Source organism: Frigoribacterium sp. AC394 (assembly GCF_979258095.1).
In genome coordinates, this window is the sequence record NZ_OZ409834.1 from 2,393,831 (window position 1) to 3,135,659 (window position 741,829).

The 741,829-nt window shown below is 71.0% G+C and carries 679 protein-coding genes, 12 tRNA genes, 17 pseudogenes and 3 riboswitches (1 of these 711 only partly in view); of the genes and pseudogenes, 427 read left to right on the forward strand and 281 right to left on the reverse strand.

Going from position 1 to position 741,829, the window contains the following annotated elements; all coding sequences use genetic code 11:
* Window positions 1-838, reverse strand: partial view of an MFS transporter gene (locus ACZZY9_RS11115; RefSeq protein ID WP_463464102.1) — the 5' portion only. Its footprint begins 407 nt before the window's first position; only the first 838 of its 1,245 coding nucleotides appear in the window; its start codon is at window positions 836-838; the stop codon falls past the left edge of the window.
* A 77-nt stretch (window positions 839-915) separates the two neighbouring features.
* Between ACZZY9_RS11115 and ACZZY9_RS11120 the strand changes: the two genes are divergently transcribed.
* On the forward strand, window positions 916-1,641 hold the full coding sequence (locus ACZZY9_RS11120) for a TetR/AcrR family transcriptional regulator (protein WP_463464103.1): 726 nt from the start codon (window positions 916-918) through the stop codon (window positions 1,639-1,641).
* A 28-nt stretch (window positions 1,642-1,669) separates the two neighbouring features.
* Here ACZZY9_RS11120 and ACZZY9_RS11125 read toward each other — a convergent pair whose 3' ends face one another.
* The gene (locus tag ACZZY9_RS11125) at window positions 1,670-2,515 is read right to left on the reverse strand and encodes an ABC transporter permease (RefSeq protein WP_463464104.1); all 846 of its coding nucleotides are present in this window, start codon (window positions 2,513-2,515) and stop codon (window positions 1,670-1,672) included.
* A complete protein-coding gene (locus tag ACZZY9_RS11130) occupies window positions 2,512-3,516 on the reverse strand; it encodes an ATP-binding cassette domain-containing protein (protein WP_463464105.1) in 1,005 nt (334 codons plus the stop codon). Before ACZZY9_RS11130 ends, ACZZY9_RS11125 begins: the two co-directional genes overlap by 4 nt.
* Before the next feature lie 227 nt (window positions 3,517-3,743).
* Between ACZZY9_RS11130 and ACZZY9_RS11135 the strand changes: the two genes are divergently transcribed.
* Window positions 3,744-7,244: a bifunctional proline dehydrogenase/L-glutamate gamma-semialdehyde dehydrogenase gene (locus tag ACZZY9_RS11135; protein WP_463464106.1), complete on the forward strand. Its 3,501-nt coding sequence runs from the start codon at window positions 3,744-3,746 to the stop codon at window positions 7,242-7,244.
* A 183-nt stretch (window positions 7,245-7,427) separates the two neighbouring features.
* On the opposite strand, the gene ACZZY9_RS11140 is transcribed toward ACZZY9_RS11135, so the two are convergent.
* From ACZZY9_RS11140 to ACZZY9_RS11155, 4 genes are all read right to left on the reverse strand, one after another.
* Entirely contained in the window at window positions 7,428-8,411 is a 984-nt protein-coding gene (locus tag ACZZY9_RS11140; RefSeq protein WP_463464669.1) for an NAD-dependent epimerase/dehydratase family protein, read from the reverse strand.
* A 130-nt stretch (window positions 8,412-8,541) separates the two neighbouring features.
* Window positions 8,542-11,448: an alpha/beta fold hydrolase gene (locus ACZZY9_RS11145; RefSeq protein ID WP_463464107.1), complete on the reverse strand. Its 2,907-nt coding sequence runs from the start codon at window positions 11,446-11,448 to the stop codon at window positions 8,542-8,544.
* A complete protein-coding gene (locus ACZZY9_RS11150) occupies window positions 11,445-12,467 on the reverse strand; it encodes a 3-oxoacyl-ACP synthase III (protein ID WP_320479415.1) in 1,023 nt (340 codons plus the stop codon). Before ACZZY9_RS11150 ends, ACZZY9_RS11145 begins: the two co-directional genes overlap by 4 nt.
* Before the next feature lie 181 nt (window positions 12,468-12,648).
* Window positions 12,649-12,930 (reverse strand): hypothetical protein, encoded by a 282-nt coding sequence (locus ACZZY9_RS11155; RefSeq protein WP_463464108.1) that lies wholly within the window; start codon window positions 12,928-12,930, stop codon window positions 12,649-12,651.
* A gap of 60 nt (window positions 12,931-12,990) precedes the next feature.
* Between ACZZY9_RS11155 and ACZZY9_RS11160 the strand changes: the two genes are divergently transcribed.
* On the forward strand, window positions 12,991-13,236 hold the full coding sequence (locus ACZZY9_RS11160) for a hypothetical protein (protein ID WP_463464109.1): 246 nt from the start codon (window positions 12,991-12,993) through the stop codon (window positions 13,234-13,236).
* Window positions 13,237-13,274: 38 nt separating this feature from the next.
* Here the strand turns inward: ACZZY9_RS11160 and ACZZY9_RS11165 are convergent, their stop codons facing one another.
* Together ACZZY9_RS11165 and ACZZY9_RS11170 are read right to left on the reverse strand one after the other, a co-directional pair.
* Window positions 13,275-15,113 carry a family 16 glycosylhydrolase gene (locus tag ACZZY9_RS11165; protein WP_463464110.1) on the reverse strand — a complete coding sequence of 613 codons (1,839 nt, stop codon included), beginning with the start codon at window positions 15,111-15,113 and terminating at the stop codon, window positions 13,275-13,277.
* 323 nt (window positions 15,114-15,436) lie between these two features.
* Window positions 15,437-15,513 (reverse strand) — tRNA-Thr (locus tag ACZZY9_RS11170).
* Window positions 15,514-15,676: 163 nt separating this feature from the next.
* Here ACZZY9_RS11170 and ACZZY9_RS11175 point away from each other — a divergent pair.
* Entirely contained in the window at window positions 15,677-15,859 is a 183-nt protein-coding gene (locus tag ACZZY9_RS11175) for a hypothetical protein (protein ID WP_192061363.1), read from the forward strand.
* 57 nt (window positions 15,860-15,916) lie between these two features.
* Here the strand turns inward: ACZZY9_RS11175 and ACZZY9_RS11180 are convergent, their stop codons facing one another.
* Window positions 15,917-16,477 carry a nitroreductase family protein gene (locus tag ACZZY9_RS11180; RefSeq protein WP_463464111.1) on the reverse strand — a complete coding sequence of 187 codons (561 nt, stop codon included), beginning with the start codon at window positions 16,475-16,477 and terminating at the stop codon, window positions 15,917-15,919.
* A gap of 4 nt (window positions 16,478-16,481) precedes the next feature.
* Window positions 16,482-16,904 (reverse strand): peptide-methionine (R)-S-oxide reductase MsrB, encoded by a 423-nt coding sequence (gene msrB / locus ACZZY9_RS11185; protein WP_192061365.1) that lies wholly within the window; start codon window positions 16,902-16,904, stop codon window positions 16,482-16,484.
* A gap of 111 nt (window positions 16,905-17,015) precedes the next feature.
* On the opposite strand from msrB, the gene ACZZY9_RS11190 reads away from it, so the two are divergent.
* From ACZZY9_RS11190 to groL, 4 genes are all read left to right on the forward strand, one after another.
* Window positions 17,016-18,020: a DUF2332 family protein gene (locus tag ACZZY9_RS11190; protein WP_463464112.1), complete on the forward strand. Its 1,005-nt coding sequence runs from the start codon at window positions 17,016-17,018 to the stop codon at window positions 18,018-18,020.
* A 76-nt stretch (window positions 18,021-18,096) separates the two neighbouring features.
* Window positions 18,097-18,390 (forward strand): DUF3263 domain-containing protein, encoded by a 294-nt coding sequence (locus ACZZY9_RS11195; RefSeq protein ID WP_463464113.1) that lies wholly within the window; start codon window positions 18,097-18,099, stop codon window positions 18,388-18,390.
* A gap of 81 nt (window positions 18,391-18,471) precedes the next feature.
* Entirely contained in the window at window positions 18,472-19,041 is a 570-nt protein-coding gene (locus tag ACZZY9_RS11200; protein WP_463464114.1) for a LytR C-terminal domain-containing protein, read from the forward strand.
* Between the two features lie 175 nt (window positions 19,042-19,216).
* Complete coding sequence (gene groL, locus ACZZY9_RS11205; RefSeq protein ID WP_055800382.1) at window positions 19,217-20,836, forward strand: chaperonin GroEL; 1,620 nt, start codon at window positions 19,217-19,219, stop codon at window positions 20,834-20,836.
* A 238-nt stretch (window positions 20,837-21,074) separates the two neighbouring features.
* On the opposite strand, the gene ACZZY9_RS11210 is transcribed toward groL, so the two are convergent.
* The 6 genes from ACZZY9_RS11210 to ACZZY9_RS11235 form a co-directional block, all read right to left on the reverse strand.
* A complete protein-coding gene (locus ACZZY9_RS11210) occupies window positions 21,075-22,820 on the reverse strand; it encodes a sensor histidine kinase (protein WP_463464115.1) in 1,746 nt (581 codons plus the stop codon).
* A 70-nt stretch (window positions 22,821-22,890) separates the two neighbouring features.
* Window positions 22,891-23,583 carry a response regulator transcription factor gene (locus ACZZY9_RS11215; RefSeq protein WP_146852589.1) on the reverse strand — a complete coding sequence of 231 codons (693 nt, stop codon included), beginning with the start codon at window positions 23,581-23,583 and terminating at the stop codon, window positions 22,891-22,893.
* An 80-nt stretch (window positions 23,584-23,663) separates the two neighbouring features.
* Window positions 23,664-24,227: a hypothetical protein gene (locus ACZZY9_RS11220; RefSeq protein WP_192061370.1), complete on the reverse strand. Its 564-nt coding sequence runs from the start codon at window positions 24,225-24,227 to the stop codon at window positions 23,664-23,666.
* The gene (locus tag ACZZY9_RS11225; RefSeq protein ID WP_463464116.1) at window positions 24,224-25,858 is read right to left on the reverse strand and encodes a DNA repair helicase XPB; all 1,635 of its coding nucleotides are present in this window, start codon (window positions 25,856-25,858) and stop codon (window positions 24,224-24,226) included. Before ACZZY9_RS11225 ends, ACZZY9_RS11220 begins: the two co-directional genes overlap by 4 nt.
* A 70-nt stretch (window positions 25,859-25,928) precedes the next feature.
* Window positions 25,929-27,788 (reverse strand): helicase-associated domain-containing protein, encoded by a 1,860-nt coding sequence (locus ACZZY9_RS11230; RefSeq protein ID WP_463464117.1) that lies wholly within the window; start codon window positions 27,786-27,788, stop codon window positions 25,929-25,931.
* A gap of 40 nt (window positions 27,789-27,828) precedes the next feature.
* A complete protein-coding gene (locus ACZZY9_RS11235; protein WP_463464118.1) occupies window positions 27,829-28,107 on the reverse strand; it encodes a multidrug ABC transporter ATPase in 279 nt (92 codons plus the stop codon).
* Between the two features lie 84 nt (window positions 28,108-28,191).
* Here ACZZY9_RS11235 and ACZZY9_RS11240 point away from each other — a divergent pair, with 84 nt between their 5' ends.
* On the forward strand, window positions 28,192-28,569 hold the full coding sequence (locus ACZZY9_RS11240; protein ID WP_192061374.1) for a cold-shock protein: 378 nt from the start codon (window positions 28,192-28,194) through the stop codon (window positions 28,567-28,569).
* A complete protein-coding gene (locus ACZZY9_RS11245; RefSeq protein ID WP_463464119.1) occupies window positions 28,562-29,263 on the forward strand; it encodes a DUF3027 domain-containing protein in 702 nt (233 codons plus the stop codon). The genes ACZZY9_RS11240 and ACZZY9_RS11245 overlap by 8 nt, the downstream gene beginning before the upstream one ends.
* A gap of 107 nt (window positions 29,264-29,370) precedes the next feature.
* On the opposite strand, the gene serC is transcribed toward ACZZY9_RS11245, so the two are convergent.
* Window positions 29,371-30,489, reverse strand: coding sequence for a phosphoserine transaminase (gene serC, locus ACZZY9_RS11250; RefSeq protein ID WP_243215659.1), 1,119 nt, complete (start codon window positions 30,487-30,489; stop codon window positions 29,371-29,373).
* An 88-nt stretch (window positions 30,490-30,577) separates the two neighbouring features.
* Here serC and ACZZY9_RS11255 point away from each other — a divergent pair, with 88 nt between their 5' ends.
* The 4 genes from ACZZY9_RS11255 to ACZZY9_RS11270 all read left to right on the forward strand — a co-directional run bounded on the left by ACZZY9_RS11255 (window position 30,578) and on the right by ACZZY9_RS11270 (window position 33,496).
* Window positions 30,578-31,270 carry a metal-dependent transcriptional regulator gene (locus tag ACZZY9_RS11255; protein WP_463464120.1) on the forward strand — a complete coding sequence of 231 codons (693 nt, stop codon included), beginning with the start codon at window positions 30,578-30,580 and terminating at the stop codon, window positions 31,268-31,270.
* A gap of 226 nt (window positions 31,271-31,496) precedes the next feature.
* Complete coding sequence (locus ACZZY9_RS11260) at window positions 31,497-32,435, forward strand: C40 family peptidase (RefSeq protein WP_463464121.1); 939 nt, start codon at window positions 31,497-31,499, stop codon at window positions 32,433-32,435.
* Window positions 32,436-32,746: 311 nt separating this feature from the next.
* Entirely contained in the window at window positions 32,747-33,244 is a 498-nt protein-coding gene (locus tag ACZZY9_RS11265; protein ID WP_463464122.1) for an HNH endonuclease, read from the forward strand.
* A gap of 180 nt (window positions 33,245-33,424) precedes the next feature.
* Window positions 33,425-33,496, forward strand: a tRNA-Arg gene (locus tag ACZZY9_RS11270).
* Between the two features lie 324 nt (window positions 33,497-33,820).
* Here ACZZY9_RS11270 and ACZZY9_RS11275 read toward each other — a convergent pair.
* The 8 genes and pseudogenes from ACZZY9_RS11275 to ACZZY9_RS11310 form a co-directional block, all read right to left on the reverse strand.
* A complete protein-coding gene (locus tag ACZZY9_RS11275) occupies window positions 33,821-35,164 on the reverse strand; it encodes an APC family permease (RefSeq protein ID WP_463464123.1) in 1,344 nt (447 codons plus the stop codon).
* A 170-nt stretch (window positions 35,165-35,334) separates the two neighbouring features.
* The gene (locus ACZZY9_RS11280) at window positions 35,335-36,570 is read right to left on the reverse strand and encodes a sulfate/molybdate ABC transporter ATP-binding protein (protein ID WP_463464670.1); all 1,236 of its coding nucleotides are present in this window, start codon (window positions 36,568-36,570) and stop codon (window positions 35,335-35,337) included.
* A pseudogene (locus tag ACZZY9_RS11285) lies at window positions 36,550-37,293 on the reverse strand (ABC transporter permease); the annotation flags it as partial. The pseudogene ACZZY9_RS11285 and the gene ACZZY9_RS11280, both read right to left, overlap by 21 nt.
* A gap of 38 nt (window positions 37,294-37,331) precedes the next feature.
* The gene (gene modA / locus ACZZY9_RS11290; RefSeq protein ID WP_463464124.1) at window positions 37,332-38,201 is read right to left on the reverse strand and encodes a molybdate ABC transporter substrate-binding protein; all 870 of its coding nucleotides are present in this window, start codon (window positions 38,199-38,201) and stop codon (window positions 37,332-37,334) included.
* A complete protein-coding gene (locus tag ACZZY9_RS11295) occupies window positions 38,198-38,608 on the reverse strand; it encodes a TOBE domain-containing protein (protein WP_192061384.1) in 411 nt (136 codons plus the stop codon). The genes modA and ACZZY9_RS11295 overlap by 4 nt, the downstream gene beginning before the upstream one ends.
* A 398-nt stretch (window positions 38,609-39,006) precedes the next feature.
* A complete protein-coding gene (locus tag ACZZY9_RS11300; RefSeq protein WP_463464125.1) occupies window positions 39,007-39,627 on the reverse strand; it encodes a class F sortase in 621 nt (206 codons plus the stop codon).
* An 86-nt stretch (window positions 39,628-39,713) separates the two neighbouring features.
* The gene (locus ACZZY9_RS11305; RefSeq protein WP_463464126.1) at window positions 39,714-40,430 is read right to left on the reverse strand and encodes a CHRD domain-containing protein; all 717 of its coding nucleotides are present in this window, start codon (window positions 40,428-40,430) and stop codon (window positions 39,714-39,716) included.
* Window positions 40,427-41,455 (reverse strand): DMT family transporter, encoded by a 1,029-nt coding sequence (locus tag ACZZY9_RS11310; protein WP_463464127.1) that lies wholly within the window; start codon window positions 41,453-41,455, stop codon window positions 40,427-40,429. The genes ACZZY9_RS11305 and ACZZY9_RS11310 overlap by 4 nt, the downstream gene beginning before the upstream one ends.
* Window positions 41,456-41,488: 33 nt before the next feature.
* On the opposite strand from ACZZY9_RS11310, the gene ACZZY9_RS11315 reads away from it, so the two are divergent.
* Window positions 41,489-42,133 carry a TetR/AcrR family transcriptional regulator gene (locus tag ACZZY9_RS11315; RefSeq protein WP_463464128.1) on the forward strand — a complete coding sequence of 215 codons (645 nt, stop codon included), beginning with the start codon at window positions 41,489-41,491 and terminating at the stop codon, window positions 42,131-42,133.
* A gap of 222 nt (window positions 42,134-42,355) precedes the next feature.
* Here the strand turns inward: ACZZY9_RS11315 and ACZZY9_RS11320 are convergent, their stop codons facing one another.
* The 6 genes from ACZZY9_RS11320 to ACZZY9_RS11345 all read right to left on the reverse strand — a co-directional run bounded on the left by ACZZY9_RS11320 (window position 42,356) and on the right by ACZZY9_RS11345 (window position 46,168).
* Window positions 42,356-42,730 carry a hypothetical protein gene (locus ACZZY9_RS11320; protein ID WP_463464129.1) on the reverse strand — a complete coding sequence of 125 codons (375 nt, stop codon included), beginning with the start codon at window positions 42,728-42,730 and terminating at the stop codon, window positions 42,356-42,358.
* 400 nt (window positions 42,731-43,130) lie between these two features.
* On the reverse strand, window positions 43,131-44,321 hold the full coding sequence (locus ACZZY9_RS11325; protein ID WP_463464130.1) for an NAD-dependent epimerase/dehydratase family protein: 1,191 nt from the start codon (window positions 44,319-44,321) through the stop codon (window positions 43,131-43,133).
* A gap of 79 nt (window positions 44,322-44,400) precedes the next feature.
* Window positions 44,401-44,631: a hypothetical protein gene (locus ACZZY9_RS11330; RefSeq protein WP_463464131.1), complete on the reverse strand. Its 231-nt coding sequence runs from the start codon at window positions 44,629-44,631 to the stop codon at window positions 44,401-44,403.
* Between the two features lie 67 nt (window positions 44,632-44,698).
* Complete coding sequence (locus ACZZY9_RS11335; protein WP_463464132.1) at window positions 44,699-45,217, reverse strand: hypothetical protein; 519 nt, start codon at window positions 45,215-45,217, stop codon at window positions 44,699-44,701.
* A 130-nt stretch (window positions 45,218-45,347) separates the two neighbouring features.
* Window positions 45,348-45,773, reverse strand: coding sequence for a hypothetical protein (locus ACZZY9_RS11340; protein WP_192061390.1), 426 nt, complete (start codon window positions 45,771-45,773; stop codon window positions 45,348-45,350).
* 197 nt (window positions 45,774-45,970) lie between these two features.
* Window positions 45,971-46,168: a hypothetical protein gene (locus tag ACZZY9_RS11345; RefSeq protein ID WP_463464133.1), complete on the reverse strand. Its 198-nt coding sequence runs from the start codon at window positions 46,166-46,168 to the stop codon at window positions 45,971-45,973.
* Between the two features lie 193 nt (window positions 46,169-46,361).
* On the opposite strand from ACZZY9_RS11345, the gene ACZZY9_RS11350 reads away from it, so the two are divergent.
* Window positions 46,362-47,741, forward strand: a complete 1,380-nt coding sequence (locus ACZZY9_RS11350; protein WP_463464134.1) for a hemolysin family protein — start codon at window positions 46,362-46,364, stop codon at window positions 47,739-47,741.
* A 4-nt stretch (window positions 47,742-47,745) separates the two neighbouring features.
* Here the strand turns inward: ACZZY9_RS11350 and ACZZY9_RS11355 are convergent, their stop codons facing one another.
* The 3 genes from ACZZY9_RS11355 to ACZZY9_RS11365 form a co-directional block, all read right to left on the reverse strand.
* Window positions 47,746-49,071: an MFS transporter gene (locus tag ACZZY9_RS11355; RefSeq protein ID WP_463464135.1), complete on the reverse strand. Its 1,326-nt coding sequence runs from the start codon at window positions 49,069-49,071 to the stop codon at window positions 47,746-47,748.
* Window positions 49,072-49,156: 85 nt separating this feature from the next.
* Complete coding sequence (locus ACZZY9_RS11360) at window positions 49,157-49,744, reverse strand: helix-turn-helix domain-containing protein (RefSeq protein ID WP_463464136.1); 588 nt, start codon at window positions 49,742-49,744, stop codon at window positions 49,157-49,159.
* Between the two features lie 106 nt (window positions 49,745-49,850).
* The gene (locus tag ACZZY9_RS11365) at window positions 49,851-50,099 is read right to left on the reverse strand and encodes a hypothetical protein (RefSeq protein WP_463464137.1); all 249 of its coding nucleotides are present in this window, start codon (window positions 50,097-50,099) and stop codon (window positions 49,851-49,853) included.
* A gap of 307 nt (window positions 50,100-50,406) precedes the next feature.
* On the opposite strand from ACZZY9_RS11365, the gene ACZZY9_RS11370 reads away from it, so the two are divergent.
* Window positions 50,407-50,889: an FBP domain-containing protein gene (locus tag ACZZY9_RS11370; RefSeq protein ID WP_463464138.1), complete on the forward strand. Its 483-nt coding sequence runs from the start codon at window positions 50,407-50,409 to the stop codon at window positions 50,887-50,889.
* A gap of 207 nt (window positions 50,890-51,096) precedes the next feature.
* Here ACZZY9_RS11370 and ACZZY9_RS11375 read toward each other — a convergent pair whose 3' ends face one another.
* Together ACZZY9_RS11375 and ACZZY9_RS11380 are read right to left on the reverse strand one after the other, a co-directional pair.
* Window positions 51,097-51,672, reverse strand: a complete 576-nt coding sequence (locus ACZZY9_RS11375) for an ElyC/SanA/YdcF family protein (protein WP_463464139.1) — start codon at window positions 51,670-51,672, stop codon at window positions 51,097-51,099.
* Entirely contained in the window at window positions 51,669-51,923 is a 255-nt protein-coding gene (locus ACZZY9_RS11380; RefSeq protein WP_463464140.1) for a hypothetical protein, read from the reverse strand. The genes ACZZY9_RS11375 and ACZZY9_RS11380 overlap by 4 nt, the downstream gene beginning before the upstream one ends.
* A 156-nt stretch (window positions 51,924-52,079) precedes the next feature.
* Here ACZZY9_RS11380 and ACZZY9_RS11385 point away from each other — a divergent pair, with 156 nt between their 5' ends.
* Window positions 52,080-52,685, forward strand: a complete 606-nt coding sequence (locus ACZZY9_RS11385; protein ID WP_463464141.1) for a GNAT family N-acetyltransferase — start codon at window positions 52,080-52,082, stop codon at window positions 52,683-52,685.
* A 33-nt stretch (window positions 52,686-52,718) separates the two neighbouring features.
* Here the strand turns inward: ACZZY9_RS11385 and ACZZY9_RS11390 are convergent, their stop codons facing one another.
* Window positions 52,719-53,642: a PhzF family phenazine biosynthesis protein gene (locus tag ACZZY9_RS11390; protein ID WP_463464142.1), complete on the reverse strand. Its 924-nt coding sequence runs from the start codon at window positions 53,640-53,642 to the stop codon at window positions 52,719-52,721.
* A gap of 144 nt (window positions 53,643-53,786) precedes the next feature.
* Complete coding sequence (locus ACZZY9_RS11395) at window positions 53,787-54,389, reverse strand: hypothetical protein (protein ID WP_463464143.1); 603 nt, start codon at window positions 54,387-54,389, stop codon at window positions 53,787-53,789.
* Window positions 54,390-54,662: 273 nt separating this feature from the next.
* Between ACZZY9_RS11395 and ACZZY9_RS11400 the strand changes: the two genes are divergently transcribed.
* The 3 genes from ACZZY9_RS11400 to ACZZY9_RS11410 are packed head-to-tail and all read left to right on the forward strand — an operon-like array spanning window position 54,663 to window position 56,744.
* On the forward strand, window positions 54,663-55,226 hold the full coding sequence (locus ACZZY9_RS11400; protein ID WP_463464144.1) for a recombinase family protein: 564 nt from the start codon (window positions 54,663-54,665) through the stop codon (window positions 55,224-55,226).
* A 19-nt stretch (window positions 55,227-55,245) separates the two neighbouring features.
* Entirely contained in the window at window positions 55,246-55,851 is a 606-nt protein-coding gene (locus tag ACZZY9_RS11405; RefSeq protein WP_463464145.1) for a TIR domain-containing protein, read from the forward strand.
* 2 nt (window positions 55,852-55,853) lie between these two features.
* Window positions 55,854-56,744, forward strand: coding sequence for a DUF4231 domain-containing protein (locus ACZZY9_RS11410; protein WP_463464146.1), 891 nt, complete (start codon window positions 55,854-55,856; stop codon window positions 56,742-56,744).
* Between the two features lie 378 nt (window positions 56,745-57,122).
* Here ACZZY9_RS11410 and ACZZY9_RS11415 read toward each other — a convergent pair whose 3' ends face one another.
* Complete coding sequence (locus ACZZY9_RS11415) at window positions 57,123-57,833, reverse strand: hypothetical protein (protein WP_463464147.1); 711 nt, start codon at window positions 57,831-57,833, stop codon at window positions 57,123-57,125.
* A gap of 809 nt (window positions 57,834-58,642) precedes the next feature.
* On the opposite strand from ACZZY9_RS11415, the gene ACZZY9_RS11420 reads away from it, so the two are divergent.
* Complete coding sequence (locus tag ACZZY9_RS11420; protein WP_192061847.1) at window positions 58,643-59,071, forward strand: hypothetical protein; 429 nt, start codon at window positions 58,643-58,645, stop codon at window positions 59,069-59,071.
* Window positions 59,072-59,118: 47 nt separating this feature from the next.
* Complete coding sequence (locus ACZZY9_RS11425) at window positions 59,119-59,520, forward strand: hypothetical protein (RefSeq protein WP_146856381.1); 402 nt, start codon at window positions 59,119-59,121, stop codon at window positions 59,518-59,520.
* A 178-nt stretch (window positions 59,521-59,698) separates the two neighbouring features.
* Here the strand turns inward: ACZZY9_RS11425 and ACZZY9_RS11430 are convergent, their stop codons facing one another.
* Together ACZZY9_RS11430 and ACZZY9_RS11435 are read right to left on the reverse strand one after the other, a co-directional pair.
* Window positions 59,699-60,274 (reverse strand): VanZ family protein, encoded by a 576-nt coding sequence (locus tag ACZZY9_RS11430; protein ID WP_463464148.1) that lies wholly within the window; start codon window positions 60,272-60,274, stop codon window positions 59,699-59,701.
* Window positions 60,275-60,458: 184 nt separating this feature from the next.
* Window positions 60,459-60,884: a hypothetical protein gene (locus tag ACZZY9_RS11435; RefSeq protein ID WP_463464149.1), complete on the reverse strand. Its 426-nt coding sequence runs from the start codon at window positions 60,882-60,884 to the stop codon at window positions 60,459-60,461.
* 163 nt (window positions 60,885-61,047) lie between these two features.
* Between ACZZY9_RS11435 and ACZZY9_RS11440 the strand changes: the two genes are divergently transcribed.
* The 3 genes from ACZZY9_RS11440 to ACZZY9_RS11450 all read left to right on the forward strand — a co-directional run bounded on the left by ACZZY9_RS11440 (window position 61,048) and on the right by ACZZY9_RS11450 (window position 63,245).
* On the forward strand, window positions 61,048-61,599 hold the full coding sequence (locus ACZZY9_RS11440; RefSeq protein WP_192061838.1) for a hypothetical protein: 552 nt from the start codon (window positions 61,048-61,050) through the stop codon (window positions 61,597-61,599).
* A gap of 509 nt (window positions 61,600-62,108) precedes the next feature.
* Window positions 62,109-62,684 carry a uridine kinase family protein gene (locus tag ACZZY9_RS11445; RefSeq protein ID WP_463464150.1) on the forward strand — a complete coding sequence of 192 codons (576 nt, stop codon included), beginning with the start codon at window positions 62,109-62,111 and terminating at the stop codon, window positions 62,682-62,684.
* 363 nt (window positions 62,685-63,047) lie between these two features.
* The gene (locus ACZZY9_RS11450) at window positions 63,048-63,245 is read left to right on the forward strand and encodes a hypothetical protein (RefSeq protein ID WP_463464151.1); all 198 of its coding nucleotides are present in this window, start codon (window positions 63,048-63,050) and stop codon (window positions 63,243-63,245) included.
* A 76-nt stretch (window positions 63,246-63,321) separates the two neighbouring features.
* On the opposite strand, the gene ACZZY9_RS11455 is transcribed toward ACZZY9_RS11450, so the two are convergent.
* Complete coding sequence (locus ACZZY9_RS11455) at window positions 63,322-63,528, reverse strand: hypothetical protein (RefSeq protein WP_463464152.1); 207 nt, start codon at window positions 63,526-63,528, stop codon at window positions 63,322-63,324.
* A 365-nt stretch (window positions 63,529-63,893) separates the two neighbouring features.
* Window positions 63,894-65,093 carry an MFS transporter gene (locus ACZZY9_RS11460; RefSeq protein ID WP_463464153.1) on the reverse strand — a complete coding sequence of 400 codons (1,200 nt, stop codon included), beginning with the start codon at window positions 65,091-65,093 and terminating at the stop codon, window positions 63,894-63,896.
* A gap of 94 nt (window positions 65,094-65,187) precedes the next feature.
* Here ACZZY9_RS11460 and ACZZY9_RS11465 point away from each other — a divergent pair, with 94 nt between their 5' ends.
* Window positions 65,188-65,799: a TetR/AcrR family transcriptional regulator gene (locus tag ACZZY9_RS11465; RefSeq protein WP_463464154.1), complete on the forward strand. Its 612-nt coding sequence runs from the start codon at window positions 65,188-65,190 to the stop codon at window positions 65,797-65,799.
* Between the two features lie 103 nt (window positions 65,800-65,902).
* Window positions 65,903-66,229, forward strand: coding sequence for an SRPBCC domain-containing protein (locus ACZZY9_RS11470; RefSeq protein ID WP_463464155.1), 327 nt, complete (start codon window positions 65,903-65,905; stop codon window positions 66,227-66,229).
* Between the two features lie 176 nt (window positions 66,230-66,405).
* Here ACZZY9_RS11470 and ACZZY9_RS11475 read toward each other — a convergent pair whose 3' ends face one another.
* Window positions 66,406-67,392: a helix-turn-helix transcriptional regulator gene (locus tag ACZZY9_RS11475; RefSeq protein ID WP_320478475.1), complete on the reverse strand. Its 987-nt coding sequence runs from the start codon at window positions 67,390-67,392 to the stop codon at window positions 66,406-66,408.
* A gap of 100 nt (window positions 67,393-67,492) precedes the next feature.
* Between ACZZY9_RS11475 and ACZZY9_RS11480 the strand changes: the two genes are divergently transcribed.
* Together ACZZY9_RS11480 and ACZZY9_RS11485 are read left to right on the forward strand one after the other, a co-directional pair.
* Entirely contained in the window at window positions 67,493-67,945 is a 453-nt protein-coding gene (locus tag ACZZY9_RS11480; RefSeq protein ID WP_463464156.1) for a VOC family protein, read from the forward strand.
* Window positions 67,946-68,424: 479 nt separating this feature from the next.
* Window positions 68,425-68,916: a TetR family transcriptional regulator C-terminal domain-containing protein gene (locus ACZZY9_RS11485; protein WP_463464157.1), complete on the forward strand. Its 492-nt coding sequence runs from the start codon at window positions 68,425-68,427 to the stop codon at window positions 68,914-68,916.
* A gap of 154 nt (window positions 68,917-69,070) precedes the next feature.
* Here ACZZY9_RS11485 and ACZZY9_RS11490 read toward each other — a convergent pair whose 3' ends face one another.
* Both ACZZY9_RS11490 and ACZZY9_RS11495 read right to left on the reverse strand, forming a co-directional pair.
* Window positions 69,071-69,877 carry a hypothetical protein gene (locus tag ACZZY9_RS11490; protein ID WP_463464158.1) on the reverse strand — a complete coding sequence of 269 codons (807 nt, stop codon included), beginning with the start codon at window positions 69,875-69,877 and terminating at the stop codon, window positions 69,071-69,073.
* 134 nt (window positions 69,878-70,011) lie between these two features.
* A complete protein-coding gene (locus ACZZY9_RS11495; protein WP_056261575.1) occupies window positions 70,012-70,890 on the reverse strand; it encodes an SDR family NAD(P)-dependent oxidoreductase in 879 nt (292 codons plus the stop codon).
* Window positions 70,891-70,941: 51 nt separating this feature from the next.
* Between ACZZY9_RS11495 and ACZZY9_RS11500 the strand changes: the two genes are divergently transcribed.
* Window positions 70,942-71,622, forward strand: a complete 681-nt coding sequence (locus ACZZY9_RS11500) for a TetR/AcrR family transcriptional regulator (protein ID WP_463464159.1) — start codon at window positions 70,942-70,944, stop codon at window positions 71,620-71,622.
* Window positions 71,623-71,664: 42 nt separating this feature from the next.
* Here ACZZY9_RS11500 and ACZZY9_RS11505 read toward each other — a convergent pair whose 3' ends face one another.
* From ACZZY9_RS11505 to ACZZY9_RS11515, 3 genes are read right to left on the reverse strand one after another with little or no spacing between them, the layout of a single operon-like run.
* Complete coding sequence (locus tag ACZZY9_RS11505) at window positions 71,665-71,871, reverse strand: tautomerase family protein (protein ID WP_043594869.1); 207 nt, start codon at window positions 71,869-71,871, stop codon at window positions 71,665-71,667.
* A 38-nt stretch (window positions 71,872-71,909) separates the two neighbouring features.
* The gene (locus tag ACZZY9_RS11510) at window positions 71,910-72,812 is read right to left on the reverse strand and encodes an SDR family oxidoreductase (RefSeq protein ID WP_463464160.1); all 903 of its coding nucleotides are present in this window, start codon (window positions 72,810-72,812) and stop codon (window positions 71,910-71,912) included.
* The gene (locus ACZZY9_RS11515) at window positions 72,812-73,552 is read right to left on the reverse strand and encodes an SDR family oxidoreductase (RefSeq protein WP_320478480.1); all 741 of its coding nucleotides are present in this window, start codon (window positions 73,550-73,552) and stop codon (window positions 72,812-72,814) included. The genes ACZZY9_RS11510 and ACZZY9_RS11515 overlap by 1 nt, the downstream gene beginning before the upstream one ends.
* A 96-nt stretch (window positions 73,553-73,648) precedes the next feature.
* On the opposite strand from ACZZY9_RS11515, the gene ACZZY9_RS11520 reads away from it, so the two are divergent.
* Complete coding sequence (locus ACZZY9_RS11520; RefSeq protein WP_463464161.1) at window positions 73,649-74,365, forward strand: TetR/AcrR family transcriptional regulator; 717 nt, start codon at window positions 73,649-73,651, stop codon at window positions 74,363-74,365.
* Complete coding sequence (locus ACZZY9_RS11525; RefSeq protein ID WP_463464162.1) at window positions 74,362-74,862, forward strand: VanZ family protein; 501 nt, start codon at window positions 74,362-74,364, stop codon at window positions 74,860-74,862. Before ACZZY9_RS11520 ends, ACZZY9_RS11525 begins: the two co-directional genes overlap by 4 nt.
* A gap of 236 nt (window positions 74,863-75,098) precedes the next feature.
* On the opposite strand, the gene ACZZY9_RS11530 is transcribed toward ACZZY9_RS11525, so the two are convergent.
* Window positions 75,099-75,647: a TetR/AcrR family transcriptional regulator gene (locus tag ACZZY9_RS11530; RefSeq protein WP_463464163.1), complete on the reverse strand. Its 549-nt coding sequence runs from the start codon at window positions 75,645-75,647 to the stop codon at window positions 75,099-75,101.
* An 82-nt stretch (window positions 75,648-75,729) separates the two neighbouring features.
* Here ACZZY9_RS11530 and ACZZY9_RS11535 point away from each other — a divergent pair, with 82 nt between their 5' ends.
* Window positions 75,730-76,653 carry a ketopantoate reductase family protein gene (locus tag ACZZY9_RS11535; RefSeq protein ID WP_463464164.1) on the forward strand — a complete coding sequence of 308 codons (924 nt, stop codon included), beginning with the start codon at window positions 75,730-75,732 and terminating at the stop codon, window positions 76,651-76,653.
* A 289-nt stretch (window positions 76,654-76,942) separates the two neighbouring features.
* On the opposite strand, the gene ACZZY9_RS11540 is transcribed toward ACZZY9_RS11535, so the two are convergent.
* Complete coding sequence (locus tag ACZZY9_RS11540) at window positions 76,943-77,596, reverse strand: TetR-like C-terminal domain-containing protein (RefSeq protein ID WP_463464165.1); 654 nt, start codon at window positions 77,594-77,596, stop codon at window positions 76,943-76,945.
* Window positions 77,597-77,642: 46 nt separating this feature from the next.
* Here ACZZY9_RS11540 and ACZZY9_RS11545 point away from each other — a divergent pair, with 46 nt between their 5' ends.
* The 9 genes from ACZZY9_RS11545 to ACZZY9_RS11585 all read left to right on the forward strand — a co-directional run bounded on the left by ACZZY9_RS11545 (window position 77,643) and on the right by ACZZY9_RS11585 (window position 87,011).
* A complete protein-coding gene (locus tag ACZZY9_RS11545) occupies window positions 77,643-79,142 on the forward strand; it encodes an MFS transporter (protein WP_463464166.1) in 1,500 nt (499 codons plus the stop codon).
* A 119-nt stretch (window positions 79,143-79,261) separates the two neighbouring features.
* Window positions 79,262-79,567, forward strand: coding sequence for a hypothetical protein (locus tag ACZZY9_RS11550; RefSeq protein WP_463464167.1), 306 nt, complete (start codon window positions 79,262-79,264; stop codon window positions 79,565-79,567).
* A gap of 9 nt (window positions 79,568-79,576) precedes the next feature.
* Complete coding sequence (locus ACZZY9_RS11555) at window positions 79,577-80,704, forward strand: hypothetical protein (protein WP_463464168.1); 1,128 nt, start codon at window positions 79,577-79,579, stop codon at window positions 80,702-80,704.
* A gap of 44 nt (window positions 80,705-80,748) precedes the next feature.
* Entirely contained in the window at window positions 80,749-81,144 is a 396-nt protein-coding gene (locus ACZZY9_RS11560) for a hypothetical protein (protein WP_463464169.1), read from the forward strand.
* A 278-nt stretch (window positions 81,145-81,422) separates the two neighbouring features.
* Complete coding sequence (locus tag ACZZY9_RS11565) at window positions 81,423-83,090, forward strand: hypothetical protein (protein ID WP_463464170.1); 1,668 nt, start codon at window positions 81,423-81,425, stop codon at window positions 83,088-83,090.
* 153 nt (window positions 83,091-83,243) lie between these two features.
* On the forward strand, window positions 83,244-83,804 hold the full coding sequence (locus ACZZY9_RS11570) for a sigma-70 family RNA polymerase sigma factor (RefSeq protein ID WP_192061508.1): 561 nt from the start codon (window positions 83,244-83,246) through the stop codon (window positions 83,802-83,804).
* The gene (locus ACZZY9_RS11575; RefSeq protein WP_463464171.1) at window positions 83,797-84,615 is read left to right on the forward strand and encodes a hypothetical protein; all 819 of its coding nucleotides are present in this window, start codon (window positions 83,797-83,799) and stop codon (window positions 84,613-84,615) included. The genes ACZZY9_RS11570 and ACZZY9_RS11575 overlap by 8 nt, the downstream gene beginning before the upstream one ends.
* Window positions 84,616-84,980: 365 nt before the next feature.
* Window positions 84,981-85,580 carry a hypothetical protein gene (locus tag ACZZY9_RS11580; RefSeq protein ID WP_243216570.1) on the forward strand — a complete coding sequence of 200 codons (600 nt, stop codon included), beginning with the start codon at window positions 84,981-84,983 and terminating at the stop codon, window positions 85,578-85,580.
* Window positions 85,581-85,619: 39 nt separating this feature from the next.
* Window positions 85,620-87,011: a signal peptidase I gene (locus tag ACZZY9_RS11585; protein ID WP_463464172.1), complete on the forward strand. Its 1,392-nt coding sequence runs from the start codon at window positions 85,620-85,622 to the stop codon at window positions 87,009-87,011.
* On the opposite strand, the gene ctlX is transcribed toward ACZZY9_RS11585, so the two are convergent.
* On the reverse strand, window positions 86,989-88,113 hold the full coding sequence (gene ctlX, locus ACZZY9_RS11590; RefSeq protein WP_463464173.1) for a citrulline utilization hydrolase CtlX: 1,125 nt from the start codon (window positions 88,111-88,113) through the stop codon (window positions 86,989-86,991). The genes ACZZY9_RS11585 and ctlX overlap by 23 nt on opposite strands.
* Before the next feature lie 8 nt (window positions 88,114-88,121).
* Window positions 88,122-89,150, reverse strand: a complete 1,029-nt coding sequence (locus ACZZY9_RS11595) for an ornithine cyclodeaminase (RefSeq protein ID WP_463464671.1) — start codon at window positions 89,148-89,150, stop codon at window positions 88,122-88,124.
* A 181-nt stretch (window positions 89,151-89,331) separates the two neighbouring features.
* On the opposite strand from ACZZY9_RS11595, the gene ACZZY9_RS11600 reads away from it, so the two are divergent.
* Together ACZZY9_RS11600 and ACZZY9_RS11605 are read left to right on the forward strand one after the other, a co-directional pair.
* A complete protein-coding gene (locus tag ACZZY9_RS11600; protein WP_192061503.1) occupies window positions 89,332-89,763 on the forward strand; it encodes an Lrp/AsnC family transcriptional regulator in 432 nt (143 codons plus the stop codon).
* Window positions 89,764-89,812: 49 nt separating this feature from the next.
* Window positions 89,813-90,373 (forward strand): TetR/AcrR family transcriptional regulator, encoded by a 561-nt coding sequence (locus tag ACZZY9_RS11605; protein ID WP_463464174.1) that lies wholly within the window; start codon window positions 89,813-89,815, stop codon window positions 90,371-90,373.
* 708 nt (window positions 90,374-91,081) lie between these two features.
* On the opposite strand, the gene ACZZY9_RS11610 is transcribed toward ACZZY9_RS11605, so the two are convergent.
* Window positions 91,082-92,095, reverse strand: a complete 1,014-nt coding sequence (locus ACZZY9_RS11610) for a MurR/RpiR family transcriptional regulator (protein ID WP_463464175.1) — start codon at window positions 92,093-92,095, stop codon at window positions 91,082-91,084.
* A 162-nt stretch (window positions 92,096-92,257) separates the two neighbouring features.
* Here ACZZY9_RS11610 and ACZZY9_RS11615 point away from each other — a divergent pair, with 162 nt between their 5' ends.
* From ACZZY9_RS11615 to ACZZY9_RS11625, 3 genes are read left to right on the forward strand one after another with little or no spacing between them, the layout of a single operon-like run.
* Entirely contained in the window at window positions 92,258-93,280 is a 1,023-nt protein-coding gene (locus tag ACZZY9_RS11615; RefSeq protein ID WP_243215858.1) for an ornithine cyclodeaminase family protein, read from the forward strand.
* Between the two features lies 1 nt (window position 93,281).
* Window positions 93,282-94,871 (forward strand): aromatic amino acid ammonia-lyase, encoded by a 1,590-nt coding sequence (locus tag ACZZY9_RS11620; protein WP_463464176.1) that lies wholly within the window; start codon window positions 93,282-93,284, stop codon window positions 94,869-94,871.
* Window positions 94,872-94,929: 58 nt separating this feature from the next.
* Window positions 94,930-95,565 (forward strand): DUF6518 family protein, encoded by a 636-nt coding sequence (locus ACZZY9_RS11625; protein WP_463464177.1) that lies wholly within the window; start codon window positions 94,930-94,932, stop codon window positions 95,563-95,565.
* A gap of 93 nt (window positions 95,566-95,658) precedes the next feature.
* Here ACZZY9_RS11625 and ACZZY9_RS11630 read toward each other — a convergent pair whose 3' ends face one another.
* The 3 genes from ACZZY9_RS11630 to ACZZY9_RS11640 form a co-directional block, all read right to left on the reverse strand.
* Entirely contained in the window at window positions 95,659-97,605 is a 1,947-nt protein-coding gene (locus ACZZY9_RS11630) for a BCCT family transporter (RefSeq protein WP_463464178.1), read from the reverse strand.
* 62 nt (window positions 97,606-97,667) lie between these two features.
* Window positions 97,668-98,606, reverse strand: a complete 939-nt coding sequence (locus ACZZY9_RS11635; protein WP_463464179.1) for an alpha/beta fold hydrolase — start codon at window positions 98,604-98,606, stop codon at window positions 97,668-97,670.
* 178 nt (window positions 98,607-98,784) lie between these two features.
* Window positions 98,785-99,051, reverse strand: coding sequence for a hypothetical protein (locus tag ACZZY9_RS11640; RefSeq protein ID WP_463464180.1), 267 nt, complete (start codon window positions 99,049-99,051; stop codon window positions 98,785-98,787).
* A gap of 167 nt (window positions 99,052-99,218) precedes the next feature.
* Between ACZZY9_RS11640 and ACZZY9_RS11645 the strand changes: the two genes are divergently transcribed.
* Together ACZZY9_RS11645 and ACZZY9_RS11650 are read left to right on the forward strand one after the other, a co-directional pair.
* Entirely contained in the window at window positions 99,219-99,752 is a 534-nt protein-coding gene (locus tag ACZZY9_RS11645) for a PadR family transcriptional regulator (RefSeq protein ID WP_463464181.1), read from the forward strand.
* Window positions 99,753-99,757: 5 nt separating this feature from the next.
* On the forward strand, window positions 99,758-101,467 hold the full coding sequence (locus ACZZY9_RS11650; protein WP_463464182.1) for an ABC1 kinase family protein: 1,710 nt from the start codon (window positions 99,758-99,760) through the stop codon (window positions 101,465-101,467).
* A gap of 157 nt (window positions 101,468-101,624) precedes the next feature.
* On the opposite strand, the gene ACZZY9_RS11655 is transcribed toward ACZZY9_RS11650, so the two are convergent.
* Both ACZZY9_RS11655 and ACZZY9_RS11660 read right to left on the reverse strand, forming a co-directional pair.
* Window positions 101,625-102,584, reverse strand: coding sequence for a MerR family transcriptional regulator (locus ACZZY9_RS11655; protein ID WP_463464183.1), 960 nt, complete (start codon window positions 102,582-102,584; stop codon window positions 101,625-101,627).
* Between the two features lie 178 nt (window positions 102,585-102,762).
* On the reverse strand, window positions 102,763-103,803 hold the full coding sequence (locus ACZZY9_RS11660; protein ID WP_463464184.1) for a LacI family DNA-binding transcriptional regulator: 1,041 nt from the start codon (window positions 103,801-103,803) through the stop codon (window positions 102,763-102,765).
* Window positions 103,804-103,918: 115 nt separating this feature from the next.
* Here ACZZY9_RS11660 and ACZZY9_RS11665 point away from each other — a divergent pair, with 115 nt between their 5' ends.
* A complete protein-coding gene (locus tag ACZZY9_RS11665) occupies window positions 103,919-104,941 on the forward strand; it encodes an amidohydrolase family protein (RefSeq protein WP_463464185.1) in 1,023 nt (340 codons plus the stop codon).
* A complete protein-coding gene (locus ACZZY9_RS11670) occupies window positions 104,938-105,600 on the forward strand; it encodes a cysteine dioxygenase (RefSeq protein ID WP_463464186.1) in 663 nt (220 codons plus the stop codon). The genes ACZZY9_RS11665 and ACZZY9_RS11670 overlap by 4 nt, the downstream gene beginning before the upstream one ends.
* A 24-nt stretch (window positions 105,601-105,624) precedes the next feature.
* On the opposite strand, the gene ACZZY9_RS11675 is transcribed toward ACZZY9_RS11670, so the two are convergent.
* Window positions 105,625-107,139 carry an aromatic amino acid ammonia-lyase gene (locus ACZZY9_RS11675; protein ID WP_463464672.1) on the reverse strand — a complete coding sequence of 505 codons (1,515 nt, stop codon included), beginning with the start codon at window positions 107,137-107,139 and terminating at the stop codon, window positions 105,625-105,627.
* Between the two features lie 155 nt (window positions 107,140-107,294).
* Here ACZZY9_RS11675 and ACZZY9_RS11680 point away from each other — a divergent pair, with 155 nt between their 5' ends.
* The 9 genes and pseudogenes from ACZZY9_RS11680 (at window position 107,295) to ACZZY9_RS11720 (ending at window position 117,369) form a co-directional block, all read left to right on the forward strand.
* On the forward strand, window positions 107,295-108,353 hold the full coding sequence (locus ACZZY9_RS11680; RefSeq protein ID WP_463464187.1) for an ABC transporter ATP-binding protein: 1,059 nt from the start codon (window positions 107,295-107,297) through the stop codon (window positions 108,351-108,353).
* A complete protein-coding gene (locus ACZZY9_RS11685; protein ID WP_320478281.1) occupies window positions 108,350-109,003 on the forward strand; it encodes an ABC transporter permease in 654 nt (217 codons plus the stop codon). The genes ACZZY9_RS11680 and ACZZY9_RS11685 overlap by 4 nt, the downstream gene beginning before the upstream one ends.
* A complete protein-coding gene (locus tag ACZZY9_RS11690; protein WP_463464188.1) occupies window positions 109,000-109,767 on the forward strand; it encodes an ABC transporter permease in 768 nt (255 codons plus the stop codon). Before ACZZY9_RS11685 ends, ACZZY9_RS11690 begins: the two co-directional genes overlap by 4 nt.
* Window positions 109,764-110,687: an ABC transporter substrate-binding protein gene (locus ACZZY9_RS11695; RefSeq protein ID WP_463464189.1), complete on the forward strand. Its 924-nt coding sequence runs from the start codon at window positions 109,764-109,766 to the stop codon at window positions 110,685-110,687. The genes ACZZY9_RS11690 and ACZZY9_RS11695 overlap by 4 nt, the downstream gene beginning before the upstream one ends.
* Window positions 110,688-110,934: 247 nt before the next feature.
* Window positions 110,935-112,772: pseudogene (hutU, locus tag ACZZY9_RS11700) on the forward strand (urocanate hydratase).
* Entirely contained in the window at window positions 112,756-114,069 is a 1,314-nt protein-coding gene (locus ACZZY9_RS11705; protein ID WP_463464190.1) for an allantoate amidohydrolase, read from the forward strand. The pseudogene hutU and the gene ACZZY9_RS11705 overlap by 17 nt, the downstream one beginning before the upstream one ends.
* Window positions 114,066-115,565, forward strand: a complete 1,500-nt coding sequence (locus tag ACZZY9_RS11710) for a formimidoylglutamate deiminase (RefSeq protein WP_463464191.1) — start codon at window positions 114,066-114,068, stop codon at window positions 115,563-115,565. Before ACZZY9_RS11705 ends, ACZZY9_RS11710 begins: the two co-directional genes overlap by 4 nt.
* The gene (hutI, locus tag ACZZY9_RS11715; RefSeq protein ID WP_463464192.1) at window positions 115,562-116,761 is read left to right on the forward strand and encodes an imidazolonepropionase; all 1,200 of its coding nucleotides are present in this window, start codon (window positions 115,562-115,564) and stop codon (window positions 116,759-116,761) included. The genes ACZZY9_RS11710 and hutI overlap by 4 nt, the downstream gene beginning before the upstream one ends.
* Complete coding sequence (locus ACZZY9_RS11720; protein ID WP_463464193.1) at window positions 116,761-117,369, forward strand: HutD/Ves family protein; 609 nt, start codon at window positions 116,761-116,763, stop codon at window positions 117,367-117,369. The genes hutI and ACZZY9_RS11720 overlap by 1 nt, the downstream gene beginning before the upstream one ends.
* A gap of 197 nt (window positions 117,370-117,566) precedes the next feature.
* On the opposite strand, the gene ACZZY9_RS11725 is transcribed toward ACZZY9_RS11720, so the two are convergent.
* Window positions 117,567-118,085 (reverse strand): hypothetical protein, encoded by a 519-nt coding sequence (locus tag ACZZY9_RS11725; protein WP_463464194.1) that lies wholly within the window; start codon window positions 118,083-118,085, stop codon window positions 117,567-117,569.
* Window positions 118,086-118,482: 397 nt separating this feature from the next.
* Between ACZZY9_RS11725 and ACZZY9_RS11730 the strand changes: the two genes are divergently transcribed.
* From ACZZY9_RS11730 to ACZZY9_RS11740, 3 genes are all read left to right on the forward strand, one after another.
* A complete protein-coding gene (locus tag ACZZY9_RS11730; RefSeq protein ID WP_463464195.1) occupies window positions 118,483-119,439 on the forward strand; it encodes a ribokinase in 957 nt (318 codons plus the stop codon).
* Between the two features lie 190 nt (window positions 119,440-119,629).
* Window positions 119,630-120,745, forward strand: a complete 1,116-nt coding sequence (locus ACZZY9_RS11735; RefSeq protein ID WP_463464196.1) for an FAD-dependent oxidoreductase — start codon at window positions 119,630-119,632, stop codon at window positions 120,743-120,745.
* 71 nt (window positions 120,746-120,816) lie between these two features.
* Window positions 120,817-121,206 carry a DUF3253 domain-containing protein gene (locus ACZZY9_RS11740; RefSeq protein ID WP_463464197.1) on the forward strand — a complete coding sequence of 130 codons (390 nt, stop codon included), beginning with the start codon at window positions 120,817-120,819 and terminating at the stop codon, window positions 121,204-121,206.
* A gap of 240 nt (window positions 121,207-121,446) precedes the next feature.
* Here ACZZY9_RS11740 and ACZZY9_RS11745 read toward each other — a convergent pair whose 3' ends face one another.
* Complete coding sequence (locus ACZZY9_RS11745; protein WP_463464198.1) at window positions 121,447-121,983, reverse strand: DinB family protein; 537 nt, start codon at window positions 121,981-121,983, stop codon at window positions 121,447-121,449.
* A gap of 121 nt (window positions 121,984-122,104) precedes the next feature.
* Window positions 122,105-122,767, reverse strand: coding sequence for a nucleotidyltransferase family protein (locus ACZZY9_RS11750; RefSeq protein WP_463464199.1), 663 nt, complete (start codon window positions 122,765-122,767; stop codon window positions 122,105-122,107).
* A gap of 153 nt (window positions 122,768-122,920) precedes the next feature.
* Here ACZZY9_RS11750 and ACZZY9_RS11755 point away from each other — a divergent pair, with 153 nt between their 5' ends.
* Together ACZZY9_RS11755 and ACZZY9_RS11760 are read left to right on the forward strand one after the other, a co-directional pair.
* Complete coding sequence (locus tag ACZZY9_RS11755) at window positions 122,921-123,898, forward strand: XdhC family protein (RefSeq protein WP_463464200.1); 978 nt, start codon at window positions 122,921-122,923, stop codon at window positions 123,896-123,898.
* A 263-nt stretch (window positions 123,899-124,161) separates the two neighbouring features.
* Window positions 124,162-124,647 carry a hypothetical protein gene (locus ACZZY9_RS11760; protein WP_463464201.1) on the forward strand — a complete coding sequence of 162 codons (486 nt, stop codon included), beginning with the start codon at window positions 124,162-124,164 and terminating at the stop codon, window positions 124,645-124,647.
* Between the two features lie 426 nt (window positions 124,648-125,073).
* Here the strand turns inward: ACZZY9_RS11760 and ACZZY9_RS11765 are convergent, their stop codons facing one another.
* Window positions 125,074-126,099, reverse strand: coding sequence for a LacI family DNA-binding transcriptional regulator (locus ACZZY9_RS11765; RefSeq protein ID WP_463464202.1), 1,026 nt, complete (start codon window positions 126,097-126,099; stop codon window positions 125,074-125,076).
* Window positions 126,100-126,277: 178 nt separating this feature from the next.
* Here ACZZY9_RS11765 and ACZZY9_RS11770 point away from each other — a divergent pair, with 178 nt between their 5' ends.
* From ACZZY9_RS11770 to ACZZY9_RS11820, 11 genes are all read left to right on the forward strand, one after another.
* The gene (locus ACZZY9_RS11770) at window positions 126,278-127,837 is read left to right on the forward strand and encodes a sugar ABC transporter ATP-binding protein (RefSeq protein WP_463464203.1); all 1,560 of its coding nucleotides are present in this window, start codon (window positions 126,278-126,280) and stop codon (window positions 127,835-127,837) included.
* Window positions 127,834-128,865, forward strand: a complete 1,032-nt coding sequence (locus tag ACZZY9_RS11775; protein WP_192061472.1) for an ABC transporter permease — start codon at window positions 127,834-127,836, stop codon at window positions 128,863-128,865. The genes ACZZY9_RS11770 and ACZZY9_RS11775 overlap by 4 nt, the downstream gene beginning before the upstream one ends.
* Window positions 128,858-130,009 (forward strand): ABC transporter permease, encoded by a 1,152-nt coding sequence (locus tag ACZZY9_RS11780; protein ID WP_320478266.1) that lies wholly within the window; start codon window positions 128,858-128,860, stop codon window positions 130,007-130,009. The genes ACZZY9_RS11775 and ACZZY9_RS11780 overlap by 8 nt, the downstream gene beginning before the upstream one ends.
* Window positions 130,010-130,097: 88 nt before the next feature.
* Window positions 130,098-131,162 (forward strand): rhamnose ABC transporter substrate-binding protein, encoded by a 1,065-nt coding sequence (gene rhaS / locus ACZZY9_RS11785; protein ID WP_463464673.1) that lies wholly within the window; start codon window positions 130,098-130,100, stop codon window positions 131,160-131,162.
* A 123-nt stretch (window positions 131,163-131,285) separates the two neighbouring features.
* Window positions 131,286-132,785 (forward strand): arabinose isomerase, encoded by a 1,500-nt coding sequence (locus tag ACZZY9_RS11790; protein WP_463464204.1) that lies wholly within the window; start codon window positions 131,286-131,288, stop codon window positions 132,783-132,785.
* Window positions 132,786-132,863: 78 nt separating this feature from the next.
* Entirely contained in the window at window positions 132,864-133,265 is a 402-nt protein-coding gene (locus tag ACZZY9_RS11795) for an L-rhamnose mutarotase (protein WP_463464205.1), read from the forward strand.
* On the forward strand, window positions 133,262-134,425 hold the full coding sequence (gene rhaI, locus ACZZY9_RS11800; protein ID WP_463464206.1) for an L-rhamnose isomerase: 1,164 nt from the start codon (window positions 133,262-133,264) through the stop codon (window positions 134,423-134,425). Before ACZZY9_RS11795 ends, rhaI begins: the two co-directional genes overlap by 4 nt.
* Before the next feature lie 45 nt (window positions 134,426-134,470).
* Window positions 134,471-136,540 carry a bifunctional aldolase/short-chain dehydrogenase gene (locus ACZZY9_RS11805; protein WP_463464207.1) on the forward strand — a complete coding sequence of 690 codons (2,070 nt, stop codon included), beginning with the start codon at window positions 134,471-134,473 and terminating at the stop codon, window positions 136,538-136,540.
* A gap of 73 nt (window positions 136,541-136,613) precedes the next feature.
* Entirely contained in the window at window positions 136,614-138,050 is a 1,437-nt protein-coding gene (locus ACZZY9_RS11810; protein WP_463464674.1) for a rhamnulokinase, read from the forward strand.
* Between the two features lie 31 nt (window positions 138,051-138,081).
* Entirely contained in the window at window positions 138,082-139,320 is a 1,239-nt protein-coding gene (locus ACZZY9_RS11815; protein ID WP_463464208.1) for an alpha-hydroxy acid oxidase, read from the forward strand.
* Window positions 139,321-139,573: 253 nt separating this feature from the next.
* A complete protein-coding gene (locus ACZZY9_RS11820) occupies window positions 139,574-142,234 on the forward strand; it encodes a phosphoenolpyruvate carboxylase (RefSeq protein WP_374231419.1) in 2,661 nt (886 codons plus the stop codon).
* Window positions 142,235-142,529: 295 nt separating this feature from the next.
* Here the strand turns inward: ACZZY9_RS11820 and ACZZY9_RS11825 are convergent, their stop codons facing one another.
* Window positions 142,530-142,958 (reverse strand): DUF6314 family protein, encoded by a 429-nt coding sequence (locus tag ACZZY9_RS11825; RefSeq protein WP_463464209.1) that lies wholly within the window; start codon window positions 142,956-142,958, stop codon window positions 142,530-142,532.
* A gap of 195 nt (window positions 142,959-143,153) precedes the next feature.
* On the opposite strand from ACZZY9_RS11825, the gene ACZZY9_RS11830 reads away from it, so the two are divergent.
* The 8 genes from ACZZY9_RS11830 to ACZZY9_RS11865 all read left to right on the forward strand — a co-directional run bounded on the left by ACZZY9_RS11830 (window position 143,154) and on the right by ACZZY9_RS11865 (window position 152,174).
* Window positions 143,154-144,383, forward strand: coding sequence for a sensor histidine kinase (locus ACZZY9_RS11830; protein ID WP_463464210.1), 1,230 nt, complete (start codon window positions 143,154-143,156; stop codon window positions 144,381-144,383).
* Window positions 144,374-145,099 carry a response regulator transcription factor gene (locus tag ACZZY9_RS11835; protein ID WP_463464211.1) on the forward strand — a complete coding sequence of 242 codons (726 nt, stop codon included), beginning with the start codon at window positions 144,374-144,376 and terminating at the stop codon, window positions 145,097-145,099. Before ACZZY9_RS11830 ends, ACZZY9_RS11835 begins: the two co-directional genes overlap by 10 nt.
* A 117-nt stretch (window positions 145,100-145,216) precedes the next feature.
* The gene (locus ACZZY9_RS11840; RefSeq protein ID WP_463464212.1) at window positions 145,217-146,317 is read left to right on the forward strand and encodes a BMP family lipoprotein; all 1,101 of its coding nucleotides are present in this window, start codon (window positions 145,217-145,219) and stop codon (window positions 146,315-146,317) included.
* Window positions 146,318-146,551: 234 nt separating this feature from the next.
* Window positions 146,552-146,965, forward strand: a complete 414-nt coding sequence (locus tag ACZZY9_RS11845) for a peptidase inhibitor family I36 protein (RefSeq protein ID WP_192061462.1) — start codon at window positions 146,552-146,554, stop codon at window positions 146,963-146,965.
* On the forward strand, window positions 146,965-147,876 hold the full coding sequence (locus ACZZY9_RS11850) for a hypothetical protein (protein ID WP_463464213.1): 912 nt from the start codon (window positions 146,965-146,967) through the stop codon (window positions 147,874-147,876). The genes ACZZY9_RS11845 and ACZZY9_RS11850 overlap by 1 nt, the downstream gene beginning before the upstream one ends.
* Window positions 147,873-148,790, forward strand: a complete 918-nt coding sequence (locus tag ACZZY9_RS11855) for a hypothetical protein (RefSeq protein ID WP_463464214.1) — start codon at window positions 147,873-147,875, stop codon at window positions 148,788-148,790. Before ACZZY9_RS11850 ends, ACZZY9_RS11855 begins: the two co-directional genes overlap by 4 nt.
* Window positions 148,791-148,824: 34 nt before the next feature.
* Window positions 148,825-150,132 carry a hypothetical protein gene (locus ACZZY9_RS11860; protein ID WP_463464215.1) on the forward strand — a complete coding sequence of 436 codons (1,308 nt, stop codon included), beginning with the start codon at window positions 148,825-148,827 and terminating at the stop codon, window positions 150,130-150,132.
* Window positions 150,132-152,174, forward strand: a complete 2,043-nt coding sequence (locus ACZZY9_RS11865; protein WP_463464216.1) for an ABC transporter ATP-binding protein/permease — start codon at window positions 150,132-150,134, stop codon at window positions 152,172-152,174. Before ACZZY9_RS11860 ends, ACZZY9_RS11865 begins: the two co-directional genes overlap by 1 nt.
* A gap of 436 nt (window positions 152,175-152,610) precedes the next feature.
* Here ACZZY9_RS11865 and ACZZY9_RS11870 read toward each other — a convergent pair whose 3' ends face one another.
* A complete protein-coding gene (locus ACZZY9_RS11870; RefSeq protein ID WP_463464217.1) occupies window positions 152,611-153,429 on the reverse strand; it encodes a carbon-nitrogen hydrolase family protein in 819 nt (272 codons plus the stop codon).
* A gap of 38 nt (window positions 153,430-153,467) precedes the next feature.
* Between ACZZY9_RS11870 and ACZZY9_RS11875 the strand changes: the two genes are divergently transcribed.
* Entirely contained in the window at window positions 153,468-154,127 is a 660-nt protein-coding gene (locus ACZZY9_RS11875; RefSeq protein ID WP_463464218.1) for a GntR family transcriptional regulator, read from the forward strand.
* A gap of 29 nt (window positions 154,128-154,156) precedes the next feature.
* Here ACZZY9_RS11875 and ACZZY9_RS11880 read toward each other — a convergent pair whose 3' ends face one another.
* Window positions 154,157-155,596 (reverse strand): MFS transporter, encoded by a 1,440-nt coding sequence (locus ACZZY9_RS11880; protein WP_463464219.1) that lies wholly within the window; start codon window positions 155,594-155,596, stop codon window positions 154,157-154,159.
* Window positions 155,597-155,760: 164 nt separating this feature from the next.
* On the opposite strand from ACZZY9_RS11880, the gene ACZZY9_RS11885 reads away from it, so the two are divergent.
* On the forward strand, window positions 155,761-156,444 hold the full coding sequence (locus ACZZY9_RS11885) for a DUF2848 domain-containing protein (protein ID WP_463464220.1): 684 nt from the start codon (window positions 155,761-155,763) through the stop codon (window positions 156,442-156,444).
* Between the two features lie 130 nt (window positions 156,445-156,574).
* Here ACZZY9_RS11885 and ACZZY9_RS11890 read toward each other — a convergent pair whose 3' ends face one another.
* Together ACZZY9_RS11890 and ACZZY9_RS11895 are read right to left on the reverse strand one after the other, a co-directional pair.
* Window positions 156,575-159,352, reverse strand: a complete 2,778-nt coding sequence (locus ACZZY9_RS11890) for a molybdopterin-dependent oxidoreductase (protein ID WP_463464675.1) — start codon at window positions 159,350-159,352, stop codon at window positions 156,575-156,577.
* 53 nt (window positions 159,353-159,405) lie between these two features.
* Window positions 159,406-160,215, reverse strand: a complete 810-nt coding sequence (locus ACZZY9_RS11895) for an FAD binding domain-containing protein (protein ID WP_192061453.1) — start codon at window positions 160,213-160,215, stop codon at window positions 159,406-159,408.
* A 57-nt stretch (window positions 160,216-160,272) separates the two neighbouring features.
* Here ACZZY9_RS11895 and ACZZY9_RS11900 point away from each other — a divergent pair, with 57 nt between their 5' ends.
* Window positions 160,273-160,842 (forward strand): 2-oxo-4-hydroxy-4-carboxy-5-ureidoimidazoline decarboxylase, encoded by a 570-nt coding sequence (locus ACZZY9_RS11900; protein ID WP_243215443.1) that lies wholly within the window; start codon window positions 160,273-160,275, stop codon window positions 160,840-160,842.
* Window positions 160,839-161,165 carry a hydroxyisourate hydrolase gene (gene uraH, locus ACZZY9_RS11905; RefSeq protein ID WP_192061451.1) on the forward strand — a complete coding sequence of 109 codons (327 nt, stop codon included), beginning with the start codon at window positions 160,839-160,841 and terminating at the stop codon, window positions 161,163-161,165. The genes ACZZY9_RS11900 and uraH overlap by 4 nt, the downstream gene beginning before the upstream one ends.
* Window positions 161,166-161,199: 34 nt before the next feature.
* On the opposite strand, the gene ACZZY9_RS11910 is transcribed toward uraH, so the two are convergent.
* Together ACZZY9_RS11910 and pucL are read right to left on the reverse strand one after the other, a co-directional pair.
* Window positions 161,200-161,676 (reverse strand): nucleoside deaminase, encoded by a 477-nt coding sequence (locus tag ACZZY9_RS11910; protein ID WP_320478248.1) that lies wholly within the window; start codon window positions 161,674-161,676, stop codon window positions 161,200-161,202.
* 56 nt (window positions 161,677-161,732) lie between these two features.
* Window positions 161,733-162,626, reverse strand: coding sequence for a factor-independent urate hydroxylase (pucL, locus tag ACZZY9_RS11915; protein ID WP_463464221.1), 894 nt, complete (start codon window positions 162,624-162,626; stop codon window positions 161,733-161,735).
* A gap of 159 nt (window positions 162,627-162,785) precedes the next feature.
* Between pucL and ACZZY9_RS11920 the strand changes: the two genes are divergently transcribed.
* The 6 genes from ACZZY9_RS11920 to ACZZY9_RS11945 all read left to right on the forward strand — a co-directional run bounded on the left by ACZZY9_RS11920 (window position 162,786) and on the right by ACZZY9_RS11945 (window position 169,998).
* Complete coding sequence (locus ACZZY9_RS11920) at window positions 162,786-163,934, forward strand: acetamidase/formamidase family protein (protein ID WP_463464222.1); 1,149 nt, start codon at window positions 162,786-162,788, stop codon at window positions 163,932-163,934.
* Window positions 163,927-165,657 carry an AtzH-like domain-containing protein gene (locus tag ACZZY9_RS11925; RefSeq protein WP_463464223.1) on the forward strand — a complete coding sequence of 577 codons (1,731 nt, stop codon included), beginning with the start codon at window positions 163,927-163,929 and terminating at the stop codon, window positions 165,655-165,657. Before ACZZY9_RS11920 ends, ACZZY9_RS11925 begins: the two co-directional genes overlap by 8 nt.
* A gap of 111 nt (window positions 165,658-165,768) precedes the next feature.
* Window positions 165,769-167,100, forward strand: coding sequence for a pyridoxal-phosphate-dependent aminotransferase family protein (locus tag ACZZY9_RS11930; RefSeq protein WP_463464224.1), 1,332 nt, complete (start codon window positions 165,769-165,771; stop codon window positions 167,098-167,100).
* Window positions 167,097-168,374: an allantoate amidohydrolase gene (locus ACZZY9_RS11935; RefSeq protein ID WP_463464225.1), complete on the forward strand. Its 1,278-nt coding sequence runs from the start codon at window positions 167,097-167,099 to the stop codon at window positions 168,372-168,374. Before ACZZY9_RS11930 ends, ACZZY9_RS11935 begins: the two co-directional genes overlap by 4 nt.
* Complete coding sequence (locus ACZZY9_RS11940; RefSeq protein ID WP_463464226.1) at window positions 168,371-169,300, forward strand: MurR/RpiR family transcriptional regulator; 930 nt, start codon at window positions 168,371-168,373, stop codon at window positions 169,298-169,300. Before ACZZY9_RS11935 ends, ACZZY9_RS11940 begins: the two co-directional genes overlap by 4 nt.
* A 56-nt stretch (window positions 169,301-169,356) precedes the next feature.
* Window positions 169,357-169,998 carry a TetR/AcrR family transcriptional regulator gene (locus ACZZY9_RS11945; RefSeq protein ID WP_463464227.1) on the forward strand — a complete coding sequence of 214 codons (642 nt, stop codon included), beginning with the start codon at window positions 169,357-169,359 and terminating at the stop codon, window positions 169,996-169,998.
* Here ACZZY9_RS11945 and ACZZY9_RS11950 read toward each other — a convergent pair.
* The 5 genes from ACZZY9_RS11950 to ACZZY9_RS11970 all read right to left on the reverse strand — a co-directional run bounded on the left by ACZZY9_RS11950 (window position 169,923) and on the right by ACZZY9_RS11970 (window position 174,075).
* A complete protein-coding gene (locus tag ACZZY9_RS11950; protein ID WP_463464228.1) occupies window positions 169,923-171,317 on the reverse strand; it encodes a PP2C family protein-serine/threonine phosphatase in 1,395 nt (464 codons plus the stop codon). The two genes, ACZZY9_RS11945 and ACZZY9_RS11950, sit on opposite strands and share 76 nt — an antisense overlap.
* 152 nt (window positions 171,318-171,469) lie before the next feature.
* Window positions 171,470-172,603: a calcium:cation antiporter gene (locus tag ACZZY9_RS11955; RefSeq protein WP_463464229.1), complete on the reverse strand. Its 1,134-nt coding sequence runs from the start codon at window positions 172,601-172,603 to the stop codon at window positions 171,470-171,472.
* Window positions 172,604-172,778: 175 nt separating this feature from the next.
* Window positions 172,779-173,096 (reverse strand): DMT family transporter, encoded by a 318-nt coding sequence (locus ACZZY9_RS11960; RefSeq protein WP_463464230.1) that lies wholly within the window; start codon window positions 173,094-173,096, stop codon window positions 172,779-172,781.
* Window positions 173,096-173,449, reverse strand: a complete 354-nt coding sequence (locus ACZZY9_RS11965; protein WP_463464231.1) for a DMT family transporter — start codon at window positions 173,447-173,449, stop codon at window positions 173,096-173,098. Before ACZZY9_RS11965 ends, ACZZY9_RS11960 begins: the two co-directional genes overlap by 1 nt.
* A complete protein-coding gene (locus ACZZY9_RS11970) occupies window positions 173,446-174,075 on the reverse strand; it encodes a helix-turn-helix domain-containing protein (RefSeq protein WP_463464232.1) in 630 nt (209 codons plus the stop codon). The genes ACZZY9_RS11965 and ACZZY9_RS11970 overlap by 4 nt, the downstream gene beginning before the upstream one ends.
* Window positions 174,076-174,270: 195 nt before the next feature.
* Between ACZZY9_RS11970 and ACZZY9_RS11975 the strand changes: the two genes are divergently transcribed.
* From ACZZY9_RS11975 to ACZZY9_RS12025, 11 genes and pseudogenes are all read left to right on the forward strand, one after another.
* Window positions 174,271-175,719, forward strand: coding sequence for a sugar porter family MFS transporter (locus ACZZY9_RS11975; RefSeq protein WP_320479669.1), 1,449 nt, complete (start codon window positions 174,271-174,273; stop codon window positions 175,717-175,719).
* Window positions 175,716-176,675, forward strand: a complete 960-nt coding sequence (iolC, locus tag ACZZY9_RS11980; protein ID WP_463464233.1) for a 5-dehydro-2-deoxygluconokinase — start codon at window positions 175,716-175,718, stop codon at window positions 176,673-176,675. The genes ACZZY9_RS11975 and iolC overlap by 4 nt, the downstream gene beginning before the upstream one ends.
* Complete coding sequence (locus tag ACZZY9_RS11985) at window positions 176,668-177,591, forward strand: class I fructose-bisphosphate aldolase (protein ID WP_320478235.1); 924 nt, start codon at window positions 176,668-176,670, stop codon at window positions 177,589-177,591. Before iolC ends, ACZZY9_RS11985 begins: the two co-directional genes overlap by 8 nt.
* Entirely contained in the window at window positions 177,588-179,096 is a 1,509-nt protein-coding gene (locus ACZZY9_RS11990; RefSeq protein WP_463464234.1) for a CoA-acylating methylmalonate-semialdehyde dehydrogenase, read from the forward strand. The genes ACZZY9_RS11985 and ACZZY9_RS11990 overlap by 4 nt, the downstream gene beginning before the upstream one ends.
* 75 nt (window positions 179,097-179,171) lie before the next feature.
* Complete coding sequence (gene iolB, locus ACZZY9_RS11995; RefSeq protein WP_463464235.1) at window positions 179,172-180,095, forward strand: 5-deoxy-glucuronate isomerase; 924 nt, start codon at window positions 179,172-179,174, stop codon at window positions 180,093-180,095.
* Entirely contained in the window at window positions 180,092-181,990 is a 1,899-nt protein-coding gene (gene iolD, locus ACZZY9_RS12000) for a 3D-(3,5/4)-trihydroxycyclohexane-1,2-dione acylhydrolase (decyclizing) (RefSeq protein WP_463464236.1), read from the forward strand. Before iolB ends, iolD begins: the two co-directional genes overlap by 4 nt.
* A gap of 52 nt (window positions 181,991-182,042) precedes the next feature.
* Window positions 182,043-183,011: a sugar phosphate isomerase/epimerase family protein gene (locus ACZZY9_RS12005; protein ID WP_463464237.1), complete on the forward strand. Its 969-nt coding sequence runs from the start codon at window positions 182,043-182,045 to the stop codon at window positions 183,009-183,011.
* A gap of 38 nt (window positions 183,012-183,049) precedes the next feature.
* Window positions 183,050-184,099 carry a Gfo/Idh/MocA family protein gene (locus ACZZY9_RS12010; RefSeq protein ID WP_463464676.1) on the forward strand — a complete coding sequence of 350 codons (1,050 nt, stop codon included), beginning with the start codon at window positions 183,050-183,052 and terminating at the stop codon, window positions 184,097-184,099.
* A gap of 3 nt (window positions 184,100-184,102) precedes the next feature.
* A pseudogene (locus tag ACZZY9_RS12015) lies at window positions 184,103-184,982 on the forward strand (sugar phosphate isomerase/epimerase family protein).
* A 45-nt stretch (window positions 184,983-185,027) separates the two neighbouring features.
* The gene (locus ACZZY9_RS12020) at window positions 185,028-186,134 is read left to right on the forward strand and encodes a transaldolase family protein (RefSeq protein WP_463464238.1); all 1,107 of its coding nucleotides are present in this window, start codon (window positions 185,028-185,030) and stop codon (window positions 186,132-186,134) included.
* Window positions 186,135-186,266: 132 nt separating this feature from the next.
* The gene (locus tag ACZZY9_RS12025; protein WP_463464239.1) at window positions 186,267-186,686 is read left to right on the forward strand and encodes a tautomerase family protein; all 420 of its coding nucleotides are present in this window, start codon (window positions 186,267-186,269) and stop codon (window positions 186,684-186,686) included.
* A 56-nt stretch (window positions 186,687-186,742) separates the two neighbouring features.
* Here the strand turns inward: ACZZY9_RS12025 and ACZZY9_RS12030 are convergent, their stop codons facing one another.
* Both ACZZY9_RS12030 and ACZZY9_RS12035 read right to left on the reverse strand, forming a co-directional pair.
* Entirely contained in the window at window positions 186,743-187,498 is a 756-nt protein-coding gene (locus tag ACZZY9_RS12030) for a GntR family transcriptional regulator (RefSeq protein ID WP_320478227.1), read from the reverse strand.
* 196 nt (window positions 187,499-187,694) lie between these two features.
* Window positions 187,695-188,405 carry a hypothetical protein gene (locus ACZZY9_RS12035; protein WP_463463372.1) on the reverse strand — a complete coding sequence of 237 codons (711 nt, stop codon included), beginning with the start codon at window positions 188,403-188,405 and terminating at the stop codon, window positions 187,695-187,697.
* A 266-nt stretch (window positions 188,406-188,671) separates the two neighbouring features.
* On the opposite strand from ACZZY9_RS12035, the gene ACZZY9_RS12040 reads away from it, so the two are divergent.
* The 9 genes from ACZZY9_RS12040 to ACZZY9_RS12080 all read left to right on the forward strand — a co-directional run bounded on the left by ACZZY9_RS12040 (window position 188,672) and on the right by ACZZY9_RS12080 (window position 196,728).
* Window positions 188,672-189,175, forward strand: a complete 504-nt coding sequence (locus ACZZY9_RS12040; protein WP_463464240.1) for an SgcJ/EcaC family oxidoreductase — start codon at window positions 188,672-188,674, stop codon at window positions 189,173-189,175.
* A gap of 74 nt (window positions 189,176-189,249) precedes the next feature.
* Complete coding sequence (locus ACZZY9_RS12045) at window positions 189,250-189,933, forward strand: response regulator transcription factor (protein WP_463464241.1); 684 nt, start codon at window positions 189,250-189,252, stop codon at window positions 189,931-189,933.
* Window positions 189,923-191,359, forward strand: a complete 1,437-nt coding sequence (locus tag ACZZY9_RS12050; RefSeq protein ID WP_463464242.1) for a sensor histidine kinase — start codon at window positions 189,923-189,925, stop codon at window positions 191,357-191,359. The genes ACZZY9_RS12045 and ACZZY9_RS12050 overlap by 11 nt, the downstream gene beginning before the upstream one ends.
* Before the next feature lie 367 nt (window positions 191,360-191,726).
* Window positions 191,727-193,793 carry an RHS repeat domain-containing protein gene (locus ACZZY9_RS12055; RefSeq protein ID WP_463464243.1) on the forward strand — a complete coding sequence of 689 codons (2,067 nt, stop codon included), beginning with the start codon at window positions 191,727-191,729 and terminating at the stop codon, window positions 193,791-193,793.
* A gap of 348 nt (window positions 193,794-194,141) precedes the next feature.
* On the forward strand, window positions 194,142-194,642 hold the full coding sequence (locus tag ACZZY9_RS12060) for an RHS repeat-associated core domain-containing protein (RefSeq protein ID WP_463464244.1): 501 nt from the start codon (window positions 194,142-194,144) through the stop codon (window positions 194,640-194,642).
* 243 nt (window positions 194,643-194,885) lie between these two features.
* Window positions 194,886-195,119, forward strand: coding sequence for a hypothetical protein (locus tag ACZZY9_RS12065; protein WP_463464245.1), 234 nt, complete (start codon window positions 194,886-194,888; stop codon window positions 195,117-195,119).
* A 7-nt stretch (window positions 195,120-195,126) separates the two neighbouring features.
* A complete protein-coding gene (locus ACZZY9_RS12070; protein WP_463464246.1) occupies window positions 195,127-195,885 on the forward strand; it encodes an RHS repeat-associated core domain-containing protein in 759 nt (252 codons plus the stop codon).
* A 416-nt stretch (window positions 195,886-196,301) separates the two neighbouring features.
* On the forward strand, window positions 196,302-196,493 hold the full coding sequence (locus ACZZY9_RS12075; RefSeq protein WP_463464247.1) for a hypothetical protein: 192 nt from the start codon (window positions 196,302-196,304) through the stop codon (window positions 196,491-196,493).
* Window positions 196,494-196,548: 55 nt separating this feature from the next.
* Window positions 196,549-196,728, forward strand: a complete 180-nt coding sequence (locus ACZZY9_RS12080) for a hypothetical protein (RefSeq protein ID WP_463464248.1) — start codon at window positions 196,549-196,551, stop codon at window positions 196,726-196,728.
* Window positions 196,729-196,818: 90 nt separating this feature from the next.
* Here the strand turns inward: ACZZY9_RS12080 and ACZZY9_RS12085 are convergent, their stop codons facing one another.
* Both ACZZY9_RS12085 and ACZZY9_RS12090 read right to left on the reverse strand, forming a co-directional pair.
* Window positions 196,819-197,403, reverse strand: coding sequence for an NAD(P)H-dependent oxidoreductase (locus ACZZY9_RS12085; protein ID WP_463464249.1), 585 nt, complete (start codon window positions 197,401-197,403; stop codon window positions 196,819-196,821).
* Between the two features lie 43 nt (window positions 197,404-197,446).
* Window positions 197,447-198,223, reverse strand: coding sequence for a GH25 family lysozyme (locus ACZZY9_RS12090; protein WP_463464250.1), 777 nt, complete (start codon window positions 198,221-198,223; stop codon window positions 197,447-197,449).
* 79 nt (window positions 198,224-198,302) lie between these two features.
* Between ACZZY9_RS12090 and ACZZY9_RS12095 the strand changes: the two genes are divergently transcribed.
* Window positions 198,303-198,686 (forward strand): cupin domain-containing protein, encoded by a 384-nt coding sequence (locus ACZZY9_RS12095; protein ID WP_320479645.1) that lies wholly within the window; start codon window positions 198,303-198,305, stop codon window positions 198,684-198,686.
* A gap of 132 nt (window positions 198,687-198,818) precedes the next feature.
* Here ACZZY9_RS12095 and ACZZY9_RS12100 read toward each other — a convergent pair whose 3' ends face one another.
* Window positions 198,819-199,376: a GNAT family N-acetyltransferase gene (locus tag ACZZY9_RS12100; RefSeq protein ID WP_463464251.1), complete on the reverse strand. Its 558-nt coding sequence runs from the start codon at window positions 199,374-199,376 to the stop codon at window positions 198,819-198,821.
* A gap of 367 nt (window positions 199,377-199,743) precedes the next feature.
* On the opposite strand from ACZZY9_RS12100, the gene ACZZY9_RS12105 reads away from it, so the two are divergent.
* The 3 genes from ACZZY9_RS12105 to ACZZY9_RS12115 all read left to right on the forward strand — a co-directional run bounded on the left by ACZZY9_RS12105 (window position 199,744) and on the right by ACZZY9_RS12115 (window position 201,731).
* Entirely contained in the window at window positions 199,744-200,040 is a 297-nt protein-coding gene (locus ACZZY9_RS12105; protein WP_320478382.1) for a YrhK family protein, read from the forward strand.
* Window positions 200,041-200,179: 139 nt separating this feature from the next.
* On the forward strand, window positions 200,180-201,001 hold the full coding sequence (locus ACZZY9_RS12110; protein WP_463464252.1) for an ornithine carbamoyltransferase: 822 nt from the start codon (window positions 200,180-200,182) through the stop codon (window positions 200,999-201,001).
* 352 nt (window positions 201,002-201,353) lie between these two features.
* Window positions 201,354-201,731: a hypothetical protein gene (locus tag ACZZY9_RS12115; protein WP_463464253.1), complete on the forward strand. Its 378-nt coding sequence runs from the start codon at window positions 201,354-201,356 to the stop codon at window positions 201,729-201,731.
* Window positions 201,732-201,774: 43 nt separating this feature from the next.
* On the opposite strand, the gene ACZZY9_RS12120 is transcribed toward ACZZY9_RS12115, so the two are convergent.
* The 5 genes from ACZZY9_RS12120 to ACZZY9_RS12140 form a co-directional block, all read right to left on the reverse strand.
* The gene (locus ACZZY9_RS12120) at window positions 201,775-202,524 is read right to left on the reverse strand and encodes an NADPH-dependent F420 reductase (protein ID WP_463464677.1); all 750 of its coding nucleotides are present in this window, start codon (window positions 202,522-202,524) and stop codon (window positions 201,775-201,777) included.
* Between the two features lie 12 nt (window positions 202,525-202,536).
* Window positions 202,537-203,151, reverse strand: coding sequence for a TetR/AcrR family transcriptional regulator (locus tag ACZZY9_RS12125; RefSeq protein WP_463464254.1), 615 nt, complete (start codon window positions 203,149-203,151; stop codon window positions 202,537-202,539).
* Window positions 203,152-203,355: 204 nt separating this feature from the next.
* A complete protein-coding gene (locus ACZZY9_RS12130; RefSeq protein WP_463464255.1) occupies window positions 203,356-203,658 on the reverse strand; it encodes a putative quinol monooxygenase in 303 nt (100 codons plus the stop codon).
* A 20-nt stretch (window positions 203,659-203,678) separates the two neighbouring features.
* Window positions 203,679-203,978, reverse strand: coding sequence for a winged helix-turn-helix domain-containing protein (locus tag ACZZY9_RS12135; RefSeq protein WP_463464256.1), 300 nt, complete (start codon window positions 203,976-203,978; stop codon window positions 203,679-203,681).
* On the reverse strand, window positions 203,975-204,418 hold the full coding sequence (locus ACZZY9_RS12140) for a chemotaxis protein CheY (protein ID WP_463464257.1): 444 nt from the start codon (window positions 204,416-204,418) through the stop codon (window positions 203,975-203,977). Before ACZZY9_RS12140 ends, ACZZY9_RS12135 begins: the two co-directional genes overlap by 4 nt.
* A 188-nt stretch (window positions 204,419-204,606) precedes the next feature.
* Between ACZZY9_RS12140 and ACZZY9_RS12145 the strand changes: the two genes are divergently transcribed.
* From ACZZY9_RS12145 to kdpC, 5 genes are read left to right on the forward strand one after another with little or no spacing between them, the layout of a single operon-like run.
* The gene (locus tag ACZZY9_RS12145) at window positions 204,607-204,747 is read left to right on the forward strand and encodes a hypothetical protein (RefSeq protein ID WP_192059384.1); all 141 of its coding nucleotides are present in this window, start codon (window positions 204,607-204,609) and stop codon (window positions 204,745-204,747) included.
* On the forward strand, window positions 204,744-204,833 hold the full coding sequence (gene kdpF, locus ACZZY9_RS12150) for a K(+)-transporting ATPase subunit F (protein WP_071257733.1): 90 nt from the start codon (window positions 204,744-204,746) through the stop codon (window positions 204,831-204,833). Before ACZZY9_RS12145 ends, kdpF begins: the two co-directional genes overlap by 4 nt.
* On the forward strand, window positions 204,833-206,506 hold the full coding sequence (kdpA, locus tag ACZZY9_RS12155) for a potassium-transporting ATPase subunit KdpA (RefSeq protein ID WP_463464258.1): 1,674 nt from the start codon (window positions 204,833-204,835) through the stop codon (window positions 206,504-206,506). The genes kdpF and kdpA overlap by 1 nt, the downstream gene beginning before the upstream one ends.
* A 2-nt stretch (window positions 206,507-206,508) precedes the next feature.
* Entirely contained in the window at window positions 206,509-208,665 is a 2,157-nt protein-coding gene (kdpB, locus tag ACZZY9_RS12160) for a potassium-transporting ATPase subunit KdpB (RefSeq protein WP_463464259.1), read from the forward strand.
* A 27-nt stretch (window positions 208,666-208,692) separates the two neighbouring features.
* Window positions 208,693-209,298: a potassium-transporting ATPase subunit KdpC gene (kdpC, locus tag ACZZY9_RS12165; RefSeq protein ID WP_463464260.1), complete on the forward strand. Its 606-nt coding sequence runs from the start codon at window positions 208,693-208,695 to the stop codon at window positions 209,296-209,298.
* A 151-nt stretch (window positions 209,299-209,449) separates the two neighbouring features.
* Here the strand turns inward: kdpC and ACZZY9_RS12170 are convergent, their stop codons facing one another.
* Window positions 209,450-210,397, reverse strand: a complete 948-nt coding sequence (locus ACZZY9_RS12170; RefSeq protein WP_463464261.1) for a nuclear transport factor 2 family protein — start codon at window positions 210,395-210,397, stop codon at window positions 209,450-209,452.
* 90 nt (window positions 210,398-210,487) lie between these two features.
* Between ACZZY9_RS12170 and ACZZY9_RS12175 the strand changes: the two genes are divergently transcribed.
* The gene (locus ACZZY9_RS12175) at window positions 210,488-210,880 is read left to right on the forward strand and encodes a winged helix-turn-helix transcriptional regulator (protein WP_463464262.1); all 393 of its coding nucleotides are present in this window, start codon (window positions 210,488-210,490) and stop codon (window positions 210,878-210,880) included.
* 19 nt (window positions 210,881-210,899) lie between these two features.
* Here the strand turns inward: ACZZY9_RS12175 and ACZZY9_RS12180 are convergent, their stop codons facing one another.
* Window positions 210,900-211,835: an SDR family NAD(P)-dependent oxidoreductase gene (locus ACZZY9_RS12180; RefSeq protein WP_463464263.1), complete on the reverse strand. Its 936-nt coding sequence runs from the start codon at window positions 211,833-211,835 to the stop codon at window positions 210,900-210,902.
* Window positions 211,832-212,629: an SDR family NAD(P)-dependent oxidoreductase gene (locus tag ACZZY9_RS12185; RefSeq protein WP_463464264.1), complete on the reverse strand. Its 798-nt coding sequence runs from the start codon at window positions 212,627-212,629 to the stop codon at window positions 211,832-211,834. Before ACZZY9_RS12185 ends, ACZZY9_RS12180 begins: the two co-directional genes overlap by 4 nt.
* 55 nt (window positions 212,630-212,684) lie before the next feature.
* On the opposite strand from ACZZY9_RS12185, the gene ACZZY9_RS12190 reads away from it, so the two are divergent.
* Window positions 212,685-213,290, forward strand: coding sequence for a TetR/AcrR family transcriptional regulator (locus ACZZY9_RS12190; RefSeq protein ID WP_463464265.1), 606 nt, complete (start codon window positions 212,685-212,687; stop codon window positions 213,288-213,290).
* Window positions 213,291-213,351: 61 nt separating this feature from the next.
* On the opposite strand, the gene ACZZY9_RS12195 is transcribed toward ACZZY9_RS12190, so the two are convergent.
* The 7 genes from ACZZY9_RS12195 to ACZZY9_RS12225 form a co-directional block, all read right to left on the reverse strand.
* The gene (locus ACZZY9_RS12195) at window positions 213,352-213,852 is read right to left on the reverse strand and encodes a GNAT family N-acetyltransferase (RefSeq protein ID WP_463464266.1); all 501 of its coding nucleotides are present in this window, start codon (window positions 213,850-213,852) and stop codon (window positions 213,352-213,354) included.
* A gap of 138 nt (window positions 213,853-213,990) precedes the next feature.
* On the reverse strand, window positions 213,991-214,473 hold the full coding sequence (locus tag ACZZY9_RS12200; RefSeq protein ID WP_463464267.1) for an N-acetyltransferase family protein: 483 nt from the start codon (window positions 214,471-214,473) through the stop codon (window positions 213,991-213,993).
* Window positions 214,474-214,539: 66 nt separating this feature from the next.
* Window positions 214,540-215,874, reverse strand: a complete 1,335-nt coding sequence (locus ACZZY9_RS12205; protein ID WP_463464268.1) for an MFS transporter — start codon at window positions 215,872-215,874, stop codon at window positions 214,540-214,542.
* Between the two features lie 66 nt (window positions 215,875-215,940).
* Window positions 215,941-216,402, reverse strand: a complete 462-nt coding sequence (locus ACZZY9_RS12210; protein ID WP_463464269.1) for an RpiB/LacA/LacB family sugar-phosphate isomerase — start codon at window positions 216,400-216,402, stop codon at window positions 215,941-215,943.
* Window positions 216,399-217,340 carry a ribokinase gene (locus ACZZY9_RS12215; protein WP_463464270.1) on the reverse strand — a complete coding sequence of 314 codons (942 nt, stop codon included), beginning with the start codon at window positions 217,338-217,340 and terminating at the stop codon, window positions 216,399-216,401. The genes ACZZY9_RS12210 and ACZZY9_RS12215 overlap by 4 nt, the downstream gene beginning before the upstream one ends.
* Entirely contained in the window at window positions 217,337-218,329 is a 993-nt protein-coding gene (locus tag ACZZY9_RS12220) for a LacI family DNA-binding transcriptional regulator (protein ID WP_463464271.1), read from the reverse strand. Before ACZZY9_RS12220 ends, ACZZY9_RS12215 begins: the two co-directional genes overlap by 4 nt.
* A gap of 277 nt (window positions 218,330-218,606) precedes the next feature.
* Window positions 218,607-219,653, reverse strand: a complete 1,047-nt coding sequence (locus tag ACZZY9_RS12225) for a LacI family DNA-binding transcriptional regulator (protein WP_463464272.1) — start codon at window positions 219,651-219,653, stop codon at window positions 218,607-218,609.
* A 117-nt stretch (window positions 219,654-219,770) separates the two neighbouring features.
* Between ACZZY9_RS12225 and ACZZY9_RS12230 the strand changes: the two genes are divergently transcribed.
* The 4 genes from ACZZY9_RS12230 (at window position 219,771) to ACZZY9_RS12245 (ending at window position 225,530) form a co-directional block, all read left to right on the forward strand.
* Window positions 219,771-221,051, forward strand: a complete 1,281-nt coding sequence (locus ACZZY9_RS12230; RefSeq protein ID WP_463464273.1) for an ABC transporter substrate-binding protein — start codon at window positions 219,771-219,773, stop codon at window positions 221,049-221,051.
* 94 nt (window positions 221,052-221,145) lie between these two features.
* On the forward strand, window positions 221,146-222,030 hold the full coding sequence (locus ACZZY9_RS12235) for a carbohydrate ABC transporter permease (RefSeq protein WP_463464274.1): 885 nt from the start codon (window positions 221,146-221,148) through the stop codon (window positions 222,028-222,030).
* A gap of 3 nt (window positions 222,031-222,033) precedes the next feature.
* Window positions 222,034-222,936 (forward strand): carbohydrate ABC transporter permease, encoded by a 903-nt coding sequence (locus ACZZY9_RS12240; protein ID WP_463464275.1) that lies wholly within the window; start codon window positions 222,034-222,036, stop codon window positions 222,934-222,936.
* 2 nt (window positions 222,937-222,938) lie between these two features.
* Window positions 222,939-225,530, forward strand: coding sequence for a family 78 glycoside hydrolase catalytic domain (locus ACZZY9_RS12245; protein WP_463464276.1), 2,592 nt, complete (start codon window positions 222,939-222,941; stop codon window positions 225,528-225,530).
* Between the two features lie 36 nt (window positions 225,531-225,566).
* On the opposite strand, the gene ACZZY9_RS12250 is transcribed toward ACZZY9_RS12245, so the two are convergent.
* The 10 genes and pseudogenes from ACZZY9_RS12250 to ACZZY9_RS12295 form a co-directional block, all read right to left on the reverse strand.
* Entirely contained in the window at window positions 225,567-226,556 is a 990-nt protein-coding gene (locus ACZZY9_RS12250; protein WP_463464277.1) for an Abi family protein, read from the reverse strand.
* A 111-nt stretch (window positions 226,557-226,667) separates the two neighbouring features.
* Window positions 226,668-228,059: an allantoinase AllB gene (gene allB / locus ACZZY9_RS12255; RefSeq protein WP_463464278.1), complete on the reverse strand. Its 1,392-nt coding sequence runs from the start codon at window positions 228,057-228,059 to the stop codon at window positions 226,668-226,670.
* Complete coding sequence (locus tag ACZZY9_RS12260; RefSeq protein WP_463464279.1) at window positions 228,052-228,855, reverse strand: YoaK family protein; 804 nt, start codon at window positions 228,853-228,855, stop codon at window positions 228,052-228,054. The genes allB and ACZZY9_RS12260 overlap by 8 nt, the downstream gene beginning before the upstream one ends.
* A 113-nt stretch (window positions 228,856-228,968) precedes the next feature.
* Window positions 228,969-229,424, reverse strand: a pseudogene (locus ACZZY9_RS12265) (pyridoxamine 5'-phosphate oxidase family protein); the annotation flags it as partial.
* Window positions 229,425-229,556: 132 nt separating this feature from the next.
* Window positions 229,557-230,405: a creatininase family protein gene (locus ACZZY9_RS12270; RefSeq protein ID WP_463464280.1), complete on the reverse strand. Its 849-nt coding sequence runs from the start codon at window positions 230,403-230,405 to the stop codon at window positions 229,557-229,559.
* Window positions 230,402-231,805: an FAD-binding oxidoreductase gene (locus ACZZY9_RS12275; RefSeq protein WP_243215884.1), complete on the reverse strand. Its 1,404-nt coding sequence runs from the start codon at window positions 231,803-231,805 to the stop codon at window positions 230,402-230,404. The genes ACZZY9_RS12270 and ACZZY9_RS12275 overlap by 4 nt, the downstream gene beginning before the upstream one ends.
* A 60-nt stretch (window positions 231,806-231,865) precedes the next feature.
* Window positions 231,866-233,044, reverse strand: coding sequence for a substrate-binding domain-containing protein (locus ACZZY9_RS12280; protein WP_463464281.1), 1,179 nt, complete (start codon window positions 233,042-233,044; stop codon window positions 231,866-231,868).
* Window positions 233,045-233,139: 95 nt separating this feature from the next.
* Window positions 233,140-234,018 (reverse strand): ABC transporter permease, encoded by an 879-nt coding sequence (locus ACZZY9_RS12285; protein WP_463464282.1) that lies wholly within the window; start codon window positions 234,016-234,018, stop codon window positions 233,140-233,142.
* Complete coding sequence (locus ACZZY9_RS12290) at window positions 234,018-234,797, reverse strand: ABC transporter ATP-binding protein (protein WP_463464283.1); 780 nt, start codon at window positions 234,795-234,797, stop codon at window positions 234,018-234,020. Before ACZZY9_RS12290 ends, ACZZY9_RS12285 begins: the two co-directional genes overlap by 1 nt.
* A gap of 7 nt (window positions 234,798-234,804) precedes the next feature.
* The gene (locus ACZZY9_RS12295) at window positions 234,805-236,142 is read right to left on the reverse strand and encodes an amidohydrolase family protein (protein WP_463464284.1); all 1,338 of its coding nucleotides are present in this window, start codon (window positions 236,140-236,142) and stop codon (window positions 234,805-234,807) included.
* Between the two features lie 226 nt (window positions 236,143-236,368).
* On the opposite strand from ACZZY9_RS12295, the gene ACZZY9_RS12300 reads away from it, so the two are divergent.
* Together ACZZY9_RS12300 and ACZZY9_RS12305 are read left to right on the forward strand one after the other, a co-directional pair.
* On the forward strand, window positions 236,369-236,920 hold the full coding sequence (locus tag ACZZY9_RS12300; protein ID WP_463464678.1) for a helix-turn-helix domain-containing protein: 552 nt from the start codon (window positions 236,369-236,371) through the stop codon (window positions 236,918-236,920).
* Window positions 236,917-237,879, forward strand: a complete 963-nt coding sequence (locus tag ACZZY9_RS12305) for a PDR/VanB family oxidoreductase (protein ID WP_463464285.1) — start codon at window positions 236,917-236,919, stop codon at window positions 237,877-237,879. The genes ACZZY9_RS12300 and ACZZY9_RS12305 overlap by 4 nt, the downstream gene beginning before the upstream one ends.
* A 202-nt stretch (window positions 237,880-238,081) precedes the next feature.
* Here the strand turns inward: ACZZY9_RS12305 and ACZZY9_RS12310 are convergent, their stop codons facing one another.
* Complete coding sequence (locus ACZZY9_RS12310; protein WP_463464286.1) at window positions 238,082-239,401, reverse strand: amidohydrolase family protein; 1,320 nt, start codon at window positions 239,399-239,401, stop codon at window positions 238,082-238,084.
* A gap of 147 nt (window positions 239,402-239,548) precedes the next feature.
* Here ACZZY9_RS12310 and ACZZY9_RS12315 point away from each other — a divergent pair, with 147 nt between their 5' ends.
* The 3 genes from ACZZY9_RS12315 to ACZZY9_RS12325 all read left to right on the forward strand — a co-directional run bounded on the left by ACZZY9_RS12315 (window position 239,549) and on the right by ACZZY9_RS12325 (window position 242,135).
* On the forward strand, window positions 239,549-239,794 hold the full coding sequence (locus tag ACZZY9_RS12315; RefSeq protein WP_192059425.1) for a glutaredoxin family protein: 246 nt from the start codon (window positions 239,549-239,551) through the stop codon (window positions 239,792-239,794).
* A gap of 93 nt (window positions 239,795-239,887) precedes the next feature.
* Entirely contained in the window at window positions 239,888-241,126 is a 1,239-nt protein-coding gene (locus tag ACZZY9_RS12320) for a DUF418 domain-containing protein (protein WP_463464287.1), read from the forward strand.
* Window positions 241,127-241,166: 40 nt separating this feature from the next.
* The gene (locus tag ACZZY9_RS12325) at window positions 241,167-242,135 is read left to right on the forward strand and encodes a WcbI family polysaccharide biosynthesis putative acetyltransferase (protein WP_463464288.1); all 969 of its coding nucleotides are present in this window, start codon (window positions 241,167-241,169) and stop codon (window positions 242,133-242,135) included.
* 181 nt (window positions 242,136-242,316) lie between these two features.
* On the opposite strand, the gene ACZZY9_RS12330 is transcribed toward ACZZY9_RS12325, so the two are convergent.
* The 3 genes from ACZZY9_RS12330 to ACZZY9_RS12340 all read right to left on the reverse strand — a co-directional run bounded on the left by ACZZY9_RS12330 (window position 242,317) and on the right by ACZZY9_RS12340 (window position 244,206).
* Window positions 242,317-243,285: an epimerase gene (locus ACZZY9_RS12330; protein WP_463464289.1), complete on the reverse strand. Its 969-nt coding sequence runs from the start codon at window positions 243,283-243,285 to the stop codon at window positions 242,317-242,319.
* A 7-nt stretch (window positions 243,286-243,292) separates the two neighbouring features.
* Window positions 243,293-243,499 (reverse strand): YegP family protein, encoded by a 207-nt coding sequence (locus tag ACZZY9_RS12335; RefSeq protein ID WP_463464290.1) that lies wholly within the window; start codon window positions 243,497-243,499, stop codon window positions 243,293-243,295.
* Between the two features lie 203 nt (window positions 243,500-243,702).
* On the reverse strand, window positions 243,703-244,206 hold the full coding sequence (locus ACZZY9_RS12340) for a hypothetical protein (protein WP_463464291.1): 504 nt from the start codon (window positions 244,204-244,206) through the stop codon (window positions 243,703-243,705).
* 153 nt (window positions 244,207-244,359) lie between these two features.
* On the opposite strand from ACZZY9_RS12340, the gene ACZZY9_RS12345 reads away from it, so the two are divergent.
* Window positions 244,360-248,127, forward strand: a complete 3,768-nt coding sequence (locus ACZZY9_RS12345) for an AAA family ATPase (RefSeq protein ID WP_463464292.1) — start codon at window positions 244,360-244,362, stop codon at window positions 248,125-248,127.
* Between the two features lie 992 nt (window positions 248,128-249,119).
* Here ACZZY9_RS12345 and mscL read toward each other — a convergent pair.
* From mscL to ACZZY9_RS12360, 3 genes are all read right to left on the reverse strand, one after another.
* Window positions 249,120-249,617 carry a large conductance mechanosensitive channel protein MscL gene (mscL, locus tag ACZZY9_RS12350; RefSeq protein ID WP_320477093.1) on the reverse strand — a complete coding sequence of 166 codons (498 nt, stop codon included), beginning with the start codon at window positions 249,615-249,617 and terminating at the stop codon, window positions 249,120-249,122.
* 80 nt (window positions 249,618-249,697) lie between these two features.
* Window positions 249,698-250,114 (reverse strand): FmdB family zinc ribbon protein, encoded by a 417-nt coding sequence (locus ACZZY9_RS12355; protein WP_463464293.1) that lies wholly within the window; start codon window positions 250,112-250,114, stop codon window positions 249,698-249,700.
* A gap of 30 nt (window positions 250,115-250,144) precedes the next feature.
* A complete protein-coding gene (locus tag ACZZY9_RS12360; RefSeq protein WP_463464294.1) occupies window positions 250,145-250,723 on the reverse strand; it encodes a 5-formyltetrahydrofolate cyclo-ligase in 579 nt (192 codons plus the stop codon).
* A 66-nt stretch (window positions 250,724-250,789) separates the two neighbouring features.
* Here ACZZY9_RS12360 and galU point away from each other — a divergent pair, with 66 nt between their 5' ends.
* The 5 genes from galU to ACZZY9_RS12385 all read left to right on the forward strand — a co-directional run bounded on the left by galU (window position 250,790) and on the right by ACZZY9_RS12385 (window position 255,660).
* Window positions 250,790-251,683, forward strand: a complete 894-nt coding sequence (galU, locus tag ACZZY9_RS12365) for a UTP--glucose-1-phosphate uridylyltransferase GalU (protein WP_463464295.1) — start codon at window positions 250,790-250,792, stop codon at window positions 251,681-251,683.
* A 12-nt stretch (window positions 251,684-251,695) separates the two neighbouring features.
* Window positions 251,696-252,343 (forward strand): GNAT family N-acetyltransferase, encoded by a 648-nt coding sequence (locus ACZZY9_RS12370; protein ID WP_463464296.1) that lies wholly within the window; start codon window positions 251,696-251,698, stop codon window positions 252,341-252,343.
* Between the two features lie 123 nt (window positions 252,344-252,466).
* On the forward strand, window positions 252,467-253,537 hold the full coding sequence (locus ACZZY9_RS12375) for a hypothetical protein (protein ID WP_463464297.1): 1,071 nt from the start codon (window positions 252,467-252,469) through the stop codon (window positions 253,535-253,537).
* Window positions 253,538-253,591: 54 nt separating this feature from the next.
* Window positions 253,592-253,664 (forward strand) — tRNA-Ala (locus tag ACZZY9_RS12380).
* Window positions 253,665-254,043: 379 nt separating this feature from the next.
* Window positions 254,044-255,660: a DUF7059 domain-containing protein gene (locus ACZZY9_RS12385; protein WP_463464298.1), complete on the forward strand. Its 1,617-nt coding sequence runs from the start codon at window positions 254,044-254,046 to the stop codon at window positions 255,658-255,660.
* Window positions 255,661-255,687: 27 nt separating this feature from the next.
* Here the strand turns inward: ACZZY9_RS12385 and ACZZY9_RS12390 are convergent, their stop codons facing one another.
* Window positions 255,688-256,629 (reverse strand): NAD-dependent epimerase/dehydratase family protein, encoded by a 942-nt coding sequence (locus tag ACZZY9_RS12390; RefSeq protein ID WP_320478559.1) that lies wholly within the window; start codon window positions 256,627-256,629, stop codon window positions 255,688-255,690.
* Window positions 256,630-257,144: 515 nt separating this feature from the next.
* Here ACZZY9_RS12390 and ACZZY9_RS12395 point away from each other — a divergent pair.
* Together ACZZY9_RS12395 and ACZZY9_RS12400 are read left to right on the forward strand one after the other, a co-directional pair.
* Window positions 257,145-259,715, forward strand: coding sequence for a DEAD/DEAH box helicase (locus tag ACZZY9_RS12395; protein ID WP_463464299.1), 2,571 nt, complete (start codon window positions 257,145-257,147; stop codon window positions 259,713-259,715).
* Window positions 259,716-259,792: 77 nt separating this feature from the next.
* Window positions 259,793-260,554, forward strand: coding sequence for an SDR family NAD(P)-dependent oxidoreductase (locus ACZZY9_RS12400; protein ID WP_463464300.1), 762 nt, complete (start codon window positions 259,793-259,795; stop codon window positions 260,552-260,554).
* 40 nt (window positions 260,555-260,594) lie between these two features.
* Here ACZZY9_RS12400 and ACZZY9_RS12405 read toward each other — a convergent pair whose 3' ends face one another.
* The 5 genes from ACZZY9_RS12405 to ACZZY9_RS12425 all read right to left on the reverse strand — a co-directional run bounded on the left by ACZZY9_RS12405 (window position 260,595) and on the right by ACZZY9_RS12425 (window position 266,108).
* Window positions 260,595-262,013 (reverse strand): AAA family ATPase, encoded by a 1,419-nt coding sequence (locus ACZZY9_RS12405; protein WP_463464301.1) that lies wholly within the window; start codon window positions 262,011-262,013, stop codon window positions 260,595-260,597.
* Complete coding sequence (locus ACZZY9_RS12410; RefSeq protein WP_463464302.1) at window positions 262,010-263,269, reverse strand: DUF262 domain-containing protein; 1,260 nt, start codon at window positions 263,267-263,269, stop codon at window positions 262,010-262,012. Before ACZZY9_RS12410 ends, ACZZY9_RS12405 begins: the two co-directional genes overlap by 4 nt.
* 22 nt (window positions 263,270-263,291) lie before the next feature.
* Complete coding sequence (locus ACZZY9_RS12415; protein ID WP_320478561.1) at window positions 263,292-263,825, reverse strand: ribonuclease H family protein; 534 nt, start codon at window positions 263,823-263,825, stop codon at window positions 263,292-263,294.
* A 210-nt stretch (window positions 263,826-264,035) separates the two neighbouring features.
* Window positions 264,036-264,866: an aldo/keto reductase gene (locus tag ACZZY9_RS12420; RefSeq protein WP_463464303.1), complete on the reverse strand. Its 831-nt coding sequence runs from the start codon at window positions 264,864-264,866 to the stop codon at window positions 264,036-264,038.
* 33 nt (window positions 264,867-264,899) lie between these two features.
* The gene (locus tag ACZZY9_RS12425; protein WP_243214829.1) at window positions 264,900-266,108 is read right to left on the reverse strand and encodes an MFS transporter; all 1,209 of its coding nucleotides are present in this window, start codon (window positions 266,106-266,108) and stop codon (window positions 264,900-264,902) included.
* Window positions 266,109-266,438: 330 nt separating this feature from the next.
* Here ACZZY9_RS12425 and nrdH point away from each other — a divergent pair, with 330 nt between their 5' ends.
* The 5 genes from nrdH (at window position 266,439) to ACZZY9_RS12450 (ending at window position 271,521) form a co-directional block, all read left to right on the forward strand.
* A complete protein-coding gene (nrdH, locus tag ACZZY9_RS12430; RefSeq protein ID WP_055794227.1) occupies window positions 266,439-266,672 on the forward strand; it encodes a glutaredoxin-like protein NrdH in 234 nt (77 codons plus the stop codon).
* 78 nt (window positions 266,673-266,750) lie between these two features.
* Window positions 266,751-267,167 (forward strand): class Ib ribonucleoside-diphosphate reductase assembly flavoprotein NrdI, encoded by a 417-nt coding sequence (gene nrdI / locus ACZZY9_RS12435; protein ID WP_243214827.1) that lies wholly within the window; start codon window positions 266,751-266,753, stop codon window positions 267,165-267,167.
* Between the two features lie 38 nt (window positions 267,168-267,205).
* Window positions 267,206-269,311, forward strand: coding sequence for a class 1b ribonucleoside-diphosphate reductase subunit alpha (gene nrdE, locus ACZZY9_RS12440; RefSeq protein WP_192060169.1), 2,106 nt, complete (start codon window positions 267,206-267,208; stop codon window positions 269,309-269,311).
* Between the two features lie 115 nt (window positions 269,312-269,426).
* Window positions 269,427-270,428: a class 1b ribonucleoside-diphosphate reductase subunit beta gene (nrdF, locus tag ACZZY9_RS12445; RefSeq protein ID WP_055794231.1), complete on the forward strand. Its 1,002-nt coding sequence runs from the start codon at window positions 269,427-269,429 to the stop codon at window positions 270,426-270,428.
* A 127-nt stretch (window positions 270,429-270,555) separates the two neighbouring features.
* Entirely contained in the window at window positions 270,556-271,521 is a 966-nt protein-coding gene (locus ACZZY9_RS12450) for a hypothetical protein (RefSeq protein WP_463464304.1), read from the forward strand.
* 165 nt (window positions 271,522-271,686) lie between these two features.
* Here ACZZY9_RS12450 and kynU read toward each other — a convergent pair whose 3' ends face one another.
* From kynU to aztA, 3 genes are all read right to left on the reverse strand, one after another.
* On the reverse strand, window positions 271,687-272,952 hold the full coding sequence (gene kynU, locus ACZZY9_RS12455) for a kynureninase (RefSeq protein WP_463464305.1): 1,266 nt from the start codon (window positions 272,950-272,952) through the stop codon (window positions 271,687-271,689).
* Complete coding sequence (locus ACZZY9_RS12460; protein ID WP_463464306.1) at window positions 272,949-274,004, reverse strand: amidohydrolase family protein; 1,056 nt, start codon at window positions 274,002-274,004, stop codon at window positions 272,949-272,951. Before ACZZY9_RS12460 ends, kynU begins: the two co-directional genes overlap by 4 nt.
* 171 nt (window positions 274,005-274,175) lie before the next feature.
* A complete protein-coding gene (aztA, locus tag ACZZY9_RS12465; RefSeq protein WP_463464307.1) occupies window positions 274,176-274,847 on the reverse strand; it encodes a zinc ABC transporter ATP-binding protein AztA in 672 nt (223 codons plus the stop codon).
* Between the two features lie 51 nt (window positions 274,848-274,898).
* Between aztA and aztB the strand changes: the two genes are divergently transcribed.
* The 4 genes from aztB (at window position 274,899) to aztD (ending at window position 279,517) form a co-directional block, all read left to right on the forward strand.
* Window positions 274,899-275,870, forward strand: coding sequence for a zinc ABC transporter permease AztB (aztB, locus tag ACZZY9_RS12470; protein ID WP_463464308.1), 972 nt, complete (start codon window positions 274,899-274,901; stop codon window positions 275,868-275,870).
* Window positions 275,845-277,239: an ABC transporter gene (locus ACZZY9_RS12475; RefSeq protein WP_463464309.1), complete on the forward strand. Its 1,395-nt coding sequence runs from the start codon at window positions 275,845-275,847 to the stop codon at window positions 277,237-277,239. The genes aztB and ACZZY9_RS12475 overlap by 26 nt, the downstream gene beginning before the upstream one ends.
* Before the next feature lie 92 nt (window positions 277,240-277,331).
* A complete protein-coding gene (gene aztC, locus ACZZY9_RS12480; protein ID WP_463464679.1) occupies window positions 277,332-278,216 on the forward strand; it encodes a zinc ABC transporter substrate-binding protein AztC in 885 nt (294 codons plus the stop codon).
* 41 nt (window positions 278,217-278,257) lie between these two features.
* Complete coding sequence (aztD, locus tag ACZZY9_RS12485; protein ID WP_463464310.1) at window positions 278,258-279,517, forward strand: zinc metallochaperone AztD; 1,260 nt, start codon at window positions 278,258-278,260, stop codon at window positions 279,515-279,517.
* A 119-nt stretch (window positions 279,518-279,636) separates the two neighbouring features.
* On the opposite strand, the gene ACZZY9_RS12490 is transcribed toward aztD, so the two are convergent.
* Window positions 279,637-280,410, reverse strand: a complete 774-nt coding sequence (locus tag ACZZY9_RS12490) for a class I SAM-dependent methyltransferase (protein WP_192059476.1) — start codon at window positions 280,408-280,410, stop codon at window positions 279,637-279,639.
* Between the two features lie 71 nt (window positions 280,411-280,481).
* On the opposite strand from ACZZY9_RS12490, the gene msuE reads away from it, so the two are divergent.
* Both msuE and ACZZY9_RS12500 read left to right on the forward strand, forming a co-directional pair.
* Entirely contained in the window at window positions 280,482-281,168 is a 687-nt protein-coding gene (msuE, locus tag ACZZY9_RS12495) for an FMN reductase (protein ID WP_463464311.1), read from the forward strand.
* A 38-nt stretch (window positions 281,169-281,206) separates the two neighbouring features.
* Entirely contained in the window at window positions 281,207-281,611 is a 405-nt protein-coding gene (locus ACZZY9_RS12500; RefSeq protein ID WP_463464312.1) for a hypothetical protein, read from the forward strand.
* A gap of 138 nt (window positions 281,612-281,749) precedes the next feature.
* Here ACZZY9_RS12500 and arfA read toward each other — a convergent pair whose 3' ends face one another.
* The 7 genes from arfA to hrpA all read right to left on the reverse strand — a co-directional run bounded on the left by arfA (window position 281,750) and on the right by hrpA (window position 292,916).
* Window positions 281,750-283,285 (reverse strand): arabinosylfuranosidase ArfA, encoded by a 1,536-nt coding sequence (gene arfA / locus ACZZY9_RS12505; RefSeq protein ID WP_192059482.1) that lies wholly within the window; start codon window positions 283,283-283,285, stop codon window positions 281,750-281,752.
* An 85-nt stretch (window positions 283,286-283,370) separates the two neighbouring features.
* The gene (locus tag ACZZY9_RS12510) at window positions 283,371-284,282 is read right to left on the reverse strand and encodes a carbohydrate ABC transporter permease (RefSeq protein ID WP_192059484.1); all 912 of its coding nucleotides are present in this window, start codon (window positions 284,280-284,282) and stop codon (window positions 283,371-283,373) included.
* Entirely contained in the window at window positions 284,279-285,184 is a 906-nt protein-coding gene (locus tag ACZZY9_RS12515) for a carbohydrate ABC transporter permease (protein ID WP_243215217.1), read from the reverse strand. The genes ACZZY9_RS12510 and ACZZY9_RS12515 overlap by 4 nt, the downstream gene beginning before the upstream one ends.
* A gap of 181 nt (window positions 285,185-285,365) precedes the next feature.
* Window positions 285,366-286,733: an extracellular solute-binding protein gene (locus tag ACZZY9_RS12520; protein ID WP_463464313.1), complete on the reverse strand. Its 1,368-nt coding sequence runs from the start codon at window positions 286,731-286,733 to the stop codon at window positions 285,366-285,368.
* A gap of 164 nt (window positions 286,734-286,897) precedes the next feature.
* Window positions 286,898-287,794, reverse strand: a complete 897-nt coding sequence (locus ACZZY9_RS12525; protein ID WP_463464314.1) for a glucose 1-dehydrogenase — start codon at window positions 287,792-287,794, stop codon at window positions 286,898-286,900.
* 151 nt (window positions 287,795-287,945) lie between these two features.
* A complete protein-coding gene (locus ACZZY9_RS12530) occupies window positions 287,946-288,956 on the reverse strand; it encodes a LacI family DNA-binding transcriptional regulator (protein WP_243215209.1) in 1,011 nt (336 codons plus the stop codon).
* A 102-nt stretch (window positions 288,957-289,058) separates the two neighbouring features.
* On the reverse strand, window positions 289,059-292,916 hold the full coding sequence (gene hrpA, locus ACZZY9_RS12535) for an ATP-dependent RNA helicase HrpA (RefSeq protein WP_463464315.1): 3,858 nt from the start codon (window positions 292,914-292,916) through the stop codon (window positions 289,059-289,061).
* A 654-nt stretch (window positions 292,917-293,570) separates the two neighbouring features.
* On the opposite strand from hrpA, the gene ACZZY9_RS12540 reads away from it, so the two are divergent.
* From ACZZY9_RS12540 to ACZZY9_RS12565, 6 genes are all read left to right on the forward strand, one after another.
* Entirely contained in the window at window positions 293,571-294,080 is a 510-nt protein-coding gene (locus ACZZY9_RS12540; RefSeq protein WP_463464316.1) for an ArsR/SmtB family transcription factor, read from the forward strand.
* 93 nt (window positions 294,081-294,173) lie between these two features.
* The gene (locus ACZZY9_RS12545) at window positions 294,174-295,757 is read left to right on the forward strand and encodes a long-chain-fatty-acid--CoA ligase (RefSeq protein ID WP_463464317.1); all 1,584 of its coding nucleotides are present in this window, start codon (window positions 294,174-294,176) and stop codon (window positions 295,755-295,757) included.
* A gap of 111 nt (window positions 295,758-295,868) precedes the next feature.
* Entirely contained in the window at window positions 295,869-297,440 is a 1,572-nt protein-coding gene (locus tag ACZZY9_RS12550; RefSeq protein ID WP_463464680.1) for an MmgE/PrpD family protein, read from the forward strand.
* A gap of 33 nt (window positions 297,441-297,473) precedes the next feature.
* A complete protein-coding gene (gene prpB / locus ACZZY9_RS12555) occupies window positions 297,474-298,376 on the forward strand; it encodes a methylisocitrate lyase (protein ID WP_463464318.1) in 903 nt (300 codons plus the stop codon).
* Window positions 298,377-298,415: 39 nt separating this feature from the next.
* On the forward strand, window positions 298,416-299,597 hold the full coding sequence (locus ACZZY9_RS12560; protein WP_463464319.1) for a bifunctional 2-methylcitrate synthase/citrate synthase: 1,182 nt from the start codon (window positions 298,416-298,418) through the stop codon (window positions 299,595-299,597).
* Window positions 299,598-299,632: 35 nt separating this feature from the next.
* Entirely contained in the window at window positions 299,633-301,684 is a 2,052-nt protein-coding gene (locus ACZZY9_RS12565) for a thioredoxin domain-containing protein (protein ID WP_463464320.1), read from the forward strand.
* Between the two features lie 122 nt (window positions 301,685-301,806).
* On the opposite strand, the gene ACZZY9_RS12570 is transcribed toward ACZZY9_RS12565, so the two are convergent.
* From ACZZY9_RS12570 to ACZZY9_RS12590, 5 genes are all read right to left on the reverse strand, one after another.
* Window positions 301,807-302,199, reverse strand: coding sequence for a hypothetical protein (locus ACZZY9_RS12570; RefSeq protein WP_463464321.1), 393 nt, complete (start codon window positions 302,197-302,199; stop codon window positions 301,807-301,809).
* 74 nt (window positions 302,200-302,273) lie between these two features.
* Window positions 302,274-303,146, reverse strand: a complete 873-nt coding sequence (locus ACZZY9_RS12575) for a sulfurtransferase (RefSeq protein ID WP_463464322.1) — start codon at window positions 303,144-303,146, stop codon at window positions 302,274-302,276.
* Between the two features lie 82 nt (window positions 303,147-303,228).
* Window positions 303,229-303,810, reverse strand: a complete 582-nt coding sequence (locus ACZZY9_RS12580) for a CoA-binding protein (RefSeq protein WP_192059506.1) — start codon at window positions 303,808-303,810, stop codon at window positions 303,229-303,231.
* Between the two features lie 6 nt (window positions 303,811-303,816).
* Window positions 303,817-305,109, reverse strand: coding sequence for an O-acetylhomoserine aminocarboxypropyltransferase/cysteine synthase family protein (locus ACZZY9_RS12585; RefSeq protein WP_192059509.1), 1,293 nt, complete (start codon window positions 305,107-305,109; stop codon window positions 303,817-303,819).
* Window positions 305,110-305,225: 116 nt separating this feature from the next.
* Window positions 305,226-306,422 carry a glycosyltransferase gene (locus tag ACZZY9_RS12590; protein ID WP_463464323.1) on the reverse strand — a complete coding sequence of 399 codons (1,197 nt, stop codon included), beginning with the start codon at window positions 306,420-306,422 and terminating at the stop codon, window positions 305,226-305,228.
* Window positions 306,423-306,483: 61 nt separating this feature from the next.
* Here ACZZY9_RS12590 and ACZZY9_RS12595 point away from each other — a divergent pair, with 61 nt between their 5' ends.
* Genes ACZZY9_RS12595 through ACZZY9_RS12605 form a run of 3 tightly spaced genes read left to right on the forward strand, consistent with a single transcriptional unit; the run spans window position 306,484 to window position 309,252 of the window.
* Window positions 306,484-307,461 (forward strand): NAD-dependent epimerase/dehydratase family protein, encoded by a 978-nt coding sequence (locus tag ACZZY9_RS12595; protein ID WP_463464324.1) that lies wholly within the window; start codon window positions 306,484-306,486, stop codon window positions 307,459-307,461.
* Window positions 307,454-308,314: an MBL fold metallo-hydrolase gene (locus ACZZY9_RS12600; protein ID WP_463464325.1), complete on the forward strand. Its 861-nt coding sequence runs from the start codon at window positions 307,454-307,456 to the stop codon at window positions 308,312-308,314. The genes ACZZY9_RS12595 and ACZZY9_RS12600 overlap by 8 nt, the downstream gene beginning before the upstream one ends.
* Window positions 308,314-309,252, forward strand: coding sequence for a 3-oxoacyl-ACP synthase III family protein (locus ACZZY9_RS12605; RefSeq protein WP_463464326.1), 939 nt, complete (start codon window positions 308,314-308,316; stop codon window positions 309,250-309,252). Before ACZZY9_RS12600 ends, ACZZY9_RS12605 begins: the two co-directional genes overlap by 1 nt.
* Window positions 309,253-309,316: 64 nt before the next feature.
* On the opposite strand, the gene ACZZY9_RS12610 is transcribed toward ACZZY9_RS12605, so the two are convergent.
* On the reverse strand, window positions 309,317-311,008 hold the full coding sequence (locus tag ACZZY9_RS12610; RefSeq protein WP_463464327.1) for a dolichyl-phosphate-mannose--protein mannosyltransferase: 1,692 nt from the start codon (window positions 311,006-311,008) through the stop codon (window positions 309,317-309,319).
* Between the two features lie 46 nt (window positions 311,009-311,054).
* On the opposite strand from ACZZY9_RS12610, the gene rsmI reads away from it, so the two are divergent.
* The 7 genes from rsmI to ACZZY9_RS12645 all read left to right on the forward strand — a co-directional run bounded on the left by rsmI (window position 311,055) and on the right by ACZZY9_RS12645 (window position 318,194).
* Window positions 311,055-311,915: a 16S rRNA (cytidine(1402)-2'-O)-methyltransferase gene (rsmI, locus tag ACZZY9_RS12615; RefSeq protein WP_463464328.1), complete on the forward strand. Its 861-nt coding sequence runs from the start codon at window positions 311,055-311,057 to the stop codon at window positions 311,913-311,915.
* A 182-nt stretch (window positions 311,916-312,097) separates the two neighbouring features.
* On the forward strand, window positions 312,098-313,084 hold the full coding sequence (locus ACZZY9_RS12620) for an NADP-dependent oxidoreductase (RefSeq protein ID WP_463464329.1): 987 nt from the start codon (window positions 312,098-312,100) through the stop codon (window positions 313,082-313,084).
* 97 nt (window positions 313,085-313,181) lie between these two features.
* Window positions 313,182-314,750: a methionine--tRNA ligase gene (gene metG, locus ACZZY9_RS12625; protein ID WP_463464330.1), complete on the forward strand. Its 1,569-nt coding sequence runs from the start codon at window positions 313,182-313,184 to the stop codon at window positions 314,748-314,750.
* A 38-nt stretch (window positions 314,751-314,788) separates the two neighbouring features.
* A complete protein-coding gene (locus ACZZY9_RS12630) occupies window positions 314,789-315,712 on the forward strand; it encodes a TatD family hydrolase (RefSeq protein WP_192060173.1) in 924 nt (307 codons plus the stop codon).
* The gene (gene rsmA, locus ACZZY9_RS12635; protein WP_463464331.1) at window positions 315,712-316,590 is read left to right on the forward strand and encodes a 16S rRNA (adenine(1518)-N(6)/adenine(1519)-N(6))-dimethyltransferase RsmA; all 879 of its coding nucleotides are present in this window, start codon (window positions 315,712-315,714) and stop codon (window positions 316,588-316,590) included. Before ACZZY9_RS12630 ends, rsmA begins: the two co-directional genes overlap by 1 nt.
* Before the next feature lie 4 nt (window positions 316,591-316,594).
* Window positions 316,595-317,242 carry a hypothetical protein gene (locus ACZZY9_RS12640; protein WP_463464332.1) on the forward strand — a complete coding sequence of 216 codons (648 nt, stop codon included), beginning with the start codon at window positions 316,595-316,597 and terminating at the stop codon, window positions 317,240-317,242.
* Window positions 317,243-317,255: 13 nt separating this feature from the next.
* Window positions 317,256-318,194 (forward strand): 4-(cytidine 5'-diphospho)-2-C-methyl-D-erythritol kinase, encoded by a 939-nt coding sequence (locus ACZZY9_RS12645; RefSeq protein WP_192059526.1) that lies wholly within the window; start codon window positions 317,256-317,258, stop codon window positions 318,192-318,194.
* A gap of 49 nt (window positions 318,195-318,243) precedes the next feature.
* Here ACZZY9_RS12645 and ACZZY9_RS12650 read toward each other — a convergent pair whose 3' ends face one another.
* The gene (locus ACZZY9_RS12650; protein WP_463464333.1) at window positions 318,244-319,917 is read right to left on the reverse strand and encodes a glycosyltransferase family 39 protein; all 1,674 of its coding nucleotides are present in this window, start codon (window positions 319,915-319,917) and stop codon (window positions 318,244-318,246) included.
* Between ACZZY9_RS12650 and ACZZY9_RS12655 the strand changes: the two genes are divergently transcribed.
* A complete protein-coding gene (locus ACZZY9_RS12655) occupies window positions 319,916-321,190 on the forward strand; it encodes a ThiF family adenylyltransferase (RefSeq protein ID WP_463464334.1) in 1,275 nt (424 codons plus the stop codon). The two genes, ACZZY9_RS12650 and ACZZY9_RS12655, sit on opposite strands and share 2 nt — an antisense overlap.
* Window positions 321,191-321,232: 42 nt before the next feature.
* On the opposite strand, the gene ACZZY9_RS12660 is transcribed toward ACZZY9_RS12655, so the two are convergent.
* Genes ACZZY9_RS12660 through ACZZY9_RS12670 form a run of 3 tightly spaced genes read right to left on the reverse strand, consistent with a single transcriptional unit; the run spans window position 321,233 to window position 324,111 of the window.
* Window positions 321,233-321,559, reverse strand: coding sequence for a MoaD/ThiS family protein (locus tag ACZZY9_RS12660; protein WP_463464335.1), 327 nt, complete (start codon window positions 321,557-321,559; stop codon window positions 321,233-321,235).
* A 1-nt stretch (window position 321,560) separates the two neighbouring features.
* Window positions 321,561-322,655 (reverse strand): GTP 3',8-cyclase MoaA, encoded by a 1,095-nt coding sequence (gene moaA / locus ACZZY9_RS12665; RefSeq protein WP_463464336.1) that lies wholly within the window; start codon window positions 322,653-322,655, stop codon window positions 321,561-321,563.
* Window positions 322,609-324,111: a glycosyltransferase 87 family protein gene (locus ACZZY9_RS12670; protein ID WP_463464337.1), complete on the reverse strand. Its 1,503-nt coding sequence runs from the start codon at window positions 324,109-324,111 to the stop codon at window positions 322,609-322,611. The genes moaA and ACZZY9_RS12670 overlap by 47 nt, the downstream gene beginning before the upstream one ends.
* A 67-nt stretch (window positions 324,112-324,178) precedes the next feature.
* On the opposite strand from ACZZY9_RS12670, the gene ACZZY9_RS12675 reads away from it, so the two are divergent.
* Together ACZZY9_RS12675 and ACZZY9_RS12680 are read left to right on the forward strand one after the other, a co-directional pair.
* Window positions 324,179-325,510: a molybdopterin-dependent oxidoreductase gene (locus ACZZY9_RS12675; protein WP_463464338.1), complete on the forward strand. Its 1,332-nt coding sequence runs from the start codon at window positions 324,179-324,181 to the stop codon at window positions 325,508-325,510.
* Entirely contained in the window at window positions 325,510-326,019 is a 510-nt protein-coding gene (locus ACZZY9_RS12680; RefSeq protein WP_463464339.1) for a hypothetical protein, read from the forward strand. Before ACZZY9_RS12675 ends, ACZZY9_RS12680 begins: the two co-directional genes overlap by 1 nt.
* Here the strand turns inward: ACZZY9_RS12680 and ACZZY9_RS12685 are convergent.
* The 3 genes from ACZZY9_RS12685 to ACZZY9_RS12695 are packed head-to-tail and all read right to left on the reverse strand — an operon-like array spanning window position 325,965 to window position 328,095.
* Window positions 325,965-326,687, reverse strand: a complete 723-nt coding sequence (locus tag ACZZY9_RS12685) for a class I SAM-dependent methyltransferase (RefSeq protein WP_463464340.1) — start codon at window positions 326,685-326,687, stop codon at window positions 325,965-325,967. The two genes, ACZZY9_RS12680 and ACZZY9_RS12685, sit on opposite strands and share 55 nt — an antisense overlap.
* Window positions 326,684-327,415: a TIGR04282 family arsenosugar biosynthesis glycosyltransferase gene (locus tag ACZZY9_RS12690; RefSeq protein WP_463464341.1), complete on the reverse strand. Its 732-nt coding sequence runs from the start codon at window positions 327,413-327,415 to the stop codon at window positions 326,684-326,686. Before ACZZY9_RS12690 ends, ACZZY9_RS12685 begins: the two co-directional genes overlap by 4 nt.
* Window positions 327,412-328,095 carry a glycosyltransferase family 2 protein gene (locus tag ACZZY9_RS12695; protein WP_463464342.1) on the reverse strand — a complete coding sequence of 228 codons (684 nt, stop codon included), beginning with the start codon at window positions 328,093-328,095 and terminating at the stop codon, window positions 327,412-327,414. Before ACZZY9_RS12695 ends, ACZZY9_RS12690 begins: the two co-directional genes overlap by 4 nt.
* Before the next feature lie 109 nt (window positions 328,096-328,204).
* Here ACZZY9_RS12695 and ACZZY9_RS12700 point away from each other — a divergent pair, with 109 nt between their 5' ends.
* Both ACZZY9_RS12700 and ACZZY9_RS12705 read left to right on the forward strand, forming a co-directional pair.
* On the forward strand, window positions 328,205-328,543 hold the full coding sequence (locus tag ACZZY9_RS12700; protein WP_463464343.1) for a FitA-like ribbon-helix-helix domain-containing protein: 339 nt from the start codon (window positions 328,205-328,207) through the stop codon (window positions 328,541-328,543).
* The gene (locus tag ACZZY9_RS12705; RefSeq protein ID WP_463464344.1) at window positions 328,540-328,959 is read left to right on the forward strand and encodes a PIN domain-containing protein; all 420 of its coding nucleotides are present in this window, start codon (window positions 328,540-328,542) and stop codon (window positions 328,957-328,959) included. Before ACZZY9_RS12700 ends, ACZZY9_RS12705 begins: the two co-directional genes overlap by 4 nt.
* An 82-nt stretch (window positions 328,960-329,041) precedes the next feature.
* On the opposite strand, the gene ACZZY9_RS12710 is transcribed toward ACZZY9_RS12705, so the two are convergent.
* Complete coding sequence (locus ACZZY9_RS12710; RefSeq protein WP_463464345.1) at window positions 329,042-330,142, reverse strand: NAD-dependent epimerase/dehydratase family protein; 1,101 nt, start codon at window positions 330,140-330,142, stop codon at window positions 329,042-329,044.
* A complete protein-coding gene (locus ACZZY9_RS12715) occupies window positions 330,139-331,020 on the reverse strand; it encodes an MTAP family purine nucleoside phosphorylase (protein WP_463464346.1) in 882 nt (293 codons plus the stop codon). Before ACZZY9_RS12715 ends, ACZZY9_RS12710 begins: the two co-directional genes overlap by 4 nt.
* Before the next feature lie 37 nt (window positions 331,021-331,057).
* Here ACZZY9_RS12715 and ACZZY9_RS12720 point away from each other — a divergent pair, with 37 nt between their 5' ends.
* The 5 genes from ACZZY9_RS12720 to ACZZY9_RS12740 are packed head-to-tail and all read left to right on the forward strand — an operon-like array spanning window position 331,058 to window position 335,625.
* Complete coding sequence (locus tag ACZZY9_RS12720) at window positions 331,058-332,308, forward strand: molybdopterin molybdotransferase MoeA (protein WP_463464347.1); 1,251 nt, start codon at window positions 331,058-331,060, stop codon at window positions 332,306-332,308.
* A complete protein-coding gene (gene moaC, locus ACZZY9_RS12725) occupies window positions 332,301-332,801 on the forward strand; it encodes a cyclic pyranopterin monophosphate synthase MoaC (RefSeq protein WP_192059553.1) in 501 nt (166 codons plus the stop codon). The genes ACZZY9_RS12720 and moaC overlap by 8 nt, the downstream gene beginning before the upstream one ends.
* Window positions 332,798-333,286, forward strand: a complete 489-nt coding sequence (locus ACZZY9_RS12730) for a MogA/MoaB family molybdenum cofactor biosynthesis protein (protein WP_463464348.1) — start codon at window positions 332,798-332,800, stop codon at window positions 333,284-333,286. Before moaC ends, ACZZY9_RS12730 begins: the two co-directional genes overlap by 4 nt.
* Entirely contained in the window at window positions 333,279-333,755 is a 477-nt protein-coding gene (locus ACZZY9_RS12735) for a molybdenum cofactor biosynthesis protein MoaE (protein ID WP_463464349.1), read from the forward strand. Before ACZZY9_RS12730 ends, ACZZY9_RS12735 begins: the two co-directional genes overlap by 8 nt.
* A gap of 55 nt (window positions 333,756-333,810) precedes the next feature.
* Window positions 333,811-335,625, forward strand: a complete 1,815-nt coding sequence (locus tag ACZZY9_RS12740; RefSeq protein WP_192059561.1) for an ABC-F family ATP-binding cassette domain-containing protein — start codon at window positions 333,811-333,813, stop codon at window positions 335,623-335,625.
* Window positions 335,626-335,743: 118 nt separating this feature from the next.
* Here ACZZY9_RS12740 and ACZZY9_RS12745 read toward each other — a convergent pair whose 3' ends face one another.
* Window positions 335,744-336,238, reverse strand: a complete 495-nt coding sequence (locus ACZZY9_RS12745) for a MarR family winged helix-turn-helix transcriptional regulator (protein WP_192059563.1) — start codon at window positions 336,236-336,238, stop codon at window positions 335,744-335,746.
* A gap of 65 nt (window positions 336,239-336,303) precedes the next feature.
* Between ACZZY9_RS12745 and ACZZY9_RS12750 the strand changes: the two genes are divergently transcribed.
* The 7 genes from ACZZY9_RS12750 (at window position 336,304) to ACZZY9_RS12780 (ending at window position 342,691) form a co-directional block, all read left to right on the forward strand.
* Window positions 336,304-336,378 (forward strand) — tRNA-Gln (locus ACZZY9_RS12750).
* A 71-nt stretch (window positions 336,379-336,449) separates the two neighbouring features.
* Window positions 336,450-338,360: an alpha/beta hydrolase gene (locus tag ACZZY9_RS12755; protein ID WP_463464350.1), complete on the forward strand. Its 1,911-nt coding sequence runs from the start codon at window positions 336,450-336,452 to the stop codon at window positions 338,358-338,360.
* Window positions 338,361-338,542: 182 nt separating this feature from the next.
* Window positions 338,543-338,941 (forward strand): hypothetical protein, encoded by a 399-nt coding sequence (locus ACZZY9_RS12760; protein WP_463464351.1) that lies wholly within the window; start codon window positions 338,543-338,545, stop codon window positions 338,939-338,941.
* A 94-nt stretch (window positions 338,942-339,035) separates the two neighbouring features.
* Window positions 339,036-339,524 (forward strand): DUF4126 family protein, encoded by a 489-nt coding sequence (locus tag ACZZY9_RS12765; RefSeq protein WP_463464352.1) that lies wholly within the window; start codon window positions 339,036-339,038, stop codon window positions 339,522-339,524.
* 118 nt (window positions 339,525-339,642) lie between these two features.
* Complete coding sequence (gene glmU, locus ACZZY9_RS12770; RefSeq protein ID WP_463464353.1) at window positions 339,643-341,076, forward strand: bifunctional UDP-N-acetylglucosamine diphosphorylase/glucosamine-1-phosphate N-acetyltransferase GlmU; 1,434 nt, start codon at window positions 339,643-339,645, stop codon at window positions 341,074-341,076.
* Window positions 341,077-341,118: 42 nt separating this feature from the next.
* Complete coding sequence (locus tag ACZZY9_RS12775; RefSeq protein WP_463464354.1) at window positions 341,119-342,096, forward strand: ribose-phosphate diphosphokinase; 978 nt, start codon at window positions 341,119-341,121, stop codon at window positions 342,094-342,096.
* Between the two features lie 106 nt (window positions 342,097-342,202).
* Window positions 342,203-342,691 (forward strand): SRPBCC family protein, encoded by a 489-nt coding sequence (locus ACZZY9_RS12780; protein WP_463464355.1) that lies wholly within the window; start codon window positions 342,203-342,205, stop codon window positions 342,689-342,691.
* Between the two features lie 581 nt (window positions 342,692-343,272).
* Here ACZZY9_RS12780 and gndA read toward each other — a convergent pair.
* The gene (gene gndA, locus ACZZY9_RS12785) at window positions 343,273-344,745 is read right to left on the reverse strand and encodes an NADP-dependent phosphogluconate dehydrogenase (protein ID WP_463464356.1); all 1,473 of its coding nucleotides are present in this window, start codon (window positions 344,743-344,745) and stop codon (window positions 343,273-343,275) included.
* A gap of 402 nt (window positions 344,746-345,147) precedes the next feature.
* Between gndA and ACZZY9_RS12790 the strand changes: the two genes are divergently transcribed.
* From ACZZY9_RS12790 to ACZZY9_RS12845, 12 genes are all read left to right on the forward strand, one after another.
* Window positions 345,148-345,783 (forward strand): 50S ribosomal protein L25/general stress protein Ctc, encoded by a 636-nt coding sequence (locus tag ACZZY9_RS12790; RefSeq protein WP_463464357.1) that lies wholly within the window; start codon window positions 345,148-345,150, stop codon window positions 345,781-345,783.
* 45 nt (window positions 345,784-345,828) lie between these two features.
* Entirely contained in the window at window positions 345,829-346,419 is a 591-nt protein-coding gene (gene pth / locus ACZZY9_RS12795) for an aminoacyl-tRNA hydrolase (RefSeq protein ID WP_192059583.1), read from the forward strand.
* Window positions 346,420-346,462: 43 nt separating this feature from the next.
* On the forward strand, window positions 346,463-350,077 hold the full coding sequence (mfd, locus tag ACZZY9_RS12800) for a transcription-repair coupling factor (protein ID WP_463464358.1): 3,615 nt from the start codon (window positions 346,463-346,465) through the stop codon (window positions 350,075-350,077).
* 31 nt (window positions 350,078-350,108) lie between these two features.
* Window positions 350,109-350,873 (forward strand): MazG nucleotide pyrophosphohydrolase domain-containing protein, encoded by a 765-nt coding sequence (locus ACZZY9_RS12805; protein WP_463464359.1) that lies wholly within the window; start codon window positions 350,109-350,111, stop codon window positions 350,871-350,873.
* A gap of 336 nt (window positions 350,874-351,209) precedes the next feature.
* The gene (locus ACZZY9_RS12810; RefSeq protein ID WP_463464360.1) at window positions 351,210-351,800 is read left to right on the forward strand and encodes a hypothetical protein; all 591 of its coding nucleotides are present in this window, start codon (window positions 351,210-351,212) and stop codon (window positions 351,798-351,800) included.
* Window positions 351,801-352,071: 271 nt separating this feature from the next.
* A complete protein-coding gene (gene hisS / locus ACZZY9_RS12815; protein WP_463464361.1) occupies window positions 352,072-353,286 on the forward strand; it encodes a histidine--tRNA ligase in 1,215 nt (404 codons plus the stop codon).
* Between the two features lie 88 nt (window positions 353,287-353,374).
* Complete coding sequence (gene eno / locus ACZZY9_RS12820) at window positions 353,375-354,655, forward strand: phosphopyruvate hydratase (protein ID WP_463464362.1); 1,281 nt, start codon at window positions 353,375-353,377, stop codon at window positions 354,653-354,655.
* 93 nt (window positions 354,656-354,748) lie between these two features.
* A complete protein-coding gene (locus tag ACZZY9_RS12825; RefSeq protein WP_463464363.1) occupies window positions 354,749-355,288 on the forward strand; it encodes an FtsB family cell division protein in 540 nt (179 codons plus the stop codon).
* The gene (locus tag ACZZY9_RS12830) at window positions 355,285-355,836 is read left to right on the forward strand and encodes a DUF501 domain-containing protein (protein ID WP_463464364.1); all 552 of its coding nucleotides are present in this window, start codon (window positions 355,285-355,287) and stop codon (window positions 355,834-355,836) included. Before ACZZY9_RS12825 ends, ACZZY9_RS12830 begins: the two co-directional genes overlap by 4 nt.
* Window positions 355,837-355,839: 3 nt before the next feature.
* The gene (locus ACZZY9_RS12835) at window positions 355,840-357,102 is read left to right on the forward strand and encodes a S8 family serine peptidase (protein ID WP_463464365.1); all 1,263 of its coding nucleotides are present in this window, start codon (window positions 355,840-355,842) and stop codon (window positions 357,100-357,102) included.
* Window positions 357,103-357,142: 40 nt separating this feature from the next.
* Entirely contained in the window at window positions 357,143-358,603 is a 1,461-nt protein-coding gene (locus ACZZY9_RS12840) for an NAD(P)/FAD-dependent oxidoreductase (protein ID WP_463464366.1), read from the forward strand.
* Between the two features lie 87 nt (window positions 358,604-358,690).
* Window positions 358,691-358,764: transfer RNA gene (locus ACZZY9_RS12845), tRNA-Leu, on the forward strand.
* Here ACZZY9_RS12845 and ACZZY9_RS12850 read toward each other — a convergent pair.
* Window positions 358,739-361,090 (reverse strand): Ig-like domain-containing protein, encoded by a 2,352-nt coding sequence (locus ACZZY9_RS12850; protein ID WP_463464367.1) that lies wholly within the window; start codon window positions 361,088-361,090, stop codon window positions 358,739-358,741. The two genes, ACZZY9_RS12845 and ACZZY9_RS12850, sit on opposite strands and share 26 nt — an antisense overlap.
* Window positions 361,091-361,306: 216 nt before the next feature.
* Here ACZZY9_RS12850 and ACZZY9_RS12855 point away from each other — a divergent pair, with 216 nt between their 5' ends.
* Window positions 361,307-361,888 carry a LemA family protein gene (locus tag ACZZY9_RS12855; RefSeq protein ID WP_463464368.1) on the forward strand — a complete coding sequence of 194 codons (582 nt, stop codon included), beginning with the start codon at window positions 361,307-361,309 and terminating at the stop codon, window positions 361,886-361,888.
* 43 nt (window positions 361,889-361,931) lie between these two features.
* Entirely contained in the window at window positions 361,932-362,843 is a 912-nt protein-coding gene (locus ACZZY9_RS12860; RefSeq protein ID WP_463464369.1) for a M48 family metallopeptidase, read from the forward strand.
* A 29-nt stretch (window positions 362,844-362,872) separates the two neighbouring features.
* Here the strand turns inward: ACZZY9_RS12860 and ACZZY9_RS12865 are convergent, their stop codons facing one another.
* Window positions 362,873-364,063 (reverse strand): winged helix-turn-helix domain-containing protein, encoded by a 1,191-nt coding sequence (locus tag ACZZY9_RS12865; protein ID WP_463464370.1) that lies wholly within the window; start codon window positions 364,061-364,063, stop codon window positions 362,873-362,875.
* 121 nt (window positions 364,064-364,184) lie between these two features.
* Here ACZZY9_RS12865 and ACZZY9_RS12870 point away from each other — a divergent pair, with 121 nt between their 5' ends.
* Both ACZZY9_RS12870 and ilvA read left to right on the forward strand, forming a co-directional pair.
* Window positions 364,185-365,360, forward strand: a complete 1,176-nt coding sequence (locus tag ACZZY9_RS12870; RefSeq protein WP_463464371.1) for an AI-2E family transporter — start codon at window positions 364,185-364,187, stop codon at window positions 365,358-365,360.
* Window positions 365,353-366,592, forward strand: a pseudogene (ilvA, locus tag ACZZY9_RS12875) (threonine ammonia-lyase). The gene ACZZY9_RS12870 and the pseudogene ilvA overlap by 8 nt, the downstream one beginning before the upstream one ends.
* 24 nt (window positions 366,593-366,616) lie before the next feature.
* Here the strand turns inward: ilvA and greA are convergent.
* Together greA and ACZZY9_RS12885 are read right to left on the reverse strand one after the other, a co-directional pair.
* Window positions 366,617-367,108: a transcription elongation factor GreA gene (greA, locus tag ACZZY9_RS12880; RefSeq protein ID WP_192059611.1), complete on the reverse strand. Its 492-nt coding sequence runs from the start codon at window positions 367,106-367,108 to the stop codon at window positions 366,617-366,619.
* Window positions 367,109-367,237: 129 nt separating this feature from the next.
* On the reverse strand, window positions 367,238-367,687 hold the full coding sequence (locus ACZZY9_RS12885) for a DUF4307 domain-containing protein (protein WP_192059613.1): 450 nt from the start codon (window positions 367,685-367,687) through the stop codon (window positions 367,238-367,240).
* Between the two features lie 70 nt (window positions 367,688-367,757).
* On the opposite strand from ACZZY9_RS12885, the gene mca reads away from it, so the two are divergent.
* Both mca and ACZZY9_RS12895 read left to right on the forward strand, forming a co-directional pair.
* Window positions 367,758-368,648, forward strand: coding sequence for a mycothiol conjugate amidase Mca (gene mca, locus ACZZY9_RS12890; protein WP_463464372.1), 891 nt, complete (start codon window positions 367,758-367,760; stop codon window positions 368,646-368,648).
* Window positions 368,645-369,028: a hypothetical protein gene (locus ACZZY9_RS12895; protein WP_463464373.1), complete on the forward strand. Its 384-nt coding sequence runs from the start codon at window positions 368,645-368,647 to the stop codon at window positions 369,026-369,028. Before mca ends, ACZZY9_RS12895 begins: the two co-directional genes overlap by 4 nt.
* 61 nt (window positions 369,029-369,089) lie before the next feature.
* Here ACZZY9_RS12895 and trhA read toward each other — a convergent pair whose 3' ends face one another.
* Window positions 369,090-369,815 (reverse strand): PAQR family membrane homeostasis protein TrhA, encoded by a 726-nt coding sequence (trhA, locus tag ACZZY9_RS12900; protein WP_463464374.1) that lies wholly within the window; start codon window positions 369,813-369,815, stop codon window positions 369,090-369,092.
* Between the two features lie 85 nt (window positions 369,816-369,900).
* On the opposite strand from trhA, the gene ACZZY9_RS12905 reads away from it, so the two are divergent.
* The 5 genes from ACZZY9_RS12905 to ACZZY9_RS12925 all read left to right on the forward strand — a co-directional run bounded on the left by ACZZY9_RS12905 (window position 369,901) and on the right by ACZZY9_RS12925 (window position 375,692).
* Window positions 369,901-370,689 (forward strand): isoprenyl transferase, encoded by a 789-nt coding sequence (locus ACZZY9_RS12905; RefSeq protein WP_463464375.1) that lies wholly within the window; start codon window positions 369,901-369,903, stop codon window positions 370,687-370,689.
* Between the two features lie 86 nt (window positions 370,690-370,775).
* Window positions 370,776-371,903: an aminotransferase class V-fold PLP-dependent enzyme gene (locus tag ACZZY9_RS12910; protein WP_463464376.1), complete on the forward strand. Its 1,128-nt coding sequence runs from the start codon at window positions 370,776-370,778 to the stop codon at window positions 371,901-371,903.
* Window positions 371,904-372,198: 295 nt separating this feature from the next.
* On the forward strand, window positions 372,199-373,515 hold the full coding sequence (locus ACZZY9_RS12915; RefSeq protein ID WP_463464681.1) for a PhoH family protein: 1,317 nt from the start codon (window positions 372,199-372,201) through the stop codon (window positions 373,513-373,515).
* Between the two features lie 591 nt (window positions 373,516-374,106).
* The gene (locus ACZZY9_RS12920; protein WP_463464377.1) at window positions 374,107-375,132 is read left to right on the forward strand and encodes a hypothetical protein; all 1,026 of its coding nucleotides are present in this window, start codon (window positions 374,107-374,109) and stop codon (window positions 375,130-375,132) included.
* The gene (locus ACZZY9_RS12925) at window positions 375,129-375,692 is read left to right on the forward strand and encodes an A24 family peptidase (protein ID WP_463464378.1); all 564 of its coding nucleotides are present in this window, start codon (window positions 375,129-375,131) and stop codon (window positions 375,690-375,692) included. Before ACZZY9_RS12920 ends, ACZZY9_RS12925 begins: the two co-directional genes overlap by 4 nt.
* Window positions 375,693-375,829: 137 nt before the next feature.
* Here the strand turns inward: ACZZY9_RS12925 and ACZZY9_RS12930 are convergent, their stop codons facing one another.
* From ACZZY9_RS12930 to xseA, 5 genes are all read right to left on the reverse strand, one after another.
* Window positions 375,830-377,224: a class II fumarate hydratase gene (locus tag ACZZY9_RS12930; protein ID WP_192059627.1), complete on the reverse strand. Its 1,395-nt coding sequence runs from the start codon at window positions 377,222-377,224 to the stop codon at window positions 375,830-375,832.
* Window positions 377,225-377,293: 69 nt separating this feature from the next.
* Window positions 377,294-377,944 carry a carbonic anhydrase gene (locus tag ACZZY9_RS12935; protein ID WP_463464379.1) on the reverse strand — a complete coding sequence of 217 codons (651 nt, stop codon included), beginning with the start codon at window positions 377,942-377,944 and terminating at the stop codon, window positions 377,294-377,296.
* A gap of 2 nt (window positions 377,945-377,946) precedes the next feature.
* Entirely contained in the window at window positions 377,947-378,621 is a 675-nt protein-coding gene (locus ACZZY9_RS12940; RefSeq protein WP_463464380.1) for a DUF4245 domain-containing protein, read from the reverse strand.
* Window positions 378,618-378,815 carry an exodeoxyribonuclease VII small subunit gene (locus ACZZY9_RS12945; RefSeq protein WP_243213879.1) on the reverse strand — a complete coding sequence of 66 codons (198 nt, stop codon included), beginning with the start codon at window positions 378,813-378,815 and terminating at the stop codon, window positions 378,618-378,620. Before ACZZY9_RS12945 ends, ACZZY9_RS12940 begins: the two co-directional genes overlap by 4 nt.
* Window positions 378,816-378,918: 103 nt before the next feature.
* Window positions 378,919-380,232 carry an exodeoxyribonuclease VII large subunit gene (xseA, locus tag ACZZY9_RS12950; protein ID WP_463464381.1) on the reverse strand — a complete coding sequence of 438 codons (1,314 nt, stop codon included), beginning with the start codon at window positions 380,230-380,232 and terminating at the stop codon, window positions 378,919-378,921.
* Between the two features lie 188 nt (window positions 380,233-380,420).
* Between xseA and ACZZY9_RS12955 the strand changes: the two genes are divergently transcribed.
* Window positions 380,421-381,434: a 4-hydroxy-3-methylbut-2-enyl diphosphate reductase gene (locus tag ACZZY9_RS12955; protein ID WP_243213878.1), complete on the forward strand. Its 1,014-nt coding sequence runs from the start codon at window positions 380,421-380,423 to the stop codon at window positions 381,432-381,434.
* A complete protein-coding gene (locus ACZZY9_RS12960) occupies window positions 381,431-382,054 on the forward strand; it encodes a DUF6264 family protein (protein ID WP_463464382.1) in 624 nt (207 codons plus the stop codon). The genes ACZZY9_RS12955 and ACZZY9_RS12960 overlap by 4 nt, the downstream gene beginning before the upstream one ends.
* A gap of 85 nt (window positions 382,055-382,139) precedes the next feature.
* Here ACZZY9_RS12960 and fbaA read toward each other — a convergent pair whose 3' ends face one another.
* Together fbaA and ACZZY9_RS12970 are read right to left on the reverse strand one after the other, a co-directional pair.
* Window positions 382,140-383,168: a class II fructose-bisphosphate aldolase gene (gene fbaA, locus ACZZY9_RS12965; protein WP_192059636.1), complete on the reverse strand. Its 1,029-nt coding sequence runs from the start codon at window positions 383,166-383,168 to the stop codon at window positions 382,140-382,142.
* Window positions 383,169-383,243: 75 nt separating this feature from the next.
* A complete protein-coding gene (locus ACZZY9_RS12970) occupies window positions 383,244-386,576 on the reverse strand; it encodes an SdrD B-like domain-containing protein (protein WP_463464383.1) in 3,333 nt (1,110 codons plus the stop codon).
* Between the two features lie 92 nt (window positions 386,577-386,668).
* On the opposite strand from ACZZY9_RS12970, the gene glpX reads away from it, so the two are divergent.
* Window positions 386,669-387,667: a class II fructose-bisphosphatase gene (gene glpX / locus ACZZY9_RS12975; RefSeq protein ID WP_463464384.1), complete on the forward strand. Its 999-nt coding sequence runs from the start codon at window positions 386,669-386,671 to the stop codon at window positions 387,665-387,667.
* Between the two features lie 9 nt (window positions 387,668-387,676).
* On the opposite strand, the gene ACZZY9_RS12980 is transcribed toward glpX, so the two are convergent.
* Window positions 387,677-388,963 carry a DNA recombination protein RmuC gene (locus ACZZY9_RS12980; protein ID WP_463464385.1) on the reverse strand — a complete coding sequence of 429 codons (1,287 nt, stop codon included), beginning with the start codon at window positions 388,961-388,963 and terminating at the stop codon, window positions 387,677-387,679.
* Window positions 388,964-389,036: 73 nt separating this feature from the next.
* Window positions 389,037-389,669 (reverse strand): exonuclease domain-containing protein, encoded by a 633-nt coding sequence (locus ACZZY9_RS12985; protein WP_463464386.1) that lies wholly within the window; start codon window positions 389,667-389,669, stop codon window positions 389,037-389,039.
* A gap of 119 nt (window positions 389,670-389,788) precedes the next feature.
* Here ACZZY9_RS12985 and ychF point away from each other — a divergent pair, with 119 nt between their 5' ends.
* The gene (gene ychF, locus ACZZY9_RS12990) at window positions 389,789-390,862 is read left to right on the forward strand and encodes a redox-regulated ATPase YchF (protein WP_463464387.1); all 1,074 of its coding nucleotides are present in this window, start codon (window positions 389,789-389,791) and stop codon (window positions 390,860-390,862) included.
* Window positions 390,863-391,800: 938 nt separating this feature from the next.
* Window positions 391,801-392,031: a hypothetical protein gene (locus ACZZY9_RS12995; RefSeq protein ID WP_463464388.1), complete on the forward strand. Its 231-nt coding sequence runs from the start codon at window positions 391,801-391,803 to the stop codon at window positions 392,029-392,031.
* Here ACZZY9_RS12995 and ACZZY9_RS13000 read toward each other — a convergent pair.
* On the reverse strand, window positions 392,024-392,737 hold the full coding sequence (locus tag ACZZY9_RS13000) for a hypothetical protein (RefSeq protein ID WP_463464389.1): 714 nt from the start codon (window positions 392,735-392,737) through the stop codon (window positions 392,024-392,026). The two genes, ACZZY9_RS12995 and ACZZY9_RS13000, sit on opposite strands and share 8 nt — an antisense overlap.
* Window positions 392,738-393,178: 441 nt before the next feature.
* Window positions 393,179-394,183, reverse strand: coding sequence for a helix-turn-helix transcriptional regulator (locus ACZZY9_RS13005; RefSeq protein WP_463464390.1), 1,005 nt, complete (start codon window positions 394,181-394,183; stop codon window positions 393,179-393,181).
* A gap of 222 nt (window positions 394,184-394,405) precedes the next feature.
* On the opposite strand from ACZZY9_RS13005, the gene ACZZY9_RS13010 reads away from it, so the two are divergent.
* Window positions 394,406-394,690, forward strand: a complete 285-nt coding sequence (locus tag ACZZY9_RS13010) for a hypothetical protein (RefSeq protein ID WP_192059654.1) — start codon at window positions 394,406-394,408, stop codon at window positions 394,688-394,690.
* Window positions 394,691-395,056: 366 nt separating this feature from the next.
* Window positions 395,057-396,223 carry a N(5)-(carboxyethyl)ornithine synthase gene (locus ACZZY9_RS13015; protein ID WP_463464391.1) on the forward strand — a complete coding sequence of 389 codons (1,167 nt, stop codon included), beginning with the start codon at window positions 395,057-395,059 and terminating at the stop codon, window positions 396,221-396,223.
* A 42-nt stretch (window positions 396,224-396,265) separates the two neighbouring features.
* Here the strand turns inward: ACZZY9_RS13015 and ACZZY9_RS13020 are convergent, their stop codons facing one another.
* Entirely contained in the window at window positions 396,266-396,814 is a 549-nt protein-coding gene (locus ACZZY9_RS13020; RefSeq protein WP_463464392.1) for a TetR/AcrR family transcriptional regulator, read from the reverse strand.
* Between the two features lie 53 nt (window positions 396,815-396,867).
* Between ACZZY9_RS13020 and ACZZY9_RS13025 the strand changes: the two genes are divergently transcribed.
* Entirely contained in the window at window positions 396,868-397,587 is a 720-nt protein-coding gene (locus ACZZY9_RS13025; RefSeq protein WP_463464393.1) for an MBL fold metallo-hydrolase, read from the forward strand.
* Between the two features lie 32 nt (window positions 397,588-397,619).
* Here the strand turns inward: ACZZY9_RS13025 and ACZZY9_RS13030 are convergent, their stop codons facing one another.
* From ACZZY9_RS13030 to ACZZY9_RS13055, 6 genes are all read right to left on the reverse strand, one after another.
* Complete coding sequence (locus ACZZY9_RS13030) at window positions 397,620-399,932, reverse strand: FdhF/YdeP family oxidoreductase (RefSeq protein ID WP_463464394.1); 2,313 nt, start codon at window positions 399,930-399,932, stop codon at window positions 397,620-397,622.
* Window positions 399,929-400,894: a formate dehydrogenase accessory sulfurtransferase FdhD gene (fdhD, locus tag ACZZY9_RS13035; RefSeq protein WP_463464395.1), complete on the reverse strand. Its 966-nt coding sequence runs from the start codon at window positions 400,892-400,894 to the stop codon at window positions 399,929-399,931. The genes ACZZY9_RS13030 and fdhD overlap by 4 nt, the downstream gene beginning before the upstream one ends.
* Window positions 400,895-400,923: 29 nt before the next feature.
* Window positions 400,924-402,099 carry a molybdopterin molybdotransferase MoeA gene (locus tag ACZZY9_RS13040; protein ID WP_463464396.1) on the reverse strand — a complete coding sequence of 392 codons (1,176 nt, stop codon included), beginning with the start codon at window positions 402,097-402,099 and terminating at the stop codon, window positions 400,924-400,926.
* The gene (locus ACZZY9_RS13045; protein WP_463464397.1) at window positions 402,096-402,383 is read right to left on the reverse strand and encodes a DUF6457 domain-containing protein; all 288 of its coding nucleotides are present in this window, start codon (window positions 402,381-402,383) and stop codon (window positions 402,096-402,098) included. The genes ACZZY9_RS13040 and ACZZY9_RS13045 overlap by 4 nt, the downstream gene beginning before the upstream one ends.
* A gap of 8 nt (window positions 402,384-402,391) precedes the next feature.
* Complete coding sequence (mobA, locus tag ACZZY9_RS13050; RefSeq protein ID WP_463464398.1) at window positions 402,392-403,015, reverse strand: molybdenum cofactor guanylyltransferase; 624 nt, start codon at window positions 403,013-403,015, stop codon at window positions 402,392-402,394.
* Between the two features lie 111 nt (window positions 403,016-403,126).
* The gene (locus tag ACZZY9_RS13055) at window positions 403,127-404,113 is read right to left on the reverse strand and encodes a bifunctional methionine sulfoxide reductase B/A protein (RefSeq protein ID WP_320478629.1); all 987 of its coding nucleotides are present in this window, start codon (window positions 404,111-404,113) and stop codon (window positions 403,127-403,129) included.
* A 108-nt stretch (window positions 404,114-404,221) separates the two neighbouring features.
* Between ACZZY9_RS13055 and ACZZY9_RS13060 the strand changes: the two genes are divergently transcribed.
* Window positions 404,222-405,847: an ABC-F family ATP-binding cassette domain-containing protein gene (locus ACZZY9_RS13060; protein ID WP_463464399.1), complete on the forward strand. Its 1,626-nt coding sequence runs from the start codon at window positions 404,222-404,224 to the stop codon at window positions 405,845-405,847.
* Window positions 405,848-405,875: 28 nt separating this feature from the next.
* On the opposite strand, the gene ACZZY9_RS13065 is transcribed toward ACZZY9_RS13060, so the two are convergent.
* Together ACZZY9_RS13065 and ACZZY9_RS13070 are read right to left on the reverse strand one after the other, a co-directional pair.
* On the reverse strand, window positions 405,876-406,106 hold the full coding sequence (locus ACZZY9_RS13065; protein WP_463464400.1) for a hypothetical protein: 231 nt from the start codon (window positions 406,104-406,106) through the stop codon (window positions 405,876-405,878).
* Window positions 406,107-406,289: 183 nt separating this feature from the next.
* On the reverse strand, window positions 406,290-406,583 hold the full coding sequence (locus tag ACZZY9_RS13070; RefSeq protein ID WP_463464401.1) for a hypothetical protein: 294 nt from the start codon (window positions 406,581-406,583) through the stop codon (window positions 406,290-406,292).
* 78 nt (window positions 406,584-406,661) lie between these two features.
* Here ACZZY9_RS13070 and ACZZY9_RS13075 point away from each other — a divergent pair, with 78 nt between their 5' ends.
* A complete protein-coding gene (locus ACZZY9_RS13075) occupies window positions 406,662-407,357 on the forward strand; it encodes an SDR family NAD(P)-dependent oxidoreductase (protein ID WP_463464402.1) in 696 nt (231 codons plus the stop codon).
* Window positions 407,358-407,493: 136 nt separating this feature from the next.
* Here ACZZY9_RS13075 and ACZZY9_RS13080 read toward each other — a convergent pair whose 3' ends face one another.
* Window positions 407,494-407,985 carry a MarR family winged helix-turn-helix transcriptional regulator gene (locus tag ACZZY9_RS13080; protein WP_192059682.1) on the reverse strand — a complete coding sequence of 164 codons (492 nt, stop codon included), beginning with the start codon at window positions 407,983-407,985 and terminating at the stop codon, window positions 407,494-407,496.
* A gap of 197 nt (window positions 407,986-408,182) precedes the next feature.
* Window positions 408,183-409,850 (reverse strand): glycoside hydrolase family 53 protein, encoded by a 1,668-nt coding sequence (locus tag ACZZY9_RS13085; RefSeq protein ID WP_463464403.1) that lies wholly within the window; start codon window positions 409,848-409,850, stop codon window positions 408,183-408,185.
* Window positions 409,851-410,129: 279 nt separating this feature from the next.
* Between ACZZY9_RS13085 and ACZZY9_RS13090 the strand changes: the two genes are divergently transcribed.
* The 7 genes from ACZZY9_RS13090 to ACZZY9_RS13120 are packed head-to-tail and all read left to right on the forward strand — an operon-like array spanning window position 410,130 to window position 419,000.
* Window positions 410,130-411,779, forward strand: a complete 1,650-nt coding sequence (locus tag ACZZY9_RS13090; protein ID WP_463464404.1) for an ABC transporter substrate-binding protein — start codon at window positions 410,130-410,132, stop codon at window positions 411,777-411,779.
* Between the two features lie 4 nt (window positions 411,780-411,783).
* On the forward strand, window positions 411,784-412,737 hold the full coding sequence (locus tag ACZZY9_RS13095) for an ABC transporter permease (protein WP_320477012.1): 954 nt from the start codon (window positions 411,784-411,786) through the stop codon (window positions 412,735-412,737).
* On the forward strand, window positions 412,737-413,612 hold the full coding sequence (locus ACZZY9_RS13100; RefSeq protein WP_192059690.1) for an ABC transporter permease: 876 nt from the start codon (window positions 412,737-412,739) through the stop codon (window positions 413,610-413,612). Before ACZZY9_RS13095 ends, ACZZY9_RS13100 begins: the two co-directional genes overlap by 1 nt.
* A 5-nt stretch (window positions 413,613-413,617) precedes the next feature.
* Window positions 413,618-415,534 (forward strand): gamma-glutamyltransferase family protein, encoded by a 1,917-nt coding sequence (locus tag ACZZY9_RS13105; RefSeq protein WP_463464405.1) that lies wholly within the window; start codon window positions 413,618-413,620, stop codon window positions 415,532-415,534.
* On the forward strand, window positions 415,518-417,185 hold the full coding sequence (locus ACZZY9_RS13110) for a dipeptide ABC transporter ATP-binding protein (protein WP_463464406.1): 1,668 nt from the start codon (window positions 415,518-415,520) through the stop codon (window positions 417,183-417,185). Before ACZZY9_RS13105 ends, ACZZY9_RS13110 begins: the two co-directional genes overlap by 17 nt.
* Window positions 417,166-418,077: a GntR family transcriptional regulator gene (locus tag ACZZY9_RS13115; protein ID WP_463464407.1), complete on the forward strand. Its 912-nt coding sequence runs from the start codon at window positions 417,166-417,168 to the stop codon at window positions 418,075-418,077. The genes ACZZY9_RS13110 and ACZZY9_RS13115 overlap by 20 nt, the downstream gene beginning before the upstream one ends.
* Window positions 418,074-419,000, forward strand: a complete 927-nt coding sequence (locus ACZZY9_RS13120) for an acetamidase/formamidase family protein (RefSeq protein WP_463464408.1) — start codon at window positions 418,074-418,076, stop codon at window positions 418,998-419,000. The genes ACZZY9_RS13115 and ACZZY9_RS13120 overlap by 4 nt, the downstream gene beginning before the upstream one ends.
* A 20-nt stretch (window positions 419,001-419,020) precedes the next feature.
* Here ACZZY9_RS13120 and ACZZY9_RS13125 read toward each other — a convergent pair whose 3' ends face one another.
* From ACZZY9_RS13125 to ACZZY9_RS13145, 5 genes are all read right to left on the reverse strand, one after another.
* Complete coding sequence (locus ACZZY9_RS13125; RefSeq protein WP_463464409.1) at window positions 419,021-419,899, reverse strand: ABC transporter permease; 879 nt, start codon at window positions 419,897-419,899, stop codon at window positions 419,021-419,023.
* The gene (locus tag ACZZY9_RS13130) at window positions 419,886-420,884 is read right to left on the reverse strand and encodes an ABC transporter ATP-binding protein (protein ID WP_463464410.1); all 999 of its coding nucleotides are present in this window, start codon (window positions 420,882-420,884) and stop codon (window positions 419,886-419,888) included. The genes ACZZY9_RS13125 and ACZZY9_RS13130 overlap by 14 nt, the downstream gene beginning before the upstream one ends.
* A gap of 10 nt (window positions 420,885-420,894) precedes the next feature.
* Window positions 420,895-422,016: a LolA family protein gene (locus ACZZY9_RS13135; RefSeq protein ID WP_463464411.1), complete on the reverse strand. Its 1,122-nt coding sequence runs from the start codon at window positions 422,014-422,016 to the stop codon at window positions 420,895-420,897.
* A 214-nt stretch (window positions 422,017-422,230) separates the two neighbouring features.
* Window positions 422,231-422,542, reverse strand: coding sequence for an antibiotic biosynthesis monooxygenase family protein (locus ACZZY9_RS13140; protein ID WP_463464412.1), 312 nt, complete (start codon window positions 422,540-422,542; stop codon window positions 422,231-422,233).
* A gap of 61 nt (window positions 422,543-422,603) precedes the next feature.
* Window positions 422,604-423,086, reverse strand: coding sequence for an FBP domain-containing protein (locus ACZZY9_RS13145; RefSeq protein ID WP_320477006.1), 483 nt, complete (start codon window positions 423,084-423,086; stop codon window positions 422,604-422,606).
* A gap of 102 nt (window positions 423,087-423,188) precedes the next feature.
* Here ACZZY9_RS13145 and ACZZY9_RS13150 point away from each other — a divergent pair, with 102 nt between their 5' ends.
* Window positions 423,189-424,055, forward strand: coding sequence for a putative protein N(5)-glutamine methyltransferase (locus ACZZY9_RS13150; RefSeq protein WP_463464413.1), 867 nt, complete (start codon window positions 423,189-423,191; stop codon window positions 424,053-424,055).
* Here the strand turns inward: ACZZY9_RS13150 and ACZZY9_RS13155 are convergent.
* Complete coding sequence (locus ACZZY9_RS13155) at window positions 424,037-424,468, reverse strand: hypothetical protein (protein WP_463464414.1); 432 nt, start codon at window positions 424,466-424,468, stop codon at window positions 424,037-424,039. The two genes, ACZZY9_RS13150 and ACZZY9_RS13155, sit on opposite strands and share 19 nt — an antisense overlap.
* A 101-nt stretch (window positions 424,469-424,569) precedes the next feature.
* Here ACZZY9_RS13155 and ACZZY9_RS13160 point away from each other — a divergent pair, with 101 nt between their 5' ends.
* The 4 genes from ACZZY9_RS13160 (at window position 424,570) to gcvP (ending at window position 429,987) form a co-directional block, all read left to right on the forward strand.
* Window positions 424,570-425,019, forward strand: coding sequence for an SseB family protein (locus ACZZY9_RS13160; protein ID WP_463464415.1), 450 nt, complete (start codon window positions 424,570-424,572; stop codon window positions 425,017-425,019).
* A gap of 72 nt (window positions 425,020-425,091) precedes the next feature.
* Window positions 425,092-425,196, forward strand: a riboswitch (glycine riboswitch).
* A gap of 1 nt (window position 425,197) precedes the next feature.
* Window positions 425,198-425,293: riboswitch (glycine riboswitch) on the forward strand.
* 107 nt (window positions 425,294-425,400) lie between these two features.
* Window positions 425,401-426,615: a glycine cleavage system aminomethyltransferase GcvT gene (gene gcvT / locus ACZZY9_RS13165; RefSeq protein ID WP_463464416.1), complete on the forward strand. Its 1,215-nt coding sequence runs from the start codon at window positions 425,401-425,403 to the stop codon at window positions 426,613-426,615.
* 61 nt (window positions 426,616-426,676) lie between these two features.
* A complete protein-coding gene (gcvH, locus tag ACZZY9_RS13170) occupies window positions 426,677-427,054 on the forward strand; it encodes a glycine cleavage system protein GcvH (protein ID WP_463464417.1) in 378 nt (125 codons plus the stop codon).
* Between the two features lie 104 nt (window positions 427,055-427,158).
* On the forward strand, window positions 427,159-429,987 hold the full coding sequence (gcvP, locus tag ACZZY9_RS13175; protein WP_463464682.1) for an aminomethyl-transferring glycine dehydrogenase: 2,829 nt from the start codon (window positions 427,159-427,161) through the stop codon (window positions 429,985-429,987).
* A gap of 85 nt (window positions 429,988-430,072) precedes the next feature.
* On the opposite strand, the gene ACZZY9_RS13180 is transcribed toward gcvP, so the two are convergent.
* Window positions 430,073-430,858 carry a CPBP family intramembrane glutamic endopeptidase gene (locus ACZZY9_RS13180; RefSeq protein WP_463464418.1) on the reverse strand — a complete coding sequence of 262 codons (786 nt, stop codon included), beginning with the start codon at window positions 430,856-430,858 and terminating at the stop codon, window positions 430,073-430,075.
* Window positions 430,859-431,093: 235 nt separating this feature from the next.
* On the opposite strand from ACZZY9_RS13180, the gene ACZZY9_RS13185 reads away from it, so the two are divergent.
* The 6 genes from ACZZY9_RS13185 (at window position 431,094) to ACZZY9_RS13210 (ending at window position 439,197) form a co-directional block, all read left to right on the forward strand.
* Window positions 431,094-432,719: a peptide ABC transporter substrate-binding protein gene (locus ACZZY9_RS13185; protein WP_463464419.1), complete on the forward strand. Its 1,626-nt coding sequence runs from the start codon at window positions 431,094-431,096 to the stop codon at window positions 432,717-432,719.
* Between the two features lie 148 nt (window positions 432,720-432,867).
* A complete protein-coding gene (locus ACZZY9_RS13190) occupies window positions 432,868-433,797 on the forward strand; it encodes an ABC transporter permease (protein WP_463464420.1) in 930 nt (309 codons plus the stop codon).
* Window positions 433,787-434,743, forward strand: a complete 957-nt coding sequence (locus ACZZY9_RS13195) for an ABC transporter permease (RefSeq protein WP_192059725.1) — start codon at window positions 433,787-433,789, stop codon at window positions 434,741-434,743. Before ACZZY9_RS13190 ends, ACZZY9_RS13195 begins: the two co-directional genes overlap by 11 nt.
* Window positions 434,740-436,497: a dipeptide ABC transporter ATP-binding protein gene (locus ACZZY9_RS13200; RefSeq protein WP_192059727.1), complete on the forward strand. Its 1,758-nt coding sequence runs from the start codon at window positions 434,740-434,742 to the stop codon at window positions 436,495-436,497. Before ACZZY9_RS13195 ends, ACZZY9_RS13200 begins: the two co-directional genes overlap by 4 nt.
* Window positions 436,498-436,638: 141 nt before the next feature.
* Window positions 436,639-438,549 (forward strand): translational GTPase TypA, encoded by a 1,911-nt coding sequence (gene typA, locus ACZZY9_RS13205; RefSeq protein ID WP_192059729.1) that lies wholly within the window; start codon window positions 436,639-436,641, stop codon window positions 438,547-438,549.
* A gap of 132 nt (window positions 438,550-438,681) precedes the next feature.
* Complete coding sequence (locus tag ACZZY9_RS13210) at window positions 438,682-439,197, forward strand: hypothetical protein (RefSeq protein WP_463464421.1); 516 nt, start codon at window positions 438,682-438,684, stop codon at window positions 439,195-439,197.
* A 52-nt stretch (window positions 439,198-439,249) separates the two neighbouring features.
* On the opposite strand, the gene efeB is transcribed toward ACZZY9_RS13210, so the two are convergent.
* Genes efeB through efeU form a run of 3 tightly spaced genes read right to left on the reverse strand, consistent with a single transcriptional unit; the run spans window position 439,250 to window position 442,658 of the window.
* Window positions 439,250-440,566, reverse strand: coding sequence for an iron uptake transporter deferrochelatase/peroxidase subunit (efeB, locus tag ACZZY9_RS13215; RefSeq protein WP_463464422.1), 1,317 nt, complete (start codon window positions 440,564-440,566; stop codon window positions 439,250-439,252).
* Window positions 440,567-440,580: 14 nt separating this feature from the next.
* Window positions 440,581-441,786 carry an iron uptake system protein EfeO gene (gene efeO / locus ACZZY9_RS13220; RefSeq protein ID WP_463464423.1) on the reverse strand — a complete coding sequence of 402 codons (1,206 nt, stop codon included), beginning with the start codon at window positions 441,784-441,786 and terminating at the stop codon, window positions 440,581-440,583.
* A complete protein-coding gene (gene efeU, locus ACZZY9_RS13225; protein WP_463464424.1) occupies window positions 441,783-442,658 on the reverse strand; it encodes an iron uptake transporter permease EfeU in 876 nt (291 codons plus the stop codon). Before efeU ends, efeO begins: the two co-directional genes overlap by 4 nt.
* 155 nt (window positions 442,659-442,813) lie before the next feature.
* Between efeU and ACZZY9_RS13230 the strand changes: the two genes are divergently transcribed.
* From ACZZY9_RS13230 to ACZZY9_RS13245, 4 genes are all read left to right on the forward strand, one after another.
* Window positions 442,814-444,121, forward strand: a complete 1,308-nt coding sequence (locus ACZZY9_RS13230) for a PIG-L family deacetylase (protein ID WP_463464425.1) — start codon at window positions 442,814-442,816, stop codon at window positions 444,119-444,121.
* On the forward strand, window positions 444,118-444,435 hold the full coding sequence (gene fdxA, locus ACZZY9_RS13235) for a ferredoxin (protein ID WP_192059742.1): 318 nt from the start codon (window positions 444,118-444,120) through the stop codon (window positions 444,433-444,435). The genes ACZZY9_RS13230 and fdxA overlap by 4 nt, the downstream gene beginning before the upstream one ends.
* Before the next feature lie 10 nt (window positions 444,436-444,445).
* Window positions 444,446-445,546, forward strand: a complete 1,101-nt coding sequence (gene dapC / locus ACZZY9_RS13240) for a succinyldiaminopimelate transaminase (RefSeq protein ID WP_463464426.1) — start codon at window positions 444,446-444,448, stop codon at window positions 445,544-445,546.
* An 84-nt stretch (window positions 445,547-445,630) separates the two neighbouring features.
* Window positions 445,631-446,857 carry a citrate synthase gene (locus ACZZY9_RS13245; RefSeq protein ID WP_463464683.1) on the forward strand — a complete coding sequence of 409 codons (1,227 nt, stop codon included), beginning with the start codon at window positions 445,631-445,633 and terminating at the stop codon, window positions 446,855-446,857.
* A 121-nt stretch (window positions 446,858-446,978) separates the two neighbouring features.
* Here the strand turns inward: ACZZY9_RS13245 and dapD are convergent, their stop codons facing one another.
* Window positions 446,979-447,947 carry a 2,3,4,5-tetrahydropyridine-2,6-dicarboxylate N-succinyltransferase gene (dapD, locus tag ACZZY9_RS13250; protein WP_243214647.1) on the reverse strand — a complete coding sequence of 323 codons (969 nt, stop codon included), beginning with the start codon at window positions 447,945-447,947 and terminating at the stop codon, window positions 446,979-446,981.
* A gap of 88 nt (window positions 447,948-448,035) precedes the next feature.
* Between dapD and dapE the strand changes: the two genes are divergently transcribed.
* From dapE to ACZZY9_RS13265, 3 genes are all read left to right on the forward strand, one after another.
* Window positions 448,036-449,109 (forward strand): succinyl-diaminopimelate desuccinylase, encoded by a 1,074-nt coding sequence (gene dapE, locus ACZZY9_RS13255; RefSeq protein ID WP_463464427.1) that lies wholly within the window; start codon window positions 448,036-448,038, stop codon window positions 449,107-449,109.
* Window positions 449,094-450,365: a hypothetical protein gene (locus ACZZY9_RS13260; protein WP_463464428.1), complete on the forward strand. Its 1,272-nt coding sequence runs from the start codon at window positions 449,094-449,096 to the stop codon at window positions 450,363-450,365. The genes dapE and ACZZY9_RS13260 overlap by 16 nt, the downstream gene beginning before the upstream one ends.
* Before the next feature lie 85 nt (window positions 450,366-450,450).
* Complete coding sequence (locus ACZZY9_RS13265; RefSeq protein WP_192059753.1) at window positions 450,451-450,621, forward strand: DUF3117 domain-containing protein; 171 nt, start codon at window positions 450,451-450,453, stop codon at window positions 450,619-450,621.
* A 68-nt stretch (window positions 450,622-450,689) separates the two neighbouring features.
* Here ACZZY9_RS13265 and ACZZY9_RS13270 read toward each other — a convergent pair whose 3' ends face one another.
* A complete protein-coding gene (locus ACZZY9_RS13270; protein WP_192059755.1) occupies window positions 450,690-451,316 on the reverse strand; it encodes an O-methyltransferase in 627 nt (208 codons plus the stop codon).
* Between the two features lie 63 nt (window positions 451,317-451,379).
* Here ACZZY9_RS13270 and ACZZY9_RS13275 point away from each other — a divergent pair, with 63 nt between their 5' ends.
* Window positions 451,380-451,784: a Sec-independent protein translocase family protein gene (locus ACZZY9_RS13275; RefSeq protein ID WP_463464429.1), complete on the forward strand. Its 405-nt coding sequence runs from the start codon at window positions 451,380-451,382 to the stop codon at window positions 451,782-451,784.
* Window positions 451,785-451,807: 23 nt separating this feature from the next.
* On the opposite strand, the gene ACZZY9_RS13280 is transcribed toward ACZZY9_RS13275, so the two are convergent.
* Window positions 451,808-452,722: a LysR family transcriptional regulator gene (locus ACZZY9_RS13280; protein WP_463464430.1), complete on the reverse strand. Its 915-nt coding sequence runs from the start codon at window positions 452,720-452,722 to the stop codon at window positions 451,808-451,810.
* Window positions 452,723-452,958: 236 nt separating this feature from the next.
* Between ACZZY9_RS13280 and ACZZY9_RS13285 the strand changes: the two genes are divergently transcribed.
* Window positions 452,959-453,081 carry a hypothetical protein gene (locus ACZZY9_RS13285; RefSeq protein WP_255354969.1) on the forward strand — a complete coding sequence of 41 codons (123 nt, stop codon included), beginning with the start codon at window positions 452,959-452,961 and terminating at the stop codon, window positions 453,079-453,081.
* A gap of 142 nt (window positions 453,082-453,223) precedes the next feature.
* Here the strand turns inward: ACZZY9_RS13285 and ACZZY9_RS13290 are convergent, their stop codons facing one another.
* From ACZZY9_RS13290 to ACZZY9_RS13300, 3 genes are read right to left on the reverse strand one after another with little or no spacing between them, the layout of a single operon-like run.
* Window positions 453,224-454,372, reverse strand: a complete 1,149-nt coding sequence (locus ACZZY9_RS13290; protein WP_463464684.1) for an Mrp/NBP35 family ATP-binding protein — start codon at window positions 454,370-454,372, stop codon at window positions 453,224-453,226.
* 7 nt (window positions 454,373-454,379) lie between these two features.
* Entirely contained in the window at window positions 454,380-454,979 is a 600-nt protein-coding gene (locus tag ACZZY9_RS13295) for a DUF1003 domain-containing protein (RefSeq protein WP_463464431.1), read from the reverse strand.
* Window positions 454,966-456,285, reverse strand: coding sequence for a magnesium transporter MgtE N-terminal domain-containing protein (locus tag ACZZY9_RS13300; protein WP_192059766.1), 1,320 nt, complete (start codon window positions 456,283-456,285; stop codon window positions 454,966-454,968). The genes ACZZY9_RS13295 and ACZZY9_RS13300 overlap by 14 nt, the downstream gene beginning before the upstream one ends.
* 48 nt (window positions 456,286-456,333) lie before the next feature.
* On the opposite strand from ACZZY9_RS13300, the gene ACZZY9_RS13305 reads away from it, so the two are divergent.
* From ACZZY9_RS13305 to ACZZY9_RS13320, 4 genes are all read left to right on the forward strand, one after another.
* Window positions 456,334-456,831: a YflT domain-containing protein gene (locus ACZZY9_RS13305; protein WP_192059768.1), complete on the forward strand. Its 498-nt coding sequence runs from the start codon at window positions 456,334-456,336 to the stop codon at window positions 456,829-456,831.
* Window positions 456,831-457,439 (forward strand): hypothetical protein, encoded by a 609-nt coding sequence (locus ACZZY9_RS13310; RefSeq protein ID WP_463464432.1) that lies wholly within the window; start codon window positions 456,831-456,833, stop codon window positions 457,437-457,439. Before ACZZY9_RS13305 ends, ACZZY9_RS13310 begins: the two co-directional genes overlap by 1 nt.
* 109 nt (window positions 457,440-457,548) lie before the next feature.
* Window positions 457,549-458,331, forward strand: coding sequence for a YcnI family copper-binding membrane protein (locus ACZZY9_RS13315; RefSeq protein ID WP_463464433.1), 783 nt, complete (start codon window positions 457,549-457,551; stop codon window positions 458,329-458,331).
* On the forward strand, window positions 458,328-459,149 hold the full coding sequence (locus ACZZY9_RS13320) for a copper resistance CopC family protein (RefSeq protein WP_463464434.1): 822 nt from the start codon (window positions 458,328-458,330) through the stop codon (window positions 459,147-459,149). Before ACZZY9_RS13315 ends, ACZZY9_RS13320 begins: the two co-directional genes overlap by 4 nt.
* Before the next feature lie 100 nt (window positions 459,150-459,249).
* On the opposite strand, the gene ACZZY9_RS13325 is transcribed toward ACZZY9_RS13320, so the two are convergent.
* Together ACZZY9_RS13325 and ACZZY9_RS13330 are read right to left on the reverse strand one after the other, a co-directional pair.
* Window positions 459,250-460,743, reverse strand: a complete 1,494-nt coding sequence (locus tag ACZZY9_RS13325) for an aminopeptidase P family protein (protein WP_463464435.1) — start codon at window positions 460,741-460,743, stop codon at window positions 459,250-459,252.
* A 53-nt stretch (window positions 460,744-460,796) separates the two neighbouring features.
* Entirely contained in the window at window positions 460,797-461,825 is a 1,029-nt protein-coding gene (locus tag ACZZY9_RS13330; RefSeq protein ID WP_463464436.1) for an endonuclease/exonuclease/phosphatase family protein, read from the reverse strand.
* Between the two features lie 40 nt (window positions 461,826-461,865).
* Here ACZZY9_RS13330 and ACZZY9_RS13335 point away from each other — a divergent pair, with 40 nt between their 5' ends.
* Entirely contained in the window at window positions 461,866-462,720 is an 855-nt protein-coding gene (locus ACZZY9_RS13335) for a PHP domain-containing protein (RefSeq protein ID WP_463464437.1), read from the forward strand.
* Between the two features lie 299 nt (window positions 462,721-463,019).
* Here ACZZY9_RS13335 and ACZZY9_RS13340 read toward each other — a convergent pair whose 3' ends face one another.
* Complete coding sequence (locus ACZZY9_RS13340; RefSeq protein WP_463464438.1) at window positions 463,020-464,456, reverse strand: DEAD/DEAH box helicase; 1,437 nt, start codon at window positions 464,454-464,456, stop codon at window positions 463,020-463,022.
* 118 nt (window positions 464,457-464,574) lie between these two features.
* Between ACZZY9_RS13340 and ACZZY9_RS13345 the strand changes: the two genes are divergently transcribed.
* Complete coding sequence (locus ACZZY9_RS13345; protein ID WP_463464439.1) at window positions 464,575-465,261, forward strand: ferritin-like fold-containing protein; 687 nt, start codon at window positions 464,575-464,577, stop codon at window positions 465,259-465,261.
* 54 nt (window positions 465,262-465,315) lie between these two features.
* Here the strand turns inward: ACZZY9_RS13345 and ACZZY9_RS13350 are convergent, their stop codons facing one another.
* Window positions 465,316-465,603 (reverse strand): hypothetical protein, encoded by a 288-nt coding sequence (locus ACZZY9_RS13350; protein WP_463464440.1) that lies wholly within the window; start codon window positions 465,601-465,603, stop codon window positions 465,316-465,318.
* Window positions 465,604-465,605: 2 nt separating this feature from the next.
* The gene (locus ACZZY9_RS13355) at window positions 465,606-465,830 is read right to left on the reverse strand and encodes a DUF3107 domain-containing protein (RefSeq protein ID WP_192059787.1); all 225 of its coding nucleotides are present in this window, start codon (window positions 465,828-465,830) and stop codon (window positions 465,606-465,608) included.
* Window positions 465,831-465,929: 99 nt separating this feature from the next.
* On the opposite strand from ACZZY9_RS13355, the gene ACZZY9_RS13360 reads away from it, so the two are divergent.
* Window positions 465,930-469,079 carry an ATP-dependent helicase gene (locus tag ACZZY9_RS13360; RefSeq protein WP_463464441.1) on the forward strand — a complete coding sequence of 1,050 codons (3,150 nt, stop codon included), beginning with the start codon at window positions 465,930-465,932 and terminating at the stop codon, window positions 469,077-469,079.
* Window positions 469,076-472,417: a UvrD-helicase domain-containing protein gene (locus ACZZY9_RS13365; RefSeq protein WP_463464442.1), complete on the forward strand. Its 3,342-nt coding sequence runs from the start codon at window positions 469,076-469,078 to the stop codon at window positions 472,415-472,417. Before ACZZY9_RS13360 ends, ACZZY9_RS13365 begins: the two co-directional genes overlap by 4 nt.
* On the opposite strand, the gene ACZZY9_RS13370 is transcribed toward ACZZY9_RS13365, so the two are convergent.
* Window positions 472,408-473,403, reverse strand: a complete 996-nt coding sequence (locus ACZZY9_RS13370) for a phosphotransferase (protein WP_463464443.1) — start codon at window positions 473,401-473,403, stop codon at window positions 472,408-472,410. The two genes, ACZZY9_RS13365 and ACZZY9_RS13370, sit on opposite strands and share 10 nt — an antisense overlap.
* A 74-nt stretch (window positions 473,404-473,477) precedes the next feature.
* On the opposite strand from ACZZY9_RS13370, the gene nudC reads away from it, so the two are divergent.
* Window positions 473,478-474,410, forward strand: a complete 933-nt coding sequence (nudC, locus tag ACZZY9_RS13375) for an NAD(+) diphosphatase (protein WP_463464444.1) — start codon at window positions 473,478-473,480, stop codon at window positions 474,408-474,410.
* A gap of 14 nt (window positions 474,411-474,424) precedes the next feature.
* Window positions 474,425-476,087, forward strand: a pseudogene (locus ACZZY9_RS13380) (ATP-dependent helicase); the annotation flags it as partial.
* On the opposite strand, the gene ACZZY9_RS13385 reads toward ACZZY9_RS13380, so the two are convergent.
* Both ACZZY9_RS13385 and ACZZY9_RS13390 read right to left on the reverse strand, forming a co-directional pair.
* Window positions 475,984-476,898, reverse strand: coding sequence for a TOMM precursor leader peptide-binding protein (locus tag ACZZY9_RS13385; RefSeq protein ID WP_463464445.1), 915 nt, complete (start codon window positions 476,896-476,898; stop codon window positions 475,984-475,986). The pseudogene ACZZY9_RS13380 and the gene ACZZY9_RS13385 sit on opposite strands and share 104 nt — an antisense overlap.
* Window positions 476,899-476,967: 69 nt before the next feature.
* On the reverse strand, window positions 476,968-478,344 hold the full coding sequence (locus ACZZY9_RS13390; RefSeq protein ID WP_463464446.1) for a zinc-dependent metalloprotease: 1,377 nt from the start codon (window positions 478,342-478,344) through the stop codon (window positions 476,968-476,970).
* A gap of 97 nt (window positions 478,345-478,441) precedes the next feature.
* Here ACZZY9_RS13390 and ACZZY9_RS13395 point away from each other — a divergent pair, with 97 nt between their 5' ends.
* From ACZZY9_RS13395 to ACZZY9_RS13410, 4 genes are all read left to right on the forward strand, one after another.
* A complete protein-coding gene (locus ACZZY9_RS13395) occupies window positions 478,442-479,551 on the forward strand; it encodes a YlbL family protein (protein WP_463464447.1) in 1,110 nt (369 codons plus the stop codon).
* Window positions 479,552-479,655: 104 nt separating this feature from the next.
* Window positions 479,656-482,616: a UPF0182 family membrane protein gene (locus ACZZY9_RS13400; protein ID WP_463464448.1), complete on the forward strand. Its 2,961-nt coding sequence runs from the start codon at window positions 479,656-479,658 to the stop codon at window positions 482,614-482,616.
* Between the two features lie 126 nt (window positions 482,617-482,742).
* Window positions 482,743-482,816 (forward strand) — tRNA-Met (locus ACZZY9_RS13405).
* A 112-nt stretch (window positions 482,817-482,928) separates the two neighbouring features.
* Entirely contained in the window at window positions 482,929-484,125 is a 1,197-nt protein-coding gene (locus tag ACZZY9_RS13410; protein WP_463464449.1) for a glycerate kinase, read from the forward strand.
* Here ACZZY9_RS13410 and ACZZY9_RS13415 read toward each other — a convergent pair.
* Window positions 484,045-485,244: an aminotransferase class I/II-fold pyridoxal phosphate-dependent enzyme gene (locus ACZZY9_RS13415; protein ID WP_463464450.1), complete on the reverse strand. Its 1,200-nt coding sequence runs from the start codon at window positions 485,242-485,244 to the stop codon at window positions 484,045-484,047. The genes ACZZY9_RS13410 and ACZZY9_RS13415 overlap by 81 nt on opposite strands.
* A gap of 160 nt (window positions 485,245-485,404) precedes the next feature.
* Here ACZZY9_RS13415 and ACZZY9_RS13420 point away from each other — a divergent pair, with 160 nt between their 5' ends.
* The 6 genes from ACZZY9_RS13420 (at window position 485,405) to ACZZY9_RS13445 (ending at window position 491,819) form a co-directional block, all read left to right on the forward strand.
* The gene (locus tag ACZZY9_RS13420) at window positions 485,405-487,195 is read left to right on the forward strand and encodes a S1C family serine protease (protein WP_463464451.1); all 1,791 of its coding nucleotides are present in this window, start codon (window positions 485,405-485,407) and stop codon (window positions 487,193-487,195) included.
* A gap of 148 nt (window positions 487,196-487,343) precedes the next feature.
* On the forward strand, window positions 487,344-488,387 hold the full coding sequence (locus ACZZY9_RS13425) for a glycosyltransferase family 2 protein (RefSeq protein ID WP_463464452.1): 1,044 nt from the start codon (window positions 487,344-487,346) through the stop codon (window positions 488,385-488,387).
* An 8-nt stretch (window positions 488,388-488,395) separates the two neighbouring features.
* Window positions 488,396-489,202, forward strand: coding sequence for a CDP-alcohol phosphatidyltransferase family protein (locus ACZZY9_RS13430; protein WP_463464453.1), 807 nt, complete (start codon window positions 488,396-488,398; stop codon window positions 489,200-489,202).
* Window positions 489,199-490,077: a glycosyltransferase family 2 protein gene (locus ACZZY9_RS13435; RefSeq protein ID WP_463464685.1), complete on the forward strand. Its 879-nt coding sequence runs from the start codon at window positions 489,199-489,201 to the stop codon at window positions 490,075-490,077. The genes ACZZY9_RS13430 and ACZZY9_RS13435 overlap by 4 nt, the downstream gene beginning before the upstream one ends.
* 55 nt (window positions 490,078-490,132) lie before the next feature.
* The gene (locus ACZZY9_RS13440) at window positions 490,133-491,416 is read left to right on the forward strand and encodes a CDP-glycerol glycerophosphotransferase family protein (protein ID WP_463464454.1); all 1,284 of its coding nucleotides are present in this window, start codon (window positions 490,133-490,135) and stop codon (window positions 491,414-491,416) included.
* A gap of 97 nt (window positions 491,417-491,513) precedes the next feature.
* A complete protein-coding gene (locus ACZZY9_RS13445) occupies window positions 491,514-491,819 on the forward strand; it encodes a helix-turn-helix domain-containing protein (protein WP_463464455.1) in 306 nt (101 codons plus the stop codon).
* 15 nt (window positions 491,820-491,834) lie between these two features.
* Here ACZZY9_RS13445 and ACZZY9_RS13450 read toward each other — a convergent pair whose 3' ends face one another.
* The 5 genes from ACZZY9_RS13450 to ACZZY9_RS13470 all read right to left on the reverse strand — a co-directional run bounded on the left by ACZZY9_RS13450 (window position 491,835) and on the right by ACZZY9_RS13470 (window position 495,365).
* The gene (locus ACZZY9_RS13450; RefSeq protein WP_192059814.1) at window positions 491,835-492,116 is read right to left on the reverse strand and encodes a hypothetical protein; all 282 of its coding nucleotides are present in this window, start codon (window positions 492,114-492,116) and stop codon (window positions 491,835-491,837) included.
* A gap of 119 nt (window positions 492,117-492,235) precedes the next feature.
* Window positions 492,236-493,021, reverse strand: coding sequence for a hypothetical protein (locus ACZZY9_RS13455; RefSeq protein ID WP_463464456.1), 786 nt, complete (start codon window positions 493,019-493,021; stop codon window positions 492,236-492,238).
* A 9-nt stretch (window positions 493,022-493,030) separates the two neighbouring features.
* Entirely contained in the window at window positions 493,031-493,807 is a 777-nt protein-coding gene (locus ACZZY9_RS13460; RefSeq protein WP_463464457.1) for an ABC transporter ATP-binding protein, read from the reverse strand.
* Between the two features lies 1 nt (window position 493,808).
* Window positions 493,809-494,594, reverse strand: a complete 786-nt coding sequence (locus ACZZY9_RS13465; protein WP_463464686.1) for an ABC transporter permease — start codon at window positions 494,592-494,594, stop codon at window positions 493,809-493,811.
* 57 nt (window positions 494,595-494,651) lie between these two features.
* A complete protein-coding gene (locus ACZZY9_RS13470; protein ID WP_463464458.1) occupies window positions 494,652-495,365 on the reverse strand; it encodes a phosphocholine cytidylyltransferase family protein in 714 nt (237 codons plus the stop codon).
* A gap of 260 nt (window positions 495,366-495,625) precedes the next feature.
* On the opposite strand from ACZZY9_RS13470, the gene ACZZY9_RS13475 reads away from it, so the two are divergent.
* The 3 genes from ACZZY9_RS13475 (at window position 495,626) to ACZZY9_RS13485 (ending at window position 499,024) form a co-directional block, all read left to right on the forward strand.
* Window positions 495,626-497,161: an ABC transporter ATP-binding protein gene (locus tag ACZZY9_RS13475; RefSeq protein WP_463464459.1), complete on the forward strand. Its 1,536-nt coding sequence runs from the start codon at window positions 495,626-495,628 to the stop codon at window positions 497,159-497,161.
* A complete protein-coding gene (locus tag ACZZY9_RS13480; protein ID WP_463464460.1) occupies window positions 497,137-498,702 on the forward strand; it encodes an ABC transporter permease in 1,566 nt (521 codons plus the stop codon). Before ACZZY9_RS13475 ends, ACZZY9_RS13480 begins: the two co-directional genes overlap by 25 nt.
* A gap of 61 nt (window positions 498,703-498,763) precedes the next feature.
* On the forward strand, window positions 498,764-499,024 hold the full coding sequence (locus ACZZY9_RS13485) for a DUF3039 domain-containing protein (protein WP_463464461.1): 261 nt from the start codon (window positions 498,764-498,766) through the stop codon (window positions 499,022-499,024).
* Between the two features lie 42 nt (window positions 499,025-499,066).
* On the opposite strand, the gene ACZZY9_RS13490 is transcribed toward ACZZY9_RS13485, so the two are convergent.
* Window positions 499,067-500,356 carry a nicotinate phosphoribosyltransferase gene (locus tag ACZZY9_RS13490; protein ID WP_463464462.1) on the reverse strand — a complete coding sequence of 430 codons (1,290 nt, stop codon included), beginning with the start codon at window positions 500,354-500,356 and terminating at the stop codon, window positions 499,067-499,069.
* A gap of 96 nt (window positions 500,357-500,452) precedes the next feature.
* Here ACZZY9_RS13490 and murI point away from each other — a divergent pair, with 96 nt between their 5' ends.
* Genes murI through rdgB form a run of 3 tightly spaced genes read left to right on the forward strand, consistent with a single transcriptional unit; the run spans window position 500,453 to window position 502,676 of the window.
* Window positions 500,453-501,337: a glutamate racemase gene (gene murI / locus ACZZY9_RS13495; RefSeq protein ID WP_463464463.1), complete on the forward strand. Its 885-nt coding sequence runs from the start codon at window positions 500,453-500,455 to the stop codon at window positions 501,335-501,337.
* Window positions 501,334-502,092, forward strand: a complete 759-nt coding sequence (gene rph / locus ACZZY9_RS13500) for a ribonuclease PH (protein WP_463464464.1) — start codon at window positions 501,334-501,336, stop codon at window positions 502,090-502,092. The genes murI and rph overlap by 4 nt, the downstream gene beginning before the upstream one ends.
* On the forward strand, window positions 502,089-502,676 hold the full coding sequence (gene rdgB, locus ACZZY9_RS13505) for an RdgB/HAM1 family non-canonical purine NTP pyrophosphatase (RefSeq protein WP_463464465.1): 588 nt from the start codon (window positions 502,089-502,091) through the stop codon (window positions 502,674-502,676). Before rph ends, rdgB begins: the two co-directional genes overlap by 4 nt.
* Window positions 502,677-502,698: 22 nt before the next feature.
* Here rdgB and ACZZY9_RS13510 read toward each other — a convergent pair whose 3' ends face one another.
* From ACZZY9_RS13510 to ACZZY9_RS13520, 3 genes are all read right to left on the reverse strand, one after another.
* Window positions 502,699-503,424 carry a DedA family protein gene (locus tag ACZZY9_RS13510; protein ID WP_463464466.1) on the reverse strand — a complete coding sequence of 242 codons (726 nt, stop codon included), beginning with the start codon at window positions 503,422-503,424 and terminating at the stop codon, window positions 502,699-502,701.
* Between the two features lie 25 nt (window positions 503,425-503,449).
* A tRNA-Leu gene (locus ACZZY9_RS13515) sits at window positions 503,450-503,531 on the reverse strand.
* Between the two features lie 70 nt (window positions 503,532-503,601).
* Complete coding sequence (locus ACZZY9_RS13520; RefSeq protein ID WP_463464467.1) at window positions 503,602-504,855, reverse strand: MFS transporter; 1,254 nt, start codon at window positions 504,853-504,855, stop codon at window positions 503,602-503,604.
* A gap of 59 nt (window positions 504,856-504,914) precedes the next feature.
* Here ACZZY9_RS13520 and mnmA point away from each other — a divergent pair, with 59 nt between their 5' ends.
* The 15 genes from mnmA to ACZZY9_RS13595 all read left to right on the forward strand — a co-directional run bounded on the left by mnmA (window position 504,915) and on the right by ACZZY9_RS13595 (window position 521,138).
* Complete coding sequence (gene mnmA, locus ACZZY9_RS13525) at window positions 504,915-506,042, forward strand: tRNA 2-thiouridine(34) synthase MnmA (protein WP_320476978.1); 1,128 nt, start codon at window positions 504,915-504,917, stop codon at window positions 506,040-506,042.
* A 10-nt stretch (window positions 506,043-506,052) separates the two neighbouring features.
* Window positions 506,053-508,365, forward strand: coding sequence for an NAD-dependent DNA ligase LigA (gene ligA, locus ACZZY9_RS13530; RefSeq protein ID WP_463464468.1), 2,313 nt, complete (start codon window positions 506,053-506,055; stop codon window positions 508,363-508,365).
* A 184-nt stretch (window positions 508,366-508,549) separates the two neighbouring features.
* Complete coding sequence (locus ACZZY9_RS13535; protein WP_463464469.1) at window positions 508,550-509,923, forward strand: alpha/beta hydrolase; 1,374 nt, start codon at window positions 508,550-508,552, stop codon at window positions 509,921-509,923.
* A 117-nt stretch (window positions 509,924-510,040) separates the two neighbouring features.
* Window positions 510,041-510,340 carry an Asp-tRNA(Asn)/Glu-tRNA(Gln) amidotransferase subunit GatC gene (gatC, locus tag ACZZY9_RS13540; RefSeq protein ID WP_055794582.1) on the forward strand — a complete coding sequence of 100 codons (300 nt, stop codon included), beginning with the start codon at window positions 510,041-510,043 and terminating at the stop codon, window positions 510,338-510,340.
* 2 nt (window positions 510,341-510,342) lie between these two features.
* Entirely contained in the window at window positions 510,343-511,893 is a 1,551-nt protein-coding gene (gene gatA, locus ACZZY9_RS13545) for an Asp-tRNA(Asn)/Glu-tRNA(Gln) amidotransferase subunit GatA (protein ID WP_463464470.1), read from the forward strand.
* Window positions 511,893-513,392: an Asp-tRNA(Asn)/Glu-tRNA(Gln) amidotransferase subunit GatB gene (gatB, locus tag ACZZY9_RS13550; RefSeq protein WP_463464471.1), complete on the forward strand. Its 1,500-nt coding sequence runs from the start codon at window positions 511,893-511,895 to the stop codon at window positions 513,390-513,392. Before gatA ends, gatB begins: the two co-directional genes overlap by 1 nt.
* An 88-nt stretch (window positions 513,393-513,480) precedes the next feature.
* Complete coding sequence (locus ACZZY9_RS13555) at window positions 513,481-514,368, forward strand: hypothetical protein (protein WP_463464472.1); 888 nt, start codon at window positions 513,481-513,483, stop codon at window positions 514,366-514,368.
* Entirely contained in the window at window positions 514,361-515,197 is an 837-nt protein-coding gene (locus ACZZY9_RS13560; protein ID WP_463464473.1) for a DUF3097 domain-containing protein, read from the forward strand. The genes ACZZY9_RS13555 and ACZZY9_RS13560 overlap by 8 nt, the downstream gene beginning before the upstream one ends.
* A 76-nt stretch (window positions 515,198-515,273) precedes the next feature.
* Entirely contained in the window at window positions 515,274-515,918 is a 645-nt protein-coding gene (locus ACZZY9_RS13565) for a spermidine/putrescine ABC transporter substrate-binding protein (protein WP_463464474.1), read from the forward strand.
* Between the two features lie 25 nt (window positions 515,919-515,943).
* On the forward strand, window positions 515,944-516,354 hold the full coding sequence (locus ACZZY9_RS13570) for a DUF3054 domain-containing protein (RefSeq protein ID WP_463464475.1): 411 nt from the start codon (window positions 515,944-515,946) through the stop codon (window positions 516,352-516,354).
* A gap of 92 nt (window positions 516,355-516,446) precedes the next feature.
* Window positions 516,447-517,193 (forward strand): DedA family protein, encoded by a 747-nt coding sequence (locus ACZZY9_RS13575; protein ID WP_463464476.1) that lies wholly within the window; start codon window positions 516,447-516,449, stop codon window positions 517,191-517,193.
* 100 nt (window positions 517,194-517,293) lie between these two features.
* A complete protein-coding gene (locus tag ACZZY9_RS13580) occupies window positions 517,294-518,100 on the forward strand; it encodes a hypothetical protein (RefSeq protein WP_463464477.1) in 807 nt (268 codons plus the stop codon).
* A 121-nt stretch (window positions 518,101-518,221) separates the two neighbouring features.
* On the forward strand, window positions 518,222-519,229 hold the full coding sequence (locus ACZZY9_RS13585) for an SDR family oxidoreductase (RefSeq protein WP_243215855.1): 1,008 nt from the start codon (window positions 518,222-518,224) through the stop codon (window positions 519,227-519,229).
* Window positions 519,226-520,692, forward strand: a complete 1,467-nt coding sequence (locus ACZZY9_RS13590) for a phytoene desaturase family protein (protein WP_463464478.1) — start codon at window positions 519,226-519,228, stop codon at window positions 520,690-520,692. Before ACZZY9_RS13585 ends, ACZZY9_RS13590 begins: the two co-directional genes overlap by 4 nt.
* On the forward strand, window positions 520,689-521,138 hold the full coding sequence (locus ACZZY9_RS13595; RefSeq protein ID WP_192059866.1) for an SRPBCC family protein: 450 nt from the start codon (window positions 520,689-520,691) through the stop codon (window positions 521,136-521,138). The genes ACZZY9_RS13590 and ACZZY9_RS13595 overlap by 4 nt, the downstream gene beginning before the upstream one ends.
* 46 nt (window positions 521,139-521,184) lie before the next feature.
* Here the strand turns inward: ACZZY9_RS13595 and ACZZY9_RS13600 are convergent, their stop codons facing one another.
* A complete protein-coding gene (locus ACZZY9_RS13600) occupies window positions 521,185-522,867 on the reverse strand; it encodes a long-chain-fatty-acid--CoA ligase (protein WP_320476969.1) in 1,683 nt (560 codons plus the stop codon).
* Window positions 522,868-523,000: 133 nt separating this feature from the next.
* Between ACZZY9_RS13600 and ACZZY9_RS13605 the strand changes: the two genes are divergently transcribed.
* The 3 genes from ACZZY9_RS13605 to lepB all read left to right on the forward strand — a co-directional run bounded on the left by ACZZY9_RS13605 (window position 523,001) and on the right by lepB (window position 525,460).
* The gene (locus ACZZY9_RS13605) at window positions 523,001-523,819 is read left to right on the forward strand and encodes an SDR family oxidoreductase (protein WP_463464479.1); all 819 of its coding nucleotides are present in this window, start codon (window positions 523,001-523,003) and stop codon (window positions 523,817-523,819) included.
* Between the two features lie 106 nt (window positions 523,820-523,925).
* On the forward strand, window positions 523,926-524,843 hold the full coding sequence (locus ACZZY9_RS13610) for an oxygenase MpaB family protein (protein ID WP_463464480.1): 918 nt from the start codon (window positions 523,926-523,928) through the stop codon (window positions 524,841-524,843).
* A gap of 29 nt (window positions 524,844-524,872) precedes the next feature.
* The gene (lepB, locus tag ACZZY9_RS13615) at window positions 524,873-525,460 is read left to right on the forward strand and encodes a signal peptidase I (protein WP_463464481.1); all 588 of its coding nucleotides are present in this window, start codon (window positions 524,873-524,875) and stop codon (window positions 525,458-525,460) included.
* A gap of 48 nt (window positions 525,461-525,508) precedes the next feature.
* On the opposite strand, the gene ACZZY9_RS13620 is transcribed toward lepB, so the two are convergent.
* The 4 genes from ACZZY9_RS13620 to ACZZY9_RS13635 all read right to left on the reverse strand — a co-directional run bounded on the left by ACZZY9_RS13620 (window position 525,509) and on the right by ACZZY9_RS13635 (window position 529,841).
* On the reverse strand, window positions 525,509-527,203 hold the full coding sequence (locus tag ACZZY9_RS13620) for a long-chain-fatty-acid--CoA ligase (protein ID WP_463464482.1): 1,695 nt from the start codon (window positions 527,201-527,203) through the stop codon (window positions 525,509-525,511).
* A 60-nt stretch (window positions 527,204-527,263) separates the two neighbouring features.
* A complete protein-coding gene (locus ACZZY9_RS13625) occupies window positions 527,264-527,821 on the reverse strand; it encodes a TIGR03086 family metal-binding protein (RefSeq protein WP_192059879.1) in 558 nt (185 codons plus the stop codon).
* A gap of 250 nt (window positions 527,822-528,071) precedes the next feature.
* Window positions 528,072-528,623 carry a YceI family protein gene (locus ACZZY9_RS13630; protein ID WP_243215189.1) on the reverse strand — a complete coding sequence of 184 codons (552 nt, stop codon included), beginning with the start codon at window positions 528,621-528,623 and terminating at the stop codon, window positions 528,072-528,074.
* 213 nt (window positions 528,624-528,836) lie between these two features.
* Window positions 528,837-529,841, reverse strand: a complete 1,005-nt coding sequence (locus tag ACZZY9_RS13635; protein ID WP_463464483.1) for an aldo/keto reductase family protein — start codon at window positions 529,839-529,841, stop codon at window positions 528,837-528,839.
* 283 nt (window positions 529,842-530,124) lie between these two features.
* On the opposite strand from ACZZY9_RS13635, the gene ACZZY9_RS13640 reads away from it, so the two are divergent.
* The 6 genes from ACZZY9_RS13640 (at window position 530,125) to ACZZY9_RS13665 (ending at window position 537,417) form a co-directional block, all read left to right on the forward strand.
* A complete protein-coding gene (locus ACZZY9_RS13640; RefSeq protein ID WP_463464484.1) occupies window positions 530,125-531,651 on the forward strand; it encodes a glycosyltransferase in 1,527 nt (508 codons plus the stop codon).
* Window positions 531,648-533,642 (forward strand): ArnT family glycosyltransferase, encoded by a 1,995-nt coding sequence (locus ACZZY9_RS13645; RefSeq protein WP_463464485.1) that lies wholly within the window; start codon window positions 531,648-531,650, stop codon window positions 533,640-533,642. The genes ACZZY9_RS13640 and ACZZY9_RS13645 overlap by 4 nt, the downstream gene beginning before the upstream one ends.
* Before the next feature lie 94 nt (window positions 533,643-533,736).
* Window positions 533,737-534,597, forward strand: a complete 861-nt coding sequence (locus ACZZY9_RS13650; protein ID WP_463464486.1) for a DUF4397 domain-containing protein — start codon at window positions 533,737-533,739, stop codon at window positions 534,595-534,597.
* A 103-nt stretch (window positions 534,598-534,700) separates the two neighbouring features.
* On the forward strand, window positions 534,701-535,870 hold the full coding sequence (locus ACZZY9_RS13655) for a glycosyl hydrolase family 8 (protein ID WP_463464487.1): 1,170 nt from the start codon (window positions 534,701-534,703) through the stop codon (window positions 535,868-535,870).
* A gap of 1 nt (window position 535,871) precedes the next feature.
* Window positions 535,872-536,543, forward strand: a complete 672-nt coding sequence (locus ACZZY9_RS13660; protein WP_463464488.1) for a class F sortase — start codon at window positions 535,872-535,874, stop codon at window positions 536,541-536,543.
* 67 nt (window positions 536,544-536,610) lie between these two features.
* Complete coding sequence (locus ACZZY9_RS13665; RefSeq protein WP_463464489.1) at window positions 536,611-537,417, forward strand: polyprenol monophosphomannose synthase; 807 nt, start codon at window positions 536,611-536,613, stop codon at window positions 537,415-537,417.
* A gap of 72 nt (window positions 537,418-537,489) precedes the next feature.
* Here the strand turns inward: ACZZY9_RS13665 and treZ are convergent, their stop codons facing one another.
* The 3 genes from treZ to glgX all read right to left on the reverse strand — a co-directional run bounded on the left by treZ (window position 537,490) and on the right by glgX (window position 543,998).
* Window positions 537,490-539,247, reverse strand: coding sequence for a malto-oligosyltrehalose trehalohydrolase (gene treZ, locus ACZZY9_RS13670; protein ID WP_463464490.1), 1,758 nt, complete (start codon window positions 539,245-539,247; stop codon window positions 537,490-537,492).
* Window positions 539,248-539,406: 159 nt separating this feature from the next.
* Window positions 539,407-541,803, reverse strand: coding sequence for a malto-oligosyltrehalose synthase (gene treY, locus ACZZY9_RS13675; RefSeq protein ID WP_463464491.1), 2,397 nt, complete (start codon window positions 541,801-541,803; stop codon window positions 539,407-539,409).
* Window positions 541,800-543,998, reverse strand: a complete 2,199-nt coding sequence (gene glgX, locus ACZZY9_RS13680; RefSeq protein ID WP_463464492.1) for a glycogen debranching protein GlgX — start codon at window positions 543,996-543,998, stop codon at window positions 541,800-541,802. Before glgX ends, treY begins: the two co-directional genes overlap by 4 nt.
* A gap of 152 nt (window positions 543,999-544,150) precedes the next feature.
* Here glgX and ACZZY9_RS13685 point away from each other — a divergent pair, with 152 nt between their 5' ends.
* Window positions 544,151-545,110, forward strand: a complete 960-nt coding sequence (locus ACZZY9_RS13685; RefSeq protein ID WP_463464493.1) for an NAD-dependent epimerase/dehydratase family protein — start codon at window positions 544,151-544,153, stop codon at window positions 545,108-545,110.
* A 52-nt stretch (window positions 545,111-545,162) separates the two neighbouring features.
* On the opposite strand, the gene ACZZY9_RS13690 is transcribed toward ACZZY9_RS13685, so the two are convergent.
* Window positions 545,163-546,713: a S8 family serine peptidase gene (locus ACZZY9_RS13690; RefSeq protein ID WP_463464494.1), complete on the reverse strand. Its 1,551-nt coding sequence runs from the start codon at window positions 546,711-546,713 to the stop codon at window positions 545,163-545,165.
* Window positions 546,714-546,884: 171 nt separating this feature from the next.
* Window positions 546,885-546,995: riboswitch (TPP riboswitch) on the forward strand.
* Here ACZZY9_RS13690 and ACZZY9_RS13695 point away from each other — a divergent pair.
* The 5 genes from ACZZY9_RS13695 (at window position 546,987) to ACZZY9_RS13715 (ending at window position 552,205) form a co-directional block, all read left to right on the forward strand.
* Window positions 546,987-547,625, forward strand: a complete 639-nt coding sequence (locus tag ACZZY9_RS13695) for an ECF transporter S component (protein WP_463464495.1) — start codon at window positions 546,987-546,989, stop codon at window positions 547,623-547,625. (Overlaps the previous riboswitch by 9 nt.)
* Window positions 547,626-547,637: 12 nt before the next feature.
* Window positions 547,638-549,170 carry an ABC transporter ATP-binding protein gene (locus ACZZY9_RS13700; RefSeq protein WP_463464496.1) on the forward strand — a complete coding sequence of 511 codons (1,533 nt, stop codon included), beginning with the start codon at window positions 547,638-547,640 and terminating at the stop codon, window positions 549,168-549,170.
* Window positions 549,167-549,961, forward strand: a complete 795-nt coding sequence (locus tag ACZZY9_RS13705) for an energy-coupling factor transporter transmembrane component T family protein (RefSeq protein WP_463464497.1) — start codon at window positions 549,167-549,169, stop codon at window positions 549,959-549,961. Before ACZZY9_RS13700 ends, ACZZY9_RS13705 begins: the two co-directional genes overlap by 4 nt.
* On the forward strand, window positions 549,954-550,505 hold the full coding sequence (locus ACZZY9_RS13710) for a nucleoside/nucleotide kinase family protein (protein WP_463464498.1): 552 nt from the start codon (window positions 549,954-549,956) through the stop codon (window positions 550,503-550,505). The genes ACZZY9_RS13705 and ACZZY9_RS13710 overlap by 8 nt, the downstream gene beginning before the upstream one ends.
* Window positions 550,506-550,621: 116 nt before the next feature.
* Window positions 550,622-552,205, forward strand: coding sequence for a glycosyl hydrolase family 28-related protein (locus ACZZY9_RS13715; protein WP_463464499.1), 1,584 nt, complete (start codon window positions 550,622-550,624; stop codon window positions 552,203-552,205).
* A gap of 41 nt (window positions 552,206-552,246) precedes the next feature.
* Here the strand turns inward: ACZZY9_RS13715 and ACZZY9_RS13720 are convergent, their stop codons facing one another.
* From ACZZY9_RS13720 to ACZZY9_RS13740, 5 genes are all read right to left on the reverse strand, one after another.
* Window positions 552,247-552,564 carry a metallopeptidase family protein gene (locus tag ACZZY9_RS13720; RefSeq protein ID WP_192060196.1) on the reverse strand — a complete coding sequence of 106 codons (318 nt, stop codon included), beginning with the start codon at window positions 552,562-552,564 and terminating at the stop codon, window positions 552,247-552,249.
* Between the two features lie 167 nt (window positions 552,565-552,731).
* Window positions 552,732-552,804: transfer RNA gene (locus ACZZY9_RS13725), tRNA-His, on the reverse strand.
* Between the two features lie 40 nt (window positions 552,805-552,844).
* A complete protein-coding gene (orn, locus tag ACZZY9_RS13730; RefSeq protein WP_463464500.1) occupies window positions 552,845-553,465 on the reverse strand; it encodes an oligoribonuclease in 621 nt (206 codons plus the stop codon).
* Between the two features lie 145 nt (window positions 553,466-553,610).
* Window positions 553,611-554,876 carry an MFS transporter gene (locus ACZZY9_RS13735; RefSeq protein ID WP_463464501.1) on the reverse strand — a complete coding sequence of 422 codons (1,266 nt, stop codon included), beginning with the start codon at window positions 554,874-554,876 and terminating at the stop codon, window positions 553,611-553,613.
* A complete protein-coding gene (locus tag ACZZY9_RS13740) occupies window positions 554,873-555,310 on the reverse strand; it encodes a MarR family winged helix-turn-helix transcriptional regulator (RefSeq protein ID WP_463464502.1) in 438 nt (145 codons plus the stop codon). Before ACZZY9_RS13740 ends, ACZZY9_RS13735 begins: the two co-directional genes overlap by 4 nt.
* A gap of 108 nt (window positions 555,311-555,418) precedes the next feature.
* On the opposite strand from ACZZY9_RS13740, the gene ACZZY9_RS13745 reads away from it, so the two are divergent.
* From ACZZY9_RS13745 to ACZZY9_RS13765, 5 genes are all read left to right on the forward strand, one after another.
* Complete coding sequence (locus tag ACZZY9_RS13745; protein ID WP_243214208.1) at window positions 555,419-555,703, forward strand: oligoribonuclease; 285 nt, start codon at window positions 555,419-555,421, stop codon at window positions 555,701-555,703.
* 80 nt (window positions 555,704-555,783) lie between these two features.
* The gene (locus ACZZY9_RS13750) at window positions 555,784-556,044 is read left to right on the forward strand and encodes a thioredoxin domain-containing protein (RefSeq protein WP_192059919.1); all 261 of its coding nucleotides are present in this window, start codon (window positions 555,784-555,786) and stop codon (window positions 556,042-556,044) included.
* A gap of 92 nt (window positions 556,045-556,136) precedes the next feature.
* Complete coding sequence (locus tag ACZZY9_RS13755) at window positions 556,137-557,468, forward strand: bifunctional glycosyltransferase family 2/GtrA family protein (RefSeq protein WP_463464503.1); 1,332 nt, start codon at window positions 556,137-556,139, stop codon at window positions 557,466-557,468.
* Entirely contained in the window at window positions 557,465-559,612 is a 2,148-nt protein-coding gene (locus ACZZY9_RS13760; RefSeq protein ID WP_463464504.1) for an ArnT family glycosyltransferase, read from the forward strand. The genes ACZZY9_RS13755 and ACZZY9_RS13760 overlap by 4 nt, the downstream gene beginning before the upstream one ends.
* A gap of 118 nt (window positions 559,613-559,730) precedes the next feature.
* Window positions 559,731-559,806 (forward strand) — tRNA-Arg (locus tag ACZZY9_RS13765).
* 157 nt (window positions 559,807-559,963) lie between these two features.
* Here the strand turns inward: ACZZY9_RS13765 and ACZZY9_RS13770 are convergent.
* Both ACZZY9_RS13770 and ACZZY9_RS13775 read right to left on the reverse strand, forming a co-directional pair.
* Complete coding sequence (locus ACZZY9_RS13770) at window positions 559,964-560,266, reverse strand: hypothetical protein (RefSeq protein ID WP_243214205.1); 303 nt, start codon at window positions 560,264-560,266, stop codon at window positions 559,964-559,966.
* 169 nt (window positions 560,267-560,435) lie between these two features.
* On the reverse strand, window positions 560,436-561,455 hold the full coding sequence (locus ACZZY9_RS13775; RefSeq protein ID WP_463464505.1) for an aldo/keto reductase: 1,020 nt from the start codon (window positions 561,453-561,455) through the stop codon (window positions 560,436-560,438).
* A 162-nt stretch (window positions 561,456-561,617) separates the two neighbouring features.
* On the opposite strand from ACZZY9_RS13775, the gene ACZZY9_RS13780 reads away from it, so the two are divergent.
* The 5 genes from ACZZY9_RS13780 (at window position 561,618) to ACZZY9_RS13800 (ending at window position 565,313) form a co-directional block, all read left to right on the forward strand.
* Window positions 561,618-561,830 (forward strand): methyltransferase, encoded by a 213-nt coding sequence (locus ACZZY9_RS13780; RefSeq protein ID WP_463464506.1) that lies wholly within the window; start codon window positions 561,618-561,620, stop codon window positions 561,828-561,830.
* Window positions 561,831-561,963: 133 nt separating this feature from the next.
* A complete protein-coding gene (gene ssb, locus ACZZY9_RS13785) occupies window positions 561,964-562,551 on the forward strand; it encodes a single-stranded DNA-binding protein (protein WP_463464507.1) in 588 nt (195 codons plus the stop codon).
* Window positions 562,552-562,618: 67 nt separating this feature from the next.
* The gene (locus tag ACZZY9_RS13790) at window positions 562,619-563,077 is read left to right on the forward strand and encodes a DUF6993 domain-containing protein (RefSeq protein ID WP_463464508.1); all 459 of its coding nucleotides are present in this window, start codon (window positions 562,619-562,621) and stop codon (window positions 563,075-563,077) included.
* A gap of 75 nt (window positions 563,078-563,152) precedes the next feature.
* Complete coding sequence (gene ettA, locus ACZZY9_RS13795) at window positions 563,153-564,838, forward strand: energy-dependent translational throttle protein EttA (protein WP_192059933.1); 1,686 nt, start codon at window positions 563,153-563,155, stop codon at window positions 564,836-564,838.
* Window position 564,839: 1 nt separating this feature from the next.
* Window positions 564,840-565,313 carry an acyl-CoA thioesterase gene (locus tag ACZZY9_RS13800; protein WP_463464509.1) on the forward strand — a complete coding sequence of 158 codons (474 nt, stop codon included), beginning with the start codon at window positions 564,840-564,842 and terminating at the stop codon, window positions 565,311-565,313.
* 73 nt (window positions 565,314-565,386) lie between these two features.
* On the opposite strand, the gene ACZZY9_RS13805 is transcribed toward ACZZY9_RS13800, so the two are convergent.
* Entirely contained in the window at window positions 565,387-566,256 is an 870-nt protein-coding gene (locus tag ACZZY9_RS13805) for an acyl-CoA thioesterase (RefSeq protein ID WP_192059936.1), read from the reverse strand.
* A 21-nt stretch (window positions 566,257-566,277) separates the two neighbouring features.
* On the opposite strand from ACZZY9_RS13805, the gene ACZZY9_RS13810 reads away from it, so the two are divergent.
* The gene (locus ACZZY9_RS13810) at window positions 566,278-566,955 is read left to right on the forward strand and encodes a hypothetical protein (protein WP_243214200.1); all 678 of its coding nucleotides are present in this window, start codon (window positions 566,278-566,280) and stop codon (window positions 566,953-566,955) included.
* An 86-nt stretch (window positions 566,956-567,041) separates the two neighbouring features.
* On the opposite strand, the gene ACZZY9_RS13815 is transcribed toward ACZZY9_RS13810, so the two are convergent.
* From ACZZY9_RS13815 to pepN, 3 genes are all read right to left on the reverse strand, one after another.
* A complete protein-coding gene (locus ACZZY9_RS13815) occupies window positions 567,042-567,398 on the reverse strand; it encodes a globin (protein WP_243214216.1) in 357 nt (118 codons plus the stop codon).
* 149 nt (window positions 567,399-567,547) lie between these two features.
* Window positions 567,548-568,552, reverse strand: coding sequence for a mechanosensitive ion channel family protein (locus ACZZY9_RS13820; RefSeq protein WP_463464510.1), 1,005 nt, complete (start codon window positions 568,550-568,552; stop codon window positions 567,548-567,550).
* Between the two features lie 133 nt (window positions 568,553-568,685).
* Window positions 568,686-571,226, reverse strand: a complete 2,541-nt coding sequence (gene pepN, locus ACZZY9_RS13825) for an aminopeptidase N (protein ID WP_463464511.1) — start codon at window positions 571,224-571,226, stop codon at window positions 568,686-568,688.
* An 89-nt stretch (window positions 571,227-571,315) separates the two neighbouring features.
* Here pepN and ACZZY9_RS13830 point away from each other — a divergent pair, with 89 nt between their 5' ends.
* The 5 genes from ACZZY9_RS13830 to ACZZY9_RS13850 all read left to right on the forward strand — a co-directional run bounded on the left by ACZZY9_RS13830 (window position 571,316) and on the right by ACZZY9_RS13850 (window position 575,738).
* Window positions 571,316-571,942: a mycothiol-dependent nitroreductase Rv2466c family protein gene (locus ACZZY9_RS13830; protein ID WP_320476945.1), complete on the forward strand. Its 627-nt coding sequence runs from the start codon at window positions 571,316-571,318 to the stop codon at window positions 571,940-571,942.
* Window positions 571,943-572,030: 88 nt separating this feature from the next.
* Window positions 572,031-572,516 (forward strand): ribose-5-phosphate isomerase, encoded by a 486-nt coding sequence (locus ACZZY9_RS13835; protein WP_463464512.1) that lies wholly within the window; start codon window positions 572,031-572,033, stop codon window positions 572,514-572,516.
* A 99-nt stretch (window positions 572,517-572,615) separates the two neighbouring features.
* Window positions 572,616-573,590, forward strand: a complete 975-nt coding sequence (locus ACZZY9_RS13840) for an Fpg/Nei family DNA glycosylase (protein ID WP_463464513.1) — start codon at window positions 572,616-572,618, stop codon at window positions 573,588-573,590.
* Window positions 573,591-573,594: 4 nt separating this feature from the next.
* On the forward strand, window positions 573,595-574,221 hold the full coding sequence (locus ACZZY9_RS13845) for an FMN-binding negative transcriptional regulator (RefSeq protein ID WP_192059948.1): 627 nt from the start codon (window positions 573,595-573,597) through the stop codon (window positions 574,219-574,221).
* Window positions 574,218-575,738: an amidohydrolase gene (locus ACZZY9_RS13850; RefSeq protein WP_463464514.1), complete on the forward strand. Its 1,521-nt coding sequence runs from the start codon at window positions 574,218-574,220 to the stop codon at window positions 575,736-575,738. The genes ACZZY9_RS13845 and ACZZY9_RS13850 overlap by 4 nt, the downstream gene beginning before the upstream one ends.
* 94 nt (window positions 575,739-575,832) lie before the next feature.
* Here the strand turns inward: ACZZY9_RS13850 and ACZZY9_RS13855 are convergent, their stop codons facing one another.
* Complete coding sequence (locus tag ACZZY9_RS13855; protein WP_055794695.1) at window positions 575,833-576,321, reverse strand: Dps family protein; 489 nt, start codon at window positions 576,319-576,321, stop codon at window positions 575,833-575,835.
* A 189-nt stretch (window positions 576,322-576,510) separates the two neighbouring features.
* Here ACZZY9_RS13855 and ACZZY9_RS13860 point away from each other — a divergent pair, with 189 nt between their 5' ends.
* The 3 genes from ACZZY9_RS13860 (at window position 576,511) to ACZZY9_RS13870 (ending at window position 580,000) form a co-directional block, all read left to right on the forward strand.
* Window positions 576,511-577,929, forward strand: coding sequence for a sensor histidine kinase (locus ACZZY9_RS13860; protein ID WP_463464515.1), 1,419 nt, complete (start codon window positions 576,511-576,513; stop codon window positions 577,927-577,929).
* Window positions 577,930-577,933: 4 nt separating this feature from the next.
* On the forward strand, window positions 577,934-578,599 hold the full coding sequence (locus ACZZY9_RS13865) for a response regulator transcription factor (protein ID WP_192059954.1): 666 nt from the start codon (window positions 577,934-577,936) through the stop codon (window positions 578,597-578,599).
* 99 nt (window positions 578,600-578,698) lie between these two features.
* Entirely contained in the window at window positions 578,699-580,000 is a 1,302-nt protein-coding gene (locus tag ACZZY9_RS13870; protein WP_463464516.1) for an acyltransferase family protein, read from the forward strand.
* Here ACZZY9_RS13870 and ACZZY9_RS13875 read toward each other — a convergent pair.
* Window positions 579,974-580,705, reverse strand: coding sequence for an SGNH/GDSL hydrolase family protein (locus ACZZY9_RS13875; RefSeq protein WP_463464517.1), 732 nt, complete (start codon window positions 580,703-580,705; stop codon window positions 579,974-579,976). The two genes, ACZZY9_RS13870 and ACZZY9_RS13875, sit on opposite strands and share 27 nt — an antisense overlap.
* A gap of 112 nt (window positions 580,706-580,817) precedes the next feature.
* On the opposite strand from ACZZY9_RS13875, the gene ACZZY9_RS13880 reads away from it, so the two are divergent.
* A complete protein-coding gene (locus ACZZY9_RS13880) occupies window positions 580,818-582,629 on the forward strand; it encodes an acyltransferase family protein (protein WP_463464518.1) in 1,812 nt (603 codons plus the stop codon).
* Window positions 582,630-582,634: 5 nt separating this feature from the next.
* On the opposite strand, the gene ACZZY9_RS13885 is transcribed toward ACZZY9_RS13880, so the two are convergent.
* A tRNA-Gly gene (locus ACZZY9_RS13885) sits at window positions 582,635-582,705 on the reverse strand.
* A gap of 153 nt (window positions 582,706-582,858) precedes the next feature.
* On the opposite strand from ACZZY9_RS13885, the gene ACZZY9_RS13890 reads away from it, so the two are divergent.
* From ACZZY9_RS13890 to clpX, 5 genes are all read left to right on the forward strand, one after another.
* A tRNA-Pro gene (locus tag ACZZY9_RS13890) sits at window positions 582,859-582,931 on the forward strand.
* 62 nt (window positions 582,932-582,993) lie between these two features.
* Window positions 582,994-584,319 (forward strand): trigger factor, encoded by a 1,326-nt coding sequence (gene tig, locus ACZZY9_RS13895; protein ID WP_192059962.1) that lies wholly within the window; start codon window positions 582,994-582,996, stop codon window positions 584,317-584,319.
* Window positions 584,320-584,536: 217 nt separating this feature from the next.
* Window positions 584,537-585,124: an ATP-dependent Clp protease proteolytic subunit gene (locus ACZZY9_RS13900; RefSeq protein ID WP_192059964.1), complete on the forward strand. Its 588-nt coding sequence runs from the start codon at window positions 584,537-584,539 to the stop codon at window positions 585,122-585,124.
* Between the two features lie 37 nt (window positions 585,125-585,161).
* Window positions 585,162-585,824 carry an ATP-dependent Clp protease proteolytic subunit gene (locus ACZZY9_RS13905; protein ID WP_279292988.1) on the forward strand — a complete coding sequence of 221 codons (663 nt, stop codon included), beginning with the start codon at window positions 585,162-585,164 and terminating at the stop codon, window positions 585,822-585,824.
* Between the two features lie 175 nt (window positions 585,825-585,999).
* On the forward strand, window positions 586,000-587,280 hold the full coding sequence (gene clpX / locus ACZZY9_RS13910) for an ATP-dependent Clp protease ATP-binding subunit ClpX (RefSeq protein WP_192059966.1): 1,281 nt from the start codon (window positions 586,000-586,002) through the stop codon (window positions 587,278-587,280).
* A 90-nt stretch (window positions 587,281-587,370) separates the two neighbouring features.
* Here clpX and ACZZY9_RS13915 read toward each other — a convergent pair whose 3' ends face one another.
* Window positions 587,371-589,398 carry a M3 family metallopeptidase gene (locus ACZZY9_RS13915; protein ID WP_463464519.1) on the reverse strand — a complete coding sequence of 676 codons (2,028 nt, stop codon included), beginning with the start codon at window positions 589,396-589,398 and terminating at the stop codon, window positions 587,371-587,373.
* Between the two features lie 148 nt (window positions 589,399-589,546).
* Here ACZZY9_RS13915 and ACZZY9_RS13920 point away from each other — a divergent pair, with 148 nt between their 5' ends.
* Window positions 589,547-590,365 carry a methyltransferase domain-containing protein gene (locus ACZZY9_RS13920; RefSeq protein ID WP_463464520.1) on the forward strand — a complete coding sequence of 273 codons (819 nt, stop codon included), beginning with the start codon at window positions 589,547-589,549 and terminating at the stop codon, window positions 590,363-590,365.
* Between the two features lie 112 nt (window positions 590,366-590,477).
* Window positions 590,478-590,651: a hypothetical protein gene (locus ACZZY9_RS13925; RefSeq protein ID WP_463464521.1), complete on the forward strand. Its 174-nt coding sequence runs from the start codon at window positions 590,478-590,480 to the stop codon at window positions 590,649-590,651.
* Between the two features lie 72 nt (window positions 590,652-590,723).
* Here the strand turns inward: ACZZY9_RS13925 and ACZZY9_RS13930 are convergent, their stop codons facing one another.
* Together ACZZY9_RS13930 and valS are read right to left on the reverse strand one after the other, a co-directional pair.
* Window positions 590,724-590,936 carry a hypothetical protein gene (locus tag ACZZY9_RS13930; RefSeq protein ID WP_463464522.1) on the reverse strand — a complete coding sequence of 71 codons (213 nt, stop codon included), beginning with the start codon at window positions 590,934-590,936 and terminating at the stop codon, window positions 590,724-590,726.
* A 35-nt stretch (window positions 590,937-590,971) separates the two neighbouring features.
* A pseudogene (gene valS, locus ACZZY9_RS13935) lies at window positions 590,972-593,580 on the reverse strand (valine--tRNA ligase).
* Window positions 593,581-593,791: 211 nt separating this feature from the next.
* On the opposite strand from valS, the gene proP reads away from it, so the two are divergent.
* Window positions 593,792-595,345 (forward strand): glycine betaine/L-proline transporter ProP, encoded by a 1,554-nt coding sequence (proP, locus tag ACZZY9_RS13940; protein ID WP_463464523.1) that lies wholly within the window; start codon window positions 593,792-593,794, stop codon window positions 595,343-595,345.
* A 128-nt stretch (window positions 595,346-595,473) separates the two neighbouring features.
* On the opposite strand, the gene ACZZY9_RS13945 is transcribed toward proP, so the two are convergent.
* The 4 genes and pseudogenes from ACZZY9_RS13945 to ACZZY9_RS13960 all read right to left on the reverse strand — a co-directional run bounded on the left by ACZZY9_RS13945 (window position 595,474) and on the right by ACZZY9_RS13960 (window position 600,646).
* Window positions 595,474-597,156 (reverse strand): dipeptide ABC transporter ATP-binding protein, encoded by a 1,683-nt coding sequence (locus ACZZY9_RS13945; protein WP_463464524.1) that lies wholly within the window; start codon window positions 597,154-597,156, stop codon window positions 595,474-595,476.
* Complete coding sequence (locus ACZZY9_RS13950; protein ID WP_463464525.1) at window positions 597,153-598,022, reverse strand: ABC transporter permease; 870 nt, start codon at window positions 598,020-598,022, stop codon at window positions 597,153-597,155. The genes ACZZY9_RS13945 and ACZZY9_RS13950 overlap by 4 nt, the downstream gene beginning before the upstream one ends.
* Window positions 598,019-598,954, reverse strand: a complete 936-nt coding sequence (locus ACZZY9_RS13955; RefSeq protein WP_243215325.1) for an ABC transporter permease — start codon at window positions 598,952-598,954, stop codon at window positions 598,019-598,021. The genes ACZZY9_RS13950 and ACZZY9_RS13955 overlap by 4 nt, the downstream gene beginning before the upstream one ends.
* 55 nt (window positions 598,955-599,009) lie before the next feature.
* Window positions 599,010-600,646 (reverse strand): annotated as a pseudogene (locus tag ACZZY9_RS13960) (ABC transporter substrate-binding protein).
* Window positions 600,647-600,788: 142 nt separating this feature from the next.
* On the opposite strand from ACZZY9_RS13960, the gene ACZZY9_RS13965 reads away from it, so the two are divergent.
* A complete protein-coding gene (locus ACZZY9_RS13965) occupies window positions 600,789-601,412 on the forward strand; it encodes a TetR/AcrR family transcriptional regulator (RefSeq protein WP_463464526.1) in 624 nt (207 codons plus the stop codon).
* A 22-nt stretch (window positions 601,413-601,434) separates the two neighbouring features.
* Here the strand turns inward: ACZZY9_RS13965 and ACZZY9_RS13970 are convergent, their stop codons facing one another.
* On the reverse strand, window positions 601,435-601,944 hold the full coding sequence (locus tag ACZZY9_RS13970; protein ID WP_463464527.1) for a GtrA family protein: 510 nt from the start codon (window positions 601,942-601,944) through the stop codon (window positions 601,435-601,437).
* 274 nt (window positions 601,945-602,218) lie between these two features.
* On the opposite strand from ACZZY9_RS13970, the gene ACZZY9_RS13975 reads away from it, so the two are divergent.
* Window positions 602,219-603,826 carry a hypothetical protein gene (locus tag ACZZY9_RS13975; RefSeq protein ID WP_463464528.1) on the forward strand — a complete coding sequence of 536 codons (1,608 nt, stop codon included), beginning with the start codon at window positions 602,219-602,221 and terminating at the stop codon, window positions 603,824-603,826.
* Here the strand turns inward: ACZZY9_RS13975 and ACZZY9_RS13980 are convergent.
* Complete coding sequence (locus tag ACZZY9_RS13980) at window positions 603,715-604,824, reverse strand: cation diffusion facilitator family transporter (protein ID WP_463464529.1); 1,110 nt, start codon at window positions 604,822-604,824, stop codon at window positions 603,715-603,717. The two genes, ACZZY9_RS13975 and ACZZY9_RS13980, sit on opposite strands and share 112 nt — an antisense overlap.
* Window positions 604,825-605,100: 276 nt before the next feature.
* Here ACZZY9_RS13980 and ileS point away from each other — a divergent pair, with 276 nt between their 5' ends.
* The 4 genes from ileS (at window position 605,101) to ndk (ending at window position 610,694) form a co-directional block, all read left to right on the forward strand.
* Complete coding sequence (gene ileS, locus ACZZY9_RS13985) at window positions 605,101-608,382, forward strand: isoleucine--tRNA ligase (protein ID WP_463464530.1); 3,282 nt, start codon at window positions 605,101-605,103, stop codon at window positions 608,380-608,382.
* On the forward strand, window positions 608,379-609,779 hold the full coding sequence (locus ACZZY9_RS13990; RefSeq protein WP_463464531.1) for a bifunctional folylpolyglutamate synthase/dihydrofolate synthase: 1,401 nt from the start codon (window positions 608,379-608,381) through the stop codon (window positions 609,777-609,779). Before ileS ends, ACZZY9_RS13990 begins: the two co-directional genes overlap by 4 nt.
* The gene (locus ACZZY9_RS13995) at window positions 609,776-610,189 is read left to right on the forward strand and encodes a DUF4233 domain-containing protein (protein ID WP_463464532.1); all 414 of its coding nucleotides are present in this window, start codon (window positions 609,776-609,778) and stop codon (window positions 610,187-610,189) included. The genes ACZZY9_RS13990 and ACZZY9_RS13995 overlap by 4 nt, the downstream gene beginning before the upstream one ends.
* Before the next feature lie 88 nt (window positions 610,190-610,277).
* Window positions 610,278-610,694 carry a nucleoside-diphosphate kinase gene (gene ndk, locus ACZZY9_RS14000; RefSeq protein WP_463464533.1) on the forward strand — a complete coding sequence of 139 codons (417 nt, stop codon included), beginning with the start codon at window positions 610,278-610,280 and terminating at the stop codon, window positions 610,692-610,694.
* A gap of 90 nt (window positions 610,695-610,784) precedes the next feature.
* Here ndk and ACZZY9_RS14005 read toward each other — a convergent pair whose 3' ends face one another.
* Both ACZZY9_RS14005 and ACZZY9_RS14010 read right to left on the reverse strand, forming a co-directional pair.
* Window positions 610,785-611,705 carry a DsbA family protein gene (locus tag ACZZY9_RS14005; protein ID WP_463464534.1) on the reverse strand — a complete coding sequence of 307 codons (921 nt, stop codon included), beginning with the start codon at window positions 611,703-611,705 and terminating at the stop codon, window positions 610,785-610,787.
* A 73-nt stretch (window positions 611,706-611,778) separates the two neighbouring features.
* Window positions 611,779-612,408 (reverse strand): vitamin K epoxide reductase family protein, encoded by a 630-nt coding sequence (locus tag ACZZY9_RS14010; RefSeq protein WP_463464535.1) that lies wholly within the window; start codon window positions 612,406-612,408, stop codon window positions 611,779-611,781.
* Between the two features lie 399 nt (window positions 612,409-612,807).
* On the opposite strand from ACZZY9_RS14010, the gene ACZZY9_RS14015 reads away from it, so the two are divergent.
* The 5 genes from ACZZY9_RS14015 (at window position 612,808) to ACZZY9_RS14035 (ending at window position 619,816) form a co-directional block, all read left to right on the forward strand.
* A complete protein-coding gene (locus ACZZY9_RS14015; protein ID WP_463464536.1) occupies window positions 612,808-615,726 on the forward strand; it encodes an Rne/Rng family ribonuclease in 2,919 nt (972 codons plus the stop codon).
* An 18-nt stretch (window positions 615,727-615,744) separates the two neighbouring features.
* Window positions 615,745-616,509 carry a hypothetical protein gene (locus ACZZY9_RS14020; RefSeq protein WP_463464537.1) on the forward strand — a complete coding sequence of 255 codons (765 nt, stop codon included), beginning with the start codon at window positions 615,745-615,747 and terminating at the stop codon, window positions 616,507-616,509.
* Between the two features lie 80 nt (window positions 616,510-616,589).
* Window positions 616,590-617,558, forward strand: coding sequence for a permease (locus ACZZY9_RS14025; protein WP_463464687.1), 969 nt, complete (start codon window positions 616,590-616,592; stop codon window positions 617,556-617,558).
* 55 nt (window positions 617,559-617,613) lie between these two features.
* On the forward strand, window positions 617,614-618,405 hold the full coding sequence (locus tag ACZZY9_RS14030) for a TIGR03943 family putative permease subunit (protein ID WP_463464538.1): 792 nt from the start codon (window positions 617,614-617,616) through the stop codon (window positions 618,403-618,405).
* Complete coding sequence (locus ACZZY9_RS14035) at window positions 618,386-619,816, forward strand: WD40 repeat domain-containing protein (RefSeq protein ID WP_463464539.1); 1,431 nt, start codon at window positions 618,386-618,388, stop codon at window positions 619,814-619,816. Before ACZZY9_RS14030 ends, ACZZY9_RS14035 begins: the two co-directional genes overlap by 20 nt.
* Window positions 619,817-619,841: 25 nt before the next feature.
* Here the strand turns inward: ACZZY9_RS14035 and ACZZY9_RS14040 are convergent, their stop codons facing one another.
* A complete protein-coding gene (locus ACZZY9_RS14040) occupies window positions 619,842-620,120 on the reverse strand; it encodes a DUF4031 domain-containing protein (protein WP_463464540.1) in 279 nt (92 codons plus the stop codon).
* A gap of 199 nt (window positions 620,121-620,319) precedes the next feature.
* Here ACZZY9_RS14040 and rplU point away from each other — a divergent pair, with 199 nt between their 5' ends.
* From rplU to ACZZY9_RS14105, 13 genes are all read left to right on the forward strand, one after another.
* Window positions 620,320-620,628 carry a 50S ribosomal protein L21 gene (rplU, locus tag ACZZY9_RS14045; RefSeq protein WP_192060015.1) on the forward strand — a complete coding sequence of 103 codons (309 nt, stop codon included), beginning with the start codon at window positions 620,320-620,322 and terminating at the stop codon, window positions 620,626-620,628.
* Window positions 620,629-620,640: 12 nt separating this feature from the next.
* A complete protein-coding gene (gene rpmA, locus ACZZY9_RS14050; protein ID WP_243215165.1) occupies window positions 620,641-620,895 on the forward strand; it encodes a 50S ribosomal protein L27 in 255 nt (84 codons plus the stop codon).
* Between the two features lie 121 nt (window positions 620,896-621,016).
* Window positions 621,017-622,552: a GTPase ObgE gene (gene obgE / locus ACZZY9_RS14055; RefSeq protein ID WP_463464541.1), complete on the forward strand. Its 1,536-nt coding sequence runs from the start codon at window positions 621,017-621,019 to the stop codon at window positions 622,550-622,552.
* Entirely contained in the window at window positions 622,549-623,373 is an 825-nt protein-coding gene (gene proB / locus ACZZY9_RS14060) for a glutamate 5-kinase (RefSeq protein WP_463464542.1), read from the forward strand. The genes obgE and proB overlap by 4 nt, the downstream gene beginning before the upstream one ends.
* 10 nt (window positions 623,374-623,383) lie before the next feature.
* Window positions 623,384-624,652 (forward strand): glutamate-5-semialdehyde dehydrogenase, encoded by a 1,269-nt coding sequence (locus ACZZY9_RS14065; RefSeq protein ID WP_463464543.1) that lies wholly within the window; start codon window positions 623,384-623,386, stop codon window positions 624,650-624,652.
* A gap of 35 nt (window positions 624,653-624,687) precedes the next feature.
* Window positions 624,688-624,906: a hypothetical protein gene (locus ACZZY9_RS14070; protein WP_192060026.1), complete on the forward strand. Its 219-nt coding sequence runs from the start codon at window positions 624,688-624,690 to the stop codon at window positions 624,904-624,906.
* A gap of 56 nt (window positions 624,907-624,962) precedes the next feature.
* Window positions 624,963-625,595, forward strand: coding sequence for a nicotinate-nucleotide adenylyltransferase (nadD, locus tag ACZZY9_RS14075; RefSeq protein WP_463464688.1), 633 nt, complete (start codon window positions 624,963-624,965; stop codon window positions 625,593-625,595).
* Entirely contained in the window at window positions 625,592-626,833 is a 1,242-nt protein-coding gene (locus ACZZY9_RS14080; RefSeq protein WP_463464544.1) for a hypothetical protein, read from the forward strand. The genes nadD and ACZZY9_RS14080 overlap by 4 nt, the downstream gene beginning before the upstream one ends.
* A 39-nt stretch (window positions 626,834-626,872) precedes the next feature.
* Window positions 626,873-627,253 (forward strand): ribosome silencing factor, encoded by a 381-nt coding sequence (gene rsfS / locus ACZZY9_RS14085; RefSeq protein ID WP_192060030.1) that lies wholly within the window; start codon window positions 626,873-626,875, stop codon window positions 627,251-627,253.
* Window positions 627,254-627,472: 219 nt separating this feature from the next.
* A tRNA-Ala gene (locus ACZZY9_RS14090) sits at window positions 627,473-627,548 on the forward strand.
* A gap of 135 nt (window positions 627,549-627,683) precedes the next feature.
* Window positions 627,684-628,460, forward strand: coding sequence for a YflT domain-containing protein (locus tag ACZZY9_RS14095; RefSeq protein ID WP_463464545.1), 777 nt, complete (start codon window positions 627,684-627,686; stop codon window positions 628,458-628,460).
* Between the two features lie 104 nt (window positions 628,461-628,564).
* A complete protein-coding gene (locus tag ACZZY9_RS14100) occupies window positions 628,565-628,825 on the forward strand; it encodes a hypothetical protein (RefSeq protein ID WP_463464546.1) in 261 nt (86 codons plus the stop codon).
* Window positions 628,822-629,307, forward strand: coding sequence for a MarR family winged helix-turn-helix transcriptional regulator (locus ACZZY9_RS14105; RefSeq protein WP_463464547.1), 486 nt, complete (start codon window positions 628,822-628,824; stop codon window positions 629,305-629,307). Before ACZZY9_RS14100 ends, ACZZY9_RS14105 begins: the two co-directional genes overlap by 4 nt.
* A gap of 59 nt (window positions 629,308-629,366) precedes the next feature.
* Here ACZZY9_RS14105 and ACZZY9_RS14110 read toward each other — a convergent pair whose 3' ends face one another.
* On the reverse strand, window positions 629,367-629,678 hold the full coding sequence (locus ACZZY9_RS14110; protein ID WP_463464548.1) for a hypothetical protein: 312 nt from the start codon (window positions 629,676-629,678) through the stop codon (window positions 629,367-629,369).
* A 177-nt stretch (window positions 629,679-629,855) separates the two neighbouring features.
* Here ACZZY9_RS14110 and ACZZY9_RS14115 point away from each other — a divergent pair, with 177 nt between their 5' ends.
* Complete coding sequence (locus tag ACZZY9_RS14115) at window positions 629,856-631,343, forward strand: fibronectin type III domain-containing protein (RefSeq protein ID WP_463464549.1); 1,488 nt, start codon at window positions 629,856-629,858, stop codon at window positions 631,341-631,343.
* Between the two features lie 18 nt (window positions 631,344-631,361).
* Here ACZZY9_RS14115 and ACZZY9_RS14120 read toward each other — a convergent pair whose 3' ends face one another.
* On the reverse strand, window positions 631,362-632,096 hold the full coding sequence (locus tag ACZZY9_RS14120) for a FadR/GntR family transcriptional regulator (protein WP_192060039.1): 735 nt from the start codon (window positions 632,094-632,096) through the stop codon (window positions 631,362-631,364).
* A 294-nt stretch (window positions 632,097-632,390) separates the two neighbouring features.
* Between ACZZY9_RS14120 and ACZZY9_RS14125 the strand changes: the two genes are divergently transcribed.
* Window positions 632,391-632,942 (forward strand): gluconokinase, encoded by a 552-nt coding sequence (locus ACZZY9_RS14125; protein ID WP_463464550.1) that lies wholly within the window; start codon window positions 632,391-632,393, stop codon window positions 632,940-632,942.
* Between the two features lie 57 nt (window positions 632,943-632,999).
* Here the strand turns inward: ACZZY9_RS14125 and ACZZY9_RS14130 are convergent, their stop codons facing one another.
* Window positions 633,000-633,473: a 2'-5' RNA ligase family protein gene (locus tag ACZZY9_RS14130; RefSeq protein ID WP_463464551.1), complete on the reverse strand. Its 474-nt coding sequence runs from the start codon at window positions 633,471-633,473 to the stop codon at window positions 633,000-633,002.
* Window positions 633,474-633,536: 63 nt separating this feature from the next.
* Window positions 633,537-634,052, reverse strand: coding sequence for a DUF4188 domain-containing protein (locus ACZZY9_RS14135; protein WP_463464552.1), 516 nt, complete (start codon window positions 634,050-634,052; stop codon window positions 633,537-633,539).
* Between the two features lie 71 nt (window positions 634,053-634,123).
* On the opposite strand from ACZZY9_RS14135, the gene ACZZY9_RS14140 reads away from it, so the two are divergent.
* Window positions 634,124-634,732: a MerR family transcriptional regulator gene (locus ACZZY9_RS14140; RefSeq protein WP_463464553.1), complete on the forward strand. Its 609-nt coding sequence runs from the start codon at window positions 634,124-634,126 to the stop codon at window positions 634,730-634,732.
* 72 nt (window positions 634,733-634,804) lie between these two features.
* Here the strand turns inward: ACZZY9_RS14140 and ACZZY9_RS14145 are convergent, their stop codons facing one another.
* The 3 genes from ACZZY9_RS14145 to ACZZY9_RS14155 form a co-directional block, all read right to left on the reverse strand.
* Complete coding sequence (locus tag ACZZY9_RS14145) at window positions 634,805-636,229, reverse strand: MFS transporter (RefSeq protein WP_463464554.1); 1,425 nt, start codon at window positions 636,227-636,229, stop codon at window positions 634,805-634,807.
* 140 nt (window positions 636,230-636,369) lie between these two features.
* A complete protein-coding gene (locus ACZZY9_RS14150) occupies window positions 636,370-638,976 on the reverse strand; it encodes an ATP-dependent DNA ligase (protein WP_463464555.1) in 2,607 nt (868 codons plus the stop codon).
* Between the two features lie 184 nt (window positions 638,977-639,160).
* Complete coding sequence (locus tag ACZZY9_RS14155) at window positions 639,161-640,048, reverse strand: SDR family oxidoreductase (RefSeq protein WP_463464556.1); 888 nt, start codon at window positions 640,046-640,048, stop codon at window positions 639,161-639,163.
* Window positions 640,049-640,140: 92 nt separating this feature from the next.
* Between ACZZY9_RS14155 and ku the strand changes: the two genes are divergently transcribed.
* Window positions 640,141-641,088: a non-homologous end joining protein Ku gene (gene ku / locus ACZZY9_RS14160; protein ID WP_463464557.1), complete on the forward strand. Its 948-nt coding sequence runs from the start codon at window positions 640,141-640,143 to the stop codon at window positions 641,086-641,088.
* Window positions 641,089-641,097: 9 nt separating this feature from the next.
* On the opposite strand, the gene ACZZY9_RS14165 is transcribed toward ku, so the two are convergent.
* The 4 genes and pseudogenes from ACZZY9_RS14165 to ACZZY9_RS14180 all read right to left on the reverse strand — a co-directional run.
* Window positions 641,098-641,376, reverse strand: a complete 279-nt coding sequence (locus tag ACZZY9_RS14165) for a DUF7218 family protein (protein WP_463464558.1) — start codon at window positions 641,374-641,376, stop codon at window positions 641,098-641,100.
* 41 nt (window positions 641,377-641,417) lie between these two features.
* A pseudogene (locus tag ACZZY9_RS14170) lies at window positions 641,418-643,816 on the reverse strand (phosphoketolase family protein).
* A complete protein-coding gene (locus ACZZY9_RS14175; protein WP_463464689.1) occupies window positions 643,813-645,252 on the reverse strand; it encodes a glycoside hydrolase family 15 protein in 1,440 nt (479 codons plus the stop codon). The pseudogene ACZZY9_RS14170 and the gene ACZZY9_RS14175 overlap by 4 nt, the downstream one beginning before the upstream one ends.
* Before the next feature lie 49 nt (window positions 645,253-645,301).
* Window positions 645,302-645,988, reverse strand: a pseudogene (locus tag ACZZY9_RS14180) (trehalase-like domain-containing protein); the annotation flags it as partial.
* On the opposite strand from ACZZY9_RS14180, the gene ACZZY9_RS14185 reads away from it, so the two are divergent.
* Complete coding sequence (locus tag ACZZY9_RS14185) at window positions 645,873-646,748, forward strand: SMP-30/gluconolactonase/LRE family protein (protein ID WP_463464559.1); 876 nt, start codon at window positions 645,873-645,875, stop codon at window positions 646,746-646,748. The pseudogene ACZZY9_RS14180 and the gene ACZZY9_RS14185 overlap by 116 nt on opposite strands.
* Window positions 646,749-646,858: 110 nt before the next feature.
* On the opposite strand, the gene ACZZY9_RS14190 is transcribed toward ACZZY9_RS14185, so the two are convergent.
* Both ACZZY9_RS14190 and ACZZY9_RS14195 read right to left on the reverse strand, forming a co-directional pair.
* On the reverse strand, window positions 646,859-648,037 hold the full coding sequence (locus ACZZY9_RS14190) for an NAD(P)/FAD-dependent oxidoreductase (protein ID WP_463464560.1): 1,179 nt from the start codon (window positions 648,035-648,037) through the stop codon (window positions 646,859-646,861).
* A gap of 86 nt (window positions 648,038-648,123) precedes the next feature.
* Window positions 648,124-648,663, reverse strand: coding sequence for a Dps family protein (locus tag ACZZY9_RS14195; protein WP_463464561.1), 540 nt, complete (start codon window positions 648,661-648,663; stop codon window positions 648,124-648,126).
* A gap of 298 nt (window positions 648,664-648,961) precedes the next feature.
* On the opposite strand from ACZZY9_RS14195, the gene ACZZY9_RS14200 reads away from it, so the two are divergent.
* Complete coding sequence (locus ACZZY9_RS14200) at window positions 648,962-649,303, forward strand: hypothetical protein (protein ID WP_463464562.1); 342 nt, start codon at window positions 648,962-648,964, stop codon at window positions 649,301-649,303.
* 34 nt (window positions 649,304-649,337) lie between these two features.
* The gene (locus ACZZY9_RS14205) at window positions 649,338-650,081 is read left to right on the forward strand and encodes an esterase/lipase family protein (protein WP_463464563.1); all 744 of its coding nucleotides are present in this window, start codon (window positions 649,338-649,340) and stop codon (window positions 650,079-650,081) included.
* Here the strand turns inward: ACZZY9_RS14205 and ACZZY9_RS14210 are convergent.
* Window positions 650,071-651,168 carry an FUSC family protein gene (locus ACZZY9_RS14210; RefSeq protein ID WP_463464564.1) on the reverse strand — a complete coding sequence of 366 codons (1,098 nt, stop codon included), beginning with the start codon at window positions 651,166-651,168 and terminating at the stop codon, window positions 650,071-650,073. The two genes, ACZZY9_RS14205 and ACZZY9_RS14210, sit on opposite strands and share 11 nt — an antisense overlap.
* Before the next feature lie 100 nt (window positions 651,169-651,268).
* Between ACZZY9_RS14210 and ACZZY9_RS14215 the strand changes: the two genes are divergently transcribed.
* From ACZZY9_RS14215 to ACZZY9_RS14225, 3 genes and pseudogenes are all read left to right on the forward strand, one after another.
* Window positions 651,269-652,486 carry a phosphotransferase family protein gene (locus ACZZY9_RS14215; protein WP_463464565.1) on the forward strand — a complete coding sequence of 406 codons (1,218 nt, stop codon included), beginning with the start codon at window positions 651,269-651,271 and terminating at the stop codon, window positions 652,484-652,486.
* A gap of 306 nt (window positions 652,487-652,792) precedes the next feature.
* A pseudogene (locus ACZZY9_RS14220) lies at window positions 652,793-654,926 on the forward strand (DEAD/DEAH box helicase).
* Between the two features lie 119 nt (window positions 654,927-655,045).
* Window positions 655,046-655,441 (forward strand): VOC family protein, encoded by a 396-nt coding sequence (locus ACZZY9_RS14225; RefSeq protein WP_463464566.1) that lies wholly within the window; start codon window positions 655,046-655,048, stop codon window positions 655,439-655,441.
* 121 nt (window positions 655,442-655,562) lie between these two features.
* Here ACZZY9_RS14225 and ACZZY9_RS14230 read toward each other — a convergent pair whose 3' ends face one another.
* Window positions 655,563-655,835 carry a mycoredoxin gene (locus tag ACZZY9_RS14230; RefSeq protein WP_055794805.1) on the reverse strand — a complete coding sequence of 91 codons (273 nt, stop codon included), beginning with the start codon at window positions 655,833-655,835 and terminating at the stop codon, window positions 655,563-655,565.
* An 82-nt stretch (window positions 655,836-655,917) separates the two neighbouring features.
* Between ACZZY9_RS14230 and ACZZY9_RS14235 the strand changes: the two genes are divergently transcribed.
* Window positions 655,918-657,675, forward strand: coding sequence for a pyruvate dehydrogenase (locus tag ACZZY9_RS14235; RefSeq protein WP_463464567.1), 1,758 nt, complete (start codon window positions 655,918-655,920; stop codon window positions 657,673-657,675).
* A gap of 814 nt (window positions 657,676-658,489) precedes the next feature.
* Here ACZZY9_RS14235 and ACZZY9_RS14240 read toward each other — a convergent pair.
* A complete protein-coding gene (locus ACZZY9_RS14240) occupies window positions 658,490-659,845 on the reverse strand; it encodes a maltokinase N-terminal cap-like domain-containing protein (protein WP_463464568.1) in 1,356 nt (451 codons plus the stop codon).
* Window positions 659,846-660,081: 236 nt separating this feature from the next.
* Here ACZZY9_RS14240 and ACZZY9_RS14245 point away from each other — a divergent pair, with 236 nt between their 5' ends.
* Window positions 660,082-660,720: a CYTH domain-containing protein gene (locus ACZZY9_RS14245; RefSeq protein ID WP_463464569.1), complete on the forward strand. Its 639-nt coding sequence runs from the start codon at window positions 660,082-660,084 to the stop codon at window positions 660,718-660,720.
* Window positions 660,721-660,833: 113 nt separating this feature from the next.
* Here ACZZY9_RS14245 and ACZZY9_RS14250 read toward each other — a convergent pair whose 3' ends face one another.
* Both ACZZY9_RS14250 and ACZZY9_RS14255 read right to left on the reverse strand, forming a co-directional pair.
* Window positions 660,834-662,942, reverse strand: a complete 2,109-nt coding sequence (locus ACZZY9_RS14250) for a S9 family peptidase (protein WP_463464570.1) — start codon at window positions 662,940-662,942, stop codon at window positions 660,834-660,836.
* A gap of 32 nt (window positions 662,943-662,974) precedes the next feature.
* Entirely contained in the window at window positions 662,975-663,325 is a 351-nt protein-coding gene (locus ACZZY9_RS14255) for a hypothetical protein (RefSeq protein WP_192060087.1), read from the reverse strand.
* A gap of 56 nt (window positions 663,326-663,381) precedes the next feature.
* Here ACZZY9_RS14255 and ACZZY9_RS14260 point away from each other — a divergent pair, with 56 nt between their 5' ends.
* Window positions 663,382-663,891 (forward strand): 8-oxo-dGTP diphosphatase, encoded by a 510-nt coding sequence (locus tag ACZZY9_RS14260; RefSeq protein ID WP_192060089.1) that lies wholly within the window; start codon window positions 663,382-663,384, stop codon window positions 663,889-663,891.
* 10 nt (window positions 663,892-663,901) lie between these two features.
* On the opposite strand, the gene ACZZY9_RS14265 is transcribed toward ACZZY9_RS14260, so the two are convergent.
* From ACZZY9_RS14265 to ACZZY9_RS14275, 3 genes are all read right to left on the reverse strand, one after another.
* The gene (locus ACZZY9_RS14265; protein ID WP_192060091.1) at window positions 663,902-664,129 is read right to left on the reverse strand and encodes a hypothetical protein; all 228 of its coding nucleotides are present in this window, start codon (window positions 664,127-664,129) and stop codon (window positions 663,902-663,904) included.
* 11 nt (window positions 664,130-664,140) lie between these two features.
* Window positions 664,141-665,472: an ABC transporter permease gene (locus ACZZY9_RS14270; RefSeq protein ID WP_463464571.1), complete on the reverse strand. Its 1,332-nt coding sequence runs from the start codon at window positions 665,470-665,472 to the stop codon at window positions 664,141-664,143.
* 66 nt (window positions 665,473-665,538) lie between these two features.
* Window positions 665,539-667,287 carry a cation:proton antiporter gene (locus ACZZY9_RS14275; RefSeq protein ID WP_463464572.1) on the reverse strand — a complete coding sequence of 583 codons (1,749 nt, stop codon included), beginning with the start codon at window positions 667,285-667,287 and terminating at the stop codon, window positions 665,539-665,541.
* 144 nt (window positions 667,288-667,431) lie between these two features.
* Here ACZZY9_RS14275 and ACZZY9_RS14280 point away from each other — a divergent pair, with 144 nt between their 5' ends.
* The 4 genes from ACZZY9_RS14280 (at window position 667,432) to ACZZY9_RS14295 (ending at window position 672,196) form a co-directional block, all read left to right on the forward strand.
* The gene (locus ACZZY9_RS14280; RefSeq protein WP_463464573.1) at window positions 667,432-668,973 is read left to right on the forward strand and encodes a carboxylesterase/lipase family protein; all 1,542 of its coding nucleotides are present in this window, start codon (window positions 667,432-667,434) and stop codon (window positions 668,971-668,973) included.
* Window positions 668,974-669,064: 91 nt separating this feature from the next.
* Entirely contained in the window at window positions 669,065-670,345 is a 1,281-nt protein-coding gene (locus ACZZY9_RS14285) for an anion permease (RefSeq protein ID WP_463464574.1), read from the forward strand.
* Window positions 670,342-670,551: a hypothetical protein gene (locus ACZZY9_RS14290; RefSeq protein WP_463464575.1), complete on the forward strand. Its 210-nt coding sequence runs from the start codon at window positions 670,342-670,344 to the stop codon at window positions 670,549-670,551. Before ACZZY9_RS14285 ends, ACZZY9_RS14290 begins: the two co-directional genes overlap by 4 nt.
* Window positions 670,552-670,678: 127 nt before the next feature.
* Complete coding sequence (locus tag ACZZY9_RS14295; protein WP_192060104.1) at window positions 670,679-672,196, forward strand: aspartate ammonia-lyase; 1,518 nt, start codon at window positions 670,679-670,681, stop codon at window positions 672,194-672,196.
* 148 nt (window positions 672,197-672,344) lie between these two features.
* On the opposite strand, the gene ACZZY9_RS14300 is transcribed toward ACZZY9_RS14295, so the two are convergent.
* Window positions 672,345-673,487, reverse strand: coding sequence for a YihY/virulence factor BrkB family protein (locus ACZZY9_RS14300; RefSeq protein WP_463464576.1), 1,143 nt, complete (start codon window positions 673,485-673,487; stop codon window positions 672,345-672,347).
* A 73-nt stretch (window positions 673,488-673,560) separates the two neighbouring features.
* Between ACZZY9_RS14300 and ACZZY9_RS14305 the strand changes: the two genes are divergently transcribed.
* Window positions 673,561-674,934, forward strand: coding sequence for a PrsW family intramembrane metalloprotease (locus ACZZY9_RS14305; protein ID WP_320478010.1), 1,374 nt, complete (start codon window positions 673,561-673,563; stop codon window positions 674,932-674,934).
* 52 nt (window positions 674,935-674,986) lie between these two features.
* On the opposite strand, the gene ACZZY9_RS14310 is transcribed toward ACZZY9_RS14305, so the two are convergent.
* Window positions 674,987-676,303, reverse strand: coding sequence for an MFS transporter (locus tag ACZZY9_RS14310; RefSeq protein ID WP_463464577.1), 1,317 nt, complete (start codon window positions 676,301-676,303; stop codon window positions 674,987-674,989).
* Between the two features lie 179 nt (window positions 676,304-676,482).
* Here ACZZY9_RS14310 and ACZZY9_RS14315 point away from each other — a divergent pair, with 179 nt between their 5' ends.
* From ACZZY9_RS14315 to ACZZY9_RS14325, 3 genes are all read left to right on the forward strand, one after another.
* Window positions 676,483-676,857 (forward strand): FKBP-type peptidyl-prolyl cis-trans isomerase, encoded by a 375-nt coding sequence (locus ACZZY9_RS14315; RefSeq protein WP_192060110.1) that lies wholly within the window; start codon window positions 676,483-676,485, stop codon window positions 676,855-676,857.
* Window positions 676,857-677,696, forward strand: coding sequence for an aldo/keto reductase (locus tag ACZZY9_RS14320; RefSeq protein WP_463464578.1), 840 nt, complete (start codon window positions 676,857-676,859; stop codon window positions 677,694-677,696). The genes ACZZY9_RS14315 and ACZZY9_RS14320 overlap by 1 nt, the downstream gene beginning before the upstream one ends.
* A 107-nt stretch (window positions 677,697-677,803) precedes the next feature.
* A complete protein-coding gene (locus ACZZY9_RS14325; RefSeq protein WP_463464690.1) occupies window positions 677,804-680,095 on the forward strand; it encodes a HelD family protein in 2,292 nt (763 codons plus the stop codon).
* Window positions 680,096-680,155: 60 nt separating this feature from the next.
* On the opposite strand, the gene ACZZY9_RS14330 is transcribed toward ACZZY9_RS14325, so the two are convergent.
* The 5 genes from ACZZY9_RS14330 to ACZZY9_RS14350 form a co-directional block, all read right to left on the reverse strand.
* Window positions 680,156-681,274: an adenosine deaminase family protein gene (locus ACZZY9_RS14330; RefSeq protein WP_463464579.1), complete on the reverse strand. Its 1,119-nt coding sequence runs from the start codon at window positions 681,272-681,274 to the stop codon at window positions 680,156-680,158.
* Window positions 681,274-682,341, reverse strand: a complete 1,068-nt coding sequence (locus ACZZY9_RS14335; protein WP_463464580.1) for an extracellular solute-binding protein — start codon at window positions 682,339-682,341, stop codon at window positions 681,274-681,276. Before ACZZY9_RS14335 ends, ACZZY9_RS14330 begins: the two co-directional genes overlap by 1 nt.
* A 108-nt stretch (window positions 682,342-682,449) precedes the next feature.
* Window positions 682,450-683,460, reverse strand: a complete 1,011-nt coding sequence (locus tag ACZZY9_RS14340) for an ABC transporter ATP-binding protein (RefSeq protein ID WP_192060116.1) — start codon at window positions 683,458-683,460, stop codon at window positions 682,450-682,452.
* A complete protein-coding gene (locus ACZZY9_RS14345; RefSeq protein WP_463464581.1) occupies window positions 683,457-684,254 on the reverse strand; it encodes an ABC transporter permease in 798 nt (265 codons plus the stop codon). Before ACZZY9_RS14345 ends, ACZZY9_RS14340 begins: the two co-directional genes overlap by 4 nt.
* Entirely contained in the window at window positions 684,251-685,075 is an 825-nt protein-coding gene (locus ACZZY9_RS14350; RefSeq protein WP_320478016.1) for an ABC transporter permease, read from the reverse strand. The genes ACZZY9_RS14345 and ACZZY9_RS14350 overlap by 4 nt, the downstream gene beginning before the upstream one ends.
* 264 nt (window positions 685,076-685,339) lie before the next feature.
* On the opposite strand from ACZZY9_RS14350, the gene ACZZY9_RS14355 reads away from it, so the two are divergent.
* The gene (locus tag ACZZY9_RS14355) at window positions 685,340-686,293 is read left to right on the forward strand and encodes a LacI family DNA-binding transcriptional regulator (protein WP_463464582.1); all 954 of its coding nucleotides are present in this window, start codon (window positions 685,340-685,342) and stop codon (window positions 686,291-686,293) included.
* Window positions 686,220-686,639 carry a hypothetical protein gene (locus ACZZY9_RS14360; protein ID WP_463464583.1) on the forward strand — a complete coding sequence of 140 codons (420 nt, stop codon included), beginning with the start codon at window positions 686,220-686,222 and terminating at the stop codon, window positions 686,637-686,639. The genes ACZZY9_RS14355 and ACZZY9_RS14360 overlap by 74 nt, the downstream gene beginning before the upstream one ends.
* On the opposite strand, the gene ACZZY9_RS14365 is transcribed toward ACZZY9_RS14360, so the two are convergent.
* Window positions 686,636-687,811: a M50 family metallopeptidase gene (locus ACZZY9_RS14365; protein WP_463464584.1), complete on the reverse strand. Its 1,176-nt coding sequence runs from the start codon at window positions 687,809-687,811 to the stop codon at window positions 686,636-686,638. The two genes, ACZZY9_RS14360 and ACZZY9_RS14365, sit on opposite strands and share 4 nt — an antisense overlap.
* Window positions 687,812-687,961: 150 nt before the next feature.
* Between ACZZY9_RS14365 and ACZZY9_RS14370 the strand changes: the two genes are divergently transcribed.
* The 4 genes from ACZZY9_RS14370 to ACZZY9_RS14385 all read left to right on the forward strand — a co-directional run bounded on the left by ACZZY9_RS14370 (window position 687,962) and on the right by ACZZY9_RS14385 (window position 692,733).
* The gene (locus ACZZY9_RS14370) at window positions 687,962-688,414 is read left to right on the forward strand and encodes a VanZ family protein (RefSeq protein WP_463464585.1); all 453 of its coding nucleotides are present in this window, start codon (window positions 687,962-687,964) and stop codon (window positions 688,412-688,414) included.
* Between the two features lie 93 nt (window positions 688,415-688,507).
* Window positions 688,508-688,777 (forward strand): 30S ribosomal protein S15, encoded by a 270-nt coding sequence (gene rpsO, locus ACZZY9_RS14375; RefSeq protein WP_192060122.1) that lies wholly within the window; start codon window positions 688,508-688,510, stop codon window positions 688,775-688,777.
* Window positions 688,778-689,145: 368 nt separating this feature from the next.
* Window positions 689,146-691,419 (forward strand): polyribonucleotide nucleotidyltransferase, encoded by a 2,274-nt coding sequence (locus ACZZY9_RS14380; RefSeq protein WP_463464586.1) that lies wholly within the window; start codon window positions 689,146-689,148, stop codon window positions 691,417-691,419.
* A 237-nt stretch (window positions 691,420-691,656) separates the two neighbouring features.
* Window positions 691,657-692,733: an aldo/keto reductase gene (locus ACZZY9_RS14385; protein ID WP_463464587.1), complete on the forward strand. Its 1,077-nt coding sequence runs from the start codon at window positions 691,657-691,659 to the stop codon at window positions 692,731-692,733.
* Window positions 692,734-693,232: 499 nt separating this feature from the next.
* On the opposite strand, the gene ACZZY9_RS14390 is transcribed toward ACZZY9_RS14385, so the two are convergent.
* The gene (locus ACZZY9_RS14390; RefSeq protein WP_320478023.1) at window positions 693,233-693,847 is read right to left on the reverse strand and encodes a TetR/AcrR family transcriptional regulator; all 615 of its coding nucleotides are present in this window, start codon (window positions 693,845-693,847) and stop codon (window positions 693,233-693,235) included.
* A 220-nt stretch (window positions 693,848-694,067) separates the two neighbouring features.
* On the opposite strand from ACZZY9_RS14390, the gene ACZZY9_RS14395 reads away from it, so the two are divergent.
* Window positions 694,068-695,438, forward strand: a complete 1,371-nt coding sequence (locus ACZZY9_RS14395) for a M16 family metallopeptidase (RefSeq protein ID WP_463464588.1) — start codon at window positions 694,068-694,070, stop codon at window positions 695,436-695,438.
* Window positions 695,439-695,452: 14 nt separating this feature from the next.
* Window positions 695,453-696,055 (forward strand): histidine phosphatase family protein, encoded by a 603-nt coding sequence (locus ACZZY9_RS14400; RefSeq protein WP_192060126.1) that lies wholly within the window; start codon window positions 695,453-695,455, stop codon window positions 696,053-696,055.
* A 55-nt stretch (window positions 696,056-696,110) separates the two neighbouring features.
* Here the strand turns inward: ACZZY9_RS14400 and ACZZY9_RS14405 are convergent, their stop codons facing one another.
* Window positions 696,111-696,647 (reverse strand): GNAT family N-acetyltransferase, encoded by a 537-nt coding sequence (locus tag ACZZY9_RS14405; protein ID WP_192060127.1) that lies wholly within the window; start codon window positions 696,645-696,647, stop codon window positions 696,111-696,113.
* Between the two features lie 44 nt (window positions 696,648-696,691).
* On the opposite strand from ACZZY9_RS14405, the gene dapB reads away from it, so the two are divergent.
* Window positions 696,692-697,423 (forward strand): 4-hydroxy-tetrahydrodipicolinate reductase, encoded by a 732-nt coding sequence (gene dapB / locus ACZZY9_RS14410; protein WP_243213780.1) that lies wholly within the window; start codon window positions 696,692-696,694, stop codon window positions 697,421-697,423.
* A gap of 67 nt (window positions 697,424-697,490) precedes the next feature.
* Entirely contained in the window at window positions 697,491-697,937 is a 447-nt protein-coding gene (locus ACZZY9_RS14415) for a tetratricopeptide repeat protein (RefSeq protein WP_371740706.1), read from the forward strand.
* Window positions 697,938-697,973: 36 nt separating this feature from the next.
* Here ACZZY9_RS14415 and ACZZY9_RS14420 read toward each other — a convergent pair whose 3' ends face one another.
* Together ACZZY9_RS14420 and ACZZY9_RS14425 are read right to left on the reverse strand one after the other, a co-directional pair.
* Window positions 697,974-698,060: a DUF1731 domain-containing protein gene (locus ACZZY9_RS14420; RefSeq protein ID WP_463464691.1), complete on the reverse strand. Its 87-nt coding sequence runs from the start codon at window positions 698,058-698,060 to the stop codon at window positions 697,974-697,976.
* A 92-nt stretch (window positions 698,061-698,152) separates the two neighbouring features.
* Window positions 698,153-698,878: pseudogene (locus ACZZY9_RS14425) on the reverse strand (TIGR01777 family oxidoreductase); the annotation flags it as partial.
* A gap of 152 nt (window positions 698,879-699,030) precedes the next feature.
* On the opposite strand from ACZZY9_RS14425, the pseudogene thyX reads away from it, so the two are divergent.
* From thyX to dapF, 14 genes and pseudogenes are all read left to right on the forward strand, one after another.
* Window positions 699,031-699,797: pseudogene (gene thyX, locus ACZZY9_RS14430) on the forward strand (FAD-dependent thymidylate synthase).
* A 72-nt stretch (window positions 699,798-699,869) separates the two neighbouring features.
* The gene (dapA, locus tag ACZZY9_RS14435) at window positions 699,870-700,847 is read left to right on the forward strand and encodes a 4-hydroxy-tetrahydrodipicolinate synthase (protein WP_320478763.1); all 978 of its coding nucleotides are present in this window, start codon (window positions 699,870-699,872) and stop codon (window positions 700,845-700,847) included.
* Between the two features lie 63 nt (window positions 700,848-700,910).
* Window positions 700,911-702,587, forward strand: a complete 1,677-nt coding sequence (locus ACZZY9_RS14440) for a ribonuclease J (RefSeq protein WP_463464589.1) — start codon at window positions 700,911-700,913, stop codon at window positions 702,585-702,587.
* A gap of 78 nt (window positions 702,588-702,665) precedes the next feature.
* Window positions 702,666-705,492: pseudogene (locus tag ACZZY9_RS14445) on the forward strand (FtsK/SpoIIIE family DNA translocase).
* A gap of 151 nt (window positions 705,493-705,643) precedes the next feature.
* A pseudogene (locus ACZZY9_RS14450) lies at window positions 705,644-705,790 on the forward strand (CDP-alcohol phosphatidyltransferase family protein); the annotation flags it as partial.
* A gap of 76 nt (window positions 705,791-705,866) precedes the next feature.
* The gene (locus tag ACZZY9_RS14455) at window positions 705,867-706,139 is read left to right on the forward strand and encodes a CDP-alcohol phosphatidyltransferase family protein (protein WP_463464692.1); all 273 of its coding nucleotides are present in this window, start codon (window positions 705,867-705,869) and stop codon (window positions 706,137-706,139) included.
* Window positions 706,136-706,627, forward strand: coding sequence for a CinA family protein (locus ACZZY9_RS14460; protein WP_463464693.1), 492 nt, complete (start codon window positions 706,136-706,138; stop codon window positions 706,625-706,627). Before ACZZY9_RS14455 ends, ACZZY9_RS14460 begins: the two co-directional genes overlap by 4 nt.
* Before the next feature lie 146 nt (window positions 706,628-706,773).
* Window positions 706,774-707,082, forward strand: a complete 309-nt coding sequence (locus ACZZY9_RS14465; RefSeq protein WP_192060135.1) for a helix-turn-helix domain-containing protein — start codon at window positions 706,774-706,776, stop codon at window positions 707,080-707,082.
* 124 nt (window positions 707,083-707,206) lie between these two features.
* Window positions 707,207-707,431, forward strand: coding sequence for a DUF3046 domain-containing protein (locus ACZZY9_RS14470; protein WP_243213773.1), 225 nt, complete (start codon window positions 707,207-707,209; stop codon window positions 707,429-707,431).
* A 314-nt stretch (window positions 707,432-707,745) separates the two neighbouring features.
* The gene (gene recA / locus ACZZY9_RS14475) at window positions 707,746-708,807 is read left to right on the forward strand and encodes a recombinase RecA (protein WP_463464590.1); all 1,062 of its coding nucleotides are present in this window, start codon (window positions 707,746-707,748) and stop codon (window positions 708,805-708,807) included.
* Window positions 708,808-709,315: 508 nt separating this feature from the next.
* Window positions 709,316-709,729 (forward strand): regulatory protein RecX, encoded by a 414-nt coding sequence (locus ACZZY9_RS14480; RefSeq protein WP_463464591.1) that lies wholly within the window; start codon window positions 709,316-709,318, stop codon window positions 709,727-709,729.
* Between the two features lie 37 nt (window positions 709,730-709,766).
* Complete coding sequence (miaB, locus tag ACZZY9_RS14485) at window positions 709,767-711,350, forward strand: tRNA (N6-isopentenyl adenosine(37)-C2)-methylthiotransferase MiaB (RefSeq protein WP_463464592.1); 1,584 nt, start codon at window positions 709,767-709,769, stop codon at window positions 711,348-711,350.
* 20 nt (window positions 711,351-711,370) lie between these two features.
* Entirely contained in the window at window positions 711,371-712,282 is a 912-nt protein-coding gene (gene miaA / locus ACZZY9_RS14490) for a tRNA (adenosine(37)-N6)-dimethylallyltransferase MiaA (RefSeq protein ID WP_463464593.1), read from the forward strand.
* Entirely contained in the window at window positions 712,279-713,157 is an 879-nt protein-coding gene (gene dapF / locus ACZZY9_RS14495) for a diaminopimelate epimerase (RefSeq protein ID WP_463464594.1), read from the forward strand. Before miaA ends, dapF begins: the two co-directional genes overlap by 4 nt.
* 27 nt (window positions 713,158-713,184) lie before the next feature.
* On the opposite strand, the gene ACZZY9_RS14500 is transcribed toward dapF, so the two are convergent.
* Entirely contained in the window at window positions 713,185-713,793 is a 609-nt protein-coding gene (locus ACZZY9_RS14500; RefSeq protein WP_463464595.1) for a class I SAM-dependent methyltransferase, read from the reverse strand.
* A gap of 83 nt (window positions 713,794-713,876) precedes the next feature.
* On the opposite strand from ACZZY9_RS14500, the gene hflX reads away from it, so the two are divergent.
* Entirely contained in the window at window positions 713,877-715,421 is a 1,545-nt protein-coding gene (hflX, locus tag ACZZY9_RS14505) for a GTPase HflX (RefSeq protein ID WP_192060143.1), read from the forward strand.
* A gap of 70 nt (window positions 715,422-715,491) precedes the next feature.
* Here the strand turns inward: hflX and lexA are convergent, their stop codons facing one another.
* Window positions 715,492-716,181 carry a transcriptional repressor LexA gene (lexA, locus tag ACZZY9_RS14510; protein ID WP_243213765.1) on the reverse strand — a complete coding sequence of 230 codons (690 nt, stop codon included), beginning with the start codon at window positions 716,179-716,181 and terminating at the stop codon, window positions 715,492-715,494.
* Between the two features lie 250 nt (window positions 716,182-716,431).
* Between lexA and ACZZY9_RS14515 the strand changes: the two genes are divergently transcribed.
* The 6 genes from ACZZY9_RS14515 (at window position 716,432) to ACZZY9_RS14540 (ending at window position 720,846) form a co-directional block, all read left to right on the forward strand.
* Window positions 716,432-716,818: a LysM peptidoglycan-binding domain-containing protein gene (locus ACZZY9_RS14515; RefSeq protein WP_463464596.1), complete on the forward strand. Its 387-nt coding sequence runs from the start codon at window positions 716,432-716,434 to the stop codon at window positions 716,816-716,818.
* A gap of 109 nt (window positions 716,819-716,927) precedes the next feature.
* On the forward strand, window positions 716,928-718,013 hold the full coding sequence (locus ACZZY9_RS14520) for a histidinol-phosphate transaminase (RefSeq protein ID WP_463464597.1): 1,086 nt from the start codon (window positions 716,928-716,930) through the stop codon (window positions 718,011-718,013).
* Window positions 718,010-718,624 (forward strand): imidazoleglycerol-phosphate dehydratase HisB, encoded by a 615-nt coding sequence (gene hisB / locus ACZZY9_RS14525; protein WP_192060147.1) that lies wholly within the window; start codon window positions 718,010-718,012, stop codon window positions 718,622-718,624. The genes ACZZY9_RS14520 and hisB overlap by 4 nt, the downstream gene beginning before the upstream one ends.
* Window positions 718,621-719,256, forward strand: a complete 636-nt coding sequence (gene hisH / locus ACZZY9_RS14530) for an imidazole glycerol phosphate synthase subunit HisH (RefSeq protein ID WP_192060148.1) — start codon at window positions 718,621-718,623, stop codon at window positions 719,254-719,256. The genes hisB and hisH overlap by 4 nt, the downstream gene beginning before the upstream one ends.
* A gap of 79 nt (window positions 719,257-719,335) precedes the next feature.
* Window positions 719,336-720,082 carry a bifunctional 1-(5-phosphoribosyl)-5-((5-phosphoribosylamino)methylideneamino)imidazole-4-carboxamide isomerase/phosphoribosylanthranilate isomerase PriA gene (priA, locus tag ACZZY9_RS14535; protein ID WP_192060149.1) on the forward strand — a complete coding sequence of 249 codons (747 nt, stop codon included), beginning with the start codon at window positions 719,336-719,338 and terminating at the stop codon, window positions 720,080-720,082.
* Window positions 720,082-720,846, forward strand: coding sequence for an SseB family protein (locus ACZZY9_RS14540; RefSeq protein ID WP_463464598.1), 765 nt, complete (start codon window positions 720,082-720,084; stop codon window positions 720,844-720,846). Before priA ends, ACZZY9_RS14540 begins: the two co-directional genes overlap by 1 nt.
* Window positions 720,847-720,907: 61 nt before the next feature.
* Here the strand turns inward: ACZZY9_RS14540 and ACZZY9_RS14545 are convergent, their stop codons facing one another.
* Window positions 720,908-721,276, reverse strand: coding sequence for a DUF1844 domain-containing protein (locus ACZZY9_RS14545; RefSeq protein WP_243213761.1), 369 nt, complete (start codon window positions 721,274-721,276; stop codon window positions 720,908-720,910).
* 225 nt (window positions 721,277-721,501) lie between these two features.
* Here ACZZY9_RS14545 and infC point away from each other — a divergent pair, with 225 nt between their 5' ends.
* The 20 genes and pseudogenes from infC (at window position 721,502) to tyrS (ending at window position 741,059) form a co-directional block, all read left to right on the forward strand.
* Complete coding sequence (infC, locus tag ACZZY9_RS14550; RefSeq protein ID WP_243213760.1) at window positions 721,502-722,176, forward strand: translation initiation factor IF-3; 675 nt, start codon at window positions 721,502-721,504, stop codon at window positions 722,174-722,176.
* Window positions 722,177-722,179: 3 nt separating this feature from the next.
* On the forward strand, window positions 722,180-722,374 hold the full coding sequence (gene rpmI / locus ACZZY9_RS14555; RefSeq protein ID WP_043596704.1) for a 50S ribosomal protein L35: 195 nt from the start codon (window positions 722,180-722,182) through the stop codon (window positions 722,372-722,374).
* Between the two features lie 30 nt (window positions 722,375-722,404).
* Complete coding sequence (gene rplT / locus ACZZY9_RS14560; protein WP_192060152.1) at window positions 722,405-722,791, forward strand: 50S ribosomal protein L20; 387 nt, start codon at window positions 722,405-722,407, stop codon at window positions 722,789-722,791.
* A 96-nt stretch (window positions 722,792-722,887) separates the two neighbouring features.
* A complete protein-coding gene (locus ACZZY9_RS14565) occupies window positions 722,888-723,712 on the forward strand; it encodes a TrmH family RNA methyltransferase (RefSeq protein ID WP_463464599.1) in 825 nt (274 codons plus the stop codon).
* Between the two features lie 110 nt (window positions 723,713-723,822).
* Window positions 723,823-724,560, forward strand: coding sequence for an amino acid ABC transporter ATP-binding protein (locus ACZZY9_RS14570; RefSeq protein ID WP_192060153.1), 738 nt, complete (start codon window positions 723,823-723,825; stop codon window positions 724,558-724,560).
* Between the two features lie 96 nt (window positions 724,561-724,656).
* Window positions 724,657-725,526, forward strand: a complete 870-nt coding sequence (locus ACZZY9_RS14575) for a glutamate ABC transporter substrate-binding protein (protein WP_463464600.1) — start codon at window positions 724,657-724,659, stop codon at window positions 725,524-725,526.
* Window positions 725,527-725,626: 100 nt separating this feature from the next.
* Entirely contained in the window at window positions 725,627-726,292 is a 666-nt protein-coding gene (locus tag ACZZY9_RS14580; RefSeq protein WP_463464694.1) for an amino acid ABC transporter permease, read from the forward strand.
* On the forward strand, window positions 726,289-727,221 hold the full coding sequence (locus ACZZY9_RS14585; RefSeq protein WP_463464601.1) for an amino acid ABC transporter permease: 933 nt from the start codon (window positions 726,289-726,291) through the stop codon (window positions 727,219-727,221). Before ACZZY9_RS14580 ends, ACZZY9_RS14585 begins: the two co-directional genes overlap by 4 nt.
* Before the next feature lie 86 nt (window positions 727,222-727,307).
* Window positions 727,308-728,348: a phenylalanine--tRNA ligase subunit alpha gene (gene pheS, locus ACZZY9_RS14590; protein ID WP_463464602.1), complete on the forward strand. Its 1,041-nt coding sequence runs from the start codon at window positions 727,308-727,310 to the stop codon at window positions 728,346-728,348.
* Window positions 728,348-730,840: a phenylalanine--tRNA ligase subunit beta gene (pheT, locus tag ACZZY9_RS14595; RefSeq protein WP_463464603.1), complete on the forward strand. Its 2,493-nt coding sequence runs from the start codon at window positions 728,348-728,350 to the stop codon at window positions 730,838-730,840. The genes pheS and pheT overlap by 1 nt, the downstream gene beginning before the upstream one ends.
* 58 nt (window positions 730,841-730,898) lie before the next feature.
* Window positions 730,899-731,945 carry an N-acetyl-gamma-glutamyl-phosphate reductase gene (gene argC / locus ACZZY9_RS14600; protein ID WP_463464604.1) on the forward strand — a complete coding sequence of 349 codons (1,047 nt, stop codon included), beginning with the start codon at window positions 730,899-730,901 and terminating at the stop codon, window positions 731,943-731,945.
* Window positions 731,942-733,099 carry a bifunctional glutamate N-acetyltransferase/amino-acid acetyltransferase ArgJ gene (gene argJ, locus ACZZY9_RS14605; protein ID WP_463464605.1) on the forward strand — a complete coding sequence of 386 codons (1,158 nt, stop codon included), beginning with the start codon at window positions 731,942-731,944 and terminating at the stop codon, window positions 733,097-733,099. The genes argC and argJ overlap by 4 nt, the downstream gene beginning before the upstream one ends.
* A complete protein-coding gene (gene argB, locus ACZZY9_RS14610; RefSeq protein WP_463464606.1) occupies window positions 733,099-734,094 on the forward strand; it encodes an acetylglutamate kinase in 996 nt (331 codons plus the stop codon). The genes argJ and argB overlap by 1 nt, the downstream gene beginning before the upstream one ends.
* A 2-nt stretch (window positions 734,095-734,096) precedes the next feature.
* The gene (locus ACZZY9_RS14615; protein WP_463464607.1) at window positions 734,097-735,293 is read left to right on the forward strand and encodes an acetylornithine transaminase; all 1,197 of its coding nucleotides are present in this window, start codon (window positions 734,097-734,099) and stop codon (window positions 735,291-735,293) included.
* The gene (gene argF, locus ACZZY9_RS14620; RefSeq protein WP_463464608.1) at window positions 735,290-736,210 is read left to right on the forward strand and encodes an ornithine carbamoyltransferase; all 921 of its coding nucleotides are present in this window, start codon (window positions 735,290-735,292) and stop codon (window positions 736,208-736,210) included. Before ACZZY9_RS14615 ends, argF begins: the two co-directional genes overlap by 4 nt.
* A gap of 112 nt (window positions 736,211-736,322) precedes the next feature.
* Window positions 736,323-737,522 carry an argininosuccinate synthase gene (locus ACZZY9_RS14625; RefSeq protein WP_192060163.1) on the forward strand — a complete coding sequence of 400 codons (1,200 nt, stop codon included), beginning with the start codon at window positions 736,323-736,325 and terminating at the stop codon, window positions 737,520-737,522.
* On the forward strand, window positions 737,522-738,970 hold the full coding sequence (gene argH, locus ACZZY9_RS14630) for an argininosuccinate lyase (protein WP_463464609.1): 1,449 nt from the start codon (window positions 737,522-737,524) through the stop codon (window positions 738,968-738,970). Before ACZZY9_RS14625 ends, argH begins: the two co-directional genes overlap by 1 nt.
* Entirely contained in the window at window positions 738,967-739,098 is a 132-nt protein-coding gene (locus ACZZY9_RS14635; protein ID WP_320478047.1) for a hypothetical protein, read from the forward strand. Before argH ends, ACZZY9_RS14635 begins: the two co-directional genes overlap by 4 nt.
* Window positions 739,099-739,102: 4 nt before the next feature.
* Window positions 739,103-739,727 (forward strand): annotated as a pseudogene (locus ACZZY9_RS14640) (DNA-3-methyladenine glycosylase).
* A gap of 18 nt (window positions 739,728-739,745) precedes the next feature.
* On the forward strand, window positions 739,746-741,059 hold the full coding sequence (tyrS, locus tag ACZZY9_RS14645; protein ID WP_463464610.1) for a tyrosine--tRNA ligase: 1,314 nt from the start codon (window positions 739,746-739,748) through the stop codon (window positions 741,057-741,059).
* A 128-nt stretch (window positions 741,060-741,187) separates the two neighbouring features.
* On the opposite strand, the pseudogene ACZZY9_RS14650 reads toward tyrS, so the two are convergent.
* Window positions 741,188-741,826 (reverse strand): annotated as a pseudogene (locus ACZZY9_RS14650) (MFS transporter); the annotation flags it as partial.
* Window positions 741,827-741,829: the final 3 nt, after the last annotated feature.

A 741,829-nucleotide genomic window follows, 5' to 3' on the forward strand; every position in this document is an offset into this window, starting at 1 on the left:
GCCGCACCCGGCCGCGCAGCGAGCCGGCCCAGAACGCCCCGACGATCAGCCCGAGGGTCTGCACGGCGCCGGCGAAGCCCCAGAGCAGGCGCCCGAAGGCGTCGTCGGCGACCAGGGGCCCCAGAACGTGGATCCCGCCGCCGAAGGCGAACTGGAACACGAACGCGAGCGCCGCGGCGGCGCCGAGCCACCGGGTGCGCCAGACGAACCCGAGTCCGCTGCCGAGATCGGCCAGGACGGTCGTCCCCCCGGAGGCGCGGGCCGAGTCGGCCGGCAGCCCCACGAACACGACGCCCGCCACCGCGAAGACCGCTCCGCCGAGCGCCAGGGCGAGACCCGAGCCGAGGGTGGCGACCACGGCGCCGCCGACCGCGAGGCCGACGACGAGGCCGACGTTGGTGCCGACCCGCATGAGCACGGTCGCGTCGCCGATCCGCGCGTCGCGCACCGTGTCTCGCACGAGGGCGCCGGTGGCCGGTCCGAAGAAGGCGGCGGAGGCGCCGTTGACGGCCCCGATCACAGCGAGGGTGGTCAGGGTCTCGGTCTCGGTGAGCATCAGGAGGGCCGCGATCAGCAGGGAGCCGGCCGAGACGAACGACGAGACGACGGCGACGAGGCGCCTCGAGAGTCGATCGGCGAGGGCTCCGCCGAAGAGCAGCAGCGCGATGTTCGGCACCGATCGGGCCGCCACGACGAGGCCCAGGTCGACGGGGTCGGCCCCCAGGTCGATCGCCGCGAAGACGATCGCGATGGGGGCGAATCCGCTGCCCGTCCACGACACGAGACGACCGAGCCACAGGGCCCGGAAGGCGGGGACCGTCAGCAGCGACCAGGGCATCGCTCGACTCTATGCCGGTGCGGGCGGGTGCACCCGCCCGGTGTCACACGGTCGGGCGACGATTTAGGCTGGCCCCGATGGACGCCTCCGCCCCCGCCCCCTCCGCCGACCCGGGTTCCGAACCCGCGGCCGGCCCTGCGGTCGGCCCTGAGGCCGGCCCTGCGGTGACGGACGTCCGCGAGCCGGGTCGCTACCGCAAGGGCATCGCCAAGCGCGAGGCGATCCTCGACGCCGCGCTGCCCGTCTTCGGCCAGGTGGGGTTCCACGGGGCGTCGCTGCGGGAGATCGCGCGGCAGTGCGGGGTGTCGCATCAGTCGCTGATGCACTACTTCCCGACGAAGGACGAACTGCTGATGGCGGTGCTGCGTCGGCGTGACGAGCGCCTGCGGCGGCACTTCGACGACGACGGCGGCATGCGGGTCGACGAGCTCGTCGAGCTGGCCGAGTACAACGTCGACGTGCCGGTCGTCATCTCGCTGTTCATCACGGCGTCGGCCGAGGCCGTCTCGAGCGAGCACCCGGCGCACGAGTACTACCGCGACTACTACGACCGGATCATCCGTTCGACGACGGCGTACCTCTCGGTCGCCGCCGACCGCGGCTGGCTGCGGCCCGGTTACACGGCGACCGCGGCGGCGCGGATCGTGCTCGCCGTCCAGGACGGCCTGCAGCTGCAGTGGCTCTACGAACGCGACGCCGTGCACGTCGCCGACCTGATGCGGCTCGTGATCGGCAGCGTGCTGACCGTTCCGACGTCGGAGCTCGACGAGGCGGTCCGCGAGGAGGCGCGGCGCCGGCGGTGACCGACCTGCCCCCCGGCGTCGCCCCGGGTCACTTCGCGCTGATGCGCTGGAACTTGCGGATGCAGAGGGGCACGAACACCACGAGCATCACGGTGATGCCGATCAGCACGGTCGCGTAGGGGTGCTGCATCGTCCAGATGTCGGGCACCGGGGTGTCGCCGAGGTTGCCGAACGACGTGCGCGCCGCCTGCACGAGCGACGAGACCGGGTTCCATTCGGCGAAGACCCGGAGGACCGTCGGCAGGGTGTCGCTCGGCACGAACGCGTTCGAGACGAACGTGAGCGGGAACAGGATCATGAACGAGGCGTTGTTGATCGTCTCGGGGGTCTTCACGCTCATGCCGAGCAGGGCCATGACCCAGCTGAACGAGTAGCTGAAGAGCAGCAGCAGCGCGACGCCGCCGAGGAACGACGCCGGTGACGCGTTCACCCGCCACCCGACGGCGAGACCGGTGAGCATCATGATGACCATCGAGATCGTGTTGAGCGCGAGGTCGCTGTTGGTGCGGCCGATCAGCACCGCGGAGGGGCTCATCGGCAGGGTGCGGAACCGGTCGATGATCCCCTCTTTGAGGTCCTGCGCCATGGCGGCCCCCGAGAACGTCGAGCCGAACACGACGGTCTGCGCGAAGATGCCCGCCATCAGGAACTGCGTGTAGTCGGTGCCCTCGACGGCGATCGCCCCGCCGTAGACCTGACTGAACAGCAGGACGAACATGATGGGCTGCAGCACGGCGAAGATCAGCATGTCGGGCGAGCGACGCACCTTGATCAGGTTGCGCTTGGTGACCGCCCAGCCGTCGGAAGCCCAGGTCGAGAGACCCGTCTCGGTGGCGGGCTCGAGGGTCTGCGCGAGCGCGGTCGTGGTGGTCATGCGCGGGCCTTCTTCTCGCTCGGGGCGTCGGTGTCGGCGGCGTCGTCGTCGGCGCCGGTGCGGTGACCGGTCAGCTGCAGGAAGACGTCGTCGAGGGTGGGGCGCCGCATCCCGGCGTCGTGCAGCTCGATTCCGGCCGCGCCGAGGTCGGCGAGGGTGCGTTGCAGCGCGGTCGGCCCGTCGGTGACGGCGACCTCGAGCTGACGGCCGTCGGCGTCGATCGTCGGCTCGTTGTCGCCGTGCCGGCGGAGGACCTCGACGGCCTGGGCCGATCGGGTCTCGTCGACCAGCGCCACGACGAGTCGATGACCGCCCACCTGGGCCTTGAGCTGATCGGACGTGCCCTCGGCGATGACGGCGCCGCCGTCGATCACCGAGATGTCGTCGGCGAGGCGGTCGGCCTCCTCGAGGTACTGCGTGGTGAGCAGCACCGTCGTGCCGCCGTCGACCAGGCTGGTGATGATGTCCCAGAGGGCCAGTCGGCTGCGAGGGTCGAGACCCGTGGTGGGCTCGTCGAGGAACAGCACGCGCGGGTTCGTGACGAGGGCGCCGGCGAGGTCGATGCGACGGCGCATGCCGCCGGAGAAGCCCTTCACCGGTCGATCGCCGGCGGCGGAGAGGTCGAATACGTCGATGAGCTCGCGAGCGCGCTCGCGGGAGACCTTCGCGCCGAGGTGGTAGAGCCGCCCGATCATGTCGAGGTTCTCGAACCCGGTGAGGTTCTCGTCGACTGCGGCGTACTGGCCCGAGACGCCGATCGAGCGCCGCACGGCCTGCGCGTCGGCGACGACGTCGAGACCGGCGATGGTCGCGGTGCCCGTGTCGGGGCGCTCGAGCGTGGTGAGCATCTTGACGACCGTCGTCTTGCCTGCGCCGTTCGGCCCGAGCAGCGCCTTCACGGTGCCCTCGGGCACGGTGAGGTCGAGCCCGTTCAGGGCGTGGACGGGGCCGGACTTCGACCGGTAGGTCTTGGTGAGGCCCCGTGCTTCGATCATGGCCATCGTCGATCCGTTCTCCGCTCGCAGCCGGTTCCCGGGGAGCGGCCCCGGACGCGCTCAAGGTAGCGCGGTCCGCGCTTCACCGCCAGTGATATTCCGTCACCTGTGGACATCGATCGGACACGGATCGGACACCGACCGACAGCCGGCGGATGGCCGTGCGGACCACAGCGTGTTACGAGCAGATGTCAAACCTTGCCGCGTGGCAAGTTCCGCTCTACATTCATCCCATGACCACCTTCGACGAGACGGCGGGGCCGTCCACCGCTGAACAGCTCCTGCCCGTCGGCATCGGCGACGACGCCGTCGCCCTCGCCCGCCGCTGGGCTCACGAGGCCTCCGCGGCCCCGAGCACCGGCTCGGCCCATCTGCTCGCGCAGGTGCTGAAAGACGAATCGGGTCTCGCCTTCACGATCGGCTTCGTCGATCGCGTCGTCCGCCCCGAAGACCTCGGCGTCGCCGCCCGCAACCTGGCGACCCTGGCGAAGCAGGCACCGGCCTTCCTGCCCTGGCACATGCGCTCCGCCGTCCGCCTCGGCGGCGTCATGGCGCCCGTGCTGCCCGGCGTCGTCGTGCCGATCGCCCGTCGCGTCCTCCGCGGCATGGTCGGGCACCTCGTCGCCGACGCCCGCCCCGCCCGGCTGGGCAAGGCGATCGCCTCGATCAAGCAGGACCGCACGCGGTTGAACCTCAATCTGCTCGGCGAGGCCGTGCTCGGCGATGCCGAGGCCGAGCACCGGCTCGCCGGCACCCGGGCGCTGCTCGCCCGCGACGACGTCGACTACGTGTCGATCAAGGTCTCGTCGATCGTCAGCCAGCTCTCGATGTGGGCCTTCGACGAGACCGTCGAGCGCGTCGTCGAGAAGCTGACCCCGCTCTACGAACTGGCCGCCCGCTCTCGCGAGCCGAAGTTCATCAACCTCGACATGGAGGAGTACCGCGACCTCGACCTGACGATCGCGGTCTTCACGCGCCTCCTCGACCAGCCGCAGCTCCGCGACCTCGAGGCCGGCATCGTGCTGCAGACCTACCTGCCCGACGCGCTCGGCGCCCTGCAGGGGCTCACCGAGTGGGCGACCGACCGGGTCGACGCGGGCGGCGCGGCCATCAAGGTGCGCGTGGTCAAGGGCGCCAACCTCGCCATGGAGACCGTCGACGCCACCGTCCACGAGTGGCCCCTCGCCACCTACGGCACGAAGCAGGACAGCGACACGAACTACAAGAGGGTCCTGACCTGGGCGCTCACCCCCGAGCGCACCCGCGCCGTGCGGATCGGCGTCGCCGGTCACAACCTCTTCGACATCGCCTTCGCGCACCTGCTCGCCGAGGCCCGCGGAGTCGGCGACCGCATCGAGTTCGAGATGCTGCTCGGCATGGCCGAGGGTCAGGCCGAGCTCGTCAAGGCCGACGTCGGCGGGCTGCTGCTCTACACGCCGGTCGTGCATCCCCGCGAGTTCGACGTCGCCATCAGCTATCTGATCCGCCGCCTCGAAGAGAACGCGTCGAGTGAGAACTTCATGTCGGCCGTCTTCGAGCTCGCCTCGAACGAGGCCATGTTCGAGCGTGAGAAGGGCCGGTTCCTCGCCTCGCTCGCCGCGGTCGACGGCGACACCCCTGCACCGCACCGCGTGCAGAGCCGCCTCGACGCGGCCCAGGCGTTGCAGCCCCGCGCGGCCGGCAGCGGTTTCGAGAACGAGCCCGACACCGACCCCGCGCTCGCCGCGAACCGCAGCTGGGGTCGCGGCATCGCCGCCCGCTCGGCGGACTCGACGCTCGGCGTCGACCTGATCGAGGCCGCCCGGGTCACCGACGAGGCGACGCTCGACGCCCTGCTCGACACCGCGGTCGCCGCATCCTCCGACTGGGCGGCACGAGGAGGCGCGGGTCGGGCCGTCGTCCTCCGCGACGCCGCCGCGATGCTCTCCGCCCGGCGCGCCGACCTGATGGAGGTCGCGGCGAGCGAGACCGGCAAGACCATCGCGGAGGGCGACGTCGAGGTCAGCGAGGCGATCGACTTCGCCAACTGGTACGCCCACCTCGCCGAGGAGCTCGACTCCGTCGACGGCGCCGAGTTCGTGCCCGCACGGCTCACCCTCGTCACCCCGCCGTGGAACTTCCCCGTCGCGATCCCCGCCGGCTCGACCCTCGCCGCGCTCGCCGCGGGCAGCAGCGTCGTCGTCAAACCGGCCGGTCAGGCCAAGCGCTGCGGCGCGGTCATGGTGCAAGCCCTCTGGGACGCCGGCGTGCCGCGCGACGTGCTCACCCTGGTCGACGTCGACGAGGGCGACCTCGGGCGGCACCTCGTGTCGCACCCGTCGGTCGACCGCGTCGTGCTGACCGGGGCCTTCGAGACCGCGCAGCTGTTCTCCGGTTGGCGCAACGACCTGCCCCTGCTCGCCGAGACCAGCGGCAAGAACTCCATCATCGTCACCCCGAGCGCCGACCTCGATCTCGCGGCCTCCGACGTGATCAAGTCGGCGTTCGGTCACGCGGGGCAGAAGTGCTCGGCGGCGAGTCTCGTGATCCTGGTCGGCTCGGTCGCCACCTCCGAGCGGTTCCGCCGTCAGCTCGTCGACGCCGCGTCGACGATGCGGGTGGGGCTGCCGTCCGACCCGACCACGCAGATGGGCCCGATCGTCGAGCCCGCGCACGGCAAGCTCGAGCGGGCGCTGACGACGCTCGGCGCGGGCGAGTCGTGGCTGGTCGAGCCGAAGCAGCTCGACGAGACGGGGCGGCTCTGGTCGCCCGGCGTCCGATCGGGTGTCGCGGCCGGCAGCGAGTTCCACCTGACGGAGTACTTCGGGCCCGTGCTCGGCATCATGACCGCCGCCACCCTCGACGAGGCGATCCGGCTGCAGAACGCCACCGACTACGGCCTGACCGCGGGTCTGCACACCCTCGACCCCGTCGAGCTCGAGATCTGGCTCGACGCCGTCGAGGCCGGCAACCTCTACGTCAACCGGGGCATCACCGGTGCCGTCGTGCGCCGCCAGCCGTTCGGCGGCTGGAAGAAGTCCTCGGTCGGCGCCGGGGCCAAGGCCGGCGGGCCCAACTACCTCGTCCACCTCGGCTCGTGGCGGCCGTCCCCGCTCGTCGAAGCCCAGGAGGCGCGCCCCGGTTCGGCCGTCCTGGCCGCCGTCGAGGCCTCGACGCCGCTGCTCGGGGCGTCGAGCGCGTCGGCGCACGACGACCTGCGTGCCGCCGCCGCCTCCGACGAGCACTACTGGGCGACCGAGTTCGGCGTCGCCCGCGACGTCAGCCGGCTCGGACTCGAACGCGACCTGCTCCGCTACCGGCCCCTGCCGGTCACGGTGCGGGCGGCCGACGGCGCCGACCCCGCGGACGTCGTGCGGGTGCTGCTGGCCGGTCTCCGGTCGGGCGCCCCGGTCACCGTCTCGTCGGCGATCGAGCTGCCGGCGACGCTCGTCTCGGCGCTGGGCCTCTCGGCGGGCTCCGTCACGCACGAGGACGACTCGGCATGGCTCGAGAGGGTGCGCGCGGGGGGTCTGCGGACCGAGCGCGTGCGGTTGGTGACGGCTGCGGGCGACCCGACCCGCGCCTCCTCGGCTCTGTCGTCGGCTCTCGGCGGGGACCCGTCGGTGGCCGTGTTCGACGCCGCGGTGACGCCGACGGGGCGGCTCGAGCTGCTGCCGTTCCTCCGCGAGCAGGCCGTCGCGATCACGGCGCATCGGTTCGGCAACCCCGACCCGTGGAGCGACGCGGTCATCTGAGCGTGGTGCGGCGCGGTCGTCTGAGCGGGGTGCGGCACGGTCGTTTGAGCGGGGTGCGGCGGGTCCGTGTCATCGGCGGCGGGTCAGCGCTGACCCGCCGCGGATGAGAGGAACCCGCCGAACAGCCCGAGGCGCACCGCACAGCCCGAGGCGCACCGCACAGCCCGGGGTGAGCCCCGCAGGTCAGACCGCGGGCTGCCCGGCGGCGTACCAGGCCGCGAGCCGCTGCAGGCCCTCGTCGACCCCGACGGCGGGCGTCCACCGCAGGTCGTGCTGCGTGCGCCGCTGATCGAACCAGTGCGCGGTCGAGAGCTGCTCGGCCAGGAACCGGGTCATCGGCGGCTCGTCGGCTCCCGGGCGCACGGCCCAGACCCGTTCGACGAGCGAACCGGCGCCCCGTGCGACCCCCGCCGGCACCCGGAGGCGCGGTGCCGGGACACCGGCCGCCAGGCAGATCCCCGCCATCAGGTCGGCCACCGTGCGCGGTTCGCCGTTGGTCAGCACGTACGCTCCGCCGCTGACGGCGTCGACCCGTTCGAGCGCCGCGGCGATGCCGGACGCCGCGTTGTCGACGTAGATCGAGTCGATCAGCGCCGCCCCGTGGCCGAGCAGCGGTAGACGCCCCGAGCGCGCGCGATCGACGATGCGGGCGACGAGCTGGGTGTCGCCGGGCCCCCAGACCAGGTGCGGGCGGACCGCCACGACGCGCAGATCGTCGCCCGCCGCCTGCAGCGCCACGAGCTCGGCCGCCGCCTTCGTGCGGGCGTAATGGCCGCGGGCCCGGCTCGGCGAGGCGGGCGCGGCGTCGTCTCCGACGATGGACGAACCGGCGTGCGCGACCGACGGCGACGAGACGAACACGAGGCGGGGCACCGAGGAGGCGCGCATCGCCTCGATCAGCGACCGCGTGCCGCCGACGTTGACGGCCTCGAACTCGGCGGGTGCACCGGCCAGCGAGACCTTCGCGGCCAGATGGACCACCGCCTCCTGCCCCTCGACGGCGGCGGCGACCGCTGCCGGGTCGGTCATCGAGCCGAGCGCGTCGCGGACCCCGGTCACACCCGACGGCCGACGCTGGAACGTCGTGACCTCGTGCCCGGCCGCGGCGATCGCCCGGGCGACGGCGCCGCCGAGCAGCCCGCTGGCCCCGGTGACCAGCACCTTCACGGCCGGCGTCCGTCGCTCGGGAGAGGCGTGCCGGCGGCGGAGGCGGGCGTGTTCGGCGCGAACGGGCGCGTCCACGCGCCCGTCTCAGCCGAACCCGCCCGGGTTCGCCCGGCTGAGGTGACCAGCACCTTCACGGGCGGCGCATCCTGTCGCCCGAGAGCACCGACGTCGCCCAGGCGGCGAGGCGCGAGCGGTCGATCTTGCTGTTGTGACGCACGTCGGTCGGCAGCGCCGGCACGACGAGGACGGCCGCGACGGGCCGACCCGAGGCCGCCCCGACGGCGTGGCGGACCTCGGCGGCGAGTGCGGCCGACGCGAGACCGGCACGGCGTGCGGGCGGCACGGTCTCGGCGACCACCACCACCTGCTGGGTGCCGGCCGGGCCGACGCCGACGACGGCCGCGCGGGCGATGCCGACCCGCGCCTCCGCCGCCTGCTCGGACGCGACCGGGGTCAGCACGCCGCTCGCCGTCGTGATCACGTGCGGCAGACGCCCCTCGACCCAGAGGCGGCCCTGCTCGTCGAGGTGGCCGACGTCGCCGGTGCGGTGCCAGCGGCTCGTCGTGGTCGACCCGCGACGGCTGGCGCGGTGCGTGAGCCAGAGCCGGTCGTAGTGGTCTTCGACGTGCGCGGCCGAGACGACGATCTCGCCGGTGACCCCTGGCTCGGCGATCAGTGCCGAGGAGGCGCGGCCCGCCTCGTCGAGAGCGGCGATCCGCACCGTCGTGGTCGCGCCGGGCAGCCCCACGCAGACACCGCCGGCGTCGGTGGCGCCGTCGGCGAGGCGCGCGGCGCGGTCGGCGGTCGCCGCACGGACCCCCTCGAGCGTGATGTCGGTCAGCAGCAGCCCCTCGGTCATGCCGTAGGGGGTGTGCGGGGTCGCGCCGGGCATGAGGTCGCCGGCGGCGGCGAGCAGCGACTCCGACACGGGCGCACCCGCCGACAGGAACGTCTCGACGCCGGCCAGCGCCGTGCGGTCGGCGGCGGTCAGCTCGCCGGAGGTGGCGACCACGTTGGTCAGCGCGGCGGGGGAGAGGAACACCACGGTCGCGTCGACGGCGGCCGTCGCGGCGGCCACGGCGCGCGCCGTCAGGGTGCGGGGCTTCGTGACGTCCATGTCGGGTGTCACGCTCGTCGCACCGAGGGCGGGTCCGAGCAGGGCGAACGGCGCGAAGCCGGCGACGAGCCCGGTGCCCGGCCCGACGCCGTACTGGGCGGCGAGGGCGTCGCGCAGCGCCGTCAGCTGCCGGTGGCGGTAGACGACGCCCTTTGCGGGGCCGGTCGAGCCCGAGGTGAAGAGGATGGCGGCCTCGGCGTCGCCGGTGGGCGACTCGGGCAGCTCGGCGAGGGCGTCATGCGCACGTCGACCGAGCGCGGCGATCTCGGGCAGCGACGTCTCGACGCCGAGGGCGCGTCTCGTGACCCCCGGGAGGCGCGTGGTCGAGATCACGCGGCCGGGCCAGCCGAGCGCTCGCGCCGCCGTGAGACCGGGCAGCTGCCCGATCACATGGTCGGGCCACGCCCCGCGGACGGCGCGGGTCAGCCCGCGGACTCCGAGACCGGCGTCGGCGACGACCACCACGGCCCCGAGACGGAGGCAGGCGTAGAGCACCGCGGTGAGGTCGGCTCCGGGCTGCACGAGCAGCGAGACGCGGTCGCCGGGGCGGACTCCGTGCTTGCGGAGCCCGAGGGCGATCTCGCGGACCCGCCGGGAGAGCAGCCGCCAGCTGACGGACCGGGGGCCATCCGACCCGGCGGGCACCATCTCGATCAGTGCGGTGTCGGAGCTGTCAGCGAGGGCGTCGAGGTACGACCAGAGCGGGCGGTCCTGCGAGGAGTCGACCCGCGCCTCCTCGGCGACGTGCTCGGCGGATGCCGCCGCCGCAGCCGCCGTGGCCTCGTCGGCCCCCGTCTCGAGGGCCTTCCTGGCCGCAGCGGCACCGGTCGCGCCCGCGCCGTCGAGCCGGCCGGGGCCTGCCGGGGTCGACGGGTCGACGGCAGTCTCGGCCCCCGCGACGGCGCCGTCGACGGTGGGCTCGGCGGGTGGCGAGCCGTCGGGGAGCCGGTCGCCCAGCCAGGTGAGCACGGCCGCGGCGTAGTCGACGTCTTCGGCCAGCAGGTGACCGGCGCCCTCGAAGCGGTGCACGTCGGCATGCGGCAGACGCTCGATGAGATCGTCGAGGTAGCGGTCGCCGAAGATCGGGTCGAGGGGGCCCCACAGCATGAGCGCCGGAACCGGCACCTCGCGCAGCGCCTCGGCGATGCGGTTCAGCTCGGGTGCGCTCTCGTGGTCGGCGTCGACCGGGATGTCGGCCACGAAGGCGCCGATGCCGCCGCGGCGGGCCGCGGTGCGGTACGGGGCGCGATAGGCCTGCTTCACCTCGGCCGGCAGCGGCGGGTGACCGAGGGCGAGCGTCACGTCGACGAACGCCGTCGTGCCGACCGTCGCGCGTCCGAGCACGCCCCGGGCGAGTGCGAGTCGGAGCGGAGCGGGGATCGGGACGCCGCGCGGCTGGTGGATCGCCGTGTTGAGCAGCATCACACCGGCCAGCAGCTCGGGGTGGTCCACCGCCCAGCCCATCGAGACGACACCGCCCCAGTCGTGACCGAGTGTGACCACGGGCCCCTCGACGCCGAGCGCCTCGGTGAGGTCGCCCAGGTCGGAGACACGGCGCGCGAGGGTGTGCGGCGATCCCGTGCGCTCGGAGAAGCCCATGTCGAGCTGGTCGACGGCGACGACCCGCCAGGCCGGTCCGCCGGCGGAGGCCGTCTCGACGGTGGCCGCGACGAGCTCGCGCCAGAGGTACGACCAGGTCGGGTTGCCGTGCACGCACAGGATGGTGCCGACCGGCTCGACGTCGAGCCGGGCCAGCGCCTCGGCGTTGTCGAGCACGTGCCAGCGTCGGGAGGCGCGGTGCGAGCCGAGTCCGTACGGCACGTCGACGAGACGCGACCACGCGGGGTCGAGCCCTTCGAGCCCGTCGGGCGGGAGCAGGGCCGGTGCGGTCGATCGTGCGGCGCGGGGGAGGCGACTCACCAGGCGAGCTCCATCATCGCGGTGTTGATGCCCGAGCCCACTCCCATCAGCAGCACCCGGTCGCCGCGCGACAGGGTCTTGGACTCCTCCACGAGCGTGATCGGGATCGACGCGGGGCCGACGTTGCCGAGTGTGGGGTAGGTGAGCGGCACGCGCTTGCGGTCGATGCCGGCCGCCTTGACGAACGCGTTGGTGTGCACGTCGCTGACCTGGTGCATGACGTAGCGGTCCATGCCCTGCCAGTTCCACTCGGGCTTGGCCTCGCGCCAGGCCGAGACGACGAGCTCCATGCCGCGCTTGAGCAGAGCCTTGGCGTCGGTGAACATGCCGTCGACGCTGCCGACGCAGAGGTCGTAGTTCTCGGTCGCGGCGCGGGTCACGCCGCCGAGGATGCGGTGGCCCTCGGGGTGCAGGTCGGCTCGGCCGATGACCGCGGCTGCGGCGCCGGAGCCGAGGGTGAGACTCGCGAACTCGCTCATGAAGTCGTCGCGGTCGAAGCCCTCGGTCAGCAGGCGGTCGATCGTGTTGACCTGGACGTCGTCGGCGTCTTCGCCGTCGATGATCACGGCGTAGTCGATCTGCCCGGCGTCGATCAGCTGCGCGGCGAGGGTCATGCCGTTGACGAAGCCGAGGCAGGCGTTCGCGATGTCGAAGTTGGTCGCCGACGACGGGAGCCCGAGCCCGTGGTGCAGGCGGACGGCGACGGACGGCTCGAGGTGCGGGCGCGTGACGGACGTGTTGATCAGCAGGCCGACCTGGTCGGGTCGGACGCCGGCCTCGGCGAGGGCGCGCTTGCCCGCGTCGATGGCCGCGACGTCGAAGCTCTGGTCGGGGCCCCAGTTGCGGCGCTCGTGCACACCGGCGACGCGCTGGAGGAGACCGGTCGGCATGCGCAGGCGCTTGAGGACGGGCCGCAGCTTCTCGTCGATGCTCTCGGAGGTGGTGACCCGTTCGGCCATCGTGCTGGCGACCGACAGCAACGCCGCGTTGCTGTGCCGGGTCGTGGCGTTTCCGTTCACCGGAACTCCCTGTCGAATTGTCTGGGTAGGCGTATGCCGGCGCGGCTGAACGAGCAGTGACGATCAGGGCCGGGAGATCGTGGCATCGAATCGATGCATCCTGACGAGTTTACGGCTCCCGTCTCTGAGCGGTTGCCAGGTTGCCGGGGCACAGACATGCCGATCGGGGCATGTTCGGGCGTCATCCGCGGGGGTCGCGGGGGAGACGGGCGACGGCGCGACGACCGCCGCGCGTCCACCAGACGAGGTCGGCGACGGCCCAGGCGATCGCCCCGGCCGCGGCGAGCAGCACGACGACGGTGACGACGGTGACCGAACCGCCTCCGACCAGCAGGGCCGCGACGATGCTCGCGACGACGATCAGGGCGCAGACGACGGTGACGACGGGCAGCACGCGACCGCCCTGCTTGGTCAGCAGCCAGTTCGGCACATCGGGGTCGACCCGGACCGTCTTCTCACGCATCCCGCCAGGGTAGTCTCGCGCGCCTCCTGCGGTCCCGCGCCCCGGGGGTAGCCTCGACGCATGAGCACCCCGCGCCGACCCTTCTGGATCCTGACCAAGACGGGCAGCGTCCTCCCTCCCGTCCTCGAGGCGGCGCTCGGCGTCTTCGGCCTCGTCGTCCAGATCGCCACGCTGACGTCGGGTCGCCCGGTCGAGCCGGTGGCCTACGTGGTGCTGGTCGTCGCCCTGCTGCTCATCGCGCAGGGCGTGGCCGACCTCGTCTGGTGGTCGCGAGACGACCGCAGGGCCCGGGCCGGCCGGGGCTGACCCGCGCCCTGCGTCGGGGTGGCGGTCTCGTATCCGGGTCAGCGGCGGATGGTGACGGCCTTCGACCAGCGGGACGCGGAGGCGTAACCGGGCTTGGAGCCGGTCAGCTTGACGCCGATCCGGTGCCCGACGTCGGCTGACGTCGTGCGATAGGTCGTGCCCTTGGCGCCCTTGATCCACACCCCGTCACGGGTCCACTGGAATGTCCAGGTCGTCCCCTTGGTCCAGGTGCCCCGCTGGGCGGTCAGCGTGCTGCCCGCCTTGGCGGACCCCTTCACCCCGGGGGTGCCGGTGCTCAGGGTCAGGGGCTTGACGGTCGCGGCGGTCGAGGTCCGGGCCGTCGCGGTGTGTCCGGGCTTGGTGCCCGTGACGACGACCGTGATGGCGCGGTTGGCGTCGGATGCGGTGGGGACGTAGCTCGCCCCCGTCGCCCGGGAGATCGCCTGGCCGTTCCGCTTCCACTGGTACGAGAACGACGTGCCCGCCGTCCAGGTGCCGGTCTTCGTGCCCACCTTCCCGCCCACGGTCGGCTTGCCCGTCACCACGGGGGCCGCGCTCGTGAGGGTCGGCGACGCGATGGACACGGCCGCCGAGGTCTTCGACGCCGTCGTGTAGCCGGTCTTCCTGCCCGTCACGACGAGGGTGATCTTCTTGCCGGCGTCCGCCGCGGTCGTGACGTAGCTCGTTCGTGTGGCCCCGGCGATGGCCGTGCCGCCGCGCAGCCACTGGTGGGTCAGCGCGGTGGCGCTCGTCCAGGTGCCGGTCTGGGCGGTGAGGGTCGCGCCCACCGTGGTCTTGCCGACGATCTTCGGCACGGGGGCGGTCAGGGTCTTGAGCGCCGGCGCCGGCGTCGGCGTCGCTGTGGGTGTGGGCTTGGGTGCGGGTGCGGGTGCGGGTGCGGGTGTCGGTGTCGGTGTCGGTGTGGGGGTCGGTGTGGGGGTGGGGGTCGGCGTGGGGGTGGGGGCCGGCGTGGGTGTGGGGGTCGGCTTGGCCGGAGTGGCCGGCACGCTGACGGTGGCGGGGCTGCCGGGCGTGTACGCGTACTGGCTGACCCAGTCGATCTGGAGGTGGCCGTCGACCTTCGCGTCCGGCTTCGTGCCGTTGGTCGCGGTCTGCAGCACCCAGTGCATGGGCGTCTTGGGGATGTTCGTCGTGGTCGACGCCACGACGATGCCGTCGAGCAGGTAGCTGATCTTCTTCGGCGTCCACTCGATCGTGTAGGTGTGCCAGTCGGTGTACGAGGTCAGGGTGTCGACGGCCATGTCGTTGTTCCACGGAGTGCCGAGCTGGTGGTTGAAGGCCTTGGTCGAGCCGTCCAGGCTGCCTTCGGGGAAGTTGATCTCGCCGTTCGCCCAGGTCTCGGCGTCGTCCCAGAGGAGGAACGCGGTGCCGTAGCCGGGCAGGGCGTCGGCCTTCATCCGGATGCTGTAGCGCCCGTAGGTCTGGCCGCCCCACTGGCCGTTCATCAGGGGCACGGGTGCGGCGGCCCGCGGCACGCCGTCGGAGCCGGTGTGCAGGTGCATGTCGAGCAGCCCGTCGCGCACGGAGAGGATGTCGGACTCGTAGCGGCCGATCTGCCAGGTGTCGCCGAAGCCGTCGTAGCTCATCCACTGCTTCGCGTACGGACCGGGGAACTCGCCCTGGGCGATCGGGGTCGTGAAGTCGTCCTTGAAGTTCTGCGTCCACCCCGCGAGGTTCCCGTTCAGCAGGGTCTTCGAGGCGGCCGCCGCGTCCGTGGCCGTCTTGCCCGCGATGATCGAACCGGTGGCGGCCGAGGCGCTCTGCGTGCCCGTCGCGACGAGAGCCGTCGCGAGGAGTGCGCCGGCGATGATCGTGGCGCCGATCGGCAGCGATCGTGAGGATGTCCGTGTGACCATGTCGCGGTGTGCCTTCCTTGGGATTTCGGAAGGGCGAGCGGGTGCATCGGGGGGAGGGTCTGGCGCGTCCCATCGATCGCTCGATGGGGTACAGCACTCCGCGGTTCTTCGGGTTCCGCGGGGCGCGTCCAGTGTGCGCTCGGGGGACGGATGTCGTCATCCCCAAGACGGGTCGCCCTCGTTGGGGGGAGCGACAGGGCGTCTGTCCTCCTCCCTGTACCCCTGTCGACGCGAGACGTCTCGGACTCCCAGGCGGAGGGGCCCGGATGGAGGCGCGGCGGACGACGGAAGGCCCCGATCGCGGACGATCGGGGCCTTCTGAATGGAGCCGCCTGTCGGATTCGAACCGACGACCTTCGCTTTACAAGAGCACTGCGCTACCGGACTGCGCCAAGGCGGCTGACTCCACCACCCTACAAGCCCGGCGGCGAGGTCGGGAGCGACCTGGGATGGGCGCACGCCGTGCATCTTCCCGCCCGCGATTGGCGCGAGAGAGGTCATAAGTGGTGAAGTAGGGGGAGACGGCGTCGGCCGTCGCCCGGCCCGGATCACGAGGAGCCCCCATGACCAACATCCTGACCGCCATCGGTTCGATCGTGCTGCTGCTGATCAGCTTCGCGCTGTTCGCCTACTCGTTCGGGTCGGGCGAGCCGAACGCGATCATCTTCTTCGCCGGCATCGTCGCCATGACCGGCTCGTTCTGGCTGCCGATCACCTTCGTGGGCACGAGCCAGAAGACCTGGTGACCTCCGAGAGGCGCACATGATGAGACCCCGGTGCCTCGGCACCGGGGTCTCGTCGTGTCACGGGCGGGGCGGACCGCTCAGATGCCGATCGACCTCGATGCGCTTGCGCGGCTTGTCGGCGTCTCGCGGTCGATCGCGACCCCCGACGTAGAGCCAGCCCAGCAGCTTCTCGTCGCCCGTCAGACCGTGCGCGGCGTGGACCTCGGGGGCCCGGGTGTGCGTGCCGGATCGCCAGAAGACGCCCCAGCCCTCGTCGTCGAGCACGAGCGACAGCAGGTGGGCGACACCCGAGGCGACGCTCTCCTGCTCCCATTCGGGCACTTTGCGACTGGGCTTCGGAGACGAGACCACCGCGACGACCAGCGGTGCCCGCAGCGACTTCTGCTCGAGCTTCTCGGCGTCCTTGCCCACGGCGCCGTCGGCCGCCGCCAGCGACCGGCCGATCAGTCGGCGGTCGTCGCCCCTCAGCTCGATGAGCCGCCAGGGGCGCATCGACGAGTGGTCGGCGACGGTCGCCGCCGCCTCGACGGCTGCGACGAGCTGCTCGTGATCGGGGGCGTCGTCGGTGACCTTCGACCGCGATCGACGGCGGGCGGCCGCAGCCGCGACGGTGCTCACCGGGTCACTCGGCGGTGGAGGAGGCGTCGTCGCCCTCGCGGAAGCTGAGCGAGACGGAGTTCATGCAGTAGCGGTCGCCGGTCGGCGTGCCGAAGCCGTCGGGGAAGACGTGGCCCAGGTGCGAACCGCAGTTCGCGCACCGCACCTCGGTGCGGGTCATGCCGAGGCTGTCGTCGTCGATCAGCTGCACGGCCTCGGGGTTCACGGACTCGTAGAAGCTCGGCCAGCCGCAGTTGCTGTCGAACTTGGTGCCGCTCTTGAACAGCTCGGCGTTGCAGGCGGCGCAGGCGTAGACGCCGGCGCGGCTCTCGTCGAGCAGCTCGCCCGTCCATGGGCGCTCGGTCGCGGCCTCGCGCAGCACGGCGTACTGCTCGGGGCCGAGTTCTGCTCGCCACTGCTCTTCGGACTTCTCGACCTTGTACGACACGGGTGACTCCTCAGTTCTCGGGACTCCCCATTCAACACGGTCCCCCCGACAGTCATTCCAGGGCGGCGCCGTCGCCGGGCCGGCGGCACCCCGCCTCCCTAGAATCGCGGCATGCTCCTCGCCGACCGGTTCCGCAGCCACGCCGACGCGTCCGCCCGCGAGCAGTCCCCTCTGTACGCCGAGTGGTCGCTCGGGATCGCCGGCGACCCCGACGTGCTCGCGCTGATCGAGAGGGCTCCGGAGGCGCGGCGCCAGCCCGCCCTCGTGCTCGCCGTGTCGCGCTGGCTGGGCGCTCCCCTCGCACCGTGGCCCCGCCTCCGGGAGTGGATGCTCGCCCACCCCGACGCCCTCCTCGCCGAGCTCGCCCGTCGGACGACCCAGGTCAACGACGTCCGTCGCCTCGGGCCGGTCTCGCTCGCGCTGGCCAGGCTCGAGGGCCCGGTGGCCCTGCTCGAGGTCGGCGCCTCGGCGGGGCTCTGCCTGTTCCCCGACCGGTACGCGTTCCGGGCCGACGTCCGCGGCGCGGGCCGCGACGAGCAGGCGCGCTGGGGTGCGGCCGACAGCGAGGTCGTCGTCGAACTCGACGTCGACCTCGGAGACGCCGCCCTGCCGCACGACGGGTGGCCCCGCCGGGTCGTGCTGCCCGAGATCGTCTGGCGGGCCGGTCTCGACCTGGACCCCGTCGACGTCACCGACCCCGCAGCGGTCTCGTGGCTCGAGACGTCGCTGCCGCCCGGGCCGTCGGAGCGGGTGGACCTGCTGCGGCGGGCCGTCGCGATCACCCGGAGCGCGCCTCCTCGGCTCGTCCGCGGCGACGCCGTCGACGGGCTCCCCGCCCTGGCCTCGACCGCTCCGTCGGAGGCGCGGCTCGTCGTGGTCTCGACCGGCACGCTCGTCTATCTGCCCGGTCGCCGGCGCCAGGCCTTCGTCGACGCCGTGCGCGCCCTCGGCGCCACCTGGGTGTCGTACGAACGGCGCGACCTGCTGCACGACGTGGTGGCGGAGGTGCCCGAGGGCGTCGCTCCGGGCGACGGGTTCGCCGCGCTCGCCCTCGACGGCCGGGCCCTCGCCGTCGGCGACGCCCACGGCACGCGAGTGCGACTGCTCCACACCTGACCTGACGCGGAGGGCTGCGCCTGAGGCGACCCGGAGGCGGCCGCCCGTAGGATGACGACGATCGAGAGGGCGGGTGATGGGCGACAGCGGTGCGACTGGCGACGACGGGACTGTCATCGGGCTCTCCGAGCGCGACCGCGCGATCCTCGACCTCGAGCAGTCCACCACGGGGTCCGCGCGCCACAAGGAGGCCGTGATCCGACGCGATCTCGGTCTCTCGACGGCCCGGTACCAGCAGCTGCTCAACTCGCTCATAGACCGACCGGCTGCACTGGCCTACGCGCCGATGCTCGTGGGGCGTCTGCTCCGACTCCGCGACGCCCGCTCGTTCGCCCGCACGACCCGATCGTTCGGGCCGCCGACCCGCTGACCCGCAGCACGCCGACCCGCCGACAGAGCGCCCGACGCCCGCCGAACCGACGCCCGCCGACCCAGAGAAGACCGACAGCACATGCCGAAGTTCCCCCGCGACCGTTTCGACGACCTGCCCGCCGATCTGCAGAGGGTCGGCGCGCACCGGTCCACCCCGAAGCGGGGTCGTGGGCTGGTCGTCTTCGCCTGGGCCGCTCTCGCGACGGGCGTGCTGGTGGGCGGCGGTGTCGTCGCCCTGGGCGTGCTGAACGACAGCATCCAGTTCGACGCCCCCACGACGACCGCCACCGGGACGCCCGAGGCGGAGGCGCCCGACGACACCGCCTCCGCGACGCCGACCGGGACTCCCGTGACCGGCCCCGCCGACGTGGACCCCTCCGTCACGATCGCGGTGCTGAACGGGACGTCGACCGCGGGTCTCGCGACCGCCGCCTCCGCCGACCTCGAGGCCGCCGGGTACACCGTCGCCACCCAGGGCAACGCGGGCGACACCTCGGCCACGACCTCGACCGTCTACTACGCCGACGCCGCCGACGAGGGGGTCGCCCTCGGGCTCGCCCAGACCCTCGGCGTCACGGCGACGGCCGTCAGCTCGGCGTTCCCGAACGCGTCGGTGACGGTCGTGCTCGGCGCCGACTTCACGCCCTGAGGACGACCGGGCCGAGGAGGCGCGGGTCGCGATCACCGCGCACCGCACCTCCTCGGGTCGCCCGCGACGTCACTTGCACTCTCACCGGGCGAGTGCCAGAATCGTCACTGGCACTCGCGACACGTGAGTGCCAAAGCTTCTGCTTCATGACGTCCGGGAGGGACGAAAAACACACATGGCTAAGATCATTGCTTTTGACGAAGAGGCCCGTCGTGGCCTCGAGCGTGGCCTGAACATCCTGGCCGACGCGGTTAAGGTCACGCTCGGCCCGCGTGGTCGCAACGTCGTGCTCGAGAAGAAGTGGGGCGCCCCCACCATCACGAACGACGGTGTGTCCATCGCGAAGGAGATCGAGCTCGACGACCCGTTCGAGAAGATCGGTGCGGAGCTCGTCAAGGAGGTCGCGAAGAAGACCGACGACGTCGCCGGCGACGGAACCACCACCGCCACCGTGCTCGCTCAGGCGCTCGTCCGTGAGGGCCTCCGCAACGTCGCCGCAGGCGCCGACCCCATCTCGCTGAAGCGCGGCATCGAGAAGGCCGCTGCGGCCGTCTCGGCTCAGCTGCTCGCCGACGCGAAGGACATCGAGACCAAGGAGCAGATCGCGGCCACGGCTTCGATCTCCGCCGCCGACCCCACCATCGGCGCGCTGATCGCCGAGGCGATCGACAAGGTCGGCAAGGAGGGCGTCGTCACCGTCGAGGAGTCCAACACCTTCGGCACCGAGCTCGAGCTCACCGAGGGCATGCGCTTCGACAAGGGCTACCTGTCGCAGTACTTCGTCACCGACCCCGAGCGCCAGGAGGCCGTCTTCGAAGACGCCTACGTGCTCATCGTCAACTCGAAGATCTCGAACATCAAGGATCTCCTCCCCATCGTCGACAAGGTGATCCAGAGCGGCAAGCAGCTGCTCATCATCGCCGAGGACGTCGACGGCGAAGCGCTGGCGACCCTGGTCGTCAACAAGATCCGCGGCATCTTCAAGTCGGTCGCCGTCAAGGCCCCCGGCTTCGGCGACCGTCGCAAGGCCCAGCTGCAGGACATCGCGATCCTCACCGGTGGTCAGGTCATCGCCGAAGAGGTCGGCCTCAAGCTCGAGAACGCGACGCTCGACCTCCTCGGTCGTGCCCGCAAGGTCGTCATCACCAAAGACGAGACGACCATCGTCGAGGGTGCCGGCGACCCCGAGCAGATCGCCGGTCGCGTGCGTCAGATCCGCAGCGAGATCGAGGCGACCGACAGCGACTACGACCGTGAGAAGCTCCAGGAGCGTCTCGCGAAGCTGGCCGGCGGCGTCGCCGTCATCAAGGCCGGCGCTGCGACCGAGGTCGAGCTGAAAGAGCGCAAGCACCGCATCGAAGACGCCGTGCGCAACGCCAAGGCCGCCGTCGAAGAGGGCATCGTCGCCGGTGGTGGCGTCGCCCTCATCCAGGCCGGCAAGACCGCTCTGGCCGAGCTGCAGCTCGAGGGCGACGAGGCGACGGGTGCGAACATCGTCCGTGTCGCCATCGACGCTCCGCTGAAGCAGATCGCCTTCAACGCGGGCATGGAGCCCGGCGTCGTTGCCGACAAGGTCCGTGGCCTGCCCATCGGTCACGGCCTCAACGCCGCGACCGGCGAGTACGTCGACATGATCGCCGCCGGCATCATCGACCCCGCCAAGGTCACGCGCTCGGCGCTGCAGAACGCAGCCTCGATCGCCGGTCTGTTCCTCACGACCGAGGCCGTCGTCGCCGAGAAGCCCGAGAAGAACCCGGCCCCGGCCGGCGACCCCACGGGTGGCATGGACTTCTAGTCCGCACCGCACCACCGCACCACGCACAAGGGCGGCTCTCCTCCGGGAGGGCCGCCCTTCGGCGTGTGCGCCGCGGCACCCCGAGACTCGCGCGGCACCCCGAAAGCCGCGCAGCACCCCCCGAAGCCCGCGCAGCACCCCGAAACCCGCGCAGCACCCCGAGAAATGCGGGTGTTGCGCGGGTTTCGGGGTGTGGGGTGCGACGGCGGGCGCCGCGTGCCGCGAGCGCGGCGGGCGGCTAGGCGGGCTGCGGGGCGGTGGTGACAGCGGCGTCGGCGGGCATCAGGGGCAGGGCCACCTGGAACGTGGCGCCGCCGCCGGGGGTGTCGCGCACGTCGACGCTGCCGCCGTGCGCCGCGACGATGCCCGAGACGATCGCGAGCCCCAGGCCGCTGCCACCGGTGTCGCGGGTGCGCGACGAGTCCGCCCGCCAGAACCGCTGGAAGATCTTCTCGCGGATCTGCGGCGGGATGCCCTCGCCGTGGTCGACGATCGCGAACGTCGCGACGCCACGCCCCGGGTCCGACTGCACCACGATCTCGATCGGGCTGTCGTGCTCGGTGAAGCGCATGGCGTTGCCCATCAGGTTGGTGATCACCTGGCGGATCTTGTTCTCCTCGCCGAGCACGATCGCGTGCGCCTCGTCGAGGGGGGTCTGCTCGACGGGCACGACCGCCGCGCTGCCGTCCGCGTTGCGGCCGCCGCGGGCACGGAGGCTCCGGAGGCGCGCGAGGGTGGCCCCGGCGAACGTCGCCGGCGCGCCGCCCGCGGTCGCCGACCCCGGCGCGACGGGCGTCACCGGGCCGGTCAGCCGGCTCTCGACCGGGGCGCCGGGCGCCGCGTCGATCGCGGGCTCGGCCGCCGCCTCGCCGTCGTCCGCCGGGGTGGCCGTCGGGACGACCGGGTCGAGCACGAGCACCTCGATGTCGCGGTCGGGGTTCGAGGCCATCGTGTCGAGGGCTGAGTCGCGGGCGAGCTGCACGAGGTCGACCGGGCCGAGCTCGAGCGGCTTCGACTCGTCGAGACGAGCCAGCTGAAGCAGGTCTTGCACGAGGACCCCCATGCGGATCGCCTCCTTCTCGATCCGCTCCATCGCCTGGGCGACGTCCTCCTCTTTGGTGAGGGCGCCCATGCGGTACAGCTCGGCGTAGCCGCGCAGACTGACGAGCGGGGTGCGGAGCTCGTGGCTCGCGTCGCCGACGAAGCGCCTCATCTGGTCGATGGTCTTCGCGCGGTCGTCGAAGGCGTCGTCGATGCGGTTCAGCATCGTGTTGAGCGATCGATTGAGCCGCCCGACCTCGGTGTTGGGCGTGGTCGAGTCGAGACGCTGGCTGTAGTCGCCGTCGGCGAAGCGCGCGGCCGTGGCCTCGACGTCACGCAGCGGGGAGAACGTCGACGTGACGAGCAGTCGGGTGAGGGCGGCGCCGAGCACCACGACCGAGACGCCGAAGCCGAGGAAGATCCCGCCGAAGCGGTTGATCGTCGCGTTGGTCGCGGCGAGGTTCGTGCCCGTGACGATGGTGGCGTCGATGGTCTGGGTGGAGCCGGTCGTCGAGGTCAGCGTGAGCGGCTTGACCGTGGCGTAGACCCGCCACTCCTGATCGTGGGTGCGGTTGTCGACGCTCTGCGCCTCGCCACCGGCCGACTCGGCCACGGTGACCCCGCCGAGCACGGGCCCGACGCCGTCCTCCAGCAGGTCGCTGGTGTCGCAGATCATGCTGCCATCGGGGTTGAGGATCGCCAGGTAGCTCGACTTGTCACCGAAGTTGATGGTGCACGACGTGCCGTTGCGCGACGCGCCGGTGAAGCTGTCGGCCGACGTCTTCAGCTGCGTGTCGACCTGCCCGTAGAGATAGGTGCTCAGCACCGTCATGGTGCCGAGCCCGGCGACGAGGAGTCCGAGGGTGACGAGGGTCACCGTGATGCCGGTGATCTTCGTGCGGATGGAGATCTCGTTCCACCACTGCGAGAGGCGTGCGTGCATAAGGGCGTCAGACTACCGAGAACGCCTGGGAGCCGAGGCTCCCAGGCGTTCGTGGCGGCGGTGCGGGCGACTAGCTCTTCGACGCCTTGAGCATGTAGCCGAAGCCGCGCTTGGTCTGGATGATCGGCTCGGCCGAGAACTGGTCGAGCTTGCGGCGCAGGTACGAGATGTAGCTCTCGACGATGCCGGCGTCGCCGTTGAAGTCGTACTCCCACACGTGGTCGAGGATCTGCGCCTTCGACAGCACGCGGTTGGGGTTCAGCATGAGGTAGCGCAGCAGCTTGAACTCGGTCGGGCTGAGCTCGATGGCCGTCTCGCCGATGGTGACCTCGTGGGTGTCCTGGTCCATCGTGAGCTCGCCGGCGCGGATGATCGCGTCTTCGTCCTCGTTCATGGTGCGGCGGAGGATCGCCTTGATGCGGGCGACGATCTCGTCGAGGCTGAACGGCTTGGTGACGTAGTCGTCGCCGCCGACGGTCAGACCCGTGATCTTGTCTTCGGTGTCGTCTTTCGCCGTGAGGAAGAGGATCGGCGACGTGTACCCCGACGACCGGAGGCGCTTGGTCACGCCGAAGCCGTTCATGTCGGGGAGCATCACGTCGAGGATGATCAGGTCGGGCTCTTCTTCGAGGACGGCCGAGATGGCCTGCGCGCCGTTGCCGACGGCACGGACTGCGAAGCCCGCGAAGCGCAGGCTCGTCGTCAGGAGGTCGCGGATGTTCGGTTCGTCATCGACGATAAGGATCTTCGGGCCGTCACTCATGGGACAAGTATCTGCGCGCCTCCTCGGTGTTCCCTGTGAGCAGGAGGCACGTCAGCCGCATGCGGGCATCGTGTCGGCCCTCAGGACGCCGGGTCCGTCCATTCGACGTTCGGCACGAGCGCGATGCGGGTCGTCAGCTCGAGCAGCTCGTCGGGCACGGCGAGGGTGAAGTCGACGCCCTCGCGGTGCTCGAGCACGGCGGTGTAGCCGGAGGCGCGGGTGATCTGCCACCCCGGGAACTCCTCGACCGGGGCGGCGACGACCCGCGCCTCCTCGGCGTCGTCGGTGGCGCCGATCGCGGTGAGACCGGCGAAGAGGTGGTCTTTGACCGGCGAGCCGGCGAGCAGGTCGCTGCGGTCGAGCACGTCGGGGTCGGGGCTCCACGTGACGATGCTGAGCTGCGAGCCGGCGTGCAGCCCGCCCTGGACCTCGTAGGTGCGCTCGACGGCCACGACCACCGATGCGTCCCAGTCGGCGAACCGGGCGCGCTGGCCGCGGAACTCGATCGCGTCGTGCTCGAGCGACGCGACGAGCGGACCGAAGGTGGCGAACGGGGCCTGATCGGCCGCGAACACGCGACGGAGTCCGTCGCGCCAGAGGTCGTCGTCGCCGAGCGGCAGATCGGACTCGGAGGCGGTGCTCATGCGGCGAGGGCCGGCGAGTCGAGGATAGTGTAGCTGTAGCCCTGCTCGGCCAGGAACCTCTGCCGGTTCTGCGCGAAGTCCTGATCGACCGTGTCGCGGCTCACCAGCGTGTAGAACGACGCCGGCAGCCCCGACTTCTTCGGGCGGAGCAGGCGACCCAGCCGCTGCGCCTCCTCCTGGCGCGAGCCGAACGACCCGCTCACCTGGATGGCCACGGTGGCCTCGGGCAGGTCGACCGAGAAGTTCGCGACCTTCGAGACGACCAGCACCTTCACCTCGCCGTCGCGGAACGCCTGGTAGAGCCGCTCGCGCTCGTCGATCGGCGTGGCACCGGTCAGGGTCGGGGCGTCGAGGGTCTCGGCGAGCTGCTCGAGCTGGTCGAGGTACTGCCCGATCACGAGGATCTGCTCGCCGTGGTGGCGGGCGACGAGATCGCGGACGACACCGAGCTTGGCCGGTGCGGTGGCCGCGAGACGGTACCGCTCGTCGTCGGGGGCGGCCGCGTACTCGAGCCGCGCCTCCTGAGGGAGGTCGACCCGCACCTCGTAGCAGGACGCCGGCGAGATGTAGCCCTGCGCCTCGATCTCCTTCCAGGGGGCGTCGAAGCGCTTGGGGCCGATCAGGCTGAAGACGTCGCTCTCGCGGCCGTCCTCTCGGACGAGCGTCGCCGTCAGGCCGAGTCGGCGGCGGGCCTGCAGCTCGGCCGTCAGCTTGAAGACCGGAGCGGGGAGGAGGTGCACCTCGTCGTAGACCACCAGGCCCCAGTCGAGGGCGTCGAGCAGCGACAGGTGGGTGTACTTGCCGCCCCGGCGCGCCGTGAGGATCTGGTACGTCGCGATCGTGACGGGCTTGACTTCCTTGACCGAACCCGAGTACTCGCCGATCTCGTCTTCGGTGAGCGACGTGCGCTTCAGCAGCTCGTCGCGCCACTGCCGGGCCGACACCGTGTTGGTCACGAGGATGAGCGTGGTCGTGCCCGCCGCGGCCATCGCGCCCGCGCCGACCAGGGTCTTGCCCGCGCCGCAGGGCAGGACGACGACGCCCGAGCCGCCGTCGAAGAAGTTGTCGATCGCCTGCTGCTGGTAGCCGCGCAGCTGCCAGTCGCCCTGGTCGAGATCGATCGCATGCGGGGTGCCGGGCGTGTAGCCGGCGTGGTCCTCTGCGGGCCAGCCGAGCTTGACGAGCTGCTGCTTGACCTCGCCGCGCGCCCACGGCAGGAGCTCCCACACGGTGTCGCTGCGGCGGACGCCGAGCAGCTCGCCGATCTTCTTGACCCGGGTGACCTCGCGCAGCACGGTGTCGTCGGTGCCGCGCAGCACGAGCGTGTCGCCGTCGCGCTCGATGACGATGCGCCCGTAGCGGGCCACCGTCTCGGCGATGTCGACCGAGACGCTCTGCGGCACAGGGAACTTCGAGTACTTCTCGAGCGTCTCGAGCATGTCTTCGGCGGTGTGGCCCGCGGCCCGCGCGTTCCACAGGCCGAGTCGGGTGATGCGGTAGGTGTGCACGTGCTCGGGTGCACGCTCGAGCTCCGCGAACACCGAGAGGTCGTGACGTGCGTCGTCCGACTGGGGGTGCGCGACCTCGAGCAGGACGGTGCGATCGCTCTGGACGATCAGGGGGCCGGTCATGAGGGTCGAGTCTAGGCGCGCCTCCTGCGGTCGTCCTCAGGTGGTGCGCGGACGCCGCGTGCGGGTCGGATCAGCGCGAGCTCGACACCGCGACCACGTGCGAGAGCGGCAGGGTGCGCTCGACGTCGGACTTCTTGTCGCGCCCGCGCAGGCGGCCGCCGCCCACGCCGGTGGGCTCCATCTCGAGCGACGACGTCGTGCCGTCGGGCTGCTCGATCGAGATCGTGACGGTCAGCCGGCCCTTGACGGCCGCGTCGAGCTGACGGGCGATCCAGGCGCGGTCGGTCGTCTCGGTGCTGCCCTCGTTCTCGGCCGACAGACGCTCGACCATCTCGCGCAGCTGGTCGCGCGCCGGGGCGGGGACGGGGCGCCGGGGGCGGCGGCGGACGGGCGGCGTGACCGAGATGCCCGTCTCGTCGAGCACCACGACGGGGTAGCGCTCGTCGCTCAGGGCCCAGAAGACCGTGTCGCGCTCGAAGCGGCTGACGATGCGGAGCCCGTCGACCCGGCGCAGCGCGAGCGGCGACAGCGCGTGGTCGACCTCGAGGGTGTCGATGCTGGTGTGCTCGTCGGCCTCGACGAGCGTGACGGCGTCGGCGGGGAACCCGGGCGTGCCGGGCTCGACGCCCGACACCCGGTAGCGGCCGTGCCGCTCGGCGGACTGCTGCACGAGGTAGTCGAGCGGCTGGGGGATGCCCGTCGCCGAGATCTCGCCGAGGAACGCCCGGAGCGTGTCGGCCGTCTCGCCCTCGCTCAGAGCCCGCTGCACCCCGCCCTCGGTGATGCGGTACGTGGCGGCGAGCCCGGCGCTCTCGACGACCGCGATGACCCGGAGGCGCGCATCCAGTGCCGGGGACAGCGGACCGGGCGAGACCACGGTGAGGTCGTGCTGCAGATAGACCTGCTCCACCGCCTCGGGCAGCAGCTCGGCGACCCGCGACCGTGCGGCGCCGGCACCCTCGCGGAACAGCGCGAGCGCCGCCGAGGTGGGCACCCCGCCGGAGCTCAGGCCGAGCAGCTCGGCGGAGCGCGAGAACGCGGCCAGGCGCTCGGGCACCCACGCCGCACCCGCGGGGTAGGCCCAGAGCGTGAACTCGCGGAGCGGCTCGCCCCACGAGGTCTCGACGCGCTGACGCAGCACGGCGACGATCTCGGGCGGCAGCGAGTCGAGCCACGAGCTCGTCAGGGCCTCCCAGCGGTCGGGCCACGACGAGGCCAGCCAGGCGTTCGCCTCGGCGGTGACGACCCAGCCGTCGGGGCTCGTGCGGGCGAGCCCGGCGCGGGTCGTGATGCCCAGCAGCGTGCTGACGTCGTCGACGTCGACGCGCGCGGCCTCGGCGAGGCGGCGCGTCTCGGGCAGCGCGAGCCCGCCCTTGGCCAGCTCGCGGGCCGGCGACTGCTCGAGCGCGCGGAGGATCTCGGCGACCTCGATCACGATGGCGTAGAGGCGCTCGGACGACCGCGCGTCGACGGCCTCCCGATCGATGTCGTCGACCGCCTCGAGCACGACCGGCGGTCTCTCGTCGGCCAGCCGCTCGGCGGAGAGCAGCGGGTCGTCGTCGAGGCGCTCGCCGACGGCGTCGGGGGTGGCGACGATGCGGCCGTCGGTCGACGGCACGAGCAGGAAGAGGTCGAGGAGGTGCGCGACGGCCGTCTCGACCGGCGAGAGGGCGTCGTCGGCGGGGCCCGTCAGACGCTCGGCCAGCGTCGCCGTGTCGGCCGGCTCGCGTGCCGCCTGCAGCACACGCAGCTCGGTGCGGTCGAGGCGCGACAGCACGTCGCGCACCGAGGCCGGCTCGAGCAGCGAGTCGGCGAGGTCGAACGCGTCGTGGACGGTCGAGGGGCGCAGCTGTCTGGCCGACAGGCGTCGGAGCAGATCGTCGGTCGGGGCGCTGCGAAGCACGCCCGCGAGATCGAGTGCACTGGTCATTGGGGTCGACCTCCGAAGAATGCGCAGCCGGGTGCTGCGTCTACCGTGTGGTGCCCCGGTTCTCTCGCACACGTCGGACGCCACTGGCGACGACGTAGGCGATGATCAGCAGGATGGCCAGGGGGAGGCCGATGAGCGGCAGCACGCTGACCGCCGGCCAGACGCCGACCGTGTAGTCGGAGACGCCCGTGACGCTTCCGATCAGACGGACGACGAAGGCGACGATCGACAGGACGACGATCGCCGCGATCATGAAGATCAGCACGCGTTCAGTACGATGGACGCTCGTCGGCGTGCTCTCGTCGGTCTTCTCAGCCACCTGCACAGGATAGCGGGGGCGCGCCCCGACCTCTCGCTCTAAACTGAGGTCGCTTTCACCCCCACCTCTTCTAGGAGTCAAGTCATGCCCACCGGCAAGGTCAAGTTCTACGACGACGAGAAGGGCTTCGGCTTCATCAGCAGCGATGACGGCCACGAGGTCTTCCTCCACGCGTCGGCCCTGCCCGCCGGCACCGTGGGTGTCAAGGCGGGTACCCGTCTCGAGTTCGGCATCGCCGACGGCAAGCGCGGTGCGCAGGCCCTCTCGGTGCGCGTGCTCGAAGCCGCACCGAGTCTCGCGAAGATGAGCCGGCGCTCGGCCGACGACATGGCGGTCATCGTCGAGGACCTCGTGAAGGTGCTCGACAAGGCCGGCGGAGACCTCCGCCACGGTCGCTACCCGCAGAACGGCGCCCGCATCGCCGTCCTCCTCCGAACCGTCGCCGACTCCTTCGATGCCTGACGCCGTGACGACCCCCTGGTCCGAGCTCGCGCGCCGCGCCCTGCTCGAGATCACCCCCGACGAGACGATCGGCGCCGAGGCCCCGCCCGTCGACGACGAGCCGGGGGTCACCTCGGTCCGCTTCGCGACCCTGCTGCCCGGCTACCCCGGCTGGTTCTGGACGGTCAGCGTCGCGCACCTCGAGGGCGAGGAGCCCTCGGTGCTCGAGGCCGAGCTGATGCCGGGCGACGACGCCCTCATCGCACCCGACTGGGTGCCGTGGGCCGACCGGCTGGCCGAGATGCAGGCCCAGGAGGCGCGTGACGGTGCCGAGGGCGACGACGAGTCGGATGATGACGACTCCGACGACGAGTCCGAGGATGATGACGACGAGTCGGATGACGACGATGACGACGATTCCGACGACGAGGACTCCGACGACGAGGACGAGTCGGACGAGGGCGACTCCGACGACGACTCGCCGCGCGGCAGCATCGTGCACGGGGGCGACGTCGACGGCGTCGACATCGACGACCTCGACGTGACGACGGACGGCGGATCGTCTGACGAGGACGACGACTCGGACGATGACGACGACTCCGACGATGACTCGGACGATGACGACTTGGACGATGACGACCAGGAGGCCGACGCGGGCTCGACCCGGGGCGAGGAGTCCGGCGGCGGCAGGCCGCGGAGGCGTCGCCGGCGCTAGCCGATCTCAGGGGCGCACGCCGCGCCTCCTCGGCACCGTACGGTGTCGGACGACGAAGACCCCCTCGCGTGATGCGAGGGGGTCTTCGTCGTCTGCGGACCCGACGGTCAGACGGCCAGGGCGCTCACGACGTGGTCGATCGAGCGGATGAGCTGGCGGACGTCGTCGGGCTCGATGGCCGCGAAGGTGGCGACGCGCAGCTGGTTGCGCCCGAGCTTGCGGTACGGCTCGGTGTCGACGATGCCGTTCTGCCGCAGGACCTTCGCGACCGCGGCGGCATCGATCGACTCGGCGAAGTCGATCGTGGCGACGACCTGCGAGCGGTGCGACGGGTCGACGACGAAGGGCGTCGCGTAGTCGGACGCGGTCGCCCAGTCGTAGAGGGCCGACGACGACTCGCGCGTGCGGGCGTCCATCCCGGCGAGGCCGCCGTTGTCGAGCATCCAGCGGGTCTGGTCTTCGAGCAGCAGCAGGGTGGTGAGCGCCGGGGTGTTCAGCGTCTGGTTCAGCCGCGAGTTGTCGACGGCGTTCTTCAGGCTGAGGAACTCGGGGATGTACCGACCGCTGGCGGCGATGCGCTCGACGCGCTCGATCGCCGCGGGGGAGAAGAGGGCGAGCCAGAGACCGCCGTCGCTGGCGAAGTTCTTCTGCGGGGCGAAGTAGTAGACGTCGGCCTGCGTCGCGTCGAAGTCGATGCCCCCGGCCGCGCTCGTCGCGTCGACCACGGTCAGCGCGCCGGCGTCGCCGTCGACCCGGGTGACGGGGGCCATCACGCCGGTGGACGTCTCGTTGTGCGGCCAGGCGTAGACGTCGACGCCCTCGAGCACCTCGACCTCGGCCAGTGCGCCGCCCTCGGCCGTGATCACGTGCGGCGCCTCGAGCCAGGGCGCCGCGTTGGCCTTGGCGAACTTCGAGCCGAACTCGCCGAACGACAGGTTCTCGGCGCGCTTCTCGACCAGGCCGAACGCCGCGGCGTCCCAGAAGGCGGTCGAGCCGCCGTTGCCGAGCACGACCTCGTAGCCCTCGGGGATGCGGAACAGCTCGCCGAGGTCGGCGCGCACCCGCCCGACCAGGTCTTTGACCGGCGCCTGCCGGTGCGAGGTGCCGAGGAGGCTCGCCCCCGCGGTGACCAGGTGCTCGAGCTGTGCGCCGCGGATCTTCGACGGCCCGCAGCCGAATCGACCGTCGGTGGGCAGGAGGTCAGTGGGAATCGAGATGTCCGCCATGGGTCGATCCTAGTGACCGCGGCGGAGCGCTCAGCGTGCAGCCACTAAGCTGACGGGGTAGTCCACGCGTTCCACCGGGAGGCCCCTGTTGACCGATCTCGTCGACACCACAGAGATGTACCTGCGCACGATCCTCGACCTCGAAGAAGAGAACATCGTGCCGCTGCGTGCGCGCATCTCCGAGCGCCTCGGCCACTCCGGTCCGACCGTCTCGCAGACGATCGCGCGGATGGAGCGCGACGGGCTCGTCGTCGTCTCGGGCGACCGGCACCTCGAGCTGACCCACGACGGGCGCAGCAAGGCGACCCACGTGATGCGCAAGCACCGCCTCGCCGAGCGCCTCCTCGCCGACGTCATCGGCCTCGACTGGGCGTACGTACACGACGAGGCCTGCCGGTGGGAGCACGTCATGAGCGAGCAGGTCGAACGCCGACTGCTCGAGATGCTCGACCACCCGACCGAGTCGCCCTACGGCAACCCGATCCCCGGTCTCGACGAGCTCGGCGACTCGCCGGCCGGTCGGTTCCTCGACGGGGTCGTCAACCTGGTGCAGGTCGTCGCCGAGAACCCCGAGGGCGTCACCCGCCCGATCCGTCGTCTGGCCGAGCCGGTGCAGTTCGAGCCCGAGCTGCTGCAGCAGCTGCAGAACGCCGGGGTCATGCCCGGCAGCACCGCGACCGTCACCGCCGCCGGCTCGTACGTCTTCGTGCAGGCCGAGGGTCGCGACGAGGGCCTCGAGCTGCCCAACGAGGTCGCGCAGCACATCTACGTGTCGAGCTGATTCCCAGCCCTCGTACGGCTGTTTACCAATTCGTTACAAATATCCCTCTCGAGGATGATTTCGGGCAGGGCTTCGCGTACAGTCGCAGAGTCCCTCGGCCAGGAAGCCGGTCGCGGGATCCGTGGCAAGACGTCTCTCAGCTCCCGTCTCTTGCCATGAGACGTTGATCTGACGAACGGACGGGCCAGCATCCCTAGTGCTGTCGAGACGCCGGAGAACCACCCTCTTGACCCAGCCTGTTCCCGCCCGACACGAGAACGAGCAGCCGAAGACCGCTGCCCTCCGCACTCCCTCCGACCTCCCGACCCGTTCGTCGCTCCGACGTGCCGCGGCCGCCGCCCCCGCACCGCGACGCCGCACGAGCGCACGCCGCACGGCCGTCTCGGTGACCGTGATGACGCTGACCGCCGGTCTCTTCGGCACGCTGGCCCTGCCCGCGTTCGCCCAGACCCCGGGCGCGACCGGCGCGTCCGACGTGTCGACGGAGTCCGCGGCCTCGGCCGCGCTGACGAAGTCGCGCACCGCCGACGCGCAGACCGTCTCGGTCGCCGACGGCGTGGCCGCCGCCGACACGGGTCGCGACGGTTACACCGCGACCTCGCAGGCGACTCTCGACCAGGCCGCCGCCGCGGCCGCCGAGGCCGTCGAGCGCGAGCAGGAGCGAGCTCAGCTGGCAGAGCAGTACGCGAGCTACAGCGGGCCGACCGCGTCGGAGTACGTCGCGACGGCCGACGAGGCCACGACGTCGACCTCGACCTCGACGTCGACATCGGCCGCGGCCGCCGCCGCTCCGGCCGCCGGCGCCGCGACCCCCGGGGCCTTCAGCCTCGACGCCGTCTACCAGACGGCCCTGCAGTACCTCGGCACCCCGTACGTCTACGGCGGGGCGACCCCGGCCGGCTTCGACTGCTCGGGCTTCATCATGTTCGTCTACGCCCAGTACGGCATCTCGCTGCCGCACTCGGTGCCCGCTCAGGGGGCGCTCGGCACGCCGATCTCGGCCGCCGAAGCGCAGCCCGGCGACGTGATCATCTTCAACGACGGGTCGCACGACGGCTTCTACGCCGGCAACGGGATGATCCTCGACGCGCCCAAGCCCGGCGGCGTCGTCAGCGTGCGGCCGCTGTGGACGGACGCCGTGCACTACGTGCGCTTCGGGGTCTGACCCGACCCGCGCCTCCTCGGCTCCGCGTGAACAGGCTGTGAAGAGCCGCCCCGCCTCTTGGCAGGGCGGCTCTTCGGGGTTAACCTGGCGATCTCGGAGCACCGCTGAGACCAGGAGAGTCACATGCCTCGCACGACCGCCGCTCGCACCATGGGTGCGCGGTCGAGCGAGCACATACGACGCCCAGCCGACCGATAGAGCACTGCCCTGAGGGGCGGTGCTCTTTTCGTTCGGAGGGCACTGCTGGGCCCGGCTGCTGCGAGACGGATCGAATCCCTGGAAGCCGTCCAGGGTGCTTCGAAAGGGACAGCATGCGCACTCTCGTTCTCAACGCCGGCTTCGAACCGCTGGCCGTGGTGTCCGATCGGCGGGCCCTCGTGCTCGTCATGACCCAGAAGGCGACGGTCGTGTCGGCCGACGCCGAGCACCCGGTGCTCGCCGCCCGCGCCTCGTACGACCGGCCGTCGGTCATCGTGCTGACGCGGTACGTGAGGATCCCGCACGGGCGGACGATCCCGGTGTCGCGGCGCGGGGTGCTGCGGCGCGACGCGCACCACTGCGCCTACTGCGGGCGGAGCGCGACGACGATCGACCACGTGCAGCCGCGGTCGCGCGGGGGCGCCGACAGCTGGGAGAACCTCGTCGCGTGCTGCCTCAAGTGCAACAACCTGAAGAGCGACCGGACTCCGGCCGAGATGGGGTGGTCGCTGCGGTGGGCGCCGAAGGCTCCGCACGGGGTCGGGTGGATCGTGCGCGGGGTCGAGCGGCCGCAGCGCGAGTGGGACGAGTTCCTGGCCGCCGCTGCATGAGGGTGGCGCTGCGCTGTTGCTGGTCGCTGGTCGCTGGTCGCTGGTCGCTGGTCGCTCGTCGCCTGCGATGAACCGCGTTCGCGAAGATGAACCACGATAGAACGCGGTTCATCTTCGCGAACGCGGTTCATGGTGCGGCCGGACGGGGGGAGGCGCGGGTTCGGTAGACTCGCCGGGTCAGCCTCTGTAGCTCAATGGAAGAGCAGTTCCGTCCTAAGGAAAGGGTTGGGGGTTCGAGTCCCTCCAGGGGCACCTCAACGACGCTGCGCGCCGATGCGCCCCTGGAGGCACTCGAACCCCCGCGGCCCCGCGCTTCGCGCGCCCGTCCAGGGGCACCTCAACGACGCTGCGCGCCGATGCGCCCCTGGAGGCACTCGAACCCCCGCGGCCCCGCGCTTCGCGCGCCCGTCCAGGGGCACCTCAACGACGCTGCGCGCCGATGCGCCCCTGCAGGGACACGAACCCCCGCGGCCCCGCGCTTCGCGCGCCCGACTCGGTACGACGCCAGGAGATGGACATGACGCCAGGAGTTCTCCTGGCGTCATGTCCATCTCGTGGCGTCGTGGGGGCGGCCGGTCAGCGGGCGGCGGGGGCCTTCGAGCGGAGGCGCGCCACGAAGAACAGCACGGCGCCCGCGGCGAGCAGGATGCCTCCGAACAGCCAGACCTGCCCGCTCTGCTGCGTGAGCAGCAGCACGCACGAGGCCACACCGAGCACCGGCACGGCCGTCCACACACGGAAGTGCTCGTGCTCCACCTCGTCGCGACGCAGCACGAGCACCGCCACGTTCGTGCTGATGAAGACGAAGAGCAGCAGCAGCACGACGGTCTCGGCCAGCGTGCCGATGTCGCCGATCAGCGTCAGCCCCATCGCCACGGCCGTCGTCACGAGGATCGCCGCCCACGGCGTCCTGCGGCGGGGCAGCACGGCGCCGAGCGCGTGGGGCAGCAGACGCTGCTCCGCCATTCCGAACGTGACGCGGCTCGCCATGATCATCGTCAGCAGTGCGCCGTTCGCGACCGCCACCAGGGCGATCAGGCTGAAGACCCACTCGGGGATCCCGGCACCCGAGGCCGAGACGACGGCGAGCAGCGGTCCGGTCGAGTCGGACAGCTCCGACGCGGGCAGGGCGATCGAGCTCGCGAGCCCCACGAGAACGTAGACGACGCCGGCCGTGATCAGCGAGGCGAAGAGGGCGCGAGGGTAGACGCGCGACGGATCACGCACCTCCTCGGCGATGTTGGCGCTCGTCTCGAAGCCGACGAACGAGTAGTACGCGATGATCGCGGCGCCGAGAGTCGCGATCGCGGGGTTCGCGTCGACGGGGAACTCGCCGATCCGGCTGACGTCGCCGCCCCCGCCGCCGAGCATCATCGCCACGACGGCGATCACGACGACGAGACCCGACACCTCGATCACCGTCATGATCACGTTGCCCTTGAGCGACTCGCTGATGCCCCGCGCGTTCAGGCACGCCACCAGGGCGAGGAACGCGATCGCCGTCGGCACGGCCGGCAGGTCGACGAACGTGCCGAGGTAGTCGCCCGCGAAGGCCAGCGACAGACCGGCCGCGCTCGTCACCCCGGCAGCCAGCATGCTGAACCCGACCAGGAACGAGATGACCGGCTGACGGAAGGCGCGCTCGGCGAAGATCGCCGCGCCTCCTGCCTTCGGGTACTTCGTGACAAGCTCGGCGTACGAGCCGGCCGTCAGCAGCGCCAGCAGCAGCGCGAGCAGCAACGGCGCCCAGAGCGCCCCGCCGACCTCGGCCGACAGCGTGCCCATCAGCGCGTAGATCCCCGCTCCGAGCACGTCGCCGAGGATGAACAGGTACAGCAGCGGCCCGGTGATCGCCTGCTTCAGCTTCGACGGCGAGCTGTCTGACGCCGCGGGGGCGCTGGTGGGGGCGGGGGTGCTCATGGGTCTCCTCCAGATTCGATGCACCGGTCAGTCAATGCGGAAACGGCCGAGGAGGCGCGGGTCCGCCCCATGAGGTCGCGAGGGGTTGGCAACGGGGGCGGGCTTCCGGTCTCGGGCCCGCCTGTCGGCGTGCTAGCGCTGTTGGTCGGGGTCGGGGCCGGGGCGCGTGCTCAGCGGCGATCGGCGGAGTAGACCTCGGCGGCCGCGCGGTCGAACGAGAACCAGACGGGGTGCCCGACGCGGTCGTCGAGCTCGGCGGCCCGCCTCGGGCTGAGGTCGGCCGACAGCAGCGCGCCCCGCAGCCGGACGACGTCGCCCCGCGGTTCGAGGTCGAGCAGCTCGCCCCGGACGCATTCTCGCGAGGCGTCGTCGGGCCGATCGAACGACACGGTGACCAGGGCAGGAGGCACGGCGAACGACACCGCGCCTCCTTCGGTCATGAGACGGTCGGCTCCTGAGCCGCTGCCGACGCCGAGGCGCGTGTCGTCATCGACCCGCACCGCGCCCCGGTCGACGACCCCGGTGACGAGGTTGACGCCGGCGAGACGTGCGGCGAAGCGCGTGCGCGGACGGTCGAAGACCTCGGTCGGCGTCCCCTCGTCGACGATGCGGCCGCCTTCGACGAGGACGACTCGATCCGCGAGCGTGTAGGCGTCGAGCGCGTCGTGCGTGACGATCATCACGGTGCGGTCGGCGAGCACGCGCCGCAGGGTCCGACGCAGGGCGGGCGTCACGACCACGTCGAGCGCCGCCAGGGGCTCGTCGAGCAGCAGGACGCCCGGCTCCGACGCGAGCGCCCGGGCGATGGCGACCCGCTGGGCCTGACCGCCCGACAGCTCGGCCGGATTGCGACCCGCGAGATCGAGCACCCCGACGTCGTCGAGCCGGCGCCGGGCCGAGCGGCGTGCCTCGTCGGCCGGGCGGCCCGCACTGCGCGGGCCGAACGCCACGTTCTCGAGGACGGTCAGGTGCGGGAAGAGCAGCGGCTCCTGCGCCAGGAGGGAGACCCCGCGGAGGTGCGGTGCGAGCCACGACGAGGCGTCGCCCCGGTCGCGACCCGCCTCGGCGAGCACGGAGTCGTCGAGGGCGATCCGACCGGCATCGGGTCGCACGAGCCCGGCGACGGCGCCGAGCAGCGTCGACTTGCCCGCGCCGTTCGGGCCGAGCACCGCTACCGTCTCGCCCGGCTCGACGACGAGGTGGAGGTCGACGTCGCGCTCGTCGACCCGGAGGGTCACGTCGAGACGACGCGCAGGCGCGGTGGGAGAGGAGGTGCGGAGCGGAACGCGATCCGCTCGCAGGCCGTCGTCGGCACGGTCGGGAGCGTCCGTCGACGGGCGGGCCGGGGGCGCCGCCCCGCGGGTGGGCGCGAACCCGCCGACCCGGTGCGCGACCGCGACGATCACGACGGCGACGACGACCAGCACGAGCGAGAGGGCGACGGCCGTGTCGGGGTCGGTCTCGCGCTGCAGGTAGATCTCGAGCGGGAGGGTTCGGGTCGTGCCCTGCAGGCTCCCGGCGAAGGTCAGCGTCGCGCCGAACTCGCCGAGGGCCCGGGCGAACGACAGCACGGCGCCCGAGATGACCGCGGGCAGCACGAGAGGCAGCGTGATGCGGCGCAGCGCGGTGGTCGGTCGGGCGCCGAGGGTCGCGGCCACGACCTCGTACCGCGTGCCGACGGTGCGCAGGGCGCCCTCGAGGCTGAGCACGAGGAACGGCAGGGCGACGAAGGTCTGCGCCAGGACGACCGCCGTCGTCGAGAACGCGATCTCGACGCCCAGCACGTCGAGCACCCCGCCGAGCAGCCCGCGCCGGCCGAAGGTGTAGAGCAGCGCGATGCCGCCCACCACGGGCGGGAGGACGAGCGGCAGCAGCACGAGAGCGCGCAGCAGCTGCTGACCGCGGAATCTCGCCCGTGCCAGCACGACGGCCATCGGCACGCCGAAGACGACGCAGAGAGCGGTCGCGGCGACGGAGGTGCGGAGGCTGAGGAGGAGCGCCGACAGCGACGACTCCGATGTGACGAGCGGGATGAAGCGGGGCCAGTCCACCCGCAGCACCATCGCCGCGAGGGGCAGCACCACGAATGCGGCGCCCACGGCGGCCACGATCAGCACGCCCACCGGGATCCCGAGGGCGGGTGCGCGGTCGGCGGGCCCGCGCCTCGTCACGGCGACCCGAATCCGGCCGCCGAGAGCACCGATCGGCCGTCCGGCCCGGCCACGTAGTCGACGAACGCCTGCGCCGCATCCGACTCGCGGGAGTCTGTGAGCGCCACGATCGGGTACGTGTTGACGGCCTCGGCCGACTCGTCGAAGGGGACGCCCTCGACGGCGTCGCCCGCGGCGGCGATGTCGGTCACGTAGACCAGCCCCGCGTCGGCCTCGCCCGAGGTGACCTTGCCGAGCACGTCGGTGACGGACGACTCCTCGCTGACCGGGGTCAGCTCGACCCCCGCCGCCTCCGTGACGGCGACCGTCGCCGCGCCGCAGGGCACGGCGGGGGCGCAGACGACGACCTTCAGATCGGGGTCGGCGAGATCGGCGAGGTCGCGCACACCGGCGGGATCACCCGGAGGCACGGCGATCTCGAGCACGTTCGTCGCGAAGTCGACCGGGTCGCCGTCCGCCAGGCCCGCATCGACCACCGTGCTCATGTTCTTCGTGTCGGCCGAGGCGAAGACGTCGGCGGGCGCCCCCTCGACGATCTGCGTGGCGAGATCCGACGAGCCCGCGAGGTTCAGATCGACCGACACCCCCGGATGCGCTGCCTCGAAGTCGGCGGCCAGGTCGGTGAACGAGCCCGTGAGCGATGCGGCGGCGAAGACCGTGACGCTGCCCGACAGCTCGTCGCCGCCCGATGATCCTGACGCCGAGGTCGGATCGCCGCCGGATGCCCCGCACGCGGTCAGCACGACGAGTGTCAGCGCGACGGTGCCGAGCACCCCGACGCGGCGGGCGCGGTGGGTGCGGCGGGTGCGGAGGCTGCGCCCCGAGCGAGGGGGACCGCCGGCACCCCGGGCCGCGGGGGTGCTCATGCGCCCACCGGTCGCTGAGGCGTCTCGACGATCACGGTCGTGGCCTTCACCACGGCGACCGCCACCGATCCGAGCTCGAGACCGAGTTCGCGCACCGCCTCGCTGCTCATCAACGAGACGACGCGATGCGGGCCGCACTGGATCTCGACCTGCGCCATGACGGTGTCCATCACGATGTCGGTCACGAGCCCGACGAAGCGGTTGCGCGCCGACCGGCCGATGCCCGAGGGGTCGTCGGGCAGCACGGCGTTCTCACGCGCGAGTCGAGCCAGGGCGAGCCCGTCGACGACGGTGCGCGACGAGGCGTCGCGCTCGCCGACGAGGGTGCCGTCGGCGATCCACCGGCGGACGGTGTCGTCGCTGACGCCGAGGAAGGACGCGGCGTCGCGGATCCGTATCTGAGCCATGAGACCCAGCATAACTCCGCATCTGCGTCGAAGTGAAGCTTACCAGCCCTCGTGTGCGTACCGGAAGGGCCCCGAGTCGTTGGTCAGAAGATGCCCTCGGGGGCGGCGGGAAGGGCGCGAAGCGACCACCGTGCGCCGATTCGCGGCAAGGCCCCGCGTCGGTGGGCAGAAGATGCCCTTGGGGGGCGGTGGCAAGGGCACGAAGCGACCACCGTGCGCCGCGGCGTGGCTGGGCCCGGCGTCGGTGGTCAGAAGGTGCCCTCCGGGGTGGCGGGAAGGGCGCGAAGCGACCACCGTGCGCCGATTCGCGGCAAGGCCCCGCGTCGAGTGGTCGGAAGATGTCCTTCCCTCGGCGGGGAAGAGCATCTTCCGACCACTCGATCGGCAGGGGCCAGTGCCTACGACACGCGCTCGGCGAAGACGACGCGGTTGTCGTCGTAGTGCCCGACGCTCCGGTCGAAGAATCCGCCGCAGGTGATGAGGCGCAGCGAGTCGTCGGCCGTCGCGCCGAAGACCCTGGCCGTGGGGAAGTCCGCCTTGGCGAAGTCCTCGACCTCGGTCACGGCGTAGCGGGCGGGCGTGCCGTCGGCGTCGAGCACCTCGACCTCGTCGCCCACCACGACCTCCGACAGTCGCGCGAACACCGCCGGCCCCGTGGTCGAGTCGACGTGCGCCGCGATGACGGTCGGTCCCCTCCCGCCGGGACGACCGCCTCCGGTGAACCAGCCCACGTCGTCGAAGTCCGTCGGGACCTCCATGCGTCCGTCGGCGGCGATGCCGAGGTCGATGAGGGGCTCGTCCAGCTCGATCGACGGAACCGACACCCTGATCGGGGCGACCCCGTCGGCGATCGCCGGCGACTCCGCCGGGGTCGGTGCGGCCGATGGAGCGGCGGACCCGGCAGGAGGCGCGCTCGGCTCCGCCGTCGGACCCGACCCCGTGGGGGCGGCGACCTCCGTCGGGGTGGCGGGCGCGCCTCCTGAACCGGGCGCGCAGCCGGTCAGCACGAGGGCGACCACCGCGGCCGCCGAGACGACCAGAGGCGCGGCCGCCCGACGGGTGCGCCGCTCACGCAGCGCACCCGTCGTGTGGCGACCGCGGGAGATCAGGACTCCTGGCGGCGGTGGCGACGCGCGACGAGCACGCCGGCCGCACCGAGCAGTCCGAGGGCGCCGAACGCGCCGGCGCCGATCAGGGCCGAGTCGCCGGTGGAGGCGTTCGCCGCGCCTCCTGCACCCGTGTCGACTCCGCCGACCGGCACCTGGGTCAGCTGGCCGCGGACGACACCCGCCGCGAAGTCGGCCGTGTGCGAGTCGCCCGTGAAGCCGGCGGGGTTCGCCTCGATCTGCGCGAGCGTGAAGCCCTCGCCGGTGTCGGCGCCCGCATCGCTCGTCACGCCCGTGGTGAACGGGCCCTGCAGGCAGCCGCTGCTGGTGCGCTCGCCCGAGCCGTCGTCGACGGGGTTCGGGAACGAGATGCGGGGCGGGCCGGACTTGCCCGCGGCGGCCTCGTGGATGTGCGTCGCGGTCTTGGCCGGGCTCATGTAGTCGCCCGTCACGCCCGAGAGCGTGATGTCGTAGCAGATGATGTTCTGATCGCTGTTGATGCGGAAGTCGAAGGTGCCGGTGGCGCCCTCCTGGCCGGGCGTCGCCACGCCGTCGTTGTTGATCACCTGGTCGGGTGTGGCCATCACCGTGAAGGCGCTGGTGAAGCTCGAGGGCTCGGCGACCTCGGTCTCGGCGCTCGCCGGAGCGGCGGCGAACAGGGTGAGGGCGGCCGCGGCAGCGCCTCCGATGGTCAGGGTGCGGACGGAACGGTTCATCTTCGACATGCTTCCTCTGCCTCTCGCGGGGCGTGATCCGGTCGGACGACGCTTGTGGAGGGGCTTACGACGGCGAGGAGCGGATCGTTCACCTGCGCGTTGATTTTCTTCGCGGCGGTGGCGACCGGGCGGTGGGCGCGGTCGAAGATCAGCACCAGGGCGACTCCGGAGGCGCACAGCACGAACCCGACGATCGTCCAGCCGGTCAGGGGCTCGCCGAATATCGCCGTGCCCGCGAGAGCGGTCGTCGGTGCGACCAGGAAGAGCAGCGCGTTCAGCGCCGTGATGCCGACCCGGCGCAGCAGCCACCAGTAGAGGCTGTAGGCGACGAGGCTCGGCAGGGCCGCCGACAGCAGTGCTGCCAGCCAGAACTGCGGGTCGGCCGGCGGCACGAGTGCACCCGTCGCGGCGGCGAGGACGATCAGGGCGGCCGCGCCGACGGACACGTGGATGGTCATGACCGTGAGCACGGGGAGGCGCGCCTCCGACCGGCGCTCGACGAACGTGCCGACGATGAGGCACGCCATGGCCAGTGCGGGCAGCAGATACGCCGCCGCGGGGGCCGTCGAGCCGCCGAGCTGCGAGCCGACGACGGCCGCCACGCCGACCGCGCCGAGCGCCAGGCCCGCCCACTGGGCCCCCCGCACGCGCAGACCGAGCAGCGGCCCGACGAGCGTCGCGACCACGAGCGGCTGCACGGCGTCGATCAGCGCCGTGGTGCCGGTGGCGATGCCCGAGCCGACGGCGGCGTAGACGAAGGCGCAGTAGCCGAACTGGGCGAAGAGGCCGATCAGGGCCTGTCGGCGCAGCTCGACGCGGGGGACCCCGCGGAAGGCGCCGGTCGCGGACGCCACGGCGAGCAGCACGACCGCCAGCGGACCGAACCGCCAGACGAGCAGGGTCGCGGCGGGCACGTCGGCGGTGGCGATCTTGGCGATCACGAAGCCGGAGCTCCACGAGGCGACGAACGCGAAGGAGGCCAGCACGGTCACGACCTCACCGACTACACCGATCTGTTTACTCATGCCGTCGACTATACAGATCGGTAGACTGAGTGGGTGACCGAATCCGGAACGACCTCGCGCCTCCTGCTCGCCGACCCGCCCGCCGGGCTGCCCCCGCTGCCCGAGTTGACGCCCGGAGCCCGCCGTGTGCTGGACGCCGCCTCGCGCCTCTTCTACGAACGCGGCATCCACGCGGTCGGCGTCGACACGATCGCCGCCGAGGCCGGTGTCACGAAGAAGACCCTGTACGACCGGTTCGGATCGAAGGAGGCGCTGGTCGTCTCGTACCTGCGGCATCGCGACGAGAGATGGCGCGAGCACATCGCCGCGCAGCTCGCCCTCGTGCCCGAGCCCGGCGTCGACCGGGTGCTGGCCGTCTTCGACGCCACGATCCTGTGGGTGCCCGACAACGACCGGAAGGGCTGCAGCGCGATCAACGCCCGCGCCGAGATGGGGGTCGGGGGCGGCGAGAGCGACATCGAGCTCGCCCTGCCCGAGGTGGTGCGGCAGAAGGCGTGGATGCTCGAGCTGTTCGTCGCGCTGTGCCGCGAGGCGGGGGTGCACGACGCCGAGGGCACGGCGCGGGTGCTCATGCTGCTGCACGAGGGCGGACTCGTCACCCTCGGCATGCGGACGTTCGCTTCGCCGTTCGCCGTGGCGCGGGCGGCGGCGGCCGACGTGCTCGCGGCGCGAGTCTGAGCGCCGCGCGCGCCCGGGGACGGGGCGCCTGCGCTGCACGGTGGGCGGAAGCGGCCCTTCGTGGGGTGCGGAGGGGCGTCTTCTGACCGACGTGGGCGGTGGGGGCCGGGGGTGGCGTGCAGGGTGGGCGGAAGCGGCCCTTCGTTGCGCGCGGAGGGGCGTCTTCTGACCGACGTCGGCGGGTGAGGTCAAACCCTGCTCGCGGGTCAGCGGCGCAGCGGGTCAGCCGAGGACGACCGCCAAGGGCGACGCGACGATGAACGAGACGGGTGGGACGAGGCAGACTCCGCCGATGATGCCGAGTGTCCTGCCGAAGCGCCCGGCGAGCGATCCTGCCAGGATCGCGAGCACGATGCTCGCAGGCAGCAGCACCCCGAGTGCCAGCCAGGCGACATGGGCGACCGGGCTGTCCCAACCGAGCCAGGCGGTCTCGGATACGGCGGTCACGAGGCAGAGCACGAGGGCGGCGATCGAGAGGAGTCGACCCCGCGCCGTCCCCTCGAGCGAGGCCGGGCTGGGGACGATCGGCTCACGCGACGGGAGGGCGGCGACCTCGGCTTCGGCTCGTGCCAGCTCCTCGCGATCGATGTCGTCCATGGCGCGAATCTACCGCCGACGACGGCTCGACTCGGCGATGTGAACGGAACCCCACCAGTACTGGGGTGTCGTGTTCAGTCGGCGGCGGGCTGGCCGGGCGGGCGGGGCGCCTCCGTCGGGCGAGGCTGGGGGTGGCGTTCAGGGTGGGCGGAAGTGGCCCTTCGTGGGGTTCGGAGGGGCGTCTTCTGACCACCGTGGGCCGTGGGGGCTGGGGCGCTGGGGCCAGCGTGCAGGGTGGGCGGAAGTGGCTCTTCGTGGGGTTCGGAGGGGCGTCTTCTGACCGACGTGGGCCGTGGGGGTCGGGGGTGGCCCGCACGATGGGCGGAAGCGGCCCTTCGTGGCGCGCGGAGGGGCGTCTTCTGACCGACGTGGGGCCGCGGCGGGGCGGGGGAGGCGCGGGTCAGGTCGCGCGGGCGCCGAGCTCGGCGAGCAGGGTCGCGTGGTCGACGCTCGACAGCCCGCTCGGCCGTGTGTCGGCGTCGATCTGTCGAGACCTCCAGTCGAGGGCGTCGCGCAGGGTCTCGACGAGGAGGCGCGGCTCCAGCCCCAGAGACCGCGCCCGGACGGTCGACCGCGCGTTCATCCCGTGCCAGGCGGGGTCGGCGATCCAGAGCGGCATCGACCGCGGCCCCGCCCACTGGCCCACGCCCCGAGCCAGCAGCCACTCGGCCGGAGCACGCACGATCGCCGCATCGCTCTCCGCAGCCCGGCGCGCGGCCTCGAGATGCTCGTCGAACGAGACGACCTCGCCCAGCGCGTTCGCCACCCCGTTCGCGCCCTGCTCGACGCAGCGCACGAGCCAATCGGCGAGGTCGCGCACGTCGAGCACCGCCGTGGGGAGGTCGGGTGCCTCCGGCGCGAGCACGATGCCGGGCTCGCCGAGGCCGTTGCGCTCGCCGGGGTCGCCAGGGTCGCCGGGCTCGCCGAGCTCCCTGGCCTCGCCGGGCTCGCCGCGTTCGCCGCGTTCGCGACGCTCGCCAGGTTCGCTGAACCCGCCGGGCTCGCGACGCTCGGCCGGAGCCCCGGGCGCCGAGGAGGCGCGGGCCGGGTGCGCGAACCGCCAGACCCAGTGGTCGGTGCGGCCGGTCGGGTCGCCGGGGCCGCCGATCAGACCCGGGCGGACGATCAGCGACCGGTCGGGGCCGAAGGAGGCGAGGACGGCGTCTTCGCAGGCGACCTTCGCGGGGCCGTAGTCGTCGGGGCCGTCCATCAGGTCGGCGGCGAGCGGCTCGACGCGCTCGGCCGTCTCGTCGGCGCCGAGTTCGGCGTCCGAGGCGTAGACGCTGGTCGTCGACACGAAGAGGTACCGGTCGGCGACCGGTTCGAGGGCGCGGACCGCTCGGCGCACATGACCGGGCTCACGGGCGACGTCGATGACGGCGTCCCAGCGAGCGGCGGCCCCGTCGGCGCCGTCGGCCCCGGCGGCTCGGTCGAGGGCGTCGTCGCGGTCGCGGTCGGCACGGACGAGCGTCGCGCCGTCGGGCACGTCCGTGCCGCGGGCGAGGCACGTCACCTCGTGGCCGGCGGCGATCGCGGTCGACGCGATGTGGCGGCCGAGCCACGCGGTGCCGCCGAGCACGAGGATCCTCATGCTCCGAGAGTGTCAGCCGAGGTCGCCAGGAGGCGCGGGGTTCGCTCCGAGCGCACCGCGCGACGACGCGGTGTCCGATTCACTTCGCGGGGTCGGCGGGGTGGGCCGGGTGGGCAGGGTCGGTCGGGTCGTCCCCGGTGGCGAGGAGCAGGTCCATGCGCAGCTCGCGCTCGCGCACGGACGATTGCAGGGCCCGGATCACCCAGAGCAGCGTGCGGACGAGCAGGACCCCGAGGACGACGGCGAACCCGAGGACGACGACGTAGGTGAGCAGGACGACGATGGAGTACGTGCCGATCGAGTTCATCATGCGTCGAGCCTACGAGCCTCGCCGACTGCGCACCTCGCCTGCGCGGGGGAGCTGTGGACGGCGCGGGTCAGCCGGGGGTCGACGTGCTGTGGGCGGGTGCGGTCACCGCGGCGGCCTCGGCCTCGACGAGGGTGTGGCGCCGGGCGGTGGCGAGACGGTCGAGTGCGAGCGACCCCGCCCCGACGGCGATGCCCATCGCGGCGATGATCCAGCGCGGCCGGTCGATGCCCGCCCGCACGAGGGAGACGTGCAGGCGTTCGTCGAGCGCCTCGGTGGTGCGTGCGAGAGCGAGGACGACCCCTGCTGCCCCCGCCGCGCCTCCGGCGGCGATCTTCGGGTCGGAGAACGGCTCGCGGGTCAGGCCGCTGGCCATGCTCGCGCCCGCCAGCCCGGCGAGGGCCGCGTGGTAGGCGACGCGGAGGGTGGGCCCCGAGGAGGCGGGCCTCACGAAGCAGAGACCGACGCACCCGAGCACGACGCCCAGCTGCACCACCCGGTCGCGGCGCTCGGCTCGGCCGAAGAGGTCGTCGACGCCGTCGAGGTCGATGGTCGCGGAGCTGCTGTCGTCGCGGGCACGATCGGTCATCGCCTCACTCTGCCAGGTCGACGCCCGCCCGGGAAGCACGAACCCGCCGAGCCCCCGTGGCGGGAGTCGGCGGGTTCGAGTGGCCGGTGGGTTCGAGTCACCGGCGCGCGTCAGCCGCGGGGGCGTCCGCTCAGCAGTCGGCCTTGGTGAAGGCGAGCGCGAGCTCGTCGCCGCCCTCGACCTCGTAGGTGTACTTCATGCCGATGTCGCGATCGAGGATGTCGCGGGTGGCCTCGGTGCCGCACAGCTGGGGGAGCACGGACTCCGAGAGGAGGTCCTCCGTGACGTTCTCGACTCCCTCGCCGGCCAGCGTGTAGTGGTAGTGGATCGCGTCGGACTCGGCGGTGATGTCGTCGAGCACCGTGACCTGGTCGATCTGCTGCGGCAGGTCGTACTGCCCCTTCGCCTCCTCGACGCTCTCGGCGATGACGTCCTCCTTGGAGTCGCCGGAGAACGCCTGGAACGCCATGCGCACTCCGAACGAGACGATCACGGCGACGACGATCGCCACCGCCGCCCCGATGATCCGATTCCGTGTCGATGCCTGAACGGCCATGTCTTCCCCCTGATCGCGCCGTCTCCGGCGACGTGTCAGCCGACCGGCCCGTGTGATCTCAGGCCCCGTCGGCGCCGGAACATCCGGCTGAGGGAGCCCCGCGACGCGACGCCGGTAGAACCCCCTGTCCGCACCCTAGCCAGTTCGCGAACGCCCGGGTGCGCGCGGAGGGTGCGCGCGCCTCCCCAACTCGGGGGTCAGTCTTCGATGTCGCCCGCGTTCTCGGGTTCGGTCTTCGTCTCGTCCATGCGATCGCGGAGGTGGTCGGCCATCGCGCCGGCGCCCTCGTGCCCGTGGTCCTGCTCGACCTGCTCGATCAGCCCGCTGAGCTTCTCGTCGTTGGTCGCTTCGGTGGCGCCGTCCATGACGGGCTCGGTCTGCTTCTTCTCGGTCATGATTCGACGCTACGCCGTGGCCTCCAGGAGGCGCGCAGGAGTCCGCATCCCGCGGCCGGTGTTTCGCAGCCTCCAGCCGGTACTCTCCTCCCATGAAGCGCACAGCAGACTCATCGTCCTCGTCTTCCGACTGCCATAGTCCGGGCGCCCGGAAGACCCCGGGCACCACCCGGTCGATCGCCATCACGACCCGATGAACGGCGACCTCGTCCTCAACATCGTCCTGGTCGTCGTCTTCGTCCTCGTCGGAGGTGTGTTCGCGGCCACCGAGATGGCCCTGGTCACGCTGCGCGAGAGCCAGGTCAACGCCATCGCCGCCCGTGGCAAGCGCGGCGAGAAGGTCGCGGGTCTGGCCCGCGATCCGAACATGTTCCTCGCCGCCGTGCAGATCGGCGTCACGGTCGCCGGCTTCGCGTCGGCCGCCTACGGCGCGTCGTCGATCGCGCCTTCGGTCACACCCGTCCTGGTCTCGTGGGGGCTCGGCGAGCAGGCCGCCGCCACCGTGGCCACCATCGGCCTCACGCTGATCATCGCCTACCTCTCTCTCGTGCTCGGCGAGCTGGCCCCGAAGCGCCTGGCCATCCAGCGCAACGCGTCGTTCGCGTACGCCGTCGCCCCCGTGCTCGCGGTCTTCGCGGTGCTCATGCGCCCGGTGATCTGGCTGCTGTCGATCTCGACCAACCTCGTCGTCCGGATGCTGGGCGGCGATCCGCACAAGACGGGCGAGGAGATGACGGAGGAGGAGCTGCGCGACATCGTCTCGAGCCACGAGGGTCTGCCCGACGACGAACGGCGCATCCTCGACGATGTGCTCTCGCTGCGTCATCGTCAGCTCAGCCAGGTCATGCGTCCGCGCCCCGAGGTCACGGCCGTCGACGGCACGGGCACGGTCAGCGACGCCGCCACCGAGGTGCACGACCGCCCGTACTCGCGGTACCCCGTCATCGACCGGTCCATCGACGACATCATCGGGTTCGTGCACGTGCGCGACCTCTTCGAGGCGATCACGAAGGACCCGAGCACGCCCGTGCGCGACATCGTGCGCGACATCTCGTATCTGCCGGCCACGGCGCGCGTGCTGCCCACCCTGACCTCGATGCGGGCGGGCGGTCACCACATCGCCGTCATCATCGACGAGTACGGCGGAACCGACGGCATCGTCACGCTGGAGGACCTGGTCGAGGAGGTCGTCGGTGAGATCTTCGACGAGTACGACACCGAGTCGGCGGCGGAGGACCTCGACGCCGGCGGCGGCACGGTCGACGGCCGGCTGAACTTCCAGGACTTCGAGGAGGCCACGGGCATCCACCTGCCTGACAGCGCCTCCGACACGGTCGCCGGGTTCGTCATCGAGAGCCTGGGTCGTCTGGCCCGGGTGGGCGACGTCGTCGAGATCGACGGCGCGCGCCTGCAGGTGACGGTGATGGACCGCCGACGCATCTCCGAGCTGCTGGTCATCCCCGACGAGATCGAGGGCGATGCCGACGTCGAGCACGTCGAGCTGGCGGGTGCTCCGAGGGCGGCCACGGCGTCGTCCGCCGACGATGAGGCGGATCGGGGTCGGGCCGTCTGACCCGTCACGCCCCACGCCCCACCTGACGATCGTCGATCGGAACGGCCCCGCCCTCGGCGGGGCCGTTCTGGCGCTCGGGAGGGTCGCCGCCGGCGGTCGCCGTCGCGTCGAGCGCGACTCGCTCTCGCTCCATCGAACGCCAGGAGCCGCCGAGCAGGGGGGTCAGCGTGGCGAGCGTGTACGCGACGGCGATCACGCCGAAGGCCACGGCGAGTCCGACGGTGTCGGCGGCGACCCCGCCGAGCAGGGCGCCGAACGGCACGCCGGCCCATGCCCCCGCGTTGATGAGGCCGAAGACACGACCCCGCAGGTGCTCGGGCACTCGTTCGAGCTGGACGGCGCCGAGGATGGGATTGATCGATCCGGCGGCGAGCCCCGCGATGGCCGTCGCCGCCACGAGGACCGGCAGCGGTGCGCCGAGGGCGAAGGCCGTGCTGGGCGGCCCGCCGGCGAGGGTGAAGCAGATCGCGAGGGTGACGCGACGCGGCATGCGGTGGGCGACGAACCCGAAGCCCACGTTGCCGATCAGGGCGCAGCCGCCCATGACGGCGACGAGCAGACCCAACGAGGCCGCGCCTCCGAGGCGGTCGTTCGCGTAGAGGGGCAGCAGCGACGACCCTCGAGCGGCGTCGAGCAGGTTCGTGAACAGCACGAGCCCGACGATCAGGCGCATGAGCCGGTCTCGCATCACGAAGCGGAACCCGTCGGCGAGATCGGACCAGTAGGAGGCGCGGGTCGAGCCGTCATCGCCGTCGCCTCGCGGGGCGGTCGCCGACGGCGCCGCGGGGACGAAGGCGCCGGTGAGCCCGGCCGAGAGGGCGAACGTCGCCGCCGTGACGAACAGGGCGGAGATCGGCCCGACCGTGGCGACGAGCAGCCCGGCGGCGGAAGCGCCGATCAGTTTCGCGAAGCGCTCGGAGCCGTCGAGCAGGCCCACGCTCTGCTCGAGTCGGACGCCGGCGCGGTCGGTCAGACGGGGCAGCATCACCCGGCGGGCCGTCTGGCCGGGGGTGTCGAGCAGACCCCCGGCGAAGACGAGGAGGAGGAGCGCCCAGAACGGGAGGCCGACGGTGAGGGCGAGGACGGGCATCGCGAGGACTGCGGCGCCGCTGACGAGGTCGGCCACGATCGCCGCCCGGCGGTGGCCGACCCGATCGACGACCACCCCGCCGAGTGCTCCGCCGACGACCACCGGCGCCGTGGCGGAGAACGCGGCGACGCCGACCTCGACGCCTGAACCGCCGAGGCCGAGCACGTAGAAGGGGACCGCGAATGCCGTGATCACGTTGCCGGTCTGCGACACGGCGTGAGCGCTCAGCAGGGCGGTCAAGGCGCCGATCGCCCGGCGGTCTCGTGGGCCGCGCGTCGTCGGGGCCTTCTCGGGCGCCTCCTCGCGCCCCGATGCGCGCGACACCTCAGGGCCGCCGGTAGGCCTGGTAGACGAGCACGACCGACTCCGCGCCGTCGCCGTCGTCGGGGTCGCGGGTCGCGCTCGCCGCGACCCAGCGCTCGACGAGCGCCTCGAGCTCGCCCCGCAGGGTGGCCAGCTCGTCGACCGTGAGACGCAGGCTGCGATCACCGCTCGCCGCGGCCGCGACCCAGTCGCGGGGCAGGGCCGGTGCCGCATCGATGTAATCCGTGTAGCGGTTCGCGTAGGCGTGCGCGATCGACTTCTGCAGGGCCGACGAGGCGGCGAGGGCGGCGGGGTCGTCGAGCAGCTCGGCGGGCTCCCACGAGGTCAGCATCGTGGTCGCCTGCCACCAGCGCTCGCGCTGATCCGTGCTCGGGGCCGCCGCGGGCTCGATGAGATCGATCGACGCCAGCTTGCCGAGGTGGTAGCTGATCGTGCCCGGCGCCTCGTCGACGAGGTCGCCGAGGAGGGCGGCGGTCTGCGGGCCGCGCTCGCGGAGGAGGCCGAGGAGGCGCAGCCGCGTCGGATGCGCCATCACGCGCATCGAGGCGGCCGAGGTGAGCGTCGACCGGGGAGTCTCGCGAGGGGTCATACGACGACGATAGAACCCACAAGGGATGTTGCGCAAGAACTCTTGTGCATCACTCTCGAAGAGTATTGCCGGTGGCGGGATCGGTGTCGACCCGCGCCTCCTCGGGTCAGAGCAGGACGGAGGCCGCCATCGCGCTGAGTGCGATCGCGAGGATGGGCAATCCCACCGCGACCGCGACGACGACGACCGCGCCGAGGGTCGCCAGGACGGCGGACCCGAGTCCGAGCGCGGCTGCCCCGGCGAGCGTGTCTCGCGACGCCGTGTCGGCCCGGGTCACGGTCTCGGGCTCGGATCCGTCTGGCGACCGGAAGAGCGCTCGCGCATCGGTCAGTCCGTCGTCGGTCGGTGGTTCCATGACGCCCCCTGAGATCGTGCCGTCCGGATCCCCACGCCGCGCCTCCTGAAAGGGCGACGACCTCCGGTCTCCAGTCAGCGTACGACGGCGGGGCCGGCCGGCGTCGAGGGTCATCAGACGGTCGCCGTCTGCGCGTGACTAGTCTGAGGACGTGAGTGATCGTTCTCAGGAGGTCGTCGGCGTCTTCGCCGGCTCCAGGGCCTGACGCCCCCGGTCGTGTCGTCGACACGACCCGGCTCGTCGACCCCACCTCCCTCCCGTCCCGCCGCACGTCATGCGCCCGGACGACCCTACGATCGGTTCCGCCATGCTCCCCCTCTCCGAGAAGGCCCTCCGTGCCTCCTTCGTCAACGCCTCACGCAAGGAGGCGGCCGACGTCGCCCTCCCCGCCGACTTCGCCACCCTCGACTGGGAGTCCCTCGACTTCCTCGGCTGGCGCGACCCCAGGATCGGACGCCGCGCCTACGCCGTCGTGCCGACTCCCGACGGCGAGATCATCGGTCTGCTGTTCCGTCGAGCCGAGGCCGGTACACGCTCGCGAGCGCAGTGCTCGTGGTGCCAGGACATCACGCTGCCGAACGACGTCGCCTTCTACAGCGCCAAGCGCTCCGGGCCCGCGGGTCGCAACGGCGACACGATCGGCACCCTGGTCTGCGAGGACTTCGAGTGCTCGCGCAACGTCCGCAAGACCCCTCCGCCGGCCTACGAGGGGTTCGACGTCGAGGCAGCGCGACTGAGGCGCATGGACGACCTGGCCGTCCGCGTCGCGGCCTTCGCCGCCGGCGTCTGACGCGCCTCCCTCAGTCTTCTCTGCCCCGCGATGAACCGCGTTCGCGAAGATGAACCGCGTTCTATCGCAGTTCATCTTCGCGAACGCGGTTCTTGGGGAGGCGGGAGGCGCGGCGGGCGGCAGGAGGCGGGAGGCGGGAGGCAGGGCGGGAGGCAGGAGGCGCGGCGAGGGCAGGAGGCGCGGCGAGCGGAGGAGGCGCGGGTCGCGTCAGAGGGACCGCAGGCTCCACAGGCCGCGGACGGCCCCGTAGGGCTTCAGCAGCGGGACCTCGCCGAGGCGGTGTTCGCGGGCCCGGACGAGCCTGCGGGCGAGGTCGGGTCGCTGCTTCCAGAGATGAGCACGCGCCTTCTCGGCGTGCAGGGAGTTCGAGGCGATCTTGACGACGTCGAACTCCTCGACGAGCGGGATCGCATGCTCGATGTTCTGCCACGTCGTCGTGCTCGTCCGATCGAGCAGCACAGGGCCGTCGTAGCCGAGCACGTCGCGCAGGTGACGGAGCAGGAGGTCCGCCTCGGCGACCGCACCCCCGACGGCCCCGCCGGAGAGCACGATGACGGACTCGTCGCGATCGACGTCGATGGAGCGGAGCGCGGCACGGAGCCGATACCGGTTGATGTAGTTGGCGCGCCGGCCTCGGTTCCGGTACCCGAGGACGACGATCGCCTCACGACCACCGCGTGGTGCGATGTCGCCGAGCCGCCGCCCGCTCGACCGCGCATGCACCCACTCCGACCAGCCCAGCGTGCCGACGAGGAGCACCCCGGCCGCGGCGACCCACCTCATTCGTGTGGCGCCGTCGTGCCGGGTTCGTCGGACGGCCGCAGGGCACGGCGGACCGCCCTGTAGCCGAAGAACAGACCGAGCACCACCATGGGCAGCCCCGCCCAGGGGGTGTCGAGCGTCAGGAAGAGAGTCAGACCCACGGTGCCGAACACGATCGCGAGGGCGACGTCGTTCGAGTCCGCCTCCTCCTCGCCGTCGGCGGGCGTGCCGCTCTCGGGGTCGGACACGGGGCGCTCCTCGGGGTCGTCCATGAGTCGACGCTACGTCGCCGACCGGCGCCGCGCCTCCTTCGGGCGACGGATGGAGCGGGACCGGCGCCGCGCCTCCTTCGGGCGACGGATGGAGCGGATCGAGGGCAGCGGGCCGGGTTGCACGGGGCGGTGGCGGGCGAGAGGATCGGGGATGTGATGGCGACGAAGGTGATGCGTGCCGATTCTCTGCAGCGGGCCGAGCTCGAGGCGCAGGGCTGGTCGGTGGCGGCCCGGTCGTTCGGTGCTCGGCTCGACGCCGATCGCATCGACGAGTCGCGTCTGCGGCGTCTGCGGCGTCTGGTCGAGCAGGTCGCCGTCAGCGTCTCGGTCCGATCGCTCGATCGCCGCGACGTCGACGCGGTGCTGGCCCTCGACGCGGCGGCGGCCGACGACTACCCCGGCAGCGTGGCGACTCGGCACGCCCTGCTCGATCGGGAGGGAGCGACGCCGACCCCCGCGCGGCGCGGTTTCGGCGCGTTCGGCCCCGACGGTGAGCTCGTCGCCATGACCTTCGTCGACGTCGAGACCGACGGCGGCGGCAGCGCGGCCGAGACGGACTTCACGGTCGTCCATCGAGCCTGGAGGAGGCGCGGGCTGGCCGTCGCGGTCAAGGCGGCCTCCGTGCTGGCCCTGTCGGCGGAGGGTGTCACGCGCTTCCGCACCGGCGGCTCGGCCGACAACGCGGGGATCATCCGCGCGAACACCGCGCTCGGCTACGTCCGCGACGAGGAGTGGGTCACGCTCGAGCGCGCCGCCGACTGAGCGGTCACGCGGCGCACGCCGTCTGCGCCGGCATCACACGATGTGCGCCGCGGTGCCCGTCACCGTGATGCCGCCTGCCGGAGGCACGTCGACGACCAGCAGACTCGGTCGCCCCACATGCCGACCCTGGTGCACGACGACCCGGGCAGGAGGCGCGATCAGCTCGAGCGCTCGCAGATACGCCCCGAGAGACGCGGCCGCCGAGCCGGTCGCCGGGTCTTCGGTGATGTCGCCGACGGGGAAGAGATTGCGCGTCTCGACGACGAGATCGCCTGTCGCGTCGGCCTCCCGGCGGTGGACGACGGTGACGGTGCCGGCCCAGCCCCGTTCGTCCATGAGCGACCTCATCTCGGCGGGGTCGAAGCGGAACGCGTCGAAGACGGCCTGCTCACGCACGGTGACCACGGGGTGCCAGTTGCCGGCGTACGACTCGCGGAGGGGCCAGCGGTCGTCGAGGTCGGAGCGCTCCAGCCCGAGCAGCGCCAGCAGCCGGTCGGCCACGATCGGGTCGAGGTCGCGGAGGGCGGGCTCGACGCTCGTGAACGACGCCGTGATCGGGAGAGGTGCGGAACCGGTGGTGCCGTCGCCGACGCGACCCGCGCCTCCTTCGGGTCGCGCCGTGTCGATCACGACGCGGCCGACGGGGGTGTCGAGGGCGAAGGGGCCGACTCCGCGGCGTTCGGCGAGGGCCACGGCGGTCGCGACGGTGGCGTGACCGCAGAACGGCACCTCGGCGCCGGGCGAGAAGTAGCGGACGCTCACGGTGCGATCGTCGGAGGCGGCGCCCGGGTCGACGACGAAGGCCGTCTCGGCGTACCCGACGTCGGCCGCGATGCGCTGCATCTCGACGTCGGTCAGCTGCGAGGCGTCGAGCACGACACCCGCGGGGTTGCCGCCGTCGGGCTCCGCGGCGAACGCGGTGAGTCGGAGGATCTCGACGGCGTGCGGATCGGTCATGACGCCACTCTGCCGCAGTCTGCGACGCCGAGATCCGACGATGCCGCCGACAAGACGACGCCAGCACCGCGCCCCGAGTGACATTCGTGCCAAGCCCGTGCACAACTCACGACTGAGGCATCCGCACTTCGGTGAGTACGCGATTCATCCCCGTGCTGCAAACCGCTTCATGTCGCGCACGCCATCCTCAGTGCCGGCGTAGAAGACGCAGCAGTATGCGACCCATGCCTCCTCGAGGGCTCTACTCGTCCTGCGCTCGGCTTCCTCGCGCGTGATCGCGCCCACACGAGCCGCGTTGGTGGCGTCGTTCATACGGGACGCGTACGGCTCTGCGATGGCGAAACCCCTCGTGTGGGTGTTGTTCTCCTTCGCCCATGCCTGCGCATGGCGGTGCTTAGTCCTTTCCGCCGAAGCCTTTTCGAGAGTGAGTGGCCAGACCTCCACCAGGGGGATCTCGGCCGCCAGCTCCACGAATGTCTGCACGTCCTGCTGGAACCCACTCATCGAGAAGAAGCCCTTATGCTCTGCGCGGTGTATCTGGAACACCTCGCCCGTGAACTGGACCCAGGTCGCAGCGCGCCATGGGTCCTGCTGCGTCGGCGGCCACTCCCAGACGTCGTCAGGGGCACCTCGATCGGTGTCTGAGCGTCGCGACAGCCACCCGCGGGCACGAAGAAAATCGTCAGCTTCGTCGCTGTAGGGCTCGATGGCGCCGTCGAGGTCCTCGTCGTCCTGGTGGTCGGTCATGTCGTCCCCATTCGTTCGATCAAGGGGCGGTACGGGGAAGCGTCACCACCGGCGAGGCGTCGACCGGGTGTCGCTCGAGCGGTCTGGCTCATCCTGACGCAGGGGCGCAATGCCCGCTAGGGCTTAGTGCGTTCGATAAGCGGTCGTTCATCGGGACACCTTCGCGAGCCCATTTTGGACGCCCGAGACCAAGTGGCGCCTGGCCTGCGGATTCGCGTATGCCTGTCCCGCAAAAATGCCCGGTGACGGGGGTCTAAACGCTACAGTCATCGGATGCTCATCGGCTACGCACGCGTCTCGACTTCAGGTCAGGATCTCGCAGCACAACGTGACGGTCTCGCAGCACTCGGTGTTGACGATCAACACGTCCATGTTGACCACGGGCTGTCGGGTACGACTCGAGCCCGGCCCGGGCTCCGTGAGGCCCTGGCGGCGTGCCGTGCCGGCGATGTCTTGGTCGTCACCAAGCTCGACCGTCTCGCTCGATCGCTGCGCGATGCGACGGACATCGCGGACGAGCTGACGAAGAAGGGGGTCGCCCTAAACCTCGGGGGAGCGGTCTACGACCCCACCGACCCGGTTGGGCGGCTGCTTTTCAATGTTCTCGGCATGGTGGCTGAGTTCGAGGCTGACCTGATTCGCGCCCGGACCCGTGAGGGCATGGCGATCGCGAAGGCTGCCGGCAAGCTCCGGGGTCGCAAGCCCAAGCTCACCGCCTCGCAGGAGAAGCACCTCGTGCAGCTGCACCGCACGGGCGCCCACACGACGAGCGAGATCGCGGAGCTGTTCGGCGTCGCTCGCTCTACCGTCTATCGCGCCATCCAACGTGCGGTTTAGTAATGGTCACCTAGAGCCCATGGGCGAGGCCCTCGACAAACTAGAGTGGAACTCACCTCTAGAAAGGGTGACCATGCCTAGCGCTCTCAAGACTCTGACGCGTCACAAGACGTTCATCTCCTACCACCACGATGACGAAGCTGAGGTGGCGTCCTTCATTGACATGTTCGACCACGACCACGACGTGCTCATCTCTCGGGGCATCGGCGCCTCGATGGCCGGTGACGTCATCAACAGCACAAATGCTGACTACATCAAGAGTCGCATCCGAGAGCTTTACTTGAGGGACAGCACGGTCACTTTGGTCATGGTGGGAGCTAAGACATGGGGACGCCGGTTCGTCGATTGGGAGATTGCTGCCTCACTTCGGAATACGTCGACGTCATCCCGAAACGGTCTTGTGGCCATCACTCTGCCATCCATGGCCAACGTCGCAGGTCGCACACCTCCAGAGCGTGTTCGCGACAACGTAGTCAACGACGACGAAGGGTACGCGCGGTGGATGAAGTACCCATCGTCAGCAGGAAGCCTGGCGAGCATGATCGATGACGCGTACACACGCCGTTCAACACGCAGTCACATGGTCGACAACAGCCGCGCCCTGCGTCTTCGGAACGCGTCGTAGTTGTGCAGCTATCCGACGAGCAACTACCGCCCTTTTTCGCGGCAGCGGATAGCGCTTCCATGCATGCCCAGAAAGCGACTTTGAGAAGCAGTCGCATCCGACTTGTCGGTGCCACCATTGCTGCCGTCGGTGGAGCATTTTCCTTTGTCGTGGCTGGAGTTGATCTCTGGGCCTTCACGGCCTTAGCTGGATTTATGGCTGCTCTCGGGGCGGAGATCTACATCACGATTGAGCATCCTGAAAAGGCCTGGTACCAGGCACGTGCCGGTGCGGAGTCTGTCAAGACGTTGAGCTGGCGTTACGCCGTTGGGGCCGACCCGTTCTTTGAAAGTCTGTCGACAACGGAAGCGGATAATTTATTCCGCGCCCGAGTGAGTCAGGTGGCTCGCCAGGTCTCCGAAAGCGTCTCCTTGCCCGAGGGAGATGCCAGCTCACCAACTCCCGAAATGCAGGCTCTGAGGACTGCTTCGATCACGACCCGCCGAGACGTTTACCTGCGAGATAGGACGCAGAAGCAGCGAGATTGGTACTCCAAGAAGGCTAGGGACAACCGCTTGGCATCGATGAGGTGGCGCAGCTTCCTTCTACTCGCGGAACTCATTGCCGTGGTCTTGGCAGCGGGTCGACTCTTTGGTGGTTGGACGATAGACGCCGCGGGCATTCTGGCCGCAGGCATAGCTGCCGGAGCTGCCTGGCTCGCATTGAAACAGCACACCACGCTTCGCGCAGCATATGCCTTGACAGCTGCCGAGTTAGAGAAACAAATCGCGTCGCTGCGTGCCGCGGAAGACTCTGTCTGGCCTACCGCGGTCGCTGACGCCGAGGAGGCAATCAGTCGCGAGCACACGATGTGGCTCGCTTCTCGAGGGGAAGTGAACGAGACGATCGGCTAAGCGGGTTTGCTCATCGACTACTTGGTAGCCATTCGCTCATTGGTCGACATTGGCACGTCTGAGTGGACAATTTCTAAGTGTCAGACAGAGTCCCGTCGAGGCCGCTCACTTGGAGGGCGCGGACCCAAAGGCGTTCTACCAGCAGATGCAGGCGATCCTCGGCTGACTTCGCCTCCGGGCATGTCGGTACGCACTTCGACGAGCAGCATGCGGGGGGAGTTTGCGAGCGACCTGGTGTGGTCATCCCATCGGAGGGCGTCCCAAAGTAGCGGTGACATCGTCGTGGCGTCCGATAGACGATCGGCGTATGGAACAGGGTTGATTAGCACGAGCTGGGAACGTGGTCGCGCGTACCAATCCTGAGTCCAGTCAAGGCTCTCACCGGGTTGATTCGCCTACGTGATGCGCAATGGCTCTCACCCCAAAATCAATATTCTTTAGGTGAGTGATCGGGTCAGATTGACTGCCCTCGTTGTGTTTTCCGGTCCAGGCCTGCGGGGTAATCTTGGGCCAGAAAGTGAAGTCATAACGGTGCGTCGTGACGTATTCGCGAGATCCTGGCTGACCATCGACGTCGCGACTGTAGGTGGCTTGCAGCTCGCCGGTGACTGGTGCACCCATTGCGCCTGGTTTGTCGCTTACTTCTGCTGGGCTTTCGGGCAGGTGCCAGAAAAGGCGCAGCTTAGCGCCGGGTGCAAGTTCGAACGGTGTGCTGAAGAAATCTCGAAGGCCTGGGCCTACATGTGTGTCGTCATCTGAAAGACCGAACCCATCGCCGAGGAGCTCGAAGCGGACGTTGGTGGCAGCAGTTGCCCCCGTATTCGAAAGGATCAAGTCAAGAGCGCCTTGACTGGCAATGCTCGGGACGATGTTCATGGTGACGTAGGGGCGTGTTCGGTCTTCGCTGTCTTGGGCTGCTTGAACGGAGGCGTCTCGAAGTTGGATGGCAGTCAGTCGCACTTGCCGGTAGGTCAGGAGGATCGCGACGATGGCCACAATGACCGCAGCCGCCGTGGCGATGGCTCCGATCCATGTTGGAAGGAGCGCTGGGTCTGTTGCTGTAGTGGAGGCAAGGATCATTGGACTCATATGGCGAAAGTTACCGCATGCCGCCGACGTCTCTCGCCGTGAGCCGAAGGCGACTTCGGAGCACCGCCACGGCAAGAAATTGACTAGGGCAATGGCGCAAGATGTCGGTGCACCCAAGCCTCAGTAGGCGATGCTCCTGGGGGCGGCTGCGGTTCTAGATCAACCAGCTTGTGATGTAGAGGCCAGCGCCGATGAGCATGACGATCGAGGCGAGACCGACGATGCGGAGTCTTTTCTACCGGGGTAGCTCTTTGCCCTGGCTGTATTTGATGCCGATGTACGCAAGCAGGCCTAGTGCCACGAAGAGGAACGGCGCATAGGCGAGGCGAAGCGCTTCTGAGGTCGTCATGGTGCATTCTCTCTTGCGCCTGTCAGCAGGCTTAGGGAGTGCCCGGTAGACGATCGGTTGACGGGCACGACTGCAAACTCTCGCCCACTACGGTGACGGGTGACGTGCCTTCATGTAGAGCATGATGCCGCTGAGAACAACCACTAGGCCAGAGACAAGCAGAACGAATCCGAGGGCACGTGTCTCGCCAGAAGCGACGTTGATGGCACCGGAAACAAGCATGAGAACGCCCGAGGTGGCTAGCGCAAGCGCGACCCCGGTGGGTGGGATGGTCATTGAACGAACGTAATGCACGCACGTGCTCTCCCCGCCGTCGCGCTGGCTCCGCTTGCGGCTGGATGACCAGAGCGCGGTGTCCCATTAGACGATCGCTGGCCGGGCCCCCGCAGTGGGAGTCGCGACGAAGTGCGCTTCATGCCATCCTTCGATCGTGCGCCCCCGATCGCTTTGCCTACTCGTCGTGACCCTCTGTGCTGTCAGCCTCGCCGGGTGCTCCGAGGTCGATCCCGGTGAGCAGGCCGGCGACATCGCTCTGTGGCTTGACCAGGCGCCGTCAGCGGTGCAGGACGACGGCGACGAGCTGGTCGTCTTGGCAGCGGTCGCCGATCGCGGCGAGGGAGCCGGCGGCAGCGCGATCTCGGCGACTTTCGAGGAGCCCGTGACGATCAGGCGAGTCGAACTCGAGTGTTTCGGCGACGGATCCGTTGAGGGGCTGTTCGGTCTGACGTCGGCTACCGGTGCCGTCGACACGACGTCCGCCCGTGCGAGCTGCGCCGAGGGCGTGCTCGAGCTGGACATCCCGGAGTCGTCCCGCAAGGGCGTGACGAACGTCAGCTTCTCCTCGGTCGCGAGCACCGAAAACGGCGCATGGCGCGTCATCGTCCGATAGGGGATCGGCATCTGGTGATCTTGACGACCGCGTCCTAGTCTCTGTCCATGGACACGACCGTCGAGATGCGCTTGCGGCAGCTGGCTCTGGTGGCCCAGACCGCTTTCATCCTGGGTCTCGCCGGGATACTGACGCTCTTCGGTATCTGGGCCTCGAACTTCCAGCTCATCGGCGGTAGCGATCCGTGGACGTTCATGCAGGTCATCGCTTATGACGTCGTTCTCGCAGTGTCCGTCCTCGCGCTTCTGACAGCCACCCTGCTCGCTTCTGCGTCGAACTGGCCCGGTCTACGGGTTCTCTCGGTCGTGGCCCTTGCCATAGTCGTCGGCGAGGTCGTTGTGCTCCTCCTCCTTGAGGGGCAACTGACGAGCATTATCGGCGGTGGCCAAGGGCTTATGTCCGACTACGTGCCTTGCGTCACCGGTGGAGACGATCCCCGCTGCACATAGGCAAGCTCAGGGCTTGACGGACGTGGGTGACTCCCGCAGGGTGCCCGATAGCCGATCGTTCACCGAGATCTGTTTCGGACTGACCTATCGAGACAGCCAGCGCCCCGTAGCTGCGGGGAAGTGGCTAGCCTCCGCCGTTGCTCGGTGAGCGATCCCCAAGCGGGCGCTGCTCCGCGGTTTAGGCGGTGGGTGCTGCCCCGGGGTTCTTGTGCCAGCGGAACCGGTCCGCGAGTGCGGACAAGATCGGTACACGTGTGAGCAGAACGAAGATCACGTAGCCGAGGATTCCCCCGAAGGTGTTCCAGATGAAGTCGTTGACGTCAGCGACGTGACCACCGGAGAACAGCTTCTGCGCGGCGAGTTGCAGTAGCTCGATTGTCAGGCTGACCACCGCCGAGGTCAGCAGCACCTTCCACCAGGACGGCCGGCGCATCAGGAGCGGTATGAGGATGCCGAGCGGTATGAACACCGCCAGGTTGGTGAGCGCGTCCGCGAGCTCGTAGTCCTGGAACGGGATCAGTGCCAGCGCCGGCTCCCATGGCTCAGACCTTGGCGTCGGGTTGAGAAAGATCGGGAAGACCGTGTTCGCGAAGATTCCCGCGGCGTAGACGGCGATGGCGGCCGCGACAGCCGCGCGCGGCCGGGTGAAACGTTGCCCCCTGAGCAGGAGCGCAAGCTGGAGGAGGAACACGACGGCGCCGACGGGGACAGCGACCGGTAGGACGGGAACTTCGCCGAACGGGTTAGTAGACATCCGGGGAAGCCTAGTGACGCTGAGCTGCTGCAAGGATCTGATGACCGTGGACGGTCTCGGTAACCGATCCCGGGGATCGATTATTCGGGCACACGAACGTGGCTCGACCGAGCCACGTTCCGGCACTGGTGGCGGTCCGGAACGGAAAGCGCGGCCAGCTGAGACCCGTTCCGCTTGGGGATCGTCATCCGTACCAACCGTCGGGGCCAGCAGCCTCGGAGAGGCGTGCGTGCTCAGCAGGATCCGTCACGCGCCAACCGTAGGGAGCTGACTGCACGTAACTGGCACCGTTTCTCTCTACGCGTACTCGCCCGTCCATGAGCCCGCTGGTGAAAACCTCTTCGTCGAGCCAGATGAGGAGCTGTTCTACCCACTCTTCGGCTTTCTCGGGGAGAAAGTAGAGCCAGTATTGGGATTCGCCGGTGGAGGGGAGGGCGATGAGGAGACGCGCGGAGTGGCCGTCGCGCTGGATGAGTTCGACATCGACGTGTCCGGGCGAGGCGCGGATGTCTCGCATCTCGTAGTCGAGATGCGACAGGTCCGTCCCGGTAGATCGACTCTTTCGCTCGACTCTTCTCATCGCGGCCACGATCTCCGCATCGGTCAGCATGCGCTCAGCATGTCATCTCGCTTCGACGATCCCACACGCCGGTCGCTGTGGCGCGGTCAGGGAAGCGGGAAGGCTGTTACCGGTGCCCGGTAGCCGATCCATGTCCGTACGCGTGCCAAGGCCGGCTCCGAGGCGGTCACGACGAGACAACCTAGGGGAGGATATGAGCTATCCCGAAGGAGTATCTCTGATGGCGCGTTTCCGCTCTCTGCCGCTTCGAGCACTTCTGCCTTTGCTCTTCATCCTCCTGGCTGCCTTGTGGCTGGGCATCGGTGTCCTCGTCATGCCGGGCGAACAGCCCGTGATCGCCCGTTTGCTCGGTACGGTCTTCTACGCGGGTGCGATGACGGTCTTCTTCGGTGTGGTCATCAGCCGTGCCCGGCGTGGTGCCGGCAGTGTGGATGAGTTGTCTCGGATGCAGGCGGCGGTGAAGGCCGGCGCAGTTCCTTCCGACGTCGACTCGTCGACATGGATCCCGATGCTCGAGAAGTGGCAGGGCCAGAACCGTAGGTCGAGGTGGCTGGCGCCTGTCATGTTCATGGGCTTCCTCGCGCTCAGCCTCTGGCTCGCCTCTACAGCGGATCCGGTCTGGTTCGTCCTTTCTCTGGTCTTTCTCGCTTTGCTCATCGTGTCGACGGTCACCGCCTGGCGTGGCTACGACAAGCTCACCCGCATGCTCGACGAGTTACGAAACAGGGAGCCGCACGCCCGATAGGGGATCGCCTGCCGGCCACCGACAAGCCGTGGGACTACGCGTTCGGAGCGAGTTCCAGTTGGATCTCGAGGTCGTCGTGCCCCACATCGAAAGATTGCTCGACTGAATTCGATGGGGGCGCGGCACAGCTGGCCGTGACCGTATACGAGCCCGGGGGCAAAGCTCGACTGGTCGTACCTGTCTCTCCTGTGATGTGCCCTTCCTCTGTCAGCGGTGAACCGTCCTCGGGACTACCGATGAATGTGACGTTGCAGGCTGGCACACGTTCGCCGTCGAGCAGGACAACGACGTCGACGTCGTGCGTCTCCGATCGCGGCACATGAGTGTCGCTGGGGTCCGTGCAGCCCGTCGCGGAAAGAGCAGCCACGCACGCCACAAGCGAGACAGCTCGTTTGCGGCTCATCATGAAAGCCAAACTAGCCACGCTTGTTGCCCTCGAGGCAGTGGCGTCGATGCGAAGCCTGTCCGGTAGGGGATCGGCCACCGGGGCGACCTCGTAGGGTCGTTGCATGGATCAGGGCGAAGTCGTCGAGCATGTCGCAATCAGGGCCGGGTCGGCGGGCCGCCCCATTGTGGTCGGCATCTCGGGCTTCTGCGGGTCAGGTAAGTCCACGCTTGCGCGCCGCATGGTCGAGGCCCTGCCTGGCGCCGTGAGGATGCGCGGTGACGACTTTCTCGATCCTGCACGCTCTCACCTCCGCTCTGCGGACTGGGACGGAGTGGATCGGCAACGTCTCGTTTCGAGTGTCTTGAAGCCCTTCCGCGGCGAGCAGCAGGGCGAGTTCCAACGGTATGACTGGGCGGTAGGGGCACTCGGCGCTCCGGAGCCGGTTCCTCGCGCTGAGATCCTCGTCGTCGATCTCATCGGCCTTTTCCACCCTGAGGCCCTGCGCTCCCTCGACGTGACGGTCTGGTGCGATGTCGAGCTCGACGTCGCCGTCAGCCGCGGCATGGCCCGCGACAGGGAGCTAGGCCGACGCCACGAGGCGCTGTGGACCGACGTCTGGACTCCGAACGAACGCGACTTCGCCCAGGAATTCATGCCGCGAGAGCACGCAGAGACGCTGTACGCGTCGTCTCAGTAGGGGATCCTTCACCGTGCAGAGCCCGTGGACCCTTTGCCTCGACCTACGGTCGGTAGTGGTCGCGCCTATTGGGATCCGTGAATGGCCCTGGGTGAGGCTTGTTCCCGTTGAGAACGCCCAAGCTGGTTAGCCCGGCCACGATGCCGATCGTCAGCAACTTCACGCCACCAAACAGAAGGTTCTTGATCATGGTCGCCGCTCTCTCGTTCGTGACGCTATGTACCTGACTGAAGGCTCCCACGTCTAGATCGTGGCCGCTGGACGATCGCCTGCCGGACTATGCGCCGATGAGGTGAGCTAGAAGCAGGTGGAACGAGGACGGGCGCGCGAGGTCAGGCAAGGTGAGAGAGCAAGATGAGTGCCATGACACCCGCAGACCTTCTCCTTGCGATCGGGGTTGTGTGCGTCATCGTCGCCGTTGGGATGAATGTAGTCACCGCCGCTCGTTTCAGTGGCGGCAAGGCGATGTCGAAAGAGCGTCGCCGCCGCTTCGCCGGGCTCACGGTCTCTATCGCTGTTGTGGGGCTGGTTTGCATGGTCGCTTGGTTCGCCCAGTCTTGATCGCTCTACCAAGCGAGCACGGGGCCGCCGTGGGCCCGATAGGGGATCCCTTTCTAGGCACCGCGACGGTCGCGACCTAGTCCTGACCTCGCCCTTCGCGGAGCAGGAGACCCACAACACCAGCGGCGATGCCCACGAGGATGACAGCCACTCCGATCGGGACCGCCGCCCCGGACTCATCGCGCCAGCCCGCGATGACGAAGAAGCCCAGAGGCAGCATCACAGCCCCCACAATGCTCAGGACTATGCCAGCTCGGCTCTTGGATGCTCGGGTGGTCGCCATGATGCCGAGGCTAACGACTCGACCGTCCCGCTGAGGGATCCTCGACCGGCCACGGCGGAAGCTAAACGAGCCAGCTCGTGGCGAAGAGAACGACTCCGACGGCGAGGGCTAGTGCTCCGACCGCTAGCAAGCGAAGCTGCTTGTGTCGTGGCAGCTCTTTTCCCTGGCTGTACTTCAGGCCAACGTGACCGAGTACGCCGAACACGACGAGCAGACATGGAAAGTAAGCGAGTCGGAGCCACTCGGAAGTAGTCATCCTGCATCTTCCCGCGTACTGACCGTTGCAACGGCGGCCCGCAGCGGTGTCCCGGTAGACGATCGTTTACCGGGCGCTTCTGGCCAGAAATTCCGATCGCCGGGGCTGCTCAGCGCGGCGGGAAGGCTGTCCTGCGTCCGAGGGCGACGGTCAGCAAGGCGATTGCGGAGAGGGCGATCATCGCGATGGGAATTGCGGCAGGCCCGATGCCGTCGACGAGGATGGCGCCGGCCGCTCCTCCGCCGAAGATGGCGAGGTTGAAGGCTGTGGTGAGCATGGCGTTGGCGACGTCTACGCTCTCGCCGGCGGCATTGCCCATCGCTGTCTGCAGTTGTGTTGCGGAGCCGCCGAAGGCGATACCCCACAGGGCGATCGCAGCGATCGTGGCGGGCGCCGACGTGGGGAGGGCGAGCAGTAGTGCTCCGGCGACGATGAACATCGCTGTGCTGATGAGAGCGAGGTGCCGCAGCGATCGATCGATGAGTGCGCCGGTGATCCAGATGCCGACGAGTGCCGCCAAGCCGAAGGCGAACAGGGCGACATCGGGGCGGATGCCGGTGCCTGTGCCGGCGAGGTAAGGGGCGATGTAGGAGTAGAGCAGGTTGTGCGCGAGCATCCACGTGAACACGGCAGCGAGGACCACGGCGACGCCGGGGATCACGAGTACACGGCCGAGGGGGAGTCTCGAGCTCGAACGCTGACCTGGCGCGTTCGGCACGTGCGCGAGCACGAGCAGGACGACGAGCACCGTGATCCCGGAGACCGCGGCGAAGGACCATCGCCAGCCGACTGTCGCACCGAGCCAGGCCCCGAGCGGGGTGCCGATGGAGAGGGCGATGGGCGTGCCAGCCATTGCGATCGCGAGGGCTTGTCCGGCGCGCTCGGGGGCGGCGATACGGCGGGCGTAGCCGGCGAGCATGCCCCAGATCAGGCCGGAGAAGGCGCCTGCGATGAAGCGCACGACGAGGGCGACCGCTAACGTCGGCGCGATCGCGGTGAGCGTGTTGGCGACCAGGAAGCCCAGTAGCCCGATGACGAGCAACGGCTTGCGCGATGCCCCTCGGGTCAGCGCGATCGTGGGGATGGCTGCGACGACGGTGCCGAGTGCGTACACCGTGATCAGCTGGCCGGCGGTCCCGTCGCTGACATCGAACGCGTCGGCGAGCTGGGGCAGGAGACCCGCTGGAAGCGTCTCGGTCATGATGATGATGAACCCGCTGAGTGCCATGAGGACGAGTGGCAGTACCGGGAGGGAGCGCTCGTCCTGCTGTTGCCCTCTGTGTGTGGATTCTGTTCGGGGGTGGGACACCGATCACTCTTTTCTTTTTATGGAATGGTCGATCCAATACTGCTGAGTCGAGGCAGGTGTGTCAAACTGGATCGACCGATCCGAAAGGGTGAAGATGCCACAGCAGGGACGACCAAGAGCCTTCGTCGAGCATGAGGTGCTCGACGCGGCGATGCTGGTGTTCTGGCGCCACGGGTACGAGGCGTCATCCATCGCGCAGTTACGTGCGGCGACCGGGCTCTCATCGGCGAGCCTCTACGGTGCCTTCGGCTCGAAGGAAGGCTTGTTCGAGCGCGCGGTCGAGCACTACACCGCTGGCCCCGGGCGAGTGAGCGAGCTCGTCGGCGACCTGACGAGAGATCCACTCGAGGCTCTCAGCTCGATGCTGCACGGAACGATCGACATGCAGTCGGACGCCGCCCACCCGGGCGGTTGCCTCGTCACGCTCTCCGCGACCCTCGGCGCGGACGGGGACGACGACATCGCTGCGAGGTCCGTCGTGGCCGCGCGGCGCGCCGAGGACCGAGCGCGCATCGAGGCATGTCTTCGTCGAGGGCTCACCGCAGGCGTGACCCGTGCCGACCTCCACCCCGCTGTGGAAGCGATGATGGTGCACGCATTCGTGCTCGGGCTATCGACGCAGCTGCTCGATGGTGTGGAACCTGCGATGTTGCACGCTGCCGCAGACCGCATCGTCGACGGAGTGCGCCGCGATGACCAGGCGTGACTAGGGAGCGGCTGCGGACGATCCCGCGCGTGGAGGTGTGCGATAGCCCATCGTTGGCCGGCACATCGGCACCGGTGCTGGGCAGACGCACTAGCGTCTGAGCATGTGCGCTGACTCGCTGTCGATCACCGTCACATCGATGTCCTCCGCGGAGGGACTGTGGTGCGCGCTTACGGACGAGCGCGACTCCTGGTGGCCTGAGCTGGTGCTGACTCCCGAGGTCGGCTCGGCCCTGCGCGAGACCTGGACCGAGGGCGGCCGCGAGCACTTCGCTGACGGTCGCGTGACGGAAGCAGTACCGCCGAGTCGGCTGGCCTTCGTGTGGCAGCAGCCGGAATGGCCGTCGCCACTCACGGTCCGCCTCGACCTGCGAAGTGACGGCGAGCGGAGCACGGTCACGCTGACGAACGAGGTTTTGGGCAGCTCGTAGATGGCGACGGACTTCGAGCCGCACACGAGGAGGGGTGGAACTCCCATCTCGCAAACCTGCTCGGGGCGGCGTCCCGATAGACGATCGATAGACGGGCGCCTGTCGGCTCCAGGGATCAGGCGCCTGCGTGTTCCCCAGGGCTGAAGGCCAACTGGCTGCGTTCTGGACCTGCCGCACTAGTCGTAGCTGGTCGCGCATGTCGCCGCGTATCGCTGCGCGAGGGTCACGAAAGCAGTCGCGAGCTCGGGGGGGCCGATCACCTGCATGGGCACCTCGAAGCGGCCGTAGGAGGCGGCCAAGGCACCCCAGGACCACGAGCCCGCCTCGAGGGTGCACCGCTGGTCGTCGACGGCCACGACTGTGCCGTCGCCGGCGAACGGGAGGACGTCGCGAGCGGGCAGTTCCAGTACGACGGTGCCTCGGCATGGCCACTCGTCGACGTCGGACCCCTTGAAGCGAGCGGAGACGAACTCGTGCACGCTTCCGCCGGGCACGACACGGGGAACGTACCGGGGGCCACCGGGGGCCCGCGGCTGCACACGGTCCACGCTGAACAGACGCCAGTCGTCGCGCTCGAGGTCCCAGGCCACGAGGTACCAGCGGCCGTGTGACGTCACCAGGTGGTGCGGCTCGACCCGGCGGGCCTGGCGCGTCTGCTGCGCGCTGTCGTCGTGGCCGCGGTCGGCATAGTCGAAGCGCAGGACTTCGCGGTCTCGGATGCTGTTGGCAAGAGCGACGAGGACGTCGAGCGAGAGATCCGCCAGTGCTGCATCTCCCGGACGGCCGACGGCGGTCACCTCGAAAGCATCCAGCCGGCGTCGCAGTCGGGAGGGCATGACCTGGCGGATCGTCCCCAGGGCGCGGATCGCCGCCTCCTCAAACCCTCCGCCGGCACCGGCTGCCACCTGCAAGGCGACGGCCACCGCGACAGTCTGGTCATCATCGAAAAGCAGGGGCGGCAGCTCGCTGCCGGCGTCGAGCCGGTACCCGCCATCGGGGCCCATCGTCGCGCGGATGCTGTAACCCATCTCCCGGAGACGATCCACGTCCCGGCGGACCGTCCGGTCGCTGACGTCGAGACGCGACGCCAGGAGCGACCCTGGCCAGTCCCGCCGCGTCTGCAGCAACGACAGCAGGTCGAGCAGTCGCGATGTCGTCGTCATGTCGCCCAGCGTAGATCCGTTCTAGGACAGCAACAGACCTAGACAGCTGCGAGGGTCGAGTCGTCGGCCGATCGGGTCGACCCCCCACCAAGGAGCAGCGATGACGATCCAGACGACCACCCACCTCAACTTCCTCGGCGACGCCCGGCAGGCGCTGGAGTTCTACCAGTCCGTGTTCGGCGGGCACCTGGTGGTCAACACCTACGCCGACTTCGGGATGCCGGCGGACGTCCCCGGCGCCGACAAGGTCGTCTTCGGCCTCGTCGTCGCCGAGAACGGCTTCCGCATCATGGGGTACGACATCCCCGGCCAGACCGACGGTTCGATCGCCGGTGGAGGCCTGACCCGCCGCGAGAACGGCACGACCGTCACCGACCAGGCCCTGTTCGTCTCGATCGGGTCCGACAGCCTCGACGAGTTGCAGGGCTACTGGGACGCGCTGGTGGTCGGCGCGACCATCGTCGAACTGCTCGCCGCGTCGGCGTGGAGTGCTGGCTTCGGCATGCTCACCGACAGGTTCGGCGTCACCTGGAGCTTCAGCGTCACGGCCTAGTGCCTCTGCCGCGGCGCGAGGCCGACCTGCCCGCGCCGCGGTCCCTCCCTCTGTCCTCGCCAGAAGAAAGGAACGACCATTCCCGCGACCTTCTCCGCCCTTGACAGATCCGCCGTCGTCGCCGCCAGCGTCTCCGCCGTCGTCGCCGCCAGCGTCTCCGCCGTGTTCGGGCTGACCACGGGCCGGCGTGGAGTCGATGCCTGAGGCGGCCGACTGCTCCGGCCGGGTCCGCTTGACCGTGGCCGACGCCGGAGCGTGGCGCACCTGGCTCGACGAGCACGAGGACGGCAGCGACGGGGTGTGGTTGACCCTGGCGAAGAAGGGCGCTCACGCTCCGACCTCGTTGACGTACAGGGAGGCGCTCGATGAAGCCCTGTGCAGCGGATGGATCAACGGGCGCAAAAAACTCCATCGACGGTGCCACGTTCCGTCAGCACTTCACACCCCGCCGCAGACGTTCCCTGTGGTCCGCACGCAACGTGGAACTCGTCGCAGCGCTCACCGCAGCGGGCCGGATGCGCGACCGAGGCCGGGCCGAAGTGGACCGAGCCCGGGCAGACGGACGCTGGGATCGGGCCTACGCCGGCGCAGCCACCATCGAAGTTCCCGCGGACCTACTGGAGGCGCTCCAAGCATCACCCACGGCAGCGCACCTGGATGCACTCGCCATCACTTTCACCTTGGAAGGGCCGTTGGATTCGCTGTTCACGAAGGCCACTGTGGAGCTGGCCGACCGCGATCCGGAGGTCGCCGAAGCCGCTCGTTGCGCCTATCGGCGCCTCGAGGACGAGTACGCCGGGTGCATCGAGCAAGCGCAGACAGCCGGGGAAGTGGACGCGGCTCTCGACGCCCGGGCCCTGGCGACGTACTTCGTGGCGGTCACTCGCGGCATGGAGGTCCTCGGCACTGCCGGCGCCGACCGGTCGGTGCTCCTCGGTGTCGGCCGAGCGGCGTTCACCCTGCTCACTTGAAGCGCGAGGCAACCCAGACCCGGTCAAGTGCTTGTAGCGACCACGCTGGAGGTGACCGACAGGAGGTGGGCCGAAACTCGACGGGAGACCAGGGCGCTCGTCGAGCGCGACCTCGACTTCGTCCATCGGTGTGCCGTCAGGCCAGACTCTGGAGCTACCTGTGCTGGTGGCGTCTCTGCGTGGCGATGGTCATGAAGCTCATCGCAGCCAGGACGATGGTGACCCCGACTGCCGCGACGGTGATGGCGTCGGGGTGGATGACCGATTGTCCCCGCAACGCCTGCCACAGGGCGATCGCGGTGACGGCAGCGTACGTCGCTCCGGCCGCGACGACGATACGGAGCCGATCGGCCTCACTGAGCGCCCGGGGGAGCGTGATCGCGAGGATCGGCAGCACCTGCAGTGCGTGCATGCCGATGAAGTGGGACACGCGGAGATCTCCGTGGGCGGTGTTCCAGCCGAGGAAGAAGATACCGCCGGTCGCGTCGTCACCGCCCACGGAGTGGGAGCCGTAGGTCGACGATGTCGGGTCGGCCAGCTGGGCCGCGGTGGGGATCACCATGAGGAAGCCCACGGACAGGCCGACCAGGGCGATGATCAGTCCGAGCCTCAGGGACCACGCCAGCGCCCTGTCCTCGATCCGGGAGAACATGGCCAGGAAGGCTCCGATGACCAGTGTCGCGCAGTACATGAGGGTGACCCCACCGGCCATGAGCTGGTAGAAGAGCTGGTTCGTCGGAGTCGAGACGTTGAAGTGGCTTCCCACGCCGCGAACCACTTGGATCGAGATGACGACGATCTCCAGGAGGGACGCCGCTGCGCCGACGGTTCCGGCCCACCAACCGATCCGACGCAGGACAGGCCGCTGCACCATCGAGAGCATCCACGCAAGGGTGATCGCGTAGAGCGCGAGGGAGATCGAGAACTTGAGAGGTTTGGCCCAGATCGGGTCGTCTGCCAATGTCCGCGGATCGAGGATCAGCCCGACGAGGCACACCACAGCCCAGAGGCACATCACTGTGGTGAAGGCGACGAGAGGTCGGTGCCATCCGCGTACAGCGGTCCAGAGTGCGCGGGGACGGTCCTGGACGAGGCTCACGGGCGGGTGCCCGCTGCCGTCATCCGCTCGGAGATCGACCAGAGTCTCGCTGCGGTCTCCGGGTTCCGTGCCTGCTTCGACTGGCTGATCACCTCGGCCCCGCCTCGCATGTGCATCATCCGCTGGGGTCCGACGAAGGTGCCGCCGGGGAGGTCGGCTGAGGCGGCGAGCAGCGACGGCAGCGCACCGTCTTCCGGCTCCTGCCCCAAGATCGGGACGAGCCGGTCCCAGAGGTTGGGGCGCTGACCGGCCGGCCGGTCGTAGATGGCTGTCTTGACCAACCCCGGGTGGGCGGCCAGCGCCCGCACTCGAGAGCCCGACGTCTGCAGCCGCCGGTCCAGCTCCGACGTGAACAGCAGGTTGGCGAGCTTGGAGTCCGCGTACGCCCGGCTCGCCTGGTACGGGCGTCGGTGCCAATCGAGGTCGTCGAGGTCGAGACGAGCCATCCGTTCCGCCTGGGACGCGACGGTGACGACGCGGTCGGTGATGTGCGGCAGGAGCAGCGTCGTCAGGAGGAAGTGCCCCAGGTGGTTCGTGCCGAACTGGAGCTCGTGACCGTCGGCCGTCCGCTGGAGGTCCTTCGACTCGACGCCTGCGTTGTTGACGAGGATGGCGATCGGTTCGTCGATCCGGTCTGCGAAGTCGGGCACCGTCTCGAGCCGCGCGAGGTCGAGTGGCAGGACGCGGTGCGTTCCCGGAGTGCCGGGGAGGGTCGCTGCCATGGCTTGCCCCTTCTCCTGATTCCGGACAGCGAGGATGATGCGTGATCCGGACTCGGCCAGGGCGACCGCGGTCGCTCGGCCGATGCCGCTGGTGCCGCCGGTGATGATGACGGTCTCGTTGGTCGGTGCCTGGCCTGCTCTGGTGTCGTCCATGCCCCCAATGTAGACACTGGCCACATTGTTGTCAACGTCTACACTGTTCGGATGGCACAGCAAGCACGCTCCTACCACCACGGGTCGCTGCGTGAGGAGCTCGTCCGCGAGGGGCGCGCGCTCCTGATCGAGGAGGGGCAACAGGCGGTGACGGTGCGAGAGCTCGCGCGCCGCGTGGGCGTCAGCCATGGTGCGCCGCTCCGTCACTTCCGTGACCGGGACGCCGTCCTCGCCGCGATCGCCGCGGACGGTTTCGACGAGCTGCGTCGCTATCTCGAGGCCGCGCGGCAGGTGGGCACCCTCGAGCGCCGGCTCACGGAGTACATCCGCGCTCATGCTCGCTTCGCGCAGCACAACGGCCCCCTGATGCAGCTGATGTTCGCGTCGACCGACGACGGCACGAATGCGGGGCGCGACCCCGAGGCGCAGTCCTCGGCCGAGCGCTTCTTCGCAGTGGGCGCGGAGCTGCTCGGGGAGAGCAGTCCGGAGTCGATGGGCCCGATGCCGTTCCTGGTCGCGGCGACGACAGAAGGCATCAGTGCCTTGGCCGCCACCGGCCGGCTCCCCGAGGATCGCGTGGACGAAGTCGTCGTCGCCGCGGTGCGGGCGCTCCTGCCGCAGATCGAGCAGCGAGCTCGGAACGGCCGCCCGGGGACCGGTCACCGCCCCCGACGGGTGAACCGGGACCGGCGCGCTCGAGTCGCGGCAGGCTCGGTGCCGCGAACGCGATGAGGGGCCCGGTCGCCCGGGCCCCTCATCCTGTGACTAGCGGTGCTAGACGCGGCCGAGCATCGCTTCGTTGAGGATGGTGCCGCCGAGCATCCAGCCGCCGTCGGCGACCTCGTCGAGGATGACGAGGGTCGTCGGGCGTGCTCGTTCTCCGTAGACGTCGACGATGGCGTCCGTGACGGCGTCCTGCAGCTTCTTCTTGGACTCAGGCGTGAGGGTGTCCGCGGGGACCTTGAGGTTGGCGAAGGGCATGGTGGTTCCTTTCGGTGGTGGCCCGGACGTTCCGGGGGTCAGAGGGCGGCGTTCGAGGGCAAGAGATCCTCGATGCCGATGCGGCGGTAGAACTCGGCACGGATGCGGTCGGTGACCGCGGACACGACTTCGCTGCCGTCGCGGGACGGGTCGACGTGCGACCGGAACGGGCGCGTCCCCTGGGGCAGGCCGACCAGGCGCACGATCTCGTCGGCGACGTCCTGCACGTCGGCCTCGGGCGGCACGATCGCGGCGAGGCGGTGGGTCAGCTGGCGGCGGAGCGTGCCGTACTCGGCGTCGTGGTCGGTCACCCGCGCCTCGTCCGCCGGGGTGGAGGCGTTGGTGAAGTGGTTCGTCCCCGACGTGAACGCCCCAGGAACGACGATCGAGCTGTCGATGCCGAAGCGGATCGTCTCGGCCGCATAGCTTTCGGCGAGAGCATCCATGCCGGCCTTGGCGGCGAAGTACGGGGCGAGGAACGGAGGGTGCCCGCCGCGGGTGGAGGAACTGCCCACCCATACGACGAAGCCCGAGCGCTGGGAGCGCATGTGCGGCAAGACGGCGCGGGCTACCCGGTGGCCGCCGACCACGTTGACGTCGTACAGGTACGCGAACTGTTCAGGCGTGAAAGCCTCAGCGGCACCGAAGGCCATGTGGCCGGCGTTCTGCACGACGGCGTCGATGCGGCCGTACGCCCTGATGACGGTGTCGACCGCAGCGTCCACGGATCCCTGCGACTGGACGTCGAGCTCGACGCCGCCGAGCCTCAGCCCCTCACGAGAGGCGAGGTCGGCCAGGGCGTCGCGATGAGCCGCGTTCCTCCCGTCGACGGCGCGCATGCCCGCCGCGACGACGTGGCCTGCGCGTGCCAGCGATTCTGCCGTGAGTCGACCGAATCCTGTGGAGGCGCCGGTGACGAGGATGACCAGCGGCACCGTCATCAGACCATGCCGCCGTTGACACGGATGGTCTGGCCGTTCACCCAGCGCCCGTCCGGCCCTGCAAGGAACGCCACCACGCCGGCGATGTCCTCCGGGGTGCCGAGGCGCTCGAGCGGCGGGACCTTGGCCAGGGCGTCGATCTGCTCCTGCGTCTTGCCGTCGAGGAACAGCTCCGTCGCGGTCGGGCCCGGAGCGACGACGTTCACCGTGACGTCCCGGCCACGGAGCTCCTTCGCCAGGATCAGCGCCATGCCCTCGACCGCGCTCTTGCTCGCGACGTAGGCGCCGTAGGTGGGGAACTGCGTTCCGACGACGGATGTCGACATGCCGACGAAGGCACCCCCGGAGCGCAGTCGACGTGCTGCCTGCTGTGCGACGACGAAGGTGCCGCGGACGTTCGTCCTGTGCAGGTCGTCGAGGGCGTCGAGGTCTTGCTCGGCGATGGTCGACAAGCCGAGGCGTCCGGCCGAGTGCACCACGACGTCGACGCCCCCGAAGTCGTTCGCGACCCTGTCGAAGATCGCCGCCACGGCGTGCTCGTCGGCGACGTCGGCCTGCACGGCGATGGCATGGCCGCCGGCGCTCGTGATCTCGTCGAGGGTCGCGGCGGCCGCGGCACCCCCGCTGGCTGATGCGACGACGACGGTGAACCCGTCACGGGAGAGTCGGGTGGAGATGGCGCGGCCGATGCCGCGGGAGCCACCCGTGACGACGGCGACGCGCTGGGGATCAGTGCTCATGATCTGCCTTTCGTTGCTATTGGTCGGCAGTTTCGCCGATACGCAAGGACTATCACAGATACGACACGCGATAGCAAGTGCCCTAGGCTGGGGGCCATGATCCGATCCGACGACGACCTCCGGAGCGCGCTGCTCGCGGCGGCCGAGGAACAACTCGTCGCCGCGTCCGATGGCGAGATCGCCACACGAGCGGTCTGTGAGGCCGTTGGCGTGACTCAGCCGGTGCTGTATCGGCTGTTCGGCGACAAGCGGGGACTCCTCGACGCCCTGGCCGAGACGGGCCTGCAGCGCTACGCCGCCCGCAAGGCCGAGCTCGAGGCCACCGACGACCCGGCGGCGGACCTGCGCCGCGGTTGGGGTGACCACCTCGACTTCGCGAGGGAGAACCCCGCCCTCTATCGCCTGATGTTCGCGCCGCGACCCTGGGCGGGCGGTCGCGCAGCGGACGGTGTGAGGACGCTGCTCGAGCGGACGCTCTCTCGGTGCGCGGCCGCGGGGCTTCTCCGTCTCGAAGTCGACGTCGCATCGGGGATGATCTTGGCGGCCAACGTCGGGCTCGCCCTCGACGAGATGACGACCCCGCGTCCCGCACGACAGACCGATGCGGTCGCCGACGCGCTCCGCGACGCCGTCCTCGGTGCCGTCCTCGTCGCGGGGTCCCCGACGGCGTCCTTCGACGCCGCCACAGCCGCCCGGCGGCAGCTCCGTGCGCAGCTTGCCGAGGGCGGGCCTGGCGCCCTCCTCCCCGAGGAGTCCGCGCTCATGAACGTCTGGCTCACGCGCCTCGACCGAGAAAGCGACGGCCCCCGGTGATCTCCACGTTCCTCGTCGAACACGCGCCCCTCGTCCGCATCGGCTTCTGGGTCGCCGTCGCGGCCGCCACCCTGCTCGCCTGGGTCCTGCACCGGCTCCGGCTCCGGCGTGTCCTCCTCGGCCTCTCGGCTGTCGCGCTCATCGCGGTGCTCGTTCTAACCCTGCTGCCCGACGGAGCTCGGCCCGGCGGTGTCACCTGCACCGTGCAGTTCAGCGTCCCGTTCCAGGGCATCGAGACGCTCGCCAACGTCGCGATGCTGCTGCCGCTCGTGCTCTTCCTCGGGACGGCGACGAACCGGCCGCTGACAATCCTCACCGGTGCGGTCGCCCTCTCCGCCGTCATCGAAGTCGTACAGGCCCTCACGCCCGTCCTCGGTCGCCGGTGCGACACGAACGATTGGGCCATGAACACCGTCGGCGCGGTGCTGGGCGCGGTCATCGCTCTCGTCATCTGCGCGATCGACCGGCGACGTAGGGCCACCGCGTCGTCGGGATGAGTCACTGGCCGCCAGTGGTGCGCCCGACCCGCGGCCGATATGCCTACTGGCGATCAGGGCGTGATGTGCACGGGCTCATCGGCAACGGCGAGGATGGTGGTCTTCCCTCTGCAAGCAGGGCGCTCGATGTAAGAAGCACCTAGTACGACTCCTTGAAGGTGTCCGATAGCCGATGGCGTTTCGAGACGGGTGTCGGGTGCCCCAGGCTCGAGTGTCCGGCTGAATCGGGCGTGCCTCTATGTGGCCCGAAGGCCGGCGATCAAGAGCTCAACGGCTGCGCGGGATTCAGATGCCCAGAGTGGTCGGCCCGTCGCGGTGCCGATGCCGTGCAGCACGATCATCACCGCTCCGACCGGCATGTCATCACGGACGGCGCCGTCCCGGGCCGCCTGGCTCACGAGGTCGGACACCGTGCGTTCGATCTGGATCCCACCGTCGGTGAACACGGTCGGGTCGTCGGCTGCCGCGAGCGTGCGGGCCAGCCCGGTGTGCTCCAGGACGTACTCGACGAAGCCGCGGAGGAACGACTCGAGGTTCTCGACGGCCGGCCGCGCCGGGTCGACAGCGTTCTCACAGAGCAGTGCCACCTCGCCCTCGTACACGGCAGCAGCCAGAGCATCCCGTGTGGGGAAGTGCCGGTACAGCGTCCCCACCCCCACGCCGGCGAGAGCGGCGAAGTCGTCGAACCGCACCTGCTGGTGCTGGTCGAACACGACCCGCGCGGCAGCGACGATCGCATCTCGGTTCCGACGGGCGTCCGCCCGCATCGCGCGTTCCTCGGCCACGGAGGCACCCTCCCTAGATAATTGGAGATTATCTCCATATAGTTCAACCGGAGATCGTCTCCAGCTTAGCGAAGGGTCATTCATGCGCATCCTGATGTTCGGGCGGGGAGCGATCGCGACGATCTACGGTCGCGTCCTTGCCGCCGCTGGTCACGACGTCGAGTTCTACGTACGCCCGGGGCGTGCTGCGGAATACGGGGACGAGGTGCGCATCGACTGGATCGACGGGCGTCGTGCGCTGCTCGGCCGACGAGTCCGTGAGAACTTCCCGGTCAGGTTCCGCGAGACCATCGATCCACGTGAGGGGTTCGACCTCGTCGTGCTCAGCGTCGGGCATCATCGTCTCGCTGAGGCGGCGGCGTTCCTCGCGCCCCGACTGGGATCGGCGACCGTCCTGGTGTTCGGCAACGTGTGGGAGGAGCCGCTCGAGGCCGTCGCGCCGTTGCCGGCCGATCAGGTCGTCTTCGGCTTCCCGGGTGGGGGCGGTCAGTTCCGGGAGGATGGCGTCCTGGTGGCCGCCATCATGCCGTCGGTCGTCATCGGTACCGGTCACGCTCTGACGAGTCGGCGCGAGGAGGAGGTCCTGTCGGCTTTTCGGCAGGCCGGCATCACTGCCCGGCAGGAGGCGGACATCCGGGGGTGGCTGTGGCTCCATTTCATCGCCGACGCCGGCATGTACGCCCAGGCGATGAGCAAGGGTTCACTGTCGGCGATGATCGGTGACCGACAGGCTCTCCGGAAAGCGCTCGCAACGACCCGCGACCTACTGCCGCTTCTCCGAGCACGGGGTGTGGATCTCGCAGAGCATCGCCGCGCGATGCTTCCCTACCGCCTCCCGCTCCTGATGGGCACTGCGATGGGATGGGCGACGGCGCTGGTCCCGATCGCGCGCCGTGCCCTCGGGGCGCACACGGACACGGACATGGTCGAGGGTCGCGCCGTCCTCCGCGACACCCTGCGAGAAGCGCGACGGCTTCACATCCCGGCCCCGCGCCTGGAGACGTGACTCGCGGCTTCCGGTGCTCTGGCCGAACCGGTTGAAGGATCCACGGGCAGATGGTGCCTATGCCCGCAGAGCCCCCCGGCTGCGTCCCGATAGCCGATCACTTTGCGGGCGCTCCGGGGTCGTCTCGCGTCCCCGGAGTCGCGAGACGCGGTCTCGATATCAGGGGACAACCTGTCGAAGCCTCTTCCGGCACGGATGCAAGGAGTGATGTGTCGCGTGCACGCTCACGAGGGGCGTGCTGACGACCTCGACCGCCATGGCCGTCGAGGGTGTGCCGCGAGGCGCCGTCTCAGTGGTCCGGCGCGGAAGGGTGGTTCGAGGCGGCATCGACGGACAGGCCGTCGAGCAGCGTGTCCACGATCCGCTCGGCCGTGTCGGTGGTGATCGCCTCGTGGGCGAAGAGCGCTCGGTAGTACAGGGGCGCGGCGAGGAGGTCGAGCACCAGTTCGATGTCCGTCGACGGGGCGAGTCCACCCTGGTCCCGTGCGCGCTCGAGCACCGCCCGGGTGGTCGACCTGCGCGCGTCGAAGTAGTCGCGGGTGAATCTCTCACGGAGCTCGGGGTCGCCGGCGAGGTCGGCGATCAGGCCGGGCAGGGCGGTGGTGACGGGGGTCGAGGCGATCGACTCGGCCAGGCCGCCGATCCCCGTGACGAGGTCGCATCGCAGGCAGCCGGTGTCCGGTGTCGGGCTCGTGCCCATCACGGTGATGAGGGTGTGCACGACCACTCCGGGGAGGGTGCCCCAGCGGCGTCGGAGCGCGGGCTTGCTCGTGCGCGCCTCGGCGGCGACGCGGTCGAGCGTCAGGTCGCGGTAGGTGCCCTCGCCGAGGAGCCGCATGACCGCTGCGGCGGCACGCTCGTCGATGCTCGCATCACGCGGTCGACCCGACCGGACGGGAGCCGAGGAGGTGCGGCGTGAGTCGCCGGGGCCTGCTTGCGTCATGAGTCGACGATAGCCTAGTTTCATTCCGTACCGATTCGGAACGAAAGTGAGACCGCATGACGACCCGCTCCTCCCCCGGCCGCGCGACCCCAGCCACTCGGACACCGCGCACAGCGGTGATCCCGTAGGAGTGTTCTCACCGGGGCTGCGGGCCCGGACCGTGGGCATCCTGGCCAGCGTCGGTGCCGTGGCGCTCGAGTCGCTCGGCGTCGCGACGATCCTGCCCGTCGTGGCCGACGACCTCGGCGGTCTGTCCGCCTACGGCTGGGGGCTCTCGGCCCTCATGCTCGCGAACATCGTGGGCACGGTGCTGGCCGGTGGTGACATCGATCGACGCGGACCGGCACGCACGGTGCTCGTCGGGGGCCTCGTCTTCGCGGCGGGCTGCATCGTCGCCGGCGCGGCCCCGACGTGGGAGGTGTTCATCGCGGCCCGCGCTCTTCAGGGCCTCGGGGTCGGCGCCGTGATGGCCTACGCGTACAGCCTCGTGGGCCTGGCCTACCCGGCGCGCCTCCGGCCGGTCATGTTCGCGTTCCTGTCGTCGGCCTGGACGATCCCGTCTCTCGTGGGGCCCCTGCTCGCCGGTGCGCTCGTCGCCGTGGCGGACTGGCGACTCGTCTTCTGGGTCGTCGGACCGATGGTCCTCGCCCTGCTTCCCCTCGTACTGCCCAGCGCGCGTCGAGTCGGCGCCGTCTCCTCCCGGGGCGGACCGGACTCCGGTGCCGCGGCGGCTCGCAGCGTCGACGAGGCGCGTCGGGCGCGACGCGGAGCGCTCGTCGCCTCCATCGTCCTGGCGGTGGCTTCGGCGGTTGTCCTCGCCTCCCTCGAGAGCACGTCGCTCCTCGTGCTCGTACCGCTCGTCGGCATCGGCGGCCTCGTCGCAGCGTGGTCGTTCCGCAGGCTCACACCCGTCGGCACGCTGCGGGGAGCGCGCGGAGCGGCCGCGGGCGTCGGAGTGCGGTTCCTGCTGTGCGGCGCGTACTTCGGCTCGGAGGCCTTCGTGCCACTCGGTCTGACGCGTCTGCACGGTGTCGGAGTGACCCTCGCCGGTGTGGCGCTGGCGACGGGGGCTCTCACCTGGACGGCGGGTTCCTTCATCCAGGCGCGCATCGACGCCGCCCGGCCGGGTACGAGGGCCCGGTCCGTCCGATGGGGGTTCGTGGTGCTGCTCGCCGGGCAGGTCCTCACGGCCGTGACCGTCGCCGTCCCCGACGCCTGGTCAGGAGGCGCGGTGCTGGGATGGGCGATCGCCGGGCTCGGCATGGGGGTCGCCTTCAACGCCGCGACGAGCGCGACGATGTCAGCAGGGTCGTCCGCCGGCGCCACGAGTGCGTCGCTCCAGCTCGCCCAGACGCTCGCCACGGCCCTCATCGCTGGTGCAGGGGGAGCCGTCCTCGCAGCGGCGGGGACGGGCCCGGCAGGATTCGCCGGGGTCTTCGCCGCCACCGGGGCGCTGGCGCTGGCCGGCGTCTTCCTGGCGGGTCGTACGGACACTCGCGTCGCATCCATTCCGAATGAGCGCCTCGCCGTCAGGAACGATCGGTAGCGGGTCAACGTGCGCAGGGGGTGTGCAACCGGTCCATGAACGAAGACCGGCGGCTGCCCGCGCCGCCGAGGCCCCTGGGGGCTGTCGGACCGACCGGCGGCACCGCTAGCCTGCCGGGCATGGATGCGCCGATCGACCGACTGCTCGCGAGCGCCGGAGGGTCCGGTGCGATGTGGCCTGCGGCGTACGACCTGGGCTGGACGGCGATCATCGCGATCGGCGCGCTCGCCGCCGTCTGGATGCTCGTCAGCGTCGTCAGGTCGGCCCTCAGCGGTTCCGCCAAGGCCCTCTGGATCGTGCTCTGGGCACTGATCGCCCCTGTGGCGATCGTCGCCTGGCTCGTGATCGGGCGAGACGCCCGCGCGTCGGGTCGCGAGATCCGCGCCTCGCGGGCCGCTCGCGAGCCGTCGGCCGACGCATCCTAGGCTGAGCGCATGACCGCCCCCATCGACGCCGACGCCCTGCTCGCCGGCCCGCGCGGGCGACGGCTCTGCCTCGAGCTCGTGCAGCAAACCGAGCCGATCACCGAGGCGCGTCAGCACTTCGGCGAGCTCGTCTTCGTGGCGTCGTACCGGATGGCGAAGGCGAGCGGGGCGTCGATCGCCTTCTACACGAGCGGAGCCGGCGGCGGCTCGGACCCTGACGACCAGCTGCCCGACCCGACCCCCGCCGAGCTCGCCGCCGCTCTCGATCGGGTCGAGTTGCCGCACCTCGACGACGACACGCTGACGACCGCCCTCGTGAGCACCGTCGACGCCGCCGCCTACTGGCAGGAGCCCGACGGCGACGATCTGCTGATCGCCGAGCCGGTCGTCACCCGGGCCCTCCGTCGCATCGCCGAGCACGTCGTGTCGTCGCCCGCCATCGCCTGGTGGACCGAGGGCGTGGCCCCCGAGCAGCACCTCGTCGAGTTCGACCGGCCACAGCTCCGCACCGGCGAGCCCCCGTCGTGGAGCGTCATCGGCGTCCGAGCAGCCCTGCAGCAGTGGCGCGACGCGCGCATCGCCGGCGAGGCCGAGGCGCTGCGCGAACGATCCCTCGACCCGACCTCTTCGTTCAGCGCCGACTGGTGGTCGACCCCGAACTGGATCGGCCCGGTCACGACCCACGCGGGGCCCGACGGCGCCCCGCTCGGCCTGCGACTCGTCGAAGACGGCTTCGGCGACACCCGCGCACACGTGCGGCAGCTCGACGTCCCGCCCGGCGCCCGGGTGATCGAGGTCGACGGCCCCGACGACTGGGCCCGCCTCTGCCGCGAGCACCCGCTCGAGGTCACCGCGTCGCACCGGCACGACTGGTACCGCGCGACCGGTCGGGCCGGGGCATGGGTCTCGCCCGACTGGGCGTCCGTCGCCGAGATCGCCGATGCCGTGCACGTCTCCGTCGCCGGGTACCTGCTCACCGCCGGCCGCAGCGTCCCCGTCGGCGAGAGCACCGCCTCCGTCCTGGCCGGCTGGAGCCCCGACGAGACCTACTGGCTCACCGACGTCGCCGCGACCGACGCGCCCACGACCACCTGGGCGCTCGACGACGACGCCGGGCGCTGGGTCCTCGAGGCCTGAGGGCAGCGAGCGGACGGATCCGCGGCGACCGCTAACCTGCTCGCATGACCTCGCCGATCGATGCCGACGCCGATCCCGACGACGATCCCGACGCCGATCCCGGCGACGGTCGGCGGTCGCGCGTGCTCGGCGCCCTCGGCATCGCGACGGCGGTCGGAGTGCTGTTCGCGTCGGTCATCATCGTCCCCGCCTTCTTCCCCATCTCGACGGTGGGCTCCTCGACGCCGACGGACCCCCTGCTCACCCGGGTCGGGGAGTGGTCTGCGGTGTACCTCGCCCCCGGGATCATCGCGACCATCGTCCTGGCGACGGCCGCGGGCGCCCGAGGAGGACGAGGGCGCCGCCGGGGGATCATCGCCGGAGGGATGGTCGCCCTCTCGCTGCCGGTCTTCCTCGTCGCGCTGTTCGTCGACTCCGTCTTCTTCGATTCGGCCCCCTGAAGGAGGCGCGGGTCGGCAGTGAACGGAACCGCACCTCCCGAGACCACCCGGGCGCTCGACGACGACGGGCTCCGCCGACGCCGGTCGGTCGCATAGATGAGGCTGCGTCATCCCAGCGGACGATCTTGCATCACGGACCGGTCACGGGCCCCTCACCGCCCCTCCGGCGCCCCTACTGTCGGTGTCGTCGGCAGGGAGATCACCACGCCGGACGTCCGGCGCTCGGGGGTGGGTCAGAGCGGGCCGGTCGCGTCAGACCCACGCAGAGAGGCACCATCGTGCACGCGCACACCTGGCAGAAGGCGGCGGCGATCCCGACGACGCTCGCGCTCGCAGTAGGAGGGGTGCTGCTGGTCGTCCCGACGGCCACCGCCGCAGCGCCCGTCGACGCATCCGTCACCGAGGAGGCGCTGGTCACCGACCAGACACCTGCCCCGGTCGTCGAGGTCCCCGCCGAGGCGCCGGGAGAAGACGTTCCGGTCGTTGAGGCACCGGTCGCCCCCGAACCCGCAGGCGACGAGACAGCAGTCGTGGAGCCGGTCGCTGACGAGCCGGCAGCCGTCGAGCCGGCAGTCGATGAGCCGGTCGCGGTCGAGCCCGTCGCCGACGCGCCGGTCGCCGTCGAGCCCGTCGCGGCCGACGAACCGACCGCGGCCGCGGCCGCGATCCCGACCTCGCCGGTGCTCACGAGCCCGGCGTCGGGCTCCGTCGTCCGTTCCGCCGCTCGGGGCGAGGGAGACTTCCGCGCACCGGTGACCTTCACGGGAACCGGTCAGCCCGGTGCCGTGGTCAAGGTCCGCATCGACCCGGTCCGCGCCGCGTCCAGCAGCACGAGATACGCCGTCGCACCCGTCGGGGCCGACGGCGGCTGGACGGCGACCGTCGAACTGGGCGACATCGAGTGGATCACCACCGTGCGCCAGTACGCCCGCGGTGTCGACGGCCAGCCCGCCGGCGACCCGTCCCCCGAGGTCCGCGCGCCCTTCCAGCACGTCGTCGCCTACCAGGCGGCGCCGGCGCCCGTCACGATCGTGTCGCCGACCGCCGGCGGTCTCTACGAGCCGACCAGCGCCTCCGGAGCCACCCGCCTCGGCGGCCCGGTGACCATCGTCGTCCGCGGCATCCCCGGGGCGAAGGTCGAGATGTCGTGGCGTGACGCCACGGGCTCGCAGCGCGGTCCCTCGGGCGACATCACCGTCCCCGCGTCGGGCGTGCTCACCCACGTCGCGACCATCCCCACGGGTGAGTGGCGCTTCAGCGCACGGCAGTACCTGGCCGACGACACCGGGCGCCGCATCAGCTCGCGCTCCGTCGTCTCGGGCGGACGCGACTTCACCGTCCGACCGGCGACCCTGCCCGTCCCGACGGTGACCTCGGTCGCCGACGGGGGCGTGCTCGTCGCCGCGGGCCAGTACCCGCAGGACGCCGTCTTCGGCCCCCGCCCCGCCGTCACCGAGGAGCTCGTCGGCACGGGGACGCCGGGAGCCACCATCGAGATCGTCGCGACGGACCCTGCCCGCGAGTTCCCCAACCGGCTCCTGGCCGACGTCGCAGCCGACGGCACCTGGCGGGTCGTCCCCTACCTCGAGCCCGGAGAGCAGGTCCTGACGGTGCGTCAGGTGCAGAGCCCCACCACCAGCCCGAGCGGCTTCTCGGGGGTGAACGCCGGGTCGGCCACGATCACGGTGCGTCTCTCCGTCGTCCTCCCGGGCGCGCGTCCCGAGGCCGCGCCGGCGTCGCTCGACGGGACCTCCCGTCCGGGCTCCGTCGTCGTCGGCCCGGGGGCCACGCCGCAGACCCCCGGCACCGTCGACGGATCCCTCGCCTACACGGGTGCCGAGACCGCCGAGCAGGCCGGCCTGCTCGGTGCGCTGATGGTGGCCCTCGGTCTCGGCGCCGTGGTGGTCTCGCGTCGTCGCCGTGCCCGCCGAGGGTCCGGGATCTGATCACCCGCGCCTCCTGAACCGCCCGCCCTCTAAGGGCGTCCGCCCCGCCGGTCTCGTCCGGCGGGGCGGTCGTCGTCGGTCGGCATTGAACGGAACCGCACCTCCCGACGTATCCCCTAGAGACCCCGCCGCCCTAGTCTGAGAGGAACGTCGATGACGGCCCTCCTGACGCCGCACCGCCACCCGACCGCCGAGCGGAGCCCGATGACCGCACCACCGTCGAGCTTCGACGTCGACGAGGCCTTCGCCGAGCACGGGTCGGCGCTGCTCGGCTTCGCCGTCAACGCCCTCGGCGACCGCGGACAGGCGGAGGACTGCGTGCAGGAGACGTTCCTGCGCGCATGGCGGGCGCGCGACCGGTTCGACCCGACCCGCGCCTCCGCCCGCACCTGGCTCTTCGCCATCGAACGGCGCCTCATCATCGACGTGCTGCGCGCCCGGCAGCGCACACCGCACCTCGTCACACCCGACGACGCCCCCGACGCCTCGACGAACGACCCCGACCCTCTCGACCGCCTCGGCCTCGTCGAGGGGCTCGCCCGGCTGAGCGACGAGCACCGCGCCGCCGTGGTCGCCGTTCACCTGCGCGGCCGCACCTACCGCGACGTCAGCGAGAGCACCGGCGTGCCCGTCGCGACGCTCCGCACCCGCGTGCACTACGCCCTGCGCGCCCTCCGCACCCACCTCGACGAAGGCGACACGACCGATGACTGACCCGACGCCCTCGCGCCGCGACGAGCTGATCGCGGCGGCGCTCGCCGACGACCTCTCACCCGCCGAGGCGGCCGAGTTCGCGGCGCTCCGGGCAGACGCCCCCGGCGTCGACGCCGAGCTCGTCGAGCTGGGTGCGCTCACGGCGCGCCTCGCCGACCTCCCCGAGCCGGACGGAGGGGCAGGAGGCGCGGGCTGGGTCGACCTCGAACCCAGCGCCGAGCTGCGGCGACGCGTCGCGGGCATCGCGGGTGCCGACGCGCCCGCGGTCGACGCGGCGCCTCGCTTCGATGCCCCGGTCGCCACCGACGCCCGGGTCGCCCCCGTGACCCCGCTGCCCGACCGCTCGGCACGACGCCCCGCCCGCACCACCCGTCGCCCGAGCCGGCGCACGCTCCTCACCGCGCTCGGCGCCGCGGCCTGCCTCGCGGTCGGAGCCGGCGCGGGGGCCCTCGTCGCGACCCCCCGCGACGGTCACGTCGACGGCCCGCCCGGCACGCTCGGCGCCGTCGAGCCGGTCGCCTTCGCCGGCGCGCCCTCGGGGGTCGAGGTCGACGGCGACGTCGTCGCCCACACCTGGGGCACCGAGACGCTCCTGACGGTCACCGGGCTGCCCGCCGGAGACCCCTTCACCGTGGTCGTCGTCGGCGACGACGGGCGCGAGTACGAGTCGGGCACGTTCCTCGGCACCGACGTCGAGATCGACTGCAGCCTGAACGCGGGCGTGCTGCGCGAGGACGTCGCCGCCGTCGAGATCCGCGGGGCCGACGGCGCCGACATCGCGGTCGCCGAGGTCCCCGCCGTCGACGCCTAGCGCCCGGCTCACCGCGCCCGACTCGCTGCGCCCGGCGCCCGACTCACCGCGCACGACTCATTGCGCCACGAGATGGACAGGACGCCAGGTTCAAACCTGGCGTCGTGTCCACTTCCTGGCGCTGTGGGCGGCCCCCGCGCCGGCGGGCCCGGCCCGCCCCACCCCGCGCGGGCGTCCCGCGAACGGGGGTCGGCCGCACCTCTTGCGCGACCCACATGACTGAACTATCTTCATTTTTGTACCAACGGAGCGTCATCGGGTCCTCACCGCACCCGAGCGATCGAGCGCCGCGACCCAACCACTCGCACCGTGCCTCCTACCGTCCACCGTGACGCTCCGTCTTCTTCCGGATCAGGAGCTCCACCATGTCCATCGCCGCAACCCGCGCCGCCCGCATCGCCGCCTTCGTCGGCGTGCCGCTCGCCCTGGTCGCCTCGGGCGTCATCGTGTCGACCGCGTCGTACTCGGCGTTCTCGGCCACGACGTCGAACCCGACGAACAACTGGACCGCGGGCAACGTCGCCCTGTCCGACGACGACGCGAACACGGCGATGTTCAACGCCACGGCGCTGAAGCCCGGGTCGACGGGGACGAAGTGCATCGTCGTCACGTCGACCGGGTCGCTGCCCTCGGCGGTGAAGCTGTACGGCACCACCCCCTCCACGACGAACGCGCTCGCGAGCAGCCTGAACCTCACGGTCGAGCAGGGCACCGGCGGCACGTTCGCCGACTGCACCGGCTTCGTGGCGCAGGCCACCGGCGGCTCGCTGTACAGCGGCACCGTCGCGAACTTCGGCACGACCTACTCGAGCTACGGCAACGGCATCCCCACCTGGTCGCCCACCGGCACCGCCAGCGAGAGCAAGGTCTTCCGCTTCAGCTACACGCTGCCCTCCAACGCGCCGTCGACGGTGCAGGGCGGCACGGCGGCCCTCGGCTTCACGTGGGAGGCCCAGAACAGCTGATCCGCGGCCTCCGGGCGCTCCGAACGAGAGGTCGTCGTCGTGTTCACGTCGCACGCTCACGTCGCAGCGGCATCCGGGTCGGCCTCAGCCCGGGTGTCGTCGGGCGGGTCGAGCGTCGATGCGGCCACGGTCGCCGACTGGTCCCGGATCATCGCGGCGACGCTCGCCCGCGGGATCATCGCGACCCTGCTCGGTCTCGCCTTCTGGGCGGCGGCCCCCGCTGTCGTCGGCTGGCAGCCCACCACGGTGATGACCGGGTCGATGATGCCGCGGGTCGCCGTAGGAGACGTCGTCATCTCGCGGCCGGTCGACTCCGCGCGACTCGACGCCGGGCAGGTCCTGCTCTTCGACGACCCCGATCACGAGGGGGCGCTGCGACTGCACCGGGTCGACTCGACGGCCCCCGACGGCACGCTCATCACGAAGGGCGACGCCAACGCCGCCGCCGACTCGTCGCCGGTGCCCCGTGACGACGTGCACGGCATCGGCGTGCTCCGCGTGCCGCTCATCGGCATGCCCATCGTCTGGCTGCACGACGGCGACGCCGCGCACCTCGTGCTCGCCGGTCTCGCCGTCGCGGTGCTGATCGCCGTCACCCTGCTCGACGGGCCGCTGCGCCGCCGCCCCGAGCCCGACCCGTCGGCCGTCGCCGGTCGCGCTCACGGACGACACGGCGGCGGGGGCCCCGCAGGCGGAGGCTCAGGAGGCGCGGGTCGAGCCGGCGCCCGTGCCGCCGGCTCCGGACGGGGCGGCATCCACCGCGCCGGGGTCGCCGTCGGCCGGATGCTGCGGGTCGTCGCACCGGCCGCGCACGTGCAGGAGGCGCGCGACGGGCGGTCGCGCACCGCACCTCCTCGGATCCCCGGCCGCGCAGGCGTCGGCACCCGCCGCCTCGTGCTCGTCGAGCGTCGCGCGGCGCATCGGCGCCGACGCCTGCTCTGGGGCGCGGGTCTCAGCGCGCTCGTCATCGCGACCGCGGGCATCGGGTTCGTGCTGCCCGCGACGGCGATCGCGGCTCCGTTCCTCGCGACGACCGTCAACCCGAAGTCGTCGTGGACGGCGGGCATGGTGGGTCAGCCGGCGGCCGTGCCGAACACGACGACCCTCGGGTGCGTCAACGCGGGGAGCAACGGGGTGACCATCACGTTCGCCTACCCGGCGGGCGCCGACGCGGACTCGTTCGAGCTCCAGGGGCCCGGCCTGCTCGGCGGCACGGTGACCTACGGGAGCACCGCTGCGTCGTCGGCGACGTCGAATCAGAACTCGACGAAGTCGGTCACGTTCACCCCGACCGCGGGCCTCAGCCTCAATCTCGCCTCGACGGTCAAGGTCAAGGCCGTGCTCGGGGCGACGGGCACCCTCTGGACCTCGACGTCGGACGCGACGACGGGTGTCACCGTGTCGATCCTCAACGGGCTCCGCTGCCGCTGACGGCGCCGAGCGGCGGCAGGTGCACCCCGGCGAGCATGCAGCGCACCGACCCGCCGGCCAGCTCGATCGTCGGCACGTCGAGCGGCAGCGGGCGGGCGTGCCGCGCCACCGTCGCCCGCTGCGACGGGGTGAGAGCCGCCCAGCCGTGCGCCGACACCGCGAGCACGGGCCCGTCGGCGCCCCGCAGCTCGAGGGCGTTGCCGGCGAACTCGGCGAGCTGGGCGCGGGTGAGGGCGACCACCTCGCGTCCGGAGGCGGCGAGACGGTCGGCCACGCGCCTCCTCTCGCTCGACGACCCGATCGCCTCGAGGCCGACCAGCGCCAGGCGCGAGGCCACGCTCATCATCACGTTCGTGTGATAGATCGGCACCCCGTCGGCGTCGGTCGCGGTGAACGCCTCGACGTCGTAGTCGAGCCCGCGGCAGACGAGATCGACGGCGGCCCGGTCGGCCCGATGCGAGAGGGCCACGTAGGCGACCCGCTCGACGTGGTCGAAGACGAGCGCCCCGGTGCCCTCGACGTGCAGCCCGAGCGACTCGAGCGACGAGTGGTCGACCACCGACCCGACCCCGTACGAGCCGCGCAGCAGCTCGACCACGTCGCCGCGCCGCTCCGACCGCCGGTTCGGCGAGTGCATCGGGTAGAGCAGCAGACGCCCGTCGGAGTGCGTCGAGAACCAGTTGTTCGGGAACACCGCGTCGGGACGATCGGCCCGCTCGTCGTCGACGAGATGCACGCGCACACCCGCGGCGCGCAGGGCGGCCGCCACCGAGTCGACCTCGGCGCGGGCGCGCGCGGCGATCTCTGCCCGCGACGCGTCGACGTCGGCGGGGTCGGTCTGGAACGCGTTGTCCCGCGCCGTCTGCGGGTTGGGCGTGAAGTGACGCGGACGCACCATCACGACGGCGGCGGGGGACTGGCGGGCGAGCCGCGCCTCCTCGGGGTCGGCGGCGACGGGGGACGAGGAGGCGCGGGCCGGGTCGGCGACGCCGGTCGCGTTCGCGCCGGTCGCGTTCGCGCCGGTCGCGCCCGCGCCGGTCTCGCCTGTGCGGGTCGTGCCGGCGCCGGTCGCGCCCGCGCCGGTCTCGACGACGCTCGTCATGTCGGCCCTCAGACCCCGACGGGCTGACGGGCGACGAGGCCGAAGAGGTCCTTCGGGTCGTCGGGGTCGGCGACGAGGTCGATCTCGACGGCGTAGTCGGTGCCGGCGACGTCGTCGCGCAGGTACTTGAGCGCGCAGACGTCCTCGATGGCGAAGCCGACGGAGTCGAACACGGTGATCTGCTCGTCGCTCGTGCGCCCGGGCAGTCGGCCGGCCACGACCTCCCACAGCTCGGTGACGGCGAAGTCGGCCGACTGGTGCTGGATCTCGCCCTCGACCCGCGTCTGCTCGGGGTACTCGACGAACACGTCGGCGCGGCGCAGCGTCACCGGGTCGAGCTCGGTCTTGCCGGGGCAGTCGCCGCCGATCGCGTTCACGTGCATGCCGGGTCGCACGGCCTCGTCGGGCAGCACGATCGCGTTCTGCTTGTCGGCCGTGCAGGTGGTGACGACGTCGGCGCCCTCCGCGGCCTCGACCGGGCTCGCGCAGACGGTGATGTCGAAGCCGAGCGGGGTCAGGTTGCGGACGAGCTTCTCGGTCGCCCCGGGGTCGACGTCGAAGACGCGCACGATCTCGATCCCGAGGGAGGCGCGCATCGCCAGCGCCTGGAACTCCGCCTGCGACCCCGCTCCGATCAGGGCGAGCACCCGCGAGTCGGCGCGGGCGAGCCGCTTCGCCGCCATCGCGCTCGTGGCGGCGGTGCGGAGCGCGGTGAGGATCGTCATCTCGGCGAGGAACGTCGGGTACCCCGTGTCGACGTCGGCGAGCACGCCGAACGCGGTCACGGTCTGGAACCCGCGGGCCGGGTTCGACGGGTGGCCGTTGACGTACTTGAAGCCGTACGTCTCGCTGTCGCTCGCGGGCATCAGCTCGATGACCCCGATGGGAGAGTGCGAGGCCACGCGCGGCGACTTGTCGAAGGCGGGCCAGCGGGCGAAGTCGCGCTCGAGGGCGGTCACCATGCCGGCGGTGATCGGGCCGACCCCGCGGTCGGTCACCCAGCGGATCATGTTCTGCACGTCTACGAAGCGCACCACGGGCGCCTCCCCTCTGCTCGTCTCGCCGGTCGCCCGGTCGCCCGGTCGTCCGGTCGTCTCGCCGGTCACCCGGTCGTCGCTCCACGCTATGGCTGCGCGATATGCACCGGCAATCGCCAGCACGCGCTGAATCGCACCCCCGACTCGGCGATCCGCGCAGTGCTGCTGTACATTTCGGGTCATGGCCGATCTCGACGAACTCGACCGGCGCCTCCTCGCCGCCCTCCGGGTCGACGCCCGCGAGTCCGCCGCCGCCCTGGCGCGCCGACTCGGGGTCACACGCGCGACCGTGACGTCGCGACTCGACCGGCTCGAGGCGTCGGGCACGGTGCTCGGCTACACGGTGCGCGTGCGTGAGGACCACGACCCCGATCTGATCCGCGCGATCGGCTTCATCGAGATCGAGGGGCGGTCGACCGACCACGTCATCCGGCAGCTGCGCGGGTTCCCCGAGGTGGTGTCGCTGCACACGACCAACGGTGGATGGGATCTCGTCGCCGAGTACCGCACCTCGTCGCTCGGCGAGTTCGACCGCGTGCTGGCGCGGATCCGCAGCGTCGAGGGCGTCATCAACTCCGAGACGAGTCTGCTGCTGAGCTCGGTGCTCCGGTAGGAGGCGCGGGCTGCGTACGTCCGTACGCATCGTGACTAAGGTGGTCGGCATGACGGCCCGGCGCAGCGACCCCGAGCGGCGCGATCGTCTGATCGACGTCACGCTCGACCTCATCGCCGAGAACGGCGTCGCCGGCATCTCGCATCGCAAGATCGCGACGCGCGCCGACGTGCCGCTCGGCTCGATGACCTACCACTTCGACGGGATGGACGACCTGCTGCACGAGGCGTTCACCCGCTTCGCCGGCACCATCATCGCGCGCTTCGAGGCGGCGCTCGGCGCGGCGACCGCACCTGACGAGGCCCGGGCGGCGATCGTGTCGCTGATCCACGACGATCTCGCGGCCGAGGGGAGGCTGCGCGACCAGGTGCTGTCGTACGAGCTCTACACGCTCGCCGCGCGCCAGCCGGCGTTCCGTCGCATCACCCGCGAGTGGATGCGCCGCAGCCGCGTCGAGCTCGAGCGGCACTTCGACCCCGACACGGCACGACGCGTCGACGCGCTGATCGAGGGGCTGTCGATCCACCGCGTGCTCGACCCCGAACCGCCGTCGCGACGCTTCACGGAGGAGGCGGTGGCCCGCATCACCGCGCCCGCCCCGCCCGCCTGACCCGCGCCTCCTCGCCTCTGCTGCGCTGCGCCTCCCCGCCTCCTCGCCTGCCCCGCGCCTCCTCGTCCACCCATAAACCGCGTTCGCGAAGATGAACTGCGTTCTATCGCGGTTCTTCTTCGCGAACGCGGTTCATCGCCGGGCGCCGCGCCTCCTCGTCCCGCCCGACCCGCGCCTCCTCGCCTGCCCCCGCCCGCGCCTCCTCGCCTGCCTGACCCGCCTGACCCGCGCCTCCTCGTTGACCCGTAAACCGCGTTCGCGAAGATGAACTGCGTTGTATCGCGGTTCTTCTTCGCGAACGCGGTTCATCGCCTCTCCTGTCCCGCGCCTCCTCGCCCCTCCTGCACTGCGCCTCCTCGTTTTCCTGCGCCGCGCCTCCTCGTTCCTGTTGCGCCGCGCCTCCTCGCCCACCCGTAAACCGCGTTCGCGAAGATGAACTGCGTCGTATCGCGGTTCTCCTTCGCGAACGCGGTTCAGCACTGCGCGGGGACGGGGGAGGAGGCGCGGGTCAGGTTGCGCAGAACGGCGCGGGGCGAGGGGGACGAGGAGGCGCGGGTCAGGTTGCGCAGAAGGGCGCGGGGCGAAGCGGATGAGGAGGCGCGGGTCGGCGTTCGCAGGAACGGCGCGGGGCGAGGCGGGGGAGGAGGCGCGGGTCGGCGTGCGCAGAAGCGGCGCGGGTCGGCGTGCGCGGGAACGGCGCGGGCCGGGTCAGGGGGCCCGGTACTCCCACTCGGCGACGCGCTCCTCGTGGGCGTCGAGGCGGGTGCGGGTGCGGCGCGCGTCGCGGGCGGCGACCCCCTCGAGCAGCGCGATCGACAGGGTGACGGCGGCGGCGTGCGAGTCGAAGACGAGATCCTGGCCGACGGGGGCCACGAGACGGACGTCGATCAGATGCGCGAACGGCACGAGCGGGGTGTCGACGATGCCGACCGTCGTCATGCCGAGCTCACGGGCACGGGCGAGGGCCCGCACGGTGGCCGCGGGGTAGCGCGGCATGGCGAACACGATCAGCGTGGTCGCCCCGTCGAGATGCAGCTGCGTGAGGTCGTCGTCGAGTCGCGCCGCGTCGTCGAGCACGTGGACCCCGGGCACGATGCGCTGCGCCAGGTACCCGACGTAGTTCGCGAGCGCCGCCGACACTCGCAGCCCCAGGATGCCGACCGGACGGCTGTCGGCGATCAGGTCGACCGCGCGCCGCATGGCCTCCGAAGAGATGGTCGCCTCGACGGCGCGCAGGTTCTGCCGCTCGTGCGCTAGGGCCGCGCCCGGCGTCGTGGCCGCACCGCCGACGCCACCCGAGGCGCCGCCCGCACCCCCGGCACCGCCCGTGCCCGCCGGGCCGAGGCCGCCGCCCGCTCCGCCCGCGCCGCCCGCGCCAGCGCCGCCTGCGCCTGCGCCCGCGCCGCCTGCTCCGGCACCGCCCGCACCGCCTGCCCCACGCGCCGGGGGAGTGGCCGTCAGCACGGCGTCGCGCGCCGCGTTGCGGAACTCGGCGTAGCCCGAGAACCCCAGCGCCGTCGCGATGCGGGTGACCGTGGGCTGGCTGACGCCCGCCGCCTCGGCCATGTCGATGGTCGACGCGAAGGCCACCTGCGGCAGCGAGTCGAGCATGTGCTGCACCACGCGGCGTTGAGTGGGCGACAGCCGGTGCTCGTGCACCAGGTCGATCAGCCAGCCGCGGACGCCGTCGAGCTGATGGTCGTCCAGATGCGGCGTGCTCACGGGTGGGGCCTCTCGGTGGGGTGCTCGCCACGGTAGCGGCGCACGGGGCCGGAACCGCGCCTCCTGAACATCATTAAACACAACCGTCACACAGCGCATGGAACAATTCACGCAGGCGTCCGCCACGTCAGCACGTCCCGCGCACTCGACCCGAGGAGAACCGTGACCACACCGACCCGCCCGATCTGGCTGCGCTACCTGTCGGGGCCCGACATCGACTCCCTCGACATCCCGTCGGCGGCGATCGTCGACGCGATCGACTCGGTCGTCGCCGCCCACGGTCGCGGCGAGACGGTCTTCGAACCGCGCATGCACCTCGTGCCCGACAACGGCGGGGTCGGTCACTTCAACGTGCTGCGCGGGCACGTGTCGACCCTCGGCGAGCGGGGCGTCAGCGGCGTCAAGGTCGTCGGCGACTTCGTGCCGAACTACCTCGAGGGGCTGCCGAGCGAGATGGCGATGGCGACCCTCTTCGACCCCTACAACGGCACGCCGCTCGCCGTGATGGACGCCACGTTCGTCACCGAGGCCCGCACCGGTGCGATGACGGCCGTCGGCGCCCGGTACCTCGCCCGCCCCGACTCGAAGGTGCTGGCCCACGCCGGCGCCCGTGGCACCGCGTTCTCGAACGTCACCATGCTCGACGGGCTGTTCGACCTCGACGAGATCCGGGTCACGAGCCGCCGCGTCGAGTCGCGCGAGGCGTTCGGCGAGCAGCTGCGAGCGGTGACCGACACGCCCGTGGTCGTCGTCGAGACCGCCGACGAGGCGTTCGACGGGGCCGACATCATCGTCGAGGCGACGCGGCTGACCGAACCCGCGCCGCTCCTCCGGCGAGAGCACATCCGACCCGGCGCGTTCGTGGTGCCCTACGGCACGGTCAGCGCGGTCGAGCCCGAACTGCTCGACGTGATCGACAAGGTCGTGGTCGACGACTGGGCCGAGTCGCGGTCGGGCCGGTTCGGCGCCCTGCGGCACCACGTCGACACCGGTCTGCTCAGCCCCGAGACGCTCTGGGCCCAGCTCGGCGAGATCGCCTCGGGCGCGAAGGCCGGGCGCGAGTCCGCCGACGAGCGGATCCTCTTCTGGCACCGCGGCCTGTCGATCCTCGACGTCGCGCTCGCGCACCTCGTGCTGCGCACCGCCGAAGAGGCCGAGGTCGGCACGATGCTGCGGTACCGCTGACGTGGCTGCGGAACCGCTCGCATCGGCCGCACCGCTCGAACCGCATGGGCCGCTCGGACCGCTGGTCGTCGACCGGCCGACCGATCTCGACGCCGACGCCATCCTCGAGGTTGCCGACGGTCGCGAGCTGCGCCTCACCGACCGTCTCGTGGCCGAGCTCGACGCCGCGCGCGCCGAGACCCTCGCCGCCCTCGACACCGGCGGTCCCGTCTACGGAGTCACCACCGGCATGGGCGCCGCCAGCACCATCGCCCTGGACGAGGAGGCGCGGGCCGGTCACCAGGCGCGCCTCCTGATCGCGCGCGCCACGGGATCGGAGCCCTGGCTCGCTCGACGCGAGGTGCGGGCGTCGCTCGCGGTGCGCCTCCGGACGTTCCTGTCGGGCGACGCGGGGGTCTCGTCGGCCCTCTGCCTGCGGCTGGTGGACGTGCTGCGGCTCGACCTCGTGCCCGCCGTCCCGGCCACGCGACTCGGCACCGCCGGCGAGATCGTGCCGCTCGCGCACCTCGGCGCCGCCGCGACGGGGGCCGCCACCGGCGAGCTGCTCACGGCGGAGGGCGCGGTGGTGCCCGCCCAGGAGGCGCTGGTCGCGTCGGGACTCGACCCGCACCTCCTCGGCCCGAAAGAGGGTGTGGCCCTGATCGAGGGCGTGCCCGTCACGACCGCGCGCGCGATCGTGCTGGCCGACCGCGCACGACGGGTGGCCGACCAGGCGCTCGCCGTGCTCGCGGCGGAGCTCGAGCTGGTGGGGGCGAACCGCGATCCGTTCCGGGTGTCGACGGCACGGGCGGACGACGCGCTCGCGGCCGTGCTGAGGCGGCTCGACGGGCTGCTGGGGCCCGAGCGGGAGTCGGCGGCGTTGCAGTCTCCCGTGTCTTTCAGGGTGAGCGGGCCGGCGCTGGCGCATCTCGCCAGGGTGCTCGAGGCGCTCGACGCGGCGGTGCTGCGGGCCCTCGACGGCGTGACGGACTCGCCCGCGCGACTCGACGGCGCGTTCGTGGGCACGGCCGGGTTCGACGGCTTCGACCTCGCCGCATCGCTCGACGCGGTGCGCTTCGCGGTGCTGCATCTGGCCGAGCTGGGCGCCGCTCGGCTGCACCGGCTGCTCGACGGGGCCGTGTCGGGGCTGCCGCGGCAGCTGTCGTCGGCACCGGGTGTGCAGGCCGGCATGGTGACGGTGCACAAGCGCGCGGTGGGCACGGTGCACGGGCTGCTGACGGCCGCCCGGCCCGCGTCGCTGGGCATCATCGAGACGTCGCTCGGACAGGAGGACGCGCAGTCGTTCTCGCTCGAGGCGGCCGAGCTGCTGGCGGGGGCGCTCGACGGGGCGACCGATGTCGCGGCGTGCGAGCTGCTCGCGGTGCTGCACGCCCGGCGGTTGCGCGGGGTGCTGGCGGGTGCGGGTGCGGGTGCTGGTGCCGGTGGTGCTGCGGCTGCGGCTGCTGGTGCGACGCCGCTCGACGACGAGCTCGCGACCGCGGATGCGCTGCTGGCGCCCGGTGTGGTCGACCGGCCCTTCGGACGCGACGTCGCGACGCTGGTGCGGATGCTCGCGGCGGGGTCGTTCTCGAGGAGGACATCGGCCGTCTAGAGAGTGATCCGTCGCTCGCGGGCTCGTCGGCGCGGCCGTCGACGGTCATGCTGACCTCATGAGGAGAACCGTCGGATCCACGCTCGCCTGGTGGGCGGTCGCCGTCGTCGTGGGGCTGCTGCTCGGAGGCGCGACGTCGTTCGGGCAGCAGCACCTGCCCGACGGGCTCAGGTCGTTCGCCAACTCGAACAGCGGGTGGACGCTGCTCGCGTTCGCGGTGACCGTCGTCAGCACCCGGTGGGCGAGCGCCCGACGCTGGTGGATCGCGGCGGGCATGGGGCTGCTCGTGTTCCACGCCCTGCTGCAGGGGTACGTGGTCGTGTCGACGCTGCGCGGGTTCCCCGACTCGTACGGGCCGGGCGACCTCTACTTCACCATCGCGACGCTGGCCGGCCCGGTGATCGGACTCGCCGGGCTGTGGTGGCGGGCCGAGCGACGGCTGCTGCGGGCCGTGGGGGTCGCGGTGTTCGCGGCCGTGATGATCGGCGACGGCGTCTCGGGCCTGCTGCGGGTCGTCGAGACGACGGGCTGGCTGTACTGGACGATCAGCATCGCGATCGGCGTCGGCGTGCTGGGGTGGGTCCTGATCCGGCGTCTCGATCGACCGCGGGAGCGCGTGGTGGCGACGGCGCTGACGGCGGTCGGTGCGGGTGCGTTCGCCGGGCTGTTCGGGGTCCTGTCCGGCGGGGTGTGACCCGGCTCGGTGCGGCCTGGCCGACTGCGACCGTGACCGTCGGGGCACCCCGCCCGGCCGGTGCCGGGTGGAGTGCCCCGAGGGCGAAGACCTCTAGTCGCGGTCGTCGTCCTTGCCGCTGCCGGGGACGGCGCCCTCCGCGACGGTGGCGTCGTCGTCGGAACCTTCGGAGGCCTCCGACGCCTCGGCCGCGTCGGCCTCGGCGGCCGCGTACGACGCGCTCAGACCCTCGTCGGCGTCGTGCTCGACCCAGGCGAGGTCGTCCTTCGAGTGGTCGTACGCGGCCGGCACGAGCGCGAAGTCGTCGCCGAACTCCTCGAGGCCGTTGCGCACGCTGTGGCGCACGACGCGCTCGGCGTACTGGTCGCGGAGGATGAGCGGATCGCGCCGCAGGTCCTTCAGGAACGCGATCATGATGAACGCCATGATGATCGCGAACGGCAGCGCCGCGATGATCGTCACGTTCTGCAGCGCGCTCAGCCCCGCGCCGTCCTCACCGCCGGCGACGAGCAGCACCGCGGCGATCGCGCCGACGAGCACACCCCAGGTCACGGTGACCCACCGCGACGGTTCGGGGCGGCCCTGCTGCGACAGCGTGCCCATGACCAGCGAGGCCGAGTCCGCACCCGTGACGAAGAAGATCGCGACGAGCACGGCGGCGATGACCGTGGTGACCCCGGCCAGAGGCAGGCTGCCCAGCATGCCGAACAGCACCTCCTCGGGCGGGCTGCTGGGCAGCGGGGCGTCGTTCATCCGCTGGTCGATCGCCGTCACCCCGAAGATCGCGAACCAGATGAACGAGACGATCGACGGGACGACCACGACGACCGAGACGAACTGGCGCAGCGTGCGGCCGCGCGAGATCTTGGCGATGAACATGCCGACGAAGGGGGACCACGAGATCCACCACGCCCAGTAGAAGATCGTCCAGCTCGACAGGAAGGCCTGCGCCTCCTCGCCCTGCGAGCCGGAGCGCCCGATCATCATCGGCAGGTCGCCGACGAACTGGGCGGCCACCGAGGGGATCACGTTGAGGATCAGCATCGACGGGCCGACGAAGAACACGAAGAGCGCCAGCAGGAGCGCCACGACCGTGTTGATGTTCGAGAGGGCCTGGATGCCGCGCGAGACCCCCGACACGGCGGAGATGATGAAGGCGATGGTCAGCACGGTGATGACCCCGACGAGCAGGGCGTTTCCGGCCTGGCCGATGCCGCTGATCAGCTCGACCCCGTGGCCGATCTGCAGGGCGCCGAGGCCGAGCGAGGCCGCCGTGCCGAAGAGCGTCACGATGATGGCGAAGATGTCGATGGTCTTGCCGAGGGGGCCCTGGGTGCGGCCCTCGCCCAGCAGCGACGCGAAGATCGACGAGATCAGCGGGGTGCGGCCGCGGCGGTAGGCGCCGTAAGCGATCGCGCCGCCGATCAGGGCGTAGAACGACCATGCCTGAGGTCCCCAGTGGTAGAGGACCTGCGTCAGGGCGGTGTGCATCGCCTCGACGGTCTCGGCCTCATCGGTTCCGGGGGGCGGGCTCTCGAAGAAGGTGAGCGGTTCGGCGGCGCCCCAGAAGACGAGGCCGATGCCCATGCCGGCGGCGAAGAGCATCGAGATCCACGAGAACATCGAGAACTCGGGCGCCTCGTCGTCGCGCCCGAGGCGGATGCGCCCGAAGCGGCCGAACCCGACCCAGAGCATGAAGACCATGATCACGGTCGCGATCGAGGTGAAGAACCAGCCGGTGTACTCGATCACCCAGGCGAGGACCGCGGAGGCGGTGGAGGCGAGGCTCCCGCCGCCGAGGACGCCCCACGCCAGGAACGCGACCGCGAAGAGGATCGCGACGCCGAAGACGGTGCGATCCGTGCGGAACACACGGCCGGTCTGCTCGACTCCGAGGCCGGGGATCAGCGCCGGGTGCACACCGCTGGGCGGTGGTTCGGTGAAGTCGCGGACGAGGCGCCTGGCACCGCCTGGGGTGCGATCGTGCTGCGGATTGCCGGACGGCTCGGTCGATCGGGGGCCCTGCTCGTTTCCTTGCATGGGAAGCAATTGTCTGATGATTGCCGGGAAAGGTCCAATCAGAGGCCCGCTAGGCGACGCCGTCAGCTCGACGAATCGAGGAACGCGCCCGTCTCCGCGGCGATCCGCGGCGACTGCGTGTGGTGCAGGTAATGGTCTCCCTCGAGCGGGACGACCCGGCCGCGCTCGACGCTCGCCGCCTGGCGTTCGTGGAGCTCGAGCCAGCCGTCGACCTCCGGGTCGTCCTGCACGACGAAGAGGAGCACCGGGAGGTCCGCCGGGAAGGTCGCGCCGCTGACCGAGGCGAAGTTGCTCGGGGTGCGCTGCATCTCGTCGAGCAGCGTCGGCGCCGTCGAGTTCTTCGTCGTGAGGAGGCGCATCTGCTCTTTGGTTCCCTCGTCGTAGGGCATCCCCTCGTACGGGTCGCCGGCGAGGGCGGACGCCACCCGGAGAAGACCCAGGTCGCGGAGCTGGACGAGCCCGTCGGTCGGCACGGGTTCATCCCACCCCGGCTGATCGGGGACGCTGCTGTCGATGCCGATGAACGCCGTGAGCTCGCCCGGGTGGAGTCGGCTCAGCTCGAGGGCGTAGACGCCGGCGATGGAGTGCCCCATGACCGCGTAGCGATCGACGCCCAGACTCTGCAACGCCTGGTGCGCCTCCTCGGCGATGTTCTCCGCGGTGCGTGGAGCATCGGTCTGGTCGCTCAGCCCGGTGCCGAAGGGCTCGAGGGCGATCACGCGATGGGTGTCGTCGAGCTCGGAGATGAGCGGCTGGAAATCGAGACCCGGGGCCGCCGTGCCGAGACCGGGCAGCAGGACGATCGTGTCGTCGCCCGTGCCGCTGACGACGGCGTTCATCTCCCTGCCGTCGACGGGAACGCGCTGCCCGTAGGGCGTGATGGCGGCGAGGTCCGACTCGGTGGCGACCACGTTGACGATCGACGTCGTGGCCAGTGCGAGAGCGGGCAGGGCGACCAGGGCGCCGACCACCCACAGCGTCGCTTTCAGGGGCTTGCGCATGGAGTCCTCTCGGTGCGGTTCGGGGTCCGCACGGTCTCCCAGAAGCACACCAGAGGTCGACGGTCTCGAGAAGTGCCGAGGCGTCACCTGTCGTCCGTTACGGATGTCATGACCGTCCCGTCCGGCGGTCGTCGACCGGCAGGAGGCGCGCGAGAGCCGGTCGGTCGCCCCGGTCCGCTCAGTCGTCCGTCGCAGGAGGCGCGGGTCGGGGATGCCGGATCGTCGCGACCGTCCCGACGACGCAGACAGCAGTCGCGATCACGAGGGCCCCGATCACCAGGCCGCCGAGGACGGACGTACCCCCGTCTCGCACCGCGACGTAGAGACTCTGTGCGACGCAGGACAGCCAGAAGACCGCGCCGATGCCCCACCCCACGGAGGACCCGCGGAAGGTCGGCCACTGAAGTCGCAGCCTGCCCCGCTGCTCTTTCTCGTTCTTCTCCATGCTCACCCCTTCGTCGTCGTCGACCTCTTCACCGTACGTCGAGGTCGAGGAGGGCTCAAGGAGCTTGGCCTCGTCGGCCCGCTCTCGAGTCTGAGTGCGAGCCCCGGAGGGTGACGGACGGCAGGTATATCGTTCGGGTATCGCTCGACCCTCGACAGGAGATCATCATGGGCACCTCGCGTACACCCGGTTCTTTCAGCGTCGACCTCGACGGGATGTGGCAGGCGATGGACCAGCTGCGCTCGACGTTCGACCGTCGTGACGGCTCGCGTGCCCCGCGCGGCGAGATCCGCACCGCCATCCTCGCGCTGCTCGCGGAGCGGCCGATGCACGGCTACCAGGTCATCCACGAGATCGACGAACGCAGCGGCGGCGACTGGAAGCCCAGCGCCGGCTCGGTCTACCCGACCCTTCAGCTGCTCGCCGACGAGGGTCTGATCGAGGCCGAAGAGACCGAGGGGCGCAAGGTCTACTCGCTCACCGACGCGGGTCGCGCCGCCGCCGGCATCGACTCCGCCGACCCGTGGGCGCCCTCCCGCTCGACCGGCGACCGCCGGACCGCCCTGCCCAAGGCCGGCATCGACCTCGCGCGTGCGACCGCCCAGGTCGGCCGCACCGGCACCTCCGCGCAGGTCGACGAGGCGGTGGCGGTGCTCGACGACGCCCGTCGACGCATCTACTCGATCCTCGCCCGAGACTGACGCGGGTGGCGTCGCCCCGTCTCGACGAGGCCCACCCCGCGGTACGCGACCGGGCCGGTCGTGCCCGCTACCGCCGCATCCTGCGGTTCGCGTCGCGTCACCTCGCCGTGACCTGGTGGTTCGAGCTCGTGCTGCCCCGGTTCGGCCTGCGCTGGGTCGCCGAGCGCACCCGCGCGAAGCGGATGCAGCGCTTCGCCCGGGGCTTCCACGCGCTCGCGCTCGACCTGGGCGGCCTGATGATCAAGGTCGGCCAGTACCTCTCGTCGCGCCTCGACGTGCTTCCGCCCGAGATCACGAAGGAGCTGGAGGGGCTTCAAGACGAGGTCACGCCCGTCCCGTTCCCCGAGATCCGGGCGCTCGCCGAAGCCGAGCTCGGCATGCCGCTCGATCGCGTCTTCTCATCCGTCTCGCCCGAACCGATCGCCGCCGCCTCCCTCGGCCAGGCGCACCGGGCGACGCTCGGCCCCGTCGACTCGGCCGACACGGGGCTCGTCGACGTCGTGCTGAAGGTGCAGCGACCCGGTATCGACCTCATCGTCGACGTCGACCTCGCCGCCCTCCGGAAGGTCGGCGGCTGGCTCAGCCACGTGCGACTCGTGTACGACCGCGTCGACGCCCCCGCGCTCGTCGAGGAGTTCGCGCGCACCAGCCTGGAGGAGATCGACTACCTCAACGAGGCCGCCAACTCGGCGCGCTTCGCCGCGGACTTCGCCGACGACGACCGGGTGGGGGTGCCCGACGTCGTGTGGGAGCGCTCGACCCGCCGCGTGCTCGTGCTCGAAGACGTCTCGGCGATCAAGATCACCGACGTCGAGGGCCTGCGAGCCGCCGGCATCGACCCCGCCGAGGTCGCGCCCGTCTTCGCCGCCGTGATGTTCGACCAGCTCTTCACCAACGGGTTCTTCCACGCCGACCCGCACCCGGGCAACATCTTCGTCACGCCGATCGCGGCGGCCGAGGGCGAGCGACCGTGGCGTCTCACGTTCATCGACTTCGGGATGATGGGCGAGGTGCCGACGGGCACGCGCAACGGGCTCCGGCAGCTGCTGATCGCGGCGGCGTCCCGCGACGGCAGCGGCATGGTCGGAGCGATGCGCGACCTCGGGGTGCTGCTGCCCAGCGCCGACACCAACGAGCTCGAACGCGCGGTGAGCGCCACCTTCGCCCGATTCGGCGGCATGGGCTTCGCCGAGCTGCGGCAGGTCGACCCTCGGGAGTACCGCGAGTTCGCGGGTCAGTTCGGCGATCTCATCCGATCGCTGCCGTTCCAGCTGCCCGAGGACTTCCTGCTCGTCCTGCGGGCGGTGACCCTCACCTCCGGCGTGTCCAGCGCCCTCGACCCCGTCTTCAACCTGTGGGACTCCGTCGAGCCCTACGCCGCCCAGCTGGTGCGCGACGAGCGGGGCAACGCCGTGCAGGACGTCGCCCGCCGGGCGCTCGGAGCCGCGGAGGTGGCGGTCCGGTTGCCGGGTCGCCTCGACCATCTGGTCGGTCGCCTCGAAGACGGGACCCTCGAGGTGGGCAGCCCGCGCATCGAGAAGCAGCTGGGGCGCATCGAGCGGACGGCCCGTCGGGTGCTGGCCGCGGTGATCTTCGGCGCGCTGCTCGTCGCGGGGGCGGTGCTGCGCGCCGACGACGACGGGCTCGGCACGGCGCTGATGATCGCGTCGGCGCTGCCGCTGCTGTACGCGCTCTTCGCGGGCCGCTGGCCCTAGCCGCGCGGCGCGTTGCGCGTTGCACGGGCGCGTGGCGCCGGGCGCGGGCGCGGGTGCGTGGCGCTGGGCGCTGGGCGTTGCGCGGGTGCGGCGGGTTCGTGTCATCGGGGGCGGGTCAGCGCTGACCCGCCGCCGATGACGGGAACCCGCCGCAGTCCTACTGGGTGGCACTCGGGTCGGGGGCGCTGAGCTCGAGGGCGAGCTCCATGGACCTCCAGCGGGCGGGGGAGTGGTCGTAGGGCATCTTGCTGATCGCCTCGGCGGCGCTCATGCGCCTCGGCCCCGCACCGCGACCGTCGGCGCCAGCCCCGTCGACCGCGTCGACCGCGTCGACCGCGTCGTCCTCGGCGGGATGCAGCTCGTCCCAGGCGTCGAGGATCGCGTCGTCCTCCGCGTCCTGGCCGGACGCCTCGATGGCGGCCTGCAGCGCCTCCTCGAAGGCGTGACGTTCGGCCGCGACCTGCGCCACCCGGGGGTCGTCGACCGCGACCGTGTCGTCGAGGGCCTCCTCGGCGGCGTCGACGCGGTCGGATTCCTCGCGCAGCACGGGGTGGGTGGCCAGGGCGACGAAGCGACCCGCCTGCATCGCGGCGGCGAGCGGACCGAGCATCCGCTCCGTGACCAGCAGGGTGTCCAGATCGTCCCGGCGCACCGAGCCCTCCGGCAGGGCCTCGAGACGACCGGCGACGATGTCGTCGAGCAGGCCGAGTCGGCTGCCCCGGGTCCGCATGCGCTGCACCGCGGCCCGTTGCCGCCGCAGCTCCGCCTCCTTGGCGACGAGGGTCGACTCGAGCCTGTCCAGCACCCGTGTGACCTGCGGATCGACGGGAGCACGGTCCCCGTCCGCACCACCGGCGGCATCACCGTCCCCACCCGCATCGTCGGCGAAGGCCCCGCGGATGTCCTCCAGGGCGACCCCGGCGTCGGCCATCTTGCGGATCCAGAGCAGTCGGATCATCTCGTCGTATCCGTAGCGTCGTCGGCCGTCCGAGCCGCGCTCGGGCTCGGGCAGCACGCCGATGTCGTGGTAGTGCCTGATCGCCCGAGGGGTGGTGCCGGCGAACGCGGCGGCGTCCCCGATCTTGACCTGACGCGGCGAGACGAACGACGAGAACATGAGCTGAGCCTTCTTCGGTGGGTGGGAGGTGAGTCCACCAGACCACATGACGCTACGGCACCTGCAAGTCGCGCTCGCCGTCCACGCCGCCACCGACTCGACACGCCGCCACCGGATCGGGTGGCGGCGTGTCGAGAACGTGGCGGGATGGCGAGCTCAGCCGGCGGGCGAGATGCGCTCAGCCGGCGGGCGCAGCCAGCGTGACGGGCGCAGCCGGCACCCCGGGCGCAGCCGTCGACCCGCGCGGCATGAACACCGGCCGGAACGTCTGCCGCCGCGCCCCGCCGTCGAGCTCGTCCCCCGGGGTGTGCAGCGCGTCGACGGCGGCGTCGACGATGGCCGCCTCGTCCCACGCGAACGTGCTGAGCTGCGGCTCGACGAGCGGTGCCATCGCGCTGTCGTCGTACCCCAGCACCGACAGCTCGCGCGGCACCTCGAGCCCGACCCGCCGGGCCGCCGCGTAAGCGCCGAACGCGATCGAGTCGCTGAGGCAGAGCAGCGCGGTGGGTCGCGACGTCGAGCGCAGCAGCCGCTCCGTCGCGTCGGCCGCCTCGCCGACCGCGGCGGGCGTGGCGGTGACGGTCACGTCGAGGCCGAGCTCCGAGCCGAGCGAGGTCGCGAGCATCTCGGCCGGTCGCCCGGGGGTGGCGGGCAGGGCGGGGGCGAGCACGCCGACCGTCCGATGGCCGAGCCCGGCGAGATGCCGCAGACCCGTGCCGACGCCGGACGCGTTGTCGAACAGCACCACGGGGGAGTCGGGGCGGTGGGCGAGCGCGTCGCCGATCGACACCACGCGGATCTCGTCGGGCACGTCGGCCCAGTACTCCGCCGACGGGTCGACCGGCAAGACGACCACGCCGTCGACCTGGCGGCTGTTCAGAGCCGCGAGCACCGCCTCCTCGCGGGTGGGCGACGCGTCGACGTCGGCGATCGAGGCGTTCAGCGCGAGGCGGCCGAGCGCGCGGCTGAGCATCACGGCGAGATCCTGCTGCCAGAGGTCGCGGAGCGTGCCGACGATCACGACGTTGCTGCTGCGCCCGCCGGCCAGCGCCCGGGCCACCGGGTCGACCGTGTAGCCGAGCTCGGCCGCGACCCGCAGCACCCGGGCCTGCGTCTCGGTCGAGCCGCGCAGCCCGCGCAGGGCGTACGACGTCGCGGACTTCGACAGGCCGGCCGCGTCGGCGACGTCCTGGAGCGTACGACGACGAGGCTCCTTCACCCGCACAGCATACGCGGCAGGGGGTCGCCGCCCCGGGTCGCGCCTCGATCGTTCGCAGAACGGCCAGCGTGCCGCCGCCTTGACAAAACGTGCTGTGAACCGGTTCACTACTCACATGAGTGAACCGGTTCACAGCGAGATGGCCACCGAGGAGGCGCGGGTCGGCGACCCCGCACCCGTCGCGTCGTCCGCCGCCCCGGCTCCGTCGCCGCGGGTCGCCGTCTCGCGCCGCATCGCCTCCGGCCGCACCGACACCCACCAGCACGTCTGGCCCGCCGCCTTCGTCGAGGCCCTGCGCGCCCGCACGACCGAGCCGCGTCTCGTCGACGACTGGACGCTGCTCACCGCCGGTGAGGCCCCCTACGCCGTCGACCCGGCCGCCCACGACGTCGAGCGCCGCCGGGCGCGCGAGATCGCCGAGGGCAAGGACGACGTGCTCGTGTCGCTGTCGAGCCCGCTCGGCATCGAGCATCTGCCGGGCGCCGAGGCCCGCGAGCTGATCGACGTCTGGCACCGCTCCGCTCTCGGTCTGGGCGACCCCTTCCGCGTCTGGGCGGCGACGCCCGTCGTCGAGCACGACCTCGTCGGGCTCTCGGAGATCCTGCGCGACGACCGGGTGGTCGGGCTGCAGCTGCCGGCCACGTGCCTCCTCGATCCCGCCGCCGTGCAGCGGATGGCCCCCGTGCTCGACGTCGTCGCCGTCTCGGGCAAGCCCGTCATGGTGCATCCCGGGCCGGCCCCGGCCGTCGCCGACACCCCCGCCTGGTGGCCCGCCGTCGTGCCCTACGTGAGTCAGCTGCAGTCGGCCTGGTTCGCCTGGCACCAGGGCGGCCGCATCGCTCACCCGACCCTGCGCATCGTCTTCGTCGCCCTCGCCGGTCTCGCGCCGCTGCACCACGAGCGCCTCGTCGCCCGCGGCGGCGAGTTCGGCTCGGTCGACCCCAATGTCTTCTACGAGACCTCGTCGTACGACACCCGCGCCATCGACGCCGTCGTGCGCGTCGTCGGCGTCGACCCCGTCGTGCACGGCTCCGACCGGCCGTACGCCCAGCCGCGCGACCCCGGGCTCGGTCACGCCTTCACCCACGCCCACGTCCACGCGAACCCCCGCGCCCTGCTGACCGGAGAACCCCGATGACCGTCACCGCTCCCGACTCGACGACCCGCTCCTCCTCGGCTCCCCTCGACGGTGCCGCCGACGCGTCCGCAGTGCTCGCCGCGTCCGCAGCGCTCGCCGCGCCCGCCCTCCCCGCCCTGCCGGGCCGCGACCTCACCCGCCCCGAGCTGAAGGCGTGGGTCGACGAGATGGCGACCCGCCCCGAGGCCTGGCGCCACCTCGTGCAGCACGGCGGCGGTCAGCGGCACTTCGCCTCGCTGTACCGCGACAGCCACATCGACGTCTGGCTGCTCTGCTGGGACACCACCGACGACACCGGCTGGCACGACCACGACATCTCGTCGGGGGCGGTCGCCGTCGTCGAGGGTGCAGTGAACGAGGCGAACCCGCGCATGGGCGGCGAGGCGGTCAGCCGCGTGGTCGAGGCGGGGCGCTCGTTCCACTTCGGGCCCGACCACATCCACCGCATGGGTGGGCACATCGACGGATCGGTCTCGATCCACGCGTACTCGCCGCCGCTCTGGCGCATGGGGCAGTACTCGATCGGCTCGAACGGCGTGATGCGCCGCCAGTCGGTCAGCTACGCCGACGAGCTGCGCCCGATGGACGACGTCAGCGTGATCGAGCAGTACCGCGACGAGCAGGCCGCGGCCGACGCGCTCGCCGCCCGCGACGCGTAGAGCCCCCGGCCGCCCGCGCTCGGCCTACGCGGGGCAGTCGCGGAGCGCCGCCCCGAGCGTCGGCAGCTCGGCCTCCATCCGGGCGATGTCGGCTCCGAGCGGCCGGTCGTCCGTCGACGGGTCGATCAGGGCGACGAGTCGCTCGAACACCGGCCGGAGGCGCGTGCCGGCCACCCGGTCGGGCGCCATCTGCAGGGCGCGCACCGCGGCGAACAGCTCCACCGCGAGCACCGCGCCCGACGAGCGCACCAGGCTGGTCAGGAGGCGCGTGCTCTGGATCGCGAAGCTCGCGTGCTCCTCGAGGCCGAGCGACACGCTGATGCTGGCGTTCGTGACCGGTGTCGCGTCGATGCGCATGTGGGCGAGGGCGTCCTGGGCGACGTACTCGACGATCATCAGGCCCGAGCTCGTCGCGTTCCGTCTCGCATCGGCGAGGAACGGCGGCAACCCGGTCATGTCGGCCCGCATCAGCAGCCCGAGTCGACTCGTCGACAGGCTGAACACGGGGTGCAGCCCCATGCGGGCCGCGTCGAGCGACCACGCGAGCGTCGCGAGGTGGAACTGCCCGTGATGCCGCACGCCGTCGTCGACGACCAGCGGGTTCTCGGCCGGGCCGCCGAGCTCGCGGTCGAGCGCGTCGAGCAGCACCCCGAGCGCGGTGCGGGCCGGCGCATGCACCTGGGGCGAGGCCCTCAGCCCGAAGGGATCCTGGAGGCGCGCCACCGGAAGCGGGTCGCCCTCGACCGCCTCGGTCAGCCAGCGCAGCCGAGCGGCCTCGCGCACCTGCCCGGGGTGCGGCCGTGCGGCGTGCACCTGGGCGTCGAACGCCTCGGACGACCCGCGCAGCGCCCGGAAGCTGAGAGCAGCGACGACCGTGGCGGCGTCGAGCTGGCGGGCGGCGACGTCGGCCGCGAGCGCGGTGGTCGCGAGGGTCACGGCGCTCGAGCTCATGAACGGCAGGGAGTCGGTCTCGGCGAACACCACGGGCGGCACGCCGCCGCTCCGCCACGGGAACTCGCCGATCAGGGTGAGTGCCAGCTCGGCCAGCGCGGTCAGGTCGCCGGTGCCGATCGAACCGGTGCGGTGCAGGGTCGGCAGCGAGTCGTTCCGCACCGCGGCGAGCAGACCCTGCACGACGCCCGGGCTGATGCCCGATCCACCGGCCAGCAGCTGATTCAGCCTGACGACCAGGGCGGCCCGGGTGACGCGGTCGTCCTCCACCTCGCCGATGCCCGACGCGTGACTGCGTAAGAGGCGCAGACCGTGGGCCGCCTGCTCGCGGTGCTCCTCCTCCGGAGTGAGGTCGACGGCGTCGTCGACGACCGAGATCCCGCGGTTCGCACCGACGCCAGTGTTGGCGCCGTAGACGATGCCGGAGTCGCGCGCGGCGAGCAGGGTGCGATGCGATTCCTCCACCGTCGCCAGGGCGTATCCGGGCACCGACACGCGGGCGCGACGGTCCGCCAGGGCCACGAGATCGGCCACTCGTAACGGAGTGCCGTCTAGGGTGACCGGGGGAAGGTCGTCGCTGGCGTGCATGTCGGTCACTGTGCCTCCCTCGTGTTTCGGTCTCGTAAACAGGCCGTAGCGCTTATTGACGAAGTATTCATCGATTCCGCATGATGAATCAACTTATTCACGAATCGCCGGGAGCGCGCTCCTCAGAGCCCGGCATCGCGACAGGAGAACGCCCCATGATCACCTTCGACGGCGTCAGCAAGGTCTACCCCGACGGGACGGTGGCCGTCGACGGTCTCGACCTCGAACTGCCCACCGGCGAACTGACCGTGTTCGTGGGTCCGTCGGGCTGCGGCAAGACGACGTCGCTGCGGATGATCAACCGCATGGTGGAGCCCACGAAGGGCCGCGTCCTGATCGACGGGAAGGACGTCGCGACCGGCGACGCGGCGTCGCTCCGCCGCGGGATCGGCTACGTCATCCAAGCCGCGGGGCTGTTCCCGCACCGCACGATCGTCGAGAACATCATGACCGTGCCCGGCCTCGTCGGCACGAGCAAGAAGAAGGCCCGCTCGACGGCAGTAGAGCTCATGGAGCGCGTCGGGCTCTCCGAGTCGATGGCCGACCGCTACCCCGTGCAGCTCTCGGGTGGCCAGCAGCAGCGCGTCGGCGTCGCCCGGGCGCTCGCCGCCGACCCGCCCGTGATGATCATGGACGAGCCGTTCAGCGCCGTCGACCCCATCGTGCGCGAGGGTCTGCAGGCCGAGTTCCTCCGTCTGCAGCGCGACCTCGGGAAGACCATCGCCATGGTCACCCACGACATCGACGAGGCCATCAAGATGGGCGACCGGGTCGCCGTCTTCCGTGAGGGCGGGCACCTCGCCCAGTTCGCCACGCCGCGCGAGCTGCTCTCGAACCCCGCCGACGACTTCGTGGCCGGCTTCGTGGGTCGCGACCGCGGGTTCCGCAGCCTGTCGTTCGACTCCGCCGCCGGTCTCGAGGTCGAGCCGGTCGCCGTGGCGCAGGCCGGGCCCGAGCGCCTCGTGCTCGACGACGCCGGTCGACCGCTCGGCTGGACGGGCCCCGGCCTCGGCTCCGAGACCGCTCCCACGCACCCGGGCGGCTGGTACACCAGCACCGACTCGCTGCGACTCGTCACCGACCTGGCGATCACGTCGCCGGTCGGCATCGTCATCCGCGTCGACGAGCACGGGGTCGTCGACGGCGTGATCCGTCACACCAGCCTGATGAAGCAGCTGGAGGCGCGCCGTCGTCGCGAGGTGGACGTCGCGTGATCCAGTACCTCCAGAACAACGGGCCGGTCATCCAGGCCGCCCTGTCGCAGCACGTGTACCTCGCGCTGCTGCCCGTGCTGCTCGGCATCGTGGTGTCGCTGCCGATCGGCTATCTGGCCGTGCGCTTCAACTTCCTGTACCACCCGCTGCTCAACCTCAGCGGCATCCTCTACGCCGTCCCGTCGCTGGCGCTGATCGTGCTGGTGCCGTCCGTCCTCGGCATCCGCATCCTCGACCCGCTCAACATCATCGTCGCGCTGACCGTCTACACGGTCGCCCTGCTCGTGAGGGTCGTCGCCGACGGTCTCAAATCGGTCGACCCGCTGGTCGCCGAGGCGGCCTCGGCGATGGGGTACCGGCGCCTGCGTCGTCTCGTCAGCGTCGAGCTCCCGATCGCGCTGCCGGTCATGCTGGCCGGCCTCCGGGTCGCGACCGTCGCCAACGTCAGCCTCGTCAGCGTCGGCGCCCTGATCGGCGTCGGCGGTCTCGGCACGCTCTTCACCCGCGGGCAGCAGCTCAACTACGCTCCGCCGATCATCGTCGGCATCGTGCTCTCGGTCGTGCTCGCCGCGATCCTCGACGGCATCATCGTGCTGATCCAGCGTCGTGCGACGCCCTGGGTCCGAGCGGCGGGGAGGATCGCCTCGTGAACGACGGTCTCCTCTCGTACCTGCTCGACGGCGACAACTGGCAGTTCGGCGCCACCGGCTCCATCCCGTCGCTGATCCTGACGCACCTCTGGTACACGATCCAGGCGGTCGCCGTGGCCGCCGTCATCGCCCTCCCGCTCGGTCTGTACATCGGACACACCGGCAAGCTCTCGTTCATCGCGATCAACGCGGCGAACGCCGGCCGGTCGCTGCCGACCCTGGGTCTGATCATCCTGCTGGTCGTGCTGATGGGGCGCGGGTTCCTGCCCGTGCTGATCGCCCTGGTCATCCTGGCCATCCCGCCCATCCTCACGACGACCTACGCCGGCATCCGCGCCGTCGATCCGGCGGCCATCGACGCGGCCAAGGGCATGGGCATGCGCCCGATGCAGGTGCTCTTCAAGCTCGAGGTGCCGATGGCGCTGCCGCTCATCTCGAGCGGTCTGCGCAACGCGCTCCTCCAGGTGATCGCCACGTCGACCGTCGCGGCCTACGTCGGCATCGGCGGCCTCGGCCGTCTGCTCGTCGACGGCATCGCCCTGAACGCCTACGAGCGCGTCGTCGCCGGCGCCGTCGTGGTCGCCGCGCTCGCCATCGTCGTCGACCTGATCGCCGCGGTGATCCAGCGCTCCGTCATCTCGCCCGGCCTCACCGGCCGACGCGTCACCCGCCGTCCCACCAAGACCGTCCCCGCACCCTCCACCTCACCCGCCCCGACCGGACAGCCCGGTCCCGGCACCCGAACGAAAGCCCCCACATCATGAAGAAGAAGAACCTCCTCGGCGCCGTCGGCGTCCTCGGCGTCGGCATGCTCGTGCTCGCCGGCTGCTCCGACCCCACCGAGTCGACCGGCGGCTCGGCCTCCGGCGACAGCGAGACCATCACCGTCGGCTCCGCGAACTTCCCCGAGAGCGAGCTGCTCGCCGAGATGTACGCGCAGGTCCTCGAGGCCAACGGCGTCGACGTCCAGCGCAGCTTCAACATCGGCGCCCGCGAGGTCTACCTCCAGGCTCTTGAAGACGGCTCGATCGACCTCCTCCCCGAGTACAACGGCGCCCTGCTCGCCGCGCTGTCCGACGACGGCGCGCCCGAGGGCGTCACCTCGCCCGACGACGTCTACGACGCTCTGCAGGACGTCCTCCCCGAGGGCATCGTCTCGCTGCCGCAGTCCGACGCCGAAGACAAGGACACGCTCAGCGTGACCAGCGAGACCGCCGACGAGTACGACCTCGAGACCATCGAGGACCTCGAGCCCGTCGCCGACCAGCTCCGCATCGCGGCCGGTCCCGAGTTCGCCGAGCGCATCCAGGGCATCAAGGGCCTCGAGTCCGAGTACGGCCTGACCTTCAAGGAGTTCGTGCCCCTCGACGCCGGCGGGCCCCTGACCCTCGCCGCCCTGACCGACGGCGACGTCGAGGTCGCGAACATCTTCTCGACCGACTCGGCCATCGAGACGAACGACCTCGTCACCCTCGAGGACACCAAGCAGCTGTTCCTCTCGGAGAACATCCTCCCGATCGTCCGTGAGGACAAGAGCGACGACACCGTCGAGGACGCCCTCAACTCCGTGTCCGAGGCGCTGACCACCGAGAACCTGACCGAGTACCTCGCCAAGGTCCAGGTCGACAAGCAGGACTCGGCGAGCGTCGCCAAGGAGTTCCTCACTGAGTACGACCTCCTCTAGGTCGTCCCGCCGGCGACCGGGCACCCGCCCGGTCGCCGGCACCGCACCACGGCACCACCAGCACCACCAGCATCACCTGCATCACGGCACCATCCGCATCACCTGCACCACCGCACGACCACAACCGAACAGCCCCGACCGGTGCCCCTCAGCGGGCACGCGGCGACTCGTCGCGCCCGCACGGCGTGCCGCGCGACGTCGCCGCCTCCTCCTGAACCGCAGATCGACCTCGAACGGAAGCCCCCTCGTGACCCTCGACACCGAGACCACCGGCACCACCGCCTCCTCCACCACCGGCACCGACGCGACCCGCGCCTCCTCGGGGCCCCGCCCGGTCCGCGCCCCGCGCGGCACCGAGCTCAGCTGCCTCGGCTGGCAGCAGGAGGCCGCGCTGCGCATGCTGATGAACAACCTCGACCCCGAGGTCGCCGAGCACCCCGACGACCTCGTCGTCTACGGCGGCACGGGCAAGGCCGCCCGCAGCTGGGAGGCGTTCGACGCGATGGTCGAGACGCTGAAGACCCTGAAGGACGACGAGACGATGCTCGTGCAGTCGGGCAAGCCGGTCGGCGTGTTCCGCACGAACGAGTGGTCGCCGCGCGTGCTGATCGCGAACTCGAACCTGGTGGGCGACTGGGCCAACTGGGAGGACTTCCGCAAGCTCGACGCCATGGGCCTGATGATGTACGGCCAGATGACGGCCGGCTCGTGGATCTACATCGGCACGCAGGGCATCCTCCAGGGCACCTACGAGACGTTCTCGGCGGTCGCGAACGCCGACTTCGGCGGCACCCTGGCCGGCACGATCACGCTGACCGCGGGCGTCGGGGGCATGGGAGGCGCGCAGCCGCTGGCCGTGACGATGAACGACGGCGTCGCGATCTGCATCGACGTCGACCGCACGCGCATCGACCGCCGGGTCGAGCACCGTTACCTCGACGTCGCCGCGTCGAGCCTCGACGAGGCGCTCGAGCTGGCGATCGCCGCCCGCGACGAGAAGCGCCCCCTCTCGATCGGCGTGGTCGGGAACGCCGCCGAGATGGTGCCGAGCTGCTGGCCCGCAAGGCCCCGATCGACATCGTCACCGACCAGACCTCGGCCCACGACCCCCTGTCGTACCTGCCGATCGGCACCCGCTTCGAGGACATGGCCGCCGAGGCCGCCGCCGACCCCGCCGACTTCACCCGCCGATCGCAGGCCGCCATGCGCGCCCACGTCGAGGCGATGGTCGGGTTCCAGGACGCCGGGGCGGTCGTCTTCGACTACGGCAACAGCATCCGCGGCGAGGCCCGCACGGCCGGCTACGACCGCGCCTTCGCGTTCCCCGGCTTCGTGCCCGCCTACATCCGCCCGCTGTTCGCCGAGGGCAAGGGCCCGTTCCGCTGGGCCGCGCTCTCGGGCGACCCCGCCGACATCGCGGCGACCGACAAGGCGATCCTCGAGCTGTTCCCCGAGAACGAGTCGCTGAGGAAGTGGATCACCATGGCGGGCGAGCGCGTCGCGTTCCAGGGGCTGCCGGCGCGCATCTGCTGGCTCGGCTACGGCGAGCGGCACCTCGCCGGGCTCAAGTTCAACGAGATGGTCGCGTCGGGCGAGCTGTCGGCGCCGATCGTGATCGGTCGCGACCACCTCGACTCGGGTTCGGTCGCGTCGCCGTACCGCGAGACCGAGGCCATGCTCGACGGCTCGGACGCCATCGCCGACTGGCCGCTGCTGAACGCGATGGTCAACGTCGCGTCGGGGGCCACCTGGGTGTCGATCCACCAGGGCGGGGGCGTCGGCATGGGCCGGTCGATCCACGCCGGTCAGGTGATCGTCGCCGACGGCACCGATCTCGCCGCCGAAAAGCTCGGTCGCGTGCTGGTGGCCGACCCGGGCATGGGCGTCATCCGCCACGCGGACGCGGGCTACGAGATCGCGATCGACGTCGCCGCCGAGCGCGGCGTGCGCGTGCCGATGCAGGAGCACCGCGGCGGCCGAGGAGGCGCGGGCCGGGTCTCCGAGGATGCGACCGGCGAGAGCACCGCGACCGAGAGCTTCGCGGGCGACACCGCCGAGGGCACCGTCGATGGCCCCCGCCCGTAGCGGGGCGACGGCCGACCGCCCGCTGCTGCGCGCCTCCTTCGACGGGGTCTGGAGCGACCTCGAGGGCGTCGGTCGCGACCCGCGCTCGGGTGGCTACGACCGCTTCTCGTGGACGGGCGTCGACCTGGGGCTGCGCGAGTGGTTCGCCGCCGAGGCGACCCGTCGCGGGCTCGAGGTCGAGGTCGACCGCAACGGCAACCAGTGGGCCTGGTGGGGCGCGCCGGCCGACGGTGCCGTCGTCACCGGCAGTCACCTCGACAGCGTGCCCGGCGGCGGGGCGTTCGACGGGCCGCTCGGCGTCGTCGGCGCACTGCTCGCGGTCGACGCGCTGAAGGCGGCGGGCGTCGTGCCCGAGCGCCCGCTCGCCGTGGTCAACTTCGTCGAGGAGGAGGGCGCCCGCTTCGGTCTCGCCTGCCTCGGCTCGCGACTGATGACCGGCGCCGTCGACTCGTCGCACGCCCTGTCGCTCACCGACGACGACGGCACGACGCTGGCCGACGCGATGTCCGCGGCCGGTCACGCGCCCGAGCACGTCGGTCTCGACGAGACCGCGTTGGCGCGCATCGGCGTCTTCGTCGAGCTGCACGTCGAGCAGGGTCGCCACCTGGCGCTCGGCGACGAGTCGGTGGGCGTCGCGAGCTCGATCTGGCCGCACGGCCGCTGGCACTTCTGCTTCGAGGGCGAGGGCAACCACGCCGGCACCACCCGGCTCGACGATCGCCACGACCCGATGCTGCCGTTCGCCGAGGTCGTCGGCGCCGCCCGTCGTCTCGCCGTCGAGGCGCAGGCGGTCACCACGTTCGGGCGCGTGCGCGTCGACCCGAACGGCACGAACGCGATCCCGTCGCGGGTCGACGCCTGGCTCGACGCCCGCGGGGCCGATCAGGGCGGTGTCGTCCGTCTCGTCGACGACCTGCAGCGGATCGCCGAGGAGGCGGCGGCCGGCCACGGCGTCGGTCTCACCGTCACCCGCGACAGCTTCACCCCCGTGGTCGACTTCGACGCCTCGCTGAGCGATCGGCTGCGGTCATCGCTCAGAGCGGCGTCGATCAGCGCGCCGACCCTGCCGACGGCCGCCGGTCACGACGCGGGGATCCTCGCGTCGCGGGTGCCGACGGCCATGCTGTTCGTGCGGAACCCGACCGGCATCAGCCACAGCCCCGTCGAGCACGCCGAGGCGGACGACTGCGTCGACGGCGTCGAGGCCCTGACCGTCGTGCTGCGCGACCTGCTCGTCGCGCCGCTCGAGGTGGTGCCCGCCGCGGGCGGACAGCCCGGGGCCGGGGCCCGGCCATGACCGGCGCCGGCACGTCGACGTTCTGGGCCGAGCATCTGTGGACCGGGGTCGGCGACGTCCGGCACGGCGCGGTCGTCGAGGTCGTGGGCGACCGGATCGTGTCGGTGGTCGACGACGTGGCCGCGCCTCCCACCGGTTCGATCGAACTGCGCGGCGTGACGCTGCCGGGTCTCGTGAACGCGCATTCGCACGCGTTCCACCGGGCGCTGCGGGGGCGGACCCAGGTCGGCAGCGGCAGCTTCTGGACCTGGCGCGACGTCATGTACTCGGTCGCCGGGCGGCTGACGCCGGAGAACTACGAGACCCTGGCCGCGGCCGTCTTCACCGAGATGGTGCTCGCCGGGGTGACGACGGTGGGCGAGTTCCACTACGTGCACCACACCGCCGACGGCACGCCGCACGACGACCCTCTCGCCATGTCGCGGGCGCTCGCCCGGGCCGCCGCGACGGCGGGCATCCGCCTGACGCTGCTCGACACCTGCTACCTGGTGGGCGGGTTCGCACCGGCGTCCGAGCCGGCCGCCGGCCCTTCCGCCGAGCCTGCCGACGTCGACCCCGCTTCCGAGCCGGTGCACGTGCCGCTCTCGCCGGCGCAGATCCGCTTCGGCGACGGCACGGTGGCGGCCTGGGCCGAGCGGGCGACCGCTGTGCGCGAGGCGCTGAGCGGCCCGACCGTCGTCGTCGGCGCGGCCGTGCACTCGGTGCGCGCCGTGCCCGAACGAGACCTGGCCACGGTCGCCGGGTGGGCCCATGAGCGCGACGCCCCGCTGCACGTGCACGTCTCCGAGCAGCCGGCCGAGAATGCGGACTGCGCGCGCCTCCTCGGCTCCACCCCCGTCGCGCTGCTGCGCCGACACGGCGTGCTCGACCACCGGGCCACCGCCGTGCACGCCACCCATCTGACCGCCGACGACGTCGCCGATCTCGCGGCCGGCGACACCTGGGCCTGCTTCTGCGTCACGACCGAGCGCGATCTCGCCGACGGCGTCGGCCCCGCGGGCGCGCTGGTCGAGACGGGCGTGCCGCTGACCGTCGGCAGCGACAGCCACGCCGTCATCGATCTGTTCGAGGAGGCGCGGGGCATCGAGACCGGACAGCGTCTCGTCAGCAACCGGCGCGGCTGGTTCGGCGCCGCACGGCTGATGTCCGCCGCGACCGTCGAGGGCGCCCGCTCCCTCGGCTGGGACGACGCCGGGCTGCTCGAACCCGGAGCCCTCGCCGACCTCGTGACGGTGTCGCTCGACTCGGTGCGTCTAGCCGATGCCCGGCCCGATTCGCTGCTCGAGTCGATCGTGTTCGGCGCGACCGCGGCCGACGTGTCGACCGTCGTGGTCGGGGGCGAGATCGTCGTGCACGACGGGGCGCATGCCCGGGTCGCCTCCCCGGGTGCGGCCCTGCGGTCGGCGATCGAGGCCGTGCTGCCGCCTGTGGACGAGCCCCTGCTGCCGCCTGTGGACGAGCCGCTGTCACCCCGTCGAGAGGATCCCTCCGCATGACCGTCACCGCCCTGACCGGCATCTCGCAGCTGGTCACGAACGACCCCGTGCACGAGTACGCCGAGGCGTCGAGCGGGCCGCTCGGCGTGGTGCTCGACGCGGCGATCCTGCTCGACGGCGACCGGGTGCGGTGGACGGGCCCGGCCACGCGCCTCCCCTCGGGTGTCGACCAGGTCGTCGACCTCGGCGGGCGGGCCGTCGTGCCCGGCTTCGTCGACAGTCACAACCACCTCGCGTTCGCGGGCGACCGGTCCGACGAGTTCGCCGCGCGGATGGCGGGGGAGTCGTACTCGGCCGGCGGCATCCGCAGCACCGTGGTGCACACGCGGGCGGCGAGCGACGCGGACCTGGCGCGCTCGGTGCGACGTCTCGCCGACGAGGCCCTGCGGCAGGGCACGACGACGCTCGAGAGCAAGTCGGGTTACGGGCTCAGCGTCGACGACGAGCGGCGGAGTCTCGAGGCCGTCCGCACCGTGACGACCGAGTCGACCTTCCTGGGGGCGCACGTCGTGCCGCCCGAGTTCGCGGGGAGGGCCGACGACTACGTGGGGCTCGTGGTCGGCGAGATGCTCGACGCGTGCGCTCCGCTGTCGAGGTGGATCGACGTGTTCTGCGACGTCGGCGCGTTCGACGTCGATCAGACGCGCGCCATCCTGACGGCGGGGATGGCGGCGGGGCTGACGCCGCGCCTCCATGCCGGCCAGCTGGCGCCGGGTGGCGGGATCCAGCTGGCGGTGGAGCTCGGGGCCGCGTCGGCCGATCATGTGACCTACGCGAGCGACGAGGACGTGGAGGCGCTGGCCGGGTCCACGACGGTGGCCACCCTGCTGCCCGGGGCCGAGTTCTCGACCCGAGCCGTCTACCCCGACGCGCGGCGACTGCTCGCGGCCGGGGCCACGGTGGCCCTGGCGGCGGACTGCAACCCCGGCTCGAGCTACACGACGAGCCTGCCGTTCTGCATCGCGGTCGCCGTGCGCGACATGCGGATGACCCCGGCGGAGGCGCTCTGGTCGGCGACCGCCGGGGGAGCGGCCGCCCTGCGCCGCACCGACGTCGGGCACCTCGCGGTGGGAGCGGCGGCGGACCTGATCGTGCTCGACGCGCCGTCGTACGTGCACCTGGCGTACCGGCCGGGGGTGCCGCTGGTCGAGGCGGTCTGGCGCGGCGGGGAGCGCGTGGCGGGGCGGGCGTTCTGATGGGTGCTGAGGCGGGTGCCGTCGAGCCGTCTGTGTTGCGGGCGTCGGCCCGGGATGTCGTACCTTGGCGGAACGGGGCCGGGACGACGACCGTCGTAGCCGAGGGCCCGCCCGCAGAGGGCGGACCTGCGACCGAGCCGGCCTGGCGGATCAGCATCGCGACGATCGACCGGTCGGCCCCGTTCTCGGAGTTCGCCGGAGTCGACCGCCTGCTGATGCCCCTGTCGCCCACCGGTCTCGATCTGATTATCGACGGGCGGCGGGTGCGCGGCGAGGCGTTCGACGTGCTCCCCTTCGCGGGCGAGTCGACCGTCGAGGCCGTCGACGTGCGGGGGGCGGGCCTCGACCTCAACCTGATGACGTGGCGAGGAGCGGCCGCCGGCACGCTCGTCGCGCGGCACCTCGACGGCGAGCTGACACTCGGGTCGCCCGGCACGCCTTCGTCCTGGACGGTTGCCGTGGTCGTCGAGGGAGACGTCTCGTCGTCGACTCGCGGCGCGCTGGCCCTGCACGACGCGGTCGTCGTCCCCTCAGGAGGTGCGGTGCAGCTCACCGGCCGGGCCGCGGTGATCGCGCTGGCCGTGATCGAGCCGACCCGCGCCTCCTAGGCGGAGTGCCTGCTCGCGGGCTATTACGCGTGAGTGCGTAATAGCCGCGCGCGGATCTGCCTGCCCCTTCGAGCCCCGGGCCCCTAGCCCGAGGTCGAGTGGTCAGAAGATGACCTTCGCCCTCGAACGAAGAGCGTCTTCTGACCACTCGACACCGTCGCCAGGCTCAGCGCTCGACCATCGCCGAACAGGGCGGGTCAGCTCCGAGTGCTGAGGCGCTTCCAGACCGAGACGAGGTCGGGTCGGGCGCCCGGGGTCGCCCCGAAGCCGATCGACAGGTATCCGGTGCTGTCGGCGAGCACCACGATCGACTCGGCACCCCACTCCTCGAGGGATGATCGGACGACCGAACCGTCGGTGCTCGGAGACAGCGCCAGGTCGACGACCGCCTCGGGGGGCATCGAGCCGGCGGGCACCGAGACCACCGCCTGGAGGTAGTCGATCCCCTTGAACGAGCTCGGAACCGCACTCGACGACACGACCACCGAACCCGCCGGGAAGTCGACGCCGCTCGCGTCGGCGATGGTCGCCAGGGGAACGTCGTGGCACGTCGGGGCCAGGCCGTTGCAGACGCCGTACCGGCCGGGCTCGTCGATCTCCGCCTGCACGGCCATGATCGGGACGACGACGAACGCGGCGATGATCGAGGCGGAGACGAGCACGAGCGCCCCGAACCAGAGGAGCTGACTGCGGAGGGTCGGATCGACGGTCTTCATCGATCCAGACTCGCGCCCGGCGGGCGACGGTGGATCCCTCGCGAGTCGTCTCCGGCGCGACTGCAGAGTGAGTCGGCAGCGGGGCTTGGCCGGGCCGGAGGCGCGAATCGCTTCGCGCGGACCGGCCCGGAGACCCCGCCGAACCCGAATCGACGTGGCTTGCCCGTTGCATTGCTTACCCGTCATGCGTTCGCCACGGCTGGGGGTGCGGTTTGTGCCCACTTCGGGGCGACCGGCGCGCACCGCCCGCTCGACGCCAGGAGATGGACACGACGCCACCCTTGAACGTGGCGTCGTGTCCAACTCCTGGCGTCATGGCCCAGCGGCCGGCGATAGCATCGCCGAGGCCCCGGCGGGCTCGCCCCGCCCGCCCGCCCGCCAGCGACCAGGAGGAACCATGCCCCCGCACACCGTCCACGTCGTCGGCAGCATCAACGACGACCTGCGGCTCACCGTGGTCGAGCACGCCGCGCCGGGCCAGACCATCACCGCCACCGGCGCTCGCCGCGAGCTCGGCGGCAAGGGCGCCAACCAGGCCGTCGCCGCCCGCCGCGCCGGTGCCGCCGTGCGCTTCGTCGGAGCGGTCGGCACGGACCCCGCCGGCGACGAGCTCGTCACCGCCCTGGAGGCCGAGGGCATCGACACCTCGGGTGTCGCCCGCATCGAGAACGAGCTGACCGGCCGGGCCATCGTCTCGGTCGACTCGTCGGGCGAGAACCTCATCACCGTCGTCCCCGGCGCGAACGGTGCGATCGACGCCGAGGCCGTGCGCGCCTCCTTCGAGGAGGTGCGCGAGGGGGACATCGTCGTCCTGCAGCTCGAGGTGCCCTTCGAGATCACCGCGGCCGCCGCCCGTGCCGGTCAGGAGCGCGGCGCCCTCGTGGTGCTCAACTCGGCGCCGTCCGACCCGCGCGTGCTGACGATCGTCGACGACCTCGACCTGCTCGTCGTCAACGGCAGCGAGCTCGCCGACCTTCTCGAGGCCGAGGCGCGGGGCGCCGCGGGGCACGACGCCGACCCGCAGGCCGACACCGCCGTGCCCGACGACCCCCGCGCAGCCGCCGCCGGCCTCGCCGACCGGCTCGGCGTCCGCCTGCTCTGCACGTTCGGCGGCGACGGGTCGCTGCTCGTCGGCGAGGGCCGCCCCGTCGAGCAGCCGGCCCACCGCGTCGAGGTCGTCGACACGACCGCGGCCGGCGACACGTTCATCGGCTACGTCGTCGCGTCGCTCGCCGACGACGACCTCTGGAGCGACGCGCTCGAGACGGCGTCCCGGGCGGCGGCCGTCGCCGTCGGACGCGAGGGGGCCGCACGCTCGGTGCCGACCCGGGCCGAGGTCGACGCGCTCGGCTGACCGGGGCGACCCGCGCCTCCTCGGCTCCCCGCGCCTCCTCGCCCGAACCGACTGAGCGCCGGGCCGGGCTGCGGCGGGTCCCCTTCATCCGTGGCGGGTCAGCGCTGACCCGCCGTCGAGGACACCGACCCGCCGCACTCGACCCCCCCACACCCCACCCACACCCACCATCCCACCCAGGAGGCGCACCATGGCACGCACCGTCGATCTCGTCGTCGTCGGAGGAGGCGCGATGGGCCTCGCCACCGCCTGGCAGGCGGCGGTACGCGGGCACGACGTCGTGCTGCTCGAGCGCTTCGAGCGCGGCCACCACCACGGCGCCTCGCACGGCACGACCCGCAACCTCAACATCGCCTACGACGACGGCGAGTACGTCGACCTCGTCGCCCGCGCCCGCACCCTGTGGGACGAGCTCGCGGTCGTCACCGACACCCCGCTGCTCGACCTCGTCGGCGTCGTCAACCACGGCCGCCCCGACATGCTGCGCCGCATGCGCGAGCTGCACGCCGAACGGGGCGTCGAGAGCGAGTTCGTCGCACCCGGCGACGCGGGTCGCCGCTGGACCGGCCTCCGCTTGGAGACCGACGTGCTCTGGGTGCCCGACAGCGGTCGCATCCGCGCCGCCGACGCACTGGCCGCCTTCGAGCGCGTCGCGACCGAGCTGGGCGCCGAGGTCCGCTGGTCGACACCCGTCACCGGCATCGAGATCGAGGGCGACGACCGGGCCCGCGTCGTCACCGCCGACGAGGAGTACCTCGCACCCCGGGTCGTCGTGACCGCCGGTGCGTGGACGGAGGGGCTCGTCGGCGGTCTCGCGCGCCTCCCTCGCCTCGTGGTGACGCAGGAGCAGCCCGCGCACTTCCGGGTCACCGACGACGACGCCGTCTGGCCCGGCTTCAATCACCGCCCCGACCCCGACGGCGGCGACGACGCGTGGTGGTACGGGCCGGTCTACGGCATGCTGACGCCGGGCGAGGGGGTCAAGGCCGGCTGGCACGGGACGGGTCCGGTGACCGACCCCGACGCGCGCAGCTACCGGCCCGAGCCCGTGCAGCTCGAGGCGCTGCGGCGCTACGCCCGCGAGTGGCTGCCCGGGGTCGACGCCGAGACGGCCGACCCGATCAGCTGCACGTACACGTCGACCGACACCGAGGACTTCGTGCTCGACCGGGTCGGCCCGCTCGTGGTGGGGGCCGGGTTCTCGGGGCACGGCTTCAAGTTCACGCCGCTGGTCGGCGAGCTGCTGGTCGACCTGGTCGAGGACGGCGACGTGCCCGCGCGCTTCCGCCAGCTCGGATCGGCCTGAGCCGCAGAGCACGCAGCCGAGGAGGCGCGGCGCCGGGAACGCTCGCAGCCTCCGCCGCGTTGACTGTCACCATGAGCCCCGCCACGCCCGAATCGAAGACCTGCCGCTCGTGCGGTCGACGCATCGAGTGGCGCAGGAAGTGGGCGTCGAACTGGGACGACGTGGCCTACTGCAGCGACGCGTGCCGCAAGCACAAGGTGACCGCGCACGATCGCGAGCTCGAGCAGCGGATCCGCGACCTGCTGGCGCAGCGGGCCGCGACGTCGAGCATCTGCCCGTCGGACGTCGCGCGCTCGCTGCACCCCGACGACGAAGACGCGTGGCGCGGCCTCATGGAGCCGGTGCGGCGCGCCGCCCGACGGCTCGTCGCGGCCGGCGAGGTCGACATCACGCAGGGCGGCTCGGTCGTCGACCCGTCGACCGCCAAGGGCCCGATCCGCATCCGCCGCCACCGCCCCTGAGTCGCGAGCCGCGCGCCGCGCGCCGGCGCCGCGCCGCGAGCGTCATCGAGGTGACCCGAAACGTGCACTCCGAGCCCCCCAAACCCCCGTTCGCGTCACTTCGTTCCCGCTCTTCCGAGCCGCGCGCGCCGCGCGCGACCCCCGCGCCGTCGAGGTGACCCGAAACGCGCAGTCCGAGCCGCTCACGCCCCCGTTCGCGTCACTTCGATGCGGTTCGCCCGAGCAGAACCCCCGGTCGCGTCACCTCGATGAAGCCGCCGAGCGGCGCACGTCGTGCAGGTGGTGCACCGGGTCGTGCACGAAGTACCGGGCGAGCGTGTCGACGGTGAACGCCGAGCCGTCGCTGCGCAGACCCGTACGGTCGAGCTGGTCGTCGCGCACCCCGGCGAACGCGGCCGCGACGGTCTCGGCCGAGGCGACGAGCTCCGCCGCGACCTCGTCGGGCCGCTGCGCGGCGTAGTCGTCGTCGACGGCGGTCGCATCCTGGTCCCAGTTCGCGAACGCCGGAGCCTCCTCGGCGAGCATCAGCGCCAGGCGCCCCTCGAACACCCGGAACACGTCGCGCACATGCGCCCCGTACTCGAGGGTCGACCACGTCGTCGCATCGGGGCGATCGCGAGCGTCGGGGCGGGCCAGCTCGGCGGGCCAGGCGGCGGCGTTGTCGCGAACGAGCCCGGGGACGTCGCGGAACTCGATCCGTCGCGAGTCGTAGCCGCACTCGTCGCACGGGTGTTCGAGCACCCAGGTCCAGTTCTTCGTGTCGGGTGTGATGGCCATGGCTCGACATTAGGCGCGGCCGCCGCCGCGCCACCATCGGCATCTTGCCGTCGTCGCGCGGATCGCCGTCATCGAAGTGACCCGAAAGGGGTCAGAAGAGGCGCGCGGGGCACCGTTCGCGTCACCTCGATGCGGCACGCGGGGAGTCGACGTCGTGACCGCTCCAGAGGTCGCGGCAGTCCACCTCGAGAGCGCCGTGCTCGCGCAGGTACGCGCCGGCCCCCTGATCGCCCGAGACCGTCGCGGCGAGGGTCGACCAGTGGGCCCGCCCGACGACCACCGGATGCCCCGGTCGTCCGCCGAACACGGAACGCCGGAGAGTGCTCGGCCCGAGCGGCGCCCCGGCCCCGAGCGGCGCCCCGGCCCCGGCGGGCGTCCCGGCGCCAGACAGGAGGCGCGCGACGGCGGACGCGGGCAGCCCCGGGTAGTCGACCAGCGTGATGAGGGCGACCCGCGCCTCCTGCAGGTCCGGATCGGCGCCGATCGCACGGAGCCCCGCCCGCAGCGACGCCGAAAGTCCGTCGGCCCAGTCGTCGGCGACGACGGTCGAGACCTGCGAGCCGAGGAGGCGCGGGTCGCCCGCCAGCAGACCCTCCGCCTCGGTCGCGCCCGCGCCGAGCACGACGACGACGTGGTCGCACCCGCCGGCGAGCAGGGTCGCCACGCCCCGCGTCAGCCAGGGTCCGCGTGCGTCGGCGACGAGCGCCTTCGGCCCACCCATGCGGGACCCCGCGCCCGCCGCGAGCAGGAGCCCCACGATCGGGCCGGGTCGTGCGCGCGCCATGTCCACAGGCTAGCCGCCGGGTGTCGCGCGGTGGATCGCGGCCGCTCTACGATTGACGCCACCCGTGCGGGCGCTGCCCCCACCACCGCCCGCCCGCACCCCGCCCACCCCGCCCGATCCACCCACCCCGCCCGCCCAGCCCCGAGGAGCCCCGTGTTCGAGATAGCCGACCGCCTGCTGGCCCGGCTCGACGCGGGCGAACGGCTCGCGGTCGCGACGGCCGTCTCGATCGACGGCAGCGCCCCGCGCACCGTCGGCACGTCGATGGCCGTGACGGTCGACGGCACCGTCATCGGCAGCATCTCGGGCGGCTGCGTCGAGGGAGCCGTCTACGAGAGGTGCCGGCAGGTGCTCGACGACGGGGCCGCGCAGCTCGACACCTTCGGCTTCAGCGACGAGACCGCGTTCGAGGTCGGGCTGAGCTGCGGCGGGCGCATCGAGGTGCTCGCCCGACTCGTCACCGCCGACGACGCCGTGACGGTCGCGGCCCTGCGCGAGGCGGCGGCCGGCCGCGAGGCCGTGGCGCACGTCGTTGTCGGACCGGTGCGGACCGGCGACGTCGTGGCGAGCCCCGACGACTGCGAGGGTCTGCGGGTGTTCAGCGAGCGGTCCGTCCCGCCGCCGCGCCTCCTCGTCTTCGGGGCCGTCGAGTTCGCTGTCGCCCTCTGCAACGCGGGGGCCGTGCTGGGTTACCGCGTGACGGTGTGCGACCCGCGACCGGTGTTCCTGACGCGCGAGCGGTTCCCGGCGGCCGAGCAGATCGTCGTCGAGTGGCCGCCGAACTACCTCGCCCGCACCGAGATCGACGAGCGGACGGTCGTCGCGGTGCTCTCGCACGACGAGCGGTTCGACGCCGATCTCGTCGCGGCGGCGCTGGCGTCGCCGGCCGTCTACGTCGGCGCCATGGGTTCGCGGACGACGCACGACCGACGGGTCGCGTCGTTGCGCGAGCGGGGCGTGGACGAGGAGGCGCTGGCCCGGTTGCATTCGCCGATCGGACTCGATCTCGGGGCCAGCACTCCGGAGGAGACGGCGGTGTCGATCCTGGCCGAGGTGCTCGCGGTGCGGTCGGGGGCGTCGCGCTCGCCGCTGCGGGAGCGTTCGGGCAGCATCCACGCGCCGGTGCGGTAGCCGCCGCCGCGCCCGCGCCACGCCCTGCGCCGCGCCGCGCTGCTCCGCGCCTCCCTCCCTGCCTGGCCCCGCCTGCCCTGCTCGTGCTCGGGGCATTGGTGCGGCGGGTTCCCGTCCTCCGCGGCGGGTCAGCGCTGACCCGCCCCGGAGGACGGGAACCCGCCGCAAGCCCCGCCCCCGCGCGTCACGAACCGGTCACGAGTGCACCGCGGGTCTTGCCGTCGGCGTCGCGCGCTTGGTTCCCTGAGCCGAGAGGGGGAGTCATGCCAGTCGAGCCAGCCCGCAGATCCGCCACCCTGCTCGTCGTGCTCGGGATCGCGCTCGCGCTCCTCACCGCCGGCTGCGCCTCGAGCGTCGGTCCGACGCCTCCGCCCGACGACCCGATCACCGCCGCGCGGCAGCTCCCGAACGCCGGGGGCATGGTGAAGTCCGGCGATGCGACGCCGACCTGCGGCGAGTTCGCCCTCCCGCAGGGCGTCCAGCTCGATCCGGAGGCGCTCGACTGCCTCGCCGACGCGTCCGCCGCGGGGGCGTCGGCCGAGCTCGCCTGGTCGACCCCGACGACGGAGGGCGACCCGATCGTGTCGTTCGCCTTCGTCGGGCCGGGAATCGACGGGGTCGAGACGTACACGACCACGGCGTTCGACTCGTACGGCGGGGGAGTCGACGGCTCGTGGTCGGGAACCCTCTGCCCCGACCCGCGCGACGTCCGCGGCGAGGGCGACTGCCGCCTCCTGCTCGAGGGCTGAGCGCGGTCCGTGCTGCGGGTGCGGCGGGTTCCCGTCATCGGCGGCGGGTCAGCGCTGACCCGCCCCGAGTGACACGGACCCGCCGAACCCCGGAGCGAGCACCGAGGAGGCGCGGCTCACGATCCCGAGGAGGCCCGCTGACCCTCGAGGGCTGAGCGCGGTCCGTGCTGCGGGTGCGGCGGGTTCCCGTCATCGGCGGCGGGTCAGCGCTGACCCGCCACGAGTGACACGAACCCGCCGAACCCCGGAGCGAGCACCGAGGAGGCGCGGCTCACGATCCCGAGGAGGCCCGCTGACCCTCGAGGGCTGAGCGCGGTCCGTGCTGCGGGTGCGGCGGGTTCCCGTCATCGGCGGCGGGTCAGCGCTGACCCGCCACGAGTGACACCAACCCGCCGAACCCCAGAGCGAGCAGCGAGCGGGCCCGCCTCACTCCGCCGAAGACCCCCTGGGCGCCGTGCTCTCGCGCACCACGAGCTCCGGTTCGAACACGATCTGGCGGGGTGCGCGCGCGGGGTCGTCGGCTTCGTCGCGGAGGATCTCGACGGCCGTCTGCCCGATCAGCGCGCTCGGCTGCCGCACCGAGCTGAGCGGCACGACGGCGGCGCGGGCGAAGTCGATGTCGTCGTAGCCGATCAGGGCGACGTCGTCGGGTACGCGCAGATCGCCCTGCATGACGAGGGCCTGCAGCACGCCCATGGCGGCGAGGTCGTTGGCGGCGAAGATGGCGTCGGGGCGGTCGGCGGCGGGGCGTCGCACGATGGCAGCGGCGGCCTCGCGTCCGTTCTGCACGGTGAGCGCGGGGATGTCGACGACCTCGAGCGTGGCGCCGGGGGCGTCGGCGACCGCGGCCCGGGCGCCGGCCAGGCGGTCGGCCACCTGCTGCAGGTCGGCCGGTCCGCCGACGAACGCGATGCGTCGACGCCCGAGACCGAGGAGGTGCTCCGTCGCCAGGTACCCGCCCCGCACGTCGTCGACGGAGACCGACGAGAACTCGGTCAGATCGGCTCGCCGGTCGACGAGCACCGCGGGCATGCCGCGCAGGCGCAGCCGGCGGAGCCGGTCGGAGACGTCGCCGACGGGCGAGATCAGGATGCCCATCACGCGCCGCTCGTCGAAGAGGTCGAGGTAGTGCGCCTCGCGTTCGACCAGCTGGTCGCTGTTGCCGAGCAGGATGACGCGGCCCGACTCTTCGGCGGCGGCCTCGGCACCGCGGGCGACGTCGGTGAAGAACGGGTTGCCCCCGTCGAGGATGATCAGGCCGATCACCCGGCTGTCGCCGCCGCGCAGCTGCCGGGCGGCGTCGTTGCGGACGAAGCCGAGGCTCGCGATGGCGTCGCTGACCCGGGCGATGGTCGACTCGCTGACCTTGGCGGGGTTGTTGAGCACGTTCGAGACGGTGCCGACCGAGACGCCCGCGGTCTCGGCGACGTCGCGGATGCTCGCCTGCCTCATCGCGCCTCCTGGTCCGTCCCGTGGTCTCCGACGAGTGTGCCACGCCCGTGATCGAGCTGTGATCCACAGCCGCGGGGCGCCCCTTGACGTCGAACCGAGTCTGCCCCTACAGTCGGCACGAACAGAAGTTGAAACGATTCACTTCTCTCGACGACGAGAGCGATTAGGAGAACGATCGATGACGATCGACCCCACATCCGACGGGCCGTCTCCGACGGCGACCGTGCTCGAGCTGCGCGGCGCACGCAAGACCTTCGGCGCCGTGGTGGCCCTCTCGAGCGGCAGCGTGCGGCTGCGCGCCGGCGAGATCAACGCGCTCGTCGGCGAGAACGGCGCCGGCAAGTCGACCATGGTGAAGATCCTCGCCGGGGTGCACCAGCCCGACAGCGGCGACTTCCTCTTCGACGGCCACCCGATCGTGTTCCGCAGTCCGGCCGAGAGCAAGGCGGCGGGTGTCAGCGTCATCTACCAGGAGCCGACGCTCTTCCCCGATCTGACCGTCGCCGAGAACATCTTCGTCGGGCGTCAGCCCACCACCCGTCTCGGGTTCATCGACCGGGCCGCGATGCGCGCCGACGCCCGGGCGCTCTTCGACCGGCTCGGTGTGCCGATCGACCCCGACCGTGTCGCCGAGGGCCTGTCGATCGCCGATCAGCAGATCATCGAGATCGCCAAGGCCATCTCGCTGGACGCCAAGGTGCTCATCATGGACGAGCCGACGGCGGCTCTGAGCGGCGTCGAGGTCGAGCGCCTCTTCGGGGTCGCCCGGGCGCTGCGCGACCGCGGCAGCGCGATCATGTTCATCTCGCACCGGTTCGACGAGGTCTTCGGGCTCAGCGACCGCATCACCGTCATGCGCGACGGCGCCTTCATCTCCGAGCACACGACCAGCGAGGTCAGCACGCCCGAGATCGTGCGGGCGATGGTCGGTCGCGACGTCGACCAGCTGTTCCCCAAACAGGAGGCGCGGGTCGGCGACACCGTCGTCCGCGTCGACGGGCTGACCCGGGCGGGCGTCTTCCACGACGTGTCGTTCGAGGTGCGCGCCGGCGAGATCGTCGGGCTCGCCGGTCTCGTCGGGGCGGGCCGCACCGAGGTGGCGCGGGCGCTGTTCGGCATCGACCGCTACGACGCCGGCTCCGTGACGATCGGCGGCCGCAGGCTCGCACCGCGCGATCCGATGGCGTCGATCAGGGCGGGCATCGGCTTCGTCCCCGAAGACCGCCGCAAGCAGGGTCTCGTGATGGACATGTCGGTCAGCCGTAACACGACGCTGACCCTCCGCACGACGCTCAGTCGTCTCGGGCTGGTCAGTGCGCGGCGCGAGCGCGAGGCGGCGGCCGACTGGTCGCGACGACTGCAGGTGAAGACCGGCAGCCAGGAGCTCCCCGTGTCGACCCTGTCGGGCGGCAACCAGCAGAAGGTGGTGCTGGCCAAGTGGCTGGCGACCGACCCGACGTTCCTCATCGTCGACGAGCCGACGCGCGGCATCGACGTCGGCACGAAGAGCGAGGTGCACCGGCTGATCAGCGATCTCGCCGGTCGCGGCATCGCGGTGCTGATGATCTCGTCCGAGCTGCCGGAGGTGCTGGGCATGGCCGACCGAGTGCTCGTCATGCGCGAGGGGCGGCTCACGGCCACCTTCGACCGCGACGACGCCACCCCCGAGACGGTCATGAACGCCGCCACCGGCGCCGAGCCCGCGCTCACCACCACGACGACGGAGACCCGCCGATGACGACCTCGCACGCCCTCGCCCCCGCGCTCGGCACCGGGCGCAGCCCGTTCGCCTCGCTGGTCCGTCAACGCGAGGTGCCGGTCGCCTCGGCGCTCGTGGTGCTCGTGATCGTGACGACGATCGCCAACCCGCTCTTCGTCTCGGCGCAGGGTGTCAAAGACCTGATGCTGAACGCCACGATCACGGTGATCATGGCCGTCGGGCTCGGCGCCGTCATCATCACGAACAACATCGACCTCTCGGTGGGGTCGATCCTCGGGCTGGTCGCGTTCGGCACGGGCTCGGTGTTCGCCGCGGCGCCCGACATCCCCATCGTCTTCGTCTTCGCGATCGGTCTGGCGCTGGGCGCCCTCCTCGGTGCGATCAACGGGTTCCTGGTGACGGTCGCGCGGGTGCCGTCGCTCGTGATCACCCTCGGCATGCTCTACATCTACCGGGGCGTGAACAACGCCTGGGCCGGCGGTCAGCAGTACTTCGCCGGCGACCGCCCGGCCGCCTTCGGCCGGCTGTCGGTCGACACCGTGCTGGGGGTCCCGATCATCACGGTGATCGCGATCGTCGTCGTCGTGCTCGTCGCGGTGTTCCTGGCCCGCACCCGGCCCGGTCGCGATCTGTACGCCATCGGCTCCGACGACGAGGCGGCCCGCCTGTTCGGCATCCCCGTCAGCAAGCGCGTGCTCACGGCGTTCGTGCTGAACGGCACGCTCACCGGTCTCGCCGGCGTCCTCTACGCGTCGCGCTTCAACTCGGTCGGCGCGACCACGGGCACCGGTCTCGAGCTCGACATCGTGGCCGCGGCCGTCGTCGGCGGCATCGCGATCTTCGGCGGCTCGGGCAGCGTCGTGGGCGCCGCGATCGGTGCGGTGCTGCTGACCACCATCACGAGCAGCCTCACGGCGCTCAACGTCGACAAGTTCTGGCAGCAGGCCATCGTCGGCGTCCTCATCCTGACCGCCATCCTCGTCGAACGGATCGCCTCGATCCGCAAGGCGCGGAGACTCCGCACGAGCGAGGCCACCAATGCCTGAGCAGACGACCACCCCCTCGGCCGCGGGCTCCGCGATCGACCCGCGCCGCGCCTCCTCGGCGTCCCGCGACACCGCCGGCACCGCCGGCGACCGCGACGCCGCCCGCCGCGACCCCGAGTCCGCCGCCGAGAGGACGCTGCGCCGCCGTCGCCTGCTGACCGGCCGCGGCGCGATCATGATCTACGCGCTGCTCGGCACGCTGCTCGTCTGCGCGCTGACCGTGCCGCGGTTCGCGAGCGTGCAGACGACCGGGTTCCTGCTGCTCGACGCGATCCCGATCCTGATGATCGCGATGCCGATGGCCCTCGTGATCATCACCGGCGAGATCGACCTCTCGGTGGCCAGCACGGCGGGTCTCACCAGCGCCGCGATGGGCGTGCTGTGGGCGGCCGGCTGGGGCATCCCCGAGATCTTCGTGGTCTGCGTGCTGATCGGCATCGGCTGCGGGGCGCTGAACGGGCTGCTCGTCACCACCGTCGGGCTCCCGTCGCTCGCCGTGACCATCGGCACCCTCGCGCTGTACCGCGGCCTCGCCCTCGTCGTGATCGGCGACAACGCGGTCGCGAACTTCCCGCCCGGGCTCACGGCCTTCTTCACGTCGAAGATCGGCGGGACGGGCATCCCCACCGTCATGATCGGCGTCGCCGTCGTCATCGCCTTCTTCGGGGTGCTGCTGCACTTCAGCTCGTTCGGCCGCACGCTGCCGGCCATCGGCTTCAGCAAGGAGGCCGCGAGCTTCGTCGGCGTGCACGTCGGCCGCGCCAAGTTCTGGATGTTCGTCGCCACCGGCGTCGTCTCGGCCCTGGTCGGCATCTACTGGACGCTCCGCTACTCGAGCGCTCGCAGCGACAACGCGACCGGCATCGAGCTCGCGGTCATCGCGGCCGTCCTGCTCGGCGGCGTCTCGATCTTCGGCGGACGCGGCTCGATCCCCGGTGTCGTGGCCGGCGTGCTGATCATCTCGAGCGTCAGCTACGCGCTGCGCCTCGGCGGCATCAGCGACGTCGTCCTCAACGTCGTCACCGGCCTGCTGCTCGTCGGCAGCGTCGTCACGCCGAGTCTGATCGCGGTCGTCCGCGAGAAGCGCCGGGCGAGGCGGGCCGCGCGCGACGTGCTCGCCGCCTCGGCGGCCGACGCGGCCTGACCACCCCGACGCGGCCTGACCACCCCGATCACACAGACCACCCCGACCACCCCACGCACCATCCCCCACAGCAAAGGACGGAACGATGATGTTCACCACCTCCACCAGGCGCAGCGTGCGCCGGGCCGTGTCGACCGCGGCGGCCCTCGCCGGCGTCGCGCTCGTCGCCTCCGGCTGCGCCCTCACGGCCGGCTCGAGCGACGGCGACGCGACCACGGGCTCCGGCTCCGACGGCGAGCAGTCGATCGCGTTCGTGCCGAAGCAGCTCAACAACCCGTACACCGACGTCGTGCTCGGCGGCGGCGAAGAGGCGTCGAAGGCGATCGGCTACGACTACAGCGTCGTCGGTCCGCTGGAGGCCAGCGCCTCGTCGCAGGTCACCTTCATCAACACGCTCACGCAGCAGGGTGCGAACGTCATCGTCATCGCGGCGAACGACCCCGACGCGGTCGGGCCGGCCCTGCAGGAGGCGCGCGACGGCGGGGCGAAGATCGTCGCCTTCGACTCCGACACGAACCCCGACTACCGCGATGTGTTCATCAGCCAGGTCGAGGCGAAGGACGTCGCGCTGATCCAGATCCGCCAGATGAGCGAGCAGATCGGCGGCGAGGGCGACATCGCGATCCTCTCGGCGACGGCGAACGCCACGAACCAGAACGAGTGGATCAAGTACATCGAGGAGGAGGTCGACACGAACCCCGACTACGCGGGGATCGACATCGTCTCGAAGGTCTACGGCGACGACGACGACGCGAAGTCGTTCCAGGAGGCCCAGGGGCTGCTCCAGGCGAACCCCGACCTGAAGGGCATCATCTCGCCCACCACGGTCGGCATCGCCGCGACGGCCCGTTACCTCTCGACATCGGAGTACAAGGGCAAGGTCGCGCTGACCGGGCTCGGTCTGCCGAACGAGATGCGCGAGTTCGTGAAAGACGGAACCGTCACCGCGTTCGCCCTCTGGGATCCTGCGCAGCTCGGCTACGTCGCGGCCTACGCCGGTCAGGCGCTCGTCGACGGCACCATCACGGGCGCCGAGGGCGACACCTTCGAGGCCGGCGACCTCGGTGAGCGCACCGTCGGCGCCGACGGCATCGTGATCGTCGGCCCGCCGACCGAGTTCGACGCCGACAACATCGACGACTACGACTTCTAGTCGTCACCGCGGGGCCGCCGGGGTGACCACCTCGGCGGCCCCGCCCTCCCTCGGGGCGCGCACCGCGCCTCCTCGGCCCATCGGGCGCGCGAGCGCCCCCGTCGACACCGGAGTCGTCACCCCATGAGCACCAGCACCTCCGCCGTTCACGATCTGCTGCCCCCGATCCGCCGCCGTCGCACCCGCGTCGGGCTCGTGGCCGGCGGTCTCGGCACCTACTGGCCGCAGTTCCCCGGCCTGCTGCCGCAGCTGCAGGAGTCCACCCGCTACGTGGTCGACCGCTTCGGCGGTCTCGACGCCGAGGTGATCGACACCGGCTTCATCTCGGACGCCCAGGAGGCGCGGGTCGCCGCCGACACGCTGCGCACCGCCGACTGCGACCTGATCGTCGTCTTCCTCACGACCTATCTGACGTCGTCGATGGTGCTCCCGATCGCGCAGCGGGCCGGGGTGCCGGTGCTCGTGATCGATCTGCAGCCGACCGAGAGGATGGACCACGAGCGGTTCGACACGGGCATGTGGCTCGCCTACTGCGGGCAGTGCCCGGTGCCCGAGGTCGCGAACGTGTTCCGTCGGGCCGGCATCGAGTTCCGGTCGGTCTCGGGTCATCTGCGGAGCGAGCGTGCGTGGCGGCGCATCGAGCGGTGGGTGCACGCCGCCGGGGTCCGGGCGCGGCTGAGGGAGGCGCGGCACGGCCTGATGGGGCATCTCTACCCGGGCATGCTCGACGTCTCCACCGACCTCACCCTCCTGTCGACGACCTTCGGGTCGCACGTCGAGGTGCTCGAGTTCGACGACCTGCGGGTGCGGGTCGACGCCGTCACCGACGCCGAGGTGCGCGAGCGCGTCGCCCTCGCCCGCGAGGTGTTCGAGGTCGACGCGTCGGTCGGGCAGCAGGACTTCGACTGGGGCGCGCGCGTCTCGGTCGGGCTCGACCGGCTGGTGGCCGACTTCGACCTCGACTCGCTCGCGTACTACCACCGTGGTCTCGAGGGCGAGCAGCACGAGCGGCTCGGGGCCGGGATGATCCTCGGGGCGTCGCTGCTCAATGCCCGGGGGCTGCCGACGGTGGGGGAGTACGAGCTCCGCACGTCGGTCGCGATGCTCGCCGCGCAGGCCCTCGGCGTCGGCGGCTCGTTCACCGAGATCCAGGCCATCGACTTCGACGACGGGGTGGTCGAGATGGGTCACGACGGGCCGGCCCACCTGGCGATCTCGTCGTCACGGCCCGTGCTGCGGGGTCTCGGGGTCTTCCACGGCAAGCGCGGCTACGGCGTCAGCGTCGAGTTCGACGTGCAGCCCGGCCCGGTGACGACCTTCGGTCTCGGGCAGGATCGCGATGGCGCCCTGTCGTTCGTCACGAGCGAGGGCGAGGTCGTGCCCGGCCCCCTGCTCGCGATCGGCAACACGACGTCGCGCGTCGACTTCGGCGGAGACCCGGGCGAATGGGTCGACGAATGGTCGCGGAGCGGCATCGGCCACCACTGGGGGCTCTGCGTCGGGCACGTCGCACGAGACGTCGCGGCGGCGGCCTCGCTGCTCGGCGTCGAGCACCGGCACGTCTCCGCGCCCTTCGACGACGCCGACGGCTTCGCCGGCAGCCTCGGCTCGGCGCACCCCTAGACCCACTTGTCCGCACCACCGGCACTTGCTACGCTCGTGCTATTGAAACGATTCAACGACGAACCGGAGAACACCCCCATGACCGCCGACGAGCACGAGCGCTACGCGTTCCGCCTCCAGGTAGCCCCCGAGCGACTGGCCGACTACACCCGGCGCCACGCCGAGGTCTGGCCCGAGATGCTGCAGGCCCTCCACGACAGCGGCTGGCACGGCTACTCGCTCTTCGCCGCCCCCGACGGGCTGCTGATCGGCTACGTCGAGGCCGAGTCGCTCGAAGCCGCGCAGGCCGCGATGGCGCGCACCGACGTGAACTCCCGCTGGCAGGCCTCGATGGCCGAGTTCTTCACCTCGCTCGACGGCACCCCGCCCGACGAGGGTTTCGAGCTGCTGACCCAGGTCTTCAACCTCGAGGCGCAGCTCGGCCTGCCGGGCGCCGGCCGCCGCACCACCACCGACACGATCACGGAAGAAGCATCATGACCACCTTCGAGTCCATCGCCCCCACGCTCGAGCGTCAGGCGATCGAGCTGCCCAGCTGGGCCTTCGGCAACTCGGGCACCCGGTTCAAGGTGTTCGGCACCCCGGGCACCCCGCGAAGCCCCGAGGAGAAGATCGCCGACGCCGCGACCGTGCACGAGTACACCGGTCTCGCCCCGAGCGTCGCCCTGCACATCCCCTGGGACGAGGTGGGCGACTTCACCGCCCTGCGGTCGTTCGCCGCCGATCACGGCGTCGCGCTCGGCACGGTCAACTCGAACACCTTCCAAGACGAGGCGTACAAGTTCGGCAGCCTGGCGCACAGCGATGCCGCCGTGCGACGCAAGGCGATCGACCACCACCTGCGCTGCCTCGAGATCATGCGCGAGACCGGTTCGCGCGACCTCAAGATCTGGCTCGCCGACGGCACCAACTACCCCGGTCAAGACAGTCTGCGCCGTCGGCAGGACGACCTCGCCGAGTCGCTGGCCGAGATCTACGCCGGGCTCGACCCCGAGCAGCGGCTCGTGCTCGAGTACAAGTTCTTCGAGCCGGCGTTCTATCACACCGACGTGCCCGACTGGGGCACCAGCTACGCCCAGGTGAGCGCCCTCGGCGACCAGGCTCTGACCTGCCTCGACACCGGGCACCACGCCCCGGGCACCAACATCGAGTTCATCGTCATGCAGCTGCTGCGCCTCGGCAAGCTCGGGTCGTTCGACTTCAACTCGCGCTTCTACGCCGACGACGACCTGATCGTCGGCGCCGCCGATCCGTTCCAGCTGTTCCGCATCCTGTTCGAGGTCGTCGACGGCGGCGGGCTCGAGGTCGGCTCACCGGTGCAGTTCATGCTCGACCAGTGCCACAACGTCGAGGACAAGATCCCCGGCCAGATCCGCAGCGTGCTGAACGTGCAAGAGATGACGGCGCGGGCGCTGCTCGTCGACCGGCCCGCGCTCGACTCAGCCCGCGCCGCCCACGACGTGCTCGGCGCCAACGCCGTGCTGATGGACGCCTTCTACACCGACGTCCGCCCCGCCCTCGCCGACTGGCGCGAGGGCCGGGGTCTGCCCCGCGACCCGATGGCGGCGTATCTGGCGAGCGGCACTCAGGAGCGCCTCGCCGACGAGCGCGCCGGCGGCACCCAGCTCAGCTGGACCTGAGCCGCGATCGTCCCCGCCCCTCCTCTGCGAACCGAGAACGGACCCATGAACCAGACCCGCACCTCCTCGTCCACCAGCACGACCCCCGCCGCCGCGGCCGACCTGATCGCGCGCAGCAACCGGCTCGGAGCCGACCCGCGCGTGACGAACTACGCCGGCGGCAACACCTCGGCCAAGGGCACTTCGATCGACCCGGCCACGGGCGAGCCCGTCGAGCTCCTCTGGGTGAAGGGCAGCGGCGGCGACCTGGGCACGCTCACCGAGCAGGGCCTCGCGGTGCTGCGGCTCGACCGGCTGCGCGGTCTCGCGAACGTCTACCCGGGCCCCGAGCACGAAGACGAGATGGTCGCCGCGTTCGACTACGCCTTGCACGGCAAAGGGGGAGCGGCACCCTCGATCGACACGGCCATGCACGGTCTCGTCGACGCGGCGCACGTCGATCACCTGCACCCCGACAGCGGCATCGCCATCGCGACCGCCGCCGACGGCGAGCGCCTCACCGCCGAGATCTTCGGCGGGCGCGTCGTCTGGGTGCCGTGGCGCCGACCGGGCTGGCAGCTCGGGCTCGACATCGCCGCGATCAAGGCCGAGAACCCCGATGCGATCGGCACGATCCTCGGCGGGCACGGCATCACCGCCTGGGGCGACACGAGCGACGAGGCCGAAGCCAACTCGCGCTGGATCATCGAGACGGCCGAGGCGCACATCGCCGAGCACTCGCGGGCCGACCCGTTCGGCCCCGCCCTCGACGGCTACGCCGCCCTGCCCGAGGCCGAGCGTCGCGCCCGCGCTGCCGCGCTCGCCCCGACGATCCGCGGGCTGGCCTCGCACGACGCCCCGCAGGTCGGGCACTTCAGCGACGACCCCGCGGTGCTCGAGTTCCTCGCGAGTGCCGAGCACCCCCGGCTGGCCGCGCTCGGCACGAGCTGCCCCGATCACTTCCTCCGCACGAAGGTCACGCCGCTGCTGCTCGACCTGCCCGCCACCGCCTCCGTCGAGCAGTCCATCGCGCGCCTCCGCGAGCTGCACGAGCAGTACCGCCTCGACTACCAGGCCTACTACGACCGGCACGCGACCCCCGACAGTCCGGCGATCCGGGGGGCCGACCCGCTCATCGTGCTCGTGCCCGGCGTCGGCATGCTCTCGTTCGGCAAGGATGCGCAGACCGCCCGGGTCGCGGGCGAGTTCTACATCAACGCGATCAACGTGATGCGCGGCGCCGAGGGGCTCTCGACCTACGCTCCGATCGACGAGGCCGAGAAGTTCCGCATCGAGTACTGGGCGCTCGAAGAGGCCAAGCTGCGGCGCCTCCCGGTCCCGAAGCGCCTCGCCACCCGCATCGCGCTCGTCACCGGCGCCGCCTCGGGCATCGGCAAGGCCATCGCCACGCGCCTCGCCGCCGAGGGCGCCTGCGTCGTCATCGCCGACCTCGATCTCGCGAAGGCCCAGGCCGCCGCGGCCGAGATCGGCGGGCCCGACGTCGCCCGCGGGGTGGCCGCCGACGTGAGCGACGAGGCGGCCGTCAAGGCCTCGATCGACGAGGTGCTGCTGGCCTTCGGCGGTCTCGACCTCGTCGTCAACAACGCCGGGCTCAGCCTGTCGAAGTCGCTCTTCGACACCACCGAGGCCGACTGGGATCTCCAGCACGACGTCATGGCCAAGGGGTCGTTCCTCGTGGCGAAGAACGCCGCGCGCGTGCTCGTCGACCAGGGGCTCGGCGGCGACATCGTCTACATCTCGTCGAAGAACTCGGTCTTCGCCGGCCCGAACAACATCGCCTACAGCGCCACGAAGGCCGATCAGGCCCACCAGGTGCGGCTGCTCGCGGCCGAGCTCGGCGAGCACGGCATCCGGGTCAACGGCATCAACCCCGACGGGGTCGTGAGGGGCTCGGGAATCTTCGCCAGCGGCTGGGGCGCCAACCGCGCGGCCACCTACGGCATCGACGAGCAGGACCTGGGGGCCTTCTACGCCCAGCGCACGATCCTCAAGCGCGAGGTCGTGCCCGAGAACGTCGCCGCCGCCGTCTTCGCCATCTGCACGAGCGACTTCTCGCACACGACCGGGCTGCACGTGCCGGTCGACGCGGGCGTCGCCGCGGCCTTCCTCCGATGACCGGCGTCTCGTGACCGCGGCAGGCGGCGGCGCGGTCGCGGCGGTCGACCTCGGTGCCACGAGCGGGCGCGTCATGCTCGGCCGGGTCGACCGCGACGGGGTCCGGCTCCGACCGGTCGCCCGGTTCGCGAACGACCCGGTGACCGTCCCCGAAGGAGGCGCGGGTCGTCTCGGTCTGCACGGTGTCGGTCTGCACTGGGACGTCCTCGGGCTCTGGCGGTCCGTCACCGCGGGGCTGGCCGCCGCCGTGCGAGACGAGCCGGGGCTGCGGTCGATCGGGGTCGACTCGTGGGCGGTCGACTACGCGCTGCTCCGCGACGGCCGGCTGCTCGGCACGCCGTACCACTACCGCGACGGGCGCACCGCGGCGGGGGTCGAGGCGGTGCACGCCGCGGTGTCGCCCCGTGAGCTGTTCACGCGGGCGGGGCTGCAGCATCTGCCGTTCAACACGGTGTTCCAGCTGGCGGCCGATCGCGCCTCCGGAACCCTGGCCCTCGCCGATCGCGCCCTGCTCGTGCCCGATCTGTTCTCGTGGTGGCTGACCGGCGTGGCGGCGACCGAGTCGACGAACGCGTCGACCACCGGCCTGCTGTCACCCGTCGAGCGGGTCTTCGACGTCGATCTGATGAACCGCGTCGGCGTGCCCCGCGATCTCTTCGCCCCGCTCGTCGAGCCCGGTGCCGCCCTCGGCCCGCTGCTGCCGTCGGTCGCCTCCGCGATCGGGGCGCCGGCGTCGCTCGGGGTCACGGCCGTCGGGTCGCACGACACCGCCTCGGCCGTGGTGGGCGTGCCGCTCGCCGGCGACGACGCGGCCTACGTCTCGAGCGGCACCTGGTCGCTCGTCGGGCTCGAGCTGCCCGCGCCCCTCGTCACCGACGAGGCGCGACTGGCGGGGTTCACCAACGAGGGCGGAGTCGACGGCCGCACCCGGTTCCTGAAGAACGTGTCGGGGCTGTGGCTGCTGAGCGAGTCGATGCGCACCTGGGACGGCGCGGGGGCCACGGCCGCCGAGCGCAGCAGCGACCTCGCCGCCCTGCTCGCCGAGGCGGCCGACGTCACCCGCGCGGTCCCGGTCTTCGACGCCACCGACCCGCGCTTCGCGCCGCCCGGCGACATGCCCGCGCGCATCGGGGCCTGGTGCGTCGAGCACGACGTCGAGCCGCCGCGGGGGAGGGCCGAGGTGGTGCGCAGCATCCTCGAGTCGCTGGCCGCCGCCTACGCCGAGACCCTGCGCGACGCCGAACGCCTCTCGGGTCGCCGCATCCGCACCGTGCACGTCGTCGGCGGCGGGTCGCAGAACGAGCTCCTCTGCCAGCTCACGGCCGACCGGACGGGTTGCACCGTGCTCGCCGGGCCGGTCGAGGCCACCGCGCTCGGGAACATCCTCGTCCAGGCCCGCGCGGTGGGCATCGTCGACCCGTCGTCGTCGCTCGAGGCGCTGCGGGCGCTGGTCTCGGCGTCGTCCGCTCCCGTCAGATACCTGCCCCGGGTGCCGTCGCGCGCCTCCTGAACTCCCTCACGCTCCTCTCGAAAGGACCACCATGGTCGACCGCAGGATCCCCAATCTCCACGACCTCGCGCCGCTGATGCAGTTCAAGAGGCCGACGTTCGACCTCAAGGCCAAGCGGCTGCGCGAGGCGCTCACGATCGAAGACCTGCGTCGGATCGCGAAGCGCCGCACCCCGACGGCCGCGTTCGACTACACCGACGGCTCCGCCGAGGCCGAGATCTCGCTGCGGCGGGCACGGCAGGCGTTCCGCGACGTGCAGTTCAACCCCGCGATCCTGCACGACGTCGCGACGGTCGACACCGGCTGGGACGTCCTCGGCAAGCGGGTCGAGCAGCCGTTCGGCATCGCGCCGACCGGGTTCACCCGCATGATGCAGACCGAGGGAGAGAGGGCCGGGGCGGCGGCGGCCGCGGCGGCCGGCATCCCGTTCAGCCTCTCGACGATGGGCACCGCGTCGGTGGAGGACGTCGCCCAGGCGGCCCCGGGCGGCCGCAACTGGTTCCAGCTCTACATGTGGAAGGACCGCGACCGCTCGATGGCCCTCGTCGACCGGGCCGCCGCGGCCGGGTTCGACACGCTGCTGGTGACGGTCGACGTGCCGGTGGCAGGTGCGCGGCTCCGCGACTCGCGCAACGGCATGACGATCCCGCCGTCGCTGACGCCCAAGACGATCATCGACGCGCTGCCGCGCCCGTGGTGGTGGGTCGACTTCCTCACCACCGAGCCGCTCGCGTTCGCCTCGCTCGACCGCTGGTCGGGCACCGTCGCCGAGCTGCTCAACACGATGTTCGACCCGACCGTGACCTACGACGACCTGGCGTGGATCAAGTCGCAGTGGCCCGGCAAGCTCGTCGTCAAGGGCGTGCAGACCGTCGACGACGCCCGGCGGGTGACCGATCTCGGGGTCGACGCGCTCATCCTGTCGAACCACGGCGGGCGTCAGCTCGACCGGGCGCCGATCCCGTTCCACCTGCTGCCCGACGTCGTCCGCGAGGTCGGAGCCGACACCGAGGTGCACCTCGACACGGGCATCATGTCGGGCGCCGACATCGTGGCCGCGGTCGCACTCGGCGCGCGCTTCACGCTGATCGGGCGGGCGTACCTGTACGGGCTCATGGCCGGCGGACGCGAGGGGGTGGACCGGGCCATCGAGATCCTGTCGGTCGAGATCGCCCGCACGATGCGCCTCCTCGGGGTGAACTCGCTCGACGAGCTCGAGCCGAAGCACGTCACGCAGCTCGAGCGGCTCGTGCCCCGCGCCCGCGGCTGAGCCTGCTCGTGCTCGTGCTCGTGCTCGTGCTCGTGCTCGTGCTCGTGCTCGTGCTCGTGCCCGTGCCCCTGCTCGCGCCCGCACTCCTGCTCGTGCTTCTGCCTTCGGCGGGTTCCCGTCATCCATGGCGGGTCAGCGCCGACCCGCCACCGATGACACGAACCCGCCGCACGCCGGGACGCCCAGCGAACCCGAGACGAGCCGAGGAGGCGCGGTGTGCGTCACACGCCCCCGCATCGTCCACAATGGGGCCGTGACCGACATCGAGACATCGAGACGTGCCGACGGCAGCAGCCGTGACGACATCCGCGGGGCCGTCGACGGCGACCTGCGCGGCGACGTGAGCTTCCTCGGCAGCCTGCTCGGCAGGGTGCTGCGCGAGTCCGGCTCCGACGACCTCTTCCGCGACGTGGAGGCGGTGCGCGCCGCCGTCATCGCCGCGTACGAGGGGGCGGGCGGGGCCTCGCTCGACGATGCGCAGACGATCGTCGACGGTCTCGACCAGGAGCGCGCCGAGCAGGTCGCCCGGGCGTTCACCTGCTACTTCCACCTCAGCAACCTCGCCGAAGAGCACCACCGCGTGCGCGTGCTGCGTCGACGAGGCAGCGCCCAGCGCACCGCCTCCGACTCGGTCGCCGACACGCTGCAGCAGCTCGTCGCCGAGGTCGGTGCCGACGAGGCCTCGAAGCGCCTCAGCGATCTGCGGTTCCACCCCGTGCTGACGGCCCACCCCACCGAGGCTCGGCGCCGCGCCGTCGCCTCGACCATCCGTCGCATCAGCGACCTGATGGACGAGCGCGACCGGCTGCAGAACGACATCGCCGTCGCCGAGGCCGAGCGCCGTCTCCTCGAAGAGGTCGACACGCTCTGGCGCACCTCGCCGCTCCGCACCACGCGACCCACCCCGCTCGACGAGGTGCGCACGGCGATGAGCGTCTTCGACCAGACCCTGTTCGAGATCGTGCCGCAGGTGTACCGCCTGCTCGACGACCGCCTCCTCGGCGACCGGGCCGGCCGCGAGCCCGCCGTCGCCCCCGCGTTCCTCCGACTCGGCAGCTGGATCGGCGGCGACCGCGACGGCAACCCGCACGTCACCGCCGAGGTCACCCGCCAGGCCGCCGACATCGCGGCTGAGCACGTGCTGCTCGGGCTGCACCGGGCCGCGTCCCGCGTGGGCGCCACCCTCACCCTCGACGAGGCCGACACGCCCGCCGACGCGACGCTGATCGCCCTCGCCGACGCGCAGCGGGCCCTCGACCCCGAGCTCGCGTCGAGCATCGGGGTCCGCTCGCCGAACGAGACCCACCGCCGCGTGCTGCTCTTCGTCGCGGCGCGCATCGAGGCCACGCGTCGCGACGGCGACCCGCTCGGCTACGACGCGCCCGAGCAGCTGCTCGCCGACCTCCGCGTGGTGCAGCACTCGCTGCGTGCTGCCGGTGCGCACCGCGCCGCGAACGGCGAGCTGCAGGGCCTCGTCTGGCAGGTCGAGACCTTCGGGTTCCACCTCGCCGAGCTCGAGGTCCGGCAGCACTCGCAGGTGCACCGCACGGCGCTCGCCGAGCTGCGCGCCGGGGGCGAGACGAGCCCGATGACCGACGAGGTCCTCGCCGTCTTCCGCACCATCAAAGACCTGCAGGTGCGCTACGGGGTCCGTGCCGCCTCCCGCTACATCGTGTCGTTCACGCAGTCCTCCGCCGATCTCGCGAACGTCCACGAGCTCGCCGCGTACGCCCTCGGGTCGGCCGAGGCCGCGCCCGTGCTCGACGTGGTGCCGCTGTTCGAGACGTTCGCCGACCTCGAGGCGAGCACGCGCATCCTCGAGGAGGCGCTGGCCACCGAGGTCGTGCAGCGTCGCCTCTCCGAGACGGGGCGCCGCCTCGAGGTGATGCTCGGCTACTCCGACTCGTCGAAGGACGTCGGGCCGGTGTCGGCGACCTTCGCCCTGTATGACGCGCAGGCGCGCATCGCCGACTGGGCGGCAGCGAACGACATCACGCTGACGCTCTTCCACGGTCGGGGCGGGGCCCTCGGCCGCGGCGGCGGCCCGGCGAACGAGGCCGTTCTGGCCCAGCCGCCGCACTCGGTCGACGGGCGCTTCAAGATCACCGAGCAGGGCGAGGTCATCGTCGCCCAGTACGGCAACCAGGCGATCGGCGCCCGGCACCTCGAGCAGATGGCCGCCGCGACGCTGCTCGCGTCGAGCCCGTCGAACGAGGCCGAGAACGCCGAGGCCGCCACCCGCTTCGCCGACGTGGTCGCCACCATGGACGAGGCGTCGCGGGCGACCTTCTTCAGACTGGTCAAGGCCGAGGGCTTCGCCTCGTGGTTCGCCGCCGTCACCCCGATGGAGGAGGTCGGCCTGCTCGCACTCGGCTCACGCCCGGCCCGTCGCGGGCTGTCGGTCGAGTCGCTCGAGGACCTGCGGGCGATCCCGTGGGTGTTCGCCTGGACCCAGGCCCGCATCAACCTGGCCGGCTGGTACGGACTCGGCTCGGCCCTCGCGGCCGTCGGCGACGTCGACCTGCTGCGCGACGCGTACAAGACGTGGCCGCTGTTCCGCACGATGGTCAAGAACGTCGAGCTGTCGCTCGCGAAGACCGACGGGCACATCGCCCGCGAGTACCTCGGGCTGGCCGAGCGCGACGACCTCGCCGGAGCCGTGCTCGACGAGATGGCGCTCACCCGCGAGTGGGTGCTGAAGGTCAGCGAGCACGCCGAGGTGCTCGACGGGCGCCCGGTGCTGAGCCGCTCGGTGCGTCTGCGCAGCCCGTACGTCGACGCGTTGTCGCTGCTGCAGCTGCGGGCGCTCCGGTCGATCCGCGTGAACGGCGGCGGCGACCCGGCCGACGCCGACCACCGCCTCCTGCTGCTCACCGTGAACGGGATCGCCGCCGGCCTGCAGAACACCGGCTGATCCGACGAGCGGGCAGGCCGCCCGCCCGCCCGCCGGGCCCGCCCGGCTCGACGGTGGTCGGAAGTCGCCCTTCTCGGGGACGCGAGGGGCGGTTTCTGCCCACCCTCGAGCGCGCGCGGAGGTCCGGGCTCGACGGTGGTCGGAAGTGGCCCTTCGCGGCGACGCGAGGGGCGGTTTCTGCCCACCCTCGCGCGTAGGCGGGGGTCCGGGCTCGACGGTGGTCAGAAGTGGCCCTTCTCGGCGACGCGAGGGGCGGTTTCCGCCCACCCTCGAGCGTGCGCGTCGGCTGCCGGCGTCAGCCTGCGCGCGTGTACGTCGTCTCGGCGTCGTACGACTTGGCCGGGCCGCGCACCGTCCACCGCTCGACGAACGACGTGGGCGTCAGAACGCGCGTCTCGACGAGGTAGTCGTCGGGGGCGCACGGGTGCTGCGCCTCCCAGGCTCCGGTCCGCAGGTCGAGGTCGACGAAGTGCCGACCGTCGGCGAACCGGACGTCGAGCGACCCGTCCGTCCGCGGGTGATAGGTGAGCCGACGAGCCGCGGAGGCGCGGTGCGAGCCCCGCACGACCTCCCCCTCCTCGACGTACGAGGCGGGTCGAGCGGGTGCGGCGCCCGCCGGCTCGACGGTCGCGGTGCCGGTGAAGACGGTCTCGTCGCCCACGAGCCGGTCGACGATGCGGCGTTCGACGCGCCAGCGACCGAGCAGCAGCGCGAGCGTGTCCATCCCGACAGTCTCGCGCACCGCCCTCCCAGCCCGCCCGGCGGGGGCCCGAACTCCGACCTTCGGTCGATCCGGCTGGCTGGCGGCGCTCCCTAGGCTCGTGTCATGACCTCCTCGGCATCGACTCCTCCGGCGGTGTCCCGCGCCTCGGGCGCCGGCCCATCTTCCGCATCCACTTCGATGCGTGCGGGCCTGCCGGTGGCCCCTCCTCCCGCCGCCGCGCCGACGCCGAACCGGACCGGCCCCTCCCTGGGTCGTCGGGTCTGGGCGCAGTCGTGGCGTCTCGCGACCGCGACGCTGATCGGTCTCCTGGCGTTCGCCGTCGTGTGGTCCGCCACCGACACCACCGGCTGGGGCGACGCGCGGCTCGGGCTGGGCATGATGGGCGACCTCGTCGGCGGGCTCGCCGCCCTGGTGCTGGTCGCGTTCCGGCGGCGCGCCCCGTTCGCGATCGCCCTCGCGCTCGCCCTGCTCGGCGGGGTCTCGACCTCCGCCACCGGTGCCGCGATGCTCGCGCTGGTGTCGCTCTCGACCCGACGTCGCCCCCGTGAGATCGCGGCGGTCGTCGTGGCCTCGTCCGCTGCGGCCTACCTCGCCGACACCGTCGTCTTCCCCGTCCCCGAAGACAGCCTGCCGATCTGGCAGTTCGTGCTGGCGACCGTGGTGGTCTACGCCCTGATCGTCGCCGTGGGCGTCGCCATCGGCAGCCGTCGCGACCTGATCGCCTCGCTGCGCGACCGGGCGGTGCTCGCCGAGCACGAGCAGGCCCTCCGGGAGGAGCGGATCCGCGACCACGAACGCGCCCGGATCGCCCGTGAGATGCATGACGTCCTCGGTCACCGTCTCTCGCTCGTGGCCCTCCACGCCGGTGCCCTTGAGTACCGGGGTCGCGATCTGAGCCCCGACGAGGTCGTCGAGACGGCGGGCGTCGTCCGCGACAACGCGCAGTCCGCCCTCAGCGAGCTGCGCGACGTGCTCGGGGTGCTGCGCGATCCGTCGGCCACGGGGGAGTCCGAGGTCACGCAGGTCGCGCCTCCTCAACCGACCCTCGCCGATCTGCCGGGTCTGCTCGATGAGGCCCGGGCGGCGGGCGCCGTCGTCGCCTGCACCATCGACGACCGCACGACGAGAGCCCTGGTCGATCTGCCGACCTCGCTGAGTCGGCATGCCTACCGCATCGTGCAGGAGTCGTTGACGAACGCGAGGAGGCACGCCCCGGCTCAACCGGTCGACATCGCCTTCACGGGTGCGGCCGGCGGAACACTCCGCATCGTCGTCGGCAACCCGTCGATCGAGCACCGCGCATCGGCGCCGGGGCACGGTCTCACCGGTCTGGCGGAGCGCGTGCGGCTGGTCGGCGGCACGTTCCAGGCGGGGCCCGACGGGCACGGGCGGCACGTCGTCGAGGCGGTGCTCCCGTGGACCTGACCACCCCCTCCTCCGCCACCGCACCGGTCCGCGTCGTGATCGTCGACGACGAGACCCTCGTCCGCACCGGGCTGCGCCTCCTGCTCGGAGGCGACCAGGGCATCGAGGTGGTCGGCGAGGCCTCCGACGGTCTCGAGGCCGAAGCGGTGATCGATCGGACCGAGCCCGACGTCGTGCTGATGGACATCCGGATGCCGCGCTGCGACGGTCTCGTCGCCACCGAGCGAGAGCTCGCGAGGCGACCCGACCTCGCCGTGCTCGTGCTCACCACCTTCGACGCCGACGAGCTCGTGCTCTCGGCGCTGCGGCTCGGCGCCCGCGGGTTCCTGGTGAAGGACACCCCGCCGCACGAGCTCGTGCAGGCCGTGCGGACCGTCGCGTCGGGGCGCTCGATCCTGTCGCCGTCGGTGCTCGACCGGGTGATCGGGGTCGCCGCCGGGCGGATCGGCGCCGAGGCGCCGGCGCAGGCGCAGGCGCCGATGGTCGGCCGGGTCGAGCGTGAGCGCTTCGATCGGCTGACCGACCGCGAGGCCGAGGTCGCCCTCGCGGTGGCCCGGGGTGCGACGAACGCGCAGATCGCGGCCGACCTGTTCGTCAGCATCGCCACGATCAAGACGCACGTCGGGCACGTCTACGAGAAGCTCGAGGTCGACAACCGGGTGCAGGTGGCGCTGCTCGTGCACGCCGCCGGACGGGGCTCGGCGACGATCGCGTAACAGCGTCGCCGAGAGGTCGACCCCGGCGAGGGCTGCTGCCATGATCATCGGAGGGCCGCTCGCCGATCGGGTGCCTCGTCTCGAGAGCTCCTCTCGCCCGACCAGGAGGTCACCGCCGTGTCTGCCCGCACGAAACGTCCGTCGTCCCGTCTCCGCCACCCGCGCCTCCTCGGCTCCGCGGCCCTTTCGGCCGTCGCCCTGCTGGCGCTCGCCGCATGCGCCTCGGCCCCCGAGCCCTCCGTCGACCCGGCGTCGACCGACTCCACGCACTGCTCGCGCATGGTCACGAACTCGGGCGGCCTCGACGACCGCTCGTTCAACCAGTCGAGCTGGGCCGGGCTGCAGAAGGCCGAGAAGGAGGACGGCATCGCGGCCGAGGTGCTCGTCTCGACCAACGAGACCGACCTCGCGCCGAACGTCGCGCAGGCCGTCGCCTCGGGGTGCGGCTTCGTGCTGACCGTGGGGTACGAGCTCGCTCCGGCGACGCAGGAGCAGGCGGCGGCGAACCCCGACATCGACTTCGCGATCGTCGACGAGACCGTCGAGGGCGAGAACGTCAAGCCGATCGTGTTCGACACGGCGCAGGCGTCGTACCTCGCCGGCTACCTCGCCGCGGGGGTCTCGAAGACCGGCACGGTGGCGACGTTCGGCGGCGGCAACCAGCCCCCGGTGACCCTGTTCATGGACGGCTTCTCCGACGGCGTCGACGCCTACAACGAGGCGCACGGCACGACGGTGAAGCTGCTCGGCTGGGACAAGGCCGCACAGGACGGCTCGTTCACGGGCGACTTCGAAGACGTCAACAAGGGCAAGCAGCTGGCTCAGGCGCTGATCGACCAGGGCGCCGACGTCATCATGCCGGTGGCCGGACAGGTCGGCGAGGGGGCCGCGTCGGCCGCGCTCGACGCCGGCGACGTGTCGGTGGTCTGGGTCGACAACGACGGCTACGACACGCTGCCCGCCGAGTACCGACCCATCCTGCTGACCTCGGTCATCAAGGACACCGAGCAGGCCGTCCAGGACATCGCGATCTCGTCGGCGGACGGGTCGTTCACGAACGAGCCGTACGTCGGCACGCTCGACAACGACGGCGTCGGGCTTGCGTCGTTCCACGACCTGGAGTCGTCGGTGCCGGCGGAGCTGAGCGGCGAGCTCGACGCCCTCCGCGCCGACATCGTCAGGGGGGCCGTGACGGTGGAGTCGCCCAGCGCGCCCTAGCCCGCCGCGTCGATGAGTGGCGACGCGCCGTGCCCTTCAGGAGGAGCGCGGCATGTCGTGACTAATCGAGCGACGCCGTCTCAACCCTCAGGAGGAGCGGGTCGGCCAGGTCTTGACCTCAAGGCATAACAGTCGGTAGCATTTCGCACGTCGCACCCACCGTGCGGCCTCGGAAGCCGACTGACGAACCGCAGCGGCTCTCGCTGCGCTCGCGGTTCATTCGAGGTGTTATTCATGATCCTGCCACGCCAAACGCTGTCGACCCTGCTCGTGACCGCGAGTCTCGTTCTGGGCTCCGTCGCCGTGATGACCCCCGCGCCCGCATCGGCCGCCCCGGCTGGATGCCCCGTCCGCGGACTGGGCTGCACCTACGAGAACAATAACTACGGTGGCGGCAACATCAACTTCTATGAATACGTCAGAAACTTCGAGAGTGTCGGTTACTGGGCGCGGACCTTCCATACGCGGACCAATGACGCGGGTTCGTCCGGATTCAACAACGGGCAGTCCGGGATGGCGGCTCGTTGGTACAAGCATGCGAATTACACGGGTCCGTACATCCATGCTGATAAAGGCAAGGGAGTCAATTTCAGTGCCAAGGGCCTGAATGATCAGATCTCTTCTGCGTGCTTCAGGGCTTACTGCTGATGGAGAGCCTCCGCGGAGGGCTCTCACGTGCACTCGGGGTCGGAATCATAGCCGTCTCAGTCGTCTTCGTGTCTTCTTGCTCGACTGCCTCGGTGAATGAGTCTCAACTGACGCTGCCCGAGAAGAACGAACAGAGGTGGGTCCTGCCTCTCGACCAGTACCAGTGGCCTCTTGTGGATCCTGTCTTCGATGCAGAGCAAATCATCGTCGCATCATGCCTCGCGAAGGCCGGATACGAGTGGCGCGTCGTACTGAATGAGGATGGAGCGATTCCACAAGATTCCTGGAGCGACGCCGGCCGCAAACTCTTCTCCGTCGGGCTCGCCGAGAAATACGGCTACGGAAACTCTCCAATGCTCGATCAGGCCCAGGCTCGAATGGACGCGGATCGCGCGAACCGCGCAGTCTCGCAACAGCACCCTGAGGCGGTCGACGCGTGCTTCGAAGAGACTGCTCCGATTCTCGGTGTCGCGGACGGTTCTGCGTACGACTTGGCTCAACAGATCGGCAACCTCGCTTACGCCGAAGCAGAGCAGGCGCTCGAGGTCCGCGAAGCCGCAGGAGACTGGCGGGCGTGCATGAAGGATGTCGGCCTGCCTGATCTGCCGGAGGTGCCCGAGGAGATGCCCCCGGCGTCGGTCGACATGGGTGACGGCGGAGATGCCATCGATGCTCCGTTCCGGAGTGGTGACGAACTCGATGTGCCCACCGAGGTGCGTCGCGTCGCTGTCGCCGATGCCAGCTGCCGAGACTCCACCGGCTACACGACGACCTTCTACGACGCCGAATGGGACGCCCAGGTAGAAGCCATGGACTCCCGAATCGACGATCTGGAGCGGTTCGGGCAGCAGGCTGAAGAGCAGCGCGCTCTCGCCGAGAGGTACCTCGCAGAGAACGCTGTCTCGCCGTGAGGGGACGTTCACGATTCGTTCTGATCGTCCCCGCGGCGGCAGTCGCGTCGGCGGCCCTCGCGGGGTGTGCGAGCGATGCTGCCCAGCGCACGGACCTCGACCTGCCCGCAAAGAACCAGTCCCAGTGGCGACTCCCGCTCGACCAGTACATGCCACCGCTGTTAAACGTCGAGTATGACGCCCAGCAGGTGTTCGTCCACAAGTGCATGGCTGAGGCTGGGCACGAGTGGGTGGTCCGTCTCGACCCTCCGGGTACCACGACCGGCGAGTCCTGGAACGCTGCGGGCCCCAAGCTCTTCTCAGTCGAGCTCGGCGAAACGTTCGGTTACGGGAACTCTGGCGAGATCGCGAGATCGCCGGAAGCTGAACAGGCTTGGCTCGATGGAGAGAAATCCAGACGGGCTGTGGCTGAACAGGCGCCGGATGCCGCCGAGAGTTGTTTCGACCAGAGCACGGCGGTCCTGGACGACGAACCGAGTTGGCAGGTCTACGACCTGGCGATGGAGATCGCGGGTGGCGCTTCTGGTGATGCGCAAGAGTCTCCGGAGGTCGGAGAGGCGGCCTCTCGATGGCGCGAATGCATGGCCGACGCAGGGCTCCCGGATCTCCCGGCCGTGCCCGAGGAGATGCCACCGGCATCTGTCGATGACGGTGATGGCCCGGCCATCGACGCGCCGTATTCGGTCGGCGACGAATTCGACGTCTCCGCGGAGGAACGCCGGGTGGCGGTCGCGGATGCGACGTGTCAAGGCTCCTCGGGGTATGCCAGGGCGCTGTACGACGCGGAGTGGGATGCACAGGCAGACGCCCTTAAGTCGCATGCGGACGACCTCGTGCGGTACGGCCATCAACTCGAAGAGCAACGAGCTCGCGCCGAGGCATATCTCGCGGAGAACGCGCCCGAGGTCCGATGAGCTCCGCGCGCCCCCTCGTGATGAGAGGTGAAGGATGACCTTCATCCGTTCCCGTAAGGCCCTCGCCGTCGGCGGGAGCGTGGCGATCGTCGCGCTCCTCGCCGGCGGCTGGGGGCTGGCCCACGCGTTCGAGTCGCCCGCCCAGCGCGAGGCGGCCGCGACCGCCCCGTCACCGCTCCCGGTGACGAGCGAGGTCCGAGTCGGCGACCTCACACGCCGTATCACCTTCCAGGCGACGGTGGGTCGCACCGGCCTCATGTCCGTCGCGCTGCCCTCCCCCGCCGCCGAGCCGGCCTACGTGACCGGGAAGCCCACGTCGTCGGGCGCCCCCGTCACCGCGGGCCAGGTCGTCACCGAGGTCAACGGTCGCCCGGTGTTCGCCGTCACCGGCGGCTTCCCCTTCTACCGCGAACTCCGTCGAGACCACACGGGCCCCGACGTGCGACAACTGCAGGCGGCCCTGCGCGACGCCGGCATCCCCACGACCGTCGACGGTGTGTTCGGCGCCGGTACCGAACGATCGCTGGAGGCGCTCTACTCGCGAACCGGACACGCGCCTCCTACCGTGGTCGACATCGAGGAGGCCCGGGGCGTCCCCGGCACGGACGCCACCCCCGGCACGGGCGCGGCCGTCGACGCGACAGGCGCTCAGCCCGCACCGGCAGGCACCCCTGCGCCCGCACCCTCCTCGAGCGCCGGCCCCGCCTCGAGCGCCGGCCCCGCCCCCTCCACCCCCTCCGTGGCTGACGCGAGCGACACCGACTCGACCTCCGAGCGCCCCGTCACGCGGCGAGTGGTCGCCTCGCCGGCCGAGTTCGTCGTCGTGCCGACCCTCCCGGCCGTCGCGGCCGAGACGCCCGCGGTCGGAACCGCCGCCGGGTCGGAGGTCGAGATCCGCCTGGAGTCCGGTCGCCTGCGCATCGCCGCCGATGTTCCCGTGCTCATCGCCGAGACCCTGATCGAGGGCTCCACCGGCACCTTCACCGCGCCCGACGGCGCGACCACGCCGATCACACTCGAGACCGTGGTGCCCGGGGGCGACGACGACGCCGAGTCCCGCGTGATCCTCGACGCGGCGAACGGCGAGCTCGTGCCCGACCTGCTCGGGGCCGAGGGCCTCGTCGCCCTCGACATCGAGACCGTGCAGACCGGGAGTCTCATCGTCCCCACGGTCGCGGTCGCCGGCGGCGGATCAGGTGAGGCGCACCTCCTCGTCGAACAGGACGACGGGACGTTCCGTCGCATCCCCGTCGTCGAGACCGGCCAGCTCGACGGTGAGAGCGCCGTCGAGCCGACCGACCCCGACGACCTCCGCGAGGGCGACCGGGTGCGGGTCGACTGATGGCGCTGCTGCAGCTCCGCGGGGTGGGACGCACGTTCTCGGGCGCCGTCGAGGTCACCGCCCTCGACGGCATCACCCTCGACATCGAGGCGGGGGAGTTCTTCGCCATCATGGGCCCCTCCGGCGGCGGCAAGTCCACACTGCTCAACACCATCGGACTGCTCGACCACCCCACCACGGGCACGTACACGATCGCCGGTGACGACATCGGCGGATCCACCTCGCGTCGGCTCGCCGAGACGCGGTCCGAGACCTTCGGATTCGTGTTCCAGGGCTTCCATCTGCTCGACCACCGCCCGGTCCGCGACAGCGTCGAACTGGGCCTCCTGTATCGCGCGGTGCCTGCCGACCGGCGCCGCATCCTCGCCGATCGAGCCCTCGAGCAGGTGGGCCTCGACGGGCTCGGCGACCAGCTCGCCGCCAAGCTCTCCGGCGGGCAGCGGCAGCGCGTGGCCATCGCTCGGGCCCTCGCCGCCGGCACACCCGTCGTCGTCGCCGACGAACCCACCGGCAACCTCGACTCCGAGAACGGCGCTTCGGTCGTCGAGACCCTTCTCGCCCTCCGCGACGAGGGCACCACGGTCGTGCTGGTCACGCACGACCCGACCGTCGCCCGCGCGGCCGACCGGGTGGCGCACCTCCGCGACGGGCGCATCGAGTCGGTCGCGACGAACGAGGTCGCCGTGGCCTCCGCGCTCGGGACGGGAGGCCCTGCCGACGCGACGGTCGTCACGGAGCCGACCCGCGCCTCCTCGGCTCCCCGATCCACAGGCGAAGGAGGCGCGGGTCGCCGACCCGAGAGACCGGGCCGCCCGTCACGCCTGCGGTTCAGAGACCTCGCGGCCGACGCCGTGCGCTCCGTCACGTCGCGGCTCGGCAAGACCGCGGGGCTCGTGGCCGCCGTCGCCGTGGCGGTGGCGCTCGCCGTCGCCAGCCTCGGGCTCTCGGTGTCGGCCGGCGCCCAGGTCGGCGACACCTTCGATCTGCACACGAACCGCGATGTCGGCGTCTCGTGGGACTCCCCGGTCGATCCGACGGACGAGGGGGAGGCTCCGGGGGCGATCGGCGAAGGCGCGGTCGTCGCCCCGTTCGGGAGTCCCGAGGCCGCGGCCGATGTGGCCGGCAGGCTCGCCCGGGTCGCGGAGCTCAGCGGTGTGGAGTCGGTCGGTGCTCTGCACGAGCGCGGGTCGGCCGTCGTCCGGGCGACCGCCGTGCGCGACGCCCTGCAGGCGCCGGTCGTGAGCATCGAGGGGGACCTCCTCGCGGCCGCCCGCGTCGACGTCGAGTGGCTCGCCCGCCACGGCCCGACGCTCGGCGACCGGGAGGTGCTGATCGGCCGTGGTCTCGCCGCCCAGCTGCCCCTCGGTCCGCTCGCCGCGGCGCCCGTCATCACCCTGGGCGATGCCGAGGTCGCCGTCGTCGGCATCGTCGACGAGTCGCCGCGCGTGCCGAGCCTCGTCGGAGCCGTGACGACCGGTGCGCACTCCCTGCCAGGAGTCGAGACCCCCTCTCAGACATCCGTGCTGATCCGGACCGGTGCGGGCGCGGCTCAGCAGGTCGCCCGACAGGCGCCGCTCGCCATCGACCCCGTCGCCGCCGAGACGTTCCGGGTCGATGCGCCGATCGACCCGACCACGCTCCGCGCCGAGATCGAATCGGACGTCGAGTCGACCCTGCTCGCCTTCACCGGGGTGGCTCTGCTCGCCGCCGTGGCGGGTCTCGGCAACTCGATGGTGCTCGCCGTGCTCGAGCGCCGCAAGGAGTTCGGTCTGCGCCGGGCGCTCGGCGCCCGCCCGAGTCACATCGCCGGGCTCGTCCTCGCCGAGTCGGTCGTGATCGGCGCCCTCGGCGGGCTGCTCGGTCTCGCCCTGGGGCTCGGAGCCGTGCTCGTCATGACCGTCGCGCGGCAGTGGATCCCCGTGTTCGATCTGAGACTCGCCCCCGCGGCGCTGATCGGCGGTGTCGTCGTCGGGGCAGCGGGCGGGCTCGTGGCCGCCTGGCGGGCGAGCCGCATCGAGCCGCACGAGGCGCTCCGCCTCTGACGCCGGCCCGCCCCGCACCGCCCCGCCAGCCGCCCCGCCTCGCCCGCCTCGCCTCGCCCGCCCCGCACCGCCCCGCCAGCCGCCCACCTCGCCCGCCTCGCCTCGCCCGCCCTGCCTCGCCTCGCCCGCCCCGCCACCGATGTGCAAATCGCGACCGGTCGGACCCTGGCGGGCAGCATCTCCTGGCGTTTCAGGTGTTTCGGGGCCGATCTGTCGGGTTCGGCACGTTCACGGCACGCTCCGCAGTCGGGTTCGGCACGCCGGAGGCGCGGAGCGGCGGTCGACCGTCGCCGCACGCCGGCACCGGAGCCGGGCGCGATGCAGACGCGCTCCGCCTCTGCCGCCCAGTCCATGAGTCACGACACGCCACGAGCCTCAAAGGGAGCGCGGCGTGTCGCGACTCATCGAGCAGCCCGCCGAGGAGGCGCGGCGCCCCTCAGTCGCGCAACGCACCCACCGCGAACCGCTGGTTCGCCAGCACCGGCAGCGACCCGCGCGCGGCATCGACGGACGCGAGGTCGACGTCGACGACGACCAGCTCGGGCTCGGCCCCCAGCTCGTGCAGCACCACCCCGAACGGCGACACCACCATGCTGTGCCCGACGCCGGTCGGTGCCGACCCCGCCGTCTCGACGCCCTGCGACGCGGGGTCGCCCTGCCCCACGGCGACCACCACAGTCGTCGTGTCGACCGCCCGGGCGCGTGCGAGCAGCTGCCACTGCTCGACCTTGCCCGGCCCCGCGCCCCACGACGCGCAGACGACGCTCAGCCGCGCGCCCGCCGCCGCGTTCGCCAGGAACAGCGACGGGAAGCGGATGTCGTAGCAGGTGGCCAGGCCGATCAGGGTCTCGCCGACCGTCACGGTGACCGCGCGCTCGCCGCCCTCGACCGAGTCCGACTCGGCGTAGCCGAAGGCGTCGAAGAGGTGCATCTTGTCGTACGAGTCGTCGGTGTCGGCGGTCGGGCCGGCGACGATCAGGGTGTTGCGCACCCGCCCGCCCGACCCCGGCGTGAAGGCACCCGCGACGATCGTGGTGCCGAGGCGGCGGGCCAGCGCTCGCACCGCCGTGGCCCACGGTCCGTCGAGCGGCTCGGCGATCGCACCGAGGTCGTTGCCGAAGGCGCACATGGCGGCCTCGGGGAACACGACCAGCTCGGCGCCCTGGGCGACCGCCGCCTCCGTCGTCCTCGTGATCTCGGCGAGGTTCGCCCGGGGGTCGGCCGAGCTGATGATCTGGGCGAGCGCGATGCGCATGGTTTCTCCGATCGGTGGTGTATACGTATGGTATGCAGATGAGCCCGGAATCGCCCGTCCCCTCGGCCTCGGGTCGCGACCGGGCCTACGAGTACCTCTACTCGCAGGTGCTCGTCGACCCCGCCATGCAGGGGGCGTTCCTCAGCGAGCAGGACATCGCCGAGCGGGTGGGCGTCTCGCGCACCCCGGTCCGTGAGGCGCTGCTGCTGCTCGCCTCCGACGGGCTGGTGCAGATGATCCCCAAGCGGGGCGTGCGGGTCCCCGTGATCAGCGGCCGCGAGATCGCCGAGCTGATGGAGCTGCGGGGCGTGCTCGAGCGTCACGCCGCCACCACGACCCTCGCCGCCGGGCGCGTGCCCCTCGCAGCGATGCGCGCCGTCCTGGCGCGGCAGCACGAGCTGAAGGACGTCGACCCCCGCGAGAGCGGTCAGCGGTTCATCGAGCACGATCGCGAGTTCCACCAGCTGCTCGTCGACGCCGCCGGCAACGACCTCATGTCGCGCAGCTACGAGAAGCTCCGCGCCCGGCAGGTCATGGTCGGCGTCGAGGCCCTCTTCCGCCGGACCGACCGGCAGGAGCGGGTGTGCGCCGAGCACGACGAGATCGTGGCCGCGCTCGAGTCGGGCGACGCCGAGGCCGCGCGAGACGCGATCGACCGTCACCTCGGGGTGACGCTCGACCTGCTCCTCCGCAGCTGACGGCACGGCGTCGCCCGCGTCGACGAGCGTCAGTCGCTCGACGGCGACGTCCCCGAGGAGGCGCGGGTCGCGTCGACCCCGTCCGTCGCCGGGGCGTTGACCAGGTAGTCGGCGTCCTCCTGCACGTTCGAGTCGCGACCGAGCGCCAGCCCCACGAGGGTCAGTGCGACCGCCACGGTGAGGTAGATCGCCACACCGAGCCCGCTGCCCGTCTCCTCGAAGATGATGGTGAACATCAGCGGAGCGATCGCACCGCCGAAGACGCCGGCGATCGTGTACGCCAGCGAGCTGCCCGTCGAGCGCAGTCGGGGTGAGAACTGCTCGACGATGAAGGCCGCCTGCGGTCCGTACATGAACGAGTGGAAGACGAGGGCCAGCACGATGCCGATGGTCAGCACGACCGTCGACGACCCGTCGGTGATGGCGAAGAAGACGTAGGCCCAGATCGCCGCGCCCACGGCGGCGACAGCGTAGAGCAGTCGACGGTTGATGCGATCGGAGAGCGCGCCGGCGAGGGGGATGCAGGCGAGCTGGAACGCCGAGCCGATCAGCACGGCGACGAGCACCTGGCTGCGCTCGAGACCGAGGGTGACCGTGCCGTAGGTCAAGGTGAAGACGGTGAAGAGGGCGTAGGTGACGTCGGGTCCGATGCGGCTGAGGATGGCGGCGATCAGGGGGCGCAGCTGCGTGGTGAACACCTCGCGGACGGGAGCGGAAGGGGCGTCGCCCCGCGCCTCCAGAGCCTGGAAGACCGGGGTGTCCTCCAGCTTGAGGCGGATCCAGAGACCGAAGCCGACGAGCACCGCCGACGCCAGGAACGCGACGCGCCAGCCCCAGTCGAGGAACGCCTCCTCGGTGAGCACGGCCGTGAGCACCGCGAGCGCGCCGTTGGCGAGGAGGTTGCCGGCCGGGGGACCGACCTGGGCGGCGGACGACCAGAAGCCGCGCCTCCTCGGATCCCCGAACTCGCTCGACAGCAGCACCGCACCGCCCCATTCGCCGCCCACGCCGACGCCCTGGGCGAAGCGCAGCAGGACGAGCAGGATGGGCGCCGCGAGCCCGATCGTCGCGTAGCTCGGCAGCAGGCCGATCAGGAACGTCGCGAGGCCGATGATCAGCAGGGTCGTGACGAGCACGGGCTTCCGGCCGATCTTGTCGCCGAGCCGACCGAACACGAACCCGCCGACCGGTCGGGAGACGTAGCCGACGGCGTAGGTCGAGAACGCGAGGATGGTCGCCGTGTAGGGGTCGCTCGCCGGGAAGAACACGACGGGGAAGACGACGGCCGACGCGGCGGAGTAGACGGCGAAGTCGTACCACTCGAGGGAGGTGCCGGTCAGCGAGGCGGTGAACGCCTTCGCGAGCGAACGGCGGCTGACCGGCGCCGTGTCGACTGCGGCGTCGGCTGCGGTTCCGGGCGTGGATTCGGGCCCTGAGGTCGGACCGGGGGCCTGGGGATCGGTGGTCATGGGCTGTCCTGTCGAGTTCGGTGGGGATCGGTCGGAGGGGTGGTGCCACGGCGATACCGTGTGTATACAGTAGGTGTACGACGGCCCCCGGCGACAGTGTCGCGGGCTGGAACGGCGCACTTTTTACCCGGCCGAAACACGCGACCACCCTCGAGGAGACCACCATGAGCACGCTCCGCTTCACCCTGCCCGACGGCTCGACCGAGACCGTCGAGGTCACGCGCCTCCTGAACGCCGGCTACGCCGGTCGTGAGCAAGGCGAGGTGCAGGCGCACATCGCCGAGCTGGCCGAGCTGGGCGTTCCCGGCCCGACGACCACCCCGGCGCTCTACCCCGTCTCCCCCTATCTGGCGTCGCAGGCGACCGAGGTCGACGTGCAGCACGGGCGCACCAGCGGCGAGGCCGAGTGGGCCCTGGTCATCACCGACTCGGGCGTGCTGCTCACCGTCGCCTGCGACCACACCGACCGTGCGCTCGAGGTGCACGGCGTCGCGTGGAGCAAGAACGCGAGCCCCGACGTGCTCGGCACCCGGGCCTGGCGGCTGGACGACGTGCGCGACCACCTCGACGAGATCACGCTGCGCGGCTATGTCGGATCGGGTGATTCGCGCGAGCTCATCCAGGACTCCACGCTCGGCGCCCTGCTGACCCCCGACTATTGGCTGGACGTGCTCGCCGAGCGCGACCTCGCGACCCCCGGCACCGTGCTCATCTCGGGCACCGTGGCGATGCTGCCGGGCGTCGACCAGTTCGCCGACTCGTGGTCGGTCGAGATGCACGACCCGACCACGGGCGACACCCTCGAAGCGGCGTACCGCGTCGTCCCGATGCCCGCACCGATCGGCTGAGGCCGACCCACGCCTCCTCGGGCCCGGCCCGTCGACCCCGACCCCGACCCGGACCCCGACCCGGCGCCCAGGCTCGAGCCCAGGGCCCGGGCCGGGTGCGGTCGTCACCGGGCCCGGGCTCGTGCCGTCGTCAGCGGGCCAGGCGCCAGAGGCGGTCGCGCGACATGGGCAGCTCGTGCGGCCGCACCCCGAGCGCGTCGCGGATCGCGTTCGCGAGCGCCGGGGCGACGGGGTTGTACGGCGCCTCGCTCATGCTCTTCGCGCCGAGCGGGCCGAGCTCGTCGTGGGTGGTCGCGAAGTGCACCTCGGTCTCGGGGACGTCCGAGAACTTCGGCAGCCGGTAGTTGCGCAGCGCCGTCGTCAGAACCCGCCCCTCGCCGTCGAGCATCATCTCCTCGTAGAGGGCCGTGCCGATCGCCTGAGCCGTGCCGCCCTCGATCTGCCCGCGCAGCTGTTCGGGGTTCAGCACCGTGCCGGCGTCGGCCGCCTGGATCGAGCGCAGCATCCGCACCTCGCCGGTCGAGCGGTCGACGGCCACCTTGAACGCGTGCACGTTGAACGCCACCGACCGGGGCGTGCCGTCGTGACTGCCGTCGGCCACGAGCGGACCGCCGGCCAGCAGCTCGTCGACCGTCACGAGACGGGTCGCCGCAGACCCAGCCGACCCCGCCGAGGAGGCGCGGGTCACCACGACCCCGCCGGGCACCACCTCGGGGGCGGTGCCGCCGTCGACGACGTCCGCCGCGCCTCCGGCGAGGGTCAGCGCGCGGTCGATCATGGCGGCGCGCAGCTTGTGCGTCGCGGCCCAGAGGGCCTTGCCCGCGACGACGACGCCGGCCGACCCGAAGGCCCCCGAGTCGTAGCGGGCGACGTCGGTGTCCGACTGGCGGATCGAGACCCGGTCGGGTGTCGTGCCGAGGGCCGTCGCGACCAGCTGGGCGTGCACCGTCGTCGTGCCGTTGCCGAACTCGGCCGTGCCGACGCCGATGTCGTAGCCGCCGTCGGGTCGCAGCTCGACGGTGGTGTCGGCGAAGTGCCCTCGGGGCGGCATGGTGGCGATCATCGCGAGGGCCATGCCGGTGCCGGTCGCCCAGGTGGGGCCCTCGGGGGCGGGCTGCGCGTCGGGGCCGGCCAGCGCCTCCTCGACGAGATCGAGGCACTGGTCGAGACCGTAGCTGCCCCAGATCAGATCGGTCTCCTCGTCGGGGTCGGTGACGACCATCGCGTCGCCCGGCACGACGACGTTCTTCCGTCGCAGCTCGAACGGGTCGATGCCGAGCCTGATCGCGAGCTCGTCCATCGCGGACTCGATGGCGAAGATCACCTGCCCGAGGCCGTACCCGCGGAACGCGCCCGAGGGCAGGTTGTTCGTGTACACCGACTCGGCGTCGACCCGCTTCGAGGCGCAGCGGTAGACCGCGACCGACTCGTGCACCGAGTGGTACATGACGCCGACGCCGTGGTTGCCGTAGGCGCCGGTGTCCATCAGCTGGTCGACGTGCAGCGCGGTGAGCGTGCCGTCGGCCGTCGCGCCGAGTCGCACGCGCACCCGCATCGGGTGCCGGGTCGGCGCGATCGTGAACTCGTCGTCGCGGGTGAACTCGTACTGCACGGGGTGGCCGGTGGTCAGCACGGCGAGCGTGACGAGGTCTTCGGTCAGCAGCTCCTGCTTGCCGCCGAAGCCGCCGCCGACGCGCTTCGTGAAGACCCTCACCCGGTCTTCGGGCAGACCGAACACGTGGGCGATCTCGTCGCGCACCAGGAACGGCACCTGACTCGAGGTGCGGAGCACGAGGCGCCCGTCGTCGTCGAGCCAGCCGCGGGTGGCGTGCGTCTCGAGCGAGCCGTGGCTGACCCGCTGCGTCGTCCAGGTGCCCTCGACGGTCGCGTCGGCCGCGGCCAGCGCCGCCTCGACGTCGCCGGTCTCGCCGTGCATGGCCGCGACGGTGTTGCGCTCGGGGAACGCGATGCGCGAGACCTCGCTGGTCTTCTCGCCGTGCAGCAGCGGGGCCCCGGGGAGCCGCGCCTCCTCCGGGTCGAAGACCGCGGGCAGCTGCTCGTACTCGACGACGATCGCGTCGCGGGCGAGCTCGGCCTGCCGGCGCGACTCGGCGACGACCGCGGCGACCCGCTGACCGCGGAACCTCAGCACGGGGTCGAGCACGAGGCCGTCGTCGGGGTCGTCTTCCCGGTCTTCGTGGCGACCGGTCGAGAACAGGGTGGCCGGTGAGTCGTGATGCGTCAGCACGGCGTGCACCCCCGGCAGGGCCAGCGCCGCGGTGGCGTCGATCGCGACGATGCGGGCGTGCGGGTGCGGGCTGCCGAGCACGGCGATGTGCAGCAGGGCCGTGGGGGCGGGGGAGTCGAGGGTGAACTCCTCGCGGCCCGTCACGATGCGCAGCCCGGCGGGCGCCTTGACCGAGCGGCCCGCCGCCTCGCCGACCGCCGGGGCGACCGTGTTGCCGACCCCGCAGATCGCGTCGCGGATCGACCGGTACCCCGTGCACCGGCAGATGTTGCCCTTCAGGAGGCGCGGGAGATCATCCCGATCGGCCTCCGTGAACGTCGAGGCCGTCACGACCATGCCCGCCGTGCAGAAGCCGCACTGGAACCCGGCCGCGTCGACGAACGCCTGCTGCATCGGGTGCGGGGCGTCGGGGGTGCCGAGCCCGGCCGCGGTCGTGACCGCCCGGCCGTCCAGCCGGTGGGCCGGATACACGCACGAGTGCACGGGGTCGCCGTCGACCAGCACCGAGCAGGCGCCGCAGTCGCCCGCGTCGCAGCCCTTCTTCACCGAATGGACGCCGGCGTCGCGCAGCACCGTCCGCAGCACCTGCCCGGGCGCCACGGGGGCGTCGAGCGTGTCGCCGTCGACCTCGAAGACGACCCGGCGGCCGTTGTTCGTGATGCCCTGCACCCCTGTCGAGCCGTGCCGGCCCCGGGTGCCCTCGTCGTCTCTGCTCACCAGGAGCCCCCCAGTTCTCGTCGGATCTCCTCGGCGAAGCCCGTGCTCGTGGCCCGCCGCCAGTCGGGTGCCCCGTGAGGGTCGTCGTACCACTCGTCGACCCCGTCGAGCGCGGCCGACAGAGCCCTCTCGCTCGGCACCTCGTCGAAACGGAGCTGCACGGGCCTGATCGTGCCGGCCGTCACGGTGACGACGAACTCGCCCGCCTCGGCCAGGCGCCCGGTGACCAGGGTGCCCGAGCGACCGAGCGGGCTCAGCGCGATGCGTCGGAACGCCGTCTGCGACTCGAGCGACGCCGTCGGGATCTCGAGCGCCCGCAGCACCTCGCCCGGGGCCAGCGCCGACTCGCGCACGCCGGTGACGAACTCGGCCACCGGGGTGCGGCGCTCGCCGCCGTCGGTCGTCCAGACGACGGCGGTCGCATCGAGGGTCGACATCAGCGACGTCATGGCGCCGGCCGGGAGGCCGAGCGCGACGTTGCCGCCCACGGTCGCGACGTTCCAGATCTTGAACGAGGCGAGCAGGCTCTCGGCGCACTGACGGATCAGCGGCGCCGCGGCCCACTCGGGCCGGGCCCGCAGCCGGGTCAGCTCGGCGATGGTGCAGGTGGCGCCCACGGTCACCCCGTCGGGCGTCTCGTCGAGAGGCGACCATCCGAGCGAGGTGAGGTCGACGAGACCGGTGAGCCCCGGCTGCGCCTCGGAGTAGAGCCAGGTGCCGCCGCCCATCGGCCGCTCGCCCGGGGCGAAGGACAGCTCCGCACGGGAGGAGGGCGTGCGGACGTCCGTCACCGTCACGAGGTCCATGCGATGCTCCCGCCTGTGGTCGTCGGCGTGCAGCCAGTCGTGGATACAGTGTCGTCCATGATCGACGTCTCCGAGAGCCAGCTGCGCGACCACCTCACGACCGCGCTGTCCGTGCAGCGCTGGGTCGACGAGGTGGCGTCCGGTGCCCCGTACTCCGACGTCTCCGAACTGGTGGCCGTCGCCGAGCGCGCCGGGGCCGAGCTGACGGGCGACGAGATCGACGAGGCCCTCGCCCACCACCCCCGCATCGGCGAGGCGCCGGTCGGAGAGGGCTCCGCACAGGAGTTCAGTCGCCGCGAGCAGCAGGCGTCGCAGCTGACCGACGACCCCGCCGAGGTGAAGGCGCTCGCCGAGGGCAACGCGACGTACGAGGCGCGCTTCGATCGCGTCTTCGTCATCAGGGCCGCGGGGCGCAGCAGGCAGGAGATCATCGACGAGCTCGAACGGCGGCTCAAGCTCGACGACGAGACCGAGAAGCGCGAGGCGGGCGCCCAGCTGGTCGAGATCGCGGTGCTGCGACTGCGGCAGACCTTCGGCGAGACCAGCGCCGAGTCGGGGCGCTCGGCGGAGACGGCGTCGCCGCGCGCGACCGACCCCGCGGCCGACGCCGGCACGCTCCGCGCATGAGCCACGTCACGACGCACGTTCTCGATGCGGCGCTGGGTCGCCCGGCGGCCGGGGTGCCCGTCGCGCTCGCCGACGAGACGGGCGCGGTGCTCGCCTCGGCCGTGACCGACGCCGACGGCCGGGTCGGCGACCTCGGGCCCGACGCCCTCGCGGCCGGCGCCTACCGGTTGACCTTCGACACGGCCGCCTACTTCGCGGCCTCCGAGCGTCAGTCGTTCTACCCGCGGGTGACGATCGACTTCGACCTCGCCGACGAGGCCGCGCACTACCACGTGCCCCTGCTGCTCAGCCCCTTCGCGTACTCGACGTACCGGGGCAGCTGACCCGCCCCTCCTGCGCTCCGCCGCCGGCACCGGCCTAGTAGTCCGTCCGGTGGTCATGGGCCAGCCAGGCGTCGAAGGGGGCCGGGGCGTTCTCGGGTCGGACGGCGTCGACGGGGAGATCCCACGTCGCGCGGTCGCGACCGAAGAGCTCGTAGAACTCGAGGTCGTCGAAGCCGCCGCGCGCCGCGTCGTGCCGGTCGGCCGCGTAGACGACGCGGTCGACGCGAGCCCAGAGCGCCGCCGAGAGGCAGAGCGGGCACGGCTCGCACGAGGTGTAGAGCGTCGCCCCGGCGAGCGAGAAGTCGCCGATCGCCGAGCAGGCGGCTCGGATCGCGACGACCTCGGCGTGCGCCGTCGGGTCGAGATCGCGGGTGACCCGGTTCTGCCCCTCGGCGAGCACCACGCCGTCGCGGACGATCAGCGCACCGAACGGGCCACCGCCGTCGGCGACGTTCGCGACCGCGAGGTCAATGGAGCGGGCGAGCCACTGGGCGTCGTCGGTGCCGGGCATGGCGCCTCCTGGGGTGTCGGGTTCGGGTGTCGGGGTGCGGACGAGAGACCGGTGCGTCAGGCCAGACCGGCGGAGGCGCGCCAGGCCTCGCCGGCCGGGGGAGCGTCGTCGCGGATGAGGGTGGCTTCGATCAGACCGTAGGGCCGGTCGGCCGCCCAGAACACCTCGTTCTGGTTCTCGAGACCGAACCGGTCGAGATCGTAGGCGAAATGGTGCCTGTTGGGTGCGACGAGGCGCACCTCGGCGATCTCGGGCACGGCCTCGAGCACCGCGCGGCCCATGTGCCAGAGCGTCTGTTGCAGAGCGAGCGACTGGAGGGTCGCGAAGTGCGCGACGAGCAGTCTCTTCACCTCGGCGTAGACGGACTCCCACTCGACCTCGGTCGACGTGAACCGCCACTTCGCGTCGAGCGCCGTCGCCATCACGCGATCGTGGGTCTCGGGCAGGGTGGTGAAGTCGTCGCTGAGGAACCCCGCGAACTCCGACCCGGTCGACTTCAGCAGCACGAGGTCTTTCAAGCCGCCGATCACGTGCTCGCCGGTGGCGTCGACGGTGACGGCGGCCGTGCGGACCTCCTGACCGGTGCGCAGCCAGGTGTGGTCGTGCTCGACGCCGTCGACGACGGCGCGCTGCCAGGCGAACTCCTCGATCTCGATGCGGGCGCCCTCGACGGGCCCGACGTCGCGGACGAAGTGCCGGGCGAGATCGAGCCCGAAGCCCTCGATCGACTGGACGCCGTGCGACTTGGCGAACGCGAACGCCGTGTTCTTCTGGGTGTCGGTGGGCAGCACGGCCGACTGGTCGCCCTCGAGGTAGGCGGCCTCGAACGGGCCGCGCAGCGCGGTGGTCACGTTGAGGTCGCGGATCTCGTGCCGAGGGGCGTCGCGCACGATGCGCACGAGCCGTGACTCCGCTTTGCCGTACTGGTTGTCGCCGAGGATGATCGCCATGCGGTGATCCTCACACGGTCGTGTGAACGGCGTGTTTCACGATCGGCCGATTGTGAACTGCTTGTTTCAGAGCGGCCCTCGGGAGGGGAGGTCGGGTCACTAGGGTCGGGAGGGCCCCGGTGAGGACCGTCCCGGGCGCGCGAGATCGAGAGGCCCCGCATGACCGACCCCCACTCCGCCGCAGCCGCCGCACCCGCCGCAGCCCCAGCCCCCGTCGTCCCCGTCCTGCAGCCGGGCGAGGGCGACCTGCCCGGCGACGCCTACCTGCCGGCCACCCCCGAGACGACGCTCTGGGGTCGACTGCCCTGCGCCTCCGACGCTCCGGTGCTCTCGATCGAGTCGGGCTCGACGGTCACGATCGACACCGTGAGCCACGAGGGCGTGCTCGACGATCAGGGCCGCGACCCGCTCGCCTTCTTCGCGTCGCACGGGGTGTCCGCCGACGCGGTGCTGCGTGACGCGGTCGAGATCGCCGCCTCCGACGCCTCGGGTCGCGACGCCTCCGTCGACGGTCCGCACGTGGTCACCGGCCCCGTCGAGGTCCGTGGCGCGCGACCGGGCTACCTCCTCAAGATGACCGTCGTGGCGGCGACGCCGCGCGTGCCCTACGGCGTCGTGTCGAATCGGCACGGGCGGGGCGCCCTCGCCGGCGAGTACCCGCTGGGCGACGACTCGGTCAGCGTCTTCGCGGCCGTCGACGCGGGCCCCGACGGCCTGGTCGGCACGATGCCGGTCGTGCCGGGCGGCCCGCATGCGGTGCGGTTCCCGCTGCGGCCGTTCCTCGGAATCATGGGCGTCGCGGTCGCGGGCGGCGAGCGTCCGCACTCGGTGCCGCCCGGTCCGCACGGCGGCAACATCGACATCAACCTGCTCACCGAGGGCGCGTCGCTCTACCTGCCCGTGCAGGTCGACGGGGCCCTGGCCTACGTCGGCGACCCGCACTTCGCGCAGGGCGACGGCGAGGTGGCGCTGACCGCGATGGAGGCGTCGCTGCGGGTCACCCTCCGCTTCGACGTCGTGCCGCACGACGTCGCCGTCGCGGAGTTCGGCGAACTGGTCGGCCCGCTCGCCGAGACCCGCGACCACCTCGTGCCCACCGGCATGGACCCCGACCTCGACGAGGCCGTCAGGGCCTGCGTCCGCGCCGCGATCGCCCTCCTCCGTGCCCGGTGGGGCATGGACGAGACCCTCGCCTACGCCTATCTCAGCGCCGCCACCGACTTCGACATCTCGCAGGTCGTCGATCTCGTCACCGGTGTGCACGCCCGCATCCGCGTCGCCGACTTCGACGGGGTCGACCGTGGTTGAGGGCGTCCCCGAGGAGGCGCGGGTCGACTCGGTCACGACCCTCGCCTCGGTCGAGGGGTCGCCGCCCGACGGGCTGCTCGCCGCCTTCGACGCGTACGAGCGTGCGCTCGCCGCCGACGACCAGGCGGCGCTCGCGGCCGCGTTCGAGCCGACCGCGACCGTGCTGCGCGCCGACGCCGGCGGGCTCCTCATCGGGCACGAGGCGATCACGGCGTTCCGTGGTCGACGGGGCTCGGGGCCGGTGCGTCGGGTGGTCGAGGTGCATGTTCGGGTGCTCGACGACGACACCGCTCTGATCGTCTCGGTCAACGCGCCGGCGGGCGGCGGGCGCGGGGTCGTCACGCAGCTCTGGCGCCGCGGTGCCGACGCAGAGGCCCCTGCCGGCGGCACCTGGCGCATCGCGTCCGCGCAGGTCCAGGCGCCGGCGCCCGCCGTCGACCGACGGGTGTGGCGCGTGGTGGGGGAGCCGCTCGTGCCGGGTCGGCGAGGCGACGGGGTGACCGGCACCGCGCCTCCTGCAGGTCAGGGGGGCGGTGCGCCCGGGGGGTCGCTCGTCGGCGAGACCGTCGCCGTGAAGGACCTCTTCGCCGTCGCCGGTCAGGCGATCGGCGCCGGCGTGCCCGCGTTCCTCGACGAGGCGGACCCCGAGACGGAGCACGCGTCCGCGGTGCGGCTCCTGCTCGAGGCGGGGGCGTCGGTGACCGGCATCGCCCAGACCGACGAGTTCGCGTACAGCATCGCCGGCCGCAACTCCGCGTACGGCACCCCGCCCAACCCCGCGGTGCCCGGTGCGATCTCGGGCGGATCGACCAGCGGACCGGCCGCAGCCGTCGCCCTCGGCCAGGCGAGCATCGGTCTCGGCACCGACACGGGCGGATCGTTGCGCGTGCCGGCTTCGTACCAGGGGCTCTGGGGCCTCCGCACGACGCACGGAGCCGTCGACCGCACGGGGCTGCTGCCGCTCGCCCCGACCTTCGACACCGTCGGCTGGCTGGCGCGCGACGCCGACACCGTGCTGCGGGCGGCTGCGGCGACGCTGCCCGCCCACGATCAGCGCGGCGTCGACCCGTCGTACGTCGTCGACCCCTCGCTGCTCGCGGCCGTCACGCCCGAGGTGCGGACCGCCTTCACCCGGTCGATCGAAGAGGCCGTCTCGGCAGGGAGCATCGCCCGCCCCGAACCCGTCGCGCTCGGTGACGTCGCCGAGCTGTTCGAGCTGTTCCGCGTGCTGCAGGCGTACGAGGCGTGGCGGTCGAACGGTGCGTGGATCTCCGCGCACCCAGGGTGCCTGGCCCCCGACGTCGCGGCGCGCTTCGCGTTCGGCTCGACGGTGTCGCCGCAGCGTGCCGAGGAGGCGCGGGTCGCCCTGGCCGACGAGCGTCGCCGTCTCGAGTCCCTCCTCGCCGACCGGGTGCTGCTGCTGCCGAGCGCGTCGTCGGCGGCGCCGTCGCTCAGTGCGTCGGCGGCCGAGGTCGACGCCGTGCGGTCGGCGACCCTCGGTCTGACCTGCGTGGCCGGGGTGCTCGGCGCGCCCGCTGTCTCGGCGCCGAGACTCGAGGTGCCCGTCGCCGGACTCATCGAGGTGACGCAAAGGGGGCGGTCGACCGCGTCCGAGGCCACCTTTGAGGCATCTCGACGCCTGGCGCCGGTCGGACTCTGCTTCGTGGGGCCGCGGGGGTCGGACCTCGCGCTGCTCGGGCTCGCGGCGGCGTGGCCGGGCTGAACCGCGCCTCCTGCACCGCGCCTCCTGCACCGCGCCTCCCGAGCCGCGGCCCGTGCTCCCGAGCAACGCGAGTTCATCCGCCTGAAACACGGGTTGCGTAAGATGGGCCGGGTGAAACGAGTCTTCCAGCAGATCGATCCCCCCGCTCGACTGTTGATGGGCCCCGGCCCGATCAACGCCGATCCGCGAGTGCTGCGCGCCATGTCGGCGCAGCTCGTCGGTCAGTACGACCCGGCGATGACCGCCTACATGGACGAGACGCAGGCCCTTTACCGCGAGGTGTTCCGCACCGCGAACGAGCAGACCGTGCTCGTCGACGGCACCTCGCGCGCCGGCATCGAAGCGGCCCTGGTGTCGCTGATCGAGCCGGGCGACCGCGTGCTGGTGCCGGTGTTCGGGCGGTTCGGGCACCTCCTCCGCGAGATCGCCGAGCGCTGCGGCGCCGAGGTGCACACCATCGAGGTGCCGTGGGGCGAGGTGTTCACGCTCGAGCAGATCACCGCCGCGATCGAGCGGGTGCGCCCGAAGCTGCTCGCCGTCGTGCACGGCGACACGTCGACCACCGTCGCCCAGCCGCTCGAGGGCCTCGGCGAGGTCTGCGCGAAGCACGGCGTGCTGTTCTACACCGACGTCACGGCGTCGATCACCGGCAACGCGTTCGACACCGACGCGCTCGGTCTCGACGCCGTCACCGCGGGGCTGCAGAAGTGCCTGGGCGGTCCGTCGGGCTCGGCGCCGGCCACGTTCTCGCCGCGTGCGGTCGAGGCGATCCGGTCGCGGACGTCGATCGAGGCGGGCATCCGCGGCGTCGGCGATGTCACGAGCAGCCGGCGCATCGCCTCGAACTACTTCGACCTCGCGATGATCTTCGACTACTGGGGCCCCCAGCGGCTCAACCACCACACCGAGGCGACGACCATGCTCTACGGCGCCCGCGAGTGCGCCCGGCTCGTGGTCGACGAGGGCCTCGAGCAGACCATCGCCCGGCACGCGCTGCACGGCTCGGCCATGCTCGCCGGCGTGCAGGGCCTCGGCCTCGAGGTGTTCGGCGATCTCGCGCACAAGATGAACAACGTCGTCGCCGTGGTGATCCCCGACGGGGTCGACGGCGACGCGGTGCGCGGCGCGATGCTGACCGACTTCGGCATCGAGATCGGCACCTCGTTCGGTCCGCTGCACGGCAAGGTGTGGCGCATCGGCACCATGGGCTACAACGCCCGTCGCGACACCGTGCTGACCACTCTCTCCGCGCTCGAGGCCGTGCTGCGCCGGGCCGGAGCGCCGATCACGACCGGCGGCGGAGTGGGCGCGGCCTACGACGTCTACACCGACGCGGACCGCGCGGCGGCGACCGCAGCGGCGGCGACGGCAGCAGCGACGACCGCAGCAGCGACGACCGCAGCAGCGGCGACCGAGACGGACGGCGCAGGAGGCGCGGCGTGAGTCCCGAAGAGGCCTCCGGCATCGCCCCCGACGCCCGCACGGTGCTCGAGCGCTGCGACGTGCTCGCCGCCGTGTCGTCGAGCAGCACGGGTCTGACCCGCGTCTACCTCAGCCCCGAGCACGCGCGGGTCAACGAGCTCGCCGGCCGGTGGATGGAGCAGGCGGGCATGACGACATGGCTCGACGCCGCCGGCAACCAGCGGGGGCGCTACGAGGGCCGGGAGCCCGGGGCGCCCGCCCTGCTGCTGGGCTCGCACCTCGACACGGTGCCCGACGCGGGGCGCTACGACGGCATGCTCGGCGTGCTGCTCGCGATCGCGGTCGTCGAGCGTCTGAGCGCCGCCGGCATCCGGCTGCCCTTCGCCGTCGAGGTGCTCGCGTTCGGCGACGAGGAGGGCACCCGCTTCGGCACGGCCCTGCTCGGATCGCGCGCCGTCGCCGGCACCTGGGACGACGCGTGGTGGCAGCTCGTCGACTCGGAGGGCGTGAGCCTGCGCGACGCGTTCGTCGCGTTCGGGCTCGACCCCGAGGCCGTGGGCGACGCCGCGCCTCCTCGGGGCTCCGTCGTCGGGTATCTCGAGACCCACATCGAGCAGGGGCCGTACCTGGAAGAGGCCGATCGGGCGCTCGCCGTCGTGTCGTCGATCGCCGGGGCGCGGCGGTTCGAGCTGACCATGACGGGGGTCGCCGGGCACGCCGGCGGTGTGCCGTTCCACCGGCGGCACGACGCCCTGGCCGGGGCGAGCGAGGTCGTGCTCGCCGTCGAGCGCATCGCCCGCGACGCCGGCTGCATCGCCACGGTCGGGCGTCTCGAGGCGTTCCCGGGCGGGGTCAACGTGATCCCGGGGCTCGTCGAGTTCAGCCTCGACCTCCGGGCCGAGCACGACGCCCGGCGCGACGAGGTCTGGGCCGCCATCGAGGCAGCCGCCGCACGCACCTGCGCCGACCGCGGGCTCGTCTTCGCCGCCCACGAGACCCACTCGGCACCGGCCGTCGTCGCCTCGGCGGCGCTCGCCGACGCGGTGCGCACCGGCATCGTCGCGACCGGTGACGCCGATCCGATGACGCTGTTCTCGAAGGCGGGGCACGACGCCATGGCGATCGACGCGCTGACCGACTGGGCCATGCTCTTCGTCCGCTGCGGCAACGGCGGCATCAGCCACCACCCCGACGAGACCGTCACCGCGGCCGACGTCGCCCTGGCGCTCGACGCGTTCGAGGCGGCCGTCCGCGAACTCGCCGCGCGGCACGTCGTCGCCGAGACGACCGCATGAGCGACGCCCCCGCAGGAGGCGCGGGTCGGGTCGACCCCGCCGCCCCCGCCCCCGGGTCGCCGGCTCCCGGCCCGGCCACCGGCTCGGCCCCCGACCAGGCGCCCGTCCCGGCCCCCGAGGGCATCCGCGACCGCATCGACTCGGGCTACGGCGCGCTGAGCCCGAGCGAGCAGCGGGCGGCGGACTTCATCCTCGATCACCTCGACGATCTCGCCGTCTACACGGCGACCGAGATCGCGGAGCAGAGCGGGGTGTCGAAGGCGACGGTGTCGCGGCTGTTCCGGCGCCTCGGGTTCACCGACGCGCAGGAGGTCCGCGATCAGGCGCGGGCCTCACGGAGCCGAGGGGTCCCGGTCGGGTCGGCCAGCGCCTCCTCGGATCTCGTGCGTCACGCGGCGGCGGAGCACCGCAACCTGCAGCGCATGCTCGACGGTCTCGCCGACGGGCGCCTCGAGCGGGCGGCGACGCTGATCGCCGGGGCCCGCCGGGTGGTCGTCGCGGGGTTCCGCAACAGCTACCCGGTCGCCTCGCACCTGCGGCAGCAGCTCGTGCAGGCGCGCGACGACGTGCGCCTCGCACCGCAGCCCGGGCAGTCGGTCGGCGAGGAGCTCGCCGGGCTGGGCGAGCGCGACGTCGTCGTGCTCGTCGGGTTCCGTCGGCGACCGGCCGGTTTCGCGGGGCTCGTCAGCGCCCTCGGGCGGCAGGGCGTGCCCGTGGTGCTGATCGGCGACGTGACGGCCCGCGCCCCCGGTGCGCTGCGGCTCGAGTGCCCGGTCGACAGCGAGTCGCCGTTCGACAGCTACGCCGCGGCGATGAGTCTCGCGGCGCTGCTCGCCTCCGCTGTGCTCGCCGAGCATCCGCGGGCGGGGCGGACGCGGGTCGGTCAGATCACGTCGCTCTACAGCGACCTCGCCGAACTCGAGTAGCGGATGACGGCCAGCGTCGCAGCGGCGGCGACGGAGAGTCCCCTAGGGTCGAAGTCATGGTGAGCACCGCCGACGCCCCCGGTTCTCGGCCCCGCAAGGCGGAGGTGCGAGAACGGCTGCTGGTGGCCGCGGCCCGGCTGTTCTCGACCGGCGGGGTCCACACGACCACGCTCGACGAGGTGGCCCGCGAGGCCGGCTTCAGCAAGGGCGCCGTCTACTCGAACTTCGCGTCGAAGGCCGATCTCGTGGTCGAGCTGCTGCGCCGCGAGACCGACGGGGCGCTGAAGGCCCTCGACGACATGATGCTGCCCGGCACCGAGCTGACCTCGCTGCCCGACGCGATTCGCCGGGCGTTCGAGCCGTACGGCCCCGGCACGGCCGAGGATTTCGCGCTCATGTCCGAGTTCCGTTCGCAGGCCCTCGCCGACGAGCAGGTCATGGCGGTCTTCGTCGAGCAGCGACGGGCCGTGCTCGAGAAGCTGCGCGGGCTGATCGATCAGGTCTTCGCCGGAGGCACGGTGCAGGTCACGGGACTGACCTCCGACACCCTCGCGCGCCTCCTGATCGACATCGCCCTCGGGTCGGCCTTCGACTCGCCCGCCACCGGCGAGGTGTCGCCGGGTCAGGTGATGGGCGAGGTGGTCGAGGCGCTGACGAGATCGCGGCGGATCGCCACCACGGTCACGTCGTCGGGGTAGTCGCCCTCGGCGGCCAGACGGGTGATGCTCGTCACCGCGCCCGACGCGGTGGGCTCGGCGGCGGTCGCGACGTCGGCGGCCCTGCTGAGCGCCGACACGTCGTCGTCGAAGAGGTCGAGGACCCCGTCGCTGCAGATCAGCAGCAGGTCGCCGGGATCGAGACGCGTCGTGGTCGTCACCCAGGTCTGCGTGCCGTAGACCCCCATCGGGAGGTTCTCGGAGGCGATCACCTCGCGGGTGCCGTCGGCTCGGCAGATGACGCCCAGACCGTGACCCGCGTCGACCGCCGTCACCACGCCGCTCTCGGCGTCGAGCTGCAGGTGCAGCAGCGTGACGAAGGCGTCGACGGCCTCGAGATCCGTCTCGACCGCGCGATCGACGATGGACATCGTCTGACCGGGCTCGTGAGACGGGGTCGCGGCGCGGAGCGACGCCCGGACGGTCGCCGCGATCATCGCCGCACCGACCCCCTTGCCCATGACGTCGGCGAGGGTGACCACGAGGCCGTCCGGGGTCCGCTGCCAGTCGAAGAAGTCACCGCTGACCGCACCGCTCGGGATGCAGGTGCCGGCGACGTCGTAGCCCGGCAGATCGGGGGTCGACTGCGGCAGCAGCCTGCGCTGCACCCCGCCGCCGTCGAGCAGCTCCTGACGCGAGCGGGCCGCGCGGGCGGCGAGCACCTTGGTGATCTGCTCGCCGCTGAGCGACGCCATGCTGAACGACACGACGACGAGGAGCACGAGGGTGATCAGCGTCGTCGAGGGGGTTCCGAAGAACGTGACGAAGAGGTCGCTGCGCGGGCCGGCCGTCAGGAACGCCCCGAAGCGGATGAGGTAGTAGAGACCGAGGGCCCCCGAGGCCAGGATGAGCGGCCAGCGGGTCCGCGACAGCTGGGCGTCGAGCAGCACGATCTCGCGGGTGGAGAGACTGATGAGAGTGCCCATCAGGGCCAGATAGAGGGGTCCGCCCGACCAGTCGTTCGTCGCCGGCGAGTCGAAGGCCGACACGACCGTGACGAACGCCGCCGGTGCGACGACGAGCCACCACGGCGTCGGGCGGACCCGCAGGGATCTGCTGCCCATCCAGACCGATGCGGCGCCGGCGACCACGACGCCGTTGCCGAGGGGGTTGCCCCACACCTGATCGGCCGTGCCGTCTCGCAGATACGCGAAGGACCCGGCCATGAAGAGGACGAGCGCCGCGCACCACCAGAAGCTGAAGGCGGATCTCGTGCTGCGGTAGGTGACGAACGCGAAGAGCAGGAACAGGGTGAGGGTGATGACGCCGAACGCGATCCGCAGAGTGATGGAGTCGAGCAAGGAGGATCTCTGTTCGTTCGTAGTCGGGCGACCGGAGGACTCGACCTCGGCGGGTCGTCTCGGCGGCCTCGCACGGCCTCGGACCCCCACGGTATTTTAAGCCGCCGGAGGAGTCGGCAGGGCACCCCCAGTTGGGGAACGACCCGTTCGGGTCACGGGGAGAAGATCAGCAGGGCGAACACTCCGAACAGGACGAGATGGGCGACGCCGTGCAGCGCGTTGGTGCGCTTCGACGTGAAGGTGACGATGCTCAGCGCGAGCGTCGCCGCGATGAGGACCGTGTTCGCGGCCGACTCGCCGAGCACGACCGTCTCGCCGGTGATCAGGCCGATGACGAGCACCGCGGGGAGGGTCAGGCCGACGGTGGAGACGAAGGCGCCGAGCCCCAGGTTGATGGTCCGCTGGGTCTCGTTCCCCAGGGAGGCGCGGATCGCCGTCACGGCCTCCGGGGTGAAGACGATGAGGGCGATCAGGACGCCGCTCAAGGTCGCGGGGGCGCCGAGGAGGGCGATCCCGACGTCGAGCAGAGTGGCCAGATCGTGCGAGAGCAGCACAATGGGGAGGACGGTGACGACGAGCAGAGCCGAGTGGGTGATGACGAGGCGCCTGCTCAGGAGGGCGGTCGGCCCGGTCTCCGTCGCGCCCGCCGTCGTCTTGGACATCGTCGCCGCTGTGGAGGAGGGCTGCGTGAACAGCTCGCGGTTCTTCGTGGTCTGCAGGCCGAGGAAGGTCGCGTAGGCGGCGGCCGCCAGGACGGCGACGCCGAGCGCCTGCACGTCAGAGAACGATCCGGCGGCGGCCGAGGTGGTCGCATTCGGCAGGACGAGCGCCAGCAGCGTGAAGACGACGATCATGCCGAGGTACTGCGACGTGCCCTCCCGGTTGTAGCGCTGGGGGCCGTGCCGCAGTCCGCCGACCAGAAGAGCGGCACCCAGTACGCCGTTGATGATGATCATCATCACGGCGAAGAGGGAGTCGCGGGCGATGGTCGTCGACTCACCCGGCCCGAGCATGACGGAGGCGATCAGGATGACCTCGATGATCACGATCGACAGGGTCAGGATCAGGGTGCCGAAGGGCTCTCCGAGGGCTCTCGCCAGGTGCTCGGCCTCGTGGATGACGCGGAACGCCGCGACCACGATCGCTGCGAGGATCACGACGAACGACACCGCGGCCACCGGGGGAGCGATGGGGTCGTGGAGCAGACCCGGTCCGATGACGACGGAGGCGGCGACGACGAGCCACACGGCGACCAGCGGCACGAGGGTCGAGGGGGCGAGGACCACGCCGAGGGGCGTCGCCGGGGCCTCTCTCGAGGGGTGTGGACGAGTCGTGTGGGGCATGGTCACCTCCGCGAGGTCGTCCCCGAGAGCTGCCGACCCGCGGAGGTCGTCCCCCGGGGTGCATCGATCATTCGAAGATACCAGCGCCGCCCGAGCATCCCCGGTGCAGAACGCACGATCAGTGGCTGGCGCCGAGTTCGATGAGGAGCACGCCGCCGACGATGATGACGATGCCGAGGCTCATCAGCCGGGTCAGCGGCTCCTCGAACAGGAACCTCGAGATGATCGCGGTGACGGCGACCCCTGCCGCGGCCCAGATGCCGTAGGCGACTCCGAGGGGGATGCCGCCGGCGAGGGCGAGGGCGAGCATGGAGAAGGCGACGACGTAGCCGGCGGCGACGCCGCCGTACCAGCGCCTGTCGTCGATGGCGAGGCGGAGGGACGTCGTCCCGGCGACCTCGAAGGCGATGGCGAGGAGGAGGAACAGGTAGGCCATCAGTCGGTCTCCGGCTTCGTCGCAGCCTGGGCGCCGAGCTCGACGCAGAGGACGCCGACGATGACGACGACGATGCCGATGCCCATCAGGAACGTGATCGGCTCGCCGAAGAACAGACTCGATGCGACCGCCGTCAGGGCGACGCCGCTGGCACCCCAGATGCCGTAGGCGACCCCGAGGGCCATCCCGGTGCGGAGCACCAGGGCCAGGAGGATGAAGGCGGCGAGGTAGCCCACGGCGACCACGGCGTAGAAGGCGGGCTGCTCGAGGGCGGCTTTGAGCGACAGCGACGCGGTCACCTCGGACAGGATCGCCGCCGCGAGGAGCAGCCAGCCCTTCGTGGTCTCGTTCATGAGTCGGTCCCTTCGTCGATCGGGTGCGGAGCGATGTCACGGAGGGGCGCGGTGCCGACGTCCGGTTCGAAGACGGCGAGGGTGAACGCGGCCCGCTCGGTGGTCGTGTTCGCGTACGAGTGGGGCTGGTCGCCGTCGAAGGCGCAGGTGTCGCGGGTGCCGAGCGTGGTGCTGGCGGGGCCCGTCCTCAGGGTCACCGTGCCGGCGGTCACGTGCAGGATCTCCCTCGTGCCCGGTGCGTGGGAGAGGCTGTCGTGCTCGTCGCCCGGCTCGAGGCTCCACTGCCAGAGCTCGAGGACGTCCGGCGACGGCGTCCTTGCCAGCAGCACCCCCGATCCGCCTCCGGGGCTGCGCCAGAGGGTCGTCCCCTCGCCGTCGCGGGTGAGGGCCGCGGGCACGCCCTCCCGCTCGGCGACCAGGGTGGGCAGTCCGATCCCGAGCGCGTCGCTCAGCAGCAGCAGCGTCGTCACGCTCGGGTTCGTGTCGCCCTTCTCGACCTTGACGACCATCCGCCGGCTGACCCCGGATCGCTCCGCCATCTGGTCGAGCGTCCACCCGTTCGCCTGGCGCGACGCCCGGACGCGTCCGCCGATCAGTGCCGCGAGGTCGCCCATTCCGTTCACCATAGAGTGCACCGTAGTGCACTACCGTGGGCGCGAGGCGAAGACGGCCTCGAGCTCAGCAACTCGTCGTCGTCCATGATCAGATCATTTGACTGATTGACAGGACATGAGAACATGATTAGCCTGATCCTGTCGCCGGCATCAGGGTGGCACCCCGCGGCAGAGCGGGGAGCAGTCACCACAACCAATGGAGGAATCGTGGTCACGAACGCATCCGGAGGCTCTCCCCGAAGAGCGCTTCCCGCCCTGGTCTCAGGGCCTCACACCAGACGACTCGGCACCGTCGCGGTCATCGCGACGTTCGGCGGGCTGCTCTTCGGCTACGACACCGGTGTCATCAACGGCGCCCTCGACTCCATGGAGGAGAGCCTCGGGCTCACGCCCGCCAGTGAAGGCGTCATGGTGTCGGCGATCCTCATCGGAGCCGCCGTCGGCGCGTTCTTCATCGGACGCATCTCGGACGCCTTCGGCCGGAAGCCCACCATCAACACCCTGGCGATCCTGTTCTTCTTCGCCGCTCTCGCGTGCGTCCTCGCCCCCACCTGGGAGTTCCTCACCGGGGCTCGGTTCTTCCTCGGGATCGCGGTCGGCGGCGCCTCCGTCACGGTCCCCGTCTTCCTCGCCGAGCTCGCCCCGACGGAGCAGCGCGGCGGTCTCGTCAGTCGCAACGAGCTCATGATCGTCTCGGGCCAGCTCGCCGCGTTCACGATCAACGCCGTCATCGGCAGCATCTGGGGTGAGCACGACGACGTCTGGCGATACATGCTCTCCGTCGCCGTGCTCCCCGCCATCGCACTCTTCATCGGCATGTTCCGTGTGCCCGAGAGCCCGCGCTGGCTCATCGCGAAGGGCCGCGACGACGACGCCCTCGCAGTCCTCAAGCAGATCCGCGCCGACGACCGCGCCGTGGCCGAGATGGCCGAGGTCCGCGAACTCGCTGAAGAGGAGAAGGAGGCGAAGAGCGCCCGCCTCGCCGATCTCGTCGCCGAGCCATGGCTCCGCAAGATCCTGCTCATCGGGATCGGCCTCGCCGTCACCCAGCAGCTCACCGGCATCAACTCGATCATGTACTACGGCACTCAGGTGCTGCAGCAGTCGGGCTTCTCGCAGAGCGGCGCCCTGATCGCCAACGTCGGCGCCGGTGTGATCGCGGTCGTCGCCATGCTCGTCGCCCTCCGAGTCATCAACAGGGTCGGCCGACGCAACATGCTCATGTTCGGCTTCGCCGGCGTCGCGATCTTCCACCTGCTCATCGGCCTGTCGTCCCTCCTGATCCCCGAGGGCCTCGGCCGTGCGATCGTCGTCCTGATCTTCGTCATCTGCTTCGTCGGCACCATGCAGGGCACCATCGGGCCGCTCGTGTGGCTCATGCTCAGCGAGATCTTCCCCCTGAAGCTCCGCGGAGTCGGGATGGGCCTCACCGTGCTGATCCTGTGGCTCACGAACTTCGCCGTCAGCCTGCTCTTCCCGATCCTGGTCGCCGGCATCGGCATCTCGACGACGTTCTTCATCTTCGCGGTGCTGAACACCGCCTCCTTCGTCTTCGCCGCGACACGCGTCCCCGAGACCAACGGCCGCTCGCTCGAGCAGCTCGAGGAGGACTTCAGCACCGGGGCCATCTACATCGTGAAAGAAGGCAGGAAGTGACCGACAGCAGCTCTCTCGATGTCCTCACGATGGGTCGTGTCGGCGTCGACATCTACCCTCAGCAGTCCGGGGTCCCGCTCGAAGAGGTCGAGACGTTCAGCAAGTCCGTCGGCGGCAGCGCCACCAACGTCGCCATTGCCGCCGCTCGTCATGGGCGTCGCTCCGCCGTCCTCACCCGCACCGGCGACGACCCCTTCGGTCGCTACGTCGTCCGTGAGCTCGAACGACTCGGCGTCTCGACCCGGCTCATCTCGACGGTCGACGGCCTGAACACACCCGTGACCTTCTGCGAGATCTTCCCGCCCGACGACTTCCCGCTGTACTTCTATCGGCAGCCCAAAGCCCCCGACCTGATGATCACGGCCGGCGGTCTCGACCACGCGGCGATCGAGCAGGCGAGCGTCTTCTGGGCCACCGTGACGGGTCTCAGCGAAGAGCCGAGCAGGCAGGCGCACCATGTCGCGTGGCAGACCCGTGACCGCCGCCCGCTGACCATCCTCGACCTCGACTACCGGCCCATGTTCTGGAGCAGCCCCGAGGTGGCGACCCGCGAGGTGGGTCGGGCGCTCGAGCACGTGACCGTCGCCGTCGGCAATCGCGAGGAGTGCGAGATCGCGGTCGGCGAGACCGAACCCGAACGCGCTGCGGACGCCCTCCTCGATCGAGGCGTCGAGATCGCCATCGTCAAGCAGGGGCCGAAGGGCGTCCTCGCCAAGACGCGAGACGAACGCATCGAGGTGCCCGCGCATCGCGTCCAGGTCATCAACGGCCTCGGGTCCGGCGACGGCTTCGGAGGGGCGCTCTGCCACGGTCTACTCTCCGGCTGGTCGCTCGAACGCACCCTGAGGTTCGCCAACGCCGCCGGGGGCATCGTGGCCACGCGCTTCGAGTGCTCCACCGCCATGCCGACCACCGACGAGGTGGAGGCAGTCCTCCAGGAGGCGCACCATGTCTGATCCCATCGCACCCACCGTCGACTTCGAGCGACTCCGGAGCATCCGCGCCGCCGCCCCGCACCGGATCGCCGAGCTCCTCGCATCGAGAACGCGGCCCGCACCGCTGGCGGCCGACGGGCGCCTGTTCATCATCGCCGCCGATCACCCCGCCCGGGGCGCCCTCGGAGTGCGAGACGACGCCACCGCCATGGCCGATCGTTACGACCTACTCCGGCGACTGGTCGTCGCCCTCGACCGACCCGGCGTCGACGGGGTGCTCGGCACCCCCGACATCCTCGAAGACCTGGCGCTGCTCGGAGCACTCGACGGCAAGGTCGTCGTCGGCAGCATGAACCGCGGCGGACTCCAGGGCGCCTCGTTCGAGATGGACGACAGATTCACCGCCTACTCGGCCTCGTCCATCACGGAGTCGAACCTGGACTTCGCCAAGCTGCTCGTCCGCATCAACCTCGACGACGCCGGCACCGCAGCGACCCTCGACGCGACGGCGCGCGCGGTGACCGAGTCGGCAAGGCTGCGCCTGCCGATCATGCTCGAACCGTTCATGAGCAGCTGGGTCGACGGGCGGGTGAAGAACGACCTCACCGCCGACGCCGTCATCAAGTCGGTGGCGATCGCCTCAGGGCTCGGAGAGTCGTCCGCCTACAGCTGGCTGAAGCTCCCCGTGGTCGAAGACATGGAGCGCGTCATGGCTGCCACGACCCTCCCCACGCTGCTCCTCGGCGGAGACCCCGGCGGAGACCCGGCCGACACCTACCGTCGCTGGGCCGAGGCGCTCGCCCTCCCCGGCGTCCGAGGTCTCGTCGTCGGACGAACCCTCCTCTACCCGGGCGACGACGACGTCGCCGCCGCCGTGGACCTCGCAGCAGGCCTGGTCCACACGCCCGCCCACACGAACGGATCGACAGAACGATGACCTCCACGCCCACGGACCTCCCTCTCGTCGCGCACTGGATCGACAACGCCGAAGCACCCGGCGCCGGCGGACGCACCGCGCCCGTCTACGACCCGGCTCTCGGCCGCGTCACGAAGAACGTGTCGCTCGCCGACCGGTCCGAGATCGACGCCGCCGTCGCCTCCGCCGCCAAGGCCTTCCCCGCCTGGCGCGACCTCTCGATCACGAAGCGGCAGCAGATCATGTTCCGATTCCGCGAGCTGCTCCACGAGCGGAAGGGCGAACTCGCCGAGATCCTCACGAGCGAGCACGGCAAGGTCCTCTCCGACGCTCTCGGCGAGATCACCCGTGGCCTCGAGGTGGTCGAACTCGCGACCGGGTTCCCGCACCTGATCAAGGGCGAGTTCTCCCAGCAGGTCTCGACCGGTGTCGACGTGTACTCGACGAAGGCTCCGCTCGGCGTCGTCGGGATCATCAGCCCGTTCAACTTCCCGGCGATGGTGCCGATGTGGTTCTTCCCGATCGCCATCGCGGTCGGCAACACCGTCGTGTTGAAGCCGTCCGAGAAAGACCCGTCGAGTGCGATGTTCCTCGCCCGCCTCTTCGCCGAGGCCGGCCTGCCCGAGGGTGTGTTCAACGTCCTCCACGGCGACAAGGAGGCCGTCGACGGTCTGCTCGAGCACCCCGAGGTGAAGAGCATCTCGTTCGTCGGGTCGACGCCGATCGCGCAGTACATCTACGAGACCGCCGCGAAGCACGGCAAGCGCGTCCAGGCTCTCGGCGGTGCGAAGAACCACATGCTCGTGCTGCCCGACGCCGATCTCGACCTCGTGGCCGACAGCGCGATCAACGCGGGGTTCGGTTCGGCGGGTGAGCGCTGCATGGCGATCAGCGTCGTCGTCGCGGTCGAGCCCGTGGCGGACGAGCTGATCGAGAAGATCACGTCGCGCATGTCGGGCCTCACCGTCGGCGACGGGCGTCGCAGCTGCGACATGGGCCCGCTCGTCACCGAGCAGCACCGCGACAAGGTCGCCGGCTACATCGACATCGCCCTCGAAGACGGTGCCGACGTCGTCGTCGACGGCCGCGGCATCGAGGTCGACGGCGAGGCCGATGGCTTCTGGCTCGGCCCGACGCTGATCGACCGGGTGCCGCTGACGAGCCGGGTCTACACGGAGGAGATCTTCGGACCGGTCCTCTCGATCGTGAGGGTCGCCTCCTACGAAGAGGGGGTCGCCCTGATCAACGCCGGCGCGTACGGCAACGGCACCGCCATCTTCACCAACGACGGAGGCGCGGCGCGGCGATTCCAGGCCGAGATCGAGGTCGGCATGATCGGTATCAACGTGCCCATCCCCGTGCCCGTCGCCTACTACTCGTTCGGCGGCTTCAAAGACTCCATCTTCGGGTCCGACAAGGCGTACGGCATGCAGGGGTTCGAGTTCTTCACACGCGAGAAGGCGATCACATCGCGGTGGCTCGACCCGAGCCACGGCGGGGTGGACCTGGGATTCCCCCAGAACTGACCCGACGGAGGATCTCTCCCCAGGCTGCAGGCTCGCGACCACGGTGTCGCGGCACTCGATGATGAGGTGGACGACATGGACGACGACACACGCTGGTTCTTCCCCCGCGGCGACCTCGCCCGCCACGACTGGCAGACGGTGGTCGATGGCGAGGTCGACGGCTGGCAGCACACCGGGCTGAGGGTCGGCGAGCTGGCCGGCACCGGGGCGCGGCTGCCCGCGGTCGGCGTCGAGCGGATGATCGTGCCGCTGTGCGGCGACGTCGTGGTCGAGTGGAGCGATGCCCGCGGCGGCTCGGGCACCGTCGAGCTGGCGGGTCGCTCCTCCGTCTTCGAAGGCCCCGCCGACGTCGTCTACCTCGGCATCGACACGGAGGCGCGCCTCACCGGCGAAGGCCGGGTCGCGGTCGCCGAGGCCCCCGCCGACCAGGTGCTCGACGTGCAGGTGCTGCGAGCCGCCGACATCCCGGTCGAGATCCGAGGGTCGGGCCGCTCCACCCGCCAGGTGCACAACTTCGGCACGCCGGCGGGCCTCCACGCGCAGAAGCTCATCGTCTGCGAGGTCGTGACCCCGGCCGAGAACTGGTCGTCGTACCCCGCCCACAAGCACGACGAGTCCATCCCCGGCGTCGAGTCCCGACTCGAGGAGATCTACTACTTCGAGTCGGCCGTCAGCCGCGGTCTCGTCGCCCCCGAGCAGGCCGACCCCTTCGGCCTGTTCGCCACCTACAGCTCACCGGCGGGGCGGATCGACGTGAACCAGTTCGTCCGCACGGGCGACGTCGCCCTGGTCCCCTTCGGCTATCACGGCCCGGCCGTCGCGGCTCCGGGCTACGACCTCTACTACCTGAACGTCATGGCAGGCCCGGATCCCGAGCGTGCCTGGCTCATCACCGACGACCCGGCGCACGGCTGGGTCCGCACGCAGTGGGAGTCCCAGGCTCCTGACCCCCGACTGCCCTACCTCCCCGCAGCAGCACCGAAAGGACCACGTCGATGACGACGAGACGACTCACCGTCGGCCAGGCTCTGGTCGAGTTCCTCGCGAACCAGTGGACGATCGACGGAGACGTGCGCGAGCGCACGATCCCCGGCATGTTCGGCATCTTCGGCCACGGCAACGTCGCCGGCGTCGGCCAGGCCCTGAAGCAGTACCACGTCGACCGGCCCGGCCTCATGCCCTACCTGCAGGCGCGCAACGAGCAGGCGATGGTCCACGAGGCCGTCGGGTACGCCCGGATGCACCGGCGGCGCGCCACCTACGCGAGCACCGCCTCCGTCGGTCCTGGCGCGGCCAACATGCTCACGGCCGCCGCACTGGCGACGACCAACCGCCTCCCTGCGCTCCTGCTGCCGAGCGACACCTTCGCGACCCGGGTCAGCGACCCCGTGCTGCAGCAGATCGAGCTGCCGCACGACACCTCTTTGCAGGTGACCGACGCGTTCCGGCCGCTGTCGCGGTTCTTCGACCGGGTCGATCGACCCGAGCAGCTGTTCTCGATCGCTCTCGCCGCCCTGCGCGTGCTCACCGACCCGGCCGAGACCGGAGCCGTCACGATCGCCCTGCCCGAAGACGTGCAGGCCGAGTGGGTCGACGTGCCCGAGGAGTTCCTGCAGCCGCGCGAGTGGCACATCCGGCGGCCCGTCCCCGAACGCGGGCCGCTCGAGCGGGCGATCGCGGCGATCCGTTCGGCGGAGCGGCCGGTGATCGTCGCCGGCGGGGGAGTCCTCTACTCAGGGGCGGAACAGCGTCTCGACGAGTTCGCCCGCGCCACGGGCATCCCCGTGGGCACCACGCAGGCCGGTGGCGGCTCCCTCGCCTGGGATCATCCGCAGTACCTCGGCGGCATCGGGGCCACCGGCACCACGGCCGCTAATCGCATCGCGGCCGACGCCGACCTCGTCATCGGCATCGGCACCCGGTACAGCGACTTCACCACCGCCTCCCGAACCGCCTTCCAACACGCCGACGTCCGATTCGTGAACATCAACATCGCCTCGTTCGACGCCTACAAGCACGGCTCGCAGCTACCCGTCGTAGCCGACGCGCGCGAGGCCCTCGACGCACTCCTCGAGGCCCTCGCCGGGCACGCGGTGCCCGCCAAGCACGCAGCCCGCGTGGCGTCGGAGAAGACGGCATGGGATGCCCTCGTCGACGAGGCGTTCCTCCCGTCGGGGCTCGCCCTGCCCGGTCAGCCCGAGATCATCGGCGCCGTCCAGGCCGCCAGCGACCCCCGCGACGTCGTCGTCCAGGCGGCCGGGTCGCTGCCCGGCGACCTGCACAAGCTGTGGCGGGTCCGCGACCCGCTCGGCTACCACGTCGAGTACGCGTTCTCGTGCATGGGCTACGAGATCGCCGGTGGACTCGGCGTGAAGCGGGGCGCTCCCGATCGCGACGTCATCGTCATGGTCGGAGACGGCTCGTACCTGATGCTGCACACCGAGCTCGTGACGGCCGTGGCGGAGGGCATCAAGATCATCGTCGTCCTCATCCAGAACCACGGCTACGCCTCCATCGGGCATCTCTCCGAGAGCGTCGGCGCCGAGCGCTTCGGCACCCTGTACCGCCGACTCGACCCCGAGTCGCTCGACTTCCAGGGCACCGAGGTGCTCCCGGTCGATCTGGCCATGAACGCCCGCAGCTACGGTGTCGACGTGATCGAGGTGCAGCCGACCGAGAACGCCGTCGCCGACCTCTCCGCCGCTCTCGCCACGGCCAAGGCATCGTCGACGAGCACGCTCATCCACATCAACAGCGATCCGCTGGTCTACGCCCCCGACGGCGAAGGCTGGTGGGACGTCCCGGTCGCGCAGGTTTCGACCCTCGACAGCACCCGTGCCGCCCTCGTGGACTACCGCGACCACCAGGCCGGTCAGCGCCCCCTGCTGGGCTGACCCGCACCTCCACCTCGAACTCGACGACATCCTCTCGAAAGGCACCGCCGCCATGACCGACACCGTCACCGATCCCGACGCCACGCCGTCCGTCGCCTCGACCGCCTCGGACGCGCCCGGACTCCGCATCGGCACCGCCCCCGACTCGTGGGGCGTCTGGTTCCCCGAACACCCCAGCCAGATCCCGTGGCCGAGGTTCCTCGACGAGGTGCAGCAGGCCGGCTACCGGTGGATCGAGCTCGGCCCCTATGGCTACCTGCCCACCGACCCTCACCAGCTCGAGGACGAACTCGGCAAGCGCGACCTGCTGCTTTCGGCCGGGACCGTCTTCACCGGGTTCCACAAGGGCGACGACCAGTGGCAGCGCGCGTGGGACCAAGCGCTCGCCATCGCGGGGCTCGCCTCGCAGCTCGGCGCCGAGCACCTGGTCGTCATCCCCGACCTCTGGCGCAGCGACTCGACCACGGAGGTCCTCGAGGCTCGCACACTCACCGACGACCAATGGGCGAAGCTCGGCGCCGGCCACGACAAGCTCGGCAAGGCGCTGCTCGAGGAGTTCGGGGTGAAGCAGCAGTTCCACACCCACGCCGACAGCCACGTCGGCACGTATCAGGAGACCGAGCGGTTCCTCGCCGAGACCGACGCGCGCTTCACGAACCTCTGCCTCGACACCGGCCACTTCGCCTACTACGGCGGCGACAACGTGCGCCTCATCGAGGCCCACCCCGACCGCATCGGCTACCTGCACCTCAAGCAGGTCGACAGCGACCTCCGCTTCACCGTGCTGAAGAACGACGTGCCCTTCGGCGACGCGGTCGCGATGGGCGTGATGGTCGAGCCCCCGAAGGGCGTACCCGAGCTGGCGCCCGTGCTCGAGGCGGTCAGCCGCATCGATGCCGACATCTTCGCCATCGTCGAGCAGGACATGTTCCCGGTCGCGTCGATCGACCTGCCCCTCGGCATCGCCACCCGCACCCGCGAGCACATCTTGAGCTGCTCGCCCCGCGCCCGCCTCGTCTGACGACACCCCTGTTCGAAGGAGAACCAGCCATGACCCCCATCACCCACGATCTCCGTGTCGCCGTCGTCGGCGCCGGCATGATGGGCGCCGACCACGTCGCCCGGATCGCCTCGACCATCAGCGGCGCCACGGTCGTCGCCGTCGTCGACCCCGACACCGCGCGAGCGACCGCAGCCGCCGCCCAGGCGCCGGGTGCCATCACCGCGGCCGACTTCGAGGAGGCGCTCGGCGCGACAGAGATCGACGCCGTCATCATCGCGACCCCGGGCTTCCTTCACGAGGCCGTGCTGATGCCCGCCCTCGAGCGTGGTCTCGCGATCCTGTGCGAGAAGCCGCTCACCACCGACGAGGCCGCCTCCCTGCGCGTCCTCGAGGCCGAGCAGAAGCTCGACCGACCGCATATCCAGGTCGGATTCATGCGCCGCTTCGACCAGGGCTACCAAGACCTCCGGGCGCTCGTCGCCTCGGGCGAGCACGGCGCCCTGGTCGCGCTGCACTGCGCCCACCGGAACGCGACGACCCCGCCCAGCTACTCGGAAGAGATGCTGATCCTCGACTCCGTCATCCACGAGATCGACGCCGTGCCCTTCATCGCCGGCGAGCCGATCGTCGCCGTCGAGGTCAAGAAGCCGCGCCGCAACTCCCTGGCCCCCGACGGTCTCCGCGACCCGCAGTTCGTCCTCCTCGAGACGGTGTCGGGCACGCTGGCCGTCGTCGAGATCAACGTCAACATCCAGTTCGGCTACCAGGTGACCACCGACGCCGTCTTCGAGAGCGGTGTGGCCTCGATCGGTCGCGAGACGGGCCTCCAGCTGACCAGCGCCGGTCGCGTCGGCGCGCCGGTCTCGCCGACGTTCAAGGAGCGCTTCGGCGCCGCCTACGACACGCAGGTGCAGCGCTGGGTCGACGCCGCCCGCCGGGGGACCATCGACGGGCCGAGCGCCTGGGACGGCTACCTGGCCAGCGTCGTCGCGACCGCGGGCGTCGAGGCCCAGCGGACGGGGCGCCGGGTCGAGGTCGACTACGCGATCGAGAGACCGACGTTCTACGACCTGCCCGCCGGTGCCGACGCCGCCATCGAGGCCTAGTCCGTGGTCAAGATCGCACTCGACCCCACGCCGTTGCACCACAGCCACTCCCTGCTCGAGATCCCGGCGAAGGTGGCCGAGCTGGGTTACGACCACCTCCAGCTCACGCCCCACCAGGACTTCATCCCGTTCTTCCGTCACCCGAAGGCCGACGACGACCTCGTCGACGCCTTCGCCGCCGCCTGCCGGGAGGCGCGGGTCGAGATCGCATCGGTGCTGCCGGTTCTCCGCTGGTCAGGCCCCGACGAGGAGTCCCGTCGGGCCGCCGTCAAGCAGTGGAAACGCGTCATCGAGATCACCGCCCGCCTCGGCGTCGGCGTGATCAACACCGAGTTCAGCGGGCGCCCCGAGCTGCAGGAGGAGTCGGAGCGCCAGTTCTACTGGTCGATGGAGGAGCCTGCCGATCATCGAGCGGGAGGGCATCCAGGTCTACATCGATCCGCACCCCGACGACTTCGTCGAAGACGGACTCGAGGCTCTGCGCGTGATCCGAGGGCTCAACTCCTCGAACGTGGGTCTGGCCTACGTCGCCTGCCACACGTTCCACTACGGCGGCGACATGGCGGAGATCATGGCCGCCGCGGGGCGGACACTCGGGTTGGTCCACATCGCCGACACCTTCGACCACCGCCGGTCGCACGGTCTGCGCTACATCACGAACCCGCCCGGCACCTCGGCCCGGGTGCACCAGCACCTGAAGATCGGCGACGGAGACGTCGACTGGGACTCCTTCTTCGACGGTCTCGGGCAGCTCGGCTTCTTCGACCGCTCCGACACGATCGCCGTCTCCAGCGTCTTCGCCGAGGACGAAGACGTCGACGCCGTCAGCCGCTACCAACGAGAGCAGATCCGGAACCGGATCATCGCCGCGTCCCGCGCCTGACCGCGCTCAGCCCAGCAAACAGACGACCCCTCCGGGAGGAGACCGATGACGACCGTCACCGAAGCCGCAGTCACACCCCTCGACGACCGCCCCCCTCTGCTCAGAGCGGCGCAGGACACCCCCACCAGCCTGTGGAACGACTCGGCCGATCCCGCCGAGCTGGCCGCCTCCATCGGATTCGGTGCGGTCGGTGCGACCTGCAATCCGGTCATCGCCTACACGGCCATCAAGAACGACCTGGGCACCTGGGTCCCCCGCCTCCGCCAGATCGCCGAGGAGCACCCCACCGCCGGCGAGTCCGAGATCGGCTGGCTCGCCGTCGAGCGGCTCAGCATCGAGGCGGCGGCACTGCTCGAGGGCGAGTTCGAGGCCTCGGGTGGTCGCAACGGTCGGCTGTCGATGCAGACCGATCCGCGCCTCCACCGAGACGCCGACGCGCTCGTCGAGCAGGCCGTGCACTTCTCGTCGTTGGGGAAGAACATCATCGTGAAGATCCCCGCCACGCGGGTCGGGATCGAGGCCATCGAGGAGGCGACCTATCGGGGTGTCAGCATCAACGCGACGGTCTCATTCACCGTCGCCCAGGCCGTCGCGGTGGGGACCGCCATCGAACGGGGTCTCGATCGCCGCACGGCCGAGGGGATCGAGAACCACGAGTTCGGATCGGTCGTCACGATCATGGGCGGGCGCCTCGACGACTGGCTGAAGGCCGTCGTGAAACGCGACCACATCATGATCGACCCGGGGCACCTCGAATGGGCCGGCGTCGCCGCCCTGAAGAAGGCGCACCACGAGTTCGTCGCCCGGGGCTTCCGTTCGCGCATCCTGTCGGCGGCGTTCCGCAATCACCTGCAGTGGTCCGAGCTCGTCGGCGGAGACCTCGTCGTCTCGCCCCCGTTCGCGTGGCAGGTCGACATGAACGCGGCCGAGCTGCCTGTGGAAGACCGGATCGACGTCCCCGTCGACCCGCGCATCCTCGACTCGCTGGCCACGAAGCTGCCCGAGGAGTGGCACCGTGCCTACGACGTCGACGGCATGACGGTCGACGAGTTCGAGCGGTTCGGTGCCGTCGTCAGGACGCTGCGGCAGTTCCTCGAGGCGGACGCCCAGCTCGACGCCCTCGTCCGCGACGTGCTCGTGCCCGCCGTGTGATCCGACGGTGAAGACGCGCAGGAGGCGCGGTGTCCGCATCAGGGCACCGCGCCTCCTGCTGTCCGGGCTGGTGCGAGCCGTCGCGCTTTGTTAGAATGTAATGACATTAGCCCCCACGTTAGGACGACCACCATGCCCCTCGTTCGCATCGACCTGATGACCGGCCGGACACCCGAACAGATCACCTCGATCGCCGACGCGATCCACCAGGCGATCGTCGATGTCTACGGCATCCCCGTCCGTGACCGCTTCCAACTCGTCAACGAGCTACCCGCAGGGCGCATCATCGCCGAAGACGCCGGGCTGGGCTTCGAACGGACCGGCGGCGTCGTGATGATCCAGATCTTCACGCAACGGGGGCGGAGCGACGAGACGAAGCAGGCCCTCTATGCCCGCATCGCCGCGGGCCTCGACGCGGTCGGCGTCGCGGGGGAGGACGTCTTCATCGGCTACGTCGAGAACGGCCCGCAAGACTGGTCGTTCGGGTTCGGGGTCGCTCAGTACCTGAACGGCGAGTTGAGAGTGCCCGCCGCGGCGCCGACCCTCGGCTGACGGATCGTCTTGTCGACGAGCGTCACTCGTCGACGAGCGTCACCTGTCGAGGAGGGTCACTTGTCGACGAGGGTGATCGAGAACGAGTAGAGGTCGGGTCGGTAGCAGTGGTGCCCGACCTCCACGGCGCGACCGGAGGCGTCGTACGCGGTGCGGGTCATCGTCAGCACGGCGCCCCGGGGCTCGATCTCGAGCAGGTGCGCCTCGTCGAAGTGGGCGGCGCGAGCGCCGATCTGCTGCTTGGCGACCCGCATGGTGACGCCGTGTGCTCGCAGCAGCTGGTACAGGCCCCGGGTGCTGAGGTCGTCGTCGGAGAACTGAGCGAGATCGAGTGGGAGGAAGTTCTCCAGGATCGCGACGGGCACACCATCGGCCAGACGGAGACGCCTCACATTGCTCACCTGGTCTCCAACTCCTATGCCGAGCGCGAGGGCGGTCTTCTCATCGGCGGGGACGACGGCGTGCGCGAGAAGGCGTGTCGTGGGGGCCTGGCCGCTCTCGGTGAGATCCTCGAACAGGCTCGTCAGTTCGACGTTGCGCGTGACAGGGCCGTGCACCACCTGTGTGCCGATGCCTCGTCGACGGACGACGAGGCCCTTGTCGACGAGCTCCTGGATGGCCCGACGGATGGTCGGTCGAGAGAGTCCGAGTCTCTCGCCGAGACCGACCTCGTTCTCGAGTCGGGCCCCCGCGGGGAGTCGGCCGCTCAAGATGGAGGCTTCGAGACGCGTGGAGATCTGATACCAGAGCGGGACGGGCCCGTGCCGGTCGAGATCTGCGAAGAGGTCGGCTGGGAGCTGCGTATCAGTCACTCGCCACCTCGCCCCTCCGACATGTCTTGACAATAGTAGGCAGGAGCCGAGCCCGGTGGCTACTCGTGCGCCCGGGGTGCGGCGGGCGCAGAGGAGAAGCCCCCTCCCGCACGAGGTGCGAGAGGGGGCCCACCGGGAACACCGGCCCCGCCCGGGTGGGCGGAGCCGGCTGTCGTCACGGATTCACCAGAGGGTGTTATTCCGTGGCGACGGTGATCTTCGCGACGCCGACGAGCATCTCGTCCTGGACGGCGTCGGTGCTGAAGGTCTCGTTCAGCAGCGCGGCGGCGTCGGGGCTGATGTGCACGGTCGTGCCCTCGAGGACGGCGTTGGTGCCCTCCATCTGGAGGGGCTTCAGGGTGCCGCCCCAGAGGTTGAACAGGTAGGCGTCTTCGACGACGACCTCGCCGTTGGCGGACACGGTGCCGTAGAGCTTCGACTCGCCCGGGTCGATGCGGAAGTCGGTGAGCTCGACGGTGGTGTCACCGGCGGTCAGCGACAGGCCCGAGCCGTCGTGGTCGAGCTCGCCCTGGACGTAGGGGCGCACGTCGGAGGAGGGGTCGTAGTAGTCGACGTTGCCGCCGGTGATCGGGAACGCGAAGGTGCCCGTGGCGCCGTCGAAGGTTCCGGTGCCGACCGGGGCCGGGGTCAGACCCAGCGAGGTCAGCGCGTCGACGAAGGACTGGTCGACGGTGACCTGGGTGTCGACGCCGTTGCTGAGGTCGGGGAGCGAGGCGACCGGGGTGGCCTCGGCGCTGGGCTCGGCCGATGCCGATGCCGAGCTGGTCGACTCGGTGGAGCCGCTGTTGGAGTCCATCGAGCACGCGGCGAGCGAGAACACGAGGGCGCCGGAAGCGACGAGGCCGAGTCCGACCTTGGTGATCTTCTTACGGGAGAAAGCATTCATGATCAGGTCCTTTTCTGTGATTCCCGGTGGGGATGAAAAGGATTCGCCACCCTCCCGAGAAACGATTGGAACCGATCTCCTTCGTTACCTTTCCGTGATGAAGGGGGGCTCGAGCGAGACGACTACGGGCGCGCCCCCGGTCGTCCGACACGATGCTGACCGGGCGTTGACGTTCTCCTGACGGGCTGCTGACGCGTGTCTCGCGAGGCTGATCCCACAGCAGATCACCGGCCGGACCCCCGGCCCTCACGCGAAGGAATCCGCACATGACCCGCCGTAGCCGCTTCACCGTCCCCGCCGTCGCCCTCTCCGCCGTGGCCCTGCTCGGCATCACGGGCTGCACGGCCGCGACGGCCGACACCGCCTCCGACGCGCCCTTGCCGGCTGCCGCTCCGAGCGACGCCGAGGTGCAGGCCCTGTTCGACGACTGGAACGCCTCGCTCGCCACGGGCGACCCCGAGCAGGTCGCCGAGCACTACGCCGACGACGCGGTCCTGCTGCCGACCGTCTCGCCCGGCATCCACGACACCGAGGAGGAGCGGCTCGAGTACTTCGAGGGCTTCCTGCTCGACGAGCCGTCGGGTGTGATCACCGAGGGCGTCGTCCGCGACCTGGGCGACGGGTACGTCTCGCACTCCGGTCTCTACACGTTCACGATGGGAGCGAGCGGCGACGTCGTACCCGCGCGGTTCACGTTCGTGTACGCCGAGACCGACGGCGAGTGGAAGATCGTCGAGCACCACTCCTCGAAGGAGCCGGTGAAGCAGTAGGCGATCGTGTCGACCCTCGGCGCACCTCCGGCGTCCGTTCGTTTTCTGTCCAGCCGCGACTGAGACGATCCGGTGTGCACGTTCTCCTCGTCGAAGACGATCCCGCGATCGCCGGGTCCCTGTGCGAGGGTCTCGCGCGCTATGGCTACGAGGTCGACTGGGTGACGACCGGGCGGGAGGCGCTGGCCGCCGAGGCGCCCGGCGTGGTCCTCCTCGACCTCGGTCTGCCCGACATGGACGGCCTCGACGTGTGCCGCCGTCTGCGCGCCCGGTCGAACGTGCCGATCATCGTCGTCACCGCCCGCGGCGACGAGGTCGACACGGTCGCGGGGCTCGAGGTCGGGGCCGACGACTACGTCGCGAAGCCGTTCGGGGTCCGCGAGATCGTCGCGCGGATCCGCGCGGTGACCCGCCGGCACGCCACCGACGCGACGGGCGAGGGAACGGAGCTCGCGCCTCCTCCCGTCCGGCTCGGCACGGTCACCATCGACGTCGCGGCCCGCCGCGTCACGCAGGGCGACGCCGAGATCGCACTCGCCCCGAAGGAGTTCGATCTGCTCGTCGCCCTGGCCCGCCGGGTCGGATCGGTCGTCACCCGGGAGGCGCTGATCGACGAGGTCTGGGACACCCACTGGTTCGGGTCCACCCGCACGCTCGACGTCCACGTGTCGGCGCTGCGGCAGAAGCTCGGCGCGGCGGTCGCGATCACGACCGTGCGCGGGGTGGGGTTCCGGGTGGAGCACGCCGATGCGTCGTAGGCTCATCGCCTCGTACCTGGTGATCGTCGGCCTCGCGCTCGTCACGTTCACGGTGCCGGTCGGCATCCAGCTGAACGACCTGCTTCGCGACGGTCAGCGCGAGGTGGCCCTGAGGGAGGCGCGCACGATCGCGGTGCTCCTCTCGACGGCGACGGAGGCGGACGACGCGACGGCCCGCGGTGCCCGACTCGCACTCGTCCGGCTGCGCGACGAGATGGAGGATCAGACCGACGGTCGCGTCGAGCTGATCGGCGTCGATCGGCGACCCGCCCTCGGTCGCGAGGTCGTGGGGGTCGACGACGACGATTTCGACGCGGCCCTGTCGGGCGAGGAGCGCGTGCGGACGCTCGACGACTCCGTGCTCGGCGAGCGCGGTCTGCAGGTGACCGTCCCCGCGGTGACCGACGACGGATGGGTGGACGGCGCCGTGCGGGTGACCGTGCCGTCCGCGCCCGTCGACGCGCAGGTGCAGGGCGTGTGGCTCTTCCGCCTCGGGGCCGGCGTGATCGTGCTCGTCCTGTCGGTGATCGCGAGCGCCGTCGTCGCGACGTCGCTGCTGCGGCCGCTCAGGCTGCTCGACGCCATGGCCGATCGCATCTCGCGCGGCGACGTGAGCGCCCGGGTGGATCTCGACGAGATGAGCACCTCCGAGGTGCGGCGTCTGGCGAGCACGTTGAACGACGGCACGCGGCGCATCGAGGTGCTGCTCACCGCGCAGCGCGCCTTCACCGCCGACGCGTCGCATCAGCTGCGGACGCCGCTCACCGCTCTGCGCCTGGGTCTCGAGAACCTCCACGACCGTCTCGACGACCCGGGCGACAAGGCGGCCGTCGATCGCGCCCTCAGCGAGTCGGGTCGTCTCAGCCGTCTCGTCTCCGACCTGCTCGAGCTGGCGCGGAGTCAGGCGTCGACGGCCACGCCGGTGCGGGTCGACATCCGCGGCGTCCTCGACGAGCGGGCGGACATCTGGTCGTCGGCGGCGGAGGACGTCGGGGTGGCCATCGTCGTCGATCTGCCGGGCGGTGAGCTGCCGGTGCTGGCGACCCCGGGGCATCTCGAGCAGGCGCTCGACAACCTGATCGACAACGCGGTGCGGGCGAGTCCGGCGGGTGCGACGGTGACGCTCCGGGCGGCGCCGACGTCGGACGGGGTCGTGGTCGAGGTGAGCGACCAGGGCGGCGGCATGACGGCGGACGACCGCGCCCGGGCGTTCGACCGCTTCTGGAGCACGGCACCGGGCGGCTCGGGTCTCGGGCTCGCGATCGCCCGCGAGCTCGTCGAGCACGACGGCGGGTCGATCGGCCTGGCCGACGCCCGGGGTGGCGGGCTCACGGCCGCGCTCCTCCTGAGGGGCGGCGGGTCGGACCTGCAGGAGGCGCACCAGGGTCCGACCGGGCGCCCGCCGCTCCGGTCGCGTGCGCGGTGAGCGGGGTGGCACGGCCTTCGCCCCCGGTGCAGGCGTCTGGTCTGTTCATGAGTGCTCACGGGGGAAGCAGCCCGGGGCGTTCGGCTTGCGACATCGCCTCAGAAGGGGCGCGGTGTGCTGCCCCCAGTTCGGGGCGACTAGTTCAGAATCTCGACCTGTTCTAGGCAGAGGATTCCCTGGCCACGGACCGTAATGGTCGGTTCGGTCCCAATCAGCGGATGGGACCAGCGGCGGGCTAAGTGCGCAGTGGACTCGAAGGTTTCTCATAGGTTGTGGGGGTGGGGATCATGGGGGTCCCTGGTTATTGGGGTCTTCGACTCTGTCGTCTCGTTCTCTTGTTCTGCCGCGCCTGACGTCTTTCGGAGTTGTGGCTCTGCTTCTTGCTCTCGCGGTCGCCTTCGGGGTCATCGCAGGTCCGGCTCCTGCGCGTGCGGATGATGCGGCGACGGGCCCTGGTGGGTTGTTCGTATCGGCGCTGGGCCGGTTGTTCGACACGGAGACGCGTGCGGGTAATGCTCCGGCGTCGGTGACGGCGGCGAACAAGTGGTACCCGGTCCAGGTGACAGGTATTGCCGGGATCCCGACGGAGCTGGACTACAACGACAACGGCACGGTCAAGACCGCGACCGCACCCGGGAACGGTGCGAACCGAACCCAGTACGCATACAACGACGACAAGCAGCTGATAAAGATCACCCCCGTCACCGGGACCAGCCTTGGGGTGAAGGACTACACCTACGACGGATACGGGCGGGTCAAGACCGAGACCGACGGCCGCGGGAACACCACGACCTACACCTACGACCGTGCCGACCGGCTGCTCGTGACCGCCATCACCGGCGGCATCACCGTCACGAACACCTACGACGCCGCAGGCCGCCTGACACGCAGCGTGAGCCCGACCGGAACGATCACCAACACCTACGACCAGCAAGGCCGCCAGCTCACAACGGCCAACACCGCCGGGGGAGGGACGATCTCGTACGCGTACGACAAGGCCTCGAATCAGATCTCCTCGACCGACGTCGGCGGCACCTACGCCAACTCCTACGACTCCTCGAACGTCCTCCTCACCAGCACCTACCCCAAGGGCACCGGAACCGGACGAGTCGTCTACGAGACAGACGAGAACGGCCGCCGCATCAACACGTGGCTGAACTCCAACAACGAACACACCACCTGGTCCGCACGACAGAACACCACCTACGACACCTCCGGCCGCGTCGCAGGGCTCAAGGCATGGACCGGGACCGGCAACACCAGCAACCAGGTCGTCTACGACGTCACCTACTGCTACAACGCCGGCACCGCAGCACCCACCTGCGGCACCGCACCTGCGAATGACCGGTCCAAGCTGCAGTGGTCGAAAGACAACCGCACCGGGCAGGTCACGACCTACACCTACGACGGCCAGGGCCGGGTCACCCAGGTCGCCCAGACCGGCGCGACGGCTTCGAACAACACGTACAAGTACACCTACGACATGCGAGGGAACCGCCTGACTGCGGTCGTGACGGGTGCGAATCCGTCGTCGCAGACGCTGACGTACAACGCGGCGAACCAGATCACCACGACCGGGTACACCTACGACGGCGCCGGGAACCTCACGAAGAACCCGACGACGGCGTTCACCTACAACCCGGCGCAGCAGATGACCAAGGCCATCCGCGGCGGCGTCACCACCGACTACACCTACGCCGGCGCCGACCAGAAAGCCGTCCTGTCACAGAGCGTGTCCACCGGGACCGACTACCGCACCGTCTACGGCAAAGCCGACAGCAACGGGAACCCGCAGATCGTCACCTACACCGGTGGGAACAACTCCTCCCACGTGTTCAGCGACCCCGTCACCGGGCAAGCATCCCTGTTGACGACGTCGACGGATGTGGTGTCGATGTACCTCTGGGACGGCCTCGGCAACCCCACAGGTCTCCTCACCGACGGTGCGTCGAACCCGGTCCCGGCAACGTATGACCCGTACGGGCTCCGCGCCCTGAGCGCCGCGAACACGGACACCGGGGTTGCACAGAACCCGTATGCGTTCAAGGCCGGCATTTACGACCGCGGCACCGGCCTGGTCAAGTTCGGCCTCCGCTGGTACGACGTCACAACCGGTGCCTGGACCCAACAAGACACCCTCGACGCACCCCTGGATCCGAGTAACGCCAACCGATACAGCTATGCAGCGGGGGATCCAATCAATGTTTCGGATCCAACGGGACTTGCGAGCACATATTGCAATCTGACGGGAGGTGCCACGGTCATTGCAACCGGCGTATCAGCGACCGCTGTTCTTTACACGGCCCTCACCGCGCCTGCCAACGCTATCCCAGTTGTTGGGCAGGCAAATAGTGCTGGGGGAATTCTTACTGCCGCAACCGCCGGTTTTGTTGCAGCCCTCGCCGGCGGAGCATACTTCTTCGGTGGCTGTTAGGGTACATTGTGATCATTTTAATTCCGGTTATTTCTTCGCTACTTTTTGTAGTGACTCTGCTAATCTTCAGACTTAGGCAACGAAGCAAAAAAGGCGTTACTCAACAATGGCGGGCGTTCACTGTGGTATTTGTGGTTGCCCTGATTTCTGTCAATATCGCAACTCTTGTGGCCTATTTGCTAGAGGTGTAGTTCATTTTCGCAGGGAGCATTCAGATTTCAGTGACCCCGTCACCGGGCAGGCGTCCCTGTTGACGACGTCGACGGATGTGCTGATGTATGTTGGGACGGCCTCGGCAACCCCGTCGGCCTCTTCGCCGTCAACTCGTCGAACCCCGGTCCCGGCAACGTGCAACCCGTACGGGCTCCGCACCCTAAGCGCCGCCAACTCGACACCGGGGTCGCGCAGAACCCGTATGCGTTCAAGGCCGGCATTTACGACCGCGGCACCGGGCTCGTAAAGTTCGGTCTCCGTTGGTACGACGTCGTTACAGGCGCTTGGACGCAGCAAGACACCCTTGACGCACCCCTGGACCCCGGCAACGCCAACCGATACGGATTTGCTGCAGGCGATCCCATCAACAACTCAGACCCCACGGGTAGGTACAGTTCTGTCGGAACCTACGCCTTGCAGTGCGCAAGTGGCGCCCTCCAGGGAGGACTGCTGAAAGTCGGCTTGGCAGGTGCAGCTGCCGGACCGGCCGGTATCGGCGTGGCTTTGGCTGGGGGATGCCTCTCGGGTGTGGCCGTACAACTAACATCCGATATCGCTGGACCCCGTACTGCCGCTGGCGCTAGCTACGCGCTTGGAATCTCAGCAGTCACCACAATCGGTAAAGCATTTCTGTAAATCGAGGGCAGTATCGCATGGTTTTTCAAGATCCACTCTGGACTTTACTCGCGACCGCAGTGATCGCCTTAGTTAGCGCCATACTATTTTTCGTACGTCATAACCGAAAGAACAACGATGACTGATCCTGGCGTCTGGCTTCTAATCGCCTGTGTTGTGGCCATAATTGTTCTCTATTTACTCAGAAATGTAGCGTCAAATTATGACGCTAAACGCGATGCCAAAAAGGGTGTACGTAAAACAGTGCGGCCTTGGATATGGGTTATTCTTGCCGTACTTGCCGTACTTGCCGTACTTGCCGTACTTGCCGTACTTGCCGTACTTGCCGTACTTGCCGTACTTGCCGTACTTGCCGTACTTGCCGTACTTGCCGTACTTGCCGTACTTGCCGTACTTGCCGTACTTGCCGTACTTGCCGTACTTGCCGTACTTGCTGTCATAGTGATAGTAGGAAACTTGTACCGAGCCCTTAATTGACGGCTACATGCGAAGCTATCTTCCCTTCTATCCGGGCGCCGACCAGAAAGCCGTCCTGTTTAAGAGTGTTTCCGCCTGCACCGGCTACCGCACCGTCTACGGCAAGGCTGACGGGAACGGGAACCCGCAGATCGTTACCTACACCGGCGGAAACAACTCCTCCCATGTGTTCAGCGACCCTGTTGCTGGGCAAGCCTCGCTGCTGACGACGTCGACGAATTTTGTGTTGATGTACCTCTGGGACGGACTCGGCAACCCCGTCGGGCTCCTGACTGATGGTGCTTCGAACCCGGTCCCCGAAACGTACGACCCGTACGGGCTCCGCGCCCTGACCGCAGCCAACTCGGACACCGGGGTTGCCCAGAACCCGTTCGCGTTCAAGGCCGGCATTTACGACCGCGGCACAGGCCTCGTGAAATTCGGGGTCCGCTGGTACGACGTCGTCACAGGAGCTTGGACGCAACAAGACACTCTTGACGCACCCCTCAACCCCGGCAACGCAAATCGATATGCGTATGCCGGAGGGGATCCGATAAATGCGAGTGACCCTACCGGGTACGTTGGCACATGCGGCTCAAACGTCTTTGGGCTTGTAACCGGCGGTCTCAGTTTCGTGTTCGGTGCCGTTACGCTAGTGGCATCTGCATTCTTGGCCCCTCCCACCTTTGGAGGATCATTGATCCTCGGTGTCCCAGGCGCGCTTGGCCTTGCGGCCGGGGGAGCAGGGCTGGTGGTGTCGATCGATGGCGTTCGTGATAACTGTTAGATAGCAAAAGGTGAGATGTTATGAATGAAAACAGGATACCTTTATGGCTAAAGGTAATCGCCATCAGTGGGCTTGTTTTTGGCGCTCTTAGTCTCTTTTTTGTATCATTAGGTTCACCAGACGTGCGGTTGTTTGTGCTTTTTGGCTCGGCAATATGTGTTATCGCGGCGGTCGTGACTGCCGCTATTATGCGAAAATATTAGGAGTGTGTGACGAGTGCAGAGGATAGGACGGGCCCCAAAATGGCAGGCCCGCTGCGTGCCTGCTGCTCGTCAACCGCATCCGGGAGGCTGCGGTTTCTCGGCTAGGTAATTGAGTAAATAGATGAATGGCTCAGCGCAAGTCATGCGAGTCAATAGATCAAGTTAATTAGAAAGCATCACGTCTGAATAAGAGATGCTTGTTAGGAGCTGAGCGTGAACAAGTACCAGCGCGCGCTCATTTGGATCCTTGGTCCTATAGCTGCTTTGTTTGTCGTATTTGGGGTTGTTGCCGCGATAACAGGCTTTACTCCTTGGGTCCCTCTTTTGGTTGCAGGGGTCCTCATTCTCGCCAGTGCCACGGTGGTTTGGTCATATCTGGCTAAGGCGCCGCAGCAGAAAGATTAGCGACTCATCAAGAGCGCAGGAGGGCCTCGTCTTTCGACGGGGCCCTCCTCGCCGCATGTCGAACTGGCCCGGTCTTCGGGCTCTCTCGATCGTGGCTCTCGCCGTGATCGTCGGCGAGGTCGTCGTGCTCCTCTTCCTCGAGGGGCAGCTGACGAGCATCGTCGGCGGTGGACCGGGGCTCACGTCCGGCTACGTGCCCTGCGTCACCGGTGGAGACGATCCTCGCTGCACGTAGGGCCGTCTGCGAGCGACTCGTGTTCGCCCGGTAGCCGAATCGTGCATCGGGCGTGCCATGAGGGCACAATTGGGGCTGAACCCTCGGCCCCTAGCTCTGAACGGCTCGAACGGTCTTCCGGACGGCGTCCTCGACGAGGGCCCGGCGCGCATCCGCGTCGTCCCGTTCCGACTCGTGCACGAAGGCCACGGAACCGCGCCGAGCTCCGACGTAGTCCACGATCCCGTGCTCGATCTGCGTGCGGAGCGCCTGCTCGTAGCCGTGTCGCTCGTACGTGCCGGCGGCGTCGCCCGCGACGGCGACGAGGTGGACGGTGAGCCTGCCGAGATTGCGCCGTGTGCCGCTCTCGTCGATGCTGAAGGCCCAACCGTTGATGAACACGCGATCGATCCAGCCCTTCAACAGCGCCGGCATCGACCACCAGTAGACGGGGAACACCAGGACGAGGTGGTCGGCGGCATCGAGCCGAAGCTGCTCACGGACGACGTCGGCGGGGGTCCCCCCGTCGCCGCGGTAGCAGGCCCGATCGGCAGGACCGAAGCGTGGGTCGAAGCCCTCAGCGGCGAGGTCGGCGACTGCGCCCTCGCCGGGTTGCAGTGCCTCGAGGATCTGCCGGGCGATGCCGGCGGTGAGGGAGGTCTGATCGGGGTGCGCGGTGACGATGAGGGTGTTCACGCACCCCAGTCAAGCGGACGTGGCTGGTCGCCCCGCCGCTCTGTCAGGGCAGCAGCAGCGACTCCAGTTCTCTTCGGTCGCCTCTGAAGGCGTTCATGTCGATGAACTCCTCATCACTGTCGTATCCGTCGAGTCGCTCGCGCGCGGACCACTGCCAGAAGGTCCAGTCGCGGTCGTTTGAGAGATGCGGAGAGGTGGCGACGGAGCGGAACCAGATGGGGTTGTCGGGGTAGCTCCCGGCGAGGTACCGCTCGTACCAGTCCCGGGTGGCGTACAGCACGGCCGGTCGGCCGTAGTGCCGTTCGATGGCGAGCAGGAGCGGGTCGAGCACCTCCCGGACCGCGTCCTCCGGGGGAGGGGCGTCGCAGTACTCCGCGTAGCACTCGACGTCGACCACGACGGGCAGATCACCCCCGTTCCGGGAGACGGTGGCGACGACGTTGGCTGCCTGATCGGCTCCCGGGCTGTCGACGCTGAGGAAGTGGTATGCGCCGACGAGCAGGTCGGTGTCGTGTGCGTCGGCCCAGTTGTCGGCGAATCGGGGGTCCTGATAGCTCGAGCCTTCCGTGGCTTTGATCCACGCGAAGTCGATGTCCTCCTCCGCCAGGACGTCCCAGTCGATCGTGCCCTGGTAGGCGGACACATCGACGCCCTGCACCGGGTACCGGAGGGCAGCCGTGCGGGTGGGCCAGAGCGTTCCCGTCAGGAGGAGCGCGGCGACGACGAGCAGGGCGAGGGCGACCCCGGCGATCCCGGCGGCCGCGAGCAGGACGCGTCGCCGCCGACGCGGTCGAGGAAGCGGGCGTGCTCTGGCTACCATCCAGGTCCTCCAATGCGGAGCCTCATTCGTTGTCGGATGCGACCTGCAGGTCATGCCACCCAGGAACCACGATGGTCTCATGACCTATCTGCACGGGATCGACGTCGCTGCTGAGCTTCGTGAGGTTCGGGATCATTGGACGCCGCGGGTCGTCGGGCAGGTGAACGACCAGTACGTGAAGGTCGCCAAGCTGCTCGGTGAGCTGGTCTGGCATGCTCACGATGCTGAGGACGAGATGTTCCTCGTCGTCTCGGGCCGCCTCCGGATCCAGCTGCCTGACGACGAAGAGGTCGTACTCGGCCCAGGGCAGTTCCACGTCGTCCCGCGAGGGGTGCAGCACAACCCGATCGCGGACGAAGAGGTCGAGATCGTCTTGATCGAGACGATCACGACGGCCCACACCGGCGACGTCGTCGTCGAGGGCACCGTTCCGGTCGAGAGGCAGATCGGCGACTTCCGCTGACCTGGACAGCAGGGCCGACGGTTCGTCCGGTGGACGATCGCGGAAAGGGCGGGCGTGAGCGCTGGGATCCGGCTGCGACGACGGCGTTCCGGCTCGGCTGCTGGTCCCCGGAGGCAGTCCGCCGACCCTCGTCTAGGAGGCGAAGAGGCGGAGTGCGTCCTCGCTGAGCGGGCGGTCGGCGAAGAGGAGCCGTACGGCATCCGGGTCGGGGTTCCCCTCGTCCGGGCCGCGCCACACGAGCTCGAGGCCTGCCCGCTGGGCCGCACGACGCGATCCCTCGTTGTGCTCGAGGAGGGACGCGACCAGCGGCAGATCGCGCCCTGTCGCGGACACCGCCTGTCGAGCCGCTGCGACGATCTCCTGCGCGTAGCCCCGGCCCCACGCCGATGGAGAGAGCCGGTAGTAGATGTTCCAGGCGAGGCCCCCGCGAAGGCTGGGGCCGCCCATGCCGACCAGCGCGCCCGTCGCCGTGTCCCGCGCGACCCAGACATCGACGCCGTTGACCTCCCATCCCGCCAGGTACCGATCGACCAGTTCGCGTGTCTGGGACGGCTCGGTGTGGCGTGCGGACGGGAGGTGCCTCCAGACCTCCGGGTCGGCGTGCAGGGCGTGGAGTTCCGGCAGATCTCGATCGGTCGGGCGGGAGAGCGTCAGACGCTCGGTCAGCGTCGCCTGGATCGGGTGGGTCATGTCCACCATTCTCCCGTGCGTCGTCGATCAGGAGTCAGTCGCCGCGGATCCGACGCTCATCGAGGTCTGGCCGAAATGCGAGACGGGCGCACGCCAGGGTCGACAGCGCAAAGTGCATGCGTTGTAATAGATCTCGGTAAGCGCGCTGGTTACGCGCCAGGAATGGACCGATTTCGGGATCGGCCATCCGCCCTCGACCGGCTACCGCGGCGATTCTGATCCTCGTCGCGTCGGCCGTCTGTCGATGTCGAGGGCGGGGCCGGCTTCGCGCACCCCTGCGCGGCGGCCCCGCCTGAAAGCACCGAAACCCGGATCTCCGCCCCTTTGCGCCACGACCGTGGCCGGGGGCTGATGGTTCCATGGAGCGATGGCACCCGACTCAGACTCCGACGGCCGGACCGTGAGCTTCTCCATCGGACGAGACGAGATCGTGATCCGACACAAGTACGAAGTCGTGAGCATCGTCAACGACATCATGGTCGCGGCCTGGTTCGTGGTGGGCAGCATCCTCTTCTTCTCCGAGTCCACCACCATCACGGGTACGTGGCTTTTTCTGCTCGGCAGCATCCAGCTGATGATCCGACCCCTCATCAGACTCGCTCGTCGCATCCATCTGCAGCGTTCCGGCAGCGGCGCACCCGGAGACAGCGGACAGGATTTCTGACCTGCGACGGTCTGACGCATCCTACGGCCTGGCGCCTCCGACGGTTCCACTCTGGACTCGAGGCCAGGTGCGCCCGGTGCCGTCCGGAGTGGTCGGCGCCGACGTCAGCCGATGACCGGGCGGTCTCTACGGTGGTGGCATGCGTTCTCTCACCAAGCTCGACGAGTGGTCTGCGGCAGACGTCCTCCAGGTGTTCGCTCTGGCGGATGCGTACAGCGAGGGCCGTGGGCCGGTCAAGGAGGGGGCGGCGGTCATGTTCTTTCCGCCGAGCAGTCTGCGGACGAGAGTCACGTTCGAGCGCGGGGCCTCGCTGATGGGGCTCCAGCCGATCGTTCTCCCCGACACCACGCTCGACAAGCCGGAGGCTCTGGTCGATGTCGCCCGGTACCTGGACGCCTGGGTCGACATCATCGTGGCTCGGCACCCCGACCTCTCCGTCATCGAGGGCCTGGCGGTGGCTCACTCGCTGCCCGTCGTGAACGCGATGACCGACGTCAACCACCCATGCGAGGTGCTCTCCGACCTGTACTCCCTGCGCCGCAGGGGCGACATCTCGAAGCTCCGCTTCCTCTTCGTCGGCGCCGACGGCAACATCTCCAGGGCATGGCAGGAGGCCGCGAGGGTGCTGCAGCTGGATCTCATCCAGTGCTGCCCGGCTGAGCTCGCGACCCCGGGCGCTCTCTGGACGGATGACCTGGAAGCGGCCATCAGATCGGCGGACGTCGTCCTCACCGACGGTCCCGGCCCTCACGCCGAGCTCCTCGAGCCCTATCGGGTCACTGGGGCCCTTCTCGACCTCGCGCCGGCAGGGGTCCGCTTCGCTCCGTGCCCGCCGTTCGTACGCGGCCGCGAGGTGAGTGCCGACGCCGTGTCGCACGCGGCCTTCGTCGGTCACGCGTTCAAGGCGCCGCTCCTCCCTGTGCAGCAGGCGGTCATGGCATTCTGCCTCGACCTCGGATGACGACGCCCGCCGGGCCCGGGACTGAGTCGCGCGCGGAGCGCATCGGCGGTCGATCGTCCGCCCGGTTCCCGACGGACGGGGCTGTACGACGCTCGGTCAGACCGGGTACGGTGTGGCGCTCACCGTCGAGAGGAACCGCATGTCCGCATCGCGTCCGTCCCGCAGGAGCCGGCTCACCGTCCCGTCTCTCCGAGCTGCAGCGGCTGCCGTAGCGGCCCTCGTAGCGGGGCTTTTGGCTGCGTGCACGACGGGCGGCGACGATGTAGGGGCGAGCTCCCCGCCGACGAGCTCCGCATCTGCTTCTGCGTCGGCAGGCGGTTCCGAGGCGGACACGGACGGGGCGGAAGCGGACATGGATGAGCTGCCGCTACCTCGCCAAGACATCTCCGACTGGGCGGCCGGCGCACTCCCCGCGCCCGGTGCAGCAGAGCGGTTGGTGAATCAGAGCGGCTGGCTCAGCGACGGCACCTCGTCTCAGCTGACCGTGTCTGCACCTGAGGAGCCCGCTGGGCGATACGCGGTCGATGTGGCGTGCCTGGGCAGCGGGACGATCACGGTCCGCCTCCAGGAACCCGAGGACCCCGCGGCTCCCGGCTCCCCGGATGCGACATGCACGGACGAGACGATCAGCTTCGAATACGACAGCAGCCCGGACGCACCGCGTGTCAGTCTCGGCCTCTCCGGTGCCCCGACCGTCTACGCCGTGGCCATCGCTCCCGTCGAGGGGTGACCGCTGCTGCACGGACACCGATCCGCCACGGAATCAGTCCGAGTCAGAACTGACGTGCGGCGACGTCCGGCCGCGTCGACGCGGCCAGCAGCTCACGGAGGCGGTCCGCGGTGACGGGGGCCCCGGGATCGGACAGATAGTCCGCAATGAACCCATCGAGGTCGGCGGCGTAGATGGGCGTGTACGCCCCCGACTCGGGCTCTGCTCGCCACGATTCGGCCAGTGTCCCCCCGTCGACCGGCTCGAAGCCGAGGTCGTCGACGATCGTCGAGACCCGCTTCTTGGCATGATCCTCGTCGCCGTAGACCGCGAGGGCGGTGCGGGGAGTGGAGTGGGCCAGGGCGGGGATGTGGTGGAACAGGATGTTGTTGAAGGCCTTGGTCACGACGGCCCCGGGCAGCAGCTCGCGCTCCAACTCGGCCGTGTTGACCTCGAGCGAATCGAGGCGCGCGATCCGGCCGTCCCGGTGCGGGTAGTAGTTGCCCGTCGAGAGGACGGTCCGGCCGGAGAACGCCTCGCCAGGGAGCGCCTCATACGCGCCGAGTGGCACGGCCAGGACCGGCACCTCGCCGAACTCGATGGCTTCGCGGCTGTCGCCGGCCTGCGCCTGGGTCCCTAGTTCGTCGATCAGGCCACGCAGCGACTCCGGGCCTCGTGAGTTCGCGATCAGCACCTCGTAGCCGGCGGCGACGGCCAACCGGGCGATGCCGCTTCCGATGGCTCCGCTGCCGATGATTCCGATGCGCTTCATGTGTATCTCCTTCGTGTCGTGGTCGGTGCCCCTGGCGGGCAGGGGAACGTGCTGTCAGTCGCGGGGTCGCGCGGGCCGAGGAGGTTCCGGCGTCGCCCATCCCGTCCGTGTCAGAGCGGAGAGCGCTGCGGCCGAGGCGTCGTCAGCGAGAGCGGCACCCTGCACCCAGCTCGTCGCCAGTGCGGCGAGGAACAGGTCACGTGGGCGGATATGGCTGCGCGCCAGACCATCTCGTTGGGCCGCCTCGAGGAACTCCGCCGTGGTCGTCACGAACCCCTCGCAGGTCGTGGCGAGGGGCGATGCACTCGTCGTGGTCGCCTCCCGCAGAGGTTCAGGGAGGCCCTCGTATGCCCCAGCCCACATGACGACGGCTTCGAGCCAGCCGTCGAGCGCCTCGGCGGTGCTGACGGATTCAGTTCGCAGGCGCTCGCGTCGAGCTATCAGCTCGTCGTCGCGGCCGGCCAGAAGAGCGGCCAGCAGTGCTTCGCGAGTCGGGAAGTGACGGTAGAGCGTGCCTGCGCCGACACCTGCCTGCTTCGCGATCGCGTCCAGCGAGCCGCCGACTCCGTGCTCTGCGAAGTGCCTCTCGGCCGTCCCCAGGATGAGATCCCGGTTGCGTCGTGCATCAGCTCTGGGCGCACGGGCCCTCGTGCCCACGTCTTCGACCATGGAGATCCTCTGCTCTGACCGGAGACATTCTCCGTATAGATCAGGAGACTATCTCCGTTTGCTGAGAATGCACCTGATCCACTCGCGACGTGGGCAGCAGCCGGAGGGGCAGCAGCCGCTGGGCATCGCGCCTCGAGTCATCGGTCATGGCCGAGAACGAGTCCGCCCGGCACGCCCGACAGCCGAGCGGCAGCGGACGCCGATCTAGTCGCGGAGGGGTGATCCCACGACAGTGAAGCGGTGACCGCCGAAGGTGCCGTCGAGCAGGGGGCGGGCTCTGGCGATCGCGTCCTGCACCTGGGGGAGGGCGAGGGAGGCACGGTGCGCCTCAACCGAATCCCAGAGCTCGACGACGAAGACGGTGTCGGGCTGATCGTCGTCCACCCCGACCTCGTAGGCCCGGCATCCGGCGCCCGTGAGGCTCTCGTTGCGCTCGGTGAGGAGGGCGACGAGTTCATCGCGCTTTCCGGGTGCGGCCCCGAGGGTGCCCACGTTCACGAAGGTCATGTCGCGAGGCTACCGCGGGCTCAGCCGGCGGCGATCTCGCGCAGCGTCGCCAGATGGGTGGCCCACGCCGTGCGGCCCTCCGCCGTGAGCTTGAGGGAGGTCCGTGGTCGCTTGCCGACGAACCCCTTCTTGACCTGCACGTAGCCGGCCGCCTCGAGCACGCTGACCTGCTTGCTGAGCGTCGAGTCGCTGACCTGCACGGCATCGCGGAGGTCGGCGAAGTCGAGCTGGTCCGCTGCCGCGAGGGCCGCGGTCATCGAGAAGCGCACCGGCTGGTGCAGGGTGTCCGACAGTCGGAGGCGCGGGTGCTGCTCGCTCATCGCCGAGCCGCCTTCGCCTCGTACGTCGCCGCACCCACGGAGAGTGCGAGCAGCGCGAGGGCCAGCAGGCTCGAGGCCAGCAGCGCCTCGCCCTGGGAGGTCGAGACGACGAGCATGGCGACGAGGTAGACCGCGAAGATGACGCCCATGTAGAGGCCCCACCGTCGCCCGAACCCGTTCTTGTGCGAGCGGAGGAACGCGAGCTGGAACGCGATGATCACCGCGATCCAGACGATGAGAGCGAGCATCGCGATCAGGTAGTTCGTGCCGGAGGTGAGCCCCATGGCGAGGGTGCCGAGCGACAGGGTCGACCCGAGGGCCAGCAGCACGGCGACGGCGGGCCAGCTCGCGGTCGAGGTCGCCTGGCGGCCGGTCGCATCGGCGTCGGCGAGGAGGCGGCGGGCCTCGTCGGGTGTGGGGAGGGACGTGCTGTTCGTCATGGTGCTGATCCTCTCTAGGGGGTGTCTGTGGTCCCATCGTAGTAAGTACTTTCCAATCGTGCAAGTACTTTCTTGCCAGACCGGGATCCTGTCCGGCCGTGTGGTCTCCGTGAGGAACCCCCGTTTTCGCGTGAGGAACCCGTAAGGGCCATCTGAGACGGCCGCATGCCGGTGTCTACTGACTCGCTGTGCCCACGACGGGCACCGGGTCCTGGTGGCCCGTCGATCCTTCTCTTGGAGTCGTAGTGCTCGACATCGTGTACGTGCTCGCCGTCATCGCTGTGTTCGCAGTGGTGTCCCTCGTGGCGAAGGGGGTCGAGAAGCTGTGATCGTCTTCAGCATCGGTGCGGCCGTACTGGCCGTCGCCGCGCTCGCCTACCTCGTGTACGCGCTCGTGAAGCCCGAGCGGTTCTGATGGACACCCTCTTCGGCATCCTCCAGATCCTGACCGTCGTCGTCGTCCTGGTCGTCGTGTACCGCCCCCTCGGCGACCACATGGCCCGCCTGTTCACCACCGCGAAGGACTCTCGCCTCGAACGCGGCTTCTACCGCCTCATCGGCGTCGACTCCGCCTCCGAGCAGACGTGGCCCGCCTATCTGCGCGGCGTCCTCGCCTTCTCGCTGGTCGGCGTGCTGTTCGTCTACGCGATCCAGCGCCTCCAGGCGTTCCTGCCTTACTCGCTCGGCTTCCCCGCCGTGCCCGAGGGGCTGTCCTTCAACACCGCCGCCTCCTTCGTCACGAACACCAACTGGCAGTCGTACTCGCCCGACACGACCCTCGGGTACGCGGTCCAGCTCGGCGGTCTCGCCGTCCAGAACTTCGTCTCGGCGGCCGTCGGGATCGTTGTCGCCGTGGCCGTCATCCGCGGGCTCGCCCGCGCGAAGAGCGGCACGCTCGGCAACTTCTGGGTCGACCTGACCCGCACGCTCGTCCGCCTCCTCCTTCCCCTGGCCGTCGTCGCGGCCGTCGTGCTCGTCGCGGGCGGGGTCGTCCAGAACTTCGCCGGGTTCACCGACGTCACGACCCTGACCGGGGGCACCGCGACGATCCCCGGCGGGCCGGTCGCCTCGCAGGAGGCGATCAAGATGCTCGGCACGAACGGCGGCGGCTTCTTCAACGCCAACAGCTCCCACCCCTTCGAGAACCCCACGCCGTGGACGAGCCTGTTCGAGATCCTGATGATGCTCGTCATCCCGTTCTCGCTGCCCCGCACCTTCGGCCGCATGGTCGGCTCGACGAAGCAGGGCGTCGCCATCGCGGCGGTCATGACGACGATCTTCGCGGTCTCGCTCAGCGCCATGACCTGGTTCGAGCTCCGCGGCGCCGGCACCGCGACCCAGCTCGCCGGCGGCGCGATGGAGGGGAAGGAGGCGCGGTTCGGCATCTGGGGGTCGACCCTCTTCGGTTCCACCTCGACCCTCACGTCGACCGGCGCCGTCAACTCGATGCACGACTCGTACACGGCTCTCGGCGGCATGATGCCGATGATCAACATGATGCTCGGCGAGATCGCCCCCGGCGGCGTCGGCTCGGGTCTCTACGGGATGCTCGTGCTCGCCGTCATCACGGTGTTCATCGCGGGCCTGCTCGTCGGCCGCACGCCGGAGTACCTCGGCAAGAAGATCGGGCCGCGCGAGATCAAGCTCGCCAGCCTGTACATCCTCGTCACGCCGACCATCGTGCTCGCCTTCACCGCGCTGAGCTTCGCGATCCCCGCGGTGCGCGCCGACGTCGAGGGCACGTCGATCTGGAACCCCGGCCTGCACGGCTTCAGCGAGGTGCTCTACGCCTTCACCTCAGCCGCGAACAACAACGGCTCGGCCTTCGCCGGCCTCACCGCGAACACCCCCTGGTTCAACACGACCCTCGGCGTCGCGATGCTGCTCGGCCGGTTCGTGCCGATCGTGCTCGTGCTCGCCCTCGCCGGCTCGTTCGCCGCGCAGGACAAGGTCCCCGCCACCGCCGGGACCCTCCCCACCCACCGCCCGCAGTTCGTGGGCCTGCTCACCGGCGTCTCCGTGATCATCACCGCGCTGACCTACTTCCCCGTCCTCGCACTGGGACCGCTCGCTGAAGGGCTGCAGTAACCATGTCCACCATCACCGACACACCCGCCACCGTCGATCACGACCAGAAGGCTGCTCCGACGGACCGCGGCGGCGCCTTCAGCGCCGCCCAGCTCGTCGCGGCGCTGCCCGGCGCCCTGCGCAAGCTGGACCCGCGCGAGATGTGGCACAACCCGGTCATGTTCATCGTCGAGGTGGGCGCCGCTTACACGACGATCCTCGCGATCGCGGATCTGTTCACCGGCCCGCAGTCCTCGGGCGGGTCGCCCGTCCCCGGCTCCTTCACGTGGGCCATCGCGATCTGGCTCTGGCTGACCGTCGTCTTCGCCAACCTCGCCGAGTCCGTCGCCGAGGGGCGCGGCAAGGCGCAGGCCGAGACCCTCAAGGCCACCCGCACCAGCACCACCGCCCAGCGCGTCCTCTCGTACGACGCGATGTCCGACGCCGGTGCCGAGCGCGCCTCCTCGGAGTCCGTGTCGTCCGCCGATCTCACGCTCGGCGACACGGTCGTCGTGACCGCCGGCGAGCTGATCCCGGGCGACGGCGACATCGTCTGGGGCATCGCCAGCGTCGACGAGTCGGCGATCACGGGCGAGTCCGCCCCGGTGATCCGCGAGTCGGGCGGCGACCGCAGCGCCGTCACCGGCGGCACCCGCGTGCTGTCGGACCGGGTCGTCGTCCGCATCACGAGCAAGCCGGGCGAGACCTTCGTCGACCGGATGATCCGCCTCGTCGAGGGCGCCTCCCGACAGAAGACGCCCAACGAGATCGCGCTGAACATCCTGCTCGCGAGCCTCTCGATCGTGTTCGTCATCGTGACCCTCACGCTGAACCCGATCGCCGGCTACAGCGACGCGTCCGTCAGCATCCCGGTGCTGATCGCGCTGCTGGTCTGCCTCATCCCGACGACGATCGGCGCGCTGCTGAGCGCGATCGGCATCGCCGGCATGGACCGCCTCGTGCAGCGCAACGTGCTCGCCATGTCGGGGCGAGCGGTCGAGGCCGCCGGCGACGTGACGACGCTGCTGCTCGACAAGACCGGCACCATCACCTACGGCAACCGGCAGGCCGCCGAGTTCACGCCCCTCGACGGCATCGCGCGGGCCGAGCTCGTCGACGCCGCGGCGCGGTCCTCCCTGGCCGACCCGACGCCCGAGGGCAAGTCGATCGTCGACCTCGCCCTGACGACGGGCTGGCACGACGCCGGCGACCAGCACGGGGAGATCGTCCCGTTCACCGCGCAGACCCGCATGTCGGGGCTCGACCTGCCCGACGGCACCCGGATCCGCAAGGGCGCCGGCAACTCGATCATCTCGTGGGTCGAGGAGGATCGCCGCCTCGCCTCGAGCGAGCACGACGAACTCCAGGGCCGCATCGACGAGATCTCGAACGCCGGCGGGACACCCCTCGTCGTCGCGATGAAGAGCACCACGGCCGAGGCTCGAGTCCTCGGCGTCGTCTACCTGAAGGACGTCGTCAAGACCGGGCTGCGCGAGCGCTTCGCCGAGCTGCGGTCCATGGGCATCCGCACCGTGATGATCACGGGCGACAACCCGCTCACGGCCAAGGCCATCGCGGCCGAGGCCGGTGTCGACGACTACCTCGCCGAGGCCACCCCCGAGGACAAGCTCGCGCTGATCCGCCGGGAGCAGGAAGGAGGCGCGCTCGTCGCCATGACCGGTGACGGCACCAACGACGCCCCCGCGCTGGCGCAGGCCGACGTCGGCGTCGCCATGAACACCGGCACGTCGGCCGCCAAGGAGGCCGGCAACATGGTCGACCTCGACAGCGACCCGACGAAGCTGATCGACATCGTCCGGATCGGCAAGCAGCTGCTCATCACCCGCGGCGCCCTCACCACGTTCTCGATCGCCAACGACATCGCGAAGTACTTCGCGATCATCCCGGCCATGTTCGCCGGGGTGTTCCCCGGGCTCGGGCTGCTGAACCTCATGCAGCTGAGCTCGCCGGCCTCCGCGATCCTGTCGGCGATCGTCTTCAACGCGCTGGTCATCGTCGTGCTCATCCCGCTCGCGCTGCGGGGCGTGAAGTACCGCGCAGCGTCGGCGTCGTCGATCCTGTCGCGCAACCTCCTCGTCTACGGACTCGGCGGCGTCGTCGCCCCGTTCGTCGGCATCAAGCTCATCGACCTCGTCGTCAGCGTCATCCCCGGCTTCTAGCCGGCGACCAGAACCGAGAAAGAGACCATGAACACACGCACCCTCCTCCGCCAGTACGGCGTCGCCCTCCGCGCGATGATCGTCTTCACCCTCGTCCTCGGCGTGGCCTACACGGCCGTCATCACCGGCGTCGGACAGCTCGTCCTCGGCGGCAAGGCCGACGGATCCGCCGTCATGCTCGACGGCGAGACCGTCGGCTCGTCCCTGATCGGGCAGTCGTTCACCGACGCCGACGGGGCCGCCCTGCCGGAGTGGTTCCAGTCACGGCCATCCGCAGCGGGCGACGGCTACGACGCCTCCGCCTCGAGCGGCAGCAACTACGGACCCGAGAACGAGGACCTCATCGCCGCGATCGACGAACGCCGTACAGCGATCGCCGAGAGCGACGGCGTCGACCCGGAGGACGTCCCCGTCGACGCCCTCACCGCCTCCGCGTCCGGGCTCGACCCGCACATCAGACCGGAGTACGCACACATCCAGGTCGAGCGCGTCGCCGCAGCACGTGACCTGCCCGTGGCGGAGGTCGAGGCCCTCGTGGCGGAGCACACCCAGGGCCGCGACCTCGGCTACCTCGGAGAGCCCACCGTGAACGTGCTCGAGCTGAACACGGCTCTGGCCGCGACGTCACGCTGACGCCGTCGAGCGGAGCGGCTCCGTCGAGCGGAGCGGCTCCGTCGAGCGGGGCGACGCCGGGTGCCGCCCGGTGCCGCCCCGAAAGGCGATCCCGCCGCCTGCGACCCCGCCGACGACGACTTCGCTGCTCGGGGTGGCGGCCGTCTGGTCGCTAGCTGGTGGGGACCACATCCCAGTGCTCGCGGATGAGGTCGCCGTCGACGCGGAACAGGTCGGCTGCGAGCAGCGGGTCGCCGGGCTTCGCGCCGACCGCCTGGGAGAAGGTCCAGACGATGTCGCCGTCGGAGAGCGAGATGACGGACTGCTGGGCCGGGAACTGCGCACCGCTGCCGAACAGCTGCTTCAGCGCTGCCGTCCCGTTCGGAGCGACCGGGTTGTGCTGCAGGTAGGCGGGGTCGAAGGCCCGGTCGAGGATCGAGGCGTCCTGGTCGCGGAACAGCGTGTCGTACGCCGACACCGCGAGGATGCGGTTGCGTTCCTCCTGACGTTCCGACGGTGCGGCGGTCGGACGTGCCGGTCGGTACAGATCGCTGAACATGGTGTTCGTGTTCCCGCTCGCCGGTGTGCCGGTCGGAACGGGCTGCTCGAGCGACCAGTGCTCGACGATCCGGCCGTGCTGGAGGCGGAACAGGTCGACGGCGGCATCACCGCGTCGTTCGTCGCGCGGGTCCGGTGCGATCTGCCAGTGCACCGCGACGAGGTCGCCGTCGGCTGCGATGTGCTTGATCACTGCCTGAGCACCGGGGACGCGGGTGCGGTCCGCCGCGAACTGGGCGAGCACCGCCTTCGGCCCGGCCGTGCTGCCGGCTCGGTGCGAGACCGCGCTCGGGGAGACGAACCGGGCGGCGATCTGCCGGGCCGACTTGCTGTCGGGATCGGCGAAGGCCTGGGTGAGGAGCGTCCGGACGGCGCAGGCGTTGCGGTGTTCGGTGGTGGTGTCCTGCCGATCCGCTGCGACCGTGACGGTCGCCTTCGGCTGGGGCCCGGGAGCCGCGCCTGCCGGCGTGGCGACGCCGAGTCCGGTGAGGAGGGCGACTCCGGCGAGGACGGCCGTGCCGCGGGCGAGGCGGGCACGACGGGCGGTGGAGATGGTGGGCACGAGTACTCCTTCGATGGTGAGCGATCGGGATCGCAGCATCGCAGAGAACTCTCCCCAGCGGAGGTACGCACTTTTTTGTAAGTTGCTTACATGGATGTCGGAATCGTGGAAACGCCTGCACCGCCCGCGCGCGATCGGGACGCCCCGGCGCGCTTCCCTGCGGCGTGTCCTTCGCGAGTCGTGCTCACACATGTCACGAGCCGGTGGGGCGTGCTCGTGCTCCTGGCGCTCGAGCAGGGCGGCATGCGGTGGGGCGAACTGCGACGCACGATCGAGGGGATCAGTGAGAAGATGCTCGCCTCCACCTTGCGGACGCTGGAGCACGACGGGATCGTGAACCGGGTCGCCCAGCCCACGATCCCGCCCCGGGTGGATTACTCGCTCACCGAGAGCGGCGCCGAACTGGCCGCGCGACTCGTCCCCCTCATGGACTGGATCGTCGAGCACGCCGACACGATCGTCGATCGATCCTCCGGCGACTGACACCCGTCGCCTCCGATCTCTAGCCGATCAAAGCCTCGGACTCCGACCAGAGGCGCCGGGCCGCGTCGGGGTCGAGGGCGTGACGCACGACGCCGTGGATTCCGTCGACGATGTGGTCGACGACGTCCGCCGGGCCGCAGTCCTCCCAGTACGCCGGGGCGCCGACACCGAGCTCCGCCCGTGTGGCGGCGAACACCGACGTCGCGGCGCCCTGCTCGACCGTCTTGACGCCGTCGGAGTAGCGGACCTTCATCTCGGCCAGCACCGCGGGGTCCCAGTGGCGTTGCAGCCCGGTCCAGATCCCCCCGGGCATCACCGCCGCGGCCGTTATGCCGTCGTCGCGCCACCTGCGCGTGGCCTCGATGCCGAAGAGGACGTTGGCCGTCTTGGACTGTCCGTAGGCCAGCCCGGGGTCGTACGGGGTTCGGCGGAAGTGCATGTCGTCGAAGCGGATCCCGCTCGCGCCGTGGCCGCTCGACGACAAGGAGATGATGCGCGCTCCGTCGGCGCTGGCCAGCGGCCCGTGAAGACCCGTCGCCAGGGCGAAGTGCCCGAGGTGGTTGACGCCGAAGTGCCATTCGTGCCCCCTGGCGGTGCGCCGTTCGGGGACGTGCATGACACCGGCGTTGGCCACCAGCAGGTGCAGAGGCCCCGACCACGCCCCGGCCAACCGCGTCACGGAGTCGAGGTCGGCGAGATCGAGCTCCATCACGCGGAGGTCCGCTGCCGGGTTCCGTGCCCTGATGTCGTCGGCCGTACTCCGGCCGGCGTCGACATCACGGACCGCGAGGACGACCGTGGCACCGGCCTCGGCGAGAGCTCGCACCGTCTCGACGCCGATGCCCGAGCTGGCGCCGGTGACCAGGGCGTTCCGCCCGTGCAGATCGATCCCGTCGATCACGTCGTGGGCGGTCGAGGACTCCCCGAAGCGCGGGGTGGCCGGGTCGACGGTCATGCGAGTCGAGTCGCGGTGATGCCGCCGTCGACGTCGACGGTGCTGCCATGCACGAACACCGCCTCGTCCGAGACCAGCCAGCGCACCGCGAAGGCGACGTCGACGGGGCGGACGGGTCGGCCCGCGACGGTGCCCGCCGTCATCGCCGCGAGGACGTCGGCGCTCTCGGCGTTGCCGGGCGTGCTCGTCGCGCCGGGGGCCACGGTCGTGACGCCCACGCCGGAGGGTCCGAACTCGGCCGACCAGGTGCGGGTCATCTGCTCGAGAGCGGCCTTCGAGGCGGTGTAGGCGGCGCCGAAGGGGACCCCGACGCGAGACATCCACGAGCCGATGTTGACGATCGCACCTCCGCCGCGCTCGACCATCGCGGGGGCGAGGGCGGCGACGAGGATGTGCGGCGCGCGGACGTTGACCGCCAGCACGGCGTCGAGATCGGAGTCGGAGAGGTCGGCGGTGGGGCCCGCGGGGTAGATGCCGGCGTTGTTGACGATGACGTCGACGCGCCCGCCGAGAGCGGTCTCGGCTTCGGCGGCGATGCGGCGCACCTCCGACGCGCTTCCGCCGAGGTCGCCGACGACGGCGTGGGCGCGCCCGCCCGCATCGGTGATGACGCGCACGACGGCGTCGGCGCGGTCGGCATCGCGCCCGTTCACGACGACTTCGGCTCCGGAGGCGGCGAGCACGCGGGCGATCGCCTCGCCGATGCCGCTGGTCGAGCCGGTGACGAGGGCGGTCCTGCCGGCGAGGCGGGAATCGACGACCAGGGTCTGCAGTTCTTCTTCATTGGACTTCATGGTCCATTACTAGCACACGAATGGACTGAACGGTCCAAGAGGGTAGGATCGCCGAGTGGACGAGACGAAGCTCACCGAGCGCGGCAGGGCGACCCGGCAACGGATCATCGAGGCGACGGGGGAGCAGATCCTCGCATCGGGCATCGGCGGCACGACCCTCGACACCGTCCGGGCCGCGACGCTGACGAGCAAGAGTCAGCTGTTCCACTACTTCCCCGGCGGCAAAGCCGAGCTGGTGCGCGAGGTCGCCGCGTGGGAGGGTGCCCAGCTGCTCGAAGCGCAGCAGCCGCACATCGACGACCTCGGCTCGTGGCAGTCGTGGATCGCCTGGCGGCAGGCCCTCGTCGACTACTACCTCGGCCTCGGTCGGTGGGCGTGTCCGATCGGATCACTCGCGACGCAGGCCGCCATGACCGATCCCGAGCTCGAACGGGTCATCGCCGAGAGCATGGGCGCATGGCGCGACCTGCTCGCCGCGGGAGTCCGCAGGATGCAGTCGACGGGTGACGTCGACGTGGACGCCGACCCCGACCGCATCGCCATGGTGATCCTCACCGCGGTGCAGGGCGGTCTCGTGATGAGTCAGCCGCTGCGCTCGTCCTGGCCGCTCGAGGCGGCGCTCGACTCGGCGCTCGACCCGCTGCACCACGTGCGCGTCTGACCTCCGGCTCGGCCCGTCCGTCCGCGGGGCGGACGGTCCGGAGATCGCCGCCGAGACGCGTTCACAGCGTCATGCCGAGCACCCTGCGCACGGCGACGGGTCCGCCGTGGTCGTCCTCTCGTCGAGTCATCCCGATCTTCTGCGCGACCCTCTCGGAGGCGGTGTTGTCGGGATGGATGATCGCGACGAGTTCGGCGGCGTCGAGCTCGGCGCGGGCGAAGTCCCGGCAGGCGGCTGCCGCCTCCGTCGCGTAGCCCCGTCCCTGCAGCGTCGCGCGCACGTGGTAGCCGACTTCGAGCATCGGGACGCCGTTGACGTCCTGCCAGGTCAGCCCGCAGTCGCCGACGAACCGCCCCGCGTGCGTCTCGACGATCCAGAGTCCGAAGCCGTGGGCGGCGTAGTTGTCCTCGTTCCAGGCGATCCATCGCGCCGCATCGTCACGACTCTTCGGCGCCGGGTAGAACTCCATGACCCTCGGGTCTCCGAGCAGATCAGCCATGTCGTCGAGGTCGGCTCGGGTCATCTCGCGGAATCGGAGCCGCATGGTGGGGGCGGGAAGCATCCCCGCACCGTATCCCGCGCGGCGACGATGTCGCGGTGGCCGGAGCTGACCGGACCTGCAGGAGGCGCGGTCCGGGTTCTCCAGGCCCGCACCTCCTCGTCGATCGTCAGCTCGACACGACGGTCGTCGCCGACGCCTTCAGGCTCGGACGAGGCTCAGCAGCATCGTGTCCGAGTCGCCGTTCCGTCCGACGACCCGGAATCCCGCGCGCTCGTACAGACGTCGTGCGCCGTTGCCGTCCTCGACGCTCAGGCTGATGCCGGGGAGGCCCCGGGCCGACGCCAGGCCGATCAGCTCCGACAGCAGGTCGCGCCCGATGCCCTGGCCACGGAACCCCGGGAAGGTCGTGAGGCTCAGCTCCGGAGTGTCGGCGTCGACGAATCCGTAGCCGGGGTCGTCCTCCGGCAGGAAGACGACCCAGCCGACGGCCCGTGCGATGTCCCCGTCAGAGTCGACGAGCCCGAAGTCGCCTTCTGCGGGGAAGCCCGTGTAGTAATGCGCGATCTCGTGGGTGGCGTCCAGGTCGTCGAAGGTGAACCGGGTCGTGTTCCAGTTCATGTTCGCGAGGGTCGCTTCCCGGAGGAGCGCCCGGTCGGCGAGCGTGAGAGATCGGCGGGTCATGACTCGACGGTACCGATGTCGCTCATCGCACGGCGACCGGGCCGGGGGTGTCCCGGTACGGCGTTCCTATCGCCGCGCATCCTCCTCCGCGAGCTGCGTCGCGACGTGTTCGCGCTGTTCCCGGCCCCAGGTCTCCCGGGTGGTGAGGATGCCCACGAGTCCGATAGTCGCGGCGAGCAGCACGACGAGCGAGGCTCCGGGCCAGCCGAACAGCCCGACCATGAGGGCGGCGATGAAGGGCGCGAACCCGCCGATGGAGGCCGCGATCTGGTATCCGAGCGAGGCCCCCGACGTGCGCGTCGACGTGCCGAACTGCTCGGTGAGGAGCGAGCCCTGCGTACCGGTCAGCGTCGCGTGGATGACGCCGATCCCGATGATGAACGTCAGGATCACCAGCGCCGGTACGGCATCGTTCGTCAGCAGGTACATCGGGAACGCGAACAGCATGGCCGCGATGCTGCCGCCGATGTAGAGCGGCTTGCGCCCGATCCGGTCGGTGATGGCTCCGGCGGTGAACGTCACGAAGATCGCGATGATGCTCGCCGCGGTGATGGCGCCGAGCGCGAGCGGCCGGATGTCGGGGTGCCGCTCCGTCAGGTAGCTGAGCAGGTAGGTGGCGGTCGAGTAGTAGGTGAACGACTCCACGATGCGCAGGGAGACGACCCGGAGGATGCTCTTCCAGTCGTTGCGGATCGCCGACAGGAACGGGTTCTTGACCGTCTCGCCCGATGCCTTGGCAGCCTCGAACTCAGGGCTCTCGCTGAGGCGCGACCGCACGATGAGGGCCACGATCACGAGCACCGCGCTGAGCAGGAACGGAAGACGCCACTGCCAGTCGCCTTCGAGGCCCGAGCTGATCACGAACATCGCACTGGCGAGCGCGATCCCGAGCGGGTTGCCGGCCTGCGGGATGGCCGAGTACATCCCACGACGGTTCGCCGGGGCGTGCTCGTAGGCCATCGTGATGGCACCGCCCCACTCCGCACCGAAGGCCAGGCCCTGGATCATCCGGATGATGACGAGCAGGATCGGTGCCAGGACGCCGACCGTGGCGTACGTGGGCAGGAGGCCGATCAGGAACGTCGCGCCGCCCATGACGAGCATGGCGGCGACGAGGACGGGTTTGCGACCGAACCTGTCGGCGAAGTATCCGCCCACCGCGCCTCCCAGGGGCCTCATCAGGAATCCGACGGCGAGGGTCGCGAAGCTGAGCAGAGTGCCGATGAACCGGTCGCTCTCGGGGAAGAACACGGCGCCGAAGTACAGGGCCGAGGCGGTGCCGTAGGCGATGAAGTCGTAGTTCTCCACGCTGGTGCCGATGCCGGCGGCGATGGACGTCTTGAGCCGGTCGGGCGACCCGCGGAGGGACGTCCTGGGGGTCGTCTGGGCAGGGTTGCTCATGATGGATCTCCTTTGATCGGGGCGCGCTGCTGCGCGAAGTGCAGGGGGAGGGGCAGGAGGTGCGGGTCAGGGGACCAACGGAGTCGTCCGGTCGTCGAGGGCGTTCAGTTTCGCGACGCGACGTCGGGTGTCGGCGTCGTCGTCGAAGCTGGCGCCGAGGAACGACGCGACGATCTCGTCGACGAAGGCGCGGGGCGTCAGCCAGGCGCCCATCGCGATGGCGTTGGCGTCATCGTGCTCGACGGCCTGGTGCGCCGAGTACGGCTCGTTCGCCAGGCCGCACCGGATGCCGTGGATGGCATTGGCGGCCATGATCGCGCCGGCACCCGTGCCGCAGACGAGGATCGCGCGTTCGGCGCGCCCGTCGAGGACGGGGATGCAGGTCGCGGCGGTGATGTCGGGGAAGTCGACCGGGTCGGTGCTGTCGGTGCCGCAGTCGATGACCTCGTGACCGAGCGCGACGATCGCGTCGTTGACGTGCTGCTTGAACGGGAAGCCGGCGTGGTCGGCGCCGAGGGCGACCTTCATGCGGTGGTCCTTTCGGTGGGAGCGGAGGAGGCGCGGGCGACGACGATCTCGTCGACCTCAGCGCGGGTCGGAATGGATGCGGAGGCGCCCAGCCGGGTGACCGCGAGCGCTCCCGCGGTCAGGGCCGTCGCGAGACGGGAGGCGAATGGCAGATCGGTGGTCGCGGCCAGGTAGCCGATGAAGGTGTCTCCGGCAGCGGTGGTGTCGACGGCTTCGACGCGTGGGGCGGGGGCGGTGCCCGTGACGCCGTCCACGCGGTGGATCGCGCCGGCCGCGCCGAGCGTGCAGATCACGTCGGCGGAGAGTCGGTCGGCGACGACCCCGATGAGATCGGGCCGGTCCGCCTCGAGCCCGAGCAGCCCGGCGATGGCCGCGAGTTCGTGCTCGTTGACGACCAGGACGTCGATCTCCTCGACGAGCTCGTCGACGCTCGTGGGTGCCGGGGCGGCGTTCCACATGACGGTCGCGCCGGCCGCACGTGCAGCCCGTGCCGCAGCACGCGACGTCGCGGTGGGGACTTCGTGTTGCAGGAGCAGGACGTCGCCGGGCAGCATCCGCCCGCACGAGTCCTCGACGACCGAAGTCGGGATGGACTGGTTGGCACCGGGGACGACGACGATGGAGTTCTCCCCACCGTCGTCGATCAGGATCACGGCGTGACCCGACTCCCGACCCGGCAGGCGGACGACGCCGTCCGTGTCGACGCCCTCCGCGGCGAGCGCTTTCACGAGGACGTCGCCGTCCGACCCGACAGCTCCGACCATGCGGACGCGTGCACCGGCCCGGGCGGCCGCCACGGCCTGATTCGCACCCTTGCCCCCGAGTCCGGTCTCCAGCGATCTCGCGCCGACGGTCTCGCCGGGCCCCGGCAGCCGGGCCATGCGGATGGCGTCGTCGATGTTGACGCTGCCGACGACGACGATCGTCCGGGCGCTCACGATGACGCTCCGGTCCGGTCGATGAAGTCCGCGGGCACGCGCTGTGATGCCGTCTCGCGGCCCTCGATGAGGTCGACGAGACCGAGCACCCCGAGGCGGCCGATCATCGCAGCGTCGTTCCGAGCTGCGCTGATGGGTGGGGAGGCGAACTCGAACCAGTCGAGGTCGTCGAAGGACACGACCTCGATCCTCGATGCGGCCGCGCTGCCGAGCCGTGCGCGGAGGGCGCGGACGGCCCCGAGCGTGGTCGGACCGTTCGCGCCGAAGACGGCGGTGAAGGGCACCTCCCGGTCGAGGAGGCGGTGCATCGCCGCCGAGGCGCCCTCGGCTTGGAAGTCGCCCGCCTCCATGAGCGCTTCCGACGGGTTGATCCCATGCGCCTCGCGCCCCGCGGTATAGGCCGCGAGCCGCTCGGCGCCGGTCGAGATGGACGGCGGACCGCCGATGTAGGCGACATCGGTGTGACCACGGTCTCGGAGCCAGCCGAGGACGGCTGCGACCCCGGCGGCGTTGTCCGAGCCGAACATCGGCACGTCGAGCCCGTCGACCAGTCGGTTCAGCAGCACGAGGGGGAGTCCGCTCGCTCGCAGCTCGGCGAGCTGCGGCGACAGGCCGCCCTGCGGAGAGAGCAGGAGGCCATCGATGCGCTGCGACGCGAAGGTGCGGAGGTAATCGTCGACGATCGCCTGGTCCTCGTTGGCGTTGGCGAGCAGAAGGGTGTAGCCGAGTCGGCCGGCCTCCTGCTCAGCGGCGTGCGCGAGCTCCGAGAAGAACGGGTTGCGGATGTCCGAGACGACCAGTCCGAGCACGTCGGTCTTCGCACGACGCAACGATCGAGCAGGACCGTTCGCGATGTAGTTCAGCTCGGCGGCCGCGGCGAGCACTCGCGAGCGCGAGTCCGGCGAGGTCTGGCTGCTGCCGCTGAGCACCCGTGAGGCGGTGCCGAGGGCGACGCCGGCACGAGCGGCGACGTCTTTGATGGTGGCCACGATGGCACCTTCCTGTGGAAACGTTTCCATAGCGGTAACGCCTTCATCGTCACACGGAATCGGCTCGATCCGCAAGCGCGACCAGGGCGAATCGTGGTCGTCCGCCCGTGGTGGGTTGGGCGTCGCCGTCAGTCAGACCGCCCATGGGTGCGGCCGAGTTCGCCTGTGGGAACCGGCACCTCAGTGACGCGGTTCCCGAGGAGCCGGCGGTGCCTGCTCAGTACGCCGCTGCCCCGCGCCGAGCTGAACGGCTGAGGCTCTCCCTCGATGGCCGCCCTCACGCCCCCGTGCCCGGTCGCTGCGAGCTGCCGCGCACGATCAGGCGGGGCGGCAGCACGACCGTCTCGTGGCGGTGGTCCGTCGGGTCGTCGAGCTCGTCGCGCAGCAGGCGCATGGCCTGCCCGCCCATCTCGACGCCCGGTTGGCCGACCGTCGTCAGCGGCAGTGTCGTGCCCTGCGCGAAGTGGTTGTCGTCGTACCCGGTGATCGACACGTCGTCGGGGATCCGCACGCCGCCGAGCAGCAGCGACTGGACGATGCCGGATGCCAGGGCGTCCGAAGCGGCGACGATGCCGTCGGGTCGAGCCGAGGCGTCCTGCGCCAGGAGGTCGCTTCCGACGGCGAGCCCCGCGCGCACCGTCAGCGCCGCCGTCGTGATCAGCTGCAGCGGCACCCCGGCCTCGCGGGCCGCCGCCGACGCGCCCTCGAAGCGGTGTCGCACGGCGGTCAGATCGAGCGGGCCGCCCACGAAGACGAGCTCTCGACGCCCCTGATCGAGGAGGTGCTGCGCGGCCAGGCGGCCGCCGAGCACCTCGTCGACCACCACGCCGCAGCTCTCGTCCGCTTCGCCCGGCCAGTTCACGTTCACCACGCGGAGGCCGCGCCGGCGCAGCCGACGTGCCTCGTCCATCGGGCCGTCGAACGGGGCGAGGACGATCCCCGCGGCCTGCGCCTGCTCGAAGAGCTTGAGGTAGCCGGTCTGCTTGTCGAGATCGACGTCGGAGTTCCCCAGCAGCACCGACTGCTGGCCGAGGTCGGCCTCACGCTCGACGCCGCGCGCGATGTCGAGGAAGTACGAGTTGCCCAGGTCGACGGCGACGAACCCGATGAGGGTGCCGCGGCCGGCTGCCAGGGTCCGCGCCGACGTGTTCGGCGTGAACCCGAGCGAGGCGATGGCGTCCTCCACCCTCCGTCGCGTCGCGGGCTTGACCCGGGCCGGGGCGTTGACGACGTTCGAGACCGTCCCCAGCGAGACGCCCGCCAGGCGTGCGACGTCGGCCATCACGGGCGGTCGTCGCTGCGAGGAGGGGGTCGAGGTGGTCATCGTGGCGCCGAGCTTAGCTCCCGATCGGCCTCGATCGGGTATTGACAAGCCCACTCGGGTCAGTTGATTATGAAGCGCTTCAACTTTTCTGAGGCGCCCACCATTCAAGGAGGAATGATGCCCCGCACCGCTCGCCGTGTTGCCGCCTTCACCGTCGCCGGCCTGACCATCGCCGCTCTCACCGCGTGCTCGGGTGGGGGTTCGGGTCAGGCCGCCACCGAGTTCACCGTCCTCGGCAACGTCGAGAACGAGGTCGTCCCTGCAACGCTTCAGACTCTCGCCGACGGCGCCTGCGCCACCGAGAACGAGGCCATGCCGCTGAAGGTCGAGACCGTCCCGCAGACGAACCTCAACCAGCAGGTCCAGCTCCTCGCCGGCCAGGGCGGTCTGCCCGTCATGTACGCCGTCGACACGAACGAGCTCGTCCAGCAGCTCGACGACGCGGGCTTCGTCGCGCACTTCGACGAGCTGTTCGACGAGCTGGGGGTGGCGGACTCGATCGAACCGGCTGCACGGTCGACCGTCGAGTCGCTCTATGACGGCGAGTTCCTCGTGCTGCCGACCGAATACAACATCGAGGGCATCTGGTACAACAAGGACCAGTTCGCCGAGAACGACGTGGACATCCCCGAGAGCTGGGACGACGTCGTCGCCGCGGCCGGCACCTTCCAGGACGCCGGGCTGACCCCGTTCGCCGCCAGCGGCGAGCAGGGCTGGCCCCTCACGCGCCTCGTCGGCAACCTCATCGAGCGCGAGCTCGGCCCCGACGCCCTCCAGGCCGTGGCCGACGGCGACGCCTCGCTGACCGACCCCGAGTACGTGGCCGCGGCGCAGCAGATCGCCGACCTCGGCGCCGAGGGCTACTTCGGCGAGGGCGTCGGCTCGATCGACTACGACACCTCGATCAACGAGTTCCTGAACGGCAGCTCGCCCATGCTCTACATGGGCAGCTGGGTGCTGAGCAACTTCGCCGACGACACGGCGAACCAGATCGGCGAGGACGCCATCGGCTACCTGCCGTTCCCCGACGTCGAGGGCGGCGAGGGCGACAGCAGCGAGCTCGTGGCCAACGTCGGACTCCCCTTCACCATCAACCCGAGCGCGCTGAACGACGACAGCAAGGCGTGGGTCGCCTGCATCGCCGAGAACTACGGTCAGGTCGCTCTGGAGGACAGCAGCCGGATCTCCGGCTTCACGGTGTCCGGCGACGCGTCGAGCAACGCCCTGACGACGGAGGTGCGTGACCGGATCTCGGAGACCGACACGACGATCCCGTGGTTCGAGGCCTACTTCAGCACCCAGGCGACGACCACCTCGCAGCAGAACGCCGCGCAGCTCGTCACCGGCGCCATCACTGCGGAGGAGTTCATGACGCTCGTCCAGGGCGATCTGGACTAGCGCCTCCCTCCGAGGGGGAGCGGGGTCGCGCCGAGCGCGTCCCCGCCCCCCGTCGCGACCCCGACCTCCCTCCCGCTCGCACCGAAGGCCCCTCATGAACCCCCTGCTCGGCGACCGTCGCGCGACCCTGATCCTCATCGGGCCCGCGCTGCTCATCTACACCGTCGTGATGCTCGTCCCGATCATCGTCTCGTTCGGCTACACCCTCACCAGCGGCAACGCGATCACCGGGTTCACCTTCGTGGGGCTCGAGAACTACCAGCGACTCGTGACCGACACCCGGGTGCGCGACGCGCTGCTGCTGACCGTCCGCTACGCCGTCCTCATGACGATCCTGCAGGTCGGCTTCGGCTACCTGCTCTCGCTCCTCTACGTCTTCGTGCTCCGCAAGTGGTCGAGCGCCGTCCGGACCCTGGTGTTCTTCCCGGTCGTGCTGCCGACCGTCGCCGTGGCTCTGCTCTTCCAGCAGATGTTCGCCATCGCGCCGCAGAACGGCCTGGTGAACACCGCTCTCGAGGCCGTCGGGCTCTCGTCCGTCGACTGGTTCGGCGACGGCGGCACCGCGTTCCTCGTGATCATCGTCATGGACGTCTGGCGGTCGATGGGCTTCTATGGCGTGCTCCTCTACGCCGGCCTGCTCGACATCCCCGAGGAGGTCTTCGAGTCGGCCCGCATCGACGGCGCCTCCGGCTTCGGCCTGGTCAGGCGGATCGTCCTGCCGCTCTCGCTGCCCGTGCTGATCTCGTCGCTGATCTTCTCGGTCAACGGCACGCTCAAGGTGTTCGACAGCATCCTCGCCCTCACCAACGGCGGGCCGGGCACGTCGACGAGTCCGCTGACGATCTACATGTTCGACACGTCGTTCCGCTTCGGGCAGTACGGCTACGGCAGCACCGTCGCGTTCCTCCTCACGGTCGTGTCGTTGCTCGTGACCGTCTTCATCTTCCGCGCGAACCGCCGCGACCTCACGAAGGACTGACCGATGACCTCCGTCGACACCACCGTCCCCGTCCCGTCCGCCGCCCGCCGTCCGACGCCGCGGCGTCGTCTCGCACCCCGCCGCCGCCTCGGGCAGATCGTCAGCGGCGTGCTCGTGGCGCTCCTCCTCGTCATCGTCGTCGGCCCGCTCGTCTGGATGCTGCTCGGCTCGTTCAAGACGCAGACCGAGTTCCTCGAGCAGCCCGTCTGGGCGCTGCCCCAGCAGTGGAACCTCGACAACTACGTCTTCGCCTGGACCCAGGGGAACTTCGCCCAGTACGCCTCGAACTCGGTGCTGACGGTGTTCCCGTCGCTGCTGCTCGTGCTGCTGTTCGGCTCGATGGCGGGCTTCGCCCTCGAGGTGCTGGTCTGGAAGGGCCGCGGAGCGATCCTGATCACGTTCCTCGCCGGCATCATGGTGCCGACGCAGATGATCCTCCTGCCGCTGTTCGCCGCGTACTTCCGCCTCGGCCTGACTGGCACGCTCTGGCCTCTGCTCATCACCTACACGGCGACGAGTCTGCCGCTGGCGGTGTTCCTCATGGCGACGTTCTTCCGGGCCGTCCCGCGCGAGATCTTCGAGGCCGCCACCCTCGACGGGGCCGGCCTCATCCGGTCGTTCTTCCTCGTCGGCCTGCCGATGGTGCGGAACGCCCTCTTCACGGTCGGGCTCGTGCAGTTCTTCATGCTCTGGAACGACCTGCTCATCGCGCTGACCTTCACGAACTCCGGCTCGCTCCGCACGCTGCAGGTCGGGCTGCTCAACTTCACGGGCCAGTTCGGCTCGGTGCAGTACGGGCCGCTCTTCGCCGCGATCTGCCTCAACGTCGTGGCGATCCTCGTCATCTACCTGTTCCTGAACAAGCAAGTCCAGAAGGGTCTGACCGCCGGCGCGGTCAAGGGCTGATCATGGGTGCGACAGTCACCGACCTCCGCATCGAGCACGGCGGCCCGGCCCTCGGCCTCGGCACCCCGAGGCCCCGCCTCTCCTGGCGACTCGACGGCCCCCCGGGCTGGCGGCAGGCATCCGCCGAGATCGCCCTCGAGACGGCGTCGGGCGCGACCGAGACGGCACTGCTCGACACCGTCGACCAGGTGCTGGTCGGCTGGCCCTTCGCCGACCTCGGCTCGCGCGCGCGCGTCTCGGTGCGGGTGCGCGTCACGGGAGAAGACGGAATCGTCTCGCCGTGGAGCGACCCCGCGCCCGTCGAGACGGGTCTCCTCCTCCCCGACGACTGGCAGGCCCGCCCGGTCGGCGGCGCCTGGCCGGAGGAGACCGGAACCGACCGGCGTCCGTCTCGCGTGCGTCGCGGCTTCCGACTCGACGCACCCGTGGCCTCGGCGCGCCTCTACGCCTCGGCGCACGGCGTCTTCGAGGCCGAGCTGAACGGGACTCGGATCGGCGACGACGAGCTCTCGCCGGGCTGGACCTCGTACGACACGCGCCTCCGCTACCGCACCTACGACGTCACCGATCTGCTCGTCGACGGCGACAACGTCGTGGGCGCCTGGCTCGGCGACGGCTGGTATCGCGGCCGTCTCGGCTTCAACGGCGGCTACCACGATCTCTACGGCGCCGACCTCTCGTTCCTCGCGCAGCTCGAGGTCGAGTTCGTCGACGGGAGGCGCCTGGTCGTCGCCACGGACGACCGGTGGGAGGCGCAGCCCAGCCCGATCGCGTTCAGCGGGCTCTACGACGGCGAACGCCACGACCTCCGGCTCGACGGCGACGCCTGGTCGACCGCGGGAGCCGATCGCGACGGCTGGACCCCGGTCGCGCTGGGTCAGCGCGACCCGAGCACGCTCGTCGCCCCCGAGCAGCCGCCGGTGCGCTGCACCGAGGAGGTCCGGCCGGTCGAGCACTGGACGACCCCGCGCGGCACCGTGGTGCTCGACTTCGGCCAGAACCTCGTCGGGCGCCTCCGCATCACGGTCGACGGCGAAGCGGGTCGCGAGATCACCCTGCACCACGCCGAGGTGCTGCAGGGCGGCGAGCTCTACCGGCGCACCCTGCGTCTGGCCGCCGCGGAGGACGTCGTGACGCTGCGCGGCGACGGCCCGACGAGCTGGGAGCCGCGCTTCACGGTGCACGGCTTCCGCTACGCCGAGATCACGGGCTGGCCGGGCGAGTTCGACCCGGCGGCCGTCGTGGCCCGCGTGCTGCACACCGACATGGAGCGGACCGGCTGGTTCGCGAGCTCCGACACGGGCCTGAACCGCCTCCACGAGAACGTGCTCTGGAGCACACGGGGCAACTTCGTCGACATCCCGACCGACTGCCCGCAGCGCGACGAGCGTCTGGGCTGGACGGGTGACATCCAGGTGTTCGCGCCCACCGCCTCCTTCCTGTTCGACTGCTCGGGGATGCTCGGCTCGTGGCTGCAGGACCTCGCCGTCGATCAGCTGCCCGACGGCACCGTGCCGTGGTTCGTCCCGCGGATCCCCGGCGGCCCGTCGTGGGAGCCGATCGAGCCGGGCGCGGTCTGGGGCGACGCCGCCGTGCTGACGCCGTGGACGCTCTACGAGCGGTTCGGCGACGCCGGCGTGCTGGCCCGGCAGTGGGACTCCGCGAAGGCGTGGGTCGACCTGATCCTGTTGCGAGCGGGGGAGGACCGCATCTGGGACGAGGGCTTCCAGCTCGGCGACTGGCTCGACCCGGCCGCCCCGCCGGACGACCCGGCCGACGCCCTCACCGACCGCTACCTCGTCGCCACGGCGTACCTCCACTGGTCGACCCGGCACCTGGCGCAGACGGCCGGAGTGCTCGGCAAGGCCGACGACGCCGCCCGGTACGGCGCGATCGCCGAGGAGGTGCGCGAGGCCTTCGTGGGCCACTACACCGACGGCCGCGGTCGGACGACGAGCGACGCCCAGACCGCCTACGGGCTCGCCCTCGAGTTCGGGCTGGTCGACGGCGAGGAGGCGCAGACCGGGGGAGACCGCCTCGCCGAGCTGGTGGCCGAGGCCGGCAACCGCATCGCCACGGGCTTCGCCGGCACACCGGTCGTGGCCCCCGCGCTGACCCGCACCGGGCACGTCGACCGCGCCTACGACATGGTGCTCGAGCGGTCGTGCCCATCGTGGCTCTACACGGTCGACATGGGCGGGACGACGATCTGGGAGCGCTGGGACAGCATGCTGCCCGACGGCACGGTCAACCCGGGCGAGATGACCAGCTTCAACCACTACGCCCTCGGCGCCGTGGCCGACTGGCTGCACTCGACGGTCGCCGGGCTCGCACCGGCGGCACCCGGGTGGCGGCGGGTGCGATTCGCACCTCGTCCCGGCGGCGGCCTCACGCACGCGTCGGGCCGGCATCTGTCGCCCTACGGCGAGGTCTCATCGGAGTGGCGGATCGACGGGCGAGTGTTCCGGCTGACGGTCGCGCTGCCCGTGGGGACGACCGGCGAGGTCGCGCTGCCCGACGGCACCACCGTCGAGGTCGCGCACGGCCGGCACGAGTTCCACTGCGACCTGCCGACGACCGGTGAGGCGGCCTGACCGCCGCCGAGTGTCACCGACGGGACGGTGGGGGCGTCAAGCACTCCGTTGCCAGAGCTCGTGATCGAGCCATCCGTCCGCGACACCCATCGAGCCCACATCGAGACGATCCGTGGTGGGGAAGCGGCGCAGCAGCGTCGCCACCCGCACGGCCCAGTCCCGTCCCGGGTGCACGGCCTCCAAGAGATATGCCATCACGGCTAGCGCACTGTAGGTCCCGAAGTCCTTCGGCGCCTCGTCATGGGTCAGATGGGAGAGCAGCGGTACTGCGTCGCCCTTGGGTCGCTTGGGAGCACTGACGAGCTTCCGGTTGTACAAGCGGGCGTGGTGAGCGGCGACGTTCCGTACGTAGGTGAGACACGCGACCCAGCTCTGCTTGAGTCGTTTCGTCGGGACCCCGAACGCCTGTGCGATCTCCGTCGCGATGTCGTTGCGCAGGCCGCCGTACAAGCGCGAGACGTGGCCCAGTTCGAGGATCTCCGTGAGGGCCCAGATGGGCATCCGGTCGTCGTACTTCGACCGGAAGTGCGCCACGAACGCTTCGTCGGAGTTCCTCTGTCTCTCTTCGACTCGATCGATCCAGAGCGCGTGTCCGCTCGGGATCGGCTCACCCGCCGCTCCTCGTCGCGCCTGCGTGAACGACGAGACGAATGTCGAGGGGGCAGTGTGGGAGAACGCCGACACGCGACCCATCGAATGACCCACCTGCATGCGAAGAGCGATCTCGAACCGCTCGATTCCTTCGAGGACGAGCATCCGCAGTTCACGGTCGAAGTCGATCAGATCCGCGGCATCGTCCATGCAAGCCCCGGCCACGAATGTGCTCAGGACTCTGATGCGCTCCCGCCCCTCGCCATCGTCGAAGCGTTCGGACCGACGGAACGGGTAGAGGTAGCCGGTCAGTCTGTAGTAGCCGACCTCTCGGAGGAGCCTTTTCGCGTTGTCTTCATCTCTCACCTCGAGACCCCGCCGGACGAGCACGTCTATCTGCTCGTCGATCGACAGCCATGGCTTGGCATACTCCATCGGACGCTCCCGGGAAGAGAAAATCGGCCCGAGCCGTGAGGCGAGCGGGCCGATCTTGTTGAGATGAGAATACACCACACGGTGCGGACCGGTGGTGAGCGAAGTCGGGCGTCAGCCCCGGCGGAGCAGGCGGGCGGGAGGCGCGTCGGAGTCCACGATGGCGCCCGCGACCCAGGTCCCCGCGACGGCGCCCATCAGCGACGCGCCGTCGAAGGCCGACACCGGGTTGCGGTGCCGCAGCGCCGACGCGTCGACCGTGAACGGCGTCTCGGGCGCGAAGGCGACGAGGTCCGCCGCACCTCCTACGGTGATCGAGCCCTTCACCGGAGCAGCAGCGCCGAGCCCGACGAGCGCGGCCGTCCCCGACGACATCCAGCCGACCACCGTCTCGAGCGCGATGCCCCGGGCCCGAGCACCCGTCCACACCGCCCGGAAGCTCACCTCGAGACCGGCGATGCCGCCCCAGGCGAGGTCGAACGAACCGTCGCCGGCGAACTTCAACGCCGCCGTCGAGGGGGAGTGGTCGGATGCGACGATGTCGATCGTCCCGTCGACCAGCGCCTCCCAGAGCAGTTCGCGGTTGTGCTCGTCACGGATCGGCGGGCAGCACTTGTACTGCGTCTCGCCGTCGCCGATCGCGCCCGCGTCGAAGGTCAGGTAGTGCGGGCAGGTCTCGACCGTCAATCGCAGACCCTCGGCCTTGGCCGCCCGGATCGCCGGCAGCGCCGACGCCGACGACAGGTGCAGCACGTGCGCCCGGCCACCGGTCTCGCGCAGCGCCTCGATCACGTGGTCGATGGCGGTCTGCTCGACCGCCTCGGGGCGCGACCGGACGAAGTCGTCGTACACCGCGCCTCCTGCGGTGATCTCGAGCGAGGCCGCCGCGGCGTCGAGCTGCCCAGGGTCCTCCGCGTGGACGATCAGCAGACCGTCGAAGGCCGTCAGCTCGCGCAGGGCCTCGAACAGCTGCGATGTCGACAGGTGCGGGAACTCGTCGACGCCCGACGGCGAGAGGAACGCCTTGAAGCCGAACACCCCGGCCTCGTGGAGCGCTCGCAGATCGCCGGTGCCGAGGTTCGACGGGATGACGCCGCCCCAGAAGCCGACGTCGACGACCGACTGCGCGGCGGCGGCGGCCCGCTTCAGATCGAGCGCCTCGACCGTCACCGTCGGCGGGATGCTGTTCAGCGGCATGTCGACGATCGTCGTCACGCCGCCGGCCGCGGCGGCGCGGGTGGCCGACGCGAAGCCCTCCCACTCGGTGCGACCGGGCTCGTTGACATGCACGTGGGTGTCGACCATGCCGGGCAGCAGCACCTGATCGGACGGCAGCAGACGGTCGTCGTCGACGCCGGTCGTGGCGAAGGGCGCATCGACGGGACCGATCGCGGCGACGACGCCGTCGCGCACGGCCACCGCGGCAGCCCGCCAAGCGCCGTCGACGAGCACCCGTTCAGCGCGCAGCACGAGATCGAAGGGGGCGGAGGCGACCGGCTCAGGCACGGGTGCCCTCCGCGGTCGGGGCGACCCGCGCCTCCTCGGCGGCGGTCCCGGGCGAGGCGGTCTCGGGCGAGGCGGTCTCGGCGGCCGCAGCGGCCTCCGCCTCCTCCGCCTCGAGCTCCTTGCGGCGCTTCCGCAGCAGGTGCCCGGCGAGGGCGACCAGCAGCGTCAGCCCGCCGGCCGCCCCCATGCCGATGCCGATGTGCACCTGCAGGAGCAGGGCCCCGACCCCCGCGCCGATCAGGATCATCAGCACCGCGAGCACCCGCCGCGGGAAGTTCTTGCCCGTGCCGCCGGCCAGCTTCGACTCCGATGCGAGCCCCACGATGGTCGACGTGACGACGACGGTGGTGACGTCGGCGACCGCGAGCTTGCGTGCCGCCGCGGCCTGCAGACCCATCGCCGCACCGAGCAGCCCGGTGATGGTGAACGCCCACGGCGACCCCTCGACCGGCAGCACGACGAAGCACGACACCCCGAGGCCGAGCAGCACCGTGCCGGTCACCGAGAACGCGATCGTGCTGCGACCCGACCAGCCCGCGCGCGCCGAGCGCAGCATCGCCCCGCCGATCGCCGCGCCGATCATGAACGCGACGAGCGCGACGATCGGGCCCACGATGGGCAGCCCGTCGGCCTGCGCGATCGCCATGCCCAGGATGACCACGTTGCCGGTCATGTTCGCCGTGAACACGCGGTCGAGACCGAGGTAGCCGACGGCGTCGATGATGCCGGTCGTGAACGTCAGCGCGAGCATCATGAACAGGTGCATGCGCGCCTGATCGGCACGGAACTTCTTCACGGGGGTCCTTTCGTCACGGCACGGTGGTCCGATTCTTCCAGCCGAGGAGGCGCGGGTCGGCATGATCCGCCCGTCGCGCGGGTCCGACGCCCGGCTCGAGCCCTGTGGGGGGATCAGCCGGCGCGGTACTCGTGCGCCCAGCCGCCGGGCCCGAGCGACCACTCCCGGCGCCGGCTCGCCGTGTCGGGCGCGCTGACCCAGAAGGTGAGGCGGGTCGGGCGGACGACGAAGCCGGTCCAGCCCGCCGGCTGCTCGAACCCGTCGGCGTGCTCGCGCTCGAAGGCGTCCCAGCGTCGGCGGCGCTCGTCGAGGGGGAGGGCCGCGAACTCGTGCGAGTTCAGCCAGGCGAGCTGCTGCAGGTAGGGCGAGCGGGCGGCGTAGGCGCCGGCGAGGGCTGCGTCGTCGGCGGTCTCGGCGCGACCCCGCACCACCAGCTGCCGGGTGAACCCGGGCCAGAGCACGGTCATCGCCACCAGTGGTCTGGCCGTGATCTGCTCGACCTTGCGACTCGCCGCGTCGGTGTGGAACGCGAAGCCGTCGCGGTCGAACGAGCTGCAGCAGCACGGTGCGGGCGTCCGGTGCGCCGTCGACGTCGACCGTCGAGAGGGTCACCTGCGGGCGCTCGGGGTCGTCGTTCGACGGCAGCCACTCGGCGGCGAGCTCCCAGGCCTCGGCGGGCAGCGGGTGGCTGGCGGTGCCGGTCACGCGCCGAAGCCGACGGGCCCGGGCGCCGGCCGGTGGCGGAACCGCGCGATCTCGGCGAGCGACGCGACGCCCTTGCGCAGCGCCGTCTCGTAGAGCTCGGCGCCCCACTCGGCCGTCGCACCGCTCGCGTCGCCCACCACGCCGGCCGGCCCGAAGTCGTCGCTCAGCCAGCCGAAGTGCACCGGGCCGCCGTTGAACTTCACGTAGTCGAGGTCGATCATGTGGTCGGGGATCCACCGGGCGGCCTGCGTCATGTCGACCAGGTCGGGTCGCAGGTGCAGGATCATCGACGTCTCGCTGTGCCCGCCGTGCACGCCGAAGCCGTGCTCGTCGGGCCCGTTGACGCCGTCGCCGGGGGCCATGCCCGTGCCCATCAGGAAGGTCCGCAGGCCGAACCGTCGCCGCAGCTCGCGCAGGGCGACCTGCAGCAGCGCGATGTTGCCGCCGTGCCCGTTGTAGAAGACGAGGGTGCGCGCCGGGGTCGCGGCGACGGATCGGCCGATGTCGACCACGGTCTGCAGCAGCGTCTCGGCGGTCAACCACATCGTGCCCGGCGCCCAGTGGTGCTCGTCCGACTTCGTGTAGGCGAGCGACGGCAGCAGCCAGACGTCCTGCCCGCCGGCCGCCGCCTCCTCGACCACGGCTCGGCCGATCATGTCGGCCATCAGCCAGTCGGTGGCGAGCGGCAGGTGCGGCCCGTGGTGCTCGATCGCGCCCGTCGGCAGCACGATGATGCTGTCCTCGGTCAGCGCGGCCGCCGCGGCCGGTCCGCTCAGCTCGATCAGGTCGCGCGAGCGCCGACTGGGCGCCGAGGAGGCGCGGGTGACGTCGTCGAGACGGCTCACGAGACCTTCACCCCCGTGTCGATGCCCAGGCGTCCGGTGGGCACGGCGTGCCCGCCCTTCACTCCGGTGTCGGGGCCGCCGACGGTCGCGGGGTCGACGAGCTTGCCCGGGTTGAGCAGCCCCTCGGGGTCGGTGGACGCCGCCAGCTCGCGGGTGCGCGCCGGCTCGAAGTCGACGAACCACTGGTGCGGGTTGTGATAGCCGACGCCGAGCGCCTTGAGCTTCGCGAAGCCCGCGTAGACGTCGGCGGCGGTCGTGTAGACGCCGGCCAGCATGCCGATCGGGCGACCGTGCTGCGACTCGATGTGCAGCATCCCGCCCTCGTAGACGGCGTGCACCTCGTCGATGCGGTCGACCAGGGCGTCGCCCGAGACCTCGACGTGGAAGTACCGGTCGGGGTAGGCCTTCTGCAGCCACTCGATCGGGTGGTTGTACGACATCATGCTGATCTTCATCGAGGTCTGCGCGCCCTCGCGGACGTCCTCGACACGGCCCCCCGCCTCCTCGACCATCCGCGTGGCGAGCTCGACCGTGGCGACGTCGAGGATGGCGCGGAGGCTCACCCGCCCGGCCGGGATGCCGGGGTCGGCGGGCAGTGCGTCGGCCAGGGTCGGCAGATCGGCGCTGACCAGCCGCGGCGTGGGCTCGAGGTCGGCGAACGGCCGGATCAGGCTCAGCGCCTGCTCGAACGTGTCGAAGCTGGCGAAGAAGCCGCGCCAGTCCTGCAGCGGCTCGAGCCGGACGGTGGCGCGCGCGATGATGCCGGCCGTGCCGTAGTTGTGGACGTAGGGCTGGGCGTCGTCGCCCTCGACGTGCACGAGTCGCGCCTCGGGGGACGCGTGCACGACGTCGAGCGCCGTGACGAAGCCCGAGCTGTTCGAGCCGTGCTTGATCGACCCGGTGCCGCCCGAGCCGCCCGACAGGAACCCGCCGAGCGACGACTGCGCGGTCGACGGGTACATCAGGATCTGCTGACCCGTCTTGTTCGCGGCCTGCTCGAGGGCGACCATCGTCGCACCCGCCTCGGCGGTGATGACGCCGTCGCCGACCTCGACGATCGCCTTGGCGCGCGTCATGTCGAGCACGAGCCCGCCCGACATCGGGATCGCCTGGCCGTAGTTGCCGGTGCCCTTGCCTCGCGGGGTGACGGGCACGCCGTGGCGCACCGCCGCGGCGACCACCTCGGCGATCTGCTCGGCGCTCGCCGGGTAGGCGACCAGGTCGGCGAGACCGAGCGGCAGCTGCTCGCTGATCACGGGCGAGAGCCGCGAGCCGTCGAGCGACGCCTTCTCGCGGGCGGCGAGCTCGACCGAGACGCCGCGCTCGCCGAGCAGGGTGCGGAGCTCGCCCTCGAGGGCGACCAGCGCCTCCTGGGCTGCCGGGGGACGGATGTCGTTCATGGTGCGTCCTGTCTGAAGAAGGAGGGGAGGGGGCCCGGCTCGCACCGGGCCCCCGGGCGATCAGAAGCCGAGGCTGATCGAGTCGTCCAGGAACTCGTTCGTGTAGAGGTCGGACGGAGCCAGGCCCTCCTTCAGCGTCGAGCCCTGCTTCTCGAAGATCTCGGTGTCGAGGTCGATGATCGTCTGCATGCGCTCCTCGTCCATGTCGCCGACGTAGCCGTTGTCGCCGTCCGTCGCGATCTTCAGCTCCTTCATCTTGTCGACGGCGTACGCCGCGACGTCCTCGTCGTAGACCCAGCCGGTGTCGTACTGGTCGACCAGGTCGACGATCTTCTCGTTGGTCGCGTCGGGCGATGCGAAGTAGTCGACGTCGGCCTGCTGCAGCACGGGCACGAGCTTCTCGAGGCAGGGGCTGAGCTCCTCGAGGTCGCCGGTGCGCACCGACATCGCCTCGGGGTAGATGGGGTAGCCGGTGTCGTTGATCAGCTGGTAGTCGAGCGGCTTGCCCCAGGCCGAGACCTGGTTCTCGTAGACGAACGGCTCGGCGGTCGCGAAGCCCTGCTGCGCGTCCTTGCCCTGCGCGACGACGAACTTCGCGGGGGTGCCGTCGTAGCTGCCGTCGGCGACCGACTCGGGGAGGATCCCGTTGCCGACCAGGTAGTCCATGTACGCGGCGCCGCCGAAGTAGCGGACGACCCCGCCGTCGGCCTCGAGCTCGGTGCCGAGCTCCTCGATGGTCGACACGTCGGGGTAGGTCTCCGGGTCCCACATGATCATCTGCGGGGAGATGTCGTTCTCGGCGAAGACGGCGGTGGTGGGCAGGTCGGCCGAGTTCTGCACGGCGACGTCGGTGGTGACGTAGCCCATCGTGATCTCGTCGTCCTGGTACATCTGCGACGGCACGGTGTTGAAGCCGATGGCGGGGCCGCCGGCGCGGATCTCGACCTTGACGCCGGTGGGCTCGCCGCCGATCACGAGGTCGCTGGTGACCGACTTCTGGTCGGCGTCGACGGTGTAGTCGTCGCCGAGCAGCTGGTACGCGTGGCCGTGCTCGGCCTCGGGGTTCCAGTCGGTCTGGATCACGACGGTCGCCGGGCAGACGCCAGAGAGGTCGACGGCGGAGCCGGCGGCGGCCTGCGGGGCGGCGTCGTCGCTCGAGCCGCTCGAGCAGGCGGAGAGCGCGGCGGCGGTGACGACGACGAGTCCGAGCGCGGTGAGGGTGCGCGAGGTGCGGGGCATGGGGTCTCCTGTCGGGGGTGGAGCAGGGGATGGTGCGGGGCTGTGTGCGGGAGGTGCGGAGGGGGAGAAGAGGAGGGGAGCCGAGGAGGCGCGGGTCAGTTCGCGCTGTACCAGCGCCCGATCGCGACGCGGCGGAGCCAGCCGAAGGCGACGAACACGACCACGCCGAGCACGCTGGCGACGACGATGGCGGCGAACATCTCGGCGCCGTTGAGGCGCTGGTTCATCACCGAGATGAGCACGCCGAGGCCGCCGTCGCCGCGCTGGAAGAACTGGTCGGCGACGATGGCGCCGATCACCGAGAGCCCGGCCGAGTTGCGCAGTCCGATGAAGATCGACGGCAGCGCGGCGGGGAACCTCAGCTTGGTCAGCAGGGTGAGACGCGAGGCGCCCTGCAGCTGGAAGAGCTCGCGCTGACCCTTGTCGACCGACTGCAGGCCGAACAGCGTGTTCGACACCATGGGGAACAGCGCGAACATGACCGTGACGATGATCCGCGACGGCATCTCGTAGCCGAAGAGCGAGCCGATCAGGGGCACGAGCGCGAGGATCGGGATGCACTGCAGCACGACCGCGTAGGGGAACAGCGCGCTCTCGATCCAGCTGGCCTGCACCATCAGCACGGCCCAGGCCATGCCGATCACGATGGCGATCGCGAGACCGATGACGGCGATCAGGGTCGTGTTGCCGAGCGCCTCGAGCAGGTCGGGTCGGAAGTCGCCGTCGAAGAGCAGCGCCTCGACGACCAGGTGCGGGTACGGCACCAGGAACGGCAGGCCGCGCACCTGGTCGTAGTACGCGGCGACGCCGTAGCCGACGCCGATCAGCCCGAAGAACACGACGATCGGCAGCACGATGTCACGGATGCGCGTCGCCCGGGGCGACGCCTGGCGACGCGGCGGCTTCGGTCCCGAGAGGCGGGTGGCCGTCGTGGCGGCGGGCTCGGTGCGCGAGACGCGGGTGTCGACGGCCATCAGTTGTGCCCTTCTCGGAGTGCGTGGCTGACCTCGCCGACCAGTTCGGCGAACTCGGCGGTGAAGCGGATCTCGGGGTCGCGGGGCATCGGGAACGGCACGTCGAACTCGCCGACGATGCGCCCGGGGCGGCCCGACATCACGACGACCCTCGTCGAGAGGTAGACGGCCTCCGACACCGAGTGGGTGATGAACAGGCCCGCGAAGCGCTTCTCGACGAACAGCCGCAGCAGCTCGTCGTTCAGACGCTCGCGCGTGATCTCGTCGAGGGCGCCGAACGGCTCGTCGAAGAGGAACAGCTCGGGGTCGAGGGTGAGCGAGCGGGCGAGCGACGCGCGCATCCTCATGCCGCCCGAGAGCTCCTTGGGCAGGTTCGACTCGAACCCCGAGAGGCCGACGAGGTCGATCGACTCCTGCGCGGCCGCCCGACGGGCCGCCTTGGGCGCCCCGTTCAGCTCGGCGAGCAGCTCGACGTTGTCGCGGACGCTCCGCCAGGGCAGCAGCGTGGCGTCCTGGAAGACGTAGCCGATGCGGTCGGTGTCGACCTCGGCGCTGCCGTGCGACGCCTGCTCCAGGCCCGACGCGATGCGGAGCAGCGTGGACTTGCCGCAGCCCGACGGGCCGACGACGGTGACGAACTCGCCGCGGTCGACGGTGAGGTCGACGTCCTGCAGGGCGACGGTGCCGTTGGCGAACCGCATGGCGACGTCGCGGAAGTCGAGCAGCGTGTCGACCCGGGTCGACGTCGGCGGGGCGACGGGAGGGCTGGCGATGGTCATGATCGGGTCACCGGGTCTCTGCGAGGGTCGGGCGGGGTGAGGAGGGAGACGTCGGGGGTGCCAGCGATGTCGCGGCGGGCGACGTCGCGCTCGCCGACGTCGTGGTGGACGCCGTCGCGAGCGCCGCCGCGGGGTCGGCGATCTCGCGGGTGACGCGGCTCTCGGCGACGAGGCGACCGGCGTGCACGACGTACCGGTCGGCCGGGGCGTTCGCGACGACGTCGGCCAGCGAGGTCGCGCGGACGGCGAGCAGCTCGGCCCGCGCCCCGGCCGTCACGCCCGCCGGGGGCAGCGCCATGACCGATCGCGCCGAGTCGCTGACGGCGGCGTAGGCCTCGTCGATCGTCAGGTGGCCGGCGGTGACGAGCAGCATGGCCGTCTCGAGGGCGTCGCTGCGGCCGAGCGGGTTGAACGGGTCGCGCACGTTGTCTGCGCCGGCCGCGAGTCGGACGCCGGCGTCGAGCAGCGGCCGCAGCGCGGTGAGCCCCCGGGGCGTCGCGACGGGGTGGTCCCAGCCCTGCAGGTACAGGTTCGTGATCGGGTTCGCGATGATGCCGATGTCGGCCGCCAGCACGGCGGCGACGATGTCGTCGCGCTGCGCGACGGGCATCGACCCGAGCCGGCTGCAGTGCCCGGCCGAGACGCTCGTCGTCCAGCCGACGACCCGTCGGGCGAACTCGTCGAGGGTGACGGCCCCGTCCAGGCTCTCGTCGGTGTGCAGGTCGACGCCGACTCCGCGGCGCTCGGCGATGTCGAGGAGGCGGTGCAGATCTCCGTGGGGATCCCTCGCCAGGTGGGGCGCGCCTCCGACGAGGTCCACTCCGAGATCGAGCACGGCCTCGACGTCGGAGTCGGGGGAGTCCTGCGAGGCGAGGGCGACGATCTCGACGTCCATCAGCCCGCGGAGCTCGTCGCGCACCCGCACGAGCGCCTCGGCCCCGCGGGTCGGCCCGTCGCCGAGCAGCACGTCGACGTGGGTGCGGACGGCGGTGGTGCCCTGGGCGAGCATCGCGAGCAGCTGGCGTCGGGCGCGATCGGCGATGTCGTCGACCGTCATCGTGGCCGCGTACACGCGCCACGAGGCGATCGCGAGCTCGAGGTCGCCCATCGGCGGGCGGATCGCGTCGAACGAGAGGGCCTTGTCGAGGTGCGCGTGCGGCTCGGCGGGCGCCGTGAGCAGCACGTGGCCGGCGAGGTCGAGGGTCTCCGACTCGGGGGCCGCGGGCGCCGTGCCCGCCGCGACCACCGCCTCCACGGTGTCGCCCTCGATGAGCACGTCGACCACGTCGCCGCTCGGCAGGGTGGCGTTCCGCAGCAGGGCGAGCCGGCGGGGGAGTCGGGTCACGGAGGGCCTCTCGGGTCGGGCTGGCGATCAGGTGGTCGACGGGGCAGAATGTTGATGGCGTCAACATGCGTCAATCTAAGGAGTGCTCGTTTCCGACAGATGACGCGACCGTTTCGCCGTGTAAATTGCTCGGATCGAGCACCGGACCCCGTGGTAGACCTCGTCAGACCACCCGACCCAGGAGGCCCCCGTCACGTCCCTCGACGCCCCCGTCGATCAGCAGGCCCTGGCGGTCGGCGGTCGGATCCGCGCCCTCCGCCGCGCTCGCGGGCTGACCCTCGTGCAGCTCGCCGCCGAGGCGCAGCTGTCGCACCCGTTCCTCAGTCAGCTCGAGCGCGGGCTCGCGAGGCCGAGCATGGTGTCGCTCGAGCGCATCGCCCGGGCGCTCGGGTCGAGCCAGGTCGAGATCCTCGCCGCGGTCGACGACCGACGCGCCGCCGACGGGCCGGTCGTGGGCTTCGTGGGTGCCGCCGACGGGTCGACCGGGCGCTACGGGCAGGCCGCCGCGCGCCTCCTGACCCCCTCCGACGGGCCGTTCCGGGTGATGGAGATGTCGGGGGCGAACCTCGACCCCGGCGACTTCTTCGTGCACGCCGAAGACGAGTTCGTGCACGTGGTCGCCGGGCGGCTGCGGGTCGACCTCGACGCCGAGGGCGCGCGGGTTCTGGCCGCGGGCGACTCGCTGTACTACGGCGGCGGCACCCGCCACCGCTGGAGCGCCGTCGGCGACGACGGCTACACGCTGTTCGTCGTCAAGCAGAGACCGGAGCCCGTGTGACCGCCCCGACCCGACTCCCCGAGACCGCGCTCGACGCCGTCGTCACCGCCCGCACCTCCGCGGCCGACGCCGTCGACCTGTTCGAGTTCGCCGCGCCCGACGGCTCGCCCCTGCCCCGCTGGCAGCCCGGCGCCCACATCGACGTGGCCCTGCCGACGGGGGAGGTGCGGCAGTACTCGCTCTGCGGCGACCCGGAGGTCGACGGGTGGCGCATCGGCGTGCTGCGCGAGACCGACGGACGAGGAGGCTCGGCCTGGCTGCACGAGAATCTGGCCGTCGGCGACACGGTCCGCCTCGCGGGCCCCCGCAACCACTTCGAGTTCGAGCCCCGTCGCGGCACGTCGTACGTCTTCGTCGCCGGCGGCATCGGCATCACCCCGGTGTCGGCGATGGCGCGGGCCGCGGCGGCGGCCGGGGTCGACTACGTGCTGCACTACGCCGGGCGGTCGCGCTCGACGATGGCGCTGATCGACGAGCTCGTCCCGCTGCACGGCGACCGGCTGCGGCTGCACGTCGCCGACGAGGGCGACCGGCTCGACGTCGACGGTCTGTTCGCCTCGATGGCCCCGTTCACGACGACGTACTGCTGCGGGCCCGAGCGGCTCGTCGAGGCGGTCGAGACCGCGGGGGCCGGGCGGCAGGTCGTCGTCGAGCGCTTCGAGGCCAAGGCCGTCGGCGAGCCGGTGCGGCACGAGTCGTTCGAGGTCGAGCTGGCGGAGTCGGGGCTGACCGTCACGGTGCCGCCCGACCGCTCGGTGCTCGACGTGGTGGAGGAGGCCGGCGTGCTCGTGCTGTCGAGCTGCCGCGAGGGCACCTGCGGAACCTGCGAGACCACCGTGCTCGAGGGCGAGGTCGACCACCGCGACTCGATCCTCACACCCGACGAGCAGGCCGCCGGCGACCGCATGTTCGTCTGCGTCTCGCGCGCCGCCTGCGCCCGCCTCGTGCTCGACCTGTAGCGGCGCGCCGCCCCGCCGGCCGCCTCCGGCCTCCGCTGGCCCCCGCGCGCCCCCGCCGGCCTCGGCCAAGAACCGCGTTCGCGAAGATGAACCGCGATACATCGCGGTTCATCTTCGCGAACGCGGTTCGTCGGCGCGAGCAGTCCTCGCGGCGCGAGAGCTTCATCGGCGCGTCACTGCGTGCGGCGCGGCCTTCGGCGCGTCAGCGGGCGAGGCGGGCGGCGAGTGCGGCGACGAGGTCGCGTTCGTCGGCGGCGACGAGCCGCCCGCCCTCGACCACGCGCCTCCCCGCCACGTAGACGTCGCGCGGTCGGCGCCCCGGTGCCGCCCAGAGCAGCCCGGCGACGGGGTCGGCGACCCCCGCGTCGGCCACCCCGGTGACGTCCCACAGGCAGAGGTCGGCCGCGGCGCCCGGTCGCAGGTGCCCCAGCTCGGGTCGTCCGAGCCCGGCCGCCGAGCCCGCCGTCGCCAGGCCCAGCATCGTGCGCGCCGCGATCGGCGGCCCCACGAGCGGAGCGACCTGCATCGCGAGCCGTGCGTCGGCGAGCAGATGCCCGGCGTCGTTGCTGCCTCCGCCGCTCGTGCCGAGGCCGACGGGCACTCCGGCGGCCAGCAGGGCGGCGACCGGAGCGATGCCCCAGCCCATGGGCAGGTCGCACCCCGGGGCGTGCGTCGCGCTGACCCCCGCGGCGGCCAGACGTGCGATCTCGCCCGGTTCGACGGCGCAGAGGTGGGCGATCGTGACGTCGTCCGCGAGCCAGCCCCATTCGTCGAGCAGGTCGAGCGGGCGTCGTCCGTAGCGCTCGAGGGCGATGACGACGTCGACCTGCTCGTTCGCCTGGGTGCGCCTCCTGAGCCCGTGCCGGGCGGCGACCTCGCCCAGCAGCTCGAACGTCTCGCGGCCGTCGCTGTGCACGCCGGCCGGTCCGACGGCGACCTGGAGCATGCCGTCGTCCGAGACGCCCCCGGTCGGGATGCTTCCGGAGGCGCGGGTCAGCAGGCCGCGCACGATCGCCTCCGCCGAGCCGGCCGCCGTCTGCGGATCGTCGCGCGCCGAGCCGCGCACGAACACGAGTCGCCCCCCGAGCGCTCGCGCGGCCTCGGCGACGGCCCGGGCGATGGCCACCGTGTCGGCGGCGGAGACCGCCGGCACCGGCCAGTTCAGGTGGTGGTCGGCCACGGTCGTCACCCCGCTGAGCAGGCCCTCGGCGATGCCGACGGCCGCGGTCGCGGCGACGAGCGACGGATCGATGCCGGCGGCGCCGTAGGCCCCGGCCATGGCGGGCAGCCAGTCGGCCATCGGGACGCCGCGGGTGCCCGGCAGGGTGCGGAATCCGCTCTGCAGCAGATGGTGATGCGCGTTGACGAGGCCGGGCGTGACGACGCAGCCGCTCGCGTCGAGGGTCTCGGTGACCTCGCCCGACGAGCCGTCGACGATCACCCCTCCCTCGACGAAGAGGCTGCCGGTGGTCTCGGTCGCGTCGTCGACGACGATGCGGGTGGCGCCGGTGATCTCGAGCATGGAGCGTGTCTAGCAGCGACGTGTGTCGGGGACGTTACCCGCGCCTCCTCGGCCCGAACCGCCGGCTGCCGCGCGGCGCAGGCCGCGGACAGGTTTCTCCGCCGGTGTCCCAGCATGCCCTCGGAACCGAGGTTTAGAATCACGCTCATGTCTGACAGTGCCCCCGACCGCATCCTCATGTTCGGCGCCGAATGGTGCCGCGACTGCCGTCGCTCGAAGGCGCTGCTCGACTCGCGCGGCGTCGAGTACGACTACGTCGACCTCGAGGCCGTCGCCGACGGCGCCGATCGCGCCTACGCCGTGAGCGGTCGCACGAACATCCCCGTCGTCGTGTTCCCCGACGGCACGCACCTCGTCGAGCCGACCGACCCGGAGCTCGCGGCCAAGCTCTGACCGATCCTCCCCAGGCCGCGCGGCCTGCGGGTCGTCCCCATCTCCCTCTCCCGGCGGTGGTGTCGCCCGGGTGCTCTCGGCCAGGCTGATGGCATGAGCACCGACCTGTCGCCGAAGCCGCCGCCCGTCGCGTACAGCGGGCCGGTGGCCGCGTCCGAACGCTTCGTCGCCCCCGATCTGCTGAGGGGCGTCGCCCTGCTCGGCATCGCCCTCGCGAACTCGGTCTACTACATCGTCGGCCGCACGATGGGTCCGCTGGCCCGACCCGTCGACGGCTCGACGGGCGACCACGTGGCCGACGTGCTGGTCGGCACCTTCGTCGACAACAGGGCCTTCCCGCTGTTCACCCTGCTCTTCGCATACGGATTCACCGTGCTGATCCGCCGACAGGCCGAGCGGGGCGTCGATCGGGGCCGAGCGCGGTCGCTGCTGCTGCGGCGCAGCCTCTGGCTGATCGTGTTCGGCGCGCTGCACATCGTGCTGCTCTTCGAGGGAGACATCCTGCTCAGCTACGGCGCCCTCGGGCTGGTGCTCGCGGCGATGTTCGCCGCGAGCGACAAGGTCTTCCGGGTCGTCGGCTGGTCGACTCTCGTCGTCTTCGTCGTCATGGCCGGGGTCGACGGTCTCGGCGGCGGTGTCGGCGACACCTCCTGGCTGCCCTTCGATCAGCGCACAGTGCTCGGCGACCTCCTCTGGCGGGTGATCGCCCTCGCGGGGCTCGTCTTCACCGCGCCGTTCACCGTCGCGATGCTGCTGCCGCTCGCCGCGATAGGCACGCTGCTCGGCCGCCGCCGCGTGCTCGAGCAGCCCGAACGGCACGTCGTGCTGCTGCGCCGACTGACGCTCGCGGGGTTCCCGATCAGCATCCTGGGCGCCCTGCCGCTCGTGCTCGCCGCCATCGGCGTCTGGCAGCCCGGCGAGGGGCTGCTCTACCTGCTCGGCATGCTGCACGGCACGACGGGCATCGCGGGCGCGCTGGCCTTCTTCGGCCTCGGCGGCTGGTGGGCGGCGGGGCGTGCCGAGCGCGCCTCCTCGGGTGCCGGAGCGACGGGTCGCGCCGTGGGGCCTGGCGCGCAGCCGGGCTTCGTGCTGTCGGCCCTCGTCGCGGTGGGCCGTCGATCGCTCACCTGCTACCTGCTGCAGTCGGTGCTCTTCGTCGTGCTGCTGAAGCCGTGGGCGCTGGGGCTCGGCGTCGAGGCGGGGACGCTGCGCGTGGCGCTCATCGCGGTCGGCGTGTGGCTGGCGACGGTGGTCGTCGCCGTGGTGCTCGAACGCAGGTCGACGCCGGGGCCGGCCGAGCAGCTGCTCCGTCGGCTGAGCTACGGGCGCTGACCGCGGCGCACCCGGCGCCGCACCGGGCCATGCTGGGACGGTGACCGACTCCTCTCCCTCCGCCGCGCCTCCTGCGCCTCCGGTCGACGCCGACCCCCGCGCGCATCACTACGGCGTCTTCTACTCGCTGGCGGAGGGTCCGGCCGACGACGTCGCGATCGTGGTCGGCAACTGCCAGGCCGAGAGCCTCCGGCAGATGCTCGAGGGGCCGGGCCTCGCGACGATCCGCATCCCCGCGGTGCATGAGCTCACGGCGAGCGACCTGCCGTATCTGCGGTACTGGCTGTCGCGGGCGGCGGTGCTCGTGTCGCAGCCCGTGCGCACCGACTACCACGGCATGCCCCTCGGCACGGCTCAGCTGGCCGCGCTGCTGCCCGCCGGAGGGCGCGTGCTGCGCGTGCCGGTGATCCGCGTCGCCGGGCTCTACCCGACCCATGCGATCGTCCGCCCGCCGAGCGACACGTCGCTGGTGCCGCCCGTCGTCGAGTACCACGACCTGCGGGTGCTGGTCGAAGCGGCGATCCGACGCGAAGGAGGCGCGGTGCCGGCCGCCGGGGTCGCAGCCCGCCTCGACACGCCCGCCGTCCGCACGATCGCCGACGAGTCCCTCGACCAGCTGCGCCGCCGCGAGGCCGCGAACGACACCGTCGTGCTGTCCGACCTGTTCGAGCGCCCCTCGTTCGATCAGATGCGCACGCTGAACCACCCCGGCAACCCGGTCTGGAGTGCGGCCGCGACGCGGGTGCGCGCCGCGCTCGGTCTGCCCGAGCACGTCGTCGATCCGGGCCGGCCGCTGCTCGATCGCGTGCACGCGCCGCGGGCGGCGGCCGTGGTCGAGGCGTTCGGCCTCGATGCCTCGCCGACCGACCACTGGGTCGTCGACGGCGCGCCCGTCTCGACTGACGAGGTCCGCGCCGCCCATCTCGCCTGGTACGCGGAGCATCCCGACGCCGTCGACGCGGGTCTCGCGCGGCACGCCGGCGCGCTCGCGACCCTCGGCCTGCGCTGAGGCGGGCTCCGCTCCGACCCGCGCCTGCCCCTCGCCGCTCAGTCCCGTCCCGCCCGGCCCCGCTCCGCCCCCACGAAGAACCGCGTTCGCGAAGATGAACCGCCGTATATCGCGGTTCTTCTTCGCGAACGCGGTTCATCAGCAGCCGACCGACCGGCCGGGCCCGCCGCCCGAGGCGCGACTACCGGCGCCGGCGACGCTCCGCGACGATCGCGCCGACCGCCTCCTCGATGTGCGGATGCTCGAAGACGTACCCGCCGTCGACCAGCCGCTGCGGCTCGATCCAGCGGCTCTTGAGCACGAGCTCGCTCTCGGTGCGGAACACCGCCATGCCGATCTCGAGCATCCAGCGGAAGGCGGGCAGCCCGATCGGCATGCCGACGGCGCGGCGGACGACGTCCATCATGGTGCGGTTGTCGACCGGGTTCGGCGACGCGATGTTGACGACGCCCTCGATCTCGTCGTGGTCGCGCAGCCAGCGGAGCGACCCGATCATGTCGTCGATGTGGATCCAGCTGAACTTCTGCCGGCCGCCGGGCGTCGCGCGTCGGTGGTACGTGCCGGCCCAGAGCCGTGAGCGGGTCGCCGGCCAGCGCCCGTCGAGCTGGGGGCCGCCGAGCCCCGCTCGGGCGAGGTTGACGAGAGGGGTCAGGGCGCCGCCGTCGCCGAGGACGATCGAGATGCGCAGTGCCACGCGGCGGGTGTTCGGCAGGTCGGGGGCGAACAGGGCGTCCTCCCATGCGGTCGCGACGTCGACCGAGAAGCCGGAGCCGATCTCGCCCTGGGCTTCGGACATGGGGCGGTCGTCGGCGTGGCGGTAGATCGTCGAGGTCGACGAGTTGAGCCAGAGCCGAGGAGGCGCGGCGCAGGCGGCGATCGCCTCGCCCAGTTCGCGGGTGGTCGCCACGCGGGATCGCAGGATCTCCGCGCGGTTCGCCGGCGAGTAGCGGCAGTTGACGCTCTTGCCGGCGAGGTTGACCAGCAGGTCGGCGCCGTCGAGCAGCTCGGTGATGGCGGCGGTGTCGCCCCAACGGGCGTCCGGCCCGCGGCGACCGATGAGGCTGACGCGGGCGCCCTCGGCGCGGAAGGCGTCGGCCAGGTGCTTCCCGATGAAACCGGAGGCGCCGGCGAGGACGACGTGCTGGGTCACGTGACGCCTAGTCGGCCCGGGTCGGCTCGGCCGACTCGGTGTGGTCGTCGACGATGGCGTCGGCGGCGAGGAGGCGCATCGAGTCGATGGCGTTCATCGCGGAGCCCTTCTGGCGGTATGCGTCGGACGTGGCGACGACCTCGCCGGTCGCCGTGGTCAGAGCGAACCGGAACTGACCCTCCGCGTCACGGGTGACGATGAATCTTCCAGCCATGGTGGCCCCCAAATCGGAACGTGCGACGCGCTGTCGGTGAAGGACACACTACGACCACGACGCCGGGCGGGACCAGATGACGTCGACGGGTTTGACGTATGACATTTCAGATCGCATACTGGGTGCGCCGCGACACGGCCGCCCGCTCTCGATCCCCCCGTCGAGACCCGGTGGCCGTGTCGTCGGTCTCCGCCTCGCGCGGTTCAGTCGACGAGCACGACGGCCATCGCCGTCTTGAGGGCCTCCCGGTCGCGGCGCAGTCGTGCGACCTCGGCCTCGAGTGCGGCGATGCGTCCGGCGGGAGTGTCGTCGAAGGCGGCGTCGCCCGTGCTCGACCCGGTCGGCCCGTCGCCCGTGCTCGACCCGGTCGACCCGTCGCCTGCCTGCGCCGCGCCGGCCTGCGCCGCGCCGGCCGGTGCCGCGCCCGCTCGCATGCCGCCCGCCTCGGCGCCGTCTCCGGCTGCTCTTGCGTCGGCACCCGCCGTCGCAGGGGCGTTGGCCCGCTCGTGCGCCCGGATCCAGCCGCGCAGCGACTGCTCGCCGATGCCGAACTGCGCGGCGGTCTCGCGGATCACCGCGCGGTTGCCCGGCTCGGCCAGGCGCCGTTCCAGGACGTGGGCGAGCGACTGCTCGCGAATGGCCGTGCTGTACTTCTTCTCGAAGGGCAAGGTGGTCTCCCGTGGTTCGCTCCGGGTCGACTGGCTCATTCACAATCGACTGTGATGACCATAACCCAACCACGCGCTGTGACATGACAGGCTCCGTCATGTCACATAGATGCTAGAGAAACGATGGTGCAGGTCGGCGGGAACAGCCCGTCCTCCCGAAGATCCCGGCATCGACGCCTTAAGGTATGAGGTGTGTGGCGCGCCGACAGACAGCATGACAACGACGACGACGGAACGAGTTCCGTGGGCGTCCCGACGAGCGCGCCCGGTGGCGCAGGCTCCCCGCACGCCGTGAGCTTCGGTGATCCGGGTCTGACGGTCGGCAACGCGGCCGAACCCGTCTGGGCGGTCTGGCGTCAGCAGCTGGGCGAGGTCGGCGGCCGGTCGACCCTGCTGCACTTCGGCGACGAGCAGCGTGCACGCATCGAGCTGAGCACGACCCACCCCGGCGGGCTCGCGCAGTTCATCACCGGCAAGACCACGCTGCTGTCGAGCCTGATCCGCGACGATCTGGCTCTCCGCACCGCACGCCTCGCCGCCGGCGAGATCGCCGCGAAGGGTCTCGAGCTCGCGACGGTCCGCGGCATCGACGCCGTGCATCTGGCCATCGGCGTCGCCGCCTGGTCGCACGCCGGCCACGACTACCGGGCACCGGTGCTGCTCCGCCCGCTCGCCATCCGCCGGCACGGGCGCGACTTCGAGGTCAAGCTGCTCGGCAAGCCGTTCTTGAACCCGGCACTGGTCGACGCCCTGCACGAGCAGTTCGACATCGCACTCGACGCCGAGTCGTTCGTCGCCCTCGCGAGCCGCGAGGGCTCGTTCACCCCGAACCCCGTCATCGACCGGCTGCGCGGTCTGGCGGCGCACCTCGAGTGGTTCACCGTGCAGCCCCGTCTCATCGTCTCGACCTTCGCCGAGGTCGGCACCGAGATGGCGCTCGACACCCGCGAGCTCGGCCACCCCGTGCTCGACGCGCTGACCGGCAACGCCATGGCCCTCCGCCAGGTCGCCGAGGGCCACCGGTCGGCGTCGGCGACACCGCAGGACGAGCGCAGCCCCGAGACCGACACCCTGCTGCTCGACGCCGACCCCGAACAGGAGAACGTGGTCGCCCAGATCGCGGCCGGCAACTCCGTCGTCGTCAAGACGCTGCCCGGCACGGGCGGCACGCAGACCATCGTCAACGCCCTGGGTCGGCTGGTGTCGCAGAACAAGCGGGTGCTGGTCGTCAGCGCCCGACGCGCGACCCTGAACGGCATCGGCGACCGCCTCACCGAGGTGGGCCTGCCCGGGGTCGCCGTGGCCCCCAAGACCCTGCGCCGCGACGTCGTGCGCGCCATCGGTCGCAACGAGAAGGCCGCCCGGCCGCAGATGGGCGAGGTGGACGACGCCCTGGTGCGCCTCCGCAAGGTGCTCGTCGACTACCGCGGCGCCCTCAGCAAGCGCGACCCCCGCCTCGAGGTCTCCGTGCTCGACTGCCTCACCGAGCTCTCGCGCCTCGCCCTCCTTCCCGCGCCGCCCGCCACGACCGCCCGACTCAGCAGACGCAGCATCGAGGCCATGGTCGACGGCCGCTCGCGGGTCGCCGAGACGATGGTCAACGCCGCCAACCTCGGCGAGTTCCGCTACGGTCCGGGCGACTCGCCCTGGTACGGCTCGCAGTTCTCCGAGTCGTTCGGCGCGGGCGACGCCCATCAGCTGGCCAAGAACCTGAACCACCGAGACCTGCCGCGCCTCCTCGAGCGTGCCGGCGACGTCATCGGCAGCACCCGCATGCGACCGTTCGAGTCGATCGCCGAGCTGGGTGTCTACCTGCGCCTCCTGACCGACATCCGCGACACCCTCGACAAGTTCCTGCCCGTGGTGTTCGACCGGTCCGTCGCCGAGCTCGTCGCGGCGACCGCGCCGAAGCGCGAGGCGCCCGACATGTCGAGCGCGAACCGCCGCCGTCTGAAGAAGCTCGCGCGAGAGTACGTCCGCCCGGGCGTCCACATCGCCGACCTGCACGGCGCCCTGCAGCGCATCCAGCAGCAGCGCTACGAATGGCAGCGCTACGTCGCGGCGGGCATCCCGCCCGAGGTGCCGACGGGCATCGCCGACACCCACGTGCTGCACCAGCAGGTCTCTCAGGACCTCGACCGTCTCGATCGTCCGCTCGGGCTCACCGGAGACGAACGGCTCACCGAGATCGGCGTCGTCGAGCTGCAGCAGCGCCTCGAGGCCCTGGCGGCCGAGAGCGACGTGCTGCAGAACCTCCAAGAGCGCACCGAGCTGATGACGACGCTCCGCGACCTCGAGCTGACCCCGCTGCTCACCGACCTCGCGAACCGGCACGTGCCCGAGCAGCAGGTCGCCGCCGAGCTCGAGCTCGCCTGGTGGCGTTCGGCGCTCGAGTCGCTGCTCGAGGCCGACCGGGCGCTGCTCGGTGCCAACACGGCGATGCTCGACCGGCTCGAGGCCGACTTCCGGCTCGTCGACGAGGCGCACGCCGCCGGCAGCGCGCAGCTCCTCGGCTGGCTGCTGGCCGAGAACTGGACGATCGGTCTCGTCGACTGGCCCGACGAGGCGGCCGCGCTCAAGCGCCTCCTGCGTCAGGAGCACGTGACCGCGCGCCTCCTGCACGACGCCGCCCCGCATCTGTCGCGATCGATCGCACCGGTCTGGCTCGCGTCGCCCTACGAGGTGCACACCATCGCCGACACCGTCCCGTTCGACACCGTGATCCTCGTCGACGCGGGGGCGACCACGATCGCCGAGAACGTCGGCGCCATCCGTCGCGGCAAGCAGACCGTCGCGTTCGGCGACCCCGTCACGCAGACGCCGTCCGAGTTCGACATCGCCGTCACGCCGGGCAAGCGCCCGCCGTCGCACGACGACGCCACCCTCGAGGCCCTCCACTCCGACAGCGCGCTCGCCCGCCTGTCGGCGCTGCTGCCCACGCTCTCGCTGACCCGGAGCTACCGCGCCGGCGGCGAGGACCTCGCCGAGCTGGTCAACCGCCGCTTCTACGGCGGGCGCATCGAGTCGCTGCCCTGGGCGGGGAGCTTCCTCGGGCACGGCAGCATCGCGCTCGACTACGTCTCGGGCGGCACGGCCGTGCCCGACCCCGAGTCCGGAGCCGTCGAGAGCGTCGACGCCGAGGTCGACCGCGTCGTGTCGCTCGTCGTCGAGCACGCCCGCACCCGCCCCCGCGAGTCTCTGATGGTCATCACCGCCAGCGCCAAGCACGCCGTGCGGGTGCAGCAGGCCGTGCTCACCGCGGTCTCGGGTCACAAGGACCTGACCGAGTTCGTCGTCGGCGACCGCGCCGAGCCGTTCATGGTCGCGACCCTCGAGCAGAGCGTCGCGCAGAGCCGCGACCACGTCGTCTTCTCGATCGGCTACGGACGCACCCCCCACGGTCGCGTGCTGAGCGACTTCGGTCCGCTCGGCCAGCCCGGCGGCGAGCGTCTGCTCGCGGTCGCGATGACCCGTGCGCGCCGCTCGATGGTGATCGTGACGTGCTTCCAGCCCCGCGACATCGACGGCGGGCGCATGGGCCACGGCACCGTCGCGCTCTCCGAGATCCTCACCGAGGTGCAGGTGCGCACGACGGCGGAGCACGTCCCCGACGACAGCGACCCGATGCTGGTCGACCTGGCCCGCAGGCTCGAGGCGAAGGGCATCCCCGTCGCGCTGGGTCACCGGGGCAAGCTCGGGCTCGTGGCGGCGCACGACGGGGTCTGCGTCACCATCGAGACCGACACGACCCTCTCGCGCACGAGTCTCCGCGAGTCGCTGCGGGCGCGCCCCGAGACGCTGCGCCGCCTCGGCTGGCACTACGTGCGGGTGCACGCGTTCCAGCTCTTCACCGACCCCGACGCGGTGGCGTCGCGCGTGGCCGAGGTGCTCGGCATCGAGGGTTCGCGCACGACCGAGATCCCGAGCGTGCCGGCCAGTCAGCACGTCAACCGAGGGTGACCCGAGGAGGCGCGGCGCCCGACGACGACACCCCTCCGGTCGTCGAGGCGGTCGCCCCGACCCCTCTCGTGGTGCGGCGTCGCGGAGGGCGTCGGGTCTCGACCGACCCGGTTCCCGGCAGCGATCCGACTCCGGCACCCGAGCCTCCTCGGCATGCCTCGGCGGAGAACGACGCGCAACTGCGCGCCGACGTGCCGCCCCACTGGGGCTGAGCCCGCGGCGCTGACACGCCGCTGTGCTGTCGCGCTGCCGAACGAGGTGCCCCAAACCGGGCCTCAACCGTGGCGGAGGGGCCCCTTCGGGTCACTTCGTTGGGCGCGCTTGCTCTACGCTGCCGCGCCGCCCAACGAAGTGCCGCAAACCGGCGCTTGTGCGTGGCCGAGAGGCCACTTCGGGTCACATCGTTGGGCTGGCTGGCCCCGCTCCGCGGCTGCGCTGCCGCTGCGCTGCCGCGCTGCCGAACGAGGTGCCCCAAACCGGGCCTCAACCGTGGCGGAGGGGCCCCTTCGGGTCACTTCGTTGGGCGCGCTTGCTCTACGCTGCCGCGCCGCCCAACGAAGTGCCGCAAACCGGCGCTTGTGCGTGGCCGAGGGGCCCCTTCGGGTCACTTAGTTCAGCTGACTGGCCCCGCTCCGCGGCTGCGCTGAAGCGCCGCTGAACGAGGTGCCGCAAACCGGGCCTTGAGCGTGGCCGAGGGGCCCCTTCGGGTCACTTCGTTGGGCACGCTTGCTCTCCGCTGCCGCGCCGCCCAATGAAGTGCCTCAAACCGGCGCTTGTGCGTGGCCTAGGGGCCTTTGCGGGTCACATCGTTGGGCTGACTGGCCCCGCTCCGTGGCTGGGCTGCGCTGCGCGGCCGCGCCGCACAACGAAGTGCCGCAAAGCGAGGCTCGAGCCCGGCGGAGGGGCCCTTTCGGGTCACATCGTTCAGCCCAGCACGACGACGGCCCGCCACATGATCGTGGCGGGCCGTCGTCGGCGACGTGCGCTGAGGCTCAGCGGCTGCCGAGCGGGCCGTTCGTGCCCGAGCGGTCGACACCCTCCGCAGGAGGCGCGGCGTGCGAACCCGAACCGGCGACGGCTGCGGCGTTCTGAGCCCGCAGCAGATCGCGGATCTCGCTGAGCAGCTCGACGTCGGTGGGCGGCACGTCGGCGGGCGTCTCTTCGGCGGCCTGCCGGGCGAAGGTGCGCTTCAGGAGGTGGTTCACCGGCAGCACGAGGCAGAAGTAGACGACGGCCGCGATGATCACGAACTGGATGGCCGAGCCGAGGACTGCACCGAACAGCAGCTGCGCCTCCTCGCCGCCGACCGTCGGGATCGTGAGGATCAGGCTGTCGTCCAGCGACTGCGCGTTGAAGGCGGCACCGATCAACGGGTTGAAGATGTTGGTCACCAGCGACGTGACGATGGCGGTGAACGCGGCGCCGATGACCACGGCGACGGCCAGGTCGATCACGTTGCCGCGCAGGATGAATTCTTTGAAACCCTTCACGGGCGTGCTCCTTCGGATCGGTGGGTCGGGGTACGTGCTCTCAGGGAGCACTCAACCACGCCGACCGCGCCGACGACCGGTCAGGACGAGGACTTGCCGCCGCCGCTGCCCGACGAACCCGAGCCGCTGCTCGACGAACCCGAGCTGCTGCCCGACGAGCCGGAGCCGCTGCCACCGGAGGACGACGTCGAGGACGTCGCCGCGCCTCCTGAGCTCTTCTTGTCGGACGATCCGCCGCTCGACCCCGAGCCCGACCCTGAACTCGACCCCTTGTCGCCCGAGCCCGAGCCCGAGCCCGACCCCGAGCCCGACCCCTTCGACCCGCGCGAGTCGGTGCGGTAGAAGCCCGAGCCGTTGAACGTGACGCCGACGGGGCTGAACACCTTGCGGAGCCGGCCCTCGCAGACGGGGCAGACCGTCAGCGTGTCGTCGGTGAACGACTGGACGATGTCGAAGGCGTTGTCGCACTCGGTGCAGCGGTAGGAATACGTGGGCACTGTGGTCCTCGAGAGGGGGAGCGGGCCGGGTCAGAACTCGTGGACACCGGAGGGTGTCACGACCCCGTCGACGGGCTGGTCGTGGCGTTCGCGCGGCACGCTGTCGACGTACTCGGGATCGAACACCACAGCATAGACCGGCGGGCGTTTCTCCATCGAGCCGAGGGTCTTGTCGAAGTAGCCACGACCCCAGCCCATGCGCATGCCGCCGTGGTCGATGAGCGCCGCGGGCACGACGATCAGGTCGACGTCGTTGATGGCCATCGGGCTGAGCACCTCGCCGACCGGCTCGGGCAGGTCGAAGAGGCCGCGCCTCTCGCTCTCGCCGTCGCCCACGGCCCAGTCGAGCAGACCGTCTTCGCGCGAGATCGGGAACAGCACGCGGATGTCGTTGGCGTACGCCCAGTTGACGAAGGGGCGGGTGTCGGGCTCGTCGGTCGTCGACAGGTAGGCCGAGATCGAGCGGACCTCGAGTCGCGTGGCGAGGTCGATCAGCCGCCGGGTGATGCCCTCGCTCGCCTCGGCCCGGTCGAGCTCGCTGCGGTTGCGTCGCCGCTGGCGCAGCTCGGCTCGTAGGGCGCGTTTCTCGTTGCCGACCTCGTCCGTCATGCGCCCAATCGTAGGGGGAACGACCGACACGCCCGCAGAGGGCCTCGGATCGGTACGCTGACCCGCATGGGCTTCTCTATAACCAAAGCAGTCATTCCCGCAGCGGGCCTCGGGACTCGGTTCCTCCCCGCGACCAAAGCCATGCCGAAGGAGATGCTGCCGGTCGTCGACAAGCCGGCGATCCAGTACGTCGTCGAGGAGGCCGTCACCGCGGGCCTCACCGACGTGCTGATGATCACCGGGCGTAACAAGAACGCCCTCGAGAACCACTTCGACCACGTCAGCGAGCTGGAGGAGACGCTGCGGAAGAAGGGCGACCACGACAAGCTCGCCAAGGTCAACCAGTCGACCGACCTCGCCGACATGCACTACGTGCGTCAGGGCGACCCGCTCGGTCTCGGCCACGCGGTGCTCCGCGCCAAGATGCACGTCGGTCGCGAGCCGTTCGCCGTGCTGCTCGGCGACGACATCATCGACGCCCGCGACCCGCTGCTCACCCGCATGATCGAGGTGCAGGGTGAGAAGAACGCGACCGTCGTCGCGCTGCTCGAGGTCGACCCCTCGATGACCCACCTCTACGGCATCGCCACCGTCGAGGCGACCGACGTCGACGACGTCGTCAAGATCACCGGCCTGGTCGAGAAGCCCGCGCAGGGCGAGGCCCCCTCCAACCTCGCGATCATCGGCCGCTACGTCATCCGGCCCGAGGTCTTCGACGTGCTCGAGAAGCAGGAGCCCGGCAAGGGCGGCGAGATCCAGCTGACCGACGCGCTGATGAAGATGGCCAGCGCCGAGGAGTGGACGGGCGGCGTCTACGGCGTCGTCTTCCGTGGTCGTCGCTACGACACCGGCGACAAGCTCGACTACATCAAGGCCATCGTGCAGCTCGCCAGCGACCGTGAGGATCTCGGCGCCGAGCTGCGCCCGTGGATCAAAGACTTCGCCGCCGGGCTGGAGTAGGCGGACACGACCGTGGCGAACATCCCCACGTTGGCGGAGGGGCGGATCGGCATCCGGCCCCTCCGCCTCCGCGACACCCGTGACCTCGATGCGGCGCTGACCGAGAATCGGGCGTGGCTCCGGCAATGGGAGGCCACGAACCCGTCCGGCTTCACGAGCCACGACGTCCGCGGCAGCATCCGCTCGCTGCAGACGAACGCGCGCGCCGGTCTGGGTCTGCCGTTCGCCATCGAGCTCGACGGTCGCTTCGTCGGCCAGCTCAACGTCAGCGGCATCACCTACGGCTCGCTCGGCTCGGCCACCATCGGCTACTGGGTCACCCGGGCCGCCGCGGGGCACGACGCGACGCCGACGGCCGTGGCCCTCGCCACCGACTACTGCTTCCGTGTGCTCGGGCTCCATCGGATGGAGGTCTGCATCCGGCCCGAGAACGCCCCGTCGCTACGCGTCGTCGAGAAGCTCGGCTTCCGTTACGAGGGCCTGCGTCGGCGGTACATCCACATCAACGGCATGTGGCGCGACCACTTCTGCTTCGCGCTGGTCGCGGAGGAGGTGCCCGGGGGAGTCCTCGCGCGCTGGATCTCGGGCGAGGTGCCCGCGGGCCAGGGCAGCATCCCGGCCGAGGCCCTCGTCGAGGCGGAGCGCGCCCTCCCGATCTGAGCCGCAGATCCGACCGGCACGGCGGCTCCGTGTTCCCTCTCGGAGCGGATCCGTCGCCCGATCGGGCAGACACACCTGTCGACTGCGCGTCGTGGCCCCCTCGGCACTCATACCTTTGTCACCATGAACATCGAGTCCTGGGGTGGCGGCGCCGTGCTGGCGCTGGTCGCCGTGCTCTGGGTCGCGTATCTCGTGCCCACCTGGCACAAACGTCAGGAGTACCTGGCCACCGAACGCAACGCCATCCGCCTGCAGCAGACCCTCCGCATCCTCGCGCAGACCGCCGAGCTGCCCGAGGAGGTCCGCGTCGAGGCGAACGCGAAGTCCGTCGCCGACGCGCAGCGGATCCTCCGAGACGAGGAGGCGCGGCGCGAGGCCCTGCGCCGGGCGCACGAGGCCGCGAGGCAGCGTGCGATCACCCGCGAGCTGGCCGCCGCCGGTCCGAAGCTGTCCGCCGCCGACCGCGACCCCGCCCTCGCGGCACGCCGTCTCCGTCGGTCGCGACTGGTCTCGACCGCCACGCTCGTGCTCAGCGTCGTGGCCATCGCGGTCGCCGTGCTGAATCTGCAGGCGGCGTGGCTGCTCGGGGTCGCGGGTCTCGTCTTCGGGGCCGTCGCGGTCACGATGCTGTCGCAGCTCGCCGCCGTCTCGCGGGCGCGATCGCGCCGTCAGGTCGTCGCCGAGCCGCGTGTGTCGCAGCCGTTCCGCGACTTCGCCGACACCGCCGACGAGGCGAAGGTCACCGAGGAGGCGCGCGAGGGTCGGCAGACGACCTCGCGACAGTGGACCCCGGTCCCCGTCCCCACGCCGCTCTACCTCCGCCGGGGGCGTCAGCGCGCCGTGGCGGGCACGGGCATGTCGCCGCGGGCGGCGGCCTCGGCCCGCACCGACATCGAGCCCGAACTCCAGGCCGAGGCGGCCCGTTCGGTGCAGGCCCTCCGCGAGGCGCAGCTCGATGCGCTCCGTCAAGCGGCCCGAGCCGAGGCGGCCCTGAACGCACCCGCGAAGCGCCCGGAGCGCGAGCGTCCGGCGGCGACGGCGGAGGCGACCGCCCCGGCGGCGCAGGCCGCCCCTGCTGCCGAGCCCGCGCCTCCTGCGGTCGACAGCCGCTTCGCCCGGATGGGCATCGTCGGCGACCTCGGCGAGCCCAGCTTCCGGCTCGACGAGGCTCTCGCGCGTCGTCGCGCCGTCTGAGCGGTCGGGGTCGAAGCGCCGCTGCGGGGGTGCTATCGTTGCAGAGCAGTTTCCGGGGCTATGGCGCAGTTGGTAGCGCGTCTCGTTCGCAATGAGAAGGTCAGGGGTTCGAATCCCCTTAGCTCCACGGAATGCAGGCGGCTCCACGAGTCGCCCAGAGGCCCTCGGCGACGGGGGCCTCTCGCACGTCCGGGCGTCGTCCGCCCCGGTTCACCCCGCCCCGCCCCATTCCGGCCCGGCCCGGCCCCGCCCAGCCCCGCCCCGCCCCGCCGGGTGTGCAAATCGCGACCACACCGGGGCTGAGCCCCGCATGGCGCCACGTTCTGGACGGCATCGAGAGCGGAACGGTCGGGTTCGGCCCGGTGAAGTCGCCCGACGCGGTCGGGTTCGGCCCGGAGAAGACGCCCGGCACGGTCGGGTTCGGCACCGAGGCCCGGGGGGAGCCGAGGAGGCGCGGGCCGCGACCACCGCGGACGGCACCATGACAGGTGCGGAAAGATGGGGGCGTGCCTCTCGTCTCGACCGATCCCGCTCTGCTCGCCCGTCTCCGCTCCGACCTGTCGTCGTCCGGGTTCACCGTCGATCGCCTCAGCGGCCCCGACGCGTGGGGGCCGACGGCCGGTGCCGCGCTGTTCCGGGGTGAGCGGGTCGCGGCCCGGCGCGCACTCCGCCGCAGCGTCGAGTCCAACGAGGGGATCCGCACGGCGGCGACCCTCGCCCTGCTGTTCATCCTCGGCTATCCGCAGCCCCGCGCCGATGTCGAGCGCGCTCTGCCGACCCTCGGCGTCGAGGGTGCCGAGACCCTCGGGCTGATCGAGCTCGACACGGCATCGGCGCCGACCACGGCGTCGGCGCCGACCTCGCAGACGACCGCCCCGACCGTCCGGGCGCGGGTCGACCTCCGCCCCTACTCGTTCGTCGACGGTGTCGGCGAGGCCGCGTGGTGGATCGCCTCCGACCTCGGCGAGCTCGCCCTCGGCGGCGCCCTGCGCGAAGACCACGTGCTCGGCGTGGGCGGCGCCTCGGCCACGCTGGCCGGGCTGATCGTTCCGCGCGACGTCGATCGCGCGCTCGACCTCGGCACGGGCTGCGGCATCCAGGCGATGCACGTCGCTCGGCACGCGCGGCACGTGGTCGCCACCGACATCTCGCGCCGTGCCCTCGACTTCGCGGCGTTCAACGCCGCGCTGAACCTGATCGACGGCATCGAGTTCCGACTGGGCAGCCTCTTCGAGCCCGTCGCCGGCGAGACCTTCGACCACGTGGTCTCGAACCCGCCCTTCGTCATCACGCCGCGCCTCGAGGGGGTGCCCGAGTACGAGTACCGGGACGGCGGCATGGAGGGCGACGATCTCGTGGCGTCCGTCGTCGCCGAGGTCGGGCGGCATCTGACCCCGGGCGGCATCGCTCAGCTGCTCGGCAACTGGGAGTCCGCCGGCGCAGGCGGCTCGCCGGCGAAGAAGGGTGCGTATTCCGTCTCCGACTGGGCGGCGCGCGGTCTCGTGCCCCTCGACGTCTGGGTGGTCGAACGCGAGTTGCAGGACCCTGCCGCCTACGCCGAGACCTGGATCCGAGACGGCGGCACCCGCCCCGGCACCGACGACTTCGAGCGGCTGTACGAGGCCTGGCTCGGCGACTTCGAGACGCGGCGCATCGAGCAGGTCGGGTTCGGCTACGTGACGCTGCGGCGACCGGTCGACGAGGCGACCGCGCCCGTGGTCCGCATCGAGCGCCTCCTCGGGGCCATGGGGGCGAACGAGGTCGGACTCGGAGCGCACCTCCTGGCGACGCTCGACTCGCTCGACGCCCTGCGGGGTCTGGATGACGTCGCACTGCTGGCGACGCACCCGCGGGTCGCCGGCGACGTCACCGAAGAGCGCCACTACTGGCCCGGCAACGACGACCCCACCGTCATCACCCTCAGGCAGGGCGGCGGCTTCGCCCGCAGCATCGAATCGGGAACAGCGCTTTCGGCGCTGGTCGGCGCCTCGGACGGCGAGTTGTCCGCAGCGGCGATCGCCGGTGCCCTGGCCCAGCTGCTCGATGTCGAGGAGGCGCGGCTCCGTCAGGAGCTGGCGCCGCGCCTCCGCGAGCTGGTCACCGTGGGCATGCTGCGACTCTGAGTTGCCCGTCGGGTGAGCGGCTGCCGGCTACTTGCCGACCCGGTCGCCCCAGGTGCGCCATGAGTACTCGGGAACGAACCCGAGCAGATCGCGCGCCTTGTCGGAGCTGAGCAGGGGCTCGGTGCCCTCGATCGCCGAGCGGCGCTCGACCTGGGGGTAGAACCGGTCGGCGAGCACGGCCGTGGGAGTGTTCATCACGGTGTCGGCGTTCGCGATGATGAAGGCCTCGAATCCGACCAGATCGGACTGCAGGGCCTTGCGGACGGCCTGGGCGCCGTCACGGGCGTCGATGTACGAGAAGAGGTTGAACGTGCGCTCTTCGGGGGACTCGTCGAACGGGAACGCCTCGTAGTCGCCGTCGTCCATCACGTTCGAGAAGCGCAGACCGATCAGCTTGAGCTGGCGGTCCCAGCGGGTGAAGTGCCGGGCCATCTCCTCTTCGACGGCCTTTCCTAGCGAGTACGACGACTCGGGGCGCACCGGGTACTCCTCGTCGACGGGGAGGTAGGGCGGGTCGATGTCGAAGGGGATGCCGAGCAGCGTCTCGCTCGAGGCCCAGACGACGTTGCGGATCTTCGCGGCCCGGGCGGCGGCGAAGACGTTGTAGCTCGAGGTGACGTTGTTGGTGAACAGCGCCGCATTCGGCACGAGGCCGGGTGCCGGGATGGCGCCGAGGTGCACGACGGCGTCGATCTGGTCGTAGCGGTCGTCGATGCTGGTGAGAGCCTGGGCGACCTGGCCGTAGTCGGTCAGATCGACCTTGACGTAGACGACGCCCTCGACGGGATCGGGGCTCGGCACGCGGTCGAGCAGCACGACCTCGTAGCCGTTCTCCGCGAGATCGCGGACGACGGCGCGACCGAGCTTGCCGCTCCCGCCGGTGACGGCGACGCGCTGTCGGCTGCCGGGGCGCGACCCGCCCTGGTCGGAGCTGCTGCCGGCGGAGTTGCTGGGGGGAGTGGACGTCATCGTCGGATCTTCCTGCCTGTGGTTGGGATTCCGTTCTATCAGCCGCCACCGACACCGGGTTCGATCGTTGGTCGATGTGCAGGGTGCCGACGGGTGGGGAGGGATGACCCGCTGACAATCACCCGGTCTCGCAGCCGCGCGACCGCTCTGACCGGTTATCTTGTAGTGCGTCCTCGGCTGGTTACCGAGACGCTCGCACCCGTCACACGTCCGACGCGGCCGATCGTGATCTCCTGATCCGATCACGTCCGGTCCTCGTTCGGGGTGCGGCCCGCACGCCCCCGTCCGAGTCTCGACTCGTCGACGGGGGCGTGCCTTGTCTCCGGCCCGTTCCCGTGACAGTATCGAGTGATCCTCATCTCACGAGCGGATCAGGGGTGAGATGGGGCGGAGTGCACAGGGGCGCCCCGGCGTCCGTGCCCGCTCCTCCACCGGTGGTGCTGCCGCGTCCCACCGGTGGAGGGGCTCCTCGGGCTCCGCGGCGACCGGGCCCGATGAGGCAAGATCGACACATCATGTCGTCCGCTCCCGCCGCTCCTCTGGCCGCCCTCCTCCCCGCCCACCCGGGCACCGCCTCCTACGATGCGGACGCCGCGTACGCCGACTTCGCGGGGTGGGCCGAGGGTCGGGGGCTGCCGCTCTACCCCGCACAGGACGAGGCCATGATGGAGCTCGTCTCGGGGGCGTCGGTCATCCTCAGCACACCGACCGGCACCGGCAAGTCGCTCGTGGCCGCCGGGGCCCACTTCGTGGCGCTCAGCAAGGGGCAGCGCAGCTACTACACGGCACCGATCAAGGCCCTGGTCAGCGAGAAGTTCTTCGCGCTCGTCGAGCTGTTCGGGCCCGAGAACGTCGGCATGGTCACCGGCGACTCGTCGGTCAACTCCGATGCGCCCATCATCTGCTGCACGGCCGAGATCCTGGCGAACCTCGTGCTGCGCCACGGCGCCGACTCCGAGGTCGACCAGGTCGTGATGGACGAGTTCCACTTCTACGGCGACCAGTCGCGGGGCTGGGCCTGGCAGGTGCCCCTGCTGCTGCTTCCCCGCGTGCAGTTCCTGCTCATGTCGGCCACGCTGGGCGACGTCACCCGCATCACCGACGACCTCTCGAGGCGCACCGGTCGCCCCGTCGCCCGGGTCACCGGGGTCGAGCGGCCGGTGCCCCTGCACTACACGTACGCGCAGACACCCGTTCAAGAGACGGTCGAAGACCTGCTCGCCACGGGCGAGGCGCCGGTGTACGTCGTGCACTTCTCGCAGGCGGCGGCCCTCGAGCGGGCGCAGGCCCTCTCGAGCATCAAGGTCGCCAGCCGAGAGCAGCGCGACGAGATCGCGGAGCTGATCGGCGGGTTCCGGTTCAGCACGGGCTTCGGCAAGACGCTCGGGCGCCTCGTCCGCTCGGGCATCGGCGTGCACCACGCGGGCATGCTGCCCAAGTACCGCCGTCTCGTCGAGCAGCTCGCCCAGCGCGGCCTGCTGCGGGTCATCTGCGGCACCGACACCCTCGGCGTCGGCATCAACGTGCCCATCCGCACCGTGCTGCTGACCGCCCTCACCAAATTCGACGGCACGCGCATGCGGCAGCTGTCGGCCAGGGAGTTCCACCAGATCGCCGGGCGTGCCGGTCGTGCGGGCTACGACACGTCGGGCTCGGTGGTGCTGCAGGCGCCCGAGCACGAGATCGACAACCTCAAGGCCATCGAGAAGGCGGGCGACGACCCCAAGAAGAAGCGCAAGATCGTCCGCAAGAAAGCACCGGACGGCTTCGTGTCGTGGGGCGAGCCGAGCTTCCAGAAGCTCATCGCCGCCGAGCCCGAGGCCCTGACCTCGCACATGCAGATCACCCACGCCATGCTGCTGAACGTCATCGGCCGCGGCGGCGACGTGTTCGAGAACGTGCGGTCGCTCGTCTTCGACAACCACGAACCGCGGTCGCGGCAGTACTCGATGGCCCGTCAGGCGATCTCGATCTACCGCACGCTGCGGACGGCCGAGGTCGTCGTGCAGGAGCCGTCGATCGACGGCGGCGACCCCGTAATCCGACTCACCGTCGATCTGCAGGCCAACTTCGCGCTGAACCAGCCCCTGTCGCCGTTCGCACTCGCCACCTTCGACGTGCTCGACCGCGAATCGCCCAGCTACGCGCTCGACGTCGTGTCGGTCGTCGAGTCGACGCTCGACGACCCGAGGCCGATCCTCTCGCAGCAGCAGTTCAAGGCGCGGGGCGAGGCCGTCGCCGCCATGAAGTCCGAGGGTATCGAGTACGACCAGCGGATGGAGCTGCTCGAGCAGGTCACCCATCCCAAGCCGCTCGACGAGCTGCTGACCGCCCTGTTCGAGACCTACAAGGCGTCGCAGCCGTGGATCGGCGACTTCGAGCTCAGCCCGAAGTCGGTGGTCCGCGACCTCTACGAGCGCGCGATGACCTTCGGCGACTTCGTCAACTTCTACGGCCTGGCCCGGTCGGAGGGGCTGGTGCTGCGCTACCTGTCCGACGCCTTCCGGGCGCTGAGGCAGACGGTGCCCGACGAGGCGAAGACCGACGAGCTCGCCGACCTGATCGAGTGGCTGGGCGAGCTGGTGCGCCAGGTCGACTCGAGCCTCCTCGACGAATGGGAGGAGATGCTGAACCCGCGCGAGGTCGACGCCCACGACGACATCGTCCCCCCGGTCCTCCGCCGGTTCAGCGCGAACGAACGGGCCTTCCGCATCGCGGTCCGCAACGAGATGTTCCGACGCGTCCAGCTCGCCGCGCGCGACGACGCCGAGGCGCTCGGTCGGATCGACGCCGCATCGGGCTGGGACGTCGACCGGTGGGGCGAGGCGCTCGACCGCTACTACGACGAATACGACTCGATGGGCACCGATGCGGCCGCCCGGGGGCCGCACATGCTGGTCGTCGAGCAGCTGCCGACGGTGTGGCGGGTGCGCCAGATCTTCGCCGACCCCGAGGGCGACCACGACTTCGGCATCTCCGCCGTCGTCGACCTGGCCTCGAGCGACGAACGCGGCGAGGCCGTCGTCACCGTGACCGCGGTCGGACCGGCCTCGGAGCGCACCAGGGGCATGGTCGTCGAGGAGTAACGTCGTCACCGTGCTCCCCGACCCGGGGGCCGCCGATGACCGCAGCACCACCGTGCTCCGCTCCACGAGGAGGACCCATGTCTCGCCTGTCCGGAAAAGTCGCGATCGTCACGGGGGCCGCATCCGGAATCGGCGAGGCCATCGTGCGTCGATTCGCCGACGAGGGTGCTCACGTCGTCGCCACCGACATCGTCGACGGATCGGCCGTGGCGGCCGAGGCCGGCGCGGAGTTCCTCCGGCACGACGTCGCGAACGGCGGCGACTGGAAGCGCGTCATGGACCACGTCGCCGAGCGGCACGGCCGCCTCGACGTGCTCGTCAACAACGCCGGCATCGTGTCCGGTCAGTCGATCGACGTGACCCAGCTCGAGAGCTGGAACCGGGTCTTCGCCGTCAACGTCACCGGCGTCATGCTCGGCACGCGATTCGCCATCGAGCAGATGAGGTCGAACCCCGACGGCGTGGGTGGATCGATCATCAACCTCGCGCCCGCGACGTCGTTCCTCGGGTTCGGCGACGATGCCGCCTACACCGCGAGCAAGCACGCTCTCGTCGGCCTGACCCGCTCGAGCGCGGCCCACGCCGCTCAGGAGGGCTGGGACATCCGCATCAACTCGCTGCACCCCGGCCCGACGGACACCGCGATGTTCCGTCGGCAGGTCGAGGCGCAGCCCGGCCTGCTCGACGCCTTCAAGACGATGAGCCCCCGCGGGCGCCTCGCGCGGCCCGAAGAGGTCGCCGGGCTCGCCCTGCACCTCGCGTCAGACGACTCGGCCTTCTCGACCGGCGGGCAGTTCGTCGTCGACGGCGGCCTGTCGAGCACGCACCCCTCGATGTAGGCAAAAAATGTCGAGGACGTGCGTGCTTTACACTCGCAATCTAGTTTGCCTGGGCTCGCTTCAGACCTATCGCGACTAGAGAAGCCCCAAAAGCATCAAGGGCTTCAGCTCCTTCGGGAGTGTTCAACAGCCAGCTAGTCCACGTAACTTCTCTGAGCGCTGTTATTGAAGCCCCAACCGCGTTTGCAACCGCAGAAAGTTGATCGTGGGGATTGTCTCCTTGCACGCGCGCTAGTGTTTCGCTTGCGAGCGCGCCGTCCACGGATTCGCTGGCTAAATCGGGGGCGCTCTGAAGATAGGCCAGGGCCAGCTCTTCGGGACTTTTGACAGACGGTAAGAAGATTGCCTTGTAGGGCTTGCCCTTGTTAGGGTCTCGCTCGTCCCCATCTAGCACACCAACTATCTTTGTTTGGGGGTGGAGATGGAGGGGAAATTGGGCGACAGCACGGACGTCTGCACTCCCGCCGGTCTTCGCTATGTGGATCGTTTCTGAACTCTCCACGCCCTGCAAGCGCAAGAGCAAACGTAGCAGTTGTATGCCAGCCTCGTCTTCTACTGCAAAAAAGAATCGGAGGGGTGGCTGTATGCGGAGGACTCGCCAGAGCGAATCTGCGTTAGCTGGTTCGAGAGAGATTCCACTATGCAGGGCTCGCCTCGTTGCAACGGCGACATGCCCGGTCGGTACTTGCGCGATGCTGAGGTAGCCGTGTGTGGTCATGAAACACTGAAGTGACTTCTCATGCGTGATTCTGGCAATGAGGTCCAGGGCCCTTGAGCCAGCCAGTGGAGACAGGAATGTGTCCGGCTCATCGAGAAAAACGACACTTTTGGGTTCCGACGTGGTGAGGGCCCAGAAGAGTGTCAAGAGTGCTAACTCGCCCTGACTAAGGTTTAGTGATGTAACCGTCCTGCCATCTTCATACACAACCTCAAAGTAAGGCACGATTTCTGGACGAAAGCGCCTCGAGGCTCGCGTCGCTGCATGCTCAATATTGCTTTTTTCTGTCGATTCTGAATCGTCGGTTGCATCTAATTCATAGACGGCAACCTTCTGTAGGGACTGGCTAAGTGCCCAAGATACGTCCTGTAGATTCTTGCCAACAATTAGACTCTCAGGAGCCTGCTCTCTCCTTTCAGGGAGTGCGTCGTCGGCTTCGATCGACGCTACCTGGCGGCGAATTTGCCACGAAACATCGACGTAGGAGGCCATCAGGCCGGTCGGCGCCCCCGGAGTCGTGAAGACGGACTCATCGCCGCGTACGGCAGCTTCAAGTTGTGTCAAAATGCGCGTCTTGCCGTACGCGTTTGGACCAACGATGAGCTGCAGAGGTGTATCAACTAGGTAAGTGAAGGCGCCAAAACCCTGGCCACCTTTGGTCGCGATCGTCTCGATGGCGAGGGGGCTGCCTGCTTTCGCTGCAATGCGTCGCCAATGGTCGTGCCTTGTCACGTCTTTCACGACAGCTCAGGCCATCCGTTGGCAGAGACGTATGCTTCCAGGAGGTCGCCTTCGGTTAGATCCCTAAAGTCATGGGTGGCCGATTGCACCGATGCAATGAGGCTGCCGATACGCGAAGCCGATGGCAGTGCCGCGCTCTCCCTCTTGGCAGCCCAGTACCAAATGGACGCATCTCGCGCAAGAACCGACAGGGTATCCGCCACACGGAGGCTGGAACGGTCCGAATAGAGGGAGGAGATACGAGCCGAGTGTGCAAATGTGTCGTCAATTGCTGTGGCTGAGTTGGATTGGGTTCTCGCTTCTTCCAGTTCAAAAAAAGCGCGGTTTAAATTAACGTTGACAAGAATTGGGTCGAGTTGCGATCTGGCTATAGCAATTAACCAAGACAGTAACGTCGCTTTATTAAGACGGCTGGGGGCTTGAATGCGCTGCTCAAGCCCCGTAATCACGAGCTCAATAGACTTCTTCGCCGTCTGGAGTGTGTGCTTACTGTAACCCACTTTAGTGCGGTAGCGGGCTTCGATAACCCCGGCGCTTATGGGCACGTCTATCCGGCCCTCCTCGAGGTACTCACATAGGCGCGCAATTATGTCATCGTAGGCCAGACGCGCGTTTTCAAACCCGAGGGTTTCTCTCGACCAGCCTATGGTCGTTGCATATTCGACTAACTGGCGGACTTCAGAACGAGCCTCGCCCACCAATGAGTTCCGCTTTTCGGCCTGAGTGAGGCCAGTCGGCTGGTTAAGACGAAAGAAGAGTTCATACGGTTCGTCTGGCTCATACTCGTAGAGGCGGTAGGAGCTAATCTTGAAGTCAAGTATGTAGCGCTGAAGCTCGGGTTCGAGCTTTGAAAACCTCCGTCCCCGCAGCTTCGCTACTTCGTCGTCGCGAGGTTCAAAGCGCCCGATCGGGAATTCATCTTTTAGGAAAGCGTGCAGGGCGCTGAGCCGTTGCTGACCGTCCAAGACGGCGAGTCGCCGGTCGGGCAGAACGAGAAGATGTACAGGCGGCACCGCCCAACCGCGCAATACGGAGTCAATGAGTTTCTGTTGCTTAGCTTGCGACCAAACATTACCTCGTTGGAAATCTGGCTGCAGGTCTAAGCTATTTTCGTCGATGCGGTCGCGCAACGACCGGAGATCCGGTTCCCATGGTTCAAGCTTCACTATTCCCCCTGTGTTTGGATCTCTATGGTCCCGCTCGGCCCCGTGCGAGTTCAATGCTAGGAATCTTGCATGGTCCTTGAAAAATTTCAAGGGTGCCCAAAATATGGGTGCCTCAGAACAGGGTCGCAGGAGGTGCGGGCGGGGTCGCCGGGGCAGCGATCGGGTCGGTCGTCGACACGGGGGCACCCGGCCAGCCCGGGCCGCTCGGAACGGCCGTCCGGTTCTGGAACGCCGTCGCCGCGCCGCGGGCGCGCACGTCGGCGGCCTCGTTCATCTCGTGGCCCATGTGACCCCGCACCCACTCGAACCGGACCCTCCGCCCGGCCAGGGCCTCGTCCAGCTCCTTAAGGATCTCGACGTTCAGCACCGGCTTGCCGTCGGCCTTGCGCCAGCCTTTGCGCTTCCAGCCCGGCATCCACTCGGTGCAGGCCTTGATCGTGTACTGGCTGTCGCAGAGGATGTGCAGATCGTCGTCGGTGCCGGCGGTCGCCCGCAGCAGCTCGAGCACGGCGGTCAGCTCGCCCTGGTTGTTCGTCGCGCGCGGCCAGCCGCCCGCGGCCCAGCGCTCGTCGTCCACGTACCAGGCCCAACCGGCCGGTCCGGGGTTGCCGAGGGCGGAACCGTCTGCTGCGGCGGTGATGGTCATGCGGGGTGCTCCTTGCGTCGACGGCGTGCTCGACCACGCTAACGGACCCGGCCCGCGCCTCCTGCGCCGCGCCTCCTCGGGGCCCGGCCCGCGCCTCCGGGGCACTGCGGCGGGTTCCCGTCATCGGCGGCGGGTCAGCGCTGACCCGCCATCGATGACGGGAACCCGCCGAACCCCGGCGCTCACGGGAGAACGCGAGGGAGGCGCGGGTCAGCCGACGTCGTCGGGGTGCGAACCGGTGCGCTGCCCCGACTCGAGGGCGGCGATCGCGGCGAGGTCGGCGTCGTCGAGCTCGAAGCCGAACACGTCGAGGTTCGAGCGGATGCGCGACGCGGTGGCCGACTTGGGGATCACCACGAGGCCCTGCTGCAGGTGCCAGCGGATCACGACCTGCGCGACGCTCACGCCCAGCCGATCGGCGATGCCGAGCAGCACCTGGTCGTCGAGGATCCGCCCGCGGGCGAGCGGCGACCACGCCTCCGTGACGATGCCGTGCGCGTCGCCGAAGGCCCGCAGCTCGCGCTGGGGCAGCCACGGGTGCGCCTCGACCTGGTTCACGACCGGCACGACCTCGGTCTCGCCCAGCAGCCGCTCGAGGTGCGGCACCTGGAAGTTGCTGACGCCGATCGACCGCGCCCGCCCCTCGGCGCGGATGGTCTCGAGGGCCCGGTAGGTCTCGACGTACCGGTCGCGGCTCGCCGCGGGCCAGTGGATGAGGTACAGATCGACGTGGTCGGTGTCGAGCAGGCGGAGGCTCTCGTCGAAGGCGCGCAGGGTCTCGTCGTAGCCGTGCTCGGTGTTCCAGACCTTGGTCGTCAGGAAGACGTCGTCGCGATCGAGGCCGGAGGCGCGGATCGCCCGCCCGACGCCCGCCTCGTTGCCGTAGAGGGTCGCGGTGTCGATGTGCCGGTAGCCCTCGTCGAGGGCGATGCCGACGACCCTCTCGGCCTCGTCGTCGGCGACCTTGTAGACGCCGAGTCCGAGCTGGGGGATGGTCGTGCCGTCGTTCAGTGCGACGCGGGGGATCTGGATGTCGGGCATGGATCGATCCTGCCAGCCCCGAGGAGGTGCGGGTCAGCTGGGCTGGATCGCCACCGGCTCGGTGTCGGGCAGCGGGCTGGCGTCGCGACCGCGCAGATCGGGGAGCGACCTGTGGAACGCGATGCCGACGAGCATGCCGACCAGGGCGAAGACGGCGGCGACGATCAGGCCGCCCTGCCCGCCGATGCGGTCGATGTAGAAGCCGGCGATGGCCGAGCCGAGCGCCGAGCCGATCAGCTGGCCGGTGCCCGCCCAGCCGTACGCCTCGGCGGTGTCGCTGAACTTGACGCTCGACGAGACGATGGCGAACATGACGGCCAGGGCGGGCGCGATGCCCACGCCGGCGATCAGCAGGGTGACGCTGAGCGGCCACAGCCCGGTCATGAAGACGGCGAGGGTCATGCCGACGAAGACGATGGCGAGTCGACGGGCCAGGGCCCACGGGCCGACCGGCACGTGCCCGAGTGCGAGCCCGCCGACGAGCGAGCCGGCGGCGAAGATCGCCAGTGCGATGCCCGAGTCGGCGCTGCCCTCGCCGAACAGGGCGACGACACCGGCCTCGACGGCGGCGCAGGCCCCGATGAGCAGGAACCCGGCGACGGTGGCGAGCAGCACGGTGGGGCGGGCCAGCACCTTGCCGAAGGCCCGCTTGCTGCGGGGGATGCGGACCCGGCCGACCTCGGGCGAGGCGATGAACCAGATGCCCCCGCCGACGAGGAACGCGGCGGCGAGCCAGATGGCCTCTTGCGTGCCGACCTGGGTGCCGACGAAGGTCGTGATGACCGGACCCGCCACCCAGATGATCTCCTGCGCCGAGGCGTCGAGCGAGAAGAGCGGGGTGAGCTGATTCGAGGTGACCATCTTGGGGTAGATGGTGCGGACGGCCGGCTGCACCGGCGGCACGCTGAGGCCGGTCACGAACCCGAGCGCCATGAACGCCGGCACGGAGAAGTCGACGAGGGTGAAGGTGATCATCGACGCGAAGCAGACGATCAGCGTGAGGGTCAGCACGGGGCGCATGGCCCAGCGGCCCATCCAGCGACTCGTGAGCGGACCCGAGATGGCCTGGCCGATGCTCGTCGCGGCCAGGACGAGGCCGGCGGCGGCGTACGAGTGGTGCACGTGCTCGACGTGCAGCAGGAACGCGAGCGACAGCATGCCGAACGGGAAGCGCGCGGTCAGCTGGGCCGCGATGATGCGCGAGACGCCGGGCGTCTTCAGCAGGGTCGAATAGGTGCTCACGAGGGGACAAGTCTACGAGCGGACGGGGTCGTCGCGACACGCCGTCGGCCCGAAGTGGGGACAGCCCGTTTCGAATGTCGGAGGTGGGGAGAAGGATGTGGAGAACTCACCGGAAACGGGGACAACACCCGCAGAACTGTTGGCAACTTGTGGGAGACCCTGTGGAAAGTCAGCCGTATGAGAGTTACACGCGTGTAACACCGCATCTAGTTGCGCGTGCCAGTGTCGGCCACTAGATGTAGTATCGAAGAGTCGCCACGGGCACTACGCACCATGGCCCGCGAACCACCAGACCCGGCCTCGAAAGCCGGCCAGAACACAGGGGATCCCATGGCCATCACCGTCTACACCAAGCCGTCCTGCGTCCAGTGCACGGCGACGTACCGCGCCCTCGACAACAAGGGCATCGAGTACGACATCCTCGACGTCACGGCCGATGACGCCGCGCTCGAGACCGTCAAGGCCCTCGGCTACCTGCAGGCCCCCGTGGTCATCGCCGACGACGACCACTGGAGCGGATTCCGCCCCGACAAGATCGCCGGCCTGGCCGCCCGCATCTCCTGACCCACCCGGGTGCGCCGGGTCGACGTCGTCACGACGGAGCCCGTGCCCACCCACCGACCACGCAGGAGGGCCTCGGCCATGACGAACCTCGTCTACTTCTCCAGCGTCTCGGGCAACACCCGGCGGTTCGTCGAGAAGCTGGGTGCGCCGGCGGAGCGGATCCCGCTCTTCCCGTCCGAGCCGGCACTCCACGCCACCGACCCCTACGTCCTCGTCCTGCCCACCTACGGTGGCGGCGAAGGGCGGGGCGCCGTCCCGAAGCAGGTCATCCGGTTCCTCAACGACGAGGGCAACCGACGCCTCATCCGAGGCGTGATCGCGGCGGGCAACACCAACTTCGGAGAGGGCTACTGCCTGGCCGGCGACATCGTCGCCGCCAAGTGCGAGGTTCCCCTTCTCTACCGTTTCGAGGTCTTCGGAACACCAGACGACGTCAACGCCGTACACACAGGATTGGAAGAATTTTGGATTCAGCAGTCGATGATCTCGAACTGATCGCCGCGCCCGGGCAGGGCCTGGCGGGCACCACCGGGATGGACTACCACGCCCTCAACGCGATGCTCAACCTCTACGGTCCGTCGGGCGAGATCCAGTTCGACAAAGACCGCGAGGCGGCGAAGCAGTACTTCCTGCAGCACGTCAACCAGAACACGGTCTTCTTCCACAACCTGCGCGAGCGTCTCGACTACCTGGTCGAGAACGAGTACTACGAGGCCGCGACCATCGAGCAGTACGACTTCTCGTTCGTCGAGAAGCTCAACGACCTCGCGTACTCGAAGAAGTTCCGGTTCCAGACGTTCCTCGGCGCGTTCAAGTACTACACGTCGTACACGCTGAAGACCTTCGACGGGAAGCGCTACCTCGAGCGCTTCGAAGACCGCGTGGTCATGACCGCCCTCGGTCTCGCCCAGGGCGACGAGAAGCTCGCCGTCGACCTCGTCGAGGAGATCATCGCGGGTCGATTCCAGCCCGCGACGCCGACGTTCCTCAACACGGCCAAGGCCCAGCGCGGCGAGCTCGTCAGCTGCTTCCTGCTGCGCATCGAAGACAACATGGAGTCGATCTCGCGCGGCATCAACTCGTCGCTGCAGCTGTCGAAGCGCGGTGGCGGTGTCGCCCTCTCGCTCTCGAACATCCGCGAGGCCGGCGCGCCCATCAAGCAGATTGAGAACCAGTCGTCGGGCATCATCCCCGTCATGAAGCTGCTCGAAGACAGCTTCAGCTACGCCAACCAGCTCGGCGCCCGTCAGGGTGCCGGTGCGGTCTACCTGAGCGCCCACCACCCCGACATCATGCGGTTCCTCGACACGAAGCGCGAGAACGCCGACGAGAAGATCCGCATCAAGACGCTGTCGCTCGGCGTCGTCGTGCCCGACATCACGTTCGAGCTCGCGAAGAACAACGAAGACATGTACCTCTTCTCGCCGTACGACGTCGAGAAGGTCTACGGCGTCCCCTTCGGCGACGTCGCGATCAGCGAGAAGTACCGCGAGATGGTCGCCGACTCGCGCATCAAGAAGACGAAGATCAAGGCGCGCGACTTCTTCCAGACGATCGCCGAGATCCAGTTCGAGTCGGGCTACCCCTACATCGTGTTCGAAGACACGGTCAACAAGGCGAACCCGATCAAGGGCCGCATCAACATGTCGAACCTGTGCTCGGAGATCCTGCAGGTCAACACGCCCACGACGTTCAACGAAGACCTGAGCTACAACGAGATCGGCAAGGACATCTCGTGCAACCTCGGCTCGATGAACATCGCGCTGTCGATGGACGCCCCCGACCTCGGCAAGACCGTTGAGACGGCCATCCGCGGTCTCAGCGCGGTCAGCGACATGAGCCACATCGCCTCGGTCCGCTCGATCGAGGTCGGCAACGACCAGTCGCACGCCATCGGCCTCGGTCAGATGAACCTGCACGGCTACCTCGCCCGTGAGCACGTGCACTACGGCAGCGAAGAAGCGATCGACTTCACGAACATCTACTTCTACACGGTGCTGTTCCACGCCCTGCGGGCCTCGAACACCATCGCGATCGAACGCGGTGTCACCTTCGGCGGCTTCGCCGACAGCACCTACGCGTCGGGCGAGTTCTTCGACAAGTACACCGAGCAGGTCTGGGCCCCCTCGACCGCTCGCGGTGCCTCGCTGTTCGCCGACGCCCAGGTCGCCATCCCGACCCAAGACGACTGGCGTGAGCTGAAGGCCAGCGTCATGGCGCACGGTCTGTACAACCAGAACCTGCAGGCGGTGCCCCCGACCGGCTCGATCTCGTACATCAACCACTCGACGTCGTCGATCCACCCGATCGCGTCGAAGATCGAGATCCGCAAGGAGGGCAAGCTCGGTCGCGTGTACTACCCGGCTCCGTTCATGACGAACGAGAACCTCGAGTACTACACCGACGCCTACGAGATCGGCCCCGAGAAGATCATCGACACGTACGCCGCGGCGACGCAGCACGTCGACCAGGGTCTCTCGCTCACGCTGTTCTTCAAGGACACGGCGTCGACGCGCGACATCAACAAGGCGCAGATCTACGCATGGCGCAAGGGCATCAAGACGATCTACTACATCCGCCTCCGTCAGCTCGCGCTCGAGGGCACCGAGGTCGACGGCTGCGTCAGCTGCATGCTCTAGTGCCCCGGTCGTGCGTCGCCTCGGCGGCGCACCCTTCGCGGCACCCGGCGCGGGTCGGTCTCGAACACCGACCCGCGCCTCCTGAACTCCCGATCCTGTCTTCGAAAGGCATGTCATGACCATCACCGACCCGGTCCACGCGACCGGCAAGTCGATCCCGCTGATCAAGTCGGTCAGCGCGATCAACTGGAACCGCATCCACGACGAGAAAGACGTCGACGTCTGGAACCGCCTGGTCAACAACTTCTGGCTGCCCGAGAAGATCCCGCTGTCGAACGACGTCCAGTCGTGGAACACCCTCACGCCCGAAGAGCAGCAGCTCACCATGCGCGTGTTCACGGGTCTGACCCTGCTCGACACCATCCAGGGCACCGTCGGCGCGATCAGCCTCATCCCCGACGCGATCACCCCCCACGAAGAGGCCGTCTACACGAACATCGCGTTCATGGAGTCCGTGCACGCGAAGAGCTACTCGTCGATCTTCTCGACCCTCGCGTCGACGCCCGAGATCGACGACGCCTTCCGCTGGTCGGTCGAGAACCCGAACCTGCAGAAGAAGGCTCAGATCGTCCTCGACTACTACACGGGCGACGACCCGCTGAAGCGCAAGGTCGCCTCGACGCTGCTCGAGTCGTTCCTGTTCTACAGCGGCTTCTACCTGCCGATGTACTGGTCGTCGCGGGCGAAGCTCACCAACACGGCCGACCTGATCCGCCTCATCATCCGTGACGAGGCCGTGCACGGGTACTACATCGGCTACAAGTTCCAGAAGGGGCTCGAAGGCGCCTCCGAAGAGCGCAAGCAGGAGATCAAGGACTACACGTTCAACCTGCTCTTCGAGCTCTACGAGAACGAGATCCAGTACACGCAGGACCTCTACGACTCGGTCGGCCTGACGGAAGACGTCAAGAAGTTCCTGCACTACAACGCCAACAAGGCGCTCATGAACCTCGGCTACGAGGCCATGTTCCCGAAAGAGACCACCGACGTGAACCCGGCGATCCTGTCGGCGCTGTCGCCGAACGCCGACGAGAACCACGACTTCTTCTCGGGGTCGGGCTCGTCGTACGTGATCGGCAAGGCCGTCACCACCGAAGACGAGGACTGGGACTTCTAACCCCCCCTGCAGGAGGCGCGGCTCGCTCCGAGCCCCGCCCCGCTCGTACGGCGGGCGACCACGGATCTCCGTGGTCGCCCGCCGTCGTCGTCTCGGGCCCGGGAGACGTCCCCGATAGGGTCTGAGCATGACCACGGGGGAACGAGCACCGATCGATCTGCGCCTCACCATGATCTGCGTCGGCCTCGGGGTGGTGGCGGTCGCATTCGGGCTGCTGCCCTGGCTGCTGACCGGGGCGCGCCTCCCTCTCCAGAACCTCTGGACGACTCCCGTCGTCGCCCCCGACGGCGTGACGGCCGCACCCGACGCCATGCCCGTGTCGTTGCTGCCCTTCAGTCAGTACGCCCTCACGCTCCTGGCGGCACTGCTCGTGACCGGTTCCGCCGTGGCCGGTCTCGTGGCCCGTGCGAGCGGATTCCGTCATCGGCGGGGCACCGTCATCGCGCTCCTGATCGGCACCGTCGGCGCGCAGCTCGTCGCGCTCGTCCAGAGCACGACGACCGTCAGAGCGGGGCTGCCCGACAGCCTCGAGTCCGTCGTCTACCTCGCCGCGGTCATAGCCGCCTCGGCCATCGGGATCGCCCTCGGGGTCGTCGTGCTGCTGCTCATCGCACGGGCCCCGCGCGGGGCGGCCGTCGTCGGTCTCAGCGTCGGCGCCGTGGCCGTCGTCGAATGGGGTCACGCGCTCGTCTACCCGCCGTTCTCGCTCATCACCGAAGCCGTGCCCGCCGCTGAGGCGGTCCTCCGCTGGTCGCCCGCCGTCCTCGTGGCGGCCGCCGTCGTCTGGGCGGGGTCGTCCACGATCGGCCGGGTCCTCGGAGCGGCGGTCTCACTGCTCGCGCTCTGGATCGGACCGGCGGCCATCACCGCGGTCTCGAGCGCCGCGGGCACCCGCGTGTACGCGAGCTACCCGTTCGAGATGGTCGACATGGCCGGGCAGGTGTTCACCTCGGCGCTCGTCTCGACGGCGGGTTGGACTCCGGTCGTGCTCGCCGGTGTGCTGGCGGCTGCCGGTCTGGTCGCGCGCCGCCCGGTGCTGGCGCGGTTGCGCGCTCGCACCGGCCGCACCGCGGCCCCGTCTGCGACGCCATGAACCGCGTTCGCGAAGATGAACCGCGATATACGGCGGTTCATCTTCGCGAACGCGGTTCATCGGCGGGGCGCGCGGCGTCGGGCGGCGAGCAGTGGGGCGTCAGGCGAGGATCAGCGCGGCGTCAGGCGGCGAGCAGTGGGGCGTCAGGCGAGGATCAGCGCGGCGTCAGGCGGCGAGCAGAGCCGCGCGGATCGCCGCGACGCCGACCCGCACCTCGGCGAACGTCGTCGAGAGCGGCGACAGGCCGATGCGCAGCCCGTCGGGGTTGCGGAAGTCGGGCACCACTCCCTCCTCCCAGAGCGCAGCCACGACCGCGCGGAACGCCGGGTGCCGCACCGTCACGTGACTGCCCCGCGACTCGGCTGAGCGCGGCGTCGTGACCTCGACCCCGAGCGGCACCAGCCACGCGTCGACCAGCTCGAACGCGTAGTCCGTCAGCGCGAGCGACTTGGCGCGGATCGCGTCGATGCCCGCCTCCTCGACCAGCTCGAGCATGTCGCCCAGCGGCATCATGCCGACGATCGGCGGGGTGCCGCTGATGAACCGCCGGATGCCCGACGCCGGTGTGTAGCCGTCGGCCATCGCGAACACGTCGGCCGCTCCCATCCACCCCTGGATCGGCTGCTCGAGCGACGGCAGCAGATCGCTCCGCGCGTAGAGGAACGCCGGCGCTCCGGGCCCGCCGTTCAGGTACTTGTACGTGCAGCCGACGGCCACGTCGACGCCCCATTCGTCGAGCCGCATCGGCACCACGCCGACCGAATGGCACAGGTCGAACAGCACCAGCGCGCCCGCGTCGTGCACGAGTCTTGTGATGGCGGGCATGTCGACCAGGTAGCCCGAACGGTACGAGACGTGGTTGACGAGCACGACCGCGGTGTCCGGCCCGACCACGTCGGCCAGCAGGTCGACCGTGACGCCGAGAGCCGGGTCGACGTGCACCCACCGCACGGTGGCCCCCCGCTCGCGGGCGATGCCCTCGACGACGAAGCGGTCGGTCGGGAACTGGTCGTCGTCGATCACGATCTCGTGCCGGTCGGGCCTCGCCGCCAGCATCGCCCGGATCGCCTTGTAGAGCAGCACCGTCGTCGAGTCGCCCACCACCGTCTGCCCGGCGGCGGCTCCGAGCGCCGCCGCCCCGATGCGGTCGCCGAGCTCGGTGGGTCGTGCCATCCACTGCTCGTCCCACGAGCGGATCAGTCGGCTGCCCCAGTCGTGCCGCACGAACGACGCGATCCTCTCGGGCGTGACCCGCAGCGGCCGCCCCAGCGAGTTGCCGTCGAGGTACGAGACGACGTCGCCGGCCGGTGCGAACCGGTCGACGAACCGCGCGAGCGGATCGGCGGCGTCGAGCTGCTCGGACGGCAGCTCGGGCGTCGGGGGAGCGGCGGCGGAGTCGGCAGGGCCGTGGGTCGAGGAGGCGCGGGTCACGAGGTCTTCTCCAGCAGGGTGTCGGGGGTGATCACGGTGGCGGTGGCCAGCCAGTCGGCGGCGCCGGGGTCGTCGGGTCGGGGCGGCGGCGTCGGGATCCAGGTGGCTCGCGAGGTGCCGCGACCGCTCTCGCCCGCTCCGCCGAGCTGAGCGCCCGCCGTCAGCGCGTGCAGCAGCAGACCGAGGCCGAGCCCGGCCCGCTGCAGGGCCCGCAGCTCGCGCGCGTTGACCCCGACGGGCAGATCGCCGTTGCCGAGGTCGGTGCCGTAGAGCACGTGACCGCCGGCGGCCCGGAACCTCGCGAGGTTCGCGACGGCGATGTCGTGCGCCGCACCTCCTCGGCCGTGTCCGTGGATGTCGAGGGTGCTGATCCAGCTGGTGCGCGCGGCGAGGCGTTCGACGAGCTCGTCGTCGAGACGCTCGCTGAAGGGGGTGTGCGCGAAGCGGGTCACTCCGGCCGTCAGCGCGCGACGGGCCTGCCCCGCCCCCTGCACATGCGCGACCGGCACGAGCAGGTGCTCGTTCGCCGCGTCGACGACGGCCCGCAGGGTGGCGTCGTCGAACACCGGCCCGACGTCGGAGTTGAGGCTGATCTTGACGAACGACGCCCCGAGGTCGCGCATCCGCTCGACCTCGCGTCTCGCGCTCGCGGCGTCGGTCACCACCACGGCCGCGGTGTCGGGCGCCCATCCGGCGCGGCTCGGGTAGCCGCCGGGCGGGCAGAGCAGGCCGCCGGCGACGCGCACCTCGGGCCAGCGGGGGTCGAGGCGCCCGTGCTCGGGCCAGAGCGACGCGGTGTCCGGGTCCCAGCCGAGGTCGTCGACCCGGGCGATGCCGCCGGCGGCCAGTTCGAGCGGATCGATCAGCCCGAGGTGCACGTGCGAGTCGGTGAACGGGGCGAGCAGCGTGCCGGGAAGATGCGGCAGGCCGTCGTGCACGGCACGGGGCGGACCGAGCAGGTCGATGTCACCCGAGACGCGCACCACCGAGCGACCCGACCACGCACCCGACCAGGCGTGATCGACCGTGACGAACCGCGCCTCCTGGGTCATGGGTCGACTTTATGCTGCCGCCCGGCGAAGCGGGCGTGTCCGGCCGAAGCGGTCGTGGCCGGCGGCCCGCCTCGGCCGGAGTCGCCCGTTCCGCCCGCTCAGTCCGCTCGTCGGGTGCGGTGAGCCCAGGAGGCGCGGTGCCGGCACCGCAGACCGGCGCCGCTCCGCCCCTCAGCGATCGGCGACGCGCATCACCCGTCCGTCGCGGAGGTGCACGACCCGGTCGGCCCGACCCGCCGACGACTCGTGGTGGGTCGCGTGCACGACGGTGGCCCCGCGGGCGACCTCGGCGGCGACCACCTCGGCGACGATGCCCTGCGCGTCGGCGTCGAGCCCCGCCTCCGGCTCGTCGAGCAGCACGAGGTCGGCCTGCTGCGCGAGCGCCTGCGCCAGCAGGGTGCGCTGGCGCTGTCCACCCGAGAGCTCGCCGAAGGGACGCGCGGCGAGGGCGCCGAGGCCGAGTCGCTCGAGGGCTCCGTCGACGAGCGCGCGGTCGGTGCGGGTCGGGCGGCGCCAGGCCCCGAGCGACCGCCACCGGCCCATGCCGACGACGTCGCGCACCGTGACCGGCAGCCGGTCGGGGGCCGCGCTGCGCTGCACCACCCAGGCGATCGACGACACGCCCGGCAGGTCCACCGAGCCGCTCGTCGGGAGGTGCGTGCCCGCCAGCACGGCCAGCAGAGTCGACTTGCCCGAGCCGTTGTGCCCCACGAGCGCGGTGACGGCGGCGCGCGGCAGCTCGAGGTCGACCGCGTGCAGTGCGACGCGCCGATCGTCGTGAGCGGCGGTCAGCGCGCGGACGGCCAGGGGTGACGGCGGAGGGGCGGAGGGCGTCGTGCTCATGATCCCCAGCCTATCCATAGTGATAATCGTTTTCATGTAAAGTCGTCGATCGTGACCTGGTTGACCGATCCCCTCAGCGCCTCCTTCGTGCTCCGAGCCCTGCTCGGCGGCGTGCTCGTCGCCGCCATCTGCGGCGTCGTCGGCACGTGGGTCGTGCTGCGCGGCATGGCGTTCCTCGGCGAGGCGATGGCCCACGGCATGCTGCCGGGCGTCGCGCTCGCCGCGCTGCTCGGCCTGCCCGTCGTCGTCGGCGCGGCCGTCAGCGCCCTCGTGATGAGCGTCGGCGTGGGAGTCGTCGAGCGGCGGGCGAAGATCGGCGCCGACACCGCGATCGGGCTGCTCTTCGTGGGCATGCTCTCGCTCGGCGTCGTCATCGTGTCGCGCTCGCGGACCTTCGCCACCGACGTCACCTCCATCCTCTTCGGCGACGTGCTCGCGATCTCGACGAGCGACCTGCTGCTGATGACCGGCGCCCTGGTGCTCGTCGTGCTGGTGGCCGCCGTGCTGCACCGCCCCTTCGTGGCCCTCGCGTTCGACGAGCGCCTCGCCTCGACCCTCGGTCTCCGCCCCCGCCTCGCCCGGGTGGCGCTGGTCGGGCTCGTGACGATCGCCGTCGTGGCGTCGTACGGGGCCGTCGGGTCGCTGCTCGTCGTCGCCCTGCTGCTCGCCCCGGCCGTCGCAGCCGGGCACTGGGTGCGCCGGGTTCCCTCGACGATGCTGCTCGCGACCGCGTTCGGCTCGCTCGCGGCCCTCGCCGGGCTGCTCGTCTCCTGGCACGCCGGGACGGCCGCCGGGGCCTCGATCGCCGGCGTGGCCGTCGCGCTCGTGCCGCTCTCGGCCGTCGTCCGCCGCCTCGTCTCCGCCGTCGCGGTCCGCCCGGGCGCGACCCCTCCTCCCGGCGCGGCGCCCTCCGCACCCGTCGGCCCCTCGACCTCCGCCCCCGTCGGCACGCCGACTTCCGCCCCCGTCGGCACGCCGACCCGTCCGAAAGGCCTCCGTGCACCCGAACGACCCCTCGTCTGACCCGACCCGACGCCCCCTTCGCCGAATCCGTCCGCTCGCGCTCGTCGCCGCGACCGCCGCGACGCTCGTCGTCCTCACGGCCTGCAGCGCCCCCGGCTCGTCGTCCGGCTCCGACACCGGCTCCGACGCCGCCGCGCCGACCGACGCCTCGACCCCGCACGGCTACGTCGAGGGAGCGACCGAGGGCAGCGAACCGCAGCTCCGACTCGCCACGATCGACCCCGAGGGCCGCGTCGACCTGCTCGACCTGCTCACCGGCGACGACGAGACCGTGGCCGAGCTGGAGCCGGCCGACGGTCTCTCGACCGACGGGCGGTTCGTGTTCGCGACCCGCGCCTCCGGAACGGTCGACGTCGTCGACACCGGGGTCTGGACCGTCGACCACGGCGATCACTCGCACTACTACCGCGCCGAGGCCCGGCAGGTCGGCTCGGTCGAGGCGACGGCGGGGGCGGCCGAGGAGGCGCGGGTCGTGCCGGGCGCGGACCTCACCACCGTGCGGTTCCCGGCCTCGGGGGAGCAGATCGTGCTCGACACCGAGGCGCTGGGCGCCGGCGAGATCGACGAGGTGGCCCGCTTCGACGGCGCCGCAGCGACCGGTGACGAGGGCGTGCTCGTGCCGTTCGGCGACTCGCTGCTGTCGAGCACCGTGACCGACCTCGGGCCGGACGTCGTCGCGGTGCTCGACCGCGAGGGACGACCCGTCGACGGGGCCGAGGCCGAGTGCGTCGACCCCCGCGGCAGCATCGAGACCCGGGTGGGCGTCGTGATCGGCTGCGCCGACGGTGCCCTGCTCGCCACGACGGACGACGCCACGGGCGACGGGGGAGGGGCTGCCGGCGAGGGGGCGACCGGGTCCGACGCCGGTGCGGACACCGCGGCCTCCGCTCCGGTCGTGTTCGAGCGCATCCCGTACCCCGAGGCCGTCGCGGCCGACGAGCGCGCCGTCGCCTTCGACGGACGTCGCGGCCGACCGACCGTCGCGGCGGTCGCGGGCGACCGGGGCGCCTGGCTGCTCGACACCCGCGAGCGCAGCTGGTCGCTCGTCGAGACCCCCGCGCCGCTCGTGCGGGTGTCGGCCGTCGACGACTCCGACGGCCACGTCGTCGGGCTCGACGCCTCGGGTTGCGTCGTCGTGCTCACCGGCGACGACGGGGTCGTCGCGACCACGGACCCCCTGCTGCCCTCCACCGTCGGAGACGACACCGCCCTGGACGGCGTCTCGCTCTCGGTCGACGCCAGCCGCGCCTACCTCAACGGCCCGCTCGAGGGCGCCGTCTTCGAGATCGACTACGCCGACGGCGGCCGGGTGTCGCGCACCTTCGACCACGTCGACGCGCCGTCCTTCGCCGCGGAGACGGGCCGATGAGGCGGGCGCGCACGACCGCCGCGACCGCCGCGGCGACCCCGGCGGCGACCACGAGGAGGGTCGCCCGTGCGACCGCCGCAGCCACCGCGACGATGCTCGCGATCGGCCTGCTCGCCGGCTGCGCGACGCCGGCCGCCGATCGCCCGCTCGTGGTGGTGACGACCAACATCCTCGGCGACGTCGTGGGCGAGCTCGTCGGCGACCAGGTCGAGGTGATGACGCTGATGCGCCCGAACGCCGACCCGCACTCGTTCGAGATCTCGGCGCAGGAGGCCGCCCGCATCCGCACGGCCGACCTCGTCGTGAGCAACGGGCTCGGTCTCGAGGAGGGTCTGCAGCAGCACGTCGACGCGGCCGCCGCCGACGGCGTGCCGACCGTCGAGGCCGGCGATCTCATCGAGCCGCTGGTGTACGCCGACGGCGACGCCGAGGGTCTCGACGACCCGCACTTCTGGACGGATCCGACCCGCATGGTCGAGGTCGTCGCCGGGGTGACCGCCGCCCTCGAGGCCGAGCTCGGCGACGACGTCGACATCACCGCGCTCGAGAGCGCCGCCGACCGGTACACGGCCGAGCTCGAGAGCCTCGACGCCGAGATGACCACCGCGTTCGCGGGCATCCCCGAGGGCCAGCGCGCCCTCGTGACGAATCACCACGTCTTCGGCTACCTCGCCGAGCGCTACGACTTCGACGTGATCGGAGCGGTCGTGCCGAGCGGGACGACCCTCGCCGCGCCGAGCGCCTCCGACCTCGACGACCTCGTGACGGTGATCGACCGCACCGGCGTGCGCGCGATCTTCGCCGACTCGTCGCAGCCCGACCGCCTGGCCCGGGTGCTGGCCGACGAGGCGGGGGTCGACGTCGCCGTCGTCGACCTCTTCACCGAGTCGCTCAGCGAACCCGGCGAGGGCGCCGAGACCTACCTCCAGATGATGCGCACGAACACGGAGCGCATCGCCACCGGCCTGTCGCCGTGACGCCTCGCGTCCGGGCGACCGGCCCCCACCGAAAGGAACCCATGAACCACCTCCTCGACAGCAGGGGACCGCGCCGCGTGCGCCGCGCCTCCTTCGCCCTCGCCGCCGTCGCGTCGTCGGCGCTGCTGCTCACCGCCTGCTCGACGGGCTCCGGCCCGGCGGCGGACGACCCGTCGACGACCGCGGGCGCCGAGGTCGACTCGGCCCAGCCGCGCATCGCCCTCACCTACGACGGCGGCCTCTACGTGCTCGACGGCGAGACCCTCGAGACCGAGGCCGACATCGACCTCGCGGGCTTCAACCGGCTGAACCCGGCCGGCGACGGTCGCCACGTGCTGGTCTCGACCGCGGGCGGCTGGCAGGTGCTCGACACCGGCGCCTGGACCACCGCCGACGGCGCGCACCGCGTCGCCGACCCCGAGCTCACCGACCTCGTCTTCGAGGGCGACACCCCCGGGCACGTCGTGCGGCACGAGGGCAGGACGATCCTCTTCGCCGACGGCACGGGCGACACCACGGTCTTCGACTCCGCCGATCTGCTCGACACGAGCGGCGGTCTGCCCGAGACCGAGACGATCTCCTCGCCGGAGGCGCACCACGGCGTCTCGATCGAGCTCGCCGACGGCACCCTGCTGACCACGATCGGCACCCCCGACGAGCGCACCGGCGTGCGGGCGCTCGACGCCGACCGCACCGAGATCGCCCGCAGCGAGGACTGCCCGTCCGTCCACGGCGAGGGCACCGCGGCCGACGAGCGCGTCGTCTTCGGCTGCACCGACGGCGTGCTGGTCTACGACGACGGGGCGTTCACGAAGATCGACGCCCCCGACGCCTACGGCCGCACCGGCAACGCGTACGTCACCGACACGTCGCCCATCGCGGTCGGCGACTACAACGACGACCCCGACGCCGAGGGCTACGAGCTGCACCGGCTCGTGCTGACCGACACCGAGGCGAAGACCGCGACGGTCGTCGACCTGCCCGACGGCGTCGAGTACACCTGGCGTGACGTCGCCCGCGGCCCCGACGACGAGATCGTCGTGCTCGGCACCGACGGCGCACTGCACGTGCTCGACGAGACCACGGGGGCCGAGACCGCCTCGTACCCGGTGATCGACCCGTGGGAGGGCCCGGCCGAGTGGCAGGACGCCCACCCGGCGCTCATCGTCCAGGGCGGCACCGCCTACGTGACCGACACGGCCGCGTCGTCGATCCACGCGGTCGACGTCGCCACCGGCGAGGTGCTCGCCACGACCGAGCTGCCCGAGGTCCCGAACGAGATCGCGGTGGTCACCGGCTGACCCCTTGCGGCATCCCGACGCGAGCGAGGCACCGCAGGCAGCGGTGTCCCGCTCGCGTCGTCGTGCCCGCCGACCGGTGGCGGGCGGGTCCGGAGCCGAGGAGGCGCGGTGCCGGCCGGTCAGCCGGGCAGCACCGCGCGGCTGCAGCGGGCGACGTACGGCACCCGCACGAGGGCGAGCCCCCGGGTGTCGGGGTGGGTGTCGAGCAGATGCTCGACCCGGGCGAGCAGCTCGGCGCGTTCACCCGGAGACAGCGTGATGACGTAGCTGCGCGAGGCGATCATGTCGAGGAAGTCGGCGCGCTCCATCTCGTGCACCCACGCGACGTCGTGCCGTTCGATCGGACCGAACGGCGCGCCCACGGGTGGGGCGTCCGACTGCATGTCGCGCTCGCGCGGCTGCCGCATCACGCGGCTGAGCTCGGCCACCCAGGGCACGCTCTCGTCGCGGATGTTCCAGATCAGCGCGAGCGTGCCGCCGGGGCGGAGCACCCGGGCGACCTCGGGCACGGCCCGTGCCGGGTCGACCCAGTGCCAGGCCTGCGCCACGAACACGGCGTCGACGGAGTCGTCGTCGAGCGGCATCGACTCGGCCGACCCGGCGACCGACGTCGCCGCCGGCACGACCCGTTCGAGCTGCTGCCGCATGCCCTCCGACGGCTCGACGGCGGTGACCGCCGGCACCCGGCCGAGCAGAACGCGGGTCAGCTTGCCGGTGCCCGCACCGAGGTCGACGACGTGACAGGCGCCGCTCGGGAGGAGCCACTCGACGGCCTCCGTCGGGTACGACGGTCGGCCGCGCTCGTACACGTCGGCGGCGAGGCCGAACGACGCGGCGAGGTCGGAATCGGGATTGGCCGGGTCGAACCCGTGCTCGAGTGGTTGATGCGTCACCGGCTCACTGTCGCACGACTCATTGCGTCACAGTGCGACTGTTACGCCGCATGGAGGGGAGCATGGTTCGGATGACGCCTCCACCGACGCCTCCCCTGGCCCCTTCGCTGGCCCGTCCGCAGCCGCTCCGCGTGGTCGCCGTGTCGGGCACCCTCAGCACGCCGTCCAAGACCGACGCGCTGGTCGACGCCATCCTCGACGAGCTCGCCGAGGTGCTGCCGATCGAGCGCCACGTCATCCGGGTGAGCGAGCTCGGGCCGCTCTTCGCCGGCGCCCTCACCCGCGACCAGCTCGACGAACGCGTCGAGCGCGAGCTCCGCGCCATCGAGTCCGCCGACCTGCTGATCGCCGCCTCGCCCGTCTACCGCGCCTCCTTCACCGGTCTGTTCAAGCACCTCTTCGACTTCGTCGAGCAGTACGCCCTCGTCGACGTGCCCGTGCTGCTGGCCGCGACGGGCGGCAGCGAGCGGCACGCGCTGATCCTCGAGCACTCGCTGCGACCGCTGTTCGGGTTCTTCCAGGCGCTGACCCTGCCGCTCGGCGTCTACGCCCACGCGAGCGACTTCACCGACCGGCGCGTCACCGCCCCGCTGCTGCAGGAGCGGATCCGCAACGCCATCGCGCGAGGGCTGCCCCTGATCCGGTCGAGCATCGCCGAGAAGCAGCGCATCGAACGCGAGCTGCTCGGCGAGCGGGACGACGACGTCGCGCCCGAGCTCGAGGGAGCCGCGGCGACGCCGACCCGGCTGTACAGCTGAGACGCGGGCGGCGCCCGGCCGACCGGTATCGTCGCAGCATGACCGATTCGCCCACGCCCCGTGACACGGGGGTCGCCCGCGCCGAGCTCCGAGACGACGAGGCGAAGCGTCTGCTCGGCATGCTGGCCCCCGGGGCGCTGCCCCTCCGCGCGCAGCAGTGGGTGGCCGACGGCCTCGACGACCCGTCCGTGTCGGCCCTCGCCGACGCGCTGACCCGCACCGACGAACAGCGCACCGAGCTGCTCGCCGAGGCGGCCGCGACGCTGGGGCTGGGCTTCGCGTCGGTCAAGGCGGCGCGGGCGTACCACGGTGAGCGTCTCGTGGCGTCGATGACGGCGGCCTCCGCCCCCGCCGACGCGCTCGGCATGGCCAACGGCTTCACCGACACCATCGAGGAGTCGGTGCGCGACAGCATCTCGCGGCTGTTCCGCCCGCGCGGCTGAATCGCCGAGACCCCACGAGAACGCAGAGACCCCCGTGCGCGCACGGGGGTCTCGTCGATTCCGTGGGGTCTCGCGGAGCGCAGGAGGCGCGGTGCCGGTCGGACCGGCGCCGCGCCTCCTCGGTGACGACCGCGGGGACTACGCCTTGCCGACCTCGAACTCGACGACGGCCCACGACAGGGCGGGCAGGGTCAGCCGCGCCGAGCCCCCGTCGACGGTGACGCCCTCGAGCGGCACCAGGCCGACGGCGTCCTGCGCCTGCTCGGTGTTCGAGGTGAAGCGGTCGCCGCCCTCGGGCACCGTGAGCAGCTCGGCGCGGGTGACGCGTGCACCCGAGAACCCGCGCAGCGCGAGCTCGACGTCCGCCGCCTCGTCCAGACCGCGGTTCGCGAGGAAGAACGCGACGCGCCCGGTCTCCTCGTCGTAGGTCGAGCTGACGTCGACCAGGTCGGCGTCGCCGTACTTCGCCGTGTCGACCTTGTCGCTCGTGACGAGCGTGCGGAGAATCTGACCCGACGCGAGCGCCGCCATGCGGGCGAACGGCCAGAAGATCGTCTGACGCCAGGCCGGCCCGCCCTGCTCGCTGCGGATCGGCGCGATGACGTTCACCAGCTGCGCCTGGTTCGCGATCTTCACCCGGTCGCCGTGGCGCAGCAGCGAGTTGAGGAACGTGCCGACCACGACGGCGTCGGTGACGTTGTACTGGTCTTCGATCAGGCGAGGGTGCTCGACCCAGCCTTTCGAGACGTTGTGCGGCTGGTCGTCGGTGTCGAGGCCGGTCTGGTACCAGACGTTCCACTCGTCGAACGAGATGTCGACCTGCTTGCTGTGCTTGCCGGCCGCCTTGACGCCGTCGATGGTCGAGACGACCTCCTCGATGAAGGCGTCCATGTCGACCGCGGTCGCCAGGAAGCTCTTCGCGTCGCCGTCGTGCTCCTGGTAGTAGGCGTGCATCGAGACGTACTCGACCTCGTCGTAGGCGTGGGTCAGCACCTCGTGCTCCCAGGCGCCGAAGGTGGGCATGCCGCGACCCGAGCTGCCGACGGCGACGAGCTCGATGGTCGGGTCGACGAACTTCATCGCCTTCGCGGCCTCCTGCGCCAGGCGGCCGTACTCGGTGGCCGTCTTGTGGCCGATCTGCCACGGGCCGTCGAGCTCGTTGCCGAGGCACCAGAGCTTGATGTCGAACGGATCCTTCGCCCCGTTCGCGATGCGGCGGTCGCTGAGCGCGGTGCCGCCGGGGTGGTTCGCGTACTCGACGAGCTCGCGGGCGGCGTCGACGCCGCGGGTGCCGAGGTTCACGGCCTCCATGACCTCGGTGCCGGCCAGCTTCGACCACTCGACGAACTCGTGCAGGCCGAAGGCGTTGGTCTCGACGGTGTGCCACGCGCCGTCGAGTCGGCGGGGGCGCTGGTCGACGGGGCCGACGCCGTCCTCCCAGTTGTAGCCGGAGACGAAGTTGCCGCCGGGGTAGCGGATCACGGTGGCGCCGAGCTCCTTGGTCAGCTCGAGGACGTCGTGGCGGAAGCCGCTCTCGTCGGCGGTGGCGTGACCGGGCTCGTAGATGCCGGTGTAGACGCAGCGGCCCATGTGCTCGACGAACGAGCCGAAGATGCGGCGGGGGACCTCGCCGATCGTGAACTCGCGGTCGACGGTGATGCGGGCGGTGGACATGGGACTCCTCAGGAGGTCGTGGCGTGCGATGACGTGTGTGCGGTGTCGTGGTCGGAGAGGGATGCAGGAGGCGCGGGTCGGGTGGTCACTGCCCCCCGAAGCCGGTGGTCGAGATGCCCTTGATGATCTGCCGCTGGAAGAACAGGAACACCAGGATGAGCGGCAGCGCTGCCAGGATCGCCGACGCCATGTTCTGGGCGTACTGGATGCCGTAGGCGCTCTCGATGGTCTGCAGCCCGACCGGCAGCGTGAGCAGGGCGGAGTCGTTCGTGACGATGAACGGCCAGAGGAAGTTGTTCCACGCGCCGATGAACACGAAGATCGACACGGCGCCGAGGATGGGCCTCGACAGCGGCAGCAGGATGGTGAAGAACACCCGGATCCGGCCGGCGCCGTCGACGCGGGCCGCGTCTTCGAGCTCGATGGGCACCTGGTCGAAGAACTTCTTGAGCACGAAGACCATGGCCGGCGCGATCGCCTGCGGCAGGATCACGCCCCAGTACGTGTCGACCATGTTGAAGGCGAGCATCTGGTAGAACAGCGGCACGATCAGCACCTGCGGCGGGATGATGATCGACGCGATGGTCGCGACGTAGAGCCACTTCTTGCCGGCGAAGTCGAGACGCGAGAACGCGTAGGCCACGAGCGCCGAGGTCGCGACGACGATCACGGTGATGACGATCGACGTCAGCAGGCTGTTGAAGAGCCAGACGGGGATGTTGCCCTCGGTCAGCACCGCGCGGTAGGCGTCGAGGGTGAAGCCCCCGGCCGGCAGCCAGGTCTGCGGTGTCGCTGCGGCGTCGGCCTCGCTCTTGAACGAGGTCGACAGCGACCAGAGGAACGGCAGCAGCCAGAGCACGGCGAGCACGATCAGGACGATCACGCTGGCGACGGCGAGCGGGCCGAACCGGCGCTGACCCGGCTTGTGCGGACGCGGGGCCCGGTCGGCGGTGGGGGCGCGGAGTCCGCTGCCCGGGGCGACGGCGGGGGCGGTCATCGCTGGGCTCCTTTCCGGCGCTGCGCGGCGATGGCGAACTGCGCGACCGAGATGACGATGATCAGGGCGAAGAAGATGTACGAGATGGCCGACGAGTAGCCGAACCGGTAGCCGGTGAATCCGGTGTCGAAGATGTACTGCACGGCCGAGCGGGTGCTGCCCGCCGGGCCGCCGGTGGTCATCTGGTAGATCTGGTCGAAGACCTTCAACGAGGCGAGGATCTGCAGGATGACGATCAGACCGGTGGTCGGGCCGAGCTGGGGGATCGTGATCGACAGCAGCGAGCGCCACCGACCGGCGCCGTCGAGCGACGCAGCCTCGTACTGCTGGTCGGGGATGTTCTGCAGCGCGGCCAGGTACAGCAGGAAGTTGAAGCCGACCGTCCACCACACGGTGGTCGCGACGACGGCGATCATGGCCGTGCTCGGGTCTTGCAGCCAGGCCGGCTGGGGCAGCCCGAGCGTCGCGAGCACGTTGTTGATCGGCCCCAGCGTGGGGCTGTAGAGCTGGATCCAGAACAGCGAGACGACGGTCGACGCCAGCAGATACGGCAGGAAGAAGCTGAGGCGCCAGAGCCACTGACCGGGCAGACCGGTGTTGACGAGCAGCGCCAGCAGCAGGGCGACGACGACGAGCGGGATCGTGCTCAGAACGGTGAACCACAGCGTGTTCGCCATCGAGCGCCACATGTCGCCGTCGGCGAAGGCCTCGGCGTAGTTGGCGACGCCGATCAGCTCGCCGCCCGAGCCCGTGAGGCTCTGCCCGGTGAAGCTGAGGTACAGCCCGTGGATGACGGGCCAGACCAGGAACAGCCCGAAGAGGATCGCGAACGGCGCCGCGAACCCCCAGCCGATCCGGTTGTCTTTGTGGGCCCCGGGCTTCAGGCGCGACCCGGTCCGCACCCGTGCGGGTGCGGCCGATCGCGTCGTGCCCGGCGCGGCCGCGGGGGCCTTGACCGTCGTGCTGGTCACAGGTCGACTCCTTCGTCGTCGTGCGTCGTGGGGTGCTGCGGTGCCTGGTGCGACGACCGCTGGAGCCGCGCCTCCTGGAGGGCCTGGGCCGAGGAGGAGCGGGTGGGCCCGGTCACACCGGTGCCGGTCGCGAGAGCTGCGTGTTCACGCGGGCGACGAACGCGCGCATGCCCGCGGCGGCGTCGTTCTTCGACAGGATCACGGACTGCACCGTGTCGAGGAAGTACGTCTGGAAGTCGGACCCCGAGCCGCTGAACCAGGCGGGCGGGTCGTAGTTGAGGTACTCGGCCGCCTCGGCGTAGTTGGCCTGCGGCTGCAGTTCGGCGTAGGCCGCGCTGTCGACGACCGGACCGTACGCCGGGATGTGACCGGCCTCGGCCCACGAGATGGAGTCCTTCAGGATGGTCGAGACCATCTTGTAGACGTCCTCGCGCTTCACCTCGTCGACCTCGCCCTGTCGCGGCAGCACGAACGAGTGCGAGTCGGCGTAGACGGCCGGCGTGCCGAACAGGGTCGGGATGATGCTCGCGTCGAACGGGATGCCGGCCTTCTGCGCGCTGGGCACCTCCCACACGCCGGTGAAGAGCATGCCGCTGTCGCCGCTGACGAACTCGGCGATGCCCGACTGGATGTCGCTCGCGGTGGCCATCGCCGTGCCGTCGGTCATCTTCTGCATGAACTCGAGCGCGGTGACGGCGGCGGCCTCGTCGTACTCGACCGTTCCGCCCTCGGTGAGCACCATGTCGGCGCCCTGCTGCTTGTAGAACGTGTAGAACATGCGCCACAGCTGGGCGCCGTCGTTGAGGTAGCCCCACGAGGCGCCGTGCTTGCCGGTGACCGCCTGCATGGCGTTGGCGACCTCGAGGAACTGCTCGGGGCTCGTGATCTCGACCAGGCGCCCGTCGCTGCCGAGGGCCCCGGCCTTCTCGGCGATCTCCGTGTTGTACAGGAGGATGAACGGGTGCGAGTCGAGGGCGACCGAGAAGAGCCGGTCGCCGCTGAAGCCGGCCTTCCAGACGGCGGGGGCGAAGTCCTGCTCGCGCACGCCGTACGAGGCGAGCTTGTCGACGTCCCACGGGTCGAGCAGTCCGCCGGGGGCGTAGCCGGGGACGCGGGAGGCGTGCATGATCGCGACGTCGGGGGCCCGGCCGCCGGCCGAGGCCATGGCGAGCTTCGTGTAGTACGGCGTGCCCCAGGCGAGCACCGTCTGGGTGGCCTTGAACTCGGGGTTCTGGGCGTTGGCCTCGTCGACGAGGGCGGACATCTTGATGCCGTCGCCCCCGCTCAGCAGGTGCCAGAAGCTGAGGCTGGCGACACCGCCGGAGCCGGCCGTGACCCCGGTCGAGCAGCCGGCGAGACCGCCGACGGCGAAGGCGCCGCCCAGCAGGGCCGCACCGCCGACCAGCAGATTGCGGCGGCTGAGGCTGCGGGGCGCGGATGCCTCGCTCGGTGTGCCGGGCGTCGTGGAACGTGGGGTCATCGGGTTCACTCCTTTGTGAGTCGTCGACTGCCGACAGCATTACATCGTTGTAATGCAAACGCAAGAGCTTTCTCCGACGTCGTCGCGGAGTGGCCCGTGGGGCGGGACGCAGGGAGGCGCGGGCCGGGATCGACCCGACCCGCGCCTCCTCGGCGACCGGGCGCCTACGGCGTGGGCATGCCGCCGTCGACGTGCAGCGTCTCGCCGACCACGTAGCTCGACTCGCCCGACGCGAGGAACACGTAGGCGGGGGCGAGCTCGGCCGGCTGGCCCCAGCGGCCGAGGGCCGTCTGGCTGCCGACGTCGGGCAGCGCGTCGGACGGCTGGCCGCCCGCGGGCTGCAGCGGGGTCCAGATCGGGCCGGGCGCGACCGCGTTGACGCGGATGCCCTTCGGGGCCAGCTGCATGGCGAGACCCTTCGAGAAGGTGTTGATCGCGGCCTTGGTCGACGCGTAGTCGACGAGCATCGGAGCCGGCTGGTAAGCCTGGATCGACGTCGTGTTGATGATCGTCGAGCCGGGGACGAGGTGCGGCAGCGCTGCCTTGGTGATCCAGAACATGGCGTACACGTTGGTCTTGTAGGTGTCGTCGAAGTTCTCGTCGTCAAGGTCGGCGAAGTCCTCGACGTGCTGCTGCTTGCCGGCGTTGTTGACGAGGATGTCGAGGCCGCCGAGCGCGTCGACGGTCTTCTGCACGATGTCGAGGCAGACCTCGCGGCTCTTGATGTCGCCGGGCAGGGCGACGGCCTTGCGACCGGCGGCCTCGATGAGGGCGACGATCCGCTGGGCGTCCTCCTCCTCCTCGGCGAGGTAGCTGATGGCGACGTCGGCGCCCTCGCGGGCGTAGGCGATGGCGACGGCCGCGCCGATGCCCGAGTCGCCGCCGGTGACGAGCGCCTTGCGGCCCTCGAGGCGGCCCGAGCCGCGGTAGGTCTCCTCGCCGTGGTCGGCGCGCGAGCTGAGCTCCTCGTCGGTGCCGGCGCCCTCGAGATACTGGGCCTTCGGGGTGATGTCGGCGAACTTCTCGGTGGGGTCTTCGAATGCGTACTGGTCTGCAGACATGGTGGAGCCTCTCGATCTCGGCAGGGGAGGTCCGACGGTAGGCCTCGCCGCGCCTCCTCGTGAGGGGGCCGTCGGAGAACGACCGTCGTCTATCCCGACGACGAACGGAACGGCAGGAGGCGCGGGGCGGCCCGGGCGGTCGACCAGCCGGTCAGCGGCGTGCAGCCGTGCTGGCTCTCGCGACGATCGTGTGCGGGATGATCACGAGCTCGGTCGGCCGGTCGCGCTCGGCGATGCGGGCGGCCAGCAGCTCGAGGGTGCGTTCGGCGAACAGCCGCTTGTCGAGGGCCACGGTGGTGAGCGGCGGCAGCACGAAGCGGCCGTCGGCGATGTCGTCGAACCCGGCGACCGACACGTCGCCCGGCACGCGGAGGCCCGCCGACCAGAGCGCGTGCACGGCGCCGATGGCCAGCGAGTCGGTGAAGCAGAAGAGCGCGTCGGGCGCGTCGTGCCGGGCGAGGGCCTCGGTCACGGCGGCGGAGGCGGCGGCGGGCGACCACGCGTCGCACGACCAGCGCAGGCCCTCGTCGACCGCGAGGCCGGCGGCGGCCATGGCCTCGGACCAGCCCTGGGTGCGGGCGCGAGCCGTCGCCGTGTCGAAGTCGCGACCCGAGCTGCCGAGCACGGCGATGCGGCGATGGCCGAGCCCGATCAGGTGCTCGGTCATGTCGCGGGCCGCGGCGACGCTGTCGACGCGCACCTGGTCGACGAGGGTCTGCTCGACCTCGCCGATCACGACGAGCGGGGGCAGGCTCTCGGCGCCGACGATGGCGCTCTCGTCGAGGCTGGTCGGGTTGAGCACGAGACCGTCGACGAGGTGCTCCTTGCCGCGCAGCAGCAGCTCGCCCTCGCGTTCGGGGCGCGTGCCGGTCTGCTCGAGCTGCACCGCCCAGCCGCGCTCGTGCGCGACCTCGACGAACCAGTGCGACATCTCGGCGCTGTACGGCGTGGTCAGGTCGGGGAACGCGAGGGCGATCGACCCGGTGCGTCCGTTGCGGAGCCCCCGGGCGCTGAGGTTCGGCACGTAGTCGAGCTCGGCCAGCGCCTGCTCGACGCGCTCGCGGGTCTCGGGTCGGACGAACACGACGCCGTTGATGACGTTCGAGACGGTCTTCGGCGACACCCCGGCGAGTGCCGCCACGTCCTTCACCGTCGCGCGCATGCGCCAAGGCTAGTCGCGGCCGCGAGACCCCGGGAACGCGCTGAGACCCCGGCGCGCGCGGCGGGGTCTCAGCGGATCGCCGGGGTCTCGGCGACGGGCCGCTCAGGCCGAGGCGAGCACCTTCACGATGCGCTGCAGCGAGACGCTCTCGCTCGGCCGCAGGTCTTGCGCGAACAGGCTGAGGCGGAACTCCTCGAGCATCCACCGGGCGCGGGCGAGTGCAGGAGGCGCGGTGTCGGGCAGAGGGAACGTCCCGCCCGCGGTCTCGTACCGCTCGGTCGCCTGCTGCACCTCGCTCAGCCAGACGCGGTCGCGCTGCGGGTTCTCGAGCAGCTTCGTCGTGCGCCGGGTGATGCCGACGAGGTACACCGGCACGCGCTGCAGCTGCTGCAGCCCGGTCGCCGAGACGAAGCCGGGGTGGACGAGCCGATCGCGCTGCTGGCGCATGTCGGTCAGCGCCGCGAGGAGATTCATCGACGTCGCGCCCTTGAGCGCCTTGTCGGCGTCGCGCGCGGCCGTCAGGGTGCGCGCCACCAGCGACACGGTCTGGAACATCTGGTCCATCACGGCGCTCGAGACGCGGTCGCGGGCCGAGAGGAACTCCTTCTTCGTCATCACCATGCCGTCGGGCTTCACGCGGAACAGGACGTCGTCGACGACCGCGACGAGGCAGTCCGCGAAGAGCGCCGCCGTGTTCTGATACGGACTCGTCGCGAGGATCAGCTTCTCGGGGCTCGTCAGATGCTGCTGCACGTACGCGATCGGCGACGGGGTCGCGAGCATCAGCAGTCGCCGCACGCCCTTCGGCGTCGCCTGCGCCTGGTCGATCGGCGTCGCCATCAGCGTGATCGAGACCGAGTCGCCGTGGTCGACCAGCGCCGGGTACGCGCGGATCACCGTGTCGCCGTGCCGGGTGTCGACCACGGCGGGCAGCTCGTCGAAGTCCCACGAGGTGATGCCGGTGCGCTCGAGGGAGTTCGCGGGGCGCTGGCCGGCGTCGGCGACCCGACCCGCGCCTCCTCGGCCTCCGCGACCGCGGGCGTCGCGACCGCCGCCCTGCGTGACGCGCGCGACGCTGTCGCGGGTGGCGTCGCGCAGCCGGTGCTGCAGGGCGCCCAGGTCCTTGTCGCTGCCGACCTCGCGACCGCGGTCGTCGACCACGGCGTACGACACCCGGAGGTGCGCCGGCACGCGGTCGAGGTCGAAGTCGTCGACCGCGACGGGCGTGTAGGTGAGCTTCTTGATGACCGCCGCGAGGGTCGCCGTGAACGGCTCGGCGGTGTCGGCCGGGGGAGCGTCGGGCAGCTCGTCGGTGATCTTCTTCGCCCAGTCGGCGGCGGGCACGACGTTCTTGCGGATCTGCTTCGGCAGCGACTTGATCAGCGAGGTCACCAGCTCGTCGCGGAGACCCGGCACCTGCCAGTCGAACCCGACCGGACGGAGGCGCGGCAGCAGCGGCAGGGGCACGACCACGGTCACGCCGTCGTCGTCGGCGCCGGGCTCGAACCGGTAGCGCAGCGTCAGCGTCTGGTCGCCCTGCTGCCAGGTGCTGGGGAACCCCTGCTCGTCGACGTCGGGCTCGTCGTCGCCGAGCAGGTCGGACGCCGTCATGGTCAGCAGGTCGGGGGTGTCCTTCTGGGCCTTGCGCCACCAGCCCTCGAAGTCGCGGGTGCTGAACACGTCGGCCGGGATCCGCCGCTGGAAGAACTCGAACGCCGCATCGCCGTCGACGAGGATGTCGCGGCGGCGGGTACGCTCCTCCACCTCGGTCAGCTCGCGGATCAGCTGCTGGTTCTTGCGCTCGAACGCCTGCTGGGACTCCCAGTCGCCCTCGACGAGGGCGTGCCGGATGAACAGCTCACGCGCGTAGGCCGGGTCGATGCGCGAGAACTGCACGCGCCTCCTCGGCACGATCGGCACGCCGTAGAGCGTGACCCGCTCGTACGCGACTACGGCGCCCTGCTTCTTCTCCCAGTGCGGCTCGCCGTAGCTGCGCTTCACGAGGTCCAGGGCGAGCGGCTCGGCCCACGTGGGGTCGATGGCGCCGTTGACCCGCGCGAACAGGCGGCTCGTCTCGACCAGCTCGGCGCTCATGATCGCCGCGGGCTGCTTCTTCGCGAGCGCGCTGCCCGGGAACACCACGAAACGCGACTGGCGCGCGCCGACGTAGTCCTTCTTCTGCGGGTCGAACAGGCCGATCTGGCTGAGCAGACCGGCGAGCAGGCTGCGGTGCACCCCGTCGGGGTTCGTGCTGCGCTCGCCGATGTGCAGACCGAGGGGGCGGGAGGCGCGCGACAGCTGGCGATAGACGTCCTGCCATTCGCGGATCCGCAGGTAGTTGAGGAACTCGTCGCGGCAGAGGCGCTTGAAGGCGTTGCCGCTGAGCTCCTTCTGCTTGTCTTCGAGGTGGTTCCAGAGGTTCAGCAGGGTCATGAAGTCGCCGGCCGGGTCGCGGAACCTGGCGTGCTTCTCGTCTGCCTGGGCGCGTCTCTCGAGCGGGCGCTCGCGAGGGTCCTGGATGCTGAGGGCCGCGACGATGGCGAGCACCTCGCGGGTCGTGCCGTGCGTCTTCGACTCGACGACCATGCGGGCGAGGCGCGGGTCGATCGGCAGCCGGGTCAGCTGCTTGCCGACGCGGGTGATGTTGCCGCCCTGGGTGACGGCGCCGAGCTCGCGGAGGAGGTCGAGACCGTCCTTGATGCCGCGGGAGTCGGGCGGCTGGAGGAAGGGGAAGGCCGCGATGTCGCCGAGGTCGAGCGAGATCATCTGCAGGATGACAGCGGCGAGGTTCGTGCGGAGGATCTCGGGCTCGGTGTACTCGGGGCGCTTCTCGAAGTCCGTCTCGCTGTAGAGGCGGATCGCGATGCCGCTGCTCGTGCGGCCCGAGCGGCCGGAGCGCTGGTTGGCGCTGGCCTGCGAGATGGCCTCGATCGGGAGGCGCTGCACCTTGGCGCGGGTCGAGTAGCGGCTGATGCGGGCGGTGCCGGCGTCGATCACGTACTTGATGCCGGGCACGGTGAGGCTGGTCTCGGCGACGTTCGTGGCGAGGACGATGCGGCGGCGGGTGCCGGCGGTGGCGCTGGGCTGGAAGACGCGGTGCTGATCGGCGGCGCTGAGGCGGCCGTAGAGCGGCAGCACCTCGGTGTGCGGCAGGTTGCGGCCGCGGATGCTCTCTTCGGCGTCGCGGATCTCGTTCTCGCCGCTGAGGAACACCAGCACGTCGCCGGTGCTCTCGCGGGCGAGCTCGTCGAGGCCCTCGTTGATGCCCTGCAGGTAGTCCTTGTCGTCGGCGCGCTGTCTGCGGTCGCCGGCCCGCGCCTCCTGCCGGTCGTCGTCGGGGTCGGTGTCGTCGTCGTCGCCCGTGGTGTCGTCGGCGACGAGCGGGCGGTAGCGGACCTCGACCGGGTAGGTGCGCCCCGAGACCTCGACGATGGGGGCGTCGCCGAAGTGCTTCGAGAACGACTGGGGGTCGATGGTCGCGCTGGTGATGATGAGCTTGAGGTCGGGGCGGCGGGGGAGGAGCTGCTTGAGGTACCCGAGGAGGAAGTCGATGGTGAGGCTGCGCTCGTGGGCCTCGTCGATGATGATCGTGTCGTACCGGGTGAGGTCGCGGTCGAAGTGGATCTCGTTCAGCAGGATGCCGTCGGTCATCAGCTTGATCTGGGTGTCGGCGCCGACCTTGTCGGTGAATCGGACCTGGTAGCCGACGACGCCGCCGACCTCGTCGCCGAGCTCTTCGGCGATGCGCTCGCTGATGGTGCGGGCGGCGATGCGGCGGGGCTGCGTGTGGCCGATCTTCGTGCGGCCGAGCTCGAGGCAGATCTTCGGCAGCTGCGTCGTCTTGCCCGAGCCGGTGGCGCCGGCGACGATGACGACCTGGTTGTCGCGGATCGCGGCGGCGATGTCGTCGCGCCTCTGGCTGACCGGGAGCTCGGGCGGGTACGTGATGGTGGGGATCATGGGCGTTCCAGCTTAAGCGCTCACGGGTCCTCCCCTGGTGCCGCGGGCCGGTCGTCCTCCCCAGGGGCGACCCCGCCGAGGAGGCGCGGGTCGGCGAGTCGTGCAGCCTCGAGGCATGCCTGCGCTCGCCTCGTGTCTCGACCTGCTCGTCCCCGCCTGTCTGCGGCCCGGGGCGGTAGTGGGCGCTGCGCGTGGGTGCGAAGTGGGTCGTGGGGCCGGTGTGCTCTTGTTCGCTATTACGCCTGGATGCGTAGTCGGTCGTGGGGCGGGTGTGCTGGCGGTCGCTATTACGCGTGGATGCGTCGTGGTCGCTGCGCATACATCCGCAACGGTTCCCGGCGGAGGTTGGTTCGCGTGCAGGCGTAGTGGCCCCGGGGGGAGACCATCGGGCTGCGACTCCGACACGCGGGTGGGGCGGGGCTGCGCATGCAGTCGTAATAGCACGCGGGAGTGGACGCTCCTGGCTCGCTGGGGCGCGGACGCGGGGTCGGGCTGCGCATGCGTGCGTAATAGGGCGCGGGAGTGGACGTTCCTGACCTGCGTTGACACGGGCGGGGGCTGCGCATGCGTGCGTAGTAGCCGTTGGGCGCGATGCCCCTGCCGGGCTCGGCTCGGCAGGTCGGCCGAACGGGTCGACGTCGTCGGGGAGGTACGGTGAGCCCGCGTGCCGGCCGCTCGCGCCACGTGAGTCCGTTCGTCGTCCTGTCCGACCCCGTGCGACACGACATCCTCGAACTGCTGTGCCGGGGCGCGGCATCGTCCGGCGACATCGCCACGATGATCCACGACTCGACCGGCGAAGGATGGTCGAGCGTCTCGCATCACCTCGGCGTCCTCCGCGAGTCGGGCTTCACGCGGGTCCTCCAGGACGGCCCGACCCGGTACCACCTCCTGGCCGACGACTGGCTCGACCTCGTAGACCAGGCCGTCGACGAGTGGCGCGTCGTCTGGCGAGAGGGCGAAGCCGACCGGGAGCCCGGCTGGGTCCTCCATGCGCACCGCGTCCGTGTCCGTCGTGGCACGGCGGTGGAGCCGCCGCCTCCCGCGACGTCCGGTCCGCTCCGAGCGGCCCGGCCCGGGGCGGGCGGCCTCGACCTCAGCGAACGCGGCGTCGGCCGCAGCCCGTGGTCGCCCGACGCCGACGGGGGCGGGAGCTTCGACTGAGGCGCGGGTCGATGGACCCCGGGTGGGGGTCTGGCGAGGCGGCGTACTATCCTGCGAGCATTACTCGTCAACGGAGACGGAGAACACCCGAACATGAGCACCCCCTCTCGCGCGACCGCGTCGGTCGCAGCGATCCTGGCCGAATCGGCCACCCGATTCGCCGACGACATCGCGGTCATCGTGGGAGCCGAGCGCACCTCCTACGCCCAGCTCTGGCAGCAGACCCTCGCCTACGCGGGCGCACTCCGCGCCAAGGGCGTGCACGAGGGCGACCGCGTCGCCATGCTCGTGCCCAACGTCGCCGACTTCCCCCGCGTCTACTACGCGACGCTCGCCCTCGGCGCCGTCGCGGTGCCCGTCCACGCGCTGCTCAAACGGCAGGAGATCGAGTACGTGCTGCGCGACAGCGGCGCCACCATCCTCGTCTGCGCGGCCCCGCTGCTCGGCGAGGGCGCCGCCGGCGCCTCGCTGGCCGGCGTCGACGTCGTCACGGTGCTCGCCCCCGACACCTCCGTCGACCCGCACGGCACCGGGCACGACCGGCTCGAGGCGCTCGCAGACGCCGCCGAGCCCCTCGACACGTACGTGCCCCGCGACCCGTTCGACACCGCGACGATCCTCTACACGAGCGGCACGACCGGCCAGCCGAAGGGCGCCGAGGGGTCGCACTTCGCCCTGATCGAGCAGGTCAACACGAACCTGATGAGCACCTTCGACATGCGACGCGGCGACGTGCTGCTCGGAGCGCTCCCGCTGTTCCACACCTTCGGTCAGACCTGCACCATGAACACCGGGCTGCGCGCCGGCGCGACGATCGTCATGCTGCCGCGCTTCGACGGCGACGCGGCCCTCGCCGCCATGGTCGAGCACGACTGCGCGATCTTCATGGGCGTCCCCACGATGTACATGGCCCTGCTCGACGCGGCCACGCGCTCGGAGGGCAGACCGCGCCTCCGCTACGCCGTCTCGGGCGGCGCCTCGCTGCCCCTGGCCGTCCTCGAGCGGTTCGAGCAGGTCTTCGGCGCCCCGCTGCACGAGGGGTACGGACTGACCGAGACGTCGCCCGTCGCGACCTTCAACCACGTCGGCCGCACCCCGCGGCCCGGCACCATCGGCACGCCGATCTGGGGTGTCGACGTCGAGATCGCCGACCCCGCCGTCACCGACTCGATCGCCCTGCTGCCGCACGGTGAGATCGGCGAGCTGGTGATCCGCGGCCACAACCTGATGAACGGCTACCTGAACCGGCCCGAGGACACCGCCGAGGCGGTCGTCGACGGCTGGTTCCGCACCGGCGACCTCGGCACCAAGGACGACGACGGCTACCTCACCATCGTCGACCGCACGAAGGACATGATCATCCGCAACGGGTACAACGTGTACCCCCGCCAGGTCGAGGAGGTGCTGGCCAAGCACCCCGACGTGACCATGGCCGCGGTCTTCGGCGTGCCGCACGAGATGCACGGTCAGGAGATCGAGGCGGCCGTCGTCCTGCGTGAGGGCGCCACGGTCGAGCCCGCCGAGCTCGTCACCTTCGTGTCCGACGCGATCGCGGCGTACAAGTTCCCGCGCGTGGTGCACATCGTCGACTCCCTGCCGCTCGGCCCGAGCGGCAAGATCCTCAAACGGGCGCTCGTCGAGCGGTTCGGCGTGGCGGAGCCGACCCGCGCCTCGTGAGGACGACCGGCGCCTCGCGAGCCGACCCGTGCCTCCTGAGGGCGACCCGCGCCTCCTGGGGGCGACGGCCGTCGCGCGATTCGGCCCGTCGCGCCTAGAGTCGAGGGCGTGATGCTCAACGACGTGCACGTCCACCGTTCCGACGACCCGCTCGCCCGGGCCGACGAGCTGGCCGCGAAGCTGGCCGCAGTCGCCCTCGACCCCGTGGCCGTCGACGCCGACGTCGTCGACATGGTCGTCAACCGGGTCATCGACAACGCCGCCGTCTCGGCCGCCAGCCTCGGCCGGGCGCCGGTCGCGGCCGCCCGAGCGCAGGCAGCGGCGCGCCTGCAGACCGCCGCCGACCGCCGAGGAGGCGCGGGTCGACCGGGCACCGACGGTCGCGGTCGCGAGGGCGCCACCGTCGTCGGCCTCGACCCGGCGACCCGCGTGCAGCCCGAGTGGGCCGCATGGGCGAACGGCGTCGCCGTGCGCGAGCTCGACTTCCACGACACGTTCCTCGCCTCCGAGTACTCGCACCCGGGCGACAACATCCCGCCGGTGCTCGCCGTGGCCCAGCACGTCGGCGCGACCGGCGAGCAGCTGGTGCGCGGTCTCGCCGCCGGCTACGAGCTGCAGATCGACCTCGTCAAGGCGATCAGCCTGCACGCCCACAAGATCGACCACGTCGCCCACCTCGGCCCGAGCGCCGCGGGCGGCATCGGCGCGCTGCTCGGCCTGGACGCCGAGACGACGGCTCAGGCGATCGCCCAGGCCCTGCACACCACCACGGCGACGCGTCAGTCGCGCAAGGGCCTCATCTCGACCTGGAAGGCCTACGCCCCGGCGTTCGCCGGCAAGCAGGCCGTCGAGGCCGTCGACCGGGCGCTGCGCGGGCAGACGAGCCCCAGCCCGATCTACGAGGGCGAGGACGGCGTCATCGCCTGGCTGCTCGACGGCCCCGACGCGCACTACCGGGTGCCGCTGCCCGGCCCCGGCGAGTCGAAGCGCGCCATCCTCGACAGCTACACGAAGGAGCACAGCGCCGAGTACCAGGCGCAGGCCTGGATCGACCTGGCCCGCCGCCTCGGTCGCGAGCACCCCGAGCTGCGCGACCCCGCGGCCGTCGAGTCGATCGTGCTGCACACCAGTCACCACACGCACGTCGTGATCGGCTCGGGCGCGGGTGATCCGCAGAAGTACGACCCGACCGCCAGCCGCGAGACGCTCGACCACTCGATCCCCTACATCGTCGCCGTCGCCCTCCAGGACGGCGAGTGGCACCACGAGCGCAGCTACGCGCCCGAGCGCGCCGCGCGCCCCGACACGGTCGCCCTCTGGCGTCGCATCACCACCGCGGAGGACGCGGAGTGGACCCGTCGGTACCACTCGATCGACCCGGCCAAGAAGGCCTTCGGCGGTCGCCTCGAGGTCACGTTCGTCGACGGCCGCCGTCTCGTCGACGAGATCGCCGTCGCGGACGCCCACCCGCTCGGCGCCCGGCCCTTCGGTCGCGACGACTACGTGCGGAAGTTCCGCACCCTCGCCGACGGGGTGCTCGACCCGGCCGAGATCGAGAGGTTCCTCGACGTGGCGCAGCGCCTCCCCGAGCTGCGGGCCGGCGAGCTGCAGGCCCTCACCCTCGCTGCGCCTCCCGGGTCGCTCCGATCGGCCGACGAGGCCCTGCCCGACGGGCTGTTCTGATGCCGGAGACGATCTGATGCTGGAGTCCCTCTGATGCTGTACTCGACGCTGACCCCGGCCGAGAAGCGCCGCCGCCTCCGGGCGCGACTCGACGACACCGACGAGCTGCTGCGCCTCCCCGGCGCCTTCAACCCGCTGAGCGCCCGCCTGATCGAGCAGAGGGGCTTCGAGGGCGTCTACGTCTCGGGGGCCGTCGTCAGCGCCGATCTGGGGCTGCCCGACATCGGCCTCACGACCCTGACCGAGGTGGCCCAGCGGGCGCACCAGATCGCCCGGATGACCGATCTGCCGACCCTCGTCGACGCCGACACGGGCTTCGGCGAGCCGATGAACGTCGCCCGCACCGTGCAGACGATGGAGGACGCCGGGGTCGCCGGTCTGCACATCGAGGATCAGGTCAACCCCAAGCGCTGCGGTCATCTCGACGGCAAGGCGGTGGTCGACCTCGACACGGCGCTGAAGCGGATCCGTGCCGCGGCCGACGGGCGACGCGACCCCGATCTGCTGATCATGGCGCGCACCGACGTCCGGGCGATCGACGGGCTGGCGGCGGCCGTCGACCGGGCGAAGGCGCTCGTCGACGCGGGCGCCGACGCGGTGTTCCCCGAGGCGATGACCGGTCTCGACGAGTTCGAGGCGATCGCCCGGGCCGTGGACGTGCCCGTGCTGGCCAACATGACGGAGTTCGGCAAAGGACGCCTGCACACGGCCGACGAGCTCCGCGACGCCGGCGTGCGGATCGTCATCTACCCCGTGACGCTGCTGCGGCTCGCCATGGGCGCGGCGGCCCGTGGGCTCGACGAGATCGACTCGGCGGGGACCCAGGAGGCGCTGCTCGACTCCATGCAGCACCGCACCGATCTCTACGACCTGATCGACTACCGGGGCTACTCGGCGTTCGACTCGGACGTCTTCGACTTCACCGTGGAGCGCTGACCGCGCCTCGCACGCACACCCGATCACGAAGGAGTGACCATGACCGACACCATCACGACCGACCCGCCCGTCGAGCTGCACAAGGGGCTGGCCGGCGTCGTCGTCGATCGCACCGCGGTCTCGAAGGTCGACGCGGCGAGCAACTCGCTGCTCTACCGGGGGTACCCCGTGCAGCAGCTCGCCGCCGAGCGCGACATCGAGGACGTCGCCTACCTGCTGCTGCACGGCGAACTGCCGACCGCCGCCGAACGGGCCGCCTTCGACGCCGAGCTGCGGGCCGCCCGCCCGCTGGCGCCGGGCCTCCTGCACGTCATCGATCTCATCCCCACGTCGGCGCACCCGATGGACGTCGTCCGCACGGCCGTCAGCGCGCTCGGCGCGGCCCAGCCCGAGCCGAGCACCGCGCCGGGCGAGTACGAGGCCGCCGCGACGCGTCGACTCGCCACCCGCCTGTTCGCCGTGCTGCCCGCCGTCATCGCCTACGACCAGCGCCGCCGCCACGATCTGCCCCCGATCGCCCCGCGCGACGACCTCGGCTACAGCGCCGACTTCCTCCACCAGGTGTTCGGACGCGAGGCCGACCCGCTCGACGTCGACGCCTTCGACACGTCGATGGTGCTCTACGCCGAGCACTCGTTCAACGCCTCGACGTTCACGGCGCGGGTGATCGCCTCGACGCTCTCCGATCTGCACTCGTCGGTGGTCGGCGCCATCGGCGCCCTGAAGGGGCCGCTGCACGGCGGCGCGAACGAGGCGGCCCTCGAGCTGCTGGCCCGGGTGACCGACGACGGGGGCGCCGCGGGTGCGGGCGCCTGGCTCGACGGGGCGTTCGCCCGGCACGAGAAGATCATGGGCTTCGGTCACCGGGTGTACAAGAACGGCGACAGCCGGGTGCCGACCATGGAGGAGGCGCTGGCCGGCCTCGTCGACCGGGCCCGCGCCTCCGGAGACGACCGCGTCGGCGATCTCGCCGCGACCTACGAGGCGCTCGCCGCCGGAGTCCTCGAGCGGAAGGACCTGAAGCCGAACGTCGACTACCCGTCGGGGCTGGCCTACCACCTGATGGGCTTCGACACGTCGGTGTTCACGCCGCTGTTCGTCGCCGCACGCGTGCTCGGCTGGAGCGCCCACGTGATCGAGCAGCGCGAGGCGAACTCGCTGATCAGGCCGCTGAGCCACTACGACGGGGTCGAACTGCGCGACGTGCCGCCCCGCGGCTGAACCACGGGACGTCGCCGCCGCCTACCGTGGGCGGCATGACCAACCGCCTCGCCGACGCCGTCAGCCCGTACCTCCGCTCGCACGCCGAGAACCCCGTCGACTGGCGTCCGTGGGGGCCCGAGGCCTTCGCCGAGGCCGACCGTCGCGACGTGCCCGTGCTCGTCTCGATCGGCTACTCGACCTGCCACTGGTGCCATGTGATGGCGCGCGAGAGCTTCTCGGACCCCGTGCTGGCCGCGGCGCTGAACGACCGGTTCGTCGCGGTCAAGGTCGATCGCGAGGAGCACCCCGACGTCGACTCGAGCTATCTCGCCGCCGCGTCGGCGTTCACCCCGAGTCTCGGCTGGCCGCTCACCGCCTTCGCGACCCCCGAGGGGCGCGTCTTCTACGCGGGCACGTACTACCCGCCGACCCCGGTCGGCGAGCATCCGGCGTTCGGCCAGGTGCTCGACGCGGTCACCGAGGCGTGGCGCGAGCGGCGCGGCGAGGTGGAGGCGACCGGCCGGGCGGTCCAGGAGGCGCTGGTCGGCCGAGCCGCGCCTCCTGCGGTCGTCGACGGGGTCGTCTCGCCGACCGCGGGGCCGGCGTCGATCGCACTGCCCACGACGGAGGCCCTGCGGGCGGCGGCCGGTCGGCTCGTCCCGTTCGAGGACACCGAGCACGGCGGGCTGGGCGGGGCGCCGAAGTTCCCCACCGCGCCGCTGCAGCTCGCGCTGCTGACGCTCGGGGCCGGGGGAGACCCGGCGGCCGCGGGACTCGCGTCGCGCACGCTGCGGGCCATGGCGGCATCGCCCCTCCGCGACGCCGTCGAGGGCGGGTTCTTCCGGTACTCGACGCGACACGACTGGGCCGACCCGCACTACGAGCGGATGCTCTACGACAACGCGCTGCTGCTGACGGCGTACTCGCGGGCGGCGGTGCTCGAGGGCGGCGCCGGGTCCCGCGACGCAGGTACAGGTGCTGCGGCGGGTGCTGCCGGTGCCGCGGCGGGCATCGGTTCGCGCGAGGTGGCCGAGGGGGTCGCGGCGTTCCTGCTCGAGCGGCTGCGCACCGCGCGCGGCGGCTTCGGGTCGGCGCAGGACAGCGAGAGCACGATCGACGGCCGCCGCGTCGAGGGCGGCTACTACCTGCTCGACGCGGACGGGCGGGCGCGGCACGAGGCGCCGCCCGTCGACGACAAGGTCCTCACCGGCTGGAACGGTCTCGCCGTCGCCGCGTTGGCGGAGGCGGGGTGGCGACTCGACCACCCCGAGTGGATCGCCGCCGCACGCGGAGCGGCCGACCTGCTGCTCGCCGAGCACGTCACGGCGGAGGGGCGACTGCTGCGCGCCTCCACGTCGTCCGGGGTGTCGAGCGCCTCGGCCGCCCTCGAGGACTACGGGATGCTCGCCGAGGGTCTGCTGCAGCTCGCCCTCGCGACCGGGGAGCCGCGCTACGCCGTCGAGGCGCGACGTCTCGTCGACCTGTGCCTCGACGCGGGGCGGGGTGGCGGAGGAGGCGCGGGTGCGGAGGGTGCCGGGCGCCCGGTCTTCGCGGCTCCCGGCGGGGGCGACCCCGTGCTGCAGGCGCAGGGGACGGCGCTCGTGACCGACCCGTCGGAGGGCGCGTACCCCTCGGGTGTCGCGTCGCTCGCGACGGCGGCGTCGACCCTGCATCGCCTCACCGGGGAGGCGCGCTACTGGACCGCCGCGGAGCTCGCGCTGGCCGCCGCCGCCGCCGCTGCCGTCGACTCGCCGTCGGCGTACGGCACGACGTTCGGCCTGCTGGCCGACCTCGCCGCGGGGGCGACGCAGGTCGTGGTCGTGGTGCCCGACGCGGCTGCCGATACGGGTGCCGGCACGGAGGTACGCGCACTCGCGGCGCGGGTCAGGAGCGAGGTCGCACCCGGGCTCGTGGTGGCCGTCGTCGACGACTCGACGGCACGGGCCCTCGCCGAGGCCGGGTTCGAGCTCTTCGCCGGGCGCCGCTCGACACCCGGGCCCGCGTCCGAGACGGCGTTCGCGACGGCCTACGTCTGCCGCGACTTCGTCTGCCGGCTGCCCGTGACCGACGTCGCATCGCTCGACCGCGAACTCGCACAGGCCTGACAGAACGCGACGTGCCCGGGGCCCGTCGTGTTCGGCGGTGTCTCGGGCACGTCGCGATCAGGGGCCTTGACGGTGCGGCCGCGGCTGCTGTTGCCGCTGCGGCTGTCGCTGAGGAGGGTTCCCTACGGGCGCGGTTTCGGCGGGCCGGGCTTGGGGTGACCGGGGATCGAGTCGCCCGAGAGATTCAGATCGGCCGGGTCGACCTCGATGTCGCCGACGTCGTCCGGTCCGCCCTCGCCGGGGAGGCTCTTGATCGCGTCGAGGTCGGTGTCGTCGTCGACGGCGGGGGAGTCGGCCGTGGCCGACCGCTGCATCTCGGCCGTCGTCTTCTCGCTGCGCGGGAAGTCCGCCGTCGGGTCGTCATTCTCCGTCGTGCCGTCGGCGGCCGGCGACGTGCTGCCGGTCGAGTCGCTGCTCGAGTCGCCGGCCTGCGTGTCGCTGGGCTGGTCGGCGCTGGCTTGGTCGGCGCCGGGCTGGGCGCCGTTGGGCTGGGTGTCGTGCTCGTCATCGTGCATGCGCGGCACCGTACGCCGTGGAGGTGCGCGCGACATGTGCGCCCGATCGGTCGAGCACCGGGTCGCGGGCCGCGTCAGGCGGCGAGCGACTCGAGCGGGGTGTCGGCGTCGGCCGACCACTCGTTCAGCGAACCGTCGTACAGGGCGACGTTGCGCTCGCCGATCAGCGTCAGCGCGAAGGCGTCGGCGCTCGCGTCGATGCCGGCCCCGCAGTAGACGACGACACGCTCGGCGCTCGCCACCGGGGCGAACACGGTTTCGATGACGCGTTCGGGGCGGAACTGGCGGTCGGCGTCGACGACGCGGTCGACCGGCACGGAGACGCTCGTGGGGATGTGCCCGAGTCGCGGGCGCCGCCCCTCGGCACCGGCGAACTCGGCCGCCGGTGATGCGCAGACGAGCGCCGCCTTCTCGTCGCCGGCCACCACGCGCTCGACGAACGCCTTGTCGACCCAGAGATCGGGTCGCTCGCTCGCCTCGAACAGCGCGGGCTCGGGCTCGACGTGCCCGCGCTCGACGGGCCGCCGCTCGTCGCGCCAGACGGAGGCGCCGCCGTCGAGCACCGCCACGTCGTCGTACCCGTACGCCCGGAAGAGCCACCAGAGACGGCAGGCCCACTCGCTGTGCGCGTCGTCGTAGACGACCACGGTCGTCTCGTTCGAGATGCCGAGCGCGCCGGCGGCGTCTTCGAAGCGCGACCGGCCGGGGCGGGTGAACGGCAGATGCGCGTCGGCGTCGCTGAAGTCGCGGATGAGGTCGGCGAACACGGCACCGGGCACGTGCCCGGCCCGGTGACCCTCGCGACCCGTGATGTAGCGGCCCGTCGGGGTGCCGTCGACACCCGCCACGGGTCGGACGGTGGTGTCGACCACGACCATGTCGTCGGCGCCCAGGTGGTCGGCGAGCCACTGGGTCGAGACGAGAGGGGAGGTCAGCACGGGAGGCATGGCCCCCACGGTAGCCACCACGACCGACATCCGGCAGGAGGCGGGCAACACGGCGTCACGCGCCGCCCGCCCGCCCGGCGCGTCAGCGGCCGGTCTTCTTGGCCGAGATGACGCCGGTGTCGAAGCCCATGAGGTTGAGCCCGCCGTGGAACCGCGCGTGCTCGACCTTGATGCAGCGGTCCATGACGACGGTCAGCCCCTGCTCCTCGGCGTAGCGCGCGGCCTCCTCGTTGTAGATGCCGAGCTGCACCCAGATCGTCTTCGCGCCGCTCGCGAGCACGTCGTCGACGACCGAGGGGATGTCGCTCGCCTTGCGGAACACGTCGACGATGTCGGGCACCTCGGGCAGCGACGCGAGGTCGGGGTAGGCCTTCTGCCCGAGGATCGTGTCGGCGTTCGGGTTGACGAAGTACACCCGCAGGTCGCTCGACTGCTGCAGGTAGGTGCCGACGAAGTAGCTCGAGCGCGCGGGGTTCGGCGACGCCCCGACGATGGCGACGCTCGACGCCCCGCGGAGGATCGCCTGACGCTCACGCGCCCCCGGCCCGACCCAGGTCCGCTGCGACTTCAGGAGCTTCGCCAGAGGCGACGACGCCGGCAGCTCGCAGGTCAGGCCGTTGGTCAGCTGCGTGGTGACGGTCTCGGCGGTGGGTGCTGAGGTCATGGCGGGTCACTCGCCCTTCGTCGCGGCGCTGAGCGCCTGGTCGAGGTCGTGGACGATGTCGTCCGGGTCTTCGATGCCGACGCTGATGCGCACCGACCCCGGCAGCACCCCCGCGTCGACGAGCTGCTGCTCGCTCAGCTGGGCGTGCGTGGTCGAGCCCGGGTGGATGACGAGGGTCTTCGCGTCGCCGATGTTGGCGAGGTGGCTGGCCAGCTCGACCGACTCGATGAAGGTCCGCCCGGCGGCGCGCCCGCCCTTGAGCTCGAAGGTGAACACCGAGCCGGGCCCCTCCGGCAGGTACTTCGCCGCCCGGTCGTGGTGCGGGTGATCGGGCAGACCGGCCCAGCGCACCCGCTCGATGCGCGGGTCGGCGTCGAGCCACTCGGCGACGTGACGGGCGTTCTCGACGTGGGCGCGCATCCGGAACGGCAGGGTCTCGACGCCCTGGGCGAGCAGCCAGGCCGAGTGCGGTGCGAGGGCGGGGCCGATGTCGCGCAGCTGCTCGGCGCGGAGGCGGGTCAGGAACGCGTACTCGCCGAAGTTGCCCGACCAGTTCAGCCCGCCGTAGCTCGGCACGGGCTGATCGAACAACGGGAACCGCTCGGTGTCCCACGCGAAGCGCCCCGACTCGACGACGACGCCGCCGAGCGTGGTGCCGTGCCCGCCGAGGAACTTCGTCGCCGAGTGGATGACGACGTCGGCGCCCCACTCGATGGGGCGGTTCAGGTACGGGGTCGAGATGGTCGAGTCGACGATCAGCGGCACGCCGGCCGCGTGCGCGACCTCGGCGAGACCCTCGAGGTCGGCGATCTCGCCCGACGGGTTCGCGACCGTCTCGACGAACACGAGCTTCGTCTCGGGACGGATCGCGGCGGCGTAGTCGGCCGGGTCGCTCGACTGCACGAACGTCGTCTCGACGCCGAACCGGCGGAGGGTCACGTCGAGCTGGGTGATCGAGCCCCCGTAGAGGTTCGCGCTCGCGACGATGTGGTCGCCGGCCCCGGCGAGCGAGGCGAAGGTGATGAACTGCGCGCTGAGTCCGCTCGACGTGGCGACGGCGCCCAGGCCGCCCTCGAGGCTGGCGATGCGCTCTTCGAAGGAGGCGGTGGTCGGGTTCGCGAGACGGCTGTAGATGTTGCCGTACTTCTGCAGGGCGAACCGCGCCGCGGCGTCCTCCGTGTCGTCGAACACGAACGCGCTCGACTGGTAGATGGGGAGGGCCCGCGAGCCCGTCACCGCATCGGGGATGTTGCCCGCGTGGATCGCCCGCGTGCGGAAGCCGTACTCACGATCTGCCATGCGCCAACGCTAGCCGCTGGTCGTCACGGGGCGACCGGGGAGGTAACAGAACTACACATGCCGACCCGCGCCTCCTGCCCTGGGGAGGGGTCGAGGCGCCGGGGCGACGCGGCCCCTCAGCGCGACCCGAGCACCGACCGGTACACCTCGAGCATCGGCTCGGCGCTCTGCGCGACCACCGGACCGGCGCGCAGCTGGGCCTCGCTGGCGCTCGTCAGCAGCCCCGGGTCGCCGAGGAGGCGCGCGATGGTCGCGACGAGCCCCGCGGCGTCGGGCGTCGGCGTGAGGAACCCTCCGCCGTCGGGCACGACCTCGGCGAGATCGGGGTCGCAGTAGACCACGGGGAGGCCGGTCGCGGTCGCCTCGAGCGCGACCATCGGCTGGTTGTCGAAGTCGTACGAGCTCGAGACGAGCACATGACTCGACCGCATCGCCTCGAGCACGCTCGCATGCGTCACCGCGCCGTGGAACGTCACCGGGGCGCCCGCCCGCTCGAGCGACCGGCGCGCACCGCCGTCGCCGTAGACGTCGACCGACACCCGCGGCCCGAACTCCCGCGCGGCCGCGAGCAGCACCTCGGGGCGCTTCTCGGGCGAGAGCCTGCCGACCCAGACGACGCGCAGGGTCTCCCCGTCGGCCAGTCGCCGAGGAGGCGCGGTGCCGGCGGTCGCGGCCACCGCCTCCTCGAGGCCGTTGGACACCACCGTCATCGGCGTCCGGACGCCCTGGTCGGCGAGCTTGCGGGCGAAGTGCGACGACGGGACGACGACGTGGTCGCTGGCCCGCGACTGCGCCAGCATGAGTCGCCACATCCGTCGGGCGGTGGCGGTCGCCGTGTAGGGGGTGCCTCCCTCGACGCGGAGACCGGCGTGGCTGACCTGCCGCGCGTGCAGGCGGGCGAGCAGGGCGGTCGTGACACCGGGCAGGGGCAGGGTCGACGCCGTGTAGACGTCGACGCGGCCGTGCATCGTGTGCACGACGGGGAGGCCCAGGTCGCCGGCCGCGCGGATGCCGCCGAGCGCCGCGAACATCTCGGAGTGGGTGTGCACCACGTCGACGCCGCGACGGGCGAACTCGTCGCGCAGCGCGGCCGTCACGCGACGGGGCGACCAGGCGAACGGATAGCCGTCGGGGCGGAACGACCCCGAGACGGGCAGGGCCACCACCCCCTCGTCGGGCGACGGGCCGGCGAGCGGGCAGAAGACGGTCGCCCCGTGACCGGCGGCACGGAGCGACTCGGCGAGGGCCCGCACCGCGGTCTGGACGCCGCCGAGCGTCGGGGCGTAGTAGTCCGTGACGAGGGCGATGTGCACGCGTCGATCATAGGGAGCGCGGGGGGAGACCCGTCCGTCCACCTGGCCCTAGGATCGCGTCATGGGGGAGACGGCGTTGGTGACGGGTGCGAGCGGGTTCCTCGGCGGGCACGTCGTTCGAGACCTCCGCGCGCACGGGTGGCGGGTCGTCGCAGCGGGTCGCCGCGCCGACGCGCTGCCCCCGGGCGGCCCCGTCTTCGTGGGCGACCTCGACGACCTCGGGCGGGCCGACGTGCCCGCCGACGTGGTCGTGCACTGCGCGGCGCTGTCGTCGCCGTGGGGTCGCTGGTCCGAGTTCGGGCACGCCAACGTCGACGGCACCGCCCGGGTGCTCGACTACGCCCGTCGCGTCGGTGCTCGCCGCATCGTCCACGTGTCGTCGCCGGGCATATACGCGGCACCGCGGGACCGGGTCGGCATCCGCGAGCACGAGGTCGACCCGCGCCGCCCCATGAACCACTACATCCGCTCGAAGCTGCAGGCCGAGGCCCTCCTGCAGGAGGCGGTGGCCGGGTCGGACGCGCCCGAGGTCGTCGTGCTCCGCCCCCGTGGCATCGTCGGGCCCGGGGATCCGAGTCTCGTGCCGCGCCTCCTGCGGGTCCACTCCCGGGTCGGGGTGCCCCTGCTGCGCGGCGGTCGCGGGCTCGTCGATCTCACGTCGGTCGAGAACGTGGCGCTCGCCGTGCGGCTCGCGGCGACGGAGCCCCGCGCGGCCGGCGAGGTCTTCAACATCACCAACGGCGACCCGCGCCCGTTCGGCGAGCTGCTCGAGCAGCTGCTGACCGGGCTCGGGCTGCCGCTCCGGCCCCGGCGGGTCCCGGCGCGTGCCGCCTACGCGCTCGCCGGTCTGCTCGAGGTCGTCTGCGGCGCCCTGCCCGGGCGGCCGGAGCCCCCGATGACGCGCTACACGATCACCACCATCGCGCACTCGCAGACGCTCGACATCTCGAAGGCCCGCGAGCTGCTCGGCTACGAACCCGTGGTGTCGCTCGACGAGAGTCTCGCGGGCTACGCGGGCGATCGCGGCGCCCGTGTCTGACCGGGCGGCCTCGTCGCGCCTCGAGTGCTTCGCCTGCGGCGACACCTCGCACGACCTCGGCCGGCTGGTGCGCGGTCACCGCCGCGAGCGCCGGGTGTTCCCGTCGGGCGCCTTCCTCTGGACGTCCGGCGACCGGCGGGTGCTCTTCGACACGGGCTACGCCGCCCTGCCCTGGCGCGCCGGCGCCGCCGCGTGGGCCTACCGCCGTCTGCTGCCGCCCCGGGTGCCCCCGGGGGCGACGATCGCCGAGCAGATCGACCCCGCCGAGGTGACCCACGTGGTGCTCTCGCACCTGCACCCCGACCACCTCGGGGGCCTCGGGGCGTTCCCCGGCGCGACCGTCGTGCTCGGCGAGGGTCTGCGACGGACGCTCACGGCGCCCCGACCGCGCGACGGCGTGCTGCGGCGCCTGCTGCCGTCGTGGTGGCCCGACGCCCGACTGCTGGTCGTCTCCGACTTCGAGACCGGGCCGCACGGGCTGCGGACGCACGACCTCTTCGGCGACGGGTCGTACGAGCTCGTCGACCTCCCCGGTCATGCCGACGGGCACCTCGGCGCCCTGGTCGAGCAGCGGGTGCTGCTCGCCGGGGACGCCGCCTGGGGGCGCGACCTCCTCGGGCAGGAGCCCCGGATGCGCCGCCTGCCCCGCCTGGTCGCGCACGATCTCGACGCCCAGACCGCGACCGCCGCCCGGCTGCTCGCGGCCGAACGGGCCGGGGTGCGCCTCCTGTTCAGTCACGACCGGCATCCGCTCGGGGTCGATCTGCTCGCCCCGCACGACCCGCACGAGCCGCGAGACCCGAGCGAGTCGCCCGACCCGCACGACCCGCACGACCGACGAGGTGGCGAGTGATGCCCGTGAAGACGCTCAAGATCGCCGGCTGGGGCACGTGGCTGCCCGACCGCGTCGTCCGCTTCGGCACCCAGACCCGCTACCGGATCGACGACGACGTCTCGCAGCTCGACATGCTGCAGACGGCGGCCGAGCGCGCGCTCGCGAGCGCCGGACTCGCGCCCGACGACCTCGACTGCGTCATCGCGGCCTGCGCGGCCGGGGTGCAGCCGATCCCGTGCACGGCGGCGCTCGTGATGGAGCGGGTCGCGCCGGGCGCCCGGGCGGCGGCGTTCGACGTCAACTCGACGTGCACGAGCTTCATCACCGCGCTCGACGTCGCCTCCCGGTACCTCGCCGACGGCGACCACGAGCACGTGCTCGTCGTCTCGGGCGATGTCGGCAGCCGGTTCCTCGACCCGGCCCAGCGCGAGAGTCACGAGCTGTTCTCGGACGCGGCCGCCGCGGTCGTGCTGACCCGGAGCGACCACCCGGGGCAGGGGGTCCTCGCGACTCTGCAGCAGACCTGGCCCGCGCACGCCCACGACACCGAGCTGCGCGGTGGTCTCTCGCGGCACCCCTCGAGCGCCTACGCCGGCGGGGATCCGGCCGACTACCTCTTCGACATGGACGGCCGTCGAGCGCTCCGCGGCATGCTGACCGTGCTGCCCGGGTTCTTCGAGCGCTTCTGGGAGCGTTCCGGGCTCACGATCGACGACGTCGACCTCGTCGTGCCCCACCAGGCCAGCGGGGCCCTCGGCATCGCGATGCGACGTCTCGGCATGCCCGTCGGCTCGTTCGTCGACGCGGTCGCCGAGTACGGGAACATGGTCTCCGCCTCGGTGCCGTACACGTTGGCGCGCTGCCTCGACGACGGTCGGGTCGGGCCGGGCGACACCGTGGTGCTCTGCGGCACCGCCGCCGGGCTGACGGCGAACGCGCTGGCCCTTCGGCTGTAGCGTCCCGGTCGCCGGGCGACGGATGCAGGCCGACCCGCGCCTCCTGAGCCGAGGAGGCGCGGTGTCACTTCCAGCTGGGGATCCAGTAGTGGATGCGGATGAACTCCCAGTCGGCCAGCTGCGCCGTCCACAGCGGGTAGAAGAAGACGGTCGCCGCCACGGCGGCCACGAGCACGATGGCCGTCACGGCGATGCCGCTGCGCCGGCGGTCGATGTGATCGGTGCGCCGCCCGAGGATGATGCCGATAACCGCGGCGAGCCCGAGCACGAGGTAGGGCTCGAACGCGATCGTGTAGAACTGGAAGACCGTGCGGTCGGAGAAGGCCAGCCAGGGCAGGTAGCCGGCCGCGACGCCGACGAGGATCGCCCCGTAGCGCCACTCGCGATGGCGGACGACCCGGTAGACCAGGTAGAGGCAGGCCGCCACGGCCGCGTACCAGATGACCGGGTTCGCCACGGAGGTGATCGCCTCGCCGCAGCGCGCGACCTCGCAGCCGCCCTGACCCTGGTCGAACCCCTGGTAGTACATGCTCGTCGGCCGCAGCATCAGCAGCCAGGTGAACGGGTTCGCCTGATACGAGTGCGGAGTGGCGAGCCCGACGTTGAAGGCGTAGACGCCGGCCTCGTAGTGCCAGAAGTTCTGAACCACGTCGGGGACCCACGCGAGCGCGCCCGTCCAGCGCTGCCCGCCCTCCTCGACCCAGCTGCGGTAGTAGCCGCCGCCGGTGACGAACCAGCCCGTCCAGGTGGCGACGTACGCGACGAGGGCGATCGGCACCGTCAGGAGGAAGCTCACGGGGGCCTGCTTCCACAGGGTGCCCGTCAGCCAGAACTCGACCCCCGCACGACGGCGGGCCAGCACGTCGACGACCACGGTGTACACGGCGAAGACGGCCAGGAAGTAGAGGCCGTTCCACTTGACCCCGGTCGCGAGACCGCAGAGCAGCCCGGCGGCGAGCAGCCACGGGCGCGACCAGATCGCCGGGCCCCAGGCGAGGTCGCGACCGGCGCCGCGCCTCCTCGTCACCCAGTCGTCGAGTCGGCGCGACGTCCAGCGCCGGTCGAGCAGCACCGCTCCGAACGCCAGCAGGCCGAAGAACATCACGAAGTTGTCGAGCAGCGACACCCGCGACATGACGATCGCGTGCCCGTCGATGGCGAGCAGGAACCCGGCGAGGGTGCCGACGAGGGTCGAGCGCAGCAGGAGCGAGCCGATCACGGCGACGAGCGCGACGGCGAGGATCCCGACGACGGCCGTGCTGAGTCGCCAGCCCGCCGGGTCGTCCGGGCCGAGCGCCGCCATACCCAGGCTGATCAGCCATTTGCCGAGCGGCGGATGGGCCACGAACGACGGGTCGGTCGTGAAGCCGTCGGCGCCGCCCGCGGCGAACGTGGCGTCGTAGTCGGCGGGCCAGGCGGCCTCGTAGCCGAGGTTGTGCAGCGTCCAGGCGTCTTTGACGTAGTAGGTCTCGTCGAAGACCAGCGAGCCGGGCCGGCCGAGGTGCCAGAGCCGCAGCACCGCCGCGAGCAGGGTGACGGCGATCGGGCCGCCCCACGCCCAGGCCCGACGACGCGCGGGGGTCGAGAGCAGTCGACCCCACCAGGCGTCGAGACGGGTCATCGCGGGCGTGCCCTGGTGCGTCGACGAGGCGGCGTGAGCGGGCGTGAGGGAGTCGACCCGCGCCTCCTCGGCGTCCCGACCGTCGACCCGTGCCTCGACGAGCGCGTCGGAGGCGCGCTCGGGCGGGGTCGTCATCGGGCCATCGTAATGAGCGGCGGGGCTCCCGGGGGACAATGGTCGGGTGATCGTGCTCGCCGCCACCCCCATCGGAAACCTCGGCGACGCCTCGCGACGCCTCATCGAGACGCTGTCGAACGCCGAGGTGGTCGCTGCGGAGGACACCCGCACGGCGATCCACCTGATGCGCGCCCTCGGCGTCGAGAACCGCCCGCGACTGATCGCCCTGCACGAGCACAACGAACGCGAGAAGGCGGGCGAGGTCGTCGAGCTGGCCCGCACCGCCGACGTCGTCGTGCTGACCGACGCCGGCATGCCCGCGATCAGCGACCCCGGGTTCCCCCTCGTCGAGGCCGCCGCCGCCGCGGGCGTGACCGTCACCGCGATCCCCGGCCCGTCGGCCGTCCTCACCGCGCTCGCCGTCTCGGGCCTGCCCACCGACCGGTTCAGCTTCGAGGGGTTCCTGCCCCGCAAGCAGGGCGACCGCCTGCGCGTGCTCGGGGCGCTCGCCGACGAGCGCCGCACGATGGTCTTCTTCGAATCGCCCCACCGTCTCACCGACTCGCTCTCCGATCTCGCCACCGCGATGGGCGCCGACCGTCGCGCCGTGGTCTGCCGCGAGCTGACGAAGATGCACGAGGAGGTGCGGCGCGGCACCGCCGCCGAACTCGCCTCCTGGGCCGCGGAGGGTGTGCGCGGCGAGATCTGCATCGTCGTCGAGGGGGCGCCCGAGCGCGTCGTCGACCTCGCCGCCGGGCTGGCGCAGGTGCAGGCGCTCGTCGCCGACGGCGTCCGTCTGAAAGAGGCCACCACCGACGTCGCGGCGGCCACGGGTCTCTCGCGCCGCGACCTGTACCAGGCCGCCCTCGCCGCCCGCCCGCCGCGCCCTGCGCCCGGTGCCGCCCCCGGGCCCGATCGCGCGTAGGCGGCCCTGCCCGCCCGCCACCCTGCCCGTTCGCTGTCTGCTCGTGGTCCTGACACGAACCCCTTTCAAGCGCGAGCGCACCGAGCACGCGGCCCGAACCGGCCCCGACCCCCGCGCGGGGGTGCAAGCTCGAAGCACGGCGCGTCTGCACGGGGCGTGCGCGGCAGAGCGAGGAGTACGGCATGAAGGCGGTCCGGTTCGAGAACTACGGCGACATCGACGAGCTGAGAGTCGTCGAGATCGCGAAGCCGCAGGCCGGCCCCGGGCAGGTCGTCGTCGCCGTGAAGGCCGCCGGGCTGAACCCCGGTGAGGCGGCGATCCGGGCGGGTCTGCTGCACGACGTGTTCCCGGCGGCGTTCCCGTCGGGGCAGGGGACGGACTTCGCCGGCATCGTCGACGAGGTCGGCGAGGGCGTCGACGAGTGGTCGCCGGGCGACGAGGTCGCCGGCTGGGCGACCAGGTCGTCGCACGCCGAGTTCGTCGTCGTGCCGCGCGACCAGCTGGTGCGGAAGCCGGACGGCATCGGGTGGGAGACGGCCGGCAGCATCAGTGTCACGGGCCCCACGGCGTTCGCCGCGCTGCGAGCCGTGCAGGCCACCGAAGGCGACACGATCGCCGTCTCGGCCGCCGCCGGCGGCGTCGGCGTGCTCGTCTCGCAGCTGGCCGTGCTCGGCGGTCTCACCGTGATCGGCACGGCGAGCGAGCAGAACCACGACTTCCTCCGCAGTCTCGGCGTCATCCCCGTCGAGTACGGCGAGGGCGTCGTCGAGCGGATCCGCGCGGCTGCGCCGGACGGCGTCGACGCGTTCATCGACTGCTACGGGCACGGCAACGTCGAGTACGCGCTCGAGCTCGGGGTCGCGCCCCAGCGGATCGACACGATCGCCGACTTCGACGCGGTCGAGCGCCACGGGGTGAAGGCCGAGGGCAGCGCCCAGGCCACGACGCAGGCGGTGCTGACCGAGCTGCTGGGGCTGATCGCCGAGGCGAAGATCACGGTGCCCATCGACGGCGTCTTCCCGATCGACGAGGTGAGGAGCGCCTATCGCGACCTGGAGGACGGCCACGCCCGCGGCAAGTACGTGCTCGGCATGGACGTCGTCGAGTACCCGGGCGAGCGCGAGGGCGAGCGGGCCGGGACGGACGAGGGGTCCGACCAGGCGACCTGATCGATCGGCCGACCCGCGCCTCCCCGGCTTCGACGACCGCAGCCGAGGAGGCGCGGGTCGCGTCGCGGCGTCGGTGCCCGCACCTAAGATGGTCCCCATGCCCGCCGGCGACTCCTTCTTCATCGCAACGCCCATCTTCTACGTCAACGACGTGCCGCACATCGGTCACGCGTACACCGAGGTCGCAGCCGACGTGCTCGCCCGGTGGCACCGGCAGAGGGGTGACGACGCCTGGCTGCTGACGGGCACGGACGAGCACGGCCAGAAGATCCTCCGCACGGCCACGAGCAACGGCGTGACCCCGCAGGAGTGGGCCGACAAGCTCGTCACCGAATCCTGGAAGCCCCTCCTCCAGACCGTCGACATCCGCAACGACGACTTCATCCGCACCACCGACGCGCGGCACGAGAAGGGCGTCCAGACCTTCCTGCAGAAGCTCTACGACGACGGCTTCATCTACCAGGGCGAGTTCGAGGGCTTCTACTGCGTCGGCTGCGAAGAGTACAAGCAGCCCGGCGACCTCGTCGACGGCACCGGTCCGTTCGAGGGTCAGCAGGTCTGCGCGATCCACTCGAAGCCGGTCGAGCTGCTCCAAGAGAGCAACTACTTCTTCCGCATGAGCGACTTCGAGCAGCGTCTGCTCGACCTCTACGAGCAGCAGCCCGACTTCGTCCAGCCCGACACGGTCCGCAACGAGATCGTGCAGTTCGTCAAGCAGGGTCTCCGCGACCTCTCGATCTCGCGGCAGAGCTTCGACTGGGGCGTCAAGGTCCCGTGGGACGAGAAGCACGTCGTCTACGTCTGGTTCGACGCGCTGCTCAACTACATCACCGCGATCGGCTACGGCGTCGACGACGACGAGTTCGATCGCCGCTGGCCGGCCGTCCAGCTGGTCGGCAAGGACATCGCGCGGTTCCACGCCGTCATCTGGCCGGCCATGCTCATGGCGGCGGGTCTGCCCGTCCCGAAGAACGTCTTCGGTCACGGCTGGCTGCTGGTCGGCGGCGAGAAGATGTCGAAGTCGAAGCTGACGGGCATCGCCCCGCAGCAGATCACGGACGTCTTCGGCTCCGACGCGTTCCGCTACTACTTCATGCGCGCCATCACCTTCGGCCAGGACGGCAACTTCAGCTGGGAGGACATCTCGGCCCGCTACCAGGCCGAGCTGGCGAACGGCTTCGGCAACCTCGCCTCCCGGGTCGTGGCCATGATCACGCGTTATTTCGACGGCACGGTCCCGCTCGCGGGCGAGCCGACCGAAGCCGACCTGGTCGTCCGCGAGACCGAGGTCCGCGTGACGGCCGCCGCCGACGCGGCGATCGACCGATTCGCGATCAACGAGGCCCTCTCGTCCATCTGGGAGCTCGTCGACACCCTCAACGGCTACATCACCGAGCAGGAGCCCTGGGCGCTGGCCAAAGACGAGACGAAGCGCGAGCGGCTCGCGACGGTGCTGGCCACCTCGCTGCGCGGTCTCGGCACCCTCACCGTGCTGCTCTCTCCCTTCATCCCCACCGCCACGACCACGCTGTGGCAGAGCATCGGCCAGGGCGAGCTGGCCAGCCAGCCCGTCGACCGCGCACCCGCGTGGTCGAGCGCACCCGAGGTGCAGCCGCTCGCCGCCGGGCTGTTCCCGCGCATCGAGCAGCCGGAGCCCGCGAAGTGAGCGGTCAGGGCGCCGACCCCGCGGGCGAGGCGACGCCGATGCACGTCCGGCACCGCGCCTCCACCGAGTCCGGTGGCAAGAAGCGCGACCTCAGCTACCCCGCGCCTCCCAATCCGCTCGTCGTGCCGGTGTACGACAACCACACGCACCTCGAGATCGCCGACGGCCAGGGCGAGCCCGGGGCGGGCGGCGGCCCCCTCGACTACCGGGAGCACCTCGACCGTGCGTCGGCTGTCGGCATCCGCGGTGTCGTGCAGGTCGGCACCGACGTCGAGACCTCTCGATGGTCGGCCGAGATCGCGGCCCGAGAGCCTCGCGTGCTCGCCGCGGTCGCCCTGCACCCGAACGAGGCCCCGCGCCTCGCCGCCGAGGGCGGCCTCGACGAGGCGCTGGCCGTCATCGACGAGCTCGCCGCGCGACCCCGGGTCCGTGCCATCGGCGAGACCGGGCTCGACTTCTTCCGCACCGGGCCCGAGGGCCGGGCCGCGCAGCTCGACTCGTTCCGGGCGCACATCGAGATCGCCAAGCGGCACGGTCTCGCCCTGCAGATCCACGACCGCGACGCGCACGACGACGTCGTCGACCTGCTGCTCGAGGTGGGCGCCCCCGAGCGCACCGTCTTCCACTGCTTCAGCGGCGGAACCGAGCTCGCGAGCATCCTCACCGAGAACGGCTGGTACGCCTCGTTCTCCGGCACGGTGACCTTCTCGAACGCGCAGCCGCTCCGCGACGCGCTCGTCCAGCTGCCGCGCCACCTGCTGCTGGTCGAGACCGACGCGCCCTATCTCACCCCGGTGCCCTACCGGGGTCGACCGAACGCGCCGTACCTGGTGCCGTTCACCCTCCGCTCGATGGCCGAGACCATCGGCACCGACGTGTCGATGCTCGCCGCGCAGATCTCGTCGAACACCGAGCTGGTCTACGGCACCTGGGACAGCGAACCGATCACGGTCGACGCCTGATGGCACGGGCGACCCTCCTGGGCCCGGCCGAGATCCGCGATCTCGCCGAGATGCTCGGCATCCAGCCGACCAAGAAGCTCGGTCAGAACTTCGTCCACGACGCCAACACCGTCCGGCGCATCGTCACCGCGTCGGGCGTCTCGGCCGGCACGTCGGTCGTCGAGATCGGTCCCGGCCTCGGCTCGCTCACCCTCGGTCTGCTCGAGGCGGGCAGCTCGGTCGTCGCGGTCGAGATCGACAAGCGTCTCGCCGCCCAGCTGCCGCTGACCGTCGGCATGCTGCAACCGGCCGCCGACCTCACCGTCATCGTCGACGACGCCATGCGGGTCACGACCCTGCCGGTCGCACCGACCCACCTCGTCGCGAACCTGCCCTACAACATCAGCGTGCCGGTGCTGCTGCACTTCCTCGAGCACTTCGACAGCCTGCAGCACGGTCTCGTCATGGTGCAGTCCGAGGTCGGTCTGCGCCTGGCCGCCGAGCCCGGGTCGAAGATCTACGGCTCGCCGAGCATCAAGGCCGCCTGGTACGGCGAGTTCCGAGCAGCGGGGCAGGTGAGCCGGCAGGTGTTCTGGCCCGTGCCGAACGTCGACAGCATCCTGGTCGCGTTCGACCGGCGCGCCCCCCGTGGCTCCGAGACCGAGCGCCTCGCCGTGTTCGCGCTCGTCGACGCGGCCTTCCAGCAGCGCCGCAAGATGATGCGGCAGTCGCTGTCGTCCCTCTACGGGTCGTCGGCCGCGGCGACCGAGACCCTCGAGCGGGCCGGCATCGCGCCGACCGTCCGCGGCGAGCAGCTCACCGTCGACGACTTCCTGGCCATCGCCCGGGCGAGCGACGTCGAGCTGCTGGCCACGTCGCGGGTCGCCGCCGCCGACTGATCCCATGACGCGTCGCACCGACCCGTCGGCACGACCCGGGCGGTCGGCGCCGTCGGGGCGGTCCGCACGACCGGGGCGACCGGCGCGATCCGGCCGGCCCGCGCCTCCTGCAGGGGTCGACCGGTCCACCGAGATCAGCGACGCGCGACTCGGCTCGGGCACCGGGCGCAGTGCGGCCGACTGGTTCGCCCTGCTCGACCGTGCCGATGCGGCGCGACTGTCGCACGAGCGCATCGCGCGCCTCCTGATCGACGACCACGAGGTCGCGCCCTGGTGGGCGCAGGTGATCACCGTCCGTTACGAGCAGGGGCGCGGGCTGCCGTCGCCCGGGCTGCAGCCCGACGGCTCGTACGCGGTCACGATCGGGCGGAGCCTCCGCGGCGAGCCCCTCGAGCTGCTCGAGCTGCTGGTCGACCGGCTCGCCGGCTACGTCGAGGGCGTGCAGGCGACGGTCGTCCGTTCCGCGACCCGGCCGAGCGCCGAGTGGACGCTGGCGAACGGCGACGTGCTCACCGTGGCGGTGTCGCCGTCGACCGGCGGCAAGTGCTCGGTGGCCGTCACGCAGGCCCGTCTGCGGCTGCCCGAACGCGTGCAGCCCGTCCGCGAGGGTCTGGCCCGGGCGCTCGGCGTCATGGTCGATCGCCAGAACTGACTAGGTTGGTGTCATGACGACCGAGGCCGCTCCGACCGTGGTCCACACGCGGGCCCCCGGCAAGATCAACGTGTTCCTCGCCGTCGGCGATCTGCAAGACGACGGGTACCACGAACTCGCCACCGCCTACCAGGCTGTGTCGCTCTACGAAGACGTCCGGGCGCGTCGCGCCGACACCTTCTCGGTGACCGTCACGGGCGGCCCCGCGGTCGACGTGACGGGGGTGCCGACCGACGGGAGCAACCTCGCGATCCGCGCCGCGCGCCTCCTCGCCGCCACCACCGGCTACCGCGGCGGCGTCGACCTGCGGATCGACAAGAACGTCCCCGTCGCCGGCGGCATGGGCGGCGGGTCGGCCGACGCGGCCGCGACGCTCCTCGCCTGCGACACGCTCTGGGGCACCGGCGTCGGCCGAGACGACCTGCTGCACCTCGCGGCCGAGCTCGGCGCCGACGTGCCCTTCGCCTTCGCCGGCGGCACGGCCATCGGCACCGGTCGCGGCGACGAGCTCAGCCCGGCCCTGGCCAAGGGCACCTTCCAGTGGGTGCTCGCCCTCGCCGACTTCGGGCTCTCGACGCCGACGGTGTACCGCGAGCTCGACGAGCACCGCAAGCGGCACTCGGGCGACATCTCGCCCGTCCGCCGCCCGGTCGTCGACGCCGGGGTGCTGCAGGCGCTCCGGGCGGGCGACGCCGGCATGCTCGCCGAGTCGATGCACAACGATCTGCAGGCACCGGCCCTGCACCTCGAGCCCGGTCTGGCCGAGGTGCTCGAGCTGGGCGAGGGCAACGGGGCGCTGGCGGGTCTCGTGTCGGGCTCGGGCCCGACCGTGGCGTTCCTCGCCCCCGACCTCGACGGCGCCCTCGAACTGCAGCTCGCCCTCACCTCGGCGCGACTGTCGGTCGTCCGCGCGACCGGGCCGGTCCACGGCGCCCGGGTCGTCTCCGACTAGACGGCGCCAGCCTCAGGCGCCGACGCCGACGCCGGCGACGACGCCCGCGTCAGCGCTCGTAGCGCAGCACGTTCGTGCGGGTCAGGTTCCACTCCTGGTCGAGTCGGAACCCCTTCGACGCCAGCTGCTCGGTGACGCGGGGCCGCCAGTCCTGGCGGTCGCTCGTGATCAGCCAGACGACGTCGAGGTCGTCGGTGCAGTCGAGCACGTCGCCGAGGGGGTGCTGGACCTCCCACAGTCCGTCGGTCTCGGCGCCCGGCGTCTCGAGGGTGAAGTCGGACATGCCGACGAACGCGTCGGGGTAGGTGTCCTGGATGATGCGCGAGGTCGCCTTCGGATGGCGTCGCACGGGCCCGAAGACGAGCCCCTCCTCGGTGCCGGCCGGCTCGTCGGCACGCTCTCTCGCGACGAGGGCTGCGACCTGGTTCCAGGCCGAGCGGTCCTTCGCCTCGGGCTGCCGCTGCTCGACGTACGTGGGTGCGGTCAACCCGACGGCGACGAGCAGCACGAGGGCGATCACGCGCCTCCAGGGGATCGCGGCGACCGCGACGGCCATCGTCATGGCGATGGCCGGCGTGCCGAAGGTCAGGTAGCGGGGCGAGTAGAGGGGGCTGCCGACGAGCGAGACGACGACCAGACCGGCCGTCGGCACGATCATCCAGGGCAGCACGACCTCCGCGAACCCGCGGGCGGCGGGCACCAGCCGCAGCGACAGCACGACGATGCTCGCGCCCGCGCAGATCAGACCGAAGATCGCGAAGCTCTCGTTCTGGTAGAACCACTGCGTCACGAGCACCGATCGGAGCGTGCCGAACGTGGGCCGCTCGATCCAGCTGATCTGGTCGTTCTGCGACGCGATGAACCAGGCCAGCGGCAGGCTGGCGAGCCCCGCGACGGCCGCGCCGACGAACCAGCCGAGCAGGGCACGACGCGACGAGCGCACGGTCGGCCGCGCGCCTCCTTCGGGGTCGTGCACGACGGCGACCGCCCCGGTGCGGGCCCACTCGTCGACCCGGTCCCGCCGGAGGCGCTGGTCGTGCCGGTCGCGGAGCACCCGCACCAGCATGGTCACCGCGTGCCCGACCACGAGCAGCGCCAGGTACAGGAAGAACGCGGCCGAGACGACGGCGAGGGCGGCGTAGGCCACCCACCAGCCGACGACGGAGCGGTGCGTGCGGGCGGCTCCCGACTCGGAGGTGCGGCGGGCCGCCACAACGAGCACGAGGGTCAGCGCGACCGCGAGCATCGCCGACAGGGCGTACGAGCGGCCCTCGCCGCCCATCCAGGTGACCCGGGGCAGCAGGCAGAACAGCAGGCCGGCGACGATCGAAGTGCGTCGGTCGACGAGGATGCGCGTGAGGGCCACGGTGAGCCCCGCGGCGACGCCCGTCACGATCGCGCTCGGCACCCTCAGCGAGACGGGGGAGTACGGGAACACGTCGAACCAGAGATGCATGGCGGCGTAGTAGGCGGCGTGCACCAGGTCGACCGTCTGGATCATCGCCCAGAGCTGAGCCCACGAGCGGGTCGCCGAGACGACCGTCGCGGCCTCGTCGTACCAGACCGACGGCACCCAGAGGAACGCCCCCGAGACGATCGCGCCGAGCAGCCCGATCAGCACGGCGTCGGTGTGGCGGCGGTGGAGGAGGCCCCGGGCGGCGGGCCGCGCCGAGGTTACAGTGGACGACGCGTGGTCCGCACGTCGTGTCTGGAGGTCTGCCATGTCGTCTCTGCCCCCTCTCGTCTCGGTGCCTGGTTCGTCGACCGGAGCGGCTGCGTCCGATTCGCTCGAGGTGTCGGACCGCTACTCGCGGAGCGTCCGACTGCCGGGGTTCGGCCTCGATGCGCAGAGCCGACTGCTGGCAGCGCGGGTGCTCGTGGTGGGAGCCGGGGGACTCGGCGCACCGGTCATCGAGTATCTCGCAGCCTCCGGTGTCGGAACGCTGGGAATCGTCGACGACGACGTCGTCGACCTGTCGAACCTACAACGTCAGGTGCTGTTCCGCCCCGACCAGGTGGGGGTGCCCAAGGCCCGTGCGGCGGCCGACTGGGTGCGCTCGTCGGCACCCGAGGCGCGCGTCGTCGTGCACCCCGTGCGCCTCGGCCCCGACAGCGCCGCGCTGCTCGACGACTACGACCTCGTCGTCGACGGCAGCGACTCGTTCGACACCTGCTACGTCGTCGCCGATGAGGCCGCCGCGCGCGGGCTGCCCGTGGTGTGGGGCAGCGTCAACCGGTTCGACGGGCAGCTCAGCGTCTTCTGGGACGACGCGCCCGACGGTCGCGCGGTCGACTACCGCGACCTGCACCCGGCACCACCCGCCGCCGGCTGGGACGAGTCGTGCGCCGACGTCGGGGTCCTCGGCCCGCTCTGCGGCACCGTCGGCACGGCCATGGCCACCGAGGCGGTCAAGCTGCTCACGGGCGTGGGCGAGCCCCTGCTCGGGCGCGTGGTGACCGTCGACGCGCTCGACGCGACCTGGCGCGAGAGCAGGCTGGCACGGGCGCCGCATCGGGCCGAGGCGCGGGCCACGGCGAACGGGCTGCGCCGCGCCTCCTCGGCCCCTGCGACCGTTCCCGACTCCTCGTCGGAGGCGAGCACCGCTCCCGCCTCCGCCGCTGTCACTGTCGGCAACTCAGGCGCAGACGCCTCTGAGCGGAGATCCGCCCGCTCAGAGGTCGCTGCACCTGAGTTGTCGACGATGCTGCAGGCGAGGGAGGCGGGCGGCGCCGACTTCACGCTGCTCGACGTGCGCGAGGTCGACGAGCACGCCTTCGCCCACATCGACGGCGACGTGCAGGCCCCCGGGTACGGCACGCGCACCCGTCAGCGACCCGAGCTGGACCGCTCGGTGCCGGTGGTCGTCTACTGCGCCCGCGGCCCCCGGTCACGTTCCGCCGCCGAGCTGCTCGCGCGCGACGGGTTCGACGTCACCGTGCTGCACGGCGGCATGCTGGGCTGGCAGCTGGCGCAGCAGGACGCCACGGCCGGCTGAGACGGCGGGTCGAGAGGCGGAGCCGCGCCGACCCGAGCGGCGTCAGCCCCCGGCGAAGGGCGGCATGACGTCGATCACGGCACCGTCGACGACGAGCTGCTCGCGGTCGCGCGTGGTGATCCCGTCGACCAGGAACGAGCAGCGCAGCATGACGTCGCGGAAGTCAGCCGCCGACATCCCCTCCACGGGGCGCACCTCGGTCAGCAGTCGACCGATGGTGGGTCGTTCGCCGGTCGGCACCGCGATGCGCTGTTCGTCGCGCCCGACGGCGGCGCGCGCCGCAGCGAAGAACCGCAGCGTCGCGGTCGTCGGCTCGGCAGTGAGCCCCGCGGCGCCCGAGCGCCCCGTGTCGACGGTCGGTGTCGTCATGTCAGCCTCCGATGGCGCTCATGGTGCGGGCGGGTTGCACGAAGTCGGGGTCGTCGATGCCGTGACCCTTGGGCTTGGCCCACATCGCCGCCCGCCAGGCGTCGGCCAGGTCGTCGTCCGAGCCGCCGGCGCGCAGCAGATCGCGCAGTCCGGTCTCGCCCTCGCTGAACAGGCAGCTGCGGATCCCGCCCTCGGCCGTCATGCGGGTGCGGCGGCAGTCGGCGCAGAACGGTTCGCTGACCGAGGCGATGATGCCCACCCGGCCGTGCAGTCCGGCGTCGGCATCGCGTCCGACCGCGTCGAACAGCTCGGCCGGGGCGCCGTCGCGCTCGACGTCGGCGGACCGCAGGTCGAACCGGGTCGCGAGGAGCGAGTGGATGTCGCGCGAGGTCACGAAGGAGGCGCGGTCCCAGCTGCGGTCGGCGTCGAGGGGCATCTGCTCGATGAAGCGCAGCTCGTGGCCGCCGCGCAGAGCCCAGGCGAGCAGCTCGGGCGCCTCGTGGTCGTTGACCCCGGGCAGCAGCACGGCATTGATCTTGACCGGGGTGAGCCCGGCCGCGGCCGCGGCGTCGACACCGGCCAGCACCTTGTCGAGGAACGGCCTGCGCGAGACCTTCATGAACGTCTCGGCGTGCAGCGAGTCGAGCGACACGTTGACGCGGTCGAGACCGGCGTCGGCCAGGGCCTGCGCGCGGTGGGCGAGACCGATGGCGTTGGTGGTCAGCGAGACCTCGGGTCGTGGCTCGAGGGCGGCCACGCGCCGCACGATGTCGATCAGGTCGGCACGCAGCAGCGGCTCGCCGCCGGTGAACCGCACCTGGCGGATCCCGAGGAGGCGCACCCCGACATCGACCAGCCGCACGATCTCGTCGGCGTCGAGCGCCTGTTCGCGGGGCAGGTTCGGCAGGCCGTCGGCGGGCATGCAGTACGTGCACCGCAGATTGCACTTGTCGGTCAGCGAGACGCGGAGGTCGGTGGCGCTGCGTCCGAACCGGTCGAGCAGCCAGGGCGCCGTCTCGGCGGACGGCCGGGGCACCGGGGGGAGGGTGTCACGAGCCCGACCGGGCATCGTGGGCAGTCCGAGTGAGACGGTCATCTGTCGAGGTTAAGCCCCGCCGCCGGGATCCGCGCCCAGGGAGCAGCCTCCGCACCCGAAGGGCGTCGTCCGCGAGACCGTCCAGCAGCCGATCGGCGAACCCCGGCCGGGCGCGCCAGAGCGACACGAGGAGGATGACCAGCACCGCCGTGGCCAGCGACGACCGCTGCAGCGCGAGCCCCGGTTCGAACTGCCGCACGAGCAGCGCCACCGGGATCGCCAGCCACTCCCACCGGCCGGTCATGGCCACGAACGGCACGAGCAGCAGGGCGTACCAGGGGTACCTCGGGCTGACGGCGACGAGGGTGACCCCGATCATGACGAGCTGCCCGAGCCAGGGGTCGTCGGGGTCGGTCTTGAGCCAGACGAGCAGACCGGTGACGCCGACGACGAGCGCGACGACCGGTGTGGCCCAGGCGTCGGGCACCCAGGCGGACACGAGGGCGAACCGGCTGCCGTCCTCGTAGCCCTCCTCCGTGAGGTAGCCGGGCAGATAGCCGAGAACGGCCAGGCCGGTCGACACGACGTAGGGCACGTAGAGCACCGCGAAGGTGAGGACGGCGCCCACGATCACCTTGTGCGGCTGGCGACGGAGCAGCGCCGGCGCCGCGATCACGGGGATGAGCTTGGTGGCGATGGCCGCCCCGAGGGCGATCCCGCCCCGCCATCGACGCCGCGTCGAGACGAGCAGCGACGCGGCGAGCACGAGCACCCCGCCGAGCAGATCGACGTGCGAGTTCGTGACCCCCTCGCTGTACACGAGTGGGCACCAGCCCCAGAGAGCGGCCCACCGGGGGTCGAGCCCGCGGCGACGGAGCGCCACGAGCAGGGCGGCGGTGGTGGCCAGCACCATGACCAGGCCGAGCACCTGCAGCGGCGCGAACTCGGCGTCGGGTCCCACGACCGCCCGCACGGCCCAGAAGTACAGCTCGGCGGTGGGCGGGTAGATCGTCGGCACGTCGGGTCGGTTGATCGCCGTGCAGACGACGTCGCCCGTCTCCGTGTCGTAGCCGCGGTGGATCTGCCGGGTCTCCTGTCCGCAGCGGAGGCCGATCGTGCCGTCGTCGCGGGTGAACTCGGCGGCGGGCGGGAAGATCCACTCGGGGCGCAGGTCGCGCAGCTCGCCGGCCTCGGGCGTGTACTCGTACGGCGAGACGCCGTCCGCCTGCACGATGCCGTCCCAGGCGTAGCGCGCGGGGTCGGTGCTCGTGTTGGGCGGGCTCAGCAGCGACGCGCCGCCCACGACGGCCGCGCCGATCAGCACGAGCGCGGTGACGGCCCGCGCGGGCACGCGCCGCAGCAGCACGAGGGCGACGGCGAAGAGCAGCCAGCAGATCGCCGTCCAGTGCACGAAGTCGTCCCGCGTCTCCTTCGCGACGAATCCGAGGGTCAGCAGACCCCAACCCACGGCGACGGCCAAACCGCCGACGGCCACCGCCGCGAATAGAGTACGCACGAGACCCAGTCTGTCGGACGCCCGCCCGGGTGTCCGATGTGTCGGGCCAGATCCCCGAGGCGCACCCATGAGAAGCCTTCTCTTCACCCTCCGCCTCGCGGCGACGTCGCCGACGCGGAACGCCCGGACGGCGACGGTGCTCGGGCGACTGCTCGGCATCGCCTTCCTCGTCTGCCTGCTGACCGGGCTGTACAGCCACTTCCTGCAGGAGCCCACGGAGTGGATGCGCTTCCCGACCCGCCCGGTCTGGCTCTACCAGGTGAGCCAGGGCGTGCACATCACGGCGGGCATCGCCTGCATCCCGCTGCTGCTCGGCAAGCTGCACGCGGTGTTCCCCCAGCTGTTCCAGTACCCGCCGGTGCGGCACCCGGTGCAGGTGCTCGAGCGCGCCTCCATCGCCCTGTTCATCGCGACGTCGGTGCTGCAGCTGGTCACCGGTCTGCTGAACACGTTCCAGTACTACCCGTGGCCGTTCCCGTTCAGGCAGGTGCACTTCGCCCTGTCGTTCGTGATCATCGGGTCGCTGGCGATCCACATCGCGGTCAAGCTGCCGCTCATCACGCGCTACTGGCGGGCTCGCGACAGCTACGACGCCGACGGCGCCTTCGTCGAGCCCTCGGGCGCCCTCGACCCCGCACGGGCCGAGTTCACGGCGACGCGCGAGCTGACGCGGCGACGGGAGGCCGAGGAGGCGCGGGTCGCCTCGTCGACCGGCACCGCGCCTCCTCGGCCCCGCGGGTTCGTCGGTCGGATCGTGCACTGGATCGACACCGCGCACGAGGGCGACCGCGATCCGCACCGCGCGCGGGTGTCGCGACGCGGCTTCTTCGGCGCCGTCGGCGTCGCGACGGGCGGAGCGGTGGTGCTCACCGCCGGTCAGTCGTTCACCGCCTTCGAGCCCTTCAACGCGTTCGCCCCCCGGCAGCGCGGCATCGGTCAGAACGACCTGCCGATCAACCGGACGGCCGCGGCGGCGCGCGTGCTCGAGAGCGCGATGGCGCCCGATTGGGCCCTGACGGTCTCGAACGGCGACCGGTCGCGCTCGTTCAGCGCCGACGACCTGACGGCCATGACGCAGGACGAGGGCGACCTGCCCATCTCGTGCGTCGAGGGCTGGAGTCAGACCGGCCGGTGGCGCGGCGTCCGCCTCGTCGACCTCATGGCGACGGTGGGGGCGCCCGCCGACCGACGACTCCGCTTCACGAGTCTCGAGGAGCGCGGCGGCTACCGCGTGATGCTGATGGGCTCCGAGTTCGCCACCGACCCGGCGACGCTGATCGCCCTCGAGCTCAACGGCGAGCGGCTGAGCATCGACCACGGGTACCCCGCCCGGGTGATCGCCCCCGGCAGACCGGGTGTGCTGCAGACCAAATGGCTGACCACGATCGAGGTGCTGTGATGACCACCGTGAAGACGTCCAGGACGGGCCGGGCCGCCGCTCCCATCGCGGGGCGCGGCGTCCGCGTCACCAGGAGCGTGCTGATCGTCGTCGGGATCGCCTTGATCGGACTCGGCGGCTACGTGCTGACCGAGACCGTCAGCCCGACGCGCTACTCGGGGCTGCTGGTCTGGCTGATCGGCTCGGTGATCGTGCACGACGCGATCATCGCGCCCGTCGTCGTCGCCGTCGGTCTCGCCGTGCGGCGGACGGGTCGCCGCGTGCCGGCGGCGGTGATCGCCCTGGTGCAGAGCGCCGTCGTGGTCGGCGTCGTCCTGTCGATGATCGTCGTCCCCGAGATCGTCGCGAAGGCGAAGGGGCCCAAGAACGACACCGTGCTGCCGTTCGACTACGCCGCCCGTCTGGGTGCGATGTGGGTCGTCATCGCGGTCGTGACGGCCCTCGCCGTGGCGATCTACCTCGTGCGGACCAGGCGGCAGAAGGTCCGCGAGTCGACCGACCAGGTCTGAGCGACCTCGAGGTCGGCCCGGCGGGCGTGACCGGGCAGGGCCGCCCGGCCGACCTCGGCCCAGGGGAACGTCGCACTCGTGAGGCCGCGGTCGTCGACGACGTGGGCGTCGTAGAACTCGTCGGCGGAGTCGTCGGGCGCCGTCTCGACCACGACCGATCCGTTCGAGGCGATGACCTCCGAGCAGCGGGTGAGGAGCGCCGTCGGGTCGCCGCCGATGCCGATGTTGCCGTCGAGCAGCAGAGCGACGTGCCAGCCGCCCTCGCCGTCGAGCGGGTCGAAGACGGAGCCGGCCGCGACGGGCAGACCGGCGTCGACGGCCATGGCGACGGCCGTCTCGGACACGTCGATGCCGAGGGCCTCGATGCCGAGGCCGACGGCCGCGCGGACCATGCGGGCCGGCCCGCAGCCGATGTCGAGCACGGAGCGCGCACCGGTGAGCGTCGAGAGATCGGCGGCGTCGGCGGCGGAGCTCCAGCGGGCGACGTCGAACGGTCCGTCGGCGTCGTCGGCGCCCGTCGACGGGGTGGGCGAACCGGGTGCGACGGGCGCGTCGGCCCGGACGAGCTGCAGGCGCCCTTCGCGGCGCAGAGCGCGGGCGTAGGGCTCGGCCCCGCCCGAGCCGAAGGTCGCGACGGGGTGGGTGTTCGTGTCTGCGGTGAGTGTCACGAGTGGGGCTCCTCGGGAGTCGAGCGGGCCGGCGACTTGGTCTGGGCAACGGCGGTGGATGAGGGGGAGTTCGACGCCGAGGAGGCGCGGGTCGGGCCCGTCGGGGCGCCACCCGGGTCGGCGAGTCGGAGGGCCGCGGCGAAGCGGCTGCGCGGAGCGGTGGCGGCGACGAGGCGGGCGTCGTCGATCGTGTCGACGTCGACGAGCTCGGGGAGGGTCCGCACGCGCAGCCCCGCCTCGGCGAGACGGCGCAGCTGATGGGCGCCGGTGTCGTCGCGCGACATCGGGACGCCGCGCAGCAGGTCGCCGGTGGGTCGGGCGAGACCGAGGGCCCAGAAGCCGCCGTCGTTGGCCGGGCCGAACCAGGCGTCGACGTCGTCCGTCCAGTCGGCGAAGACGGGGGTCAGCGTCTCGACGGTCACCTGCGGCGTGTCCATGCCGATCAGCACGGTCGGGCCGTCGACCTCGTCGAAGAGGGCTCCGAGCCGTGCGTCGAGGTCGCCACCGATCTGAGGGATCACATCGAACTGTTCGGAGCCGGGCGGGGTTCGGTTGCCGTCGAAGAGCAGCACCCGTCGGGTCGCGGGCAGCGCCGAGGCGACGGCCAGGGTGTCCTGGATGGCGGCCGCGGCGACGTCGGCGGCCTGCTCGAGGCTGAGGGGCGGGTGGAGGCGCGTCTTGACGCGACCGGGGATCGTCTCCTTGGCGATCACGACGATGGTGGTCATCGACCCGCCTCCCGCAGCAGTCGGGACATGTCTCGGACGGCGACGCTCGTGCCCCTGATGGTGCCCGTCACCTTGCTCCGCCCGACGCGGGGCGAGTAGGGGGTGTCCTGTTCGCGGATCCGCCAGCCGGACTCGGAGGCGCGCAGCACCATCTCGAGCGGGTAGCCGCTCCGGCGGTCCTTCAGGTCGAGGGCGAGGAGCTCGTCGCGTCGTGCGACCCGCATCGGGCCGAGGTCGTGCAGGGCGACGCCGCTGGCACGCCGCATCAGCCGCGCCAGGGCGAGATTGGCGATGCGGGCGTGCAGCGGCCACGCCCCGCGGGTGGTCGGCCGTCGCCGACCGAGCACGAGGTCGGCGTCGCCCGACATCACCGGCTCGGCGAGCGCGACGAGGTCGGCGGGGTCCATCGAGGCGTCGGCGTCGCAGAAGGCGACGTAGGGGGCGGTGGCCGCGACGAGACCGGCGTGGGCGGCGCTGCCGAAGCCGCGCCGCGCCTCCTGCACGACCGTCGCCCCGTGCTCGGCGGCGACGCGCGCCGACCCGTCGGTGGAGCCGTTGTCGACGACGATCGCGTGCCAGCGGTCGGGGATGCGCCCCAGGACCCAGGGCAGCGCGCCCTCCTCGTCGAGACAGGGCAGCACGACGTCGACCAGCGGGACGTCGACGGGTGAGGTGCTCATCATCCCGACTGTACGGATGACATGCCATGAAGGTGATGAGAGGGCCGCATCCTGTACATCGGCCGACCCGCTGTCATTCTGCTAGCATCGCCGCCAGGAGGTGATCACCATGTCGACGGTGACCGTTCGCGGGCTCGATCCCGATGTGGTCTCGGGGCTCAAGGCGCTGAGCGCGCGACACGGGCGGTCGATGGAGGCCGAGGTGCGCTGGGTGCTGGGGCGGTACGTCGCCGACGCCGAGTTCCCGACGGCCGAGGTCGCGCTCGAGTTCGACGGCACCCCTGGCGCCCCTGGCACCCCGGGCGCTCCCGGGGTTGCGGAGAACTGGGTCGTCGCTCTCCGCCGCCGGCTCGCTGAGAACGATGCGCTCCTCGACGACGACTTCATCGAGATCCTCGAACGCAACCGTCGTGAGCAGATTCCAGCGAAGATCGTCGACTTCGAGTGATCGTCGTCGACACGAACGTCGTCTCCGAGCTCTCACGAGTCCGACCGGCTCCCGAAGTCCTGTCCTGGTACGCCGAGCAGCGAGCAGGCGACCTCTTCCTGAGCGTGGTCTCCGCAGCCGAGATGCTCGCCGGTGTCCTCTGCATGACGCCTGGCGCTCGGCGTGATGTCGTCGAGAGAGGGGTCGTCGATGCTCTCGAGACGCAGTTCGCGGGTCGCGTCCTCGCCTTCGGCGCAGCGACCGCCCTCGAATACGCGGGGGTCGTGCGTCTCCGGACGCGTCTCGGTCGCCCGGTCGCGACGGCGGACGCCATGATCGCGGCGACGGCGCTCGCGACCGGTGCGAGCCTCGCGACCCGCAACGTCCGCGACTTCGAGGGGGTCGGGCTCGAGGTCATCGACCCCTGGTCGGCGTGATGCAGGGGCGAGCAGGTCGAGGCGACCGAGCGCGGGGGCGGGCCGTCGCCGACGACCCGACCCGCGCCTCCTGCCCTCCGGTCTAGTTCGTGACCGCGGCGCGCAGGGGTGCGGTGGCGAACTCCCGCATGCCCTCGTCGAAGCTGACGGCGGGCTCCCAGCGCAGTTCGTCGCGCAGCCGGGCGGACGACGCCGTCACGTGCCGCACGTCGCCGGCACGGTACTCGCCGGTGACGACGGGCTCGGGCCCGCCGGCCTCGCGGGCGAGGGCCGAGGCCATCTCGCCGATGGTGTGCACGACGCCGCTGCCGACGTTGAACGCCCTGAACGTCTCGGGCTCCTGATCGGCCGTCCAGTCGAGCGCCGCGAGGTTCGCCGAGGCGATGTCTCTCACATGCACGAAGTCTCGGCGCTGGGCGCCGTCCTCGAACACGCGGGGGGCCTCGCCGCGCTGCAGCGCCGAGCGGAACAGCGACGCGACACCGGCGTAAGGGGTGTTCTGCGGCATCCCCGGACCGTAGACGTTGTGGTACCGCAGAGCCGCCGCGCGACCACCGGTGCTCCGCGCCCACGAGGTCGCCAGGTGCTCCTGCGTCAGCTTCGTGATGGCGTAGACGTTGCGCGGGTCGAGCGGGGCGTCCTCCGCGATGAGCTGCGGCTCGAGCAGGTCGCCTGCGTCGTCGCGCGGGTCGAAGACCCCCGCGTCGAGGTCGGCGATGCGCCGAGGTGCCGGGCGCTCGGTGGCGCCGGCCGAGGTGCGGTAGCTGCCCTCGCCGTAGACGACCATCGACGAGGCGACGACGAGTCGGTCGATCCCCGCACGATCGAGGGCGGCCAGGACGACGGCGGTGCCGAGCTCGTTCGACGAGACGTAGTCGGGGGCGTCCTGGAAGTCGACGCCGAGCCCGACCTTGGCCGCCTGGTGGCAGACCGCGTCGACGCCCTCGAGTGCCCGGTCGACCACGTCGGAATCGCGCACGTCGCCGTGCACGAACTCGACCCGGGGGTCGAACTCGGGCTCGCCGCCGTGCACGTCGGAGCGCAGCGAGTCGAGCACGCGCACCGTCCAGCCTCGATCGAGGGCCTGGGCCACGACGGCCGAGCCGATGAACCCGGCGCCGCCCGTCACGAGCAGCCGCCCGAGGGGGCCCGGGTCGGTCGAGGCGCCGCGGGCGCCGGTCACAGCGCGGCCCGGCGCGACTGCACGGGGCGGGCGAGCACGGCGGCGACCGCGTCGGCCGGGATCAGCTCGCGCGGCTCGTAGTCGCTCGGCAGACCGGCGACGATCGACTCGATGGCGGCGACGATGCGCGGCTGGGCGGCGGCGAGGCGCTCCATGACGAGCTGGTGGCTGACGGCGTCGTCGTCGTCACCCTCCTCCGGCGAGATGCCGGCGTCGCTGTCGGTGACGAACGAGATGTTGACGGCGCCCATGCCGAGCTCGAGGGTCAACGGCACCTCGGGGTACATCGTCATGTTGATCGTGTGCGCGCCGGCGGCCCGGAACCAGAGCGACTCGGCCCGGGTCGAGAACCGCGGGCCCTGGATGACGACGCAGGTGCCCGTCGCGGCGAACGGCTCGCCCTGCTGCTCCAGCGCCGACACGGCGGCCGCCCGCAGCACCGGGTCGAACGGGTCGGCGGCCATCAGGTGCTGCACCGAGCCCTCGACGTCGTAGAACGTGTCGGGGCGGCCCCAGGTGCGGTCGATGAACTGGTCGGTCACGACCATCGTTCCCGGCGGGTACTCCGGGCTGACCCCGCCGACGGCCGACGACGACACGATGGCCCTGGCGCCCAGCGACGCGAGCGCCCAGACGTTCGCCCGGAAGTCGATGCGGTGCGGCGGCACGGAGTGCCCCTTGCCGTGACGGGTCAGGAACGCGACGCGCTTGCCGCCGAGCTCGCCGATCGAGACCTCGCTCGAGGTCGGGCCGTACGGCGTCGCGACGACATGGCTGGTCGCCGTGCCCGGCGCGAAGAGCGAGTAGAGGCCGGAGCCGCCGATGACGGCGACGTCGACGCGGGGCGGGGACGAGGAGGCGGGGGTGGTGTCGGTCACCCCCGCTACGCTACTGGCGACAGCCGAGAGGATCCGCGTGCGCACGATCGAACAGCACCAGAACGACGTGGCCGAGCTGGTCGGGGCCGCCCTGGCGGCACGGCCGCACGAGGGTCTGCGGGTCGATCCGGCGCTCGTCGCGGCCCAGCCCGACCGGTACCGGAGGCGCGAGGTCGCCGTCGACGTCGTCGCACCGATCGACCTGCCCCCGTTCGCCAACTCCCAGATGGACGGCTTCGCCGTCTCGTCACCCGATCTGGCCGACGACCGGGCGACGTCGCTCGTCGTCGTCGACCGCATCCCCGCGGGACGCGTCGGTCCGGCGCTCCGACCCGGCACGGCGGCGCCGATCATGACCGGTGCGGCCGTGCCCGCCGGCGCCGACGCGGTGGTGCCCGTCGAGCAGGTCGAGCCGCCGCTGTTCCCCGCCGAGGGCGCCGACAGCCGCGTCTCGATCACGGGGCCCGTCGCCTCCGGCACGTTCGTCCGCGACGCGGGCTCCGACGGGCGGGCCGGCAGCGTGCTGCTCAGCGCCGGCACGATCCTGACCCCGGCCCGCTGGGGGGTGCTGGCCGCGGCGGGCGTGCGCGAGGTCGTCGTCCGACGCCGCCCGCGCCTCCTGCTGGTCTCGACGGGCGAAGAGCTCGCGGCACCCGGCGCCGACCTCGGCCCCGGTGCTATCCATGACGCGAACGGCACGGCGCTCGCCGCGGCCCTGGCCGAGGTCGGCGTCGACGTCGTCACCGAGCGCGTGACCGACGACGCGGCCACCCTGCTTGCGGTCGTCGCCCGGCACGGCGCCGACGTCGATCTCGTGCTCACGACCGGCGGCGTCAGCGCGGGCGCCTACGAGGTGGTGCGCGACGCCTTCGAGGCCTCGGGTGTCGTCTTCGGCTCCGTCGCCATGCAGCCCGGCGGCCCGCAGGGTCACGGCACGCTCACGGTCGGCCACCGGGCCCTGCCGATCGTCTGCTTCCCGGGCAACCCGGTCAGCGCCCTCGTCTCGTTCGAGGTGTTCCTCCGCCCTCTGCTGCAGACCGCGACCGGTGTCGGCAGGCAGCGGGCGCAGCGGACCGCGCCCATGGCCGAGTCCGCCGACTCTCCGGTCGGAAAGCACCAGCTCCGCCGCGGTCGCCTCGACGTCGACGGTCGCGTGGCCCTCGTCGGCGGCCCCGGCTCGCACCTCCTGTCGAACCACGCGGCGGCCACCGTGCTCGTGCACGTGCCCGTCGGCGTCGACCGGGTCGAGGAGGGCGACGAGGTCGTAGTGTGGGCACTCGATGACTGATCGCGAACCGCCCGCCGACACCGCGCCTCCCGGGCTCACCCACGTCCGTGACGACGGGACGGCGCACATGGTCGACGTCACCGGCAAGAGCGAGACGACCCGCGTGGCGACCGCCCAGGCGCGGCTGACCACCCGCGGCGACGTCGTCGCCCGCCTCGTCGAGGGCACCCTGCCGAAGGGCGAGGCGCTCGGCACGGCCCGCATCGCCGGCATCATGGCGGCCAAACGGACGTCGTCGCTCATCCCGCTCTGCCACCCGCTGCCCATCGGGTCGGTGACCGTCGACTTCGAGCCCGGCGACACCGACGTCGTGGTGCTCGCGCGGGTCAAGACCCACGGCAAGACGGGTGTCGAGATGGAGGCGCTGACCGCCGCCTCCATCGCCGCCCTGACCCTCTACGACATGATCAAGGCCGTCGACCCGCTGGCCGAGATCCACGACGTCAAGGTGCTGGCGAAGCAGGGCGGCAAATCGGGGGACTGGGCGCGATGACCACCCTCCCCGTCCGCCGGGCCGTCGTCATCGTCGCCTCGACCCGTGCCGCGGCGGGCCGGGCCGACGACCTCACCGGGCCCGTCATCCGCGAGTGGTTCGAGGCGCGTCGCTACGACGTGCCCGCCCCGGTCGTCGTGGCCGACGGCGAGGCCGTGGGTCGCGCGCTCGCCGCGGCGCTCTCGACCTCGCCCGACGTGATCGTCACGACCGGCGGGACCGGCGTCTCGCCGACCGACGCCACCCCCGAGCAGACCCGGCCGCTGCTCGACCGGGAGCTGCCGGGCGTCGCCGAGGAGCTGCGTCGTCGCGGCGTCGCGGCGACCCCCACCGCCGTGCTCTCGCGCGGCGTCGCGGGTGTCGCCGGTCGCACGTTCGTCGTCAACCTGCCGGGGTCGCGCGGGGGAGTCCGCGACGGGCTCGAGGTGCTCGCCGACATCGTCGACCACGTGGTCGACCAGCTGGGCGGAGGGTCGCATGACTGACGCCGCGGCGGCCGCGGACTCCAGCCCCACCCCCGCATCGGCCGATGATCGCGTGCTGCTCGCCCGCGTCGTCGACGAGGCCCTCTCGGTCGCCGGCTGCTCCGCGCTCGTGGCGAGCCGCGCCTCCGGGGCCGTCGTGACCTTCGAGGGCGTCGTCCGCGATCACGACGAAGGGCGCGGGGTGACCGCGCTGCACTACGAGGCGCATCCGAACGCGACCGAGGTGATCCGCGAGGTCGCCCTCTCGATCGCGGTCGCGCACCCCGAGGTGCGGGTGGCCGTCGAGCACCGCTACGGCGACCTCTCGATCGGCGACGTGGCGCTGGCCTGCGCGGTCTCCTCGGCCCATCGAGCCGAGGCGTTCGCGGCCTGCGCGGCCCTCGTCGACGAGGTCAAGGCGCGCACCCCGATCTGGAAGCGGCAGGAGTTCGCCGACGGCTCCGACGAGTGGACGGCGTCGCTCGGCTGACCGCCGCCCGTCCGCGCCCGTCGGAGCGTCCGGCTGGGCCGACTACGCTTCTCGGGTGGCACATCTACTCGGCGCAGAAAACCTCCGTCTCGAATTCCCGACCAAGGTCGTCCTCGACGGGGTGACCCTCGGCATCGACGAGGGCTCCCGCATCGGCGTCGTCGGCCGCAACGGCGACGGCAAGTCGACCCTCATGTCGGTGCTGGCCGGTCGTCTGCAGCCCGACGACGGTCGCGTGACGACGCGTCGCGGTCTCACCATCGGCATGCTCGACCAGCGCGACGTGCTGCCCACGGGCGCCACGGTCGGCAGTCTCATCGTGGGCGACCGCGACGAGCACGAGTGGGCCGGCGACGCGCGCATCCGCGACGTCATCTCGGGTCTCGCCACCGACATCCCGTGGGAGGCCGCGGTCGAGGACCTCTCCGGCGGTCAGCGTCGCCGCGTGGCCCTGGCGACCCTGCTGGTCGGCGACTGGGACGTCCTCTTCCTCGACGAGCCCACCAACCACCTCGACGTCGAGGGCGTCGCCTGGCTGGCGCAGCACCTCAAGCGCCGCTGGTCGGCGAACTCGGGCGCGCTCGTCGTCGTGACGCACGACCGGTGGTTCCTCGACGAGGTCTCGACCGACACCTGGGAGGTGCACGACGGCATCGTCGAGCCCTTCGAGGGCGGCTACGCGGCCTACGTGCTGCAGCGCGTCGAGCGCGATCGCATGGCGTCGGCGTCCGAGTCGAAGCGCCAGAACCTGATGCGCAAAGAGCTCGCCTGGCTGCGCCGCGGCGCCCCGGCCCGCTCGACCAAGCCGAAGTTCCGCATCGACGCCGCCAACGAGCTGATCGCCGACGAGCCGCCCGTGCGCGACGCCGTGCAGCTGTCGCAGATGGCGACGGCGCGACTCGGCAAAGACGTCGTCGACCTCGTCGAGGTCGGCGTCTCGTTCGGCGACAAGCGGGTGCTGCAGGGCGTCGAGTGGCGCATCGCGCCCGGCGAGCGCACCGGTGTGCTCGGGGTCAACGGCGCCGGCAAGTCGACGCTGCTCAAGGTCGTCACCGGCGTCATCGCCCCCACCGAGGGCCGGGTCAAGCAGGGCAAGACCGTCAAGTTCGCGATCCTCGACCAGCAGCTCGCCGATCTGCACGAGGTCGCCCACGAGCGCGTGAACGACGTCATCGGCCGGCAGCGCACCTCGTACGTCACCGCCGGCAAGGAGATGACGCCGGGTCAGCTGCTCGAGCGCCTCGGCTTCACGAGCGCCCAGCTGCAGACCCCGATCAAAGACCTGTCGGGTGGTCAGAAGCGCCGCCTGCAGTTCCTGCTCATCCTGCTGAACGAGCCGAACGTGCTCATCCTCGACGAGCCCACCAACGACCTCGACACCGACATGCTCGCCGCGATGGAGGACCTCCTCGACGGCTGGCCGGGCACCCTGCTGGTCGTGTCGCACGACCGGTACCTGCTCGAGCGGGTCACCGATCAGCAGTACGCGGTGCTCGACGGGCGCTTCCGGCACCTGCCGGGCGGCGTCGACCAGTACCTGCAGCTGCGCAAGCAGGCGACGGACAGCCAAGGAGGCGCGACCGACCGACCGACGGCCGTCCAGGGGGCCTCGGCATCCGTCGCAGCCTCCGCCGCCGCCTCGGGTCTCTCCGGCGCCGAGAAGCGCAACGCCGAGAAGGAGCTCGGGTCGATCGACCGCAAGATGGCGAAGGCCGCGACCGAGCGCGAGTCGCTGCTCGCGCAGTTCTCGACCTTCGACCAGTCCGACTTCGACGGTCTGGCGGCGCTGCAGGCCAAGCTCACGGCGCTCGACCACAAGACGGCCGAGCTCGAGGTGCGCTGGCTCGAGCTGAGCGAGCTGCTGGCCTGAGGGCTGGGGCCCTCGGGCCCGGGCCTGGGGCCTGGCCCTCGGGAAGCCCGGTCGATGAGTCACGACACGCCGCGCCTCCTCGGCTCCTGACGGCGTGTCGTGACCCCTCGACGGGCAGTCACCCGCCCAGGGTCAGGCTGAGGGTGCGCAGCAGGTCGGTGAGGCGGCTGCGGTCGTCGGCGTCGAGGTCGCTCAGCAGGGCGTCCTCCTCGGCGAGGAGGCGTTCGATCGCGGCGTCGACCGCGCTGCGGCCGGCGGTGGTCATCGTGACGAGGATGCCCCGGCCGTCGTTCGGGTCCGTGCGGCGTTCGACGAGACCGCGGTCGACCAGCCGGTGGATGCGGTTCGTCATCGCACCGCTCGAGACGAGCGTCTGCTGGAGGAGGGTCTTCGGGCTCAACTGGTACGGGGCCCCGGCGCGGCGGAGGGCCGAGAGCACGTCGAACTCCCACGATTCGAGGTCGCTGGCCTGGAAGGCCTCGCGGCGAGCGCGGTCGAGGTGCTTCGAGAGGCGGGCGACGCGCGAGAGCACATGGAGCGGCGCGAAGTCGAGGTCGGGTCGCTCGTGGCGCCACGCCTCGACGATCCGGTCGACCTCGTCATGCTCGGGCATCCGACCATTATGTCGACCGGTGCCGTGCGTGCCGTCTGGCAGAATGAGCGGGCGCATGAGCGCGGTCCGCCATGGTGTAACGGCAGCACGACAGCCTTTGGAGCTGTTAGGTCCAGGTTCGAATCCTGGTGGCGGAGCCAGGGGTGTTCGTGCGAAGCAAGACTGACTAGTCTCTTTCCGTGCGCAGTCGCGCGCTCATCGGGGGGATGACATGACGACCATCGAATTCGACGCCGGTGCGGCTGAGCGCTTGGCGAAGGCCGCCGACGGAGCAGCCGACACGCTGCGGGGGCAGGCGGGCTCTCGACGTACCGCTGCGGATCAGGCCGCCGAAGACTTCAAGGGCTCGTACGCGGCACGATTCACGGAGTCGGCGATCGCCGAGGCGGCGGACCGGCCCAAGGCGGCGACGGCGCTCGGAGATCTCGCATCGCAGGTCCGCGCCGTGGCGGAGCAGGCGGCCGCCGAGAAGAAGCGACTGGCCGATCTCGACGCGTGGCAGCAGCGAGAGGACACCCGGATCGCCGAGGCCAAGGCCGCCGCCGAGTCCGACGAGCTGGTCGTGCCCTGGCTGCTGACACCGGGGTCCGGGGCCCCGGCGTTGTTCGATCCGAAACCGTCCGAGGTGGCCATCAAGCCCGTGCCGATCGATGCGACCTTCTCGGCGCAGGGGCGTCCGCGCACCGGTCTCGGCACGGGCGACGGTCGCAGCTCGGCCGATCCTTCGGCCCTCCACGGCTTCGCCACGACGACCCGCGGCCTCGACACCGCCGCGTCCGACTCCGTCACGGGCGTCGAGAACGCCTGGGTGGCCTTCGTCAGCGCCTGCGCCTGGGCCGAGATCGGAACGGTCACCGTATTCGACGGGATCCGCCGGCTGCTCGAAGAGAACGCGGCCGATGCCGCCTGGCTCGACAGCATCGCCGACGCGTTCGAGCGGGCCGGCGGAACGGGCGAGCTCTCGGACGCGACGCTCGACCTCGCGGTGGCGGACGCCGTGCCGGCACCGTTCACCAAACTGTTCGACGACTCGCTGACGCCGTCCGAGGTCGCGGAGCTCTGGGCCGCGATGGGTTACACGGCCGCCGACCGGCGCGAGCTGGCCGCCCTGCCGACCTCGGCCCTCAGCGAGCTCGGCAACCTCGAGGGCATCCCCTACTGGGTGCGGAGCACCGCCAACGTCGCGGTCCTCGACCAGCGCATCGCCGAGGCGAACGACTTCTTCGACAACATGGGTCTGCCCGCCTATCAGAACGCCCCCGACCGAGCCCAGAACGCCCGCAACATCATCGCCCTCGAGAACATCAAGGCGTCTCTGGTGCAGGGTGAGGAGTTCGGGGCGCGGACCCTCATCTCGCTCACCTCCGACGAGCCTCCTCTCGCCGCCGTCGCCATCGGCGATCTCGACACGGCCACGAACGTCACGTGGGCGGTTCCCGGCATGGGGTCGAGCACTCGGAAGATGACCGACTGGACCGATGCCTCACAGAGCGTCTACGACGAGCAGGGCCGCGTCCACGGCGACGAGGACCGCGCCGTGATCGCCTGGATGGGCTACGACTCGCCTCCGCAGCCCGGTGTGTTCGACTGGGACATCGGCGTCCTCGGCACGGATGCGGCCCGCGACGGGGGCGACAGACTGGCCGCGTCCATCGAGGGCATGGATGCGGTTCGAGGGGACGACGGACCGACCACGAACGTGCTGGCGCACTCGTACGGCACGACGACCGCCGCCTTCGCGCTGACGAAGCAGGGCGTCGAAGTCGACACCTTCACCACGATCGCCTCGGCGGGACTGCCCGATGCCGTCGACACGGCTGAGAAGATCAACGCCGGCGAGGTCTTCGCCGGCCAGGCGGAGAACGCCACACCCTTCATCGGCGGTGCCGGCGACCAGTGGGCGCAGTTCGGTCGTGACCACAGCTTCGACCACCACCAGGATCCGACGGACGCGGATTTCGGTGCGACGACGTTCGGCGCCGACGGCTCGGGCCCTTTCGTCGCCGTCGACAATCACGCTGTCCACACGGACGACGACACGGGTTATCTCGACAAGGGGACGCAATCCCTCCGCAACGTGGCCTACGCCACCACGGGTCAAGGCGACAGGGTCACCGGGTGACCCGCACCCGTGAACCGAGAACCGTGACGTCGGCCCAGACGCCGACGGCCACCGAGAAGAGAGGGCACCGCGTCATGCCGGACCCCGCACGAAGAAGCCGTCGGGCCTTGGGCTCGTCGATCGTCCTCACGACGATGCTCCTGGTCTCAGGATGCGCAGCCGCAGATACAGGAGGAACGATCATGGATACGGACCAGGCGAAGGATGAGGTGGTCACCGTCGTCGACGACACGACCGCGGCGATCGGCGGTGAGTGGGAGGTCTACAGCGGCCCCGCCGTGCGGGCGTGCACGCAGGAGTCCGGGGGAGACGGCGCCGCGTACTCGTACATCACGACGCAGGCCGCCGCTCCGGGTGATCCGACCGCTCACATCGACGCCGTCGAGAAGCTCTGGAACGACCAGGGCATCACGACCGAGCGCTATCAGAGCGGCGGCGACGATCCCATCCTCGGCATCCGGGGCTCCGGGGGTCCGACGACGTCCATCGACTTCCTCGCCGACGAGCGCGGTTACAGCGTCGACGCCCTGTCCCCGTGCGCCGTCGGCGATCCGGTCGAGCTCAAGGAGCAGGGCGAGTAGACGCGCGCGCCGGGCGTCGACGGTCTCCCGTCGATAGCCTGCGATCTCACCCGCCGGTCGTGCCGGCACCGCCCCCGACGACGAGGACCCCGCGATGTCGACCACCAGCACGCTTCCGCCCCTCGCCCGCGCCGCCCTGCTCGGCGTCCTCAGCGGCTCCCGTTCGGCGACCCCGCTCGCCGTGCTCGCCCTGAACCAGCGAGCCGAGGAGGCACGGGGCGCCTGGCAGAGCTGGCGCCTGTTCCGATCGTGGCCGGGTCGCGCGGCGCTCGTCGCGGCGGGCGCCGGCGAGCTGGTCGGCGACAAGCTCCCCGCCACACCGAGCCGCGTCGCGCCGGGGCCGCTCTTCGGGCGGGCCGTCGCCGGGGCGGTCGTCGGACTCGCCGTCGCCGATCCCGGTCACGGCGGACCCCGCCTCGCGGGCGCGGTCATCGGCGCCGTCGGGGCGCTCGCGGGGAGCTGGCTGTTCTACCTCGCCCGCAAGAGCGTCGTCGATCGGACGGGACTGCCCGACCTCGTCGTCGCGCTCGCCGAAGACGCGGTGACGGTCTCGAGCGCCTTCTCCGTGGCGCGCTCCCGCTGAGTCCTCCCCAGGACCGGTCATCCGCTTCGCCGCACCGATCCCGCCTGCCCTTTCGCGCCTCCTCGGTCACCCGTGGGAGGATCGCCGCAGATCACGCACCACCTCACCAAGGAGCACCATGTCTGAACGCAGTCTCGCCGTCGTCGTCCTCGCAGCAGGGCAGGGCACGCGCATGAAGTCGTCGACACCCAAGGTGCTCCACCGCCTGGCGGGCATGCCGCTCATCCAGCACGTGCTCGAGTCGGCCGGCGCGTTGAACCCCGAGCACCTCGTCGCGGTCGTCCGGCACGAGCGCGACGTCGTCGTCGCGAGCGTCCTCGACACGTCGCCCGCGGCCCTCATCGTCGATCAAGACGACGTCCCCGGCACCGGGCGGGCGGTCGAGCAGGCGGTCGAGGCCCTGCCGGCCGAGTTCGACGGCGACGTCGTGGTGGTCAGCGCCGATGTGCCGTTCCTCGACCACGCGACCCTCGAGGCGCTGCTCGACCAGCACCGCGAGGCGTCCGCGTCGGCGACGCTGCTGTCGGCCGTGCTGCCCGACGCCACGGGGTACGGGCGCGTCGTCCGCCGCGCCTCCGGCGACGTCGACCGCATCGTCGAGCACAAAGACGCCACGGCCGACGAGCGGGAGGTGCGCGAGATCAACTCGGGCACCTACGTCTTCACCGTCTCGGCGCTGCGCACCCACCTGCCCCGCATCGGTTCGGCGAACGCCCAGAACGAGAAGTACGTGACCGACATGGTCGGTCTGCTGACGGCCGCCGGCGAGATCGTCGCCGCTCGCGCGGTCGACGAGACCTGGCGACTCGAGGGCATCAACGACCGCGTGCAGCTCGCGGCCGCGGCCCGTCGCCTGAACGACCGCATCGTCGAGCACTGGCAGCGTGAAGGCGTCTCGATCGTCGACCCGCAGACCACCTGGATCGACCGCGACGTCTCGCTGAGCCCCGACGTCGAGCTGCTGCCCGGCACCCAGCTGCGCGGCGCGACGTACATCGCGGCGGGCGCCGTCGTGGGCCCCGACACGACGCTCGTCGACACCGAGGTGGGCGAGGGTGCGGTCGTGAAGCGCACCGACGCGACCCTCGCGGTGATCGGCGCCCGCGCCTCCGTCGGTCCGTTCGCGTATCTGCGACCCGGCAGCGTGCTCGGAGCCGGCGGCAAGATCGGCACCTTCGTCGAGACCAAGAACGTCGAGATCGGCGAGGGCTCGAAGGTGCCGCACCTCAGCTACATCGGCGACACCGAGGTCGGCCGCGACTCGAACATCGGGGCCGGCACGATCACCGCCAACTACGACGGCGTGAACAAGCACCGCACCCGGGTCGGGTCGCATGTGCGGACCGGATCGCACAACGTGTTCGTCGCCCCCGTTAGGATTGGCGACGGAGCGTACTCAGGTGCGGGAACGGTCGTCCGCAAAGACGTGCCGGCAGGTGCCCTGGCGCTGAGCATCGCTCCACAGCGCAATGCGAGCGGATGGGTCGAGGCGAACCGCCCCGGCTCCGCGGCTGCCGAGGCCGCCGCTCGCGCCGAACGAACGACCGACTGAACCCCGGTCGGGTTGGCCCCTCGGGGCCGGAGAGCGAGTGACGTGTCCGGAATCAAGATCACCGGCGAGAACCGACTCGTTCTGGTCTCGGGGCGTGCGCACCCCGAGCTCGCCGATCAGATCGCATCCGAGCTGGGGTCGGAGCTCATCCCCACCGACGCCCGCACCTTCGCCAACGGCGAGCTGTACGCGCGCTTCGACGAGAGCGTGCGCGGCGCCGACGCGTTCGTCATCCAGTCGCACTCGGCCCCGATCAACGAGTGGCTGATGGAACAGCTGATCATGGTCGACGCCCTCAAGCGGGCCTCGGCCAAGCGCATCACCGTGGTGGCGCCGTTCTACCCGTACGCGCGCCAAGACAAGAAGGGCCGCGGGCGCGAGCCGATCTCGGCCCGCCTCGTCGCCGACCTCTTCAAGGCCGCCGGTGCGCACCGCATCATGAGCGTCGACCTGCACGCCCCGCAGATCCAGGGCTTCTTCGACGGCCCCGTCGACCACCTCTTCGCCATGCCGGTGCTGCTCGAGCACTTCCGCGCCAAGCTCGACAACACGACGCTGACCGTCGTCTCGCCCGACATGGGTCGCGTGCGCGTCGCCGACATCTGGAGCGAGAAGCTCGACGCCCCCCTGGCCATCATCCACAAGCGTCGCGACCCGCTCGTGCCGAACCAGGTCACCGTGCACGAGATCGTCGGCGAGGTCGCCGGCCGCGTCTGCCTGCTCGTCGACGACCTGATCGACACGGGTCGCACGATCGTGAAGGCCGCCGAGGCTCTCAAGGCCGCCGGCGCCATCGGCGTCGTCGTCGCCGCGACGCACGCCGTGTTCAGCGACCCGGCACCCGAGATCCTCAACAGCGAGTTCATCGACTCCGTCGTCGTCACCGACACCCTGCCGCTCACCGAGCACCAGAAGTTCGACAAGCTCGAGATCCTCCCGATCGCTCCTCTGATCGCGCGCGCGATCCACGAGGTCTTCGACAACGGCTCGGTGACGAGCATGTTCGACGGCGCGGCCTGAGCGCCGACCGTCCGCCTGAGGGGGCGCCCGACCACCGGATCCGGTGGAGGGGCGCCCCCATCGGCATCTCCGACAGGTCGGCCGCGCATCGTGACAGGATGTGGCCATGCCCGTCGTCGAATCCCGTGTGGTCGTCCCGGTGAGCCCCGACGTCGCCTTCGCGGTGTCGCAGACGCAGGGCGAGGCACGGAAGCGCTGGGATCCGTTCATCCGCCACCAGCACCTCCTCGGCGGCGCGACCGGGCCCGCCAAGGGCGTCCGCACCCTCACGGTGCAGCGGTTCGGGTTCCGGATGGAGAGCGAGTACGTCTCGTACTCTCCGCCCACCAACGTCGGGATGAAGATGACGAAGGGCTCGTGGTTCTTCGAGCGCATGGGCGGCGGGTGGCGGTTCAGCGCGGTCGAGCGCGACCCCGGCAGCACGCTCGCGATCTGGCGCTACAACTTCACCTGCCGGCCGAAGTGGCTCGCGCCGCTGGCCGAGCGCGTCGGCGCCGTCATCCTGCAGCGGGACATCGATCGACGCATCGAGGGGTTCGCCCGCGGCTGCGCAGACCCGCTGGTCCTCGCAGCGGCCGTCCCCGCCCGGCCCTGACCTGCCACCGCGCGTCGCCTTCGCCCGTCCAGCGCCTGCGGCCGCTCCTGATCCGCACCCGCCGGTCCGCGACCCCTCCCCCCTCCCCCCTCCGCGCCCCCGTAGCCTCCTTCCCTCGCAGCCGCCGCCCGGCACGTCGGCAACTCAGGTGCAGAGCGGCTTCTTCGTGCGGAACGCCCGGGGCAGCCCCGCTGCACCTGAGTTGCCGACCGGCGCGCGGCTGAGGATGCTGGGGCCTGCCCGCGTGCAGCAGAACCTGCTTCCACTCACCGCTCGGACCACCTGCACGTCGGCAACTCAGGCGCAGGGCCGCTTCTTCGTGCGGAACGCCCAGAGCAGCCCCGCTGCGCCTGAGTTGCCGACGGGCCGGCCGTCCCACCGACCCAAAGACCCAGCGGAGGCGGAGCCGACTCCCGGCTCAGCGCTCCCCGCTCCCGGCTCCCCGACCGGGCCCGGCGGGCCCCGCGACGCGAACGGGCGTGCCCGTCCGACCCGGTCCGCCGAAGCAGCCCTGTCGCGACGAACACGCCCGTCGGGCACGATCTCCGAGCACTCGGATCACGCCATGAGCACCAGAGACGTCAGTGGGTCGACGGCTCCGTCTCGATCTCCGATCGGTCGCCCGACCACAGCGTGTGGAACACGCCCTCCTCGTCGACCCGCTTGTAGGTGTGGGCGCCGAAGAAGTCGCGCTGCCCCTGGATGAGCGACGCCGGCAGTCGGGTGGACGCGAGCGAGTCGTAGTACGACAGCGCCGACGCGAACCCGGGCACGGGGATGCCCGAGAGGGCGGCCTTCGCGACGATGCGGCGCCAGGCGTCCTCCCCGTCGCGGACGGCGGCGGCGAAGTAGTCGTCCTCGAGGAGGGTCGCGATGGTGGCGTCCTTCTCGTAGGCGTCGACGATGCGGTTCAGGAACTGCGCGCGGATGATGCAGCCGCCGCGCCAGATCTTGGCGATGGCGCCCTTGTCGATGTCCCAGCCGTATTCGAGGGCGCCGGCGATGATCGCGTCGAACCCCTGGGCGTAGGCCACGATCTTCGACGCGTAGAGCGCCTTCTGGACGTCGTCCTCGAAGCCGTCGCCGGCTTCCTGCACGTCGGGCCGGCCCTGCAGGGTCGCCTGCACGGCGGCGCGCTGGTCGGGCTTCGACGACACGGCGCGCGCGAAGACGGCTTCGGCGATGCCGCCGACGGGCACGCCGAGTCCGACGCTGTTCTGCACCGTCCAGACGCCGGTGCCCTTCGAGCCGGCGGCGTCGACGATCTGGTCGACGAGCGGCCCGCCCGTCTTGGCGTCGACCTGGCGCAGCACCTCGGCGGTGATCTCGATCAGGTACGACTCGAGCTCCCCCTTGTTCCACTCGTCGAAGACGGCGGCGATGGCGGCGGGCTCGTGTCCGCCCACGCGGCGCAGCAGGTCGTAGGACTCGGCGATGAGCTGCATGTCGGCGTACTCGATGCCGTTGTGGATCATCTTGACGAAGTGTCCGGCACCGTCCGACCCGACGTGGGTGACGCACGGCTCGCCCTCGGCGACGGCGGCGATCGACGAGAGGATCGGGCCGAGGGTCGCGTACGCCTCCTTCGATCCGCCGGGCATGATCGACGGCCCCTTGAGCGCGCCCTCCTCGCCGCCCGAGATCCCTGCGCCGACGAAGTTCAGGCCGCGGTCGCGAAGTGCGGACTCCCGGCGGCGGGTGTCGAGGAAGTTCGCGTTGCCGCCGTCGACGATGATGTCGCCCTCCTCGAACAGGTCGGCGAGCTGGTCGATGACGGCGTCGGTGCCGCGTCCGGCCTGGACCATGATGATCGCGGTGCGTGGCTTCTGCAGCGAGGCCGCGAAGTCCTCGATGGTCTTCGACGCGATGAACCCGGCGTCGCCGTGCTCGCTCATCAGCGTGTCGGTGCGTTCGGGGGAGCGGTTGTACACGGCGACGGTGTTGCCCTCGCGGCTCGCGAGGTTGCGGGCGAGGTTCGAGCCCATCACGGCGAGCCCGACGACTCCGATGTTCGCCTGCGGGGTGGTCGACGTTTCTGTTCCCTGTTCGGTCACGGTGACTTCCTCTCGATGGGGTGGGTAGCCGCAGACTATGCCCCCGTCCCGAGCGTGTGACGGGTACTGTCCGTACCAGTCCCGGCAGTCGCCTCCCGGCCATCCGACGGGTTCCCGAGAGGTTCCCGGGCGTCGCCGCGGCACCGCCCGAGGGCCACGAGCCGAGGAGGCGCGGGTTGGCGACACGCCCGGGCCCCGTGTAACCTCGGAAGCTGAACTTCGGCGAGGGATGCGCAGGCATCCGTTATCGACGCGGTAGGCAGGCGCTCAGTCTCGGACGAGCGGGTCCTTCGGGGCCCGTCACCTCACGGCTGCGGGGTCTTTCCTCACGCGATACGCGTTCGAGTTGAAACCGACCACACATCCGGTCCGCCCCCGCGGCGGCCTCAGAAGGAGACACACATGGCTGACGCCAACAACCTGTCCGCTCTCGTCCGCACCAGCTTCGGCAAGGGCGCGGCTCGCAAGATCCGTGCGAACGACCAGATCCCCGCGGTCATCTACGGTCACGGCACCGACCCGCAGCACGTCACCCTCCCCGGTCACGAGACCATGCTGATCACGCGTCGTGCGAACGCCGTGATCACGCTCGACATCGAGGGCACCGAGCAGCTCGCCCTCGTCAAGGACATCCAGCGCGACCCGGTCAAGCAGACCATCGAGCACATCGACCTCATCGTCGTGCGTCGCGGCGAGAAGGTCACCGTCGAGGTGCCCGTGCACGTCGAGGGCGAGTCGTACCCCGGCACCATCCACGTGCTCGAGCTCAACGCCGTCGAGCTCGAGGTCGAGGCCACGCACATCCCGCAGAACGTCGTCGTGTCGATCGAGGGCCTCGAAGAGGGTGCGCAGATCACCGCCGCCGACCTGAAGCTGCCCTCGGGCGCGAACCTGGTCAGCGAGCCCGAGACCCTCGTGCTCGCCATCTCGGTGCCCCAGCTCGACCTCACGACCGACGCGGTCTCCGACGAGGACGGCGAGGCCGAACCCGCCGAGGGCGACGTCGACTCGATCGAAGACGAAGAGCGCTCCGAGTAACACCCCCTGCCGGCGCAGAACCACTGAAGAGACGATCGACGGACGATGGCATCAGACGATCAGTGGCTCGTGGTCGGGCTCGGGAACCCCGGGCCCGGCTACGCCGGCAACAGGCACAACGTCGGGCAGATGGTGCTGGCCGAACTGGCCCACCGTCTGTCCGTCGGCTTCAAGCGCCACCGCACCAACGCGACCGTCGCCGAGGGTCGCCTCGTGCCGGGCGGCCCGCGCTTCGTGCTCGCCAAGCCCGACACGTTCATGAACGTCTCCGGCGGCCCGGTGCAGGCGCTGCTCCGGTTCTACGACCTCGACGTGTCGCGCTTGATCGTCGTCCATGACGAGCTCGACATCGACTTCGACACCCTCAAGCTGAAGCACGGCGGTGGCCACGGCGGCCACAACGGTCTGCGCGACATCATCGCGGCGACCGGCTCGAACGAGTTCACCCGGGTGCGGGTCGGCATCGGCCGCCCGCCCGGGCGCCAGCCCGCTGCCGACTTCGTCCTGAAAGACTTCGGTGCCTCCGAGCGTCAGAACCTCCCGATCCTCCTCGCCGACGCGGCCGACGCGGTCGAGATGATCGCCGCCGACGGGCTCATCGCGGCGCAGCTCAAGTTCCACACCGCGAGAGACTGACGCTCGCGTCCCGCTCCGAGTCGGCACGGGTACCATCTATCGCGTGATACTCGCGGGCTTGATTCCGGCGCTTTCGCGCGCCTCCACCTTTTCGGCTGCCCTCGACCGGCACGGCAAGAGCACCGACTTCTCCGTCGTCGACGGGTTGCGCGTCCCTCTGCTGGCAGGTCTGCTCTCGCGGCGCGAGGGCCCTCAGGCTCTGCTCGTGGTCACGGCGACGGGGCGTGAATCCGAGGCCGTCCGGGGGTCGCTGACGAGCTTCCTGCCCGAGGCCGAGATCATCGAGTTCCCCGCGTGGGAGACCCTCCCGCATGAGCGGCTCAGCCCGAGCGCCGAGACGGTCGGGAAGCGCATCCACGCTCTGCGGCGACTCGCCGCGTGGTCCGAGCAGGCGGCTGCCGAGCCCGAGACGACGAAGCCGATCGTCGTCGTTGCCGGTGTGCGGGCGGCCCTGCAGCCCTTGGCCGACAATCTCGCGTCGATCGAGCCGGTGGTGCTCACCGTCGGCGATCGCGGGCACGACCTGTCGGCCATCGCCCTGCGACTCGTCGACCTCGCCTACGCGCGCGTCGACATGGTCACCCGGCGAGGCGAGTTCGCGGTGCGCGGCGGCATCCTCGACGTGTTCCCGCCGACGGCCGAGCACCCCGTCCGCGTCGACTTCTTCGGCGACGAGGTCGACCAGGTGCGGCGCTTCTCCGTCGCCGACCAGCGGAGCCTCGACGGCGAGGTCACGACGGTCGACCTCCCGCCGAGTCGCGAGATGCTCCTCACCGAGCAGGTGCGTCAGCGTGCCCGCGAGATGCAGCACGAGTTCCCGAGTCTCGCGCAGATGCTGGCGAAGATCGGCGAGGGCATCCCCGTCGAGGGCATGGAGTCCCTCGCTCCGGCCCTCGTGCACGGTCTCGTGCCGCTGACCCACTACCTCCCGGAGGGGGCCGCCATCGCCGTGCTGTCTCCCGAGCGCGTCGTGTCGCGGGCCCGCAGCCTGGCCGAGACGAACCGCGAGTTCCTCTCCGCAGCATGGAGCGCCGCGACCGCCGGCGCCGAGGCCCCGATCGACCTCGACGCGGGCGACTTCATCTCCCTGCGCGATCTCCGCGACTCCGCGGGCGAGCGCACGTGGTTCTCCCTGAGCACCTTCGACAGCGGCGAGGTCCTCACCGACGAGGAGGCGATCGCGTCGGCGGGCGACTACGTCCGTCTCGCGGCCGACGCGGTGCCGAGCTTCAGCGGTCATGCCGAGGGCGCCCTCGACCATGTCGTGTCGCGGCTCGCCGACGGCTGGAGCATCGTCGTGACCTCGCGCGGTGTGGGCCTCGTCGAGCGGGCGCGCGACGTGCTCGCCGAGCGCGGGGTCGCCGCGCGGCTGCACGAGTCGCTGCCCGAGTCGCTCGAGGCGGGGGTCGCGCACCTCGTCGCCGGCGGCGTCGAGGCCGGTTTCGAGATCCCCGACGCGAAGCTCGCGGTGCTGGGCGAGAGCGACTTCTACGGTCGATCGGCGAACTACGACTCGCGACAGGTCACGAAGCTCGCCAGTCGACGCAAGAACGTCGTCGATCCGCTGCAGCTCAAGCCCGGTGACGTCGTCGTGCACCAGACGCACGGCATCGGGAAGTTCATCGAGCTCACCAGCCGTGTCGTCAGCACCGGCGGCAAGAACGCCGTCAAGAACAGCCGCGAGTACCTCGTGCTCGAGTACGCGCCCTCGAAGCGCGGGTACCCCGGCGACAAGCTCTACGTGCCCACCGACCAGCTCGATCTGCTCAGCCGCTACGTCGGCGGCGAGGCGCCGTCGCTCAGCAAGATGGGCGGCAGCGACTGGGCCTCGGCCAAGAGCAAGGCACGTCGCGCCGTCCGCGACATCGCCGTCGAGCTGGTCAAGCTGTACTCGGCGCGGATGGCCAGCAAGGGCCACTCGTTCCCGCCCGACACCCCGTGGCAGCGCGAGCTCGAAGAGGCCTTCCCGTTCGCGGAGACCGCCGACCAGCTGACGACCATCGACGAGATCAAGGCCGACATGGAACGCCCGATCCCGATGGACCGCCTCCTCTCGGGCGACGTCGGCTACGGCAAGACCGAGGTCGCCGTGCGCGCCGCGTTCAAGGCGATCCAGGACGGCAAGCAGGTCGTCATGCTCGTGCCGACGACCCTGCTCGTCAAGCAGCACTTCGACACGTTCTCCGACCGCTTCGCCGGGTTCCCCGTGCATCTCCGCAGTCTCTCCCGGTTCCAGACCGCGAAGGAGTCCCGAGAGACGATCAAGGGCCTCGGCGACGGCACGGTCGACATGGTGATCGGCACGCATCGCCTCCTGAGCGAGGGCATCGTCTACAAGGACGTCGGTCTCGTGATCATCGACGAAGAGCAGCGTTTCGGCGTCGAGCACAAGGACGCGTTGAAGAAGCTCAAGACCAACGTCGACATCCTGGCGATGTCGGCCACGCCCATCCCGCGCTCGCTCGAGATGGCGGTCACCGGCATCCGCGAGATGTCCACCCTGACGACGCCGCCGGAAGACCGCCACCCCATCCTGACCTTCGTCGGCCCCGAGAGCGATCGGCAGAAGGCGGCGGCGATCCGTCGCGAGCTGCTGCGCGAGGGGCAGGTGTTCTTCGTGCACAACCGGGTGTCGAGCATCAACCGCGTCGCGGCGCAGATCGCCGAGCTGGTTCCGGAGGCGCGGGTGGCGGTCGCGCACGGACAGATGGCCGAGTCGTCGCTCGAGCAGGTCATGGTCGACTTCTGGGAGCGCAAGTTCGACGTGCTCGTCTCGACCACCATCATCGAGACCGGTCTCGACATCGCGAACGCGAACACGCTGATCATCGATCGCGCCGACAAGTACGGGCTCAGTCAGCTGCATCAGCTGCGCGGGCGCGTCGGACGGGGCCGTGAGCGCGGGTACGCGTACTTCCTGTACGACGCCGAGCGACCGCTCAGCGAGACCGCTCAAGACCGCCTCGAGACGATCGCGGCGAACAACGAGCTGGGCGCGGGCATGCAGGTCGCGTTGAAAGACCTCGAGATCCGCGGCGCGGGTAACCTCCTCGGCGGTGAGCAGTCCGGGCACATCGCCGGGGTCGGCTTCGACCTTTACCTCCGGATGATCGGCGAGGCCGTGGGGGCGTTCCGCGGCGACGTGGCCGAGGGGCAGACGGAGCTGCGACTGGAGCTCCCCGTCGACGCGCACATCCCCGACGAGTACGTCGAGAGCGAGCGACTGCGTCTCGAGGCCTACCAGAAGCTGTCGACGGCCAGCTCGCCGACCTCGACCGACGATCAGATCGACTCGGTCCTCGACGAGCTCACCGACCGGTACGGCACGCCGCCGGCGTCGGTCCTCGCACTCATCGAGGTGTCGAGGCTGCGCCGTGCCGCGCAGAAGATCGGTCTCAGCGAGGTCGTCGTCATGGGCGCCAACCTCCGTGTCGCCGGTCTCGATCTGCCCGACAGCATGCAGGTGCGGTTGCAGCGGATGTACCCGGGCTCACGCTGGTTCGGTCAGACGAAGTCGGTCAGCGTGCCCCTGCCACGACCTCACGGCGAGGCCCTGCCCGACGGCGAGCTGATCACCTGGGTCGAGCAGCTGATGACGGCGATCTTCGGTGCGGAGACGCCGCGTCCCGCCACCGACACCGCCGCGGCCGCCGGCTGACGACGCGACGGAGCAGGCCGAGGAGGCGCGGGTGACGAACGACGGCACCACCGGGACCGAGATCGCCGAGCTGGTCCGCGTGGTCGCCGCCCTGCTGTCCGACGACGGCGGCTGCGACTGGAACCGAGGGCAGACGCACGGGAGCCTCGTGACCTACCTGGTGGAGGAGACCGCCGAGCTCGTCGAGGCGATCGAGGAGGGGACGACGGCTGATCGCCGGGAGGAGCTCGGCGACGTGCTGTACCAGGTCGTCCTGCACTCCGCTCTGGCTGAGCGTCAGGGGGCGTTCGACCTGGCCGACGTCGTCCGTGACGTCACCGCGAAGACCGTGCGTCGTCATCCGCACGTCTTCGGAGACGACGAGGCCCGCGACGTCGACGACATCGTGCGGCTCTGGTCCGCCGCGAAGGCGCGCGAGAAGTCCGAGCGGACGAGCGCCTTCGACGGTGTGCCCGGCGGTCTGCCGGCGTTGGCCCGGGCTCAGAAGATCGACGGCCGACGTCGGGCTGCGGGTCTGCCCGCCGACGAGTCGCCGAGGGCGTTCGAACCGGGGGAGGGGGCCGCCGGGCCCAGGTCGGACGGAGGCTCGACCGGCGGACCCCCGGTCGACGACCCGACCGGGGGCGTCCCGGTGGACGACGAGCTCCTGCTCGGTCGTGAACTGGCGCGGATGGTCGACGTCGCGACGAGTCGGGGCATCGACGCGGAACGTGCACTCCGACGTGCCGTGCGAGAGCGTGAAGCACGACTGCGAGCGGTCGAGGCCGAGGGTAGGGCGCCCCACCAACCCGAATAGGCGGGGCGCCCTCACGTGAACCCCCCACGAGCGACCCCGATCGCGAAGATGGAAGTCGTCTGGCTGGTGTGTCACGTCGTCGCTGCCGGCACGCCAGAGAGGGATCAGACTCCATGGGCCTTGCAGCGATAGAGATAATGTAGAGCATCGTGCAGTAAAATGTCAAGGTTCATCCGACGAAACACACGAACGCAGACCACGCTGTCCGCTCGATGCCCTGCCATCGACCGACCGGTTGGTTCCTGTGCGGCGTCGACACACGTCTGTTATGGTCGCCAGACGACGGTCGGGGCCGCGCAGGGCGTCCCGACCCGTCCGCACGAAGGAGTGGCATTCATGCCTCGCAAGCCCGATCCGACACGCAAGCCCGAGTTGCTCGGCCAGATCATCGACCACCTCCGGTCGCGGAGCATCGCGACCGTCTCGTTCCGCACGCTCGCCGAGGCTCTCGGCGTCAGCACCTACGTCTTCGTCTATCACTTCGGCAACCGTGCCGAGCTGATCGCCGAGATCGTCCGGGCGGTCGTCGGCCGTCACGATCACCTCCTCCCCGCCGACGCCGCGTCGCTCGACGCGACCGCGTTCCGCGGGCACCTCGTCTCGTACTGGGACGAGGCGTCGAGCGAACGGGGTCTCGACCTCCAGCGTCTCGAGATGGAGTCGGCGCTGCTCGAGGTCGTCGCCGGCGACGAGCCGGGTGTCGCTCGACAGGCGGGCGCCCGCTGGCGCGAGGCCGTGTCGACGTGGCTCGTCGCTCAGGGCACCTCGTCAGAGGACGCCACCGTGCAGGCGCGGGCCTTCGTCGCCGAGGTCGAGGGGCTGCTCTACGACGCCGTCGTCGCCGGTGGCGCCGACGAGCCCGGTGCGGTGTTCGTGCGCCGCGTCGACGCGCTCGTCGAGGGTGCCGGGGCGACGTCCCGCGGCTGACACGCCGCTCGGCGGGTCGCCTGATCCGCCGCCACGACGCTGCTGGACGAAGAACGGGCCAGGTGCTCAGCACCTGGCCCGTTCGGGCGCCCTCACCGCAGGGAAGGTAGGGCGCCGTGACCCGGCGGCATGCAACCCGATTCACGCCGCTTGGTGCTCATACTGTACGTGGAATCTCACATGGAGCGCAAGTCGGGTCGGGGCGGGCTCGTCGCCCCCTCGGCTCTGAGAAGATGTCCCCATGCCGTCACACGTGAGCCCGCCCCGCGGGATGAGAGACTTCCTCCCCGCCGAGAAGCGTCGCCGGGAGCGCGTGCTGAGCACCATCCGCGACGTCTACCGCTCGTACGGCTTCGATGAGATCGAGACGCCCGTGGTCGAGTCGACCGACTTCCTCTACTCGGGGCTCGGCGGCGACAACGAGAAGCAGGTCTTCGCCGTGCTGAAGCGGGGTCTCGACGTCGACGATCTCCGGTCGGCCGACTCGGCGCTGGCGCTCGCCGACCTGGGGCTCCGATTCGACCTCACCGTGCCGCTGGCCCGGTTCTACGCCTCGCACCGCGCCGAGCTGCCGACGGTCTTCCGGTCCGTTCAGGTGGCGCCCGTCTGGCGTGCCGAGCGTCCGCAGAAGGGCCGCTACCGGCAGTTCGTGCAGTGCGACATCGACATCCTCGGCGAGGCCGGCCCGCTGGCCGAGATCGAGCTCATCTCGGCGACCACCGCCGTCCTCTCGGCGCTCGGCCTCGAGGGCACGTCGATCCGCATCAACGACCGCCGGGTGCTGCTCGGGGTCCTCTCGCACTGGGGTGCACCCGCCCACCTGACGGAGCAGGCGCTGATCGAGCTCGACAAGCTCGACAAGATCGGCGTCGAGGGCGTCGTCGAGCGTCTCCACGAGATCGGGGTCGAGCACGGCGGGCTGGAGGATGCGCTGCGCGAGCTCTCGACGGCCGACTGGTCGACGATCACCGGCGCCTCGCCTCCTGCCTGGCTCGACGTCGCCGCGGCCGCCGATCTGGTGGCGCTCCGCGAGGCCCTCCCCGGCGCGCGTCTCGTCTTCGACCCGACGCTCGTGCGCGGCATGGGCTATTACACGGGCACCATCTTCGAGGTCGCGCACCCCGAGTTCGGCTACTCGCTCGGTGGCGGCGGCCGCTACGACGGCATGATCGGGCGGTTCCTGGGGGCGGACGTCCCCGCCGCCGGCTTCTCGTTGGGCTTCGAGCGCATCGTCGACCTCGTCGACCAGGGCGACCCCGATCACGACGGTCTCGCGCTCGTGCACGACGCGGGCGTGCCCGCGGCCGAGCTCACGGCCCTGCGGGCGGCGCTGCTCGCACGGGGGGAGGCGCGGGTCCGCCTCGATCGGCGCGTCAAGAACCTCACGCGCCAGCTCGACGCCCTCGCCGAGTCCGGCTACACGCGCTTCGCCGTCGTGCGAGGCGGAGAAGGCGTCGACGACCTGCAGATCAAGACGCTCGGCTGACAGCGGGCCGTCCGCTGCGGGGCGGTGCCTCGCTAGGATTGGCGCGGACCTCGGTCCTGCGAACACAACGACTACTAAGGAGTTCTCCGTGGCAGCAATCGACGCCGTAGGCGCCCGCGAAATCCTCGACTCGCGGGGCAACCCGACCGTCGAGGTCGAGGTCCTGCTCGACGACGGGACGGTCTCTCGGGCCGCCGTCCCCTCGGGCGCATCGACCGGGGCCTTCGAGGCCTACGAACTGCGCGACGGCGACGCGAGCCGTTACCTCGGCAAGGGCGTGCTCAAGGCCGTCTCGGCGGTCATCGACGAGATCGGTCCGGCCGTCGAGGGCTTCGACGCCACCGACCAGCGCCTGATCGACGCGGCGATGATCGAGCTCGACGGCACCGACAACAAGAAGCGCCTCGGCGCGAACGCCATCCTCGGCGTCTCGCTGGCAGTGGCCCGTGCGGCCGCAGACTCGGCCGATCTGCCGCTCTTCCGCTACCTCGGCGGGCCGAACGCGCACACGCTCCCCGTGCCGATGCTCAACGTCATCAACGGCGGTTCGCACGCCGACAGCAACGTCGACATCCAGGAGTTCATGATCCTGCCGATCGGCGCATCGACCTTCGCCGAGGCGCTCCGATGGGGCGCCGAGACGTACCACGCCCTCAAGAGCGAGCTCAAGGCCAAGGGCCTCTCGACCGGTCTCGGCGACGAGGGCGGCTTCGCGCCGAACCTCGACAGCAACCGGGCCGCGCTCGACCTGCTCGTCGACGCGATCACCAAGGCCGGCTTCACGCCCGGCAAGGACATCGCGCTCGGTCTCGACGTCGCCTCGAGCGAGTTCTACGCCGACGGCTCGTACACCTTCGAGGGCGAGAAGCGCGACTCCGCGTTCCTCTCCGGCTACTACGCCGACCTGGTCGCGTCGTACCCGCTCGTCACCATCGAAGACCCCCTCGACGAAGACGACTGGGAGGGCTGGGCGCACCTCACGAGCGAGATCGGCTCGAAGACGCAGATCGTCGGCGACGACCTGTTCGTCACGAACCCGGAGCGCCTCGCGAAGGGCATCGAGGCCGGCGCAGCCAACTCGATCCTCGTCAAGGTCAACCAGATCGGCACGCTGACGGAGTCCCTCGACGCCGTCGCGCTCGCACAGCGCAGCGGCTACACGACCGTGCTGTCGCACCGCTCGGGTGAGACCGAAGACACCACGATCGCCGACCTCGCGGTCGCCACCGACGCCGGTCAGATCAAGACGGGCGCCCCGGCCCGCTCCGAACGCGTCGCGAAGTACAACCAGCTGCTCCGCATCGAAGAGGAGCTCGGCGACGCGGCGGTCTACGCCGGTCGCTCGGCCTTCCCCCGCTTCCGCGGCTAGGCACGGCTCCGAGAGGCCCGTCCCGCTTCGGCGGGGCGGGCCTCTCGGCGTTCCGTGACCGACTCGACGGGGCGGTCGTCTACCCTCGGAGTCATGTCCCGAGAGTCGAAGAGCAGGCGTCTGCCCGTCATCCTGCCCGAGACGGAGTCGGCCACGAGCGGTTGGCTCCGCAACATCCGCTTCTCTGGCTTCAGTCTCCTGATGCTCGTCATCCTGGTCCTGTTCGTCGTGATCCTCGCGCCGTCCCTCCGCACCCTCGTCCAGCAGCAGCAGCAGATCGCGGCCATCCAAGATGAGGTCGAGCGGCAGAAGGCCGATGTGACGGATCTCCAGGGCGATGTCGCGCGGTGGAGCGACCCGGCGTACATCGAGGCCCAGGCGCGCGACCGCCTGCTCTACGTGTACCCGGGCGAGTACAGCTACCTGGTGATGGGCGACGCGACGACCGACGCCCAACGGCAGCAGGCACCCATCAGCGACGAGCTGCAGACCCCCCAGGTCGACTGGATCGCCGCCATGACCTCGTCGGTGATCGACGCCGGTCTCAGCGACGAGCCGGCCACCGAGCTGATCGCCCCCGACATCGACGGCAGCGAGCTCCCCACCTCGACCCCGACAGGCGGCACCCCGTGACCACCCCTCCGTTCGACCCCGTGACCGAACTCGACGTGCGGATCGTCACCGCGCAGCTCGGGCGCCCGGCGCGCGACGTCATCGGCATCGCCGCCCGGTGCGCCTGCGGCAACCCCACCGTCGTCGCGACGAAGCCGCGACTCGGCGACGGCACGCCCTTCCCGACCCTGTACTACCTGTGCCACCCGGGCGCGACGGCGGCCGTCTCGACCCTCGAGGCGAACGGCGTGATGGCCGAGTTCACCGACCTGCTGGCCGCAGACGCCGATCTCGCCGCACGCTACCGGTCGGCCCACGAGGCCTACCTCGCCGACCGCGAGAGCATCGAGCACGTCGGCGAGATCGCTCACGTCACCGCGGGCGGCATGCCCGAGCGCATCAAGTGCCTGCACGCCGTGGTGGGTCACTCCCTCGCCGCCGGCCCCGGGGTCAACCCGCTCGGCGATCTCGCGCTCGACCGTGCGACATGGAGCCCCGACGTGTGCCGGTGCCCCGACTACCTGGCCGACGGAGACCCGGCCGCGCGCGCCTCCGGCGGGGATGTCTGACCCGTGCCCGAGCTGACGCTGCGGACGACCTCGGCGACGATCGCGGCGCTGGCCCTGGCGGTCGTCGTCGTGGTCGCCCCGGGGGGCGCGGCGCGAGCCGACGCCATCCGCGACGACCAGTACTGGCTCGCCGACTACGGCATCGAGCAGGCCTGGCAGTCGAGCCGCGGTGCCGGGGTGACCGTCGCTGTGATCGACACCGGCGTCGACTCGTCGGTCGCCGAGCTCGAGGGCGCGGTCGTCGGTGGCACCGACGTCTCGGGTCAGGGCTCGGCGGACGGCCAGACGCCCGTCGGCACGGACGACCCGACGCACGGAACCCTCGTCGGCTCGATCCTCGCGGGTCGGGGGACGGCGTCCGGTGACGGCGTCATCGGCGTCGCTCCCGAGGCCGATCTGCTGTCCGTCTCGGTCGGCTTCGGGTCGGATGCCGTCGACTCCGACACGCAGATCGCCGAGGCCGTCCGGTGGGCGGTCGACAACGGGGCCGACGTGATCAACATGTCCCTCACGCGCAACACCCTCGACTGGCCGACGAGCTGGGACGACGCGTTCCTCTACGCGATGCAGCACGACGTCGTCGTCGTGGCCGCGGCGGGCAACCGGGGCAGCGGCACGACCGAGGTCGGGGCGCCGGCCACCATGCCGGGGGTGCTCACCGTCGCCGGCGTCGACCGTTCGGGCCAGGCGAGCTTCGATGCCTCGAGTCAGGGCATCACCATCGGCGTCGCGGCGCCGAGCGAGAAGCTCGTCGGGGTCGGACCGGGCGACGTCCACTACAGCTGGAGCGGCACGAGCGGTGCGACCCCCATCGTCGCGGGCGTCGTCGCCCTCGTGCGGGGCGCGCACCCCGAGCTCGACGCCGACGACGTCATCAACCGGGTGATCTCCACGGCCGACTCGCGCGGCACGACCACGCCCGATCCGCTCTACGGCTACGGACTCGTCGACGCCGCGGCCGCCGTCGGCGATCGGGTGGCCCCGGTCGAGGCGAATCCCATGGGCGATCTCGCCGAGTGGATCCGACTGCACCGGCGGGCCGAGGTCCCCGTCGCCACCCCGTCGTCGACGGCCGAGGCGGCACCGGCTCCCGTCCCCACCCCGAGCGTCGACCGCGACGACCGCCTCCAGGCGCTCATCCCGACGGTCGAGTCGATGCGGTCGACGGGCATCCCGCTGATCGTCTTCGGGCTGTTCGGGGCGGCCCTGCTCGGCGTCGCGCTCGGCGCTCTCCGCCAGTTCAGGCGGCGGCGCCACCAGGAGTAAGGTCTTTACGGACAACCCCACCTCAAGGAGATCATCCCCCGTGCCCAAAATCCTGATCGTCGGCGGCGGCTACGCCGGTTTCTACACCGCCTGGAAGCTCGAGAAATGGCTGCGCAAGGGTGAGGCCGAGGTCACGATCGTCGACCCGCTGCCCTACATGACGTACCAGCCGTTCCTGCCCGAGGTGGCCGCCGGCTCGATCGAGCCGCGTCACGCCGTCGTCGCACTGCGACGCCACCTGAAGAAGACGAACGTCGTCACGGCGAAGGTCACTCGCGTCGACCACGCGACGAAGACCGCCACGATCACGCCCGAGGTGGGCGACGAGTGGACGATGGAGTACGACCATGTCGTCATGACGGCCGGCGCGGTCTCCCGCACCTTCCCGATCCCGGGCGTGGCCGACGAGGCCATCGGTCTGAAGACCATCGAGGAGGCGGCGGCGATCCGCGACAAGCTCCTCACCAACTTCGCGAAGGCGGCCAACCTCCCGGCCGGGCCCGAGCGCGACCGCCTGCTGACGGTCGTCGTCGTGGGTGGCGGCTTCGCGGGCATCGAGGTGTTCGCCGAGCTCCGCAGCTTCGCGAGCGACCTGATCAAGAGCTACCCCGGTCTCACCGTCGACGACACGCACTTCCACCTCATCGAGGCCATGGGGCGCATCATGCCCGAGGTGTCGCTCGAGACCAGCCACTGGGTGCTCAAGAACCTCGCCGAGCGGCAGGCCACGGTCCACCTCGACACGCAGTTGCAGTCCGCGGTCGGCGGCAAGCTCGAGCTGTCGACGGGTGAGTCGTTCGAATCCGACCTCATCGTCTGGACCGCGGGGGTCATGGCGAACCCGATGGTCCGCAACACCGACTTCCCGCTCGAGCAGCGTGGCCGCATCACCGTCAAGCCCGACCTCCGCATCGTCGACGGCGAGACGATCGTCCCCGACGCGTGGGCGTGCGGCGACGTCGCGGCGACCCCCGACCTGACCGGCAAGGGCGTCGGCGGCTTCTGCGTCCCGAACGCCCAGCACGCCGTCCGGATGGGCAAGCAGCTCGCCAAGAACCTCGTCGCCTCGCTGCGCGGCGAGTCCGTCACCGACTACCGGCACGACAACCTCGGCGCCGTCGCAGGTCTCGGGCTCAACGTCGGCGTGTTCCAGAGCGGCAAGATCGCCGTCAAGGGGTTCCCGGCCTGGATCGCCCACCGCGGCTACCACGGCATGGCGATGCCCTCGTTCGAGCGCAAGTTCCGCGTCGTGGGCGGTTGGTGGAACAACCTCTGGCTCGGTCGCGACATCGTGTCGCTCGACAACCGCGAGCGTCCGCGCGCCGCCTTCGAGGAGTTCGCCTCGCGCCCCAAGCCGACCGTCGAATCGGCTCCTGCCGACTCGCCGGCGCCCGAGGTCGGGACGCCCGCGGGCGAGCCCGGTCCGGCCTACGCGAACCCCGCCGACGAGAAGGGCGCCGCCGCCGAGACCGAGACGGTCGAGACCAGCGCCAAGAAGTGAGCCCAGCCCGACTCAGACGGCGCCCGCCCGCGGATCCCCGCGAGGCGGGCGTCGTCGTCCGTCAGGGCTTTGTAGTCTGAGAGCCGGGCCCCCATAGCCCAATCGGCAGAGGCAGGCGACTTAAAATCGCCTCAGTCAGGGTTCGAGTCCCTGTGGGGGCACTCGAAGGGGTCGGCGGCGACGCCGGAGCATCAGCACCGAGGTGAGCACGGATGCCGCGAGGGTGGCGATGGCGACCGTCGTCCAGACCCCGGGTGCGACGGGGGCCCCGACGAGGACGAGCGCGGCAGCTGTCGCCCCGATCATCGCGACGCCGCCGTAGGCGACCTTCGACCACGCCCACAGGGCCTGCCCTGGCAGCGTGCCCAAGGGGAGGATCGACAGCACGAGCGATCCGATCCCGGCGAGGCACATCGTCGTCGCGATCTCCAGCAGCAGTTGCGAGAGGAACCCGTCGCCGAAGCCTCCCCAGCCGTGGGCCGCCCAGGCCGCGAACGAGACGACGAGCAGGGCGCCGATCTGAGCCGCGGCGACCATGCCCCGCACCGCCGTCGACGGCTCCCGTGCGGGCGCGGCGTGTTCGGCCGTCGACGCGGCCGTCCGCGTGACGAGAGCGCCCGTCACGAGCATCCCGAGGACGAGGGGCGGGTCGAGCGACAGGACGCGGGTGACGGCGCAGGCGACGAGCGCCGCCGTGAGGAGGGCCGGCGACATGCGGATTCTCACACCGAGGCCGGCCCGTCGACCGATCAGCACCGCGGGGAGGACCACGGCGAGAGCGTTCAGAGCGAGGACGCCGACGACGACCCCGAGCAGGAGACGCGCGTACTGCACCTGGCCGTCCACCCCGGCCGCGACGGCGATGGCGACGCATCCGACGGCGAGGGCGACCCCGACGCTGACCCGAGGGTCGATGCTCCCTCCGCTGAACGAGGTCGGCAGCTCGGCGGCCCTGTTGCGGCCCGTCAGCCGAGGAGCGGGGCGACGCACGCGTGCGCCGAGGGTCCGCGCGACCATCCGGATCGGCCCGGCGACCACGACCAGGAACAGCAGGCCCAGAGCGAGCGCCGACGGCCACACGGGGCCGCCCAGGGTCTGGGTGAGGCCCGGCAGATCGCGACCGAACGAGGTCGCGGTCGCCCAGGTGCCCGTCGTCGGGTTCTGGACCGGCCCGGGGCCGCCCGCCGCGCCTCCTGAAGGCGCTGCCGCCCCGCCGCCTTCGCCCTCGCCGCCGCCCTCGCCGCCGTCTCCTGGCGTGACGGAGCCGGGCACCGGCGTCGCGGAGGAGTCGTCGTCGGTCGGGACGGGTGCCGGGGTCGCCGTGGCGCCGTCGGGGCCGCGAGACGGGGTGGGGGTGACGCCGGGAACCCCGGGGGAGGCGCTGGGCACGTCCGTCGGGGCGATCGCGCCGACGACGATGGTCACGCTCCGCGACGCGGGCCCGTAGTTGCCCGCCGCATCGACCTGAGCCGCCGTGATGGTCCGCGAGCCGTCGGGGAGGGCGGAGCCCGTCGAGTCGCAGCTCCAGGATGCCCCGGCGATGGTCGCCTGGCACACGGGCGAGCCGTCGACGTAGACCGTCACCGTCGCACCGCTCTCGCCCGAGCCCCGGACGACCACGGGCTGGGCGTCGACACGGCTTCCCGAGCCCGGAGAGGTGATGACCGGGGCTCCGGGCGCCTCGCGGTCGATCGTGGCGACGACCGCGGCCGAGGCACCCGATCGGGGGATCGGGATGGCGTCGCTCCGCTGCGTCGCGGTCAGCGAGTAGCGACCTGACGGGAAGGAGGCGGCGTCGAGCACGGCGCTCCACTCGCCCGCGGGGTCGGCCGTGCCGGATGCGCTCGCCCCTGCGGCCGTCGTGACCGTGACCACCGCGCCAGGTTCGGCGGAACCGGTCACCTTGGCACCGAGCAGCAGGCCGCCTCGCACGGTGGGTGCACCGAGGACGGCGAAGGAGGCGCTGCTCACGTCGGGCAGATCGGTGTGGGTCGTGTCGCGAGCCGTCAGGACGACGTCGGCGCCGTTCGCCACGGTCACGCTGCACGACCACCGACCCGACGGGGCGGCGGCGGAGGCAGGCACGGTCGTCTCGCAGAGCGATCGGGAGGGGACCTCGGGGTCGAGGACCCTCACCGACGAACCCGAGGCGGCCGTGCCCCCGATCGCGAAGGTGTTCACCGTGCGTCCGCCGACGTCGTCGATGGTCGGCGCGGGGGGATCGGCCGGCGCCGTCGGGCCGGGGGCCGGCTCCGTGGGCGCGCCGAGGCCGGGTGAGGGGGAGCCCGACTGCCGATCGGGCTCGGGCGCCGCGGGTGTCGACGTCGGCGCACCCGCCGCCTGCGCCGTCGAGGCGGGCGCGACGGCCAGGGCGGTGCCCGCGAGCAGCGGGAGGACGATGAAGAGGGCTCCGACGGCACGCAGAAGAGGGCGTCCGGCGCTGGCGGCCGAGGGACGCGACGGGATCGGGGTCGGAGAAACGGGCACTGCCCTCCATTCAGCACGTTCGCGGGCGGCAAGTCAATCCTCTGGGAGGGGGAGGTCGGTGCGCTCGTCGTGAGTTCGCTCCGAAGACGCTCAGACGACGTCGAGGCGGCACCCGGCACATTTATAGTGAAGATCTGACTGCGGCGGCCCGAATCCCGTCCGAGACGACCGACATCTCTCGCGTCTTTCGCGTCGTACCCCAAGGAGTGACACGTCATGCAACCGGCCACGATCGGCATCCTGGTAGCCGTCGGCATCATCGTCCTGCTCGCGATCATCGCCGGCATCTACCTCTGGGCGACCTACAACTCCCTCGTGACCCTCAAGGTCCGCGTCGACGAGGCCTGGAGCGACATCACGGTCCAGCTCAAGCGGCGGGCGGATCTGATCCCGAACATCATCGAGGCGGTCAAGGGCTACGCGACCCACGAGTCGAAGGTGTTCCAGAACGTGACCGAGGCGCGGGCCGAGACCCTGGGGGCTCAGACGCCCGCCGAGGCGTCGGCGGCCGAGGGTCACATGCAGAAGGCCCTGAAGAGCATCTTCGCCGTGTCGGAGGCCTACCCGCAGCTCCAGGCGAGTCAGAACTTCCTGCAGCTGCAGTCAGAGCTCGTCGACACCGAAGACAAGATCCAGGCCGCGAGGCGGTTCTTCAACGGCGGCGTGCGCGAGTTCAACACGAAGACGCGGGTGTTCCCGAACACGGTCTTCGCGAAGCGCCTCGGCTTCACCGAGCGGGACTTCTTCGAGGTCGCCGAGCCGTCGGCGATCGCCGAACCCCCTCGCGTCCAGTTCTGAGCCTGCCCCTCCTCGACGCCGCGCCCCGAACGGACATCGGCCCATGTACTCAGCCGTCTCGCGCAACAAACGCAACACCGTCCTGATCGTCCTGATCTTCCTGGTCATCATCGGCGCGCTCGGCTTCGGGGCGGGTGCCCTGTACGGCAATTACTCGATCGGGTTCGTCGTCCTCGCTGCGGCGGCGATATTCGCTCTGATCCAGTACTTCGCCGCCAGCGGTCAGGCGCTGTCCCTCAGTCACGCGCAGCGGGTCGACGGCACGACGGCCCCGCGGCTGTACCGCACGGTCGAGAACCTCAGCATCACCATGGGCATGCCGATGCCGCAGGTCTACGTCGTCGTCGACCCCGCCCCGAACGCCTTCGCGACCGGTCGCGACCCCGAGCACGCCGTCGTCGCCGCGACCACCGGGCTGCTCGAGATCATGGACGACACCGAGCTCGAGGGCGTCATGGCCCACGAGCTCGGGCACGTCAAGAACTACGACATCCGTGTGTCGATGATGGTCTTCGGACTCGTCGTGGCCGTCGGATTCCTGGCCGACATCCTGCTGCGCATGTCGTTCTTCGGGGCGTTGACCGGCGGCAATCGCAACTCGAACAACGGCAACGGCGGAGGGGGCGGCGGCAACCCCGTCTTCCTGGTGCTCGGACTGGTCGCCATGATCATCGCTCCGATCGCGGCGGCCGGCGTGCAGGCGGCGGTCTCTCGTCAGCGGGAGTACCTCGCCGACGCCACAGGGGCGCTCACCACCCGGTACCCCGAGGGTCTCGCGCGTGCACTCGAGAAGCTCGGCGCGTACGGCCGCCCGATGGCGACGCAGAACACGTCCATGTCGCATCTGTGGATCAGCGACCCGATGAAGCCGGGCGCGATGGACCGCCTCTTCAGCACCCACCCGCCCCTGGCCGACCGCGTCGCGCGTCTCCGCGAGAGCGCCGGCACCTTCTGAGGAGCGGGCGCCGACGCCCGTGCATCGGCTCAGCCGAACCGGCGGCCCAGTTCCGCTGCGAGGTCGCCGCGTGGCATGACCTCGACCGACTCGAGACCCTGCCAGTGGGCCGCGCGCCGGAGCAGCGACGCCAGGCGATCGCAGTCGACGTCGAGATCCCGCTCGCGCCAGGCGGCCTGCACCCGCAGGACGCCCGCGTGCCGGTCGCTCTTCAGATCGACCCGGGCGACGAGGCGGTCGTCTTGGAGGACCGGCAGGACGTAGTACCCATGGACCCGCTTCTCGAGCGGCGTGTAGATCTCGATGCGGTAGTGGAATCCGAAGACGCGTTCGGCGCGAGGTCGCGTCCAGACGACGGGATCGAAGGGCGACAGGAGCGCGTCGGCCTCGAGGCGGCGGGGGAGTCGAGCGTCGCGGTGCAGCCAGGCGGGTCGGCCCCAGCCGGGCACCTCGACGGCCGAGACGACGCCCTCGTCGTGGAGTTCGCGGAGCGCCGGCACGACGTCGGCCGTCTTGAGCCGGAAGTAGTCGGCGAGGTCCGCCGTCGTTCCGACTCCCTGTGCGGAGGCCGCATGCGCGAGGAGGCGCCTGTGCGCCTCGTGCCGGGAGATGTCCGTGTCGAGCAGCTCCTGCGGGATCACCTGCTCGGGGAGGGCGTAGACGCGCTCGAAGCGTCGCCGCCCCGCGCTCACCAGCTCGCCGACCCGGAAGAGCGACTCGAGACCCTGCTTGACCGAGCCCCAACCCCACCAGGGGCCCGTGCGGACGTTCGACTCGTGCTCGACGAGGCTGGCGGGCACGGGGCCGCCCTCCCGCACGAGATCGAGCAGCCAGCGGGCGAGACGGGGGTTGGCCGACAGCCACGAGTCGTCTTCGGCCAGCCAGCGGCGCCGGTAGTCGGCCATCCGCCACCGGAAGAGGGGCCAGGTCGCCACGGGGACGAGAGCCGCCTCGTGCGCCCAGTACTCGACGTAGCGACCGGGGCCGTCGAGCGTGAGGCGATCGAGGTTCGCCCGGTCGTAAGCCCCGAGTCGGGCGAAGAGCGGGAGGTAGTGGCTGCGCTCGAAGACGTTCACCGAATCGATCTGCAGCAGCCCGAGACGGTCGATCGTCGCGTTCAGGCGACGGGTGCCCGCAGGAGCCGTCGAGCCCGAGCCGAGACCCTGGGCGGCGAGCGCCACTCGACGCGCGAGAGCGGGGGAGAGCTGATCGGGGGGCACGCCGACGACTGTAGCGTCGGCCTCCGACACCGTCCCTCCCCGTCGAGAGCCCCCGCACGTATGCCGACCACGGAATATCACGGGTGGCTCGGCATCAGGGCGAGGGTCTTACACTGAGCGCATGATGCGGCGAAGCAGGCCCCCGCGCAGCGCGGTCGAGTCCCCTCCCCCTGGCGCCGCCCCGGTCGCCCCGGGTGCCGATCCGTCCGTGTCGCGGAGCATGGTCATCGCCGGTGCCTGGTCGTGGCGGATCCTCGTCGTGGTCGGCGTCATCGCCGTCTTCGTCTGGCTCGTCATCCAGCTGCGCATCATCGTCATCCCCTTCATGGTCGCCCTCCTCGTCTCGGCGCTGCTCGTGCCCTTCTCGAGCTGGCTGCAGCGCCACCGCTGGCCCAAGTGGGTCGCCGTCGTCGTCAGCCTCGTGGGTCTGATAGTCGTCGTGGCGGGTCTGTTCTACGCCGTCGTCGTCCAGATCATCGACGGCGCACCCGAGCTGCGCGACCGGTCCGTCGCCTCCTACGGCCAGTTCCGCGACTTCCTGCTGACCTCCCCGCTCCATCTCACCGAGGGGCAGATCAACGGCTACCTGAGCGACGCCATCGCCGCACTTCAGCAGGACTCCCAGCCGCTCCTGCAGGGGGCGCTCTCGGTCGGTTCGACGGCGGGCCACATCGCGGCCGGGCTCGTCCTGATGCTCTTCGCGACGATCTTCATCCTGGTGGGCGGGTCCGACATCTGGCGCTGGCTGGTCCGCATCTTCCCCTCGAAGGCCCGCCGTGCCATCGACGGCGCCGGGCGTGCCGGCTGGCTGACGCTGACGAACTTCGTCAAGGTGCAGATCTTCGTCGCCTTCGTCGACGCCGTCGGCATCGGGCTGGGCGCCTTCTTCCTCGGTCTGCCCCTGGTCGTCCCGATCGCGATCGCCGTCTTCCTCGGGTCGTTCGTCCCCGTCGTGGGCGCCGTGGCCACGGGAGCCGTCGCCGTCGTGATCGCGCTGGTCTACAACGGCTGGGTGGTGGCGCTGCTGATGCTCGCCGTCGTCATCCTCGTGCAGCAGATCGAGGGGCACCTCCTGCAGCCCTTCGTGATGGGCAGCGCCGTCAAGGTGCACCCGCTCGCGGTGGTCTTCGCGGTCGCCGCGGGCACCCTCCTCGCGGGCATCCCGGGCGCCCTCTTCGCCGTGCCGGTCGTCGCCGTCCTCAACGTCATGATCACCTACGTCGCCAGGGGGGCGTGGCGCGAGTCGCCGCCGGCCTCCCTCGACGTCGTCACAGAAAGCCGTGCCGCCGATGTCTGACCTCACCCTCGCGGGCCCCACACTGGCCGAGATGAAGGAGGCGCGGGTCCGGGTCTCGCAGGTCGCCCGCGTCACTCCGATGGAGAAGCTCGAGGTTCCTCGCCGAGGTGCTGGGTTCGCCGGTGTACCTCAAGTGCGAGAACCTGCAGCGCACCGGCTCGTACAAGATCCGCGGCGCGTACAACCGGCTGACGCAGCTGACCGATGCGGAGCGCGCGCGGGGAGTGGTCGCGGCGTCGGCCGGCAACCACGCCCAGGGAGTCGCCTTCGCGGCACGTGAGATGGGTGTCCGAGCGACCATCTTCATGCCGGTGGGCGTCGCGCTGCCGAAGCTGCAGGCCACGAAAGACTACGGCGCCGACGTCGTGCTGAGCGGGCACTCCGTCGAGCAGGCGCTGCGGGCGGCGCAGGAGTTCTCGGACTCCACCGGCGCGGTCTTCATCCCGCCCTTCGACCACCCCGACGTGATCGCCGGGCAGGGCACGGTGGGGCTCGAGATCCTCGAGCAGGTGCCCGACGTCGACACCGTCATCGTCCCGATCGGCGGCGGCGGGCTCATCTCGGGGATCGCGAGCGCACTCGCCCAGACCAGCGCCGAGACCGGCAGGAAGATCCGCATCATCGGGGTGCAGGCGGTCAACGCCGCCCCGTACGCGGTCTCGATGAAGCGCGGCGTCCGCACCGACATCGAGACGCAGCCCACGATCGCCGACGGGATCGCCGTGGCGCGACCGGGGGTCCTGAACTTCGAGATCGTCCGTGAGACGGTCGACGAGGTCGTCACCGTCGGCGACGACGACACCGCCCGGGCGATCCTGGTCATGCTCGAGCGCGCCAAGCTCGTGGTCGAGGCGGCCGGCGCGGTGGGCGTCGCGGCCGTCTTGACCGAGCAGGTGCGCGATCTCGGCACGACGGTCATCGTGCTGAGCGGCGGCAACATCGATCCGCTGATGATGGAGCGCGTGATCGGACGGGGCCTCGCCGCCGCCGAACGCTACCTGAAGATGCGCATCGGCCTGCCCGATCGTCCCGGGCAGCTGGCGCGGGTGTCTGAGATCCTGGCCGACGCCAATGCGAACGTCGTCGAGGTGCTGCACACCCGACACGGCCGCGGGCTCCAGATCAGCGAGGTCGAACTCGAGCTGAGCATCGAGACGCGCGGGCCCGATCACGTCGAAGAGGTCATCCAGCGTCTCCGCGATGCGGGCTTCACCCCCGACGTCGACTTCTGATCGAGGTCGACGTCGGGGCGTCGGCTACGGCGTGTAGGTGTCGACGGCGGTGATCTCGACGGTGATCTCCTTGCCGTTCGGCGCGGTGTAGCTGGTGGTCGTGCCCACGGCGAGGCCGTTGATGGCCTGGCCGAGAGGGCTGGTCTCGCTGTAGACCGAGAGGTCGCTGCCGGCGGCGATGATCTCGCGGTTGCCGAGGAGGAACGTGCTCGGGTCGCCGGCGATCGTCGCGGTGACGACGGTGCCGGGCCCGACGATGCCGGCGGCGGCCGTCGACTCGCCGACCGTGGCGTTCTTCAGCAGGTTGGTCAGCGTGCGGATGCGCGCCTCCATCTTGCCCTGCTCGTCTTTGGCGGCGTGGTAGCCGCCGTTCTCCTTCAGGTCGCCTTCTTCGCGGGCGGCCTCGATGCGGCTGGTGATCTCGTGGCGGCCTTCGTTGCTGAGCGTCGCCAGCTCGGCCTCGAGGCGGTCACGGGCGTCGGGGGTGAGCCACGTGGTGGCGTTGTCGTTCGTCATGGTGTTCTCCGTTCGTACGGCGGATCTTCCGATGCGCTGAGGATCGGACCGTTCGGCACGGCGACCGGGAGGCGCGCCCACCGAAAAAAGGAGACCGGCCGACTGGCCGGTCTCGTCATTCAGAGCAGTCTAGGGAAGCCAGCACTGGTAGATCAAGCCCGTGACGGCCCGTTCGGAGGTCGCCAGCGTGGTCGTGTAGGTCGACGTGAACTGCGGTGCGGGGGGCAGGTCGACGACCTTCCAGCCGACGATCGCGAACTTGTCGCTCTGCGCCTGCACCGCGCAGCTGACCCGGGTGCCGGCCTCGACGCTGATCGTGTACTGCACGTCGATGCTGTCGTCGCCGCCGACCGTGTACCCGAGGTCGCGGGTCTCGAGCTTCGAGCCGTTGCCGTCGAATGCGGCGAAGACGACCCACGCGCCGAAGACCACGACGAAGGCCGCGGCGACCACGATCGCGATCAGTCGGCGTCGACGCGTGGCGGCGGGGGTGCGCCCGTAGCGCGCGTCGAGATGACCGTCGACGGGCTGGGCCGGATCGGCCTCGGTCGACGGGGGTGCGGGGGGCGTGGACGCCACTCTGATCTCCGTCCGATTATCCTTAGGGGGAGGGTAGCAACGTCTGCTCTGCACGAATTGCGAGGAACATGTGACCCTGCGCCTCCTGGCGGTACACGCCCACCCGGACGACGAGTCGAGCAAGGGCTCGGCGACGTACGCCCTCTACCGCAGTCTCGGTGTCGAGGTGCTCGTCGTCAGCTGCACCGGCGGCGAGCAGGGCTCGATCCTGAACGAGCGGATCGAGGCGCGGCACCACGCCGAACGCGACATCGCCGGTCTCCGGGTGCTCGAGATGCAGCGGGCACAGCAGGCCCTCGGCGTCGACCACCTGTGGCTCGGCTACGCCGACTCCGGGCTCCCTCCCGAAGGTGAGCCCGTCGCGGTCAACAGCTTCGCGACGATCCCGCTCGAGATCAGCACCGAGCCGCTCGTCGCCGTCATCCGCCGGTTCCGGCCACAGGTGCTCGTCACGTACGACGAGAACGGCGGGTACCCGCACCCCGACCACATCCGCAGCCACGAGATCTCGATGGCCGCGTATCGGGCCGCCTCCGACGCCGACCGCTACCCGATCGCGGGCGAACCCTGGCAGATCGACAAGGTCTACTACGACCGCATCATGAACACCGCCCGCCTGAAGTCGATGCTGACCCACCTGCAGCAGGCCGACGCCGAGTCGCCCCTCATCGAGCGCCTCACCGAGATGCTCGAGTGGATGGGCGCCCGACCCGACCTGGCGACCACGCACGTTCCGGCGTCCGACTTCTTCCCGGTCCGCGACGAGGCGCTCCGCGCACACGCCAGCCAGGTGCCCCTCGACAGCGCGTTCTTCTTCTGGCCCCACGAGCTTCAGGTCGCGGCGTGGCCGACGGAGGACTTCCAGCTCATCGAATCGAGAGTCGAGACGACCATGCCCGAGAACGACCTGTTCGCCGGTGTGACCGACGACGACACCGGCCTGATCGGGGCGATCCGATGAGCGCCCTCGGCGACGCGACCCTCTCGGCCTCGGTGCGCCTCCTCGCCCAGCCGTCGACGCCCGATGCGACGCTGCCGGCGTCGACCGTGCCCGACGTCGACGTGACCCCGGGCGTCTGGGGCTTCGTGGCGATCGCCTTCGTGGCGGTCGCGACGGTGCTGATCATCGTCGACATGACCCGGAGGGTCCGTCGCACGCGCTACCGCGGCGAGGTCCGCGAGCGCATCCAGGCGGAGCGCGACGGGGCCGCCTCTGGCGAGACCGGTGCCTCGGGCGACGGCATGGCCTCCGGCGACGGCGCTGGGCGTGCCGACGGCCACGCACCCGACGGCCACGCAGCCGACGGCGACCCGTCTGCAGGGCCCTCCGTCCGCGACTGACCGGCGCGCGCCTCCACGGCTCGAGGGCGGCGGGCGACGCGGGCGGTCCTCGACGGAAGGCCTAGAAGCTCGGCGGGTTCAGGGCGAGCAGCAGGATGCCCGTCCAGTGGCAGAGGTAGGCGAGCACCGTCAATGCATGGAACAGCTCGTGGAACCCGAAGCGCCCCGGTGCGGGGTTGGGCCGCTTGAGGGCGTAGAACACGGCGCCGACGATGTACATCAGGCCGCCGGTCAGGACGAGCACCGTCATCGGGACGCTCGCCGCCAGCAGGTCGCCGGTGAAGCCGAGCGCGCCGACCCCGAGCAGGATGTACAGCGGCACGTACAGCCAGCGGGGCGCCCCGAGGAAGAAGATCCGGAAGAGGATCCCGAGACCCGCACCCGTCCAGACGAGGGTGAGCAGGAGGGTCGACGTCGCGGGCGGCAGAGCGATGACCGCGATCGGGGTGTACGTGCCCGCGATCAGCAGGAAGATGTTCGCGTGGTCGAGTCGCTTCAAGAACCGCTTCGCCCCCGGGCTCCACGGGAACCGGTGATACGTCGCGGAGATGCCGAACAGCAGGAGCGACGTCGTCATGAAGACCGCGGAGGCCCACGTCGCGGCCGTCCCGTCGGAGACCACCACGAGGACGACGCCCGTCGCGATGGCGATCGGGAAGGTCGCGGCGTGGATCCAGCCGCGCCACGACGGCTTGCGTTCGATCGAGGCGTATTCGAGGCTGTCGTCGAGCAGAGGCAGGTTCGGGATGTCGGCACCGCCGACGCCGTCGCTCACGGGTCGGGTCATGATCCGAGCGTAGGGGAGGGCAGGAGGCGCGGGCCTGGGAATCGACTCGGCGAGCCGGGGTCCACCGGTGGGCTACCGTAGCGGTGTGAAGAGTCGTCGGAGGTCGCCGCTGGCCCGCGGTGTGCTCTACGAGCTCTACCAGAGCCGGCTGCGACGCGAGCTCGACGGCGCCGATCTGCCCCACCACGTCGCCATGATCGTCGACGGCAACCGGCGCTGGGCCAAGCAGCGCATGCTCGAGACCGCCGCCCACGGTCACCGCGCCGGCGCCGCCAAGATCAGCGAGTTCCTCACCTGGTGCGACGATCTGGGCATCCGCGTCGTCACCCTGTACCTGCTGTCGGCCGACAACCTCGGCAACCGAGCCTCTGACGAGCTCACCGAGCTGTTCGGCATCATCGGCGACGTCGCCGACGAGCTCTCGCAGCAGCGCGACTGGCGCGTGCAGCACGTGGGCGCCAGCGACGACCTGCCGCAGGGGCTCCGCGACTCGCTGACCGGCGCCGCCGAGCGCACGGCCGGCAAGAAGGGGCTGCACGTCAACCTCGCCGTCGGGTACGGCGGGCGGCGAGAGATCGCCGACGCGATGCGCAGCATCGTCCGCGAACACGACGCCAAGGGGGGCACCCTCGACGCTCTCGCCGAGGTGCTGACACCGGAGCTGATCGCCGAGCACCTCTACACGGGCGGTCAGCCCGACCCCGACCTCGTCATCCGCACGTCGGGCGAGCAGCGACTGAGCGACTTCATGCTCTGGCAGAGCGCGCACAGCGAGTTCTACTTCGTCGAGGCCTTCTACCCCGATCTCCGCGAGGTCGACTTCCTCCGGGCCGTCCGCGACTTCGCCCTGCGGCACCGACGCTACGGCAGCTGACCCCGCACCTCGATCGACCGCCGCGACGCCCGACGTCGGTGGTCGGCGATACGGTTGACAGCCAGCGACACCCCGAGGAGACCAGCGTGACCACCATCGATGAACTGATCTCGGGGTACACCGACGAACCCGGGTACTTCGACTTCGCCAAGTGGGGCCCGATCTCGCGACCCGTCGTCGAAGAGGAGCGCGCTCTCGTCGACGTCCAGGCTCGTGCCCGATTCGGCTCCGAGGTCGCACTGACCGAGCAGGCCGGGCGGGTCCGGCGGGCCGTCTCGTCCGTGGTCGGGTTCCCGGCCGACCAGGTGGTCTTCCAGCCGGATACGAGCTCGGGTCTCGTCCACACCCTCTTCGGTCTGACGGGGCAGATCCTGATGTCTCCGCGCGACTATCCGAGCGGGCCGGTCGCCGCCACCCGAGCAGCCGCGGCGATGCGCGTGCTCGAGCCCGTCTGGATGGACCTCGACCACGACGTCGTGACCCCGGCCGTCGTGCAGCGCCACCTCACCGACCGGGTGACCGCCGTCGCCGTCAGCCTCGTCGACTATCGCACCGGCTACCTCGTCGACCTCGAGGGCATCCGCCAGGTGATCGGCGACCGGCTGCTGATCGTCGACGCCATCCAGGGGTTCGGCGTCGTCGACGCTCCGTACGGCGTGGCCGACGTGATCGCCTCGGGTGGCCAGAAGTGGGTGCGCGCCGGCTGGGGCACGGGGTTCCTGGCGCTCAGCGAGCGGGCGTCCGCCATGCTGACCCCGGTCTTGAGCGGGGTCGCGGGCACCGAGCTGCGCCTCGGCGGCTCGTACCACGAGACCCTGCCGACCCTGCCGGGTGCGGCGGCATTCCAGATCACGAACCCCGACCCGATCGCGCAGGCGCGGTTCTCGACCGCCCTCGAAGGCATCGCGTCGGTCGGCGTCGCCGCGATCTCGCGAGAGATCGCCCACCGGGCATCGCGGCTGATCGACATCGCCGACGAGTTCGCGCTGCCGGTCGTCTCGCCCCGAGACGAGGCCGAGCGCGCCGGCATCGTCGTACTCGAACCCTCGCCCGAGCAGATGACCACGCTCACGGCGGCGCTGCTCAACCACGGGGTCACGGCCACCGTGCGCGACACCACCGTGCGGCTCAGCGTGCACCTGTCGACCGACGACGACTCGTTCGACCTGCTGCGTGGCGCGTTGACCTCGTTCGGGACGACCGTCTACTACTGACCCGCGCCTCCTCGGTCGACCCGCGCCTCCTGCCCTGCGAGGACTCCGCGCGCTCGCGAGCTGTTCACGTGTTCGTCACACGACACGGCGGGTCGTGTGCGGCCGGTCGTCGGGCGACGACGTAGGTTCGACCCATCGGGCACAGGGTCCGATCGAGTCGGCCACGAAAGTTCGCCTCGCAACTGCTCCGCGGCCGTCTCCGCCGAAGGTACCGAACGCATCAGCGCTCGGAGATGGAGTGGTCGTGACCGCGCTCAACAACCCCCAGACCGAACAGCCCCGCACCTCGACGAGCATCGGGGAGGCGCGATCCGGCTCGGTCGCGCAACGCACCTACGTGCTCGACACGTCGGTGCTCCTGTCGGATCCCCAGGCTCTCCTCCGCTTCGCCGAACACGACGTGGTGCTGCCCGTTGTCGTGATCAGCGAGCTCGAGGGCAAGCGTCACGACCCCGAGCTGGGCTACTTCGCGCGCCAGGCGCTGCGGCTGCTCGACGACCTGCGGCTGAAGCACGAGAGACTCGACTTCCCCGTCGAGGTCGGTGACGGTGGGTCGTTCCGCGTCGAGCTCAACCACTCGAACATGTCGGTGCTGCCGTCGGGTCTGCAGCTCAACGACAACGACTCGCGCATCCTCGCCGTCGCCTCCAACCTCGCCAACGACGGACTCGCCGTGACCGTGGTCTCGAAGGATCTCCCGCTGCGGGTCAAGGCGGCCTCGATCGGCCTCGCGGCGGAGGAGTACCGCGCCGAACAGGTCGTCGACAGCGGCTACACCGGGCAGACCGACATCGACGTCTCGAGCGAGCAGATGGCCGCGTTCTACGAGACCGAGAGGCTGAGCTCGCGGGCGCTGGCCGACGTCCCCGTGAACACGGGCGTGGTCGTGCACTCCGACCGGGGCTCGGCCCTGGCACGCGTGGTGTCGCAGGGTGAGGCGCGGCTCGTCCGCGGCGACCGCGACGTGTTCGGGCTCAACGGGCGCTCGGCCGAGCAGCGTCTCGCCATCGACCTGCTGCTCGATCCCGAGGTCGGCATCGTGTCGCTCGGGGGCAGCGCGGGCACGGGCAAGTCGGCCCTCGCGCTCTGCGCCGGGCTCGAAGCCGTGCTCGAGAAGCAGCAGCACCGCAAGATCATGGTGTTCCGGCCGCTGTACGCGGTCGGCGGCCAGGATCTCGGCTACCTGCCGGGCGACGCCGGCGAGAAGATGAATCCCTGGGGGCAGGCGGTCTTCGACACCCTGGGCGCCCTCGTCTCGCAGAACGTGCTCGACGAGATCGTCGAGCGGGGGCTGCTCGAGGTGCTGCCCCTGACCCACATCCGCGGGCGGTCGCTGCACGACGCGTTCGTCATCGTCGACGAGGCGCAGTCCCTCGAGCGGAACGTCCTGCTCACCGTGCTGTCGCGCATCGGCCAGAACTCGCGAGTCGTCCTCACCCACGACGTGGCGCAGCGCGACAACCTCCGCGTGGGGCGGCACGACGGCGTGGCTTCGGTCATCGAGACGCTCAAGGGGCACCCGCTGTTCGGCCACGTCACACTGATGCGGTCGGAGCGGTCGGCCATCGCCGCGCTGGTCACCCGGATGCTCGAGTCCACCGACCTGGCCTAGGCACCGCCGCCGCCGGCCCTGCTGCGCGGTCGGCAACTCAGGTTCAGCCGCACGATCGTGTCTGTTCTGCACGGGTACGGGCCTGCGAGCCTGAGTTGCCGACCGAAGAGGATTCGAGGTCGGTCAGGTCAGGGGGCCGCCTTGCGGCGTGGTCGGGATTCGAGCACGGGCGCGCCGGCCGGATGCTGCCTGCTGCCCGGTCGGCAACTCAGGTTCAGCCGCACGATCGTGTCTGTTCTGCACAGGTACGGGCCTGCGAGCCTGAGTTGCCGACCGAAGCGGATTCGAGGTCGGTCAGGTCAGGGGGCCGCCTTGCGGCGTGGTCGGGATTCGAGCACGGGCGCGCCGGCCGGATGCTGCCTGCTGCCCGGTCGGCAACTCAGGTTCAGCCGCACGATCGTGTCTGTTCCGCACAGGTACGGGCCTGCGAGCCTGAGTTGCCGACCGGGTGCGGGCCCGAAGGCGCGGCGCGGCGCGGGGTCGAGTCGAGGCGCTGCGCGTGATCCCACCCCAGATGCTCGCCAGCTCGATCCGTCCCCAGGGCCGCCCCCTGACCAGGTGCCAGGCCCGGTCACCGAGCAGTCTTCCGGCATGGAGCAACTCGCAGCACTCGTCACCGACCTGGGTGGTGTCGCGCACAAACGGCAGCTCGTGGCGCAGGGCGCCACCGATCGTCTCCTCACGGCCAGTGTCCGGTTCGGGTCGCTGCATCGGGCCCGGCGCGGCTGGTACACGGTCTTCCCGCCCGGCGATCCCCGGCACGAGGCCGTGCGCATCGGCGGCCGCCTCACGGGCGCCTCTCTCCTGGCCCTGCACGGTGCGTGGTTGTGGACGCCGCCGCCCGTCACGGTGGCCGTCTCGGCGAATGCGTCTCGGCTCCGAGCCCGTCACGGGGCGACTGTCGTCTGGCGTCCGCGCGTGCTCCCGTCCGGCCCGGTTCGCGATCGACCGACGCCACCGTGGGCGGTGCCCCTCGAGGAGGCGCTGGTCACGGCCGTCCTCGGCCTCCCTCTCGACGAGGCGGTCGCCCTGCTCGACTGGTCGCTCGCCAGCGGGCGGTTCACGCGGGTCGAGTTGGCAGAGGCGTTCGCCCACCTGCCGGAGAATCGCGCCTCGATCGTCGACTGGGCGGACCAGCGGAGCGAGAGCTTCATCGAGAGCCTGATCAGAGCCACGTTCGTCTCACTCGGGCATGACGTCCGCCTGCAGGTCCCCGTGGGTCCGCGCGATGCCCGACGCATCGACATCGTCATCGACGAGGTGGTGGCTCTCGAACTCGACGGCCGAGCCTTCCATGCAGACACGTTCGACGCCGACCGGCACAAGGACATCACCGTGACGATCGCGGGGAGGGTCGCGCTCCGCTGCGGGTACGGCATGGTCCGAGACGAGCGGGGCCTGCTCGTCGAGGCGGTCCACGCGATCATCCGGCGTTCACGTGCCGTGAGCACGGCGTCGAGGCGATGCCGCGATTCGCACCATGGGGCCTGCCTCGGCGCCGAGCCCTGGCGTGTCGGCGCGTCGAGGGCTCCTCGACCTCACCGGCCACGGACGGCCCCATTCGCAGCTACGCGTGCAGGCTCCCCGACCCGGCTGTCTCGAGCGGGTCGGTCATGATGACGTCGACCCTCGACACGGCACACGCGCCGTCCGCCGATCGCGTGCTCGAGCTCGGGGCCATCGTGGTGCTGGGCGGACTCGCCGTGACGGTCGCGCCCGATGCCGGCGCACAGGTCTCGTTCCTCACGGTCGCGACGGTGACCCCCGCCCTGGTGAGGCACGATCTGACCGTCCGGCGACTACCGAACCCTCTGGTGGGGTTGCTCGCAGCCGCCTTCGTGGTCGGCGGTGTCATCCGGCTGATCGACTCCGGTCTGTTGTCGGCGTCGATCCCCTTCGGCTGGGCCGCACTCTGGTTCGCCGTCGCGTTCGCGCTCGCCGTGGGTGGCGCGTTCGGCATGGGCGACGTCAAGCTCGGTGCGGCGCTCGTCGGCATCGTCGCGCCGTGGGGAGGCATCGCGGTGGGTGCGCTCGTCGCCGGTGCTGGTGTCATCGGCCTGATCGTCGCCGCGACCGCGCTGCTTGCCAGGGGGAGTCGGAGCCGTGGAGTCCCGTTCGGTCCGTGCCTGCTGGCTTCGTTCTGGGCGCTGTCGGTGTTCGGAGGTCCGCTGCTGTGAACAGCTGCACGATCGGAACCCGACCGCGACGGACGGGCGCCCGCGACGAGGAGGCGGGGCCAGGCCCGGGGCAGGACCAGCCGAGGAGGCGCGGCGCCGGTCAGACCGACACCGCGCCTCCTGCAGGGGCGATCGGGTCAGCCCGGGTGGGTCATGCTCAAGACGTCGAGGGCCTTGTCGAGCTGGTCTTCGGTGACCTCGCCGCGCTCGACGAAGCCGAGGTCGACGACGGCCTCGCGCACCGTCATCTTCTGGGCGACGGCGTGCTTGGCGACCTTGGCTGCGGCCTCGTAGCCGATGACACGGTTGAGCGGGGTGACGATGGAGGGCGACGACTCGGCGAGTGCCCGCGCGTGCTCGACATTGGCCTCGAGTCCGTCGATCGTCTTGTCGGCCAGTGCTCGACCGGCGTTCGAGAGCAGACGGATGGACTCGAGCAGCGCTGTTCCCATGACCGGGATGGCGACGTTGAGCTCGAACGCACCCGACGCACCCGCCCAGGCGATGGTGGCATCGTTGCCGATCACGCGGGCGGAGACCATGAGCACGGCTTCGGGGATGACGGGGTTCACCTTGCCGGGCATGATCGACGACCCGGGCTGCAGATCGGGGATGTGCAGCTCGCCGAGCCCGGCGTTGGGGCCGGAGCCCATCCAGCGGATGTCGTTGTTGATCTTCGTCAGGCTGACGGCGAGCACGCGCAGGGCTCCCGAGGCCTCGACGAGGGCGTCGCGCGCACCCTGGGCTTCGAAGTGGTCGAGCGCCTCGGTGACGGGGAGCCCGCTGTCGGCGGCGAGGGCCGCGATCACGCGTTGGGGGAACCCGATCGGCGTGTTGATTCCGGTGCCCGTGGCGGTGCCGCCGAGGGGGACCTCCGCCACGCGGGGCAGCGTGGCCTCGACCCGCTCGATCGCCAGGCGGATCTGTCGTGCGTAACCGCCGAACTCCTGCCCGAGGGTGACGGGCGTGGCGTCCATCAGGTGGGTTCGCCCCGCCTTGACGACGTCGGACCAGGCGGAGGCCTTGCGCTCGAGCGCCTCGGCGAGGTGCGTCAGGGCCGGGACGAGGTCGTGCAGCAGCGCGCCGGTGACGGCCACGTGCACAGAAGTCGGGAACACGTCGTTCGACGACTGCGACGCGTTCACGTGGTCGTTGGGGTGGACCGCGGTGCCGTCGACCGTGCCTGCGAGCGTCGCGAGCACCTCGTTCATGTTCATGTTCGAGGAGGTCCCGCTGCCGGTCTGGTAGACGTCGACGGGGAACTGGTCGTGGTGCCGGCCGCCGATGACCTCGTCGGCGGCGGAGACGATCGCGGCGGAGACGGCGGGGGCGACGATGCCCATCTCGCCGTTGACCAGCGCGGCGGCTCTCTTGATGCGGGCGAGGGCGACGATCTGGGCCGGCTCGAGACCGGTGCCCGAGATCGGGAAGTTCTCGACCGCGCGCTGGGTCTGAGCCCGGTACAGAGCCGATGCGGGCACCCGCACCTCGCCCATCGTGTCGTGCTCGATGCGGTACTCGGATGTGGTCACGTCGTCGTGGTCCCTTCTTCGGCCCTCATGGGGCGCTGGCGACCCGGGGCGGCCGCCCCGGGATGGTTCTCAGAGACGGCCCACGACGACCGACGGGTCGACGCGGCCGTTGGCGAGTGCGTAGTTGGCCCCGACGACCGCGAGACGGCCCTCGGCGATCGCAGTGGCGATGAGGGCGGACGAGCCGACGAGCGACTGGACGGACGCTTCGATGTGCAGCTTGCCCACGCTGCGGGGATCCAGGGCGGCACCGGGCTCGAGATCGATCGTGGCCCGTCGGACGGAGGGGACGATCATGTCGATCAGCCCGCCGAGGAACCTCGACCCGGGAGGCGCCTCGGACGTCAGCGAGTCGATGGCGGTGGCCACGGCGCCGCAGCTGTCGTGCCCGAGGACGACGATCAGGGGGACGTTCAGCACGGAGACGGCGTATTCGAGCGACGCGATGACGGTGTCGCCGACGACCTGCCCCGCGTTGCGGACGACGAAGAGGTCGCCGAGGCCGACGTCGAAGATGATCTCTGCCGCCAGTCGCGAGTCGGCGCAGCCGAAGAGGGCGGCGACGGGCTTCTGGCCACCGGCCAGGCTCGACCGGTGATCGCTGTCCTGGTGCGGGTGGTCGGGGGTGCCGGCCACGAAGCGCTCGTTGCCGTCGGTCATGCGACGCCACGAGTCGCCGGGGGTCTGCGGGGGAGTCGGGGTGATGGGCTGCGATGTCATGTTCAGTCGTCCGTCTCGTCGGCGATGTCGGCGGCCAGCGCCGTCGCCAGGGCCTCGAAGTCGGCGTCGTCGGCCGTTCCGTGCAGCACGTACGAGCTGCGGCCGACGGTCGTCGTCAACGAGTAAGCGTAGTTGCCGGCGTCGTCGTCGTCGCGTCGGTCGTAGACCGTCCAGTCGACCCCCTCGATCTCGCGGGCGGAGGTGGCGGCGCGATTGTCGACGGCGGCTGCGAGCCAGGTGTCGTTGGCGTCGATGCCCTGCTCGAGAGCGATGAACTGCTCGCCCGGGGTGATGAAGCCGATGTACCAGACATCGACGTCGTCGGGCGTGGACGTGTCGATGTCGGCCCGGTTCGAACTCCAGGAGTCGGGCAGGACGGGGGCGGCGAGCGGCACGTCGACACTGGCCTGAGCCTGGGAGGCCACGGTGGCGTAGTCGATGTCCTGCCGGTTGACGGTTCCGTCGGGGCGCACGACGACCAGGATGAGGAACAGGACGATGCCGAGCGATGCGACGATCGACAGCGTCAGATTGATCGCCGTCTGGTTCGCGTAGTGCTTGCGGGTGTTCTCGGCCTTGCGCGCGGCCGTCTCGGCCGGTGTCTCGGGTCGGCCCAGCTCGGCGACGATGCGTGGGCCCTGATCGCGTCGACCGCGGCCCCGTCTCGGGGTGCTCACGACGCGGGTGCCTGTCGTCTGGCGGCTTCGAGGCGCTCGCGAGCACCCATCAGCCATTCTTCGCAGCGGCGGGCCAGCGCCTCGCCGCGCTCCCAGAGGGCGAGGGACCGCTCGAGCGTGGACGCACCCTGCTCGAGCTCGGACACGACCGAGACGAGCTCGTCGCGCGCCTGCTCGTAGCTCAGGGAGGCGATGTCGGCGGGGAGAGCGACCGCGGTGCCGTCGGCCGACGAGACGTCGGGCGACGAGCTGTTCGCGTTCGAGGCGTCGGAGGGGGCGTTGTCCACGATGTCGATCCTAACGAGGGGTTTGCGAGGCGGGGTGAGAGCGACCGGCGCCCGATGCGCGTGACTGCCTCGTGCCTCCTGGGGAGGGATGGTCGTCGATCGGTCCGCTCGACTCGCCGGTCGAGACCGCCGTCAGACCGCCGCCGGAGAGCGTGAGCAGCAGCTCGGTGTCGCGAGGCGCATCGGAGGGGTCGTGCAGGACGGACCCGCCCGGCAGCTGCACGATCGCGTACCCGCGGCGGAGCGTGCCCTGCGGGGACAGCGCCCGGAGACCAGCGGTCAGCTCGGCGACCCGGGTCTCGCCCCGCTCGACGCCTCGGACGACGAGTTCTCGGCCCCGCGCGACGGCTCTGACGATCTCGTCGGCTCGGACGTCGACGAGGGTCTGCGGGGACGCGAGCACCGGGCGGCTGCGGATCTGCTCGAGCCGGTCGACCTCGGTGGCGACGAGCGCCGTCAGCCTCTGCCCGATGCGAGCGCGGGCCTGCTGCACTCGAGAGAGCTCTTCGGTGACGTCGGGGACGACCCGTTTGGCGGCGTCGGTGGGCGTCGAGGCGCGCAGATCGGCCACTTCGTCGAGCAGCGGACGGTCGGCTTCGTGACCGATGGCGCTGACGACGGGGGTCGTGCAGGCGGCGACCGCCCTGATCAGCGTCTCGTCGCTGAAGCCCAGGAGGTTCTGGAAGTCGCCCCCGCCTCGGGCCACGATGATGACGTCGACCTCGGGATCGGCGTCGAGCCGCTGCACGGCAGCGGTCACCTCGGAGACCATCCGGTCGCCTTGCACCGCGGCGTGCACCACCCGGAACTCGACGGACGGCCACCGCAGCTGCGCGTTGCGGAGCACGTCCTTCTCGGCGTCGCTGTCTCGGCCCGTCACGAGCCCGATGCACTGGGGCAGGAACGGCAGACGTCTCTTGCGCTCGGGCGCGAACAGCCCTTCGCCCGTGAGCTTGACCCGCAGTCGCTCGAGTCGCTCGAGGAGGTCTCCGAGCCCGACGTGCCGCATGTCGAACACCTGCATGGTCAGCGAGCCGCCCTTGACCCAGTAGTTGGGCTTGACGGCGGCGACGACCCGGTCGCCCTGCTTGAGATCGGCGGGCACCCGCGACTTGACGCTCGACCAGATCGAGAACGACACCGTCGCGTCCTGTTCGAGGTCTCGGAGCTTGCCGTAGACGTTGCCCCCCGACACGTTCCACTGCGTGATCTCGCCCTCGACCCAGGCCGTGCCCAGTCGGTCGATCCAGTCGCGCACCTTGGTGGCGAGCAGGCCGACGGGCCAGGGGGCGTCCGCCGTGGGCGGCGGGGGCACGATCGTCATTCGTCTCCTGTCGTCGACCGATGTCGAGGATGCTCGGTGAGGGTGGGCAGGGTCGGTCTCGGCCGCATCGACACGACTCGACCCGCCGCTCTCAGTACGCGACCAGTCGTCGCACCTACAATCGACTGGTGAGCCATATCACCAACGGCGCCCTTGCCATCGACCTGCCGACACCGCGTGTTCCTGCGGTGCGTAACAGGCTAAGGGATACCCCTGTCACTGGACACAAGCGTGTGCTGCTCGCGGCCCCACGCGGCTACTGCGCGGGCGTGGATCGAGCGGTGATCGCCGTCGAGAAGGCGCTGGAGCACTACGGTTCTCCCGTCTACGTGCGCAAGCAGATCGTCCACAACGTCCACGTCGTGTCGACCCTCGAGAGCCAGGGCGCGATCTTCGTCGACGAGGTCGACGAGGTCCCCGAGGGTTCGCACATCGTCTTCAGCGCCCACGGGGTCTCGCCGGCCGTCGTGCAGGGCGCGGCCGACCGCCAGCTGCAGGCCATCGACGCCACCTGCCCGCTCGTCACGAAGGTGCACCGCGAGGCCGTGCGCTTCGGCAGCCAGGGTCGGCACATCATCCTCATCGGTCACGCCGGGCACGAAGAGGTCGAGGGCACCATGGGGCACGCGCTCGATCGCACCACCCTCGTGCAGAACCCGGAGGAGGTCGACGACCTCGTCATCGACGACCCCGAGAATCTCGTGTGGCTCTCGCAGACCACGCTGAGCGTCGACGAGACCATGGAGACCGTGCGCCGCCTGCGCGAGCGGTTCCCGACCATCCAGAACCCGCCGAGCGACGACATCTGCTACGCCACGCAGAACCGCCAGGTCGCCATCAAGAAGGTCGCCCCCGAGGCCGATCTCGTGATCGTGGTCGGGTCCGCCAACAGCTCGAACAGCGTCCGTCTGGTCGAGGTCGCCCTCGAGCACGGGGCCAAGGCCGCCTACCGCGTCGACTTCTCGTCCGAGATCCGCCAGGAGTGGCTCGACGGCGTCGAGACCGTCGGCGTCACCTCGGGCGCCTCGGTTCCCGAGATCCTCGTCAAGGAGGTGCTCGACGACCTCGCCGACGCCGGCTACCTCGACGTCGCGGAGGTCGTCACGGCCGAGGAGGACCTCATGTTCTCGCTGCCGAAGGAGCTCCGTAAGGACGCGAGCGGTCAGGTCGACGCGCGCGGCCTCGGCGGTCGGACCCGATGACCGACGAGCGTCAGCAGCAGCAGCAGCAGCCCGTACGTGACGAGCGTCCCCGCCCGCGGTACGGCGAGTACGCACCGGAGGGGTGGGTCAGCCCCGTCGCCCCGGTCGAGACGGAGACCCCGCCGGCGGGCCGGAGCGACGGCCCCGCGCCTATCCCGCAGGCGGCCCCTCGAGACGCGACGACCCCCGGTGCGTGGGGTGCGCCTCCTCGTCCCGGTGCGGGTGATCTCTCGGGAGCCCGCCGCTTCGATCGGGTCGCCACGTTCGTTCTGCTGGGCATCGGTCTCTACAGCGTGATCTCGAACGTGGTGATGGCCTCGAAGTTCTCGTCGTCACTGCTCTCCGCCCTCAGCGGCGCCGGCTACTCGACCGACGCCTTCACCGGCCAGGAGGCCCTGCAGCGCTCCGGCGTGATCATCGCCGTGCTGACCGTGGCGGTCTTCGCGATCACCCTCATGTGGAGCATCCGTCGTCTCGCCGCCCGCAAGGTGACCTTCTGGGTGCCGTTGTCGGCCGGCGTGCTGATGTCGATCGTGCAGATGGTCCTCGTGCTCGTCGTCCTGTTCGGCGACGCGGCCTTCGTCCAGTCGATCCTCGACGGTTCGGGCCCCTCGCTCTGACGCTCTGATACGACGAGAACGGGCCCGCAGCGCATGCTGCGGGCCCGTTCGTCAACTACGGCGAGGAGAGCCGAGGAGGCGCGGGTCAGCTTCCCGACTGACCGAACGAGCCGAGCTGCCTGGTCGCCTCGACGACTCGGGCCGCCATGGCGGACTCGGCGACCTTGCCCCAGGCGCGGGGGTCGTACTGCTTCTTGTTGCCGACCTCGCCGTCGGCCTTGATGAAGCCGTCGTAGTTCTTCAGCACGGTGTCGGCGATCGAGCGGCTGAAGGCGTACTGCGTGTCGGTGTCGAGGTTCATCTTGACGACGCCGTTCGAGACGGCCTCGCGGATCTCGGCGTCGGACGAGCCGGAGCCACCGTGGAACACGAGCTCGAGGGGCTTCTCGGCCGTGTCGAAGCGCTCGCGGATGCCCTGCTGGATCTCGCCGAGCAGCTCGGGGCGCAGCTTCACGTTGCCAGGTTTGTAGACCCCGTGCACGTTGCCGAAGGTCAGGGCGGCGATGTACCGGCCGTTCTCGCCGAGGCCCAGGGCCTCGACGACCCGGGTGACGTCGCCGACCGTCGTGTACAGGGCGTCGTTCGTGCCCTCGTGCTCGACGCCGTCCTCTTCGCCGCCGACGACGCCGATCTCGACCTCGAGGATGGCGTTGATCGCGCGGGTGCGCTTGAGCATGTCTTCGGCGATGGAGATGTTCTCGTCGAGGGGCACCGCCGAGCCGTCCCACATGTGCGACTGGAAGAGCGGGTTGCGACCCGCTCGCACCTCCTCCTCGCTGGCGGCGATGAGCGGCAGCACGAAGCCGTCGAGGGCGTCCTTCGGGCAGTGGTCGGTGTGGAGGGCCACGGTGATCGGGTAGTTCTTCGCGACCTCGGTCGCGAACTTCGCGAAGGCGATGGCCCCGGCCGCGCGGTTCTTGACGGTGTGCCCGGCGAAGTAGTCCGCGCCTCCTGTCGTCACCTGGATGATGCCGTCGCTGCCCGCCTCGGTGAGACCCTGCAGAACGGAGTTGATCGTCTGCGACGACGAGACGTTCACGGCCGGGTAGGCGAAGCCCTTGGTCTTGGCCTTGTCGAGCATCTCGGCGTACTGCTCAGGGGTTGCGACGGGCATTGCATCTCCTTCGATTGCGGGTGGTGGCTGCAGCCACCACCCTAGTCAGCGACGATCGGGTGACGCCCGCAGGCCTCACCGGGGGTCGTGCCTCGACAGGCGTCGGCGCCGGAGGGCGAGCAGAACGAGCCCGGCGACGGCCAGGGCCGCGCCGGCGAGGGCCGGGCCCGCGGCGTCGGCGCCGGTGAAGGCCAGCCTCGGTGCGTCCGTGTCGCCGGGCGTCCTTGACGTCGTGGAGTCTCCGGTGCTGGTGCCGGTGCCGCTATCGGAGCCCTGGTCGGGCAGCGGGGGAGTCCCGTCGCCCACCGGCGCCGGCAGCATCCCGGCATCGAGCCGATCGTGGCGGGTCACTGCCGCCAGACCACCGTCGACGATGATCTCGTCGAGTCGGGTCTCGGCCGCTCCCCGCTCGTCGACGTCCGAGTCGAACTCGTCGTCGCCCGCGTGCTGGAGGGTCCAGCCATGGGGAGCGGCCCCGAAGTCGACGACGTAGTCGCCCGGGCGCAGAGCGGTGAACGCGTAGCGGCCCTCGGCGTCGGTCTCGGTCTCGGCCGTCACGTCGTCGCCGCGGTCGTCCGTCCCGCGCAGGGACACCCCGTGCCCGGCGACCGCGGACTCGTCGTCGGCGCGGACCCCGTCGGCGTCCGAGTCGACCCAGACCCGGCTGCCGATCGATCCGGCCACGGCGCGTGTAGAGGCCACCGTCGACGTCGAGGTCCAGTCGATGCCGCCGACCCTGAGGCCGAAGGTCGAGGCCCAGGTCTCGAGACCCGCCGACGCGCCGTCGACGACCAGGTCGTGGTGCACCTCCGCGCCTGCGGCGATGGGCTCGCTCCTCTCGACCCGGACGCCCGTGACCGCGGCGAAGGAGGCCGGGCAGTCATCGATCCCGAAGTCGTCCGCCAGGCACCAGGTCGTCTCACCGCCGTCGAGGTTGGACGGGTGGACGGGGTCGTGCGAGAGCTCGTCGGAGGGGTTCGTCGTGTATCGGATCACATCCGTCGGAGCGGCGGAGGAGAGCGGCCCGCCCAGCTCGGCCCGCTCGCCGGTGGTGCCTCGCCCGTCGGCGTCGTGGGGGAGGATCGTGATCAACGAGCTGTTCGGCAGGATGGTCGTGCCCGTGTTGCGATACGACAGGGTGAAGGTCGCATCGTCGCCGATCACGCGGACGGGTCGGTCGACGGTCTCCTCCGCGTCGAAGCCGCCGCCCTCGAGGACGGTCACCGTGCGGTGGGCGACTCGGGCCCAGAGAGCCGAGACGTCGCGGGTCGACGCCACCACCGCCTCCAGCCGGGCCTCGCCGCCCACGGGGACGCTGTCGAAGCGGACGTCGAAGGTGAGCGGGTCGATCGTGTCGTTGACCGCGACCGGGGCGATCGACCAGGTGAGCCGCTGGCGGACGACCCCGTCGATCTCGATGCGATCGATCTCGGGGGCCGTGGAGGCGCTCTCCGGCACGAACGACGTGCCGGCCGGCAGATGGGCCTCGACGGTGACGGCCTCGTCGACCCGGTCGCGGGAGGCGTTCGTCAGGCTCGGGTACAAGGCGTAGGTCGTCGTCCCGCCGGCGGTGACGTAGGTCGTCTCGTCAGGCGTGCTGTCGGCGTCGTGACCGGGGTCGACGACGGCGCTCCGGATGCGGGCCATGTTGCTCGTCACGGTGAGGAAGTCGGCCCACCCTCCGTTGGCGGCCTCGGCGTCGCTCCGGTCGTTCGTCCACCCGGCGGTCGGCGACGTGCGGATGGCGGCGAAGGTGCGCGGGCGCGTCTCGTCGTCGAGGCGCGGCTCGATGCGGAGATGAGCGCCGAAGCTGATGGAGGTGGTGCCCGGGTGGTCGTACGTCCAGCGCACCGCACCGACGGACTCGGCGCCGCCCGGCACGGATCGCGGATCGGCGTGCCACTCCAGATCGTCGTCGCCGCAGGTCGCGTCGCGAGCCGTGGTGGGCTCCGAGCCGTCGAAGGCCGCGAACTCGGGTCGGCCCGTCACCGCGGGGAGAGTCGACGTCGCCCAGACGCCGGCGCGCTGCTCGCGGAGCGTCTGCACCGAGTTGTCGAAGACGATGCACGAGACGGCCTCGTGCCACGGAGCCGTGCCGGAGTTGCGGACCCCGAGCATGCTCATGACCGGCTGCGCCGGGGTGACGTACGGCAGGTTGTTCTTGCCCGAGAGGTTGAACGAAGCACCCGTGTCGACGTCGATGCCGAGATAGCGCAGCGACCCGCCGGCACCTGAGCCCTTGCTGATGTCGCGGGCCACGGAGTTGTTCGCGACGGGCTCGCCCTCCCCGTCGTAGTTGGCTCGACCGCTCACGGAGTCGGCGACGAAGTCCCGGTAGGTGTTCGTCGCCCGGAATGATCCCTGCTCGGTGAGCTCGGGGACCCACAGGGAGACGTAGGCCGACACGACGTACGGGAGCGCGCCTCCGAGGATGTCGCTGCCGAGCACGTTCTTGGTGGGGGTCGACGACATCGAGGTGTCGGCCCCGGTGATCGAGATCGACACCGGTTCACCCGGTGCCGCCTGGCTGCAGACGATCGTGCCCGAGTCGACGACGTTGGTCGACCCGCCGCCGACGCCGCCCGGCATCGAGTCCACCTGGCCGGTGTTCGGGCCGCAGGCCGGAGCGTCGTCGAGGGGGGAGAGCACGGCCGGGCTGGCGTCGCCGCCGTACATGCGCGAGACGTCGTCGACGAGGGTCATGCGCTCGCCGAGAGGCTCGACCCCGAGGAGTCCGCCGCCCTCGACGAGACCGTTCCAGTGCACGAGGAGCGGGTAGACGAGGCGGAAGCCGGGAGTGACGCCGTCGGGACCCACGGCCTCGGCGAGCGTGGGCAGGGCGCGATTCATGGACACGTCGTAGCGGGGAGCCGCCGAGACGACGAGCGAGGGGGCGACGGCGCGGACGGGGTCGTCGGCGTCGGCGCGGGCCTCGGCGGTGACCGTCAGAGTCGTCGCGTGAGGGAGGGCGACGGCGACCGAGGCGGCCACGCTCACCGTGCGGGCGCCGCTCGTCAGCGTGCCCAGTCGGCAGCGGAGGACGTCGCCGTCGATGGCGGACCCCTCGCGGGCGCAGTCGTCGGGCAGGCGTGACCAGCCGAGCCCAGGAGGCGCGGTGAGGGAGAACTCGCCACCCGACGCCGTGCCCTCGGTCGTGCCCACGGTCACGCCGTAGACCACCGCGTCACCCGTGCGCACGATGCCGTTCGCGGGGCCGCTGTCGCCCCCGGGGCGGTCGTCCGCCGTGAATCGGCCGAGACCGTCGCTCGTCACGCGGACGGCGATCTCGACGTCGTTCGAGTTCGGCTTGGACGCGGCGGAGGCGATGGACGGGTCGCCGAGGACGACGACGAGCGCGGCCACAGCTGCGGTCAGCACCCTCGCGGATCGACGGGAGGTGAGCTTCATGGGCGCCTTTCGGTGGAACACGAGTTCTGGATGCGATCTGCAAACATATCGCACGTTGTCGAACGTCGACGACGCCGGACTATGCTTCAGGAATGGCTGACTCACCCTCCGGAACCCTCTACTCGCACCCCGATCGAAACCTCGGAATGGAGCTGGTCCGGGCGACCGAGGCGGCCGCGATCCGCTCCGCCCCCTTCATCGGCAAGGGCGACAAGAACGCCGCCGACAAGGCCGCCGTCGACGCGATGCGCAAGTTCCTCGGCACCGTCGCCTTCGACGGCGTCGTCGTCATCGGCGAGGGCGAGAAGGACGAAGCGCCGATGCTCTTCAACGGCGAGCACGTCGGCAACGGCTTCGGCCCCGCCTGCGACATCGCCGTCGACCCCATCGACGGCACGAGCCTCACCGCCGCCGGTCGCATGAACGCCCTGTCGGTCATCGCGGTCAGCGACCGCGGCAGCATGTTCGACCCCAGCGCCGTCTTCTACATGGACAAGATCGTGACCGGGCCCGAGGGCATCGGCATCATCGATCTCGATCGTCCGATCGGCGAGAACATCGTCGCGCTCGCCGCGGCCAAGGGCATCGCCGTCGAGGACATGCAGATCGCGGTGCTCGACCGCCCCCGTCACGCCGACCTGATCGCCCAGATCCGCGCCGTCGGCGCGTCGACCCGTCTGCTGCTCGACGGCGACGTCGCCGGCGGCATCAACGCCGCCCGCCCCGACTCGCGCATCGACATGTGCGTCGGTGTCGGCGGCACCCCCGAGGGCATCATCACGGCCTGCGCCGTGAAAGCCCTCGGCGGTCTCATCCTCACGCGTCTCGCCCCGAAGGACGACGCCGAGCGTCAGAAGGCGATCGACGCCGGTCACGACCTCGACCGCGTGCTCGACCAGGACGACCTCGTCACCGGCGACAACGCCTACTTCGTCGCCACGGGCGTCACCGACGGCGCGCTGGTCGCCGGTGTCACGCGCAAGCAGGGCATGATCCGCACCTCGAGCATCGTGCTGCGCTCGCACTCGGGCACGATCCGCCGCGTCGAGGCCGACCACCTCGTCTCGAAGTGGTACGGAGAGACCGCCTAGCCCCTGCGGCTATTCGTCGTCCGCCCTCGCGCCGTGTCGTTCTCGATCGGCGTCGAGGGCGGACGTCAGTTCGGCGGCCGTCAGGTCGCGCGGGGTCTCTTCGATGGGGGTCGGTGCGGCGAGCACCTTCGTCTCGTCGAGCATGCTGAGACGGCGGGCGGACGGCAGGACGGTGCGTTCGAGCGAGCCGACGAAGCGGTTGTAGTCGGAGACCGACCCGCGGAGCGACCTGCCGAGCTTGTCGACGTGACCGGCCATCGTCGAGAGTCGGCCGTACAGCTCTCTGCTGAGATCGAAGAGCGTCTTGGCCTCGGCGGTGACGACGTCCTGCTGCCAGCTGAAGGCGATGGTCTTCAGCACCGACCAGAGGGTGACGGGTGAGGCGAGCGCGACGCGCTTCTGGAACGCGTAGTCCATGATCGACGGGTCGGCCTCGAGCGCCGAGGCGACGAGCGACTCGCTCGGGATGAAGGCGATGACCAGCTCGGGTGACGACTCGAGCCCCGACCAGTAGCTCTTCGAGGCGAGGGCGTCGACGTGGGCGCGCAGCGCTTTGACGTGCTGGTTGAGCAGGGCCCCGCGTCGGGCCCCTTCTTCGCCGCCGGCCGTCGCGGGGATGGCACTGGCCTCGAGGTACGAGGTGAACGGCACCTTGGCGTCGACGGCGATGTTCTTGCCCCCCGGCAGATGCACCACCATGTCGGGGCGGCCCGCGCCCGCGTCGGAGTGGATGCTCGTCTGGACGTCGAAGTCGACACGCTCGACCAGGCCGGCGGCCTGCACCACGTTGCGCAACTGGGTCTCGCCCCAGACCCCGCGGGTGCTGTTCGACTTGAGCGCCGACGCGAGACTCTCGGCGGTGCTCCGCAGACGCTCTTCGGACTCGGCCGCGCTGCGCAGCTGCTCGCTGAGCGCACCGTACTGGTGGGTGCGCTGCTCTTCGAGCTCGGCGACCTTCTGCTGCACGGCGGCGAGACTCTGCGTGACCGGGCTGAGGGCGGTCAGAACGTGCCCCTCGGAGCGGGTGCGCTCGGCCTCGGTGATGCGGATGTCACGGAGACGGTCTTGGAATTCGGCGAGCCGTGCCTCCTGCCCCGCTATCTGTCGACGGTACTGCTGGTCTTGCTCGTGCAGCCGTTCTTGGTAGGACTCGGCGGTCGCCCGCGCCGCTGCGGCGTCGGCGGCCAGCTGCGCGGCGGTCGCGGCGCTGCGGGAGCGGCCGGCCAGAGCGCCGACGAGGGCCCCGACGACGAGTGCGACGAGAGCGAGGAGGAAGGCGACGAGCGAGGAGACCATGTCGAGCAGTGTGGCAGCGGCCACCGACATCGCTCGCTGCCGAGCGTGACTCGGAGGGTAGTGGCTCAGAGGGTCAGCTGAAGAAGACCTTGAGTCGCCGCCTGGTCGGCTCGGCGCCCTCGGGCTCGGGCAGAGCTGTCGGCTTCAGCACCTTCACCTTGACGGTGGCGAGCGACGCGAGCTCGACGAGATCGTCGGCGCCGTGGAACGCCGATGCGTGCGTGACGATCGCCGCGCAGGCTTCGGCGTCGGCCAGTGCGTCGTGGTGCGAGAAGCCGGTGAACCCGGCCGCCGCGGCGGCGAGGGGGAGGCGGTACGAGTCGAGCGTGTACGTCTTGCGGGCGACCTGGAGGCTGCAGAGATACGACCACGCGGGGGGAGTGAGCCCGGTCGCGGCGCAGGCGGCCTTGATGACCCCCATGTCGAAGCCGGCGTTGTGGGCGACGAAGACGTCGTCGCCGGCGAAGTCGGCGATCAGGTCGAACTGCTCGGCCCAGCCGAACGCGCCGACGACGTCGGAGGCGACGATCCCGTGGATGCGCGTGTTCCACTCCGAGAACTCGTCGTGCCCCGCAGGCGGCTGGATCAACCAGCCCGCCTTGTCGACGACGACGCCGTCGCGGACCTTGACGAGGCCGACGGAGCAGGCGCTGGCGCTGCTCGAGTTCGCGGTCTCGAAGTCGATCGCGGTGAAGTCGATGGGCATTGGGTCATGGTCTCACGCGCCTCCGACAGTCCCTCCACAGGACCGGTCGGAAGGCGACCCGCGCCTCCTCGGGTCCGCTCCGCCCCGGTGACTCGGCATGCCCGGTACGCTTGACCCTCGTGGCTCTCACTATCGCGATCGTCGGACTGCCCAATGTCGGCAAGTCCACCCTGTTCAACGCCCTGACCAAGAACCAGGTGCTGGCGGCGAACTACCCGTTCGCGACCATCGAGCCGAACGTCGGCATCGTCAACCTGCCCGACCCGCGCCTCCAGGTGCTGGCCGGCGTCTTCGGCAGCGAGAAGATCCTGCCCGCGCCGGTGTCGTTCGTCGACATCGCCGGCATCGTCAAGGGCGCGAGCGAGGGCGAGGGGCTCGGCAACAAGTTCCTGGCGAACATCCGCGAGGCCGACGCCATCGCCGAGGTTGTGCGCGGCTTCGACGACCCCGACGTCGTTCACGTCGACGGCAAGGTCGACCCCGAGAGCGACATGGGCACGATCAACACCGAGCTGATCCTGGCCGACCTCGAGACCGTCGAGAAGGCGCTCGTGCGCTACGAGAAGGAGCTCCGCCTCAAGCGCGTCGAGCCGCTCGTGCACGAGACCGCCGTGGCCGCCCGCGACGCCCTGCAGCGGGGCGAGGCGCTGTCGTCGACGAGCATCGACCTCGAGCCGATCCGCGAACTGGGGCTGCTCACCGCGAAGCCCTTCATCTACGTGTTCAACGTCGACGAGGCCGTGCTGACCGACGAGGCGCGCAAGGCCGAGCTGCAGGCGCTCGTGTCGCCGGCCGAGGCGATCTTCCTCGACGCGCAGGTCGAGTCCGAGCTGATCGGCCTGGACGACGACGACGCGGCCGAGCTGCTCGCGTCGCTCGGGCAGGACGAGTCGGGCCTCGACCAGCTCGCCCGCATCGGGTTCGAGACGCTGGGGCTGCAGACCTATCTGACGGCCGGTCCGAAGGAGACGCGCGCCTGGACGATCGGCAAGGGCTGGAAGGCCCCGCAGGCCGCCGGTGTGATCCACACGGACTTCGAGAAGGGCTTCATCAAGGCCGAGGTCATCTCGTACGACGACCTGGTCGAGACCGGCTCCATCGCGGAGGCGCGCTCGGCAGGCAAGGCCCGCATCGAGGGCAAGGAGTACGTCATGCAGGACGGCGACGTGGTGGAGTTCCGCTTCAACAACTGACGGTCCTGCCATTAAGCGGATCGGCAGTGATTCATCCCTGTTTAGTCCGCGACGGGCCATCTCCGCGCTGCGGTACGACGTCGAAGCTGCCCAGCGCGTTGGCTAGTGGATTGATGTCGAAGCCGCACCTGACGGGCTGCCCCAATCCGGGGTGGCCCGTCTTCTGGTTCTGTTACTGCCGAAGAATGGCTTGACACAGTTCGCCTACTCCTTCCACGACGACCTTTGACATCGGAACAAGTATCCGAACTGCCTCGTGCTTCGTGTCATACATGGGCGGGCTAATCTCACTCAAGAACTTGCTGAGTTCGCTTTTAGGTGTGCCATGGTGAACTCCTCCTTCAACATGCGCAAAGTGTTTGACTACCTCGCGGAACGAGACCCCTCGTCCGGCCGCTGAGGCGACGGGTGCAGCGAGTAAACGCCGTGCGTCGAGACGAGTCGTACTCGCGTTGCCTATGAGTTCGTCTCTACCGGCCGCCCAGAGGAGTTCCAAGCCCGGAGCTATCTCAAATCGCGGCCGGACCTTGTGTGGTCGGAGGGCAAATGACACCTGTGTTTCGCGATGATAGGAGCGCACAATGTCTAGGAGTGCCCCCGAGTCTAGAAGGAGCTTACGGAGTAACGGGGCAATGCCAAGTACCCGGTAACGGTTCTCATCCTCATCCCACCGCTCGCGAAGGTCTTCCACGGTGTTCATGAACAACCACTCTGCTGACGCCCTGCGCGAAGATTCTCGCGTGACCATGAACACGTGTTGCTGTTCTCCTGCCTGCGGCTCCATGAGCGACAACGGTAGTCGGCATTAAATGATTACTGGCAGAACTGACTATGCGCGTCGGTTCGTCAGTCGCCATTGCCGTCCTGGCGCTCGTCAACGAACTGCGCGAGTACCATAGACCTTGCTCTGCAGCGAGGATGTCTGTCGTCATGACGACATGGCTGAAATTACCCGGGGCGAGTTCGAGGAACTACGAGAATCGTTGGACTACCTGCAGTCCCAGATGAGCGAGGTGGACACGCTTGGCAGCAACCTCACTCTCATGAGCGAAGCGCCGCAGCTCGCTCACAACGTCATCGCCGACCTGGTTGATGAGGCATCATCTGACGCCACTAAGTTCGCGGATGACCTCGACCGGATAGATCAAAAGCCACACTTGATCATGTAAGGCCAGTCGGGGTTGCGGGATCTAGTTTGCGTTCCGCCGCCTCGCGGACGCCTATTGGCAACTGTGCGTAGAGCTCATCTGCCATTCGGGGCCGGGTGACCAGCTCATCGACAAGGCTGTTGATGGCGGCAAATATGAGCTCAACCAAGTCGTCGTGGTCGCTGTTCAGGTAGAGCGCGACCAGTTCATCGGGCGTTCCGACACCGTGAAGCGACTTATTGCCGATGTGTCGCAGCGGCGTCAAGATCCTCAGGAGGGGCGTGCTAATTCTGGTGCCCAATCGGGCAATGAGTTCATCGAGTCGCGTTTCTCGTGGTGCTGCTGAGTCCAGTTCTCGCAAAAGGCGCTCAAGCGCGGCTCGGGCTAGCGCCGCGCCGGCCCGTCGCGAAATCGGCGATACCGACCTGGCCTCCTCGTACAGTTCCCGCACCCCCTCGCTCATATCGGCCGAGGCTTGAGGGCCTGCCTTCTCGATGAGCGGGTAGACAAGTTGAGCACGCCTCCAGACCGATCCACGCTTGCAGGCGAAACAATTGCTCATAGTCCATGGTGTCGGGTTTGGTACGCCTCGCAGATCATCTGCTGCTTGGGAGTAATCGTTTGACTCTTCATCAAAGACCACGAGAACATCCCACGACTGTTGCGCCAATGTGTGGCACCTGGGGCACGGGAAGCTTGCCTGCTTGAATCGGGGATCAATCTTCATGGCTAGATGTTGACACGCCTGAGGGGCTTCTAGGCTCGCGGTGGACGACCCAGCTCTAGGCGCTGCGTCCTCGATCGCCATACCTAGCCCGTCCGGGGCCGCTCGCAGCCGTTTGGCCACAAGGCCTTGGACATCTTCAAGATTCATGCGTTGAGCGTGGCCTCGGGGCACCACCGTCTGGATCAGATCATTCGGCTCGTTCTCAGGTACGCAGGTCGCTTGCGAACGCAGGCCTGGTCCGCAGCCAGTCCGCAGAAGGGTCACAAAGTGGGAGACCCTCATCATCACAGGCAGTGCCAAGAACCACATAGTCACGGGGCATACAACCACCGGCCAGTGCAGTCTCAAGGTTAGGCTGAGTTCCGATTTAACAACTAGCGCTGTGACGAGAGGGGCGCTACGGGGCTTTCGCCGCGCCTCCTCGGCCGAAACCCACGCCGCTCAGCGCAGCAGGGTGTCGCGGGGGTACTCGCCGAAGCGCTTGACGTAGGCGGCGGAGAAGCGGCCGAGGTTGCCGAAGCCCCAGCGGCGGGCGATCTCCGAGACGAGGGCCTCGTCGCGCGACGACGCGACGAGCTCGTCGTGCGCCTTGTCGAGACGCACCTGCCGCAGGTAGTTCATCGGGCTCGCACCGAGGTGGTCGTTCATCGCCTGCTGCAGCGTGCGCGTGTGCATGCCGGCGGCCCGCGCGATGTCAGCGGGCGTGATCGGCTGATCGGCGTACGCGTGCACGTACTCGACCGCGACGCGGAGGCGCGCCGTGCGCTCGGTCCGCAGGCTGCTCGGCACGTCGACCGCCTGCCAGGGGAAGAGGTCGAGCATCGCGCGCACCAAAGTGACCTGCGCCTCGTGGCGGAGCAACGGCGACGCCTTCTCGGTGACGATGGCGGGCGTGGTGGCGCTGATGGCGGCTCGCCAGGCGACCAGCGCCTCCGGCGAGGGGGCTGCGGTGTGGTCGAAGACGATGCGCTGCGAGGGACCGCCGTGACGCTCGGTCGCGAGGTCTTCGAGGAACGTCGCGTCGGCGTGCACCATGTTGTTGCGGTGCGGCGTCATCATGAACGAGAACGACGTCTCGGACGGGATGAGGAACGGCTGCCCGCCGAGACTCGTCAACTGCCCCCCGTGGTGCTCGATCGTGGCCGTACCCGAGCGCAGCCACGACACGACGTAGTCCTTCGAGTAGGGGACGTCGCCCTGCAGATGACCGGTGAAGGTCGCGGTGCGGAGGCTCATGCGCTCGTCGCCGGCGCTGGCGTAACGGAACACGAACGGTTCGTCGGAGCGGCGGGCGCGGAAGTGACGACCGCGGTACAGATCCTGGAGGCGCGCGCAGGCGTCGAGGAGATCGTCGGTTCCCTCTTCGGAGCGGCGGAAGGCCGGGTCGACCTGCACGGCGATCGGGCGGGTGTCGCCCTCCTGCGGGGGTGCGTAGGTGCTCGTCATGAATCCTCCTGGTCCGATGCGGTCCGGTGCCGAGGCGCGTGGTGGGCGCCCGGGTACGTCATTGAGACGTTCCGCGAGACCGAAACGTCACGAATCTCCAGGACCTGAGGGTTGTTCGGAGATCACGGGGCGCTCGATGGGGGCTCGGCGCGCCCCAGAATGGGGGAGTGCCGTCTCAGGCGTCGACCGGACAGCGGTGCAGGAGATCGATGGAATGGAGCCATGGTGATCGATCGACGTCCGTACTTCCGCCAGGTGGCCTCGCCGGCCCGACGGCTGGTCTTCACGCGCGGGGAGTCGGAGTACGAGGTCATGTCGTCGCCGGGTGTCATCCGACGCGTGCCGTTGTCGCAGGTGAGGGAGGCGCTGGGCGCGTCGCCCACCTCGCGTCGCGACTTCCAGGAGTGCGACATGACGGCCGCGCAGCTGTTCCGCGAGGGTAGCGACCTGTGGGTCGAGTACCCGACGGGCATCACCGTCAGCACCGGCGAACTGTTCACACCGTGACCGACTCCAGTGACTACAACTACCTCCGGTTCTTCAGGATGACGGCCAGGCCTAGCGGGTGGTCCGTCTTCCGGTGGGGTCACCGCGAGTTCGATGTACTGCCGGTGGGTGGTGCTCCTGAGCACGTCGTGGGACTCCGAGCCTTGCGAGAGCGCCTGGGCGTGACGCGAGACGGTCGGCGCGATTTCCAGGAGTGCATGACCACCTGTCACCGACTCTTCCGGACCCACGAGACCGACTCGTGGGTCAATTGGCCGTACGGCAGTGTCTCGTCGAGCGGAGACGTCCTACGAGGCTGATTGCCCTGACCCGCGTCAGCCGGCACCACCGGTCCCGGGCCTGAGCCTGCCTCGTCTAAGGTCAGGCATGAGCCGAATCACGCCCGCCCCCGCACTGCTGCGCCTCGGCGTCCTCGCGACCTCCCGCAAACCCGACGAGCGGCGCCTGCCGATCCACCCCGCGCACCTCGAGCGGATCGACGCCGATCTGCGCGCCAGCATGACCCTCGAGCGTGGCTACGGCCTGCGCTTCGGCATCCCCGACTCCGACCTCGAGCCGCTCATGGCCCTCGCCGACCGTGAGCGGATCATCGCCGACAGCGACGTCGTCCTGCTGCCTAAGCCCCAGACCGACGACCTCGCCGAGCTGCGGGACGGGCAGACGCTCTGGGGCTGGCCGCACTGCGTACAGGACCGCGAGATCACCCAGCTCGCCATCGACAAGCGCCTCACCCTCATCGCGTGGGAGGCCATGAACCACTGGCAGCCCGACGGCGGCTACGCCCTGCACGTCTTCCACAAGAACAACGAGCTCGCCGGCTACTGCTCGGTGCTGCACGGGCTCCAGCTCTGCGGCTCGACCGGCGACTACGGCCGCCGCCTGACCGCCGTCGTGATCGGCTTCGGCGCCACCGCCCGCGGGGCCGTCACCGCTCTGAACGCCCACGGCATCCACGACGTGCGCGTGCTGACCAACCGCAACATCGCGGCCGTAGGCTCGCCCATCCCCTCGGTCGACATCCACCAGTTCGAGCACGACCCCGAGACCCCCGGCGCCAGCACGGTCAACACGCCCGACGGCCCGGTCGCCCTCGCGCCGTTCCTGGCCGCGAACGACATCGTCGTCAACTGCACCCTCCAAGACCCCAACTCGCCCCTGACCTACCTGCGGACGAGCGACCTCGAGTCCTTCCGTCCCGGCAGTCTCATCGTCGACGTCTCGGTCGACGAGGGCATGGGCTTCGAGTGGGCCCGCGCGACGACCTTCGCCGAGCCGATGATCACCGTCGGCGAGACGACGAACTACTACGCCGTCGACCACAGCCCCTCGCTGCTGTGGAACTCGACCACGTGGGAGATCAGCGAGGCGCTGATGCCGTTCCTCCGCACCGTGATGGAGGGCCCCGCCGCGTGGCGCGAGTCCGACACGATCCGCCGCGCCATCGAGATCGAGGAGGGGCGGGTCGAGAACGACGCGATCCTCACCTTCCAGGGCCGGTCGCCCGAGTACCCGCACCTGCCCGTCGACGCCTGACGCGGGCGGCGCGCTGGCGCACTGGCGGCGGGCAGCACGAGATCAGGGCCGAGGAGGCGCGGCGAGGGCCGCGACGACGCGTTCCGTCCCGAACTCCCACGCGTCGTCGACGTCGCCGCCGAGCTGGAACCCGCCGTTCAGCTCCATCACGACGAAGCCGGCCACCCAGGCCGTGAGCGTGCGGGCCGCTGCGAGGGCGTTCTCGGCGCCAGCGAGCTCCGCGCCGACCCGGAGGGCCGCCCGGCTGGCCTCGGCCCCGAACTCCGCTCGCGCTCGCGGCATGCCGGGGCCCGGCGTCATGATGAGCTGGAACGCGGCCGGTCGCCCGTGCGCGAACGAGCGGAATCCGTCGAGCACCTGGCGGGCGCTCGCAGCCCCGTCGAGGTGGACGGCCAGATCGGAGAGGGTGGCCTCCGCGACCAGCTGGACCAGCGCCTCCCTGCTGTCCACGCGCTTGTACAGCGAGGGGGCGCGCACGCCGACGCGTGCCGCGACGGCGGCCATCGTGAGACCGGCGGGGCCGTCGGTCTCGAGCAGCTCGCGGGCGGCGGCGACGATGGCTTCGAGGGAGGTGCGCTCAGGAGACGGCATCCGTCGAGTATAGCTATTGACAGTAGCCATGAAGGCTAATTACAGTAGCCATCATGGAACTCACCCCCTCCCTCCACCGCATCGGCAACGACGTGGTCGCCGCCTACTTCGTCGTCGCCCCCGCCGGTGTCACCGTCATCGACGCCGGGCTGCCCGGTCTCCATACCGAACTCGTCGCCGAGCTGGCCCTGATCGGCTGCTCGCTCGCGGACGTGAAGGGGCTGATCCTCACGCACGGCGACGGCGATCACATCGGCTTCGCCGAGCGCCTGCGTCGCGAGCACGGCGTCCCCGTGTTCATCCACGCGGGCGACGCCGCCCGAGCGAAAGGCGGCGCCAAGCCGAAGAACGCCAAGCAGCAGATGCGACTCGGCGCCCTGCTCGGGTTCCTCGCCTACACGCTGCGGAAGGGCGGTGCGAAGACGGCATGGCTCACCGAGGTCGTCGAGCTGCAGGGCGGTGAGACCCTCGATCTGCCGGGGTCGCCGCAGATCATCCCCATGCCCGGGCACTCCGAGGGCAGCATCGCCGTGTTCGTTCCCGGCGTCGACGCCGTGTTCGTGGGCGACGCCCTGACGACGCGGCATGTGCTGACCGGTGCGGTCGGGCCGGCGCCGGCCCCGTTCACCGACGAGCCGGAGCAGGCCCTCGACTCGCTCTCCGCGCTCGTCGAGACCGGCGCGACCTGGGTCCTTCCCGGTCACGGCGCACCCTGGGGCGGCGGGGTCGCCGCCGCCGTCGAGGCCGTGCGCGCCGCCGCCCGCCGCGGCTAGAAGGCCGGGGGCACCGCCGCCGCCCGCCGCGGCTAGACCGTCGCGGGCACCGCCGCCGGCACCACGCGCACCAGCACGGCCTTCGACACCGGCGTGTTGCTGCCGATCGACGCGCTGTCGAGCGGGACGAGCACGTTCGCCTCGGGGAAGTACGCGGCCGCGCAGCCCCGCGCCGTCGGATACGCCACGACCCGGTAGTCGCGCAGCACCCGCTCGACGTCGTCCGTCCACTCGGTGAACACGTCGACCCGCTGGCCGTCGACGAGGCCCAGGTCGGCGAGGTCTTCGGGATTGATGAAGACGACCTCGCGCCCCTTCTTGATGCCGCGGTAGCGGTCGTTCAGGCTGTAGATCGTGGTGTTGTACTGGTCGTGCGACCGCAGGGTCTGCAGCAGGAGGCGCCCCGCCGGTCGCTCGACGTGCTCGAGCTCGTTGACCGTGATCATCGCCTTGCCGGCTGCGGTGTCGAACGTCCTCGAGTCGCGGGGCCCGTTGGGCAGCACGAAGCCGTCACGACTGCGCACCCGCTCGCTGTACCGTTCGAAACCCGGCACGACCCGGCTGATGTGGTCGCGCAGCGTGTCGTAGTCGTCTTCGAACGCCTGCCAGTCGATCTCGAGATCGGCGCGATCGCGGAGGGTCGCCCGGGCGAGTCTGCTGACGATGGCGACCTCGGACAGCAGGTCGGGCGCGACCGGCGGGACCTGGCCGTGGCTGCCGTGCACCGAGCAGACGGTGTCTTCGACCGAGACGAACTGCGGACCCGACTTCTGCACGTCGATCTCGGTACGGCCGAGGGTCGGCAGGATGAGCGCCTCGGCACCCACGACGGCGTGCGACCGGTTCAGCTTGGTCGACACCTGGACGGTCATGTCCGTGCCGCGCATGGCGGCTTCGGCCAGCTGCGTGTCCGAGATCGCGGCGACGAGGTTCCCGCCCATGCCCATCCAGAACTTGATCCGCCCCTCCTGCATGGCCTTGATGCCCTTGAGCGCGTCGACGCCGTGCTCGCGCGGCGGTTCGAATCGGAACTCCCGCTGCAGCGCGTCGAGGAACTGGTCGGACATCTGCTCCCAGATGCCCATCGTGCGGTCGCCCTGCACGTTGCTGTGCCCGCGGATCGGCGAGGCGCCGGCCCCGGGCCTGCCGATGTTGCCGCGAAGCAGCAGCAGGTTGATGATCTCCTTGATGGTGTCGACGGCCTTGCGGTGCTGCGTGATGCCCATCGCCCAGGTGATGATGACGCGTTCGGCCGAGATGTATCGCTCGGCGAGCTCGTCGATCTCGGCGGTCGTGATGCCCGTGGCGAGCAGCACCTCGTCGTCGTCGACCTGCGCGATGTGCTCGCGGAAGGCGTCGAGCCCGACGGTGTGCTCGGCCAGGAACGCGTGGTCGAGCACGGTGCCGGGCGCGGCGTCCTCCGCGGCGAGGACGCGCTTCGCGACCGCCTGCAGCAGGGCCATGTCGCCGCCCAGTCTGATCTGCACGAACTGGTCGGCGATGTTCGTGCCGCGACCCACGATGCCGCGCGGCAGCTGCGGGTTCTTGTACCTGCGGAGACCGGCCTCGGGCAGCGGGTTCACGGCCACGATCGCCGCTCCGTTGCCTTTTGCGTCTTCGAGCGCCGTGAGCATGCGGGGGTGGTTGGTGCCGGGGTTCTGCCCCAGCACGATGATGAGGTCGGCCTGCTCGAAGTCGTCGTAGGCGATCGTCGACTTGCCGACGCCGACGGTCTCGCCCATGGCCGCACCCGTCGACTCGTGGCACATGTTCGAGCAGTCGGGCAGGTTGTTGGTGCCGAAGGCCCGCACGAACAGCTGGTACTCGAACGCCGCCTCGTTCGAGGTGCGACCCGAGGTGTAGAACGACGCCTCGTCGGGGCTGTCGAGCGAGTTCAGCCTGTCGGCGATGATCTCGAACGCGCGCTCCCAGCTGACCGGCTCGTAGTGGTCGCTGCCGACGGGCTTGTGCACCGGCGTCGTCAGGCGGCCCTGCATGCCGAGCCAGTACTCGGACTTCTCGAGCAGGTCGTCGATCGAGTGCTCGGCCCAGAACGAGTCGGGCACGAGCACCGGGTTGGCCTCCCAGGTGACCGCCTTCGCGCCGTTCTCGCAGAACTCCGCGACCTTGCGGTGGTTCGGGTCGGGCCAGGCGCAGCTCATGCAGTCGAAGCCGTCCTTCTGGTTCAGCGAGGTCATCAGCTTCACGGTGCGGGCGAGACCGAGCTGCTTGATGGCGGGCTCCATCGAGTGCAGCACGCCGGGCACGCCGGCCGCCCACTCGCGCGGGGGGCCGACCTCGATGTCGTCGTCGTTCACGTCGTCGACGGGGGGCTTCTCGGTCACGGTCTCGATCCGATCGTCAGGGGCACGGGGGAGGAGGCGCGGGTCGCGCCCGAAGGGGAGGTCGAGGAGGCGCGGGTCGTCTCGTCGGGGGAGGTCGAGGAGGCGCGCGCCGTCTCGTCGGGAGCCCCCAGCCGGTCGGGTCGCGAGTACACGACCATCGAGCGCCCGCGGAGGAACCCCACGATGGTCACGCCGAGCTCGGTCGCCAGGTCGACGGCGAGCGACGACGGCGCGGACACGGCGGCGAGCATCGGGATGCCGGCCATCGACGCCTTCTGGGTGAGCTCGAAGGAGGCGCGACCCGAGACCATCAGGACGGTGCCGCCGAGGGGGAGCCGCCCCTCCTTCACGGCCCAGCCGACGACCTTGTCGACGGCGTTGTGCCGGCCGACGTCTTCGCGCAGCACGAGCAGCTCGCCCGTCGCGCCGTCGAAGAGGGCGGCGGCGTGCAGCCCGCCGGTCTTGTCGAAGACGTCTTGCCCTTCGCGCAGCCGATCGGGGAACGTCGCGAGCAGGGCCGGGTCGAGCACGAGCGGATCGTGCAGCACCGAGTGCTGCGACTTCGTGCGCACCGCGTCGATGGAGGCCTTGCCGCAGAGACCGCACGAGCTCGTCGTGTAGAACGCGCGCTCGAGGCTCGGGTCGGGGGCGGGCACCCCGGGGGCGAGTGCGACGTCGAGCACGTTGTAGGTGTTGAGCCCCTCGGCCGTCGCCCCGGCGCAGTACCTCGCGGCGGCGAACTCGTCGCCGGTCGAGATGACTCCCTCGGAGACCATGAAGCCGGCCGCGAGATCGAAGTCGTGGCCCGGGGTCCGCATGGTGATGGCGAGCGAGCGCCCGCGCACGCGGATCTCCAGGGGCTCTTCGACGGCCAGGGTGTCGATCGTGCGCCGGACTCCGGTCGACCCGTCGTCGTCGACGGTCAGACGGGTCACGGGTTTCCGTGACGTTATTCGTGCCATGGGTCAGGTCTACCCCCGTTCGCCGCGGATCACCATGGGAGCGCCAGCGCCGACACGGTCTCGCCGGCCCGTGCGCCGCCCTCGGGCACGATCAGCAGACCGTCGGCGTCGGCCAGACCCCGCAGCATGGCCGACGACTGCCGCGCGGTCGGCAGCGCGCCGTCGACCGTGTCGCGGTACGCCTGCACGAGCACTCCGGAGCGCTTGTGCGGCACGTCGACGGCGAGGGTCACCTGCCGAGGAGGCGCGGGTCGCCGCCCGAGCAGCCCCTCGATCAGAGGCGCCCCGACCACGACGAGCCCGACGAACGCGGCCATCGGATTGCCGGGCAGGCAGAGATGGAGGGTGCTGCCGCGTCGGGCGACGAGCAGCGGCTGCCCGGGGCGCATCGCCATCCCGTCGACGACCAGCTCGGCGCCGAGACGGTCGAGCGCCGCCCGGACGTGGTCGGTGCTGCTGTGCGCCGTGCCGCCCGTCGTGACGACGAGCGCGGCGTCGGGGCGATCGAGGGCTGCGATCGTGGCCTCGAGATCGTCGGCGACCCGTTCGGTCGACACCCCGCCCGCCCCGAGGGACTGCAGGAGGCGCGGCACCGGTACCGAGAAGACGTCGCGCACGCTGCCCGGTCGCGGCACACCCGACGGCACGATCTCGTCGCCCAGCACGGCGACGGCCACCCGGGGTCTCGCGACGACGGCGACGTCGTCGAGCCCGGAGACCGCCGCCACCGCCACGCGGGGAGGCGTGAGACGGGTGCCGCCGACGAAGAGCAGGTCGCCGGGACGGGCCTCCTCGCCGGCACGGCGGATGTGCTGCGGAGGAGCCGACGGTTCGCCGACGGCCGTGAGCAGGCCGTCGACGATCAGCCCGGACTCCGAGCGCAGCACGCGGTCGGTGTCGACGGGGATGACGGCGCCCGTCGTGATCGGCCGGGCGGTGCCGGTGTCGAGACGCGGCCCGCCGGGCTCGACCGGCCCCGCGACGATCGGCGGACCGAGCCGCCAGGGCCCGTCGCCCCGGACCGCCCAGCCGTCCATCGCGGAGGCGTCGAAGCCGGGCACGGACGCCAGCGCACGGAGGTCTTCGGCGAGGGTGCGATCGACCGCCTGATCGAGACCGACCCGCTCGGCGGCGCCGCGGAGCGAGAGACCGGCTTCGTGCGCGGCGGTGCGAGCGGCCTGCCAGTCGGCGCGGACGACCGTCACGCGGTCGGATCGCCCGCGGTCGGGTCGTCCGCGGCCTGCCCGGTCGCGAGCTCGGTCGCGATCGCCACGGCCCGCGCGACGTCGGCCTCGGTGCCGCCGGCCAGACCCGCGGCGTAGCCGACCAGGTACGTGGTGAGGGGCGCGGCGGGTCGGGCCACGTTGTGCGCGGCGTCTCGGGCCAGATCGAGCACGGTGGCGACGTCGATCACGGTGTCGGCGGGCAGACCCAGGGCGGTCGTCAGTCGAGCGGCCCAGTCGTCGAGTCCGGAGGGGGTGTCGGTCATGTGCACACTCAACCAGCAGCCGGTGACATCGGGGTCGACGGGGGTCGCACGCCCAGCCGCTCGGCGTCGCCGAAAGTGTCCACGTCGGCGCAGAGCGCGTCGTCGAGCGCGACTTCGACGAGGTCGAGCCCGTCGAGCAGTCGTCGCATCGAGAGTCCGGCCAGCGGCCCGTCGGCGAGGAGCGCGTCGAGCCGATCGTGCAGGGCGGCCGTGCCGTAGAGCGCGAGCAGCGGCTGCCGGCGCCCCTCACCGTCGAGGGCGATCAGGCCGTCGCCGACACCGCCCGACACGCCCCGCCCCTGTCGGAGGGCGTGGATGGCGGCGGAGGCGCGGGGCAGGTCGCAGGCCAGCACGAGGGTCGACGGCGACGGATCGTCCACGGCGGCGAGCCCGGCGGCGAGGGCGGCCACCGGGCCCGACCACGGTGGATCCTCGCGGGTCGGGATCGCGTCGGCGGGGAGGACGGACCCGTCGCGGGCGCCGACGACCACCAGGGTCGCCGCACCCGACGCGGCCTCCACGGCCTCCGACAGCAGGGTCCCCACCCGGGTCGTGAACGCCGTCTTGTCGACCCCGCCCACGCGGGAGGCGCGCCCGCCCGCGAGCAGGACGGCGTCGAAGGCGAGGGGCATGCGACCATCCTGCGCGGTGGAGGCCGGGCGCGGCCACGCCGGGGCCGCGGGCGGACAGGCAGGAGGCGCGGTGCCGGATCGACCGGCACCGCGCCTCCTGCAGGTCACGGGTCAGCCCGCGGCGACCGCCTGGTCGCGCTTCGGCAGCACCCAGCCCGGACGGATGAAGTGGCAGGTGTAGCCGAAGGGGTCCTTCTCGAGGTAGTCCTGGTGCTCCTCCTCGGCCTCCCAGAAGTCGCCCGCCGGGGCGACCTCGGTGACGACCTTTCCGGGCCAGATGCCCGACGCGTCGACGTCGGCGATGGTGTCGAGGGCCGTGGCGCGCTGCTCGTCGGTCGTGAAGAAGATGGCCGAGCGGTAGCTGTCGCCCACGTCGTTGCCCTGACGGTCCTTCGTCGACGGGTCGTGGATCTGGAAGAAGAACTCGAGGATCTCGCGGTACGAGGTCAGACCCGGGTCGAAGACGATCTCGACGGCCTCGGCGTGACCGGCGTGGTTGCGGTACGTCGCGTTCTTCACGCTGCCGCCCGAGTAGCCGACGCGGGTCGACACGATGCCGGGACGACGGCGGAGCAGCTGCTGGGCGCCCCAGAAGCAGCCGCCGGCGAGGATCGCCGTCTCGGTGGTGCCGCTGGGCGCGGGAGTGGATTCGGGGGAGAAGAGCGTCATGTAGGCACCGTATCCTTCGGTTTCGAGAGAGCTGTATGGGACGAAGCGGAGAGCCGCCGAGTTGATGCAGTAGCGGAGGCCGCCGGTCGCCGTGGGGCCGTCGGCGAAGACGTGACCGAGGTGGCTGTCGCCCGCTGCCGACCGTACCTCGGTGCGCCGCAGGAAGAACATCCCCTCGCGCTTCTCGACGACGTTCTCGGCGTCGATCGGGCGGGTGAAGCTCGGCCAGCCGCTCCGGCTGTCGAACTTGTCGACCGAGGCGAAGAGGGGTTCGCCCGAGACGAGATCGACGTAGATGCCGGCGTCGGTCGAATCCCAGAACTCGTTGCGGAACGCGGGCTCGGTGCCGCCGTCCTGCGTGACGCGGCGTTGCGTCGGGGTGAGCCGGGCGAGGGCGTCGGGGTCTTTCCGGTAGTCGTTCGACATCATGCCTCCTGTTCGGAGCCCTCCCTCCACAGGTGAGGCGGGCGTGACTCCAGAGGGGTCAACACCGGGCGGGGCGCGGGTGTTCCGACGGCGGCTGCGAGACTGGTGGGCATGAGCTTGATCCGTCTGAACGACGTCACCGTCCGCTTCGAGAACCGCCCCGTGCTGCGCGAGGCGTTCTTCCGTCTCGAGACGGGCGACCGGGTGGGGCTGATCGGGCGCAACGGGTCGGGCAAGTCGACCCTGCTGAAGCTCGTGCTCGATCAGGTGCAGCCCGACGAGGGCACCGTCTCCGTCGACGAGGGCACCACGCTCGGCTACTTCTCGCAGTTCAGCGAGCTCGACGGCACCGCGACGGTCACCGAGGTGCTCGAGGGGCTCTTCGACGACATCCGCGCGATGGAGACCGAGCTGGCCGACATCGACTCGGCCATCGCCGTCGCCGCGATGGACCCTGCGCAGGGTGACGAGCTGACCCGGCTGATCGATCGTCAGTCCGAGCTCTTCGGCGACATGGACCGCCTCGACGGGTGGGAGTACCCCCGGCGCATCGACACCGCGCTCACGGTGCTCGGCTTCGACCCGGCGCACCGCATCACGCCGATCGACTCGTTGAGCGGCGGCTGGCGCAACCGGGCGGCCCTCGCCAAGATCCTGCTGCAGCAGCCCGACGTGCTGCTGCTCGACGAGCCCACGAACTTCCTCGACGTCGCGGGGGTCGAGTGGCTCGAGCAGTGGTTCCGCGACTTCCGCGGGGCCGCGATCGTGGTGTCGCACGATCGGCAATTCCTCGACCAGGTGGTCACCCGCATCGTCGAGGTCGAGAACTTCCACCTGCACGAGTACCCCGGCGACTTCGGCGAGTACGTCGTGCAGAAGCAGTTCCGCCTGAAGAACCTCGAGCAGCAGTTCGCGCACGAGTCCGAGCTGCTCGCCTTCGAGTCGGAGGGCATCAGCGACCGCCGCGAGGCCGCGAAGGCGGCGAAGAACGCGAAGTCCGGAGGCCCGGGCGGGCTCACGAAAGACCTGGCGAAGATCAAGAAGCAGCGAACCCCTCGCCCCGTCGACCAGATCATCACCGAGATCTACGGCGGTCTGCACGTCAAGGACGTCCTCTGCCGCATCGACGGTCTCGGGAAGTCCTACGGAGACAAGGTCCTGTTCGACGATCTCGATCTCGAGATCCGCCGCGGGCATCGCCTCGTCGTCGTGGGCGCGAACGGCAGCGGGAAGAGCACGCTGCTGCGCGTGCTGACCGGTGAGGAGAAGGCCGACCACGGGCGCATCGACTGGGCCGGCGGCGCGAAGGTCGTCTCGTACAACCAGGTGCTCGCCGACCTCGACGACGCCGACACGGTCACCCACTCGGTGAACGCGATGCCCGACAGCCTGGCCCTGCGGGCGACGAAGAAGTCGGTGGGTCGGTTCCTAGCCATGTTCCAGTTCTCGGACGCCGACCTGCAGCAGCGCATCGGCGCGCTGTCGGGCGGCCAGCGGGCCCGTGTGGCCATGGCCCAGTGCCTGCTGTCGGGCGCCTCGGTGCTGCTGCTCGACGAGCCGACCAACCACCTCGACATGGCGAGCACCCAGGTGATGGAGCGCGCGCTCGTCCACTTCCCGGGGGCGGTGGTCGTCGTCAGTCACGACCGGTTCTTCAGCGAGAAGGTCGCGAACCGCCGACTCGTCTTCGGCGCCGAGGGGGCGAGCCGCGGCGAGCTCGCGCTCAGCGCCGTCTGAGGGCCGCGCGACTCGCGGAGGGCTCGGCTCAGGCGAAGGTGTCCTCGATGAAGCGGAACTCGACACGGTCGACACCGTCGGCTCCGACGCCGGAGCCCTCACGGCGGTAGTTCGCCAGCACCTCGGTGTCGGTCTGGGGCAGCGAGAGGGTGTCGTGGCGAGCCCCGTCGACCACGTCGACCTCGTGCTCCTGCCCGTCGAAGGGGCCGCCCTGCAGGACGGCGATGAATCGGTTCTCGTGATGGGCTGCGCGGGTCATGCCCCCGATGCTACGGATCCGCCCGCCGTGGCGCTCGGGCCTTCCGTGCTGCTTCGGCGGGTCCGCCCGGCGTGTAGCTCGAGCCTTCGCTACTGCTTCGGCGGGTTCCTGTCATCGGCGGCGGGTCAGCGCTGACCCGCCGCCGATGACAGGAATCCGCCGGAGGCACGGGAGGGGAGCCGATCAGAGCACGATCAGCGCGAGCAGCTCGGCGATCGTCACGACGGGGATGAGCGCGAGCAGTACGGCGAGCGCGGTGACGCGCGGGCGTCGCGGCCTCACGGTGATGCGGACGACCAGCATGGCCAGGTAGAGGGCGACGACGACGGCGGCCACCACGTCGGACGTCGCATGATCCTGGAAGAGCAGGACGGCGACGCTGACGCCGGCGAGCACGAGCCCGATCACGAGCCACTCGGTGCCGGTCGAGGTGCGGAGCGCGGGCTGGTCGCGCATCCGCGTCGGATCGTTCGTCACGGGGCTCCTCTCGGCGGCGACGGTCGGACGGGTGATGACCCGCGCCTCCATGGTGTCACCCCGGCGTAGGCTCCGGCCATGACCGATCTGAACGACGCCGTCGTGCTCGTCCTCGGCGCCTCCGGCGGGCTCGGCTCGCGGATCGCCGCCATGCTGGAGGACGAGGGGGCCCGCGTGGTCCGCGCCGCACGCCGCCCCGACTCGCTGTCGGGCCCCGACGCCTACCTCGCCGATCTCCGCACCGAGCAGGGTGCCGCGTCGCTCGTCGCCGCCGCACTCCAGGCGCACGGTCGTCTCGACGGCGTCGTCGTCGCCGCCGGCGTGGTCGCGTTCGGGCCGGCCGACGAGGTGTCCGACGACACGCTCGCCGAGCTCGTGGAGACCAACATGCTCGGCCCGATCCGGGCGCTGCGCGACGCGTCGCAGGCGCTCGCCGAGTCGGCCGCCGCCGGGCGTGAGCCGTTCGTCGTCACGATCAGCGGCGTGGTCAGCGACTCGCCGACGGCCGGCATGGCCGCCTACTCCGCGTCGAAGGCCGGGCTCGCGGCGTTCGTCTCGGCCGCCTCCCGCGAGTACCGCCGCCGGGGCGTCCGCGTGCTCGACGCGCGACCCGGTCACACCGAGACGGGGCTCGCGACCCGCGCCGTCGAGGGCACCGCGCCCGCCTTCGGTGCGGCGCTCGACCCCGACGACGTCGCCGCGCGCATCGTCCGCGCCCTCCTCGACGGCGAGAAGGACCTCCCCGGCTCGGCGTTCACACCCGCTCGCGACTGACCCGCACACGCCGACGCGCCGCACGGCGCTCCCCGGATCGCACCGCGCTGTGAGCATCGCACCGCTGCGTGACGCGGTGCGATGCACGCGACGCGGTGCAGAAGCGCCGCGCACCCGGGGGACGCGCCCGATCGTCTCAGGCGAACTCGGCCCCGAGCACGCGCAGCAGCTCGGCGAGCTCGGCCTGCTGATGCGCCGAGAGGGAGTCCAGCGGGGCCCGCTCGACCTGGACCAGCAGGCTCATCGCCGCGTCGACGCGCTCGACGCCGGCGGGTGTGATGCGGATCAGTGCGGCGCGGCCGTCGCGCGGGTCGGAATGCCGCTCGACGAGCTCGCGCTCCATCAGGCGGTCGAGCCGGTTGGTCATCGTGCCGCTGGTGACCATCGTGGCGGCCACGAGGTCCTTCGGCGACAGCTGGAACGGATCGCCCGCGCGTCGCAGCGTGGACAGCACGTCGAACTCCCAGATCTCGAGGTCGGCGTGCCGGAACGCCTCGGCGCGCAGACGGTCGAGTCGCCGCGAGATGCGCCGCAGCCGCGAGAACACGTCGAGCGGGGCGAAGTCGATGTCGGGTCGCACCCGCGCCCACGCGTCGATGATCAGGTCGACTTCGTCGCTGGTGGTCACAACTGGTCCAATCGAGTGTCAGGGTCTCTCGATCATGCCCCACGCACGCCGGGGACGCTGTCAGCCACGGGGTGGGCGACCCGGGTGCGCGCGAAGGGGACGACGACGGCCCGACAGGGTCGGCGCCGGGAGCGACCGAGGAGGCGCGGTGCACGCGATCGCGCACCGCGCCTCCTCGGGGCCGTCGGCGGCTGCCGTCAGTCGGCGGCGTACTCGTCGAGGGCCGGCAGCGGGCGTCCGTCGAAGTCCCACATGGCCTGGTTCTCCCAGGCGTTGCCCGAGGTCGGGTCGTCCGGGTCCCAGCCGGCGCCGTCGACGGCCGTCCACGCGGGCTCCCAGGCGACGACGCCGGTGCCGCGCCCGCCGGGGGCGGATGCCACGACGTCCTGCACGGCACGGAAGTTCGCGGCCTGACCGGCGGGGGTCGCGGGGTAGCCGGCGGTCAGCATCGAGGCCTGCGCCACGACGTTCTCCCAGGTGTGGTCGGGGTCGTCGGCGAGGGTCCACGGGTACGAGGTCTCGACGACGAGCGCGTCGCGGTCGTATCGCTCGGTCAGCACGGTCACGGCCTGCTGGAGGTCGCTGAGGCTGCCGTGCCAGTACGAGTAGTACGACAGGCCGATCACGTCGAAGTCGACTCCGCGAGCGGTGGCCTGATCGAACCACCAGGTCAGCCCGTCGATGCCGTTGTTGATGTTCGTGAGGTGCAGCACGACGTCGGTGTCGGGCGACACCTCGCGCACGGCGGCGGACCCCGCGGAGAGGAACATCGCGAGGTTGTCCCACTGGGCCCCGCTCACCCCGTCGCTCGGGTCGACGTCCCAGGTCTGGCCGAGCGGCCACACCATGCCGGGGTTGATCTCGTTGCCGACCTGCACGGCGTCGGCCGTGATGCCCTCGGCCGCCAGCGCGTCGAGCACGCTGCGCGTGTGGTCGTGGATCCGCGTCGCGACCTCGGGTGCGGACAGCCCGACCCAGGCCTTCGGCATCGTCTGCGCACCCGGATCCGTCCAGCGGTCCGAGTAGTGGAAGTCGACGAGCAGCTCCATGCCCGACGCCTCGATGCGCTTCGCCATGGCGACCACGTCGTCCTGGTCGTTGTAGCCGTCGGTCGGGTCGACCCAGACCTTCAGCCGCGCCATGTTGGCCCCGGCCGCCGAGATCTGCTCGACGGCGTCGGTCGGTCGGCCCTGCGCGTCGAGGTAGACCGCTCCCTTGTCCTCGTTGCGGGGCAGACCCGACAGGTCGGCTCCGCGGATCTCCCGCGTGACCCGGCCCGGTGTGAACGTGACGTCGTCGATGCTCGCCCACGAGCCGGCGTCGCCCGCCGTCGTGAGGGTCAACGTGCACTGGCTGTGGGTGACCTCGGCCGACACCGAGAGGTGCAGCCAGCCGTCGTCGGACTCGGTCGAGGGGACGACCGTCGTGCCCGCGGCGTCCTTGCTCGACCCCTGACCGCAGCCGGTCAGCGACAGCGTGCTCGACCCGGCCGTGCCGCCGCTCTTGACCCAGGCCGAGAACGTCCACCAGCCGGGGGTGACCTTCTTGACCTTCTGGGTCGTCGTCGCCTGACCGGCCGAGGGCAGGTGGTGGGTCAGGCGCGTGGGGGAGTCGTGGCCGCCGGTCTCGAGCGCGGCCGTGCCCTTCCCCTTCGAGACCCAGCCCGACAGGCCGGACTCGAAGCCGGGGTTCGCGACCGCGGCCCGGGAGGCGCGGGTCGACTCGTCCGCCGAGGCCGCCGAAGCCGGGACGGCCGGCGCGAACCCTCCGCAGAGCGCCGCCGTCAGCACGAACGCCCCGGTGGCGACGCCGAGCCGCCTCCGCGAGATCGGGAGCGGATGGGTGGGTCGATGGGATCGAGACATCGGTCGTCCTCCTTGACGATGAGCGCACGTGACTGTGTGCGCTCCCAGTTCTAGCACGACCTGTCTGGTTCGCGGAAGACCACGCACCTTTAATATCGGCGTATTCGATGGGGTGCCGACCTGTTATCGATCCCAGCCAGATGGGTCTCGGGGTGTCGACCCGCGCCTCCTCGGGCCTGCGACGTTTTACACGGTCGTAACAAGATGTATACGAAAGGGCGTCATCGGGGCTGATTGTATTCAATCCACTCCGCCCCGACCCCGAGCATTGGATCACGCATGTCCCGCTCCCCGTACTCCCGCCGCCGGGTGCTCGCGCTGCCCGCGGCCGCCCTCGGTCTCGCCCTCGCCGTGACCGGCTGCCAGGCCGTCCAGACCACCGAGACCTCCGACGAGACCCGCGACGACGTCTCGACCGCGGCCATCGGCGATCAGACGATCGTCGAGGGCGGCGATCTCGTGATGGCCCTCTCCGCCGAGCCCGACCGGCTCGACCCGACGACCTCGTCGTCCCTCTACACCCGGTACGTCATGGAGACGATGTGCCAGAAGCTCTACGACATTGACGCCGAGGGTCAGATCGTGCCCATGCTCGCCACCGAGCTGCCCACGGTCTCCGACGACGGACTGACGGTGAGCTTCCCCGTCCGCACCGACGCCGTCTTCGCCGACGGCACGCCCCTCGACGCCGACGCCGTCGTGACGACGCTGCAGCGCGCGCTCGACAAGGAGGACTCGTCGCGCCGCAGCGAGCTCGGGCCGATCACGGGCATCACGGCCGTCGGCGACGACGAGGTCGAGATCGAGTACTCCGAGCCCTTCGCGCCCCTGACGGCCGCGCTGGCCGACCGCGCCGGCATGATCATGTCGCCCGCGGCGCTCGAGGCGCAGGGCGACGACTTCGGCGACGCCCCGGTCTGCGTCGGTCCGTTCAAGTTCGCCGACCGGGTGCCGCAGACCTCGATCACGGTCGAGCGCGACCCGCTCTACTACGACGCCGAGAACGTCCACTTCGACTCCATCACCTACCGCATCATCACCGACGCGAGCATCCGCGCGGCGAACCTGCAGTCCGGCGACGTGCAGGTGGCCGACTCGATGTCGACCCAGGACGTCGAGTCGCTCAAGGCGGACGACGCGCTCACCGTGCTCGAGGTCGGCTCGCTGGGCTACCAGGGGCTGACCGTCAACATCGGCAACCAGGACGGCGTCGGCACCGACCCCGTGCAGATCGACACCCCGCTCGCCTCCGACGCGACGGTGCGGCAGGCCCTGTCGATGTCGATCGACCGCGAGTCGCTCGTCTCGTCGATCTTCGGCGGTCTCTACGACCCCGCCTGCTCGCCGATCTCGCCCGACAGCCCGTTCGCCACCGACGCCAGCGACGCCTGCCCCGAGTACGACCCGGAGGCCGCCCGTCAGATGCTGGAGGACGCCGGCGTCGAGACGCCGTACGCGATCGACATGCAGGTGAGCAACAACGCCGACACGGTGCGGTTCGCCCAGGCGCTGCAGGCCCAGGTCGCCGAGGGCGGCTTCGAGCTGACGATCACGCCGGTCGAGTACTCGACCCTGCTCGACGTGCAGACCCGAGGCGACTTCGAGGCGCTGCAGCTCGGCTGGTCGGGCCGCGTCGACCCGCACGGCAACACGTACAACTTCCTGTCGACGGGTGGCGGCAACAACTACAGCGGTTACAGCTCGGAGGAGGTCGACGACCTGCTGACCCGGGCCGCCGCGACCAACGACGTCGACGAGCGCGCCGACCTCTACGGTCAGGCCGTCGCCCAGGTGCAGGAGGACGACCCGATCATCTACCTCTACCGGGTCCGCAGCCTGACCGCGCTGTCGAACGAGATCGCCGGCGTCTCCACCTTCGCCGACGGCGTGGTGCGCCTCAGCAACGCCGCCTTCGTCGAGGCGGACTGACCCGATGGCCCGCTACCTCCTCACCCGCCTGTGGCAGTCCGTGCTGACCCTGGTGCTCGCCTCGATCGTCGTGTTCGTCGGCGTCCGGCAGCTGCCGGGCGACCCGGCCCTCGCCCTGGCGGGTGAGGAGGCGTCGCCCGAGCGCGTGGCGGCGATCCGCACCGACCTCGGACTCGACGACTCTCTCGTGGTCCAGTACCTCCGATTCGTCGGCAACTTCCTCACCGGCGACTTCGGCGAGTCGACCCGCACCGGCACGCCGGTGACGGAGCTGATCGCCGCGACCCTGCCGGTCACGCTCTGGCTCTCGCTCTACGCGATCGTGGTCGCCGTGATCGTCGGGGTGGCGCTCGGCGTGATCGCCGAGCGGTACCGCGGCCGCTGGCCCGAGTGGATGGCCAACGCGGCGGCCCTGGTCGGTCTCAGCGTGCCGAACTTCTGGCTCGGCATCCTCGCCATCCTCTGGCTCGCGGTCGGGCTGGGGCTGTTCCCCGCCTCCGGCTACGTGCCCGTGTCGGTCGATCCGTTCCAGGCCCTCGTCCATCTGACCCTGCCGGCCCTCATCCTCGGCACGTCGCTCGCCGCGGTGATCATGCGGCAGACCCGGGCCTCGATGATCGAGACGATGAAGACCGACTACGTCCGCACCGCCCGGGCCAAGGGCCTCGGCCGGGGGCGCGTGCTGATGCGCTACGGCCTCCGCAACTCGATGATCGTGGTCGTCACCATCGTCGGGCTGCAGCTCGGCGGTCTCATCTCGGGCGCCGTCGTCACCGAGCGCATCTTCGCGCTGCCGGGCTTCGGCAAGCTCACCCTCGACTCGGTCTTCACCCGCGACTACCCCGTCGTCCAGGCCGTCGTGCTCGTCATCACGCTCGGCTACATCGTGATCAACCTCGTCGTCGACGTGCTGTACAGCGTCCTGAACCCGCGCATCCGAGTCGGAGGAGCCTCCTGATGACCGTCATCCCGATCCAGGCCGAGCTGGGCTCCGCCCGAGGCCGCGTCTGGGGCCAGCTGAGACGCAACCGTCTCGGCGTCGCCGGCGGCGTCATGCTGCTCGTGGTGCTCCTCCTCGGCGTCCTCGCGCCGCTGATCGCCCCGCACGGCCCCACCGAGGTCAACTTCGCCGCGCCGTTCCAGCAGCCCGGCACGGTCGGCTACCTGCTCGGCACCGACGACCTGGGCCGCGACATCCTCTCGCGCATGCTCTACGGCATCCGGGTCTCGCTCGTCGTCGGCGTGCTCAGCGTGCTGCTCGCCGTGGTCGTCGGCACGCCGCTCGGGCTGCTCGCCGGCTACTGGCGCTGGCTCGACGGCGTCATCGGGCGCCTGACCGACGTCATGCTCGCGTTCCCGTTCCTCATCATCGCCGTGGCGCTCGCCGCCATCAGCGGACCGAGTCTCGGCAACGCGGTCGTCGCCCTCGGCATCGCGCAGATCCCGACGATGATCCGCGTGGTGCGCGGCGAGACGATGCGCATCGCGTCGACCGACTTCGTGCTCGGCGCCCGCACGATGGACGCCACCGGCCTCCGGGTGATCTTCACCCACGTGCTGCCGAACTGCGTCTCGGCGATCATCGTGCAGGCCACGGTCATCATGCCGGTCGCGGTCATCGGCGAGGCGCTGCTGTCGTTCCTCGGACTCGGCATCCAGCCGCCGACGGCCAGTCTGGGCATCATGCTCAGCGACGCGCAGCAGTACCTCGGGCGGGCGCCCACCGCCGCCGTGGTGCCCGGTCTCGCGATCGCCGCGATCTGCCTCGGCTTCAACCTCTTCGGCGACGCGCTGCGCGATGCGCTCGACCCGACCTCCAGCGAACGGAACTGACCCCAGTGACCTACACCGCGCCTCCGGCGTTCACCACCCGCCCCGATCTGGTCGGCACCTTCGGCATGACGGCCAGCACCCACTGGCTCGCGACCGCCTCGGCCCAGGCCGTGCTCGAACGCGGCGGCAACGCGTTCGACGCCGCCGTCGCCGGCGCCTTCGTGCTGCACGTCGTCGAACCACACCTCAACGGGCCCGGCGGTGACCTGACGGCCGTCTTCGCCACCGCCGACACCCCGGGCGTCCCGACCGTGCTGATGGGTCAGGGGCCCGCGCCGGCCGCGGCGACCGTCGAGCACTACCGCGCCGAGGGCCTCGACCTCGTGCCGGGAGCGGGGGCGCTCGCCGCAGCCGTGCCCGGTGCGGTCGACGCGTGGCTGCTGCTGCTGCGCGACCACGGCACCTGGGAGCTCGGCGACGTGCTCGCCTACGCCATCGGCTACGCCCGCGACGGTCACCCGATCACCGCCCGCGTCACCGAGACGATCGGCGCGGTCGGCGAGCTCTTCACCGAGCACTGGCCCACCTCGGCCGACCGCTGGCTCGTCGACGGGCGCCCGCCCGAGCCCGGAGACCTCGTCACGAACCCGGCCTACGCCGCCGTCCTCGAGGGGCTGATCGCCGCAGGCGGGCCCGCCGACGCGGCCGTCGACACGAGCCGAGGAGGCGCGGCGCCGGTCACCGACGACGCCCGCCGCGGTCGCGCGGACCGCATCGAGGCGGCCCGGACGGAGTGGGCCGAGGGACTCGTCGCCCGCTCGATCGACGAGTTCGTCCGCCGTCCGCACCGCCACTCGTCGGGCACCGATCACGCCGGGGTGATCCGCGCCTCGGACCTCTCGGCGTTCCGCGCCGGGTTCGAGCCGGCGGCCACCGTGGAGTTCCGCGGACACACGGTCGCCAAGACCGGCGCCTGGGGGCAGGGCCCGGCGCTGCTGCAGGTGCTCGCGCTGCTCGACCCGCTGCCCGACGAGCTGCTCGACCCGTCGACCGCCGACGGCGCGCACACGATCGTCGAGGCGCAGAAGCTCGCCATGGCCGATCGCGAGGCCTACTACGGCGACCACGACGTGCCCCTCGACGCCCTGCTCTCGTCGGAGTACGCCGAGTCGCGGCGTGCGCTCATCGGCGCGCGGGCGTCGCTCGAGCTGCGACCGGGCGACCTCGTCGCAGGCGCGCGGCCGCTCGCACCGCTCCGGACCGACGACGAGGCGGCCGGGTCCGTCGCCGGCGTCGGCGAGCCGACCGTCGGCTCGTTCGCCGAGACGCCCGCGGACGACGACCCCGTCGCCGCGGCCTCCGCCGAGCCCGTCGTCGACGCCACGGGGGCGACCCGCGGCGACACCTGCCACATCGACGTCGTCGACCGGTGGGGCAACATCGTCTCGGCGACGCCGTCGGGCGGCTGGCTGCAGTCGTCTCCGACGATCCCCGCCCTCGGCTTCTGCCTCGGCAGCCGTCTGCAGATGGCCTGGCTCGACGAGGGCACCGCCTCGACGCTCGAACCCGGTCGCCGACCGCGCACCACCCTCACCCCGACCCTCGTGCTGCGCGACGGTCGGCCGGTGGTCGCGCTCGGCTCACCCGGCGGCGACCAGCAGGACCAGTGGCAGCTGCTCTACCTGCTGCGCACGATCGTCGGCGGGTACACGCCCCAGCAGGCCATCGACGCCCCCGCGCTGCACACCACGTCGTTCCCCGGCTCGTTCTGGCCGCGCACCTGGACACCGGGCGGCGTGGTCGTCGAGGACCGCCTCGGCGACGACGTGATCGCCGACCTCGAGTCGCGCGGACACCGCGTCACCCGGGCCGGCGACTGGTCGCTCGGCCGCCTGTCGAGCGTCACCCGAGACCCCGCGACGGGCGTGCTGTCCGCCGCCGCCAACCCCCGAGGAGCACAGGCCTATGCCGCAGGACGCTGACCGCACCGTCTCGACGACGACCACCGACGCGTCCGCCGGCGCGCCCCTCCTGAGCGTCCGCGATCTGCACGTGTCGTTCGGCGACCGGCCCGTCGTGCACGGCGTCGACCTCGACGTGGCCCGCGGCGAGCGCGTCGCCATCGTCGGGCAGTCGGGCTCGGGCAAGTCGACCGTCGTCGCGGCCGTGCTGCGCCTGATACCGGGCGCGGGCCGCATCACGGGCGGCACGATCCGCCTGGGCGACGACGAGCTGACGACCGCCGGGGAGGCGCGGATGCGGTCGGTGCGCGGCGCCCGGATCGGTCTCGTGCCGCAGGATCCCTCGACCAACCTGAACCCCTCGATGACCGTCGGGGCCCAGATCGCCGACGGGCTGCGGGCGGGCGGGGCCCGGGGGCGGGCGGCCGTGGCCGAGCGCGTCGTCGAGCTGATGACCGAAGCCGGCATCCCCGACGCGGCCCGCCGGTCGGGTCAGTACCCCCACGAGTTCTCGGGCGGGATGCGGCAGCGCGTGCTGATCGCCGTCGCGCTCGCCCGTCGCCCCGAGCTGCTGATCGCCGACGAGCCGACCTCGGCCCTCGACGTCACGGTGCAGCGCACCATCCTCGACCACCTGCAGACGCTCGTCGACGCCCACGGCACGTCGCTGCTCTTCATCACGCACGACCTCGGGGTCGCGGCCGATCGCACCGACCGCATCGTCGTGATGCTCGAGGGCCGCGTCGTCGAGACCGGGACGCCGCGGCAGATCCTGCTCGACCCGCAGCACGAGTACACGAAGCGACTGGTCGCGGCCGCCCCGACGGTCGCCGCGGCGGCCGCGCTCAGGGCCGACGAGCCCGTCGGAGACGACGCGCCGACCGCCGCGGACGACATCCTCACCGTCACCGACCTGGTCAAGGAGTACCGCCTCCGCGGTCGCCGCGGCGAGACCGTGCGGGCCGTCGACGGCATCTCGTTCGCGGTGCCGCGCGGCACGACCACCGCCGTGGTCGGCGAGTCGGGGTCGGGCAAGACGACGCTCGCCCGCATGGTGCTCGGCATCGAGCCCGCGACCAGCGGGACGGCCCTCGTCGACGGCGAGAGCATCACCGCCAGTCGCGGGGCGGCCCGTCGCGCCCTGCGACGCCGGGTGCAGCCCGTCTTCCAGGACCCGTACGGCTCGCTCGACCCCACCTACCCGGTCGAGAGGCTGATCGACGAGCCGCTCCGCATCTTCGGGGTCGGCGACCGGTCGACCCGCAGGAGGCGCGTGGCCGAGCTGCTCGACCAGGTCGCCCTGCCGAGGTCGGTCGCCCAGAGCCGACCCAACGAGCTGTCCGGCGGTCAGCGCCAGCGGGTCGCGATCGCCCGGGCCCTCGCCCTCGAGCCCGAGCTGCTGATCTGCGACGAGGCCGTCTCGGCCCTCGACGTGCTCGTGCAGGAGCAGATCCTCGATCTGCTCGCCGATCTGCAGACCCGGCTGGGGCTCAGCTACCTGTTCATCACGCACGACCTCGCCGTCGTGCGGCAGATCGCCCATAGTGTGGTGGTGATGCGCCGGGGCGGCATCGTCGAGCGCGGCAGCGTCGACGACGTGTTCCTCTCGCCCCGCGACGAGTACACCCACGAACTGCTAGGAGCGATACCCGGTGCCAGCCTGGCCGTCTGACCGACCCGATCGTCCTGACGAGACGACCCGCGCCTCCTCGGCTCCTGGCCCCGATGCGACGCTCGAGCCCGCGTCGCCGCCGGTGAGTCTGCTCGACGCCGTGCGACGCGAGATCGTGACCGGGGCTCTGCAGCCTGGCACCCGCATCACCGAGGCCTCGCTGGCCGATCGTCACGGGGTCTCGCGGGTGCCGGTGCGCGAGGCCCTCCGGGGTCTCGAGGCCGAGGGCTTCGTCGAGTCGACGCCCAACGTCGGGTCGAGGGTCGCGGAGATCCCCGTCGACGAGGCCGACGACCTCTTCGCCGTGCGCGAGGCGCTCGAGATCGCCACCGCCCGCCGGGCCGCCACGCGGGCGCGGGCGCTGTTCACCGTCGATGCGCCGCCGGAGGACTGGTGGCGCACCCGCCGGTCGCTCGAGCGCATCCTGGCCGACGGCGACCAGGCGGTCGCCGACGACGATCTCGACCGGCTGGTCGGGCTCAACGAGCGGTTCCACTTCGGCGTGGCCGAGCTGAGCGGCAGCAGCACGCTCGCCACCCTGCTGCGTCAGCTGTCGCGCAAGATCGAGTGGCTCTACGCCCTCGACACGTTCTCGCGGGGCAAACGGCTCTGGCCCGACCACCGCGTCATCCTGTCGGCCATCGACGCCGGCGACCCCGACCGGGCGGCCGAGCGGATGGGGTGGCACGTGCGCGAGTCGCGCATCGGGTACCTCAGTCGCACCGTGCCGGCCTCGGTCGTGGACGAGCTGCGATCCACGCCGCCGGTCGTCGCGTCGGCCGCGGCCTCGAACCCGCCTGTCGTCGCCTCGACGGTCGCCGCGGGGGCGGGCGTCGTGGGCGGGGGAGTCGTGGGCGCGGGCGTCGCGCCGACCGACGGGGGCGCGTCGTGACCCGGCATCGGCTCGAACCGACGTCCGGGACCACGAACGACGTCTACTCGCGCGACCACCGCCCCGTCCTCGCCGTCGACGCCGGAGACACGGTGGTGGTCGGGTCGCTCGACGCGTCGGGGCACCTCGAACGGCAGACCGTGCCGGGCGAGGCGCGACCGCGGCTGTTCGCCGAGGCGCGGGGGCACGCTCTCACGGGTCCGATCGCCGTCCGCGGCGCGCGGCCCGGCCAGACGCTCGCCGTGCACATCGACGCCGTGCTGCCCGGTGACTGGGGCTGGACGGTCGCCGGCGGTCGTGAGTCGCCCGTCACCACCCGGCTCGGTCTCGCCGACGTGGCGCCGGCATGGCTGCTCTGGGAGATCGACGCCGACGCGGGCGTCGCGGTCGAGAGCCGGGGCTGGCAGGTGCCTCTCGCGCCGTTCCTCGGGGTGACCGGTGTCGCACCGGCGGAGCCGGGGGAGCACTCGACGACCCCGCCCCGGGCCGCGGCCGGCGGCAACATCGACTGCCGCGAGCTCGTCGCGGGTTCGACGCTCTACCTGCCCGTGCAGGTCGCCGACGCCCTCGTCTACCTCGGCGACGGGCACGCCGCCCAGGGCGACGGCGAGGTCGGGGGCACGGCGATCGAGTGCCCGATGACGACGGAGGTGCGGCTCGACCTCGTCGACGACCGCCCCGTCCCGTCGATCCACGCCGAGACCCCCTCGGGGCGCATCACGTTCGGCTTCGACGCCGATCTCGACGTCGCCACCGGAGATGCGCTCGACGCCATGGTCACGTGGCTCGCGACCCTGCTCGACGTCGACCGGGCGACCGCCCTGGCCCTCTCGAGCGCCGTCGTCGACCTGCGGGTGACCCAGGTCGCGAACCAGACGTGGGGAGTCCACGCGCTGCTGCCGACCGGGGCCCTCGGCGTCTGACGCCCCGCCCCCGGGTCGGTTCAGCTCAGGATGTCCTTCGTGGTGAACCGGCCGAAGGCCAGGGCGCCGAAGACGAGGATGTAGCCGCCCTGCAGCAGCGCGTTGTCGGCGAAGTTCACCCATGACACCGGGTCGCGCAGGAGGTCCGCGAAGCCCAGCCAGTAGTGCGTGAACAGCCACGGGTCCAGGAAGTCCAGCTGCGGCAGCGCGTCGATGATCTGCGCCACCGTCGAGAGCACGATGGTGGCGGCCATGGCACCCACCGGCACGCTCGTGAGCGTCGAGATGAAGAGGCCGACGGCGCTCAGCCCGAGCAGCGAGAGCGTGACGTACAGCGCCATCATCAGCATCCGCAGCGCGTAGTCCCCGTAGCCGATCGTCTGGCCAGAGAGCAGGGTCACCGGCCCGACCGGGAACAGCGCGGCGCCGGCGATGGCCCCGAACACCACGAGCACGAGGGTGCCGGCGAGGCAGAAGAGGGCGGCTCCGGCGAACTTGACGAGCAGGAGGCGCACCCGGCCCACCGGCGAGACCAGCAGGTACCGCAGGGTGCCGAGACCCGCCTCGCCCGCGATCGTGTCGCCCGCGACGACGCCGACGGTCAGGGGGAGGAACAGCGGGATCGCCACGGTCAGGGCGGTCAACGAGACGAAGAGGCCGTTGCGCGTGATGTCGCCGAGGAACGCGGGGCCTCCGGAGGAGCCGCCGGACGCGTCGTCGGTCGTCACGCGCACGGCGATCGCCAGCAGGACGGGGATGAGCGCCAGGGCGCCGAGGAGGGCGATCGTCCGCACCCGTCCGAAGAGCACGACGACCTCGCTGCGGAGCAGGGACAGCCCCGTCCCGCGGCGGCGGAGGTCGTCTGCGTGCGGGGCGGGTGCGGGTTCAGCCGGCGACATCGAAGCCCTCCCCGGTGAGATCGACGAAGCGCTCCTCCAGGCTGGCGCCCGTGACCTCGAAGCCGCGCACCCGCACGTCGGCGGCGACGAGCGCGGCCACGACGGCCTCCGGCGACGGCCCGTCGCCGACGAGGTCGGCCTCGACCAGCTCGGCGACCGTCGACCCGGGCCGATCGGTCGGCCGCACCCGCGCCTCCGGGGCGAGTCCGAGTCGGCGGAGCACGACGCGCGCATCGTCGGGATCGGGGGTGAGCAGCCTCACCCGGTGCGTGCCGAGCGAGCGGAGATCGTCGAGGGTGCCCTGGGTGAGGAGCCGACCCGCGCTCATCACCCCGATGTGGGTGCACATCTGCTCGACCTCGGCCAGCAGGTGGCTCGACACGAAGACGGTCGTCCCCTCGTCGGCCAGCGAACGGATCAGGGTGCGGACCTCGCGGGTGCCCTGCGGGTCGAGCCCGTTGCTCGGTTCGTCGAGCACCAGCAGATCACGGGGCATGAGCAGGGCGTTGGCGATGCCGAGGCGCTGCTTCATGCCGAGCGAGTACGCGTGCGCCTTCTTCGACGCGGCGTGCCCGAGCCCCACCCGATCGAGCGCCGCGTCGACCCGGGCGGTGCGGGTCGCCGCGGGCGCCGTGCGGTCGGCCGAGTCGAGCCGGTGCAGGTTCGCCCGCCCCGAGAGGAAGGGATAGAACGCCGGGCCCTCGACCAGGGCGCCCACCCGGGGCAGCACGTCGCGGGCCCGGTCGGGCATCGAACCCCCGAGCACCCTGATGTCGCCGCTCGTCGCCGACGTCAGCCCGAGGAGCATCCGGATCGTGCTGGTCTTGCCCGAGCCGTTCGGCCCCAGGAACCCGTAGACGCTGCCCGCCGGCACGGCGAGATCGACGTCGGCCACGGCCTGCTGCCGACCGAACGACTTCGTCAGCGACGAGGTCTCGATGGCCAGCGGCGCCGTCGATGCGGCCGGCGGGGGTGCGGGGGTCACGCGAGCGGCGTCACTCGGCGGGTGCCGACGCGACCGCCGCCTGCAGGGTCTCGGCGTCGACGGCGCCCACGAAGACGCGCCCGTCGTCGCCGAGGTAGACCGAGACGAGGGAGGTCTGCAGCACCCGGCCGCCGTCGACCCGCGTCATCACCTGATCGAGCAGGGCCGACCGGTCGCCCTGGTCGCCGCCCGAGGCTGGCCCATCGGAGGGCGCGGACCCGGCGGCCGACGTCGCGTCGTCGAGACCCACCACGGTCGACCAGCCCGAGCCGATCACCACGGGCTCGGCGTGCTGGCCGCCGTGCCCCTCCCGGCGCTCGGCGGGTAGGGCGACCTCGGTCACGGTCGCGTCGGCCGGGGGAGTGAACTCGAAGACCGAGGAGGCGGGGGTCTCGAACGACACGGAGGTCAGGGCCACCGAGATGGCCGGGTCGTCCTGCCCCCGCGCGTCGACGGTCACGGCCAGCGGCACACCCGTCTCGGCGTCGACGGTGAGGGTCGCCCGGGCGACGAGCGTGTCGGCGTCGTCGGGCGTGAGCACGACCCGGTACGCGTCGCGACCGGCGACGGACACGTCGTCGGAGCTGGTGACCGTCGTCGAGTCGCCCACGGCGTCGAGGACGGCGTCGGCGAGCTCGGACGGAGTCTGCGGCACGGCCGTGCCGTCGGCCAGGGTGTCGGGCAGGTCGCGGGACGACGCGTCGGGCAGCGTGGTGTGCGTGGCGTCCTTCGAGGTGGAGTCGTACGACCACAGGTCGGAGCCTTCTCGGATGACGTCGCGCTCGGAGAGGTCGTCGACCACCTGCACGCGCTGTCGCGCCTCACCGTCGACGAAGACCTGGGCGGTGTGGCTGCCGGTCAGCATCTCGAGCGCATCGGAGGTCGACTCGCCGGTCGAGGAGCCGCCCTGCAGGGACGAGGGGATGTCGGGCAGCCCGAGGTCGGACGTCTGCTCGACCGTGCCCGAGAAGGCCACTCCCGAGCTGCCCGCCGCGAGTGCCAGCACCTGCTGAGGGGTCTTGTCGGGCAGATCGACGTCGGCGTTGGCCGCCATCGAGGGGACGACGATGCCGGCGGCGATGACGGCGACGGGGATCGCGGCGGCGGGGATCCAGCGTGCTGACTTCTTCATGACGATCGGGCCTCTCGCATCGGACCGCGGGCGGGTCGACGACTGGGCGGCAGGCTACGCGTGAACCCTGGAGATGACTGGCAGACGCGACACCGGTGGTTCGACGTCGAGACAGGCGGTCCGTCGACGAGGCCGAGGCTAGCGTCGACGGTCGTGCCGACGTGCGGCTCACTCGGTGCCGACACCGGTGCCGACGCCGGTGTCGCACGGTCCTCTAGAGCTCGACGACCTCGAACTCGAGCAGGTCGGCACCGGTCGCGACGGGACCCCGCGGGGCGTCGCCCGACCCCGCGGGGCGAGCGTGCGCGGCCTTGGCGCCGTTCGCCGCCCAGGCCAGGAAGTCGTCTTCGCTGCGCCAGGTGGTCACGACGAAGTAGCGGTCGTCGCCCTTGACCGGGCGCAGCAGCTGGAAGCCCTCGAAGCCCTCGGCGCCGTCGACCGAGTGCTTGCGCGCGGCGAAACGCGACTCGAGCTCGGAGCCGGACCCCTCGGGGACGTGGATGGCGTTGATCTTGACGACGGACATGACTGCTCGCTTTCGTGGGGGATGGGTCGGGGATGAGGGCGGGACGGCCGGAGGCGCCGCCTCAGGCGGTCTTCATCACGGTGGCGGTGAAGCCCTGCACGCGGTCGCTCAGCCCGGCCGCGCGACGCTCGATCTGCTCGGGCGGGTTCAGGTGCGGCGGTGCGACGCGGATGAGCAGCGAGCAGGCGAGGTCCTCGCAGATGTAGGTGCCGAGCGTGCTGCCGTTCAGGCCCGCCTCGCCGGCCTTCGGTGCGGTGAAGAGCCGCACCTGCGTCGCCGGCTGCGGCGAGTGGCAGAGCGAGCACATCGCGGCGATGCCGGGGCGCAGCGACGAGGTCGACGAACGGACGACGAGCCCGACGGGGCGGTCGGCCATCCAGTGGACGATGTAGCCGCGGTGATGGGCCTGCGGGTCGCGCCACCCCAGGAACTCCCGTTCGGACCACAGCATCTCGTGCAGCCCCGGGATCGGCAGGCGGTCCAGGTCGCCGGGCTGGGCGTTGACGAACGACTCGCGGATGTCGGACTCGGTCAGCGGCTTCATGGTCTCCTCAGTGCCTGGGTGCCTCGGTCCAGCCACCCTACGCGGCGCCCCCGACACCGCCGTGACACGGGCCCCGCGGTCGCACGGTCGTAGCCTGGGGCCATGACCGAGGCCGAGGCGATGCGCCTGCTGGTGGCGCGCCTCCGGGACGCCGGCTGCGTCTTCGCCGAGGAGGAGGCGGCGCTGCTGACCGAGGCGGCCGCCGACCCCGCGGACCGGGCCCGCCCGGTCGACCCCGGCACCCTCGAGGGGCTCGTGCGCCGACGCGTCGCCGGCGAACCCCTCGAGCAGGTCCTCGGCTGGGCCGAGTTCGACGGCCTGCGGCTCGCCGTCGCGCCCGGCGTCTTCGTTCCCCGGCGGCGGACGACCGCGCTGGCCGGCCGGGCCTCGGCCCTGGTGCCCCGGGGGCGACCGGCCGTCGCGCTCGACCTCTGCTGCGGGGTGGGGGCCGTCGCCGCCGTCCTCCTGCGCGACCATCCCGGTCTGACACTCGTCGCGTCCGACCTCGATCCGGTGGCCGTCGGGTGCGCCCGCGCGAACCTCCCCCCGGGCTGCGACGTGGTGGTCGGCGATCTCTTCGACGCCGTGCCTGCCCGGCTCCGAGGTGCCGTCGACGTCCTGACGGCCAATGCGCCGTACGTGCCGACCGGAGCGCTCCCGACCCTGCCGCCCGAGGCGCGCCTCCACGAGCGGGTCACCGCGCTCGACGGCGGACACGACGGTCTCGATCTGCACCGTCGGATCGCCCAGGAGGCGCGGGCCTGGCTCCGCCCCGCGGGGTCGCTGCTGATCGAGACGAGCGCGGCTCAGGCCGCCGCCGCCGTGGAGCTCCTGACCGCAGGCGGTCTCGACGCGCACAGCGAGTACGACGTCGAGCACGAGACGACGGTCGTCGTGGGCGTGCGACCGCAGTCGGATGATCCCGGCGGTCGGACGATGCCGTCAGCGGGTCAGATGTCGACCGGGTAGACGCCCTCGACGACGGGGGACTCCGGGGTGCCCGACACCTCGCAGCTGAAGGCCGCCTCGATCCGCCCGTCGGCGGTGTGGCCGTAGCGCACCTCGACGACCGCGCCGGTGGCCGAGTCGCGGACGTCGTCGTCCTCGTAGCTCCAGACGTCGTCGAGGAACGGGACGTCGGGGTACTCGGCCGCGACGGCGTCGACGCAGGCGTCCCAGGCCGGCGGGGCCTCTCGCGTCGGCGCCGTGGCCGGGGCGGGGGGAGTGGTCGTCGGGATCGGCGTGCTCGACGCGTCGGCGCCCGTCGTGGCGAGCCCGGTGGTCTCGGAGGCGCCGGGCTCGGACGTCGGGGTGGCGCACCCGGCGAGGGCGAGGACGAGAGCGATGCTGCTGACGAGCAGAGGGGCGGCCATACGGGGCACGAGGGCTCCTCGAGGGATGACGGGCCGCCACGGTGGCAGGCTTCGAGGGTCAGGATACCGTCACGGAGTCGTTACGGAGGTTCTTCGGGCAAGGTGGACCGATGACCGCTTCAGAGAACCGTGAACCGACCGCACTCGAGCAGGCCATCGCCAAGGGCCAGGCGGGCCAGGGCGACATGAACTCCGTGCTCGCCGAGTTCGTGAACGCCGAGATCGTCGTCCCCACCGCCGTCCAGGCGGAGGAGTCGCTGAACGAGCTGCAGCCCGTGCTCTTCGACCGCGAGGGCACGCCCATGCTCGCCGCCTTCACGCACGCCGACATGATCGGCGACCAGGTGAGAGAGGTGGCGGCGCACTCCGCGACGATCCACGCCGCCGAGCTCGTCCAGGCCATCCCGCCGCAGACGGGGCTGGTCGTGAACCCCGGCAACCCCGAGGGCTTCGAGATGCTGCCCGAAGGCGTCGCGCAGCTCGCCGACGACGTGCGCGAGCTCGTGGCGGCGCACCAGGCCGACGAGACCGCGGCGACCGATCGGCCCTCCGGCGCCTGAGCGTCTCGACCCCGAAACCTGCTCGTCACACGCCGGCTGTAGGCTGAGCGCCACAATCGAACATCGGGCCACGAACACGTCGCGGGAGAAGCTCCGGTGCGCATCACATGCGCCGACCGGGCACCGAAGGAGCAAGCTCCCCGCCAATCTCTCAGGTACGCGTACCGCGACGGACTGGCCACTCTGAAAAGCAGGAGCGCCTCTCGGCGGCTCCTCGCCCACGGTGAAAGTCGACCCGCGTCGGCGAAGCTCTCAGGCCCATGACAGAGGGGGAGCCCCGCACGACTCCGGTCGGGCGGGGCCCACCCCCGTCGTGCAGGTGCTGCACGGCATGCTCCCGGTCGAGACAGCTCGAGGCCGGGCCGTCCTCACAGGAGTCAGATGTCCGACGCAGCCTCGAACCTGCCCGCCGCCCCGGGCCCCACCGACGCCGACCTCGTCGACGCCGAGCTGGCGGACGCCCACCTCGTCGACGCCGACCCGGCCGACGTCGACGACGAGCGCTTCAGCCCGCTCCACGAGATCCACGTCGCCGCGGGCGCCTCGTTCACCGACTTCGCCGGGTGGCAGATGCCCGTGCGCTACAGCTCGGATCTCGCCGAGCACCATGCCGTCCGCACCGCGGCCGGTCTCTTCGACCTCTCGCACATGGCCGAGATCGCCGTGGTCGGACCCGACGCGGGCGTCTTCCTCGACCAGGCGCTGGCCGGCACCCTCTCGACGATCGCCGTCGGTCGGGCGAAGTACTCGCTGCTCCTCGCCGACGACGGCGGCATCGTCGACGATCTCGTCGTCTACCGGCTCGACGAGCACGACTACCTCGTCGTGGCGAACGCCGGCAACCGGGAGGCTGCGTTCGGCGCGCTCGCGACCCGCGCCTCCGGCTTCGACGTCACGGTCGACGACGAGAGCGACGACACCGCGCTCGTCGCGATCCAGGGTCCCGAGGCGGAGGGCGTCCTCGACGCGCTCATCAGCGGCGACCGTCTCCAGCCCGACGCGCCGCTCTCGACGCTCCGGTACTACCGGGTGCTGCAGGGCACCTTCGACGACGCCCCCGTCCTGATCGCCCGCACCGGCTACACCGGCGAAGACGGCTTCGAGCTCTACCTCGCGCCCGAGTCCGCCGCCGACCTCTGGACGGCGCTCGCCGAGGCGGGAGCGCCTCGGGGTGTCGTCCCCGCCGGTCTCGCCAGCCGCGACACGCTGCGACTCGAGGCAGGCATGCCGCTCTACGGCCACGAGCTCGGTCGCGACGTGCGCCCCGCCCAGGCGGGTCTCGGCCGCGTGGTCGACACCTCGAAGGACTTCGTCGGCCGCTCCGGTGTCGACCCGGCGCCCGGCGCCCGTGTGCTGGTGGGTCTGACCCTGCCGGGTCGTCGCGCGGCCCGAGCGGGCTACCCCGTGGTCACCGACGACGGCACCGTCGTGGGCGAGATCACGAGCGGTGCGCTCTCGCCGACCCTGGGGCACCCCGTCGCCATGGCCTTCGTCGACCCCGACGTGGTCGACCGCGGCCCGGCCCTCGCCGTCGACGTGCGGGGGACGCCGATCCCGGCGACCGTCGTGCCCCTGCCGTTCTACAAGCGCTCCTGACCCTCCCGCGGGCCGACGGCCTGCGCGCCCCGCACCTCACCCCCTCTCGAAAGGCCTCGGCATGACCGACCTCACATCGCTGCACTACACCGCCGAGCACGAATGGCTGCTCATCGACGGCGACACCGCCACCGTGGGCATCACCGACTACGCGGCCGAGAAGCTCGGCGACGTCGTCTACGTCGACCTGCCGTCCGCGGGCACCGAGGTCGAGTCCGGCACCGTCGTCGGCGAGATCGAGTCGACGAAGTCCGTGGGCGAGCTCTTCGCCCCCGCGCTCGGCACGGTGCTCGAGATCAACGACGCCGTCGTCGACAGCCCCGATCTGGTCAACAGCGACCCGTTCGGCGCCGGCTGGCTCATCAAGATCACCCTGGCGTCCTCCGACCGCGTCGGTCTCCTCTCGCGCGACGAGTACGTCGCCCTCACGGCCGAATGACCGGCGAGACGACCTCCGGGTCGGTGTTCGGAGACTGGGCCGGTCGTGCGGCCGGCGGATTCGTCGACCGCCACATCGGCACGACGCCGTCCGATCAGGCCGCGATGCTCGCCGTCGTCGGGCACGACAGCGTCGAATCGCTCGTCCGGGCAGCCGTTCCCGACAGCATCCACACGTCAGCCGACGCGGGCGGCACGCTGCCCGCACCCGTGGGCGAGACCGAGGCGCTGGCCGAGCTGAGACGACTCGCCGACCGCAACCGGCCCTCCCGCGCGCTCCTGGGGCTCGGTTACTACGACACCGTCACACCCGCGGTGATCCAGCGCAACGTCCTCGAGAACCCGAGCTGGTACACGGCCTACACGCCCTACCAGCCCGAGATCTCGCAGGGGCGGCTCGAGGCGCTGATCAACTTCCAGACGATGGTCTCCGAGCTCACCGGTCTGACCACCGCCAACGCCTCCATGCTCGACGAGGGCACGGCCGTGGTCGAGGGCATGCTGCTCGCCCGCCGCGCGTCGAAGGCGAAGAGCGACGTGTTCGTCGTCGACGCCGACGCGTTCCCGCAGACCAAGGCGCTGCTCGCCGGTCGCGCCGCGGCCGTCGGCATCGAGCTGGTCGAGCTCGATCTGACGGGCGCCGATCCGGCCGAGGTGCCCGAGTCGTTCGGGCTGTTCGTGCAGTACCCCGCGGCGACCGGCGCCGTGCACGACCTCGCGGCGATCACCGAGGCCAGTCACGCCCACGGCGGTCTCGTCGTCGTCGCGGCCGATCTGCTCGCGCTCACCCTCCTCACCCCTCCCGGCGAGTTCGGGGCCGACGTCGCCGTCGGGACGAGTCAGCGCTTCGGCGTGCCCATGGGCTTCGGCGGTCCGCACGCGGGCTACATGGCGGTCCGCACCGGTCTCGAGCGGCAGCTGCCCGGGCGTCTGGTCGGAGTGTCGCAAGACGTCGACGGGCGACCGGCCTACCGGTTGAGCCTGCAGACCCGAGAGCAGCACATCCGTCGTGAGAAGGCCACGTCGAACATCTGCACCGCCCAGGTGCTGCTGGCCGTGATGGCCTCGATGTACGCCGTCTACCACGGCCCCTGGGGGCTGCGGCACATCGCGTCGCGGGTGCACGATCACGCGGCCGACCTCGCCGAGGCCATCGCCGCCTCCGATCTCGAGCTCGAGAACGACACGTTCTTCGACACGCTGCAGGTCTTCGTGCCGGGCCGGTCCGCCGAGCTCGTGGCCGTGGCCCGCGAGCGCGGTTACCTCGTGCACGCCGTCGACGCCGACTGCATCCGGCTGTCGTTCGACGAGACGACCACGCGCGACGACGTCGTCGCGGTCGCCGAGGTGCTGGGCGTCGAGATGCCCCCCGGAAAGGGCGGCGACGGCCCGTCCGGACTCCCGGAGGCGCTGCTGCGGACGAGCGACTACCTCACCCACCCGGTCTTCCGCACCCACCGCAGCGAGACCAGCATGATGCGGTACCTCAAGCACCTCGCCGACAAGGACTACGCCCTCGACCGCGGAATGATCCCGCTCGGCAGCTGCACCATGAAGCTCAACGCGGCCACCGAGATGGCGGCCGTGACCTGGCCCGAGTTCGCCTCGGTGCACCCGTTCGCGCCGGCGGAGGACGTCGAGGGCTACCTCGACCTCGTCGGTCAGCTCGAGGGCTGGCTGGCCGATCTGACCGGTTACGACACGGTGTCGCTGCAGCCCAACGCGGGCAGCCAGGGCGAGCTCGCCGGTCTGCTGGCTATCCGCGGGTACCACCTCGCGAACGGTGATGCAGCGCGCACGGTGTGCCTCATCCCGCAGAGCGCCCACGGCACCAACGCGGCGAGTGCGGTGCTCGCCGGCATGAGGGTCGTCGTCGTCGCCTGCGACGACCGGGGCAACGTCGACCTCGACGATCTGCGGAAGCAGGTCGCGGCCCACGCCGACGATCTCGCGGCGCTGATGATCACCTACCCGTCGACCCACGGCGTGTACGAGCACGACATCCGCGACATCACCGACGCCGTCCACGAGGCGGGCGGCCAGGTCTACGTCGATGGCGCGAACCTCAACGCCCTGCTCGGGTTCGCGAAGTTCGGCGAGTTCGGCGGCGACGTCTCGCACCTGAACCTGCACAAGACGTTCTGCATCCCGCACGGCGGCGGTGGACCCGGTGTCGGACCGGTCGCGGCCAAGGCGCACCTCGCGCCGTTCCTGCCCGGCCACCCGATGGCGCAGCAGGCCGACCGACGCACCGGGGCGGCCGCGGCGGCCCCGGGGGAGCGACCGGCCCATGCCGGCGTCCCGGTGTCGAGCGCCCCGTACGGTTCGCCGAGCATCCTGCCGATCAGCTGGGCCTACATCCGCATGATGGGCGACGAGGGGCTCGTGCAGGCCACCGGCGCGGCGGTGCTCGCGGCGAACTACGTCGCCGTGCGACTGCGTGAGCACTACCCGGTGCTGTACTCGGGTGAGGGAGGACTCGTCGCGCACGAGTGCATCCTCGACCTCCGCCCGCTGCGCGACGCGACCGGCGTGACCGTCGACGACGTCGCCAAGCGACTCGTCGACTACGGGTTCCACTCGCCGACGATGTCGTTCCCTGTGGCGGGCACGTTGATGGTCGAACCCACCGAGAGCGAGGACCTCGCCGAGATCGACCGGTTCGTCGACGCCATGATCGCGATCAAGCACGAGGCCGACGAGATCTCGGCGGGTCGGCGCGCCGTCGAGGACAGCCCGCTGCGGGCCGCCCCCCACACGGCCGAGTCCGTCATCTCGGGCGAGTGGACGGCCGGCTACAGCCGCGACGAGGCCGTCTACCCGGTCGACTCGCTCAAGCGCGCCAAGTACTGGCCGCCGGTCCGGCGCATCGACCAGGCATGGGGCGACCGCAACCTGTTCTGCGCCTGCCCGCCGGTCGAGGCCTTCGTCTGATCCGACCGACCGACGCCCGGGTCCGAGCTCGTCGCTCGGGCCCGGGCGTCCGCCGTCGCGAAGCTGGACGTCAGGGTGCCGATCGTCAGGCGGGCAGTCCGAAGAACGCGGGGAACGTCGCCGCCGCCCACGGGTAGCCGATGAAGACCGCCGAGTCCATCACGACGTGTGCCACCACGAGCGGCAGGATGCGCCCGAACCGGGTGTACAGCCACCCGAACACGAGGCCCATCACCACGTTGCCGACGAACGCGCCGAACCCCTGGTACAGGTGGTACGTGCCGCGCAGCAGGGCGGCCGCGACGATGATCGTCCACGGGCGCCAGCGCAGATCGGTCAGGCGCGCGAAGAGGTAGGCCACGACGATGACCTCCTCCGTGAGTCCCGCCCGGAGCGCGGAGAGCGCCAGCACCGGGACGGTCCACCAGTGCTCGCCGAGGTCCGTGGGCACGACCGTCACCGTCAGGTCGAGCGCCTTGCCGACCAGGTACAGGCCGATGCCGGGGATTCCGATCGCGAGGGCGAGCCCCAGGCCGCCGAGCACATCGCGACCGCTGCGCGAGAAGTCGACGCCGAGGCGCGCCAGGTGAGGGCGGCGGCCTTGCCACAGCAGATAGGCGACAAGCGCGACGGGCACGAGGTCGACGACCACGGCGAGCACCTGGTAGACGAGGTCGAACACGGCGCGATCGCTGAGCGACGAGTTGAGGGTCGCCGTCTGCTGCGACAGGCTCGTGGGCTGGGTGAGGCGGTTGACGATCGACACGAGCGAGTACACGGCGGAGGCGCCGAGCGACAGTCCGAGCACGATCGCGATCTCGACCCGGAGGCGCGAGCGGCTGGGCAGGTCGACCGCCGGTTCGAGAGGCATGGCCGGATAATACCTGCCACGTGTCTGATTTCTCGCAACGGAAACCTGCGCAGATGAGGGGCTTGACGCAACGATCCGTGCGTCGGCGCAACGATCCATCGAATTGGTTTCCGTCGTGTAACCGTTCGCCCTGAGGTTTGGAGAAGCCTGAAAGAGGTGCCTAGGGTCGTCTTCATCCAACGTGGCACGACTCATGGGGAGCCGTGCTGCGTCCTTTCTTGCATCAGGAGGAACATTGAAGAAGACGCGCATGGGCCTCGGGTCCGTCGCCGTCGTGGGGGCGGCAGCACTCGTCCTCACCGGCTGCTCGAACGGCGGTGACTCGGGCGACGCCGCTCCCTCGGGCAACGCCGACGCCATCATCACCACGAACGGCAGCGAGCCGCAGAACCCGCTGGTCCCGTCGAACACCACCGAGACCGGTGGCGGGAAGATCATCGACTCGATCTTCGCCGGCCTCGTCTCGTACGACGCCGAGGGCGCCACCGAGATGGACGTCGCCGAGTCCATCGAGTCCGACGACAACCAGCTCTGGACCGTCAAGCTCAAGGAGGGCCAGACCTTCACCGACGGCACCCCCGTCACCTCCGAGTCCTTCACGAAGGCCTGGAACTGGGCTGCGCAGATCAGCAACGCGCAGAGCGCCTCGTACTTCTTCGACAACATCGAGGGCTACGACGCCGAGGCCGACAGCGACCTCTCGCTCGAGGTCGTCAGCGACACCGAGTTCACGGTCATGCTGAACGCCCCCGAGGCCGACTGGCCCCTGCGTCTCGGCTACTCGGCGTTCTCGCCGCTGCCCGAGTCGTTCTACGACGACGTCGACGCCTTCGGCGAGAGCCCCGTCGGCAACGGCCCCTACAAGCTCGAGAGCGCCGACGCCTGGACCCACAACCAGGACATCAAGCTCGTCACCAACGAGGACTACGACGGTCCCCGCACGCCCGTCAACGGCGGCCTCACCATCACGTTCTACACGACGCAGGACGCCGCGTACTCCGACGTGCTCTCGGGCAACCTCGACATCCTCGACCAGGTGCCGGACACCCAGTTCGCCTCGTACGAGAGCGACTTCCCGGAGCGCTTCGCGAACCAGCCGGCCGCGATCTTCCAGTCGATCACCATCCCGCAGTACCTCGAGCACTTCGACGGCACGACCGAAGAGGGCAAGCTGCGTCGTGCGGCGATCTCGCTCGCGATCAACCGCGGTGACATCACCGACGTCATCTTCCAGGGCACCCGCACCCCCGCCAAGGACTTCACGTCGCCCGTCATCGACGGCTACTCCGAAGACCTCGAGGGCTCGGACGTGCTCGACTACGACGCCGACCGCGCCAAGGAGCTCTGGGCTCAGGCCGAAGAGATCTCGCCCTACGGCGACACCACCTTCACCATCGCCTACAACTCCGACGGCGGACACCAGAACTGGGTCGACGCCGCGACGAACAGCATCGCCGACACGCTGGGCATCAAGGCGGCCGGCGAGCCGAAGCCCACGTTCGCCGAGCTCCTCGACCAGGAGGACAACGACGCCATGACCGGCGCCTTCCGTTCCGGATGGCAGGCCGACTACCCGTCGCTGTTCAACTTCCTCGCGCCGCTGTACCAGACCGGTGCCGGTTCGAACTACGGCCGTTACACGAGCGACGAGTTCGACGGTCTCCTGAGCGAGGGCGCCGCGTCGACCTCCGTCGAGGACGCCAACGCGAAGTTCCAGGAGGCGCAGGAGGTCCTGCTCACCGACCTCCCCGTCATCCCGCTGTGGTACTCGAACGTGACCGGCGTGTGGGCCGACACGGTCGAGAACGTCCAGTTCGGCTGGAACTCCGTCCCGCTGTTCTACGAGGTCACCAAGCAGTAAGGAACGCATCCGATAGAGGCTCCGGCCTCGTTCAGAACTGCCGAGGGGTCCGGGCGGGTTATCCTGCTCCGGGCCCCTCGGTGGGCGTCCACCACTCTCTCTCCATGATTGCGACATCCATGCACGCGCAGAAAATCGAGGCGGCCTGATGCTCTGGTACACCGGCCGGCGCCTCCTCCAGCTGATTCCCGTCTTCTTCGGGGCGACCTTCCTCATCTACTTCATGGTGTTCGCCCTCCCGGGCGACCCGATCGCCGCCCTGTTCGGCGAGAAGCAGCCGAGTCCCGCCGTCATCGAGGCCATCCGGGCGCAGTACAACCTCGACAAGCCGTTCATCGTGCAGTACCTGCTCTACATCGGCGGTCTGTTCACGGGTGACCTGGGCACGACGTTCTCCGGTCGCCCCGTCATCGACGAGCTCATCCGGGCGTTCCCGATCACGTTCCGTCTCGCCATGCTCGCCCTCCTGTTCGAATCGATCGCCGGGATCGTCGTCGGCCTCTACGCCGGCCTCCGCAAGGGCAAGATCTTCGACAACAGCGCCCTCGTGGTCTCGCTGCTGCTCATCTCCGTGCCGACGTTCGTCATCGGTTTCGTCCTGCAGTACGTCTTCGGCATCCAGCTGGCCCTCTTCCGGACCACCGTCAGCTCGCAGGCTCCGTGGAGCGAGCTGGTGCTGCCCGCGATCGTGCTCGCCTCCGTGTCGTTCGCTTACATCGTCCGACTCACCCGCGCCTCCGTCGCCGAGAACATGAGCGCCGACTTCGTGCGCACGGCGACGGCGAAGGGCCTCACCCGTCGACGGGTCGTCGGGGTGCACATCCTCCGCAACTCGCTCGTGCCCGTCATCACCTACCTCGGCGTCGACATCGGATCGCTGATGGTCGGTGCGATCGTCACCGAGGGAATCTTCAACATCCAGGGCGTCGGTGGCACCGTCTACCGGGCCATCCAGCTCGGCGAGGGACCGACCGTCGTGTCGTTCGTCGCGGTCATGGTCATCATCTTCATGCTGGCCAACCTGCTCGTCGACCTGCTCTACGCCGTTCTCGACCCGAGGATCCGCTATGCCAAGTAACACGACACCGGGCCTGTCGCCCGACCACTACGTCGCCCCGCTCGACGAGACCCCGCTGAAGGCCGTCGACGCCGTCGACGAGACCGAGAAGCCCCGCTCCAGCTGGAACGACGCGTGGGACGCCATGAAGACGCGCCCCCTGTTCTGGATCTCCGCGGTGCTGATCCTGTTCGTGATCGTCGTGGCGCTGTTCCCGCAGCTCTTCACGAGCACCTCGCCGACCTCCGGCGCCAGCCTCCCCGACAGCAACGGACCGGCCGAGTCCGGGCACCCGATGGGCTTCACGCTGCAGGGGCTCGACGTCTACGCCCGTGTCGTCTACGGCACCCGGGCCTCGTTGACCGTGGGCCTGCTGGCCACGGTCCTCGTGACCCTGGTGGGCATCGTCATCGGCTCGCTCGCCGGCTACTACGGCGGCTGGCTCGACGCGCTCGTCTCGCGACTCGGCGACATCTTCTTCGCCATCCCCACCGTGCTCGGCGCCATCGTGCTCATGTCGGTCCTGCCGTCGCGCACCCCGCTGACGGTCGCCCTCGTGCTGTCGCTCTTCGCCTGGCCGCAGATCGCCCGCATCATGCGCGGCTCGGTGCTCGGCGCCAAGAGCAGCGACTACGTCATGGCCTCCGCGGCGCTCGGCGTCTCGCGCTTCCGCATCCTGGTGCGTCATGTCATCCCCAACGCGATCACTCCCGTGATCGTCGTGGCGACGGTCTCGCTCGGCACGTTCATCGTCGCCGAGGCCACCCTGTCGTTCCTCGGCATCGGCCTGCCCGGCACCGTGATGTCGTGGGGCAACGACATCAACGCCGCCCGCGCCTCCCTGCGGGTCGCCCCGATGCCCCTGATCTGGCCGGCGGCCGCCCTCTCGGTGACCGTGCTGTCGTTCCTCATGATGGGCGACGTCGTGCGCGACGCCCTCGACCCGAAGGCGAGGGCCCGTCGATGACCTCCACCTCCACGCGTCCCGAGTCGGCGAGCACCGCCTCCTCGGCGACCCCCCTGCTCGAGATCAAGGGCCTGAAGATCGGGTTCAAGACCCAGTCGGGCTACGTCGACGCCGTCCGCGGCGTGGACTTCACGATGATGCCGGGCGAACGTCTCGCGATCGTCGGCGAGTCCGGGTCGGGCAAGTCGACCACGGCCACGTCGATCATCGACCTGCTGCCGGGCGCCGGCGAGGTCACCGGCGGGCAGATCCTCTTCGAGGGCAAGGACCTCACGAAGGCGACGCCCGCCGAGATGCAGGCCATCCGCGGTCGCGACATCGGCTACGTGCCCCAGGACCCGATGTCGAACCTCAACCCGGTCTGGAGCATCGGCTTCCAGGTCGAGGAGGCCATCCGCGCCAACGGCGTGGCCACCGGCAAGCAGGCGGTGCGCGATCGCGCCATCGAGGTGCTGAAGGAGGCGGGGCTCGGCGACGCAGACCAGCGTCTGAAGCAGTTCCCTCACCAGTTCTCGGGTGGCATGCGCCAGCGTGTGCTGATCGGGATCGGCCTCTCGTCGCGCCCGAAGCTGCTGATCGCCGACGAGCCGACGTCCGCGCTCGACGTCACCGTGCAGCGGCGGATCCTCGACCACCTCGAGACCCTCACGCGCGACTACGGCACCTCGGTGCTGTTCATCACACACGACCTCGGCCTCGCGGCCGAGCGCGCCGAGAAGCTCGTCGTCATGTACAAGGGCCAGGTCGTCGAGTCGGGGCCGTCGAAGGAGATCCTCGCGAACCCGCAGCACCCGTACACGCAGCGTCTCGTGGCCGCGGCTCCGAGCCTCGCCAGCCAGCGCATCCAGTCGAGCATCGCGCCGACGCACACCAACGACGTCGAGATCTCCGACGAGGGCGCCGACGACGCCGAGCTGATGAAGCGCGCGCACCAGCGCGAAGAGCTCGGCAAGCGGAACGCGTCGTACATCCAGGTCGAGAACCTGACCAAGCTGTACAAGATCCGTCAGGGCGGCTTCAAGACGACCGAGCTGCGGGCCGTCGACGACGTCTCGTTCTCCATCCCGCGCGGCACGACGATGGCGCTGGTGGGCGAGTCCGGCTCGGGCAAGTCCACCGTGGCCAAGCTGGTCCTGCAGCTCGAGTCCATCACCTCGGGCACGGTCGCCATCGACGGGAAGAGCGTCGGGGCCCTGAAGGGCAAGGAGCTCTTCGACTTCCGTCGTCGGGTGCAGCCCGTCTTCCAGGACCCCTACGGCTCGCTCGACCCGATGTACAGCGTCGGCAACACGATCGCCGAACCGCTCGTCACCCACGGCATCGGCGACCGCAAGAGCCGCCAGCAGCGTGTGCACGAGCTGCTCGACCAGGTGTCGCTGCCCGTCTCGATGGTCAACCGCTACCCGGGCGAGCTCTCGGGTGGTCAGCGTCAGCGCATCGCCGTCGCCCGGGCGCTCGCGCTCAAGCCCGACGTGATCGTGCTCGACGAGGCCGTCTCCGCGCTCGACGTGCTGGTGCAGGGCCAGGTGCTCGACCTGCTCACCGACCTGCAGACCGAGCTGGGGCTCACCTACCTCTTCATCACGCACGACCTGGCCGTGGTCCGGCTCATCGCGGACAACGTCTGCGTCATGCAGAAGGGGCGCATCGTCGAGGCCGGCACCACCGACGAGATCTTCGCGAACCCGGCGCAGCAGTACACCCGCGAGCTGCTCGAGGCGATCCCCGGCGCGAACTTCGAGTTCGGCCGGTAGCCGACCCGCGCCTCCTCGTCAGGGGCCTCTCCGCCGTTCCGACAGGGGCGGGGGAGGGGCCCTTTACCACGTGCCGTAGACTGTCGTCGCCGGGCTCTGTCCCGTGCACCTCCCCCTCCGCTTCTCGTAAGGAATTCATCCATGGCGACTGCCATCCGCAGCGACCTGCGCAACGTGGCGATCGTGGCCCACGTCGACCACGGCAAGACGACTCTCGTCGACGCCATGCTCAAGCAGACCAACTCGTTCGACGCCCACTTCGACACCGAAGACCGAATGATGGACTCGAACGAGCTCGAGCGCGAGAAGGGCATCACGATCCTCGCGAAGAACACCGCGGTGCTCTACAACGGTGCTCATGCGGCCGACGGCCCGATCACCATCAACGTGATCGACACCCCCGGCCACGCCGACTTCGGCGGTGAGGTCGAGCGCGGCCTCTCGATGGTCGACGGCGTCGTGCTGCTCGTCGACGCGTCCGAGGGGCCCCTGCCCCAGACCCGCTTCGTGCTCCGCAAGGCCCTCGCGGCCAAGCTCCCCGTCATCCTGCTGGTCAACAAGACCGACCGCCCCGACGCCCGCATCGACGAGGTCGTGGCCGAGTCGCAGGACCTCCTCCTCGGTCTCGCCAGCGACCTGAGCGAAGAGGTCGAAGACCTCGACCTCGACGCGATCCTCAACGTGCCCGTGGTCTACGCCTCGGGTCGTAACGGCGCGGCGTCGATCAACAAGCCGGCCGACGGCTCGCTGCCCGACAACGCCGACCTCGAGCCGCTGTTCGACGCCATCCTCACGCACGTGCCGGCGCCGACCTACGACGACGAGCACCCCCTGCAGGCGCACGTGACCAACCTCGACGCGTCGCCGTTCCTCGGTCGTCTCGCGCTCCTCCGCGTCTTCCACGGCACCCTGAAGAAGGGCCAGACCGTCGCCTGGGTCAAGCAGGACGGCACCACGGTCAACGCCCGCATCACCGAGCTGCTCATCACCAAGGCCCTGCAGCGCTACCCCGCCGAGTCCGCGGGCCCCGGCGACATCGTCGCCGTCGCCGGCTTCGACACCATCACCATCGGCGAGACCCTCTCCGACCCCGACGACGTCCGGCCGCTGCCGACCATCACCGTCGACGACCCCGCGATCTCCATGACCATCGGCACGAACACGTCGCCGTTGATCGGCAAGGTCAAGGGTCACAAGCTGACCGCGCGCATGGTCAAAGACCGTCTCGACCGCGAGCTGATCGGTAACGTCAGCCTCAAGGTCGTCGACATCGGACGCCCCGACGCGTGGGAGGTCCAGGGTCGAGGCGAGCTCGCACTCGCCATCCTCGTCGAGCAGATGCGACGCGAGGGCTTCGAGCTCACCGTGGGCAAGCCGCAGGTGGTCACCCGTCGCGACGAGAACGGCAAGCTCCAGGAGCCGTTCGAGCACATGACCGTCGACGTGCCCGACGAGTACCTCGGTGCGATCACCCAGCTGATGGCCGCCCGCAAGGGCCGCATGGAGAACATGGCGAACCACGGTTCGGGTTGGGTCCGCATGGAGTTCATCGTCCCGTCGCGCGGCCTGATCGGCTTCCGCACGCAGTTCCTCACCGACACGCGCGGCACCGGCATCGCCAACGGCATCAGCCACGGCTACGGCCCCTGGGCCGGCGAGATCTCGACCCGTACCAACGGCTCGATCATCGCCGACCGCTCGGGTGTCGTCACGCCGTTCGCGATCCAGAACCTGCAAGAGCGCATGACCTTCTTCGTGCAGCCGACCGAAGAGGTCTACGAGGGCATGGTCGTGGGCGAGAACTCGCGCGCCGACGACATGGACGTCAACATCACCAAGGAGAAGAAGCTGACCAACATGCGTCAGTCGACGGCCGACAACTTCGAGTCGATGACGCCCTCCCGCGTCCTCTCGCTCGAGGAGTCGCTCGAGTTCGCCGGTGACGACGAGTGCGTCGAGGTCACCCCCGACGCCATCCGCATCCGCAAGGTCGAGCTCGACGCGTCGGCTCGCCAGCGCAGCACCGCTCGTCTCAAGAAGCAGAACGCGTAGCACCACCGAGTCACCGCCAGACCGAGAGGCGGCCCGCAGCAGTGCGGGCCGCCTCTCGCGTATCCACCGTGCTTCGCTGCGCGCCCCGCACGTTCCACGCCCACGCCCAGAGTCGGCCGCTACCCTCTCCGGGTGCCGATCCGTTCGAAGTCCCTCATCCGCCCCGTCGCCGCTCTGGCCCTCGTCGTCGGTCTCGGCGCCGGCCTCACCGCGTGCGGTTCGGGCTCCCCGATCGACAACATCGTCGGCGGTGCGATCGACAGCAGCGTCGAGGGCCTCACCGGCACCGTGCAGCAGGCCGTCGAAGACGCCGCGGGCGAGGCGCTCGGCGGGGCCGGCATCACGACCGACGGCACGCTCCCCGAGTCGTTCCCCGCCGAGGTCCCGCTCGTCGAGGGCACCGTGCGCGGGGGCGGCGCCGGGCCCGAGGGGTCCGGCTGGGTGGCTCAGATCACCGTCTCGGGCGCCGACCGCTTCACCGCCGCGCAGCAGCAGCTCGAGCAGGCCGGCTACACGGCCAGCGGGGTCGACTCCGACGCGGACAGCGGCTTCGGCACCTTCACGGGCTCGGCGTACCGCGTCGTGCTCACCGTGTCGACCGACACCGACGGGGTCTCGACGGCGACCTACGTCGTCACCGCCGTCTGACCTCCGCACTCGCGAGCGTCCGCGCCGCGTCGGCAGCCCCGACCCGGCGGCGTCAGGCGAAGAGCGTCTCGCCGACCCAGCCGCCCTCCGAGGCGCCCGGCGGTACCGCGAAGATCGCCGACCCGACGTGCTTGACGTACTCGTTCATGCGATCGCTGCGAGCGAGCGACTGCTGGATCGGCACGAACTGCCTCCGGCTGTCGCGGTTGAAGCAGATGAAGAACAGCCCCGCGTTGAGGCGTCCGAGCTCGTCGTTGCCGTCGACGAAGTTGTAGCCGCGCCGCAGCAGGGTGGCCCCGTCGTTGTTCTGCGGGTGGGCGAGGGCCACGTGCGAGTCCGGCGCGATGGCCGGCCCGCCGGTCGAGGCTGCGGCGGCGAAGTCGGGTGCGGTGAACTCCGATCCGCCCGACAGCGGGGCCCCTTCGCCCTTGTCCCGGCCGACGACGGTCTGCTGCTCGGCGAGGGAGGCGTGATCCCAGGTCTCGATCGTCATCCGGATCTTCCGGGCGACGAGGTACGATCCGCCCGCCATCCAGGCGGCGCCGTCCCCCTCGGTCGCCCAGACGCCGTCGGCGACGGCCCGGGTGTCCTCGGCCTTGACGTTCGCGGTGCCGTCCTTGAATCCGAACAGGTTTCGCGGAGTGGTCTGACCGCGGGTCGTCGACGAGGTGCGGCCGAAGCCGAGCTGCGACCAGCGGAGGGAGGCGCGGCCGAAGGCGATCCGCGACAGGTTGCGGATCGCGTGCACGGCCACCTGGGGGTCGTCGCTGCACGCCTGCACGCAGAGGTCGCCGCCGCTGGCCGCCTCGATCAGCTGATCGCCGGAGAAGTGCGGCAGGTCGATCAGCGCCGCAGGTCTCCGCGAGGCCAGCCCGAAGCGGTCGACGCCCGTGGCGCTGGTGAAGAGCGTCGGGCCGAAGCCGATGGTCACGGTGAGCCCGGCCGCGGGGAGACCCAGGGCCTCGCCGGTGTCGTCAGGAGGCGCGGCGAGCGACCCGCCCGTCGCCCCCGTCGGACTCACATCCAGCCCGGCGGTCAGTCTCGACGCGGCGTAGCTCCAGTCCTTCAGCAGTTCGACCAGCTCGGCGCGCGTGGTGCCGTCCGAGACGTCGAACGCGGCGAAGTGCAGGCGGTCCTGCGCGGCGGTGGTGACGCCCGACTGGTGAGGCCCGTAGAACGGGTACGTCGCCGAGGCGCCCGAGCCGCCCGCGGTGCGCGCGACGACCGCGCGGTCGGCTCCGATCCCGACGCCGAGACCGAGCACGCCGGCACCGACGCCCGTGCCGACGAGTCCGAGCAGGCCCCGTCGCGACAGCCCCGGTCGCTCGGCGGCGCCGTCCGTCTCGCCGGCGCCGTCCGTCCCGCCCACGCTCCGGGCCACCGTCAGGAGACCAGGGCCGCGGTCAGCCGGCTGAGCGGCTCGCTGAGCGCGTTGACGGCGTCCGACAGCTTCCTCTTGTCGGCGTCGGTCAGCTCGGTGTACGCCGGGTAGCCCGAGTCGAGGCTCCCGTAGCCGGCGAGCAGGGTCTCGACCGAGTTCATCTCGTCGTCGATCGAGGTGGCGAGCTCCGGGTCCTCCTCGTCGACGATGTCGCGGACGCCGTCGAAGGCCACTCGGGCCCCCTCGAGGTTGCCCTGGAAGTCGTAGAGGTCGGTGTGCGACCAGATCTCCTCCTCGCCGGTGATCTTGCCGGTGGCGACCTCGTCCATCAGGCCGACCGCCCCGTTCGCGATGGTGTCGATGCCGACCGAGAAGTCGTCGGCCGTGACCTCGTCGTAGAGGTCGGCGGTGTCGCCGGTCAGCAGGTCGGCGAAGCGCTGGCGCTCGGCGGGCGTCAGGGCGACGTACGCCGCGCCTCCGTTCGCGTCGGCCGACGGCTGCCAGAGGTCCTTCTCGATGCGGTGCCAGCCGGTCCACTCGGTGCCGGGCTCGACGTCGGCCTCTCGGAAGTCGATCTTCGGGTCCAGGTCGCCGAACGACTCGGCGACCGGCTCGATGCGCTCGTAGTGCGCCCGGGCGGTCGGGTAGAGCTCGCGCGCGCGGTCGTCGTCGCCGGAGGTGTACGCGGCCAGGAACTCGTCCGTCGCCGCGACGAGCTGCCCGGTCTGGTCCTTCACGTAGCCGACGTAGGCGGCGGCCGCCGCGTCGATGCGCTCCTTCTCCGAGCCGGTCGGCTCGACGGCGCCGCCCGAGTCGGTGACGGTGAACGTCGCGCGGACGCCCTCGCCGACGAGGCCCGGGACGCACGCGGTGTAGTAGTCGCCCGCGGGCACCGACACGGTCATCGAGCCGGATGTCCCCGGCCCGATGTTCTCCTTCTCGCTGATGATCCGCAGGCCGTCGTCGGCGAGCAGCTCGAACTCGCTGTTGTCGCTTCCCGTGTTCGTCATCGTGAACGTGACGGGGCCGCTCGGCACCGAGGTCGTCGACAGCACGCAGCCGTCGTCGGACCCGTCGACGGTCACGGCGGTGGCCGCGGACGAGCCGGCCGGCGTGTTCGCGACGCAGCCGGTCAGGGCCAGCGCGACCACGGCGAGGCCGGAGGCGAGACCGAGAGGGCGGACGAGGCGGGCGGGGCGAGCGGTCATTCGTGGGCTCCTGCGGTGCGGGGGGTGAGAGTGGTGGACTCGGATCCGGAGGCGGCGGGTCGGGTCGGCCCGCGCCTCCCCGTGGCGCGTGCGACGAGCGGGACGACGACGGCGAGGTAGACGAGCCAGCCGCCGAGCTGCAGCCAGCTCGGGGTCGGGGTGAAGTTCACGAGACCCTGCAGCAGCACGCCCTGGGGGCTCGTCGGCGGCACGGCCGAACTGACGTCGAAGGCCGTGGAGGTGCGGCCCGGCAGCACGCCGGCCTCCTGCAGGTCGCCGATCCCGTAGGCGAGCACCCCGGCCGCGACCACCACCAGGAAGTACCCGGTCACGGTGAAGAACCGCCGGAGGTCGATGGTCATCACCCCACGGTGGATGGCGACGCCGATCGCGACCGCGCTGAGGATCCCGAGCAGGGCGCCGAGCAGGGGCACGGGCCCTCCGCCGGTCGACTGCACGGCGGCCCAGACGAAGAGCGCCGTCTCGATGCCCTCGCGACCGACCGACAGGAAGCCGAGGGCGACGATCGCCCAGGCGCCGCCCTCGAGCGCCCGATCGAGACCCGACTGCAGCTCGTGCTTCAGGCTCCGCGCCGTGCGGGCCATCCAGAAGACCATCCAGGTGACGAAGCCGACGGCGACGAGCGAGAGCCCGCCGCCGATGATCTCCTGCGCCTGGAAGGTCAGGCCGTAGGCGCCGAAGGTGAGGACGGCGCCGACGCCGAGCGACAGCACGACGGCGGCCGTGACGCCGAGCCACAGCCGGGGGAGGACGTCCCGGCGATCGACCTTGACGACGTAGGCGACGAGGATGCCGACGACGAGCGAGGCCTCGAGGCCCTCTCGGAGTCCGATGAGGTAGTTGGCGAGCACTGATGGGGCCTTCGGGTCGGCGGCGTACGGGCGGCATCGGCGGCGCCTGGGGCGGTCGGGACTCGACCGCACGGGGTAGTTTGGTTAGGCTAACCTTGCTAAGGGTCGGCTGACGAGGACCGACCATAGTGCCGGGCGGCCTATCCTGTCCAGTGATGACTTACTTCGGCACGCCTGGTGGCGACGGCACCGGCTCAGCGGCCCCCCGGGTCGAACGGGTGCTCGTCGTGCACGCCCACCCCGACGACGAGACGATCACGACGGGGGGCACCCTCGCGACCCTGGTCGACGCGGGTGCGAGCGTCACCGTCGTGTCCTGCACGCGCGGAGAGCTCGGAGAGGTGATCCCCGACGACCTCGCACGACTGCGCGACGACGAGGCCGCGCTGGCGGTCCACCGAGAGGGCGAGATCGCCGCGGCGCTCCGCGAGCTCGGCGTGCGCGACCACCGGTTCCTCGGCGACGTCGGCGCGCGGACGCCCGGTCTCGAGCCCCGCGTCTACCGCGACAGCGGCATGGTGTGGCGCTCCGACGGCGTCGCCGGTCCGACCGACGACCTCCACCCGGCCGCCTTCTGCGCGGCCGAGTTCGGTGAGATCGTGTCCGATCTCTCCGCCGTCGTCGACGCCGTCCGGCCCACGGTCGTCGTCTCGTACGACGACGACGGCGGCTACCACCACCCCGACCACGTCCGTGCGAACCGGGCCGCCGTCCGAGCCGCCCGCCTGGCGGGTGTGCCCTACTTCGCCATCGTCGCGGGTGCCGACGAGGCGACCGGCGTCGAGGCCGAGGCCCTGCGCGACGACCCCTCGGTCGTGACGATGGACGTCCGACCCGTGGCGCCCCGCGTCGTGGCCGCGCTCCGTGGGTACCGCACGCAGCTCGAGGTCGTCGACCTGCCCGGCGGCGGAGCGGGCATCCGCTACCCGCACGGTCGCGTCGACCGCCTGGCGTCGACCGAGTCGTTCCGCTTCGTGGCGGACCCCGACGAGCTCGCGCCGCTCCCGGCGAACACCTCCGAGCTCAGCGACATGAGTCTCGGAGGCAAGATCGGCACGTATCTGCTGTCCGTCGCGGCGGGCGCCGTCTTCGGCGCGATCGGCACGGTCGCGCATCAGGGCACGACGTCGATCGGCGGCGCGGTGGTGCCCACCGGTCTCGTGCTCTCGCTGATCATGGCGCTCGCCCTCCTCGTCGGCTTCCGTCAGGTCTTCCGGTCGCGCACCGTCGTGGCGGCCGTCGCGCTCGGACTGCTCGGGGTCACCGCGCTGCTCTCCCAGCCCGGTGCCGGCGGCTCGGCGCTCGTCCCGGCGAATCCCGCCGGCTACCTCTGGACGTTCGGCCCGGTGCTGATCGCCACGGTCGTGCTCGCGTGGCCCTTCCTCGACAGGGGAGCCAACGTGCAGCGGGGCCGCGATAAGATGAACGCCTTGCCCGACGCGAAGGGAACACCCGAGACGTGACGTATGTGATCGCACTTCCCTGTGTGGATGTCAAAGACCGAGCCTGCATCGACGAATGCCCCGTCGACTGCATCTACGAGGGCGAGCGTTCGCTCTACATCCACCCCGACGAATGCGTCGACTGCGGTGCGTGCGAGCCCGTCTGCCCCGTCGAGGCCATCTACTACGAAGACGACCTCCCCGACAAGTGGGCCGACTACTACAAGGCCAACGTCGAGTTCTTCGACGAGATCGGCTCGCCCGGCGGCGCGGCCAAGGTCGGCGTCATCGCCAAAGACCACCCCGTCATCGCCGTCCTCCCGCCCCAGGGCTGACGAGTCCGCCGTGGCGCTCGACCTCCCCGACTTCCCGTGGGACTCCCTCTCCGAGCTCGCGACGACGGCACGGGCGCACCCCGGTTCCCTCGTCGACCTCTCGGTCGGGTCGCCGGTCGACCCGACCCCGGCCGTCGTCCGCGACGCCCTGACGGCTGCCACCGACGCGCACTCCTATCCGCAGGTCGCGGGTACACCCGCCCTGCGTGAGGCGATCGTCGAGTGGTACGCCCGGCGACGCGGCGTGACGGCTCTCGACACCGATGCGGTGCTCCCGACCATCGGGTCGAAAGAGCTGATCGCCGGCATGGCCCTCTGGCTCGGCCTGGGCCCCGGCGACACGATCGTGCATCCGGCGAACGCCTACCCGACCTACGCGCTCGGCGCCGCGCTCGTGGGGGCAGCCGCCGTCGCCTCCGACGATCCCGCGTCGTGGCCCGAGTCGACCCGACTCGTCTGGCTCAACAGCCCGGGCAACCCCGACGGCTCCGTGCTCGACGTCGAGCGGCTCGCCGCCGCGGTGGCCCGTGCCCGCGAACTCGGCGCCGTGATCGCCGGCGACGAGTGCTACGCCGAGCTCGGCTGGGAGGGCGAGTGGGCCACGCGACCCACACCGTGCATCCTCGACTCCCGCGTCGTCGGCGACCGGCTCGACGGGGTCGTCAGCGTCTACTCGCTGAGCAAGCAGTCGAACCTCGCGGGGTACCGGGCGGGCTTCGTGGCCGGCGACCCCGCCGTCATCGCGCAGCTGCTCGCCGTCCGCAAGCACGCGGGTCTCATGCCGCCGGCTCCCGTCCAGGAGGCCATGCGCGTGGCGCTCGGCGACGAGGCGCACGTGGCCGAGCAGAAGGCGCTGTACCGCTCACGACGCGCAGCCCTGGCGCCGGCCCTCGAGGGCGCCGGTTTCCGCATCGACCACAGCGAGGCGGGTCTCTACCTCTGGGTCACCCGAGACGAAGACGCCTGGGAGAGCGCCGTCTGGCTGGCCGAGCGGGGCATCCTCGTGGCGCCCGGCTCGTTCTACGGCGCCGAGGGCGGCCGGCACGTCCGCGTGGCCCTGACGACGACCGACGAGCGCATCGCCGCCGCCGTGGAGCGCCTCGAGCACTGACCGCTAGGCTGGCGGAGTGACTGACACTGCCAACGACGCCCAGAAGGCCACGCTGCAGTTCCCGGGGGAACAGCCGAGTTCCCGATCGTCCCGAGCACCGAAGGTGCCTCGTCGATCGACATCTCGACGTTCACCAAGCAGACCGGTTTCACCACCCTCGACAACGGGTTCGTGAACACCTCGACCGCCCGCAGCAAGATCACCTACATCGATGGTGATCAGGGCATCCTGCGCTACCGGGGCTATCCGATCGAGCAGATCGCCGCGAACTCGACCTATCTCGAGACCGCCTGGCTGCTCATCTACGGCGAGCTGCCCACCCCCGACGAGCTGGCGGGCTTCGACGCCCGCATCCGCCGCCACACTCTGCTGCACGAAGACCTCCGTCGGTTCTTCGACGCTCTGCCGCATTCGGCCCACCCGATGTCCGTGCTCTCGAGCGCGGTCGGCGCCCTCGGCACGTTCTACGAGGGGTCGATGAGCACCTCCGACCCCGAGCAGGTCGAGCTGCAGACGATCCGTCTGCTGGCGAAGCTGCCGGTGATCGCCGCGTACGCGCACAAGAAGAGCCTCGGGCAGGCGTTCCTCTACCCCGACAACTCGCTCAGCTTCGTCGACAACTTCCTCAAGCTGAACTTCGGCACGATGGCCGAGCCGTACGAGGTGAATCCCGTCCTCTCGAAGGCGCTCGAGCGCCTCCTCATCCTGCACGAAGACCACGAGCAGAACGCGTCGACGTCGACCGTGCGTCTCGTCGGCTCGACGCAGGCCAACATGTTCTCGTCGATCTCGGCCGGCATCAGCGCCCTCTACGGCCCCCTGCACGGCGGGGCGAACGAGGCCGTGCTGTCGATGCTGGCCGACATCAAGGCCAGCGGCCAGGGCGTCGAGCGCTTCGTCGAGCGGGTGAAGAACAAAGAAGAGGGCGTCAAGCTCATGGGCTTCGGCCACCGGGTCTACAAGAACTACGACCCGCGCGCGAAGCTCGTGAAAGAGAGCGCGAACGAGGTCCTCGCCGCCCTCGGGGTGAAAGACGACCTGCTCGACATCGCGATGGAGCTGGAGGGCATCGCCCTCGCCGACGACTACTTCGCCGAGCGCAGGCTCTACCCGAACGTCGACTTCTACACCGGGGTCATCTACAAGGCCATGGGGTTCCCGCCCCGCATGTTCACGGTGCTCTTCGCGATCGGGCGCCTGCCGGGCTGGATCGCCCACTGGCGCGAGATGAACGCCGACGCCACGACCAAGATCGGCCGCCCGCAGCAGCTGTACCTGGGCGAGACCCAGCGCGACTGGCCCCAGCGCTAGCCGCGCACCGGCCGCTGCGAACACGACGCCCCGGCGTCGGCGCCGCACCCGCATCTCGGGGTGTCGCGCCGACGCCGGGGCGTCGTGCTGTCAGCCGCAGCCGCAGCCGCAGCCGCAGCCGCTATGCGTGCAGCTGCGAGTTGAGCGTGATGCCGTGGCCCTTGCGCGGCAGCACCTCGACGGCGCCTGTCAGCGAGTTGCGGCGGAACAGCAGACCGGGCCGCCCCGAGAGCTCGACGGCCTTGACGGTCTGGGTCGAGCCGTCCGACGACGTCGTGCCGCCGACGACGACCACCTTGGTGCCGGCGGTGACGTAGAGCCCCGCCTCGACCACGGTGTCGTCGCCGATCGAGATGCCGATGCCGCTGTTCGCGCCGAGCAGCGCCCGCTCGCCGATCGTGACGCGCTGCGCGCCTCCTCCCGACAGGGTGCCCATGATGGAGGCGCCCCCGCCGATGTCGGATCCGTCGCCGACGACGACGCCCTGCGAGATGCGGCCCTCGACCATCGACGTGCCGAGGGTGCCGGCGTTGAAGTTGACGAAGCCCTCGTGCATGACGGTCGTGCCGGGGGCGAGGTACGCGCCGAGACGGACGCGTGAGGCGTCGGCGATGCGGACCCGGTCGGGCGACACATAGTCGAGCATGCGGGGGAACTTGTCGATTCCCGTGGTGGCGATGCCGGCGCGCTGCAGGGCGGGGCGGAGTCGGGCGAAGTCGTCGGGGTGCACCGGGCCGGCGTTCGTCCACGTGACGATCGGCAGGTGCCCGAAGACGCCGTCGAGGTTGACCGTGTTCGGCTTCACCAGCAGGTGGCTGAGCAGGTGCAGGCGCAGGTACGCGTCGGAGGTGGACGCAGGAGGCGCGCTCAGCTCGATCTCGACCGTCACCGGCACGAGATCGACGGCGCGGCGGGCGTCGGGCCCGGCGGCGTCGGCGATCTCGGCCGGGACGAGTGCGGGGTCGCGGTCGGCCGGGAGGCGGCCGAGCGAGGGGGAGGGGAACCAGGTGTCGAGCGTCGTGCCGTCGGCGGAGACGGTCGCCAGCCCGTCACCGTAGGCGTGGGTGGCGGCGGTGTCGTCGGAAGTCATGAGGTCAACCGTATCGGCCCGACTCCGTGCGGTCACGGGGTGCGATGACCGCAGCGGGCGCTCCGTCGGCCCCCGTACACTCGGGGCCATGCCGAAGATCGACCTCAGCGTGTCCGCCGTCGACGTCACCCGCCAGCTCTGCGACATCGAGTCCGTCTCCGGCGACGAGGGTCGCATCGCCGACGCGATCGCCGAGACCCTCGCGGGGCACGATCATCTCGAGGTGCTGCGCGATGGTGACGCGATCGTCGCCCGCACGAGCCTGGGCCGGGCGCAGCGCGTCGTGGTGGCGGGGCACATCGACACCGTGCCCCTGAACGACAACCTCCCGACCCGCTACGAGACCGAAGACGGCGTCGAGTTCCTCTGGGGTCGCGGCACCGTTGACATGAAGGCCGGCTGCGCCGTGCACCTGCGGCTGGCCGTCGAGCTGACCGAGCCGAACGTCGACGTGACCTGGGTCTGGTACGACCACGAGGAGGTCTCCGACTCCCTCAACGGCCTGGGCCGCCTCGTCCGCACCCGCCCCGAGCTGCTCCAGGCCGACTTCGCCATCCTCGGCGAGCCCACTCGCAGCGAGATCGAGGGCGGCTGCAACGGCAACCTCCGGGCGGAGATCCGCACCACGGGTCGCCGGTCGCACAGCGCCCGCTCGTGGATCGGCGACAACGCCATCCACCGCGCGGCCCCCATCCTCGATCTGCTCGCCGCCTACGAGGCCCGGGAGGTCGAGGTCGACGGCCTCGTGTACCGCGAGGGTCTGAACGCCGTCGGCATCGCGGGCGGTGTCGCCGGCAACGTCATCCCCGACGAGTGCGTCGTCACGGTCAACTACCGCTTCGCCCCCAGCCGCTCCGGCGACGAGGCCGTCGCCCATGTGCGCGAGCTCTTCGCCGGCTTCGACGTCGTGGTCGTCGACCTCGCCGAAGGGGCTCGACCGGGGCTCGACGCCCCGTTGGCCGCGCAGTTCCTGGCCGCGGTCGGCGGTGAGGCGAAGCCGAAGTACGGCTGGACGGACGTCGCGCGCTTCTCCGCCCTCGGCGTGCCCGCAGTGAACTACGGCCCCGGCGACCCGCTCCTCGCCCACCACGACGACGAGCGGGTGCCGCTCGACCAGATCGTCGAGAACGAACGCGGACTGCGGGCGTGGCTGACGGCCTGACCATCGGAGACGCGACCCGCGCCTCCTCGGCGGGCGAAGGAGGCGCGGGTCGGCGCCGAGCTCGTCGCGCGCTCGTCGTCCGCTACCGTCTCACCCCCTGGTGGGCGCGGGTGCTCGTCGTCTTCGTCGCCTCCCGCATCGTCAGCACCGCTCTCCTGCTCGGCTTCGCCCGGGTGCAGGGGCCCAACGCGTGGACGCTGCCGAGCCCGGACTACGCGAGCTTCGCCACCATCTGGGACGGCCACTGGTACTACATCATCTCGGCGGTCGGCTACCCGACGACCCTGCCGATCACCTCGACCGGGAACGTCGGCGAGAGCGCATGGGCCTTCATGCCGGTCTACCCGTTCACGGTCCGTGCCCTGACCGAGCTGACCGGGGTGCCGTTCGCACCGCTCGCCGTGTTCGTCTCGGTCCTCTGCGCCGGCGGCACGGCCTTGCTGCTGTACCGGCTGATGCGGCACGTTCTGCCCGAGGGCACGGCGCTCTTCACGGTCGCGCTGTTCTGCTTCTCACCGCTCTCGCCGCTGCTGCAGGTGGCCTACGCCGAGTCGATGTTCCTGCTGCTGCTCTGCGCCTGCCTGCTGCTGCTGGTGCGTCGTCAGTACCTGCCGATGCTGCCCCTCGTGGCCGCGCTGTCGTTCACGCGACCGGGCGCGCTCGCTCTCGCCCTCGCGATCGGACTGCACGCCGTCCACCGCTGGTCCACGCGCGCCCGCGACCCGTTCCCGCGCCGCGAGGTGATCGCGGTGTCGGTGTCGGCGGTGACCACCGCGGTGCTCGGCTTCGGCTGGCTGATCGTGGCGGGCGTCGTCACGGGGCGGCCGGACGCCTACACGGCCACCGAGCTGGCGTGGCGGGCGCCCTACGTGGGGTACGGGCCGCTGGTGCCCTTCTCGGCCTGGTTCGAGGGGGCGGCCTTCTGGTCGCGGATGAGCGGCGGGTTCCCCGTCGGGGCGCTGTTCGTGCTCGCCGTGCTGGGCCTCGCCGTCCTCCTGCTGGGGCCGTGGGGACGCCGCATCGGCGTCGACCTGCGCCTCTGGGGAGTCGCCTACGCGCTCTATCTGCTCGCCGTGTTCTTCCCGCAGTCGAGCACCTGGCGACTGCTGATGCCGCTCTTCCCGCTGCTGGGCATCCTCGCGGTGCCCCGTTCGCGCGTCTGGCGCGTGGGGCTGCTGCTGGTCTTCGTCGCCGGGCAGTTCGCCTGGTTGTACTACAGCTGGTGGGTCGACGGCTACGACTGGACGCCGCCGTGATCGGCCGACGACCGAAGCGCGTTTAGGTGCGGGCGTACAAATCACGGATAATAGGACGAGCATCTTTGCGAAAGGGGACTATCTGATGGCAGCCATGAAGCCGAGGACCGGCGACGGACCTATGGAAGCCGTGAAGGAGGGTCGTCTCATCATCGTGCGTGTTCCGCTCGAGGGTGGGGGACGCCTCGTGGTGTCGGTCAACGACGACGAAGCCAAAGAGCTCCACGACGCCCTCGCGAGCGTCGTCGGCGCTTAGTCGGCCACCTTCCCAGCACCATCGCGAGCAGCCCCGCCGATCACCGATCGGCGGGGCTGCTCCGTCGTTCAGAGCTTGACGAGCTGGAGGAGTCCGTCGCCGGCCGTCGACAGCGAGCTGATCACCGCGGGGGAGGTCGAGACCTCGGTCAGCAGTGTGCGGAACTGCGTCGTCGTGGCGTCCCGTCGGGCGGGGTTCGCGACCGAGCCGTGCCAGAGCGCATGGGCGACCAGCACGAGTCCGCCCGGGCGGGCGAGGCGCAGACCGTGCTCGACGTACTCGATGACGGAGCCCGGGTCGGCGTCGACGAAGACGATGTCGTACGAGTTCTCGTTCATCCGCGGCAGCACCTCGGAGGCCCGGCCGGTGATGAGACGGAACCTGTTCACCGGCACGCCGGCGCCGAGGTACGCGTCGCGGGCGGCCTGCTGGTGGTCGACCTCGCGGTCGATCGACGTGAGGGTCGCCCGGGGTGCGCCGTGCAGCAGCCACAGACCGCTGACGCCGACGCCCGTGCCGATCTCGATGATGTTCTTCGCACCCGACGCGGCCGCGACGACCGCGAGCTGCGCGCCGACGGCGGGGGAGATCGGTTCGACCCCGACCTCGAGCGAGTGCTGACGAGCCTCTGCGAGCGGACCGCTCTCGGTGACGAGCTCTTCGGCGAATTTCCAGCTTGACTCTATTTGCGACACACCCACTCCTCGAAAGGCCAACTCTAGGGGGTGGCCCCCGGCGGCACCGGTTAGTCTGCTTGCGTGTCCCTCTCCGGTCTGACGTTCGACAAGCTGCTCATCGTGGGTGTGCTGGCCGTCTTCCTGCTCGGTCCCGATCGTCTGCCCGTCTACGCGTCGAAGCTCGCTCAGCTCGTCAAGTCGGTCAAGAACATGGCCAACGGCGCCAAAGAGCGCATGCGCAGCGAGATGGGCCCCGAATTCGACGAGGTCGAGTGGCAGAAGCTCGACCCTCGGCAGTACGACCCCCGCCGCATCATCCGCGACGCGCTCCTCGATCCGCCGAGCGGGGGTGTCACGTCCGTGACCCCCGCGGCCATGGCGACGGCCGGGGCGGTCGCCGCGGGCCTGCCCTCCCGCGGCCCGGCGCCCCGCACCGTGCCGCTCGCCGCCGGCGAGGTCGCGCCCTACGACTCCGAGGCCACCTAGACCGCTGGTCTCGGCGCCTGCTCTCAGACGCCTCCGTGCAGGCCGGCGACCCGCGTCGCCTCGGCGCGGAGTGCGTCGACCACGCGACGGACGCTCGGCCTCTCGGCCCGGTCGCGGCGCATCAGCGCCGAGACGTAGCGGACGGCTCGGATGTTCTCGAGAGGCAGCAGGACCATGTCGTCCCGCGCCTCCTTGGCAGTGAACCGGGGCAGCACGGCGATGCCGAGACCCGCGCCGACCAGCGACTCGGTGACCTTCGTGTCGCTGAAGCGCTGCGAGATGCGCACGGTGCTGCCGGTGACGCGCTCGATCTCGGTGTAGACCCACTCGAACGGGAAGCCGCTCGGGACCCCGATCCAGCTCTCGCCCTCGAGATCCGAGGGGGAGAGCGAGGCCCGGCCCGCCAGTCGGTGGTCGGCGGGCAGGGCGATGTCGAGCGGCTCGGTGAGCAGGGGGACGTTGACGAGGCCGCGCCCCCGCCAGGAGCGGCTCTCGGACGCATGGGCGACGACGACGTCGTGGTCGCCCGCCAGGTCGGCGAACTCGCGGATGGACGGGTCGTGGTCCGTGGCCACGACGACGAGACCCGGCGTCTCGGCGACGGTCCGCAGCAGGCCGGGCAGCAGCATCTGGCCTCCCGTGGGGAAGGTCGCGAGGGTGACCTCTCCCTGGGGGGTCGCGATGAAGTCGGCCCAGACCGCCTGAGCCCGCTCGAGCGCGACGGCGACGTCGGTGGCGGTCTGCGCCAGCACGCGACCCGAGCCGGTGAGGACGACGCCGCGCCCGATGCGCTCGGTGAGCGCGACGCCGGCCTCCTTCTCGAGGATCTTCAGCTGCTGCGACACCGCTGACGGGGTGCGGTGCGTGGCCCGTGCCACGGCGGCGATGCTGCCCCGTTCGGCCAGTTCCCGGAGCAGTTCGAGTCTCTTGACGTCCATGTAGACAATCTACGGTGTTTCGGTAGCAACGTGAGATTGTTCTACGTCTTTGCGAGGCGCAGAATAGAGGAGTCCTCGGAGCGACCCCATGCGCTCCGGCCCCTCGGTCGACCTGGTCCCGAGGCTCGGGTGCCCGTCGGATGCACGGCGGCTCCACCCATCACACACGACGTCGAACCGCGTCGTGTCCGCACCATCAGACCGCGCGACGCATCGCGCCGAGAAAGAGAAACACCATGTTGACCGGAATCATCGTCCTCGCCATCGCCGCCGTCGTCGGCATCACCGGGTCGATCGTCTCCGTCGCTCGCGACGGCTTCCACGCGATCCCCACCAAGACCTACACCCGCTGGAGCTAGGTCCGCCGCCGTCGCCACTCGCGACGGCCACCGCCCGAGGGGCGTCTCGCATCGCGAGGCGCCCCTCTCGCATGCCCGGGCGGCACCGGGCGACCCGAGGCCGTCCGGGGCGGCACCGGGTGTCGCCGGGACCGAGGGGGGCTCAGCCGACGCTGAGGCCGAGCTTCCGCCCGGCGAGTCCGCGTTCGCGCACCGCGAGCCGGTCGGCGAGGGCCTCGATGGCCCGTGCCGCGGGGTCGGAGGGGGCGGCGAGCACGACGGGCGTGCCCGCGTCGCCGCCCTCGCGCAGGGCCAGGCTCAGCGGCACGCTCGCGAGGACTGTCACCGGCTCGTCCTGTCCGGTCGACAGCCGGCGGGCCGTCTCGGCTCCGCCGCCCGAGCCGAACAGCTCGAGCACCGAACCGTCGGCCTGGGGGAGTCCGGCCATGTTCTCGACGACGCCGAGGAGGCGCTGGCCGGTCTGGCGCGCGACCACACCGCTGCGCTCGGCCACGTCGGCCGCCGCGGGCTGCGGTGTCGTCACCACGAGCACCTCGGCATGGGGCAGCAGCTGCCCGACCGAGATGGCGACGTCGCCGGTGCCCGGGGGCAGGTCGAGCAGCAGGACGTCGAGATCGCCGAAGTAGACGTCGGTGAGGAACTGCTGGATCGTCCGGTGAAGCATGGGCCCGCGCCACGCCACGGCGGTCGACGCGTCGTCGACGAACATGCCGATCGAGATCACCTTCACCCCGTGGGCGACGGGCGGCAGGATCATGTCGTCGACCTGCGTCGGCTTGACCGATGCTCCGTCGTCGCCGACGAGACCCAGGAGGCCGGGGATGCTGAAGCCGTAGACGTCGGCGTCGACGATGCCGACGGCGAGCCCCCGGGCCGCCAGCGACACCGCGAGGTTCGCGGTGACCGTCGACTTGCCGACCCCGCCCTTGCCGCTGGTCACGGCGTAGACGCGGGTGAGGGTCTCGGGGCCGAACTGCATGCCCCTCGCGGCCCGTCCGGCGCGCAGCTTCTCGGTGAGGGCTCGCCGCTCGTCGCGGGTCATGACGGTCACATCGACGTCGACCGCCGTGACCCCGGTCACGGACGCGGTGGCGGCGCGCACGTCGCGTTCGATGGTGTCGGCGGCGGGGCAGCCGACGATGGTGAGCTTCACGGTCACCCTCGCCGCGCCTCCTCGGTCGACGGAGACGTCGCCGATCATGTCGAGCTCGGTGACGGGCTTGCGGATCTCGGGGTCGAGCACGCGACTCAGAGCGCGTCGGACGCCCTCGACCAGCGGACCGGACGTCATGTCGGCGTCAGCCACGGTGCCCGTCGTGCCTCGCGTCGTGCCGCTGCTCGCGACGAGCCGCGGCCGAGGAGGCGCGGGTCGAGGAGGCGCGGGTCGTGTCGGACTCGTCCGCGTCGCGTCGGTCGAGCTCGTCGAGCATCGAACGGAGCTCGGCGCGGATGAAGTCCTTGCTCGCCATGTCGCGCATGGCGATGCGGAGCGCGACGACCTCGCGGGCCAGGTACTCGGTGTCGGCGAGGTTGCGCTCGGCGCGCTGACGGTCCTGTTCGAACTGCACCCGGTCGCGGTCGTCCTGACGGTTCTGTGCCAGCAGGATGAGCGGCGCCGCGTACGAGGCCTGCAGCGAGAGGATGAGCGTCAGGGCCGTGAAGCCGATGGCGGCGCTGTCGAAGCGCCAGGCCTCGGGGGCGATGGTGTTGAAGATCATCCACGCGACGCAGAACAGCGTCAGCGCGATCAGGAAGTACGGCGTGCCCATCCCGCGCGCGACGGACTCGGTCGCGCGACCGAACCGGTCGCGACCCGGGCCGCGACGACCCGGGAGCACCCGGGTGCGGAGCCCCTTCGGCGCGTCGAGGCGGACCGTGCTGCGGTTATCGCGTGCCACCGGGGGTCCTCCTCGCGGGCGTGTTGACGGGTGCGCGCCGCGGGCGCGGCCGGTTGCGGTTCAGGGGCTGCCCCGGATCCTGGCTGCGCCAGTCGTCGGGGAGCACATGGTCGAGGACGTCGTCGATGGTCACCACCCCGACCAGGCGGTGGGCGGCGTCGACGACCGGCACCGAGACGAGGTTGTAGGTCGCCATGACCCGCGTGACCTCGAGGGCCGTGGCATCGACGCGCACGGGTTCGAGCTGCTGGTCGAGCAGCGTGCCGAGCCGTTCGTTCGGCGGGTAGCGCAGCATCCGCTGGAAGTGCACCATGCCGAGGAACCTGCCGGTGGGTGGCTCGTAGGGCGGCAGCGTGACGCACACCGCGGCGCCGAGGGCCGGCGCGAGCTCGTGCCGACGGATCAGGGCGAGCCCCTCGGCGACGGTGGCGTCGGCGGAGACGATCACCGGCTCGGTGGTCATCAGACCGCCCGCCGTGTCGGCGTCGTAGCTCAGCAGCATCCGGACGTCGTCGGCCTCGTCGGGCTCCATGAGGCCCAGCAGTTGCTCTTTGCGCTCTTCGCTGAGCTGCGCGATGAGGTCGGCCGCGTCGTCGGGCTGCATCTGGTCGAGCACGCCCGCCGCGCGGTGGTCGTCGAGCTGACCGAAGATGTCGATCTGCTCGGTCTCGGGCAGCTCTTCGAGCACGTCGGCGAGGCGGTCGTCGGAGAGCTCGGCCGCGACCTCGTGCCGGCGCTCGGGGGTGAGCTCGAGCAGGGTGTTCGCGAGGTCGGCGGGCACCAGGTCGGAGTACGCGGCGATCAGGTGCTCGGCGCTCTGCGCCTCGCCGTCGGCGTTCTCCTCTCGGACGTCCTGCCAGGAGGCGAAGGTCGTGGGCCCCTTGCCGAACGGCGACGGCGTCGACTTCGGCTTGCGGAGGAACAGCTGGCCGATCTCCCAGTCGCCCTCGGATACCTCGTCCATCGCGACGTCCTCGATGGTGGCCCGGCCGCCGTCGCGACGCAGGGTCACCTTGCGACCGAGCATCTCGGCGATGACCCGGGTCTCGCCGCCGCGCTGCTCGAAGCGGCGCAGGGTGATGAGTCCGTTGGTGATGATCTGACCCGAGCCGATGCTCGTGACCCGGCCGATGCCGACGAAGACGCGGCGTTTGCCGGGCACCTCGACGATCAGTCCGACCACCCGAGGGGGCTCGTCGCGACGGTAGACGACCAGGACGTCGCGGACCTTGCCGACCTTGTCGCCGGCGGGGTCGAAGACGGAGCACCCGGCGAGACGGGCGATGAAGACTCTGTTGGCGCTCACACGACCAATTTAGTCCGTCGAGACAGGCGCCCCGTGTTTAATGGGGCCATGACGAATCAGAGCCCCCTGGGCCGACGCACCCGTCCGGTGCCCACGGTCCCGCGGGGCGACGTCCTCGGCACGTACGCCAGCTACCCCGAGGCGCAGGCCGTCGTCGAGCGCCTGTCGCACGCCGACTTCCCGATCAAGCAGCTCGCCATCATCGGCAACGACCTCACCACGGTCGAGCGGGTCACCGGGCGGCTGACCTACGGCCGGGCGGCCCTGGCCGGCGCGGTGACCGGTCTGTGGCTGGGGGTCTTCTTCGGTCTCGTGATGCTCGTCTTCTCGCCGACGACCGTGACGATCACCACGGTCGTCGCGGCCGCCCTGATCGGCGCGGGCTTCGGCATGCTCTACGGCATCGCGAGCTTCGCCATCAGCCGTCGTCGCCGCGACTTCACGTCGACCCACCAGGTGCTCGCCACGAGCTACCAGATCGTCGTCGACCCCGAGGTGTCGTCGCGCGCCCACGAGGTCCTCGCACGCCCCGACCAGAAGCGCTGATGGACGCACGACGGATGCGGTTCCACCGCGGCTGGCTGACCGCCGGTCTCTCCGTCGTCGTCGCCGCCTTCTCCCACGTGGCCGGCGGGGGCGCCGAGCCGGGCCTCCTCGGGGTCGTCCTCGCGCTCGCGTTCGCACTGCCGGTCTGCGTGGCGCTCGCCGGTCGGCGGGTCTCCACGCCCCGCCTCGCCGCCTCCGTGGTGCTCAGCCAGTTCGCGTTCCACATCCTCTTCTCGCTCGGCTCGACCGCGACCACGGGGCTCGGCGCCTCGGGCGGGCATCACTCGCCCCTGATCCTGACCGTCGGCTCGGCAGCGGGGGCGGCGGCGGCGCCCGAGGCCGCGATGAGCACGTCGTCGATGTGGATCGCGCATGCGCTGGCCGCCCTAGTCACCGTGGCGGCCATGGTCCGCGGCCACCGGGCGATGCGGACGGCGCTGCGGGCGGCGTCGCGTCGCGCCGTCGCCGCCGGGCGGGTCCTCGGATACGGGGTCGTCCCCGTTCCGGAGGCGCGCCTCCTGAACGCCGTCGTCCCGCCTCTCCGACGGGGCCGGCCCCCGCGATTCCTCACCGCGAGCCCGCACCGGGGTCCGCCTCGTCCCGTCTGACTCCGACCGTCGCCGAACCCGGCGACGGGACGGCGCCGCGCCCTCGGCCGACGCCGATCATCAGACACCGGCCGTGCTCCGCGCGGCCGAGAACAAGGGACCACCACTCGTGAAGAAGACCACTCTCGCCCTCCGGGCCGGCGGCGCGCTGGGCGCCGCCGCGCTCCTCTCCCTGGCGGCGCCGCTCGCCGCCTCCGCCCACGTCCACGTCGAGCCGGGCCAGGCCGAGGCCGGTTCGTACTCGACGCTCACCTTCAAGGTGCCCAACGAGTCCGCCGACGCGGGCACCGTCCGGTTCGTCGTCGACCTGCCCACCGACACGCCCTTCACCTCCGTCTCGTACGAGCCCGTCCCCGGGTGGTCGACCGAGGTCGCCACGGGTGATCTGCCCGAGCCGGTCGACATCGACGGGGCGACCGTCACGACGGCTCCGGTGACGGTGACGTGGACGGCCGACGAGGGTGCTCAGATCGCCCCCGGGCAGTTCCAGCAGTTCGTGATCTCCGCCGGAGCCGTGCCCGACACCGGCTCGATCCTGCTTCCGTCGCATCAGGAGTACAGCGACGGCAGCGTCGTCGACTGGGACGAGCCCACGCCCGCCTCCGGTGAGGAGCCCGAGCACCCGGCACCGACCCTGTACGTGAACGACACGCCGCCCGACGAGGGGCACTCCGGTGGCCACTCGGTCGGCGAGGGGGCCGACGCCTCGTCCGACGACGCAGCCGTCAGCGCGTCCGGCGACTCCGACGCGTCGTCGACCGCGGGCGTCGCCTTCGGCATCGGCGGGCTCGCGTTCGGGGCCGTCGCCCTCGTCGTCAGCGTCGTCGCGCTGACGCGTCGCCCCGCGGCGGCCGGCCGGGGTGGGCGCAGCTCGGGCGGGTCGACCTCGTGACCGGCCACTCGCGCAGCGTCCTCGCCACCGGGCGCTCCCGTCTCGCCGGGGGTGCGGCCGGGTTGGCCGGTCTCGTCGGTCTCGTCGGTCTGGCCGTGCTCGTGCCGGCCACGGGAGCCTCGGCGCACGACTACGTGCTCTCGAGCAGCCCGGAGCAGGGGGCCGTGGTCACCACCGAGCTCGAGGAGGCGTCGGTCACCTTCAGCGACGTCGTGCTCGATCTCTCGGGGACGGGCTCGTCGAACGTGCTCGAGGTGACCGACGCCTCCGGACGGCACTTCGAGGACGGCTGCTCGACGACCGCCGGGCCCGTCCTCAGCACCGGCGTCGCACTCGGCTCCGCCGGCGAGTACACGATGACCTACCAGGCGGTCTCGGCCGACGGGCACACGGTGTCGGACTCGCGGTCGTTCAGCTACCAGCCGCCGGCCGGGGTCGAAACCTCCGCGGGCGCCGCCGAGCGGCCCGTCTGCGACCCGTCGACGAGCGACCCGACCGACGACCCGGCCGTCAGCGGACCCGACGGCGACGAACCGGATGCGGCGGCCACGACCGACCCGGCAGCGGGCGCCGACGCGACCGTCGCACCTGAGACGGGCTCCGCCGCCGAGACGACCGACGAGTCGTCCGATGCGGCCGACGACGGGGCCGGGCTCGGCCTGGCGATCGGACTCGGCGTCGGCATCGTCGTCCTCGCCCTGGTCGCGGTCGTCGTCGTCATCGCGACGAGTCGACGTCGATCCGGTTCGGACGAGGGCCCCGACGGCGACGTCGACGGCGACGGCCCGGCGGACGGGCGCGAGACGCCGCGGTCGTAGTCCCGGTCGGACGACCGGCCGGACGTACGACGAGCCGGTCACGCGACGAGGGGCCCGGGCGACCGCTGATGCGGATCGCGCGGGCCCCTCGTCGGACGGGTCAGCCTCGGGCGACCCAGGCCTCGACGTCGGCGACGGTGCGGGGGATGCCCACCGAGAGGTTCTCGGCGCCGTCGGCCGTGACGACGATGTCGTCCTCGATGCGGACGCCGATGCCGCGGAACTCCTCGGGCACGCTCAGGTCGTCGGGCTGGAAGTAGAGCCCGGGTTCGATGGTGAACACCATGCCCGGCTCGAGCACCCCCTCGAGGTAGAGGTCACGGCGCGCGGCCGCGCAGTCGTGCACGTCGATGCCCAGGTGGTGGCTGGTGCCGTGCACCATGTACCGGCGGTGGTACTGGTGGTCGGGTTCGAGCGACTCGGCCGCGCTGACGGGCAGGAACCCCCACTCGGCGGTGCGCTCGGCGATGACCCGCATGGCCTCGGCGTGGATCTCACGGAACCGGATGCCGGGGCGAACGATCGCGAAGGCCGCGTCGGCCGCCTCGAGCACGGCTTCGTAGACCAGGCGCTGCACGTCGGTGAAGCGACCCGACACCGGCAGGGTGCGCGTGATGTCGGCCGTGTAGAGGCTGTCGAGCTCGATGCCGGCGTCGATGAGGATGAGGTCCCCGTCGCGGACGGCCCCGTCGTTGCGGGTCCAGTGCAGGACGCAGGCGTGATCGCCCGATGCCGCGATGGTGTCGTAGCCGACCGTGTTGCCGTCGGCGCGTGCCCGGCGGTTGAAGGTGCCCTCGACCAGACGCTCGCCCCGAGGATGCGCGAGGATCTCGTCGAAGTCGCTCACGACGTCCGTGAACCCGCGACCCGTGACGTCGACGGCTTCGCGCATCTGAGCGATCTCGTAGGCGTCCTTGACCAGTCGCAGCTCGCTGAGGTCGCGTGCGAGGTCGCGGATGTCGTCGGCTGCCGAGGGCTCGGCCTCGGCGGCGGCGGGGGAGTCGGAACGGCGAGCGGCGTCGATCTCGTCGACACGGCCCGTCAGCTCGGGGTCGGCCTCGCGCAGCAGCAGCGTGTCGCCGTCGACGACGCTGAGCACCGCGTCGAACTCGGCCAGGTCGCGGGTCGCGAGTCCGAGGTCGGCGCCGACCTGCGAGAGCGACGGGCGAGGCCCGATCCAGAACTCGCCGATCTCGGGGTTCGCGTAGAACTCGTCGGAGTCGCGCCCCGCGCTGGCCCGGAAGTACAGCGTCGCGTCGTGCCCGCCGTCGACGGGTTCGAGCACGAGCACCGACCCCGGCACGGTGTCGGAACCCCACCCGGTCAGGTGCGAGAAGCCCGAGTGCGCACGGAACGGGTAGTCGCAGTCGTTGGAGCGGACCTTGGCGCGCCCGGCGGGAACGACGAGCCGCTTGCCGGGGTGCTTCGCCGACAGGGCCTCGCGGCGAGCGGCCGCGAACGGCGCCTGCTCACGCGGCTCGGGGAGGTCGCTCGGCCTCTCGGCCCAGTTCGACGAGATGTAGTCCTTGAAGGTGTCGGAGCCGGGGGTCGTGGAGCGGTTCGTGGTCGCGCGGGGTGCCTTCTGTTCAGCCATGGCACCCATTCTCTCGCGATCCGGATCGGCCTGCGCGACGTCTCGCCGGGTGCTCAGGCCCCGGTGCGGCTGAGCTGCGCGACGACCGGGCGGTGGTCGCTGCCGGCCTCATCGAGGTCGGTCACCACCCGGAACCCGGTGGCGAGCCAGTGTCGGGTGGCCATCACGTGGTCGATCGGGGTGCCGAGCAGCGGGCTGAGATCGGTCGGCCAGGTGCCGACGCCGCCGTTCGCCGTGCCCACCGCAGCGTCGCGGCACGTGCCGAGCGCGCCTCCTTCACGGCCCAGCCCGCTCAGGTGGTCGACGGTCGCGTTGAAGTCGCCGGCCATGATCACGTTGCCCGAGGCGCACGCGTCGGCGAGCACGTCGAGCCCATCGCGCCACGTGTCCATCGTGTCGCGGAGCGGGGCGACGGGGTGGGCCGCGACGATGACGGGTGACGCCTCGTCGACCGGGGTCGCGACGATGCTGGGCATGCCGGGCGTCGTGGTGATCGACGTGCCGTCGTCGGCCGTGGCGACGGTGTACTCGCCCAGGGCGGTCGACACGAGCAGAGACGTCGGCTTCGCGGTCGCCACGTGGTCGTAGCTGGAGGTGAAGCCGGCCATCGGGAGACCCGCCGCGTTCATGGCGTCGGCGACGGCCTTCGCGGTCTCGGCGTCGGTCTCGGGCAGAGCGACCACGTCGGCGCCGACGTCGACGGCCAGAGCGGCGATCGCCTCGGCGCCGGGCGCACCGCCGAGGGTGTTCCACGACAGGACGGTCACGTCGGATTCGAGCGCGTCGGTGAAGTCGTCGCGCCCGATGCCGCGCGAGGCGAGCACACCGGTCGAGACGGCGCCGGCGACGAGCGCGAGCACGGCGATGGAGGCGGTCACCGAGCGGATGCGACGGGCGAAGAGCCCGACCACGAGCAGGACGACGGCCGCGACGAGGGCGACGCCCGCCGCCACGATGCGGAACGAGACGACCTGCGTCGCCGGCCAGCTCCTCTGCAGGTCGAGGGCCTGGGGCCAGATGGCGAGCAGCAGCGCTGCAGCGGCGGCGAGCACGAGGACGAGGGCGACGAGACGACGGATCATGGCCCGACCGAGCATAGGCGACGACGCCTACGATGAGGGGATGCCGTCACGACCGATCGACCTGCACACGCACAGCAGCGTCTCCGACGGGACGGAGACCCCCGCAGAGCTCGTGCGGGCTGCATCGGCGGCGGGGCTCGGCACCATCGCCCTCACCGACCACGACTCGACGGCCGGCTGGGCCGAGGCGACGCGGGCGGTCGCCGGCACGGGCGTCACGCTCGTCCCGGGCATGGAGCTCAGCACGCGCTTCGGGCTGAACAGCGTGCACATGCTGGGCTACCTCTTCGACCCGACCGACCCGGCCCTCGTCGCCGAGACCGCTCGACTGCGCGACAGCCGCCTGCACCGGGCCGAGCGGATCGTCGAGAGGATCTCGGCCGACTACGACATCAGCTGGCAGGACGTCCTCGACCAGTCGACGAACGGCGCGACGCTCGGCCGTCCGCACATCGCCGACGCCCTCGTCGCCCGGGGCTTCGCCCCCGATCGCAGCGCCGCGTTCGCCGGCATCCTGCACTGGCGCTCCGGCTACTACGAGCCGCACGAGGCCCCCAGCCCGCTCGTCGGGGTGCGGTTGATCCGCGACGCGGGCGGCGTCCCCGTGATCGCTCACCCGGCGACGCACGGTCGCGAGCCCAACGTCTCGGAGAAGGGCTTCGCGGCGCTCGTCGACGCCGGCCTGATGGGCGTCGAGATCGACCACCGCGAGAACACCCCCGCCGGCGCCGCTCGTCTCCGCGAGCTGGCCGCGCAGCACGACCTGATCGTCACCGGCTCGAGCGACTACCACGGCGAGGGCAAGCCGAACCGGTTGGGCGAGAACAGCACCGACCCTCGGCAGTTCGAACGGATCGTCGCGGCGGCCACGGGCTGGGCGCCGATCGCCGGCTGAGGAGGCGCGGGTCGGGTCTCGTGACGTGCCGAACCCGACCGGGCTGCGGGAGTCGAGCGTGCCGAACCCGTCCGGGATCCGGGCGGCCGGCGGGCCGAACCCGACCGGGGCGGGGGAGTGCGGCGGGCCGAACCCGACCGATCGGCCGCGACACGCCGTTCACCGGGTCGCTGAAAGCGCCCCGAGCGGCCTTCTGGTCGCGAATTGCACAGCGGTGGGGTGAGGGGTGTCACGTGAGACGACCCCCTGGCCTTGGTGGGCGAGGGGGTCGTCTCGGGTGCGGCTTCGGCCGCGGGGGCTCAGCCCTGGGCGGGTGCGTCGCCGCTGGGACGACGGCGGCGGCTGCGACGGCGGGGTTCGCCGCCCTCGCCGGAGTTCTCGGCCGAGGCGGATCCGACCGACGCGCTCGTGGGCGGCGTGGTGGCCCCGCGACCCGAGCCCTGACGCCCCGACGAGCGGCCGGCGTCATCGTCACGACCGCGCGAACGGCCTCGCGACCCGGGGTTGCGTTCGCGGGGGGCGGAGGCCCCGCCCTCGACGGCGGCCTTGGGTGCGCTGCGCAGGCGGCCCTTGGTGCCGGCGGGGATGTCGAGGTCGGTGAACAGGTGGGGGCTCGACGAGTAGGTCTCGACGGGCTCGGGCTGCCCCATGTCGAGTGCGCGGTTGATGAGCGCCCACTTGTGCAGGTCGTCCCAGTCGACGAACGTGACGGCGATGCCCGTCTTGCCGGCGCGGCCGGTGCGACCGGCGCGGTGCAGGTAGGTGTCGTGGTCGTCGGGCACGGTGTGGTTGATCACATGCGTGACGTCGTTGACGTCGATGCCGCGGGCGGCGACGTCGGTCGCGATGAGGATGTCCTTCTTGCCCGCCTTGAAGGCCGCCATGGCACGCTCGCGCTGCTCCTGGTTCAGGTCGCCATGCACGGCGGCGGCGTTGAAGCCGCGGTCGTTGAGCTCTTCGACGAGCTTGGCGGCGGCGCGCTTGGTGCGGGTGAAGACGACGGTCTTGCCGCGGCCCTCGGACTGCAGGATGCGCGCGATGACCTCGTCCTTGTCGAGCGAGTGCGCGCGGTAGACGACGTGCTTGATGTTCGCCTGCGTCAGGCCCTCGTCGGGATCCGTAGCGCGGATGTGGATCGGGCGGTTCATGAACCGGCGGGCCAGCGCCACGATCGGACCGGGCATGGTGGCCGAGAACAGCATCGTGTGCCGCGTCTCGGGGACCTGCTGGAAGATCTTCTCGATGTCGCTCAGGAACCCGAGGTCGAGCATCTTGTCGGCCTCGTCGAGGACGACCTCCTGGACGCCTTTGAGATCGAGGAGGCGCTGGCCGGCCAGATCGAGGAGGCGCCCGGGGGTGCCGACCACGATCTGCGCGCCGGCCTTCAGCTGCTCGACCTGACCCTCGTAGGCCTTGCCGCCGTAGATGCTGACGACCTTCGTCGAGCGGTTCGAGGTGGCGACCTCGAGGTCTTCGGCGACCTGGACGCACAGCTCGCGGGTGGGGACGACGACGAGCACCTTGACGCCGGGGGTGGGGTCGAGTCCGATGCGCTGGGCGATCGGGAGGCCGAAGCCGAGGGTCTTGCCGGTGCCGGTCTTGGCCTGGCCGATGATGTCCTGGCCGGCGAGTGCGAGCGGGATCGTCTGGGTCTGGATGGGGAACGGTTCGACGATCCCCTTCGCGGCCAGTGCGTCGACCATGTCCTGGTCGATCGAGAGGTCTGTGAAAGTCACTGTTGTTGCCCTGTCTCATATAGGCGGATGCAGCGAGTTTAGCCCGTCGCTCCGAGCGGGCCTCCGGACCCCGTAAGCTGTCGGCGTGGTGTCATGGATGGGCCGAGGGTCGAAGCGCGTGGTTCCCACGCTGCAGTGGCCCCGACCCTCTGCGAAGCATCTCCCCGTCAACCGGGTCGAGCTCGGCGCCTTCACCCCCGATCTCGAGGTCTACCTCGGGCAGGCCGCCTACCTGCAGCTCGCGCTCTCCGAGGCCCTCGGCCGTGCCGCCGGCTCGGCACCGTCGGTCGGCGCCCAGGCCGTCACCGCCCGCGTCGCCGGGGCGACGCTCGACCGGCACCGCGGTCTCGTCGCCGAGATCGAGCGCATCGGCAGCGACCCCGCCGGCTCGATGGAGCCCCACGTCGCGGCCATCGACGAGTTCCGCCGTCGCACGACCGGGTCGACGTGGTTCGAGACCATGCTGGCGCACTACGTCTGCGCAGGCCTCCTCGACGACGTGTTCGTCCGTCTCGCGGCGGGTCTCTCGAACGATCAGCGGGATCGCATCGTCGCCGTGCTCGAGGCCGGCGACGACGCGGAGACCGTGGCGGACGTCCTGTCGGCGTCGATCGAGACCGACCCGCGGCTGGCTTCCCGCCTGGCGCTCTGGGGTCGTCGCCTGGTCGGCGACACCCTGCTCGTGGCTCGGGCCGCGATCTCGGCGTCGCACGAATCAGCGGACGACGAGCGTCTCGAACCCGTCTTCACGGAGCTCATCGCGGCTCACACGCGCCGGATGGACGCCCTGGGCCTGACGGCCTGATCGGCTGACAGCAGGACCCGCTGACAGCCCGGGCCCCCAGTCCCGTCGCCCGGATCAGCCGAGGAGGCGCGCCACGAGTGCGTCGTCGTGCACCCGCCGGGAGCGGGTGGTGACCCGGCAGACGACCGCCGAGATCACGGCGGGGGCCACGAGCGACACGACCCAGATCCATCCGCCGTCGGCCGGCCAGCCGAGCCAGGTCAGGCCCTCCCAGACGACGGCCGCGACGGCGGCGCCCACGGCCGGAGCCAGTGCGACGCCGCGCGTGTCGCGCCCGGGGAGGACGAAGTGCGCGAGGAGGCCGACGATGACCCCGCCGAGCACGACGAAGAGGAGCTCCATCGTCAGCCGACGAAGCCGACCCGGCGGCTCTCCTCCGAGCCGACCTCGACGTAGGCGAGCGACGCCGTCGGGACGAGGTAGGTCTTGCCCTTCGCGTCGGCGAGCGTGACGTACGACTTGCCGCCGTCGAGAGCGTCGGCGACGACCTTCTCGACCTCGGCCGCGCTCTGCGACGTCTCGAAGCTGATCTCACGGGGGCTGTTGGTGATGCCGATTCTGATGTCCACGACGTCACGATATCCGACGGCGTCGACCGTCGGCGGCGCGTTCACTGTCGGCGCAAGCGCTCGACCCGAGTGTCGGTGGCAGCCAGTAGCGTCGACGACATGGTGACCACCGGCTTCCGCCTCCCCGTCGAGCAGCGCCGCGCCTCCTCGGCGCTGCGTCTCGACGAGTCCCAGGCCCGCGTGGTCGGGCTGCCCGACGGCGTGTCCGCCGCGGTCATCGGCGCCCCCGGCACCGGCAAGACCACCACGCTGATCGAGACGCTCGTCGATCGGGTCGAGGGCCGTGGGCACGGTCCCCGGTCGGTGCTGGTGCTGACACCGGCGCGATCGACGGCCACGCGCCTCCGCGACGTCATCGCCGCTCGACTCGGCGTCCCGACACCGGGGCCGATGGCACGGACGATCTCGTCGCTCGCATTCGACGTGGTCGGCCACTCGGCGCTCCTCGCCGGCGCCGAGCCGCCCACGCTGCTCACCGGCGGCGATCAGGACTCCATCGTCCGCGAGCTGCTCGAAGGGCACGAGGCCGACGGCACCGGCCCGCGGTGGCCCGAGCACCTCGGCCCGCAGGTCCGTCGGCTGCGCGGCTTCCGAACCGAGCTCCGCGAGATGTTCATGCGCGCCACCGAGCAGGGCCTGTCACCCGACGACCTCCGTACCCTGGCCTCCCGCCGCCCTCGGCCCGAGTGGGCGTCGGTGGCGGACCTGCTCGACGAATACCACCGGGTGGTCGACGGTCTCTCCGGTCGGCATCTCGACTCCGCCGAGCTCGTCGCCTACGCGGTGGCCGCCCTCGACCGCGGCGAGACCGCGCCCGTGGTCGAGGGGCTCGAGCTGGTGCTCGTCGAAGACGCCCACGAGGCGACCGAGTCGACCGTCTCGCTCCTCCGGGCACTCGTCCGACGGGGCGTCGCCGTCATCGCGTTCGGCGACCCCGACCTGTCGACGAACGCCTTCCGTGGCGGCAGCCCCGACATCCTGGGTCGACTCGGCCCGCGGCTCGGCGTCGAGGTCGTCGAGACGATCTTCCTGTCGACGGCCCACCGGCACGACCCCGTGCTCCGCGACCTCGTGTCCCGGGTGACCGGGCGCATCGGCACAGCGGGTGCGGGGCGCCAGCACGCCGCAGTGGCGGGTTCCGAGAGAGCCGCCGGCGCCGGCGACCCCGCCGGCGACGTCCCGCCGATCGTGACCGTGCGGGCCGACAGCCCGGCCCACGAGATCTCGTCGGTCGCGCGTCTGCTGCGCGAGCACCACCTGGTCAGGGGCGTGCCCTGGTCGCGGATGATGGTCATCGTGCGGAGCGGTGGCCAGGTCGCCTCCCTCGCCCGGGGCCTGCAGGCAGCCGAGGTGCCGACCCGCACCTCCGTCGCCGGTCGCGCCGTCCGCGACGAGCACGCCGCCCGCCACCTCATCGCGGCCGCGTCCGTCGCCGTCGGTCGAGACCGGCTCACCCCGGAGATCGCCACCGACCTCCTGACCGGTCCGTTGGCCGGTCTCGACGCGCTCGCGGTGCGCCGTCTCCGATTGGCGCTCCGAGCCGAGGAGCTGTCCGCCGGCGGCACGCGCTCCGCCGATGCCCTGCTCGTCGAGGCTCTCGACGGGCCGGGGCGCTTCGTGACGATCGACTCTCGTTTCGCCGCGCGCGCCGGTCGCTTCGCCGCCAGCCTCGACGCGGCGCGGCGGGCCGCGGCAGGCGGCGCCAGCATCGAAGAGGTGTTCTGGGGTCTATGGGAGCGCAGCGGCCTCGCGGCGCAGTGGTCGGCGCAGTCCGCGGGTCGCGGCATCGTGTCGGCCGAGGCCGACCGCCATCTCGATGGCGTCGTGGCGCTCTTCACGGCGGCCAAGCGGTTCGTCGAGCGGACCCCGGAGGCCGATGCGATCGGGTTCCTCGACTCGCTGCTCGACGCGGAGGTCCCCGACGACACCCTGTCGCCCCAGACCTCCGTCGAGTCCGTGCTGGTCTGCTCTCCGTCGGGCGCCGTCGGTCTCGAGGTCGACGTCGTCGTGGCCGCCCGCCTGCAAGACGGGGTGTGGCCGAACCTCCGACTCCGCGGGGCACTGCTCGGGCCCGACGATCTCGTCGACGCGTCGCGCGGCGAGTCGGCGCCGACCTCGGCCGTCGACGATCGGGCGGCGGTCCTCTCCGACGAACTCCGCATGTTCGCGCTCACCGTGTCCCGGGCGACCCGTCAGGTCGTGCTCTCGAGCACGGAGAACGACGACGAGGGGCCCTCGGTCTTCCACCGGCTGCTGCCCGACGGCACCCCCACGGCACCCGCCGGGCATCCGCTGTCGCTCCGGGGGCTCGTCGGGCATCTGCGGCACGCCCTCGTCGACTCGCCCAGGGGCGCCCGGGCCGAGGCCGCCGCCGTCGGTCTCGCCCGACTGGCCGAGGCGGAGGTGGCCGGTGCCGACCCGGCGCAGTGGTACGGCCTGGCGGCAGCGACCACCACGGCCCCGCTCGCCGATCTCGACGACCCCGAGGTACGCGTCCCCGTGTCGCCGTCGCAGCTCGGCGCCTTCGAGGAGTGCCCTCTGCATTGGTTCGTCGACCGCTTCGGAGGGTCGGCACCGAACTCCGCCATGGGTCTCGGCACGGTGCTGCACGACGTCATGGAGCACGCCGTCGACAGCGACGTCGAGTCGCTCTGGGCGGCGGTCGAGACCCGCTGGAGCGAGCTGCAGTTCGAGGCGCCATGGATCGACGAGGCCGAGAAGAGACGTGCTCGCACGATGACCGAGAGTCTCGCGTCGTACCTCCGCGACTTCGAGGCGAGCGGCGCCGAGCTGATCGGCGCCGAGTCGACCTTCGAGCTCGACATCGGGGCGGCGAGACTCCGGGGTGCGATCGACCGCGTCGAGCGGACACGTGACGGCGCCGCGGTCATCGTCGACCTTAAGACCGGTCGATCTGCCCCCACCTCGGCGGCCGCGGTGGCCGAGCACCCGCAGCTGGGCAGTTACCAGGTGGCACTCGCCGACGGGGCGATCGAGGCGGTCCCCGACGGCACACCGCCCGGCGGGGCGAAGCTCGTCATCGTGTCGTCCGGCGTCCGCGGCAAGCTCTACCGCGAGCCCTCCCAGGCCCCCTTCGACGACGACACCCTCCAGCTGTTCCGCGATCGGGTGCGTACAGCCGCAGAGCAGATGGTGGGGCCGGTGTTCGTGGCGCGACTCGACGACCACTGCACCGGGCGGCACGGCGGCTCGTGCACCATCCACATCGTCGGAGAGGTCAGCGGATGAGCCCGCCGACCAGCGCCTCCTCGGCTGCGGCGCCGATGTCCGCCCTCGAACTGGCGCACGTGCTCGAACTGCCGCCGCCCACGCCCGAGCAGCAGGCCGTCATCGAGGCGCCGCTGACGCCCGCGCTGGTCGTCGCGGGAGCCGGCAGCGGCAAGACCGAGACCATGGCCAACCGCGTCGTCTGGCTGCTGGCGAACGGGCACGTCCGCGTGTCCGAGGTGCTCGGGCTCACCTTCACCCGGAAGGCCGCCGGCGAGCTGGGCGAGCGGATCGAGCGGCGGATCTCTCAGCTCGACGCGGCCGGGCTCCTCGGCGATGCTCTCGATCCGTTCGACCTGCCCACGGTCTCGACCTACAACGCCTTCGCGAACGGCATCTTCCGCGACAACGCCCTCCGCGTCGGCCGGGAGAGCGAGTCGCAGGTGCTCGGCGACGCCTCGGCCTGGCAGCTCGCCAGATCACTCGTCGTCGCGAGCAGAGACGACCGCCTGGCCGGGCTCGGTCGCAGCGTCGACTCCCTCACGGAGGCCGTCCTTCGACTCAGTCACGCGCTCAGCGAGAACGTCACGTCGGCGGAGCCGGTCGCCGCCCTCGCCGAGCGGTTCCTCGACCTCTCCGGTCTGCCTTCGACGAAGGGCAGCGCCTACAAGTCCGTCACCGACGCCGTCGGGGCCGTGTCGGCGCTCCCGCCCCTGCTCGAGCTCGCCGAGGCCTTCGCCGACGAGAAGGCCCGACGGGGATTCGTCGAGTACTCCGACCAGGTCGCCCTCGCTCTCGAGGTCTGCGAGACGGCGCCCGATGTCGTCTCGGAGCTCCGCGACCGGTTCCGGGTCGTGCTGCTCGACGAGTATCAGGACACCAGCGTCGTGCAGACGCGCCTGCTCTCGAGGCTCTTCCGGGGCACGGGGGTGATGGCGGTCGGCGACCCGCATCAGTCGATCTACGGGTTCCGGGGGGCGAGCGCCGCGAACCTCGGGCGGTTCCCCGTCGACTTCGATGCGGCTGAGGGCACCCGTTACAGCCTGTCGACGAGCTGGCGGAACGCCTCGACCGTCCTCGACGCGGCCAACCGGGTGGTGGCCGACCTGGCGACCTCCGGCGACGACCTCGTGGGGATGCTGCGGCCCCGCCCGTCGGCCCCGCGTGGCGCGGTCGAGGTCGCCTACGAGCAGACCCTGCCCGAGGAGGCCGCCCGGGTCGCCGAGTGGTTCGCCGGGCGGCTCGCGATCCCGACCGTGGTCGACGGACGGCCGGCACGACGCACCGCCGCGCTGCTGTTCCGGTCGAAGAAGACGATGCCGGTCTTCGTCGAGGCGCTGGCAGCCCGGGGTGTGCCGTACCACGTGCTGGGAGTCGGCGGTCTGCTGCAGCGGCCCGAGGTCGTCGACCTCGTGGCGTGCCTGCGGGTTCTGCACGACCCCGCGGCGGGGTCCGAGCTCATCCGCCTGATGGCGGGTGCCCGATGGCGGGTGGGCGTCCACGACATCGCCGCGCTCCGGGGGGTGTCGTCGTGGCTCTTCTCGCACGACCACGCCCAGCAGGCGCTCTCCGACGAGGTCACCGCCGGGTTCCGTGCGTCGGTGGCGGTCGGCGAGCACGGCTCCATCGTCGACGCCCTCGACTTCGTCGCGACCGCGCCCCTCGCGCACCGGCAGCTCGAGGCGTTCAGCCCCGCGGGTCTCGACAGGCTCCGCCGTCTCGGCGCCCAGCTGGCGTTCCTCCGCGGTCGGACGGGTCTCGATCTCGTCGACCTCGTCACGGTCGTGCAGCAGGAGATGCTCCTCGACGTCGAGGTGGCCGCGGCCACCGGTGCGGGGTCGGGCGGTGCCTGGCTGCAGGCGTTCGACGACGAGCTCTCGGGCTACGTCGCCACCGACGACGGCGCCTCGCTCGGTGGCTTCCTCGCCTGGCTGACGGCCGCCGAGCGTCGCGACGACATGGGCCCGCGGACGGAGGCCGGCGAACGCGGCACCGTGCAGCTGCTGACCGTGCACGGTTCCAAGGGCCTCGAATGGGACGTCGTGGGAGTGCCGCGCCTCGTCGAGGGCGAGTTCCCCGGCACGTCGCGTGCGGGCGTGGGCTGGCTCGGCTTCGGAGAGCTGCCGTACGAGTTCCGCGGCGACGCGGCCGAACTCCCCGAGCTCGGGTGGCGCGGGGTCGACGACCAGAAGGACTTCGACCGCCGGCTGAGCGAGTTCAAGACCGAACTCGTCGCGCGTCACGAGGGCGAAGAGCGCCGACTGGCCTACGTCGCGTTCACCCGGGCCAAAGACGAACTCCTCCTGACCGGCTCGTTCTGGTCGTCGACCGTCAAGCCCCGGAAGCCGAGTCGGTACCTGACCGACCTCGCGACCGCAGGTCTGGTCGAGTCCGAGAGCGTTCCCGAGGCGCCGGAGGACGACGAGAACCCGTTGGCCGAGGCCACCCGCGAGCTGCCCTGGCCGGGGGACCCCCTGGGGGCGCGCCGCGCAGCGGTCGAAGAGGCCGCCGGTCGGGTCGGTCGGCTCATCGCGGCGCGACGGGCCCATGCTGAGGCGGTCGAGACGGTCGAGACGGTCGAACCGACAGATCGGCGGGCGGGCGAGCAGCAGACCGATGCGGACCGCGCGCCCCTCCTCTGGGCCGCCGACATCGACCTCCTCCTGCTCGAGCGCGACGCCGCACGAGCGGGGGCGGGTCTGCTCGATCTGCCGCAGCGGATCCCGGCGTCCCGCTTCAAGGACTACGTCGACGACCCGGCCTCGGTGGCAGCAGCGCTGCGGCGGCCCCTGCCCGAGCGCCCCTACCGGGCCACGCGTCTCGGCACCCTGTTCCACGAGTGGGTCGAGTCCCGGTACCGGCCCACGGGGCGGGTCGAGGTGCTCGACGCATTCGCCGTCGAGACCGACCTGGACGACGAGCAGGTCGGCGGGACGCGGGGTTTGGTCGACCCGGACGACGCGCGCCGACTGGCCGAACTGCAGGCGACCTTCGAGCACTCCGACTGGGCGGCCCTCGAGCCCGTCGACGTCGAGCTCGAGGTGCACCTGCCGCTCGCCGGCCGGACGGTCATCTGCAAGATCGACGCCGTCTTCGCCCGCGGCGACCGCTTCGAGGTCGTCGACTGGAAGACCGGGCGCTCACCGGTCGACGCGGACGACCTCGAGCTCAAGCAGCTGCAGCTGGCCCTGTACCGCGAGGCCTACGCCGCATACCGGGGCATCCCCGCCGAGCAGATCGACGCGGCGTTCTACTTCGTGGCCGACGACCGAGTACTCCGGCCGGAGCACATCGCCGACCGGGCCGAGCTGCTCGACCTCTGGGGTCGCGTCGAGAGAGGGGTCAGCCCTCAGCCGTGACGCCGTTCCGTGTTCGAGAGCAGCTTCTCGACGCCGTCGATGTCGAGGGCGGCCGTCTGACCGGCGCCGATCGCGCCGCTCCGGTCGAGTTGCAGCGAGTCGACCAGGCCGCCCATCAGCTCGACGGCGTCGTCGACCACCTCGGTGCTCTTCGTGCTCGTGCCGTGCAGCAGCCACTTCGCGAGTTCGAGCTCGTTGTAGAGGGTCGCCCGGTGGCGCAGCTGGTGGTCGCTCGAGCCGCGCTCGGCGTTGTAGGCGTCGAACGCCTCGTCGACCGACGACGGCGTGCCGAGCAGCCAGGCGAGATCGCGTGCGGGGTCGCCGACGTGCAGCTCGTGCCAGCCGAGGACGCCGGTGACGTCGCCGCCCGACACCAGGATCGACCCGGCGTCGAGTGAGCCGTTGACGACCGTGGGCTGGAACTGCCAGAGCAGGTGATCCTGGATCGCCGCCTCCCACCGTTCGAGCAGGGCGGCCGGCAGGAGGCGCGTCGAGGCTGCCCGGTCGACCAGCGACGCCGTCGACCGCATCGCCTCGAACGGCGTGTGGCTGGTCAGACCCGCGTCCGTGACGAAGCTGGTCGGCAGGGAGTGGATGGCCGCGATTCCCCTGCCGACGACCGCATGCAGACCGGAATCGGGGGTCACCCGGGAGGCGGGGACGTGCTCGCCCGGGATGAAGTCGTAGACGATGCCCCGGGTGCGACCGAGGGGCGCCTGGCCGCGGTACTGGGGGACGGCGAAGGGCAGGCGACCGCGGACGCCGGCGCTCAGGGCGCGCAGGGCGACGAGGTCGGCCGACTGGCGGGCCTCGGCCCGCTGCGAGCGGGGCACGCGGATGATCCAGTGCTCGCCCAGGCGCCCGTTCAGCAGCGCCGAGTCGTAGTCGCCGCCGGTCGGGGAGCCGTGCGGGGCGGCCGCGGAGACGTCCAGGTCGGCGACTGCCGCCGTGGCCAACGCGGCTAGAGTGAGATGAGATCTGGCCATGCCCTCAGGGTAGGCCGCCCGGTGTGGTGCACCGTCGTTCGCCACGCTGTCAAACCGTGATGATTGGTCGTTCGATGTCCTCGCCTCTGACGGACCGCCTCCCGCTCGCCCGGCACCAGGTCGATCGCGACTACCTGACGCGTGATCGCGCCGACGCCGTGTCCGATCTCCTGGCCTCGGAAGACACCCGGGTCCTGCCCCTCTGCCGCGGGCGCACGCTCATGGCCTCCGAAGACCGCCTCGCTCTGCTCCCGGCCGGTGACGTCCCCACGGCCGACGACTACGTCTACCTCGGACTGTCGCAGGCGGCCGACGCGGCCGAACCCGTCGGCACCCCGCTCGTGGCGGCGCTGCTCAGCGACGACCAGGCGCGTGAGCTGGAGCCCGACGAGGCGTCCTGGGGCAGTCTCCGGGCCTTCGGCAGCGCGCTGAGCGCCCGCGACGCGGGTCTGGCGGTCGAGGCGGTCGCCGTGGCCAACTGGCACGACTCGCACCGCTTCTCGCCGCGCAGCGGTCGCGAGCTCGTCAGCGACAAGGCCGGGTGGGTCCGTCGCGACCCCGAGAACGGCCACGAGGTCTTCCCCCGGACGGACCCCGCGATCATCGTGGCCGTCACGGACGCCGACGACCGCCTCCTGCTCGGTTCGAACGCCCTCTGGGAGAACAACCGCTACTCGCTGCTCGCGGGCTTCGTCGAGCCCGGCGAGTCGCTCGAGCAAGCCGTGCAGCGCGAGATCTTCGAGGAGTCCGGCGTGAAGGTCGTCGACCCCGTGTACCTCGGATCGCAGCCCTGGCCGTTCCCGGCCAGTCTGATGCTGGGGTTCCGTGCCCGGGTCGACGTCGACGACCCCGGCGTCCTCGAACCCGACGGGGCGGAGATCCTGGAGCTGCGCTGGTTCAGTCGCGCCGAGCTCGCCGCGAGTCTCGACGAGGTCATCCTGCCCGGCCGCACGTCGATCGCCCGCGCCATCATCGAGGACTGGTTCGGCGGCGAGATCGACCAGTGACCGAGGCCGCCGAACTCATCGCCGGGCTCGACGAGCAGCAGCGGGAGGCGGCCCGTCGGCTGCTCGGCCCGGTCTGCCTGCTCGCGGGCGCCGGAACGGGCAAGACCCGTGCGATCACGCATCGGATCGCCTACGGCGTCGCGACCGGGGTCTACGCGCCGAACCGGGTCATGGCGCTGACCTTCACCTCGCGGGCCGCCGCCGAGCTCCGCGGTCGGCTCCGGGCGCTGGGCGCCGGGGGAGTCTCGGCGCGCACCTTCCACGCGTCGGCGCTGTCGCAGCTGTCGTACTTCTGGCCTCAGACGATGGGCGGTCAGATGCCGCGCCTGATCGACGGCAAGGGCAAGCTCATCGCGCACGCGGCGGAGCGGCTGGGGCTGAAGCTCGACACGGCGTCGCTCCGCGACATGGCGGGAGAGATCGAGTGGCGCAAGGTCTCCCGTCTCACGCTCGAGTCGTACGCGCAGGCGCTGCCGCAGCGGTCGCTGCCGCAGAACGTGAGCCCCGAACGCGCCCTCGACCTGCACGCTGCCTACGAGGACATCAAAGACGAACGCCGGCAGCTCGACTTCGAGGACGTCCTGCTCGCCACGGTCGGCATGCTCCAGCTCGAGGCACGCGTCGCGCAGCAGGTCCGAGAGCAGTACCGGTTCTTCGTGGTCGACGAGTACCAGGACGTCTCGCCACTGCAGCAGGAACTCCTCGAGCTTCTGGCTCGGCGACCGCAACGACCTGTGCGTGGTGGGCGACGCCAGCCAGACCATCTACTCGTTCGCGGGCGCGTCGGCCGACTACCTGCTCGGCTTCGGCTCGCGCTACGACGACGCCACCGTGGTCCGTCTCGAGCAGAACTACCGTTCGTCGCGTCAGATCGTCGACACGGCGAACCAGCTGATGCGAGGGCGGCCCGGCGCGCTGCACCTGCATCCCGCCGTCGAGACCACCGGGCCCGTCCCGCCGGTCGTCGAGTACCCGAGCGACTCCGCCGAGGCCCGCGGCGTCGCGCAGACGATAGCCGACGAGATCCGATCGGGTGTCGCTCCGGAGGAGATCGCGGTGCTGTACCGGGTCAACGTCCAGGCGGCGTCGATCGAGCGGGCTCTCGCCGACGTCGGCGTCTCGACCCGGATCCACGGCGCGACGAGGTTCTTCGAGCTCCGCGAGGTCAAGGAGGCGCTGATGATGCTGAAGGGCGCCGCCGTCAGCATCGTGGGCGAGCCGCTCTTCAAGACCGTCAGCGACGTCCTCCGGTCGCTCGGATGGACTCAGGAGGCCCCCGAGCAGCGCGGCGCCATCCGCGATCGGTGGGAGTCCTTGAACGCCCTGATGGGCCTGGCCGAGGCCTCGCCCGCCGACACGACCCTCCGCGAGTTCGTCGACGAGCTCCTGGCGCGGCAGGCGGGCCAGCACGAGCCGACCATGCCCTCGGTCACCCTCGCGACCCTCCACTCCGCGAAGGGCCTCGAGTGGCGGAGCGTCTACCTCGTCGGTCTCAGCGAGGGGCTCGTGCCGATCAGCTACGCCCAGAACCCCGAGGCCGTCGACGAGGAGCGCCGCCTGCTCTACGTCGGGGTCACCCGCGCCCGCGAACGCCTCCGTCTGTCGTGGAGTCAGACCGGGCAGGGCCGAGGAGGCGCGCGTCAGCCGAGCAGGTTCCTGGAAGAACTGCGCATCCGCAGTCGGAATGCGGCCGAGTCGACATCGTCGTGATCCGACCCGTCTCGAGGTCGATGCGCACGACGACGCCGGCGGAGCCGGCATCGGCTCGGCGGCTGCCCGCCACGAGCGGCTCCGAGTCGAGGAGTCGTCGCGCGGCCGCGGCCGCCGCCTCCCGGAGGACGAGTGGCCGGGGTCGAGCCGCGGGTCGTGTGCTGAGCTGACCCGCTATCGCCGGCCAGGCGGAATCGGCGTCGCCGGCCGTGAGGTGGAGGCATCGAGCGCAGGCGGTCAGTCCCGGCACGACGAGAGGGCCGATGCGCACGGAGCGGTCGCCCGTCCGGACGAGGAGATGGGGGAGATCGCCCCGCATCCAGTCCGACGCCGTCACGGGGTCGGGGGCCGGGCCGCCCACCAGGACACCGACGGCGGGTGGGCTCCGCGGGTCGAGTCGCACCGCGCCGACGGTGTCGACGGCGGTGTGCACCGGCAGGCCCTCCGACTGCAGCAGCCTCCCGATGTCGTCGGCCAGGGGGCCGCTGCCGGCCAGGAGCACGGCGAAGGCGGGGGGAGCCTGCGTCGGTCGCCGGTCGAGGGCGGGCTCGAGCCGTGCCACGAGGCGTGCGGCGTCGAATCGGTCGCCGCCGGTCTGAGCCAGGATCGCGTCGACGCCGCCGTCACCCAGTCCGTGCGCCACAGCCCAGACGAAGGTCTCGTCGAACGCCGTCACGTCGTGGAGGACGACGTACGCGCGTTCGACGCCGATCTGGAGAGTCGAGGGGTCCCGCCAGACGACGGCGGTGTGCGGGGGGAAGCGGAGAGGGCGGGACATCCGACGATCATGGTCGCCGAGACGGTGGTCGTCGCGGTTCTCCACAGGCGCCCCGGCCCCTCGTCCGATTCAGCGCTCGGGGGAGGACCCGGGTTCTCCGGCGGCGCCGTCGCCCCCCTCGTGCGGCCGGTCGCCGGACGTGTCGTCGAGGAGCTCCGCGATCGCGCGGTCGACGTCGTCGAGGGCGGGCTCGGCGTCGGTCAGTCGAGCGATCAGACCCTGGGGGTCGTCGATGTCCTCGCTGGAGGGCACGATGTCGGGGTGCGACCACAGCGAGTCGCGGCGTTCGGCACCCACGGCCTCGGTGATCGCCGACCACATGGCCGCGGCCTCGCGCAGTCGCCTCGGGCGCAGCTCGAGACCCACGAGGGTCGAGAACGCGGACTCGGCGGGGCCACCGGCCGCGCGACGACGACGGACCGTCTCGGCGATGGCGCCCGATCTCGGCAGTCGTGCCGTGGCCTCGGCCGTGACGACGTCGACCCAGCCCTCGATCAAGGCGAGCATCGTCTCGAGGCGGGCGAGCGCGGCGAGCTGCTCGTCTGACTTCGGCGGGATCAGAGCGCCGCTGGCCATCGCGTCCCGGAGCTCGTCGGGGCTGGACGGGTCGAAGTCGACGGCCAGCGCCTCGAGGCGCTCGGTGTCGATGCTGATGCCCTGGGCGAATTCGCGGATCGACGAGATGAGGTGGAGGCGCAGCCAGCGGGCGTGGCGGAACAGGCGGGCGTGCGCCAGCTCGCGGACGGCGAGGTAGATCTGGATCTGATCGGTCTCGATGTCGAGGCCCTCGCCGAACGCGGCGACGTTCTGCGGCAGGATCGCGGCCTGCTGGTCGTCCAGCAGCGGGATGCCGACGTCGCCGCCGGAGACGACCTCGAGCGAGAGCTGACCCACCACCTGACCGAGCTGCATGGCGAAGAGCGTGCCGCCGACGCTGCGCATCACCTGGCTGGCACCGGCCAGGAGTGACTGCATCTCCTCCGGGGCCTGATCTCTCAGCACGCCCGTCAGCGAGTCGGCGATGGACGATGCGACCGGCTCGGCGAGCTGACTCCACACCGGCATGGTGAGACGCGACCACTCGGCCCGGGTCACCAGTCGCGGTGCCACCGTCAGCTCGGAGACGAACGTGACGTCGTCGAGCCACAGGGCGGCGACGTGGAACGCCTGCTCGAGAGCGGCCCGGTCGGCGGCGGGCGTCTCGACGGCCGATCGACTGCCGGCGGCGACGGCCTGCTCGGTGGCGACCTTCCAGTCGATCCCGTCACCGCTGCTGTCCACGGCGTTCTGCAGCTGGCTCATCAGCCGGGCCATGAACGCCGGGTCGTCGGGCAGGCCCGCCACACCGGCGAGCTGGGCCGGGTCGAACTCGGAATCACCGGACAGGAACTGGCGCAGCATCTCGCGGAACTCGTCCTCCGGCCCGCGCTGCGAATCATCGGTCATACGAACTACGCTAACTGCTGGCCATCGGAACAACCTCGAATTCGGCGCCCGCCCCGGGCTCCCCGCTCCGCCCGTGGCGAACATCGAAAGGACCGTCGTGGCCTTCTTCTCACCCCCGACCCGCGCTTCCCTGTCCCGGCGCCGTCCCGGCCGGGTCGGCTGGTCGCTGCTGGGGGTGGCTCTCGTCTCCGGTCTGGTGCTCACGTTCCTGCCGTCGCCCTATCTCATCGAGCAGCCGGGCCCGGTGTTCGACACCCTCGGCAGCGCCGAGTACGAAGGCGCCGACCAGCCGCTGATCACCGTGACGGGTGCCGAGACCTACCCCACCGCCGGCACGCTCGACCTCCTCACCGTGAGCGTCCAGGGCAACGAGTCGGTCCGGCCCAGCTGGGTCGAGGTCGTGTCCGCCTGGTTCGATCCGAGCCGGGCCGTCGTCCCGGTCGAGACGATCTACCCCTCGGGGGTGACGAACGAGCAGGTCGACGAGCAGAACACGGTCGACATGCAGAACTCGCAGAAGTCCGCCATCGCGGCGGCCATGATCCACGACGGCTACACGGTGCCCAGCAGGGTCACGATCAGCCAGGTCTCCGCCGGCGGCCCGGCCGAGGGCGTGCTGGAAGAGGGCGACGTCGTCATCAGCGTCAACGGCACCAGCCTCGAGGTGGACGGCGACGTCGACACGCTCCGGCGGCTCGTGGCCGAGAACGGCGTGGACGAGGCCGCCACGGTCGTCGTCGAGAGAGCCGGCACGTCGATCACGACGGAGGTGACCCCTCAGGAGGTGCAGCGCACGGCCCTGCTCGGAGTCGGCGTCAGCGTCGACTACGACTTCCCCTTCGACGTGTCGCTGAAGCTCGACCAGGTGGGCGGTCCGAGCGCCGGCATGATGTTCGCGCTCGGCATCATCGACAAGACGACCCCCGGCGAGCTGAACGGCGGCGAGCAGGTCGCGGGGACGGGCACGATCACCGCCTCGGGCCAGGTGGGCCCGATCGGCGGGATCCGTCAGAAGCTCTACGGCGCCCGGGACGCCGGGGCGAGCGTGTTCCTCGCACCGGCCGACAACTGCGACGAGGTCGTGGGCAACGTGCCCGACGGGCTCGACGTGTACTCGGTGACGACGCTCGACGACGCCGTGACGGTGCTCGAGACCGTGGCGGACGACGGCGACACGGCGTCGCTGCCGACCTGCACGGCCGACTGAGGGCGGCCACCCAGCCGGGTCATAGGTCGGCGGTCGAGGGTTGAACGGTCAGGTGCGGCCCGTAGGATGGCCCCTCCACGTACCCCTGAGCCAGGAGCACACACTTGACGTCACCAGCATCGTCGCGATCCGCACGCCGTTCGCCCCGATTGCCCGTCCTGGTCACGGTGGCGATCCTCGCCGCTCTGGTCATCGCGTTCTTCATCTTCTCGTCCCTGCTGACCGACTACATGTGGTTCGACCAGCTCGGGTTCGCGAACGTGCTGACCACCCAGTGGATCGCCTCGGCGGTGATGTTCTTCATCGGGTTCCTGGCCATGGCCATCCCGGTCTACGTCAGCATCGAGATCGCGTTCCGCTTCCGGCCGGTGTACGCCAAGCTCAACTCCCAGCTCGACCGTTACCAGCAGGTCATCGAGCCGCTGCGTCGAGTCGTCGTGATCGGCGTGCCGATCGTCCTCGGGCTGTTCGCCGGCATCGCGTCGTCGACCAGCTGGCAGGTCGCACTCCAGTGGCTCAACCGCACGCCCTTCGGCACGACGGACCCGAAGTTCGGCCTCGACGTCGGCTTCTACGTGTTCTCCCTGCCCTTCTACCAGGGCGCGGCCGGGTTCGCGTCGGCGGTCGTCCTGATCTCCGGTCTCGCCGCCGTCGCGACGAGCTACCTCTACGGGGCGCTGCGCTTCACGGGGCGCGAGGTGCGCATCTCGAAGGTCGCGCGCATCCAGCTCGCCATCACCGCAGCCGTCTACCTGCTCCTCCAGGGCGTGAGCCTCTGGCTCGACCAGTACGCGACCCTCACGGACGGCGCCAACAAGCTCCTCACCGGTGTCACCTACGCTGACGACGCCGCCGGCATCCCCGGCAAGCAGATCCTCGCGCTCGCCGCGGCGATCGTGGCCGTGCTCTTCATCGTGACGGCCATCATCGGCCGCTGGCGTCTGCCGGTCATCGGCACGGCGGCCCTGATCATCGCGAGCATCATCGTGGGCGGCATCTACCCGTGGATCGTCCAGCGCTTCCAGGTCGAGCCGAGCGAGCGCACGGTCGAGGCGCCGTTCATCGAGAACAACATCGACGCGACCCGCGAGGCCTACGGGGTGGCCGACGTCGAAGAAGAGACCTACGACGCCCAGTCCGACGCCGAGGCCGGCGCGCTCGCCGGCGACGCCGTGACGACCGCCAACATCCGCATCATCGACCCCGCGCTCGTCACCGACGCATTCGCGCAGCTCCAGCAGTACCGCCAGTACTACAGCTTCCCCGAGCAGCTGTCGGTCGACCGGTACACGATCGACGGCAACACCCAGGACACCGTCATCGCGGTCCGCGAGCTGAACACCGATCAGCTCGGCGCATCGGCGACGCCCTACAACACGACCTTCGTCTACACGCACGGCTACGGCGTCGTCGCCGCCTACGGCAACCAGCGCTCCGCCGACGGTCAGCCCGTGTTCCTCGAGTCGGGCATCCCCGTGACCGGTGCGCTCGGCGACGCCGACGAGTACGAGCCGCGGATCTACTTCGGTCAGCAGTCGCCGGCGTACTCCATCGTCGGCGGCAACGGAGACAACGACATCGAGCTCGACTACCCGTCGGGCAGCAACGACAACGGGACGAACCAGACGACCACCTTCGACGGGGACGGCGGGCCGAAGCTCGACAACCCCTTCAAGAAGCTGATCTACGCGATCAAGTTCCAGTCCGAGCAGATCTTCCTGTCGGACGCCGTGAACGACGAGTCGCAGATCCTCTACGACCGCGACCCGTCCGAACGCGTGCAGAAGGTCGCGCCGTACCTGACCATCGACAGCGCGCCCTACCCGGCCGTGGTCGACGGCAAGGTCGTGTGGATCGTCGACGGCTACACGACGACGCGCAACTACCCGTACTCGAAGCCTCAGGCACTCAGCGACGCGATCGCCGACACCTACACCGAGCGCCCGACCTACGCCTCGAACGAGATCAACTACATCCGCAACTCGGTGAAGGCCACGGTCGACGCCTACGACGGATCGGTGAACCTCTACGCCTGGGACACCGAAGATCCGATGCTCAAGACCTGGCAGAAGATCTTCCCCTCGACGCTGACGCCGCTGGCCGACATGTCCGTCGACCTCATGCAGCACGTCCGCTACCCGCAGGACATGTTCAAGGTGCAGCGCGCCATCCTCGGCACATATCACGTCACCGACTCCGACTCGTTCTACTCGAGCGACGACGCGTGGGTCACGCCGAACGAACCGACCAGCACCGCGACGACGCCGCCCTTGCAGCCGCCGTACTACCTGACGCTGCAGCTGCCCGATCAAGATCCGGCCTTCTCGATCTACTCGACGTACATCCCCCAGCAGTCGGGTGAGAACGCCCGGAACGTCCTGACCGGGTATCTGGCGGCCAACGCCGACGCGGGCTCCACACCGGGGGAGGTCGCCGACAGCTACGGCGATCTGACCCTGCTGACCCTGCCGAGAACAGACACCCTCCCCGGCCCGGGGCAGGTCCAGAACAACTTCAACACGGACACCGCCGTGGCGAACCAGCTGGCTCTGCTCACCCGCGGTGACACGAGCGTCGTCCGAGGCAACCTGCTCACGCTCCCCGTGGGCGGCGGTCTCCTGTACGTCCAGCCGATCTACGTGAAGTCGACGTCGGAGACCTCATACCCCGTGCTGCAGCGGATCCTGGTCTCGTTCGGCGACCAGATCGCCTTCGAGGACACCCTCGACGGCGCCTTGGACGAGCTGTTCGGCGGGAACTCCGGTGCGACAGCCGGTGACAACGGCGTGCCGACGACCGACCCGGCGGCCGACGACGGCGCTACCGACGGTGCGACCGATGGTGGCGACACGGGCGGCGACACCGAGACCCCGGCCCCGACGACGTCTCCCGACGCCGGCTCGGGCACGGACAACCCGGCGCTCGACCAGGCTCTGGCCGACGCGCAGTCCGCCCTCGACGATCGGGCCGCGGCGTACGCAGACAACGACCTCGTCGCGGCGGCGGAGGCGGACGCCCGTCTGCAGACCGCCCTCGAGGACGCGGTCGCAGCGAGCGGCGAATAGCACTCGCACCATCGATCGACGAGACCCCCTCCGGCAGCGCCGGAGGGGGTCTCGTCGTCTCCCGGAGGCCGGGACGGGTCTCGATTGGACGGACCGCGAAACGCGTGCTAGTGTTTCTTCTTGTGCCGCGGGGTGGAGCAGTTCGGTAGCTCGCTGGGCTCATAACCCAGAGGTCGTAGGTTCAAATCCTGCCCCCGCAACAGAAGAAAGAAAAGCCCTGGTCATCGACCAGGGCTTTTCTCGTTTCTCGAGACACGTGTGCCTCGTGTCTCGAGGTTCCGCACTCGTCCCTGCGCATGCCAGTCTGACCTCATGCCGAACCTCCGAATCGTCGTCGCTCCCGATTCGTTCAAGGGGTCGGCCGGCGCAGCCGCCATCGCCTCAGCCGTGGCGCAGGGCTGGCTCCGGGTCCGCCCGGACGACGTGCTCATCGAGGCGCCTCTGGCCGATGGCGGAGAGGGGACGCTCGATGCCTTCGAGGCGGCCGTCCCCGGGGTCGTCCGCCGTGAGACCGACGTACCCGGCCCCGACGACCGGATCGTGCGGGCGCCCTGGCTCCTGCTGCCCGACGGCACGGCGGTCGTCGAGCTGGCGGCGGCCAGCGGGCTCGTCCTCCTGGAGGCGCCTCGTCCCTACGACGCGCATACGCGCGGGCTCGGGCGGGTCATCGTCGCGGCGCTGGACGCGGGGGCCACGAGAATCGTCGTCGGTCTCGGGGGCAGCGCTTCCACCGACGGCGGCGCGGGGCTGCTCGTCGAACTGGGGGCGCGCCTCCTCGACTCCGTCGGAGACGCCGTGCCCGACGGCGCCCATGGGCTCACGGCCGCGGCGCGCATCGATCTGAGCGGGATCCGAGCTCTGCCGCCCCGAGGGGTCACCGTGCTCGCGGACGTCCGCAACCCGCTCGTCGGGCCGCGGGGCGCCGCCGCCGTGTACGGGCCGCAGAAGGGCGCCACGGGCGACGACGTGCTCGCGCTCGACGAGGGGCTGCGTCGCTTCGCCCAGCTCGTCGATGTCGACCCCGAGACCCCGGGGGCCGGGGCGGCGGGCGGTATGGGCTTCGGTCTGCTCGTCTGGGGGGCCGCGCTCGTCCCGGGTGCCGAGGTCGTGGCCGATCTCGTGGATCTGCCGATGCTCATGACCGATGCCGACCTCGTCATCACGGGGGAGGGGCGCCTCGACGAGCAGACCGCGGAGGGCAAGGCGGTCTCGGTCGTCGCATCGATCGCGGGGCGGGCCGACGTCCCGGTGCTCATCGTGGCGGGCTCGATCGCCGACGGAGTCGCCGATCAGGCGGCCGCCATCGCCCTGTCCGAGCTCGCAGGAGGCGCGGAGGAGTCCATCGCCCATCCCGAGCTCTGGGCCGAGCGGGCCGGTGCCGCCCTGGCGGTGCACGAGATCACCCGCAGCATGCGGGGCGAGCTGCCGTCAGAGGCGGAGCGCGGCGAGGCGGCGGGTGGCCTCGTCGATGACCTCGACGCGCTTGCAGAACGCGAATCGGACGAGTGACGAGTAGTCGTCCGCCAGGGCCGGGTGGCAGAACGCGCTGACCGGCACGCCGACCACGCCCGCGATGCCGGGCAGCGCCCGGCAGAACGACGCCGCGTCGTCGAAGCCCAGCGGGGCGGCGTCGGCTACGACGAAGTACGAACCCTGCGAGGGGGAGACCCCGAAGCCCGCCGTCGAGAGTCCGCTGGCGAGGAGGTCGCGCTTGTGCTGCAGTTCGGCGGCCAGCCGGTCGAAGTGGTCGCGGGGGAGCCGCAGTCCGGCGGCGATCGCGGGCTGGAAGACGGAGCCGTTGACGAAGGTCAGGAACTGCTTGACGCTCATCACCTGGGAGACGAGCTCGGCGGGCCCGGACAGCCAGCCGATCTTCCATCCCGTCGCGTTGAAGGTCTTGCCGCCGCTCGAGATCGTGAGCGTGCGTTCGGCCGCACCGGGCAGGGTCGAGATGGGCACGTGCGGGACGCCGTCGAAGACGAGGTGCTCGTACACCTCGTCGGTCACGATGATGGCGTCGAACTCGTGGGCGAGGGCGACCACGGCCCGACGCGTCTCGTCGTCGAGCAGGGTGCCGGTGGGGTTGTGCGGGTCGTTGACGATTACGAGGCGGGTCCGCGGCGAGAACGCGGCCCGCAGTTCGAGGGGGTCGACCCGAAAGTCGGGGCCCCGCAGCGGGACTGTGCGGTGCCTGCCGCCGGCGAGTCCCACCACCGCGCCGTAGGCGTCGTAGAACGGCTCGAGGGTGACGACCTCGTCGCCCGCGTCGACGAGGGCGAGCACCGTCGCGGCCAGCGCCTCGGTCGCGCCGGCGGTCACGAGGACCTCACGCTCCGGGTCGAGGTCGATTCCGTAGAAGCGCGACTGGTGCTCGGCCACGGCCTCGAGCAGGGTCGGCATGCCGCGCCCCGGCGGGTACTGGTTGAGCCCGCTCGCCAGGGCTTCCTTCGCGGCGGTGAGCACCGCCTCCGGAGGGTCCTCGTCGGGGAAGCCCTGTCCGAGGTTGACGGCGCCGGTCGACGCGGCCAGTGCGGACATCTCGGCGAAGATCGTGGGCGACAGTCGACCCGCGTCGTCGAGGAGCATGGCGCCGCGGGCCGTCCGCTGCCACGGTGTCGGAGAGGTCATGGTCCCTCACCGTAGCCCTCGCCGTGGTGCATGACAGGGCGGCGACCGAGAGTCGGATCCAGGCGTCGCTTATCGGGCGTGCAGCCCGCGCACAGGTTCGCCGAATGCTCTGCACAGGTGGACGGACCAGGCTGATGACGCTTGAAAGGAGCATCCGCTGATGAACGAGAACCCCCGGGGCGCAGACGACGCCGACGACACGACGCGTGGACCCCACGACGGCGAGGCGGCCCGAGACGACTCGACGGGCCGCGACGGCTCGACCGCCGGCGGCGACGAGGTGACGTACGGGGCCCCTCGGCTCCCCGACGGCGGCTCCGCCCCCGACGGAGACCCGGTACCGGGCAGCTACTCCGCGCCCGCCAGCTACTCCGCCCCGGGTAGCTACTCGGCGCCCGGCAGCTACTCCGCGCCCGGCAGCTACTCCGCCCCTGGCAGTTACTCGGCGCCCGGCAGCTACTCGGCGCCCGGTTACCCCGAGCAGCCCTACGGCGGTCAGTCGTCCTACGGCGCCCAGCAGCCCGCTGCGGGCCAGCAGGGTTATGGATCACCCCAGGCCTACGGGGCCCAGCAGGCCTATGGAGCCCAGCAGGCCTACGGGGCCCAGCAGAACGACGGGAACCAGCACGGCTACGCCGGGCAGGGCGGGAACGCGCAGGCCGGTACCGACGGCACCCCCACGCAGCAGTACGGGCACCACGGTGCGTACGCCGCGCAGAACCCCTACGACACGAGCACCTGGCAGGCTCCGGCACCCGCGCAGAAGACCAAGAGGAACCGCGGGGTCGGTGTGCTGGCGGCGACGCTGGCCGTCGGACTCGTCGCGGGCGGTGCCCTGGGCGGGGTGATCGGCGGATCGGTGGCCGATGGAGGCGCGGGCACGTCGACCGCGGCCGGACCGTCGCGGGACCTGACCGTCAACGACTACGACGACGCCACCGTGGTGACGGCCGTCGCGGCGAAGGCCACGAAGTCGGTCGTGACGATCAACGTCGCGTCGGGCTCCTCCGGCGGAACGGGTTCGGGGGTCATCCTCTCCGACGACGGGTACATCGTGACCAACACGCACGTCGTCACCCTCGACGGGGCGAGCGCGTCCGGCTCCGTCAGCGTGACGATGAGCGACGGCAGCATCCTGCCCGCGGAGGTCGTCGGGCTCGATCCCGTCGTCGACCTCGCCGTCCTGAAGGTCGACGCGACCGGTCTGACCCCCATCGAGTTCGCGGACTCCTCGAAGCTCAACGTCGGCGACACCGCCGTCGCGATCGGTGCGCCCCTCGGGCTCTCGAACACGGTCACCGACGGCATCGTCTCGACGCTCAACCGCAGCATCACGGTGCAGTCGTCCGCGGCTCCGTCCGACGGGTCCGACCAGGGAGACTCGAACGACAACAACGGCCAGGGCCCGTTCTCGTTCAACAACGGCGACGGTGCTCAGCAGACTCCGGCGAGCAGCGTCATCTCGCTGCCGGTCATCCAGACGGACGCCTCGATCAACCCGGGCAACTCGGGCGGTGCGCTCCTCGACTCCGACGGCGAGCTGATCGGGCTGAACGTCGCCATCGCGAGCTCGGGCGAGTCCTCCGGCAGCATCGGCGTCGGATTCTCGATCCCGTCGAATCTGGTGAAGCGCGTGGCGGGTGAGATCCGCGACTCCGGTTCCGCCTCGCACGGTCTGCTCGGTGCCAGCGTCGACGACGCGACGAGCGACTCGGCCGCCACGCAGGTCGGGGCGCTCATCGTCCAGATCAGCCAAGGAGGCGCGGCCCAGTCGGCCGGGCTCCGTCAAGGCGACGTCGTGACCGAGTTCAACGGCGTCCCGATCAGCGACCGCACCGATCTGACCGCGCAGGTGCGATTCCTGGCAGGGGGCAGCGACGCCGAGCTGACCTACGTCCGAGACGGGCAGGAGGGCACCGCGAAGGTGTCCCTCGACACTCTCACCACCTAGTAGCAGCAGGGTCTCCTCCTGAGGGCGGGTCGTGGCGCATGTCGCCGCGGCCCGCCCATCGCTGTTGATAGGCTCGCTGTCGATCGTCGGGGCATCCGACACGACCCACCGCGCCCTGAGCGCCGCGAGAACCCGAGGCCCGACCGACATGACACCGCTCGAGACTCCTCTGCCGGGTGTCTCGTACGTCATGCCCGTGCTGAACGAGGAGCGCGACATCCGCTCCGCCGTCGAGAGTCTCATCGCGCAGGACTACCAGGGCCCTTTCGAGATCCTCCTGGCCCTCGGGCCGAGCGTCGACCGGACGAACGACGTCGTGGCCGAGATGTCGGCGGCCGACCCGCGCATCCGCAGTCTGGCCAACCCGGTCGGCTCGACGCCGGCCGGTCTCAATGTGGCGATCCGCGCCTCCGTCCATCCGGTGACCGTCCGCGTCGACGCGCATTCGGTGCTGCCGACCGATTACACCCGTCTCGCCGTCGCGGCCCTGCAGCGCAGCGGCGCCGACAACGTGGGCGGGATCATGAAGGCCGAGGGGCGCACCCCCTTCGAGAAGGCGGTGGCGCGGGCGTACGGCAGCCGCGTCGGGCTCGGAGGCACGCCCCACCACGTCGGCGGAGTCGAGGGGCCGACCGAGACCGCGTACCTCGGCGTGTTCCTGCGCTCTCGCCTGATCGAGGTGGGGCTCTTCGACGAGGGCATCAAGCGCGGTCAGGACTGGGAGCTCAACCGCAGGTTGCGCGCGACCGGCGGCACCGTCTGGTTCACCCCCGACCTCGTGGTCACGTACCGACCGCGTCCGAGCATCCGGAAGCTCGTCCGGCAGTTCGTCGCCACCGGTCTCTGGCGCGGCGAACTGGCGCGCCGGTTCCCCAAGGCCAACACCATCCGCTACCTGGTGCCGCCGGTGATGGTGATCAGCGTGCTGCTCGGTCTGCTGCTCGGTCTCGTGGGTCTCGCGGCCGCGGTCGTGGGCAGTCCCATCGCCTGGGCATCGCTCGGCCTCGCGGCACCCGGCGTCTACCTGCTGTTCGTCGTCGCCGCCGCCGTGCTGGCGGCGCGAGGCGAGAGCGTGCGGACCAGGTTGTGGTTTCTCGTAGTCTTGCCTTCCATCCACTTCGGCTGGGGCTTCGGATTCGTCTTCGGTTTCTCGAGCCTGACGAAGAACATCACCGCACACACCGGAAGATAGGCGATCCGATGACCGCCCCGCCCACGAGACCCTCGTCGATCGCCGAACTGCGTCGGGTCGCCCAGCCGCCCGAGGTCCGCAGCAGAGCGAACGCCGAGCACTGGACGGCGTCGCTCTACCTCCGCGACCTGTCGCCGTACCTCACCTGGATGCTGCTCAAGACGAGCGTCACGGCGAACGGCGTCACCGGGCTCATGATCCTCACCGGGTGGGCCACCGCCGCCGCGCTCCTCGTCCCGGGTGTCGGGGGCGCCGCTCTGGCGCTCGTGCTCGGGCAGCTGCAGATGCTGGTCGACTGCAGCGACGGCGAGGTCGCCCGGTGGCGGCGGACCAGCTCGCCGGCGGGTGTGTTCCTCGACAAGGTGGGTCATTACTCCACCGAGGCCCTCATCCCCGTCGCCCTCGGCATCCGTGCGGCCGGGTACCCCTTCGACGCTCCCGGCGACTACCTGTGGACCACGCTCGGCTTCGCCCTGGCCCTCGTCATCGTGCTGAACAAGGCGCTGAACGACATGGTCCACGTCGCACGGGCCCACGCCGGCCTGACCCGACTCGAAGACAAACGGGGTGGAGTGAGCGCGCCCAGCAGCCGCCTCCTCTCGCGCCTGCGCGGCGCCGCCCGCTTCCTGCCGTTCCATCGTCTGTACCACTCCGTCGAGCTGACCATGCTCGCCTTCGCGGTGTCCCTCGTCGGGTTGGTCGTCGGCCAGCCGATCGCCAACCGGGTGCTCCTCTCGGCGCTCGTGCCGCTGGCGCTGCTCGCCCTCGTCGGGCACTTCGTCGCGATCATGGCGTCGAAGCGGGTGCGCTCCTGACCGGGTCGGGGCTGCCGCGCGTCGGAGTCGTCAGTCTCACGCAGGGGAGGCGTCCGGTCGAGCTCGAGGCGGGTCTGGCGAGTCTGCTCGCTCAGGAGGGCGTCGAGCTCGACATCGTCTGCGTCGGCAACGGGAGCGGCCCCGGCGACGTCCCGTCGGGCGTGCGCACCCTCGAGCTGGGCGAGAATGTGGGCATCCCCGCGGGTCGGAACCGCGGCGCCGACGTCGTGACCGGCGAGTACGTGTTCTTCCTCGACGACGACGCGTCGTTGCCGTCGACCCGCTTCCTGGCCGACGCGGTCGCGATCCTCGAGAGCGATCGGGGCATCGGCCTGCTGCAGCCCCGGGTGATGGACGCCCACGGGGCGGCCAACCCGCGCCGATGGATCCCTCGACTGCGGAAGGGCGATCCCCGCACCTCGGGCGACGTCTTCTCGGTCTGGGAGGGCGCGACGCTCCTGCCCCGCGACGTCTTCGACGCCTGCGACGGATGGGGAGAGCCCTACTTCTACGCGCACGAGGGCATCGAGCTCGCCTGGAGGGTCTGGGCCCAGGGGCGCCGAGCGCACTACGAGGGCGGTCTCGTGGCCCATCACCCCGCCATCGATCCGACCCGCCATGGCGAGTACTACCGCCTGAACGCCCGCAATCGGGTCTGGCTCGCCAAGCGCAACCTGCCATGGCCCCTCGTCCCCGTCTACGTGGCGTCGTGGACGGCCGTCCAGCTGCTGCGCTGGGGGCGGACGCCGTCGAAGCTGAAGCCGTGGTTCGCCGGCTGGGCCGAGGGGTGGCGCACCCGCCCCGGCGGCCGTCGGTCCATCGGTTGGGTAACGGTCGGGCGGATGACGAGGGCTGGTCGACCGCCGGTCATCTAGCCTGGAACGACGGCGGAGATGTTCCTCCGTCGCGCTTCGAACGGAGATCGATCCTGTGGCACTGACCCGTGACCTCACGCTCGCCTGGAGTCTCGTCGGGCGACTCGCGAAGTCCCGTCGCAGCCGCCGAGCACTCGAACGGACCGACGCAGCAGGGCGGGCCCCGCTCGACGGCACGGTGCGGGTGGCCGTCTACTTCGCCGACACGTCCGTGAACATGTACCAGATCCGCCAGTGGTACGGCCCCCTGGCGCATCTGAACGAGCGCTATCCCGTCGCCATCGTGGCGCGGTCTCCCGGTGCCGCGGTCGAGCTGCTCGCCGAGTCGCCGGTGCCCGTGGTCTACGCCCGTCAGGTCGCCGACCTCGAGACGTTCATCGCCTCCCAGCCCCTCGCACTCACGCTCTACGTGAACCAGAACGCGAAGAACTTCCAGATGATGCGCTACGGCCGCATGTGGCACGTCTTCGTGAATCACGGCGAGAGCGACAAGATGTACATGACGACGAACCAGTTCAAGGCCTACGACTACGCCTTCGTCGCCGGCGACGCCGCACTCGACCGGCTCTCCGCCAAACTCTGGGACTACGACCTCGAGAAGCGCGCCGTGCCGATCGGCCGCCCCCAGGCCGACCACGTGGCCGGTGTCGTGCCGTTCGAGGCCGACGGCAGGACCGTCGTGCTGTACGCCCCGACCTGGGAGGGCGATCGGTCGTCGGCCGCCTACGGCTCGATCGCGACGCACGGAGTCGACCTCGTGTCGGCTCTGATCTCGACCGGCCGTCATCGGATCGTCTACCGGCCCCACCCTCGGAGCGGAGTGGTCGACCGCGACTACCGGCGGGCGCACGAGACCATCGTGAAGGCGATCTCCTTGGCGAATCTCGCCGATCCATCGGCGCAGCACGTCTACGACTCGGGGTCCGAGCTCGGCTGGCAGCTCGTCGTGGCCGACGTCGCCATCACCGACATCTCGGCCATGGTGTACGACCGGCTGGCGACCGGCAAGCCCCTCGTCGTGACGCGCCCCGTGTCGCCCGATGCGGACGTCGACGAGCGGGGGTATCTCGGCGACGCGGAATGGCTCACGGCGGCCGGTGCCGGTGACGTCGCCGAGCTCGTCGATCGCGTGCAGGCGGATCCGGAGGCGCGGGGCAGGCTGGATCACTGGGTCACCCATCACTTCGGCGACACGACGCCCGGCATGGCGACGCAGCGATTCGAGGCCGCGGTCGCCCGTCTCGTCGCGCTTCGGGACGAGTACGCGACGACGCATCCCGTCGACGCCGACTCCATCCGCCCCGCGCAGGACGACCCTGACGGCGACATCGACTCCTGATCACGGGAACGAGTCGTCAGGCGCCATTTACCTGTGGATGAATGCATGATGTATTCAGCATCTGGATAGAGATCGCTGCATCGCGTATCCATGAGGTATGCCTGAGCCGACGTCGACCGCCGCCCGCATCTTCGGAGACCGAGTCCGGGAGGAACGCCAGAGGCTGGGACTCACTCAAGACGAGTTGGCGCACCTGGCGGGCATGAACGTCTCGAACTACGGCAAGATCGAGCGCGGGATCGGCAACCCCGTGCTCCACACGATCGTGAGACTGGCCGTGGTGGTCGGTGTGGACCCTTCGGTGCTGGTCAGTGGGATGACCGCGGAGCACCTCCCGCCCGTGCTCGAGACCTTCACGGCTGCCGACTACGTGAAGGAGCGCACCGCGCGGCGCACGAGCTGAACCCGGGGTCGGCGATCAGAAGCTGAATCGCCAGAGAAACTCCTCTCGCGTCGGCCGGAACCAGCGGACCACTGCGATGGAGTTCTGCGTGAGCTCGGAGGCGATGACGCTGACCGACAGGGCGTCGCCGGGATCGAGCCTGTTCGTGGCGACGGGGACGAGCAACCCGCACCCGAGGAGGGTGACCCTGATGCCGAGGACGGGCTCGTCCGCCACGTTGACGAGACGATGGACTCTCGGCGCCTTCGACCGATCGACGTGGAAGGGGACTGCGTAGGCGGTGGCTGTACTGGTCATGGCCCCACGGTAAGGAGCGCGACCGACGTCAGCCCCTCCAGCCTGTGGACGACGTCCTCCTGTGGAGGGTCACGCTGGGCCAGCGCCGAGACGACGGGAGCGGACGGCCCCGAGTGGTCTCAGGCGTCGAAGTCGGCTGCGAAGAACTGCGGCGCAGGGCCGAAGGCGTCGCGTGCGCTCATGACGACCTTCCGGCCGAGGAGGTGGTTGCCCGTGCCGCCCACCACGGCGCCGATGCCGAACGGGACGGCACGCCCGATCACCGTGGCGGTCTGCGATGCGGCGAACCGACGGACGAACGATCTGCGGACCGAGTCGGTGAGACCGCTGATGGCGGCCTTGGGCAGCTTCTGCGTGACGAGCTCGCCCCAGAAGGCGGATCGCGCCGGCGCCGTCCCGAGTGCCTCGCCGGCGAACTGACGGACCAGGCTCGCCCCGGGAGCCCCCATCATCATCGCCATGACGAGTGCGCGGGCCCGGTCGGGATCGGTGACGGCGATGCCGTGCACCTCGGTGACGGACTGGGCGAAGAGGGCGCTGGCTTCGAGGAACCCCGCGGTCTCGACCCCCGACAACGCCAACGAGACGCCCCAGCCGACACCCGGGATGACGGCGCTCGCGCCCACCGCCGCGCCGCCGGTCGTGACGGCGGTCAGGTACTCGCGCTCGAGGATCCGGATGAGCTTCTCGGGGGTCGCCTTCTTGTGACGACGACGCAGTGTCCGGACGTGCCGCACGACGACGGGTCGCTGGATGGCCAGGAGACGATCGAGGCGCTGGAGCCACGGCGAGTCGGCGAACACCTCGCCGGATTCGTCGCGACCCGACTCGACCTCCGTCCCCTGGGTGGGGAGGACAGGGACGACGGGGGTCGCGGGGGACGAGGGATCGTGCTTCGGGCGCATCGCTCGACCTTACGCCGCGGGCCGGGGAGGATGATCCGAGTTGTAACGGGACAGGGCTTCTGCGAGGGGGCCGTCGAAGACCAGTGCGCCCTTGTCGAGATAGAGCCCGCGGGTGCAGAACCGCGTGAGGTCGCGCTCGTTGTGCGAGACGAGGAAGAGCGTCCGCCCGGCGGCCAGCATCTCCTCGATGCGGCGGTAGCACTTCTCACGGAAGGCCTTGTCTCCGACGGCCAGCACCTCGTCGACGAGGATGACGGGCTCCTCGAGTCGGGAGATGACCGCGAAGGCGATGCGTACCTTCATGCCGCTCGACAGGTGCTTGTAGGGGGTGTCCACGAAGGCGGCGATCTCGGCGAAGTCGATGATCTCGTCGAACCGCGCGTCGATCTCCGCACGGGTCATGCCGTGCAGCCCGGCCGTCAGGTAGACGTTGTCGCGCACAGTCAGGTCGGCGACGAAGCCTCCGGTGATCTCGATCAGGGGTGCGACACCGACCGCGACCGCGACCGTCCCCGTGTCGGGCAGGATCACTTCGGCGACCAGCTTCAGGAGGGTCGACTTGCCTTGGCCGTTCCGGCCCACGACGCCGATGGCCTCGCCGGCGTGCACGTCGAAGGAGACGTCTCTCAGAGCCCAGAACTCGCCGGGACGGGACCGGCGGCTGCTGTCGGCGAACAGGTCCTTGAAGGAGCGACGACCGCGGCGGTTGCGCCGGAATCGTATTCCGACTCCCTCGACGCGGATGACGGGATCGCCGGGTTGTCGAGTCGCGCTGGGGGTGGGCATCTCAGATCTCCTTCAGGACTGCGCGCTCGCTCGCCCGGAAGACGGCCAGGCCGATGCCGAGGATGAGGATGCTCATGCCGGCCCCGACGAGCACCTCGAGCAGGTCCAGCTGGTCGGGGAAGAACGCCGAGCGGTACAAGCCGAATATGCCGCTCAGCGGATTGAAGGCCGCGAGGAGGTGGAGGCTCTCGGGGAGGTTCTGAGTCCCGTAGATGATCGGCGAGGCGTAGAAGAGGAACCGGAGCGCCAGTTTCGTGGCCCTCTCGAGATCGCGGAAGAAGACGACGAGCGGGGCGACGATGAGGCCGACACCGGTGACCAGGATCGCTTGCATCACGATGGCCAGGGGGAAGTAGACCACCTGCCAGTGCAGCTCGGCCTTGGCCACGATGGCGAACAGGGCGAGGACCGGCAGGCTCAGGAGGAACTCGATCCCCTTCGAGGCGACGAGCCTGTTCACCCAGATGGTGCGAGGGATCTTGGTCGATCGGACGAGCTTGGACTCGCGGATGAACGCCCTCGTGCTGTCGGAGACCGCTCCGTTGAACCACATCCAGGCCAGGAGCCCGCTGAGCAGGAAGACGATGTAGGGGTCTTCTCCGACGTCGCGCTCGAAGACGACCGTGAAGACGAAGTAGTAGATGCCGGCCATGACCAGAGGATCGAGGATCGACCAGACGTAACCGAGAGCCGAGGTGGAGTAGCGGACACGGAGGTCACGGGTGGTCAACAGCCACAACGTCTGCCGATACCGCGTGAAGGCAGTGCGCGGCGGACGTTCGATCATGGCTTGGCTCACGGGTGTCCTTCGTCGATCAGGACACCGACCTCAGACCTGCGTCGGTCAGACGAAGAGGTTCGCGCGCTCCAGGTCTTCGGCGAAGTCGACCTCGACGGCGTAGAGGTCGGAGATGTCCACGGGCTCAAAGAGTAGCCCGTTCTGCTCGATCGCCAGTTCGATGCCTCGCTCGAAGTAGTCCTGGTTGTCGACCTTGTTCAGCTGACGCATCAGGACGGCCTTATCGGCACGGGAGACGTAGTTGATGCCGACGGCCTCGCCGAGACCGCCGACGACCTGCTTCGAGAGCTGGGCGATGAAGCCCTCGGCGTCGGTCGTGTACTTGACCTCCTCGTCGGAGACCTTCGAGGTGTTGACGGTGACGAACGACTGATCGGCGCGGACCTGGCGTGCGGCGCGGCGGAGCGCCTCGGGGTCGAAGACGACGTCGCCGTTCATCCAGAGGACACCGCCGGAGGCGCTGGCCCGGAGGGCGCGCAGCAGGCTCTTGGACGTGTTGGTCTGGTCGTACTGCTCGTTGTAGACGAACGCGGCCGAGGGGAACGCCTCGACGATGTGCTCGAACTTGTAGCCGACGACGACGGTGATCCGCGCCTCGGGGCCGAAGGCCTCGTGGATGTTGTCGAACTGCTGACGCATGATCGTGCGACCGTCGTTGAGTTCGGTGAGCGCCTTGGGCAGCGAACGGCCGAGGCGGCTTCCGAGGCCGGCGGCCAGGATGACGACCTGCTGGGGTGCTGTCGAGTCGGTTCTGCTCACGTCTTGTCTCCTCACAGGGGCGAGGTCGGGCGAGCCGACTCTCTGGGCGACCCGGCGGAGGATCCCGGCCGTCTCTGGCTCGGGTCCGTCTCGTGTTCGAGCGGTGTTCACCGCGGGGTCTCGATCTGGACACGTCGTTGTGCCTGGGGAGTCTATCGCGGGGGGCGCTTCTGGCGGTAGTGTCCGCACCCTCTTCGTTTCCCATTCGTGATGCGCCCCGGAAGGCCATCCCGGCCCACGCGCGTTGGTACGGTTGACCGATGGCTGTGACGACGGACGACGAACAGGGCGACGAGCGCGCCGACGACTCGCCCCGTTCGGGCGACGCGGACGGGGGCCGGACGGACGGCACGACGGGGACTGCGATTCAGGGGGACGACATGGACGGCGACGGCATCGAGACCGGCCGCGGGGGCGACGAAGCGGTGGCGCCGACGCCGACCGTCCGTGCGGGTGGCCGCGCTCCGCGTCGCCCCACGACGCCGCGCTCCGCGGCCGATCGTTCGGCCGCCGCGAAGAAGGCGGCCGCGACCCGGGCTGCGAACGCCCGCGCACGGGCCGCCGAGGCGGCCGCCCGCGCCGCCGCCGCAGAGGAGCTCGCCGCACGCGAGGCTGCAGCAGCTCAGGCGCAGGACGACGCGACGACCGCCGCGGACGACGACGTCGCCGGCGATGCGGCGGAGCTCGTCGTCGAGACGGACGAGACCGTGGAGGCCGACCAGACCACGGACACCGGCGAGACCACGGACACCGGCGAGACCACGGACACCGTGGAGTCCGACGGGACCTCGGGCACGGGCGAGGTCGACGAGGCGCATCGCACCGACGAGACCGTCGAGGCCTCCGAAGACGAGGCCTCCGAAGACGACGAGACGACTGCGGCGCCGGCCGACGCCGAGCCCGACGTCGACACTCAGGGAGCTGCGACCGGGTCCGAGTCCGACGTCGACACGGTCGTCGCCGTCGACGAGACCGATGCGCAGGAGGCCCCCGTCGTCGACGAGACGACCCCCGCCTCCTCGGAGGCCGTCGAGGCGCCGGTCGTCCTGTCGATCTCGGGTCTCGTCAAGCGCTACGGCGCCACGACCGCCGTCGACGGCATCGATCTCGAGGTGCGAGCGGGCTCGTTCTACGGCATCGTCGGCCCGAACGGGGCCGGCAAGACCACGACTCTCTCGATCGTCACCGGTCTGCTGCGCCCCGACGAGGGCAGCGTCAGCGTGCTCGGCAGCGACGTCTGGTCCGATCCGGCCGCAGCGAAGCGCGCCCTCGGCGTGCTGCCCGACAGGCTCCGACTCTTCGACCGTCTGACGGGGGCCCAGCTCCTCTACTACTCGGCCACTCTGCGGGGGCTCGACGGCTCGACCGCGCGGAAGCGCACATCGGACCTCGCCACGGCCTTCGGCCTGCAGGACGCTCTCGGGCGACTGGTCAGCGACTACTCGGTCGGCATGACGAAGAAGCTCGCCATCGCAGCCGCCATCATCCACTCGCCGCGGGTGCTCGTCCTCGACGAGCCCTTCGAGTCGGTCGACCCGGTGTCGGCGCAGACCGTGACCGACGTGCTGCAGCGCTACGTGGCGGGCGGGGGCACCGTCGTGCTCTCGAGCCACAGCATGGATCTGGTCGAGCGCATCTGCGACAGCGTCGCCGTCATCGTCGACGGTCATGTGCTGGCCAGCGGGACGGTCGACGAGGTCCGGGCCGGGCGCTCACTCGAGCAGACGTTCGTCGAACTGGCCGGCGGCCGGGCCGTCACGGAGGGCATGGAATGGTTGCAGAGCTTCTCCGACTGAGGCTCCAGACGATCGCCAACACGGTGCGCTTCGGTCCGCGTGCTCTGCTCGCCGCCGTCGTCTCGGTCCTCGTCGTCCTCCTCTCGTCCTCCGCTCTCTCGGCTCTGGCCGGCGGGCTCCGCGGGTCGTCGCTCGACGACGTCCGCGCTCTCGTCGTGGGTGGCGGCTCGCTGCTCCTCCTGGGCTACTTCGTCGTGCCCTTCGCGCGGGTGCGGCCGCCGTGGGCCGATCCCCGCCGACTCGCGCTCGTCGGCACGCCCGAGCCGGCGGCCGCGGCCGGTCTGGCGCTCGGCGCCCTGGTCGGGCTGCCCGTCTTCGCGCTCGTCGTGCTGGCGCCCGGGTACGTCCGTGCGTGGGAGGGCAGCGGGGCGTCGGCGTCCGTCGCCGTCGTGGCCGCCGTCGCGGCAGGTGCGACGGCGTTCCTCCTGTCGCTGGTCTCCTCGACGCTCAACACCGTCTTGCTCACCTCGCGCCGGTCGCGGCAGTTCCTCCTGGGTGGGGGAGTGCTCGTCGCTGTTCTCGTCGTGCCGTTGATCGTCGACCTGGTGCGCGCCTCCTGGACGGGCTCCGCGCCCACCGGCGTGCTGGCCGGCGTGCTCGCCTGGACGCCGTTCGGCGCAGCGCTCGCGCTGCCGGGGCACGCGGCCGAGGGTGATACGGCACGGGTCGTCCTCGATGCGCTCATCGCGGCGGCTTCGCTGGCCGGACTCTGGTGGGCCTGGCGGGCGCTCGTCGCCCGGGCCTTCGTCGATCGGCCGGAACCCGAGCTCGTCGACGACACGAGCGGTCTCGGCTGGTTCGAGTTCGTCCCGGCCACGCCGATCGGCGCGGTGGCCGCCCGGAGCCTGACGTACTGGATGCGCGACGCGCGTTACCGGATGTCCCTCGTCGTCATCCCGATCATCCCGCTGCTCGTGATCCCGCTGGGCATCGCGGGCGTGAGCTGGAACTGGCTGGCGCTCGTCCCGGTGCCGTTGATGTGCCTGATCGTCGGGTTCCTGCCGCACAACGACGTCGCCTACGACAGCACGGCGCTGTGGCTGCACGTGGCCGCCGACACGAAGGGGTCGTCCGACCGGATCGGTCGACTCGCGCCGCCCCTCCTCATCGGCATCCCTCTCGTCGTCGTCGGCTCCGCCGTCGCGGTCTGGGCCTTCGGCGACTGGCGCGCCCTCTGGTCGGAGATCGGGATCGGGTCCGCCCTTCTGCTCAGCGGACTCGGCCTCTCCAGCGTCATGTCGGCGGCCATGCCCTACGCGACCGTGCGACCGCACGACGATCCGTTCCAGCAGCCCCAGTCGAGCGGCTCGTCGTCGGTGCTCGCCCAGACGCTGATGATCGGCGGGGCGCTCGTCTCGGCCGTCCCCGCGCTCTACTTCGCGGCGCTCGACCTCCTCGGCGGCGACACGTCGGCGGGTCCGTGGTCGATGGTGTCGGGTATCGCGGTGGGTCTGGTCGTGCTGATCGTCGGGGTCGTCGTCGGCTCCCGTGTGTTCACGAGGCGCGCGCCCGAGCTGCTGGCCTCCGCTCTCCGCAGCTGACGGTGCGATCCGGGGGCAGCCCCTCGACGCGGGCGCGGCTCGGCGTCGTACCATGGTCGGCATGAGCAACACGGAAACCGGCGGCGGCCTCGACGTGCTCGATCGCGAGCTCGAGAAGCTCCTCACCGAGGAGAACATCGACCCGGGCGATCACGAGCGCTTCTCGCACTACGTCAAGAAAGACAAGATCATGGAGTCCGCCTTGAGCGGCAAGCCCGTCAAGGCGCTCTGCGGCAAGAAGTGGACTCCCGGTCGCGACCCGGAGAAGTTCCCCGTCTGCCCGACGTGCCGCGACATCTACGAGAAGATGACGAAAGAGTAGAACCACGCGCCTCCTGGTCGAGACGTCGGAGCGCAGGCCTGCTCAGGCGTAGACGGTCGGGATGACGGGTTCGCCGCGACCCAGGCGGAACGCGCCGGCCGGCAGCTCGGCTACCGCTGCACGCCTGTGCTCGCGTGCTCGCTGGACGCCGGCGTGACCCATGAAGCCCTCGTCGACGATTCCGCCGGTGACCAGTGGCACGAGCAGAGCGCGCTCGCCCTCGGCTGTCTCGTGCTCGCCGACCCGGATGAGCTCCGTCGTCGCGACGCCGTCGGACAGCACCCGCACAGGAGCCTTCCGTCCGCCGACGCTCGCCTTGTCGGCCGACTTCTTGGCGACGGAGAGCCACGCGCCGTCGCCGCCCCGGCGGGCGACGAGCTTGTAGACCATCCCCGCGGCCGGGTGCCCGGACCCGGAGACCACCGACGTGCCGACTCCGTAGCTGTCGACGGGTGCGGCACGCAGGGCGGCGATCGTGTACTCGTCGAGGTCGTTGGTGACCGTGATGCGGGTGCCGGTGGCCCCGAGGCCGTCGAGCTGACGACGCACCTGCGCCACGAGCGAGGGCAGGTCGCCGCTGTCGATGCGCACGGCGCCGAGGCCCGTGCCCGCGACCTCGACGGCGGTGCGGACCGCCTTCTCGATGTCGTAGGTGTCGACGAGCAGAGTCGTGCCCGAGCCGAGGGTGGCGACCTGCGCTCGGAAGGCCTCCTCCTCGCTGTCGTGCAGCAGGGTGAAGGCGTGCGCGGCCGTGCCCATGGTGGGCACGCCCCACGTCCGACCGGCCTCGAGGTTGCTCGTGGCGCCGAAGCCCGCGATGTAGGCGGCTCGCGCGGCGGCCACGGCGCTCCGCTCGCCGGTGCGTCGCGAGCCCATCTCGGCGAGGGGGCGACCATCGGCGGCGGCCACCATCCGCGCTGCGGCGCCGGCCACCGCCGAGTCGTAGTTGAAGACGCTGAGGGCGAGAGTCTCGAGCAGGACCCCCTCGGCGAAGGTCGATTCGACGACCAGGATCGGCGAGCCGGGCAGATACACCTCGCCCTCGGCGTAGCCGTGCACGTCGCCCGAGAACCGGTAGTCGGCGAGCCAGTCGATCGTGGCGCCGTCGACGATGCGCTCGTCGCGGAGCCAGGACAGCTCGGCGTCGCCGAAGCGGAAGCGGGTCAGCTCGTCGAGGAACCTGCCCGTCCCGGCCACGACGCCGTAGCGGCGCCCCTCGGGGAGGCGACGGGCGAACACCTCGAAGACGCTGTCGCGGTGGGCGGTGCCGGCGCGGAGCGCGGCCTCGACCATCGTCAGCTCGTACCGGTCGGTCAGCAGTGCACTGGTCACGGTCTCAGCCTAGGCCGCACGGGCCGGCCGGGCCGCGCGAGCCGGCCGGGCCGCGCGAGCCGGGCGGACCGCGCGGGCCGGGTAGGCTGGGCGACCGTGACGGACGCACCCATCGGAGTCTTCGACAGCGGGGTCGGGGGGCTCACGGTCTCCCGGGCCATCATCGACCAGCTGCCCCGCGAGTCCATCCTCTACGTCGGCGACACCGTCCACTCGCCCTACGGGCCGAAGCCGATCGCGACGGTGCGCGAGTACGCCCTCGCCGTCATGGACGACCTCGTCGAGCAGGGCGTCAAGCTGCTGGTCATCGCCTGCAACACCGCGTCGGCCGCCGTCCTCCGAGACGCTCGTGAGCGCTACACGATCGGCCGGGGCATCCCGGTCGTCGAGGTCATCCAGCCCGCCGTCCGGTCGGCGGTCAAGCAGACCAGGGCGAGACGCATCGGCGTGATCGGCACCGAGGGGACCATCAACTCGCGCGCCTACGAGGACGCCTTCGCGGCGGCGGCCGACCTCGAGCTCTTCACCCGGGCGTGCCCCCGGTTCGTCGAGTTCGTCGAGGCGGGCGACACATCGAGCGCAGAGCTGCGGGCCGTCGCCGAGCAGTACCTCGCTCCGCTGCGCGACGCCCGGGTCGACACCCTCGTGCTCGGCTGCACCCACTACCCCCTGATGTCCGCGGCCATCCAGTACGTCATGGGGCCTGACGTCCATCTGGTCTCGAGCGCCGATGAGACGGCCGCCGACGTCTACCGCACCCTCGTCGACCACGACCTCGAGGCCCCTGCGGGCAGCGTGCCCCGCTACGAGTTCGAGGCGACCGGCGACGACCAGGGGTCGTTCCTCCGTCTGGCAAAGCGCTTCCTGGGGCCCGAGATATCCCGGGTCGGCCATCTCGAGACCGGCGCGATCGACCTCCCCCCACGACCTTCCCACACGACCGAGCAGGGGCCGAGCACCGGCCCGAGGAGAAAAGCATGAGCGACGACACGACCACCAGCACCAGCACGACCGTCCGCGCCGACGGCCGACGGGTCGACGACCTCCGCACCGTCACCATCGAGAAGGGCTGGAGCTCGCAGGCCGAGGGCAGTGCGCTCGTGTCGTTCGGCGACACCAAGGTGCTCTGCACCGCGTCGTTCACGAACGGCGTCCCCCGGTGGCTCACGGGCAAGGGCAAGGGCTGGGTGACCGCCGAGTACTCGATGCTGCCGCGGGCCACCAACTCGCGCAACGACCGCGAGAGCGTCAAGGGCAAGATCGGCGGTCGCACCCACGAGATCTCCCGTCTGATCGGTCGCAGCCTGCGCGCGGTCGTCGACACGAAGGCCCTCGGCGAAAACACGATCGTGCTCGACTGCGACGTGCTGCAGGCCGACGGCGGCACCCGCACCGCGGCGATCACGGGCGCCTACGTGGCGCTCGCGCAGGCCATCGAATGGGGTCGCGAGAAGAAGTTCATCGCGCAGAAGGCCTCGCCCCTGACCGACAGCGTCTCGGCCGTGTCCGTCGGCATCATCGACGGCGAGCCGATGCTCGATCTCGCCTACGTCGAGGACGTCCGAGCCGAGACCGACATGAACGTCGTGGTCACGGGCAGCGGTCTCTTCGTCGAGGTGCAGGGCACGGCCGAGGGCGCGCCCTTCGACCGTCGCGAGCTGGGCGAGCTGCTCGACCTCGCCGTCGCGGGCGCCGCCGATCTCACGCGCATCCAGCTCGAGGTGCTCGGCAAGTGACGAAGGTCGTCATCGCGACGCACAACCAGGGCAAGGTGGCCGAGCTCCGGCTGCTCCTGGCCGAGACGGCGCCGGGCGTCGAGCTGGTCGCCTACGACGGACCGGAGCCCGTCGAAGACGGCGACACCTTCGTGGCCAACGCGCTGATCAAGGCGCGGGCCGCCGCCGAGCACACGGGGCTCCCCGCGCTCGCCGACGACAGCGGCATCTCGGCCGCCGCCCTCGACGGCGCGCCGGGCATCCACTCGGCGCGCTACGCAGGCACCCGAGACGCCGACGACAACATCGACAAGCTGCTCCGCGAGGTCTCGGCCCACGACGACCGCTCCGTCTGGTTCTCCTGCGCGGCCGCACTCGTCGTGCCCGGCGACGAGGCGTCCGAGCACGTCGAGTCGGGCGAATGGCGGGGGACCCTGCTGGAGGCGCGGGTCGGCTCGAACGGACACGGCTACGATCCGGTCTTCCGCCCCGAGGGCGAGACCCGGAGCGCGGCCGAGCTGACGACCGACGAGAAGAACGCGGTCAGTCACCGCGCGAGGGCGTTCCGGGCGATCGCGCCCTACGTGGCGGCGCTCGCGGACTGAGTCGGCCCGCGCCTCCTCGGTGTCAGCTCTGGCGAGGCGTGCCCGAGACCTCGGATGCTCCGGACAGGTCGACGTCGTCGGATCCTCCGGCCGGCCCGGCCTTCTTCGCCTGGTGCACGCCGTGGAGGTAGTGGATCGCGATCGGGACGACGGTGGCCAGCACGGCGCCGAGCAGGATCAGATCGATGTACGAGCTGACGAAGTCCGCGATCGGGGGGATGTGCCCGATGCCGAAGCCCAGCAGGGTGATGCCCATTCCCCAGACGGCCGCCCCGATCGCGTTGAAGAGCGAGTAGCGGCGATAGCTCATGTGACCGACGCCCGCCATGATGGGCGCGAAGGTGCGGACGACCGGCACGAACCGCGCGATGATGACGGCCATCGGACCGAACCGCTCGAAGAAGGCGTTCGTGCGGTTCACGTTCGCGACGCTGAAGAGACCGCTCTCCTTCCGCTCGAAGATGCGGGGGCCGACCTTGTGGCCGATCAGATAGCCGAGCTCGCCCCCCGCGAAGGCGGCGATGCTGACGAAGATCGCGATCAGCCAGATCGGCATGCCGAGGGCGCCCGGGTTCGTCGCCGCCAGGATGCCCGTGATGATCAGCAGGGTGTCGCCCGGGAACAGGAACCCGATGAGCAGTCCGGTCTCGGCGAAGACCAGGACGCAGACGCCGAGCACGGCCCACGGGCCGAACGCCGAGAGGAGGTACTCGGGGTCGAGCCAGGGGATGGAGACGAGGGGCAGCATCGGGTTGTTCTCCGGTCGGGTCGAGTGCGGGAGAAGGGACTTGAACCCTCACGCTCGAAAGCACAGGAACCTAAATCCTGCGTGTCTGCCAATTCCACCACTCCCGCGGCAGGGTCAGTGTATCGAGCCGGTCGGGCGGAATGCGATCGCCTGCCGGCACCGGACGGGCAGGAGGCGCTACCTCTGCGAGCGGGGGACGTGCGGCGAGTAGCGGGGCACGTAGCGCACGAGGATCCCCGCCCCGATCAGCCCGAGCACGCCCATCACGCCGCTGGCCACCGAGATCGAGACGAGGGCCGTCACTGCCGAGATCAGCAGGGGCGCACCGGCGCTGCCCGCGTCGCCCGTGAAGCGCCAGGCGCCGAGGAACGGCGCGGGGTCGCGCTCGTCGGCGAGATCCGCGCCGAGGGTCATGAGGATGCCGCTGCCCACCCCGTTGGCGAGCGACATGAAGACCGCGACGGCGACGAACCACCCCACCCGGGTGTCGAGGTCGTGGGTCAGCGAGAGGGCCAGGTAGGAGGCGCCCAGGCCCACCATGCAGGGCACGGCGCTCCAGAGACGGCCGAAGCGGTCCATGATCTGACCGCTCGTGTAGAAGAGCGCGAAGTCGACCGCACCCGCGACGCCGATGATGATCGCCGTCTCGGACGCCCCGAGTCCGATGCTGACGGCCCACAGGGGGAGCATGACCTGCCTGCCGGAGCGCATGGCCCCGATCAGCGCCGCACCGCTGCCGAGCTTGACCAGCACCCCGCGGTGTCTCCAGAGCGTCGCGAAGAGCCCCTGGCGCTCGAGGGCGACGAGATCGGGTTCGTCGGACACCCGACGCGCGGCGGGGCGCTCGCCGAACGAGGCAGCCGGGTCGCGCAGGACGAGCAGCGACACGGCCGCCCCGAGGCAGCCGACGATGTGCACCACGAAAGCGGATTGCACGCTGCCGGTCAGCTCGATCACCCCCGCCGAGAGGAACGGCCCCACGAAGTAGCCCAGCCGGAAGACGCCGCCGAGACTCGACAGGGCGCGGGCGCGGATGGCGATGGGCACGAAGCTCGTCATGAACGCGTGCCGAGCCAGCGCGAACACCGCGGTCGCCAGGCCGATCACGAGCACGCCGATCGCCAGGACGACCTCGTTCGGGGCGAGGAGGCAGGTCACCAGCCCGCCGATGCTGACCAGGGAGGCGCCGATCATGCTGCTGCGCTCGCCGACCCGCGAGACCAGCCATCCGCTCGGGATGTCGCCGATCAGCTCGCCCACGAGGATGAGCGCCGCGACGAACGCGGCGAACGGCAGGGAGGCGCCGAGTCCGCTCGCGACGACGGGGATGATCGGGATGATGGCGCCCTCGCCGATCGCGAACAGGGCCGCGGGGAGGAAGGCGGCCAGAGCCACCGACCGCATGCTGAAGTCGGGCGCGGAGTCGGTCATGTCGTCGGCCAGACTAGCTCCGCCCCGGCGGGGGCCCGTCCGCTGCGTACACTTGTCGGATGAAGGTTCTTGCAGCGATGAGTGGCGGCGTCGACTCGGCGGTCGCCGCAGCGAGGGCCGTCGAGGCCGGTCACGACGTCGTGGGGGTCCACCTGGCGCTCAGCCGGATGCCGGGCACCCTGCGGACGGGCAGCCGCGGCTGCTGCACCATCGAAGACAGCATGGACGCGCAGCGAGCGGCCAACAAGATCGGCATCCCCTACTACGTCTGGGACTTCAGCGAGCGGTTCAAGCTCGACGTCGTCGACGACTTCGTCGCGGAGTACACGGCGGGCCGCACCCCGAACCCCTGCATGCGCTGCAACGAGCGCATCAAGTTCGCCGCCCTGCTCGAGAAGGCGCTCGCCCTCGGCTTCGACGCGGTCTGCACCGGGCACTACGCGACCATCCTCACCGACGACCAGGGCAATCGCGAGCTGCACCGCGCCTCCGCGTGGGCCAAAGACCAGTCCTACGTGCTCGGGGTGCTGACGACCGAGCAGCTGGCGCACTCGATGTTCCCGCTCGGGGCGACGCCGTCGAAGGCCGAGGTCCGCGCCGAGGCCGCCGAGCGCGGCTTCAGCGTCGCCACGAAGCCCGACAGCCACGACATCTGCTTCATCCCCGACGGCGACACCCGCGGCTGGCTGGCCGACCGGGTCGGAGCCGAGACGGGCGAGATCCTCGACCGCAGCGGTTCCGTCATCGGCAGCCACGAGGGCGCGCACGCCTTCACCGTCGGTCAGCGGAAGGGGCTCAACATCGGGTTCCCGGCGGACGACGGCAAGCCCCGGTTCGTGCTCGAGGTGCGTCCGGTCGACAACACGGTGGTCGTCGGGCCGAAGGAGGCCCTCGACATCGCCGAGATCGCGGGCGGCTCGTTCACCTGGGCCGGTCTGCCGCCGGTCGACCCGACCACCGCGTTCGACTGCGATGTGCAGATCCGTGCGCACGCCGACCCCGTGCCCGCGGTCGCGCGGGTGTCGGTGGTCGAGGGTAAGACTGAACTCGTGATCACACCTCGCGAACCCCTCAACGGAGTCGCCCCCGGGCAGACCGCCGTCGTCTACGTCGGCACCCGGGTGCTCGGCCAGTGCACCATCGACCGCACGGTCAGCGCCGTGCCGGTCCCGGCCGTCGTCGCCTGAGCAGCCGGCCATGAGCGACAGCGACGCCGTTCCCGCCGACCTCGCCGAGGCACGTGACGAGGCCGAGGGTCTCACCGCACGGATCCTCGATCTCCGCGACCAGTACTACGAGTCGAACGCCTCGACGGCGTCGGACTCCGAGTACGACGCCCTGGTGCGGAGGCTCGACGCGATCGAGCGGGCGCACCCCGAGCTCCAGAAAGACGACAGCCCCACGCAGACCGTGGGCGGCCGGGCCGAGACCACGCAGTTCGCCCCGGTCGAGCACGCCGAGCGCATGCTCAGCCTCGACAACGTCTTCAGCGACGACGAGCTGGCCGAGTGGGCCGCGAAGGTGCAGCGCGACTCCGGGTCCGAGCGCGTCCGGTTCCTGACCGAGCTGAAGATCGACGGTCTCGCCATCAACCTCCGCTACGAGAACGGCGTGCTCGTGACCGCCGCCACCCGCGGCGACGGCGTCGTCGGCGAGGACGTCACGGGCAACGTGCTCGTGATGGGCTCGATCCCCGAGCGCCTGTCGGGCACGGGTCACCCGCCCCTGGTCGAGGTGCGCGGCGAGATCTTCTTCCCCGTCAGCCAGTTCGACGAGTTGAACGCGCAGCAGCGCGAGGCCGGCGAGCGGGTCTTCGCCAATCCCCGCAACGCGGCCGCCGGGTCCCTGCGTCAGAAGGAGGAGGGCAAGAGCCCCGAGAAGCGCGAGCTGATGCACGCCCGCCTCCGTCGCCTGCGGATGCTGGTGCACGGCATCGGCGCGTGGCCGGTCGGCGATCTCGAACGCGCCACCGAGGTGCGTTCGCAGTCGCAGGTCTACGAGCTGCTGGGCGGCTGGGGTCTGCCCATCTCGACGCACCATCGGGTGTTCGACACGGTCGCCGACGTGCAGGCGTTCATCCACGACTACGGCGTGAGGCGCGCGTCGGTCGAGCACCAGATCGACGGCATCGTGATCAAGGTCGACGACCTGGCGCTGCACGAAGAGCTGGGCTCGACGAGTCGTGCGCCACGGTGGGCCACCGCGTTCAAGTACCCGCCCGAAGAGGTCAACACGACGCTGCTCGACATCGTCGTCAGCGTGGGGCGCACCGGTCGGGCGACGCCGTTCGCCGTCATGGAGAAGGTCGAGGTGGCCGGCAGCGAGGTGCGGCAGGCGACGCTGCACAACCAGCAGGTCGTCAAGGCCAAGGGCGTGCTGATCGGCGACACCGTCGTGCTGCGCAAGGCCGGCGACGTCATCCCCGAGGTGCTGGGGCCGGTCATCGAGCTTCGGGACGGCACGGAGCGCGAGTTCGTCATGCCCACCGACTGCCCCGAGTGCGGCACCCCGCTCCGACCCGCCAAAGAGGGCGACATCGACCTCCGCTGCCCGAACGCCCAGAGCTGCCCCGCGCAGGTGCGCGGTCGGGTCGAGCACATCGCGTCGCGGGGGTCGCTCGACGTCGAGGGGCTCGGCGAGGTCGCCGCCGCGGCGCTGACCCAGCCCGTGGAGCCCGCCGAGCCTCCGCTCCGCACCGAGGCGGGGCTCTTCGACCTCACGATGGCCGACATCTTCCCGGTGAGGGTCGTCGTCCGCGATTCCGAGACCGGCATGCAGAAGCTCGAGGCCGACGGGGCCCCCAAGCTGGTGACGCCGTTCCGGCGTCGGCGGACGAAGCGGGACGGCCCGTTCGACCCCGACGCCGACGGGTTCTCGGGCGACGAGACGTCCGTCCCGTCCAAGAGCGCCCTCGAGATGCTCGGCAACCTCGACAAGGCGAAGACGAGCCCGCTCTGGCGCATCCTCGTGGGTCTCAGCATCCGCCACGTCGGTCCGGTGGCCGCACGAGCGCTCGCGAATCACTTCGGCTCGCTCGACGCCATCCGATCCGCCGACCGCGACGAGCTGGCGGCCGTCGACGGCGTCGGCGGCATCATCGCCGACGCCCTGATCGACTGGTTCTCGGTCGACTGGCACGTCGAGATCATCGACCGGTGGGCTGCTGCGGGTGTGCAGTTCGCCACGCCGGGGCATCCGGGGCCCGGGGCTGCCGAGACGGCCGGCGGGGTGCTCTCCGGGCTGACGGTCGTCGCCACCGGCAGTCTCGAGGGCTTCAGCCGAGAGGGCGCCCAGGAGGCCATCCTCGCCGCCGGCGGGAAGGCGGGCAACAGCGTCAGCAAGAAGACCGACTTCGTCGCCGCCGGGCCGGGAGCCGGGTCGAAGCTGACGAAGGCGGAGGCCCTCGGCGTCCGCATCATCGACGCGGCTCAGTTCCATGTCCTCCTTAAGGAGGGCCCGATGGGGCTGGCCGAGCCCGAATCGGGGGACGATACCGATATCGAGGCGTAGCGCATCTGGTGGGGCGACATCGGCTCCCCCTACGATATGAGCGCACATCGTCTCCGGGCTGTAGGGGGTTCGGGGTACAGGTGTGCCTCGAGGGGGAAGACCCGACGTGCTGTTCCTCGCTACAGCAATCCTTTCCGCATCGATCCATCTCCTCGGAGCGATCGGTGCACCGGCGACGTCGGTCGTGCCGTCCGAGACCGTGTCGACGGCTCACGCCGACGCTGAGACCGCTCTCGTCCCCGCGACCGCTCGGGCGCGGGTGCCCGCGTCACCCGAGGCGGGGGAGTCCGCCGACGCGGTCGCCCTGGCGTGCGGTGGAGCGGCGACCGAGGGCGTCGACGGGGCGGGCTGCCTCGGTGAGCTGACCCGCGCCTCCTCGGAGTCCGTGCGGTCGTTCGCCTCGCACCTGGACGCAGCGGGAGACGACGTCAGCGCACTGTCGGCCGAGGTGACCGCCGACGTCGAGGCCGACGTCGTCGGCGACTGGTGGGGAGCCCTCGACCCGTCGCGACGGAACGAGCTCATCGTGCTGGCACCCGGTCTCGTGGGCAACCTGGAGGGGGTGCCCTACGGCGTGCGCGACGGAGCGAACCGGATCTTCCTGAGCGAGGCCGTGGCGGCCGTGGACGACCGTCTCGCGAGCGGCGAGGCCGGCCCCGACGACGTCGCCCGCGCCGCGATGCTCGCCGCCGTCGGGGAGGCCCTCGCCGACCGCACCCGCGGAGCGGCCGACCGGCAGCTCGTCCTGCTCGACACCGTCATGCCGGGTCGGGTCGCCGTGTCGATCGGGGATCTCGACGCGGCCGACGACGTCAGCATCCTCGTGCCGGGGATGCTCTACGGGGTGACCGGTCAGGTCGTCGACTGGTCGATCACGGCCGGCGGTCTCTACGACGAGCAGTCGAGCTGGGCGGGTCTGCTGTCCGGGCGGGCGGCCGCCGACGCCCCGTCGACCGCCATCGTCGCGTGGATGGGCTACCGCACGCCCGATCTGACCAACGTGTACTCGCTCGACCTCGCCCGGGTCGGCGCCGGGCACCTGGTCGACTCGCTCGAGGGGCTCGACGCCGCACGTTCGGCGCACCCCGCGAGGGTCACCGTGGTCGCGCACTCGTACGGCTCCACGACCGCGACCCTCGCGCTGTCGTCCGGTCGGACCGTCGTCGACTCGCTCGTGCTGCTCGGCTCTCCCGGGAGCGTCGTCGACACCTCGACCCAGCTCGCGGTGCACGGCAGCGACGTCTACGCGGCGGCGGGCAGCTTCGACCCGGTGGCCGGCAGCGGCGTCTTCGGTGCCGACCCCGGGTCGCCCGCATTCGGCGCGGTGATGCTGCACACCGGGGGAGGCCTGGACGGCGTGACCGGAGAGGCCCTCGCCGCGGCGCTCGGGCACAACGACTACCTGCGCCCCGGCACCGAGTCGCTCCGCAGCATCGCTTTGATCGGGCTCGGGCGCGGCGACCTCGTCGACTCCGACGATCGCACCCCGGGCACCGGAGGCCCGGTGCTCCCCGACATCACGCTCGTGCGCCCGCAGGATCTCTACGCCCGCGACTGAGACGGCGCAGGAGGCGCGGGTCGACTCGCACCGCGCCTCCTCGGTCGGAGCCTCCCCGTAGAATCGACGGCGACCCCCAAGCGCAGTACCCCCACACGATCCCTGTGACGGAGCACCATGTCTGACATCACGCGCGAGCAGGTCGAGCACCTCGCCGGTCTCGCCCGAATCGCCCTCACCGCCGACGAGATCGACACGATGACCCGAGAGCTCGGGCAGATCGTCGACAACGTCGCGAAGGTGGCCGAGGTCGCCACCGACGACGTCCCCGCGACGAGCCACCCCATCCCGCTCGAGAACGTCTTCCGCCCCGATGTCGTGGGCGAGACGCTGACGGCCGAGCAGGCGCTGTCCGGCGCCCCCGACCACGACGGCTCGCGCTTCAGAGTGAGCGCCATCCTCGGAGAAGAGCAGTAGAGATGACCGACACCGCAAACCTCATCCGCCTCAGCGCGGCCGACCTGTCCGCCAAGCTCGGTTCCGGCGAGGTCTCGTCCGTGGAGGCCACGCAGGCGCACCTCGACCGCATCGCCGCGGTCGACGGCGACGTCCACGCCTTCCTGCACGTCAGCGACGCCGCCCTCGCCACGGCCGCCGACGTCGACCGTCGTCGCGCCGCGGGCGAGCCCCTCGGGCCGCTGGCCGGTGTGCCGATCGCCGTCAAGGACGTCCTCTGCACCATCGACATGCCGTCGACCTCGGGCAGCCGCATCCTCGAGGGCTGGGTGCCGCCCTACGACGCCACGGTCGTCAAGAAGCTCCGCGCCGCGGACCTCGTGCCGCTCGGCAAGACGAACATGGACGAGTTCGCGATGGGCTCGTCTACCGAGTTCTCGGCGTACGGCCCGACGCACAACCCGTGGTCGCTCGACCGGATCCCCGGTGGTTCGGGCGGCGGCTCGGCCGCGGCGGTCGCCGCCTTCGAGGCGCCCCTCGCCCTCGGCAGCGACACCGGCGGCTCCATCCGTCAGCCGGGCGCCGTCACCGGCACCGTGGGCGTCAAGCCCACCTACGGCTCCGTCAGCCGGTACGGCGCCATCGCTCTCGCCAGCTCGCTCGACCAGGTCGGTCCGGTCAGTCGCACCGTGCTCGACTCCGCCCTGCTGCACGACGTCATCAAGGGCCACGACCCGCGCGACTCCACGTCGCTCCGCGACGAATGGCCGTCGTTCACCGACGCCGCTCGCGCCGGACTCGCCGGCGGCGCACTGAAGGGCGTCCGCATCGGCGTCGTCAAGGAGCTGAACGGCGAGGGGTTCCAGGGCGGGGTCAAGACGCGCTTCACCGAGGCCCTCGATCTGCTCACGGCCGCGGGTGCGGAGATCGTCGAGATCTCGGCGCCGAGCTTCGAGTACGCGATCAGCGCCTACTACCTCATCCTGCCGGCCGAGGCCTCGAGCAACCTCGCCAAGTTCGACTCCGTCCGCTTCGGCATGCGCGTGGTGCCCGAGGGCGGCGGCACCGTCGAGGACGTCATGGCCGCGACCCGCGAGGCCGGCTTCGGCCCCGAGGTGAAGCGCCGCATCATCCTCGGCACCTACGCGCTGAGCGCGGGGTACTACGACGCCTACTACGGCAGCGCCCAGAAGGTCCGGACCCTCGTGCAGCGCGACTTCGCGAAGGCGTTCGCCGAGGTCGATGTGCTCGTGTCGCCGTCGGCTCCGACCACGGCGTTCCCGCTCGGCTCGAAGATCGACGACCCGCTGGCGATGTACCTGAACGACATCACGACGATCCCGGCGAACCTCGCGGGCATCCCCGGCATCACGATCCCCATGGGGCTCGCCCCCGAAGACGGTCTGCCCGTCGGGCTGCAGTTCATGGCTCCGGCCCGCGAGGACGCCCGCCTCTACACCTACGGCGCCGCACTCGAGCAGCTGCTCGAGCAGAGCTGGGGACGCACCCTCATCTCGCAGGCACCCGATCTCAGCAGCACCGAACAGCACGCCGCCACCGAGGGAGTCATCTGATGGCCAAGGCAGACCTGATGGACTACGACGAGGCGCTGCAGAGGTTCGAGGTCGTGCTCGGCTTCGAGGTGCACGTCGAGCTCGCCACGAAGACCAAGATGTTCTCGGACGCCCCGAACTTCTTCGGCGGTGCCCCGAACACCAACGTGACCCCGGTCGACCTGGGGCTGCCGGGCTCGCTGCCCGTCGTCAACGAGCAGGCCGTCCGCTACTCGATCAGCCTCGGGCTCGCCCTGGGCTGCTCGATCGCCGAGAGCTCGCGCTTCGCACGGAAGAACTACTTCTACCCCGACAACCCCAAGAACTACCAGGTCAGCCAGTTCGACGAGCCGATCGCCTACGAAGGCGAGGTCGAGGTCGAGCTGCCCGACGGCACCGTCTTCCGGATCCCGATCGAGCGGGCCCACATGGAGGAGGACGCCGGCAAGCTGACGCACGTCGGCGGCTCGACCGGGCGCATCCAGGGCGCCGAGTACTCGCTGGTCGATTACAACCGAGCCGGCATCCCGCTCGTCGAGATCGTGACCAAGCCCATCATCGGCGCCGGCGCGCTGGGCCCGGAGCTGGGCGCCGCGTACGTGTCGACCATCCGGGACATCGTGCGCTCGCTCGGTGTCAGCGAGGCGCGCATGGAGCGCGGCAACCTGCGCTGCGATGCGAACGTCTCGCTGCGCCCCCACGGCCAGGAGAAGCTCGGCACCCGCACCGAGACCAAGAACGTGAACTCGTTCCGTTCGGTCGAGCGCGCGGTCCGCTACGAGATCCAGCGGCAGGCCGCCATCCTCGCCTCGGGCGGCACCATCACCCAGGAGACCCGGCACTGGCACGAAGACACCGGTCGCACGTCGGCGGGTCGTCCGAAGAGCGACGCCGACGACTACCGGTACTTCCCCGAGCCCGATCTGCTGCCCGTCGTGCCTCCCCGCGAGCTGGTCGAAGAGCTCCGACTCGCCCTGCCCGAGGCCCCGGTGGCCCTCCGTCGCCGGCTGAAGGCCGAGTGGGGATTCGCCGACCTCGAGTTCCAGGACGTCGTGAACTCGGGCATGCTGACCGAACTCGTCGAGACCGTCCAGGCCGGCGCCTCCCCGCAGGCGGCGCGCAAGTGGTGGACGGGCGAGATCGCCCGTCTGGCGAACGCCCGGGGCGTCGAACCGTCGACCCTCGTGTCCCCGCTGCACGTCAGCGAGCTCATCGCGCTCGTCGAGTCGGGCGATCTGACCGATCGTCTCGCGCGTCAGGTGCTGGAGGGCGTCGTGGCGGGCGAGGGCGCACCCGGCGAGGTCGTCGAGAAGCGCGGGCTCAAGGTCGTCTCCGACGACGGCGCGCTCATCGCGGCCATCGACGAGGCTCTGGCCGGTCAGCCCGACGTCCTCGCGAAGATCCGCGACGGCAAGGTGCAGGCCGCCGGCGCCGTCATCGGCGCGGTGATGAAGGCCATGAAGGGCCAGGCCGACGCGGCCCGCGTGCGCGAGCTGGTGCTCGAGCGCGCCCAGGCCTGACGATCGGCGGCACGAGCATCGCCGCCGACGGGGGAGTCGCCGTGCACGAGCAGGTTCCTGCGCGTCGGCCCGAGCGCGACGGCGACCGATGAGCGTGCCCCGGTGGATCCGACCCGCCGCCCCGGTCGGGGTGGCGGTCGTGGGCCTCGCCGTCGTCGTGGCCGTCGCGGCGACGTGGCTGCCCCTGCGCGTCGTCGTCATCCGCACGACGGACGGTGCCGGGGCGGCGTTCGCGAGCAGGTCGGACCTCCTCCTGGTCGCCGTCGCGGTCGCCGTCGTGATCCTGATCGCGTATCTGGTCTCGGCCGCCGCGCTCGCCTGGACGCCCGCACGGCACCTGCTGGTACCTCGCGCCTCCTACTGGAAGCACGAGACCCGACGCCGTGAGCTGCGGCGTCGTCTGGCCAGCTACCTCGCCCGAGGCACGGCGGCCGGGCTCTGGTTCGTCGCCGCGCTGATCGTCGTGGCACTCGTCGGTCAGTCCGGGGGCCCCGTCGCCACGTGGTGGATCCCGCTCGCGGTGTCCCTCGTCTACGTCGTGGGGATGCTCGTCTGGCTCAGCTGGGTGCTCACGGGCGGATTCGCTCCGCCGCGGCGGTCGGCGCAGACGGGAACGGCGGCCGCGGGGTCGACCACCGCACGCGCTGCCGGAGGCGCGGTGCAGGGAGCCTCACGCCGGTCACCCCCTCGAGACGGGCCCCCTCGTGACGCTCCGGCCCGTGCGGCTCAGGCCCGTGCGGCTCAGCCCCGTCCGGCTCAGCCCCGTCCGGCTCAGCCCGGCCCGGATCAGCCCCGCGCGGTCGGGGGGAGGGCCGCGTCCCCCGTGGGTCGCACCTCGCCGCAGCCCGGCGAGCATCGCCGGCCCGGCGAGGCGGGCCCGTCGAAGAGCCCGCCTCGCCCCTACCAGCCGTCACCGAGACCGCAACCCCGAACCCGACCCGAACCCCCGCAGAGAGGCCACTCGCCCCGTGACTGACGACCGATACGGAGACGACGTTCTGAGCGGCGACTGGAAGCGCTCGAAGCGACCGGTCGCGACACCGACCGACGCCGTCCGGGACCTGGTCGTCGAGGACTCCGCGAGCGGCTTCACCGGGGCCGTCGTGCGGGTGTCGGGCGGCCTGGTCGAGCTGGAGGACTGGAAGGGTCGGGTTCGGGCGTTCCCGCTCTCGGGATCGTTCCTGATCGACGGGGCGCCCGTAGCGCTGCGGGTGCCACGGGCGGCGCCGGCCGGACGGGCGCGCACGGCGTCGGGATCATTCGCCGTCGACGGGGCCCGTGCTCGGGTCGCCCGCGAGAGCCGCATCTTCGTCGAGGGGCGTCACGATGCCGAGCTGGTCGAGAAGGTGTGGGGCTCCGACCTGCGGATCGAGGGGGTCGTCGTCGAGTACCTCGAGGGCGTCGACCACCTGGCCGAGGTGCTGGCGGAGTTCCGTCCGTCGCCCACCCGGCGGGTGGGCGTGCTGGTCGACCACCTCGTCGCCGGCTCGAAGGAGAGCCGGATCGCCGACTCGGTCATGTCGGGGCCGTCGGGGGCGGGCGTGCTCGTCGTCGGGCACCCGTTCGTCGACGTCTGGCAGGCGGTCAAGCCCGCGCGCGTGGGTCTCGCCGAGTGGCCCACGGTTCCCCGCTCGATCGAATGGAAGCACGGCATCTGCGACGCGCTCGGCTGGCCGCACGGCGACCAGGCCGACATCGCCGCCGCCTGGCAGCGGATCCTCGGGCGGGTGCGGACCTTCGCCGACCTCGAACCCGCTCTGCTCGGCCCCGTCGAGCGACTGATCGACTTCGTCACCGTCGACTGACGGCACCCGGGCCCCGACCCGGTGAATCGCCCTGGGGTACGCGGTCATCACCGCCCGATGCCCGTAGATTCGGGGCATGGCGGATTCGATCGAAGGGCGCGTGCAGAGCGCCGTCGACGCCTGGCTGCGCTGGCTGCCCCGCTGGCGCATCGGCACGGCCCGCGGGCGCACCCGCGTCTGCCGACTCTGCTTCGGGTCGCCCGTCGCCGTCGCCGCCGGTTTCGACCGCGACGTGCCGCACGCCGTCCAGCACGCGCTGCTGAACCGGCTGCGGCACATCGTCGACGACGAGGTCGAGATCTACACGGCCCGCAACCTGCCGCTCGTCGACCGGGAGCTGCGTCGCGAGGCCGACGGCGTCGTCGATGTCGGCTACCGCCCCGACGTCGGTCTCGACCCCGAGTTCGAGGGGCTCGACGTCGACCCCGAACCCGACCCCGCTCAGCCGTTCCTGTTCACGCTGGCCGGTCTCGCAGAAGAGGATGCTCCTCCTGCCGGGTCCCACACGGTCGACCCCGTCGAGTACTCGGACGAGGCCAAGGAGGCGCTGCGCCGGGAACTCGCGCTGGCCGACGACCACGCGCAGTCGGTCGGCACGAGCCTCTGCTTCGCCCTCGTCGCTGAGCGGGAGCGCATCGGCGACGCCGTCGAGCGCCTCGTGGAACCGCAGATCGACGACCTGCTGTCGGAGCTGTCGCAGACGCTCGAACAGCCCTCCTGAACCCGACCCCGCTCGAAAGGCAGACATGACAGGCATCTCACGCAGCGGGCGCTCGCGGCGCTCCGCCGGGCTCTGGTGGGTCGCCGCCGTCGATCTGGTGCTCGTCGCCGCGTTCGTCCTCATCGGCCGCAGCAGTCATGCCGAGGCCCTCGACCCTTTGGGCCTCGCGACGACCCTCTGGCCGTTCGTCGTCGGTCTCGCCGTCGGCTGGGCGACGGTGCTCGGCGTGGGCTGGTCGATGCGCGGCCCCAGGGCGGGGCTGGTCGTCTGGGTGGCGACGGTCGTCGTGGGCGTGCTGCTGCGTGTCGCGAGCGGACAGGGCGTGGAGCCGAGCTTCGTCGTCGTCACGGCGATCGTGCTCGGGGTGTTCCTGGTGGGCTGGCGACTGATCGGGCTGCTGGCGACCCGCCGACGAGGCGCCCGCCGACCCGTCTGACCCGCGCAGGGGCCGTCCACAGCCTGACCCGGCATACTCGGGGTGCCGATCCGAGCCCGTCCCGAGCGGGACCCGAACCGACCCAGGGACACATGACCTCCTCAGCCGCGCCGAGCGCACTCCTGACCGCCGCATCCGCCCCCGGGTCGTTGACCGAGAGCGGGGGCATCGTCGGCATCGCGTCTCGCGTGATCGACGCGCTGGGCGAGTGGGGCGTCGGTCTGCTGACCTTCATCGAGACGATCTTCCCGCCGATCCCCAGCGAGCTCATCCTGCCGTTGGCCGGTGCGCTGGCCGGCAGCGGTGACATGAACATCGGACTCCTCATCGTCGTCACGACGCTCGGAGCGTACGTCGGTGCACTCGTGCTGTACCTCCTCGGTGCGAAGCTCGGTCTCGAACGGAGCATCCGGTGGCTCTCGAAGCTGCCGCTCGTCGACCGCGAGGACTTCGACAAGGCGGCGGGCTGGTTCCACCGTCACGGTCGCTCGGCCGTGTTCTTCGGGCGCTTCATCCCCGGCGTCCGCAGTCTCATCTCGCTGCCGGCCGGCGCCGACCGCATGCCCCTCGCCACGTTCTCCCTCTTCACCATCGTCGGGAGCGGCATCTGGAACACCCTCCTGATCGCCCTCGGCGCGGCCCTCGGAACCCAGTACGAGCTGATCGACGAGTACGCGAAGTACCTCGACTACATCGTCTACGGCGCGATCGCCGGCGTGATCGTCTGGCTCGTGGTACGGGCGCTGCTGCGGCGCCGACGTCGCGGCGGGTCCGCCGACGCCCACGACACCCGCGAGCCCCGCGATCACCGAGACGTCGACGGCGACGTTCGGGGCTGATCCGCACGCGGCGCACAGGCAGGCGGCGGCAGGCGACCGTACTGTCGTGTTCGGCAGGTGCCTCCGCACCGCACACCACGAACGGAAGGGAACCGCTCTGATGGGATTCCTCGACAGACTCCTCGGCCGCGACGACGACCAGGCCAAGCCCGGTCCCAGGGCGGACACCCGGCCCTACGGCCAGCAGTCGTACGACCAGGCGCCGTACGGCCAGCAGTCGTACGAGCAGGCGCCCTCCGGCCAGCAGCCTTACGGCCAGCAGCCGTACGAGCAGGCGCCCGCGTCTCGGGCGTCCGCACCGCAGGCCGCGCGGACCGACGACGAGATCGCCGTCGAGCGCTATCGCTACCTGCTGCGGACGGCCCCGCCCGAGACCATCGAGCAGGTGCACGCCGAGGCCTTCGAGAAGCTCACGCCCGAGCAGCGTCGCCTGGTCTTCGACGAGCTCAGCGCGCAGGCGTCCGAGAGCGAGCGCCCGCGCGGCGACGACCCGGCGTCGCTGGCGCAGGCCGCCACCCGGTCCGAGCTGCGCCAGCCGGGCACTCTCGAGCGCACGCTCGGCGGCGGCAGCCCCTCCGAGGGGCAGAACGCCCAGGGTCGCCGCGGGCCCGGCATGGGCTCGATGATCGGCGGCTCGCTGCTCGGCACGGTGGCCGGCTTCGTGATCGGTTCGGCACTGGTCGGCGCGTTCCTGCCCGACGGCGGCGCCACGGCCGACGGCGGCGACGGCGACCAGGGCGACGGCTCCGACACCGGCTCCGAGCCGGGCGACACGGGCACGGAGACCGCGGGCGCCGACACCGGCGCGGGCGACGGCGGCGGCGACTTCGGCGGGGGCGACTTCGGCGGCGGCGGATTCGGCGGGGGCGACTTCGGTGGCGGCGACTTCGGCGGCTTCGACATCTAGCGCCGAGCGGCCCTGGCCATGGTGACGACCGAGGAGGCGCGACTCACGCGAGTCGCGCCTCCTCGGTCGTGAACGACTACCGTCGGAGACCCGCGAACGCGAGGACGAGTCGAGGAGAAGCATGAGCACCAGCAGGATCGCCGTCGTCACCGGAGGAACCGCCGGACTCGGCCGGGCCACCGTCCGAGAGCTCGCCGCCCGCGGCTGGGACGTCGCGGTGCTCGCCCGCGGTCAGGACGGACTCGACGGGGCCGTCGCCGACGTCGAGGCCGCCGGGCGTCGCGCTCTCGGCATCCCGACGGACGTCGCCGACCGTGCGCAGGTCGAGGCCGCCGCCGATCGCGTCGAATCGGAGCTCGGGCCCATCGACCTCTGGGTGAACGACGCCATGGTCGGGGTGTTCGGCGAGTTCCTCGACACCGACCCCGACGACTTCGAGCGGGCGACGGCCGTCAACTACTTCGGCTTCGTCAACGGAACCCGTGCGGCCCTCTCGCGGATGGTGCCGCGCGACAGCGGTCACGTGATCCAGGTCGGCTCGGCGCTGGCGCACCGCGGCATCCCCCTGCAGGCCGCATACTGCGCCGCGAAGCACGCCGTCCAGGGCTTCACGGAGTCGGTGACCACCGAGCTGCTGCACAACAAGAGTGCGGTCCGCATCTCGACGGTCGACATGCCGGCGCTGAACACCATCCAGTTCAACTGGGTCCGCACGGATCTGCCCGACCACCCGATGCCCGTCGCGCCGATCTTCGAACCCGAGGTCGGCGCCCGGGCCATCGCCGCCGTCGCCGAGAAGCCGCGTCGCCGGTCGTGGATCGGCGAGCCGACGCTGGGCACGGTCATGGGCAACCGCCTCGCCGCGGGGCTGATGGACGTCTTCCTGGCCAAGACCGGCTATTCGGGTCAGCAGGCGCCTCAGAAGAAGGAGCCGATGCTGCCCGACAACCTCTACGAGCCCACGGCCGGCGACCACGGGGCGCGGGGCATCTTCAGCGATCAGGCCCATTCGACGAGCCCCCAGGTCTGGTATACCGAGCACCGCGGCATCGGTCGCGGTCTCGCGGTCGCCGCCGCCCTCGGTGCCGGATTCGCGACCGTCCGGGCGGTGTCGGGGCGTCGCCGATGAGCCGGCCCTACGACGCATCGGTCGTCGGGGCGGGCCCCAACGGGCTGGCCGCTGCGGTGGTGCTCGCTCGGGCGGGGCTCAAGGTGCAGCTCGTGGAGCGGGCGTCGACCATCGGCGGCGGCACGCGCACGGCCGAGCTGACCCTGCCCGGCTTCCGCCACGACATCTGCTCCGCCGTGCACCCGATGGCCATGGCCTCGGGGTTCTTCCGGCGGTGGGGACTCGAGCAGCGCGTCGAGATGATCGTGCCCGAGATCTCGTACGCGCATCCCGTCGACGGAGGCACCGCGGGTGTGGCGTACCGCGACCTCGAGCGGACGGTCGCCGGTCTCGGGGTGGACGGGTCGACCTGGCGCCGCATGTTCGGCCGCCTCGTGGACCTCGAGGACGAGATCTCGCAGTTCACCCTGTCGCCCATCCTGCAGGTGCCCAGGCACCCCGGCACGGTGGTCGAGTTCGGCCTGCGCATCCTCGCCCAGGGCGGCCCCTGGTGGGACGCCGGGCTGAAGACGCGCGAGGCGACGGCCCTGCTCGCCGGCGTCATGGCCCACGCCATCCGTCCGATGCCGAGCCTGTCCGCCTCCGCCGCCGGTCTGACCCTCGCCGTGCACGGGCATGGGCGGGGCTGGGCTCTGCCTCGCGGCGGCAGCCAGTCGATCGCCGATGCGCTCGCGGCCGACCTCGTGGCGCACGGCGGGGTGATCGAGACCGACACGGAGATCACCGACCTCGCGCAGCTCGACAGCGACGTCGCACTGCTCGACGTGACGCCCCGGCAGCTGATCTCGATGGCCGGCGCGCGCCTCCCCGACGGCTATCGTCGTCGCCTCGAGCGGTTCCGCTACGGCGGGGGAGCGTCGAAGGTCGACTTCGCGCTCAGCGGCCCGGTGCCCTGGGCGGTCGACGCCCTGCGGGGGTCGCCGACGGTGCACCTCGGCGGCGACCGGGCCGACGTGGCCCGCGCCGAGCACGACGTGGCCAGGGGGCGGCACTCCGACGACCCGTTCGTGCTCGTCGTGCAGCCGAGCGTCGTCGACGACACCCGCGCTCCGAGCGGGCAGCACTCGCTCTGGACGTACGCGCACGTGCCGTCGGGCAGCACCCGCGACATGACCGAGGTCATCACGGCGCAGATCGAGCGCTTCGCGCCGGGCTTCCGCGACGTGGTGCTCGCGTCGCACTCGTACAGCGCCGACGAGCTCGAGGCCCACGATCCGAACTACATCGGCGGCGACATCGCCTCGGGTGCGCCGAGCCTCAAGCAGCTCGTCGTGCGCCCGGTGCTGTCGACCGAGCCGTGGCGGACCCCCGTCGCCGGCGTGTACCTCGCGTCGTCGTCGGTGCCGCCCGGGCCGAGCGTGCACGGGATGGGCGGCGCCTACGCCGCCCGCAGCGCCCTCCGGCACGAGTTCGGCATCACCGACCTGCCCCATCTGGGGCCCGACCAGGAGGAGGCGGCATGAGCATCGAGGAGCGATTCATGGACGCGTCGCCCGAGGACGTCTTCGCGATCCTGCGCGACGGCTGGTCGTACCCGAGCTGGGTCGTCGGGGCGTCGCGAGTGCGCGATGTGGAGCCCGCGTGGCCGGAGGCCGGCTCGAAGATCAGCCATTCGGTCGGCGTCTGGCCCGCGGTGATCGACGACTCGACGAGCATCGTCGAGTGGGACCCGCCCCGTCGCGTCGTCATGATCGCGCGCGGCTGGCCCCTGGGGGAGGCGCGGGTCGGGTTCGCGGTCAAGCCCATCTCGGGCGGTTCGCACGTCACCATGACGGAGGACGCGGTGTCCGGCCCGGGGACCCTTGTGCCGAGACCGCTGCAGAACGTCATGCTCAAGCACCGCAATCGCGAGACGCTGCAGCGGCTGGCCTGGCTGGCCGAGGGGCGACGGGACGGCAAGGCCGACTAGGTCGGGTCTCGCCGACCCCAGGCGAGGATGCCCGGGGCGCTCGCGGTCAGTGACCGAGCAGCTCGTCGCGCACCTTGCGGCGCAGCACCTTGCCGATCAGCGAGGTCGGCAGGGCGTCGACGACGACGATGCGTCGCGGCACCTTGTAGGGCGTGAGGTGCTTGCGGGCGAAGGCACGCAGCTCGGCGACGTCGACCTCGGCACCGGGGGAGACGACGATCGCCGCGGCGACCTGCTCGCCGCCGGGGCTCGGCATGCCGACCACGGCCGCGTCGACGACGCCTTCGAAGCGCGTCAGGACCTCTTCGACCTCGGAGGGCGCGACGTTGAACCCACCGGTGATGATGAGCTCCTTGATGCGGTCGACGACGCGCACGAAGCCGTCGTCGTCGACGGTGACGATGTCTCCGGTGCGGAACCAGTCGCCGTCGACGAAGACCTCGCTCGTGGCCTGCGGCTTGCGGTAGTAGCCGGTGAACACCTGGGGGCCGCGCACGATCAGCTCGCCGGACTCGCCGGGGGCGACGTCGACCGTCGGCTGGTCGGGGTCGACGACCCGCACCTCCGTGCTCGGCAGCGGGAGCCCCACGGTGCCGGCGCGGCGGGTCGGCCCGACGGGATTGGCCATCAGCACGGGCGAGCACTCGGAGAGCCCGTAGCCCTCGACCAGCCAGCCGCCGGACTCGGCCTCCCACGGCTCGACGACCTCGGCGGACAGGGGCATGGCGCCCGAGATCGCGACCTCGACGCCGCGCAGCGAGACGCCGGCGTCGTCGGCCGCCTTGCGGAGGCGCGTGTAGATCGGCGGGACGGCCGGCAGGAAGGTCGGCGGTCGCTTCTTCATGACCTTGAGGACGAGCGCCGGGTCGAAGGCGGGGAACAGCACGAGGCGCGCCCCCATGCTCATCGCGAAGGTCAGGCAGAGCGTCAGGCCGTAGGCGTGGAACATCGGCAGGACGGCGTAGACGGTGCACGCGCCCTGCTCGATGGTCGGCACCCAGGCCCGTGACTGCGCCGCGTTCGAGAGCAGGTTGCGGTGCGTCAGCTGCGCGCCCTTCGGCGTGCCGGTGGTGCCGCTCGTGTACTGGATGACCGCGAGGTCGTCGGTCTCGGGGCGGGGGTGCTTGGAGCGGATCGGGCGCGAGCCGACGACGTCCTCCCACGGGGTCGTGCCACGGACCGGCGCGAAGAGGCGCTCGCGGGACTCGCGTGCCTTGGCGATCGGCAGACGGAGGGCCAGCCGCGTGCCGAACGGCATCGCCTTCGTCACGTCGACCGAGACGACGTGGTCGACCGCGACGTCGTCCGGGAACGCCTGGATCGTGTCGACGACCTTGTTCCAGGCGATGGCGATCTTGGCGCCGTGGTCTTCGAACTGGTGACGCAGCTCGCGCGGCGTGTAGAGCGGGTTGTGCTCGACGACCACGGCGCCGAGACGCAGGACGGCGTAGAACGCGACGACGTGCTGCGGGCCGTTCGGCAGCACGAGGGCCACGGTGTCGCCGTGGCCCACTCCGAGCTTCCGCAGGCCCTCGGCCGCACGCGCGATCTGCTCGACGAGCTCGGTGTACGAGGTCGTGGCCCCGAAGTACTCGAGCGCCACCGCCTTCGGGTAGCGCTTCGCGCTGCCGTCCACCAGGTCGAGGAGAGAGCCCGTGACGGGCTCGATCTCGTGCGGGACGCCGGGGGCGTACGAGTCAAGCCAGGGACGCGGGGTCTCGATGGTCACCCTCTCACTCTAGGGCGAACGAGGCCGTTCGATCGTGCGCGTCGTGCAGCGACGCGGGGAAGAGGCACCTGGACGTCTTCCAGACGGGCGGGCGTTGGATCGGGGGGACCCGCACCCCGACGAGAGGAACACCGTGAGCAAGGTCTGGTTCATCACCGGAGCATCCAAGGGCTTCGGCCGCGAGTGGGCCGAGGCCGCACTCGAACGAGGCGATCGCGTCGCCGGCACCGCGCGGAACCTCGACGACGTCGCCGGTCTCGTCGAGCAGTACGGCGACGCCTTCCTGCCGCTTCAGCTCGACGTCACCGACCGCGCGGCCGACATCGCCGCCGTGCAGGAGGCCGCCGAGACGTTCGGTCGTCTCGACGTCGTCGTGAACAACGCCGGCTACGGCCACTTCGGCATGGTCGAGGAGATCAGCGAGAGCGAGGCCAGAGGGCAGCTCGAGACGAACCTGTTCGGCGCTCTGTGGGTGACGCAGGCTGCTCTGCCGATCATGCGCGAGCAGGGGTCGGGCCACATCGTGCAGGTGTCCAGCATCGGCGGCATCAGCGCGTTCCCGACGGTCGGCATCTACCACGCGTCGAAGTGGGCGCTCGAGGGCATCAGCCAGTCGCTGGCGCAGGAGGTGGCGGGCTTCGGCATCCACGTCACCCTGGTCGAGCCCGGCGGATTCAGCACCGACTGGTCCGGCCCGTCCGCGTCGCGCAGCGACGAGCTCGAGGAGTACGCCGAGGTGCGCGAGGCCGCCTCGAAGCGCCCGTCGGCCGCCGACCCGGGCGACCCGGAGGCCACGCGCGGCGCGATCCTCAAGGTCGTCGACGCCGAGCAGCCGCCCCTCCGCATCTTCTTCGGCAGGGCCCCGCTCGAGATCGCGACGAAGGACTACGAGTCGCGTCTCGCGACGTGGAACGAGTGGCAGTCCGTCTCGGTCGAGGCGCACGGCGGCTGACCCTCCGTCGCCGACGCCCGCCGCGCCTCCTGCGTCTCTCGAGAGCTGCGGGAGGCGCGGTGTCCGTTCACGGGAGTCCTCAGGTCCGAGAGCGCATGATCGGGCCATGACCGACCTCGTCTCCCCGCTGCGCGCCCGTCTGCAGCAGACCTTCAACGGGCAGGCGACGGGCACGCCGCAGTGGATGATCGACCTCGAGAAGGGCGACGACGAGGGGTTCTTCGAGCCGGGGTCGGCCGTCTGGGCCGTGCACGGGGCCAAGGCGACCATCGCCGCCGGCGTGAGGGCGCTGCTCGTCCAGGCCCTCCACCCCGGTGCGCTCGCCGGAGTGCACGACCACTCGCGCTTCAAGGAGGACCCCCTGGGGCGGCTCGCCGGGACGATCCGCTGGATCTACACGGTCACCTACGGCAGTCGGGACGCCGCGACCCAGGCGTCGAACTGGGTCTCGCGGCTGCATACGAAAGTCGTCGGGCAGTACGACGACCGTCACGGCGTCTCGCACGGTTACGCGGCCAACGACCCCGAGCTGCTCAGCTGGGTGCACATGGCCTTCGCCGACTCGTTCCTGGCTGCCTTCCATCGATGGGGCGGGCGCGAGGTGCCCGGAGGCCCCGATGCCTACGTCCGCGAGTGGGCCGTCGCCGGCGAGCTGATGGGTGTGCCGAATCCGCCGCTGACCGTTGCCGAGATGCAGCACCAGCTGATGGACTTCGATCGCCGGGGAGTCCTCGAGCGGACCTCCCGCACCGACGACGTCGTGCGGTTCATCCGGCGTCCGCCGCTGTTTCCCGTCCTCCGGGCCGGCTACCCCCTGCTGTTCAACGGCGCGGTCGCGACGCTGCAACCCCGATTCCAGGAGCTGCTCGATCTGCGTCCGCCGCACGTCGGTCCCGTCGAGCTGCCGACCGCCGGTCCCGCCGCGGCCGTGCTGCGGGGAGTGGGCGCCGTCATGGGCCCGCGGCCGCCGGCTGAGAAGCACGCGCTGACGCGACTCGAACGACTCGGGTGGACATCGGTCTGACCCCAGCAGGCGACTGAGAGGATGTCGTCGTGACCGACACCGCGCCTCCTCGTCCCCATCGACCGTTCCGCCTCCTGCGCGACGTCGTCGTGATCGTGCTCATCGCCCTGCTCGTCTCGTGGGGCGTCCGCACGTATCTGGTGCGGTCGTTCTACATCCCGTCCGCGTCGATGGAGAACACGCTGATGATCGGCGACCGGCTGGTCGTCAACGTGCTCGCCTCGAACGTGATGCCGCTGCACCACGGCGACATCGTCGTCTTCGAGGATCCGGGCGGCTGGCTGCCGGGGGAGCCGGGGCAGGACCTCGTCAAGCGCGTCATCGGTCTGCCGGGCGACACCGTCTCGTGCTGCGACGCCGAAGGGCACGTGCTCGTCAACGGCGAGCCGATCGACGAGCCGTACATCACGGTGCCCGCGGGCGACCCGGCGTCGCTGACGCCCTTCGACGTCACCGTGCCCGAGGGGGCGCTGTGGGTCCTCGGCGACAACCGCGAGGACTCCGCCGACTCGCGGGCGCACCAGAGCGGGCCCTACGCGGGGTTCGTCCCGGAGGAGAACGTCGTCGGCCGGGCCTTCGTGGTGTTCTGGCCGTTCGACCGGGCCCGCTGGCTCTAGTCGTGCCGGGACGTCCCGTCTGGCTCTGGTCGTGCCGGGAGGGCCCGTCTAGCCCGCGGCGATGAGGGTGTCGCGGACCTGCCTTCGCAGAACCTTGCCGATCAGCGACTTCGGCAGCTCGTCGACCACCACGACCCGGCGCGGCACCTTGTAGGCCGCCAGACGCCCGCGGCAGTGATCGCGCACGGCGGCCTCGTCGAGGGTCGCGCCCGCGGCCAGGACCACGGCCGCGACGACGTCCTCGCCGCCCTCGGCGCGCGGGACCCCTACCACGGCGGCCTCGGCGATGCCGTCGGCACCGAGCACGGCCTCCTCCACCTCGGACGGGGCGACGTTGAAGCCGCCCGTGACGATGAGCTCCTTGATGCGGTCGACGATGGTCACGTAGCCGTCGGCGCTCATGCTGACGATGTCGCCGGTGCGGAACCAGCCGCCCTCGAGGAACGCCTCGGCGGTCTCGTCGGGCCGGTTCCAGTAGCCGCGGAACACCTGCGGACCACGCAGAAGAAGTTCGCCCGCTGCCCCGGGAGGCACGGGTCGGGTCGGATCGGGGGAGTCCCGGTCGACGACGATCGCCTCCGTCGACGGGAACGGCACCCCGACGGTGCCGACGCGGCGGGTCGGGCCGATGGGGTTGCCGAGCGCGACGGGCGAGGTCTCGGTGAGACCGAAGCCCTCGACGAGCATGCCGCCCGTCACCCCCTCCCAGGCGGTCACGACGGAGGTCGGCAGATTCATGGCACCCGAGATGGCGAAGCGGGCCGACGACAGGTCGACGCGCTTCTCGCGGGCGCCGTCGGCGAGTCGCTGATAGATCGGCGGCACCGCCGGCAGGAAGGTCGGCGGGTGCTTCTTCGCCGCCTTGAGCACGAGGTCGACGTCGAACTTCGGGAACAGCACGAGCCGCGCACCGAGACTCATCGCGAAGGTGAGGCACAGCGTCAGCCCGTAGGCGTGGAAGAACGGCAGCACGCCGTAGACCGTCTCGGCGCCCTCGACCAGCCCCGGCACCCACGCGCGCCCCTGCTCGGCGTTGCTGCGGAGGTTGCGGTGCGTGAGGATCGCGCCCTTCGGCGACCCGGTGGTGCCGCTGGTGTACTGCAGCAGGGCGACGTCGTCGACCTCGGGTCGGGGGTGCTTCTTCTTGATCGGGCGGTTCGACAGCAGGTCGTCGAACGTCGAGTCGCCCGTCGCGCCGTCCGTCAGCGCCGCCCGCGACGACCGCGCGGCGGGCACCGGCAGCTTCAGCGCCAGCCGGGTGCCGAGCGGCATGCCCTTCGTCACGTCGACCGACACGATGGTCGTCAGGCCGAGGTCGGAGGGCAGGGCGCGGAGGCGGTCGACCAGTTTGTCCCAGGCGACCGCCACGGTCGCGCCGTGGTCTTCGAAGAGGTGGCGCAGCTCGCGGTCGGTGTAGAGCGGGTTGTGCTCGACGACGACGGCGCCGAGGCGCAGCACGGCGTAGAACGCGACCACGTGCTGCGGGCTGTTGGGGACGATCAGGGCGACGCGGTCTCCTCGACGCACGCCGAGCCTCCTGAGCCCCTCGGCCGCGCGCGCGATCTGGTCGCCCAGATCGCGGTACGACGTCTCGCGCCCGAAGAACTCGAGGGCCGGCCGCGTGCGGTGCGCGGCCACGGCGTCGTCGATCAGGTCGACGAGGCTGCCCGTGACGGGCTCGATGTCGGCGGGGACGTCAGGAGCGTAGCTGTGCAGCCACGGGCGGTCGATCGGAGCGGTCATGCCCCGAGCTTGCCAGGGTCGGGTGATGAACCCCCGGGAGGCGCGACTGCGTGGGGCGTGTCAGCGCGCGTCGCGGCCCGTCAACGCGAGCAGGCGGATGCGGAGCGGGGCGTCGTCGCCGACCGGCACGGGCGACGCGAACAGCCCCGAGGCCTCGAGAGCGTCCTTCTGCGGCTCGAAGACGCCCCAGACGGCCTCGACCAGGGCGTCGTCCAGCTCTTCGTCGGCGCCGACCGCACGAGCGAGATCCCAGCTGTGGATCGTGACGTCGGCGACCTGCTCGGCCAGGTACTCGTGCACGGGGACGACGTCGGCGCTCAGTCGGACCTCGGCGTGCGGATCGGCGTCGCGCCAGGCCGCCGTCGCGGCGTTCGACCAGCGGTGCCAGGCCTCGACGAGGTCGTCTCCGAGCGGCTCGATGGAGTTCTCGGCCTCGGCGGGGTCGCCGCCCTCGAGCAGGAGGGGCACCCACTGCTGCTCGCGGGTCACGTGACGGACGAGGTCGCGGACCTTCCACTCGGTGTCGGGGGTGGGGGCGTCCCAGTCGGCCACGGCCTCGACCCGGCGGGCGAACTCGTCGTGCGCGGTCTTCTGCAGGGTGATCCAGTCGACGGTCATGGGAGTCCTCTCGGGTGGTGCGGGGCTGACTGCCAGGGCCAACCGTACGGGGCCGCGCATTGTTCCGCGGGCCGGTGCGGCGGGTTCCCGTCGTCGGGGGCGGGTCAGCGCTGACCCGCCGCGGATGACGGGAACCCGCCGGAGCCCAGGAGGCGCGGGTCGCGGGCCCGCCGGAGCCGAGGAGGCGCGGGTCGCGCATGAAGGGCCCGCATCCGACGGACGGATACGGGCCCTCGAGAGGTGCTGCTGCTTACGCGGGGAGCACGAACTGGATTTCGAGCGTGACGGTCACGTCGTTGCCGAGCGTGAAGCCGCCGGCCTCGAGGGCCGCGTTCCAGGTGACGCCGAAGGCGGTGCGGTCGATCTTGGTGGTCGCCGAGAAGCCGAGCTTGGTCTGGCCGTAGCCGTCGACGACGAGGCCGCCGAACTCGCTCTTCAGGGTGACGGGCTTGGTGACGCCACGGAGGGTCAGGTCGCCGTGCACGAGGAACTCGTCGCCGCTCTTCTCCTCGATGCTGGTGGAGACGAAGGTCATCTTGGGGTGCTCTTCGGCCAGGAAGAAGTCGCCGGTCTGCAGGTGACCGTCGCGGTCCTTCTGGTTCGTGTTGACCGACGCGACGTCGATCGAGGCCGTGACCTTGCTCGCGGTGTGGTCCTCGGCGGTGACGAGGGTCGCGTCGAACGACTCAAAGCTGCCCTTGACCTTGCTGATGGCGAGGTGACGGACGCTGAAGGAGACCTCGCTGTGCGTGGGGTCGAGGTTCCAGGTGCCGGCGGGGATCGTCTCGGTGGTGATTGCCATGGTGTTCTCCTGTTGGTCTGGGTGACTGATGTGACGGTGTCCGGTGATGTGACGATGTCCGGTGATGTGACGATGTCCGGTGATGTGACGATGTTCGGTGGTGCGATGACGTCTGGGGTTTCGGTGACGTGTCACCGAAGGTCGGTACGAGTATATGCAAGTGCATCCACCCCTGACTAATTCCCGTTACGCCGGGTTTCTCCGCGCCGGGTCTCAGGCGGGTCGCTCGTCGGGCGAGACGGTCTTCGACGGGTCGGTCTCGGCCAGGTCGCCGAGCGCCTCGTCGATCGCCGTCATGACCTCGGCGGGCAGCTTCACGCCCGCGGCCTTGACGTTGTCGCCGACCTGCTCGGGTCGCGAGGCGCCGATGATGGCCGACGCCACGTTGTCGTTCTGCAGCACCCAGGCGATGGCGAGCTGGGCCATCGAGAGGCCCAGATCGGCGGCGATCGGCTCGAGCTTCGCGACTCCGGTGAGCACCTCGTCGGTGAGGAACCTCTTGATCGAGCTCGCGCCTCCCTTGTCGTCCGTGGCGCGGCTGCCGGCGGGCAGCTCGGCGCCCGGCTTGTACTTGCCGGTGAGCACGCCCTGCGCGACCGGCGACCAGACGATCTGGCCGAGACCGTGCTGCTTGCTCGTGGGCACGACCTCCTGCTCGATGACGCGCCACAGCATCGAGTACTGCGGCTGGTTCGAGATGAGCTGCACGCCGTACTTCACAGCCAGCTCGTGCCCGGCACGGATCTGGTCCGCGTTCCACTCGCTGACCCCGATGTAGAGCGCCTTGCCCTGGCGGACGACATCGGCGAACGCCTGCATGGTCTCTTCGAGCGGGGTGTCGGCGTCGTAGCGGTGCGCCTGGTAGAGGTCGACGTAGTCGGTGCCGAGACGGCGGAGCGACCCATCGATCGACTCGAGGATGTGCTTGCGGCTGAGTCCGACGTCGTTGTGACCGCGGGGCCCGGTCGGCCAGTACACCTTCGTGAAGATCTCGAGCGACTCGCGACGCTCGCCCTTGAGCGCGTCGCCGAGCACCTGCTCCGCCGCCGTGTTCGCGTACGCGTCGGCGGTGTCGAAGGTCGAGATGCCGGCGTCGAGCGCGGCACGGACGCACTGCGTGGCGACGTCGTTCTCGACCTGCGAGGCGTGGGTCAGCCAGTTGCCGTACGTGATCTCGGAGATCTTGAGGCCGCTGTTTCCTAGGTATCTGAAGTCCATGTCGTCAAACTACGCGCCTCGGGTGGCCGACGGGCTGCCCCCGACCGGGGGACGTTAACGGGAGATTACGAGAAGCTGGCAGTTCCCCGGCAGCCGCAGGATCCGACCAAACCGATTCTCCAGCACCCCCCGAACCGGTGCCATACCCGAGGTGAGAACCCTCGGACGAGGGGCGCCGCCGACTGCCGCCCCGGCGCCGACCCCGAATCGCGCGACCTGCTGAGCATCACGCTGCTCGACGACACCCACGATCAACCCGACCTCTTTGACAGGAGAGTGACCCGTGTCGACTGACCCGACGCACAATCCCGACCTGCTGGCAGCCGGTGAGCCCGCCCCGCTGCTGACCCCGCAGGCACCGGCCTCGCCCGAGACGTTCGTCCCCAACCGAGGAGGCGCGGCGACGGGCGGCGAAGGACTCGCCGGCTTCCAGCTCCCCGACTGGTCCGCCCTCGAGTGGATCGGCTACTCGTCGCTCGTCGTCATCTCGCTGCTGCTCACCGCGGTGGCCGTCTCGACGCTCTGGTGGATGCTGCACGCGTGGCGCTCGAAGGACAACCTCGAGGGCAGCCAGTTCAGCGAGGACCCTCTCGACGCCGCTCACTCCTTCACCCTGCTGGTGCCGGGTCGGCACGAGGAGGAGGTCATGGGCCAGACCCTCGACCGACTCGCCCTGCAGGACCATCCGGACTTCGAGATCATCGCGATCGTCGGTCACGACGATCCCGGCACCGAGCGCGTCGCCCGCGAGGCCGCCGCGCGCCACCCCGAGCTGATCCGCGTGATCGTCGACTCGAGCGTGCCGAAGAACAAGCCGAAGGCGCTCAACCTGGCGCTGCAGTCGTCGCGGGGCGAGATCGTCGGCGTGTTCGACGCTGAGGACGAGGTCCACCCGCGCCTGCTGACGCTGGTCGACTCGCGGTTCACCGAGACCGACGCCGATGTGGTGCAGGGCGGCGTGCAGCTGATGAACTTCCAGAGCAGCTGGTGGAGTCTCCGCAACGTGCTCGAGTACTACTTCTGGTTCCGGTCGCGTCTGCACTTCCACGCCAAGGAGAAGTTCATCCCCCTCGGTGGCAACACGGTCTTCGTGCGCAAGGAGTGGCTCGACTGGTCGGAGGGCTGGGACGCCGAGTGCCTCGCCGAGGACTGCGAACTCGGGGTCCGACTCTCGAGCGCCGGGGCGAAGGTCGTCGTGGCCTACAGCCCCGAGGTCGTCACCCGCGAGGAGACCCCCGGCACCTTCGTCTCCCTCCTCAAGCAGCGCACCCGCTGGAACCAGGGCTTCATGCAGGTCTACGGCAAGGGCGAATGGAAGAAGCTCCCCCGACTCCGTCAGCGTCTGATGGCCCGCTACCTGCTCACCATGCCCTTCATCCAGGCGGCGACCGGGCTGATGATCCCGATCTCGATCGCGCTGATCCTCACCGTCAAGGTGCCGACGGCGATCGCGCTGGTCTCGTTCATCCCCCTGGCGCCGACGCTCGTGCTGCTGGCCGTCGAGTTCACGGGTCTCCGCGAATTCGGTCGCACCTACGGGCAGAAGGTCCGGGCGCGCGACTACTTCCGACTCGTCTGGGGTCTGCTGCCCTACCAGATCTTCCTGGCCCTGGCCGCCGTCCGGTCCGTCTGGCGACAGGTCCGCAAGATGAACGCCTGGGAGAAGACGGAGCACACGGGCGCCCACCGACCCGCCGCCGTGCCCGCCCCGCTCGGGCACGGCGCCCCGACGCCGACCCCGACCCCGACGACCGACGTCGCCGGCCGTCCGACCGACGACCTCGCCCTGACCGGAGGTGGTGACCGATGACAAGCATCCTCGACCGACCAGCCGACACGACCGTCGCACCGGACGCACCGAGCCGGCCGCGTCCGGCCGAAGCGGACCGCGCGCCCCGGGTGTCGTGGCTCCGTCGCCACGGCGCCTCCCTGCTCTGGCTCCTGCCCGTCCTCGCCGTCGCCGCCGTCGTGCAGAGCCTCAACATGGCCGGCTCGCCGCAGCGGATCGACGACGAGGGCACCTACGTCGCCCAGGCCTGGGCCGTGCAGAACCTCGGCGAACTCGCCCACTACACCTACTGGTACGACCACCCGCCCGTGGGCTGGCTGCAGATCTCGGCGTACACGGCCCTGACCGGCGCCTTCTCGCGCTACAGCATCGCCGTCCTCGCGGGCCGCGAGGCCATGGTGTTCTTCACCGTCGTCGCGGTCGCCCTGCTCTGGGCGCTGGCCCGCAGGATCGGGCTGACCCGCGTGGCCGCCTCGGTCGCCGCCCTCGTGTTCGCCGTCTCCCCCCTCGCCGTGCAGTTCCACCGCACCGTGTACCTCGACAACGTCGCGACCCCGTGGCTCCTCGCCGCCTTCCTGTTCGCCCTGAGCAGGCGGCACCAGCTGGCCGGCTACGCGGCGGCCTCCGCGTCGTTCGGCATCGCCGTCCTGTCGAAGGAGACGTACCTGCTGGCCCTGCCGTTCCTCGCCTGGGTGATGATCCGGGGAGCCGACCGCTCGACGCGTCGCTACACCCTGTCGATCGCCTCGGCGCTGCTCGTGCTGATCGGCCTCTCGTACATCGCGCTCGCCGGGGTCAAGGGCGAGCTGCTGCCCGGCGCCGGGCGCGTCAGTCTGCTGGAGGGGATCACGTTCCAGCTCGGCACCCGCGAGTCGAGCGGCTCGATCCTCGACACGGGCAGCCTCTTCTTCGCCACCGTGTCGCAGTGGTGGCAGCTCGACATGGTCGTCATCGTGCTGGGCGCGGCGGCCTCGGTCGTCGGCGTCTTCCTGACGAGGGTCCGGCCGATCGCCGTGATGATGGTCTTCCTCATCGCGTTCATGTTCCGCCCGGGCGGCTACCTGCCCGTCCCCTACGTGATCATGCTGCTCCCGTTCGCGGCGCTGCTCATCGCGGCCGTCACGGACTCGGCCGTGCGCTCGCTCCGCGCCCGGCGCGAGAGCCGGGTCGGCACGGCGGCGGGCCGCTCCGGCGCCGTCGTCTGGATGGCCGTGACCGCGGTGGCCGCCGTCGCCGTCGTGCCGCTCTGGACGACCCAGCTCCGCGGGTTCTTCCTCTCGGACCTCGACGCCCCCATGCGCGACGCGCAGGGGTGGATCTCGGACAACGTGCCGAAGGACAGCCGACTGCTCGTGGACGACGCGATGTGGGTCGACCTGGTCGACGACGGCTTCGCACGGGACAACGTCATCTGGTTCTACAAGCTCGACACCGACGGCGCCGTCCAGGCCCAGTCGCCGAACGGGTGGCGCGACAGCGACTTCATCGTCACCACCGAGTCGGTCCGCACCTCGGGCGGCTCGTCCGAGGGCATCCGCCAGGCCCTCGACAACTCCACGGTCGTCGCGTCGTTCGGCAGCGGCGACCAGGAGGTCGACGTTCGTCGCATCGACACCGACGGGGCCGCCCAGGCCGCGACCGATGCCGACGCCGACGCCGCGGCCCGATCGCAGGTCGGTCGCGAACTCGCCCAGAACCCGTCGCTGCAGGTGTCCGACGTGTTCCGCCAGGCGCTCACCGACGGCCGGGTCGACCCGAGGGCGATGATCGTCCTGGGCCAGCTCGCCGCGGCCGGCCCGATCGACGTCGCCGACCCCGGCGCGCTGCCGGGCGAGTCGGAGGGGCTCTTCCGCCAGCTGGAGATCAGCCCCGCCGACGGTCAGTCGGTCGACGATCTGGCCGCCGTCGTCGACGGACTCGGATCGACCTACGCGCCCGTCGTCGCCGACCCGACCGATGACGGCCTGATCGCCACATGGTCCGCCCTCCCGCCGAGCGGCCTGCTCGGCTGAGCGGCAGGGCGGCGCGTGGTCGATCCGACGCGCGCCGCCCCTCCTCCCGCCGGCTCCTCCTCGAGCCGGATCCCGACCGGAAAGGAACCACCTCATGGCATCCGCCATCAGCACCACCCGAACCCCCGCCTCCTCCCGCCGCCGACTCACCGCAGCTCTCGCCCTGGGCGTCGCCGCGACCGCCGCCGTGGCCGCCTCGGTCGTGGGCGTCTCGCCCGCCCAGGCCGCCGAGGGCGACGGCTGGGTCCGTGTCGGCCACCTGTCGCCCGACACCAAGTCGGTCGACGTCACCCTCACCTCGATCAAGGGCGGTCAGGTCGTCATGGACCTCGACGACGTCACCTACGGTCAGGTCAGCCCCTACGAGGCGCTGCCCGCGGGCACGTACGTCGTCTCGATGACCGCCGCCGACGCACCGGCCGCCGAACCGGTGATCAGCACCAACGTCACCGTCGAGAGCGGGCAGCCGATCACCGCGCTGGCGTACGGCGAGAACGACGACCTCCGGACCGAGGTCTTCACGGACGACCTCACCGCCCCCGCGCCCGGCGAGGCGAAGCTCCGCCTCGTGCAGGCGGCGAACGTCACCGACACCGTCGACGTGTCCACCAGCACCGGCACCACCATCGCCAGCGACGCCCCCTTCGGCAGCGCCACCGGGTACGCCAGCGTCGACGCCGGCCCGTGGACGCTCGACCTGGCGGGTGACGACGTCGAGGGTTCGGCGGACGTCGACCTCGCCGCGGGCAGCGTCAACACGCTGTTCGTGCTCGACAACTCGACGGGTGGACTGACCGTCGTACCCGTCGTCGACAGCGCCTCGACCGCCAAGACCCCGCAGGGCGGAGTGCAGACCGGTGGCGGCTACCTGGCCGAGCACCCCTCCGACGAGGCCTCCAGCGAGACGCGGGGCGGCTTCTGGGCGTCCGTGCTCGGCTTCCTCCGCATCGGCTGACGCCGCGGCGGAGCGAACCGACGGACGAGGAGGCGCGGCTCGGCGCCGCCGGGCACCGCGCCTCCTCGACCGGCACGACGACGACAGCACAGTGAGGAACGACATGACGAAGAAGACGAGACTGCTGCTCGCAGCGGCGGTCGTGGTGGCAGTGGCCGTCACGGCCGGGATCGCCTCATTCGTCGTCGGCCCGTTCGGCGGTTCGTCGGACGAGGCGGGCGGACGGACGGGCGCGACCAGCGACCCCGGCATCACCCCCACCTCGGCACCCGAGCGGACGCCCGACGAGATCGGCGAGGCGTTCCTCGACGACTGGGTCGACTCCGACGGGCGCGTCGTCCGGCGCGACCAGGGCGACGACACCGTCAGCGAAGGGCAGGCGTACGGTCTCCTCGTGGCGGTCGGCGTCGACGACGAGAAGGCCTTCGACACCATCTGGGAGTGGACCACCGACAACCTCGTGCGCGACGACGGTCTGCTCGCCTGGCAGTGGGCGGACGGCGCCGTGGTCGACGACGGCCCGGCGAGCGACGCCGACGTGGACGCCGCTCGGGCGCTCGTGCTCGCCGGCGACGCCTTCGACCGCCCCGACCTGACCGCGGCGGGCGTCGAGCTCGGCGGCGTCGTGCTCGACACGATGACCGCATCGACCGACGTCGGGCGGATCCTCCTCCCCGGGCTGTGGGCCCAGGGCGATGCGCCGTGGTCGTACAACCCCTCGTACGCCTCGCCCGCGACCTTCCAGGAGCTCGGCGCCGCCAGCGGCGACCCGCGCTGGGACGAGCTCGCGGCCGGCTCGCGCGCCGTGACGACGGAGATCCTCGACTCGACCGCGCTGCCCAGCAACTGGGCGCAGGTCGCGCAGGACGGCACGGTGGTGCCCCTGCCGAGCGCCGACGGATCGAGCGGCACCGTCGAGTACAGCTACGACGCCGCCCGCCTGCCCCTGCGGTACGCCGAGTCGTGCGACCCGGCCGATGTGGCCCTCGCTGCGCGTCTGGCGCCGGTGCTGCAGCGCTACGACGAGCTGCCCATGCAGCTCGACCTGGGAGGCCAGTCGACCGGAGCCGACGACAGCCCGCTGGCCTACGCGGCCCGGGCGGCCGCCGAGGCCGCAGCCGGCGACCGGCAGGCGGCGGCCGACGACCTGCGTCGCGCCGACGAGGTCGCCACCTCGACCCCCACCTACTACGGCACGGCCTGGTCGGCGCTCGCAGCCCTGCAGCTCGACGGCACGTCGATCGGCGGATGCTCGCCTCTCGAGGAGGACTGACATGAACCCCACCACCTGGCTCCGTGAGCACACGAAGGCCGCCGTCGCGATCGGCGTCGCCGTCGCGCTGGCCGTCGGCGGCGTGACCGTCGCGGCCGTCGCGGCGCAGCCCGACGGCACATCGTCGACATCGACCGGCACCGAGGAGGCGCGGGGCGACTCGACCCCGCCCGTCTCGACCGAGGGGTTCCAGGACCCGGCGGCCCAGACGTACACCGCGCCTCCTGCGGACGCCGAGCCCGTGCGGGTGCGGATCCCGTCGATCGGCGTGGACTCGGGGCTCGAGGACCTCGGCCTCGGGGCCGCCGGCGAGCTGGACGCTCCCGAGGCGTGGATGTCGGCCGGGTGGTACGAGGACGGCGTCGTGCCCGGGGGAGTCGGCCCGGCCATCATCGCCGGTCACGTCGACTCGTCGACCGGGCCCGCGGTGTTCGTCGACCTGCCCGAGCTCGCACCCGGCGACGAGGTGCTCGTGACCCTGTCGACCGGTGAGGTCCGCACCTTCTCGGTGACCGGCAGCGAGACGGCCCCCAAGGCGAACTTCCCGACCTCCGACGTCTACGGGAGCACGCCCACCCCGACGCTGCGGCTCATCACCTGCGACGGCCGATTCGACTCGTCGACCGGCCACTACGAGGACAACCTGATCGTCTTCGCCGACCTGGTCTCGTGACCGGCTCGAACCCATCCGAACCCGACCCGACCCGCCCGACCCGACCCGAACGGGAGTAGACCCCACCATGAACGACGCGCTCGTGATCATCCCCACCTACGACGAGAAGGACAACCTCGACTGGATCGTCGGCCGCACCCTGGCCTCCGGCGCCGCGGTTGACGTCCTGGTCGTCGACGACGGCTCGCCCGACGGCACCGGCGAGCTGGCCGACGCCTACGCCGCCCGCGACTCCCGCGTGCACGTGCTGCACCGCACCGAGAAGGCCGGCCTCGGCGCCGCCTACCTCGCCGGCTTCGCCTGGGGTCTCGAACGCGGATACCACGCGGTCGTCGAGATGGACGCCGACGGCTCGCATCACCCCGAGCACCTGCCCGGCATGCTCGAGCTGCTGCGCGACAACGACCTCGTGCTCGGCTCGCGCTGGGTGCCCGGTGGCCGCGTCGAGAACTGGCCGATGCGCCGCGAGCTGCTCAGCCGCGGCGGCAGCTGGTACACCCGGGGCGCCCTCGGCATCCGCGTCGCCGACACGACCGGAGGGTTCCGGGTGTTCCGCTCGTCGGCTCTGCGCCGCATCGACCTCGACGAGGTGGAGTCGCGCGGCTACTGCTTCCAGGTTGACCTTCTCTGGCGTGCCCTGCAGGCCGGTCTCCGGGTCGTCGAGACGCCGATCACGTTCACCGAACGCGTCCACGGGGCCTCGAAGATGAGCGGCTCGATCGTCAGGGAGTCCCTGACCAAGGTGACCCTGTGGGGTCTCCGTCGCCGGTCGCTCGCGCTCGTCGAGCTGATCGTGCGGCACCGCCGCCTGCCGAGCGTCCGTGCGACGTCGCACCGCGTCGGACCCTCGAGCGGCGGCGTGTCGACGCGCTAGCGACCGACGGCGGACGGCGCACGCGCGCCCGGGCCGGTCGGGCCCGGGCGCGCGTCATCGAGGGCTCCGGCGTCAGCGGACGATCGCTACCGAGTGCGCCGGCAGCAGCAGACTGGACCCGGGCTCGATCGACGCGTCGCTGGCGAAGAGGACGGTGCTGCTCGGCACCGCGACCCGCGCCTCCTCGGCGGCGAAGTTGATCGCGATGCGGAGCTCGCCGCGTGTGAGCACGAGCCAGCGGGCGTCGGCGTCGTAGTCGACCGAGACGGAGTCGAAGCGCGGGTCGGTCAGGTCGGGCTCGCTGCGCCGCAGGGCGCCGAGACGACGGTAGGCGTCGAGCAGCACGGCGTGGCGACCCGACTCGAGCTCGGACCAGTCGAGCCTGCTGTTCTCGAACGTCGACGGCTCCTGCGGATCGGGCACGGACGATTCGTCCCAGCCCATCTTCGCGAACTCGGCGATGCGGCCCTTCGCCGTCGCCTCGCCGAGATCGTGCTCGGTGTGCGAGGTGAAGAACTGCCACGGGGTGGACGCCGCCCACTCCTCGCCCATGAAGAGCATCGGCGTGTACGGACCCGCGAGGGTCAGGGTCGCCGCGATGACGAGCTGACCGTCGTCGAGGGTGGCGGCGAGACGATCGCCGATCGCCCGGTTGCCGATCTGATCGTGGTTCTGGTTCGCGACGACGAGGCGCCAGGTCGGCATGTGGTCGGTGTCGACCGGCTGTCCGTGCGTGGCCTCGCGGAACGACGACCAGGTGCCGTCGTGGAAGAACCCCTTCGTCAGCACCTTCGCGAGCGCGCCGAGCGGCTCGAAGTCGGCGTAGTAGCCGGTCGTCTCGCCGGTCAGCGCGACGTGGACGGCGTGGTGGAAGTCGTCGCTCCACTGCGCGTCGAGGCCGTAGCCCTGCCGGTGCTCGGGGCCGAAGCCGCCGCCGTCGCGGGGGGTGATCAGGGTCGGGTCGTTGAGGTCGCTCTCGGCGATCAGCGACAGCGGGCGACGCAGGTGCGCGCTGAGGGCGGCCGTCCGCTCGGCGAGCTCTTGGAGCAGGTGCACCTCGCTGTCGTCCTTCAGGGCGTGCACGGCGTCGAGTCGCAGACCGTCGACGTGGTAGTCGCCCAGCCACATCGCCGTGTTGTCGAGGATGAACTCGCGCACCTCGTGCGCACCGTCGTCGTCGAGGTTGACGTTGTCGCCCCACGTGTTGGCGTGCTTGCTCGACAGGTACGGGCCGAAGAGCGGCAGGTAGTTGCCCGACGGGCCGAGGTGGTTGTACACGACGTCCTGGATGACCCCGAGCCCTGCGGCGTGCGCGGCATCGACGAAGCGCTGGTACGCCTCGGGACCGCCGTAGTTGTCGGTGACCGTGAACCAGTCGACGCCGTCGTAACCCCAGTTCCAGCGGCCGTTGACCCCGTTGACCGGCAGCAGCTCGACGAGGTCGACGCCGAGGTCGACGAGGTGGGGCAGCTTGCCGATGGCCGAGTCGAGGGTGCCCTCGGGGGTGAAGGTGCCGATGTGCAGCTCATAGACCACGGAGCCGGCGAGCTGACGGCCGGTCCAGGCGGCGTCGGTCCAGGCGAAGGCGCCGGGGTCGTAGGTCTCGCTGAGACCGTGCACGCCGTCGGGCTGACGGCGCGAGCGCGGATCGGGCAGGGGGGCGTCGCCCCCGTCGAGAACGAACCCGTAGCGGTGGCCCGGCGCGCGGTCGAGATCGGGGGAGGCGCGCCACCAGCCGGTCTCGGGCTCGTGCGTCAGCGGCAGCAGCTCCCCGTCGAGGTGCAGCTGCACGGTGGTCGCTTTCGGGGCCCAGACGTCGTAGACGCTCATCGGTCTCCTCGGGTCGGTGTCGGTGTCGGTGTCGGGTCGGTGTTCGGCTGCGGTCGACGAGTCACGACGTGCCGCCCACCCCGGGAGGTGAGCGGCACGTCGTGACTCCTCGACCAGGGGAGACGGTAGTCGGGCGCGGCGCGGCGAGGACGGCGCGGGTCAGTCCTCTGCGGGGATCAGCAGGGCGACGGGGTACATGTCGAGCACGTCGGCGAGTCGCAGGCGACCGCCCTCGTGACGGCGACCCGTGAGGACGTCGCGATACCCGCCTCCTGCGGTCAGGACCTCGGTGTCGTCCCAGCCGCCGGCCTGCTCGAGGGAGACGGGGAGGCGCGTGGCGATCGCGATCGCGCCCCCGCGATCGACGGCGACGGCGGAGACGGCCTGCTCGCCGAACACCGGCAGCGCGGCGTAGCGGGTGAACAGGTCGGGTCGGTCGCGACGCAGCGTCAGGGCGCGATGCGTGACGAGCAGCTTCGCCGCGCCCGTGTCGTCGACCGGGGGAGTCGCGCCCGAGCGGATCGCCTCGAGGTAGAGACGACGCAGATCGAAGTCGACCGGGCGACGGTTGTCGGGGTCGACGAGCGAGAAGTCCCACAGCTCGCCGCCCTGGTAGACGTCGGGGCTGCCCGGCCCGATCAGCTGCATCAGCGTGACGCCGAGCGAGTTGCTGTACCCGGGTTCGCGGAGGACGTCGACGATGCGCTCGACCTCGTGCCGCACCTCCTCGTCGTCGAACACGGCGTCGACGGCCGCGTGCATGCGCTCTTCGAAGGCCTCGGCTTCGTCGGTGCGGTCGGTCCAGGTGGTCGACGAACCGGCCTCGCGGGAGGCCTTCTCGGCGTAGGCGTGCAGGCGCTCGCGCGACGCGGGCCACGAACCGACGACCGTCTGCCAGAGGATGTTCTCGAACGGCCCGTCGCCCATCGGCGCCAGGTCGCGGAGGCGCTGCAGGGTCGCGGCCCATTCGTGCGCGACCTCGGAGAGCACCGAGATGCGCGCCCGCACGTCGGCGCTGCGCTTCGTGTCGTGCGTCGACAGGGTCGTCATGCCGAAGGGGCGCTCGGCGAGGCGGCCCTGCTGGCGGGCGTGGAACTGCGCGGGAGTCACCGAGAACTCGCTGGGGTCGGCGCCCACCTCGGTCAGCGTCGCCAGGCGGCTGTAGCGATAGAACGCCGTGTCTTCGACGCCCTTCGCCATCACCATGCCGCTGGTCTGCTGGAACCGCACCGATGCCGGGTGCGTCTCGTCGCGCAGCACGGCGACGACCCGCTCGACGGCGTCTGCGAGGTCGGGGCGGTGCCGCGTCGCGACGGCCGCGGCCTCGGTCAGCTGCTCGGAGCCCTGCGGGAGGTAGCTGCGGTAGACGGGGAACGCCGCCGCCAGCTCGGCCAGGGCGTCGACGACCTCGGGGTCGACGGCGCCGCCGCCCGCGATCAGGCGCGCGAGGCGGTTGATCTCGCTGCCGAGGATGCCGTCGGCGATGCCGCGCTTGGTGCCCAGGATCATCTCGTGCCAGTCGACCGCCTCGTCGCCGGTCGACTCGTCGGCACCGGCCGCGCGCTCGTCGGCGTCGACGCCGGTCGCACGGCGGAGGCGCGAGTCGAGCCCGTCGAGCGCCGCGGCGCCGCTCGGGTCGACGAACAGCCGGTCGAGGTCGGCGAGGGTGTCGTACCCGGTGGTGCCCGCGGTGGCCCAGTCTTCGGGGAGGCGCTCGTCGCCTTCGAGGATCTTCTCGACCAGCACGTGCGCACGACCCGTGAGGGCGGCCAGGCGGTCGAGGTAGCCCTTGGGGTCGGCCAGGCCGTCGGGGTGGTCGACCCGGAGGCCGTCGACGAGCCCGTCACGGAACCACCGCCCGATCTCGACGTGGGACTCGTCGAAGACGCGCCCCTCTTCGACCCGGATGCCGGCGAGGGTGTTCACCGCGAAGAAGCGGCGGTAGTTGAGGTCGGAGTCGGCGCGCTTCCAGTGCACGAGCTCGTAGTTCTGCCGCGCGTGGACGGCGGCGGCGTCGTCGCCGTCGCCTCGCGTGCCCGGGGCGATCGGGTACACGTTGTCGTAGTAGTGCAGCTCGTCGCCCTCGACGGAGAGGCCCTCGATGGACCCGTCGGCCGCCGCGGGCTCGCCGAGCACCGGCAGCAGCACCTTGTCGCCGCCGGCCGCCCAGTCGACGTCGAACGCGTCGGCGTAGCGGGACTCGCGGCCGTGGGTGAGGAGGTCCCACCACCAGACGCTGGACTTCGGCGTCGCGACGCCGACGTGGTTGGGGACGATGTCGACGAGCACGCCGAGGCCGTGCACGTGCGCGCGGTCGGAGAGCGTGTGCAGCCCCACCTCGCCGCCCCGCGCGGGGTCGACCCGGCTGTGGTCGACGACGTCGTAGCCGTGGTCGCTGCCCGGCTCGGCCTCGAGCACGGGCGACAGGTAGACCCAGTCGGCCCCGAGGTCCCGGAGGTAGGGGACGACGTCGGCCGCGGCGAACAGATCGAAGGAGGCGCGGATCTGCAGGCGGTACGTCGAATGCGGGTGTCGGGTCGAGTCGTTTCGGGTCACTGGTCTTCCTCGGCCGTGGCTCGGAGGACGACGAGCGAGCGACCCACCACGGGGAGTCGGTCGCCGGCTCGCAGTGCGGTGGGCGCCTGCGGTGTCGAGGGGGGCTGGACGGTGGTGGCGGCGCGGGTGGCCGCCGGCGTGCGGGGCGCGGCGTTGGCCGGCGGCGGCGGCACGTCGACGGTGCTGTCGACGACGACCTCCCAGCCCTCGGCGTACTCGTCGGGCGGCAGCACGAAGGTGACCGTGTCGGCGCTGGCGTTGAAGTAGAGGACGAAGTTGACGTCGGTGATGCGACCGCCGCGGGCGTCACGACCGCGGATGCCGTCGCCGTTCAGGAACATGCCGATCGCCTTGGCGTACGACTCGTTCCACTCGCCCTCCTGCATGGCGTCACCCTCGGTGGTCAGCCAGACGATGTCGGGCAGGGGCTCGCCCTCGCCGCGGGTGACCGGTCGGCCGTTGAAGTAGCGCTGACGACGGAACGTCGGGTGGTCGTGCCGCAGCTTGATGACCTCGGCGACGAACTCGATCAGATCGCGGTCCGCGCTGTCCCAGTCGATCCAGCTGAGCTCGTTGTCCTGCGCGTAGGTGTTGTTGTTGCCCTTCTGCGTGCGACCGAGCTCGTCGCCGTGCAGCAGCATCGGGACGCCCTGGCTGAGCAGCAGCGTGGCCAGGAAGCTGCGCTGGCGCTGCTCGCGGAGCGCGCGGACGGCGCCGTCGTCCGTCTCGCCCTCGACGCCCGAGTTCCACGAGCGGTTGTGGCTCTCGCCGTCGTTGCCGTCTTCGCCGTTGGCGTCGTTCTGCTTGTCGTTGTAGCTGACCAGGTCGCGCATCGTGAAGCCGTCGTGGGCCGTGACGAAGTTGATGCTCGCCACCGGGCGGCGGCCGTCGCGCTCGTACAGGTCGGCCGAACCGGTGATCCGGCTGGCGAACTCGCCGAGGGTCGAGGGCTCGCCGCGCCAGAAGTCGCGGACGGTGTCGCGGTACTTGCCGTTCCACTCCGTCCACTGCGGCGGGAAGTTGCCCACCTGGTACCCGCCGGGGCCGACGTCCCACGGCTCGGCGATCAGCTTCACCTGCGACACGATGGGATCCTGCTGCACGAGCTCGAAGAAGGTCGACAGCCGGTCGACCTCGTAGAACTCGCGGGCCAGCGACGCAGCGAGGTCGAAGCGGAAGCCGTCGACGTGCATCTCGGTGACCCAGTACCGCAGGCTGTCCATGATCAGCTGCAGCGAGTGCGGGTGACGGACGTTCAGGCTGTTGCCGGTGCCCGTGTAGTCCATGTAGTAGGTCTTGTCGTCGTCCATCAGCCGGTAGTACGCGGCGTTGTCGATGCCCTTGAACGACAGGGTCGGCCCGAGGTGGTTGCCCTCGGCCGTGTGGTTGTACACGACGTCTATGATGACCTCGATGCCGGCCTGGTGCAGCACCCGCACCATGGTCTTGAACTCCTGCACCTGCTGACCGATGTCGCCCGTGGCCGAGTACGCGGCGTGCGGGGCGAAGAAGCCGATGGTGTTGTAGCCCCAGTAGTTGCTGAGGCCCTTCTCGAGCAGCGTGTTGTCTTGCACGAACTGGTGCACGGGCATCAGCTCGAGCGTCGTGATGCCGAGCTTCTTGAGGTGGTCGATGATCGCCGGGTGCGCGACGCCGGCGTAGGTGCCCCGCTCGTCCTCCGGGATGTCGGGATGGGTCTGGGTCAGCCCCTTGACGTGAGCCTCGTAGATCACCGTCTCGTCGTAGCTGTACCGCGGGGCGCGGTCGCCCTGCCAGTCGAAGAACGGGTTGATCACGACGCCGAGCATCATGTGCGGGCCCGAGTCCTTGTCGTTGCGCGAGTCGGGGTCGCCGAAGTCGTACGCGAACAGCGCTTCGTCCCAGTCGATCTCGCCGCAGGTCGCCTTGGCGTAAGGGTCGAGCAGCAACTTGTTCGGGTTCGCGCGAGAGCCCGAGGCGGGGTCGTACTCGCCGTGCACGCGGTAGCCGTAGCGCTGGCCGGGCTGCACCGTGGGGAGATAACCGTGCCAGACGTACGCGTCGACCTCTCGCAGATCGACCTGCGTCTCGACCCCGGCGTCGTCGAACAGACAGAGGACCACACGCGTGGCGGCCTCGCTGAAGATCGCGAAATTCGTTCCGCTGCCGTCGTAGGTCGCGCCGAGTGGGTAGGGATTGCCGGGCCAGGTATGCATCGAACCTCCGATTGGGACCCGCTCAGCCTACGGGCGAACGGGGAGGGCGTCCGGCCCCGTGCGACGCGTACGGTGGCGACCATGTCGAACATCGTCGTTCCCACCCGCCCGACCCGCGCCTCCTCGGCCATCGCCCCGACGGGAGGGCGCTCGTGAAGATCGTCGTGCTCGGCGCCACCGGCCACGTCGGCGGCTACCTCGTCCCCCGGCTGGTGTCGACCGGCCACGAGGTGGTCGCGGTGAGTCGTGGCACGTCCGAGCCGTACCGCGCCCACGCCGCCTGGGGCTCCGTCGAACGGGTCGTGCTCGACCGCGACGCCGCCGAGGCCGACGGCACGTTCGGTGCGCAGGTGGCCGCGCTCGAGGCCGACGTCGTCGTCGACATGATCTGCTTCACCGTCGACAGCGCCACGCATCTGCTCGACGCGCTGCGCGGGACGGGGACCGCACTGGTCAGCTGCGGGACGATCTGGGTGCACGGCCCGGCGGTCGAGGTGCCCATCACCGAGGAGGCGCGTCGGACGCCGTCCGGCGAGTACGGCACGCAGAAGGCCGCCATCGAGGAGCTGCTGCTGCGCGAGTCGCGGCGACCCGGCGGCGTGCAGTCGACGGTGCTCCACCCGGGCCACATCACCGGACCGGGCTGGCCCATGATCAACCCGCAGGGCAACCTCGACCTCGGCGTGTGGGAGGCGCTCGCCGCGGGCCGCGAGGTCGTGCTGCCCGACCAGGGGTCCGCGACCGTGCACCACGTGCACGCCGACGACGTCGCACAGGCGTTCCAGCTCGCGGTCGACCGGTTCGGCCAGGCGGCCGGCGAGGCGTTCCACGTCGTCTCGGACCGCGCGGTCTCCCTGCGGGGCCTCGCCGAGGCCGTCGCGCGGGAGTACGGGCAGGAGGCGCGGCTCCGCTTCGTCCCGTTCGACGAGTTCCGCACGGTGGTCTCGGACGAGGCGGGCGACGCCTCGTGGCAGCACGCGTGGCGCAGCCACTCGATGAGCATCGAGAAGGCGCGTCGGCTGCTCGGCTACGCGCCGCGGTACACGACCGTCGAGGCCGTCGTCGAGGGGCTCGAGTGGCTGGCTGCCGACGGGCGGCTGACGCTGCGCTGAACGCGCTCGCGCCCGCACCCCTGTCGAGGTGCGGGCGCGACCGGGCGGGATGTCAGCGCGTGGTCACCGCCGCCAGCGCGTCGACGACGCCCTCGCCGAAGTAGCCGTTGTCGGCGACCGTGCCGGTGCAGGCCACGACGCCGGCGGGGCAGGCCGTGTCGGTGGCCTGCTTCTCGAGCAGACGCGTCAGCTCGGTGCCCTGGGCCTTCGGGTGCGTGGACTTCAGCAGGGCGAGCACGCCGGCGACGTGCGGCGAGGCCATCGACGTGCCGGACTTCGTGCCGTAGCCGCCGTCGAGCACGGTCGAGAGGATCGCCGAACCCGGGGCGGCGACGTCGATGACGCCCTCGCCGTAGTTCGAGAAGCTCGACTTCGCGCCCGCCGAGGTGGTCGACGACACGGTCACGACGCCGTCGAGCTCGGTCGGGATGTCTTCGCAGCCGGCGTCGATCTGCCGCACGACGGGGGTCGTGTCGTTCGGGCTGGCGTCGTCGACGGTCTTGTTCGCGAGGTCGATCGACGAGTTGCCGGCGGCGGCGACGTTCACGACGCCCTTCTTCTTCTGCGTGTACTGCACGGCCCGGTCGACGCTCGTCTTGACGGCGAGCTGGTCGATGTCGGAGTCGCACCAGAACTGCCATGGGTCGACGTAGTAGCTGTTGTTGGTGATGGACGCGCCGGTCGAGGCGGCGTACATGAAGCCGCAGATGGCCGCCTCGGGGTAGATGAAGCCGTCGTCGCTGACGACCTTGACGGCCGAGATGCGCACACCGGGCGCGACGCCGACGATGCCGACGCCGTTGCGGGCGGCGGCGATCGTGCCGGCCACATGCGTGCCGTGATCGCTCGTCGTGGGCTGCCAGGCGTCGTACGACCGGTCGGGCGTGCCGGCGAGGCAGCCCGCCGAGGCGCGGGTGTCGATGTTCGGCTGCAGGTCGGGGTGGTCGCCCTCGATGCCCGAGTCGAGCACGGCGACGAGCACCTTCCGGCTGCCGTCGGTGATCTGGTGCGCCTGGTCGGCCTTGATCGCCTTGTTGTCCCACTGCTGGGCCTCGAGCGGGTCGGCGACGACGGTGGTCTGCGCTTCGAGTCGCCGCTCGGGCGAGGCGGCGTCGGCGCGGCCCGGCTTCCCGGGCCTGCCCGGCTTCCCGTGCCCCGGTCCGTGGCCGGTGCCGGGGGGCGTGACGCCCACGCCGAAGGTCGGGTCGGTCTCGGCGACCGGTGCCGTGCGGGTCGCGCCGACCGAGTCGACGCCGCGGGTGGCCCGCAGGGACGCGGCGAAGTTCGCGTTGTCGGACTGCGCCACGATCACGCCGATCTCGTCGTATGCGGCGATCACCGCGCCTCCGGCCGTTCCGACGGCCCTCTCGATCTTGTCGACCTGACCGCGGTTCGCCTTCTCGACGTTGACCGTGTAGTTCATCAGCGGCCCGGCGACGACGGGGAGCGTCGGCGTGACCGGCTTGCCGGCCGGCGCGGACGCAGGAGGCGCGGCGAACGCGACCCCGGAACCGACGGCGGTCAGACCGAGGGCGAGCGAGGCGGTGAGACAGGTGGCGAGCACGCGACGGCGTGCGCTGCGGGGGTTCTTCGGGAAGGACATCGGACTCCTCGTCGGGCGCCGGCGGGTCGGCGCACCTTTGATAGGGAAATCTAAGGTTCCCGGCGGCGTCGCGCAGCGGGCACTTCGCGGGACCGGAGTTGTCCCCCATCCGGGGCACGGAGGCCGAGGAGGCGCGGCGCACCCGGGCGCGCCCGCCCGCGCTATGCTCATCGCACAACACACGGGAGTCCGGTGAGCCGGGCTGAGAGGAAGCGAACCACGCTTCGACCGTCGAACCTGATCCGGATCATGCCGGCGCAGGGAGGAGATCACATGTCTGTCCGCACGTCCACCACCGGTCGCGAGGCCGCCACCGCGACGAAGGCCCCGGCGAGGCGCTGGCGCGTCGTCGACATCGTCGTCGCCAGCGTCATCGGCGTCGCCTCGGGAGTCGTCTTCTGGGCCTGGGGCGTCGCCTACTACGGCACCGACGTGCTGCTGAGCTTCTCGGGCGGGTTCCAGGGCATCTTCAACGGGATGTGGCTGTTCGCCGGGGTGCTCGGCGGCATCATCATCCGCAAGCCCGGCGCCGCCGTCTACACCGAGGTGGTCGCCGCGGTCGTGTCGATGCTGATCGGCACGCAGTGGGGGTTCTCGGTGCTGATCTGGGGCATCGTCCAGGGGCTCGCCGCCGAGATCGTGCTCGCGCTGTTCCTCTACAAGTCGTGGCGACTCGGGGTGGTGCTGCTCGCCGGCACGGTCGCCGGTCTCGCCGTCGGCCTGATGGACATCACGTTCTCGTCGACCGCCGCGGCGCTCGCACCCGAACGGCAGTTCGTCTACGTCGCCTCGTCGATCGTGTCGGGTCTCGTCATCGCCGGGTTCCTCTCGTGGCTCGCCGCTCGAGGGCTCGCCCGCAGCGGCGCTCTGAACCGCTTCGCCTCCGGTCGGACGACCGAGACCCTGGTCTAGCGGGGCGCGGGCGTGGCGTCGGTGCCCGCACCGGGCGGGGCCCGCGTGACGGCCCACGGGTGGGGCTGGCGGCACGCGGGGCGGCGCGCCCGCGCGGTCTCGGGCCTCGACCTCGACATCGAGCCGGGCGAGAAGGTGCTGCTGCTCGGAGCCTCCGGTGCCGGCAAGTCGACGCTGCTCGCCGGTCTGGCCGGGGTGCTGGGCGGCGACGAGGACGGCGACGCCGAGGGCGCGCTGCTCGTCGACGGGCGGCCGCCCGCCTCGCAGCGCGGGCGCGTCGGACTCGTGCTGCAGGACCCGGACTCGCAGGTGGTGCTCGCCCGCGTGGGCGACGACGTTGCCTTCGGCTGTGAGAACCTCGCCGTGCCGCGCGAAGAGATCTGGCGCCGGGTGCACGAGTCGCTCGACGCCGTCGGGCTCGACCTGCCGCTCGCCGCCTCGACCTCCGAGCTCAGCGGCGGTCAGAAGCAGCGTCTGGCGCTCGCCGGCGCGTTGGCGATGCGACCCGGGCTGCTCCTCCTCGACGAGCCCACCGCGAACCTCGACCCGGTCGGCGTCGTCGAGGTGCGTGACGCCGTGGCCCGGGTCGCCGAGGCGACGGGGGCCACGCTGGTCGTGGTCGAGCACCGCGTCTCGGTGTGGCTGCCCGTCGTCGATCGCGTCGTCGTGCTCGCCGCCGACGGGGGAGTGCTCGCCGACGGCCGACCCGACGAGGTCCTCCGGGCTCAGCGCGACACGCTGACCGCCGCGGGCGTCTGGGTGCCCGGGGTCGACGTCCCGTCGCCCCCGAGGAGACGGTCGGCCGGCGACACGCTGCTCGAGGCGCACGGACTCGCCGTCGGTCGGCGCGGCCCGCGCGGCGCGGCGGTGGCCTCCGACGTCGGTCTGTCGGTCGTCGCCGGTCGAGCGCTGGCCGTGACGGGGCCGAACGGCGCCGGCAAGTCGACGCTCTCCCTCACCGTGGCGGGTCTCCTGCCACCGGTGGCCGGTCGGCTCGTCGCGTCGCCGGCGCTGGCGGGCGACGCCGGGCCGTCGCCCGTGCGGTGGCGACCGCGCCAGCTGCTGACCCGCATCGGCACGGTCTTCCAGGATCCGGAGCACCAGTTCCTCTCGACGACGCTGCGGCGCGAACTGGCCGTGGGGCCGCGGGCTCTGGGCGTCCCCGCCGCCGAGATCGATCGCCGGGTCGACGCGCTGCTCGAGCGCCTGCGCCTCGACCACCTCGCCGCGGCGAACCCGTTCACGCTCTCCGGCGGGGAGAAGCGCCGGCTGTCCGTCGCGACGATCCTGGCCTCCCGGCCATCGGTGCTCGTGCTCGACGAGCCCACCTTCGGTCAGGACGCCCGCACCTGGCGCGAGCTCGTGACATTCCTCGCCGAGCTGCTCGACGACGGCCGGGCGGTCGTCACGGTGACGCACGACGCCGATCTCGTGGCGGCCCTGGCCGACGACGTCCTCGACCTGCCGGCCGGCTCGGCGACGGGCCCCGCGTCGACCGGCCCCGCAGCGGCCGGCCCCGCGGCGTCCCGTGGGGGGTCGTCGTGAGCATCCTGACCACCATCGAGACCACCGGCGTCGTGGGCCGCGTCAACCCCGTCGCGAAGCTGCTGGCCGCCCTCGTCATCGCCGTCGTGCTGCTGCTCTCGATCGACTGGGTCTCGGCGGGGACGGCGCTCGCCCTCGAGCTGATGCTCCTGCCCTGGGCGGGGCTGTCGGCCCGCCAGCTCGCCGTCCGCACCTTCCCGCTCTGGATCGCCGCCCCCTCCTCGGTGCTGGTGACCGCGGTCTACGGTCGCGACGGAGGCGCCGTCCTGATCGACTGGTGGGTGGTGTCGGTCACCGAGGGGTCGCTGTCCCTGGCGGCCGCGATCGGCCTCCGCATCCTCGCCGTCGGCATCCCGGGCATCGTCCTCCTGGCGACCACCGACCCCACCGACCTGGCCGACGGTCTAGGCCAGGTGCTCCGCCTCCCGGCCCGGTTCGTGCTGGGCGCGCTCGCCGGTCTCCGTCTCGTGGGCCTGTTCATGGACGACTGGCGTCAGCTGGCCCTGGCCCGCCGGGCGCGCGGCGTCGCCGACTCGGGCGGTCCGATCGGGGCCCTCCGACGGTTCGGGCAGCAGGCCTTCGCCCTGCTCGTGCTGTCGGTCCGCCGCGGCAGCAAGCTCGCGACCGCGATGGAGGCCAAGGGCTTCGGCTCGGACGAGCCCCGCACCTGGGCCCGCCCGTCGGTGTTCGCCGGGCGCGACGTCGTGCTCGTCGGTCTCGGCGTCGCGGTGGCCGCGATCGCCGTGACGGCCGCCGTCGCCGCCTCGACCTGGTCGTTCGTCCTTGCCTGACCGCGTCGACGCCCTGACCGAGCGCATCCTGCAGCACACCGAGGAGGCGCGGGTCGCCGACCAGCCCGCCGTCGTCCTGATCGACGGTCGCTCCGGTTCGGGCAAGACGACGCTGTCACGCCGACTGTCCGACGCCTGGCCCGCACACCTCGGTCCCGTCCGCCTCGTCCACCTCGACGACGTCTACCCGGGTTGGCACGGACTCGAGGCGGCGTCGGAGGCCGTGCCGACGACGATCCTGCGGGGGACGCCGCGCGGCTGGCGGCGGTGGGACTGGCAGCTGGACCGACCGGGGGAGTGGGCGGCCCTCGACCCGGCCGTCTCGGTGATCGTGGAGGGTGCGGGGTCGGTGACCCGCGCCTCCTCGGCTCTGGCCACGACGCGGGTCTGGCTCGAGCTCGATCGCGACGAGCGACGACGCCGGGCGCTCGCGCGCGACGGAGCCGCCTACGAGCCGTGGTGGGACGTCTGGGCCGAGCAGGAGGAGCGGCATCTGGCCCGGCACGCGCCCCGGACGCTCGCCGACATCGTCGTCGACGCGTAGGCGTAGGCGCGGGCGCGATCGACCCGGGGCGGCCGACCTGGCGCGATCGGCTCACACGCGTTAGCCTTTCCGAGGCCAGTGCATGAATGCCCTGGTCTCATGAGAGTGGGTGGCATGTGAGTACTTCGGATTCCGGTGGACGATACGGCAGTCGACGACTGTTCCTCGCCGCGGGCGCGACCGCCGCGGCGGCGGCGCTCGTCCTCGACGGCGGGGGAGCCGCACCCGCCGTCGCAGCCGGCCAGACCGACGTCGACGACCCGCACATCGCGGTCGACGTGAAGCGCATCGGGGCGCGCGGCGACGGGCGCACGAACGACACCGTGGCGTTCCAGCAGGCCCTCGATCTCGCCGCCAAGGTGCGCGGTCGCGTCGTGGTGCCGGCCGGCGCGTACCTGATCGACTCCGTCTCGGTGCCGATGCTCGTCAAGATCCAGGGGCTGGGCTCCGACATCAGCCGGTACGGGTCGGGGACGAGCGGCGGGGTCAACCTGCGCCACCTGCCCACGTCGACCGCGCCGATGGTCGTGGTGACGGGCCCGGGCACGACCCTCGAGGGGCTGACCCTGCAGGGCAACGGATCGGATGCCCCGCTGCTGCGGGTCGACAACGGATTCGAGTCGCGCTTCGACCGGGTGCACCTCGCCAACGTGGCGGGCACGGCTCTGCTCGCCCAGCGGGTCAACAACGCGTTCTGGTCGGATGTCTTCGTCAACAACTGCGGCACGGAGACCGACGCCGCGATGGTGGTCAGATCGCCGCCGGCCGAGATGAGCCTGACGAACTCGAACACGCTCACCTGCGTCGACCTGACCATCGAAGGCAGCCCCGGGCCCGCGCTCGACCTCGGCTGGGGAGCGTCGGGCGAGCACTTCGTCGAGTTCGTGCGACTCGTCGCCCCTCACATCGAGGCGCTGCAGACCGGTTCCGCGCCGGAGGCGGTGGTCCGGGTGGGGAACGTCCGTCACGTCGAGCTCGTCAGCCCGTTCCTCTACGGCGGCGGCGGGCCCCTGATCGAGCATCGGCGGCAGCGCCCGCGCGGTGTCGTGCTCGAAGGGGGGATCCGCGTGGTGGGCGGTGCGCTGCTCGGCGTCGACCCGGCGAAGGCGACGGCGAACGATCATCTCGTGCGCCTGACGGACGGCGACGACTTCGCCTTGATCGGCACCCGACTCGGTCGCTTCACCGGGGCGGCCGTCGCCGTCGGGGCCGGTTACGGCGCGAACGTGATGATCGATCCGACCACGCGCATCCAGCTGTCGACGGGGGCTTCGCCGGTGCGTGACGAGCGGCCCGCTCGGGCGCTGCCCGTCTGGGGCTGGCCCGGCGGCGTCGCGACGGCGACGGACGTCGAGGTCGGCCGCCATCTGCTCGCGGGGCGCTCGACCGCGCCGACGGCTCAGCCGCTGCCGGCGGCTGCGCTCGGCTCATCGGCGGTGACGATCGGCGGCGGCGACGCGGCGGGCTCGGTGCGGTTCACGCCCGGGGCGGCCGCGAAGGCGGGGCCGCAGGTGCGCCTGCGGTTCGCCGCGTCGTTCGCGACCCCGCCGACGGTCGTGCTGACGGCTCAGTCCGCGGCGGCAGCATGGTGTCGCCCCTACGTGTCGGTCACGAAAGACCACGTCGACGTGTGCGTGGTCGAGCCGTTGCCGGTCGCCCAGCGTGGCGAGGTAGTGTTCGGGTACCAGGTGGTCGGCTGATCCGCAGGCCGCAGGCCGCAGGCCTCAGGCCGCAGGGGGCGTCAGGCCCAGCCGAGCTCGTGCAGCTGCTCGTCGTCGATGCCGTAGAAGTGGGCGATCTCGTGCACGAGCGTGACGTGGATCTCGTCGGCCAGCGCCTCCTCGTCGTCCACGGCGGCCAGGTGCGGCTCGCGGTAGAGGATGATGCGGTCGGGCAGCTCGCCGAAGCCGTACTGGCCCCGTTCGGTCAGGGCGACCCCGTCGTACAGGCCGAGAAGGTCGAGCGAGCCGTCTTCGGGGCGGTCTTCGGTGACGAAGACGATGTTGTCGAGCCCGTCGACCATGTCGTCGGGCAGCAGATCGAGCTGATCGACGACCATCTCGTCGAAGCGCTCGGCGCTGATCGCGGCCGGGTCGATCCCCGACGGCCCGTCGTCGTCCAGTCGGTGCGGTTCGTCCACGCGCCTACTCTCGCACGCCCCGTCCGTCGACCCCTGGGCGCACGAAGAAGCCCCGCCACGAGGGCGGGGCTTCTTCGTCTCATCAGGGTGAGTAACGGGGCTTGAACCCGCGGCCTCCTAGACCACAACCAGGCGCTCTACCAGCTGAGCTATACCCACCATGTGCACTCGCCGAAGCGGTTGCAACGAGAAGACTCTACTACAGCCTGGAGGCCCATTCGTCCACGACGGTCTTCGAGATCGCCTGCACCTCTTCGGTGGTGGGCCCGGGCTCGGAGACGAAGCCGGCACGGCGGTAGTACTCCAGCTCGCGGATCGACTCGAGGATGTCGGCGAGGGCCCGGTGGCCGCCGTTCTTCTGCGGGGCGTTGAAGTACACGCGGGGGAACCAGCGCCGGGCGAGCTCCTTGATCGACGACACGTCGATGCTCCGGTAGTGCAGGTGACCGTCGACGCGCGGCATGTACTTCGCGAGGAACGCGCGATCGGTGCCGATGGTGTTGCCGGCGAGCGGCGCCTGCTGCTTCGTGGGCACGTGCTTGAGGATGTACTCGAGCACCTCGAACTCGGCCTCGGCCAGGCTGACGCCGTCCGGGATCTCGTCGATCAGACCCGACGACGTGTGCATCTCGGTGACGAAGTCGCCCATGTTGTCGAGAGCCGACTGATCGGGCTTGATCACGATCGTGAAGCCGGGGTGGACGGGGGTGAGGTCGAAGTCGGTGATCACGACGGCGACCTCGACCAGTTCGTCGACGCTGAGGTCGAGACCGGTCATCTCGCAGTCGATCCAGACCAGACGGTCGTTCGCTGAAGCCATGGGGGGAGTCTAGCCGCGTGGTCGTCGCGCACCGCGCCTCCTCGGGGCCGGTCCACGAGTCGCGACACGCCGCCCGCCTCGAAGGGCGAGCGGCGTGTCGTGACTCCTCGACGGCGGGGGATCCGAGGAGGCGCGGGTCGGCATCTCAGGTCAGGTCGCCCGCCCCGATGGCCTCGGCCTCGACGGCGGCCGGCTCGGGCCCGTCGTCGACGCGACGGAGCGCCTTGCGGGCGGCGACCACCACGACGAGGGCGACGGCGACGCTCGCCGCGGCGAACACGTACGCCGCGCTCGGCGCGATCGTGTCGGCCAGCAGGGTCGCGACCGGAGGCGCCACCGCTCCGCCGAGGAACCTCACGCCCGAGTAGGCGCTCGAGGCGACCGAGCGGGGCAGGTCGGTGGCCTCCATCACCGACTCGGTCAGAACCGTGTTGAGCACGCCGAGCACGAGCCCGCCGACGACGACGCAGACGACCAGGGCCGCAGGGGTGCCGACGACGATCGCCGCGGCGACGAGGTCGAGCGCCAGCAGGGGGAGGGCGATCTTCAGCACCGTGGTGCGCTTCATCCGGGCCGTGAGCATCGGCGCGACCCAGACCGAGGTGACGGCCAGCCCGACGCCCCAGCCGAAGAACGTGAAGCCGATGCCGAGCGCGCCGAAGCCGAGCGGGTAGGGCGTGTAGGCGAGCAGCACGAAGAAGCCGATGTTGTAGAACAGCGCGGTCGCGGCGAGGGCGCCCAGAGCCGGACGGGCCAGGGCACGGAACGGCGCCGAGAGCCTGGTCGGCGTCGGCTTCTCCATCGAGCCGGACTTCAGGAACAGCACGATCGCGATGAACGCGACGGCCATCAAGGTCGTCACGCCGAAGAACGGGCCGCGCCAGCTCACCGAGCCGAGCAGGCCGCCGATCAGCGGTCCGATCGCGATGCCGAGCCCGAGCGCCGCCTCGTACAGGATGATCGCCGAGGCCGTGCCGCCGCTCGCGGCGCCCACGATCGTGGCGAGGGCCGTCGAGATGAAGAGCGCGTTACCGAGCCCCCAGCCGGCACGGAACCCGATGATCGACCCGACGTCGCCGCTCGTGGCTGCGAGCAGGGCGAACACGACGATCAGCGCCAGCCCGATCAGCAGGGTCCTCTTCGCCCCGAGTCGGCTCGAGACGTAGCTGGTGAAGAACATCGCGACCCCGGTGACCGCGAGGTAGCTGGTGAAGAGCAGCTCGGTCTGGGTCGGCGTCGCCCTCAGCGACTCGGCGATCGCGGGCAGGATCGGGTCGACGAGTCCGATGCCCATGAACGCGACGACGCACGCGAACGCGATGGCCCAGACGGCCGTCGGCTGGTGCAGGATGCTCTGCTTCGAGGGATCTGCCGGAGGCACGGTGACGGTGGACGAGGAGGCGCGGCTCATGCGGGCACCGCCTCGGTGCTGACGCGTGTGGCGAGCAGCTGGGCGGCGTGGTCGAGCACGCCCCACTCGGCCTCGTCGAGGTCGGCGAACAGCGCCCCGAGGGCGTCGGCCAGCTCGGCCCGCCAGTCGACGAGGGCGCGGGTGCCCTTGTCGCTGATCGCGATCAGCCAGGCGCGCGAGTCGTCGACGTCGGCGATGCGGTAGACGAGCTCGTCGTCGACGAGCCCGCGGAGGAGCTTCGTCATGGTCGGCTGGCTGACGCGGCTCGCCTTGGCGAGGTCGCCCACCCGCAGGCTGCCGTCGGTCGTGAGGATCGAGAGCGTGCGCCAGACGGCGGGGGAGGTGGTGCGGCCGGTCTCCTGCGCGGCGATGCGCGTCAGGCGATGGGTCGACGTCAGGAGGGATTCCAGGATGTCGGTCGGCTGTGAAGTCATGCCGAGCAGTCTATAGCCAAGCTATATAGCTTGGCTAATCGATCAATGGCGGCGGGCGACGGGCGGCAACCTGGGCACCGACTCCGCGCCTCCTGGTAGACCTGTGGCATGACAGACAGCAAGCCCACCGTGGCCGAGGGATCCGAGTACGTCGTCTTCTTCGAGGGCGGCCCCAGCGACGGCGCCACCGACACGCGCATCAGCACCGACGGCGGCTACGACGACGAGATCACCGACTTCGTGCTGGTCGACGGCATGGAGACCGGCATCGTCTACACCGCCACCGAGGCGAAGATGGTCGGCGAGCAGCTGCAGGTGCACTACTCGCTCGACGTGAAGGACAGCGACCCGGTCGTCGACCCCGAGGACCGGAACGACGACCGCGACAACTGACGTCGGGCTCTCCGGCCACCGACAGCAGGTTCGCAGGAGGCGCGGGGGAACGTTCCCCGCGCCTCCTCGTTGTGCCCGGCATGATGCTCGAGCTGTACACGTCCGCCTTCTGCGGTCCCTGCCACGCGGCTCGCGCCGTCGTCGCGGAGGCCCGAGCCCTGGTGCCGGGTCTCTCGGTCGACGAGGCCGATGTGGCCCACCGGCCGGGCGACGCCGAGGCACGCGACGTGCGCAGCACCCCGACGATCGTCGTCACCCGCGACGACGGCGAGGTCGTGTTCCGGGCCGAGGGCGCGCCGACGCTCGACAAGCTGCTCGGGGCGCTCGCACTGGCGCTCTGAGAGCCCCGGGCATAGGCGGTCCATAGGGATCGCGCGGCTTCGCCATCGGCTCGTGCAAGCACGCCGACAGCCGGGTCGTCGAGCGTGGTCGCATGCCAGACGACATCCTCAGACCCCTGCCCGCCCCCGCCGATCCGCTGCGGCTCGACATCGTCGTGCCCGTCCACGACGAGGCCGACACGCTCGAGACCAGCATCGGCGACCTGCACGCCCACCTGACGCGACACGTCGCCGAACGCTGGCGAGTGACCATCGCCGACAACGCCAGCACCGACGGCACAGCGGAGCTCGCCGACCGACTCGTGGCCCGGCTGCCCGGCGTCACCGCCGTCCATCTCGCCGAGAAGGGGCGGGGCCGGGCCCTCAAGCAGGTCTGGTCGGAGTCGCCGGCCGAGGTGCTCGTCTACCTCGACGAGGACCTCTCCACCGACCTCTCGGCGCTCGGCCCCCTCGTGGCACCACTGCTGTCGGGGCACTCCGACCTCGCCATCGGCACCCGGCTCAGCCGCTCGTCGCGCGTCGTGCGGGGCGGCAGGCGCGAGTTCATCTCGCGCAGCTACAACTTCCTGCTGCGGCGCACGATGGGAGTCGGCTTCAGCGACGCGCAGTGCGGGTTCAAGGCGATCCGGCGCGAGGCCGCCGTGCAGCTGCTGCCGCTCGTCGAGGACACCGGGTGGTTCTTCGACACCGAGCTGCTGATCCTGGCCGAGCGGTCGGGCCTGCGGATCCACGAGGTGCCGGTCGACTGGATCGACGATCCCGACAGCTCGGTCGACATCGTGGCGACGGCGACGGCCGACCTCAAGGGCATGGTGCGCGTCGGTGCGGGCATCGCGCGGGGCACGATCCCCGTCCAGACCGTGTACGAGGCGATCGGGAGGCGCCCGTTCGAGTCCTCCGCGCCTCCTGCCTTCTTCTCGCAGGTCGTGCGGTTCGGTGCCGTGGGCGTGGCCTCGACGGCGGCCTACGCGCTGCTGTACCTCGTGGCTCAGCAGGCGATGCCCGCCCAGTCGGCGAACTTCGTCGCGCTGCTCGTCACGGCCGTGCTCAACACGGCGGCCAACCGTCGGTTCACCTTCGGGGTCCGAGGCGCGAGGGGCGTCGCCCGCCATCAGCTGCAGGGGCTCGGCGTCTTCGTGCTCTCGTGGCTGCTCACCTCGGGGTCTCTCGTGGTGCTGCACGCGGCGGCGCCGTCGGCCGACCCGCATGCCGAGCTCGTCGTCCTGACCGCGGCGAACCTCGTCGCGACCGTGCTGCGGTTCGTGCTGCTGCGGGTCTGGGTGTTCCGGTCGGAGGCGACGCACGTCACCCCGGGCCCGGCCGACGACCGGGTGCCCCGAGAGGCACCGGGCCCGGCGCCCGACCCGACCGCGCTGTCGGGCACGGTCACGGGCGACGACGACGTCACGGCGGTCGGCCGATGAGCGCCGGCACGACCTCGATGCCGGTCGACCGTCCTCTCGCCGACCGTCCTCTCGCCGACCGTCCGGAGGCCGCGCGTGCGGCCGGCCCGCGCCTCCGTGCCCTCGGTCGACGCCTCGTCCGCGGTCGAGAGGGCGCCGCGGCGTGGGAGCGCCCCGCCCTCATCGCGCTGCTCGTCGCGACCGCGGGCCTCTACCTGACCAACCTGTCGGCGAACGGGTGGGCGAACTCGTTCTACTCGGCCGCCGTGCAGGCGGGTTCGCAGAGCTGGGAGGCGTTCTTCTACGGATCGTCCGACGCGGCCAACTCGATCACCGTCGACAAGCCGCCGGCCAGCCTGTGGTTCATGGCGCTGTCCGTCCGCCTGTTCGGGTTGTCGTCGTTCAGCATCCTGCTGCCCGAGGTGCTGATGGGTGTGGCGACCGTCGGCCTCGTCTGGGCCACGGTGCGTCGGCACTTCTCCGCGACGGCCGCCTTCGTGGCGGGCGGTGTGCTCGCGCTGACGCCGGTGGCCGTGCTGATGTTCCGCTTCAACAACCCCGACGCGCTGCTCGTGCTGCTGCTGACCCTCGCGACGTACCTGACGCTCCGCGGTGTCGAGTCGGGGCGCATCCGCTGGGTGGTGTGGGCCGGCGTCGCCATCGGCTTCGGGTTCCTGACGAAGCAGCTGCAGGCGTTCGTCATCCTCCCCGTGCTGGCCGGCGTCTATCTGATCGTCGCGCCCGTCATCCTGCGGAAGCGGGTGCTGCATCTGCTGGCCGCGCTCGCCGCGGTCGTCGTGTCGGCCGGCTGGTGGGTCGCCGTCGTCGAGCTGGTGCCCGAGAGCATGCGGCCCTACGTCGGCGGTTCGCAGAACGATTCCTTCCTGGAGCTCACCTTCGGCTACAACGGCCTCGGGCGGCTGACCGGCGACGAGACCGGCAGCGTGACGGGAGGAGGCGGTGGTGCGGCCACCGGGGCGACCGGCATGTGGGGGGAGACCGGCATCACGAGACTCTTCACCGGTGAGTTCGGCGGTCAGATCACCTGGCTGCTGCCCGCCGCGCTGATCGTCGGACTCGTCGCCCTGGTGCTGCTCGGCTTCCGGCACCGGACGTCCGCACGGCGGGCGACCCTGCTGCTCTTCGGCGGCTGGATGGTGCTGACGGCGCTCGTCTTCAGCTTCATGTCGGGCATCTTCCACGCGTACTACACCGTCGCTCTGGCGCCGGCGATCGCCGTGACCCTCGGAGCCGGGGCGGACGTGCTGTGGCGACGTCGACACCGCCTCGTCGTCCGGATCGTCCTCGCCGTGACGGCCCTGCTGACCGGGGCCTGGGCGTGGGTGCTGCTGTCGCGGTCGGAGTCTTGGCAGCCCTGGATCAAGTTCGTCGTCGTGGGCCTCGCCCTCGTCGGAGCCGTGCTCGTCCTGCTGCCCCGTCGGGGGCGCGCGCTCACGGTGGCCACCCTCGCGGTGCTGCTCACCGGCTCGCTCCTCGCTCCGGCCGCCTACTCGGTCGAGACCGTGGCGACCGCGCACACCGGGTCGATCGTGACGGCCGGGCCGTCGGTGTCGGGAGGCATGGGCGGATTCGGCGGCGGTGGTGGTCGCGGTGGCGCGGGTGGTTTCGGCGGAGGCGGCACCGGTGGTGGTGCCGGCGGTCCGGGTGGGACTGCCGGCGGCACGCCCCCGCAGATGCCCGCGGGCGGTTTCGGAGCGACCTCGCCGGGGACGGCAGGAGGCGCGGGCACCGGTACCGGGACGGCACCCGCAGGCGGTGGTGCTGGTGGCGGCGGCGGGGGATCCCTGCTCGGTGCCGACACCGTCAGCGACGAACTGGCCGCTGTCGTCGGGGTGGACGCCGACGACTACACCTGGGTGGCGGCTGCCGTCGGCTCCAACGGCGCCGCGGGGTATCAGCTGGCGACGGGTGATCCCGTCATGGCGATCGGCGGGTTCAACGGCAGCGATCCGTCGCCGACGCTCGAGGAGTTCGAGCAGTACGTCGCTGATGGTGAGATCCATTACTTCGTCGGAGGGTCGATCGGCGCATCGAACGGCGGCAGCTCGGAGTCGAGCGACATCGCGGCCTGGGTCGAGGCGAACTTCACACCCACCGAGGTCGACGGGGTCACGCTCTACGACCTGACCGACCCCGTCGGCTGACCCGCCGTTCCACCGCATGACACGAACCGGACACCGCGCGCTGGCGCGGTGTCCGGTTCACCACGCGGTGCCCGACGGAGCCGGGACGGACGAGGAGGCGCGGTATCGTTGATCGTCCGCCCCCGTAGCTCAGCGGATAGAGCAGGAGCCTTCTAATCTCTTGGTCGCAGGTTCGATTCCTGCCGGGGGCACCACCACGCAGATCTCGCGGTGCTTCTCATCTCTTGGTCGCAGGTTCGATTCCTGCCGGGGGCACCAGGACGCAGATCTCGCGGTGCTTCTCATCTCTTGGTCGCAGGTTCGATTCCTGCCGGGGGCACCACCACGCGGCGATGACTCCTGCCAGACGGATCAGGCGAAGCGGAAGCAGTCGGTGGCGTCCGCGCGACTCCAGAACTCGCCGATCTCGACGAACCGTCGCTGACGGGCGATGAACCGCTTGGCCCGGTACTTCTCGCCCTGCGGGTCGGCGAACCGCTCGACGTACCCGAGCACCTCCCCGCCCGGTCGGGTGACCCGTGCCAGATCGTCACGGACCTGCACGAGTCGCAGACCCCCTCGGGTCTCGTCGAGCTGGAGTCGGGGTTCGTCGTGCGTGTGCGTGCTCGCCGAGGCGAGCGGGGTGTGCGGGGCGGGGAAGGCGGTGGTGGTCATGAGGTGCTCCTGAGGTCATCCGGCCGATGCTGTCGAGAACACCTCCGACGCTACGGTCGACCACCGACATTCCCGCGGGCGACCGCCCCCGATGGCGCGACCGCGACCGCGGCCCCCACCGCAACCTCGGCCCCCGCCCCTCAGACCGCCGCAGCCGCGCCCCGCCCGGTCAGCGCCCCGTGCCGTCGACCGCGAGCGGCTCGATCGCCGCCAGCTCGTCGTCCGTCAGCGCCGCGCCGTCCAGGGCGTCGAGGCTGTCGTCGAGCTGCGCGACGGACGACGCGCCGATGAGCGCGCTCGTGACCGCAGGCTGCCGCAGCACCCAGGTGAGGGCGAGCTGAGCGAGCGACTGGCCCCGCGCCTCCGCGATGCCGTTCAGTCCTCTGACCCGCTCGAGGTAGGTCTCGCTGAGGGCCTCCTCGGTGAACCAGCGGCCCTCGGCCATCCGGGAGCCCGCGGGCGCCTCGCCCGAGAGGTAGCGCCCGGTGAGCAGTCCGCCGGCGAGGGGCGAGAAGACGATCGATCCGACCCCGCGCTCGAGGAGGGTGTCGAAGAGGCCGTTCTCGGGCTTGCGGTCGAACATGTTGTAGCGCGGCTGGTGGATGAGCAGCGGCACCCCCTCGGCGGCGAGCGCGTCCGCCGCGGCGACCGTCTGCTCGGGCGAGTAGTTCGAGATGCCGGCGTAGAGCGCCTTGCCCTGGCGGACGGCCGTGGCGAGGGCGCCCATCGTCTCCTCGATCGGGGTCTCGGGATCGGGCCGGTGCGAGTAGAAGACGTCGACGTAGTCGAGACCCAGGCGACCGAGGCTCGCGTCGAGCGACGAGAGCAGGTACTTGCGCGAACCGCCGTCGCCGTACGGACCCGGCCACATGTCGTAGCCGGCCTTCGACGACACGACGAGCTCGTCGCGGTACGGGCGCAGGTTCGCGGCGATGATGCGACCGAACTGCTCTTCGGCCGAACCGTAGGGAGGGCCGTAGTTGTTAGCGAGGTCGAAGTGGGTGACGCCGCGGTCGAACGCGCGGAGGACGATGTCGCGCTGGGTCTCGAGGGCGCGATCGGTGCCGAAGTTGTTCCAGAGACCGAGCGAGATGCGCGGCAGTCGGAGGCCGCTCCGGCCGGTGCGGACGTAGTCGAGCTTCGAGTACCGTGCGTCGTCGGCGACGTAGGGGGTGAAGGGTGATCTCATGGCAACACCCTAGGGCGCGGCGGTGCTGGCGCCCCGGTCTTCTCGGTGGGCGGGGGAGTACATTGCGGGCGAGGGCGACCCGTGGGTCAGCTGACCCCGTGTCGTCACCGTTCTCCGTCGCCTCGCTGCCGCGGGCGACGACCTACAGAGAGGTGCTCGACGATGAGCGACCAGACGACGACGAGACAGACCTGGGTGGCCGTCGGCCCCTCCGGGACGGTCGGCTCCATCCATCGCACGGACGAGGGCTTCGCGGTCCGAATGCCCTCGCGCGACGCCGACGGCGCGGTGTTCCCCACTCTTGCCGTGGCGAAGAGCGCGCTGTTCGCGGCGCTCGGACCCGGCGCCGACTACCCGGAGTTCCGCGAGCACTGACGCCGGCCGCAGATAGCGGCCGCTGGCACCGGGCGCGGTCATGATCCCTCCCCGGTCGACCCGTCGCCGTCGCCGTCCACAGGGAGGCGCGGTGCGGGTCGATCCGCGGCCCCGCGGTCACGAGACTCGCCCCATGACCGACATCATCACCCTCACAGGGACCATCGCCACCGATCCGCGCACCGTCACGACCGAGGCCGGCCTCGACATCGCCAGCTTCCGCCTCGCGAGCACCATCCGTCGCTATGACCGCTCCACCGACACCTGGTCCGACGGCGAGACGAACTGGTACACCGTCACCGCCTTCAGGGCCATCGCCGGCAACGTCGCGGCCAGCGTCAAGAAGGGCGATCGCGTGCTCGTCACGGGCCGCCTCCGAGTGCGCCCCTGGCAGAACGGCGACCGATCGGGCACCACCGTCGAGATCGACGCCGACGCGATGGGACACGACCTCCGCTGGGGTCGATCGACCTTCACCCGGTCGTCGGCCGCCGTCGTCGCGCCGTCGTCGAACGACGCACCCGAGCGGGTCGAGCAGCCCGAGCAGGCGGACGACACGGACGGCGTGGACGCCGAGGAGGCGCGGCGCGGGTCTCCCACGACGCCCGCCGCCGACGGATGGTCGGTCGCGCCCCTCGGCGCCGACGAGTCGGGTGCCTCGTCGCCCGGTGCCGACGGGCCGGGCGTGCGCGACCTCGAGAGCATCGACACGCCCTTCTGATCGACCCGTAGAATCGGCAGCGGCTCCGCCCGGGCCGCATGATCGTCCGCGAAGAGGAAGGCCCGCCGTGCCCCGCTCGCGTCTCGCGCCGTCCGCCGTGGTGCTGCTGGTCCTGGCCCTCGGGGCGGCGGGCTGCACCTCGAGCCCCGACCCGGTCGCGACCGACCCCGTGCCGAGCGCATCCGCGTCGGCGGCGGCCACCTCCCTCGCGGCGGACGCCCCGATCGACGAGGCCCGCGCCTTCTTCGACCGGGTCAACAGCTCGTACCTCGACGGCGGGGGAGCGACCGACGGTCGGTCGCTCGTCGACAACCTCGTCGCGGCCGGGTTCGACAAGGCCGACATGCAGGTCACGAGCGACACGACGTCGATCGGTCGAGAGGCCGACTCGATCCAGTTCTCCGTGCTGCGCGGCGAAGACTGCCTCGTCGGTCAGGCGGGGTCGACCGGCTACTCCAGCCAGGTCGCCCCGGTGCTCGGCACGGGCGACTGCCTGATCGGCACGACGCGGACCATCGACTGGTGACCCGGGCGCCATGGGCGCCCTCCTCTTCGTTCTCACCCACCGGGGCGCATCGCCCTGCCCGATAGACTGGACCCCATGGCCGAATACATTTACTCGATGGTGCGCGCCCGCAAGGCGGTCGGCGACAAGCTGATCCTCGACGACGTCACGATGTCGTTCATCCCAGGCGCCAAGATCGGTGTCGTGGGGCCCAACGGCGCCGGCAAGTCGACGATCCTGAAGATCATGGCGGGGCTCGACACCCCCAGCAACGGCGAGGCGAAGCTCAGCCCCGGCTACACCGTCGGCATCCTCATGCAAGAGCCAGAGCTCGACGAGACCAAGACCGTGCTCGAGAACGTCCAGGAGGGCGTCGGTCCGATCAAGCAGAAGCTCGACCGCTTCAACGAGGTGTCGGCAGCCATGGCCGAGCCCGACGCCGACTTCGATGCGCTGCTCGCCGAGATGGGCACCCTCCAAGAGGACATCGACGCCGCCGACGCCTGGGATCTCGACTCGCAGCTCGAGCAGGCGATGTCCGCCCTCCGCACGCCCCCGGGCGACGCGGAGGTCGCCAACCTCTCCGGTGGTGAGAAGCGCCGCGTCGCGTTGTGCAAGCTGCTGCTGCAGAAGCCCGACCTCCTCCTGCTCGACGAGCCCACCAACCACCTCGACGCCGAGAGCGTGCTCTGGCTCGAGCAGCACCTCAGCAAGTACCCCGGCGCCGTGCTCGCCGTGACCCACGACCGGTACTTCCTCGACCACGTCGCCGAGTGGATCGCCGAGGTCGACCGCGGTCGTCTCTACCCCTACGAGGGCAACTACTCGACCTACCTCGAGAAGAAGGGCGAGCGCCTGCAGGTGCAGGGCAAGAAAGACGCCAAGCTGGCGAAGCGCCTCGCCTCCGAGCTCGAGTGGGTCCGCAGCAACGCCAAGGGCCGCCAGGCGAAGTCCAAGGCGCGTCTGGCCCGCTACGAAGAGATGGCGAACGAGGCCGAGCGCACACGCACCCTCGACTTCGAGGAGATCGTGATCCCCGTCGGGCCGCGACTCGGCTCGCAGGTCATCGACGCGCACAAGCTGCACAAGTCCTTCGGCGACCGCGTCCTGATCGACGATCTCTCGTTCACGCTGCCCCGCAACGGCATCGTCGGCGTCATCGGCCCGAACGGCGTCGGCAAGACGACCCTGTTCAAGACGGTCGTCGGTCTCGAGCCGCTCGACGGCGGCGAGCTCAAGGTCGGCGAGACGGTCGACATCTCGTACGTCGACCAGAGCCGCGGCGGCATCGACCCGAACAAGAACCTGTGGGAGGTCGTCTCCGAGGGGCACGACTACATCCAGGTCGGCAAGACCGAGATCCCGTCGCGGGCTTACGTCTCGCAGTTCGGATTCAAGGGCCCCGATCAGCAGAAGAAGGCCGGTGTGCTCTCCGGTGGTGAGCGCAACCGCCTCAACCTGGCGCTCACCCTCAAGCAGGGCGGCAACCTCCTGCTGCTCGACGAGCCCACGAACGACCTGGACGTCGAGACCCTCGGCAGCCTCGAGAACGCTCTGCTCGAGTTCCCCGGCTGCGCCGTGGTCATCACCCACGACCGGTGGTTCCTCGACCGCATCGCGACGCACATCCTCTCGTGGGAGGGGCTGAACGACGACGGCACGCCGAAGTGGTACTGGTTCGAGGGCAACTTCGAGGCGTACGAAGAGAACAAGATCGAACGTCTCGGTGCCGACGCCGCCAAGCCCAGCTCGGCGACGTACCGCAAGCTGACCCGCGACTGAGATGACCCGCCTGCACGTTCCGACCCGGGTCCGCTGGAGCGACCTCGACGGGTACCGGCACGTGAACAACGCGTCGATGCTGCGCCTCCTCGAAGAGGCGCGCATCGACGCGTTCTGGTCCACCGACGGCGAGGTCGACCAGACATCGGGTGCGGCGGTGCTCGACGGCAGCCCCGGTGCCGACACGATGACCCTCATCGCGCGTCAGGAGCTCGAGTACCTGCTGCCCATCCCGTACCTCAGGGCGCCGCTCGACATCCAGGTCTGGGTCGGACGGCTCGGCGGCGCCAGCCTCGAGGTCTGCTACGAGGTGTGGTCACCCCTCGGCGTCGAACCGCCGCAGCTCTTCACCAAGGCGGCGACGACCATCGTGCTCGTCGACACGCCGACGAACACGCCGCGACGCATCTCGGCCCGCGAACGCGCCGCATGGGAGCCCTTCGTCGAGCCTCCGCTGACCTTCCGTCGTCGCTGAGTCGCGCCTCACCGAACCCACGTCCGAGTACGGCGGGCGGCCCCGAGCGACCCCGCCCGGCCTCGTACCGCCGTCAGGCCCGGGGGACGCGGATCATGCCCTCCTGCGCGACGCTGGCGAGCAGTCGACCCGAACCGTCGTAGATGCGACCGAGCGCGAGCCCGCGCCCGCCGGTGGCGTTCGGGCTCTCCTGGACGTAGAGCATCCACTCGTCGGCACGGCCCGGGCGGTGCCACCACATCGCGTGGTCGAGGCTCGCGGCCTTGAGGCCGGGGGTGATCATCGGCACGCCGTGCCGACGGTAGATCGTCTCGAGCAGCGTGTAGTCGCTGGCGTAGAGCAGGGCGGCGCGGTGCAGGTCGAGGTCGTCGGGCAACGGCGACGTCGCCTTCATCCACACGGCCTGGTGCGCCACCCGGGCGCCGTCGATCGTGAAGTAGACGGGCGAGGGCACGTGCCTCATGTCGAACGGGCGGGCGGCCCAGGCGCGGGCCACGGGGTGGTCGACGGCCGACAGCAGCTCGGAGTCGCTCGGCACGTCGTCGGGCCCCGGGAGGTCCGTCGGCATCTCGACCTGGTGGTCGAGGCCGTCGTCGAGGGTCTGGAACGAGGCGATCATCGACAGGATGGGCACGCCGTCCTGTGACGCCTGAGTCCGTCGGGTGGCGAACGACCGCCCGTCGTGGATCCGGTCGACCGTGAACGTGATGGGGATGCTGAGATCGCCGGGGCGGAGGAAGTACGCGTGCAGCGAGTGCACCGCGCGCTCGCCGCCGATCGTCCGCTGAGCGGCGACCAGCGACTGGGCCATCACCTGACCGCCGAAGACGCGCCCCAGGGGTTCCCACTGAGAGGTGCCGGTGAAGACGTCTTGGCCGCCGACGTTGCCCGCGGGGGCCAGGTCGAGGGTGGCGAGCAGGCTCTGCAGCGGATCGTCGGTCATCCGATGTAGTTTAGGGGGCCGATGAGCACGACATTCACCCTCCCCGACTCCCTTTCCCTCAGCGACCTCGCGACCTATCTGGGGCGGGCGGGCCGGGTCGAAGACGGCTCCGTTCGTCTCATCGCCGGCTCCGGCGTGCTCGCGGTCTACACGGCCGTCTTCTACCCCCTCGGGCTGCTCGACGAGAGCCCCACGGTGCTCGGTCTCCGCACCTACCAGCTCGACGATTCGCCCGTCTTCGACGCCGTGGTGCCCGTCCGGTCGATGAAGGAGCGGCTGGTCAGGCTGCAGAACGACGTCGTCGACCCCACGGCGCCGGTCACGGTGTCGCTTCCGGTCGAGGTCAACACGGTCACCTGGGCCGCGATCTCCCCGCCGCGCGGCGGCTGGTCACCGCTGCCGGGCGCCGACGAGGGCGTCCTGCGGGCGACGGCGACCTCGGGCATCGACGAGATCGCGGCGGCGCTGCCCGAGAACGCCGGCGAGCAGATCGTGCACCGCGTGCGCTCCGAGGTCTGGTCGCGCTCCGTCCCGGGTCTCGAGCATGTGCCCGCCGGGGCCGCCTTCGCCGGTCTGAGTCTCGGGTTCCTGGTCGAGGGCGACGAGGTCGCGCTCTTCGAGACCGGCCCGTGGACGCGGCTGACGACCAGTCGGGGCCACGTGCTCGTCAAGCGCCGCGCCTCCTTGCTCGGCGGCTGACGCGACGGCGAGCCGACCTGCACGCAGCGGTCGCGATCCGGACGGTCGCCGAGGAGGCGCGGGTCGCCCGGGCGGGCACCCGCCGGTCAGGCGGACGGCGCGTTCACCATCGCGTGGGCGGCGCGTTCGAGGTAGGCCCAGAGGGTGGCGTCGTCGAGCGGCGACAGCGACAGCTCGTCGACGGCCGTGCGCATGTGCAGCAGCCAGCGGTCGCGCGCTTCGGGTGTCACGGTGAAGGGCGCGTGGCGCATGCGCAGGCGAGGGTGCCCGCGCTCCTGGCTGTAGGTCGTCGGTCCGCCCCAGTACTGCTCGAGGAACCCGGTCAGTCGCTGGATCGCCCCCTCGAGGTCGGCTTCGGGGTACATCGGCCAGAGCACGTCGTCGTGCCGGACCCCTTCGTAGAAGCGCCGCACGAGTCGCTCGAAGGTCGGCCGACCGCCGATCTGCTGCCAGAAGTTGCCCTGGGCGGCGTCCTGTCCGAGACCGGCGCGGAGGGTGACGGGCTGCCCCGCGCCTCCTGCGCTCGGGGGGCCGACGGGAAGACCAGGGCCGCCGCCGAGACCGGACGACGGGGGAGTCGGGGGCAGATCGGTCACTTGCGCTTGCCCTTCGGGATGTGCGGCGTCGGGGAGGTGCGGGGCGGGCGTGCGCCCTGGACGGAGGAGGCGCTGTCGAAGCCCGTCAGGACGACGCTGGTCAGCGACGGCAGCACGATGTCGAGCGCATCGGTGGTCTTCTTCAGCCGGGAGCGCAGCTCGCGGTCGACGGTGTCGCGATCGGACGACCTCGTCTTCACGACGATGCGGATGACGACGTGCTCTTCGGCGATCGACTGGATGCCCCAGACCTCGGGCGTCTCGAGGATCGCGCGCTTCCAGCGGGGGACGGCGGCGAGCTCGGTCGCGGTCGCGAGCATGGCGTCCTGCACCTGGTCGACGTCGGCGGAGTAGGGCACGGCGAGGTCGATGACGACGCGGGTCCAGCCCTGAGACATGTTGCCGACCCGGAGGATCTCGCCGTTGCGGACGAACCAGAGGACGCCGTTGACGTCTCGGATCTGCGTCACACGGATGCCGACGGCCTCGACGACCCCGGCGGCCGGCCCGACGTCGACCACGTCGCCGACCCCGAGCTGGTCTTCGGCGACCATGAAGACGCCGTTCAGCAGGTCTTTGACGATGTTCTGGGCGCCGAAGGCGAGACCCGCGCCGACGACGCTGGCCGCCCCGACGATGGCGACGATGTCGAAGTTGAGCTCGCCGAGCACGAGCACGAGGGCGATGCCGGCGATCAGCACGGTCACGACGTTGTTGAGCACGCTGCCGAGGGTGCGCGTGCGCTGCACGACGCGGACGGCCTGAAGCGGCGAGGCCATCAGCGCCTGCGTGTCGTCGACGTTCTGCTTGCGCTTGATGCCGTTGACGACCTGATCGACGATCCGACGGATGGTGAAGTGCAGCGCCACCCGGAGGAGCACCGCGACGATGATGATGCCCGCGATGCGGATGGGGACGCCCCACATCTGCCAGAAGGCCTCCCAGTCGAAGTCGACGGGGGCGGCGGGATCGGTGCCGGCGGCGAGGAGGAGGAGAGTCATCGTCGACAAGTGAAGCACGGGACGACGGGTCTCTGCGGTGAGGCCGCTGAACGCCGAAGCGGCAGACCCTGTGAGAGGGTCTGCCGCTTCGGATGCGGGGCGGTGCCGGCCGGTCGGCCGGTCGGCCGTCCGGCTAGCGCTCGTCCGCCGCCTGGGCGCGCAGGGCGCGCTCGACGCCCGAGACGCTCTCGCTGACGATGCGGCGGAGGGCCGGCACGTCGGGGTTGGCCTCGAGCCACGCGTACGACGCGTCGACGAGGGCCTGGTCGGCGAGGCCGGCCGGGTACAACCCCGAGACGAGCGTGTCGGCGATGTGGTAGCTGCGCGACTCCCAGATGCCCGTGAGCGACGAGAAGTACCGGTCGACGAGCGGCTGCAGGATCGCCGGGTCGTTCGCGTGCTGGAACCCGAGCGTCGTGGCCCGCACGATGGCGTTGGGCTGGTCGGCGCTGTCGACGATCGAGGCGAAGGCGGCCTCCTTGCCCGCGGTCGTCGGGAGGGTCGCTCGCGCACGGGCGGCGGCCTGCGCGCCGTTGGCCGTGTTGTCGGCGGCCAGGGCCTCGTCGATCTCGGCCTCGCCGGCGCCGCCGACGAGCACGAGGCCCTCGAGCAGCTGCCAGCGGAGGTCGGTGTCGACGGTGAGGCCCTCGAGGGCGACCGATCCGTCGATCAGACCGGCCAGCGCCTCCTTGTGGGCCTCGGTCGACGCGATCGCCGCGAAGAACGTGACGAACTGGAACTGGGCGTCCGACCCGGCCTCGGTGGCCTGCGCCAGGGCCCAGAGGCCGTCGCCGACCTCCGTTACCGTGGAGGCGCGACGCGCGGGGGCGACGTAGCTGCGGGCCGTCTGCAGCAGCTGCGAGAGCGTCGTGCGGATGGTCGTCGACTCGGTCTCGGTCGCGATGTTGTCGAGCACGAGGCGGACGTAGTCGGAGGGCGAGGTCTCGGCGTCGCGGGTGGCGTCCCAGACGGAGCCCCAGACGAGGGCGCGCGCCAGCGGGTCGGCGATCTCCGAGAGGTGCGCCAGCGCCGTCTCGAGCGAGGTCTCGTCGAGACGGATCTTCGCGTAGGCGAGGTCGTCGTCGTTGATGAGCACGAGGTCGCCGCGCGTCAGGCCGACGAGCTCGGGCACCTCGGTGCGGGTGCCGTCCACGTCGATCTCGACACGGTCGGTGCGGACCAGCGAGCCGCCCTGCAGGGCGTAGAGGCCGATCGCGAGACGGTGCGGGCGGATCGTCGGGTAGTCGGCCGCCGCCTCCTGCAGCACGGCGAACGAGGTGATGACGCCGTCGGCGTCGACCTCGAGCTCGGGGCGGAGGGTGTTGACGCCCGCCGTCTCGAGCCACAGCTCCGACCAGCTGGTCAGCTCGCGACCCGAGGTGGCCTCGAGCTCGACGAGGAGGTCGCTGAGCTCGGTGTTCGAGTGGTGGTGCTTCTGGAAGTACGCGGCGACGCCGGCGTAGAACGCGTCGATGCCGACCCAGGCGACCAGCTGCTTCAGAACCGAGCCGCCCTTGGCGTACGTGATGCCGTCGAAGTTGACCTGGACGTCCTCGAGGTCGTTGATCGTGGCGACGACGGGGTGGGTCGAGGGCAGCTGATCCTGACGGTAGGCCCAGCTCTTCTCCATCGCCTGGAAGGTCGTCCAGGCCTCGGTCCACTCGGTGGCCTCGGCCGTCGAGATGGTCGACGCCCATTCGGCGAACGACTCGTTCAGCCAGAGGTCGTTCCACCACTTCATGGTGACGAGGTCGCCGAACCACATGTGGGCGAGCTCGTGCAGGATCGTGACGACGCGGCGCTCCTTGATGGCGTCGGTCACCTTGCTGCGGAACACGTACGTCTCGACGAAGGTCACGGCGCCCGCGTTCTCCATCGCGCCGGCGTTGAACTCGGGCACGAAGAGCTGGTCGTACTTCTCGAACGGGTACGCGTACTGGAACTTCTCCTCGTAGTACGCGAAGCCCTGGCGGGTCTTCTCGAAGATGTAGTCGGCGTCGAGGAACTCGGTGAGCGAGCGACGCGTGAAGATGCCGAGGGGGATGGTGCGGCCGTCGGCGCTCGTGAGGTCGCTGCGGACGACGTCGTAGGGGCCCGCGATGATCGCGGTGATGTAGCTCGAGAGCACGGGCGTGGGCGCGAAGGTCCAGGTGCCGGTCTCGCCGTCGACGACGGGCTCGGGGGTCGTCTGGTTGCTGACGACCTGCCAGCGGGCGGGCGCCGTGACGGTGAACTGGAACGTCGCCTTGAGGTCGGGCTGCTCGAACACGGCGAAGACCCGGCGGCTGTCGGGCACCTCGAACTGCGAGTAGAGGTAGACCTCGCCGTCGACGGGGTCGACGAAGCGGTGCAGACCCTCGCCTGTGTTGGTGTACTCGGCGTCGGCGACGACCTCGAGCACGTTCTCGGCCGCGAGGCCGTCGAGCTGGATGCGCACGCCGTCCGAGACGGCCGCGGCGTCGAGCGCCGTGCCGTTCAGCACCACCGAGTGGACGGTGCGGGTGAGGGCGTCGATGAAGGTCGAGGCGCCCGGGGTCGCGGTGAAGCGCACGGTGGTCGTGCTGCCGAACACCTCGTCGCCGCGGGTCAGGTCGAGGTCGATCTCGTACGACTGCACGTCGACGATGCTCTTGCGCTCCTGCGCTTCGACGCGGGTGAGGTTCTCTCCGGGCACGCTGGCTCCATCCGTATAGGTAGTGAGGGGACTCGTGGTCCGCTGAAAGCCTAGACCGGCCGTCGTGGCGCGGGGTGTTGACTGGGGCGATGACCGACACCGTCGCCCCCGCTCCCCGAACCGCCGTCGACTTCTGGTTCGACCCGTCGTGCCCCTGGGCCTGGATGACCAGCCGCTGGATCGACGAGGTCGCCGCGCACCGCGATCTCGACGTGACCTTCCACATCATGAGCCTCGCCGTGCTCAACGAGGACAACGACGTCAGCGACGAGTACAAGGCGAACTTCGCCCGCATGCTCCGCTACACGCGTCTCGTCACGGCCGTCGGCGAGCTGCACGGGCAGTCCGCCGTCAAGCCCCTCTACGACGCCCTCGGCACGCGCATCCACCCCGGCGGCGAGACCGACGCCGACGTGGTCATCCCCGCGGCGCTCGCCGAGGTCGGCCTGCCCGCCGACCTCGCGCGGTACGCCGACACCGACGAGTACGACGCGCAGATGCGCGCCAGCCACTTCGACGGGATCGAGCGCGTCGGACAGGACGTCGGCACGCCGGTGATCGCCGTGAACGGCACCGCCTTCTTCGGGCCGGTCATCTCACCCGCGCCGAAGGGCGACGAGGCCGCGCGCCTCTGGGACGGCGTCGTGGCCGTCGCCTCGTACCCGGGGTTCTTCGAGATCAAGCGCACCCGCACGGTCGGGCCGATCTTCGACTGACGACCCGCGCCTCCTCGGCTCGACGGCCCCGCCGCCGAGGAGGCGCAGGTCGCGATCCGTCCGCCGGCCCGGTTCTATGATGATCACCATGCGCATCCACGTGGCGACCGATCACGCCGGCCTCGAGTTCAGCCAGACGGTCATCCAGCACCTCTCCGACGCGGGCCACGACGTGACCGACCACGGGCCGACCTCGTACGAGCCCCTCGACGACTACCCGTCGTTCTGCATCGCGGCGGCGAGGGCGGTCGTCCGCGATCAGCGCAAGGGCCACGACGCGCTCGGCGTGGTCTTCGGCGGTTCGGGCAACGGCGAGCAGATCGCCGCGAACAAGGTCGCGGGCGTGCGAGCCGCACTGGTCTGGAACGACTCGACCGCCCGTCTGGCCCGACAGCACAACGACGCCAACGTGATCGCCATCGGCGCGCGTCAGCACACCGAGTCCGAGGCGCTCGCCTTCATCGACGCCTTCGTCGCCGAGCCCTTCAGCCACGACGAGCGTCATGCGCGACGCATCGCGCAGGTCGGCGAGTACGAGACCACCGGGGCCATCGCCGGGCACCCGGTCGACTGACGACGTAACGTCGAGTGCGGCGGGCGCCCCGGTCGGGGTCCCCGCCGCTTCGTCGTCCCGGCCCCGCCGCCGGGACCTCACCCCGAGAGAGGGAGCACCGTGCCCGAGGGTCATTCCGTCCACCGCATCGCCAACCAGTTCGAGCAGAGCTTCGTCGGGCACCGAGCCGCGGTCAGCTCGCCTCAGGGGCGCTTCGCGGCCGGGGCCGAGAGGCTCGACGGCGCGACCATGGTGGCCGCGAAGGCCGTCGGCAAGCAGATGTTCCTCGAGTTCGACAACGGGCTCTGGCTGCACGTGCACCTGGGGCTCTACGGGGCCTGGGACTTCGCGGGCGAGATCGCGACGGGGCACTCGATGGCCGAGTCGCGGCGTCGCCGGGCCGCCACGCGCAAGGCCGAGAACGCCCCCGACGACGACGGCGAGCACTCGATGGCGAGCATCGGAGCGCCGCGCACGAGTCGGGTGCGCATGGCCGAGCAGGAGAAGGCCGAAGACGACATCGAGTCGTTCCCGCCCGAGCCGGTCGGCCAGGTGCGGGTGCGGCTGCTCACCGACACGGCGGTCGGCGACCTGCGCGGTCCGACGAAGTGCGAGGTGCTCGACGCGGCGGGAGTCGACATGGCGATCGCCAAGCTCGGCCCCGACCCGCTGGTCGACTCGCCCAAGAAGGGCGCCGACCGGTTCGTGTCCGTCGCGGGGAAGAAGCGCACCCCGATCGGTCTGCTGCTGATGGATCAGAGCGTCGTCAGCGGCATCGGCAACATCTACCGGGCCGAACTGCTCTTCCGGGCGCGGCTCGACCCGCACACCCCCGGCAATCAGGTGCCCGAAGAGGCGCTGCGCGCGCTCTACAAGGACTGGACGAAGCTGCTGAAGAGCGGCGTCGAGCTGGGCCAGATGATGACCATGGACGGTCTGACGAAGGCGCAGCACGCCAAGGCCCTCCGCAGCCGCGCCGACCGGCACTGGGTCTATCACCGCGAAGGACTGCCCTGCCGGGTCTGCGGCACGAACATCGTCATGGAGATGGCCGCGGGTCGGAAGCTCTACTGGTGCCCGACCGACCAGACTTGAGCCCATGCGGCACACCCCCACGTTCGTCCTGACCGATGTCGACGAGGTCAGGCGCCTGATCCGCGAGAACCCGTGGGCGACCATCGTGTCTCACACGGCCGCGGGCATCGTCGCGTCGCACTACCCCGTGGTGCTCGAGCCCGCCGACCCGGCCGACCCCGACGCGATCTCCATCGTCAGCCACGTCGGCCGACCCGACGAGCGTTCGCACGAGCTCGGCGAGCACGAGGCCATGGTGATCATCCAGGGCCCGCACGGCTACATCTCGCCGGGCTGGTACCCCGCCGAGCAGATCGTCCCGACCTGGAACCACGTCACCGCGCATCTCTGGGGCGTCCCCGAGATCCTGTCCGACGACGAGAACTTCAGAGTGCTCGGCGAGCTCGTCGACCACTTCGAGAACGTGATGCCCGAACCCGTGTCGCTCGCTCTCGACGAGGAGGGCTCCCGCCGCGTCGCGAAGGGCACCGTCGGCATCCGCCTGCGGGTGACGCGGTTCGACGCCCGTCTCAAGCTCAGTCAGAACAAGCCGCCCGAGGTCGTCGACCGCATCGTCGACGAGCTCGAGCACGGCCGGCACTACGCGCAGCCGGCGCTGGCCGCCGAGATGCGACGGGTGCGCGACCGATGAGCCTCGTCGACGCCCCGACCGGGGGAGCCGAGGAGGCGCGGGGCCTGATCCTGACGGACGCCCGCCTCGTCGGCAGCGACGGCTCCCCGGTCGACGTGCTGATCGAGTCGGGCGAGGTCTCGGCGATCGCCTCCGGGATCACCCCGGCTCCCGGCGTCGACGTGGTCGACCTCGGCGGGCGCTGGCTCGCACCCGGTCTCTGGGACTCGCACGTGCACATGGACCAGTGGGCGCTCGCCCGGCGGCGACTCGACCTCTCGACGGCCCGCTCCGCCGCGCACGCGGCGTCGCTCGTCGGCGAGAAGCTGCGCGCCGACCCGCCGCCGAGCGGGCAGCCCCTCGTCGGCTACGGCTTCTTCGACGCCCTGTGGGCCGACGAGCCGACCCACGGGGTGCTCGACTCCGTCAGCGGCGACGTGCCCGTCGTGCTGGTCAGCAACGACCTGCACGCGGCGTGGCTCGACTCCGCGGCCCTGGCACGATACGGCTACGGCGGCCACCCGACGGGTCTGCTGCGCGAGCAGGACGCCTTCGACGTCAGCACGCGGGTGAGCGCGGTCCCCGACGAGCTGCTCGACGGATGGGTGGCCGACGCGTCCGCCGCCGCGGCCGCGCGTGGCGTCGTCGGCATCGTGGATCTCGAGATGTCGTTCTCGATCGACCGGTGGGCGCGACGGGTCGCCGGTGGCGACCGCAGCCTCCGGGTGTCGGCCGGCGTCTACCCCGCCGACCTCGACCGGGTGATCGCGCGGGGACTCCGCACCGGCGACGTCATCGACGGCACCGGGGGGCTCGTGACCATGGGCCCGTTCAAGATCATCACCGACGGGTCGTTGAACACCCGCACCGCCTTCTGCCACGACCCGTACAGGGGTCTCGAGGGCACCCCCGCGGCTCGGGGGCTGTCCGCCTACGACGCCGACGAGCTCGTCGACTGGCTGCGCCGCGCCTCCTCGGCCGGACTGGTCCCGGCGGTGCACGCCATCGGCGACGCCGCGAACGCCCTCGCCCTCGACGCCCTCGAGGCGGTCGGCTGCGGGGGGAGCATCGAGCACGCGCAGCTCGTCGACGCCCACGACGTCGCACGGTTCGCCCGGCTCGGCATCGTCGCGAGCGTGCAGCCCGAGCACGCGATGGACGACCGCGACGTCGCCGACCGCCTGTGGGCGGGGCGCACCGATCGCGCCTTCGCCTTCGAGTCGCTCGCCGCCGCCGGCGTGACGCTGCGGCTCGGGTCCGATGCGCCCGTGGCGCCGCTCGACCCCTGGGTGTCGATGGCCGCCGCCGTGTCGCGGTCCCGCGACGGACGCGAGGCCTGGCACCCCGAGCAGCGTCTGGTCTCGTCGGTCGCGCTCGCGGCCTCGACTCGCGGGCGATCGTCGGTCGAGGCGGGATCGGTGGCGGACCTCGTCGTGACGGAGTCCGACCCGCTGTCGGCGGCGGACGCCGACCTCCGGGCGTTCGACGTCGCGGCGACGCTGCTGGGCGGCCGGTTCACCCACGTCGCGCTCGGCTGACCCGGGCGTCGGCGGTCCGCTCCCGCGCAGGCGGGGCACGACGAAGGCCGCCGCCCCGAGGGGCGACGGCCTCCGATCGTCTGGAGCGGGAGTCTCAGCCGGCGACGTGCGCGGCGAGGAACCAGCGGTCCTTCTCGAGGCCGCGCGAGATCTCGATGGCGACGTCCTGGCTGGAGGCGTCCAGCTCACCGAGCTCGTCGATGGCGGTGCGGACCGCGACGAGCGAGGCGTCGATCTGGGCCACGAGCTCGGCGATCGTGGTGTCGATCTGGTTGAAGCCGGGCGAGGTGGGCGGGATGACCGTGTTGGCGGCGACGGTGGCGATGCGCCCGTCGACGGGCAGCCCGAGGGCGACGACGCGCTCCGCGGCGAGGTCGGCCCACTCTCGTGCGTGGTCGACGACCACGTCGATCAGCTCGTGGACGGCGATGAACGCGATGCCGCGGACATGCCAGTGGGCCTGCTTGCCGTTGACCGACAGCGCGGTCATGTCGGTGACGATCTGGCTGAGGAACTGGGCGACGCCGGCAGCGACGTCGGGGTCGACGGATCCCTGGGGGACGGTGCGGGTGAGGTCGGTCATGACGTGGTCCTTTCCTTGACGATGGGGTCAACGCTAGAGGTCTGAGAAGATTCCGCAAGCAAGCTGAGGCTCGGCTCACGAAGGCCAGCCTCGCCTCACCGAGATCGTCGGAGGCGGGGGATAACCCCACCCGGGTTCCGGTCGCTGGCACCATGGGTCGGACGCCGGCCGTCGACCAGGCTCGACAGCATGAACCAGGAGACCCCCATCACGACCCCCAACCCCTACCTCTCGCCGCCGCGGCAGGCCGGCGGCTACGCCCGACGCTGGCGCGGCCTGCCCCGCGAGCTCGGCTACATCGCGCTGTCGGCGGTGCTCGTGGTTGTGGTGCTCATCGCGGCCAACATCGCCCTCCGCGGGTGGGAGACCTCCGGCGGCTACATCGCGAGCCTCCTGTCGCTCGCCGTCGTGGTGTTCGTCTCCCTCTGGGCGGCGCGCTGGTTCGGCACCTTCGAGGTGACGCGGCTGCGGTGGGCCTCCGACCGCCCGATCCGCCCCGTCGACTGGACCCCGAACACGACGTGGGGTCGCTCCGACAAGCGCATCGTCCGCGCCGTGTCCGTCGTCGCGAACCCGCACTACTGGCTCTACCTCCTCTACGCGGTCATCGTCTTCCCCGCGGTCGCCGGGTTCACCTCGTTCGTCACGTTCGCGGCGCTCGCCGTCCCGCTGGGGATCGTATTCCTGGGCGTGCTGATCCTCACCGCCGTCGTGCCGTGGAACATCTACTCCCTGGGCGACGCGCTCAGCGGGTCGACCGTCGGGTTCATGGCCCTCGCCGTGGGCGTGGTCGTCCTCGCCGCGGTCGTCCTGCTGCTGCCGTACGTGCTGCACGGGTTCGTCGTCATGCACCAGGCGATCGCCGCCGCCATGCTCGGCGGGTTCCGCTCCGACGAGCTCGAGGTGGAGCTCGCCGACCGCGAGATCTCCCGCACGGCGGCCCTCTCCGCCGAGGGCACGGCGCTCCGCCGCCTGGAACGCGACATCCACGACGGCCCGCAGCAGCGACTCGTCCGGCTCCAGATGGATCTCGCCGCCGCCTCCCGCGCCGTCGACAGCGACCCCGACAAGAGCCGGAGCCTCATCGAGGAGGCGCGGGTGCAGTCCCAGGAGGCCCTCGAGGAGCTGCGGGCGCTGTCCCGCGGCTTCGCGCCTCCTCTGCTCCTCGACCGCGGTCTGCTCGCCGCCCTCGAGTCGCTGGTCGACCGGGCGACGATCCCGACCACGCTGCTCGACCGGGTGCCCGCCCATGTGATCCTCCCGGTCGACATCGAGCGCAACGCGTACTTCATCGCCTCCGAGCTGGTCACGAACATCGGCAAGCACGCCGAGGCGTCGTCGGCCGACATCGTGGTGCGCACGCGGCAGGCGCCCGACGGCACGGGGCTGCTCCTCGAGCTCGTGGCCACCGACGACGGCCGCGGCGGGGCGGGGCTCCGCGACGGGCACGGCCTGGCCGGGGTGCAGGAGCGCCTGGTCGGACTCGGCGGGTTCCTCGACATCTCGAGCCCGGCGGGCGGGCCGACAATCGTGACGGTGAGCATCCCGCTGACCGGGAGCCCCACGCCGCCGACGACACCGACGGAGACCGTGGTCTCCCTAGACTGACCGGATGGCCGACAGCACCCTCGATCCTGCCCTCCGTGTGGTCGTCGCCGACGACTCCGTGCTGCTGCGCGAAGGACTCGTCCGACTGCTCGACGAGATCGGGGTCGTGGTCGTCGGGGCCTACGGCGACGCCGACGAGCTGCTCGCCGCGCTCGACGCGGACCTCCCCGACGTGGCCGTCCTCGACGTGCGCATGCCCCCCTCGCACACCGACGAGGGAGTGCGCGCGGCCATCGAGATCCGCTCGCGTCGCCCCGGCACGTCGATCCTGCTGCTCTCGCAGTACGTCGAGGTGGCCTACGCCCGAGACCTCCTCGAGGCGGGCTCCGGGGGAGTCGGCTACCTCCTGAAAGACCGCATCGCGTCGCTCGACGAGTTCCGCGACGCCCTCGAGCGGGTGGCGAACGGAGGCACGGTGCTCGACCCGCAGGTCGTGTCGCAGCTGCTCGGTCGGCGCAGCGACCCCCTCGCGGCGCTGACGCCGCGTGAACGCGAGGTCCTGACCCTGATGGCCGAGGGGCGGACGAACGCCGCGATCGCGTCGGCGCTCGTGATCGGCACCGGCGCCGTCGAGAAGAACGTCACCTCGATCTTCCAGAAGCTGCTGCTCGAAGACAGCGGCACCGACCATCGCCGCGTGCTCGCGGTGCTGGCCTACCTGCAGCACTGACCCCGGCACCGGTGGCGGCGCCGACCACCCGTCGGCCGCCTCGCGCGGGGGCGAAGCGCGGGAGGGGCGCCGGCCAGGACCCTCGGGTAGCCTGTGGCGATGTCCGCGCCAGCCCCGACCCCGACCCCTCCGGGCGCGTCGGCGGCGCCGTACTGGGGCGATCGCATCGTGGGTCTCGAAGGCCTCCGCGGGCTGGCGGCCATGGCCGTGCTCTCGTACCACGTGGCGCACGTCCTGACGCGTGACGTCGAGGACGAGACGATGCCCCTGCTCGTCTTCTTCATGCACCAAGGCCTCAGCCTGTTCTTCGTGCTCTCGGGGTTCCTGCTGTTCTGGCCGTTCGCCACCCGCATCATCGAGGGCCGTGAGCTGCCGTCGCTGAGGCGCTACGCCACGAACCGGTTCCTGCGCATCTGGCCGGCCTACGTCGTCGTCCTCCTGATCGTCAACTTCGTCCTGCAGATGTCGTTCCTGTCGCAGAACGAGTTCGGTCGGCTGCCGTGGTGGAAGACCCTGGTCGACCTGACCCTGCTGCACTCCTACCTGCCCGGCACGCTGCGGACGGGTCTCGAGGTCTCGTGGACGCTGACCGTCGAGCTGACCTTCTACCTCGTGCTCCCCTTCCTGGCGATGCTCGGTCGGCACGTAGCGCTCCGCACCTCCGGCTGGATCGGGTCGCTCGTGCCGGTCGGGGCGATGTTCGTCGCCGGTGTCGCCGGCAAGATCTGGCAGCACACCGCGGGTGAGACGTCGGGCCTGAGCGGTGGGGACCTCGCGTGGTCCGACAACTGGTTCTCCGTCGTGAGCCGCAGTCTGCTGCTGCACGCCGACCTCTTCGCCTTCGGCATGGCCGCCTCGTTGCTCTACATCGCCGTCCGGCGGGGGGCCGCACCTCGCGCGGCCGTCTCCGCTCTCCGCGGCACGCTGCTCGTGATCATCGGGGCCGCCTTCGTGGTGGCCTGGATCGGCTCGACCCCCGAGTTCCAAGACACCTTCGCGTCCATCGGCTTCACGGGCGTGCTGCTGCTCATGGTGCTGCCGGCCCACGGCGATCGTCTGGGTCTCATCGCCCGGTTCTGCGACTGGGCGCCCGTTCGGGGTCTCGGGGTCATCTCGTTCAGCGTCTACCTGTGGCACATGCCGGTCATCCGGATCATGCAGGACCTCCTCGATCCCGGACAGGGCGGACGCGCGCTGTACGTCCTCTATCTCGTCGTGACCGTCGCGATCACACTGACCCTCGCGACGATCACCTACTGGACGGTCGAGAAGCAGGCGCTTCGACTCAAGCCGACGGGCCGGCCCGCCCGCGGCGGCGGCGCCTCGGGCCTCGGCGCGACGGCCCCGGGAGACGACGCGGTGGCCGAGCGGTCGTCAACCCCGGGTCGAGTCGGCGGGTGACGCCGCCGCGTCGAGGATGAGCTCGTGCACCTCGCGGCCGAGTCTCTCGTAGCCGGCTGCCGTGGGGTGGATTCCGTCGGCGCTCGTGGCCGCGGCCCACTGTCCGTCGGCGCCTCTCGCGAAGAGCCAGGGATCGATGAGCGGATGGCCCTCGCCGTACGCCCATGAGGCCAGGTCGGCCTCGTAGGCCATGGCCTCCTCGGGGGCGGGCTGGTAGGGCGGGATCGCCGCGATCAGCACGCGGTCGGCGCCCACCGTGTCGATGATCGACTCGTACGACGCCTCGGCCTCGGCGAAGCTCGTGCCGTGACGCACGTCGTTCGTCCCTCCCATCAGCACCAGGACGTCGGCGTCGACGGGCGAGACGGCGGCTGCCATCTGCTCGACGGTCGCGCCGGCGCGGGCCCAGCCGCCGGCGAACACGACGCCGTCGCCCTGCGCGTAGGTCATCCACGACTCGTCGTCGAGCCCGTTGCCGAGGAACCCGCTGCGCCCTGCGCTCAGCGAGTCGCCGACCACCGCCACCCGGAGGTCGTCGGCGGACGCCGCCGGTGCGACACCGCCCTCGGCACGCGGGGCCGTGGTGCTCGGTGCGGAGCAGGCGGACAGCGCCCCGGCCAGTGCGGCGGCAGTGACGGTGGCGGCGGCGCCGAGCAGGCGCGCCCGTCGACGGACGGAGCGGCGAGGCGGCGATCCCGGGGTCATGGCGCCATTCTGCGGCACCCGCGGTCGCTGCGCGAATCGCTCGAAGCAACCCGGTATTGATATGATAAAGTTGATATCTGTTCATGGTTATCGAGCAGGGGAGTCCCGACACGTGATCTACAGACCCGAGATCGACGGCCTCCGAGCCGTGGCGGTCGTCAGCGTCATCCTGTTCCACGCGGGGGTGGCCGGCTTCGCAGGCGGTCTCGTCGGCGTCGACGTGTTCTTCGTGATCAGCGGCTATCTGATCACGGGCATCATCGTCGGCCAGCGGTCACGGGGCACCTTCACCCTCCGGTCGTTCTGGGCTCGCCGCATCCGGCGCATCGCGCCGGCGCTGCTCGTGGTCATGGCGGCGTGCACGCCGTTCGCAGTCCTCTGGATGATGCCGGACGAACTCGAGAACTTCGGCCAGTCGCTCGTCACGACGCTGTTCTCCGGCAACAACGTCCTGCTGTACCTGTCGAGCGGCTACTTCGACACCGCCTCCGAGTTCAAGCCGCTCATGCACACCTGGAGCCTCGGCGTCGAAGAGCAGTTCTACCTGCTGTTCCCCCTGCTGCTGCTCGCCCTGCTGGCCCTCGGGCGTCGGGCGGCGGCATCGGGCGTCGTCGTCGTCGGGCTCGTCAGCTTCGGGGTCGCCGTCTGGTGGTCGTCCACCGACCCCGATGCGGCCTTCTACCTGCTGCCCGCCCGATCGTGGGAGCTCCTCGTCGGGGCCGGGCTGGCCCTGTGGCACGCGCGGCCCGGTGCCGAGGCCGCACCGCGCCTCCTCGGCCCTCGTGCCGCCTCCGCGGCCGCGACCGCGGGGCTGCTCGCCATCGTCGCCACCGTCGTGGCCGTCGACGGCGGCTCGGCCGTCTCCCCGTTCGTCCTGGTCGTCCCGGTCGTCGGCGCCGCTCTCGTCATCGCCTTCGCGCGAGAGGGCACCCCGGCCGCCCGGGTGCTCTCTCGGCCGCCGGTGGTGCTGGTCGGCCTCATCAGCTTCAGCGCCTACCTCTGGCACCAGCCCCTCTTCGCCTTCGCCCGGATCTGGTCGCCCGAAGAGCCCCCCGTCGGGGTCTTCCTCACGCTCTCGGTCGTCTCCCTCGCGCTCGCCTGGCTCACCTGGCGCTTCGTCGAGACGCCGTTCCGCTCGCCCGACACGGTCCGCCGTCGCGTCTTCGCCCCCGCGGTCGGGTCGGCCGTCGTGCTCGTCGCCGCCGCGGGCCTCGTGCTCCATTCGACCAACGGTCTGCCGGGGCGGATCTACGAGCCGGAGGTCCTGGCCGACGGCGCCACGGACGTCACGTACGTCCAGCGCCTCATCGAGAACGACGCCGAGCGCTTCGTCGACGACGACCGGCTGAACGTCTTCGTGGTCGGCAACAGCTTCTCGCGCGACCTGGCGAACGCCGTCCTCGAGACCTATCCGGAGGCGCGGCTCGAGATCATCCATCAGCCCGGCGTGCTCGGATGCCTCCGCGACCAGCCGACGCCCGCGCACTTCGACGAGCGCTACGAGGCGGCCGAGCTCATCCTCTACGCCACCGATCGGGAGTACCCGACGTGCGTGCGAGACGATCTCGCGCAGGCCGTGGCCGACGGCAAGGAGATCTTCTACGGCGGCGCCAAGAACTTCGGCGACAACGCGAACTGGATCGCGCGCCAGGCGCCCGACGAGCGTGCCCTGCTGACCAACTCCGTCCCCGACGAGATCGTCGAGATGGACCACGTCGCCCGTGATCTGATCCCGGCCGAGCACCTCGTGCCCTGGCTCGACCTCGCGGTGGACGGCCGCGTGCCCATCACCGACGACGAGGGGCGCATCCTCTCGCCGGATCGCATCCACTTCACGAAGTACGGCGCCGCCTACTTCGGGGAGCGGGTGCTGCCGCGGACGGGCCTCGACGAGATCATGAGATCGGTGACCCCGGAGGACTGAATCGGAGGGGATGACGGGAATCGAACCCGCGCCATCAGTTTGGAAGACTGAGGCTCTACCATTGAGCTACATCCCCAGGAGCGGCCTCGGCCGCATGGGTAGAACCACTATAAACCATCTGCCGGTTCGTTCAGTCACCGGTCGCTCGCGTCGGCTAGACTGACCGCGGCCTTTTCCCCGACCCGACCTCAACGGGACAACACGGGGTGAGACCGTTCCAGGTGATACACGGGGCGTAGCGTAGTGGCTAGCGCGTCCGTTTTGGGGGCGGAAGATCGCAGGTTCGAGTCCTGTCGCCCCGACGATCGTCTACCTGCTGTCTCGGATGTGAGTTCAGCGTCGCCAACACAGGAGAAGCCCCACATTGGTCCAGACCACGGTTGAAAAGCTCAGCCCCACGCGCGTCAAGCTCAACATCGTCGTGACTCCCGACGAGCTGAAGCCCAGCGTCACGCACGCCTACGGGCACATCGCCGAGACCATCAACATCCCCGGCTTCCGCAAGGGCAAGGTCCCGCCGCCCATCATCGACCAGCGCGTCGGTCGCGAAGAGGTGCTGAACCACGCCGTGAGCGAGAGCCTCGACAAGTTCTACCGCGAGGCCGTCACCGAGACCGAGATCCGCGTGCTCGGCCGCCCCGAGGCCGACGTCGTCGGCTGGCCCGACGTCAAGGACTTCTCGGGCGACCTCACCATCGCCGTCGAGGTCGACGTGCGTCCCGACTTCGACCTGCCCGACTACGAGGGCATCGAGCTCACGGTCGACACGGTCGAGATCTCCGACGACGAGGTCGACGAAGAGCTCGCGAACCTCCGCACCCGCTTCGGCACGCTCGTCACCGTCGACCGCCCCGCCACCACGGGCGACTTCGCCCAGATCGACCTCACCGCCACGATCGGCGACGACGAGGTCGACACCGCCAAGGGCATCTCGTACGAGCTCGGCTCGGGCGAGCTGATCGAGGGCATCGACGAGGCCCTCGAGTCGCTCACCGCCGGCGAGAGCACCACCTTCGAGTCGAAGCTGCTCGGCGGCGACCGCGAGGGCGAGACCGCGCTCATCGCCGTCACCGTCACCGCCGTGAAAGAGCGAGAGCTCCCCGAGGCTGACGACGACTTCGCTCAGATCGCCAGCCAGTTCGACACGATCGACGAGCTCAAGGCCGACCTGCGCGAGCAGCTCGCCAAGTCGAAGTCGTTCGGCCAGGGTGGCCAGGCTCGCGACCAGGTCGTCGAGAAGCTCCTCGAATCGGTCGAGATCCCCGTCCCCGAGAAGCTCGTGGAAGACGAGGTGCACCGTCACCTCGAACAGGAGAACCGCCTCGAGGACGACGAGCACCGCGCCGAGGTCAAAGAGAGCAGCGAGAAGGCCTTCCGCAACCAGATCCTCCTCGACGCCATCGCCGAGAAGGAAGAGGTCAAGGTCGAGCAGGACGAGCTCACCCAGTACCTGATCCAGGGTGCCGCCCAGTACGGCATGGAGCCGGGCGAGTTCATCAAGGTCCTCGACCAGAACGGTCAGATCCCCGCTATGGTCGGCGAGGTCGCCCGCAGCAAGGCCCTCGCGGTCGTGCTGTCGAAGGCCAAGGTCGTCGACGGCGAGGGTGCGGCCGTCGACCTGTCCGCCTTCACCGCCACGGCGGGTGTCGGTTCGGACGACGACGACCACGAGGGTCACGACCACGCGTAGTCGAGACGTCTGAGGTCGACCGCTGGTCGATACGCGAGGGCCGGGTGCAGAACGCACCCGGCCCTCCGTCGTCCCCGGCACCGTGCCTCCTCGGTCGGCCCGACGCCGAAGCCGGACACCCGTCGCCACCCGCTATCTGCCGTGGGCGAACAGTCCGGAACCCGTGCGTTGGACCCTATAGATTCGACAGCAAGCGACAACGAATGGGAGCTCCACCATGGCCGATGTGACACTGCCCAACAGTGTTTTTGACCGACTGCTCAAAGACCGCATCATCTGGCTCGGCTCCGAGGTGCGCGACGAGAACGCCAACGAGATCGCAGCGAAACTCCTGCTCCTCGCCGCGGAGGACAGCGAGAAGGACATCTACCTGTACATCAACTCGCCCGGCGGGTCGATCACCGCGGGCATGGCGATCTACGACGCCATGGAGTTCGTGCCGAACGACATCGTCACGGTCGGCATCGGTATGGCGGCCTCGATGGGTCAGCTGCTTCTGACCGCCGGCACCAAGGGCAAGCGCTACATCACGCCGAACGCGCGTGTTCTGCTGCATCAGCCGCACGGCGGCTTCGGCGGCACCTCGTCCGACATCCAGACGCAGGCGCAGCTCATCCTCTCGATGAAGCGACGTCTCGCCGAGATCACGGCGGCTCAGACGGGCAAGACCGTCGAGCAGATCAACGAGGACGGCGACCGCGACCGCTGGTTCACGGCCGAAGAGGCCCTCGAATACGGCTTCGTCGACCACATCCGCGGTTCGGCCACCGACGTCGTCGGCGGCGCCGGCACCGACCAGTCGTAGCCCCCACCCGATCGTCAGCACAGAAAGAGAAGAACACATGGAACTCCCGATGATGGGTGGTGCGGGCCGCGTCCAGACCCCCGATTCCCGGTACATCCTCCCCAGCTTCGAAGAGCGCACGGCTTACGGCTACAAGCGCCAGGACCCCTACGCCAAGCTGTTCGAAGACCGCATCGTCTTCCTGGGCGTGCAGGTCGACGATGCGTCGGCCGACGACATCATGGCGCAGCTGCTCGTGCTCGAGAGCATGGATCCCGACCGCGACATCACGCTCTACATCAACTCGCCCGGCGGCTCGTTCACGGCCATGACGGCGATCTACGACACGATGCAGTACATCCGCCCCGAGATCCAGACGGTGTGCCTCGGTCAGGCCGCTTCGGCCGCCGCGGTGCTGCTCGCCGCCGGTCAGCCCGGCAAGCGACTCGCCCTCCCCAACGCCCGCGTGCTGATCCACCAGCCGTCGACCGGCGGCAACAGCGGGGGCCAGGCGTCCGACATCGAGATCCAGGCCGCCGAGGTGCTCCGCATGCGCACCTGGCTCGAAGAGACGCTGTCGTTCCACTCCAACAAGACCCCTGAAGAGGTGAACCGCGACATCGAGCGCGACAACATCCTCGGTGCACAGGAGGCTCTGGCCTACGGTCTCGTCGACCAGGTGCTGACCTCGCGCAAGAACCAGCCGGCGCTCACGCGCTGACCGATTCCGACCACGGTCGCCCCGAAGCCCCGGACCACGCGGTCCGGGGCTTCGTCGCGTCGGCGGATCCGACGCCCGGCCCGCGTGGGTCCGTCGGCGTCGGAGGATCGCGTTAGGCTCGATGCACGACGACCGTCAAGGGTCGCCGATCTTCACGCCACGAAGGAGGCCGGGCATGGCACGTATAGGTGAGAGCGCCGATCTGCTCAAGTGCTCGTTCTGTGGAAAGAGCCAGAAGCAGGTCCAGCAGTTGATCGCCGGTCCCGGCGTCTACATCTGCGACGAGTGCGTCGAGCTCTGCAACGAGATCATCGAAGAGCGCCTCGCCGAAGCCGGCGAAGAGCCCACCAGCGAGTTCGACCTGCCGAAGCCCCGCGAGATCTACTCGTTCCTCGAAGAGTACGTGATCGGCCAGGACGCGGCGAAGCGCTCGCTCTCCGTGGCCGTGTACAACCACTACAAGCGCATCCGCGCCGCCTCGACCCTCACCGCCGCCGAGTCCTTGGCCGACGAGGTCGAGATCTCGAAGTCGAACATCCTGCTCATCGGTCCGACGGGCTGCGGCAAGACCTATCTGGCTCAGACTCTGGCCAAGCGTCTCAACGTCCCGTTCGCCGTCGCCGATGCGACCGCCCTGACCGAGGCCGGCTACGTCGGCGAAGACGTCGAGAACATCCTCCTCAAGCTCATCCAGGCCGCCGACTACGACGTCAAGCGGGCCGAGACGGGGATCATCTACATCGACGAGATCGACAAGATCGCCCGCAAGGCCGAGAACCCCTCGATCACTCGAGACGTGTCGGGCGAGGGCGTGCAGCAGGCGCTGCTCAAGATCCTCGAGGGCACGGTCGCCTCCGTGCCGCCGCAGGGCGGTCGCAAGCACCCGCATCAGGAGTTCATCCAGGTCGACACGACCAACGTGCTGTTCATCGTGGCCGGTGCGTTCGCGGGGCTCGAAGAGATCATCTCGAACCGCGCGGGCAAGCGGGGCATCGGCTTCGGCGCCCCTCTGCACAGCAAGGAAGATGAGGCGGCCCTCTTCAGCGAGGTCCTGCCCGAAGACCTGCACAAGTTCGGTCTGATCCCCGAGTTCATCGGCCGTCTGCCGGTCGTGACGACGGTGACCCAGCTCGACCAGCCGGCGCTCATGCAGATCCTCACCGAGCCGAAGAACGCCCTGGTGCGTCAGTACCAGCGCATGTTCGAGATCGACGGCGTCGAGCTGGAGTTCGATCGCGGCGCGCTCGAGTCGATCGCCGACCTGGCCGTCCTCCGGCAGACCGGCGCACGAGGGCTGCGGGCCATCCTCGAAGAGGTGCTCGGGCCGATCATGTTCGACGTCCCCTCCGACGACACCGTGGGCAAGGTCGTGGTGACCCGTGCCTCCGTGCTCGAGAACGCGGCGCCGACCATCGTGCCCCGCGTCGTCGAGCAGCGCACCGAGAAGTCCGCGTAGCCCTCAGCGGGTCCGGCGGGTTCCCGTCATCGGGGGCGGGTCAGCGCTGACCCGCCACCGAAGACGCGAACCCGCCCCAGTGCGCGCCGACTACGCGAGACCGCGACGGGCCAGCAACGGCTCGACCCGCGCCTCCCTGCCGCGGAAGTCGCGGAACGCCTCGAGGGGATCCTTCGAGCCGCCGACACCCAGCAGGCGTGAACGGAACCGGTCGCCGTTCGTGCGGGTCAGGCCGCCGTTCTCCTCGAACCATTCCACGGTGTCGGCATCGAGCACCTCGCTCCAGATGTACGAGTAGTAGCCCGCGTCGTATCCGCCTGCGAACGTGTGGGCGAAGTACGTGCTCGAGTAGCGGGGCGGGACGGACGCGAGATCGAGTCCGACCGCGGCCAGCGCCTCCTTCTCGAACGCCTCGACGTCGACGACCGCCTCGGCCTCGGCCGACGACAGCGAGTGCCACGCCTGGTCGAGCAGGGCGGCGGCGAGGTACTCGCTCGTCTCGAACCCCTGGCCGAACCCCTGCGACGCGACGAGGGCGTCGACCAGTCGGGTCGGCAGCGGCTCGCCGGTCTCGTGGTGCACGGCGTAGTTCGCCAGCACGTCGGGCCAGAGCATCCACATCTCGTTGACCTGGCTCGGGAACTCGACGAAGTCGCGGAACACGTTCGTGCCCGAGAAGGTCGGATACGCGACGCGGGCGACGAGCCCGTGCAGGGCGTGACCGAACTCGTGGAAGAACGTCGTCACCTCGTCGAGCGTCAGCAGCGTCGGCTGGCCGGCGGGCGGCTTCGGGACGTTCAGGTTGTTGACCACGACGGTGGGCAGGCCGGTGAGGGCCGACAGCGACACGAGGGGGTTCATCCATGCGCCGCCGCGCTTGCTGTCGCGGGTGTGCAGGTCGAGCACGTAGAGGCCGACCGGTGCGCCGTCGTCGTCGGTCACCTCGAAGATCCGTGCATCGGGGTGGTAAGCCACGAGATCGGGTCGTTCGGCGAAGTGCAGACCGTACAACCGGCCCGCTGCGAAGAAGATCCCGTCGTGGAGCACCCGCTCGGCCTCGAACCAGGGTCGCATGGCCGCGGTGTCGACATCGTGCTCTTCTGCGCGGACGAGCTCGGCGACGAACGCCCAGTCGGAGGCGGCGATCGGCCGCCCGGCTCGACGCTCGAGCACGGTCTGCTCGGCACGGGCGTTGCGAGCCGCAGGAGGCGCGAGTCGCGCGAGCAGATCGGCCACCGCCTCCGGGGTGCCCGCCGTCTCACCGGCTGTGACGTACGCGGCGTGACTGGCGAAGCCGAGCAGCTCGGCCCGCTGGGCCCGCAGAAGCGCGATCTCGAGCACCAGGTCGCGATTGTCGAACGGCCCGCCGCGGCGCCCGCGCGACAGCGATGCCCGCATGATGCGCTCGCGCAGCGCCTCGTCGGTCAGGGCCGCGAGATAGGGGTGGCCGCTGAAGAGCACGAGGGTGATGACGTACCGGCCGTCGAGTCCTCGATCGCGGGCGGCCTCGGCGGCGGCCGCGATGGCACCCGCGTCGAGCCCGTCGAGCTCGGCGACGTCGTCGACGACCACGGCGAGGTCGTTCGTGTCGGCCAGCAGGTTCTTCTCGAAGCGGGTCGTCAGCGTCGAGAGCCGCCCGTTCAGGTCGCGCAGCAGCGTCTTGTCGTCGTCGCCGAGGGCCGCACCCGACCGGACGGCGTCGTCGACGAGCCGCTCGATGAGATAGCGCTGCTCGGGCGTCAGGTCGAGGTCGTCGCGCCGTTCGTGGAGGCTCCGCAGTCGGGCGAACAGCCGCGGGTCCAGGCGGATCGCGTCGGTGTGCGCAGCGAGTCGAGGCGCCAGGTCGAGCTCGAGGGCGTCGGTGGCCGCGTTCGAGTCCGACGACGTCTTGTTGAAGAAGACGTGGCCGACCCGGGCGAGGGTGGCGCCGCTCCGTTCGAGCGCGTCGAGGGTGTTCTCGACGGTCGGCTCGGCGGGGTCGGTGGCGATCGCCTCGACCTCGGCCAGCTGCTCGGCGAATCCGGCCTCGAACGCGGGCAGGTAGTCGCCGTCGGTGATGCTCGCGAACGGCGGCAGCGAGTACGGCAGCGTGCTGGGGGAGAGGAACGGGTTCGTCATGGCCCGAGCCTAGGCCGGTTCGCGGGCCCGCTCGGGGAGTCACGACACGCCCCCGTGCCGTCGGGGCGGCGGCGAGTGGTGACCCGTCGATGCCGGAGGTGAGGGGGAGGGCGTAGGCGGAGCCGAGGAGGCGCGCTAGGGTCACCGCATGAGCGGACGACCTCGCGACACGGCCCGGTACACGCACGGGCACCACGAGAGCGTGCTGCGGAGTCACACGTGGCGCACCGTCGAGAACTCGGCGGCCTACCTGGTGCCGCATCTGACGCCCGGCGCGAGCGTGCTCGACGTGGGGTCGGGCCCCGGCACGATCACGGTCGACATGGCCGAGAGGGTCGCCCCCGGGCTGGTGGTGGGCATCGACTCGTCGACCGAGGTCGTCGCGCAGGCGACGTCGCTCGCGGCCGACCGGGGGCTGGCGGCGGTGCGTTTCGAGACGGCCGACCTGTTCGCGCTGCCCTTCGACGACGACTCCTTCGACGTCGTGCACGCCCATCAGGTTCTGCAGCACGTCGGCGACCCGGTCGCGGCGCTCCGCGAGATGCGTCGGGTGGCGCGCCCTGGCGGAGTCGTCGCAGCCCGTGATGTCGACTACCACGGCTGCGTCTGGGCGCCCGAGAACCCCGGGTTGCAGCGGTGGATGGACGTCTACCAGGCGGTGCACCGCGGCAACGGCGGGGAACCGGACGCAGGGAGGCGCCTCAAGGGCTGGATGCTCGAGGCGGGGTTCGACGAGGTCGCGAGCAGCGCCTCCGTCTGGTGCTTCGCCTCCGACGAGGAGCGCACCTGGTGGGGCGACAGCTGGGCCGCTCGAGCGACCGAGTCCGCGTTCTACGCCGACGCCGTCGAGAAGGGCGCCGCCACCCACGACGAGCTGCACGCGATCGGCGACGCCTGGCGCCGCTGGCGCGACGCCCCCGACGGCTGGCTGATCATGCCGCATGGCGAGGTGCTCGGCCGCGCCTGACCTCGTCGAAGAGTCACGACGCGCCGCGGACCCCTAGAGGTGAGCGGCGTGTCGTGACTCCTCGACCTGACGGTCAGTGGCTGGCTCACGTAGCCATGGATATCGTTATGCCATGAGTCGAGAGTGGTTGGTCGTTCTTCTGGTCACCGTGTGCGTCGTGTCGATCGTCGACGCGACGATCGCCGCGCTGGCGGGGGCGCAGAGTGTTCTGTGGTCGTCGATCAGGGTCGCAGCCATGATCGGGCTGATCGTCGCTGCGTGCCGTCGGCCGCCTGCAGAGCAATGAAGAGTCACGACGCGCCGCGGACCCCTAGAGGTGAGCGGCGTGTCGTGACTCTTCGACGGGAGGAGGGGCGGGCTAGTCCTCGTCGTCGGCGGGCTCGTGCACGTGGGCCTCGCCGGTCACGGCGTCGACGCGGATGACCGTGCCGTCGTCGAGCTCGACCACGGGGCGACGCTCGAGCCAGGTGAGCGTCCAGCGCCAGCTCGACGCATCGACGCCCTGTTGGGCGAGCTCGCGTTCGACCGAGGCGATCGCCCCGACGACGGGAGCGTCGAGGTCGGCCGGCACCGCGCCTCCTACGCTCCACCGCGTACCGAGCTGCATCAGGCGCCCGCCGCCGGTGCCGCAGCGGCCGTGTCGGCCGGCTGCTCGGCGAACACGATGTCGCCCACGGCGAGCTCGTCGCCCTCGGCGAACGTCAGATCGGCGATCTTGCCGACCGCCGCGAGATCCCCCGCGGCGAGGCGGACCAGCGCCAGCTGAGCGGCCGGCGCCGTGATCACGGCCGTCGACACGGGGGTCTTCTGCGAGGCCTTCGCATCGGACTTCGCCCGGCGCACGAAGATCAGCGCCTGCCCGACGAGCCCGACCAGCCCGGTCGCGGTCTCGCCCTCCGACAGACCGAGCTCGGCGACGGTCGGCCACGCCGCCTGGTGGATGGACTCGTCGTGAGTCCACGACCAGACCTCCTCCGTCGCGAACGGCAGGTACGGCGCCAGCAGCCGCAGCAGCCCCTCGAGCACCGTGCGGAGCGCGAGCACGGCCGAGGCCTGCTCGGCCGGCGTCGTCGCACCGTAGGCGCGCTCTTTGACCAGTTCGAGGTAGTCGTCGCAGAAGGTCCAGAAGAACTTCTCGGTCGTCTCGAGCGCCCGGGCGTGGTCGTAGCCCTCGAGCGCCTCGGTGGCGGTCTCGATGACCGATGCGAACGTGGCGAGCAGGTCGCGGTCGAGCGGCTCGGTGACCGAGTGCTCGCCCGAGGGCAGCTCGAACGAGTAGACGAACTTGGCGGCGTTCAGCACCTTGATCGCCAGTCGACGGCCGATCTTGATCTGCTTCGGGTTCTGCGGGTCGAACGCAGCATCGGTGCCCAGGCGGCTCGACGCCGCCCAGTAGCGCACCGAGTCCGAGCCGTGGTCGTCGAGCATCGCGGCCGGGGTGACGACGTTGCCCTTCGACTTCGACATCTTCTTGCGGTCGGGGTCGACGATGAAGCCCGAGATCGAGGCGTTCCGCCACGGGACGGTGCCGCCCTCGAGCTGCGCGCGCAGCATCGTCGAGAACAGCCAGGTACGGATGATGTCCTGCCCCTGGGGGCGCACGTCGTACGGGAACACGAGGTCGAACAGCTCGGGGTCGGCCTCCCACTTGCCGGCCAGCTGCGGGGTGAGCGACGAGGTGGCCCAGGTGTCCATCACGTCGAGCTCGCCCTGGAAACCGCCGGGGACCCCGCGCTGCGACTCGTCGTAGCCGGGCGCCGTGTCGGACGACGGGTCGACGGGCAGCTGCGCCTCGCTCGGCACGATCACCTCGTCGAAGACGGGGTTGCCGTCGCCGTCGAGCGGGTACCACACCGGGATCGGCACGCCGAAGAAGCGCTGACGCGAGATCAGCCAGTCGCCGTTCAGGCCGTTGACCCAGTTCTCGTAGCGCACGCGCATGAACTCGGGGTGGAACGCGACCTCGCCGCCGCGCTCGAGCAGCGTCGACTTGAGCTGCTCGTCGCGGGCGCCGTTGACGACGTACCACTGGCGCGTCGAGACGATCTCGAGGGGCTTGTCGCCCTTCTCGAAGAACTTGACGGGGTGCGTGATCTTGCGGATCTCGCCGACCAGCTCGCCCGAGGCGGTCAGCTGCTCGACCACGGACTGCTTGGCGCTGAACACGGTCTTGCCGGCCAGCTGCGCGTAGGAGGCGCGACCCGCCTCGGACTCGATGGCCGCCGGGGCCTCGCTCACGAACCGACCGTCGAAGCCGATCACGGCCCGGTTCGGCAGCTGCAGCTCACGCCACCACACGACGTCGTTGGTGTCGCCGAAGGTGCAGACCATCGCGATGCCCGAACCCTTGTCGGGCTGCGCCAGGTGGTGCGCCACGACGGGCACCTCGACGTCGAACAGGGGGAGCGGACGGTCGTGCCGAACAGCGCCTGGTAGCGCTCGTCGTCGGGGTGGGCGACGAGGGCGACGCAGGCGGGCAGCAGCTCGGGGCGCGTCGTGTCGATCAGCACGTCGCCCTGGCCGTCGGTGCGGTGGAATGCGAGCTTGTGGTACGCCCCCGGCATGTCCTTGTCTTCGAGCTCGGCCTGCGCCACCGCCGTGCGGAAGGTGACGTCCCACAGGGTCGGGGCGTCGGCCTGGTAGGCCTCGCCGCGCGACAGGTTGCGGAGGAACGCCTTCTGCGCGATGGCCTGCGAGTCGTCGCCGATGGTGCGGTAGCTCTGGGTCCAGTCGACCGAGAGGCCGAGCTTGCGCCAGACGTCCTCGAACTGCTTCTCGTCTTCGACGGTCAGACGCTCGCACAGCTCGACGAAGTTGCGACGCGAGATGGGCACCTGGTCGGCGGCCTTCGACGACTTGTTGTCGCCGCCCTCGAAGGGCGGGGTGAAGTCGGCGTCGTAGGGCAGCGAGGGGTCGCAGCGCACGCCGTAGAAGTTCTGCACGCGACGCTCGGTCGGCAGGCCGTTGTCGTCCCAGCCCATCGGGTAGAAGACGCGCTTGCCGCGCATGCGCTCGAACCGCGCCTTGACGTCGGTGTGCGTGTAGCTGAACACGTGACCGATGTGCAGGCTGCCCGAGGCGGTCGGCGGGGGAGTGTCGACCGAGAAGACGGAGGCGCGGGTCGCGCCGTCGCGGTCGAACCGGTAGGTGCCGGAGTCCTCCCAGACCTGGCCCCAGCGGGTCTCGAGTCCTTCGAGGGCGGGCTTCTCGGGCATCGCTGACGGCATGTGGCTCTCCGGTTCTGTGGGCGGCACCGTGTCGGTGGGGAGGTGCCTGGTTGTGGGACGACGATCAGTCTACGCGTGGCGATCCGCGCCTCCTCGGGGGTGCGCTCTCTGCACGTATGCGCACGCTGCACTGGTACTGACATGACAGGACTGGTAGTCTCGACAGGTTTTTTGCCGACGCTGGGGTCGACGCCATCACATGACGAACTGGAGGCACCCGATGTCCGCCAAGAAGCAGAACAGCACGAGACCCGCCCGGCGATCGCTCACCACCGACGACGTCACCGTCGTCGAAGAGGGTCTGCTCAAGCGCGCGGTCAGTGCCGCAGCCCTCGGCAACGCCATGGAGTGGTTCGACTTCGGCGTCTACGCCTACATCACGACGACCATCGCCCAGGTGTTCTTCCCGCCCGGGAACGACGCGCTCAACATCCTGTTCACCTTCGGCACGTTCACCGCCGCGTTCATCGTGCGCCCGATCGGCGGCGCGTTCTTCGGCCCGCTCGGCGACCGCATCGGACGCCAGAAGGTGCTCGCCCTCACGATGATCCTGATGGCCGCGGGGACGCTCGCCATCGGCCTGATCCCGTCGTACGCGACCATCGGCCTCTGGGCGCCGGTCCTGCTGCTGCTGGCGCGCCTCCTGCAGGGCTTCTCGACCGGCGGCGAGTACGGAGGCGCGGCCACGTTCATCGCGGAGTACTCGCCCGACAAGCGCCGCGGCTTCATGGGCTCGTGGCTCGAGTTCGGCACCCTCGGCGGTTATGTGCTGGGTGCCTCGCTCGTCACGGCCCTGCAGGTGGCGATGAGCGAGGAGGCGCTGCTGGCCTGGGGCTGGCGGATCCCGTTCCTGATCGCCGGGCCCCTCGGACTGATCGGGCTCTACCTGCGCCTCAAGCTCGAGGAGACGCCGGCCTTCCAGAAGCAGCAGGAGGAAGCCGCCGGTCGCGAGCACGTCAAGGTGCCGCTCGTGAAGCTCTTCGTGGAGAACTGGCGGGCGTTGATCGTCTGCATCGGCCTGGTGCTCGTCTTCAACGTGACCGACTACATGCTGCTGTCGTACATGCCGACCTACCTCACCAACACGCTGGGCCGCAGTGCGACCTCGGGGCTGCTGCTCGTCATCGTCGTGATGGTGCTGATGATGATCGTCATCACGTTCAGCGGGCGCCTGAGCGACCGGTTCGGCCGTCGACCGGTGCTGTTCGCCGGCTGCATCGGGTTCCTCGTGCTGTCGTGGCCGGCACTCAAGCTCGTGCAGTCCGAGAGCACGCCGCTCGTCTTCGTCGGCCTGCTCGTGCTCGGCCTGGTGCTCGTCACGTTCACGTCGACCATGCCGTCGACGCTGCCCGCGCTGTTCCCGACGATCATCCGCTACGGCGCCCTGGCCATCGCGTTCAACGTGTCGGTGTCGCTGTTCGGCGGCACCACGCCCCTGGCCACCGAGGCGCTGGTCGTCTGGGCCGAGGGGAACGGCTTCTCGTGGGCCCACGACATCCCCGCGTTCTACCTGATGGCCGCGGCGTTGATCGGCCTCGTCGCCGTCTGGTTCACGAAGGAGACAGCGAACGAGCCGCTGCTCGGCTCGGGGCCGTCGGTCGCGACCGACGTCGAGGCGCGCGAGCTGGTCGAGGCCTACGCCGACGAGTCGAGCGAGGTCGCGAAGTCGGACTGGGCGCTCGAGTGGGCGCAGTCCGGGCCGATCGACGTGGTGCGCGTGGACGGCGACGGGGAAGCCGCCCCGCGACGCTGACCGGTGCACGGGCGCGCGGGCGCGCGGATGCACGAGCGCACGGGTGCGGCGGGTGCGTGTCATCGGAGGCGGGTCAGCGCTGACCCGCCGCCGATGACACCGACCCGCCGCACCCCTCTGGGCGAGCGCTAGGGGCGGGCGGCGAGCAGCGCCCGCGTGTGCGGGTGCTGCGGTGAGGCGAAGACGTCGGCCGTCGGCCCCTGCTCGACGATGCGCCCCTCGTGCATCACGGCGACCCGATCGGCCATGTGCCCGATCACGTCGAGGTCGTGCGAGATGAAGAGGTACGACAGGCCGTCGTCGCGCTGCAGGTCGTCGAGGAGATCGAGCACCTGGGCCTGCACCGACACGTCGAGGGCCGAGACGGGCTCGTCGCAGACGACGACGCGGGGCCGCGGGGCGAGCGCGCGGGCGATGGCGACGCGCTGCCGCTGCCCACCCGAGAGCGACGCGGGGCGACGGGGCGCCAGCCCGGGCGGCAGCCCCACCCGGTCGAGCAGCGCCTCGACCTCGGCCCGTACGGGCGCCGTCCGCAGGCTCCGGCCCGCGGTGATCGCGTCGGCGAGCAGCTGCTCGACGGTCAGGCGGGGGTCGAAGGAGCTCGCCGCGTCCTGGTAGATCGCGCCGAGCGAGGCGCGGCGGGGTCGGCGATCGCGTTCTCGCAGCGGCGACCAGGGCTCCCCGAGGAGGCGCACCGCACCTCCGTCGGGTTCGTCGAGCCCCAGGAGGAGGCGCGCGGTCGTGGTCTTGCCGCTTCCGGAGGCGCCGACCAGGCCGAGCGTCTCGCCCGCGCGCAGCTCGAGTGACACGTCGTCGACCGCGAGCCGGGCCGCCCGCCCGCGGGTCGCCGGGAAGACGCGTCGGAGGCCCTCCGCGGAGAGCACCACGTCGTCGACCGCAGCCGCCGCCTCCTGCGCCGCCGCCTCCCGCGCCTCTTGCATCGCCGCCTCCCGCACCTCCTGAGCCTGCGCCTCCCGCGCCTCGCCGACGTCGCCCCGCGACAGGCGTCGCCCGCGGGGCACGCCGCCCGGCAGCGCCGCGACGAGCCGCCGCGTGTAGTCGGCCCGCGGGGAGTCGAGCACGTCGGCGGTGGGCCCCTGCTCGACGACGACGCCGTCTCGCATCACGAGCACCCGGTCGGCGAGGCGCCGCACGACGCCCAGATCGTGACTGATGGCGAGGACGGCGGTGCCGCCGTCGCGGAGGGCGGCCAGACGGTCGACGACGAGGCGCTGCACCTCGGCGTCGAGGGCCGTGGTCGGCTCGTCGGCCACGACGACGTCGGGTCGGAGGACGAGCGCGGCGGCGAGGAGAGCCCGCTGTCGCAGTCCACCCGACAGCTCGCCGGATCTCTGACCGAGACGGGTCCCGGGATCGGGCATGCCGACCTCGGCGAGGACCGCGAGGGCGCGCTCTCGACGCTGCCGGGGGCCGAGGTCGGTGTGCAGCCGGAGCGCGTCGTCTATCTCGCGTCCGATCGGGCGCAGCGGGTCGAGCGAGACGAGGGCGTCCTGCAGCACGAGACCGATGCGCGCACCGCGGACCCGACGCCAGGCGCGGTCGTCGAGGGTCGAGAGGTCGCGGTCGCCGAGGGTCAGCCGATCGACGGCGACCCGGCCGCCGCTCAGCCCGAGCAGCGAGCGCGCGGTGACGCTCTTGCCCGAACCCGACTCGCCGACGAGGGCCACGCACTCGCCGGGCGCCACCGAGAACGAGACGCCGTCGACCACGGTCGCCGACCCGAACGAGACGCGCAGACCGTCGACCACCAGCCCGCCCGCCGCCGTGTCGTCTCGCGCGTCGGTGGTCATGAGGAGTCCCTCCCTCGTCGGGCGAGCCCGTGGCCGAGCACCGTCGCGGCCGCGGCGGTCACGACGACGGCCAGCCCGGGGAACACCGTCATCCACCAGGCGGTCGTCGAGTAGGTGCGACCGGCCGAGAGCATGGCGCCCCACTCCGGGGCGGGCGGGGGTGCGCCGAGCCCCAGGTAGCTGAGCGACGACGCCCAGACGACGGCCTGCCCGAGACCGAGCGTCGCGAGCACGACGACGGGCGCCAGCGCGTTCGGCAGCACGTGCCGCAGCAGGACGGTGCCCGGTCGCCTCCCGAGCACCACGGCCGCCTCGACCATCGCCGAGCGGCGCACCCGCACGACCTGGCTGCGCACGATGCGCGCGTAGCCGGGTGCGGTGGCGAGCCCGACGGCGATCGTCGCGGGTACGGCGCCCGGCCCGGTGAAGGCGATGACGACGAGCGCGAGCAGCAGACCGGGCAGGGCGAACAGGACCTCCAGGAGGCGGCTGACCCCGGCGTCGGCGAGACGCCCCGGCAGCCGACCGCCGCCGAAGCCGGCCGCGACCCCGAGGGCCACGCCGAGTCCGGTGCCGATCAGGGTGGCGACGGCCCCGATGGACAAGGAGGCGCCGGTGCCGTGGATCACGCGCGTCCAGATCCCCCGCCCCGACTCGTCTGTGCCGAACGGGTGGGCGAGCGACGGGGGAGCGAAGGCGTCGGCGGGGGAGATCGCCAGCGGATCGCCCGGTGCGAGCAGCTGCGGGGCGACCGCGGCCAGCACGACGAGGGCCAGCATGATCGCGGCCACCGCCTCCGGTGGTCTCACGCGGGAGCCGCCGCCTGCACGCTCACGGCGTCGGGGGAGCTCGGCGAGCACGGTCATGCGGCACGCTCCCGGGGGTCGACGGCGCGCTCCGCCAGGTCGCCGAGGGCGACCACCACGACGTACGCGAGGGCCGAGGCGAGCGCCACCCCCGTCACCAGGGGGATGTCCCTCAGCGTCACGGCCTGCAGCAGCGTGCGACCGAGCCCGGGCCGGGCGAAGATCGACTCGACCACGACGGCGCCGCTCAGCAGCGAGCCGAACGCCCAGCCCGAGAGCGCGAGCCCGGGCAGGGCCGCATGACGCAGCAGATGACGGCGGAACAGGCCCGACCGCGACTCGCCGCGAGCCCGTGCCGTCAGGGCGAACGGCGCGGTCGACGCGTCGAGGAGCGAGTCCCGGGTCACCTGCCCCAGGAACCCGGCGACCGGGATCGCCAGGGTGACGACCGGCAGGACGATGCCGAGGGGCGTGCCGGTGCTGACCGGCGGCAGCCACCCCAGCTGGGTGCTGAAGACCAGCACGAGCACACCCGCGAGCCAGAAGTGCGGCACCGCCGAGGCGACGATCTCCAGCGACGACGAGACCGCCCCGGCGACGCGGCCGCCGAGGGTCGCCCACCAGGCCGTGCCCAAGGCGAGCAGCCACGCGACCACGAGCGACAGCACGGCGAGCAGCAGCGTGCCGGGCAGCTGGTCGAGCAGCAGACCCGCCACGTCGGTGCGCAGCGAGTACGAGGTGCCCAGGTCTCCGACGGCCAGCCGGCCCAGCTGCGCGAGGTACTGCAGGAGGAGCGGGTCGTCCAGTCCGTACTGCTCGCGGACCAGGGCGATCGCCTCCGCGGAGGCCTGCGACCCCGGGCCGCCGAGGATCGCCTCGGCCGGGTCGCCGGGCACGAGCCGGATCGCGAAGAAGATCAGCGTGGCCACGGCCCAGAGCACGACGAGCGCCCCGACCAGGCGACCGACCAGCCACCGGACGGGTGCGGGCACGACCCCGCGCCTCCTCGGCTCCTGCCCTGTCGACGACCGGGTGGCGGCCCGACCCTCAGCCGACGGTGTACGCGTCATACAGCGTGACCGCCGAGACCGGCGGCAGCGCCCGCACGCCGGCGACCGCCGAACGGGCCAGGTAGTGGTTCTGCTGGTCGTAGAGGGGCAGCACGGTGTAGCTCTCGAGCACGATCTTCTGGGCCTGCTCGTAGAGGTCGGCGCGCTCGTCGGCGTCAGAGGTCTCGGACGCCCGCGTCAGCAGGTCGTCTAGGGCGGGGTCGCTCAACTGAGCGAGGTTGGCGAAGTAGCCGCTCGGAGCCGGGGTGATGCCGTCGGTGTCGTAGAGGATCCGCAGCACGTCGGGGCCGACCTTCGTGTACGGCGCGCTCACGAGGTCGTAGTCGTTCGCGGCCAGGGCTCCGTACCAGCTCGACAGGTCGAGGGGGAGAGCGTCACCTCGAAGCCGAGGTCGCGGGCGCCGGCCTGCACCTGCTCGAAGAGCGACTGCTCGGCGGGGATCGACTGGTTCGTGCTCACCGGGAACTCGAGCGAGAGGCGCTCGCCGTCTTTCGTGCGGTAGCCGTCGGAGTCGCGCTCCGTCCAGCCGGCGTCGTCGAGGAGGGCTCCGGCCGCGTCGACGTCGACCTCGAACAGCGACGGGTCGGAGTAGGCGAGCGGCTCGACGCTCGACAGGGGCGAGTACGAGCGCTCGGCGGTGCCGAAGAACAGCGAGTCGATGCCGTCGGTGACGTCGACGCCCGTGATGAAGGCCTCGCGAACGCGCTCGTCGTCGAACGGCGCCTTGCCCGAGTTCAGCTCGATGCGGTTCACGGCGCCGGGGCGGGGCGCGTCGATCTCGGCCAGGGCGTCGTCCTTCTCGGCGGCGACGAGAGTGTCGGGCTGGACGTTGTCGATGACGTCGACCTGCCCGGCCTGCAGCGCCGAGTAGCGCGCCGCCGAGTCGGGGATGAAGCGCCAGACGACCTCGTCGAGGTACGCGGGACCGTCGTGGTCGGCGTCGGCGGGCGGCGACGAGTAGTCGTCGTTGCGGGTGAGCACGATGCGGTCCTGCTTGGTCCACGACTCGACCACGAACGGGCCGGTGCCGACGGGCGATTCGCAGTTGACCTCCTGGCTGCGCTCGAGCGCCGTGGGCGACTCCATCGCCACCCAGGGCTGTGTCAGCGATTCGAGCAGCGCGCTGTCGGGGGCGCTCAGGTCGAAGCGCGCCGTCTGCGCGTCGACGACCTCGACGCCGGTGACCTTGCCGAGGGCGAGGTAACCCGTCGACGACAGGGTCTCGGGGTCCTGCAGGTGGGCGACGTTGGCGGCGACCGCGGCGGCGTCGAACGGCGTGCCGTCGCTGAAGACGACGTCGTCGCGGAGGTCGAACGTCCAGCTGAGGCCGTCGGCGGACTCCTCCCACGAGGTCGCGAGCCAGGGGACGATCTCGCCCGACCCGTTCTTCGAGACGAGCGATTCGAGGTACTGGGTGGAGACCAGGGCCTGGGGGTAGTTCCCGCCGACGTGCGGGTCGAGGCAGGTCGGTTCGGCGTCGCCCGTGGCGTAGGTGAGGGTGCCGCCGGAGCGCGGGGTTGCGGATCCCGTGGCCTCGCCGCCGGTCGTGCACCCGGCGAGCAGGAGGGCGCCGACGGTGGTCAGGGCGAGGAGGGCGGGCAGACGGGTGCTCATGGGACTCCGGGTGATCGGGAGGGGCGGGCCGGGTGAGGATGACGCCGTCTCGGTCGTCGACGCTGACACCGGGACGGCGGAACACGTTTCTGGACGGAGTCCAACAAGTGCACCGATCGAGTGTACCGCCATGATGGAGGGCATGTCAGACCCGTCACGGCGCCCGATCGGCCGCCCTCGCCGTTCGTCGGCCGAGATGCTCGCCGACGCCGCCGCCGAGCTGTTCCTCGAGAACGGCTGGTCGGGGACGACCGTCGACCAGATCGCCCAGCGGGCCGGGGTCAGTCGGGGCACCTTCTTCAACTACTTCGACTCGAAGGCCGACCTCTTCTGGCTCGATCTCGACGTGAGTCTGGCGGGTCTCGGGGCGCTGCTGCGCGCCTCCTCGGGATCGTCTCCCGTGCGCAGCGTCGAGGCGGCGCTGGTCGCGGTCGGCCGAGCCCACGACCCGGCCCGGGTGCCCTGGGCGTTGACGCAGTCCGAGGCGATGGGTCTCGGCGACGAGGTCGTCGCCTCCGCGGCCGTCCGCATCGTGCGGCTGCAGTCCGTCGTGGCCGCCTACCTCGCCGACGCCTCCGGCGAGCGCCGAGGTGCTCTCGGCCCCGAGGTGGCCGCCGCCTCGATGGTCGCCACGGCGGCGACGGCGATCACCGTGTGGGCCCGGTCGGGTGTCGGTCGACGGCCTCTCGGCGAGACGATGGCCGACGCCCTCGGGCCGGTCGTCGACGGTCTGGACGTCGGCTCGCGGTCGTCGCCCACCTCATGACGACCGAGGAGGCGCGCGGAGGTCAGCGGGTCGGCGTCGGGCCGGTGGGCGGCGACGTGGGCGACAGCACGTCGACGATGTCGGCGCGTTTCGGGAACACCCACTTGTTCATCGCCCAGTAGCGGAAGACCATGGCGAGGAGCGTGCCGATGATCGGGCCGCTGATGAAGTCGGCCACCTCCTGCGTGGCGAACGACACGTTCGGCACCTCGAGACCGAAGCCGTAACGGGAGAGGTAGAGCGGTGCGGAGTTGATGCCGACGCCGATCACGCTGACGATGACGAAGAGCAGCATCTCCTGGCCGGTGTGCCGCTCACCGCGATCGTCGAACGACCATTTCTTGTTCATCCAGTACGAGACCACGGTGGCGACGATGATGCCGACGGCCAGCGCCGTGACGGGGTGCTGCGGGATGACGAAGATCTTGAGGCCGTAGTTGATCACCATGGTGATGACGAAGCCGATGCCGCCGACCACGAGGAATCGGAGGGCTGAGGGGTTGGCTCGGGCCAAGCGGATCACTGCGCGCACGGTGTCACGCTAGACGGTGGTGCCCTCAACCACCTGAAAGACCCGCCAGGGGACAGGCCGGCCGGTGACGGACCGGCCGTCTCGACGTCCCGCCGCCCCGGATCGTCCTTCGAGATGAGCGAGACTCACTCGCTCGGATGACTTCGCGCAACGAAACGGTCTCGGGCCTGCCGTAGGCCGCTCGGACTCCCTACGGTGAGGTCATGCGGTCCTGCTGAGGCCGTCTCGCGAGGCTCCAAGGTGGGTCGGAAGCGTCGCGTCGAGGTCGGCCCACATGAGAGAGACCACCATGAAGAACACCCTGTCGGCCGTCGTCGCCCTGCCGACCGCCGTCGCCATCGCCCTGGGCGGATTCCTGATGATCACGCCGGCCGCCTCTGCAGCCCCGGCGGCGGTCGTCACGCCAGTCGAGACCGGACCCGACGCGACCGTGCCCGACCAGACCGTGCCCGTCGAGACCGTGCCCGTCGAGACCGTGCCCGTCGAGACCGTGCCCGTCGAGACCGTGCCCGGCGAGACCGTGCCCGTCGAGACCGTGCCCGGCGAGGCCGTGCCCGGCGAGGCCGCGCCCGGCGAGGCCGCGCCCGTCGAGGACGACCCGTCCGGCGGGGCGACGCCCTCTCCCTCCGCCGAGCCTGCGCCGTCCGCTCGGCCGTCCGCCGCCGCGATCGCCGCGCCGGGCTTCACGGTCGAGAGCCCGGTCGACGGGCAGCTGCTGGAGTCGGCCGGCGTGCGTGTCGAGGCGTCGGTACCCGCAGGCAGCACCGTCGAGCTGTCCTCGCCGAGTGCCGGCGGCGTGCGGGTGGTCGTCGCCGACGGCGTGTTCTCGAGCGCCTTCGAACTGCGGGCCGCCGCCACGGCCGCCCGGCACACGATCTCGCTCCAGGTCACCGGTCCCGACGGGGCGGACCTCGGCACCGTCGACCGCGACGTCGTCGTCGCCGGGCTGCCGACGAGCGCCGCGCCGACGATCTCCGCACCCGTCGACGGCGGCACCGTCGTCGGGGTCGACTACACCGCCGGCGACTTCGAGACGGGTGCCATCCTGCTCGAGGGCACCGGTACGCCCGGTGCGTCGATCGACATCGACCTCGCGGCGATCGACCCCGTCGTCGCCTGGGGCTACGACGACAGGGAGCCTGTCGTCTCGGCCGACGGCACCTGGAGCCGTTCCGTGTACATGCCCTACGGACTCTGGCGCGTCTCCGTCGGCCAGTCCGCCATCGACGCCGACGGCTTCACGACCGTGCTCCCGTCGGAGACCGCGTCCGTCGTCGTCCGCGTCGTCCGGCCCGCCGGGGAGGTGGCGGTCCCCGCGGACGCGGCGCCGGTCGTGACGACGCCCACCCCGGGCAGCACGGTCGTCGGTCGACCCGACGCGGGTCGGGGGATGGGCGGTTCGCAGATCTTCACGATCTCCGGGACGGGCACCCCGGGCACGGCCGTCGGCATCTACGGCTTCTTCACGGAGGGCCGCGCCCCGATCGACGCCTACGCCGCGGCAGCCCGTGGGGAGCTCCCCGGAGCCGCCGACTTCGAACCGCTGGTGGCCGGCGACGACCCGGTGCTCGTTGCGGCCGACGGCACCTGGACGACGACGCAGAGCATCCGCCCGGGCACGTACTCGTTCGCGGCGTTCACCATCTCGGTCGACCCGTCCGCGCCGACCATGTCGGGGCCGAGCGACGTGGTGACCTTCACCCTCGCCGCGCCGGCGACCGCCGTCGGCGCAGTCGACATCGTGTCGCCCGCCGATACGGCCGGTCTCGCCTACACCGGTGCCGAGGGTTCCGGTCCGCTGTCGATCGCCGCCCTGGTCGTGATCGGTCTCGGTCTCGTCGCCGTCGGATACGCGCGTCGCCGAGGGCGTCGCCTCAGCTGATCGGCAGGAGGCTCGGCTCGTCGGGCGTCGACAGGGTGAGGACCGCCTCCTCGACCGCGTCGTGCTCCTCGAGCTTCCCGCTCGACGCGACGGAGGGCCACGGCGACGTGCCCCTCCGTCTCGTCGCCCGTCATGTCGACCGCGGCGACGAGGTAGAGACGCCCCGGGCCGACGAACTCGGTGTGCAGGTAGGTCACCCGGGCGATCTCGGGGCGGTCGAGCAGGCGGCCGAGCACGATCGATTCGAGCTCGTCGCTAGGGCTCTCGCCGACCAGGAACCTCCGGTTGCGGTCGACCAGCACGAGGGCGACGACCCCGAGCAGCACGCCCACCGCGATCGAGCCGACGGCGTCGAACACGGCCGAACCGGTGATCTGGTGCAGGAAGATTCCGAGGAACGCGATCACCAGGCCGACGAGCGCGGCGGCGTCCTCGGCGAAGACGGCGCGCAACGTCGGGTTCGAGCTGCGCAGCACGAACCGGAGGGTCGGCTGGCTGCGGTCGCGAGCGCTGCCTCGGGCCTGACGGAGGGCCTGCAGGAAGGAGGTGCCCTCGAGCACGAAGGCCACCCCGAGCACGATGTAGTTGACCAGGTAGTCCTCGGCCGCCTCGGCGGCGCCGAGCTGCGAGATGCCGTGCTGGATCGACACGACGGCGCCGACCGTGAAGAGCCCGAAGGCCGCGAACATCGACCAGACGTAGGTCTCCTTCCCGTAGCCGAGCGGGTGCGAGGCGTCGCGCCGCCGCACTCCGCGCTTGTCGGCGATGAAGAGGAACACCTCGTTGCCGGTGTCGGCCCACGAGTGAGCCGACTCGGCCACCATCGAGGCCGACCCCGTGAGAAGAGCCGCCACCGTCTTCGCGACGGCGATCAGCAGGTTCGCCACGAACGCGACCAGCACGGTGGTGAAGCTCTCCGGCTTCGCGGTGCTCTCCGGCTTCGCCGCGCCCTCGGGCTTCGCGGTGCTCTGGGGGTCGGCGGTGCTCTCGGCGGTCATGATCTCGATTCTGCACTCTCTGCAGATGATCGCGCCGCGCCTCCTCGCCTTGTACGATGGACCCGCTGTGATCCGGCCATCACCGGGGAGCTCTCGGCAGAACGCGTCGACCGGCCCGTCAGGGCACGAGGCGTCAGTAGACCCGAGCGGGGCAGGCCCGTCACAGCCGCAGCAGAGCGGTCGCCCGCAGGGGCGGCAAGCGGGGTGGTACCGCGCCGACCGAGAACCCTCGGCAGGCGTCCTCGTGAACGGACATCCGCACCACCTGGAGTTCCCATGGCCTACCACCCGGTACCCGCATCGCCCCGATTCCCCGACGTCGAACAGGGGATCCTCGCGTTCTGGAAGGGCGACGACACCTTCCGCGAGTCGATCCGCGCCCGCGAGGGCTGCGACGAGTGGGTCTTCTACGACGGCCCGCCCTTCGCCAACGGGCTGCCTCACTACGGTCACCTCCTGACGGGCTACGCCAAAGACGTGTTCCCGAGGTACCAGACGATGCGCGGCAAGCAGGTGCACCGTCGCTTCGGCTGGGACACCCACGGTCTGCCCGCCGAGCTCGAGGCCATGAGGCAGCTCGGCATCACCGAGAAGCACGAGATCGACGACATGGGCATCGGCGCGTTCAACGCCGCCGCCCGCAGCTCGGTGCTGAAGTACACCGACGAGTGGCAGGGCTACGTGACCCGCCAGGCGCGCTGGGTCGACTTCGAGGACGACTACAAGACCCTCGACTCCACCTTCATGGAGAGCGTGATCTGGGCCTTCAAGCAGCTGCACGAGAAGTCTCTGGCCTACGAGGGCTTCCGGGTGCTGCCCTACTGCTGGCACGACCAGACGCCGCTGTCGAACCACGAGCTGCGGATGGACGACGACGTCTACAAGATGCGTCAAGACCAGACGGTCACGGTCTCGTTCCCCCTCGTCGGGGCGAAGGCCGAGGCGCTCGGGCTGACCGGCGTCGAGGCGCTCGCCTGGACGACGACCCCCTGGACCCTCCCGACGAACATGGCCCTCGCAGTCGGCCCGTCGATCGACTACGTGACCGTGCCCCACGCCCTGCTGCCCGGCGAGCGCACCGGCGACCAGCAGCTGCTCACCGGCAGCGTGTTCCTGCTCGCGGCGGACACCCTCGCCGCCTACTCGCGCGACCTCGGCTACGACTCGCCCGAGGCCGCCCAGGCAGCCGTCAGCGCCACGTTCGCCGGGGCCGAGCTCGAGGGCGTCGAGTACGACCGCATCTGGGACGTCTACGCCGACACCGAGACCTACGGCACCGAGAACGCCTGGCGCGTGCTCGTCGCCGACTACGTCGCGACCGGCGAGGGCACGGGCATCGTGCATCAGGCGCCCGCCTACGGCGAGGACGACCAGCAGGTCTGCGCCGCCGCCGGCATCCCCGTGCTGGTCTCCGTCGACGACGCGGGCCGGTTCCTGCCGCTGTTCGACGAGCTCGGCGTCGCGGGTCAGCAGGTCTTCGACGCGAACAAGACCCTCGTGCAGCGTCTCCGTGCCGACGGCCGCCTCGTCCGTCTCGCGAGCTACGAGCACAGCTACCCGCACTGCTGGCGCTGCCGCAACCCGCTCATCTACAAGGCCGTGTCGAGCTGGTTCGTGCGCGTGACCGAGTTCCGCGACCGCATGAGCGAGCTCAACCAGCAGATCACCTGGGTGCCCGAGAACGTCAAGGACGGTCAGTTCGGCAAGTGGGTCGGCGGCGCCCGCGACTGGTCGATCTCGCGCAACCGCTACTGGGGCTCGCCCATCCCGGTCTGGAAGAGCGACGACCCGGCCCACCCCCGGGTCGACGTCTACGGCTCGTTCGCCGAGCTCGAAGCCGACTTCGGTCGTCTGCCGCTCAACGAGCAGGGCGAGCCCGATCTGCACCGCCCCTACATCGACGACCTCACCCGGCCGAACCCCGACGACCCCACCGGTCAGAGCACGATGCGGCGCATCGACGACGTCTTCGACGTCTGGTTCGACTCGGGCTCGATGCCCTTCGCTCAGGTGCACTACCCGTTCGAGAATCAGAGCTGGTTCGAGACGCACGCCCCGGCCGACTTCGTGGTCGAGTACATCGGCCAGACGCGCGGCTGGTTCTACGTGATGCACGCGCTGTCGACGGCGCTCTTCGACCGGCCCGCCTTCTCGAAGGTCATCAGCCACGGCATCGTGCTCGGCTCCGACGGTCAGAAGATGTCGAAGAGCCTCCGCAACTACCCCGACGTCAACGAGGTCTTCGATCGCGACGGCGCCGACGCCATGCGGTGGTTCCTGATGTCGAGCTCGGTGATCCGCGGCGGCAATCTCGTCGTGACCGAAGAGGGCATCCGCGAGGGCGTCCGGCAGTTCCTCCTCCCGCTCTGGAGCACCTACTACTTCTTCACCCTCTACGCGAACGCGGCCGACGCCGACGGTTCAGGAGGCGCGGGTCGCCACGTCGCCGACGGCTACGTCGCGAAGTGGCGCACCGATTCGAGCGACGTGCTCGACCGCTACCTGCTGGCGAAGACGCGCCTCCTCGTCACCGACGTCGAGCGGCACCTCGACGCGCTCGACTCGCCTCTCGCGGCGGCGGCGCTCCGCGACTTCGCCGACGTGCTGACCAACTGGTACGTGCGCCGCTCGCGCGACCGCTTCTGGTCGGGCGACGACCACGACGCGTTCGACACGCTGTACACCGTGCTCGAGACGGTCACCCGGGTGGCCGCGCCCCTGGCCCCGCTGGTCGCGGAGGAGATCTGGAAGGGTCTCACGGGGGGTCGCAGCGTGCACCTGACCGACTGGCCCGACGCGTCGGCGTTCCCGGCCGACGACGCCCTGGTCGAGGCCATGGACTCCGTGCGCGAGATCGCCTCGTCGGGTCTCGCTCTCCGCAAGTCGACCGGTCTGCGGGTGCGTCTGCCCCTCGCGCGTCTCACGGTGGTCGCACCCGACCCGGCCGCCCTCGAGCCGTTCGCGTCGATCCTCCGGGACGAGCTGAACGTCAAGTCGGTCGTGCTCACGCCCCTGACCGAAGAGAGCCTCGGCGACTACGGCGTGACCCGCAAGCTGACGGTCAACGCCCGCGCCGCGGGCCCCCGCATCGGCAAGCAGGTGCAGCAGGTCATTCCGGCCGCCAAGAAGGGCGACTGGCAGCCCGTCGGCGAGAACGTCGTCGTGGGCGGCATCGAACTGCTGCCGGGCGAGTTCACGCTCGAGCTGGCGGTCGCCGACGCGGCCGCGGCCATCGGCTTCGTCGGCGACGGCGGCTTCGTGCTGCTCGACACCGCGACGACGCCCGAGCTCGAAGCGGAGGGGCTCGCCCGCGACGTCGTCCGCGCCGTGCAGCAGGCCCGGAAGAACACCGGGCTCGACGTGAGCGACCGCGTGGTGACGACCCTGGGCGTCGACGACGCCGGGGCCGACGCCGTCGAGACCCATCGCGACCTGATCCAGGCCGAGACACTGACCACCGAGCTCGTGATCGACCGACGGAGCGACCTCGCCGACCGCGTCGACGCCGTCGCCGTCGGCGCGGGCTCGGCCGTGACCGTGGAGGTGCGACGCGCATGACCCCGAAGAAGAGCAAGAACCCCGAGCCCGCCGACGACGGCGGCGAGTTCGCCGCCGAGGCGGCGCGCGTCCACGACGAGCTGCTCGCGCGGGTCGGCGAGCAGGCGCCCGAGCCCCGGCTCGGTGCGACCCGCCGGGCCGCCGAGCTGCTCGGCGACCCGCAGCGCGCCTACCCGGTGATCCACATCACGGGCACGAACGGCAAGACGTCGACCTCGCGGATGATCGAGAGCATCCTCCGCTCGTACGGTCTGCGAACCGGCCTGCTGACCAGCCCGCACCTCGTCCGGCTGAACGAGCGCATCATGATCGACGGCGAGCCGATCAGCGACGAGCGGCTCGTCGCCAACTGGGACGACATCCAGCCCTATCTCGCCATGGTCGACGCCGAGCTCGGCGCCGCCGGCGACCAGGCCCTGACGTTCTTCGAGGCGCTCACGGTGCTCGCCTTCGCCTGCTTCGCCGACGCGCCGGCCGACGTCGTCGTGCTCGAGGTGGGCATGGGCGGCGAGTGGGACAGCACGAACGTGGCGGACGGCCAGGTGGCCGTCTTCACGCCCATCGCGCTCGACCACCAGAACCGGCTCGGCTCGACGGTCGAGGCCATCGCCCGCACCAAGTCGGGCATCGTCAAGCCCTCCGCGTCGGTGGTCAGCGCCTCGCAGGTGCCCGAGGCCCTGGCCGAGCTCGAGCGCGCGGTCGAACTGACCGAGTCGACCCTGGCCGTCGAGGGCGTCGGCTTCGGCGTCGAGTCGACGACCGTGGCTGTCGGCGGGCAGGTCGTGTCGATCCGCGGTCTCGCGGGGCGGTACCCCGACCTCGTGCTGCCGCTCTTCGGCGACCACCAGGCTCAGAACGCCGCCGTCGCCGTCGCGGCGGTCGAGTCGTTCCTCGGCAGCGGCAGCCAGGCGCTCGACCTCGACGTGCTCTCCGACGGGCTCGCCCAGGTGACCTCGCCGGGTCGACTGCAGATCGTCGCCAACGATCCGACCATCCTCGTCGACGCGGCTCACAACCCCCATGGCGCCCGAGCCCTCGCCAAGGCGATCGAGGCGTACTTCCCGTTCGGTCGCGTCGTCGCCGTCCTCGCCGTGCTGACCGACAAAGACGCCACCGGCATCATCCGGGCGCTGTCGGGCACGGTGCAGCAGTTCGTCGTCACCCAGTCCGACTCCGACCGGTCCGTCCCCGCCGACGAGCTCGCGGCCGTCGCCGTCAAGGTCGTCGGCGCCGATCGGGTCGTCGTCGAGACCGACCTCGCGGCCGCTCTCCGCACCGCGCGCGACCTCGCCGACGAGACCGAGGGCGACCGCCCCGGCGGTGTCGTCGTCACGGGGTCCATCACCCTGGTCGGAGACGTCCTCGCGCTCGCGCAGGGCCCGGAGGGGCTCTCATGACCACGGTGCCGCCTCCCGACGAGGGCGCCGCCGCCCCGGGTCGCGCCCGCCGCCGACGCGGTGCGGCCGAGAGCCTGCTCTCGATCGTGCTGGTGCTCGAGGCCATGTCGATGTTCTTCGTCATGCTCGTGGTCAACGGCCGTGATCTGCTGCCCACGGGCGTCGCCTTCGGCGGCGGCCTGGCCGCCATCGTCGTCATGCTGCTCGTCTCACGCGTGCTGCGCCACCGCTGGGGCATCGCGCTCGGCTGGATCGTGCAGGCGGGTCTCATCGCCTGCGGGCTGCTCGACCCGGTCATGTACGTCGTCGCGGGCGTGTTCGTCGCCCTGTGGACGTACTGCCTGGTGAAGGGCACGCAGCTCGACCGGCTGAACGCGGCGCGCTACGGCGACCCCGCCGGGCCGGCCTGACCCGCGCCTCCTCGGCCCTGACCCCTCGGTCGCGACCCAGCGACCCGACCCCCTCGACTTCCCCCGTCCCCGACATGAAGGAGCACCTGTGACCGCCCTCGAAGAAACCCTCGTCCTCGTCAAGCCCGACGGCGTGGCCCGCGGCCTGACCGGCGAGATCCTCCGCCGCATCGAGGCGAAGGGCTACGCCCTCGTCGACATCCGTCTCGTGCAGGCCGATCGCGACCTGCTCGCCGCCCACTACGAGGAGCACGTCGGCAAGCCGTTCTACGAGCCCCTCGTCGAGTTCATGCAGAGCGGACCCACCGTCGCGATCCGCGTCGCCGGCAACTCGGTCATCGCCGGCTTCCGCTCGCTGGCGGGCACCACCGACCCGACCACCGCGGCACCCGGCACGATCCGCGGCGACCTCGGCCGCGACTGGGGCCTCAAGGTGCAGCAGAACCTCGTGCACGGCAGCGACTCGACCGAGTCGGCCGCGCGCGAGCTGGCGCTCTGGTTCTGACGACCCCGAGAGCGCACCGAGCGTGAACGGACGGGCCCGCGCCTCCTGATCGAGGAGGCGCGGGCCCGTCGTCCGTGCCGGGCGCGGTCGTCAGGGGGTCGGGGTGGCCGTCGACTCCGTGCCGCCGCTCGAGGTGTCCGCCGTGGAGGCGCCGCTCGCGACCTCGGCGACGAACTGCGCGAAGACGGTCGGGTCGGTCAGCGACCCGCCGTACTTCTGGCCGTTGACCAGGATGGTCGGGGTGCCCGTCACCTTCGCCTCGTCGGAGTTCGGCAGCGGGTCGTTCAGCGCCCGCTCGGTCGCCGAGGCGACCCAGTCGTCGAACTCGCCGCCGGTGATGCAGCCGGCGATGCCCGGGTCGTCGGCTCCGGCCCCCTCGACCAGCGACACCAGCTCGGCGTCGGTCAGCCCGCTGGTGTTCTCGGCGGGCTGCTGCGCGAAGAGGGCCGTGTTGACGTCGAGCGCGGCGTCGGGGTCGTAGTTCGCGACGCAGGCGAACGCGTTGGCCGACCGGGTCGAGTACTTCGTGCCGAGCGAGGCGTTGTCGAGGAACCCCAGGGGGTGGATCTCGAGGTCGACGTCGCCCTGCGACACCCAGGTCGAGAGCTGCTCGGCGTTGGCGGTGTCGAACTGCCCGCAGTAGGGGCACAGGTAGTCGAGGTAGACGACGATGCTCGGCTTCTCGGCCGTGCCCGCCGTCGAGGCGACGGGCTCGGCGTCGGCCGCGAGCGCGTCGGTGGTGGCGGCCGAGACGCTCGTGCCGTCGCCCGAGAGGACGAGGCCGTCGCTCGCCATGTTGAGCGGGCCGGGACCGGCGGGTGCGAGCGACCGGGTGATCACCAGGGCGATGACGCCGATGACGGCGAGGACCCCGACGACCAGACCGCCCTGGGCGAACCACTTGTTGCGACGGCGGCGCCTCGCCTCGGTCTCGCGGGTGATCCGCGCCTTCTCGCGCGCGGCGTCACGGCGCTCGCGCTTGGTGTCTCCGGTGCCGGGTGACGGCGTCATCGCTCCTCGATTCTCGTTCGGGTACCGGCGAGTCTCGCTCGCGCGTCGAAGAGGAGGCTGAGAGCGGCGCGGGTCAGAAGAGCGTCGACAGCAGCAGGGGGAACTGCACCACGATCACCGTCGCGACGACGATGTAGTTCAGGGCGGGCAGCACCCACGAGTACGGCAGGAGGCGCGCTGCGGCCCTCTGGACGCCGCTGCCCGTCGGAGCGGTGACGCCACGGGCCAGGCCCCACACCGTCGTGATCCAGAAGAGCGGGATGGTCACCGACCAGACGAGCATGCACCAGGGGCAGAGCGCGCCGATGACGAAGACCGTCTGGGTGAAGAGCCAGGTGATGAAGACCCAGGCCAGGAACGTGCCGGCCGTGAAGGCGATCCAGAACCAGCGGAAGAACCGCGCACCGGCGAGCAGGGCGACGCCGACCGCGATCGGGGCGACGAAGCCGATCAGGCCGATGATCGGGTTGGGGAACCCGAACAGGGAGGCCTGGGCGCTCTCGATGACGGGGGAGCAGCCGACGAAGGGGTTGACGTCGCAGCCGAGCGCCTCGGTCGGGTTCTCGAGCAGGCGGAACTTGTCGAGGGTCAGGGCGAAGGCGCCCATCAGCCCGACGACGCCTGCGACGATCAGCAGGACGGCCGTCACGACGGGCGTCCGGCCGGTGGGGAGGGTGCGCGGTGGGGTCTGCGAGGTCGTCACACCGGGAATCATTCCACGCTCCGATGGGTGGTCACGGGCTGAGCATGCGATAATCGCTTCAGTCGCAGGGTGACAGCCTCGCGATCGAGACTTGCCGGGCCGTGTCGACCCCGCGATCCCCTCCGGGGTGATCGCACGGGTGCGACGGAAACCGGGCCGGGGCGCAGTCGCCCCTCGTCGGATGGCCAGTTCCGAACAGCAACGAAGAACCGCACGACGACGAACGACACGACGGCCGCGATCGCAGAGACGATCGGCCCCGTGACCGAACGCCGCGTGACCGACACCGCGCGTCGTGAGAGGACGCGGTGACCGGGGCAGGCGCAGGGCGCCGCCCGATCACGACACGAGACCACCCGCCGACGGCTTGACCTCGGCGGGGCGAGGAGCGCACCACCCGTGGTGAACAACAGAGACGACACCAGCAACGAGACCGGTCCGAAGAAGCGACGGGGCCTGTTCAGCGGGCTCCGCGCCCGGCAGGCGGCCGCACCGGTGGAGCGACGCGCCCTGGCGGCCTCGCCGCCCGCCGCCGACAGCACCCTCCGGACCACCCGACGAGACGACGCCCAGGAGGCATCAGCCGTGACCAACGAGAACGAGGTCCCGGTGCAGCCGGCGACCACCCAGCCCGAGAACACGACCGACACCCCGATCGAGTCGCTGGTCGACCCGACCGCGGTCGACGACCCCACCGAGACCACCCCGGTCGAGCGGGCCGACGCGGCCGTCGCCGCGGCGGAGGCGGTGCGCCAGAGCGAGGAGGCCCCGTCGTCGCCCATCCCGGCGCAGCTGACGACGACCAGCCTGATCTTCCACGCCCCCGAGATCGTGCCGCTGCCGGCACGACCCGGTCGGCGTCGGTCCGATCGCGACGACGACGGCTACGACGGCTACGACGACGCGGACGAGTCCGACGACGACGGGTACGACGGCGACGACGAGCCGCAGCAGCCGAGTTCGCGCCGCCGGTCGCGTGGCCGCTCGCACGACCGCGAGGAGCGCGACTCCGAGCCGCGTCAGCAGTCCGACCGCGCCCCGCGCGAGCGTCCGCAGCGCCAGGCCGAGCTCATCACCGAGCCGCAGCGCATCAAGGGCTCGACCCGTCTCGAGGCCAAGAAGCAGCGTCGCCGCGACGGTCGCGACGCCGGCCGCCGCCGCACGGTGATCACCGAGGCCGAGTTCCTCGCCCGTCGCGAGTCCGTCGACCGCAAGATGATCGTCCGCTCGTCGGGCGACCGCATCGAGATCGGCGTGATGGAAGACGGCACGCTCGCCGAGCACTACGTCGCCAAGGCGCAGAACGTGTCGCTGATCGGCAACGTCTACCTCGGGCGCGTGCAGAACGTGCTCCCCTCGATGGAGGCCGCGTTCGTCGACATCGGGCGCGGGCGCAACGCCGTGCTCTACTCCGGCGAGGTCGACTGGGACAGCCTCTCGAACGGCAACCAGCCCCGCCGCATCGAGCTGGCCCTCAAGCCCGGCGACCGCGTGCTCGTCCAGGTCACCAAAGACCCGGTGGGTCACAAGGGCGCCCGCCTCACCAGCCAGATCTCGCTGCCCGGTCGCTACCTGGTCTACGTGCCCAACGGCTCGATGAACGGCATCAGCCGCAAGCTGCCCGACACCGAGCGCGCCCGCCTGAAGAAGATCCTCAAAGAGGCCCTGCCGGAGAACACCGGCGTCATCGTGCGCACCGCCGCCGAGGGCGCCACCGAAGAGCAGCTGACCCTCGACGTCAAGCGCCTGCTCAACCAGTGGGCCGACATCGAGAAGAAGGTCGAGGTCGGCAACGCGCCGAACCAGCTGCACTCCGAGCCCGACCTGCTGATCAAGATCGTCCGCGACGTCTTCAACGAGGACTTCCACGAGATGGTCATCGACGGCGACGAGGCGTTCGACACCCTGCAGTCGTACCTCGCGGCGGTCGCGCCCGACCTGATGGACCGCGTCAAGCGCTACGAGGGCGAGAAGGACGCCTTCGACGAGTACCGCCTCAACGAGCAGATCGAGAAGGCGCTCGACCGCAAGGTCTGGCTGCCCTCCGGCGGCTCGCTCGTCATCGACCGCACCGAGGCCATGACCGTCGTCGACGTCAACACCGGCAAGTTCGTGGGCTCGGGCGGCAACCTCGAAGAGACGGTCACGAAGAACAACCTCGAGGCGGCCGAAGAGATCGTCCGCCAGCTGCGTCTGCGCGACATCGGCGGGATCATCGTCGTCGACTTCATCGACATGGTGCTCGAGTCGAACCGCGACCTCGTGCTGCGTCGACTGGTCGAGTGCCTGAGCCGCGACCGCACGAAGCACCAGGTGGCCGAGGTCACCTCGCTGGGTCTCGTCCAGATGACGCGCAAGAAGCTGGGCCTCGGTCTGGCCGAGTCGTTCTCCGAGGCCGGCAGCGCCGCTCGCGTCCAGGAGCAGCAGCCGCAGGGTCGGGGCAAGAACGACCAGCAGCGTCGCCGAGGAGGCGCGGGGCAGCCCGCCAAGTCGGGCGGCGCCGCTCAGAACCAGGGCAACGGCAGCGCCGCGGGTCGTGGCGGCTCGGCTGCGCCGGCCGCGTCCGGGCCCTCGACGGGGACCCACGCCATCACCGAGGACGTCAAGAACGCCCTGTCGCGCATCGCGGCGTCGACCATCGCCCACGCCGAGGACGGCGACCGCAGCACCGACTCCGCGACGGAGGCGGCTGCGGCCGTCGAGGCCGCGATCGACGCAGCGGCCTCCGCGGCGGGCACGCCGCCGGCCGGCGACGAGTCATCCGCCGACGACTCGTCGACCTCGGGCGACGAGCCGAAGCGCGGTCGAGGCGCCCGCAAGGGTCGACGCGGCGGACGCGCGTCGTCCCGCGACGAGGCGACGACCTCCGAGTCGTCCGCCGCCTCGCCCGACGAGGCCGCTACCGACGCCGGCTCGTCGCCGATCGTCGAGGTCGACAGCACCGTCCGCGCCACGGTCGTGGCGCCGCCCGCCACGGCGACCGAGCCCGAGGCCCCCGCCGCCGACAAGGTCGAGCGCAGCACCGAGCCCCGCCGGTCGCGGGCCACGGTGTCGACGCCCGACGCGACCGTCGCGATCCTCGACATCCCGGTCGCGACGACCCGACGCGAGCCGCGTCGGATCAGCAAGGACGACGCCGAGCAGCTGCTCGACTCCGTCCTCGGCGCGCTGCCCGAGCCGAAGCAGCCCGGCCAGGGGCGTGGCCGCTCGCGCCGCGCCTCCAGCTCGGGCACGGCACCGGCGTCGGCGCCGACCGCCGCGCCGACCGAGTCGGGCCCGTTCATCCTCGGAGTGGGTGTCAGCTCCGACGACCTCTGAGTCGTCTAGGGTGTCTGCGTGACTCCGACCCAGCCCGGAACCCCGACCGCCAGGTCGAGGTTCCGGGCTGTCGTCGTCTCGACCCGCAGCGCCGACGGTCGCGAGTCGTTCCTCATCGCCGCGGCCGCGCTCGGCGTTCTGCTCGTCGTCCGTTTCGCGCTGGGTCTGCTCGCCCTCGTCGGGTCGGCCATCGGCTTCTCCGCGACGGCCTTCCCGAGCGGTTTCGCGGCGACCCCCGTCGGGCAGTTCCTCGGCGGCTTCGTCCTCTACCCGTTCCCGTTCTACCTGGCCGCCTTCGCCGTCCTCGTGCTCGTGCGGCCGATCAGGGCGCGCGACGGCCTCGACGTCGTGCTGCGCAGCACGATCGTCGCCGGTCTCGCCGGCACGGCCGCGCTCATCCTGGTGGGCGTCGTGCCGGGCGTGGCGCTCTCGCAGGAGGGCGGCACCTGGGTCAATCTGGCCCTGTACCTGACGACCATCCCGCTGTCGGCGGGCGTGGTCGACACGGCGGTTCTCGTGCTCGGCGGGGTGCTGGCCCGGTCGTGGCTGCGTGGGGGAGACCCCGCATCCCCGACGCACGATGGCGAGGGCGACGCCCTCGCGACCGACCACGAGACGGACGTCGACGCCGATCGATCGGCGGCCGCTCCTGCCGAGCCGGCCCTGCCCGTCGACGGGTCCGCACCGGGGTGGGCCGTCCCGGCCGCGCCCACCGCGCCTCCTTCGTCCGACGACTGGACGCGCTACGCGCCTCCGCCCGCCCGTGACGAGTCCGGCCGGTGACGGCGCCTCTCCGCGAACGCCATCTCGTCGACCACACGGTCGACGGTCCGGTCCGTCGTCGCCGCTCGCCACGCAGTCGTCTGCTCGCCGTCGGCGCGGTCGTCGCGCTCGTCCTCGTCGCCGTCCGCCTGGTCACACCGGCCCTCGGCCCGGGCCTCCTGCCGAACACCCTGCAGGACTTCGTCACGCTCACGATCTCGGTCATCGTCGAGTCGATGCCGTTCGTGCTGCTCGGCATCGTGCTGTCGATCGTCGTGCAGGTCTGGCTGCCTCAGGCGTTCTTCACGTCGTGGCTGCCGAAGCGTCCGCTGCCGCGTCGGGCGGTCATCTCGTTCCTCGGCATGTTCCTGCCCGTCTGCGAATGCGGCAACGTGCCCCTGGCCCGCGGTCTCGTGCTCAAGGGCTTCACGGTGTCCGAGTCGATGACCTTCCTCCTCGCGGCGCCGATCCTCAACCCGATCACGATCATCACCACCCACCAGGCCTTCGGCTGGGACGGCGGGATCCTCGTCGCACGTCTCGTCGGCGGTTTCGTGATCGCGAACCTGATCGGATGGCTGTTCAGCAAGCACCCCGATCCCGAGAGCCTCCTGACCTCGTCGTTCGCCGCCGAGTGCGCCGTCGCCGACGACCACGGCCACGGGGTGAGCCGCCTGTCGCAGAGCGTCGACCTGTTCCGTCGCGAGATGTCGACCATGATGCCGGCGCTCTTCATCGGGGCGGCGATCGCGGGGGCCATCCAGACGGCGGTGCCGCGCTCGGTGCTCGTCACCCTCGGCAGCAACCCCGTCTGGTCGGTGCTGGCGATGATGCTGCTGGCCTTCGTGATCTCGATCTGCTCCAACGTCGACGCCTTCTTCGTCCTGCCCTTCGCCTCGACCTTCATGCCGGGCGGCATCGCCGCGTTCCTCGTCTTCGGGCCGATCATCGACGTCAAGATGCTCGCACTGCTGCGGACGACCTACCGGCCCCGCGTCCTGGCCCAATTGACCCTCGTGGTGGCGCTCACCAGCGCCGCCATCGGACTGGTGGTGAACTTCCTTGCGTGATCGACTCCCGTCCCTGCGACGCTCTCCGGCTCGTCTGGCCGACCGATGGCAGGGCGTGCTCCTCACCCTCGTCGTGGGCGTCGCGACCCTGTGGCTCGCGGCCACGGGGCAGCTCATCCTGTACATCCACCCCCGGTACGTCGTCTTCACGGTCATCATGATCGCGATCGGCATGGTGCTGTCGATCGGCGTGCTCGCGCTCGCCCCCGCCCGGGGCGACGACGACCACGATCACCACCACCCGGGTGATCACGACCACGACGACGATCCCGCGGCCGCCCTGCGCCCCCGTCGGCCACGGCGTGGTCGCGCCGCGGCCCGCGGCATCGCCGTCGGCGCCGGTGCGCTCGTGACGATCGTCATGGCCGTCGCCCTCGTCGCCCTGCCCCCGGCGACGCTCACCAGCGCCACGGCCGGGCAGCGCGACGTGAACTCGTCGACCGCCGCGCTCGACGGGACCAGCGTCGACGACGCGACGGGCGCCTCCGACGAGACCTACGCGTCGTTCTCGATCCTCGACTGGGCCGGTCTGCTGCGGCAGACCACCGATCTCTCGTTCTACCAGGGCAAGACCGCCGACCTGGTCGGCTTCGTCGTGCCGTCGGGCGACGACCCCGACGTGTTCTACGTGTCGCGGTTCATCATCACCTGCTGCGCCGTCGACGCGCAGCCCGTGGGCGTGCCCGTGTACCTCCCCGACTGGCGCGAGCAGGTCGACGCCGACGACTGGATCGACGTCTCCGGCGGATTCCAGGCGAACCGGAGCGGCGCGACCGACGACCCGATCGCCCTCGTGCCCGACCAACTCGAGAAGGTCGGCCAACCGCGTGACCCCTACCTCTACTGACCGCTGGTCGGCGGAGCGCGAGCGGGCCCACGACGAGGGCGCCGGTCTCGACCAGGCCGACCTCTCGCGACGGCAGGGGCGTCGATTCGTCGCCGTCGTGATCGTGCTCGCGGTCGTCTGCACGATCTTCGGCGTCCTGACCCACCTGCAGGGTCCGAAGCTGACCGAGACGCAGATCGACGAGACCGCCGTGGTCGCGCAGTCGGGTCAGCAGCTGCGCCTGTTCGCCAACCAGGTGCTGGCCCACGTCGACGCCGACCAGGTCGAGGTGTCTCCGGCCGCGCCGCACACCGTCTCGACCTCGGGCGACGTCATCGCCGTGCAGTTCACCGACCGGCTGAGATACGGCACCGAGTACACCGTGACGGTCGACGGGGTCTCGAGCGTCTACCAGGCCCAGCCGTCCACCCTGACGACGACCTTCAGCACCGCGGCGGCCGAGACCTACCGCATCGTCCACGGTGCCGACGGCGCCGACGATCGCATCGAGCGGGCCCCGCTGACCGGCGGCGCCGATCGCACCGTCGTCTATCAGGCCGCGCGCATCCAGGCCTTCGAGGTCTTCGACACGGCGGTCGCGGTGGTGACCGACGACGGCGCCACCTCGACGCTCAGCCTGGTCTCGCCCGACGGGGTGGCGGTGGAGACCCTTCCGCTGCCCGACGGCCCGGGGCTGATCACCCGCTTCGGCGCGGACGCCGCCTCCACGACCATCGCCTTCTCGTGGCGGCCGCAGGGCTCCGAGACCGACACCCTGTACACGCTGCCCCTCCAGGGCCAGCGCGCCGTGACCGCGGTGCAGTCCATCGCCGGCGAGCCCATCACCGTGCTCGACTGGTTCTTCGTGCCGGGACGGGCCACGGTCGTGGTCCAGTCGGCGGACGAGACCGTCGCGGCGTTCGATCTGACCGGCGCCGCGCCTCCTCGGCCCTACGGCACCTTCGTCTCGCTGCAGGGCGTCGCGCTCGACGGCGGCACCTTCGTGGCGGCGACGGCGCTTCAGTCATCGCGGGTCGACCTCGACACGGGCGAGCAGACGCCGATCCCGTTCTCGGCGGTCGAGGGCGGCACGCCGTTCCGCGGCGAGCTCGTCGCCGTGGGCGAGACGACCTACGTGCAGCAGGTCGCGGTCCCGGCCGCTGACGGGAGCTCGTATCGCAACCTCGTGGTCGTCGACGACCTGAAGGAGGCGCGGACCCTGTACGAGCCGTCGGCCGTCGGGACGACCATCGAGGGCTTCTCCGTCTCGCCCAACGGGCAGTACCTCGCGGTCGAGACGGCCGAGGCGACGGCCGAGACCGACTTCAGCTACACCATCGATCCCGTGCCGACCACGGTGACGACGACCATCGTCGACGTCTCGACGGGCGGCGTGGTCGCGAGCTTCGCGGGGCACTCCACCGCCTGGTGACCGGGTCGGTCGGGCCGTCGGGCCCTCAGCCGGTCAGACCCCTCTTGACCCGCTGGGACACGCGCAGCCCGCTGCGCTCGAGGCGCCGGGTGAGCTCGAGACCGCTGATCGGATGGGCGCCCGCCTCGATCAGGTCGGCGCAGCGCGAGAGGGGGACGTCGTAGTGATCGTGATCGAAACCGCGCCGGGGGATGCCGTTGGCTGCGGCGAAGCGGTGCAGCTCGTCGTACGACTCGTCGCTGACGAGGTGGGCCCAGACGGTGTCGTGGGCCGGCCACACGGGGTCGTCGATCAAGATGGTCACAGGCTCACGGTAGTCCGCATGCGTTGACGGCGGCCGAAGCCGACGTGTAATCTAAGCGGTTGGTACGCATCGGCCCACGACCACGTCGTCGGCCCTCCGCGACGAACGGCCGCCGGGCTCAGGCTCCGCCGTCCGCCACCGCACGAACCGTGCGACGAGGCGGCCCCTCGTACATCCCCTGAGACATTAAGGAACACACATGGTCTACGCAGTCGTGCGCGCCGGTGGTCGGCAAGAGAAGGTCGAGGTCGGCACGATCGTCACCCTCGATCGACTGAAGGCCGACACCGGCGACAGCATCACCCTCGCCCCGGTCCTCCACGTCGACGGCGACACGATCCTCTCGACCGCCGACGCCCTGTCGAAGATCACGGTGACCGCCGAGGTCCTCGGCGATCTGCGCGGCCCGAAGATCGTCATCCAGAACTACAAGAACAAGACCGGGTACAAGCGCCGCATGGGCTTCCGTGCCGACCTCACCCGCGTCAAGATCACCTCGATCAAGTAAGGGGCCAGGCAGATGGCACACAAGAAGGGCGCATCGTCCACCCGTAACGGCCGCGACTCGAACGCCCAGCGCCTCGGCGTCAAGCGCTTCGGCGGCCAGGTCGTCCTCGCCGGCGAGATCATCGTCCGCCAGCGCGGCACCCACTTCCACCCCGGCGCCAACGTCGGCCGCGGCGGCGACGACACCCTCTTCGCCCTCGCACCCGGCTCCGTCGAGTTCGGCAACAAGGGCGGCCGCAAGGTCGTCAACATCGTCGCCGGCGCCTGAGCCTCCTCCGCGAGGCGCGGCACCAGCTGCGACACACCGTATGGGCGAGCGTTGCTCGCCCATACGTGTTCGACCCGGGAGTCCATCCCCGGCCCCCGAGAACTGAAATGACTGCACACCCATGGCCACATTCGTCGACCACGTCACCCTGCACCTCCGCGCCGGCAACGGCGGCAACGGCTGCGTCTCCGTCAAGCGCGAGAAGTTCAAACCCCTCGCCGGCCCCGACGGCGGCAACGGCGGGCACGGCGGCGACATCGTGCTGGTCAGCGACACCGGCGTCACGACGCTGCTCGGCTTCCACCGCGCGCCGCACCGTTCGAGCGAGAACGGCGGCTTCGGCATGGGCGACCACCGCAGCGGCACGAACGGCGAGCTGCTCGAGCTGACCGTGCCGGTCGGCACGGTGGTCAAGTCCGAAGACGGCACCGAGCTGATCGACATGGTCGAGCCCGGCATGCGCTTCGTCGCCGCGCAGGGCGGCATCGGCGGCCTCGGCAACGCGGCGCTGTCGTCGACCAAGCGCAAGGCCCCCGGCTTCGCGCTGCTCGGCACGCCCGGCTGGCAGGGCGACGTGCTGCTCGAGCTCAAGGTCGTGGCCGACATCGCGCTGGTGGGCTATCCGTCGGCCGGCAAGTCGAGCCTCGTGGCCGCGCTCTCGGCGGCGAAGCCCAAGATCGCCGACTACCCGTTCACGACGCTGCACCCGAACCTCGGCGTGGTCGAGTCGGGCGAGACGCGCTACACCGTCGCCGACGTCCCCGGTCTCATCGAGGGCGCGAGCGAGGGCAAGGGGCTCGGTCTCGAGTTCCTCCGCCACGTCGAGCGCTGCTCGGCCCTGCTGCACGTGCTCGACTGCGCGACCCTCGACCCCGGCCGCGACCCGCTGACCGACCTCGAGATCATCCTCGGCGAGCTCGAGGCCTACCCGGTGCCCGAGGGGCAGCTGCCCCTGCTCGAGCGTCCGCAGCTGATCGCACTCAACAAGGTCGACGTCCCCGACGGCCGCGAGCTCGCCGACTTCGTCACCCCCGAGCTCGAGGCCCGCGGCTACAAGGTCTTCGAGATCTCGGCGGTGAGCCACGAGGGTCTGCGCAACCTGTCGTTCGCGCTGGCCGAGGTGGTCGAGACCAGCCGAGCCGAGATCGCCGCCCGACCCGCGCCTCCTCGGCTCGTCATGCGCCCGCGCGCCGTCAACGAGAAGCCGTTCGTCATCCGGGTCGAGGGCGGCACGTACGGCAACGTCTACCGCATCCTGGGCGAGAAGCCGCAGCGCTGGGTGGTGCAGACGGACTTCAACAACGAGGAGGCCGTCGGCTACCTCGCCGACCGGCTCAACACCATCGGCGTCGAGGACGCCCTGTTCAAGGCCGGCGCCCAGGCCGGTTCGACGGTGGTCATCGGACCCGAGGGCGGAATCGTCTTCGACTGGGAGCCGACCCTCACGTCGACCGCCGAGCTGATGACCAGCGCGCGCGGCACCGACCCGCGTCTGATCAAGAACGACCGCCCGACCCGCAACCAGCGTCGCGAAGAGTACTTCGAGCGGATGGACGCCAAGGCCGAGGCCCGCGCCGAGCTGCAGCGCGAGCGCGCCTCGGGCATCTGGACGGACGACGAGGGCTTCCTCGTGAAAGAGGGCGACGACAAGTCATGAGCGACACGGCGTCGTCGGCGACCCGCCGCGAGGGCCCCCGGGTGACCGACCGGGCCGGCATCGCGTCGGCGCGGCGCATCGTCGTCAAGGTCGGCTCGTCGTCGATCAGCGGTGACAACGCGGGTCAGATCGAGCCGCTCGTCGACGCCCTCGCGGCCGCCTACGGGCAGGGCGCGGAGATCGTGCTCGTCTCGTCGGGGGCCATCGCGACGGGCATGCCGCATCTGCGGCTCGACTCGCGACCGACCGATCTCGCGACCCAGCAGGCCGCGGCCGCCGTCGGGCAGAACGTCTTGATCTACCGCTACCAGCAGAGCCTCCGGCGGTACTCGATCGTCGCCGGTCAGGTGCTGCTGACGGCCGGCGACATCCAGAACCCGACCCACCGGAGCAACGCCCAGCGGGCGATGTCGCGCCTGCTCGACCTGCGCATCCTGCCGATCGTCAACGAGAACGACACCGTCGCCACTCAGGAGATCCGCTTCGGCGACAACGACCGCCTCGCGGCCCTCGTCTCGAAGCTGATCGCCGCCGACGCCCTCGTGCTGCTGAGCGACGTCGACGCGCTCTACACCCGACCGCCGCACGAGCCCGGAGCGGTCAAGATCACCGACGTGCCCTTCGGCGATCAGCTGACCGGCGTGACCTTCGGAGACGTGGGCGCCGCGGGCGTCGGCACAGGCGGTGCGGGCACCAAGGTGGCGGCTGCGCGCTACGCCGCCGAGGCGGGCACCCCGGTGCTGGTGACCTCGACGGCGAACGTCTCGCGGGCGCTGTCGGGCGACGACGTCGGCACGTTCTTCGAGGCTGCGAAACCGTAAGATCAGGGGCATGTCGCCCTCCGAAGTCGTCGCCCCCGCGTTCGTCGACAAGCTGACCGCGGCCCGGTCCGCATCCGGCGTGCTGGCCACGGCGACGGCCGACGCGAAGAACGCGGCCCTCCGGGCCATCGCCCATGCGCTCGTGGCCGCCGAGCCGCGCATCGTCGCCGCGAACGCCCTCGACCTCGAGGCGGCCGCCGAGGCCGGTCTGTCGGACTCGCTGCGTGATCGTCTCCGCCTCGACGGCGATCGCCTCGGGGCACTCGCCGCGGCCACCGAGCTCGTCGCGACCCTCGTCGACCCGATCGGCGAGACCGTGCGCGGGCGCGTGCTGCCGAACGGCCTCCGGCTCGACCAGGTCCGCGTCCCGTTCGGGGTCGTCGGCGCCATCTACGAGGCCCGGCCGAACGTCACCGTCGACATCGCCGCTCTCGCGCTGAAGAGCGGCAACGCGGCGGTCCTCCGGGGCGGCAGCGCGGCGCTGCACACGAACGCGGCCCTCGTCGAGATCGTGCAGGAGGCGCTGGTTGGGTCGGGCCTCCCCGCCGACTCGGTCGTCACCGTCGACGAGTTCGGACGCGACGGCGCCGGCTGGCTGATGACGGCGCGCGGCCTGGTCGACGTGCTCGTCCCGCGGGGGAGCGCGCAGCTGATCACCACGGTGGTCGAACGCTCGACGGTGCCCGTGATCGAGACCGGGGCCGGCGTGGTTCACGTGTTCCTCGACGAGACGGCCGACGCCGCCATGAGCATCGACATCGTGCTCGACGCGAAGACGAGCCGACCGAGCGTCTGCAACGCCCTCGAGACCCTGCTCGTGCACGAGTCCGCCGCCGAGCGGCTGCTGCCGTCGATCGTCGCCGCCCTGCACGAGGCCGGCGTCACCGTGCACGGCGACGAGCGGACCCTCGGGCTCGTCGCGGGCGTCGTGCCCGCGACCGACGACGACTGGGCGGCCGAGTACATGAGCCTCGACCTCGCCGTCGCCGTCGTCGCGGACCTCGACGCGGCCATGGCGCACATCGACCGCTGGTCGACGCGTCACACCGAGAGCATCGTCACCAACGACCACGCCAACGCCGAGAGGTTCCTGGCCGAGGTCGACAGCGCGGTGGTGATGGTCAACGCCTCGACGCGGTTCACCGACGGCGGCGAGTTCGGCTTCGGCGCCGAGGTGGGCATCTCGACCCAGAAGCTGCACGCCAGAGGGCCGATGGGACTCGGCGAGCTGACCAGCACCAAATGGATCGTGCGCGGCAGCGGCCAGGTGCGCGGCTAGACTGTCCCGGATCGTCCTCTCGAAACGGAGTACCCATGCTCGACGTCACACTGCTCGCCGCGGCCCACGAAGAACTCGCGCCCCTGCTGGCGCCCCCGGTCGTGATCTCGCTGGTGTTCGGCGTCTTCTTCCTGTTCCTCGGCTACGTCGTGTGGAGCTACCGCGACGTGGCGAACCGCAGCCCCCGCAAGGCGAAGACGCAGGAGCACAAGGCCGGGCCCATCGACGAATACGGCCACCCCGAATCGCACTGACGCGAGAGACGGACACCATGGTCGCGGCGGACAGCCCGATGTCGTCGTCGGGCGCGATGTCGACCGGTGACGAGTCGTCGGCTGGAGCCGCGGCCGAGTCGGTCCGTCGACCCCGCGTCGGCATCATGGGTGGCACGTTCGACCCCATCCACCACGGCCACCTCGTCGCCGCCAGCGAGGTGGCGTCGTCGTTCGACCTCGACGAGGTGCTGTTCGTCCCCACGGGTCAGCCCTACATGAAGACGGGTGTCACGGACGGCGAGCACCGGTACCTCATGACGGTGATCGCGACCGCGTCGAACCCCATGTTCACGGTCAGTCGACTCGACATCGATCGACACGGTCCCACCTACACGATCGACACACTGCGCGACGTCCGGGCCCAGCGACCCGACGCGCAGCTCTTCTTCATCACGGGCGCCGACGCCGTGGCGCAGATCCTCGACTGGAAGGACGTCCAGGAGCTCTGGGACCTCGCGCACTTCGTCGCGGTCTCCCGGCCGGGTCACGACCTCACCGTTTCCGGATTGCCCGAGAGCGACGTAAGCTTGCTCGAAGTCCCCGCGCTGGCCATCTCGTCGACCGACTGCCGCGCTCGGGTCGCCCGAGACTCCCCGGTCTGGTACCTGGTCCCCGACGGGGTCGTCCAGTACATCTCCAAGCACCACCTGTATCGGAGCGTTGCATGAGTTCGTCCGACGGCCAGCCGCCTCTCACCCGACGGCAGGTTCGAGACCTCGAGCGTGCGCGCGAGGCGGGCCGGGCGATCACCGGCGCCGTCCCCGTCGTCGCCCCGTCGTCGTCTCCGACCGCCGCTCCGGCGTCGACCCCGACGCCCGCCTCGGCTCCCGAGCCCTCGTCGGCTCCGAGTCCGGCGGCACCCGCATCGGCTCCTGAGCCCGCGTCGGCTCCCAGCTCGGCCAACCCTGATTCGGCTCACGAGTCCGTGGTCGCGCCGGCGTCGGCCCCCGACCCCGTGTCGTCAGCCGACCAGGCGCCGGCCTCCGTCCCGGCCCCCGGCTCCGTCTCGTCGCCCGAGCGCGGCCTCACGCGCCGCGAGCTGCGGGCGCTCCGCGAGTCGCAGTCGGGCCGGCCCGCCGAGCCCGTGCCGCTCCAGGCTCCCGGCCCCGAGCCGCGCCGGCCGCTGTCCGAGGCGCTCAGCACCGTCGACGAGTTCATCGCGCCGGGTGGCGCATCGGGCGTCGGCGGCGAGCACGACACCTCCGCCGCCGACTCGTCCCCGCTTCCCACGCCCGCCGGTCAGAACCCGTCGGGGCCCGTCGACGCGGCGACCGACGGCGATGCCGACGACTCGACCCGCCCCTCCTCGGGGCAGACCCCCGCATTGCGTCCCGCGTCGTTCGACCGGCGGGATGACTCCGCGCCGGCGGCTCCCGCCGCCGTGCGCCCCATCGTCCCGACCGTCCCCGCGTCGGCGCCCGAGTCGAACGGCCTCGTGCCGCCCGTCGGTCACTGGACGAGTCAGAGTGCGGCGCCCGACGACGAGACGGCTCCCGGTCGCGCGCTCGGCACGCACACCGGGCAGACGAACGCGCTGATCCTCACCGATCAGCAGATCGCCGACGTCACCGGGGCGCTGAACGCCACCGGCGAGATCATCATCACCGGGTCGATCGACCTGCCGCGGAGCCTCGGCGCGACGGGGTCGCAGGCCCGCGTCGACAACGCCGACATCGACCGCCTCCTCGAGCAGGGCGACGCCGAGAACGCCGAGACCGACGCCGTGCCCGTGCGGGCCAGCCGGGCCATCAGCACCCACACCTCGACCCGGGCCGTCGTGCTCGCGGCGTCGCAGCCGAAGTCGAGTCGACTGCCGTTGTTCCTCGGCATCGGCGGGGGCATCATCGGAGCAGGTATCATCGGTGTGGTCGTCGCGGGTTTCGTGACGGGCATCCTGGGTCAGTGACCCTCGTCATCCTCTGCACCACCGACACGTAAGGCATCCGTGACAGCCACTCCTCGCGCCATCGAGCTCCTGCAGATCGCGGCCCGCGCCGCCGACGACAAGCAGGCCGACGACCTCGTCGCGCTCGACGTCTCCGAGCCGCTGCCCCTGACCGACATCTTCCTGCTGGCCTCCGGTCGAAGCGAGCGCAACGTCGTCGCGATCGCCGGCGAGATCGAAGACAAGATGCTCGAGGCCGGCGTCAAGACGCTCCGTCGCGAGGGTCGTGCCGAGGGCCGGTGGATCCTCCTCGACTTCGGCGACATCGTCGCGCACGTGTTCCACGACGAAGACCGTCAGTACTACTCGCTCGAGCGTCTGTGGAGCGACTGCCCCACGATCCCGATCGAGCTGCCCGAGCCCGCTCAGAACGAGGCGTGACCCGCCCCGTCCCGTCGGACACCGCGAGGTGAACGAGACACCGCATCGCGGCGTGTCGTTCACCTCTCGCATGTCGCGGGCCTAATCCGCGACGGGCCGAGCGGGCCGAGGAGGCGCGGGGCGGTGGTCGAGAGGGGCCGTGTTCAGCACCACTCGATTTCTGTAGTAGGGTTGACGAGTTGCTTCGCAAGGGGCACGAAGAGCAAGACAACTGAACATGGGTCTGTGGCGCAGCTGGTAGCGCACCTGCATGGCATGCAGGGGGTCAGGGGTTCGAGTCCCCTCAGATCCACCATCACTGAAAGGCATCCGCTGAGCGGATGCCTTTCGTCGTTTCACCACACGGTGGCCGGGCGTCGCCACCGATCTCTTTCTGGGAGCGCTCTGCGTATTCGCTCCACGCCTCCGGGCGCGACGGTAGAACTGATGCATGAGCACCGACCAGCCCGGCACCGGCAGCACACCCGAACCGCACGCCACCCCCGCCTCCCACGAGCCGGACCCCCAGGCGCGGCCCGAGGCGACCGCGCCCGCCCCCGACTCCCGCCCGCGACCGGCCTACGGCGAGTACGCGCCGACGCCCGCGGCCGGTTCCGAGCCGCAGCCCGGGCAGACTCCGACGACGCCGCAGCCCGGTCAGGCCCAGGCGCCCGGTTCATCAGCCCCCGCGGGCCCCGCCGTCCCTCCCGTCGCCGGGCGACCGACGACCACCGAGGGCACGCCCGGTCCGCGCGGCACCGGGGCGTTCGCCGGCGCCGGTCACCCGCAGACGCTCGCGACGTTCTCCCGCTACGAGGACGCGCAGTCCGCGGTCGACCTGCTCTCGGACCAGGGGTTCCCGGTCGAGAGCGTCTCCATCGTGGGTCACGACATCCGGACCGTCGAGAACGTCTCCGGTCGTCTCACCAAGGGCGGGGCCGCCGCACGCGGGGCCGGGGGAGGAGCCTGGTTCGGGCTCTTCCTCGGTCTCCTCTTCGGTCTCTTCGCCACGAACGTCGCCTTCATCGGCATCCTGCTGATCGCCGTGGGCGGCGGCGCGCTCTGGGGGGCCCTCTGGGGCTTCGTCGGACATGCGGCCCTGCGGGGGCGTCGCGACTTCGCGTCGACCAAGACCATGGAGGCCGGCAGCTACGAGGTCCTCGTGCGCGGCGAACTCGCGACGCAGGCGCACCAGCTGCTGTCCCAAGGGCGGGGCATGACGCCGTAGTCCGCCCCGTCGGCTATCGAGAGCGGCCCGTCGCATCCGTGCGGCGGGCCGTTCATGCGTCCCCGACATGATTGGGGCACCAAACGTTGGTATGCTAACTGATCGTGAGCCCAAGACGAGATGACCGCGAACCCCGCAGCTACGAGCACGGCAGCCGCTTCGGCGACCTGATCGAGGGGCTCAACCGGCGCCTGCGCCCGTACATCGGCGGGGCGCAGCTCGGGCTCAAGAACGAGGCGCCCCTCGTGCCGCCCGTCCACGGGGGAGCCTGCCCGCTCTGCGGCCACCCGATGGACGAGCACGTCGTCGACCGCTCGGGTGTGCGGACGATGCTGCACTGCCCGGCACCGCAGGCCGAGCAGTGACCACGTCCGACAGCCAGGCGGTGCAGACCGACCCGCCCGCGGTCGATCGTCCGCAGGTCGACCCGCTCGCCCTCGAGAGTCAGATCTGCTTCGCGCTCTCCGTGGCCTCCCGCAGCGTCGTCGCCGCCTACCGCCCGGTGCTCGAGCCGCTCGGGCTGACGCACCCCCAGTACCTCGTGATGCTGGCCCTCTGGCAGGGCCCCGCGCTCGCCCTCAAAGACCTGGCGACGGCGCTGCGTCTCGACCCCGGCACGCTCTCGCCTCTGGTGAAGCGGCTCGAGGCGCAGGGGCTCGTGACGAGGAGGCGCGGGTCGACGGACGAGCGCACGCTCGCCATCGCACTCACCCCGGCCGGTGCGGCCCTCCGGGCCGAGGCCGAGTCGATCCCGGCGCGGATGATGGAGCGCCTCGGGGTCGAGCGCGACGAGCTGGTGGTGCTGCACCGGACCATGTCGAAGCTGATCGCCGCGGCGGGGGGCTGACCCGCGCCTCCTCGGCGGGGTGCTCTGTCGGCGCCTCCGGGTATGCCTAGGCGACGGGCTCAGCGGAGGGGCAGCGGCGCGTGCGCGTCGCGGGACCAGCTGACGGCGAGCGAGTCGTCGAGCGTGCGGATGGCGAGCTCGGAACGGAGGGAGTCCTCGAAGTGACGGGCCGATCGCTCGTCGGCCACGACGACGTCGAGCCGCAGCGAGCCGTGCTCGTCGGTCACGAGCACGGGGCCGTCGGAGAAGCGCACGAGGTACTGGTGCGCGGCGATCGGGAGGCTCTCGTAGTGGCTGCGCAGGCTGCGCTCGAGCAGGCGCACGGAGTCGCTGCCGGTGGTCGGCGTCACACGGGCGCTCATCGCGATCATGCGGGCATGGTGCCCTGCCGAGGCGTCCGCGGGGTGAACGGGACGTGTCGTGCGGGCCGACAGTCATCCGCGGGTGGGTGCGAGTCACCCGGTCCCCTCCTTGGGGGACCGGCTCCGCGGGCGATATCGTCACCTCTGGCGGAACCCGAACCCGCCACCCGTCAGGAGAACACCCCCATGAACCGACTCGCCGGCATCGTCGCCGTCGCTGCGCTCCTGTCTGTGGGGGTGGCGGCCCCGGCCGTCGCAGCCCCCTCGGGCACGAGCAGCACGAGCAGCACCAGCAGCACCAGCAGCACGAAGGGCTCGACCGGCCCGAAGACCGCGACCGGCCCGAAGACCGCGGCCGGCCCGAAGACCGCGACCGGCCCGAAGACCGCGACCTCCCCGAAGAAGAAAGCCGTCGTCAGGGCCCCCTCCGCCCCGCGGTCGGTCACGGCCACCGCGGTCGGGGCGACCTCCGTCGACGTGGGGTGGAAGGCCCCGGCGTCGACCGGCTCGCCGGCCCTCGCGGGCTACTCGGTCACCCTCGTCTCGGTCGGCGGGCATGCCGTCGGGCGGACGATCCGGGTCGGCCCGACGGTGCGGACCGCTCGCATCACCGGGCTGACCCCCGGCAGTCACGCGCGTCTCGAGGTCAAGGCGCGGAACGCGTCGGTCTCGAGCGTCGCCGCCGCGGTGTCGTTCACGCCCGCGACCGCGCCCGTCACCCCCGTGGACGAGGGGACCGCCGTCTTCGCCGTGACGAACGGACGCATCGTGGCGTTCCCGACCGTCGACTCGGCGCCCGTCGACGTCGCCGCGGCGCCGGCCGCACCCGGCGGCTACGACGTGGCCGCGAACGGCGACGTCACGGTTCTCGACTCGGCGGCCGGCACGCTCGTCCGGTACCCCGCCACGCAGGCGGCCCCGGTCGCCCTGGCCACCGGGCTGGCGGGCGCCGACGAGCTGCATGTGTCGCCGAAGGGCGTCGCGTACCTGCTGACCGCCTCGGGTTCGCTCGTCGAGTTCGGCGTCGACGGCACCCGTCGCACGGTCGCCGCGTCGTTCCCCTCGGCGCCCCTGCAGCTGACGGTGCGGGCGGACGGCGACGTCGTCGTGCTGTACACCAGCGTGCTGCGCACCTACCCGGCCGGCGGCGGCGCCCCGGTCGAGAGCATCTTCTCGCAGGGCACCACCCGTCTCGCCGACCTCGTCGCCGGCGCCGGTCGCACGAACTACTTCGAGGCCAACAGCGGCGGCGCCGTGGGTCTCCAGTTCTGGTCGACGGATGACGGCTCGGGCACCTCGGGCGGCAGCCCGTCACTCACCGACCGCACCATCTACGCCGCGGGCGGGTACGGACTGAACGGCTCGTTCTACTCGCTGCAGGCGACGACGTTCTGCCTGCCGCAGGGTGCGAACCGCCCGCCGTGCACGGCCGACCTCGCCACGAAGGACATCGCCGTCACCTCGTCGAGCGGCGTCCGCACGGTGGTGCCCGCCACGGGTCTCGCTCTGCAGAGCCAGACGCGACCCGGCAGCATCGCGGCCGACGCCGACGGGGTCCTCTTCGTCGGGCTCGCCAGCGGTGCCACCCCCGGGCTCTGGAGCATCGCCCCCGCAGGAGGCGCGGCGCAGCTGGTCGAGGAGGGCGCCTTCACCGACGTCCAGGTGATCGACTGACCCCTCCGGCGCGTCGTCTCAGAGCCCAGGGGCTGCTTCGCGCTCGTCGTCGAACTCGGCCACGGTGGCCGTGATCAGCGCCTGCGCGGCGGCGAAGGCCCCGTCGGCGTCGCCGTCGGCGAGGGCGTCCGCCAGGGCGTGGTGCCGCGCCGCGCTGGCGGGGGTGTACTCGGTGATGGTGAAGCGTCGCTCCTCGGTGCGGGTGCGCAGCAGCGCTTCGACCGTCGTGGCGAAGTGGCCGATGACGGCGTTGCCCGAGCCGTGCAGGATCGCCGAATGGAAGGCGATGTCGGCCTCGAGGTACTTCCGCCCGTCGCCCTCGACGCCGGCCTCGACCATGGCGCTGGCCGCCTGGCGGACGAGCGCCGCCTGCAGGGGGTCGAGCCGTCCCGCGCTGAGGCGGGCGGCCACGGGCTCGAGGCCGAGTCGCAGCTCGAGCAGCTCGCGCATCTGCGTGTGGTACTCGGGCCCGCGGCCGCGCCAGACGATGATCTGGGGGCTCATCAGATCCCACGAGGCGCGGGGGAGCACCTGGGTGCCGACCCGCTGGCGTGGCTCGACCATGCCGAGCGACTGCAGCACCCGGAGCGACTCGCGCAGCACAGAGCGGGAGACCGAGAATCGGACGGCGAGCTCGTCGAGGTTCACGATGGACCCCGGGCCGAGTCGACCGTCGACGATCTCCTGACCGAGGACGTCGACCACCTGAGCGTGCAGACCGCGCTCACGGGATGACTGGAGTCCGGGCGTCATCGTCAGCTCCTGGGATCGGGGCGAGGGCGCCTTGCCGGGTGGGTCGCCCTGTGGCAGACTCCATAAATCTGATTTATCAGCATCGATCAGATCGACTCGCGCCTCAAGACTGCCAGATCGACGGGTGGCCGGCGCGAGGCGCCGCCCGTTCGAACCCGCACCATCCCCCTGACGACGAGGTCGCGACGACGCGTCCTCGAAAGGACGCGACAGCATGACCCCCAGCGCTGCGGCACCCGCCGCTCCCACCACTCCGAGCAGCGAGACGCCCGTGTCGGCAGGCGGGATCGTCTGATGGCCGTCGTCGAGAACGCGGGTCGCGCCTCCTCGGGGCCGTACGCCACCGATCCCGTGCTGGTCGTGATGGGCGTCTCCGGCTCGGGCAAGTCGACCCTCGCCGCGATGCTCGCCGAGCAGCTCGGCTGGGACTTCTACGAGGGCGACGACCTGCACCCCGACGAGAACGTCGCCAAGATGGCCGCGGGCACGCCCCTCGACGACGACGATCGGGCCCCCTGGCTCGACACGGTGTCGTCGTGGATCATCGAGCACGCCATGGCGGGCGTGCCGGGCGTCATCACCTGCTCGGCGCTGAAGCGCAAGTACCGCGACGTGCTGCGCGAGAACAACGTCGTCTTCGTCTACCTCCGGGGCACCCGCGAGATGCTCGGCGACCGCATGGCGTCGCGCGAGGGGCACTTCATGCCGAGCGCTCTGCTCGACTCGCAGGTCGCCACGCTCGAGCCGCCGCAGGCCGACGAGCGGCACGTGGTCGTCGACGCGGGGCGCGCACCGGCCGAAGAGGTCGACGACGTCATCCGGCTGCTGGGTCTGACGCGCGCCTGAGCGGGGCCGAGGCGCCCGGCCTCACGGGGGCCCGGCGCATCGGCGGCCCCGGCAGGGTCAGGCGGGTGCGCCGGCCAGGGCCGCCACCGAGACGACCGTGGCCTGGTCGCGGTCGAGGTCGATGATCGCGAGGTGGTCGAGGATGAGCACGGCGCCGACCGACAGCGCCGCCTGCCGGGTCGCCGTGACGTGCGGTCGATACCCCGCGCCGTTCCGGTCGGGATCGTCCGCGGCCCAGCCGACCGACTCGAGCGCGGCGAGCAGGCTGGTGTGCAGCGCGGTCAGCAGCTCGGGCTCGACCAGGGCGACGGGCATGTCGCGGTCGCGCCCGAACCGGGCCGTGGCGCCGATCGCCGTGGGGATGGGCTGGGTGCCCGCGGCGACGCCCGCGACGGCGTCCTCGACCGCGCGGCGCCCCGACAGGGCGGTGAACGGCGGCACGACGGTGGCGTGCAGCGGCAGGCGCCCGACGGTGTGACGGTCTCCGACGACGAGGGCGTCGATCGGGGCGATGATGGCGTAGTGCGGCACGTCCGTCACGCTACGCGCGGGCCCCTGCGCGGACCGCCGACGACTGCCCCGTCGGGGGACACGTCAGGAGGCGCGGGCCGGGCCCGTCGACCCCGGCGTGCGACCGCTCGCCGCGCGGGCGCGGGCCGTCTCGCTGCGCGGACCCACAGGGACCGAGCGGGTCGCCTGCGCGAGACCCGACGCGGGGATGTCGACGTACATGCTCTCGGCGCGGTCGACGACGAACGTCTCGTGCCAGATGCCGACGGCGCCCGGGGCCGAGCGGGCCCGGCGGTTGAAGGCCGTCCAGGCCGGGCGGTGCGCCTGGTCGGGCGAGCTCGCGTAGGCGTACAGCTTCTCGAGCGACGTCCAGTACTGGACGAGCACCGGCCCGCCGCGGCCGATCGTGACGCGGAAGCCGGCGAGACCGCTGTCGGGGTCGCGCATGAGCTCCGTGAGCATCGGCGTCATGGCGCCGAAGACGGGCAGCCACTGGTCGGGTCGCCACCAGCGGTTGACGGTCATGCCGATCAGGAACACCACGAGCTCGCCGTCGTGCTCGTGCGTCGTGCGGTTCGGCTTCGGCTTGACTCTCGTCATGGTCTCTCCTTAGATGGATAGTGCGGCTCTCCAATAATGGAGAGTCCTGCTATCCAATGTCAAGAGGAACCGTGCGCATCTCCCAGCTGGCCGAGACGACCGGGGTGCCGGTCGCCACGATCAAGTACTACCTGCGCGAGGGTCTGCTGCCCGAGGGCGAGCGCACGAGCGCCACCCAGGCGCAGTACGGCGACGACCACGTGCGCCGAATCCGGCTCGTCCGGGCCCTCGTGGGCGTCGGCGGGCTCAGCGTCGCGACGGCGCGCAGCGTGCTCGAGCAGCTGGACACCGAGCACGACTCGGTCGCCGAGATGCTCGGAGTCGCCCAGGGGGCGGTGACCCCGACCGCCGCCGACGGGCTCGACGTCGGTCGCGCCCGTGCCCTCGTCGACGGCTGGGGGTGGTCGATCGATCCCGGCTCGCACGACGTCCTCGCGGCCCTCGAGGTCGCGATCTCCGGGCTGGAGGCCGCCGGCTTCGATCTGCCTGACGGACGGCTGGACGGCTACGCGCAGGCCATGGCGACGGTCGCCGAGGCCGAGATCGCCGGCATCCCGGTCGACTCGGTCGACGCCGCCGTGCAGTACGTCGTGCTCGGCACGGTGCTCGTCGAGCCGCTGCTGCTCGCGCTCCGGCGCCTGGCCCAGCAGGACGCCTCCTGGCGCCGCTTCGGGGTCTGACACCGCGCCTCCTGCCGGATGCGGGCGGCTCGTCCGTCGACCGGGCGGCTCGACCGTCGACCGGGCGGGACCTCAGGAGGTGCGGGCCACGCCCCGCAGACCGACGAACGAGACGACCGCACTCGCACCGAGCAGCAGGGCGACCACGACGACGACGCGATGGAACCCGTCGACCGTCAGCGCGCCTCCGGCGATGACGCCCAGGAACGCGACCGCGACCAGCCCCGAGACCCGCGAGATCGCGTTGTTGACGGCGGAGGCGATCCCCGACTGCGCGGCCGGGATCTGCGACAGCACCGTCGAGGTGAGCGGCGCGACCGTCACCGCGAGACCGAATCCGAACAGGACGACGCCCGGCACGATCTGCCACCAGACGTCGATCGGCTCGCGGACGAGCAGCATCCACAGGAACCCCGCCGCCGTGATCAGCGGCCCGACGGTCATGAACAGGCGCGGGCCGTGCCGGGCGGCGAGGGTGCCGAACAGGGTCGAGAACAGCAGCGACACGATCGTGGTGGGCAGCGTCACCAGCCCGGCGAGCGTGGCCGAGAGCCCCGCGAGCTCCTGCACGACGAGCGGGATGGTCAGCGTGCCGAGGTTCAGGGCGGAGTAGACGCCGACGGTGGCCAGGTTGCCGACCGTGAAGGCGCGGGTGCGGAAGAGCGAGAGCGGCATCATCGGGGCGGGGGCGCGGCGCTCCCACCAGACGAAGGCGACCAGCGCGGCGAGGCCGACGACGAGTGGCACGACGACGAACCAGGCGCCGAAGCCGACCCGCTGCCCCTCGATCAGCGCGAAGACCGGGCCGGCGAGACCGACCGCGGCGAGCACGGCGCCGATGGCGTCCACGCGCGGGGGAGCACCGACCGAGCCGCGGTGCGCATCGCCGGGGAGGCGCGTCATCAGCAGCAGGGTCAGGACGACGGGCACCACCACGACGGCGAACACCCAGCGCCAGCCGATCGTGTCGACGAGGGCCCCGCCGGTCAGCGGGCCGATCAGGAACGCGACGCCCGTCCAGGCCGTCCAGCTGCCGATGGCCCGGCCCTGCGCCGGGCCGCTGAACGTCGACGTGATCAGCGCGAGACTGCTCGGCACGAGCAGCGCCGCCGCCACGCCCTGCAGAGCGCGCGCCGCGATCAGCAGACCGGGGTCGGGCGCGAGGGCGGCGAGCACGCTCGTGACGGCGAACGCGATCAGCCCGGCCCGCAGCACCCGCACGCGGCCGAAGGTGTCGCTGAGCGAGCCGGCCACGAGCATCAGCGAGCCGAGGGCCAGCAGATAGGCGTCGACCACCCACTGCTGCAGGGCGAGGTCGGCGCCGGCGGCCGCCCCGGTGCCCGAGCCCGCGAGCTCTCGCGCGATGGCGGGCAGCGCCACCGTCACGATCGAGCCGTCGAGGAACGCCACGAACGACGCCAGCACGGCCACGACGAGGACGACGCGCCGGCCGCGCAGGGTGGCGGCGTCGCTCGGGGCCGGGGGAGGTGTGCTCATGCTGCACTCAACACCCGGAGGACCCCGAGCGATACCCCGCCGTCCCCGTACGCCGCCACGAACTCAACAGGCCGCCATGCCATTCGGTGGCGGGATGTCGAGTTCGTGGCGGTGTGGCGGTGTGGCCCGACAGCCCGCCCTCACCCCTCGCGGACGACGTCAGCCGGCGACTTGTCCGGGCGCCAGCCGCGCCACGCGGGCTGACGCAGCCGCCCCGTCGAGGTCCACTCGGCGATCGACACCTCGCCGACCCGCGACGGCGTCACCCAGTGCGCGTCGCGCGCGTCGGCCGCCGGCACGCCGACCAGCGGGCTGGTCTTGCGCTCCGCCGCGCGCAACGACGGCAGCAGCTCGTCGAGCTCGCGGTCGGTGAAGCCGGTGCCGACGCGCCCGACGTACATCAGCCCCTCGTCGCCGGGGACCCCCATCAGCAGCGAGCCGATTCCGTCGGCCCGACGCCCGGCACCGGGCCGCCACCCCGCGATCACGACCTCCTGCGTCTGGTGGTGCTTCATCTTGATCCAGGCCCGCGAGCGCCGCCCGACGCTGTACGCGGCGTCGCGGCGCTTGGCGACCACCCCCTCGAGTCGGAGCCGCTTCGACGTCGCGACCGCCGCCTCCTGATCGCCGTCGAACGCCGGGGGCACGTCGATCGCGCCGCCCGAGTCGACGATGCGCGTCAGCACCTCGCGCCGATCGTCGTACGGGTCTCGCACGAGCGACCGGCCCTCGGCCCGCATCACGTCGAAGAGCAGGTACCGGACGGGCGCGTCTGCGGCGACCCGGGCGATGTCGCGCGGGCGGCTCAGCCCCATGCGGCGCTGCAGCAGGCCGAAGTCGGGGCGACCCTTCTCGTCGACTGCCACGATCTCGCCGTCGAGGACCGCGCCTCCCTCGCTGTCGACCCGCTCGGCGAGCTCCTGCAGCTCGGGGTAGGCGGGGGTGAGGTCGTTGCCGTTTCGGCTGGTGAACGTGACGGCTCCGTCGTGCACGATCGCGACGGCGCGGATGCCGTCCCACTTCATCTCGAACGCCCAGTCGCCATCGGCCAGGTCGTGCGCGTCGCCCGTCGTCGCGAGCATCGGCGCGACCGGGTCGGGCGCGGTTGCGGTTCCGGGTGCGTGTTCGGGTGCGGGTAACTCCTGCTTCCCGTCGCGAGCCGAGGAGGCGCGGCCCGACTTCCCGGGGGAGTCGCTGCGCGAACGCGACACCCGTGAGGAGTTGCCGACGCGCGAGCCGCCGCCGCTGCCGTTCTTGCCGCTGGCGCTGCTGCCGCCGCCACCGCTCTTGCCGCCGCTCTTGCCGCTGCCGTCGGAGTCGTCCTTCATGCGGTGGATCAGCCAGTTCGACTCGGCCCGCCCACCGCCGTGGCCCGTGTGGATCAGCGCGACGCGTCGGGTGCCGCGCTGCTCGCCGTGCAGCACGACGATGACCTCCTCGCCGTCGCGCCACTTCTCGAGCTCGTACTCGCCCGAGTCCCAGATCGTGACCTCGCCCGCGCCGTACTCGCCCTTCGCGATGGTGCCCTCGAAGGTGCCGTACTCGAGCGGGTGGTCCTCGGTCTGGACGGCGAGGTGGTTCGTGCCCGGGTCGTCGGGCTCGCCCTTCGGCAGGGCCCAGCTGACCAGCACGCCGTCGTGCTCGAGGCGGAAGTCCCAATGCAGCGAGCTGGCGTGGTGCTCCTGGATGACGAAGCTCGTGCCGTCGGTCGAGGCAGGGGCCTCGGCGGGCACCGGCTCGGCGGTCTTCGACGCGTCGCGCTTCGAGCGGTAGACCTCGAGGCGGTCGCGCACCTTCTCGGACGGGTCGTGGTCGGGGGCCTCGGTGTTGCGGAAGTCCTCGCCCAGCTCGCCCGACGGCACCGGCACGTGCGCCGACACGTCGGCCAGGGGGTCGCCACGCCGCTTCAGACGCGAGAGCACGTCGGTGTACTCGAGCTGCACCAGCGACTTCGACGCGAGCTCGCGCCAGGTGCGCGGCATCGCGACGGTCGGCCGCGTCCGCCCACGGAGCGAGTACGGAGCGACCGTCGTCTTGTTGCCGTTGTTCTGCGACCAGTCGAGCAGAACCTTGCCCCGGCGGTCGGCCCTGCCCATCGTGCTGAGCACGAGATCCGGGTGGTCGGCCTCCATCGCGCGGGCCAGCTCGTGGGCGACCTCGCCGACCTGGGCGCTGGTCTGCTTCCCGTCGAGCCGCGCGTACAGGTGCACGCCCTTGCTGCCGCTCGTCACGGGCATCAGCTCGAGTCCCATGCCCTCGACGATGGGCCGAAGCAGCTTCGCCACGCCGACGCACTCGGCGAGGCCGACGCCTTCGCCCGGGTCCAGGTCGAGCACCAGCCGGTCGGGGTTCCGCTGCGCCCCCTTCGGGCCGAACCGCCATTGCGGCACGTGCACCTCGAGCGCGGCGACCTGCGCCAGCCAGGTGAGCGTCGCGACGTCGTTCACCATCGGGTAGACGTTGGCGTGGTCCTTGTGCTCGATGGTGTGCCGGGCGACCCAGTCGGGCGCGGAGTCGGGCAGGTTCTTCTCGAAGAACACCTCGCCGTCGACGCCGTTCACCCAGCGCTTTCGGGTGGCCGGCCGACCCTCGACGTGCGGCAGCATCCACTCCGCGACGGCGGCGTAGTAGCCGAGCACGTCGGCCTTGGTCGTGCCGGCGTCGGGGTACAGCACCTTGTCGAGATTCGTCAGCTGCAACCGGTGCCCGCCGACCTCGACCGTCTCGCCGCGTCCCTTGCCCGCCATCGCGCGCCTCCTCGTGTCGTGTGGTTCTCGTTCTACCCGGCTGCGGCGGGTCCGTGTCGTCCGCGGCGGGTCGGCGCCGATCCGCCGCCGACGACGCGGACCCGCCCCATCGACCGCGGCCCGCCACCCCGCACGAGCGGGAGGACGGGCCGTGGTGGGACGACGGAGCCGAGGAGGCGCGGTGTCAGACCGCCGGCATGGCTCCGGCGATCGTGATGGTCGCGCCCGAGGTGTAGCTCGACTCGGGGCTGACCAGGTGCACGTAGGCGGCGGCGAGCTCGGCCGGCTGGCCGGGGCGGCCGAACGGCGCCTGGCCGCCGAACTCCGACACCGTCTCGGCGTCGTCGGAGCCGGGCTGCAGGGGTGTCCAGACCGGGCCGGGGGAGACCTGGTTGACGCGGATGCCCTTGGGCGCCAGCTGCTGGGCGAGACCGGCGGTGAAGACGCCGATCGCACCCTTGGTGAGCGCGTAGTCGATCTTGTCGGGGCTCGGCTGCGTGCCCTGCACCGAGCCGGTCGTCACGATCGACGAACCGGGCTCGAGGTGGGGGATGGCCGCCTGGGTCAGCCAGAACAGCGAGTAGACGTTGGTCTTGATGGTCGAGTCGATGTCCTCCGTGGTGAGCGTGAGGATGTCGTCGTTGCTCTTCATCCGGCCGGCGACCATGACGAGGGTGTCGAGCCCGCCGAGCTCGTCGACGGCGGTCTGCACGAGGTCGCGGCAGTACTGCTCGTCCGAGATGTCGCCGGGCACGAGCACGGCGCGGCGCCCCTCGCCCTCGAGCAGGTCGCGCACCTCCTCGGCGTCCTTCTGCTCGCTGGGCAGGTAGCTGAGCACGAGGTCGGCGCCCTCGCGGCTGAGCGCGATCGCGGCGGCGCGACCGATGCCCGAGTCCGCGCCGGTGACGACGCCGCGGAAGCCGGTGAGGCGCTCCTTGCCGACGTAGCTGGTCTCGCCGTGGTCGGGCTTCGGGTCCATCTTCCAGGCCTCGCCCGGCAGCGACTGCTCCTGCTTCGGGAACGGCGGGGCGGGGTACAGGTCGACCGGGTTCTTCTTGTCGTATTGGCTCATGCCGTCCACGGTGCCCGCACAGCGCCTCCTGCGCTCAGGGGGTGTACCCCGCAGACGGGCATTCGGAGGCCATGCGGAGAAAGATGTCGGGCATGCGATCGATCTGGAAGGGCGCGATCACGTTCGGGCTCGTGAACGTGCCCGTCAAGCTGTACAGCGCCACGGAGGACCACGACGTCTCGCTGCATCAGGTGCACGACGCCGACGGCGGCCGGATCCGGTACCAGCGGAAGTGCGAGATCTGCGGCAGGGTCGTCGACTACGAGCACATCGACAAGGCGTTCGACGACGGCGACCGCACCGTGGTGATCACGGGTGACGACCTGAAATCGCTGCCGGAGGAGAAGTCGCGCGAGATCGACGTGCTCGAGTTCGTGCCCAGCGATCAGCTCGACCCGATCATGCTCGACCGCAGCTACTTCCTCGAGCCGGACGGCACCTCGCCCAAGGCCTACGTGCTGCTGCGCCGGACCCTCGAGGAGACCGACCGCACGGCCATCGTCCACTTCTCGCTGCGGCAGAAGACGCGCCTCGCCGCGCTGCGGGTGCGCGGCGATGTGCTGATGCTGCAGACGCTGCTCTGGGACGACGAGGTGCGGGAGGCGCGGTTCCCGGCGCTCGAGAAGCAGACCCGCATCAGCGACAAGGAGCTCGACATGTCGTCGTCGCTCGTCGACTCGCTGAGCGACGATTTCGAGCCGGCGGACTTCAGCGACGACTACCAGGAGGAGCTGCGCCAGCTGATCGACGCGAAGCTGGAGGAGGGCGAGTCGCTCGACACGGACGCCACCTTCGGCGAGAAGCCGGAGGACGACGAGGGCGAGGGCGGCGAGGTCATCGACCTGATGGAGGCGCTGCGCCAGTCGGTCGAGAAGAACCGGTCGGGAGGCGCACGCAAGCCCGCGAAGAAGTCGGCGGCCTCGTCGTCGACGTCGAAGCCCGCGGCGAAGAAGTCGCCTGCGAAGAAGGAGTCCGCGAAGAAGGAGTCCGCGAAGAAGGAGTCCGCGAAGAAGAAGACGGCCCCGAAGAAGGCCGGCTGACCGCGAGGGTCAGTGTTCGCGGAGCGCCTCGATCAGGTCGGCCTTCTTCAGGTCGGAGTAGCCGGTCACGCCGAGTTCCTTCGCGCGTCCCTTGAGCTCCTCCACCGTCCAGTCGTCGTACGAACCGGACCTCCCGCCCTTGGCGGCCACCTTCTTCTCGCTGTTCCCCTTCTGAGCGGCGGCGTTCGAGATGCGCGCAGCCTTCTCCTTCGACGCCCCCTCGTCGCGGAGCGCCTCGTACATGTCGGGGTTCTTCAGCTGCGGGGGAGTCTCGTCCTTCGGCGTCATGCGCCCGACCGTACGCCCGGCGCGGCGGCTTGTCGCACGCCTCAGGCGCCGAACTGCCAGCCGGTGACGTCGGGGTGGTCCTCGCCGTGCTCGTACGCGTACGCCCGGGCGGCCTCGCGGCGCGACTCGAAGTCGGCCACCAGCTCGGGGTGCTCGTCGGCCAGACCGGGCACGCGGTGCAGCACGTCGAGCACCAGCCGGTAGCGGTCGATGTCGTTGAGCATGGCCATGTCGAACGGCGTCGTGGTGGTGCCCTTCTCCTGGAAACCCCGCACGTGCAGCTCGTCGTGGTTCGTGCGCCGGTAGGTCAGCTGGTGCACGAGCGACGGGTAGCCGTGGAAGTCGAAGACGACCGGCTTCGAGGTCGTGAAGAGCGCGTCGAAGTCATCGCTCGTCAACCCGTGCGAGTGCTCGCGGACGTCCTGCAGACGCATGAGGTCGACGACGTTGACCACCCGGGTGCGCAGCGACGGCAGCACCTGACGCAGCAGATCGGCGGCGGCGACGGTCTCGAGGGTCGGCACGTCGCCGGCGCAGGCCAGCACGACGTCGGGGTCGACGCCGTCGACGGGGGTGCCCTCGGTGCCGGCCCACTCCCAGATGCCCACGCCGCGGCGCACGTGCTCCTCCGCCTCGGCGAGCGACAGCCATGCGGGCGACTCCTGCTTGCCCGCCACGATGACGTTGACGGTGTCCGTGGTGCGGAACGCGTGGTCGGCGACGGCGAGCAGCGAGTTGGCGTCGGGTGCCAGGTAGATGCGCACGAGGTGCGCCTGCTTGTTGACGACCACGTCGAGGAACCCCGGGTCCTGGTGCGAGAACCCGTTGTGATCCTGTCGCCAGACGTGCGACGACAGCAGGTAGGTGAACGACGAGATGGGGGCGCGCCAGTCGATCTCGTCGGCGCTCTCGAGCCACTTGGCGTGCTGGTTGAACATCGAGTCGACGATGTGCACGAACGCCTCGTAGGTGTTCAGCAGCCCGTGCCGCCCGGTCAGCAGATAGCCCTCCATCAGACCCTGCAGGAGGTGCTCGCTCAGCACCTCCATCACCCGCCCGCTGCGCGCGACGTGCTCGTCGTCGGGCCAGACGTCGGCCGACCAGACCCGGTCGGTCACCTCGAACACCGGGTCGAGTCGGTTCGACACGGTCTCGTCGGGCCCGAACAGCCGGAAGGTCGAGGGGTTGTCGCGCACGATCTCGGTCAGCCACCGGCCGAGCACGCGCGTGGCCTCGGCCTGCGTCCGGCGGTCGTCCGACGTCTCGACGGCGTGCCGGCGGTAGTCGGTCAGAGTGAGCTCGCGACGCACGAGTCCGCCGTTCGAGGCCGGGATCGCGCTCATCCGCTTCTCGCCCTCGGGCCGGAGGTCGCCGAGCCAGGCGGCGGGGCGCCCGTCGTCGTCGAAGGCTCGTCCGGTCGGTACGAGCGCATCCACGCGTCGAGCTGCTCGCGGTGCTCGTCGTTCTCGCGGACTCCGCTGAGCGGCACCTGGTGGGCGCGCCAGGTGCCCTCGATGCGCTCTCCGTCGACCACCGCGGGCCCCGTCCAGCCCTTCGGGGTCTTGAGCACGATCATCGGCCAGCGGGGGCGCTCGCCGCCGTCGCCGGTGCGCGCCTCCTGCTGCAGCTCGTCGATGCGGGCGAAGGCCCGGTCGAGGGCCGCCGCCATCCGTTCGTGCACCCGCATCGGGTCCTCGCCGTCGAAGCCGCCCGCGACGACGATCGGGTCGTGACCGTACCCGCGCATCAGCTCGAGCAGCTCGCTCTCGGGGATGCGCGAGAGCACCGTCGGGTTGGCGATCTTGTAGCCGTTGAGGTTCAGGATCGGCAGCACGGCGCCGTCGTGACGGGCGTCGAGCAGCTTGTTCGCGTGCCAGCTGGTCGCCAGCGGCCCCGTCTCGGCCTCGCCGTCGCCGATCACGCAGACGGCCACGAGATCGGGGTCGTCGAGCACGGCGCCGTACGCGTGACTCAGCGAGTAGCCGAGCTCGCCGCCCTCGTTGATCGAACCGGGCGTCTCGGGTGCCGCGTGCGAGGGGATGCCGCCCGGGAACGAGAACTGCTTGAAGAGCTTCTGCAGCCCCCTCGCATCGGGTGTGATCTCGGGGAACAGCTCGGAGTACGTGCCTTCGAGGTACGTGTTCGCCACCATGGCCGGCCCGCCGTGCCCCGGGCCGCAGACGTACAGCAGATCGCGGTCGTCCCGGCGGATGACGCGGTTCAGGTGCGCGTAGACGAAGCTCAGCGCCGGAGACGTGCCCCAGTGTCCGAGGAGGCGCGGCTTGATGTCGTCGCGCGCGATCGGCCGCGTGAGCAGCGCGTTCTCCATCAGGTAGATCTGCCCCACGGTGAGGTAGTTGGCGGCCCGCCACCACGCGTCGACGAGAGCGAGCTCGTCGTCGGCGGCTGTCGGGACGGGGGCGGATGCGGGGCTGCTCATACGGCCTCCTTCTGGTCGTCGGTCGCGTCGGTGCTCAGCTCGTGGATGGTGATGGCGGCGTTGACCAGCGCGAGGTGGCTGAGGCCCTGCGGCATGTTGCCGAGGAACTGGCCGTCGTCGGCGCTGATCATCTCGGTCATGAGACCGAGGTCGTTGGTCTGGTCGACGAGCTCGTCCATCAGGGCCACCGCCTCCTCCTGCCGGCCGACGCAGGCGAGGGCGCTCGCCATCCAGAAGGCGCAGGCCACGAAGGTGCCCTCCTCCTGGTGGACGTCGCTGTAGCGGAACACCAGCGGCCCCGCCCCGAGCTCGCGGCGGATGGCGTCGATGGTGCTCGACATGCGCTCGCCGCGGTCGAAGCCGCTGGGGGCGTGCAGCAGCACCGAGGCGTCGAGCTTGTCGCTGCCCGGGTACATCACGTACGCCCCGAGCTCCTCCGACCAGCCGTGCTCGTCGATCCACTCGACGATGAGGTCGCGGTTCTTCTTCCAGTGCTCGAGGTCGTCCGGGTCGGGGTGCATCTGACCGATCTCGGTCAGCCGCAGCGCCGAGTCGATCGCCTGCCAGCAGCCCATCTTGCTGCTGACGTAGTGCTGCTCGTCGCCCAGCTCCCACATGCCCGAGTCCTTCTCCTGCCAGCGACGGCAGGCGTCGTCGGCGAAGCTCGCGAGGAGGTCGCCGGTCGAGACGTCGAGGATGTTCCCGTCGTCGGCGTACTGGCTCATGATCGACAGGATGTCGGCGAAGGTGCCGAGCTGCAGCTGCTCACCGGCCGGGTTGCCCTTGTAGACCGGTCCGATGCCGCGCCAGCCCTCGGATCCGGTCTCGTGCGTGCCGTCGGGCACGGTGCCGTCGAGGTTGAGGAAGATGTGCATCGTGCGGCCGTTGGCCTTGAGAGCCGAGAGCATCCACGACACGGCCGCCTGGGTCTCCTCGCGGAGGCCGAAGCGGACGAGGGCGTTCACCGTGTAGGCGAGATCGCGCACCCATGCGAACCGGTAGTCCCAGTTCTTGTCGCCGGTGAAGTTCTCGGGCAGCGCGGCGGTCGCCGCCGCCGCGATCGCGCCGGAGGGGCTGTAGATGAGGAGCTTCAGGGCGAGGGCGCTGCGCTGGACCTGCTCGGCCCAGGGGCCGTCCCAGTTGAACTCGTCGGACCAGGTCTGCCAGTTTGGCGACGGTGCGGTCGATCCCCCGGTCGACGACGTGCGGATCGGGCAGGTGCAGGGGTTCGTCCTCGACGCCGCAGAGGCACAGGAGCGAGCGCGACCCCGGCTCCGTCGTGAACTCGCCCCAGAATCGGTGCGGGCCCCCGTGCGTCTCGCCGTCGCCCGGCTCGGTCGAGTCGATGCGGCCGTGACCGAAGCCGACCAGGGCGATGTTGATGTCGGCCGCGCGCAGGACGGGCCCGTGCAGCGTGTCGAACCGTCGGATCGGATGCGTGCCGAACGTGTTGCCGGGCACGACGGCCCAGCGCATGTCGACCGAGCCCTCGACCCCGTCGATCCGTCGGGCGAGCTCGGCCCAGGGGAGTCGACCCGCGATGCCGGTGACCAGGGCGTCGGTCACCTCGACGACGCCCGTGGAGGTACGGAAGCGCGTCACGAGGACGTTGGTGTTCGCGACGTACCGGCGCTGCACCTCGAAGTCGTCGTCGACCGGCCGCAGCTCGATGCGACCGCCTTTCCCGGCGTCGACGATGCCCGAGAACACGGGGTCGGAGTTCAGCTCGGGCATCGGGAGCCAGTCGATCTGCCCGTCTCGGGCCACGAGGGCGACGGTCCGGCCGTCGCCGATCGCCCCGTACGACCGCAGGGCGATGTAACCGTCTTCTCGGGGCTCGGGTCGGTGCCACTCGCCGGCGGCGCGCGCGGCTCCGGGGTCGGTGGTGGCGGCGGTGTCGTCGGGTCTGTCCAGGAGATCGGTCACCTCGTCTACGGTGGCCCGGCGCGCCTCCTCGTGCTCGACCTCGCAGCCATCTGTGAGCCGCGGGGCGATCGGGCGGCCCTGTGGGGGACAGAAGGCGTCGCGGTGGGCGGTCGCCTGATAGACCGGAGGGATGGCCCTCCCCACCGGAACGACGACCGAGCCCCGCCTCCTCCTCGACGCGAAGGCGGTGCTCGTCGAGAGCCCCGTCTGGGACGCCGACGCCGCGGAGTGGATCTGGTGCGACATCACGCCCGGTGTGCTGCACCGCACGAGCGCCGACGGGACGCGCGACCGCACGACGCAGCTGCCCGCGCCCCTCGCGAGCTTCCAGCGTCGCCGGGGTGGCGGACTGATCATGGCGCTCGGCGACCGCATCGTCACGACCGACGACGAGGGCGGCGACCTGCACGAGATCGCGCACCTGCCGCACCGGCACGACGGCATCCGCTTCAACGAGGGCAAGTGCGACCCGTTCGGCGCCTTCGTCGTCGGTGCGATGGACGTCACCGACGAGGTCCCCGACGGCCTGATGTACCGGATCGGCCCCGACGATGCCGTGACGCGCCTCCGCGGCGGCTTCACGACCTTCAATGGCCTCGAATGGAACGACGACGGCCGCACCATGTGGTTCACCGACACCGGCGTGAAGACCATCTTCCAGGCCCAGTGGGGCCCCGAGGGCGACCTGTCCGAGGTCGTGCCGTTCACGAGCGGCGGCATGCACGACGGTCTCGTGCGCGACGAACGGGGCGAGTTCTGGGGCGCGATCTACGGCGAGGGCGTCGTCGTCCACCTCGACCAGGACGGCGATCTCATCGACCGCATCGAGTTCCCGGCGCCGCAGCTGACCGGCATCGCGATCGGCGGTCCCGACATGTCGACGCTCCTCGTCGGCTCGGCCCGCGAGAACATGAGCGACGACGAACTGGCCCGTGCTCCGCTGAGCGGCGGCCTCTTCACCGTCGAGCTCGACCGCCGCGGTCGCGAGAGCTTCCTGTTCGGCTGAGCGGACGGCCCACCCGGCCGAGGGGACGAGCCGTCAGGCCGAGCGGACGGCCCGTCCGGAGACGGACGGCCCGTGTCGACCGGGCCGCCCGTCTCCCGGGTGGGGGACCGTCAGATGCGGCCGGCCAGCTCGACGTCGCCGGGCGTGCACTCGCGCACGACCTCGCGGGCGGCGTCCCGAGCGCCCTCGACGTTCCAGAGCAGCACGCCCTCGACGCCGTCCTCACCGAGGTAGTACGCCACGGCGCGCCCCTCGCCCTTGTCGTCGAGCACCGTCTCGAGTGAGGCGTCGAGGGTGCCGACGGCCTCGTACGAGATGTCGAACACCTTCGAGTAGTAGTACGGCGTGTGGTCGTAGACCTCGTCCGAACCGGCCATGATGCGGCCGACCGCCGCGCCCTGCGACTTCGCGTTGTCGACGTGCTCCACACGGCGCCGACCGAGGATCGCGTCGGGGTAGTCCGCGACGTCACCGGCCGCGAACACATGCGGGTCCGAGGTCCGGAGCCTCTCGTCGACCACGACGCCGTCGTCGGTGTCGAGACCGGCGTCGGCCGCGAGCGAGTCGTCGGGCGAGATGCCCAGTCCGACCACCACGGCGTCCGCGTCGAGGGTCGACCCGTCGTCGAGCACGAGGTGCACCCCGGCGTCGTCGGCCGTGCCGCTCTCGACGCGACGGCCGCGGGCCAGCTCGACCCGCGCCTCCTCGAACGCCTTCTCGAAGGTCGCCGCGATCGGAGCCGGGAAGATCGACCCGCCGAGCACGTCGTCGGGGAACACGAGGGTGACCCGCGTGTCGTTCTGGGCGAGGGCGGCGGCGATCTCGGTGCCGATGTAGCTGCCGCCGACCACGGCGACGTGGCGTCCGTCGCCCGAGAGCTCGCGCAGCCTCCGGTAGTCGGCCGCGGTGCGGAAGTACACGACCCGGTCGTCGTCGGGCAGGTCGAGTGCGGTCGGGCTGCCGCCGGTGGCCAGCAGCAGACGGCCGTAGCCGACCGTGTCGCCGTCGCTCGTCGTGACGGTGCGTGCCTCGCGGTCGATCGACTCGACCATGGTGCCCAGGCGCAGCTCGGCGCCCGACTCCTCGACGGTGCCGAGGTCGTTGTCGGCGGGGGTGTAGTCGGGGTCGATCCAGAGCTTCTTCGACAGCGCTGGTCGGGTGTAGGGGGCGTCGACGTCGGCGCTGACGATCAGGATCGTCGCCTCGGGGGTGGTCTCGTGGATGGCCTTCGCCGCGGCGTCTGCGGTCATTCCGCCGCCGACGATGACGTGGTCGTAGCTCGTGCTCATGGTGTCGATCCTCTGGACGAGAGACGGCACCGCCCAGGAGGCGCGGGTCGCGCGGTCCAGGACGGTGCCGTCAGGGGGTGGTCGGGTCAGTTGGCGATGGCGCCGACGCGGTCGAGACCCTCGGCCGCGGCCGACTCGTCACGATCGCGGGTCTTGGGCGTGCGGGCGTCCTTCTCGGGGTGGCGGTTCTCGGCCCCGGTCATCCAGGCGAGCTGCTCGAGGCGCTCGAGGATGCTGTGCAGCACGTCGGCCGTCGTCGGGTCCTCGTCGTCGATCTCGTCGTGCACGGTGCGCATCGTCTCGGTGACGGCGTACATGCGGTCGACGATCAGGTCGACGACGGCGGTGGTCTCGACGGGCCCGGCGGGGAACTCCTCGAGGCTGGTGTTCTTCGTGACGACCGCCGAGCGGCCGTCGGGGATGAGGTACACGGCGCGCATGCGCTCGGCGACCTCGTCGGAGAACTCGCGGGCCGCGTCGACGATCTCGTCGAGCTGCAGGTGGAGGTCGCGGAAGTTCGAGCCGAGGAGGTTCCAGTGGGCCTGCTTGCCCTGGAGGTGCAGCTCGATGAGGTCCACGAGGACCTTCTGCATGTTGTCGCGGAGGGTGTCGGATCCCTGGAACATGATGTCTCCCGTTCGTCGTGGGTTCGTTTCGGAGTCTGTGCACCGGCGGGTGCATCGCACCGGTGGGTGCGTCGTGGACGATAGACCCCCGGGGCCGGGTCCTCTCAGATTGCGGGGGACGACCCCGGGGTGATGTGCGGCGTGCTCCCAGTTCTGGGGGGAGGGGCGGTGAGGGAACCGGTTCCCAGCTCCGAGCGCGGGTGATAGCTTCTCGATAGCGGACGAGTCGATACCCGTCGGCATCGGACGACATCGATGGGCCCGCGGAGTCGGGTCGGTCAGGCCTAGAGGGGGGCGCATGGTTGCGAGGACGACGGTCACGGCCGCGGAGTCGACGGAGATCGTCCGACTCCGTCGCGAGATCGAGAGCGCCTGGGGCGCCTTCGACGACATCGAGCTGATGGAGTGGGACCACCGCGTGCTGGTCGTGCGGAGCATCGTCGGGTCGCTGCCCGACGCCGCGAGCGCCGCCGCCCGGGCCGGGCACGGCGACTTCGCGTTGCAGCTGCTGCACGACGCCGCGCGCTTCCCGCCGCCGTGGGCGAGCATCTGCAGCAAATGGGACGCCGCCCTGGCCATGTCGGTCGAGATCGTCGAGAGCCTCGCCTGCTCCGAGAGCGAACTGCTCGGCCAGCTCTGAGGCGCTGGCCCACCGCCGCGCCTAGCCTGAGCTCATGACCGACGTCCCCTCCCGTGAACGGCCGGGGCGACGCCGGGTGAGTCTCCGCCGGTTCGTCCGGTGCCTCGTGCTCGACTACGTCTTCGTCTGGCGGGTCCATCTCGACCCGCCGTCGAAGCGGTCCGTCCCCCGGGCCTACCGCGAGGGCGATCGGGCCCCGGTGCTGCTGCTGCCGGGCGTCTACGAGACGTGGCGGTTCCTCCGTCCGGTCGCCGATCGGCTGAACGCCCTGGGGCATCCGGTGGTCGTCGTGCCGGGGATGCGCCACAACCGGCGTCCGATCGCGACGACCGCCGAGGCGGCGCAGGCGGTGCTCGACGCGCACGACCTCCGGGACGTCATCGTGCTCGGTCACAGCAAGGGCGGTCTGATCGGAAAGACCATGATGGTCTCGACCGACGTCGACCGGCGCATCGCCCGCATGGTGACGGTCAACAGCCCGTTCTCGGGCACGCGGTGGTCGACGGTGCTGCCGAATCCGGCGCTGCGGGCGTTCTCGCCGCGCGACGCGGCCCTCCTCCGCCTCGCCGACCAGGTCGACGCGAACGCGCGGATCACCTCGATGGCGTCGCGGTTCGACGCGCACGTCACCGAGGGCAGCGTGCTGCCCGGTGCGACCAACCTCGAGTTCCCGGTCGACGGGCACTTCCGCCCGCTCGGGAACGCGCGGTGCCAGGCGCTCATCATCCGAGCGGTGCAGGGCGAGCCCGAGGGAGGCGCGGCGCCGGTCAGCCGATGATCTCCTCGCGCACGCGGCGGAGGTCCTCCAGCAGAGACCCGACCAGAACCCAGTTGTCGGGGTCGGGGCGGAGCACCTGCACCGGCGAGGTCAGCGCCGGGGTGTCGTCGGGCGGCGTCGACGAGGCGGGCCGGCCCGTGTCGGCCGGGCGCGCCTCCTCGGTGGTCCGGGCCAGGAGGCGGACGTCGTGCGCCGCGCGACGGAGGTCCTCGGCGATGCTCTGCACCACGGGGTCGTCCGCCAGACCCGGGTCGTAGTTGTCGTGCACCGAGCGGACCATGCCGACCACGCGGTTCACCAGCACGGTCAGGCGGTCGAGCAGCGCCCCGTCGGCCTCGAGCACCGAGCGGTTGCGGCTGGCCCGGGGGTTGAGCTGCAGACTCTCGACACCGGCCGTGACCGCCGAGGAGGCGCGGGCCTGGGCGGCGCGCAGCGCACGGGCGTCGTCGAGTCCCGCCCGCAGCCGCGCCGAGTCGACCGGCTCGGAGAGCACGGCGGCGGTCTCGTCGAGCACCGACGCGATGTCGCGGGCGAGACGGCCCACCGCGAGGTGAGCGGGCGCGAGCAGCACCGGCGGCACGATCAGGGCGTTCACCGCGAGGGCGATCGCCGCGCCGATGATCGTCTCGAGCACCCGGTCGAGCGCGTAGTCGGGGGTCTGCGCGCCGATGGCGAGCACGAGCATGGCCGAGATCGGCACCTGGTTCGCCGAGCTCGGCGTGAGCCGGAACGCCCAGGCGACCAGCAGGCTGACGACGACGATCACGAGCACGATCCAGGTCGCGTCGCCGAAGACGAGACCGGCGGCGAAGGCGATCAGCACCCCGGCGATGACGCCCACGCTCCGCTCGAGACCGCGGACGAACGACTGGTTGACGCTCGGCAGCACCACGAGCAGCGCGGCGATGGCGGCGAAGATCGGCAGCGGCTGCTGCAGCAGGGCCACCGAGGCGAACCAGGCGGCGATGACCGCCGCCGACGTCTTGACGACCTGCAGCAGGGGCGTCCGCTTCGACTGGCGGATGCGCGACGCCACTCCCATGCGCGGCAACCCCCTCGGCAGGGGTCTCACGCGACGGGACGGCACGGGCCCAGACTACCGATCGCGCTGAGCGGTCCATCACGATTCGATCACCCCGCGGCCCTGCGCGCACGGTGCTCGTCGCGCGGGCTGGTTCACTGACGGGGTGTGGCCCAACTCGGCGGAGATCCTCCCTGCAGCGTTCGCGAACTCCGGTGTGACCGTCGTCTCGTTCCGACCGCACTCCGTCGAGCCCTCGGGCGCCGGGTTCCTCTACGGCTACGAGGTCGACACGGTCGACGCCCTCGGCGCGACCGCCACCGTGCTCACCTTCATCGACACCGACGCCCGCGCCGCCGACGGCTCGTCGGTGCTCGCCACCGACCCCGGCACCGGGCGGCCCCTCGCCGTCTGGGCCTACCCGGCCGACCCGATGCTGCCCGCGCTCGCCGGCGTCACGTTCCCCGACCGCGTGGTCGAGTCGCTCGCCGCCCTCGGCATCGTCGTGACGTCGCCGACGCTGACGGTCGCGGCCTACCGACCGGGCAAGCGCGCCGTCATCCGGCTCGACTCCGCCGAGACGACGCTGTTCCTCAAGGTGATCCGCCCCGATCGCGTGGCCCCGATCGTCGACCTGCACGCGGCGTTCCGCAGCAGCGGCGTCCCGGTGCCGGCCGTGCTCGCCTCACGCGCCGACGGGCTGCTCGTGCTCGAGCGGGTGCCCGGCGAGCCGGCGGGGCGGCATGTGCTCGCCCTCGCCGACGACCCGCGCTTCGTCGACCAGCTCGTCGAGATCGGGCGCCTGACGGCGACGGTGCCGGTGGTGGCGGCCGCGCAGTCCGACGCGCTCGACCACGGCGGCTGGCACCGCGCCACGCTGCTCGGGCAGCTGCCGCGGCGGGCCGCCGAGATCGACGCGGTCTACGCCGAGATCGACCGGCTCCGGGCGAGCTGGGTCGGCGATCCGCTGACGGTCATCCACGGCGACCTCCATCTCGAGCAGCTCTTCGTCGACCCGGCCGAGCCGTGGCGCGTCACCGGCGTGCTCGACATCGACACGGCCGGGGTGGGTCACCCTGCCCGCGACGCGGCGGCGCTCGTCGCGCACCTCGTCGTCACCGGCCAGTGGCACCGCGGCAACGGCGACGAACCCGAGGCCCGCGCCTGCGAGCGCCTGGCCGACGAGGTCGCCCGCGTCTGGAGCGACCGCGTGCCGCAGTGGGCCGAGCGCCTGGCGCCGGCCGTCGCCTCGCAGCTGCTCGCCCACGCCGGCGGACAGGCGACCCTCGGAACCGAGACCGGTCGCCGCAAGGCCGTGCAGCTGATCGCCGCCGCCGTCGGCGCTCTGCGGCTGCCGGCCGCCGAGTCGGACGCCGGCGACTGACCGTCGCGACACACGAGGAGGCGCGGGTGGCGTCGGCCGCCCGCGTGCGCGTAAACTGACCGCAGCATCACCGCCCGCGTCGTCGACCGACCCGGCCCGCCACGAGGCCCCGTCCTCGTCCGGTCCGCTCGTGCCCGTCGGTACCGTCGGGGCGTGGTGACCCGTCTCTCTACGGACACCACAGCTGCATCCACGTCCAGCCCCACCGCGGGCACGGTCGCGCGCATCGGGCGCCGACCTGCTCGCACCGTCGTCGCCACGACGACACAGCACCGTCGACGCCCGCGTCGACCACGAGGAGGAGCCTTGGCTCGACCAGGCCAACGTCAATCGGGCGGAACACGCACCGCCACCCGTTCGAACCGTCGCCGCGAGGTCGACAACGACGGGCTGATCCCCGTCCTGGCCCGCGCGGTGCGCGAGGTCGAGGCCGCGGCCCAGCGGGGCCAGGTGAAGCCCTCGTCGCGCACCAAGTTCCAGGTCGTCGCGCTGCTCATGCGAGAGGAGCGCGCGCGTGTCAAGGTCGACAAGGCGATCAGCGACTCCGAACGCGCCGAGCAGATGAAGCGCCTCGACGGCGTCGCGCAGATCCTCGCCAAGACCGCGGCCCGCGACACGTCGCTGATCGCGCTCCTCGCCGAGGAGGCCGTCGTCTCCGAGACCGCCAAGGCCCTGAAACGCGACCTGCAGATGTCGGCCGGTCTCGAGCTCGCCCCCGAAGAGCTCGTCATCGTCACCGAGAAGGCCCCGGCCCCCGTCGCCTCCGAGCGTCAGGTCGTGCCGCAGTCGGTCATCTCGCGTCAGCTGGCGAACCCGTTCCTGCCGCCCGACTTCTCGCTGGCCGAGGTGGCCCGCGAGGCGCACCCCGTGCGACTCGCCAACTGGGAGCTCTTCGGCCCCCTCTTCAAGTCGTTCGAGTACGGCGCGGGCGGCGGCCCCGCCTGCATGCCGCTGCCCGACCCCACCACCGTCGACGCCCCGGCCGGCGCCACGCTGATGCAGCACCAGGCGCAGCTCGTCGAGTCGGCCCGACAGGGTCACCGCACCTACCTGCTGGCCGACGAGCCGGGTCTCGGCAAGACCGCCCAGGCCCTCCTCGCCGCGCAGGCGGCGGACGCCTACCCCCTGCTGGTCGTCGTCCCCAACGTCGTGAAGACGAACTGGGCCCGCGAGGTCCAGCTCTGGACCCCGACGCGCAGCGCCACCGTGATCCACGGCGACGGCGAGAACCTCGACGCGTTCGCCGACGTCGTCATCGTCAACTACGAGGTGCTCGACCGCCACGTCGGCTGGCTCGGCGAGCTCGGCTTCAAGGGCATGATCGTCGACGAGGCCCACTTCATCAAGAACAAGGAGTCGCAGCGGTCCCGCCACGTGATGCAGCTGTCGCAGCGCATCCGTCAGCGCACGGCCCACCCGCTGCTGATGGCCCTCACCGGCACGCCCCTGATCAACGACATCGAGGACTTCCGCGCCATCTGGGAGTTCCTCGGCTGGATCGGCGAGAAGAAGCCGAACGCCGAGCTGCTCGAACGCCTCGAAGACGCCGGTCTCACCCCGGCCGACCCCGGCTTCTTCTCGTCGGCCCGCGAGATCGTCATCGACATGGGCATCGTCCGCCGCCGCAAGGTCGACGTCGCTGCCGACATCCCGGCCCGCCGCGTCGCCGACCTGCCCGTCGAGCTCGACGACGAGGTCGGTCGCTCGATCCGCGAGGCGGAGCGCGAGCTGGCCCGCCGCCTCGTCGAGCGGTACCGGTCCGCCCTGTCGACCCGCACCTCCGGCGTCCGCGTCGACGGCGTCGACCACGACCTCGTCCGCCAGGTCGCCCGATGGGAAGCTCGAAGACAGCCGCTCGTCGTCGTCGGGCGAGAACGTCTTCAGCATGGTGCGCCGCATCGGGCAGGCGAAGGCCGGGCTCGCCGCCGACTACACCGCCCAGCTGGCACGGAACGTCGGCAAGGTCGTCTTCTTCGCCAAGCACATCGACGTCATGGACACCGCCGAGGCGACCTTCGCCAAGCGCGGCATCAAGTACGCCTCGATCCGCGGCGACCAGACGCCGGCCGTGCGCCAGCGCCAGATCGACGCCTTCGTGAACGACCCCGAGGTCGCCGTCGTGGTCTGCTCGCTGACCGCCGCCGGCGTCGGGCTCAACCTGCAGGTCGCCTCGAACGTCGTGCTCGCCGAGCTGTCGTGGACGGACGCCGAGCAGACGCAGGCCATCGACCGCGTGCACCGCATCGGCCAGGAGGAGCCGGTCACCGCGTGGCGCGTCATCGCCGCCCAGACGATCGACACCAAGATCGCCGAGCTGATCGACAGCAAGGCCGGGCTCGCCGCCCGGGCCCTCGACGGCGACGACAGCGAGCTCTCGGCGTCGACCGACGTGCAGCTCGACGCCCTGATCGCGATGCTGACCGAGGCCCTCGGCGGCTGACGCGTGGTGCGACCGGCAGCGAGCCGGTCGCTGTCCCCTGCGCGCAGTGCGGGGGGCGCCTCCCAGAGAGCGCGGGTTCAGTGGGGCCTGAACCCGCACTCGACCCCTAGGAGCACACCATGCCCGAGATCCAGGGCTACGCCCACGTCGCCATCACCGTGTCCGACCTCGACACGAGCCTGCCGTTCTACGAGAAGCTCCTCGGCGCCGAGCCCGTCGGACGCATCCAGCTCGACGGTCTCGACCGCCACCTGTTCCCGGTGGGCAACGGGCAGATCCTCGGCGTGACCGCCTACACGCACGGCTCGGCCGACGTCTCGAACCCGACCACCCCCGGGCTCGACCACATCGGTCTCGCCGTCGCCGACCGCGACGGGGTCGTCGCCTGGCAGCAGCAGGCCACCGACGTCGGCATCGAGTCCGACCTGCAGGACGCCGACTTCGGTCACGCCCTCATGGTGAAGGACCCTGACGGCAACCAGATCGAGTTCTTCGCCCCGCGCGCGCAGAGCTGATCCGCACGGCCCGCACCGCGCCTCCTCGGCTCCGGTCGGGTCCGCCTGCGGAACGACGGACGGCTGCCTCGCATCGATGCGGGGCAGCCGTCGGGTCGTCGGGAGGACGAAGGAGGCGCGGTTACAGTCCGAGCTTCGCCTGCACGTCGGCGAGCGAGGGGTTCGTCGCCGTCGAGCCGTCGGGGTAGATGATGGTCGGCACCGTCTGGTTGCCGTCGTTGACGCTCTGGACGATCTCGGCGGTGCCGGGCACCTCCTCGATGTTCACCTCGGTGTAGGCGATGCCCTGCTTGCCGAGCTGCTGCTTGAGACGGGCGCAGTAGCCGCACCACGAGGTGCTGAACATCGTTATCGATCCGGCGGCGGGGACGTAGGCGGTGGCGGTGTCACTCATGATCCGAGCCTAAGCCTGGTCGGCGGTGAACGGCGGGGGAGTTGGCTGGGAGCCGCATCAGCACACCACGAGGAGGAACCCCATGACCGACACGGTCGCCGACCAGATCATCGCCCAGCTCGTCTCCGCCGGGGTCCGGCGCATCTACGGCATCGTCGGCGACAGCCTCAACCCGATCGTCGACGCCGTCCGGCGGACCGGGGGATCGGCGAAGGGCGGCATCGACTGGGTGCACGTCCGCAACGAGGAGGCCGCCGCGTTCATGGCCTCCGCCGACGCGCAGATGAGCGGCGAGCTCGCCGTCTGCGCCGGGTCGTGCGGCCCCGGCAACCTGCATCTGATCAACGGCCTCTACGACGCCCATCGCAGCCGGGCCAAGGTCCTGGCGATCGCGAGTCACATCCCGAGCTCGATGATCGGCTCGGGGTACTTCCAGGAGACCCACCCCGACCGGCTCTTCGTCGAGTGCTCGGGCTACAGCGAGATGATCTCGACGGCGCCGCAGTCGCCCGGTGTCGTCGCATCGGCGATCCGCCACACCCTGGCGGGCGAGGGAGTCAGCGTCATCACGCTGCCCGGCGACATCGCCGAGCTGGACGCCGCCGGTCGCGTGCCCACCCCCGTGACCGTCGGTGCCGCCGAGCTCGTCCCCGCCGCAGCCGACGTCGAGGCTCTGGCCGACGCGATCAACCGGGCGAAGACGGTGGCGCTGTTCGTCGGAGAGGGCGGCCGGGGCTCGCACGACGAGATCATCGAGCTCGCCGACCTGATCGGCGCGCCGATCGGGCACAGTCTGCGCGGCAAGGACGTCATCCAGTACGACAACCCGTTCGACGTCGGCATGACCGGGCTGCTCGGCTACGGGGCGGCCCACGCGGGCATCCACGACGCCGACCTGCTCGTGCTGCTCGGCACGGACTTCCCGTACCCGCAGTTCCTGCCCGACGGCGACGAGGTGACGATCGCGCAAGTCGACGTCAAGGCCGAGGTGATCGGTCGTCGGGCCGACGTGCACGTGCCCGTCCACGGGGCGATCGCGCCGACCCTCCGTGCGCTCATGCCCCTCCTCCGCCGCAAGAAGAGCCGGAGGTTCCTCGAGAAGACCCTCAAGAAGCACGACCGGCTGATGTCGGGCGTCGTCGGCGCCTACACGAAGGACGTCGAGGGGATGCGGCCGATCCACCCCGAGTACGCGGCCTCTCTGGTCGACGAGGTCGCCGCCGACGACGCGATCTTCACCGCGGACACCGGCATGGGCAACGTCTGGGCCGCCCGGTACATCACCCCGACGCCCGAGCGACGCATCTTCGGCTCGTACCTGCACGGGTCGATGGCGAACGCGCTGCCGCACGCGCTCGGAGCGCAGATGGCGTTCCCCGAGCGGCAGGTCGTGTCGATCTCGGGCGACGGCGGACTGTCGATGCTGATGGGCGAGCTGGTCACGGCGCAGATGTACCGGCTGCCGGTCAAGATCGTCGTGTTCAACAACAGCACGCTGGGCCTCGTCAAGCTCGAGATGCTGGTCGACGGGCTGCCCGACTTCGGCGTCGACGTGCCGTACACCGACTACGCGGCCGTCGCGAGGGCGATCGGCATCCACGCGGTGCACGTCGACGACCCGCGCGACCTCCGCACGGCACTGGAGGCGGCGTTCGAGCACGACGGACCCGCCCTCGTCGACATCGCCACCGACCCGAAGGCGCTGTCTCTGCCGCCGACGATCAGCGGCGCTCAGGTCAAGGGGTTCTCGCTCGCCCTGTCGAAGATCGTCATGAACGGCGGCGCCGGCGAGGCCGTGGCGATGGCCCGGTCGAACCTCCGGAACATCCCCCGGCCGTAGGCGCCGCGCGCCAGGGCGCGCCGCGCCGCGCGCCGCGCCGCGCCGCGCGCCGCGCCGCGCGCCCCTGCGCGTCGAGGTGACTCGAAACGGCCCCTTCGGGGCGTCGAAGCGCTGTTTCGAGTCACCTCGTTTCGGGGGAGGTGGCCCCAGCGCATCGAGGTGACTCGAACGGGCGTGGGGGAGCCGAGGCGCCGCGCCGCCCCGCGCCCCGCGCCGCCCCGCGCCCCGCGCCGCCCCGCGCGCCGTGCTCCCCCCCCCGCCCCCATCGATGTGACTCGAATCGGGCCCTCCGGGGCTCAGAGGCGCCTTTTCGCGTCACCTCGTTTCGGGGGCCGCGGCCCCTGTGCATCGAGGTGACTCGAAAGGCCGCTTCGGGCGGGCCGAGGCGCCGCTTCGCGTCACCTCGTCGAGTGCGTCAGGAGGCTGGGACCATCGCCGCGCCTCCTCGGCTCGGCCGAAGCTCGCCCCCGCACCGGTGCGATTCGCGACCGAACCGGGCGAATCGGTGGCGCAGAGCCGCTTGATACCGGCGTGTCGGCCAACTCTGGTCGGGTCTGGTACGCGGGGGAGGTGCGGTGCCGGTCGGGTTCGGTACGCCGAGGAGGTGCGGTACCGGTCGGGTTCGGCACGCCGAGGAAGTGCGGTGCCGGTCGGGTTCGGCACGCGGGGGAGGCGCGGTGCCAGCCGGGTCTGGCACGCCGAGGAGGCGCGGTGCCAGCCTGCAAGAGACCCGGATCCCCTCAGACCCGGCTCCCGGCAGGCGCGGCAGATGCGGCAGACCCCGCAGGCCCGACCGGCCCGGCCAGCGCGACCGTCAGCCGACGGCCGGCGTGCTCCGCGCCGCCAGGCGGGCGACCGCGGTCAGCGGGATGCTGATCCAGTCGGGCCGGTTGCGGCTCTCGTAGATCGCCTCGTAGACGGCCTTGTCGATCTCGAAGGCGTCGAGCAGCGCGCGGGCCGCACGGATGTCGACACCGGACGACGCGATGTAGCCGTCGACGAAGGCCTTCCGGGCGTCGTGGGCCCACTCGCGGGCGTCGACCGGCGTCGACTCGTGGGCGAGAGATCCGGCGACGTAGTCGAACGAGCGCAGCATCCCGGCGATGTCGCGGATCGGCAGGTCGGGGCGCGAGCGCTCGGGCATGGGCCGCAGCGGTTCGCCCTCGAAGTCGATCAGCATCCAGCCGCGCTCGGGCGACAGCAGCGCCTGTCCGAGGTGCAGGTCGCCGTGGATGCGCTGCAGGTCGGGCCAGGCGAGATGACCGGCTGCGTCGTAGACGCGCGAGATGGCGGCTTCGTGCTCGGCGATCTCGGGCACCTCGCGGGCCGCCGTGGCGATGCGTCGGCGCATGCTGACGAGGGCGCCGTCGATCTCGTCGGGCCCCGCGGCGACGCTGCCGAGCTCGACGGCGAGGGTGGCGTGCATCTCGGCGACGGCCACTCCGAGGGCGTGCGCCTCGGCGGTGAAGTCGGTGCCGGCCGCCGCGGCCGCGAGCGCGACGCGCCAGGCGTCGTCGAGCCCGGGCAGGAACTCCTGCGAGAACGCGAGGTGACCGGTGGCGGTTCCGCCGTCGCGGCCCGGGTCGGTCCAGGTGGCGCGCAGCGAACCGAACGACGACGGCACATGGGTCGAGCCGCCGCGGGTCAGCGACGCCTGGGTGGTGACGTCGGGGTTGTCGCCGTGGTGCAGCACCCGGAAGACCTTGGCGATCACGTGCTCGACCGGTCCGCCCTCGACGTCGTAGATGATCGAGGTGTTCGACTGCTCGCCCGACAGCACGCGCGAGCGTCGCACCGTGCCGGGGTCGACGATGCGGGTGCCCTCGACGGAGACGTCGGCGCCGTCGATGCGCGCCTCGTCGGTCATCGTGCGGAGCAGCTCGCGGGCGTAGGCGGGGTCGTGCGGCCCGTCGTAGAGGTAGCGGCCGTCGGCCGAGCCGATGAAGGCCGCGTCGCCGCCGGGAAGCGGTGCGTCGCGGCTGACCAGCGGCACCTGGTACAGCACGGGGGTGTCACCGGCCTCGTCGATGATCAGCAGCGTCAGGGCGAGCGCGTCGCCGAGATCGGACTCGTACGACCCGATGACCCGCAACGCGGGCGTCCGCCCCTTCGTCGCGTACCAGCGCTGTCGCGCCATCCATCCGGCAAGACTCGGTGCCACGTCGCTCATGCGACGACCCTACGCCCGACCGGCCGAGGAGGCGCGGCGCGAGCCCCCGAGGAGGCCCGGCCGAGGAGGCGCGGCGCGAGCCCCGAAGAGGCGCGGGCCGGCCCCCGAGGAGGCGCGGCGCGAGCCGGTGCGGCGAGGGCCCCCGAGGAGGCGCGCGCGGCTCGACGACGTCGTCCCGACTCCCTCGCGCGGCGGATCGGTCGCCCCCGACCCGGCGACCGGCTACAACTGGAGGCATGAGCCGCACCGAGCAGACCGAGATCGAGCGCAAGTACGACGTCGACCAGGCGACCGTCGTCCCCGACCTGGGCGGGGTCGCCGGGGGAGGGCTCGTCGTCGGGCGCACCGAGCCGCGACCCGCCGTCGAGCTGGTGGCGACCTACTGGGACACCGACGACCACGTGCTCGTCGCCGCCCGGACGACCCTCAGGAGGCGCGAGGGCGGAGGCGACGAGGGCTGGCACCTCAAGCTGCCGCCGCAGGCCGGCACGACGGGCCGCCGTGAGGTGCACTGGCCGCTCGGGTCCGCCGACGAGCCGGTGCCCGACGACCTGCTGACCCTGGTCGAGGGCGTGCTCGGCGGGCGCGCGGTGCGCCCCGTGCTCCGGCTGGCGACGACCCGCTCGGTGCTGATGCTGCTGGCAGGCGACGACTCGGCCCTCGCCGAGGTCGCCGACGACGTGGTCACCGCGACGCGGCTCGCGTCGGGCGCCGAGCGTCGCTGGCGCGAGTGGGAGGTCGAGCTCGCGCCGGGCGTCGACGGCGAGCCGGGCGAGGGTCTGCTCGACGCGGTCGAGCAGCGTGTCCTCGCCGCCGGGGCCGTCGTCTCGTCGTCGCGGTCGAAGCTGGCCAGGGGCCTCGGGACCGAGGGCTGACCTGGCGGCGGCCGCCCGCTCGGCCGACCCGCGCCTCCTCGGAGTCCGCCCGCTCGGCCGACCCGCGCCTCCTCGGAGTCCGCGGGTCGGGCCGGCATGCTCGGGTCGGCGGCCTACGCGCGACCGAGCACGTCGAGGATCCACGCGATCTCGACGGCGCGCTCGCGCCACGATTCGTAGCGACCGCTCACGCCGCCGTGCCCGGCCGACATCTCGGTCTTCAGCAGCACGGGCGCGCCGACGTCGCGCAGCCGGGCGACCCACTTGGCGGGTTCGACGTAGAGCACGCGGGTGTCGTTGAGCGAGGTCACGGCGAGGATGCGCGGGTAGGCGACGCCCTCGCGCACGTTCTCGTAGGGGCTGTAGCCGCGCATGTACTCGTAGACCTCGGCGTCGTGCAGCGGGTCGCCCCACTCGTCCCACTCGATCACCGTGAGGGGCAGATCGGGGTCGAGGATGCTCGTGAGCGCGTCGACGAAGGGCACGGCGGCGACGATCCCCGCGAAGCGGTCGGGCGCGAGGTTGGCGACCGCGCCCATCAGCAGGCCGCCCGCGCTGCCGCCTTCGGCGACGAGCAGCTCGGGCGTGGTGCGGCCCTCGGCGATGAGGTGGTCGGCGACGTCGACGAAGTCGGTGAACGTGTTCTTCTTCGTCAAGGTCTTGCCGCCCTCGTACCAGGCGCGACCCATCTCGCCGCCGCCGCGCACGTGCGCCACGGCGAAGACGACGCCGCGGTCGAGCAGCGACAGGCGGGCGACGCTGAAGCCCGGGTCGATGCTGTGCTCGTACGAGCCGTAGCCGTAGAGGTGGACGGGCGCGGGGCCCGAGGTCGGCACGGCGTCACGGCGCCAGACCAGCGAGACGGGCACGCGCGTGCCGTCGGCCGCGGTGGCCCATTCGCGCGACTGCTCGTAGTCGGCGGGGTCGTAGCCGCCGAGCACGTTCTGCCGCTTGAGCAGGCGACGCTCGCCGGTGCGGACGTCGAGGTCGTACACGGTCGACGGGGTGACGAACGAGGTGTAGCCGAACCGCACGGTGGGCTGGGCGAACTCGGGGTTGCCGCCGACGCCCGCGGCGAAGAGCGGCTCGTCGAACGCGACCTCGGTCACGTCGCCGTAGCCGTCGGCGTCGAGCGGGACGACCGCGAAGCGGGGCAGCGCGTCGCGACGGTACTCGACGACCAGGTGGCCGGCGAACGCGTCGACCGATTCGAGCCGGACGGAGGCGCGGTGCGGCATGATCACGCGGCGGTCGGTTATCGAGGTGGGGTCGTCGGCCGGCACGTCGACCAGCTCGAAGTTCTCGGCGCCGTCGTTGTGGACGACCAGGAGGCGGTCGCTGCCCGCGACGATCGCGTGCTCGACCTCGTACTCGACGCCCTCGCGGCGCGGCCACACGACGCGGAACTCGCCCGTCGGGTCGCTCGAGTCGAGCAGCCAGGTCTCGCTGGTGATCTTGGAGCCGATGTCGATCACGAGGTACTGGCGGCTGCGGGTCAGGCCCACGCCGATCCAGTAGCGGTCGTCGGGCTCGGTGAAGACGGTGGCGTCGTCGCCCGCCCGGCCGACCTCGTGACGCCAGATGGTGTCGGGGCGCCACGACTCGTCGACCGTGGGGTAGAAGACGTAGCGACCGGTGGCGTCGAAGAGGGCGCCCGGGGCGGTGTCGGCGATCTCGTCGTCCAGGTCGGAGCCGGACTCGAGGTCGCGGATCCGCAGGGTGTAGCGCTCGTCGCCCTCGGTGTCGACCGCGTAGGCCAGCAGTCGGCCGTCGGGCGAGACGTCGAAGCTGCCGAGCGAGAAGAAGTCGTGTCCGTCGGCCTCGACGTTGCCGTCGAGGAGGACCTGCTCGCCCTCGGCGGGGCGGTCGGCGCCGAAGACCGGGGGAGTCCAGTCGTCCGGGCCGGCGATGGGCGCCCGGCAGTGGATGCCGTACTGCGAGCCCTCGGCCGTCCGCGAGTAGTACCACCACGAGCCCTCACGGACGGGGACGCCGAGGTCCGTCTCTTGGACGCGGCTCCTGATCTCGTCGAACACGGTCTCGCGGAGACCCGCGAGATGCGCGGTCTCCGCGGTCGTGTGGGCGTTCTCGGCCTCGAGGTGCGCGAGGACCTCCGGGTCCTCCTTCGCCCTCAGCCATTCGTAGTCGTCGACGAAGTCGTGGCCGTGGTGGCTGCGAGTGACGGGTCTCTTCGGAGCGCGGGGCGCGGGGACGGAAGCCATCCGCCAACCCTACTGAAGGCCGCGGTGGGCGCTCAGTGCGAAGCGGCGTCGATCCGGCCCATCAGCGACCACACGGCGCGCGACAGCTCGGGGTGCCAGAGCGCGACCGTCCGGAGGAACCTCAGCTCGTCGGTCGTGCCCAGCCCGCCCGCGACGGGCACCCCGTCGACGCCTCGCGCCGCGGCGCGGATCGAGATGACGACCTGCTCGTCGACGGTGGGCAGACCGGGGATGACGTCCCACGGGTCCTCGCCGTTGCGGCACCGGAGCTCGATCAGGGCCGCGAGCTCGTCGTGCGCCTCGGCCCGCAGCACCTCGAGGCTGCGACCGGCCCCACGGAACTCGGGCACGCCCCCTCGGGGCGCGTCGGGTGTCTCGGGCATGCGGACGAGCCTACGCGCGAGCGCCTCGACGGTCGCGGGGCCGCTAGCCTCGGCGCATGGTCTACCGAGTGTGCGTCGCCTACCTCCTCCGCAGGGTCGAGGGGCGGACGGAGGTGCTGCTCGGTCGCAAGAAGCGCGGTCTCGGCACGGGGCGGTACGTCGGTCTCGGCGGCAAGCTCGAGGCGGGGGAGTCGGCGCTCGACGCGATCGTCCGCGAGATCGCGGAGGAGGCGGGTGTGGTCGTGCAGCCGGGCGACCTCGACCGCCGCGGAGATCTGCTCTATCTGTTCCCGCACCGCGAGTCGTGGAGTCAGCGCTCGACGGTTTTCGTCACGACGCGCTGGTCGGGCGAGCCCGTCGAGAGCGACGAGCTCGCCCCCGCCTGGTTCGCGCTCGACGATCTGCCGCTCGACGAGATGTGGAGCGACGCGCGCGCGTGGCTCCCGGCCGTGCTCGCCGGCGGCGCCGTCTCGCACGAGTTCACCTTCGGCGAGGACCTCGCGAGCGTCGCCTCCGATCGGCCTCTGCCCGACGGCATGCCGCCCGTCGGCGCTCCGTCCGCCTGATCGGCCGGGGTCAGCGCTCGCCGCGGTGCGACCGGGAGCCGCTCGAGCGGACGAAGAAGTCGACCACGCCGACCAGCACGGCCAGCACGACCGCGCCCCACGCGTAGCCCACGAAGAGACCGGCGACGTCACGGCCGCCCGGTGCGAGCGTGACGCTCAGGACGTAGAGGGCGGCGGCGGCGACCAGCAGGACGACGACGACCGCGACGAGCAGGCGGTGCAGGGCGGATCGGTTCACGACCGGTCAGCCTACCGGCGGGGTCTCGTCGGGATCGGCCGCGTGTCGAGGGTGTCGTCTTCGAGGCCGCCGGGCGAACCGAGGAACATGTCGCCCGACGTGCCGTCGTCCAGGTCGCCGCGCTCGTCGACGCCGACGGTGTTGATCGTGCCGGTGTCGGTCGAGACGAGCCCGTGGCGTCGCAGCACCTCGTCGCGCTCGGCGACCAGGAAGTCGCGGTTCGCGTTCTGGGCGTCCGCGAACATGGTCGTGCGACCCGTCACGATGCGGCGGATCCGACGTCGCTCCCACCACTTCTTGCCGGTGACCATCAGCACGACCCCCGCGACCGCGTAGGCCAGCATCATCGTGAGTCCGCGACCGTAGCCGGGGCCGACGTCGTAGAGGGCCCGCTTCAGCATCTCGGTGATGCCGCTGCCCACCACGACGTTGTTCAGCCAGGCGAACGGCTGGGGCATGAACCACGACGGGTAGGCCCCGCCCGAGGCCGGCATCGACAGGAAGACGAAGACGATCATCGCGGGCAGGGCGACGAACCGACCGACGAAGTAGCTGATGCCGTTGACGGCGAGGCCGATCGCGATGATCCATCCCCAGCCCAGCAGGAAGAGCTCGAGGAAGTGACCCTGCACGGCGCCGACCACCGGCCCGGCCAGGACGTTCGTGATCAGCGAGATGACCGCCCCGCCGACGACGATCACGGTCGTGCGGGTGCGGTGACGCAGCGGCGCGCCCATCAGCCCGATGAACATGGCGACCATGTAGCCGCCGATGCACCAGGCGAGCATCAGGTAGAGCGAGACCGTGCCGTACTCGTCGTAGGCGGGCAGCGGGGCGAGGTCGGTCACCGCGGGCGCCGCCGCCCCCTCCGCCTCGATCACCGGCGTCAGCATGGCCGGGATCAGGGCGGCGACCTGGTACTGGTGCGCGCTCGCCGTGTAGAGGGCGTCGTCGCCCGGATCGTAGGCGACCGCCACGCGACCGCTCGTGACGGCCGACCGCGCCTCCGCCACGTCGTCGTACGAGCGCAGCTCGATCGCGCCGGGCAGCCGCTCGTCGAGGGTCGTCTGCAGCTCGGACGACGAGCCGACGATCGCCACCGGCACGTCGTGCGGATGCGGCGCATGGAACGCCGCGATGTAGCAGAGGCAGAAGCCGACGATGAAGAACAGCGGCAGCCAGAGCTGCAGCCCGATCAGCTGCAGCGACGGGTGCAGGGTCGAGTACCACCGACGGAAGCGGCCGGGCCCGGCCCGACCGGCTGGGTCCGCGCCGCCCGCGCCGTCGTCCGCCGCGCCTCCCGCCGATCCGCCCGTCGTCGATCCCGCCGTCGTGTCCGTCACTGCCGCCTGCTCTCGCCTCGTCCGCCGTCCTCCAGGGTACGCCGCGGTCTCCGCCCGTCGACGCCCTCAGGACCTCGTGCTGGCGAGCGCCGAGGTGTCCATGGCGAGCTCCTCCGCGTCGAGCCCGAGCAGCACCCGCCGCATGACCTCCTCGTCGAGGTTGCCCGCGTCGCGTTCGCGGAGCACGACCTCGCGACGCTTGGCCAGCAGCTCCCGACGGATGGTGCCGATCGCGTGCGGTGCCTCGCGCCTCCTGCGGGCCTGGTCGTCCGTCGGGCCGTTCGCCTCGCGTTCGTCGGCGTCGTCGACCGCGGTGCGCTGCAGGGCCTCGTTCTGACGCAGCAGACGCGTGGTGGTCGAGCGGACGGCGCGGTCGGTGAGCTCCGCGCCCCAGCGCTCCTCCCACACGGGTCGGCGGCGTTCGACGTACGCCATCGTCTCCTCCGTGCTGGTCGCGAAGATCTCGAGCTCGGCTGCGAGGTCACGGTCGCGCTGGGTCTCGTCGCGGACCCCGAGGGCGCGGATCACGACGGGCAGGGTCAGCCCCTGGATCAGGAGGGTCCCCACGGTCACGATGAACGCGATCAGGAACATCGTGTCTCGGGCGGGAACCGCGATGCTCGACTGGGTGACGGCGGGGATCGACACGGCCGCGGCCAGCGTCACCACGCCGCGCATGCCCGTCCACGAGATGACCGTGCGCTGCCGCCAGTCCATGCGGGGCTGCGGCCGGTAGCGGACCGCGCGGAGAGCGGGCGCGGCCCGGGCCCTGCGCAGCGCGGGCACCCTGCGGAGCCTCCGCAGCAGTGGCGACAGGAACACGTAGCGGGCGGCGCGCGCGGCGTAGTGGCTGCCGAAGACGAACACGGGCCGGACGAGCACGACGACCGCGAGCACGGCGAGCGCGACCCCGACGCTCTGCCCGAGACCCCGCTCGCTGTCGGCGACGTCGAGCACCACGGCCTGCAGCTGCAGCCCGATGAGGGCGAAGACGAAGCCCTCGAGGACGACGTCCGCCGCCGACCAGAACGGGCGCTCCTGCAGCCGGGTCGCGTAGCCCGTCCGCGGCGAGTTGAAGCCGACGTAGAGCCCGGCGGCGACGACGCCGAGCACGCCCGACCCGCCGAGCTCCTCCGCCGTGATGTAGGCGACGAACGGCAGGAGCAGTCCGATGACGTTCTCGATGACCGGGTCGTCGATGCGCATCCGCACCCGGTGCGCGACGAAGCCGAGCACGAGACCGACGGCCACCCCGACCCCGATCGCCAGAGCGAAGATGCCGAGGTCGTCCCACACCGTGAGGCTGGCCCCGCCGACGATGGCGAGGAACACCTTCACGAGCGTCAGCGACGCCGCGTCGTTGATGAGGCTCTCGCCCGACAGCACGGTCATCACCTTGCGGGGCAGGCCGAGCCTCCGCCCGATGGCGGCGGCCGACACCGCGTCAGGAGGCGCGACCACGGCCCCGACGAGCAGTGCGGCCGGCAGGGTCATGTCGGGGATCATCAGGTACGCCACGCCGCCCACGGCGAAGGCGGTGACGACGACGGCGCCGACGCCCAGCCGTGCGATCTGGGCCCGGCTCTCGCGGAAGTTGAGCAGCGACACGTCGAGGGCGGCCGAGTAGAGCAGCGGCGGCAGCACCACCGTCAGGATCAGCTCCGAGTCGATCTCGACGTCGGGCACACCGGGGATCAGCGAGACGAGCAGCGCGACGCCGACGGTCAGCAATGGGGCCGGCAGGCCGCGCCAGCGGGCGAAGGCGGTGACGATCAGAGAGCCCGTGAGGATGATCAGCAGCTCGGCGAGTTCCATGCGGAGGCGACCGTCCCGTCGTGTCGGGCAGCCGCGTCGAATGCAGCGACTGCAAGGAGATGCCTCCATCCTGTCAGCGCGCCGCTAGGAGAACGTCGGATGAACGCGGCCGAGCCGGCGCCTCCGCCCTCGTAGCATCGTCGGGTGAGCGCCCCCGTCGACGACCTCGTCCGAACGATCCCGCAGGGGTCCGTCCGCGGACTCCGCGAGCGCGGCGTCGTCGCGTGGCGCGGGATCCCCTACGCCGCGCCTCCCGTCGGGCCCCTCCGGTTCCGAGCCCCCGAGCCCGCCCCGGGCTGGGCGGGCGTCCGCGACGCGACCCGGTTCGGGCCCGCCGCCCCGCAGGACAGAGTGCAGTTCGTCGGCGTCGACGCGACGACGCCGCTCAGCGAGGACTGCCTCACGATCAACGTGATCGCGCCCGACGGCAGCGCCGCGGGAGACGACCTGCCCGTGCTGGTCTTCGTGCACGGAGGCGCGTACAGCGTCGGATCGTCGCGCGAGCACCCGAGGCAGGGCGAGACGCTCGTCCGCGAGGGCGGCATCGTCTACGTGAGCTTCAACTACCGGCTGGGCGCGTTCGGCTACCTCGACTTCACGCACTGGGCCACCCCCGAGCACCCGCTCGAGTCGAACCTCGGGCTGCGCGACCAGGTCGCCGCCCTCGAGTGGATCCGCGACGCGATCCGGTCGTTCGGCGGCGACCCCGATCGCGTGACGCTCTCGGGCGAGAGCTCGGGCGGCAACGCCGTGACGACTCTCATGACGGTGCCGCGCGCTCGCGGGCTGTTCGCCGGGGTGATCGCTCAGAGCTCGCCGCCGAACGCCGTCTACCCGCCCGAGGTCACCCGGCGCTGGGCGGGGGAGTTCCTCGAGATCCTCACCCACGCCCTGCGGGACGACGACCTCGAGTCGACCTCGGTCGACGACGCGGCCGAGCTGCTCGCCGTCGCGCCGACCGGGGCGATCGTCCGGGCCGCGAGTCAGCTGCAGCTGAGGATCCCCGACGAGGACCCGGGAACGATCTGCTTCAGCCCCGTCATCGACGGCGCGTTCCTGCCCGAGCGCCCCCTCGACGCGTTCAAGGCGGGGCGGGCGCATCCCGTGCCGCTGATCATCGGGACGAACGACCGGGAGGGCTCGGTCTTCACGGGGCGACGCGACATCCTCGCCACGACCAAGCCGCGCATCCGGGCGATCTTCGCGGCGACGAAGAAGAAGTCGCGACGCGAGATCAAGAAGCACTACCCGGGGCTCCCGTCGCGCCCCGCCGCCCTCGACTTCGGCGGGGACTTCGCGTTCTGGTTCCCGAGCGTCAAGGTGGCCGAGCGGCATGCGGTGCACCAGCCCGTCCGCTTCTACCGGTTCGACGCGACCACGCGCATCCTGCGGGTCGCGGGTCTCGACGCGTTCCACGGGCTCGAGCTCTGGGGCGTCTACGACCGGATGCGCTCCCCGTTCGGCTGGGCGCTCAGCCTGCTCGGCGGGCGTCGTGCGTTCGTGCGGGCCTCGGCGCGGACCCGCGCACGGTGGCTCGAATTCGTCCGCACGGGGTCGGTCGAGGGCTGGCCCACCTACGACCCGTTCCGTCGTCGGACCCTGATCATCGACGTGCGGGACCGCGTCGAGCACGATCCCCGGGGCGAGCGCCGCCGTGCCTGGCAGGAGTTCGTGCCGCACGTCTGACGACCGAAGGCCACCGCTCGGGACCGCCCGCGAGACACCTCCCGGCCACCTCCGAGTTGACCGCCGTTCACCCAGCTGTGACACTCAGCCGGTGGATATCACGCTCATCGTCGTCCTGGTCATCGCGGTGGCCCTCTTCTTCGACTTCACCAACGGGTTCCACGACACCGCGAACGCGATGGCGACGCCGATCGCCACCGGGGCGATGAAGCCCCGGGTCGCGGTCACCGTGGCCGCGGTGCTGAACCTCGTCGGCGCGTTCCTCAGCACCGAGGTCGCCAAGACCGTCTCGGGCGGCATCATCCGGGAGGGCGACGGGGGAGTCCTGATCACCCCCGAGATGATCTTCGCCGGGCTGATCGGCGCCGTGGTCTGGAACATGTTCACCTGGCTGCGCGGTCTGCCGTCCAGCTCGTCGCACGCGCTCTTCGGCGGCCTGATCGGCGCCGCGCTGGTGGGCGCCGGGCTCGGCGCGGTCGACTTCGGCGTCGTCCTGTCGAAGGTCGTGCTGCCGGCGCTGCTCGCACCGCTCATCGCCGGGGTGGTCGGGTACACGGCGACGCGCCTGGCCTACACGATCACCCGACGGCGCGACGATAAGAGCGAGCGCGGCGGGTTCCGCTACGGCCAGATCTTCACCTCGTCGCTGGTCGCCCTGGCGCACGGCACGAACGACGCGCAGAAGACCATGGGCGTCATCACCCTGACGCTGATCGCGGGCGGCCTGCTCGCCCCCGACTCGGGCCCGCCGTTCTGGGTCGTCGTGGTCTGCGCGTTCGCCATCGCGCTCGGCACCTACACCGGGGGCTGGCGCATCATCCAGACCATGGGCGGCGGACTCACCGAGGTCAAGCCCACGCAGGGCTTCTCGGCCGAGGCGTCCACGACCGCCACGGTGCTCGCCTCGAGCCACCTCGGCTTCGCCCTCTCGACGACGCAGGTCGCCAGCGGCTCCATCATCGGCGCCGGTCTCGGCCGCCGCGGCTCGAAGATCCAGTGGGGCACGGCCGGCAAGATCGTCGTCGCCTGGTTCATCACGCTCCCGGCGTCCGCCGCGGTGGGCGCCGTCGCAGCGTTCGTCGCGTCGTGGGGTCTCCCCGGCCTGGTGATCGACGCCGTCGTCGGCGCGGCGGTCATCGCCGGCATCTTCATCGTCTCGCGCCGTCGGCCGCACGACCAGGGTTCGGCCATCGAGGTCGACGTCGCCGCGACGTCCGTCCTCTCGCGGCGTCGGGCCCGCCGGGCCGACCGCCGCGGACGCGTCGACACGCCTGCGGCCGGTGTCGAGGCGCCGTTCGTCCGCATGGACGATCCACCGGCCCCCACCGCGACGCGTGGCGGCTCCACCCCCGACGACGAGGTGCGCTCATGATCGACTGGTCCGCCTTCGTCGTGGTCGCGCTCGTCGCGCTCTTCTCCGCCGCCGCCCTGGTGTCGCTCTACTCGTTCGGGTTGCGCCTGCTCGCCGTCGACGACCGCACACGGGTGCGCACGATCGGCGGATACGCCTGCTTCGTGGTCTGCGCGCTCGGCGTCCTGTTCGGCATCTACCTGATCGTGCCCGCCCTCCACAGCTGAACCGTCGGGCGGAGCCGCCCCGCGCCTCCTCGGCCCGCCGCCCCGCGAGTGCCCGCGCCGGTACAGTCGTGGTCACCGCCCGATCGACGACGACCGGGCCCGACTGACGACCGGAGGCGCACCACCCGTGACGCACGAGACAGCAGCAGCCACCCGCACCGAGACCGATTCGCTGGGCAGTCGGGAGGTCCCCGCAGACGCCTACTGGGGCATCCACACGTCTCGCGCGCTCGAGAACTTCCCGATCTCGCAACGGCCGATCTCGGTCTACCCCGACCTCGTCATCGCCCTCGCGCTCGTCAAGCAGGCGGCGGCCCGCGCCAACGTCGAGATCGGCGTGCTCGACCGCACCAAGGCCGAGGCCATCGAGCGCGCGTGCGTCGAGATCCGCGGCGGGGCCCTGCACGACCAGTTCGCGGTCGGGGTCATCCAGGGCGGCGCCGGCACGTCGACCAACATGAACAGCAACGAGGTCATCGCGAACCGGGCGCTCGAGCTGCTCGGTCACGCGAAGGGCGACTACGCGCGGCTGCACCCGATCGACGACGTCAACCGCAGCCAGAGCACGAACGACACGTACCCGACGTCGATCAAGATCGGCATGGTCCTGACGCTCCGCCGCCTGCTCGACGAGCTCGACCTGCTCGCGACGTCGTTCGCGACGAAGGGCGCCGAGTTCCACGACGTGCTGAAGGTCGGTCGCACCCAGCTCCAGGACGCCGTGCCGATGACCCTCGGCCAGGAGTTCGTCGGCTTCGCCCACACCCTCGGCGAAGACGTGCAGCGGCTGCGCGACGTCGTGCCGCTGCTCGGCGAGATCAACCTGGGCGCGACCGCCATCGGCACCGGGATCACCGCCGACCCGCAGTACGCCGAGGCCGTCCGCCGCCACCTCGGCGAGCTGTCGGGCATGGACCTCGTCACCGCACCGGACCTCATCGAGGCGACGAGCGACACGGGCGTCTTCATGACCCTGATGGGCGCCCTCAAGCGCAGCGCGATCAAGCTCTCGAAGATCTGCAACGACCTGCGGCTGCTGTCGTCCGGGCCGCAGGCGGGCCTCGGCGAGATCACCCTGCCGCCCCGCCAGGCGGGCTCGTCGATCATGCCCGGCAAGGTCAACCCCGTGATCCCCGAGGTCGTCAACCAGGTCGCGTTCTCGGTGGCCGGGGCCGACCTCACCGTCACGATGGCGGCCGAGGCCGGTCAGCTGCAGCTGAACGCCTTCGAACCGGTCATCACGCACTCGGTGATGCAGAGCCTGCAGTGGATGACCTACGCCTGCCGCACGCTCCGGGTCAACTGCGTCGACGGCATCGAGGCCAACCGTGCGCGGCTCAGCCAGCAGGTCGACACCAACGTCGGCAGCGTCACGGCGCTCACGCCCTACATCGGCTACGCGGCCGCCGCGGCGATCGCCCACACGGCGCTGACCACCAACGGCTCGATCTCGGCGCTCGTCGTCGCCGCGGGCCTGATGAGCGAGGCGCAGGTGCAGAAGGTCCTGTCGCCGGCGCGCCTCTCGGGGCTCGAGGCCGTCACGAGCTCGATCCCGATCATCGACGTCGACGACCCCGCCGCGGCGGTCGCCCGGGCGGCCAACTCGGCCGGGGCGCGCAACCCCGCCGACGAGACCGCCGGCTGAGGCGGGCGCGGCAGGCCGAAGGCGACGGCGGCGAAGGAGGCGCGGTGCCGGTCGGACCAGCACCGCGCCTCCTGCGGACACCAGCCTCCCGACCGGAGCCTGCCGACCGGAGTCTCCCGACCGGAGCCTCCCGACCGGAGCCTTCCGATCAGGGGGTCGAGGGCGCGTGGCTGGTCGTGTCTGTCTGCTCGGAGCGCTCCGCCGCGTGCTCCCGCTCGGCGTCTGCCGCCGCCTGCCCGTGCTCGGAGCGCAGGTGCAGCCGCCGCAGCTCGTCCGGGTCGAGCACTCCGCCGTTCTCGCGCAGCGACCGTTCCCGGATGGCCCTGCCGACCCGGATGTCCCAGGCGAGGTTGCGAGCCAGGATGTGATTGCGCGCCGTGTCGCGCATCGGCAGCGGGATGACCTCCTCGGCCTTCACCCCTCGCCGCAGCTGACGCATGCGGAGGATCTCGCTGTCGAGCTCGCCCCCGATGATCAGCACGAAGTTGCTGATGTACGCGTAGAGCAGCACGACGACGACACCGCCGACCCAGCCGTAGAAGCGGTCGTAGTTGGAGACCGTCAGCACGTAGGTCGCGAAGCCCGCGGTCGCGAGCGCCCAGCCGCCGAGCGCCACCATGGCGCCGTACGACACCCAGCGCAGGCGAGGCGGTCGGACGTTCGGCGTGAAGAAGTAGAGGACGGCCACCGACAGCACGGCGAGGGCGGCCAGCACCGGCCACTTGAGCACGTTGTAGAGGTCCGTCCAGGGCCGGCCGATGCCGAGACGACCGGCGACCGCGTCGCTGAGGGTCGGGGTCACCAGCAGGATGACCGCGATCAGCGCGAGCGAGACCATCAGCACGAGCGTCACGATCATCATGTGGCCGCGGAACTTCCAGATGCGTCGCCCCTCCTCGACCTCGTAGGCGGTGTTCATCGCCCGACCGAACGCCGTGGCGTATGCCGACAGTGACCAGAGGGTCAGCCACAGGCCGATGGCGAACGCGAGCCCCGGGCTCGACAGGCTCAGCATCTGCTCGAGCGGGCTGCGCAGCGACTCGACCGCGTTCGGCGTGAGGATGTACCTCGCGACCACGAGGATCTCCTCGACCGCGTCACGTCCGTCGTCGACGAACAGGGCGACGCCCGACACGAGCGCCAGGGCCGTGGGCACCAGGGCGAGCAGGGCGAAGAACGTCAGCGAGGCCGCCGCATCGATCGTGCGGTGCCGGAGGAAGTCGTGCCAGACCCGCATGACGACGTAGCGGAGCATCGTCGGGTCCTCGGGCAGGGACCGGGTCGACGACATCCCCCGAGGATACCGCCGGCCCGTGACCCGCCCCGGCAGCTCGGCCGATCCCGGCTGCCCCTAAGGTCGAGGCATGACCTGGAACGATCCCCGCGGCCATGACCACCCCAGGTCGTCGATCGTCACGCCGAACCCGCAGCCGGTGTGGTACCCGGTGCAGCCGGTGTTCAGTCGCCCCGCGCCTCCTCGGCCCCGCGTCGCGAGCACGGTGGCGCTCGCGGTCGGGTTCACCGTCATCGGGGTGTTCGCGCTCGCCGTGGTCGTGTACTTCCTGATCTTCCTCCGCCCGTCGCTGATCGCGGCCGGCGCGCTGCTCGCCTTCGTGCCGCTCGCGATCGTGCTGGTCGGCATCTGGCTCGTCGACCGGTGGGAGCCCGAGCCCCGGGTCGCGCTGCTGTTCGCGTTCCTCTGGGGCGCCGCCGTCGCCGTGAGCACCGCGCTCGTGGTCGACATCGTGGTCGGTAACGTCCGGGCGGTCTTCGGTCTCGCCGACGGCGACTCGGCCGATCTCTTCGGGGCGGTCGTGCAGGCGCCCCTCGTCGAGGAGGCGGCCAAGGGGTTCGGGGTGCTGCTGGTGCTCTGGATCTTCCGCCGCCACTTCGACGGCCCGGTCGACGGCATCGTCTACGCCGCCACGGTCGCGGCCGGCTTCGCCTTCGTCGAGAACATCCAGTACTTCGCCGTGCAGGTCGCCGACGACCTCGCGACCGGCAGTCAGGGGCTCGTGTTCACGTTCCTGGTGCGGGCGATCATGTCGCCCTTCGCCCACGTCATGTACACGGCCTGCACCGGCGTCGCCCTCGGCTACGCCGTCCGCCGCACGGGCCCGTTCGGCGCCATCGGCTTCTTCTTCGCGGGTCTCGTCCCGGCCATCGCGCTGCACGCCCTCTGGAACGGCGCGCTCATCGTCGTCGGCGGGGCGTTCTTCGCCTACTACCTGCTCGTGCAGGTGCCGATCTTCGTGGCCATGGTGGGGCTCGTCATCTTCCTGCGCCGAAGCGAGCGCCGCACCACCCACGCCCGCCTCGCCGAGTACGCGGCCGTCGGCTGGTTCAGCGCCGACGAGGTCGCCATGCTCTCGACCTCCGCCGGGCGTCGCCGCGCCCGCCGCTGGGCCGCGGCGAACGGCCTCGGCCCCGCCATGAAGCGCTTCGTGTCCGACGCCACCCGGCTGGCGTCGACCCGGCAGCGGATGCTCAAGGGGCGCCGAGAGCGCGACGCGGTAGCCGGCCGCGACGAGGCCGAGCTGCTGCAGGCGCTCGGCGCCAGCCGAGCCGCGTTGCAGGCGCCCGTCACCGCGTTCGCCGATCACGCGCCGCGGCCCGACGGCACGCCCTGGGTCGACGGATCGGGGCGCCCGATGGGCAGCGGCTACGACGGCGCGGACCGGGGGCGGCAGCCGGTGTACTACGACCAGTGGGGGCGTCCGCTGCCTCCGCAGTGGTGACGACCGCGCACCTCCCTCGCCGACCGCGCCGGTCGTCCCGCCGCGCGCGCCTTCAGGGCGTCGGCGCGGTCGCGTCGTAACGACGGAACGACGGCGTCAGTCGGGCCACCACCCCGAGCAGGACGACGACGAGCGCTCCGCCGAGCAGCGGGGGCCAGGCGACGCCGACCGCGGCGACGAGTCCGACGAAGAGATCGCCGAGGCGGGGCCCGCCGGTGACGACGACGATGAAGATCCCCTGCAGGCGGCCGCGCATCGTGTCGGGCGCCGCGGCCTGCAGGATCGTCGAGCGGAAGATCGAGCTGACGTTGTCGGCCGCGCCCGCCCCGGCCAGGGCGATGGCGGCTGCGGCGAGGGCGACCGGTCGGGCGTCGGCCAGACCGTCGCCGAGACCGCCGCCGGCTCGCATCGGCGTCAGCGCCAGGACGACCCCGAACGCCGCGATGAACGCGCCGTAGACCGCGATGGAGCGGTTCACCGCCCGGCCCTGCAGTCGCACCTGCCCCAGACGGCCGGAGAACACGCTGCTGAGCAGCGAGCCGACGGCGTAGGAGGCGGTGAGGGCTCCGACGGTCACCGCGCCTCCTCCGATCACCAGGGTTCCGACGACCGGGTACAGCACCCGTGGCTGTCCGAAGGTCATGGCGATCAGGTCGACGACGAACGTGGTGCGGATGTTCGGCGAGCTCCGCAGGAACCGCAGGCCCTGGGCGAGCGACGACAGACCGGGTCGGCTGGTCTCGCCCTCGGGTCTGATGGGCGGCAGCGTGAGGATGCCGACGAAGGCGAACGAGAAGAGCACGACGTCGACGCTGTACGTGAGCGGGAAACCCACCCCCGCGACCAGCACCCCGGCCAGAGCGGGGCCGACGGTCAGCATCAGGCCGGTGCCGATGCCGCCGAGGGCCGCGGCGGCCGGCAGGAGGCGCGGGGGCAGCAGGCGGGGAACGATCGCCGCCCGCGACGTCGCGATCATCGTCCCGGCGACGGCGTTGACGCAGGCGAGCAGGTAGAGCAGTGCGACCTCGCGGACCCCGAGCCAGGCGTGCAGCGCGATCGCCGCCGTCGACAGCCAGGCGAACACGGCCGCGACGAGAGCCACCTTCCGGCGGTCGAACGCGTCGGCGAGCATCCCTCCGTAGAGGCCCGCCACGATCATCGGCACGAGCGAGAACACGCCGACGAGGGCCACGGCGAAGGTCGAGCGGGTGATGTCGTAGACCTCGAGGCCGACGGCGACGACGGTGAGCTGCGTGCCGATGCCGCTGACCGTGTTGCCGACGAAGAGCCGGGCGAACGCGGGGCTCGCGCGGAGGGGCGTCAGGTCGACGAAGAGGGGTCGTCGCGGTGCGCCGGGAGGAGTGGACAAGACTCCATCATCGTCGATTTTGCGCGGCCCGTGAGCGGAGGTATCGTCCATTCGTTCGCATCGATGAGCAGATCTCGGTGCGAACGGACGGTGGGTCGACCACTCGAGCCTCGCAGGGAGGACACGAGCGGTCGACCCTCCTTCGTCTGGTCGGGTCCGTCGGTGGTTGGATGGTCGGTATGACTCACGACCCCAGCATCAAGCCCGAGATCGACGCCCCCGAGGGCCCCGCCCCCACCGAGCTGCAGATCGTCGACATCACCGTCGGCGACGGCGACGAGGCGACGGCCGGCTCGACCGTCAACGTGCACTACCTCGGCGTCGAGTACGACTCCGGCGAGGAGTTCGACTCGTCGTGGAGCCGCGGCGAGCCGATCAACTTCCCGCTCGCGGCGCTCGTGCTCGGCTGGCAGGAGGGCATCCCCGGCATGAAGGTCGGCGGACGTCGCAAGCTCGTCCTCCCCCCGCACCTCGCCTACGGCCCCGCCGGCGGCGGTCACTCGCTCTCGGGCAAGACCCTCATCTTCGTGATCGACCTGCTCGGCGTCAGCTGATGACGGCGGCCCCGGCACCCTCCGTCGGGTTGAACGACGGTCGCACCCTGCCGAGCCTCGGGCTCGGCACGTACGGGATGAACGGCGCCGAGGGCGCCGGGCAGATCGCCACGGCCATCGAGTCGGGCTACCGCCTGATCGACACGGCGCTGAACTACGGCAACGAAGACGCCGTGGCCGAGGCCGTCCGACGGGTCGACGTGCCCCGCGACGAGCTCGTGATCACGACCAAGCTGCCCGGTCGGCACCACGGTTACGACGAGACCATCGCGAGCTTCCACGAGAGCCTCGGCACCCTCGGCCTCGAGCGGGTCGACCTCTACCTGATCCACTGGCCGCTGCCGCGGGTGGACAGGTACGTCGACTCGTTCCGTGCGTTCGTGAAGCTGCAGGAGGACGGCCTCGTCTCGTCCGTCGGCGTCTCGAACTTCACCGAGGCTCACCTCCAGCGGCTGGCCGACGAGACCGGCGTCGTGCCGGCGGTCAACCAGATCGAGCTGCACCCGTACTTCCCGCAGGCCGGCCTCCGGGCCGTCCACGAGCGCATGGGCATCGTGACCGAGAGCTGGAGCCCCCTCGCGAAGCAGAGCGAGCTGCTCAGCGAGACGGCCATCACGGACATCGCCGCCGCGCACGGGAAGACCCCGACGCAGGTCGTGCTCCGCTGGCACGTCCAGCTCGGCGCCGTCCCGGTGCCGAAGTCCGCCGACCCCGGTCGCCAGCGCGAGAACCTCGACGTCTTCGACTTCGAGCTGTCGGCGACCGAGGTCGAGGCCATCAGCGGCCTCGAGCGCGGTCGGCTGTGGGACGGCGACCCCGAGAGCCACGAGGAGTTCTGACCGGCATTCCGCCGCGTCGACCGAGCGCCCCCAGCCACCCGGCGGGGGCGTTCGGTCGTCCGGCGGCAGGTAGACTGACACGCCGACTTTCCCGAAGGGTTGAGTGACTGTTGTCTTCTGAGCTGGACCGCGAACGCGCCTACGTGGGCACGCTCTACTCGCGACTCGACGAGTTGAAAGCCGACGCCCGAGGGCGTCTCGAGACCGTGCGGCGCGAGACCGTCGGGGGCAATCACCAGAGCCGCAGCGAGCGCGACTCGTACGCGCGGCTCTACGAGGACACGATCGCGCAGCTCGGCGCCGTCGACGAGCGGCTCGCCTTCGGGCGCCTCGAGCTGGAGGAGCCCGACGAGCTCGGTCAGAGCGGCGACGTCGACGCCCCGGCCGAGGCCGGCGAGGGCGGTCGGTACCGCTACATCGGCCGCATCGGCCTCCGCGACCGGTCGCACCACCCGATCCTGCTCGACTGGCGCGTGCCGGGTGCGGCCGCCTTCTACCAGGCGACCGCGGCGACGCCGCAGGGCGTGCGGGCCCGGCGTCACCTGACCCTCGACGGGCGCACCGTCACCCGGCTCGAGGACGAGGTCTTCGACCCCGACCTGCTCGACCGCGACGACGTGCAGCTGCAGGGCGAGGGCGCGCTCATGGCCGCCCTCACCGCGCAGCGCACCGGGCGCATGACCGACATCGTGGCGACCATCCAGGCCGAACAGGACCGCATCATCCGCGCGCCGCTCGACGGTGTGCTCGTCGTCCAGGGCGGGCCGGGCACCGGCAAGACCGCCGTCGCGCTGCACCGCGCCGCGTACCTCCTCTACTCGCACCGTGAGCGCCTCCGCGGCTCGGGTGTGCTCGTGGTCGGCCCGTCGCGGTCGTTCCTCCGGTACATCGAGCAGGTGCTGCCGTCGCTCGGCGAGAGCGGCGTCGTGCTGTCGAGCCTCGGCGGTCTCTACCCGGGCCTCGAGACCCAGCTCGACGACGCGCCCGAGACGGCGGCCGTCAAGGGCCGCGCCGAGATGGCCGATCTGATCCGCCGTGCGGTCCGCTCGCGGCAGGTGCGCCCGACCGAGTCGACGACGATCGACATCAACGGCGAGCGCCTCGTCGTCCAGCCCGACCTCGTGGGCGATGCGATGCGTCGTGCCCAAGAACGGGGCAAGCCGCACAACGAGGCCCGCGTCACGTTCAACAAGGGCGCCCTGACGGCCCTCACCCGGCTGCTCGTCGCTCAGATGCGCGAGCACGGCACGACCGTCGACGAATCGGACGAGGCGGTGCTCCGCGAGGACATCCGCCAGTCGTACGACGTGCGGGTGCTGCTGAACACGGCGTGGATGCCGCTCTCGGCCGAGAAGCTCGTCGAAGACCTCTACGCCCGGCCGAACTGGTTGGCGTCGTTGACCCCGCGCTGGAGCCCCGCCGAGCGCGCCCTGCTGCAGCGCCCCCGGGGTTCGGAGTTCACGATCTCCGACGTCCCCCTCCTCGACGAGGCGGCCGAGCTGCTCGGCGAGTTCCAGGCCGGCGTCGACCCCGACAAGCTGGCGCGCAAGCAGCAGCGCAAGCGCGACATCGAGAACGCCGAGCGCGCGATCGAGAACATGGGCGTCGAGGGCATGGTGTCGGCCGAGCAGATCGCGGGCGGATTCGCCGAGCGGGCCGCCTCGATGACCACGGCCGAGCGGGCGGCCGGCGACCGCACCTGGGCCTTCGGCCACGTGGTGGTCGACGAGGCGCAGGAGCTCTCGCCGATGCAGTGGCGTCTGCTGTCGCGTCGGTGCCCGCTGCGGTCGTTCACCGTCGTCGGCGACATCGCGCAGGCGTCGAGCCCGGCGTCGGCCGACTCGTGGGACCGCGCCCTGCAGAGCCTCCTGGGTCGTCGTCGTCGCGGTACCGAGGCCCCGACCAGCGCCCCATGGACTCTCGAAGAGCTGACGGTCAACTACCGGACCCCGACGCAGATCGTGCAGTACGCCGAGGACGTCGCGAAGGCGACCGGTCTGCGCATCACCCCGAGCAGGTCGGTGCGCTCGAGCGAGTGGCCGGTGCTCGAGGTGACCGGCGCCTCCTCGAGAGACGACTTCGTCCGCGCCACGGTCGAGGCCGTCCGGGCCGACCGTGAGATCGACGGCGACGGGACCCTCGCGGTCGTCGCCCCCGCGCAGGCCGTCGCGACGCTCGTCGACGCGTTGTCTGCGGCGCTGCCCGGCCTGGTCGCCGCGGGCACGGCCTCGCTGACCAAGCCGGTCTCGGTGCTCAGCCCGGCGACCGCGAAGGGCCTCGAGTTCGACTCCGTCGTCGTGGTCGACCCCGAGCGCATCCGGACCGGTGCCGAGCGGGGCAACGCCAGCCTGTACGTGGCGATGACGCGCCCCACCCAGCGTCTGACCGTCGTCAGCTGACGAGGCGCGTCTCGTCGGCCGACGAGGGCGACCCTCACCGGCCGACGAGGGCGACCCGCGTCAGCCGGCGGGCGCGAACTCGCGGTCGAGCGCCGCGATCTCGCGCTCGAAGTCCGCGCGCAGCGTCTGCTTCTCTGCGGCGGGCAGCCAGCTCGCGTCGACCCCGGCGAGGGCCATGGCCCGCACCTGGTCGGCGGTGGCGCCGATCTGCTCGTGCATGATGCGGTATTCGGCGGCGAGGGTCGTCGGGAACATGCCCGGGTCGTCCGACGCGGGCACGACGTTCAGGCCCGCGGCGAGCATCGCCTCGATCGAGGCGCGTCGCCACGGTCGCCACGAGCGACGTGACGTGGTCGAGACGACGGTGAAGGCCACCTGCTCGTCGCGCATCCGCGCCACGACGTCGTCGTCCTCGAGCACGTAGTACCCGTGGTCGATGCGGTCGCAGCCGAGCAGATCGAGGCAGGTGACGGTGTTGACGGCCGTGGGGGAGTGCTCCGACGAGTGCGCCGTCCGGCCGAGCCCGGCCTCGCCCGCGAGCCGGTAGGCGTCGACGAACCGCTCGGGCGGGCCCGAGGTCTCGAGGTTGTCGAGACCGATGCCCGCGACGTACTCGTGCGGGTTGTCGACCACCTGCCGCACGAGGGCGAACGCGTGCTCACCGCTCCGGCTGCGATCGATGCCCTGGATCATCCGCCCGGTCATGCCGAAGTCGCGCTCGGCCATGCGGATGCCCTCGGCGTACGCCTCGACGGAGCCCGCGTACCCGAGCGACTCCAGGTGCGGCGGCACCGCGTCGAAGAACAGCTCGAGATGACGCGTCGAGCTGCTGCGGTGGGCGTCCTCGAAGGCCTCGTAGACGATGCGCGTCAGGTCGTCGGCGTCGCGCAGCACCTCGACGACCCAGTTCGACGCCTGGAACAGCGAGTACGACACCTCGGGCTCGTCGGCGCTCCGCCCCTGCGGCACCGGGATCCGGGTGTCGCGGTACAGGGCCGGGTCGGGTGGCAGCGAGTTGATGTCGGCGAAGATGCGCTCGGGCTCGGCCGGCAGGGCGAGTCCCTCGCGGCGGGCGAGCTCGGCGAACGTGCCGGCCCGCACCGTGCCGATCAGATGGCAGTGCAGATCGGTCTTCGGCAGCCGGTCGAGGTAGGCCCCGGGCAGTGCGGTCTCACCCATCAGCGCGACGTCACCTCGCGCGCGAAGCGGTCGACCCACTCCGAGCGGGTCGGCACCAGCTCGGTGGGGTCGAGGGTCGAGTAGCCGGCGGCGACGGGGTCGGCGGCGATGTCGCCCACGACGGCCTCGATCGAGTCGGGCACCGTGGCCGACGGGTTGACGGGCAGGTCGCCGACGATCTCGGCCGACGCGGTCTGCGCCTCCTCCGACAGCAGGTAGTCGATGAAGCGGTTCGCGCCGTCCACGTTCTCGGCGCCGGTGGGGATCATCGCGCGGTTGGTCGCCATGTAGCGCCCTGTCTCGGGGGCGGTCCAGGCGACGGGCTCGCCCGAGGCGACGAGGTCGGTCGCGAACCCGCTCAGCGAGTCGGCCGCGACGATCTCGCCCTGGGTCAGCAGGTTCGTGACCTCGGTCGACGAGCTGTAGAACTGCAGCACGCCGGGGGCCCACTCGCCGAGCTGCTCGAGGGCGGCGTCGATGTCGTAGGGTCCGTCGCCGTACTCGTCGGCGACGCCCGAGACCATCAGCTGGCCCGCGGTGACCGAGATGTCGGGCAGAGCGACCCGGCCCGACAAGTCGTCGTCGCCGTAGAGGTTCCACGAGGCGGCCTCGTCGGCGGTCAGCTCGTCGGTCGAGTACATCGTGCCGTTCAGCTGGTAGCTGTAGGCCGGCCCGACGTACTCCTCCTCCGTCGCGAAGTCGGCGATCTCGTCGAGCGACGGGACGGCCGAGGCGTCGACCTGCTGGAAGAGCTCGTCCTCCTGCCCGAGCGCCGCGTAGTAGTCCGAGATCAGCATCACGTCGACCTCGGGCTCGCCGCCCGCGAGCTGCAGCTGCGACAGGCGGTCGGAGTTCGATCCGGTGTCGACGACGACCTCGATGCCGGTCTCCTCCGTGAACGGGTCGATCACCGCCTCCTGGAACTCCTCCACCCCGAACGGGAAGGTGCTGACGGTGATGCTGTTCGCGTCGGGCTCGTCGCCGCTCGACGAGCAGCCGGCGAGCACGAGGGTGGTCACGGCGAAGCCGGCGACGAGCGCCAGGCGGGTGCGGATGGTGGTGGTCATGGTCGTGTCCTTTCGGGGCGGTCTCGGTGAGACCGGTCGGGAGGGGAACGCTGAAGAGCAGAGAGGGGGAGCCGAGGAGGCGCGGGTCGACCCCGCAGCCCCTGGGCGTCAGTCGGCGACCGCGACGAGTCGCCCGACCGGCGCCGAGACGGTCACCGGGTCGCCGATCGCGATGGTCTCCACGCCGGTGCTGCGGACGTCGGAGACGAGTCGGACGTCCGCCCCGGCGGCGTCGACAGCCTGCACGGTCACCAGGAGATCCACTCCGCGGTACGCGACGTCGGTGACGCGGCCGGCGAGCTGGAGACCGTCGTGCGCCGCGCCTCCTGCGGGGCCGCCGGGGGTGACCGCGAGGTGCTCGGGCCGGACGGCGAGCGAGGTGCCGTCGGCGGCCGTGACGAAGTTCTCGTACCCGAGGAACTCGGCGACGAAGCGGTTCGCGGGGTTCGGGAACACCTGCTGCGGAGCGCCCTGCTGCATGATGCGACCGGCGCGCATCAGCACCATGTCGTCGCTCATCTCGAGCGCTTCGTCCTGATCGTGGGTGACGAGCACGACGGTGAGACCGGTCTCGCCCTGGATGCGGCGGATCTCGGCCCGCATCTGCACCCGCAGCCGGGCGTCGAGGTTCGACAGGGGCTCGTCCAGCAGCAGCAGCTTCGGGCGGATCGCGATGGCCCGGGCCAGCGCCACGCGCTGCTGCTGACCGCCGGACAGCTTCTTCGGCTTGCTGCCCGCGAGGTGCGCGAGCCCGACGAGGTCGAGGGTCTCCATCACGCGCCGACGGCGTTCGGCGGTGTCGACGCCGCGCAGCTTGAGTCCGTACCCGACGTTCTCGGCGACCGACAGGTGGGGGAACAGCGCGTACGACTGGAACACCATGCCGAGGTCGCGCTTCTCGGGCGGGGTGCGGGTGCTGTCGACCCCGCCGATCCTGATCGTGCCCGACGTCGGCGCCGAGTAGCCGGCGAGCATGCGGAGGCTCGTGGTCTTGCCGCAGCCGCTCGGGCCGAGCAGCGTGGTGAGCCTGCCCTCGGAGATGGCGAGGTCGATCGAGTCGACGGCGGTGAAGTCGCCGAAGACCTGGCTCACGGCGACGAATTCTGCTGCGGTGCTCATCTGTTGATGCCTCCGAAGATCTTGGCGAAGCCGACGGTGCGTTCGGCGATGACGGCGATGACGACGGTGCCCGCGAGGATCAGCGTGGCCATCGCCGCGACCATGGGGTCGTAGCTCTGCTGCACGTAGTCGAGCATCGTGACGGGAAGGGTGCGGAAGTCGCGGCTCTGCAGCAGCAGCGACAGCGGCACGTTGTTGAACGACGTGACGAAGCTCAGCAGCGCGGCGGAGAAGATCCCGGGTCGCAGCAGGGGCAGCGTCACGGTGAAGAATGCGCGGAGGGGCGAGGCGCCGAGACCGCGGGCGGCCTCCTCGAGAGCCGGGTCGGCGAGGGCGAGCGAGGCCCCGGTCACCCGAACGGCGTAGGGCAGCATCAGCACGGTGTGCCCGATCAGCAGCACCGGGAAGTTGTCGAGCCGGAACCCGATCACGAGCTGCTGGTAGAGCGCGAGCCCGACGACGAGCTCGGGCACGATGAGCGGCGACAGGAACAGCCCCTCGACCAGCCCCTTGCCGGGCAGTCTGCCGCGGTGGATCGCCAGCGTGGCGGGCACCCCGACGGCGAGCGCCAGCACGGTGGCGACGAGCGCGAGCTGCAGGCTCGACAGCAGCGCCGCGACGAACGGGTCGTAGCCGAGCGCGGCCTCGAACCAGCGCAGCGAGAAGCCCTGCGGCGGGAACCTCAGCGTGCTGCCCGAGGTGAAGGCGGTGGCGACGACGAACAGGATCGGAACGATCATGACGACGTAGCCGGCGACGGCGAGCGAACCGGCGACGGGGCGGCGGGTCTTCACGAGGTGGCTCCCTTCCGGGCGACGAGCGTCGACAGCCCCGAGACGGCGAAGACGAGCACGGTCATGATCAGGGCGGTGGCGGAGGCGCCGGCCCAGTCGATCGTGACGCTCGAGTACGAGAAGAGCTGGGTGGCGAGCATCCGCTGACCGGAGCCCCCGAGCAGGTAGGGCGTCGTGTACGCCGTCACCGAGCCGGCGAAGACGAGGGTCGCGGCGACGACGACCCCCGGCAGCGACAACGGCACGACGATGCTCCAGAAGGTGCGGATGCGGCTCGCGCCGAGACCGCGCGCGGCGTCGTCGAGACCGGGATCGACCTGGGCCACCGCCGAGTAGCACGAGATGATCGCGAGCGGCAGGAAGAGCTGCGTCAGGCCGAGCACGATGGCGAGCTCGGTGTAGAGCAGCTGCGGTGCCTCGTCGACGAGTCCGAGGGTCGTCAGCAGCTGCCCGATGGCGCCGTTCTTACCGAGCAGCACGAGCCAGCCGAAGGTGCGGACGACGTTGCTCAGCAGCAGGGGGAAGATCGCTAGGGCCAGCAGGACGCCCGACCAGCGCGACGTCGAGCGGGCGAGCAGGTACGCGATCGGGAACCCGAGCGACACGCAGATCGCCGTGACGATCAGGCCCAGCCCGACCGTCCGACCGATGATCCGGAGATCGTAGGGGTCGGTGAGCATCCCGCCGAGGCGACCGACGATCTCGACGGCGGTGACCCCGGGAGGCGCGAACAGCATCGCGAGGGACGGCACGGCGAACCCCACGACGAGCAGGAGGAGACCCGGCAGCAGCAGGAGCAGCGCGGGTTTGCGGGACGTCACGGGGGTGCCTCCGATCGGTGTGGCGGGTGCGGCCGGTGTCGGGATCACCGCTCAGGGTCCGAGCGATGCAACCGGTTACATCGACCCTAGGGGCGCGCAGCGCCCGAACCGTCCCGTCCGTGTAAACAACGTGTAAAACCCGTGGCGCCCCCTGCGAGACCGGTTTCAGCCGACGCCCTAGGCTGACGGCATGACGACGGGGTGGCGCGCGAGCGGCGGGGGCGGGCTATGAGCGGCCCGGGGCGACTGGCCACGCTCGCGGACGTGGCGACGCTCGCCGGGGTCTCGAAGGCGACCGCCTCGCGGGTGCTGAGCCGCCCCGAGCTCGTGGCCCCCGAGACCGCGGCCCGGGTGCTGTCGGCGGCCCAGAAGCTCGGGTTCGTGCCCAACCGCGCTGCCCGTCAGCTCGCCCGCGGTCGCACGGGCGTCGTCGCGGTCGTCGTGCCCACGCTCGACAACGCGTTCTTCACGCCGATCATCGCCGGGGCTCAGGCCGAGGCGGGCGAGGCCGACCTGCAGCTCACGGTGGCCGTGCATCCCCTCGCCGGGGTCGCCGAGCTCTCGGCGTTCGAGCGCCTGTCGCACCAGGTCGACGGATTCATCGTCGTGGCGCCCCGTGGGCCCGACGACGTCGTGCGGGCGGCGATCGCCCACAAGCCCACCGTGCTGGTCGATCGCGAGGTGACCGGCGCCTCCTCGGTGGTCGCCGACACGGCCACGGCCTTCGGGTCGCTCGTCTCGCGGTTCGCCGACGAGGGCCGCAGGCGCATCGTCTACCTCGGCGGCCCCGACGGCTCGTGGCAGAACCTGCAGCGGACGGCCGCGGTCGTCGCGGCCGCACGGGGCCGGGCCGAGCTGACCGTGCTCGGTCCGTACCCGGCGACGTTCGAGGCCGGCGTGCGGGCCGCGGCCGACGTCGTGGCCTCGGGCGCCGATGCCGTCGTGCCCTACGCCACGGCCATCGGCCTCGGCGTGATGTTCGTCCTCCGCGGCGGAGGGGCAGGCGTCCCCGCGGCGCCCGTCGTCAGCTCCGAGCGGATGGTCGTCGACGCCCTCGGTCTGCAGGGCGTCCCCGCGATCGACGTCGACGGCGAGCACCTCGGCCGTGTCGCCGCCTCACGACTGATCGCGGCGCTCGCCTCGGGTGCGCCCGCCGAGGCGACGCCGCTACGTCTCCCCGTCCCGGTCCGCTGGCCCGCCGCTCCCGGCCCCGCGTGAGGCCGGGCGGAGGGCGTCAGCGGTACTCGTCGGGCCAGTCGAAGGCGGGAGGCGCGGTGACGGTCTCGCCCGTCGGCGCGAGCACCAGCGCGATGTCGGCGCCGCCGCCGCCGCCGCCGCCGCCGCCGCCGCCGCCGCCGCCGCCGCCGCCGCCGCCGCCATGCCAGAAAAAAAAAAAAAAAAAAAAAAAAAAAAAAAAAAAAAAAAAAAAAAAAAAAAAAAAAAAAAAAAAAAAAAAAAAAAAAAAAAAAAAAAAAAAATTTTTTTTTTTTTTTTTTTTTTTTTTTTTTTTTTTTTTTTTTTTTTTTTTTTTTTTTTTTTTTTTTTTTTTTTTTTTTTTTTTTAAAAAAAAAAAAAAAAAAAAAAAAAAAAAAAAAAAAAAAAAAAAAATTTTTTTTTTTTTTTTTTTTTTTTTTTTTTTTTTTTTTTTTTTTTTTTTTTTTTTTTTTTTTTTTTTTTTTTTTTTTTTTTTTTTTTTTTTTTTTTTTTTTTTTTTTTTTTTTTTTTTTTTTTTTTTTTTTTTTTTTTTTTTTTTTTTTTTTTTTTTTTTTTTTTTTTTTTTTTTTTTTTTTTTTTTTTTTTTTTTTTTTTTTTTTTTTTTTTTTTTTTTTTTTTTTTTTTTTTTTTTTTTTTTTTTTTTTTTTTTTTTTTTTTTTTTTTTTTTTTTTTTTTTTTTTTTTTTTTTTTTTTTTTTTTTTTTTTTTTTTTTTTTTTTTTTTTTTTTTTTTTTTTTTTTTTTTTTTTTTTTTTTTTTTTTTTTTTTTTTTTTTTTTTTTTTTTTTTTTTTTTTTTTTTTTTTTTTTTTTTTTTTTTTTTTTTTTTTTTTTTTTTTTTTTTTTTTTTTGGAAGCTCGAGGGCGACGATCACGAACACGCCGACCCAGACGACCCCGGGCACGCGGGTCAGGGCGGCCAGCTGGTCGGCGTCCGATCCCGTCGTGCGCGAGCGGCGGCGACTCCGCTGCAGCTCGATCGAGGTCCGCAGAGCGCCGAAGCCGAGCACGGCTGTCAGGGCGACGCCGAAGGCGCTCTGCCAGGGCGGCGAGGCGGAGAAGGTGACGGCGACGACGATCGCCGCCCCGACGAGCACCACCCAGAGTCCGAACCAGTTGCGGATCTGCACGAGCATCAGCGCCAGCAGCAGCAGGAGCGCCCAGAGCAGCCCGGCGGCGTACCCGGCCGACAGCAGCCAGGCCGCGCCGAGCGATGCTATCGCCGGCGCGGTGTAGCCCGCGAGCAGCGTCAGCACCATGCCGGGGCCGGTGCGCGGTCCGCGCGACACGGTCAGCCCCGAGGTGTCCGAGTGCAGGCGGATCCCCGACAGCCGTCGCCCCGTGAGCACTGCGGCGAGTCCGTGGCCGCCCTCGTGCACGACGGTCACGGCGTGCCGCACGGTGTGCCAGGCGCCCGGCACGAGCACGGCCGCGAGGCCGACGGCGACGGCCGCGAGCAGCCAGGGGAGGGGGAGCGGCTGCGCCACGAGGGTGACGCGGCTCCAGAGTTCGGCGACGAGGTCCACGCGACGAGCCTAGGAGGCGCGGTGGGCGCCTCCCTGGCACCGCGCCTCCTCGGGACGCCGGCCCCGCACCCGCCCGCCCGGAGTCGTCCTGGAGGATGAACTCCGCCGACGCGGCCCCGATCCCCAGGTCGCGTCCGTCACCATGGAGTCATGCGTCGTGCCGTCCTCCTCCTGCTCACCCTCGTCTATCTGGCGGGTGTCGCGTGGATGACGCTGCGCCCCAGCGTCTACGGGCCCGGCACGACCGAGCTGCTGTGGCGCGCCCTCGACCTCTTCGCCCGGCACGACGAGACGTCGTGGATCACCTTCGCCCGGGTCGAGGCCGCGGCGAACGTCGCCATGTTCGTGCCGATGGGCATGTTCCCGGCGCTGCTGCTGCCCAGGCGGTTCTGGTGGGTCGGCATCGTCGTCGGCTTCGCGGCGACCGTGGGCATCGAGTGGTACCAGGCGGCCTATCTGTCCGCCACCCGGTTCTCCGACCCGCAAGACCTCGTGATGAACACGCTGGGCGCGGCCATCGGCGCCGTGTTCGTGGGTCTGGCCCTGCCCCGTCGCCGCCGGCGCCGACCCGCGGGGGCCCGGTCTGCCGCCCCTGTCTGGTAGGCTCCTCAGGTTGCCGTCTGAACGGCCGCGGAACAAGAGAGCTCGCACATCCGGTGACGGGCACCGCGCAACGAACTGAAAGGGGATCCACCTATGGCACTCGCACCTGACGTCAAGACCCGGATCATCGAAGAATACGCGACCCACCCCGGCGACACCGGATCCCCCGAGGTCCAGGTCGCCATGATGACGCAGCGCATCCTCGACCTCACCGAGCACCTCAAAGAGCACAAGCACGACCACCACTCGCGTCGTGGTCTGCTGCTCCTCGTGGGTCAGCGCCGCCGACTCCTGGGCTACCTGTCCCGGGTCGACATCGAGCGCTACCGCACGCTCATCGGTCGTCTCGGCCTGCGCCGCTAGTCTTCGCGCTCCGAACGTCTCGACGACGGCCCCCGTCCTGCTCAGCAGGGTGGGGGCCGTTCCTCGTTCTCGTGGCGCGCCGCCCGCTCCGGCTCCGTGAAGCGATCACACCCGGGTGCTAGGATCGCGCTCGGAGCAGGCCGGTACGGCTGCTGGTCACCGGTGGTGGCAGGCGGAATGCCCCGATCGACGCATCGAGTCGCGATCGGAGGCGGGGTCCGACCGTCTTCACTGTTGGCCAGACGTGCCACCGCCTCCGTCGCGTTGCTGCACGTGCATGTCCTCATGCCGTCCACGCCGCCCGCTCCCGGTACGACATCGAGGCCCACACGGGGCATCGATTCAAAACAAAGAGGAGAAACCCCCACATGGAGGGTCCAGAGATCAAGTTCGGCGAAGCCGTGCTCGACAACGGCAAGTTCGGCAAGCGCACCATCCGATTCGAGACCGGTCGTCTCGCCCAGCAGGCCCAGGGAGCCGTCGCCGCGTACCTCGACGACGACACCATGCTGCTGTCCGCCACCAGCGCCAGCAAGAAGCCGAAGGACAACTTCGACTTCTTCCCGCTGACCATCGACGTCGAAGAGCGCTCCTACGCCGCGGGCAAGATCCCCGGCTCGTTCTTCCGTCGCGAGGGCCGCCCCTCGACCGAGGCCATCCTCGTCTGCCGTCTCATCGACCGGCCCCTGCGTCCCTCGTTCGTCGAGGGTCTCCGCAACGAGGTCCAGGTTGTCATCACGGTGCTCAGCATCGCTCCCGACGAGTTCTACGACGCTCTCGCGATCAACGCGGCCAGCGCCTCCACCCAGATCTCCGGTCTGCCGTTCTCCGGCCCCATCGCCGGTGTGCGCCTCGCGCTGATCGGCGACCAGTGGGTCGCCTTCCCGAAGGCCTCGCAGCTGGCCGACGCCGTCTTCGACCTCACGGTCGCGGGTCGCGTCGTCACCGACGCCGCCGGCAACGACGACGTCGCCATCATGATGGTCGAGGCCGAGGCCACCGAGCACGCCTGGGGTCTCATCCAGGGCGGTGCGACGAAGCCCGACGAGGCCGTCGTCGCCCAGGGTCTCGAAGCCGCCAAGCCGTTCCTCAAGCAGCTCGTCGAGGCCCAGGCCACGATGGCCGCGCAGGCCGCCAAGGAGATCGCCGACTACCCGGTCTTCCTGCCCTACACCGACGAGGTCCTCGAGGCCGTCACGGTCGCCGCGGGCACCGAGCTCGCCGAGGTCTACAAGATCGCCGGCAAGATCGAGCGCCAGGACGCCGACGACGCCCTCAAGGCGACCGTCAAGGACGCCATCGCGGCCAAGGTCGCCGCGGGCGAGCTGCCCGAGACGGCCAACGGCCAGGTCGGCGCCGCCTACAAGTCGGCGACGAAGAAGGTCGTCCGCGACCGCATCCTCACCGAGCAGATCCGCATGGACGGGCGCGGCCTGGCCGACATCCGCCCGCTCGACGCCGAGGTCCAGGTCATCCCGCGCGTGCACGGCTCGGCCATCTTCCAGCGCGGCGAGACCCAGATCATGGGCGTCACCACGCTGAACATGCTCAAGATGGAGCAGCAGATCGACTCGCTGAGCCCGGTCACCAAGAAGCGCTACCTGCACCACTACAACTTCCCGCCCTACTCGACCGGTGAGACCGGCCGTGTCGGTTCGCCGAAGCGTCGCGAGATCGGGCACGGCTTCCTCGCCGAGCGCGCCCTCGTGCCGGTGCTGCCGAGCCGCGAGGAGTTCCCCTACGCCATCCGTCAGGTGTCCGAGGCCCTCGGCTCGAACGGTTCGACGTCGATGGGCTCCGTCTGCGCCTCGACCCTGTCGCTGCTGAACGCCGGTGTGCCCCTCAAGGCCCCCGTCGCCGGCATCGCCATGGGCCTCGTCTCCGACGAGGTCGACGGCCAGACGCGCTACGCGGCGCTGACCGACATCCTCGGCGCCGAAGACGCCCTGGGCGACATGGACTTCAAGGTCGCCGGCACGTCCGAGTTCGTCACCGCCATCCAGCTCGACACGAAGCTCGACGGTCTGCCGACCGCCGTCCTCGACGCCGCGCTGAAGCAGGCCAAGGAGGCGCGCACCGCCATCCTCGGCGTCCTGAACTCGGCGATCGACGCTCCCGACGAGATGGCCCCGACCGCGCCCCGCGTGATCTCGGTCCAGATCCCGCAGGACAAGATCGGCGAGCTGATCGGCCCGAAGGGCAAGACGATCAACTCCATCCAGGACACCACCGGCGCCGACATCAGCATCGAAGAAGACGGAACCGTCTACATCGGTGCGGTCGACGGCCCGTCGGCCGAGGCTGCTCGTGCCCAGGTGAACGCGATCGCGAACCCCACGAACCCCGAGGTCGGCGAGCAGTTCCTCGGAACCGTCGTCAAGATCGCGTCGTTCGGTGCCTTCGTCTCGCTCCTCCCCGGCAAGGACGGCCTGCTGCACATCAGCGAGGTCCGCAAGCTCGCCGGTGGCAAGCGCGTCGAGAACGTCGAGGACGTGCTCGGAGTCGGCCAGAAGATCCTGGTCGAGATCACGAAGACGGACGACCGCGGCAAGCTCTCGCTCGCTCCGGTCGTCGCCGAGTCGGCCGACACCGACTCGAGCGGCGCCACCGAGACGTCGACCGACGAGTCGGTCGACGCGTAGCACCCGCCTGAACCGACGAGCCCGTCGCGACCTCGTGTCGCGGCGGGCTCGTCGGCGTTCGGGGCCGACGAGCGAGTCGTCTCAGGCTCGAATCGAAATAGGACGATTCGTCACGTAACGATTCGGTGCGGCGGCGCGCACGATGAGGGTCGGGGTCGTATTCTGACGATGAGGCGCAGACCCTGGCAACCGTCCAGCTCAGACGGGTGAGGGTGCGCCAGCGGAGGAGGACTGTCGGTGACCGACTCGACGGCCACGACCGCACAGGCGGCCGCCGCCGAGCCCGACGCGGCCGTCCGCTCCGAAGCCGTCCGCTCCGGGGTCGCCCGCCCCGGGCCGCAGCACGCCGCCGGGGTCGACCAGGCGACCGTTCCGGTCGATCTGGGCATCATCCAGCCGCGCCGTCGACTCGGCACGTCCGATCTCCGGGTGTTCCCCCTCGCTCTCGGTGGCAACGTCTTCGGCTGGACGGCCGACCAGACCGAGACGCGCGCGGTCCTCGACACCTACTTCGATCTCGGCGGCAACTTCGTCGACACCGCCGACTCGTACGCCGGTGGGCGCAGCGAGATCATGATCGGATCGTGGATGCGCGATCGCCGGTCACGTGACGACATGGTCGTGTCGACGAAGGTCGGCAAGAGCGCCGACAACCCGGGTCTCACGCCGAAGGCTGTCGAACGCGCCGTCGAGGCCTCGCTCGAGCGCCTCGGCACGGACCGCATCGATCTGCTGTACCTCCACGTCGACGACACCGAGGTGGCGTTCGAGCGCACCCTGCTCGCCGTCGACCACCTGATCCGCGCCGGCAAGGTCCGGTACTTCGGCGGTTCCCATCATTCGGGCAACCGGCTCTACGAGGCCCGGATCGCCGCGGGCATGCTCGGGGTCGCGCCGATGGTCGCGCTGCAGAACCAGTACAACCTGCTGAACCGCGGCGAGTACGAGAAGGGTCTGGCCCGAGTGGCCGGACAGCTGGGTCTCGGTGTGATGCCGCGCTTCGCCCTGGCGAGCGGATTCCTCTCGGGCAAGTACCGCACCCGGGCCGACTTCGCCGGGTCGCAGCGTCGTCCGGATCTCTCGAAGCAGCTGACGAAACGCGGGCTGCGGATCCTGCACGAGCTCGATCGGATCGCTTCGGTGCACGAGGTGTCGACCGCCGCGATCTCGTTGGCCTGGCTGCTCACGAAGCCCAACGTCGTGGCCCCGGTCGCGAGCGCGACGAATGCGAAGCAGGTGTACGAGCTGGCGCAGGCCGTCCGCGTCCAGTTGACGCGCCTCCAGGTGCTCGACCTCGATCGGGTCTCCGCCTAAGACGGCGGTCCGCCTCGGGCACGGTCCGCTCCCGGGGTGCACCGGCGCTTCCGGCGTCGGCTCACAGAGGCGACCGGCGCGAGGCGCTTCGGTGTGCCGAACCCGACCGGCGCGGCTCGCTCGGGTGTGCCGAACCCGACCAATCGTGCCGAAGACACTGATCAGCAGCCCCGAAAGCCCCTTCTGGGGTCGAAACGGTCGCGATTTGCACACCCCGAGGAGCACGGATGACGTCGGATGCCCGAGGCGATCGGCGCGGGGCGCGTCGGTGTACCGAACCTGACTGGCGCGGGGCCCTCAGACGTACCGAACCCGACCGGCGCGGGTCGCTCAGGCGTACCGAACACGACTAATCGGGCCGAAAACTCCGACCAGCAGCGCCCTGAGGCCCCTCGCGAGGCGAAACGGTCGCGATTTGCACACGCCTCCGGTCAGGCGCGGGATCGCGTGCCGTGAGCGGGGGAGCGGCCGGCAGAGGGCCGAGGAGGCGCGGCGCGCGTCAGGCGTCGAGCAGGCGGTCCGCGGTGCGGCGCAACGAAGCGGAGGCGGCGATGGCGTCGCCGGCGTAGGCGCCGACCTCGGCGCCGTCGAGTGCGAGCTGGAAGTCGTCGGCGGCGTCGCCCGGCATCGGGTGGCCGGCGTTCTTGAAGAGCTCGACGAGCGCGTCGGTGAGCCATTCGCGGTGCTCGCTGATGGCGACGCGGACGGGGTGGGTCGGGTCGCTGAACTCGGCCGCCGCGTTGGCGTAGGCGGAGCCTCGGAAGCCGGGCTCCTGGAGTCGGGTCGCGAAGGCGTCGACGAAGCTGCGGACGGCGGCGACGCCGTCGGGAGCGGACGACACGGTCTCGGCGAGAGCGGCCACGTCGCGATCGTGCCGCACGGCGAGGAACTGGAGTACGAGGGTGTCCTTCGCGCCGAAGTGCTTGTAGAAGGTCGCCTTCGTGACCGACGACTCGGCGATGAGGCGGTCGACGCCCACGACGCGGATGCCCTCGTCGTAGAAGAGGCGATCGGCGGTCGTGAGGACGCGGGCGCGGGCGCCGGGCGTCTTCTGGTCGGCGCGGGGTCGGCCAGGGAGACGCTGGACGGCCGGTTGGGGGGAATCGACCGTCACAGCGTGGCTCCTTGGAACATATCGGCTTAGAGCCGCGTGGGGGACGCGCGCTCCGGACCTTGCGATGATGTCCGACCAGCCGCCGCAGCCGTCTCTCGTGGGGGGACGGGTCGACTGCGGTGTGACGACTGTAACACCGATGAGGACAGACCAACCCGTCTGTTTGTCCGCATTCCGTCCCCCAATTCGGGTGTCAGGGGCGGGCGGTAGGCTCACCACGATGAACGGACCGGTCGCACTGCCCCTCGACGAGGTCGAGCTCTCCTTCGAGGCGGCGGGCGGCTCGCTCGTGCGGCGGACGGTGCTCCCCACGGGGGTGCGCATCCTCAGCGAGAGCATGCCCGGGGCCCGCAGCGCCACGGTCGGCTTCTGGGTCGCCGTCGGCAGCCGCGACGAGGGCGACGGTGACCGGGGGTCGACCCACTTCCTCGAGCATCTGCTCTTCAAGGGCACACCCACCCGGTCGGCCCTCGACATCGCCGTGGCCTTCGAGTCCGTCGGGGGCGAGCACAACGCCGCCACCGGCAAAGAGAGCACCTGCTATTACGCCAGGGTCCGCGACGTCGACCTCGACGACGCGGTCGACTCCCTCGCCGACATGGTGACCTCGTCTGTCCTCGATCCCCTCGAGTTCGAGACCGAGCGCGGCGTCATCCTCGACGAGCTCGCGATGGCCGACGACGACCCGAGCGACGTCGGCGGCGAGCGTCTCTTCGAGTCGGTCTTCGGCGACCACTCGCTCGGTCGACCGATCGGCGGGTCGCCCGACAGCATCCGGAGCGCCTCGCGAGACGAGGTCCACCGGCACTACCTCCGCACGTACCGCCCGCGCGACCTCGTCGTGACGGTCGCGGGCGCCGTCGACCACGATCACCTCGTCGAGCGTCTCCAGGCCGCGATCGGACGGTCCGACTGGTCCACCGACACCGCTCCTCCTGTGCCCCGTCGTCCGGCGACCGGCGCCGAGACGGCGCCGCAGCAGGGCGAGCCCCTCGTCATCGTGCGCCGACCCCTCGAGCAGACGACGCTCCTCCTCGGCTTCCCGGGCCTCCCGGTGACCGACGACCGCCGCTCGGCCATGGCCGTGCTGAACTCCGTGCTCGGCGGCGGCATGTCCTCGAGGCTCTTCCAAGAGGTGCGAGAGCGCCGCGGTCTGGCCTACTCGGTGTATTCGTTCGCCCCGAGCTACTCCGACGCCGGTCTGTTCGGCCTCTACGCGGGGTGCGCGCCGGCCAACGCGGGCGACGTGGCCCGCCTGATGCTCGAGCAGCTCGACGAGGTCGCGACCGACGGCATCACGGCCGACGAGCACCGCCGTGCGCTCGGTCAGCTGGGCGGCGCCGCGGCTCTCGCTCTCGAAGACAGCGACACCCGGATGAACCGCCTCGGTCGCGCCGAGCTGTCGATGGGCGAGTTCGTCGATCTCGACGCCTCACTGGCCCGACTCGCGGCCGTGCCGACCGACGACGTCCGCGACCTGGCCGCCGCCCTGCGCTCGGGCCCGCTGTCGACCGTGGTCGTCGGCGAGGTCGACGAGACGACGCTCCCCACCCGAGCGGCGACGGTCCCGACGTCGTCCGCCATCCGATGAACCAGGAGACGACGGTGTCCCACTACCTCTATCTCGTTCGCCACGGCGAACAGCAGGACGCCGAGCACGGGCTGCCCGACGGTCCGCTCTCCGAGCGCGGTAAGCGTCAGGCGCGACTCATCGCCGAGCGCCTCGGCGGCGTGCCGTTCGACGCGGCCTGGCATTCGCCCCTCGAGCGGGCGGCCGAGACCGCGCGCATCATGACCGAGCGACTGCCCGCCCTCGAATCCCAGCCGTCGACGCTGCTCTTCGACTGCGTGCCGTCGGGGCCGACCCCCGACATGCCGGCGGCGTACAAGCCGTTCTTCGGCGGAGTCACCGAAGACGAGATCGAAGCCGGTCAGGCGCAGATGGCCGACGCCGTCTCCGAGTGGCTGACGCCCGCGCGCGACGACCGGCACGATCTGCTGATCACCCACAACTTCGTCATCGGCTGGTTCGTCCGCGAGGTCTTCGGGGCGCCGGCCTGGCGCTGGATGGGCGTCAACCAGGCCAATGCCGGTCTGACGATCATCCGCGTGCGCTCGGCGAAGCCGCCCGAGCTGGTCACCCACAACGACCTCGGGCATCTGCCCGTCGAGCTGCGGACGGGCCTGCCCGTCGACCAGTCGATCTGACCGAACGGTCCGAGCGGTCGGTCAGAGCCCACGGTCCGATCGCTCGACCGACCGGTCAGCGGGCGGTCTTGCCGTACCAGGCGGTCGCGTTCGGGTTGTCGTTGTACGGCTCGATCAGCGAGTAGCCCGCTGCGCGGTAGAGGCCGCCGGCCGCCTCCAGGCTGTCGTTCGTGTCGAGCACGAGCTGCTCGGCGCCGAGGTCGATCGCGCGGCGCTCGAGCTCGGCGAGCACGAGACGACCGAGACCCCGACCGCGGGCGACGGGTCGCACGAAGAGGTGCTTGACCTCGTAGCGGACCCGACCGTCGGCGCCCGGCTCGAGTCGGCGGACACCGCCGCAGGCCAGCGCGTCGTCGCCGTCGGGTGTGACGTCGCCGACGCCTCCCGCGTCGCGGACGCTCTCGTCGGTCGCCCCGTCGGCGACGGCGACGACGAACACGCCGGCCGGGGGAGTGAAGGTCGCGTCGACGGGCGTGGCCGTGTGATAGCTGCCCTGCGCGACCGGGAACGTCGCGGCCCGTTCGTCGAAGTACTCCGACAGCAACGAGGAGGCGGGGGTCGAGCTCACGGGCATCTCGCGGAATCGAGGCATCCCCCGATCGTATTCGACGGTCCGTCGCCCGGTAGGTTTGACCAATGACTTCCCGCATCGCCGTCGTCGGGGCCACGGGCACGCTCGGGGGCTTCATCGTCGATCTCATCGAGCGCACGCCCGACCTCGAGCTCCACGCCGGGCTCTCGTCCCGAGACGATCTCGACCGCGTCGTCGGGGCCGATCTCGTCGTCGACGTCACGCACCCGGCCGTGAGCCCCGGCATCGTCGAGCACGTCGTGCGGGCGGGCATCCCCGTGCTCGTCGGCACGTCGGGCTGGAGCGCCGAGCGCATCGCCCGCCTCTCGACGATCGTCGCCGACGTCGACGGCCCCGGTGTCCTGGTCGTCCCCAACTTCTCACTCGGGTCGGTGCTCGCGACCCGGTTCGCCACGATGGCCGCCCGGTTCTACGAGTCGGTCGAGATCGTCGAGACCCACCACCAGGGCAAGGTCGACTCCCCGTCGGGCACGGCGGTGCGCACCGCCGAGCTGATCGCCGAGGCGCGTCGCGATCTCGGGCCGGTCTCGGCCCCCTCGTCGGATCAGAGGGCCCGCGGTCAGCAGGTCGCGAGCGTGCCGGTGCACAGCCTCCGCCTCCGCGGGGTCGTCGCCAAGCAGGAGGTCGTGTTCGGCGGCGAGGGCGAGACCCTCACGCTCACGCACGACACGCTGTCCCAGCGCGCCTACGAGCAGGGGCTGCTCGTCGCGATGTCGGCCGCGCCGACCGTCAGCGGCGTCGTCGTGGGGCTCGACAGCGTCCTGCCCCTCGACTGATGCGCGCCCGCCGACCGATGCGGATCGACCGACCGACGCGCGACCGCCGACCGATGCGCGCCCGCCGGTGAAGGGCCGTGTCGCGGCCCTCGTGATGGCCGCCCTGCTCGTGCTCTACATCGTGCTGGTCGGTCAGCGGGCCGTCGCCCTCTTCGCCACGGGCGAGGCGGTCGCCGTCGGTCTCGGCGTGGGTCTCGTGGTCCTGCCGCTCCTCGGGGTGTTCGCCCTCGTGGCCGAGATCCGCTTCGGTCTGGCGACCCAGGCGATCGTGCGCGAGCTGGGCGCCGCCGACCAGCTGCCCGTCGACGACGTGCCGCGCAGGCCCTCGGGCCGGTACGACCGTGCCGCCGCCGACGAGGCCTTCCCGGCCTACCGCGAGGCGGTCGAGCAGGCCCCCGACGACTACCGCGCCTGGTTCCGGCTGGGTCTCGCCTACGATGCGTGCGGTGATCGACGTCGGGCGCGGCAGGCGATCCGCTGGGCCATCACGCTGCGTCGGCGCGGCAGGGCCTGACCCGCACCTCCTCAGCTGCGGCCTCGTCGTCGCCCGTCAGAGACCGGCGGCGAGCGCGTCGACGGCCTCGTCGACCGTCCGGTGACGGAACACGAAGCCGTCGGCGAGCAGCTTCTCGGGCACGACCTGCTGGCTGGGCAGCAGGGCTCTCGACCGGCCTCCTGCATCGCGGTCGAGATGACGAACTCGGGCACGGTGAGGGCGTACGGCTTCGACAGGTCGTGTGCGAGTCGACGCGTCAGGGCGTCGCTCGTGGCCGGAGTGGGCCCGGCCAGGTTGATCGGGCCGTCGAGCTCGGAGTCCATCACGTGGACGAACGCGGCCGCCTCGTCGTGCAGGCTGATCCACGGCCAGAACTGGTCGCCGGTGCCGAGCCGCGAGCCGAGACCGAAGCGGGTGAGGGGGAGGAGGGGCGCGAGCGCGCCGCCGGGGCCCACGACGAGCCCCGTGCGCATCAGCGCGACCCGCACGCCGTCGGGTGCGGTCAGCGCGGTCCGCTCCCATTCGGCGACGACGTCGCTGAGGAACCCGGTGCCACGCGGGCTCGACTCGGTCAGGCGGTCGCCGGGGCGGTCGCCGTAGATCCCGACGGCCGAGCCGCTGAGGAGCACCGTGGGCGGCGTCGACGCGGCGCGCATGCCCGCGACGAGAGTCCGGGTGGCGTCGACCCTCGAGCCGACGATCTCGCGCTTGTAGCCGCGGGTCCAGGGCAGACGGCCCAGGGAGGCGCCCGACAGGTTCACGACGACGTCCGCTCGATCGAACAGGGTCGTGTCGACGACTCCGGCCGAGGGGATCCAGGTGAACTGCGTGTCGTCGCGCGGTTCGCCGCGGACGAGCGACAGCACGGTGTGACCGGCGGCGCGCAGCTGGGTCGCGAGCTCGGTGCCGATCAGGCCGGAGGCTCCGGCGATCAGGACCGTCCGGGGGGCGTCGTTCATGGGTCCTGCTCTCGATCGGCGGCGAGGCGCGACCGCGCCCTCCTCGAAAGCCTAGGCGCGCCTCCTCGGTGTCGACCGGGTGCCGAGGAGGCGCGGCGCGGGTCCGTCGGTCGCCCTCGGAGCACCCCGTCACCGGTTGTAGAGTCGACGCCGTGACCGATGCCGAACCCCTCGCCCCGTCCACTCCCGAATCCGCCGTCGAGTTCCGCTCCGACGTGACCGTCGAGCTGGTCCGGTCGAGCGCCCACGACTCCGACGTCCTCTTCGCCGCCCGCGTCTCGACCATGGGCGAGCTGACCCTCGACGGCGCGCAGGCGTCCGCCGACGGCGCCCAGGCGACCAAGGGCGCCGGGCTCATCAACTACCTGATGCGCGACCGCCACGGCTCGCCGTTCGAGCACAACTCGATGACCTTCTACGTGCAGGCGCCGATCTTCGTGTTCCGCGAGTTCATGCGTCACCGCATGGCGAGCTACAACGAGGAGAGCGGCCGCTACCGCGAGTTGAACCCGGTCTTCTACGTCCCGTCCGCGCAGCGCAACCTGCAGCAGGTCGGCAAGCCCGGCGCCTACGACTTCCTGCCCGGCACCCCCGAGCAGAGCGAGCTCGTCCGCGCCGAGACCGAGCGCACCTCGCGCGAGGCGTACGCCTCGTACAAGCGCATGCTCGACGCCGGGGTCGCCCGCGAGGTCGCTCGCATCGTGCTGCCGCTGAACATCTACTCGTCCATGTACGTGACGGTCAACGCCCGGTCGCTGATGAACTTCCTCAGCCTGCGGACCAAGCGCGAGGGCACGCACTTCCCGTCGTTCCCTCAGCGAGAGATCGAGATGTGCGCCGAGAAGATGGAAGACATCTGGGCGGGCTCATGCCGCTCACGTACGCCGCGTTCGGCACGAACGGTCGCGTCGCGCCCTGACCGCCGAGAGGCGGGCACGGCGCTCCGGCCCGTCCCCGCCTCGCCGCCGACGAGAGCAAGTACGCTGGTTCCGTGTCGAACATCATCAACCCCTTCGGTCAGGTCCTCGTGGCCCTCGTCACCCCCTTCACCGCAGACGGGGAGGTCGACTGGCCGGCCGTCGAGAAGCACATCGACGACTGCATCACCGCCGGGGCCGACGGCATCGTGGTCACCGGCACGACGGGCGAGACCAGCACGCTGACCGACCCCGAGAAGCTCCGTCTCGTCGAGGTCGGCAAGTCCGTCTCGGCCGGGCGCGCCAAGATCATCACGGGCGGCGGGTCGAACGAGACCGCCCACGCGATCCAGCTCTACAAGGCCAGCGAGAAGGCCGGCGCCGACGGCGTCATGATCGTCACCCCGTACTACAACAAGCCGACTCAGGCCGGTGTGCTCACGCACTTCCGCATGATCGCCGACGCGACCGATCTGCCCGTCATCCTCTACGACATCCCCGGTCGCACCGGCATCCCGATCAAGTACGAGACGATCCTCCGCGCGGCCAAGCACCCGAACATCGTCGCGGTCAAAGACGCGAAGGGGGACTTCTCCGAGGTCAGCCGGGTGCTGAACCAGACCGACCTGCTCTACTTCTCGGGCGACGACGCCAACGTGCTGCCGCACCTCGCAATCGGCGCCTCGGGCCTCATCGGCGTCACGGCCAACATCGCCGCAGCCCCGTACCGCACGATCATCGACGCGGTCAACGCGGGCGACCTGCACACGGCGACCCAGGCCCACCAGATGCTCGAACCGCTCGTCCGCGCGGTGATGACGCACGTGCCCGGCACGGTCGCGGCGAAGTACATCCTGCACGGGCTGGGCCGCATCTCGAGCCCCCGCGTCCGGCTGCCCCTCGTCGGCCCCGAAGACAGCGAGGCCGCCCTGATCGAAGACGAGCTCGCGCACGTCGGCGCCATCCCGGGGCTCGACCTCAGCCGGTTCCGACCCGATCGCAACGCCGCGGCGGGTGGCGCCCTGCCCAAGGTGCACGGCACGACCCGCTGAGCCGCGCCTCCTCGGTCGCCGCGACATCCCGGGGCACGAGCCCCACCACTCCCGAAGGACCTCATGCCCGTCACGATCCAGACCCCGCCGCCGCTCGAAGACGGCACGCTCCGCGTCATCCCGGTGGGCGGTCTGGGCGAGATCGGCCGCAACATGACCGTCTACGAGATCGACGGCAAGCTGCTCGTGGTCGACTGCGGGGTGCTCTTCCCCGAAGAGCACCAGCCGGGCGTCGATCTGATCCTCCCCGACTTCGCGCCGATCCGCGACCGTCTCGACGACATCCTGGCCGTCGTGCTGACGCACGGTCACGAAGACCACATCGGCGCCGTGCCGTATCTGCTGCGGCTGCGGGCCGACATCCCGCTGATCGGCTCGCAGCTGACGCTCGCGTTGATCGAGGCGAAGCTCAAGGAGCATCGCATCAGCCCGTACACCCTCACGGTCGCCGAGGGCGGGCGCGAGACGCTCGGGCCGTTCGAGCTCGAGTTCGTGGCGGTCAACCACTCGATCCCCGACGCCCTCGCGGTCGCCATCCGCACCTCCGCCGGTCTTGTGCTGCACACCGGCGACTTCAAGATGGACCAGCTGCCTCTCGACGGGCGGATCACCGACCTGCGCGCCTTCGCCCGGCTCGGCGAAGAGGGGGTCGATCTCTTCCTCCCCGACTCGACGAACGCCGATGTGCCCGGTTTCACCGCTCTCGAGCGCGACATCGGACCGGTGCTCGACGACGTCATCCGGCGTGCTCCGCGGCGCGTGGTCGTGGCGAGCTTCTCGAGTCACGTGCACCGCGTGCAGCAGGTGCTCGACGCCGCCCACGCCAACGGTCGCCGGGTCGCGTTCATGGGGCGGTCGATGGTCCGCAACATGGGCATCGCGGCCGACCTCGGGTACCTGACGGTGCCCGACGGGGTGCTGATCGACGCGAAGAAGGCCAGAGACCTCCCCGACGACCGCATCGTCTACATGAGCACGGGATCGCAGGGCGAGCCGATGGCGGTGCTGGCCCGCATGGCGAACCTCGAGCACCAGATCGAGATCGGCGCCGACGACACGATCATCCTCGCGTCGAGCCTCATCCCGGGCAACGAGAACGCGGTGTACCGCGTGATCGACGGGCTGACGAAGCTCGGGGCGAAGGTCGTCCACAAGGGCAACGCGAAGGTGCACGTGTCGGGGCACGCCTCGGCGGGCGAGCTGCTGTACTGCTACAACGTGCTCCGGCCGAAGAACGTCCTGCCCGTGCACGGCGAGCACCGGCACCTGTACGCCAACGCCGCGCTGGCTCAACGGACGGGCGTGGCGCGCGACAACACGATCCTCGGCCAGGACGGCGTCGTCGTCGACCTCCGCGACGGGACCGCCCGAGTGGTCGGGCAGCTCGACCTGGGCTACGTCTACGTCGACGGCTCGACCGTGGGCGAGATCACCGAGGCCGATCTGAAAGACCGACGCATCCTGTCCGAAGAGGGGTTCATCTCGGTCTTCGTGGCGATCGACGCCGCGACGGGCCGGGTCGTCGTCGGGCCCGAGATCCAGTCGCGGGGGTTCGCCGAAGACGACCGGGTCTTCGACGACGTCGCCCCGAAGATCGTCGCGGCCCTCGCCGAGGCGGCAGGGAACGGCGTGCGCGACACCCACGCCTTCAGTCAGGTCGTGCGACGGACGGTGGGTCGCTGGGTCAACACGAAGCATCGCCGCCGACCCATGATCGTGCCGGTCGTCATCGCCGTCTGAGGTCGCCTCCGAGTCGGTCACCCGGACACACGCGACCGGATCCGACCGGCGTCGGTGGTGGGCGGTACCGTGGAGCCCATGGCCACGCCCACGAAGTCGACCCCGCGCTCCCGCTCGGGCTCGCGTGCGTCCTCGGCGCGTGACGCGACCAAGGCCACCAAGAAACTGCCCACCACACCGGCTCCTGCGCCCGTCCGAGAGGGGCCGAACCCGCTCGCGGCGGCCTGGATGGGGCTGGCCCACATGACCGGCGCCGCGTTCCGGCTGCTCGGGCGCGAGACCCTCGACAAGAGCGAGCGCCGAGACGGCGTCCCGTTCTTCCTCGTGCTCCTGGCAATCGCCGGGGGCGTCGTCGAGTGGCTGAACCCGACCAGCCCCCTCGCGATCGGCTTCGACGCGTACACGTTCGGCGGTCTCTTCGGTCGGGTGGCCTACGCGCTGCCGGTCATCATGATCCTCTTCGCGGGGTGGCTCTTCCGGCATCCCTCCTCGGTTCACGACAACACGCGCATCGGCATCGGGCTGGGTCTCTCGCTCGTGTCGATCAGCGCCCTCTGCCACATCTTCGGCGGTCAGCCCGAGGCCTCCGACGGCATGCCGGCCCTCGCCACCGGAGGAGGGGTCCTCGGCTGGGTCGTCGCATCCTGGCTCGTCGCCCTGGCCACCGAGTGGGTCGCGGTCCCGCTGGTCGTCGTCCTGCTCGCCTTCTCGATCCTGATCATCACCAAGACGCCGCCGAACCGCATCGGCCGTCGACTCGGCGAGCTCTACTCGTACCTCTTCGGCGAGACCGTCGACGACCGGGCGACCGCCGCCGCCGAGTCCGCCGTGGCGGACGGCGAGCCGGAGTCACTGCCCTGGTGGCGGCGCAATCCCGGGCAGCGCGAAGACGACCCGGCATACGACACCCCGCTCGTCCGTCCGGCCGCCTCGACCGCTCCGACCGAGGTGATCGGCCGCCGCAAGAAGCGCCGACCGGCGTTCGAAGAGCTCGACACGACCCCGGCCGCGCCGCCCGTTCCCCAGGCGTCTCCCGCCACGGCCGAGACCGATATCTTCTCCTCCGACCTCCTGGCCGATCTCGACCGGGCCGAAGACGCCGTCCGCGCCCAGGGCATCGACATCCCGTTGCACCCCGAGCCCAGCGCGGCGACGACCGTCCTCCCCGTCCCCGTCCCCGCCCCCGAGGCCGTCCCCGCCGAGGGCGAGAGCGACGCCGCCTCCGCGTTCCTCGCCCCCGACCTCGACGAGCCGGCGCCTCCGTCGCTCGAGTCGGTCGACCCGTCCGCCGACGACGTGCCCTACCGTCTACCCGCCGTGACGACCCTCGCGGTCGGCGAGCCTGCCAAGGCCCGCAGCGAGGCGAACGACGCCATCGTCGCCTCGATCACCTCGGTGCTCGACCAGTTCAACGTCGACGCCAAGGTCACCGGTCTCAAGCGCGGTCCGACGGTCACCCGCTACGAGATCGAACTAGGCCCTGGCGTGAAGGTCGAGCGAGTGACGGCGCTCACCAAGAACCTCGCGTACGCCGTCGCCTCGAACGAGGTGCGCATCCTGTCGCCCATCCCGGGCAAGAGCGCCATCGGGGTGGAGATCCCGAACACCGACAAAGAGATCGTCGCCCTCGGCGACGTGCTCCGGTCGTCGGCCGCCGCCAAGAGCACCCACCCCATGACCATCGGCGTGGGCAAGGACGTCGAGGGCGGTTACGTCGTCGCGAACCTCGCGAAGATGCCGCACCTCCTGGTCGCGGGTGCCACCGGCTCGGGCAAGTCGAGCTTCGTCAACTCGATGATCACCTCGCTGCTGATGCGCGCCAAGCCCGCCGACGTCCGCATGGTGCTCATCGACCCGAAGCGCGTCGAGCTTCTCGATCTACGCCGGCGTGCCGCACCTCATCACCCCCATCATCACGAACCCCAAGAAGGCGGCCGAGGCGCTGCAGTGGGTCGTCAAAGAGATGGACATGCGTTACGACGACCTGGCCAGCTTCGGGTTCCGGCACATCGACGACTTCAACCGCGCCGTGGTCAACGACGAGATCGTGCTGCCTGCGGGCAGCGCTCGCACGCTGAAGCCCTACCCCTATCTCCTCGTCGTCGTCGACGAGCTGGCCGACCTGATGATGGTCGCGCCGCGTGACGTCGAAGACAGCATCGTGCGCATCACCCAGCTGGCCCGCGCCTCCGGCATCCACCTGGTGCTCGCGACCCAGCGTCCGTCGGTCGACGTCGTGACGGGTCTGATCAAGGCCAACGTCCCCTCACGGTTCGCGTTCGCCGTCTCGAGCGTCACCGACTCCCGCGTCATCCTCGACCAGCCCGGCGCCGACAAGCTCATCGGCCAGGGTGACGGTCTGTTCCTTCCGATGGGCGCCTCCAAGGCGATGCGCGTGCAGGGCGCCTGGGTGCAAGAGAGCGAGATCGCCCAGGTCGTGGCGCACGTGACTCGTCAGGCCCGTCCCGACTACCGACCGGACGTCGCGGCCGTCGTCGAGAAGAAGGAGATCGACGGAGACATCGGCGACGATCTCGAGCTGCTGCTCGCCGCCGTCGAACTGGTGGTCAGCACGCAGTTCGGGTCGACCTCGATGCTGCAGCGGAAGCTGCGAGTGGGCTTCGCCAAGGCGGGGCGCCTGATGGACCTCATGGAGTCCCGCGACATCGTGGGTCCTTCCGAGGGGTCGAAGGCCCGCGACGTCCTCGTGACGACCGAGCAGCTGTCGGGTGTCCTGACGAAGATCCGAGGCGGCGGCGGCGATGCCGGTCCGACACAGACCGGCCGAGGCGGAGCCGGGGCGGCCATCGCCGACGACCCCGTCGAGGCGATGACGCGGGGGTATGCCGAGGTCGACGACGACGAGGGGTCGGAAGACGCCTGGAACCTGACCGGGAGAGACTGACGTGACCGACAGCGACCGCAGCGACGGCGCCCCGCGCGGCGCGACCTTCCCCTTCCGAGGCCGGGTGGCCCGCCGAGGCCCCGGTCCGGCGAGCACCGCCAACATCGCCAACATCATCACCGTCGTGCGCATCCTCATGGCACCGCTGTTCATGGCGTGGCTCCTCATCGACGACGGTGCCGACGGCTCGCTCCGGATCGCCGCGGCGGCCCTGTTCGTGGTCGCCATCCTGACCGACAGCCTCGACGGCTTGCTCGCCCGCGGTCTCGACCTCGTCACCGACTTCGGCAAGATCGTCGACCCGATCGCCGACAAGGTCCTCATCGGCGGCGCCCTCGTCTCCCTCTCGATCCTCGGCGAGCTTCCCGTGGTGGGTGACGGCTCTCATCCTCATCCGCGAGATCGGCATCACCGTGTTCCGATTCGCCGTCATCCGCGATCGGGTCATCCCCGCGTCCCGGGGCGGCAAGCTCAAGACCGTCCTGCAGGCCGTCGCCGTGACCCTCGCGCTCTTCCCTCTCTGGAATCTCCTCGGGGCGGGCATGCACTGGGTGAACGGCGTCCTCATGACGGCCGCGGTCGTGGCGACCCTGGTCTCCGGGCTCGACTACCTGAGGGTCGCGGCGAAGCACGGTCGGCCCTCATGACCCTCGCCGGCGACGTCGTCGCCGAGCTCACGCGTCGTCGGCTCACGATCGGCGTGGCCGAGTCGCTCACCGGCGGCCTGCTGATCGCCGAGCTGATCGCCGTGCCCGGTGCATCCGCGGTCGTCCGCGGCGGTGTCGTCGCATACCAGACGGAGTTGAAGCACACCCTGCTCGGCGTCGACGCCCGACTGCTCGCCGACCGCGGCCCCGTCGACCCCGACGTGGCCCAGGCCATGGCGGCCGGAGTCCGCCGGGTGGTCGAGACCGACGGCACCCCCACCGACATCGGCCTCGCGACCACGGGCGTCGCCGGCCCCGATCCGCAGGGCGGCCACGATCCCGGTGTCGTCTTCGTCGGTCTCGCCTGGAGCGACGAGACGCGGGCTGTGGCACTCGACCTGTCAGGAGGCCGCGAGGCCATCCGACGGGGCACCGTCTCCGAATCACTCATGGCTCTGCACTCGTGGTTGGTCGACACGAGGGAATAGACCGCGTTTCGGTCTCGTTACATCTCGCAGGTTCACAAGGGTCGCACAGTCCCCGCTGGTTACAGTTACAGCCAACTGCGCTTTAGTATCACCATCCCACCCCTCGACAGTCCGTCAGGGTGGGGGTCCGTTCGGAGGAGGGTCCCATGGTTCTGGTTCGTCAAGAAATCGGAGACGTCCTGCGCGACTTCCGTCTGCAGAAGGGCCGGACCCTTCGCCAGGTCGCGAGCAAGGCGAGCGTAGCCCTCGGGTACCTCAGCGAGGTCGAGCGTGGTCAGAAAGAGGCCAGCTCCGAGATCCTCGCGTCCGTCGCCGATGCGCTCGAGACGCCCATCTCGGTCATCATGCGCGAGGTCGGCGATCGCATGGCCGTCATCGAGGGTCTCAATCCCATCCCCGACACGCTCCCCGACGAGCTCGTCGCCGAGTTCGACACCGATCTCGCGGTGCGCTGAGTCCCCACCCCGTCACGAACGCCCCCGGTCCTCCGACGGGGGCGTTCGTCGTCTCCCCGAGTCGCTCAGGAGGCGCGGCGCAGCAGAGCGCGTCGCCTCGTCGACAGAGAGGTACCCTCCACTGATGCGCAAGAGCGAGTTCCACCGAGCCGTCGTCGATCAGTTCGGTGAGGCGTACGGACGCATCCTCATGCGCGATCTCGTGATGTCGGCCGTGGGCGAGCTCACCGCAGAGCAGGCTCTCGTGCAGGGCGTCCCGCCGAGAGACGTCTGGCTCGCACTCTGCGACGCCGAGGGCGTACCGGAGTCGAGACGGCATGGCGTCGGCCTACCGGCGCCTCGTCGCTGAGGCCTGCGGTCGCACCTCCGCCCGTCGCTCCGTGATCGTGCGGATGTTCGACACGCCGCGCCACGGAAGTCGAACATGTGTTCGCCCCGGTGATAGCGTCCTCCCCAGGACCTGATCGGTCCGAGAACTCCACCTCGGTGGCCGGCGTCGACTCCGATGTCGGTGGCCGTCCGTAGCGTTCTCGTATCGACGTTCCCGCCGCCGGAGTGACCGGCGGCACCAGCCTTGTCGTAGCGACGAAGACCTTGTCCCACCGGTCGGCGGCGACGCGACAGCCTACAGGCGCACGGACGACCACCACGAAGGAGAACATCATGCCCTCAGCAGAGAACCGCGAGAAGGCCCTCGAGACCGCACTCGCCCAGATCGACCGCCAGTTCGGCAAGGGCGCGGTCATGCGTCTCGGCAGCGACGAGCGTGCTCCCGTGGCCGTCATCCCCACCGGCTCGATCGCGCTCGACGTCGCGCTCGGAATCGGGGGCATCCCCCGTGGCCGCATCGTCGAGATCTACGGCCCCGAGTCGTCCGGTAAGACCACGCTGACCCTGCACGCGATCGCCAACGCGCAGCGCAACGGCGGCATCGCGGCCTTCATCGACGCCGAGCACGCACTCGACCCCGAATACGCGAGAAAGCTCGGCGTCGACATCGACGCGCTCCTCGTCTCCCAGCCCGACACGGGTGAGCAGGCCCTCGAGATCGCCGACATGCTCGTCCGGTCCGGCTCCATCGACCTCATCGTCATCGACTCCGTCGCGGCTCTGGTGCCGCGGGCCGAGATCGAGGGCGAGATGGGCGATTCGCACGTCGGGCTCCAGGCGCGACTGATGTCTCAGGCGCTCCGCAAGCTGACTGGTGGTCTGAGCCAGACCGGTACCACGATGATCTTCATCAACCAGCTGCGCGAGAAGATCGGCGTGTTCTTCGGCAGCCCCGAGACGACAGCCGGTGGTAAGGCGCTCAAGTTCTACGCCTCGGTGCGTCTCGACATCCGCCGCATCGAGACCCTGAAAGACGGCACCGACGCAGTCGGCAACCGCACCAGGGTCAAGGTCGTCAAGAACAAGATGGCGCCGCCCTTCAAGCAGGCCGAGTTCGACATCCTCTACGGTGTCGGCATCTCCCGAGAAGGCAGCCTGATCGATTTCGGCGTCGAGCACGGCATCGTCCGCAAGTCCGGCGCCTGGTACACCTACGAGGGCGACCAGCTCGGCCAGGGCAAAGAGAACTCGCGCAACTTCCTCCTCAACAACAAGGCCATCGCCGACGAGATCGAGCACAAGATCCTCGCCAAGCTCGGTGTCGGTGGCGCCAAGGTGGTCGAAGAGCCCGTCGCATCGATCGAGACCAAGATCGCCGCACGGAAGGGCGCATGACCACGTCCGGCGACGGCGACTCGACGGACGACTTGGCTCCGGTCACGCCGCTCTTCGGCCGTCGAGGGGCGTCGAGGCCGGCTGCCGGCGGCAGTGCTCCTCAAGACGAGTGGGCCGATGCGGCGCCGAGTGACGACGAGGTCGGTCACGCGTCGCCCGCAGATGATGACGCGGCCGAGCCGACGAGCCACGGCGTAGACGACGTCTCCCGATTCGCAAGCACCCGTTCGGAGCCGGAGCCGGAGTCGTGGCACGAGTCGGCCTCGGCTCGAGCTCCGAAGCGGAAGCCGGCTTCCGTCCCGGCCGAGTCGGACGCCGTCCGGTCGACTGCGGCCGCCCTGGCAGCCATCACCGAACACTGGTCCGGGCCCAGAGCGGTCGACGCGCTCGACACGGTCGACGATGACGACGAGCCCGAACCAGAACCGGAGGGGCTCGACGCGCAGCGGAGCCGAGCCGAGAACATCAGCATGCATGCCCTCGCGCGCCGGGGGTCTCGTCCGCCGAGATGTCGTCGCTGCTGGCAGCGCGTGACCTCGACGAGCAGGTCGTCAGCGACGAGGTCGAGCGGCTCGAGGGCGTCGGTCTCCTCAACGACCGAGAGCTCGCCGAGAACCTGGTGCGCAGCAAGCACGAGCGCAAAGGCCTCGGTCGCGGTGCTGTCACGAGCGAGCTCCGCAGCCGCGGCATCGCGCCCGAGCTCATCGAGCAGGCGATGTCCGAGATCGACGACGACGACGAGCAGTCGCGTGCCGACGAGTGGGCACTGAAGCGCGCCACGTCGTTGCAGGGGCTCGATCAGGCGACCGCAGAGCGGCGACTGAACGGGTACCTGATGCGCCGCGGCTATCGGTCCGAGACGATCCGTCGGGCTGTCGAGAAGGCTCTACCTCGCGGTCGGGGCGGCGTCCGCTTCCGATGATCGGTCGACCGGGGCCGCGGCCGTAGACTCTCCGACTATGTCGACGGTTCTCCACGCCCCGGTCTCCGAAGCCCGAGCAGACAGCCTCGCGGCTCCCGCGCGTCGCACCTACGAGGTGCGGACGTTCGGCTGCCAGATGAACGTGCACGACAGCGAGCGTCTCAGCGGGTCCCTCGAGGCCGCCGGCTACGTGCCGGCAGTCGACGGTGAAGCGGACGTCGTCGTCATCAACACCTGCGCCGTCCGCGAGAACGCCGACAACAAGCTCTACGGCACATTGGGGCGGCTGGCGGGCGTCAAGCGGCGGCGGGAGGGCATGCAGATCGCTGTGGGCGGGTGCCTCGCGCAGAAAGACAAAGAGGCCGTCCTCGAGCGCGCGCCCTGGGTCGACGTCGTCTTCGGCACCCACAACGTCGGGGCGCTGCCGACGCTCCTCGAACGATCTCGCCACAACGACGAGGCGCAGGTCGAGATCCTCGAATCGCTCGACGTGTTCCCGTCGACCCTGCCGGCCAAGCGCGACTCGGTCAGCTCCGGCTGGGTCTCCATCTCCGTCGGCTGCAACAACACCTGCACGTTCTGCATCGTGCCCACGCTCCGCGGAAAAGAGCGAGACCGGCGTCCGGGTGACATCCTCGCCGAGGTCCGTTCCCTCGTCGACGACGGGGCCATCGAGGTGACCCTGCTCGGTCAGAACGTCAACTCCTACGGGGTCGAGTTCGGCGATCGCCTCGCTTTCGGCAAGCTCCTGCGTGCCGTCGGCGCCATCGACGGCCTCGAGCGCGTCCGCTTCACCAGCCCGCACCCGGCCGCCTTCACCGACGACGTCATCGACGCCATGGCCGAGACCCCTGCGGTGATGCCGCAGCTGCACATGCCCCTCCAGTCGGGCTCCGATGCGATCCTCCGATCGATGCGACGCAGCTATCGCAGCGCGAAGTTCCTGGGCATCATCGACCGGGTCCGGGCCGCGATGCCCGACGCGGCGATCTCGACGGACATCATCGTGGGCTTCCCGGGCGAGACGGAGGCCGACTTCGTCGACACCCTCCGGGTGGTCGAGGAGGCGCGCTTCGCCTCGGCCTTCACCTTCCAGTACTCCGTCCGACCCGGCACGCCGGCGGGGGAGATGCCCGATCAGATCCCCAAGGAGGTGGTCCAAGAGCGGTACGAGCGGCTGACGGCCCTCCAAGACCGGATCTCCTTCGACGAGAACCGCGCTCTCGTCGGCCGAAGGGTCGAGGTGCTCATCTCGGCGACCGAGGGTCGGAAGGACGCCGAGACCCACCGACTCTCCGGTCGGGCCGAAGACAGCCGTCTCGTCCACCTCGACGTCCCCGAGGGGGTGCAGGCGCCTCGACCGGGCGACGTCGTGACGGTCGACGTGACCGGGGCGGCTCCCTTCCATCTCCTCGCCGAGTCGTCGATCGGCTCCGTCTTCGACGTGCGTCGCACGCGGGCCGGCGACGCCTACGACCGGGCCCAGGCCGACTCGTGCGGGGTGCCGACGTCCGCGACCGGCTCGACCGGCGCCTCCGGGGCGCCCAGGGTGTCGCTGGGTCTGCCGACCCTGCGCGTGTCGACGACGCCCATCTACGACGCCGCCGACGGTCTCCGCTGAGACCGCCGGGTCGACGAGAGATGCTGATCGCCCTGGTCGGTGCCACGGGCACCGGCAAGTCCGCGTTGTCCCTCGACCTGGCCGAGCGGCTCCGGTCGAGCGGTCGCCCGGCGGAGATCGTCAACGCCGACGCGATGCAGCTCTACCGGGGCATGGACATCGGAACCGCGAAGCTGTCGGTCTCCGAGAGGCGCGGCATACCGCACCACCTCCTGGACGAGCTCGATGTGACCGACGAGGCGAGCGTCGAGTGGTACCAGAGGCGGGCCCGCGCGGTCATCGACGAGATCCAGGGGCGGGGTGCGGTGGCGGTGCTCGTGGGCGGTTCGGGGCTCTACGTGTCGAGTGTGCTGTTCGACCTCCGGTTCCCGGGCACCGACCCGGCCATCCGCGCGCGCTACGAGGCCGTCGGCGACGACGAGGGGCCGGGTGCGCTCTTCCGGCTGCTGCGCGACCGGGATCCGCTGGCCGCCGAGAAGATCGGCTCGACGAACATCCGCCGTCTCGTCCGTGCTCTCGAGGTCGGCGAGCTGACCGGCGAGCCGTTCTCGGCCCGCCTGCCCGACGAGGCGGCCCGCTGGCGCCCCTCGGCCATCGTCGGCGTGCACGACGACCGAGAGGCCCTCGTCGAGCGACTCGACGCCCGGGTCGAGCGGATGTGGCGCGACGGCCTCGTCGACGAGGTCCGCGGTCTCCTCGCGCACGGTCTCGAGCGCGGCGTCACGGCGAGTCGCGCGATCGGCTACGCGCAGGCGGCCGCCCAGCTGCGCGGCGAGCTGACGGAGGCCGACGCCATCGAGACCAGTGCGGCTCTGACCCGCCGCTACGCGCGTCGTCAGGTGAGCTGGTTCCGTCGGTACCCCGACGTCCGCTGGGTGCGGTCCGGCGACCCCGGGGGCGTCGAGGCGGCCCTCGATACACTCGACGCGTGACCACCACTCTCCAGTTCACCAAGGGCCAGGGCACGGGCAACGACTTCGTGCTGTTCTCCGACCCCGACGGCGAGTTCCCCCTCGACCCCGTGGCGATCCGGGCGTTGACCGATCGTCACTTCGGTGTGGGCGGCGACGGCGTGATCCGTGCGGTCCGGTCCGAGCATCTCCCCGACGGCCAGGACGCCCTGGCCGAAGACCCGGCCGCCGAGTGGTTCATGGATTACCACAACGCCGACGGAAGCGCGGCGGAGATGTGCGGCAACGGCATCCGTGTCTTCGTCCGCTACCTGACCGACCGCGGCCTCGCGACGCTCGAGCCGGGTGGCACCCTGGCGATCGGCACGCGGGCGGGGGTGCGCCACGTCCAGCGCAGCCTGACGGGCTTCCAGGTGGATCTCGGCCTCTGGTCGCTCTCCGACGAGTCGCCGACCGTGCGGGCGCGAGAGCTGCATGCGGCCCGCCCCGGTCTGTCGCTGTCCGTCGGCAATCCGCACGTCGTCGTCGCGCTGGCGACCGACGACGAGCTCGATGCGCTCGATCTCTCGTACCTCCCCGTCCTCGACCCCGCACCCGTCGAGGGCGCGAACGTCGAGTTCGTCGTCCCGGCCGACCCCCTGGTGGTCGACGGCATCGGCCACATCCGCATGCGCGTGCACGAGCGCGGCAGCGGCGAGACCCTCTCGTGCGGTACGGGAGCGGCGGCGGCGGCTCTCGCGACGCGGCACTGGGCCGGTGCCGGGGCACCCGATCAGTGGCGCGTCGAGGTCCCGGGTGGCACGGTCGGCGTCCTGGTCGTCCCGACGGACGACGGCGAGCACGTGTCGCTCAGCGGTCCGGCCGAACTGGTCTTCAACGGGGCGCTCGAGATCTGACCGCAGTCGTCGGGCCTGCCGAGGTGGTCAGCGGCGGTGGGCCGTCAAGACGCGGTAGCCCTTGCTGGTGGAGGCGCGGGTCACGTCGACGACGTCGTCCAGCTCGGTGTTCATCCACTTCTGCAAGGAGTCTGCGCCGAGGTTCTTCTGGACGACGAGCCACGCGTCCGACCCGACCTCCAGTCGGGGGAGCCACTTGGTCAAGAGCCCGTGCAGCTCGTTCTTGCCGACGCGGATGGGCGGATTCGACCAGATCGTGGAGAACCGCAGGTCGGCGGGAACATCGTCGGGCTCCACGGCGTTGACGTTCTCGAGGCCTGCGGCCCGGGCGTTCTCGCGCACGAGCTCCAGCACCCTCCTGTTCACGTCGACGGCCCAGACCGTCGCGTCGGGTGACGACAACGCGAGGCTCAAGGTGATGGGCCCCCATCCGCATCCGACATCGAGCAGGTGACCCGAGGTCGGTGGCGTGGGCACGTCGGCCAAGAGGACGGCCGTCCCGGCGTCCACCCGATCGGGGCTGAAGACGCCGGCGGCGGTCGTGAGGTCGAGTTCGCGGCCCGCGAGGGTCACCGAGATGGTCCGACGCCGCATCAGGCTCTCCGGTTCCGAAGAGAAGTAGTGCTCGCTCGCCATGGTCCACAACCTATCGACAATCCCCACGGGCGGCCGAATCGGCTCCCCGCTCACTGCCTGACGAAAGGGCTAGTATCACTCCGATGACAGACCTCCCCACGAACCCGCTCGATGCCGAGCGTTCCGAGCAGGGTGACGACGTCGTCGCCCGCGTGCTCGACCGTGCGGCGTCCCGGGCTTCCGCCTACACCGTCTTCTCGCCTGCGCAGGCGATCCAGACCCGTTCTCTGCACGACACCGGCTCGGACGGCGACCAGTTCGACCGCGACGATCGCCAGGCTCTCCGTCGCGTGGCGGGGCTCTCGACCGAGCTCCAGGACGTCACCGAGGTCGAGTACCGCCAGCTCCGACTCGAGAACGTCGTCCTGATCGGCGTCTACTCGCAGGGCTCGCTCTCCGACGCCGAGAACTCCCTCCGCGAACTGTCGGCTCTGGCCGAGACGGCCGGCGCAGTAGTCCTCGACGGGCTGCTGCAGCGTCGGCCCAACCCCGACCCGAGCACGTACCTCGGCAGCGGCAAGGCCGAAGAGCTGCGGATGACCGTCGCGGCTCTCGGCGCCGACACGGTCATCGCCGACACGGAACTCGCGCCCAGCCAGCGTCGTGCCCTCGAAGACGTGGTCAAGGTCAAGGTCATCGACCGGACGGCCGTCATCCTGGACATCTTCAGTCAGCACGCCAAGAGCCGGGAGGGCAAGGCGCAGGTCGAGCTGGCTCAGCTCGAATACCTGCTGCCCCGACTGCGCGGCTGGGGCGACTCGATGTCGCGGCAGGCCGGTGGCCAGGTAGGAGGCGCGGGTGCCGGAATGGGCAGCCGCGGCCCCGGAGAGACCAAGATCGAGCTCGATCGGCGACGGATCCACACGCGCATGGCGCGCCTCCGTCGGCAGATCAAGGAGATGAAGCCCGCGCGCGACGCCAAGCGGGCCAACCGAGACCGCAACGAGGTGCCTTCGGTGGCCATCGCGGGCTACACCAACGCGGGCAAGTCGAGCCTGCTCAACAGGTTGACGAGTGCCGGCGTGCTCGTCGAGAACGCCCTCTTCGCGACCCTCGACGCGACGGTGCGCAAGAGTTCGACGACAGACGGTCGGCCGTTCACCTACGCCGATACGGTGGGTTTCGTCCGCAACCTGCCGCATCAGCTGGTCGAGGCCTTCCGCTCCACCCTCGAGGAGGTCGCGGCGTCGGACGTCATCGTCCACGTCGTCGACGGCTCGCATCCCGACCCGGCGGCGCAGCTCGCGACGGTCCGCGAGGTCGTCAGCGAGGTCGACGGGGGCGACATCACCGAGATCGTGGTGTTCAACAAGAGCGACCTGGTCGACCCCGACCAGCGACTCGTGCTCCAGGGCCTCGTCCCCACCGCGGTCTTCGTCTCGGCCCGGACGGGCGAGGGCATCGACGAGCTCCTCGAGCGCATCGCCTCGACCCTTCCGACCCCCGACGTCGAACTCGAGCTGCTCGTGCCGTACGACCGGGGCGACGTCGTCTCTCACCTCCACGACTCCGGTCGTGTCGTCGAGACGGAGTACGAGGAGGCCGGCACGCGCGTGCACGCCCGGGTCTACCCGAGCGACGTGGCCTGGTTGTCCCCGTTCGTCGACCGCGAGGCCGTCTCGAGCTGAGTGGACCGAGTCGACCACGACGAAGCCCCCCGCCGAGTGGCGGGGGGCTTCGTCGTTCGTCGAGTCGGGGTCACACCGACCGGAGCACGGCGACGACCTTCCCGACGATCTGAGCATGGTCGCCGACGATCGGCTCGAACGCGCTGTTGCGGGGGAGCAGCCAGGTGTGGCCGTCGCGCTGACGGAAGACCTTGACCGTCGCCTCGTCGTCGAGCATGGCGGCCACGATGTCGCCGTTCTCCGCCGAGTTCTGCTGCCGGACGACGACCCAGTCGCCGTCGCAGATGGCGGCGTCGATCATGGAGTCGCCGACGACCCGCAGCATGAAGAGGTCGCCCTTGCCGACGAGCTGGCGGGGGAGGGGCATCACGTCTTCGACCTGCTGCTCGGCCGTGATCGGGATGCCGGCGGCGATGCGCCCCACCATCGGAACGTGCGCCGTGTCGCCGTCGTCGCTCGTCGTCAGGATGCTCGTCACGGGTGCGAGGGCGGGCGCCTCGGTCGAGAGGACCTCGAGGGCGCGGGGCCGGTTCGGATCGCGTCGGATGCGACCGGCGAGCTCGAGCTGGTTCAGCTGGTGGGTCACGCTCGACAGCGACTTCAGGCCGACGGCGTCGCCGATCTCACGCATGCTCGGCGGGTAGCCGCGCTGTCCGATGCTCTGCTGGATGGCCGTCAGGATCGACGTCTGCTTGGCCGTCAGCTCCTTGCGCGTGACCGAGCCCGTCTCGGTCGACCGGGTGCGCTGCGCGTCGCTCATGTGTCTCCTGCCGTGGATGTCGGTGGTCGCTGTTCTACTCGGACCACCGATCGAAACCGTATCCGATGCGGCGTCTTCGGCGAAACACATGTTCGAGTGTGTCGTCGATCCACGCCAGAGAAATCGAACATCGGGGTTGAAATCGACCTTGATCGAAGATATGTTCGGAACACGTCTTCGTGCCCGGTGTTCCCGGCCGATCGCCGGGCACGAACACGGACGTCTCCTCTAGCGGTGAAAGGACCACCTCATGAGCGCCATCACGACCACCACTACCACTCCCATTTCCACCGACGACGCCGTCGCCTCCTTCTCTTCGCCCCCGCGCGTCCGGCTGCGCATCACCCGCCGGGGGCGTCGTGTCGTCAGCACCGCCGTCGGCCTGCTCGTCGCCGGTGTCGTCGGCGGCGTGCTCCTCGCCGGGCCCGGTGCGATCGCGTCGGACACCGCCGGTGCCGCGTCGTTCGACTACGTCACGGTCGACGGGGGAGACACCCTGTGGCAGGTCGCGTCCGAGATCGCACCCACCAAAGACCCTCGCGACGTCATCAGCGACATCGTGCAGTTGAACAACCTCAGCAGCACCGAGGTCGCGGCAGGGCAGTCGCTCGCCGTCCCCGCTCAGTACTCCGACTGACAGGCCGCCCATCGGGGCTCCGTCTCCAGAGACTTCCAGGGGGCGCGACCGCTGTCAGCCGAGGGTCGACGATTCGGGACTCCGTCCGGTGGAGACCTACCATGGAGCGGTGTCCTTCAGCCTCGACGACCTCCCCATCCGCGACGACCTCCGTGGCCTGACGCCTTACGGTGCACCTCAGACCAGGGTGCCCGTGGCTCTCAACGTCAACGAGAACACGCATCCGATTCCCGAGAACGTGGCACGCGACATCGTCGCATCGATCGCGCAGGCCGTCCTCGAGGTGAACCGGTATCCCGACCGTGAGTTCACGCAGTTGCGGGACTCCCTGGCCGACTACCTGGGTCACGGTCTGACACGAGACAACATCTGGGCGGCGAACGGCTCTAACGAGGTCATCCAGCAGATCCTCCAGGCCTTCGGCGGCCCCGGGCGGAGCGTCCTCGGCTTCCCTCCGACGTATTCGATGCACTCGATCATCGCGGCGGGCACTGGCAGCACCTGGGTCGAGGGTGTACGAGATGTCGACTTCACCATCAGCCCCGAGACGGCCGTCGCCGAGATCCGTCGTACCGAACCGGACATCGTGTTCTTCTGCGGTCCGAACAACCCGACGGGCACGCCCCTCGACCTCGCCACGGTCGAGGCCGCCTACGACGCGACCGACGGCATCGTCTTCGTCGACGAGGCGTACGCCGAGTTCATGCCCGTCGGCCAGCCCACGGCTCTGACCCTTCTCGAAGGCCGGCCTCGACTCATCGTCTCGCGCACCATGAGCAAGGCCTTCGCCTTCGCCGGGGCGCGGGTCGGATACCTCGCCGCCCACCCGGCCGTGACCGACGCGCTCCGTCTGGTGCGCCTCCCTTATCACCTGTCGTCGTTGACCCAGGCGGCCGCGATCGCCGCGCTCTCCCACGCCGACGAGATGCTCGCCATGGTCGGCGAGATCGCCACCCAGCGCGACCGGATCGTCCGGGTGCTGACCGAGCTCGGCTACGAGCCCTGGCCGACCTGGTCGAACTTCGTGCTCTTCGGCGGGGTCGACGATCCGGGCGACGTGTTCGAGCGTCTGCTCGCCCGGGGCATCATCGTGCGGAACCTCGGCATCCCCCACCACCTCCGGGTCAGTGCGGGCACCGAGGCCGAGACCACGGCGTTCCTCGAGGCGCTGCGCGACATTAGGCTCTCCTCGTGACCGAACAGACCCCTACCCGCGTGGCCTCCCTCGAGCGTGAGACGAGCGAGTCGCGCATCGCGCTGTCGCTCGACCTCGACGGCACCGGCTCGTCGAGCATCGACTCGTCCGTCCCGTTCTTCGACCACCTGCTGACGGCGCTGTCGAAGCACTCGCTGATCGACTTGCGGGTCGCGGCGACGGGTGACACGCACATCGACGCGCACCACACGGTCGAAGACATCGGCATCGCCTTCGGCACCGCGCTCCGTCAGGCGCTCGGCGACAAGTCCGGCATCGCACGGTACGGCGACGCCCTGGTACCGCTCGACGAGGCCCTGGTGCAGGCGGTCGTCGACATCTCCGGTCGCCCGTACCTCGTGCACGGCGGTGAGCCGGAGGGCTTCGAGCTGCACCTGATCGGCGGCCACTTCACGGGGTCCCTGGTGCGCCACGTGTTCGAGGCGATCGCATTCCACGCCGGCATCACGGTGCACATCCGGGTGCTCGGCGGGCGTGACCCGCATCACATCGCCGAGGCCGAGTTCAAGGCCTTCGCGCGAGCCCTCCGCCAGGCCGTGCAGCCCGACCCGCGGGTGGTCGGCATCCCCTCCACGAAGGGCGCGCTGTGACGGTCCGTCCCTCCGTCGTGGTCCTCGACTACGGCAGCGGCAACGTCCACTCGGCGGTCAAGGCCCTCGAGCTCGCCGGGGCCGACGTCGAGTTGACGGCTGATCGCGCCCGGGTGCAGGCGGCCGACGGTCTCTTCGTGCCGGGCGTCGGGGCCTTCGGTGCCGTGATGAGCGCGCTCGAGTCCGTCCGCGGCGGCGAGCTCATCGATCGCCGTCTGGCCGGCGGACGACCCGTGATGGGCATCTGCGTCGGCATGCAGGTCTTCTTCGAGGGCGGTGTCGAGCGCGGTGCGACGGCGGGCGGGTTGGGTGAATGGCCCGGTGTCGTCGACGAGCTCAAGGCCGACGTGCTGCCTCACATGGGCTGGAACACCGTCGACGTCCCCGAGGGCAGCACGCTTTTCGACGGTGTGGCCGACGAGCGCTTCTACTTCGTCCACTCGTTCGCGGCCCAGTCGTGGACCCTCGACGTGATCCCGCCGTTCCCGCAGCCCCACGTGACGTGGGCCGACCACGGCGGCCGCTTCGTCGCCGCCGTCGAGAACGGACCCCTCTGGGCCACGCAGTTCCACCCCGAGAAGTCGGGGCGGCCGGGCATCCGGCTGCTCTCGAACTGGCTCGGCACACTCTGACCCTCCCGAACCCGACTCCGGTCCCGCGCTCAGCGGGGCCCCGACGCGATCCGCGCGGCCCCGCCGCGAGAGAGACGACATGAGCGACTTCTGCACGACTCCGAGCCTGACCCTGTTCCCGGCCGTCGACGTCTCCGGGGGGCAGGCCGTCCGTCTGACCCAGGGGGAGGCCGGCAGCGAGACCGGATACGGCGACCCCGTCGCGGCGGCCGACGACTGGAAGAACCAGGGCGCCGAGTGGCTGCACCTGGTCGACCTCGACGCGGCTTTCGGGCGCGGTGACAACCGGTCGGTCATCAAGAAGGTCATCAAGCAGGTCAAGGGCATCAACGTCGAACTGAGCGGCGGCATCCGCGACGACCGCTCCCTCGAAGACGCCCTCGGCACGGGTGTCAAGCGGATCAACCTCGGTACGGCGGCCCTCGAGAACCCCGAGTGGGCGGCGCATGTCATCGCCGAGTACGGCGAGGCCGTCGCGGTCGGGCTCGACGTGCGCGGCACGACGCTGGCCGCCCGTGGCTGGACGGAGGAGGGCGGCGACCTCTGGACGGTCCTCGCCCGTCTCGAGGAGGCCGGATGCGCCCGCTACGTCGTGACGGACGTCACCAAAGACGGCACCCTCCAGGGTCCGAACGTCGATCTGCTGCGTCAGGTGATGGATCGCACCGATCGTCCCGTGATCGCCTCGGGTGGCATCTCGAGCCTCGACGACCTCGTCGCGCTGCGCGAGCTGGTCCCGCAGGGGCTCGAGGGTGCGATCGTCGGCAAGGCGCTCTACTCGGGTGCCTTCACGCTGGCCGCGGCCCTCGACGTCGCCTCCGACTGATGTCGACGCCCGGCTCGGACAGCGCCGGTCGGCCCTGGGAGGGTCGCACCTTCGATCATCACGACACGGCGTTCGCCGGTGACGACGGCTCGGCCGACCCGCGCCTCCTCGAGGCTCTCAAGCGGTTCCATCTCGGCGAGGTCGGTGAAGGCACCGTCGTCGACGCGCTGCGCCCCGCGCGGCTGCTCGTCCCCCTCGTGGCGGTCGCGGGCGACGAGGACCTCGACGAGCAGGGGCGACGCGTCGACAAGACTCAAGAGCTGTCCATCGTGACGGTGGCGGGCCCCGACGGGCGCGACGTGCTGCCCGCCTTCACCTCGGTGGCGGCGCTGTCCGTCTGGAGCGCCACGGCGCGTCCCGTGCCGGCCGACGCCCGGCGGATCGCTCTGGCGGCCGCATCCGAGTCGACCGACCGGCTCGTGCTCGACCCGGGGTCGCCCACGGCGTTCGCTCTGCGCCGGCCGGCCCTGTGGGCGGTCGCGCAAGACCTGCCGTGGCTGCCGAGTCACGCCGACGAGACCGTGCTGCGGGCCTTCCTCGACGCGGGGGAGGACGAGGAGGCGCTGGCCGGCCTGGTCATCGCCCCCGGCTACGAGGGCGCCCGGCTGGGCGGCCCCGAGATCGTCGTGCAGCTGGGCGTCCGTGCCGGGCTCGACCGCGAGGCGCTGACGGCTCTGCTCGGTCGACTCCAGACGGCCTGGGCCGCCGACCCGATCATCGCCGACCGGGTCGACAGCATGGCCGTCAAGGTCGTCTCCGTCTGACGGACCACGGCTGCACGCCCGCCGCGGTCCGACCCGGCGGTCAGACGCCTGGAGGCGCGGTCTAGTTGACCGGCCCCGTGAACTTCTCGCCGGGCCCCTGGCCGATGGGGTCGGGGAACGCCGACGCCTCACGGAAGGCCAGCTGCAGCGACCGCAGCCCGTCGCGGAGGGCGCGGGCGTGCTGGTCGCCGATCTCGGGTGCGCTGGCCGTGATCAGGCCGGCCAGCGAGGTGATGAGCTTGCGGGCCTCGTCGAGGTCGGTCTGGGCGCGCGGGTCGTCGGCGAGTCCGACCTTCACGGCGGCCGCGCTCATCAGGTGCACGGCGACGGTGTTGATCACCTCCACGGCGTTCACGTCGGCGATGTCGCGCGCCTCGTCGCCGGGGGCGGAGAAGGCGAAGTCGGGGGAGTGCTCGGGGGTGTGGCTCACGTGAAGATCCTCTGCTAAGCTCGTCGAGGCTCCGAAGCATCTGCTTCGGTGCGAAAGTGGAGATTCTCCCACCCGCGCTTGACCGTTCGATTAGGTTACCGGGTTGTTGGTACCCCGCCGATCCTCCCCGAGGCTCGGCAGCCAGGGTGCAGCGATGTTCCGTCGCACTGCCAGAGCAGAACGCTCGGGTGGCGTAGCGCGTCGCGAAACTCCTCTTTCCCTGCCGTGACCACCGGTCCGGCGGGTGACGAAGCAACGACAGAGGAGTTCCGCATCAGCGATCCCCGTACGAACGACCGTATCCGCGTCCCCGAGGTCCGCCTCGTCGGACCTGCCGGAGAACAGGTCGGTGTCGTCCCCATCGCCATGGCCCTGCGTCTCGCAGCAGAGGCCGAGCTCGACCTGGTCGAGGTGGCCCCCAACTCGAAGCCTCCCGTGGCCAAGATCATGGATCACGGAAAGTTCAAGTACGAGGCTGCGCAGAAGGCGAAGGAGGCTCGTCGCAACCAGGCGAACACCATCCTCAAAGAGGTGCGTTTCCGTCTGAAGATCGACAAGCACGACTACGAGACCAAGCGCAAGCGCGCCGAGGGCTTCCTCCAGGGCGGCGACAAGGTCAAGGCCATGATCCTGTTCCGCGGTCGCGAGCAGTCGCGTCCCGACCAGGGTGTCCGTCTCCTCCAGCGCTTCGCCGAAGACGTCTCCGAGTGGGGCAGCGTCGAGTCGACCCCCACCATCGACGGCCGCAACATGGTCATGGTGATCGGGCCGCACAAGAACAAGTCCGAGGCCAAGGCCGAGGCAGAAGCTCGCAAGGTGGCCAACAAGGCGCCGAAGCACCCGACGTCCGACGAGGTTCCGGCCGACGCACCGGCGGAACCGACAGAAGAAAGTAAGTAAGACATGCCCAAGCAGAAGACCCACTCCGGCGCCAAGAAGCGCTTCAAGGTCACCGGTTCCGGCAAGATCATGAAGCAGCAGGCCGGCATGCGACACAACCTCGAGGTGAAGAGCGCCAAGCGCAAGGCTCGCCTGAACCAGGACCAGGTGCTCGCCCCCGCCGACGCCAAGGTCGCCAAGAAGCTTCTCGGTCACTGACCGCTGACACGAACGTAGAGGAACAAGAAAATGGCAAGAGTCAAGAGAGCGGTCAACGCCGCCAAGAAGCGTCGTGTGATCCTCGAGCGTGCCGAGGGTTACCGCGGTCAGCGTTCGCGCCTGTACCGCAAGGCCAAAGAGCAGGTCACCCACTCGCTCGTCTACTCGTACCGCGACCGTCGCGCCCGCAAGGGTGAGTTCCGCCGTCTGTGGATCCAGCGCATCAACGCCGCGTCGCGTCAGAACGGCCTGACCTACAACCGCCTCATCCAGGGTCTGTCCCTGGCCGGCGTCGAGGTCGACCGTCGCATCCTGGCCGAGCTGGCCGTCAACGAGCCCGCCACCTTCGCCGGCCTCGTCGCCACCGCGAAGGCCGCGCTGCCCGCCGACACCTCGGCCCCCAAGGCTGCCGCGTAGTCGCCAGCGCCACTGCACCACCCCGGCCCGGACGGTCTCACCGTCCGGGCCGTCGTGCGTCCCGGCTCGAGAGGCCGGGTGAGGCATAGTGGGGGAGTGAGCACCTCCCTCCTCGACAATCCCCGATCGCCCCGCGTCCGCGCCGTGGCGAAGCTGGCCAAGCGCGATGCGCGCACCGACACCGGGTCGTTCCTGCTCGAGGGCCCCCAGGCGGTGTCCGAGGCCCTCGCGTTCCGGCCCGAACTGCTCGTCGATCTCTTCGCGACGCCGACGGCGCTCGAGCGTCATCCGCAGGTGGGTGCGGCCGCCCGCGAGGCCGAGCTCGAGATCGAGTTCGTCAGCGAGGCGGTCATCGCCGCGATGTCCGACACGGTGACCCCTCAGGGCATCGTCGCCGTCTGCCGCCAGTTCCCGACCGCTGTCAAAGACGTCTTCGCCGACACGGGCGACGGCGGCCCCCGTCTGATAGCCATCCTCGAAGAGGTCCGCGACCCGGGCAACGCCGGCACGATCATCCGTGCGGCCGACTCCGCCGGCGCGGACGCGGTCATCATGACCGGTCGGAGCGTCGACCTCTACAACCCCAAGGTGGTCCGCGCCACGACGGGCTCGCTCTTCCACGTGCCGGTCGCCGTCGGCGCCGATCTCGCGTCCGTGGTGGCGCGCTGCGCCGAGGCGGGCATCCAGGTGCTGGCCGCCGACGTCAAGGGCGACGACCTCCTCGCCGTGCGCAGCGAGGGCGTCCTCTCGGCCCCGACGGCCTGGCTCTTCGGCAACGAGGCCAGAGGGCTGACCGACGACGACCTCAAGCGGGCCGACCGTGCCGTCGTCGTTCCGATCTACGGGCATGCCGAGTCGATGAACCTCTCGACCGCGGCCTCCGTCTGCCTCTACGAGAGCGCCTTCGCACAGCGGAGCTGACTTGAAGGAGGCGCGTGTCGGCCCGATGGGCGTCCGCGCGTGTCGTTTCGATCGCGTTACGAATCCGCTGTGAATTTGCGCCCGTCAGACCCACCTGTTTGTGTGGTCGCATGGAACCCCTCGTCGTCGTCGACCACGTCAACAAGCACTTCGGTGAACTGCATGTCCTGAAAGACATCACGACGACGGTCTCGCGGGGCGAGGTGGTCGTGGTCATCGGGCCGAGCGGTTCGGGCAAGTCGACGCTCTGCCGGGCCATCAACCGACTCGAGACGATCGACGACGGCACGATCTCGATCGACGGCACCCGCCTCCCCGAAGAGGGTTCCGAGCTCGCTCGTCTGCGGGCCGACGTCGGCATGGTCTTCCAGAGCTTCAACCTGTTCGCGCACAAGACCGTGCTCGAGAACGTCACGCTGGGCCAGATCAAGGTCCGCAAGCGCAGCAAGGCCGAGGCCGAGAAGCGGGCGATGGAGCTCCTCGAGCGTGTCGGCGTGGCGAACCAGGCTCAGAAGATGCCGTCGCAGCTCTCGGGCGGTCAGCAGCAGCGGGTGGCCATCGCCAGGGCCCTCGCGATGGATCCGAAGGTGATGCTCCTCGACGAGCCGACCAGCGCGCTCGACCCCGAGATGATCACCGAGGTCCTCGACGTCATGGTGCAGCTCGCCAAAGACGGCATGACGATGATCGTCGTCACCCACGAGATGGGCTTCGCGCGCAAGGCGGCCGATCGGGTCGTCTTCATGGCAGACGGCGAGATCGTCGAAGAGAGCACCCCCGAGCAGTTCTTCACCGCGCCGACGTCCGATCGGGCGCGCGACTTCCTGTCGAAGATCCTCACCCACTGATCGACAGACCCCGTCGTCGCCGCGTCCGTCCTGCGGCCCGACCCCGGAGCCCCCGTCCGCCGATCGGCGTCCGGGTCACACAGCAAGGAGAACAGAATGCGACTCAGTAGAGGTTTCGTAGCCGTAGCCGCAGCAGCCGTCACGGTGCTCGGCCTGTCGGCCTGCACCGACTCGGCCGCCCCCGACAGCGCCGTCGAGGTCGAAGAGGTCTCCGACTTCGAAGACGGCACGACGATGGCCCGTCTCGCCGAGGCCGGCGAGATCACCATCGGCACCAAGTTCGACCAGCCCCTGTTCGGCCTCGACGACGGCTCCGGCAACCCGCAGGGCTTCGACGCCGAGATCGGCAAGCTCGTCGCAGCCAAGCTGGGAATCCCGGCCGACGGCATCACCTGGGTCGAGACGGTGTCCGCCAACCGTGAGCCCTTCATCCAGAACGGCGACGTCGACCTCGTCATCGCGACCTACACGATCAACGACGAGCGCAAGAAGGTCGTCTCGTTCGCGGGCCCCTACTACCAGGCCGGTCAGGACCTCCTGGTGCTCGAGGGCAACCCCGACGGCATCGAGGGCGCCGAAGACCTCGAGGGCAAGGCCGTCTGCACGGTCAGCGGCTCGACCAGCGAGGCCAACATCGCCGAGTACACGGACGACATCATCGCGACCGACACGTACTCGAACTGCCTCGAGCCCCTCCGCACCGGCGCGGTCGCGGCCGTGACGACCGACAACGTGATCCTGGCCGGTCTCGCCGACCAGAACGAGGGCGAGTTCGAGGTCGTCGGCGAGCCCTTCACCGAGGAGCCCTACGGCATCGGCCTGGCGCTCGACGACACCGACTTCCGCATGTTCATCAATGACACCCTCGAAGAGGCCGAAGACGACGGCACCTGGGACGAGCTGTGGGAGTCCACGGCCGGCGCCGTCCTCGAGACGCCCGAGCCCCCGGCGATCGACCACTACTAGTCACCACCCCGGTGGGCACCGCGGCGCGACCCGCCCGCGGTGCCCACCACCGCCTCCTGCCCTCTCGGCAGCCCTCTGACCTGGAGTCCCGGTGAACCCCTTGGACGTCATCCCCGGCTTCGATGCCGTGACCGAGAACTGGCCCCGCTTCTGGGGCGGGTTCGTCACGACGCTGCAGCTGCTGGCACTGTCCGCCGTCGGCGCGATCGTGATCGGCTTCGTCGTCGCGGCCCTGCGCATCTCGCCGGTCGCCTCGTTCCGGGTCTTCGCGACGGTCTACACCGAGGCGATCCGCAACATCCCCCTGACTCTCGTGCTGTTCTTCTGCGCGTTCGTCCTGCCCTACCTCGGCGTCGGGATCGGCTACTTCCCGCTCGCGGTGGTGGGTCTCACGCTCTACACGTCGCCGTTCGTGGCCGAGGCGGTCCGCTCCGGCGTGAACGGCGTGCCGGTCGGGCAGGGCGAGGCGGCCCGCAGCATCGGCCTCGGCTTCGGCCAGACGCTCAGCCTCGTGATCATGCCGCAGGCCATCCGCATGGTGATCCCGCCGCTGATCAACGTCCTCATCGCCCTCACGAAGAACACCTCGGTCGCCGGCGGCTTCTTCGTCGCCGAGCTGTTCGCGGCCGGACGGTTCATCGCCAACGACCGGGGCGACGCGGTCATCACGACGCTCGTGTCCGTCGCCGTGTTCTACCTGGTGGTCACCATCACGCTGGGCCGCGTCGCGGCTCTCGTCGAGAAGAAGGTCGCGGTCCTGCGATGAGCACGAACGTCCTCTACGACGCCCCCGGTCCCAAGGCCCGCCGCGCGTCGCGCATCATCTCGGTGGTCGGCGTCGTCCTGGTGCTGGCCCTCGTCGCGTACCTCGTCTACCTGCTCGGGCGACCGCGTGTCAGCGCGAACGGCGCCGTCACGGCGAGCGTGCTCGACCCGTCGCGCTGGGACATCATCCTCGACCGCAACCTGTGGCGGAACATCGCGGGCGGCTGGCTCGCGACCGTGCGTGCTGCGGCGGTGGCGTCCGTCCTGGCCGTGGCCATCGGCGTCCTGTTCTCGTTCCTCCGCACGGCGCGCACCGCCTGGGTGCGGGTGCCCACGACGATCGTCCTCGAGTTCTTCCGCGGCATGCCCGTGCTGCTGATGATGCTGTTCATCCTCCTCGTCTTCTCGACGGGAGCCTTCTGGGCGGTCGTCGCCGCACTCGCCGTCTACAACGGCGCCCTCATCGGCGAGGCGCTCCGCTCGGGCATCGCCGCCCTGCCGAAGGGGCAGCGCGAGGCGGGTCTGGCCATCGGCCTCTCGCCCGTGCGCACCCGCTTCGCGATCGAGTTCCCGCAGGCGTTCCGGCAGATGCTGCCGATCATCCTGGCGCAGCTGGTGGTGCTCCTGAAAGACACGTCGCTCGGCTACATCGTGGGCTACGTCGAGCTGACGCGTCGGGGTCTGAACCGTCTCGGCACCTCGTACGGCAGCAACTACACCTTCACCCTCTTCGCCGTGGTGCTGGTCGTCTACCTGCTGACGAACCTCGCGTTCTCCTACGTCGTGCGCGTCGTCGACCGGCGGACGGGTCGCCGCGGCGTGATGAAGAAACCCCGCGGCGGCGGGCTCGGCGGCCCTGGCCTGCTGGCGCGCACCGGGCGTCCGTCCGTCGACGCGACGACGGGCGGCTCGCAGACGACATCGACCTGACCCGGTCCTCCCTCCGACCTCTCCGACCTCCCCGGAGCGCCGAGGAGGTGCGGGTCGCCTCCCGACGATCGCTAAGCTTGGTTCTCGTGTCAGACACCGTCCCCATCTCCGAAGACGCCGTCGCGTCGGCGGTCGACTCCGCCCTGGTCGCCATCTCGACTGCGGCGTCCGTCGCCGAGCTCAAGACCGCACGCTCGCAGCACACGGGTGAGGCGTCCGTCCTGGCGCGCATGAACGCCGGGATGCGCGATCTGCCGAACGACCAGAAGGCCGCGGCGGGCAAGCTCGTCGGCCAGGCCAGGGGCCGGGTCAACCAGGCCGTGGCCACCCGCGAGGCCGAGCTGGTCGAGCTGGAAGAGGCTGCACGGCTGGCCGACGAGACCGTCGACGTCTCCGCCCTGCCGTCTCGTCGCCGGGTGGGGTCGCGTCACCCGCTGGCCCTCCTGCAGGAGACCATGGTCGACCTCTTCGTCGCCATGGGGTGGGAGGTCTCCGAGGGCCCCGAGCTCGAGCACGAGTGGTTCAACTTCGACGCGCTGAACTTCGACGCCGACCACCCGGCGCGCGCCATGCAAGACACCTTCTTCGTCGATCCCGTCGACGAGCACCTGCTGCTCCGTACGCACACGTCGCCGGTGCAGATCCGCACGCTGCTCTCCAAGCAGCTGCCGGTCTACAACGTCGCGACCGGCCGGGTGTTCCGCACCGACGAGCTCGATGCGACGCACACGCCGGTCTTCACGCAGATCGAGGGCATCGCCATCGACCGGGGGCTCACCATGGCGAACCTCCGCGGCACCCTCGAGCACCTCGCGCGCTCGATGTTCGGCGACGAGGCGCAGATCCGCCTCCGTCCGAACTACTTCCCCTTCACCGAGCCGAGCGCCGAGATGGACGTCTGGCAGCCGAACGCCAAGGGCGGGGCGCGCTGGGTCGAGTGGGGCGGCTGCGGCATGGTCAACCCGAACGTGCTGCGGGCCGCGGGCATCGACCCCGACGTCTACCAGGGCTTCGCCTTCGGGATGGGCATCGAGCGCACCCTGCAGTTCCGCAACGACCTCAACGACATGCGCGACATGGTCGAGGGCGACGTCCGTTTCAGCGAGCAGTTCGGGATGGTGGTCTGATGCGGGTACCGATCAGTTGGCTGGGCGAATGGGTCGACCTGCCGAGCGACGTCAGCCTCGAGCACGTCCACGCGGCGCTCGTGTCCGTCGGCTTCGAAGAGGAAGACGTGCACGTCGGCGACGTGACGGGTCCGCTCGTCGTCGGCCAGGTGCTCGAACTCGTGCCCGAGCCGCAGAAGAACGGCAAGACGATCAACTGGTGCCAGGTCGCCGTCGGTCCCGACGACGTCCGCGGCATCGTCTGCGGGGCGCACAACTTCGTCGCCGGCGACAAGGTCGTCGTGTCGTTGCCCGGTGCCGTGCTGCCCGGTCCGTTCCCGATCGCCGCCCGAAAGACCTACGGTCACGTGTCCGACGGCATGATCGCCTCGACGCGTGAGCTCGGTCTGGGCGACGAGCACGACGGCATCCTCCTGCTCTCGTCGCTCGGCCTCGACCCCGAGGTCGGCACGGACGCCATCGCGCTCCTCGGGCTCGACGAGGCCGCAGTCGAGATCAACGTCACCCCCGACCGCGGCTACGCGTTCAGCATCCGCGGCGTCGCCCGCGAGTACTCGCACGCCACGGGCGCGACGTTCCGCGACCCCGCCGCGGCCGTCTCGGTCGCACCGGGCGACGGCTTCTCCGTCGAGGTCCGCGACGAGGCTCCCGTCCGAGGCGCCGCCGCCGTCTCGACCTTCGTCACGCGGGTCGTCCGAGGCGTCGACGCCTCGCGCGCCACCCCGCCGTGGATGTCCTCCCGGCTCCGTCTCGCCGGTGTCCGCAGCGTCTCGCTCCCGGTCGACGTCACGAACTACGTGATGCTCGAACTCGGTCAGCCCATCCACGGGTACGACCTCGCGACCCTCGACGGCGGGCTGACCGTCCGTCGCGCCGAGCCCGGCGAGCAGCTCGAGACCCTCGACGGCAAGACGCGTGCGCTGCACCCCGAAGATCTCGTCATCGCCGACTCGACCGGGGCCGTCGGGCTCGCCGGGGTCATGGGCGGCGCCCGCACCGAGATCACGACCGCGACGACCGACGTCCTCATCGAGGCCGCCACGTTCGACCCGATCTCGATCGCCCGGTCCGCCCGTCGGCACAAGCTGCCGAGCGAGGCCTCGCGCCGCTTCGAGCGGGGCGTCGACCCCCGGGTCTCGGCGCCCGCCGCACAGCGCGTCGTCGACCTCCTCGTCGAATGGGGCGGCGGCACCGCCGACGCTCTGGGCTCCTTGCTCGACGCGACCGCTCCGCGAGCGGCCATCTCCCTGGGGGCCGAGCGCGCCTCCCGCCTGATCGGGGTCGACTACACGTCGACCGAGATCGTCGACGCGCTGACGTCGATCGGCGCCGAGGTCGTCCCGGCGGCCGACGGCTGGTCGGTCGCACCGCCGTCCTGGCGTCCCGACCTGGTCGACGCCGCGTCGCTGGTCGAAGAGGTCGCGCGCATCACCGGCTACGACCGCATCCCGTCCGTGCTGCCCGTCGCCCCTCCCGGGCGGGGTCTCACGCGTGAGCAGAAGCTGCGCCGTCAGGTGTCGTCGTCGCTCGCCGCCGCGGGGTCCACCGAGGTAGCGGCCTACCCGTTCGTCAGCTCCGCGCAGAACGCCGCCTTCGGCGGTCTCGACGGTGCGGGCGGCCCCGGTGTCCGGCTCGCCAATCCGCTCGACGTCGCCGCGCCCGAGCTGCGTCGCTCGCTCGTCCCGGGTCTGCTCGAGATCGCCCGACGCAACTCGTCACGCGGGCTCGTCGACCTGTCGCTGTTCGAGACCGGCACCGTCTTCCTGCCGGAGGCCGACCGGGCCTACGGCACCGAGAGCGTGCCGCTCGGCGCCGAACGACCCTCCGTCGAGGTGCTCGCGTCGCTCGAGGCGAGCATCCCGCGTCAGCCCCGGCACCTGGCCGTGCTCGCGCTCGGCCAGGCGATCGACCGCCAGCCCGGTCAGGCCGCCCTCCCGGCGTCCCTCGCCGACGTGCTCGACGATCTCCGCGTCGCCGTCCGTGCAGCGGGTGCCGAGGCCGTCTTCCGTCAGGGTTCGCACCCGTCGCTGCACCCCGGTCGCACGGCCGAGGTCGTCGTGGCCGGCGAGGTCGTCGGTCACGCCGGCGAGCTGCTGCCCCAGCGTGCGGCGGACCTCGATCTGCCCCGGGTCCTCGCCGTCGGCGAGATCGACCTCGACCGGGTCATCGCCCTCGCCGACGTCGAGCTGCAGCCGACCCCGATCTCGTCGTTCCCCGCCGCCACGCAAGACCTCTCCCTCGTCGTCGCCGAAGACGTCTCGGCGGGCGAGGTCCTCTCCGCCGTCCGCGAGGGCGCCGGTGCGCTGCTCGAGACGGTCCGTCTCGTCGACGACTACCGCGGCGCGGGGCTGCCCGACGCCTCGAAGTCGCTGACCTTCGCCCTGCGATTCCGGGCCGACGACCGCACCCTGACGGCCGCCGAGGCGACCGAGGCCAAGCAGGGCGCCGTCCGTCTGGCCGGCGAGCGATTCGGGGCGGCGCTCCGCGACTGACACTCGCCAGGCGTCGCCGCCCCCGATCCTCGACCGAATCGAACATTAGGGTGGACCCATGCCTCATTCCGTTGCCGTCGCCGGCGCCAGCGGCTACGCCGGCGGCGAGCTGCTCCGGCTCCTCGCCGCGCATCCCGACTTCGAGGTGCGCACCGTCACGGCGTTCCAGAACGCCGGGCAGCCGCTCATCGCACTGCAACCCCAGCTGCGCTCGCTCGCGCACCTGACCCTCGTCGAGACGACGGCCGAGAACCTCGCCGGTCACGACGTCGTGTTCCTCGCCCTGCCCCACGGCAAGTCCGGGGCCATCACGGCCGAGCTGCCCGCCGAGACGCTCGTCGTCGACTGCGGTGCCGATCATCGCCTCACCGACGAGGCCGACTGGGCCCGGTTCTACGGCACCGAGTTCTACGGGGCGTGGGCCTACGGTCTCCCCGAGCTCGTCCACGCCGACGGCACGCGGCAGCGCGAGGCGCTCGTCGGCGAGCGTCGCATCGCGGCGCCCGGCTGCAACGTGACCGCGATCACCCTGGCTCTCGCTCCGGCGGTCCGTGCCGGTCTCGTCGAGAGCACCGACATCGTCTCCGTGCTCGCCGTCGCGCCCTCGGGCGCGGGCAAGGCTCTGAAGCCGCACCTCCTCGCCGGCGAGATCCTCGGTTCGGCGTCGGCCTACGGGGTGGGCGGCACCCACCGCCATGTGCCCGAGATCCAGCAGAACCTCCGCGTCGCCGGCGCCACCGAGGTGAGCATCTCGTTCACCCCCGTCCTCGTGCCGATGTCGCGGGGCATCCTGGCGACCTCGACGGCCACGCTGGCTCCCGGCGTGAGCGAGAGCGACGTGCGCGCCGCGTACGAGATCGCCTACGCCGACGAGCCGTTCGTGCACCTCCTGCCCGCGGGCGAGTTCCCGCGCACGGCCGACACCGTCGGCGCCAACACCGCCCTCATCGGACTCGCGGTCGACGTCGACGCCGACCGGCTGGTCGTGGTCAGCGCCATCGACAACCTGGCGAAGGGCACCGCGGGCGCCGCGGTGCAGTCCGCCAACATCGCCCTCGGTCTCCCCGAGACCGCGGGCCTCACCGTGAACGGAGTGGCACCGTGAGCGTCACCGCAGCCCAGGGATTCGTCGCCGCCGGTGTCACGGCGGGCCTCAAGACGAGTGGTCGACCCGACGTCGCCCTCGTCGTCAACCGCGGTCGTCGCAAGAGCGCGGCGGCGGTCTTCACCAGCAATCGGGCGAAGGCCCACCCCGTGCTCTGGTCGCAGCAGGTGGTCGGCGACGGAATCGCCGAGGCCGTCGTGCTGAATTCAGGAGGCGCGAACTGCTTCACGGGCCCGTTCGGCTTCCAGACGACGCACGCGACCGCCGAGACGGTCGCCGAGGCGCTGGGCGTGTCGGCCGGCGACGTCGTGGTGTGCTCGACGGGTCTCATCGGCGTCGGCGACCAGGTCTTCCGCGACAAGGTCCTCTCCGGCTCGATCGCCGCGGCGTCGGCATTGACCGCCGACGGCGGCCTCGACGCGGCGACGGCGATCATGACGACCGACACGAAGCCCAAGCAGGCCGTGGTGGCTGGTGACGGCTGGGTGGTCGGCGGCATGGCGAAGGGGGCCGGCATGCTGGCACCGGGTCTGGCGACCATGCTCGTCGTGCTCACGACCGACGCCGACGTCGACCACGGCGGGCTGGACGACGCGCTCCGCTCCGCGACGCAGGTCACCTTCGACCGGCTCGACTCCGACGGCTGCATGTCGACCAACGACACCGTGCTGCTCCTCGCCAGCGGCGAGTCGGGCGTCGTCCCCGACGCAGAGGAGTTCCGGGCTGCGGTGACGGCGCTCTGCGCCGACCTCGCCGAGCAGCTGCAGGCCGACGCCGAGGGCGCCTCGCACGACATCCGCATCGAGATCGTCGGGGCCGCGAGCGACGACGACGCCGTCGAGGTCGGGCGCTCGATCGCCCGCAACAACCTCTTCAAGGCCGCGGTCTTCGGCAACGACCCGAACTGGGGCCGCGTCCTGGCGGCGATCGGGACGACCTCGGCCGAGTTCGATCCCTACGACGTCGACGTCTCCATGAACGGCGTCCGGGTCTGCCACGCGGGGGCGCCCGATCGACCGAGCGACGCCGTCGACCTGACGGCTCGCGCCGTCCACGTGCTCGTCGACCTCCGGTCGGGCGGCCACGAGGCGACGATCCTCACGAACGACCTCACGCACGACTACGTGCACGAGAACAGCGCGTACTCCAGCTGATGGCCGTCTCCGACGTGGTGCACAGCGACGAGCAGGAGCTCGCGGCCGTCAAGGCCGCCACCCTGATCGAGTCGCTGCCCTGGCTCAAGCGCTTCTCCGGCACGGTGGTCGTCGTCAAGTTCGGCGGCAACGCCATGGTCGACGACGCCCTCAAGCGGGCCTTCGCCGAGGACATGGTCTACCTCCGCTACGCGGGGCTCTTCCCGGTGGTCGTGCACGGCGGGGGTCCGCAGATCTCGGCCGCGCTGGCGGCCGCAGGCATCCCGAGCGAGTTCCGCGGGGGGTACCGGTACACGAGCACCGAGGCGATCTCGGTCGTCCGCGACGTCCTCGCCGGCGAGGTCAACCGTGAGATCGTCGACCTGATCAACGAGCACGGCGACCTCGCGCGAGGGGTGTCCGGCGAAGACAGCACGCTCTTCGAGGGGCGGCGCCGCGGTGTCGTCATCGACGGCGAGACGTTCGACCTCGGTCACGTCGGCGACATCACCGAGGTCGACCCGCGGGCGGTGCTCGAGGAGATCGCGGCGGGGCGCATCCCGGTCGTGTCGTCGATCGCGACGAACGAGGCCCACCCCGACTCGGCGCTGAACGTCAACGCCGACGCGGCGGCGGGCGCCCTCGCCATCGCGCTCGGCGCCACCAAGCTCGTCATGCTGACCGACGTGCCGGGGCTCTACAGCGACTGGCCGAACCGCGAGTCGCTCGTGGCGGCGATCACCGTCTCGGCGCTCACCGATCTGCTGCCGTCGCTCGAGTCGGGCATGATCCCGAAGATGACGGCGTGCCTCGAGTCGGTCGTCGGCGGCGTCGGGGGAGCGACCATCATCGACGGGCGCATCCCGCACTCCATCCTCCTCGAGGTCTTCACCCAGCGCGGGTCGGGCACCGAGGTCATCCCCGACGACCGGGCGGCGTCGTACGGCGCGCCCGTCGTCACCTCCACGAACACCCCCGCCGTCGACGACGGCACCGAGAAGAAAGGACAGTCGTGACCATGATCCAGACCCAAGGCGGTACCTGGCAGCGCCGATTCGGCGACTCGTTGATGGGCTCGCTGTCCACTCCGAAGGTGATGCTGTCGCACGGCGAGGGCTGCTCGGTGTTCGACGTCGAGGGCAAGCGCTATCTCGACTTCCTGGCCGGCATCGCCGTCAACGCGCTCGGCCACGCGCATCCGGCCCTGATCGAGGCCCTGTCGACCCAGGCCGCGTCGATCATCCACGTGTCGAACTACTTCGCGACCGAGCCGCAGCTCGAGCTGGCCGAGCGCCTGAAGCGGATCACGGGTGCCGGCGACGCCGGTCGCGTGTTCTTCGGCAACAGCGGGGCCGAGGCCAACGAGGCGGCCTTCAAGCTGGCCCGTCTCAATCGCGGCGACGGGTCGAAGACGCGCATCCTCGCGCTGCGGAACTCGTTCCACGGTCGCACGATGGGGTCGTTGGCGCTGACCGGCAAGCCGGCGCTCCGCGAGCCCTTCGAGCCGATGGTCGGCGGCGTCGAGCACATCGACAGCACCGTCGAGGCGCTCGAGGCGGCGTTCGACGATCACGTGGCCGCCCTGTTCGTCGAGCCGATCAAGGGCGAGGCGGGTGTCCTCGACCTGCCCGAGGGGTTCCTCGAGAAGGCCCGTGAGCTGTCGACGCGCCACGGCGCGCTGCTCGTCCTCGACGAGATCCAGACGGGTGTCGGTCGGACGGGCTCCTGGTTCGCCTTCCAGCAGTTCGACGTCGTCCCCGATGCGATCACGGTCGCCAAGGGGATCGCCGGCGGCGTGCCCATCGGGGCCCTGGTCACGTTCGGCGAGGCCTCCGCGCTCTTCGAGGCCGGGCAGCACGGCACGACGTTCGGCGGCAACCCGCTCGCCACCGCGGCCGCCAACGCCGTCCTCCGCGAGATCGAAGACTCTGGTCTCATCGTCAACGCGGTCATCCAGGGCGAGCGCCTCCGGGCCGCGCTGACAGCACTCGACTCGCCGCTCATCGGCGAGATCCGGGGGCGCGGTCTGCTCGTGGGCATCGGCCTGACGCAGCCCGTCGCGGCCGAGCTCGCCGCGGCCGCGCTCGACGCCGGCCTCATCATCAACGCTCCGAACGACTCCAGCATCCGACTCGCGCCGCCGCTCATCGTGGGCGACGCCGAGATCGACGAGTTCATCGCCCTCTTCGCCCCCGTCCTGAAAGGTCTCGCATGACCCGCCACTTCCTCCGCGACGACGACCTCAGCCCGAGCGAGCTGCTCGAGGTCCTCGACCTCGCCGACGAGCTCAAGGCCGACCGGTGGTCGCGTCGCCCTCTCGAGGGCCCGCAGACGGTCGCCGTGATCTTCGACAAGTCGTCGACCCGCACCCGGGTCTCGTTCGCGGTGGGCATCGCCGACCTCGGCGGCAGCCCGCTGATCATCGCGACGGCCAACAGCCAGCTCGGCGGCAAAGAGACTCCGTCCGACACCGCCCGTGTGCTCGAGCGGATGGTCTCCGCGATCGTCTGGCGCACCTACGCGCAGTCCGGTCTGGAGGAGATGGCGGAGGGGGCGACCGTCCCCGTCGTCAACGCGCTGAGCGACGACTTCCACCCCTGCCAGCTGCTCGCCGATCTGCAGACGATCCGCGAGAAGAAGGGCACGCTGGCCGGTCTGACGGTCGCCTTCGTCGGCGACGGCCGCTGCAACATGGGCCAGTCGTACCTCCTGGCCGGCGCGACGGCGGGCATGCACGTGCGGATCGGGGCCCCCGAGGGCTTCCAGCCCGACGAGGCCGTCGTCCGTGACGCCGAGCGCATCGCCGCCGGCACGGGCGGCTCCGTGCAGGTCATCTCCGACGTGCACGCGGCGGTCGCGGGGGCCGACGTCGTCGTCACCGACACCTGGGTGTCGATGGGCAAGGAGGACGAGAAGGAGGCGCGGGTCGCCGTCTTCGGCGGCTTCAAGGTCGATCGGGCACTGATGGCCGAGGCCGACGACGACGCGATCTTCCTGCACTGCCTCCCCGCCGACCGCGGCTACGAGGTCGAGACGGAGGTCATCGACGGCCCGACCAGCGTCATCTGGGACGAAGCGGAGAACCGCGTCCACGCCCAGAAGGCCCTGCTCACCTGGCTGCTCGAGCACTGACCCACAGGCTCCGAGCAGTCGCGGTCGCCCCGCGACCGCACCCCGAACACCCGGTGGCCCGGCACAGTCCGGGCCACCGGCCCCGCACCCCACATACGAACCAAGGAGAACCATGACGGAACGCGTCGTCCTCGCATACTCGGGAGGCCTCGACACCTCGGTCGGCATCGGCTGGCTCGCCGACGCCACCGGCAAGGAGGTGGTGGCTCTGGCCGTCGACGTCGGACAGGGCGGTGAGGACATGAACGACATCCGTCAGCGCGCCCTCGACTGCGGCGCCGTCGAGTCGGTCGTCGTCGACGCCAAGGAGGAGTTCGGGCGCGACTACCTGATGCCCGCCCTCAAGGCGAACGCCATGTACCAGAAGACGTATCCGCTGGTGAGCGCCCTCAGCCGTCCGCTGATCGCCCGCCACCTGGCGCGCGTCGCGAAGGAGCTCGGCGCGGACAGCGTCGCCCACGGCTGCACCGGCAAGGGCAACGACCAGGTGCGCTTCGAGGCGGCCGTCGCCGCCCTCGCACCCGACCTGACGAGCATCGCGCCGGTCCGCGACCTCGCGCTGACCCGTGACAAGGCGATCGTCTACGCCGAGCAGCACAACCTGCCGATCCGTCAGAGCGCCGCGAACCCGTACTCGATCGACAAGAACGTCTGGGGCCGCGCGGTCGAGACCGGGTTCCTCGAAGACCCGTGGAACCCGCCGATCGAAGACCTGTACGAGTACACGCAAGACCCCTCGGTCATCAAGCCCGCCGACGAGGTCGTCGTGACCTTCGAGGCCGGCATCCCGGTCGCCATCGACGGCGTCGCGTACACGCCGCTCGGCATCGTCGAGAAGATGAACGAGCTCGCCGGGGCCCACGGCGTCGGTCGCATCGACGTCGTCGAGGACCGCCTGGTCGGCATCAAGAGCCGTGAGGTCTACGAGGCTCCGGGGGCCGTCGCGCTCATCCAGGCGCACGAGGCCCTCGAGGCCCTCACCATCGAGCGCGACCTCGGCCGCTACAAGCGTGGCGTCGAGGCCGAGTGGTCGAACCTCGTCTACGACGGTCTGTGGTTCTCCGGCCTGAAGCGCTCGCTCGACGTCTTCATCGACGACACGCAGAAGTACGTGTCGGGCGACATCCGTCTCAAGCTGCAGGGCGGTCGTGCCGTCGTCACCGGTCAGAAGAGCGATTCGAGCCTCTACGACTTCGACCTCGCCACCTACGACACCGGCGACACGTTCGACCAGTCGCTCTCGAAGGGCTTCATCGAGATCTGGTCGCTGCCCAGCAAGATCTCGGCCCGCCGCGATCTGGCTCAGCAGTAGTGGCCGACGAGACGACGCCGAACCAGCGCGCAGGCGAGGCGGGCGCCCTCTGGGGCGGCCGCTTCGCCTCCGGGCCGTCGGCCGAGCTCGCCGCGCTGAGCAGGTCGACGCAGTTCGACTGGCAGCTGGCGCCGTACGACATCGCCGGGTCGCGGGCCCACGCCCGCGCCCTGGCCTCCGCGGGCTACCTGGGTGACGACGAGCTGACCGCCATGCTCGACGCGCTCGACCGGCTCGAGTCCGACGTCGCCGATCAGACGTTCGTCGCCGCGGACTCCGACGAAGACGTCCACTCGGCCCTCGAACGCGGTCTCATCGGCATCGCCGGGGTCGAGCTCGGCGGCCGTCTGCGGGCCGGTCGGAGCCGCAACGACCAGATCGCCACTCTCGTGCGGTTGTACCTGCGCGACCATGCCGCCACCATCGCGCGACTCGTCGTCGACCTCGTCGACGCCATCGCAGCTCAGGCGTCGGCCCACCCCACGGCGGTCATGCCCGGGCGCACGCATCTGCAGCACGCGCAGCCCGTCCTGCTCGCGCATCACCTGCTGGCCCACGCGTGGCCTCTCGTGCGCGATCTCGAGCGTCTCCGCGACTGGTCGCGCCGTGCTTCGGCGTCGCCCTACGGGGCCGGCGCCCTGGCCGGCAGCTCGCTCGGTCTCGACCCTGATCAGGTCGCCCGCGACCTCGGCTTCGACCGCACGACCGAGAACTCGATCGACGCCACCGCCAGTCGTGACGTCGTCGCCGAGTTCGCCTTCGTCGCCGCGTCGATCGGAATCGACCTGTCTCGGTTGTCGGAGGAGATCATCCTCTGGTCCACGCGCGAATTCGGCTTCGTCCGACTGCACGACGCGTTCTCGACGGGCTCGTCGATCATGCCGCAGAAGAAGAATCCGGACATCGCCGAGCTCGCGCGCGGCAAGTCCGGTCGACTGATCGGCAACCTGACGGGTCTCCTCGCGACGCTGAAGGGCCTGCCCCTGGCCTACAACCGCGATCTGCAAGAGGACAAAGAGCCCATCTTCGACTCGGTCACCCAGCTCGAGGTCCTGCTGCCCGCGTTCACCGGTCTGGTCGCGACGTTGCAGTTCGACGAGCAGCGCATGGCCGAGCTGGCGCCGCAGGGCTTCTCGCTCGCCACCGACGTGGCCGAATGGCTCGTCCGTCAGGGGGTCGCCTTCCGTGACGCTCACGAGATCAGCGGCGAACTGGTGCGCTTCTGCGAGCAGCACGGACTCGAGCTGGACGAGCCGACCGATGAGCAGTACGCGTCGGTGTCTCCGCATCTCACCCCCGAGATCCGCCCGGTGCTGACCGTCGAGGGCTCCATCGCGAGTCGTCGCGGCGCCGGAGGGACGGCACCCGAGCGCGTCGCCGAGCAGCTCGAGGCATTGACCGCGCGTGTCGCCGGGCTGGCCCGCGATCTCGACCCGAGGGCGTCGTGAGCGATCGACGCCCGTCCGAGCCGCGACGAGGGCGGGCCTGGTTGCTGCCCGTCGTCGTCGCGGTCAGCGTGGTTGTCCTCGTCGCCGTCGTCGTCATCGTGGTGACGACGGGCCAGGACTTCTTCTAGTCCCATGGGGTCGACCCCGGCGGACGACGCGACCCGGCTGCTGTCGGGGGCGGCCCTCGAGGTGGCGCCGCGCCTCCTCGGGGCCGTCGTCCGACTCGGCGACGTGGCCGTCCGGCTGACCGAGGTCGAGGCGTACCTCGGGGTCGGCGACGACCCCGGTTCGCACGCCCACCGGGGGAGGACGGCTCGGAACTCGAGCATGTTCGGTCCGGCCGGCACCGTCTACGTGTACCTGTCGTACGGGATCCACCGCTGCGTCAACCTCGTCTGCGGCCCGGTCGGCGAGGCGTCGGGTCTCCTCCTGCGGTCGGGGGAGGTCGTGGAGGGCGTCGACACGGCCCGGACGAGACGGACGACGTCGCGCGGCGCGGTCGATCTCGCGAGGGGGCCGGGGAGGTTCGGGTCGGCTCTCGGAGTCGACCTCGCCGACGACGGCACCCGCCTCGGTGGAGGCCGGCTGTCGCTCGAGCTTCCCATCCGGTCCGTCACCCGTCGTCGAGACCGGGCCGCGTGTCGGGGTCTCGGGGGAGGGCGGGCACGAGAGCCGCCCCTGGCGGTTCTGGATCGCGGGGGATCCGACGGTGTCCGTCTACCGATCGGCCGCCAGGCGCACCGGGCGGCGGGGCTGACGCTGGTACCGTTCTTGAGTGACCAGTGAATCGACGGCAGACGTCCTGGCCGGCCAGCGAAACGACCCGACGTTCGACGACGTGTGGAGCGAGCTCGTCTGGCGGGGCCTCGTGCACGTCTCCACCGACGCCGACGCCCTGAAGACCCTGCTCGCCGGGCCGCCGATCACGTTCTACTGCGGTTTCGACCCGACCGCGCCGAGTCTCCACCTCGGGAACCTCGTGCAGCTCCTGACCATGCGCCGCCTCCAGCTGGCCGGTCACCGACCGCTGGGTCTGGTCGGCGGCTCGACGGGTCTGATCGGCGACCCGCGTCCGACGGCCGAGCGCGTGCTGAAGACACCCGAGCAGACGGCCGAGTGGGTCGAGTCCATCCGCGCCCACGTGGTGAAGTTCCTCGAAGCCTCCGGTGACAACGGCCTGCGCGTGGTCAACAACCTCGACTGGACGGCGCCGCTCAGCGCCATCGAGTTCCTCCGCGACATCGGCAAGAACTTCCGAGTGAACACCATGCTGAAGAAGGATGCGGTGAGCGCCCGTCTGAACAGCGACGCCGGCATCAGCTACACCGAGTTCAGCTACCAGATCCTCCAGGGGCTCGACTTCCGCGAGCTGTACCGCGAGTACGACTGCGTGCTGCAGACCGGCGGCAGCGACCAGTGGGGCAACCTGACCAGCGGCACCGAGCTGATCCGTCGCACCGAGGGCGTCGCGGTGCACGCCATCGGCACACCGCTGATCACCAACAGCGACGGTACGAAGTTCGGCAAGAGCGAGGGCAACGCCGTGTGGCTCGACCCCGAGCTCACCAGCCCCTACGCGATGTACCAGTTCTGGCTCAACACCGACGACTCCGACGTGGTGTCCCGACTCAAGGTCTTCACGTTCCTCGACCGCGCCGAGATCGAACGGCTCGAGACGGTCGTCGCCGAGCGTCCGTTCACCAGGGAGGCGCAGCGCACCCTGGCATGGGAGGTCACCCGGCTGGTCCACGGCGAGTCCGCAGCCCGGTCGGCCATCGACGCGGCCGCCGCGTTGTTCGGCAACGGCGACCTCGGCGCGCTCGACGAGTCGACCCTCGTCAGCGCGATGGCCGAGCTGCCGTCCGCCGAGGTGGACCCCGACACCACCGTGGCGCGCGCGCTCGTCGAGACCGGTCTGGTCTCATCCCTGGGCGCGGCCCGACGGGCTGCGACGGAGGGCGGTGTCTACCTGAACAACGAGCGGGTCACGGATGGCGACGCGTTGGTGGTCGAGACGCTGCTCGTCGGTCGACGCGCCATCCTGCGTCGCGGCAAGAAGACGCTCGCCGGTGTGAGCGTCCGCAGCTGACCGCATCGCCCCACCGACAGAGGCCCGCATCCCTTCCAGGGGATGCGGGCCTCTCGTGTTCTTCGCCTGAGACCCCTGAAGGGCCCCGGGGGAGGGGTCTATCGCTGATCACGGTCGCCTCTGCGCGGGTCGGGCCGGTCGCGGACGTACCGGAACCCCTCTCTGATCTGGCCCTTCGCTCGCGAGACGACCGGTTTCAGCTCGAGCTGCGCCACCCGGATGAACCGCAGCGACAGCAGCACCGCCGCGAACGAGCCGGCGTTGATCATGAACACCCATCCCGTGCCGATCGTCGCGATGAGCACCCCCGCGACGGCCGGGCCGATCAGGCGGGCGCCGTTGAACGAGGCCGAGTTGAGGCTGACGGCGTTGGTGAGATGACCGGGCGGGACGAGCTCGGAGACGAAGCTCTGCCGCACGGGCGCATCGATGGCGGCTGCGACGCCGAGCAGCAGCGCGAAGACGTAGACCATCCAGAGCTCGACGGTGTCGGTCAGCACGAGCAGGCCGAGAGCGAGTCCGAGCAGGCCCATGCTCAGCTGCGTCACCATCAGCAGCCGTCTCCGGTCGAACCGGTCGGCGATCAGCCCCGTGATGGGGACCATCAGGATGGGCGGCGCGAACTGGAGCGCCATGGTGATGCCGAGCGCCGTCGCATCGTCGTCGGTCAGATCGGTGAGGACGAGCCAGTCCTGCGCCGTGCGCTGCATCCACGTGCCGATGTTCGACACGAGGGCGCCGGCGAACCACAGCCGGTAGTTGACCAGCGA

Coding starts and splice junctions, on each gene's coding strand:
- ACZZY9_RS14615 (WP_463464607.1), top strand. CDS start 734,097: ATGATCCAGACCCAAGGCGGTACCTGGCAGCGCCGATTCGGCGACTCG.
- ACZZY9_RS12575 (WP_463464322.1), bottom strand. CDS start 303,146: ATGCCTCCCGTGCTGACCTCCCCTCTCGTCTCGACCCAGTGGCTCGCC.
- ACZZY9_RS14320 (WP_463464578.1), top strand. CDS start 676,857: ATGACGGCGGCCCCGGCACCCTCCGTCGGGTTGAACGACGGTCGCACC.
- ACZZY9_RS12970 (WP_463464383.1), bottom strand. CDS start 386,576: ATGAAGCTCACCTCCCGTCGATCCGCGAGGGTGCTGACCGCAGCTGTG.
- ACZZY9_RS13580 (WP_463464477.1), top strand. CDS start 517,294: ATGGGATTCCTCGACAGACTCCTCGGCCGCGACGACGACCAGGCCAAG.
- ACZZY9_RS11985 (WP_320478235.1), top strand. CDS start 176,668: ATGTCTGATCCCATCGCACCCACCGTCGACTTCGAGCGACTCCGGAGC.
- ACZZY9_RS11130 (WP_463464105.1), bottom strand. CDS start 3,516: ATGGCCATGATCGAAGCACGGGGCCTCACCAAGACCTACCGGTCGAAG.
- ACZZY9_RS14275 (WP_463464572.1), bottom strand. CDS start 667,287: ATGGAACTCGCCGAGCTGCTGATCATCCTCACGGGCTCTCTGATCGTC.
- ACZZY9_RS12105 (WP_320478382.1), top strand. CDS start 199,744: ATGGCACCCGACTCAGACTCCGACGGCCGGACCGTGAGCTTCTCCATC.
- trhA (WP_463464374.1), bottom strand. CDS start 369,815: ATGACCCGACCCGTGAGCGACGGCGTCGGCGGTGCCGACATCCCGAAC.
- ACZZY9_RS13585 (WP_243215855.1), top strand. CDS start 518,222: ATGAGCACCAGCAGGATCGCCGTCGTCACCGGAGGAACCGCCGGACTC.
- ACZZY9_RS12680 (WP_463464339.1), top strand. CDS start 325,510: ATGACCACCGTGAAGACGTCCAGGACGGGCCGGGCCGCCGCTCCCATC.
- ACZZY9_RS12020 (WP_463464238.1), top strand. CDS start 185,028: ATGACGACCGTCACCGAAGCCGCAGTCACACCCCTCGACGACCGCCCC.
- ACZZY9_RS13135 (WP_463464411.1), bottom strand. CDS start 422,016: ATGAAGAAGTCAGCACGCTGGATCCCCGCCGCCGCGATCCCCGTCGCC.
- ACZZY9_RS12420 (WP_463464303.1), bottom strand. CDS start 264,866: ATGCCCGACATCCAGATCCCCCGCGTCGCACTGAACGACGGCACGACC.
- nrdE (WP_192060169.1), top strand. CDS start 267,206: ATGGACTACCACGCCCTCAACGCGATGCTCAACCTCTACGGTCCGTCG.
- ACZZY9_RS13635 (WP_463464483.1), bottom strand. CDS start 529,841: ATGGACTTCAGATACCTAGGAAACAGCGGCCTCAAGATCTCCGAGATC.
- ACZZY9_RS12315 (WP_192059425.1), top strand. CDS start 239,549: ATGTCTGACAGTGCCCCCGACCGCATCCTCATGTTCGGCGCCGAATGG.
- ACZZY9_RS12275 (WP_243215884.1), bottom strand. CDS start 231,805: ATGAACGACATCCGTCCCCCGGCAGCCCAGGAGGCGCTGGTCGCCCTC.
- ACZZY9_RS14440 (WP_463464589.1), top strand. CDS start 700,911: ATGCCCGTCACGATCCAGACCCCGCCGCCGCTCGAAGACGGCACGCTC.
- ACZZY9_RS11520 (WP_463464161.1), top strand. CDS start 73,649: ATGATCCGATCCGACGACGACCTCCGGAGCGCGCTGCTCGCGGCGGCC.
- ACZZY9_RS11900 (WP_243215443.1), top strand. CDS start 160,273: ATGATCGACGTCTCCGAGAGCCAGCTGCGCGACCACCTCACGACCGCG.
- ACZZY9_RS12395 (WP_463464299.1), top strand. CDS start 257,145: ATGTCGTCCGCTCCCGCCGCTCCTCTGGCCGCCCTCCTCCCCGCCCAC.
- ACZZY9_RS13230 (WP_463464425.1), top strand. CDS start 442,814: ATGACTTACTTCGGCACGCCTGGTGGCGACGGCACCGGCTCAGCGGCC.
- ettA (WP_192059933.1), top strand. CDS start 563,153: ATGGCCGAATACATTTACTCGATGGTGCGCGCCCGCAAGGCGGTCGGC.
- ACZZY9_RS13865 (WP_192059954.1), top strand. CDS start 577,934: ATGGCCGACAGCACCCTCGATCCTGCCCTCCGTGTGGTCGTCGCCGAC.
- ACZZY9_RS11475 (WP_320478475.1), bottom strand. CDS start 67,392: ATGACGACGACATCGCGACTGCTCGACCTGCTGTCGTTGCTGCAGACG.
- ACZZY9_RS13425 (WP_463464452.1), top strand. CDS start 487,344: ATGACACCGCTCGAGACTCCTCTGCCGGGTGTCTCGTACGTCATGCCC.
- ACZZY9_RS12700 (WP_463464343.1), top strand. CDS start 328,205: ATGTCGACGGTGACCGTTCGCGGGCTCGATCCCGATGTGGTCTCGGGG.
- ACZZY9_RS13620 (WP_463464482.1), bottom strand. CDS start 527,203: ATGACCGCTCCGATCGACCGCCCGTGGCTGCACAGCTACGCTCCTGAC.
- ACZZY9_RS13520 (WP_463464467.1), bottom strand. CDS start 504,855: ATGACCGACTCCGCGCCCGACTTCAGCATGCGGTCGGTGGCTCTGGCC.
- ACZZY9_RS13010 (WP_192059654.1), top strand. CDS start 394,406: ATGGTGATCGATCGACGTCCGTACTTCCGCCAGGTGGCCTCGCCGGCC.
- ACZZY9_RS14235 (WP_463464567.1), top strand. CDS start 655,918: ATGACCGACACGGTCGCCGACCAGATCATCGCCCAGCTCGTCTCCGCC.
- ACZZY9_RS14125 (WP_463464550.1), top strand. CDS start 632,391: ATGGCCGTCGTCGAGAACGCGGGTCGCGCCTCCTCGGGGCCGTACGCC.
- nadD (WP_463464688.1), top strand. CDS start 624,963: ATGTCGACCGGTGACGAGTCGTCGGCTGGAGCCGCGGCCGAGTCGGTC.
- hutI (WP_463464192.1), top strand. CDS start 115,562: ATGACCGTCACCGCCCTGACCGGCATCTCGCAGCTGGTCACGAACGAC.
- ACZZY9_RS13090 (WP_463464404.1), top strand. CDS start 410,130: ATGTCCCGCTCCCCGTACTCCCGCCGCCGGGTGCTCGCGCTGCCCGCG.
- ACZZY9_RS14230 (WP_055794805.1), bottom strand. CDS start 655,835: ATGAGTGACACCGCCACCGCCTACGTCCCCGCCGCCGGATCGATAACG.
- ACZZY9_RS14255 (WP_192060087.1), bottom strand. CDS start 663,325: ATGCCCGAGACACCCGACGCGCCCCGAGGGGGCGTGCCCGAGTTCCGT.
- ACZZY9_RS13800 (WP_463464509.1), top strand. CDS start 564,840: ATGACCCGCCTGCACGTTCCGACCCGGGTCCGCTGGAGCGACCTCGAC.
- ACZZY9_RS11390 (WP_463464142.1), bottom strand. CDS start 53,642: ATGACCGATCCGCACGCCGTCGAGATCCTCCGACTCACCGCGTTCGCC.
- ACZZY9_RS11435 (WP_463464149.1), bottom strand. CDS start 60,884: ATGCTGACCGATGCGGAGATCGTGGCCGCGATGAGAAGAGTCGAGCGA.
- ACZZY9_RS12050 (WP_463464242.1), top strand. CDS start 189,923: ATGCGTCGTAGGCTCATCGCCTCGTACCTGGTGATCGTCGGCCTCGCG.
- ACZZY9_RS13110 (WP_463464406.1), top strand. CDS start 415,518: ATGCCGCAGGACGCTGACCGCACCGTCTCGACGACGACCACCGACGCG.
- ACZZY9_RS13450 (WP_192059814.1), bottom strand. CDS start 492,116: ATGACCAGTACAGCCACCGCCTACGCAGTCCCCTTCCACGTCGATCGG.
- ACZZY9_RS11970 (WP_463464232.1), bottom strand. CDS start 174,075: ATGGTGAACGGAATGGGCGACCTCGCGGCACTGATCGGCGGACGCGTC.
- ACZZY9_RS11760 (WP_463464201.1), top strand. CDS start 124,162: ATGCCAGTCGAGCCAGCCCGCAGATCCGCCACCCTGCTCGTCGTGCTC.
- nudC (WP_463464444.1), top strand. CDS start 473,478: ATGTCCTCGCCTCTGACGGACCGCCTCCCGCTCGCCCGGCACCAGGTC.
- ACZZY9_RS13280 (WP_463464430.1), bottom strand. CDS start 452,722: ATGGACGTCAAGAGACTCGAACTGCTCCGGGAACTGGCCGAACGGGGC.
- ACZZY9_RS13835 (WP_463464512.1), top strand. CDS start 572,031: ATGCGCATCCACGTGGCGACCGATCACGCCGGCCTCGAGTTCAGCCAG.
- ACZZY9_RS13100 (WP_192059690.1), top strand. CDS start 412,737: ATGACCGTCATCCCGATCCAGGCCGAGCTGGGCTCCGCCCGAGGCCGC.
- ACZZY9_RS11850 (WP_463464213.1), top strand. CDS start 146,965: ATGGAGAGCCTCCGCGGAGGGCTCTCACGTGCACTCGGGGTCGGAATC.
- ACZZY9_RS11215 (WP_146852589.1), bottom strand. CDS start 23,583: ATGAGTGACGGCCCGAAGATCCTTATCGTCGATGACGAACCGAACATC.
- ACZZY9_RS12245 (WP_463464276.1), top strand. CDS start 222,939: ATGGGTGCGACAGTCACCGACCTCCGCATCGAGCACGGCGGCCCGGCC.
- ACZZY9_RS13390 (WP_463464446.1), bottom strand. CDS start 478,344: ATGACCGATGATTCGCAGCGCGGGCCGGAGGACGAGTTCCGCGAGATG.
- ACZZY9_RS12545 (WP_463464317.1), top strand. CDS start 294,174: ATGAGCACCCCCTCTCGCGCGACCGCGTCGGTCGCAGCGATCCTGGCC.
- ACZZY9_RS11795 (WP_463464205.1), top strand. CDS start 132,864: ATGACCGCCGACGAGCACGAGCGCTACGCGTTCCGCCTCCAGGTAGCC.
- ACZZY9_RS12570 (WP_463464321.1), bottom strand. CDS start 302,199: ATGCACGATGACGAGCACGACACCCAGCCCAACGGCGCCCAGCCCGGC.
- ACZZY9_RS14110 (WP_463464548.1), bottom strand. CDS start 629,678: ATGATCGCGATGAGCGCCCGTGTGACGCCGACCACCGGCAGCGACTCC.
- ACZZY9_RS12230 (WP_463464273.1), top strand. CDS start 219,771: ATGCCCCGCACCGCTCGCCGTGTTGCCGCCTTCACCGTCGCCGGCCTG.
- pheT (WP_463464603.1), top strand. CDS start 728,348: ATGCGGGTACCGATCAGTTGGCTGGGCGAATGGGTCGACCTGCCGAGC.
- ACZZY9_RS12520 (WP_463464313.1), bottom strand. CDS start 286,733: ATGACCCCACGTTCCACGACGCCCGGCACACCGAGCGAGGCATCCGCG.
- ACZZY9_RS11740 (WP_463464197.1), top strand. CDS start 120,817: ATGAGCCCCGCCACGCCCGAATCGAAGACCTGCCGCTCGTGCGGTCGA.
- ACZZY9_RS13020 (WP_463464392.1), bottom strand. CDS start 396,814: ATGCCGTCTCCTGAGCGCACCTCCCTCGAAGCCATCGTCGCCGCCGCC.
- obgE (WP_463464541.1), top strand. CDS start 621,017: ATGGCCACATTCGTCGACCACGTCACCCTGCACCTCCGCGCCGGCAAC.
- ACZZY9_RS11535 (WP_463464164.1), top strand. CDS start 75,730: ATGCGCATCCTGATGTTCGGGCGGGGAGCGATCGCGACGATCTACGGT.
- ACZZY9_RS11220 (WP_192061370.1), bottom strand. CDS start 24,227: ATGAGCACCGCCTCCGAGTCCGATCTGCCGCTCGGCGACGACGACCTC.
- ACZZY9_RS11735 (WP_463464196.1), top strand. CDS start 119,630: ATGGCACGCACCGTCGATCTCGTCGTCGTCGGAGGAGGCGCGATGGGC.
- ACZZY9_RS12340 (WP_463464291.1), bottom strand. CDS start 244,206: ATGAGCCAGTCGACCCGGAGCGAACCACGGGAGACCACCTTGCCCTTC.
- ACZZY9_RS12960 (WP_463464382.1), top strand. CDS start 381,431: ATGACCGACGAGCGTCAGCAGCAGCAGCAGCAGCCCGTACGTGACGAG.
- ACZZY9_RS12115 (WP_463464253.1), top strand. CDS start 201,354: ATGGATGAGCTGCCGCTACCTCGCCAAGACATCTCCGACTGGGCGGCC.
- ACZZY9_RS11340 (WP_192061390.1), bottom strand. CDS start 45,773: ATGGCCGTTCAGGCATCGACACGGAATCGGATCATCGGGGCGGCGGTG.
- ACZZY9_RS13805 (WP_192059936.1), bottom strand. CDS start 566,256: ATGACCGACGATCCGCTGCAGAGCCTGCTCGCCACCCTCGACCTGGCC.
- gcvP (WP_463464682.1), top strand. CDS start 427,159: ATGCTCGCCGTCGTCGGGCACGACAGCGTCGAATCGCTCGTCCGGGCA.
- ACZZY9_RS13265 (WP_192059753.1), top strand. CDS start 450,451: ATGGCAGCCATGAAGCCGAGGACCGGCGACGGACCTATGGAAGCCGTG.
- ACZZY9_RS13160 (WP_463464415.1), top strand. CDS start 424,570: ATGACCGCTTCAGAGAACCGTGAACCGACCGCACTCGAGCAGGCCATC.
- ACZZY9_RS13410 (WP_463464449.1), top strand. CDS start 482,929: ATGCCGAACCTCCGAATCGTCGTCGCTCCCGATTCGTTCAAGGGGTCG.
- ACZZY9_RS11370 (WP_463464138.1), top strand. CDS start 50,407: ATGCTCCCCCTCTCCGAGAAGGCCCTCCGTGCCTCCTTCGTCAACGCC.
- aztD (WP_463464310.1), top strand. CDS start 278,258: ATGAACCACCTCCTCGACAGCAGGGGACCGCGCCGCGTGCGCCGCGCC.
- ACZZY9_RS13915 (WP_463464519.1), bottom strand. CDS start 589,398: ATGACGAACCCGTTCCTCTCCCCCAGCACGCTGCCGTACTCGCTGCCG.
- ACZZY9_RS12110 (WP_463464252.1), top strand. CDS start 200,180: ATGCGTTCTCTCACCAAGCTCGACGAGTGGTCTGCGGCAGACGTCCTC.
- ACZZY9_RS12985 (WP_463464386.1), bottom strand. CDS start 389,669: ATGCCCATCGACTTCACCGCGATCGACTTCGAGACCGCGAACTCGAGC.
- ACZZY9_RS13465 (WP_463464686.1), bottom strand. CDS start 494,594: ATGATCGAACGTCCGCCGCGCACTGCCTTCACGCGGTATCGGCAGACG.
- ACZZY9_RS11695 (WP_463464189.1), top strand. CDS start 109,764: ATGAAGAAGAAGAACCTCCTCGGCGCCGTCGGCGTCCTCGGCGTCGGC.
- ileS (WP_463464530.1), top strand. CDS start 605,101: ATGGCCTACCACCCGGTACCCGCATCGCCCCGATTCCCCGACGTCGAA.
- ACZZY9_RS13290 (WP_463464684.1), bottom strand. CDS start 454,372: ATGACGTCCGGTCCGCTGGTCGAGGGCGTCCGACGCGCTCTGAGTCGC.
- nrdF (WP_055794231.1), top strand. CDS start 269,427: ATGACCATCACCGACCCGGTCCACGCGACCGGCAAGTCGATCCCGCTG.
- kdpA (WP_463464258.1), top strand. CDS start 204,833: ATGGACACCCTCTTCGGCATCCTCCAGATCCTGACCGTCGTCGTCGTC.
- ACZZY9_RS12825 (WP_463464363.1), top strand. CDS start 354,749: ATGTCCCGAGAGTCGAAGAGCAGGCGTCTGCCCGTCATCCTGCCCGAG.
- hflX (WP_192060143.1), top strand. CDS start 713,877: ATGACAGACCTCCCCACGAACCCGCTCGATGCCGAGCGTTCCGAGCAG.
- ACZZY9_RS12310 (WP_463464286.1), bottom strand. CDS start 239,401: ATGCTCGAGATCACCGGCGCCACCCGCATCGTCGTCGACGACGCGACC.
- ACZZY9_RS11790 (WP_463464204.1), top strand. CDS start 131,286: ATGAGCACCAGCACCTCCGCCGTTCACGATCTGCTGCCCCCGATCCGC.
- ACZZY9_RS13565 (WP_463464474.1), top strand. CDS start 515,274: ATGGCGGATTCGATCGAAGGGCGCGTGCAGAGCGCCGTCGACGCCTGG.
- ACZZY9_RS11380 (WP_463464140.1), bottom strand. CDS start 51,923: ATGGACGACCCCGAGGAGCGCCCCGTGTCCGACCCCGAGAGCGGCACG.
- ACZZY9_RS13485 (WP_463464461.1), top strand. CDS start 498,764: ATGAGCAACACGGAAACCGGCGGCGGCCTCGACGTGCTCGATCGCGAG.
- ACZZY9_RS13755 (WP_463464503.1), top strand. CDS start 556,137: ATGCCAGACGACATCCTCAGACCCCTGCCCGCCCCCGCCGATCCGCTG.
- ACZZY9_RS12100 (WP_463464251.1), bottom strand. CDS start 199,376: ATGACCCACCCGATCCAGGCGACGCTGACCGAGCGTCTGACGCTCTCC.
- ACZZY9_RS13285 (WP_255354969.1), top strand. CDS start 452,959: ATGTTGACCGGAATCATCGTCCTCGCCATCGCCGCCGTCGTCGGCATC.
- ACZZY9_RS12755 (WP_463464350.1), top strand. CDS start 336,450: ATGACGACCATCGAATTCGACGCCGGTGCGGCTGAGCGCTTGGCGAAG.
- ACZZY9_RS11400 (WP_463464144.1), top strand. CDS start 54,663: ATGCTCATCGGCTACGCACGCGTCTCGACTTCAGGTCAGGATCTCGCA.
- ACZZY9_RS11465 (WP_463464154.1), top strand. CDS start 65,188: ATGCCACAGCAGGGACGACCAAGAGCCTTCGTCGAGCATGAGGTGCTC.
- ACZZY9_RS13735 (WP_463464501.1), bottom strand. CDS start 554,876: ATGAGCCGCGCCTCCTCGTCCACCGTCACCGTGCCTCCGGCAGATCCC.
- glpX (WP_463464384.1), top strand. CDS start 386,669: ATGGCTGACTCACCCTCCGGAACCCTCTACTCGCACCCCGATCGAAAC.
- ACZZY9_RS11325 (WP_463464130.1), bottom strand. CDS start 44,321: ATGAGGATCCTCGTGCTCGGCGGCACCGCGTGGCTCGGCCGCCACATC.
- ACZZY9_RS13695 (WP_463464495.1), top strand. CDS start 546,987: ATGTCTGTCCGCACGTCCACCACCGGTCGCGAGGCCGCCACCGCGACG.
- ACZZY9_RS12510 (WP_192059484.1), bottom strand. CDS start 284,282: ATGACCGCCCCCGCCGTCGCCCCGGGCAGCGGACTCCGCGCCCCCACC.
- ACZZY9_RS11310 (WP_463464127.1), bottom strand. CDS start 41,455: ATGAGTAAACAGATCGGTGTAGTCGGTGAGGTCGTGACCGTGCTGGCC.
- rph (WP_463464464.1), top strand. CDS start 501,334: ATGAGCGACGACACGACCACCAGCACCAGCACGACCGTCCGCGCCGAC.
- ACZZY9_RS11745 (WP_463464198.1), bottom strand. CDS start 121,983: ATGGCCATCACACCCGACACGAAGAACTGGACCTGGGTGCTCGAACAC.
- ACZZY9_RS11480 (WP_463464156.1), top strand. CDS start 67,493: ATGACGATCCAGACGACCACCCACCTCAACTTCCTCGGCGACGCCCGG.
- ACZZY9_RS13570 (WP_463464475.1), top strand. CDS start 515,944: ATGACAGGCATCTCACGCAGCGGGCGCTCGCGGCGCTCCGCCGGGCTC.
- metG (WP_463464330.1), top strand. CDS start 313,182: ATGCCCGCCGGCGACTCCTTCTTCATCGCAACGCCCATCTTCTACGTC.
- ACZZY9_RS12250 (WP_463464277.1), bottom strand. CDS start 226,556: ATGGAGTATGCCAAGCCATGGCTGTCGATCGACGAGCAGATAGACGTG.
- ACZZY9_RS11675 (WP_463464672.1), bottom strand. CDS start 107,139: ATGCACGCCAGCGACGACCTTCCCCCGGTCACCCTAGACGGCACTCCG.
- ACZZY9_RS12560 (WP_463464319.1), top strand. CDS start 298,416: ATGACCGACACCATCACGACCGACCCGCCCGTCGAGCTGCACAAGGGG.
- ACZZY9_RS11190 (WP_463464112.1), top strand. CDS start 17,016: ATGCTCCTCGCCGACCGGTTCCGCAGCCACGCCGACGCGTCCGCCCGC.
- ACZZY9_RS12550 (WP_463464680.1), top strand. CDS start 295,869: ATGCTCAACGACGTGCACGTCCACCGTTCCGACGACCCGCTCGCCCGG.
- ACZZY9_RS12320 (WP_463464287.1), top strand. CDS start 239,888: ATGAGCACCGACCTGTCGCCGAAGCCGCCGCCCGTCGCGTACAGCGGG.
- ACZZY9_RS11445 (WP_463464150.1), top strand. CDS start 62,109: ATGGATCAGGGCGAAGTCGTCGAGCATGTCGCAATCAGGGCCGGGTCG.
- dapE (WP_463464427.1), top strand. CDS start 448,036: ATGCCGAAGATCGACCTCAGCGTGTCCGCCGTCGACGTCACCCGCCAG.
- ACZZY9_RS13575 (WP_463464476.1), top strand. CDS start 516,447: ATGACCTCCTCAGCCGCGCCGAGCGCACTCCTGACCGCCGCATCCGCC.
- ACZZY9_RS14315 (WP_192060110.1), top strand. CDS start 676,483: ATGACTCACGACCCCAGCATCAAGCCCGAGATCGACGCCCCCGAGGGC.
- ACZZY9_RS12095 (WP_320479645.1), top strand. CDS start 198,303: ATGACCTATCTGCACGGGATCGACGTCGCTGCTGAGCTTCGTGAGGTT.
- ACZZY9_RS14405 (WP_192060127.1), bottom strand. CDS start 696,647: ATGCCTCGATTCCGCGAGATGCCCGTGAGCTCGACCCCCGCCTCCTCG.
- ACZZY9_RS14460 (WP_463464693.1), top strand. CDS start 706,136: ATGACCCTCGCCGGCGACGTCGTCGCCGAGCTCACGCGTCGTCGGCTC.
- ACZZY9_RS12630 (WP_192060173.1), top strand. CDS start 314,789: ATGCACGTCCGGCACCGCGCCTCCACCGAGTCCGGTGGCAAGAAGCGC.
- ACZZY9_RS12690 (WP_463464341.1), bottom strand. CDS start 327,415: ATGACCACCATCGTCGTGATCGCCAAGGAGACGATCCCCGGTCGCGTC.
- prpB (WP_463464318.1), top strand. CDS start 297,474: ATGCTGTACTCGACGCTGACCCCGGCCGAGAAGCGCCGCCGCCTCCGG.
- ACZZY9_RS12640 (WP_463464332.1), top strand. CDS start 316,595: ATGACGCGTCGCACCGACCCGTCGGCACGACCCGGGCGGTCGGCGCCG.
- ACZZY9_RS11750 (WP_463464199.1), bottom strand. CDS start 122,767: ATGGCGCGCGCACGACCCGGCCCGATCGTGGGGCTCCTGCTCGCGGCG.
- ACZZY9_RS13760 (WP_463464504.1), top strand. CDS start 557,465: ATGAGCGCCGGCACGACCTCGATGCCGGTCGACCGTCCTCTCGCCGAC.
- ACZZY9_RS12675 (WP_463464338.1), top strand. CDS start 324,179: ATGAGAAGCCTTCTCTTCACCCTCCGCCTCGCGGCGACGTCGCCGACG.
- gatB (WP_463464471.1), top strand. CDS start 511,893: ATGGCCAAGGCAGACCTGATGGACTACGACGAGGCGCTGCAGAGGTTC.
- ACZZY9_RS11965 (WP_463464231.1), bottom strand. CDS start 173,449: ATGAACGAGACCACGAAGGGCTGGCTGCTCCTCGCGGCGGCGATCCTG.
- ACZZY9_RS11165 (WP_463464110.1), bottom strand. CDS start 15,113: ATGGTCACACGGACATCCTCACGATCGCTGCCGATCGGCGCCACGATC.
- ACZZY9_RS13305 (WP_192059768.1), top strand. CDS start 456,334: ATGACGAATCAGAGCCCCCTGGGCCGACGCACCCGTCCGGTGCCCACG.
- arfA (WP_192059482.1), bottom strand. CDS start 283,285: ATGTCCACCGCCCGCATCACCGTCGACCGCGAGTTCACGATCGGCGAG.
- ACZZY9_RS12525 (WP_463464314.1), bottom strand. CDS start 287,794: ATGTCTGCAGACCAGTACGCATTCGAAGACCCCACCGAGAAGTTCGCC.
- ACZZY9_RS12180 (WP_463464263.1), bottom strand. CDS start 211,835: ATGACCGTCGACCCGGCCACCCCGCGCTTCGGGGAGTCCTCGACCGCC.
- ACZZY9_RS13870 (WP_463464516.1), top strand. CDS start 578,699: ATGTCCGCGCCAGCCCCGACCCCGACCCCTCCGGGCGCGTCGGCGGCG.
- ACZZY9_RS11240 (WP_192061374.1), top strand. CDS start 28,192: ATGCCCACCGGCAAGGTCAAGTTCTACGACGACGAGAAGGGCTTCGGC.
- ACZZY9_RS13900 (WP_192059964.1), top strand. CDS start 584,537: ATGGCCGATGTGACACTGCCCAACAGTGTTTTTGACCGACTGCTCAAA.
- ACZZY9_RS12565 (WP_463464320.1), top strand. CDS start 299,633: ATGACCAACCGCCTCGCCGACGCCGTCAGCCCGTACCTCCGCTCGCAC.
- ACZZY9_RS13690 (WP_463464494.1), bottom strand. CDS start 546,713: ATGTCCTTCCCGAAGAACCCCCGCAGCGCACGCCGTCGCGTGCTCGCC.
- ACZZY9_RS13770 (WP_243214205.1), bottom strand. CDS start 560,266: ATGACCACCACCGCCTTCCCCGCCCCGCACACCCCGCTCGCCTCGGCG.
- ACZZY9_RS13065 (WP_463464400.1), bottom strand. CDS start 406,106: ATGACCCGCGCAGCCCATCACGAGAACCGATTCATCGCCGTCCTGCAG.
- ACZZY9_RS14115 (WP_463464549.1), top strand. CDS start 629,856: ATGAACCGACTCGCCGGCATCGTCGCCGTCGCTGCGCTCCTGTCTGTG.
- ACZZY9_RS13555 (WP_463464472.1), top strand. CDS start 513,481: ATGAGCGTGCCCCGGTGGATCCGACCCGCCGCCCCGGTCGGGGTGGCG.
- ACZZY9_RS14240 (WP_463464568.1), bottom strand. CDS start 659,845: ATGAGCGACGTGGCACCGAGTCTTGCCGGATGGATGGCGCGACAGCGC.
- ACZZY9_RS11910 (WP_320478248.1), bottom strand. CDS start 161,676: ATGCCCGGCACCGACGACGCCCAGTGGCTCGCCCGCTCCATTGACCTC.
- ACZZY9_RS13015 (WP_463464391.1), top strand. CDS start 395,057: ATGAGCCGAATCACGCCCGCCCCCGCACTGCTGCGCCTCGGCGTCCTC.
- ku (WP_463464557.1), top strand. CDS start 640,141: ATGCGATCGATCTGGAAGGGCGCGATCACGTTCGGGCTCGTGAACGTG.
- ACZZY9_RS11920 (WP_463464222.1), top strand. CDS start 162,786: ATGACCGACCCCCACTCCGCCGCAGCCGCCGCACCCGCCGCAGCCCCA.
- glmU (WP_463464353.1), top strand. CDS start 339,643: ATGTCTGAACGCAGTCTCGCCGTCGTCGTCCTCGCAGCAGGGCAGGGC.
- uraH (WP_192061451.1), top strand. CDS start 160,839: ATGAGCCACGTCACGACGCACGTTCTCGATGCGGCGCTGGGTCGCCCG.
- ACZZY9_RS14540 (WP_463464598.1), top strand. CDS start 720,082: ATGTCGACGCCCGGCTCGGACAGCGCCGGTCGGCCCTGGGAGGGTCGC.
- ACZZY9_RS13045 (WP_463464397.1), bottom strand. CDS start 402,383: ATGACCGACACCCCCTCCGGACTCGACGACTGGGCCGCTCGACTGACG.
- ACZZY9_RS11335 (WP_463464132.1), bottom strand. CDS start 45,217: ATGACCGATCGTGCCCGCGACGACAGCAGCTCCGCGACCATCGACCTC.
- ACZZY9_RS14135 (WP_463464552.1), bottom strand. CDS start 634,052: ATGACGAGAGTCAAGCCGAAGCCGAACCGCACGACGCACGAGCACGAC.
- ACZZY9_RS13360 (WP_463464441.1), top strand. CDS start 465,930: ATGGTGACCACCGGCTTCCGCCTCCCCGTCGAGCAGCGCCGCGCCTCC.
- ctlX (WP_463464173.1), bottom strand. CDS start 88,113: ATGACGAGCGTCGTCGAGACCGGCGCGGGCGCGACCGGCGCCGGCACG.
- ACZZY9_RS12735 (WP_463464349.1), top strand. CDS start 333,279: ATGACTGACGCCGCGGCGGCCGCGGACTCCAGCCCCACCCCCGCATCG.
- treZ (WP_463464490.1), bottom strand. CDS start 539,247: ATGAGCGTCTACGACGTCTGGGCCCCGAAAGCGACCACCGTGCAGCTG.
- ACZZY9_RS12450 (WP_463464304.1), top strand. CDS start 270,556: ATGACCACGGGGGAACGAGCACCGATCGATCTGCGCCTCACCATGATC.
- ACZZY9_RS13860 (WP_463464515.1), top strand. CDS start 576,511: ATGAACCAGGAGACCCCCATCACGACCCCCAACCCCTACCTCTCGCCG.
- argC (WP_463464604.1), top strand. CDS start 730,899: ATGCCTCATTCCGTTGCCGTCGCCGGCGCCAGCGGCTACGCCGGCGGC.
- modA (WP_463464124.1), bottom strand. CDS start 38,201: ATGAGCACCCCCGCGGCCCGGGGTGCCGGCGGTCCCCCTCGCTCGGGG.
- ACZZY9_RS11305 (WP_463464126.1), bottom strand. CDS start 40,430: ATGAACCGTTCCGTCCGCACCCTGACCATCGGAGGCGCTGCCGCGGCC.
- ACZZY9_RS11415 (WP_463464147.1), bottom strand. CDS start 57,833: ATGAGTCCAATGATCCTTGCCTCCACTACAGCAACAGACCCAGCGCTC.
- ACZZY9_RS12415 (WP_320478561.1), bottom strand. CDS start 263,825: ATGACCATCACCGCCGCAGCAGACGGTTCCGCCCTCGGCAACCCCGGA.
- ACZZY9_RS11295 (WP_192061384.1), bottom strand. CDS start 38,608: ATGGCTCAGATACGGATCCGCGACGCCGCGTCCTTCCTCGGCGTCAGC.
- ACZZY9_RS11405 (WP_463464145.1), top strand. CDS start 55,246: ATGGGCGAGGCCCTCGACAAACTAGAGTGGAACTCACCTCTAGAAAGG.
- ACZZY9_RS12175 (WP_463464262.1), top strand. CDS start 210,488: ATGGATGTCGGAATCGTGGAAACGCCTGCACCGCCCGCGCGCGATCGG.
- ACZZY9_RS11360 (WP_463464136.1), bottom strand. CDS start 49,744: ATGACCCCTCGCGAGACTCCCCGGTCGACGCTCACCTCGGCCGCCTCG.
- ACZZY9_RS11155 (WP_463464108.1), bottom strand. CDS start 12,930: ATGCGTGAGAAGACGGTCCGGGTCGACCCCGATGTGCCGAACTGGCTG.
- ACZZY9_RS12500 (WP_463464312.1), top strand. CDS start 281,207: ATGACCGATTCGCCCACGCCCCGTGACACGGGGGTCGCCCGCGCCGAG.
- ACZZY9_RS11600 (WP_192061503.1), top strand. CDS start 89,332: ATGGCCGATCTCGACGAACTCGACCGGCGCCTCCTCGCCGCCCTCCGG.
- ACZZY9_RS12695 (WP_463464342.1), bottom strand. CDS start 328,095: ATGAGCACCTCACCCGTCGACGTCCCGCTGGTCGACGTCGTGCTGCCC.
- ACZZY9_RS11125 (WP_463464104.1), bottom strand. CDS start 2,515: ATGACCACCACGACCGCGCTCGCGCAGACCCTCGAGCCCGCCACCGAG.
- ACZZY9_RS14575 (WP_463464600.1), top strand. CDS start 724,657: ATGCGACTCAGTAGAGGTTTCGTAGCCGTAGCCGCAGCAGCCGTCACG.
- ACZZY9_RS13330 (WP_463464436.1), bottom strand. CDS start 461,825: ATGATCCGTCGTCTCGTCGCCCTCGTCCTCGTGCTCGCCGCCGCTGCA.
- glgX (WP_463464492.1), bottom strand. CDS start 543,998: ATGCATACCTGGCCCGGCAATCCCTACCCACTCGGCGCGACCTACGAC.
- ACZZY9_RS11765 (WP_463464202.1), bottom strand. CDS start 126,099: ATGAGGCAGGCGAGCATCCGCGACGTCGCCGAGACCGCGGGCGTCTCG.
- ACZZY9_RS14095 (WP_463464545.1), top strand. CDS start 627,684: ATGAGCACCGACCAGCCCGGCACCGGCAGCACACCCGAACCGCACGCC.
- ACZZY9_RS12130 (WP_463464255.1), bottom strand. CDS start 203,658: ATGACCTTCGTGAACGTGGGCACCCTCGGGGCCGCACCCGGAAAGCGC.
- ACZZY9_RS13190 (WP_463464420.1), top strand. CDS start 432,868: ATGCTCTGGTACACCGGCCGGCGCCTCCTCCAGCTGATTCCCGTCTTC.
- ACZZY9_RS12935 (WP_463464379.1), bottom strand. CDS start 377,944: ATGACATCGCAGCCCATCACCCCGACTCCCCCGCAGACCCCCGGCGAC.
- ACZZY9_RS13385 (WP_463464445.1), bottom strand. CDS start 476,898: ATGTCCCGCCCTCTCCGCTTCCCCCCGCACACCGCCGTCGTCTGGCGG.
- ACZZY9_RS11560 (WP_463464169.1), top strand. CDS start 80,749: ATGACCTCGCCGATCGATGCCGACGCCGATCCCGACGACGATCCCGAC.
- proP (WP_463464523.1), top strand. CDS start 593,792: ATGACGAACTGGAGGCACCCGATGTCCGCCAAGAAGCAGAACAGCACG.
- ACZZY9_RS12290 (WP_463464283.1), bottom strand. CDS start 234,797: ATGACCATCGCCAGCCCTCCCGTCGCCCCGCCGACGTCGACCCGGGTC.
- ACZZY9_RS11705 (WP_463464190.1), top strand. CDS start 112,756: ATGGCCCCCGCCCGTAGCGGGGCGACGGCCGACCGCCCGCTGCTGCGC.
- ACZZY9_RS12185 (WP_463464264.1), bottom strand. CDS start 212,629: ATGAAGTCCAATGAAGAAGAACTGCAGACCCTGGTCGTCGATTCCCGC.
- ACZZY9_RS13650 (WP_463464486.1), top strand. CDS start 533,737: ATGGCATCCGCCATCAGCACCACCCGAACCCCCGCCTCCTCCCGCCGC.
- ACZZY9_RS12140 (WP_463464257.1), bottom strand. CDS start 204,418: ATGACGAACAGCACGTCCCTCCCCACACCCGACGAGGCCCGCCGCCTC.
- ACZZY9_RS11710 (WP_463464191.1), top strand. CDS start 114,066: ATGACCGGCGCCGGCACGTCGACGTTCTGGGCCGAGCATCTGTGGACC.
- ACZZY9_RS11730 (WP_463464195.1), top strand. CDS start 118,483: ATGCCCCCGCACACCGTCCACGTCGTCGGCAGCATCAACGACGACCTG.
- ACZZY9_RS11865 (WP_463464216.1), top strand. CDS start 150,132: ATGGCGCTGCTGCAGCTCCGCGGGGTGGGACGCACGTTCTCGGGCGCC.
- greA (WP_192059611.1), bottom strand. CDS start 367,108: ATGACGAACGACAACGCCACCACGTGGCTCACCCCCGACGCCCGTGAC.
- ACZZY9_RS11175 (WP_192061363.1), top strand. CDS start 15,677: ATGACCAACATCCTGACCGCCATCGGTTCGATCGTGCTGCTGCTGATC.
- ACZZY9_RS14080 (WP_463464544.1), top strand. CDS start 625,592: ATGAGTTCGTCCGACGGCCAGCCGCCTCTCACCCGACGGCAGGTTCGA.
- ACZZY9_RS13905 (WP_279292988.1), top strand. CDS start 585,162: ATGGAACTCCCGATGATGGGTGGTGCGGGCCGCGTCCAGACCCCCGAT.
- ACZZY9_RS12660 (WP_463464335.1), bottom strand. CDS start 321,559: ATGACGACACCGACCGTCGACACGGGGCGCTCGGGCGCCGCGGGGCTC.
- ACZZY9_RS12980 (WP_463464385.1), bottom strand. CDS start 388,963: ATGGTCTCCTCGCTCGTCGCCTTCCTCCTCGCTCTCGTCGCACTCGTC.
- ACZZY9_RS14570 (WP_192060153.1), top strand. CDS start 723,823: ATGGAACCCCTCGTCGTCGTCGACCACGTCAACAAGCACTTCGGTGAA.
- ACZZY9_RS11945 (WP_463464227.1), top strand. CDS start 169,357: ATGGTGAGCACCGCCGACGCCCCCGGTTCTCGGCCCCGCAAGGCGGAG.
- ACZZY9_RS11815 (WP_463464208.1), top strand. CDS start 138,082: ATGGTCGACCGCAGGATCCCCAATCTCCACGACCTCGCGCCGCTGATG.
- ACZZY9_RS14200 (WP_463464562.1), top strand. CDS start 648,962: ATGGTTGCGAGGACGACGGTCACGGCCGCGGAGTCGACGGAGATCGTC.
- ACZZY9_RS11630 (WP_463464178.1), bottom strand. CDS start 97,605: ATGCAAGGAAACGAGCAGGGCCCCCGATCGACCGAGCCGTCCGGCAAT.
- nrdH (WP_055794227.1), top strand. CDS start 266,439: ATGGCCATCACCGTCTACACCAAGCCGTCCTGCGTCCAGTGCACGGCG.
- ACZZY9_RS13775 (WP_463464505.1), bottom strand. CDS start 561,455: ATGAGATCACCCTTCACCCCCTACGTCGCCGACGACGCACGGTACTCG.
- ACZZY9_RS11345 (WP_463464133.1), bottom strand. CDS start 46,168: ATGACCGAGAAGAAGCAGACCGAGCCCGTCATGGACGGCGCCACCGAA.
- ACZZY9_RS12035 (WP_463463372.1), bottom strand. CDS start 188,405: ATGAATGCTTTCTCCCGTAAGAAGATCACCAAGGTCGGACTCGGCCTC.
- ACZZY9_RS11450 (WP_463464151.1), top strand. CDS start 63,048: ATGACACCCGCAGACCTTCTCCTTGCGATCGGGGTTGTGTGCGTCATC.
- ACZZY9_RS11275 (WP_463464123.1), bottom strand. CDS start 35,164: ATGAGCACCCCCGCCCCCACCAGCGCCCCCGCGGCGTCAGACAGCTCG.
- ACZZY9_RS12995 (WP_463464388.1), top strand. CDS start 391,801: ATGGCTGAAATTACCCGGGGCGAGTTCGAGGAACTACGAGAATCGTTG.
- ACZZY9_RS12210 (WP_463464269.1), bottom strand. CDS start 216,402: ATGAAGGTCGCCCTCGGCGCCGACCACGCCGGCTTCCCGTTCAAGCAG.
- ACZZY9_RS13625 (WP_192059879.1), bottom strand. CDS start 527,821: ATGACCGTCGACTGGATCACCCTGCAGAAGACCGCGCACGACGAGTTC.
- ACZZY9_RS12195 (WP_463464266.1), bottom strand. CDS start 213,852: ATGCTTCCCGCCCCCACCATGCGGCTCCGATTCCGCGAGATGACCCGA.
- ACZZY9_RS13060 (WP_463464399.1), top strand. CDS start 404,222: ATGAGCTTGATCCGTCTGAACGACGTCACCGTCCGCTTCGAGAACCGC.
- gatA (WP_463464470.1), top strand. CDS start 510,343: ATGACCGACACCGCAAACCTCATCCGCCTCAGCGCGGCCGACCTGTCC.
- ACZZY9_RS12090 (WP_463464250.1), bottom strand. CDS start 198,223: ATGGTAGCCAGAGCACGCCCGCTTCCTCGACCGCGTCGGCGGCGACGC.
- ACZZY9_RS11385 (WP_463464141.1), top strand. CDS start 52,080: ATGGCGACGAAGGTGATGCGTGCCGATTCTCTGCAGCGGGCCGAGCTC.
- ACZZY9_RS12070 (WP_463464246.1), top strand. CDS start 195,127: ATGCGAAGCTATCTTCCCTTCTATCCGGGCGCCGACCAGAAAGCCGTC.
- ACZZY9_RS13370 (WP_463464443.1), bottom strand. CDS start 473,403: ATGGCCAGATCTCATCTCACTCTAGCCGCGTTGGCCACGGCGGCAGTC.
- ACZZY9_RS13195 (WP_192059725.1), top strand. CDS start 433,787: ATGCCAAGTAACACGACACCGGGCCTGTCGCCCGACCACTACGTCGCC.
- efeO (WP_463464423.1), bottom strand. CDS start 441,786: ATGACCGCTCGCCCCGCCCGCCTCGTCCGCCCTCTCGGTCTCGCCTCC.
- ACZZY9_RS11570 (WP_192061508.1), top strand. CDS start 83,244: ATGACGGCCCTCCTGACGCCGCACCGCCACCCGACCGCCGAGCGGAGC.
- ACZZY9_RS13420 (WP_463464451.1), top strand. CDS start 485,405: ATGAACGAGAACCCCCGGGGCGCAGACGACGCCGACGACACGACGCGT.
- ACZZY9_RS11430 (WP_463464148.1), bottom strand. CDS start 60,274: ATGTCTACTAACCCGTTCGGCGAAGTTCCCGTCCTACCGGTCGCTGTC.
- ACZZY9_RS11725 (WP_463464194.1), bottom strand. CDS start 118,085: ATGAAGACCGTCGATCCGACCCTCCGCAGTCAGCTCCTCTGGTTCGGG.
- ACZZY9_RS11870 (WP_463464217.1), bottom strand. CDS start 153,429: ATGCGCATCGCGCTCGCCCAGATCATCAGCTCGGCCGACCCCCGGGCG.
- typA (WP_192059729.1), top strand. CDS start 436,639: ATGGCGACTGCCATCCGCAGCGACCTGCGCAACGTGGCGATCGTGGCC.
- ACZZY9_RS13150 (WP_463464413.1), top strand. CDS start 423,189: ATGACCGAGGCCGAGGCGATGCGCCTGCTGGTGGCGCGCCTCCGGGAC.
- dapB (WP_243213780.1), top strand. CDS start 696,692: ATGACTTCCCGCATCGCCGTCGTCGGGGCCACGGGCACGCTCGGGGGC.
- miaA (WP_463464593.1), top strand. CDS start 711,371: ATGCTGATCGCCCTGGTCGGTGCCACGGGCACCGGCAAGTCCGCGTTG.
- ACZZY9_RS13335 (WP_463464437.1), top strand. CDS start 461,866: ATGCCGTCACGACCGATCGACCTGCACACGCACAGCAGCGTCTCCGAC.
- xseA (WP_463464381.1), bottom strand. CDS start 380,232: ATGACGATCGTGCCCCCGCCGCCCACGGCGGACGCCCCCTGGCCCGTC.
- ACZZY9_RS12125 (WP_463464254.1), bottom strand. CDS start 203,151: ATGGTCGAAGACGTGGGCACGAGGGCCCGTGCGCCCAGAGCTGATGCA.
- ACZZY9_RS14005 (WP_463464534.1), bottom strand. CDS start 611,705: ATGACGCCGTCACCCGGCACCGGAGACACCAAGCGCGAGCGCCGTGAC.
- ACZZY9_RS11885 (WP_463464220.1), top strand. CDS start 155,761: ATGAGCACGCTCCGCTTCACCCTGCCCGACGGCTCGACCGAGACCGTC.
- ACZZY9_RS12240 (WP_463464275.1), top strand. CDS start 222,034: ATGACCTCCGTCGACACCACCGTCCCCGTCCCGTCCGCCGCCCGCCGT.
- ACZZY9_RS11540 (WP_463464165.1), bottom strand. CDS start 77,596: ATGACGCAAGCAGGCCCCGGCGACTCACGCCGCACCTCCTCGGCTCCC.
- ACZZY9_RS14515 (WP_463464596.1), top strand. CDS start 716,432: ATGAGCGCCATCACGACCACCACTACCACTCCCATTTCCACCGACGAC.
- ACZZY9_RS13610 (WP_463464480.1), top strand. CDS start 523,926: ATGACCGACCTCGTCTCCCCGCTGCGCGCCCGTCTGCAGCAGACCTTC.
- ACZZY9_RS14470 (WP_243213773.1), top strand. CDS start 707,207: ATGCGCAAGAGCGAGTTCCACCGAGCCGTCGTCGATCAGTTCGGTGAG.
- ACZZY9_RS14190 (WP_463464560.1), bottom strand. CDS start 648,037: ATGAGCACGAGCTACGACCACGTCATCGTCGGCGGCGGAATGACCGCA.
- ACZZY9_RS11160 (WP_463464109.1), top strand. CDS start 12,991: ATGAGCACCCCGCGCCGACCCTTCTGGATCCTGACCAAGACGGGCAGC.
- fbaA (WP_192059636.1), bottom strand. CDS start 383,168: ATGCCCGTCGCAACCCCTGAGCAGTACGCCGAGATGCTCGACAAGGCC.
- rpsO (WP_192060122.1), top strand. CDS start 688,508: ATGGCACTCGCACCTGACGTCAAGACCCGGATCATCGAAGAATACGCG.
- ACZZY9_RS12200 (WP_463464267.1), bottom strand. CDS start 214,473: ATGACCCGCCGATCTCTCACGCTCGCCGACCGGGCGCTCCTCCGGGAA.
- groL (WP_055800382.1), top strand. CDS start 19,217: ATGGCTAAGATCATTGCTTTTGACGAAGAGGCCCGTCGTGGCCTCGAG.
- ACZZY9_RS12610 (WP_463464327.1), bottom strand. CDS start 311,008: ATGACGACCCCGCCCGAGCGCGCCTCCGACGCGCTCGTCGAGGCACGG.
- ACZZY9_RS11320 (WP_463464129.1), bottom strand. CDS start 42,730: ATGGACGACATCGATCGCGAGGAGCTGGCACGAGCCGAAGCCGAGGTC.
- ACZZY9_RS13480 (WP_463464460.1), top strand. CDS start 497,137: ATGGTTGCAGAGCTTCTCCGACTGAGGCTCCAGACGATCGCCAACACG.
- ACZZY9_RS11230 (WP_463464117.1), bottom strand. CDS start 27,788: ATGACCAGTGCACTCGATCTCGCGGGCGTGCTTCGCAGCGCCCCGACC.
- ACZZY9_RS13750 (WP_192059919.1), top strand. CDS start 555,784: ATGATGCTCGAGCTGTACACGTCCGCCTTCTGCGGTCCCTGCCACGCG.
- ACZZY9_RS14585 (WP_463464601.1), top strand. CDS start 726,289: ATGAGCACGAACGTCCTCTACGACGCCCCCGGTCCCAAGGCCCGCCGC.
- ACZZY9_RS14065 (WP_463464543.1), top strand. CDS start 623,384: ATGTCGCCCTCCGAAGTCGTCGCCCCCGCGTTCGTCGACAAGCTGACC.
- ACZZY9_RS13430 (WP_463464453.1), top strand. CDS start 488,396: ATGACCGCCCCGCCCACGAGACCCTCGTCGATCGCCGAACTGCGTCGG.
- ACZZY9_RS14195 (WP_463464561.1), bottom strand. CDS start 648,663: ATGTTCCAGGGATCCGACACCCTCCGCGACAACATGCAGAAGGTCCTC.
- ACZZY9_RS13455 (WP_463464456.1), bottom strand. CDS start 493,021: ATGCGCCCGAAGCACGATCCCTCGTCCCCCGCGACCCCCGTCGTCCCT.
- ACZZY9_RS12620 (WP_463464329.1), top strand. CDS start 312,098: ATGAAGGCGGTCCGGTTCGAGAACTACGGCGACATCGACGAGCTGAGA.
- ACZZY9_RS13095 (WP_320477012.1), top strand. CDS start 411,784: ATGGCCCGCTACCTCCTCACCCGCCTGTGGCAGTCCGTGCTGACCCTG.
- ACZZY9_RS11640 (WP_463464180.1), bottom strand. CDS start 99,051: ATGGAGAAGAACGAGAAAGAGCAGCGGGGCAGGCTGCGACTTCAGTGG.
- ACZZY9_RS14155 (WP_463464556.1), bottom strand. CDS start 640,048: ATGAGCCAATACGACAAGAAGAACCCGGTCGACCTGTACCCCGCCCCG.
- ACZZY9_RS12855 (WP_463464368.1), top strand. CDS start 361,307: ATGCAACCGGCCACGATCGGCATCCTGGTAGCCGTCGGCATCATCGTC.
- ACZZY9_RS13965 (WP_463464526.1), top strand. CDS start 600,789: ATGTCAGACCCGTCACGGCGCCCGATCGGCCGCCCTCGCCGTTCGTCG.
- ACZZY9_RS11810 (WP_463464674.1), top strand. CDS start 136,614: ATGCTCGGCCGGGTCGACCGCGACGGGGTCCGGCTCCGACCGGTCGCC.
- ACZZY9_RS12280 (WP_463464281.1), bottom strand. CDS start 233,044: ATGCCCCGCACCTCGCGCACCCTCACCGCGCTCGGACTCGTCGTCGTC.
- gatC (WP_055794582.1), top strand. CDS start 510,041: ATGTCTGACATCACGCGCGAGCAGGTCGAGCACCTCGCCGGTCTCGCC.
- iolD (WP_463464236.1), top strand. CDS start 180,092: ATGACGACGAGACGACTCACCGTCGGCCAGGCTCTGGTCGAGTTCCTC.
- ACZZY9_RS11605 (WP_463464174.1), top strand. CDS start 89,813: ATGACGGCCCGGCGCAGCGACCCCGAGCGGCGCGATCGTCTGATCGAC.
- ACZZY9_RS11365 (WP_463464137.1), bottom strand. CDS start 50,099: ATGGAACCACCGACCGACGACGGACTGACCGATGCGCGAGCGCTCTTC.
- ACZZY9_RS11470 (WP_463464155.1), top strand. CDS start 65,903: ATGTGCGCTGACTCGCTGTCGATCACCGTCACATCGATGTCCTCCGCG.
- kdpC (WP_463464260.1), top strand. CDS start 208,693: ATGAACACACGCACCCTCCTCCGCCAGTACGGCGTCGCCCTCCGCGCG.
- fdhD (WP_463464395.1), bottom strand. CDS start 400,894: ATGGCACGAATAACGTCACGGAAACCCGTGACCCGTCTGACCGTCGAC.
- ACZZY9_RS11960 (WP_463464230.1), bottom strand. CDS start 173,096: ATGGCCTACCTGTTCCTCCTCCTCGCCATCGCCTTCGAGGTCGCCGGG.
- rhaS (WP_463464673.1), top strand. CDS start 130,098: ATGTTCACCACCTCCACCAGGCGCAGCGTGCGCCGGGCCGTGTCGACC.
- clpX (WP_192059966.1), top strand. CDS start 586,000: ATGGCACGTATAGGTGAGAGCGCCGATCTGCTCAAGTGCTCGTTCTGT.
- ACZZY9_RS13660 (WP_463464488.1), top strand. CDS start 535,872: ATGAACCCCACCACCTGGCTCCGTGAGCACACGAAGGCCGCCGTCGCG.
- rplU (WP_192060015.1), top strand. CDS start 620,320: ATGGTCTACGCAGTCGTGCGCGCCGGTGGTCGGCAAGAGAAGGTCGAG.
- ACZZY9_RS11875 (WP_463464218.1), top strand. CDS start 153,468: ATGAGCCCGGAATCGCCCGTCCCCTCGGCCTCGGGTCGCGACCGGGCC.
- ACZZY9_RS14165 (WP_463464558.1), bottom strand. CDS start 641,376: ATGACGCCGAAGGACGAGACTCCCCCGCAGCTGAAGAACCCCGACATG.
- serC (WP_243215659.1), bottom strand. CDS start 30,489: ATGGCGGACATCTCGATTCCCACTGACCTCCTGCCCACCGACGGTCGA.
- ACZZY9_RS13995 (WP_463464532.1), top strand. CDS start 609,776: ATGACCACGGTGCCGCCTCCCGACGAGGGCGCCGCCGCCCCGGGTCGC.
- recA (WP_463464590.1), top strand. CDS start 707,746: ATGCCCTCAGCAGAGAACCGCGAGAAGGCCCTCGAGACCGCACTCGCC.
- ACZZY9_RS12645 (WP_192059526.1), top strand. CDS start 317,256: ATGACGACCGAGGCCGCTCCGACCGTGGTCCACACGCGGGCCCCCGGC.
- ACZZY9_RS12225 (WP_463464272.1), bottom strand. CDS start 219,653: ATGACCACCTCGACCCCCTCCTCGCAGCGACGACCGCCCGTGATGGCC.
- rhaI (WP_463464206.1), top strand. CDS start 133,262: ATGACCACCTTCGAGTCCATCGCCCCCACGCTCGAGCGTCAGGCGATC.
- ACZZY9_RS14250 (WP_463464570.1), bottom strand. CDS start 662,942: ATGGCTTCCGTCCCCGCGCCCCGCGCTCCGAAGAGACCCGTCACTCGC.
- ACZZY9_RS13830 (WP_320476945.1), top strand. CDS start 571,316: ATGACCGACACCGTCGCCCCCGCTCCCCGAACCGCCGTCGACTTCTGG.
- ACZZY9_RS12205 (WP_463464268.1), bottom strand. CDS start 215,874: ATGAGCAACCCTGCCCAGACGACCCCCAGGACGTCCCTCCGCGGGTCG.
- ACZZY9_RS13645 (WP_463464485.1), top strand. CDS start 531,648: ATGACAAGCATCCTCGACCGACCAGCCGACACGACCGTCGCACCGGAC.
- ACZZY9_RS12595 (WP_463464324.1), top strand. CDS start 306,484: ATGGGGGAGACGGCGTTGGTGACGGGTGCGAGCGGGTTCCTCGGCGGG.
- mobA (WP_463464398.1), bottom strand. CDS start 403,015: ATGCCCCTCGCCTTCGACGCCGTCCTGCTCGCGGGCGGGCGCGCCTCC.
- ACZZY9_RS11225 (WP_463464116.1), bottom strand. CDS start 25,858: ATGACCGGCCCCCTGATCGTCCAGAGCGATCGCACCGTCCTGCTCGAG.
- ACZZY9_RS12080 (WP_463464248.1), top strand. CDS start 196,549: ATGTCGAACTGGCCCGGTCTTCGGGCTCTCTCGATCGTGGCTCTCGCC.
- ACZZY9_RS11375 (WP_463464139.1), bottom strand. CDS start 51,672: ATGAGGTGGGTCGCCGCGGCCGGGGTGCTCCTCGTCGGCACGCTGGGC.
- ACZZY9_RS13655 (WP_463464487.1), top strand. CDS start 534,701: ATGACGAAGAAGACGAGACTGCTGCTCGCAGCGGCGGTCGTGGTGGCA.
- pucL (WP_463464221.1), bottom strand. CDS start 162,626: ATGGCGATCATCCTCGGCGACAACCAGTACGGCAAAGCGGAGTCACGG.
- msuE (WP_463464311.1), top strand. CDS start 280,482: ATGACGCCTCCACCGACGCCTCCCCTGGCCCCTTCGCTGGCCCGTCCG.
- ACZZY9_RS11670 (WP_463464186.1), top strand. CDS start 104,938: ATGACCGTCACCGCTCCCGACTCGACGACCCGCTCCTCCTCGGCTCCC.
- ACZZY9_RS14335 (WP_463464580.1), bottom strand. CDS start 682,341: ATGACCACCACCATCCGCACCCGCCTGGCGCTCGTCGCCGGCTTCGCC.
- orn (WP_463464500.1), bottom strand. CDS start 553,465: ATGGCTTCAGCGAACGACCGTCTGGTCTGGATCGACTGCGAGATGACC.
- ACZZY9_RS13740 (WP_463464502.1), bottom strand. CDS start 555,310: ATGACTTCACAGCCGACCGACATCCTGGAATCCCTCCTGACGTCGACC.
- aztA (WP_463464307.1), bottom strand. CDS start 274,847: ATGAGCACGACGCCCTCCGCCCCTCCGCCGTCACCCCTGGCCGTCCGC.
- moaC (WP_192059553.1), top strand. CDS start 332,301: ATGACTGATCGCGAACCGCCCGCCGACACCGCGCCTCCCGGGCTCACC.
- rplT (WP_192060152.1), top strand. CDS start 722,405: ATGGCAAGAGTCAAGAGAGCGGTCAACGCCGCCAAGAAGCGTCGTGTG.
- ACZZY9_RS14305 (WP_320478010.1), top strand. CDS start 673,561: ATGACCTGGAACGATCCCCGCGGCCATGACCACCCCAGGTCGTCGATC.
- ACZZY9_RS13990 (WP_463464531.1), top strand. CDS start 608,379: ATGACCCCGAAGAAGAGCAAGAACCCCGAGCCCGCCGACGACGGCGGC.
- lexA (WP_243213765.1), bottom strand. CDS start 716,181: ATGAGCGACGCGCAGCGCACCCGGTCGACCGAGACGGGCTCGGTCACG.
- ACZZY9_RS11500 (WP_463464159.1), top strand. CDS start 70,942: ATGGCACAGCAAGCACGCTCCTACCACCACGGGTCGCTGCGTGAGGAG.
- ACZZY9_RS12235 (WP_463464274.1), top strand. CDS start 221,146: ATGAACCCCCTGCTCGGCGACCGTCGCGCGACCCTGATCCTCATCGGG.
- ACZZY9_RS11825 (WP_463464209.1), bottom strand. CDS start 142,958: ATGGACACGCTCGCGCTGCTGCTCGGTCGCTGGCGCGTCGAACGCCGC.
- ACZZY9_RS14205 (WP_463464563.1), top strand. CDS start 649,338: ATGACCGACGTCCCCTCCCGTGAACGGCCGGGGCGACGCCGGGTGAGT.
- ACZZY9_RS11350 (WP_463464134.1), top strand. CDS start 46,362: ATGAACGGCGACCTCGTCCTCAACATCGTCCTGGTCGTCGTCTTCGTC.
- ACZZY9_RS12025 (WP_463464239.1), top strand. CDS start 186,267: ATGCCCCTCGTTCGCATCGACCTGATGACCGGCCGGACACCCGAACAG.
- ACZZY9_RS13415 (WP_463464450.1), bottom strand. CDS start 485,244: ATGACCTCTCCGACACCGTGGCAGCGGACGGCCCGCGGCGCCATGCTC.
- ACZZY9_RS12745 (WP_192059563.1), bottom strand. CDS start 336,238: ATGCCCGAGCATGACGAGGTCGACCGGATCGTCGAGGCGTGGCGCCAC.
- ACZZY9_RS11575 (WP_463464171.1), top strand. CDS start 83,797: ATGACTGACCCGACGCCCTCGCGCCGCGACGAGCTGATCGCGGCGGCG.
- ACZZY9_RS13445 (WP_463464455.1), top strand. CDS start 491,514: ATGCCTGAGCCGACGTCGACCGCCGCCCGCATCTTCGGAGACCGAGTC.
- ACZZY9_RS13975 (WP_463464528.1), top strand. CDS start 602,219: ATGAGAGAGACCACCATGAAGAACACCCTGTCGGCCGTCGTCGCCCTG.
- ACZZY9_RS13075 (WP_463464402.1), top strand. CDS start 406,662: ATGACCGATCTGAACGACGCCGTCGTGCTCGTCCTCGGCGCCTCCGGC.
- ACZZY9_RS13145 (WP_320477006.1), bottom strand. CDS start 423,086: ATGAAGCCGCTGACCGAGTCCGACATCCGCGAGTCGTTCGTCAACGCC.
- proB (WP_463464542.1), top strand. CDS start 622,549: ATGAGCGACACGGCGTCGTCGGCGACCCGCCGCGAGGGCCCCCGGGTG.
- ACZZY9_RS11330 (WP_463464131.1), bottom strand. CDS start 44,631: ATGATGAACTCGATCGGCACGTACTCCATCGTCGTCCTGCTCACCTAC.
- gcvT (WP_463464416.1), top strand. CDS start 425,401: ATGTCCGACGCAGCCTCGAACCTGCCCGCCGCCCCGGGCCCCACCGAC.
- ACZZY9_RS11895 (WP_192061453.1), bottom strand. CDS start 160,215: ATGGACCTCGTGACGGTGACGGACGTCCGCACGCCCTCCTCCCGTGCG.
- ACZZY9_RS13350 (WP_463464440.1), bottom strand. CDS start 465,603: ATGGAGCTCCTCTTCGTCGTGCTCGGCGGGGTCATCGTCGGCCTCCTC.
- ACZZY9_RS14395 (WP_463464588.1), top strand. CDS start 694,068: ATGAACGGACCGGTCGCACTGCCCCTCGACGAGGTCGAGCTCTCCTTC.
- ACZZY9_RS11635 (WP_463464179.1), bottom strand. CDS start 98,606: ATGCGCAAGCCCCTGAAAGCGACGCTGTGGGTGGTCGGCGCCCTGGTC.
- kdpB (WP_463464259.1), top strand. CDS start 206,509: ATGTCCACCATCACCGACACACCCGCCACCGTCGATCACGACCAGAAG.
- ACZZY9_RS14625 (WP_192060163.1), top strand. CDS start 736,323: ATGACGGAACGCGTCGTCCTCGCATACTCGGGAGGCCTCGACACCTCG.
- ACZZY9_RS12895 (WP_463464373.1), top strand. CDS start 368,645: ATGAGCGCCCTCGGCGACGCGACCCTCTCGGCCTCGGTGCGCCTCCTC.
- ACZZY9_RS13180 (WP_463464418.1), bottom strand. CDS start 430,858: ATGCCTCTCGAACCGGCGGTCGACCTGCCCAGCCGCTCGCGCCTCCGG.
- galU (WP_463464295.1), top strand. CDS start 250,790: ATGGGCTTCTCTATAACCAAAGCAGTCATTCCCGCAGCGGGCCTCGGG.
- ACZZY9_RS13475 (WP_463464459.1), top strand. CDS start 495,626: ATGGCTGTGACGACGGACGACGAACAGGGCGACGAGCGCGCCGACGAC.
- ACZZY9_RS12040 (WP_463464240.1), top strand. CDS start 188,672: ATGACCCGCCGTAGCCGCTTCACCGTCCCCGCCGTCGCCCTCTCCGCC.
- ligA (WP_463464468.1), top strand. CDS start 506,053: ATGAGCGACAGCGACGCCGTTCCCGCCGACCTCGCCGAGGCACGTGAC.
- ACZZY9_RS14340 (WP_192060116.1), bottom strand. CDS start 683,460: ATGAGCACCGCAGCAGAATTCGTCGCCGTGAGCCAGGTCTTCGGCGAC.
- ACZZY9_RS13510 (WP_463464466.1), bottom strand. CDS start 503,424: ATGCTGCCCCTCGTCTCCATCCCCTGGCTCGACCCCGAGTACCTCCTC.
- ACZZY9_RS12655 (WP_463464334.1), top strand. CDS start 319,916: ATGTCGTCTCTGCCCCCTCTCGTCTCGGTGCCTGGTTCGTCGACCGGA.
- ACZZY9_RS13810 (WP_243214200.1), top strand. CDS start 566,278: ATGAGCACGACATTCACCCTCCCCGACTCCCTTTCCCTCAGCGACCTC.
- ACZZY9_RS11440 (WP_192061838.1), top strand. CDS start 61,048: ATGAGCTATCCCGAAGGAGTATCTCTGATGGCGCGTTTCCGCTCTCTG.
- ACZZY9_RS14290 (WP_463464575.1), top strand. CDS start 670,342: ATGATCGACTGGTCCGCCTTCGTCGTGGTCGCGCTCGTCGCGCTCTTC.
- ACZZY9_RS14465 (WP_192060135.1), top strand. CDS start 706,774: ATGGTTCTGGTTCGTCAAGAAATCGGAGACGTCCTGCGCGACTTCCGT.
- ACZZY9_RS13200 (WP_192059727.1), top strand. CDS start 434,740: ATGACCTCCACCTCCACGCGTCCCGAGTCGGCGAGCACCGCCTCCTCG.
- ACZZY9_RS13945 (WP_463464524.1), bottom strand. CDS start 597,156: ATGACCACCGACGCGCGAGACGACACGGCGGCGGGCGGGCTGGTGGTC.
- ACZZY9_RS12870 (WP_463464371.1), top strand. CDS start 364,185: ATGATGCGGCGAAGCAGGCCCCCGCGCAGCGCGGTCGAGTCCCCTCCC.
- ACZZY9_RS11655 (WP_463464183.1), bottom strand. CDS start 102,584: ATGTTCTCGTCGTTCGTCTCGCCGCGTCAGGTCAAGATCGGGGACGCC.
- ACZZY9_RS11990 (WP_463464234.1), top strand. CDS start 177,588: ATGACCTCCACGCCCACGGACCTCCCTCTCGTCGCGCACTGGATCGAC.
- ACZZY9_RS11940 (WP_463464226.1), top strand. CDS start 168,371: ATGAGCGACGCCCCCGCAGGAGGCGCGGGTCGGGTCGACCCCGCCGCC.
- ACZZY9_RS12360 (WP_463464294.1), bottom strand. CDS start 250,723: ATGACGGACGAGGTCGGCAACGAGAAACGCGCCCTACGAGCCGAGCTG.
- ACZZY9_RS12135 (WP_463464256.1), bottom strand. CDS start 203,978: ATGAGCGAGCAGCACCCGCGCCTCCGACTGTCGGACACCCTGCACCAG.
- ACZZY9_RS12780 (WP_463464355.1), top strand. CDS start 342,203: ATGCCCGTCGTCGAATCCCGTGTGGTCGTCCCGGTGAGCCCCGACGTC.
- ACZZY9_RS12400 (WP_463464300.1), top strand. CDS start 259,793: ATGTCTCGCCTGTCCGGAAAAGTCGCGATCGTCACGGGGGCCGCATCC.
- ACZZY9_RS13590 (WP_463464478.1), top strand. CDS start 519,226: ATGAGCCGGCCCTACGACGCATCGGTCGTCGGGGCGGGCCCCAACGGG.
- ACZZY9_RS11680 (WP_463464187.1), top strand. CDS start 107,295: ATGATCACCTTCGACGGCGTCAGCAAGGTCTACCCCGACGGGACGGTG.
- ACZZY9_RS11780 (WP_320478266.1), top strand. CDS start 128,858: ATGCCTGAGCAGACGACCACCCCCTCGGCCGCGGGCTCCGCGATCGAC.
- ACZZY9_RS14150 (WP_463464555.1), bottom strand. CDS start 638,976: ATGGCGGGCAAGGGACGCGGCGAGACGGTCGAGGTCGGCGGGCACCGG.
- ACZZY9_RS12730 (WP_463464348.1), top strand. CDS start 332,798: ATGACCACCCTCCCCGTCCGCCGGGCCGTCGTCATCGTCGCCTCGACC.
- nrdI (WP_243214827.1), top strand. CDS start 266,751: ATGACGAACCTCGTCTACTTCTCCAGCGTCTCGGGCAACACCCGGCGG.
- ACZZY9_RS13855 (WP_055794695.1), bottom strand. CDS start 576,321: ATGACCGACCTCACCCGCACCGTCCCCCAGGGATCCGTCGACCCCGAC.
- ACZZY9_RS14370 (WP_463464585.1), top strand. CDS start 687,962: ATGCGTCGTGCCGTCCTCCTCCTGCTCACCCTCGTCTATCTGGCGGGT.
- ACZZY9_RS12760 (WP_463464351.1), top strand. CDS start 338,543: ATGGATACGGACCAGGCGAAGGATGAGGTGGTCACCGTCGTCGACGAC.
- argF (WP_463464608.1), top strand. CDS start 735,290: ATGACCCGCCACTTCCTCCGCGACGACGACCTCAGCCCGAGCGAGCTG.
- aztC (WP_463464679.1), top strand. CDS start 277,332: ATGCTCGCGATCGGCCTGCTCGCCGGCTGCGCGACGCCGGCCGCCGAT.
- ACZZY9_RS11665 (WP_463464185.1), top strand. CDS start 103,919: ATGAGTGAACCGGTTCACAGCGAGATGGCCACCGAGGAGGCGCGGGTC.
- ACZZY9_RS12765 (WP_463464352.1), top strand. CDS start 339,036: ATGTCGACCACCAGCACGCTTCCGCCCCTCGCCCGCGCCGCCCTGCTC.
- pth (WP_192059583.1), top strand. CDS start 345,829: ATGGCATCAGACGATCAGTGGCTCGTGGTCGGGCTCGGGAACCCCGGG.
- ACZZY9_RS11555 (WP_463464168.1), top strand. CDS start 79,577: ATGACCGCCCCCATCGACGCCGACGCCCTGCTCGCCGGCCCGCGCGGG.
- ACZZY9_RS14225 (WP_463464566.1), top strand. CDS start 655,046: ATGCCCGAGATCCAGGGCTACGCCCACGTCGCCATCACCGTGTCCGAC.
- ACZZY9_RS11580 (WP_243216570.1), top strand. CDS start 84,981: ATGTCCATCGCCGCAACCCGCGCCGCCCGCATCGCCGCCTTCGTCGGC.
- ssb (WP_463464507.1), top strand. CDS start 561,964: ATGACCGACATCATCACCCTCACAGGGACCATCGCCACCGATCCGCGC.
- ACZZY9_RS11265 (WP_463464122.1), top strand. CDS start 32,747: ATGCGCACTCTCGTTCTCAACGCCGGCTTCGAACCGCTGGCCGTGGTG.
- ACZZY9_RS12335 (WP_463464290.1), bottom strand. CDS start 243,499: ATGGCTGGAAGATTCATCGTCACCCGTGACGCGGAGGGTCAGTTCCGG.
- ACZZY9_RS11495 (WP_056261575.1), bottom strand. CDS start 70,890: ATGGACGACACCAGAGCAGGCCAGGCACCGACCAACGAGACCGTCATC.
- ACZZY9_RS13325 (WP_463464435.1), bottom strand. CDS start 460,743: ATGGCTGAACAGAAGGCACCCCGCGCGACCACGAACCGCTCCACGACC.
- ACZZY9_RS12460 (WP_463464306.1), bottom strand. CDS start 274,004: ATGACCCAGGAGGCGCGGTTCGTCACGGTCGATCACGCCTGGTCGGGT.
- ACZZY9_RS12925 (WP_463464378.1), top strand. CDS start 375,129: ATGATGACGTCGACCCTCGACACGGCACACGCGCCGTCCGCCGATCGC.
- ACZZY9_RS13125 (WP_463464409.1), bottom strand. CDS start 419,899: ATGTCGCCGGCTGAACCCGCACCCGCCCCGCACGCAGACGACCTCCGC.
- priA (WP_192060149.1), top strand. CDS start 719,336: ATGAGCGACTTCTGCACGACTCCGAGCCTGACCCTGTTCCCGGCCGTC.
- ACZZY9_RS13055 (WP_320478629.1), bottom strand. CDS start 404,113: ATGATGTCGAACGACTACCGGAAAGACCCCGACGCCCTCGCCCGGCTC.
- rpmA (WP_243215165.1), top strand. CDS start 620,641: ATGGCACACAAGAAGGGCGCATCGTCCACCCGTAACGGCCGCGACTCG.
- ACZZY9_RS11845 (WP_192061462.1), top strand. CDS start 146,552: ATGATCCTGCCACGCCAAACGCTGTCGACCCTGCTCGTGACCGCGAGT.
- ACZZY9_RS13950 (WP_463464525.1), bottom strand. CDS start 598,022: ATGACCGTGCTCGCCGAGCTCCCCCGACGCCGTGAGCGTGCAGGCGGC.
- ACZZY9_RS14260 (WP_192060089.1), top strand. CDS start 663,382: ATGGTCTACCGAGTGTGCGTCGCCTACCTCCTCCGCAGGGTCGAGGGG.
- hisS (WP_463464361.1), top strand. CDS start 352,072: ATGAGAGACTTCCTCCCCGCCGAGAAGCGTCGCCGGGAGCGCGTGCTG.
- ACZZY9_RS12605 (WP_463464326.1), top strand. CDS start 308,314: ATGCCCGTGAAGACGCTCAAGATCGCCGGCTGGGGCACGTGGCTGCCC.
- iolB (WP_463464235.1), top strand. CDS start 179,172: ATGGACGACGACACACGCTGGTTCTTCCCCCGCGGCGACCTCGCCCGC.
- ACZZY9_RS11120 (WP_463464103.1), top strand. CDS start 916: ATGGACGCCTCCGCCCCCGCCCCCTCCGCCGACCCGGGTTCCGAACCC.
- ACZZY9_RS14245 (WP_463464569.1), top strand. CDS start 660,082: ATGAGCCGCACCGAGCAGACCGAGATCGAGCGCAAGTACGACGTCGAC.
- ACZZY9_RS13000 (WP_463464389.1), bottom strand. CDS start 392,737: ATGAAGATTGATCCCCGATTCAAGCAGGCAAGCTTCCCGTGCCCCAGG.
- ACZZY9_RS14145 (WP_463464554.1), bottom strand. CDS start 636,229: ATGAGCACACCTCCCCCGGCCCCGAGCGACGCCGCCACCCTGCGCGGC.
- ACZZY9_RS12585 (WP_192059509.1), bottom strand. CDS start 305,109: ATGGCAGATCGTGAGTACGGCTTCCGCACGCGGGCGATCCACGCGGGC.
- ACZZY9_RS11550 (WP_463464167.1), top strand. CDS start 79,262: ATGGATGCGCCGATCGACCGACTGCTCGCGAGCGCCGGAGGGTCCGGT.
- ACZZY9_RS13925 (WP_463464521.1), top strand. CDS start 590,478: ATGAGTCGAGAGTGGTTGGTCGTTCTTCTGGTCACCGTGTGCGTCGTG.
- dapD (WP_243214647.1), bottom strand. CDS start 447,947: ATGACTTCCGACGACACCGCCGCCACCCACGCCTACGGTGACGGGCTG.
- ACZZY9_RS11880 (WP_463464219.1), bottom strand. CDS start 155,596: ATGACCACCGATCCCCAGGCCCCCGGTCCGACCTCAGGGCCCGAATCC.
- ACZZY9_RS11245 (WP_463464119.1), top strand. CDS start 28,562: ATGCCTGACGCCGTGACGACCCCCTGGTCCGAGCTCGCGCGCCGCGCC.
- ACZZY9_RS14120 (WP_192060039.1), bottom strand. CDS start 632,096: ATGACGCCCGGACTCCAGTCATCCCGTGAGCGCGGTCTGCACGCTCAG.
- gcvH (WP_463464417.1), top strand. CDS start 426,677: ATGACCGACCTCACATCGCTGCACTACACCGCCGAGCACGAATGGCTG.
- ACZZY9_RS14330 (WP_463464579.1), bottom strand. CDS start 681,274: ATGGGTGAGACCGCACTGCCCGGGGCCTACCTCGACCGGCTGCCGAAG.
- hrpA (WP_463464315.1), bottom strand. CDS start 292,916: ATGATCCCCACCATCACGTACCCGCCCGAGCTCCCGGTCAGCCAGAGG.
- ACZZY9_RS11805 (WP_463464207.1), top strand. CDS start 134,471: ATGAACCAGACCCGCACCTCCTCGTCCACCAGCACGACCCCCGCCGCC.
- moaA (WP_463464336.1), bottom strand. CDS start 322,655: ATGACCGTCTCACTCGGACTGCCCACGATGCCCGGTCGGGCTCGTGAC.
- argB (WP_463464606.1), top strand. CDS start 733,099: ATGGCCGTCTCCGACGTGGTGCACAGCGACGAGCAGGAGCTCGCGGCC.
- ACZZY9_RS13140 (WP_463464412.1), bottom strand. CDS start 422,542: ATGTCCGTCGTCAAGATCAACGCCATCCACGTCCCCGAGGGGTCCGGC.
- ACZZY9_RS13720 (WP_192060196.1), bottom strand. CDS start 552,564: ATGGTCGTCGATCAGCTCGATCTGCTGCCCGACGACATGGTCGACGGG.
- ACZZY9_RS13025 (WP_463464393.1), top strand. CDS start 396,868: ATGGAACTCACCCCCTCCCTCCACCGCATCGGCAACGACGTGGTCGCC.
- ACZZY9_RS13875 (WP_463464517.1), bottom strand. CDS start 580,705: ATGACCCCGGGATCGCCGCCTCGCCGCTCCGTCCGTCGACGGGCGCGC.
- ACZZY9_RS14185 (WP_463464559.1), top strand. CDS start 645,873: ATGGCCCTCCCCACCGGAACGACGACCGAGCCCCGCCTCCTCCTCGAC.
- ACZZY9_RS11505 (WP_043594869.1), bottom strand. CDS start 71,871: ATGCCCTTCGCCAACCTCAAGGTCCCCGCGGACACCCTCACGCCTGAG.
- ACZZY9_RS13745 (WP_243214208.1), top strand. CDS start 555,419: ATGACAGACAGCAAGCCCACCGTGGCCGAGGGATCCGAGTACGTCGTC.
- ACZZY9_RS13850 (WP_463464514.1), top strand. CDS start 574,218: ATGAGCCTCGTCGACGCCCCGACCGGGGGAGCCGAGGAGGCGCGGGGC.
- ACZZY9_RS14070 (WP_192060026.1), top strand. CDS start 624,688: ATGCTCGACGTCACACTGCTCGCCGCGGCCCACGAAGAACTCGCGCCC.
- ACZZY9_RS13595 (WP_192059866.1), top strand. CDS start 520,689: ATGAGCATCGAGGAGCGATTCATGGACGCGTCGCCCGAGGACGTCTTC.
- ACZZY9_RS11515 (WP_320478480.1), bottom strand. CDS start 73,552: ATGAGCACTGATCCCCAGCGCGTCGCCGTCGTCACGGGTGGCTCCCGC.
- ACZZY9_RS11510 (WP_463464160.1), bottom strand. CDS start 72,812: ATGACGGTGCCGCTGGTCATCCTCGTCACCGGCGCCTCCACAGGATTC.
- ACZZY9_RS13780 (WP_463464506.1), top strand. CDS start 561,618: ATGAGCGACCAGACGACGACGAGACAGACCTGGGTGGCCGTCGGCCCC.
- ACZZY9_RS13845 (WP_192059948.1), top strand. CDS start 573,595: ATGCGGCACACCCCCACGTTCGTCCTGACCGATGTCGACGAGGTCAGG.
- ACZZY9_RS13085 (WP_463464403.1), bottom strand. CDS start 409,850: ATGTCTCGATCCCATCGACCCACCCATCCGCTCCCGATCTCGCGGAGG.
- ACZZY9_RS14480 (WP_463464591.1), top strand. CDS start 709,316: ATGTCGTCGCTGCTGGCAGCGCGTGACCTCGACGAGCAGGTCGTCAGC.
- ACZZY9_RS11645 (WP_463464181.1), top strand. CDS start 99,219: ATGGGCACCTCGCGTACACCCGGTTCTTTCAGCGTCGACCTCGACGGG.
- ACZZY9_RS13980 (WP_463464529.1), bottom strand. CDS start 604,824: ATGACCGCCGAGAGCACCGCCGACCCCCAGAGCACCGCGAAGCCCGAG.
- ACZZY9_RS13365 (WP_463464442.1), top strand. CDS start 469,076: ATGAGCCCGCCGACCAGCGCCTCCTCGGCTGCGGCGCCGATGTCCGCC.
- ACZZY9_RS11210 (WP_463464115.1), bottom strand. CDS start 22,820: ATGCACGCACGCCTCTCGCAGTGGTGGAACGAGATCTCCATCCGCACG.
- mnmA (WP_320476978.1), top strand. CDS start 504,915: ATGAAGGTTCTTGCAGCGATGAGTGGCGGCGTCGACTCGGCGGTCGCC.
- ACZZY9_RS14300 (WP_463464576.1), bottom strand. CDS start 673,487: ATGTCGTCGACCCGGTCCCTGCCCGAGGACCCGACGATGCTCCGCTAC.
- ACZZY9_RS12285 (WP_463464282.1), bottom strand. CDS start 234,018: ATGGCCGTCGACACCCGCGTCTCGCGCACCGAGCCCGCCGCCACGACG.
- ACZZY9_RS13820 (WP_463464510.1), bottom strand. CDS start 568,552: ATGACTCTCCTCCTCCTCGCCGCCGGCACCGATCCCGCCGCCCCCGTC.
- ACZZY9_RS11425 (WP_146856381.1), top strand. CDS start 59,119: ATGGACACGACCGTCGAGATGCGCTTGCGGCAGCTGGCTCTGGTGGCC.
- ACZZY9_RS12580 (WP_192059506.1), bottom strand. CDS start 303,810: ATGACCTCAGCACCCACCGCCGAGACCGTCACCACGCAGCTGACCAAC.
- ACZZY9_RS12005 (WP_463464237.1), top strand. CDS start 182,043: ATGACCGACACCGTCACCGATCCCGACGCCACGCCGTCCGTCGCCTCG.
- ACZZY9_RS11200 (WP_463464114.1), top strand. CDS start 18,472: ATGCCGAAGTTCCCCCGCGACCGTTTCGACGACCTGCCCGCCGATCTG.
- ACZZY9_RS13460 (WP_463464457.1), bottom strand. CDS start 493,807: ATGCCCACCCCCAGCGCGACTCGACAACCCGGCGATCCCGTCATCCGC.
- ACZZY9_RS14380 (WP_463464586.1), top strand. CDS start 689,146: ATGGAGGGTCCAGAGATCAAGTTCGGCGAAGCCGTGCTCGACAACGGC.
- ACZZY9_RS11770 (WP_463464203.1), top strand. CDS start 126,278: ATGACGATCGACCCCACATCCGACGGGCCGTCTCCGACGGCGACCGTG.
- ACZZY9_RS12860 (WP_463464369.1), top strand. CDS start 361,932: ATGTACTCAGCCGTCTCGCGCAACAAACGCAACACCGTCCTGATCGTC.
- rpmI (WP_043596704.1), top strand. CDS start 722,180: ATGCCCAAGCAGAAGACCCACTCCGGCGCCAAGAAGCGCTTCAAGGTC.
- ACZZY9_RS12920 (WP_463464377.1), top strand. CDS start 374,107: ATGGAGCAACTCGCAGCACTCGTCACCGACCTGGGTGGTGTCGCGCAC.
- rsmA (WP_463464331.1), top strand. CDS start 315,712: ATGGCACGGGCGACCCTCCTGGGCCCGGCCGAGATCCGCGATCTCGCC.
- ACZZY9_RS11775 (WP_192061472.1), top strand. CDS start 127,834: ATGACGACCTCGCACGCCCTCGCCCCCGCGCTCGGCACCGGGCGCAGC.
- ACZZY9_RS13920 (WP_463464520.1), top strand. CDS start 589,547: ATGAGCGGACGACCTCGCGACACGGCCCGGTACACGCACGGGCACCAC.
- ACZZY9_RS12650 (WP_463464333.1), bottom strand. CDS start 319,917: ATGGCAGACCTCCAGACACGACGTGCGGACCACGCGTCGTCCACTGTA.
- ACZZY9_RS11860 (WP_463464215.1), top strand. CDS start 148,825: ATGACCTTCATCCGTTCCCGTAAGGCCCTCGCCGTCGGCGGGAGCGTG.
- ACZZY9_RS12530 (WP_243215209.1), bottom strand. CDS start 288,956: ATGCGCGCGACGGTGAAGGACGTGGCGGCACTCGCCGGGGTGTCGCCG.
- ACZZY9_RS12810 (WP_463464360.1), top strand. CDS start 351,210: ATGCCTCGCAAGCCCGATCCGACACGCAAGCCCGAGTTGCTCGGCCAG.
- ACZZY9_RS12390 (WP_320478559.1), bottom strand. CDS start 256,629: ATGACGTCCACTCCCCCCAGCAACTCCGCCGGCAGCAGCTCCGACCAG.
- ACZZY9_RS11455 (WP_463464152.1), bottom strand. CDS start 63,528: ATGGCGACCACCCGAGCATCCAAGAGCCGAGCTGGCATAGTCCTGAGC.
- miaB (WP_463464592.1), top strand. CDS start 709,767: ATGTCGACGGTTCTCCACGCCCCGGTCTCCGAAGCCCGAGCAGACAGC.
- ACZZY9_RS12790 (WP_463464357.1), top strand. CDS start 345,148: ATGGCTGACGCCAACAACCTGTCCGCTCTCGTCCGCACCAGCTTCGGC.
- ACZZY9_RS13665 (WP_463464489.1), top strand. CDS start 536,611: ATGAACGACGCGCTCGTGATCATCCCCACCTACGACGAGAAGGACAAC.
- ACZZY9_RS13310 (WP_463464432.1), top strand. CDS start 456,831: ATGGACGCACGACGGATGCGGTTCCACCGCGGCTGGCTGACCGCCGGT.
- ACZZY9_RS11720 (WP_463464193.1), top strand. CDS start 116,761: ATGGGTGCTGAGGCGGGTGCCGTCGAGCCGTCTGTGTTGCGGGCGTCG.
- ACZZY9_RS11395 (WP_463464143.1), bottom strand. CDS start 54,389: ATGACCGACCACCAGGACGACGAGGACCTCGACGGCGCCATCGAGCCC.
- ACZZY9_RS14500 (WP_463464595.1), bottom strand. CDS start 713,793: ATGGCGAGCGAGCACTACTTCTCTTCGGAACCGGAGAGCCTGATGCGG.
- ACZZY9_RS13005 (WP_463464390.1), bottom strand. CDS start 394,183: ATGACGAGCACCTACGCACCCCCGCAGGAGGGCGACACCCGCCCGATC.
- ACZZY9_RS12375 (WP_463464297.1), top strand. CDS start 252,467: ATGAACATCGAGTCCTGGGGTGGCGGCGCCGTGCTGGCGCTGGTCGCC.
- ACZZY9_RS11135 (WP_463464106.1), top strand. CDS start 3,744: ATGACCACCTTCGACGAGACGGCGGGGCCGTCCACCGCTGAACAGCTC.
- ACZZY9_RS11625 (WP_463464177.1), top strand. CDS start 94,930: ATGAGGAGAACCGTCGGATCCACGCTCGCCTGGTGGGCGGTCGCCGTC.
- ACZZY9_RS13630 (WP_243215189.1), bottom strand. CDS start 528,623: ATGGCAATCACCACCGAGACGATCCCCGCCGGCACCTGGAACCTCGAC.
- ACZZY9_RS11195 (WP_463464113.1), top strand. CDS start 18,097: ATGGGCGACAGCGGTGCGACTGGCGACGACGGGACTGTCATCGGGCTC.